The following is a 919700-nucleotide window of genomic DNA, read 5'->3' as shown; positions in this document are numbered from 1 at the left end:
CCGGCAAGCCGATCCTCAAGCCGTACACGGTCTGGAAGAAGGACGGCGTCAAGATCGGCTTCATCGGCGTGACCCTGGAGGACACTCCCGGCATCGTCTCCGCCGAAGGCGTCAAGGGCCTCAAGTTCAAGGACGAGGTCGAGACGATCAACAAGTACGCCAAGGAGCTGGAGCGCCAGGGCGTCAAGTCGATCGTCGCGCTCGTCCACGAGGGCGGGCTCCCCGCCTCGACGGACTACAACTACAACTGCGACTCGCCCGGCGCCGGTGACGGCATCTCCGGCCCGATCGTGGACATCGCCAAGAACGTCACGCCGAAGGTCGACGCCCTGGTCACCGGTCACACGCACCAGGCCTACGCGTGCACCATCAACGACCCGGCGGGCAACCCCCGCATGGTCACCTCGGCCTCGTCCTTCGGTCGTCTCTACACCGACACCACGCTGACGTACGACCGCGCCACCGGCGACATCGCCCGTACGGCCGTGAAGTCCGCGAACCACGTGGTCACCCGGGACGTCCCCAAGGCCCCCGACATGACCAAGCTGATCGACAAGTGGAACACCCTTGCTGCCCCGATCGGCAACCGCGCCATCGGCTACATCTCCGGTGACATCAACAACACCGGCACCGAGTCCCCGCTGGGCGACCTGATCGCCGACGCGCAGTTCGCGTACGGCAAGGAACTCGACCCCGAGACCGACCTGGCGCTGATGAACCCGGGCGGTATCCGCGCCCCGATCACGTACGCGGCCAAGGGTTCCGAGGGCGACGGTGTGGTGACGTACGCGGAGGCCTTCACGGTCCAGCCGTTCGCCAACACCGTCAATCTGCAGGACTTCACGGGCGCCCAGCTCATCCAGGTGCTCAAGGAGCAGGTGAGCGGTTCCAACGCCGCCGCGCCGAAGGTTCTCCAGGTCTCGTCCGGCCTGACCTACACGCTGGACCTGACGAAGTCGGGCGCCGACCGTGTGGTCACCGACTCCATCAAGCTGAACGGTGCGGCCATCGACCCGGCCGCCACCTACCGTGTCGCGACGAACAGCTTCCTCGCGGGCGGTGGCGACGGCTTCCCCACGCTGGGACAGGGCACGAACGACCTGGTGGGCGAGGACGACCTCGTCGCGCTGGAGAAGTACCTGCTGGCCAACTCGTCGGCCGCCAACCCGATCGCGCCTCCGAAGGCGGATCGGATCTCGGTGGTCCGCTGACCCCATCGATTGACCCCATCGATCACGCGGCAGCCCCGCACCCCGCCACGGGGTGCGGGGCTGCCGCGTTCTGTCTCCCTTGTCGCGCTCAGCTCGCCGTCGGCGTCCAGTCGCCCAGCCAGTCGGCGACCTCCTGGCCCGCGGCCTGGGAGTCGCTGAGGTGCGGCCGGTCGCTGCCGGCGGGGCCTGAGCCTGGGCCGGTGTTCTTGTACTCGGCGAACCGGTCGTCCTTCCACGAGAAACCGCCCATGTCGGTCCACGGGGCCGACCTGACCGCGGCGCTCAGCGTGGACTCGCGGACCGTGGTCTGCGGGTCGAGGGAGGCGTCGCCGCCCGCGTGCCAGGGGCGGCCCAGGTAGAAGGTCCCCGCGGACACGTCACCGTTCACGGTCGTGCGGTTGATGAGGATGCCCTTGCGGCCCGCGGCGGTGCTCGGCGCGGTGATGTAGCCGGCCGAGCTGCCGTCCCACCGCTTCTTGAGAGTGATCACAGACCTGTCGATCACGGCGGTGGCCCGGCCGAAGATGAAGTCGACGTTGCCCGTGACGTAGGAGTTGGTGACGAAGACCCGGCCGAGCCTGTCCTTGGCCGCGGTGTCGAGCAGCAGCGTGTCCTGGTCGCCGTTGACGATGACCCCGTCGAGGAAGACCTTGTCGGCTGCGGTGCGGAGGGCGACGGCCTGATGACCGGACAGGCTCTGGTTCCTGGCCTCGTCGAAGTCGTTGTTGATGGTCAGGTTGCGGGCCTGGAAGTCGTCGGCCTCGACGGCGACGGTCGCGCTGCCGCTGGTGCCGTACGTGCCCCCGCCCGGCTTCGGTGTGCCCGCCGCGTTGTCGTACGTGATCACGGTGTCCTTGCGGCTGGCGCCCGTGCCCTGGATGGTGACGTGCGGTTTGTTGGACGGGACCTTGACGGTCTCGCGGTACGTGCCGGGCTTGACCGCGATGACGACCCGGGAGCCGTTGCCGGCGGGCACGGCGTCGACGGCCTGCTGCACGCTGGTGTACTGGCCGCTGCCGTCCTTGGCGACGGTGATGGTGGTGGCGGCGACGGCCGCCTTGGTGCCGACGGTGTCCGTGACACCGAGTGAACTGCGGGGTCCCGTCCCGGACCTGAGGAGCGCGGGCACGTCCGCGGCGTTGTCGAGGGTGTAGCTGTAGTACGACTTCGGGTCGAACGCCGTGCCGCCGCTCTCGTTGCGCCCGCTCGTGCCGGAGAAGACGTTCCCGCGCTGGACGATGGCGGCGGTGCCGTCCTTCTGGACGGGATTCTTCATCCCCTGGAAGTAACTGTTCTCCAGGACCATCTTGGTGCTCCCACGGGAGTAGTTGCCGTAGGAGGAGTTGATGGAGGTGCCTGAGACGTCTTCCAGGTAGTTGTTGTAGAGGTGCGCCTGGGCGACGTTGTCGGTGGAGGGGTTGCGCTGCTCGGTGTCCCGGAACCAGTTGTGGTGGATCGTGAGACTGGCGGTGACGTTCTCGGTCCAGCCGATGCCGAAGGTCTTGTTGTTGTCGCTCAGCTTGTTCCAGGACACCGTCACATAGGTGGTGTCCTTACGGCTGTCGATGAGCCCGTCGGCCATGCGCCGCAGATCGTTGTGGTCGATCCACACGTGGTGGGCGCCGTCCATCTGGATGCCGTCGAAGTCGTTGTCCTTGTCGTTCCAGACACCCTGGTACGAGTCACGGATCGTCAGGTTCCGGATGATCACGTTGTGCACGCCCTGGCCGAGGAAGAACCCGCCGCCGACGATGTGCCCGGAGGTCCCCTGACCCACGATCGTCTTGTCGGAGGCGACCTTGATCTCCTTCCCGACCGGGTTCATGTTGATGGCAGCCGCCACGACGATGACGTACGGCTCGGTGGCGGTGGCGTACTTCTCCAGATCCGCGAGCGTCCTCACGGTGACGGTCTGGCCGTCCCGCCCGCCGTAAGTCCCGTTCTGCCCGAGGGCGTTGACGGAGGCGAAGCCGTCCGCGGGGGCGGCGGCTGCGGCTGGTGCGGTCGTCGCGGACGCCGTCTGCCGCGCGTCCGCCGCGAACGCTCCGGGGGCGTTGCCGTACGCCAGGACGCCGGCGGCGGTCAGGGCCAGCGGGACACTGGCGGCCAGGATGGTCCTCCGCCTGCGATGGGGGGCCTTGCTGCGTGTCTCACTCACGAGTTCTTCCGATCTGTGTCCGGATGTCGTGGGGGGAAGAGCCACGGAGTGGTTGCCGCCGGGGCGGCGGAGGTTGCCGTGCGGGCTGCTTGGGCCGTGGGCCCCGGCGGGTAGGTGGTGCGCGGAGTGCGACAGTTTTCGGAGAACTGTCGCACTCCAGGCGTGGGTGGTCCGGAGACGCCGTCGACGGTGCCTCACTCGATATGCGTCACCTTTTGCCCGCCTCGATACGCTCGCCCCGGCTGACGGCGACCCGCAGTGCGTCCCCCAGGGACTCCACCGCTCTGGTGAGCGCGAACCGCACAGCGCGCTCACCTGCCTTGGCATCGGCCAGCACCGCCCTGGCGCCCACGAGTACCTGTTCTCCGGACCGGAGTTGGGCCGCCTCGACGTCATCAGCGAGACGAGAAAGCGTGCCCGCCTGCCGGTCGGCGCTGAGGTAGCAGGGTTTGCCGTCAGGCGTGGTCCAAGGGAGCAGTCGGGGGTGATCGATCCCGTCCGGACCCACCATGACGAGTGGCCGTACCTCGTCGTGGGATGTCATACGGCGACCTCCACTCCATGCCACCGCCGCAGCCTGCGCTCACGCTGCGGGGCAGTCAACGTCCGTTCAGCGTCGCTGTGTTGGTCCGGTACGGCACGGTGGCGTCCCTGCGTGGGCAGCAGGATCCGCACCAGGGCCAGCAGGAGTGACTCGCAGAGTTCGGCGATGGCCATGCGTACGCGCATGTCGGCGCCCTTCCTCGGTGGGGGTGACGAGCGGTGATTACCGTTCGTGCTCTGATCGTCACTGCTTGCACGTACGCTGCGGAAGGGGGTCGGCGTTGTCTGCGGCCCCAGGCAACGGTGAGGGGTGAGGTGGGCGAAGTGGTTGACGCGGAACGGGAGTCGGGGCGGGCCGTACTGGGACGGACGCTCAAGTTCCTGCGGGAGAAGGCCGGGAAGTCGCTGGGGCAGTTGGCCGACGAGACGGGCTACGACAAGAGCTACCTGTACCGGCTGGAGGCGGGCGAGCGGCTGTCCAAGGTGACCGTCATGGAGGACCTGGACGGGTATTACGGGTCCGGTGACCTGCTGGTTCACCACTGGAAGGCGGCGCGGCTGGACGCGTTCAAGGACCAGTACAAGCGGTTCATGGAGCTGGAGGCGACGGCGCGGGTCATGCGGAAGTTCACGCTCGGCGTACCAGGTCTCTTGCAGACGGAGGACTTCGCACGAGAGGTGTTGTCTGGGGCCCAGGCAACGGCTGACGGAGACGAACTGGTCGAGGAACGGGTGGCGGCAAGGCTAGGTCGGCAGTACCTCTTGCGGCAGAAGCCGGAGCCCAACGTCCGGTTCATTGTGGACGAGGCTGCACTTCGGCGACCGGCGGCCCGCGCCGAGACGTGGCACGACCAGTTGGTTCACATTGAGGCCGTTGCGATGTGGCCCAACGTGGTGCTCCAAGTCCTTCCGTTTTCGGCGGGCGTTCACCACCACATGACGGGGTCGCTGACGCTGCTCTGGCAGGAGGATGGAAGCGCCGTTGCCTACAAGGAAGGCAACGGTTGCAGCCAGCTGGACGAGGATCCGGACGAGGTCCTGCGGCTCCGACTGTCCTACGATCGGCTCCGCGACCTGGCGCTGTCCCCGTCGGACTCGCTGGCGTTCATCAGGGGCCTACTGGAGGAGCACAGATCATGACGCACACTCCCGATCTCAGCACCGCTGCATGGCGCAAGTCGAGCTACAGCGAAGGGGGAGACAATGACTGTGTCGAGTTGGCTGACGGCTACCCCGGCATAGTCCCCGTCCGTGACAGCAAGACCCCGACGGCCCGCCCGCTGGTCTTCTCGGCCGCGTCTTGGGGCGCGTTCGTGCTGAGTGTGAAGGACGTCGCGTGACCCCCGACCTCACCACAGCCGTGTGGCGCAAGTCGTCCTACAGCGACGGGGGAGACAACAACTGCGTCGAGGTCGCCGACGGCTACCCCGGCATAGTCCCGGTCCGCGACAGCAAGACTCCTACGGCCCGCCCCCTGGTCTTCTCGGCGTCGTCCTGGTTCGCGTTCATGGACGGCGTCAAGGGCGAGGCGGGTGCGCACACCTGCGGGTGAAGCGGGCGAGAAACCGAGACGGGGAGGGGTGCGGCCCGGTCACGGTGATCCCATGCAAGAGATCACGACCACAGACCCCCCTCGGCGGCTCAGCAGCTCACCACCGATCAGCTCGCCGAACGTGTCGCCGCCACCCGCGAGACACTGCGCGAGCGGATGGGCTGCCCGCTGACTGACGAGGAACTCGATCAAGGGCCGGACGTACTGGCCAACCTGTACGCCCTGGCCGCTGAGAAGATGCGCGCCCAAGGCCAGCTGCCTCCGCCTGAGTGGGTGCGCGGACAATCCGCGCGGGGACGGTGAGCGCGGTTATGGTCGTACACACGGCGCGTCGAAGGAGGACATCGATCATGGCTGCCCACGCTGCGGAACTCGATCCCGTCGTCCCCCCCATGCCCGAGCGGAACCCGAAGGCGCTGTATGAGGCCATCGCCGAGCACGCTCCCGAGCTCCTCCCTGATTTCGACGCGCACTGGAAGCGGGCCATCGGCGACACGTTTGACCTTGGTCCGGTACCGGCATTCGTGGCCCGCTGGTGGGTCGAGTACGCGATTGCCCGTGATCCCAAGCTCGACGCTCACCTGCACGACCTGGAGCACCGGGCGGCGGAGTCCACCGACTTCGCCGAGGCCAAGGCCCTCCTCGAAGAGGCGTCGAGGATCCGCCACAAGGCGCTGAGGACGGAGCCCGGCGAGTGACCGACGAGTTCATGGGGCCGCCCTGGCAGATGGACTGGAGGCTCGATGCCCTCGCTGCACGCGATGCGCTGCCGGACCACGTTCGTGAGATGGTCGACGCGGCGCGTGCTGAGCTGGTCACAGCGAAGGACCCGTACTTCCGAGGCATCGAAACCGATGCAGATCTGCCTGACGGCATGTGGGTCGAGCCAGCACGGTCAAGCAAGCCCAAGGGCGCTCACGTGTTCTACCTGGACCACGGACACGGCTGGCTCACCTACACCTTCGTGCCGCGCACAGAAGACCCACAGATCATCGTGGAGCAGGTCTTCTGGCATTGAGCGGTGAGTTCGGCTCGCACCGCTTCCGCCGCTCAGAATAAGGGCGGGCGACAAAGATCGCCCGCCCGTCACACTGACCCCATGACCACCTCGGAAACCGCATCGCAAACCGCCGCACCGGACCCCAAAGCCGACCTTCACCGCTACCTCCAGGAAGCCCGCGACGCCCTGCTCTGGAAGCTCGACGGGCTCTCGGAGTACGACGTCCGCCGCCCGATGACGCCGACCGGTACCAACCTCCTGGGCCTGGTCAAGCATGTGGCGAGCGTGGAGCTGGGGTATCTCGGCGAGACCTTCGGGCGGCCGTCCGGCGAGCCGATGCCCTGGCTCGATGAGGGGGCCGAGGTCAACGCGGACATGTGGGCCGCCGCCGACGAGTCACGCGAGTACATCGTGGGGCTCTACCGCCGGGCGTGGGCGCATGCCGACGCGACGATCGACGCGCTGGCGCTCGACACGATCGGCAGGGTGCCGTGGTGGCCGAGCGAGCGCAACGAGGTGACGCTGCACCACGCCGTGGTGCGGGTGATTGCCGACACGCAGCGGCATGCCGGGCACGCCGACATCGTGCGGGAACTCATCGATGGCGCTGTGGGCGAGAAACAGGGCAACAACAGCATCCCGTCCGGGGACCCGGAGTGGTGGGAGAGCTATCGAAGCCGGCTGGAGCGCGTGGCCAGGCAGTCATCCGCCCAGGACCAGGACCAGGACCAGGACGCCCAGGAGTAGCTCAGGGGAGTTCGGGCGGCGGCGTGGGCGCCCCCGGCAGTCGTACGGTCGCCAGGGTGCCTCCGCCCTCGGCTCGCGCCAGGGTCACCTCGCCGCCCGCCTGCCCGACCGTGCGGGCCACGATCGACAGGCCCAGGCCCGAGCCCGGCAGCGCCCGCGCGCTCTGGGAGCGCCAGAAGCGGTCGAAGACATGGGGGAGTTCCTCGGCGGGGATGCCGGGGCCGTGGTCGCGGACCGTCAGAACGCCGGCCGCCAGGGTCACCTCGATCGTGCCGCCCTCGGGGCTGAACTTCACGGCGTTGTCGAGGATGTTGACGATCGCCCGCTCCAGGGCCGCCGGTTCGGACCGTACGTACCAGGGGTCGAGGGCCGAGGTGATCGTCAGCTCCGGGCCGCGCAGGCGGGCGCGCCGCAGCGCCGACTCCACCGTGTCCTGGAAGTCCACCACCTGTACGCGGTCGCCGTGCTGCGCGTTGTCCGAGCGGGACAGCTCCTGAAGGTCGCCGATCAGGGAGGCCAGTTCCGTCATCTGCGCCTTGACCGAGGCGAGCAGCGCCTTGCGGTCCGCCTCGGGGATCGGACGGCCCGTCTCCTCGCTGCGGGTGAGCAGCTCGATGTTCGTGCGCAAGGACGTGAGCGGTGTGCGGAGTTCGTGGCCCGCGTCCGCGATGAGCTGTTGTTGCAGGTCCCGGGAGTCGGCCAGGGCGCTCGTCATCGAGTTGAACGAGCGCGACAGGCGCGCGATCTCGTCCTCGGCGTCGTCCTCCACGGGGATACGGATGGTCAGGTCCTCGGTGCGGGCGATGTGCTCGGCGGCGTCGGTGAGCTTGTCGACGGGGCGCAGGGCGGCGCGGGCCACGAACAGGCCCGTCGCTCCGGCGCCCGCGACGCCGATGCCGGAGACGAGGAGGAGCAGGAGGGCGAGGTCGTTGAGGGTTTTCTGGGTGTTCTCGAGAGGCGTGGCGACGACGAGCGCGTAGCCCTCGTACGGCACCTGATCCGCCAGACCCTGACTGACGACGAGCGGCAGCGTCATGACCCGCACGGTGTCGCCGTTGCCGTCGGTCCCGTTGCGGAACGTGAGCTCGTCGTACTTCGGGTGTCGGGCCACGTCCTTGTCGCTGTCGGCGATCTTCACGACGCCGGCGGAGTTCGAGAACACGCACATGGTGCCGTCCGTGCCGACGACCTGGAAGTACATGGACTTGGGCTGGGGGCCAAAACCGGGGCCGTCGCCCTGGGACTGCTCGTTCGGCTCCTGCGGGCACGTCTGGATGAGGGTGCGCGCGTCGTCGGCCGTCGTCACCGGCCTGTGCGCGACCCGCTGCAGGTCACCGTCCACCTCGTCGTACAGCTTCTCCTGCACCACGAACCAGCAGCTCACCGAGACCGCCGCCACGGCGAACGCCACCGCCGCCGCGACCAGCAGCGAAAGCCGTGCCCTCAGGGGGAGCGACCGGTACCGGCGTAGGACGTTCCTCACTCCACCCCACCCGACCGCAGCACATAACCCACCCCGCGCACGGTGTGCACGAGGCGGGGCTCGCCGCCCGCCTCCGTCTTGCGGCGGAGGTACATGACATACACGTCCAGCGAGTTCGAGCTCGGCTCGAAGTCGAAGCCCCAGACCGCCTTGAGGATCTGCTCACGGGTGAGCACCTGGCGCGGGTGGGCCATGAACATCTCCAGCAGCGTGAACTCCGTACGGGTCAGCTCGACGGCCCGGCGCCCGCGGGTGACCTCACGGGTCGCGAGGTTCATCCGCAGGTCGGCGAAGGTGAGCGACTCGTCCTGCTGGGCCGCGGCGGCCACGGCGGCGGCGTACGAGTTGCGGCGCAGCAGCGCACGGATGCGGGCGAACAGCTCGTCCAGCTCGAACGGCTTGACCAGGTAGTCGTCGGCCCCGGCGTCGAGCCCGGTGACACGGTCGCCGACCGTGTCGCGGGCCGTCAGCATCAGGATGGGGGTCGTGTTGCCCGCGCCCCGGATACGGCGGGCTGCGGTGAGCCCGTCCATCCGGGGCATCTGGATGTCCAGGACGACCAGATCGGGCTGGTACGCGGTCGCCTTCTCCAGGGCGTCGGCGCCGTCCACGGCCGTCTCGGTCCCGTACCCCTCGAAGGCCAGGCTGCGCTGGAGTGCTTCGCGCACGGCCGGTTCGTCGTCGACGATCAGGATGCGCTGGGGTTCACGGTCGCCTTCGGCGGGGCTCATGGTGTGTGTCGTTCCTCGGGTGCGCTGGGACGTGTCGGCTGTGTCGGGCGCCTTCAGCCTCGCATGTCCGGGGTCCTGGCGGGGGTGACGGCCGTCTCGGGGAGCGGCTCAGCTGTCGGAACCGCCGGCCCGCAGCGTGCTCAGGTCGGACTTCACCGTGTTGATCGGGATGGCGAAGCCGAGGCCGACGCTGCCGGCGTCGGAGGAGGACTGGGCCGCCGAGTACATCGCCGAGTTGATGCCGATGATGTTGCCGTTCATGTCGATCAGCGCGCCGCCGGAGTTGCCCGGGTTCAGTGAGGCGTCGGTCTGTATCGCCTTGTACGTCGTCGTGGACGAGCCGGGGTCACCGTTGAACTGCTGCCCGCCGAACTCGAACGGCCAGTTGCCGCCACCGCCCTGACCGCCCTGCTGTTGCTGCTGCCCGTCGCCCGTGGCGACCGTGACGTCCCGGTCGAGCGCGGAGACGATGCCGCTGGTGACCGTGCCGGTCAGGCCCTCGGGGGAGCCGATCGCCACGACCTGCTCGCCGACCTGGACGTTGCCGGAGTTGCCGAGCGTGGCCGCCTTCAGACCGGAGGCGTTCACCAGCTTGATCAGCGCGAGGTCCTTCTTGCTGTCGGTGCCGATGACCCGGGCCTTGTACGACTTGCCGGTGCTGGTCGTCACCTTGACCGAGGAGGCGTCGGCGACGACGTGGTTGTTGGTGATGATCTCGCCGTCCTGGGTGATGATCACGCCCGAACCGGTGGACTCACCGGCGTTCGAGCTCGCGTTGATCTCCACGATGCTGGGGCTCACCGCCTTGGCGACCCCGGCGACGGTGCCCTTCTGGCTCGCGGGCACGACACTCGTGGCAGTCGTGGTGCTGCTGGAGGCCGCGGTGTTCGTGCCGGTCAGCTCCTGGATGCCGTACGCGGTGCCGCCGCCGATCGCGGCCGCGACGATCGCCACGGCCGCGAGCAGGGCCATGGGACCGCGGGCGCGCTTCCCGGCGGCGTTCGACGGCGCCTGGGGCTGGTAGGTCGGCGGGGGCGGCGGGGGCGGCCATTCCGGGTTCACCCGGGAGGCGGAGGCTTGCTGCTCGGGGTACGCGGGGTGCTGTCCGTGACCCTGGGGGTTCTCGTACTCGCCGCTGCGGCGGAAGCTCTCGTCCATGTCTCCGAGCTTGGCGCGCGTCCATGAGACGTTCCTGAGTGCCGGCTGAGAAGCCCGACAGAAGCTCGTATGCCCGATGTAAGGACGTGTGGGCAGGTTAACGGCTGGTGGCCGTGACATGAGGTCTCGGAAGGTGTCGGGCGAACTCTTGTTTGGATACTGGGGTAGCGGTGCGCACAGGGACATTTGGTGCCTATGATCATCCGCGCCGGAGGGGGGCTCCGCGGTATCGCCACCTGCGTACGTCATGACCACGTCATGCGCAGCGCAGGTCTGGCCTGCGCGTTGTCCGGCCCTTCTCGGGCCCCAGACGACACCACGCACCCCAGGAGCCCTGAGTGATACGTGCCCCGCGCGGCCGCCACAGACGTGCAGTCACGGCACTGCCCGCGGCCGCCCTCGCGCTGGCGCTGAGCTGCGCCGGCGCACTCGCGACGCCCGCGAGCGCGGCCGACGGACCGGCCACCCTGCCCGACCCGGGCACCGCCCGGCAGCAGATCGCCGGCCCGAGGCCCACCGCCTCCGACGCCGAACTGCGCGAACGAGCCGCAGAGGCAGCCAAGGCGGAAGCGGCGAAGGAAGAGGCGGCGAAGGAAGCAGCGGCCAAGGAGGGAGCGGCCAAGGCGGGCGAGAAGCCCTCCGACTCCGCCAGTTCCTCCGCATCCCCCGACTCCCCCGACTCCCCCGACTCCACGGACTCTTCCAAGTCCTCCGAGCAGCAGTCCCCGTTCATCATCGGCGGCACCGAGACGACGATCTCCAGCGCCCCGTGGATGGTCCAGCTCTACTACTACGACGAGGCCGCCGACCAGAGCTACTTCTGCGGTGGCACGCTCGTCGCCCCGAACAAGGTCCTCACCGCCGCCCACTGTGTGGCGGGCCTGGACTGGCAGCAGTTCGGTTCCGTGGTCTCGGGAACCACCGACCTGCTCGACGGCTCCACGGGCACCGTCGCCGGCGTGTGGCGCCAGTGGAACCACCCGAAGTACGACGAGTCGACCATCAAGAACGACGTCGCCGTCCTCACCCTGGACCGCCCCCTGGAGCAGGCCTGGCTGCGCCTGGCGGCCTCCAACGACAGCTCGCTCTACACCCCCGGCACCACCGGCACGGTGTACGGCTGGGGCCTGACCTCCGGCGGCGCGGACGCCGAGCTGTCCCCGAAGCTCCGCAAGGCGAGCCTCAAGGTGGTCGCGGACTCGACCTGCAACACCGCCATGCGGAACGTGCTCGGCGAGGACCTCTTCGCCGAGGGCTCGATGATCTGCGCGGGCACCCCGGCCACCGGCGGCGACGCGGGCACCATCAGCCCCTGCAACGGTGACTCCGGCGGCCCGCTGGTCGTGAACGGCAAGATCATCGGCATCGTCTCCTGGGGTGTCCAGGGCTGCACCGGCGAGGGCGCCTACCCCGTCTTCACCAAGGTCTCCTCGTACACCTGGGCGGCCCAGCCGCGCATCGACGACACCGACCTGAGCTACGACGGCCGCGCCGACCTGCTGGCCCGCACGCCGTCGGGCAACCTGTTCCAGCAGGACAGCAAGGGCACGTCGCTCGCGACCCGCGCGTACCAGGGCAACGGCTGGGAGTACGCCAGCTGGGCCATGCAGGCCGATCTGGACCGGGACTTCTACCAGGACCTGATCATCCGCGACAAGACGGACGGCAAGCTGTACCGCAGCTACCTGGACCACTCCACCTGGGAGTGGACCTGGATGCAGATCAGCTCGGTCTGGGGCGGCTACAAGTCGTACGCCATCCCCGGCGACCTGACCGGTGACGCCCGCCCCGACCTGGTCGCCCTGGACGCGGACGGCTCGGTCTACCTCTACCCGGGCAAGGGCAACGGCCAGTTCAACAGCAAGATCAAGGTCGTCTCCGGTGCCTGGAAGGGCATGAAGCTGATGGGACGCGGCGACCTGACCGGCGACGGCAAGGCCGACCTGCTGGTCCGCTACCCGGACGGCACCCTGTACCTCTACTCCGGCACGGGCAAGGCCTCGGCCCCCTGGTCGTCCCGCATCAAGGCCCGCACCGGCTGGAACTTCACCTCCTACGTCACCAACGGCGACGTGAACGGCGACGGCATCGCCGACGTCATGGCCCGCGACTCGGGCGGCACCCTGTGGCTGTACCGCGGCACGGGCAAGGCGTCCAGCGACCTGTTCTCGTCGAGGATCAGCCTGGGCACGGGCTTCAACCAGTACAACTTGATGTTCTGAGCCCACCCGGAGGCGCCGTCCGAGCGCTCCCGGAAAAGCCGGTGGCCCCCGCATCCCCTTCGGGACGCGGGGGCCACCGGCTTCTTCCCACAGTGCTACTCACACCCGCAGGACCGCCGCACAACCAACCGCGACGGAAACAGCTTCACCCGCTCACGACGCGACCCGGCCACCCGAAGCCCGTCGTCCAGCACGAGATCGACCGCCGCACGCGCCATCGCCGGACGGTCCGACGCCACAGTCGTCAGCGGCGGATCGGTCAACCCCGCTTCCTTCACGTCGTCGTACCCGGCGACCGCCAGCTCCCCGGGCACATCGATCCGCAGCTCCCGCGCGGCCCGCAGCACACCGATCGCCTGGTCATCGGTGGAACAGAAGATCGCGGGCGGCCGACGGGGCCCGGAGAGCAGCTCCAGAGCGACCTCGTACGCGTCGTAGCGGTTGTACGGCGCCTCGAAGAGCCGTCCTTCCGTAGAGATCCCGGCATCGGACATCGCGCGCCGCCACCCCTCGACGTGGTCGGAGACGGGGTCACCGACCAGCGGGGTCTCCGCGATGCCGCCCACACAGGCCACGTACTCGTTCCCGTGCTCCAGCAGGTGCCGCACGGCCTCCTGCGCGCCCCCGATGTCGTCGGTCACGACCGCGACGTCGTCGATCGCCTCGGGATGCTCGTGCAGCAGCACCACCCGCGCGTCCCACGCCTCGATCTCGGCCGCGGCGTTGTCGCTGAGCGCGTGGCTGACGAGGATCAGCCCGGAGACCCGCATCCCGAGGAAGGCCCGCAGATAGTGGACCTCGCGCTCGGCGACGTAGTCCGAGTTGCCGACGAGGACCATCTTGCCGCGCTCGGCGGCCGCCTGTTCGACCGCGTGCGCCATCTCGCCGAAGTACGGCTGGCGCGCGTCCGGCACGATCAGGCCTATGAGCTCCGTCCGCCGCGAGGCCATGGCCTGGGCGACCCGGTCGGGCCGGTACCCCAGTTCCTTGATCGCGGCGAGGACACGCTCGCGCGTGGCCGGGGCGACCGGCCGGGGTCCGTTGTTGATGACATAGCTGACGACGGCGGTGGAAGTCCCCGCCAACCGCGCCACGTCATCCCTAGTCACCTTGGCCACGCGCGGAGTCTACGCGGATTGCAATGCTCTGGGCAGGGCGTACCGATCCCAAGCCGGCGCCAACCCGCGCGGCGGCCCCGTACGCCCCACGCCAGTGCTACGCGTCCGCGGCCACCTCGGCGGTCTCCGCCACGTTCAGGTGCGCCGTCTCGTCCGCATCCTCCGGCTTTGGCCGGGCCGCCGCGGCCTTCGGCTCGTCCTTGCTCCGGTCCGCCTTTTCCGGAGTAACGAATCGATAACCGACGTTCCGGACGGTCCCGATCAGCGACTCGTGCTCCGGTCCGAGCTTCGCGCGCAGCCGTCGTACGTGGACGTCGACGGTCCGCGTACCGCCGAAGTAGTCGTAGCCCCAGACCTCCTGCAGCAGCTGGGCGCGCGTGAAGACGCGGCCCGGGTGCTGGGCGAGGTACTTCAGGAGCTCGAACTCCTTGAAGGTCAGGTCGAGGACGCGTCCCTTGAGCTTGGCGCTGTAGGTCGCCTCGTCCACCGACAGGTCGCCGTTGCGGATCTCCATGGGGGAGTCGTCGCTGACGATCTGCTGGCGGCCCATGGCGAGCCGCAGCCGTGCCTCGACCTCCGCCGGACCGGCGGTGTCGAGCAGCACGTCGTCGATGCCCCAGTCGGCGGTGACGGCCGCGAGGCCGCCCTCGGTGACGACGAGGATGAGGGGGCAGCCGGGCCCGGTCGAACGCAGCAGCTGGCACAGGCTGCGGACCTGGGGGAGGTCCCGGCGGCCGTCGATGAGGATGACATCGGCGCCGGGGGTGTCGACGAGGGCGGGGCCTTCCGCCGGAGCCACTCGCACGTTGTGCAGGAGCAGACCGAGAGCGGGAAGCACCTCCGTCGACGGCTGGAGGGCGTTGGTCAGGAGCAGCAGAGAGCTCATCGCACCCCACCTGCCCAGGTCGTCGTCTTCGGATCGTGCACGGATCGCTCGCCCATAACGTCTGGTTCCTCCTCGGTCCCTGCGAGGACGTTTACGGCACTGCCTGGTACTGCTGGGTACTGCCCGTTGCGTGCTCGGTGCGGTGCGAATCGCCGCCCTCGGGATCCGCGTATGCGATCGATGCCCCGTACACCTGCGGTTTCCCGCTTCGTATACAACGCTTCCGAAAGCACAAAAGGACCCGGGGGCTACGCTGCCCGAGTCCTCTGCCCAGCAGAATAGCCCACAAGAGCACTGGTCCGGCAGGTCATGTGATGCGTTCCCCCTCCTTTCCGAACTCTGAGACGGCCTCTCGTGCCCCTTTCCGGAGGTTTCTGCGCACGCTCGACGGCGTGACGATCGATTCCGTATACGAGCCGGCATCTCTTGTATACGAAGCCGAATACGACGCCCGAAGGCCACCTTCCCGTGACCTGGTGTTCGTCGTCGCCCATGGCTTCACGGGCGATCTGGAGCGCCCGCACGTACGCCGGGTGGCGCGCGCCCTCGCCCGGCACGGAGCCGTGGTGACCTTCTCCTTCCGCGGCCACGGGGCCTCGGGCGGACGCTCCACGGTCGGCGACCGCGAGGTGCTCGACCTGGCGGCGGCGTGCGCCTGGGCACGGGAACTCGGGCACACACGCGTGGCCACCGTCGGCTTCTCGATGGGGGGCTCGGTGGTACTGCGGCACGCGGCGCTGCACGGCCGCGCGGCGCACGAGGGGCGCACGGAGGCACGTACGGACGCGGTACGTACGAATGGGGTACCCACGGACGCGGCACGTGCGGACGCGGCACGTGCGGATGCGGCGGGTACGGATGCGGTCGTCTCGGTCAGTGCGCCCGCCCGCTGGTACTACCGGGGCACGGCTCCCATGCGGCGGCTGCACTGGCTGGTGACCCGGCCCCTGGGCCGCGCGGTCGGCCGCTACGGACTGCGCACCCGCATCCACCACCGCGAATGGGACCCGGTGCCCTCGTCCCCCGTGGAGTCGGTCCCCCTGATCGCCCCGACCCCCCTCCTCATCGTCCACGGCGACCGTGACGGCTACTTCCCGGTGGACCATCCGCGGATGCTGGCCGCGGCGGCCGGCGACCACGGCGAACTCTGGCTGGAGCCGGGGATGGGCCACGCGGAGCACGCGGCGGACGACGGGCTGCTGAGGCGGATCGGCGCATGGGCGGCGGCAGCCGCATTCCAGGCCTCCCGATAGCCTGACCGTGTTCACCACAACCGATCGAGGGACGAGATGGCAAAGGGCACGGTGCGCTACTGGGCAGCCGCCAAGGCCGCCGCGGGCGTCGCCGAGGAGCCGTACGACGCGGTCACGCTCGCCGAGGCACTGGACGGGGTCCGCGAGCAACACCCCGGCGAACTGGTCCGCGTCCTGCGGCGATGCTCGTTCCTCATCGACGGTGACCCCGTGGGCACCCGCGGACATGAGACGGTACGGCTGGCCGAGGGCGGCACGGTCGAGGTGCTCCCACCGTTCGCAGGAGGGTGACGCGATCATGAGCAACCAGCCGTACGGCGCCCCGTACGAGGGGTACGACCCGTATCAGCAGCAGCCGGGCCACCACCATCAGCAGGGCCACCATCAGCAGGGCCACCAGCCGCAGCCGGGTTACCAACAGCCCGACTGGCAGGGGCACGACGAGACGCAGGCCGCCCAGGCCCAGCAGTACACCCAGCAGTGGGAGGGCCAGACCTGGGAGACCCAGGCGCACATGCCGGTTGCCCCGGCGGACGTGACGGAGACGGCGTACCTGCCGCCGCAGAGCCCTGTTCAGCCGCCGGCTTCCGGCATGGCCGCACAGCAGGCAGGGCCGGGCCACCAGCAGTACGCACCCCAGCAGCCCCCGTCATACGAGCCCCAGCAGCCCTCGTCCCATGGCGGAACCCCGTCCCATGGCGGAGCCTCGTCCCATGGCGGAACCGCCACTCCGGCTCCCGCGCAGTCCGCCACCGCCCCGGAAGCACCGGCCTTCGGCCCTCCCACGCTCACCGGCAACGCCCGCGTGACCGACGCCCAGCGCGCTCGCGCCGAGGGCCGGTCGCCGATCATCGAGCCCGGGGCGCAGCCCGCGCTGATCACCGCCGTACTGGGGGCGCTGCTCTCGGGGGCGGCGGTGATCGGCCAGTACGCGCTCGTCGTCCCCCTGGTGATCCTCCAGGCCGTGACCGCGGCCGGCTGGTTCCGGCTGAACGGCATGTGGCCCGCCCGGCAGGGCATCGCGCTGGCCTTCGCGGGCGCGGTGACGGCGGACGTGGTGCTGCTGGTGGCGGGTCGGGAGAACGCGCCTGCCGCGATCCTCGGCACGCTCGGCGTCTGGGTGCTGCTGACCCTGGTCCTCCAACTGCGCAGCCACGCCGACCCGGACGAGCGCATGTACGGCCTGATGGCCACGGTCACGTCGGCCGCACTGTCGATCATCGCCGCCGGGCATCTTGCGGCAACGCCGGACGCGGTGTCCGTGGGCGCCGGGGCGGTGGCCGTGGCGATCGTGGTCCGCGCGCTGCCCCTGCCCACGGTGGTCTCCGTGGCGGCCGCCCTCCTGGCGGGCGCGGGCGCCGGCCTCGTGCTCGCCGGCATGACCGGGGTCGGCACGCAGGGCGCCTTCCTCGGCCTCGGGGCCGCAGTCTGCGCCCTGATCGGCCACCGCGTCGCCAGCTACGACTACCCGTCCCGCTTCGTCCACATGACGGCGGGCGTGGCCCTGCCCCTGACGGCTGCGGCCCCCGTGGTGTACCTGCTGGGGCGGGCGCTGGGGTAGGGCAGGGGGCGCGGGCCCACGAGTCCGGCCGCCTTACTTGCCGGGGGCGCGGAAGCTCACCTGCCGGCGGGCGGCCTCGTCGATCTCGTCGAGGGTGAGCAGAGGGGTGGCCCGGGTGTGGACGGCGCCGCTGGCCTTGACGGTGAGGCTGACGGCGGCCATGGCGACCGGGTCGGGGAAGTCGACGATGATCACGGTGTCGTCCTCTCCGAAGGCGAAGTACATGGCCTCGACCTTCCCGCCGAGGCCGGTCACGATCTGCTCGACGGCGGCGCGCCGGCCACTCGCGCCTTCGCTGAGCAGACCCTTCGTGCCCTCGGTCGTGTAGGTGGACTGAATGAGGAATTTCGGCATGGGAACGCTCCCTGATCTTCCTGATCTTCCTGATCTCCGACTGTCCGGTACGGAGAATGGGCTTCCCGCTCTCGCATCGGTCGCCGCTCACCGGACGGCCAGATTCACCCGTTGGAAGCCGAACCTCTTTCCGCTGATCGCGGCCACTTGATCAACAAGCCCGCAAACAGCGCACCGGCCGAGCCGGGTCCGGATTACGCTCGCACCCGACGGCCACCCAGGTCGTCGACGACCTGGGTGGCCAACGAGCAACGACCAACGACCGACGACTGCAGACCAACGACCGACGACTGCCGACCGCCAAGTGGAAAGCGTGGGGGAACACCGAGACATGCGCGCACTGCGAATACTTCTCATCATCGCCGTGGTCCTGGGCGGCCTGTTCGTGATCGCGGACCGGGTCGCGGTCAACTTCGCCGAGGACCAGGCCGCGCAGAAGGTGCGGACCACCGAGGGCCTGTCCACCGACCCGGACGTGTCCATCAAGGGCTTCCCCTTCCTCACGCAGGTCGCGAGCGGCGAACTGGACGACGTCCAAGTCGGCATCGAGGACTACGAGGCGGCCACGGGCCCCGGCACCGCGAAGATCCGTATCTCGGACCTGAAGGCCGACATGCGCGGCGTCGTCTTCGCCGCGGACTACGGCTCGGCCACCGCGCGGAGCGCCACGGGCACCGCCACCATCCCGTACGACGAGCTCCTCAGGGCCGCGAAGTCCGAGCCCACCGATGTGAGCCCCGGTGTCTCCGGCCAGGTCGTCGGCCTCTCCGCCGGCGGCGACGGCAAGATCAAGGTCGAGGTCGAGGCCACCGTCTTCGGCAACAAGCTGCCCAGGCCGGTCTCCGTGCTCAGCACGGTCAGCGTCAAGGGCGACACCGTCGAGGTACGCGCGGACTCCATCCCCGACCTGGGCATCGACCTCGCCGAGAACACGCTCCGCTCGGTCACCGACTTCCAGCAGAAGATCGACGACCTCCCCGGCGGCATCAAGCTCGACAAGGTCGAGGGCGGTAACGATGGTGTGGAGATCACGGTGAAGGGTTCGGACGTGAAGCTGGCGGGGTAGCACGGTCCATCGGGCAGGGCTGTACGGCACCGGTGTCCGAAAGACGAGACGCCGCCGTCCGTACAGCAGATGTGACGGTTGCCAAGCCGGTCCGGAATCCCGGCGCCACCCGCCTCCGGGGCTCATCCATCCCGCATCCCGGACGATCGCATCTCACTATGTGAAGCACCGGTGACACGCCCGCCCGTCCGTCCTTACGATCGCAGTCATGAAGCGACAGGCGGATCTCACGAAGCGGCGGGCAGTAGACCTGTGCCGCGTCGCCGCCATGCTCTGTCGCGCTGTCTGACCGGGAGTGCCGCCTCCCGGTTCCCCGGCCCTCGAACTGACCCAGGGCCACCCGTGCGCCGCACAGGCCGGCCGGTTCCATGGCCCCCATGGCCCGGGCCGAGCGCCCGCACCTGAAATCTCTACGCACAGTCCCGCCGCAACTGCCCCGGAGGAGAAAGAGCATGAGCCGCAGCGACGTCCTGGTTGACGCCGACTGGGTCCAGGAGCGCCTGGACGACCCGACGATCGCCATCGTCGAGGTCGACGAGGACACGTCCGCGTACGAGAAGAACCACATCAAGAACGCCATCCGGATCGACTGGACGAAGGACCTCCAGGACCCGGTACGCCGCGACTTCATCGACCAGGAGGGCTTCGAGAAGCTCCTGTCGGAGAAGGGCATCGCCAACGACACCACGGTGATCCTCTACGGCGGCAACAACAACTGGTTCGCCTCGTACGCCTACTGGTACTTCAAGCTGTACGGCCACGACAACGTCAAGCTCCTCGACGGCGGCCGCAAGAAGTGGGAGCTGGACGCCCGCGAGCTGGTCGACGGCTCCGAGGTGCCCGAGCGCGCGAAGACCGAGTACAAGGCCAAGCCGCAGGACACCTCGATCCGCGCCTTCCGTGACGACGTGGTCGCCGCGATCGGTGCGCAGAACCTGGTCGACGTCCGCTCGCCCGACGAGTTCTCGGGCAAGCTGCTCGCTCCGGCGCACCTGCCGCAGGAGCAGTCGCAGCGTCCGGGGCACGTCCCGAGCGCCCGCAACATCCCGTGGTCCAAGAACGCCAACGACGACGGCACCTTCAAGTCGGACGACGAGCTCAAGGAGCTCTACGCCGAGGAGAGCGTGGACCTGGCCAAGGACACCATCGCCTACTGCCGGATCGGCGAGCGCTCCGCGCTCACCTGGTTCGTGCTGCACGAGCTGCTCGGCGTGGAGAACGTCAAGAACTACGACGGCTCCTGGACCGAGTACGGCTCCCTCGTCGGCGTGCCGATCGAGCTCGGCGCCAACAAGTAAGCAATCCGCGAGCAAGCAACCTCGCACACAACCACCCGACCGACCCTCTGGTCAGAACCTCTGGAGAAACACATGTGTGGAGCGAAGGCCGGCGGGCCGGACGCCTCGACGATCAAGCCCGGTGAGACCACCATCCAGGGCCAGGTGACCCGTAACGGCGAGCCGGTGGTCGGCTACGTCCGTCTCCTGGACTCGACGGGCGAGTTCACCGCCGAGGTGCCCACCTCGGCCACCGGACAGTTCCGGTTCTACGCGGCCGAGGGCACCTGGACCGTGCGTGCCCTCGTCCCCGGCGGCACCGCCGACCGCACGGTGGTCGCCCAGACGGGCGGCCTGGCGGAGGTCGCGATCGCCGTCTGACCCTGTCTGACAGGTCTGTCTGACAGGTCTGACAGGTCTGACAGGTCTGACGGCACCGATGGCATCGACTGTCGAAGGGCCGCGCCCCACGGGTTGAACCCCGGGGCGCGGCCCTGCCCGTACCCGGCCCACACCCCGGCGCCCCGGGGACACTCCCCGCCTCCCCGGGCCTGCCCTGGACCCGGGCCCCGGCCTACCCTGGACGTATGTACGCGCGACGGCGTCGCCTCTACTTCGCCATGATGGGGACGTGTGTGGTGCTCTTCGTCCTGGCCTGGGGAGTCGTGCGGCTCTGGTCGGTTCCGGTGGCCGTGGGCATGTGCGTGGTGGCGATGGTGATCCCGCCGCTGGCCGCGATGGTCGCCAACCGCCGCGGGCCCGACGACCGCTGGTGGGACGACCCCTCCGGTGACCCGCAGTCCGACGAGTGGTGGGACGAGCTGGACGGGAAGAAGCGCCGGTAGTACCAAGGTGTCCATGCCACGCGCGAAGGTGTCCACCGTTGTGCTCGACGCGCACGACGCACATGAACTGGCCGACTTCTACGCACGGTTGCTGGGGTACGAGGTGCGGGAGGACGAGCCGCACTGGGTGCTCATCGGCCCGCCGGACGGTGACGGCGTCCCGCTCTCCTTCGAGACCGAGCCCGAGTACGTTCGCCCCGTCTGGCCGACCAGGAAGCCCGGCGACCAGCAGATGATGCTGCACCTGGACATCGAGGTCGACGACCTGGAGGGCGAGACGGCCCGGGCGGTCGCCGAGGGTGCCGTACTCGCCGACTTCCAGCCCCAGGACGACGTACGGGTGCTGTTCGACCCGGCCGGACACCCCTTCTGCCTGTGGGTGCGGACCGAGGACTGAGCCGCTGAACCGCCGTCTCAGTGGACGAGCGTCAGCAGGCGTCAGTGAGCATCAGCAGGTGTCAGTAGACGAGCGCCTGCGTCCCGTCCGCCATCGACTCCTGGACGAAGACCTGGGCGCCCGCGATGCGCACGCCCTCGATGACGTCCTTCTCGGTGATGTCGCGGCGGGCAGCGCACTGGGTGCACAGGGTGAGGCTGCCGCCCGCCAGGACCGAGTCGATCAGGTCGGGGAGCGGGGCGGCGTGCGGGAGCTCGAACTCGGCGGCTCGGCCCGGCAGCGCGAACCACGAGGACTCGCCGGTCAGCCACAGGGAGACATCGACACCGCTGGCCACGGCCACCGCCGCGACGGTGAAAGCCTGCGAGCAGCGCTCGGGGGCGTCCGCCCCGGCCGTCACCTTGATCACGAGCTTCTTCGGCATGCCCGCATGGTAGTTCCAACGCCGGCTCCCGCGCTGAGCCGTACCTGACGGAAAGGGCCCGAACCCAGCCGCGTAAGCTGGGGAGCGGCCCTGTATGTACCACCCTCTCCGCTCAATCGAGGAGCACCCCGTGGAGATCTTCTTCGAAGTCCTGCTGGCCCTTGTCTGCGTCGGCGTCCTCGCCTTCGCCGGGCTGACCGTGAAGAAGCTGTACCAGGGCCAGCGCTGACCCACGTCCAGGAACTTTCTCTCATGATCGAGATTCCGTCCGACCTGCACAAGGACCTCGTCCCGCTCGCCTTCCTGCTCGGCAACTGGGCCGGCGCGGGCGTGCACGACTTCCCCGGCTCGGAGAAGTGCAACTTCGGCCAGGAGGTCACCTTCACCCACGACGGCCGGGACTTCCTGGAGTACCGCTCCCACACCTGGGTGCTGGACCAGGAGGGCAACAAGGTCCGGCCGCTGGAGTCGGAGTCCGGCTTCTGGCGGATCGACGCCGACCGCAAGGTCGAGGTGACGATGGTCCGCCACGACGGTGTCGTCGAGATCTGGTACGGCGAGCTGGCCGCCAAGAAGCCGCAGATCGACCTGGTCACGGACGCGGTCGCGCGCACGGCGGCCTCGGGACCGTACTCGGGCGGCAAGCGGCTCTACGGCTACGTCAAGAGCGACCTGATGTGGGTCGGCGAGAAGCAGACCCCCGAGGTCGAGCTGCGCCCCTACATGTCGGCGCACCTGAAGAAGGTCGTCACCCCGGAGGAGGTCGAGCGCTGGGCCAAGGCCCTGCCCGACGACATGCCGGACGACGGGATCGCCTTCTTCAAGTAGGACGCCAGGTCTTCTCAGGACGACAGGTCCTCAAGTAGGACGCCAGGTCTTCAAGCAGGACACGTCTTCAAGCAGGACACGTCTTCAAGCAGAAGACACCGGATGGACGCGCTCGGGTCGTCCTAGACTTCCTGGTGTGGTGAGCACCGACTGGAAGAGCGACCTCAGGCAGCGCGGCTACCGGCTGACGCCGCAGCGCCAACTTGTCCTCGAAGCAGTGGACACCCTGGAGCACGCGACCCCCGACGACATCCTCGTGGAAGTGAGGAAGACGGCGTCGGGGGTCAACATTTCCACCGTGTACCGGACCCTGGAGCTCCTGGAGGAGCTCGGCCTGGTCTCGCACGCCCATCTCGGGCACGGGGCCCCGACGTACCACCTGGCCGACCGGCACCATCACATCCATCTGGTGTGCCGCGACTGCACGACCGTCATCGAGGCCGACGTCGAGGTGGCCGCCGACTTCAGGGCCAAGCTGCGCGAGACCTTCGCCTTCGACACCGACATGAAGCACTTCGCGATCTTCGGCCGGTGCGAGGGATGTTCCCTGAAGGGTTCAACTACCAAGTCGTAGGCTTGTCCGTATGAAGAGTCCCCTGCTGTCCCTGCCCGGCGCCGTCCCCGCCGAGGGCGTGGACGAAGGCGTAGCCGCCCACTACGGCGACCTGTTCCGCGAGCAGCGCGCCCTCGCCGACGGCACCGGATTCGTGGACCTCTCCCACCGAGGGGTCCTGACCGTCTCCGGTGAGGACCGGCTCAGCTGGCTGCACCTGCTGCTCACCCAGCACGTCAGCGACCTCCCGCCGCACCAGGCCACCGAGGCGCTCGTCCTCTCCGCGCACGGCCATATCGAGCACGCGCTGTACCTGGTGGACGACGGCGAGACGGTCTGGGCGCACGTCGAGCCCGGCACTCAGGACGCGCTGATCGCGTACCTGGAGTCGATGAAGTTCTTCTACCGGGTCGAGGTCGCCGACCGCACCGGTGACTTCGCGGTCGTGCACCTGCCGGCCGGTTCGATCGCCGAGGCCCCGGAGGGCGTCGTCGTCCGTGAGACGCCGTACGGCCGCGATCTCTTCCTGCCGCGTACGGACCTGGAGTCGTACGCGGAGAAGGCCGGCCCGGCGGCCGGGCTGCTCGCGTACGAGGCCCTGCGCGTCGAGGCGCACCGCCCGCGGCTCGGCTTCGAGACCGACCACCGGACCATCCCGCACGAGCTGGGCCTGATCGGCACCGCGGTCCACCTCCAGAAGGGCTGTTACCGGGGCCAGGAGACGGTCGCCCGTGTCCAGAACCTGGGCAAGCCGCCGCGCCGCCTCGTCTTCCTCCACCTCGACGGCAGCGAGGTCCACCTGCCGCCGCGCGGCACGGAGATCCGCCTGGCGGACGACGGTCCCGACGGCCGGAAGATCGGCTTCGTGACCACGTCCGTACGCCACCACGAGCTGGGCCCGGTGGCGCTGGCGCTGGTCAAGCGGAACGTGCCGACGGACGCGCCGTTGATGGCCGACACGACGGCGGCGGCCCAGGAGGTCGTGGTCGAGCCCTGAGGCTCACGTCCACAGCTGCGGCCCCTCACATCTCCAGCAGCACGGTGAACGGGCCGTCGTTCGTCAGGGACACCCGCATCCGGGCGCCGAAGCGGCCCGTGGCCACCGTCGCGCCGAGCGCGCGCAGCTGGGCGACGACCTCGTCGACGAGGGGCTCGGCGACCTCGCCGGGGGCGGCCGCGTTCCAGGTGGGGCGGCGGCCCTTGCGGGCGTCGCCGTACAGCGTGAACTGGCTGATGACGAGCAGCGGCGCGTCGATGTCGCTGCACGACTTCTCGTCGTGCAGCATCCGGACCGACCAGAGCTTGCGTGCGAGTTGGGCGGCCTTCTCCTTGGTGTCGTCATGCGTGACGCCGACGAGTACGCACAACCCCTCGCCCTCGATCGCGCCGACCGTCTCCCCGTCCACGACGACGCTCGCGCCGTCCACCCTCTGTACCACCGCACGCATGGGGACCATGATGCCGTGCGATGACGCGTCACTCGTGCGGGGGTATTGACGGGACCAGGGAAGAGTGCTGACCGCGGTACCGGCAAGCTCGTCCCCGCCACTCGGCCAATGCGGTGACTCGGGCGATCATCGTTAATGATCCTTTTGATTCTTAACCCCGCATCTGGGGCAGATCAGGGGCACTCGGTCACATAGTGGCTACTTGGGGTGGCACGATGCCCGTTGTTGCGGTGCGTGCGTGGGGCGCACCGCGCCGGCTGAGGGGACGGTTGAGACGCATGAGCACTTCGGGTACGAACACCAGTACGGGGCAGCCGCCGGCGCAATGGGCGGAGTGGGTGGAGCGGACCGTCGGGGGCGCTCATCGTCCTCCCGTGCAGCGCACGAACAGCACACCGGTGGCACCCGATCAGTCCAGCCGGGATCTGGCCCTGCTCCGGCTGTCCGAACTGCGGACCCTGCGCCGGGACGCCCAGCGGGACGAGGCCGACCTCAGCTACGTACGGCGGCTGCTCCAGGGGCGCATCGACATCCTGCGGGCCGAGCTGGAGGGGCGGGGCGGGACGGCGGCGCCCGCCGGCCTGGTCGACCGGCTCCCGGAGATCCTCACGGACGCCCCGGCCCGGCATCGCTCCTCGGCCCGCCATGTGACGGTGGGCACCCCGCAGGGTGAGGAGTACCGGGCCCTGGCCTCCGACATGCTCGCCGAGGTCGAGCTGTCCGACCTTCAGGCCCGCACGGACGAGGAGCTGGGCGCGGGCCTGCGCCGTCTCGTCCGCTACGAGCAGCAGATCTCGCGCCGCCGTCAGCAGCTGCAGCGCACGGCCGACGACTGCAGCGCGGAGATCGCCCGCAGGTACCGCGACGGGGAAGCGCAGGTGGACGACCTGCTCCTGTGAGGGGCGTTCTGCGGGGAATGCACCGGAGAACACATGAGGGCGCCGAACTCACCCTCGAAGTCGGTGAGTTGGGCGCCCTGCTGCGTACTGCTGCATAAGTCCAGGCAACCGTGGTGCCTGGGCATCCCGTGAGCGGTGCTCCTTCCGTGCAGGTGGTGCAGTTGGTTCTGCTGTTGCTGGTTCAGGTGTTGGCACTTCTGTGGTGCTGAATCCGTATCCGTAGCTATGCAGTTGTCGTGGCTCCCCATATGAAGTTGTGGTGCCGGTATGCAGTTGTGGCTGTGCTCTTCAGTTGTGACTGTGCTGTTCAACTGTGGCTGTGCTCTTCGGTTATGGCTGTACGTGGCCGGCCGAGCTCCCGGCTCCCCTCCGGAAGGGAGTCCGACCCTGTGCCGCTGATCGCCCACCTGTCGACGGAGTCACCCTCAGCGAATCCTTGGTCACCTGAGGTGACCAACCCCCCGTTAAGTTTGACCATGTTGCTCAAGTTGGCGACCAACTCAACCATAGTTATCTCCGCTTGGAGTCGTCTCATAACCACCTTCTCATGAACTGCCCAAAGATGGCGTGAAGTTGTAATGTTCGGTCGTGGACGGGGAACATGCCGCAGTCAATGGGCGGAAGAAGTCACATCCGCCACAGAGGTCACACCACGAGGTGGCCGACGAGTTGCGCAGCCGGATCAGGTCCGGTGAGCTGAGGCCGGGCCAGCGCATGCCCACTCAGGCCAGGCTGGCCGACGAGTTCGGTGTGGATCGGGGTGCCGTACGCCAGGCGCTGCGCATCCTGCAGTCGGAGCGTTTGCTCACCAACGTTTCCAAGGGCAGTCCTGCCACCGTGGCTGCGATCTCGGGGAAGATGCCGACCGGTCCCGAGGCCCCGCCCCAGCCCACGATGGTGGGGCTCGCCCCACGTATTTCGGCCGCCTTCACCGCACAGCACGTCGAGATCGACGCGCTGTGCCTGACATCGGTCTCGCTGACCCTCGCCATGGGTGAGCCGTTGCGTGAGATTCACGCGGGGCGCATGAAACCGGCCAGGGTCGACGTACGCGTCCTGCTGCCCAGCCGCGACATCGACCTCGCCTTCCCGGCCCCGGTGGACCATTCGTCCGACGGCCGGCTGCAACGCCGCTGGCTCGCACAGCGCAACGCGCAGGGCCAGGTCCTGCGGCACAACCTGTATGCGCTCCGCGCCTCGCACGGCATCGACGTGCACGTTTCGTTCCGCGCGCTCCCCTTCACCCCGCCGGTGAAGCTGTACCTGCTGAACGGTGCGGAGGCGCTCTTCGCGTACTACACCGTCCAGCGCCGGGAGCAGGAGGTGGACAGTGAACAGCTGGAGACGTACGACGCCGAGGGCACTCGGTCGATGCTGTTCGCCTTCGAGCAGGGGGCCGGTTTACGGGACACGACCTTCGTGGAGCAGTCGCACCTGTGGTTCGACGCACTGTGGGGGACGATCAGTTCGGAGCTGCTGCTCACGAACTGATCGTCTGCCGCCGGGGTTTGACGCGGGCTTGAAACCGGCTGACCGGGCTTGACACGGGGATGGTGACTCGGGTCGGCGCTGCTCACAGGGCCGGCCCGGCGACCATCAGGGCCAGCACGACGGCCCCGATGGAGCTGCACGTGGGGCTCTTGGCCTTGAGCCCGATGGTGAGGAGCAGCAGGCCGACGATACCCATGGGGCCGTAGTGCCACTGGACGAACTGCTCGAAACCGACGACGAGGACTGCGGAGAGGAGGGCGAGGACGGGCATGGGTGTTCCCCCTTCGGTGCGTTTCGGTGGAGCGGGGTACGGAACCGGGGTGACGCGGGGCGTCTTTTGCACACGTGCTGCGGGCCGCTAGGTGCCAAGAGGCCGTGAGAGGAGTCAGAACCTCCGCCAACTTCATCAAGTTGGCAACCAACTTCGACTAAGTTATGCCCACTTGGTCGTCATCTACAAACAACTCCAAAACAACTCCCCAAAGATGGAGAGGAGTTGTACGTTTTGGTCGTGACCCAGGAGAACGTTGCAGTGAACGGCAGCAGAAGGCTCTCACCGCAGGAGATCGCGGATGTCCTGCGCGACCGCATACGCGCCGGAGACCTCAAGGCCGGCGACCGCCTGCCCACCCAGGCCGAGCTCGCCGAGGAGTTCGGCGTGGAACGCGGCACGGTCCGCCAGGCGCTGCGCGTGCTCCAGAACGACGGTCTGCTCAGCAACGTGAGCAAGGGCAGCCCGCCCCGTATCGCCGAACCGGCGCCGACCCACGACCAGCCCCGGCCGACGATGGTGGGCCTGGCCCCACGGCTGGCCGAGGCGTTCTCGACCCCTCACGTCCGGATCGACGCGGCGTGTCTCACGGCGGAGACCCTGATGCTGGCCCTGGGTGAGCCCGTCCGTCTGATCCACGAGGGCCGCGTCCGCCCCGAGTCCATCGACGTCCGCATCCTGCTGCCGTCCCGCGACATCAACCTGGCCTTCCCGATCTCCGTCACGGAACACGGGGACGCCGACCCGGTCCACGGACGCTGGCTGGCCCAGCGCAACGCCCAGGGCCACGTCCTGCGCCACAACCTCCGCTCACTGCGCTCCTCGCACGGCATCGACGTGCGTGTCACGTTCCGGGCGCTCCCCTTCACCCCGCCGATGAAGCTGTACCTCATCAACGAGTCGGAGGCGTTGATGGCGTACTACATGATCACTCGCCGTGAGGAGCTGTCGGACGCGGGCACCCTGGACATGTACGACGTCCTGGGCACGGAGTCACTGCTCTTCTCCTTCGAGAAGCGCGCCGGCCGGCGGGACTCCGCGTTCGTGGACGAGTCGCAGAGGTGGTTCAACGCCCTCTGGGAAACCATCACCACGGACCTGACACTCTCCTAGTGACTTCTGATGCGGCGCAGACTGAGTTGGTGACGGTAGAGACAGAGAACCTGCGAGAACTGCTCACCTCCGTTCGTTTCGTCCTGTGGGATCTGGACGGACCGATATGCCGGTTGTTCGCGGGGCATCCAGCCGATGAAGTGGCCGAGAACCTGGTGCGGTTGATCGACGGGCGTGGTCTCGGTGGACTGCTCACCGAGACGGAGCGATCCACCACGGACCCGCATGCCGCGCTGCTCGGCGTCAACAGGCGACACCCGCGCAGCGACCTGATCGTCGAACTGGAGGAGTGGCTCACGCGGCAGGAGCTGGAGGCCGTCCCCAGGGCGTTTCCCACCGAGTACGCCGATCCGCTCATCAGGACCTGGGCGACACGGGCTCGTTTCGCCATCACCACGAACAACTCGGCGCTGGCGGCGGCTCGTTACATAGCGAGCCGTGGCCTCACCGGCTGCTTTCCCTACATCTACGGTCGTACACAGAACCTGGCTCTGATGAAGCCGGACCCGCACACCCTGGTCCAGGCGCTGAACGCCATGGGTGCCGACCCTTCCGCCTCGCTGATGGTCGGCGACGCACCGACCGACTTCCAGGCCGCCCGGGAGGCGGGCGTGGCCTTCCTCGGCTACGCGCGCAACGGGCGGAAGGCCGAGGAGCTGATGAACGCGGGAGTCGCCCCCGAGTTCATCGTCGGCTCTCTGAAGCTCGTCCTCGACCAGCTGAAGAGTCAGGCCTGAGCCATCAGAGCCACGAAGAAGAACCCCCCGAGCAGCAGGCACGTCCTGTTGCGCGTCTCGATGCCGACGGCCATGAAGAGGATGAACAGCAGCGTCAGCATTCCGTACGGCGACTGGACCATCTGCAACGCGTCGGGCAGCAGTGCGGCCGTCAGCCACTGGAAGACCTTCAAGGAACCCACCCCCGTACATCTGCGATGAACTGATCCGTTGAATCGATCCGTTAGGTCGATCCGTCGAACTGATCGATAACCGGTCCAATTGGACTGACCCGGTTGAATTGGTTGTGCCCTGACTGCTTGATCCCTTAACCGCCCGCCAAACTCGGGCACTCAACCTGCACAACCGGCGGTCGATATGACTGAATGTGGTTTGCCCATACGTGAGGAGAGGTACGGTCGCGGTGTGAGCGCGGAACGTGGTGACAGCGGTGGTGCGGAGTTCGAGCGCGTCCTGGAGAACCTGCGCGGCCGCATCACGGACGGCACCTACGCCCCCGGAGCCCTGCTGCCGCCGCAGCGTGAGCTGGCCCAGGAGTTCGGGGTCTCGCGCGACACCGTGCAGCGCGTGCTCCGGGAGCTGAAGAGCGAGCGCCTGATCGAGTCCCGCCAGGGCAGCGGGACACGGGTCGTGAAGAAGCCGATCCACTCGTTGACGCAGCCGCAGGACGACCCTCTGGTACGGCCGACGCTGGCGCCCTTCATCAACCGGGCCTTCGCCCAGAAGGAGGTGCGACTGGACGTCTTCACCCTGACGTCCGAGAGCCTCGACGCCCACATCCGGATGCAGGCTCTGCGTATCCGCGCCAAGGAGATCCCGCCCCCGGAGCGGATCGAAGTACGGCTTCTGCTGCCCGCCACATCGATGGAGTTTCCGTACCTGCGGGCGCTCGCGGTGAAGAAGGCGGCCGATGGACTGGATGAGGCCCCGCCATTGGACCGGTTGCAGGAACGGGTCCAGGAGCGGTTCCGCGCCATCAGCGCACGGCACACCTCCTCGCTGCGCGCGTCCCTGATCGATCTGGAGACGGAAGGCGTGGTGCCGTCCGCGCGCGTGGAGATCCGGCAGGTGGCGATGGCCCCCACGTTCAAGCTGTACCTGCGTCCGAAGGCCGAGGCGTTGTCAGGCCCGTACGAGGTGCTCAAGCGCACCATCCGGCTGGACGACGGGACGGAGATCGAAGCCCTGGACGTCCTGGGGCTGGGATCGACGCTGCTCCGGTACGTCAACGACGAAGGCGACCCCAACTCCACCGGCTCCGTGTACATGGAAAGCATGCAGGCCTGGTTCGACTCCTGCTGGGAGCACCTCGCCACGCCGGTCTGACGCTAGGGCTGTCTGACGGCACGGCGTCTTCGATGCGGCGCCAATTGCTCGGGTTGGCGCGCCGCGGGCCACTCGGGGAACTACAGTAGGGCCACCTCTTTCACTTCGCATGAACATCAGAAGTGACGCACAGTTATTCAGGAGTGGCCCGTGGGTGCTCCGCCGAAGCCCGGGACTTGCGACCTGGCAAACGCGGCCGATGAGTCGTTCGACAGGCTGGTGGCGTACGCCAGATCCCAGGGGGAGTTCAGCCAGGGCCACCACAATCGGAACTACGTGGCGGCGCCGCCCCAGGGCGTCGACAAGTGGCTCACGGCCCTCGCCGGCCACGACCGGGTCACCGTGCGCGAACAGATCCGCACCGCACTTCCCGTCGTCATCAGAACCTGGCTGGACGAGGCCGAGATCCTCGGAGCGATCTGCCGTGTGCTGCCGCATGTCCCCCGGTGTCTGGTCAAGCGCCGGGACGTGGCCATCCTGAGCTATGTGCAGGGCGTGCCGCTGTCCAGCATCTGCCGCAACGGCAAGCCGGTCGACTCACATCTGATCTCCGCCCTGGCCGGTCTGCTGGCGGACATGACGCAGGTGCGCAGGAAGGATCTGCCTGCCCTGCCGCAGTCCTGGCCCCGGACCAGCCGGGACAGCCGGGCCTTCCTGCGGACCCTGGCGCTCGCGGCGGAGGAGCAGATCCGGCAGCGCAACTGGGGCGAGTTCGGTGGTCTGTTCGCGATGCTGGGCATTCCCGAGGACGCCCTGGTGCGCTTCGCCGAGCGGGTGCCCTCCATGGCCAGCCGGCCCTTCAGCCTGCTCCACACCGATCTGCACCGCGACAACGTGATCGTGTCGTACCACGGAGAGCCGCCGCTGATCTGTGTCGACTGGGAACTGGCGACCTATGGCGATCCGCTGCACGACCTCGCCACCCACCTGGTGCGGATGCAGTACCCCGACGACCAGTGGGCGGAGGTGATGGAAGCGTGGTGCACGGCGATGGCGCAGCGGCGCCCCAAGGCGGTCAACGGTCTGACGCGGGATCTGAAGCACTATGTCGCCTTCGAGAGGGCCCAGTCGGTCTACCCGGACGTGATGCGTGCGGCGACCTCGCTCCGGGACTCCTTCGACCAGCGGGACCTGGACATGGCGACCCATGAGGTGCACCGGGCGCTGCTGGCGGCCGAAGCCCCCTTGCGGTTGAAGCGCGTACCGGACGAGAGGGCGATCGAGCGCATTCTCTTCCGCTGGAACGTGTCGAACGGCAAGCGGCACAGCCGCGACCGGGCGGTGTCGTCCATCTCCTGGACGAGCGACCCGCGGGTGCCCGAGCACCGGGACTTTCCCGCCGCGGCCGTACAGGAAGCGCTGTTCGAGGAGGGTGCCGCCTCCGCGGACCGCGTGTTCAAGGGGACGGCCCATCTCAGTACAGGGGTGTGGGTCAAGGGGGTGCCGTTCCCGGTCATGGTGCGGCGGAAGGTGGGATCGGCCAGCCCCCGGGAGCGCCGCTACCTCAACGAGCACGCCGTCCTCCGCGTGATCGAGGACTCAGGGGTACGGGTGCGTGCCCCGAGAGTGCTGGCCCTGGGCATCAGCGACCTCTGGGACCAGTTCACGATCCACTCCTTCGAGGGACCGAGGGGCGAGATCCGGCACCCCGACCATCCGGCTGACGGGCTGTTGCCGCACGAGGCGGACGACCTCGTCGACCAGCTCTGTGAGCTGACGAAGATCGACGGCGGTCTGCTCGATCCGGACGCGGAAAGCCCGGACTTCTACTGGAGGCTGCGGAACGAACTGATCCGCATGGTGTCCGAGCTCCCCAAGGAGACCCTCGATCTGGCCAGGGAACTCGGCCTGCCGTCCAGCAGTGTCCGGCTGGGCGAGATCCTCGACCGGCACATGGTGACGCCCCGCCGATCCGTGCTCCTGCACGGCGACCTCAACCCGTGGAACCTCGTGCGCCGCGAGGACGGCACAGGGCTGACCCTCATCGACTGGGAAATGGCGATGGTGGGCGATCCGCTCTACGACCTGGTCCGCCACATCCACCTGACGCCGACACTCCCCGAGATCCGGGAGCGGCTCTTCGCCCGCTGGTCCCGTCGGCTCCCGGAGGACTGCACCAAGGGCTGGCGCGACGACTGGCGTGTCTACCGCTGGATCGAGACCGTGCGCTCGGCGTATGTGGACCTGGACCGCCTCGTGACGGGCGACAGCCTGGAGGCTCCCAACGTACGCCGGGCGGTGGACACCTACGCCATGACCCTGACCGCCGCGACGGCCACCCTGGGCCTCAAGGCCAAGTCGACGGCGAACCCCTACCTCGCCCTCGCACTGCCTCACGGAGACCAGGGAACGGCCTTGGCGGAGGGGTATCCCGAAGGGAAGTGACGCCACTGGGTGCCGCAGAGCGGGGAGGGCGCGTGGCTGCCCTGGTGACCGGCGGTCCTCCGCCTCGTGGTGTTACGTGAAGGCGACCGAGTCATGACCGAGTGCGCACCATAGTGATCGTTCCTGTCACTACTGTGAACGAACGTGCCGGTGAGTGGCTTACTCCCCCCGGCGGGCCCAACTCCCCCAGGGCCCGCCAGTCGCTCACCGGCACTGGTGCGCTCCCTCCGCCCCGGCTACGCGTCCGCCCCGGCCGGGTCCGCCCCGGCCGGGTCCGCCTCACACCGTGGCCGTGTCCAAGGCGGGTATCAACTGCTCCTCCTCGTAGGCGAGATGGGCTTCGAGCTCGGCCGTCAGGCGTTCCACCTCACGCAGGACGTGGCCGGGTTCGGTGTCCCCGGCCTCGTCGGCGACGACTCGGCGGAGGTCCTCCAGGAGCGCGGCGATCCGTTCGTGCTCGTGGCGCAGTCGGTTGAGGACCGGGGCCAGTTCGGGGTGGCGGTCGGCGAGGAACGGGAACAGGGCGATGTCCTCGCCGGTGTGGTGGTTGTGCAGGCCCTGGCAGAGGGTGAGGCAGTTGATGCGGAGCTGGGCGCCGAGGCGGGTGTTGGAGTTGGTTTCGTCAGAGCCGCTGTTCCCGGCCGACTGCTCCCCGGTCAACTCCTGCCTAATCAGGGCAAGTTCGCGTCTGAAGGCGTCATGCACGACCTTCACGGCCATGCCCATGGAGCCCGCGTTGATGTTCGGTGGCCCGCCCTTGGCGATCTCGCGCAGGGCGACCACGGGGATGACCCGGTCCGTCTTGGCCTGGTACTCGGCCCAGCCCGGATCGCTCTCGACCGCCCGCGCGAAGGCCTGGTCCCGCTCCTTGCCGGTCAGGACGACGGCCTCGGCCTCGTACGTGAACGCTCCGCTCTCCACGGTCACCCGCGGATGGGCGACCAGGTTGCGGAACCAGTCGGGGTGCCTGGGTGAGCCGCCTGCCGAGGCGATGACGAGGATCCGGCCGTCGCCGTCGTGGAGGAAGCCGACGGGGGTGGTGTGCGGGGTGCCTGTGCGGGCGCCGGTGGTGGTCAGCAGGATGAGCCGGGCGCCCTCGAAATGCCCGCCGACCTGGCCGTGGTTGGCGCGGAATTCATCGATGAGCTGTTGGTTGAAGGGGTTGGTCATTCTCGGGTTGGGCATTCTCGGCTTTCTGTTTTGTGTTTTTGCGTTCTCTGTTTTTGGGCAGGGGTAATTGCCGCGGGGCGCCTGGGAGCGGCGCGTGAGAACGGCACGCGAAAAGGGCACGCGAAAAGGGCACGCGAGAAGGGCGTGTGAGGAGGCGCCTGCGGTGGGGCGGCGTGAAAGCACGCAAGCGGTGCGGGCAGCCCGTTGGGAAGGGGATCAGCCGGGCGTGCGGCTACGGCGTCGTCGTACGGGCACGCGGAAACGCCACGCGAAACCCACGGAACAGGCCGAACGTCCGGTGACATCCGGTGGAGAAAACGGCGGGCCCCTGGCCCGCACCGGCCTCACTCGGAGGCCGGGCAACCAACTCGCTCACGGCACAAGGCCGCCAACCCGGCAGTCATGCGAGTAACCGTAATGCCCAATGAGAGAAACGGCAATGCGGTTATTCGGCGTTGACCGATTTCCGCGCCACGGTCGTACGGGCTCCCGCAGGCGCACGTAGGGACGGTGCCGGGCGGCCGCCGCCGTGGTCGGTCTGGTTGGATTCCTCGCATGACGGATTGGTCGCGGCTCAGCCATGCGTACGGCTCTGCGGAAGACATACCAGCCCTGCTGGACCGGATCGCCTCGGAGCCGAGCTCCGAGCTCTGGAACGATCTCTGGTCGTCCCTGTGCCACCAGGGCAGCGTGTACTCGGCCAGCTTCGCCGCACTGCCCTGGCTGGCCGGCACAGCCGGCTCGGACGACCGGGAGCAGGCGGTGAGCGCCCTGACCCTGGCGGGCGCGATCATGGCGGGCGCCGGTCCGGGGCCCGAGGCCGACGATGTCCGCGTCAAGCACGCGGCCGAGGTGGCGACCTTGCTGTCACTGGCGAACGAGCGCCTTCGGACGGCCAGTGATCGCAGCGAGTACGTCTACCTTCTCGAATCCGTCCTGGCCTTCGAGGGCGTCGTCGGCTGGAGCGAGGAGCTCGCGTGGGGGCTCACGAACGAAGAGTACGAGGTCTCCTGCCCTGAGTGCGAGGAGGTCCTGTTCGTGGTCTTCGGCGAGCGCGGATTCTTCTGCACCAGCGATGACTACGCGCTGTCGGACGACCAGGTGGAGGCGGAGACGAAACCGTTGCGCCCCACCGACCCAGACGATCTGGACGGCATCGGCCGGCGTCTCCACGACACCGCCCTCGCCGACGGCCGGCGAGAGGTCGCTGCCGCGCTGACCTACGTGTTCGGCGACGCGACCTGCCCCGACTGTGACACGGACTTCTCCGTGGCCGCCCAGATCAGCGCCGACTGGCGTTACAGGTAGAGAAGTTGAGCCAGCGGCCAGCGGCTCCAGGCGGACCGAGAACCCCGCGCCGCCGCGTCGGCGAGGGCTCTCGTGTGCACGGCTGCTCAGGCTGGTGCAGCGGATGAGAAGTCGTAGGCAGACCAGTCGGTGAGCTTGCGATAGCCGAGGCCCTGGTAGAGGGCGTTGCTGGTGGGGTTGGACAGGTCCGCGAACAGCACGACATCCCTCGCGCCCGCGGCGAGCGCGGCCCGGCTCACCTCCGCCGTCACGGCGCCCGCGTAGCCGCGACCGCGCAGCTGAGCCGGGGTGTAGACGATGTCCACCTGGATCTGGCCGCCGATCATCGGGTTCATGCCAGGCAGGTTCATGCCAGGCGGCGGCGATCGGCGCAGGCGTCCTCAGCTCAGGCGGGCTCGCGGCGGCTCGGCCCGGTCCGCGCCCGGGGTGCGTTGCCGCCGGATTGACTGCGACACGGCCGACCGCGTGTTCGCCGATCGGCGCTGATGGCACACTTTTGCAAGCGAGTGCTTGCAAAAGTTAGCGGGGGTGGGGCACTGTAGGGGTATGGCATCGCTGAACGTCGGCAATCTTGGTGAGTACCTCCGCGAACAGCGGCGCAACGCGCAGCTGTCCCTCAGGCAGCTCGCCGCCGCCGCCGGGGTGTCCAATCCGTATCTGAGCCAGATCGAGCGCGGGCTGCGCAAGCCGAGCGCGGAGGTGCTGCAGCAGGTCGCCAAGGCGCTGCGGATCTCCGCGGAGACGCTGTACGTGCGCGCCGGCATTCTCGATGCCGAGCGGGACGGCGAGGAGGGTCGACGGGACGGTGCGACGCGCGCCGTCATCCTCGACGACCCCACGCTGAACGAGCGGCAGAAGCAGGTGCTGCTCCAGATCTACGAGTCGTTCCGCAAGGAGAACGGCTTCGAGGTCGCGGGCTCGGCGGACGACGACGGTCTGGGCGACGTCCAGGAACAGGGCGTCCGGGACCAGGGAGTCCAGGGCCATGGAGTCCAGGGAGTCCAGGGTGCTCAGGACGTGACGGATGTGATGGGTGTCACGGGCGTGCGCGGCGAGATACGTGCCGTCCAGGACACCGAACGCCCCGGCCCTCGCACGGCCGACGGCGGCGATGCCGGTTCGCAGCAGACGGCGAGTTGACCCCGAGGCCCTGAAGAGCGGGCCCGTCACCGAGGCGGGCACGACCCCGCGGGCGGCAAAGGTGCCGGACCGCTGCGAACCGAACCACAAAACCCTCAGCCGAAAGCCATTACGGGAGGACGTTCACCATGGCCATCACCGAAGACCTGCGCAAGACCCTCAGCGACCCGACGCCGCTCTACTTCGCCGCCGGCACCGCCGACCTGGCCCTCCAGCAGGCCAAGAAGGTGCCCGGCATCGTCGAGCAGATCCGCGCCGAGGCCCCGTCCCGCATCGAGGCGGTTCGCAACACCGACCCCAAGGTGGTCCAGGAGAAGGCCACCGCGCGGGTCAAGGAGACGCAGGAGAAGGCTGCTGCCCGGCTCAAGGAGAGCCAGGAGAAGGCCGCCGCCCGTGCCAAGGAGGCGCAGGAGAGGGCCGCCGTGCGTGCCAAGGAGGCGCAGGAGAACCTCCAGGTCAGGATCAGCGACATCCTCGGCTCCCTCGACACCGACCTGAAGAAGCTCGGCGAGACCGCCCAGGACCTCGCTCTGCGCGGTGTCGGCGTCGCCGCCGAGTACGCCGTGAAGGCGCGGGAGACCTACGAGAAGGTGGCCGAGCACGGCGAGCAGGCCGTGAAGACCTGGCGTGGTGAGGCCGCGGAGGAGATGGGGCAGCTCGCGGTCGTCGTCGAGCCGAAGCCGGAGCCCGTCGAGGTCAAGGAGCAGGAGCGGCCCGCTGCCGCCCAGCCCGCGCCCGCACCGGCGCCTGCGGCCCAGCCCGCGCCCGCCGCTCAGCCCTCGCCCGCCGCCTCCGCCAAGAAGCCCGCGCCGAAGAAGGCCGCCCCGGCCGCCAGGAAGACCCCCACGAAGAAGATCACGCCTCCCGCGAAGTAGGAACCCCGGTGGGCGAACAGCGGTACGAGAACGGGTCGGGCACCTTTGGGGTGTGCGGCCCGTTCTCCGGGTACGGTGGCCGTAGGACGAATCGACCCGGGTGGTGGGCATTGTGCTGATGACGGCATTCGGCGGCTTCATGTCGCTGCTTTACCTCGCCATGCTGCTGCTCGCGGTGGCGGCGCTGGTACTGGCCGCGATGGCGCGTGACGACGCGTATCGCGCCGCCGACAAGCAGAACAAAATGTTCTGGCTGATCATCCTGGGCGTCACGGTCGCGGTGAACCTGCTCGTGCCGATGCTCTTCCTGCAGATCGCGGGCCTCATCGCGACGATCGTCTTCTTCGTCGACGTCCGCCCCGCGATCCAGCAGGTCTCCGGTGGCGGGGGTGGTGGCCGCCGCGGATCGAGCAGCGACGGTCCGTACGGTCCGTACAACGGCGGCCGGTGACCGGACCGCTCACAGCACCACTCACAGCACCACGCCAAGCAAGCCCCAGCACCCTCAAGGCGCCAGCACCCCAAGGGGCTGCACGGACGCGTGCTGAGCTTTGAGCTGTAGTACGGCGGCCTTCGGGCGCTCTAGGTGCCGCGGTTCAGCAGCAGGACCGCCACGTCGTCCGTCAGCTCGCCCCCGTTGAGGTTGCGGACCTCGCTCACCGCCGCCTGGAGCAGCGCCTCGCCTGCCAGGCCCCGGTCGAGCAGGCGGCGGATCAGGTCGACCATGCCGTCCTGGCCGAGGCGTTCGCCGTCCGTGCCGATGCGGCCCTCGATCAGGCCGTCCGTATAGAGCATCAGGCCCCACGAGCCGCCCAGCTGGATCTGCGTACGAGGCCAGCGGGCGTTCGGCAGCAGACCGAGAGCCGGGCCGTTGTTGCCGTACGGCAGGAGCTCGGCCACCGGAGTGCCTCCCGCGCCGGGGCGGGTGAGCAGCGGGGCCGGGTGGCCGGCCAGGCACAGGCCCGCGCTGCGGCCGTCCGGCGAAATGTCGACCGTGCACAGCGTCGCGAAGATCTCGTCGCTCTCACGTTCGTGCTCCAGGACCTGCTGGAGCGTGGAGAGCAACTGGTCCCCGCACAGTCCCGCGAACGTCAGCGCCCGCCAGGCGATCCGCAGCTCCACGCCGAGCGCCGCCTCGTCGGGACCGTGCCCGCAGACGTCGCCGATCATGGCGTGCACGGTGCCGTCGGAGGTGCGGACCGTGTCGTAGAAGTCGCCGCCGAGGAGCGCGCGGGAGCGGCCCGGGCGGTAGCGGGCGGCGAAGCGGAGCGGGGAGCCCTCCAGCAGGGGGGTGGGGAGGAGGCCGCGCTCCAGGCGGGCGTTCTCCTGGGCCCGCAGCCTGGACTCGGTGAGGTGTCGCTCGGCCTTGTCGGAACGTTTCCGCTCCACCGCGTACCGGATCGCCCGGCTCAGCAGACGACCGTCCAGCTCGTCTCGGAAGAGGTAGTCCTGGGCGCCGACGCGCACCGCCTCGGCGCCGCGCTCGGCGTCGCCGGAACCGGTGAGCGCGAGCACGGCGTGGCGGGGCGCGAGCCGCAGGACGTGCTTGAGCACGGCCAGCTCGTCGTCGTTGCCGGCGTCGCCGCTGCCCGGGGCCGGGAGTGCGAGGTCGAGGAGGATGCAGTTCACGTCGTCGGTGAGGAGCCGCCCGGCCTCGGTGAGGTTGCGGGCGGTGCGGACCCGGATCGGTTTGCCCGCGGAGTCGAGCAGTTCGGGCACGCTGAGTGATCCTGCCGGGTCGTCCTCGATCAGCAGCACGGTGAGGTTGGCGTGGGTGCCGGCAGAGCCGGCGCTGCTGGTGCTCTCGGCGCTCTCGGTGCTGTCGGCAGGGGTGGCAGGTGTGGCGGGTGTGGCGCTCAGTGCCGCCCCCTCTCCGGACGGGATGGGCGAGCCGCTGGGAGGGCCGCTGAACGGGTCTCCGGGCGGGTCGCAGGGTGGGCCGCTGGGTGCGGACACGGAGTGCGCCTGACCACTCTCCACGGCCGGGATCGCTCTCTGCCGCGGTATGGGTACGGGCATCGTCTTGAGTTTCCTTCCCTCCCCCGAGGGCGCGGTGGGAACGAGGAGTCTCGAACCACCGACCGGGACCATAGCGGTAGGCGGCGCGGCAACGGAATGGTCTGCGGGGCGGCTACCGGCGAATGGCCACCGTCATATGCCGCATCCCGTAACGCACTTGGACACGGGGGCTCCGCCGGGGATGACTAATGTCACGCGGGTGGGGGCGGGTGGTGGGGGAACGTGGTAGGGGGCGCGTGGGTGGAGTGTTCCCTTTTCGCCGTTTTTTGTTGCTATTCAGGGGTGTTGGCTGGGTGGGTGGTTGTGGTGAGGCTTGTGGCCTATTAGTCGCATCTGTCGGGGTCTGTTGTTGGTGGTCTGCTGCGGGATTGTCGTGGCTGGTCGCGCCCACGCGGCGGAGCCGCATATGCAGTACAGCCCCGCGCCCCTAAAAGCGCACGGGCGCGGCCCGACCCGTAACGCGGCCCCCGCGGCCCCCGCGCGTCGTGCGGCTCACGCGTCCGGTCGTACGACTCCCAGGATCGGCATGGAGCCCGCGCCTGCGATCGTCACCGTGCGGCCGGGGCGGGGGGAGTGGACGATGGCGCCGTCGCCGATGTACATCGCCACATGGCTGGCGTCCGCGTTGTAGATGATCAGGTCGCCGGGGCGCATGTCCTTGACGTCGACGCGGTCGAGCCGCTTCCACTGCTCCTGGGAGGTGCGCGGGATGCCCTTCCCGGCGGAGGCCCAGGCCTGTGAGGTGAGGCCGGAGCAGTCGTACGTCCCCGGACCCTCGGCGCCCCACTCGTACGGCTTGCCGATCTGGTCCGTCGCGAACTTCACCGCCTTCCTGCCCTCCTCGGACGCCTTGCCGCTGATCTCGTCCAGCACGCCCGAGCCGAGCCACGCGGTCTGCGCCTTCCGTGCGGCCTGCTCCTCCAGCTCCGCCAGCCGCTCGCGCTCCTCCTGCTCCAACTGGGACTCCAGTTCCTCGGCCGCGGCGATCTGCTTCTTGATCTCCTTCTTGGCCGCGGCCCTGGCCTTCCGGTTGGCCTCCAGCTTCTTCCACTGGGTGGAGGCGTCCTTCGCGTACAGCTCCAAGTCCTCCTGCGTGCGCTCCATTTCGGCGAGCACTCCCTTGGACGCGAGCTGGCCCTGCCGTACGCGGCCGGCGCTGTCGAGGAAGTCCTGCGGGTTCTCGCTGAGCCAGAGCCGGACCTCGGGTGGCAGGCCGCCGCCGCGGTACTGGGCGCGGGCTGCCGCGCCCATGAGGTCCTTCAGCTTCTCCAGCCTCTCCTTGCCCTTGACGATCTCGCGGGCCAGCTCGACGATCTCGGCGGACTGCCTCTTGGTCTTCTCCTCGGCCGCGTTGTAGGCGTCCGTGGCCACCGCCGCGTCGTGGTAGAGCCTGTCCAGCTTCTTGCGTACGGCTTCCAGTTCCTCGGTGCTCGCGGTTGTCGCACCGGGCGAATCAGTCGGTGAGGGCGATGGTGTGAGGTTCGGTTTCGCCTGGCTTGCGTGGGCCATGCCCGGTGCGCCCAGTACGGTCACCGCGCAGACAAGTGCCACGGCCGCCGTGGTCAGGCTCCGCTTGCCCGCAGTCATGCCTCTGCCCCCCAAACTGATTTACCGTCAGTAACTTCCGGACACTTGGGGGATCGTGCCATGTCGTGCCGCAATACGACAGAGGAGGACACGAACTCCCTCCCCTCTTCCACTCCTCCGCGTCTTCCGCACCCCTGTGGATGATCTCCCCGCCCTGTGTGACGAACAACTCACGGCATGCGTTCCCCAGGTGCCCCACATCAGCCGCGCGGCGCCAAGGCCTCCCACGCGACCGTGACTTCGCCCTGGCGCCAGCGGGCCGCGCCGTCGCGCACCGGCCAGTCGGTACTCACGGCGCGGACGGCGCGCATCCAGCGCTGGCGGGCGCCGTACGAGGCGTACGGAGCCGCGGTCGCCCAGGCGCGGTCGAAGTCACGGAGGAAGGCATGCACCGGCTCGCCGGGGACGTTGCGGTGGATGAGGGCCTTGGGGAGGCGTTCGGCGAGGTCGGACGGGCGGTCCAGGGAGCCGAGACGGGTGGCGAACGTGACCGTACGGGGGCCCTCCGGGCCGAGCGCGACCCAGACGTGACGGCGACCGATCTCGTCACACGTGCCCTCGACCAGCAGGCCGCCCCGGGACGTGGCCGTGGCGGGGGCGAGCCGCGCGCGGAGGCGGTCCCAGGCCGCGGTCACCTCGTCCTCGTCGTACTGACGCAGTACGTTCGCCGCGCGGATCAGGGTCGGCGTGCCCGGCACCGGCACCTCGAAGCCGCCGTGCCGGAAGACCAGCCCCGCCCGCTCGTACGGCCGCGCTGCCGCCACCCGGGCCGGGTCGATCTCCACACCGACCACGCGGGTACGGGGGGCCGCCGTGCGCAGCCGCTGAAGCAACTCGACCGCGGTCCAGGGTGCGGCGCCGTAGCCGAGGTCGACCGCCAGCGGGTCCGCGGCGCGGCGCAGCTCGGCGCCGTGGGTCGCCGCGATCCAGCGGTCCATGCGGCGCAGACGGTTGGGGTTCGTGGTCCCACGCGTCACGGTCCCCTGCGGGCGGGTCGGCATGCGTACGAGGGTATGCGGGCGCGTTGGGCGGACACCTTGGGCGGGGTGACCCCGTGCGGCCCGTGCGGCCCGTGCGGCGCGAGCAGGGCGTGCAGGGTGAGCAGCGCTCGAACGGTTGAGCGAACCCCGGTAATAATTCGGCAAAGCGGAAATGCCTCGGCCGGCTCCGGTGTTTCCCCACCTCGGAGGGTGCCCGTGCCCTCTGCACGGCAGTCCGCAACAGACGGCAGTCCGCATACGACGCCCCCATACGGCGCCCGCATCAAGGAGGAACGCCTCGTGAGCCAGTACGTAGGCAGGCTCGGGCGTCGCTCCCCGGCGGCACCCCCGCGGCTGAGGCTGCCCCACCGTAAGCCCCGTCGCGTCGCGATGCTCTCCGTGCACACCTCGCCGCTGCACCAGCCCGGCACGGGTGACGCCGGCGGCATGAACGTGTACATCGTGGAGCTCGCGCAGCGCCTCGCCGAGATCAACATAGAGATCGAGATATTCACGCGGGCGACGACGGGCGCGCTCCCGCCGGTCGTGGAGCTCGCCCCGGGCGTGCTCGTACGGCACATCGACGCCGGGCCGTACGAGGGGCTGGCCAAGGAGGAGCTGCCGGCCCAGCTGTGCGCGTTCACGCACGGCGTCATGCAGGCCTGGGCCGGTCACCGCCCCGGCCACTACGACCTCGTGCACTCGCACTACTGGCTCTCCGGTCATGTCGGCTGGCTCGCCGCCGAGCGCTGGGGCGCGCCCCTCGTGCACGCCATGCACACCATGGCCAAGGTCAAGAACGCGGCGCTCGCCGAGGGCGACACCCCCGAGCCGGCCGCCCGTGTCATCGGCGAGACCCAGATCGTGCGCGCCGCCGACCGGCTCATCGCCAACACCGCCGAGGAGGCCGACGAGCTGGTACGGCACTACGAGGCCGAGCCCGCCAAGGTCGCCGTCGTCCACCCCGGCGTCAACCTCGAACGCTTCAAGCCCGGCGACGGCCGCGCCGCCGCCCGCGCCCGCCTCGGGCTCCCGCAGGACGCGTTCATCCCGCTCTTCGCGGGCCGTATCCAGCCCCTCAAGGCCCCGGACGTGCTGCTGCGCGCGATCGCCGTGCTCCTGGAGGAGCGGCCCGAGCTGCGGTCGAAGACCGTCGTCCCTGTGGTGGGCGGTCCGAGCGGCAGCGGGCTCGCCAAGCCCGAGGGGCTGCAGAAGCTGGCCGCGCGGCTCGGTGTCGCTGATGTCGTACGGTTCCGGCCGCCCGTCGGGCAGGCACAGCTCGCGGAGTGGTTCCGGGCCGCGTCCGTGCTGGTCATGCCGTCGTACAGCGAGTCCTTCGGGCTCGTCGCCATAGAGGCGCAGGCGGCCGGTACGCCGGTGCTCGCGGCCGCGGTGGGCGGGCTCCCGGTCGCGGTGCGCGACGGGCACACCGGGTTCCTCGTCCAGGGGCACGATCCCGTCGACTACGCGCGCGTGCTGCGCGAGTTCGCCGACCGTCCCGAGCTGCCCGACCGCATGGGCGCGGCCGCCGCCCGGCACGCCGCGTCCTTCGGCTGGGGCACGGCGGCCTCCGCCACGGCGGACGTCTATACGGCGGCGATGCACAGCTACCGCCGCGGACAGTGCGAGCATCACGGCTGAGGCGTTCACCGCTTCTGCGGCGTTCACCATGGCCGATTCCGCTGATCCGGTGCGTCCCGTACCTGTCCCGTAGGCTCACCCCATGGCTGACGCAGCGTCGATCATCGAGCAGGTCCTCACCGAGGCCGAGCTGGAGTGGGAGAGCACCGAGCCCGGCTCCTACGTCGTGCAGCTGCCCGGCACCCGCAAGCTGTCGACGACCGTCTCGCTGATCGTCGGCAGGCACTCGCTCTCGCTGAACGCCTTCGTGATCCGACACCCGGACGAGAACGAGGAGGGCGTCCACCGCTGGCTCCTGGAACGCAACCTCAAGCTGTACGGCGTCAGTTACGCGATCGACCCGCTGGGGGACGTGTACGTGGTCGGCAAGCTGCCGCTCGCGGCGGTCACGCCCGACGAGGTCGACCGGCTGCTCGGTTCGGTGCTGGAGGCGGCCGACGGTTCCTTCAACACACTCCTGGAGCTCGGCTTCGCCTCCGCGATCCGCAGGGAGTACGCCTGGCGGGTGTCCCGCGGCGAGTCGACCCGCAACCTGGATGCGTTCACGCATCTGACCCAGCGGGCCGACGACTGAGGTCGACCGGGGCACGTTCCGCCACTGTTCCTTGTCTGTGAGTCCACGCGAGTCCCGTGAGTAGCGCTCGCTGAACTGTGTAGTTGGTGCATGCCCCTTTCACGCCCCCGTAGACGCATGTCATGCTCACACTCAATGCGCATCTGAACGTCATTCACATTCATGAAGGCGGGCGGTATGAGCAACACGTTCGAGGGCATGACCAGAAGAGGCTTCCTCGGGAGCGTCGGTGGCACGGCGGCGGCCGGGGTGACGGGCATGGCAGGCACCCCAACCGCACAAACCGCACCACCCGCACCAGCCCGGGGGGAAGTCCCCGCCCTCTGGCGAGAGTTCGACCGCGCCCCCTTCACCCACCCGCAGATCCCGTACGTCGGCCGCGCGGGCTGCCACGGCGGGGCGGCACGCCTCCCCCGCCACCCCGTGGTGGCCGACGTGACGGACCACGGCGCCGTGGCGGACGGCACCACGGACTGCGCCCCCGCCATCAACCGCGCCCTCGCCGCCGCCGGACGCGCGGGCGGGGGCACGGTGCTCGTCCCGCCCGGCACGTACCGCATCGACGGCCTGATCCGCGTCGGCCACGACAACGTCGTCCTGCGCGGCGCCGGCAGCACCCGTACGAAGCTGTACGCCACCAGGAACCTCACCGAACTCATCGGCGTGTACGGCTCCCGCTACGGAGGCGACAAGTCGTCGTGGTCCTGGGCGGGCGGCCTCATCTGGCTGGCCCCCGAAGCCCGTTGGAACTCCCTGGTCACCGCCATCCAGCAGCGCGACTGGCCCTTCGAGGGCTGGACCGGCAACCGGCGGGACGAGTGGGACACCCTGACGACGGTCCAGCCCGCACTCCAGGGCTCCTGGACGGTCACGGTCGCGGACGCCACGCGCCTGCGCCCCGGCCGGCTCGTCCTCCTCCGCCTCGCCGACGACGACTACACCCTCCTGAAGCACATGGCGGGCGGCGGCCCGGGCGCCGAGGCGTACCCCTGGGACCACCACACCAAGCTCACGTCGTACGTCCCCTACGAGTGGCCCGTCCGCATCGCACGCGTGCGCGGCAGGAAGGTCACCCTGGAGCGCCCGCTGCCGCTGGACGTGCGCCCGGAGTGGGACCCGCGCCTGACCACCCACGTCAGGGAGTTGACCGGCGCGGGCGTCGAAGGGCTCACCCTGGAGGCGGCCGAGACCCCGCAGTCCCCGCACCTCCTCGACCTGGGCCACAACGGAGTAGTCCTCCAGTGCGCGTACGACTGCTGGGTGGACGACGTCGTCGTACGCCACGTGGACAACGGCTTCGGCCTGGTCGCCGCCTCGGCGTGCACCCTGCGCCGTACGACGGTGGCGGGCCGCGGCTCCCACCACCCGTACTTCTGCCGTGAGGGCTCGCACGACAACCTCGTCGAGGACTTCACGATCGAACAGCGCACGATCCCGGCGCCCGCGGGCACCCAACTTCACGGCATCAACGTCGAGGGCTTGTCCTCCTACAACGTCTGGTCGCGCGGCGACATGCGGATGGGCACCTTCGACTCCCACCGGGGCTTGCCCTTCGCCAACGTCCGCACCGACATCACGGTGAACAACAACGGCCGCCACGGCGGCGACGCCATCTCCGGCCCGCTCTTCGGCGCCCGCTTCACGCACTGGAACATCCGGGTGACCAACGAGCGCGCCGGACTGATCAAGATCGACGGCCTTGCCCCGCACAGCGCGACGGTGGCCGTGAACACGGTGCGGGAGTTCGACCAGATCGACGTCCCCGACTTCACGGGGGATCTGCACACGCGCCTGGAGCTGTACGGCACGACGGACGCCGGCGCCGTACGGCCACGCAACCTGTACGAGGCGCAGCGGGCGCTGCGGGAGCTGCGGATCAGGTGAGGGGCGGATCAGGTGAGGGGATCCGGATCCGGGAACACCTGCTGAGCGCGGGCGTAACGGCCGGGCGGTACCCCCACCCACCGCTTGAAGTGGCGCGTGAGATGGGCCTGGTCGTAGAAGCCGCTGAGGGCGGCCACCTCGCTCGGCGGTTGCCCGGCGAGCAGCAGCCGGCGGGCGTGCTCGACCCGTCGTGACATGAGGTACTGGTGGGGCGCGATCCCGAAGGCGCTGCTGAACGCCCGTACGAGATGGGCCGGATGGGCGTGGACCAGCGCCGCGGCTTCGCCGAGGGTCACGCCCTGCGCGGTCCGCTCGTCGAGCAGTTCGCGGAGCCGGCGGGCGAGGGAGCGGTCGGAGCGGTGGCCGAGGTGGGGATCGTGGGGGTGGGGACCGTGTCCGGTCCGGGGATCGTGTCCGGTCGGGGGGCGCAGATGGAGCCGCAACCGCTCCCTCACCAGCACGAGCCTGCTCTCCGCCTCCAGCTCGTCCCCGGGGCGCGCGAGCGCGGCGTGCAACTGACCCACGCGCCGCCGCAACAGCGGATCACGGAGCTCGGGCCCGTCGACCGCGGCCCCGATGAGGCTCGCATCGAGCGCGCCCGGCTCCAGGTACAGCACCCGCTTACGGAAGCCCGCCTCCGTGACCGGTTCCCCGTTGTGCGGCACGTGCGGCGGCAGCAGCGTCACCGTGCCGTGCGGGGTGCCGTGCTCATGCCGGTCGAGGTCGTACCGTACGGCGCCGTCGTCGACGACGAGCAGTGTCCAGGCGTCGTGGACGTGCATGGGGTACGCGTACTCGGTGTAGTGCGCGTGGAAGACCTCGACGATGCCGGGGACACGGGGCTGCCAGGCGGTGACGTCACGGATCCGCCTGCTCGTCTGCGTGTCTTCCCTTCTGGGGGCCATGCAAAAAACGTACAAGACGCCGCCGCACGGCGATCGGCACTGTTCATTCCATGACCACTGAGAACGACCTGGACCTGGCGCCCATCCGGCCCGTCCGCTTCGACACCAAGATCGCCGTGCTGCTGAGGGAGGACCTGGAGCCCTGGCAGCGCCTGAACGTGACCGCGTTCCTCGTGAGCGGCCTGGGCTCGGAGCTCCCGGAGGTGGTCGGCGAGGCGTACGAGGACGCGGACGGGGTCCCGTACCTGCCGATGTTCCGCCAGCCCGTACTGATCTTCGAGGGCACCAAGGAGACACTGCGGACGGCCCACACCCGTGCCCTGTCCCGGGCCCTGCCCCGCGCCCTCTTCACCTCGGACCTCTTCACCACCGGCAACGACCGCGACAACCGCGCGGCGGTACGGGCCGTGGGGACGGGGGATCTGGACCTGGTGGGCCTGTCGGTGTACGGGCCGCGCAATGCGGTGGACAAGGCGCTCAAGGGAGCGCGGATGCATCCGTGATCTGTCGCATCCGCTCCACCGCCGCGGCCCTACGACGGCGGTTGGCGATCTCGCGCAGCGCCGCGTTCACCGTGTCATTCTTCGTGCTCGTCGAGATGGCGGGCGGCTTCCGCCAGGGCCTCGTCGTCGAGGTCGATCACTGTGCGGGACATGGCATCTCCCTCCGGCTTTCGCGCTCTGGGTCGGGGCACGGCTTCGGAGACAATCCGACGCCGCGCCCGGTGAGCCCGTTGTACTCGGGGGTCAGGGTGTCCTCTCGTCGTTGTTCAGCGCAGCTCTGTTGCTGTTGTCGTCGTCATCGCCGTCCTCGGGCATCGGAAGCCGAGCGCCACGGCTCTCCGCGACACGGAGGACGTCGCGCAGGGACTCGGTCAGCCGGGCGGAGAGGTACCGGAGTTCTGTGGGCGTTACCTTCGGGTCGCTGATCAACTCCTGGGCCTGGCCGAGCAGTTCGTTGCCCATGCCGAGCTGAACGGACTCGATGTTGTCGGCAAATCGGGTGAGGTAGCCGCCGCCGTTGTCGTCGGTGAGGAGACAGCAGGGCTTCCCACCGGCGCCGGTCCAGGGGAGCAGGCGGGTGGTGGTGGACCTGGTGTTCGCGGGGCTTTCCATTAGGCGGCCACCTCCACTCCGTGGATCCGGCGCGGGCGGGAACTCTGCGATGCTGCCCTGGAGGAGGGGCAGCGTTTGGCGCCCAAGGTCCGGGTCATGGCGTTGCAGCAGCGAGCCCACGGCGCCAGCCTCCTCGGTGATCGTCGGGCAGTGTACCAACTCATTGATGAGGCAACCGGACTCCTCGATCGCGTCGACGATGATTTGCCGTGGGGCGATGCCTGCCGCCGTACCCCCGGATACTTGGAAGTGCAGCGGGCCACTTGCTACGGACGGTTGGAGTTGGGGGCTGAAGCGAGTGGGCTGTGGAGACAGGTACTGGATGGCGTACCGAGTACCGCTCGGCGTGACCGGGGCGTCTACCTCGCGCGACACGCCACGGCAGCCGCTACGGCACACGAACCGGAGCAAGCCGTGGAGATCGCTCTTCAGGCGGTGCAGATTGCAGTGGAGACAGGGTCCGTCCGTATGAAGGAGGAGTTGGGAACTCTTGAGGGGGCCATGCGGCCGTGGGCCGCTGCACAGATCGGCCGGGAATTCGCGGACGTACTGGCTCCGGTAGCGGAGAGGGGATGACGTGGCAGACGAGCTCACGCCGTTGACTGACCCGGAGATTGATGAGCGGTTGAAGGACTTGCCGGGGTGGTCGCGGGCGGGAGATGAGATCACCAGGACGTTCAGCATCCGCTACCACGGTGGTGTCGCGCTGATCGTGCACGTGGCGGATATCGAGCGGCTCATCGGCCACCACGCGGACATCGACCTGCGCCGGGGGAGCGTGCGGTTCGGGATCACTACGCACGATGTCGGCCACAAGCTGACCGAGGCCGACTTTGATCTCGCTCGACGCATTGATGGGGTCGCGGCAGCTCACGGAGCGGTGTAGGTCGACCGTGTCGCCCGCAAGAGCACTGTGACACTTTCCCCAAAGGTGTCACCTTGATCATCCACGGGCCACGTCCACGGGCGTGGCGTACGGCGACTGCGCGCAGGCAGTCGGATCCGCAGCTGCAACACATTCCCCGGATGTGTTGCAGTTCAGCTGGTACACCACTTCCGTGACTCGGCCTGCGCACGTGCTCACCGGAGCTAGAAGATCAGGCCGCCTGCTCGCGTACGGGATTCGCCACCGGCGCCTCCGACCGCCGAGCCGAAGGCTCCTCCACCGGCACCCGCCGCATCAGCACCCCGTACCCGACCCCCGCCAAGGTCCCCACCACGGCGCACAGTCCCCAGAGCCACTCCGCGCCCCACCGGTCGATGACGAACCCGGACATCAGCGGCGCGACCAGCGCGGCGACGGACCAGGACATCGTGTACATGCCCTGGTAGCGGCCGCGCCCGTGCACGGGGGAGAGGCGCACGACGAGGCCGGTCTGGGTGGGTGCGTTGACGATCTCGGCCAGGGTCCACACGCACACGGTGAGCGCGAACACGCCGACCGAACCGGCGAAGGCGGTGAGCCCGAAACCGTACCCGGCGAGGACGGACGAGATCACCAGCAGACGGCGCGGGTCCCGGTGCTCGATGAAGCGGGTGACCGGGAGCTGGAGGACGACGATCAGGACGCCGTTGAGCGCGATGGCCATCCCGTAGTCGGCAGGCGTGAAACCTGCCTCGCCCATCGCGACCGGGAGCCCGACCGCGCCCTGCTGGAAGATGAGCGCGACCAGGAAGGACAGCCCGACGACGGCCATGAAGCGCCCGTCGCGCAGCACGGTGCCGAGCCCGACCTCGGGCCGGCCCTCGGACTCCTTGGCGATGGACGCGGGCCGCGACTCGGGCACCTTGGCGAAGACGACGATCGCGCAGGCCATGGTCATCCCGGCCTCGATCAGGAACCCCGCGAGATAGCTGACCTCGGCGATGAACCCCGCGGCCGCGGACGAGACGGCGAAACCGAGGTTGATCGCCCAGTAGTTGATGGAGAAGGCGCGGACACGGTCCTCGGGCCGCACGATGTCCGCCATCATCGCCTGGACGGCGGGCCGGGAGGCGTTGCTGGTCGCGCCCACCAGGAAGGCGACCGCGGCGATCGCGACGGGATCGCGCACGAAGCCGAGCAGCGCCACGGAGACGGCCGTGGAGGCCTGGGCGACGAGCAGCGTGGGCCGCCGCCCGAGCCGGTCGGCCATGACGCCGCCAACGAGCGAGGAGACGACACCGCCGAGCCCGTGCAGGGAAGCGACCAGACCGGCGTACGTGGCGGAGTAGCCGCGGTCGAGCGTGAGGTACAGCGCCATGAAGGTGGCGACGAAGCCACCGAGCCGGTTGACCAGCGTGCTGGTCCACAGCCACCAGAACTCGCGGGGCAACCCCGAGACGCTTTCACGGACGGCACGCCTCAGGGCGGCGACTGACATAGGGGTCCCCCACGGAAGAAGCTGAAACACAGAAGTAAGCGGCGCAGGTAAGTGGCGCTGGGCGATGCCACACATTACGAGCGCGACGAGGGGAGGACCACTCAATTAACAAACGCAGTCAACTGTCCGCTGGGTGACCGCCGGCACAAGTGATCAAAGGGTTCGATTACGCTCGGGGCCATGGCCGACGCACCGTACAAGCTGATCCTCCTCCGTCACGGCGAGAGCGAGTGGAACGAGAAGAACCTGTTCACCGGCTGGGTGGACGTCAACCTCACCGCGAAGGGCGAGAAGGAGGCGACGCGCGGCGGCGAGCTGCTGAAGGACGCCGGCCTGCTCCCGGACGTGCTGCACACCTCGCTCCAGAAGCGCGCGATCCGCACCGCGCAGCTGGCCCTGGAGTCCGCGGACCGCCTCTGGATCCCGGTCCACCGCAGCTGGCGCCTGAACGAGCGGCACTACGGCGCCCTCCAGGGCAAGGACAAGGCGCAGACGCTCGCCGAGTTCGGCGAGGAGCAGTTCATGCTGTGGCGCCGTTCGTACGACACCCCGCCGCCCGCGCTCGAGGACGGCACCGAGTACTCCCAGTCGGACGACCCGCGCTACGCGACCATCCCGCCGGAGCTCCGCCCCCGCACGGAGTGCCTGAAGGACGTCGTCCAGCGCATGCTCCCGTACTGGTACGACGGCATCGTCCCGGACCTCCTCGCCGGCCGCACGGTCCTGATCGCGGCCCACGGCAACAGCCTCCGCGCCCTCGTCAAGCACCTCGACGGCATCTCGGACGCCGACATCGCGGGCCTGAACATCCCGACCGGTATCCCGCTGTCCTACGAACTGGACGCCGACTTCAAGCCGCTGAACCCGGGCGGAACGTACCTCGACCCCGAGGCGGCGGCGGCCGCGATCGAGGCGGTCAAGAACCAGGGCAAGAAGAAGTAAGCGGAATTGATCAAGCCCCCTGCCTGTGGGTTCTCCGCCGGCAGGGGGCTTGTCGCTGTGCTGGGGCCGTCTCTGGGCTGTCAGGTGCGGGAGGGTTCCGGCTGGGCCGTGTCGAAGACGGCTGCCACGGCCTTGCCCTTGCGGGTGCGCTCCTGGCTGGAGGGCATGAGGTGTGCGTACAGGCGGAGGGTCAGGCCGAGGTACCCGGCGAGGCACTCGGCGACGACCTTGATGTAGCCGCTTGCAGGGAACGCCCGGAAACACCGCGCTCGCACAACGAGATACGAGTACCGGGGTCTGCAGTGGTAATTCGCCCACAACTACGCGTTCATCTGCTGGAACGCTCGCGTCGGCCGTGCTGAGGTTCCCGCGTTGTCTCTCTTGTCATCTGCGCCAGAAAAGGTGGTGCGTCACCCCGCTCGGGCTGGGCACGACCTCCATGTGGAACCGGTCCAGCAACTGTTCGGGCGAGTCCCAGAGGCGTAGCCCGGACCCGAGCTTCACCGGTGAGACGGCCACATGCATGGTGTCGACGAGGCCGGCGTCGAGGAACTCCCTGATGGTGGTCACGCCGCCGCCGAGCCGGACGTCCTTGCCCTGCGCGGCCTCCCGCGCCTGCGCGAGAACGGTGGCGGGGTCGCCGTCCACGAAATGGAACGTGGTGTCGGAGAGCGTGAACGATGGACGCTTGTGGTGGGTCAGGACGAACACCGGCGTGTGGAAGGGCGGCTCGTCACCCCACCAGCCGCGCCACTCGTGGTCGCGCCACGGGCCGCGTTGGGGTCCGAACTTGTTGCGGCCCATGATCTCGGCGCCGATGTTGTGGCTGAAGTCCCGGGTGAAGTAGTCGTCGAGGCCCCGGCTTCCCCCGGGCTCGGTGCGGTTGGGCCAGCTCGCCGTGGCGCCGGCCCAGGCGAAGAGCCTTCCCGGATCGATGTTGTGGCCGAAAGGCCGCTCCAGGCTCTGGTCCTCGCCGGCGGCGACGCCGTCGCTCGAGATGGTGAAGTTCTGCACTCGCAGCAGCTGATCCATGTGTTCCCTCATCAGGTCCTGTCGCCTCCTCGTATGGCGATGCGCCCTACATCAGGATGTCGAACGGGACGTGGCTGGATCGACAGCGGCGCCTAAGTTCTTCCAAAGCGTGTCCCCGCGCGACCGTTCACCTGCGTCGTTCGGCGGCATCCCGGTGCCCACTGGTGCGGTGCCGAGTCGCCAAGAGGCGCGCGGACGGCACTGCCTGCGCGGGGGCAGCCCATCAGGCTGCGACTTGAAGGGGGCGTCCGCCCCAGCGGATACCTTTCTCGCTGCGGATGCGGGCGCGTTCCTTGCGTTGCGCGGCGAGTACGTCGGGGTGGCGGGCGTGGGCGCTGTGCCACCGCAGGTAGCGGAGCAGGGCCTGGGTCTGTGCCGGGTGGCTGCGGTGATGGGAGTTGGCCAGGGTGAACTGCAGCAGCGGGCCGAAGTGTGCCTCGATCGGGTTGGCGCAGGAGGCGCAGGTCGGAGTGAAGGACAGTTGGACTTTGTTCTCCTTCGCCCAGCGGCGAATCGTTGCGCTGGTGTGGGCGGAGAGGTTTGGCCGGTGTCTGGCGGCGGCTCCATGAGGTGCTGCTGGCTGAGCTGAATGCGGCATCACGCCTGGACAGGTCCTCCCAGTAGCGCATGACGATCACCGCTCGCTGCTTTGGCGGCAGTCCGGCCAGCGCCGCGAGCAGGGTGCTGCGCTCATCGGCCCACGCGACGGCTGTGAGCGTTCTGGGGACTCTTGCCGGCGGTGGACTAACCGCAGCCGTCACCTTCCGGTCGGAACGACGCAAAGACGCAGCCCTCGCGGAGCAGCAAAGGATGCAGCTCCTGTCCGCTGAACAGCAACAGGCTCGACTGCTGCAAGCCGAGGAGCGTCGACAGATACGGGAGCTGCAGATCGATCACCGGCGGCTGGTGTATCAGCAGTTCCTAGCCGACGCCCATGCCGTCAATCATGATGGCGACAGGCTTGGCGACATGATCATGCGCTCCCGTTACGAGCCGGTCGGCGACATCGACGCCTCAACTACAGAAGTCGACGCAGCAGTTAGAGCGGCCCGCGGCTCGGCGCACAAGGTGCAGCTGGAGGGGCCAGAAGGCGTATCGTAACTAGCGGATGAGCTCATGTTGTGCCTGTCCCAGCTGCCTCCCACCCTCCGAACGCTGCGGCGTTGGCGGGAGGATGGAAGCAGCAGTGGCCCCGGCGAGGAGACGCCCGTCGATTCGTGGTTCCAGGTTCACTCCCGCCTGAATGAGGCCCTCGACGCCTTTGTGGCGAGAGCCCGGAGTGCCATGGATGATCTGCTCCGCGTGAGTGGACCGGACCGGTGGACAGTGGCGGCTCAGCCAGGGCGTATGGCCCTTGCGGCTGGGCCGTCTCTGGGCCGTCCCAACGGTGGCCGACGACGACAGATGACGACGGTCGGCGACAGCTCTTCCCTCGGTGAGCGACAGTGCCTCGAACACAGGCGCAGGTGTTCCAGGCGACGTTGGACGGGGGCGTACACCAGCTTCTCTGCCCGGTCGTTGCGTCAGTCGACGGCAGCCTCCAGAGCTGGCTCAAATCGCAGCGGCGGCCAATGCACCGGCGCACGAACAGGTAGCCAGCAGTACCCCGCCGGGCCGTCGCTGTCATGCAAGCCCACCGACTACTCAGTCTCGGAAATGATCTTTGCGACCGGCAGGGAGCAGTGTCCTGTCTCACTCGCATGCCGCCGCTTCCGGCGCATTAGCTCCTCCAGGCGGATGCGCTGGTCCAACACCGCCATGAAGTCAAGGCCATCCATCGTGATGAACGGCGTGCTGTAGCTGTACACCACCAGGGCATCAGATGTGAAGCCGCTCATGCTGATGTACAAGCCCAGCGTGTTCTTGCCCTTCCGCTCGATGTTGGTCTTGAAGACGTCCAGCAGTGAGCGACCTATGGTTTCCTTCCACCACTTGGCTTCCAAGACGTAGTGGTCCGTGTCAAATGAGAACGCACCGTCTATCTGCTCGTGGTCCAGGCTGTAGGACGCCCGTGGCTCTAGGTCATACAGAGCAAACAACTCGTTGATGAAGCCCTCAAAATCACGGCCCCGCTGGTGAACATCGGTGGCCCCATGCATCGCGATGAAGCGTTGTTTCAGGTCCTCATGGGCCTCGGCAAACGCTCGTCCTTCCTGCGCCTTCTTCGCACTCTCGGCGATGCTGGCCGCGTGAGCCTCGTGCTCAGCGATGACCTCGCGTTGCTTGGCTGTCCAGCGCTTCAACTCGGCTACTGCTGCTGTTGCCTTGGCCACCATGATTTCGCTGTCGGACTGCGAGTTCAGGTTTGGAAATGTCTCCATGACGGCGATGTCGAGCATGAGCGCCACCGTCAGATCGAGGTAGCGGGCTTCGTTGGCTCGCAGCAGATCGACCAACTGGCCCGACACTTCGCGTTTGGTGGCCGCGAAGTCCAGCCGCGCCAACAGCTCGCTGTGATCCTTCAGCATGGCCCTGATGTACATCTCGAAGGGCTTCTTGTTCCAGAAGATCGCAGTCAGCGCCTCGATCAGAGCAAGGTAGGCGCTGGGGTTCATCGTCTTACGCGCGCTGGACTGCATCGTCCCCCTCCTCGACGGGCCACCGCGACCACACAGTGACTGACCAATCACGGTACCGCGCTACCGCTTGGTGATCTGCCTGTACGACAGTGATTGAGGGGTGCGGGACAGGGACCCGTGCCAGATGTGTGCCAGATCGTGCGGCGAACCACGGGGAACACCGGGGAACCAGGCATTTACCCACCAGGCGTCAACACTGCTCCAACGCAGGTCAACCCTACAGCGAGCCCCAGGTCACCTTAGCTTCCCAAGCTGATGGCTCGGCAAGTCCGTAGCTGGTCACTCCCGCCAGCCAGGTGGAGGCATGGCGGAGGCCCTTCCCGACGTGTCGAGCCGGAAGGGCCCCTCATCGGCGGTCAGAGACCTCGATCTCGGTTCCAGCTGCTCACGTGCATCCCGTAGAAGACGTTGCCGATGCCCGCAGTGAACATGAGCAGCCAGAAGTGGACCCACAGCGACTGACGCCGACGCCTCAGACCTGTCCCGCCAATGACCGATGCGGAAGATGCCACGGCAGAACTGCTGTTGTTGATGATGATTGTCGGAGGCTGCCCGTACGGCTGGGCAGGCTGCTGACCCGGCGGTGTCGCCATGCTGCGTCGACTCCTTGGTGAACTGAGTGTGCAAGAGCGAGACGCACCATAGAGGCGCCCGAATGGTCACCGAGGTCGAACCGGCTGCGTGTCACCCGGTCGGGGCATGTCTCCGTCCATCTCATTCAGCCCCGTTCGCGACCGTTCAGCCGAGACCCCGAGCCATGACCATGCCGACTGCCAGCCGCCCACGAACGCAGGTGAACGCCCCCGAACGACCCCCAACACCACAGTTGGAAAGCGTGTTGGGGGGCAACCCCTCACCAGTTCGAATCTCGTATTCTCCGCGCTTGCCCACTAGGGCAAACGACGGTCCGAACCGCTCAGTGGTTCGGACCGTCGTCCTTCGGTGGCTTCAGTCGGTCTCGGCCCCGGCCCGACTGGATCGCCGGAACAGATCTGTTGCGGCACTGGTAGTCGCGCCAATTTCCTTCGGCTATGCACTCCCGGCCGATCCGCTACCGGTGCAGTGTGAGGAAGCCAGCGAGGGCCCCAGTGAGTGAGCAGAGGGCTACGATCGATCGGAACGGGCTGCGTTGAGCGGTCAGCCTCAGGTCGCCGATGCGGATGTCGATGAATGGGCGTGCGGTGCGCGAACGGGGCATGCAAGTCTCCGTGTGATCCCTGTTTCGGTATGGTCCGATCACAGCAAGTCGGCGGCCGGTTGCGCCAGTTCGCAACAGCACCTTGTGTTGAAGCACCGCACCTTGCATGGAACTGCAACCAGGGATCGGGGGGCGGAATGGAGCGCCGGCAGGTGGAGGCGCAGCGTGGGCTGGCTCCTCTCGGGCAACAACTGACGACTTACCAGCGTGAGTTGGCTGATCATCTGCGGGATCTCCGGAGCCGGACCGGTCTCTCGTCCGAAAAGCTCTCGGACAGGTTGAGCGACGACGGACTGCACGTGGACCGGACGAGGTTGTCCAAATTCCTGAACGGTCGCGAAGTTCCACGCCCGGAGCTGGCCTCCTCGCTGCACCACGTCGTCGCGGAGTGCGAGGGCACGGAGGCCCGGCCGGAGGATGTGGCGAGAACGCGCTTGCTGATCTACGCGGCCCGGAATCACGGGTCGACGCCGGAGCCTGCGTTGTCGGCTGAGCTCGACGAAGCGCGCGAGCAGGTTCGGGAACTTCGCCAGGCAATGGAAACGGAGCGGAAGGGCCGGGCGCAGGTCGACGCGGAACTGCACGCGCTTCGTGAAGAGTGCCGTGCAGACCGGCGGCGTATCTCCGAACTTGAGGAGCAGGCCCGCGGGGTCCGATCCGCGGGCTCAACGCAACAGGTGCAGCACACTCTTGGGGAGTACAACAGACAGGCCATGGCGCAGAAGGCTGCGCTCGACTTCCACGCGCAGCTCGAAGAACTCAGAGTCACGTACCAGGCGATGGCCGATGCGGGGCGTTGTGGGGACGGGCCAGCCGAGATGGCAGCAGTGAATGCGGTGCAACCGACGGTGGCCCAGTTCACAGGCCGGTTCTTTGCGGTCTTCAATCGGGGGGTTGCGGCAACACCGGAGCCCCAGCGGGGCTGGCTCGAAAACCTGATGGACGGGATGATCACGCTGTGCTGGGTGCGAGCTGGCGACATCGACGCCCCAGAGCGCGATACGTTCAGGCCGACCACCATCACTAAGCGAATAGATGCCGAACTTCGCTGGGTGGAGTGGGCCCAGGAGGTGCTGCTGATGGTTGTCACGGGCTCGACCGAGACGCCGAGAGAGCCGGACCAGCCGCTCATGTAGGGCTTCGTTCAAGGGCGGATCGGCGGCATCACGCACGCACGCGCCTCGTCCGCGAACTCACGCCACAGATCCACGGTCGCGGGCGCATTGCTGTACAGCACAGAAGTACAGCAAATTCCCCGACCCCAGGCCGCCCGTAGCGCCCGTCAGAGGCCCGATCCGGTCTCGCATGAACGCCATTGACCGATCTCTGCAGAGCTAGGGATCAGACGGTCACCGCACGACGCGACGTTGAGCACCGCGTGCCACAGCCGTGCCAGATACACTGGTCAGCCGCGGTCAACAAGGGGGGGCTGACGGACATATCCGTGCCTGCTAGCTCGGTCAGAGAAACGGGTCACCGACAGGACCTCCCACCCACTCTCCTAAAGTGGTTGTCCAGCTCGCTCACCGAGTCCACACCCGCAGGAACTCTTCGGCTGGGATGGCCTCCAGCGGATCCCCTTCAGGATCGATTGCTTGGTCTGTCAGGAAGCCGTGTTCGTCCTCTAGGTGCTCCCAGCTGTACCGGTGGAGTTGGCCGGCCGAAGTCAGCTCGGCTTGCTTGATGACGATCAACTCACCGCGGTCAGGTACGGCCTCGATGTACCACAAGCTGCCCTCCTCGTCAGCATGGTGGAAGTGGTGCCGTTGGGTGGCGGCTTCATCGAGTGCTCGGAAGTACGCCACGATCTCTGCTTTGATGCGCTCCAGGTCAACCACGGGACCATCGTGTCAACAAGCGCATGCGGTTGCCCCGTCCCGACATCCACGAGTGACATCAACGGGGCCGGACGTCAGCACTCCCAGGCGGTCGGGCATGGCCAGCGTGGCCAGGTGGCTCCCCGATGGTGCCGAGGAGCGATCGAACTCCTGAAGCGGTGCTCGCCTTCTGCTCTGTTCAGGGCGAGGGTGTGAAGCCGCCGGACAGGTCGAGATGGCAGGGGGAGCCTGGAGCCGTCGGGGTCCAGCCCTCGCGCAGGGCACGTTCGATGGCTTGGGCAACGTCGGATGGAAGTACCGGTTTGGCTGCGCGTCCGATCCAGTTGCTCAGGTGCGGCTGGTTGGTGGTGACCACGAGTGTTGTCCCCGGGCTGTCCGCATGCTCGACCGCGAACGTGCACGGTGACCAGGCCAGGCCCTGGACGTAGGTCGGCCTGCGCCGCAGCTGCCAACGGTAGGCCGTGCCGTCGACAACGATGCGCCGTGCACCCTGACGCCCCAGTGCTATGACTCCCCCCTCAATATGCTGTGGATGCTATCGACTCCGGCTCTGCCGTCCGTAGGAATTAGACGTGCCGGACCCGTGCCAGATCGCGCGGGGAACCACGGGGAGCACCGGGTATCAACCCGCCAAGCAGTTGGACTCTGGCGGCGCGGCTGTCCAGGTCAGCCAAGCAACCACCCGTGGATCACCTCAGTTTCCCAGGCTGAGGGTTCTCTGCCTGATGGATGGCTTGCCCCTCAGCCACTCAATCCCAGCTCACCCGCGCGCACTCCGGCCTGGAATCGCGAGCCCGCGTCGAGGGCATCGAGTAGGGCGGCGACGCGGCGACGGTAGGTTCGCAAGGACATGCCGAGCTCCCGCGCGGCTGCCTCGTCGGTGGCGCCCGATCCCAGAGCGCGCAGGACCGTTCGGCTCTCGGCATCGAGCTGGGGGTGCTCGCCGCGCAGGAGGGTTTGGAGGTCGGTGGCGGTCTCCCAGGCGGCTTCGAACAGTGCGTATACGTTGCCGATCAGGGTGGGTGCGGTGGTCAGGGTGTACTCGCGGCCGCCGGGGGTGTTCAGACCGGCGAGGATCGCGAACCGGCGGTCGATGATGATCGTCTCGTGAGGTAGAGCGGTGGCGGCGATCCGTACCCGGGCGCCTCTGTCGACGAGCTCACTGAGGTGCTCGCGACTGTGCTGGTCCGCGAGCGAAGCCGGGCTGAACAGCTTGCGGATCTGCTGAGTGCCCTTGTTTCGGAGTCGGTGGCCGGCGGCCTGTCTGGCTTCAGGGAGGGACCAGGTGTCGAGGTCGCGGGCGGCACAGATGAACTCCTCGTGGACAGAGGAGAAGACGTGCTCGGTGCGAGCGAGGAGTTCCAGGTCACCGCGGATCGTCACGATGTCTGCCACTCAGCCATTCTGCCCGATGGCAGCAAGCTGCCACGGGTTCGCGGCCCGACCACCCCGCCATCCAGGCTGAATCCATGAGAAACGACTTCCACCTTGGTGGCGACCTTCTGATCAACCGGATCGGTTTCGGGGCCATGCGCCTGCCCACGAACAGCTTCCACGGACCGGCGCGCGATCCCGGGACCGGTCGCGCCGTCCTGCGCCGTGCCGTGGAGCTGGGCGTCAACCACATCGACACCGCCGCCTTCTACACCAGCGGCGACGGCACCGTTCGTGCCAACGCCCTGATCCGGGAAGCTCTTCACCCCTACCCGGCCGATCTGGTCATCGCCACCAAGGTCGGCCCGGCCCGCACTTCTGACGGCGGCCTGGCCGCAACCACCGATCCCACGGCCCTACGACCGATGGTCGAGGAGAACCTCGAAACCCTCGGCGTGGATCGCCTCGATCTGGTCTATCTGCGCATCGGGGGCATCAAGCCGCCGCCGCACGGCGAATCCGTCGCCGAACGCTTCGAGACGCTGGCCGCGCTGCGCGAGGAGGGCCTGATCCGCCATCTCGGTCTGAGCAACGTCGACGCCGGTCACCTCGCCGAGGCCCGGGCGATCGCACCCGTCGCAGCCGTCCAGAACCACTTCCACGCCGCCAAGCGCGATGACACGGAGGTCCTGGCTGTCTGCGAGAACGCCGGCATCGCCTACGTGCCGTTCTTCCCGCTGGGCGGTGGCCTGAGCGACCTCACCGGTGACCGCATGGCCAAGGTCGCGGACCGGCATGGCGCCACGATCCCTCAGATCGCCTTGGCCTGGCTGCTTGCCTCTTCCCCGGTCACTCTGGCCATCCCCGGCACCGGCTCCCTCGCCCACCTGGAGGAGAACATCGCCGCCAGCGGGATTGCCTTCACCCAAGAGGATCTGTCCGACCTCACCTGACGCGAGGACCGCTCCGCGCCGCCTCGGCTCCACGGGACGCCGCCGCGCTACCTCAAGAAGCCCCCTGCCCGCGGCCTTGCCGTAGGCAGGGGGCTCCCGCGTTGCCACCTCCCGGCAGGGTGGGTGGCCTCGACCGCGGTGGCCCAGGGTGGCCTCGACCCCGGCGGCCGCACCTCAGCCGATCGGCTCCAGCATCCGGTGCACCCCGTAGGCGAGCCGGATGGTGTCCCCGGTGGCCGGGTCGCTCAACTCCACGCGCCAGGCGTCGGCGAACTGGTCGACGTCGTGGGCCATGGGGATGGTGCCGGAGATGAGGACGGTGCCGGGGGTGAGGGCGTCGCGGGTGCGCAGGACGTCGACCCAGTAGGCGGGGGTGAGGAGTTCGGCGAGGGTGCCGTGCTGGATCTCGGTCTCCTTGTCGCCGTGGGTGACCCAGGCGCGCAGGGTCAGGTCGTCGAGGCGGGGTGCGACGTCGGCCAGGCGCCAGGCGCGGCGGGCGAGGACGTCCGGGCCGGCGTTCTTGCTCCAGGCCACGCCGTGCACTTCGAGCTCGCGGTCGGTGTGGTCGCAGGCGGCCGTGAGCAGCAGGTCCCCGTCGTCGGCCACGACCAGCGCCCACTCCGCCTCGCCCGAGGTGCGCCCGTGCTGCACCTCGACCCGGTCGGTCTGCTGGGCGAGGTAGGGGGCCACGGAGTAGAGGGCCGGGGTCACGGAGGGGGCGGGCACGCCGAGTTCGGCGAGTTCGGCGACGTGCGCGGCGACGTCCTCCTGGCTGCGCCCGGCATACCCGGCGTTGAGGACCTGTGTGATGTCGACCTCGCGCGTCGATCCGTCGGGCAGTTCGAAGGTCAGCACGGCCATGAGGGCTCTCCCAGAGATCGGGTTCGGTACACGGGCAGATCGGGTTCGGTACTCGGACGCGGATTTCTCCACGGTTAAGTTCTCGCGCAGGGCTTGCGCATACGACCTGTATACAAGAAGTATGCCGGAAGGTCGATGTCCCCCGACGCAAGTCGATGTCCCCCGACGCAAGGATCAGAACCATGCACGACATCCCCAAGGCCGATCCGGCGCTGTCCGAACAGCGCTCCGGCGTCCGCCGGGCCTTCGCCGCGAGCCTGACCGGCACGGCCCTGGAGTGGTACGACTTCGCCGTCTACTCCGCCGCCGCGGCGCTGGTCTTCGGCGACGTGTTCTTCCCCTCGGAGGACCCGCTCACCGGCACCCTCCTGGCGTTCTCCACCTACGCGGTCGGCTATGTCTCACGTCCGCTGGGCGGGTTCGTCTTCGGCCGCCTCGGTGACGTCATCGGCCGCAAGAAGGTGCTGATCGCCACGCTGGTGCTCATCGGCGTGGCCACTTTCCTGATCGGCATCCTGCCCGCGTACTCCACGATCGGCGTGGCCGCCCCGATCGTCCTGGTCCTGCTGCGGTTCGCGCAGGGCGTCGGCGTCGGAGGCGAGTGGGGCGGCGCCGTACTACTGTCCAGCGAGTTCGGTGATCCGCGCCGCCGCGGCTTCTACGCCTCCGCCGCACAGGTGGGCCCGCCCGCGGGCAACCTGCTGGCCAACGGTGTGCTGGCCGCCCTCGGCGCACTGCTGACCGAGGACCAGTTCGAGTCGTGGGGCTGGCGTGTGGCCTTCCTGCTCTCCGGGGTTCTCGTCGCCTTCGGACTGTGGATCAGGGCCAAGCTGGAGGAGACCCCGGTCTTCAAGGCGATGGAGGCCGAGCAGTCCCGGCCCGAGGCGCCGATCCGCGAGGTCTTCACCACCCAGCCCCGCGCCCTGATCGCCGCGATGCTCTGCCGCGTCGGCCCGGACGTGCTGTACGCCATGTTCACCGTGTTCGTCCTGACGTACGCCACCGGGGAACTGGGCATGTCACGCGGTTCCGCCCTCGCGGCCGTCCTCATCGGCTCCTCGCTGCAGGTCTTCCTGATGCCACTGGCCGGTGCCGTATCCGACCGGATCAACCGTCGCGTGCTGTACGGCTGTGCCGCGGTGGCCGCCGGTGTGTGGCCGTTCCTGTTCTTCCCGATGATCGGCGGCGGCACCTGGATCCCGCTGGCGATCGGTGTCGTGGTGGGCCTCGTGATCCACTGCTTCCTGTACGGGCCGCAGGCCGCCTTCATCGCCGAGCAGTTCTCGCCCCGGCTGCGCTACACCGGATCGTCGCTGGCGTACACCCTGGCCGGCATCATCGGCGGCGCCGTCGCCCCGCTGCTGTTCACCACCCTGCTGAGCGCCTACGGCAGCTGGGTGCCGCTGGCCCTCTACATCGCCGTCGCCGCGGTCGTCTCCCTCGCGGGGGTGTTCCTGGGGCGCGATCCCGAGGCCGCCGTCGACGAGGACGCCCGGCTCGCCACACCGGCCGCGCAGGCCACGGCCGATTCCGTCTGACCCACTGAGCCGTCTGGCCACCTTCTGGCCCACTGACGCCGTCCGACCCACTGACACTGTCTGACCCACTGACGCCGTCCGACCCACTGAAGAGGAAGCATGCGGATCGCTCTGAGCCAGCTCACCACCGGCCCGGACCCCGGGAAGAACCTGCGGCTCATCGACGAATGGACACAGCGCGCCGCGGACGCCGGAGCCCGTGTCGTCGTCTTCCCCGAGGCCTCGATGGCCTGCTTCGGCACCCCACTGGAACCGCTCGCCGAACCCCTGCACGGACCGTGGGCCGACGGAGTACGGGAGATCGCCAGGGCCACCGGCACCACCATCGTGGCCGGCATGTTCACCCCGGCAGACGGCGGCAAGGTGACCAACACCCTGCTGGCCACCGGCCCCGGCGTCGAGACGTCGTACGACAAGATCCACCTCTACGACGCCTTCGGCTACCGCGAATCCGACACCGTCGCCGCGGGCTCGCGGACCACCGTCATGGAGGTGGACGGTGTACGGCTGGGCCTGGCCACCTGCTACGACGTCCGCTTCCCGGAGCTGTTCCGGGCCCACGCCGACGCCGGGGCGGCCGCGACACTGCTGGCGGCCTCCTGGGGAGCCGGGCCCGGCAAGCTCGACCAGTGGGAGCTGCTGGTGCGGGCACGGGCCCTGGACGCCACCCTCTGGCTGGCCGCCGTCGACCAGGCCGACCCCGGCACCGTCCCGGGAGGCGCGCCGACCGGCATAGGGCACAGCCGGATCGTCGGCCCCGACGGAACCGTGCGGCACGCCCTGGACGCCGAACCGGGTCTGCTGGTCGCCGACCTCGACATCGACGAGGTCGCGGCGGTACGGAAGAAGACGTCAGTGCTGGCCAACAGGCGGCCGGAGGTATGGCAGGCGGAGGTATGGCAGGCGGAGGTATCGCAGACGGAGGTATCGCAGACGGAGGTATGTCAGTGAGCAAGCCTGAGCTGGAATTCCACCTGCCCGCCGGGCCGTGGACCACTTCCGCGGAGGCCGGTCCGGGGGTGCGGGAACGCGTGCTGGCCGACGACCCCGACGGCGGCGGCCGGACCGTTCTGGTCCAATGGGCGCCCGGCACCGACACCTCGGCGCAGGGCGTGGCACGCCACGACTTCTGGGAGGAGGTCTACCTCGTCGACGGGGCGCTGCACGACCTGACGCTCGACGAGACCTTCACCGCGGGCATGTACGCCTGCCGCCCGCCCGGTATGCCGCACGGCCCGTGGACCTCCGAGAACGGCGTCACGATGCTCGTGGTCACCTATCCCGGAGCACCGGTGTCCGGAGCACCGGTATCCGGGCCACCGGCATCCCGGACCACCAACTAGCAGCCCTCGATCAGCACCTTGAGCGTCGACTGCAGGTGGTGGTCGATCGCGGCACAGGCCTGCCCGGCGTCACCGGCGGCAAGGGCGTCCACGATGGCCCGGTGCTCCTTCAGCACCGCCTCCTGCCGCCCTTGCTGATTGAACACGGCCACCACCCCGGCCCTGACCTGGCGGCTGCGCAAGCCTTCGTAGTGCCGGTCCAGCAACGCGTTCCCCACGGCCGACACCAGCGCCGCGTGGAACTGGTGGTCCACCGCGATGAACTCCCGGGTCTGGCCGGGGCCGGTGAGTTCATCCTGCCGCTCCAGCAGCGACCGCAGCTCCTGCACCGGCGCCCGTCCGGTGGTGACGAGCTGCTGCGCGGCATATCGCTCCACGATGCCCCGCAGCTCCATCAGCTCCCTGATCTCCCGCCCCGTCAGCGGCGACACCCGGGCGCCCCGCTTGGGTACGAGTTCGACCAGGTCCTCGGCGGCGAGCAGGAGCAGCGCTTCCCGGATGGGAGTGCGGGAGACCCCGATCCGGTCGGCGATCTCCTGCTCCGACAGGAACGCTCCCTGCATATCGGGATCCGTCAGTACCGTGTCCTTGAGATACGAGTACGCCTTCTCCCGACCGGACGCCACCGCAACCCCTAGAGCCTCGCATACACTTTGTATACCGACGCTACCACGCAGGGTTCCCCCCGAGGGGCTCTCCGGCAACTGCCCGCGCCGACTGGCAATCGCATGCTCCATGCTGCTCCCGCGCGACGGCAGAAGCGAGGCCCGTACAGGAGCCCGTACGACGCCGTACAGAAGCCCGTACGACGCCGCGCAGAAGCCCGTACGACGGTGAAGGGCCCCGGGACGACCTGATCCCGGGGCCCTTCACCGTCGTACGGGCTCTTCCCTGCCGCGCCGCGCGTCAGCCGCACTGGCAGGGGCCGCCCGACTGGCAGCCGCAGCCGCAGCCCGAGCCGCAGCCGCAGGCGGCGACCAGGGGCAGGGTCCTGATCTCGGCGGGCTGCTCCGTCTCGCGGTCCTGGGTGGGGTCGGGCGTGATGGGGGATTCGGCCATGGGTCCCTCCTCGAAGGCTGGTGCCTGTGCCCAGTGGACGTCCGTTCGGCTGGGCGCATCAACGGCGCACTGAGGCTCGCGCACGCCTCGCCGTACCGAGCACACGCTCCCCGGAACCGAGCCAGGGCCTACGCCCGGCCAGGGCACTACGCCCCCTCGACCCCCGTCACCGGCTGGATCTCCGCCTGGATCTCGTCCGCGTGCTCACCCGTCACCAGGTACACCACGCGCTTGGCCACGGACACGGCGTGGTCCGCGAAGCGCTCGTAGTAGCGGCCCAGCAGGGTGACGTCCACCGCGGTCTCGATGCCGTGCTGCCAGCGCTCGTCGATGAGGTGCTGGAAGAGGTGCCGGTGGAGGAGGTCCATCTCGTCGTCGTCCTGCTCCAGCTGCAGGGCCAGGTCCACGTCCTTCGTGACGAGGACCTCCGCCGCCTTCGCCATCAGACGCTGGGCCAGCTGGCCCATCTCCAGGATCGTGGCGTGCAGGTCGTGCGGGACGGCGCGCTCCGGGAAGCGCAGGCGGGCCAGCTTCGCCACGTGCTGGGCCAGGTCGCCCGAGCGCTCCAGGTCGGCGCTCATACGCAGCGACGTCACGACGATACGGAGGTCCGTCGCCACCGGCTGCTGGCGGGCGAGCAGGGCTATCGCACGCGCCTCCAGGTCGTGCTGGAGGTCGTCGACCTTCTTGTCGGCCTCGATCACGTTCTCCGCCAGCTTCAGGTCGGAGTCGAGGATGGCCGTCGTGGCGCGCCCGATCGCCGACCCGACCAGCCGGGCCATCTCGACCAGGTCGTCGCCGATCGAGTCAAGTTCCTCGTGGTACGCGTCCCGCATCAGGGGTCCCTCTTCTCTAACGTCTCTTTCGGGGGGTTCCAGGCGTTCTGGCGTTCTGGGGTTCTGGGGTTTCCACCAGCAACGTCCACCATCGGACGCCGCCGCGTACGGCGCCTCCCGGCCGACCGGCCGCCACAGGCCCGGAGAACCCCACGCTGTCACGTTCCGCCCCGCACGCGTCCGTTTCCGGCATCACAAATGAACCAATACTGGCTCCAAGGTGAACTCTGGGCGACGAGTGTTCGAGCTCGCACACGGATGGCTGTGGCCAGGCGTGACCTCGTGCCTAACCTGTTCGCATGGACGTGAACGCGGCGGTCGCCGCAGCGGCAGCGATCGCCGGTGTTCTCACCGGTGTCATCGCCATGCTGGCGTTCCGCTGGAGCGAACGCGAGCAGAAGCGTCCCACCCGGACCTCCCTGCACACGGACCCGGTGCTGCCGCCCGGCGTCGACACCGTGCTGTCCGTGCTCCGCTCCTCGGCGGTCGTGCTCGACGAGGGCGACACCGTCGTCAAGGCCAGCTCCGCCGCGTACGCCCTCGGGCTGGTCCGCGGTGGCAAGCTCGCCATCGAGCCCATGACACAGATGGCCCGGGACACCCGGCGCGACGGCGAGATACGCCAGGTCGAGCTGGATCTTCCCCGGCGCGGCACCGGCCGCGGCGAGGCCCTCGCGGTGTCCGCGCGCGTGGCCCCGCTGGGCTCCCGGCTCGTCCTGCTGCTGGTCGAGGACCTCACCGAGGCCCGCCGCATAGAGGCCGTACGACGGGACTTCGTGGCCAACGTCAGTCACGAGCTGAAGACGCCCGTCGGGGCGCTCTCCCTCCTGTCCGAGGCCGTCATGGGAGCCAGCGACGACCCGGAGGCCGTGGAGCGCTTCGCCGGGCGCATGCAGATCGAGGCCACCCGGCTGACGAACCTCGTGCAGGAGCTCATCGACCTCTCGCGGGTGCAGAACGACGACCCGCTGGAGGACGCCGAGCCCGTACGTGTGGACGAACTGGTCGCCGAGGCCATCGACCGGTGCCGCCACCAGGCCGGCACCAAGCAGATCACCATGGCCGCCGGCGGCACCGCCGACCTGCACGTGTGGGGCAACCGCGGCCAGCTCGCCGCAGCCCTCGGCAACCTCGTCGAGAACGCCGTCAACTACTCGCCCGCCCGCACCCGCGTCGGCATCGCCGCCCGCAAAATGAGCGCGCCGGGCGGGGACCTGATCGAGGTCGCCGTGACCGACCAGGGCATCGGCATCTCCGACAAGGACAAGGAGCGCATCTTCGAGCGCTTCTACCGCGTCGACCCGGCCCGGTCCCGCCACACCGGCGGCACCGGCCTCGGTCTCGCGATCGTCAAGCACGTGGCCGCCTCGCACGGCGGGGAGGTCACGGTGTGGAGCTCCGAGGGTCAGGGCTCCACGTTCACCCTCAGACTGCCGGAGGCGGGCGCGGCCCGCGACCGCGCGTCGCAGCACCCGGACCTCGACGACGAGGACGGACAACCCACCACCGAAACATCCCCGTACGAACCGCTTCCCGCCCCGGAGGTCCTCCCGTGACCCGAGTGCTTGTCGTCGAGGACGAGGAGTCCTTCTCCGACGCTCTGTCCTACATGCTCCGCAAGGAAGGCTTCGAGGTCGCCATCGCGACCACCGGGCCCGACGGCCTCGACGAGTTCGAGCGCAACGGCGCCGACCTCGTCCTCCTCGACCTCATGCTGCCCGGGCTGCCCGGCACCGAGGTCTGCCGCCAGCTGCGCGGCCGCTCGAACGTCCCGGTGATCATGGTCACCGCCAAGGACAGCGAGATCGACAAGGTCGTGGGCCTGGAAATAGGAGCCGATGACTATGTCACCAAGCCCTTCTCCTCGCGCGAGCTGGTGGCGCGCATCCGGGCCGTACTGCGCCGCCGCGGCGAGCCCGAGGAGGTTGCCCCGGCCGCGCTGGAGGCGGGCCCGGTCCGCATGGACGTCGACCGCCACGTGGTCACGGTCTCCGGCTCCAAGGTCGACCTGCCCCTCAAGGAGTTCGACCTGCTGGAGATGCTGCTGCGCAACGCGGGACGCGTACTGACCCGTATGCAGCTCATCGACCGCGTCTGGGGCGCCGACTACGTGGGCGACACCAAGACCCTCGACGTCCACGTCAAGCGCCTCCGCGCGAAGATCGAGCCCGACCCGGGTGCGCCGCGGTACCTCGTGACGGTGCGTGGGCTCGGCTACAAGTTTGAGCCGTAGGCCGGCCCGGCAGGTACGAAGAGCAAGCGGAAGGGCGGCACTCCTGCGAGGGAGTGCCGCCCTTCCGCTTGCGTACGGGGCACGAAGAATACGGGGGCTCAGTGCTCGGCAGAGCCCTGGCTCTACGAAGCCGAAGCCGAAGCCGATGCCGCGGCGTCGGGGCTGGCGGAGTCGTCCGCTCCCTCGGACGCCGAGCCCGAGGGGGTCCCGGACGGGGAGCCGGACGGTGCCTTGGGGCTGTTCGACGGGCTGGGGCTCTGCGACGGGACCGCCGGCATCTCGCTCGGGCCCCACTTCTCGAAGTAGCTCTCGGCCGGTACGACGAACGCCCGCAGGCTCACGTCACCGGTGCTGCTGAAGGCGAAGGTGATCGCCTGCGCGTTGCCGTCCTTGACGGCCTCGGGCGTCTTCGGCAGCAGCGCGGAGGCGTTGCCCTTGCCGCCGATGACGAGGGAGCCGCCGGCCGGGATGGTCAGTTTGCCCTTGCCCTTCGCGGGGGTGAGCTCGGCGGACTTGCCGGTGCCGGCGACCGTGATGGCGTCCAGCGTCTGAGCGGTGCGGCCGGTGTTGAACACGGTCGCGGAGATGACGGCCGGGCCCGTCGCCGACTCCAGGTTGGGCTGGGTGACGACGATCGCGTTCTGGACCTTGATGTCGCCGACGGCCGTGGCCGCGTTGTCCGGCCTGACCTCCAGCGTCTGGGCGTTGTTGCCGGCACCGCACGCGGCGAGCGAGGCGATCGAGAACGCGATGGCGGCGGCGGCGAGGGTGCCGCGTCGAAGGCTGCTGCTCACTCGGCGGCATCTCCTTGAACGTGGGCGATACGGGGGCGGGCGGCCGTACGGTCGTAAAGCCGCCCTAAGGGTTGGTCAGCGGGCCTAGGCTACCGAGCCGTTCCGCGGCCCCCGCACCCGACCCTCCCTTGAGCCGCCGCCTTCGCTCGGGCAGGCGCCCTCCGTGACATGCCCCCGTCCACATTCACATAAGCACCACTGGCCTCTTCGGCAACAGCGTGAGGATTTCCCGCACGGAATACACGACGGTACCGGGAATTGATCACCCGCAGATCAGGAGGGAGATCGGGCGGGAGATCGAGCACAAGATGGACCAGGAGATCGAGCACGACATCGAGCAGGAGATCGGGCAGGAGATCGGGCAGGAGATCGCTCGGAGATCCGTCCCGAGAACGGCTACGGAAGAACGGCCGAAGACCATCACCTGACCATCCCCCGACCATCCCCTTGATCAATTCCGGATTCGTCTCGGATCCGCCTCCGCCCGCCGAACGGAGTAGCGTGACTCGCACACTTGGGGGCGGGCATAACGGTACATTTACCCGCCGTTGGGCGACTCCGGATGCGTGTAACGTCCGCGTTTCACTCCGCCCGCAGAGCTGCTCCGACCTGCGAATACCCCGCTCCGTTCGGGCTCCGAAGCACGTTCCTGTTACTGTTGTCAAGCCCCGAGATATGCCCTGACCTGCGAAAACGCCATTCAGAAGACGCCGTATCCGTGTTACCCTGGATAGCCACGGAAGGGGTACCTGTCACATGACGTTCAAGGTTGGCGACACCGTGGTCTATCCCCATCACGGGGCCGCGCTGATCGAGGCCATCGAAACTCGTCAGATCAAAGGCGTGGACAAGACCTACTTGGTGCTGAAGGTCGCCCAGGGCGACCTCACGGTGCGTGTGCCAGCGGACAATGCGGAGTTCGTCGGCGTGCGTGATGTGGTCGGTCAGGACGGACTGGACCGGGTCTTCGAGGTGCTGCGCGCGCCGTATGCCGAGGAGCCCACGAACTGGTCGCGTCGTTACAAGGCGAATCTGGAGAAGCTCGCCTCCGGTGATGTCATCAAGGTCGCGGAAGTGGTGCGTGACCTGTGGCGTCGCGAGCGTGAGCGCGGACTCTCCGCCGGTGAGAAGCGGATGCTCGCCAAGGCCCGGCAGATCCTGGTGAGTGAGCTCGCCCTCGCGGAGAACACGAACGAGGACAAGGCCGAGGCCCTGCTCGACGAGGTCCTCGCGTCCTGACGCAGGCGTAAGCAGCGCGCCAGCTCGCTTCATTCAGTGCAGTGAAATGCCGTGGTGCCCGATGACGCAACAGCTGTCGCCGGGCGCTGCGGCATGTTCGCGCCCGGTTGGCAGGCCCCCGGTTGGCGGGCCATGGCCGACGGGCCACGGATTTGACGCCCTTTTGACGTCCGGCGCACTGCTGCGCGCACCGCGCCGCACCGATATCACCGATATTCTTCACGGCCCGTTCATGCGCTCGTACGCCTGTGTCGTGCCGCCGTGCCGTACATCGACGGGGATTCCCCCGATACTGGCGTGCCGGGCCCGGGCAGCTGGCTCGACCAGATGTCACGGAAGGGTTCGGTCAAGGCTCGCGCCCGGCACTCCCCACAGGCCATACCCACGCATGCCGAGCACACAAACCTGACAGGAACCGATGTCTGACGATCCGCGCCCTTCGTCTCCAGGAGTTCGTACGGGGACTCGTACGGCAGCCGTGATTCCGGCCGCGGGCCGAGGCGTGCGCCTCGGCCCGGGAGCACCCAAGGCGCTCCGTACGCTGAACGGCACTCCGATGCTCATCCACGCGGTGCGCGCCATGGCCGCGTCGCGTGCCGTCTCCCTCGTGGTGGTGGTCGCGCCGCCCGACGACACCGCCGAGGTCAAGAGCCTGCTCGACGCGCACGCGCTGCCCGAGCGGACCGACTTCCTCGTCGTACCGGGCGGTGAGAGCCGGCAGGAGTCGGTGAAGCTCGGGCTGGAAGCGCTGCCGCCCGGCATCGACATCGTGCTGGTCCACGACGCTGCCCGGCCGCTCGTGCCCGTCGACACGGTGGACGCCGTCATCGAGGCCGTACGGGACGGGGCGCCCGCCGTCGTGCCGGCGCTGCCGCTCGCGGACACCGTCAAGCAGGTCGAACCGGCGGACACGCCCGGTGCGCCGGAGCCCGTGGTGGCGACCCCGGAGCGCTCGCGCCTGCGTGCCGTCCAGACCCCGCAGGGCTTCGATCGCGACACGCTCGTCCGTGCCCACGAGTCGGTCACCGAGAACGTCACGGACGACGCGAGCATGGTGGAGCAGCTGGGGCTGCGGGTCGTGGTGGTGCCGGGGCACGAGGAGGCCTTCAAGGTCACCAGGCCCCTCGACCTGGTCCTCGCGGAGGCCGTCCTCGCGCGGAGGAGGCTGAACGATGGCTTCTGAGCCGCCCGAGGGAGCCGAGGGGACCGGGGGAGCCGGGGGCGTCCCCCCTTTCCCGCTGCCCCAGGTGGGCATCGGCACCGACATCCACGCCTTCGAGGAAGGGCGGGAGCTGTGGTGCGCCGGGCTGCTCTGGGAGGGGGAGGGGCCCGGGCTGGCCGGCCACTCCGACGCGGACGTGGTCGCGCACGCCGCGTGCAACGCGCTCTTCTCGGCCGCCGGGCTGGGTGACCTGGGGCAGCACTTCGGTACCGGGCGCCCGGAGTGGTCCGGTGCGTCCGGGGTCGTGCTGCTCGCCGAGGCCGCCCGCATCGTGCGTGCGGCCGGGTATGCGATCGGGAACATCGCGGTCCAGGTCGTCGGCCCGCGTCCGAAGATCGGCAAGCGGCGGGACGAGGCGCAGAAGGTGCTGTCGGAGGCGGCGGGGGCTCCTGTGTCCATCTCCGGGGCGACGACGGACGGGCTCGGGTTTCCGGGGCGGGACGAGGGGCTGATGGCGGTGGCGACGGCGCTCGTCGTCCGGGCGGGCTGACCCGACCCGACCCGACCCACCGGGGTTGTGGTCTCGCCCCCGCCGCCCCTACCCGTCCCATCCCCAGGGGCTCCGCCCCTTCGACCCCGCCAAGGGGGCTACGCCCCTGGAACCCCCGGGCTTCGGGGCTCCGCCCCGGACCCCGCTTCGGGGGCCGGCCCCCGGACCCCCGCTCCTCAAACGCCGGAGGGGCTGGATTTCGCGGCCAGGGCTGGATTTTCCAGCCCGTCCGGCGTTTGAGGACGAGGCCGTTCAGGCCGACAAGCGGGGGTCCGGGGCGGCAGCCCCCAGGTAAGGGACGGGAATGGGTAGGGGCGGCGGGGGCGAGGAAAAGCAGTACCCCGCCCCGCGGAGCATCACCGCTCCCGCATGTCACGAATACATGCGCCCCGCGCCATAAGTCACTGTGCACTGCCCCGCGCCCACTACCCTGGAGTGGTGACTATTCGCCTGTACGACACCAGCGCCCGGCAGATCCGTGACTTCGCCCCGCTCAGGCCGGGTTGTGTCTCGATCTACCTGTGTGGCGCGACCGTGCAGGCCGCACCGCACATCGGACACATCCGCTCGGGCCTCAACTTCGACATCATGCGCCGCTGGTTCGCGTACCGCGGCTATGAGGTGACGTTCATCCGGAACGTCACCGACATCGACGACAAGATCATCACCAAGTCGGCCGACCAGGGCCGCCCCTGGTGGGCGATCGGATACGAGAACGAGCGCGCGTTCAGCGACGGATACGCGGCGCTTGGATGCCTGCCCCCCACGTACGAGCCGCGCGCCACCGGCCACGTGACCGAGATGGTCGAGATGATGCGCGGGCTCATCGAACGCGGGCACGCCTACGAGGCCGACGGGAACGTGTACTTCGACGTGCGCTCCTTCCCGGAGTACCTGCAGCTGTCCAACCAGGAGTTGGAGAACCTGCTGCAGCCCTCCGGCGAGGGCGAGACCGGCAAGCGCGATCCCCGTGACTTCGCCATGTGGAAGGCCGCCAAGCCCGGTGAGCCGACCTGGGAGACGCCGTGGGGACGCGGGCGGCCCGGCTGGCACCTGGAGTGCTCCGCCATGGCCCACAAGTACCTGGGCCCGGAGTTCGACATCCACGGCGGCGGGCTCGATCTGATCTTCCCGCACCACGAGAACGAGATCGCCCAGGCCAAGGCGTACGGCGACGAGTTCGCCCGGTACTGGGTGCACAACGCATGGGTCACCATGAGCGGCGAGAAGATGTCGAAGTCCCTCGGGAACTCGGTGCTCGTCAGCGAGATGGTCAAGCGCTGGCGGCCCATCGTCCTGCGGTACTACCTCGGCACGCCGCACTACCGGTCGATGATCGAGTACAGCGAGGACTCCCTGCGCGAGGCCGAGTCGGCGTTCGCCCGGATCGAGGGCTTCGTACAGCGGGTCATGGAACTGGCCGGCGGTGCCGTCGAGCCGTCGGCCGAGGTGCCGCCCGCCTTCGCCGAGGCCATGGACGACGACCTCGGGGTGCCGCAGGCGCTCGCGGTCGTGCACACCACCGTCCGGCAGGGCAACTCCGCCCTCGCCGCCGACGACAAGGAAGCCGCCGTGGCGCGCCTCGCCGAGGTCCGCGCCATGCTCGGGGTCCTCGGTCTCGACCCGCTCGACCCGCAGTGGGCGGGCGGGGGCGACCAGGGTGAGGACCTGCACGGGGTCGTCGACAGCCTCGTACGGCTCGTGCTCGACCAGCGTGAGGCCGCCCGCTCCCGTAAGGACTGGGCGACCGCGGACGCCATCCGGGACCAGCTGGGCCAGGCCGGTCTGGCCATCGAGGACAGCCCGCAGGGACCTCGCTGGTCCCTCGGCCCGCGCTGAGCACTTCTCGGTCGAGCTTGGTCGAGCTTGATCAAGTGTGCCGCCCGGCTCTCCGGGCGGCACACTGCATACGGACGCGGTGCGCGTTCCCCCACCAGATGACGACAGAGACAGACAGAGACAGGTAGGTCATGGCCGCAAACAACCGCCGCATGTCCGGCAAGAAGGGCGCGCAGGTCGGCAGTGGCGGCCAGCGGCGCCGGGGCCTTGAGGGCAAGGGCCCGACCCCGCCCGCCGAGATGCGCAAGGGTCATGCGAAGCAGCGCGCCGCGAACGCCAAGTCGCGGCGGGCGCAGGGGCGGCCGCAGCAGCCCAGGGGCCGGGGCGGCAAGTCGTCCGCCGAACTCGTCGTCGGGCGCAACCCCGTCGTCGAGGCGCTGCGCGAGGGCGTGCCCGCGTCCACGCTGTACGTGCAGCAGTTCATCGACAACGACGAGCGGGTCCGCGAGGCGCTCCAGCTCGCCGCCGAGCGCGGGGGCATCAACCTCATGGAGGCCCCCCGCCCCGAGCTCGACCGCATGACGAACGGCCTCAACCACCAGGGCCTCGTTCTCCAGGTCCCGCCGTACGAGTACGCCCACCCCGAGGACCTCGCGGACGCCGCGTACGACGAGGGCGAGGACCCGCTGATCGTCGCCCTCGACGGAGTGACCGACCCGCGCAACCTCGGTGCCGTCGTACGGTCCGTGTCCGCGTTCGGCGGACACGGCGTCGTCGTGCCCGAACGGCGCGCGGCCGGCATGACCGCCGGTGCCTGGAAGACGTCCGCCGGTACGGCCGCCCGTACGCCCGTCGCGCGCGCCACCAACCTCACGCGCGCCCTGGAGGCATACAAGAAGGCCGGGATCGTGGTCGTCGGGCTCGCCGCGGACGGCGAGGTCGAGGTCGACGAACTGGAGGCGCTCGAAGGGCCCGTGGTCATCGTCGTCGGGAGCGAGGGCAAGGGCCTGTCCCGACTCGTGGGCGAAACCTGCGACTTCCGGGTGCGGATTCCTATGCCTGGTGGCGCCGAGTCGCTCAACGCCGGTGTGGCGGCAGGAGTCGTGTTGTACGAGGCGGCGCGCCGACGCGCCTGAAACCGCGTTTCAGCGCGTTTCAGTGCGTTTCGGCGGGTTTCAGCGGGTGTCCGGGGATTTCTGGATGATCTTGATGCTGTCCGGACAGATCGGGGCGGTCAAGGCAGTGTCCTAACGTCACGTCACTCGGTTAGATGAGTGTGGACACCAGAACACCCCGCACACCCACGGGGGACCGCTCGTCGGGATTCGACGACGCTCCCGCGCTGAGCATGGTGAAGGTGCCGAGCGATCCGGCGCAGATCATCGTCAACCACGCGAGCTTCCGCGTGCAGTTGGGCGCCGCGCCGAGGGACCGGTCCCCGCGGATCGCACGGCACACGAGCGCCACCGAGAACACCGCGCGCATGCCCGCCGTGGGCGCGGCGGCCCGGCCCGGCGCGGCTGCCGGTACCCGCCGCCGGGCCCCCGTCGTCTGGAGCGGGAGGTCCGCACCCGACGACACCGGCGCCCACCGGCTGCTGCAGGCCGTGCGGAGCACGAGCGTGCACCACCAGGCAGCCGACCCGGCGGGCGACACCGGCGCGACCCAGGTCATGCCACGCATCGACGAGACCGGCGGCCGTCCCCCGGGGCTCGGTCACGGCACCGAGGCCGGCCGTTACGACACCGGACACGGCCGCTACGACGGCGACCTGACCGTCGAGACGGTCGAGACCCCCGTCGTCGGCGCCCAGCGCAGCCACAGCGACCACGCCCCCTCCGGCGGCCGCATCCTGCCCGCCATGCGCGGCGTGGGCAGCGCGTACGACGAACCCGGGTACGGGGACGCCGGTCACGCCGACTCCGGTTACGCCGATTCCGGTTACGACGATCCCCGCTACGCCGAATCGGGTTACGCGGACGAGGAGTTCGAGGAGCCGTACGAGGACGCCGACGGGCTGAGCACGGCCGGACGCCACGGCAACGAGCCGCTGCGGCACGCCTATTACCCCGGCCGCCGGATGAACCTCGGCGTGGTGCTGCTGCCGCTGCGCGTCCTGCTCGGCTTCATCTCCGTCTACGCCGGCATGAGCAAGCTCTGCGACCCGCACTTCTTCGACGGCGGCAAGCGCGGCTCCATGGTGAAGTGGCTGGGCACGCTCCACCCGTGGGACATCGCCGAGCCGCTCCGGCAGTTCGGCCTCGAACACCCCGTCGGCGCCGGACTCGCCATCGCCTTCGCCCAGGTCGTCGTGGGCGTCCTCACGGTCCTCGGCCTGTGGCAGCGCGTCGCCGCCGTGTTCGGCGCCCTGCTGTCGGCCGCGCTGCTCGTCACCGTCAGCTGGAAGACCGCCCCCGCCTACGAGACCCCCGACATCATCTACCTCGCCGCCTGGTCCCCGCTGATCATCGCCGGCGCACCCGTCTACTCCACCGACGGCCGCCTCGCCGGCAACGCCTGGCGCCGGCTCGGCCCGCGCGCGGAGCTCTGGGAGCTGCGGCGGTACGTGCTGCGCCGCGGCGCCCTTATCGCCACCGTCGTCGCCGGACTCACCCTGCTCGTCGGCTCGGTGCTCGGCGGAGCCGTCCGGGACGCCGACCGCGTCGTGGTCCCCGGCCCCGGCGAGGCCCCGCGCAACGAACTGCCCGGCTCACCCCTCCCCGAGGAGACCGGCGGGCACAAGAAGCGCACCCCCTCGGCCGTCAACTCGCCCACGCAGGGCGCCACCTCCGCCAGCCCCTCCCAGGGCGCGAGCAGCCCGGGCGCGACCCGCGACACGGGCGCCGTCACCGGCGGCCTCCCGAGCGAGACCCAGGGCACGGCCGGTCAGGTCCCGCCCCGGCAGACCTCCCCCGGCCAGCAGGCCCCGAGCACGACCACGGGCCCGACCTCCAGCGGCGGCGCGTCGGGCGGCGCCTCCACGGGCGGCACGGGCAGCACGGGCGGCACGGGGGGCTCCGACGGAGGCCGGGACGGGCTCGTGGGCGGCCTCCTCGGGTAACGACCGGCGGCTAGTACGACGACGGGGTCCCGCACAGGCAAGGGCAATGTGCGGGACCCCGTCGTCGTACCACGGGACATGCGGCCTGAGGGCTGGGCTCGGGACCGGAGCTCAACGCCCCAGTGCCGCGAGCTCCTTCGCCGCCTCCATCAGGTCCTTCGCCGTGTCGATCGCGCGCCAGTACGCGCCCTGCGGGATCGAGAACCCGGCCAGGCGCCGCTCACGGGCCAGGCGCGGGAACGTGGTGCGCTCGTGGTCGCCGCGCTCGGGGAGCAGGGAGGCGAACTCGGGCGAGAAGACATAGACGCCCGCGTTGATCTCGTACGTCGTCAGCGGGGCCTCGATGAAGTCCGTGACGCGGCCGAAGCCGTCCGTCTTCACGGCACCCCACGGGATGCGCGGGCGGGCGAGGGCGAGCGTGGCGACCGCGTCGCGCTCGGTGTGGAAGTCCGCCATGTCGCGGAGCGAGAAACGGGTCCAGATGTCGCCGTTCGCCGCGTACCAGGGCAGATCGGGGTGGGGGAGGTGGGCGGCCGCGTACTTGAGGCCGCCGCCGCGGCCGAGGGGCTCCGTCTCGACGACCGTGGTGACGCGGACGGGCAGCTCGGCCGAGTCCAGCCACTTCTCCAGGACATCGGCGAGATGGCCGCAGGAGACGACGACGTCGGTCACTCCCTCCTCGGCGAGCCAGGTGAGCTGATGGCCGATGATCGGGGTGCCCGTGCCGGGGATCTCGACCATGGGCTTGGGCCGGTCGTCGGTGTACGGACGCAGCCGGGAACCCTGGCCACCGGCCAGTACGACGGCTTGAACGGGGCGCGACGCGGCGTTCGGATCGGTCATGACCGGAACTGTACGTTGCGCCCCGTTCGCGGGAGCACGACCCTGGGGCTCGGGAGCGCGGCCGTTCACCGCATGGGCGGAGGACGGGCGGCTCCGCGGGTGCTCAGCCGTGCTGGGTCAGCACGCCGGACGCGAAGGACGTGTCGCAGACCGGGCGGGCGTACGACTGGGCGCGGGACGGGCCGTACATCCTGACGGCCGCGCGGCCCAGAGCGCGGGCGATCGATGTGCAGTGACGGGCCAGCGACGGGCGGCCGTTCACGGCCTGCTGGAGGTGGGTGAGGGCGACGCCCGGGTCCTGCTCCTGGAGCTCCAGCAGCAGCCTGTCGCGCAGCGCCTCGTGCGCGGCAGGGGTCTTGGTGCGGGCCTTGGTGCCCGAGCCGGTGGCCGAGGGGGCCTCGGCGGCGGCGAGCACCGAGTCCGAGGAGGAGTCCCCGGACCAGTTGACCCGGGTCACCGCCAGGGTCCCGGAGAGCACCAGGACGACGGGGAGGACGAGGGCGAGGCTGCGGCCGATCCGGCGGGCGGGGCCCGGGCCGCGCTGGGTCCGTTGGGTAGTGGTGTGCTTCACGCGAGCGAGGGTAGCGTGGGGTGGTTGTTCGGCGACACTCAGTCACCGGTTCGGGGGATGTAGGAGGGCGGGATTCGGGGTAGGGGGTTGACGTGCATCGCTCGAAATGACCGGTTTTGCCGGAGTGTCCACGAGCAGCGAAGAGGGCCCCGTGGTGGTCCGCGGGGCCCTCTTCGTCAACCTGGGTGGTGTGTGCCTCAGTCGGAGAGGCGCTCGCCCGTGGAGGTCGAGAACACGTGGGTCTCGCCGGAGCGGGGGACGATGTGGAGGGTGCTGCCCTTCTCCGGGACGTCGCGGCCGCTGACGCGGACGACGAGGTCCTTGGAGTCCTCGCCGACCTTGGCGGTGCCGTAGACGTAGGCGTCGGCGCCCAGTTCCTCGACGACGTTGACGGTGACCGCGAGGCCCTGGTCGGAGTCGGAGCCGGCGACGTCGAAGTGCTCGGGGCGGACGCCGACGGTGACGGTCTTGTCGGTGGTGGCGGAGATCGCGTCGCGCTGGACCGGGACGACGCTGTTGCCGAACTTCACGCCGCCGTCGGTGATCGGGACCTCGACCAGGTTCATGGCGGGGGAGCCGATGAAGCCGGCGACGAAGAGGTTGGCCGGGCGGTCGTACATGTTGCGCGGGGTGTCGACCTGCTGGAGCAGTCCGTCCTTGAGGACGGCCACGCGGTCGCCCATCGTCATGGCCTCGACCTGGTCGTGGGTGACGTAGACGGTGGTGATGCCGAGGCGGCGCTGCAGCGACGCGATCTGCGTGCGGGTGGAGACGCGGAGCTTGGCGTCGAGGTTGGACAGCGGCTCGTCCATGAGGAACACCTGCGGCTCACGCACGATGGCGCGGCCCATGGCGACACGCTGGCGCTGACCGCCGGAGAGCGCCTTGGGCTTGCGGGCGAGGTATTCGGTGAGGTCGAGGATCTTCGCGGCGTCCTCGACCTTCTGGCGGATCTCGTCCTTCGGCACGCCGGCGATCTTGAGGGCGAAGCCCATGTTGTCGGCGACGGTCATGTGGGGGTAGAGCGCGTAGTTCTGGAACACCATGGCGATGTCCCGGTCCTTGGGCGGCAGGTGGGTGACGTCGCGGTCGCCGATGCGGATGGCGCCGCCGTTGACGTCCTCGAGCCCGGCGAGCATGCGGAGCGAGGTGGACTTGCCGCAGCCGGACGGGCCGACCAGGACGAGGAACTCTCCGTCCTCGATGTGGATGTCGAGCGCGTCTACGGCGGGCTTCTCGGTGCCCGGGTAGATCCGGGTCGCCTTGTCGAACGAGACAGTGGCCATGGGTCGTAGGCCCCCTTCACCGGCAGGAACGTGCCGGACGATCCGTTGTGGAAGGTGGTGCCACTACGGGTGAATCCGTCGTGGTTGGTCCACGTGGGTGGACTGGATCAGGACGGTACCTGGCGTTCACCTGGTCTGTCAGTAGTCCGGTGCCTGTGAACTTCGGGGGAATTTTCGACAGGCGTCGGCCGGGACGTGGGTACACTGCACGGGCGTGCATGCGTGGGCGACTCCGCTCACCCGTGCACGGGCCTCCTTAGCTCAGCTGGTCAGAGCGCCGCTCTTGTAAAGCGAAGGTCGTCGGTTCGAATCCGACAGGGGGCTCCAGCAGCGTGGACGACCTGCGGCGAGGAGGTGATCCTCGTCGGAGGCTCCCGTAAGGCGGTTCTCGGGCGCTCAGGGCGGGTCAAGCCGGACCGGGCAGTTCCGCGACGGCTTTGGCGTACTCGGCGTCGAGTGTCCGCCTCACGGTCTTGGAGCCGAGTCGGTGCCGTAACCGTTTGCGCAGTTCTCTGCGCTGCCAGGGGGTGGCGGCGCCCCAGATGCCGTCGGTGGACAGGGCCGGGTTGGTCAGTGCCCAGACGAAGCACGCTCGTATCGCCGGGCAGCGGCGGCACATGGTGGTGGCGGCGACCACCTCGCCGCTGTGCGGGTTGTAGTCGTCGGGGAAGAACCCGTACGTCGTCGTGCATGGTTCGCGTCCGGTCAAGGGTGGCATCGGCAGGGCGTGTCGGTGACTCATGGCTTCTCTTCTCCTGAGCTCTTCTCCTACAGCTCTTCTTCAGTTCTTCTTCTCCGCCACGGCAGGACGGTTCAGCCTGGGCACGGGGAGAGACGGTGGAGGGGCTGTGACTCGGCGGTCGTCCCGGGTCCCGGCCGGTCGCGGTCGTCTTGGGCACGGGTCGGCCATGGAAGACTCACCGCATGATCGTCGAACGCGCGTACGCACATGTGGACTCGTACGACGAAGGGACGTGGCCGTGGTCCCTGCCCTGTGTGCGCGGGCTCCTCACGGACGGGCTGCGCTTCACCGCGCCGGTGACGTTTCTCGTCGGCGAGAACGGCTCGGGCAAGTCGACGCTGGTCGAGGCTCTGGCGGAGGGCTTCGGGCTGGACTCCTGGGGCGGTTCGCACGACTGGCGCTACGCCAGCCACCGCCGTAAGTCGAAGCTGGGCGAACGCATCCGCTTCGACGCCGCACCGCGCGGACGGCGCATGCTCAGCAGCTGGTCGGCCCGCAAGGGGTTCTTCCTGCGCGCGGAGACGGCGATGGACGCCCTGGACCGAGAGGGGTACGCGCCCGATGCGGTCAGCCACGGTGAGGGATTTCTCGCCGCGTTCCGGGGGGCCTTCCTGGAGCCCGGCCTGTACGTGATGGACGAGCCGGAGGCGGCGCTGTCCTTCTCCTCCTGCCTGGAACTCCTCGGGCACGTCCACCACTTGGCCGAGAACGGCGGCCAGGTCGTCTGCGCCACCCACTCCCCGCTGCTGACCGCGCTGCCGGGCGCCGACATCGTCGAGGTCGGGGAGCACGGCCTGCGCCGGGTGGAGTGGCAGGAGCTCGCCCTTGTCGACCACTGGCGCCGCTACCTCGACAACCCACAGGCCTATCTGCGGCACATCCTCGGCTGAGGGCCGGGACACGCGAGAGCCAGGCCGCGCAAGGGCACGCAAGGGGGGTTGAGTGCACCCTCGGGCCACCGGCCAGCCGGATTCCCGGCATGCCCGGAGCTTCCTAGCGTCGGTGGTGTCAGTTGCTGTCGGCGCTGTCGGCGCTGTCGGCATCCGCGGCGCACCGCACCGCCGCGCACCGCACCGCCGCGCACCGCAGAAGGGAAGCGAGACCATGCCCGAGCTCACCGGACGACGTACCGTCCTGCGCGCCGCAGCCGTCGGCGCCGCCGTGGCCGGGGCCTCAGCAGGCGCTCTGCCCGCCCCGGCCGTCGGACAGCCCTTACCGTCCGAGGCCGTCGCCGAGGCGGGCGCCGGGCCCGACATCGTCCTCGACCCGCGCGACCCCCGTTACGCCGCCCTCGCCGCCCGCGGCTACAACCGGCGGTTCACCGGCCGCCCCCGGCGGATCCACCTGCCCACCACGACCGGCCAGGTGGTGCAGGCGGTCCAGGAGGCCGTGCGCCGGCGCGAGCACGTCGTGGCGCGCAGTGGGGGACACGGCTTCGAGGACTTCGTCGACAACGACGGCGTCCGTGTCGTCGTGGACCTGTCCCGGATGACGGCCGTCCGCTACGACGACGCGCGGAAGGCGTTCATGGTCGAGGCGGGCAGCAGCCTCGGCGCGGCGTACCGGGCGCTGTTCGTCGGCTGGGGCGTGACGCTGCCCGCCGGCTGGTGCCCCGAGGTGGGCGTGGGCGGCCATGTCCCGGGCGGCGGGTACGGCACGCTGTGCCGGCTGCACGGGTTGTCCGTGGACCGGCTGTACGCCGTCGAGGTGGTCGTCGTGGACCGGGCGGGCCGGGCCCGTGCGGTGGTGGCCACGCGGGAGGAGGACGATCCGAACCGGGACCTGTGGTGGGCCCACACCGGCGGTGGGGCCGGCAGCTTCGGCATCGTCACCCGTTTCTGGTTCCGTGACCTGCCCGAGCCGCCCGCCTCCGTACTGTCCTTCCGCGTCGAGTGGCCCTGGAAGGGCCTCGGCCGCGACGAGTTCACCCGCTTCGTCGGCAACTACGGCACCTGGGCCGAGCACAACTCGGCGGCCGGGGCACGCGGCACCGGTCTGTACAGCGAGTTGGTCCTGTTCCGGGAGATCGCCGGCAACCTCCTCCTCATCGGCCAGGTCGCGGACACCGGTCAGGCCGCCCGCCGCCTCCTCGACGACCTGCTCACCGCGCTCGGCCGGGGCGTCGGGGCGCAGCCTTTCGTCCAGACGCACACGCTGTCGTGGCTGGCCGCGGCGTCCGTCATCGGCAGCCCTGACGACCCGGGCCCGGTCTACCGGCTGGCGGTGAAGTCGGGTTACGCGAAACGAGGGTTGACGACGACCCAGATCCACGCGGTGCACCACCACCTCACCCGGACCGACTACGACTACCCCGCCGGGCTCGTCAGCCTCAACACCTACGGCGGCCGGGTCAACGGCGTGCCCACGGACGCGACAGCGGTCGCCCACCGCGACTCCGTGCTCAAGCTCATGTTCCTGACCGGCTGGGAGGGGGCCGCCGACGACGAGCGGCACCGCGGCTTCCTCCGCGAGCTCTACCGGGACGTGTACGCGGACACCGGCGGTGTCCCCGCCCGCACCGGGGCCTTCATCAACTACGCCGACGCCGATCTCGCCGATCCGCGCCACAACACCTCCGGCACGCCCTGGCACGTGCTCTACCACGGCGCCCACTATCCGGCCCTCCAGCGGGCGAAGGACCGCTGGGACCCGCGGAACGTCTTCCACCACCGGCTGTCCGTACGCCCCACCAGGCACTGAGGCCCGCTCGCCCGCTCAGGTGTCGCGCAGCCTCCGGCCGATCTCCAGCTGCTGGGGGTCCAGGCCGCGGCCGTCCTCGATGTCCCACAGACAGTTCTGCAGGACACGGCCCAGGGTCCAGGCGCGGGCGCGTGCGCGGTCCAGGGAGAGGACGTCGGTCATCGCGTCGAAGCGCCAGGCGAGCTCGTCGGGATCGAAGCGGTTGTCGAGGGCGGGCCAGAGGTCGAAGCCAGGGTCGCCGGCGAGCGGCTTGGGGTCGATGGCGAGCCAGGGGGCGCGCTCGGAGGCGAGCACGTTCTCGTCGTGGAGGTCCCAGTGCAGGAGCCGGTCGCCGGGCTCGTCGAGGACCTCCCGTACGGCGGCGGCGCAGTCGGCGAGGAGGCGGTGGGCGGCGGGGTCCGCGACCCGTTCCAGGGCCTTCGGCGTCTCGTCGACCATGGCCGCCGCGATGTCGGCGAGCCGGCGCATGCCCTCGGGTGCCGGTAAAGAGGTCAGGTGGGCCAGTAGCCGGGCGATGACCAGGACCGCCTCGCGGGTGTCCGGCACGTGGGAGAGCATCCGGGTCGGGTCGAGCCGTTCGAGGAGCATCGTGCCGGTGGCGTCGTCGTGGCCGAGGAGCCGTACGGCCCCGTCGCCGTCCCACACGCGCAGCGCGACCGGCTCGCCCACGCTCTCCTCGTCCAGCAGCTGGAGCTTGAGGACGGCCGGGATGCCGTCCCGGCGGACCACCGGCAGGACCAGGGCGGCCATGCCGTACATCGACGGGCCGTCGACCCGCAGCTCCCAGCGGTCGAGGAAGTCCGCCGCGAGCCGGGGCAGACCGGCGATGAACGCGCGCCCCGCCTCCCCGTTGAACTCGCTCTGTGCCGCTGCCAGTTTCTCCGGGACCTCGATCATCCAGCCGACCCTAGCGTCCTGAGCCGCGTTCGCTCGCGGTGGACCTTCAGGCCGGCGACGCTCGGCTCGTCCTCGCCGGGCGGGCCCGCGTGGCGCGTGATCCCCTCGTGGGTGATGGTGGCACCCAGGACGGCTTGCTGCCGCCCGCCCGCGGTTCATGGCCGAACAACGGGACGGCTCGCGCGCGCATCGCGGACACCGACGTCGCACACGCGGTGCCGGTCTCACAGCCCCAGGCTGCCACCGCCTCCTGGAGGAACCAGCCATGTCGAACTTCACCCCGTACCTGGAGCGCAACCGGGCTTTCGCGGCCTCCGGTGCCCAGGCCGACGTCCCCCGGATCCCGTTCGTCCCCTTCAACCAGCTGTACCTGATCACCTGCATCGATCCGCGCGTGGAGCCCGCGGCCGTGCTGGGCGCCCGGCTCGGAGAAGCGCTCGTCGCACGTAACGTCGGCGGCCGGGTGACGCCGGCGGTCATCAAGGACCTTGCCTGGATCGTGCACCTGCACGAGAACAAGACCCCCGACGCGGACTGGTTCGAGATCGCCGTCATTCACCACACCGACTGCGGTTCGGCACTGTTCGCCGACGACGATCTGCGCGCGGGCTACGCCGCCCGCGGCGGCTGGGACGAACAGACCTCCCTGGAGATGGCCGTCCTGGAGCCCTCCAGGACGGTCCAGAAGGACATCGCCAAGCTGCGCTCGGCACCCGAGCTCGCGCCGGGCATCGGCGACATCAAGACCGGCGGCTACGTCTACGACCTCGGGACCGGGAGGATCACCACCGTCGTGCAGCCCGGCTGAGCAGGAAGGACACGGTCGGGCCCCGGCAGCCCCGGCAGCCCCGGCAGTCCCGGTCCGGCGACGAGACGGAGGCGACTGCGTCCGACTGACCCGCCTGACGGAGGCAACGGCGTCCGACTGACCCGCCTGAATGCCCTCCCGTCCGCGCAGAACCACGAAATCCGTAGGAGACACCCGCCACCCGTACGGGTTAACGTCCCGGCTCATGAGCAGCAGATCAGGCACGGGTGTCCCTGGCGGCCCCGGTGGTGTCGTCAACGGTGGCGTCTCCTTCTGGTACGCGGACGACGGGCTCCCCGAGCGTCGCGCGCCCCTGCCCGGGGACGCGACCGCCGACGTCGTGATCGTCGGCGGCGGCTTCACAGGGCTGTGGACGGCGTACTACCTCAAGAAGGCGGCCCCCTTCCTCCGTATCACCGTGCTGGAACGGAAGTTCTGCGGCTACGGTGCCTCCGGCCGCAACGGTGGCTGGCTCTACAACGGCATCGCGGGTCGCGACCGGTACGCGAAGCTGCACGGCCATGAGGCCGCCGTACGGCTCCAGCGCGCGATGAACGACACGGTCGACGAGGTTGTCAGGGTGGCGTCGGAAGAGGGCATCGACGCCGGTGTCCACAAGGGCGGCGTCCTCGAAGTGGCGTGCACACCTGCCCAGTTGGCCCGGCTGAAGGCCTTCCACGAGACGGAGCTGTCGTACGGCGAGACGGACCGCGAGCTGTACGGCGCCCGGGAGGCGGCGGAGCGGATACGCGTCGCGGACGCCGTCGGCGCGTCCTGGACGCCGCACGGCGCACGGCTGCAGCCGGTGCGACTGGTCAAGGGGCTGGTGGCCGCGGTGGAGGCCCTCGGAGTGACCGTCCACGAGTCGACCCCGGTCACCGAGATCCGCCCCAAGCACGCGGTCACCCCGTACGGCACGGTCCGCGCCCCCTACGTGCTGCGCTGCACCGAGGGCTTCACGGCCGCGTTGAAGGGCGAGCGGCGCACCTGGCTGCCCATGAACTCCTCGATGATCGTGACCGAGCCGCTCACCGAGGCGCAGTGGGACAGCGTCGGCTGGGCGGGCCGCGAGACGCTCGGCGACATGGCGCATGCCTACATGTACGCCCAGCGCACCGCCGACGACCGTATCGCCCTCGGCGGCCGCGGTGTGCCGTATCGTTTCGGCTCGCGCACCGACAACGACGGCCGGACGCAGGCGGAGACGATCGCGGAGCTGTACGAGATCCTGGTCCGCTTCTTCCCGTCGCTCACCGGCGTGCGGGTGGACCACGCCTGGTCGGGTGTGCTCGGTGTGCCGCGGGACTGGTGCGCCACGGTGACCCTCGACCGTTCCACCGGCCTCGGCTGGGCGGGCGGTTACGTCGGCTCGGGCGTGGCGACCGCGAACCTGGCCGCACGCACTCTGCGCGACCTGGTCCAGCAGGACTCCGGTCAGGCGGGGGCGACGGATCTGACGTCGCTGCCGTGGGTCGGGCACCGGGTCCGCAAGTGGGAGCCGGAACCCTTCCGCTGGCTGGGCGTCCACGGCCTGTACGCCGCGTACCGCGCCGCCGACCAGCGCGAACTCACCCTGTCCGGCGCGGAGTCGTCACGCCTCGCGCGGCTGGCGGACCGGGTGACGGGACGCCACGTGTGACAGCGGGTCCGGGGTCGACTGGGGCCGACCGGGGTCGACTGGGGGCGACTGGGGGCGACGGGGGCCGACTGGGGCCGACGGGGGTCGACTGGGGCCGGCGGGGGTCGCGTCGGGGCCGTGGGTGTCATGGCTCCAGGACCACCTTGCCGATGGTGCCCCGGTTCTCCAGCGCGCGGTGGGCGCCGGCCGCGTCGGCGAGGGGGAAGCGCTGGACGGCCGGGGTGAGGCGGCCGGCGGCGGCTTCGGCGAGGGCGCGGAGTTCGAGGGTGCGGACCGGGTTGGGGCCGTCGGCCCTGCGCAGCATCTCCGGGCCGAGGACCTGCTCCGAGACTCCCTCGACGAGGTACGCCGCGCCGTCGTTGATGCCCTCCGCAGACCAGCCGAAGACCAGGTGCCTGCCGCCGGGGGCGAGGAGGGCGACGGACTCGCGGGCCGCCTCGCCGCCCACACCGTCGTACACGGCCGTGACCCTGCCCCGGTATGCGGCGACCTTCTCCGGCCATGACGGTTCGGTGTAGTCGACGGCCAGGTCGGCACCGTTGGCCCGCACCACGGCCGTCTTCACCGGGCCGCCGGCGAGGCCGATGACCGTGGCGCCCGCGTTCTTGGCGTACTGCACGAGGAGGGTGCCGATGCCGCCCGCGGCGGCGGGGACGACGACCACGTCACCGGGGCCAGGCTCGGCGAACTGGAGGATCCCCATCGTCGTACGGCCCGTTCCGATCAGGGCGACGGCCTCGGCGAAGTCCAGGGAGCCGGGGATCTCGTGGAGCCGGTCGGCGTCCGTGACGGCCAGCTCCGCGTAGCCGCCGGGGACGAAGCCGAGGTGCGCGACGACGCGCTTGCCGAGCCAGTCGTCCGAGACCCCCTCCCCGAGGGACTCGACGACACCCGCGACCTCCCGCCCCGGGATGGTCGGCAGCGGGGTCGGAGCAGGGGCCGGCCCCTGGCCGCCCTCCCGGAGCGCCGCGTCCAGCAGGTGTACGCCCGCCGCGGCGACGGCGATACGGACCTGGCCCGGCCCCGGCTCGGGGTCCTCGGTCTTCTCGTACGTGAGGTTCTCGGCAGGGCCGAAGGCGTGCAGGCGGATGGCGTGCATGGGCGGGCTCCCAGTGGTGGTGGAGGCGCGGGACGCGCTGTGGGACCCACCCTGGGACCTCAAGCATGCTTGAGGTCAAGCCTCTGAGGGCCGGGGGACCGCCGGCCGAGGGCCAGGGACACGGCGGCCAGCGCGCTGTTGAACGACACCTCCGACAGCACACCGGGCGCCGCCACCTGGTCGCCCGCGAGGTAGACGCCGTCGCCGCGGTCGACGGCGGGCCGGTCGCGCCAGGTGGTGCCGGGCAGGTCGACCGCGCCCGTACGGCCGTTCGCGGTGGCCTCGCGCCGCCAGGTGACCCGCTCGCGCCAGCCCTCGAAGCCGAGGTCCAGCAGATGCTCGGCGCGGGCGACGCCGGTGGCGCGGGACTCGCGCGGCCCGATCGGGATCTGACCCTGGATCAACTGCTCTCCCGCCGGGGCGAGGGTGCGGTCCTGGGCGGTGAAACGCTCCAGCCAGCCGGGTGCGTCCAGATCGGACACGGCGAAGGCGTCACCGCGACGGCCGCGGACGGCCACGTCGACGAGCGCGGTACGGCCGCTGGGCCAGGTCAGCGAGTCGTCCTTCAGCAGACGCCGGGCAGCGTCGAGGGAGGTGGCGACGACGACCGGCCCCCGACCCTCGGGAACCGTCTCGACCCGGGCGAGGGTCTCTACGCGGACGCCCAGATTCCAGGCCCTCGCGGCCATCCGGTCCACGACACTCGCCCAGCCGCCACACGGATACTGCGCCTCCGGGGGCAGCTTCGTGGCCCGGCGGAGCCGCTCCTGCACGAAGGCGGCGGACAACGCCCCGGGATCGTGGTGGAAGATCGCGACGGCGGAGTAGTGGGCCGCGGCCCGTGCGGCCTCCTCGCCCGCCTGCTCGGTGGCCCAGGTCATGAAGTCCACGTCGACGGGCGCCGAGTGCGCCGTACGGCGCCGCAGGAGCTTGAGCATCGCGAACGGCGGCGTACGGCGCAGCACACCCTTGTGATGCAGCCTGAGCCGGGCGCCCTCCAGGGGCGGGATCGGGGCGAGGGGTCCGATGAGGTCGCGCTGCTTGAGCCAGGTCCAGTGCGGACCGCCGTTGTAGAGCGCGTGCGGACCCTCGTTCGTCCGGTACGGGCCCTCGGCGGTCCGCGCCCGGCCGCCGAGCGTGTGATGGGCCTCGTACACGGTGACCTTGGCGCCCGCCTCGGCGGCGGTGATGGCGGCGGTGAGTCCGGCGAAGCCGCCACCGACGACGGTGATGCGGTGCATGACTGAGGGCCTCCCTGCTGCTGCGGTTTCTCGGTCACCACTACGACACGTCGAGGGCGCAGGAATGTGACATCACGGCTGACTTTCCGGAGAACTCGCAGGTCAGGGTGATTGTCAGTGGAGAGGTGCAGGATGGGGGCATGGCGAGGAAAGCGACGGGCGGGACCGGTAGGACCGGAGGGACGGGCAGGACCCGTGGGACAGGCGCCCGTGGGACAGGCGGGGCTGGTTCCGGCGGGACCGGGGTGCGGGGTGCGCGGCGGCCGGAGGTGCGGTTGCCGCCGCTGGAGCCGTACGGCGGTGCGGGGCTTGAGCCGGACGGGGACTACGACGGGCTGGAGTTCACGGAGGAGGACTTCGTCGCCCAGGACGGCGCGGGAGCCCGCTTCATGGACTGCGCGCTGAGGGGCTGCGCCCTGGACGAGACGCGGCTGCACCACGCCCGCGTCCTGGACTCCGTCCTCACCGGCATACGCGGTGTGGGCACCGATCTCGCCGAGTCCACCCTGCGGGATGTGGAGCTGGTCGACGCACGGCTCGGCGGCGTGCAGTTGCACGGCTCCGTCCTGGAGCGGGTCGTCATCCGCGGCGGCAAGATCGACTACCTCAACCTCCGCAAGGCCCGCCTCAAGGACGTGGTCTTCGAGGACTGCGTCCTCGTGGAGCCGGACTTCGGGGGCGCCCGGCTGGAGCGGGTCGAGTTCGTGGACTGTGCGCTGAAGGGGGTGGACTTCAACGCGGCGGTCCTCACGGATGTGGATCTGAGGGCCGCGGCCCAGCTGGAGATCGCGCGGGGGGTGGACCGGTTGGCGGGGGCGGTGATCAGTCCGGGGCAATTGCTGGACTTGGCACCCGTGCTGGCGGCGGAGATGGGGATCAGGGTGGAACCCACCAGCCCGTCCGGCGATTGAGGACGAGGCTGTTCAGGGCCGACGGGGGGGGCTGGGGGCGGAGCCAGGGATAGTCACCCCATCCGCGGAAACCTGGCTTCCAACGTCCAGATCACCGAGTTCTCCCGAAGCCCTTCATGGAGATCTGTGAGGTCGGCGATCAGATCGTGCAGGAAATCCCTGGCCTCACGGCGCAGCTCGGCGTGGGAGAACGTGAGGGGCGGCTCGGCGGCCGGCAGCCAGTCCGCCTCGATGTCCACCCACCCGAAACGGCGCTCGAAACGCATCCGGTCCGTGGACTCGGTGAAGTCGAGCTCGGCCCGCTGGGGCCGCGCGGCCCGGCTGCCGTGCGGGTCCTTGTCGATCCGCTCGACGATGTCGCACAGCGCCCACGCGAAGTCGAGCACCGGCACCCATCCCCAGGCTGTGGACAGCTCCCGGTCCTCCTTCGTGTCCGCCAGGTACACGTCCCCGCAGAACAGGTCGTGCCGCAGCGCGTACACATCCGCGCGCCGGTAGTCGGTCTGCGGCGGGTCGGGGAAGCGGGTGGAGAGGGCGTAGCCGATGTCGAGCACGAGGCGATGGTGTCATGTCCCCATAGGATCGGCGCCATGTCCCGATCCGCGCCGGTTGTCCCCGCCGCCCTGCTCGCCCTCTCGCTCACCCTGTCCGGGTGCACCGGAGGCGGCGACGGAGCGAAGGGCACCCCCGGTTCCTCCGGCCTGCGGGACCCGTACTTCCCGAAGATGGGCAACGGCGGGTACGACGTCACGCACTACGGCCTGACCCTCGACTACGACCCCGACGACAACCACCTGCGGGGCAGGGCCGTCATCACGGCACGGGCGAAGCAGGACCTCAGCGCGTTCGACCTCGATCTGAAGGGGCTGAGCGTCAAGGGCGTCACCGTGGAGGGCGAGAAAGCCCGCTGGAACCGGGCGGGGCAGGAACTGACCGTGCGTCCGAAGGGGGACCTCGACAAGGGCGAGATGTTCCGGACGACCGTGCGCTACTCCGGAACCCCCGAGACGATCACCGATGCGGACGGCGCCGAGGAGGGCTGGCTGCGTACGGGCGACGGCGCGGTCGCGCTGGGCGAACCGACGGGCTCGATGGCCTGGTTCCCCGGCAACCACCACCCCTCCGACAAGGCGTCGTACGACCTCGCGGTCACCGTCCCCAAGGGCCTGCAGGCCGTCTCCAACGGGGAGTTGAAGGGCGCGCCGACGACGAAGGACGGCGCCACGACGTTCACCTGGCACACCGCCGAACCGATGGCGAGCTATCTGGCCACGGTCGCGATCGGCAGATACGACATCCGGCGCTCCACGACGCCCGACGACCTGCCCGTGTACGTCGCCGTCGACCCCTCCCAGGCCAAGGCGAGCCGCAAGGTCCTCGCCCGCATCCCGGAGGTCATGACGTGGGCGCAGCGCACCTTCGGGCCGTACCCCTTCTCCTCCACCGGAGCGATCGTCGACCGCCCGGACGACGCCCAGTACGCGCTGGAGACCCAGAACCGCCCCTTCTTCCCCGGCGCCCCCGAGACCGAGCTCCTTGTCCACGAACTGGCCCACCAGTGGTACGGCGACTCCGTGACCCCCAGGACCTGGCGGGACATGTGGCTCAACGAGGGCTTCGCCACCTACGCCGAGTGGCTGTGGCAGGAGGAGCACGGCGGGGAGACGGCCCAGCAGATCTTCGACGCGCTGTACGACGGCGACTACTACCAGGACCGCACCGACGACGCAGCCATCTGGGCCTTCCCGCCCGCCACGCCCTCCGGCGCGGCACACATCTCCGACAGCCCGGTCTACGAGCGCGGCGCCATGGTCCTCCACAAGATCCGCCAGAAGACCGGCGACCACACCTTCCGCACCCTCCTCCGCGGCTGGGCCACCAAGCACCGCCACGGCAACGCGGACACCGGTGATTTCACGGCGTACGTCGAGCAACAGGTCCCCGACAAGGACTTCAGCGGGATCTGGAAGGAGTGGCTGTACGGCGACGGAAAGCCGGGCAAGCCCTGAGGGGTGCCGCGGCTTCCCAGGGCTCCTGGGGTACGGAGCGCACGCTGCGGGCGAATCCACAGGTGACAGGGCACCTGCGCGTGGAGTGCGACAGTTTTCCGGAAAGTGTCGCACTCCACGCAGCATGTACCCGGTGGCGCGGGGCCGGGGGCCAGCCCGCTCTCACAACCGTTTGCGCAACACGGTGCAGGGGCGCCCTCGTTGCCGGTCCTTCCGATGCCCGATGACCTCGTAGCCGAGGGCCGGCCAGAAGGTGAGGGCGCGGGGGTTGTCGTCGAGTACGGCGAGGCGTAGGGCGGCGCGCCCTCGTACCCGGAAGCGCTCCTCGACGAGTCCGGCCACCTCCCGCCCGTACCCCTTGCGCTGCTCGCCCTCGTCGATGATGAGGAGTCCGAGCCAGGGGTCCGGGTCGGCCGGGTCGGGGTGCCGGGCGAGCGTGATCGCGACCCCGACCAGCCGCCCCGCGCTGCGCGCCAGCAGCACCTCCGTGTCCGGGTTCGCCAACTCCTCCGCCAGGGCCCCCGCCACCTGCTCCGGACGGATGTCGTCCGGGTCAGGGAAGTCGCCGCCGAGGGCGTGGAAGTCGCGGTTGGAGGCGTACAGGGCGGTGAGCTCGGTGAGGAGCGGGCCCGGGATGTCGTGGTCGGCGGTGAGGGGGAGGGGATCGAGGCGCATGGGCGGCAGGCTAGCCACCGGCGGTTCAGTGATCGCGGAGCTCGAACCAGACATGTTTGCCAACGCGGCCGGGTGCGTACGCCCCTCCAACTCCCCACCCCTGTGCCAAGGCGCGGACGAGAAGCAGCCCACGCCCGCCTTCGTCGTCGCAGGTGCCGTAGGTCTCGCGCGCGACCTCGGGCGGCACCAGCAACCCTGCCGGGCTGTCGTCGTAGACAGCCACGCGGACGCCGTCGGCCGTAACCGCCGTCTCCAGTCGAACGGTTGGGGTTTTGGTGTGGCGTACGGCATTGGTCACCACCTCCGACACGAGCGTGCGGGCGGTGTCGGCGAGGTGCGGGGCGTGGCCGTTCGTGCTGAGGAGCAGGGCGACGGTGTCGCGGCAGATTCTCGGGCTGAGGGGCGAGTTGGGGGTGGTGAGGTGGTAGGTCTGCGGGGTGATCGGTGAGTTGGTCATGTCCTTCGGCTCCCGGAGTTCGTTGACGTTGCTGCGCGGCACGCCACCGTGGCTCGGGCACTGGGGGTGACTGCACTTCGGGTTCACTGGCGGAGCCACGCGCTGATGAGTACGACCCTAGGGCACATCTATGTGACGGCACATGGATGTGCCGGAAAGCTCACCCGTGTGAGTGGACCGGCTGTCCGTTTGCGCGGCAGACTTGGAGCGCCCGACCAGAAGAGGAACGGATGCCCCCCAGGAGCAATCCCACCGTGCGCCAGGCCCGGCTCGGCGCCGAACTGCGCAAGCTGCGCGAGGCTGCGGGGATGGCGGCCCGCGAAGCAGGCGCGTTCCTCGGTGGCAACCAGGCGCAGATCAGCCATATCGAGGCGGGCCGTTGGGGCGTCAGCGCGGAGCGCGTGCGACGGCTGGCGACGCTGTACTCCGCCTCAGACGCGCGGCTCGTCGACGCGTTGTGTGCGATGGCCGATGAGCGGGTGAAGGGGTGGTGGGAGGACTACCAGGGGGTGCTTGCTCCTGGCTTCCTGCACCTCGCAGAACTAGAGCACCACGCAAGGTACTTGCGGAGCCTCAACGTGGTGAACGTGCCGGGCATCCTCCAGACCGAGGAGTACATCCGCGCAATCCACCGCAGTTACAGACCGGTGCTTCCCGCTGAGGACGTGGATGCGCGGGTCACGTTCCGGCTGAGGCGCCGAAGCATCTTCGAACGGGACGCGCCGCCGCCTTTCCACGCCATCATCCATGAGGCGGCACTGCGTATGCGCTTCGGTGGCCGCAAGATCGCCAAGGAGCAACTGGACTACGTGCTGGAAGCCTCGGAGCGGCCAACGGTGACGGTGCGGGTTCTGCCCTTCACCTGTGAGGAGTTCATCGAGGCGACAGATGCTCCGCTGTACGCCGGGGGCGTCGTGCCGCAACTCGACACCGTACAGTTGGACAGTCCCATGGGGAGCTTCTTCCTGGGGGGCGAAGCCAAACTGAACCGGTACAGGCAACTGCTCGACATCGCGGAGCGGATGACCTTGAACGAGTCGGAATCCCGACGGCTCATCCATCACATCGCGCGCGAACTCTGAGAGGTTTCGAGTGCCCGTGCAGTGGCAGAAGTCGTCCTTCTCAGGTGTGGAGGGCGGGAACTGCGTTGAACTCGCCCACTATGAGGGGCAGATCCTCATACGCGAGAGTGCCGCCTCAGCGGCGGTGATCACCACCGCCCCGGAACTACTCCGATGCCTCCTGGCGGCCCTCAAGCCCGAGCCGTAGCAGCTCACGAACCTTTCAGGAGATGGCCCCCAACTCTCCCTCGATCAGCCTCCGCGCCTCCTCCCCGTACACCGCCGACCGCTCAAGCCAGGCGAACGCCCTCTCGTATGTAGCCACCTCAGCCTCGTCCGTGATGTTCAAGCCGGCTGAGTAGGTCTCGACCTCGACCTGAAGGCCGTCGAAGATCGAGAAGGCGTGCCCTGGAAACAGAGCGAGCTCCGCCCGCGACGGGATGATCCCCAGCCTGAGTCCCGGCAGTTCAAGGGCTTCGACCAGGTATGCGAGCTGGGCCCGCATCACTTCCGTGCCGCCGAGGTTCGTACGCAGCGCCTGCTCGCCGAGCAGCGTGTGGTACGTACGACCCTCGCGCCCCATGAACTGCGCTCGGGCGGTCCGCCGTGCCACGCCGGCCTCAACATCGTCGGGGATCGCATGGAAGGCGACGACCTGTTGGAGGACAGCTCGGGCATACTCCCGGGTCTGGAGGTTCCCCCAGACCATGTTGTCGCAGTAGTGCAGGGAGTTCTGGGTCCTGCGGACCAGCTCCAGGAATGCGTCCTGTACTGGGCCAGTGCCTTCGTGGAGTCGCTCGTCCCACGTCTCATGCTGGTGCCTCGGCGTCGTCATGCTGGGAAGTTTGCCCACGATCGTGCGATCTCCTCCCCATCTTTATGCCAGATCGGGAATATTTCAGAGTTGGCATGGACGAGGAGCGACGCCCTGCATAGCTTCGTTGCACATGAGCCCCGACCAGGGGCGGAGAGAAGGGGGTCACCATGGCGCGCCAAGAACTGACGCGGCTCACTGGCAAGTTTCGCGGGCCCGACTGTGATGACGATGACTGCCCCAACGTCTACCGCTCGGGAGGCGGCTCCATCGTGGTCCAGGGCAACGTGTCGCACGCCTTCCAGCCGCCGGAGGGCGAGGCCTTGGTGGAGATCCCGGAAGCGGTGCTCAGGGAGGCCGTACGTGCTCTTGGGTGGTGACGAGTGGCGGCGGACATTCGACGCGTACGAACGTGACGCATGGCGCTTCGAGGCTCAGCCCACATACACCATGCCCAAGGAAGCCGAGAACGTCGCCCGGTTCCTAAGGGGGGAGCCGAAACCCACCGGCCACAATTCGCGGTGGCACGAGCGTGTACGTGGATACGTGGCAGCGGGTCGCACTGTCGGGCGGGTGCGGGTCGTACGGCAGCCGTTGACGGACTATCAGCGGTACCAGTTCGCTTGGGGAATTCCCGGAAACATCAGGGCCGGAGAGGATGTTCGCGTCCTGGACGTCACACAGGATGATTTCGGACTTCCTCTCTCCGGGACTGATTGGTGGATGTTCGATGAGCTGCGAATAGTGCATCTCAACTTCCGGCCGGACGGAACGCAGATCAACCGAGAGCTGTTCACGGGTGATATCGCTCCGTATCTGGAGTGGAAGCGCACGGCTCTGGCCAACTCCGTTCCGTTTGCCGAGTACGTGAAAGAATTTGAGTGACGTTCGAGCCCGAGCAGCTGGGGCAGTCGAAGACTGATCTGGCGGAAAAGCTCCGCGATCTGCGTAAGCGAGCCGGTCTCACAGGTGACCGGCTCGCTCGGCGCTGCAACATGTCTCAGAGTCAGATCAGTAAGTTTGAGACCGGCAAGAAGACGCCGAAGCTTGTGGATGTTGAGCGCATTCTCAGGGCGCTCGATGCTCCTCCTGAACTGGTGGCTGAGGTCACTGCACTTGCGCGAATCGCGAATACCGAGTGGCAGGACAAGCGTTCCTCGTGGCGTCGCGGCAAGGAGAGACGGCAGGCGGAGTTGGCCTCGTTGGAGGCAGATGCCGCCGAGCTGAGATACTTCCTGCCTTCTATGATTACTGGCCTGTTGGCCACACCTGAATACATTCGTGCCGGTCTGAGTCATACTCCCGGTGACTCTTCAAAGATCGTGGCGCGCAAGCTGGAGCGCCAGTCTGTTCTCTACGACACGACGAAGGATTTCACATTCCTTCTCACGGAGCAGGCGGTTAGGTGGGCGATCGTACCGGCCCCTGCCATGGCGGTGCAGATCGACCGTCTCGTGTCACTGTCTCATCTGGAAAATCTTCAAGTCGGCGTAGTTGCGCTGGGTACTGTCATGCCGCGTGGCCCGATGAACACCTTCACGGTCTACGACAATCGGCTGGCCACAGTTGAGAATTTCACTGGACGTATGGTGTTTCGAGACCCTCGAGATGTCTCCGAGTGCCTTGCTGTTTTCGATTTCTTTGAACGGCATGCTGATTTTGGTGATGAAGCACGGGCTTTGCTTCATCGGTGGGCAGACCTCTATCGTGATCTTTAGTCCGGAACGGGAATTTTACTGGGCTTTGCTCGCCGACCGGTGAATCATGAGTGCATCATGACGCCGGGGAGGAATGTTGACGAGTGCGCAGAAAGCTCAGGGGTACACACTGGCGGAACTACCTCCCGAACCGAAAGCGGTACCAGGGCGCAGTGCCTGCCTTGGCATGTGTGTTCGCCGCGAGAATGCCAGGTCCAGAGTCGACTACAGCAGCGTTTCCGACGCGAACGTGGAATTGCATCAGCACCAGTTGGCAGACCACGAGGGTCAGCAGTGATGGACATGCAGACGTGGCGCGACAGCCGTAGCCGGGCGGACAGCGCGAGCTCGGCGCTTCGCGAAGCGCTGGCAGCTCTCGGCGTTCCTCAGCGAGCGCGGCGGCATCTGCGGCCGATGGTCACTCACTCGGGCAAGCCGCTGGTGCACGTGGGGATGATTCATGCCGAGCACGCGGAGCAAATAGCGGAAGCGCTTCGCATTGCCGTCGGCACACGACGGCCGCCGGTCTCCGCTACAGAACCAGGGTCATAGCTCCGGGCACCTGGCGCCTGTTGCCTTCTTCCTCCTCCCTGAACTCCCGTCCGGCATGGGCGGCGGCGGTCAGGCATGGCCGCGACAGTTGAGCAGGAAGGTGCAGTGATGCTGGACGGAAGTGACCTGTACGCACTTGAGATCAGTGGGGCCGCGTTCGTGAAGGCGTGCGGCGGCCCGTGCACTGAGGGGTGCGTGACCCTGGCCCGGATCGGCGACGACGCTTGGGCCCTCGGTGACAGCAAGCGGCCGGACGCTGAGCCGTTGCGCTTCACCACAGAGGAGTTGGACGCGGCCGGCATCGACCCGGCGCGGTTCGGTCTGTCCGCCTGATCCTCCCCCTAGCCGGTTTCGGCCCACCTCTCCATCGGGCCGGGACCGGCTGATCCTTCGGCGCCCAACACGAAACGGGAACGACTGGTGCACCATCACGGCTATCTGTGGACCGGCCCGAAGGGGCGCTTCGACGAGGAGGCCCTACGGCGTCCTGCACATCCCGAGCCGCCTCCGGCCGGAAGCAGACCGGAGCTGATCCAGCGGTACCGGGAGGTGCTCGCGGAGTTCCCTGTGGTGGATTTACCGCCGCTGGAGACGGCCTACTGGCTGGTCAAGCCCCGGATGCTGGTTCGGGGGACTTGGGACGAGCCGAAGGAGGCCGCGGACTGGCTCGGTGAGCGGATCGCCGAGTTCGCGTCCCGATTCTCCTCCGCGGGGGAGCGCGAGACCATCCGCCTGGCAGCGCTCGTCAGCTCCGCTGCTGAGCAGTTGCGTGGGGGCGGCGATGTGGCACATGGCTTCTATTTGGAACGTCCCTCGTACCTGACCCTGGCGCTGGTGACGTGTTCGCCGAACAGGGCGAAACCTGAACTGACATGCCCCGCCGAGTAGGCCGTCGGCTCCAAGGGGATGGGCCGCGTGCAGGAGCCCCGGCCCGGTTCGCCCGGGTCGGGGCTCCTCATCTGCTGCGTACGGCTCAGACGTTCACGCCGAAGTCCTGGGCGATGCCCACCAGGCCCGAGGCGTAGCCCTGGCCGACCGCGCGGAACTTCCACTCCGCGCCGTTGCGGTACAGCTCGCCGAAGACCATCGCCGTCTCCGTGGCCGCGTCCTCCGACAGGTCGTAGCGGGCGATCTCGGAGCCGCCGGCCTGGTTGACGATGCGGATGTAGGCGTTGCGCACCTGGCCGAAGTTCTGCGAGCGGGTCTCGGCGTCGTAGATGGAGACCGGGAAGACGATCTTGTCGACGTCGGCCGGGAGGGCCGCCAGGTTGACGTTGATCGCCTCGTCGTCGCCCGCGCCTTCACCCGTGCGGTTGTCGCCCGTGTGGACGATGGACTGGTCCGGGGTCTGCTTGTTGTTGAAGAAGACGAAGTGGGCGTCCGAGTAGACCTTGCCCTGCTGGTTGACCGCGATCGCCGAGGCGTCGAGGTCGAAGTCGGTGCCCGTGGTGGAGCGGACGTCCCAGCCGAGGCCCACGGTGACGGCGGTCAGGCCCGGAGCCTCCTTGGTGAGCGAGACGTTGCCACCCTTGGACAGGCTTACAGCCATTGTTGGGAGTCCCTTCCCTCGTTGCATTCGGGCTTCGTACCGGGCACGAAGCTACAGCTACCCCTATGAACGCGGTGAGGGGTACCGAAGGTTCCGGCCCTCTTTACTTTCTTTACCTGCGGTCCGAGGAGCCGTACGCCCAGCCGGAGGTACAGCCGTCCTCCCAGCCGTACGTCCCGAAAAGCGCGTGACGTGGCCCGACACGCGCGGGACCATGGATGGCATGTCCGGTCCCTATCTCATCCGCGGCTCCGTCTCGCTCCCCGAGGCCGAGCTCATGTGGCGTTTCTCGCGGTCGAGCGGGCCCGGCGGTCAGCACGTGAACACCAGCGACTCGCAGGTGGAGTTGCGGTTCGACCTCGCGAGGACCGAGGCCCTGCCCGAGGTGTGGAAGCAGCGGGCCCTCGCCAAGCTGGCAGGGCGGCTCGTGGACGGCGTGGTGACCGTCCGCGCCTCCGAGCACCGCTCGCAGTGGCGCAACCGCGAGGCGGCGGCCGTCCGGCTGGCCGCACTCCTCGCCGAGGCCACGGCACCCCCGCCGAAGCCACGCCGGCCGACCCGCATACCCCGCGGCATCAACGAGCGCCGCCTCCGCGAGAAGAAGCAGCGCTCCGACACCAAGCGGGGGCGGACCGGGCGCGACTGGGGGTGACGGCATCCGTCGGGACCCCGGTCGGCGCCTCGGGGAATCGGCGGCCTACGACAGCTCCAGCACCCCGACCGTCTCGCCCTCGACCGTCTCCCCGTTGGGGCGGAAGCCGAGCCGCAGGTAGAAGTTCTCGGGGCCGTTCGGCCCGGGATGCCAGGTGACGTACAGCTCGGTGCCGCCCCGGCGGCGGATCTCGTCGGCCACGGAGCGGACGGCGAACCGGCCGTAGCCCCGGCCCTGTTCCCCGGCCGCGATGTTCAGCCGCCACAGGCCGGAGCGGAAGAGGGTGCCGTCCGTCCTCCAGTCGATGTCGAAGAAGGCCATGAGGAATCCGACGGGCCGTTCGCCGGCGACGATCAGACGTGGCCAGGCGACGCCGGTGGGGTGGACGTACGCCTCGGCCAGGGACTTCAGTACCGGGGAGACCGCGAATTCCTGTTCCGGGCGGACCCGTATGCCGGTCGCGGCCTCGAAATTCCGGGGGGTGATCTCTTCGAGGCGGAGTGCGGACGTCGTCGTCATGCGCGCACCCTAGGGCGGCGGATCACCGAGGGGCGAGCGAATTCCCTCCTCACACCGGCTTTCCGGTGTCCCCCCCACGCCGCAGGCTTCCCGCCTCAGCCCAACTGCCGGTACCGCCCCCGGAAGTACGTCAGCGGCCCCCCGTCCGCGCCCCGGACCGACGCCGTCAGGACGCGGCCGATCACGAGGGTGTGGTCGCCGGCCGTGACGCGCTGCTCGGTGCGGCACTCCAGGGTCGCGAGGGCACCGTCCACGAGGAGTGCCCCGGAGGCCTCGCCGCGGACGTGCGGGATGTCCGCGAAGAGGAGTCGGTCGCTGACGCGGCCCTTCATGGCGAAGCGGCCCGCGATCTGGCGCTGGTTCTCGGCGAGTACGGAGACGGCCCACAGCGGCTGCTCGGCGAGCAGGTCGTCCATCCGGGAGCCCTCGCGGAGACTGACCATGACGAGGGGCGGGTCCAGGGACACGGACATGAACGAGGTCGCCGTCATGCCGACGTCCTCGCCGCGCGGCCCCTCGGGGTCCAGCGGAGGCTCGTGGGCGGTCACCAGGACCACTCCTGCGGCCAGCCGGGACAGGGCGGCACGGAACTCGTCATCGGTCACCCCCTCAGCATGCCCGGCGAGGGTGGATACGGTCGGGGCAGGAGAGGTGTTCAGCACACTTGGACGCTAGCTCCCGCCCGGTGTACGCCGCATCCGACCAGAGTCCGGAGCCGGTCCTAGGACCTCCGGCGGAGAGCGCCGAGAGGCGCCGGTTCCCGTGCGGACACATCCGGTCACAGCCCCCACACAGAGCCCTGCGTTGTGTTCAGCCGGCGGGCGGCGAAAATGCAGAACCTCCACTCAATTGTTCACGTTTTGCTGTGACTTGAGTCACAGGTGCCCTTTTTTGTTGACCCTGTGTACCGAGTGGGCAGCGCGCTGTGATTCAGTGGCTGAGAGCTTACGAGTAGTACGCCGACCAGCACGCCGATGACAACCCTGGAGTTGCTGCGAGACCTCGGGGGGAGGGCGAATGGAGACCGACACCGACTCGGAGCCGTACGTCCGGCTGAGGACTCTGCGGCAGCTGCATCAGGTCATGGCGGACATGAACACCGCACGCAGCCTGGCCGACACGCTGCAGACCGTCGCCGACGGCATCGTCAACGGACTCGGCTACGAGCTGTCGTGCGTCAACCTCGTGCGCCCCGACGGAGACCTTGTCGTCGCCGCGCTCGCGGGCAACTCCGCGGCCGAGGCGCTCATCACCGGCCGCGTCGGCTCCCGCGACTCCTGGGACCGCCGGCTTGGCATGGGCGAGGCCTGGGGCGACCTGCGGTTCATACCGCACACGGAGGGCTGGGTACTCGACGACGACGATGTGCCCCAGTGGTTCACCGACGGCCCCGCGCCCCGCTTCGAGGACGAGTGGCACCCCGCCGACCGCCTCTTCGCGCCGATGTACACCCCGGGTGCCTCAGGCACCTCGGGCACCTCGTGCGGCGAGCTGCTCGGCGTGATCTCCGTGGACCGGCCGCGCAACGGGCGCCGCCCCGGCGCGTGGGGGCGCGAGGCGCTCCAGATGTACGCCTTCCAGGCCGCCATCGCGATCAGCAACGCCCGGCTGCGGGCCAACATGCAACGCGCACTGGTCAGGCTCGAACGGGAGCAGCAGGCACTGCGGGCCAGTGAGGAATCCTTCCGGCAGGCCTTCGAGTACGCGCCGTCCGGCATGGCCATCGCCGAGATGGGCGGCGAGGAGCACGGCCGGATTCTCAGGACCAACGACGCGCTGTGCCGGCTGCTCGGCCGCCGCGCCTCCGCGATGCGCCGCTACGCCTTCGCCGACCTCGTCCACCCCGAGGACATCGGCACGCTCCTGCGGACCTCCGCCGAGGGCGGACGCGCGGAGCTGCGGCTCGGACGCCGTGACGGGACGTACGTCTGGGTGTCCCTGCGCAACTCCGTGGTCGCCGACGCCGCCGACGGGCCCCGCTTCCTGCTCACCCACGTCGAGGACATCGAGGAGCGCAAGCGCCGCGAGCTCCAGCTCGCCCACCGCGCCTCGCACGACTCGCTCACCGGACTGCCGAACTCCGCCGAGCTGCGCTCCCGCCTGTCCGCCCGCCTCTGCAGGCGCTCGCAGTCGCTGCCCGCCGGCGCGGCCGACTCCATGGACGCGGCGTTCGAGCGGTACGACCAGTTCGTCGAGGGACACCCGGCGTTCGACGTGAACGGTCACGGGTACGCGTTCGGCGCCGGACCCGGATCCGGCACCGGGACGTACGACACCTTCGACCACCATGTGCACGTCGTCGCCCCCGAGGGCGAGCACGACGACGGCACCAAGGGGCTCGCGGTGCTCTTCTGCGACCTCGACGGGTTCAAGTCGATCAACGACCGCTTCGGGCACAACGCGGGCGACGCCGTCCTCATCGAGGTGGCCCGGCGCCTCGGCGGCGCCGTACGCGACGGGGATACGGTCGCCCGCCTCGGCGGCGACGAGTTCGTGGTCCTCGCCGACGGACTCGGCCGCGCCGATGCACAGGACCTCGCCGTACGGCTGCGCAACGAGATCATCCAGCCGATCCGCGTCGACGGCCGTGCCATGCGGGTCGGTGCCAGTTTCGGCATCGGCTGGGCCCACTGCGGCATGACGGCCGACGAGGTGCTGAAGTCGGCCGACGAGCGGATGTACATCGAAAAACGGTCACGTCCCAGACAGCACCGCCGTGCGGGGTGAATCACTGGTGTACTCCACGTGCACTCCAGGTGCACGACCCTCTTCCCGCAGGTCAGCACCGTGATCCGGGTGAAGACGGACGGTGTGATCGGCGTGATGATCCAACCGGAGTCACCCGTTTGGGCCACCTGGAGCGGGTAGGCTCGCCACTCACACACGTACCGAATCTGTACCGCACCGCTGAGGAGATCTTGGGATGACGCCCGGCAGCAACGGCGCGAGCACGCCCGAGGACGACGACCCGTTCGGCTATCTGTACGCCGACGGTCAGGCCCGGGGCGCCCAGCCGCCGTCGGGGGGCTACGGCTACCCCAACGCCGTCAACAGGGTGCGGGCGGTCGGTGAGCGCAAGTACGGGCAGCAGGCCGCCCAGGCGCCGCAGCAGCCCGGCCAGACGGCCGCGTACGGCCAGGTGCCGCAGCAGGGCGCCTACGGCCAGCCGAACGCGAACTACCAGGCGCCCGAGGCCTTCTCCGGCGGCGCGCCCACAACCCGTCAGGCCGCGCACGGTGGTGGCGGTGGCGGCCGGGGCCGCGGTCCCAACACCAAGGGCCTCCTCATCGGCGCGATCGCCGTGGTCGCCGCCGTCGTGATCGGCATCAGCGTGGCCATGCTGGGCGGCGACGACAGCGAAAACACCGGTGGCGACACCGGTGCGTCCTCCGCCCCGTCTGCCGACGGGAGCGCCGAGCCCAGCCAGTCGTCCTCCGAGAAGGCCAACGACGACGCGGACGCCGAGCTGCCGAAGATCGACGCGAAGGCGCTGCTGCTCGGCGGCGGCGCCACCACCGCGTCGGACATCTCCGGCGCGAAGGCGGACGGCGGCGTGTACGTGACCGGCTTCAACGTGCCCGGCGCGTCCGTGACGTGGAATGTGAACGGCATACCGAAGAAGGGCCAGTACCGCCTGTACGTCAACTACGGCGTGCCCGGCAAGGACGCCGACGCCACGCTCTCGGTCAACGGCACGGCCCAGACCCGCCCGCTGAACATGAAGAACTTCGCGAACGCCGCCGAGGGCGACTACGAGAAGGGCTGGACGGAGACCTGGGCGAACGTCCAGCTCAACAAGGGCACCAACACCATCAAGCTCTCCTGCGAGCAGGGCAACCAGTGCGACGTCAACCTGGACCAGCTGTACCTGGTGAAGGACTGAGCCGAACGGCCCGGTGACCGGTGATGGGTGACCGGTGCTCAGGCCGCGTCGGCCCCACCGACCACCCGCACCTGCTCCACCAACTCCTCGTACGCCGCCCGGTCGAACTCGCCCGCCACGGGTGCGAGGACCGTCGCGGCCGACAGTGCCACCGCCCGGGCCAGCCGCTCGGGCCACGGCAGGCGCTCCACGAGACCCGACAGCAGCCCCGCGACCGCCGAGTCGCCCGCGCCCGTCGGGTTGCCGCGGACGCGGCGGGGCGGCGTCGCCCGCCAGTGGCCCTCGGCGGTGTGGGCCAGCAGCCCGTCGGGCCCCAGGGAGGCGACCACCGTGTGGGCGCCGCGGCGGCGGGCGTCCCGGGTGGCCCGGGCGGGCTCGTGGGAACCGGTGAGTTCGGCGAGTTCCTCGGTGTTCGGCTTGACCAGGTCCGGGCGGGCGGCCACGCCCCGGCGCAGGGGCTCACCGCTCGTGTCGAGGAGCACCGGGACCTTTGCCGCTCGCGCGGCCCGGACCAGTCCCGCGTACGCACCCACGGGCACTCCCTGCGGCAGGCTGCCGCACAGTGCGACCGCCGAGGCGGAGCCCAGCAGATCCTCGTACACCTCCTGGAAGGCGTTCCACTCGGTGGGCGTTATGGCCGGGCCCGGCTCGTTGAGCTGAGTCGTGTCACCGGTCGCGTCGACCACGGCGACGGTGCGGCGGGTCGTGCCTTCGACGGGCACCAGTGCGTCGACGACGCCGGTGGTGCGGGCGAGTTGCTCCTGAAGGGCGCGTCCCGTCGTGCCGCCGGCGAAGCCCGTGGCGGTCGCCTCGTGGCCGAGGGCCGCGAGGACGCGGGCCACGTTCAGGCCCTTGCCGCCGGGGCGTTCGGTCACCTCGGTCACCCGGTGCGAGGTGTGGGGCGTGAGGTTCCGTACGCGATAGGTGATGTCGAGAGCGGTGTTCAGCGTGACCGTGAGGATCACCAGGGCCGGTCCTCCCCCCAGGTTCGATGGCGCACTTCGTCGGGCCGGGAAAGCTGCTGCTGGTCCTGATCATGCCAAAAGAGGTGGCGGTCGGCCCAGACCCGGAAGCCGGCCGCCCGCTTTCACTGGTCAGAGTGCGACCACCCACTCACCCCGCCGCATCACCCCCTTCAGCGCGAACTGAGCGTCCAGGACCACCAGATCGGCGTCCTTGCCGGGGTCGAGGGAGCCCACACGGTCGTAGACGCCCAGCAGCCTGGCCGGATTGGCGGCGACGGCGGCGACCACGTCCTCCACCGGCAGCCGGTCGACGGTGACGGCACGCTGGAACGCGCGGTCCAGCGTGAGCGTCGAACCCGCGATCGAACCACCCTCCACCAGCCGCGCCACGCCCGCGCTGACCTCGACCTCCAGCGGACCGAGCCGATACCGCCCGTCACCGAAGCCCGCCGCGTCCATCGCGTCCGTGATGAACGCCACCCGGGAGCCGCCCGCATGACGGAACGCCAGCTCCAGGGACGCCGGATGGAGATGGACACCGTCGTTGATCAGCTCGACGGTGACCCGCTCGTCCTCCAGCAGCGCCGCCACCGGCCCGGGCTCGCGATGGCCGAGCTGCGGCATCGCGTTGAACAGATGCGTGGCCACGGTCGCCCCCGCGTCGATGGCCTCCGCCGTCTGCTCGTACGTCGCGTCCGTGTGCCCGATCGCCGCGATCACCCCGTGCTCCACCAGGAGCCGTACGGAGTCGATGCCGCCCGGGAGTTCGGTGGCGAGCGTGACCATCGTGGCGTGACCGCGCGCCGCGTCGATCACCTTGCGGACCTCGGCCGGGTCCGGGTGGCGCAGCAGCGCCTCGGAGTGTGCGCCCTTGCGGCAGGGCGAGATGAACGGGCCCTCGAAGTGGATACCCGCGATCTCACCCTGCTCGGCCAGCTCGGACAGCAGGCCCGCCCGCTGTGCGAGGAAGTCCATGTCGACGGTGACGGTCGAGGCGACGAGGGTGGTGGAGCCGTGGAGGCGGTGGGTGTGGATGCCCTGGAGGATCTCGTCGGCCGTCCCGGAGGTGAAGGAGGCGCCGCCGCCACCGTGGTTGTGCATGTCGACGAAGCCGGGGACCAGCCAGTGTCCGGTGAGGTCGATCACCTGGGCGCCCTCGGCGATCCCGGCGATCCCGGCGGCCCCGTCCGCGCGCTCCGAACCGTCCGCCCGTTCCGAACCGTCCGCCCGTTCCGACGCGCCCGGCTGTTCCGACACATCCGCGATCCGTGAGCCCTCGACGACCACGCGGCCGCCGTCCACGATGCCGGTCGGCAGGACCACCCGGGCGCCGGAGAGCACCGTGCACGGCGCGCCGCGGGAATCGCGCGGAGCACGGCGAGCACGGCGGGCACGGTCGGAATGCTGCGGGGCGCGGTCCGGCACCGGACTCTGCCGGTCCCGTTCACTGGCCGTGGCCATCAGGTGGTTACCTCCGGAGTCGTAGGAGTGGTGGGAGTCATGGTCAGCAGATCCCAGGCCAGCAGCCCCGCGCCCAGACATCCGGCGGTGTCCCCGAGGGCCGCGGGGACGATGGACGGCAGCTTCTGGAAGGTGACGCGGCGCTGTACGGCGGCCCGTAGCGGTGTGAACAAGGTTTCCCCGGCCTCGGCGAGCCCGCCACCGATGATCAGGATGCGTGGGTCCAGGAGGGTGAGCGCGGTGACGAGCCCGTCGGCGAGCGCGTCCACGGCGCCCTGCCAGACCTCCTGTGCGCGGGGGTCCCCGGACTCGACGGCCTTGGCGCAGTCCGCCGCGTCCGCCTCGGGGTCCCCGGACGCCGCGGCCCAGGCCTCGCTGACGGCGGACGCCGACGCGTACCGCTCCAGACAGCCGCGCTGCCGGCACGGACACGGCGCGCCCCCGGGCCGTACGACGATGTGGCCGATCTCGCCCGCGAAGCCGTGCGCGCCCGCCTCGACGGTGCCGCCGATGCCGATCGCGCCCGCGATCCCGGTGCCGAGGGGCACGAACAGAAAGCGGTCCGCGCCCTGTCCGGCGCCGATCCGGCCTTCGGCGAGTCCGCCCGTCCGTACGTCGTGGCCGAGGGCGACCGGGACGCCGTCGAGCCGTTCGCCGATCAGCGCGCGCAGCGGGACGTCGCGCCAGCCGAGGTTGGCCGCGTACACGGCGGTGCCCCGCTCGGCGTCGACGATGCCGGGGACGGCGACGCCGACGGCCGCGGCGGGCTCGCCGAAGCGGCGCTCTCCGTAGGCGCGCAGCTCGGCGGCGAAGTCGAGGATCGACTCGACGACGGCGTCCGGGCCGCGCTCGCGGCTGGTCGCCCGGCGGACCTGGTGCAGCAAGGTGGGGGGCGACCCGGCGGAGGGCTCGGAGTCGTGTTGTGCCCCCACCAGGGCGGCCTTCATCCCGGTGCCGCCCACGTCGAGCGCGATGACATGTCTCACGGGGAACAGTGTGGCCCGTGCACCTGGAAGAGGTCTAGTCCACTTACGTGGTGTAGACCTTGTGCCGAAGTTTGGAAAGTACAGGTTTGAACGTCTGTCTGCGATTCAGGGTGGACGCACGGGGCCTGGACCAAGAAGTTGGAGTACTGACAGTGCATCTGCCTGCGCATCGCCGGCGTACGACGGGTTGGCTCGCGGTGGTTACCGCGCTGGGCATGACGGCGGCGGTCGCCGGCTGCGCGGGCCCTGCCACAGCGCAGGAGGTCACGCTGAGACTCGTCGCCGCCGAGTACGGCGATTCCGCGGGGAACAGCTCGAAGAAATACTGGGACGAGCTCGTCGAGAAGTACGAGGCCGATCACCCGGACGTGCGGGTGCAGGTCAGCGTTTACTCGTGGAACGACGTCGACCGCAAGGTCAAGGAGATGGTCGCGGCGGGCAAGGCGCCCGACATGGCGCAGATCGGCTCGTACGCCGAGTACGCCGCACGCAACCAGCTCTACGAAACCGGCCAGCTGCTCTCCATCCCCGTACAGGCCGATTTCCTGCCGCAGCTCAGCGACGCGGGCAAGGTGAGGCGGGTCGCGTACGGGATGCCGTTCGCCGCGTCCACACGGGTGCTCTTCTACAACAAGAAGCTGTTCGCCGACGCGGGGATCACCGACACGCCTCAGACGTGGAACGACCTCGCGGAGGACGCTGCCGCGCTGAAGGCCAACGGCGTCGAGACCCCCTTCGCGCTGCCGCTGGGCCCGGAGGAGGCCCAGGCCGAGACCATGCAGTGGCTGCTGAGCGGCGGTGCCGGCTACACCGACGGCGTCGGCTCCTACAAGCTCGACTCCGACGCGAACATCGAGACGTTCACCTGGCTCAAGGACGAACTGGTCGCCAAGGGCCTGACCGGCCCGACGGAACCCGCGAAGCTGAACCGCGCCGACGCGTTCGCCGCGTTCGCGCGCGGCGAGGTCGGCATGCTCAACGGCCACCCGACCCTCATGGAGGCCGCCGCCAAGCAGGGCGTGGAGTTCGGCATGGTGCCCTTGCCCGGCCGCGACGGCGCGGCCCGCGCCAACCTCGGTGTCGCCGACTGGATGATGGCCTTCAAGCAGAACGGCAACCGCCAGGAGATCGGCGAGTTCCTCGACTTCGTGTACAGCGAGAAGAACGTGCTGGACTTCTCCCGCGAGTACGACCTGCTCCCGGTCACGACGTCCGCCTCGGAGGCCATGTCCGCCAGCAAGTCGGACGCCGACCTCACGCCTTTCCTCGACGAACTCCCGCAGGCCGAGCTGCCCCCCGTCGGCAAGAAGTCCTGGGCCGAGGTCAGCGCCGCCGTCAAGGAACGCATAGGCAAGGCCGTCTCCGAGAACGGGAACCCCGAGGCGGTGCTGGAGGGACTGCAGCAGATGGCGGTGTCGGCGGAGATCGCGGACCAGTAGGTGGCACGTGTGAGTGGTGCCGGCGGTGTCAGTGGCGAGGGCTACGGTTCTGGTCATGGACGAGCTGAGCCCGCGCGAACTGGCCATCCTCGCCCTGGAGCGCCGCGGCTTCGCGGGGCCCGGGGCGAAGGAGCGGGCCATACGGGAGCAGCTGGCACTGGCGCCGGTGCGCTACTACCAGCTGCTCAACGCGCTGCTCGACGACCGGCGGGCCCTGGAGCACGACCCGGTGACGGTGAACCGGCTGCGGAGGGTGCGGGAAGCGCGGCGGAAGGAGAGGTGAGGTCTGGAGGCCGAGACCTGGAGTCTGGCATCTGCTGGACGGTGCCTGGATAGGGTCACCGTATGGGCACCCACTCGGAACCGACGGACCCCTACGACGACCTCAACGCCTCCAGTGATCCCAGCGCCTCCACGGCCTCTGCGGCCTCTGCGGCCCCGAAAAACTCGCCGGGCTTCTCCGGCGCACTGCCCGCGCCCGTGACCGCGGCCGGGCGTGACGCACTCGACGCGATCCTCGCCCGTCCCGGCCGCGTGGTGGTCGGGCTGGACTTCGACGGGACGCTCGCGCCGATCGTGCCCGACCCGGAGCAGTCCCGCGCCCACCCCGAGGCGGTCCCCGCGCTCGCGGCCCTCGCCCCGAAGGTCGCCTCCGTGGCCGTGATCACGGGCCGCCCGGCCGGTGTCGCGGTCCACCACGGGGGCTTCGCGGGCGTGGCCGGCCTGGAGCACCTGGTCGTCCTCGGTCACTACGGGGTGGAACGGTGGGACGCGGTCACCGGCACCGTCACGGCGCCGCCTTCCCACCCCGGCGTCGCCGCCGTGCGCGCCGAACTTCCCGGTGTCCTCGAACGGGCCGGGGCCCGGGAGGGCACGTGGATCGAGGAGAAGGGCCGTGCGGTCGCGGTCCACACCCGTCGGGCCGCCGACCCCCAGGCGGCCTTCGAGGCCCTGCGCGAGCCGCTCTCCGAGCTCGCCACGCGCCACGGCCTCGTGGTCGAGCCGGGCCGTATGGTCCTGGAGCTCCGGCCGCCGGGTATGGACAAGGGGGTGGCGCTGCGCGAGTACGTACGGGAGGTCGGCGCCGAAGCGGTGCTGTACGCCGGCGACGACCTCGGTGACCTGCCGGCCTTCACCGCCGTCGAGGACCTCCGCGCCGAGGGCATGCCCGGACTTCTGGTGTGCAGCGGCAGCAACGAGGTCACCGCGTTGGCGAAGCGGGCGGATCTGGTGGTGGACGGCCCGGCGGGCGTCGTACGGCTACTAGGGGGAATGGCAGCGGCGATGGCCTCACCCGCGAGCTGAGCCTGGGGGCTGCCGCCCCCAGACCCCCGCTTGTCGGCCTGAACGGCCTCGTCCTCAATCGCCGGACGGGCTGAATACCCAGCCCCTCCGGCGTTTGAGGAGCGGGGGTCCGGGGCGGAGCCCCGAAGCGAGGGCCGGGGCGGAGCCCCGAAACCCGGGGGCCTGGGGGCCCAGGGGGCGCAGCCCCCTGGGCGGGGGCGAAGGGGCGGAGCCCCTGGGATGGGACGGGTAGGGGCGGCGGGGGCGAAGGAAAGCTAGGCGTCCAGTGCGCGCAGCTGCGCCAGGAACCACTGCGTCGGCGGCAGCGCCGTCGCCCCCGCCGCGAGCCGCTTCGTGCGTTCGGCACGCTCACCCGGCGACATCGACAGCGCTTCGTGAAGAGCCCGCGCCGTACCCCCGATGTCGTACGGATTCACCACCACCGCGTCGTCACCCAGCTCCTCGTACGCCCCCGCCTCCCGGGACAGCACCAGCACACACCCCTCGTCGGAGACGACCGGCACCTCCTTGGCGACCAGGTTCATACCGTCCCGGATGGGATTCACCAGGGCCACGTCCCCCAGCCGGTACGCGGCCAGCGAGCGCGCGAAGTCGTCCTTCAGATGCAGCACGACCGGCGTCCAGTCCGCCGTGCCGTAACGGGAGTTGATCGCGGACGCGACCCGCTGCACCTCGTCCATGTAGTCCCGGTACACCTTGAGGTCCTGCCGGGACGGGTACGCCAGCGCCACGTGGACGACCCGCTCCCGCCACGACGGCCGGTCCTCCAGCAGCTGCCCGTACGCCAGCAGCCCCCGCACGATGTTCTTGGACAGCTCGGTGCGGTCCACGCGCACGATCGACCGCCGCGGGCTCCCGTCCGGCGCCGTACCGATCTGCTCCCGCAGCGCGCCCATCCGCTCGTCCACGTCGGCCTCGTGCGCCCGCCGGCGGAGGAAGTCCGCGTCGGCTCCGAGGCCGTGCACCCCGATCCGCGTCCCCGACGGGATGCCGGGGCCCAGCACCGCGTGACAGCAGTCCGTGAAGGCGTCCGCCCAGCGCTGCGTCAGGAACGCCGCCCGGTCCGCGCCGAGGATGCCGCTCAGCACCTTCGCCGCGATGTCGTCGGGCAGCATCCGGAAGTACTCCGGCGGCGCCCACGGTGTGTGCGAGAAGTGGCCGATCCGCAGGTCGGGGCGCAGCTCGCGGAGCATCCGCGGGACCAGGACCAGGTGGTAGTCCTGGACCAGCACGGCCGCACCCTGCGCCGCCTCCTCGGCCAGCGCCTCGGCGAACGCCCGGTTGTACGCCTCGTACGACGCCCACTGCCGCCGGAACTCCGCGTCGAAGACCGGCTCCAGGGGCGTCTGGTACAGCATGTGGTGCACGAACCACAGCACCGAGTTCGCGATGCCGTTGTACGCGTCCGCGTGTGTCGCGGCGTCGATGTCGAGCATCCGGACGCCGGGCTCTCCCACCCGTCGCCCACCACCGCCCTTCTGCGGAGGGGCCTCCGGCCCCGCCCCCACGATTCCCCGCCGTACGGCCTCGCGGTCGCCGTCGCTCAGCGCGGAGCACACCCATACCGCGCCGGCCTCCGGCCCGATCGCCGACAGCCCCGAGACCAGGCCGCCTCCGCCGCGCCGGGCCGTGAGCCCGCCGCTCTCGTCCAGGGCGTACGAGACAGGGCCGCGGTTGGACGCGACGAGGACGCGGGCGCCGTCGGCAGAAGCGGAAGCCATGCTCGTCAACCTAGCCCTTGTCGCATCCGCTCAAACGTACGGTTCCGCTGGGCGGCCAACACCGGCCACCGCAGCAGCCCCCGAACTCCGCTCACGCCGCCTTGCGTTCCACGTACTCCTCGATCTCCGCCATCGGAGGCCGTTCCTCGGTGTCCACCGAGTACGTGCGCGGCTCGAAGCCCTCCTCGCCCCGCTCGAACTGGGTCAGGGAGGGGCGGATCATATGGCCCCGCGCCAGGCGGAGCTGGGCGGTGCGGTAGATCGCGGCGGACATCCGGCCGAGGGCCTGGCCGTCCTGGTGGCGGTGCTTGCGGACGCCGACGTCGACCTGGGCGAGGGCGTCCAGGCCCACCAGGTGCAGGGCGTCGACCAGCATGCCCAGCTCCACCCCGTATCCGACCGGGAAGGGCAGCTGTTCCAGGAGCGAGCGGCGGGCCGCGTACTCGCCGCCCAGGGGCTGGACGAAGCCCGCGAGCTGCGGCCAGTGCATGTTCAACAGGGGGCGGGCCATGAGTTCCGTGACCCGGCCGCCCTGGCCGGCCGCGGAGCCCAGCGGGCGGTCGTACATCGCCTTGACCAGGTCGACGCCGGGGTCGGTGAGGAGCGGCCCCACGATCCCGGAGACGAAGTCCGACGAGAACTCCTTCAGGTCCGCGTCGACGAAGCAGACGATGTCCCCGCTGGTCACCAGCAGGGAACGCCACAGCACCTCGCCCTTGCCGGGCACGGCCGGGATGCGGGGGAGGATCTCGTCCCGGTGCACCACCGTCGCGCCCGCGGCGGCGGCCACCTCCGACGTACGGTCCGTCGATCCCGAGTCGACGACGACGATCTCGTCGACGAGCGGGACCTGCTGCATCAGGTCACGACGGATCGCGGCGACGATCTCGCCGACCGTCTCCTCCTCGTTGAGCGCGGGCAGCACGACACTGACCGACTGGCCCGAGGAACGTTTGGCGGCCAGGATGCGGTGGAGCGGGCGATCGGTCACGGACCAGGAGCGTGTGCTCAGCCAGCGCTCGACTTCGTTCAGCACGGTCTGCGGCTCCTCACTTTTCGATCACTGCGGATCGGTCTTCTCGATCACGCGGATCGATCACACGAGCTGATGTGTGATCCATCTCGCGGTTCGGACGTCTATCTCAACTGTCCTGGCCTTCGGTTACAGTCTTGAACAACGCGGATGACCATCGCATTGCGGGGTCACCTTTGCGTTTCAATGATCAACAACGGCATACACAACCGCATACCGCTCATCCAGAGGGGCAGAGGGACACGGCCCGATGAAGCCCCGGCAACCCTCCAGCCGGTTCTCGTACCCGATCAGCGTCGATCGTTCACAGATCACCGTAGATCGGCTTCGCGAGGCTCGCGGCTAGGGAAGGTGCCAAATCCGTCTCACGGCGAGATGCGTCGTGAGGAAGATGAGGAGAAAGGGCCTCGCCTCACATGGCTGTGCAGACTGCTGGAAACACGACGAATCCTGGCACCTCGAACGCCGCCTCCACCGTCGACCTCGGCCCCGCCGCCGCTCTGTCCTGTCGCGAGTGCGGCCACCGGGTGCCGCTCGGCCCGCTCTTCGCCTGCCAGGAGTGTTTCGGCCCGCTGGAGATCGCATACGACTTCTCCGCGTACGAGACCGAAGAGCTGCGCAAGCTGATCGAGTCCGGCCCGGCGAACATCTGGCGCTACGCACCCCTGCTGCCCGTCCCCGCCGACGTGGCCGGCAAGCCGAACCTCAACCCCGGCTGGACCGCCCTCGTCAAGGCCGACAACCTGGCCCGGGAACTGGGCGTCACCGGCGGTCTGTACGTGAAGGACGACTCCGGCAACCCGACGCACTCCTTCAAGGACCGGGTCGTCGCCCAGGCCCTGGAAGCCGCGCGGGCGTTCGGCTTCACCACCCTCTCCTGCTCCTCGACCGGCAACCTCGCCGGTGCCGTGGGGGCCGCCGCCGCCCGCGCCGGCTTCCGCTCCTGCGTCTTCATCCCGCACGACCTGGAGCAGGGCAAGGTCGTCATGGCCGCCGTCTACGGCGGTGAACTCGTCGGCATCGAGGGCAACTACGACGACGTCAACCGCTTCTGCTCGGAGCTCATCGGCGACCCGGCCGGCGAGGGCTGGGGCTTCGTCAACGTCAACCTGCGGCCGTACTACGCGGAGGGCTCGAAGACGCTGGCGTACGAGATCTGCGAGCAGCTGGGGTGGAAGCTCCCCGACCAGATCGTCGTCCCGATCGCCTCCGGCTCCCAGCTCACGAAGATCGACAAGGGTCTGCAGGAGCTGATCAAGCTCGGGCTCGTCGAGGACAAGCCGTACCGGATCTTCGGTGCGCAGGCCGAGGGCTGCTCGCCGGTGTCCGTCGCCTACAAGGCCGGCCATGACGTCGTCCGGCCGCAGAAGCCGGACACCATCGCCAAGTCGCTCGCCATCGGCAACCCCGCGGACGGCCCCTACGTCCTCGACATCGCCCGGCGGACGGGCGGCGCCGTGGAGGACGTGACCGACGAGCAGATCGTGGACGCGATCAAGCTGCTGGCGCGCACGGAGGGCATTTTCGCCGAGACGGCGGGTGGCGTGACCGTGGGTGTCACGCGCAAGCTGATCGAGAACGGTGTGCTGGACCCGACCCTGACCACGGTCGTCCTCAACACCGGCGACGGCCTCAAGACACTGGACGCGGTGGCGGGTACGGGACTGACGGCGACGATTCGCCCCAGCCTCGACTCGTTCCGTGAGGCCGGCCTCGCGTGATCGCTCCGCTCGGAGCGCCGTAAGACTGCGGTCCGTTCAAGGCTGCGGGTCCGTCGTGGCTGGTCGCGCAGTTCCCCGCGCCCCTGATGGGGGCGCTGCCCCCCCATCAACCACGAGCAGTACCTGACCGGAGGTCTCACCCCATGAGCGTCACCGTCCGCATCCCCACCATCCTGCGTACCTACACCGACGGTCAGGCCGAGGTCAGTGCCGAGGGTGCGAACCTCGGCGAGGTCATCGCCGACCTGGAGAAGAACCACACCGGCATCGCGGCCCGGGTCCTGGACGACCAGGGCAAGCTGCGCCGGTTCGTGAACGTGTACGTGAACGACGACGACGTCCGCTTCGAGCAGGGGCTGGAGACGGCGACCCCGGAGGGGGCGGGCGTGTCCATCATTCCGGCCGTCGCCGGAGGCTGAGCGGCACCCATAATTACCTTCGGTAACTTCGGTTACCGAGAGTTCATCGAATGGCCCCCTCCGTGAGAGAAGCGGAGGGGGCCATTCTCTATGGTTGAGCACGGTAGAGTTGGGGAACGCGGTTCGCTTCAGGCTCCGGTTTCACGCCGTGCGCATATGGGTTCTTGCCGTGCGCCCGATATGAAGTAGCCAAAGTGGGCGAAGGTCGGCGAGGTATTCGCGCCTTATGTTCCTTTTGCGGGGCCCGACTTGCCCTGAAGTCAGGTGAATTCTCCGTACATTCCCGACCGGGCCTGTCCAGATTTCTCGTCCGATTGACCTGTTGCAGACGGCAGTTGGACAGATACATTCAGCCGCGGTCGACGCGTTCCGGCGCACGCCCCCAACCGTTGGGGGGTGAGGTCTGACCCGGATCCGCGAAGTGTGGATCTGTGCAAGGGCCAGTAATAGGGGAGTTAGGCATGGCTCAGGGCACCGTCAAGTGGTTCAACGCGGAGAAGGGGTACGGCTTCATCGCGGTCGACGGTGGTGCGGATGTATTCGTCCACTACAGCGCGATCCAGATGGACGGCTACCGCACCCTGGAGGAGGGCCAGCGGGTCGAGTTCGAGATCTCGCAGGGTCAGAAGGGGCCGCAGGCGGACATGGTCCGTCTGGCCGGCTGAAGCACGCGCCGACTGAACAGCAGCGACGCACTTCGTTTCACTTTCGAAGGGCTCGTGTCCCACGGGTAGTTGTCCCGCGGGGTACGAGCCCTTCGTTCTGTCCAGGTCCAGGTCTAGGTCCAGGTCCAGGTCTTGGTCCTGGTCCAGGTCCTGGACCAGGCCCCGGACCGCGTCCTGTATCCGGGCGGGGGCGCACGGGCGCGTTCACCTGCGGATCATCCCCAGGCGCTTGCACTCGCAGGGGTCGAGTGCTAATCATTGGGCGTTAGCACTCTGAAGGTGAGAGTGACAACGAGGACCGGGTCGGTGAGGCCCGCCGGCCGCGTGGGGCAGGGACCCACAGGCAGGCGAGCCGTCCGTCGCGGGCGCCAGCACGGTCCGGAGCAATCCTCCCCCGAGCTCTCGGCTTAGCTTCGAGCACGGGGGGACCCCATCCGTCCGGGAGGACCACTTCACATGGCCAAGATCATCGCGTTCGACGAGGAGGCCCGGCGCGGCCTTGAGCGCGGGATGAACCAGCTCGCCGACGCCGTCAAGGTGACCCTCGGCCCCAAGGGCCGCAACGTCGTCCTTGAGAAGAAGTGGGGCGCCCCCACGATCACCAACGACGGTGTCTCCATCGCCAAGGAAATCGAGCTGGAGGACCCGTACGAGAAGATCGGCGCCGAGCTGGTCAAGGAGGTCGCGAAGAAGACGGACGACGTCGCCGGTGACGGCACGACGACCGCGACCGTCCTCGCCCAGGCGCTGGTCAAGGAGGGCCTGCGCAACGTGGCCGCGGGTGCCAACCCGATGGCCCTGAAGCGCGGTATCGAGAAGGCCGTCGAGGCCGTGTCCGCCGCCATCCTCGACCAGGCGAAGGAGGTCGAGACGAAGGAGCAGATCGCCTCCACCGCCTCCATCTCCGCCGCCGACACCCAGATCGGCGAGCTCATCGCCGAGGCGATGGACAAGGTCGGCAAGGAAGGCGTCATCACCGTCGAGGAGTCCCAGACCTTCGGTCTGGAGCTGGAGCTCACCGAGGGTATGCGCTTCGACAAGGGCTACATCTCGGCGTACTTCGCGACCGACATGGAGCGCATGGAGGCCGCCCTCGAGGACCCCTACATCCTCATCGCCAACTCCAAGATCTCCAACGTCAAGGACCTGCTCCCGCTCCTGGAGAAGGTCATGCAGTCGGGCAAGCCGCTGCTGATCATCGCCGAGGACGTCGAGGGCGAGGCCCTGTCGACCCTGGTCGTCAACAAGATCCGCGGCACCTTCAAGTCCGTCGCCGTCAAGGCCCCGGGCTTCGGTGACCGCCGCAAGGCCATGCTCGGCGACATCGCCATCCTCACGGGCGGCGAGGTCATCTCCGAGGAGGTCGGCCTCAAGCTGGAGAACGCGACCCTGGACCTCCTGGGCCGCGCCCGCAAGGTCGTCATCACCAAGGACGAGACCACCATCGTCGACGGTGCCGGCTCCACCGACCAGGTCGCCGGCCGCGTGAACCAGATCCGCGCCGAGATCGAGAACAGCGACTCCGACTACGACCGCGAGAAGCTCCAGGAGCGCCTGGCCAAGCTCGCGGGCGGCGTGGCCGTCATCAAGGCCGGTGCCGCCACCGAGGTCGAGCTCAAGGAGCGCAAGCACCGCATCGAGGACGCCGTGCGCAACGCGAAGGCGGCCGTCGAGGAGGGCATCGTCGCCGGTGGTGGCGTGGCCCTGCTCCAGGCCTCCACGGCTCTGGAGAAGCTGGAGCTGGAGGGCGACGAGGCCACCGGTGCCGCCGCCGTCAAGCTCGCGCTCGAGGCCCCGCTGAAGCAGATCGCGGTCAACGCCGGCCTTGAGGGCGGCGTCATCGTCGAGAAGGTGCGCAACCTCCCCGTCGGTGAGGGCCTGAACGCCGCGACCGGTGAGTACGTCGACATGCTCGAAGCGGGCATCCCCGACCCGGCCAAGGTGACGCGCTCCGCGCTGCAGAACGCCGCGTCGATCGCCGCGCTGTTCCTCACCACCGAGGCCGTCATCGCCGACAAGCCGGAGAAGGCCGCCGCGCCCGCCGGTGGCGGCATGCCGGGCGGTGACATGGACTTCTGATCCGGTTCTCCGGATCGGCCCGTCCGAGGTACCGAGGGCGGCACCCCTACTCCAGGGGTGCCGCCCTCGGGCGTGTCCGGGGTCACAGCGCGGGAGGGCGAGCCGGCGGAATGTGGTGCGGGCCGGGGCAGTTGATCAGTACGGCAGTAGATGCGTATGCATATACCGCCCGAAACCCCATGCCCCATGCCCCTGCCCCTGTCTCCGTCTCCCGGCCCTCCCCGTCTCCCGCCCCCATCTCGGCGTCTGCCGACGACCACCTCCGAGGAGCTCCACCGTGACGTCTGCCGTCCCCGCCACCCCCGCATCCCCGGCCACCCCCGCCTCCCGCGCCGCCGAGATCCTGTCCCGGCCCGTCGCGATCAACGGACTGACCGTCCCGAACCGGATCGCCATGGCGCCCATGACCAGGCAGTTCTCGCCGGGCGGCATCCCCGGGGAGGACGTGGTGTCGTACTACGCGCGCCGCGCCGCCGCGGGCGTGGGCCTGATCGTCACCGAAGGCACGTACGTCGGCCACGAGTCGGCCGGGCAGAGCGACAGCGTCCCGCGCTTCCACGGCGAGGAGCAGCTCGCCGGCTGGGCGAAGGTGGCGGACGCGGTGCACGCGGCGGGCGGGACGATCGTGCCGCAGCTGTGGCACATCGGCATGGTGCGCAAGGCGGGCGACCCCCCGTTCACGGACGCCCCGGCGGTCGGCCCCTCCGGCCTGCGCCTCGACGGCACGCCCGGCACCGGCAAGGAGATGACCCAGCGGGACCTGGACGACGTCATCGCCGCCTTCGCCCAGGCCGCGGCCGAGGCGGAGCGCATCGGCTTCGACGGCGTCGAACTGCACGGCGCGCACGGCTACCTGATCGACCAGTTCCTCTGGTCCGGCACCAACCGCCGCACGGACGCCTACGGCGGCGACCTCGTCGCCCGTACGAAGTTCGCGGCGGAGATCGCGGCGGCGGTACGGGACTCGGTGTCCCCGGACTTCCCCGTCATCTTCCGCTACTCGCAGTGGAAGCAGGAGGCGTACGACGCGAAGCTCGCCGAGACCCCGGAGGAGCTGGAGGCGCTGCTGACGCCTCTGGCCGCGGCCGGTGTGGACGCCTTCCACGCCTCCACGCGCCGCTACTGGCTCCCCGAGTTCGAAGGCTCCGACCTCAACCTGGCGGGCTGGACGAAGAAGCTCACCGGCAAGCCGGCCCTCACCGTCGGCTCGGTGGGCCTGGACGGCGACTTCATCCGTGCGTTCGCCGGCGAGGGCTCCACGATCCGGGGCATCGACGACCTGCTGGACCGCCTGGAGGCCGAGGAGTTCGACCTGGTCGCCGTCGGCCGCGCCCTGCTCCAGGACCCGGAGTGGGCGGCGAAGGTGCTGGCGGGCCGCTTCGACGAGCTGGCGCCGTACGACGCGGCGTCGCTGGGGACGCTGAGCTGAACGGACGTCAGCTCGTCGGCTGAGCCGGGCGCTTTCGGGCGCCCGGCTCCCGGCGGCCTTGAAAAGAGGGCTCGGAACCGGGGACTTGAGCCCCCGGGAGGCGGTCAGCCCATCGTCTTGGCGCCGTCCAGGGACTCCCGGATGATGTCGGCGTGACCGGCGTGCTGGGCGGTCTCGGCGATGATGTGCAGGAGCACCCTGCGAGCCGACCAATGTGCCTGGGGCTGGAACCAAGGGGCCTTGGGCAGCGGCTGGGCGGCGTCCAGGTCGGGCAGGGACGCGATCAACTCGTCGGTCCCCCGGGCCACTTCCTCGTACTCGGCCAGCACACCGGCCAGCGTGTCACCGGGCAGCATCTTGAACTCGTCGGCCCGCCGGGCCCAGTCGGCCTCGGTCATCGCGGTGAAGTCGCCCATCGCCGAGGGGCCGTTGCGGATGAAGTCCGCCCAGCTGCGTTCCACCGACGTGACGTGCTTGATCAGTCCGCCCAGACAGAGTTCGCCGGCGGTGGTCCGCAGGCCGGCCTGCTCGTCGGTGAGGTCGCGGGTGGTGAAGCGCAGGAAGTGCCGGTGCTTGGCCAGGGTGTCCAGCAGGTCGGTGCGCTCGTCGGTGGCCAGGGTTGCGGTGGCGTTCATGGCGTGGGCCCTCCGTGGATGTCTGTTCCGTCGGTATGGCCACACGCTAGGACCCATGTAGGTCAGTTCCTGACCGCTTTGGCTCCTCCCCCGTCGTGCCTGAGGGGCAATTCGCTCGTGCTCCTCTGGTGAACTGGCCAGATGACGCTCTTGCCGAACCGCCTCCTGCAAGCGCTGTACCGCTTCAACGCCGAGCACCCCTGGGACCACAACGCGTACTACCACCCGTGGCTCCTGCGACAGTTGCCCCCGCGCTCCGACCGTGCGCTGGACGTCGGGTGCGGGAGTGGGGACCTGGCCCGGCTGCTGGCGGCGCGGGCGAGCGAGGTGCACGGGATCGACGCGGATCCGGAGATCGTCGAGCGGGCTCGGGAGCTGACTCCGGCCGGTGCTCCGGTGACCTACACCGTCGCGGACGCGCTGGACGGGGGCCCCTGGCGGGTCGTACGACGTCATCACCTGCGTTGCCGTCCTGCACCACCTGCCCCTGAGCCAGGCGCTCGCTCGCTTCCGTGGGCGGCTGAGGCCCGGCGGGACGCTGGTGGTGGTCGGCCTGGCTCGCACGGAGACCCTCGGGGACCATCTGCTCGCCCTCGTCTCCGTCCCGGCGAACGTCGTGGTGGGCTGGGTCAGGAGCAGGGGGCGCAGGGTGCCGCGGCCGTTCTCCATGGCCGCGGTGACCCGGCCGGCGGAGACGGGATTCGGCGACATCCTCCGGGAGGCGAGCCGCGTGCTCCCCGGCGCCCGGCTGCGTCGTCGGCTGTTCTGGCGGTACACGCTCGTCTGGCGTCAGCCGTCCTGTGCATCAGAGGGCGGTCGAACGGAGGGCAGTCGAACGGAGGACGGACGAAAGGAGGACGGACGAAAGGAGGACGGCCGGGGCGGGGACGCGGGGCATCGTACGTGACGCGGATCACGCAGCAGTCGGAGGCGGGTGGACAGAACCGGGCATGGAACCTTCACTACGTGCTCGGGTGAGAGCCGGTGATCCCGATGCCTTCGCGGAACTCTTCGACCAGTGTGCCCCGGCCGTCCACCGGCTGGCGGCGCGCGGCACGGGCGACTGGGGGCAGGCCGAGGACATCGTCTCGCTGACCTTTCTGGAGGCATGGCGGCTGCGGCAGAGCGTGCACCCGGACGGAGACGCCCTCCTGCCCTGGCTGCTCGGGATCTGTGTGAACGTCCTGCGCAACCAGTCCCGTGCCCTGCGTCGGCACCGGAACGCGCTGGCCCGCGTCCACCTCCACGACACCGTGCCCGACTTCGCCGACGAGGTGGTCGGCCGCATCGCCAACGTCGAACAACTCGCCGCCGCACGGGCCGCGTTGGACCGTCTGCGACGGCACGAGCGGGAGGTGGTGATGCTCTGCGTCTGGTCCGGCCTGGACTCCGCGGCCGCCGCCGAGGCGCTCGGCGTCTCTCCCGGGACGGTCCGCTCCAGGCTGTCCCGGGCACGGACGCGACTGCGCGCCCAGACCGAGTCGGAACTGGTCAGGGCACGCAGGACGACGCGGTATCCGGGAGCGGCCGGACGGACACCCGGACGGACACCCGGACAGACGCCCGGACAGACGCCCGGACAGACGCCCGGACAGACGCCCGGACAGACGCCCGGACAGACACAGAACGCGGGCCGCAGGGCCGCCACCCACACGACCGAGGAGACGAACCGATGAAGATCTCCACGCCGCACGGCGAGGACGAGCAGGACCTCGTGTCCGGTCTGCACGCGGCCCTTCCGCCCGCGGACGCCCCCGCGCTCCCCGGCGAGCGGCACCGGGCGCTCAGGAGCCGGCTGGCCCAGGAGTTCCGGCGCGATCTCGAAGACGGAGCTCGCCCCGCCCGCCCCCGCCCCAAGTGGCTGAAGGTGGCGCTGCCCACGGCACTGGCCGGAACCATGGTGGCCGGTGTGGCGGTGACCGGAGCGCTCACCGATCTCTTCGGCCCTCAGGTGGACCAGGCCCGGCACCGGCAGGCGGTGGAACTCCTGGACCGCCTGGCCGGCGCCGCGGCAACGGCACCGGCCACGACGATCCGTGACGACCAGTTCGTCTACGTCAAGACGGAAGGCTCCCAGGAGGCCGTGAGAAGGTACGGCAACTCCTTCCGCGTGGTGGGCACCTGGCAGGTCCGACGCGAGGACTGGACGTCCGTGGACGGCACCCGCGACGGCTACATCCGCCAGGAAGTGGTCTCCGGCCCGCCGACGAACACACCCCCCGGGACCGGTCGCGCCGAGGCGGACCGGAACGTGTCGACCTACCGCGAGCTGGCGGCACTGCCCACCGACCCCGACAAGCTGGTGGACAAGCTCTACGAGGATGCCGGGGGCCACGGGCCGACCGAGCAGGAGGCCGTCTTCGAGGCCGTGGGCGACATGCTCGACACGGCCACCCTGCTCCCCGAGAAGAGCGCGGCGCTCTACCGCGCGGTGGCGAAGCTGCCCGGGGTCGTCGCGGTGGACACGGCACGAGACGCCGCGGGCCGCGAGGGCATCGGCCTCACCATCACGTCGGACGACGACGAGCGCACGACCTGGGTGTTCCGCTCCTCGGACCTGACCTACCTGGGTTCAACGGAACAGGCGGTGCTGGACGTGGGGGTGGTGGACAGGGTCCGCGAGACGCCGTGACGGAACACAGAGACGCCGTGACGGAACACAACGGTCAGCCCATCGTCTTGGCGCCGTCCAGGGACTCCCGGATGATGTCGGCGTGGCCGGCGTGCTGGGCGGTCTCGGCGATGATGTGCAGCAGCGTCCTGCGGGCCGACCACCGGGCCCCGGGCTCGAACCAAGGGGCCTTCGGCAGCGGTCGGGTAGCGTCGAGATCGGGCAGGGAGGCGATCAACTCGTCTGTCTCCCGGGCCACTTCCTCGTACGCGGCCAGCACACCGGCCAGCGTGTCACCGGGCAGCATCTTGAACTCGTCGGCCCGCCGGGCCCAGTCGGCCTCGGTCATCGCGGTGAAGTCGCCCATCGCCGAGGGGCCGTTCCGGATGAAGTCCACCCAGCTGCGTTCCGCCGACGTGACGTGCTTGATCAGTCCGCCCAGACAGAGTTCGCCGGCGGTGGTCCGCAGGCCGGCCTGCTCGTCGGTGAGGTCGCGGGTGGTGAAGCGCAGGAAGTGCCGGTGCTTGGCCAGGGTGTCGAGCAGGTCGGTGCGCTCGTCGGAGCGTTCGTCGGTGCGCTCGCTGGTGATCAAGGTGTCGTTCATGGTGTGGCCCTCCGTGGATTCCTGTTCCGTCGGTATGGCCACACGCTAGGACCCATATAGGTCAGTTCGTGACCGCTTGCTCCGTTTGGTCCCCTCCGTTTGGCCCCTCCGGGCTCGTGTCAGTCGCACTTCGCCACGCGTGACCCTTCTCGCCGTCGACCACCGCCGCACGAGCTCTGGCGGCCTTCAGGTGGCCGTGAGGGCGCCCGCTTCTTTGCCAGTGTCGTGCTTCCACGGCCCGCATCAAGGGCGCTCCGCTGCCGCTCCGCGTCGCCTTCGGCGATGGCCCTCCGGGCCACCCTTGACCCGGGCCGTTCCAGCACGGGTGAGAAGCGAGCGGGCGCCCAGGAAAACGGGGGCCCAGGGTGGGAGGCGCGTGGCGTGGGCTGCATTGCCGGCCGGAGTTGACGGGCGCGACCGCGTCTCGCATGCACGCCGGGTGGGTTTGGCGGCGTACAGCGGGTGGGGGTGAGCTGCGGTGCGAGGGCGGGCGCGAGGGACACGGACGGCGAGACGAGACCTCGCCACCTCACCTGTCACACCAGCCCTGTTCCGAAGGGTAATTGGCAGATTTGGGCCACCGTCGAGCGTCCAGCCCCTGGGCTTTTACCTGCCTCGGGTGGCCCAAATCTGCCAATTACCCATGCATGGGCGTTCATTGCCGACCGTGCTCGTGGTCGGCGCTGCGTTCGTGGTGCTGGGTGGCGTGGCCGTCTCGGTGACCGGCCGTAAGTCGCCGAACTCAGCCGGCGTGCGTGCGAGGCGCGGTCGCGCGCGTCAGCCTTGGCCCACTTCTCGACCCAGCTCAAGCGCAAACTCGCTGGGCCCCCGTCTTTCCGGGCCGCCCGCTCGCTTCTTCCCCGTGCTGGAGCGAGCCGAGTCAAGGGTCGGCCGTAGGCCGATCGCCGAAGGCGACGCGGAGCGTCAGCGGAGCGCCCTTTACTCGGCTCGCGGAAGCACGACACTGGCCAAGAAGCGGGCGGCCCCGGCGAGAGTGCGCAGGCCGTGAGAAGCGCGTCGGTCGAGCGGCGCGGCGTTACGGATTGCCCATCGGCTCGATGTCCACTCGCACCGGCTCGCCCCACACCCGCAGCACCTCGTAGTCCGTGAACTCGTGGACCAGGCGGTATGCCGTCGCCGGGCGGGGGCCGCGGCGTTCGGCGGCCAGGTAGAGCTCGGCCTCGCGGCGGTCGCGGCGTGGGGTGCCGCAGAGCTGCCACGCCTGGCCGTTCCACGCCTCCGGGAGCCAGCGCTGCTGAGGCTGGGGGCGGTCGCCGCGTATGCCGTAGCGGGACGAGCCGGGGTCCGTGGGAGCCGTGGGGCGCGGTGGCCCGTACGCGCCGTTGAGCTGGGCGCGGCGGGCGGCGCGGCGGCGGGTCTCGCACAGGAGGCAGCGGTCGGGGGCGTCCTCGTCCACCGGGCCGTTCGGGTGCTCGGCGCAGCGCGTCGTGGGCGCCGCGGTCGTGACCGTCTCGTCCAGCAGGTCCAGGGCGCGCCGGAGGTCGGCCTTGACCTCGTGCAGCTTGGCGTCGGGGGTGGTGGACGTCAGGGCGTCACCGTGCTCGCCGAGGAGGCGCAGGGCTCGGCCCAGGGCGGTCAGCTGTGCGTGGTTCACCGTGGTCGTCTCCTCCTCGGACACCTCCTCGGACGGTGTCCTGCTGTCGTGGTCGAGCATGGCATGGACCACTGACAGCCCACAGCGAGGGCTATGCCTCCCCGGTCAGCCGACGGTCAGCCTGTCGAGGCGGTCGCGCTGGGACTGGCTCAGTCGCAGGCCGGTCGCCGCGAGGTTCTCCTCCAGGTGGGCGGTGCGGGTGGTGCTCGGGATCGGGAGGACGACCGGAGAGCGGTCGAGCAGCCATGCGAGCGCGACCTGGGTGGCGGTCACGCCCAGCTCGGCCGCCACGGCGGCGACCTCGGCCCGCTCACCCGACGTGCCGTGGGCGACGGGCCGCCACGGCAGGAACGCGATGTTCGCCGCCGTGCACGCGTCGAGAACCGGGTCGTGTTCGCGGTCGAGCAGGTTGTAGCGGTTCTGCACGCTCACGACGTCGACGATCTCCCGCGCCTGGTCGAGTTCGGCGACGGTGACCTCCGAGAGCCCGATCCGGCCCACCTTGCCCTCGGTCTGGAGCTCCCGCAGCGTGCCGAGCTGGTCGGCGAGGGGCGTCTCCGGGTCGATGCGGTGCAGTTGGAGCAGTTCGATCCGCTCGACGCGGAGTCGGCGCAGTGCCTCGTCCACCTGGTGGCGCAGGACCTCGGGCCGCCCGTCCAGCCGTGCCTCGCCCGACGGCTGCCGTGAGATGCCGATCTTGGTGGTGACGAGCAGGTCCTTCGGGTACGGGTGCAGGGCCTCGGCGAGGAGTTCCTCGTTGGCTCCCCAGCCGTACAGGTGGGCCGTGTCGATCAGCGTGACGCCCAGCTCCACGGCCCGCCGGGCGAGCGCGAGGGAGGCCGCGCGGGTGTCGGCGGGTTCGGCGGACAGGTGCATGGCGCCCAGTCCGAGTCGCCCCACCTCAAGGTCTCCGCCGATCCGAAACGTGGTGGTCGTGGTCGATGCCATCTGCCGTCTCCGCCCCTTCGGCCGCCTCCGTGTGCATGGCCAATCGGCAACGCTAACAAGGGAGTTGGGTAATCTGCCCGGTATTTTCGCTCACCTGTCCGCCGCCTCCAGCGCCGCCCGCAGATGTCCCTCGCTCTCCTCCAGGAGGCGGGCCGCCGTCGGTCCGTCGACCCCGCCGAGGATCGTGAGGATCGCGTTCTTGACCTCGCCGTCCGTTGCCGCGAGGGCCCGTTCGATCTCCTCGTCCGACGCCCCCGTCGCCAGGGCCACGATGCGGCGGGAGCGGGCGCGGAGCTTCTCGTTCGAGGCGCGGACGTCCACCATCAGGTTCCCGTACGTCTTGCCCAGGCGGATCATCGTGATCGTCGAGAGCATGTTCAGGACCAGCTTCTGCGCCGTGCCCGCCTTCAGCCGCGTCGAACCCGTGAGCAGCTCCGGGCCCACCACGACCTCGATGCCGTGGTCCGCGGCCGCCGCGAGTGCGCTGTCCGCGTTGCAGGACAGGCCGATGGTCAACGCCCCCCGGTCACGGGCGTACTCCACCGCGCCGAGCGCGTACGGGGTGCGGCCGGAGGCCGAGACGCCCACCACCGTGTCGGCGGGAGTCAGGGCGAGCGCGTCGAGGTCGGCCCGCGCCAGTTCCCTGGAGTCCTCGGCGCCCTCGACCGAGGTGACCATGGCCTCGGGGCCGCCCGCGATCAGGCCGACCACGCGGGACGGGTCCGTGTTGAAGGTCGGCGGGCACTCGGAGGCGTCCAGTACGCCCAGCCGCCCGGCGGTGCCCGCGCCCGCGTAGACGAGCCGGCCGCCGCGCTCCATCCGCTCGGCGACGGCGTCGATGGCGGCGGCGATCCGGGGCAACTGCTCGGCGACGGCAGCCGGTACCGTCACGTCCTCCCCGTTCATGAGCCGCGCGATGTCGAGGGTGGGCAGCCGGTCGATCTCGGCCAGCTCCGGGCGGAACGCCTCGGTGGTGAGGGTCTCCAGCTCGGCCTTCAGGTCACGGTGATCGGTTTTCAGGTCGCGGTGATCGACTTTCAAGTCGGGGTGATCTGCTTTCAAGTCGGGGTGATCGGGGGAGGCGGCGTTGGTGGGGGAGGTCATGGCAACGGCTCATTTCGTACGGTGCGGGTGCGCGAGTGCGCCCCTTCAGGGGCGTTTCAGTCCTACAGCGGCCACAGCGGCCACAGCGGCCACAGCGGCCACAGCGGCCACAGCGGCCACAGCGGCCACAGCGGCCACAGCGGCCACGGCGGCCAGTGTGGCCGTGCGGCCGGTGCTCCGGTCTCCGGCGGAGCGCTACCGCGGCCCACTCCTGTGCCGATGCGCCAACGCCTCGTACGACGCGGACAGCGCCGGCGCCGCCGTCTCGTACGTCCGCTGCGCCACCCCGACGAACAGGCAGTCCACGACCAGCAGCTGACTCGTCCGGGACGACATCGCCGCCGGCCGCAGCTCGCTCTCCCGGGCCGTGGACGTGGTGAGCACATGGTCGGCGTACTGACTGACGGGACCGTCGGGGCGCCCGGTGATGGCGATCGTCGTCGCCCCGTGCTCGAACGCGACCCGCAACGGCTCGATGACGTCGCCCGTCGAACCCGAGTGCGTGATCGCGATCGCCACGTCCTTGGCGGCGAGCTGCACCGCGTTGGTGACGGCGAGGTGCGGGTCGCTGTGCGCATGGGCTATGAGCCCTATGCGCAGCAGCTTCTGCGTGAGGTCCTGGGCGACGAGCCCGGACGCACCCACGCCGTACACGTCGACCCGCCGGGCCCCCGCCAGCGCGGTGACCGCCGCGCCGAGCTGGATCGTGTCGAGTGCGGCCGCGGTGTCGGCGAGGGTCTGCTGCTCGTCGTACGCGAGCTTCGCCACCACGTCGGCGATGGGGTCGTCGACCGCGATGTCGGCGGTGACGGCGGGCGCACGGCCCGACTGCTGCTGCGCGGCGAGCCCGGCGAGCGCGAGGCGCAGGTCCCGGTAACCCGGATAGCCGAGCAGCCGGGCCGTACGGACGACGGTCGCCTCGCTGGTGCCGGTGAGCTCGGCGAGTCCCGTGACGGTGAGGGCAGCGCAGCCCGCCGGGTCACCGGCGACGGCCTCGGCGACCCGCTGCATGGATCTGGTCATGGACGGAGCGAGTGTGCGCACCTTGGCCGCGAGGGCGGCGGGAGCCGGTGGCGCGGCGCCCCCGAAAATTTCCTTCACTTTGTTGCTCACACTCTGAAAGATATTTTCCGAGCTGCCGTACGGTCAAGGGTGAGCACAATGGGGGCATGGACCTCACCGGCGATCCCATCGGGGATCCCATCAGCCCCCTGGAGCAGGCGCTGCACGCCGCTCGTGCCCTCGTACTCGCAGATCTGGTCGCCGGCGAGGTCGCCGAGGCGGATGTCGTCTCGCTGGTCGAGGACTCGGTCGTCGAGCGCCGGTGGTGGGTCGAGCAGTGGCCCGAGGGCGCGGGGTACGTGGCCGGACTCGTCGCGCAGGACGTCCAGGACGCGCTGCTGGAGCGGTACGGGCGCTGGCCCCTGTGCCCGGTGTGCGGCTCCGGCGACCCACACGCCCTCGACGTCGAGCCCGAACTGGGTGCCGACCCCCACTGGGTCTGTCACAAGGCGGGCGTGAAGGTCGCGGCGCTGGGCTCGCTGGGATCGGCGGCAGGCGGGACGACGACCTCGTGACGATCTACATCGACCCGCCCACCTGGCCCGGCCACGGCCGTATGTGGTCGCACCTCGTCAGCGACGAGTCGTACGACGAACTCCACGCGTTCGCACGGGACCTGGGCATACCCGAGCGCGCCTTCGAACGCGACCACTACGACATCCCGTCCCACCGCTACGCGGACGTGGTGCGCGCGGGTGCCGTGGAAGTGGGCCCGAAGGAACTGCTGCGCAGGCTCACACAAGCGGGCCTGCGCCGGCCGAAGCGGCGCGGGAACACCGGCGCTGCTCCCGGCACGTACGCCGGCGCTGCTCCCGGCACGTACGCCGGTGAGGCTCCCTCGCCCGGAGGCTGGGACCGCGGCCACTCTCAGGACCGCAGCCGCAGTTCGTAGGCGAACCGTTCCCCGTCGTCGCTGACCCGCGTGAACCCGGACCGGGTGACGACCCCCTGCGACGGGACGTTGTCCTTGTCGACCACCGCGAACAGCGAGCGGACGTCCTCGCGGCCCCGCGCCCAGTCGGCCAGCGTGCGCAGCGCCTCCGTGGCGTAGCCGTGGCCGCGGGCCGCCTCGACGAGGTCGTAACCGATCTCCGTGCGGCCCTCCTCGTCGGGAGCGGCGTGGAAGCCGAGGGCGCCGAGGGCGCGGCCGTCCTCGGTGCGGACCAGGACGTACATGCCCCACTCGGCGCGAAGCGTCCCCGTCTCGTACAGCTTCATGATCATGCCCGCGCCCTCGCGGGTGCCCTCGACCGGGCCGCCCTCGATCCACTCGAAGCCGCCCGTGCCGCCCGCGGCCAGATCGGCGGCCGCGGCCGGGGTGACGCCGTGCAGGGCGAGCCGCTCGGCGGGGACGACCAGGGGGTTGTTCCAGCGCCACGCGGTGACCGGGGCACGGCCGGGCAGGTCGCCGCGGCCGGTGGCCCACAGGAGGGTGGGCCAGGGTTCGGGGCCGGGCCGGACGTGCGGGAAGAGGCGGGTGAGGATGTTCTGGCAGAGCTCGGCGGGTGGCTCGTACGACAGGCCGAGGCCCTCGGCGATGTCGTGGGTGTGCAGCAGCACCTCCACCACACCCATTGCGGCAAAACCCTCGCGGTCGGCGGCGCGGAAGGGGTACGGGTGGAAGGCGCGCACATCACGCGGGGTTGCCCGGACGGTCACCGCGAGCAGGGTGCCCGTCGTCTCGATCACGTCGAGCATGCCCGCGGTGTCGGCGCCGTCCTCCAAGGTCAGCTCGAAGGGCACGTATGCCTTGGTCGCGCGTCCGGCCAACTGTCCCGCGTACGCGATGAGGTCCGAGGCCACGTGCTCGGCCGTCGCACGGCAACTCCACTCCAGACGGCCCGCCCTGGTGCCCTCCCAGTCCCGGTCCGTCGCGGTACGCAGCAGCGCGAGCGCGTGTCCGACGGCTTCCTCTACCTGGTCCCCACCCATTGGTCGCATGGCGGCGAGGATAGAGGCGATCACGTGTCCGTACGTACGGGTTTATCGGCTCGGTCGGGTGTGCCCGCTACCACGCGCGACGCGGGAGACGCGCGGCGGTGCAGCCGCAGCGAGACCGCCGTCGCGCCGATGGCCGTCGCCGTGAGGCCGGCGCCCGCCCAGGCCGTGGACGCGAAGCCGAACCCCGCGTCGATGACCGCGCCGCCGAGCCAGGGGCCGCCGGTGTTGCCGAGGTTGAAGGCGGCGGTGGTGGTGGCTCCGGCGAGGGTGGGGGCGGCGCCCGCGACGTTGAACAGCCGGGCGTTGAGCGCGGGCGCGGTGTAGAAGCTGGAGACGCCGAGGAGGAAGGAGAGGGCGACGGTGAGGACCGCGTACTCGCCGAGGAGGGCCAGCACGACGAGGAGGACCGTCGAGGCGGCGATGCCGCTGAGCAGCACGCCGAACAGGTGGGCGTCGGCGATCCGCCCGCCGATCGCCGTACCGGTCAGCGCGCCGATCCCGAAGAGCGCGAGCACGGTCGGCACCCAGCCGTCGTCGAGCCCTGCGACGTCCGTGAGCAACGGCGCGAGATAGCTGAACGCGCAGAAGACCCCGCCGGCGGCCAGCGCCACGACGGACACGGAGAGCCAGACCTGTGGGTCGCGGTAGATCCGGACCTCCTGCCGCAGCCGGGGCCGCTCGTCGGGCACGGGCAGGGCCGGGATCAGGCTGACCACTCCGACGAGCGCGATCCCGCTGGCGACGGCCACGGCCCAGAACGCCGAACGCCAGCCGAAGTGCTCCCCGAGGAAGGCGCCCGCCGGGACACCCAGGACGTTCGCGATCGACAACCCGCCGATCATCACGGCGAGCGCGCGGGCCCGCGCGCCGACCGGCACCATCGCCACCGCCACGGCGGCCCCCACCGCCCAGAACCCCGCACAGGCCAGGGCGCTTACGACCCTGGAGGCGAAGAGAACCGTGTAGTTGGGCGCGAGGGCTCCCGCGACCTGACCGAACCCGAAGACGGTGATCAGCGTGATCAGGGTCGTACGGCGGGGCAGCCGGAGCGTGGCCACGGCGAGCAGCGGCGCCCCGACCACCATCCCGATCGCGAACGCCGAGATCAGCAGCCCCGCCCGGGGGATGCTCACCCCCATGTCCTCCGCGAGGGGCGGCAGCAGCCCGGAAAGCATGAACTCGCTGGTGCCGAGGGCGAAGACGGACAGACCGAGCACGTAGACGGCGAGGGGCATGCGGGAGCGGTCGGTGCCGCTGCGGGACGGAGAGCGGGAGGGCATGTACGAGGGCAACGCCGGTAGCGGGACGGGCATTCCCCCCCCCGGCGGACGGTGACTGGCACCGCCGTCCGCCGGACCGTCCGCCGCTCAGGCCCCCTCAGGCCCCCTCAGAACCCCTTAGGACCCGCCGCTGAGCCGCTCGATCTCGGCCACGATGTTCCGGCGGGCCGGCGCCTCCCACTCCCGTTCCCCGTACGGCGTCCGGAACAGTCGTGGCAGGTCGAGGAGTTGACGCAGTACGGCCGCCCGGCCCGTACGGAAGGCGTCGTCCGGAACGAAGGAGTACTCCTCGCGGACGGCGGCCGCGTACCGGGCGTACGACTCCGGGGGCCAGGCCAGGACGGCCAGATCCGCGTCGCAGAGGACGGCCCCGTTGGCGTCGTCGTCGGCGGGATCGTGGGTGACGGTCAGCCGGACCAGGCGGGCGACCTCGTCCGTCGTCTCCTGCGGGACCCCGGCCTCGGGCAGCGCACGCTCGGCGAGCCGCGCCGAACGCTCCTCGTTCGTGGACCGATCCGGCAGGTACACCGCGTCGTGGAACCAGGCCGCCAGCCGGACGGCGTGCGGGTCGTCGGCGTACTCCTCCAACTCGTCGATACGGTCCAGGACGGCTGCCAGATGGTCGAGCGTGTGGTACCGGCGCTGCGGCTCCGACCAGCGCTTCAGCAGGTCGTCGGCGTACGGGTTCGGGGCGGGGTGACAGGCGCCGTCACGCGCCGCGAGCAGGGCGGTCAGCCAGCGGGAGCGGAGGGCGTCGAGGGCGTCGAGGGCGTCGCGGTCGGCCATGGGGCCATTGTGGACGAGCCGGGTGAACGAGCCGGGTGAACGACCGGCCTGGTGAACCGGAGGCCAAGGGCAGCTGACGGTTCGGGGGTGCCGCGGACGAAGCGCTTGCCGGGGCGGGCGCCGTATGCATAGTGGTGCCGTGTGGGGTGCGGCAGCCGCCTGCGGGGAGGCGGGTGCGGAGGGGGGAGCCACATGCACAGGTATGTCCACCATGAGGCGATGACCGTGGTCGAGGCGGTGTGTGCCCTGGCCGTCACCGTGCCCGTGGTCTTCGGCGTGCGCGATGTTCCTCCGAGTATCGATGCCGACCTGCAGCTGTTGTCGACCGTCGTCATGGCGTTCGCCGCTCTGAACGGGGTGCTCGCCTGCACCCGGTTGACGTGGTTCGGCGGTGAGAAGCAGGACTTCGAGAGCGCGGTTCCCGTGGCGGACCCCGGCACGGTACGGCGCGCGCTGGAGACGTCTCTCCGCCAGAGCTTCGACTGGTCCTCCCTCGTCCTCTTGGTGGTGATGTCCACGGCGATGGGCCTGATATTGGATCCCCTGATGGCATTCTTCCCGCTGCTGTTCGTGCCGGAGCGGCTCATCAAGTGGGCGTACGCGACGTACTGGGAGCGGCGTCACGGCGTGGTGCTGTGGCGGGGGCACGTGCCCGAGCAGCCCCTGGTGAAGGGCCAGCGGCTCTACTCGTCCCGGCGGGAGCCTGCCGTACGGCACTAGCGTGGCCTCATGACTACTGTTGGCGCACACGACGAACGGGACCCGGAACTCCCCGGCCGACTGCTGACGGCAGAGCGGGACGTGCTGATTCCCCTCCTGCGGGGGCGCCCGGAGGGGGACTTCGCGGCCGGGACCTGCTGTCCGGGCTGGACCGTGCGGCACGTACTCGCGCACTGCTCGGCCGCGTTGTCGCGGGTGGTGGAGAACCGGTTCGAGGAGGGGGTCTTCAGCCCGGAGTCGAACGACCGCGACATCGCCGAGCGGGACGGCTGGCCGGTGGCGCGGATCGTGGACGAGCTGGAGCGGGGCATGACCGAGGCCGGGCCGGTGATCGCCGGGGCAGGCGGCGCGCTGGACGGGATCGCCCTCGGGGAGTGGGTGCACGCGGGGGACGTACGTGACGCATGGGGCGTACCCGGCGCGTACGGGGGAGGCCAGGTGGAGCCCGCCCTGGAGCTGTTGGCGTGGCTCAGCCGTGAACGGGGGCACCTCGCCCTGCACGCCGACCTCGACGACGTGGACGAGCCGCTGCTGCTCGGTGCGCCCTCCGGGGAGCGGTCGCCCGCCCGCTACCTCGGCGACGCGGCAACCCTCGTACGGCTGTACTCGGGGCGCCCGTTGGCCGGGGCGCGGTACGAGCTGGCGGGAACGGTGGAGGCCGATCTCAACCTCTTCGGCTGATCCGCTGATCCCCCGTACTCTTGAGATTGGACTAGACCTGTACCAGCTGGGGAATCCACGGGAAGGGGTCCCATGACCACGCGTGCGCTCCTGGAAGTGATCGCCCTCGACGTCGAGGACGCGGTCGCCGCCCAGGCCGGAGGGGCCGACAGGCTGGAGCTGGTCACCGACATGGGCGCGGACGGCCTCACGCCGGAGGTCGGGACGTTCGCCGAGGTCAGGGCGGCCGTGGACATCCCGGTGCGGGTGATGCTGAGAGCGGCGGACGGGTTCGCGGCGGGGGACGTGGACGCGTTGGTTCGGGTCGTGTGGGACATGCGCGCCGCCGGGGCCGACGCGTTCGTGTTCGGTTTCCTGGACGAGGTCGGTGGGCCCGATCTCGGTGCTGTGGAGCGGCTGGTGGCGCAGTTGGACGGGTGCCGGTGGACCTTCCACCGGGCCGTCGACCGCGCCGCCGACCGCGACGCCCTGCGCAAGCAGCTCGCGGATCAGCCAGGGCTCGACACGTACCTGACCGCGGGTTCCGTCGAGGGCGTCGACGCCGGGCTGCCCGTCCTGCTCACCGAGGCCGCCCGGCGTGGCGAGCCCGGCTACACCCAGCGGCTCATGGCGGGCGGCGGCCTCCGCCTCGACCACGTCCCGGAGCTGCGTGCGGCCGGCGTCGACGCCTTCCACATCGGGGGCGCCGCCCGCCCGGGAGGCTGGAGCGCACCGGTCGCCGCCCGTGCCGTACGGGAGTGGCGTACGGCACTGGACACCTGACCATCACGCGAGTTGTGGGGGCAGCCCTGCCGCGTGCGTCACGATCAGGCCCGACACCGCACGGGTCAGCGCCACGTAGAGGCGGCGCAGGCCGGTGCGTTCGTCGGGTTCGCCGTCGACGACCGCCCGGGGCTCGTCCAGGACCACGTAGTCGTACTCCAGGCCCTTGGCCAGCGAGGCGGGGACCAGGGTGAGGCGCCTCTCGGGCGTCGTCTCCTCGCCGGGGTCGAGATGGGCGATGCCCGCCGCCGAGAGCGCCTCGGTGAGGGCGGGGACGCGGGCGTCGGCGGCGATGAGACCGACCGAGCCCTCCTGGCGCAGCAACTCCTCGCAGGCGGCGACGACTTGGGCGTCCCCGTCGTCGCCCTCGTCCCCGTCGGTACCGGGCGTGATCGTACGGAGCTCGAAGAACCCCGGGTTCTCGCGGACCGACGCCACCGGGGCCAGCCCCGGCGCGATGTGGGGAAGCAGACGGGAGGCGTACGTGATCACGTCCGTGGGGACGCGGAAGCCGGCCGTGAGCTCCTCGACGACGGCGTCGCCCTTGCCGAGGTGGGCCAGCGCCTCCTCCCAACTCCGCGTCGCCCAGGGCGTGGTGCCCTGTGCGAGGTCGCCGAGCACGGTCGCGGACCCGGTGGTGCAGCGGCGGCCCACCGCGCGGTACTGCATGGGGGAGAGGTCCTGCGCCTCGTCGAGCACGACATGGCCGAGCGAGTGGGTGCGCTGGACGAGGTCGGTCGCCTCGTCGATCAGTACGGCGTCGGCCGCGGACCACTTGGCCGACTTGACGCTCCGGGCCGGCCTGGCCCACAGGATCGTCTTCTGCTCGTCGTCCGTGAGGACGCCGTCCGCGTGCACGGCGAGGTAGTCCGCGTCCGCGAGGAGGCGCAGCACCAGTTTCGCGGGGTCGACGGGCGGCCAGATCGCCTTGACGGCCGCCTTCACCGCGGAGTTGCGGGCCACGGCATCCTGGACGCGGTCGTCCGGCGCCTCGCCCGAGCGCTCCATCTGGACGAGCACCGCGTGCGCGATCCGCTGGGGCAGAGCCTCGCGGGCGGCGCCGTAGCGCATGTCGCGCTCCAGCAACTCCCGGACGATGTCTTCGAGTTCGTACGCCGGGACGCGCCAGCGACGCGAGCCGCGCACCACGACCACCTGCTCGGTGGGCATCGTGACGTGCGAGCGCATGGCGCGGCGCAGCACCTCCGCCATCCGGGCGTCGCCCTTGACGACGGCGGCGGCCGCGTCGTCGGTGCCGCGCACCTCTACGTGTGCCACGAGGTCGTCGACGGTTGCCTGTTTCACCTCCAACTCGCCCAGCGCGGGCAGCACCTGCTCGATGTAGTGGAGGAAGGAACGGTTCGGTCCGATGACGAGGGTGCCCGTGCGGGCGAGGCGCTCGCGGAAGGCGTAGAGCAGATACGCGACGCGGTGCAGGCCGACGGCCGTCTTCCCGGTGCCCGGACCGCCCTGCACACAGACCGTGCCCGCCAGCCCGCTCCGTACGATTTCGTCCTGCTCGGGCTGGATGGTCGCCACGATGTCGCGCATCGGACCGACGCGCGGGCGCTCGATCTCCTGCTGGAGCAGCTTGCTGGTGGTGGCCGCCTCTGCGGGGTCGGACAGGTGCTCGTCCTCGTACGCGGTGAGGTCGCCGCCCGTGTAGCCGAAACGGCGGCGCAGGCCGATGTCCATCGGGTCCCGCTTGGACGCCCGGTAGAACGGCTGCGACACGGGCGCGCGCCAGTCGATGACCATGGGGTCACCGGCGGCATCGTGTACATGACGGCGCCCGATATGCAGTGTCTGATAAGCAGCCTCCGGCTGCGGGCGCTCCCCATCCGCACCCTCGGCCTGCTCGGCGCCCGGAGCGTGGAGGTAGTCGAGGCGGCCGAAGAACAGCGGCGTGTCGCTGAGGTCGGCGAGGGCCTTGATGCGCTCGCTGATCTGGTGCTGGAGAGCCTCCGCGTTCACCCAGTTCGCGGTGACGTCACGGATGTCGAGCGACTCCACGTCCTCCCGCATGGTCCGGAGCGCGGCCCGGGAGGAGGAGAGGTGGGCGCGTTCGCGGGCGAGCGGATCGGTGGGATCGGCGTTGGCGGGTCCGGAGGTGCCGTGGACGGCCCTCGGGTCGTCGGGGCGGGCGGGATCGGCGGACTGGGTGGACACGAGTTCTGCCTCCGGGCGTGACGGCGTGGCCGACCGGTGGCGCGGGGCGTACCGCGGGCGCGTGACCGGTCGACTGCCGTGTGTGATGACGCGGGAACGTGTGGCTGTGCCGTCCGGTTTCCGTCCGGGCGGCAGCACTCCGAAAGGGAGGCGGGCAAGAGCGGAGATTGTAGGGGAGACGAGGGCGCGGCGGCGAATGGATTAATTGCGCCCCCGGGCTCGGAACTCCGATGGGCTCGGGGTTCGGATGCCGTATCCCTAGGGATCTTTAGGGGATCGCCTCACCTCAGAGGCGTACGGGACGGCAGACCTGAGAGGGATCGAGCGGCCGAGAAGATTCCCTCCCCGGACCGACGCCATTCGGGGGGCAACGATCGCATCATGGACATATGAGTGCAGCGACCTTCTCCCCGATTCCCTCCCGGCACGGTCCGCCGCCCGGAGCGACCGCCGTCGAAGACGGCCACCACCACCGCCACTGGCTGGGCGACGCGCTGCGTGCGATCAAGGTGTTCGCCGGCGCCGCTTTCGAGGTGGCCGTGCTGGGTGAGTACACGGACGAGGCGGGCGTACGCCGCCGCTGAGGCGACGCCCGCTTCCGTGACCGAGCTCAGCTCTCCGTCAGGAGTTCGTCCGCGTCCACGATCCGGTACGCGTAGCCCTGTTCGGCCAGGAAACGCTGGCGGTGGGCCGCGAAGTCCTGGTCGATGGTGTCGCGGGCCACCACGGAGTAGAAGTGGGCCTGGTGGCCGTCCGCCTTGGGGCGCAGGACGCGGCCGAGGCGCTGCGCCTCCTCCTGCCGTGACCCGAACGTGCCGGACACCTGGATCGCGACCGTCGCCTCCGGCAGGTCGATCGAGAAGTTCGCGACCTTGGACACCACCAGCACGCTGATCTCGCCCTCACGGAACGCGTCGAAGAGCTTCTCCCGCTGGGCGTTGCTGGTCTCGCCCTTGATCACCGGAGCGTTCAAGTGCTCGCCCAGCTCGTCGAGTTGGTCGATGTACTGCCCGATGACGAGGATCTGCTGCCCGGCGAAGCGGCGCACCAGCGCCTCCGCCACCCTCCGCTTCGTCTCGGTCGTCGCGCAGTAGCGGTACTTCTCCTCGGTCTCGGCGGTCGCGTACGCGAGCCGCTCGCGGTCCGTGAGGTTGACCCGGACCTCCACGCAGTCGGCCGGCGCGATGTACCCCTGCGCCTCGATCTCCTTCCACGGCGCGTCGAACCGCTTGGGCCCGATCAGCGAGAACACGTCCGACTCGCGGCCGTCCTCCCGTACGAGCGTCGCCGTCAGCCCGAGCCGCCGGCGCGCCTGAAGATCGGCGGTGAACTTGAAGACCGGCGCGGGCAGCAGGTGCACCTCGTCGTAGACGATCAGGCCCCAGTCGCGGGAGTCGAAGAGCTCCAGATGCGGGTAGATGCCCTTCCGCTTCGTCGTCAGCACCTGGTACGTCGCGATGGTGACCGGGCGGATCTCCTTCCTCGTCCCGCTGTACTCGCCGATCTCGTCCTCGGTCAGCGAGGTGCGCCGCACCAGCTCGTGCTTCCACTGCCGGGCGGAGACGGTGTTCGTGACGAGAATGAGCGTGGTCGCCTTGGCCTGTGCCATGGACCCGGCCCCGACCAGCGTCTTGCCCGCGCCACAGGGGAGCACGACCACCCCCGAGCCGCCGTGCCAGAAGTTCTCCACCGCCTGCTTCTGGTACGGGCGCAGCGCCCAGCCGTCCTCGGCCAGCTCGATCGGGTGCGCCTCGCCGTCCACGTACCCGGCGAGGTCCTCGGCCGGCCAGCCCAGCTTCAGCAGCACCTGCTTGATCTGCCCGCGCTCGGAGGGGTGCACGGCGACGGTGTCCGGGTCGATCCGGGCGCCGACCAGCGGGGCGATCTTCTTCGACCGCAGGATCTCCTCCAGGACCGGCCGGTCGGTGGTGGTGAGGACGAGTCCGTGGGCCGGGTGCTTGGCGATGGTCAGCCGGCCGTAGCGGTCCATCGTCTCCGCGACGTCCACCAGCAGCGCGTGCGGCACCGGGTACCGGCTGTACTGCACCAGCGCGTCGACGACCTGTTCGGCGTCGTGCCCGGCCGCGCGCGCGTTCCACAGGCCGAGCGGGGTCACGCGGTAGGTGTGGATGTGCTCGGGAGCCCGCTCCAGCTCCGCGAACGGCGCGATCGCCCGGCGGCAGTCGTCGGCCTGCTCGTGGTCGACTTCGAGCAGGAGGGTCTTGTCGCTCTGGACGATGAGTGGACCATTCACGCGCGGCTGCCTTTCAAGGTGGCACTGCTCGGCCAAACGTCAAGTGTGCCCGATCGCGGGTGCGGGCCGGCAGGGATCGGGGTGACGTCCGCGTCACGTCGTATGGGATGTCTATCCACTCCAATGAGTGGCCGGAATTCGGATATACGGCACTGAATGCGCAGAATGGCGAACCGTGCAGGTCACAGCCCGTGCCGTAGCCCTGGAGTGAGCCCCTTGCCCGGTCGCAGCCAGTCCCTCACGTCCCCAGCCTCCCCGACGACAGCGACGCTCGGGTACGCCCTGTTCGCGACGCGCTGGCTTCAGGCGCCGCTGTACTTCGGGCTCGTGGCGGCCCAGGGCGTCTACGTCTACAAGTTCTTCAAGGAGCTGTGGGGTTTAATTCTCCGCTGCGTGACAGGGCAGGCGACCGAGACGTACGTGATGCTCGCGGTCCTCAAACTTGTCGACGTCGTCATGATCGCGAACCTGCTGATCATGGTGATCGTCGGCGGCTATGAGACCTTCGTGTCGCGCATCGGCCTCCAGGGCCACCGGGACCAGCCCGAGTGGCTCTCCCACGTCAACTCCAACGTACTGAAGGTCAAGCTCGCCACCGCCATCGTGGGCATCTCCTCCGTCCATCTGCTCCAGATGTTCGTGGACGTCCACCACACCTCGCGCCACGCCCTGCTGTGGGGCACGGTGATCCACATGGCCTTCATCGTGTCGGCGGCGATCCTGGCGTACATGTCGGGGCCGATGGCGATGCGCGCGGACCAGGCACACAAGGAGCGCGCGGAACAGCACGGGCACGGCAACGGGCACGGCAACGGGCACGGGGAGCCCGGAGTGCGCGGTGAGCACCGGAGCGCCGGGCACGAGCTCTCGATGCCGCCCGCGCCTCCCGCGCCTCCCGTGCCGCCGGCCGACGTACGGGGTGCGGGAAGGATCGCCCCGGTCCCGGTTCCCGCCCAGGCACAGCGCACCCCGGCCGCGTACGAGACGGGCGCCGAGTCCCGGATCCGTGCCGCCGGGTTCCCGTTCCGCAAGCTGCTGGAGGAGTTCGACGAGGACCACCCGCGCTCGTTCGACCGGGAGACCGTGGCCCGGCTCGGCAAGCTGGACTTCGTCACCGCCCGGCGGAACGTCGTGTTCGTCGGCGCCCCCGGCACCGGCAAGACGCATCTCGCGACCGGACTCGGCATCCGCGCCTGCGAGGCCGGTCACCGGGTGCTGTTCGCGACCGCCGCGGAGTGGGCCGCCCGGCTGTCCGCCGCCCGCGCCGAGGGCCGGCTGGCCGAGGAACTGACCGCGCTCGACGCCCACGCCGTGCTGATCGTCGACGAGGTCGGCTACGCCCCCTTCGACGCGGACACGGCCCACCTCTTCTTCCAACTCGTCGCGCACCGCTACGAGCGCGCCTCGCTGATCGTGACCAGCGACCGCCCGCTCGGCCGCTGGGACGAGGTCTTCGGCGGCGGAGCCGCACCGGCGATGGCCGACCGGCTCGCCCACCACGCCGAGGTCGTCCGGCTCGAAGGGGACAGCTACCGCACGCGGCGGGCTACTTCGGCATGGGCAGAGTGAGGTTGTTGATGAGCGGTCCCTCCACGGTCACCAGCGGCTCGCCGACCGGGAGGGGCAGCGGCAACGGCGCCTGAGCCGCCGCGGCAGTGGGAGTGAGCACGCTGAGCGCGATGATCACCGTGGAGGCGAGGACGGTGGTGCGGGTGCGGGTGCGGGTGCGGGTGCGGGTGCGGGTGCGGGTGGAGGGCTTGAGGCGCATGGTGCGTCGGTGCCTTTCGGTGCTCGGGGCGCGAAGTGCCGGGCGGAGTGCCAGGCGGAATTCCGAGGAGTGGGTGCCCGGCGGCTCGCGCCACGATGCGTGGTGCTCCGGAACGTCCGTCGTGCGGGGGAACCGCGCGGCGTGGCGCGCATGCAGCGGTGCGTACGCCCGGACGGAGGACGCGCGCCCGTCGAGCCGGCCTATCGCGCGTCGTCGGCCAGCTCCGCCACCCCGGTCACCCGGTGCAGCGGATACGTACGGACGTCGTCCGCCGTGTGGTCGTACGCCGTGACGAAGCCGCCCTCGACGCGGATGGGGGCGATGACCCGCTGGCTGGCGCTGCCCTCGGCGTTGACGTAGCCGATCCAGAGGGCCTCGCCGGTGAGGACGGCGGCCTGCATGGTGGCGAGGGTCTCGGCGGAGCTGGTGCGGGGAGGGAGCCGCCCGGGGCGGGGGCCGTCGCCCTGCGGGGAGCGGTGGAGGCGCGGTCGCCCGCGCGGATGGCGCGGAGGGCGGCCGTGAGGAGGGTGTCGTCCGGGGACGGGGGACCCTCCGGGACCGGTTCCGGAGCCGTGCGCGGCGGGGTGCGGTGGGCGTGGGCGCGGGTGATCAGGACGTCGCCCTCGGCGGACTCGGCGGCCGGGGCGTAGCCCAGGGAGCGCAGGCCGTCCAGGAGGGCGGCCGGGTCCGTCTGGGCGGCCAGCACGGTGGGGGCCAGACGGCGCAGACGGAGGGGCGCGGAGCGTTTGTCGGCGAGGATCTCGCCCAGGATCGTGTCGTCGTCGCAGCGGACGTAGGCGGAGGCCGCGCCGACGCGGAGGTGGCCGTGTTTGCGGGCCACGTCGTCGATCAGGTACGCGAGCGGCTGCGGGACCGGGGTGCGGGAGTGGGCCGTCAGGAACGCCTGAAGGTCGGAGGCCGAGCGGCCCGCGTCCAGGGCTCGGCGCACCGAGGCCGGCGTGAAGCGGTAGACGGTGGCCCCGCCCTTCGACTCCACGTCCGCCAGCACGTCGAGCGTGTCGGCCAGCGGGCGTTGCAGCGGGCCGGGCGCCACCGCCGTCAGGTCCGCCTGGAGGAGGACGTGGTCCAGCGGTTCGGGGAGCAGCGGGGTGAGGAGGCGGGCGGCGTGGAGGGCGGCCGCGGCCTGCTCGGCCGCGCCGAGGGGCTCCAAGGGGACTGCGGGCGTGTGCTGGTGGTGCGCCGGGAGCTTGTCGCCGGGTTCCGCGGGCAGGTCGGCCTTGTCCGCTGGGGTTCCCGTGGGCAGGCCGAGCAGTGCCCGGCCGTGCGAGGACAGGGCGCCGCGGCCCGTGACGCCCATCATCTCCGCCTCGGACAGTGCCCACTGGGCGAGGCGGGAGCGCAGGTCGTCCGCGGGGCTGTGCGTGTTCTGGGCGCGCTGGGCACCTTGGACACCTGGGGTGCCTGGGGCGCGGGTGCCTGGGGTGTTCTGGGGGCTCTGCGTGGTGGGTGAGGTCTGGGGGTACTGGGGAGACTGCGGGCCGCGTAGGGGGCGTTCCCAGCGCAGGCGGGCCAGTACCGAGTCGGCCGTGGGCGACGTGCCCTCGGGGAGACCCGCCAGCAGGGCGAGCACCCGGTAGCGGACCTCCGGCGCGGCCGACCGGTCCAGGCCCGGGCCCAGCGCGGACAACATACGGTCCTTCGCGTCCCGACCCCCGACCAGGCCCGCCGTACGGGTCGCCGTCAGCCACGCCGTGGCCAGGCGGGTCCAGCGCTCGGCGATGGGCAGCTCCAGCCACTCGTCGTACGCGGGAGTGGCGGCGTACCGCTCGTCCGCCTCGCCGTCGGACGCCAGCAGGCCCGCCGTGTAGGCGAGTTCGGCCCAGAAGGCGGCGATCGGCTCGGGCACGTCCAGGGCCGCCGCGGTCCGCTTCAGGTCCCGCACGCTCAGGCCGCCGGCCCGCAGCACGGCCGGACCGCCCTCGTCCCAGTCCTTCAGGAGCTCCTCGACGGTCATGAGCGCCGTGTACGCCTGCCCGGCCGCCGCGGCGTCCACAGCCTGTGGACGGTGGGTGGCGGCGGCCTCCATGGGCGGGGCCAGGGGTTCCGTCTCCCGGTGCGCCCGGCCGTCCCGCAGGTGCAGGGCGACCTCGCGGGGCAGGACGACCGTGCCGGGCGCCGTCGGCAGCAGCAGGCCGCGGTCCAGCAGCCAGCGCAGATGGGGTGCCGGGTGCGCGGTGACCTGGCCGTAGGGCGGGCCCCAGACCAGTCGGGTGAGCACGTCCAGCGACTCGGCGGGGGCGGCCGAGAGGAGCGCGGTCATGCGGGTGCGGTCGGTGAAGAGGGCGCTGAGGGACGCCATGGCCGAGACCGAGTCATGCGTGCTGGGGAGACCGGCCGTGGTGAGGATCTCCTGGACGCGGCCCGGTGACATGCCGGCGGTCGCTTCGGCGACGGTCGGGCCGAGGCCGGTGGGGGACGGGTGCTGCGGGGAGGGGGCGAGCAGTTCGCGGGCGGTGCGGACCAGGCGCAGGCAGTCGTCGGGGCCCCAGATCAGGGCCTGCTCGCGGAGTGTGCCGAGGGCGCGGGGGAGGGCCGCGGTGACCGCCTCGTCGGGGGTGTCGCCCGCCATGAGGCCGAGGAGCGCGTCGTACGGTGCCGGGTCGGGGGCCACGGCCAGGGCCTGGGCGGTCTGCAGGGCGAAGTGGTCCAGGCGTTCCAGGGCGCGGACGACCGAGGCTCGGGTGCCGGCTCGGGTGGCGAGTTGGGTGAGGTCCGTGGGGACGGGGGTGATGAGGTCGGGGCGGGAGCGGAGGAGTGCGGACAGGGAGTGGTCGTCCCTCGTGCGGAGGGCTTCCGCCAGGGAACGGGGGGCGCCCTCGGGGGTGCGGTCCGGTTGCTCCTCGGTGCTCATCCGTTTCACGGTACCGGGTGCGCTTCGGGTGCCGTGGGTTGTGAGGGTGCCGTTGCGTCGGGGCGCCGTCTCTTTGGGGCTGCGCCCCAGGCCCTCTTATCAGCGGCAGCCCCATGATGTCGTGTGAATCTGCGGGCCGTCTGTGGCTGGTCGCGCCCGCGCGGCGGAGCCGCATATGGGCACAGCCCCGCGCCCCTTTTGAGGGCTGCGCCCCCACGCCCCCGATCTGTCTGTGGCTGGTCGTGCCCGCGCGGCGGGGCCGCATGTGTCGGCACAGCCCCGCGACCCTGGTGGGGCTGCGCCCCATCATCAGGGGCGCGGTAACGTCTGCGGTGCCGCTTCCGTAACGCACGCGCCCCGGAGGGGACTTCGTGGGGATTGAGAGTGACCAGGTCGTCTTCGAGTATCTGAGCCGGGTCGGTGACCTGGCCCAGCAGCGGCAGTTGCCGTCATCGGCCCGGATGCGGCTCGTGGCGGAGTTGCGGAACGAGATCGACCAGCGCCGGGCGAAGACGCCGGTGGACAGTCCGGCCGCGGTGCGCCGCATCCTCGCGCGTCTCGGTACCCCGGACGAGGTCGTGGCCGCCGCGGGTGGCCAGGACAGCGGGGCGGCGGGGCCGGTGGAGCACCGTCCCGCCGTACCCGTACAGCGGGAGAGCGAAGCGGAGGACCGGCCCAAGGGGCTGCGCAGGGTCGTGCCCCGGCCGCGTCCCGCCGAGCCTCCGCCGGCGCAGGCCCGGGACGCCGGGCCCACCCCGCCGCACCTCGCCGGACTCGACGAGCTCGGCGACAGCGCCGGACAGGCCGACTGGTGGCGGGTGGACGACCATCCCCTGGCCCGCCCGCAGGGCGGTCTGCACGGGAGCAACTTCGATTTCGGCGAGAGCGTGCCCGGGTTCGTCGGCGGTGTGGAGATCCCCGAGCTGCTGAAGCCCCCTCCGGAGAAGTCGCCGAAGTCGCCGGAGTCCGATGGGTCCGAGAAGAAGGACGGCAAGGACGGCGCGGTCGGTCTGGAGAAGACGGCCGAGGAGAACAGTGCAGAGGAGAAAGGGGGATCCGGGGGCGAAACCGGCGGCGGGCGTACCCGTCGGCGTGTCCTTCCCCGGCTGCGTCCCGGTCGTCCCGGTGGTCGTCCTGGTGGTGGCTGGAACAACCCGCTGCTCCTCCTCGCCGCCGCACTGCTCGTCGCGGGCGCCGTCATGGGCAGTCTCGTACCTCTCGCCCTCGGCTGGCTGATCGCCTATCTGTCCCGCCGTCTCACCCAGAACGAGTCCAAGTGGGCCGTCCTGGGCGTCCCCGGAACGGTCGCCGCCGCCTGGGTCGTCTGGCTGTGGGGGCGTACGGACGGCAGGTGGGGCGACCCCATCGCCGAGGGGCACATGAACGACGCGGTCACCGAGACCTGGCCCTGGGTCCTGCGCGCCGCGGCCGTCGCCTCCGCCCTCTACCTGCTCTGGCGTTCCCAGCGCCCGCGGTAGGGCCGGTGGAGCTCCGGCCCGGTCACGCCCCGCCTCCCGCCGTGCGCACCGTACGGCTGCGGATGATCAGCCAGATCAGGTACGGCGCCCCGACCGCCGCCGTCAGCACTCCCACCGGCAGTTCCGTGGGGGAGAAGAGGCGGCGGGCCAGCAGGTCCGCCAGGACCACGATGAAGGCTCCCAGCAGCGCCGAGCAGACGAGGGGGATCTGGGGCGTGCGCGTCAGCCGGCGGGCGATCTGGGGGGCCAGCAGGGCGACGAAGTCCACCGGGCCGGCCGCTCCCGTCGCCATGGAGGCCAGCACCACGCCCAGGGCCACCAGACCGAGCCGTACCCGCCCGAGACGTACGCCCAGCGCGACCGCCGTGTCGTCGTCCAGGCCGGCCGTCCGCTGCGCCCGGGCCGCCCACACCACGGCGGGCAGCAGGAGGAGAAGCGCCCAGCCGAGGGGCCCCGCCTCGGCCCAGCCACGGCCGTTCAGCGAGCCCGTCATCCAGATCTGTGCCTGCTGGGCCACCAGGTAGTCGCCCTTGGTCATCAGCAGGGTCGTGACGGAGCGCAGTGCGATCGCGCAGCCGATGCCGATCAGGACGAACCTGGTCGCCTGCAGGCCGCCGCGCCAGGCCAGCACGTACACGAGTACGGCCGCCAGCAGACCGCCCGCCACCGACAGATACGGCAGGACCGTGTACGACGTCACTCCGAACGTCATCGCCGCGACCGTCACCGCGCCCGCGCCCTGACTGATCCCGATGACGTCGGGGCTGGCGAGAGGGTTCCGGGCGACCGTCTGGATCAGGCCACCCGCCACGCCGAACGCGGCCCCGACCAGGAGGCCCACCGCCAGTCGCGGCTCCCGCAGCGTGCCCACGACCAGCTTGGCAGAGGAAGGCTCGCCGGTGAGGACTTTCAGAACCTCTCCCGGGGGTACGAACCGCTCGCCCACGCACAGGTACGCCAGGCTCGTCACCGCGAGCAGCGCGGTCAGTGTCAGGGCCACCACCGTGGCCCTGCGGTGCAGGAGGACGGACATCCGGCCTGCCCGTACGGCCGTGTATCCGGCCGAGTCCAGGACGCTCACGCGGCCACCGCCCTGCCGCGCACCAGGAACACCAGGAACGGCACCCCGATCAGCGCGGTCATCACACCCGCCGGTACCTCCGCCGGCGGGAACAGCACCCGCCCGATCGTGTCCGAGAGGAGCAGCATCGTCGGCCCGAGCAGTGCCGACAGGGGCAGGATCCAGCGGTGGGCCTGGCCGACGAGGGCGCGGGCCAGGTGCGGGACGGCGAGGCCGACGAACGCGAGCGGGCCGGCGGCGGCCACGCCCACACCGGTCAGGACGGTGGCGCCGAGCCCGGCCACGACCCGTACGGTCGCGACCCGGTGCCCGAGCCCCCGCGCCACGTCGTCGCCCAGCGCGAGTGCGTCGAGCCCGCGGGCCACGGACAGCACGAGCAGGGCCCCCGGCAGCAGGAACGGCCACACCTGCGCCGCGAGCTCCGCGTCCCGCCCGGCCAGCGAACCCACCTGCCAGAACCGGAACTCGTCCAGCGCCGACGCCCGGGTGGTCAGCACCGCCGAGGTCACGGACACCAGCAGCGCGTTGACCGCCGCTCCGCCCAGGGCCAGCTTCACCGGGGTCGCGCCGCCCCGCCCGCTCGACGCGATCGCGAACACCACGACCGAGGCGATCCCCGCGCCCGCGAACGCGAACCAGACGTAACCGGTGAGCGTGTGCACCCCCGCGAACGCGATGGCCAGCACCACACCGACCGCGGCGCCCTGGCTGACACCGAGGATTCCGGGGTCGGCGATGGGGTTCCGTGTGATGCCCTGAAGGGCCGCTCCGGCCAGCGCGAGCCCCGCCCCGACCATGAGCCCGACGAGGGTACGGGGCAGCCGCAGGCTCCGTACGACGTCGGCGGCGGCGCTGTCCCCGCCGTGCAGCAGCGCGTCGAGCACCGCCGAGGGAGCCAGCGCGCGGGCACCGACCGCGAGGCTCAGCAGCACCGCGAGGCCCAGCGCGACGACGGCCGCCGTCATCACGAGGACGCGTCGGGCGGCGGGCATGGGCGGGCTCCGGGGTGAGGGAAGGCAGTGAGGGAAGGCAAGGCTGGCCTGAGTCTATGGGTGGGGTGCGCGGAGCCGGTGCGGGGGTGTGCGGAGGCCGTGCGGGGGTGTGCGTCCCCCCACTGCCTCGGGTGTGGGCCGGGGATCGGCGTCACCCGGGCTGGGCACAATGGCCCATATGGCCTTTACGACCTCTCCCGCGCTGACCATCGGCTTCGACCTCGACATGACCCTGATCGACTCGCGCCCCGGCATCCACGCCTGCTACCAGGCACTCTCCGCCCGCACGGGCACGTACATCGACGCCGACCTGGCGATCACCCGGCTCGGGCCGCCGCTGGCGGAGGAGCTGGCGAACTGGTTCCCGGCCGATCAACTCGCCCCCATGGGAGATCTCTACCGTGAGATGTACCCCACAGTCGCCATCGCGGCGACGCCCGCGCTGCCCGGCGCCCGCGAGGCGATCCGGGCCGTCCAGGACGCGGGCGGCCGGGCGATCGTCGTCACCGCCAAGTACGAGCCGAACGCCAAGCTCCACCTGGAACACCTCGGTATCGAGCCGGACGCCGTGATCGGTGACCTGTGGGCCGAGCAGAAGGCCCTGGCGCTGCGCGAGTACGACGCGGCCGTGTACGTCGGCGACCACACCGGAGACATACGCGGAGCGCGCGCGGCCGAGGCGTACTCCCTCGCCGTGGCCACCGGACCGTTCGACGCGGAGGCGCTGAGCGCGGCGGGCGCGGACGCCGTCCTGCCGGACCTGACCGCGTTCCCGGCCTGGCTGGCGAGCTACCGCGAGGCGGCGGCCTGACGTTCGCCCGAGCTGCCCGCGGCGCCCGTGCTGCCCGAGCCGCCGGTGCCGCCCACGCGGCGGGCCCGGCGGCGGCCCGCCGCGATCGACTTCAGGACGCCCGCCCCGGCGATCAGGAATCCGACGCCCATGAGCATGCTCAGCCCGAACATGTACGTCGGGAAAGGCGTCGTTCCCAGGAACAGTGGGGCCAGGGTGACGAGTGTGGCCACGGCACCGAGGAAGAACACGACGGAACCGGCACGGATCAGCCGGTCGCCGGGTTCGGCGGAATTCGTTTGGGTTTTGTCACGCACCGGACCAGGGTAGTTCCCAGCGCAAGGGAACAGCCGGGTGACGTCTTGTCACCGGGCCCCCGAGCATTAGCCTTGGTACCGGCGGGTCCCCACGACCCGCTGTAGTGCTATACAGAGCAGTTTCCGCACACCCAGAACACGCCCGGAACACACCGAGCACACTTTTCCGACGCAGTTTCCGACGAGCAACGAGGACGAGGACAGACGTGCCTACCGGCAAGGTCAAGTGGTTCAACAGCGAGAAGGGCTTCGGCTTTCTCTCCCGCGACGACGGCGGCGATGTCTTCGTCCATTCCTCGGTTCTGCCCGCCGGAGTCGATGCTCTCAAGCCGGGCCAGCGAGTGGAGTTCGGCGTCGTCGCGGGCCAGCGCGGTGACCAGGCGCTTTCGGTGACCATCCTGGATCCGACGCCCTCGGTCGCGGCCGCCCAGCGCAAGAAGCCCGACGAACTGGCCTCCATCGTCCAGGATCTGACGACCCTTCTTGAGAACATCACACCGATGCTGGAGAAGGGCCGTTACCCCGAGAAGACCTCCGGGAAGAAGATCGCGGGTCTGCTGCGCGCGGTCGCGGACCAGCTGGACGTCTGAGCCCCTTTTCGGGAATCGGACGTCGACGTCCGACCCGCTTACGGGAAAGCGAGCACCTGCGGGCCGAGGGGCGGAAGCCGGCCCCTCGGCCGCCGCGCGTCCGCCCTGCCGCCGACGGATTTCCGTGGGCGTGATCAGGGAAAGTCCAGGGCGCCGGGCCCGAGCGCCGGCACCAGCCCTTCCGCCGCCGCGCGCGTCAGCAGTCCCCGAACGGCCGCGTAGCCGTCCTCGCCGAGGTCGGCCGTGAACTCGTTGACGTACAGCCCGATGTGCTGGTCGGCGACCGCCGGGTCCATCTCCTGGGCGTGTTCCAGGACGTACGGGCGGGAGGCCTCCGGGTCGTCCCAGGCGGCGCGTACGGACGTACGGAGCGTCTCGGCGAGCAGGTGCAGCGTCCGGGTGCCCAGGGAGCGCTTGGCGATGATCGCGCCCAGGGGGATCGGCAGCCCGGTCGTGCGTTCCCAGTGCTCGCCCATGTCGGCGAGCTTGTGCAGCCCGTAGTTCTGGTACGTGAAGCGCGCCTCGTGGATGACGAGCCCCGCGTCGACCTTCCCGTCCCGCACGGCCGGCATGATCTCGTGGAACGGCATGACCACGATCTTCCCGACCCCACCGGGCACCGTGTCCGCGGCCCACAGGCGGAACAGGAGATACGCCGTCGACTTCTCGCTCGGTACGGCGACGGTACGGCCGGCGAGTTCGACGCCCGGCTCCCTGGTGAGCACGAGCGGCCCACAGCCCCGGCCGAGCGCGCCTCCGCACGGCAGCAGCGCCCACTCGTCGAGAACGTACGGCAGCACCGCGTACGACACCTTCAGCACGTCGAACTCGCCGCGCTCGGCCATGCCGTTGGTGATGTCGATGTCCGCGAACGTCACGTCGAGCGCTGGTGCGCCCGGCACACGGCCGTGGGCCCAGGCGTCGAAGACGAAGGTGTCGTTCGGGCAGGGCGAGTAGGCGATGTTCAGAGGGCCAGGTTCGCGTGGCTCACGTGGCTCACGTGGCTCACGGGGCTCATTCAGCGCGGTCATGTGAAGTCCAACTCTCCAGTACGGGCGCGAGCTTCCCGAAGCCCTCGGTGAGCGCGGCCAGGGCGTCCCCGATGCGCCAGGCGGCCCGGTCGCGGGGGCCGACGGGGTTGGAGACGGCCCGCAGCTCCAGTACGGGCGTACCGTGCGCCGCGGCGGCCTCGGCGACCCCGAAGCCCTCCATGGCCTCGGCGAGGGCGCGGGGGTGGCGGGCGCGGAGCTCGGCCGCGCGCTCGGCGCTGCCGGTCACCGTCGACACGGTCAGTACCGTTCCGACGCGTGCTCCGGTGGCGGCCGCGGCCTCTCGTACGAGTGATTCCGGCGGACGGTGGTGGACGGTGCCGAAGCCCAGTTCGGTGACGGGGAGGAAGCCGTCGGGCGTCTCGGCGCCCAGATCGGCGGCCGTGACGGTGTCGGCGACGACGAGGGAGCCGAGGGGCGCGTCCGGCGGGAAACCGCCCGCGATACCGGCGGAGACGACGAGGCCGTAGGGCGTGCCGCGCAGGGCCGCCGCGGTGAGCGCGGTGGCGGTGGAGGCGGCGGCCAGGGCGGGACCGACGCCGGCGGCGAGGAGGTCGTACCGGTCGCCGACGCGGTGCAGCGTCACGCCGGGAAGCGGCACCTCATGGGCCTGAGTCCCGAACGCCCTGGCCACCGCGTCCCTCTCGGCCGGGACCGCTGTGGCCACGAGCACGCGCGGCCCAGGGGCAGTGATCAGGCGTCCTTCGTGAGCTTGAAGGACCACAGCCCGGTGACGTTGGTCTCGCCCTGCTGGATGGAGACGACCGTGGTGTTGCCCTGGGCGCCGTACTGGGCGTTGAAGAACACGCTGCCCGGGACCGTGCGGTACGTCTTCGTGCTGGTGTCGGTCAGCGGCTGACCGTTCATGAGGATCGTCCAGCCCTTGTCCGCGATGTTCGGGTCGACGCCGAAGCGGACCGTCTCGTCCGGGTCGACCTTGATGGACTTGATGTCCTTGCTCTTCAGGCACTTCGCGAGCTCGGCGGTGGGGACGGCCTTGCCGTCGTTGTAGCAGTCCGTCTCGGAGCTCACCGAGTTCGTGCCGACCGTGACGGTGGCCATCGGGGTCGGCTTCTCGCAGGCGGACAGGACGAGAAGGCCGGCGGACACGGCGCCGAGGGTGGCGACGGCGCGACGTCGGCGGGCTTCGGAACGCAGGGAGGTCATGGCCGAAGGCTATCTGGCATGTCCAGGGGCCTTTCCATGAGGGGTATGCGGCATGCCGGACGGTCCGCGGTATGCCGAACGGTCCGGCCCGCACGCCGGACGGCCCGCCCCGTATGCCGGACGGCCCGCCCCGTATGCCGGACCGTCCGCCCCGTATGTCGAACGGTCCTCAGGCCACCCGCGCTCGGGGCGCGCCCCCGTGCCGGGCGGAGGAGAGCAGTCCGCGCACGGTCGTGATCCATCCGGTGCACACGATCCCGGCGGCCACGGAGAGGCCGAGGACCCCGTTCAGGGGGAGGGCCATGGCGATGGCGCCGCCCAGGACCCAGGACATCTGGAGCAGCGTCTCGGAGCGCGCGAACGCGGACGTGCGGACGAGCTCGGGGACGTCCCGCTGGATCAGCGCGTCCAGCGACAGCTTGGCGAGGGCCTGCGCGAACCCGGCGACGGCGGCCAACAGGGCCACCATGACGGCCCCGAAGAGGGCGGCCGCCGTGATCGCGATGCCCAGCGCGAAGGCGACGACGGTCACGATGATGATCTCGGGCGCGCGGGCCTTCAGCCACGCCCCCACGGCCGTACCCAGCGCGTTGCCGGTTCCCGCCGCGACCCCCACTATCGCGAGCGAGACAGCGGCGCTCTGCCCGGCGATCGGATGCACCCGCAGCAGGAACGCCAGGAAGAAGATCAGGAATCCGGAGAGACAGCGCAGCGAGGCGTTGGCGCCGAGGCCGTGGGTGACGGCGACCCCGACGGTCCGCAGACCCGGCCGCTTCAGCGCCCTGTCGCGGCGCGGCCCGTGCAGGTGCTCGGCGTCCGCCGCGAGCAGCGCCGTGGCCTCGCCCTTGGCCGAGTCGACCTTGGGGGGCAGCGAGAAGGACAGAAACGTACCGACGACGAAGATCACGAAAGCGCCGTAGAGCGGCCACCGGGGCCCGAGGGAGTGCAGCCCCGCCGCGATCGGCGCGGCCACCCCGGTGGCGAGCAGCCCGCCGAGCGTGACGCGCGAGTTGGCCTTCACGAGCGAGAACCGGGGCGGCAGCAGCCGCGGTACGACGGCACTCCTGACGACCCCGTAGGCCTTGGACGCGACCAGCACGGCCAGGGCGGCCGGATACAGCTCCAGACTTCCCGTGACAACGGCACCGGACAGCAGCAGCGCGAGCAGGGCGCGGGCGAGCATGGCCCCGGCCATGGCGGCGCGGCGGCCGTGGGGGAGCCGGTCGAGGAGGGGGCCGATGACGGGGGCGAGCAGGGCGAACGGGGCCATGGTGATGGCGAGGTAGAGCGCGACGCGGCCCCGGGCCTCGTCGGTGGGCACGGAGAAGAACACCGTGGACGCCAGCGCCACGGTGATCATGACGTCCCCGGCGCCGTTGACCGCGTGCAGCTCGATCAGCTTCCCGAGCCCGGACTCCCCGGCCCCCTGCGCGTGCGTGACCTTCCTGATCCCCCGTGCCGCCCCGGTCACGGGGAAGTGCAGGGCACGCCCGACGGAACGGACGGCTCCGGTCACCCGGCCCGATCCGCCACTCCGGCTGCTCCCCTTGTTCACCTTGGCCCCACCGATCTCGGTAGCACCCTGGAACGACCTCGCGGCTGCCACTCCGTCATAGTGCCCCGAGTCGGGGCCGGGTAGTGCGGTAACGGCCCGGACGGCCTCCGGCGGGTCGCACCCCGCCGAAGGGGCGCGGGGCTGTGACCTTGTGCGGCTCCGCCGCGTGAGCGCGATCAACCACGGATGACCAGCAGTCGACGCACGGGATGGTGGGGCTGGGGCTGATGGGGGGTTTGGGGCGGAGCCCCATAAAGGGGCGCGGGGTTGTGCCGATATGCGGCTCCGCCGCGTGGGCGCGACCAGCCACAGACAGATCGGGGGCATGGGGGCGCAGCCCCAAAAGGGGCGCGGGGTTGTGCCCATATGCGGCTCCGCCGCGCGGGCGCGACCAGCCACAACCAACCCGCAGATTCACACGACATCACGGGGCTGCCTCGGATAAAGGGGCCCGGGGCGCAGCCCCGGAAAAAGGCCCCCAGGGCGCCCGCCTCGCAGGGTCACCGCGCCCTCCCGCACAGCCGGTGCCACGCAGTGCCTCCGCATAGCGCAGAATGGATGACGTAAGTGCGTCCGAGCGCGGTCGCACGGACGTCGACGCGGCCCACTGGTCCGCTCCGTCCGCGCCCCCCGCCAAGGGACCGCGCACGTTGAGACGGCGTAGGAGAGAAGCGATACCTGTGAGCGCAGCGACAACGCGAAGCCGGACCCCCGACCGCCTGTGCGCGGAGGCCGTCGACCTCGCCCGGGCCGCCGCCGAGGAGGCAGCCGCGCCCGGTGTCGTCGGCGAGCACGCGGGGCTCGTCTCCGAGGGGGACCGTGTTGCCACGCACTACTTTGAGTGCAAGGAGCTCGGCTATCGCGGCTGGCGCTGGGCGGTGACGGTCGCACGGGCGTCGCGCGCGAAGATCGTGACGCTCGACGAGGTCGTCCTGCTGCCCGGCCCCGACGCCCTCCTCGCGCCCGAGTGGGTGCCCTGGAGCGAGCGTCTGCGCCCCGGTGACATGGGTCCGGGGGATCTGCTGCCCACCGACGCCGAGGATCTGCGTCTGGAGCCCGGTTTCTCCGGCGAGGACGAACCGGCGCCGAACGCCGCGGTGTCCCACGACATGGCCGAGCTGGTGGAGGCGGAGGACGCGGAGGTCACCGCGGGGGTGCCGGCGAACCTGCCGATCGCGCCCACGCGCGGTTCGATCGCCGCGGTCGCCGAGGAACTCGGCATGCGCCGGGCCCGGATCCTCTCGCGGTACGGGCTGCACAGCGCCGCCGACCGCTGGGAGGAGACGTACGGTCCCAAGACGGCCATGGCGCAGGCGGCGCCGGCGTCCTGTGTGAGCTGTGGCTTCCTCTCGCCCATCGGTGGTTCGCTGGGGCAGGCGTTCGGCGTGTGCGCGAACGAGTTCTCTCCGGCGGACGGGCGGGTCGTGTCCTTGTCGTACGGGTGCGGGGGGCACTCGGAGGCCGCGGTCATGCCGAAGCCGCCGCGGCCGGCTCCGCCGGTGATCGACGAGACGAGGGTGGACCACTTCCCGCTGCGGCCGTCTCCGGACTCGGGCTCGGTACCGGTGACGGCGGACGAGACGTCGGCGGAACTGGGCCACTCCTAGCCCGGGGGACCCGGGGGACGCGCCCGCAGTTCAAGTGGCACTCGCCGCCGCTCAGGCCGCCGCTCAGGGCGCTTGCGCCCAGGCCCGTTCCGCCAGGCCCGTTCCGCCAGGCCCGTTCCGCCCAGGCCCGTTCCGCCTAGGCCCGTTCCGTTGAGGCGTCCTCCGTGTCGGCCCCCGTCACGGGGGCCTCTCCGAAGCGGGCCAGGGCCAGGGCCGCCGTCACCGCCAGCGCGAAGCCCAGCACCGCGAGCCAGGTCAGGCCCTCGCGGGTGCGGTCGCCCAGCCACACCACGCCCACCGCTGCCGGGCCGATCGTCTCCCCGATCACCATCCCGGCGGTCGCTGTCGTCACCGAGCCGCGCTGCAGGGCCGAGGTGAGCAGCAGAAAGGCGGCGCCCCCGCCGAGCAGCAGGGCATAGGTGGCCGGGTTGGTGAACAGGGCCGCCGGCGCCAGGTCGTCGATCAGCCGCACCGCCACCTCCACCACCCCGAACCCGAACCCGGCGCCCAGCCCCAGCAGCAGCGCCCGGCTCCGCCCCCGCAACCGCCCCCGACCGTCCCCAGCAGCAGCACCCCCACGGCCGTCGCCGCCATCGCGTACTTCAACGCCATCGAGCCGTCCCGATGGCCCTCCGTCCCGGAGGCCAGCCCCAGCATCGCCAGCCCGGCGCACACCACCGCCACAGCAGCCCACTCCACCCCGCTCAGCCGCACTCGCAGCAACCGCGCCGCGACCACCGCGGTCACCGCCAGACTCGACGCCAACGCCGCGCCGACCGCATAGATCGGGATCGACCGGAGCGCCGCGATCTGCAACAGGAACCCGAGCCCGTCCAGCCCCAGCCCGGCCAGGTACCGCCACTGCCGCAGCGCCCGCAGCAGCAGCGCCGCGTCCCCGCCCCCACCGGTGCCCGCCGCCTGGCGCGCGGCCATCGCCTGCAACACGGTCGCCGTACCGAAACAGACTGCCGCGCCCAGGGCGCACACCATTCCAAAGGCCACGAATCGACTGTAGGGGAGCGGGAAATCCCGGGGCCCGATCCGAGCCCACTCTGCATCGCGTCACTCAGTGCGGCGATCCGCGTTTACTGTGAAAAGTAACTCAGTGCGTACATTATGTGACTGTCCGGAGTCTGTCCGGTCCGAGGGGGAGGGGTATGCGGTGACGATCGAGACAGAGGCAGGTCGGCTCAAGAGCGAGGCGGACGAGCCCGGTTGGGAGGTGGATCCGGACGACGAGTGGGGCGTGGCCGTCATCACCACCGTGGGGCGGCAGCTGAAGCTGCGGCGGGAGGCGGCGGGGATGCGGACCGCCGAGTTCGGGTCGGCGGTCGGGTACGGCGAGGGCATGGTCCGCAAGATCGAGGGCGGGAAGCGGATCCCACGGCAGGACTACCTGAACACGGCCGACGAGGTGTTGAAGGCCGGTGGGCTCATCGCGGCGACGTGGGAGGACGTGAAGAAGGTCCGGTATCCGAAGAGGGTGCGGGAGCTGGGGAAGTTGGAGGCCCAAGCGGTCGAGATCGCTCTGTACGAGTGCCACATCATCGCTGGGCTGTTGCAGACGCCGGAGCACGCACGCGCCGTGATCGGGGCAGCGCAGCCGCCGTACTCGCCGGACGACGTGGAGCGCATGGTGGCGGCTCGCTTGGCTCGACAGTCGGTCTTTGAACGCGACCCGGCCCCGGCGCTCAGCTTCGTCCTGGAAGAGGGGGTCCTGCGGCGTCCCATCGGGGGCACAATGGCGTGGCGTCAGCAGCTCGAACGTCTGCTGGAGGTAGGGCGGTTGCACAACGTCGTGCTTCAGGTGATGCCGATGAACTGCGACACCCACTCGGGCCTGGACGGTCGGATCGAACTGCTGAAGTTCCCGGACGGTACGGCGGTGGGACGCTCCGACGGTGCGTTCAACGGTCGGCCCACCTCCGAACCCAAACACCTGCGCATCCTTGAGCTGCGGTATGGCACGATCCGGGCTCAGGCGCTCTCGCCACGGGGATCGCTGGCCTTCATCGGACAACTGCTGGGGGAAACATGATCCGCAAACCCACCGCCGAGGACGCTTCCGAACTGGCGTGGTTCAAGAGCAGCTACAGCGGCGGAAATGACGGCAACTCCTGCGTTGAGCTCGCCGTCACCCCCGGCACCGTCCACGTCCGCGACTCCAAGGACGTCGAAGGCCCCCGGCTCACGTTCGCCCCGGACGCGTGGGCGCGCTTCGTGCCGTGCGCGGCCGAGCGCTGATCGCATCTGTCTCGTGCCGGGTCAGCGCGGGTCGCGTATGCCGTCGATGATGCGGGTCCAGTGGTCACCACCGTGTCCGTCTTCGATCGCGCGCCGATAGTGCGCCTGGACGGCCTCCGGGAGAGCGAGGTCGAGGCCGAGTGATGCGCTGGTGTCGACGATGTGGTCGGATGTCGCGCCCATCATCGTGACGGTGCTGAGGTCGCCCGGATGCTCCCCGGCATCCAGCGCAGCGCCAGGAGTTTCCTCGCCCGCTCTCATGATCGCGCCGATCGAGTCAGCGAGGGAGAGCAACTCCGGCAGGGCCTCCCGGGCCTTGATCCCGACACTGCCCAGCATCGCGGTTGCGTGCATCAGTCCGGACAGGCTGGTGAGGAACACCGCGAGCGCAGCTTGGTACATCATCTGGGCGAGGCCCGGATCTTCGCCCAGATATTTCGGTGTGCCGAGCAGTGTCAACGCCGCCCGGTGACGTTCCAGTGCCTCGTCGGGGCCGCTGTAGTAGACGTAGGCCGCCTCCGTGCCGATCATCGGCGCCGGGACCATGACACCGCCGGTGAGGAAGGTGGCGCCGTGGCCTGCTGCCCAGGTGCTTGCCGTGCGGGTCCGGTCGGGGGTGTCCGAGCTCAGGTTGACCAGCGTCCGGCCGGCGAGTGATCCGGAGACGCTGCCCAGGATGTCGTACATCGCCTGGTAGTCGGTGAGGCTGAGGATCACCAGATCGCTCGCTTCGACCGCCTCGGCCGGTGTGGCCGCGCGTGTTGCTCCGTCGGCGACGACTCCGTCCGCTCGGCCGGCGGTGCGGTTCCAGACGGTGACCGGGTGGCCGGCGGCGAGGAGGGTGCGCGTCATGGCCTGGCCCATCGGGCCGAGCCCGATGACGGTGACGGGGTTGTCCTGTCCTGGGAATGGGGTGTGTTGTTCGTCCACCCCTCCATGCTCGAAGCGCGCCACTATTCTCGGAAGTACCCACTAAATACTGCGGTACTTACCTTTTCGTAAGTGAGGAGATCAGCGATGGCCAAGGCGCCGAGATGCGGGCCCTACATCTGTGGCATCGACGCCGCGCTCGACGTCGTGAGCGGCAAGTGGAAGGGGCTGATCCTCTGGGAACTCGACGCCCATCGCGTACGGCGCTTCGCCGAACTCCGTCGTGGTCTGCCGGGAGTGAGCGAGAAGATGCTGACCCAGCACCTGCGCGAAATGGAGCAGGACGGTCTCGTACACCGGAAGGTCTATGCCGAGGTGCCGCCCCGGGTCGAGTACTCCCTGACCGAGCACGGGCGCACGCTCAATCAAGCACTCGAGCCGCTCGGTGCCTGGGGTGTCGAGCGGATCCGTCGTGAAGGTTCCGAGGTGGTCGACACAGCCAAGGCCTCACACTGACAGGCGTCAGGGCTGCTGGCCGTGCGCCGCTCCACAGCGGCCGGTCCCGCGACAACGTGCTGCCCCGCAACAGCCAGTGGTCCTCCAGGGCCTGCACGAGGGGCAGCACTGCTCACCGCAAGTCTGCTCACCGCAAGCTTCGGTTCGGCTCCGTTGCGGCCACCGGCATGTAGTCATCTCAGCGAAGGGCCAAAGCTGCGGCCGAGGTCCAGGACGGGCGGCGCGCACGCCCATGCTCCTCAGGCGGTACCTTCGTCCTCACGTCGACGAGGAGAAGAACCGTGAGCAAGTTCGTGCGGCCCGCGGCCGAGGGCGCGGACCCGTTCGGCACGGCCCGGCTGCGGCGCGGGGTGCTGGACGCCTGGGCCACCAGCCCGGCCCGCTTCCGTGAGGACGCCAACGCCGAGGAGGACCTGGTACTCGGCGGGTACCGGGATCGGCTCGTCGTCGAGCTCGCCCAGAACGCCGCCGACGCCGCCGCGCGGGCCAAGGTCCCCGGCCGCCTGCGGCTCACCCTCCGCGGTGGCGTCCTCGTCGCCGCCAACACCGGCGCGCCCCTCGACGCGACCGGCGTGGAGTCCCTGTCCACCCTGCGCGCCTCCGCCAAGCGGGACACGCACGAGGTCGCTGTCGGACGGTTCGGCGTCGGCTTCGCCGCTGTGCTGGCCGTCACCGACGAGCCCGCCGTCGTGGGACGGCACGGGGGCGTCCGCTGGTCCCTCGCCGAAGCACGTGAGCTGGCCGCCGACACCGCCCGCCACAGCCCGGGGCTGGGCGACGAGATCCGCCGCCGCGACGGCCACGTGCCCCTGCTGCGGCTGCCGTTCGCGGCCGAGGGCACCGCACCGGAGTCGTACGACACGGTCGTGATCCTGCCGCTGCGGGACGCCGCCGCCGAGGATCTCGCCGAGCGGCTCCTGAACGGTGTGGACGATGCATTGCTCCTCGCCCTGCCCGGACTGGATGAAGTCGTCGTCGAGCTCGGGGACACCATCCGTACGCTCCGCCGCCGTCCCCGCGAGCACGGCGTGACCGTCGAGGACTCCCGCGAGGGCACCACCTACTGGCGTACGGTCTCGCAAGCCGGACCCCTCGACCCGGCGCTCCTCGCCGACCGGCCGGTCGAGGAGCGGCTGCGCCCCTACTGGTCCGTGACCTGGGCCGTACCCGTCGACGCCGACGGCACCCCGCTTCGCCCCCGCACCGCGCCCGTCGTGCACGCGCCCACCCCCAGCGACGAGCCGCTCGGCGTGCCCGCGCTGCTCATCGCCTCGCTCCCGCTGGACACCACGCGCCGCCACGCCGCACCCGGCCCGCTCACCGGCTTCCTCGTGGAGCGCGCGGCCGACGCGTACGCCGAACTCCTCGCCGAATGGCGGCCGGTGACCCCCGGAAGCATCGACCTCGTGCCCGGCCCGCTGGGCAAGGGCGAGCTCGACGGGGCGCTGCGGCAGGCGATCCTCGACCGGCTGCCGCGTACCGCCTTCCTGCCCCCGGCGATCGACCCGACGGCGATCGGCCTGGCTGAGATCGGCGGCCCGGCTGAGATCGGCCCGACTCGGCGCGACGAGCTTCCCGAGGCGCTTCGGCCCCGCGACGCCGAGATCGTCGAGGGCGCCGGGGCCGACACCGTTCGGGTCCTCGCCGAGGTGCTGCCGAGCCTGCTGCCGGCCGGGCTCGAACGCCGTGTCGAGCTGCGGACGCTGGGCGTGGCCCGGCTTCCGCTCACCGAGGCCGTCGACCGTCTGGCCGGGCTGGAGAAGGACCCCGGCTGGTGGTGGCGGCTCTACGACAGTCTCGCCGGGGTCGACCCCGACCGGTTGTCAGGGCTGCCCGTGCCGCTTGCCGACGGGCGTACGACGATCGGGCCCCGGCAGATCCTGCTGCCCACCCCGGCCGAGGCGCGCATCGAGCCGGAGGCCCTGGCCCGGCTCGGCCTCAAGGTCGCGCACCCGGACGCCGCCCATCCGCTCCTGGAGAAGCTGGGCGCGCTGCCCGCGACGCCCCGTGCCGTGCTCACCACGCCACAGGTGCGCGCCGCCGTGGCAGCCTCCCTCGACGAGGACACCGGGGCCTGGGAGGAGGACGCCCCCGACGCCGAGGAACTCGCGGACATCGTGCTCGGGCTTGTACGGGATGCGGGCCTGGAGCCGGGAGACGAACCGTGGCTCGGCGCCCTCGCCCTCCCCGACGAGGAAGGAGAGCTCTCGCCCGCTGGCGAGCTGGTCCTCCCAGGCAGCCCGTTCGCCCAGGTCATGCGCGAGGACGAGCTGGCCTTCGTGGACGCCGAGCTGGCCGACCGCTGGGGCGAGCAGCCGCTGGCCGCGTGCGGTGTGCTGGCCGGTTTCCTGCTCGTCCGCGCCACGGACGTCGTCCTCGACCCGGACGAACTGGAGCCCAGGGAGGGCGACTTCGCTGAGCCGGACGACGCGGGGCTCCTCGACGCCGTCGACGTGTGGTGCGAGGACGTCCTCGACCGGCTCCCGGACACGCCCGTACCGCCCGTCGCGACCGAGATCGTCGCCGTGCGGGACCTGGACCTCGTGGACGACGACCACTGGCCGCAAGCTCTCGCCCTGCTCTCGCAGCCGCCGTTGCGCGACGCGCTCACCCAGCCCGTACGCGTCCTGCTGCCGGACGGGACGCACGAGATCGTCCGGTCGTACACGGCGTGGTGGCTGCGCGGGAACCCGGTGCTCGGCGGGCGCCGCCCGGCAGGTCTGCGCGCCGCGGGCGGCGACCCGCTGCTCCACGGCCTGTACGACGAGGCCGACGCCACCGGCTTCGACGACGAGCAGGTGCTGCGGGCGCTCGGCGTGCGGACGTCCGTGGCCGCCCTGCTGGAGGAGCCCGGCGGCGCCGCCGAGCTCCTCGACCGCCTCGCCGACCCGGAGCGGCACGTGTCGTCCGCGCAACTGCACGCGTTGTACGGCGCGCTGGCCGACCTCGACCCCGAGCAGGTGACCCTGCCGGACGAGCTGCGGGCCGTGCTGGACGGGGAGGTCGTCGTCGTGGACGCGGCCGACGCGGTGGTCGTCGACTCGCCCGATCTGCTGCCGTTCACGGACGGGGTGCCGCTGCTTCCCGTACGGCCGTCCAGGGCCGCCGACCTCGCCGAGCTGTTCCAGGTGCGGCGGCTGAGCGAGTCGGTGACGGGCGAGGTGGACTCCGAGGGCACGGAGCACGACGTACCGGAGTCCGTACGAGTGCTGCTGGGCCCCGCCACCCCGTCCACCTACGTCGAGCACGAGGAACTCGTTGTCGACGGCGTCGAGTTGGACTGGCGCCGTACACGGGACGGTGTGCTGCACGCGGCCACCCTTGAGGGCGTCGCGGCGGGGCTGGCCTGGGCAGCCGGTCAGTGGCCGCGCCGCTTCGAGGTCGCCGCGCTGCTCGAAGACCCGTCCAGGACGGAGGAGTTGGCGCGGGACCGCTGGTTCGACTGAGGGGTCCGGTAGCCCCTGAGTAACGTGATCTACGTAACATCGGCAGCAATTGTTCACCTCCCGTACAACCGTTCTCTCCCCTCGTGTGTCTGATCCGGCGAGCCATCCGGCTCGTCAGGCCCAAAGGCCCCATGGGTCATAGGCCTCATGGGTCATAGGCCGAACGGCCAAAGGGCCAAAGGATCAACTCGGGCTCCCGCGTGCGCTGAGCACTCTGCCGCGGGATCCCCCTACACGTGGGGAAACACATGCGCATGCGTGCCACTGTGGCCGCCGTCTCCGGCGCCCTGGCGCTCTCCGCCCTCGCCGTGCCGGCCGCGCAGGCCGATGCCGAACCCGGCGCACTCGTGTCGTCGGCCACGCCGTTCGGTGCCACCGCCGCGGCGGACGAGGTCGTCGGCGACACCGTGATCAAGTCGGTGTCCGTCAACGGCGGCAAGGACGTCCTGGTCGGCACCACCAACAAGAAGACCTTCACCATCTCGGTGACCGCGACCGACCCGTCCGGCATCGAGGACGGCTACGCGTTCCTGTGGCACGGCACCGACATCGACACTGACGTGGACGGTGCGATCGTCCCGGACGCCGAGAACGGCACCTGCACCGCTCTGGACGCGACCAGCGCGACCTGCAAGGTCACCGTCGTCGCCGACCCGAACGAGAACATCTACAGCAACGTCCTCGCGGGCAAGTGGAAGGTGTTCGCCGGTGCCGTGGGCAAGGACGGCGACTACGTCATCAAGGACGCGTACAAGACCCACAGCGTCAAGCGCTACTCCAGGCTGACGGTCAACGCCTCCCCCGAGCCGGTGAAGAAGGGCAGGACCATCACGGTCACGGGCGCCCTGACCCGCGCCAACTGGGACACGGGCAAGTACGCCGGCTACACCGAACAGTCCGTGAAGCTCCAGTTCAAGAAGAAGGGCTCGACGACCTACACGGACGTCAAGACCATCAAGTCCGGCTCCGCGGGTGCCCTGAAGACCACGGTCACAGCCAGCACCGACGGCACCTTCCGCTACGTCTTCGCGGGCACCTCGACCACGCCGGCGGTCACGTCGTCGGGTGACTTCGTCGACGTGCAGTAGTCGCTGTCGGACCCAGCAGTCGCTGTAGTCGCCGGAGCCGCCGGAGACGCAGCTCCTGGGTCCTAGGCAGGGAGACGGCGGTCGACCCACCTCCACAGGAACTCCAGGGCGACCGCCGCCACCGCCGCGATGCCCACGGCCAGCCAGGGCATCGTGGCGCCCACCAGCTTGAGGGCGAAGAACTCCTGCAACCGCGGCACGACGAGCACCACCAGGAACGCAAAGCCCATCGACGCCACCAGGCACAGGCGCCACCAGGTGTACGGGCGGGCGATGATGGCCAGCACCCACATGGAGATCAGGAACAGGGTGAGGGTGGCCGCGCTCGTCTCCGCGTCCAGGGAGCCGGGACCCGTGTAGTAGTGCCGCGCGATCAGGTACGTCGCGAAGGTCGCCAGCGCCGCCACCACGCCGCCCGGGATCGCGTACCGCATCACCCGCCCGACGAAGTTGGGTTTCGCCCGCTCTCCGTTGGGTGCGAGGGCGAGGAAGAAGGCCGGGACGCCGATGGTGAGCGTGGACAGCAGCGTCAGATGCCGGGGCAGGAACGGGTACTCGACCTGCCAGCACACCACCAGGATCGCCAGCAGCACCGAGTAGACGGTCTTCACCAGGAACAGGGTCGCCACGCGCGTGATGTTGCCGATCACCCGGCGGCCCTCCGCGACCACCGACGGCAGCGTCGCGAAGCTGTTGTTGAGGAGCACGATCTGCGCCACGGCCCGGGTCGCCTCCGATCCGGAGCCCATGCTCACCCCGATGTCGGCGTCCTTGAGGGCCAGCACGTCGTTCACACCGTCGCCCGTCATGGCCACGGTGTGCCCCTTCGACTGCATGGCACCCACCATGTCCCGCTTCTGCTGCGGGGTGACCCGCCCGAACACGGTGCCCGCGTCGAGGGCGTCCGCCATCGCGTGCCGCTCGGCGGGCAGCCGCCGGGCGTCCACGACCTCTCCACTGAGCCCCAGCTTCCCGGCCACCGCGCCGACGGAGATCGCGTTGTCACCGGAGATGACCTTGGCCCGTACGTTCTGCTCGTCGAAGTAGCGCAGCGTGTCGGCGGCGTCCGGGCGCAGCCGCTGCTCCAGGACGACGAGCGCGGTGGGCCGGGCGCCGTGCGCGACGTCCGGGGCGTCCAGGTCCCCGGCCGCCCGCGCGAGCAGCAGGATCCGCAGCCCCTGCTCGTTCAGCCGCTCGGTCTCGGCGAGCGCCGGGTCGCCGTCGGCCAGCAGCACGTCGGGGGCGCCCAGCAGCCACGTGCTCGACTCGCCGGTGCCCTCGCTGAAGGTGGCCCCGCTGTACTTGCGGGCCGAGGAGAAGGGCAGCGACTCGGTGCAGCGCCAGTCGTCGCCGTCCGGGTAGGCGTCGATGACCGCCTGGAGGGAGGCGTTCGGGCGGGGGTCGGACTCGCCGAGGGCGCCCAGCACCTTCCGTACGTACGACGCGTCGGCGCCGTCCAGCGGCCGCAGCTCGGTGACGTCCATGCCGCCCTCGGTGAGCGTGCCCGTCTTGTCGAGGCAGACCGTGTCGACCCGGGCGAGCCCCTCGATGGCGGGCAGCTCCTGCACGAGACACTGCTGACGCCCCAGCCGGATCACCCCGATGGCGAAGGCCACGGACGTCAGCAGCACCAGCCCCTCCGGGACCATCGGCACGATGCCGCCGACGGTCCGGGCGACCGAGTCCTTGAAGGCGTTCTCCTTCACGACCAGCTGGCTGATGATGAGCCCGATCGCGGTCGGGATCATCATCCAGGTCACGTACTTCAGGATCGTGGAGATACCGGAGCGCAGCTCGGAGTGCACCAGGGTGAAGCGGGACGCCTCCTCGGCGAGCTGCGCCGCGTACGCCTCGCGCCCGACCCTGGCCGCCGTGAAGGCTCCGCCGCCCGCGACGACGAAGCTGCCGGACATGACCTGGTCCCCGGGCTGCTTGAGAACGGGATCGGCCTCTCCGGTGAGCAGCGACTCGTCGACCTCCAGACTGTCGGTCTCCACGCACTCGCCATCGACGACGATCTTGTCCCCGGGCCCGATCTCGATCAGATCCCCGAGCACGATCCCGGACGTGGCGACCTGGGCGGCGACGCCGTCCCTGCGCACCATCGGCCGGGCCTCCCCGATCACCGCGAGCGAGTCCAGCGTCTTCTTGGCGCGCCACTCCTGGATGATCCCGATGCCCGTGTTCGCCAGGATGACGTACCCGAACAGGCTGTCCTGGAACGGCGCGACGAACAGCATGATCAACCAGAGCACACCGATGATCGCGTTGAACCGGGTGAAGACGTTCGCGCGGACGATCTCCGCGGTGGAGCGGCTGCTCCGTACGGGGACGTCGTTCACCTCACCGCGGGCCACCCGTTCGGCCACCTCGGCGGCGGTCAGCCCGAGCGCCCGACCGGGGGCGGGGAGGGGAACGGGATGCACAGGATCGAGTTCCGCGCCCGCGTCGATGTGCGTCATGCATTAGACGGTACGTGCGGATTTGGTGCTTCACCCGCCGAGTGGGCGAAAGATCCGACCTGGGGAGGACGGGGGTGGTGCCGTGGTTGTACGGCGGCACCTAGGGGCTATCGGCCCGGTACTGCCTAGGGCTTCTCCGTGACCGCTGGACCCGGCGTCTGCGCGGTGTTCTCGGTGTTCTCGGTGCGCTCAGTGTTCCGTGTGTGCCCGGTGTGCCCCGTGTTCTCGCTCTGCTCGGACTTCTCGCTGTGCTCGGTCTTCCCGCTCGACTCCTGGGCCGCCGCCCGCTTGAGCGCCGCGTCGCGCTTGCGTACGTACCAGATGCCGATCAGCCCGAGGCCGGCGCCGGCCAGGCAGGTCCACAGCCACCAGGTGTGGCCGCGGTCGGCGTACCAGTCGTAGAAGGGGAGCTGGACGAGGAAGAGGACGAACCACACGATCGTGCCGCCGGTGATCGTCGCGACCACGGGGCCCTCCAGGGGCTCCGGCGCCTCGTGCTTCGGGGTCCACTTCGCCATGGGGACAGCTTACGAGGGTGGTTGGCGCGGGGAACGGGAGGCCGTCGTGTGACGATTTCATTTCACGGGCCTCATATGTTCATACTGAAACCGTTTGTGTCTGGCCACTTCTGTTCGTAGGAAACGCCAACAGCTCCGAGGGGATCGCTGCTGGTGATGAGGTCCCGCATGTCCACCTCGGCCCCCACCAAGGCCACCGCGCCCCAGCCCCAGGAGCCGGAATCCCGGCCCGCGCCCGGCGCTCTCGACCGCTACTTCAGGATCTCCGAGCGGGGCAGCACGCTCTCGCGTGAGATCCGGGGCGGTTTCGCCACCTTCTTCGCGATGGCCTACATCATCGTGCTGAACCCGATCATCCTCGGCAGCGCGAAGGACATGTACGGGCATCAGCTGGACAACGGCCAGCTGGTCACCGCCACCGCCGTGACCGCCGCGTTCACGACCCTGCTCATGGGCGTCATCGGGAACGTGCCCATCGCCCTGGCCGCCGGCCTCGGCGTCAACACCGTCGTCGCCCTTCAGCTCGCCCCGCGCATGTCGTGGCCGGACGCCATGGGCATGGTGGTGCTCGCCGGGTTCGTGGTCATGCTGCTGGTCGCGACCGGGCTGCGTGAGCGGGTCATGAGTGCCGTGCCGCTCGGGCTGCGCAAGGGCATCGCGATAGGCATCGGCCTGTTCATCATGCTCATCGGGCTGGTGGACTCCGGGTTCGTCTCGCGCATTCCGGACGTCGCGCAGACCACCGTGCCGCTCCAGCTCGGCGCCGACGGTCACCTGGGCGGCTGGCCCGTCCTCGTCTTCGTGCTCGGGGCGCTGCTCACGCTCGCGCTGATCGTGCGCAAGGTGCCGGGCGCGATCCTGATCTCGATCGTCGCGATGACCGTCCTGGCGGTGGTCATCGACGCCGTGGCCAAGGTGCCGTCCTGGGGGCTGACCACGCCGAAGTGGCCCGGCAACCCGGTGGCGACGCCCGACTTCGGGCTCATCGGCCAGGTCAGCCTCTTCGGCGGCTTCGGCAAGGTCGGTCTGCTGACCGGCACGCTCTTCGTCTTCACCGTGCTGCTGTCGTGCTTCTTCGACGCGATGGGCACGATCATGGGCGTCGGTGACGAGGCGAAGCTGACCGACGAGCGGGGCAACATGCCCGGCATCAACAAGGTCCTCTTCGTCGACGGGATCGCGGTCGCCGCGGGCGGTGCGAGCTCCTCGTCCGCCACCACCTGTTTCGTGGAGTCCACGGCGGGTGTGGGTGAGGGGGCCCGGACCGGGTTCGCGAACGTCGTCACCGGTTCGCTCTTCGCCGTCGCGCTCTTCCTCACGCCCGTCGCCACGATGGTGCCGTCCCAGGCGGCCACTCCGGCGCTGCTCGCGGTCGGCTTCCTGATCCTCGCGAACTCGGTCAGGGAGATCGACTGGGCCGACCACACGATCGCGATCCCCGCCTTCGTGACCATGGTGATGATGCCGTTCACGTACTCCATCACCAACGGCATCGGTATGGGCTTCATCACCTTCGTGGTGCTCCGCCTGGCCGCAGGCCGGGGGCGGGAGGTGCCGGTCGCGATGTACGTGGTGTCGGCGGTGTTCGCCTTCTACTACCTGATGCCGGCGCTGGGACTCACGTGAGCGGGGCCGGCCGGGAGCGGGAGCGGGAGCGGGTCACTTGACCCGGTTGACCCCGTTGACCTCGTTGACTCCGGTGACTCCGGTGACTCCGTAGAACTTCTCCGTCTCCTCGACAGCGGTCTGGAACCGCTCGTCGAAGTCGGCACGAATGAGCGTCTGGACCACATGGTCCTGGACGCTCATTCCGCGTTTCGCGGCGTGTTGTCGGAGGCGTTCGAGCAGGTCGCGGTCTATGCGCAGGCTGAGCACGCTGGTCCCCATGAACACGAGGGTCGGGTGCGTTCGGCGGCGGTGTGTCATGTTTCGCGCCTGACTCACCCGTATGGGTGATGGACCCTTGACGTGCCGCATGAGTGGGCGGTGTCACGGGCATGCCTGTGACGTGCAGTGGTCTTTAGCGAGGGTAATGAGTTACGCTAAAGAACATGTCCGTCCAGACCGATGGCGACGACGAAGCCGCCGTAAACGCCCTCCGCTCCGCAGTGATGCGTCTGTCCCGCCGGCTCAAGCACCAGCGGGTCGACGAGTCGCTGAGCCCCACGGAGATGTCGGTGCTCGGCACCCTGGCCCGCTGCGGCACCGCCACACCGGGCGAACTGGCCCGCAAGGAGCATGTGCAGCCGCCCTCGATGACGCGCATCGTCGCGTTGCTGGAGAGCAAGGGGCTGGTCAGCCTGGAGCCGCACCCCGAGGACCGGCGCCAGAAGGTGGTCAAGCAGACCGAGCGTGCCGAGGCGATGCTCGAGGAGAGCCGCCGCAAGCGCAACGCCTTCCTGACCTCCCTGGTCCAGGGGCTCGACGAGGACGAGTGGGCCAAGCTCCGCGAGGCCGCGCCCGTCCTGGAGAAGCTCGCGCATCTGTGAGCCGCCGTACAGGGCGCCCAGGGCGCGCGTATCCCGCCCGGAGCGGGCCGCGCCCCTGTGAGACCCCTGGGCGCCCCTCCCGAGGGCCGCGCCGGGGACGACGATGATCGTGACTGCCGAAGCCGGCGCAGTCCCGAGGACGGCCGACGAAGTCCGTGACAGCCGAGGAGGCGAACCCCTTTGAGTTCGGGACCCGGAGCAGATTCCGCCCCCGCACCGACCACCCGCGATCCCTTGCCGACCCACGACCCCCTGCCCACCCGCGACCCCCGGCTCGCCCGCGACCCGGCAGCCTCAGCCCTGACCCGGGAGGCCGTCGGCGCCGATAAGTCCCACGCGGCCGCAATCACCCGTTCGGCCCAGTGCGAAGCGGCGGCCGTCCACGGTGCCAGTGGACTCCGGGCCACGGGCGCCGACGCATCCGGCAGGCCCCAGGCGCCCAGCGCCGGCCTGCCCGTCCCGTCCGGGAGGCCCGCACCGACACCGATCGGCAAGACCGAGCTGCCCCCGCAGGGAGCCGCGGCGGCCGGCGAGCCCGATCCACGCGAACCAATGACCGCCGACGGGCCACAACGGCCTGAACCCATATCCGCCGACGGGCCGCAAGCGCCTGAACTCATATCCGCCGACCGGTCGCCGGCGCCCGAACCCAGATCCGCGGGCCGCAAGGCCCAGGTCGATATCGAGACCCGGGCCGACATCGAGAGCAAGGCCAAGCTGAGCAAGGCCAAGGTGGGCAAGGCCAAGCTGAGCAAGGCCAAGGTGTCCGAGTCCGAGGGCTCGATGTTCCGTTCTCTGAAGGTGCGGAACTACCGGCTCTTCTTCATCGGGCAGGTCGTCTCCAACACCGGCACCTGGATGCAGCGCATCGCCCAGGACTGGCTGGTGCTCAGCCTCACCGGATCGTCGACCGCCGTCGGCATCACCATGGCGCTGCAGTTCCTGCCGATGCTCCTGTTCGGTCTGTACGGCGGTCTCCTGGTCGACCGACTCCCCAAGCGTCCCACGCTGCTCGTCACCCAGTCGGCCATGGCCGTCACGGGCGTGGTGCTGGCTTTCCTGACCCTCACCGGACACGTCCAGGTCTGGCACGTGTACCTGGCGGCCTTCGCCGTCGGCATGGCCACCGTCGTCGACAACCCGGCCCGCCAGTCCTTCGTCTCCGAGATGGTCGGCCGCGAGCAGCTCCAGAACGCGGTCAGCCTGAACTCCGCGAACTTCCAGTCCGCCCGCCTCGTCGGCCCGGCCGTCGCCGGTGTGCTGATCACGAGCGTGGGCACCGGCTGGGCGTTCCTGCTCAACGGCCTGTCGTTCGTCGCGCCGATCGCTGGGCTGCTGATGATGCGGGCCCGCGAACTGCACGACGTCGAGCGTGCGCCGCGCGCCAAGGGCCAGCTCCGCGAGGGGCTGCGCTATGTCGCGGGCCGTCCCGAGCTGATCTGGCCGATCGTCCTCGTCGGATTCATCGGCACCTTCGGCTTCAACTTCCCGGTCTGGCTCTCGGCGTACGCGGACGACATCTTCCACGCGGGCGCGGGCGCGTACAGCCTCTTCAACACGCTCATGGCGGTCGGTTCCGTCGCGGGCGCCCTGCTGGCGGCCCGCCGGGGCACGGCCCGGATGCGGATACTGATCGCGGGGGCGGCGGCCTTCGGCGCCCTTGAGGTCGTGGCCGCGCTGGCACCGTCGTACTGGATCTTCGCGCTCCTCATGGTCCCCCTGGGGATGTTCGGCCTGACGGTCAACGTCACCGCGAACACCGCCGTCCAGATGGCCACCGATCCGGCCATGCGCGGGCGCGTGCTGGCGCTGTACATGATGGTCTTCGTGGGCGGTACGCCGCTGGGCGCGCCGATCGCCGGCTGGATCACGGACACGTACGGTGCCCGCGCCGGCTTCGCGTTCGGCGGTGCCGTCGCCCTGACCGCCGCGGTCACGATCGGCCTGGTCCTGGCCCGTGTGGGCGGTCTGCGTCTGTCGGTCGGCTGGCACCGCGGGCACCCGCGGGTACGGTTTGTACCGAAGGAGCAGCCGGCCACGGTCTCCGCCTCGGTCTCGGCCTGAGAAGCAGACGTCGTGGTGGGGGCGCTCGCCAGGTGATGGGTTGCCTGGAAGGGTGAGGGCGATGAGCACCATGAGACTGTTCGCGGCGGTGCTGCCACCGTCCGACGTGGTCGACGAACTGGAGCACGTCGTCGGCGAGTTGAAGGGGCTGCCGGGGGCGGACCGGTTGCGGTGGACCGGGCGGCCCGGGTGGCACTTCACCCTCGCCTTCTACGGCCAGGTCGACGAGGACCTCGTCCCCGACCTCTCGGAGCGGCTGGAGCGCGCCGCACGGCGTACCGAGCCGTTCCCGCTCGCCGTGCGGGGCGGCGGGCACTTCGGGCGCGGGCGGGCGCTGTGGGCGGGGGCGGAGGGCGACCTGAACGCCCTGCGGCTGCTGGCCGACCGCTCGGAGGCCGCGGCACGGAAGGCGGGGGTGCCGATGGGGGAGCACCGCCGCTACACGCCCCACCTGACGGTGGCCCGCAGCCGGGAGACGGTCCACGTACGGCCGTACATAGAGAGCCTCGCCCTCTTCACCAGCCGTACGTGGACGGTGTCCGAGCTGGCGATGGTGCGCAGCAACCTGCCGTGGTCGGGGGTGCCGGGGGAGCAGCCGCGATACGAGACGGTCGCCCGCTGGGCGCTCGGGGCGGCCGGTTAACCTCACCTACGTGGACCCGAAGACCCGTAACCGGATCATGGCCGGTGTGCTCGTGATGATGTTCGCCCTCGTTGCCATGGCCTCGGCGCTCGGCAAGTAGTCGCTCCGCTCGATGAGCCGGGGAACTGCGCGTTGTTGGTTGGCTGCGGGTGCCATGTGGCTGGTCGCGCAGTTCCCCGCGCCCCTTTGCAGGGGCTCTTACCAGGCGAAGGCCTCCGGAGACGGGCCCGGGCCCGGGAAGATCTCGTCCAGTGCGGTCAGCAGCTCCGCGGACAGCTCCAGCTCGGACGCCCGGATCGCCGACTCCAGCTGCTCGGCGGTGCGCGGGCCCACGATCGGGCCCGTGATGCCCGGACGGGTCAGCAGCCAGGCGAGGGCCGCCTCGCCGGGCTCGGTGCCGTGCTTCTCCAGCAGGTCCTCGTACGCCTGGACCTGCGCGCGGACGGCGGGATCGGTGAGCGCCTCGGCGGTCCGGCCGCTGCTCCTGCGGCCGCCCTTGGCCTCCTTCTTGATCACACCGCCCAGCAGCCCGCCGTGCAGGGGTGACCACGGGATGACTCCGAGGCCGTACTCCTGGGCGGCCGGGATGACCTCCATCTCGGCGCGGCGCTCGGCGAGGTTGTAGAGGCACTGCTCGCTGACGAGGCCGATGGTGCCGCCGCGCCGGGCGGCGGTCTCGTTGGCCTGGGCGATCTTGTAGCCGGGGAAATTGCTGGAGCCCGCGTACAGGATCTTGCCCTGCTGCACGAGGACGTCGACGGCCTGCCAGATCTCATCGAAGGGGGTGTCCCGGTCGATGTGGTGGAACTGGTACAGGTCGATGTGGTCGGTCTGGAGGCGCTTCAGGCTGGCCTCCACCGCCCGCCGGATGTTCAGCGCGGAGAGCTTGTCGTGGTTGGGCCAGACGGTGGCGCCGTCGGGGTCCATGTTCCCGTAGACCTTGGTGGCGAGCACGACCTTGTCGCGCCGCTCCCCGCCCTTGGCGAACCAGTTGCCGATGATGCTCTCGGTGCGGCCCTTGTTCTCGCCCCAGCCGTACACGTTCGCGGTGTCGAAGAAGTTGATCCCCGCGTCCAGCGCCGCGTCCATGATCGCGTGGCTGTCCGCTTCGTCCGTCTGCGGTCCGAAGTTCATGGTGCCGAGCACCAGTCGGCTGACCTTGAGTCCCGTGCGTCCGAGCTGTGTGTACTTCATGACTGCCAAGCCAACGACGTCGAGTGCGCTCTAGGCAAGGTGCCCGGGGTTCGCGGCGCGGCGGGTCAGTCCCGGGGGAACTCGTCGGTCTTGAGGGTGAGGCCGAGGAGAGTGGTGGTCATGTCGATGTCAGCGCCGAAGGCGACGGACAGTTCGGTGAGGTATTCGCCGCCCTTGGGCTGGGTGTAGAGGTGGCATTTGCCCTGGTAGGGGTCGGCGATCAGGTATACGGGCACTTCGGCGACGGCGTAGGCGGTCTTCTTGGGGCCGTAGTCATTGTGGGCCGTGCCCTTCGAGATGACCTCGGCTACGAACTCGACGTCCTTGTGGCACCAAAGCCCCTCGGCCTTCTCGGCGCCCTCCGCCATCAGCGTCACATCGGAGGCGAAACCGTTGAGGTGCCCGGGGTAGTCGACGCGGACGTCCGACTTCAAGCGCTTGCGCGGGTACTTGGTGCGCAGTTGCTCAACGATGTCCAGGATGATCTCCCAGTGCGTGTCCCGCTGCGGCGACATGAAGATGGCCCCCTCGACGATATCGACCTTGTATCCCTCGGGGGTGAACCGCTCAAGCGACTCGAACAGCTGGTCAAGAGTCAGCTCGTCGTTTTCCTCGGCCATCTCGATCCTGTCTTCAAGGACGGTCATCGTGGCGCTCCTCCCCGGCTGCCCCATGGACGAGTACAGCCGCGCGGTATAACGATACGCACGGCGCCCGGACACGGCCCTTGTACTCGACGGCGTCAGCGCTGAGCGTCGTACGGCTCGCCCAGGTCCCACGCCTGGTGCATGGCGTCGGCGAAGGCCGCCGCTATCCGGTGTTCGCCGCTCTCGTTCGGGTGTGTGCCGTCGTAGGTGTCCTGGTGGATGTCGTACGACGGCGGGGGTGAGGCGAGCAGGAGCGGGGAGCGGAGTTCGTCCAGGTCGGCCGCCGTCTTGGCGAGGAGTTCGTTGAAGCGGGTCACCTGGGCGGCGAAGGCGGCGTCCGACTCCGCCCGGATGTTCGGGATCACCGGCAGCAGGACCATGTGGACGCGCGGGTTCCCCAGGCGGGCTCCGGCCACGAAGCGCCGTACGTTCTCCGCCGTCTGGTCCGCGTCCGTGTAGAAGCCCAGGTCGATCAGGCCCAGGGAGACCAGCAGCACGTCCGCCCGATGGGTCCGCACCGTCTCCGTGATCAGCGGCGCCATGTGGAGCCAGCCCTCGCCCCACCCCGCCAGGTGGGCGCGGGGGAAGTCCGGGTCCGCGTAGGCGTACGACGTCGGGGTGTCCGTCATCTTGTCGTGGAGCGCCTCCCGCGGGCCGACGATCCGGAAGGGACCGCCGTACGTCGCGCACAGGTGCTGCCACATCCGGTAACGCCACGTGTGTTCGCCCGCGCTGCCGATGGTCATGGAGTCGCCGACGGGCATGAACCTGAGCATGCGGTCATCATGATCGATCGCTACCAACGGGTAAGCGCTCCATGGCGGTTCCGTGCTGTGAGCCTCGCCACGTGCTCGGGACTGCTCCGGGACTACGCCAGGACCACCCCTCGACTACTGCGGGACCGGCCGGACAGCGCCCGTGGACGGAAGACGGCATACGGTTGTCGGCATGCCTCGTCGATTGCCCCGTCGATCCCTCCCCCTCCTCCGCCTCCTCGCCGGCCTCGCCGGGGTTCTCCTCGCCGCCGCCTCGGCTTCGCCGGTCGCCGCTGACGACGACGGCGGGTTCACCATCCAGGACCCGAGGATCAACGAGTCCAGCGGCCTCGCGGCCTCGCGCCAACACCCCGGGATCTACTGGACCCACAACGACCAGGACACGGGCGCCTACCTCTACGCCGTCGACAGCAAGACCGGCAGGACCGTCGCCACCATCACCATGACCGGCGTCGGCACGCCGCGTGACGTCGAGGCCATCTCCATCGGGCCGGACAACCAGATCTGGGTCGGGGACATCGGCGACAACGACGGCGTCACCTGGCCCTACGTGTGGATCTATCGGCTGCCCGAGCCCAAGGAGCTCAAGGACCAGTCGATCCGGGCCACTCAGTACGTCGTGAAGTACTCCGACGGCTCCCGCGACGCCGAGTCGATGGTCGTCCACCCCAGGACCGGGCGCGTCTACATCATCGACAAGCAGGAGGACGGCGGGCATCTGTACGAGGGGCCCGCGGAGCTCTCCACGTCCGGTACGAACGTCTACAGGCCCGTCGCCCCCGTCGACCTGTGGGCCACCGACGCGGCCTTCTCGCCCGACGGCAAGCGGCTCGCCGTACGCGGGTACTTCGGCGGGATCCTGTACGACTGGAACGACGGGAAGATCAAGCGGATACAGCAGCTGAGCGTCCCCCTGCAGAGACAGGGTGAGTCAGTGACGTACACGACCGACGGGTCCAAGATCATGTACGGCAGTGAGGGCGAGGGCAGCACGGTCGTGGCGCGGGACGCGCCGGGCGGGGGCAGCGGCGGCTCCGAGTCGTCGTCCGGGGGCGAGGGTTCGGAGGCCGGCGGAGGGGACGGCGACGGCGTCCCGAGCTCCGGGTTCACGGCAGGCGCGCTGGCCGTGGCCGCCGGTGTCGTCGTCCTGTGGGTGCTGAAGCGGCTGCGGCGGCGCCCGTCGTAGACCGGGTGGGTAGGGACCTGCCGGCGTCGCGGTCCGTGACGGCGTGACGGGCGCCGGGTCACCCTTCTCCGCGCCGCTCGGTCCGCTCGGTCCGCTCGGTCCGCCCGGTTCGCCCGGTTCGCTCGGTTCGCTCGGCGACCAGTACCTCCAGGCCGTCCAGGAACCGCCGCAGGCCGAAGGTGAAGTGGTCGAACTCCTCCGAGAAGGTGTCCTCGGCCAGCGCGGCGATCACCGGGAACTGCCCGCTCTCCATGGCCTGTTCGAGGTACGGCCGCTGCTGCTCCCAGAACTCCTCGTGGCTCAGGCCCGTTTCCTTCGCGGCGGCGTCGGTGTCGATCTCCATGCGCGCGATGCCGCCGGCGAAGGACTGCACCGAGATGATCACCGACATGAGCTCGGGGTCGCTGAGCCCCATGTCCTGGAGCGGGATCAGGGCGATCTCGAGTGAGCGCAGGGAGCTCGGGCCCAGAACCGAGCGGGCCTCGTTGACGCGCAGCAGCCACGGGTGGCGCCGGTAGTGCTCCAGGTAGCCGCGGGCCAGGAGCTCGACGGCCCGGCGCCAGCCGGTCCCTGCCATCAGGTTCCCCGGGTCGGCCTCCAGTGCCTCGCGCTGCACCCGGTCGAGCATCAGGTCGAGCAGCTCGGCCTTGCCCGGTACGTACCGGTACAGCGACATCGTGCCGACGTCCAGCGTGGTGGACAGACGGCGCATCGACACCGCCTCCAGCCCCTCGGCGTCGGCGATCCCGACGGCCGTGGCGACGATCCGATCGAGGGTCAGTCCCGGTTTTGGCCCCCGGCTGGGGCGCTCGCCACCGCCCCACAGCAGCTTCAGGGTGAGCTTGATGTTGCCGCTGCCGCTGGTCTCGGTCCTCGCCATGAACATCAGCGTAGCCCTCCTGACGTGGCTCTTTGCCGCCGAGGGAAACCACTGGACAGAAACTGAGTACGGCGTACTCTTTTGTGGGTACATCGTACTCAGTTTTGGTGATGGCGATGGTGAAGATGAAGGGGGAGGGGGAGATGGCGTTGAAAGGCGGCGCATACGCGGTACAAGCCGAAGGCGACGCATACGCAGTACGGGCCGAAGGCCTCGTGAAGCGGTACGGCCCCAAACGCGCGCTCGACGGCTTCGGTCTCGCGGTGCGCAAGGGCACCGTGCACGGCCTGCTGGGGCCGAACGGCGCGGGCAAGACCACCGCCGTACGCATCCTGTCCACGCTCGTACGACTGGACGAGGGCCACGCCACGGTGGCCGGACTCGACGTGGTACGCCGCCCGCGCGACGTACGGGCGCGGATCGGGCTCACCGGCCAGTACGCGGCGGTGGACGAGGTGTTGACGGGACGTCAGAACCTGGAGATGTTCGGCCGGTTGTTCCACCTGGGCGGAAAGCGGGCGCGGCGACGGGCGGGTGAACTGCTGGAGCGGTTCGACCTGGTGGACGCCGCCGACAAGGGGGTCGGCGACTACAGCGGCGGTATGAGGCGCCGGCTCGACCTCGCCGCCTCGATGATCCTCGCCCCGGCCGTGCTGTTCCTCGACGAGCCGACGACCGGGCTCGACCCGCGCAGCCGCGGCGAGGTCTGGGAGTCCGTACGGGCGCTGGTGGCCGACGGCACGACCGTTCTGCTCACCACGCAGTACCTGGAGGAGGCCGACAAGCTGGCCTCCCGCATCACCGTCATCGACCAGGGGCGGGACATCGCGGACGACACCCCGGACGGACTGAAGAGCACCGTCGGCGGCGACCGGATCGAGGTCGTCGTGGCCGAGCGGTCCGACATCCCCCGAGCGGTGAAGGTGGTCGCCCGCGTCGCGGACGGCGAACCGGAGGCGGTCGAGGCGGAGTCGCGCGTCCACGCCCAGGTGACGGACCGCGTGGCGGCCCTGACGGAGGTGGCACGGACGTTGCAGGACGAGGGCGTGGTGGTCGAGGACATCGGACTGCGCAGGCCGAGCCTCGACGACGTGTTCCTGCGCCTGACCGGACACCGTACGGAACCTTCGGCGAGTACGGGGAAGACGGGTACGGGGAAGGAGGCGGCGGCATGAGCGCCCTCGACCTCACCGGGCGGCCCGCCCACGGACGGGCGTACTGGGCGCTGGCCGACTGCTGGAACATCGTCCGCCGCGGCCTGACCCACTACCAGCGTCAGCCGGTCAACATCGCCTGGCAGCTCGGCTTCCCGATCCTCTCGGTCCTCCTCTACGGCTATGTCTTCGGCAGCGCCATGAAGGTGCCCGGCGGCGGGGACTACAAGGACTTCCTGATGCCGGGCATGTTCGTGATGACGATGGCGTTCGGCTTCATCAACACGGCGACGGTCGTGGTCCACGACTCCACCAAAGGCGTCATCGACCGCTTCCGCTCCATGCCGATGGCGTCGTCGGCGGTGGTCGCGGGACGCGGGGTGACCGATCTGATCACCGCCTGCGCGGAGTTGGCGATCATGATGCTCACGGCGGTGGCGATGGGTTGGCGCCCCGACGGCGGCCTCGGCTTCCTGGCCGCCTTCGGACTGCTGCTGTGGCTGCGTTTCGCGCTGATCTGGATCGGCGTGTGGCTCGGGCTCCTGGTCCCCAACCCCGAGGCGGCGGGCGGCCTGTTCGCGGTCGCCTTCCCCTTGACGATGATCTCCAGCATCTACGTCGCGCCCCAGCTCATGCCCGACTGGCTGGGCTTCGTGGCGGCGTGGAACCCGATCTCCTCCACGGCCGCCGCGACGCGCGAGCTGTTCGGTACGCCGGTGGGGAGCGGCGACTCATGGGTGGAGCAGCACGCGCTGCTCATGGCGGGGGTGTGGCCGCTGTTCCTGACGGCGGTGTTCCTGCCGCTGGCGGTACGGAGGTTCCAGAAGCTCAGCCGTTGAGGCGAGGAGGGGGGCGGCGGGCAGGTGCGGAGCCGCCCCCCTCACCTCAGCCCCCTTGGCAGGGCTCCCGGGACGGGGCGCCTGCTCCACGCCACGAGCGCCAGTACGTGACCCAGGCATGGGCGACTCGTGCCATGTGTCCGAGGCTACGGCTCCCCGTCACCGGTGCCGGCCCCTGACGCCTCCATGAGCACCTCTCCGGCCGCCGTTCGCACGTACAGCACCGACCGACCGGCCCTCCACCGCTCCACCAGCCCCGCGTTCAGCAGCACGCGCAGATGCCCGCCCACCGACCCCAGGCCCTGCCCGGTCACGGCGACCAACTGGGTCGTGCTCATGGGCGTTTCGAGCAGTGTCAGCAGTCCGGCCCGTGCGGTCCCGACGAGTGCCCCGAGTCCTGCCGGGACGCGGCGCCGGTCGTGCTCCTCGGCGAGTACCCCGAGGCACGGGTAGACGACGGCGTACCGCTCCTTCCCCTCCCACGACACCCAACTGGTCTTCGGTGTCACCGGCATGAACAGCAGATCGGCCCCTGCGGCGATTTCCCGCGGCGGATACGGGTTCGGGTTGACCTGGAAGCGGCTCTCGCCCAGCCACCGTGTGCCTGGTTTCAGCGAGTCCAGCACGGCTGCCCAGCCGCCCTGGTTCACCCGTGCGGTCCGGGCGTTCATGTCGGCCTCCAGGATGCGCCGTCGGCGTTCCCAGTACGGCCGTACGGTCTCCTCCCAGACGTACGTCAGGAGCGTGGTCGCACGCTCGGGCAGGTCGTCCCGCTCCAGAGCGGCGGGGAGCGGGCCCTTGAGGCATACGCGGAGGTTGGCCCGTGCCTCTTCGGCTCCGGCCGTCCGCACCCGGGTCACGGTCTCCTCGAAGCTCTCGCCCTCGCACGAGGTGGGGCAGAAGAAGTCGGCGATCCAGGACGTGCCGATGGCCACCTGCACGAGTCGTGCGACCACCCGGTCGGCAGCGAGGTGCGCGCGGTAGCCGGGCAGGTGGGCGTGCAGCCAGGCCTCCTCGCCCGGATGGGCTCCGGTCCCCGCGTGCAGCAGTCGCAGGCTCGCGAAGGTCTCGGCGAACGGCGAGAGAACGAACCGGCTGCGGGCGAGGGTGTCGGTGCCGATCTGCCATAAGCCCATGTGGATGACCTTTCGTGTGCCGGCGAAACAGTACACACGCTCCCGGGGCCGCCCCGAGACTTCGACGCATGCGCAGCTACCGCTCCTTGTTCCGCACTCCGGAGTTCACTCCGTACCTGCTCTCCTTCGCCGCTTTCGCCGCGGCCCAGACGATCGGCGGCCTGGCCCTCGGCACTCTGGTGTTCCGGGCCACCGGCTCGCCGTTCCTGTCGGCGGTGAGCATGTTCGGCCCGCAGCTGGCGCAGTTGCTGGGGGGCGCGTTCCTGCTCTCGGGCGCCGACCGCCTGCCCCCGCGGGCGATCCTGACCGGCCTCGCCCTCGCCTTCGCGGCCGGGACGGTGGTGCTGGCGCTGCCCGGCCTGCCCATCTGGGCGGTCTTCGCCGTCGTACTCCTGCAGGGTCTGGTCGCGTCGCTGGGTGGTGGGGTGCGCGGGGGACTGATGAACGAGATCCTGTCCAAGGACGGCTATGTCCTGGGCCGTTCGGTGTTCAACATGCTCTGGGGCGGGACGCAGATGGCCGGGTTCGCGACGGGCGGCGCACTGCTGGTGCTCCTGTCCCCGCAGACCTGCCTGCTCCTCGCGGCGGCGCTGTACCTGTTGTCGGCCCTCGTCACCCGTCTGGGCCTCACGGCCCGCCCACCGCGCTCCTCCGGACGCCCGTCCGTCTCGGCGACCTGGCGCACCAACGCCCTCCTGTGGTCCTCACGCCCCCGCCGCCTGACGTACCTGGGCCTGTGGGTCCCCAACGGCCTGATCGTCGGCGGCGATTCGCTCTACGTCTCCTACGCCCCCGAAGCCGCCGGCACGCTGTACGCGGTCGGGGCGCTGGGCATGTTCGTGGGCGACATGGCGGTGGGCCGCCTGGTACCGCCCGCGCTGCGCCCCCGTCTCGCGACGCCGCTGCGCCTGCTCCTGGCGGTTCCCTACCTGTTCTTCGTCCTACGGCCGGGAGTGGCGCTGTCGGCCGTGGCGGTCACCGTCGCCTCCGTCGGCTTCGCCGCGAGCCTGGTCCTGCAGGAACGCCTGATGTCCCTCACCCCCGACGACCTCACGGGCCAAGCCCTCGGCCTGCACGCCACCGGCATGGCCGCCATGCAGGGCGTCGGCGCTGTCCTCGCGGGCACGCTGGCCCAACTCACGTCCCCGGCCACAGCGATGACGCTGATGGCGTCCGCATCGGTCACCGTGACCCTGACCCTCGCGGCGCTGGGCAGACACGAGGAACGACGGTCGGCCGTCCCCGGTACGCGTCCGGGCGTCCTGCCGGAACCCGCCGTCACGGACAGGTCCTAGGTGTATTGCCCAGTGAGGTTAGGAACGCGGCTGGCGGGTGGTTGGCCTTTCAGCGCGGTGCGTCTGCGGTGGTGATTGTAGGTGTGCAGCCAGGTGGGGAAGGCGTCGCGTCGTTCCTGTTCTGATCGGTAGGGGCGGGCGTAGGCCCACTCGTCGAGCGCCTCTCGTACGGTTCCTCAGCTCTAGACCCTGCGATGAGGATTGAGGTTCGCAGGTCAGCACTAGCGCCGCAATAATGTCCGATTAGTCTGCGCCATAACTAATTATTTCTTGCCTTTTGTGGCGTGGGGGCAATGCCTGATGGTGAGACCTGCACCGGTGGCGACATGCCATCGGTGGAGGCGCACAGCACAAGACAGGAGGTGCCGTACATGGCTCCGATCCCTGTAAGGCCTGGCATCTACAAGATCCACTCCCACATCATCGGCCCGTCCAGCCTGGTAACAGCCACCGAGTACGCCGTCAAGTACGGCGCCCCGGTCATCATCGACCGGATGAACCCACTCCCCATCGAGCAGGAGTGGATCATCGAACCCGCTGAGTCCGCGCCGGGAGCACCGTACGTGATCCACCTCGCCTACCATCCGAACGCGGGACTCGTGATCCCCGAGGACAGGCTCTTTGTCAACAGCGTGCCGCGCGCCGAGTGGGCGAAGTTCACCTTCGAGACGGTCATCGGCGGAGTCAAGATCCTTTCGGACAAGGGGCTCGCCCTGCGCGCCGGGCACCGCGGCGCCCAGATCGAACTCGTGGAACCCAAGCCCGAGTTCCAAGAGACGTGGACCCTGGAATTCGTGAGGCCGCTCGACGAGGAGTAGCAAGCAACTCATGGGGCGCCCCGGACCAGGCGCAGAAGTGGCTGGCCGCGCTGGTGACGTACCTGCGGTCGACGTCGGCGTACGGCGCCGACAGCTTCCACTGGACCCTCTGGTCGTGGAACCCCAACTCCGGTGACACGGGCGGCATCCTGAAGGACGACTGGTCGACCGTGGACACCGTCAAGGACGGGTATCTGGCGAGTGTGAAGGCGCCGGCGTTCGGGGCGTGAGCCGTCATGAGTGAGGGGCACCTGGTGCTCGCCGGGCGCCCCTCATCGATGTACGGACCGGTCAGGCAGCCGCCGGGTCGATGGCCGGGAACATGGCGACGCGGAGCTGGTTGCGGCCGAGCTTGCGGTAGCGGCATGTTGGCCCTGTGAATGCGACACCTTTGGCGAAAGTGTCGCATTCACACGGCTGGTTGCCCGGCTGCGGAGACGGGGCCTTGCCGCTAGCCCTGCGTGAAGTGGTCGAACTCGCCGGCCTTCGCGCCCGCGATCATGGCTTCCATCTCGGAGCGGGTGAAGAGGAGTGCGGGGCCGTTGGGGGCCTTGCTGTGTCGGATGGCGACGGCATCCGCGTAGGCGGCGAATTCGACGCAGTCGCCATCGGCCCCGGAGGCGGATGACTTCTGCCACGCAACGCCCAGTGCGGATGCGTCCGGGATTATGTGATGCGACATGCCGACTTATCCTTTGCGATAATTTTTCAGATGGCTTTCTATGAGCTTCAATGAATCGGCTCCTCTGAGGGATTCCGACATCATGAGCCGGTTGAAAAGTCTACTGTAAGCTCGGACTTCTCCAGGTTCCTCCAGGAACCGGGTGCCGGTCAGCCCCTCCAGGTAAACAATGTCGGGCTCCCATTGTTCTGGAAACGAGAGAATGACGAACGGGCCGAACAGGGCTGCATGAGATTCTGACGACTCTGGCAGCACGTGAATGTTGATTGTGCCTGGGTATTCCTTGGTCAGGGTCAGAAGGTGTTCGAGTTGGGCTGCCATCACGTCGGGTCCGCCGATGGCGTGCCGGAATACGGACTCCGAGATGATGCCCCAGAAGACCAAGGGGTTGGGTCGATTGAATGCTTGTTGTCGTCTGTCTCGGATGGCGAGCCGTTCGTTCTTAACTTCTTCGCTCATTTCGGGAGCGTGCTGGCTGAACACGGCCGCCGCATAGTCATACGTCTGCAACAGTCCTGGAATCAGGGTTGTTTGGGCGTTGTACGTGTCCGACGCGTCTGACTCGTAACCGATGTAGTCGGCATACGTGGCGCTCACGACTGAGCGGATGTCGGTTTCCCAGCCGCGTACGTTGCCTCGTCTGCGCAGGTCGACCACATAGGCGCGAAGGCCCCGGTCCTTCACCTTGTAGAGGTCGAGCAATGCGCGTAGGTCTGCATCGTTGATGCCCAGGCGTCCGGACTCGATGCGGGACAACTTGGATTCGGACCAGCCGAGTTCGCGCGCTACGGCGTCCTGGCTGCCGTGGGTGCCGCCCTCTCGTAAGTCGCGGAGGATGGACCCCAGTCGAACTTGACGCGCCGTTGGCTGTGATCGTGCGCCCATCGACGCCCCCTTCACCCGGTCTGACCAGCGTTAGCAGGCTGCCGGACGCATCCTCCGTAGGCAACCTGCCAAGCATTCCCACGGGTGAACTCTCGGTGCTTTCTTGCACCTTCAGCGGATTTCGGTGCAGCCTTGCACCGAGACGCCGTGTGGTCGAGCGCTCACCGTCCGCTCTTCCGTGCCCTTCAAAGGGGGATGCCCGCATGCCCGAAGTGACCGCCCAACGCAACTACCCCACCACCAAACGCTCCGTGGCACGCGCCCGCACCGACTGCCGGGACTTCCTCGCCTCCTGCGGCCTCCCCGAGGCTCACGACTTCGTGGACGACATGGTGCTCATGGTCAGCGAGTTGATGACCAACGCCGTGACCCACGGACGCGTACCCGGCACCTCTGGCCGACAGGTCCGCATGGCCATCGAGAAGACGGGCGACGTCATCCGCGTCGAGGTGCGGGACACCCGGAGCGACACGAGGCCGCACTTGTGCGAGGGGAACGGGAACGGCCAGGACATCGGGGGCAGGGGCCTCGTACTGGTCGACGCCCTGTCGGATTCCTGGGGCGTGAGCCCGGAACTCATGGGGAAAACCGTGTGGGTTGAGAAGCGGCTCGAACGGTGACGGTCCTGATCAGCTCGGGGGGTGTGGTCGTGTCCGTAGCCGTCCTGCTCCTGGGCGTTGTTCGCACGGTGCGCCCGCGTCCGTCGCCGCCGGGCAGGTGCAGCGAGCAGGCGACCGACATCGGCCGGAGCCCACGGCAGCCGCACCCGTACGTGTGGCCCCTACCCAGCCCTGAAAGGGCGCGTTGGTGCCGTTGGTGGAGGCGTTCGGAGCGCCTGCGAGCCGAGAGCGGGCAAGGATTGCCACTCCTTGCCTCCGAGCCGTGCTGGGAGCCTTTGGCCCTGCCCTCGTTCCACGCGAGAGCGGTAGCGCACGCCGGACATCTTGAGGATGCAGGCTCCATGGTGCGGGTGTACGTCACGGTGCACACGGCGCAGGAGGAGTGGCGAACGTGAGCTGCCCGGACCGAGTGCCGCTGGTCTCCGCCTGTTGGGCCGCCGCGCGTACCCGACTTGATCGGGCACAGGATGTCGGGTCCGGCAGGGTGCGTGCCGCCTAGCGTGGTGATCGCAAAGAGGAAGGAGACCTGGCGTGCTGGAGCGGCTCAACCAGGCCATGGAGCACATCGAGCGCCACCTCGACGAGGCCGTCGACGTGGCTGGGCTCGCCCGCATCGCGGCCACCTCGGAGTACCACCTCCGCCGGATGTTCTCCGCGCTCGCGGGCATGCCGCTGTCGGAGTACATCCGGCGCCGACGGCTCACCGTCGCGGGTGCCGAGGTGCTCGCCGGGCGTGAGTCACTGCTGAGCATTGCCGTGCGCTACGGCTATGGCTCGGGCGAGGCGTTCGCCCGGGCGTTCCGCGTCATGCACGGTGTCGGGCCGGGCGAGGCCCGGCGCACTGGCGCCGCGCTCGTCTCCCAGCCCCGGTTGACCTTCCGTCTCACCGTCGAAGGGAGCAGCAGTATGCGCTATCGCGTAGTGGACAAGCCGGCCTTCACCGTCGTCGGTTTCAAGGCCCGGGTGCCTCTGGTGCATGTGGGGCCGAACCAGGCGATCATCGACTTCGTCCGCGGGATCGAACCGCGGACCCTGGAGCGACTGGAGAAGCTGTCGGACCAGGAGCCGCAGGGCGTCGTCGCGGTCTGCGACGACCTGGACCCGAGCCGCGCCGAAGGCACGGAACTCGACTACTACCAGGGGGTCATCACGTCGGCGGCTCCCCCCGAGGGCACGACCGTCCTGCCTGTCCCGGCTGGCACCTGGGCGGTCTTCACCACCTCCGGGCCGGCGCCGGATGCCATCCAGTACCTGTGGCGGGACGTGTTCACGGAGTGGTTCCCGTCCAACCCGTACCGGAGTCGGCCGGGCCCTGAAATCCTGCGTACCCGCCTGTCGCCGGACAGGACCGAGGCCGAGGCCGAGCTGTGGCTTCCGGTGGAGCGGGAACAGGGCTGAACAAGGCTGAACAAGGCACCAGTGACCGTGTGAGACGCGACAAGGGCGCCCGGTGGTGGTCACCGGGCGCCCTTCAGTGTCGTACGTCAGTGGTCAGAGCTGCTTGATCAGAGTTTCTCGATCACGTAGTCGACGCACTTGGTGAGCGCCTCGACGTCCGCCGGGTCGACCGCCGGGAACATGGCGACGCGGAGCTGGTTGCGGCCGAGCTTGCGGTAGGGCTCGGTGTCGACGATGCCGTTGGCGCGCAGCACCTTGGCGACGGCGGCCGCGTCGACCTCGTCGGTGAAGTCGATCGTGCCGATGACCTGGGAGCGCTTGGCCGGGTCGGTGACGAACGGGTTCGCGTACTTGCTGTCGTCGGCCCAACCGTAGAGCGTCCGGGCGGAGGTGGCCGTACGGCGCACCGACCAGTCCAGCCCGCCCTCGCCGTTCAGCCACTCCAACTGCTGGTTGAGCAGGAAGAGCGTGGCGAGTGCCGGGGTGTTGTACGTCTGGTTCTTGCGCGAGTTGTCGATCGCCGTCGGCAGCGAGAAGAACTCGGGCACGTGGCGGCCGCTCGCGTGGACGCGCTCGGCGCGCTCGATGGCGGCCGGGGAGAACACACCGATCCAGAGACCGCCGTCCGAGGCGAACGACTTCTGCGGGGCGAAGTAGTAGACGTCCGTCTCGCTGATGTCGACAGGGAGGCCGCCGGCGCCCGAGGTGGCGTCCACCAGAACGAGGGAACCCTCGTCGGCACCGCTGACGCGCTTGAGGGGCATGGCCACGCCGGTGGAGGTCTCGTTGTGGGTGAACGCGTACACGTCCACGCCGGCCTCGGCGGCGGGCTCCGGGTGCGTGCCGGGGTCGCTGGAGATGACGGTCGGCTCGGCCAGCCAGGGGGCGAGCTTCGCGGCCTTGGCGAACTTGGAGGAGAACTCGCCGAACGAGAGGTGCTGCGACTTGTTCTCGATGAGTCCGTGGGTCGCGATGTCCCAGAACGCGGTGGAGCCGCCGTTGCCGAGGACGACCTCGTAGCCGTCGGGGACCTGGAACAGCTCGCTGATGCCCTCACGCACCTTGCCGACCAGGTTCTTCACCGGGGCCTGGCGGTGGGAGGTGCCCATCAGGGAGGTACCGGAGGCGGCGAGGGCGTCCAGCGCCTCCGTGCGCACCTTGGAGGGGCCGGCGCCGAACCGTCCGTCGGCGGGCTTGATGTCAGCGGGAATCTGGATATCAGCCACGGGGGGAGCGTAGCCCTTTCTGGAAACCCGGGCGCAACCTCGTCCGTCGGGTGAGACGGCTTCTCGCCACCGGGTCAGCCGCCGAGGCGGACCGGCAGCTCGAACAGGTCGTTCTGCGTGACCACCGGCTTGTTGCGGAGCTCGTCCGCCGGGACGGCCAGGTCGAGGGACGGGAAGCGGGCGTACAGGGCCGGGAGAGCCACTCCCGCCTCCAGGCGGGACAACGCGGCTCCGGGGCACACATGCGGCCCGTGTCCGAAGGCGATGTGCCGGTTCGCGGTCGGGCGCGTGATGTCGAAGACGCCGGCCGACGGCCCGTGGGCCGCCTCGTCCCGGCCGAGGGCGGCGTACGAGACGATCAACGCGTCCCCCGCCGGAAGGACCTTGTCCCCGACGGGCACGTCCTCCGTCGCGAAGCGGATCAGTACGTGCGAGGTCGGCGTCGAGTAGCGCAGCGTCTCCTCGATCACCGAGGACCAGTCGGCCTCCCCCGAGAGGACCAGCGCGCGCTGTTCCGGATGGGTGGACAGGTTCACCACCGCGTTGACGATGAGCGAGATCGTCGTCTCGTGGCCCGCCGCCACCATCAGCTGCAGCGTGGAGACGATCTCCTGGTCGGTGAGGCGGTCACCGCCCTCGGCGGCCTGGATCAGCGCGGACGTGAGGTCGTCGCCGGGCTCCGCCCGCTTCGCCGACACCGTCTCCGCCATGATCTGCGCCAGCTCGGTGAGCGTCGCGACGACCTCCTCCGGCGGCGTCTGCGTCGAGAAGAACTTCTCGAAGAGCACCTTCACACGGGGCAGCCGGGCCTGGTCGAGGCCCATGAGGTCCGCGATGACGTACATCGGGAGCGGGTACGCGAACTCCGCCTTCAGGTCGACCACCGCCCCGTCCCTGTCCCCGTCCGCGTCCCCGTCCGCGTTCTCGTCCCAGTCCGTGGGCAGCCGGTCGAGGAGGTCCTCCGTCAGTTTCGTGATCTTGTCGCGCATCCGTTCCACCCGCCGCGGCGTCAGCGCCTGCGCCACCAGCGCCCGGAGACGACGGTGATCCGCTCCGTCCACCGTCAGCATGGAACGGCCCGGATTGGCGAGCCCGATCAGCGGCCAGTCGGGCGCGATCTCGCCGCGCTGCCAGGCACCCCAGACGTTGATGTCCTTCACCAGCCGGGGATCCGTGAGCAGTTGCCGTGCCTCGGCATGGTGGGTGACCGCCCACACGGGCACCCCACCCGGAAGTTCCACGGCTGCCAGCGGTCCGGCCGCGAGAAGCGCGGCGCTCTCCCCGTCCAGATCGGAGACGAGGGGGTCGAGCACGATACGGGTCGTTTCGACGCCAGAGGTTTGTCCGATGCCAGGGGTTTGTCCGATGCCAGTTGTCATGCGCGCATGCCTCCAACGGCGGGAGTGGGCGTGAACGTCACCGGCAGTTCCGTCAGCCCGCGCAGCCATGGTGACGGCCTGCGGGTCAGGGACCCGGCCGGTACCGCCAGATCGATGTCCGGCAGCCGGTCCAGTACGACCTCGATGCCCGTCCGCGCGATGACCTCCGCCACCTCCTGCGCCGGGAACGGGCACCGGTGCTCCCCGTGCCCGAAGGAGAAGTGCGCGTTGTTGCCACCGGTCAGGGCGGAGCCGTGGGTACGGACCCGGGGGTCGGAGTTGGCTCCCTGCAGGCCGAGCAGCAGCAGGTCGCCCGCGCGGACGTGGCGGTCGCCGAGCCGGGTGTCGCGGGACGCCCAGCGGCCGGCCACGTTCTGGGTGGGGGCGTCCTCCCAGAGGACCTCGTTCATGGCCTCGGCCACGCTGTTGCGGCCGCCGAAGAGGGAGGCCGCGAAACGGTCGTCCGTCAGCATCAGATGCAGCGAGTTGCCGATCCAGTCGGCGGTCGGCTGGTGCCCGGCCGCCGTCATGACCATGAGGTCCTGGACGATCTCGTCGTCCGTGAACTCGTCGAACTCGTCTCCGAGGCCTGCGGAGTGCGCGAGCATCCGCGACACCACGTCGTCCGCCGGGGCCGCTCTCCGGTCGGCCACCAGCCGGGCCATGGACGAGGCCAGATGAGCCTGGCCCGCGAGGGCGCGCTCCCGGCCGTCGATCATGTCGTTCAGCGCGCCGACCAGCCCCGGCCCCTGCTCCTCCGCGAACCCGAAGAGCGCTGCCAGCACCCGTACCGGCAGCAGCATCGCGTAGCCCGCGACGAGGTCCGCCTCGCCCTTTTGGCACACCGTGTCGATCAGTTCGTCGGCCAGCCGTTCGGCGAGGGCACGCAGTTGGAAGGAGTCGGCGGCTTCGAGGGCGTTGCTGATCATCGCGGCGCGCTCACGGTGGCGTTCGCCGACCGTGTAGAGGATCGAGGGCTGCTTGTGGCCGATCATCGGCAGCAGCGGCCAGTCGTCGGGGATGTTCGGCCACTGGTTCCACAGCTCGGAGTCGCGGCTGAACAGCACCGGATCGCCGGTCACCTGATGCAGCTCGCGGTACCCGAGCACCAGCCACGCCGGCACCCCGCCGTCGAGCACGACGGGCGCCACTGCCCCGTACTCCTGTCGCAACTCCCGGTACAGGGCGTCCGGTTCGCTCTGGAAGCGGGGTCCGCCGAGCGGGACGCGTGCGGGGGCGGGGGCAGCGGCGGGGGCGGGGGCCGGGTTCGTTCGGTTTTCGGGGCCCGTACGTTCTTTGGGGGCTGTTAGTTCTTCGGGGCTCGTACGTTCTTCGGGGCTCGTAAAGCCCTCGGTCCTCGTACCGTCTTGAGCGGTTCTCGTACCGTCTTCAGAGGCTGCGGAGTCCAACGAGCACCTGTTCCAGAATGTCGGGGTCGATGACCGCGGCCATGTGCGGGTGGCGGGCGCTGACGCGGCCGGCGGCGAGGAGGTCGGAGAGCAGGACCTTGGTGATGCTCACGGGCAGCCGCAGCTCGGCGGCGATTTCCACGATGGCCGCCGGCTTCCGGGTCAGCCGCAGGATCGCCGTGTGCTCCGACTGCATGCCGGGCGCCGGATCGCACTCGGCGACCACGAGCGTCACCAGGTCGAACGGGTTGTCGGGCGCGGACCGGCTGCGCCCGCCCGTGAGGGTGTAGAGCCGGTCGGGCGCGTCGTCCCTGCCGGGCCGGGTCATGAGGTGCCGGGGGCCGTACCGGGTGCCGGACCGCGAACCGCGCGCGGCTGTGCGCTCAGGTGCTCGCCGAGCTGCTCCACCAGCTCGCTCATGTTGTGCCCGACGAGGCCGGCGTCCGCGTCCTCGTCGGTGACGACGGCCAGGTGTGCGCCCCGGCCGGCCTCCACGATGAACAGGACCCCGCCGTAGAACTCGGCCATCGCCGACCGTACGCCACCGCTGCCGTCGCCGAACTCGACCGACGCCCCGTGGGACAGCGACTGGATGCCGGCGGCGATCGCGGCGAGCTGGTCGGCCTGGTCGTCGGAGAGCTCGGGCGTGCGGCACAGCTTCAGGCCGTCCCGGGAGAGCACGAGTGCGTGCCGCGCGCCCGGCGTGCGCTCCAACAGGCCCTGGATGAGCCAGACGAGCTTCTCGTCGGCGGTGCTGGTGCCGGTGGAGCCCTGGGTGCCGGTGGACCCCTGGGTGCCAGTGGTGCCGATGGGGCCGATGGGGCCGGTCATGGGGTGGGGTCACCTTCCGGATGCGGATGCGGGTGCGGGTGGGGCGCCGTTGGCGCGTCTGATGTGTCTGGTGATGTGTCTGGTGCTTCTGGCACGTCGTCTTGTGGGGCGGCCTTCGGGGCGCGTACGAGCTCGGCGCTGATCGCTGCGTGGCGTACGGCGCCGGCGTCCTCCACCGGTTCCCGGACGACCGGCTCCTGAACGACCGGTTCCCGTGCGACGGGCTCCTGTACGACCGGCTCCCGTACGACCGGCGCCTCCGTCGTCGTGCCCTGGACCAGCGCCTGGTCCGGCGCCGTGCCGCGGACGGCACTGCGGAAGCTGCTGAAGCGGGCGGCCCTGGTCTGTGGATCGGAGGCGGGTCGGGCCTCGGGCGCGGGCCGGGGCGGGATGCGGTCGCGGGTGCGGGCCTGGGCGGCGTTGAGGCTCTGACCGCGACGGCGTCTGGGCAGGCCGCTGGGCAGATCAAAGGGCCGGTCAACGGGCAGATCGCCGGATGGACCGCTGGATGAATCGCTGGACGGATTGCTCGACGGCGGTCTGTCCGGAGAGAGGCCGATCGCGGGAGTGCCCTTCGCGGGCAAGCCGTTCTGGCTCGCCGCGGACTCGTGCGTCGGTACGGGCTCGGGGTCCAGGTCCTGGGGCGCGCGGGCGGTGGCGTACGACGACGGCCTGAGGGTTCGCGGCGCGGGCGTCGGCCGCGAGGCCGGTGCCGGTGCTGGTGTGGGTGCTGGTGTCGGCGCCGAGGCGGGCGCGCCGACCAGCAGGTCCTGCGGGATGAGCATCAGCACGCCGGTGCCACCGCGTGCGGACGGGCGGAAGGACACCTTCAGACCGTGCTTGCGGGAGAGGCGGCCGACGACGGCGAGGCCGAGCCGGGTGCCGGAGAGCCCGCCGAGGTCGGCGCCCTCGCCGGAGACGGCGCGTTCGGCGCGGCGCAACTGGATGTCGCTCATGACGAGGCCCGCGTCCTCGACGGAGACGACGACTCCGGCGGGCACCTCCTCGACGTACACGTGCACTTCGGCCGTGGGCGGGGAGAAGGTCGCGGCGTTGTCGAGGAGTTCGGCGAGCGCGTGCATGACAGCCTCGGCGGCGTGTCCGGCGACGGCGGCCTCGCTGGAGGAGTGCAGGCGCACACGCTGGTAGCCGCCGATGCGGCCCATCGCGCCGCGCAGGATGGACTCCATGGGGATCGGCCGCGCCCAGCGGCGGCCCGAACGCGCGCCCGCGAGCACGGCGACGGAGTCGGCGAGACGGCTCGCCTGGGCGGTGCGGTGGTCGAGATGCAGGAGGTCGGCGAGGACGTCCTCGTCGGAGTGGCGCTCCTCCATCTCGCGCAGGTCGGCGAGGGTGCCGGTGGCGAGCGCCTGCATACGGCCGGCCGCGTTGGCGGTGGCGGCGACGGCGGCGGCGCGTTCGCTCTCGGCCTTGCGGGCCCGGTCGGCGAGTTCGGCCTTCTCCTCGGCGAGGCGGGCGCGGTCGTCGGTGAGCCGGCGCCGTTCCCGTTCGGACTCCTCGGCGAGCCGGGTCCGTTCGCGCTCGAAGTCCTCCGCGAGGCGCGCCCGCTCGCGCGCGTAGTCGTCGCTCAGCCGCGCCCGCTCCTGGCGCAACTCCTCGGCCAGCCGGGCCCGTTCCTGCAGCAGCCGACCCGCGTCCTGGGAAACGGCGTCGAGACGGCGGCGGACGAGCTTGGCGGTCTGCGCGGCGTGTGTGGCCGTCGCGACGGCGGTGGTGAGCAGGAGGGCGGCGGCGCCCGCGCCCCAGGCGAGCGCTGGTCGCACCGACTCGGGCGCCACCGCGACCGACCCGCCGACGGCGAGCGCGGCAAGCACGGCGGTGAGCAGGGGAGCGGGCACCAGGGTGCGGAGGGCGGGCCGTTCGCCTCGGGGGATGGGCGGCGTCATGAGTTGATCCTCGGTCCTGGCCTCGGCTGTGGCTCTGGTCGCGCCTCGGCTGTGGCGTTGGTCGTGGCCTCGGGTGCGTGCCTGGTGCGTGTGTGCCCTGCGTGGCTGCGTGTTACGCATGCGGGCGTGCTGTGCGTGTTGTGCGTGCTCTATGTGTCTGTCGTGCGTGCTGTACGGGCGTGCTGTGCGGGCCTGCCGTACGCGCTGGGTGCGGTGTACGTGTTGTGAACGTGCTGTGCCTGGTGTGCGCCCTCGGTGCCCTCCGCCGGAGCGTCGATCCTGGTCGACGCATCCTTGAACCTTCCTCCGCGCCTCCGCGACCTCCGGTTTTTGATCATGTTCTGACGGTGAAGTGACACTTGGTGCCCAACTGGCCGTCACTATATGGGAGTTCGTGATCGGGTTGGGCGGGTTCCGGAGGCGTTCTCGGAATCCGACCGGACTTCTCACTTCGTGACACGCGATGACGGCGAGTGGGGCGATGGGTGAGCGGGAGGTCACTGTCAGTGCTGGGGGGCATCCTGGTGACATGACGGATCTCGGGGAAGTGAGGGCCGGGCTGGAGGCCGGGCTGCGGGCGGCCGTGCGCGGCGAGGTCGCCTTCGACGCGACCGCGCGGGCGCTGACGACCATGGACGCCTCCAACTACCGCCGGGTGCCGCTGGGCGTGGTGGCGCCCCGGGACGCGGACGACGTGGCCGCGGCGCTGTCCGTGTGCCGGGAGCACGGGGTGCCGGTCGTGGCGCGCGGTGGAGGGACATCGATCGCGGGCCAGGCGACGGGCACGGGCGTGGTGCTGGACTTCACCCGCCACATGAACCGGCTGGTGTCCCTCGACCCCGAGGCGCGGCAGGCCGTCGTCCAGCCGGGCCTGGTCCTGGACCGCCTCCAGGAAGCCGCCGCCCCGCACGGCCTCCGCTTCGGCCCCGACCCGTCCACCCACAGCCGCTGCACGCTCGGCGGAATGATCGGGAACAACTCGTGCGGGTCCCACTCCGTGGCCTGGGGCACGACGGCGGACAGCGTCCAGGAGCTGTCGGTGATCAGCGGCAGGGGTGACCTTCTGCGGCCGGGCCGTGACTGGGCCGGCGCCCCCGACGGCCTACGGGCGCTGGTGGACGGGGAACTGGCGCGCCTGCGTACGGACTTCCCCTCCCTCTCCCGCCTCCCGCGCCGTATCTCGGGCTACGCCCTGGACGCCCTGCTGCCGGAGAACGGCGCGGACGTGGCCCGCTCCTTCTGCGGCTCCGAGGGCACGCTCGGGGTGCTGACGGAGGCGGTCGTACGGCTCGTCCAGGCGCCCCGCGCGCGTGCGCTGGCCGTGCTGGCGTACACCGACGAGAGCGCGGCGGCGGAGGCTGCCCCCGGACTGCTGCCGTACCGTCCGCTGACGGTGGAGGGCATGGCGGCGGACCTGGTCCGCGAGGGCGCGGTGCTGCCGAGGGGCGGGGCCTGGCTGTTCGTGGAGACGGGCGGCGACTCGTCGGCCGAGGCGCGGGCGCGCGCGGAGACCGTCGTCCGGGCGGCCGACGTCGTGGACGCGCTCGTGGTCGCCGACCCGGCTGCCCAGCGCACCCTGTGGCGCATCCGCGAGGACGCGAGCGGCACGGCGACCCGTATGCCGGACGGCGCCGAGGCCTGGCCCGGCTGGGAGGACTGCGCGGTGCCGCCGCCGCGACTGGGCGCGTACCTGCGGGACTTCCGGGCGCTGTTGTCGGCCCACGGCCTGCGCGGCACGCCGTACGGGCACTTCGGGGACGGCTGCATCCACGTCCGCATCGACTTCGACCTGATGTCGGATGCCGGGGTGGCCCGTTTCCGCCGTTTCTCGGAGGAGCTGGCGGATCTGGTGGTCTCCCACGGCGGTTCGCTGTCGGGCGAGCACGGGGACGGCCAGGCACGGGCCGAGCTGCTGCCGAGGATGTACGGGCGGGAGGCGGTCCGGCTCTTCGAGCGGGCGAAGGGCGTGTGGGACCCGGACGACCTGCTCAACCCGGGGATGCTGGTGCGCCCCGCCCCCCTCGACTCGAACCTGAGGTTCGCGGTCCTGCCCCGGAAGCCGGTGGACGTGGCCTTCGGGTACCCGGAGGACGGCGGCGACTTCTCGGCGGCGGTACGCCGCTGCGTGGGCGTGGCGAAGTGCCGTACCACGACCGCCGGTTCGGGCCCCGTACCCGGGTCCGTCGCCAGCCCTGTCGCTGCCCCCGTCTCAGGGGTCATGTGCCCGTCCTACCGCGCGACCGGGGAGGAGGAGCACTCCACGCGGGGCCGGGCGCGGCTGCTGCACGAGATGCTGGCGGGTGAGGTGGTCACGGACGGCTGGCGCTCGACGGAGGTCCGGGACGCCCTCGACCTGTGCCTGTCCTGCAAGGGCTGCCGTTCGGACTGCCCGGTCGGGGTGGACATGGCCACGTACAAGGCGGAGTTCCTGCACCACCACTACGCGGGTCGCCGGCGCCCGGCGGCGCACTACACGATGGGATGGCTCCCGGTGTGGCTGCGGACGGCCGCCCGGCTGAGAGCGGCACGGCTGCTGAACTCCCTGGCCGCGGTGGGACCACTGGCACGGCTGGCCAAGCGGCTCGGCGGGATCGCGGTCGAGCGGGAGATCCCCCGGCTGGCGCGGGAGCCGTTCAGCCGCTGGGCGCGCAGGCGGGTGCCCGACGGGGCCGGTGCCGGGCCGGTGGTGATCCTCTGGCCGGACACCTTCACGGAGTACCTGTCGCCGTCTGTGGGACGCGCGGCCGTACGGGTACTGGAGGAGGCGGGCCTGACCGTGGCCCTGCCCCCGACGGCCCACTGGGCGCGGGCGCCGATAGGGGACGGAAGATCGCGAACACTTCGGGGCGCGATGGGCCAGCTCGGCCTTCTCACCCGCCGGAACCGCGTCTGCTGCGGCCTGACGTACATCTCGACGGGCCAACTGGACCGCGCCCGCACGGTACTGCGCCGCACGCTCGACCTCATGGAACCGGTCCTGGACTCCGGCGCCCCGATCGTCGTCCTGGAACCCAGCTGCGCGGCGACACTCCGCACCGACGTACCGGAACTGCTGCACGACGACCCGAGAGCCGCTCAACTGGCCGCACATGTAAGGACCTTCGCCGAGACGCTGGCACAACAGGCCCCGCACTGGACCCCTCCCGTGCTGAACCGCCCGGCCGCGGGCCAGACCCACTGCCACCAGCACGCGGTCCTCGGCGACACGGCGGAACGCCGCCTGCGCGAGGCGGCGGGCCTGACCGGCGAGCTGAGCGGCGGCTGCTGCGGCCTCGCGGGCAACTTCGGCTTCGAACAAGGCCACTACGACGTGTCGAAGGCCTGCGCGGAGGAGCAACTCCTGCCGTCGGTACGCGCGGCGACGGAGGACGCGGTGATCCTGGCGGACGGCTTCTCCTGCCGCACCCAACTGGAACAGCTGGCGGGACGGAAGGGCAGGCACTTGGCGGAGGTGCTGGCGGGGGCGCTGGAGCGGAACGAGGGGGCGGGCCAGTGACTGTGCCACTCCGCGTTGCAGTCCTCTCCGGCATCCACGGGGCGCTCCCCGCCCTGGAAGCGGTAGTGGCCGAACCGGACGTCCGGGCGGCCGACCGCATCGTGCTCACCGGTGACATCACGGCAGGCCCGCAGCCGACGGGAGGTCCTCGACCTGCTCTCGACCCTCGGCGACCGCGTGGTGTGGTGAGCGGCAACGCGGACCGGGACGTCCCGCTCGCACCGGCGGTACTCCATGTGACCCGCCTCGCTCGATGCGGTGCGCGCCGCGACCCGGTCCGTGATGCTGATCAGATGGGTTTGCGCCTTGCGCGCCGGTTGTGAAACGGGTGAAACCGGGGGCGGTTCAGGCCGTTGTGGCGCGGACGATCAGTGTGCCGATGTGACCAGACATCGGTGCTTCAAGCACCCGCGCCGTTGCCACGGCGAACCCGGCGCGGGTCAGGAGCCGCTCCCACACAGCGGGTCGGTAGCTGTACCGGTAGGTGAACAGCGCCTTGCCCGCAAAGCCTCCTTTGTACATGCCCTGCGGTCCGTACGCCCCGGGGATCGCTGGAGGCTGTGAGAAGACGAAGACGCCACCAGGGTTCAGCCGCTGCCGTACAAGTGGGAATAGACGGCCGGGGTCGGCGAACCACGCCGCGCCGAAGACCGAGTAGACGGCGTCGTACGTGTCCTCGCACTTCATCAGGTACTCCAGGACTTCGGCGCACCGGAACACCGCCCCGGTGTCCGCCCATTTTCGGTCGTCTTCTTGACCATGACTGGTGAGAGGTCGACGCCGCACGCCCGGATGCGGCGTCGCGCGAGATAGGCGAGAGCTCGGCCGGTGCCGCATCCGATCTCCAGCACTGAGTCAGGGCTGCCGAGCAACTCGGGGCCTGGGCCGTGGTCGGCGTACTGGGTCCATCGGAACACCGGCTCGGCGATCTCCCGGAAGGCGGATTCGGCGTAGGTGTTCCAGAGTTCGGTCTCCGCGGCGATGTCGTGTTCGGCGGGCAAGACGACTCCTCCTGGAGTGCAAGTACATGGCAGCGCCGCTGCCCCGCGCGGAAGCGGGGCAGCGGCCGGCCCGGGGATGGGCTCAGTGGCTGTCAGGGACCTTGTTGTCGCACGGCGAGCAGTCGGTCCCGTCGATCGCCCACAGTTCCTCGTCGACAGCGAACCCGATCGACTTCAGGAAGTCCGCCGTGCGCAGGCACAAGCCGTCGCGGCGCCGCTCGACGAACGGGGCATGGTGCTTGTAGCGGCCCTCGTTATAGACGTCGCAGATGGCCCACCAGACCGGGGTGTCGAGGATGAGCTGGTGGACGCCGATGTCGACGAGCTTGCCCACCCCAAGATGCACCTCGGGGTGCTCGATGCACCCGACGGTGTACATGACGGCGTTGCCAAGGATGCGCTCGGCCATGTCCCGGACCATGGTGTGGTCGCGCAGCAACAGCGCGATCTCGCGATCCCACAAGGTCATGCCGCCGTCCAGGACGTTGATGGTCAGGTGTTTGACGTGCGGCTCGACGGAGTTGAGGAGCTCCCTCGGATCCCGTGTGCGGGTGCTCACCGGGTGGTCAACAGTGACGGTCATGGCTGTCCCTTCTCCCGCTCAGGTGCAGGCTGTCGTGTTCAGTTCGGTTGCTTCAACCGCCGGCCTCGGCTCTCGGCCACGCGCAGTGCATCGCCGAGAGCCTCGGTCAAACGCTCTGCGAGGAACCGGAGTTCGCCTCGCGGGGTGTCCGGGAGCATGTCGCGGGCGTGCGCGAGGAGTTCCGTTCCCATGCCGAGTTGGATGTTCTCCGTGGTGTCGGCCAGTCGAGTCACGGGACCGCCTTGGTCGTCGCTGATCACGTAGCACGGCTTGCCGTGGGTACCGGACCAGGGCAACAGGCGTGCCTCATACGACGGTTCCGGACCCTCGGCTTCGGTGCCCGTCGCCCCCATCAGGCGATCTCCACTCCGTGGATCCAGTACGGCCCGGGCGTGTCCATCCCCAGGGCGGCCATGGCTGCCTCACGGCGTCGCTGTCGCTGCTCGTGGGCGGTCAGGTACGGGCGTACGGCCGCGGTGGCGGTGCCATCGAGTGGAGTGTCCAGGCCGTACGGGCTGCGGTGGGTGGGGAGTGAGGTGTCCGGCGCTGGGGGTGGAGTCATGAGTGCGGAGTGCGGGCGGAAGGCGGGACCGCAGGGTTTGCCGCGTGGCTTGATCAGGGGCCCGATCCAGGCGACAAGGCTGCGGATAAGGTCATTCATGTCATCAGCTCCGCTCAGGGTCGGCTGGTGGCCGTGCCCCCGGACGGCTTGCTCCCGTCGCGGGGGTTCCAGATTTCTCGTACGACTTCGCCTGGGCGCCGTGAGGAGTGTCCGGTGCCGGATCATCGTCGAACCTGCCGTCTCGATGCCTCAGGCGACTCCGAGAAGAGTACTGCTATTCGCGAATAGCGGCAAGGTGAAGCGTGTGCGCAAGTCGCTTACCGTGTAAAGCAGCAAGGTCCGCAGACACGCCAGTCGTACGGGAGGATGTCGTGAACGCGAGCAGATGGGTCAGTACATCGATGCCGTATCTGACACCGCGCGACAAGGGGCAGGGAGATGCCTGGGGTGCTGACGCGGCGGCGCGTGGCCGGCGGGGCACGCAGCGGATCGTGCACGCCGGAGAGGTGCCCGCACCTGCCGAGGTGGCGCGGCTGTTCGGGCTTCCGGAGGGAGAACCGGTCGTCGTGCGTCGTCGCGTGATCCTCCTGGACGATCAGCCGACCGAACTGACCGACAGCTACTACCCGGCGGGCATCGCCCGAGGTACTCCGCTCGCCGGAACGGCCAAGATCCCCGGCGGTGCGGTCACACTGCTCGCCGAACTGGGGCATGTCGGTGCGGTCGCCCGTGAGGATGTGGCAGCCGGAATGCCGGACGAGGAGGAGCGAGCAGTTCTGCACACCGCACCTGACGAGCCGGTCCTGCGGCTGACCAGGCTCACCCTGGACCGCGACGACCGGCCGATCCAGGTCGACCGCATGGTGATGCCCGCCCTGCGGCAGCAACTGCGATACGAGATCAGGATCGGATGACCGTGCCCAAGGCCGAACCGGAAGCCACCGACCGCCGTTCCTTGCACGAGCGGATCGCGGCCGACCTGCGCGACGACATCATGAGCGGAGAACTGCCGCCGGGAGCCAAGGTGCCCTCCACCGTGCAACTGAAGGCCCGCTTCGACGCCTCGAATGCCACGGTGCAGAAGGCCCTGCAACTCCTGAAGGACGAACGCCTGGTGGTCGGGCGAGCCGGAGCCGCGGTCACCGTACGCGAGCATCGCCAGCGCACCGTGCGTCCCGCAGCCTTCATGGCACCGGCCGGGTCCGGGGAGCCCTACCCCTGGCTCACCGAGGCCGCAAAACACGGCACCAGCGCCCGCAGCACAATCCTCGACGTCGTGGAGAGCCGTCCACCCGCGGACGTGCGCACAGCCCTCGGCCTCCCGGCTGACCGTCTGGCCCTGCTCCGTAGCCAGATCCTCATGATCGACGACGAGCCGGCCGAACTCGTCAGCTGCTACTACCCGTTGGACATAGCACGGGGTACGGCCATGATGGACCGCCGCAGGATCAAGGGCGGAACCCCCGCCCTCCTCGCACAGCTGGGCTACCCGCCCCGGCTGAGTGTGGACCGAGTCTCTGCCCGGATCCCCACCCAGGACCAGTACCAGGCATTGAACCTTCCCAGCAGCCTGCCGGTGCTCCGCACTCTGCGCGTCGTCTACAGCGACCAGGAACGCCCTGTCGAAGCCACCGTGATGGTGAAGGCCGGCCATCTCTACGAGCTTCAGTATGAGTTCACGCCCGAGTAGGTCACCGCGGTCGGTCGACTAGACAGACACACCGCTGGACGTAAGCATGGGCGGTCGCCCGCGCGGCAACCGGCGATCCGCAGGGTGGCGTGCCTACGCTGGCGAACCCGACCGTACGGAGCCCACAGGGAGCCCGCATGCCGCTCCGCCTCCAGGCCATCACCCGGGACGAGCACCTGGCGTTCGTGAAGTCCCTGTCCTCGGCCAGCCACATGCAGGTGCCGTCGTGGGGCGATGTGAAGCCGGACTGGCGGGCGGAGAGCCTGGGGTGGTTCGAGGGGGACGGCCGGCTGGTGGGGGTGGGCCTGGTGCTGATGCGCCCCTTGCCGAAGCTGAGGCGCCACCTCGCGTATCTGCCCGAGGGCCCCGTCATCGACTGGTACGCGCCCGACCTCGCGGAGCGCTGGCTGGAGCCGATGCTGGCGTATCTGAAATCGCGCGGGGCGTTCTCCGTGAAGATGGGCCCGCCAGTGGTCGTACGGCGCTGGAGTGCGGACGCGGTCAAGTCGGCGATCGCGGACCCGGCGGCCCGGCGGCTGCACGGGACGCGGGCCACGGAGCACGATGAACGCGCCGCGGCGGTGGCCGACGAACTCCGCCGGACGGGCTGGCACCAGCCGGACCCGGGCGGCGAGGACGGCTTCGCGGCGGGCCAGCCGCGGTACGTCTTCCAGGTCCCGTTCGCCGGCCGGACACTGGAGGACATCCGCTCCTGCCTCAACCAGCAGTGGCGCCGCAACATCAAGAAGGCCGACAAGGCGGGGGTGAAGGTGGTCCAGGGCGGCTACGACGACCTGCCCGCCTTCCACGAGCTGTACGTCGAGACCGCGGGGCGCGACCGCTTCGTCCCGCGCCCCCTCGCGTACTTCCAGCGCATGTGGACGGCGCTCACGGCCGAGGACCCCGACCGCATGCGCCTGTACCTGGCCCACCACGAGGGCGAGGTCCTCGCGGCGGCCACGATGCTGACGGTCGGCGAGCACGTCTGGTACTCGTACGGCGCCTCGACGAGCCGCAAGCGCGAGGTCCAGCCCAGCAACGCCATCCAGTGGCGCATGATGACCGACGCCCACGAGCTCGGCGCCTCCGTCTACGACCTGCGCGGCATCACCGACACCCTGGACGACTCCAGTCACTTCCTCGGCCTCCTCCGCTTCAAGGTGGGCACGGGCGGAGAGGCGGTGGAGTACCTCGGCGAGTGGGACTTCCCGCTCAACCGGCTGCTGCACAAGGCGCTGGCCCTGTACATGTCGCGCCGCTGAGACCGCTCGACCTTCGCGGGTTTCGTAGGTCATCAGGCGGTGTTGGCGCTGGCTGTGGCCCAGGTGTGCTGGACGGCGCGGATTTCATCGGGGGTGGGCTGAGCCGGGTCGGTGGGCGAGAACCTGGCCGATCACGATCCGCCGCAGCTCGGCGATCATGTCGGCGGAGGATGGCTCGGCCCGGGTGGTGTACCAGGGGGCACGCGCGCGGTGGTCCGTTGCGTCGTGGGGCGGTGACCGTGCAGCGCGGCGCGCCCGGGCTGCTGCGTCACAACCGCGAAGGTTGAGTTCACGGTCCGGTGTGGACGTAGGCCGCCCACCAGAGGGGGTCGCCGTTCTGCTGGCGGAGTTGCCGGACAGCTTCGTGCAGGGCCCGTGCCGCGCGGGTGGGGTCGAGGCCGGTCGTTGATCGCAGGCCGGTGTAGAAGGCCTCCGCGACCCGTAGCGCGCACGTGTCATCGACCACCCACTGGGCGGCCACCACGTGGGCGAAGCCCGCCACTTGAAGGGCGCCGGCCAGGTGGACCGCCTCGTCGGGCAGGACGGCGGCGCCCCGCGCGGTCTCACAGGCGGAGAGGAACGCCAGGCGCGCGTTCCGGAGTCGGAGCCGGGAGATGTCGGCGACCGTGAGCGGGCCGGCCTGTTCGTGGTCGTGGAGGTAGAGCGCGCCGCTGGCCGAGTCGGTCGGGTCCTGGGTGCCGTGGCCCGAGAAGTGCAAGTAGGCGTGGGTGGGCAGGGCGTTCAGTAGTGCGGCGCGGGAGCCCTGGGAGCCGGTGAGGACCGTGGCGTGGGGGAGACGGGAGGACAGTTGCCGTACCTCTTCGCGGGCGTGCGGGAGGGGAGGCAGCCCTGGGGTGTCCGACTGGTCCACTGCCAGCAGCCGGGCCGTGGGGGCTGTGCCCCGGGCGCCGTGCGTCTGAGTGGCCAGGGCTCGGAGCGTTGTCGTGTACGAGCAGATGTAGCGGTCCGGAAGAGATCGGTCTCCGGGGTCGTCTCGGGCGTAGTGGCCTGCCGCGTGCAGGGGGAGCAGGGAGAGCAGTCCCGTAGGGCACCACCACAGGCGGGTGTCGGGAACCGTGTGGTCCAGTGCGGCCAGGACAGGGCCTGCCACCGTGTCCCACAGCCATCCAAGGGTGCGGATCAGGTGACGCTGGGCCCGCCAGGCGTCGGCCGGTGAGCGGCCGGCCGTCGCCAGCGCGTCCAGCAAGGCCATCGCCCGCTCGGTCAGGCCGTCGTCCCCTGCCAGGTGGAGTTCGGGAAGCGGCACGGTGTGCAGGTCGTCGTGAGTGACGACGAGTGCGTCGCAGCGCAGTGCGCTGGTGTTCACGACGACGACCGGTCCGTTCGCCGCGGCCGTCCGCAATCGATCCATGGAGGGCAGCCGCAGGAAGTCCTCCAGGCCGGGCAGCTCGCGGGCACGGGCTGTCAACTCGTCCATTTCCCGGGTCAGTTCTCGGCGCCGCTCGGCCGCCCTGCGCTGCTCGCGCAGGAGCCGGCCGGGCTCCGCCGTGCTCTCCGGGCCGGGTTCGGGGGCCGGCGTTTCCAGCAGGGCCCGGATCTCGTGGATGCGGTCGGCGAGATGCGGTGCCCGTTCGTGGAGTTCCGTCATCTCGTCGCGGGCGTCCAACGCCTGCGCGAGGAGGACGCCGCGGCCCTGTTCCAGCAGCCGCAGGGCGTCGTACGGGCGCCCGCAGTTCAGGGCCACGGCAGCCGCTTCGCCGGCCAGGCCCGCAGCGCGACCGAGGGCGTCGAGCCGGTCGCGGCGGTCGAGGCCGTGCCAGGCCATGAGCGGGAGTTCGGCTGTCGCGGCGCGATGGGCGTCCAGCGACTCCGTCCAGTCACCGACGGCGGCGGACGCTGTGGCCCAGGCGTGGGCGGCGCGGAACCGTGAGAACGCCGGGGCCGCGGTGACGGCGGTGGCCTGGCGAAACATGTCGAAGGCCGTGCGCAGGTCGCTCTCGGCCTCCTCCTCGTCCTGCTCCACGGAGGCGCGGATGACCAGCGCCGAGCCGAGGTTGCTCAGGCACATCACTCGCTGCGGATGGTGCTCGGGGATGGCGCGCAGCGCCGCGCGGGCGGCCAGCGAGGCCTCCGCCGCGTCGTCGGCATCGGCCGCGGCGGCCGCGGGATCGAAGGCGCCGCTGCGAGCCATGAGCGCCATGGCGAGGTTGGCCAGGTAGACCGGGCGTTGCGGATGCCCCGCGGGGCACAGACGTACGGCGTGTTGCAAGCGGTCGACCGTTTCGTCGGCGTCGGCCCGCCGCCCCTCGCCGTCGTACCGGTGGCGCAGCGCGAGCGCCAGGTTGGACAGGTGCATGGCGCGTTGCGGGTGGTCATCGGTCACGCCGTCGGCCGCGGCGCGGGACGCGTCGACCGCCTCGTTCAGGTCGGTGGCGGCGCCGGTCCGTTCGTAGCGGGAGATGAGGGCGACGGAGAGGTTGCTGCGGTGCAGTGAGGCGTCCACGTGTCCGGGGGGCAGGGCGGCGACCGCGGCGCGGCACGCTTCGATGGCCTCGTCCAGGTCGGCGAGCGCTCCCGACCACTCGTACCGGCGTCGCAGGGCGATGCCGAGGTTGGTCAGGTGGACGACGCGCGCGGAGGTGTCGGCCGGGGCCGTGGCCTCGACGGCCTGCTGCCCCGTCCGCACCGCTTCCGCGAGGTCCTGCTGGTCGCCGGCCCAGGTGTAACGGACGAGCAGGGTCGTGCAGAGGTTGGTGAAGTAGGTGGCCCGCTCCGGGTGGTCGGCAGGCAGGGCGTCGATCGCCTGCCGACTCAGCTCGATGGAGCGGTCCAGGTCGGCGCGGGTGCCGAGGCGTTCTGCGCGGACCCGCAGCGCCGCACCCAGGTTGGACAGTTGCTTGGCGCGGTCCCGTCCGGAGCGGTGCCGCGAGCCGACGCTCTGTCCGGCGCGCAGGGCGCCCTCCAGCCGTCGTACGGCCTCGTCGAGCGCGCCGAGGTCGTCGTTCTGCTGGTGGACCGCCTGGAGGGCGCGGCCGAGATTGAACAGGACCTGCCCGGCGTACGGGCTGCTCTCGTGCGGGAGGCGGTCCAGGGCACGGCGGTTCCAGAGCATCGCCTCGGCGAGGTCGTCCGGGTTGCCGGTATGGCTGTACCGCAGCATCAGCGTGCCGCCGAGGTGCGATTCGTCGATGAGCTGTTCCGGCGCGTCGGGGTTGTGCCGTACCGCCTCCCGGCAGACGTCGACCGCTTCGTCCAGATCGGCCGTCGAGCCGGTGATCTCGAAGCGTCGCATGTGGGCGAGACCCAGCTCGGACAGGCACTTGCTGACGGCGGTGGGGTGGAAGCCGGTGAGCAGGGTACGGGCCCTGCGCAGCACGGCGACCGCTTCCTCGTTGTCGTCCGGGGACGAGGTCCGGACCGAGCGAGCGTGCAGGGCCTCGCCGAGGAGAGTGAGGACCACGCCCTCCCCCGTGGTGCCGTCGGTGGCGACCCGGACGGCCTGCCGGGCCGCCGCAACGGCCGCGTCCGCGTCAGCCCGGTCCTCGGCATACCGGAACCGGGTCAGCAGGACTCCGCCCAAGTTGTAGAAGTGCTCCGGGGGACTGCCGTCATGGGCGGAGTCCCGTAGTAAGGCCACGGCCTCGTCGATGTCGGCCCGTCGGTTGAGCCACCGGAACCTCCGCCGCAGGGCGAGGGCCAGGCTCTCGGCCACACCGGACCGGTCGGGGCTCGTGGCGGGTACGGCTGCCAGCGCCCGCCGTCCCGCATCCACCGCGGCGTCCAAGGCGGCGGGTGCCCCGGTCAGGTCTGCTTGCGAGCGCAGGATGTTGCTCAGGCCGGAGAGGCAGCCGTGGCGGGCGGGATGGCTCGGCGGGCACGCATCCACGGCCTGCCGTGCCGCGTCGACGGCGGCATCGATGTCTGTCTTCCGCCCATGGCGCTCGAACCGCTGGTGCAGCGCGCGCCCCAGGTTGGCCATGTACATCGGCCGCTGTGGATCGTCCGGGGCGGTATGGCGTACGGCGAGCCTGAACGCGTCGGCGGCGGCGTCCAGGTCCGCGGGCACCGAGGTCCGCTCGTACCGCAGGAGAAGGGCGATGCCCGCGTTGGAGTGGAACAACGCATGGGGCTGGGGTGCGACCCGTACCGCCTCTGCGCTGGTTTCCACGGCGGCGTCCAGGTCGGCGGGGTCCTGCCGCACCCCGTAGCGCACGCTCAGCGAGCCCGACAGATTGGTCAGGTACATGCCTAGATTGGGATCGCTGGGCTCGGCCGACCGCACGGCCTCGTGGCCCAGGGCGAGCCCCTCCTCCAGATCCGCGTGCGTCCCGTGCATCGTGTACCGGAAGCGCAGTGCGCTGCCCAGATTCGACAGCATCATGGCGCGTCCGGGATACGCGGACGGCAGGACATCGGCCGCCCGGCGCCAGATGGAGATCGTCTCCTCCAGTGCGGCCTCATTGCCCGTGGCCTGCCAGTGTCCGAACAGCTCCAGGGCCTGTACCGTCGCGGACCCCAGGTCCTCCACGGCAGGGACGTCCACGGCGGCGGCGGTGGCCCGCACTTCGTGCGGCACCTCCTCCGGCGCCAGCCGCCAGACCACGGCGTGCAGCATCAAGGCCAGCTGTGCCTCCGCCCGGCCCCGCGTGGAGTCCGTACCGAGCACCGCGCACCGCGCATGGAACAGATACGCGAGCGCGCTCAGCACGGTCCGTTCGATGACGTACAGCGGTCCGCCCGGCCCGTGCGGTGCCAGCAGCACGATCGCGCGCAGCTCCTCCGCCTCGGCCAGAGCGGCCGGGTTCAGCACCGCCTCCCGGTCTCCATCGGTGAAGAAAGCCTCCAGCCGTTCTCCGAGGCGCTCGGTGAGGAGTTCGAACCGTACCCACGTACTCTCGTCCCGCATTGTCCGCCCCCATCGGCCGCCGCGTTGGCTTCGGGGCATCATGATGGACCATCAAGTCCACGGGGAGGAGCGGTAATCGTGGAGATGGGGGAGCTGCTGGGCGCGCTGTGCCGGGAACTGCCCATGCTGCGGGAGGTCGCCCGGGAGACCGGCGACAGCGCGGGCCTGGAGGAGGCGCTCGTGGCGGCGCGGCGGGGCGAGCCGGTGGCCGACCGTCTGCGGGACCTGGGCCTGCTGGGCCTGCTGGAGTCCTTCTCGGCCCGAGCGGCGGCTCCGGGCGCTGATCCGCCCGGCAGCGGCCTGGTCGCTCTGCCCGGCGTCGACCACTCGGGCCACATCGCCCACGGCCGATACCACTGCCCGGCGGCCACCTGCCTTCGTGCGGAACTGCCCCGCCCCGGCGACGACCTGCCGGTGTGCACCCTGCACAGCCGCCCGCTGAGCTTCGGGTGACGGGGCGGGGGGCCGATGAACACCGTACTGGCCGAGCTGGGCCGTAAGTACGTTGAGCGCTGGGTGGCGCTGCTGGTGCTGCCCGGGCTGTTGTACGTGGTGGGTGCGGCGGCGGCATACCAGCTGGGGCATGCGCACTGGGCGGACCTGGGGCGACTCACCGGCCTGCTGGAGCCCGGCGGGCCGTTCGACGGTAGGAGCATCTCGTCGGTGTGGCTGCTCGCGGTCGTCGTGCTGCCGGTGCTGTCGGCCGCTGCCGGGCTGGCTGCTCAGGGTGCCGCCGCGGCGCTGGGGCGGTTGTGGTTCGATCCGTGGCCCCGGGTCTTCAAGGGCCTGGCGCGGCGATTGACGGCAGCCCGCGGCGAGCGGTGGACGGCAGCCGACGCAGCATACCGGGAGGAGCTGGAGAGGGCGGGGGCGCGGCCGTCGGCCGTGGACGCCGCCCGGTTCGACGCCCTGGCGGCCCGGCGCAATGCCGTCGCGCTGAGACAGCCGGCCCGGCCCACGTGGACGGGAGACCGGCTTGGTGCGGTCGACACCCGAGTGTGGAGTTGGTACCGGCTCGACGTCGTGTTCGCCTGGCCGCGGCTGTGGCTGGTGCTGAACGAGCCCGAGCAGAACGCGCTGCGCGCCGCCCGCACAGAACTCGATGCCGCCGTCGCGCTCGCCGGCTGGGGTGTGCTGGTGCTGCTGCCCGCTCTGTGGTGGTGGCCGGCGCTGCTGCTGGCGGTGGGCCTGTTCGCCGTAGGCCTGCGTCGCACGCGTGTCAGCGTGGACACGCTGGCGCACCTCACGGAGGCGGCGTTCGACCTGCGGGGCGCGCTGCTCGCGCGGGAGCTGGGTTTCGACGTACCTGAGGGAGCCCGCCTCCACCCGGACACCGGCGCGCAGGTGACCGCACATCTGCGCAAGCATGTGTGACTCGACGTCCGCGTGTTTCGTAGGCCGGTGCCAGTGCCAGTGCCAGTGCCGGTGCCGGTGCCGTTGGCGTTGGCGGGCTGTGGTCCAGGCGTGCTGGACCGCGGGGTTTCCGTCTGCCCCAGCAAGTGGCTCCGAGTCTCACCAGGCCCTGCTGAAAGGCCCTGGTCATGGCCTACCCGCCTGGGACTCGGAATCCACTTACCGCCCTTGCGCCGACTTCGCCTTCCCCCGCCCCACCTGCGTCCGCACCGCCCCCATGCTCGCCGCGATGACCAGCGCGATGGCGAGGGCCTCGGTGAGGGAGAGGGCCTGGCCGAGGATCAGGAAACCGGCGGTGGCGGCGATGCCCGGTTCGAGGCTCATGAGGATGGCGAAGGTGGAGGCGGGCAGCCGGCGCAGCGCGAGGAGCTCCAGCGTGTACGGCAGGACGGACGACAGTACGGCGATGGCGGCGCCCAGCGCGATCGTGACCGGGTCGAGCAGCCGTACCCCGGACTCGACGACCCCGAGCGGCAGGAACAGCACCGCCGCGACCGCCAGGGCCAGCGCCAGCCCGTCGGCCTGCGGGAAGCGGCGCCCCGTACGCGCGCTGAAGACTATGTACGTCGCCCACATGGCCCCGGCGCCCAGGGCGCAGGCCACACCCACGGGGTCCAGGTCGCCGAAGCCTCCGCCGCTGAGCAGGAACACTCCGCCGAGCGCCAGCCCGGCCCAGAGCAGGTTCACCGCGCGGCGCGACGCGAGCACGGACAGCGCGAGCGGGCCGAGCACCTCCAGCGTGACGGCGGGGCCGAGAGGGATACGGTCGACTGCCTGGTAGAAGAGGCCGTTCATCGCGGCCATCGTGATGCCGAAGACGATCACCGTGCCCCAGTCGGTCCGCGAGTGCCCCCGCAACCGGGGCCGGCAGACGATGAGCAGCACGACGGCGGCCACCAGCAGCCGCAGCGTCACCACCCCGAACGCCCCGGCCCGCGGCATCAGGCTCACGGCCAGCGCCGCGCCGAACTGCACCGAGATCCCCCCGGCCAGCACAAGGCCGACCGGCCCGAGGGCGCCCCGCCCCCGTAGCCGGCCGGCCGGCGTGGGTGCGGCGGCCACAGCGGGCGTGGGCGCGGATGCGGGCTGGTCAGCGCTGGGGAGGTTCACGGGGGCCGTCCAGGAGGGGTGAGCGGGACTTGTTCAGTGTAGTGCACTAAGTCGTGCACAGTAATGGACCGGGGAGGGGCTGTGTGGTCTCGGCCCGGCGAGGCCTGGCCTCGACCCTCCCCGCCGTGTCCGCTGTACCTGGCCCGCCCCCGGGGTGCACCCATAAATGCAAGCACGCTTGCTTGTTTCTGTCCTCGCTGGCATGCTCCCGGGCACACACCGTCGTGCCCGAGGGAGCGTCACCGTGGACGTGTTCGGCGATCTGGAGCGGGAGAGTGAGGAACTCGACGCCCTCGTGGGGGAGTTGAGCGAGGAACAGTGGGCGCTCGGCACCCCCGCCACGGGCTGGACCATCGCCCACCAGATCGCACACCTCGCCTGGACCGACCGCTCCGCGCTGCTCGCCATGACGGACCCGGAGGCTTTCGCGGGCGAGGTGGAGAAGGCCCTCGCCGCACCGGACCGGTTCGTCGACGCGGGGGCGGAGGAGGGTGCCGCGAGGCCCCCCGCCTGGATCCTCGCCGACTGGAGGGCCGCACGGCAGGCACTTGCCAGGACCCTGGAAGCCGCCCCCATAAAGAAGCGCTTCCCCTGGTACGGCCCACCCATGTCGGCCGCCTCCATGGCCACCGCCCGGCTGATGGAGACCTGGGCCCATGGCCAGGACATCGCGGACGCGCTGGGTGTGGTGCGCACACCCACGGACCGGCTCCAACATGTGGCCTGGATCGGGGTGCGTGCGAGGGACTTCGCCTTCGGGGCGCACGGTCTCCCCGCACCCGCCGAGGAGTTCCGCGTCGAGCTCGTCGGGCCTTCCGGCGACGTGTGGACGTACGGTCCCGAGGACGCCGCCCAGAGGGTCACCGGTCCCGCGCTCGACTTCTGCCTCCTGGTCACCCGGCGGGCCCACCGCGCTGACCTCGCCGTACGCGCCGAGGGCCCCGACGCCGACCGCTGGCTGGACATCGCCCAGGCCTTCGCTGGACCACCGGGCACAGGACGGCCCCCGAGGACGCCGGGTGCAGGACGGCCCCCGAGGATGCCGGGTGCAGGACGGCCCCCGACGGCGGACGCCCAGTGACCCCGCCGCCCCTGCGCATCGGCAACGCCTCCGGCTTCTACGGCGACCGCTTCGACGCGATGCGCGAGATGCTCACCGGCGGCGAACTCGACGTCCTCACCGGCGACTACCTCGCCGAGCTGACCATGCTGATCCTGGGCCGTGACCGTCTGAAGGACCCGGCCGCCGGCTACGCCCGCACCTTCCTCGGTCAACTGGAGGAGTGCCTCGGACTCGCCCACGAGCGAGGCGTCCGCATCGTCACCAACGCAGGAGGGCTCAATCCGGCCGGACTCGGCGATGCCGTAAGGGAGCTGGCGGACCGCCTCGGTATCCCCGTCCGGGTCGCCCACGTCGAGGGTGACGACCTCACGCACCGTCATTCAGACGCCCTCGCCGCGCGCGCCTACCTCGGCGGGTTCGGGATCGCGGCCTGTCTGCGGGAGGGCGCCGATGTCGTCGTCACCGGGCGGGTCACCGACGCGGCGCTCGTCACCGGCCCGGCCGCCGCCCACTTCGGCTGGACACCGGACGCCCACGACCGGCTCGCGGGTGCCGTCGTCGCCGGGCACGTGCTGGAGTGCGGCACCCAGGCCACCGGCGGCAACTACGCCTTCTTCACCGACCACGACGTACGACGGCTGCGCCACCCCGGCTTCCCACTCGCCGAACTCCACGAGGACGGCACCGCCGTCATCACCAAACACCCGGGGACGGGCGGTGTGGTGGACGTCGGCACGGTCACCGCGCAGCTCCTGTACGAGACGGCCGGCGCCCGGTACGCGGGCCCCGACGTCACCGCCCGGCTGGACACGGTCGAACTGACCCAGGAGGGCCCCGACCGCGTACGGATCACCGGCGTGCGCGGCGAGGCCCCGCCCCCCACCCTCAAGGTCGGCCTCAACCGGATCGGCGGCTACCGCAACGAGGTCGCGTTCGTCCTGACCGGGCTGGACATCGAGAAGAAGGCCGCCCTGGTGCGCGACCAGATGGAGACCGCGCTGAACACCGCCAAGTTCAGCCCGGCCCACGTCACTTGGTCCCTCGCCCGCACCGACCACCCCGACGCGTCCACCGAGGAGACCGCGAGCGCGCTGCTGCGGCTCGTCGTGCGAGACCCGGACCAGGCTGTCGTGGGGCGGGCGCTCAGCGGGGCCGCCGTGGAGCTGGCACTCGCGAGCTACCCCGGGTTCCATGTGCTGGCCCCACCGGGAAAGGGCGCGCCCTATGGGGTCTTCGAGGCTGTGTACGTCGACCATGGGGTCGCGCACCATGTGGCGGTCCTCCAGGACGGGCGCCGGATTCGCATACCCCCGGCCCATGTACCTCCGGCCCACACAGCCCCGGCCCACGACACCCCCGTACTACAGCCCACCCCCGAACCGCCTCCACCCGAGCCCCTGCCCTCCGGGCTCCCGACCCGCCGAGCACCCCTCGGTCTGGTCGCGGGCGCCCGCAGCGGGGACAAGGGCGGCAACGCCAACGTCGGCGTCTGGGCCCGCTCGGACGACGCATGGCGGTGGCTCGCGCACACCCTCACCGTCGACCGATTCCGTGAACTCCTCCCGGAGACAGCCGAATTGACCGTCATCCGCCACGCCCTGCCGAACCTCCGCGCCCTCAACTTCGTCGTCGAGGGCATCCTCGGCGAGGGCGTCGCTGCCCAGGCCCGGTTCGACCCCCAGGCCAAGGCCCTCGGCGAATGGCTCCGCTCCCGCCACCTGGACATACCGGAGGTACTCCTTTGAACCCTCCCCCAGCTGAAGCCGGGGGATTCCTGGCTCAGGAGGCCCCGCAGGTCAGCAACCAGCAAGGTCTTACTCCATCAACACCAGCCGGGACGGAACCTGCCCGGTTTGGTACGGCAAAGCTCGAAGGAACGCACTTGGCTCTCGTAACGTCCCGGTGTGCTGGCTTGGTTCTCACTCAGCGTGCCTGGCGGCTTACCCGATCGAGTGGGCCCCGGCCTGAAGGGCGGGGCCCACTCGGAGGGGACCCCGTGACCGTCCGCCGCCCGGCCCCCCCGGAGGTTCTCCGATGACCGTCCTCGCCTCCGCCCTGGACACGGGCAGCCCCGACTACACCGCCCACCGCGAGGCCATGCTCGCCAAACTGGCCGAGCTCGACACCGAGCACGCGAAGGCCCTCGCGGGCGGTGGCGAGAAGTACGTCGCGCGGCACCGGGGGCGCGGCAAGCTGCTCGCCCGGGAACGTATCGAGCTGCTCCTCGACCCCGACACGCCCTTCCTGGAGCTGTCGCCGCTCGCCGCCTGGGGCAGCGACTACACGGTGGGTGCCTCGCTCGTCACCGGCATCGGGGTCGTCGAGGGCGTGGAGTGCCTGATCACCGCGAACGACCCGACCGTACGCGGCGGCGCCAGCAACCCCTGGAGCCTGAAGAAGGCCCTGCGGGCGAACGACATCGCCCTCGCCAACCGGCTGCCCTGCATCAGCCTGGTCGAGTCGGGCGGAGCGGACCTGCCCTCCCAGAAGGAGATCTTCATCCCGGGCGGAGCCATCTTCCGGGACCTCACCCGGCTCTCCGCCGCCGGCATCCCGACCATCGCCGTCGTCTTCGGGAACTCCACCGCCGGAGGCGCGTACATCCCCGGCATGTCCGACCACGTGATCATGGTGAAGGAGCGGGCGAAGGTGTTCCTCGGCGGCCCGCCGCTGGTGAAGATGGCGACGGGGGAGGAGAGCGACGACGAGTCCCTGGGCGGCGCCGACATGCACGCGCGCGTGTCGGGCCTCGCCGACTACTTCGCCGTCGACGAGCCGGACGCCCTGCGCCAGGCGCGCCGCGTGGTCGCCCGCCTCAACCACCGCAAGGCGTACGACGATCCGGGCCCCGCCGCGCCCCCCAAGTACGACGAGGACGAGCTGCTCGGCATCGTCCCGGGCGACCTGCGGACCCCCTTCGACCCCCGCGAGGTCGTCGCCCGGATCGTCGACGCCTCCGACTTCGACGAGTTCAAGCCGCTGTACGGGACGAGCCTCGTCACCGGCTGGGCGACCCTGCACGGCTATCCGGTCGGAATCCTGGCGAACGCCCAGGGCGTGCTGTTCAGCGAGGAGTCCCAGAAGGCCGCCCAGTTCATCCAGCTCGCCAACCAGCGCGACATCCCGCTGCTCTTCCTGCACAACACCACCGGCTACATGGTCGGCAAGGAGTACGAACAGGGCGGCATCATCAAGCACGGCGCGATGATGATCAACGCCGTCTCCAATTCGCGCGTGCCCCATCTGTCCGTGCTCATGGGCGCGTCGTACGGCGCCGGGCACTACGGCATGTGCGGCCGGGCGTACGACCCGCGCTTCCTGTTCGCCTGGCCCAGCGCCAAGTCGGCCGTCATGGGCCCGCAGCAGCTCGCCGGGGTCCTCTCCATCGTCGCCCGGCAGTCGGCGGCCGCGAAGGGGCAGCCGTACGACGAGGACGGGGACGCCGCCCTGCGCGCCATGGTGGAGCAGCAGATCGAGTCCGAGTCCCTGCCGATGTTCCTGTCCGGGCGGCTGTACGACGACGGGGTCATCGACCCGCGCGACACCCGTACCGTCCTCGGCCTGTGCCTCTCCGCGATCCACACCGCGCCGTACGAGGGCGCGCGCGGTGGCTTCGGCGTCTTCCGGATGTGACGGCCATGACGGAAAACATGACGGAGACCGCGACGAAGGCCAGGGCGAAGGCCAGGACAAAGACCATGACGGAGGCCACGCCGGAGACAAGGAACCCCTCAGTGATCACTTCTGTCCTCGTCGCCAACCGTGGCGAGATCGCCTGCCGTATCGTCCGCACGTGCCGTGAGTTGGGAATCCGAACGGTCGCCGTGCACTCCGACGCCGACGAAAACGCCCTCCACGCGCGCGTGGCCGACGCGACGGTACGACTGCCGGGCGCGGCGCCCGCGGAGACGTACCTGCGCGCCGACCTGATCGTGAAGGCCGCCCTGAACGCTGGAGCGGACGCGATCCACCCCGGGTACGGCTTCCTCTCCGAGAACGCCGCCTTCGCGCGCGCCGTCCTCGACGCGGGCCTCGTCTGGATCGGACCGCCCCCCGAGGCGATCGAGGCCATGGCGTCCAAGACGCGCGCCAAGAAGCTCATGGGGCTGGAAGCCCTCCCCCTCCACAAGGTCACCGAGGACGACCTGCCCGTCCTGGTGAAGGCGGTGGCGGGCGGCGGCGGACGGGGCATGCGCGTCGTCCGCGACCTCGCCGCCCTGGAGGACGAGCTGACCGCCGCCCGCGCCGAGGCCCTGAGCGCCTTCGGCGACGGCGAGGTCTTCGTCGAGCCCTATGTGGAGGGCGGCCGGCACGTCGAGGTGCAGATCCTCGCCGACAGTCACGGCACCGTATGGCCGCTCGGCACCCGGGACTGCTCCCTCCAGCGCCGCCACCAGAAGGTCATCGAGGAAGCCCCGGCACCGGGTTTGACATCCGAACTGACCGACTCCCTGTACGCCATGGCCGTACGGGCCGCCCGAGCCGTCGACTACGTGGGCGCGGGCACGGTCGAGTTCCTCGTGTCCGGCGACACGGCCCACTTCCTGGAGATGAACACCCGCCTCCAGGTCGAACACCCCGTCACGGAAGCGGTGTTCGGCGTCGACCTGGTGGCCCTCCAGATCCGCGTCGCCGAGGGCTGCGCTCTTGAGGCCCCCGAAAACGGCCCTCCACGCGCGCGGGGCCACGCCATCGAGGCCCGCCTGTACGCCGAGGACCCGGCCCGCGCCTGGGCCCCTCAGACCGGCACCCTGCACCGCCTCACCGTCCCGGACGGCGTCCGCCTGGACACCGGCTACGCCGACGGCGACCCCATCGGCGTCCACTACGACCCCATGCTCGCCAAGGTGGTCGCCCACGCCCCCACCCGCGCGGAGGCCCTGCGCAAGCTCGCCGCCGCCCTGGAACGAGCGGACATCCACGGCCCGACGACCAACAGGGATCTGCTCGTACGGTCGCTCAGGCACGAGGAGTTCACCACGGCCCGCATGGACACGGGCTTCTACGACCGCCACCTGCCCGCCCTCACCGGCTCCGCTCCCGACCCGTGCGCCCCCCTGGCCGCCGCCCTCGCCGACGCCCACGGCCGCTCCCGCTTCGGCGGCTGGCGCAACCTGCCCTCCCGGCCGCAGGTCAAGCGGTACGCCATGGCGGGTGAGGAACACGAGGTGCACTACCAGCACACGCGTCAGGGCCTGACGGCGGAAGGGGTACGGGTCGTGCGCGCGACGTCCGATCTCGTGGTCCTGGAAGTCGACGGCGTCCAGCGGAGGTTCGAGGTCTCACGCTACGGCGACCAGGTGCACGTCAACTCCACCACCCTCACCGCCCTGCCTCGCTTCCCGGACCCGACGGCCCACCACGCCCCCGGCTCCCTGCTGGCCCCGATGCCGGGCACGGTCGTACGAGTCGCCGAGGGCCTGTCCGAGGGCGCACAGGTGGAGGAGGGCCAACCCCTCCTCTGGCTGGAGGCGATGAAGATGGAACACAGGATCACGGCCCCGGCCACGGGCACACTCACGGCCCTGCACGCAGTCCCGGGCCAGCAGGTGGAGGTGGGCACCCTCTTGGCCGTGGTGCACGAATAAGGGGCGCGGGGCTGTACCGATATGCGGCTCCGCCGCGTGGGCGCGACAAGCCACGAACAACCCGCACTCTCCAACCGGCAATCCCACCTCCCCCTTTAGGAGCCCTATGTCCACCCTCATGGAGACCGAGGAACACAAGGCCCTACGAGCCGCCGTATCCGCCCTGGGCAAACGCTACGGCCGCGACTACCTCACCACCGTCACCCAAGAAGGCCGCTACCCCGACGAACTCTGGTCCGAGGCAGCCAAGCTCGGCTACCTCGGCGTCAACCTGCCGGAGGCATACGGCGGCGGAGGCGGCGGCATAGCCGAACTCTCCATCGTCCTGGAGGAACTCGGCGCCGCAGGCTGCCCCCTCCTCATGCTGATCGTCTCGCCGGCCATCTGCGGCACGGTCATCGCCCGCTTCGGAACCGGGCAACAAAAGCAGGAGTGGCTGCCCGCCCTGGCGAACGGCACCCGCACCATGGCCTTCGGCATCACCGAACCCGACGCCGGCTCCAACTCCCACCGCATCACCACCACGGCCCGCCGCGACGGCGCCGACTACCTGCTCACGGGCCGCAAGGTCTTCGTCTCCGGCGTCGACATCGCGGACGCGACCCTCATCGTCGGCCGCACCGCGGACGCCCGCACCGGCACCCTCAAGCCCTGCCTGTTCATCGTCCCCAGGGACGCCCCCGGCTTCGAACGACGGCCGATCGACATGGAGATCCAGTCCGCCGAGAAGCAGTTCGAGCTCACGCTGGACGACGTACGCCTGCCCGCCGACGCACTCGTCGGAGACGAGGACGCGGGCCTGCTGCAACTCTTCGCCGGACTCAACCCCGAGCGCATCATGACGGCCGCGTTCGCGATCGGCATGGGGCGCCATGCCGTCGCCAAGGCCGTCGAGTACGCCCGCGACCGCACCGTGTGGAAGACACCCATCGGCGCCCACCAGGCCATCGCCCACCCCCTCGCTCAGGCCCACATCGACCTCGAACTGGCCCGCCTGATGATGCAGAAGGCCGCCTTCCTGTACGACTCCGGGGACGACATGGCCGCCGGGGAAGCCGCCAACATGGCCAAGTACGCCGCCGGAGAGGCCTGCGTGAAGGCCGTCGACCAGGCGGTGCACACCCTCGGCGGCAACGGACTCACCCGCGAGTTCGGACTCGGCTCCCTCATCACGGCCGCGCGCGTGTCTCGTATCGCACCGGTGAGCCGGGAGATGATTCTCAACTACGTCTCCCACCAGACCCTGGGCCTGCCCAAGTCGTACTGAGGGCGGGACCCCACCGGGCCGTGTCCCGCAGCACACCGTCGTGCGAGGAGGAACCGTGTTCCGCAGCGAGTACGAAGAAGTCCCGGCCGTCGAACTCCCCATCCACGAGGCCGTCCTGGGCCGGGCCGCCGAGTTCGGCGACACACCCGCGCTGATCGACGGCGTCGACGGCACCACGATCACGTACGAGCAACTGGACCGCTTCCACCGGCGGCTGGCCGCCGCGTTCGCCGACACGGGCGTCGAGAAGGGCGACGTGCTCGCCCTGCACAGCCCGAACACGATCGCCTTCCCGACGGCCTTCTTCGCCGCCACGCGCGCGGGAGCCTCGGTCACCACCGTGCACCCGCTCGCCACGCCCGACGAACTCGCCAAACAGCTCACCGACTCCGGAGCCCGCTGGATCGTGACGGTCTCGCCCCTCCTGGAGACGGCCCGCACGGCCGCCGAACGCGCCGGCGGCATAAGGGAGATCTTCGTCTGCGACAGCGCCCCCGGACACCGTTCGCTGACCGACATGCTCGCCACCGCCGCGCCCGAACCACAGATCGCCATCGACCCCGTCGAGGACATCGCCGCCCTGCCCTACTCCTCCGGCACGACCGGCATCCCCAAGGGCGTCATGCTCACCCACCGGTCCATCGCCACCAACCTCGCGCAGCTCGAACCCGTCATGACGGCGAGGCCCGGCGACCGCGTCCTGGCCGTCCTCCCGTTCTTCCACATCTACGGGCTGACCGCCCTCATGAACGCACCTCTCAGACAGGGCGCCACCGCCGTCGTCCTGCCGCGCTTCGACCTGGACACGTTCCTCGCGGCGATCGAGACGCACCGCATCACCCACCTGTACGTGGCCCCGCCGATCGTCCTCGCCCTCGCCAAGCACCCGGCGGTCGCCCAGTACGACCTGTCGTCCCTGAGACACATCATCTCCGCCGCCGCACCCCTGGACGCCGACCTCGCCCGGACCTGCGCCCGCCGCCTCGGCCTGCCACACATAGCCCAGGGCTACGGCATGACGGAACTCTCGCCCTGCACCCACATCGTCCCGTTCGATCGCACCGAGGACGCACCCCCCGGAACGGTCGGCAAGCTCCTCCCCGGCACCGAGATGCGGATCGTCTCCCTGGACGACCCCTCCACGGACGTCGGCGCCGGCGAACGCGGCGAGATACTCATCCGCGGCCCCCAGGTCATGAAGGGCTACCTGGGTCGCCCCGACGCCACCGCCGCCATGATCGACGAGGACGGCTGGCTGCACACCGGAGACGTCGGCCACGCCGACGCCGACGGCTGGCTCCACATCGTCGACCGCGTCAAGGAACTCATCAAGTACAAGGGCTTCCAGGTCGCACCCGCCGAACTGGAGGCCCTCCTCCTCACCCACCCGGGCATCGCCGACGCCGCCGTGATCGGCTTCTACAACGACGACAACAACGAGGTCCCGCACGCCTATGTGGTCCGCCAGCCGACCGCGACAGACCTCTCCGCAGGAGAGGTCATGACGTACGTCGCCGAACGCGTCGCCCCCTACAAACGCGTCCGCCGCGTCACCTTCATCGCCGGCATACCCCGCGCCGCCTCCGGCAAGATCCTCCGCCGCGAACTGCGCGACCTCCAGGAACAGCGCAGGGTTCAGGAACAGCGCAGGGCCCAGGAACTGAGGGAGAAGCCGTGACGGACCTCGTCCACACCGCGCACCACCGCGGCATCACCACCCTCACCCTCGACTCACCCGTCAACCGCAACGCCCTGTCGGCCACGCTCGTCGGCGAACTCTCCGACGCGCTGACCGGGTGCGGCAAGGACCGCGACGTCCGCGCCGTCGTCCTCACCCACACCGGGAACACCTTCAGCGCGGGCGCCGACCTGCGCGACCCCCCGCACCCGGACGCCCTGGTCGGCCTGATGCGCCAGATCGTCGAACTCCGCAAACCGGTCCTGGCCCGGGTCACCGGACACGTACGGGCCGGGGGCCTCGGCCTGCTCGGCGCCTGCGACATCGCGGTGGCCTCCACCGCGGCCACCTTCGCCTTCACGGAGGTACGCATCGGCGTCGCGCCCGCCGTCATCTCCCTGCCCCTCCTGCCCCGCACGGACCCGCGCGCCCTCGCCCGCTACTCCCTCACCGGCGAACGCTTCGACGCGCCCGAGGCGGCCCGCATCGGACTGGTCACGGCGACCGGCGACGACGTGGACGACGTCCTCGCCCCCGTGCTCGACGGCCTCCGCCGGGCCTCCCCTCAGGGCCTGGCCGAGACGAAACAGCTGTTCACGGCTAGGGTGCTGGAGGCATTCGACCGGGACACGGCCGACCTCACGGCGCTCTCGGCCCGGCTGTTCTCCTCCCCGCAGGCCCGCGAGGGAATGACGGCCTTCCTCGAACGACGGGATCCGACATGGGTGGAGTGAACACCATCGACCGCGTTCCGGACCCCGTTCCCGACCCCGTTCCTGACCCCGTTCCTGACCTCATTCCCGGCCCCGTTCCTGACCCCGTTCCTGACCTCATTCCCGGCCCCGTTCCCGATCGCGTTTCCGACCGTGTGCCCAAGCAGGACCGCAGCCGTGCCACCCGGCAGCGGCTCCTGGAGGCCGCCGTGGCCTGCCTCGCCGAGCACGGCTGGGCGGGCTCCACGGTCTCCGTCGTCGCCGAACGCGCCGGAGTGTCCCGCGGCGCCGCCCAGCACCACTTCCCCACCCGCGAGGACCTGTTCACCGCGGCCGTCGAGTACGTCGCCGAAGAGCGCTCCACGGCCCTGCGCGCCCTCTTCCCCGAGGGCGCCACCGACCGCCGGGCCGTGATCGCCGCCCTCGTCGACCTCTACACCGGCCCCCTCTTCCGCGCCGCCCTCCACCTGTGGGTCGCCGCCTCCAACGAGGACCAGCTCCGCCCGAGGGTCACGGAACTGGAGGCCCACGTCGGCCGCGAGGCGCACCGGATCGCCGTGGACCTGCTCGGCGCCGACGAGTCCGTGCCCGGCGTCCGCGAGACCGTCCAGGGCCTCCTCGACATGGCCCGCGGCCTCGGCCTCGCCAACCTGCTCACCGACGACACCGGCCGCCGGGACCGGGTGGTGGCGCAGTGGGCGGTACTGCTGGACGAGGCGCTCGCCTGAGCGAAAACCGCAGGCCTGAGAGACAGCTGTACGGTTCTCTCTCGCCGGTTCTCTCTCGCCCGTACGGGCAGCCGCACTCAGGAGCTGAGCCGCTCCTCTCAGGGACTGAGCCGCTCCACCCGCCACGACCCGTCCGGCTCCGCCACATACCGCAACCGGTCGTGCAGCCGGTTGGGCCGCCCCTGCCAGAACTCCACCGACTGCGGCACGACCCGGAAACCACCCCAGTTCGGCGGCACCGGCACCTGCTCGCCCTCCGGGTAGCGGGTGCTCAACTCCTCGTACCCCGCATCCAGTTCGGTACGCGAGCGGATCACCGCGGACTGCACGCTGGCCCAGGCGCCGAGCTGGGAGCCGTGCGGCCGGGTGCGGAAGTACGCCGCCGTCTCGTCGCGGCCCGTACGGCGGGCCGTACCGATCACGATCACCTGCCGGGCGATCGGGTGCCAGGGGAACAGCAGTGAGACGTAGGGGTTCTCCGCCAGGTCACGGCCCTTGCGGGACTCGTAGTTCGTGTAGAAGACGAAGCCCCGCTCGTCGTACGCCTTCATCAGCACCGTACGGGAGCTCGGCCGGCCCTCCGCGTCCGCCGTCGACACCACCATGGCGTTCGGCTCGAACACCGCGCCCTGGGCCGAGGCCTGCCGGAACCAGCTCTCGAACTGCGCCATCGGGTGCCCGGCCAGCTCGCCCTCGTCGAGCCCCTCGGCCCGGTACTGCTTGCGCATGGCGGCGGGGTCCGGAAGGGGGGAGGACGGATCGTAGGCGGCTTCGTGATCGGTCACATGGTCATCCTGCCGTATACGCCCGCCGTCGCACGGCGAGTGTCCGTACGCAGGGTGCCGCGGGGTGTCCTTCCTCACTCCATGGCACTCAGTGCCACGGGGTCTCCCCAAAGGTGGCACTCAGGGATATCGTTCTGCCATCGTTCCGGTTGGATGACCGCCGACCGTACGGGGCATCACCGGGGTGACCGTTCAGGACCGCGAGTCTTCGAAAAGACCGTGGATCCGACAGGTGAACACTGCTTTCCGACCACAGACAGACCAGGGCACGCACCACACGGACCACACGGGAACCCCAGCCACAGGGAACCCGAGCCACACAGCACCCCCACCCCACAACACCATCCGTCGCACACATCACGAGGAGCCGCCTGATGTCCGACTTCGTACCCGGACTCGAAGGAGTCGTCGCGTTCGAGACGGAGATCGCCGAACCGGACAAGGAGGGCGGTGCCCTCAGGTACCGGGGTGTCGACATCGAGGATCTGGTCGGCAACGTCTCCTTCGGCAACGTATGGGGCCTGCTCGTCGACGGCGCCTTCAACCCCGGACTGCCGCCCGCCGAGCCCTTCCCCATCCCGATCCACTCCGGCGACATCCGTGTGGACGTGCAGTCGGCGCTCGCCATGCTGGCCCCGGTCTGGGGCCTGAAACCCCTCCTCGACATCGACGCCGAACAGGCCCGCGAGGACCTCGCCCGCGCCGCCGTCATGGCCCTGTCCTACGTCGCCCAGTCCGCCCGCGGCCAGGGCGTGCCCATGGTCCCGCAGCGCGAGATCGACAAGGCCCGGACCGTCGTCGAACGCTTCATGATCCGCTGGCGCGGCGAGCCGGACCCCAAGCACGTGGCGGCCGTCGACGCGTACTGGACGAGCGCCGCGGAGCACGGCATGAACGCGTCCACGTTCACGGCCCGCGTCATCGCGTCCACGGGCGCGGACGTGGCGGCGGCGCTGTCGGGCGCGGTGGGAGCGATGTCGGGCCCCCTGCACGGCGGCGCCCCCTCCCGAGTCCTGCACATGATCGAGGAGATCGAGCGGACGGGCGACGCGGAGGCATACGTCAAGCATGCACTGGACCGGGGCGAGCGCCTGATGGGCTTCGGCCACCGCGTCTACCGGGCCGAGGACCCGCGCGCCCGCGTCCTGCGCCGCACGGCCCGCGAACTGGGCGCCCCCCGCTTCGAGATCGCCGAGGCCCTGGAGAAGGCGGCCCTGGCGGAGTTGCATGCCCGCCGCCCGGACCGCGTCCTGGCGACCAACGTCGAGTTCTGGGCGGCCATCATCCTGGACTTCGCCGAGGTCCCCGCCCACATGTTCACCTCGATGTTCACCTGCGCCCGCACGGCGGGCTGGTCGGCCCACATCCTGGAACAGAAGCGCACGGGCCGCCTCGTCCGCCCCTCCGCCCGCTACGTGGGCCCCGGCTCCCGCAATCCCCGCGAGATCGAGGGCTACGAGGACATGGCGCGCTGAGACCGCCGGGGCGCCCTGAGCCCTCGGGGTGCCCCACAACGCAGACGACCCGCAGGCTCTGGTCCTCGCCTCACGGCGAGAAGCCGGCCGGACGTACCGGCGAGCCTGCGGGTCGGGTGACTGCGTTGGATTAGGCCGGCTGCACGCTCAACTCACGTGCTGGTCCGGCGCCGAACCGAGTACGACGGCGGGCCACTAGCCCGCAGCCACCTCTTCCGTCCGGTATTCATACATCTGCCGAACCACCTCCCTTCCGAAGTGACAGCCACTTTAGGAAGCGGATCCCCGGTGCTCAACCAATTTTCCGAGGTGATTGAGGTGACTACCGGACTGGTCGGCTACTCCGCCACCAACCCCGCCAGATCCAGCGCCCCCGCGATCCGCGCAGCCACGTCCTCCGCGTACGTCGCGTCGGGGCGTGCGAACTGGGTGCGGCCTGCGCCCCGCAGGAAGGTCACGACGCCCAGTGTGCGGCCGCGGCTGCGGAGGACGGTGCACAGGGCGTGGACGGTGTCGGGGGGCCACTGGCGGGCGGTGGCCCAGGCTCGGGCGGTCTCGGGGGTGGTGGTGTCGGCGCTGGCGCGTACGGAGCCGGCTCGGTCGACGCACTGGAGGGCGGGGTGGCCCTCGGGGTAGCGGACGGGAAGGCCCGCGTGGCCGGTGAGGTGGCTGGGGCCGGGGGCGCCGGAGGGGTGGCGGCGGCGCGTACGAGCCGTACCGGGGCGTCGGCGTCCGCCGTCGGGCCCGGGGCCAGTCGGTCGACGATCGCGTGGTCGGCGAAGCCGGCGAGGGAGAAGTCGAGGTGGACGGTGGCGGCCTCGGCGGGGTCCTCGCACTCGGCGGCGGCCCGCGTGGCCCGGTGGAGCTGGTTGGTGCGGAAGCGGAGCAGCGCGGCTTCCTGTTCGCTCAGCTTGGCTTCGGTGACGTCCTGGAAGAGCCAGCCGACGCCGAGGGGGACGGGTTCCTCCGCGAGGGGCGAGGCCAGGCGCAGGAAGCCGCTGCGCCAGCAGCGCCGTTTCTCGCCGTCGGGGGTGCGCACGCCCACCCAGATCTCGGCCGGTGCGGGCGGGGCGCCCTCGGCGAGTACGTGGGTGAGGGCGCTTTCGAGTTCCTCGACGCCCTGGGTGAGGAGCTCGCCGAGGGGGCGTCCGAGGACGGCCGTACGCCCGGTGCCGAGTGAGCGGGCCGCGTGTGCGTTGACGACGGCGGGCCGCAGGTCGGCGTCGACGAGTACGACTCCCCAGGCGGCGTCCTCGAAGAGCGCCTCGCTGAGGGCGATGGACCGCTCCAGGTCTATCTGGGCGTGCACCTCGCTGAAGGCGCAGTAGACGCCGGCGGGTTTGCCGTCGGGTCCGCGTACGGCGGCCGACTGGGTGCGGACGAGGACGCGTCCGCCGTCCTTGGTCAGGAGCGCGAACTCGTGCACCTGCCGTCCGGGGGCGTGCATGGCGGACAGGAGCCGCCTCTCGACCTCCTCGGCGTCTGCCGTGCGTACGGCCCAGCCGGCGAATCCGTGGCGTCCGACGGCCTCCGTGGCGGTCCAGCCGAGGATGCGCTCGGCCTCCCGGTTCCAGTGCGTGACGACCCCCTCGGCGTCGAACGCGCACAGCGCCGCATCCATCCCGTCGAGCAGTGCGGCAAGGAGATCCGAGTCGTCGCGCTCGGGTTCGTCCGCCGCGGTCGCGGATCCGGCCGGGTCGGCCGCGGGCGCGCCCGTGCCGCGCTCGGGCTCGTCGGGCCCCAGTTCGTCCGTGGTCCCACTACGCCGGGAAGCACTCACCTGAACCCCCTGCAGGCTGCGTCCGCACGTACGGCGCGTCGGTTTGCTACTCGCTGGTCATTCAACTCGAACGTGACGCAGCGCACATCGGCTTCGCGCAAGATTGGGGGAAATCGTTGTACGCCGGATTTCCACCTCACGGTTCCCACGCGCCACCGGGGGCGCACCTGGGACCGCAGGTAGGAGATGCAGGTGGGAGATGCAGGTAGGAGATCAGGACCGCAGGTAGAAGATCCGGTCGCCGTACTCGCGCATGATGCGGCCGTTCCACTCGTGGCCGCCGTCCACGTTGCCCGAGCGCAGGAGCGGGGGTTCGGTGCCGCGGTCGGCCAGGGTGCCCGCGGCGGTGGCCATGACGGCCTGGAGGAGGGCGGTGGTGACGACGGTGGAGGCGGGGGCGAAGGGCGCCTCGATGTTCTCGGTGGTCAGCTCCGCGTCACCCACGGGGATCTTGGAGTCGAGGACGACGTCGCAGTGGTCCTTCAGGTATGTGCCGGAGGCGTGCCGGGAGGCCGTCTGCGAGGCGTACGTCACCGACGTCACGCCGATGACCCTCACCCCCAGCTCGCGGGCGTGCGCCGCCATCTCGACCGGGAGTGCGTTGCGGCCGGAGAGGGAGATGATCACCAGGAGGTCGCCGGAGCGGAGCGGGCTGGTGTCCAGGACCGCGGTCGCCAGGCCGTCGACGCGTTCCAGGGCGGAGCCCAGCGTGGCGGGTGCTTCGACGCCGACGGCGCCGGGCACGGCGAGGAGGTTCATGAGGGCGAGGCCGCCCGCGCGGTAGACCATGTCCTGGGCGGCGAGCGAGGAGTGCCCGGCGCCGAAGGCGAAGAGCCGGCCGCCGTCGGCCACGGTGTCCGCGATCAGTGTGCCGGCCGCCGCGATGGCCTCCGCCTCCTCGTCCCGCACCTGTCGCAGCAGGTCCGTCGCGGCGTCGAAGAACCGCTCGGCCAGCTTGCTGTCGCCCATCCGAAACAGCCCTCCCGGTTCAGGTGTCGCCCGTCGCGGTTCCCGTGCCCGCGGAGCGGATGCCGATCACGGTGCGGTCTGGACCACTTCCCTGTCAACGTCTTTGTCCATACGCGCGAATGCGAGCGGCCAGTACGCGCGGATACGAGCGGCCGGTACGCGCCACACCCTGGCCGCGCGCCGGATCGTGGCCCGGGGAGACGGTTCCGCGTTCCCGTCGGTACGGTCGTGACCCCAGTCGTCACCGCGTGGTTCCATCGGCGCGGCACGGTTGTCAGTGGTATCCGGCAGAATTGAATCCAGGGCCAGCGCACACGCCGGGGAGCCGTCGAGCCCTCGGCAGATCTCATCGAGGGGCACACCAATGTCCGGACTGATCGACACCACGGAGATGTATCTCCGCACCATCCTCGAACTGGAGGAGGAAGGTGTGGTCCCGATGCGCGCCCGGATCGCCGAGCGGCTCGACCAGAGCGGCCCGACGGTCAGCCAGACGGTGGCGCGCATGGAGCGCGACGGTCTGGTGTCGGTCGCCGCGGACCGCCATCTGGAGTTCACGGACGAGGGCCGCCGCCTGGCCACGCGCGTGATGCGCAAGCACCGTCTCGCGGAGTGCCTGCTCGTCGATGTGATCGGCCTGGAGTGGGAGCAGGTGCACGCGGAGGCGTGCCGCTGGGAGCACGTGATGAGCGAGGCCGTGGAGCGCCGCGTGCTGGAGCTGCTCCGCCACCCGACCGAGTCGCCGTACGGGAACCCGATCCCGGGCCTGGAGGAGCTGGGCGAGAAGGACGGCGCGGACCCGTTCCTGGACGAGGGCATGGTGTCGCTGTCCGACCTCGACCCGGGCCCGGAGGGCAAGACCGTCGTCGTACGGCGCATCGGTGAGCCGATCCAGACGGACGCGCAGCTGATGTACACGCTGCGGCGGGCGGGTGTGCAGCCGGGTTCCGTGGTGAGCGTGACGGAGTCGGCGGGCGGTGTGCTCGTGGGCAGCGGCGGCGAGGCCGCGGAGCTGCAGTCCGACGTCGCCTCGCACGTCTTCGTGGCCAAGCGCTGAGCTACCGTACAGCCGGGTGCGGGGTGACTTGCTGTCCCCCGGATGGGACTCGCTGTCCCCTGGGGGTGGCCCGGCTTCTGTGGCTGGAGCGGCAGTTGTGCCGCAGGCGGGCCGCTCCGGCGATCGTGCTGGACGTGGGCCGCTGATCGGTCAGGGCTTCCGAGATCGTGCTCGGACCGATCCGAGATTGACTGGCCCGAATCGCAGCGCTCTCGCCGTTCCCGTGCGACGCTTGCGCGTGAGGCATATGACCTGAGGGCTCTTGGCCGGCCGGGGCGGTGATGTCACGGCGGGCCGGGGAGGGGACGGGATGATGTGCCGCAGAGATGTGGAGGGCCCCGGCGCCGTGTGGCGCCGGGGCCTGTCCTCCCCTGTGCTGACCCGGAGCCCCGAGCTCTCAGGGTCATTCCCCTCGGACCGTTTTCCCCGAGCGGTCCGCCTCCCGGTGAAGATCTCCCCGCGGCGACGGCGGACAATCCTGGCGGGGGGTCACTCGAATGAGGGGTGTTGCCGCCAGAAACGACCTCTTCGAATACCTATTCGATAATCTGGGGGTCTGTTGCGGGTGTGGGGGAAACACACGCAGGAGAGACGAAAACGCTTCCGGGGAACGTGTGCCGGGATGTGCGCACGTGACGTATCTGGCGCGGCGCACGCTGTAACAATCAAGATCGGCCGTCACAAGCGGCACACGAAAGCAACACAGCTTCAGCACCGAGAGCAAGAGCAAGGCCAGCAGCAGAAACAGCAGAACAACAGCCGTAGGACGAGTGGACCGGGCGGCTCGAAACGGGAGCAGAGCGGTCCGAGTGGAGCCTGGGGGGTGCCAATGGTGCGGCGCATCGACGTGACCGGAGCGGGCGGCGTACGTCTCGCGGCCTGGGAGTTCGGGGACCCTCCCAAGACCGACCCGACCGGGCCGGACCCCGCCGTCGGGGCCGGTCCCGGCGACGGGTCCGGTGCGCAGGACGAGGCGCGGGGCGAGGCGGCCGAAGGACCGGCGGACACCGGGGCCGCGCGCGCTCCCGGCGTGCTGTTACTGCACGGGCTGATGGGCCGCGCCTCGCACTGGGCACCCACCGCCCGCTGGCTCTCCGAGCGGCGCCGCGCCGTCGCGCTCGACCAGCGCGGCCATGGCCAGAGCGCCAAGCCGACCGGGGCGGTGTACACCCGTGAGGCCTACATCGACGACGTCGAGGCCGCCCTCGAACAGCTCGGGCTCGCCCCGGCCGTCCTCATCGGCCACGCGATGGGCGCGCTGACCGCCTGGCAGCTCGCCGCCAAGCGCCCGGACCTGGTGTGCGGGCTGATCATCTGCGACATGCGGGCCTCCGCGCTGGGCGCGGCCTCCCAGCGCGACTGGGAGAACTGGTTCAAGGCCTGGCCCCTGCCCTTCGCCACGCTCGCCGACGTCCGCAAGTGGTTCGGCGAGGACGACCCCTCGGTGGAGCGCCCCAACCCGTCCCGCGGTGAGTTCTACGCCGAGGTCATGCACGAGTGCGGGGACGGCTGGCGCCCGGTCTTCGACCTCGACCAGATGCTCAGGACCCGCGAGACCTGGGTGTACGACGCCCACTGGGAGGAACTCGCCCAGGTCCAGTGCCCGGCCCTCGTCGTCCGTGGCCTCGACGGCGAGCTGGGCCGCGCGGAGTCCCAGGAGATGGTCCGGGTCCTGCCGAACGGCCAGTACGCGGAGGTCGCCGACGCCGGCCACCTCATCCACTACGACCAGCCGGATGCGTGGCGCTCGGCGATCGAGCCGTTTCTGGACGGAATCGCTCCGCTCGGGGCGCCGTAAAAAGCGAGCGCCATTGATCTGCGGGTCGTCTTCTGGCTTGCGGCGTCGTCGTGGCTGGTCGCGCCCGCGCGGCGGAGCCGCAAATCGATACAGCCCCGCGCCCCTGAAGGCCTGCGGCCCTTTCAAGGGCGCGGGACTCAGCCCTTGCTGACCGCCGACAGGATCTCCGGGAGTCTCGTCGCTGTTCGCGAGGCCGCCAGGCGGAGGCCCAGCAGGGTGATGCCCGTGCCGTAGGCGGTGCCCAGGGGGAGCAGGAGCCAGGCCCAGTCGTCGCCGTTCGCCGTGACGTTGAGCCAGATGGTGAGGGCGATGACCGGAACGCACAGCAGGGCCGCCGCGACCATGCCGCCGAAGATCGACAGCCAGGCGAGGCCCGCCTGCCCGGGGGCCACGTTCTTGTAGCCCTGCTGCGGGATGGAGTACGGGAAGCGGGCCGAGGACCAGGCACCCGTGGCCAGCATCGCGCCGAGCACTGCGAAGGACAGGCCCAGCACCTCCGGCAGCGCGGGCCAGTTGCCGAGCATCGCCGTCGTCAGGACAGTCACGAGGGCCGCGTACGGCAGGGTGATCACCAGCATGGCCAGGGCGCGGCCGCGCAGTTCGACGTACGCGTCCCTGGGTGACGAGATGGTCATCGCGACCATCCAGAACGCGGACGTGTCCTGCCCGAACTGGTTGTACATCTGGATGCCGAGCATCCCCGCGGCGAAGCACGCGAAGTAGATCGAGCCGGTGCCCTGCAGGGCGTTGAAGACGGGGACGAGCAGCCCGATGGCGAGCGATGTCACCCAGGCCGCCTTGGTCTTCGGGTCGCGCCACACGTACCGCAGGCTGCGCTCCATGATGGTGCCGGTGCGGCCCGCGGGAAGGAGCCGGCCCAGCCCCGCGGACCGCGTACGGTCCCGTGCCGGTTCGGCGTCCGGGAGCGTGGAGGAGTCCGGCGAGACCATCAGCCGGGTCAGGGTGCGCGACCAGAGGGACAGCAGCCCGGCCAGCGCGAGTGCGCTCAGCGCGAGCCGGGCCGCCCCGACGCCGTACGACCCCTCGCTCACCGCGTCCACCGCGCCGACCACCGACGCCGGCGGCACCCAGCTCAGCACGTCCGCGGCCGGGTCGAGCTGCCCGAGCCCGGCCGAACCCAGGCGCTGGGCCCCGAAGTTGACGAGCTGGGCCCCGACCGCGATCACCAGACCGCTCAGCACGGCCAGGTCCCGGCCCTTGCGGCTGGTCAGCAGGCGGATGTTGGCGGCGGCCACGGCCCGCGCGAGGGCCAGACACACCAGCAGCCCGAGCGGGACGGCCACCACGGAGACGGCGTACGCGGCCGCACCGTGCGCCACCGCGATCACCGAGCCGATCAGCATGCACAGGCTGAACAGCGGCCCTATGCCCACCAGGGAGGCCACCAGCAGCGCCCGGACGAGCGGCCGCGGCCGCAGCGGCAGCATCACCAGCCGTGTCGGATCGAGGGTCTCGTCGCCGCTCGGGAAGAACAGCGGCATCACCGCCCAGCCGAGCGCCAGTACGGCCACCAGCAGCACGGTCACGGACGCGGCGTGCGCGTTGCCCCGCAGCAGGATCAGCCCGATCAGATGGAACGCGGCGAACAGCAGGACGAGGACGGCGGAGGCGATGTAAGCGGCCCGCCGCCCGGCCGACTGCCGTAGCCCGTTGCGCAGCAGCGACAGCTTCAGCCGTACGACGACGGGGGTGATCGAAGCCCCCGCTGTGGCCGCCCGTTCCGTGCCCGTACCCGTTCCCGTTTCCGCGGCCGTGCTCATCGCGTCCCGCCGCCCAGCCAGTCCAGGGCCGAACCCGTGTCCCGCGCGTTCGCACCGACCAGTTCCAGGAACGCGTGCTGGAGTGAGGGCGCCTCGCCCCTCACCTCCGCGAGCGGACCGTGCGCGCGGATGCGGCCCGCCGCCATGACGGCCACCCAGTCGCACAACGACTCGACGAGCTCCATGACGTGAGAGGAGAAGACGACGGTGGCGCCCGAGGCCGTGTACCGCTCCAGGACGCCGCGGATGGTCTGGGCCGACACCGGGTCGACGCCCTCGAAGGGCTCGTCCAGGAACAGGACTTCGGGGTTGTGGAGGAGGGCCGCGGCGAGGCCGATCTTCTTGCGCATACCGGTCGAGTAGTCGACGACGAGCTTGTGCTGGGCGCCCGCGAGGTCGAGAACGTCGAGGAGCTGGGTGGCGCGCTTGTCGACCTCGGCGCCGGGCAGTCCGCGCAGCCTGCCCGTGTACGCGAGCAGCTCCCGCCCGGACAGCCGGTCGAACAGGCGCAGCCCCTCGGGCAGCACACCGATCCGCGCCTTGACCTCCACCGGATCCCGCCACACGTCGTGCCCGACGACCTCGACGGTGCCCTGGTCCGGCCGGAGCAGGCCGGTGACCATCGACAGGGTGGTGGTCTTCCCGGCCCCGTTCGGCCCGACCAGCCCGATGAAGCGCCCCGCCGGCAGCTCCAGATCGACCCCCGCGACGGCGACCTGCTGCCCGAACCGCTTCCAGAGCCCCTGCACGCGTACGGCGGCTCCGCCCACTGTGCCCTCAGTCATGCGCTCACGATAGGCGGGTACCGGCTATCGCGTCCCGAAGGGGCGCGGGGCGTGACGCCGTGCGCCGCGAGCAGCCACGACCCGCAGCCGCGAAGACGGCCATCAGCCGCGAAGACGACCAGCAGACCCCCGGAGCGTTACCGGCGCCCGTCCCGGCCGCACGCGTACGCCAACGGAGAGATCAGCTCCTCCGCATCCGGCAACCACCGGTTCGCCGGAGTCGGGCGGCGGGCCCACTGCACGGCGCCCCGGGACCCGTACCGGGTCGGCGGAGCCGTCACGTACTCGCCCTCGCCGAGCGCCGTCAGGTCGAGGGAGAGCGGTGACCAGCCCAACTTCCGTACGAGGTCGGGGACCTTCGCCGACGCGCCGGGCAGTACGAAGAACTGCATGCGCCGGTCCGGGGTCCAGGCCACCGGGCCGAGCGTGAGGTCCATGCGCTCCATCCGGGCCAGCGCCAGCAGTCCCGCGGTCTCGGGCACGTCGATCACGTCGAACGTGAGTCCCGTCGGCAGCAGGATCGACGCGGTCGGCTGCTGGGACCACAGCCGGCGCGCGACGGTCGCACTGCCCGTGGCCTGCGACGCCCAGTCCTCGCGCGCCGGGTGTGCGCCGGGGACGGCGCACGCGGGCTGTCCGCAGGAGCAGTGATGCTCCCCGTCGGCGGCTTCAAGCCATGTACCGGGGCACACGTCCCAGTGGCGTTCTTCGGCGTAACGTACGGCGGCTTCCAGGAGCGATTCGCCGCGCTGCATGGGAATTTGGGCAGCTTCAGGGCCCGCGATGGTCTCTTCCACGATGAACACAACTCTAGCCGTCATCAGGGGTTACGGATGTCACATGCGCGGGGGAGGGGCACCGCTCCCCCGTCCGGGGCGCATGGGCGCATATCCGGGGGCGCGCAGGAGGAATGTCCATGGGGCTGGGTAGCCACGTGTGGGGGATCGGTAGTCGATCGGTAGTCGTCACTACCCCGGCAATCCTCACATGTCCCGCATTGTCGTCATGTTGGCGGGGCATTGATCTTCAAGGCCGGATTCTTTCGGTTCTCCGGTCGCTGAAGACACGTCAACTCGGTGCGTGGGCAGGCACCGCATGCCACAGGGGGTACGCCATGGCCGCAAGGCCTCTTGTTGCCAGGCAGCCGAACGAACGGCTGCAGGCACTCATTCAGGAAGCGGGATGCTCGAACGCAGGGCTGGCCCGGCGGGTGAACATGTGCGGCGCGGAACACGGTCTGGATCTGCGCTACGACAAGACGTCCGTGGCGCGCTGGCTGCGTGGACAGCAGCCGCGCGGGCGGGCGCCGGCCATCATCGCCGAGGCGCTCGGCCGCAAGCTGGGGCGTACGGTCACGATCGACGAGATCGGCATGGCCAACGGCAAGAACCTCGCCTCGGGTGTGGGCCTGCAGTTCTCGCCCACCGTGCTGGGCGCCATCGAGCAGGTCTGCGAGCTGTGGCGCAGCGACGTCGGCCGCCGGGACTTCCTCTCGGGCTCGTCCGTCGCCGCGTCCGCGCTGGTCGAGCCGAGCCGTGACTGGCTGATCTCCGCGCCCGACTCGCAGGTGTCGCGCTCGGCGGGGCCGCGGGTCGGGCAGTCCGACGTGGCCGCCGTGAAGGCGATGACCCAGGCCCTGGTGGACCTGGACCACCAGTACGGCAGCGGGCATGTGCGCCCGGTCGTCGTGCACTACCTGAACAGTGTGGTCTCCGGGCTGCTGGCGGGCTCGTACCGGGAGGTCGTCGGGCGTGAACTGTTCGCGGCGGTCGCGCGGTTGACGGAGCTCGCCGGTTACATGGCCGTCGACACGGGGCAGCCGGGCCTGGCCCAGCGCTACTACATCCAGGCACTGCGGCTCGCGCAGGCCGCGGGCGACCGTGCGTACGGCGGGTATGTGCTGGCCGCGTCCATGAGCCACCTGGCGGCGCAGCTCGGGAACCCGAGGGAGATCGCGCAACTGGCGCGCGCGGCGCAGGAAGGGGCCCGAGGGCGTGTGACACCGCGCGCGGAGGCCATGTTCCACGCCGCGGAGGCGCGGGGGCACGCGCTGCTGGGCGACGCGCGCGCCGCCCAACTGGCCTCCGGACGGGCGGTCACGGCCCTGGAGGCGGCCGATCCGGCGTCCGGGGACGACCCGGTGTGGATCGCGCACTTCGACGAGGCGTATCTGGCGGACGAGCTGGCGCACTGCCACCGCGACCTCGGGCAGGCCGACGCGGCGGCCCGGTGCGCGCAGCAGTCCCTCGACGGGCATCCCGAGTCCCGCGCCCGACGCCGCGCGATCGGCTTCGTACTGCTGGCCACCGCGCAGGTGCAGCGGCGCGAGGTGGAGCAGGCCTGTCACACGGCTTCGCAGGCGGTCGATCTGCTCGGCACGCTGCGGTCGAACCGTGGGGCCGAGTATCTGGAGGACTTCCAGCAGCGGCTCGAACCGTTCCGGGACGAGCCGGTGGTGCGGGAGTTCGGGGCGCGGATGGAGTTGCAGGCCGCTTAGCTCCGCTGGTCGAGCGGGTTCCGGGCAGCGCCGTTGGGGTCTTGGGGTCGTTTCGGGGTGCGGGTTCGTTGTGGCTTGTCACGCCCACGCGGCGGAGTCGCACATCGATACAGCCCCGCGCCCCTTAAGGGGTCTGTGGCCCCTTATGGCGGGTGCGGGGCCGTGACGTATCACGCCCTGCGCTGCGTGGCATCGGCTTGTGGGGACCCGGTAGCGTGAGCCGACGATTCCGAAAATCCCCCGTTCGTAGGAGTCCCGGTGACGCAGAGTGGACAGGGCGAGGAGCCCTCGGCGCGGATACCGCGCGAAGGCATCGTGCTGCCCTCCGACGGCAGCGCGCCCCTCCTGCCCGGCGAGCAGCAGTCGGCACCGGCGCCCGGCCGGTCCTGGGACGAGCCGTGGGGCCCCGATCAGGGGGCGGCCCCGGCCCCTCCGCCGGCCCAGCCGTGGTACACGCAGGGTGAGCAGCAGACCGGGGGACCGGCTCAGGCGTGGGGCGACCAGGGCTGGGGCGCACCGCCGCCGGCCCACCAGCAGCCACAGCAGCCCTATTCCCAGGCGCCGGAGCAGCAGGCTCAGCAGGGCTACCCGCAGCCGGAGCAGCAGGCCTATCCGCAGGCCCCGTCGCAGCCGCAGCAGCAGGCCTATCCGCAGGCCCTCTCGCAGCCGCAGCATCAGGCCCACCCGCAACAGCAGGCCCAGCTGCCCCACCCGCAGCAGCAGGCCCAGCTGCCCCGCCCGCAGGTGCCCCAGCCGGCTCAGCCCGCGCCCGGTGCGATGCCGCCCGAGGGCGCCCAGCCGCCGTCGTACGGGGCCCCGACGCACCCCGGACCCGCCCCCGCAGCGGCGGAACCGGCGGCACCTGTTCCGCCGCAGGCGGTCCCGCTGCCCCCGCAGTCGGGTGTGCTCGAACGGCAGGCGGGCAGCCCGCCCCCGCCGCTGGAGGGCGCGCTGCCGTCCCCTGCGCCGAGCGCGCCGCTGCCGTCCGCCGGGCCCGCCGCCCCGGTCGACGAGGGCGCCACTCAGCTCATACCCCCGGTCGCCGCCCGTCCCGGGGACGAGGCGGCGACCCAGTTCCTTCCGCCGGTCGGTCCGGGCGCACTCCCGCCCGAGGTGTCCTCCGGCGAGACGCAGTACCTGGGCCACCTCCCCAGACCCGGCGCCGGACCCATGCCGGCAGCGGGCCCGCTGCCGCCCACGGCGGCCCCCGGGAACCCCGACGCCGAGGCCACGCAGTACATCGCTCCCGTCCCCTCGCAGCCGTACGGGACCGGCGCGGGCCCTGGCGGAGCCGGGCAGCGGCCGGAGCCGGACGTCTTCGACAGCCTCTTCCGCAGCGAGCCGGGCACTGAGGCGGCGGGAGCCACCCAGCAGATGCCCCGCGTCCCGCCTCCACCGGGCGGGCAGGGCCCGCAGGCACCGCACGGAGGCGGCGGACGGGCCGCGGCCCGGCGTGACTCCGGCGCGCGGGGCCGTACGGGATCCCGTGTCCCCCTCATCGCGGCCGTCGGCATCGGTATCGCCGTCCTCGGTGTCGGCGCGGGCGCCCTGCTCAGCGACGGCGGCGGCAACGACAAGCAGGCCGCCGAGAACAAGCCCGTCGCGGCCGCGTCCGACGCCGCCGAGTCGCCGTCCCCGTCCGCCGACCCGGCGAAGGAGCAGGCGGTCGCCCTCGACAAGCTCCTCGCCGACAGCGGTGACAGCCGCACCACCGTGATCAACGCGGTGGCGGACATCCGGCGCTGCGACAACCTCGACAAGGCCGCCACCGACCTGCGTGACGCGGCCAAGCAGCGCAACGACCTGGTCACGCGACTGTCCCAGCTCTCCGTGGACAAACTGCCGGACAACGCCGCGCTGACCGCCGCGCTCACGAGCGCCTGGAAGGCCTCCGCCTCCGCGGACGACCACTACGCCGCCTGGGCCGACCAGACCGCCAAGAAGAAGGGCTGCAGGAAGGGCCAGGCCCGCGTCACGGACCAGACGAAGGCCGGCAACCAGGCCAGCTCCACGGCTAGCACCGAGAAGTCCAAGGCCGCCGACCTGTGGAACTCCATCGCGTCCACCTACGGGCTCACCCAGCGCCAGCCGACGCAGCTGTGAGGTCCGGACGGCGGTGACGACCGGCCGGGTCCCGGTGGTGACGACCGGCCGGGTCCCGGGACCGGGACACCGGCGTCACCGCCTCGGCTCCAGGGGCCTGTGTCGGCCCAGGCCGCGGCTAGTACTACTAGGCGTCCTCCAGCGTCTTCAGCACGCTCACGAAGCCCTGCCGGGCGGCCACCAGCCGGCCCTCCCGGACCACCTGGAACGTGACGTTCGCGTTGACCAGGCGCGGGAAGCCGCCGGGCGCGGCGAGGTCGTCGAAGGGCCAGCTCAGGGGCGGGGTCAGCCCGCCCGTGGTGACCTTCAACCCGCTGTCGAGGGTCCGGCGCACCGCGCGTGCGCTCACCTCGCCGTCGCCCAGCTTCTCGACGACCGACTTCAGCACCGTGTACGCGATCCACGTGGTCTGCACGCCCGGGTCCGCCGGGTCGATCCGGTTGTCGCCGAAGGCCTGCTCGCGGATCGCCTTGTTCATCGTGTTCCAGCGCTTGTCGTTCTCCACGGGGTACCAGCCGGTGACGTACGCCCCCTCGTACGGTCCCGACTTGCCGCCGGACGCGTCGATGAGCGGCTGGTCGATGCTGCCGAGCACGCTGGCGGTGCGGACCTCCGGGTAGTCCTCGCGGGCGCGCCGCACGGAGTCCATGAAGGTGTCGGTGCGGTCCCCGAGCGAGGGCACCAGGCAGCCCATCCGCGTGGGGTCGGAGCTGGCCCGCTGCAGCGCGTTCCGGGTCTGCTCCGAGTACTGGGTCGCGTCCTCCGCGGCCAGCTGGTCGATCGAGGCCGCGTGCGGCCCGGTGCGCAGGCCGGCGTTGAGGAGCACCGGCATCAGGTCGCCGACGACCGAGTCGGGGCGGACGAGGACGACGGGGCCGCAGGGCTTGGCGAGCTGTTCGCCGAGGCCGGCCATGAGCGCGGGCTGGCCACCGTTCACGGGGTACGACAGAGGGCTGGTGAACTCGTCGTCGGTGACGCCGTAGCCGCCTATGTACGGGATGCCCGCGGCTTCCAGCGGGGCGAGGAAGGAGCGGCCGTGCTGGCTGTAGGAGCCGACGACCGCGACGACACCCGCGTCGACCGCGCGCCTGGCGCACTTCGCGGCGGCCACGGTGTCGTTCTTCTCGTTGCAGGTGAGGACGTTGAGCTTGCGGCCGTTGATGCCGCCATGGGAGTTGATCCAGCGGGCGTACGCCTTGGCCATGGCCGGCATGCCGGGTTCGTTGGTGGCGGCGGTCTTCTCGGGCGCCCATGTCATGACGGTGACGGGATCGTCCGAAGACCCCGAGGTACCGGGGACGACACCGCAGCCGGCGGCGAGTGACGCACACGCCGCCAGCGCGCCCGCGGAGAGCGCGAAGGACTTTCCGCGTGAGCGTGTCCCTCTCGCGGTGCTGCGGACGGGCCGGATGCGGACGGGGAGGAAGGAGCGCGTGCGTGGCCTGCCGGTCATGGTTACGCACGATTCCGTTACACCGTCAACCCAAGGGTGCCCTACGGTCAACGGAAGGTGACGTAGAGGTGAATTGCGAGGGGGGATGACCGTGTTTTCAGGAGGTAAGTACGATCAGTGGCTGTGCATGACTCGGAGAACCCTTCCCGTCGCGGGCGTCGCTCATCCACCATGGGCGGCATGCCACTGAATGACATGCCTTGGTGGCGCTGGCGCAGCAATGTGCGCTCCGCGCTGCACATGCTCTCCGATCCGGTGTTCCAGCGGGACGTCTGGCTGGCCGGTGTCGAGGGGTACGGGGACGTCACCGACGCCGTGTACCGCCTCGTCGAGGACACCTGGCTGGACAACTGGTCCGCCGAGAAGTACGTGGGCACGATCTTCCGCGACGAACAGGAGGCGGCCCTGGTCGACACCGCCGTGCTGCGCGTGCTGCGGATCATGCACCAGGTGGGCCCCGACGCGCCAGTGAGCGCCTACGTCGACCACCACGGGTGGCCGGAGGCGGTGCGGGCGGCGCGCGAGGCGCATGTGCGGCTCGCGGTGAGTGACGGGGAGGATCCGGAGGTGCCGCCGCGGACGCTTGAGGTGTTGCGGATTCTGACGCGCTCGGCGTAGGTGGTCCGCTGGGGGCGCGGGTTTGAGGGTGCGGTTTCGTTGTGGGCGCCTTTTCGCCGTAGGGCTGCGGTTGTATCGCGGCTGCAGGCTGTGTGTGGTTGCTCGCGCAGTTCCCCGCGCCCCTTTGGGGCTGCGCCCCTTGATGTGCTTGCGCCCCTTACGGGGCTCAGCCCCGTATGTGGGACCCTGTCTCGCATGAACGAGCAGTCCAGCCGAGGCGCGGCGTCTCGCCCCGACCAGTACGTCCTCATCCTCTCCTGCCCGGACAAGCAGGGAATCGTGCACGCCGTGTCGAGCTACCTGTTCATGACCGGCTGCAACATCGAGGACAGTCAGCAGTTCGGCGACCACGACACGGGCCTGTTCTTCATGCGGGTCCACTTCTCGGCCGAGGCCCCGGTGACCGTGGAGAAGCTGCGGGCGAGCTTCGCGGCGATCGGTGACTCCTTCCAGATGGACTGGCAGATCCACCGGGCCGAGGAGAGGATGCGGGTCGTCCTCATGGTCAGCAAGTTCGGGCACTGCCTGAACGACCTGCTGTTCCGCGCCCGGATCGGTGCGCTGCCGGTGGAGATCGCGGCGGTGGTGTCCAACCACACGGACTTCGCCGAGCTCGTGGGGTCGTACGACATCCCCTTCCACCACATTCCGGTGACGAGGGACACCAAGGCGGACGCCGAGGCGCGGGTGCTGGAGATCGTCCGCGAGAACGACGTCGAGCTGGTCGTCCTGGCCCGCTACATGCAGGTCCTCTCCGACGATCTGTGCAAGCAGCTCAGCGGCCGGATCATCAACATCCACCACTCCTTCCTGCCGAGCTTCAAGGGTGCGAAGCCGTACCACCAGGCGCACGCCCGCGGGGTGAAGCTGATCGGTGCCACGGCGCACTACGTCACCGCCGACCTCGACGAGGGCCCCATCATCGAGCAGGAGGTCGAACGCGTCGGCCACGACGTCACCCCCGACCAGCTGGTCGCCATCGGCCGCGACGTGGAGTGCCAGGCCCTGGCGCGGGCGGTGAAGTGGCACGCGGAGCGGCGCATCCTGCTGAACGGCAGGCGGACTGTGGTCTTCGCGTAGGTCGGCCGCAAGCGGGCCCAGGAGCGTTCGCCTACATCCGGCTCAAGGACGCCGCCGCGCACAGCACGTCCCTGATCGCCTCCCGGTCGCCCTCCTGCCCGGCGGCCGCCTCCTCCGGGGAGACACGGCCCGCGGCCAGCCGGCAGAACTCGACGCCGTCGAGGGCGACGTGGGCCACCGCGTGATCGGCGGAGCCCACCGCGGCGGGGGAGTCGAGGGGAATGAGCCACTCGCCGCCGCCGAGGCCCTCGATCTCCAGCCGCAGGCTGCGGCCGGGCGAGCCGGCGGGCACGAGATGGCGGGTCTGCCGGGGCGGTGCGGCGAGTCCCGCCCGGCGGCGCTCGGCCAGGGCCGTCGGCAGGACGCGGGCCGCCAGGTCGATCATGCGGTGCAGATGGCGCGGGGCGGGCGGCTCGTACGGGTAGTCCACCGCCTCCGCGATGTCCTCCCCGTGTATCCAGCACTCGAAGGCGCGGTCCAGCATCGCGTCCCGCAACGGCAGCTCGAAGTCGCCGTACGACACGCTGAGCTTCCCGGAGCCGGAGCCCTCACTGGTGAAGGAGGCCGTGCGGACGAGGGCGTGGCTCTGTTCGCGCCACGGGCCGCGTACGCCGCGGGAGGGCGGGAAGCGGGAGGCCCGCCGGTACGCCTCGGTGCGGGCCGCCGGCGTCGGGGCGTCCGCCGCCCTGGGCAGCGGGTCGTCGAGGCCCAGCGCCACCGCGACGAGCCCGTCGACGCTCAGCAGGTGTGCGATGACCCCGGCGACGGTCGTACGGCGGCTCACCGGCCGGTCGTCCTCGAACCAGCGCAGCCGCGCCGGAGCGTGCCACTCCGCGTCGCCGATGTCCTGCAGCAGCGCGTCCAGCCGGGCCGTTTCCGCGTCGTACGGCGCAGCCCAGTCCGGTACGGGGATCCGGGGCGCCCGGCGGTCGAGGCAGACCTGAAGGACACGGGTGCGCAGGGCCGGGTCGAGATCGAGGCTGTCCTCCGCGTGCAGCAGTCCCACGGCCTCGCGCAGCCGCAGCGCCTCGTCCGCGCAGGAGCCGCACGTCCCCAGGTGCTCCTCGACGGCGGCCGTCTCCCGCACCGAGCACGCGGCGAGAGCCCATGCGCCGAGCAGCGCCTTGAGTACCCCGTGCTCCAGGACGAGCGGCGCGGGCACCGGCTCGGGCAGCGGCAGGCCGCTGTCCTCGACGGACACCCGCGGCGGCGGTATGCGCGGCGGCACGGCCTTCCCGCCGTCACGGCCACCGCTGCCGCCGTCGCCCGCGCCGCCCTGCTGCCCCTCGTGCCTGCCGAACCCCTCGAACCGCCCCACACCCCCGTTCACCTCGTGCCTCCGTGTTCCGGAGGCACCCCGGAGGGCCCGGTGTGGTGGGCCGTGGAGAGGAGCTGGAGGCCGAGGCGCAGGCGGCGGCGTGCCTCGTCCTCGGTGATGCCGAGGTCGGCGGCGGTCTGGCGGTAGTCGCGGCGCTGGAAGTAGGCGCGTTCGAGTGCGGCGCGGAGCGGGGTGGGCATGGACTGGACGATGTAGTCGGCGCGGGCGGCCGCCGAGGCGCGGTGGACCCTGCGCTCCAGGTCCTCCGTGGTGCCCTCGCCGCCGCGTGCCAGCGCCGCGGTCTCGGTGGTGCGCAGGCGCTGTACGGCGAGGCGGTGGGTCAGCGTGGCGAGCCAGGAGCGCATCGGGCCCTCTTGCGGGTCGTAGGCGGCCGGGTGCTCCCAGATGTGGGCGAAGACGTCGCGCGTGATGGCGTCGGCCGCCTTTTCGTCTCCGAGCACCCGATGGGCCAGGCCGTGCACGAGTGACGCGAACCGGTCGTACAACTCGCCGAGCGCCGCCGCCTCACCGTGGGCCAGCCGCTGTTGCATCCTGCGGTCCCAGCGCGGCGGCGCGTCGTTCGTCGCCATGTGGCCCCTCATCCCTGCTCGTGCTGTGCGCCGTTCTCCAAACCCAGCCTGTGTCCTGTGCCACCTCGAATGTAGTCGGCACATCCAGCGGTGCACGCCCCATTGCGGCAATGTGCGCCCCCGCGAAGGCCGGGGGTGGTATGGACCGCGGGCGGTCGACCTTCGCTGTTGCGCTGCCCCTACCCCGCGCGAAACCGATCAAGCGTGACCGTATTGGATCGTACAAGACCGATCCGGACTGAAATGGCCAGTCTTGGCCCACGCTTCCGGCCACGCCTCGGTGTTTCATGGAACGAGGGTGGGGCAGCCGCGCAGATGGAAGCGTAACTGCGGCTTCCGTTTCCGGTGCTCATTCCGGGAGTTCCAGGGATTTCCGGCGACTGAGAGGCGTGGTGGTGACGCTCAAGGTGACCGACGGCGAACACGGCGAGTGGGCCGTGCTCCATGTGTCGGGTGAGATGGACCTGGTGACGTCCCCGGTGCTGCGGCAACGGGTGCACGACGCGGTGGCCGACGGCCGCCGCAGTCTCGTCCTGGACCTCTCCGGTGTCGTGTTCTGCGACTCCAGCGGGGTCGGTGTGCTCATCGCCACCCGCCGCCTCATCCGTTCCTGCCGGGGCGAACTGCGTCTGATACTTCCGCCCGACGGAACCGGCACAGCTGCCGGCGGACGCGGACAGGGCGCGCACGTCAACCGCGTCCTCGGCGCCCTCGGGGTCCGCCGCCTGTTCGACGTCCACCCGGACGTGGCCTCGGCCGTGGACGGCGCCCCGGACGACGACGAGGAGGCCGGCCCACTGTCGGCGTGAGCGGCACGCACAGGAACACGGAACACGCACAGGAAGGCGCCAGTACCCGGCCGCGCGCAGGACACGCCGTTGTCGCGAAATTCCCCCGGTCTTGGCACAAGCGTCGCTTTCCCACGCCGACCCGGCCCCTGACGTCGTACCCTCCGTCCAGACGAACCCCCTCGTGACGACGTAAGGCGGTCCCGAACAGACATGGTCAGCACCGAGTACGAGCGCAGGATCGCTGCCCGGTTCGCCACCTTCGACCAGGATGGCAACGGCTACATCGACCGCGCGGACTTCAGCGCGGCGGCCAGGGCGGTCCTCGCCGAGTTCGCCACCACGCCGCGGTCCGACAAGGGCCAGGCCCTGTACGGCGGTGCCGAGGCCCTCTGGCAGGGCATGGCCGGGATAGCGGACCGGGACGGTGACCAGCGCATCACCCGGGAGGAGTTCGTGAACGGCGCGGTCAAGCGCCTGCGCGACAACCCCGACCGGTTCGCCGAGATCGCCCGCCCCTTCCTGCACGCGGCCCTCGCCGTCGCGGACGACGACGGGGACGGTTCGGTCACGGTCGAGGCGGCCACCCGCGTCCTCAGGGCCCTCGGTGTGCCCGAGCACGTCGCCGCCGCGGCCGCCGGTGCCCTCGACGCCGACGCCGACGACAGGGTGGGCGAGACGGAGGTCGTGACGGCCTTCGCGCGCTACTTCACGGTGCCCGAATAGCTGAATGGCTCACGAATAGCGTTCCCGCAGTTTGTACTTGAGCACCTTGCGCAGGGTGTCGTTGCGCGGAAGGGCGTCCACCACCTCCAGCTGCTCGGGCAGCTTGTGCACGGACAGCCCTTCCGAGCGCAGGTACGAGGTCACGTCGTCCAGTGACAGCTCCCCGTCACCCGGCACCCGCTCGACCACGGCGCAGACCCGCTCCCCGCGTTCGGCGTCCGGCAGCCCGACGACGGCGACGTCCCGGACCGCAGGGTGCCGGTGCAGCAGATCCTCGATCTCCTTGGCCGAGATGTTCTCCCCCTTCCTGATGATGACGTCCTTCAGGCGGCCCGTGAGGACCAGGTGACCGTCGACGGTGAGACGCCCGAGGTCACCCGTGACGAGGAACCCGTCGGCGTCGAACGCCTGTGCCGTCTGCGCCGGGTCCAGGTACCCCTGGCACACGGCCTCCCCCCGCAGCCGCACCTCCCCGTCGACGATCCGTATCTCCATCCCCTCCGGCGGCCGCCCCTCGGTCGTCGCCAGGTTCTCCGCCGAGTCGTCCGGCGACCCCATCGTGATCATCGGCACCTCGGTCATGCCGTACCCGTGGGTGAGCTGGACGCCCATCTCGCGCACGACGGAGCGGTACAGCTCGGGCGGCTTCGGCGCCCCGCCGCCCGCCAGCAGCCGCAACGTCGGGACGACCGGCCTGCCGGGCTGCTCGCGCTGAGCGGCGAGGAACATCGAGTAGAACGCCGTGGACCCGCCCGCCACCGTCACCCCGTGCCTGCGGTACTCCTCCAGCGCGTCCGGCAGCGCGAAGTGCTCGAACATCACCGCCGGGAAGCCGTACAGCAGCAGCATCACCATGTAGTCGGGGCCGCCTATGTGCGCGTACGGGAACGCGATCGAGCCCACGTCGGACGCCGAGAGGTGGAGCGCGTGGGCGAGGCAGGAGCCGCCCGCGATCAGTGAACGGTCCGTGTGGAGCACGCCCTTGGGGTCGGAGGTGGTGCCCGAGGTCCAGTAGATCCAGCGGACCGAGGTGCCCTCGGAGGGCGGCGCGGGCAGTACGGCCGGATCGCCGTCCGGGAGACGGTCGTACGCCCCGAAGACGCCCTTCGCGCCCAGTCGCCGCGCCATCTCCGTGTGGTCGAAGCCGCGCCACTCGCCCGGCACGGCGAAGTACTCCGCCTTCGACTCCCGCAGCGCGAAGCCGACCTCGCGGTCCCGGTAGAAGGGGATGACCGGTGACTGCACGGCGCCCAGACGGGCCAGCGCGAAGGACAGCACAGCGCTCTCGACACGGGTGGGCAGCTGCCAGGCGACCACCGTGCCGGGGCGCACTCCCATGCCGTACAGCCCCGCCGCCACCCGCTCGGCCCGCTCGCGGAGCTCGCCGAAGGTCAGGACGCGGTCGTCCTGGAGGAGGACCGGCCGGCCGGGTGTGAGGTCGGCGCGGCGGGAGAGCAGCTCCCAGAGGGTGCGGGACGCGCTGAGCGCGTGGGCGGTGTCGTTCACGGCGGCCCCCTTTTTTTTAAGGCTCGGTTCGCCTCCCGGGCGCTACAGCAGGTGTCGAGAGCCCGACCGTGCTCGACCCTTCGGGCCTCCGCGCTCCCCCAAGCTCTCGGCTTCGCTCGAGCAGGGAGGTGCCCCCACGCGCTCTCGACACCGGCGCGCCCCTTTGGCTCGCTCGCCGGCAGCTGAGCTGACGGCTAGTCAGATCGTGGCCAGAGCGTAAGGCGCCGCGCCTTGTCGGTCCAGGGGTGCGGGGCTAGCCTTCCCGGAAGGCTCTTGGCTGACGGTGCATCAGGTAAGCGTGTGTCGGGCGGAGGGGGCTCGGAATGGACCTCACGTACACCCCGGAGGAGGAGGAGTTCCGGGCGCGGCTGCGGGAGTGGCTGGCCGGGGTGCTGCCCACGCTGCCGCCGAAGCCGCCGCCCGAGGACTGGCCGGCACGCCGCGCCTACGACCTCGGCTGGCAGCGGATGCTGTACGACGCCGGGTACGCGGGACTGCACTGGCCGGTGGACGCCGGCGGCCGGGGGGCCACGCCCACCCAGCACCTGATCTTCCTGGAGGAGACCGAGCGGGCGGGCGCCCCCTACGTGGGCGCGGGCTTCGTCGGACTGCTGCACGCGGGACCCACCATCGCCGCCGAGGGCACGGCCGAGCAGCGGGCGCGCTGGCTCCCGCCCATCCTGCGCGGCGAGCAGGTCTGGTGCCAGGGCTTCAGCGAACCGGACGCCGGCTCCGACCTCGCGGCGCTGCGCACGCGCGCGCGGAGAGACGGCGACGACTACGTGGTGAGCGGGTCCAAGATCTGGACGTCCCACGCCGAAGTCGCCGACTGGTGCGAGCTGTTGGTGCGCACGGACCCCTCGGCGCCCAAGCACCGGGGCATCACCTGGCTCGCCATGCCCATGGACGCCCCGGGGATCACCGTACGGCCGCTGAAGACCCTCGCGGGGTCGGCGGAGTTCGCGGAGGTCTTCCTCGACGAGGTGCGCGTGCCGGTCGGCCACCGGGTCGGGGCGGAGAACGACGGCTGGCGCGTGACCATGGTGACGCTGTCGTTCGAGCGGGGCACGGCGTTCGTGGGCGAAGTGGTCGCGTGCCGTCGTGTGTTGGGCGAGCTGGCCCGCGAGGCACGGAAGAACGGCCGCTGGGACGACCCCGCGCTCCGGCGCAGGCTGGGCCGGCTGAACGCCGAGTTCCGCGCGCTGTGGCGGCTGACGCAGTGGACCGTCAGCGAGGCCGAGCGCAGCGGTGGGCTCCCGGGCGCGGGCGGCTCGGTCTTCAAGCTCCGTTACTCGCACGCACGGCAGAAGCTGTACGACACGGCCGCCGACGTCCTGGGCGCTCAGGCGCTCGACCTCGACCGGCCGTGGGTGCTGGACCGGCTGTCGTCGCTGTCGTACACGATCGCGGCCGGGACCTCGCAGATCCAGCGCAACATCGTGGCCGAGCGCATCCTGGGCCTGCCGAAGGGGCGGTGAACGCGACCCGTGCACTTCCAACTCACCGACGACCAACGAGCGCTGCGGGACGGCGTGCGCGAACTGCTCGAAGGCCGGTTCGGGCGTCAGGCGCTGCGGACCGCCCTGGACACGCCGGGACTCGACCGCACCCTGTGGCGCCAGTTGGGCGAGGCGGGGTTCTTCGCGCTGCGGTTGCCCGAGGCGGAGGGCGGGGTCGGAGTCGGGCTCCCCGAAGCGGTCCTGGCCTTCGAACAGGCCGGCCGGGTGCTGCTGCCCGGGCCCCTGGTGGCCACGCATCTCGCGGCGGACGCCCGGGTGCCGGGAGCCGCGACCGGTCAGGCCGTGGTGACCGCCGTGCAGGGCGGCCTGGTGGAGTGGCTGGACGAGGCGGACCTCGTACGGGGGGACGCGTCCGGCGCCGTACCGCTGCGGTCGGTGGATCCGCTGACCCCGCTGCACCGCGTACCGGACGGAGGCCGAGGCGGAACGGCTCCCCCGGACGTCCCCCTCGCCGTTCTCCTGACCGCTGCCGAGCAACTCGGCTCGGCCTCCCGCACCTGCGAACTGGCCGTGCAACACGCCCGGACCCGAGAGCAGTTCGGACGGCCCGTCGGAGCCTTCCAGGCGGTCAAGCATCTGTGCGCCGGGATGCTGGAGCGGGTCGGGACGGCGCGGGCCGCCGTGTACGCGGCGGCCGTCACCGCCGACCCGCTGGACATCGCCGCGGCCCGGCTGCTCGCCGACGAGGCGGCTCTGCACGGCGCCCGCGACTGCCTCCAGGTGCACGGCGGCATGGGCTTCACCTGGGAGTCCGACGTGCACCTGCACCTCAAGCGGGCCTGGGTGCGCGCCCGCCGTAGCGGTGATGTGACGGAGAGTGAGGAGATCCTCGCGGGGGACCTGTTGGCCGATCCGCCGGGTGCGACCGTCTGACCAGGGGGGCGCCCGGGCTCATGTGGCGGACGGCGCGGATCGTGGCACAGGGGAATTACTGAGCGTTGATATCGGCTTGTGTCCTGCGCGTGACTTGTCACGCCCTGGAGTCGAAGGTCCGCTCCGGTACCTTGTGTGGGGTGCGAGTGGTTCCGAGGACGAGCCATCCCGGTGCCGCCCCCGAGGCGGCGCCGGATCGGGCGATGCGTGCCACTCGCACTGGTGGGCGGGGGTGTGGGCCCGCCTGTTCGACTCCCCGCGACGAGCGTCGCACAGTATGCCGCACGCGTACTCCTTCGCGCTGGAATATGCCCGAAGCGCTTGTTGGGGTGACTGTACGTCAACCATGCTGGCACGTAACGGGATCACGCTCGGTGATCCCCGTCCGGGCCATGCAGTCGATGGCCGTGCAGAAGATGACCACGATCGTGGCCTTGGCGAGGCGCGCGGCGATGTGCCCGCCGGTTCGGATGGTGTGAGCGGTGCAGGTGCTTCAAGTGCAGCTGGAGATCCGGCCCGACCCCACGGAGGTGGGGCGCGCCCGGAAATGGGCCCGTTCACGGCTCGCCGGGTCCGGGATAGAGCCCGATGAGCCACTGGCCGAGACGTTGGTCCTGCTCGTGTCCGAGCTGGTCACCAACGCCGTGGTGCACACCGGCTGCCCGGCGGTGCTGCGGCTGTTGCTGTCCGGGGTGCGGGACGGCTCGGCGGGCACCGTCCGTCTGGAGGTGGCCGACGCCTGTGACCGGCCGCCCTTGCCCCGGCACGCGGAGGGCGAGGACACCAACGGCCGCGGCCTGGCCCTCGTCGAAGGGCTCGCCGACCGCTGGGGCTGGAACTCCGAGGGCGTCGGCAAACGCATCTGGTGCGAACTGGACCGCTGCGAGCCCGGCCCCCGCCGCGGCGCGGCCAGCACCCCCGTCTCGACTTCCATGGCGTACGAGGGATTCGCGTACGAGGCCGTATAGGGCCCGGCGGCCCCGCGGTTGCGGGCGTTCGCCGGCCGGGTTGGCCGGTCGGCTTGGCCGGTCGGGTTGGTCGGCGGGGTCGGCCGGGGCGGCCGGGGCGTTCACGACGCACGCGCCTGCGCGCGGTCGCACGGGCTCGGACGTGTCCGGTGGCGGTCGACGGTCGATGCGCCGGGTGTGCTCCTTTACGCGCCACTATGAAAAGTCCATAACGGGCAAATCCCCGAACGGGTGTTGACGTGTCGTGTCCGTTTGATCACGCTTGTGTTCAGCGATTCACCGTGAGGGGACGGCGAGGGCTCCGGTGACGGAGGCCCTCGACGAGTGTGGGTCGTGATCCGGTGTCGGCTCCCACAGGGCCGGACGGCCCGTCGGTACGGGAGGCGTCCGGGGAGCGAGAGCTGGTACGCCGGAACCGGATGGCGGCGCGCGATGCCGCGCTCGGGGCGAGCTGGGGGCGCTGTCGCCCGAGCGCGGCCGGGAGGTGGGGAGCGCGCCGCCAGCCGGAGAGCGGGGCGAGGGGTCGCCGGGGTGGGCCCGGCGAAACCTCAGAGCACGGCCACGGGGGCCACCGGAGTTCCCGTGGCACCGACGAACGGCTCGGGCGTCGCGGACAGCAGAAAGGCGTAGCGCCCCTCTTCTCCACAGGCTGTGGACAACTCTTCGAGATTCCAGTTCTGACCCTGGAGCATCCCCATCTCGACCAGGTTGAGCGCGTGTACGGGCAGCCACAGGTTCTCGATCTCCGGCGGGAAGATCTCGAAGGTGAGCGTGTCGTTGGCGACGGCGGCGACGTCCCGGGCGTGGAACCACTCGGGCGTGTGCACCGACAGCCCGGGCGAGGGGTACGCGTACGCGTGCCGGTCGCCGCCGAGGTAGGCCCGTATCTGCCCGGTCCGTACGAGGACGACGTCGCCGCTCCTCACCCGCGTACCCGCCAACTCCTCGGCCGCCTCCAGGTCGTCGGGCGTGACCGCGTGGTCGCCGGCGAGCCGGTCCTGGCCGAGGGCGCGCGGGATGTCGAGGAGGACACCGCGCGAGACGATGTGCCGCGCCTTGTCGATGCCGCTGAACTCCGCGCCGCCGTGCGGGGTGATGGTGCTCGCCGGGCGGCCGTTGTAGATCCGCCCCGAGTGGGAGACATGGGTGAGGGCGTCCCAGTGGGTGGCGGACTGCAGGCCCATGGTCACGGCGTCGTCGCTCCAGGCCACGGTGCCGGGGCCGAAGGTCTCCAGGTTGATCTGCACCATCGTGTGCAGCGGATTGACGCGTCCGGGGACCATGCCGGTCTGGACGCCGTCCTGCTGGAGCGGGAGGCCGAGCGGAACGCGCCGCCCGGTCCGCACACTGGCCGCGGCGCCCTGTACGACCTCGTCGGTGATCAGGTTGAGCGTCCCGATCTCGTCGTCGGCCCCCCAGCGGCCCCAGTTGTTCACGCGCCCCGCGATCTCATGGAACTCCTCCGGCAACGACATGATCCCTCCTCGTCTCGCGGTCTGCCGGTCTTCCCCATCCGTCCCGGGGTCTTGTCCGGGTCTGGTCCGGGGTCTTGTCTCCAGGTATCTGACGGGTCGTAGAATCGGCCCGAGCGCAGAATCTAACGGTCCGTCAGAAACTGCGGGAAGGGGTCGGGCGTGGGGAACTTCTTGGCAGGCAAGGTCGTCGCCGTGACGGGGGCCGGGCGCGGCATCGGCCGGGCGGTGGCTCTCGCGGCGGCGGCCGAGGGCGCGCGGGTCGTCGTCAACGACTACGGGGTCTCCATCGAGGGTTCCGAGCCGACGAGTTCGGTCGCCGAGGCCGTGGTCAAGGAGATCGTGGCGGCCGGCGGCGAGGCGGTCGCGGTGGCCGACGACGTGTCGGCCATGGCGGGCGGGCAGCGGGTCGTGGACACGGCCGTCGAGGTGTACGGCCGGATCGACGGCGTGGTGTGCGTGGCGGGGATCCTGCGCGAACGGATGCTCTTCAACATGTCCGAGGAGGAGTGGGACCCGGTCGTCGCCACCCATCTGAAGGGCACCTTCACGGTCTTCCGCGCGGCGTCGGCGCTGATGCGCAAGCAGAGGTCCGGCACCCTCATCGGCTTCACCAGCGGCAACCACCAGGGCTCGGTGTCCCAGGCCAACTACAGCGCGGCCAAGGGCGGCATCATCTCCCTGGTCCGCAGCGCGGCGCTCGGGCTGCACAAGTACGGGGTGACGGCCAACGCGGTGGCGCCCGTGGCCCGTACCCGGATGTCCGCCAACGTCCCCATGGAGCTCACGGAGATCGGCGAGCCCGAGGACGTCGCGGCGCTGGTCGTCTACCTGCTGAGCGACCGGGCCCGCGAGGAACGCATCACCGGGCAGGTGTACACCGTCGCCGGGCCCAAGATCGCGGTCTGGGCCCAGCCGCGCGAGCTGCGCTCGGCCTTCGCGGAGGGCTCCTGGACGCCGGAGCGGATCGCGGAGGTTCTGCCCGGGAGCGTGGGGGTGGATCCGATGCCGATGCTGGAGCGGGTGGAGGCGATGGGGCGGGCGGCTGCCGCCCGGGAACGGCCGAACGCGTAGGCGCTCCGCTGGGGGCGGGAGTGGGGTCGTGGGTGGTTGATCGCCGTGTGGAAACCGCGGCCGTGTGTGGCTGGTCGCTCCCCCACTCTCGGCTGCGCTCGAGCGGGGGGACCCCCATCGCGGCGGAGTCGCATATTGATGCAGCCCCGCGCCCCTTCCGGGGCGCGTAGCTCCTGTGAGGAGGAGGCCCGTGGACTTCGGGTTCGGTGCGGAAGACGAGGCGTTCCGCAGTGAGGTGCGGGACTGGTTGGGGGCGCACCCCGCCGAGGGTGTGAGCCGGCGGGCGTGGGAGCGGGAGCTCGGGCGCGGCGGGTGGATCGGTATCGGGTGGCCGGAGGGCGGGTACGGGAACCGGACCGCGAGTCTCGTCCAGCAGGTCGTCTGGGCCGAGGAGTACGCCCGCGCGAAGGCACCCGCCCGGTCCGGGCACATCGGCGAGAAGCTGCTCGCCCCCACCCTGATCGAACACGGCACCGAGGAGCAGAAGCAGCGGTTCCTGCCGCCCGTCGCACGCGGCGAGGAACTGTGGTGCCAGGGCTACAGCGAACCCGGGGCGGGCTCGGACCTGGCGGGCATACGCACAGCGGCGGTCCGCGACGGCACCACGACGACGTACCGCGTGACCGGCCAGAAGATCTGGACCTCCCTCGCCCATGAGGCCGACTGGTGCTTCGTCCTCGCGCGCACCGAACCCGGCTCGCGCCGTCACCACGGCCTGTCCTTCCTCCTCGTCCCGATGAACCAGCCGGGCCGTGTCGACGTGCGGCCCATCCGGCAGATGACCGGGACGAGCGAGTTCAACGAGGTCTTCTTCGACGGGGCCGTGGCCCATCACGTGGTCGGCGGGGAGGGCAACGGCTGGCGTGTGGCCATGAGCCTGCTCGGCTTCGAGCGAGGGGTGTCCACGCTCGCCCAGCAGATCGGTTTCGCCGAGGAGCTGGGGCAGGTCATCCGTACGGCCGTCCAGACGGGCGCGGCCGACGACCCCGTCGTACGCGACCGCCTCGTACGCCAGTGGGCGGAGCTGCGCACCATGCGCTGGAACGCCCTGCGCACGCTCGGGGGTTCGGGCGGCGAGACGGGTGCGCCGAGCGTGGCCAAGCTGCTGTGGGGCGGCTGGCACCAGCGGCTCGGGGAACTGGCGATGCTCGTACGGGGCGCGGGGGCGGCGGTGGGCCCGCGGGACTGGTCGCCCGAGCAGCCGTACGAACTCGACCCTTTGCAGCACCTGTTCCTGTTCTCCCGGGCCGACACCATCTACGGCGGCTCAGACGAGGTCCAGCGCACGATCATCGCCGAGCGCGTGCTCGGCCTGCCGAAGGAGCCCAGGGGCTGAAGGGGGTTGTGATGCGAGGCGTGGTCTTCGACGGGGAACGGGTGCGGGTCGTCGACGATCTGGAGGTACGCGACCCCGGGCCCGGCGAGGTGGGTGTCGCGATCTCGGCGGCCGGGCTGTGCCACAGCGATCTGTCGGTGGTGGACGGGACCATACCCTTCCCCGTTCCCGTGGTGCTCGGCCATGAGGGCGCGGGGGTCGTGGAGGCGGTGGGCGAGGGCGTCACGCACGTCCGGCCGGGGGACCACGTGGCGCTGTCCACGCTCGCGAACTGCGGTGCCTGCGCGGACTGCGACCGGGGCCGGCCGACGATGTGCCGGAGTGCGATCGGCAGGCCGGGCCGGCCGTTCGCGCGGGACGGGCGGCCGCTGTACCAGTTCGCGTGCAACTCGGCCTTCGCGGAACGCACCGTCGTCAAGGCCGTGCAGGCCGTCCGTATCCCGAAGGACATCCCGCTGCCGTCGGCCGCGCTGATCGGGTGCGCGGTGGTGACGGGCGTGGGGGCGGCACTGAACCGCGCGCGCGTGGACCGCGGCGACAGCGTCCTGGTGATCGGTACGGGCGGCATCGGCCTCAACGTCATCCAGGGCGCCCGGATCGCGGGGGCGCTGCGGATCGTGGCGGTGGACGCGAATCCGGACAAGGAAGCGGTGGCCCGGCGGTTCGGCGCGACCGACTTCCTGACCTCGACGGAAGGGGTACGGGACGTTCTCCCCACGGGCGCGGACCACGCCTTCGAGTGCGTCGGCCGTGTCGAACTCATCCGCCAGGCCGTCGACCTGCTGGACCGCCACGGTCAGGCCGTCCTGCTCGGGGTGCCGCCCGCGACGGCCGAGGCGTCCTTCCGGGTCTCGTCCATGTACCTGGACAAGTCCATCCTCGGCTGCCGCTACGGCTCCTCACGGCCCCAGCGCGACATCGCCCTCTACGCCGACCTGTACCGCGAAGGACGCCTGCTGCTGGACGAACTGGTGACGGCGACATACCCGGTGGAGGACTTCGAGAAGGCGGCCCAGGACGCGAGGGAGGGGAGGGTGGCGCGGGGGTGCTGACGTTCTGAGAGGGCGGGGGCGAAAGAAACCCGGGCCGCACCCGCCGACTGCCGACCACCACCCACAGGCCCGAAAACACCTGGGGCACTGTCAGTCCCGTCCCTTACCTTCGAGATATGACCTACCGAGACATCGCCTCCAAGCAGGTCCTGACCTGGGCCATCGTGTCCGTCGGCGCCCGCATGCCCGTCGCGATGGCTCCCCTCGCCCTGGTCTTCCTGGTCCGCGAACGCCCGGGCGGCTACCCCCTGGGCGCGGCGCTCGCGGCGGCGTACGTCATCGGTGAGATCATCGGCGCCCCCTCCTGGGCATGCGCACCCGCCCCGAGCGAGCCCGCCCCCAACTCGCCGCGGGCCTCACGGCGGGCGCGGCCGGCTTCGCGGGCCTCGGCCTGTTACCGACCGCCCACCCGGTGGTACTCGCCGCGTTCGCCTTCCTCGCGGGCGCCGCCCCCGCCGCGGCCACCGGAGGCCTCCGCGCCCTGCTGACCAGCATCGTCCCGAAGCGGGCCGTCGCCCAGGCCATGTCGACGGAGTCGATGCTGGTGTCCGGCATATGGGCGGTGTCCCCGGCCGCGGTCACGGGTCTCGCGCTCGGCGTCGCCCCCTGGGTCCCGTTGCTGCTCGCCGCCGCCCTCATGGGCTCGTCCGTGGCGGGCCTGTGGCTGCTGCCCGCGGGCTGGGAGGCGGACGGGGCGGACAAGGCGGACGGCGACGGCACGTCGATGCTTCGCCTCCTGGCCCGTGCCTGGCCGGTCTACGTCACGGGCGCGGCCTCCCTCGGCATCCTCGGCCTGGCCGAACTCGTACTGCCCGCCCTCCTGGAACAGCGCGGCACGGGCGTCGGCTGGTCCGGTCCCCTGCTCACCGGGCTGGCCCTGGGATCGGGGGCGGGCGCGTTCCTGTATGGACTGCGCACCTGGCCGGGCCAGTTGCGTACCCGGAGCACGGTGCTGATGTGCGGTGTCTCGGCGTGTGTGACGCTGGTCGCCCTCATACCTCACACGGCGTGGATCGCCGCCGCGCTCGTCCTCGCCGGAGTCCTCCAGGCCGGTGCGTTCGTCACCCGCAACCTCTCCCTGGGCGAGGCGCTCCCGTCGAGCGCCCTGGCCGCCGGGTACTCGGTGATGTACGCGGCCGTCGGCGCGGGCTATGCGGCGACGGGCTCCCTCGCGGGCGCCCTGCTGAACTTCGTCGCACCGTCGACGGCGATCCTCGCGGGTGTCGGCCTGACGCTGCTGCTCACGGCGATCGGCGCGCTGGGGGAGCGCAGGCTCGCGACGACCTCCGCCGCACGCTCAACTGCCGCTGCTGATACGGCTGGTTCCGTTGCGTCCGGTTCCGCTGCTGACGGCCCCAGTGCTGACGGCCCGGTCGTGGCCGCTCCCGGCGCGGAACGTCCGCCGATACGCGGTCGGAGTGACTCCTAGCGCCGCCTGGAGGTGCTGCCGCATCGACTGGGCCGTGCCGAAGCCCGCGTCGTGGGCCACCTGGTCGATGGACAGGTCACTGGACTCCAGCAGGTGACGGGCCCGCTCGACGCGCTGCTGGGTGAGCCACTGACCGGGGCTGACGCCGGTCTCCTCCCGGAAGCGGCGGGTGAAGGTCCGTACCGACATGGACTCCCGCGCGGCCATGTCCCGGAGCTGGATCGGTTCGTGCAGACGGCCCAGTGCCCAGGCGCGGGCGGCGGTCGTGGTCGCCGCCTGCGGGTCGGGCACCGGCCGTGCGATGTACTGCGCCTGCCCGCCGTCACGGTGGGGCGGGACGACCATGCGCCGGGCCACGTCGTTGGCGACGGCCGCGCCGTGGTCGCGGCGCACCATGTGCAGGCAGAGGTCGATGCCGGCCGCGACACCAGCGGAGGTCAGGACGTCGCCGTCGTCGATGAACAGCACGTCCGGGTCGACCTTGATCGGAGGGAACAGCCGCTGCAGTCGCTCGGCATCGGCCCAGTGCGTGGTGGCGGGGCGGCCGTCGAGGAGGCCGGCGGCGGCGAGGACGTACACGCCGGTGCAGATGGAGGCGAGCCGGGTGCCGGGCCTGATGTGAGCGAAGGCGGCGGCCAGCTCGTCGTTGAGCACGCCCTCCTCGAAGACGGGCCCGAGTTCGTACGACGCCGGGACGATGACCGTGTCGGCGGTGGCCAGCGCCTCGGGCCCGTGCTCGACCTGGACGGCGAAGTCGGCATCGGTCCGCACCGGGCCGGGCGGCCGGATCGAGCAGGTCACGACCTCGTACAGGTGCCGTCCCCTGGTGTCCTTCGGGCGGCCGAAGATCCGGTGCGGGATGCCCAGCTCGAAGGGCAGCAGTCCGTCGAGGGCGAGGACGACGACCCGGTGCGGACGGAAGTCCGGTGCGCTGCTCCGGTCCGGAGGGACCGCTTGTGCGCTGCTCCGGTCCGGAGGGACCTCCTGTGCGCTGCTCATGGCCCGATCCTAGCGAATGATGTCCTTCCGGCCGCTCGATGAGCATCGTCGCAGGACGGAAGCTCTATGGCGTGACCCAGCCAACCGAGACCAACGCCACCACGGAGACGGACGCCGGCACGGAGACGAACGCCGGCACGGAGACGAACGCCGGCACGGAGACCGACGCTCCCCGGGAGACCGCTGCCGCCTCGGGGGCCACCGCGGGCTCGGGGACCACCGCCGGCTCGGGGGCCACCATCGTCTCGGAGACCGCTGCCACCCCCGGGGGAGCGCGGTTTGTCCGTTCGGCGCGTGTCCGCCTTCGCTTCCACCGCGCGTGGTTCGTCGCGGCCGTGACCTTCGTGACGATCATCGGCGCCGCGGCCTTCCGCTCCCTGCCGGGCCTGCTCATCGACCCCCTGCACCAGGAGTTCGGCTGGTCGCGCGGCACGATCGGCGCGGCCGTCTCGATCAACCTGGCGCTCTACGGGCTGACGGCACCGTTCGCCGCCGCGCTGATGGACCGGTTCGGCATCCGCCGGGTGGTCGCGGTCGCCCTGTCGGTGATCGCCGTCGGCTCGGGCGCCACGGTGTGGATGACCGCGGCCTGGCAACTCATGCTGACCTGGGGCCTGTTGGTGGGCCTGGGCGCGGGTTCGATGGCACTGGCCTTCGCCGCCACGGTCACCAACCGCTGGTTCACCGAGCGGCGCGGCCTGGTCACCGGCATCCTCACCGCGGCCTCCGCCTCCGGCCAACTGATCTTCCTGCCGCTGCTGTCCTGGATCGTCTCGGAGTACGACTGGCGCCCCGCCGCCGTCACGGTGTCCCTCGCTGCCCTGGCCGTCGTCCCTTTCGTCTGGCTGCTCCTGCGGGACCACCCTGCCGACGTGGGCCTGAAGCCGTACGGGGCGAAGGAGTTCGTGGAGAAGCCCGCGCCCGTGCGGGGGGCCGCCCGGCGCGCGGTGACCGTGCTCTTCTCCGCCATGCGCACGGGACCGTTCTGGCTGCTGGCCGGCACCTTCGCGATCTGCGGCGCCTCGACCAACGGTCTCGTCCAGACCCACTTCGTACCCGCCGCCCACGACCACGGCATGCCCATCACCGCGGCGGCCTCGCTCCTCGCGGTCATCGGCGTCTTCGACGTACTCGGCACCATCGCCTCCGGCTGGTTCACGGACCGATACGAGCCGCGGCGGCTTCTGGCGGTGTACTACGCCTTCCGCGGTATCTCGCTCCTGTTCCTGCCGATGCTGCTCGCCCCGAGCGTCCACCTGCCGATGGTCTTCTTCATCGTCTTCTACGGGCTCGACTGGGTCGCGACGGTCCCGCCGACCCTGGCGCTGTGCCGCGAGCAGTACGGCGACGACAGCGCCATCGTCTTCGGCTGGGTCCTCGCCTCCCACCAGGTCGGCGCCGCCCTCGTCGCCTTCCTCGGCGGCGTCGCCCGGGACACCTTCGGCTCGTACGACGTCGTCTGGTACACAGCGGGTGCGCTGTGCGCGGCGGCGGCGCTGATGTCCCTGGTGATTCGGCGACGGCCAGTGGAGCGGGTGGCGGTGACGGCCTGACACGGGGCACGGTCACTCTGCACCTGGTCACAAACGCCGGAGGCGCAGGCCCCCTCCGTTAGATCTCGATGGCCGCCTCCGGGTCCGCCCCTGCCCGGTAGCGGCGGGTGAGAACCCGTTCCCTCAGGTGTTCGATGTAGAGGGCGGTCTGGATCTCCAGCGGGAAGCCGGGCGGCCAGATCTGTCGCTCGTAGCGGAAGCGGTGACCGCGGAAGGAGAAGCGGGTCTCCGCGTGGACCGACACTCCCTTGTCGGCCTTGTCGGCCTTGTCCACGACGGCGAAGTGCTCCAGTCGCCCCCCGACGAGGCCCGGCAGCCGATCCGATACGAAGAGTTCGTCGAGCCCTTCGCGTGCGAGGGCGCGGAAGCGCTCGACGTACTCGTCCCGGGTCTCGTCCACGTCCACGTCCACGTCCATGTCCATGCCACCGTCCACGGGTGACATCCTCCGACACCCGCGCCGTCAGACGCCCGTGAATCCCCCGAACCGCCCGCGGTGGAACAGCAGCGGAGGCACCTGCGTCGCGTCGGCCCTCGTGTCGGCCGCTCCGAGGGTCTCCACCCGCCCGACCACGATCAGGTGGTCCCCGCCCGTGTGCACGGCGTGGATCGTGCAGTCGATCCAGGCGGCGGCGCCGGCGAGACGCGGTGAACCGGTGGCGGGAGACGCGTCGTACGCGACCCCCGCGAACTTGTCGGCCCCGCTCACCGCGAACCCACGGCACAACTCACCCTGATCGGCAGCCAGTACGTTCACGCAGAAGACGCCCGCGCGGGCGATGCGCGGCCATGTCGTCGACGTACGGCCGACCATGAACGCGACCAGCGGCGGGTCCAGCGAGAGGGAGGAGAAGGACTGGCAGGCGAAGCCCGCGGGGCCGTCGTCAGTGGCCGCCGGTGCGGTGACAACCGTCACCCCCGTCGCGAAGTTCCCCAGCACCCGCCGGAACTCCGTCTGATCCACCGGCGCCCGCTCGTCCTCCCCGACGCTCCGCAACTCGGGGCGCGGCAGCGGATCGACGGGCTCCACGGCCGTGCGAGCCCCCGTCGACCTCAGATACCGGACGGCGGCGGCCGCCATTCCTGCGCTTCCCATCACACCCACCATTGAACCTGACGGGCCGTCAGGAATGAAGGGGTGGGGCGTGAAGAGGCCGGGAGTGAAGAGGTGAGGCGTGAAGAGGTGGGGCATGAAGAGGTGAGGCGTGAAGAGGTGGGTCAGTACCCCTCGTATCGCGGTGTTCGGCGCTCCACGAAGCTCGCCACGCCCTCGTTCGCGTCCACCGTCGTCATGTTGATCTCCTGGGCCGCGGCCTCGGCGGCGAAGGCGGTGGCGCGGTCGGTGTCGAGGGACGCGTTCACGAGCTGCTTGGTGAGGGCGAGGGCGCGGGTGGGGCCGGTGGCGAGGCGTTCGGCCCACTCGCGGGCCGTCTTCTCCAGCTCCTCCGGCGGAACCACGCGGTTGACGAGCCCGAGCCGTTCCGCGTCCGCCGCCGACAGCGCGTCACCGAAGAACATCAGTTCCTTCGCCCGCTGGGGCCCGATCAGACGGGGGAGGAGGTACGCGCCGCCGCCGTCCGGTACGAGGCCGCGCCGTACGAACACCTCGATGAAACGCGCCGGTTCGGCCGCCAGTACCAGGTCGCAGGCGAACGCCAGGTGCGCGCCGATGCCGGCCGCCGTGCCGTTCACCGCCGCGATCACAGGCTTCTCGCAGTCGAGCACGGCGGCGATCAGGCGCTGGGCGCCGAGCCGGATGGTGCGGGCGACGTCGCCGGGGACGCGTTCGGAGGGCGGACCGGAGGGCGGACCGGAAGCGGCGGTCGTACCTGAGGTGCCGCGCAGGTCCGCGCCCGCGCAGAAGCCGCGGCCTGTCGCGGTGATGACGACGGCCCGTACTGCCGGGTCCGCGGAGGCCTCCGCAAGCAGCTGGATGATCCGTTCCCGCTGGTCAGAGGTGATGGCGTTCATTGCCTCGGGGCGGTTGAGGGTGATCCACGAGACGGCGTTGTCAGTGGTGTGCAGTATCAATGAGTCACGGGATTTTTCGGGAGGTTCAAGGGGGGAAACGGGCATGTTGAAACTCCGTTGTGTACGGGGAGTGACAGGAGCCGCGGGCGTCTTGGGCGCGCTGGGTGTGCTCGGTGTCCTGGGCGTTCTCGGTGTTGTCGGTGTTTTTGGTCTCCTGGACGCGTGGTCGCGCTCAGCGGCACACCGCCAGCGCGTCCAGCGCCACGGCGCCCTGCCCGCGTGGGAGCACCATCAGCGGATTGATGTCCAGCTCGGCGAGGTCGTCCCCGAGCTCCAGCGCCATCCGCTGCACCCGGAGCACCACCTCGACGAGGGCGTCCACGTCGGCCGGGGGAGCCCCGCGCACCCCGTCCAGCAGGGTCCGCCCGCGCAGTTCGGTGAGCATGGCGCGGGCCTGGTCCTCGCCGAAGGGGGGCACGCGTACGGCGGAGTCGCGCAGGACCTCCACCAGCACTCCGCCGAGCCCGACCGTGACCGTCGGCCCGAAGAGCCGGTCGTGCGTGACGCCCACGACCATCTCCACGCCCCGCTCGACCATCTGGCACACCAGCACCCCGTCGAGCGAGATGCCCTCGTAGCGCGCGATGTCGGTGAGCTCGCGATAGGCGTCGCGGACCTGGCTGGCCGAGGTCAGCCCGATCTTCACCAGTCCGAGCTCCGTCTTGTGGGCGATCCGCGCTCCGGACGCCTTCATCACCACGGGGTAGCCGACCAGGCTCGCCGCGCGTACGGCCGCGGCGGCGCTGGTCACCAACTGCTCGCGCGGGACGCGGATCCCGTACGCCCGCAGCAGCTGCTTCGCCGCGTGCTCGCTCAGCTGCTGCCCGGGTCGCATCAGTGCCTGGGCCTTGCGGTAGGAGGGCGACGGGCTGCGGGGCGCCTCGTCGAAGGGGGAGTGGTACGCGGTGGTGAACCGCTGGTGGTCGAGGTGGGCGCGGACGGCCGTGATGCAGTTGGCGAAGGTACGGAAGGTCGCGACCCGGGACGATCCGAGCAGGGTCTGCCGGTACGCGGGCTCGGTGCCCACCGGCGAGCCCCACACCACGCACACCAGCTTGTCCGTCTGCTCCGCCGCGTCCACGAGGTCCTGCGCGAGCTTGTCGCTCATGGGCGGGAAGGGCCCGGTGATGGGACAGATCAGTACTCCCACGTCCGGGTCGTCGAGGATCGCGTCGATGATCTTCCGCCCGCGCCAGTCGCCCACCGGGTGCCCGCCGTTGTCGACGGGGTTGGCCACGTTCAGGTACTCGGGTATCCACTGGTGCAGCTCGGCCTGCCTGGCCTCCGACAGCACCGGAAGGTGGAGCCCCGCCTCGGCCGCCAGGTCGGCGAAGTGCGCGCCCGTGCCGCCCGAGATCGAATACACGACGACCCCGCCGGCGGTCCGGGGCCGGCCGCCTTCGGTGTCCGGCCGCCGACGCGCCCGCGCCAGCAGGGCAGCGGTGTCCTGGAGTTCGTCGAGTCCGTCCACCCGGATCACCCCGAACTGCCGCATGGCCGCGTCCACCACCGCGTCGGCACCGGTCAGCTTGCCGGTGTGTGAGGCGGCGGTGCGGGCTCCGGTCTCGGTGCGGCCGACCTTGACGGCGACGACGGGCACGCCGCGCCGGGCGGCCCGGTCGGCGGCGAGCAGAAAGGAGCGGCCGTCCTTCAGGCCTTCCACGTAGGCGGCGATGGCGCCCACCTCGGGCTGCTCGGCGAAGTAGGAGATGAAGTCGGCGGTCTCCAGATCGGCCTCGTTGCCCGTGGGTGCCCAGTGGGAGAGGCGGATGCCGAGCTCCTGGAGGGCGAAGACGGGGCGGCCCTGGTGGCCGGACTGGGTGATGAGCGCGATGGCCGGCCCGTCCAGGTCGTCCCGGAACCGCTCGAAGGCGTTGAGGTTGGTGTTCGGGCCCAGCAGTCGCAGTCCGGAGCGGGCCACGGCGGCGGCGAGCCGCTCCTGCGCGGCCGCACCCTCCGCGCCCGTCTCCGCGAACCCGGAGGCGAAGGCGACCGCGAACTTCACCTTGGTCTCGGCGAGTTGCTCGATCACGGGAAGGGGGTCGGAGACCAGTAACACGGCGAGATCCACCTGCTCGGGCAGGTCGGCGACGGAAGGAGAGCAGGGAATGCCGAAGACGGACTGACGTGTGGGGTGCACCGGATGCAGCCGGGCGCCGACCCGTTCGGCCCAGGTGAGTAACTGCCGAGTGATACCGGTGTTCGGCCGTCCCTCCGCGTCCGAGGCACCGACCACGGCCACGGACCCGGGGCGGAAGAAGCGGTCGAGATCGGGGACGTCGGCGTACAGCGGGCGTCCGCTGACGTCGAGATCGTCGGTCGCGGCGGGCCTGCCGTGCACGACGGGTGAGGGGTGCTCGCCGCAGGCGATGGCCCTGGCCCGGCGGGAGTCGGTGGTGAGGGTGCCGTGGGTTGATCCAAGCATCGGTCCGCCCGCTCCTGTGTGACAGCTCCATTAACTGACGCAGTGTCAGATTACTGAACTGACGCAATGTCAGGAACCGTTGTGCACGGGAGAGGTGCGGTAACCGGACGGGCGCCACCGCGCAAGATGGGCATGGCGTGTGCATAGGCATGTGCATGGGCATGTTCATGGCGGGCGGTGGGGCACAGCTTTCGTACCCGCCACACGCGCCGCTGGAACACCGGACGGCGGCGGAAGTCGCGGAACGGCCAGAATCCTGCGGTAAGAATCTCGGGGTCAGAATCCTGGCGGCCGGGATCTCCGTGCCCAGCGTCGAAGGGCGGGCCGCCGTGCGCCCTCGCCCGGCAGGAGCACCGCCACTCCGCCGCCCGGTTCTCCGTGGCCAGGATCTTTGCGGTCAGGGTTTTGGCGGTCAGAGTCTCGGAGGCCAGGGGCGCCCAGTGGGCGGAATCTCTCCTGAGACGCGTTCGCGGCGGAGTGTCAGGCGCCGGCCGGGCGCCGCTCCACCCCGCCCCGGCGGGCGACCGCCTTGGCGATCTTCTGGGCGTCCAGGGCGAGTTCGCGGAACATGCCGCTGATGGGGTTGGTGTAGCCCTGGAAGTAGAGACCTGGCGCGCCGGCCGGGGTGCGGGCGCCGTGGACGACGGGCCTGCCGCGCTCGTCGAGGACGTCGAGGTGGCCGACGAGGCCCTCCAGGGCGCGTCGGTACCCGGTGGCGGACACCACGGCCTCGGGCTCGATGCGGTCGCCGTCGACGAGGACCACCTTGCCGTCCTCGAAGCCCTCCACCGCGGCCACGATCTCGACGTGGCCGTTTCGCACGGCGTCGATGAGGCCGACATCCTGTACGGGGATGGAGCCCGCGTTGACGCGCGAGTACAGCCCGGTGTCGGGCCGGGGCAGCCCGTGCGCGGACAGGTCGGGCACGCTGAGCCTGGCCATCGGTTTGGCGAGCCGGTCGACGAGGGCGACCGGCAGGCGCCGTACGGCAATGGCGCTGAACTGGGCCGCCCAGCCGGCCGTGGAGCGGCGCACGATGTGCGGGGCGGTGCGCACCGCGAGCCGTACGCGCGAGGCCCCGCCCTCCACCAGGTCGACGGCGATCTCGGCCCCAGTGTTGCCGACGCCGACGACGAGGACGTCACGGCCGGCGAAGGGCGCGGCGTTGCGGTACTCGCCGGCGTGGAGCAGTTCGCCGGAGTAGTCGTCGCGGCCGGGCCAGTCGGGGAGGTGAGGCGTGTGGTTGTAGCCGGTGGCGACGACGACGGCGCTGCCGGTCAGCTCGCGTCCACCGGTGGCGTGCAGCAGCCAGCCGTTGCCGTCTGCGGCCGGCTCCACGCGGGAGACCTCGACGCCGGTGACGACCTCCAGTTCGTGGTACTCGGCGTACTTCTCCAGGTACCGCACCACGTTGTCCCGCGACACCCAGCGGCCGAACCGGCGCGGCATCGGCAGTCCGGGCAGTCCCGACAGGCGCCGGGTCGTGTGCAGATGCAGCCGGTCGTAGTGCTTCCGCCACGATGCTCCGACCCCGTCGGACTTCTCCAGCACGACGGCACGAACCCCCTGGGCCCGCAAGGCGTACGCCGCCGCCAGCCCGCCTGGGCCGCCGCCGATGACGTACACGGGACGATCGGCACGGGCCCGCCCCACGTGGCCGGCGGAGCCGCTGGACCCGGCGGGCTTGGCGGAGTCGCCGGGCTCGGTGGGGTCGGTGGACGTGGAGGAGTCGGCCATGTGCCGAGGGTATTCGCATGCTCACTTGATGGGTCTCGGTCAAGCCCGGAATTGGTTGCGAATCGATCACGGCCGTAGGAGAGGTGGGTGGGGTGTGTGACGTAGGGGTCTCGGAATGTGTGGAGATGGTGGGGAGTGGGCTGTGGGTGGGTCGGGGGCGCGGCGGTGTTCGGGTGCGCTACCCCGGATGCGCTGTCCCGGGAGTGCTGTCCTGGGAGTGCTGTCCCTGCGTCTTGCGTGAGCGCTCCACGTCGGCTGAACTAATCAACTGACGTACCGTCAGATTCCTTCGATGGTAGGGGAGTGCATGGACACGATCTGGCTCACCGGTGCGGAATGGCTCGCCGTGCTGCGCATCGGGCTGGGGCTGTGGTGGCTGGAGAGCTGGCGGCACAAGGACAAGAAGAAGTGGTTCGAGGGCGGCGGTATCACCTGGGCCGCGGGCATCGCGGCGAAGCACCGGTGGAATGTGGTGCGCAGCGGCTTCGACGTCGTCGTCGCACCCCGCCCGCGCGCGATGGCGTACGTCGTCGCGTACGCCGAACTCGCCCTCGGTCTGGGCCTGATCCTCGGGTTCCTGACGCCGGTCGCACTGGTCGGAGGCCTGCTGCTCAACCTCGTCTACTTCGTCCTCATGATCCATGACTGGGCCGAGCAGGGGCAGAACTCGATGATGGCGCTGATCTCGGTGGTCGCACTGTTCGCGATGTCGTGGCAGACCTGGTCGCTCGACGACGCGTTGGGGCTGTTCCAGTGAGCGTGGGTTCGAAGGGAGCGAAGGGTTCGAAGCGGCCGCGCTTCGACGTTCCCCAGGTGGACGCCTTCACCCGCACGTACTGGGACGCCGCCGCCGAGGGCCGTCTGCTCCTGCGCCGTTGCGGTGCCTGTGGGCGCGCCCATCACTACCCCCGCGAGTTCTGCCCCCACTGCTGGAGCGAGGACGTGACATGGGAGCCCGCGAGCGGCCGGGCCGCCCTCTACACCTGGTCCGTCGTCCACCGCAACGACCTCCCGCCGTTCGGCGAGCGCACCCCGTACGTCGCCGCCGTGGTCGACCTCGCCGAGGGGCCCCGGATGATGACGGAGATCGTGGAGTGCGGGGAGGGTGAGTTGCGGGTCGGGATGGAACTGGAGGTGACGTTCAGGGGAGGAGGGGAGGACCGAGGAGGAGAGGACCGGGGAGGCGGGGAGGACCGAGGCGGAGAGGACCGGGGAGTCGGGGAGGGCGGGGAAGCCGGGGAGGTCGGTGATATCGGTGATGTGGCCGTTCCGGTTTTTCGGCCCAGGGGGTGAGGCGGCCGCAGGGTGGGGGTCGGACGGTGGTCCGGTTTTCACGGGAGTTTCAATGGGCGGATGGCGGATCTCCACAAGCAGAACGAGCACGAGCATGAGCATGAGAACGAGCCCCAGGACCGGCCGCGCTCTCGGACGCACCCCTCACCCTCGGTGCGGGCCCTCGAACTACGCGACCACGGCCTGCGGTTGAGGCCCTGGGACGCGGAGAGCGACTCCGACGTCGAGGCATGGCTGCGCGGGTACTCGGACCCGGAGTTCCGGCGGTGGAACACCCCGCTGAAGCCGCTCGACGCGATGGAGGACGCGCGGGAGTCGTTGCGGCTGCGTGCCGAGTGGGAGGCGGAGGGCAAGTGCATGTCCTTCTGCGTCGAGGACGCCGCGACCGGGTCGCCGCTCGGACACATCGGCGTCAACGAGATCGACCACTTCATACGTACCGCCCGCGTCGGCTACTGGGTTCTGCCCGAGGCCCGCGGCCACCGCGTAGCGACCCGCGCGCTTCGCCTGGCCGCACGCTGGGCCTTCACCGACCTGGGCATGCACCGGCTGGAGCTGGGACACGCCCTCGGCCACGACGCCTCCTGCCGGATCGCCGAGCGCTGTGGCTTCCCGTACGAGGGCACGCTCCGGGGCGCCATGTTCGAGGCGGGCCGCTACGACGCCTTCCGCGACGTCCACCTCCACGCCCGCCTGGTCACGGACCCGGAGCCGGAGCCGGACTCGAAGCCGGACCCGGAGCCGGGGGAGGCTTAGCAATCGGGTGCGGACCAGGCTGGGACCGGGCTGGGCGTAAATGCCGGGCGCGGTGCAGGGGCTCGCGGGACCATAGCCGCATGCCCTCCGCATCCCCCTCCCCTCCCCCTCGGCCTTCCCCTCCTCCTCCCACCCGTACGACTGGCAGGTCACGCGGGACCTCGGCGTCTTCCTCGACCGTGCCGGGGACTTCCTGGCTTCCGAACCCGCGCTGCACACCGTGCAGTTGACGGTCACCGACGCACTGCGTACGCGGGGAATGCGGGTGTACGGCGAAGAGGCGCCGTACTTCGCGTGGCTCACGGGCCCGGAGGGCGCCGTACGCGCGACTGCCCTGCGGACACCGCCGTACCCACTGAACCTCACCGCCGCAGCCCCCGAGCCCGCCGACGCGCTCGCCGGGCGGCTCGCGGAGGCGGGCGAGGTGCTGCCGGGGGTGATGGGCCCGAGTCGGGCGGCCGCGGAGTTCGCGGCGGCGTGGGAGCGTCGTACGGGCGCCGTGGCCCGGCTCGCGATGCGGCAGCGGTTGTACCGGCTCGGGGCGCTCACGGTGCCCGAGCCCGCCCCGCCCGGCAAGGCACGGCTCGCGGGCGGGGGCGACCACGAGCTGCTCGTCCGGTGGTACGGCGAGTTCTGCGCGGACCGCGGCGCACCGCAGCACGATCCGGACGCGTGGGTCGCGGCGCGGCTCGCCCACGGCGGGCTCATGGTGTGGGAGCTGCCGGACGGTACGCCCGTCGCCATGGCGGGAGCCATGCCCAAGGTCGCCGGGCAGGTGCGCGTGGCGCCCGTCTACACCCCGGCCGCGCTGCGGGGACGCGGGTACGCGGGTGCGGTCACGGCTGAGGTCAGCCGTGCCGCGCTCGACAAGGGCGCCGACGAGGTGCTGCTCTTCACCGACCTGGCCAACCCCACCAGCAACGGGCTCTACCAGCGCATCGGCTACCGCCCGGTCCAGGACTTCGCCACCCGCGACTTCACGGCCCCGGCCACCCGCACGGCCACCGCCCCCGCCGCAGCCACGACGCCCCTCACCGCCCCGGCCACCCTCACGGCCACAGCAGTTCCCTGTCCCAGCCGCCCTCCTCGTCACGCCGGTAGTCGAGCCGTACGTGCCGCCGCCGTGCGTCGCCCTGGAAGAACTCCACCTCGTCCGGCGTGAGCACGTACACCGTCCACGACGGCACCGACGCGTCCGGCTCGCGTTGTGCCCGCTCCCACGCGGCCTCCGAGGCCCGCTCCAACTCCTCGTAGCCGGGGAGCACTTCGCTCTGGTGCCCCACGAGGGCGGCGGCCAGCGCCCCCGTGGACCGGGCGTGCAGATCGGCGTCCGCGACGTCGGCGGGGGCGACCGTCACCCGGCCGCGTACCCGCACCTGGCGGCCCAGGGCGGGCCAGTAGAAGCCGAGTGCCGCGTACGGCCGGGCGGCCAGGTGCCGGCCCTTCCGGCTGCCCGCGTGCGAGGCGAAGTGCCAGCCGTGCTCGTCCGCGCCGTGCAGCATGACCGTCCGTACGTCCGGCGCGCCCTCCGTGTCCGCCGTGGCGAGCGACATCGTGTGCGGCTCCGGCTGCCCCGCCGCCACCGCCTCCGCGAACCACGTGGTGAACAGGGGCAGTGGTTCGGCGGGGGCGGTGGCCGGGTCGAAGGAGCGCAGTTCGGTGACCTCCGGGTCCCACACCCGCAGCGACCTCAGCAGCTCGTCAAGATCCGTTCCCATGCCCCGATTGTCACCGGCTCAGGGCCTCACAGGGAACCCAGGTCGGACGAGACCCACTTCTCCGGTCGCATGTGGATCAGCACCTGCTCGCCGTGGCTCTTCCAGGCGACGTCCACGTACGCGTCCACCTTCCCGGCGGGGAGGTAGCGGGCGGAGATCTCGCGGAGTTTCTCGATGGTGGCGGGGGTCGTGTCGATCACCGGGCCCTCGACCGACACGTACCGGATGCTGGGTTCGACCCGGTCGACCATCAGGGAGAACCGGCCCGCGGCCTCGATCAGCTTGTTCTTGCGGCTGTCGAGCCCGGTCATGATCCAGATGTCGCCGCCGGGGGCGTACTGGTACCAGATCGGTACGGTGAGCGGGGCCCGACCCGGCCCCCCGTCCACGGCGAACGCCGCGATGTGCGGCTCGGCCAGGAACTGCTCTCGCTCTTCGTGGGTCAGGGCCATGTCGGTCTCCTCCAATGGGTGGGGCACGGAAGCCGTCGTTTGTGCTTCGGCTTCTTCTGCCTGTTTCGTCGCTCCTGTCTCTCCTGCCTTTCCATCAGACGACCCTGGGTCTCCGGGTATTCCGACGCGCGACCGCATGGCCCGAATCACCCGGGTGACCGACAGAGTTGTGCCATCCCCCGTCAACCCGGCCTTCAGCGAACCTTCGGCAGCCAGTACGTTGACCTCGCAGTCGGAAGGGGTCCCAACGGACCGCTCCGTGGAACTCATCGAGCGGAAGGCGGGACACCTGTGAACAAGACCGAACCGGCCTGGTTGAAGTCCGTCCGTTGAGACGCGCAACGGGCGCCGCCCTCACCGCCACCACCCTCCTCCTCGCCCTCACCGCATGCGCCGGCGTCGGCGACAAGCCCTGGATTTCCGCGCCCGAGGTCTTCTACCTGCGCCCCCAGGGCGACAAGTCCGGCCCTCACGACAAGGAGCCCTTCCGCCTCCGGGCGGAGGACACCAAGGCACCCACCAGGAACGGTGAGCGCGACCACCGGCTCACCGCGGACGTGCGCGGCTCCGAGGACGTCGTACGGCTCAAAACCGTCGGCCTGCGCAAGAGCGGGGCCCGGTGCACGGGCGACACCGTGCGCGTGACCTGCGAGGTCGACGGTACGTACAGCAACTGGGAGGACCTCGACCGCGTCTTCCCCGTGCCCGCGAAGGGCGCCGAACCCGGGGACGAGGGCGTCGTGCGGTTCACGTACACCACCAAGGACGGCGAGAAGCTGACCGCCAGAACCCGGGTGGTCGTCGGCGAGCCCGTGGTCGAGGTGCGCGCGATCGAGCCGTTCAAGGACGTCCGTCCCGGCTCCGGGATCACCGCGCCCGTCGTCGTCCGCAACACCGGCGAGGTACCCGTCGAAGGTCTCGGCCTCAAACTCTTCGACGGAGACCTGGACTTCAGGCAGCGGTACGCGAACTGCCGTTATCCGGAGCCCCAGCAGGGCCACATGGCGATCTGCCGGTTCCCGGACCTGCGGATCGGACCCGGGGAGACGGTCGTGTTCCGGCCCGCCGTGCGGCTGCGTGCCTCCGAGACGACGATGTACGGCTCCTTCGGCCAGGACGCGTGGGCGCTGGACATGGGCCCGGGAAAGTACGGGGTCGCGCCCGAGGGCGGCGACCCCGGTGACGGCCCGGCCCTCGAAGCCGAGCGCGTGGACGGCGCGGACGCGAAGGGCACGTTGGCGGACACGAAGGGCACGTTCGTCAAGGGCGGCGCCCGCACCGACGTCACCCTCGACACCCACGCCGACTACGAGATCTCCGACGTCGACCTGAAGGGCGCCCCCGGCACCGAGCGCAAGGTCCGCCTCACCGTCCGCAACAACGGTCCCGGCGACCCCGGCCCCGCCGCGGAGCTGGTGTTCAGCCCTCCGTTCGGCGTGACCGTACTGAAGCAGCCCATGACGGCGATCGACGACGACGTCTACGAGCCCTACTGCGAGAGCAACGGCTTCGCGTACACCTGCGACATCCGCCGGCTGGAGCCGGGCGACTCCCGCACCTTCGAGTTCACCCTGCGCCTCGGCGAACCAGGGGAGGGCTCGGCGACCATTCTGGACAAGGACGACACCGATCGCCGCGACCCGAACCCCGCCAACGACGAGGCCGCGATAAGGGTCCAGCCGTAGGCGACGTGGGCCGGGACCCGGCTACCACAGCTGCCGCAGGTGGTCCCGCAGTTCGCGTGCGACCTGGGCCATGAGGGCCTCGGCTCCCGGCTGGCTGCCGGCCGGGACGAGTGATTCCGTGAGGGCGGCGATGGCGAAGGCCTGGCCGTCGGTGTGTTCGACGACGCCGATCTCGTGGCGGAGGTTCAGGAGCGTGCCGGTCTTGGAGGACCAGGTGGTGGCGTCGGAGGTGAAGTCCGGGGCGAGCCGGTGCCGGAGCACGTTGTGGGCCATGAGGTCACGTACGCGCTCGGCCACCTCGGGGTGGATCTTCGACGGTGTCCACAGGGCCTGGAGCAGTTCGACCCAGGCGCGTGCGCTGCCGGTGTTGGCGCGGGTGGTGTCGAGTTGGGGCACCCGGTGTCCGCGGCCGCTGGTGCCGGCGTCGATGGCGAGGGAGTGGGCGAGGTGGACCTCGGTGGCGTCGAGGCGTTCGACGGGGGTGTCCATCAGCTCGTTCATCGTGTGCCGGACGGCGATGTCGCGCAGCCCGAGTTCGTGGAGGATCTCGGCGACCCGGGCGGGCGGGGTGAGGCCGAACAGTGCGTCGGCGGCATGGCTGTCACTCAGGCAGGTGCTCAGGTAGAGCAGGTCGTCGACCGCGATCCGTGCGGGGTGGCGGAAACGGCTCAGCCCGATGGGGCCGGCCGTGGTGATCCGCCCGGGTGGCACGTCGAGGGCCGTCGCTCCGTCGAGCTCGCCCCGCCGGATGCGTTCGAGCGTCGCCATCGCGAGGGGGACCTTGACCAGCGACGCGGACGGCAGCCGGGTGTCCGCCTCGATCCCCAGTTCATCTCCCGTGTGCAGATCCCGCACGAGCAGGCAGCCGTGCAGGCCGCCGTCGCGCAGTTGCCCGCGCAGGTCGTGCAGTAACGCCTCGGTGCTCAAGTCCCTGCCCCTCCTGAGGTTTCCGCGCCCAGACAGCGGGCGACGGCGTCGCCCAGGCGCGCTTCGACGATCTGCGGATTGCCGTCTCCGGCGGCGGCGAGGGCGAAGCCCCGGCCGAGCGTGATCTCGCCGACGGGCCGCCAGGTCAGGGCGAGTTCCTCGGCCTGGGCGGGGGAGCACAGCAACAGGTCGCGTGAGCACAGGACTTCCGCCGCGGCGGTCGTCAGGTCGGGCGCGGCGACGAGCTGCGCGGGCCGCAGGCCGACCGCGTCGCGTAGTCGTGCCAGGGGGTCGCGTATGTGCGGCACATCGTCCTCGGGCTGGATCCAGACGCGGCGGGCGGGGCCGGAGGAGGCTCGTCCGACCCGCAGTGTGTCGAGGTAGACGCGGTTCACGCCCGGATCCCGGGCACCGGCAAGCCCGAGCGGCACGGACCACCTCGCGTCGTCGGGCTCCACCGCGAGCAGGGCGGCCCGCACCTGCTGAGCGTGGAGGAGCTCCCTGCGCTGCGCCGGTCCCGCGACGCGGAGATCGAGGGTGACGCCGTGCCCGCGTGCCTCGGCGACGAGGCGGGCAAGACCGGCCGTGGAGCAGATGCCGGGCACCGCGAGCCGCCACGGCTTGCGTTTGGCGGCCTCCGCCTCGTGCAGCAGTACGTCGGCCGCCCGTACGAGCTGTCTGGCCGTCGGCAGCATCTCCCGGCCGAAGGGGGTGAGGACGGCCCGCCGTGACGTGCGCTCGAACAACGGCTCGCCGAAGCGTTCCTCCAGCGCGGCGACGCGGCGGCTGGCCACGGACTGCGACATCCCTGCGGCGGCTGCACCGACGGTGAAACTGCCGTGCTCGCTGACGCTGACGAACGCGCGACACGCTCCCACCAGGTCCACAGCCGGAACCTTATGCCAGATCCATGGCCCTACCCACGGCCCCATCCACGGACAGACCCATGGCCCGACCCCTATGCCGAATCGGCATGGAACGGCGCGTTCGCGTATTGGACCGCATGGCTGCCCGGCGGTGAGGGTGATCCCCGGATCGATCCCTCGCCCCCAAGTCATGACCATCCAGGAGGTTGGACCATGCGCACCACACGCCACACCCCTGCCCGCCCCACTTCTGGCCACCCCACTTCTGCCCGTCGCGCCCTGCGCGGCGCGCTCCCGGTGCTCGCTCTCCTCGTCCCGCTCGCCGCCTGCGGCCAGGACGGTTCCACGGCCTCGTCGACCTCGCAGACCTCTTCGGCCTCGCCGTCCCGGTCCGCCGTGACGACGATCCCGGTCGCGGCGACGGCCCCGTTCACCGGCGAGTTGAAGGAACTGGAGCGCGAGTACGACGCCCGGCTCGGCGTCTACGCGATCGACACCGGTACCGGACGCGAGGTGGCCTACCGGGACGGCGAGCGCTTCGGCTACCACTCCACGTTCAAGGCGCTCGAAGCCGGTGCCGTCCTGCGGAAGTACTCCCTGAGCGGCATGAACAGGGTGGTCAGGTACTCCGAGGACGACCTGATCGCCAACTCCCCGATCACCGAGAAGCACGTCGAGACCGGGATGACGCTGAGCGAGCTGTGCGACGCAGCCGTCCGGTACAGCGACAACGCCGCGGCGAACCTGCTGTACGAGGAGCTCGGCGGCCCCAAGGCTCTCGAAGCGGAACTCAGGAAGCTGGGCGACAAGGTCACTTCGATGGATCGCATCGAGCCCCACCTGAGCAACTGGGTGCCGGGCGAGACACGGGACACGACCACCCCGCGGGCCGTCGCCGAGGACCTGCGCGCGTACGTTCTCGGAGACGTCCTTGGCAAGCGGGAGCGTGACCGGCTCACGACGTGGCTGAAGACCAACACCACCGGCGACGAGGTCATCCGGGCCGGGGTGCCCGAGGGCTGGGTGGTCGGCGACAAGACCGGGTCCGGCAGCTACTACGGCGCCCGTAACGACATCGCCGTCGTGTGGCCCCCCGACTCCGCCCCCATCGTCATGGCGATCCTGACGAACCGCGGCAAGGAGGACGACACCCACGACAACAAACTGATCGCGGAGGCGGCATCAGTGGTCGCCGACACCCTGTCCTAGCCGACACCCTGTCCTAGCGGACTCGGCGGCGGACTCGGTGCGCGGACTAGGTGGCGCACTCGGTCCACGGCCCCCGCGGCGGGCTCGACGGCGGATCCCCGCACCGGCCGCGCGGCCGGTGCGGACCCGGCGCTCTCAGCCCCGGCCGAGCACGACCGTCCCCGACGAGCAGAACCAGCCGCCCGTCCCGGACGCGACGGCCAGCCGGGGCGTGCCGCCGTCCGCCGCGTGGACCTGCCGTCCCTCGCCCGCCTCGCCGCGCAACTGCCGTACGGCCTCCACGAGCAGGAACAGCCCCCGCATCCCCGGGTGCTGGGCCGACAGTCCACCCCCGTCGGTGTTCACCGGCAGGTCGCCGGTCAGCGTCAGCCGCCCCTTCTCCACGAACGCCCCGCCCTCGCCCTTCCCGCAGAAGCCGAGGTCCTCCAGCGTCACCAGCGTCATGTACGTGAAGGCGTCGTAGATCTCGGCGAAGTCGATCTCCTGCGGGCGCACCCCCGCCCGCTCGAAGGCGAGGCGCCCGCTCACCGCCGCCGGGGAGACCGTGAAGTCGGCCCACTCGGACATGGTGGTGTGCGAGACGTGCTCCCCGGTGCCGAGGATCCACACCGGGGTCGAGCGGCTGTCTTGTACGTACTCCTCGGCCGCCAGCAGCACCGCCGCCCCGCCGTCGGACCGTATGCAGCAGTGCAGCTTGGTGAAGGGGTCCGCGATCATCGGGCCGGACAGGACGTCGTCGACGGTGATCGGTTCGCGGAACATGGCCTCGGGGTTCGGCCCGGCGTTCGCGCGGGCCTGGACGGCGACGGAGGCGAGCTGTTCCAGCGTGGTGCCGAACTGGTGCATGTGGCGGCGGGCGGCCATGGCGTACTTGGCGATGAGCGTGTGGCCGTAGGGGACCTCGAACTGGAGGGGGCCGCCGGCGCCGAGGGACAGGTTGCCCGTCCGCCGTCCCGCCTTGATGTCCGCGCGGGCCGTCGAGCCGTACACGAGCAGCACCGCGTTCGCGTGGCCCGCCGCGATCGCGTCCGCCGCGTGGGCCGCCATGACCTCCCAGGTGGAGCCGCCCACGGAGGTGGAGTCCATCCACGTCGGCCGCAGCCCCAGGTACTCGGCGACCTCCGCGGGGGCCAGTGTGCCGAGCCCCGCCGACGCGAAGCCGTCGACGACCTCACGGCCGAGCCCGGAGTCGGCCAGGGCCCGGCGGGCGGCCTGGGCGTGCAGAGCGTACGGCGTCGCGTCGTCCACGCGGCCGCAGTCGGAGAGGGAGACGCCGACGATCGCGACCCTTCGACCGGTCACAGCAGCAGTCATGAATCTGACGGTACATCAGATTGAGCGGATCGGGAGAGGGGAGTGCCGGGGCTGTGCAGCCGGGCGCCCTGGGCCTAACATGACGGACCGTCAGATCCTCAGTGAGGAAGAGGGGGGACCCGCCCATGGACGCCCGCTTCACCGCCGAACAGGAAGAGATCCGGCGCACGGTACGGGAGGTGCTCCTCAAGCGCTGCGGCCCGGAGGAGGTGCGCGCGGCCCTACGGACCGACGACGGGTACGACGGCGGGCTGTGGACCACCTTCGCCGACCAGCTGGGGCTGCCCGGACTGGCCCTCCCCGAGGAGTACGGCGGGATCGGGTGCTCGGCGACGGAACTGGCACTGGCGGGAGAGGAGCTGGGCCGCGCACTGACCCCCAGCCCGTTCCTTGCGACCTGCGTCGTGGTCGCCCCGCTGCTTCTCGCCCTCGGCACGCAGGAGCAGCGCGCCGACCTGCTGCCGCGCCTGGCCGGTGGCAGGGCGACCGCCACTCTGGCCGTGCCGGGTCCGCGTCTCGGGGACGTCCTCGGGCTGACCGGCGACAACCGTGGGGACTGGGCCGGTGGCGGGCGCGCGGGTGGAGTGCAGGCGAGGCGCGCCGACGGCGGGTGGCGGCTGTACGGGCAGGTGGAGCAGGTGCTCGACGGGCACAGCGCGGAGCTGCTGGTGGTGGCCGCGCACACCGGAGGGTACGCGCGCTCGCGCACGCTGCTATTCACCGTACGGGCGCCGGCGGAGGGCCTGACGCGCGTACGGCAGACGTCCCTCGACGAGACCCGGCCGCGGGCCCGCCTCGAACTACGCAACGTGGCGGCGGAGTTGCTCGGTCGCGGGGAGGAGACGGGCGACGTACTTCAGGTGCTGGCCGGCACCGGGGACACCGTCGCCGCCGTCCTGGCCGCCGAGGCCGTGGGTGCGGCCGGCCGGGCGCTGGAGCGGACGGTCGCCTACGTACGGCAGCGGGAGCAGTTCGGGCGGCCGATCGGGTCCTTCCAGGCGGTGAAGCACCGACTGGCGGACGTGTACGTACGGGTGCAGGCGGCGCGGTCGGCGGCGTACTACGCGGCCTGGGCGACGGCCCATAAGCCCGGCACACCCCATACGCCCGTCAGGCCCCATGCACCCGTCAGGCCCCATACGCCCGGAACGACCCATGCACCCGACACGGCCGACCCGGCCCACACAACCCCCACCGTCCCTGGGGAGCGAGTGGGCGGGCTCGCGCTGGCCCAGGCGCTGGAGGCGCTGCGGGTGGCGGCGGCCGAGGGGATCCAGTTGCACGGGGGTATCGGGTTCACCTGGGAAGACGATGCGCACCTGTACTTCAAGCGGGCCGCGGGGGACGAGCTGCTCTTCGGCCCGGTGCACCGGCTGCGCGCGCACGCGGCCGACGCGGCCCGGCTCTTCGAGGACGGGGAGGTGGCGGTCTGATGGCGGCCGCGAGGAAAGGGAGTGACCTGGGCGTCCGGCTGGTGCAGAAGATGTCGTCCACGCGGACGTTCGCGCGGATCGCGCCGCACGTCGTCCCCGCGCTCGACCGCGCGGCCCACCGGCTGACCCACGGAAAGGTGCTGCTCAGCGCACGGCTGCTGCCCGGTGCGATCCTGACGGCCACCGGGGCGAGGAGCGGACAGCCGCGCCGTACGCCACTGGCCTGCATGCCGGAGTCCGTGTCCGGCGGCCGGCCCGCGAGCTGGCTCCTCATAGGCTCCAACTTCGGCCGCACCAGCCACCCCGCCTGGACCGCCAACCTCCTCGCCCACCCCGACGCCGAGATCAACTGGAAGGGCGAGGACATCCCGGTCAGGGCGCGGCTGCTGGAGGGGGAGGAGCGGGCGGCCGCGTGGCAGGCGCTGCTGGCGTTCTGGCCGCCGTACGCGACGTACCAGGGGAGGGTGGAGCGGGAGATCCGGGTGTTCCGGCTCGTACGACGCTGACCGGCGTCGACCGGCGTCCGACATCGACCGACGCTGACCGGCGCCGACCCTCGAAGCGACGGGCCGCACAAAGCCGACAGGCGGCAGCCTCCCGGGGGCCGGGTCGACTGCCGCCTGTTTGACAGGACTTGAGAAGAGAGTCTTTCGAAATCTCTCGCTACTTGGTCGGCTTCCTGCCCGTGATGCCGAGGTGCACCAACAGGGCCAGGTTCGGCTTCAGTTCGGCCTGTTTGACGCCCCAGCTCTGGAAGCCCTTCTGGTGCGAGGCCACGGCGGCGAGCATGGCGACGATCGAACCGGCCATCGCCGCCGGGTTCACGTCCTTGTCGACCCTGCCCCTCGACTGGAGCTCGGTGACCGCGTCCGCGAGGGAGTTGTTCACGGAGTTGAGGATCTTCATGCGGATCTTGTAGAAACGTTTGTCGCCCTCGGCCGCGCCCAGGTCGACGACGCGCAGGATCGCGTCGTTCCTGCGCCAGAAGTCCAGGAAGCCGTCGACGAGCTCCTGCGCGGTCTGCCAGCCGGCCTTGCCGACCCAGGACCGTCCTTCGAGCAACTCGGTCAACTCGGCGCCCTCGGTGGCCATTTGATCAGCGATTTCGAGGACGGCGCCTTCGACGTCCGGGAAGTACTGATAGAAGGTCGCGGGTGAAGTCCCCGCCCTCCGGGCGACATCGATGACCTTGACGTCCCGGTACGGGGAGGAGCTGAGCATCTCGCTGAGGCAGTCGAGCAGCTTCTGCCGGGTCGCCTGCCCACGTCGGCCGGCCACGCGGCCGTCGACGGTACGCACTTGTCCTGTCATGCCGTCAGCTTACCGAGGGGTGAGGGGAGCGCTATTCGGCCGACTGCAAATGGGGCGTACGTCTTTCACCAAGGGGTTCGCGGGACGGGGTCCGGCGTGAATGGCGAGTTTCTTTCGCCCCTGCCGCCCCTGCCCATTCTGCGGCGTTTGAGGAGCGGGGGTCCGGGGGCCGATCCACGGAAACGGGATCCGAGGCGGCGGAGGCGAGCCACGGTGTGGCGATCGGCGAGGTTCGGCACACCGCCCCAGTCGGCCTACCCGTACCGCGCGCCCCGCCCCAAAGCCCGTTACGTTGGCCGTATGGCCGATCAAGCGTCACATGTCGGACCGTACCCGGAGGGCGTCCCCTGCTGGGCGGACGCGCAGTTGCCCGACTTGGAGGCGGGCAAGCGGTTCTACGGCGGCCTCTTCGGGTGGACGTTCGGGGAGGGGTACGGCACCTCGGTGTGGGCGTACAAGGAGGGCGAGCCCGTCGCCGCCCTCGCGCCCAAGGTGAACGGCCGTATGCCGACCGTCTGGACGCTCCACTTCGCGACCCCCGACGCCACCGCGCTGGCCGAGCGGATCGAGGCCCACGGCGGCCGGCTCATCACCACCCCAACCCGCCTCGGCCCCCTCGGCGCCACGGCCCTCGCCACCGACCCGGAAAGCGCCGTCTTCGGGATCTGGCAACCCGGCACCCACCAGGGCTTCGGCCGCCGCCACGAACCCGGCACCTTCGCCTGGGCCGAGTTGTACGCGCGGGACACCAAGGTCGCCAACGACTTCTACGGCGCCCTCTTCCACGACGCCCTCTTCGGCCCCGGCGCCTCCCCCGACTTCGGCCGCGCCGACCTCGCGGAGGTCTTCCCGGCCGAGATGCCGCCCCACTTCCTCGTCCACTTCGGTGTGACGGACGCCGAGGAAGCGCTCGGTACGGTGCAGCGGCTGGGCGGACGCGTCCAGGTCCCGCCGTTCGACGCCTCGTACGGGCGTGTGGCGGTGGTCACGGACGACCAGGGGGCGTCGTTCGCGCTGCTTCAGCGCTGAAGGGGGCGCGCACCAGCACGCCCGCTGAAGGGGGCGCGCACCAGCACGCATCACACCCGCGCATCACACCCACGCACCACCGGCGCGCACCATCAGGACGTACCGGCAAGGACATGTCACCCTTGACTACGACCACCACTGATACCGGCCCTTCCAACCGCCAATATCAGCCACTCCCAGCCACCTGTGATGCTTTCTGAACTCTCAAGAACCCCCAGAAGTCACCAGAACCCGTCCCACGATCCGGGCGGCGGCTTCCCCTGAGGGTGTATCCCGTGGTTTTGTCCTGAGACACCCCGATCCGCCACCGGGTTCGCAACCGGTGGCGCGGGCAGGAAGAATCGGGGGGCGTGCCGCCGCGGCGGTGCCGTGGTGAGACGCTGCACGGGGTCGTGTTCATTCGAGGGCGACGCGGCCTGTACGGGGAGGTGGCAGGGCAAGTGGTGGATCAGCTGACGCAGCACGATCCGCGGCGGATCGGGCCGTTCGAGGTGCTGGGACGGCTGGGTGCCGGCGGCATGGGGCTGGTCTATCTCGCGCGGTCGGCGTCGGGCCGTCGAGTGGCGATCAAGACCGTCAGGACGGAGCTCGCCGAGGACCAGTTGTTCCGGGTCCGTTTCACACGCGAGGTCGAGGCGGCGCGGGCCGTCTCCGGCTTCTACACGGCGGCCGTGGTCGACGCCGACCCGCGTGCGGCCGTGCCGTGGCTCGCGACCGCGTACGTGCCCGCGCCCTCGCTGGAAGAGATAGTGACCGACTGCGGGCCGCTCCCGGCCCAGGCGGTGCGCTGGTTCGCGGCGGGGGTCGCGGAGGCCCTCCAGTCGATCCACGGGGCCGGGCTCGTCCACCGGGACCTGAAGCCCTCCAACGTGCTCGTGGTCGAGGACGGGCCGAGAGTGATCGACTTCGGTATCGCCTCCGGTGTGTCCAACACGCGGCTGACCATGACCAACGTCGCCGTCGGCACACCCGCCTACATGTCGCCCGAACAGGCCAAGGACTCACGGAGCGTGACCGGCGCGAGCGATGTGTTCTCGCTCGGTTCGATGCTCGTCTTCGCGGCGACCGGGCATGCGCCGTTCCACGGCGCGAATCCCGTCGAGACCGTGTTCATGCTGCTCAGGGAGGGACCGGATCTCTCCGGGGTCCCCGATGAGCTGCGGCCGCTGATCGAGTCCTGTATGCAGATGGACCCGACCGCGCGCCCCAACCCGGCCGACCTCCAGGCCCAGCTGGCGCCCCACCTCTTCGGCTCCGGCTCCGACGACAGCGGTACGGCCTCCGCGTGGCTGCCCGAGAAGGCGGTCTCGCTCATCGAGTCACGCCGTGGCGGCCGCTCGGTGACGCACCCGGGGACCAATGCGGGTGTCGGAGGCGGCAGCGGGGGCGGTGGCCGTGTCGGGGAGCCGGGCCCGCCCCTCAGATCCCGCCCCCGCCGTCGTACGACCCCGTACCCGTGCCGGCGCCCGCCGGCGCCCCCGACACCGGCCCCGTACGGCTCGCGGGCGCCCAGGTGCCCATCGGGCCCGGCCCGCGCGTGGCCGACGCCCGCGCCGCCGCCGTGAAGGCGCCCCCTCCGGAGGCGGGCCTCGTGGCCTCCTGGGCGCGCCCGCGCCCCGGCGTGAACGGCGCCGACCCCGCCGCCGCGACCCACGCGCCGTCCGCGCTCCCCGAGGCCGGAGCGGGCTGGCGCCCCTGGCGTTTCCGCATGTCGAACGACGTCTGGGGGACCCCGACGGTCGCCGACGACCTCGTCTACGTCACCTCCTTCGAGGTGCACGCGCTCGACGTGGCGACCGGCCGCCGCCGCTTCAAGACACGGGACGTGGCCTGGTCGATGGCGGTCGCGGACGGCCGTATCCACGCCTCCGACGGACCCACCCTGTTCGCCCTGGACGCCCGCGAGGGCAACGACCTGTGGCGGCTCTCGGTGGACGCCTGGGTGTACGCGCTGAAGGCCGACCGGGGCACCGTCGTCACCGGCACGCGCGGCGGCGGCGTCCAGGCCTGGGAGGCCTCGAACGGCCAGAAACTGTGGGAGATCACCGGCGCCCAGACCGACTTCGAGTCCCCCGAGGCGGGCCCCCTCGTCCAGGACGGCACGGTCTTCGTCTGGAAGGACGCCCGACTGCGTGCCCTGGAGGCCCGTACGGGTGAGGAGCGCTGGTCGTACCCCATCGGCGACGCGGCCTCCTGCGGCGGCGTCCCGGTGCGTCTGACGCCCGCCGCGGACGGCTACGTCTACGTCTCGGCCGGCTCGCGCGTGCTGGCCATCGACATCGCGGGCGGCCATGTCCGCTGGCACTTCGAGGCCCCGGCGGTGTTCCTGTGCGCCCCGACCTTCGTGCCCGGTCCGGCGGTCACGGGCGGCGGCATCTACCTCGCCGACTACCTGGGCACGGTCTACGCCCTCGACGCCGCCGACGGCCGTGACCGCTGGCGCATCGCGACGGAGGCGCGGTCGTCGCTCGACCCGGTCCTGGTCGCCGCGGGCCATGTCCACGTGGGCAGCGGCAAGGGCCTCTACACGCTGGACGCGGTCACCGGCACCCCCAAGTGGCGCTTCCAGGCGGGCGGCGACATCGTGGGCGCCCCCGCCGTCGCCGAGGGCCGCATCCACTTCGGTTCCACCGACCACCTCCTCTACACCCTCAAGTCCGACGACGGCCGCCTGCGCTGGAAGCTGGCCACGGGCGGTGAGATCACGGGCTCTCCCGTGGTGAGGGACGGGGTCGTGTACGCGTGCAGCAAGGACCGGTGCGTGTACGCGCTGGACGCGGAGAAGGGCACGGGGACCGCTCGGACCACATAGACGGCGCCGCGGCAGATCTCCGGCGCGGGCGGCCGGGCGTCCCGGGGGCGGCGCCCCGGGAGCGGCGCCCGGCGCGCTGCTAGGGTGGCGTGCACCTGTCATGAGGCGGCGATCGGGCGAGCCTGCGCGAGCCGGTGCGGTCGAGGGGTGGCCCGCGTGCGGGGTGCCATGCCCACCCGCCAATCCGCCACCCGCCAACCCGTCACCCGCCGACCCAACAGTTCTCAACGGGGGTTGAAGAACGTGAAACTTCGCCATGTCCGGGCAGTCGCCGTCTTCTCCATCGTCGTCATAGCCCTCACGGGCGCCCGCCGTTCCCACGGCGGTGGCTGCGACAACTCCGACTCCTCGTCGTCGAGTTCGAGCAGCAGCACCGGCGGTACCACCGGCAGCACCACCGGTGACGTCGGCAAGGACAACGACTACGACTACGGCGGCACCACGACGTCGGGCGGCACGGCCGGCACGAGCTCGTCGGGCGCCGGCAGCTCGTCCGGCTCCACGGGCGGTACCAGCAGGAACCGCGCGGACAAGGACGTGAAGATCGAGAGCTGCGAGCTCGACGCGGCCCGCGGCATCGTCGCCCGCGTCCGCGCCACCAACAGCAGCGCGAGCACGACGTACACCTACAAGTTCAGCGTCACCTTCAGGGACCCGGACGGTTCGCCCGTCCGCACCAGCAGCTCCAGCATCCCGTACGTCGCCGCCGGTTCCTTCGACACCCTGGACGTGGCCGCCGCCTACGCCCCCACGGACGCACAGAACACGAGCGGCGTCACCTGCCGGCTGAGCGCGGTGACCCGCACGGCCGCGTAGCTCCGGGCGACTCTGCGCGGCTGAGCTCAGCGCGTCCTGAAGTCCGGGCGGCGGGTGGAGAACAGCTCCGCCTGCCGCTCCGGGGGCAGGTTGCCGAGGGCCACGAGATGCCCCGCGTGCGCGAGCGCCTGCGCGCGGGACGCCTCCTGCGCAGCCCAGCACGCCCGCACCGTCCCCTGGACCGCCTCGGCCGGATACGAGGCGATGACGGACGCGCACCGTACGGCCGCCGCGAGCGCATCGCCGGGCGCGGTCACCTCGGACACCAGCCCCACCTCGTACGCCCGCCGCGCGGAGACCCGCTCGGCCGTCCCCATGAGCGCCATCCGCGCCACCTCCCCGAACGGCATGCGCTGCGCCAGGTAGATCGACTCGTACGCGCTGACCATCCCGTACGTGGTGTGCGGGTCGAAGAAGGTCGCCGTCTCATCCGCGACGACGAACTCCGCCTCGCCGATGAGGTAGAACGCCCCGCCGCAGGCCATCCCGCCCACGGCCACGACGACCGGCTTCCACAGGTCGTTCGCCTTCGGCCCGATCGCGATGAGCGGGTCGTCCACCATGTACGGCGAGCCGGGCTGCGGCACGTCCGCGCTCCGGTCGAGCCCCGTACAGAAGGCCCGCTCTCCCGCACCCGTGAGGACCACGGCCCGTACGGTGTCGTCGAACCTGAACTCCCTCCAGACGGCGGCCAGTTCACCCGCCATGTCGAGGTCGATGGCGTTGAGGCGCTCGGGCCGGTCGAGGGTGAGGACGGCGACACCCGTGTCCTTGTCGACGGCCGTACGGACCCCGCGCCCGCCACGCGATTCGCTCGTGCTCATGCCCGCTCCAGTACCCACTGGGGCAGACCGTCCCCGTCGAAGACCACCTGCACCCTCGCTCCGATCCGCACCCGCTCCATCGCGACGGAGTCGAGCCGCGCGCCCGCCTCGGCGACCAGGTTCCCGACGAGCCGTATGCGTGGCGCCTCGGCCAGCTCGACGAGGACCACGGGGTACGGCGCCTGCTCCGCGTAGTCCGGCAGCAGGGGCGGGTGGGGGACGACGTACGACCAGACGCGCCCGTGCCCGCTCACCTCACGCCACTCGTTCGCGAAGGACTGGCAGTGCGGGCAGCAGGGGCGGGGCGGGAAGCGGAGCTCACCGCAGTCGGCGCACGCCTGGATCCGGAGCTCGCCCCGGCCGCTGTACTCCCAGAAGGGTGCGCCGTCGTCGTCCACGACAGGTGTCAGCATCACTCGACTCCTCAGGTACTTACTCAGTCGGGTACGCAGCTACTCAGGCCCGCAGCAGCAGGGCGGAGGTGGGGACTCCCTCACCGGCCGTGACCAGACACGTGGCGGCGTCCGGGACCTGGGCGGTACTGGTGCCCCGCAGCTGCCTCACGCCCTCGTTGATGAGGTTGAAGCCGTGCACGTACGCCTCGGAGAGCCCTCCGCCGCTGGTGTTGAGGGGCAGTCGGCCGCCGCTCTCCAACGCGCCCCCCTCGGTGAAGGCGCCGCCCTCGCCGCGCCCGCAGAATCCGTAGCCCTCCAGGGACAGCGGTATCAGCGCGGTGAACGCGTCGTAGATCTGGGCGACGTCCACGTCCTCGGGACCGAAGTCGGCGTGTTTCCACAGGTGCCGGGCGGCGGTCCAGGCGGGGCCGGTCAGGGGGTCGTCGTTCCAGTAGTTGACCATGCCGTGGTGCTGGGCGGGCAGGCCCTGGGCGGCGGAGTGGACGTACACGGGCCGGTGGCGGCAGTCCCGCGCCCGCTCGGCGGAGACGATGACGCAGGCCAGCGCGCCGTCCGTCTCCAGACAGTTGTCGAAGAGGCAGAGGGGCTCGCTGATCCACCGGGAGGTCATATACATGTCCCGCGTGAGGGGGCGCTCGTACATGATGGCCGCGGGGTTCTGGTTGGCGCGGTTGCGGCAGGCGAGCGCGACGTTGAAGAGGTGGTCCCGTGTGGTGCCGTACTCGTGCATGTGGCGGCGGGCCAGCATGGCGATCTCGTCGACCGGCCTGAGCAGGCCGAAGGGGCGCGTCCACTGGGCGGGCGTGGGGAGTTGAACCCCGGTGTTCTTCCAGGGACGCGGCCCCGACCCCCGCTTCCGTGACCGCCAGGCGACCCCGACGCTCGCCTGACCCGTGGCGACGGCGGCGGCCAGGTGCGCGACGGTGGCGCAGGAACCGCCCCCGCCGTACCCGACCTTGCTGAAGAATGTCAGATCCCCGAGCCCCAGCGCCTTCGCGACCTCCACCTCGTCCGTCTCCTCCATGGTGTAGGAGGCGAGCCCGTCGACCTCGCCCGGGTCGATCCCGGCGTCCTGGAGCGCGGCGAGGATCGCGCGGCACGCCAACGCCTTCTCGCTCTCCGGGAGTTGCTTGGCGAAGGCGGTCTGTCCGATCCCGACGACGGCGGTCGCGTCCTTGAGGGTGGCCATGCGCACGCACCTCCACGGGTGTGCCCTTGCTCCTGGGCGTCCTGGTGGCTGACAGTCCGTCAGGCTACAGCTAATCTGACGGGTAGTCAGCTAAGTGGGCTGAGTCAGCTCAGCTGCGTCAGCTACGGTGCCACGGCTTCGGGAGGCGGCCTGTCGTGCGCGGTGACTTGGAGTGGGGGAGCATTCCCGGACTGGTCCGGTCGGCGGCCGAGCGGTACGGCCAGACCGAGGCGGTGGTGGAGGGCCGTACGCGCGTCTCGTACGCGGAACTCGGCGCCCGCGTCGAACGCGCCGCGGCGGCCTGCGTCGCGAACGGTGTCCGGACCGGCGACCGTGTGGCGATCTGGGCGCCCAACACCCTCGACTGGATCGTCTCGGCCCTGGGCGCGGTCTCGGCGGGCGCGGTCCTCGTCCCGCTCAACACCCGGTTCAAGGGTGCGGAAGCGGCGTACGTCCTCGAACGCAGCCGTGCGAAGCTGCTCTTCATCACGGGCACCTTCCTCGGCACCTCGTACGTGGCGTCGCTGCGGCGGGCGGCCCGGCAGGGGCACGGGCCCGGCCCGCTTCCCGCGCTCCCGCACCTGGAACAGGTGGTGGTCCTCGCGGACGACGCACCGGCCGACTTCCGCACCTGGAAGGACTTCCTGGCGAGCGGCGACGGGGTGGCGGCGGGGCACGTGCGCGACCGCGAGAGGTCCCTCTCGGGGGACTCGCCCTCCGACATCGTCTACACCTCGGGCACGACCGGCCGGCCCAAGGGCGCGGTGATCACCCACGCGCAGACGCTCCGCGCGTACGAGGTGTGGAGCGACCTGGCGGGCCTGCGCCACGGCGACCGCTACCTCATCGTGAACCCCTTCTTCCACACCTTCGGCTACAAGGCGGGCGTCCTGGCCTGTCTGATGCGGGGCGCGACGATGATCCCGCAGCCGGTGTTCAACGTGGACACGGCCCTGGCGAACATAGCCTCGGAACGTATCTCGGTCCTCCCCGGCCCCCCGACCCTCCACCAGTCCCTCCTGGACCACCCGTCCCGTGACGACCACGACCTGTCGACGCTGCGGCTGGTGGTGACGGGAGCGGCGGTCGTCCCCCTGCAACTCGTCGAGCGCCTGCGGTCGGAGCTGCGGGTGGACACGGTCCTCACCGCGTACGGCCTGTCCGAGGCCAGCGGCATCGTGACGATGTGCCGGCGCGGGGACGAGGCGCAGGCGATCGCGTCCACGTCCGGCCGGGCGATCCCGGGGACGGAGGTCAAGGTGGTGGCCCAGTCGGGCGCGCCGCGGCCCGTGGGCGTGCCCGGCGAGGTTCTGGTCCGGGGCTTCAACGTCATGCGGGGCTACTTCGAGGACCCCGCCGAGACCGCGAGGGCGCTCACTCCGGACGGCTGGCTGAGGACGGGCGACGTGGGCGTACTGGACGAGGCGGGCAACCTCCGCATCACCGACCGGATCAAGGACATGTTCATCGTCGGCGGCTTCAACGCGTACCCCGCCGAGATAGAGCAACTCCTCATGCTCCACCCCGACGTGGCCGACGTGGCCGTGATCGGTGTCCCGGACGTGCGGCTGGGCGAGGTCGGCAAGGCGTTCGTGGTCCGGCGACCGGGGTCCCCGACCACCGCGGACGACCTGATCGCCTGGTCCCGCCGCGAGATGGCGAACTACAAGGTGCCGAGGTCGGTGCAGTTCCTGACGGAACTGCCGCGGAACGCGAGCGGGAAGGTGGTGAAGGGGGAGCTGAGGCGGGGCTGAGGGACGGGACCTGGGCGCGCCGTCGGCCTGTCACTTGTCCGGCCGGCCCGGCAGGATGGTGGGCTGCCCGGACCGCTCGATCGTGACGTGCCGCATGACCTCCTCCCCGTAGGTCTCCCGGAGGATCGGCTCGGCCTTCTCGGGGTCGGAGACGCCGACGTTCACGGAGTGGCTGGTCATCCCGACCGTCCAGATCATGAAGGTGCCCTTCCAGCGCCCCATGTCACCGCTGATGCGATCGACGACCCCCTTGAGCTCGCCCTCGGTGACGTCGGTGTCGTACAACCGCACCGTCACGCCCTTCTCGGCGGCACCGCAGAGGTCGGCGTCGCGCTTGTCGGCGTCCTTGCCGGGGATGCGGTAGACGTTCGCGGCCTGGTTCGCGTCGTCCACCGGGAGGAGACGGCAGAAGGGTTCGTTCCGGAAGCCGGAAGCACGGCCCTGCTACGGCTGAGGGCCGCGCGGATCTCCGTGAGCATCTTCGCGGGCCGGAGGAAGACGTCCTCCGCGGTGAAGCGCAGGAGCGTACGGACCTCCGGGCACTGGAGGACCTGGTTGAAGCGGTACACGTCCCGTCGGTGGGACTCCCGGGTGCCGTGGTAGGCGTAGCCCTCGATCTCCACGCCCAGTCCCTCGGCACGGAAGAGGAAGTCCAGGAAGCGGCGTCGCCCGTCAGGGGTGCGCAACTCGGCCTGGCTCTCGGGCCGGAGGTCCGCGTCCCGCATCCGGAGGCCGGCGATCGTCTCGGCAGGCGATCCGGCGCGCGGGTCGGCCAGCTCCAGCCAGCGGCGAGCCCTGAGCGCGCCTTGCAGGGGAGGGCCCAGCGCGGGGGCGGGCGCGAGGGCGTCGGCGAGGGCGGCCGGCGTGGTGAGGGAAGCGCGCCGCACCCGTCCGACCGTCCGCCGGGAGAGCGCCGAGTCCACGGAGACGAGGGCCTCGTCCCTAGGCCCGGCCCGGAGGAGGTCGGCCAGCGTGCGGTTCACGGAGGTGACCCGCAGACCGCCCCGCTCCACGACCTCACGGGCAGCGAGGGGAATCCGGTGGACGCGTACACCCCCGCCCTCTCGCCGGGTGCCGAGGTGCGGGTCGATGAACTCCAGAGGCACGCCCCGCGCCGGGCCCAACGCCGGGCCCAGCGTCTCGATCCGCCACAGGGCCGCCGCAGCGCGGTGACTGACGACCAGCTCCGGCTTCAGCAACTGCACGACCCGCAACCGTGTCCCCCAGTCCACCTCCCGCCCCGGCTCGACCCAGGCGCCCGCCCGGACCTGGGTCCACCCACCTTCACGGAGCGTCCGGTTGAGCGACCGCCGGGACCACCCGGCAGCCAGAGCACGGGAGGTCAGCAGCACGCCACCTTCGACCAGCCGCCGCAGCTCCGCACGTTCCACGCCCCCAGGGTGCCGAAGGAGCCGCCACCTGGTCTGGCCCTGTGGATAACCCGGTCTGGGGCTGTGCTGCGGGAAGGGGGCGGGAAGGGGGCCGCCCGCTTCTTGTCAGTGTCGTGCTTCCGCGACCCGCGTCAAGGGCGCTCCGCTGCCGCTCCGCGTCGCCTTCGGCGATGGCCCTCCGGGCCACCCTTGACCCGGGCCGCTCCAGCACGGGTGAGAAACGAGCGGGCGGCCCGGGAAAGCGGGCCCCAGGGTGGTGGGCGCGTGGCGTGGGCTGCATTGCTGGCCGGAGGTGCCGGGCGCGACCGCGTCTCGCATGCACGCCGGGCGGGTTCGGCGGCGTACGGCGGGTGGGGGTGGGGGCAGCGGGGCGAGGGCAGGCGCCAGGGACGGGGACGGGGGATGGGGGATGGGGGACGGGGAAGGCGAGCCCTCCCCCGTCACACCAGCCCCACGAGTCGTGCCCCGAAGGGTAATTGGCAGGTTTGAGACACCACCCAACTGCCCGCTCCTGGGCTCTTACCTGTCCCGAGGTGGCCCAAATCTGCCAATTACCCATGCTCGGGGGTGCGGGTGCTCTCTGGTGGGCGGGTTCGTTGATGTGTGGCGGGCGGCGTGGGCCCTCGGCCATGCCACCGGCCGTGAGTCGCCGAGCCGACCCGGCGTGCATGCGGGACGCGGTCGCGCCCGTCAGCCTCGGTCCACTTCTCGACCCGGCTCAAGCGCAAACTCGCTGGGCACCCCGTCTTTCCGGGCCGTCCGCTCGCTTCTCACCCGTGCTGGAGCGAGCCGAGTCAAGGGTCGGCCGCAGGCCGATCGCCGAAGGCGACGCGGAGCGACAGCGGAGCGCCCTTTACTCGGCTCGCGGAAGCACGACACTGGCCAAGAAGCGGGCGGCCCCCACGGCACGTATCGACTCGGGCCCACCGGACGCGACCTCTGTGAGGGCACTGACCGACGAACGGTAAGAGCAAGCGGGGCCCCTATCGGGCTTTCACGCCTTCGATGAACGCCGCCCACGCCTCGGCCCGGAACGCGAGCTTGGGGCCCCGGGGGTTCTTGGAGTCGCGGACGGGGGTGATGCCGGGGAGGTTCCGGGCGACCTCGACGCAATCACCGCCGGTGCCGTTGCTGTAGCTGCTCTTGCGCCACTGGGCGGTGCTCAAGTCACGTTCGGTGCTTGCCATTTCGATAATCCTCCGCCGCTGCGTCGATCATGGCCAGGGACGCCTCGGGTGGTAGTGCGGCGGCCCTGAGCAGATCGTACGACTGCCGGTACTGCTTCACGAGCGCTGGGTAATCGATGAGTTGGCCGCTGTGCAGACTCTCGGCGTAGACGAGGGGAGGGGCGTCCGCGAAGGTCATGAACTTGGTCATGCCCATCATGAACGGATGCGCTGCGGTGGTTTCCGGGACGATCTGCAGAAGGGAATGAGTGGAGCGCACCACCTCCGCGATGTGCTCCAGCAGGTCGGCCATCCCCTCGTCCGGCAGCACCAGGCGGCGGAGCAGCGACTCGTCCAGGATCGCCCAGAAGGCGGGAGGGGCGTCGGAGTCGAAGAGCGTTGCTCGCGACATGCGGGCCGCCACCTTCTGCTCTACTTCCTCGTCCGACGCCCGGGGCATGGCGGCGCGCACGATCGCGCGGGCGTATACGGATGTCTGCAACAGGCCGGGGACGAGCATCGGAGCCCACTCCTCGATCGCATCCGCATGCCGCTCCATCTCCGCCACATCGGCGAAGTACTCCGCATGCCCCGACTGCCGTGCCCTGCGGGCGTCTTCACAGCGCCGCTCGAAAAAGCCGTCCGTGCCGAGCTTCTGGTCGACGTGGCGGGCCAGGTCGAGGGGCATGCGGCGCTCCCCGCGCTCGATCTGACTCAGGAACGAGATTCCGCGGAAGCTCCCCTCCGCCAACTGCTCCAGCGTCAGGCCCGCCAGCTCCCTCTGGTAGCGCAACTCGGCGCCGTAGAAGGAGGGGACGTTCGCCGAAGCGTCGGGATCCTTGCGTGGGGGCACAACTCATCACCGTCTCTTTCCGGTTGCGCTGCGCAACGCGAATCCCTTTCACGGTACGTCGCGTGACGCCACTCTGTGAGTGATTCGTCACGGAGCGCACACGAAGGTGCGCGGAACAGGAAAGGCGTACCAGCTCATGCCCCCACAGCCCCCTCCGGCAACCCCGCGCCCGGCAACCCCTCGGTCCACGACACGGCGCTGTGCGTGGAGGAGTTGCGGGCAGCCCTCGCCGAGCACGGCATCACGCTGCCGTCGCTTCGCGTGGATCTGCCGAGCTTCGCGAGCGCGTACCCGTCCGAGGGCGGCCTGCTCGCACTCGGCAACTGCAACGTTGCGACGGCGCGCACGCTGGTCGCCGTACTCCGCGGGGCGGCGGACCGGTGAGCGAGGTGTACGAGACGTCAGCGGACCTGGAGGTCGAGCTGCTGGCGTTCCCCAAGGCGGTACCCGAGCTGCGCCGTGTGGTGCGGGAGCATCTGGGTGCTCCGTGCGGGGACGTGCAGCTGTGCGTCAGCGAGCTGGTCGGCAACGTGATTCGGCACGTGGGGGAGGGCGCCCCTTTGCGGCTCCGCGTGTCGCGGGAGGGTGGTCTGACCCGAGTCGAGGTCGCCGACCCCGAACAGCGCGCCCAGCCTGTCCTCGTGCACGCCGCGGCCGACGACGAGACCGGGCGCGGGCTTGCCCTGCTGGACGCGGTGGCGCTGCGATGGGGTGTCGAACAGGGGGCGTCCGGCAAGACGGTGTGGTGCGAGCTGGGTGAGGTTGGCACGGTGCGGAGCGGGAGCGGCTTGGGCAACGCGGCTCAGCCTGTGTCTCCTGAGACGGGTCCGGCCGACGTGCGAAACGCCTCGGCCGCGGCGGCTCCCCCTCCGCGCCGCCGCGGCCGATCCCCGTCGGGATGATGGTCTACTTGCCGTCCAGCTTCAGGGCGGGCGGGGCCGGCATGGGGTTGTCCATCGTGGTGAGGGCGTCCTTGGCCGGGCCAGTGGGCATCGGGTTGTCCAGCGTGGTGACGTTCGGCTTCGGCGTGGGCATCGGGTTGTCCAGCGTGGTGACGTCCGGATCCGCCGTCGGCTTCGGCGTGGGCATCGGGTTGTCCAGCGTGGTGACGTCCGGATCCGCCGTCGGCTTCGGCGTGGGCATCACTTCGTCGAGCGTGGTGATGTTCTCGTCCGCGGTCTGGACGTCCCCCTGGGCGGTCTCCACGTCCTTCTTCTTGTCCGTCATGCGCTTGACTTCCTCTGCTGTGGTGACGAGTGAGGAACGCCCGTCCAGAAGCTCCCCCGAGGGCTGCTGGACGGGCGTTCGGAGCCGCACCTTAACTGGTCGGGCTCCTGATCAGACCGCCTGCCCCCCGACGCGACGGTGTGACAGGTACGAGAGTGCCGGGTGGAGATAAACGAATGCTGAACGTCCGCGACTGTCTGCTGGGAGAAGCGCCGTTCACGCCGCGGTGGCGGGCGTCAGCAGCGCGCGCACCACGTCGGCCTCCTCGGTCCCGTTCTGTTCGTAAAGGCCCAGCGCGTCACGCCAGCAGGCCCTGGCCCGGTCCACCTGACCCAGTACGGACAGCGCACGTCCCAGAAGCGTCAGGACGTTCCCTCGCATCCGGTCACCACCGATGCAGCCGAGGGCGAGGGCCTGCTCGGCGTGCTGGGCCGCTTGGGCGGGGCGCCGTGCGGCCAGGTGCACCTCGGAGATACGGAAGTGGGTGGTGCCCTCCCAGAGCCGTTGCCGGTGGTCGCTGAGGATGCCCAGGGCTTCGAAGAACTGACCGAGGGCCTCTGTGTGCCGATCGGCCCGGTTCAGAGCGATGCCCACGGCGTAGTGGCTGTTGGCGAGGCGCACCGTGCGGCCGAACTCGGCGTGGATGGCGACACCACGCTTGGCGAACTCGACCGCCTTCGCGATGCTGCCCATGCCCAGGTGGGCACGGGAGAGGTTGCACAGGCTGGTCGCCTCGAAGGGGCGGTTGCCGGCTGCCCGCAGCCCCTGGATCGCCTGGTCGAAGAAGGGTTTGGCGTCCGCGTACCGGCCCTGGTGCAGGCAGATGAGCCCCCGGTTGTTGGCCCCCCAACTGGCAGCGGTCGCGTCCTGCGCCGAGCCCGCGAGCTCCATGGCGAGCCGCGCCTCCTCCTCCGCCTGCTCGATGCGGCCGGAGACCAGGAGGACGTCGGTGAGGACCGTCCGTGCCCTGCCCTCCGCCCGGGCGTCCCCTGACGCCTGCGTGGCCTCGCACATTGCCCGTGCGGTTGTCTCGTACTGGTGGGAGTTGGCGCCTGACTCGGTGAGGTCCTTGGACGCCCACAGCAGATCCACCGCCCGCCGCAGCCGTTCCGTCCCCGCCGACTGTCGTACGCAGGCCAGCAGGGGTGCGGCCTCGGTGTAGAGCCAGTCGAGGGCCTGGCTTCCCTCGGTGAACCGCAGCCCCGCGTACTCCGTCACCTCCAGGTCGTCCACCAGCCGGTCCCCCGGCCGCTCGATCGCATAGACCTCTGCCGCCGTAGCCAGATAGAAGTCCAGCAACCGCGACATCGCCGCATCCCGCTCGCCCGGCGGCTGCTCGTCCCTCTCCGCGCACGCGCGCGCGTAGAGCCTCACCAGATCGTGGAAGCGGTAGCGTCCCGGCGCCGCCGACTCCAGCAGCGACGTGTCGACGAGGGACTCCAGCACGTCCTCGGTCTCGTCCACCGGCAGGTCCAGTACCGCCGCTGCCGCCGCCAGCGAGATGTCCGGCCCGTCCGCCAGCCCCAGCAGCCGGAAGGCCCGCGACTGCGCCGGCTCCAGCGCGCCGTACCCGAGCTCGAAGGTGGCCTTCACGGCCAGATCCCCGGCCTGGAGTTCGTCCAGTCGACGCCGCTCGTCCCCCAGCTTCGCCGCCAGTACCGAGACCGTCCATGTGCGGCGCGCAGCCAGGCGGGACGCGGCGATCCGGATCGCCAGCGGCAGGAAACCGCACGCCGCCACCACGTCCAGGGCCGACTCCCGCTCCGAGGCCACCCGTTCCTCGCCCACGATCTTCGTGAAGAGCTGGAGGGCCTCCTCGGGCGACATCACGTCCAGGTCGACGAGGTGTGCCCCGGCCAGGTCCACCATCCGTACCCGGGAGGTGACGAGCGCGGCGCACCCCTCCGTGCCGGGCAGCAGGGGCCGTACCTGGGCCGCGTCCCGGGCGTTGTCCAGGAGTACGAGGACCTGGCGGCCGTCCAGGACCGAGCGGTACAGGGCAGCCCGCTCCTCCAGGGAGTCCGGGATGGCCTCGTCGGCGGTGCCGAGGGCGCGCAGGAAGGCGCCCAGCACCGTTTCCGGTTCCGCGGCCCGCGTGCCCGCCCCTTGCAGGTCCACGTACAGCTGCCCGTCGGGGAAGGCTCCCCGCGCCTGGTGGGCGACATGGACGGCCAGCGTCGTCTTGCCCACGCCACCTATGCCCGCCAGCGCGGACACGGCCATGACGCGTCCCTCGGCGGCCGATGCCGACGCGAGTACCTCGCTCAGCTCGGACACGAAGGACGTCCGGCCGGTGAAGTCCGGGACGGTGGCGGGGAGCTGGGCCGGGCGCACCGGGGTGGCCGAGGGCTCCGGGGTCAGGGGGGCCGAGGGTTCCGCCAGGGCCGGGTCGGCCTGGAGGATGCGCTGCTGGAGTTCCTTCAGCCCGGGGCGCGGGTCCACGCCCAGCTCGTCCGCCAGCAGCCGCCGCGTGTCCGCGTACACGGCGAGGGCCTCGGCCTGGCGCCCGCTGCGGTACAGGGCCAGCATGAGCAGCTCGCGCAGGCGTTCCCGCAGCGGGTGGGCCGCTGTCAGGGCGGTGAGTTCGGAGACGGCTTCCGCGTGGCAGCCCTGTTCGAGGTCCATGTCCATACGGGTCTCGATGAGCTGGAGGTGCCACTCGTCCAGCCGTGCCCGCTGGGCCTCCGCGTACGGACCCGGGACGCTCGCCAGGACCTCGCCGTCCCACAGGCTCAGCGCCTTGTTCAGCAGTGCGCGGGCGTGGCAGAGGTCTCCGGTCGCCTTCGCCTTCTCCGCGTCGGCCGCCAGTTCCTGGGCCAGGGACAGGTCGAGGGCGCCGCTCGTGCCAGAGGGCTCGGTGGACCCGGAGGTCCCGGTGAACCCGGTGGACCCGGAGGTCCCGGTGTGCTGGTCGGCGAGGCGGATGGCGTAACCGCCCGACTCGCTGATCAGTACGCCGGGTGAGAGGACCTTGCGCAGACGTGAGGCGTAGGTGCGGACGGCGGCCAGGGCCTGGGAGGGCGGGTCGTCGCCCCACAGTGCGTCGATCAGTTCGCCCGCCGTGGCCGTACGGCCCTCGCGCAGCAGCAGCGCCGCCAGCAGGGCGCGCTGCTGTGGCGAGCCGGTGGGCAGGGGTTCCGCACCGCGCCAGGCGCGCACCGGGCCGAGCACGCTGAAGCGCAGCGCCGCGGACGCCTCGGCAGCTGGTTGCCGTGCGTCCTCAGGGCCGCGCTGCTCAGGCACTCGCGGTACAACGTCGTCCATCGCCGCCCCCTGGTCTCCTGACACCTAGGCCAGTTTGCCTTGTTCATGGCGGATGCGTCAGCCGTGGGGGGCACTGATCACAGGCCGCCACATGGGACGGCACAACGTTTACACACCCTCTCCTCGTGCGGTCGTACGTGATCCGGTCACGTACACGTCAAGGTTCGGCCACGCGCGCGGCCATGGAGGACCTCGCACACGGCCATGTGGGGCCTCGCGCCGAGGCCCCACGGCCCCGTCCGCGATAGCTGACGCATCGTCAGATCGGCGCTACCGTGCCCCCTATGGACACCATGGGCACCCCCTTCCCGAAGATCATCTCCGTCGACGACCACACGGTGGAGCCCCCGAACGTCTGGCAGGACCGCCTGCCGAGGAAGTACCGGGACACCGGCCCCCGTATAGTCCGTGCGCCCCTGAAGGAAATGACCTTCCTGGGCGGGAAGTTCGCCCCGGTCATGGGCTCCCCCGGCGACGACGGCCCCATCGGCGACTGGTGGGTGTACGAGGACCTGCACCGGCCCCTCACCCGCCTCGACACCGCCGTCGGGTTCGACCGGGACGAGATCAAACTGGAGGTCATCACGTACGAGCAGATGCGCCCCGGCTCGTACGACGTCAAGCAGCGCCTCGCCGACATGGACGTCAACCACGTGCAGTCGGCCGTGTGCTTCCCCACCTTCCCGCGTTTCTGCGGTCAGACCTTCACCGAGGCGCAGGACCGCGAGCTGGGGCTGCTCGGGGTCCGGGCCTACAACGACTGGATGGTGGAGGAATGGTGCGGGCCCGATGCCCGGGGCCGGCTCGTCCCGCTCACCCTCATCCCCCTCTGGGACGCCGAACTGGCCGCCGCCGAGGTCCGCCGCAACGCCGCACGAGGCGTGCGCGCCGTCGCGTTCTCCGAGATCCCGCCGCACCTCGGCCTGCCCTCCGTGCACACCGACGCCTGGGACCCGTTCCTCGCAGCCTGCGACGAGACCGGCACCGTGATCGCCATGCACATCGGGTCGTCGAGCAGGATGCCGTCCACGTCGGCCGACGCCCCGCCCGCCGTCGGCTCCACCATCACCTTCGCCAACTGCTGCTTCTCGATGGTCGACTGGCTGATGAGCGGCAAGTTCGAACGCTTCCCCAACCTCAAGGTGATGTACGCCGAGGGCCAGATCGGCTGGATCCCGTACATCCTGGAGCGCGCCGACGTCGTCTGGGAGGAGAACCGCGGCTGGGGCGGCGTCGCCGACAAGGTGCACCGGCCGCCGTCCGAGCTGTTCGCCGAGCACGTGTACGGCTGCTTCTTCGACGACGCCTTCGGGCTGCGCAACCTGGACTCCATCGGGGTCGGCAACGTGCTGTACGAGACCGACTACCCCCACTCCGACTCCACCTGGCCCGAGTCCCGCCAGGTCGGCGAGTCCCAGATGGGCCACCTGGACCCGGACGTGGTCGACCGGATCGTCCGGCGCAACGCCATCGACCTGCTGGGGCTGACGGACGACGGCCTGTGGCCCGGACCCGGGGGCGGTACCTCTTGAGCGCCCCGAAGCCCCTGCTGTACGGAATGCAGCTTCCCGTCCAGTCGCAGTCCACCCTCTACGCCGAGCCGTGGGAGGCCGACGCCCGGCCGGACGACCTGGCCGAGATCGCCCGCACCGCCGACCGCTCCGGTTTCGCGTACGTCGCGAGCTGCGACCACGTCGCGATCCCGCGCCGCCTCGCGGCCGCGATGAGCACCGTCTGGTACGACCCGGTCGCCACGCTCGCCTTCCTCGCCGCGGTCACCGAACGCGTACGGCTGCTCAGCCATGTCGCGGTCGTCGCGCTCCGGCACCCCCTCCTCACCGCCAAGCAGTACGCGACCCTCGACCACCTCTCCGGAGGCCGGCTGATCCTCGGCGTCGGCGCCGGGCACGTACGGGAGGAGTTCGAGGTGCTGGGCGTCGACTTCGCCGCCCGGGGTGCCCTCCTGGACGAGTCCGTCGACGCGCTCCGGGCCGCCCTCGGGCCGGAGGAGTTCCCGGCCCACCACGGGAAGGCGTACGACTTCGACGGGCTCGGCCAGCGCCCAAGGCCCGCCCAGCAGCATGTGCCCGTCTGGGTCGGGGGTTCCTCACCGGCCGCCGTACGACGGGCCGCCGTACGTGGGGACGGCTGGCTCCCGCAGGGCGACCCGCGCGACCGGCTGCCGGGGCAGATAGCCAGGCTGCGGGACCTGCGTGAGCAGGTGGGCGCGGAGGGTCCGTTCACCGTCGGCGCCATCACCGAACCGCTGTACGTGGGTGAGCCCGGCTGGGACGTCGGGCGGCGCACCCTCACGGGCGCACCCGAAGCGCTCGCCGAGTCGCTGCGGGCCTACCGGGTGATGGGCGTGGACCAGATCCAGGTTCGGTTCCGCAGCCGCGACCGCGGTGAACTCACCGACCAGATGACCGCGTTCGGTGCTGAGGTCGCGCCGCTCCTGGGCCCGTGACCCCATCCGTAACCCCAACCGTAAGGAGTGGCCATGGGCAAGCTGGACGGTCGTGTCGTCCTCGTCACGGGGGCGGCGCGCGGGCAGGGAGAGCAGGAGGCCCGCCTGTTCGCGGCGGAAGGCGCCAAGGTCGTCGTGGCCGACGTGCTCGACGACCGGGGCGAGGCGCTCGCGAAGGAGTTGGGTGCCGGCGCGCTGTACGTGCACCTCGACGTGGGCCGTGAAGACGACTGGCGGGCCGCCGTGGCCGCCGCGAAGGGCGCGTACGGGCGGATCGACGGGCTCGTCAACAACGCCGGCATCCTGCGCTTCAACAAGCTGGTCAACACACCCCTGGAGGAGTTCCAGCAGGTCGTCCAGGTGAACCAGGTGGGGGTCTTCCTGGGCATCAAGGCCGTCGCTCCCGAGATCGCCGAGGCGGGCGGCGGCACAATCGTGAACACCGCCTCGTACACGGGGGTGACCGGCATGGCGTACGTGGGCGCCTACACCGCGACCAAGCACGCGATCGTCGGGCTGACGAAGGTGGCGGCGCTGGAGCTGGCCGGGAAGGGGGTACGGGTCAACGCCGTCTGCCCGGGCGCCATCGACACCGCCATGACCAATCCGGCGCAGCTCGACCCGGGCGTCGACCACGAGAAGGCGGCGAACGCCCTCGACGAGTACTACCGGAAGCTCGTGCCGCTCGGGCGGGTCGGGAAGCCCGAGGAGGTGGCCCGGCTCGCGCTCTTCCTCACCTGCGACGACTCCTCCTACATCACCGGGCAGCCGTTCGTGATCGACGGGGGCTGGCTGGCCGGCGTCAGCATTGTCTGAGCGTCGCCTGACTGGCCGTCAGCTATTGACGGTGTCTGCGCACGGTGCCACAGTCGGCGGCATACCGCCGATCTGACGAAGTGTCAGAAACAGACTGGGGACGGTGAACCTCCTTGGAATTCGGGCTCTTTGTACAGGGATACGTGGGCAAGCGGGCCGAGACCGACCCGCTCGCGGAGCACAAGGCGCTGATGGAGGAGACCGAGTACGTCATCCAGGCGGACAAGTCCGGCTTCAAGTACGCCTGGGCGTCCGAGCACCACTTCCTGGAGGAGTACTCCCACCTCTCCGCCAACGACGTCTTCCTGGGCTATCTGGCGCACGCCACCGAGCGCATCCACCTCGGCTCCGGCATCTTCAACCCCCTCGCCCAGGTCAACCACCCGGTGAAGGTCGCCGAGAAGGTGGCCATGCTGGACCACCTCAGTGAGAACCGCTTCGAGTTCGGCAGCGGGCGGGGAGCCGGGAGCCATGAGATTCTCGGCTTCCTGCCCGGGATCACCGACATGAACCACACCAAGGAGATCTGGGAAGAGACCATCGCCGAGTTCCCGAAGATGTGGCTCCAGGAGGAGTACGCCGGGTTCCAGGGCAAGCACTGGTCGCTCCCGCCGCGCAAGGTGCTGCCGAAGCCGTACGGGAAGGCGCACCCGGCGATGTGGTACGCGGCCGGTTCCCCGCCCTCGTACGCCATGGCCGCCCGCAAGGGCCTCGGCGTGCTCGGCTTCAGCGTGCAGAAGGTCTCCGACATGGAGTGGGTGCTGGAGCAGTACAAGACGGCGGTCGTGGATGCCGAGCCGATCGGCGCCTTCGTCAACGACAACGTCATGGTGACGTCGACCGCGATCTGCGCGCCGACGCACGCCGAGGCGGTGCGGATTGCCGCCGGCGGTGGGCTGCACTATCTGCCCTCGCTCGTCTTCCGGTACCACGACACGTTCCCGCGGCCCGAGGGGTTCCCCCAGTGGCCCGAGACGCTGCCCGAGTACACCGAGGAGATCATCGAGCTGCTCATCGCCGAGGAGCTGCTGATCTGCGGTGATCCGGACGAGGTGCTCACGCAGTGCAAGCGGTGGGAGCAGGCCGGGGCGGATCAGTTGAGCTTCGGGTTGCCGGTGGGGATCTCGCGGGAGGACACGTTGCAGACGATCAGGTTGGTCGGGGAGCACGTGATTCCGAAGATCGATACGGATCCTGTGCATCGGACTACGCGGTTCCGGGGGGCTGTCTGAGCTTGGACGGCGGCTGCGGGTCGTCTGTGGTTGATCGCGCCCACGCGGCGGAGCCGCATATCGACACAGTCACGCGCCCCTTTCAGGGGCGCGCCCACTCACCCGAGGAGGTATGTGCTCATGCTCGACCACGTCATCAAGGGTGCGACCGTCGTCGACGGTACCGGCGCGCCCGCCTTCACCGCCGACGTGGGGATACGTGACGGGCGGATCGCTGTCGTCGGGACCGTCACCGAGGAGTCCCGTACGGTCGAGGACGCGAGCGGGCTCGTCCTCGCCCCCGGTTTCGTCGACCCGCACACGCACTACGACGCCCAGCTGTTCTGGGACCCGTACGCGACACCGTCCCTGAACCACGGGGTGACCACGGTCGCGGGCGGGAACTGCGGGTTCACGCTGGCCCCGCTCAACCCCGCCCGCCCCGACGACGCCGACTACACCCGTCGCATGATGTCCAAGGTCGAGGGCATGTCGCTGGTCGCCCTGGAGGAGGGTGCGCCCTGGAGCTGGCACACCTTCGGGGACTATCTGGACGCCCTGGAGGGGCGTATCGCCGTCAACGCGGGCTTCATGGTGGGGCACTGTGCGCTGCGGCGGTACGTCATGGGGCCGGACGCCGTGGGCGGGCAGCCGTCGCCGGAGCAACTCGACGCGATGGTACGGCTGTTGGGTGAGGCGATGGAGGCGGGAGCCTGGGGGCTGTCCACCACCCAGTCGCGCTCGCACTCCGACGGCGACGGGCAGCCGGTCGCGTCCCGGCACGCGCAGCCCGCCGAGCTGCTGGCGCTCTCGCGGGCCGTCGGCGAGTACGAGGGCACGCAGATCGAGGCGATCGTGGCGGGCTGCCTGGACCAGTTCAGCGACGAGGAGATCGACCTCTTCGTGGAGATGACCTCGTCCGCCGGCCGTCCCCTGAACTGGAACGTGCTGACGATCGACGCGGCGGTCCCCGAGCGCGTACCGCGGCAGCTCCTCGCCAGCGAGCGCGCCCGCAAGTCCGGCGGCCGGATCGTCGCGTTGACCATGCCGATCCTCACGCCCATGAACATGTCGCTGGGCACGTTCTGCGCGCTGAACCTGATCCCGGGGTGGGGGCCGATCCTGAGCCTGCCCGTCCCGGAGAGGATCGACAGGCTGCGCGACCCCGAGGTGCGGGCCGAGATGCTGAAGGGCGCCCACTCCAAGGAGGCGGGCGTGCTGCGGCGGCTGACCAACTTCGGCCGGTACGTCATCGGGGACACCTACAGTGCGGCCAACGAGGGCCTGACCGGCCGGGTCGTACGGGACATCGCGGCCGAACGCGGCCAGGAACCCTTCGAGTGCCTGGTGGAGATCTGTGCTGCGGACGACCTCCGCACCGTCCTGTGGCCGATGCCCACGGACAACGACCCCGACTCCTGGGCCCTGCGCTCCGAGACCTGGCGGCACGAGGACGTCATGCTGGGCGGCTCGGACGCGGGTGCGCACCTGGACCGCATGTGCGGCGCCCCGTACACCACGCGCTTCATCGGTGACTGTCTGCGCGGGCGGAGGCTGGTGCCGCTGGAGCAGGCGGTGAAGATGCTGACGGACGACCCGGCGCAGCTGTTCGGCCTGCGGGAGCGGGGCCGGGTGGAGGAGGGCTTCCATGCGGACCTGGTCCTCTTCGACCCGGAGCGCATCGACGCGGGCAAGGCCACCCTGGTGCACGACCTGCCGGGAGACAGCCCGCGGCTGGACTCCAGGGCGCTCGGCGTACGGGCGGTCTGGGTCAACGGCGTCGAGGCGATCCGGGACGACGTCGTGACCGGTGCCGTACCGGGCAAGGTGCTCCGCTCGGGGCGGGACACCCGGACGGTGAGTACCAGGTGACAGCCGGGGTGACAGCCGGTGGGACAGCCGGGGGAAAGTTGTTCATCGGTGGCGCGTGGGTCGAGCCGGACGGCGGGCACTACGAGGTGGTCGACCCGGCGACCGAGGGGGTCGTCGGGTGGGCGCCGGAGGCCTCGCGGGACCAGGTGTACGCGGCCGCCGCCGCGGCCCGCGAGGCCTTCGGCCCGTGGTCGCGTACGTCCCCGGAGGAGCGGGCGGTGATTCTGGCCCGGGCGTCGGAGCACATCCAGCGCCATCTCGTGCCGTACGCCGAGCTCGCGCAGGCCGAGAGCGGTGCGACGACCGGGACGGCGCGGGCGATGCAGGTGGCGGTGGGCGCGTCGCGTTTCAGGCGGTACGCGAAGGGCGCGCTGGAACCCGTCGAACAGCCCCTTCCGCCGCAGATCAACGAGGCGGGCCCCTTGGGCAAGGCCGCGGTGACAGGCGCCCTGGCGATACGTCAGCCCGTCGGCGTCGTCACCTGCGTCACGTCGTACAACAACCCCTGGGCGAACCCGGCCGGCAAGATCGCCCCCGCGCTGGCCATGGGCAACACGGTGGTCGTGAAGCCCGCCCCCCAGGACCCGCTCTCCGTCTACCGCCTGGCCGAGGCCCTGCAGGCCGCGGGCGCCCCGCCGGGCGTCGTGAACGTGGTCAGCGGCTCCGGCGCGGAGGCGGGTGAGGCGGCCGTCGACTCGCCCGACGTCGACATGGTGAGCTTCACCGGCTCGACGGCCGTCGGACAGCGCATCGCCGAGGTGTGCGGGCGGGGCATGAAACGGCAACTGATGGAGCTGGGCGGGAAGGGCGCGGCCGTCGTCTTCGACGACGCGGACCTCGGCTCGGCGGTGGCGGGCATCGGCACGACGTTCTCGTTCTACAGCGGCCAGATCTGCACGGCCCCCACGCGGGTGCTCGCCCAGCGCGGGGTGTACGACGCGCTGGTCACCCACCTCGCGGCGTACGCGGGCCGGTTGCCGGTGGGCGACCCGCGCGACCCGGGCACGGTCGTCGGCCCGGTGATCTCGGCCGCTCACCGGGACCGCGTGGAGTCGTACGTCGAACTGGGCCGCAAGGAGGGCGCGAGGGTGGTCGCGGGCGGCGAACGCCCGCCCCTGGACCGCGGTTTCTACGTCGCCCCCACCCTCCTCGCGGACTGCACCCCCGACATGCGGGTGGTCCGCGAGGAGATCTTCGGCCCGGTCGTGGTCGTCCTCCCCTTCGAAGACGAGGAGGAGGCCGTGGCCCTGGCCAACGACTCCGACTACGGCCTCATCGACTACGTCTGGTCCGGCGACGTGACCCGCGCCTTCCGGGTCGCACGGCGCCTGCGGGCCGGCGGAGTGGGCGTGAACACCGTCGGCCGCAACATGGAGGCCCCGTTCGGCGGCTTCAAGAAGAGCGGGGTGGGACGGGACGTGGGCTCGTACGCGCTGCACGCGTACAGCGAGGTGCAGGCGGTGGTGTGGCCAGGGTGAGGCCGGGGTGACGCCGGGGTGACGCCGGGCCCCTCACCTCACCGCTGATGCTCAGGTGTTCGTCGCAGTACGAGCGTGACGAAGCCGAGGGTGCGGCGGTAGCCGTGCAGCCAGCCGGAGCGGTGCTCGGCGGCGGCCTTGAGTGCCTCGCCGCTGCCCCGGTCGTCGGGATGGTCCAGGGCCCACCGGGACAGGGACCCGGTCCACGACCACTCGTACTCGTCCCACTCCTCGGTGGTGCTGATGTGCCCGTACACCGGCGTCCACCCGTCCGCGACGATCCTGTCGACGGTCGCCCCGAGATCGGCGTAGTCGTCGGCCGCGAACCCGGCGTCGAGCGTGCCCTGGCCGGGCTCACGCTCCCAGAAGGCGTCGCCGATCAGGGCCGTACCGCCCGGGGCGAGATGGCGCCGGGCCGCTTCGAGGGTGGGCAGCAGACCGCCGAAGGCGTGGGTGGCGCCGACACAGAGCACCAGGTCGAACGGCTCGTCGGCGGCGAACTCGCGGGCGTCCTGGGCGTGCAGGGTGACCCGGTCGCCGAGCCCGCGCGCGGCGATCTCGTCGCGGGCCCCGGCGATGGTGCCGGCATCCAGGTCGACCCCGTGGGCGCTCACCCCCGGCCGCCCCTCAACGGCCCGCACCAGCCAGGCCGCCTCCCCGCACCCGAGATCGAGTATCCGCTCGTCCCTGTCTAGCTCGGCCCCGTCCGGCACGGTCCCGTCCCGCAGGGCGCGATCGAGGAGGCGGGCCACGGAGGTGTCGCTCAGGGGCGCGGCGACGGGGTGGTCGGCGTGGGCGAGGGCGCTGATGCGTCGGCGATCCATGGGGAGGATCTTGGCGTGGGTGAGGGATGGCTGTCTGCCGGTTTTCGTGTGGTCGTGCGGTCGTCGCGCGGTCGTCGCGCGGTCGTGGGGCCGGTGGCCGGCTGCCTGGTCGAGGAGTACGGCTGCCGCCCGACGCGGTTGATGTCTGAACGGAGAGCGACCCTGTGGCCAACACCACATGGCGGTGGCCGACTGGGGCCGAGCCGCATTCCTACCTCCCCGGCTGCTGTGTCGGAGTGCCCAATAGAGAGGTGATGAGCGAGTGTCAGTTGTGAATTTTCTTTGACAATTGAGGCGCCATGGGTGAGGCTCCGTTGGGTTGCTCACGTCAAGACTTGTTCAAGGGCGTGGCACTTTGTGGCTGACGGCCTGACCCGCCGTTCGGTATCACCTGATCGACGCGTGCCGACCTCTTTCTGTGCGGCACGACTGATCGTTGATCTTTCATTTCATGGGGGGAGTTCGTTTATGGTGCGGCGCGGCATGCTCTGGCGGCCGACAGCGGTGACTCTTGCGGCCTTAGCCGCGGCGACGGTCCTGAACACGGGTCCGATGGCTGGTGTTTCACAGGCGGCGCCTGGTGACGGGACGGGCTCCCTGGTCGAGGATTTCGCTTACCCGGACCGGGACAAGCTGTTGGCCGAGAAAGGCCTCAAGCTCATCTCCGGTGACGGGAACATCATGCTGGCCGACTGTGCCTCCGGCGGCAGTGATCTGCTGCGGATCAACAGTCGTACCAGCGGTAATGCGTGTTTCGCGGTTTCCGGGCCGGTGGGATATCTGGCTTTGGAGATCGAGAAGAGCTACTTGGCGAAATCCGACACCCGGGACGGCGTCACGGCGACGGTGCGCACGGAGGATCCCAGGACCAACGAGAGCAAGGTCGAGGAGATCGGCCTGGAGCCCGGGACCTGGATGACGTTGGGGGAGGGGATCGATCCCGCCCTCACGTCCACGGTGCTGGAGCTCAGCGTCGGCGAGGACAAGCCCGCGGTGGTGACCGGCGACTCGGCCCGTCCGTGGCTGGCCCGTGTCGTCGTGGGACGGGCCGGTCAGGCGGAGGGCCGGGGATGCAGCGGTGCCCTGGTCGACAGGACCTGGGTGCTGACCGCGGCGAGTTGCTTCTCCGACGATCCGGCCAAGCCTGTGCAGGCGGGCGAGCCGACGCGCGAGGCCACGGCCGTCTTCGCGGGCAAGGCCCCGGTGAGGATCAACTACCTGGTGCCGCGTGACGATCGTGACGTGGTGCTGGCCCGCCTGGCGGGTCCGCTCACCGACATCGCCCCCGCCACCCTCGCGGGCAGGGCGGCCGCCGACGGAGCGCCGCTGGTCGCCGCCGGATACGGCCGTACCGACAAGGCGTGGGTGCCCGGCGGCCCCCACAACAGCAGCGTCACCCAGAGCAGCACGAGCGCGACGAGCGTGACGCTGGCGGGCGGCCGGATCTGCAAGGGCGATGCCGGCGGTCCGGTCCTCGACGGAGGGGGCCGTATCACGGCGGTGCAGAGCCTCGCCGACCACGTCGGCTGCCTGGGCCAGTCCGGGCAGGGCGACAGCGCCACCGCGGCCCGCACCGACAACATCGCCGCCTGGCTCAACAGCAGCGCCTTCACCGGTAAGGCCGCCTTCGCCCTGGATGAGGGTGCCGGGTCGCGGCGTGTGCTCGGGGGCGCGGCGCAGGAGTTCACCGCGGCGCTGGCCGGTGGCGCCGAGCCGGGCGCCGTGGGCAAGGTCGGTTCGGCGTTGCGGCTGAACGGGACGTCGGCGTACGCGGCGACGGCTGGTCCGGTGGTGGACACGACGAAGTCGTTCTCGGTGTCGGCGTGGGTGAAGTTGGACGACAAGGACAGGAACCACACGTTCCTGTCGCAGTCGGGGAATCGTGCCAGCGGGTTCCAGCTGTACTACTCGAAGGCCTACGACAAGTGGGTGTTCAACCGGCACTCCAAGGACGCCGACGACGCGGCGACCATCCGGTCGCTGAGCACGAGCGCGGCGCAGGCCGGGGTCTGGACGCACCTCGCGGGGACGTACGACGCCTCGGCCCAGAAGATCCAGCTGTTCGTGAACGGCAAGGCGCAGACGGCGACCGAGTTCACCACCCCCTGGCGGGCGGGCGGTGGCCTGCAGATCGGCAGGCTGCGCTGGCAGGGGGCCTGGCAGGAGAACACGGGCGGCCTCATCGATGACGTGCGGACGGTCCAGTCGGTCCTGACGCAGGCCGACGCGACCACGATCTCCGGTGGCGGACTCCCCGCGCATCTGCAGGAGTTGGCCTCGTTCCCGCTGGACGAGGGCGCGGGTGCCACGCGGGTCAGTGGCGGCATGGGCGCCGGTCCGGTGGCGACCGTGGCCGGGGCCGGGGCTCAGCTCGGTGCCGCGGGCAAGGTGGGTTCGGCCTTGAAGCTGAACGGGACGACGGCGTACGCGGCCACGGCTGGTCCGGTGGTGGACACGACCAAGTCGTACTCCGTGTCGGCATGGGTCAAGCTCGACAACAAGGACAGGAACCACACGTTCCTGGCGCAGTCGGGCAATCACGCCAGCGGCTTCCAGCTGTACTACTCCAAGACCTACGACAAGTGGGTCTTCAACCGGCACGCCACCGACGTCGATGAGCCGGCGATCGTCCGGTCGATGAGTACGGACGTGGCGCAGGCCGGGGTGTGGACGCATCTGGCCGGGGTGTACGACGCGTCGGCGAAGAAGATCCAGCTGTTCGTGAACGGCAGGCCCCAGGCGGCGGCCGACTTCACCACCCCGTGGCGTGCGTCGGGCGGCCTCCAGATCGGCAGGCTGTACCACCAGAGCACCTCCCAGGAACACCTCGCCGGGACCATCGACAACATCCGTGTCTGGGACCGGGCCATCGGCGTCGACGAGATCTTCAACGACGGTATCCAGGTCAAGAACTGACGGTCGCAGAACCGTTTCCTTTCCGGGGCCCGGTAGGCAAGTCCTGCAAGTCCTGCAGTACCGGGCCCGGTTTCTTCTCAAGCACCGGAGACCAGTTCTCCGCTCGCTTGATCGCCTGATGAGCAGGATCAGTGATGAGACTCAAGGGCAGATTCGTGCTGCCGTTAACAGTGACGACGGCGTTGGCCACGGCCCTGCCGACGACCGCTTCGAGTGCCCTGCCGGCGGCATCGCCCCCGGCCCAGGCCTCCTCCCTCCGGCCGTCCGGCCCAGCCGAGACAGCGGCTTTCGCCCTGGATGAGGGTGCCGGGTCGCGGCGTGTGCTCGGGGGCGCGGCGCAGGAGTTCACCGCGGCGCTGGCCGGTGGCGCCGAGCCGGGTGCCGTGGGCAAGGTCGGTTCGGCGTTGAGGCTGAACGGGACGTCGGCGTATGCGGCGACGGCTGGTCCGGTGGTGGACACGACGAAGTCGTTCTCGGTGTCGGCGTGGGTGAAGTTGGACGACAAGGACAGGAACCACACGTTTTTGTCGCAGGCGGGGACGCGTGCGAGCGGCTTCCAGTTGTACTACTCGAAGGCTTACGACAAGTGGGTCTTCAACCGGCACTCCAAGGACGCCGACGACACAGCCATCGTGCGCGCGCTCGGCAAGGACGCCGCGCAGACCGGTGTGTGGACCCATCTGACCGGCTCCTACGACGCGGACAAGCAGACGCTGTCGCTGTTCGTGAACGGCCGGCTCCAGCAGACGGTGCAGGCCACCGCCGCCTGGCGGGCCACCGGTGGCCTGCAGATCGGCAGGCTGCGCTGGCAGGGCGCCTGGCAGGAGAACGCGGCCGGCCTCATCGACGAGGTGCGGACCGTCCAGTCGGCGGTGACGGAGGCCGACGCGACCTCGATGTACGGCGGTGAGTTACCGGAGCGCCTGCAGGAGTTGGCCTCCTTCCCGCTGGACGAGGGCGCGGGTGCCACGCGGGTCAGTGGAGGCATGGGCGCCGGTCCGGTGGCGACGGTGGCCGGGGGCGGCGCCAAGCTCGGTGCTGCCGGCAGAACCGGCACCGGGTTGCGGCTGAACGGGACGTCGGCGTACGCGGCGACGGCCGGTCCGGTGGTGGACACGACGAAGTCGTTCTCGGTGTCGGCGTGGGTGAAGCTGGACGACAAGGACAGCAACCACACCTTCCTCTCGCAGTCGGGGACGCGTGCGAGCGGCTTCCAGCTGTACTACTCCAAGGCCTACGACAAGTGGGTCTTCAACCGCCACTCCAAGGATGCCGACGACACGGCGATCGTCCGGTCGATGAGCACGGACGTGGCGCAGACCGGGTTGTGGACGCATCTGGCCGGGGTGTACGACGCGTCGGCGAAGAAGATCCAGCTGTTCGTGAACGGCAGGCCCCAGGCGGCGGCCGACTTCACCACCCCGTGGCGTGCGTCGGGCGGCCTCCAGATCGGCCGGGTGTACTACCAGGGCACGTTCCAGGAGCACTTCGCCGGAACTGTCGACGCCGTACGCGTCTGGGACCGGCCCGTCGTGATCGGCTGCTCCGGTACGGATGCGATCGGGCACCGGGGCGCACCCGAGGTCGCCCCGGAGAACACGATCGCCTCCCTGGAGGCGGCGGTCGATCGCGGTGCGGACTGGGTCGAGACCGATGTGCAGTTCACCAAGGACGGCCATCCGGTCCTCATGCACGACGACACCGTGGACCGCACGACCGACGGCACCGGACGCGTCGATCGGCTCACCGCCGAGGAGATCTCCGGGCTCACGGTGACGGGCGGTGGGAGCGTTCCCACGCTGGAACAGGCGCTGTCCTCCCTCAAGCCCAGGTCCGCCCGGCTCCTGTTGGAGATCAAGGGGCCACAGACCTCCGCGGCCGTCGACCACGCCCTCAGGCTGGTCTCCGAGGCCGGGATGACCGAGCGGACGCTGCTCCAGTCCTTCGACGAGGACGTGGTGCGGGACGCGGCGGCCTCCGCTAACAAGACCGAAGTCGCGCTGCTGCGCTCCACACTCGACGCCGATCCCGTGGCCACGGCCCGCGCGTTCAAGCTCAGCACCTACGCGGTGAAGTTCACCGGCCTTTCCGCTCGCCCCGCAGTGGTCGACCAGTTGAAGGCGGCCGGTGTCGATGTCTTCGTCTGGACGGTCGACACCGACAGCCAGTGGAAGACCACGGCTTCGTGGGGTGTGGACGGCGTCATCACCAATGGGCCGGATCGGTTCGTCCCGTGGCGGGACCAGAACTGTGTCGACAAGTGACGCATCGAAGTGTGACGCGTCGAAGAGTGACGTGTCGTTGAGAAAGAAGGAATCGGTGAGGAAATTAAGAGGTGTGCCGGGGCGGCGTGGCGTCGTGGCGACGCTGGCGGCCCTGGCGCTGCTGGCGGGCGTGGACGCGCGTCCCGCCGCCGCGGCTGACGAAGGGCCTGCGTACGACAGATCCGACGTCCTCTGGTACTGGGAGTACGGCGGCCCGGGCGTACGGCGGGCTGCTGAGGCCGTGCTGCTCAGTCCGGATCAGGACGTCGACACGTTCATGAACCAGGATCTGCCGGTCCTGGAGGAGCAGGACCTGCGGGTGCAGGTGGCGCAGGTCATGGCCATGGGCGGGCCGGGTGTGCGGGAGGCCGCCAACACCGCGCTGGACGGCGGGGCCGAGGAGCTGCAGAAGTTCCTGGACGAGGGAATCGTCCAGCCCTATGACGACGACCTGCGTGTCCAGGTCGCGCAGATCATGGCCGCGGGCGGGCCGGGGGTCAAGGAAGCCGCGAACAAGGCACTGGACGGTACTGCCGACGACTGGCGCAAGTTCATCGACCAGGGCCAGTACAAGGCGCGGGAGGAGGACAACCGGGTTCAGGTCGCCCAGCTGATGACGGCGGGCGGCCCGAACGTGAAGAAGGTCGCCAACCAGGTCCTGGACGGCACTCCCGAGGACGTGCAGGAGTTCCTGGACGAGGGCTGGCAGGTCGCGGCCGCGCGGGATCAGGAGACGCTGACCGTGGCCCAGTTGGCCGCGCTCGCCGACAAGGCGCAGAAGCAGGCCAGCCGGCTGACCGAGGAGGCCAAGGAGGAAGCGGCCAAGGCGGAGAAGGCGACGCAGCGGGCCAAGGAGGCGGCGCAGGTCGCGGCCAGGGAGGCGGAGGAAGCGAAGTCGTCGGCCGGAAGGGCGGCCGCCGCAGCGTCGCGGGCGGCTTCCGCGGCTGACCGGGCGGCTCAGGCGGCGCGTACGGCGGTGTCGTCGGCTGCGGCGGCGAACCGGGCGGCGCGGGTTGCGGCCACGGCGGCTGCGCAGGCGGCGTATGCGGCGGGCCGGGCGGGCAGCGCGGCGTCCACGGCCAGGTCGGCTGCGGCTGCGACGGCCGCTGATGCCGAGCGGGCGAAGGACGCCCGGATCGCCGCGCAGAACGCGAATGCTGCCGCTGACGGGGCGCGGAAGGCGGCCAAGGCGGCTGAGCAGGCCGGTATCGCCGCGGAGGCGGCGGGGGAGGCGGCCGGGGCCGCGGCCAGCGCTGGAGTCAACGCCGCGGCGGCTGCCACGGCAGCGGCTGAGGCGGGTCGCTGGGCCGGTGAGGCCGGTGCCAAGTCCACCGAGGCCGAGGCTGCCGCGGCAAGGGCCAGGCGACTGGCCGGCCAGGCCACGCGTGCGGCCAACGCCGCCCAGTCCAACGCCAGGCAGGCCGCCACGGCCGCCCGGCAGTCGCGTACGGCCGCCAACGACGCCGCGGATCATGCCGAGGCGGCGGCCAAGGCGGCGAACAAGGCCGCTGACGAAGCGGGAAATGCGGTGGACGCCGCGAAGGAGTCCAAGGCCGCGGCCGACGCCGCGACCGAGGCCGCGGGCGACGCGCAGAGCGCCGCCGACCGGGCCAAGACGGTGGCGGAGCTGGCGCGTAAGGCGGACGAAGAGCGCCTGATCCAGCAGCAGGAAGAGAACGTCCTGGCGGCGGAGGAGGCCAAGAAGGCCGAGGACACGCGGGTCGCCGCTGCCAAGTGGGAAGCGGGCCGGCTTCAGCAGCTCAATACCGAGACGCAGAAGCTCTGGGATGAGGCCGTGGCGGCGTCCGACCTGAAGGTCACGGCCACCAAGGGACGCCAGGTCGCGCTCAACCTCGCTTCCGCCGGAGGGACGTGGGCCCGCAGCGCTGCCGAGAACGCGCTGATGGGTACCGACGCCGATGTGGCGGAGTTCGTCCGTGCCGCTCTGGCGGTGGCGTTGGAGCAGGACGACCGCGCGAGCGTGGCGCACATCGCCAACACCACGGACAAGCCCGCGCAGCGGCAGGCCGCACTGGATGTGCTGGACAAGCCGATCGCGCAGGTGCGGGACTTCCTGCGGACGAAGGCCTATCCGGGCAAGGAACACGACGACCGCGTCACCGTCGCCCAGATCATGGCCGCGGGCGGACCGGGCGTGAAGGCCGCCGCCAACAAGGCCCTGGACGGCACGGCGGCCGACCTGCACCAGTTCCTGGAGGTCGGCCAGTACAAGGCCCGTGAGGACGACGACCGCGTCGCGGTCGCCCAGGCGATGACGAACGGCGGTCCCGAGGTCAAGGCCGCGGCCCAGGCGGTGCTGTCGGGGCCGGCTTCCGGACTGCGCGACTTCCTTCAGCTCGGTCTGTACCGGGCGCAGCAGCGTGACGCCAACACCGCCGCCCACATCGCCGAGGTCGACATCCTCCTCGCAGCGGCCGACCGGTCCGCGGCGCTGGCCCACAAGGACGCCGCCGAGGCGCAGCGTGTGGCGGCGGAAGCCGCCAAGGACGCCGCCGCAGCGGTCAAGTGGGCGGACAAGGCCCGGACTTCGGCGGAACAGGCGGCCGAGTACTCTCAGCAGGCCGACAAGTCCGCCGACCAGGCGGCCAAGTCGGCCGAGAAGGCCGCCGAGTCGTCCAAGAAGGCGAACAGTGCCGCGGCGGCGGCCCGCAAGGACGCCCAGGCGGCGACCCGTTCCGCACAACAAGCCGCCAGGTCCGCGAGCCTCGCCTCGAACTATGCCTCCCAGGCCAACGCCGCCGCGTACCAGGCAGGCATCTCCGCCGAGGCCGCGGGCAAGGACGCCGCCGCTGCGGCCAAGGCATCGACGGAGGCCATGAAGATCGCGGCCGAAAAGCTGCTCGCGGAATTCAAGGATCAGGTGCGGAAGGAAGCCGAGGCAGGCGGGGTCAGCAAGCCGCTCTCGGACGAGGAACTTCGGAAGATCATCGACAAGCGGTTCCGTGAGTACCGGGACGAGTACATGGAGCAGGGGGACCTGACTCCGGGCACCGTCCTGGTCTGTGCTGGTGACGGAGCCGGTGGAATGGCCTGCACCGAGAGCACCTACTTCGAGCGCCTGGTCGCCTGGTACGTCGGTGCCGAGGAGATCGAGAACTGCCTCCAGACGAAAAAGCTCTCGTGTCTCAAGGGCCTCGCGCTCAGTGCCTTCAAGCTCAAGGCGCTCAAGGCGCTGAAGGCGTGCCAGAAGAACAGCTTCGTACCGGGCACCCGCGTCCTGATGGCCGACCGGCGGACCAAGCCGATCGAGGACGTTCGCGTCGGTGACCAGGTCGTGGCCACCGACCCGCGGTCCGGCGAGACCGCGGCGAAGAGTGTCCAGGCGACCATCACCGGTGACGGCCAGAAGAACCTCGTCGACATCGCGGTCGCGGACCCCGACGCGAAGTCGACCGGCACACTGATCGCCACCGACCAGCACCCCTTCTGGGTGGCGGGCGCCAAGAACGCCTGGCTCGACGCGGCGGAACTCGAGCCGGGCGACCGGCTGCGGACCGACGAAGGCACCTACGCACAGGTCAATGCCACCAAGACGTGGACCACGCCCGGACAGCGTGTTCACAACCTGACCATTGCCGATCTCCACACGTATTATGTGCTGGCGGGCGAGACGCCGGTCCTCGTTCACAATGCGGACAAGTTCTGCGGGACCGACGCCGAAGCTTTGCAGGAGTGGGACAAGGCGACATTCGGCAGCTTGGAAGAAACTGCCACATATCACCTGAACAAGCATGGCAAGGGTCGAACTCTAGCTGAATACACTCGCGAAGCCCGGGATCTATGGAATAAGACGGAACAGAAGGATCGAATTCCCTGGAAGCTGCAGAATGGCGATATGGGATGGAAGATCAGAGGCGGTCTGTTCGGTGGCGAGGGGATCTACACCAAGGATGGGAAGATAGTTACCTGGCATGACTAGGGAATCCGAACTCAGCGAAGCCTACGAAGCCTTCATGGCGTTGCCATACCCGGACTACCCTCAGACAGAGGTGCTGCGAGACTGGAACTCTCGCCTATTGACACTCGACGGGTGGATTGCCGGGTATGCCAGTCGAGTCGAGGGTGGATCCATGGAGGCTGATGCCGTGCCAGGTGTCGACGACCTTATTTCCCAGGTCGACTCTCTTCGTCGAGACCTTGATTCGTTCGGTTCTCAGGTCGCAGCGGAAGGGCCCTTGCTGGAGGAGTATCGCTCTTACGTGGCTGCCCTGCATCGCCTGATCACAGAAATCGGCATCCTGGCGAGCACTGCAGGAAACTGATTGCGAAAGGCGCCCCGCCAGACCTTCTGGCGGGGCGCCCTCACGCCCCAAGCGGCCAGCGAGGTCCACATGTCTGGAACGACGACGACGTTCAGGCGCGAGGAAGGAACGGCGGTCGTCTGTTCTTCCGGAATGTTGACGGCGGGATTCAGATCGTTGCAAAGTCCGACAAGCCGAACGAATCCAAGGTGATTGCGAGGCTGAAGCAGATTTATGGACAGTGACTCCCTCTATCGTGTAGAGAATGAGCAGTTCAGTGCACTCTTCATGTTGGGCGCTGAGGACGACAAAGAATCCGTCGACAACGTAGATGCAGAGCTCAGCCTCCCAGGTGAAACGCGATGGAGCGCCACGTTCATGACGTTGCGTGCCATCGAGCAAGTGATGGCTCGATGGCAGGAGACTGGGGAGTGCTCCGGTGGAGCATACTTTCAGTGCCCGGATCTTGTGATCGTCCCAGAAGGTGGTGTAGCTGCAATGGTGGATTCCTTCGGGGCGATTATAGATTCAGGTGGTCCTGAAGGAGTTCTGCAGTTCCTGGCTGAAAGCTAGCCCGCCCGCTGGTTCTACAGCAGAGTAATCTGGGTGCCCCTTTCGCAGACATTCGGAGAAAGGGGCACCCTGGTGAAGTCGCGCCTGACCAGGTCAGCCCCCTGTCATGGATGTCGTCCCCAGTGTGCCGGGCCTTCGAAATCGGTGTGGGTGCGTCTCTCGCCGGCTTCGCCCGAGACGCGGAGTCGACCGGCGCATTGATCGCCACCGACAATCACCCCTTCTGGGTGGCGGGTACCGGGATCAGTGAAATAAGACGGAACAGAAGGATCGAATTCCCTGGAAGCTGCAGAATGGCGATACGGGATGGAAGATCAGAGGCCGTCTGTTCGGTGGCGAGGGGATCTACGCCAAGGGTGGGAAGATAGTTTCCTGGCATGACTGGGGAATCCGAATTCAGCGAAGTCTACGAATCTTTCATGGCGTTGCCATACCCGAACTACCCTCAGACAGAGGTGCTGCGGGACTGGAACTCTCGCCTATTGATCGCGGTGCCCCGGAAGTCGGCCACCGCCTCCCAGCTCTCCGAGCTGCCGTTGCCCTTGCCCCTTGCCGGGTCTCTGCCTGAGGACAGCCCCGTTCAGGACACCCCGTTGCTCCAGGAGCCGCAGGACCGCACGGTGCCGTTCAGGATCTGACAGGCGCGAACCCGAACGTTGGTCTCCTCATCGAGGTCGCCGGTCGCCCAGCCGGAGCACTGTGCACCGGTGCCGTTCGCGCGGCGGTCGATGGTGTTGTTCCGGCCGACGTCGAGCTGGGCCTGGACGCCCCAGCCGTCCCCGGGCACCTGGTCGCAGGCCCGGATCGCGTCGCCCGGGAGGTCGGGCCGGCCGGGCTCGGGAATGTCGTAGGGGTCGGCCTGGAAATAGGCCGCGCCCAGGCGGGCGCCGTTGGGGCCGTACACGTACGCCGTCGCGTTCGACGACGCGTGCGCCGAGCCGGCCAGGCCGAGCACCAGGCCGCCTGCCGCGACGGCGGCCAGGGCGCCCCGGCCGAACCTCGTCGTTGCCTTCCGCATGTTCCCCTCCTTGGTCGTGCTCCGTTCCCCTACCAGGGATCAGGATGGGCGACAGCGCGGAGTAATTGTTGACCGGGAGAACACAGTCGCTTGACGATCCGTGCACGGGGTGAGAGGAGATGGACCTTGATCGTGTGGGTGAACGGGGCGTTCGGGAGCGGGAAGACCACGCTGGTGGAAGAGCTGCGGTCCCGACGGCCGGAAGCTCTCGTCTATGACCCGGAGATGGTCGGCTACGTCCTGAGGGAGATCGTGGACGTCCCGACCGGCGACTTCCAGGACCTCCGCCTGTGGCGTCGGCAGGTGGCGGAGTTGGCGGTGGGCCTCGTAGAGGAGTACGGCCGCCCGTTGCTGGTCCCCATGACACTCGTCAATCCCGAGTACGTGGAGGAGATCTTCTCCACCCTGAGGAAGGCCGGCATCACTGTGCACCACTTCTTCCTCCGGGTTCCGCCCGAGGTCCTGGAACAGCGCATCGATGGCCGCAGCTTCACACCGGACGACCCCGAGCGGGATGAACGCGTACGCCGCTGGTGCAAGTCGAAGATCCCGTCCTGCATGGCGTTCTTGGCCGAGGTGCCCGCCGACGCGGTGGTGCTGAACGGTGAGTTGTCGCCGAGGGCACTTGCCGATCAGGTACTCAACAGCATCCGGGTCGTGTCCGCGCCAAGGAAGACGCCCCAGCCAACTGACGGAGGTGCCTGCGCTGCTTTGGCTACATGAGGGGACAGGCCAGTTCAGGCCTCGAACGGTTCGGGGAACACGTCACCACCGACAGGGACAGAAACGAGGGTCGTTCGAGGTAGAAGCCCAGCGTCACATCAGTCCCGGACTCCGGCCGCTCCGCAGCGGAGTTGACGAGAACGGCGAGCCGGACGATGTCCCGCTGTGTCTCGGAGGCGAACCGGGGCGCGTACTCGGTCAACCGGTCCCCGGCCCACGCCGCCGCCTCCTTCGCCTCATCCCACGTGCCTCGAACCAGGGAACGCGGCTTGACGAGCCAGTAGGCCGTTTCCAGCGGAGGCAGGTCAACGGTGGGGAACTCCGCCGCCACCTCGCGGTAACGCTGGATCAGTTCCGGTTTGCCCCCGGCCGGGGGCGGCTCGGGATGTGGGGGCCGCCGTAGGGCTTCGCTGTCGAAACGCTGTTTCGGGCCGGTCCACAGGTAGCCGTGATGGTGCACCAGTCTTCCCGTCGGGCTCAGAAGTGAAGGGGGACAGCCGGCCCCACCCAGGGAAGGGGTGGGGCCGACGGAGGGGAAAGGTCAGACGGACAGGCCGAACCGCGCCGGGTCGATCCCGGCCGCGTCCAGTTCCTCAGTGGTGAACCGCAGCGGCTGGGCACCCGGCCGCTTGCTGTCCCCGAGGGCCCAGGCGTCGTCGCCGATCCGGGCCAGGGTCACGCACCCCTCGGTGCAAGGACCGCCGCACGCCTTCACGAACGAGGTCCCGTCGATGTCGAGCGCGTACAGATCACTTCCGTTCAGCATTGCTGCACCTTCCTGCTCACCTGATCGCGGCCATGGCTGACCGCCGCCGCCCGGCGTCGGGCGGGAGTTTCATGGGAGGGTGGAGAGGAAGGCGCCTGATGCCCGGAGCTACGACCCGGCCTTCTGAGTGGCGGCTGTGAGGCTCCGAGCCCCGGCCGCGATACGAAGCGCTTCCGCTATCTGCTCGATGTGCTCAGCGTGGATCGTTCCCACGCGCACGAGGGGCGTCCCTGAGTGAGTGATCATGGGCCGCAGATGCTGCTGTACACGCTCGGGACTGCCGAGAGCGGCCAGCGCTTCACGCAGTGTGTTCGTGGCGTTGTCCGCCCGCCTACGGCTGTCCCGCCACGTTTGCATGTCCATCAATGACTCTCCGACTGGTGCTCGCGAAGCTCCACATTGCAGTCGGACACGGAGCTGTAGTCACCGGTGGAACGCGCATTCCGTCTGGCGTTCACGAGAGACAGGCACTTGGCACAGCCTGGCACGGCGGAAGGCTCGGCCGGTGGCTCGGTCAGGTGATAGCCCTGCGGCTTCTGCGTCGGCATGTCTGCCTCCCCGGCTTTGATCGCTGGGTAACCATGGTCAGCCGCTGTGCATCCCCACTCATAGCGGATTGCGCGTGATTGCGAGGCAATCAGCTGAGCGAGTTCATGGCTGCCGTGATCAGCGCACGGGCCTTCGCGCCGTACACCGCGTTGTCGGCGAGTTCGGCGAATGTCTCGGCGTACATGGCCACTTCCTGGGGCTGTGTGATCGTGAGGTAGCCGGAGACCAGCTCGACGTTGACCTGTGCTGTGTCGTAGATCCAGAAGCCCTCTGTCGGCATCCGGGAGCGGCCCGTCCGCGTTCGTACCACGCCCAGGCTGACGTTGGGTAGCGCGGCGACCATCAGCAGGTGCTCAAGCTGCTCTTGCTGCGTTTCCGGCTCACCGAGCGCGTTGGACAGAACCGACTGCTCGACGAGGAACGCGAAACGGCGGTGCCCCTCGTGCAGCACGCGCTGACGCTCCATCCGCGCGGCCACGGCATCAGCCACGTCGTCGACCTCGACGCGTCGCCGTTGAACGGCCCGCAGCACCTCCTCGGTATAGCCGTACGTCTGGATCAGGCCGGGCACGAAGTTCGGCGAGTAGGCGCGGAAACGAGTGGTGCGCTCATACAGCGGAAGAACGGACTCCTGCGCGCGTCGCAGCCCTGTGCGCTCTATGCGGTGCCACTGAACCCACATGCTCTCCACGGTCCGCAGAGAGGCAATCAGGTCGTCTGCCTGGTCCTCCGCGCCGCAGGCACGGCACCATGCGCGGATGTCGTCGGCGGACGGTGAAGCCTTCGCGGTGGCTATCCGGGACACCTTGGAGGGGTGCCACCCGCACGCCGCAGCGAGCTGCTTACCTTCCAGCCCGGCGTCCCGGCACAACTCGCGAAGACGATCCGCAAGAGCCTGCCGGGCCGCCTGGACGCTGGAGGATGATGTAACTGCCATGGGTCAGACGGGCTTGTACTCCTCATGAGGGGTGGCCCGTTCCCACACGGCCTCGAACGCGTCAGCGCACAGCTTCACCACTCGTGGGTCATCGAAGTGCTCTGGGCCGGCCGATGCCCCTTCGCCGGTGAAGTGGTTGAACTTCCCATACGCTCCGTCGAAGACCCAGAAGTCGTTGCCGGGCAGGGCAATGTCAGAGGCACGTCGCCGGGGCAGCCAGCGCACCTGTTCGCCCCCGGCGAGGTTAACCGGGCCGGTCACGTCGTACTCAAACCGGCAGTAGTCCGACAGGGGTTCGCTGACGATCCGTGCGCGACGCACAACCACCCCGCGCCCTGTCGCTTGCTTCATCAGCTCCGTCCATGTCTGGTACTGAGCGGCAGCGTCGGGAACTCGGCCCTGCTGCCAGGCGATGAACCCCGGATCGTCCCGGATGTAGCTGTCCCTCATCTCCAGATGGACAGCGCTCCTCGTGACGCTGGCCCATTCTTCCTCAAGCGTCTTCCCTGTCACTGCTCGCCTCACCATCGCTTTCGGGCAGGGGGATGTACTGCAACATGACTTTGGGCAGCCGGATGATCGCCTCGTGGTCCGGAACGTCTGTCCCGTGACCGGGGATCGAGCCGATCTCCTGGCACGCCTTCACTTCTGTTTCCGTGGCCTTGTACGACTGGATCAGGAGATCACCGCTGTCCTCGTCCAGCCAGATCGTCGGAGACTCGTTACCTGGTGTGTTGGGGATGATCCCAAGAAAACGCAACCTCATGCCTGCTCCCTGTGTCGATCCGATTGCGGCCAGTTGCTCGACCCTCACTCCAGAGACGAAGCCCGTCAACGGCGCACGGGGTGGGAAGGGGGCGCAGTGGGTTGGCCACGTGACCAGCGCGTGACCGACAGCGGCCAGGAACGGGCGGAAACAGCAGGTGAGTATGACCGGACGCGACCGGGCCCAGGGGCTGAGAGGGTAAGTTTTCGCAGGTCAGTCGACTAGTGGGCTGATGCCTGAGTGGAGTGCAGGTCCTCCCTCGGGCAACCAGAAGCCCCCTGAGGAGGCGTCGGGTGCTACGGCGTGGCCGGGGATTCCGATACGTCAGCCGTGGGTCTGGCTCGCCTGCAGAGTACGGAGGAGCGCTCCGAAGGCGGTGGGGGCGGTCGAGAGTACTGCCTGGGTGGGGTCGGCGCTCTCGGTGAGGTGGACGCTTGTGGGGGTGGCGGATATGTGGACGCAGGATTCGCCCTGGGCGCAGTAGGACGACTTCTGCCATGTGTCGGCGGCCATGCGTGTCCTTGTCCGTGCTGCGGGAGTGGGGTGCCTCCAAGGGCGGGAAGCTGCTGTGGGCCGAGTGCGGGGAGGCGCGGTGAGTGGGGCGGCGCAGATCGTGGGGAACGGTGTGCCATGCCCGTCGTGGACGTACGGCGCCATATTGGGAGGTGATGATCCACAGGCTGTGGGCGAGTAGTTCCTCAGTCCTCCAGATCCACCCGCACCGTCAGCAGATCCGTCCCCACCAGCCGCACCACCGCGCTGTTGGACCTGGGCAGGGTGCGCAGGCGGGCCATGGCGTCGTCGTCGGGCAGGAGATGGGCCGTTCCCTCGTGCCACCGTCCCCCGATCCGTACCCGCACCCGAGGGTTCGCGCGGATGTTGCGGATGTATTGGGACCTGGCCCCGTGCTCCGAGACCAGCCAGAAGGAGTCGCCGATGCGGCGGCCGCCCACGGGGGTGCGGCGGGGCAGGCCGGACGCGCGGCCCATGGTCTCCAGCGCCGTCTGGAACGGGATCCGGCGCATGACCGGGTTGAGGATCCGGCGCTGGAAGGCCGTGACGGCTCGGAGCTTGCGGTCGTCGTTGCGGGTCATGGGCTGTGGGGCTCCTGATGTTTGCCGGTTGTCGGAGGACTTCCTCACCGAGCGGGTGAATAGCAGGCGTCCCACGCGTGCGGGGAACGCCACGCCGAGTGGAACGAAACACTTTGCCGCTTCTTTGTGCGTCGGCATGCTGGTCGTGTGCCCGGGCCGTCGGGGCCCGGTGTTCATCCATGCTGCGACGGGGGCAGACGCGATGATCGAAACAGTGTTCCGTACCGATGACTTACCGGTGGCCGACCGGGTCGACGCGTGGCGGGAGAGGCTGTCCCAGACACACGCGCCCGTGGACCTGGTCTGCCGCCCGGACTCCGACTTCAGCGTGTACCAGCGCGTCATGCGACTGGGCACTGTGCTCGTATGGCCCTCGGTCACCGCGGCTCACGCCATCCGGCGGACACCGGAACTCATCCGCGGCTCCGATCCGGAGATGCTCAACCTCTCGCTGATCACCAAGGGCACACTGGGGTTCCGTATGAACGGCCCGGACGCCGTATACGGCCCATGGGACTTCCGTACCAACGACTCCTCCCGCCCGTTGGAGATCCTCATGGGCGGCCCGCGCAGGGACGTCGTGCACGCCGTGTGCGTCGACGTCCCCAGGGCACGGCTGCCCCTGCCCTCGGACGAGATCGACCGCGTGATCGGTCACCGGCTCTCGGGACGGGAAGGCGTCGGGGCCCTGCTGGCCGCCTTCCTCACCACCCTGGCGGACAACCCGCGTGCGTACACCGCCGCCGACGAGCCCCGCCTGGAGACGGTCCTGGTCGATCTGCTCGCCGCCCTCTTCGCGAACGCGCTCGACTCCATGGACTCCGTGCCCGCCGAGTCCCGAAGACGGACCCTGGCCCTGCGCATCCAGGCGTTCATCCGCGACCACCTGCACGACCCCGATCTGACGCCGGCCGGCATCGCGGCCGCGCACCACATCTCGACCAGTTACCTCCACCGGCTGTTCCAGGACCGCGAGACCACGGTGTCCGGCTGGATCCGCCACCTTCGTTTGGAGCGCGCCCGCGAGCAGCTCGCCGATCCCGCCCGCAGCGACGTCCCCGTGCATCTCGTCGCCGCACGCGCGGGTTTCGAGCACCATCCGGTCTTCACGCGCGCCTTCCGCGCCGCCTACGGCATGTCGCCCCGCGAGTACCGCCGCCGCGCCCTGCTCCAAGGGGACCAGCGCCGGTACATCCACTGACTGGGCGTCAGCAGGCCTCCGCGCACGGGCGCCGGGGACGGAACGTCAAAGAACTGTGGACCCGGCGTCAACACGAGTGCTCCTGCCACACGGAGGATGAAAGCGGTCGCTTGAGACCCGAGCGGCTGACAACACGGGGAGATGTTCATGACCACGATCGAGTTCGATCATGTGCGGTACGGCTCGACGGAGACTTGCGTGAAGGCGTTCCAGAAGGCCCTTATAGCCGCCGGCTACAAGATCCCGTCGGGCGCCACCGGCAAGTACGGCGACGAGACGAAGAGCGCCTGCGCCAAGTTCCAGCGTGCGCAGGGCTGGTCGGGCAGCGGGGCGGACGGATTGCCGGGCAAGGAGACGTTCACCCGGCTCGGGCTGAAGGACGGGGGCCACGGCTCGGGGGGACGGGTGTCCTCACCGGTGCCCGGCCACAAGGTCGGCACACCCTACGGCCAGCGTGGCAGCTGGCAGGCCGGCTACCACACCGGTGACGACTACCCGGCGCCCACGGGCACCCCCGTGGTCGCGGTGCGGGCGGGCACCATCGCCTGGTCGAACGGTGACGGGAAGTCGTACGGGAACTGGATCTGCCTGCGCGCGGACAACGGCCGGGACTACGTCTACTGCCACCTGTCCCAGCGCGCCGTCGCCAAGGGCGACAAGGTGAAGGCGGGCGACAGGCTCGGCAAGGTCGGGGCGACCGGGAACGTGACCGGCCCGCACCTGCACTTCGAGGACCGTCCCCGTGGCGGCGGGTACGGCAACGACCGCAAGCCCTCCTGGTGAGGTTGCCATGGCGACACCGCTTTCCGCGGCGAAGCTCCTCGCCGCTCTGCGTGCCGAAGGCGTACGGGTCGTGGAGGTCGGCGACTGGCGTACGCACAACCGCAACCACATGGGCCCCTGGGGACCCGTCAACGGCGTGATGATCCACCACACCGTGACCTCGGGCACCCAGAAGTCCGTGGCGATCTGCCGGGACGGCTACAGCTCACTGCCGGGCCCGCTGTGCCACGGTGTCATCGCCAAGGACGGCACCGTCCACCTCGTCGGCCACGGGCGCGCCAACCACGCCGGCGGCGGCGACCCCGAGGTCCTCGAACGCGTGAAGGCCGAGGACTACGGCAGCCGCCCGCCGAAGCCGACGCGCGGCAACGCCGACGGCGTGGACGGCAACGTCTGCTTCTACGGCTTCGAATGCGTCAACCTCGGCACCGGCGACGACCCGTGGCCGGCGGCGCAGCTGGAGGCGATCGAACGCGTCAGCGCCGCGATCTGCCGTGCCCACGGCTGGACCGCACGCAGCGTGATCGGCCACCTCGAATGGTCCGAGGACAAGATCGACCCGAAGGGCTTCTCCATGCCGGCGATGCGCGACCGCGTCGCGGCCCGCCTGAAGAAGACCCTGCGGTCCGCTCTCGTCGCGGGCTGAGAAACGCGAAGAAACGTACGACGCGCGACGAGAAGGTACGGAAGGTACGACGCACGACGGGGGCGACCAGCGCGAAGGGTACGACGGGCACGGCGGTACGCGATCACGCGCACCGCCGTGCCCCTTCGCTCGTGTACGGGACTAACGCCCCAGGAAGATCGGGTTCGTGAACGCCGCCAGCGGCCCCGGCAACGACGTCACCACGGCCTCGTGCCGCAACTCCGCCCGTACGTACGCCGCGTACTGCGCCGTCGTACGCCACTCGACCGTGCCCGACCCGGACACCGGCAGGGGTTCGCTGGTGTGGAGGACGCCCTGGTCGGTGACGAACCGGACCGTGCAGCGGGGCGCGCCCGTGACCTCCAGACGGACCGTGACCGGGTCGTCGCGGTCCACGTCGAGCCGTTCGCCGATGCCCGCGTGCTCACCCCGCCCGCCGACCGCGGTGAAGGCCAGCGACAGAGTGCTGGACTCGGCCACGTACGAACGCCCCGCCTTCAGGCCCTCCTGGATGGCCTCGCGGGTCAGGTCGTCGGCGAGGACGACCGTCTGGGGCCGGCCCACGGGGTCGGGGTCTCGGTGGGCGTCGCTGCTGCCCATGGCTGGGATCCAGGACCGGCCGTTGTCCGAGCGCACCGAGGCGACGAGCATGCCGTCCCAGTCGGCCAGGGCCACCTCGTCGTCGGGGGTGTACGCCCCGTTCCACACCTCGATCACGTCGGCCTCGCCGAAGCCGAACTTCCAGTTGCAGCCGATGCAGGTGGCGTGCGGGTGGGCGGGGACGACCAGGCCGCCGGCGGCGCGGATCTTGCGTGCGTACTTGCCGAAGCGGTTGTCCCGGGCCCGGTAGCGCCAGTCGATGAACGTGCCGGGGTCCGTGCCCAGCGCCACCACGTGGCCGTTGCGGGTCGTGACCTCCTCGCCGAGCATGATCAACAGGTCGTCACCCGCCTGGTCGGCCCAGTGGGCGTGCGCGGAATGGGTGTTGTGCTCGGAGGTGTTGATGAAGTCGAGGCCCGCGGCACGGGCGAGCGCCGCGATCTCGGCCGGGGTGCGGCGGCCGTCGGAGAACCAGGAGTGCAGATGGCAGTCGCCGCGGTACCAGGCCCGGCCGCGGCCCTTCGCACGGGACGGCGGGTACGTCGGCTTCACCGTCTTCCCCGGTTCGCCGTACGTGAGGGTGATCGTGATCTCGTACGCCAGGCCCTGCGGTGCCACGGTGTACGGGCCGAGTGCGATGTTCCAGGTGCCGGGGCGGACGGGGCCGGGAAGGTAGCCGGGCGTCGCGTCGTCCGCCCGGATGAAGAACTCCGTGCGCGCCCCGCCCGACCAGCCGCGGAAGCCCTTGCCGCCGAGGTCGGTGCCGCGTTCGTCGAAGATGCCGATGTCGAGGGCGTTGCCCACGGTGCCGGACGGCACGGCGGGCCTCTCGTAGGTGTACGCCACGTGCAGTTCCCGTACGCCGGACGGGACCTCGACGGGCAGGTACACGAAGTCGGGGGAGCCGGTGGGCAGCGTGCCGCGCACCGTCCTGGTCTCGGTGTTGTTCGCCGCCTCGGCGGTCGGTCCGTTCGAGAAGCTCACACTCCCCAACGTAAGCGCGGCGGCGGCGCCCGTCACGAACAGGGCGCGTCTGCCCAGGCCGGCACCGTGGTCGTCGTCCTCGCACATGCTGCTGCTCCCAACACGTCTTCGGGTTGCACGGGTGGTGTGGGGTGGTGCAGGGGTGGCGCGCACAACCTTGCTATTCAGCCGTGAACTGCCGTGCAAGGGAAGGGGAGCGGCATGTTGCGCGGAAGCGGCGCGGTCGATCCCAGGGGTTCACGACCGGTGCTGCGGCGACACGGACCCACGGGCAAGACATACCCTCACCCGCCCGGGCGGCCCTGTTTGGGCTGATCACCGCGACCGTATGCTCGAAGGATGACGACTTCCGCGACCCCAGGGACCGGCCCGACCGAGAACTCCATGCGTCGCGCCCTCAAACGTGCCCGTGACGGCGTCGCACTCGACGTCACCGAGGCGGCCGTCCTCCTCCAGGCCCGTGGCGCCGACCTGGAGGAGCTCACCGCGTCGGCGGCCCGAGTGCGCGACGCGGGACTCGCGGCGGCCGGCCGTCCCGGCGTCATCACGTACTCGAAGAGCGTCTTCATCCCTCTGACCCGCCTGTGCCGCGACAAGTGCCACTACTGCACCTTCGTCACCGTCCCCGGCAAGCTGCGCCGGGCCGGCCACGGGATGTTCATGTCCCCGGACGAGGTCCTCGACATCGCCCGCAAGGGCGCCGCGCTCGGCTGCAAGGAAGCCCTGATCACCCTCGGCGACAAACCCGAGGACCGCTGGCCGGAGGCCCGCGAGTGGCTCGACGCGCACGGCTACGACGACACGATCGCCTACGTCCGGGCCATCTCCATCCGCATCCTGGAGGAGACGGGGCTGCTCCCGCACCTCAACCCGGGCGTCATGACCTGGACCGACTTCCAGCGCCTCAAGCCGGTGGCCCCCTCCATGGGCATGATGCTGGAGACGACCGCGACCCGTCTGTGGTCCGAGCCCGGCGGCCCCCACCACGGCTCCCCGGACAAGGAACCGGCCGTACGACTGCGGGTGCTGGAGGACGCCGGCCGCTCCTCGGTCCCCTTCACGTCGGGGATTCTCATCGGCATCGGTGAGACGTACGAGGAGAGGGCCGAGTCCCTCTTCGCGCTGCGCCGCGTCGCCCGCGCCTACCACGGCATCCAGGAGCTGATCATCCAGAACTTCCGCGCCAAGCCGGACACCGCGATGCGCGGCATGCCGGACGCGGAGCTGGACGAACTCGTCGCCACGGTCGCGGTGGCCCGGCACATCATGGGCCCGAGCGCCTGCCTCCAGGCCCCACCGAACCTCGTCGACAGCGAGTACGGACGTCTCATCGGCGCCGGAATCGACGACTGGGGCGGAGTCTCCCCGCTCACCATCGACCATGTGAACCCCGAGCGCCCCTGGCCGCAGATCGAGGAACTCGCCCAGCAGTCGGCGGCGGCGGGCTTCGCACTGGAGGAACGTCTCTGCGTCTACCCGGAGTTCGTGACCCGAGGCGAGCCCTGGCTCGACCCCCGGCTCCTGCCGCACGTACGCGCCCTCGCGGACCCGGCGACGGGCCTGGCCCTCCCGGACGCACCCGTGGAGGGCCACCCGTGGCAGGAACCCGAGGAGGCGTTCCAGCCCTCGGGCCGCACGGACCTCCACACCACGATCGACACCGAGGGCCGCACCTCCGACCGCCGCGACGACTTCGACGAGGTGTACGGCGACTGGGAGGCCCTCCGCGAGGCGGCCGCCCCCGGCATGGCGCCGGAGCGCATCGACACCGACGTCCGCGAGGCCCTGCGCACCGCGGCCGACGATCCGACCCGCCTCACCGACGACGAGGCCCTGGCCCTGCTGCACGCGGACGGCACCGCGCTGGACGCCCTGTGCCGGGTGGCCGACGACGTACGGAAGTCGGTGGTCGGCGACGAGGTGACCTACATCGTCACCCGCAACATCAACTTCACCAACGTCTGCTACACCGGCTGCCGTTTCTGCGCCTTCGCACAGCGCCGGACGGACGCCGACGCCTACACCCTGTCGCTGGACCAGGTCGCGGACCGTGCGCAACAGGCCTGGGACGTGGGCGCGGTCGAGGTGTGCATGCAGGGCGGCATCCACCCGGACCTGCCCGGCACGGCGTACTTCGACATCGCGAAGGCGGTCAAGTCCCGCGTCCCCGGGATGCACGTGCACGCCTTCTCCCCCATGGAGGTCGTGAACGGCGCCACGCGCACCGGCATGTCGATCCGCGAGTGGCTGACCGCCGCCAAGGAGGCCGGCCTGGACTCCATCCCCGGCACGGCCGCCGAGATCCTGGACGACGAGGTGAGGTGGGTCCTGACGAAGGGCAAGCTGCCCACGGCGACCTGGATCGAGGTGGTGACGACGGCGCATGAGCTGGGCATCCGGTCGAGTTCGACGATGATGTACGGCCATGTCGACCAGCCCCGCCACTGGCTCGGCCACCTCCGCACCCTCGCCCGCATCCAGCAACAGACCGGCGGCTTCACGGAGTTCGTGACGCTCCCGTTCATCCACACGAACGCGCCGGTGTATCTGGCGGGGATCGCCCGCCCCGGCCCGACGACCCGCGACAACCGCGCGGTCACGGCCATGGCCCGCCTCCTCCTGCACCCGCACATCCCCAACATCCAGACCAGCTGGGTGAAACTCGGCACCGAGGGCGCCGCCGAGATGCTCCGCTCCGGCGCCAACGACGTCGGCGGCACACTGATGGAGGAGACCATCTCCCGGATGGCGGGCTCGTCATACGGCTCGTACAAGTCCGTCAAGGACCTGATCGCGGTGGCGGACGCGGCGGGACGCCCGGCGAAGCCGCGCACGACGCTGTACGGGGAGGTCCCGGAGGAACGGCAGCGGGCGGCGGCGGAGTCGGACGGGCATCTGCCGGAGTTGCTGCCGGTGCTGGACTGACGGTTGGGGGCGCCCTCGTCGGTTGAAGGGGGCGCCCCCGCACGTACCGGTCGGTTTCCGCTCGGCTACCGCTCGGCCGTACCCGGAAGATGGACGACCAGCAGAACGACACCGCTCAGAGTGAAGACCCGCATGGCCGCGTCCAGCCCGTTCCAGTCCCCCGACTGCCACATCACGAACCACTCACCGCCGATGCCTATGAACCCGGCGCCGAACAGCAGCATGAGCATCAGCAACCCGAGCGTCGAGACGCGCCGGGCGCGGTGCTGGTCACGGCGCACCCACAGGTACGTGGCGAAGATGAGGACGACTGCGGCGACGGTCTCCCACGCGATGATGGCGACGTACGCCGCGTCCTGAAGCGCCCGCGACTCGATCGCCCGCCACATCAGGTCCTCGTCCTTGAACGTCGTGTCCATCGCGAGAACGTGCCGGACGAACGCCTGATTGGTACCGAAGTCCGTGATGTTGCTGAACGCGACGAGGGTGATGTAGAGGGCGACCGTCGCGGTGAGGAGGGTGGCGGCGAGGGGAGGAGGGTGGATCGGGAGCTCTGGTTCGTATGAGGTGCCTGTGTAGTGGTCATGCTTGGACTATGACCATCCAGGGCCGATCAACCCCAAGTAATTTTCTAAAGGTTGCGGTGCCCCGTGAACGTCACGAACTGGGCCCACGCACCCTCCGCGAACGCGAGCCGCGCGCCGTCCCTGTCCTTGGAGTCGCGGACGTGGACGGTGGTGAGGGCGGTGGCGTGGGCTATGGCGACCTCGACGCACTCAGGGCCGTCGTTGCCGCTGTAGCTGCTCTTGAACCACTCCAGCGTGGAAGTCATGTTTCCTCTCCCTGGATCTTCTCGATGAAGGCGACGGACTCCCGGGGTGAGAGAGCCTGCGCGCGGATCATTCCATAGCGCATCTCCAGGATCTGGACGTCCCGGGGATCACTGATCACTCGGCTGTACAGCTGACCCTCCGTGTGGCCAAGTGTCTTGCCCGCCCGGAGTTTCAGCACCTGGATCGAGCCCATCATGCCCGCGTGATCCTCACGGTCCATGGGCATCACCTGGATCGAGACATGCCGCAACTTGCTCATCTCCAGCAGGTGTTCGAGCTGCTGCCGCAACACCATTCTGCCCCCGACGGGCCGCCGTAGCGTCACCTCTTCCTGGACAAAGGTGAGCAGCGGGCGTGGCACACGCTCGAAGACGGCCTTCCTCGCCATGCGCGCGACGACGAGACGGTCGACCTCCTCCTCCGTGTACGCGGGCCGCCGCATCTCGTACAACGCCCGTGCGTACTCCGGTGTCTGCAGCAGTCCGTGGATGTGGAGGGCGGCGTAGGCGCCGAGTTCGACGGCCTCGTCCTCCAACTTCGCCAGATCCCGTACCTTCTTCGGATACTGAGCCTTCTCTACGTCCTCCTTCATCACGGAGAGCTTCCCGCCCGCCCCGAGCACGTCATCGGCGTTGTCCAGGAAATCAGGCTTCGGACTCCTCCGCCCGCGCTCCACTGGCGAGACCATCTCCCCGCCGTACCCGATCGCCGAACCGAGCTCCGGCTGCGTCAGTCCGGCGGCTTCCCGCCACATCTTGATCTGACGGCCGACCGTCCTGAGAACGGCCGCGGCCTCTTCGTCCTCCACCTTTGCCCCTTCCGGCGTACGAGCTGTACGACCCCGAGGCACAACCGGACAGTCACGCTCCGTACTGGAGTCGTTGCTGTTCAGCGTAGGAACGGACGGGCCACGCTGAGTGACGTGAACCAAGAAACACTTCGCCAAGTCCCCAGCAAGGCGTACCTCTCCGTTGTCCAGTTGTCCGCCACTCGAAGGGGCGCTCGACTGGCCCGTCTGCTCGCGGAACGCCAACTCGCCGACTGGGGCGTGCCCTTCGCGGATGAGGCGGTGCTGGTCGTGGCGGAGCTCGCCTCAAATGCCGTGTTCCACGGGCGGGTTCCGGGGCGGGACTTCCGGCTCGCGCTCAGGCTCGACCCGGCTGGCCCCCTCCGTATCGAGGTGACCGACGCTCGCGGAGACCGGCTCCCTCGCAACCCCGACCCGGCCACGGCGGACGCCGAATCGGGCCGTGGTCTGTTGCTCGTGACGGCGTACGTCGACCGCTGGGGCGTCGACGAGGCGCCGGCGGGCTGCAAGACGGTGTGGGCCGAGATGTCGGGGCCGGATCGCAGGGTTCAGTGACCCGGCCGGGCCCGACGGCAAAGAAGAAAGAACCGGGGAAAGAACCCACCCCGCCCCACCCAGCCCGTCACTCACCGAACCCCCGGGCACCCGAGCATCGCGATCACTCGGTCGGGTGATCGCGACCGATCGCGCTGGCGCGTTCGTGATCTGATCGGGCAGCCTCAGACCTGACAGACAACCGCACACGGAAACGGCCCCCGCCGGGACTGCCATCCCGGACGAGGGCCTGACCACCGAGGAAGGCAAGACTTCCCGATGACTGAGCAGCACCTTAGCGCGCACGTGCGCCCCCGTTCCGTCCGTTCTCGTCTCGGAGTTGATCACTTGGACGAACGCCACGACGAACAGTTCACTGTCGTCGGAAACCATCTGGCCCAGCATCCCGACCTGTCGCTGACCGCCATCGGTCTCGCGGTCCACATCCAGTCACTCCCGACCGGAAGCCTCGTCGGCATCAAGGTCCTGGCGGCGAAGTTCCCCGAGGGGGAGACGCGGATCGCCTCGGGCCTGCGGGAGCTGGAGAAGCACGGCTATCTGTCCCGCACCAGGGAGCGCCTCCCGTCAGGGCAGATCGTGACGCGCACGACTTCGTACAACAAACCCCGGACAGACGTGATCCGTACCGCCCGTACCGCCCGTACGACCCGGGTGGCCCCCGCACCCCGCCGCGAAGCGGCCCCAGAACCCAAGGAGCCGGAACAACCGGCCCCTGCCGCACCGCTACCCGTCCCGGACACCCCTGACCTGCCTGTCCACCGTGCTGCGCGAAACGTACTGGCGGGGCTGCGCGCCGTTGACCCCCGCCTCCACCTCGCCGAGCGCGATGTACGTCGCCTCAGCCCGGCTGTTGCCGTCTGGCTGGCGCGGGGCGTCGCCCCCGACGACGTACAGCGAACGCTCGCGGCCGGGCTGCCACCGGAAGGTGTGCGCCATCCGGCGGGCTTCGTGGCCCACCGCCTCTCCGCGCTCCTGCCCCCGCCCTTCGAGCACGCACCGGAGGCGGCCCGCCCCGACCCCTTCCAGAACTGCGACGGGTGCGACCGTGCATTCCGGGCCGCCCGGCCGGGCCGCTGCCGCGACTGCCGTGCCGCTGAGCTGGCGGTGGCGTGAGGCATGCCACGAGCGACTCATGCGGCCCGTGCCGTCCCCGCGCCACACCGAACCCTCCACCGGTACCGTACGAGGAGCGACCCACCAGCACCGGAGGTCACCGTGAGTGCTCAGAGCGACGGCCCGTACGGACCGCTGATCCCTATGCCTGAGCTCACCCCGGACGCGCTGCGCGCCGCAGTCGCCCGGATCGCACCGAGCCGGATTCCGGCACTCACGCAACACCTGTTCGAGGCCACGACGAACGCACAGCAGGCGCAGAGCCTCGCGCCGCTGCGCGCGTTCGTGCACTCGTGGGCCGTGTTCATCGCGATCGAACGTCATCCGGCGCGTGCCGAGCGCCTGCGCGAGCTGGAGCGGATCGTGGACGCGGGTGAACAGGACCCCTCCGAGGCCATCACCGAGATCCGCGCGATCCGGGAAGCGGCCGAAGCCGAGGCAGGGCTGTGACCGACTGGTCCTGGGACTACAACCCGAGCGCCGAGTACGTCACCGATGGATTGCCGCCGGGAGTCGTCGCGGAGGTCGAGCGGCTCGCCACCGAGTTGGCCGTCCTTGGGCATGACTCCGTTCGCGTCGGCAGGCCCCTCGACAGGGAGGGCGGTCTGCGTGAGTTCGACTTCCTCGGCGGCCGCGGCTTCATCAGCTTCCTCCCAGTGCCGAGGCACGAGTGCGTCTACGTCTGCAACGTCACTTGGTACGGCTGAATCCCTTGAGGCTGCCGACTGTCGGCTGCCCTGATGAGAAGGCGGACCCAACCCCACCTGATGTTCAATGCCTTGGGCCAGACTGGTGGCCGGTGGAGCGACGGCCCGGCGGAGAGGCGGAGGAACACATGGCGCGGGTGCGGTCGTCGAGGCGGCAGCTGATTCAGCAGCGCAGACGGCAGGCCTTCGTCGGGCGGGACGCCGAGCGTGCCGCGTTCCGCGACAACCTCGATCTCGCGCCCGACGCCGGGGCCGCATGGTTCCTGTTCCATGTGCACGGGAACGCAGGGGTCGGAAAGACCTTCCTGGTACGGGAGTTGGAGCAGATCGCCCGTGACCGCGGGGCGCTGACCGCGTACGCCGACGAGGCCGTGGGCAGCGTGCCCGAGGTCCTGGGGGCGATCAGCGCTCAGTGCGCGGCGCAAGGGCACCGGTTCAAGGAGCTGGACAGGCTGCTGGCCGTACACCGTGAGCGGCGGTACGAGGCCGAGGTCGCCGCCCTCGCCGCCGTGCCCGACCCGCAGGCGGAGCCCTCGGCGGGCAGTACGGCTGTCGCGCGGGTGGCGACGGCGGCGCTGGGGTACGTGCCGGTCGTCGGTCCGCTGGCCAGTGCCGGCGTGGACGCCGCCCAACTCGCCCGGGGCGTCGACCAGATGCGCACCGGGATCGGCACCCGCTTCCGCAACCAGGAGGACGCCCGGCTGGTCCGGGAGCCCGAGCAGGTGCTGACGCCGGTGCTGTTGAGGGAGGTGCGGGAGGCCGCCGCCGATGTTCCCTGGATCGTCCTGTTCCTCGACACGTACGAGCGCACGGGTCCCGTCCTCGACCGCTGGCTGCACGATGTGCTGGCGACCGACCGGTACGGGGAGGTCCCGGACAACCTGGTCGTCGTCACCTCCGGCCAGTACCCCCTCGACACGGTTCGCTGGAGTGACGTCGCCGACTTCGTGACCGACCTGCCGCTGGGGCCCTTCACGGAGGCGGAGGCACGCGGGCTGCTCGCGGACAGGGGAGTGGTGGCCGAGCCGGTCGTGGCGGAGGTGCTCCGGCTCACGGGCGGGCTTCCGGTCCTTGTGTCGACGCTCGCGCAGGCCCGGCCGGTGGACGTGGACGACGTCGGGGACCCGAGCGTGACCGCCGTGGACCGCTTCCTGAAGTGGGAACAGGACCCTGTGCGCCGGGCAGCGGCACTGGCCTGCGCGTTCCCCCGGCAGTTGGACGCCGACATCGTCCAGGTCGCTGTGCGGTGCGCGGACGACGAAACCGAGACGTACTTCGAGTGGCTGCGCGGGCTGCCCTTCGTGAGTGATCGCGGGGACCGGGTGAAGTACCACGACCTCGTACGGGCCCCCATGCTGCGGTTGCAGCGGCACCGGTCCCCGCGCCAGTGGATCGCCCGGCACCGTCGCCTCGCCCAGGCCCTCGGGCAGTGGCGGGCCGAGATCGAGACGGAGCTCGGCGGCGAAGAGGCGGCCTGGACGGACGAGTGGTGGCGACGGCTGAGGCTGGAGGAGTCGTACCACCGGTTGTGCGCCGGGCTGCGGACCGCGCCGGCCGACGTCCTGCGGGACTTCGTCGTGGCCTGCGACCAGGGCGAGGACGTGGCCCGGCGGTGGGTGGGGCTGCTGCGGGACGCGGGGGAGGACGCGGGGGCCCAGGGGCTGCGGGACTGGGCGGACGGGCTCGCCGGGGCGCTCGAACGGGGACGTGAGGCCGCCGCACTCGAACTGCTGCTGGTGCAGGCCGGCGAACTGCCACCGCCCGAAGCACACCGCTCGACCTTCGACTGGATGGCTGAAGAGCAAGAACGCGGGAGCATGCACGGACCGGCGGCACCAGCAGCACCCGAGGAACGCATCGAGTACGACAGGGTCGACCTGGACGACCGCACCCTGGCCCTGGCCCATGTGGCGCGCGGCAAGGCCCTGCGCGGCTCCGGCGCGTACCAGCGGGCACTCGCGGAGTACGACCGGGCCCTCACTCTCGCCCCCGACCTCGCTCGCGCCCACCGTGGCAAGGCCCTCGCACACGCCGACCTGGGCGACTACCGGACGGCGATCGATGCCCTGGACCGCGCGCTGGAACGGGAGCCGGACCACGCCCGGAGCCTGTCCACGCGAGGCGAGTACCACCGGATCCTGGGGCAGCACGACGAGGCGCTGGCCGACCTCGACAGGGCGATCCGGCTCGACCCGGCCCGGGAGTTCACCTGGGCCTCCCGAGGAGCGACGTGGCTGCGCCTGGGCGACCTCGACCGGGCGCTCGCGGACCTCGACCGGGCACTGGAGCTGGAGCCCGACTACGCGTGGGCGCTGGTGCGCAGGGCCCGGTTGCTGCGCGACCTCGGGGAGCCCACGCGCCAGATGGAGGACCTGGACCGCGCCGTCGCCCTGCAGCCGGACTGGGCCTGGGGCCTGTGCGAGCGCGGCGACGCCCTCCGCTCCGCCGGGCACCACCAGGCCGCTCTCACCGACTACGACCGAGCCCTCGACCTCGACCCCGCCTACGCGTCGGCCTACGCGAGCCGCGCCGTCTCACGGGCCGCCCTGGGCCGTCACGAGGAGGCACTCGCGGATCTGGACCGGGCGGTGGAGCTCAAGCCGCACTACGCCTGGGCCCTGAGTCGACGGGCACTCGTCCACCTGGAACTGGGCGACCCGGCCCGTGCGCAGGACGACGCGGACCGTGCCCTGAGCCTGCGCCCCGACGACCCCTTCGTCCAGGAGACCCACACCCGGGCGCACAACCACTCCGTCACCGGAGACGGTCGACATACCGGTCCGTCCCCGGCACCGTAGGAATGAACGGCGCCACCAACTCGACCCTCCCGAGGCCCGCTTCGGTCACGGCCTCGTCGAGCCCCGTGAAGTGCTCCTCCCAGCACTCCCGTGGATCCGCCTCCAGGAACCACAGCAGCGTGAGCCGCGTGTCGGCGCCCTCGACCTGCTTGACGTACGACATGCGGTCGAGGGGGAGCGGGACCGGCCGGAAGAGGGTGACCATGGCGGCCGGGGAGCCCGCGAGCCGCCTGGGCAGGTGGCGGGAGCGCAACCACTCCAGCAACTCGTCCCGTTCCGCCGGGCCGTCCGCGTCGATGACCTCCACCACCAGGCCCGCGTACGGGTGGTCGAGGGCGTGGAAGTCGCGCGGGCCGGAGGCGCCGTCGCGGTAGACCGTCGCCTCGTGGTCCTGGAAGGCCGTGAAGACGTGGGTACGGTTCTGGTGGACGCGGGCGTCGCGGTTGAGGCGCTTGTTGATGGCGACCGTCCACTTCATGTGGTCGTCGTAGCGACCCGCGGTCACCCAGTACACGGTGATGTAGCAGCCCGCGGTGACCGGCTGCGCCACCGCCGACTTCTCGGGGTAGCGCAGGAGTTGGAGGTCCCTGGTCGCCACCCAGCGGCGGCCCGCGTACATCCAGGGCATCGCCATCGCGCCTGCGTAGTAGTGATCGTCCTCGTACCAACGGTTGTAGGCGTACTCGTGGCCCGGATGCGGTTCGACCATGGTGATCAGGGCGTGGCCGGGGTGGACGCCGTACGGCCCGACGGCCGCCAGTTCCGCGTACACCTCGCTGCGGGTCTCCTGGGACATGCTGCTCCCCTTCCGTGCGAAGCCTTCCGTGTGAAGCCTTCCGTGCGAAGCCTTCCGCGCGATGCCTTCCGTGCGTGGCCGTACCCACCTAATCTGACGGGCCGTCAGTCAATCCGCCAGAGTCCGGGAGGCGCCCATGTCACTGCTGGAGCGGAAGACCGTCGTGGTCTCGGGGGTCGGGGCCGGGCTCGGGCGGCGGGTCGCCGCCGCGGTCGTACGGGACGGGGGCAATGCCGTACTGGGGGCTCGTACGGAGGCGAACCTCGCGAAGGCCGCGGCCGAGCTCGATCCGGACGGTGCTCATACGGCGTACCGCGCGACCGACATCACCGACGAAGCGCAGTGCGAGGCGCTCGCGGGGCTCGCGCGGGAGCGGTTCGGGGGGATCGACGCCGTGGTGCACGTGGCGGCCTGGGACAGCTACTTCGGCGGAGTGGAGGATGCCGACTTCACGACCTGGCAGTCGGTCGTCGACGTCAACCTGCTGGGGACGCTGCGGATGACGCGGGCCTGTCTGCCGGCGCTGAAGGAGCGGGGCGGCTCCGTCGTCATCATCGGGACGCAGTCGTCGGTGGCCGCCCCCTCGCAGGTGCGGCAGGCGGCGTACGCGGCGTCGAAGGGGGCGCTGACCAGTGCCATGTACTCGCTGGCGCGGGAGGTGGGCCCGCACCGGATACGGGTCAACACCGTGCAGCCGGGCTGGATGTGGGGGCCGCCCGTGGAGGCGTACGTCCAGTTCACCGCGCACACCGAGGGCGTGCCGGAGGCGGAGGTGCTGAAACGGCTGAGCGGGCGGATGGCGCTGCCCGAGCTGGCTACGGACGGAGATGTGGCAGATGCGGTGGTATTCCTGGCATCGGACCGCGCCAGGGCCATCACCGGGCAGTCGTTGCTGGTCAATGCGGGTGAGGTGATGCGGTAGGCCGTGACCGGATCGCATGGGGTGACGGTCAAATGGGTCAAGGATGTGAACGGAGGTCACCTCGTAGAACCTTTTTACCGCCTCTTGACTGTTCGGGCCGTTGCCGTCGAAGTGCCCCCGATTTCAGGATGAGCGGGCACTTCGCGGCCGCCTTGGCATGCACGCGGCTGGTGTGGCCTGCTCTGGCCTGCGCATTTGGCCTGTTCCGGCGAAGTGCCCTGCACAACAGCACTGCACGACAGCACAGTTGACAGGGCGGATTCCCGGGAGGGAGCACATGAACGGTCTCGACTGGGCCGTGCTCATCGGCTACTTCGGCGTGATGGTCGCGATCGGTATCTGGTCGCACAAGCGGGTCGACAACGTCAGTGACTTCTTCACAGCCGGCGGGAAGATGCCCTGGTGGCTGTCCGGCATCTCGCACCACATGTCGGGTTACAGCGCGGTCATGTTCACCGGTTACGCGGGCATCGCCTACACCTACGGCGTCACGTCCTTCGTCACCTGGTCCTTCCCGATCGCGCTGGGCATCGCGATCGGGTCGAAGCTGTTCGCCCCGCGCATCAACCGGTTACGTTCCCGGCTGCACGTGGCGTCCCCGCTGGAGTACCTGAAGAACCGTTACAACCTGCCCACGCAACAGGCGCTCGCCTGGTCCGGGATGCTGCTGAAGATCGTCGACGTCGGCGCGAAGTGGGCGGCGATCGCCACCCTGCTGTCCGTCTTCACCGGTATCTCGCTCAACCAGGGCATCCTCATCACCGGCGGCATCACGGCGATCTACTGCACGATCGGCGGCCTGTGGGCGGACGCGCTGACGGAGCTGGGCCAGTTCGTCATCCAACTCCTCGCGGGCATCGCGATGTTCGTCGCTGTCGTCGCCAAACTCGGTGACTACGGCGGCTTCTTCGGCGTCTGGGACGAACCGGCGCTGCAAGGCCACGGCAAGCCGCTGGTCGGTCCGTACGGGACGGTCTTCCTGCTCGCCTTCCTCTTCATCAAGCTCTTCGAGTACAACGGCGGCATGCTCAACCAGGCCCAGCGCTACATGGCCACGGCGACTCCGCGGGAGGCCGAGCGCTCGGCGCGGCTGTCGGCGATCCTGTGGCTGGTCTGGCCGCTGGTCCTGTTCTTCCCCATGTGGATGTCGCCGCTGCTGGTGGAGTCGCAGAAGCCGGACGGGTCGGACTCGTACGCCCTGATGACCGAACAGCTCCTCCCGCACGGCCTGCTGGGCCTCGTCATCGTCGGCTTCTTCTCCCACACGATGGCCATGTGCTCCTCCGACGCCAACGCCATCGCCGCCGTCTTCACACGGGACTGCGCACCCGTGCTCTCGGCGAAGGCGCGGGCGTGGAGCCAGCGCTCGGGGCTGATCGCGGCCCGGGTCTCGACGGTCGTCTTCCTGGGGCTGTCCATGGCGGCGGCGACCCAGGTCAACTCGCCGACGTTCAAGGACATCATCACGGTCGTGATCAAGTGGGTCGCGGGCCTGATGGGTCCGATGGCCATTCCCATGATGCTGGGCCTGCTCCGTCCGTTCCGCCGCTCCGGTCCTACGGCGGCACTGACCAGCTGGGCCTGCGGACTGTTCGCCTTCTGGCTGGTCAACTACCCGATCAGCTGGAACATCGACGGCGGCGTCCCCCTCCAGTACCAGGTGTCCATCCCGCTGGCCGTGTCCCTCGTCCTGTACATCCTCATCGGCTTCCTCAAGCCCGAGGACACGCCGGAGCGGCTGGCGATCATCGAGCAGATCAACTCGGACGGCGACGGGGCCGCTGCCGCGGCGGCGCCGCCGGGGTCGAAGGACGCGTCGAGTCCGTCGGGTGTCTGAGGGACCCCCCTTCCCTGGGGGCTGCCGCCCCCAGACCCCCGCATCGGCCTGAACGGCCTCGTCCTCAAGCGCCGGACGGGCTGGTGGTGCCTGGCCTCGGCTGAAACTCTCAGCCCAGGCCGACACAATCCAGCCCCTCCGGCGTTTGAGGAGCGGGGGTCCAGGGGGCGGAGCCCCCTTGGCGGGGTCGAAGGGGCTGAGCCCCTGGGATGGGACGGGTAGGGGCGGCGGGGGCGAGCACAGCCCGCCGGGCGCCGTCGACCCCGTTGCCTGCCCGCAGCCCTCAGCGGAGTTCCTCCGGACACGGCGTGCCCCGCGGCAGCTGATACGGCGCCGCGAGGCGATACGTACCCGGCGCGGGCGCCAGAAGCTCGGTCCACTTGTCGCCGAACGCGTCCTCCTCCGCCTCCATGAGGCAACCGTTGACGTTGTCGTACGTCTTCGGCACGGCATCGTCCTCCCGCCGCTTCGACTCCTCCGTCTCCTGCGGCCCCTGAAGGCTCTTGCCCTCCGCGTCGACCAGACTCAGCCACGGCGAGTACGGAATCCGGATCAGGAAACGACCCGCCTTGCTGACCCGGAGCGTCATCTCCCCCTGGGCGGCCCGGTCGACCACGGCGTCCGGCTCGGCCAGCTGCGTCGGATCCGTCACCGAGAACAACTGCCAGTTCGCATCGCCCCAGATCTGTTTCAGATACGGCAGGCCCCGCTGGACCAGCTCCCGCTCCCGCTCGCCGCCGTCGCCGTCCGGCTCGTCCTTCGGCAGGACGACGTAGTGGACGGCCCACCGCTTCAGCCAGTCGTGGTAGTTCGCTGAGTTGAGAGTGTCGTCGTAGAAGAGCGGGTTGCGCTCCATGTCCGCCTGCCGGTTCCAGCCGCGTGCCAGGTTCACATACGGCGCCAGGGCCGAGGCCTCACGGTGCGAACGCGCCGGGACCACCTCCACGCGGCCCTTCTCGGCGCCCACCACCTGGAGCTCGTTCACCAGGGGCGCCAGCTCTCGGGCCCACGACGCCGCCGGTGTCGTGTGGACGACGTCGTCCACCGTCTTGAAGCCGATCCACGTCGTGAAACCGAGGAAGGCGATCACCGTGGCGTACCACTTACGGGAACGCGGCACCGCGAAGGGCAGCGCGGCCAGCAGCGCCACACCCGCGAACAGCATCGACAGCCGGGTGATGTTGGACCCGATCTGCGAGCTGATCAGCCAGACGAGGAGCACGGAGAGCCCGTACACCGCCGATGTGATCCGTACCGTCGTCCAGTCCTTGGGGACCAGGACGTAGACGGACAACGCGAAGAGGAAAGGCAGGGACGCCGATCCGATCGACATCGGCTGCGTGCCCGAGAACGGGAACAGCCAGGCCGACAGCGCCACCACCGCCGCGGGCGCCAGACCCAGCGCCCACGCACCGGGACGCCGTTTCTGCAGGAACAGCGCCACCGCCACCAGTCCCACGAACAGGCCGGCCACAGGCGACGCCATGGTCGCCAGCGCGGCCAGCGGCGCCGCGCACAGGGCCTTCGCCCAGCGCTTGTAGCGCCAGCGGTACGGCCAGCAGAACACGACCGCGGTCGCGCCCAGCGCGAACAACGTGCCCAGCCCGAAGGTGACCCGTCCCGACGCCGCGTTGCACAGCAGCGCGAACACCCCGGCCAGCGCGGGCCACAGCGGCTGCCGCACCGCCCTGCTACGCATCAGGATCATCGTCAGCAGGCCCGCCGAGACCGTCCCGGCGATCATCATCGTCGTACGGACGCCGAGGACCGACATCAGGTACGGGGACACCACGCTGTACGACACCGGGTGCATGCCGCCGTACCAGGCCAGGTTGTAGGCCGAGTCCGGGTGCCGGCCGACGAACTCCGCCCACGCGTCCTGCGCCGCCAGATCCCCACCGCTGTTCGCGAACGTGAAGAACCAGACGAGGTGGAGGAGGGCGGAGAGGGCCGTGATGAGGGTGACCGGGTGGCGGAGGACGCGGGTCAGGCGGGTCAGGCCCACCGGGCGGGTCAGGCCCGTCGCACCGGCCGGATGGGCCTCGCCGCTGGTGCCGGTGGTCGTCTCGTCGGCTCCGGTGGTCGTCTCAGCGGCTCCGGTAGGCGCCTCGGCGGCTCCGGTGGTCTTCTCACGAGCGGCGCCGCGGGAGGGTGCTGGTATTCGCGGGCCGGTGCCCCGTTCCGGATCGGCGTCGTCGGCGTGTGTCCGCTCCGCTGTCGCCACCTGAACGCACTCCCCGTGTCCCTCTGGACATGTCCCGTTTCTCGTTGGTCTCCGGTCGGTCGCGCGGCCTGCGACCTGCCGGTCTCGCGACGCTAGCACGCACCCCGTCGGTGAGCGCCCGATGGTCGACGGGCGCTGCTCCACCGACGGGGTGCGGTGCTGTCGCGGGGGCGGTCAGCCCACGCGGGTCAGCTTGCTGCCGAGGCCGGGCTCGGCGAGGTCCGACTGGAGCGCGACGGGCACCTCGACGGCGTCGCCCTTACCGTCTCCAACGGTGAGCGCACCCACCTTGGTTCCGGCCCGCGCCTGGTTCGGGATGGTCGTACCGTTGTCGGACAGCGCCAGCTTGACCGTCTGCCCGGCCCAGCCCACCGCGTCGACGTCCTTGGTGGCGACGACCGGCGTGCGACCGCCGAGCCCGTCGTCGACGTACCCGACGACGTCACCCTTCTTGAGGATCTTGTCGCTGGTCAACGCGCCCTGCGCGGCGACCATCGCGGTCTTGCTGACCGCGTTGACGGTGTCGATGATCGGCGCCGTGTGCTGGCCGAGGATCGCGCCGACGACGATCACGGTCTCGCCGCCGACCTCCTTGGTGGCCGCGAACAGCAGGTTGCCGCCGGCCTTGGTGGTCGAACCGGTCTTGATGCCGATGGCGTTGTCGTAGGGGACGAGCGTGTTGTAGTTGCGCCACTCCTTGCCGGAGGGGTCCTTCCAGCTGGGCAGCCTGGTGAGGTCCGTCAGGGCCTGCATCTTCACCAGCTCGTTGCCGAGCTTGACCTGGTCCTCGGCGGTGGAGACGGTCGTCTCCTTCAGACCGGACGGGTCGGTGTACTCGGTGTTGGTCATTCCGAGGTCCTTGGCGGCGGCGTTCATCTTCTTGACGAACTCCTCCTCGGAACCGCCCGAGTCCCAACGGGCCAGCAGCCGCGCGATGTTGTTCGCGGACGGAATCATGATGGCCGCTATGGCGTCCTGAAGGGAGAGCTTGTCGCCCTCCTTGACGGTGTTGAGCGTGGATTCGCCGTCGTCGCTGTAGCCGCCCTCCTTCTCGGCGAGCGCGTCGACCGGGACGGACGGCCCCTTGGCGCCCACCTTCAGGGGGTGCTCCTTGAGGATGACGTACGCGGTCATCGCCTTGGCGACCGAGCCGATCGGCACGGCCGTCTGCTCACCGAAGCCGTCCATCGTGCCGATGCCGGTCACGGCCATCGCGCCCTGGCCCTCGGCCGGCCAGGGCAGCGAGATCTTGTCGCCCTCGAAACGGTACGTCTGGTCGGCCGTCAGCGCGAGGGTGGGCGTCGGCAGAGGGCGTACGGCCTGTACGACCGCAAAGACGATCACCAGCAGAACGGCCAGTGGGGTCCAGATCTTGACCCGCCGGACGATCGTCCGGATCGGGGACGGCGGAGGCGGCGGGGTGTTCGTCAGCTCGGCCAGCAGGTCGATCGGCGGCTTGGGGGGCAGGGGCTGCTGTGCGGTGTGCTCGGGGCCGATCTGCGGGATGGCGGCGGTGGCGTCCGCGGGGACCGTCCCCGGAGGCGCGGGGGGCGCCTTGGCGGGCTTCGGGGGCCTCGGCTCGTCGAGCGGCTTGAGGGCCACGAACTTGCTGGTGCGCTCGGACTCCGAGTCGGACTTCGGCTCGGGCTTCGGGCCGGACTTCGGCTCGGGCTTCGGGCCGGGCTTGGCCTCGGACTTCGGCTCGGGCTTGTCGGTGGCCTTGGCTGCCGGCTTGTCCGCGGGCTCGGGCTCGTCCTTCGAGTCCCGCGAGCCCTTCGGCTTCGTGTCGCCGCCCAGCTTGAGCATGGTCGTGGGCTGGTCCACGGCGGGCGGCCGCACGGTGAAGACGGCGGTGGGCTGGTCGACCGGGGGTTCGGGGGTGTCCGCCTTGTCCGATCCGCCGTCGGAGTCGGAGTCGGAGCCCGGCTTGGGCTTGGAGTCTGGCTTGGACTTGGACTTGGACTCGGGCTCGGGCTTGGACTCGGAACCGGACTTGGACTCGGAGTCCGCGTCGCCGTCGCCGTCGCCGTCGGCGTCCTTGTCCGGGGCGTCCGCCTTGGAGGCCACCTTGGCGGCCGGCTCGGGGTCCGAGGCGTCCGAGGAGGCGCTCTGGGCGTCCGCCCGGGGCTTCTCGGCCTTGGTGTCGCCCTTGGGCTCGTCGGCCTCGGTCTCGGCCTTTCCGCCCGCCGTACCGGCCGTACCGTCGCCGTCGCTCTCCGCGGCGTCCTCGGCCCCGGAGTCCGTCTCCGAGCGGCGCTCGCCCTCGGCCTCGGACTCGCCCTCCGCCTCGGACCGGGTCTCCGTCTCCGCCTCCGGCTCGTGCTCCGTGGCGGCCTCGTGCTTGCTCTCCGGCTTGTCGTCGTCTCCGGAGCCCCCGGAGGCCCCCGAGCTCCCGGAGCCCGCGTCGGCGCCCTCAGCGGCCTTCGGGCTCTTGCCCTCGCCCTCACCGTCATCGTCACCGTCACGGTCACCGACGGCCGAGCCTCCCGACGACCCCGGCGCGCGCTCGGCCTCCTCCAGATTCCGGCGCGAGAACACGGCGGTCGCCTGGTCCACACCCACCGCCGCAGAAGCGGACGCCGCCCCCGCCACGGGAGCCTTCTCCTGGGCCACCGCCAGCCGCGGATCGGCCGAGGCCGCACCCGCAGCCGCCTTCGCCCCCGCGGCCGCGCCCGGCGCGCTCGTGGCCCCCGGTTCCGGAACCCTGGACCTTCCCCCACTCTCGGCTTCTCCCCCACTCTCGACTTCGCTCGAGCGGGAGGGACCCCCACCGCGGGGGGACCCCCATCCCGGCGTCGACCCAGTCGACGACTCGTACCGCTTCGACCTGTCGGGGGACTCGCCCGCCACCGATGCCTCCTCCTGCGCCGCCCCACTGCCGGAACGAGCGCCCTTCCGAACCGTGAACCCCGCCCGGACACTGCCCTGGACCGCTGTCCGAACCATGTACCAGTGTCCTGTGTGCGGGCTTGCCTCAAGCCGTAGACGAGAACGACATACCTACTGGTTCCACTACGAACCGGTCACGCACCCTCGACAGACCAATGTGAGAGGGGTCACCCTGTCATTCATCCACGCGGGGAGGCATGGATGGGCAGGAGCCGCAGAACACTTCCGGAGGAGCTTCTGTTGCTGGCATTGGACCCGACCACGGGTACCACTGCACAGCCGCAGTCGCTCGACCTTGGTCTGGCCGGAGCGCAGCTAGTAGAGCTGGCGCTGGCCGGACGGATAGCCCCAGACGGGGATCGTATCGCCGTGGTGGCGCCACGGCCGACTGGAGATCCAACTCTGGACTCCGCGTTGGAGTTGTTGCGAAGGCGCGGCGCTCCGGTGCGGGCAGTCCACTGGATTGGCGGACCCCGGCTGGGGCTTCGCCAGACCTATCTCTCGCATCTGGAGCGGTGCGGCATGGTGCATGCCGTGGCGGGCCAGATGTGCGGGGTGCTGCCGACGACGCGCTATCAGGCGACGGACACGGCCATCAGCCGGGAGATCAGGTCCCGGCTGGATTCCGCGATCCGGACGGGCGTGCCGCCGGACCCGCGGACGGCCGCGCTCGCCGCGCTGGCCCATGCGGTCGGTCTCGGCAAGCACCTGTATCCCGGGAACGAGGGGCGGTCCTCCCGCTCCCGCCTCCGGGATCTGATCCGGCACGACCCCATGGGCGGCCTCGTGGCGCACGCCGTGATGGACGTCCAGAACGGTGTGGCGGCGCAGCCGCGCCGTAGCCCGGCACCGGCCGGCCGTCCGGCGCCCGCCGGGGGCGGGGCGGGGCAGGAGCCCGCCAGGGGCGTTCCGATGCAGCCGCGCCGCGGTTCCATGGCGCGAGTCGTGGCCCACTGAGCCGCGGTCCGCGACAGCGCCAACAGCGGCAACAGTGCCGAGGCGAGTACCACCGGCACCGGAGCATCGCGAACAAGCACCACAACAGCACCACGCGCACGTGCGGAAACGCACGAGCAGGCACCACGACGCAGTACCGCACCGCCACGCGGTACCGCACCGGCACGCAGCACGTCAGCGCCATGACGAGCCGTGACGTGGGCCTGGCCTGAAGACCCGTTCGGGAGCCGCCGGTTCGCGCGGGGCGTGTGAGGTCGTACGCAGTCCGTCCCGGACGATCCGTCCGGGCGGCGCCACGGCCTCACCGCCCCGCGCGACCGCATGTACGGCCCACATGTTCAGCCGTACGCACGGTCGCGTGCCCGGCCGCATGTCCGGCCGTATACTTGGCCGAACACCCAGCCGAATTCGGCTGGATGTCGCCGCCGGGGGCGTACGGCCCCGAACTGGCGTGTGTACGGCGCATATCCGGTGTTTCCCAGCGGTAGTAAGCACCTTGGTGGCAATCTGCTCAGCAGCAGATACTCAAAGTGTGAGGCCCGTAGCCGGAGGTGCACGTCCCGTGGCGTCCAATGTCAATCCCACCGTCAGGCGACGCCGCCTGGGCCAGGAGCTGCGTCGGCTCCGCGAGCTCAAGGGCATGACGGCCGAGGAGGTCGCCGAGCGCCTGCTGGTCTCGCAGTCGAAGATCAGCCGCCTGGAGAACGGCCGCCGCAGCATCAGTCAGCGTGACGTCCGCGATCTGTGCGGGGTGTACGAGGTCGAGGACCACCGGGTCGTCGACTCGCTGATGCAGATGGCCAAGGACTCCCGCCAGCAGGGCTGGTGGCACGCCTTCGGCGACATCCCCTACAGCGTGTACATCGGTCTGGAGACGGACGCCGCCTCGCTCAGGGTGTACGAGCCCCAGGTCGTCCCCGGCCTGCTCCAGACCCCCGCCTACGCCGAGGCCCTCATCCAGGGCGCCCTGCCGGAGACCCCGACGACCGATGTGGAGAAACGGGTCCAGGTCCGGCTGCGCAGACAGGAACGTATCTCCGCCGACGAGCCCCTGCGCCTGTGGGCGGTGGTCGACGAGGCCGCCCTCCGCCGGGTCGTCGGCAGCCGTCTGATCATGCGTGAGCAGTTGGAGCGACTCGTCGAGCAGGCCCAGCGCCCGCACGTCACCGTCCAGATCCTGCCCTTCGACATGGGTGCGCATCCTGGTCTCAACGGCCAGTACGCGATCCTGGAGTTCCCCGACGCGGCGGATTCGAGCGTGGTCTACATCGAGGGCGTCACCAGCGACCTCTATCTGGAGAAGGCCCACGACGTCCAGAAGTACAGCGTCATGTACGAACACCTCCGCGCCCAGGCCCTGAACGCCGAACAGTCACGCCAGTTCATCGCGGACATCGCGAAGGAATACGCCCGCTGAGGTTCACACGCTCCGCTCCGGGGCGGACCTGACCGGACGGGTGGGAGCGGCTCCACTGAGGCGATCGGCGACAAAAAGCGCACAATGATACACCTGTGGCATCCGGCAGCGGAAGACACAGGTGGTATATGTCACCCGGTCGAGTGAATAGTCGCTTCGTTCATCGATGTTGGCGAGTAGCGTCGATCACGCCACCGACAGCAACAACGTTGGCGTGAACCGAACCGCGCATCCCGGACCAGGATCGCGGGACGGTTTCAGCAACTCGACAAGACCGGAGCAAACATGGCAATCCGTCAGGGCGCCACCTTCGAGTGGACGAAATCCTCGTACTCCGCCGGCAACGGCGCCTGTGTAGAGGTCAAATCCCCCGTCACCGCGACTCTGGCCGTCCGCGACTCCAAGGTCGCCGTGGGCCCCACCCTCGCGTTCCCCGCAACCGCGTGGAACTCCTTCGTGGCAGGTGTGAGCCGGGGATCGTTCTGACCCTCGCACCGTCCCGATCACAACTTCACAGGCAACACCGAAAGAGCCCTCTCGACTGGCCCGCCGTCCCGGCCGAGGGGGTTCGGCCTTGTTCGGGGCCCGCTGGATGCCCACCGGGGCGGGATCGTTCAGCTCGTCACGAGAACGGCACATCACATTCCGATCCGGGCCCAGAACCGGCCGTTCCCGTTCGATTACAGTGCTCAGCGCGGACGACGGAGGGAGGGCGTGGTGGTGGCGAACGCCGGGGCCATGTGGGGGCGGGCCGAACAGCAGGACTTTCGCAGCCGGGTGCGCGGGACGCTCCTCGGGGCGGCTGTCGGGGACGCGCTGGCCGCGCCGATCGACGCGCTCACCCTGGAGGAGATCCGCGCGGAGCACGGGGCGGAGGGGCTCGTCGACCTGGTGCCCGCGTACGGCAGGCGCGGCGCGGTCACCGGTCTCACGCAGCTCGCCCTCTTCACCGTGGACGGGCTGATACGGGCCCAGGTGCGCCGTGACACGGGCGCCTGGCATCCGCCGACGGACCTGCACCGGGCGTACCTCAGATGGGCGGCGACGCAACGGGACTGGGGGCCCGACGAGAGACGCAAGGACGACGGGTGGCTGGCCCGCGAGGAGTGGCTGTACGCCCGCCGCGACCCCTCCCTCGCCTGTCTGCTGGGCTTCGGCGACGCGACCATGGGCACGCTGGACGCGCCCAAGAACCCCGGCGAACCGGGGCCGGAGGCCGCCGCCCGATCGGCACCCTTCGGGCTCCTCGTCGGCTGGGAGTCACAGCTTGTGGTGCAGCTCGCCGTGGAGTGCGCGGCGCAGACCCATGGGCATCCGAGGGCGTACCTCACGGCGGGGGCGTACGCCGCGATCGTGCACGCGCTGGCGCGCGGGGACAGCCTGGACGCGGCCGTCCAGCAGGCGCTGGTGCTCCTTGCCGCCCGGCCCGGCCACGAGCCGGTCACCGCCGCCCTCCAGCAGGCCCTCGGCGCCGTACGGCAGGGCATGCCCTCGCCGACCCGGGTCGAGGAACTCGCCGGGGACGGTACGGCGGACGGGGCGCTCGCGGTGGCCGTGTACTGCGCGCTGGTGGGCGAGGACATGCGGCACGGGCTGTGCCTCGCGGTGAACCACGGTGGGCCCTCCGGGGCCGCGGGGGTGCTCACCGGCGGGCTGCTCGGTGCCCTCCATGGCGAGACGGCCCTCCCGCCGGCCTGGCTGGCCGAGCTGGAGGGCCGCCCCACGATGCTCGTCCTCGCGGACGACTTCGCGATGGAGATGACCCAGGGTCCGGCACTGCACGGCCCGGGCGGGGCGTCTCCTGGGTGGCTGACCCGGTACCCGAGGGCCTGAGACGCACTGCCCGGGTCGCACACCGGACTAATTCGGGTGTCGCACACCACAGGGCGGCGAACCGCTTCAGCCGATGGCGCTCTCCACCGCCGCCACGAGCTGCGCCGCCTCCGGCTCGGTCTGCGGCGAGAATCGGGCGACGACCGAGCCGTCCCGGCCGATGAGGAACTTCTCGAAGTTCCACCGGATGTCACCGGTGTGGCCCTCGGCGTCGGCGTGGTCCACGAGTCCCGCGTACAGCGGGTGGCGCCCCTCGCCGTTCACCTCGACCTTCTCCGTCATCGGGAAGGTCACGCCGTACGTCGCCGAGCAGAACTCCGCGATCTCCTCCGACGAGCCCGGCTCCTGCCCGAGGAACTGGTTGCACGGCACCCCGAGCACGGTGAAGCCCTGGTCGGCGTACCGCTCGTGCAGCCGCTCCAGGCCCGCGTACTGCGGTGTCAGCCCGCACTTGGAGGCCACGTTCACGACGAGGACGGCCTTGCCCCGGTACTGGCCGAGGTCCGCGGCGCCGCCCTGCAGCGCCCCGATCTCGATGCCGAGCACGGAGCTCGGGGTCCCAGCGGTGTTGTCAGCAGCGTTGTCAGCAGTCATGAGCGGATGCTAACTCCGGCAGGCGTACCGCAGACGGGGTGCCCTGGTCACATGCGCCACGGCCGCGGTCTCACCCGTCCGTTCCTGGCGGCCGGCCTCACCCGTCCGTTCCTCGCCACCGGTCTCGCACGCCCGCTCCTCAGCCCCGCTGCGCCGTCACGAGCACGTCACCCGCCGCGGACCGGTAGTACAGGACGGACCGTCCCGCCCGCCGCCTCCGCACCAACCGCGCGTCGAGCAGCACCCGCAGATGCCGTCCGACGGACCCGAGTCCCTGCCCGGTCAGGGCCACCAACTGGGTCGTACTCATGGGGGAGTCCAGCAGGACGAGTATGCGGGCCCGCGCGTCGCCGAGGAGTGTGCCGAGGCCGGCGGGCACGGAGGTGACCGGTCCGTCGGTGAGCACGCCCGCGCAGGGGTAGACGACGGCGTACCGCTCGCCCTCGTCCCAGGAAACCCAGCCGTGCCGCTGCGGAGTGACGGGCACGAAGAGCAGTTCGGCGCCCGAGATCTCACGCGGCGGGTTCGCGTGCAGATTGACCTGCAGCCGGTCCCCGCCGAGCCACCGCATGCCCGGCCGCAGCGCGTCGAGCACCGCGGCCCACCCGCCCTGGCCCAACTGGGCGGTCCGGGCGAGTACATCGGCTTCGAGGACGCGTCGACGCCGGTCCCAGTACGGCCGTACGGTCTCCTCCCATACGAACTCCAGGAGCTCGGCAGCGCGTTGGGGGAGGTCGTCGCGCTGGAGGCGGGCAGGGAGAGGGCCGGTGAGGGAGAGGGTCAGGTCGTCGCGAGCCGTGGCGGGGGCGGTGTCGCGTACCCGGGCGATCTCCTCGGCGAAGGTGGCGCCCTCCCCCGGGGTGGGCGTGAGGAAGTCGGCGATCCACGCGCGCCCGAGCCCGGAGCGTACGAGCAGCGCGGTGACGGGGTCGTCGGACAGCCGCCGCCGGTAGGCGGGCAGATGCTCGGTGAGCCACGCCAGCTCGCCGGGGTGCGCTCCCTCTCCCGCGTGCAGCACCTTCAGGCTCGCGAAGGTCTCGGCCAGCGGTGAGACGACGAACCGGCTGCCGGCGAGGGTGTCGGCGTTGACCTGCCACCAGCCCATGCCACCTCTCCCTCCACCCGGATTGCGCCTTGCCGAGGTTTCGCTGCTGTGCGAAACATTAACCACCGGCCGGGCGGCCGCCCGATCCTCCGTCCATGCGCAGCTACCAACACCTGTTCCACACCCGCGAGTTCAGCCCGCTCTTCCTCTCCTCGGCCCTCCAGGTGGCGGCCTCGACGGTGAGCGGTCTGGCCCTGGGCACGCTGGTCTACGAGGCGACGGACTCCCCGCTGCTGTCGGCCCTGAGCATGTTCGGCCCGTCACTGGCCCAGGTGGTGGGTGCGACGACGCTGCTCTCGGGGGCCGACCGTCTCCCGCCGAGGGCGACGCTGGCGGGCACCGCGGCGGCCTTCGCGGCCGGTACGGCGCTGCTGGCGGTGCCGGGCCTGCCGTTGGGGGCGGTCTTCGCCGTGATCCTCGTGCAGGGGCTGATCGCGTCGCTGGGCGGGGGAGTCCGCTGGGGCCTGCTGAGCGAGATCCTGCCGAAGGACGGCTACCTGCTCGGCCGTTCGGTCTTCAACATGATGCACGGGGGCATGCAGATCACCGGGTACGCGACGGGTGGCGTCCTGGTGGCCGTGCTGTCCCCGGCCAGCACGTTGCTGCTGGGGGCCGTCCTGTACGCGGCCGCCGCGCTCGTCTCGCTTCTCGGGCTGTCCCGCCGCGCCCCGAGGGCCTCCGGTCGCCCGTCGGTCTCCCGCACGTGGCGGACGAACGCCGAGCTGTGGTCGTACGCCCCGCGCCGCACGGTCTATCTGGGCCTGTGGGTGCCCAACGGGCTGGTCGTCGGCTGTGAGTCCCTGTTCGTGTCGTACGCACCCGACCGCGCGGGCCTGCTCTTCGCCTGCGCGGCGGCCGGGATGCTGGCCGGGGACGTGACGGTGGGCCGCTTCCTCCCGCCCGCCGTGCGCCGTCGCCTGATCACCCCGCTCCTGCTCCTCCTGGCCGCGCCGTACCTGCTCTTCGCCCTGCGCCCGCCGCTCGCCGTGGCGGCGGTCTGCGTGGCCCTGGCCTCCGTGGGCTTCGCCGCGAGCCTGCTCCAGCAGGAACGGCTCCTCTCCCTCACCCCGGCCCACCTCACCGGCCACGCCCTGGGCCTGCACTCCTCGGGCATGCTCACCCTGCAGGGCGTGAGCGCGGCCCTGGCGGGAGCCCTGGCCCAGGTCACGTCTCCGGCGGCGGCGATGGCCGTGCTGGCGGGGGCGTCGGTCGCGGTGACGCTGATGCTCGCGGCGGCGCCCTCCCGTCGGCTCTCGATGTGACCCGACTCCGTTGGCGACCCTGGCTTTGGGAGCGCTCCCATGGCACCATGGCGCGGCTCCGCACGGGACGCGGAGCCGAACCCATTCGTCGAATGGAGGCCCCCCACATGACGGCCGCTCCACGCTTCTTATTGACATGTGCACAACGAATATGCGTCGTACTGGCGCTCTGGGCCCTCGGCGCGACCCTGGCCGTCGCGCCCCCCGCAGCGGCAGCGGCAGCGGCTCAACCCGCGGAGGCTCGGACCGTGGCGGCGAAGAGCGTCTACATCCCGCCCAGCTGGGCCGCGACGGGCGAGGTCCCGTGGGCGCAGAACCGCACCAAGGAGTCGGCGAACTTCATCCTCCTGTGGGGCGAGAAGTCGGGCACCGACCCGAGGAACGCCCCCGCCGACTTCCGCTTCGACCCGGACAACATCCTCGGCCAGCTGGAGAACCTGTACTCCTACTACGTGAACACGATGAAGTTCACGCCGGAGAGCGGCCTGCTGGCCCAGCACAAGATCGACGTGATCATCACCCGTACCTGGAACCGCACCGCCCTCGACGCCTGGGCCACCGGCGGCTCGGCCGACGGCCGCGTCGGCGTCATCAACATCGCACCCGCCGCGGCGGCACCCGGCTCCTGGGGCCTGGCCCACGAACTGGGCCATGTCTTCCAGAACTACACGTTCCTCGGCAAGGGCGGCGGCGCGGGCCTCACCGACCCGTCCGCGGGCACCTTCTGGGAGACGAGCGCCGAGTTCATGGCGATGCAGGTGTACCCGGACGGCGGCGCGGGCGACCTGACCCGGTTCCTGCGCACCGAGAACCTGGCGTACTCCTCCAGCCGCCACCACTACGGCAACTGGATGCTCGTCCAGTACCTGGTCGACAAGTACGGCGGCATCAAGACGTTCAACGACCTCTGGAACCAGGCGAGGAACAACGAGCACCCCCTGGAGGCCTACCGCCGCATCAACAACCTGACACAGGCTCAACTGAACGCCCGGGTGGCCGAGTACGGGCAACGCCAGGTCACGTACGACTACTCCAACCGCGCCCACATCATGCCGTTCATCAACAACGTGTACGGCGCGGGCTTCATCAACGCCTACAACGGCGTCCCCGTGAACGCGGTGAACCAGCCGGCCGGCCACTACGCGATCCCCGACGCCCTCGCGCCCTCAGACTACGCCTACAACAAGATCAAGCTGGTGCCGTCGAGCGACGGCGCCCTGATCAAGCTGCACCTCAAGGGGCATGTGAACGCGGCCGCGGGCTCGGGATGGTCGTACGGCTTCGTGGCCGTGCGGAACGGCACCCCCCGCTACGGAGCGGTCTCCAGCAGCGCGGACGGCCAGATCAGCTTCCAGACCCAGCCGGGCGAGAAGGAGGTCTATCTGGTGGTGACCGGCACCCCGTCCACGGTCCACCGCTACGCCTTCCTCGACGGCTACCCGAAGAACTACCGCTACCCGTACGAGTTCCGCATCAGCGGCGCCACGCCCTCCGGCTACGAACCCGGCTACCAGAAGCCGGCCGCGACCGGCGGCGGCCACTGGCACGCCAACGGCGGCGGCTGGGTCGACAACCGCGCCAACGTCGCCTCCACGGCCTACGTCGGCCCGCGCGCCGCGGTCTTCGGCAACTCGACGGTCACCGGGAACGCCCGCATCGAGGGCCTGTCATGGGTCAACTCCGGGGCCACGGTGGGCGGCAACGTGGTCGTCAAGGACAACGCGATCGTGCAGGGCGGCGCCAACCTGTCGGGCAGCCTCGTGATCGGTGGCGACGCCGAGATGTGGATCTCGTGTTCGTCCGGCACGTACCTGATGTTCAACCCCGACCGCGGCTGCGACGGCAGGGGAGGGGAGAGCGACATCAACCCGCCGCACGGCACGTTCACGGACGCGGAACTGGAGATCACGATCTGAGAGGTGCTGGGTCAGGTGGGGCGGTCGGTTGCCCCGGGCGTCGCCCGATCCCTTGCGGCGGGCGACGCCTGATCCGTTCCGTCCGGCGCGGCCCGGCCCGTTCCGTCGGGCAACGGCAGGGAGGACAGGGTGCCTCTCGTCAGGTCCGTGGCGCGGACGTCCAGGGACACCGGTTCGAGTCGTATGTCCGCCTGGTCGTCGAGATACCGGTCGAGCTCCGGCGGCCGGTAGGCCGGGTCCCCGTCGTGGCGTTCCCTGGCGGGGACGGACAGGTACTGGCTCCCGTCGGGGCCGCCGCCGTCCGCGGCGCGTCCTATGGGCCGGTGCAGCGGCCCGGCCAGTCGGTACAGTCCCGTCCGCGAGTCGTGCAGTTCGCCCATGACGAGCGGCCGCACCCTGAACGCGATGCTCCGGTCCGGGCTCATCTCGCGCGGGCCGGTCGGGCTCAGTGCCGCGGTGTCGAACTCCAGGCCGTATCTCCGGGCGTGATGGAGCATCCACAGCAGGGCGATGTCGGACAGCGACGCCTCCGGGTAGCCGCCGCCGACGTCGCTGTGCACCCCGGCGAACCACACCTGCCTCAGCTCGTGTTCGCTGTCGGTGGTGCCGGGCTGCCGACTCCACAGCGTCGGCCGGAACGCCGTGCGCTGCTCGTCTATGGCCAGCGCGTGGAAGGCTCCCTTCACATGGCTGCTCAGCTCGGTGTCGTGGAACGCCCAGCGGCGGTTGGCCAGGTTCACGACCGGCTTGAGCCACCGCGGTCCCGGCACCGGGATGCCCAGGGCGCCCACCGTGTCCCACACACCGATGAAGTGGATCTCCGGCTCGTACGCGAACGCCCGGCGGAACAGGGTGGACGCCGCACCGCTCGGCCGCTCGACCCGGTTGCGGTACAGGGCCCACGCCTCCTTGACCCGGTCGGCGTTCTCGCGGCGCAGGATGCCGGAGTTGCGCACCAGTCCCGCCAGGCTGCGCGCGGTGAACGCGCCCCGGCTGAACCCGAACAGGTACAGCTCGTCACCGGGCTCGTAGTTGTGGACGAGGAAGCGATAGGCGGCGATGACGTTCCGCGACAGGCCGACCCCGAACGCCCCTCCCCGCAGCCGTTCCCAGCGACGTGTGCCGACCCCGCTGTGGTAGTACACGCGTTGCTCCACCCCGGCGGCGGACCGTGGACGCACGGACAGGGCGACCTTGGTGACGTTGGTCTTGCTCGGCTGGTCGGCGAGGTTCCACGTTCCGTCGCAGCAGACGATCAGACGCTTGGCCATGACATCCATCCTCCAGCACATCTCTCATCACGACGTGGCGGAGGGGATCCGTCCGCAACTCCCCCACGGTTCCCCGTGTTCGTTCTCCACGTCGCTGAGAGTGAGGCGCTCCGCCCGGGTTCGATGATCGCACCGCGTCACGCAACTGGCCATTGATCAGGCGGAGATGGCCTTTCTGTCACTCACCGTCCGTGTTCCACGTACTCCTTGAAGTGCTCCAGATCGCTGCGGACGAGCCGCTCGATCGCGGTTGCCTGGGCGAAGCCCCTGGGTCCGCCGAAGGCCTCCCTGACCGTGCCGGGGTCGTATTCGAGCCGCGCCTGGACCCGGGTGTGGTTCTGGTCGATCGGCTGCAACGAGAAGGAACCCGCGAGATCGGGGACGCCCCTGGTCTGCCACTCCATCACGCGTTCCTTCGCACGGTCGGACACCTCGGCCTCGACCTCCCGGGCCCGGCCGCCGGCCTCGACGTCCAGACGTGCCCGGCCCCCCGCTTCCGTACGGGCGTCACGGACCCCTTCCAGGAAGCGCGGAAGGTTCTCCATCCGGTGAAGGCTGTCCCAGGCCTTGTCGAGCGGAACTCCGACGTCGACGTGTTCTTCGAGGGTGCTCATGGCTCACCTCCGCGGTCGGCTCATGACGCATGGCCTTCTGCTTCCAGTGTGCGCTTTCCGGTGAGGCCTGTCCTCGCTCGGCGGCGGCCCGTCAGGGCTGGTGTGTGACGCTCACCTGCACGGTCAGCGAGCCCCTGTTGTCGTGGCCGCAGCTCTCGGCGTCGTTGATCCTCAGTTGCAGGGCGCCGTTCCGGGCCGCCTGGAAAGTCAGCTTCCGTCCGACGACCTGGGCGGGGGAGGCCTGCTCACCCGCGAGCCGCGCCAGCAGGGTGCCGAACGGTGCCGCCGGCTTGATCTTGCAGCTCATCGCCCCGGCCAGCAGCGCGTCGGTGTTCGCGTCGTAGCCGGCCGGCCCGGTCATGGGCATGTTCCGGTGGTCGACCGTCCACTCTCCCGAAGCGAACCGCACGGTGACCTGGTCTCCCCGCTGGACGGTTACCCCGGCGGCCGGGGTGCCCGTGTCCGGCGCAGCTGGCACCGCGTGCACGCTCTATCTGACGAACTCGCCCGGTACGGCGACGCGGTGACGGCCCGGCCGTAGGACGGCTTCGGCCTGCTGGACCTGGAGGGCTTCCTATGGGAGCCGGACGACGACGCCTTGGCGTACTGGTGTGGCCCCTAGCCACTGCTGGCCGCCGTCGAGGAGCGGTCTCGTGCTGGCGGAGCCGGGCGGGGTGAGGGATGAGCGAGCTGCGGAAGGTCGCTGGCCGTTCGTTGCGTCCCGCCCGTCAGGCGTGGCGATCCGTACCCGGATCAACCACCTCACCGCGCAGGATGACAAGGTTCTTGCGCTGGTCGGCGCGCATCTGGGTTCGCTCCCGTCGCGGGACATCAAGACGCGTTGCGCGGACGGTCTGGAGTACTCCGCCGACAGGTGGGCAACGCGCAAAGGACCAAGGGCTGAACGGGCTCCACCACCTGCCGACCGGAGGGGCACACCCACGCCACGCGACGGACACTGTGGAGGATCGTCCAAGCGTCCGTGGAGAGGTCCTGATGGCGTATGGCCTGTCACGTCGAGCACTGAGACCGAAGGTTCCCCTGCGTCCGGGCGAGGGGGAGAAGCACCGTCTGACCAGCGTCTCGGGAACTCTGTGTATGCCTGTGGGTTTCAGGCTTTTCGGGCGCGGCGTGGCCGTCTGTCGCCGGGGTGGGGTCCGAACCTCGGGTTGAGGATGTGGACTCCGGTGGCGTGCAGGTGGTGGAAGCCGGTCCGCTGGGCGGCGTGGGTGCGCCGTCGACAGGTTCCGCGTGAGAGCCGCCCCCGCCGCGCCGGAGGAGTCTCCGTGCGGGGTGGGGCGGTTACTCCATGACCTGGCACCGGCCCGGGAAGGGCTGGTGCCTTCGTGTCATGCCCCGCCGGACGCTGGACCACCCCGGCTGGGGTGGTGGCGGGGACCGTACGCACTTCGGGCATACGGCGGGAAGTCTTCACAGCCACTGCCACAGCCACAGCCACTGTCGCGGCCAGGGCCGGGGCTGTGGCGGTGGAGGGTTGTCCGGCGGCGCGTGGGGTGCGCCGCCGGTTTGTGTCTGCTGGTCTGCTGGGGGTGGGGCGGCCCTTGCCTGGGGTGGTCTTCGGTCCGCGCGGGCGGGCCGGTGCCGTGAAGGCCTGGCGGGCGCGGCGCAGGCGGCGGGTGGTCTTCTTCGGGCGGCGGACCGGGCGGACGGTGCCGTCGACGGTGGTGCGGATGGTGCGGGTGCCGGTGGCGCGTTCGGTGACGGTGTGGGACTGGCCGAGCAGGCCGCGTGCGACGATCCGGCGGGCGGCGGCATGGTCGCGGTCCAGGGACAGCCCGCAGCGGGTGCAGTGGGCCCACGCCCAGCCACGCTCGGCCAGCCGGTCCGGGGCGGGATGGTGACCAAGCCGGTTCAGGCATCCGGGGCAGCGGGCGGAGGTGCCACGGGCAGGGACGGTGACCACCGTGATCCCCGCCTTGGCCGCCAGGTGCCGGATCGCCTCGGCGACGGTACCCCGGACCTGCCCCGACAGCCGGGCGTTACCGCGCCTGCGGCCGCGCGCCTCCAGCGTGGCGAGGTCTTCCAGGTAGATGACGGTGGCGCCGAGCGCGGCTGTCTGGTCGACGGCCCAGCGGGCCGCGGACCAGGCCAGCGCCTGGTTGAGCTGCCGGATCCGCCCGCACACTCGTTCATGCTCCACCTCCAGCACCGCCGCCTCGTCCAGAAGGTAGCCCCAGGCCAGATGCGGGGCGCCGAGCCCGTCGGCGAGGTGCTGGTAGTGGTCGCGTTTGGCGGCGAGGTGTTCACGGTGGCCGCGCAGCCGGTGCAGTTTCGCACTGACCGTGGTGGCGTCGAAGATCAGGGGGCGCCCGTCGGTGACCACCCGCGCCGTCTCACCCCGGCCGGACAGGCGGCCCACCGTACCGGTGAGGAGGGTGTTGACGCCCCAGTCGAACCCCACCGCCACCCGGTGCCCGGACGCGCTGGTGGCGGGGGCCGGGCGGGAGTGGGGAAGGTCCACCGCGATCCGACCCGCACGGGTCGGGCGCAGGGTCGGGGTGTGCAGGACCGCATCCGCAGCCACGGTGCGCGGAAGCCGGATGTCGATCACATGCCAGGCCCAGTCCCGCCCGGAGGCCGGTGCCGGGCACAGGGGGAGCTTCACCCGCAGCTGGGCCGTGACGGCGTCCACCCGTTGCAGGGTGACCTGCTGGCGGTCCATCGCCGCCAGCACCACCAGCCCCGCCACCTCCGGCGAGCCCTCCAGCTCACACAACCCCGCCGGAAGCCGTCCGCGCTCGCGCACATAGGCGCTCACCTGCCGGGTGCGGTTACGGATCTCCGCCTTGTTCACCCCTGCGGGCAGGGCGGCCCGCAGCGCCGTCCACTCCGCCTCGCTACGCCGGCCGGAGGGGTCGGCGGGCCACGTCGCCAGGATCGCCGCGACCAGGGTCCGCCGGTGCAGGGCCAGTCGCAGGGTGCGGGCCGCGTACTCCTCCGCCGCCCGCCGCACCCGGTCCGACACATACACCCCAGCAGCCGGGGCGGCGGCCTGCGCCCACCCCAGACGCCGCAGCGCCATCCACCCCTTGGACGGCAACCGCTCACCCTGACCGTCGACCCCGGCGGCCAGCACATCCAGTGACTCCTCGTCCCACCGGGCAGCCACCAACTGCCGGGTGAGATCCCCGCACAGCCCCGCCAGGAACGACACCCGCTGATGCAGCAACTGCTGGCCGACCCGCTCACCACTGCCCTCGACCACACCACCGAAGGCGGTGCACGGAGCCGTCGCCATCAACCGACCCACACCCACCACCCCCTCCCGCATGGCCCGAACCGGGTGCATTTCCCGTATCCGATCGAGCTAACGACCGACCATCACACAAAGACACGCACCCCCCTCGCGGCACCGCCCGATTCATGCAGGAAACCGCGGCAAAACCACCAACGGTTGAAGACCCTCACGTTCCACGTGCAGAGCCGGACCGGCTCGGGCCTGTCCGGCGGATCCTGCCGGACAGGCCCTGGTCCCGAGGAGGGCTCAGCGCTTGAGCGTGAAGGTGAAGTCGCCGGAGAGTTTGCCGCTCAGCCGGACTGCCGAGACGAGTTTCCCCTCCGAGATCAGTCTCTCGACCTCGGCCCGTGAAAGACCGCAACCTTCAGTGATCAGTCGCACCGGCCGGACAGGGATCCGCGCCGCAAAGCGGACTGAGATGTCGATCACCTCACGGTCCAGGTGATCCGATCCGCCGGTGTCCAGGCGCCAGGCGTTGTCCCAGTCGAGGGCGATGCGACTACGGCGCCGCACGACCGGATCCTGGAGCAACTCAGCTGCGAGGCCAGGGTCGTTGTCATGCATGCGGTCCAGCAGCTCGGGCCGTACGGAGCGCACATTCATCCGCTCCAGGACCGTGAGCTTTGCGGTTTCCCCGCAAACGGTACAGAGGGCGAGGAGCCAGGCGTCGATGAGCTTGTGGTTTGCGTTGACACGAAATTTACCGCTTGTCCGGAAGCGCCCTGACGCGCACGTGTGGCAACGGCGGAGAACGAGCGGCAGGCAGGTGGGTACGACCACCCAGTTATTGAGCACAGAAGTACACCGGTTTCGGTGAGAAGTCCACAGCAAAAAGCAGCGCGGCGCACATGCGCGACGCGCGACCAATCAGCGCTTGGGAGGTCTCACACGGTGTACAACGGCATGTCCTTGGCTAGACGACTTGGTTCGGCAGCACGGTAAGGGCGCACAGAGGCGCTCTTCCACTGGTTTTCGGGCGCCGCCTCACGCCAGGTCCGGTCCGGCGGATCATGGACGAAGCCAGAGCCAGATTGCGGCAACGGTCATGGTGCCGTGGAAGACCAGTGCCTGACGCCCCGTGATTACGACACCGGCTCCAACCTGGCGGATACGGGCCGGACGCTTCTGGAAGTGACGCGGCACCTTCCTGACCTGCACGCACTCCAGCCGCCGTCCTTCTGGCCTGCGGAGGCTGTCAGTACCAGGTGGCAGGATGCCGTGCCATGACCGCACCGATCAGTGAGTCATGGACTCGAATCGAGAATTGGCTGGCCGAGCACGCCCCGGCGACCTACGCCGCGCTGGCCCCGCCCGCGGATCCGGCGGACATCGCCGCAGCCGAACGCGTCATCGGCCGGCCACTCCTGAAGCCCTTGGTGATGTCGCTGTCGAGACACGACGGTCTCCTCGACCAGCGGTTCTCTCTGCTGCCAGGGTTCTACAGACCGATGAGTGCACGCGAGACGGGGCAGAGGCTGTACTGGGACTTCATACCCCTGCGCAGTGACGGGACCTTGCACCGGTCATGACGCAGCAGCGGACAGCGAGGTCGGTGGAGCGGCTTTGGGCTGGAGCCACTTCGGGGCGAGTGATCACGGCCCCGTAAGCCTCCGGCGAATCGGGCAGTCTGTGCGCGCCGTTCAGAACGCGCAGCGCGAAGCCATGAGTCACATGGACCGGCTGCTCAGGAGGCGCCCCGGTCGTCAGCGACCGCCACCGTTGACGTCGGGCCCGGATGTCAAAGAGCACCTGCGGAATCCGTAGGTGCTCCTTTGTCTGGTGCCCCGGCAGGGCACCAGACACATGGGAGCGGGCGCGGGCGGTGGTCACCGGGATTGCGGGTCACGATCGAGTCCACTGTGCCCGTCTGAGGTACCAAGGCAGGGGTTTGTCCGGCGGGTGAGCGGCTGCGGGTGCTGGTGGACACATGCCGGAGACGCGGAGTCCGGCACGCACACCCGTTCCGATCCGCGTCGCCAGGAGTCCGGGGCATGGGTCTGCCGAATCCTTCGCCGTACCGGGCCCACGCGAGGCGGCGTAGCTGTCGTCGCGGGCGAGTCGACCGTCTGCTGCCCACTGGCACTCCCACACCTCGGGGTGCGGCCTCGACAGCCTCCGTGTGAACGATAAAATCGGGGGTCCCAGCGTGGGTCAGGGAGAGCGAGGGGGAGAATGTGACAGCCGGTTTCCGCGACACACGGCCGTCGCCTGCGCAGCCCGTGACCATTTCGGACGTGGCCGAGGCGGCAGGCGTATCGCGGCAGACGGTCTCCAATGTGCTGAACGCACCGGACCGCGTGCGCGCCGAGACGCGGGAGCGGGTCACCAAGGTCATCGCCGATCTCGGCTACCACCCCAACCACATGGCGCGCTCGCTGCGGGCGAGTTCGCCCCGCATGATCGGCTGCCGCATCCAGCCGCTGCACGCGGAGACGGTGGCCGCCATCCAGGACCGGTTCCTGCACGCGCTCGCCGAGGCGGGGCAGGAGTGCGGCCATCACCTGTTGCTGTTCGCGGCCACGGATGTCGCCGCGGAGATCGAGCAGTGCACGGCCCTGTGGCGTGCGGGGGCCGTGAGCGGGGTCGTGCTCTACGACATCACGCCCGACGATCCGCGGCCCGGCCGGCTCACCGCGGCCGGGGTGCCGTTCACGGCCTTCGGGCGTACGGCGGTGGGCACGGAGAGCTACAGCTGGGCCGACGTCGACAACACGGCGGGAACCGCCTCGGCCGTCGACCACTTGGTCGCCGCCGGTCACCGGCGCATCGGATTCCTGGGCTGGCCCGAGGGGTCCAGTGCCGGCGACGCGAGGGCGCACGGCTGGCTGACGGCCGTGGACCGGCACGGTCTGCTCGCGGCGAGCCACCGACTGGACGTGCGAGGCGACGACACGACGACGACCGGTTCCCGGCTGATGAGGGAGCTCCTGGACAGGCCCGGCCCGCCGACCGCCGTCGTCGCGGCGACCGACACGTTCGCGGTGGGGGCGCTGCACGCGGTGCGCGACCAAGGGCTCCGCCCTGGCCGGGACGTCGCCGTGGTGGGCTTCGACGACTCTCCGGCGGCCGCGGCGATGGGACTGTCGAGCGTTCGTCAGCCGATCAAGGAGGTGGGCCGGCTGGTGATGGCGGAGGTACTGCGGCTGACCGGCCGGCCCTCCGGTGCGGACGGCGAACCGCCCCAGGAGCCTCTGCACCGGCTCCTGGCGCCCGAGTTGGTCGTACGTGCGAGCTCCGCGCCGTCACAGGGCTCGCCCCCGGCCGGTTCGGACGCCAGTCCTCTGTGCCTCTAGGACCCCGGCACGCAAACGTGGCCTGCCGGGGCACTGGCGGACCGAGATACGCGGCCGCCCGTCGTCATCGATACGGCGTGGACGTCCGCGTGGCGACCATGACCTCGCCCCCGGCCGGCACCTGCCGCAGTGTGCCCGCCGTCTCCACCGGGAGCGGCTCACCTGTGTGGAGCCGTACGGTCGTGCCGTCGTGCCGGATGTCCACGTCGAAGACACGGCCGTGCCAGCGGAGCCGCCGCAGGGTGATGCCGTCCAGGGAGCCGGGCAGGATGGGCGCGAGGACGACCCGGTCGGTGCGCCAGCGCAGTCCCGAGTAGCCGTACAGGAACTCCTGAAGAAAGCCGCCGTGGCCGGTCAGGAAGGTGAAGGCGCCCCCGGCCCGGGTCTCGGCGAACTGCTCGAAGGGCGGTCTGACGAACGGTTCGACACTGCGCCGGGTGTACTCGAAGGCGGCCTCGGCGTCGCCGAGTTCGGCAAGGACGATGGAGTGGACCGAGTCCGTCATCGACGGCCCCTCCTCGTCCGTACGGGGGGCGTAGTACTCCAGATCGGCTCGCGTGACCTCGGGGGGCTGCGGGTTCTCCCACGGGTAGGCGAGCATCACCACGTCGGCCTGCTTGATCGTCTGGCCGTCGTACCCGGCGAACTCCGGGTGAATGCCCAGCGCGTCGTCGAACGGGACGACGATGCGGTCCGCGGTCTCGGCCCACCGCGGGTCGGCGCTCACGCCGAGCGCCTCCGCGGCACGCGCAGCGAAGCGCAGGGTGTCACGGGCGGCGACGTTGGTATAGACGGAGTCGTCCTTCGGTTCGACCACGTACTCGTCCGGCGGTATCACGCCGTTGATGTGGCAGCGGCCGTCGGCGTCGGCGGTGACCCGGTCGGCCCAGAAGTCCGCGACCGCGCTCAGCACGGGCAGCCCTGCGGTACGCAGCCACGCGTGGTCGCCGGTGGCGAGCCAGTACTGCCAGAACGCCAGGGCCACATCGGCGCTGACGTGCAGTTCCAGGTCTCCGAACGGTACCCACCCGGGGGTGTCCTCGTCACCGGTGAGTCCGCTCTCCCAGGGGAACCGGGCGCCCCGGTGGCCCGAGGCGGCCGCGGCGGCGCGGGCCGGGTCGAGCCGGGCGACCCGGTAGTCGAGGGCGCTGCGCGCGAGGTGCGGATGCTGGGCGAGCAGGCTGGGCCAGATCCAGGTCTCGGTGTCCCAGAAGACGTGGCCGTTGTAGCCGTCACTGGACAGTCCGCAGGGCGAGGGCGACCAGGGCGAGTCATCGTGCGCACTGGTGAGGAGGTAGAATTTCGAGGCCCGTACGCGGCGTTGCAGCAGGGCGTCGCCGCGTACGACGATGTCGCCCTCCCACTCGCGCTGCCAGGCACGCCGGTTGTCCTCGGCCAGCCGCGCGTGTCCCTCGCGGGCCGCCTCGTCGGCGTGCGCCCGGGCCGTGCTCAGCGGCCGGTCCGCGGTGTGGGACGTGACCACTGACACGTACTTGGTGAAGGTCAGAGGACGTCCGGGAGAGGTGTGGACGGAGATCGTCTGCGATGCCGTGGCGGGGATCGTCCGCGACGCGGTGGCGGGGATCATCTGCGATGCGGTGGCGGAGATCGTCTGCGACGCGGTGCCGTCCCGCGCCGGGAGGGGCCCGTCGTGCCCGGGGCCGCCCCCGGCCCCGCCACGGCTGTCCGGCCCGTGCACGACGCTGACGAGCGCGGCCGTGACCGCGCTGCCCTCGGCTTCCACGACCGCCCAGATCCGGCCGTCGCCCGCCCCCCGCTCCACGGTCCGGGTGTGCGAGGCGGCGCGCTCGTCCAGCGTGTCGGTGACAAGGAGTTCGCCCGTCCAGTGTGGCGTGACCGTCACGCTCACGAGGGCCACGGTCGGCCTGGACCGGTCGGTGAACACCTCGTAGCGCACGTCGGTGACCCGGCCCGCCGGGGAGGTCCAGCGGGCCTCGGTGGTGATCACCCCGGTGCGAAGGTCGAGGCGTTGCCGATAGCGCTCGATGCCGCGGGCCGCCCCGGCGCGCGGGCTGGTCAGCGGCGCCCAGTCGCCGCCGGCCAGTTGCTCGCCACTGTCCGGTACGGTCTCGTCTCCGCCGGGCGGGGAGGCGAACGCGGCGTTGAAGGTACCGCTGCCGTCGCCCACGTCGAGCGTGGACCACGCCGGCAGGGACGCCTTGCGGGACCAGCCACCGTCCCGGCCGGTGTAGAGGCCGGCCACGTGGAACTGGGTGCGCACGGGAGTCTCGGCGAAGCCGTTGCCGGCCGCCGGGACGCGTGCGGCGAAACAGCCGTTGCCGGTGAAGGCGGGGTGGTGGTCGACGAGTGCGCCGATGCCGGGGCTCTCGTCCCCGGAGGTGCCAAGAGAACCATCCGTGGCCAGCGTCCACGCGTCGTCGGCCGGGGCGAGGCCGCCCCTGGTCGGGTCGTTCACCTACTTCAATCCTCCCGCTGTGAGGCCGTCGACGATCCGCCGTTGGAAGAACAGCACGGCCACGACGAGCGGCAGGGTCACCACGACCCCGGCGGCCATCTGTGTACCGAACGGCTGGTCGTATTTGTACTGTCCGGTGAAGAGGGACAGGATCACGTTGGCTGTCATCATCTGACGGTCATTCACCACACTGATGGCGATGAGGAATTCGTTCCAGGCGCAGATGAAGACGAGGATGGCCGTGGTGAAGACGCCGGGTGCGGCGAGGGGGAGTATGACCTTGCGAAATGCCTGCGCCGGGGTGCAGCCGTCGACCTGCGCGGCCTTCTCCAGTTCGGTGGGCATCTGGCGGAAGAACGCGGTGAGGTTCCACACGGCCAGCGGCAGGGCGAAGCTCATGCTCGGGATGATCATCGCCTGGTAGGTGTTGATCCAGGCGATGTCCGTGAAGAGCCGGAGCAGCGGCACCACCAGGATGATCGGCGGGAACATCGAGGCCGCGATGATCAGCGTCAGGATCAGCGTCTTGCCGCGGAAGTGCAGCCGCGCCAGGGCATATCCGGCGAAGATGCCGACGACCAGTGTCACGGCGGTGGTGATCCCGGCGACGACGAGGCTGTTGACCAGCGCCTGGCCGAATCCGTTCTTGGCGTCGAAGGCAGACATGTAGTTGTCGAAGGACACCGGGGCGGGCAGCGGCGCGTTCGAGAACTGGTCGCCCGGCCTGCGCAGGCTGGAGACCACCATCCAGTAGAACGGGGCGAGGCAGTAGGCGACGACTGCGGCGATCCCCAGCCGCCGGGCCCAAGTGGCGCCGCGCCTGCCCCCGGCCGCCCCGCGCCGGGCAGATCGTGTGAGAGGCAGCGTGCTCATGGCTCACTCCTGGTGCCGCGGCCGAGCAGATCGGCGCCGAACAGCTTGACGAACGCGAGGGCGACGACGGCGATGTAGACGAACAGGACGGTCGCGTACGCGGCGGCCGAGCCGAAGCGCAGATTGGTCATCTCGTTGAAGGCGGACATGGACAGCGTCTCGACCGAATGCTTGCGCGGCCCCACCAGGATGTACGGCAGGTCGAACATGCGCAGGACGTCCAGGAGGCGGAACAGGACGGCGACCACGAGGGCGGGGCGGACCAGGGGGAGGGTGATCCGCCAGAAGGCACGCCATGCGGAGGCGCCGTCGACGCGGGCGGCCTCGTACAACTCGCCGGGGATGATCTGCAGTCCGGCGAGGACGAGCAGACCGACGAATGGTGCGGTCTTCCAGGTGTCGGCGATGACCACGGCGAGCCAGGCGTGGAACCCGTCGCTGCTCCACAGCACCTGGGTGTCCAGGAGGGAGTTGGCGACTCCCTGGCTGTTGAAGATCCACTTCCAGAGGATGCCGGAGATCGCGGTGGGGATGGCCCAGGGCACGAGGACGGCGGCGCGGACGAACGCCCTGCCGCGGAAGGCCCGGTGCATCACCAGGGCCATGCACACGCCGATGAGGACTTCGAGAGTGACCGAGGCCAGAGCGAACGAGGTGGTGTTCCACCAAGGCCGCAACAGCCGGTCGTCCGAGAAGACGGCGGCGTAGTTGCCGGTTCCGTAGTGCGTGGTGGTCGCCACGAATCCGGTGCTCGGATCGATGCCCTCGCTGGACACCTGGAAGGAGAGCCGCAGGGCGGCCACCACGGGGTAACCGATGACCAGGCCGAGGACCAGCAGTGTCGGCGAGAGCAGGGCCGCGGCCAGGCCGCCGGTCCCGGCCCGGCGCGAGGTGCGCGCGGGCCGGGACGGGCGCACCGTGCGCCCCGGCGTCGGGGTGATGACGGACACGAGCGGGACCGCCTACTTCTCGGCGATCGCCGCAGAGAGGTTCTTCTGCATGTCGGCGAGGGCGGCATCGACGGGCTGCGAGCCGCTCATCGCGGCGGCGGCGCTCTCCTGGATGGCGGCCGTGGCGTCGCCGTAACGCACCACGACGGGCCGTGGCGTCGCCGTGGCCAGTGACTCCTTCAGCGTGGCCAGGTACGGGAACTGCTTGCGCAGCGCCGGGTCGTCGTAGAGGTCGGCGTACGGCGGGGCTGCCGAGTTGACCTTCAGGTTGGTGCGGGCGTTCGCCTCGTTGGAGAAGAACTTGATGAAGTCGAGCGCGGTCGCCTTGTTCTTGGCGAACTTGCTGATCGCGAGGTCGAGTCCGCCGAGGCTCGACTTGCCGGGCCCGGTGAGGCCGGGCAGCGGGGCGACGCCGAACTTTCCGGCCACCTCGCTGGAGCCGTCCTTGGCGCCCGCAAGCGCCCACTGGTACGGCCACTGCCGGTGGAAGAGCAGCTTGCCCGCCTGGAAGGCACGCCGGCCGTCCTCCTCCTGGTAGGTGGCGGCCTGCTTGGGGATGGTGCCGTCCTTGAAACCGTCGACGAGGAACTGCAGGCCCTTCTTGGCCGCCTTGGTGTCGACCGTCGCCTTGCCCTTGGCGTCGACGACCTCGCCGCCCGCGGAGGCCACGGCCTCGGAGAAGTTGACGGTGAGCCCCTCGTACTTGTCGAGCTGGCCGGCGTAGCAGCCGATGTCCTTGCCCTCGGGGAGCTTTTGGACCTTCGCGCAGGCCTCCTTCATCTCGGCCCAGGTGGTGGGGGGCTTGGCACCTGTCTTGTCGAGCAGGTCCGAGCGGTAGAACAGCAGCCCGGCGTTGGTGTTGAACGGGACGGCGTACTGCTTGCCGAAGTAGTTTCCGGTCTTCACGACGGCGGGGATCATCTTGTCGAGCGGGAACTCCGTGGCCGGCAGCTCGTCGATCCACTGGTTGGCCGCGAACTCGGCGACCCAGATCGGGTCGAGGTTGAGCACGCTGTACGCGTCCGACTTGGTCTGGGCGTTCTGGATGAACTGCTGGCGCTGTTGATCCGCGCTCTCCGGCAGTTCGACCAGGGTGACCTTCTCGTCGGGGTGCTGCTTGTTCCAGCGGTCCAGCTGAGCTTGCAGGGTGCCGGTGGTGTCCTTGCCCGAGGCGAGGGTGATCGGGCCGCGGTCGTTCGACTTCTCCGGGCCGCCCTTGGAGTCGGACGAACCCGAGTCGCCGCACCCGGCGAGCACCGACGCGCACATCACCGCGGCAAGGGCGGCCGCGGCCCGCCGCCGCGGTCTGGTTCCCCCGTGCAACGAAGGTGTCCGTCCCACACCCAACACGATCCGCAACGAACTCGCCGAACTCACCGAACTCACCGTGCCCTCCTCGCTGTCTGACCTGAAGGTCGCGGGCCACACCACACACGGCTCCCTGCGGCGGCTCGTCGACGACTGAAACCCCAATTTGATCGTTCAAGATGGCCCCGGCAGTGCGCCCCGTCAACCCCTGGGGAGGGATTCTTCGCACTCCAGCCGACTCATCAGGGTTCCTGAGAGGCCGTCCGAACCGTTCTGCCCTCTTCCGCCATCCTGGAAAATTTGATCGTTCATATAGGCTTCGTCGTTTGTGATACCTGTCTGGGATCCTGTCGGCGGTCTGGAGGACAGGGCGCAGGGCGGGCGCCCGGCCGCGTTCGGTGATGGGGCCGCCGTCGAGTGCGTCTGGCGATCACCGCGCGCGTCCCGTAACTGCGTGCGTCCCGGGATGCTGGGCTCGACTGGAGGAGATCGCCCGCCGGGCCGGGGTGGGATCGGCGACCCTGCACCGGCATTTCCCGTCCCGGCGCTCACTGCTCGAAGTCGTCTTCCATGACCGCGTCGAGGCGCTCTGCTCCAGGTCCCGGGAACACGCCAATCGCAGCAGCCCCGACGCCCTCGTCTGCCGTAAGGGCGGCGCGCCCGATTCCGAGCCCGGCAACGGTCAGGGCAACGGGCTCCGGTCCGCAGGCCTGGACCCGACCCGCCGCCAGTACGTGTGACACCGCTCCCTGCACAGTCCACCAGCAGCCGCGCAGGGGGCGTCTCGTCATGCTCTTGGGGTGGTCCTGCTCGGGGTCCCGCCTCCAGTGCCCCCTTGCCGGGTGGTTTGGGTCATCGCTCGTGCCTGGTAGGCCGATTGATTGCGTGTCAGTTCCTCACCGATTGTGGGAGGTACCCATGAAGTCACGTATGGCTCTTGCGCTCAGCGCGGCTGCAGCGGCGCTCATCGCAGCGATGGCATCACCTGCGGCCTTGGCCGCCACGGCTGCTTCCGAACACGTAGCCCGGACCACCGCCCCGGCGGCCCAGACCGCTCAGGATGACCCCCCGCTCTACCGATGCCAGCAGATCAGGGTGGACTCCTCGACCACAGTCGAGGGTATCGGCTGCATTCCCCCCACCAATCCCGAGCGTTCGTTCTACATCCAGGACCCACAGCGCACCTATTTCTGCGGTGCCGGGTTCTACAACGGCCCGTACCTGTTGGGCTTCGAGTGCGTCAGGCTCTGATCCCCAGGCGGCCGTGAGCGGTACCGTCTGACGGCACGATGATCCTCGTCTCGTACAGGGCCCCGGCTGTGCGTTCGGCTCGGGCCCTGTATGGCGACGGGCAGGCTACGCGGCTTCGACGACTTCGATCCGCCGCTCGGCCGCCACCGCCACGACCCATTCCTCCACCAGTTCGGCGTTACTGGGCCCGTGCCGTCCCGTACAGCAGGCACCCGCACGCGGCGACGAGCGCACGGATTTCCTCGTTCACGGCCGCCGACGAGCGCACGGAACCAGGGCGTTGGGGGGCATTTCTTCAGCCTAGCGAGCAGAACCGCGAATCCCTCATGGCCGCCTCAGCTCTCTTCAGAGGACGCAGACGAAAATGGCCTCGCCCCATACCCTGACAGTGACGAAGCTGCAAGGAAGGGGCGAGACCGTGCCAACTGATGCTACCCCGGACCCGTACGCCGACCCGTTGGTCTTCGGCCAGCGGATGCAGATCTACCGCCAGCGACGCGGCATGAGCCGCCCCGTACTCGCCGGGTTCCTCGGCAAGTCCCCCTCGTGGGTGAAGCAAGTCGAGACCGGCAAAATCCAGGCCCCCAAGTTGCCCACCATCCTCCGCATCGCCGAGCTGCTCCGCGTCCGCGACCTCGCCGATCTCACCGGCGACCAGACCGTACACGCGGACCTCTTCATTGGGCCCGGCCACCCGCGGCTCGCCGCAGTGAGGGCAGCCGTCGACGCGTTCCCGTTCCCCGAGGACAGGGAAGCCCCGACCGCGCTGCACCTGCGACACCGCCTCGATCGGGCCTGGTCTGCCCGTCACTCGGCCCCGAACCATCGTGAAGTCATTGGCCAGTTGCTGCCTGACCTGATCCGGGACGCACAGCTCGCGGTGCGGCAGGCTGAGACCAGCGAGGACCGTAGGGCAGCGCAGGCGATTCTTTCCGAGGCGTACAGCCTCAGCCAGTTCTTCGTGGCCTACCAGCCTGACAGCGCCCTGTTGTGGCGCGTCGCCGAACGCGGCATGGTCGCCGCGCAGGAATCGGAAGATCCGCACGCCATCGGCGTGGCGGCATGGCTGACCGCACAAGCGCACCGCGACAGCGGCCCGAACCACTTCGACGTCGCGGACGCCGTCACCCTTCAGGCGCTGCGCTACCTCGACCCCCACCTCCCGGACGCCGAAGACCAGGTACTGGCGATCGCCGGCGCGTTGCAGTTCGAGGCCGGGTACACGGCGGCCAGGCGCGGGGAGAACGGTACGGCGTGGGGGTGGTGGGACAAGGCGGAGAAGACCGCGAAGAAGCTGCCTGCCGACTACTACCATCCCGTCACGTCGTTCTCGCGGGCCATCATGGGCGCGCACGCGGTCACTGTGGCGGTTGAGCTGCACCAGGGCGGCGAGTCCGTACGGCAGGCTGCGAAGGCGGACAAGAACGTCATCAAGTCCCGGCCCCGGCGGGCAAGGCACCGTATTGAGGAAGCCCGCGCGTATCAGTTGGACGGGCAACCAGACACCGCTCTGGCGACGTTGGAGAAGGCGCACGAGGCCGCGGCGGAGACGATTCAGTACAACGGGTATGCCCGGCGGATTGTGCTGGAGGAGACCGAGGCGAGGCAGCCTGAACGGCGTCGGCGGGCTTCGGAGTTGGCGGTGAAGCTCGGCTTGCTTGCTGCCTGAGCCGAACGCGCGGGCGGAGGGGCAGGATTCCTGCCCCTCCTTCGTTTCCGGCGCCTCTACGGTCCCGTGTGTGACACAGATCACCGGGACCGTGGAGGCGCGAGCGATGGAGACGAAAAGCAGCAGCGTCGAAGCTCTCGCCTTACTCCCGCTGCCTGATCTCGCGCAGCTGTCCGAGTATCAGATCAGCGGCAAGATCTGCGTGTGGGATGGCGCCACCCTCGGCCCCGACGCCGTCGACCTCGGTCAGCGCCGCATCAACGGTCGCACCGTGTTCCCCCGTGCCTGCCGCCGCTGCATGCGCGCTCACGCCGCGGGGTCCGACGCCGCGCACAGGACCCTGTGCGAGCAGTGCGTCGACGACCAGGCAGTAGGCAGCGACACCGTGTGCGACACCGGCCGAGCACTGCGCCGCCTCGTCCTGGAGTCCGGCCGATGATCCAGCGCCCTCTCACCGAAGCCGGGGCGCGGTACTGGGACACGTGGGCCGAGTTACTCGACCACGGCGCCGGATGCGCCACCTGCCGAACTAGGCCATGCCCCGAAGGCGCCCGCCTGGAGGAAGCCCACCGGGAGGCCAAGAACCAGCTCAGCAAGGAGAGGAGGGCCAGGTGACCTCGAAGCAGCTCATCATCGCCGCCAAGGACATCCCGGCCGCCCCGCAAGGAATCGGCGGCTACTGCTGGGCCACGCATACCGGCAAGGGCGTGCACTGCACCGAGCCGCATCGGCACTCCGGCCGCCACTGGCACCCGTACACCAAGACGAGCTGGTAACACCACCGAAACCCCCTGCTGCTGGCGCCGCCGACCGTCGGCAGCAGGAAGGACCGACCCGGCTCCCCAACCGGCCGGGTCGCAAGTGCACTGCTCCACACATCCACCTCAGATCAGAGGAGATGAGCATGTCTGCACCCGTCATCGCGCCAACTGTCGAGAAAACACCCGGCACTCCCCAGTTTCTGTGGCTCGACCTCACACGTCAGTGTCAACTGAAGTGCAGTCACTGCCACAACGGCTCCGGCCCGGACGGTACGCACGGCACCATGACCGCCGACGACTGGACGCGCGTTCTCGACGAGTCCGCCGCAGCCGGTATTCCCCACGTGCAGTTCACTGGGGGCGAGGTCACCATGCACCCCGACGCGCCGACCCTGATTGAGCACGCGCTGACGCTCGGCCTGAAGGTCGAGGTCTACAGCAACCTCGTCCATGTCACCGCCGCTGGTGGCAGTTGCTTCGGCAACAGGGCGTCAGCCTGGCCACCTCGTACTACGGCGGGGAAGCCCAACACAACGCAATCACGGGGCGGCCCAGTCACGCCCGGACCCGAGCGAACCTCGTGCGGGCGGTGGAGTACGGCATCCCGCTGCGGGTTTCCGTGATCATCTCCGACCCCACCGACACCGGCGAAGCGGTGAAACGGGATCTTCAGGCCATGGGCGTACGGGACGTGCGCGTCGACCACGTTCGGCCGTTCGGGCGCGCGGCGGACGGACAGAAGCCGTGCACGGACGACCTGTGCGGGCGGTGCGGGGACGGGCGCGCGTCCATCGGCCCGTACGGCCAGGTCTCGCCCTGCGTCTTCTCGACATGGATGGGAGTGGGCAACGTCCAGGACACGCCCCTGACGGCTATCCTCGACGGCCCCGAGATGGCACAGGCCAACGCGACGATCCGGCAGGGGCGGCGCCTCGGCGTCTCCCGCGGCTGCGGCCCCAACAGCCCGTGCGGCCCCGACAACCAGGACAAACCCTGTAGCCCCGACACCGACGACGAGTGCAGTCCGGGAACCCCCGGAAGTGACTGCACCCCGAGGAACTGAACGGAACATGGACACCGATCTTCCCGAAGAGGCGATTCTCCCCCTGATCCGGGAACACACGGGCCCGATCGCCGAGAGCCGACGTACCGAGCGCGGCTTCAGCTCCGATCTGACGGCCATTGTCGACTGCGCGAACGGGCCCTACTTCGTAAAGGCCATGCGCAACCGCCCCGGCGGCCGGCGGAAGTCCCTCATCAGGGAACGGCAGATCAACGCCTACCTCGGACACATCTCGCCACCTCTGCTGTGGGACGTGGAGGCCGAAGACTGGCTGGTCCTGGGCTTCGAAGTGGTCGACGGCCGGTCGGCCGACTTCGCGCCCGACTCACCGGACCTCCCCCTGGTGGTCGACGCCCTCCGACAGATCGGCCGGCTGTCCCTTCCGGAGATCGCCCGCGACTGGACCGAGACTCGATGGGACCGATTCACCTCGGACAGCTCGGAGGCCGAGTTGTTCAAGGGGGACTCGCTTCTCTACACGGACATCAACCCGAGCAACATGCTCGCAGAGGGGCGGCGCGTGTGGGCCGTGGACTGGTCGTGGCCGACCAGGGGAGCGGGGTTCATCGATCCTGCGCTTCTGGTCATCCAACTCATCGCGGCCGGGCACACCCCGGCGAGCGCGGAGAAGTGGGCGGCTCATTTGCCCGCGTGGCACAACGCCGATCCGGGGGCGATCGATGCCTTCGCCGCCGCCAACCTGCGCATGAGCCGTGCCTTCGCCGAGCGGAAGCCGGATGAGGGCTGGCTGAAGGCCATGGTCGAGACGGGCCGGTCATGGACCGAACACCGCGGCGTGACAGCTGGTTGATCCCAAACCGCCCCGCTCGTCCGCTCCCCCCCCCGTGGCGGATGGGCGGGGCCTTCCGATGAGGGTCGCGACGCGTCGGCATCTTGATGTGGGAGAACCCGTAGGCGACCGCTTCCTGTGCGAGCAGCGTGCAGTGGGGCGGTGGCAGAGCGGCCGGGAGCGCGTACGCGTCTCCGCTATCGCTCGAATATAGTCCAGTCCCCCGATCGGGTGACCGCATCCATGATCGCGTGGGGACTTGGACTAATTGTGGACTCTGATCATGAAAGAGGCCTCCCGTTCGAATGAACGGGAGGCCTGTCACCTCTCTGACCTACTGTGCAGTCCGTGCCCCCGACAGGATTCGAACCTGCGACACCCGCTTTAGGAGAGAGGCTAGGGCATCCTGCCGGTGACCTGCGGTTTCGCTGGCCGAGCTTGAGGGCACAAAAGCGTCCGCTGGCCACCCTCGTTGACCGTGGCTGACCCCAGCATCTGGCACGGCTGTGGCACGAAAAGCTGGCCCGGCATTTCACGTGTTGGTCTAACTGCCGTCGGCCGGATCTTCCCAGTGCCAGGGCAACACTGGAGGTAACCAGGCGCTGTTGTCATCCCGTTCAAGCGCAGGCGGCTCGCAGTCATCGGGCAGGGAGTTAGCGTCGATCACAGCTTCCAGAGTGAACTGGACGTAGCGCAGGTATCCACGTACGTCCCGAATCTGGCGTTCGCGGTTGCCTTGGCCAATGCATCGCCATCCGACATCGAAGCACAGCCGTACCAGAGTTCTGTATCGGGCGCGAACCCGATCGTCCGCAATCGAGAGAAGGTCAGTTTGCATGCCGTGACGGACTGAGCCGAGGGCCGAAGCGCAACGCTCACGAGCCTGCATACTCAACTGGGGCCGGTCCACGCTCAGGTCTGGCAAGGAGGGTAGCCATGCGTGAAGCGTCGCTAGCCGTTCCAAGAGCCGCTGCGCAGCCTCGGCAGAGCGCTGCTGCGTCCATTGACCACGTGCTAGCGCTGTGTTGGAAGCCTCCTGCGATGCGGCGAGCTCAGCCTGAGCCTGGATGGCCCTTGCGGTCTGCCAACGCGCCACGTGCACTGTGATGGCTCCGCCGGCCAACGTCCCTATCAGCGCGCTGGCCGTTTGGCTCGCCAGATCTCCCCAGCTGCTCATGCTGGGATCCTGGCACCGGCGGTGAGCATCAAACCTGGCGCTGAGCTAGGCCTGAGATCGATCAGAGCTCACGATCGAAGCCATGAGCGCTCTCAGCTTGGGAAGCTGCGATCATTCGAGGCCGTTCGGCTGCTGACCTGAGCGAACGGCTGAGGGGTGGCTTCGTCGGGCCTGACTGCGTTCCCTGTGATTCCCCGCTGTTCCCCGTTCAATCTGGTGCGCTTGTGGTGCGTCGGTCGTGGACTGGCCTGGCGCCGTGGACTCGCCGGCCCCGCCGTACAGGTCGGCGCGGAGACGCTCCTTGGCTGCTTCAAGGCGCAGGCCGTAGTCGGGCATGAAGACCTCGCTCAGTGTCTTGTCCAGCGTTCCGGGGATCGCGTAGATCGGCGACCAGACGGCTCGGTTGTGCATGATCCCTTCCAGGTCGTCGGACTGGAACCTGACTTGGTAGAGCCAGTCCGACAGCATGAACGCTTGATCTTGCGTGAGCCTGGCGGTGATCGCTTCCTTGTCCACGCCAGCAACCAAAGGTAGTGAGACGGGCGCGGTCGTGGTGGCAATTCCTGCCGCGCGATGTGCAGCATGAGCTTGATCGGTGAGCGCCTGCATGGTTCGGCCCCTGCGCTGACCAGCGAGCAATCTTGACCGACTGCTCTGACATCCCGGACTAGGTTTGGGCTGGTTGGCGCGCCTGTGCTGAGTGCGCTCACTGCAGCACTGCGTGGACCAATTTTCCATGACCGGCTTCTTGGTGCAGTGGGCCACGCTGGTCGGGCCATGGCAGAGGTGTCTGTCCGCTTGGCTGGGATGAGATGGAGCGCCTATGTGGAGGAACCACTGGGACGACGACTTGATGCAGTTTTTATACGGGCTTGCCAACACCCCGTGTAAATCGTCACGCCCGAAGACCCCCCAGCGTGCGAAACTTCGCACTGGTATGCGCATTGGCCTGCGAGCAAGCTGAGATGCCGCTATCCTGCTTCCCTCTGGCTCTTAGAGTCACTACATGATCGCTTGTTGCAGGGAAAGGAAAGCGCATGCTTTCAGGTGCCGAAATGGCGATTCTGGCCAGTGCCCAGCCCGTCCTCGAGCGGGCAGCTGGAAGTGCACTCGGGAAAATGATCCCTTCACCTATGAACGCGATCCGAGAGAGGGTGCGTAATAGGGGTACACGCAAGCGAATCAAAGCCGAAGAGAACGACCGAAGCGAGGCAGGGCAGAACAACCCAGAATTCGCTAGGTCGCTCATGGATTACCTCCAGTCGATTGAGTTCTCAACACTTGCCATGTCGATCTCTGTCAATCAATTTACAATTAGCGGCAAGAGGAAACAAATTAAAGGATTGGAGGCGGCGAAGAGAAACCTCGCCGATGCAATTTCGTCGCTTCCTGGAGCAGGTGAAATCGACATCGAAGGAATTGTGGGAGAAGTTTGGCAAAGTCTAGTCAGTTCAATTGTCGAAAAGATCGACACTGTAAGATCTTCAGAATCTTTTCCGGCTAGTAGTCGCGCCGCCGTAGTGCGAATGGCAGCCAGTTTTGCGCGGGCCGATATGTATCGATCGAAATTTCTGAGAGACGCGGAGCTCCTTGCCGACTATTACGAATTCGAGGAAGCTCTCAAGGAGCAAGTCAAAAGTTTGCATGCGACGATGAAGCTCCCCCACGCTGGTACCACACGCAGAGTTGCCTATAGCCGCCTCTTCGTCGAACCGACATTCAGCATGCCGGGTGAATCGGTCAAAAATCGACGCTATATCGGACAAGATACCCCCACTCTCAGTGAAATTATTGCAACTTCGCATCGAACAGTAATTCTGGGGGATCCGGGTGGGGGGAAATCTACCCTTTCGCTGAAACTTGCCTATGACATTGCGCGAAATGCTTCTTGTGGGGCGTCTGCCAAGGTTCCCTTCTTGGTAATTCTTCGAGACTATACGAGGGACTTCGAAGCTGGGAAGACAACAATGATTGAGTACCTCGAAAACCTCTGCAAGACGCCCTACAATCTGGAGCCACCTGCCGGGTTTGTCGAGTACTCACTCAGCGCAGGCAGAGCCTTTGTTATTTTCGATGGTCTTGACGAGTTGATCGACACGTCGCTGCGTAGAAGAGTAGTCGATCTAGTCGAGTCATTCGCGTACAAGTATCCAATGGTGCCGGTACTTGTAACCACCCGCAAAGTAGGTTACGAAGAAGCGCCGCTGGATGGTGCGCTGTTTGGTGATGTCCAGCTCTCACAACTTGCTGACAGTGCAGTTAAGGCGTATGCCGAGAAATGGTTTTCGCTGGACACGAGTCTAGAAAGGCATCGTAGGGAGGAGCTAGCACGTAGCTTCTATCAAGACAGTCGATTCGTTGCTGACTTGACTCGTAATCCGCTGATGCTCTCCCTAATGTGCGGAATCTACGCAAGCGAGAACTATATCCCGGCAAACCGTCCTGAGGTTTATAAGAAGTGCACAGAGCTACTTTTCGATAAGTGGGACAAGCAGCGGGGAATTGTAACTCCATTGCCATTTGACGCCCACGTTAAGTATGCAATAAACGCGCTTGCTTACTCCATTTACTCGCATCCCGACAATCAGTCTGGACTGTCGAGAGATCAGCTTATTAGCTTCGTTCAGCGGTTCTTGTTGGAGAAGCGTTTCGAGGACGAGTATGAGGCAGAAGATGCTGCAACTCAATTTGTAGATTTCTGCACCGGCCGTGCATGGGTTCTTTCAAACGTGGGGTCGGATACCGCACAAGAACTCTATGGGTTTACTCACAGGACATTCTTGGAATACTTCGCCGCGAATCAGCTTGTTCGACTAAACCCCACTGCTGAGCGGCTTTTCATGCAACTGCGAGAAAAGATTGGGAACGCGGAATGGGATGTAGTCTCGCAACTAGCCTTGCAGATCGTCGGGAATAACACCGAGAACGGTACCGATGACTTCCTCGAAAGGGTCATCGAGGCGGCATCAGATTCCAACCTTTCGCAGGAGGCGAACCTTATTGCGTTCGCCTCCCGCTCGCTAAGTTTTGCGGTTCCTAAACCCAGCCTGGTGCGGATGATTTGTAATGCTAGCGTGGAACTCGCTCTACGAATCACGGACCCTGGCTCTTCGAACAAAGACGATTCGCTATTTCTCCGCGGATTGCGATCTTTGCTGCATGCTAATCGTGAAAATCTTCCTTCAGTAGCCAAAAATCTCCGATCTGAGCTTCTCGCGGATGGTCGGATTGACGGCCTGGATGAACTTGACCGCGCCACGAAACTGGCTCTTGCGCTATGCATCTCAACCATGCGGTATACCGGGGTTGACGACATGCTTTATATGGATGATCGGGTTGAGAAGTTTTGGGAGAGCTTTGAGGTAGATAACTTCGAGATTTTCGCGGCGGCGATGCAGTCTCTGGCTGATTCAAATTCATGGGTTGCCATGCAAGGCGCGAATTCGGGCATGTGGTCGATTCAAGGAGTCATTACGAGGTTCGGCCCCGAGGTTCTATTCCAGTTCAGTGTAGGAAGCCTGATTCTCCGCGCACCTTTCGTTCTATTCATGTCGGATAGTGCACAGTTCGAAGATTACCCGCAAATGAGAGCTGTCCCGCAATGCCTGATCGATCTTTCGGAAATCCTCCCAACTTGGCGAGAGCCCTGGTTTAAATCCGACTACGATTATCAGCCAATTGGTCAGTTGGACCATCGAGGCTATGGAATTCTCGGCCGTACGCTGTCTCAGGTCCCTGGTCAGTATCGTGATGCCCTCATCCTCATCGCAGCTGCTTGGGCCGAACTTGCAAGTAGAGATAAGAACTGGGTGACCAGGAACGGTCGGTCTGACAACCGGATTTCTGGACTGGCTGTAAAGTGGAATGCGGCGCGACTGGATCGACAGTATGCACCAAAAGCGCTGCGCTCCATCCGGGCCTGTCAATTGAAGTCGGAAACCATGGAACTCTTAGCGGATTGGGTTGAGGGTAAATATTCCTTCGTGGGCAACCAAAGTCTTTTTGTGCAGCTAGATCGGGCAAGGATTGTTGAACCTGGATAGTCGGTGTTCGGACTCTATGGATTGTGTTAAGCGCCCGGTCTTTGGCGCCATCTGGCCTTCGAGGCAGGGCAACGACCGGTTTTTCTACCCAGGTCGGCGGAGCGGCTTTGGGGTGGCGCTGCTTTGGCGCGAGTGATCATGGCCCCGTAAGCTTCCGGCGCGTCGGGCAGTCTGTGGACCTGCCCGGTAAAGCACGACCTTGGGGCCATGATCTTCGAGGCTCGCGCCAAAGTGGCTCCGTAAAGCCGTGGAGCCGACCGCCCGAGCCACGACGTACCGTTTCTTTGGCATCAGGTGGCTGATTGCTGTGTACGCGGCACGGACGCCGGCCGGGCTGGAGCGGGGCGGAGACAGGAGCGCAGGCCCGGCCGGGGGCCGGGCCGCGCGGGGAGCGTAGCGAGCCGCCTTGAACCCGTAAAGAAAGTTGTAACTCAGTCGGTTGCGTGGGGCTTGAAGTCGTGTGCGCAGGATGGGAGTTCGGCTGCCTCGCGGTGTGCGAGAGGCAAGAAGAGTGCAGGTCGGATCGTCCATGTGATGCGGGTGCTGCCGTGGCTGATCGTCACGGTGCATGGCTCGGAGCGTAGAAGGGCTCGTCTCGTATCCGCGCGGCCTTCGTACAGCCAGGCCCATGCCTCATCGCAGGCGTCGGGGTCCAGTGCAGGCGTGATGGTCCTGAGCGCGACTGCTACCCATCTGTCGGCCTGTGGTGCTGAGTACGCGTCGAACGACCCGTGAAGTCTCGGCGGCCGTTCCTTCGTGTCGGTGAGGTCTTCGGTCCAGCACTCGCACCAGTAGCCCCAGCGTGGCTTGCCGTTCAGCACAAGCGGTCTCCTGGGCGGGTGTTCGCGAAGAGCTCCGCGGTGACCGTGTAGCCGCCCTGGCTGGTGTGGACGACGACCCTGTGGGCGAGTGCGGTGACCATACCCAGTCCCCGGCCGTGCTCGGCGTCCTGGTCCTGGTGCTCGACCTTCGGGGCGCTGCCGGTGCCTCCGTCGTCCGTGACCGAGAGGGCGACCACCTGCGGTGTGACCGCCAGGGCGAGGTGGAAGCGGCCGGATTCCATGCCGCTGGCGGTGTGGAGGATCGCGTTCGTGCTCAGTTCGCTCACGATCAGTTCGGCGTGGTCGGCGAGTGGTGATCCGCGCAGGATGTCTCTCGTCCAGCGGCGGGCCCGGCTGACCTCTTCGGGAAATCCTGGGCAAGTGAGTCCCCAGACCCGGGCGGTGCTCGTATACTCGTGCATACAAGTTCCTTCGTACTGGTAGGCCGCCATGTGCAGCGGGTTCGGGCTAGACGAGTTTCACGCCGTCGTGGGCGCGGATGGCCGGCGGGGATGCTGCGTCCAATGCGTCCAGGACGCGGATCGCGTATGCCTCGTCGGCGAGTTCGATGACTTCTTCGCGGGTGGCCCAGCGCAGTGCGCGGGTCTCGTCCCCGGTGGTGGGGGTGCCGTCGGCGGCCTCGCAGCGGAAGACCAGCGAGACGATCAGGCCCTTCATGTTTTTGTAGACGCCGGTCAGGGTCGCGGGAAGTGCGATCTTGATGCCGGTTTCTTCGAGGACCTCGCGCTGGAGGGCCTCGGGGAGGGTTTCCTCGCGTTCGAGGACTCCGCCCGGGGGCTCCCAGTGGCCGTTGTCCCGGCGCTTGATCAGGAGGGCGCGGCCCTGGTCGTCGACGATGACTCCGGCGACGCTCACGGAGTGCGGACGGTCGGTGCTCACGTTCCTCGGCCCTCTCGGCTGGCTAGGCTTCCCACCGTAGCAACAGCAAACGCCCACTCGTCTAGATATCTAAAGGAGTACACGTGCCCTCTCTTTCTTCCGGCCTCCTCGGTGATCTCGACCCCACGAGTGATCGTGCGGTCTTCCGGCAGATCGCCGATCAGCTGCGTGAGGCCATCGACCGTGGGCGGTTCAAGGAGGGCGAAAAGCTGCCCTCGGAAGCTGAGCTTGTCGATCACTACGGGGTTTCCCGTATGACGGTCCGGAACTCCTTCTCCATCCTCCAGGGGGAAGGCCTGGTGCATGCCGAGCACGGCAAGGGTGTGTTCGTGCGACCACGGCCGCCTGTGCGGCGGCTCGCCTCGGACCGGTTCGCTCGGCGGCATCGGGAGCAGGGCAAGTCCGCGTTCACCGTCGAGGCCGAGGCAGCCGGTAGTCATCCGCAGGTCGACGGCCTGGAGGTCAAGGAGGAGAAGGCCAGCCAGGACGTCTCCGCGCGGCTCGGGTCCGTGCGGCGGGTGCTCGCTCGGCGGCGGCGGTATCTGCTGGACGGTCGGCCGGTGGAGTTCGCCACCTCGTATCTGCCGCTGGACATCGCGCGGGGGACTCCCATTGCTGAGCCCAACCCCGGGCCCGGCGGAATCTACGCCCGGCTTGAGGAACTGGGTCACCGCCTGGACCACTTCGAAGAGGAGATCCGGGCCCGGATGCCCTCGCCCGATGAGGTCAGGACGCTGCGGCTCGCGTCCGGTGTGCCCGTGATCCATCTGATCCGGACCGCGTACGACACGGAGGGGCGGGCTGTGGAGGTGTGCGACACGGTGATGGCGGCGGACGCGTATGTCCTGTCGTACCAGCTCCCGGCTACGTGATCGCGTGATCGGCGGTGGTGCGCGGGGACGCTTCTCCGAACTCGTACACCCCAACAGGCATACTCGTATAGACGAGTGGGCAAGTTGTGTGGCAAGGTGGTCGTCGTTCCCGGAGACCGGGTTCGAACCCTGCATCTTGTATAGACGAGTAGATGGGAAGAAGCCTTGCGCACCATCCGTGTGGAGACCTCCGCCGCAACGATCCTGCTGACCGAGGCGCCCGAGCCCAAGGTCCGCGACCGGCAGACGGGCGAGATTGCCAAGGACGCCGTGAGCGGTGAGTCGCTGATGACGATCGGCGTCGTCTACATCGAGGAAGGGGAGTCGTCGCTGATCAAGGTCACCGTTCCCGAGAGCGGTGTCTCCGAGGGACTCGCCCTCGGCGCGCCCATCTCGCTGCCGGGGCTGGTTGCCCGGCCGTGGGAGAGCGTGTTCAACGGGCAGCAGCGCCACGGCATCGCCTACCGCGCCGCTGCCGTGACCCCGGCCGCGTTCCCGGCCGTCACCGGGGCTGCCGCCTGATGACCGACCTGACGACACTCCTGGAAGTGGGTGGTCCCCTCGCCGCACTCGGCGGCGGGGCCGCCTACGCCCGGGCCAAACACCCGGGTGTCTACTGGTCCACGGTCGGGCTGCCGATATCCACGGCCCGGCTGCTCAGCTCGTACGGCTCGGTCATGGAGGCCTGCGGCCTGACCGTGGCTCCGTCCCGGCTGCGGGTCCTGGCGGTCAAGGCCACCACTCGGCGGGAGGTCCGGCCCGTGCCTCCGCGTCGGGGGATCATCCGGCCCACCTCGACCGGGCTGCGGCTTCGTCTGCGGCTCGCGCCAGGGCAGGAACCTGCCGACGTCGCCGCCTCGGCTGAACGGCTGCGGCATGCGTGGGGCGTTCACGCTGTGTATGTCTCGACCGTCAAGCCAGGTGTGGTTGAGCTGCGGCTGGTCGGCTTCGATGTGCTGCGACGGGTGCGGATGCCTCGCAAGACCGGCGCCGGGTTCCTCAAGGTGCCGGTGGCGCTGCGGGAAGACGCCACCCTTTTCATCCGCGACTACCGCACCATCCCGCACCAACTCACCCTCGGCGCCACGCTGTCCGGCAAATCCATGTACCTGCGCCACCTGATCGCCGGACTCGCACCTCAGCCGGTCACCCTGGTCGGTATCGACTGCAAGCGTGGTGTGGAGCTGGCGCCGTTCGCGTCGCGGCTGTCGGCGCTGGCGACCGATCCGGAGCAGGCGGCCGAACTGCTGCCCGTGCTCGTGAAGGAAATGGAGGACCGATACGACCTGATCAAGGCCCGGCAGGGCATCGCCCCGGACACCCCGGACGAGGAGATCACTTCCGACATCTGGGGACTGCCGGAGAGTGAACGGCCGGTGCCGGTCGTGCTGGTCGTCGACGAGGTGGCCGAACTCTTCCTCGTCGCCACGAAGAAGGAGGAAGAGCGGCGGGACGAGATGGTCACCCAGCTCATCCGGCTCGCCCAGCTCGGCCGCGCGGCAGGGATCTACCTGGAGGTCTGCGGGCAGCGCTTCGGCGCCGAGCTGGGCAAGGGTGCCACCATGCTCCGGGCTCAGCTGACCGGCCGGGTCTGCCACCGCGTGAACGACGAAGCCTCCGCCAAGATGGCACTCGGCGACATCGCACCCGAAGCGGTCTACGCGGCCTGCTCCATCGCCCCCGAACGGCCCGGCCTCGCCGTCGTCGGCGACACCTCCGGCGGCTGGTCCCGCATCCGGACGCCGTACCTCTCCCTCGGCGACGCCGCCGAAATCTGCCGCGAGTCGGCACACCTGGTGCCTCACCTGCCCGCGCTCAAGCCCTACCGCCCCGACGTGCCCGTACGGCCGGTCGAGAACCCGGCCCCCGTCGTAGAACCGCGCCCGGTAACCGACTGACCCGCGTTTCCTCCCAACTCCGGTCGGCGTGACCGTCTCGCGCCAACTCCCTACCCCTGCCATGCCCGAACCCGGAAGGAGCCGCATCATGCGCGCCCAACTGGCCCGCGTGGACGCGGTGCTCATCCAAGCCGTCATCGCCGCCGCGCTGTCCTTCGCCCACCTCCACGACATCGCCCTGGCAGCCGGACAGGACGGATGGAAAGCCTGGGCCTACCCCGTCTCGGTCGACCTGCTGCTCGTCGCCGCCTGGCGTCGACTGCGTTCTGGGGAGGCGAAAGCGGCCGGGTGGTGCTGGTTCGTCATCGCACTCACCGCATCCCTCGGGGCGAACGTCGCCACCGCCGGCCTCCTCGACCTGGGCGATGTACCCGCCTGGCTGCGCATCCTCGTCGCCGGATGGCCCGCGGTTGCCTTCCTCGGCGGAACGCTCCTCGCCCACTCCACGCCGAGCACGGCCAACACGGACGCCGAGGACGAGCACGGCGAGGACATCGAGGACCAGGAGGACGAGCCCGAACCCTCACGTCCCGAGCTCCCTGCAAGACCGGCCGCCATTGAGGCACCGCCCGAGCCGCCCGCCATGCCCGTTCCGGCCGCCCTGGTCGAACACGCCCGCAAGGTCGCCGCCGAGCACCACACCCGCACCGGAACACCCATCGACACCCCGACCCTCCGCGCCCGCCTCGGCGTCCCACCGCCCATGGCCGAAGCCATCGCCGCCCACCTCACCCCAACAGGGAGCTGAACCGTGCCCCTCTTCTGCTTCAACACAGCCGCTGACTACCTCGAAGCGGCCCGACAGATGGCCATCACCGGCCGTGCGGCACTCGCCCGGCTCCTCGCCGAAGAGGCCGCCGACCGAACCTCGGACCCCTCGGAAGCCGCCCGCATCCTGCGCGACTTCCCCGGCCCGAGCCTGCGACGGGAGGACTGACCGTGACCGCCAACCGCCGCTTCCACTCCGTCATCCGCATCGGCCCGGTCCAGGTCGGCACGTCCTACGACGGCCGTGGCCGTGAGAAGCACACCGCCGCCTGCACGGCCCCGCGCTGCGGCTTCTCCGCCGACTACGACAGCCGCGCCGCCGCCGAGCTGGCCGCACGCACCCACCGCTGCCCCGTCCGCTGAAAGGACCCTGCACCCCGTGACCGTCAGCCTGCCGCTCGTCGTCGTCCTCGGCTTCTTCGCCTGGGGAGCGATCAAGTTCCTCGGCGTCCGCACCTGGATCGTCGTCCTGATCGCCCTCTTCGGCTTCTGGCTCTCCCACACCTTCATGGCCCCCGCCATCGAGTCCGGCACGCGCTCCAGCGTGGACGTCATAAACGGCTCACACGCCTAGACGAGTAGATAAGGAGAGCTCTGCCGTGTTCCTGCCCAAGTACCCCGACAACCCCACCCCACCGCCCGCGCACCCCCACACCCCGTCTGCCGATCCGGCGCCCGTGCGCAGCTCGCTGCCGCAGGTCTCCGTCAGCAGTGGAGCGGTCGCCGCCGTCGTAGTGGGCGGTGTCGTCCTCACCGCGCTCCTGGCCGCCGTCGCCGTCTCGGCCGTCTCCGTGGCCATCGCCGCCGTAGTCCTGCGCTCCCTCATACGCGACCAGCGCCGCTGAACGGCGCCCGACGCTCCCGGGGCGGCCCGATACCGCCAAGCATCCGCCGCCCCGGGAGCTCCCCCCCTCTAGACCGAGCCAGTCAGAAGGAGACAGTCATCTTCACCGGCACCACCCCGCCCCCGCTCCCTGAACTCGCCAAGCTGGCCCAGCACGGCACCCTGCCGGGTATCCTCCGCCAGCTCTCCGGACTCGGCGGCTGCACCAACCCCATCCGACTCGACGGCCACCGCACCGAATACGACATCGACACACACACCGGCGAGATCGGCCGCGTCCTCCAGCACCTCGACTCCACCGACCTCCCGGCCGGACAGCTCCTCGTCCGCTGCAATAACCGCCGCACGACCCGCTGCGCCGCCTGCGCCGAGGTCTACCGCCGAGACACCTTCCACCTGATCACCTCCGGCCTGCGCGGCGGCAAGGGCATCCCCGAACACGTCGCCGCGCACCCACGAGTCTTCGCCACCTTCACCGCACCGAGCTTCGGCCCGGTCCACAACCGCCCCACCGGCCCAGCCGGAACACCCCGCCCCTGCCGCTGCGGCATCCGCCACGACCAGGACGACGCCCTACTCGGCACCCCGCTCGACCCGGACACCTACGACTACGAAGCGGCCGTCCTCTGGAACGCGCACGCCGGTCCGCTCTGGCGACGCTTCTCGACCTACCTGCGCCGTGAAGTCGCCAAGCGCGCAGGACTGTCCCAGCGACTGTTCCGCGAACACGCCCGGGTGTCCTTCGCCAAAGTCGCCGAGTACCAAAAGCGCGGCGCCGTCCACTTCCACGCCGTCATCCGCATCGACGGCCCCAACGGCGGCGACACTTCGCCCCCGGCCTGGGCAACCGCCGAGCTGCTCACCGATGCCATCCGCTCCGCCACCGCCAAAGTCCACGTGGACGGCCCGGTCATCGACGGACGCGCCCACGCCTTCGCCTTCGGCCGCCAACTCGACGTTCGCACCATCCGCTCGGCCGATTTCAATGACGGCCAGGAACTGACCGAGCGGGCCGTCGCCGCCTACATCGCCAAGTACGCGACCAAGGGCGCCGAGACAGCCACGGGAGCTCTCGACCGTCCGCTGAAGTTCGCCGCCGAGCTGGCCCAGTTCGACATCAGCGACCATGCCCGCCGCCTGATCCGTACGGCCTGGACCCTCGGCGCACGCCCGGAACTGGAAGAGCTCCGGCTCCGGGCCTGGGCTCACATGCTCGGCTTCCGGGGCCACTTCTCGACCAAGTCCCGCCGTTACTCCACCACCCTCGGCGCCCTCCGCGACGCCCGCGCCGAATGGCGCCGCGCCCAAGCGGCTGCCGCAGCAACGACCGACGAGCGAGAGACCGACACGACGTACGTCCTCGCCCACTGGGTCTTCGCCGGAACCGGCCTGTCCGACGCCGAAGCCTGGCTTGCCGCATCCCTCGAACCAGCCCCCGGAACGGAAGGAGAGCCCACCCGTGGCTGACCGCTACCTCACCGTGGTGCAGGTGGCCGAACTCCTCGGCACCACGGAACGCTTCCCGCGCCGACTGATCGCCGAGCGACGCATCGAGTTCGTCAAAGTGGGCCGACATGTCCGCATCCCAGAGAGCGCACTGAACGCCTTCATCGACGCCCACACGGTGCAGCCGATCAGCTACCGGCGCGGCTCTCTGCGGAGGGTCGCCTGATGGCCAACAAGAAGGGGAGGCGCAGAGACTTCGGGTCGGTCCGGCAGCTTCCGTCCGGCCGTTGGCAGGTCCGTTACCGCGACCCGGAGACGGGCCAGCTGCGCCCGGCCGAGAAGACGTACCCGACCAAGACTGACGCCCAAGTCGCGCTCACGCACATCGAGTCCGACATCACTCGCGGGCAGTGGTCAGACCCGGAGGCCGGGGCGGTGAACTTCGAGGAGTACGCAACCGCATGGCTGCGGGACCGGAAGCTCGCCGACCGCACCCGCGAGCGGAACGAGTCGGTGGTGAGGCTGCACATCCTGCCCACGTTCGGGGCCGGGAGCGTGGCCGACGTGACGACGGCCCGAGTGCGCAGCTGGCGCGGCAGGCTCCTTGCGGCCGGCATCGGTGAGCCGTCCGTGGTCAAGGCCTACCAACTGCTGCGGTCCCTGATGAACACGGCCGTGGATGACGAGCTGATCCGGCGCAACCCGTGCCGCATCAAGGGAGCAGACCGCTACGACGTGCCCGAGCGGCCGGTCCTCACGGTCACGGAGGTCTTCGCCGTCGCCGACTCCATCGCGCCGCGCTACCGGCTGCTCGTGCTCCTGGCGGCCTTCACCACTCTCCGGTTCGGAGAGCTGGCGGCCCTGCGGCGCAGGGATATCGACCTGAAGGGGCTGACGGTCACCGTCCGCCGGGCCCAAGCCGAGTTGCAAAGCGGTCGGCTCTTCGACAAGGCGCCGAAGTCGGCGGCCGGGGTACGCACGGTCTCCTTCCCCGCCGAGCTGCTCGACGAGGTCACGCGTCACCTGGAGCAGTTCGCCGCTCCTGGTCGTGACGGTCACGTCTTCGTTGGGCCGCAGGGCGGGCAGTTGCGCCGGAGCAACTTCCGTGACGACTGGGTCAAGGCCCGGAAGGCTGCGGGCGTCACGGCCGAGCTGCATTTCCACGATCTTCGTCACACGGGCAATACGCTGGCCTCCACGGCCGGAGCCAGCACCCGTGAGCTGATGACCCGCATGGGCCACAGCAGCTCGCGTGCCGCGCTGATCTACCAGCACATGACCAGTGACCGTGATCGGGCCATCGCCGATCGCCTGGGGGCCATGATCCGCGAGGGCGGGGGAGAGGCTCTCCGGCCAGGGGATGTGGACTGATAGTGGACTAACTGGCACGCGTGTGGCACGACCCCGAACACGACGAAGGGCCAGCCCGGGAGGAAAACCCTCCTGAGCTGGCCCTTCTGCGTGTGCCCCCGGCAGGATTCGAACCTGCGACACCCGCTTTAGGAGAGCGGTGCTCTATCCCCTGAGCTACGAAGGCGGGGCCTTGCGGAAAACGTGGCTGAATACTCTGAGTGACTATTCGCCGCGGCCTCGACAAGGGTGGGGACCGCCACCGGGGTGGCGATCCCTGACAGCGTAGCGGATCGAGGTGGGGAGGTGGGCTGAAGGCTGATGCCTCAGCAGGGGGTCATGCTCGGCGGGGTTTGCCGTCGGCGCTGAGGTCTGTGGTCTCGGTGTCTGCGTCGGCGTAGGTGGGGTCCTCTCGGTAGCGGGCAGCGCTGGTGGCGTTCTGGGCGAGGAGGAAGCCGAGGACGACGAGACTCTGGGCTTCGGCGCCGAAGGCGATCATGCGGCGGTTCCACAGGGAGCGGTCGAACTGGGAGAAGCCGGCTTCGGTGTCTTCGCGGCCGCCGTAGAGGGTCTGGTGGACAGCGGTGTCGTCAGGGATCTGCAGGAGGTGTTCGGCGCGGTGGAAGCCGGTCTCGGCGTCGCTTTGTCCTTCGTCACGTTCTCCTGCGGTGGTGGTGACACCGACGGGTTCGCGGTGTTCGTGGGGGCCGCGGGGGCACAGGACGGTGAGCAGGTGGTACCAGCGGTGGGTGTGGGTGCTGGCGCGGCGTTCGAGTTTGCGGATGGGTAGGGGGATGAGGGTGCTTGTGCCGTTGTCGAGGTAGGCGCGTTCGTGGACGCGGCCGCCTGAGGACCACAGTTCGTGGCGGCAGCGGTCGTAGCTGAGGGTGCGGATGTAGCGGGGCTTGGTTCCCTTGTGCTGTTTGTTGATCAGCAGGCGGCCGCGGCGGGCGATGACGTCGCGGTGCATGCCGCGGAAGGCGCCGTCGTAGAGGACGCCCATGCAGCCGTCGGCGGCGTCCAGGATGCTGCAGGCCAGGTCGAGGGCGACAGCGGCCTCGCCGCCTTCCTGGTTGTGGGGCACGTGGGCGTAGTTGAGGAAGACGCGGCGGAAGTAGCCGCGGTGTCGGGTGGAGAAGACGACGAACTTGGTGCCCAGGACCATCGCTTCGTCGTTCTCGTTGTCCTCCGTGTTCGGGTCGGGGTCCTCGTTCGCGGGTGTCTGGTCCGGAGGGTTGCCGGTACGGTCGGCGCCGCCTTCCTTTTGCCAGGAGGAGGCGGGGTCGACGCGGTGGCGGCGGATCTCGCCGGTGGTCGTATCGACGCTGTAGGGCTGGGTGGACAGGGTGGGGGATTTGGCGACGGTGCCGTCCCCGGCGATGAGCTGGTGGCGCTGCGGGCCGCTCCAGCAGCGCCGTGCGTCGGAGGGGAGCAGGCCCTGGCGCAGGGCCTGAGTGAGGGCAAGGTCGGTGAAGGTGGCGTTGAGTTCTTCCAGGCGGGGGACGAGGAGCTTGCGCTGGGCGTGCTGCCACTGGTGGCGTGAGGGGCCGGTCCTGGGCAGGCGTTTGGCCTCGTCCTTGCCCAGGTGGTGGGCGACGCCTTTGCGGATCTTCTTCCAGGTCGCAGTGTCCTGCAGGTCGCCGGCGCAGTAGCGGGCCGAGCCGTGGATGCCGCGCAGGGCGAGGAAGAGGACGTAGATGTAGGGCGGGTACTCGGGCGGGCGGCCCCGGCGCGCTCCGGGAGCTTGTTCGAGGACGGCGGCCAGGCGGTAGAGGTCTTCGAAGCGGGCGACGTCCTTGACGCGGCGGGAGGCGGTGCGCAGGTCGGATTCGCAGGCCCGGCGGGCGGTCTTCTTGCGCTGGGTGCGCGGTACGCGGTCGCCGAAGAGGTCGTCAGGCATCCGGGCTGTCTCCGTTCGGTGCGGTGTCCTGGTCCGTGGTGTGCAGCCAGTCGTGGCCGATGAGGGCGGCGGTGCTGTCGAGGGAGGCCATGCCGAGGTGCAGGGCCGCGTCTTCGATGCGGCGGGTGCGGGTGAAGGTCTCCCAGCCCGCGTACGCCGTGATGGAGGCGGGGCGCACGGCTGGGTCGGCGCCCAGGCCGATGCGGTTGATCAGGTCGCGCAGGGCTACGCAGACGCGGGCCTGGATCTGTTCGTCGGTGCCGTTGCGGGACGACACCGCCAGTCGCAGGCGGCGGATGTCCTGGCCGGGTGGTGCGGTGGCCTGGACGTGGTGGGTGCGGGCGGCCAGGACCTGGATGCCCCAGGCATCCAGGGGGCACCAGCGGGGTCGGGTCTTGGTGGAGCCGTGCATCCACACCCGGGCCATGGTGAGGTCGAGGTCAGCGGGGGTGATGTGGCCGATTTCGCCGCTGAAGCCGCCCGCCAGCGCGAGGGCGGCCGCGGCGGCGTGGCGGGTGGGGCGGTCGGTGAACTCCGCAGTCAGGCGCAGTTCAACCGTCTCGGCCTCGTCCAGGGGGCGGGTCTCGCCGCCGGTGCGCGCCGGCAGGTCGATGTCACGGGTGGGGTCGGTGTCGGTCAGGCCGAGCCGGCGGGCGGTGGCGAAGCACATCCGCAGCACGCTGCGGCGCAGGTGCCGGGTGGACAGGGAGGCCGGTGCGATGTGCCCGTGGCGGTTGCGGCCGTGTGCGTCGACGAACTGCGCGGCCAGGGCCGCATCCAGGTCGCAGAGCAGCGGGGTGCCGCGCGCGGTGGCGAACGCCTCGCAGCGGTGCAGTAGTTGGCCGAACCGGCTGAGGGTCTGCTCGGACATCTCGCCGCGGGCGACCATGTCCTGCCAGGCTGTGAGGACCTGGTTGACCATGGCCGTGAGGGTGGCCTCATCGGCCATGACCGACGCCCGCCGTCGGTGCGGCCATCGGGCAGGGCCCAGCCGGCGGCGGGGCGGGCGGGTTTGGGTTGCCGGGCATGCTTCCACCTCCACAAGAGCGGTGCGAACATGCACCACGGTGGGGAGGGTTGCGAGTGCCCGCAACGCGAGGGCGCCGAAGTGGTGAAAGGCTCGTCCGTTCGGTGTCAGCCCTGACGTTCGCTCAGCGTGCTGGGTACACGGGGGTGTTGGGCATGGGTGCTGGTTTCCTTCGGGGGCCGGATGTCATGCTGGTCGGTGCGGGGTGGATGGCGAGGGGATCGAACCCTCCGCGTGCGGGTCCAGAAGCCATACGCGGACACCAGCCGCCACCCCGGGGTGTGCCGTCCCGGCCAACGCCGGGACGGCACACCGCTGGTGCTGGTGGAGTCCGCCGTCAGGCGGGGGGTGCGAGGGCGCCGCGCAGGCTGAGCAGGACGCCTTCGAGGAAGGCTGCGTACCGGGCGTCGGGCAGGGCCTGCACTTCTTGGCGGGTCAGCCCGAGCAGGGTGGTGCCCGCGGTGCTTTCGGCCAGATCCGCACCCGGCGCCCGCTCGTTCTGGTGCTCGTCCCGCTCGTCCGGCCGTGGTGCCGCAGGTGGCTCCGGCTTCGCTTCCGGCGTCGTGTCCTTGCCTGGCCCGGAGCCCGGACTGGCCGCGGGCGGTACGCCGTCGGCGGGCGCGAGGTGGATGCGTAGTTGCTCGTCGCGGACCAGGACCAGACCGATCACGAGCCACTCCACCAGGTACATGCCGCGCAGCGGCACCCCGGGCAGGCCCGCGCGCAGCCGGTTCGCCAACTGTTCCTGCGGCAGGGGGCCGTCGGCCAGGAGCGGGGCCGCCGCCTGGGCGGACCAGTGCGCCTGCAGCAGGGGGCGTAGCAGCAGCCGTGCCCGGGCGGAGTCCTTGGGCCACAGTTGGGCGAACGCCCGCCCGTGGTCGGTGACCGCATACCTGCCCCGCTCGGCCCGCACCAGCCCCACGTCCGCGAGGAAGGCCATGCAGTCGCCGACGGTGGCCGGGCTGCGTCCGGCGTGCTGCGCCAGCCGGCTGCGCTGGACGTCGTCCGTGTTCTCAGTCAGGAAGGCGAGTCCAAGAACGACGTTGATCTGCTGGGCAGGACTGGAGCGGCCACTGGGCAGCGTCCGGCGCCGCGGCGTGGCGCCCGCTTCCGGCTGCCCGTCTTGCCGGCCGGGTGCCCCCCTGCCCGCGTGCCAGGGTGTGCTGGAATTCGAATGCGAAAAGAAAGACATGGTGAGCCCATTTCCTGGCCCGGTGTGGGCCGAATTTTCTCCGGGCTCTCGCGTGCACGCCGAAGGACGCATAGAATGAAGGCGATGCGTGAGCCCAGAAACCCGCGCGTCCCAGTGCCGCCGAACTACGCCTCGGCGGCACTCGCGCGTGTACCTCTAACGTTCTGCGTTGGATATGGCGTCCTTTAGCTATCACCGCCCTCGGCGGGCGACGGGATCCCGTACACGCCGCGTGCGACCCTGGCCAACGCTCCCGTCCGTACCAGTTCTGTCAGCTCCGGGCCCAGTCCGCTGAGTTTGATGTCCGGGCGTACGGCGCTCAAGTGCGCGGCGATCTCCCACCTCTGCACGCCGCGCTCCTGGCCGCGCGCGAAGGCGAGGAGCTCCTGGGCGAGCGTCGGTCGGGCCCGGCCCGGGGGATGCCCGGAATCCGGTGCGGAGGGCGGTTCCGGCTCGTCATCCGGCATCTGCGCGGCGTCGGCCAGCAGTTCCTCGCCGCCGTCTGCCACCCGCTGGGAGATCTCCGCCCGCGTGCTCGCGGAGTCGAACCCGCTCTGGGCCGCCGCCATCTCCTCCTGGGCCCTGGCGAGGCGGTCCTTCGCCGCAGTGAGCCGCTCCTTGTCCTCGGTCGCCAGCGCCCTTAGCTCGGTGAGTACGGCCCGCGCTCCGCGTGACTGCACGAAAAGAACCTCCCCTCAATTCCCGGATCCGGAATCCGTAATGAGCGTATCCAGCAACACCTCAGCCCGGTAGGGCTTCTCCCGAAAAGCCGCCGCCACGGCTACGGAGAAAAGCGGCCGAATGATTCGAACGGAATCCGAAAGAGGGAACTCAGTCATTGGCATTCAGTGATACCCCGCACGTCCTACACTCCTTGGCCTGCGCTTTCTTTCCGACGCCTCAGTTACCCAGCGTCAGTGTCATGTGTGCAGAACGAGAGGGGGCGCACGGGAGTGAAAGACCCTGCAAGACAGAGAGGGGCAGGGGTCATCCCCTCATTCCCGGGTCTGGTGCGGGGCTTGACTGTGCCCGGAGGCCGCTCGCGAGTGCGAGGTAAGTGATGTGTCGGTGCGGGTGAGTGCCATACCGGCGCTAAGTGGTGTATGTATGCACCAGACTATGAGAGTGGGCGCCCGGGCGTCCCGCAGCGAGGACCGGCGGTATATGGGTGCGTGGGATGATCCGTGTATGCCCCGGAGCAGTAACGACAAGGTACCGCGCGACTACGTCGCTTCAGGTGCCTGGCCGCATGCTGCTCTCGTCCCCGATGCTCCTGTCAGTGCCCACTACGGTCAGGCCCTCGCCCGCAACATCGAACGCGCCCTCGCATCCACCGGGCAGAGCCTCAGGACGCTGGCCGAGGTCACGGGAATCACACACTCCACCATCAGTCGGGTCGTCAACGGCAGGGTGCTGCCCGACCTCGGCACCCTTGCCCGCCTGGAGGCTGCCCTCGGCTTCCAGATCTGGCCCGGCCTTGCGGCGCTGCCCCGCTCTGCCTCCGCCGACTGACTCGCCTGTGCCGCCCGGAAGGGTGGCCTGTCCCCCTGCCTGCACGTCTGGACGCGCGCGGTGCCGGGTCCGCCCCTACGCTCACATCATGTGCATGTATGCACCGCATGGGTGCTGTGACTGCGACGTCCTGCTGGCCTGCTTCGACCCCGCGCACCGTATCGCGCTGACCCGCCCTGAGACGCTGGGCGATGAGTGGCCGCCGGCCTTGCCTGCCATACGGCGCCGGACGGGTGAGCCGTACCGGCAGGCCGCTGCCCGCCTGGTCCGGGCGATGGCCCCTGCCGGCGTGTTCCGCTTCGGCAAGGTCACCGGCCGGATTCGCGCTGCCGAGCCCGGCAGCGCGGCGCAACAGCGCGCGGAACGCCGCCTGTTCACCGCGCATGTCCCAGCACCCGGTGACCTGCATCTCCCGTGGGGCGGTGCGCAACTGGTGTGGTTCCCATACGGCGCGGCCGCAGCGCAGGTCGCACACCTGGCGATTATGGATCTCGACGCCTTCCTGGAGGGTTATGTGGAGGGCTGGATCCCGGACGGATGGATCACGCTGGGGTGAGGCCGGCCTCGGGCCGGTAGCCCGTCACCCCGTCCAGGACAGCCGCGCCGTTGACGGAGAGGATGTCTTCCTGGGTGTCGAGGAACGTCCGGAGGCGGTCTGCGGTGTCGATGAGGACGACCGCGCACGGCCCGTGGATGCGCAGCCTCGACGGCTCGTCGTGGTGGATGTGCAGGTGGATGCCGTAGCCCTCGAAGCTGTGGAAGACCTGCTCCACGACTTCGCCGGCGGCCTGACGGAAGAAGGGCGCAAAAGAGCTGCTCAGCATTCTCGCCGATGCCGTACGGGCATTCGGCGACGAGGACACGACCCACAGCCTCGCCCTCCTCTCGGGCGAGGCACAGTGAAGAGTGCTGCGCTGCGACGGGTCCTTGATCCTGTCACCAGCGTGCTGGACTTGCGGTTACGAATCCGAGAGCGCGGCCGCCTCTCCTATGAGGCCGCCTGGCGCTTGGCCCGGGTCATGCGTCATCCGGGCGTCACGGTCAACCCGGTCGACAACAGCTACGGCGACTTCGACCTGCTGGCCGACCACCGGCGTCGCTGACACAGGCGGACGTCGCAGCGAAGACGATCTCAATCATCGTTGTCGCCACACAGCGCGCACGCGAAGTTCTGTGGCCGCAGAATGGCGTTGTGTCGGGCAATCGTCAGGCCGTACTGCCACATCCGTCGTTGCGGTCGTCGGCACTTGCGCACACCCGCCCGCGCGTTGACGAGGAGACCCAGTCTTCGCACAGTATGGGAGGAGTCCGGCGCCAAGGGTCGGCGTCGGCAAGATCCTCACGATCCCGCGTCGAGCATGTCTTCGCGCGGATCAGGACATGGAAGATTCTCCGCGACTGCCGCCTGAGAGGCCAGGGCGTCCACCACGCCTCACTCGGCATCGCCCAGACGCACAACCTCGCCCACCCTGGACGGGTGAGCTGTGGGTCACCGCGGCCGAGAACCCGCAGACGCTGGTGTTCCCGCGGCCCCGCCGAACCAGCGGCCGCAAAGTCACGTGGGGCAGACAACAGCGGGCCTCTCGCCCCTGCCGACGCCAGAGACAGGCACCTGCTGCGCACTTCCATGGGCCGGACGGACAGATGGGCGGGCCCGTCATCCGGTAGTCCGGCGCCCGCAGGACGGCTTTGGCAGGGCTGTGGTTCAGCGCCACCATTCCACCTTGCGCATCCGAGGCGGGCGTGTCACGACGGAGCCGGTTGCGTATGCGGACGGATAACCGCCATGGGACACATGGAGTACTGGAGAAGGGCGTGGCTGACCGAGCCGAGGGCCAGCCCGCGGAAGCCGCCGCGACCGCGGGAGCCGACGACCAGAAGGTCGGATCGGTCGGAGGCACGGGCCAGAGCGAGAACCGGGGATTCGTGTGCCAACTCCTCCACGACCTCTACATCTGGATACTCATGGCGCAGCGGGGCAAGCCACTCCTGCAGTGCTTGCCGGTATTCCGCGTCTGCCTCGTCCTGGGCAGGGCTGACCGGGGCGGGCCCTCCGGGGGGACTCCAGGCGTACAGTGCCTGAAGCTGAGTACTGCGCAAGGACGCCTCCTTGAAGGCATACTCAAGAGCGGCCTGGGAGTGAGCTGAACCGTCGACACCGACGGTGATGCGGCCCTGGCCGAGAGGGACGTGGTTGACGACGACCACCGGGCTCGCGGCATGTCCGACGACCTGCAGGGCGACCGAGCCGAGCATCACCGTCCCAAAGCCTCCTCTGCCCTTGGCGCCCAGAGTCACGGTGTGCGCCCGCTCGGACTCGGAGAGGAATGCAGCCGCTGGTGTGCCCACGGACTCGGCAGAGGTCACCTCCAGCTCGGGGTGGGCTTGCGTGGCGATTGCGGTGGCCTCACTCACGATCCGCGGTTCCGGCACGGGAGCGGGCTCGAAGGGCAGCACGTGGACGATGCGCAGTGGGCGGTGGTGCAGGGATGCCTCTTGTGCAGCCCACAGCAGGGCCCGCAGACTGCGCCCGGAGCCGTCGACCCCGACCACGATCGGTTCAGTCATTGCCTCTCCCGGGTATTCGTGCCGAATGCCTTGGGCGCGGCCGGACCGGTGTAGTTCACCGGGATCGCGGGGGATCCTGGTGATGCCCTCCTCCGGCTGCCGCATACGGCCCGCTGTGGAGCAGGTTCCCTTCCCTTTTCCGTCCACCGTCCCGCATGGGCACTGCGGGGGCATCCCGACGGGACCGAGTGGAGCAATGTGTCGCCGTCACCGGAGGCGTCACCCGCGTGGGACGACGGCCACCGGGCAGTGTGCGTGCTGCAGCACGGCGTGCGTGACCCGGCCGAGCGCACGGCCCACGTGGTGCGCGGGCGTGCGCGCTCCCAACACGACGAGATCCGCGCGCAGGGACTCCGCGACCAGTTCACCGGCCGGCGACGGGACCCTCACCACCTCTTCGGTCACCTCAAGGTCCGGAAACTCCTCGCGGACGGAGGTGAGCATGCGGGTACTCGCCGCTGCCTCTGTCTCCACCGCCACTCGCACCACATCAGCCATGGGCACCATGCTCCCGACGTACTGGAGGTAGGTCCACGTACTCAGCAGACGCAGCGACGCCTTCCGCCGCCTGGCGGTCTCCCCGGCGAAGCGCACCGCCTCGATGTCTCCCTCGTCCCGCACGCCCACCGCGACCACCCCGCGCGGCGGTTGCTCCGTACCCCGCACGACGACCACAGGGCACCTCGCCTGTCCGGCGACCGTCAGGCCGACCGAGCCCAGCAGCAGCGTGGAGAAACCACCCAGCCCCCGCGAACCCACGACGATCGTCACCGGGCTGGCCGCAGCACCCGGGGCCTGCGGAGTCGTCGACGCGGCCGCCCGCAGCAGGCTGTCGGCCGCGGGTTCCCGGCCCACCTCCGTGGAGACCGCCAGGCCGGGCGCCCTGCGGGAAGCCGCGGCCGCAGCCTCCCCCAGCAGGGACCGGGCCACCTCACGGACCCGCCGGGCGGTCTCGGCGGACAAGCGTTCCGCCAGGTCGAGATCGACGGCGTACACGATGTGCAGAGGCTGATGCCGAAGGGCGGCCTCCTGTGCCGCCCACAACACCGCGCGTGCCGCTCCGGCCGAGCCGTCCGTCCCCACCACCACCGGCCCCTCAGGCATACCTCGCCACCTCCTCCCGGCACCGAACGGAACCTGCCGTCGCAACTCCGGCCAGGTGATGGGAGGTCACCGGGACACCCCCGAACCGGTGTACCGCAGCAGCACGCCTACCCCGTTCTCCAAAGGCAGTTCCTCCCGCTCCACGACCACCGTCTCCGCGTCGGTGCGGACCAGGGCGCGCATCAGGACCGCGCCGGGCGGTTCCTCGTGGAAGTCGAGGACACCGAAGGACTCCAGGTCGGCGGCCGACAGCGCCATCTGGGTCGGTTCCGAGCCTGCCCACAGCCGCATGGGGAGCTCCACGGGCGTGTTGAGCAGCAGTGCGCTTGCCTGGCCGCGTTGCAACGCGGCCACGACCGCCGCCATGCCCTCGCCCGCGCCGGTGTGCCGAGATCGCCGCGCACGGAACGTCTCCACCTGAGCCTGGTCCCGCGCGCGCATCCGGCCCTGGAAGACATTGCTCAGCTCCTGCTCCAGCAGCGCTCGCCCCTCACCGGCCACATGCCCGTCACCGGCGACGGTGACGGCGCGCTCACGCAACGGCTCGGGCAGGCGGTTCACCAGGACGTTGCGCGCCCAGACGTCCCCGCCCAGCACGACCACCTCGGCACCGCCGCGGTGGACCAGTTCCGCCAGCTCACCGGCAATCTCGGCGGCGGCACACGGCCACTCCGCCGCAGGACCGCTCCGATGGTGACGGATACCCGGCGTAACTCTGCTGCTCGGCCACCTCCCCGACTGGAAGTCCACCTCCAGTTCCTCCGGCTTTCCGGCCTCCGAGCGCGGGACCCGGTGCACGGCGGCGGCCGCATACGGGATGTCCGGCGCGTGCTGGACCACGAGCGGCATCACGTCGGGCAACGCGCCGAACCGGGCCGTGTCGTGTACTGGCGGGTCAGGCAGCTCCTCCACCAAGGCCAAGCGGCCATGACTCGCAAAGATGGCCTGCCCGTGCCGACCGGAGACTTCCCGGTCCATGCCCGCCGCATCGGCGACAACGGCCACGGTGGTGTTGTCGGCCCCCTGCCGGGCCAGGTTCTCCCGCAGATGCCGACGCCGCAGATTGATCGCCGCCTCCGGGGCGGGGATGTCACGGGAGGTGTCGAGGTAGGCGCAGGCATAGGGTCCCGGCCGTGCGTACACAGGGCCGAGAAAGGTCAGCTCCACGATCACTCCTCATCACGGTGGCCCGTTCACCCGATCCGGACCGAGCCCCCTCCGCCTCCCGGCCACCGCTTGCGGTGACACCCCCACTCCGCCTCCGCTCCTTCCAGTAGACCCCCCGTCTACCAACTCTGCGCGCTGGACAGTGCACCGCCGTGTAACGGGGGCGCAGGGCGTGTGCGCATCGAGTCCTCAGAGGAGGTTCTCTTCGACGGAGGCTGGCTACGTCATGGTCCCCTCCGGGCATTGCCCGCGCCCTGGGCGGGGAGGTCGCGCATGGTGTCGGCGACGGCCCAAGTCAGGGCGGAGGCAATGGTGATGGCACCCCACAGGCCCCAGGCGGCAGTCGGTGCCTCGTGGGCGAGGAGAGCGGGCAGCGAGAGCACACCTGTCGCAGGCAGGGCGATCACTGCATCTCGCGAGTGACCACCGAGGTGGTGCACCCGGGCAGCGCAGACCGCGACGGTCACGAGACCGATGGCGATCAGAATCCAGGTCAGTGCTGTCATCGCCGGTCATCTCCGAGCGGTGACCTCGCGTTCCTCGGCGCGGGTCGACCGAACGTACGCGTACACCAGGACCGGGAACATGATCAGGGTCAGGACCGTCGGACACTGGGACGTACGTCGTGGCGCTGTTCAGGCTCCGTGGCCGGAACCGCGGATCACGACGACGGGGCACGGGGCGTGCTGCACGCAGTGCTGGCCGACCGACCCCAGCAGTGCCTCGCTGAATCCGCCGTGCCCTCGGTTGCCGACGACCAGCAACTGTGCTCCCGCGGCGGCTTCGAGTAGGACGGCGGCCGGGTGTCCGTGGGCCGAGATGGGGCGGAGGTCGACGGGCCGTCCCGGGCCCGGGACGAGGGCCTCGTCGATCGCCTGGTCCAGGATCTTGCGTGCCTCCTTCTGGTAGTCAGCCGGATCCTTGTCTGTGGGCGGGGCCAAGCCATACCAGGCCGTCGGGAAGTCCCAGGCAATGATCGCGTCGACCACACCACCCATCAGCTTCGCCTGGCCGACCGCCCACCGCAGGGCTGCCTTCGAAGGTTCGGAGCCGTCGACACCCACCACAATCCGCGGAGCCGACGTCGCTTCGTCACTCATCACGCACCTGCCGGGTCGCGCTTGGTATCCCCTTCTCACCATCCCTGTGGCAGCCGCGGGCCGCCACCTCACAGGGCGTCAATGACGTATGTCGACGGCTGTGCCCTGCGGCCCTCGCGCTGGCGCAGCGGTCCGGTGAAGCCGCCGGAAGACGCCGTTCCTCCGCCATTTCGCGAAGTGGCCGCAGGCGGTTTCCCTTTCGGGCGGCAGCCCGATTGCAGCCCTACGACGCTGCCTCCACGATGGGCATGGTTCCCGTGGGTCCTGCGGACAGTTTCGAGGCCTTTCGGGCCGTGGCCGACCGGGAGAACGGCTGATCGAGTCGTTAGCCGGAGTCAGGGCGGGAACGGCGGACAGCCCCAAGGAGCGGGCTCCGGCTGTCGTCGGCGACTTCGGCCTGCCCTCAGCCGCCGCGCTCGGACCGGCGAGTTGTTACGTGGACCTCGCCGCCTCCCACGGCCGCCGTCACGTCCAGGTCTGCGAGGCGGCGGCTCGGATGCTGCCGGGCTTCATATTCAAGCGGGAATCGGCGTGCGAGCAGTACCGCTTGTCATGCCTGCCATCCCAGCTGTCCCCGGCATGCGGTACCAGGCTCTGCACACCGACGGCGCGGCCGAGGCTTTCCGGGAGGCCACCGTGCGCACGGTGCACGGAGCGTTCGGCCTGGCTGCTGAATCCGTTGTGGACGTGGCCATGCTGGCTGAGACGTTCGGTGCCCGGACCTTCCCGATGCCGGGCTGGCCCGTCCGGGCCGCGGTTTCCGCCGCCTGGCGGACGCGTCTGTTGCGTACGCCCCCGTTCCCGTTCGACGCCGTCCTGCACTTCCCGATCATGGACACGTCGAGAGCACGGCGGGCTACCCGTAGTTCGCCCCGAATGCCGTGTTCAGTGTCCGTGTCCGGGTCGTGGAATTCGCCGACGCCGAGGTGAACGTCGGGAGCGGAGTCAGGAGTGCGTGGCGGCGGCTGGAAGGGTGAGCGTCACCGAGAACGGGCCCCCGTCGGCGTCCGCCCGTTCGAGGGTTCCGCCCATCGCCTCGGTGAGGTCGCGGGAGAGCCGCAGCGTCAGGCTGTCAGTGCTCGGAGCTCCGTCGGGGCCGCCGGTCAGGCGGATGCGGAGGCGGCCGTCGAGGGCCTGGGCTGTCAGCGTCGGTGGCCGCTGCGCCGGGCTGTGGCGCAGGGCGTCGGCCGCGAGGGAGGTCAGCACCCGGGTGAGCAGGGCGGCGTCGGCAATCACGTCGGGCTGTCGCTCCGGCAGGCGGACCTCGATGGTGCGGCCGCCGGGCCCCAGATCGTCCAGCACGGCGGTTACCACCTCGTCGAGGTCGACCGGGCGCAGGTAGAGGTCAAGGGCCCCGCCGTGCAGCCGGTCGAGGTCGGCGAGGTCGGCAACGACCTGTGTGGCGCGACGGACCGATATCCGGGCCGTGTTCGTGTCCTGCCGGGCGAGGGCTTGGTCCGCCGCGCGCAGCCGCTCCCGCAGGTCGCGGTCGGCCGCCCGGATCAGAGAGGCGCGGGTACGTTCGGCGGCGGCGAGGGTATCGGTCTCGGCGGCGTGCCGGGCGAGCCTGCCGTGCTGATGGGCGAGGCCGAGTTGGGCCGCGCACGCGCCGAGGACCCGCTGGTCGTCGGTGTCCAGGCTGCCGTGGGCCGCCAGCGTGAGAGTGTCGCTGACGGGGCTTTCGACGTCGGCTTCGTACGGTTGCTCCGGAGGGTGCGCACCGGCGCTGGCGACCACGTACCAGCGGGGCCCGGGCGCCGCCTCAAGGTCGCGTTCGAGGAGGCTGACGCCGGTCAGCCCGAAGTTCTCCCGCACTTGTTCGACGAGGCTCGGCAGGTCCTCGCCGTGCATCATGGCGGTCGCCAGTCGGCTCAGGACCTGCGCCTCCGATGTGGCGCGTACGGCCTGTCGGGTGCGCCGGGCGGCCGCGTCTGCGGCCGCTCCGACCAGGGCCGCGGCGACGACGAAACCGGCCAGCGCGAGGGCGTCGCCGCCGCGTTCGACCCACAGCGAGTGAACGGGCGCAGTGAAGTAGTAATCGGCGAGCAGCGCCCCCGCAACCGCCGCTGCCAGCGCTGGAACCAGCCCACCCACCCCGGCCGTGACGACTGCGGCGAGCAGGTAGACCATCAGTACCCCGGACAGATCGGGCCGGGTGGCCGGCGCGGTGAGGATCAGAGTCAGCACCGGCAGCAGCAGCGCAGCCCCGGCCATCGCGGACCAGAACCGACGTGGCCCCGTACCGCGGCCCGGGCGCGGCAGCCGCGTCGTGAGGGCGGAGCCCGCCGCCGCCTCGTGGGTGACGACATGGACATCGATGGGACCCGAACCGCGGATCGTGCGATGGCCCACCCCCGCGTCCAACAGCAACGACAGCCTGCCGCGGCGGCTGGCGCCGAGCACGATCTGGGTGACGTCCTCGGCCCGGGCGAACTGCAGCAGCGCCTCGACCACCGACTCGCCGGTCGTCTGGTGGTAGGTGCCACCCAGGGACTCCACCAGGGCACGCTGGGCCCTGAGAGTCACCGGATCGGCATGGGTGAGCCCGTCGGCCGGCACGACATGCAGCGCGAACAGTTCGCTGCCCGGAGTACGCGCGCAGATACGGGCGGCCCGGCGGATCAGCGTTTCGCCCTCCGGGCCGCCGGTCAGCCCCACCACGATCCGCTCGCGGGTCTCCCAGGGTGCGGCGATGCCGTGTTCCGCGCGGTAGCGCTGCAGGCCCTCCTCCACCCGGTCGGCGAGCCACAACAGGGCCAGTTCACGCAGCGCGATGAGATTGCCCACCCGGAAGTAGTGGGTGAGGGCCGCCTCGATGCGGTCCGGCGGGTAGATGTCGCCGTGCGCCAGGCGGCGGCGCACCACCTCTGGCGGCAGGTCGACCAGCTCGATCTGGTCGGCGCGGCGGGCCATCTCGTCCGGGAGCGTCTCGTGCTGGTGCACCCCGGTGATCTGCCGGACGACATCGTTCAGCGACTCCAGGTGCTGGACGTTGAGCGTGGTGACGACGTCGATCCCGGCGTCCAGCAGCTCCTCCACGTCCTGCCACCGCTTGGCGTTGCGGGTGCCGGCGCCGGGTGCGTTGGTGTGGGCGAGCTCGTCCACCAGCGCGACCTGGGGGCGGCGGGCCAGCACAGCGTCGAGGTCCATCTCGGTGAACTCCGCTCCCCGGTGGGTCACCGTACGCCGCGGCACCGTTTCCAGGCCCTCGGCCATGGCCGCGGTCGGGCGCCGACCGTGCGGCTCGACGAACCCCGCGATCACGTCGGCGCCGGAGGCACGCAGTCGCTGGCCCTCCTGGAGCATGGCGTACGTCTTGCCCACACCCGGGGCTGCCCCCAGGTAGATCCGCAACCGTCCACGTGTCATCCCCGGGCTCCTGCCCGCTCGTCGCGCACATCCGCCACGCGCCTCTCTCCATGGTGTACCTGGAGCAACGCCATGCAGCGCTGACCCACATGGGCGGTTGGCGCATCAATGACCACCCGAAGGCGTGTACCGGTCTGCGCAGCCCCACGCCGCGCAGACCGGCCTCGTGCGCCGCGACCTCCACTGCATCCTTCGACGCCGAGCCGTCCACATCCACAACGACGGGGTTCGCCACGACACACCTCCTCCTCACCTGCTGCGGGTCGAGCCGGCCCACCGCTCGGGCGGCGACGTCCTTTGCTTCGCCTCCCTCCATCAGCGTGGAATGCCCCGCATCGGGCCCGCGAAGCCGTGGCGTGGCGGCACGCGGCGGCACGAGTGAGGCTGGAAGGGCAGTGAGGGACGGCGGGGCGGAGATCTTCTGGAGGTGCTCATGACTGGTGCGGACGGGCGTCGGCCGATCGTTGTGGGCGTCGACCCCGATCCTTCGAAGCGGCTGGCACTGGCCTGGGCCGCCGACGAAGCGGATCGACGTGGCCTGCCGCTGCGGCTGGTCCATGCCCAGGGCACGCCGACCCGTGGATACCGGTCGGGGGAGGCACGCTCGTCCTGGGAGGGGTGGAACCGGGCGCTGCACGACCTGGGCGACCAGGTGCTCAAGGAGGCGGTTGCCTTCGTCGAGTCCCGGCAGCCGACGGTGGAGATGTCGACGCTGCTGGCGGAGGGAGAGCCGGCATGGGTCCTGCATGAGGAGGCGCGGGGCGCGGCCCTGGTAGTGGTGGGCTCCTGGCACCTGAGCAGACGGGGTGAGATGTTTTCCTCCGCCTCGGTGGCACTCCCGCTCTCCGCCCATGCTCCCTGCCCGGTCGTGGTCGTACCGGAGCCGGAGCACATCACCCAGCAGCCCCCGTACTTCGTGGTCGGCGTCGACGGCAGCCCGCATTCGGCCGCGGCGGTGGACGTGGCGTTCGAGGAGGCGGCCCTGCGCGGAGCGGTCCTGCGCGCCCTGTACGTGTGGCATCCACCGCGCCTCGGCACCCTGGACGAGGACGCCGCAGTGCTGGAGTGCCGCCGTGTGCTGTCCGAGACAGTCGCGGGCCGCACCGCGACCCACCCGGACGTGGAACTGCACCACGAAGTCGTCCGCGGCCACCCGGTGAAGGCCCTGACGGAAGCCTCGGAACACGCCCTGGGCCTGGTCGTGGGAACCCGGGGGCGCGGAGGATTCACGGGCATGCTGCTGGGCTCCGTGAGCCAGGGAGTACTGCACCACGCCCGCTGCCCCGTCATCACGGTCCCGGTGTGAGCCTGCGAACGGCCTGGGCCTCTGCACGGGAGGGCCTGGGATCCGATGTGCTGCCAGCCCTGGTCCTTGACGTGGGGCGGATCCTCTTCCTCGGCGGCATCCAGGCGGTCTGCGAGCGCCGTCTTCGTGACCGAACAGGAGATCCATGCGGCGTTCCAGTGAGCCGCCTTTCACAGGAGGGGCACGCGGAACGGTCACCGTCCAGCCGCCCGGGCGGCCCAGCGCCGGCGGACGGTGTCCTCGTGCTCGGCCTGCTCCAGTGCCAGGTCGGCCTGGCCGAGCGCCTCCCGCAGGCGGGGGATCCAGTGGCGCCGCAGGGAACGGACCCTGTGCCGGGTGCTGACGACCTCCGCGCCCACCAGCTCGGTGGCGGCGTGCGCGGCCGCGTACTCGGCGGCGGCACGCACCGCATGGCCGTAGGCCGCTTCGGCGTGCACGAGGGCCGTGTTGGTGGGAGCGGCGGCGGAGGGCGGACGGGCGGGTACGGTCAGGGAGACCGCCGCCGGGTGGCGTACCCCCATCGAGACGGTCCAGCGAACCGTGACCTCGGCCGGGCCGATGCCCGCGGCGGCCGAGTCGAGGGCCTGTTGGCCGCCCAGGAGCAGTCCTCGCAGTAGCCAGCTCTCGGCTTCCGACAGCAGGTTCCGCCAGGTGCGGGCGGCTGCCTCCTCCGCGTGCAGCAGCCGCTGGTGCTCGGAGCGCAGGATGCGGAGCTTGTGTTCCAGCAGGTCGGCTCCGCGCTCGGCGACATCGAGGCTGTGCCGCAGCCGTAGCCGTCCAGCGCGACCGGGCGGCGTACGACGAGCGCCGGTCATCGGGACGTCTCCCTGTCGAGACCGCCGAGATTGCCGAGACCGTCGGGGTGGCCGGGATCGTCGAGGTTCGCCCCGTGGGCGTCGAGGAGGCGGGCGGGGAGCATGGAGAGCTGGCTGCGGGGCAGGGTGAGCAGAGCTCGCCAGCCGCGTTCCAGTGAGGCGTCGAGGCCGCGTGGTTCGTCGCTGCGCTGGTCGATGAAGTCCCGCAGGAACGCCTCGTCGAAGTCGAGGTAGCGGCGGTCGGTGGGGCTCAGCGCCGCCTGGCCGACCAGGTCCGCGAGATCGCGGACCTGCCGGGCCCGGGCTAGTGCGGCCAGTAGCTGGGCGGCGACGTCGAGGTGGTCGTCGCGGGTACGGCCCGGACCGGCGCCCTTGCGCATCAGCCGGGAGAGGGAGGACAGGGCGTCCAGCGGCGGGTACACGCCCCGCGCGTGCGTCTCGGGCGAGAGCACGATCTGGCCCTCGGTGATGTAACCGGTCAGGTCCGGCACGGGGTGGGTGATGTCCCCCGCGGGCATGGTGAGCACCGGCAGCACGGTGACGGAGCCGGGACGGCCCCGGAGGCGTCCGCAGCGTTCGTACAGCGAGGCCAGGTCGCTGTACAGATAGCCGGGGTAGGCGCGACGGGCGGGGATCTCTCCGCGGGCGGCGGAGACCTCGCGCAGGGCTTCGGCGTACGTGGTCATGTCGGTCATCACCACGAGAACGTGCCGTGCCTCGGTGAAGGCGAGGTGTTCGGCGACGGTGAGCGCGATGCGCGGGGTGAGGATCCGTTCGATCACCGGGTTGTCGGCGGTGTTCAGCAGCAGGACAAGTTCTCCGGCCGCGGACCGTTCCTCCAGGGCGTCCCGTACGAAGGAGGCGTCGGCGTGGGTCAGCCCCATGCCCGCGAAGACGACGCTGAACGCCTCTCCTGCGGCGGTGGCCTGCGCGGCGATCTGGGCGGCCAGTTCCAGATGCGGCAGCCCGGCCACGGAGAACACCGGCAGCTTCTGTCCCCGCACCAGCGTGGTCAGGGCGTCGACGGCCCCGACACCGGTGAGCACCGGTTCGGACGGCGGTTCGCGTCGCACCGGGTTGATGGGGGCGCCGCCCACGTCGGCGGTGTGGGAGCCGAGGACGGGCGGGCCGCCGTCGAGGGGCTCGCCGCGGCCGTTGCAGACGCGGCCGAGCCAGTCCGTGCCGACCGGGACCCGCAGCGGGCTGCCCGTGAACGCCGCCCGGACGCCCTCCGGGTCCATGCCCGCGGTGCCCTCCAGCACTTGCACCACCGCCATGTCGCGGTCGGCGTCCAGGACCACGCCGTGGCGCCGTTCGCCCGACGCGAGGGTGATGCGTACGTATTCGTCCCAGCCGATCCCCGAGACGCCTTCGACGATGGCGAGCGGCCCACGGAGTTCGCGGACCGACGTGTACTCGATCGCACCGGACAGGCTCATGGATCCTGACGGGTTCATGGCTGCACCGCTCCCAGTCGGGCGAGCATGGCGTCCCGCCGCGCCGCCACCCCGGCGGTGTCGTGCGGGCCGGTGTCCTCGCGGGCGCGCAGGAGCGGACCGAAGTCGACCTCCTCGACCGAGGCCGCCGGGACGCCGGAGTCCGCCAGTTGGTGACAGCGGTCGGCGACCGCGAGGACGGCGTCGGCCAGGGCGGCTGTTTTCTCCGGGCCGCAGTACGCGTCCCGCTCGGACAGTGCGCTCTGCTGCAGGACGCCCTCGCGGACCAGCCTCCCCGCCAGCACGCTCATCCGCTCCCGCGCGGGCAGGGCCGCGATGCCGATCAGGTCCACCAGATCGGCCAGCCGGTCGGCCTCCGCCAGCACCGCTCCCACCCGGCCGCGGCGCTGGGCCCACGCCGGGTCTCCGGCCGCCCGGTGTCCCGCGGCCAGAGCGGGTACGTCCCGGGAGAAGGACCCCGTCCAGGAGAGGGCCGGGTAGTGGCGGGCGTATGCGAGGTCGCGGTCGAGGGTCCACAGACAGCGGACGAAGCGTTCGGTGTGTGCGGTCACCGGTTCCGTCATGTCCCCGCCGGGCGGGGACACCGCGCCGATCACGGTCACCGATCCCCGTTCGCCGCCAAGGGTGGTCACGGCGGCGGCCCGCTCGTAGAAGGCCGCGATGGCGGAGGCGAGTCCGGCCGGATAGCCCTCCTCGGCCGGCAGCGCGCCGGTACGGGACGCGAACTCGCGCAGCGCCTCGGCCCACCGGGAGGTCGAGTCGGCGATGACCACCACGTCCAGGCCCATGTCCCGGAAGTACTCGGCGACCGTCACCCCCGTGTGGACGCTCGCCTCACGCGCCATCATCGGCATGTTGGAGGTGTTGGCGATCGTTACGGTGCGGTCCGCGAGGCGCCCGCCCGTCCGCGGGTCCTGAAGCTCCGACAGTTCGGTGATGACGTCGGCCATCTCGTTGCCGCGCTCCCCGCAGCCGACGTAGACGATGACGTCGGCATCGCACCACTTGGCGATCTGCTGCAGCAGTACGGTCTTGCCGGTGCCGAAGCCACCGGGCACAGCCACCGTGCTGCCCCGGGCCACAGGGAAGAGCAGGTCGATCACCCGCTGGCCGGTGTTCAGTGCCTCGTGACTGTCGACCCGCTCCCGCACCGGGCGTGGCTGACGCACCGGCCACCGGGCGCCGACCGTCACCTCGGTCCCATCTACCACGGCCACCACTGCGTCCCGAGGGAGGTCCCCGACGACGGCGATCTCCTGGACCGCGCCCCGGCATCCGGGTGGCACGAGGACTTTCACCGGCACCGGTCGGGCGCCGCGGATCTCCCCGAGCGTCTGCCCCTCGTCCACCTGCTCGTCCTGAGCCACCAAGGGGGAGAAGGACCAGGTGCGTTCCTCTGCCGCGGCTCGCTGCACGCCGGGCAGCAGCCAGTCGCCGGCCCCGGACAGGGGGCGCAGCAGGCCGTCGAAGATCCCGCCGAGCAGTTCTGGACCGAGCCGCACCGACAGCGGACGGCCCTGGGGCAGCGCCGTGTTGCCGGGAGCGAGGCCGCCGGTGTACTCGTATGCCTGGACGGTGACCACGTCACCGCTGATGGCCACGACCTCGCCGGGCAGTCCGGCCGGGCCGATCGAGACCAGGTCGTACATCGCGATGCCGCCCGTGTACTCCATTTCGACCAGCGGCCCGGTGACACGCAGGATCCGGGAGACCGGCTGCCGGGCAGCCGGTCGTCGATGAGTCCCAGAGGCTTCCGTCACGGCTCCCACAGGCTTCGTATCTCCCCTCCCATGCGGTCCAGCGCGTGGTCGGCCAGCGAGGTGAGCGAGAGGTCGACCTGCTTTCCCGGCGCCCGGCCCACCACACCTCCGTCGGCGTGCTCGCTCACCTCGGCGGCGGGACCCAGCAGGACATGGGCGCGCTGCTCCAGCCGCTCCCGCACGGAGGCGTAACCGTCGGTCCGGCGCAGCTCCCGGACCCGTTCGGCGGCCTCGTGGCGCAGTTCTTCGTACGCCCCCCGGCGGGCGGCGAGTGTGCGGGACCTGGCCTGCCGCCGGGCCCTGACGAGGAGGTCGCGGGCAGCGTCCGCGCCGTCGGCCTCGCCCTGCCGCCGGGCCTCGTCGAGGATCGCGCGGGCCTCGGCGTGGGCCCTGTCGAGCCGGGCGGCGGTCTCCCGCTCCGTGCGGGCCAGGAGCGCTTCAGCGTCGGCGTGAGCGGCCCGCAGCAGGCCCGCCCGGACCGGGTGGAGCGCGTCCGTCGTCTGGTCGGGGGCCGGGGTCGTCATGGCGGCATCACGGCGGTCAGCGGGCGTCGGCCCCCGGGTGCCACGAGGTCCGGGCGCAGCGCCTCGGCCGCGGCAGGGGTGAGGATCACCAGGTCGATGCCGTCCGGCAGGCTGCGCCAGAGGCGGCGTACGGCGTCGGGGTCGTCGGCGAGGAGGACGACGGCTCCGGCCAGGGCCAGACCGGCCACACGGTTCCGTTCGCCGAGGGCGGCGACGCGGCCCATGATCAGGCCTTCCCGATGAGGATGACCGCGACGACCAGCCCGTAGATGGCGATGCCCTCCGCCAGGCCGACGATGACCATGGCGCGGCCGAAGAGTTCGGGCCGTTCGCTGAGCGCCGCGAGGGCGGCCGCACCGGTGTAGGCGACGGCGATTCCCGCCCCGATCGTCGCCCCGGCCACCGCGATCGCGGCACCGATCAGGGCGGCGGAGCCGGAGCCGGGGTCCCGTGCCGCCGTGGTCGCGGCCTGCGCGGTTCCTCCGCCGAGCGCCAGGGTCAGCACCACGGTGGCCGCCACCAGCAGCACGGCGTCGGCGGCGACCATCCACCACAGGGCCGTCCGGCCCGAGCGTCGCAGCACAAGGCGTACGACGACGAATCCCGCCACGATGACGGGCAGGGCCAAGAACCAGGTGATCACGATTGCTCCTCCCTCACCGGGTCATGTCGGACGGCCTCCGTCTCTGCGGGCGGCCCGGCGTCGAGGGCCGGTCCCGTGAGGTGTTGCACGGGCAGATACCACGGCTTGAAGGGGCGGCCCTCGCCCTCGAAGAGCCGGGAGAACAGTTCGTAGAACTCCAGCCGCAGCGCCTGGACGCCCGCCACCAGCGCCTCCAGCGAGAAGGCCAGGGCATTGCCGAGCAGGAAGACGAATGCCGCCGCGACGACGCCCACCGGGCCCCGGCCCGCCAGAGCTGTCGTGCCGTCCCAGACGATCGCGCCGAGCGCCGCATGGGTCAGGCCGAAGGCCGCGAGGCGGGCGAAGGACACGACGTTGGAGCCGATCCGGACCAGCGAGTCGAAGACCTGGATACCGGTCTGCACGGCACCGCCCGGACCGCCCGCCGTGGCCCCGTACAGCCCCACCCCGGCCAACACCAGACCGACCGCCGCGATCACGGCGCCCACAACCGCGTACACCACCTGACCGAGCCACACATACCCGGCGACGACGGTGAGACCGAGGTAGAGCGCCGCGCCGGCGATCCCGGTCGTCGCGTACAGGGCCGCCGTCGGTCCGCCCTCCCGCCACCGGTTCACGATCCCCGCGGCATAGGCCACGGCCAGCAGCACGGCGCCGAGCCCGACGGCGGCGGCCAGCAGCCGCAGGGGCTCCTCCAGTGGTTCCAGCCACAGCACGGGCAGCACCCCGGTCGGGCCGAAGAACTCGCCGTACGCGGCTCCGGCCAGGGTGGCGGCCAGCCCGGCCCCGGCGATGAAGGGCCACAGCGGGCGCAGCGCCGCCAGTCGGCGCGGCCGGCCCGCCCGCAGCAGGAGCGCGATGGCGATCAGGAGCAGCCCGTGTCCGGCGTCACCGAACATCAGGCCGAACATCACCACGTAGACGATCCCGGCCGGCACGGTGGGGTCGAGGTCCGCGTAGGGCACGGTCCCGTAGGTCGTGACCAGGGGCGTGAAGGAGCGGCGCACGGTCCTCGCCGCGTACCCAGCAGGCACCGCGTCTGCTCCGGTCAGCAGGGTCGGCGGATCGACACCGCGCGGGGCCCGCAGCGGCACCAACGCGCCCCCGGCCCCGGCGATGCGCGCAGCCATGGAGCCCACCTCCGTCTCGGGGCACCAGCCGGCCAGCGCCGCGACCTCACCGTGCCGGACCGCGCTGCCGAGCCGTTCCTCCAACTGCGCCTCGCCCGCCAGCAGGTCCGTGCGGCCCTCGTGCTCCAGGGCGTCCAGGTCGGGGGGAGCCTCACTGAGAACCGGTCGCGTCGGCTCGGCGCGCAGCCGCTGCAGGCGCGTCGCCGCCGGCCCACGGACATCCGGCCCGCCGTCCCCGGCCAGGTCGATCTCGACACAGCCTGCCTCGGCGATCCGCACCAGGCTCTCCCGCAGCGCCTGCTCGGGGGCCACAACGGCCACCCGGCGCATCCGGACCGGGACGGCCGCCTCAGCCCGGAGCATCGAGCACCTCCACGGGCCAGTCCCCGGGGCCACCGCCCCGGGCGGCCAGTTCCAGCGCACCGCGGGTCCGCCATGCGTCGACGGACAGCAACGCCACGGCCCCGACCACCGGCTGCGGACCGAACCGGGACCGGCGCAGCAGTTCCTGGCCGTCCCGCTCGACCGCACCCCACCACCGTGCCTCCGCCCGCCACAGATCCGCCGCCTCGTCGACGTCGTCCAGCAGCCACCTCGCGGTGACCGGCAGCGCCTGCCGGAACTCGGCGTACGACCCCGCTGCCACCGCACGCGGGCCGAGCAGGCGCGCTACCCGGCGGACGGAGACGTCCGGCATCCGACGGCCGACGACGAACACCTCACGGCCGAACAACAGGGCGAGCCGGGCCGTGGCCCAGCGCACCGCGTCGGGAACGGTGGTGGCGAGCCGTACGGCGGCGGAGACCCGCATGCCGGTGGCGACCGCGGCCGGGGAGTCGCCCCCGGGGTCGCCCCAGGCGGAGGCCGCGAGGGCCGTACGCAGTTCCGACGGCGTACGGGTGCGGGCGAGCCGTGGCCAGGCGAGCCCCAGCGCGCCCAGGTGGTAGGGCAGGGGGTTGAGGCGCCCCGAGTCCTGCTGCCGCGGGTCGGGCCCCGCCCGGCCGGAGGGCTCGGCCGAGAGGGAACGCAGATGGTGCCCGGTGTTGGAGATCTCGAATCCGGCGGCGAGCGCCCGGATGGCGTCGGCGCCGGTGGCCGGCTGCCAGCCGGCGAGGACCCTCAGATGCCAGAGCAGGGTCGCCGAGACCGCACGCTGGGCCTCGGCCGGGGTGGCGCCAGGGGTGACGTCGTGCCGGTATGCGGTGGCCGCCAAGTAGCGCAGGGCGTCGTCCAAAGACCGGAATCCGGCCACGTTGCGGACGCCGTCCGCGCCCAGGCATCTGGTTCGCAGGGCCCGTGCCCGGGTCACACCGGCCACCCATCCGGCGCCCATCAGGGATCACCCTCCCAGCGCCTTCCGCGGCCCGGAGCCTCCTGAGGCGCCGGTTCGGGTGGCGATCCCTCCTCCGCCGCGAGGTCCTCCAGCACCAGTGCGAGCACACGGTCGGCGAGCGGGTTCGTCCGGGTCCTGGCGCGGTCGCGTACAGCGGTCGCCTCCCGTTCAGCCGCGGCGCGCAGTGTCGCCGCCTCGCTCTCGGCGGCACGCAGCACCTGCTCGGCGGCGTCTGCTCGTATCCGGCGGGCCTCCTCACGTGCCTCGGCCACGATTGCCTCTGCCTGCCGTTCGGCTTCCTGCCGGTGTGACGCGGCGGTGTCGGCGGCCCGCTCGCGTACGGTCCGGGCTTCCGTCTCGGCCTGTTCGAGCAGGGCCAGGGGCGGTGCGAGTTCCGCGCGGAGTTCGGCGGAGCGGTCCCCGGGGACACCACCGGGTGCGGCACGGCCGGGCGAGACCGCCGGCCGGAACCGTGTCAGAAAGTCCCGGAAACCCGCCACGAACTCTCCTACAGGTCGGTCCAAGACCCTGCTTTCAGTCTCCCCCTGGCGCGTTTCCCAGTCTCTACGGTGGACGGGGACCTGTCGCGTCGCGCTGGGCCGACCGTCCCGCAGCCGGGGGCGTTCGCCCGGAGGCCACCCCACTGGATCGATGCGAGACTGACCCCGTAGGCGGACGGCGTCCCTTGGGAGGCGGCCGTGAGCGACTTCGACCACAGGTCTACGGAGAAGGAGGCCCGCAGCACCGCGCCGAGCCGACCCTCGACACCGCAGGAAGAACCGCGCCAGGACGCGCTGCGCCGCTACCTCGCGGCGGTCGCCACCGCAGCGTCGGCGAGGAGCGCCGAGAAGTCCGAGCCCGTTGCCGGAAGGGAAGGGACCGAGCCCCCTGCCAGTGCCGCGCACACGCCCTCCGCCCAGGTACCGGCCGTACTCCGCGTGCGGGACGTCATGCAGGTTCCGGCAGCCTCCGTCCCCGGCGACATGCCGTTCGCTGACGTGGCCCACGCCCTCGCTCGCGAGCAGGTGAACGCCGTACCGGTGGTCGACGCCGACGACCATGTGATCGGTGTCGTCTCGGAGTCGGATCTGCTGGCCAAGGCCGCCGTCATGGCGGAGCCGCACCGGCACGGAGCTGTCGGCAGGCTGTGGCAGCGCCGGCTGTACGACAAGAGCCACGGCGACACGGCGGCCACGCTGATGACCTTCCCGCCCGTCACCGTTCATCCGGCGGAGCGAGTGGCGGACGCCGCGTGGACCGCCGCTCACGCGCGGTTGAGGCGGCTCCCGGTGACCGACCATCGCGGACGGCTCGTCGGTGTGGTGAGCCGACGCGATCTGCTGCGGGCCCTGATCCGCGATGACGCCGAGATCCGGGCCGAGGTCGAGTCCCTGGTCGGTCAGCACCTGCTGGATCCGCGCGTCGTGCAAGTCACCGTGGAGAACGGCGTGGTGACGGTGACGGGGAAACTGGACAAGGCTCCTGTCCCCGAACTGCTCGCATCGGTGCGGGACATCGACGACGTGGCCGACGTCGTCGACCACACCGAAGCGGTCTGAGCCGTAGTCGTCCACAGAGTGCACATCACACCGTGTGGGCGACGAGGAAGTCGGCGCAGCCCGCCAGTGTGGCGAGCCGGGGTGTGTCCTCGTCCTCGATGCGGATGCCGGACCGTTCGCTGAGGACCTCGACGAAACTCAGGAAATCCAGCGAGTCCATCTCCAGCACGTCGCGGAACGCGTCGTCCGGTCCCAGACCGGCGACGTCGGCGCCGGGAATGACGCGGGAGATCGACTCCCTGACCATGGCCAGTGCATCGGTTCGGTTCATGTTCACAGTTGCTCCGGGTTTTGCAGGAGGCGGGAAACCACCGTGAGGTAGCGGGCACCGACGGCACCGTCCGTCGCCCGGTGGTCGGCCGAGAGGGTCGCCGTGACCACGGGCCGCACGCCCAGCAGGCCGTCGACGGCGCACGGCCGGTCGACCACGCGCCCGAAACCGACCAGGGCCACTTGCGGCGGGTAGATCACACCGAAGATCGTCTCCACCCCTTGATCGCCGAGGTTGGTGACCGTGATCGTGGCGTCGGACACCTCGGACCCGCGCAGCCTGCCCAAACGGGCTCTGGTGACCACGTCCTTCAGGGCCGTCATCAACTGCGGGAGCGCCAGAGTGTCGGCATGATGCAGCGCCGGGGCAACGAGCCCGCCGCCGCGCAGGGACACGGCCACACCGAGGTGTACGCCCTCGCCTGCCGTGAAGTGGTCATCGGTCCAGAAGCCGTTGAGCTCGGGGACTGTCCGGGCCGCCAGGGCCGCCGCCTTGAGCAGCAGGGCCGCGGGGAGCAGCCGTTCACCGACCGGGCTGCGCCGGTTGTGCTCGTGCAGCCAGTCCATCGCGGCGGCCATGTCCACGGTGGTGGACAGGTAGTAGTGGGGGATGTCCCGGTTGGCGTGTGTCATCAGGCCGGCTATCGCCTGGCGCATGGCCGCAGCCCGGTCTTCGGACGGGCCTTCGGTAGAAGGCCGTGCAGCGGAAGGACGTACCGGGGTGGCGCCCGCGCCCGCGGGCCGTGCGGGGGCCGACGGGCCCGGGGCTGCATGGCGGACGTCCGTGGCCCGGACGGCCGACGCCCTGCCCGTCCCCGTCACAGTGGTCAGGTCGACGCCCAGTTCGGCGGCGAGCCTCCGGGCGAGAGGGGTGGCCCGCACGCGAGGTGGCCGAGCAGCGGCTCGGGCAGCCGCCGCTTCCTCGACGTCGGTCCGGGTGACGCGCCCTCCGGGGCCGGAGCCGTGCAGCGTCTTCAGGTCGACGCCGCTCTGTTCCGCGAGATGGCGGACCAAGGGGACCGCCTCGATGTGGTCGGGCTGCCGAGCGGCGGTCGGTGCCGACACCGGCACTGGTGCGGGTTCGGGGGGTGGGGAAGGGGGCTCGGAGGGCTCGCCCTTCTTCGGTACATGGCGGATCGGTCGTCGCTCCTCTGCCTTCTCCTCTCCGTCCGGGGGCTCGGGTTTCCTGACCTTCGCCGGTTTCCGGGGTTTGTGTGGCTTCTCCGCCCCTTGCGGTTTCCCGGGTTTCTCCGCCGTCGGCCCGATCAGCGCGAGCGGCGTGCCCACTGGCACCGTCGTGCCGGGCTCGACGAGCAGATTCGCCATGGTCCCGGTTTCGAAGCACTCCACCTCGATCGTCGACTTGGCGGTTTCGACGACCGCGACCGGATCGCCCTTGTGGACCGGGTCGCCGGGCGCCACCAGCCATTCCAGGAGCGTGCCCTCGTCCATGTCCGCGCCGAGGGACGGCATGGTGAACTCGGTCATGATCAGTCCACCGCCCGGTGGGCGGCCGCGACGATGTCGGCGGTCTGTGGCAGGGCGGCCTCCTCCAGCCGCCGCGCGTACGGCATGGGCACCTCCGCGCTGCACACCCGCTCGACGGGTGCGTCCAGTTCGTAGAACGACCCTTCGGCGATGCGGGCGGACACCTCGGCCGCGAGGCTTCCCGTGCGCCATGCCTCGTCAATAACCACTGCCCGGTGGGTACTTGCCACGGAGGCGGTGATGGCCGCGTCGTCGAGAGGGCGGAGCGTGCGCAGGTCGATCACTTCGGCGCGGATGCCCTCGGCGGCCAGTTCGTCCGCTGCCGCGAGGGTCTTGGGCAGCGAACCGCCGTACGTGATCAGGGAGATGTCGGTGCCGGGACGGCGGATCGCGGCATGGCCCAGGTCCATGGCTTCGGTGGGCGGGAGGAGTTCGCCGGAGACGTTGTAGAGGCTTCCGTGCTCGAAGATCAGTACGGGGTCGGGGTCGGCGAGTGCGGGGGCCAGCATGTGGCGTGCGTCCTCCAGTGTGGCCGGGGCGAGGACGCGGATGCCGGGGATGTGCGCGTACCAGCCTTCCAGGCTGTGCGAGTGCTGGGCGGCGAGCTGCCGTCCGGCGCCCGTGGTCATGCGGATGACCAGCGGTACGGGCAGCTGGCCGCCCGACATGTGCAGCAGGGTGGCGGCGTTGTTGAGGATCTGGTCCAGGGCGAGCAGGCTGAAGTTGACGGTCATGATCTCGACGATGGGCCGCATCCCGGCCAGGGCGGCGCCGATGCCGGCGCCCACGAACGCGGACTCCGACAGCGGGGTGTCGCGGACGCGTTCGGGGCCGAACTCCTCCAGCAGACCGAGGCTGACGCCGAAGCATCCGCCGTACCGGCCGACGTCCTCGCCCATGAGGAAGACTCGGTCGTCGGAGCGCAGGGCCTCCCGGAGGGCCTCGCGCATCGCCTCCCGGTAGGTCGTCTTCGTCTCCTGTGTTCCGCCGCCGCCCACGGTCAACGCACCGCCTCCGCCGAGGAACTCGTGACGTGGTGGAGCAGGTGCTCGACCGGCTCCTCGGGTGCCTGTTCGGCCGCTTCGACGGCGTGGTCGACCTCGGCGGTGATCCGCTGCTCGATCCGGGCCACATCGTCGTCGCCCAGCTCGCTGTTCTCGCGCATACGGTTCGTGAGAAGGCTGATCGGATCCCGGGACTTCCACTGCTCGATCTCCCCCTTCTCGCGATACCGGTCCGGGTCGTACATCGAGTGAGCCCGGAAGCGGTAGGTGCGCAGCTCCAGGAAGTGCGGTCCGGTGCCGGCCCGGATCCCCTCCACGGCCCGGCGGGCGGCCTGCTCGACGGCCTCGACGTCCATGCCGTCCACGGCCCAGGCGACCATGCCGTAGGAGGCGGCACGCATCGCCAGGTCGGTCTGTGCCTCGTGCCGCTCCAGCGCCGTGCCCATGGCGTAGAGATTGTTCTCGCAGATGAGAAGCAGAGGCAGCTTCCACAAGGCCGCCAGGTTCGCGGTCTCGTGGAACTCGCCCTCGGCGAAGGCCCCGTCGCCGAAGAAACAGCAGGTGACACGGGACTGTCCGCGCATGTGGTCGGCGAGGGCGAGCCCGGCCGCCAAGGGGAGCCCGCCGGCGACGATCGCGTTGCCGCCGTAGAAGTGGCGGCTCGCGTCGAACAGGTGCATCGATCCGCCCCGGCCGCCGCTGCACCCGGTCGTCCTGCCGTACATCTCGGCCATGACCGCCTCCGCGGTGATCCCGCGGGCCAGTGCGTGGCCGTGCTCTCGGTAGGTGGAGACCACCGCGTCCTCGGGTGTCAGCGCTTCGTTGACGCCGACGGCGACGGCTTCCTCGCCGATGTACAGGTGGACGAAGCCGCGGATCTTGGCGGCGCTGTACAGTTCGACGCACCGCTCCTCGAAGCGCCGGATGCGCAGCATGGCCTCCAGCAGATCCATCCTGTGCACGGCGTCCGGTCCAGCGGCCGGAACCCTTGTCGTCGGGCTCCTCGCGCTCCTCGTCTTCTTCTTCGTCGTGGTCTTCTTCGCGGCCGTTCTGGCGGTTTTCTGGGGTGCCGGGGCCTTCCTGGTGCGGGTGGGGCGGGCCAGACTCATGAGGATCCCTCCAACGTCGACAAGTCGCCGGTGGGCAGACCGAGTTCGCGTGCACGCAGCAGGCGGCGCATGACCTTGCCGCTGCGGGTCTTGGGCAGGTTCTGGTCGAAGGCGATCTCCCGGGGCGCGACGGCCGGGCCGAGCCGACGACGGGCGAAGGCCAGCAGCTCGCGCTCCAGGCCCCCGGTCGCCTCGACGCCGGGGCGCAGCGACACGAACGCCTTGACGACGTTCCCGGCGACCGGATCGGGACGGCCGATCACCCCGGCCTCCGCGACCGCCGCGTGCTCCATCAGCGCGCTCTCGACTTCGAACGGGCCGATCAGATGCCCCGCCGACTTGATCACGTCGTCGGCGCGTCCCACGAACCAGTACCAGCCGTCCGCATCCCGCTTGACCAGATCGCCGGTCAGGTACCAGCCATCGGCGAAAGCAGCCTCGTAACGCTCCTTGTCGTGCAGATAGCCGCGGAACATCGACGGCCAGCCCGGCCGCAAGGCCAACTCGCCCTCCGCATCCGGGCTGTCCACCTCCGTCACCCTGCCGTCGGTGACCATCGCCCGGCCGTCCTCACCCTGCTTCAGCACGGTCGCCTCGACCCCCGGCAGCGGCCGTCCCATGGAGCCGGGCCGGATCTCGCAGGCCGCGAAGTTCGCGATCATGATGGAGCCGGTCTCGGTCTGCCACCAGTTGTCGTGGACCGGCAGGCCCAGGACCTCCTGGCCCCACACCACGGCCTCCGGGTTGAGGGGCTCGCCGACGGAGGCGATGAACCGCAGGGCAGACAGGTCGTAGGAGCGCGGCAGATCGTACGGGCCCTCGCGCGGCGTGGCACGCATCAACATCCGCAGGGCCGTTGGCGCGGTGTACCAGACGCTGACCCGCTGCTCGCCGAGGATCCGGTACCAGCGCCGGGCGTCGTAGTCGCCCTCGTCGACGACCACCGTGACGCCGTGCGCGAGCGGGGCGACGATGCCGTACGACATGCCGGTGACCCAGCCGGGGTCGGCGGTGCACCAGTACACGTCCTCGGGGTTCAGGTCAAGCGCGTACCCGGCCGTGGCGTAGTGGGCCACGACCGCTTCGTGGACGTGGATGGCGCCCTTGGGGGTGCCGGTCGTTCCGCTGGTGAAGTGCAGCAGCGCCATGTCCTCCGGCGAGGTCGGCGGGATGGTGAACGCGTCCGGGGCAGCGGACATCAGCTCGTCGAACGAGAGCGTGCCGGCAAGCTCCTCGGCACCGGGCCCGACGATGAGGACGTCTTCGAGGACGGGGAGCGACGCCCGCCGGTCGGCGACCTTGCGCTGGTACAGAGCCGCCGTGGTCACCAGTACGCGGGCGTCGCCGAGCCGCAGTCGCTGTTCCACCGGGTCCGGGCCGAACGCGGAGAACAGCGGGCACAGGACGCTGGTGTTCTTCAGCGTGCCGAGCACCGCCGTATAGAGCTCGGGACAGCGGCCGAGCAGGGTGAACACCCGGTCCCCGTGGCCGACGCCAAGTGACCGCAGGACGTTCGCGAAGCGGGCCGTACGGCGAGCCAGTTCCCCATACGTGACGGTGGCGACGGAGTCGTCCCGGGCGACGCACCGCAACGCGGCCTTGTCCGCATGGTCCGACGCCGCGTGCCGGTCGACCGCCTCGTGGGCCATGTTGAGCCCGCCGCCGGGCAGTCCGGCAAGTGAGGTGCGCGCCTGCGACCACGTGAAGGCGGAGCGGGCCCGGTCGTAGCCGATGAGACGGGGAAGGACGATCGGTGCGGTGTCTTTGTGGATGGTTTCCCAGTGCATGGGCACTCCTCCCGGCACTGCCCCCGATCTCCAGAGTCGCCGAGCCCAGTCCTGGCCGCATGTCGGTCGCGGGACAGGGCACGGCCCGCCCGGACGGGCCGCGGCATTCTGCCGACACTGATGGAGCCGGGGCCGCCCGCTTCTTGCGGGCCCGAATTGCACGGTGCGCGGTTTCGCTCTGCTTCGCCGTGTCTCCTGATGGCCCTCGGCTCACTTCCATACCACCGCAGTTCGTGGGCGGGTTGTAGGGCCGGACGGCCCTGGCAGACGGACCGGACGGCCCGTTCGCGCTCCTGCAGGCCGGGCGGATCACTCGCGGTGCAGCACGACTTTCAGGGCTCCGGTGGCGGGGCCGTGGGAGAAGACCTGGTAGGCGTCCTCGATTTGACTGAGACCGAAGGTGTGGGTGACGAGCTGGGTGATGCACAGGCGTCCGGAGGTCACCAGGTCGAGCAGCCAGGGGGTGGAGGAGGTGTCGACCTGGCCGGTGCTGATCGTCACGTTCTTGCGCCACAGTGCTTCCAGATGCAGTGTGGCCGACTTTCCGTGCGTGCCGATGTTGGCGATGTGCCCACCCGAGCGTACGACCCGTGTGCACAGGGCGAAGCTCTCCGGGTCTCCGGCGGCCTCGATGACCACCTCGGCGCCGGGGCCGTCGGCGAGATCGGCGATCAACCGTCCGGGAACTTCGGCGGAGTCCGCTCCCAGGCGGTGGGCAGCTTCCAGCCGGGCGGAGGACAGGTCCACCGCGATGATTCTGCGTGGCGAGTAGATCCGGGCGATGATGACCGCGGCGAGTCCGACAGGACCGGCGCCCACGACCACGACGGTGTCTCCCGGGCCCACGTGTCCGTTCCGCACGCCGACCTCATAGGCGGTAGGGAGGACTTCGGCGAGCAGTACGGCGTCCTCGAGCGCCAGACTGGCGGGCCACCGCCGGGTGGAGTAGTCGGCGAAGGGTACCCGTACGAACTCGGCCTGTGTTCCGTTGATCAGGTTCCCGAGGATCCAGCCCCCGCCGCCGTGGCACTGTCCGAACATGCTGTCCCGGCAGAACCGGCAGCGGCCGCAGGCCGAGACGGACGACACGATCACCCGATCCCCGGGGGCGATGGAGCGGACCTCGCGGCCGGTTTCCACCACCTCGCCGACCGCCTCGTGGCCGAGGACCGTTCCTGGCTTCACCTCCGGCAGGTCTCCGCGCCGGATGTGCAGGTCAGTACCGCAGATCGTGGTGCCGTCGACACGCACGATCGCGTCGGCCGGGTCCTCGATCGCCGGATCCGTGACCGTGTCCCAGGAGATCTGTTCGGTGCCGTGGTAGACGAGGGCTCGCATGGTCACCCACTCCCTGGCTGACTCGGCCGGCTCTCTCCACCGTCGCTCTGGAAGGAGGCCCGGGCAACCGAGACCAGTAGCCCGTTGGACTCCTCAGGACCGTCCGGAACGCGCGTAGGTGTTCGGCGCGCTGCGGGTCGTCCCACTCGTACACGCCGCGGTGGTGATCCTGCTCGTCGTCGGCCAGCCACAGCTTCGAGGAGAAATAGGGGAGGCCGACGAACAGCGAGGTGTAGCAGGTTCTCTCTGCGGAACAGCGCGTGCGCCCGCGCACCAGGCGCAGCCATCCCGGTTCCGTACCGCCCACCATGAGGGACCGCGCCACATCCCGCGAAGCGTGGACGCGCGGCCCAGCGGCCGGCGGCGGTGCCTGGACGCCCTCGGGTTTGACCGTTCGTTCAGTCCGGCTCCCTGTAGGGGCGGCGGAAGACCGGGGCTTGACCGGTGCCCCACGGGCGTACGGCTGCCAGGGCCTCGGTGACCGCAGACTCCAACGGTCCGCTGGTGTCGACGGCGGCGGCCTCGGGCCACGGGGGTTCCGTGGCCGCCATGGCGGTGGCGATGTCGAGGCCGGCGTCGGATGTTCCGGGGGCGCGTGTGCTCAGGCGGGCCGCCGACACGTCGTCCGGTACGTAGCAGTGCAGGGCCACCAGGTCGGTGTGGGTGCGTTCGGCCACGTGCAGGGCCGCTGCGCGCTGTGTCGCGTCGGACCAGGTGGCGTCCAGGACGACGGACTCGCCGCAGGACAGCAGGGCGGAGGCGCGGTCGAGCAGGGTTGCGTAGGTTCTGGCCGTCCACTCGGGGGTGTACAGGCCCTCGCCGTAGCCGGCCGCCGCGGACTGCTCCGGGGGAATGCCCGCCAGTTCCTTGCGGAGGCGGTCGCTGCTGAGGAGGGTGACCCCCAGCCGGTCGGCCAGTGCTCCGGAGAGGGTGGACTTCCCGCTGCCCGGCAGGCCGCCGACGAGCGTCATGCAGACGGCGGAGGTGCGCAGGTGGCGCAGCGCCGTCGTGACCAGCCGGTGTGACGCCGTCTCCGCGCCCGGCGCGCCTTGGCGTGCCTGGATCAGGGACACCTTGGCGCGGACGAACGCGCGGTAGGCGACGTAGTGGTGTCGCAGGGAAGGGGGTGCGGGGTCGCCGGAGTACTCGCCGTACTGGGCGAGGAAGTACGCCGCGGTCTCTGGGGCGCCGAGCTGTTCCAAGTCCATGGCGAGGAAGGCGGCATCGTCGAGTCCGTCGATGTAGCGAAGCCGGTCGTCGAACTCCAGGCAATCCAGGACGCGGGGGCCGTCGTCGAGGCAGAAGATGTCCTCGGCGAGCAGGTCACCGTGGCCGTCGACCACCCGTCCCTGCTCGATGCGCGAGTCGAACAAGCACTCGCGGCCGGCGAGGTAGCGGCGTACCAGCCGCTCCACCTCCGCCACCCCGTCGGGCACGACGCCGCTGTCGGCCAACGCGCGGACGTGGGCGAAGCCGGCCTCCCAACGCGAGGACAGCGCGTCTCGCGTGCCTTGCGCGTCCACATCCCGGCCGCGGGGCGCGTCCGAGTGCCACGCGGCGAGTTGTCGGGCGACGGCCCGGAGGACGTCGTCGACGGCGACCCCTTCACGTACCAGCCGGGAGAGGCGGCGGGCAGCGGGCATGCGGCGCATCACCACGAGTGGTTCGGGCGCTTCCGCGTCGGGGGTGCGGATCTCGCCCAGGCCCAGGTAGACGTCCGGTGCGAAACGGCGGTTGAGAGCGACTTCGCGCTCGCATGCCGCCCGGCGAGCCGCCACCGTGGTGTAGTCCAGGAAGCCCAGTTCCACCGGCTTCTTGACCTTGTAGGCGCGGTCGCCCGCGAAGAACACGATCGCGCTATGGGTCTCGGACACCTCTGCGCGCGGCAGCGGCTCTCCGTCTTGTGGGTCGCCGGACCGGAGCACGGAAGCGTCGGCCCGAGACGCCGATCGAGCCGATCGCAACGACCGCACCGCTTTGCCTTTGCCTTGGATGCCCGGCTCAGTCATGAGGGACCACGGCGACGGGGCAGCGGGCGTGATGGATGGCTGCCTGGGCCACGGGGCCCAGACGTGGCGCCGGAGTGTGGTGGTGTTCCCTGCGGCCGACGACGAGCAGCCCCGTTCCCTCACAGGCCCGTACGACGGCCTTGGCGGGGCTGTCGAGATCGATACTCTCTGCCACCTCCACCTGCGGAAACTTCTCACGCCAGGGGTGGAGTGCCTTGTTCAGCTGTTTCCGCGCATCCTGTCTGATCTCTTCGGTGATGTCGTGGTCCACACCCCAGGGCACGCGTGCCTGGAGTGGCACGCTGCGGCCGTGGACGGCCCGAAGGGGAACGCCCCTCGCCGCGGCGGTGCCGAAGGCGAAGGCGAGCAGACTGTCGCAGGGCCCGTGCAGTTTCAGGCCCACCACTACGTTGCCAGTGGGTGCGGGCGATGGTCCCTGAGGGCGAGTCTCGGCGCGGATCAGCACCACCGGCCGCTCGGCCCGGGCCACGACGGACATGCCGACGTCGCCCAGGAAGTAGCTCTCAACGGGCTCCAGACCCCGCGAACCGATCACCAGCATCTCGGACTCCGATGCGGCTTGGACCAGTGCGTGCCCGGCGTCGTCGGGGACCAGGTTGCCGACGATGGACAAGCCCGGATGGGCTGTCTGGAGCTCTGCCCGAGCGGTGTGCACGAGACGCCTCGCCCAGTAGTTCTGATCGATCTCCGAGGGAATGTGCGTGGGTTCCGGCGCGAGCAGCGGCCACGCGTGCAGCAGACGCAGCGTGAGCTTGCGCTTCTCCGCCTCGTCGGCGGCCCAGCGGGCAGCGGCAAGACTCTCGGGTGAGCCGTCGAGACCCACCGTGACGGCTGGTTGCATGGCGGGGGCCTCCGTCTCGTTGGAAGCTGGAAATGACGGTGAATGACGGTGAACGAGTCCGAGGGTGGGGATCGTCCGGACGTTGCTGACATGCCGAGCGCGATGCGTCGTTCTCTCATTCGAGGAGTACTCCAATCCCGTCCGCGGCGCATGTGGACCTGGCAGGAGGGGCCGGAGACGTGGAGTCCCGCACGAGGAGACAGGGGTGGTGTCCGTGCCGGGATGAGGTGGAACGTGATGCCGCATACCGTGGAGTGGAAGGTCCGTCTCTACCTCTTTGAGGAAGAGGGATCGACCAAGGTGCGTGTCGTGCTGAACACCGGAACCACGGAGTTCACCGGGCGCGGTGCCGCATACCGGAACGGCGCAGACACGGATGTGCCGGAGATCGGTGACGAGTTGGCGGCGGGGAGAGCGATGCACGACCTCGGTCGGCAGTTGGTGGATGTCGCCGAGCGCGACATCGAGGGCGTGAGCCCGCCCCTGGCCGGGCGGAATGCTCGGCCCGAGCCCCGCTGGCCGCTGCCGGACCAGATGCAAGGAGGATGACCGATGACGCTGCCTGTACCTCGTGGCAGGGGTGCTTTCCCAGTATGGGACCCCTTCCGCGAACTTGAGGAACTGCACACCCGCATGGACCGGCTGATGCAGTCCGCTTTCCCCGGCGGTGAACGGGGGAGTGGCCGAGGCGTGGGCGCCGCTGGCCGACATCGAGGACACCGAGAACGCATATCTGGTGGAGCTGGAGCTTCCCGGCGTTGACAAGGACCAGATCACCGTGGAGGTCGCCGAGGGCGAGCTCGACGTCCATGGTGAACTCAAAGAGAAGGAGCGCACCGGTGTGGTTCGGCGACATGCCCGTCACATCGGGCAGTTCGACTACCGCACGAGCCTGCCGTCCAACTCGGACACCGAACACGTCAGCGCCGAACTGACCAACGGAGTGCTCACGGTGCGCGTTCCGAAGGCCGAGCAGGGCAAACCGCAGCGCATCGAGATCTCTGGCTGAGCCAGAGGGCGGGGAACGGACCGGGGCGGTGCGTGCCCAGGATTCTGGATAAGTGCAGGCAACCTCAGTTCTGGAACAGGGGTCACGTGCCGTCACTGGAACCTTCGGAGTCGTCGGCACGGTACGCGATGTGCTGGGAGACCGAGACGACTCCGTCCACGCTCTGACACAGCCGCTCGATCACCGGGATCAGGCTCTCGACCGGGACGGAGCCACCGAGGGTCACCCTGCCCTCGCGTACCTCGACAATCACGTCCGAGGCCACCAGGCCCAGCGTCCTGCGCAGCACGTCCTCGGCGATCTCGTCGCGGATGGCGTCGTCACGGCGCAGGAAGACCCTCAGCAGGTCGCGGCGGCTGACGATGCCCTGCAGCCGGTCCGCCTCGTCCACGACGGGCAGTCGCTTGACGTTCTGGGTCTCCATGAGGCGGGCCGCCTCCACCACGGTCCACTCCGGACGCGCGCACACGGCGGGAGCCGACATCAGCTCCTCGGCCGTGGTGCCCTGGGCCTTGGCCCGCTCCCAGGCCTCCAGATGGGGCACCGGTGTCCGGCCGGAGGGGTCGGCCTGGTCGGAGGACTTGCGCAGCAGGTCGCCCTCGGACACCACACCCATGGGACGGCCCAGTTCGTCGACGACGGGTACGGCGGTGACGTCGTAGTCCGTGAGCAGCTTGACGATCTCCTTGAACGGCATGTCACGCCGCGCCCGGACAACGTCCCGGGTCATGAGCTCCGCAACCGTTCGATGGTGCATGTCGCCTCTTCCTCTTGGAACGCGACAGCAAGTCGTCTCAGCCCACCCTGCGGGTACGAGGCTGCCACCCCCATGCGACGGCGTTCTGCGCGTGGCACGTTGGATACAGCACCATTCTGAGGAGAGGGCGGCGATCATGCGAGCTGACCTCGGCGACCAAATCGTCATCGAAAGTCCCACGACGGGCGCCCACCGGCGCGACGGCGAGATCGTCGGACTCCATCACGAGGACGGAACGCCTCCCTATGATGTGCGCTGGTCGGACACGCACGAGGTGACGCTGGTGTTCCCCGGACCCGACGCACACATCCATCACGTCGAGCACGGACCGCCCGGGACCACGCACGGTGCTTTCCAGCCGGGCATGGGTGAGGCGAGAGCCGTCTCTGGAACACCCTCGCCACCAGGAAGCCTCAATCCCGGCGACATTGGCCGACGCGTGGCCGTCGAACGGCGGAGACAGGGGCTCAGCCGGGAGGAGACGGCTGCCCGCGCCCGCATGTCGCGGGACTACCTGGCATACCTGGAGGAACAGCCGGCCGACCCGACCGTGGCGACCCTCATCAGGCTTGCCGACGCGCTGGGCACCACTGTCACCGCCCTGCGGGGAGCAGATATCGATCTGCCGCCCGGCCAGGGCCACGCGCTGCTGCGCCCCCAGTTGCGGGACCTCCGCCCGGAGGAATGCCGCGCCCTGCTGTCCACGCACGGTGTGGGACGCGTTGCAGTACCGGGACCCGAGGGCCCGGCGGTCGTCCCGGTCAACTATGAGGTCGTCGATGACGCGATCGCCTTCCGGACCACACCCCGCTCTGTACCCGCGGCGGCCGCGGGCATGGAGGTCGCCTTCGAGGTCGACCACGTGGACGAGGCCATGAGCCAGGGCTGGAGCGTGCTTGCCGTCGGCCTCGCACGCATTGTCACCGAGCCCGATGCTGTGCGGCGGCTGACTGACCGCGCCCACACCGAGCCATGGGCGGGTGGCGAACGCGGCATGTGGGTGTCGATCTGGCCCATGCACCTCACGGGCCGCCGTATCACTCCGGCCGATTAGTCAGCGGCCAGGGACTGCGGCCTGCCCTGCGCGCATCCCACGAACCGCCGGAGAGCGGTCCCGTCCGGGCGGGCCACCGACTCACGAGGGTCCGGTGAACAGGCAAGAACCTCCGGCGCGTGGGCGACCGCTCTGGTGCACGACGCGGCCGCCGCCCCGTCGATGCACAATGCACAGCCCGGCTCAGGCGGGTGCGTAGGTAAGGCAGTCCACGTCGGTCTGCTGGTAGCCGACGGTGATGCCGGGGGCGCGGCATTCGAAGTCGACGTTGTGCCGGCACGAGGGCATCTTGCAGGCGCCGACCCGGCCAGTGGCGGACGGGTCGCCACCCTTGGAGGGGGCGGAGAAGAAGGTGTCGCAGTGTGCGTGCCGGAGGTCGCCCACGGTGATGGCCAGGGCGTGGCAGGCGCGGTCCCGGTTGTAGGCGCAGTTCTCGACGGCGCATTCGGTCACGACGGGCATTTCCATGACGGTGATCTCCTGGTGCCGGTGTTTCCCCGAGCTCGTCGACGGCGGTAAGCGGCGAGGTGAGCATGGGCCCATGAGGTCGAGCGTGGCCCTCAGCGCAGCCGACGGCCAGCAGACTTCCGCCGAACGAGAGACAACCCCGTGGGCTGGCCTGCGAGCCTCGACCTCAACAGGCTGCATGCGTCCAGGGGCGGCCGGTTACTCGACAGCCCTGGCTTTATCGGGCAGTGGTGAAGTCACTTGCATCATCGGTCCCCTCCTCCCACCGTCCGGCATACGCGTCGCCGGGGCATCTCGGCAAGGGCCCATCGGCTCTCAGCCGCGCTGTCCGGCCGTGTGGCGCGCGAGGGCGGAACAAGGGCCCCCAGCGCGCGCCCGGCCTGCACGCCGGTCGGCGGTGGCACAGGGACCATCCTCACGGTGCATGCACGTTGATGTGCTTCGCCCAATAGTTCTGATCGATCTCCGAGGGGATGTGGGTCGGTTCCGGCGCGAGCAGGGGCCACGCGTGCAGCAGGCGCAGGGGTGAGCGTGCGCCGCTCGGCTTCGTCAGCGGCCCAACGGGCGGCGGCAAGGTTCTCGGGCGAACCGTCGAGGCCTACGGCGGCAACTCGTTCCATGGCGGCTGCCTCCGTGTCGTACGAAGCTGGAATGGCGTAGTTGTTCACGCGCGCCCGGACTGCCACCGGACGGCCATCGGCCCCGTGCCCTGGCGGCCGGCCGGGCGACTGTCAGGGGTGTTCGGCCTGTGGGTCCGCACAGGTGGGGTGAGCACGGCGGACTCATTCGAGGAGTACCCCAGACCCCCCGGGGCGCATGTGGTCCCGTTCCGGGGGCGCTCGGGCAGGCATGGAGTGGCTCATGTCAAGGAACCCGGTCGGCGAGGGGCCGGTCGGTCCCGCAGAGTTGCGGCCCCTGACCCTGTGAGCGCGGCGTCACCACGCTGGAAGCGGAGCCTGGTCCCAGGAGGTGGAGACGATGTCCCGAAGCGTCACGGTGGGCTTCGACGGATCGTCCGAGAGCCGGGCTGCTGCCGAATGGGCGGCGCGCGAAGCAGGGCTGCGCGGTCTGCCGCTGAAGATCGTTGACGTCTGGGAGCCGGTGCCGGAGCTCGTGCTCCAGGCCGCGCTGCCCGGCGCCGAGACCCAGCAGCAGTGGACCGAGCGGGTTCCCCGTGAGGCCGCCGAGGGGCTGCGGCTGCGCCATCCCGGCGTGGAGGTGATCACCGTTCACCTCACCGGGGATCCGGCGGAGGCCCTGATCGGGGCGGCGGAGTCCGCCGACCTGATGGTGCTGGGCTCATGCGGCTTCAGCGGGATCGTGGGCTTCATGGTCGGCTCGGTCAGCTTGGCCGTCATCGCCCATGCCGAACGTCCCGTGGTCCTGGTCCGGGCCGGCGAGCAGGCCGCCGACGAGCACAGGATGGACCCGGCGGGCGTGCCGTCCGCCGCGACCGCCTTCCAGCCCGTCGTCCTCGGCCTCGACACCGGCCGCCCCGACGAGACACTTCTTGAGTTCGCCTTCGATGCCGCCGCGCGCCGGGACACTTCCCTGAGAGTCGTACACGCCTGGCCAGAGCCGCCCACCTCCTTCTACCGCTTCCAAGGTGACGCCGAGCTCTACGACATGCTCGCACGCAAGCAGGCCACGGTCCTGACCGAGGTGCTGCGCTCCTGGCGGCAGAAGTTCCCGGACGTGGAGGTGACCGAGGTGAGCCGGTGCGGCAGCGCCGCGCAGATTCTCGTCGAGGCCTCCCGCGAGGCCTGCCTGGTCGTCGTCGGCCGGCGCATCCGCACCCGCCGCCTCGGCACCCACATCGGCCACGTTGCGCATGCCGTCCTGCATCACGTCGAGGCCCCGGTCGCCGCGGTTCCGCACGGCTGATCCGTTCCTGGAGAGGGAGCACGATGGACCTTCCGATCGTCGTCGGTGTCGACGGCTCCGAGCCGAGTCTGCGGGCTGTCGACTGGGCGGCCGACGAGGCCGCCCTGCGCGGGGCACCGCTCCGGCTCGTGTACTCCTCCCTCTGGGAGCGCTACGAAGGCGCTCTGCTTGCTCAGGATCTCGACAAGCCGTTGGAGGAGGTGATGGCCCGGGACGTCGTCGGCACCGCCGAGCGGCGCGCCCGGCGCCGCCGGCCGGGCGTGAAGGTCACCACCGACGTACTGCCCGAGGAACCGGAGTACGGGCTCGTCCGGGAGAGCAGCACCGCCGACGCCCTGGTCCTGGGGTGCCGAGGCCGCAGCGGGGTGATCGGGGCACTCCTCGGCTCCGTGAGCCTGACGGCCGCCGGTCGCGCGCACTGCCCGGTGATCGTGCTGCGCGGCAGCCATGACGACCAGGCCCGCTCCGGGGCCAGGGGCCGGATCGTCCTCGGCGTCGGCGCGAAGCCGAGGGGCTCGGCCGCCCTACGGTTCGCCGTCGAGGAGGCAGTCCTGCGCGCAGTGCCGCTGGAAGCCGTACGGGCGTGGCGGCGCCCCGGGTATGCGACAACCGGTCATCCTCTGCTCGCCGGCGAGCCGGCGCATCTGGAGCAGCAGGCCGTCGAGCTGCTGGAGGAGGCCCTGCGGGACGCACCGGCCGACCTGACGGTCGACCGACTCACCATGGAGGGCCGTGCCCGCGACGCTCTGGTCGCCGTCTCCCACGAGGCCGACCTGCTCGTCGTCGGCGCACGGCGCCGCCACGGTCACTTCGGCCTTCAGCTCGGCCGTGTCGCCCACGGGGTGTTGCACCACGCGGCGTGCCCAGTGGCCGTCGTACCGGAACTCTCCTGACATTACCGGCACACGTGCCGCCCAGAGACGACGAATCCGGAGTTCCCATGCCAAAGCTGCCGGCCGCGATGTCATCGCACTCACCGGCGAGGAACTGCGCACTGGATGAGCACTGGCGCTCCGTCAACTACCTGACGGCAGGTCAGAGCTACCTCGTGGCCAACCCGCTGCTGACCGAGCCAGAGCACATCAAGCCCCGGCTGCTCGGTCACTGGGGCGAGGCCGGCCTTTCATCGTGCGTCCCGCGCGGACCCCTCCGGAGCTGACGAGTAATCGTCGGTCAGATGGGGTTCGACGTCCACGACGCCCTCCACGGCGCGCACGAGGCGCACGGCGACCGAGATGAGCGAGGTGTCGCGGATGTGTCCGCGGAGCGTGACGACCCCCTCGTGCACGTTCACGTGGATGGCGTGACTGAAGGCCGGGAAGAGGTACGACACCACGGTGCGGCGGACCTCCTCCTCGATCTCCTCGTCCGACCGCAGGAAGACCTTCAGCAGGTCGACGCGGCTGACAATCCCCTGGAGCATGCCTTCGTCGTCGATCACGGGCAGCCGTTTGACGCGCCGGACGGCCATGATCCGGGCCGCCTGGGCCAGCGTGGCGTCGGGATGGACCGTGATGGCGGGCGTACTCATGAGCTCCCCGGCCGTCACGGCCCCTGCCTTGGCGAGGTCGGACAGACGCCGGCGTTGCTCGAACAGACTCGGGTCGCTGTCGCGGAACTCTTCCTTGGGCAGCAGATCGGCTTCGGAGACGACGCCGACGACGCGCCCTTCGCCCTCCAGCACCGGCATGGCACTGACCTTCCACTGCTCCATCGTCCGGACGATCTCCTTGAAGAGCGCGTCGCGCCCGACAGCCACGACCGTCCGGGTCATCACATCGCTCACGATGTGCGGGGTCTCAGACACTTCGGGCCTCCTCGTCCAGCCTCATCAGGGCACCTCGCCCGCGCCGTGGGGTGCGTACAGGTCGAGGAGCCGCACCCGGGCGGACCTGAGCCGGCCGGCGATCACTCCGGAGACATAGGTCAACAGCGCGTGATCCAGCTCCGGGTCCTTCTCGCACAGCTCCCGGACCGGGTTCGCGTCGAACTCGTAGGCACGCACCGGGCTGCTGGCCTGGGCCCCCAGGTGCCAGTGGTGGGGAGGGACCAGCCAGGACCAGCCCAGCAGTTCCCCCGCGCCGAGGGTCTCGATGACCGCCGCACGGCGGCCGGGTATGTGAAGGTCGAGGGCGACAGTGCCCGTGTGGATGATCCAGAAGCGGTCGGCCTTGCCGCCCTCGTTGAAGATGCGCTCGTCGATCGCGAAGGACACCTCGCGTGCGAGTGACATGAGTTGCTCGCGATGCTCCTTGGTCAGGACGCCGAGGACGCCGGTCCTCGCAACCACGATGGGCCCTCCCTTCTCCATGATCTCGAAGCGGAGACGGGCTCGTATCAGGCCGGTGCGACAGCCAGATGGTGATGCGCAGCGGCACCCCGCTCTTCCTCCCGGCCTTATGACTCCACGATCGCCGCAAACCAGCGCGCTGCAACCCGGGCGGGACCCGCTTTCAGGGGGCGGGCCCCATGTCGCGACGGACCGACGGCGGTGCGACGGTATTCACAGGGGGTCTCTGCCGGCCGTGGACGGGCAGGAAGGACGCCGTGTCCACGCTCCTGCACGCCGGTCACGAGTCGTTCGCCCTGGTCACGGGCTCCCGCGGCCGTGGCGAGCTTGCGGGGATGCTGCTGGGATCGGTCAGCCTGACCGTGGCGGCCCGCGCCGTGTGCCCGGTCATCGTGGTCCGGGGAGGAGAACGGAACCGGCACGGCTCCTTCGGCCGGGTCGTGGTCGGCGTCGGCGGTGCCGGTCACGGCGACGCCGCGGTACGGTTCGCCTTCGGCGAGGCCCAGGCGCGCGGCTGCGCGCTCCATGCCGTACGGGCCTGGCGCCGTCCCGCCCATGATCCCGTGGACGACCTCGTGGCCGCGGAGGACGCCGTGCGTATTCACGAGGAACGGGCCTCCACGCGACTCGACGACGCGCTGCGCCATCCCGTAGGCGATCATCCCGGGGTCGAGGCACAACGCCAGGCAATTCACGGCCCCGCTCACAGGGTCCTCCTGCACGCGTCGGCCGACGCGGACCTGGTCGTCGTCGGTGCTGTGCGGCGGCACGGCCACGTCGGTCTGCAGCTCGGCAGGGTCGCCCACGCCTTGCTGCACCACTCCGAGTGCCCCGTCGCCGTCGTCCCGCAGCGAGCCTGAACTGTTGAGGGCGGCGCATGTCGGAGTGGACCTGGGAGTACGAGGGCTACGACCCGGCTGCCGAGCGGTTGCGCGAGGCCTTGTGCACGCTAGGCGACGGCTACTTCGCGACCCGCGGCGCCATACCCGAGTGCCGAGCGGGCCTGGTGCACTACCCGGCCACCTATGCCGCCGGGTCTACAACCGGCTGAAGTCGACTGTGGCGGGTTGGCAGGTGACCAACGAGGACATGGTGAACCTGCTGAACTGGCTGCTGTTGCGCTTTCGCCTGCGCTTCGCGGACGCATCGGCGGGCCCGTGGTTCTCTCCTGATGCGCGGCAGTCCCAGGCACCCGGCTGTTGCTGCCCGAGAGCTGATCCGCGCAGACGGGCGTACCAGGCCCGGCGTCTTCCGCCTGATCCGCCGGAGGGGCCATAGGCTCCGAAAGCAGGGGTTCGCTTCAGGTGACAGGGCCGTGGGAGACGTGCATGAAGTGGTTGGTCTCGCTGCTCGGTGCCGGGCTCGTCATGATCACCTTGCGGGACCTGTTCCACACCCTCTGGCACCCAACCCGCCACGGCGGTCTGAGCCGCCTGATCATGACCGGGCTGTGGCGACTGGCCCGGCGACTTCGCGCCCGCAGCCGCGTAGTCGGCCTCGTCGGACCACTCGCCATGGTCACCGTGGTGGGCATGTGGGCCACCACCGTCGTCCTCGGCTGGGCCATCGTCTACTGGCCCCACATGCCCGGAGCGTTCACCTTCTCACCCGGCTCCAAAGCGGCCCAGGAGCCGGCACTGCTCGACTCCGTGTACCTGTCACTCGTCACGGTGGCCACCCTGGGGCTGGGTGACATCGCACCCGGCGAGGGCTGGCTCCGCCTGATCTCACCGCTCGAAGCCCTCGTGGGCTTCGCCCTCCTGACGGCCACCGTCTCCTGGGTGCTGGAGATCTACCCCGCGCTGACCCGCCGGAGAGTCCTGGCCGTCCGGCTGGCACTGCTGCGCGACGCCAACCCCACGACGCAGCAGATCGACTGCACTGCTGGGGCGCTGCTGCTGGACAGCCTGACCACCGAAGTCGTACGCGTCCGTATCGACTTCACCCAGTACGCCGAGGCGTACTACTTCCACGACGGGGAGGACCACTCGTCGCTTGCGGCCATGGTCGGCTACACCGACGCCCTCGCCCAGTGCGGGCGGGCAGCACGGCGGCCGGAGGTGCGACTGGCCGGTGACCTGCTCGCCGATGCGCTGAGAGACCTCGCCGCCATCCTTGACCAGCGCTTTCTCCATACGGGCGGAACACCGAGGGAAGTGTTCGCCGCGTACGCCGCCGACCACGGTCGTGGGCGCGCGCAGCCCTGAGCCTGGGGGCACTCTGAGAAGGCGGGGAACCGTCCTTCAGGGCGGTGGCCGGATGCACGACGGGAGCGGTTGATGGCACCCAACGCACACTGCCGTCCGAACGCGGCTCCCCCTCGGCCATGAACCGGGGCAGCGGCGGCCGGAGGTCCGCTGCGGAGGTCGAACGGTTCCTGGGCACGAGTGCCGCCGCGGGGCTGTCGTCGGACGAGGCCGCAAGGCAACTGGCGCTCCACGGGCCCAACGAGATCCCCTCGGAGCCGCGGACCGCGGTGTGGCGTCGGGTGCTGCAGCAGCTGCGCGATCCGCTGATCCTGGTCCTGCTCATGGCCGCCGCTCTGACGATCGCCACCGGTGACCTCTCCGACGCCGCCGTGATCCTGCTCGTGATCACCGTGAACACCGTGGTCGGCGTCGTGCAGGAGGTACGAGCGGAACAGGCGGTGATGGCCCTGTCCGCCATGAGTGCCCCCGCCGCCAGGGTGGTGCGGGACGGTGAGGAACGTTCCATCCCCGCTGCCGAGGTGGTGCCCGGCGACCTGGTGCTGGTGGCCGAAGGAGACATCGTTCCCGCGGACGGGGACGTACGGGGGGCGGTGTTGCTGTTGGCGGACGAGTCCTCGCTCACGGGTGAGTCCGTTCCGGTCGAGAAGGCCCCCGACGATGACGCGTCGCGCGGCACGGTGTCGGCGGGCACGGTCATCGTCCACGGCCACGGACGCGTCGTGGTCACCGCCACGGGAGCCGACAGCGCGCTCGGGAGGATCGCGTCCCTGATGGGGACCGCGCCCGGCCTGACACCGCTGCAGCGTCGGCTGGCGAGGTTCGGCCGGGTTCTGGCAGCTGTCATCGTGGCGCTGTGCGCCCTGGTTCTCGCTCTCGGGCTGGTGCGCGGGCAGCCCGTGGAGCTGATGATCGTGGCGGCGATCAGCCTCGCCGTCGCGGCCGTACCGGAGTCTCTGCCCGCCGTCATCACGCTCTCCCTCGCGCTGGGGGCACGACGGATGGCTGAGCGGCACGCCGTCGTCCGCCGGCTGCCGGCCGTGGAGACCCTGGGCTCCGTGACCGTGATCGCCACCGACAAGACGGGCACCCTGACCGAGGGCCGGATGGCCGCCGAACGGCTGTGGACGCCGTGCGGAGAAGCCACCGTCCTGGGCACGGGTTACGCACCCCAGGGGCGGATCGTCCGCGACGGCAAGACGGTCACCGCGAACGACGCGCCTGATATGGAGGCGTTGCTCCGGGTCGCGATGCTGTGCAACGACGCGGCGTTGGAGCCTCCACCGGACCGCTCCACGGAGTGGCACGCGCTGGGTGATCCCACGGAGGCAGCCCTGCTCGTGGCAGGCGCTCGCCTCGGCCTGGACCGGGCGGCACTGGACAGGGAACTGCCGCGCGTGGAGGACATTCCGTTCGATAGTGGGCGCAAACGCATGACGACCGTGCACCGCCGACCGGAGGGCGGAGTGCGGATCGCGTGCAAGGGAGCACCCGAGTCGCTTCTCAACCCGCGGATTCTGGCCGACGGCCCGGAAGTCGTCGCTCTAGCGGCGGCTCAGGCGGAGGCGCTGGCCCGCGGCGGGTTTCGCGTGCTCGCTGTCGCCTCGGCCGACCACGACGAACCGGCAGAACCCCCCGGGACGTGGGAATCGGGCCTGTCACTGCTCGGCCTCGTCGGCATCCTGGACCCGCCACGCGACGCCTCGGAGACGACCATCGTCGCCTGCAAAGGGGCCGGCATCGTGCCCGTCCTCATCACCGGCGATCACCCGCTGACCGCACAGGCCATGGCCGAGCGCCTCGGTATCGCCACCCGGGACGAGGAGGTCACCACCGGTGAACGGCTCCGGGACGGCACAGCCGGTGAGCTGACGAGCGTACGGGTCTACGCCCGGACCACTCCCGAGCAGAAGCTGGACATCATTCAGGCGTGGCGCGGGGCCGGGCACGTCGTGGCGATGACCGGGGACGGCGTCAACGACGGCCCGGCGCTGCGCCAGGCCGACATCGGCGTCGCCATGGGGCGGCGCGGCACCGAGGTGGCCCGCCAAGCGGCCGATCTCGTGCTCGCCGACGACAATCCGGCCACGATCGTGTCGGCCGTCGAAGAGGGACGCCGGGTCTATGCCAACGTGCGCCGGTTCCTGCTCTACGCGCTCGCCGGGGGAACGGCGGAGATCCTGGTCATGCTCCTCGGCCCCTTTCTGGGGATGCCGCTGCCGTTGCTCCCCGCACAGATCCTGTGGATCAACCTGCTCACCCACGGCCTGCCCGGCGTCGCACTCGGCGCGGAACCTGTCGCCCCGGACGCCATGCGCCACCCGCCCCGGCCTCCCGAGGAGAGCGTTCTGGGCGCAGGCCTGTGGCCGCGCATCCTGCTCATGGGGGCTTTCATCGCCACACTGACCCTGGCGGCCGGCGTGTGGGCCCGGGAGACGGACCGCCCCTGGCAGTCCATGATGTTCCTCGTCCTCGGCGCGACCCAGCTCGGCGTGGCGCTCGGCTCCCGCGCCCGCCCGGGAAGTCTGACCAACCCGTTCCTGCTGGTCGCCGTGGGCGCGGCCCTGAGCCTCCAGACAGCCGGTGTCTACCTGCCTCCCCTTCGGGACCTGCTGGGCACGGAACCGCTGTCGCTCGCCGATCTCGCGATCGCCTGCGCGCTCTCCGGCCTCGGCCACGCGGCCATGCGCCTTCAGGCATGGCTGTGGCCGGAACGCCCACCACAAGGACCGAATATGACCTCTTCGCCGGGAATGCGTGCGGAATCCGGAGAACGCACACTGGCCGTAAGCAGTACCGGTCGGGGCGGGCCCGGCTCCACGGGGCCGTACCGACCGGATCGCGAGGCTCGAAGGAGACAGCCATGACCACAGCACGGGAGATCATGCACACCGGTGCCACCTGTGTGCAGGAGAGCGAGACGCTGGAGGACGCGGCGCGCCGGATGAGCGAACTGGATGTCGGAGCCCTCCCGGTCTGCGGGCCTGACGACCGGCTCCACGGGATCATCACCGACCGGGACATCGTGGTGAAGTGTCTCGCCAAGGGCAAGGACCCGAAGGCCATGCACGCGGGACAGCTCGCGCAGGGCAAGCCGATCACGATCGACGCCGAAGCCGACACGGACCAGGTGTTGCGGGCCATGGAGGAGCACAGGATCCGGCGGCTGCCGGTCATCGACAACCACCGGCTGGTTGGCATGATCAGCGAGGCGGACCTCGCACGCCGCCTGCCGGAGGACAAGGTGGGCCACTTCGTCGAGGTGGTCTGCGCGGCCGGCTGACCACCGGGGCCGTACCCTCGGCCGAGGTGGAGGCACCTTTACGGCCGCAGCACCGCGGAGTGCGCCGACGCCGGTCCCCGCGGTGGTCGCCTTCTGCGCCGCGGGGCCGCACGATCTGACGTGGCGCGGCCCGCTGACGGGGAGCCAGGTCTGGGATCGGCTGCGAGTACTGGCCATCGTCGAGCCCCTGGACCGCCGCCGTCACTGCGAGGTCACGCGAACCGCCGTGACCTTGTACTCCGGGCAGGACGTGACGGTGTCCGCGTGGGCGGAGGTGAGGCGGTTGACTCCGCTCGCAGGGAAGTGGAAGGAGCAGAAGACCTGGCCGGGGGCCGTCTGTTCGCTGACACGGGCGATGAGCCGGGCTCGACCGTGTCGGCTCTCCACTGTGACGTGCTCTCCGTCCCGTAGGCCGTACCTGGCGGCGTCATCGAGGTGGAGGTCCAGGTAATCGACCGGGTCGAGTGCGAGGTTGCCGCCGCGCCGGGTCATGCTGCCGGAGTTGTAGTGCGCCCAGCGCCGCCCGGTGACCAGGAGCAGAGGGTAGAGGGCGTCGGGCTGCTCGCCGGGCGGGAGGTAAGGGGCGTCAGCCAGGTGGGCCCGGCCGTCCGGTGTGGCGAATCGCTCCGTGTACAGCTTGGCTTCTCCCGGTCGGTCGGGGGCGGGGCAGGGCCATGGAATGGCGCCCTCTCGGTCCAGTCGGTCGTGGGAGATTCCGGCGAAGACGGGCGCGAGCCGTCCGCACTCGGCGAGGGCGTCGGCGGGAGTCGCGCAGCCCAGGTCGAGTCCCATCACCGCGGCGAGCGCCCGTACGGTGTCGAAGTCGGTCCGTGCCTCTCCGGGCGGGGACACGGCGGGTCGGACACGCTGGAACCTGCGGTCGAAGTTGACGAAGGTGCCGTCCTTCTCCAGCCAGGAGGCGACGGGCAGAACGACGTCGGCGTGCCGGGCGGTCTCGGACAGGAACAGTTCGTTGCAGACGACGAGCGGGCAGACATCCAGGGCCTGGGCCACCTGGTTGGCGTCGGGGTCGGTTGCGCAGACGTCCTCGCCGATGACCCACAGCGCCCGCAGATTCCCGGCTCGTGCGGCGGCGAACATGTCCGGGATCCGCAGACCGGGCCGCTCCGGAACGGGGACGCCCCAGACGTCCTCGGCCCGCGCGCGGACGGCCGGGTCGGTGACCTTTCCGTATCCGGGCAGGACGTCCGGCAGAGCGCCCATGTCGGAGGCGCCCTGGACGTTGTTCTGGCCGCGCAGCGGGTTCACTCCGTAGCCCCGGTCGGTGCCCACGGCGCCCCGCAGGATCGCCAGGTTGGCCAGGGACCGCACACCGTCGGTGCCGTGGAGGTGCTCGGTGACGCCCAGGCCGTAGACGATGGCCGGACGCTCGGCCCTGCCATAGAAGCGTGCGGCGGCGACCAGGTCCGAAGCGGGCACGCCGGTGATGTCCGCGACCCGGTCGGGCGTGTAGTCGCCCAGCAGCTCGGTGAGTTCCGGCAGCCCGGTGGCCCGCGCGCGCAGGAACTCCTCGTCGGTCAGCTCTTCGGCGAGCAGGACGTGGGCGAGTCCGTGGCACAGCGCGACGTTGGTGCCGGGGCGGGGCCGCAGGTGGACGTCCGCGTGCAGGGCGAGGCCGACCGCGCGGGGATCGGCGACAACCAGCTTGGCTCCGTGGAGAACCCGCCTCAGCAGGCGTGCTCCGACCACTGGGTGGGCCTCGACGGGGTTGGCCCCAACCACCAGCAGGCAGTCGGCACGCTCGACGTCGTCGAAGGTGTCGGTGCCGCCGGAGAGCCCGAAGGAAGCGGTGAGGCCGGCGGCTGACGGGGAGTGGCAGAGCCGGGAGCAGTTGTCGACGTTGTTCGTGCCGATGACCACCCGCATGAACTTCTGCACGAGGTAGTTCTCCTCGTTGGTGGCGCGGGCCGAGGAGATCGCCGCCACGGCGTCCGGGCCGCCCGCCGCCACGGCGGCTGCCAGCCCTCGGGCGATGTGGTTCAGTGCCTCGCCCCAGCCGACCGGCTCCAGCGCGCCGCCGCGCCGCACCAGGGGTCGGGTGAGCCGCTCTGGTGACGTACGGAATCCGTGAGCGAAGCGGCCCTTCACACAGGCGTGCCCCTGGTTCACCGGTCCGTCCCGGGCGGGCAGCACAGCCGCGACGTCGCCGTCCTGGGTGACCACGTCGAGGGCGCAGCCCACGCCGCAATAGCCACAGGTGGTGCGCGTCCGGGCAGCCGCGGGCAGGAACGCGGAGGTGAGCCCGCGGGCCAGTCCTGGCTGCGTGATCGCCCCCGTGGGGCAGGTGTCGACGCAGCCGCCGCAGGCCACGCAGTCCGACTCGGCCCAGGGCCCGCCGGTGCCGGGGGCCACGACGGTGTCGCCGCCCCGGCCGACCAGGGTGAGGGCGAAGGTGCCCTGTACTTCGGAGCACATCCGCACACACCGGCCGCAGGCGATGCACAGGTCCCGGTCGAGGTGGACGTACGGGTGGGTGTCGTCTCCGCCCCGGCCTCCGGCACCCTGCGCCGCCTCGGGGCCGATCTCCATCGTCCGGCAGACATGGGCCAGTTCGCTGGGGTTGCCGTCGGAGAGGGCCCGGGGCGGCAGAGCGGAGATGATGACCTCCACCGCGTCCCGGCGCAGCCGCACGAGATCATCGGTTCCGGTGTCGATCCGGGTACCGGATGACGCCGGGGTGACACAGGCCGCCGCGATCCGCCCGTCGGCCCGTACGAGGCACGTACGGCAGGACCCGGCGGGGCTGAGCCGGTCGTCGGAGCAGAGCGCGGGCAGCTCGATCCCTGCCGCCCGCACCGCCGTGAGCAGCGACGCGCCCTCGGGCACATGGACGCCCGTGCCGTCGACCTCGACGGTGATTCCGGTCATGGGTCCCATCCCGCCAGTCGATCTCCGTAGGCGCGGGCAAGGCTCCGCACGGCAGGCGGGATGCGCCGTCCGAAAGCACACAGGCTCGCCTCGGCCAGGACGCGCGACAGCCGTTCCCAGTCTTGGCCCGGCGGCGTTCCGGCGGATGCCAGGTCCATGCCGCGGCGCGAGCCGACACGGCAGGGCGAACACGCTCCGCAGCTCTCGGCTGCGGCGAACTCCCATACGTGCCGCAGCACCTCCTCCGGTGCCACGCGCTCATCGAAGGCGACCAGTCCGGCGTGGCCGAGGGCGGCGCCCCGGGCCGACAGTCCTGCCTCCGACAGCGGCACGTCCAGCGCGTCCGCGGCGAGGAAGCCGCCCAGCGGCCCCCCGACCTGGAAGGCGGCCGGCTCGGCGCCGTCCTTCAGACCACCACCCAGCTCGGTGACGATCCGCCGCACCGGCGTGCCCAACTCGACCTCGTAGCAACCGGGCCGGGCGAACCGCTCGGAGAGACAGACCAGCTTGGTCCCCGTCTCAGCGGGTGTACCGCGCCGGGCGTACGCCTCGCCACCGTGACGGACGATCCACGGCACGGCCGCCAGTGTCTCCACGTTGTTGACCACGGTCGGCGCATCCCACAGCCCGCGCTCGGTCGGATACGGCGGACGGGGCCGGGCACATCCTCGGCCGCCCTCCAGCCCGGCGATCAGCGCGGTCTCCTCACCGGCGACGTAGGAGCCGGCGCCCTCGACGATGTCGATGTCCAGGAATGTGGCCGTCCCGTGCACCGACGACCCGAGATGCCCGTCGGTATACGCCTGGCGCACCGCTTCCCGCATCCGGGCCAGAGCAGCGGGGTACTCGGAGCGCACCAGCACGATGCCGCGACGGGCTCCGCACGCGAAACAGGCCAGGGCCAGACCCTCCAGCACGCGTCCCGGGTCGGCCTCCATCAGCAGCTTGTCGGCATACGAACCCGGATCGCCTTCGTCGCCGTTGGCGACGACCACTGCGCCAGGCACGCGGCCAACCGCCTCCCATTTCGCCGTCACTCGGAAACCCGCGCCACCCCGCCCTCGGAGCCCGGATGCCGCCACCTGCCCAAGGACTTCCTCGGGACTGCCGGCCAGAACCGTTCCCGGCCACACCTGCCATGCGGGCGCACCGAAGAGCACGCCGCCCAGCAGGACCGGGTCACCGGTGTCGTCGGCCACCGGGATTTCCGGCGCCGACGGTGGCTCCTGCCCGGCGAGCTGCCTGGCGAGGGTCGGACCGGTGCAGGGCACGTCGCCGTCGAGTGCGGCGGGCCCCGCATAGCAGTACCCCAGGCAACGTACGGGCTGCAGAGAGGTCTCCCGGTCCAGAGTGGCGCGGCCCGCGGACACGTCCAGCGCGTGCTCCACCTCGTCGAGGTGCCGTCCGGCTCGCGCGGCGAAGCACGCCGTAGCGGTACAGACTCGGACGTGACGGCGGCCACGTGGGGAGACGAGGTCCGCGTAGTACGTGGCCGGTCCGAGCGCGGCGGCAGCAGGTAGTCCGACCTGGCCCGCGACAGCCGGCGCCCAGACCTCGGGGCCGTCCGCGGTCCCGGTCCTGGCCTCGGCCAGCGACTCGATCAACCTGCCTCCAGGCCGGCTACGCCGGTCGGCCAGGGCCCGGAACGCGTCGAAACGGTCGGCAGGAACGACGGGAACCATGCCTTCATCGTGGAGGCAGCGGGACGCGGCCGCATCCCGGCATCAGCGCGTGTGCGACCACCTGTACCCGCGCGTGGGCGCAAGTACCGCAACGGTGCTTGTTCTCATTTCGTCGTCGCCGTCGGCCGACCGGTCACGGGCAACCGCAACGATTGCAAGGCGTGGGAACTTTCCGGTGCGAAGGCCGCCGTCGGCCGGGCCACGGTCATCGCGGACGGTGGCTATCGGGGCACCGGCCTGCTCATTCCGCACCGCCGTGAACGCGGCCGGACCGAACTGCCAGCTTGGAAAGAGGAGCACAACACCTCCCACCGCAAGGTCCGGGCCCGCGTCGAGCACGTCTTCGCGCGGATGAAGGTATGGAAGATCCTTCGTGACTGTCGTCTGAAAGGCGACGGCGTTCACACCGCCATGCTCGGCATCGCCCGGCTGCACAACCTCGCCCTCGCGGTGACTCCCGCCCCTTACGAGACCAGAGAGGCTCGGGGGAGGTGGCTCCCCACCTCCCCTGCTCGGAGAATTCACTCGATACAGAACTCGTTGCCCTCGACGTCCAGCATCGGGATGCACGACTCGTTTTCCTCATCGGCGTACAGCGTTTGCACGTGGGTGGCACCGAGCGCGACCAGTCGTGCGCACTCGGCTTCGAGCGTAGCGAGGCGCTCGTCCCCCACGAGCCCGGTGCCGACCCGGACGTCGAGATGCACCCGATTCTTAACGATCTTGCTTTCGGGGACACCCCGAAGAGGCGATCCAGGCGCACATGGCCTTCCTCGCCCGCCGCAGGTCCCTCCGCCCGAGCGAGGAATACCGTGTCCCCACCGACGAGGAATGGCAGGAGTTCCTCGGCCACTTCGAGCGGCGCAAAGTCTCCATCGGAGCATGCGGCCGCGCGTTCGGCACCCCCTGCATCCACGAACACGCCTGTGTTCGCTGCCCGATGCTCTGGCCCGACCCCGCCCAGCGTGACCGGCTCGTCGAGATCCGCGACAACCTCCTCGCTCGCATCGCCGAGGCCGAACGCGAAGGATGGCTCGGCGAGATGGAAGGGCTGCAGGTGAGCCTTGCCGGAGCAGAGGAGAAGCTCACCCAACTCGATCGGCGCCCATCCCGCCTCGTCGTCGACCTCGGCGTTCCCGTGATCACCGCTCCCAGCGTTCCCCGCCAGCACCGGCCGGAGGAGAGACCGTAACCCTTGGGCTCCATCAATATATGGCCGCGTCAGCAAGTTCAGGCCCGGCACTTCCGCTTACCGCGACAGGACGAGGATCACCGCGAGTGGGCCGTAGGCAACTGCGAGGGCGCAGAGGAGCCGTCTCCATTCAAAGGACCAGTGCCTCCGGACCTGCCCCTTACTGATGCCACCCTGCGTCCCGGACGCTTTGAGTTGGGCTTCTCGAAGCAGATGATAGGCCCGTTGATGCGTCCTGTAGCCGGTGAAGGAACCCAGCAGTGAACTGCCGAAGGCGACCGAGCCCATCTCGCGCCCGTCTCTCAAGATAATGGTCAGGCCATCATGCACATCCACCTCGTCGACATCGGTCCAGGCAACGGTTGCGGTCACGAGAAAGTTAGTGAAGGACACGTGATTGTCAGTACTTCGGATGGCCGAGTCCCATCCAAGCGCCCAGAAGAAAATCGAAGCTCCGGCGACCGCGAACGCCGCCGCCGGCTCCTCGTCCCACGGACCTGCGATCAAAACCGCACAAACGTAGGACGTAATCGCCGCGGCTACAGGAAACCACACGTACACCGGCCGCCGAAGCACTCTGGTCTGCATCCCCAACCGCCCTCCGACAGCCGATCCATTCCGCTGGCGACGGCGGGGGTCAAGGCCGCCTACAGTGGCCGAGGACCGGCAGCACCGCATTATCGCCACCCTCACAAGCGCTGCGACCAAACGCGCCGATTGCCCCGTTGCTGTTGGGGTGGGCCTCCAAACGTGACAGCCGATGTCGACACCAGTGACAAGCGATCAGCTACAACCTGGAATCTTCAGAACTGCACCGGCTACGAAGATCTGAACCCAACATCCGCCCGGCGCAACTCCCCTGCCGCAAAGACGACATATGCGGCTCCAGTAAAGAGCATGCCTGGGATCGCGAGCATGCTGCGCTGATCGCTCTCGAGGACGGCCTCATACTGGCTGTGCGAGACCTCAATCGTGCGGCGTGCGTAGGGAGTCGTGTCGAAAACGAAGTATCGGCCATCTTTGACCTCTGGCGCCTGCCAGTTCCCCGCGCCAGCCGTGCTGAAAAGCATCAGCAGGACGCCCGAGATGGCCAGAGCCCCAAGGACTGCCTGCAACCTGCCAGGCAGACATCGAAAGGCGAGCCACATCGAGTGCCGGTCTGTCCCACTCAGGAACATGCGCACCAAGGCAGCTATAAAGATGGGGAAGAGAAGCACCACGATCGCCACCATCGGCCACTTCGAGCCCGCCAGCGGCAAGGTCCCCGGCAGCCACGTGAGCATGGCGAGCAACAGCAGCACGGTACTCAACCCGGCCGCGATCCCCCCGTGCAACTTGAAACTCCACTCCATACCCCAGAGCCTGCCACGCGCGCCGCTCCAACTCATTGTCGGGGCTCGGCAGAGATGACTGCTCCCCGATGCCGGGTTCCGCTTCGAGCCAGCAGATGAACTGCCTTCGGAGCTGAGGTCCAACACCGGCCCCCAGCAAGGTCGGAAAGAAGGACCAAGTTCAGAGAAGCCGTCATCTTCCACAACGCCCTGGACATCGCCGAGATCGTCCGCCAGCTCCTGGAGGAGGGATGGGAGATCGACCCCGAGGACCTGGCCCACATCTCCCCGTACCTGACCGAGCACATCAAACGGTTCGGCGAGTACAGCACGCACGAGCTCGGCATCGAGCCGGAGGCGTACGATCCGAAACTCGACGTCGATTTCGCCCCGCTGCGCGAGCCGGACCAGACCGCTGGCGGCTACGACCAGGCTGCCTGATCCGGCCCATCGGCTTGAGCTACAGGACCAGCACGGCTCAGGAGCGTATCTGCTCGATGAGAAGGAGGTTGCAGGAAGCGTGCCCCGTGCCGTTCTTCGGCAGCACCCAAAAGGAGCCGTCGCTGTCACGTCCCACCACCGTTGAGGCGCGCTTCAGCGAGTCGGAGGTGTAGTTCTTGGCCTCCTTGTGCAACTCGACGAGCGCTTCCTCCCGCGTCTTGTTCCCGTTCAGCGAACGAACGAGCTTTGCCTGTCGACGCGATGTCGCTTCATCTGCTGTGACCGTCTCCTCTGCGATGATCAACCATGTAGACATCGAGCAGCCTCCTTGTGACTGGCGTTGGTAACTCGCGCTCACGACGAGCAGCGGCGAACTACATAGGGATCTCGACCTGGACTGCCGTCTCGGTTGCGCTCCCGGTGAGGGTGGCAACTCCAGACCGCCGACTCATCGGGTCGGCGCCTGGTACTGGTCTTCGAGGCCCATGCCGCGTACAAGTTCCTGCATCAGCAGCTCGAACATGGGTTCCTGGTCAGAAAAGAGAGGGGCGAAGTGCCCGAAGACCTCTAGCGCGATCTGGCCGTAGAGCGACCGCCAGCAGCTCAGCATCACCACCATCGCGCCCGGGGGAAGGTTCACGCCGGTGTCCGCTCCGTAGTCCAGCATCTGCCGTCGTAGTCGCGGGTCCATCTCGTCCTCGGCGAGGACTGGGAATCCGCGCTCTGTCCACAGTTGTACGAAGATCGAACCCCAGACGGCGGCGAGTCGCCGCACCCAGGCGCTGGTCAGCTCGGCGTGGGCGTCACCGGCTGCCGCGGTCGGTGTGCCGAACAGCAGGTTGAATTCGGGTTGGTGCGTGATTGCCCAGGTTCGGAGCGCTCGTACCGGTTCGATCATCCGCATGGCGAAGTTGTCCGCAGGATGGGAGTCGGCGGCGGACTGAAGTTCTTGTACCAGGTCGTCGACGATGTCCTCGGCAGCCCGATACACGATCTCTGGTAGTCCGCCTTGGAAGTGGTGATAGAGAGCGGCAGGAGTGACTTGGACGCGCCGGGCAATCTCGGCCAAGCTGAGTGCCTCGACGCCCTGGTTCGTGATGATGTGGCGAGCGGCTGACCGCACTTCTGCAGACATCTGAGCCCGTAGCCGTTCACGACGCCCCAATGCCGCCATCCGTTCGCTTCTCCTGATCTTTGTGTGCGTGACCCCAACCACGCACGCGGAACTTGGCTGCGACGATTGCACCGCACAGCGTGCTCATGGCCGCTCGCCCCTTGCTGTACCGGACAACTCCTTCGCGGGCCGACACCGCTCAGATGCCAAGGGCAGCTCTCACGCCCTTCACCGCCTCGATAACGGGGACGCCCACTCCACCGACCATCGTGGCGATCCCAGCGACGTCCGATAGCGCACGGCGTAGAGTGCCGCGAGGCACGTCCGGGCCAGCCTCGATCGTCTGGAGCGCATCACTGACGGCCTGCTGGTCCTCAGCCGGGACCTGGTCATGCAGGAGCCGGACCACGGTGACCAGTTCCTGAAGCGCCGAAGACGGATCGGTAGGAGCCTGGTTCTTGACGATGCCGGTGTTGTGGTCGCCGTACTGGGTGACCGAGTCACCGATATGGAAGTTACTACTCACGTCACCCGACCTGCTTTCCGACGTTGCGGTTGCCGTGTTGCGTGATCCTGTCACCGATGTGAGCATTCTCAATCTGCAGCTGGAACTCAGCCTGAGGGTTATTGATCGCTTCCATGACCTGCTTGTCGAGTGCGCTCACTCTCATGAAATTTGGACTCGCTACCACGGTCTGCGCGGAACTTGCCGTCTCGATGATCAACTCGTAGAGCTCAGGCGTGCGAAGCCTCTTCACCAGCACGATGAACAAGACGACGAATAGGACCATCGCGAACGACGTCGCTAGTTCCGTGAGGGTGTCACTGACGGACTCCCCCACGGTCATGGCGATGATTAGGAGAACAAACAGCACCAAGAGCGACTTCAGGAAGCTTTTTACGGCGTTCAAGCGGTCAGGCACGATGACTGCTCGTCGGGTCGCTGTTACGTTGCGCAGTGGATAGGCGTCAGAACCGATCCAGAGAACTTGCTGTTTGATCTTCACCTCAACAAGATCAGTTTTGTGCGTCATCGCCGACACCCCTCTACGATCTGGCTGGCCGCCAGGACCCGGAGTTCTGCCGCCTCCTGCACGGAGACGCGGGTGAACCGCCCCTAAGTTAAAGGCCCTTTAGAAAGTAGCGCATCTTTTAGTGCACAATCCAGCCCATGTGCAGCAAGAAGGCCGATTCGATGTGAGTTTTCAGTGCCTGCCGCAGTAAATACCAGATTTACTGCGGCAGAGCCGATACCCTCCCCTCGGCGCCCCTCCAGCAACCTTGGATGTTCGACCTCGCGCCAGGATTGCGATGCGGGGTGAGGTGTACGCATTTACTGCGGCAGGGTCGAAAGGGGTGGACGGGTGGCAATCGAACGGGAGGCCGCGCCGGAGAGCGGGGGCGCATTACGGTTGCCGCGCGCCCGGGTCGCGCCTCTGTCCGCCCGCCCCCCGTCGTACGAAGCGGCGGTCGAGCGGTACCTCACCGGCGCGGGCATCGCGAAGTCCTCCGCACGGATCTACCGGATCTCGCTCACCACTTGGGGATGGATGCTGCGCGGCGAACCGGCACCGACTGGCCCAGCTCGCCGCGGTGCCAAGCCCGTACCTTTCGAGTTAGCCGCGATCGACGCCCCGGAACTGCCGTCGGCGCTCGCCGAACTTGCTGCGGCACGGGCGGACGAGATGGACGCCGACACCGTCAACCGCGAACTGTCCATCGCGCGCAAGGCGCTCGGATGGTGGCAGGCTCAAGGGTGGATCGAAGCCGACCCCACGATCGGGATCGAGCGCCGCCCGGCTCCGCCGGACCGTACAAAGGCACTGTCCAAACCCCAGATCACCGTCCTATGGCAACTGGACGCGTCCGTACGGGAGAAGACGTTCTGGAAGCTCCTCTATGAGAGCGCGGCCAGAGCAGACGAGATCCTGTGCCTGAACATCGAAGAGCTGTTTCCCTCTGACAAGCGCGGACGCGTCGTCTCCAAGGGCGGCGCCATCGAATGGATCCACTGGCAGTCCGGCACCGCCCAGCTCCTGCCCCGCCTCATCGCCGGCCGCACCCGCGGCCCGCTCTTCCTCACCGACCGCCGAGCCCCTGCTCGCACCCCGAGCCTGGACATCTGCCCGGCCACCGGCCGCGCGAGACTGTCCTACCGCCGCGCCGAGGAAATCTTCGAGGAGAGCACCCGACTGCTGGCCAACCCCCTCGCCAGCCCCGACGACTTCGACGAACTGGAGGGCTGGACGCTCCACCGGCTCCGCCACAGTGCGCTCACCCACGACGCGGAGGACGGCACGTCCACACCCATGCTGCTGGCCCGCTCGCGGCACGCGTCCGTGCGGTCCCTGGAACGGTACGCACGACCCGGCGTGGACGCGGTCGCCCAGCACGTCGCCGAGCGTGACCCAGCCGCCCGCCGCCGTAGGTGAACCCGGGCACTCAAGGCTTCAAGATCATCTCGTGGCCCCTTTTGGGCTTATCTCGGCGATCCCCCCCAGCCGGGCCGAACCCACTGGTTCTACGTCGAGAAGACCAGGTTGGTCGACGGGTTCCCCATCAGGCCGCTGCCAGGTTCAGCGAACCTGCGCGCCTCCTGCTTTGACGTGCTCGCTGACGGCGTCGGTGAGGAACGAGAGTTCGCCGATGAGCAGGGCGACGGTGGGCCGATGCCGACCAGTGCTCCGAGGCCGCAGACATCGGCCCAGGCCAGATCGGGATTCAGCTGCGCGCGGGTGAAGTGTGCGACATCGAAGAACAGCGCGTGCGCGGTCTGCTCGCCGAGCTTGGCATCCCAGCCACGGTCTGACCCCAACTGGCCACTTAGCACGCTGCGGACCTGGTCTCCTATGGGGCGGCACCGCTCGGCGGGTATACAGCGGTCGCTGTCGCCCTGCCCGCCCTGTTCCGGCTCGCCGAACACCCTGGCGAGACGGCCGAAGGCACCACGTCGGACTGGCACAGGCCGACCCGGCAGGCCAACGCGTCCCTGCTTTGCGCACGCGGAGGGAGCAGGAACTCGGCGACCCCAGAGTGTCGTGCCGAGCGGCCAGCAGGCCCGCACTCGCGTGCAACGGGCCGCCTCAGTCACACAACATCAGGGACCGGCACTCGACGGTCACCCACGGCACCCCGTCTGAGCTGCGAAAGCGGTCCACGCGTTCCCGAATCAGAGAGGGGGCGTTCCCAGGCCGAAATGAGATGAGGCCCTGACCTGCGGCTTCATAATTTTCCGCAAGGCCCACGAAGGCGAAGGCGGGGGCTTGTAGAAAACCTTGCCGAAAAATCCTGGAGACAGATCCTCGGCAAGGACACAAACCCACTGGTCAGCGGTGGTGCCACGTCCTCTGCGTTGCTGCTTGGGCGGACAACATGGCGTACCAACTACTGACCAAGGACAGGGTAGCGGATGCGGGCGCGCGAGGGTTGCAGGGAGCGGGGCCGAAGGGGGTGGTGACGGTGGCAGATGCTCCTGACCTGCTAGTTCTGTCGTTGATGTAGAACGGTCGGCCGATACTGAAAGGGCCGGAGGGGAGAGCGGTTGGTCCGTTCTATTCCCTGTGTCGGTTTGTGGGTGCGCTCGACGCTGCCTCGGGGCGACCCGGCCTGGCCTGGCGCTGTCCCTGTAGCAAGGGAGGTGATGTGTCCATGCTGGTACGTGTGACCGCAGTGGTTGAGTGGGGCTCTGCCGCCAGTGGCAACGCGGGCGGACTTGACACGGCATTCCGAGAAGGGGAGCAGGCCGGTGCGGCTTTCGGTCGCCGGCACTGAGCATTTTCAGCGTTGCTGCTCCAGGGTGAGGACGGCTTTGGCGATGATGGTCATGCGGTTGGGGCTGATGCGGGGATCTGCGGAAGATCTGCCAGGACTTGAGCCGTGCCATACCGGGTTCGGCGGGTGCCCTGGCCTGGGCGAGTGCGCGGTTGACGGTGCGCTGGGTGGGGTGAGTTCGCCGCCGGGTGGCCGTTTGAGGCCGGTGGTGACTCAGGGGCCGGTGCCGGTGTAGGCGTGGTCGGCGAGGGCCGGGACTTCCTGGCGTTCGCAGATCCGGATGAACCCGTGGGTGCGGGCGGCGGTCAGGTCGTGGGTCCGGCCGGGCAGAGAGGGCGAGATCCACAGTGTTTCGTCGGCCGGATCGGTGATGATCTGCATGTTCACCCGGTGCCGGTGGTGTGTGGCCGAGTAGTCGGCCCGGCTGTCGCCGACGCGGTCGCACTTTGCGAGCGTGCCGTCCAGGAGGGCAAAGGAGGATAAAGGAGGACGAGGTCTGGGTCGTGCTCGCGCAGCGTCTTCAGCGGGCCCGGCGCCTGCTCGGCGAGCAGGCCGGTTACCGCGGTGTCGTAGGCGTGGGCGGTGCTGACGGATATCCCGAAGGCCGGGGCGATCCTCGCGAGGGTGTCGTGGCGGCGCAGGGACACGAGGGCGACCAACGCATAGCGATGCGGCGGGAGTTTGCACCGCCGGTCGTCCTCGCGGGTGACGATGAGCATCGTGACCCACTCGACCAGGGCGTGTGGGAGGTCGAGTGCGGCAGGACAGGGAACCAACAGGGCTCCTGTGCTGCTGAGTTGGGACTTCGAACACCTCCCTCAGCGGCACGGGAGCCCTGTCCGTTGCGCACCCCGCCCTCACGCCAGCTCCGTCCCCCGACCGGTAGCCGCTCCGAAAAGACTCAGTGAGGCTGTCCAGCACTACGGCAGCGTGCGGGGCCAGCAGCTGCCGGGCCGACCACGTCGGCGGGTCCTCGGGGGTCGCCGGTCTCCCCGGCGGCTTCTGCTGCGGGCTTCAGCAGGCGGGCGGCCAGTTCCGTAAAAGCCAGCAGGTCCGGGCCAGGTGCCGGGCGGCTGGTGTCGCGTACCAGCGGGTGCAGCCGCGCGACCGGCAGCGCGTCCAGCCCGGCCGCGGAGTGTCAAGTCAACTTGACACTTCCTCCCGTCGCCGGTCATCGCCGGCTGTGGCGGGGATGGCGTTGTCGATGAGGACGGCGGCGATGGCGGCGGCGGTGGGGAAGGCGTCGGCGTTGAGGACCCGGGTGCGGGCCGCGGCGCCGTCGAGGAGTAGCGCGAGCTGCTCGCCGAGCTGTTCAGGGTCGGCGGCGCCGGCTTCGCGGGCGGTGTCGGCGAGGCGCGCGGCGACGGCTTTCTTGTAGTCGCGTGCGTACTGGGATGCGGGGTGCTGGGGGTCGTGGAGTTCGACGGCGGCGGCGATGTAGGGGCACAGGGGGTGGTGGGGGGATGTCGAAGGCGGCGAGGAGCCGTTCGCGGGGCGTGAGGTCGGTGCGGTCGAACACGCCGGACAGAACGGAGGGGTCGAACCGGCGCAGGTACTCGGCGACGAGTTCGTCCTTGCCGGTGAAGTGCTGGTAGGCCGTGCGCTTGGACACCTCGGCCGCCGCGCAAAGCTGGTCCATGCCGGTGCGGTTGATGCCCTGCTCGCGGAACAGCTGCTGGGACGCGCTGAGGATGCGCTCGCGGGCGCCCCGACCGCGGCGGCGGCCCGTGGGGCCCTTCTCCAACTCCGTCATGGATCCACCGTACCGCAGCTAGGTAACGACCGGTGTACATAGTTTGCGTCCCGGCCGCTCGCTCGGTACCGTAAGCACACAGAGCGGTGTACATAACGCCGTCACTCCAGGTGCACACGGCACCACCGACCCAAGGGAACGACTATGGGAAAGCTTGACGGCAAGGTCGCGGTCATCACCGGCGGCACCACCGGCATGGCGCTGGCCGGGGCGAAGCTGTTCGTCGACGAGGGAGCGCACGTCTTCATCACCGGCCGCCGCCAGGACGCCCTGGACGAGGCCGTGAAGCAGATCGGCCGCAACGTCACCGGCGTTCAGGGCGACGCCGCCGACCTGGACGACCTGGACCGCCTGTACGACACCGTCGAGCGGGAGAAGGGAAGCCTCGACGTGCTGTGGGCCAGCGCAGGCGGGGGCGAGCCCGCCCCGCTCGGCGAGATCACCGAGGCCCACTTCGACGCCGCGTTCTACCTCAACGCCCGCGGCACCCTGTTCACCGTCCAGAAGGCCCTTCCGCTCTTCAACGACGGCGGCTCCATCCTCATGACCGGCTCCAACGCCTCCCTCGGCGCCTTCCCCGGCTGGAGCGTGTACGCCGGCAGCAAGGCCGTCCAGCAGGCATGGGCCCGCGTCTGGCTCAACGAGCTCAAGGACCGCCGCATCCGCGTCAACGTCCTGACCCCCGGCCAGGTCGCCACCGCCAAGCAGGAAGAACTCTTCGACGAGGCCACCAAGCGCCAGTTCGAGTCCCTCATCCCCCGCGGCCAGATGGGCCGCCCCGACGAAATCGCCACCGCCGCCCTCTTCCTCGCCTCCGACGACTCCAGCTACGTCAACGGCATGGAACTCGTCACCGACGGCGGCACCACCGCCATCTGAACCGAACAACACACAACCAGGGCAGGACATCTCATGAGCAACATCAGCATCATCGGCACCGGGAACATGGCCCGCACCATCGGCGCGCGGGCGGTAGCGGGCGGCAACACCGTCGAGGTCATGGGCCGCGATCAGTCCAAGGCCACTGACCTGGCCAAGGCTCTCGGCGGCGGCGCCACGACGGGAGAATGGGGCACCGCCCCGGCCGGGGACATCGTCATCGTGGCCCTGTTGTACGACGGTGTCGTGCCGGTCGTCGCCCAGTACGGAGACGCTCTCGCGGGCAAGGTCATCGTCGACATCAGCAATCCCTTCAACTCCACGTTCGACGGGCTGGCCCACCGCGAGGAGACCTCGATCGCGCAGGAAGTCGCCAAGGCGGCCCCGGCCGGCGCCAGCGTGGTGAAGGCGTTCAACACCATCTTCCGCCATGTCCTGGAGAAGGGTCAGCCCGACGTCTTCATCGCTGGCGACAATGCGCAGGCCAAGGCAAGTGTGGAGGCGTTCGTCGAGAGCCTCGGGCTGCGCCCGCTGGACGTCGGCGGCCTGAAAATGGCGCACTGGCTGGAAGGGGCGGGCGTGGTCACGGTGGGCCTCGCCAACCACGGGGTGGGGAACTTGGACTTCGCCCTCAGCATCACCGAACTTCCCGTCTGAGCAAACGGTTGACCGAGTCTTTTCGGAGCGGCTACCGGTCGGGGGACGGAGCTGGCGTGAGGGCGGGGTGCGCAACGGACAGGGCTCCCGTGCCGCTGAGGGAGGTGTTCGAAGTCTCAACTCAGCAGGACAGGAGCCCTGTTGGTTCCCTGTCCTGCCGCACTCGACCTCCCACACGCCCTGGTCGAGTGGGTCACGATGCTCATCGTCACCCGTGAGGACGACTGGCGGTGCAAACTCCCGCCGCATCGCTATGCGTTGGTCGCACTCGTGTACCTGCGCCGCCACGACACCCTCGCGAGGATCGCCCCGGCCTTCGGGATATCCGTCAGCACCGCCCACGCCTACGTCACCGCGGTAACCGGCCTGCTCGCCGAGCAGGCGCCGGGTCTGCTGAAGACGCTGCGCGAGCACGACCCGGACTTTTTCCTCCTTTGACCCCATTTGCCCTTCTGGACGGCACGCTCGCAGAGTGCGACCGCGTCGGCGACAGCCGGGCCGACTACTCGGCACACACCGCCGACACGGGGTGAACATGCAGGTCATCACCGATCCGGCCGACGAAATACGCGCTGGTCACCAGAGGCGGCATCCGGCCGGCCTACAGGCTGGCCACCGCACTGCTCGACCACCGCCGGGGGCGCTGAACGCCGGTGTCACGGTGACCAGACCGTCGGCGTTCGTCACCGCTGCGATCGCGCTGGCCGGCTGCGGTGGCGGAAAACCGGTTACGAGGTTGTTGGCGATGGCGACAGCCAAGGGGTGCACGGGAAGTCGTCCCACAGCGTTCTTCTCGCTTGCCTTGGCCGTCGCTTGGCCGTCGGAGCGGAAGTTCCACGTCCCAGGCCGGGCGCAGGGCCCGTTCGCCGAATCTGCCTCAGCGGCGGTCCGCGCCCGGCTCGCGTACATCCCTTCAGACAACGACAGGCACGCAGCCCGGCATGACGTTCGGCACTGTGACGGCCGGGAATGCCGAGCGGCGTACCCGTCTCCGTCAGGTGATGTGCCGCAGCAGCGCGGCGACCGCCGGGGGTGCCTCGCCGGGAGGTCGTACCACCATGATCTTCCAGTTCGGTGCGTGCCGGTCGAACCGGTACTGGGGCAGGTCGGGGAAGCGGTCCGCGATCGATTTGGGCGTGATGCAGACGCCCAGGTCGTTGCGGACCAGTTCGGCTGCAGCGCCGATGTCGTTCACCTCGAACGTCGTGCTGCGGTCGACGCCCGCGGCCCGGAAAGCCCGGTCGACCGCGTAGCGGACGGCCCAGCCGGGTGTGAAGTCCACCAGGGGCAACTGGGCGATGTCGGCGAGCCGGACCTCGCCGTTCGGTGTCACCCCGGCGAGCACCCGCCGGGGCGCCGCCAGCAGCACCATGTCCTCGCGGGACAGCAGCCGGGTCGCGAGCCCGCGCTGCTGCTGGCGGTCCAGCGCCACCACGGCCAGGTCCACCGTGCCCTCACGCAGTGCCTGCCGGATGTCGGCGACGGCTGCCTGTCGCAGATGCACGACGACGCCCGGATGCTCCGCACGCAGTGCGGCCAGGGCGTGGTGGAGTCCCGCCCACACCCCCTGCATCGTGCCGACGGTCACGCGCCCGCGCAGTTGCCCACGTACGGCGTCGACGGCCTCCCGGGCCAGTTCGGCGGCCCGGAGCGCCGCGCGTGCGGCCGGGACGAACGCCTCGCCGGCCGGGGTGAGGGCGACGCGGTGTGTGGTGCGGTCGAACAAGGCAGTGCCCAGCTCGCGTTCGAGGGCTCGGACCGTGCTGGACACGGCGGACTGGACCACGTGCAGCCGCCGTGCCGCCGCTGTGAAACCGCCTGCGTCGGCCACCGCGACGACGACCTCCATCTGCCGCAGATCCAACATCCGCTCCCGGTCAAGCAGCGCTTCGTGTGGCGCCGTCCGGCACGAAGGCGACGGTCCTCGATCTCCGCTGCATCGTATGCGGACGGTGGGGCGTCGTGCGAGTGCGCCGTTTCATGCCCCCGCGGGGCCCGGTCACGTACGTGGGGCCGACGGACCCATGTCGCGGCCATGTCTCAGGCGCGGACCAGCGGTGTGTCGACCAGATGCTCGGCCAGGAACCACGCCTGCCGTTCACCGGTCCGGATCACCTGGGAGACCAGCAGGTCGATGGTGCCGTCGTCACCGCACTCGGCGGTCCGGGCGGTGGCGTCGTGGGCGTCGATGAGGATGGTCTCGTGCGCCTCCAGCAGCCGGGACAGCATGGCCGGCACCTCCTCCACCCCGTCCGGGGGCCGCGGGATCGATGTGATCTCGGCGACGTGCCGGGAATCTCCCACCGCCACGCCGCCCAGCGACTGGATGCGCTCGGCGATGGTGTCGATGATGTCGAGCTGTTCGCCCGCGTGCTTGTCCAGGACCAGGTGCAGCTGGTAGAAAGTCGCGCCGCGCATCAGCCAGTGGTGCTTCTTGTAGAGGCCGTAGAGGATCTGACTGTCCGCGAGGACCTTGTTCAGGCGCCGGCAGGAGTACATCCGAGCCTCGTAGGACAGGGCGACCGGGAACTGCTTGACGGTCCCGAACTCCTGGATCACCTCGCCCTTCTGGTGCAGCCAGGGCTGGCTGCCGTGTGTGGACGGGGAGCTGGTGGTCATGGTCCGCCTCCTGCGGTGCCGTGCGGTGTGTACCCCGGTGACGCTAGGTGCCCGGTCGCTGGGCGGCTTGACCCGCAGTGCATGCGGTGGTGCCCGCCAGCGCACTGCTCCTGGCCCTTGTCCTCGGCGTTCACTCTCGGGCAAGCCTCCGTGCGCTGCCGGACTCGGGCTGTTCTTCGGCAGCTCTAGCGTCGGCGGGACAGGCCATGCCCGGAGCGCCGGTGGAACGAGGAGAGGCATGAGGACGAACGAGCAGGCGGATGTGGTGGTCGTCGGGCTGGGGCCGGGCGGCGAGTACGTCGCCGGCGCGCTGGCCGAAGCCGGACTGGACGTGGTGGGGGTCGAGGCGGAACTCGTCGGAGGCGAGTGCCCGTACTGGGCATGCGTGCCCAGCAAGATGATGATCCGGGCCGGGAACCTTCTCGCCGAGGCGGGCCGGACCCCCGCCCTCGCCGGTGAGGCGGTCGTGACTCCCGACTGGGCCAGGGTCGCCGGAAGGATCCGCGACGAGGCCACCGACGACTGGAACGACCAGGTGGCCGCGGACCGCTTCGCGGCGAAGGGCGGTCGGCTCGTCCGGGGGGCGGGTCGACTTGCCGGGCCGCGCCGGGTGACGGTCGGTGACCGCACGTTCGAGGCCCGGCGCGGTGTCGTGCTGGCCACGGGCACCCGGCCTCGGATCCCATCGGTGCCGGGTCTGGAAGGAACGCCGTACTGGACCAACCGGGATGCCATGGCGGCCAGGGAACTGCCTGCATCCATGGTCGTGCTCGGTGGGGGTGCCATCGGCGTGGAACTCGCCCAGGTCTTCGCCCGCTTCAAGTGCGCGGTCACGGTGATCGAGGGGCAGGACCGGCTGCTGTCGCAGGAGGAGCCCGAAGCGGGGGAGTTGGCCGCGCGGGTACTGCGCGCAGACGGTGTCACCGTTCTCACGGGCGCCCGGGCGCGGCAGGTCAGCCATGACAGCACTGGATTCACCGTCCACCTTGAGGGGAATGGACAGCTGCTGAGCGCCGAACGCCTCCTGGTCGCCACCGGACGCCAGGCCGACCTGACTCCGCTGGCGGTCGGCGCGGCAGGGCTTGATCCGGCAGCGGGATCCGTTCCCACGGACGGGCAGATGCGGGCCGGGGAGGGACTGTGGGCGGTCGGGGACATCACCGGCCGGGGCTCCTTCACCCATGTGTCGATGTACCAGGCCGAGATCGCCGTCCGGGACATCCTCGGGCAGCCCGGTCCCGACGCCGACTACCGGGCGCTGCCCCGCGTCACGTTCACCGACCCGGAGATCGGGGCCGTGGGGCTGACGGAGCACCAGGCGCGGGAACAGGGGCTTTGGGTGCGTACCAGCGTGGTGACCATCGCTTCCTCCACGCGCGGCTGGATCCACGGGGCGGGCAACGAGGGGTTCATCAAGCTCGTCGAGGACGCCGACCGGGGGGTGCTGATCGGTGCGACCTCGGCGGGGCCGGTGGGCGGGGAGGCGTTGTACGGGCTGAACGTGGCCGTCCATGCCGAGGTCCCCGTCGAACGGCTTCAGCACATGATCTACACCTATCCCACCTTCCACCGGACCGTCGAGGTGGCCCTGAGAGCCCTCCGGTGAACCACGCCCCGGCCGTGCAGGCGGCCCCGGGAGCAGGCGGTGGCGGGCCATGGTGGGCCGTGACCCCGGCGAGCCGAACCGGTCCGCCACCTCGCTGGAGCTCTTCTCCGACCTGTGCTTCGTCGTCGCGGTGGCGCAGGCGTCCACGAGTCTGCATGAGGCGCTGACGGAGGGGGACTACGCCGGCGGTGCGCTGCGCTTCGCGCTGGTCTTCTTCACCATCCGGTGGGCGTGGATGAACTTCACCTGGTTTGCCTCCGCCTACGACCCGGACGACGTCACCTACCGGCTGACGGTGCTGGTGCAGATCACGGGATCGCTCGTCCTCGCTGCCGGCGTGCACCGTGCGTTCCAGGATGGTGATTTGCGCGTCATCACGCTCGGGTACGTCGTGATGCGCACGGCGTTGGCCGCGCTGTGGCTGCGTGCCGCGCTGTCCGATACCGCCCGGCGGAGGACCGCGCTGCGATTCGCCGCCGGGGTGACGATGTGTCAGCTCGGCTGGGTGGGGTTGTTCTTCGTCCCGATGCCGCCCTCCTCGGTGCGTTCGCCGGGGGCAGGCTCGGCACGCGGTTCGCGACCCACCGCGGGAACCTGCTGAGGACGGCCACCGTCGTGCAGTCGGTACTGGTCGCCGTCACCGTGGTTGTCGCCGCGGTCACCGACGGCCTCGTAACCACCGGTGTCCGGTACACGCTGATCGTGTTCCTCGGGCTCGCCATGGGCCTGCAGAACGCGGCCGTACGGCGCCTCGGCGTACCGGACATGACCACGACCGTTCTCACCCTGACCCTGACGGGGCTGGCGGCGGACTCCACCGCGGCAGGCGGTGCGGCGCCGGGGCTCGGCCGCCGGATCCTGTCCGTGCTGACGATGTGTTTCGGCGCGTTCGTGGGAGCGTATCTGGTGCTGAACGGTCATCTCGTGCTCACCCTGAGCCTGTGCCTGCTGCTCCTCGCCATCACCGCCGTGACCGTCCACCGCCTCTCGGCCGCCGACCCTGCCTGGACGCGGTCAGCGTCCTGAGACAGGCACCCGCTCGCCCCACTGGGGCACCGGATACGTCCGAGCCCCCTGGAGCAGGCGGCTCGAACGTATCCGCCCCAGTCATCCGGAATGCGCGGAATGCGGCACGAGAGAGAAGGGGGCATCGGTTCCAGGTATCGATGAGCCGTGCGGGTGACGGGGCCTACGGCGCCAAGCCCTGGCTGTCGCGCCATTCACGGGGGGCCATCCCGTAGGCGGCCCGGAACACCCGGCTGAAATGCGCGGCACTGGTGAAACCCCATCGGTGCGCCACTGCGGCGATCGTGGAGCCGTTCCCTTGGCGCGCCAGGTCACGCCGGCACTCCTCCAGGCGACGCCGCTGGATCCACCGGCCGACAGTGACGTTTTCGCTCTCGAACAGCTTGTGCAGATAGCGCAGGGATATGTGGTGGGCTCGGGCGATGGCCTGCGGGGTCAGATCGGGGTCTGCGAGGTGACGGTCGACGAACGCCTGGATCCGCAGCAGCAGTGACCGGTTGCCGCCCGGCGTGTCCGCGCCCGACCGGCCGAGAACATCGTCTGCCATCGCACCGAGCAGGTCCACGACGTTACGGGCCATCAACTCGCTGGTGCGCGGCGGGTAGGTTCCCGCGCCGTCCACGAGCCCGGCCAGGAAGGGCGAGAGCAGACTGCCGAGAGGCGTCTCGGGGCGGAGCGGGGAGGCCGTGACATGAGCTATGTCGGACTCACTCAGGCCCAGCACGTCCCTCGGCAGGACGAGGGACTTCGTCCGGAAGGTCTGGGGAAGATTCAGCCGGACGGGGCGCGCCATGTCGTAGACGAAGATGTCCCCCGGCTCAAGGAGCGCTTCACGGCCGTCCTGCTCCAGTCGGCCGACTCCTCTGTCCAGCAGTTTGACCACCACGTACTCGTCTTCGCCGCCCTGCGCGACGAGGCGGCGCGTCCGCAGGGCGGACAGGCAGTCGCCGTCCACGGTGACGGCCTGGAACCGGCCGAGCGATGCCGTACGGATCGTGCCGGAATACACCTCGTCGGGGACGGTCATGTTCACGGCGCCGAACGTCCGGGACAGGGCTTCGCGCCAGTACGCCCGTCTGCGGTGGGCGGGCAGCACATCGGTGGTCTGGACGCTGCCCGGGGCGCTTCTGTCCTGGACCAGTGCCTCCGGTGCCATCAGATCCGACCCTCCCTCTTGGGAGGTCTCCGGCCCGCTGACAGGAGTGCCTGTCCGAGATCGGTGTGTGCGGCGGCCCGGACCAGCGGGCGAGGGCTTGACTTGAGCATTTCCACGGAGTGTTCGAGCATGGCTGGATCGTTTTTCACGAGCCCGAGGGCCTGCGCCGCGATGCCTGTGGCGGTGGGCACGGCAGGGTCGTGTTCGGCGTGGGCCCCGGCCTGTGCGGCCAGGTCCTCGGCGAGCCCGTGGCCCGCGCCGCGCAGGGCCATGCGCATCGCGGTATCGACCCAGTCACGCAACAGCCGCAAGCGCATGAAGAAACCTGCCTGCTGTAAGAAACCTGCCTGCTGTACCTGTCGAAGCTTGTCGACGGCAAGCCCGATGTGCCCGCCGTCCTCGGCGTGGACCGCCTCCAGGAAGCGCACCGAGGCCGTGTTGCCCGGGTTCGGTTTGACCGCCAGTCCTTCCTGCGCCGTGACCAGGTGCTCCCGCGCCGCATCCCACGCCCTTTCCGGCCCGCACTCGCCTGCCGCGGCCGGGCTCAGCCGATGCCGACGAGTGACCTTGTCCTTCGGCAGCAGGTCCCGTCCCGGCTTGACGATCCTGCCAATCGGCCGTGGACGCGCGCATCCCACGAGTCCGGCCGATCGCGAGGGAGGGCGTGGGATATGAAGCGGTCACTCTCCGTGCTCGCGGGCGGTCACCAGACGGGCCAGTTCGACCCGGGAGGTGATGTCGAGCTTGGTGAACGCGTGCCGCAGGTGTGAGCTCACGGTGTGCGGTGAGATCGCGAGGCGCTCCGCGGCCTGCCGGTTCGTCAGGCCTTGAGCCACCAACCGGATCACCGCGACCTCCGAGGCCGTCAGCTCCGGCCACACCGTGACGGAACCCTTGGACGTCGTACGGCGCCGGGGCGACCCCAAGGCCCGCAGGCGACGGCGGACGCGTGCGGCATCGCGCTCGGCGCCGGCCTGGGTGTAGAGGTCGAGTGCCTGGTCGAGGGGCGGCACAGCGTAGACGACGCGCCTCGCGGCCAGCTTGCGCCCGGTGTCCTCAAGGGCCGAGGCCCGGGGAATCAGCCGGGGGACGCCGTCGTACGACTCGACGGCCCGCAGGAGGAGAACAAGGTCATTGTCGAGCAGCCCCCGGGCGTGCGCGGCGGCCGCTGCCAGGACCGGGAACTGCGGGTTGAGAGCTGCCCGGCGCTCCGCCACGGCGACGGCGGCCGCCGCACGCTCCGGCGCGCCCGCCCGCAAGGCCATGCGGACGAAGACGGGTGCGTCGGCCGGATCGTCCGGGCTGGCCAGGGAGGGCCCCTCCAGGCCGAACGTCCCGAAGGACTCGTCGAGCAGCACCATGGCCCGGCCGGGATCGTCCTCGGCGTCCGCCACCAGCGCCAACAGCCAGGAGCCGACGTTGCGCACGAGGATCGCCGGGTCGTTCAGCATCCGCCTCACACCGGTCGCGTACGCTCTCGCCGCCTCCAGGTCGTTCCTGTGCAGGGCGACGCGTACCAGCGTGTACAGGAGGGTGGCATCGGCGAAATTGCTCATGCCCAGCTCGTCAGCCATCGCGGACGCGGCCTCGGCCTCGGCCCGCGCGTCCTCCAGCCGGCCCGCGTCCAGCAGTGCCCGGGACCTGTTCATGATCCACATTCCCATGGCCGCGGCCTGGCCCTGCCGCTGCGTCTCGCGCACCCCGGCCTCGGACTCGGCGAGTGCCTCGGCCGAGCGGCCCGCCGCGTTCAGCAGGAACGCTTTCCAGAGAACCTCCGGCACCCACAGCGAGTGCGCGAACCCGACCTCGGCCGCCAGGGCCGAAGCCCGGTCCGCGCACTCGAACGCGGCACTCCAGTCCATCCGGTAGAACCGCACGACCGAGTCGACGGCGATCGCGGTGGCCTCGGCACCCTTGTCCTGAGCCTGCGCCGCGGCCGCCAGTGCATCGGACACGGCGTGGGCCGTCGCCGCGAAGTCCCCCACCATCGACAGGTTGAGGGACCGCAGCGCCAGCAGCTGGGCCCGCAGCGAGGCCGGGATGCCGGGAAGTGCAGCTCCGGCCTCAGCCTGCCGAGCCGCCTCCGTGAAGTCGTACTGGCCGGAGACACGCGCCAGGCCCAGCCGCACCCGCGCCTCGGCCTCCGGCTCCATGCTGCCGGGCAGGGCTGTGGCGGCAAGCCGCCGGGCCTCCGCCGACTGCCCGGCCTGCCAGAGCAGCAGCATCGTCTCGGCGATGATCGCCGGCCGCTCCGGGGCTTGCGCGGAGGTGAGTTCCAGTGCCCGGCGGCTGAGTTCCACCGCTGACGACGGCGCGGACTTCGCGAGTTCTGCCGCGGCGGCTCTCAGCAGTTCCACGGCCTTACGGTCACCCGGGCCGGCACTGTCCAGGAACAGGGCGGCCGCCTCGGTCACCGGTGCCCCCCGCGCCAGCAGGACGTCGGCGGCATGACACCGCAGAGCCCGGCGTACGGACAGGGGCAGGCCGGCTTCGACGGCCTCGCGGATCAGGTCGTGGCGGAACAGCAACCGGTCGTCCCGTTCGACGAGCAGATGGGAGTTGAGGGCCTCCTCCACTGGTGCGATCAGCTTCGCCGTCGGCTTGTCGAGCAACTCGGCCAGGAGGTCGATGGTGACCGTGCGGCCCACGGCGGACGCGGTCTGCACGACCTCACGGGTCGGTTCGGAGAGCTGGTCGAGACGCTGTCGTACGGAGGCCTGGAAACGGTCGGGAAGGCGTCCCCCCCGTCAGACGCGCCACGTCGTTCTCGACGATCACCGAGTGTTCGTCGCGCATGCCGCGCAGCAGTTCCACCAGGAGCAGGGGCACGCCCTCCGCGCGGCGGGCGACGCTGAGTGTCGCCGGATCCGGAGGGGCTCCGAGCACGTCCTCGGTGATCTGGGCGACAGCGGTGTCTGCCAGCGGCCCGAGCAGGAGCCGATGGGCACCGGCCTGGTCCAGCCGGTCCAGGGTCGTGCGCACGCCGGGTGTCCTCGTGCCGCTGCGGACGGCCACCAGCCACAGGATCGCGTGGGAGGACAGGCGGACCGAGAGCGTGCGCAGGGCGAGGAGTGTCACATCGTCCAGCCACTGGACGTCGTCCAGGACGATGACCAGCGCTCTGTTCAGAGCCGACTGTTCCAGCCGGTCCTGCAGCTCCTGCAGCAGCCAGAACCGTTGCTCGGGCGCCGCCACGAGGTCGCGCAGTTTGTCCATGTCGAACAACGGCTCGGAGCCGGTGAGCAGACCGTCCAGCAGCGGGCCCAACGGTACGAACTGACCGTCGGGATCCGCGCCTCCCCGGAACACCCTCAGACCGCGGCGCACCGCGATGGTCTGCGCCTCCGACAGGAGACGGCTCTTGCCGCTGCCGGGCGCGCCTTCGACGCACACGATGCCGCCGAGGCCCTGAGTCAACGCGCCGAGCCGAGCGCCGATGAAGTCCAGCTCCTCTTCCCGGCCCCGTACGGGCCGCTGCACGCCACCGGCTCCGTCAGTGGGGAACGGCTGCTGAAAACGGTCCAAGCGTGCCCCATCCAGGTCAGTGGCCGAGAGGCAACGAAACGTGTGTTGCTCCCACAGCGTGCCATGTCCTTTCCCTCAGGAAAAAAAGCACCTTCCGTCCTGCGAGATGCACCGCTCACCTGCTGCTTGAGCCGGACCCGGCCTGATCGGCGTCGGAGTGGCCGATATCGAAGCGGTGTTCCCGGCGGACGCGGGCACCGGGATCTCACCGGATCTGTCGGCAATCCCTCGGACCCCGCTCCAGCACACCCAGGGTGACGTCCTTGGTGTCCAGTGTCACAGGCTCGCTGTGCCCGGCTCCGCCGCCGCTCGTTGTCGGCGCTCGGTGGTCCAGTAGAGGAGAGCGATGACGGGGAGGGCTGCGCCGAGGACAGTCAGGGCGGTCCAGCCTCCGGCGTGGTAGACGATGGAGCCGAGCTGCGAGCCGACCGCGCCACCGGCGAAGAAGATGGCGATGAAGGCGCTGCTGAGGCGGGCACGGGCGGCGGGGTCGAGCTGGTAGACGGTGTGCTGGCCGAGGATCAGGGTGGTCTGTACGGCTGTGTCGATGAGGATCGCGGCCAGGGCGATCAGTACGACGCTGTGTCCGCCGAACCCGGCGAGCGCGAAGGCCAGGGCGGCGACCACGAAGGCAATGCCGGTCATGGGGCGGACGAGCCCCCGGTCGGCCCAGTGCCCGGCGAACGGGGCGATGGCCGCTCCGGCCGCGCCGACGAGGGCGAACACGCCGACCCCGACCGGGGAGTAGTGGAAGCCGGGACCGGTCAGGACGAAGGAGACCGTGGTCCAGAAGGCACTGAAGGCGGCGAACATCGCTGCCTGGTAGAGGCCACGGCGCAGCAGTGCCGGGTGCGTGCGCACCAGCCGGACCGTGGAGCGCAGCACGTGGTGGTACGGGATGGTCGTGGTCGGCGCGTGTTGCGGCAGGGCCGCGCGCAGGGCCACCGCGAGCACGGCCATCAGTGTGGCGGAGCCGAGGAAGACGACGCGCCAGCCGGCGAGGTCCGAGACCACACTGCTCAGCGTGCGGGAGAGCAGAATGCCGGTGAGCAGGCCGCTCATCACCCGGCCGACGATGCGGCCGCGGGCGTGGTCGGGGGCAAGGCCGGCGGCGAAGGGCACGAGGATCTGGGCCACGACCGAGGTGGCGCCGCTGACCAGCGAGGCGATCAGCAGCATGGGGAAGCTGGTGGCGAGTCCCGCCGCCACGAGAGCGAGGGTCGTGACCGCCAGCAGAACGGTGATCAGGTTGCGCTTCTCCAGCCGGTCGCCGAGCGGGACCAGGAAGAGCATGCCGATCACGTAGCCGACCTGGGTCAGTGTGATCAGTGCGCCGGCGGTGGCCGTGCTGATGTCGAAGACATCGCTCAGCGAGGACAACAGAGGCTGGGCGTAGTAGAGGTTGGCGACCGTCATGCCTGAGGCGACGGCCAGGAGCGCTACCAGCCAACCCGGCACGCCGTGAGGAGCCGTTGCGGTTGCGGGCCGGCGCGAGGTCCGGAGACCGGATGATGCTGACATGTGCACCTTCTTGACGGGGCGAGCCGGGAGACCGGCACGGGCGGAAGTGATGGGGTGCGGCCGGCAGCTTCCTCGATGCCGTCACGTAGCCGTAAGCGTCGGTCCGCCCCTCGGTGCTTCCCCCCATGAGGCGATGGTTCGGGATGTCAGTCATCTCCATCAGAGATGAGCGTCGGCAGAGCCCGTAGCGCGTGCCTTGGGCCAGTGCGCCAGCTCGGTCTTCAGCCACCCCGGGACGAGCAAAGAACGCGGGACAGGGGGCTTTGCGATCGGCGGCACATCGCGGCGGTCACCCGGTCAGGGCTGCGGGCAGCCGGTATCAACCTGGGCAACACGTCGTCACTCGACGAGAGTGATGACACGGAGAGGAATGGGCACGAGCGCGAAGACTGATCTGGCGCATTCTGTGGTGACGGACGACGAAAATACGGGTCAAGCCGGCCAAGCCGCCTCGCTCCGACAGTGGATCGAACCTTCCGACTACCGGAGTAGTGGCAAGGAACCAGTGGGAGAAGAACGGATCCAGAACGTGAATGACAGAAAGGCTGGACGGCCGGACATGGAGCACTCTCGCCTTGACTGGCCGCCAGGAAGACTCGCCATGAATTCGGCATAGCAGAACACGTTCCTGGCGGTCAATCACGGCCGGTACCGTAGCTGCTCCTGTCTGCCCCGTCGTCCGCCGACAGTCGGTCCTTCCGCTGTCAGCCCGCCGGTACCTTTCGGAACCGGCCCGCGACGTGCAGGTCCGCCTCGATGCGGGTCACCGCTTCGCGCAGCTCCGGCAGGACCTCGTGGATGCACTCCTCCGTCGTGCGGCGGCTGCTGTGCATGGCGACGTTCACGGCTGCCACCACCCGGCCCCCGTGTTCCCGCACCGGCACGGCCATCGAGCGCAGGCCCTCCTCCAGTTCGCTGTCGACCAGGGCGTACCCGTCGCGCCGTACGCGGTCCAGGGCCGCTGTCCGGTCACCCGCGGGCGGCGACGGCAGATCGGCCAGCATCACCCGGCCCGGCGACGTGGCGTACGCGGGAAGCCGTGTGCCCACCGTGACGTTGGCACTCAGGATGCGCGCGGTGGCCGCGCGGGCGATGAACTGGACCTCGTCGCCGACGAGGACCGCGAGGGACGACGAGTCGTGCAGCCGGGCGGAGAGAGCGGTCAGGTGAGGGGCCGCGATCTCGGAGAGCGGCAGCATCGACAGCGGCGGGAAGCCCAGGCCCAGCACCCTCGGGGTGAGGCGGAAGGCCCGGCCGTACGACGCCACGTACCCGAGATGCTCCAGCGTGATCAGCGCACGCCGGGCCGTCGCCCGCGCGAGCCCCGTGGCCTGGGCGACATCCGACAGCGTCAGCTCCGCCCGGCCCTCGTCGAACGACGTGATCACGGTCAGCCCGCGGGCCAGTGACTCGACGAACTCCCGGCCCAGTTCCTGCTTCGACGCCCCGGTCCACGCGGCCAGCCCGGACGGCGCGACCGGCTCACCGGTCGGGGGTGGGGTCTCGCGCAGTACTTGTTCCATCACGTCCACGGTCGCTCGCAGCCGCGGCAGCAGCACCTCCCGAAGCGACTCGGCCGTGTGCCGGCTGGTGTGGCTCACCACGCTTGCCACGCAGGCGATACGGCCCCTGCCGCTCCCGCAGTCCCCGTTGCTCCCGTCGCCTCCGTCGCCACCGCCACCGCCACCGCCAACACCCGCGTCCCGTACCGGTACCGACACCGCCACCAGCCCCGGCTCGATCAACTGGTCGTCCAGCGCCCAGCCCTGGGCCCGCGCCGACGCCACCCGCTCCTCGAACGCGTCGTACGCCCCGGACCGCGGCGGCACGGAGGGAAAGCCGCGCCCTTCGGGGTCGGCCTCGCGCCGGGCCCGCCACCGTGCCCACTCCGGCGCGCCCCACTCGGTGGCGAACAGGGAGCCCGGCGCGGTGCGTTCGGCGGGCAGCAGGTCGCCGATGCGGAAGCTGAGGGACATCGCACGGCGCCGGGTGGCCTGGTGGATGAAGCGGGTGCCGTCCCGGTCCCCGACCGCGAGCGACACCGACTCGTCCAGTTCGTCGGCCAGCGCGTCCGCGTGCGCGTCCAGCAGCCCCGGCAGACGCAGGGCGGCCAGGTAGGCGTTGCCCAGCTCCATCAGGCGGGGGGCGAGCACCGCATCCCGGCCGTCCAGCCGTACGTATCCCCTGCGCGCCAGCGTCGCCGTGATCCGGTCGACCGTGGAACGCGCCAGCCCGGTGGCCTTCTCCAGCCCGCTGAGGCTCGACACCCCGCCGGCCTCGGTGAGCCGCAGCAGCACGGTGATGCCGCGCATGAGGGGGGCGACGGCTTCGGGGGGCGCGCCGGCACCCGTGTCGGGGACCGGCGTGGTGCTCGGGGCGTTGGGGAGCATGGGGTCACCGTAATGCGGCTCGTGCGGGCTGTGCGGGGTGTGGGGTGCGCGGAGTGGGTGGGGTGCGCGGGCGCCCGTGGCCGGCCCTATCGCCGTGTCACCCGTACCCGGTGGTTTCCCTCCGGATCGGTCGCGAGCACCTTGACCTCGACTCCCGAGCCTGGATCGCGGAAGGACTCGCCCGGAACGAACGTCGCGTCGGACAGTTCCGCGTGGACATTGGGGCTGTTGGTGCAGCCGCCGCTGTCGCGCTGGGAGTCGTACACCCGCACCGGCCCGCCCCCCGTGTCGACGGTCGCGTCGACCTTGTAGACGAGGATGCCGGGACGGCACACGACCGCGTCGTTGCCCCCACGGGCGCGCAACTCGATCGCGTACCCGGTACGGGAGTCCAGAGGCACGAAGACCAGTTTGAGGCCGCCGGGCCGGGGCAGCGGGGTGAGCGTGTACTCGGTGCTGCCGGGCGTGGCCGCGCAGCGGACCTGGTTGTCCTCCAGCCAGCCCAGCTTCCACTTGTGCCAGCCGAGCAGGTCGTTGCCGGCGCCCCAGTCCTCGCTCATGATGTCCCAGTGCCCGACCGCGCCCCCGCCCTCGTGGGTGTAGAGGTCGGGCAGCCCGAAGACGTGGCCGTTCTCGTGGGGGAGCACGCGGTAACCGGTCTCCGCGTAACTGCCGGAGCCGTCGTCCTGGCGGCTGTAGACGAAGGACGCGTTGGCGACCGGGACGCCGTCGGCGACGGGTGCCTCCTGGTTGCCCGCGAAGGTCACCGACAGGACGGTGTCCAGGGCGGAGGGGCCCGCGTTGGGGGTGACCAGCACGTTCAAGAAGTCGTACTTGCGGAAGTCCACGCGGGGGTCGGCCTTCCTCACGAGGTCCTCGACCAGCTTGCGGTAGCCGGGGTCGAAGGGTGCGCCGCGCTCTATGCCGTACTCCTTGAACGACTTCGGCATGCGCAGCCAGTCGCCGATCGGGGCCTCGGGGCGATAGTCGAGCTTGCCGTACGAGCTGGTGGCGAACCATGCGCGGGTCTGCGGGGCGAACTCCGCGAGGCGCTCCATCGCGCTGCCCTCGCCGGGGGCGTCCGAGAAGTCGATCATCAGGTTGAGGGCACGGACCGTGCCGGTGGACCGGGAGTAGCCGGGGCCGGTCGGGATGCCCTCCGACATCTGTACGGAGGACGGGCCGCTGATCATGCAGGGCGTGAGCGACGCGCGGCGGGCCAGCGAGGTGGAGCCGGCGGCGGTCGCGGGGTCCGGTCCCGGACGCCCGGCGCCCGCGGAGGTGCTGACGGCGAGGGTGAGGGCGGTGACGGAGGCGAGCGCGGCGAGGCGACGCGGGCGGCGGCCAGGACGTATGCGCTTCGAACGTATCCGTCCAGAACGCGCGCGCTCAGGGCGTGTGCGACGGGAGCGGAGACGCCCCGCGTGTCCACGACCGTCCTGTTTGCGGCCAGCGAGTACCTGATCGGTGTGTATGTGTTCGGTGTGTATGTGACCCGGCTGTATGTGATCGGGCTGTAGGTGACCGGCCGGAGTGCGGCGGCCTCTGCGTCGGAGGGCGGAGCGTGTGCGGCGGCTGGTCGGCTGCATGCAGGGACCCTTCGCTCCACGGCAGCCGCGCCGTCTCGGGCTGCTCCCTTCCGATCACCCTGTGTCGGGGGTCGCCCGATCGCGCGTTGGAGCAGGCCGATCGTGTGCATTCCGGCCGGAAGGGGTGTGATGGGGGTCACATGGGATTCGTGGCCGGGGGTGAAATAACCGGGGATGGTTTCCCCGTTTGGTCATGTGTCCGAGCGATCCGGGGAAACCCTCCCCGGATCGCGAGACCTCGTCGGAGATCGCCTCGACGAGACCCGACCAGACCAGACCAGACCCGACCAGACCTGAGAACCCACCAAGGAGCACGCCGTGCAGACCGCTACCGTCGCAGAGCGCAAGGTGTCCCGCCCGCGGGCCGACGCCCTGCGCAACCGGGAGCGGATCGTCACGGCCGCCCGGGAGATGTTCGTCGAGGGCGGTCCCGAGGTGCCGCTGGACGAGATCGCTCGCCGGGCGGGCGTCGGCAACGCCACGGTGTACCGCAACTTCCCCGACCGGCAGGCACTCGTACGCGAGGTCGTCTGCTCGGTCATGGGCCGTACGGCCCGGGCGGCGGAGCTCGCGCTCGCCGAGACGGGCGACGCCTTCGAGGCGCTGTCCCGCTTCGTGCACGTTTCCGCCGAGGAGCGGATCAGCGCCCTGTGCCCGATGATCTCCGCCGGTTTCGGTGAGCACCACCCGGATCTGGAGGCGGCGCGCGAACGGGTCGAGGAGCTGGTCGACGCCCTCATGGAGCGGGCCCGGGCAGCCGGGCAGCTCCGTCCGGACGTGGGCGTGGGGGACCTGATGGTCGCGCTCGCCCAGCTCAGCCGTCCTCCGGCCGGCACGGGGTGCCTCAGCGCCGACCGCTTCGTCCACCGCCATCTGCAGCTGTTCCTGGACGGGCTGCGTGCCCCGGCCCGGTCCGTACTGCCGGGGGCGCCGGCGACGATGGAGGATCTCCGCCAGACCTGAGACAGACCCGCGGCTCAAGCTCGCGGCCCAGGCCCGGCCCAGGCCAGACGGGTCGCGCCCGGACCGACCGGTGCTGACCGATTAGTTCCGCGCACCGCGAGAGTCACCAAGCACACCGAACACACCGAACACACTGAACACACTGAACACACTGAACATACCGAGCGCACCGAGCACGCCAACCCAAGAACGACGCCAAGAACACCAAGCACGCCAAGCACGCCAAGCTTCCGGCCCTCGCTGACGACGACGTCAGCTCCGACGCGCCGGCCCCCCCCACACACACCTCTCATCCCTTCGCACGCCTTTTTCCGTTACGAAGTCCCGAAGTGGGTACCTCCATGTCTGAAACAACCCAGGCCGCCGCCGCGAAGCTGCCGGCCCCGGTCCCCGACGAGGGCCGCTGGAAATCCCTCGTCTTCATCGCGCTCGCGCAGCTGATGGTCGTCCTCGACGCGACCATCGTGAACATCGCGCTCCCGTCCGCCCAGGAGGACCTGGGTATCTCGGACGGCAACCGGCAGTGGGTCGTCACGGCCTACGCCCTCGCCTTCGGCGGTCTGCTCCTCTTCGGCGGCCGCATGGCCGACCTCTGGGGACGCAAGCGGGCCTTCCTCGTCGGACTGATCGGCTTCGCCGCGGCGTCCGCGCTCGGTGGCGCCGCCACCAACGGAACGACGATGTTCGGGGCCCGTGCCCTCCAGGGTGTGTTCGGCGCACTGCTCGCCCCCGCCGCGCTCTCCCTCCTGGCCGTGATGTTCACCGACGCCAAGGAGCGTGCGAAGGCGTTCGGTATATACGGTGCGATCGCCGGTGGTGGTGGCGCCGTCGGTCTGATCCTCGGCGGCTTCCTCACCGAGTACCTGGACTGGCGCTGGACGTTCTTCGTGAACATCCCGTTCGCGGCGGTCGCCGCGGCGGGCGCGTACTTCGTCGTCCGTGAGCCCGAGGGCGGCCGCAACCGCTCGGCGCTGGACATCCCGGGCGTGGTGCTGTCCACCCTGGGTCTGGTGGGCCTCGTCTACGGTTTCACGCGCGCCGAGTCCGACGGCTGGGGCGACTCGCTGACGATCGGCATGTTCGTCGCGTCGGCCGTCCTGCTGCTGGCCTTCGTCGTCGTCGAGTCCCGGGTCAAGGCCCCGTTGCTGCCGCTCCGCGTGGTCACCGACCGCAACCGCGGCGGTGTCTACCTCTCGCTCGGCCTCGCGGTGATCGCGATGTTCGGCCTGTTCCTCTTCCTCACCTACTACCTGCAGATCGTGCGGGGGTACTCACCGGTCAGGACCGGCTTCGCCTTCCTGCCGATGATCACGGGCATGATCGTGGGCTCCACCCAGATCGGCACCCGGCTGATGACGCGGGTTCCGCCGCGTGCGCTGATGGCCCCCGGCTTCCTGGTGGCCGCGACCGGCATGCTCCTGCTCACGCAGATGGAGATCGACTCGTCGTACGCCGCACTGTTGCTCCCGGCCCAGGTGCTGCTCGGCCTCGGCATGGGTACGGCGTTCATGCCGGCCATGTCCCTGGCCACGCAGGGCGTCGAGCCGCGTGACGCGGGTGTCGCCTCCGCGATGGTCAACACCTCGCAGCAGGTGGGCGGCGCGATCGGTACGGCCCTGCTGAACACCATCGCCGCCTCGGCCACCACCGCGTACATCACGGACCACATCGGGGGAGCCGCCTCCAGGTCCCAGCAGCAGATCGTCCAGCTGCAGGGCATGGTCCAGGGCTACACCAGCGCGATCTGGTTCGCGGTCGGCATCCTGGTCCTCTCGGCGGCGATAGCCTTCACCTTCGTCACGGCGGGCCGTCCGGGCGTCTCGGCCTCCGGCGCGAACGACGCCACGGACGACGAACTGAAGGTCCCGGTGGTTGCCCACTGACGACCTCGCGCACTTCGGGCATACTTCGCCGGCCCGCCCTGGGGAAATCCGGGGCGGGCCCAGTGCTGTTCAGTGGCCAGTGCATTTCAGGACCCAGCGCATTACAGGACCCAGCGCATTTCAGGGCCCAGTGCTTTCAGGGGCGCGGGGCTCAGCTCAACCAGGGGGCACCTCAAGCAGGGGGACCAGGACCTCAACCAGGGGCCTTCACCTCAACCAGGGAAGGTCCGCCCCCGCCTCCTTCGGCTGCAGTCCCTCGGCCACGATCTGCATGATCTCGCCGAGGGTCTCCTGCTGTGCCGAGGACAGCCGGTCGAAGATCGCCTGCCGGACCGCCTGCACATGCCCGGGCGCGCTCTGCGCCAGTACGTCGTACCCCTGGTCCGTCAGCACCGCGAACTGCCCCCGTTTGTCATCGGGACAGTCCTCGCGACGCACCCAGCCGTTCTTCTCCAGCCGGGCCACCGCATGGGAGAGCCGCGACCGCGTGATCTTGGCGCGCATCGCCAGCTCGGTCATCCGCAGCCGCCGCCGCGGTGCCTCGCTGAGCACCACGAGCAGGTGGTAGTAGACGTGCGGCATGCCCGCGTCACGCTGCAACTGCCGGTCGAGATGGTCCTCCAGCAGGGTGGAGGCGTGGACGTACGCGCGCCAGGTGCGCTGTTCCTCGTCGGTCAGCCAGCGGGGCTCTTCAGCGGGTGCCGTATTCATGTATCTACTGTACGAGCCCCATCCTTGAAATTTGAACAAACAAGGCGTAACCTGCCAGGGTAGAACTTGAGCTTTCAAGGATGTCTTCAGGTCTGAAGTCCGAGCCTGGAGTCCGAGACCGAGCGTGCCGGTTCTGCCCAGGTATGAGCCGTGCGTCGTGGAGGGAGTCGCCACATGTCCGCCGTCGCCGAAGAGCACCCCACCGTGAGGCGGATGCCGGCCCTCTATCTGAGCCACGGCGCGCCACCGCTCGCCGACGACCCGGTCTGGCCGGGAGAACTGGCCGCCTGGTCGGCCGGCCTGCCGCGCCCCAGGGCGATCCTGATGGTCTCCGCGCACTGGGAGGAGGCCCCGCTGGCGCTCGGCGCCGTCGAGACCATCCCTCTCGTCTACGACTTCTGGGGCTTCCCCGAGCACTACTACCAGGTGACGTACGAGGCCCCCGGCGCCCCCGAGCTCGCCGAGTCCGTCCGTAAGCTGCTGCGCGCACCCGGCATGCCCGTGCAGGACATTCCGGACCGCGGCCTGGATCACGGCGCGTACGTGCCCCTGGTCGAGATGTTCCCCGAGGCCGACATTCCGGTGCTCCAGATCTCGCTCCCGACCCTCGACCCCGTGAAGCTGATGGAGATCGGACGCAGGCTGGCGCCCCTGCGTGACGAGGGCGTCCTGATCGTCGGCTCCGGCTTCTTCACCCACAACCTCGCGGCCCTGCGGCAGGGGGGCATACCTTCCTGGTCCGTGGAATTCGACGACTGGGGCCACCGCGCCCTGGAGGACCGCGACTGGGACGCGCTCCTCGACTTCACCCGCAAGTCCCCTTCCGGCCTGCTGGCCCATCCCCGTACGGAACACTTCGCGCCGCTCTTCGTCACGATGGGCGCGGCCGAGGCCTCCGGCGAGCTGGACGCCCAGAAGTCGGTGATCGACGGATTCTGGATGGGGCTGGCCAAGCGGTCGGTGCAGTTCGGGTAACAGGCGACAGGCGACAGGCGACAGGCGACAGGCGGCAGGCGAGAGGTTAGGGGTTAGGGCGACGGGCTCAGGCGGGAGCGGCACGGCGCTCCCGGGACTTCGGTGCTGGTCACCCAGCTGAGAATCGCCTGTGAGTCCGAATCCTTGGCAACCATCGGACGATGCGCGCCGTCTTCAAGGTGGGAGAGCAGTCAAGGGTGCCGCTCTTCCGGCGTGAAGACGGCGGAATCGAAGGTGATGGGCGTCTCACGTGCGCAATGGTTGCGGAGGGCGCCGAGGGTGCCTAGGCGGGCCTCGGTCCCCGGTTTGAACTGCGCCCCTGTACGTTCTGACGGCATTTGTTCACCCTCTGTGGTCGGACAGGGTACTGCATGATCAGAAAAATTGAAGTGCAGGTTGGGAATTCTGTCCCGATTCCAGTCGTTGTTTCCTTCGGATGCCGGGCACCCGAGGGGGTGTCCCCAGCGTCACAGGACCATCCGCAAGCCCACCATCGCAAGGGAGCACGCATGGCAACCCGTGCCGTCGCCGCCCGTCGTAAGTCCGCCTCCGGCGGAGACGACGCGGCACTCAGCGTTCGCGCCTCGGGCGGCGAGATCGCCGACCGCGACCTGGTCGGCATGTACCTCGACGAGATCGCGCGTACGCCGCTGCTGGACGCCGCCAAGGAAGTAGAGCTGTCGCAGACCATCGAGGCGGGTGTGTTCGCGCGGCAGATCCTTGAGGGTGAGGAGGAAGCCAAGGCGGATGCCACCCGTGAGGAGCTCGACGCCCTGGCCGCCGAGGGCGAGCGCGCGAAGGACGTCTTCATCCGCTCGAACCTCCGGCTGGTCGTGGCCGTGGCCCGGCGTTACCCGCGCAGCGGCCTGCCCCTGCTGGACCTGATCCAGGAGGGCAACGCCGGCCTGGTGCGCGCGGTCGAGAAGTTCGACTACCGCAAGGGCTTCAAGTTCTCGACGTACGCCACGTGGTGGATCCGTCAGGCCATCACCCGGTCCATAGCGGACCAGTCGCGGACCATCCGGCTGCCCGTCCACCTCGTCGAGGAGTTGGGCCGCGTCCGCCGTGTGCAGCGCGAGTTCAACCGCGAGCACGGCCGCGACCCGGAGCCCGCCGAGATCGCCCAGGAGCTCGGCTCCACCCCCGAGCGCGTGTCGGACGTGCTGGACTGGGCGCGCGACCCGGTCTCGCTCAACATGTCGGTGGACGACGAGGGCGAGACCCAGTTCGGCGACCTGCTGGAGGACACCTCCGCGGTCTCGCCCGAGCAGTCGGTGCTCACGCTGCTGCGCAGCGAGGGTCTCGACCAGCTGATCGGGCGCCTCGACCAGCGCACGGCCTCCATCATCAAGATGCGGTACGGCATCGAGGACGGCCGTGAGCGCACGCTGACCGAGGTCGGCAAGGAGCACGGCCTCACCCGCGAGCGCATCCGCCAGATCGAGAAGCACGCACTGCTGGAGCTGAAGAAGCTGGCGCGGGACACGGGGTTCGACGCGGCCGCGTGACGCGATGGTGCGTCTTCGCCCGGGGAGCCCCCGGTCGGGGTTCGGGGGCTCGGGCGAGAGTGCCCGAAAGCGCTCAGGGCTGCCCGAGCGTGGTTGCTGCGGTGCCCACGGACTTGGCTGTGTTCCGTCGCTTCAACCCCGCGCTCCGCGGGCACAAGACTGGCGGGCACAGAGCGAGCAGGTCCGGGAACGCCAGGCCCAGACCCGCGGAGCTGCCGAGCCGCCGGGCCGCAGGGCCCGGGACTCCGGGTCCGCGTACCGTACGAAGTCAGTGTCGCTGTACGAAGTCAGTGTCGCCGTACCCCGAAAACGACCTCCGTGTCACCGCACGACCCCCGTCCGTCTCGGACCCCCGTCCGTCTCGGCCGGTACCCGAAAGCCAAGTCCCGTCGCACTCCCCCCCCGGCGCCGGGACCTTCCCCGAGCCGGGCTTCGGCGCCTCCCCCCTGGCGTCGGAGCCCGGCTCCACTTCTCGCCACGCACCGGACGTCGACGGGCCACCCCGGACCTGAACCCCGGGGTGACCCGGACGCCAGATTGTGCCACAGAGGCGCGCGCGGCGCCGTAGGGCGAGAGATGGCATACCTGCACGTCAGAGGGCAGAACAGGCTCGCCTACGAGGTCGTCCCGCCCGCCGCCCGCGTCAGTCGCGCACCCAACTCCCGTACGCGCCCGAGCAGTTCCGGCGGATCATGCACCGTGAACTCCCAGTCGAACATCGCCAGGCGCACAGCCAGCCACCCCACGGAGTCGTCCGCGGTGCCCCGGAGCCGGCAGCTGTGCTCGTCGACCGGCTCGGGCGAGCCCAGCCACCGCGGCAGCCGCGCCGCGACGTACTCCGCGGGCGCCGCGAAGGTCACGTCGAACTCGTACGCCTCCCGCCGCCCGTACATCGACCGCCGCAGATACTCCGCCGCACTCCCCGTCGGCAGCTCGCGCGGCGCGAACCGCGCGCCTGTCGCGAACGGGTCGCTGACCCGGTCCACACGGAAGGTGCGCCAGTCGGCGCGGTCGAGGTCGTAGGCGACGAGGTACCAGCGCTGGCCGGTCGACAGCAGCCGGTACGGCTCCGTCAGGCGCCGCGTCTCGGTGCCGTCCCCGGAGCGGTACGCGAACCGCAGCCGCTCCTGCCCGGCCACCGCCGAGGCGATCACCGTCAGCGTTTCCGGCGCCACGGTCGCCCCGTCACCGCTGGTCAGGGGAGCGGTCGCGGCCTGCAGGGTGGAGACCCGACGGCGCAGGCGCGACGGCAGCACCTGCTCCAGCTTGGCGAGTGCCCGTACGGAGGCCTCGTCCACGCCCTCGACCGCGTGCCCCGCCCCGGCGCGCAGCCCGACCGCGATCGCGACCGCCTCCTCGTCGTCCAGGACCAGCGGTGGCATGGCCTTCCCGGCCACCAGCCGGTAACCACCGTCGGCCCCCTTGGTCGCCTCCACCGGATAGCCGAGCTCGCGCAGCCGGTCGATGTCCCGGCGGACGGTGCGGCGCGAGACACCGAGCCGGTCGGCGAGCTCGCCGCCTGGCCATTCCCGCGGGGTCTGGAGGAGGGACAGGAGCCGGAGGAGGCGGGCCGGAGTGTCGGTCGTCATGAATCCAGCATGCCGCGCGAATAGGACACGATCGGTCCTAGTGCTGCGTCGGCCCAGCCGCCCATGCCCGTTTGTGTCTGGCCCATGCCCGAACCTGTTTACTTTTTGGAAATCCAGGCGTAGCCTCCCTGCGAATCCACAAGTTCGGGCATCACCGGGCAGAAAGTCGGAGGCGAACGGACATGTACGCACCGGAGCGGCAGCAGGAGATCCTCCGGCTCGCCCGTGACGGCGGCCGGGTGGACGTGGTCTCGCTGGCGGAGGAGTTCCAGGTCACCGCGGAGACGATCCGGCGCGACCTGAAGGCCCTGGACAGGGCGGGCCTCGTGCGTCGCGTGCACGGTGGTGCGATCCCCGCGGGCCGGCTGGACTTCGAGCCCGACCTCGCCGAGCGCGAGGGCACCGCCGCCGACGAGAAGGACCGTATCGCCCACGCCGCGCTCGCCGAACTGCCGAGCGACGGCACGGTGATCCTCGACGCCGGTACGACGATCGCCCGGCTCGCCGCCGCCATCCCGCTGGAGACCACCCTCACCGCGGTCACCCACAGCCTCCCCATCGCGGCCCGCCTCGCGGACCACCCCGGCATCCAGCTCCACCTGGTCGGCGGCCGCGTCCGGCACCGTACGCGCGCGGCCGTGGACGCCTGGGCCCTGCGGGCGTACGGCGAGATCCGCGCGGACGTGCTCTTCGTCGCCGCGAACGGCTTCTCCGCCGGCCACGGACTGACCACCCCCGACCTCGCCGAGGCCGCCGTGAAGCGGGCGGCGGTGGCCGCCGCCCGCCGTGTGGTGCTGCTCGCGGACTCCTCCAAGCACGGCCAGGAACACTTCGCCCGCTTCGGCGACCTCGGTGACGTGGACCTGCTGATCACCGACAGCGGGCTCAGCCCCGAAGACGCCACCGCCATCGAGCGCGGCGGCACGGAAGTGCTGCGTATTCCGGGGACTGAGCACATCAGCGGCTCCGCCACGGGCCCCCGGACCCCCAGCCGGAAAGACCGCTCATGATCCTCACCGTCACCCCGAACCCCTCCCTCGACCGCACCTACGAGGTCCCCTCCCTCGACCGCGGCGAGGTCATCCGGGCCACCGGCGAACGCATGGACCCGGGCGGCAAGGGCGTCAACGTGTCGCGGGCGGTCGCCGCCGCCGGACAGCGCACCGTGGCCGTACTGCCGCTCGGCGGCGCCCCGGGCGCGCTGGTCGCGGACCTGCTGGACGCACAGGGGATCGAGGTCGCACGCGTGCCGGTCGCGGGGGCCACACGGTCCAACATCGCGCTCGCGGAGGCCGACGGTGTCCTGACGAAGATCAACGCACCCGGGCCCGAACTCTCCGCGGCCGAGCAGGAGTTGCTCCTGGAGACCGTACGCGCGCAGTCCGTCGACGCCTCCTGGATCGCCTGCTGCGGCAGCCTCCCGCGCGGGCTCGCCCCGTCCTGGTACGCCGCCCTGGTCGCCCGGGCCCACGCGGCGGGCTCCCGGATCGCCCTCGACACCTCCGGCCCGGCGCTGCTGGCCGCCCTGCGGGAGCGCCCGGACGTGGTGAAGCCCAACGCCGAGGAACTCGCCGAGGCCGTCGGCCGCCCCCTCGCCACGGTCGGTGACGCGGTCAAGGCCGCCGAGGAACTGCGCGAGATGGGCGCGGGCGCCGTGCTCGCCAGCCTCGGCGCGGACGGGCAGGTGCTCGTGGGCGCCTCGGGCGTCTGGTTCGGCAGCGCCCGCGTGGACGTCGTACGCAGCAACGTCGGCGCCGGCGACTCCTCCCTGGCCGGCTTCCTGATCGCGGGCGGCAACGGCCCCGAGGCCCTCGCCTCGGCGGTGGCCCACGGCGCGGCCGCCGTCCAGCTGCCGGGCAGCGTGATGCCGACGCCGGGGGACCTGGATCCGGAGGCGGTGACGGTGACCGCGGAGGTTCCTGTGGATCGAGTGCTGAGGGAGCCGGTGTCATGACGCCCGTACCCTCGCTAACGGCGACCCCCAGCAGTGGTGGCCTCCCTTTACCCACCACCACTGCCATGGCTGACGCCCCCATCGCCTTCCCCCTCACCCCCACCCACCACTGCACCCCCACCCCCGTTCCCAGCCCCGCCCACGACTCCCCGGGCGATACGCGTGCGAAGGAGCCCGCGATGAGCGAGATGATCACCGCGGACCTGGTCGACCTCGACCTGTCCGCCGACACCAAGGAAGCGGCGGCCCGTGCGCTCGCCGAGCGGATGGTGGCCAAGGGCCGGGTGACCGACCTGGACGGCTTCCTCGGCGACGTGGCCGCTCGCGAGGCGCAGATGCCGACCGGCCTCGACGGCGGCATCGGCATCCCGCACTGCCGCAGCGAGCACGTCACCGAGCCGACCCTCGCCTTCGGGCGCAGCGCGGCGGGTATCGACTTCGGCGCGGCCGACGGGCCGGCCGACCTGATCTTCCTGATCGCCGCCCCGGCCGGCGCGGACGACGCCCACCTCACCATCCTGTCGTCCCTCGCCCGCCAGCTGATGAACGCCGAGTTCACCTCCGCGCTGCGGTCCGTGGAGGACGCGGAGCGGGCCGCGGCGCTCATCCGGGGCGACGACGACGCCCAGGGCACCGAAGACTCCGCGGCGGCGCCGGCCGGAACGGCCTCCGCCGACGCCGCCGCGGTCAGCACGGACGACGAGGGCGCGGGTGACAGCGGGGGCGCGGCGGGGGCCAAGGGTGCCGCGAGCGCCGATGGCGCCGTGAGCGTTGCGGGTGCCGTGAGCGCTGCGGACGCCGTGAGTGCGGCCGGCGCCGAGGAGGCCCGTCCGTTCCGTATCGTCGCCGTCACCTCCTGCCCCACCGGCATCGCGCACACCTATATGGCAGCCGAGGCGCTGGAGAACACGGGCCGTGACACCGATGGTGTCGAGGTCGTCGTCGAGACGCAGGGCTCGGCCGGGTTCTCCCGGCTGGACCCGGCCGTCATCGCTGCGGCCGACGGCGTGATCTTCGCCCACGACGTCCCCGTACGCGAGAAGGAGCGGTTCGCGGGCAAGCCCACCGTGGATGTCGGTGTGAAGGCGGGTATCAACCGGCCCGCCGAGCTGATCGCCGAGGTCCGCGGCAAGGCCGCGCGCGGCGAGGTCACCGAGTCCGCCCGGCCCGGCTCCACCCCGGTCGAGCGCGCTGGCGAGCCCGGCGACGGCTACGGCACCAAGCTCCGCAAGTGGCTTATGTCCGGCGTGAGCTACATGGTCCCGTTCGTCGCGGCGGGCGGTCTGCTCATCGCGCTCGGCTTCGCGCTCGGCGGTTACGAGATCAACGCGGCCAAGCCGGTCACCGAGCACTTCGACTGGGGACAGGTCGACAGCTGGGCAGCGCTGCTGTTCCAGATCGGCGGCGTCGCCTTCGGCTTCCTGATCCCCGTCCTCGCGGGTTACATCGCCTACGGCATGGCCGACCGCCCCGGTCTCGTCCCCGGCTTCGTCGGCGGAATGATCGCCTCCAACATCGCCGCCGGCTTCCTCGGCGGTCTGGTCGCCGGTCTGCTGGCCGGTGCGGTGGTCCTCGGCATCCAGCGGATCAAGATCCCGCCGGTGCTGCGCGGCATCATGCCGGTGGTCGTGATACCGCTGGTCTCCTCGATCGTCGTCGGCTTCCTGATGTTCGTCGTGGTCGGCAAGCCCATCGCCGAGGCGCAGAAGGCCATGACCGACTGGCTGGGCGGCCTCTCCGGGACCAACGCCGTCCTGCTCGGCATCCTGCTCGGCCTGATGATGTGCTTCGACCTGGGCGGTCCCGTCAACAAGGTCGCGTACGCCTTCGCCACGGGCGGCATCGCCGTCCAGGACCCGAGCGGCTCCGCGATGAAGATCATGGCCGCCGTGATGGCCGCCGGGATGGTCCCGCCGCTGGGCATGGCCCTGGCCACCACGATCCGCAAGAAGCTGTTCACCACCGCCGAGCGCGAGAACGGCAAGGCGGCCTGGGTCCTCGGCGCCTCCTTCATCTCCGAGGGCGCGATCCCGTTCGCCGCCGCCGACCCGTTGCGGGTCATCCCGGCCTCCATGGCGGGCGGCGCGGTCACCGGCGCGCTGACCATGGCCTTCGGCTCGACCCTGCGCGCCCCGCACGGCGGCATCTGGGTCACCTTCCTGATCGGCAAGCCGCTCCTGTACCTGCTGGCCATCGCGGTCGGTACGGCGGTCACGGCCGGCCTGGTCATCGTCCTGAAGAGCATGCGGAAGACAGAGCCGGCCACGGTCACGGAAGCGGCCCCGGCCACCGGCGCCGAAACGAAGCAGCCGGTCGCGGCCTGAACCCGCGACCGGCCCGCACAACGGCCGATGGGGCGCACGACGGCCGATGGGATGTACCACGGCCGATGGGGCGTGCGACACGACAGCCCATCGCCATACGGCGAGCCCATCGCCACACGGCGGCCGCAGCCCGTTGGACAGGGGGCTGCGGCCGCCGCGCTTCGTCCGCTTGTTCACCGCGGTGTGTATTTGGTGTGCAGTTGCCGGTTTTGTATCGGCAGTGAGTTTTTCGGGTCACCTGCGAGATGCGTCACGGTCCGGGCCAAAAAGCCCGGACCGTGGTGTCTACTGGGAGGCATGCCTGAGCCCGTGTCGATCCTCCATTTGCTGGGCGTGACCGCCCTCGCCGTGGCGGCGGTCATCTGGGTCGCCATGCTGGTCTGCGTCATGCGCCGCGACCTTCCTGTGCACCGCCGGCAGTTCGCAGCCCTGACCCGCCGCGGCAGGATCCTGCGGGTCCTGCCCTACCAGCGCCACTCCGCCCCCTACATCGAGCACGTCGAACTGACCCCGGCGGAACGCGACGCCTTCGCGGTCCTCGTACGACGGCTCAGCGACGGCCGCCCCTGACCGCAGGGCAGTCGGGAACGACCCTGCGGTCGCCCTGATCGTCTGCGGTCAGCACGGCTCGCCGCTCGCCGCCCGCCGCTCCATCGCGTCCCGGGCCGCGTCCTCCGTCGCGTAGACCTCGCACATGTGGCGCCCGTCCGGCGTCGCCGTGTGCTCGACCTCCCACAGGGAGACCTCCCGGCCGTCCGTGAGCAAGAACGCGTGCTCGTACAACGAGAAGTGCGGCCCCACGCGGCCCGAGCGGCCGGTGCGGCCGAACGCCTGGGTGATCTCGTGCGCGAACGCCGTCCGCAGCAGCAGCGTGGCGAGCTCGTCCCCCGGCGGGTCCGGGTTCTCGGCGCGTCGCAGCAGCCGCCGGGCGTGGTCCGCCGAGTCGTCCGGCACGTACTCGTGGCGGGGCTCGGGGACCGGCGCCAGCTCCACCGTGACGGGCAGCTCGAACTCCGGCGTGTCCGACGGCAGCGGCAGCCGCGCCGTGGCGGCCCGCAACTCCTCCTCGTCCACGTACACCTCGTGCTGCGGATCGCTGCTCGGCACCGTGTTGTGCACCAGCTCCCACAGCGTGAGCGCGCAGCCGTCGGCCAGCAGCCACGTGTGCCGGTACGTCGCCCGGTGCAGCCCCGCGCTGTAGTGCGCCGAGTGCAGCGAACTGTCGTACGCGAGCGCGCAGTCGAGCCGCCGTATGGTCTCGTCGGGCAGCTCGAAGGAGTTCAGGGCGCGACCGAGGAGTCGCGCGAGGTGCTCCTCCGGAGACTCGGGCGACTCGGGTGGCTCGTACGCTGCCGTCTCGTACGGAACGCTCAAGGCTTCTCCCGGCGTTGCTGCATGTCACCTTGTGGGTGCATACCGTAGCCCCTCGGTCGGACATCATGTCCGGGAACCGAGAAAACGTACGTTCTGAAAACGCCAGGGCCGCGCGGATGGTTCCCGCGCGGCCCGCTTGTTTTTGCCGGAGATCTTGGCGTCGTGTCACCAAAGAGTGCTTGTCATGGCCGAGTTGGCCGTGACGTCACCCGCCGTGGCCCGGCTCAGAGGGCACTGCCCGCCGTCCAGGCGCTCCACGGCATGTTCCAGCCGTTGAGGCCGTTGTCCGGGGCGACCGTCTTGTCGGGGGAGTTCTTGACCGTCACGACGTCGCCGATGAGCGTGTTGTCGTAGAACCACTTGGCGGGGGTGTCGCCCTGGGCGCCCTGCACGTCCTGGAGCCCGACGCAGCCGTGGCTGGTGCCCTGCCTGCCGAAGGGCGGGTTGCCCTTGGCGTACCAGTAGTTGCCGTGGATGAAGGTGCCCGACGTCGTCAGCCGCATCGCGTGCGGCACATCCGGGATGTCGTACTCGCCGCCGAAGCCGACCGTCGATCCGTTCATCCGCGTCTGCACGAACTTCTCCGAGACCACCATCTGCCCGTTGTACGTGGTGTTCTCCGGGCTGCCCGCGGAGATCGGGATCGTCCTGATCGTCTTCCCGTCACGCACGACCGTCATGGACTGCGTGCCGGCGTCGACCGTGGAGACCTGGGACCGCCCGACGGTGAAGCGGACCGTCCTGTCCTGCACGCCATGGATGCCCTTGGCGCCCTCCATCCCGTCCAGGTCGATCTTCATCGTGACCTCGGAGCCGGCCTTCCAGTACTCCTCGGGCCGGAAGTCGAGCCGCTGCGCCCCGAACCAGTGCCCCACCACCTTCTGCCCACTGCTCGACGACACCGTGATGCCCGACTGCACGGCCTTCTTGTCAGTGATCGCCTTGTCGAACGTGAACGACACCGGCATCCCCACACCGACCGTGCTCCCGTCGTCCGGCGTGTACGTCCCGATGAAACTGTTGGCCGTAGTCACGGTGGTGAAGATCGAGTTGGCGGCGGACGTGCGCCCGTCGGAGTTCTTCGCGATGGCCGAGATCTGGTACTTCGTGCCCCGCTCCAACTGCTCCTTCGGCTTCCACGCCTTGCCGTCCGCGGACAACGCCCCGGGCACGGCCTGCTCCGTCCCCGCCAGCGTCATCTTCACCTCGGTCAGCTCGCCACCGCTGACCTTCACACCGGTCGCGTTGATGGACGCACCCGTCGAGCCGTCCTTCGCCGAGATCGTGATCCTCGCCGCGGAGTCCTCGGCGGGGCCCTTGTCGTTGTCGGCCTTGGCGCTGCCACCGCAGGCGGTGAGCGTCAGGGAACCGACCACCAGGACGGCCCAGGCCCCCAGCGTGCGTCGCACCATCTTGTCCGGCGATGTCACGGGCTGCTCCATCTTCTCGCTTCGTACGTGATCCGCTTCAGTACGAGGAGAAAGAGCGCCCCGGGCTCAGTGGGGTTCCGGCGGTCCCACCGCTGCAGCCGTCGCGTGACAGAACCCGGACAATCGCCTTACGGGGCCCGCGTGATGGACTCCTCCCGATGGACTCCTCCCGATGGACTCCGCCCAGTGGACTCCTCCCGCTGGATTCCTTTCTCTGGGTTCCTCCCGATGGACTCCTCCCTCTGGGTTTCTCCCTCTGCGCTCCTTCCTCCGCGTTCTCCCTTCCCTCGTTCCTCCTTCCGGGCCCGCGGCCATGTCACACTCGCGGGCCCCCGCTCCGTCCCCGTTGGTGTACCGGCACGCCACGACAAGGAGCCCTGTTCATGAACGCGCTGTTGTGGACCGCGCAGATCCTGCTCGCCGCGATCTTCCTCCTCTCGGGGACGCTCAAGGCAACCCTGTCCAAGGAGCGCCTGCTCGCCACCGGGCAGAGCGGGGTCGCACCCTTTCCCCCTTCCGTGATCAAGCTGACGGCCTGGGCGGAACTGGCCGCCGTCCTCGGTCTCGTCCTGCCACGGCTCACCGGCATCGCCCCCACCCTCACCGCGGTCGCCGCCGCCGGTCTGATGCTCGTCATGACCGGCGCGCTCATCAGCCACTCGACCCTGCTGCGAGCCGATCTCCGGGCAGGACGCCGTCTCCACGAGTCCATCGAGTCGGTCGCCGTCCTCACCTGTCTCGCACTCCTTGGCCTGTGCGCCCTCGTCGTCACTGGCCGCTCCTGACCCTCTGACCCTCTGCCTCCCTGACCCCCTGCCCCCTGACCAACGTCCGGTGCGCCGCGGAACGACCCTCAGTTCCCGTACAACTCCCCGTACGCCGGCCACACCCCGCCCGGCCCCTCCACCGACTCGGCCGCCCGTACCGCTCGGACGATCGCCCGCGTCACCATGTCCGCGCCCGCCGCGAGTACCTCGTTCAGGGCGAGGGGGTCCGAGGGAGGGGGTGGGCGGCGGTGGCCAGAGTGAAGACCGTGTCGCCGTCGTTGAGGAGGTGCACCGGGCGTATGGCCCGGGCGATGCCGTCATGCGCCGTGCCCGCCAGCTTCTGTGCCTGGGCGCGGGTGAGATCGGCGTCGCTGGCGACGACCGCGAGGGTCGTGTTCAGCGAGGGCGCGGCTTTCTTGTCGGTGGCCTCCGCGAGCCGCTGCCGCGCCGCCTCGTGCACCTCGGCCGCCGGGTGGGCCGTACGGCCGCCTCCCTGGAACAACTCCCCGTAGAGCACCCCCGTTTCCGGATCCATCACCGACCCCGCAGCGTTGACCACCACCAGGGCGGCCACCGTGACACCTGAGCCGAGCACGACGCTCGCGGTGCCGACGCCGCCCTTCAGCTGCCCGACCGTCGCCCCGGTACCGGCACCCACGCAGCCCTCCTGGACCGGTGCGCCCGGCTCGCTCGCGGCGGCCGCCTCCACCGCGGCCCGTCCCGTCGCCGCGTCCGGCCTGGCACGGAAGTCACCGCCACGGCCCAGGTCGAAGACACAGGCCGCCGGCACGACCGGCACGACGTGCGTCGGATCGGGACCCACTCGCACTCCGCGTCCCCGCTCCTCCAGCCAGACCATCACCCCCGACGCCGAGTCCAGCCCGTACGCGCTGCCCCCGGTCAGCACGACCGCCTCGATCTTCTGCACCAGGTTCCGCGGATCGAGCGCGTCCGTCTCCTTGGTCCCCGGCCCGCCGCCGCGTACGTCCACGGCCGCCACCGCTCCGCCCTCCGGGGCGAGCACGACCGTCGTCCCGGTGAGCCAGCCGTCGCCGATCCGGGCGGCGTGTCCGACCCGCAGCCCCACGACATCTGTCAAAGCGTCAACTGTCATGGACCCAGTGTGGTCCGGCGAGGCCCATCCCGCCTCACCCGGCCGATGCCGTCGCTCCCCCCTCTCTCGCAGCCATCCGCGCCGTGAGCGTCACCCCTGCGGCTACGGCCAGCGCCGTCACGATGCCCGTCGCGAACACCGCCCAGTCCCCGAGGAACGTGCACGCGATCACCGCCAGCGCCGTGGTGGGCAGCACGGCCTGCTGAGCGATCCCCACCTTGAAGTGGCGCGCGTGCAACGCCCACACGGTCAGGAGGTACAGCGCCGTCGGCAACGTCACCGCGGCCGACGCGACGAGCGCCGAGATGTGCGCCTTGCCGACCGACTGCTCCACCGCGACCTCCAGTCCGGCACCGATCGCGGCCGCCGACGCGAAGATCAGGTAGTGCCCGTACCCCCACAGGAAGCTGTCCCTGCTGGAGCGCAGCCGCCCGTGGATCGGCACGACGAAGTAGATCCACCAAGCCGAGAACACGGTCAGCAGCCCGCCCGCCGCGATCGGCAGCAGCTCACCCAGCGCGTTGCTCTCCTGCACGCCCGACTTCACGGCGACCGTGGCCGCGGCGATGGTCTCGCCGAGCACGATGATCGTGAACAGGCCGTAGCGCTCGGCGATGTGGTGCGGATGCCACGCCGTGGCACAGGCCCTTTCCGCGTACAGCGGCACGCACATCTCCGCCAGCACCATCACCAGGTACACCCAGGGACGGTCCGGGGCCGGGAAGAAGAGGAGCCCCGTCCAGCCGATCTGGCACAGCGCCACACCGCCCGCGTACCGCAGCGCCATGGTTCTCTCGGCGCCCCGGGCCGACCGCGCCACCCGCAGCCACTGGGCCGCCATCGCCAGCCGCATGATCACATAGCCGATCCAGACGACCAGGAAATCGTGGTGTTCGAACGCCTGGGACACCCCGGCCGCGAGCACCAGCACACCGGCGATCTGGACCAGCGTCACGATCCGGTACAGCACGTCGTCGTTGTCGTACGCCGAGGCGAACCAGGTGAAGTTCATCCAGGCCCACCAGATCGCGAAGAAGATCATCGCGTAGTCGAGGATGCCCTCGCCCACGTGGTTCTCCGCCACCACATGGACCAGCTGGAGACCCGCCTGGGCGACCGCCACGACGAAGCACAGGTCGAAGAAGAGCTCAAGCGGTGACGCGACCCGGTGCTCCTCGTCGCGCCCCCGCGCGACCAGCCGCCGCACAGAACCGCCGCCGGAGGCATGAGCGGAGTCCGAGGCTGATCGGGCAGAACGGGATGTCATGGGGCCAAGCACACCAGAAAACCCAGGGAGCTTCCCCGAACCGCGCGCACCGGCGGGCGAGCCCTCACGGACCCCGTGTCCTCCCGTGGCGACCGGGTCTCGCCCGACTGCAGGGCCGTACCCTGGGGGCATGAGTACCGCTTCCGTCCCCGAACCGCGCGAGCAGGCGAAGGCCGCGCTGGTCTTCGACGACCCGCTCGACCAGCAGTCGTCGGACGACACGGACCGCGGGTGGGGCGAGCGGCCCGCGGCCGGCGACAGCGTCGCCGACCTGAAGCGCTTCCTCGACGAGAAGCCGCCCCACCACCTCTGAGGACGCTCAAGACGCCGAAGACGGTCCGTGAACCGCGTTACTCGCGGTCGTGTCCCGAGCCTCGCTGCGCGACCAGGGCGTCCCGTATCTCCTTCAGGACCTCCAGCTCGGTCACCTCGATGACCTCCTGCGTGCCCTCCTTGGCCTTGCGACGGGCCTCCAGCCGTGAGAGGTACTTGGCCATCGGCAGCACCATCAGGAAGTAGACGACGGCCGCCGTGATCACGAAGCTGAGGGTCGCTCCCAGGACGGAGCCCCACATGATGGTGATGCCCGTCGCGGCGTCGCCGCTGCCCGTGCAGGGGTCCTTGAGGCAGTAGCTGTAGTGGTCGAGGTTCTTGGTGCCGACCGCCCCCACCAAGGGGTTGATGACGCCCTTCACCACCGAGTTCACGATGTTGGTGAAAGCCGCGCCGATGACCACGGCGACCGCCAGGTCGACGACGTTCCCCCGCATCAGGAAGGCCTTGAAGCCCTCCCAGATGCTCGGCTCCTTCTTCTTGCTCACCGCGACGCCTTTCCGTGCAAGTCGTGGAACAAATGACTCCGCAACTTACGGCACGGCGTCCGGGACCTGTCCAGTCGCATCCAGTCGCACCTCTCGAATGAGAGGTGTGACGGCGCTCGGCGGTGCCCCTCATCAAGGCCGGCACAGTGTCACCGCCAGCCGTGAGGTCGCGCCCGCGCCCGCCAGCCGTGCCGCCGTGGCCCGGGGCACGGTCAGGACCACCAGCGCCCCGCTCTCGGTGGCGCTCGCCGCCGGCACCCTCGTCACCCGGGCCCCGCGCGCGACCACCCGGGCTCCGCCGCCGTTCGTCGACGACTCCTCGGCCGCGATCACGTCGACCCGGTTGCCGGGCCGCAGCAGCCGCACCGTGGCGCCGTCGGCGATGCGCACCGGTGCCGCCACCATCTCGACGGCTCGGCGCCGCTCCGGCACGGCCTCGGCCATCGGATGCCCGCGGGCCCGCTGGCCATCCTGGGCCGGCTCCGCCTCCCGCGGACCCGCAGCCACCAGCGCCGCAGCGGTCACGGCCAGCCCGGCAGCCACGGCCCGCCTCCGGCACCGCACGAGCCGCCGCAACTGATACCGGGCACCGCCCACCCGCAATGGGGCGAAGTGCGGAACCTCGCAGGTCGGGGGAGCACCTGAACCGGGCGGGCCATGGAGGGACGTGGACAGGGGTCCCGTAGACGCAGACGCAGACGAAGACGAAGACGCAGACGGAATAGACGAAGACCCGTCCAAACCCGAGGACGAGCCCATGGACGAACCCGTGCCCACGGACAACGAAGACGAGGACAACGAAGACGAGGACAGGGAAGGAAACGGAAGGGACATGAGGCCACCACCTGCTGCGTGAGATCGGGCTTGCGGTCTCACGATGAGGCTTCGCGGCAGAGTCCGCCGACGCCCGTGGACAACCCACGAGCTGTGGACAACTCCCTCACCCGAACGGGAGATTCACGGCATGGCGAACCCCGGATCCATCCCGCCCAGAGCCGTCGTGCACAGGCAGTCGCGCTTCTCGGTCGGCGGCAGCGCGGCGACCGCGTCGAAGAGGACGCCGCGCAGCCGGTCGACGTTCGCCGCGAACACCTGGAGCACCTCCTCGTGCGAGACGCCCTCGCCGGTCCCGGCGCCCGCGTCGAGGTCGGTGACGAGCGTCAACGACGTGTAGCAGAGTTCCAGTTCACGGGCGAGCGCAGCCTCGGGATGGCCGGTCATGCCGACCACGGACCAGCCCTGCGCCTGGTGCCAGAGCGACTCGGCGCGCGTCGAGAACCGCGGGCCCTCCACGACGACCAGCGTGCCGCCGTCCACCGGTTCCCAGTCCCGCCCGCGGGCCGCCTCCAGCGCGATTTTGCGGCCCGTGGGGCAGTACGGGTCGGCCAGCGACACGTGCACCACGTTCGGGACGTCGCCACCCGGCAGCGGCAGCCCGTCGAAGTACGTCTGCGTCCGCGCCTTCGTACGGTCCACCAGCTGGTCCGGCACGAGCAGCGTGCCCGGCCCGTACTCCGGCCGCAGTCCGCCCACGGCGCAGGGTCCCAGCACCTGGCGCGCCCCGACCGACCGCAGCGCCCACAGGTTGGCGCGGTAGTTGATGCGGTGCGGCGGCAGGTGGTGGCCGCGCCCGTGGCGGGGGAGGAAGGCGACCCGCCGCCCCGCGATCTCGCCGAGGAAGAGGGAGTCGCTGGGCTGCCCGTACGGGGTGTCGACCTGTATCTCGGTCACGTCGTCGAGGAAGGAGTAGAAGCCCGAACCGCCGATGACACCGATCTCAGCGTTTTCCGTGTTCGCCATGCCCGCACCCTAACCGGGCCCGGAAACGCCGAAGACCCTGTCGTCGCACGACGACAGGGTCCCGTAAGCCTTTTGTTGCGGAGCCTTTTGGCGCGGCCGACCGGCCGCTACGCCGCCGAGCTGCTGCTGGAGGCGGAAGAGCCCGAGGACGACGAGCTCGACGACGACTTCGAGTCCGTCGGGGACTTCGAGTCCGACGACGTCGAGGACTTCGAGGACGACGACGTGCTGCTGCTCGACGACGAACCACGGCTGTCGTTCCGGTAGAAGCCGGAGCCCTTGAAGACGATGCCGACCGCGGAGAACACCTTCTTGAGGCGGCCATTGCAGTTGGGGCACTCGGTCAGGGCGTCGTCGGTGAACTTCTGCACCGCTTCGAGGCCCTCACCGCACTCGGTGCACTGGTACTGGTACGTCGGCACTGGTCTTCCTCCTGGCACTCTCACTCGATGAGTGCTAACGATCGTCCATTCTAGCCCGCCGCAACAAGGGCGTCGGGTAATGTTCGTCACCTGCTCGTGAGCAGCGGTCAGGGCTTGACCGCCACGAGGGCCCTGCCCAAGTGGGAAGCCGCTCAGCGGCGGAGTCACAGTGACGTATTCCGTCGGCGAACGGCGAATGCGATACATGTCACTCACCGACCGTGACGAGAACGCGGTCGCCCCGGCGCCGCGTGACCGCGGGGGTCACGCGCGCCGGGATCAGCCGTGACCGCAGTGCGACCAGGACCGCCAGCGCCAGCGCCGTACCGGCCGCCGGCACCAGGAATCCGGCACCGTCCCAGAGGCGGTCCTCCAGCTGTCCGGCGACCGTGACGGCGGCGGCCTGACCGAGCGCGACCGCACCGGTCAGCCAGGTGAAGGCCTCCGTGCGGGCGGCGGCCGGCACCAGACCGTCGACCAGCGTGTAGCCGATGACCAAGGCGGGTGCAACGCACATGCCGACCAGCAGGCCGAGACCGCCGAGGACCAGCACGGACATCGCGGAGTGGGCGGCCCACAGGCCGGCGGAGGTCAGGGCGAGGGCCGTGTACGCGACGACCAGCCGCCGCTGCGGGGCCGCCTTCCAGGCGATCGCACCGCAGACGAGGCCGGACAGCATGTTGCCCGCCGCGAAGACGCCGTACAGGACACCGTTCAGACCGGGCTCGCCGATCGACTCGGAGAACGCGGCGAGCGAGACCTGCATGCCACCGAAGACGGAGCCGATCCCCAGGAAGGCCACGATCAGAACGCGCACTCCGGGGACCCGCAGTGCCGAAACGTGCTCCACGCGCGCGTGCCAGTCGAGGACGGGAGCGGGTTGCGTGCCCCTCTGGGCGGCGAAGAGCAGACCGCCGATCAAGGTGAGGGCGGCCTCCGTCACCAGTCCGGCCGCCGGGTCCACGGTCGTGCACAGCGCGGTTGCCAGCAGCGGGCCGAGTACGAAGGTCAGCTCGTCCGTGACGGACTCGAAGGCGGTCGCGGTCGTCATCAGGGGCGTGCCCTGGAGCTTCACGCCCCAGCGGGCGCGCACCATGGGGCCGATCTGCGGCACCGAGGCACCGGTGGGCACGGCGGCGGCGAAGAGCGCCCACAAGGGGGCGTCCGCCAGCGCCAGCGCCGTCAGGGTGAGGCCCGCCAGGGAGTGCAGGACGACGCCGGGCACCAGCACGGCCCGCTGTCCGTGGCGGTCGGCCAGACGCCCGCTGAACGGGGCGAACAGCGCCATGGAGACACCGGTCACGGCGGCCACGGCACCGGCCGCCCCGTACGAGCCGGTGGTGTGCTGGACCAACAGCACGAGGGAGATGGTCAGCATCGCGAACGGCTGGCGCGCCGCGAAGCCGGGGAGCAGGAACGTCCAGGCGCCACGGGTGCGCAGCAGCTGCCCGTAGCCCGGGCGGGACGACGTCGAGGTGACCGTGGACGCCACGGCCCATGCCTTTCGCCACCTGGTAGCACGCGCCCCGTTGTCCGGTCTTGAAGGAGGCGTGCCGAGAGCTGTCCTCTTGCGCGTACTGCGGTAGATACCGGAGTCCACTGCGAGGAGGCGTCCCGGCCGCCATACGGTCGCGCCAGCTCTGCGTCAGGCAGAGGTGGTTCGATCAGGGTGCGCCTTCATAGTACAGAGTGATGTTGCCGTTCTCCTGTGAAAGTGAGCGCCACCAGACAGCCGACCTGGGATTGCGGCGGGTTATGAGCGCGCCCCGCCGTTCGGCGTCCCCAGCCAGCCGGCCAGCTTGCCGCCCAGGCCGACCGCCCGCAGGCGCCGTTCCGCCGCGTCCCGGACGGGGTCCGTGGCCACCACGAGCAGTTCGTCACCGCGTCGCAGCACCGTGCTCGGCAGGGGGACGAACGACGTGCCCTCCCGGACGACGAGCGTGACGGCCGCGCCGGCGGGCAGCCGGAGCTCGCTGATCTCGACGCCGTGCATCTTCGAGCCCTCCGGGATCGCCACGGACAGCAGGTGCCCGCGCAGCCGCTCCAGGGGTGCCGACTCGATGCCCAGGTCGGCCGCCTCGGGGCCCCCGCCCAGACGCAGCTTCCGGGCCAGCCAGGGCAGTGTGGGCCCCTGGACGAGGGTGTAGACGACCACGAGCACGAAGACGATGTTGAAGATCCGACGGCTCGCCTCGACCTCGTTCACCATGGGGATGGTGGCCAGGATGATGGGCACCGCGCCGCGCAGCCCGGCCCAGGACAGCAGCGCCTGCTCCGGCCAGGGCACCCGGAACGGCAGCAGCGCCACGACGACGCTCACCGGCCGGGCCACTATCGTCAGCACCAGGCCGATGATGAGCGCGGGCACGATGTCGGCGCCCATCTCGTGCGGGGTCACGAGCAGGCCGAGCAGGACGAACATGCCGATCTGGGCGATCCAGCCGACTCCCTCGGCGAAGCCGCGCGTGGCGGGCCAGTGCGGCAGCCTGGCGTTGCCGAGCACCATGGAGGCCAGGTAGACGGCGAGGAAGCCGCTGCCGTGGGCGAGCGCACCGGCCGCGTACGCCGTGACGGCGATGGCCATGACGGCGATCGGGTAGAGACCGGAGGCGGGCAGGGCCACGTGCCGCAGCCCGAACGCGCCGAGCCAGCCCACCGCGAGGCCGATGGCCGCGCCGATGGCCAGCTCCAGGGCTATCTCCCCGACCAGTACGTACCAGTGCTCCACCGGTCCGGCCATGGAGAAGGAGACGACGAGGATGACCACCGGGGCGTCGTTGAAGCCGGACTCGGCCTCCAGGGTGCCCGTCAGGTGCGCGGGCAGGGGGATCTTCCGCAGGACGGAGAAGACCGCGGCCGCGTCCGTCGAGGACACCACCGCGCCGATGATGAGCGACTGCCGCCATTCCAGCCCGATCAGGTAGTGCGCGCCCGCGGCTGTCACGCCGACGCTCACCGCGACGCCGACCAGTGCCAGCGAGGTGGCGGCCGGGAGGGCCGGTTTGATCTCCTTCCACTTCGTGCCGAGGCCGCCCTCCGCGAGGATCACGACGAGGGCCGCGTAGCCGATGACCTGGGTCATCTCCGCGTTGTTGAACTGGATGTTCCCGAGCCCGTCCTGGCCCATGGCGACGCCGATGCCCAGGTAGACGAGCAGGCTGGGGAGCCCGCTGCGCGAAGAGATACGAACCGCTGCCACCGCGACGAGCAGAACGAGCGAGCACACGAGCAGGAGCTGGTTGAGGTGGTGGACAGTCAGCGGCGGTCCCTTCTCGCGGGTCCGGGCAGATGGATACCAGCACGTGAAGGCGATCGTCGGCACGCACTTCAGTGCAAGTACTTCGTTACCTTACCTAACTCTTGACGTTTTCTTGACGCTCGGGAGTGGCAAGATCGAACGCCCGTACGTGCTGGTTGCCGACTCCGCGTCAAGTTGTCTCGCGCCCTGCGCCTATGGTTGCTCCTGCGCTCAGTTAAAAGCACAGCCCGGCCTGCCGCTCGCATTAGGACAGCAAGGACAGCGATGCCCCCCAACACCACCGCCTCTTCCGGTCAGCAGCCCGGCAAGTCCGGCAGGAAGAAGGGGCGCAGAGCCCGCCTGCTCGTGATCGTCCTGGTCCTGGCCATCATCGGAGGCGTCGGCTACGGGTCGTACTGGTCGATCAGCACCGTGCGCGCCTCGTTCCCGCAGACCAAGGGTTCGATCAAGCTGGACGGCCTGTCCGGGCCGGTCGACGTCCAGCGCGACGACTACGGGATCCCGCAGATCTACGCGTCCACCGACGAGGACCTGTTCATGGCGCAGGGCTACGTCCAGGCGCAGGACCGGTTCTACGAGATGGACGTGCGCCGCCACATGACCGCGGGCCGTCTGTCCGAGATGTTCGGCAAGGGGCAGATCGCCAACGACGCGTTCCTGCGCACCATGGGCTGGGACAGGGTGGCGCAGAAGGAGTACGACACCAAGCTGTCCGCCGAGACGAAGAGGTACCTCCAGGCCTACGCCAAGGGTGTCAACGCCTACCTGCGGGGCAAGGACGGCAAGGACATCTCCCTGGAGTACGTGGCCCTCGGTTTCAGCAACGAGTACAAGCCCGAGGAGTGGACCCCGGTCGACTCGATCTCGTGGCTGAAGGCGATGGCCTGGGACCTGCGCGGCAACATGCAGGACGAGATCGACCGCGCCCTGATGACCAGCCGCCTGGGCCCGAAGCAGATCGCCGACCTGTACCCGGAGTACCCGTACAACCGGAACAAGGCGATCATCCGCGAGGGCGGGTACGACGAGTTCGCCGGAACGTGGGCCCAAGGGGCCCAAGGGGCGCAGGGAACACAGGGGGCGCAGGGTACGCAGGGCTCCGGAAGCTCCGCTCAGAGCGGTGCGGGCACGGGCGGCGGCGGAGTCTCCGCGGGAACCGCGGGGACCGCAGGGGCCACAGGGGCCGCAGGGACGGCCGGCACCTCCTCGGCCCTCCAGTCGCAGCTCTCGGGCCTCTACAGGGTGCTGGAGGACGTGCCCGAGGCCGTCGGCGTGAACGGCAACGGCATCGGGTCCAACTCCTGGGTCGTCTCCGGCGACCACACCATCAGCGGCAAGCCGCTGCTCGCCAACGACCCGCACCTGTCGGCCTCGCTGCCGTCCGTCTGGTACCAGATGGGCCTGCACTGCAAGGCGATCTCCCAGAAGTGCCAGTACAACGTGTCCGGCTACACGTTCGCCGGTATGCCCGGCGTGATAATCGGCCACAACGAGGACATCGCCTGGGGCATGACCAACTCCGGCGTCGACGTCACGGACCTCTACCTGGAGAAGCTCACCGGGAACGGCTACGAGTACGACGGCAAGGTGCGCTCCTTCGAAACCCGCGAGGAGACCATCGCGGTCGCCGGCGGCAGGTCCAAGAAGATCGTCGTCCGCACGACCAACAACGGCCCCCTCCTGTCGGACCGGGACGACGAGCTCCTGAAGGTCGGCAAGAAGGCCACCGTCAACACCGCCGCCCCCGACCGCGGCGACGGCTACGCCATCGCGCTGCGCTGGACCGCGCTGGACCCGGGCACCTCCATGGACGCGGTGTTCGCCATCAACAAGGCCAAGAACTGGGCAGGCTTCCGCAAGGCCGCCGCCCTGTTCGACGTGCCCTCGCAGAACCTGGTCTACGCCGACAGGGAGGACAACATCGGCTACCAGCTGCCGGGCAGGATCCCGATCCGCGGCGAGGGCGACGGCTCGCTCCCGGCGGCGGGCTGGGACTCCAAGTACCGCTGGACCGGCTACATCAAGCAGGACGAACTGCCGTACGAGTACAACCCGGACCGCGGCTACATCGTCACCGCCAACCAGGCCGTCGTCGACAAGGACAAGTACCCCTACACGCTCACCACGGACTGGGGCTACGGCACGCGCAGCCAGCGGCTCGCCGACCTGATCGACTCGAAGATCAAGGGCGGCGGGAAGATCTCGACCGAGGACATGCGGCAGATGCAGCTGGACAACAGCAGCGAGGTCGCCCGGCTGCTGGTGCCCAAGCTGCTGAAGATCGACGTCGAGGACAAGAGCGTCCGGGAGACGCAGAAGCTGCTGGAGGGCTGGGACTACACCCAGGACGCCGACTCGGCGGCGGCCGCGTACTTCAACGCGGTCTGGCGCAACATCCTCAAGCTTGCCTTCGGCAACAAGCTGCCCAAGGAGCTGCGGGTCAAGGGACAGTGCCTCACGGTCGATCCGGTCGACACGACCGGCCCCGCGGACGAGGACCAGAAGGTGCGCGAGTGCGGTGAGCGCGACGCGGACCAGGCACAGCCGGACGGCGGCGACCGCTGGTTCGAGACGGTCCGCAGGATCATCGACGACGAGGACAACGACTGGTGGTCGGCGCCCGGCACGCGGACCGAGGAGCCGGCCACCACCCGTGACGAACTGTTCGAGCGGGCCATGGACGACGCCCGCTGGGAGCTGACCGCCAAGCTCGGCAAGGACATCGACACCTGGAACTGGGGCCGGCTGCACCGCCTGTTCCTGAAGAACCAGACCCTGGGCACCGATGGCCCCGGCTTCCTGCAGTACATGCTCAACCGCGGCCCCTGGAATCTCGGCGGCGGCGAGGCCACGGTCAACGCGACCGGCTGGAACGCGGCCGGCGGCTACGGCGTCGTCTGGGTCCCGTCGATGCGCATGGTGGTCAACCTCGGGGACCTCGACAAGTCCAAGTGGATCAACCTCACCGGTGCCTCCGGACACGCCTACAGCGCCCACTACACGGACCAGACGGACAAGTGGGCCAAGGGCGAGCTGCTGACCTGGCCCTTCTCGCAGAAGGCGGTCGACGCGAACACGAAGGACACGCTGCTGCTGAAGCCGTGACTCCGCTCGCCTGACGCATGCCGGTGAAAGGGCCCTCTACGCGCGCGTAGAGGGCCCTTTCCGTGCGAGAGGGGCGCCCTGAGAACTCCTCTCGGTTCTAAGGGCAGGCGGTCCGGAAGCGCCGTACTCCCGAAGGGGTCACCACCGCGTGCACAGGACGGTCATGGGGCTCCTCCGGCACGCGGTCGACGACCTCCGTGTCGTACAGGAGCACCACCAGCGCAGGATCGGCCCCCGCGCGCTCCAGACGGGCGAGAACACGGTCGTACGAGCCGCCGCCGCGCCCCAGGCGCATCCCGCGGGCGTCCACGGCGAGACCGGGCAGCAGGACGGCGTCGGCCCGCTCGACGGCCGCGGGGCCGAGGCGCTCGCCGGCCGGCTCCAACAGGGCCATCTTTCCGCCGTGCTGGACACGCACCAGGGAACCCTCGCCCTCGTACGCGCCCCAGTCGAGGTCGTTGTCCTCCATCAGGACCGGCAGCAGAACACGCACCCCGCGCGCGTGGAGCGCGTCGAGAAGCGCGAGGGTGCCCGGTTCGTTCCCGACGGAGACGTATGCCGCGACCGTGCGGGCCTGTGCCAGTTCGGGCAGGCCGAGCGCACGGACGGCAAGAGCGTCTGCGGCTCTCCCGACGTCATCCGCCGTCAACCCTTTCCTCACCGTGAGGAAGCCCTGCCGCAACATTCGCTTGGCAGGGTTGCTTCCACGCCTCATCCGGCTCACAGACTGCTCCCGTAGTGTTCATGGCGGGCTCATATGAGTGCGAATTAACCGGAGCCACAGATTCTGCACAAAGGCACCGGATAGGGTTGCGCGCATGACTGACTCGAACCTCAGGATCACCAAGGCTGTCATCCCCGCAGCCGGCCTCGGCACCCGGTTCCTGCCCGCCACCAAAGCCACTCCCAAAGAAATGCTGCCGGTCGTCGACAAGCCGGCGATCCAGTACGTGGTCGAAGAGGCGGTGTCCGCGGGGCTCGACGACGTCCTCATGATCACCGGTCGTAACAAGCGTCCCCTGGAGGACCACTTCGACCGCAACTACGAGCTGGAGTCCGCCCTCCAGAGGAAGGGCGACGCCGGCCGGCTCGCCCGGGTCCAGGAGTCCAGCGACCTCGCCACCATGCACTACGTCCGCCAGGGCGACCCCAAGGGCCTCGGCCACGCCGTCCTGTGCGCGGCCCCGCACGTCGGCCAGGAGCCCTTCGCCGTCCTCCTCGGCGACGACCTCATCGACCCGCGCGACCCCCTGCTCCAGCGCATGGTCGAGGTCCAGGCGCAGCACGGCGGCAGCGTCGTCGCGCTCCTGGAGGTCGCCCCCGAGCAGATCCACCTCTACGGGTGCGCGGCCATCGACGCCACCGAGGACAGCGACGTCGTCAGGGTCACGGGCATGGTCGAGAAGCCCGAGCAGGCGGACGCCCCCTCGAACTACGCGATCATCGGCCGCTACGTCCTCGCCCCGCAGATCTTCGACATCCTCCGCAAGACCGAGCCCGGCCGCGGCGGCGAGATCCAGCTCACCGACGCCCTCCAGCAGCTCGCCGCCGACGAGAAGCTGGGCGGCCCCGTCCACGGCGTCGTCTTCAAGGGCCGCCGCTATGACACCGGTGACCGCGGCGACTACCTGCGTGCCATTGTCCGACTCGCATGCGAACGTGAAGACCTGGGCCCGGACTTCCGGACCTGGCTTCGCAGTTACGTAGCCGAGGAGATGTAGCGACTTTGAGCAGCGCCCCGACCCGCGACACCGGCCAGGACCACGTCTGGACGGTGACCGAGCACCTGGAGGACATCCTCGCCACCGTCCGCCCCCTGGAACCCATCGAGCTGCAACTCCTCGACGCCCTGGGCTGCGTCCTGGTCGAGGACGTCACGGTGCCGCTGTCGCTGCCGCCGTTCGACAACAGCTCGATGGACGGGTACGCGGTGCGGGTCGCGGACATCGCGGGCGCGAGCGAGGAGTACCCCGCCGTCCTGACCGTGATCGGCGACGTGGCCGCGGGCCAGGGCGAGCAGCCGCACGTGGGACCCGGCGAGGCCGCCCGCATCATGACCGGCGCCCCGCTGCCGCCCGGCGCCGAGACCGTCGTCCCCGTGGAGTGGACCGACGGCGGCCTCGGCCAGGGGCCCGTCTCCCGGATGCGCGCCCACAGCGCCAGCCCCGAGGGTGCCTCCGGGCAGGTCGCCGTCCACCGCGCGGCCGAGGCACGCGCGCACGTGCGGGACAAGGGCAGTGATGTGAAGGCCGGCGACCGGGCCCTGGCGGCGGGCACGATCCTCGGCCCGCCGCAGATCGGGCTGCTCGCCGCGATCGGCCGCGCCACGGTCCGCGTGCGCCCCCGCCCGCGCGTGGTCGTCCTGTCCACCGGCAGCGAACTCGTCCAGCCCGGCGAGAAGTTGGACCCCGGCCAGATCTACGACTCCAACAGCTTCGCCCTGACCGCAGCCGCCCGCGACGCCGGAGCGATCGCCTACCGGGTCGGCGCCGTCACCGACGACGCCGAGATCCTCCGCGCCACCATCGAGGACCAGCTCGTCCGCGCCGACCTGCTCGTCACCACGGGCGGGGTGAGCGTCGGAGCGTACGACGTCGTCAAGGAGGCCCTCCAGTCCGTCGGCGACGAGGACGAGGCCGGCAGCGGCGTCGAGTTCCGCAAGCTCGCCATGCAGCCCGGCAAGCCCCAGGGCTTCGGCTCCATCGGCCCCGACCACACCCCGCTGCTCGCCCTGCCGGGCAACCCGGTGTCGTCGTACGTCTCCTTCGAACTGTTCGTACGGCCCGCCATCCGCGCCCTGATGGGACTGGAGGACCTCCACCGGCCCTCCACCCGCGCGACGCTGGAGGCGCCCAAGGCGCTGACCTCGCCCGCCGGGCGCCGGCAGTTCCTGCGCGGGACGTACGCCGACGGGAAGGTCACCCCCGTAGGGGGTGCCGGATCGCACCTGGTCGCGGCCCTCGCCCTTGCCGATGCGCTGATCGTGGTCCCCGAGGACGTGGAGTCGGTCGAGCCCGGCAGCGAGGTCCAGGTCGTCCTCCTCGGCTGACCACCCCGGGGCCAGGGAGAACCGGCTCCGCGAGGCCGCTGAAGTTGGCGTACCGTGTCGCGCACAACAGGCCGTGCGCCCACCGCGACGGCCCTGACCGGGAGCGCCACACCACATGACTGTGCCTTCCCGGGGGGAGACCCCCGGACCGCCTGCGGACGACCGACTGACGCACATCGACGAGGCGGGAGCCGCCCGCATGGTCGATGTGTCCGGGAAGGACGTGACCGCGCGCACCGCCCGCGCCAGCGGCCGGGTCCTGGTCTCACCGCGCGTGGTCGAGCTGCTGCGGGGCGAGGGGTTGCCCAAGGGCGACGCCCTCGCCACCGCGCGGATCGCCGGGATCATGGGCGCCAAGCGCACCCCCGAACTCATCCCGCTCTGCCACCCGTTGTCGGTGTCGGGTGTCAAGCTTGATCTGTCGGTCGCGGACGACGCCGTCGAGATCCTGGCCACCGTGAAGACGACTGACCGCACGGGCGTGGAGATGGAGGCCCTCACCGCGGTCAGCGTGGCGGCGCTCACCGTGGTCGACATGGTCAAGGCAGTCGACAAGGGGGCGGTCATCACGGACGTACGCGTCGAGGAGAAGACCGGCGGGAAGTCCGGCGACTGGAGCCGGGAATGACCGGTTCCCCGTCGCTGGGCGGCGCCCTGGTCGCACCGTACGCGGCCCTGGTGGTGACCGCGTCCAACCGGGCGGCGGCCGGGGTGTACGAGGACAAGGGCGGCCCCCTGATCGTGGAGGGGCTCGGCAGGCTGGGCTTCGCCGTCGACGGCCCGCAGGTCGTCCCCGACGGCGACCCGGTGGCACAGGCGCTGAGAGCGGGTGTGGACGCCGGGTACGACCTCATCGTGACCACCGGCGGAACCGGCATCTCACCCACCGACCGGACCCCCGAGGCCACCCGGAGCGTCCTCGACCACGAGGTGCCGGGCATTGCGGAGGCCATCAGGGCGTTCGGCCGTCAGAAGGTGCCCACGGCGGTGCTGTCCCGTGGGCTCGCGGGCGTCGCACGCGGGACACTGATCGTGAACCTTCCGGGCTCCACCGGCGGCGTGAAGGACGGGCTGGCGGTACTGGAGCCCCTGCTGGTCCACGCCGTCGACCAGATCCGAGGCGGGGACCACCCCAGACCCGGCGGGGCCACGGAAGCCGCCGGGCACAGGCCCGGCGGGGCCGTCACGGACGGCCCCGGAGCCGCCCCGGAGCGTCCCGGACCGAGTGGGGGTGCGAGCTGAACAGCCCATCCTGGCCCGCCGTGCTGGTGGACGGCGACATCGTCCTCCGGCCCATAAAGCTGCGCGACCAGCGGGCCTGGCGCGAGGTCAACCGGCGCAACCGGGACTGGCTGCGGCCCTGGGAGGCGACGATTCCGCCGCCCACGCCCGGCGGCCCGATCACCCACCGGCCGACCTACCGCCAGATGGTCCGCCATCTGCGCGCGGAGGGCAACGCGGGCCGGATGCTGCCGTTCGTGATCGAGTACCAGGGCCGGCTCGTCGGACAGTTGACGGTCGCCGGGATCACCTGGGGCTCGATGTGCTCCGGACACATCGGCTACTGGGTGGACGAGGCGGTCGCCGGGCGGGGCGTGATGCCGACGGCCGTGGCCCTCGTGGTCGACCACTGCTTTCGCGTCGTCGGTCTGCACCGCATCGAAGTCTGTATTCGCCCCGAGAACGGGCCCAGCCGCCGGGTCGTGGAGAAACTCGGATTCCGCGAGGAAGGGCTTCGTCCACGATATCTTCACATCGACGGGGCCTGGCGCGACCATCTCGTCTTCGCGCTCACCGCCGAAGAGGTCCCCGACGGTCTGCTGGCCCGCTGGCAGCGGCTACGCGCGGGGAACGCTCCGCGGAGCAGCACATCGCAGAACACTTCCGGCGAGTCTCCCCGCAAATGAAATACTTGTTCGAAATTGATCGCCCGCCGATCGTCCGGGGACGTTAATTTCGCACCACCAGTGTCCTGTTGATCACATCGGTCGCAAAAAAAGCTCGAAATATCAGCCAGATCGTGCGACACACCGGAGCAATTGGCAGATGGCCCCAAGCAAACCCCTCTACCGTGTGAGGCGTGAGCAGCAGCGGCCTCATCTACGCAGTCATCGTCGGGGCCTGGGCCGCCTACTTGGTGCCGATGTGGCTCCGTAGGCAGGACGAGCTGAACGAAGCCCGTCCGACGGAACGCTTCAGCACCGCCATCCGGCTGCTTTCCGGACGGGCGGGCATGGAGCGCCGGTACGCCAAGGACCTGCAGGCGCGCTCCACCGACGAGGGGGAGCGCAACGCCGACCCGGATGCCGTCACCGACTCGGTGGACGTCCGGGCCTACGCCATGCCCCCGTACCGTCCGCAGACCAGGACGCAGCTTCCGGTGGAGCCGGGCGAGCCCAAGGGCAAGGGCGGCACACTTCAGGGTGGTGCGCCCCAGGGGAGCGCCAGGTCCGGGGTGTCCACGGGTGCCAGGCCGGTGCCGCAGCAGGCACAGCCGGACGGCAAGGCACAGCCGGGCAGCAAGGCGAAGTCAGGCGGCAAGGCGAAGCCGGGCGGCAAGGCACAGCCCCAGTCGTCGCAGGCTTCGCCGCCGTCCAAGGCCGCCGGGAAGTCGGCATCGGGTGTGCGCGGGCCACGTGGGACATCGGCGGAGTCGGCCGCACGCGCCCGGCGCTTGAAGGTGCTCGCGCGCCGACGGCGTACGACCGTCATGCTCTTCCTCGCCTTCACGTGCGGAGCGATCGTCGCGGCGGTCGGAGGGCTCGCCTTCCTGTGGGCGCCCGGCGTACCGGCGGTGCTGCTGAGCGCGTACATCGCGTACCTGCGCACCCAGGAGCGGCGGCGGTTCGCGTACACCATGGACCGGCGCCGGGCCGAGGTGGCGGCACAGCGGCTGCGTGAGCGCCAGCCCCGGCGGCGCCCGACGCCCGACGTGGACGCCGACGAGCCGGAGGACGGACCAGAGACCGGGACGAACCCGGGCCTCTCCGCGCTCGCGGCCGACCGCCGCGCCCTCGTCGAGCAGACCGACCACGCGGAGTGGGTCGACCAGCAGCGCGAGCGGCAGCGCCGCCCCGGCCAAGGGGACAGCTGGGACCCGGTTCCGGTCCCGCTCCCCACGTATGTGACCGCGCCGGTCGCACCGCGTGCCACACCGGACGTGGACCTGGGCGCGCCGGACTCGTGGAGCTCGGCGCGGTCGAGCGCGGTGGGGTCGGGCGCTGCGGGTACTGCGAGTACTGCGGCAGCGGCGGGTACGGCCGGTACCGGAAGGGGTGCCGACACCAGCACCAGCACCGGTGCCGCTGCCGGGCAGGAGCCCGAGTCCTCCACGCCCGCGGCTGCCGATGCGGCCGAGGAGGGCCCGACGGGCACCGGCTCCTCCGGCGACAGCCGCTGCGATGCCCGCCGTGCCGCGTCCGCGCGCCGGGCCCGGGAGCGGGGGCGCACCCCGCTGTTCGACCAGTACGAGGACGGCGACCGGCCGCGGGCCGCCAACGAGTAGGTCCGCGGTGTGCCGGAGGACCGATGCCGTGCGCGCTGACGCCCCGGCAGGTCGGGCGGTGTGTTGTCTCCCGGCCCCTTCTCGGCGGTCCCGGCCCCTTCTCGGTTGGCGACGGGGTGCGCGAGCGGGGTGCCGTTGACCAGCGCGGAACGGATTTCCAAGCAGCCGGATGGGGATGCTAGAGTTTCACTCGTTGCAAGGGCCTGTGGCGCAGTCCGGTAGCGCACCTCGTTCGCATCGAGGGGGCCAGGGGTTCAAATCCCCTCAGGTCCACGCACACAGTTCAGAGCCCCGGTCGGGATCACCGACCGGGGCTTTGACGTGTCGTGCGGCAGTGCCGTACCGAAGTCCCGTACAGCAGCCTCGTGCAGCAGTGAAGCGGGCCGCCTCACCAGACCGGGCGCAGGGGCGGGATCGCGTCGCCCGCCAACGAGCGGATGATGGCGGCGAGTTCGGCCCGTGGGACGTCCAGGCCCACGTCCTGGAGCTGTTTGCCCAGCTGTCCCTCCAGCTCGTGGAGGATGCGTCCGGCCACGGAGAGGTGTTCCTGGGCCTTGCCGGTCAGGACGACCAGCTTGCGGCGGCCTCCCGCGGGGTGCGGGCGGCGTTCGACGTAACCGCGCTTCTCCAGGTCGTCGATGATCTGGCCCGCGGCCTGTTTGGTGACCCCGAGGCGCTCGGCCAGTTCACTGCTCGTCGCGCCGGCGCCTCGGAGGGCCTGGAAGACCAGGCCGTGCACGGGGCGCAGTTCGGCATAGCCGGCGGCGTCCACGCGGCTCACGAACTCGGAGAGGACGAGCTGGAAGGCCATCCCGAGCAGGAAGGTCAGCTCGGTGTTCTCAAGGGGGTCGCGGGTCCTCATCGCCTCATCTTGACACACACATGTAAAGCCACTTTACTCGACGCCGGAAGTAGTGAGTAAAGGTGCTTTACATGTGAGTCGTGGAGGCGTTGTGTACGTGGTCAGTGAGAGTGAGCAGCGGACGACCAGGACTCCGGCCGGCGAGGTGTTCGGCCTGGCGGGGCCCAGTCAGGGCAGTACGGAGGTCAGCACCTGGCGGATGGCGCTCGGGGTCGGTATGTCCACGCCGGTGCACATCATCGACCGGGAGCAGGTGTGGATGCCCCTGTCCGGCACGTTCGAGGTCGACGTGGACGGCCGGGTCGAGCGGGTCGGAGCCGGGCAGGCGGTGATCCTCGCCGCGGGGACGGTGCGGCAGCTCACGGCAGTCGGGGGCGGACCCGCCGAGGCGCTGGTCGCCATGGCTGTCGGGGGCAGGGCGATGGTGCCCGGCAGCGAGGACAAGATCCCCCTGCCGTGGGCGGAGTGATCCGACCAGCATCGAAGGCATCGAAGGCATCGAAGGCATCGAAGGCATCGAAGGCACCGAATGCAGTGGAATGCATTGGAGTGCCTCGGGAAGTCTAGACAAGTTCCTTTCCGTAAGTTCCTTTCCTCCCGCCCGGGTTCGAGCGTGAAGGTAGGGCCGCCCCTACCTCTGCCCCACCCACTGGGCCCATGGCCGCAGGCTGTTCGCCCTTCTACGGTGATCCGTGTGATCCGCGTGATCCGTGCGTTCGGTACGCACCCTCGGAATGTTCGGAGTGTTCGGAATGTGTGGCAGGCCATGTCCGGGCCGCACTACCTCGTGTCGTCGTGGCCGTGGCGGGCCGTCGGGTATCTGGTGTCCGGCGCGCTCGCCGGGGCCGTGGTCCTGGTGGGGATCGTGGTGCTCGTGGCGGCCGGTGGGGTGCTGGCCGTCGTGCTGGTCGGGGTGCCCCTTCTCGGGCTCACCGTGCTCGTCGGGGTGCCCGTGGCGTCGCTGGAGCGGCTCCGGCTGGGGCTGATCGACCGGGACCCGGTGCCCGGCGCGCATGATGTGCCCGCCGGGCCGGGGCCGTGGCTCTGGTACACCACCCGGCTGCGTGAGCAGCTGACCTGGCGGGAACTCGGCTACGCGGTGCTGTTCGCGGGCCTGCTGTGGCCGGTCGAGGCGCTCGTGGTCACGGTGACCCTGCTCATCCCGGGGTCGATGGTCGCCGCCCCGCTGCTGATGGCCACGGTGGGCGACGGCCAGGAGGTGAAGGTGCTCAAGCAGTGGACGGTCACCACATGGCCGGCCGCCTTCGGGGTCGCCGTGCTGGGCGTCGTACTGCTGGCGGTCGGGGCGTACGTCCTCGGGGTCGCCGCCGGGGCCAGGGCCGGGCTGACCCGGCTGCTGATCGCACCGCGCGACGCGGACCTGGGGGCCAAGGTCGTCGAACTGACCCGCTCCCGGGTGCGGTTGGTGGACGCCTTCGAGGCGGAGCGGCGCCGTATCGAGCGCGATCTGCACGACGGCGCCCAACAGCGCCTGGTCGCACTGACGATGACGCTCGGGCTGGCCCGGCTGGACGCACCGCCGGGACCGCTGGCCGACCAGCTCGCCCAGGCCCACGAGGAGGCCGGCAACGCTCTGGCCGAACTGCGCGAGCTCGTCCACGGCATCCATCCCAAGGTCCTCGCCGACTTCGGGCTGGAAGCCGCGGTCGGCGATGCCGCGGACCGCAACCCCGTGCCTGTGGACGTGGATCTGGACCTGCCCGGACGCCTGCCCCGGGCCGTGGAGACAGCCGCGTACTTCGTGGTCTGCGAGGCCCTCGCCAACGTGGCCAAGCACAGCGGGGCGAGCCGGGCCGAGGTCGGCGGAGAGTACGAGAACGGGCGGCTCCACCTCCGGGTGAGCGATGACGGGCGCGGTGGCGCGAGCGCGGACGGCGGCAGCGGGCTGACCGGACTCGCCGACCGGGTGTCGGTCCTCGATGGCAGACTTTCCCTGTCCAGCCCGCCGGGCGGACCGACCCTGTTGAGCGTGGAGATTCCTTGCCGGACGGCCGAGTTGACCGAGTTGACCGAGTTGAAGTAGTTGGTCGAGGGGTTCCCGCGGTCCGAGCGGTCCGATCGCTTCGCGTAGTGCTGGCCGAGGACAGCGTGCTGTTGCGGGACGGGCTCACCGGTCTGCTCACCCGCTTCGGCCACGAGGTGGTGGCGGCCGTCGGGGACGCCGAGGCGCTGCTCGCCGCGGTCGCCGAGCACGAGCCGGACGTCGTGGTGACGGACGTACGGATGCCCCCGGGATTCCAGGACGAGGGGCTGCGGGCGGCGGTGCGGCTGCGCACCCCGGCCGAGGGGGCCCGGCCCGCGCTGCCGGTGCTGGTCCTCAGCCAGTACGTGCAGCGGGAGTACGCCGCCGAGTTGCTGGACTCCGGCGACGGGTCGGGCGTCGGCTATCTGCTCAAGGACCGGGTCGGGCAGGTCGAGGAGTTCGTGGACGCGCTGGGCGAGGTCGCGTCCGGCGGAACGGTCGTCGACCCCGAGGTCGTACGGCAGTTGCTGCGCCGCCGACGCGATCCGCTGGCCCGGCTCACGCCGCGCGAGCGGGAGGTGCTGGCGCTGGTCGCGCAGGGCCGATCCAACGGCGCCATCGCACGCGAGCTGGTCGTCACCGAGGCCGCCGTCGGCAAGCACATCGGCAGCATCCTCACCAAGCTGGACCTGCCCCCGGCCGACGACACCCACCGCCGGGTCCTGGCGGTGCTGGCGTTTCTGAGGGCTTAAGGACTCAAGGACTCAAGGGCTTCCCGGCTTCCGGGCTTCCGGGCTTGAGCGTTCGGGAGTCCGGTTCCGTCGTCGTATCCATTGACGCCACTCCCGACTCACCTCTACCTTCTGGCCGAAGTTACGCACGAAGTTCGAGATGTCGAACGAACGAGTCGCCGCCGGAAGGGACTTGCCGTGCTCCGCACCCGCACTCGCACCCGCACCAGCATCCGAACCCGCACTCGCACTCGCAGACGCGCACGCACCCGTCACTGGTCGATCCTCGGAGCAGTCCTGCTGTCCCTGCTCGCGTCACTGTCGCTCGTCGTCACGCAGCCCACCGTCGCGGCCGTCGGCAAGCCGTACACCAACCCGGTCAAGGCGCAGAAGGGCGCCGACCCCTGGCTGGAGTACTACAACGGCAGCTACTACCTGGTGACGACCTCGTTCACGGGTGAGCTGACCATGCGGAAGTCGCCGACGCTGGCCGGGCTGTCCACCGCGCCGAGTGTCCAGGTGTGGTCCGACTCCACCACGGGCCGCAACTCCAACTTCTGGGCGCCCGAGATCCACTTCCTCGACGGCAAGTGGTACCTGTACTACTCGGCGGGCAACCGCGGCACCGCGTGCTGTGACTCGCAGCGCACGCACGTGCTGGAGAGCGCGGGCTCCGACCCGATGGGGCCGTACTCGTACAAGAACAGCCTCACCGGGTCCAACCTCACTCCCGGCGGCTGGCTCATCGACGCCAGCGTGCTGCGGCACGGCAACAGGCTGTACCTGGTCGGCAGCGGCTTCATCGGCGGCGGCGCGCAGAGCCTGGTCATCGCGCCCATGAGCAACCCGTACACGTTGGCGAGCTCCACCTTCACGATCATCTCCAGCCCCACGCTGGGCTGGGAGACCTCCGGAGCCCCGGTCAACGAGGGTCCCGAGCCGCTGTACCGCGACGGCCGGACCTTCCTGACCTTCTCCGCCAGCTCCTGCCAGACCCCCGACTACAAGCTGGGCCGGCTGGAACTCACCGGCAGCGACCCGCTCAACCCCGCCTCCTGGACCAAGAAGCAGACGCCGGTCTTCCAGCGCAACGACGCGGCCGGGGTCTACGGGCCCGGCCACAACGGGTTCTTCACCTCGCCCGACGGCACCGAGAACTGGATCGTCTACCACGGCAACAGCACGTCGAACGGCGGCTGCGGCAACGCCCGCACCACGCGCGCCCAGAAGTTCACATGGAACGCCGACGGCACGCCCGACTTCGGTACGCCCGTGGCGCTCGGCACCACCCTGGCCGGCCCCTCCGGAGAGACCGCGACGACTCCGACCGCGTACACGCTGGTCAACCGCAACAGCGGCAAGTGCCTGGACGTCAACGGCGGCGGCACCGCCGACGGCGCGAACATCCTCCAGTGGACGTGCAACGGCGGCGCCAACCAGAAGTGGCGCATCGAGGACATGGCCGACGACACCAGCCGCCTGGTGAACGTGGCCACCGGCAAGGTCATGGACGTCGCCGACTGCTCCTCCGCCGACGGCGCCGACATCCGCCAGTGGTCCTGGCTCAACAACGACTGCCAGCGGTACCGGCTCGCCTACACCGGCGGGGACCACGTCCGGATCGTCAACGCCGCCACCGGCAAGGTCGCCGACGTCGCCGACTGCGGCACGGGCGACGGCGTGGACGTGCGTCAGTGGAGCTGGCTGAACAACAACTGCCAGCAGTGGCGGATCGTGCCCACCACCGCCTGAGCCCGGCGCAAGCGGCGGGCTTCTACAGTCCGCCTACAGCTGCTTCGCGAAGCACATGCTCAGCTCGTGGAAGCGGTAGTAACCGAACTTGGCGCACGGCTCGTAGCCGCTGGAGGTGTACAGGCCGACGGCCTCGGGCTGCTTCGCGCCCGTCTCCAGCACCATACGGACGCGGCCCGCCGCGCGGGCGTCGTCCTCCAGGGCGGCCAGGATGCGGCGGGCCAGCCCTTTGCCGCGCGCCTCCTCGACGACGTACATCCGCTTGACCTCGGCGTCACCGTCCAGGTTCCCCTCGCTGTTCTCGTCCTGCGCGCGCCAGCCGCCCGTCGCCACGGCTGTGCCGGACTCGTCGTAGGCGATGAGGTACAGCCCCCGCGGCGGCTCGAAGTCGGCCCGGTCGAGCGGGGTGGCGTCGCCGTCGTCCTCGTACCGGACGGCGTACTCGGCCTGCACCTGGTCGTTGAGTCTGACGGCGTCCGGGTGGTCGAAGGAGACGACGCGTATATTCATGCCGGATATCGTACATCTATGCGGTGGCGGTGGCGGTGGCGGTAGCGGTTAGGGTCGCCCGTCCCGTCCCGTCTCGTCGGCCCCCTCGGTAACGGCGTCGGCGAGGTCGAACAGGTCGCGCTCGACGGCGAGGGCGGCGTCGAGGTCGCGGTGAGCTGCTGCTCGGCACAGCGTACGGACCTCGTACCGTTCTCGGCGATGTCGTTGTGCGGGAGAGGTGAGCATGGGACGCGGGTGGGGTTGGCTGGGCATCGCCGTGGGTGCGGCCGCGGTGCTGGGACTGCTGGCGATACCCCACGGCAGTGGGGGCAACGCTTACGGCGGCGCCATATGCGCGTCGGTGATCGGGGGTCCGGACGGTGATCAGCCCATCGTCACGCTCATATCCGGGGTCGACGAGGCGGACACCAAGGAGGCCATCCGCACCGGCCTGCTGGATTGCGAACGCCTACGAGGCAGCCGCCTCGGCTGGGCCCTGGCGGTGGCCACCCCCACGGCCGTACTTCTCGGCGGTCTCCTGGCCACCCTCCCGCCCCGGGGCCGTCGGGCGGAGGGCGCCCTGTAGGGCGACGCTCCCCACTCGCGGTGCGAAACGGCGCGCTGCGGCAGCTTGCCCGCCGTGTGGTCGTCGACCGCACTGACGAGGGTGTGAGGGTAGCCGTGCATCCCATTGGGAGCCGGACCCATGGGAGGAGGCGCGGGGCGACGTGCGCGCCGGGTAGCGTACGTGTCCGCTGTTACACGGGAGAGTGTTTTGCTGACTGTGACCTCTGTGAATGTGAACGGGCTCCGGGCCGCCGCGAAGAAGGGCTTCGTGGAGTGGCTCGCGGGAACCTCCGCGGACGTGCTGTGTCTGCAGGAGGTGCGCGCCGAGCCCCAGCAGCTGCCGGCGGAGGTCCGGGAGCCGGACGGCTGGCACGTCGTGCACGCGCCCGCCGCGGCGAAGGGCCGGGCCGGGGTGTCCCTCTACACCCGCCGTGAACCCGAGCGCGTCCAGGTCGGTTTCGGCTCGGCCGAGTTCGACGGGAGCGGCCGGTACGTGGAGGCCGACCTGCCCGGCGTCACCGTCGCCAGCCTCTACCTCCCCTCCGGCGAGGTCGGCACCGAGCGGCAGGACGAGAAGGTGCGGTTCATGGGGGAGTTCCTCGCCTATCTGAAGGAACTGCGCGAGCGCTCCGCCGCCGACGGGCGCCATGTCGTGGTCTGCGGCGACTGGAACATCGCCCACCAGCAGGCCGACCTGAAGAACTGGCGCGGGAACCAGAAGAACTCCGGGTTCCTGCCGGAGGAGCGCGAGTGGCTCGGGCGCGTCCTCGACCCCGACGAGGGTGGGTACGTCGATGTCGTCCGGGCTCTGCATCCGGACGTTGAGGGTCCGTACACGTGGTGGTCGTACCGGGGGCGGGCCTTTGACAATGATTCAGGTTGGAGGATCGACCTCGCGGTCGCGACTCCCGGACTTGCCCGGCGTGCGGTCAAGGCATACGTGGAGCGGGCCGCCAGCCATGCGGAGCGCTGGTCCGACCATGCTCCGGTGACGGTGGTCTTCGAGTCCTCAGCCCTCAGTCCTCAGTCCTGAGCCCTCAGCCCTCAGTCCTGAGCCCTCAGCCCTCAGCTCTGAGCTCTGAGGAGAACGGTGCGGGGCGTTACCGCTGCCTCTGCAGCCACCGGTCCAGCGCCATCGACACCTCCGCCTCCACCACGCTCTTGGCCAGTGGCCGCAGCCTCTGGAGGTCCTCGGTCGTTCGGCCGGGCTGGGCGAGGACGAGTTCGGTGAAGAGTTCGGCCAGCGCGTCGGCGTGGGACCGGACCTGTTTGGCGGCCGCCAGCACGTCGGCCAGTGGGATGCCCTCGCGGACCAGGGCCGCCGAAGTGTCCAGGAGGCGGCGGCTGATGTGGACGATCTCACCGCCGTCGGTGCCGAGATAGCCGAGGTCCAGGGCGACGGCGAGGTTCTCGGGGGTCGCCTGGCCGCCGAAGCGGTCGGCGAGTTCCTCGGGGGAGAGCCGGACCGGCACCTCCTCGGAGGGGGCGCCCAGGCCCAGCAGTTCGGCCACGTCGCGGCCGTGGTCGAAGGCCTCGGCGAGTTCGGCTATGCCGCTGAGGGTGTGGCCGCGCTCCAGGAGGGCCGCGATCGTGTGCAGTCGGGCCAGGTGTGTGTCGTCGTACCAGGCGATACGGCCCTCGCGGCGGGGCGGCGGGATCAGCTTGCGCTCCCGGTAGAAGCGCACGGTGCGCACTGTGATGCCGGCCACCTCGGCCAGTTCCTCCATGCGGTACTCGCGTCGTCCGCCGTGTTCTCCCGATCGGTCAGCCACGCCAGAAGCCTATGTTGTGCTGTAAGTAACTTCGTTGGTTCCGTCCCTACCCAGCAGTACGGTCCTGCCTTACCCTCCCCATTGCGCCAGTGTTCACTGGCGCGGTAGCGAGGCCGGTGCGAGGCAAGGAGGCGTCGGGATGGCCGAGCAGGGGCAGGAACGGGGGCGGGGGCAGCAGGGGGATCGCGAGGGCGACGGGCATAACGCGCCTGGCGGGCTTGACAGTCTTAATGGACGTAACGGGCTTAATGGACGTAACGGCCGTGATGGGCTTAACGGCCGTGATGGGCGCGGGCGTGGGCTTGAGCACGGGCGCGAGCATGTGCGGGTGGCCGTCGTCGGCACCGGGTTCGGCGGGCTGGGCGCCGCCGTGCGGTTGCGGCGTGCCGGTGTCACCGACTTCGTCGTCCTGGAACGGGCCGACTCCGTAGGCGGCACCTGGCGCGACAACAGCTACCCGGGCTGCGCCTGTGACGTGCCGTCCCACCTCTACTCGTTCTCCTTCGCGCCCAACCCCGACTGGCCGCGCACCTTCTCCGGGCAGGAGCACATCCGCGCCTACCTCGAACACGTCGCGGACGTCTTCCGGCTTCGCCCGCACATCCGCTTCAACTCGGAGGTGAAGCGAATGACATGGGACAGAGAGCGGCTCTGGTGGGACATCGAAACCAGCGGTGGCCGGCTGTGCGCCGATGTCGTCGTCTCCGCCACCGGCCCCCTCTCCGACCCCAGGATTCCGGACGTACCCGGGATCGACTCCTTTCCCGGCAAGGTCTTCCACTCGGCCCGCTGGGACCACGACTACGACCTGCGCGGCAAGCGGGTCGCGATGGTCGGCACGGGCGCGTCCGCCATCCAGATCGTGCCGGAGATCCAGCCGCGGGTCGGCCGCCTCACCCTCTTCCAGCGCACGCCGCCCTGGGTGATGCCCCGCGTCGACCGTGCCATCAGCGGCATCGAGCGCCGGCTGCACAGGCAACTGCCCTTCACCACGCGGCTCAGGCGCGGATTCCTGTGGGGGGTACGGGAGTTGCAGGTCCAGGCGTTCACCAAGCGCCCGGGTGAGCTGGGCCTGGTCGAGCGCATGGCCGAGCGGAACATGGCCCGCGCCGTCAAGGACCCGGCCCTGCGCGCGAAACTCACGCCCGACTACCGCATCGGCTGCAAGCGCATCCTGCTGTCGAACACCTACTACCCGGCGCTGACGCGGCCCAACGTCGACGTCGTGGCCTCCTCACTCGCCGAGATCGACGGCTCCACCGTCATCGCCGCCGACGGCACCCGCGCCGAGGTCGACGCCATCGTGTTCGGCACCGGCTTCCACGTCACCGACATGCCCATCGCCGAACGGGTCGTGGGCGGAGACGGGCGCACGCTCGCCGAAGCCTGGGCGGAGGGCGGCATGCGGTCCCTGCGCGGAGCCTCGGCCGCAGGCTTCCCCAACTGGTTGACGGTCATCGGTCCCAACACGGGACTCGGGAACTCCAGCATGATCCTGGTGATCGAGTCCCAGCTGAACTACATGGTCGACTTCCTGCGGCAGTTGGGGGCGCTCGGCGGCCGTGTCGCCCTCGACGCCCGCCCGTCCGCCGTCACCGCCTGGAACCTCAGGGTCCAGGAACGCATGAAGCGCACCGTGTGGAGCACGGGCGGCTGCACCAGCTGGTACCTCGACGCGAGCGGCCGCAACACGACCATCTGGCCGGGCACGACGACGGAGTTCCGGGGCGCCACGCGCCGCGTGCACCTGGGCGAGTACGAGGTACTGCGCGCGCCGGACCCATCGGCTGCCGTACCCCGGCCGGCCACGGACAAGTCCCGTACGACGAGGAAGACGGAGGCAGGAGCGTGACCCGACTGACGAGTGTGAAGAGCGGCCCGTACGCACCTCCCGTCCCCGTACAGGAGGTGACCGCGGTCTCCGCCGACGGCGCCCGGCTGCACGTGGAGGTGCACGGCCCCGAGGACGCACCCGCCGTGGTGCTCGCCCACGGCTGGACCTGCTCGACCGCCTTCTGGGCGGCGCAGATCCGGGACCTGGCCGCCGACCACCGGGTGATCGCCTACGACCAGCGCGGTCACGGGCGTACCCCGGCCGCCACCACCTGCAGCACGGACACGCTCGCCGACGACCTGGAGGCGGTGCTGACGGTCACGCTCGCACCCGGTGAACAGGCCGTGGTCGCGGGCCACTCCATGGGCGGGATGACCGTGATGGCCGCCTCCGCGCGGCCGGCGTTCCGGGAGCACGTCTCGGCGGCCCTGCTGCTGAGCACGGGCAGTTCGAACCTCGTCGCCGAGTCACTCGTCGTCCCGATCCGCCCGGGACGGCTGCGCACCTGGCTCACCCGGAAGCTCCTCGGCTTCCGGTTTCCGCTCGGGCCGGTCACACCGGTCGCCAAGGCGGTCCTCAAGTACGGGACGATGGGCGTCGGTGCGTCGCCGTTGATGGTCGAGGCGTGTGCCCGTATCGCGCACGCCTGCCCGAGCCGGGTGCGTTACACCTGGGCCCACGTGCTCGATCTGCTCGACCTCGACGACGGCGTACGGGAGTTGCGGGTGCCCACGGCCGTCGTCGTCGGTACGTCGGACCGGCTGACCCCGCCCGTGCACTCGCGTGCGATGGCCGCCGTGCTGCCCGAGTGCGTCGGCCTCACCGAGCTGACGGGCGTCGGGCACATGACGCCGGTGGAGGCGCCCGAGCTGGTGTGCTCGCGGATCAGGGAGCTCGTCACCGCGTATGTCACCAGCGCGAGCGGGGCCGGAGCCAGTGCCGGGGCTGGGGCCGGTACCGGTACCGGCCTCGGTATCGGCATGGGTATGGGCATCGGCGAGGAGGCGAGTGCGTGAGCGACAGGGGGAGGGACAGAGGGAAGGGCAGGGGGAGCCTGGCCGGGCGGGTCGCGGTCGTCACGGGCGCCGCGCGGGGCGTCGGTGAACTCCTCGCCCGCAAGCTCTCGGCGCGTGGCGTCAAGGTCGCCCTCGTCGGCCTCGAACCGGACGCGCTGAAGCAGGTCTCGGAGCGGCTGCACGGCGAGAGCGCGTACTGGCACGCCGACGTCACCGACCAGGAGGCCATGACACGGGTGGCCCGGGAGGTGAAGGAACGCTTCGGCAGGATCGACGTCGTGGTCGCCAACGCGGGGGTCGCGAGTGCTGGTCCCTTCGCCGCCTCCGACCCCGAGGCGTGGCGCCGGGTCATCGAGGTGAACCTCGTGGGCTCGGCGGTCACGGCCCGCGCCTTCCTGCCCGAGCTGATGGCGAGCCGGGGCTATCTGCTCCAGGTCGCCTCGCTCGCGGCGATCACCCCGGCGCCCATGATGAGCGCGTACTGCGCCTCCAAGTCGGGCGTGGAGGCTTACGCGCACTGCCTGCGCGCCGAGGTGGGACACAAAGGTGTGGGTGTCGGGGTGGCGTACCTGTCGTGGACCGACACGGACATGGTGCGGGGCGCCGATCAGGACGACGTCATGCGGGAGTTGCGGCAGCGGCTGCCGTGGCCGGCCGGGAAGACGTATCCGCCGGGCCCTGCGGTCGACCGGCTCGTGGCGGGCATCGAACGGCGGTCGGCGCACGTCTACGGCCAGTGGTGGCTGCGCGGGATGCAGGGCGTGCGGGGGTACCTGCCCGGGATCATCGCGACGGTCGGGCGGCGGGACATTCGGAGGTTCGAGCCGCGGCTGACGGGCGTTCGTACGGGTTTGGTGGGGGCGGGGGGAGCGGCGGACGAGCGGGAGCGCGGCACCGCGTGACCCAGGACACGTACGAAACCGTTTCGTTTCGCTGAGTCCCGGGGTATCGTCATGAGTGTACGAAACCGTTTCGTTCGGAACGGTGTCGGGCGGCAGTGCTCCCACTAGGCTGTCCCCGGGCCGGCCCGAACACGGAGTGGGAAAGAGGAGAGTGGGATGACTGAGACCGCGACGGTGCGCCGCAGTCGGATCACGCCCGAGCGCGAGGCCGAGCTGTACACGGCCGTGCTCGACCTGCTCCGGGAAGTCGGCTACGACGCCCTGACCATGGACGCCGTGGCCGCCCGCACCCGCTCCAGCAAGGCCACCCTCTACCGCCAGTGGGGCGGCAAGGCCGAACTGGTGGCGAAGGCCATGCGGTTCAGCAAGCCGGGCGGCTTCGCCGACGTCGACACCGGGTCGCTGAGAGGCGATCTCCACGCCCTCGTCGGGCGTGCGGACGACTGCGTCATCGAACAGAACTCCGCGCTGATGCGGGGCCTGTTCATGGTGGTGCACACGAACCCCGAACTGCTGCAGGCATTCCGGGAGTTCCTCATCGATCCGGAGTTGGCGGAGTTCCGCCGGATGGTCCAGCGTGCCGTCGACCGGGGAGAAGTCCCTGCGGACAGCCCGGCGATCGAGTACGTGGTGCACATGATGCTCGGTGCCTTCGTCACCCGGACGCTGCTCGACGAGCTGCCGCCGACGCAGGAGTTCGCCCTTTCGTACATCGACGCCGTGATCCTCCCCGCCCTCGGCGTGCGAACTCACTGAGAACTCGAACTCACTGAGAACCCGAACTCACTGAAAAAACCCCGCAGTCACTGCCTCACCGGCAGCTGAGTACCACCTGACGCGACCGCTCACGTCGTCGGGCTGATCAGCCCTGTCCCCGCACGGGCACACCGACCCCGCCTCCCCGCGAGTCGATCACCCCTGCCCTCGTACCGGCTGATCTCCCCTGCCCGCATGCTCATCCACGACCTGAACGGGAGTACGCCCCCGTGGCCACGTTCCTCTACAAACTCGGCCGACTCGCCTTCCGGCGACGGCATTTCGTCGCCCTGATCTGGGTGGCCCTGCTGACCCTCGCCGGCGTCGGGGCGGCGAGCGCGCCCGCCGCGGGCTCCGCCTCGTTCTCGATCCCCGGCACCGAGGCCCAGAAGACCTTCGACCTGCTGGAACAGCGGTTCCCCGGCTCCAGCGCCGACGGAGCGACCGCGCGCGTCGTGTTCAAGGCGCCCGCGGGCGAGAAGATGACGGACGCCGGCAACAAAGTGACCGTCGAGCAGGCCGTCAGGGAGCTGGGCACCGGCTCCGAGGTCGCCTCCGTGACCGACCCGTACAAGACCAGGTCCCTCAGCAAGGACGGGACGATCGCGTACGCGCAGGTCAGCTACAAGGTCCCCGGCATGGAGCTGGAGGACTCCTCCAAGGACGCCCTGGAGACGAGCGCGGACGACGCCCGGGATGCCGGGCTGACCGTGGAGATCGGCGGTGACGCGCTCCAGGCGGTCCCGGCCACCGGCGCCGCGGAGATCATCGGCATCGCCGTCGCCGCGGTCGTCCTGGTCGTCACCCTCGGGTCGCTGGTGGCGGCCGGACTGCCGCTGCTGACCGCGATCATCGGTGTGGGCATCGGCGTCGCGACCATCACCGCTCTCGCCAACGCGCTCGACCTCGGCAGTACGACCTCGATTCTCGCGTCGATGATCGGCCTCGCCGTCGGCATCGACTACGCGCTGTTCATCGTGTCCCGGTACCGGGGCGAGCTGGCCGAGGGCCGTGAGCGCGAGGACGCGGCCGGGCGGGCCGTCGGCACCGCCGGCTCGGCGGTGGTCTTCGCGGGTCTGACGGTCGTGATCGCCCTCGTCGGCCTCGCCGTCGTCAACATCCCGATGCTGACCAAGATGGGCATCGCGGCGGCGGGCACGGTCGCCATCGCCGTCCTCATCGCGCTGACCATGATCCCGGCGCTGCTCGGGTACGCGGGCCGCAGGGTCCAGCCGGCGGGCGGGAAGAGCAGGCTGCTGGGCCGGGGGAAGGCCGCGAAGAACGCGGGGACCTCGGAGGCCTCGGAGACCCCGGGGACCGGTAGGAACGCGGTGAGCCCGGCGACCGCGAAGGACGCGGCCGGTGCGGCCGGAGCGATCGGCACGGAGAACGCTCAGGGCTCCGTGATCCCGCAGCGCTCGGCGACCACCCAGGCCGCCGAGGCCAAGCCGAACATGGGAACCCGCTGGGCGAGGTTCGTCGTCCGCCGTCCGATCGCCGTGCTCGTGCTCGCCGTGGTCGGTCTCGGCGCGGCGGCCCTCCCGGCGGCCCAGCTGGAGCTGGGCCTGCCCGACGACGGCTCGCAGCCGACGTCCACGACGCAGCGCCGGGCGTACGACCTGCTCTCGGAGGGCTTCGGGCCCGGCTTCAACGGTCCGCTGATGGTCGTGGTCGACGCCAAGTCCAGCGACGACCCGGAGTCGGCCGCCACCACGGTGTCGGACGAGATCAAGGGCCTGAAGGGCGTCGTGTCCGTCGCGCCCGCCACGTTCAACAAGTCCGGCGACACCGCGATGATCACCGTGATCCCGGACTCCAAGCCGTCCTCGACGCAGACCGAGGACCTGGTGCACGAGATCCGTGACGCGGGCGCGGACATCAAGGCCGACACGGACGCACAGGTCCTGGTCACCGGCGCCACGGCGATGAACATCGACTTCTCGCAGAAGCTGAACGACGCGCTGCTCCCATACCTGGCGCTGGTGGTGGGCCTCGCGTTCCTGCTCCTCATCGTGGTCTTCCGCTCGATCCTGGTCCCGCTGAAGGCGGCCCTCGGCTTCCTCCTCAGCGTGCTCGCCGCACTCGGCGCGGTGGTGGCCGTCTTCCAGTGGGGCTGGCTGTCCGGCCTCATGGGCGTCGAGGAGACCGGCCCGATCATGTCGATGATGCCGATCTTCATGGTCGGTGTGGTGTTCGGCCTCTCGATGGACTACGAGGTGTTCCTCGTGACCCGGATGCGCGAGGCGTACGTCCACGGCGAGCGCCCCGGGCAGGCGGTGGTGACCGGCTTCAAGCACGGCGCCCGGGTCGTCACGGCCGCGGCGGTGATCATGATGGCGGTCTTCGCGGGCTTCATCGGCTCCACCGAGCAGATGGTCAAGATGATCGGCTTCGGCCTCGCCGTCGCCGTCTTCTTCGACGCCTTCGTCGTCCGCATGACCATCGTCCCGGCGGTGCTGGCGCTGCTCGGCAAGAAGGCCTGGTGGCTGCCGAAGTGGCTGGACCGCGCGCTGCCGAACGTCGACATCGAGGGCGAGGGCCTGCGCGACACGTCCGACGACCGTCCGAAGGACGAGGACCGGGAGCTCGTGCGCGTCTGACGCGACGGCCCCGACCCCGGCCCCGGTGAAGAGGGGGCCGGTGAGGACCAGCCGGTGAGGGCTCCGTGGGGACGGGGGTGCCCTCACCGGCTTCTCTCTGTGCACCAGCTGTGCACCAGCCGGGCCGTTGTCAGTGGCCGGGGCTAGCGTGATCCCCGATGGAAGCCCGTTCACAGAACGCAGGCCTGTGCGCAGATCCGTGCGCAGACCCGTGCACATGCCCGTGCACAGAGGGGACAGCACCGTGACCACACTGCCGGACCGACCCAACACCGCCCTGCTGGTGATCGACGTCCAGAAGGGCGTGGTGGACGAGGCGCACCAGCGTGACGCCGTCGTCGCCAACATCGGCAAACTCGTCGAAAAGGCCCGCTCGGAGGGCGTCCCGGTCGTCTGGGTCCAGCACTCCGACGAGCACCTGGCGAAGGGGAGCGACGCCTGGGAGTACGTCCCGGAGCTGGCCCGCCAGGAGCCGGAGCCGGTGGTGCACAAGACGTTCGGCGACTCCTTCGAGGACACCGACCTGGAGGAGGTCCTGGCCGGGGCCGGCGTCGGGCGCCTGGTCGTGACCGGCGCGGAGACGGACGCCTGCATCCGGTCCACGATCCACGGCGCCTTCGTCCGCGGCTACGACGTGACTCTGGTCGCCGACGCGCACACGGCATCGGACAAGAGCGCGTGGGGCTCCCCGCCGCCGGAGCAGGTCATCGCCCACACGAACCTCTACTGGCGGTTCCAGTCGGCACCCGGCCGCACGGCCGCCGTCGCCGGGACGGAGGACGTGGGGTTCGGCGGCTGAGCGCACCCGGCGCGGGGGCGGGCGCGGCCCCGTTCAGACGCGCCCCGTTCAGACACGCCCCGTCATGTACGTCCGGCGGAGGAAGCGGATCAGGGTCTTCGCGTCGAACTGCATGACCTCCACGCCCTCGGACGAATGGAACTCCATGACCGCCTGGACGCGGCCGCAGGGCCACATGCTCACGGCGCCGCTGCTGGCGGGGGTGCGCAGGCCGCGTTCCATGAGGTCACGGGAGACCTGCCAGTCCTGCGGTCCCTCGTGGATGCCGGGGAGGTTGACGTGGACGGAGCGGGGATCGGCCTCGGAGTCGTAGCGGAGGAGCACCCGCACCGTGTCCTCGGACCCCACGGAGTCCGTGACGACGTGGGCTCGCGCGTACTGCTCGACAACGGACATCGGACGGCTCCCTTGCGCTGAGCGACCCAAGCGGAAGTTGGGATTCCGAAGCTGTGATTCCGCAGCTGTGAATCAACAACCGTGATTCCACTATTTGTCCAATGTCGCATATTTTGCGGATCCGGGCCGGGGGGCGCCTGCGTCCGCGACCGTTTATTGGCTGCTGTGCGCTCTTGCGAAAGGTTCGCAACAAGGCTCTATCATCGTACGGTTCCAGCCAGCCCGCCGAACCCTACACAGCCGATCGCGGCCCCACCCGAGCAGGAGAGCGAGCCCTCCCATGCATGTGCCCGACGGATTCATCAACGCTCCCGTCTCGGCGGCCGCCGGAGTCGTCGCGGCGGGTGCCGTGGCTGTGAGCCTCCGCGGCGCCCGGCGTGAACTGGACGAACGGACGGCACCGCTCGCCGGGCTGGTCGCCGCGTTCATCTTCGCCGTGCAGATGCTGAACTTCCCGGTCGCCGCGGGCACCAGCGGGCATCTGCTGGGCGGGGCGCTCGCCGCGATACTCGTGGGCCCCTTCACAGGGGTCCTGTGCGTGTCCGTCGTGCTGCTCATGCAGGGCATCCTGTTCGCGGACGGCGGCCTCACCGCGCTGGGCGTGAACATCACCGTGATGGGGGTCGTGACGACCGTCGTCGGGTACGCCGTCTTCCGCGGGCTGGTGAAGGTCCTGCCGAAGAAGCGGCGCTCGGTCACCGTCTCGGCCTTCGTCGCCGCACTGCTCTCCGTGCCCGCGGCCGCCGCCGCCTTCACGCTTGTCTACGCCGTCGGCGGCACCACGGACGTACCGATCGGGCAGGTCCTCACCGCGATGGTCGGCGTCCACGTCCTCATCGGCATCGGTGAGGCCACGATCACCGCGCTCACGGTCGGCGCCGTCATCGCCGTACGGCCGGACCTGGTGTACGGCGCCCGCGGCCTGACCGCCCCGCTGAAGCTGCGCGTGAACGGCGAACTCGTCGACGCCCCGGCCGCTGAGCCCGTCCCCGTCGCCGCCCGCTCCCCTCGCAAGCTGCTGCTCGCGGGCCTCGCCACCTCCCTCCTCCTCGCCGGATTCGTCAGCTTCTACGCCTCCGCCAACCCCGACGGCCTGGAGAAGGTGGCCGCCGACAAGGGCATCGACGCCAAGACGGAGGACCACGCGGCCGCCGACTCCCCGCTGGCCGACTACGGCGTGCAGGGCATCACCGACACGCGCCTCTCCGGCGGTCTCGCGGGCGTGATCGGCGTCGGCTTCACCGTCGTCGCCGGCACCGGCGTCTTCTGGGCCGTCCGCAGGCGCCGTACGGGCGACACGTCCCCGGCGTCCACGTCCGACATCCCCGAGAACGCCTGACATGGGGGCGGGCCACGTACACAAGCTCTACCGTCACGGGCACTCGCCCGTGCACGCCCTGCCGCCGCACACCAAGCTGACGGCCGTCTTCGCGTTCGTGGTGGTCGTGGTGTCCACGCCGCGTACCGCGGTCTGGGCGTTCGCGCTGTACGCGGCGCTGCTCGGCACGGTCGCGTACGCGGCTCGCGTGCCCGCCTCCTTCCTGCTGAAGAGGCTGCTGATCGAGATCCCGTTCGTGGCCTTCGCGGTACTCATGCCGTTCGTGGCACAGGGCGAGCGCGTCGACGTCCTGGGCATGTCGCTGAGCGTGAACGGCCTGTGGGGCGCCTGGAACGTCCTCGCCAAGGGCACCCTGGGCGTCGCCGCCTCCGTCCTCCTCGCCGCCACCACCGAACTGCGCGAACTCCTCCTCGGGCTGCAACGGCTCAGGCTCCCGCCGCTCCTCGTCCAGATCGCGTCCTTCATGATCCGGTACGGCGACGTGATCACCGACGAGATGCGGCGGATGCGGATCGCGCGGGAGTCCCGCGGGTTCGAGGCCCGCGGCGTACGACACTGGGGGGTGCTCGCCAAGTCCGCGGGCGCCCTCTTCATCCGCTCCTACGAGCGCGGCGAGCGCGTGCACCTGGCCATGATCAGCCGGGGGTACGCGGGCTCCATGCCCGTGATCGACGAGGTGACCGCGTCCCGGGCGCAGTGGTCGTACGCCCTCGCCCTCCCGTGTGCCGCCCTCGTCGTGTGTCTGTTGGGATGGTTCCTGTGACCTCAGCATCCACAGCATCCATGGATTCCGTGACCCCCGTGCCCTCCCTCGAAGTGTCCGGGCTCGCCTTCGCCTACCCCGACGGCCACCAGGCCCTGTTCGGAGTGGACTTCAGCCTCGCCCGCGGTGAGCGGGTCGCGCTGCTCGGGCCGAACGGCGCGGGCAAGACCACGCTCGTGCTGCACCTCAACGGCATCCACACCGCGGGCGCCGGCACGGTGAAGGTCGCCGGGCTCCCGGTCGGCAGGCAGCACATGGCCGAGATCCGGCGGCGCGTCGGCATCGTCTTCCAGGACCCGGACGACCAGCTGTTCATGCCGTCCGTACGGGAGGACGTGGCCTTCGGGCCCGCGGCGGCCGGGCTGAAGGGCGCCGAGCTGGAGGCGCGCGTGGACCGGGCGCTGACGCGGGTCGGCATGGCGGAGTTCAAGGACCGCCCGCCGCACCACCTCTCCTTCGGGCAGCGCCGCCGGGTGGCCGTCGCGACGGTGCTGGCGATGGAGCCGGAGATCCTCGTCCTGGACGAGCCGTCCTCGAACCTCGACCCGGCTTCGCGGCGCGAACTCGCCGACATCCTGCGGTCGTTGGACGTCACCGTCCTCATGGTCACGCACGACCTGCCGTACGCCCTCGAACTGTGCCCGCGCTCGCTCATCCTCAGCGAGGGCGTGATCGCGGCGGACGGGAGGACCGGCGAACTCCTCGCCGACGACGACCTGATGCGCGCCCACCGTCTGGAACTCCCCTTCGGCTTCGATCCGCGTTCCGTGCGGACGAGCGCGTGACGAGCACAGGGCACAGGGCACAGGGCACAGAGCGCGGAGCGCGGAGCGCGGAGCACGGAGCACAGGAATCGAAACCTCCGCGTGCGTGTTGCACCCGTCGTCGAAGGTGAGCGAAGAGGGAGCACGGGCGTGGACGTGAACGGCACAGTGGCCGAGGGCTTCGAGCCGGTGAGGGACGCGTTCGCAGCGAACTTCGAGAAGCTGGGGGAGCAGGGCGCCGCCGTCGCCGTGTACCAGGACGGCCGCAGGGTCGTGGACCTGTGGGGCGGCACCAGGGACGTGGACGGCGACGCGCCCTGGGAGCAGGGCACCGCCCAGATCGTGCGCTCGGCCACGAAGGGCATCGCCGCCGCCGTACCGCTGATGCTGGCCGAGCGCGGGAAGCTGGACCTGGACGCGCCGGTCGGCGCGTACTGGCCGGAGTTCAAGGCGCACGGCAAGGAGCGGGTGCTGGTCCGGCACGTGCTGAACCACCGGGCCGGACTCCCCGTCCTCGACCACCCGCTGACCCCGCAGGAGGCGCTGGACCCGCGCCGGGGTCCCGAGGCGGTCGCCGCGCAGGCCCTCGTGTGGGAGCCGGGCACCGCCCACGGCTACCACCCGCTGACGTACGGCTGGCTGGTCGACGAGTTGGTGCGACGCGTCACGGGAGGACGGACCGGCGAGTGGATCGCGTCGGAGATCGCCGGTCCGCTGGGCCTCGACCTGTGGCTGGGGCTGCCCGGATCGCAGGCGGCCCGGGTGGGCCGCGCAGGCCGAACCGAGGCACCGGAACCCTCCGGTGGCCTCCGTGTCCGCCCGAAGCGTTCGGTCACCGAGGCCTACGACGACCCGTCCTCCCTCACCCGCCGGGCCTTCGCCGCGATCACCCCGTTCCCCGACCAGAACGACCCCGCGTACCGCGCGGCGGCCCTCCCCGCCACGAACGGCATCGCCACGGCGAACGGACTGGCCCGCTTCTACTCGTCCCTGATCGGCGAGGTGGACGGCGTACGGCTGTTCGCCCAGGAGACCGTGGAGTCGGCCCGCGCCGAGGAGTCCGCGGGTCCGGACCGCACCCTCGTCGTCAACACCCGCTTCGGCCTGGGCTACATGCTGCACGGCAGCGCGTCACCGCTGCTCGGCCCCGGCTCCTTCGGCCACCCGGGGCGGGGCGGCCCCCTCGGCTTCGCCGACCCCGCCACCGGGGTCGCCTTCGGCTATGTCACCAACGGGTTCCGCAAGACGGTGACGGCCGACCCGCGAGCCCAGGCACTGGTGCGGGCGGTACGGGAGGCTGTCGCGGGCTGACCCCCGGGGCGCCGTCGCGGGCTGACCCCGGGGCGCCGTACCAGCCTCGGGGCTCGTGGGGCGACATCGGACGGTGCGGTGACGCCGCGACTCACGCGGCCCGAGCTCAGAGTGCGATCGGATGCGACGTCCTGCCGGACGCCTCGTCGATCTCGTCGTGTGCCTTGGTGAGCAGCTTCATCGCCAGTTCGTTCAGGGCCCTTGCCCCGGCGATCTCCTCGCCGACCCGTGGCTGATTGGTGTCGCTGCGGAAGCGGCTGGCGTACCCGTGGGCCCGTACCTCGTTCCCGTCGGGCAGCCGCACGAGAGCCGCCGCCTTGGTGCGCTGATCGTCCTCCTCGAATTCCAGCTCGACATGCCATCCGACTGCGGTGTGCGTCATGACGATCACCTCCGGAACCGCTGCTTCCAGGGTGCGCCTCCGCGCCCGCCGATGCACGACTTCGCGCCTCGCCCACGTGCACCGGCAGGGCCTGACGAAGCACCGCTAGCCCGCCCGCAGCATCAGCCCGATGCCGACCACCACCAGTCCCGCCGCTATGATCCGCGGCGCCCCGAACCGCTCCTTGAAGAACACCGCGCCGATCGCCGAACCGACGATGATCGAGGACTCGCGGAGCGCGGCGACAGGCGCCAGCTCGGCCCGGGTCTGGGCCCACAGGACCAGCCCGTACGCCGCCACGGACAGCGCGGCGCCGAGCAGCCCGAGTACGGCGAACGGCCGGAGGACCTGAACGGTCTCCCCACGCCAGCGGCACACCACCGCGTACACCGGGAGCGCCAGGCCCTCCAGCGCCATCAGCCAGGCGATATAGCCCAGGGACGACCCCGAGGCCCGTACGCCCAGGCCGTCCACCACCGTGTATGCCGCGATCGACAGGCCCGTGGCCAGGGCCGCGCCGATCGCAGCCCAGTGCGGACGGCGCCCGCGCAGCCCCCACAGCGCCACCCCCGTCAGCCCGGCGCAGCTCAGCCCGATGCCGGCCGCCGCCCAGCCGTCGGGCACCTCGTGCGCGACCACGGCCGCCAGCAGGGTCACCACGAGCGGCGCGGTCCCGCGAGCGATCGGATACGCCTGACCGAAGTCGCCGAGCCGGAACGACTGCATCAGGAGCACGTAGTAGACGAGGTGGATCACCACCGAAGCGATCAGGTACGGCCACGCCCCGGCCGCCGGGACCGGCACGAACGGCATCGCGGCGAACCCGATGAGCGCGCCACCGCCCGCGATCAGCGTGAAGCCGACCAGCTTGTCGGTGATGCGGTGGGCGATGGCGTTCCAGCTGGCGTGGGTGACCGCGGCGAGCAGGACGGCCGCGGTCACGGCCGGCGTCACGCTGTCTGCTCTCGCACGTCGGCCAGCGTGGCGCCGGCGTGCGTGATCAACTCCTTCGGGGCCATGGGGAAGACGGTGTGCGGTGTGCCCGCGGCCGCCCACACGGTGTCGTGGTCCAGCAGTGAACGGTCGGCGAGCACACGGGTCTTCGTCCGGTGCCCGAAGGGCGGCACACCGCCGATCGCGTACCCGGTCGTCTCCCGTACGACGTCCGCCTTGGCCCGCGTCACCTTGCCGGCGCCCAGTTCGCGCCGTACGAGCTCCACGTCGACGCGGGAGGCGCCGTCCATGAGGACCAGGACGGGCACCCCGTCGGCCGCGAACACGAGCGACTTGCAGATCTGGCTGAGTTCGCATCCGACCGCGGCGGCGGCCTCCGCGGCGGTGCGGGTCGCGTCCGGGAAGCGGCGGATCCGGTCGTGGAGCCCGTCGAGTCCCAACTCCGTGAGCGCCTCGGCGAATCGGGGGTGAGCACCCGAAGCTCCCGAAGCAACTGAATCGGCTGCACCTGAATCAGCTGAAGCGCCCGGAGCACCTGACCCGGCTGATGCGGCTGAAGCGGACACGGAGGGGGCCTCGGAAGCGGTCATGGACGGCACGGTAGCGGTGCGTGTAGGGGCCATGCGAGCGACTTACCGGGCGTTGTCCCGCTCCCGGTCAACTGCCCGCCTTCAGCAGCGCCGCCACGATCGGACCGGCCGACTTACCTCCGCGGCCGCCCTGTTGGACCACACCCGCCGACGCGAGGTCACCCTTCCACGCGGTGAACCAGCCGTTGGGCTTCTTCTGCCCGTCGACCTCCGCGGAGCCGGTCTTGGCACCGAAGTCGGGGCCCAGACCGGCCATCGGCTCCGCCGCCGAACCCGCGGCCGCCGTGTACTGGAGGAGGTCACGGAGCTGGGTCTGCACCTTCGACGGCATCTTGCGCGACGCGGTCGCGAGCGGGCGGTCGTCCACCGACGGAGCGACCAGGTAGGGCTGCTTGAATTCGCCCGTCTTGGCGGTGGCGACCACGGACGCCATGTTCAGCGGGTTCATACGCACCCCGCCCTGCCCGATCAGTGACGCCGCCATCTGCGCGTCACTCTGCACCGGCACCGCACCGTCGAACGTCGGCACCCCGACGGACCAGTTGTTCAGGCCGAGCCCGAAGACCTGCTGGGTCTCCTTCGTCAGCGAGTCGTTGTCCAGCTTCTTGGCCTGCGAGATGAAGGCCGTGTTGCAGGAGGCCGCGAAGCTCGACTTGAACGTGCCACCGTCGATCTTGAACTTGTCGACGTTCTGGAACTTCCAGCCGCCGTACGTCTCGTACTTGGGACAGGGGTGGGGCTTGTCCGACGAGGCGAGGCCCTCCTCGATGAGCATGGCCGACGTCACGATCTTCATCGTGGAGCCGGGGGCGAGCGAGCCCTGGAAGGCCACGTTGAAGTTCGGGTTGGAGTTCGCCGCGGCCAGGATCTCGCCGGTCGACGGGCGCATCACCACGACCGAGGCCTGCTTCTTCGCCGACACCTGCTCCTCGGCGGTCTTCTGGAGGCTCGGGCTGAGGGTGGTCTTCAGGGTCCCGGGCGTGCCCTTGCTCAGCTCAAGCAGGGTCTTGTCCGGGGCCTTCTGGTCGGCTTCCTCGCTCTTGGAGGCCTTGGATGCGTCCTTCGACTCCGAGGAATCCGAGGACTCCGACGCCTTTGCGCGGACCACCCGCAGTTCGATCCCCGCCTTGCCGCCCGCCTTCTTGCCGTACTTCTCGCGCAGCCCGTCCAGCACGGTCCCCAGGGACGGGTACTCGGCGGCCGTCAGCTCGCCGCCGTCCCGGTCGAGCGCCTTCACCGGGGGCGTGCCCGCCTCACCGGTCACCAGCCGGTCGCCCTCACCGAGGTCCGGGTGGACCACCGACGGCTTCCAGCCGACCAGCGGCTTGCCGTCCTTGGCATTCCGTACGACGGTCAGGGACGACTCGTACGCCAGCGGCTTGCCGGCGGTGCCCTTGTAGGACACCGTGCCCTTCACGGAGAAGGCGACCGCGTCGCCGGAGCGCTTGCCGCGGGTGAGCGTCACATCGGTGATGTGTCCGTCCTCGCCGAAGCCGGTCAGCGCGGCCTTCGCGGCCGCCGCGTCGTCGGTGGCGGCCGCCGCCTTCGTGACGGAGCCGTCCCCCCAGGCGGTGAGGAACGTCGTGGCCGCGGTGCGGACCTCGGCCGCCGACAGGGGGCCGGTCTTCACAGCATCGGCGTCGGAAGCCGAGGACCCGTCCTCCGCCACCGCGCCACCACCGAACAGGGCGTACGCGCCGAACGCGCCGCCGCCGACGACCGCGGCGATCAGCCCGCCCACCACGAGCGGGCGCTTATTGCTGCTGTTTTCCTCGCTGACGCGCCTTCTCTTGCCCACAGCCCTACGTTCCTCCGCTGTCCCCAGGCCCCCGCTGTCCTCACGCTCCTCAAACGAGAACGACAACACCACCCTAGAGTCCCGGTGTGACAGTTGTGACGTCAGCCTGCAGCTCGTAGCACGCTTGCGACAATCGGACCGGCCGCGTCGCCGCCGTGACCGCCCTCCTGGGTCATGGCCGCGGCCGCGACGTCACCCCGGTAGCCGGTGAACCAACTGTTGGACACCGTCTGCCCGTCGACCTCGGCGGAGCCGGTCTTGGCGCCGATGCTGCCGCCGAGCCCGGACATGGCGGCGGCCGCGGTGCCGCTGGTCGCGGTGCGGTTCATCATCTGGCGCAGCTGCTGGACCGTACTCGCCGACAGGCCCTTGGCCGTGGCCAGTTGGCGGTCGTCGAGCCCCGGCGGGACGATGACCGGCTGGCGGAAGCTGCCCGTCATGGCGGTCGCTGTGACGGAGGCCATGTTCAGCGGGCTCATCTGCACCTGGCCCTGGCCGATCATGTTGGCCGCCGTGTCCGGGCCGCCGGAGGCGGGGACCGAGCCGTCGAAGGAGGGGATGCCGACCTTCCAGTCGTTCCGGCCGAGCCCGAACCGTTCCTCGGCCTCCTTCGTCAGCGAGTCGACCTGCACCTCGTCCGCGTACTTCACGAACGCCGTGTTGCAGGAGCGAGCGAAGCTCTCGGAGAGGGTGGCGTTCTCGTTCGGGGCCATGCCCTCCAGGTTCTTGAAGGTCTGGCTCTGCGAGGTGGCGGTGGGCGGGCAGGGGGCCGGGCCCGTCGACGTCGTGATCCCGTTGTCGATGAGCGTGGCGGCGGTGATGATCTTCATCGTCGACCCCGGCGCCAGTTTGCCGAGGAAGGCCGCGTTGAAGCCGTCCTTACGGTGGTTGGCGACGGCCAGCACCTCGCCCGTGCTCGGCTTCACGGCCACCACCGACGACTCGGAGAACCTTTCGACCGCTTTCTCGGCCGCCGCCTGCGCGGTGGCGCTGAGCGTGGTCCGCAGCTCGCCGACCCTGCCCTTGGCGAGCGTCACCAGCGTGGTGTCACCCTGGCCTTCTCCCTGGCCTTCTCCTTCTCCCTCTCCCTGTCCCGCGCCGGTGTGCCGCACCGCCAGCTCGATGCCGGGCTCGCCGCCCGCCTTGTCGCCGTACTTGTCCCGCAGGGCGTCCAGGATCGGCCCGAGGGAGGGGTACTTCTCCTTGGTGAGCTCGACGCCGTTGCGGTCCACGGCCCTGATCGGCGGGGCCGCGGCCTCACCCGTGACCAGGGTGTCGCCCTCGCGCAGCTCAGGGTGCACGACGGACGGCTGCCAGTCGACGAGCGCCCTGCCCGTCGTCTTCCCCCGCACCACGGTCAGTTCACCGTCGTACGCGAGCGGCTTGCTCTTCCCGTCGTACGACACCGTGGCCTTGACGGAGAACGGCACGGTCCGGCCGGACGCGGTCCCCGGCGTGATCTTCACGTCACCTATGTGCGCCTCGTCGCGGTAGGCGGCCAGCAGGCCCTCGGCCTCGGCCTCGTAGTTGGTGTACGACGCGGCCTCGGCGGCCTGCCCCTTCGCCCAGGCCGCGAAGAACTTCCGCGTCGTCTCCTCGACCTCGTCCCGGCTCGGCGGCCCGGTCTTCACCACGGGCGCCCCGGCCGCGTCCGAACCCCCGTCCCCGCTCAGCGCGGTCACGAAGTTGTACGCTCCGTACCCGGCGCCCCCCACCATCACGGCGAACACCCCACCGACGACGGCGGCCTTTGCCCCCTTGCGCATCGCGCGCTCCCTCCCCGTTGGCACCCTCGCGGGCGACACCCCCTGGAACCGTTTCTGAACGCGTTCAGAAATCTCGGCCGCCTGGCACTGTAAGCGACGTGAGGGGGGACTGTGGAAGGGGTTGTCCCAAAGGTGTCCGAAGTGAGATCGAATGTGCGGCTTCGGTCCGAGGGGTGGCCGGGGGTGGGAGGGTGGGACCTCGGGCCTGGGCGAGACCGCAGACATCAGTCGTTCAACAGACTCCAGAGGACAGCGTTCGCGTTGTCCTTCAGGAAGATGTCGAATCCTCCCAGGCGATCCGCCCATGATTTCGGCATGATGTCGGCAGCCGTGTCGACGACCGTGTCGACATACACCTTGAGCCGCGCCTGCCGGTTTTCCGCGGGAACGTGCCGCACCGCATCGTTGTAGTCGACTATTTTCAGTGCTTTTTGGCCGGACGAATGCAGATCGGCGACGTACTGTTTCGTGATCTCGACATCCTCCGGCGTACCGAACTGCGACATGTGGCCCGTCACGATCGTGTCGAAGGGATAGTCGAGTATCCAGTTCAGCGCGGCGACATACGTCGGCACGTGCGCGGTGAACAGTAGCCGGAAAAAGGGAGCGGACTTGACGGTGAAGCTGTCGATCACCGCAAGGACCCGATGGTCCGGCGCGTGAACGAACAGATTCCCCGGCTGGTGGAAGTCGCCCGGGTATTCCAGCTCCAGGCGCTCTCCGCCCACGTTCAGGGTGTGATGGCGTCCGCTGAACGTTTCGGTCGGCAGCGGGCGATGCGGATCGTTCGCCATCTTGAGCAGGTTCCCGGTCAGTTCATGCGCGACCACCGTGGGGTTGCCCGGGAACAGGTCTGCTGAACCGGTGTGATCGGCGTGCGCATGGCTGTACACGAGGTGCGTCACGGGCTGCGTCGTCACCTCGCCGATGGCGGCCAGGAACCGGTCACCGAGGTCCCGTGGCGCGTCGAGCACCACAACTCCCCGCTTGGTCACCAGGAACATCGTGTTCACAAGGCCGCTGGTGATGCCGTAAAGGCCGCCTCCCAGGTCTGTCGTGAGGTAACCGGACGAGGGAATGTCCGGGCCGATCGCGAAGTCGGGCAGCGGCGCGAACGACGCCTTTTGCGTGAAGTGAACTTCCGTGCCGGATGAGTTACCCATTGTGGTTCCTTCCCGACACAGCAAGCTAACCACAGCCGTCAGCGGCAGGCATCACCTGTGAAATTCATGGCGCTGACCAGCTGAAACACCGCTCGACCAGGGGCGAATTCGCCGATGCGCCCGGTGCCCTCGGCGCGCACGATCGGCCCGCAACTGGTCTGCTGGTTGAGGGGGCTGCGTACGTGTTCTCCGGAGGAACGCATGAGTACCTATCGAGTCGCGCAGGTGACCGCCCCGGGCGGTACGTTCGAGCTGGCCGAGCGAGAGGTGCCGCGGCCGGGACCCTGCTATGTGAGGATCGCTGTGGAAGCGTGCGGCGTCTGCCACAGCGATTCGCTCTTCGTGAACGGCGCGGTACCGGGTGTGTCGTTCCCCGATGTTCCCGGGCACGAGATCGCCGGGCACATCGAGGAGTTGGGTGAAGGCCTTCAGGACCGTGGCTGGCAGGTCGGTGACCGGGTCGCGGTCGGCTGGTTCGGCGGCAGCTGCGGCTACTGCAAGCCCTGCCGGCAGGGCGACTTCATCGTGTGCCAGAACCTGAGGGTCCCGGGATGGACGTACGACGGAGGCTACGCCGAGAAGGTGATCGCGCCCGTCGACGCCCTGGCCCGGATCCCCGACGGGCTGGCGGCGAGCGATGCCGGGCCGATGGCCTGCGCGGGCGTGACCACGTACAACGGGCTGCGGCGCAGCTCCGCCCGGCCCGGCGATCTGGTCGCCGTGCTCGGCCTCGGCGGCCTCGGGCACCTCGGGGTGCGGTACGCGGTGGCGATGGGTTTCGAGACCGTGGGGATCGCCCGCGGCCCCGAGAAGGCCGACCTCGCCAAGCAGCTGGGCGCCCACCACTACATCGACAGCACCTCCGGCACCCCGGTCGGCGAGGCGCTGCAGTCCCTCGGCGGCGCCAAGGCCGTCCTGGCCACGGCCGGGAACTCGGAGGCCATCGCGGCCACCGTGGGCGGCCTGACCCACCGTGGCGAGCTGGTGGTCATCGGAGCGGCATCCGAACCGATGGGCATCATCCCGGCCCAGCTGCTCATGAGCGCCCTGGTCGTCCGGGGCCACCCGTCCGGCACCTCGCAGGACGTGGAGGACACGATGGCGTTCAGCGTCCTGCACGGCATCCGCCCGATGACGGAACCCGTGCCGCTGGACCGCGCCGACGACGCCTACCGGAAGATGCTCGCCGGAAAGGCCCGCTTCCGGATGGTGCTCACAACCGGCTGACGACAGGCCGACGCGGGCCTGGCGCACGGTCTCGGCTGAACGACGGTGAACGGGGCTGGATGAGAGGGGTACCGAGACGGCCGCACTCCTCACCGCAGCACCGGAGACGGTCCGGGCCGGCTGCCAAAGCCACTGCACTCGTCCCGGAGCTAAGCTGCCTTGGGCCGCGTGGCACGCATGCCCGAGGCGAGCCCCTGTACATCCTCTAGCAGGAAGGTCTCGCCTTCCCCGAAGTCCGGGGCCTGGAAGGGGTTTGTCGCCGGAGGCGGCGAGGCTGCAGTGGCACAGCGGGGCTGCCCTTCCAGGGCGGAGAACAGCGACGTCGGATCGATGAGAGGTCTCCCTTTCGTTACAGGTCCCTGAAGGGGCCTGGCGTGCCGTGACCGGGCACAGCGGTCCTACAGCTTGGTCATCTTGGCGTACGGGCTCAAGATCCGCATTTGCGCCGAGCCGAAATCCACGAGCGCCGCGATTCCATCCTCGATGCCGACTACCCGGCCGAGGCCGTACATGTCGTGTGTGACCTGGTCGCCCACGGCGAAGTGCTTGGGAGCAGGTGTGTCCGGGGCCTTGAAGGGGCTGGTGGGCAAATGACGCTTCGGTGCAGCAGGCTTTGTCATTGCCCCCAGTATGCGCCTACGCGTACCCCGTTGGCGCTGGCGTCCCACGTCCGCTGCATGTGAGCGGGGCGGGGTCGGGTGTTTCAGGAGTCGTTCCGGCGTCCGGCACCCGCACCAGTACCAGCCCCTGGCATGCGTCTGTGGGCCGTCCGAGGGGGAGCAGCCCAGCTAGACCCACGTATCCAGCCACATCCGAGCCCTCCACGAGTCGATCGGGATCGCGCTGCCTGTGTACAGCGGCCAGAAGTAGATGAAGTTCCACGCGATCAGGAGGACCAGGACGCCCGCGCCCGCCACGCCCGCGACGCGGCGGCGTTCCGTCGAGCCCGGGGGACCCAGGATCGCGCCGATCATCATGGCGACGGCCAGGCAGAGGAACGGGAGGAACACGATCGCGTAGAAGAAGAAGATCGTGCGCTCCTGGTACATGAACCAGGGGAGGTAGCCGGCCGCGATACCGCAGGCGATGGCGCCCGCGCGCCAGTCGCGGCGGAAGAACCAGCGCCACAGGATGTAGACCACGGCGAAGGCGGCGGCCCACCACAGCAGCGGCGTGCCGAGGGCCAGGACCTCGCGGGCGCACTTCTCGCCCGCGTCCGACGGGCAGCCGTCCTTGCCGGGCATCGGGGACTCGTAGAAGTACGAGACCGGGCGGCCGGCCACGATCCAGCTCCACGGGTTCGACTGGTACGTGTGCGGCGAGTGCAGGCCGACGTGGAACTGGTAGACCTCGTACTCGTAGTGCCACAGGCTGCGCACCCAGTCGGGCAGCCAGGTGAAGTTGCCGCCCTTGCCCGCGGTCGCCGCCCAGTTGCGGAAGTAGCCGCCCGAGCCGTCGTCGGGGGAGAGGATCCAGCCGGTCCAGGAGACCAGGTAGGTGGCGATGGCGACCGGGACCGTGGCCAGGAACGTGAGGCCCGTGTCGCGCTTGAGGACCGTCGCGTACGGGCGGTGCGCGCCCGCGACCCTGCGGGAGCCGACGTCCCACAACACCGCCATCAGGCAGAACGCGGCGATGACGTAGAGGGCGTTCCACTTGGTGCCGAAGGCCAGGCCCAGGCACAGGCCCGCCATCCAGCGCCAGGGGCGGGGACCGAAGCGGGTGGTCTCCGCCACATGCGCGTTCGGGCGGACCACCCCGTCGCCGTCCGGTGGCAGCGCGGCGGCGAGCCGTTCCCTCGTCCTGTCGCGGTCGATCACCAGGCAGCCGAACGCCGCCAGCACGAAGAACATCAGCACCTGGTCGAGCAGCGCCGTCCGGCTCATCACGAAGTGCAGCCCGTCCACCGCCATCAGCAGGCCCGCGAGACAGCCGAGGAACGTGGAACGGAACAGCCTGCGTCCGATGCGGCACAGGATCAGGACGGAGAGCGTCCCGAGCAGCGCCGGCATGAACCGCCAGCCGAACGGTGTGAACCCGAACAGCCACTCGCCGATGCCGATGACGTACTTGCCGACCGGCGGATGCACCACGTACGCGGCGTCCGTCGGGACCGAGACGTGACCGCCGGTCTGCAGGATGAGGTCGTTGGCGTTCTTGGCCCAGTTGACCTCGAAGCCGCGGTGGATGAGCGCCCACGCGTCCTTGGCGTAGTACGTCTCGTCGAATATCACCGCCTTCGGGCTGCCCAGGTTCCAGAACCGCACCAGCCCGGCGAGCAGCGTCACCAGCAGCGGCCCGCCCCATGCCGACCAGCGCGTGATCCGGGCGCCGACCTCCTCGCGCAGCCCGAGCACGGCCCACAGGCGCGGGCCGGGCCGGGTGTACGGGGGCACCAGACGGTCACGGACGTCGCCTCTCGGCCTCGCCGTGTATCCGAACCGGCGCAGCCTCTGCTGCCACGACGGCCGCTGCTCTTCGGTGGCCTGGCACTCCCGGGTGTCCATGTCGGACGCGGTACTGGTCACCGCGCCATCGTAGGGAACACGTCTGTGGGAGTCCCGCGTATGCCCCCTGCGAGGATGGAAACGTGACAGGAACCCTTGTGTTGGCAGGCACCCCCATCGGCGACATCGCGGACGCCCCGCCCCGGCTCGCCGAGGAACTGGCCGGGGCGGACGTGATCGCCGCCGAGGACACCCGGCGGCTGCGGCGCCTCACCCAGGCGCTGGGCGTGCAGCCCTCCGGACGGGTCGTGTCGTACTTCGAGGGCAACGAGTCCGCCCGTACGCCGGAGCTCGTCGAGGCGCTGGTGGAGGGCTCCCGCGTGCTGCTCGTGACGGACGCCGGCATGCCGTCGGTCTCCGACCCGGGGTACCGGCTGGTGGCCGCGGCCGTCGAGAAGGACATCCGTGTCACCGCAGTCCCGGGCCCGTCCGCCGTGCTCACCGCGCTCGCGCTGTCCGGGCTGCCCGTGGACCGGTTCTGCTTCGAGGGGTTCCTGCCCCGCAAGGCGGGCGAGCGGCTGTCGCGGCTGCGGGACGTGGCCGGGGAACGGCGCACGCTCGTGTACTTCGAGGCCCCGCACCGGCTGGACGACACCCTCGCGGCGATGGCCGAGGTGTTCGGGGCGGAGCGGCGGGCCGCGGTGTGCCGCGAGCTGACCAAGACGTACGAGGAGGTCAAGCGGGGGTCCCTGGGCGAGCTTGCATCCTGGGCCGCCGAGGGTGTGCGCGGGGAGATCACCGTCGTCGTGGAGGGTGCGCCCGAGAAGGGGGCCGAGGAGCTCGACGCCGATGAGCTGGTGCGCAGGGTGCGGGTGCGGGAGGAGGCGGGCGAGCGGCGCAAGGAGGCGATCGCGGCGGTGGCTGTGGAGGCGGGGGTGCCGAAGCGGGTGGTTTTCGACGCGGTGGTGGCGGCGAAGAGCTCCGCGGGGTGAGTCGGGCTTTAGGGCTTTAGGGACCGGCCTCAGGTCTGGATGCGCCCCTCTGATGCTCCCCTGCGCCCCATGCGCGGGTAAAGGCGCCCCGGTGTAAGCAAAGCTCGGGCTTTGCACCGGGAGCTCTCCCACAAGGAAAAGCCAAATCGGCTCCAACACTCGACAGGGCTGCTGCGCGCGTACCCGGAGCGGAGTCCACTGGGTGAGGGGACGCACCCGTCCCCCGCCTCCAACGGGATTCCGGGGGGAATCCCGCGCCGGGGGTGCTTGTCCAGCGGACAACAGGAGCTGGCATGACCGAGATCGCAGGGCAGATCGGCCACCGCGGCACGGCGACCGCAGTCGTCCACGAGTCCTATTCCTTCGCCTGCATGCGCTGCGGGCACGGCTGGGAGCAGTCGTACGAGATAGAGCACCACATAGACGGCCAGGGCCAGGAGTTCGTGATGTACGTCGCGGACGGACGGGTCGTCCCGTCGCCGCTGTCCAAGCCCACCTGCCAGAACTGCGACAACCACGTGGTGCGCATCATGCGGCCGGGACAGGTGTCCTCCGTGCAGAGCCACCTCCACGGGCAGTCCCGTTCGGTGCCCCGGCAGATCCCGGCGGACGAGGCGTCGTCCCCGGCGCGGGAGCCGGGGACGACGGGCCAGGAGCCGGCCGAGGGACAGGATTCGGCCGGGGGCCGGGAGCCCAAGGCGGCCAAGGGGGCCAAGGGGGCCAAGGACCACCACTGGCATCTGTCCGACCTGCTCCACCCGTTCCAGCGCAGGGCGAGCTGACGGCCACCGGGACGCCGTGAGGGCATGCCCCCTTCGTAGGATCGGGGCATGCCTTCGAACACCTCTGGCCGACGGGACGAGCAGGACGATCGGGTGAAGCGTGGTGAGCGGAACGAGCAGGACAAGAACTCCGCGCCCCCGCTCCCCGAGCCCCTCCGGGTGCCCGTCGCCGACTCGCACACCCACCTCGACATGCAGTCCGGCACGGTGGAGGAGGCCCTCGCCAAGGCCGCGTCGGTGGGTGTGACGACGGTCGTGCAGGTCGGCTGCGACGTGAAGGGCTCCCACTGGGCGGCCGACACGGCAGCGGCGCACGGGAACGTCCACGCGGCGGTCGCGCTGCACCCCAACGAGGCCCCGCGCATCGTCCACGGCGACCCCGACGGCTGGTCCCGGCAGGGCGCCCGGGAGCCGGGCGGGGCCACGGCCCTGGACGAGGCGCTCGCCGAGATCGACCGGCTGGCGGCGCTGCCGCACGTGAAGGCCGTGGGCGAGACCGGGCTCGACTACTTCCGCACCGGGCCCGAGGGCAAGGCGGCGCAGGAACGGTCCTTCCGGGCCCACATCGAGATCGCCAAGCGGCACGGCAAGGCCCTGGTCATCCACGACCGCGAGGCCCACGCCGACGTGCTGCGCATCCTCAAGGAGGAGGGCGCGCCGGACCGGACGGTCTTCCACTGCTACTCCGGCGACGCCGAGATGGCCGAGGTGTGCGCCGAGCACGGCTACTTCATGTCCTTCGCCGGCAACATGACCTTCAAGAACGCCCAGCCGCTCCGCGACGCCCTCTCCGTGGCCCCGCTGGAACTGGTCCTCGTGGAGACCGACGCGCCCTTCCTGACCCCGGCGCCGTACCGCGGTCGGCCCAACGCGCCGTATCTCATTCCGGTCACGGTGCGGGCCATGGCCGCGGTGCGGGGTATCGACGAGGACCCGCTGGCGACGGCGATCGGCGCGAACACCCGGCGGGCGTTTGATTACTGAGAGATAACGCTTCCGGCACAGCCGCTGGGCCATTCGAGTGACCAACGTCACTGGATGGCGGCCCGTGTCGCCACGCTGTGTAGTCGCGTTGCTTTGGGGAGTGACGACCGTTCCGTTAGGTTGCGGTCGCCCGGTCCGGCCTCCGGCCTTCGGCCTCCCCGAGGAGCGTGTCGTCGTGAGCAGAGCGCAGCACGAGATGTATGGCGAGACGTACGGCGAAAGGTACGGCGAGCCGTACGCCGAGCCGTACGGACTGAGCCCCATCCCTCCGCCGGAGCTGCATGACCTGCATGACCCGCATGACCCGCATGACGCGCATGACGCGCACGACCGGTACGAGGACACGTACCGTCCCGCCTACGAGGCGGCGGCCGAGCCGGTGGTGTCCCCTCCGGAGGACCGGGCGCCCAGCAGACCCGGCAAACCCGGCAAACCCAGCAATCCCGGCAGTCGGGCCCGGCCCCGGCGGGCCGCGCGCCGCAGACGCACCGTCGAGCGGCCCGTGCCGTTGCGCCGCCTGGTTCCGCAGGCGCTGGTGGTGGCGTTCCTCGCAGGTGGTACGACCGCCTTCGTCGCCAAGGACAAGGCGATCGAGCTGAGTGTCGACGGGAAGCCGCGCACCCTGCACACCTTCGCGGACGACGTGAGCGAACTACTCGCCGACGAGGGCGTCGCCGTGGGCGCCCACGACGTGGTGGCGCCCGCGCCGGGCACCGACCTGGCCAGCGGCGACGAGGTGGCGGTCCGCTACGGCCGGCCCGTACACCTCACCCTCGACGGGCAGCGGCGCCAGGTGTGGACGACGGCGCACACGGTGGACGGGGCGCTCGAACAACTGGGGGTGCGAGCGGAGGGGGCGTACGTATCGACCTCGCGCTCCCGGCGGATCGGGCGGGAGGGGCTGGCGCTGGACGTCCGCACCGAGCGTTCGGTCACGGTCATGGCGGACGGCCGCCCGCGGACGATCCGTACGAACGCGGCGACCGTGCGGGAGTCCGTGGAGCAGGCCGGGATCACGCTGAAGGGGCAGGACACGACGTCCGTTCCGCAGGACGGCTTTCCGCGGGACGGACAGACGATCACCGTGCTGCGGATCACCGGGGAGCGGGAGGTGCGCGAGGAGTCGATCCCCTTCGACGTGCTCCGGACGGACGACCCGTCCCTCTTCCAGGGCACGGAGGTCGTCGAGCGGGCCGGGCGTTCGGGCGTGCGCCGCGACACGTACTCCGTGCGCGTCGTCAACGGCGTCCGGCAGAAGCCGCGCCGTACCCGCTCCGAGGTGGTGCGCGAGGCCCGGACGCAGGTCGTGAAGGTGGGGACGAAGCCGGTGCCGACGTCCGTGCGGGGGGCCGACCACCTGAACTGGGCGGGGCTGGCGGCGTGTGAGTCCGGTGGGCGGCCGGGTGCGGTGGATCCCTCCGGGACGTACGGAGGTCTCTACCAGTTCGACTCCCGTACCTGGCAGAACCTCGGGGGTGTGGGGCGGCCCCAGGACGCGTCGGCGGACGAGCAGACGATGCGAGCGAAGAAGTTGTACGTACGCAGTGGGGCCAGCCCCTGGCCCCACTGCGGGAGGCGGCTGCACGGCTGATCCGGGGTTTCTTCCGCCCCCGCCGCCCCTACCCGTCCCATCCCTTCCCTGGGGGCTGCCGCCCCAGACCCCCGCCCGTTCCAGCCCCTCCGGCGTTTGAGGAGCAGGGGTCCGGGGGCCGGCCCCCGAGACGGGGTCCGGGGCAGAGCCCCGAAGCCCGGGGATCCAGGGGCGCAGCCCCCTCGGTGGGGTCGAAGGGGCGGAGCCCCTGGGGATGGGACGGGTAGGGGCGGCGGGGGCGAGAAACAACCCGGCACTCACCCACCCGTACCCTTGGGACGTGAGCAGCCCCACCCCCGACGCCCTCCTGGGCCCCGCCGACGTCCGCGAACTGGCGGGAGCCCTCGGCGTACGCCCCACCAAACAACGCGGCCAGAACTTCGTGATCGACGCCAACACCGTACGGCGGATCGTCCGCACCGCGGAGGTACGCCCCGACGACGTGGTGGTCGAGGTCGGCCCGGGACTCGGCTCGCTCACCCTCGCCCTGCTGGAGGTGGCCGACCGCGTCACCGCCGTCGAGATCGACGACGTACTCGCCGCCGCCCTCCCCACCACCATCACCACCCGCATGCCCGAGCGGTCCGACCGCTTCGCGCTGGTGCACTCCGACGCGATGCACGTACGCGAACTGCCGGGCCCCGCGCCCACGGCCCTCGTCGCCAACCTGCCCTACAACGTGGCCGTCCCGGTGCTCCTGCACATGCTGGAGACGTTCCCGAGCATCGAGCGCACGCTCGTCATGGTGCAGTCGGAGGTCGCCGACCGCCTCGCCGCCCCGCCCGGTTCCAAGGTGTACGGCGTTCCGTCCGTGAAGGCCAACTGGTACGCCGAGGTCAAGCGAGCGGGCGCCATCGGCCGCAACGTCTTCTGGCCCGCGCCCAATGTCGACAGCGGTCTCGTCTCGCTCGTCCGGCGAGCGGAGCCGGTCAGGACCGCGGCCTCGCGGCGGGAGGTCTTCGCCGTCGTCGACGCCGCGTTCGCGCAGCGCCGCAAGACGCTGCGCGCCGCCCTCGCCGGCTGGGCGGGGTCTGCCGCCGCGGCCGAGGCCGCCCTCGTGGCCGCCGGGGTCTCGCCGCAGGCGCGCGGGGAGTCCCTCGCCGTCGAGGAGTTCGCCCGTATCGCGGAGCACCGTTCCGCGCAGAACACAGAGCCCAAGGAGCCGGTCCAGCAGTGAGCGTCACGGTACGCGTCCCCGCCAAGGTCAATGTCCAGCTCGCGGTGGGCGGCGCCCGCCCCGACGGCTTCCACGACCTGGCCAACGTCTTCCTGGCCGTCGGCCTGTACGACGAGGTCACCGCCACTCCGGCCGACGAGCTGCGCATCACGTGCGCGGGGCCGGGCGCCGACCAAGTCCCCCTGGACCGTACGAACCTGGCGGCCCGCGCCGCCCTCGCCCTCGCCGGACGGCACGGCCTCGATGCCGCCGTGCACCTGCACATCGCCAAGGACATCCCGGTCGCGGGCGGCATGGCGGGCGGCAGTGCGGACGCGGCCGGAGCGCTGGTGGCGTGCGACGCGCTGTGGGCCCTGAACACCTCCCGGGACGAACTCCTCGACATCTGCGCCGAGTTGGGCAGCGACGTACCCTTCAGCCTGGTCGGTGGCGCCGCGCTCGGCACCGGAAGGGGCGAGCAACTCCGGCCCCTCGACGTGGGCGGCACCTTCCACTGGGTGTTCGCCGTCGCGGACGGAGGCCTCTCGACCCCGGCCGTCTACCGGGAGTTCGACCGCCTCACGGAAGGCACCGAGGTTCCCGAGCCCCTCGCCTCCCAGGAACTGCTCGACGCCCTCGCCAAGGGCGACCCCACCGCCCTGGCGACCGCCCTCTCCAACGACCTCCAGCCCGCGGCGCTCTCCCTCTTCCCGTCGCTCGCCGACACACTGGCCGCCGGTCGCGCCGCCGGCGCCCTCGCCGGCCTCGTCTCCGGCTCCGGGCCCACCACGGCGTTCCTGGTACGGGACGCCGAGAGCGCCGCCGAGGTCGCCGAGTCCCTCCTCGGCTCCGGTACGTGCCGCACCGCTCGTACCGCGACGTCCCCCGCGCCGGGAGCGACCGTGGTCGGGCGTGTCACTGGCTGAGGCCGTCAAGGCCGTCAAGGCCGACGGCGGGGCCCGGGGTAGGCAGCCCCAGGGAAGGGACGGGAACGGGAAGAGGCGGCGGGGGCGAAACAGCCCGGCGGGCAGCCGGACGCGACGCGTACCCTGGAGGGTCGATCCACCCCTGCGCTCAGGAGAGTAATGGCCGTCAACCTCGTCAATGTCGAGAACGTCAGCAAGGTGTACGGCACCCGCGCCCTGCTCGACGGAGTCTCCCTCGGCGTCTCGGAAGGCGACCGCACCGGCGTGGTCGGACGCAACGGCGACGGCAAGACGACCCTCATCCGCATGCTCGCCAAGCTGGAGGAGGCGGACACCGGCCGCGTCACCCACTCCGGAGGACTCCGCCTCGGCGTCCTCACCCAGCACGACTCCCTCGACCCCGAGGCCACCGTCCGCCACGAGGTCATCCGCGACCTGGCCGACCATGAGTGGGCGGGCAACGCCAAGATCAGGGACGTCCTCACCGGCCTCTTCGGCGGACTCGACCTTCCCGGCTTCCCGCAGGGACTCGACACCGTCATCGGCCCCCTCTCCGGAGGCGAGCGCCGCCGTATCGCCCTCGCCAAACTGCTCATCGAGGAGCAGGACATCCTCATCCTCGACGAGCCCACGAACCACCTCGACGTCGAGGGCATCTCCTGGCTCGCGAACCACCTGCGCGAGCGCCGCTCCGCCCTCGTCTGCGTCACCCACGACCGCTGGTTCCTCGACCAGGTCTGCACCCGCATGTGGGACGTCCAGCGCGGCGCGGTCTACGAGTACGAGGGCGGCTACTCCGACTACGTCTTCGCCCGCGCCGAACGCGAGCGCATCGCCGCCACCGAGGAGGTCAAGCGCCAGAACCTGGTCCGCAAGGAACTGGCCTGGCTGCGGCGCGGCGCCCCCGCCCGCACCTCCAAGCCGCGCTTCCGCGTCGAGGCCGCCAACGAACTGATCAAGGACGTGCCGCCGCCGCGCGACAGCAGCGAACTGATGAAGTTCGCGAGCTCCCGCCTCGGCAAGACGGTCTTCGACCTGGAGAACGTGACGGTCCAGGCCGGCCCCAAGGTGCTGCTCAAGCACCTCACCTGGCAGCTCGGCCCCGGCGACCGCTTCGGCCTCGTCGGAGTGAACGGCGCCGGCAAGACCTCGCTGCTGCGGGCCCTCGCGGACGCGGCGCGCTCCGCGGGCGAGGAACAGCCCGCCGCGGGCCGGGTCGCTGTCGGCAAGACCGTCAAGCTCGCCTACCTCTCCCAGGAGGTCGCCGAACTCGACCCGAACTTGCGGGTGCTGGAGGCCGTGCAGCAGGTCCGCGACCGGGTCGACCTCGGCAAGGGCCGCGAGCTGACCGCGGGCCAGCTGTGCGAGACGTTCGGCTTCGGCAAGGAGAAGCAGTGGACGCCGGTCGGCGACCTGTCGGGTGGTGAGCGCCGGCGGCTCCAGCTGCTCCGCCTGCTCATGGACGAGCCGAACGTCCTCTTCCTCGACGAGCCCACCAACGACCTCGACATCGAGACCCTCACCCAGCTGGAGGACCTCCTCGACGGCTGGCCCGGCTCGATGGTCGTCATCTCCCACGACCGGTTCTTCGTCGAGCGGACGACGGACCGGGTGTACGCGCTGCTCGGTGACGGTGCGTTGCGGATGCTGCCGCGCGGAATCGACGAGTACATCGAACGGCGCCACGCGATGGAGGAGAGCGCGGCGAGGGCGGCCGCGCCCGCACCGGGCGCGGAGAAGGCGGCACCGGAGAAGAGCGCGGCCGACCAGCGGGCCGCGAAGAAGGAACTGCAGAAGATCGAGCGGCAGTTGGACAAGATCTCCGAGAAGGAGACGAAGCTGCACGCGGCGATCGCCGAGAACGCCACGGACTTCGCGAGGGTGGCTGAACTGGACGCGGAGTTGCGGGACCTGGCGGGGCAGCGCGAGGAGTTGGAGCTGCGCTGGCTGGAGCTGGCAGAGGAAGCGTGACCGCTCCGCTTCCAAGGGCCGTCTTGAAACCGACGGTTTCATGTCGCGTGAAGCGACCGTGAAGGAGCATAACGAGGGCATCACGGGCCGGTCCTCCCTTGGGAACGAGGGAGTGACCGGCCCGTGCGTGAGAGCCTCGCGGCGGTGGGCAGTGGTAGAAAGAGCCGTCTGGGAACACTCCGAGAACCAACACCTCGCGTGACAGCGGGTGGCTCAAAAGCAGCGAAGAGGGGGAGCGCGCTGATGACTCAGCCGCCCAATCAGCCGCCGCAGGGCGGCTTCGGCCCACCGCCGGGGCAACCACCACAGGGACAGGCACCGCCGCCACCACAGGGACAGGCACCGCCGCCACCGCAGGGGCCGCCGCCCCCGCCTCCGCAGCAGCCGCCCGCCGCGCCCCCACAGCCGCCGCAGGGCGGCTTCGGTGCGCCCGCCCCGGGTTACGGCTACCCCCAGGCGCCCCAACAGCCCCAGCAACCGCCGCAGCATCCCCAGCCACCCCAGGCCCCTCCGCCGCCCGCGCCGCCACAGGCCGCCGGCTACGGCGCCCCGGGCCAGCAGCCCCCGTACGGCCAGCCGCCCGCGTACGGCCAGCAGTCCCCCTACGGCCAGCAGTCCCCCTACGGCGAGCTGCCCCCTACGGCCAGCCGCCGTACGGCTACCCGCAGCCGACCCCGCCCCAGCAGCCCCAAGTCGGCCTGGGCGGCCAAGTCGGCCAGGGCGGGCGGAAGGTCAACTCCCAGCTGGTCATCATCGTCGCGGCCGTCGCCGCCATCGCGCTGATCATCGGTGGTGGCGTCTTGTACGCGTCCTCCGGCGACAAGGACGCCGACGGCAAGAACAACTCCGCGGACTCCGGCGGCGTCACCGGAGGCGCGGACGCGGGAACGGGCGGCACGTCCGGCGGCGGGGACAACGGTGCACAGGAGAAGGTGCCGTCCAACACCAGCGCCCAGCTCCTGTTCGATCTGCCCGCGCCCGAGATCAAGGACCGGCAGCAGGTCGACAGCATCAAGGGCTCCTGGCTCACCGACTCGGTGTACGTCAAGGGCGGCGTCTCCAAGATCGTGGGCCACGACCCCGACAACGGCGACGTCCGGTGGACGCTCCCGCTGGCCGGCCAGACCTGTGCGGCCTCGCGCGAGGTCAGCGCCGACGGGGTCGCCGTGGTCGTGCACGAGGAGAAGAAGCGCGACAGTAAGGGCCTTGCCCAGCCCTGCACCGGGATCACCGCCTTCCGGGTGGCCGACGGCAAGAAACTGTGGACGCGGAACGCCGAACTCAGCGGCGCGGCCGTGGCCTTCACCCAGGTCACCATCTCCGGCTCCACGGCAGCGGTGGGCGGTCTCTACGGAGGCGCCGCGTTCGACGTGAACACCGGCAAGCCCCTGTGGGCGCCGAAGGTCAGCGAGTGCGTGGACGTCGGCTACGCCGGCGGCACCCAGCTCATCGCGGTCCGCAAGTGCGGCGACTTCGGCGACGAGCAGTACGAGGTACAGCTCCTCGACCCGAAGTCCGGCTCCAGCAAGTGGAGTTACAAACTGCCCGCCGGCATCGACAACGCCAAGGTGATCTCCACCGAGCCGGTCGTCTTCGGTGTGGACTCGGGCGAGATCACCGCCTCCGGCTTCACGGACGTCTTCTCGCTGGACGACAACGGCAAGCTCCGTACGAAGATCACGACCCCGAAGGGCAAGTACAAGTCCGACTGCGCTGTCGGCGAGGTCTGGGACTGCAAGGGGGTCACGGTCGGCAACGACAAGCTGTACGTGGTGACCGAGGAGCACAGCGGCAGCGGCACCGCCCAGACCAACGAGATCGTGTCCTTCTCGCTGGCCACCGGCAAGGCCACCGGTGAACGCGTCGACGCGGGCGACGGCTACGCGCTGTTCCCGATCCGCATGGACGGGCCGAACATCATCGCCTTCAAGGACGGCCCGTACAACAAGGGCGCCCAGGTCGTCTCCGTCGACACCTCCACGCTGAAGACCACCAAGCTCCTGGAGACCCCGGCCTCCCGGGAGACGCTCATGGCGATCAGCAGCATGGTCCCGGATTCCGCCGAGCTCCTTTACAGCAACGGGCGGTTCTTCATGGGCAAGGAACTCGCCGGCAAGGCGTACTCCCCGGACGACAAGAGGTACGCGGCGCTCGCCTTCGGCGCGAAGTGATCCCCATTCGGTGCCGTGCAACCCCATGCGCCCCCGGGCCCCTGCGGAACGGCCCCGTCCCTGCTCAGGGGCGGGGCCGAGCACTTACCCCTCATCACTCTCGAATGGGAGGGATTTCGGTAATCTCGGGCACTTCTCCCGCAGAGGGGGAGCGCAACGTCGAACAAGCGTGTAGCTTCCGGGGGCATGAAGAGCGGGGGAGTCAAGGGGGATCTGTTCGTGGGGACCAGTGGGCAGCCATAGTGGTGCGCCATTGGGGGGACTGGGGGGTTGCTCGATGGGAGTGCGGCTCATGGTGGTCGACGACCACCGATTGCTCGCCGAGGCACTGGCCTCGGCGCTGAAGCTGCGCGGGCACAGGGTGCTCGCCGCGGCGGCGCCCGCCGCGGGGGCGGCGGAACTGGTGATCACCCGGGCACCTGAAGTGTGCCTGTTCGGTACGGCGGCACCCGCCGAGCCGGGGATCTTCGATCCGGTGGTGCGGATCAAACGGGAGCGCCCGCAGGTGGCGGTGCTGGTCCTCGGACCGGTGCCGAGCCCGCGCGGCATAGCGGCGGCGTTCGCGTCGGGCGCGTCGGGGTACGTACGGCACGACGAGCGCATAGAGGGCGTCGAGCGCGCGATCATGAAGGCACGGGCGGGCGAGGCGGCGGTCGCACCCGCCCTCCTCCAGGGCGCCTTCAGCGAACTGCTCAACCCGGCCGCCCAGCCCGACGACGAGGGCCAGCGCCTGCTCCAGATGCTGACCCCGCGCGAGGTCGAGGTACTGGTCCGCGTCGCCGACGGCGAGGACACCCGCCTGATCGCGGCCGGCATGGGCATCGCCCCGTCCACGGCCCGCACCCACGTCCAGCGCGTCCTGATGAAGCTGGGGGTCGGATCGCGCCTGGAGGCAGCGGCGCTGGCGGCCCGCACGGGTCTGCTGGACCGCGCGGGCCCAGTGCCGCACTCGGCTCCTGAGACGGGCGCCGGGCCGGAGCCGTAACTGACTGGCGGCCCGGCACCAAGGCGTCTGCGTCCGTCAGGGCCGAGGCTTCCCTGACCGTGCGCACAAGGCGTGGTCGATCAGGTCCGTGACGCCCCGGATCTGGCGTACGGCCGTGTTCTCGTCGGCGGGTCGGCTATGGACGGCGACCGCGACCGCGGTCCGGCCGTCTGGCGTGGCCGCGGGCCACGCCAGATAACCGAAGCCGCTGCCACTGTGGCCCCAGTAGCCGCCGCCGCAGGTCAGTGGAGTCCACTCCAGGCCCAGCCCGTAGCGCTCGCCCGGCACCTCTCCGGGGGCGTCGGGTACGGCGGCCGTGCGTTGCATCTCGGCGAGTTGGGCAGGGCTGAGGAGTTCGCCACTCAGGAGGGCCGAGAAGAAGCGGTTGGTGTCGGCGGTCGTGCTGATGATCGAGCCGTCGGCGTCTCCGTCGAAGGGGAGGTAGGCAATGGTCGTGTCCGTCATCGGGCCGGGTCCGGACTGGTCGAACTGTTGGTAGTTACGGCTGTGGGGGTGGGGGAGGTATGGGTTGTCGCCCGGGGTGGAGGTGTGCGTGAGTCGCAGCGGGCGCAGGATGCGTGACCTCACCTCCTGGTCCCAGGACCTGCCGGTGACCGACTTGATGACCATCCCGGCCAGGATGTAGTTGGTGTTGGAGTACTCCCAGCGCGTCCCCGGCTCGAAGACCGGCGGGTGCGTCATGGCGAACGCGACGCGCTGCCGCGAGGTGTACGTCGTCCAGCGGTGCTCACGGTATCCGTCGGCGCTCATGTCGGGGAGGACGTCCGCGATGTAGTCGGGCAGGCCGCTGGTGTGCTGGAGGAGCTGGCGCACGGTGATACGGCGGCCGTCGTTGCCATTGCCTCGGACCACCCCCGGCAGCCACCGGTCCACGGTGTCGTCGAGGGACAGTCGCCCTTCGCCGACGAGTTGGAGGAGGACGGTCGCGACGTACGTCTTCGTGGTGCTGCCGATGCGGATGTACTCGGACGGGGGTACGGGGGCCTGGGTGGCGAGGTCGGCCAATCCGCTGCGGGCGGTTAGGGTGCCGCGTGGTGTGTCCAGACGCACGGACACCCCTGTCACCCCGGTGTCGCGCAACGCGTCGGCGTCTCGTTGGAGGGGGGACGACTCCGCTTGTGCGCGGACTGGGGCGAAGGCCGCCAGGAGCGCGAAGGCGACGGCTGCGGCTGCCGCCGCTGCGGTAGTACGGCGGACGGCGTGGCGGATGGTCATGGGCATGGGGCCACGGTAGGAACGCGCCTGCAGAGCACACCATCTGGCGGGCTCCAGTCTGTCGCCGGGGGTTTGCCTCAGTCCGTCGTCGGGGCCGCCCCAGGTCCCTCGGCGACAGCACGTGGTACACCGTCTCCCGTATGCCGACTCTTCGAACTGCCATCTCTTCGAACTTGAGCGGTGCGCGCGGAGCGAAGGTGCCCGACCGGTGAGGCGCGAGAGTGCGGCACTCGGCGCTGATGTGTCACATTTCTGCGAGATGGGTCACGTCCACAGACGTGGTGTAGGGCGACTGCGGGCAGGCCATCGAATCCGCGGGTGCGACACATTTCCCGAATGTGTCGCAGTTCAGCCGGCACACCACCCCCGTGGACGCGGCCGTGAGATGGAACGCCCGCGGGCAGGCGTCGGTGCCGTCAGTACCCCCGGCGGTGCTGCTTCGCTGGTCCGGAGTGCAGTCCGACTGCGCTGAGGGTCAGAGGCGCGCGGCGAACCTGCCGGTCCTTATGCCGCGCAGGAGGTGGGCGAGAGGGCGGGGGGTTGTGGTGAGTTCGGTGGTGGGGGTGTCGCTTTCGCGGAGGTGGATGATGGCGGGGGTGGAGGTGAGTTCGATGCAGTTGTTGCCGTCGCCGCTTCCCGAGAAGGACGACTTCTGCCAGCTGCCAAGGGTGGTCACGGCGCTCCTCACAGTTCCTTCGTCAGCCTGTGGATGAAGTCACGCGACCGCTCGGGTTCGAGTGACGCTGCCTCCACTTTACGGAAGAGCGTTCGAAAGGCGCTGAGTTGGGCTTCGGAGTCGATGAAGGCTGCGCCATGCGGTGCGTCGCGTGCCGCTGTGTCCAGCTTGGGCACTGCACCGCCCGCATACATCATGGCGTTCGTGGCCCCAGCGAAGCGGTCCAGATCGAAGGGAATGACTCGCACGGTGATGTGGTCCGCATCGGAGAGTTCCAGGATGCGGGCGAGCTGAGTTCGGGCAGCGGCCTGGTCTGCAACTCTGATGCGTAGCGCGGCTTCATGGATGACCGCTTCGTAAGGGATTGGCGTAGGGCCTTCGAAGATGGCTTTGCGTTCCATGCGGTGGCGGACGCGTAGCTCAAGGTCGCTCTCGGGGAGTTCAGGGACACGGTACGAGAAGATGGCGCGGGCGTAGTCCTCCGTCTGGAACAGGCCGGGGACGTGTAGGAACTCCACATCGAATCGGTATGTGGAGTGGTGCTCCAGCTCGGCGAGATCCAGGAACGTCGTGGGTAGCAGGCCTCGGTACTTCTCCCACCAGCCGCGTGTCCGATCGGCTGCCATGGCCGCCAATGCCGCGATCAACTCGTTGTCCGTGCAGGAATAGTGAGCGGCGAGTTGTCGTACACGTGCCTCGCTCACGCCCGCGACCCCGAACTCGATCTGACTCACCTGAGCTGAGTCCGTCCCGAGCAGCGCGGCTGCTTCACGTCCCTTGAGGCCTGCGGCCTCACGCAATTTCCGCAGTTCAGCGCCTAGGCGCTCCTGACGTGCGGTGGGCTGCTGCCTGCGCGGCATGACTTCCTCCCTGCCCCCGAACTGCCATAAGACAGTGACTCGTTCGAGCGGCAGATTACGACAACGACTTGCATGGGCCCAAATTGGGTCCCTGCCGTCAGTGACGCGACGCGCACGCTGTGGAAACTCCGGGAGCCCCGGAAGTGCACCACTCCGTCCTGCCGTGACGGCTGCGGCAATGCCACCGCCCCCGACCGCTGCGATCTGCCACCCCCTTCCGCCTGAACGGAGTTCACCCATGCCCGAAACCGAACCCCACGCGATCGGCGACCCCTGGGCGTACTGGCTCCACATCCCGAACGACCCCCGAGCCGTCACCATCAGCCGCCGCACCCTCCGGCTGATCCTCACCATGCACGGCCTGATCCGCCTCGTCGACACCGCCGAACTGCTGGCCACGGAGCTGGTTTCCAACGCCGTACGCCACGCCAAGGGCCCCGCCGCCCTCCGCCTCACCTGGAGGGACGGCGTCCTTCGCGTCGGTGCCTGGGACGCGGATCCCGAACCACCGGAACCGCCTTGCCCCTTGGACCAGCTCGCTGACCTGGACATCGAAGGAGGGCGCGGCCTCGTACTCGTCCGCTCCTGCGCCGACCTGTGGGGGCGGCAGCCGCTGGCCAGGGGCGGCAGCCGGGGCAAGTTCGTGTGGTGTGACCTCGCCGCTGCGTAGCGCGTTGATCACGTCGGACAGAAAGGAGAGCCGATGGTCGGCTCGTCGCACGAGGCGCTGCACCGGATCTGCCAGAAGGAGCCAGCGGGGTTCACGCGCACTCTGCAGCGTGTGCTGCACATTCCCTTTCCCGAACCGCGTGACTTCGCGGTTCTGAACGCGGACCTGACGGAGATCGAGCCGGTTGAGCGGCGCGTGGACACGCTGTTACGGGCGGAGACGGACGAGGGGACGTATCTCCTGGTCATCGAGTCCCAGGGCAAGCGGGACGACAACAAGCGCGGGAGCTGGGCTTACTACCTGTCGTACTTGTACGCGAAGTACCGATGGGAGCCGGTGTTGGTCGTCCTGACCCAGAGCAGGTCCACGGCCCGCTGGGCGACACGGCCGATCCGCCTGGGACTGCCCGGCTGGCACTCGCTCACCGTACGGCCGCTCGTACTGAGCCCGGAGAACGTGCCGCTGATCACTGACGAGGCTGAGGCCAAGCGGGACGTGTTCCTCGCGGCCTTCTCGGCGATGACGCACGGCAAAGGGCGAGGCGCCGCTGCCATACTGAAGCCGCTGGCGGCAGCCTTGGCGACCACCGAGACGGACAGCGCGGGGATGATCGCGCAGTTCGTCGAGTCGTGCTTGATCGATGCGCAGGCGAAGCAGATCTGGAAGGAGCTGATGATGCCGGTTAACTACTTCTTCCGGCACGAGGTCGCCGAGAAGGTCCGTGAAGAGGGCCGTGAGGAAGGCCGAGAAGAGGGGGTCGAGCAGGAGCGCGCGGCGATGGTGCTCAGGATCCTCGACTGGCGTGGCATCCCGGTTCCGGACTCCGTTCGTGAGCGGGTGAAGACATGCTCAGATCTGGAACAGCTCGACCTCTGGGCCCAACGGGCCGTCCGCGCGACGAACGCGGAGGAGTTGTTCGGTGACGACGGAGTCTGACTCGGGGCTGGCGTACGCCGAATGCCCGACGCCGTCCGCGATCGGCTGACGGTCTGCCGTGACCTCGACCAGCTCCGGGCATGGGTGGACCGCGCACTGAACGCGGCAGATCCCGCCGACCTGTTCACGCTGGAGCAGCCCGCATAACGGCACGTGGCCACGGCCACGGCCGTGACCACGTCAACCGTGGCCTGCCCCAACGGCCTAGTCGCCGTCACACCTCATCTCCTTGACCTTCGAGTCCCTCAGCTCCCGGCACGGGAGGAAGCCCCGGCCCTCCAGGAGCTTCGAGACTCCTCGGCTGCGCAGGAAGTCGAGGAAGTTCAGGGTCAGTCCGGACGCGCCCTCGCGGGTGTAGAGGACCTCGGAGGCCCAGAAGGGGTAGTCGCCGTTGAGGACGTTCTCCTTGGTCGGGGGAGTGCTGTTGAGCGGCACGGTCCGTACGTTGGGGAAGAAGGGCAGGGCGTCGGCCTCCGCGTACCCGATGGCGTTCTTCGTCCGGTTGACGTAGTCGAGCAGTTCCATCGTGGAACTCACGGAACAGACTCCGGTTGAGCCGGTCGAGCCAGCCGTGCACGGAGGGGCCGACGTCGTGCCCTTTCCGCCCGTCACCCTCGCCTCGAAGGTGTCCCTGGTGCCCGAGCCGTAGTCCCGGACGACCGCCACGGGCGTTTCGGCGAGGCGTCCGTCCTCGTCGCGGAAGCCGCCTCCGGTGAAGATCTGCCCCAGTTGGTCCTGGGTCAGCCCCCGGTCCCAGAGTGACTGGCCGGGGCCCAGGTCCTGCGCGAGTGACTGGTTGGCCACGACGGCGAAGACGATCACACCGACGTTGTGGGCGTCGAGGCCCTTCTCCGGCTCCTGCCCGGCCACAGTGTCCACCATGGCGATGGTCTCGGCGGCCGTGTTCGAACGCAGTTCCTCCAGCCCCTTGCTACTGCCGTTCGCCTCCAGCACCACGTCCGTCTCGGGGCACTGCTCCTCGTACGCCTCCTTGACCTGGTGGGCGAGGGGAGAGAAGGCGGTCGAGCCCGTCACTGTGAGCCGACGGGCCTGGGAGCAGGTGGCGTCCAGCTTGAGGCTCTCGTTGTTGGCGTAGACACCGGTGCCCAGGCTCAGGGCTGCGACGAGCGTCACGACGATGGCGGTGGCCAACCGGCGCCTGGCTCGCCCGGCGGTCTTCTTGATGCTGCCGCCTTTCAGCTTTCCGTCCGAGGTGATCTTGGGCGGCTTCGCCGAGGAACCGGCCCCGTCGTCCTCCAGCAGCACCAGGAGGCGGAACGAGTCGCGCCGGTTGAGGGTGAAGGCCGGCAGGACGATCGTGTCGGCCTGCCCACTCGGGGCCCGGACCGTGGCCTGCCTCACGCCGGAGCCGGTGTCGTCGGTCGGCTCTGCGTCCGCAGGCACGGGCACCTGCGGACGCAGAGTCGCCTCCAGCGGCTCATCGGCGTCCCGCACCTTGAAGTGCACGACCCTCTTGCCCGTGAAGGTGAAAGCGAGAGGGGCGGCGAAGTGCTCCGGTTCGAGCGTCTGCACACCGGAGTTGCGCACCTCCAGCATGACCAGGCTGCCTTCGCTGATCTGACGGCCCTGCCAGTGGATCTCCCACATGCCGGGCGGCGGCTGGTGGTTGATGTGCTTGTTGATGGGCCCGTTGTAGACCTCGCTCCAGCTGATGCGCCGCCACCCCTGGTAGCGGTCCAGCCAGAAGGCCACGAGGCTCGCGCTCAGGGCACATACCAGGGCACCCGCCCACAGTTGCCCGTTGCTCAGCCCGTCGAAAAAGTCGGCGATCGTCTCGACCATCTCAAGTCCCCCTACTTGAGCACCGAATCAAGGGAACAGATGGTCGGTAGTCGACGCTTCAACAGCGTGAGAAGCAGCGGTCCCGTATGTGAACGGGGCGCGAACAACGCCCCCGCATGCCCCCGCATCCCTTCCGAACGGCAGGCTTTTCGGCCGGCGCGTGTCCGGCGTCGGCCCAGGGGCCCGCGTCCGAGTCACGCCGATGTCACGCCTGTGCGTCACCGTTCCTGCGACGTCGCACCACGATCACCGCGCCCGCACCGGCCACCACGGCCAGGCCGCCGATCGCGCCGATCACCGGGAGGGCGGACGACGAACCCGTCGCCGCGAGATCCCCGTTGACCGAAGGGTCGGACGTGGCGCTCTGCGACGCGTCGGCGGTCGGCGTCGCGCTCTGCGAGGCGCTCGCGGTCGGCGCGGGCGTCGCGCTCGCCGTGGGAGAACCGCCGCCCTCCTCACCGTCGCCCTCCCCGCCGTCGCCCTCCTCGCCGGGGGCGACCACGTCGAAGTTGGCCGATGTGGTCGTGCCGTCGGTGCAGTGCTTCTCCGGGTCCACGTAGGTGCCGCCGCCATCGGCGTAGGCGGAACCGAGTGTGGCCTTGGCGTCGAGCCGCAGGCGGAACTTCAGGTCGGCGGACTCACGGGCGTCGAGGTTGGTGTAGCCGATGATGAGGCCGGTCTCGCGGTACTGGTTCTTGTCCTCTTCGCTCAGGCCCTCCCATGTGCCGCTGTCGGCGTCCCAGCGCTCCAGGTAGGCGTACTTCCACAGGTCCGCGTTCTCGCTGGCCTGGCCGTTGTCGACGCTGACGCTCCCCTGGACCTCGCCGAGCGGTGTGCTGGTGGTGTTGGCCACGTTCAGGGTGAAGGTGTGCCAGCCGCCGCCCGCCGCGATCTTGCCGGGCAGTCCCTTGAGACCGAGCTTGATCATGGAGAAGGGGCCGTTGCGGCAGGGCGTCGGCGATGCGGTGGGCTCAGCGCTCGACGGGTTGGAGGCGGCCGTCGAGGCAGAGGGCGATGCCTCCGCGGAGGGTGACGTGGAGGAGGCAGAGGGGGTCGCCTCCACGGAGGGCGACGTGGACGCGGAGGGGGACGCCGGCGATCCGTCGTCGGCCTGGGCGGCGGTCGTGGTCAGTAACACTGCCCCGATCGCGGAGATGGTGGAGATCGCGGCGGTTGCGGCGGTTGCCGACAATGTGCGACGCAGTTTCATGGTGGGTGGGTCCTTGTGGCGTGAGGGGGAGAAGAGTCGGACGCATGTGTTTGATGCCGGGGACCCAGGGTGCGTTGTAGGCGGTTCGGAGTGTTCGCGATGCGTTCAACGGGAGTTCAAGGGAGGCGGGTTTGAACGGAGGGAGTTCGAACGGGGCCGTCCCTCTGGCCCGTATACAGCCGCCCTCACTCCTCCGGCGGCCCCTCCCGCGGCTCCACCCCCTGCGCACCCTGCTTCATCGGCCGCAGCCGCAGCCACCCCAGGAAGAACAACCCCAGGGCCAGCATCCCCAGCCCCGTCCACAGGTTGATGTTGACGCCCTCGGCCTTGTCGAGGTCGGCTTCGGAGGCCGTGAGGCCGGCGAGCGTGACGATGACGCCGTAGAGGGAGAACAGGCCGCCGATGATGCGGCGTACGTCGAACAGGCGGGCAGCCGTGGCCGACCTGCCCTCCAGTTCGGTGACCTCGCGTTGCGCGTCGTGCTCCGAGTACTCGGACATGGGGGCACTCACTCCTTGAGAAGACAGTGGGGACGTCAGAGGGGGGCGTCAGAACGAGAACGAGAACGGGATGTAGCAGGCCGCCGCCAGGACAAGCGCCCCCCAGCCCAGCAGAGCGGGCCTGCGGTACCACGCGTCGTCGCCCTCGGCGGGCGGCTCGGCCATGCCGGGCGAGCGCGTGCCGTAGACCAGGCCCTGGAGTTGGGCCTCCGGTTTCGGGGCGGTGAACAGGGACACCGCCACCATCACCACCGCGCCGGCGACGAAGCCTGCGATCGCGGAGACGAAGTTGGCGCCCTGGTCGGAGGGGATGCCGACGACGCCCTGCTTGTAGAGGACGAAGTAGTTGACCATCGCGGCCGTTGTGCCCGCCAGCAGGCCCCAGAAGCCCGACTTCGTCGACGACCGCCGCCAGAACATGCCGAGGAGGAAGACCACGAACATCGGGACGTTGAAGAAGCTGAACAGCGTCTGCAGGTAGCTCATGATGTTCGAGAAGCTCGACGCCAGGAACGCCGTGCCGATCGAGGCCAGCACGCCGACGGCCGTGATCAGGCGGCCGAAGCGTACGTAGTAGCCGTCCTCTCGGCCCTTCACCACGTACTTCGCCCAGATGTCGCTGGTGAACACCGTGTTGAAGGACGACACGTTCGCCGCCATGCCCGCCATGAACGCCGCCAGCAGGCCTGTCACCGCGATGCCGAGGACGCCGTTCGGCAGGAGGTCCTCCATCAGGTACGGGATCGCGTCGTTGTACTGGAGGTCCGAGCCCGGTGTGCCGATCTTCGGGACCAGGACCGCGGCGACCAGGCCCGGGATCATCACGAGGAACACGATGAAGATCTTCGGGAAGGCCGCGATCAGCGGGGTGCGCTGGGCCGCCGAGAGGTTCTTGGCGGACAGTGCGCGCTGGACCTCCGCGAAGTTCGTGGTCCAGTAGCCGAAGGACAGGACGAAACCGAGGCCGAGGACGATCGTCAGCCAGTTCGCGCCCAGCGGGTTGTCGCTGCCGATGCCCGTGCCGCCCCACGCGGTGACGAAGTCGCCGCCGTGGCTCGCCGTCAGTGAGTCGGACAGGCCGTCCCAGCCGCCGACCTTCTTCAGGCCGAGCACGGAGAGGGGAATGAGGGCCGCCAGGATCACGAAGAACTGGAGCACCTCGTTGTAGATGGCCGAGGACAGGCCGCCCAGCGTGATGTACGCCAGGACGAAGAAGCCCGCGACCACGATCGACACCCACTCCGGCCAGCCGAGCAGCGCCTCGACGACGATGGCGAGCGCGTACAGGTTCACCCCGGCGATGAGGATCGCGGCGAAGGCGAAGAGCGCCGAGCTGAACAGATGAGCCGGGCGGTCGAAGCGCAGGAGGAGGAACTCCGGTACCGAGCGCACCTTTGACCCGTAGTAGAAGGGCATCATCACCAGGCCGAGGAAGACCATGGCGGGGATGGCGCCGATCCAGTACCAGTGGACGGTGTAGACGCCGTACTGGGCGCTGTTCGCGGCCATGCCGAGGATCTCGGTGGCGCCGAGGTTGGCCGCGACGAAGGCCAGGCCGGTGACCCAGGCGGGCAGGGAGCGGCCGGAGAGGAAGAAGTCGAGGCTGGTCTTCACGGAACGGCGGGCGGCGAAGCCGATGCCGAGGACCACGATGAAGTAGATCGCCAGGATCGTGTAGTCGAGCCAGTTGGTGGGGAGCCGCAGCTCCGCTGCCAGGTGCGTGGGGGGCTTGGGGGACTTGGGAGGCATGGCGGGCTGCTCTGCGAGGGATGTGGGGATTCGCATGGGGAGCTCACTTCGCTCACTTCGCTTGCGTTGCTGACTTCGCTTGCTCTGCTGACTTTGGCTGGTGAGCTTTGTTGGATTGTGATAGTGACCGTCGTGCGGATTTGTGGTTTGATGTGTTCGCTTCTGTTTGATGCTTTGGATGGTTTGATCGGTTACGGATGGGGAGTCCGCCGTGAAGAAGACCTCGACCCGGCTGGCCGACGGTCGTGAGCTGATCTACTACGACCTGCGCGACGACTCGGTGCGCGACGCGGTGGACCGGCGGCCGCTGGAGCGGACGGTCACCACGTCCGAGGTGCGTCACGACGTGCTCCTCGGCGACTCGGTCGCCATCGCCTCGCACCGCCAGGGCCGCACCTACCATCCGCCCGCCGATGAATGCCCCCTGTGCCCGTCCCGGGGTGACCGGCTGAGCGAGATCCCCGACTCCTCGTACGACGTGGCCGTGTTCGAGAACCGCTTCCCGTCCCTCGCCGGGGACTCCGGCCGCTGCGAGGTCGTCTGCTTCACCTCCGACCACGACGCGTCCTTCAAGGACCTGACCGAGGAGCAGGCCCGTCTGGTCCTGGAGGCCTGGACCGACCGCACCGCCGAGCTGTCGCATCTCCCCTCCGTGGAGCAGGTGTTCTGCTTCGAGAACCGCGGTGCCGAGATCGGCGTCACCCTCGGACACCCGCACGGGCAGATCTACGCCTACCCCTTCACCACCCCGCGCACCGCCCTGATGTTGCGTTCACTCGCCGCCCACAAGGAGGCGACCGGCGGCGAGAACCTCTTCGACGCCGTACTGGAGCGCGAGCTGGCCGACGAGCGGATCGTGCTCCAGACCGAGCACTGGGTCGCCTTCGTGCCGTACGCGGCGCACTGGCCGTACGAGGTGCACCTCTACCCGCGCCGCCGAGTCCCCGACCTGCTCGCGCTGGGCGAGGACGCTCGCACAGAGTTCCCCAAGGTCTATCTGGAACTCTTGAAGCGCTTCGACCGGATATTCGGCGAAGGTGAGCCCCCGACGCCGTACATCGCGGCCTGGCACCAGGCCCCGTTCGGCGCACTGGAGGAGTTCGACGGCGTCGTGCGTGAGGACTACGCGCTTCACCTTGAGCTTTTCACCATTCGCCGCACTTCCGGCAAGCTGAAGTTCCTCGCGGGTTCCGAGTCCGGCATGAACGTGTTCATCAACGACGTGCCGCCGGAACGCGCGGCCGAGCGATTGCGAGAGGTAGCGAGTCAATGAGCGGTAAGTACCTGGTCACCGGTGGCGCGGGCTATGTCGGCAGCGTGGTCGCCCAGCATCTGCTGGAGGCGGGCCACGAGGTCGTCGTCCTCGACAACCTCTCGACCGGCTTCCGCGAGGCGGTGCCCGCGGGCGCCTCCTTCATCGAGGGCGACATCCGCGACGCTGCCAAATGGGTGGATTCCACCTTCGACGCCGTCCTCCACTTCGCCGCGAGCTCACAGGTCGGCGAGTCCGTCGTGAAGCCCGAGAAGTACTGGGACAACAACGTCGGCGGCACGATGGCGCTGCTCGCCGCCATGCGCTCGGCGGGCGTCCGCAAGCTCGTCTTCTCCTCCACCGCGGCGACCTACGGCGAACCCGAGACGACCCCCATCGCCGAGTCCGCACCGACGTCCCCGACCAACCCCTACGGCGCCACCAAGCTCGCCGTCGACCACATGATCACCAGCGAGGCGACGGCCCACGGCCTGGGCGCGGTCAGCCTGCGCTACTTCAACGTGGCGGGCGCGTACGGGACGCTTTCCAATGGCACGTTCGGTGAGCGCCACGACCCCGAGTCGCACCTCATCCCGCTGGTGCTCCAGGTCGCCCAGGGCAAGCGGGACGCCATTTCCATCTTCGGCGACGACTACGCCACGCCGGACGGCACCTGCATCCGGGACTACATCCACGTGGCCGACCTGGCGGAGGCCCACCTGCTCGCGCTGGACGCGGCCCGGCCCACCGAGCACCTGATCTGCAACCTCGGCAACGGCGAGGGCTTCTCGGTCCGCGAGGTCATCGAGACAGTGCGCCGGGTGACCGGCCACCCGATCCCGGAGGTCATGGCCCCGCGCCGTGGCGGCGACCCGGCGGTGCTGGTCGCGTCCGCGCAGACGGCCCGTGAGCGGCTGGGCTGGAACCCGTCGCGTGCGGACCTCGCGGGGATCGTGGCGGACGCTTGGGAGTTCGCGCAGCAGCGCGACAAGTGATGTGAGGGCCGGAGTCCGAGAGCCGGCCCCATAGGAAAGGTCAGGGTCAGGGGATGAGCGTTGCGGGCGCTGAGGCGGGGGCTGGGATGGGCGCTTCCGCTGTCGCGGATGTCGCGGAGCGGTTCAGGGAGCAGTACGGGGCCGAGCCGGAGGGAGTGTGGGCAGCGCCGGGCCGGGTCAATCTGATCGGCGAGCACACCGACTACAACGACGGCTTCGTGATGCCCTTCGCGCTGCCGCACACCACGATCGCGGCCGTCTCACGCCGCACGGACGGCATCCTGCGGCTGCACTCGGCGGACGTCGAGGGCGGCGCCGTGGAGCTGACCCTCGACTCCCTGGCCCCGGAGTCCGACCGGAACTGGACGGCCTACCCCGCCGGCGTGGTCTGGGCCCTGCGCGAGGCCGGCCACACGGCGATCACGGGCGCGGACGTCCACCTGGCCTCGACGGTCCCGACGGGTGCTGGCCTGTCGTCGTCGGCGGCGCTGGAGGTCGTGGTCGCCCTCGCGCTGAACGACCTGTACGAGCTGGGCCTGCGGGGCTGGCAGCTGGCCCGACTGTGCCAGCGCGCCGAGAACGTCTACGTGGGCGCGCCCACCGGGATCATGGACCAGACCGCGTCGGCGTGCTGCGAGGCCGGTCACGCCCTGTTCCTGGACACCCGGGACCTCTCCCAGCGCCAGATCCCCTTCGACCTGGCGGCGGAGGGCATGCGCCTGCTGGTCGTCGACACCCGGGTCAAGCACGCCCACAGCGACGGCGAGTACGGCAAGCGCCGCGCGGGCTGCGAGAAGGGCGCGGCGCTCCTGGGCGTGGACGCGCTCAGGGACGTGCCGTACGACGGACTGGACGCGGCCCTGGCCCGCCTCGGCGACGAGGAGGAGGTCCGCCGCCTCGTCCGCCACATAGTGACGGAGAACGAGCGGGTGGAGCGGGTCGTGTCCCTGCTTCAGGCGGGCGACACCCGTGCCATCGGCCCCGTCCTCGTCGAGGGCCACGCCTCCCTGCGGGACGACTTCCGCATCTCCTGCCCGGAGCTGGACCTGGTGGTCGACACGGCGCTGGCCGCGGGTGCGGTGGGCGCCCGTATGACGGGCGGCGGCTTCGGCGGCTCGGCCATCGTGCTGATCGAGGCCGCGGACGAGGAGACGGTCACCAAGGCGGTGGAGGAGGCCTTCGCGACCGCCGGCTTCACGGCACCCCGGGTGTTCGCGGCGGTGCCGGCGGCGGGGGCACGGCGGTTGATGTGACCGCAGGGACGGAGGGGCGGCGGGACGGAGGGGACGAAACCGCTCCGCCCGCCTGTCACCGTCGTCGGCACGTCACCGTGCTTGGTAGGTCACCGTCCTCGGCAGGCCACCGGTCGTCCGCCCGACACCGGTCACGAGGCCGTCCTGGACGTCACCCCAGCCGTTTCGTCAGCGTGTACTCCGTGATCCCCGGCGGATAGCCGGGGATCACGCACACCACGTCGTACCCCTGCTTCTTGTAGAAGTCCGGTGCCTGGAAGTCCCATGTCTCCAAACGGGAGTTCCGGCAGCCCCGGTCGGCCACGGCCGTGCGTTCCGCCTCGGAGAGGAGGCGGGAGCCCAGCCCGGCGCCCCGGCAGCGTTCGTCGACCCACAGGTAGGTGACGTGCAGCCAGGTCGCCCAGGTGTGCCCGACGAGCCCGCCGGCCAGGCCTCCGGAGGCGTCCAGTGCCCACACATGCAGCGGAGCCTCACGTTCGCCAGGTGTTCCGCGCAGGGAACGGAGCACCGGGGAAGCCGAAGTGTTCGTCTCCCGTAGTCGGGAACGCAGCAATTGGCTACGCTCTTTGTCGACTTCCGTCACAACACGAAACATACGGCTCACCATAAACGCGCCGGCCAATCAGTTCTGCGATTTTCCTTCCGCTGCCTGCCCTCGGCCTTACTCTGATGGACAGCATCGGTGGGGGCCGGTGCTGATCAGGGGGCGAGACAGTCGGGTACGACGCCCGAAGTGGGGGTAGCAGTTGCAGCACGGCGGCGGCCGTGCCGTTGCGGCAGCCCCGATCCCAGGTGGATGACCGGGAGCACTTCGGGCGCCGTACCTGCGCCGGTCGTCCCCCGACCAGTGGGGGTATCAGTGGTTCGCATCCGAGTCCTGGTCGTCGACGACCACCGCATCTTCGCCGAGTCGCTCGCCGCGGCCCTTGCCGCCGAGCCCGACGTCGACGTGTCCGCGGCCGGCAGCGGCCCCGCCGCGTTGCGCTGCATGGAACGCGCGGCGGCGGAAGGCCGCAGGTTCGACGTGCTGCTGGTCGACGCGGACCTCGGGGGCAACGCCCCCGGGGCGCGACCGGCCGCCGTACCCGTGCGGGAAGGCAAGGAGGACGGGCTCGTCGACGGCATCTCACTCGTCGCCGGCGTCCGCTCCGGGCAGCCGGGCGTACGGACCGTCGTCCTCGCCGAGAAGGACGACCCGCGCCGCGCCGCACTCGCCCTGCAGGCCGGGGCGTCCGGCTGGGTCGCCAAGGACTGCTCGCTGTCCCGGCTGCTCACCGTCATACGGGGTGTGCTGCGTGACGAGACGCATCTGCCGCCCGCCCTGCTCACCGGCGTGCTGCGGGAGCTCACCGCGGCCAGGAAGCACCGCACCGAGAGCGAGCGGCTCGTCGAGTCCCTCACGCCGCGCGAGCGGGAAGTCCTGCAGTGCATGGTGGCGGGGCTGGGGCGCAAGGCCGTCGCCGAGCGCCTCTTCCTGTCCCCGCACACCGTCCGCACACACATGCAGAACGTCCTCGGGAAGCTCGGGGTCCACTCGACCCTCGCCGCAGTCGCACTCGCCCGCCGCGCCGGTGTCGGGCCGGTCGACCTGGGGCCTGTGTCGAAAGTGGCGCCTGCCGGGTGACCGCGTTCCGGGTGACGCCCGACCCGCCCTCCGCCGCAGGCCCTAGCCGGGAATGTTGTCGAACGGGGCGGTCAACTGGCGTAGCAGCCCGGCCAGTTCACCTCGCTGGGCGCGCGACAGCTCCGCGAGGATCGCGCGCTCCTGGTCGAGGAGGCCCGCCAGGGCCTGATCCGCCCTGTCCCGGCCCTCGTCCGTCAGCCGGACCAGGACACCCCGGCGGTCGCTGGGGTCGGGCAGCCGCTCCACCAGGCCCTTCTTCGCCAGCCGGTCGATACGGTTCGTCATCGTGCCCGAGGTGACGAGGGTCTGTGTGAGCAACTGACCGGGGGAGAGCTGGTACGGCGTCCCCGCGCGCCTGAGCGCGGTCAGCACGTCGAACTCCCACGGCTCCAGCTGGTGCTCGGAGAACGCCAGACGGCGCGCCCGGTCCAGGTGCCGGGCCAGTCTGCTCACCCGGCTGAGCACTTCCAGCGGCTCCACGTCGAGGTCCGGGCGCTCCCGGCGCCACGCTGCGACCAGCCGATCGACCTCGTCCTCCATGGCGATCAGTGTAGTGGTTGTGTCGATGTGAAGTCTCTTGACGTCGAGCGTATTGCAAGTAAATCTCTTGACTTCGAGATATCTGGCTGTCACGGTGAAGGTGCGACCTGAGCCACGAGGAGATCCGCCCATGTCCCCCACCGCCCCCGTCTGGGACCCCCACCAGTACCTGCGCCACTCCGGCCACCGCGCCCGCGCCTTCATCGACCTGCTGGCCCACGTACCCGAGCTCCCCGCCGGGCGCCCCCGCATCGCCGACCTCGGCTGCGGCCCCGGCAACGTCACCCGCCTGCTCGCCGACCGCTGGCCCGGCGCACACATCACGGGCCTCGACAACTCCCCGGAGATGCTCGCCGAGGCCGCACCCCTGGCCGGCCCCACCCAGGGCGGCGGCCACCTCGACTTCACGCCCGCGGACGCCACGACATGGGCGCCCACGGAGCCGTACGACCTGATCCTCAGCAACGCGACCCTCCAATGGGTACCCGGCCACGTCACCCGCTTCCCCGCCTGGGTGGCGGGCCTCACCCCCGGAGGCGTCCTCGCCTTCCAGGTGCCGGGCAACTTCGACTCGCCCAGCCACCGGCTCATGCGCGAACTCGCCCACTCCCCCCGCTGGAAGGACCGGCTGGGCGACACGCTCCGCCACGACGACGCGGTGCTGACCCCCGCCGACTACCTGCACCGGCTCGCCGGCCTCGGCTGCGAGGTCGACGCCTGGGAGACGACGTACCTCCATCTGCTCCAGGGCGAGGACCCCGTCCTGGACTGGGTGAAGGGCACCGGACTGCGACCGGTCCTCACCGCACTGGGCGACGACGCCGAACCGTTCCTCACCGAGTACCGCGCAGCCCTGCGCGAGGCGTACCCGGCGACCGGGCACGGCACGGTCTACCCGTTCCGCCGCGTGTTCGTCGTGGCCAGGAAGTCGCAGTGACCGAAGTGATGATCACCGCCCTTGACCATGTGCAGCTCGCCGCCCCGCCCGGCTCGGAGCGCGAGCTGCGCTCGTACTACGTAGGCGTCCTCGGCATGACCGAGATCCCCAAGCCACCGGCACTGGCCGCCCGCGGGGGCTGCTGGTTCCGGGCGGGAGGCGCGCACCTGCACCTGGGGATCGACAAGGACTGCCGGCCTGCGCGGAAGGCGCACCCCGGGCTTCGGGTCCGGGACATCGAGGCGCACGCCGCCCGGCTCGAAGCCCACGGCGCGCCCGTCACCTGGGACGACGACCTCCCGGGCCACCGCCGCTTCTACACCGAGGACCCCGTGGGCAACCGCCTGGAGTTCCTGGAGCCGAACGGCTGATTCGATCCCCCACCCCTTACGGACGGATCAGCGTCAGTTCTTCCGGCGGCCTATCAGATGCGGCTTCGCCTCCAGCCCGTCAAGGCCGTGCCACGCCAGGTTCACCAGATGGGCGGCCACCTCGGCCTTCTTCGGGCGGCGGACGTCCACCCACCACTGGCCCGTCAGCGCGACCATGCCGACCAGGGCCTGGGCGTACAGAGGGGCCAGCTTGGGGTCGAAGCCGCGGCTCTTGAACTCGCGGCCCAGAATGTCCTCCACCTGGGTCGCGATGTCCGAGATGAGCGAGGCGAAGGAGCCCGTGGACGTGGGGATGGGCGAGTCACGGACCAGGATGCGGAAGCCGTCCGTGTACTCCTCGATGTAGTCCAGCAGCGCGAAAGCCGCCTGCTCGCACAGCTCCCGCGGATGGCCGGCCGTCAGCGAGCTGGTCACCATGTCCAGCAGACGGCGCATCTCACGGTCCACCACGACCGCGTACAGGCCCTCCTTGCCGCCGAAGTGCTCGTACACCACCGGCTTGGAGACCCCGGCCTTGGCCGCGATCTCCTCCACCGACGTGGCCTCGAAGCCCTTCGCGGCGAACAGGGTGCGACCGATCTCAAGGAGTTGCTGACGCCTCTCGGCACCCGTCATCCGGGTTCGGCGAGGGCGCCGCTGCTTGTCGCTGCTGGAGGTACTGCTCGAGTCGGTCGCCACCCGTCAATCATGCCGCCTTGGCGGTCTCCCGCTTGCGCCGGGAGCCGTCCTGCCCCGTGTTCCGGCGGGAATCGATACGCGAGCGTGACGGCCAGCGCACGTCGTACGCCCATCCGCACAGCTCGAACCAGCGGATGAACCGCGCCGAGGAGTCGACCTGACCCCGCTCCACACCGTGCCGCGCCGACGTCGGGTCCGCGTGATGGAGGTTGTGCCAGGACTCCCCGCACGACAGGACCGCCAGCCACCACACGTTGCCCGAACGGTCGCGCGACCTGAAGGGACGCTTGCCCACCGCGTGGCAGATCGAGTTGATCGACCACGTCACATGGTGGAGAAGGGCCACCCGGACGAGCGACCCCCAGAAGAACGCCGTGAACGCGCCCCACCAGGACATGGTCACCAGACCGCCGATCAGCGCGGGCAGCGCCAGGGACACCACCGTCCACAGGAGGAACTGGCGGCTGATCGTACGGATCGCCCTGTCCTTGATCAGATCCGGCGCGTACTTTTCCTGCGGCGTCTGCTCCTCATCGAACATCCAGCCGATGTGCGCCCACCACAGGCCCTTCATCAGGGCCGGGACCGTCTCCCCGAACCGCCACGGCGAGTGCGGGTCGCCCTCGGCGTCCGAGAACTTGTGGTGCTTGCGATGGTCGGCCACCCAGCGCACCAGCGGCCCCTCGACCGCCATCGAGCCCGCGATCGCCAGCGCGATCCTCAGCGGACGCCTGGCCTTGAAGGAACCGTGCGTGAAGTAGCGGTGGAAACCGATCGTGATGCCGTGGCAGCTCAGGAAGTAGAAGAACACCAGCAGACCGAGATCCAGCCAGCTCACCCCCCAGCCCCAGGCCAGCGGCACCGCCGCGAGCAGCGCGAGGAACGGGACGATGATGAAGAGGAGCAGCGCGATCTGCTCTATCGAACGCTTCTGCTCGCCGCCCAGAGTCGCCGAGGGCTGTGCGGTGCCGGTCGCCGTGGTTCCTTGGGAATCGTTCGCCTTCGGGGCGTCTTCGATCACATCGGAGCTTGTGGTCATGGGGCGTCCCCTGTGGGGTTCGAGGGTGGAGGCAGATGCCTGCGGCAACGGCCCGTGGGGGACGCGGTGGCGTTCCCTACGGTTCCGTAACCTACGGCATCGTAAGTATGGCAGCGCCGCGCCCGGCGGCAAGAGCCCGACGGCCTGCGCGTCCGCACGGACACCTATCCTTGGAACCGGTCGGACAGCGCCGTCCGCTCTGTTTTCTGCCCGGACGACCGGTCCCCGAAGCGGCCACGACCCGTCCACGGTCCAGCCGCCCGGCGAACATCCGGGTTCCCTCCCAGACGAGCTTCAACACTGCAAGGAGCCGCACCTGTGAGCAGTGCCGACGACCAGACCACCACGGTCAGCAGTGAACTGCGCGCCGACATCCGGCGCCTCGGCGACCTGCTGGGCGAAACCCTCGTCCGCCAGGAAGGCCCCGAACTCCTCGAACTGGTCGAACGGGTCCGCCGCCTGACCCGCGAGGACGGCGAGGCCGCCGCCGAGCTGCTGCGCGGCATCGAACTGGAGACCGCGGCCAAGCTGGTCCGCGCCTTCTCCACCTACTTCCACCTGGCCAACGTCACCGAGCAGGTCCACCGAGGCCGCGAACTGCGCGCCAAGCGCTCCGCCGAGGGCGGCCTCCTGGCCCGTACCGCCGACCGGCTCAAGGACGCCGACCCCGAACACCTGCGCGAGACGGTCAGGAACCTCAACGTACGGCCCGTCTTCACCGCCCACCCGACCGAAGCAGCCCGCCGCTCGGTACTCAACAAGCTGCGCAGGATCGCCGCACTCCTGGAGATGCCGGTCATCGAATCCGACCGGCGCCGTTACGACATCCGTCTGGCCGAGAACATCGACCTCGTCTGGCAGACCGACGAACTCCGCGTCGTCCGCCCCGAGCCCGCCGACGAGGCCCGCAACGCCATCTACTACCTCGACGAACTCCACGCGAACGCCGTCGGCGACGTCCTGGAGGACCTCACCGCCGAACTGGACCGCGTCGGCTTCACCCTCCCGGACGACACCCGACCGCTGACCTTCGGCACCTGGATCGGCGGCGACCGCGACGGCAACCCCAACGTCACCCCGCAGGTCACCTGGGACGTGCTGATCCTCCAGCACGAACACGGCATCAACGACGCCCTCGACCTCATCGACGAACTCCGCGGCTTCCTGTCGAACTCCATCCGCTACACCGGAGCCACCCAGGAACTCCTGGACTCCCTCCAGGCCGACCTCGAGGCCCTGCCCGAGATCAGCCCCCGCTACAAGCGCCTCAACGCCGAAGAGCCCTACCGGCTCAAGGCCACCTGCATCCGGCAGAAGCTGGAGAACACCAAGGAGCGCCTCGCCACGGGCATCCCGCACGAGCCGGGCCGCGACTACCTCGGGACCAGCGAACTCCTGGGGGACCTCACCCTCATCCAGAGCTCCCTGCGCGAGCACCGCGGCGGCCTCTTCGCCGACGGCCGGATGAACCGCACCATCCGCACCCTCGCCGCCTTCGGCCTCCAGCTCGCCACCATGGACGTACGCGAACACGCGGACGCCCACCACCACGCCCTCGGCCAGCTCTTCGACCGGCTCGGCGAGGAATCCTGGCGCTACGAGGACATGCCACGCGAGTACCGCCACAAGCTCCTCGCCAAGGAACTCAGGTCCCGGCGCCCCCTCGCCCCGACCCCCGCCCCCCTCGACGAGGCGGGCGCCAAGACCCTCGGCGTCTTCGAGACCGTCAAGCGCGCCCTCGCCGTCTTCGGACCCGAGGTCATCGAGTCCTACATCATCTCGATGTGCCAGGGCGCCGACGACGTGTTCGCCGCGACCGTGCTCGCCCGCGAAGCCGGACTCATCGACCTGCACGCCGGCTGGGCCAGGATCGGAATCGTGCCGCTCCTGGAGACCACCGACGAACTCAAGGCCGCCGACACCATCCTGGAGGACATGCTCGCCGACCCCTCCTACCGCCGGCTCGTGGCCCTGCGCGGCGACGTCCAGGAGGTCATGCTCGGCTACTCCGACTCCTCCAAGTTCGGCGGCATCACCACCAGCCAGTGGGAGATCCACCGCGCCCAGCGCCGCCTGCGCGACGTCGCCCACCGCTACGGCGTACGGCTGCGTCTCTTCCACGGCCGCGGAGGAACCGTGGGACGCGGCGGCGGCCCCTCCCACGACGCGATCCTCGCCCAGCCCTGGGGCACCCTCGAAGGCGAGATCAAGGTGACCGAACAGGGCGAGGTCATCTCCGACAAGTACCTGATCCCCGCACTGGCCCGCGAGAACCTGGAACTCACGGTCGCCGCCACCCTCCAGGCCTCCGCCCTGCACACCGCCCCCCGCCAGTCCGTGGAGGCACTGGCCCGCTGGGACGCGGCCATGGACGTCGTCAGCGACGCGGCACACGGCGCCTACCGGGGACTCGTCGAAGACCCCGACCTGCCCGCGTACTTCTTCGCCGCCACACCCGTCGACCAACTCGCCGACCTGCACCTCGGCTCCCGGCCCTCACGCCGCCCGGACTCCGGAGCCGGACTCGACGGACTGCGGGCCATCCCGTGGGTGTTCGGCTGGACCCAGTCACGGCAGATCGTGCCGGGCTGGTTCGGCGTCGGCTCCGGCCTGAAGGCACTGCGCGAGGCCGGCCTCGACACCGTCCTCGACGAGATGCACGAACAGTGGCACTTCTTCCGCAACTTCATCTCCAACGTCGAGATGACGCTCGCCAAGACGGACCTCCGGATCGCCAGCCACTACGTCGACACCCTCGTGCCCGAAGAACTCAAGCACGTCTTCGCCACCATCGAGGCCGAGCACGAACTGACCGTCCGCGAGATCCTGCGGATCACGGGCGAGGACAAGCTCCTCGACGCCAACCCCGTACTCCAGCAGACCTTCGCCATCCGCGACGCCTACCTGGACCCGATCTCCTACCTCCAGGTCACCCTCCTCAAGCGCCAGCGCGACGCGGCCGCCGCGGGCGACACCCCGGACCCCGTGCTGTCCCGGGCCCTGCTCCTGACCGTCAACGGCGTGGCAGCCGGCCTGCGCAACACCGGCTGACGACACACCGAACGAAAGGGTGCCCCCGAGGTCGTACGACCCCGGGGGCACCCTTTTCGCAGGTCCTGCCAGGTCAGAGGAGTACGAACGCGGCCGTGATCAGAGCCAGACCGGAACCGCCCAGCACCCACCCCAGCCGGCTCAAACCCAGGCCACCCGCCACGACCACCGAGGTGAGCAGCAGAGCACCCCCGAAAGGCACCCACGCGTACAGGAACCCCGACGGGCCCGTACGGACGACAGCACTGCTGCCGGGCTTCACGGCGACCGCGTACGTCTGCCCCCGCTTCACCGCCACCGTCCGCTCGATCTCCACACGATCGCGCGCCTTCGAACCCCCGGACGTCGGCGTGTAAGGACCCGTACAGACGTCCTCCGCGCACCGCGTCACCGTCATCGCGCCCTGCTCACGACCCTTGGTGAACATCACATGCTGGGCAGTGCCCCACGAGGCCCACACCCCCGCCATCAGGATCAGCGCCGCGACCGTACCCATCGCCGCGAGACGCCCGAACCGCAGCACGGCAGCAGCCCCCTCACGGGGCGCACGGGAAGCAGCGGAGGCAGGCATGGCCGCGATCCTTGGCCATGTCCACGCGGTCGGTCAACTCCCGTGGACGACAAGTCAGCACTTGTACGCCTACATCGCCCCGCCGACAGGAGCGGTCAGGAGCCGTCAGGAGTTGTACGCGCTCTGCGCCCGCTCCAACCCCTCCGCGACCAGACACTCCACCGAGTCGGCAGCGCGGTCCACGAAGTAGTCCAGCTCCTTGCGCTCGGCGGACGAGAAATCCTTCAGAACGAAATCGGCGACCTGCATACGGCCCGGAGGACGCCCGATCCCGAACCGCACCCGGTGATAGTCCGAGCCCATCGCCTTCGTCATCGACTTCAGACCGTTGTGGCCGTTGTCGCCGCCGCCCAGCTTCAGCCGCAGCGTGCCGTAATCGATGTCCAACTCGTCATGAATCGCCACGACGTTGGCCACCGGCACCTTGTAGAAGTCGCGCAGGGCGTTCACCGGGCCACCGGACAGATTCATGTACGACATCGGCTTGGCCAGGATCACCCGGCGGCTCGCCGGGCCCGGGGGACCGATCCGGCCCTCGACCACCTGCGCCTGCGCCTTCTGAGCCCGCTTGAACTTCCCGCCGATCCGCTCCGCCAGCAGATCGGCCACCATGAACCCCACGTTGTGCCGGTTCATCGCATACTCGGGCCCGGGATTGCCCAGCCCCACGATCAGCCAGGGGGCACCCGCATCGGTCGTCACGTCCATGTCTCCTTCATACGCGCTCACACGCGGTCACACGCACGGCCGCCGGGCCCCACACCTCACGGTGCGGACCCGGCGGCCGGAACACGATCCAGGATCCGAAGGGATCAGGCCTCCGCGGCCTCTCCACCCTCAGCGGCCTCCTCCGTCGGCTCCTCAGCCTGAGCGGACAGCACCTGAAGGACGACCGCGTCCTCCTCGACGGCCAGCGTGACGCCCGACGGCAGCTTGATGTCCTTGGCGAGGACGGAGGCACCCGACGTCAGGCCCTCGACGGAGACCGTCACGGCCTCGGGGATGTGCGTGGCCTCGGCCTCGACCGGCAGCGCGTTCAGCACGTGCTCCAGCAGGTTCCCACCCGGGGCCAGCTCACCCTCGGTCTGGATCGGAATCTCGACGTTGACCTTCTCGCCACGCTTCACCAGCAGCAGGTCGACGTGCTCCAGGAAGCCCTTGATCGGGTCACGCTGCACGGACTTCGGGATCGCCAGCTCGTTGGCCTTGCCGTCGATGTCCAGCGAGATCAGAACGTTCGGCGTACGCAGCGCCAGCAGCAGGTCGTGGCCCGGCAGCGTCAGGTGCAGCGGGTCCGAGCCGTGACCGTACAGAACACCCGGAACCTTGCTGTCGCGACGGATACGACGGGCGGCACCCTTGCCGAACTCGGTGCGCGTCTCGGCGGTGAGCTTCACCTCGGACATGATCACTCCTCGTAGTAAGAAAAGGAAACGGTCGTGGTCACCCGGCCACGAACGGCCTGCTACGAAGAGCGCGTCGATTACGGACCACCGAACCCCGAAACGGGTACGGCCTCCCTCGCCGAGCAACTGCAGCAGTCTACTCGGAGAGGAAGGCCGTACCCAAAAGGATCTTCCGTAGCTCGCCGACCCGCTCGCCGACCGCTGGCCTCCTACTGCTCGTCGAACAGGCTCGTCACCGAACCGTCCTCGAACACCTCACGCATAGCGTTCGCGATCGTCGGCGCGATCGACAACACCTTGATCTTGTCCAGATCCAGCTCACCCGGCGTCGGCAGCGTGTTCGTGAACACGAACTCACTCACCTTCGAGTTCTTCAACCGGTCGGCCGCCGGACCCGACAGCACACCATGCGTCGCCGTCACGATGACGTCCTCCGCACCGTGCGCGAACAGCGCGTCCGCCGCGGCACAGATCGTGCCACCCGTGTCGATCATGTCGTCGACCAGCACACAGATACGGCCCTTCACATCGCCGACCACCTCGTGCACCGTGACCTGGTTCGCCACGTCCTTGTCGCGACGCTTGTGCACGATCGCCAGCGGCGCACCCAGACGGTCACACCACCGGTCGGCAACCCGCACCCGGCCCGCGTCCGGAGACACGACCGTCAGCTTGTCCCGGTCCACCTTGCTGCCCACGTAGTCCGCCAGCAGCGGCAGCGCGAACAGATGGTCGACAGGACCGTCGAAGAACCCCTGAATCTGGTCCGTGTGCAGATCCACGGCCAGGATCCGGTCCGCACCCGCCGTCTTCATCAGATCAGCTATCAGACGCGCCGAAATCGGTTCACGACCCCGGTGCTTCTTGTCCTGCCGCGCGTAACCGTAGAAGGGCACGATCACAGTGATCGAACGCGCCGACGCCCGCTTCAACGCATCGATCATGATCAACTGCTCCATGATCCACTGGTTGATCGGCGACGTGTGGCTCTGGATCAGGAAGCAGTCCGCACCACGCGCCGACTCCTGGTAACGGACATAGATCTCACCATTGGCGAAGTCGAAGGCCTTCGTCGGGACAACCCCGACACCCAGCTCCTGGGCGATCTCCTCGGCAAGCTCGGGGTGGGCGCGGCCGGAGAAGAACATCATCTTCTTCTCGCCGGTCGTCTTGATCCCGGTCACAGCACAGTCTCCTCAGAGGTGTCTCAGCTGGGCATGAGAGGTCGTCTCAGCTGGGGGGTCCGGATATGCACCTATCACGGTACGCCGTCCCAGACGCCCCCGTTTCCGGTCAGCTTTCGCCTTCGCCCTGGTGAGACGCGGCCTCGGCAGCCTTCGCCGCCGCGCTCCCCGGACGCTTACGGGCCACCCAACCCTCGATATTCCGTTGCTGGCCACGGGCGACAGCCAGCGAACCGGGCGGCACATCCTTCGTGATCACCGAACCCGCAGCGGTGTACGCGCCGTCCCCGACCGTGACAGGCGCCACAAACATGTTGTCCGAGCCCGTCTTGCAATGTGAACCAACCGTGGTGTGGTGCTTGTTCTCACCGTCGTAGTTCACGAAGACACTCGCCGCACCGATGTTCGTGTACTCACCGATCGTCGCGTCCCCCACATAGGAGAGATGCGGAACCTTGGTCCCCTCCCCGATGGACGCGTTCTTCGTCTCCACATACGTCCCGATCTTGGACTTCAGACCGAGGCGGGTGCCGGGACGGAGATAGGCATACGGGCCGACGGTCGCCTGCGCACCGATGTCGGCGTGGTCGGCGACCGTGTTGTCGACCCGGGCACCGGCCCCCACCCGGGTGTCCGACAACCGGGAGTTGGGCCCGACCTCGGCACCCTCACCGAGGTGCGTGGAACCGTGCAGCTGCGTCCCCGGATGCACGACGACGTCCTGCTCGAACGTCACGGTGACGTCGACCCAGGTCGTCGCCGGATCGATGACGGTCACCCCCGCGAGCATCGCGTCGGTGAGAAGCCGGTCATTGAGAATGCGGCGGGCCTCGGCGAGCTGCACACGGTTGTTGATACCCGCGATCTCACGGTGGTCGCCGGCCACGGAGGCGCCGACCCGATGCCCGGCCTCACGCAGAATGCCCAGCACGTCGGTGAGGTACTCCTCACCCTGACTGTTGTCCGTCCGGACCTTGCCCAGCGCGTCGGCGAGGAGCTGCCCGTCGAACGCGAACACCCCGGAGTTGATCTCCCGGATCGCGCGCTGGGAGTCGCTCGCGTCCTTGTGCTCGACGATCGCCGTGACCGCGCCGCTCGCCCCGTCGCGCACGATCCGCCCGTACCCGGTCGCGTCCGGGACCTCGGCGGTGAGCACGGTGACGGCGTTGCCGTCGGTGGTGTGCGTCGCGGCGAGGGCCTGGAGGGTCGCGGCGGTGAGGAGAGGCGTGTCGCCGCACACGACGACCACGGTTCCGTCGACACCGCCGCCCAGCTCGTCGAGGCCCATCCGTACGGCGTGCCCGGTCCCGTTCTGCTCGGCCTGGACGGCCGTCCGTACGCCGGGGTCGATCTCGGCGAGGTGCGCGGCGACCTTCTCGCGCGCGTGCCCCACGACGACGACCAGATTCTCGGGCTCCAACTCGCGCGCGGCGGCGAGTACGTGACCGACGAGGGAACGGCCACAGATGCTGTGCAGGACCTTCGGTGTGGCCGACTTCATACGGGTGCCCTCACCCGCTGCGAGTACGACGACGGCTGCCGGGCGGTTGGCGCTCACGGGTGTGCCCTTCGGCTTCGGATGTGTGGGGTTCGACGTCCGCAGGATACCGGGGGGTTGTGAGGGGGAAATGTGAGCGGGGCCTGACTGTGTGGGTCAGGCCCCGAACCGAGGGGTTGTGTGCTGTGGCTCCCGGGGAAGGAATCGAACCCTCATTCAAGAGACCAAAACTCTTTGTCCTGCCATTAGACGACCCGGGATGGTCTGCACCCTATGTCCGATTTCGTAGATCGGGTGCGGGCGCAGCCCCTACTATGCCGTACCAGGCGCCCTCCATGCGACGGTATAGGTCAGCGCTCTGCCGGACGTAGATCGCAAGGCAGCCGTGATAGTTGTCGCCGGTGTTCTTGCGCACCGTTCGCGGGTTGTGTTTCTTGAGGGTCGCTCGGCTGAACGCCGATACCTCGACGCCAACCACGTCGGCCCAGTACTTCTCTGCGGCGGCGACGTCGGCCGTTTCGTGGATACTCACGCGAATCGTCAGTCGGTCGCGGGTGACTTCGAGGAGCTCAAGCCAACGCAGGAAGAGTCGGATCACGTTCGCGTCGCTGTTGATGAACTGGAGCACCTCGGTGCGTCGGTGCGGCTTGTCCTTGGCGCCCTCGGCCCAGTAGAGCGCGACCCCTGCGATAAACAACTCGCGGTCTGACAGTTCGCCGATGGCTGCGGCGGCCTGCCGTTTGGTCTCTGCCCTCTCCTGCTCCAGTGCAGCGCGCAGCCGGGCGAGGCCTGCGTTCATCAACTCGCGCTGCTCCTCGGGCGTGCGCCGGGCTGGCGGGGTGGGAAGATCACGCACCCATAGTGAAACGGAGCTTTTTGAGCAGCCTAGCTCGGTCTGGATCTGTTTGTACGTCCACCCCTGCCGACGTAGCTCCCGAGCCCTCTTGCGGAGGTCGTCCTTCGCTCTGGGGCGCTTCGTCCACTCCGGCGGTGGCTCGCCCTCGACCAGGCGTTGCAGTATTTCGTTGTTGTAGACGCCAAGTTCGTCTCGGATCTGGCGGAGGCTGTAGCCCCCGCGCCGCAACGCGACCGCCCGCTCCCGTAGCCCCTCGAAGTCCGCGTACTTGCTGTGTGCGTGTGCCATGGGCATACCGTCCGGCCGGAATGTGGGGTTCCGGGGTCGAACGGTGTGCGATTCAGTAGTTCGAGGGATTCCGGCCGGTTTCGCTTCTGTTCGATTGCGGAGCGTGGTGTAGGGCAGTACGGGAAACTCGCCGGAAAAGCGTTGGGTCGCGCCCGTAGGCTGGGACGCATGACCACGACGGGGGAAGACCGTACCGAGGCCGGGACCAGGGCCGGACCAGTGTGGTGGGGGCGGTGGCGCAGTGCGGCGCTGGATGCCGGGCTGGCGCTGCTGTCGATGATCGAGTGTGCGGTGCAGGGGTATCCGTTCGCGCGGGACGCGGGGCTGCCCGTGGCCGTGGGGGTGGTGTTCGGACTGCTCGCGGGGTCCGTGCTGCTGGTGCGGCGGATGTGGCCCGTCGCGGTGGTGCTCGTGTCGATTGCGATCACGCCGGCGCAGATGGGCTATCTGATGGGCGTGGTGGGCCTGTACACGCTGGCCGCGTCGGAGGTGCCTCGGCGGATCATCGCGGCGCTGTCGGGGATGTCGTTCGTGGGGGTGTTCATCGTCGCGTTCGTGCAGACCGTGCACGGGAATGTGCGGGGGGACGCGACGGTGGGGGCGGAGTGGTTTCCGCCGTTCGTGTCGTTGACGATGGCGATCGGGATGACCGCGCCGCCGGTGTTGCTCGGGTTGTACGTGGGGGCGCGGCGGCGGCTGATGGAGAGCCTTCGGGAGCGGGCGGACTCGCTGGAGCGGGAGCTGCAGTTGCTGGCCGAGCGGGCGGAGGAGCGGGCGGAGTGGGCCCGGGGTGAGGAGCGGACGCGGATCGCCCGTGAGATGCATGACGTGGTGGCGCATCGGGTGTCGTTGATGGTGGTGCATGCGGCCGCGCTGCAGGCGGTTGCCCGGAAGGATCCCGAGAAGGCTGTGAAGAACGCGGCGCTGGTGGGGGACATGGGGCGGCAGGCGTTGACGGAGCTGCGGGAGATGTTGGGGGTGCTGCGGTCGGGGGACGGGCTGGCGTCCAAGGGTGACAAGGGTGACAAGGCCGGCGACGGCGGTAGGCGCGGTAGGGGCGCTGAGGGCGTCCGCGGTGAGTCGGTGCCGTTGGCCGCTGTGGGGGTGGCTGCGGCGGAGGCGGCGTCGCGGGTTTCGTGGAGTTCCCGAGGCGAGGACGAGGCCGTGGACGGGCCGTGTCTCGCGGAGCTGGAGGAGCTGGTCGGGCAGTCCGCGGCCGCCGGGATGGTGGTGGATCTGTCGGTGGAGGGGGATGAGCGGGGGTATGCGCCGGAGATCGAGCAGACCGCGTATCGGGTGGTTCAGGAGGCGTTGACGAACGTCCACAAGCACGCTGCGGGGGCGAAGACGTATGTGCGGCTGGCGCATCGGGTCGCTGAGATCGCGATGCAGGTGGAGAACGAGCCGCCGCCGGAGCCGGGGGATGCGTCGTCGGCGCGGTTGCCCTCCGGGGGGAACGGGCTGGTGGGGATGAAGGAGCGTGTGGCGGCGCTGGGGGGTGTGTTCGTGTCCGGGCCGACGGATGCGGGGGGTTTTCGGGTGTCGGCGGTGATTCCGGCCGAAGGGTGATTCCGGCTGAGGGGTGATTCCGGCTGAGGGGTGAGTTCGGTCGCCACCGTTCACCGTCCGTCGGCGGAACTCGGCTGAGGAGGTCGAGCGGCCTGCCGTGTCAGCCCGTCGCCCAGCCCGTCGTAACAGGCCGCCGGATCAGCCTGACGTGAGCCGTACCGGTGGTATCCCCGTCAGCAGTGCGGTGAAGGCCTGGTCGGCCGTGGGGCCCAGGTACCAGTCGCCGGTGTGGTCCAGGGCGTAGACGCGCCCTTCCGTGTCGATGGCGAGGATGGTGTGGGTGTCGGGTTCGAGGCCGAGGGGGCAGACCTCGGCGCCGAGGGCGCGGCCGAGGTCGGCGAGGGTGCGGGCCATGTGGAGCCCGTGCATGGGGTCCAGGTGCAGGGCTGAGGGTGCGAGTTCGCGGCCGGGGCCCTGTGCGGTGATGTGCAGGCCGCCGAACTCCGCCCATGCCTCGACTGCCGCTGGGAAGACCGCGTGGCGGTGTCCCGCGGTGGACGTGTGCTCGCGGAGGGCGTCGGCCCAGATCTCGGCCTGCCGTATGTCCCAGCGGCCGGGCAGCCAGCCCGCGGCGCGCAGGGCGGCGTCCACGGGCGCGGGGAAGCGGGTTGGGGTTCCCCCCTGCCCGAGCGGAGTCGGGAGTTTGGGGGTGGAGGAGCGGTCGGCTTGCATCTGCCCTTCGTTCGTCGAGGGTCGGGACTGGGCGGTCACCGTGCTGGGGGTGACGCCGTTTTGCTGGGTCAGGGTTCCTGGGTGGGTCTGGGTCAGGGTTCCTGGGTGGGGTCGACGACTCGTACGCCGAAGTGGGCGCTCAGGGCCTGGCAGGCGCGGCAGGGCGGGGCGAAGCTGCCGTGGAGTGGGTCGCCGGCCTCGCGGATGCGGCGGGCGGTGAGTTTGGCCTGTTTGAGGGCTTTGCGGGCTTCGCCGTTGGTCATCGGTTTGCGGGCCGCGCGTTTGCTGCGCGCGGTGTCGGCGGTGGCGATGTGGCGGGAGATGAGGATCGCTTCGGCGCAGCGGCCGGTGAAGCGGTCGCGTTGGGCCGTGGCGAGGGAGTCGAGGAATTCCTGGACGAGGGGGTGCAGGGGTGGTGGCTGGTCGCCTCGGGCGGCGGTGCCGGTGAGGGTTTCGCCGCGGACCGAGAGGGCGGCGGCCACGGTCGGGAGTATGCCGTCGCGGCGGTGGTGGAGGGCGGGCGCGTGCACGGTGTCGGCGTTGCTCCAGCCGATGCGTGGGTCGCCCGAGGTGCCCGTCCGGGTTGCGTTCATGCTCTTCATCCCCTCCGTTCAATCCCCCGGCAGCGGACACAGCCTGCCAAAGTCCGTGGCGGCTGCGGAAGCTGGGGCCATGCGACACGCCCGGCTTCGTCGGACCGTCACGGCAGGGTGACGGCTGGTCACGGAACCGGAGGCCCGGTGACCGGTGTCCCCGTACGGCTTAGGCTGTCGGCAACCGCGATCCTTACGGCTATCGCGTGACCGACAGGCAAATCAGGCCATAGAGAACGCCGCAGGGGGCATCCGCCATGACGACAGGTCGGCCCGGGCATCAAGCCGCGCCGCCGAACGCGGCCTACGCCGGGCAGGTCGTGCAGTTTCCGGACCCGGTCCGAGCGGCGCGTCATCCGAGAGGCGTGCGCGTGGACGCCCATGGCTATCCCGACTTCTCGCCCTATGCGCGTGCCGCCGCCGATATCGCGGACCCCCCGGAAGGGTTCGGTGTCGATGAGCTGAGGTTGACGGACTACGTGTCCGCGAACGCCGTGCTCGCCGCTTCGGGGCATGAGTTGTGGGACACGATTCCCGCGGTGGCGACTCCGCACGGCTGGACCTGGCATCACGTGCGGGGCAGTCGTCGGCTTGAGCTGGTGCCGGTGGACGTCAAGGCGCTGCTGCGGCATCACGGTGGTGTGGCCACGGCGGCTGTCGACCAGGCCAAGCGGGGGACGCGGCCGTTGCAGGAGACGCGGCCGGCGCATTTCGGGTTGCCGAAGTCGGCGTTGGCGGTGACGGAGCAGCAGGTGCTCGGGGTCGAGGAGGACCTCGGGTACCGGTTGCCGGGGGCGTATCGGTCGTTCCTGAAGGCCGCGGGTGGTTGTGCGCCCGTGGGGGCGGCTCTGGACGCGGAGTTGGGGGTGCTCGTCGACCAGCCGTTCTTCACGGTGCGGGACGAGGCCGCCATCAATGACCTGGTGTACGTGAACAAGTGCCTGCGGGATCATCTGACCAAGGACTACCTGGGTGTCGGGTTCGTGCAGGGCGGGTTGCTCGCCGTGAAGGTGAGGGGCGACCGGGTCGGGTCGGTCTGGTTCTGCGCGTACGACGATGCCCGTGACGTCGATCCCTCGTGGACGCCCGCGGAGCGTGTCGAGCGGCTGCTGCTGCCGTGCGGGGACGACTTCGATGCGTTCCTGACGCGGCTGGCGGGTAATCCGCCGGAGTTGGAGACCGTGGCGAACCTGATGGTGGACGGTGGCTTCGCGCGTGCCGTGCCCGTCTCCTCGTCGTCTTCCGCGGCCTCGGCGTCTTCGGCGTCCTCGGTGGGGGAGTGAGTTTTCGATGGTGACCTTCGCGCAGGCGCAGGAGCGCGCCGAAGAGTGGATCAACGGGGACGTGCCCGGTTATCAGCACCGTGAGGTGCGGGTACGGGAGTTCGAGCTGGGGTTCGTGGTCTGGGCCGAGGACCGGGTCGAGGGGCCGCGGTCGGACGGCGGTGTCCAGCGGCTCGTCATCGCGCGGGACAGCGGTGAGGCCACGCTGTGGCCGGGGCTGCCGGTGGGCGAGGTGATCCGGCGGTACGAGGAGGAGTACGGCCGGACGGACACCGCGCCCGAGCCCGAGCCCGCGCCTCCTCCGGCCCGGGTGGATCTGAACCAGACGTCGTTCCTGCTGACTCCGCCGGAGTGGTTGCAGGAGGCGGCCGACAAGCTGGGTATCCCGGACCAGCGTTCGGGTTCGGGGGCGGACGCGTCCGACGGGGCGGGTTCTCGTGTGGCCGGGGCCGGGGCCGGGGCCGGGGCCGGGCCGGTGGGGCCGGAGACCGTCCGGCTGCTGCTCCCGCCGCCGCCGCTGCCGCGGCCGGCTCGGACACGGGTTCCGTCTCGGATGCGGTGCCTGGCCAGGACGGTGGGCTGCCCGAGACTCTCGCCGGGCCTTCTGGCGCGGCCGATGCCACGCCGTGGCCGGCCGCCGGTGCCGTCGACGATGTGCAGGACGCGCCGCCGCAGGACCGGGTGCCGGGTGTGGCTCCGGGGGCGACTCCGTGGGCCGGGACCGACACCAATGCCGGTGCGGAGGAGGACCGTTCGGTACCGCTGCCCCAGACCGTGTTCGCGCCGCCGCTGACCGGTGTGGACGACGCCGACGTCCCGCTGCCTGGTGCGGCGCCGGACGCCAAGACCGCGCTGATCTCCGGGGGCAGCCAGTTGCCGCCGACGGCGGTCTCTCCGGCGCCGAACGAGCCCGGCGGTCCGCAGGGCACGCCGCCTCCGGGCGCGCCGTCGTACGGCTATCCGCAGGCCCCTGGTACGCCGCCTCCGGGTGTGCCCGGGTACGGCTATCCGCAGGCTCCCGGTACGCCTCCGGCCGGCACGGGTGAGGCCGCCGATTCCGTGACGGGTAAGGCGCCACAGCCTCCGGCGCCTCCGGGCGCCCCGGCGGCTGGGTACGCGTCGGCGCAGCTTCCGGCGCCGCCTGGTGCGCCTGGTGCTCCGGGTGTGCCGGCTCCTCCGGGGGTTCCGGGTGCGCCTGGTGGTTCGCAGCCTCCGGGTGTGTCGACTCCGCCTGGTGGTACGCCCGGGGGTGGTGTTCATCACGCCGCCACGGTGCTGTCCGCTCCCTCTGTCGGCGGTCCGGGGGCGCCCCTGCCTCCGGGTCCGCCCGGGGCTCCGGGCCGGCCTGGTGCGCCTGGTGCTCCGGGTGTGCCGGCTCCTCCAGCTCCTCCGGGTGCTCCCGGTGTGCCGACTCCGCCGGGTGGTACGCCTGGGGGTGGTGTTCATCACGCGGCCACGATGCTGTCCGGTCCCCCCGTCGGCGGCCCCGGCGCACCACATCAGCCGCCTGCCGCGCCGAGTGCTCCGAGTGCTCCCGGAGCCCCCGGAACTCCGGGCACCCCCGGCGCCGTACACCATGCCGAGACCGTGCTGGCAGCGCCACCGGTCGGCCCTCCGGGTGCGCCCGGGGTTCCCGGCGCGCCAGGCGCCCCTGCTGTTCCCCCGCCCCCGGCCCCGCCCGGTATGCCCCCGGGCGCGCCCCGGCCGATCCCCGGTCAGCAACCGCCGGTGCCCGGACCGCCGCCGGCCCCGGCCCCGGGGCAGCAGCCCCCCGCGTACGGCTATCCGCAGCAACCCTCGGGTCAGCCGACCGTGGGCCCCGGTTACCAGGCTGTGCTGCGCTACCGCGCCCCGGACGGCTCCGAGCAGCAGGTGATCCGGCGGTCGGCGCCGGGTATGCCGCACCCGGAGTGGCAGATCTTCCATGAGCTGCGCGGGATGAACATCCCGCCGGACCAGGTGCTGGAGCTGCACACGGAGCTGGAGTCGTGCGAGCTGCCGGGTGCGTACTGTGCGCGGATGATCCGCGAGCAGTGGCCGAACGCGCGGATCACATCGATCGCCCCGTACGGCACCGACCACGCCTCGCGTCAGCAGGGCATGGCGCAACTCCTCGCGCATCAGGGGGAGTTGCACCAGGTGGCCGATGGTCCCGCGCGGCCCGCGCCGGTGCGGGCGCCGCTGCCGCCGGTGCAGCCCGCACCGCCGATCCCGCCGGAGGGTGTCGCGCAGGAGCTGGCGGCCGCGTTCGGGCCGGGTCTCTTCCGGTTCGACCAGCAGGCGGTGTCCCGGCAGGGTGTGCCGCCGATCGTGGCGCACTCGCTGGTGGTGGGCGGACTGCCGGTCGACATGGGCCCGTTCTTCTGGGCGCAGGCCCAGCCGGCGCGGCCGGTGCCGACGCTTGCCGAGCTGGCGCAGGAGCGGGGCGTGCAGCCCGCGTCGGACGCGGGCTCGTACCTCGTCATGGGCAGCGACTTCGGCAAGGCGCTGTGTGTGCAGTACGGCACGGCGAACATCGTCGCGGTGCCGGTGGAGGCCGGGCCGGGTGGTGCTCCGGTGCCGCCGCAGTTCGTGAACACGGGGCTGCCCGAGTTCCAGCGCTGCCTGGCGCTGCTGGGCCGCATGTGGCGATTGCGCTACGGCCTGAACCAGGAGCAGGCGGGTCGTTGGACCGTCGACTTCCAGGCTCAGCTGGCCGCCCTCGACCAGGCGGCACTGGGTTCGCCGGAGAGCTGGTGGTCGGTGCTGCTGGAGCAGATGTGGGACGGACTGCTCTGACGGTGAGGGCGGTGACCCCGAAAAAGGTGACCCCGAAAAAGGTGGCGGTGGCGCGGCGCTGACGTCGCGTCACCCCGTGCGGAGGGCCGGGCCCGGTCGTGTGACCGGGCCCGGCCCTTTCGTGTGGGGAACGGCGACCGTTACTTACACCTGGAGTGTCGCGTTATGAGCCCTTACATCTGATCAATCAAGATATGCGCGAAATCATTCGAGAGGGCGAGAGGGTTCCAGGATGAGCAGCGCATCGGTGTCGCCGGACGACTTCGCGGTCGTACGGCGCGGCTACCGTCCCGAGCAGGTCGACGCGTACGCGGCTGCCCTCTCGCAGGACCGTGACGCGGCGTGGGAGCGGGCCGCGCGGTTGACCGTGCTGGCCAGGGAGATGGAGGCGGAGGCGGAGCGGCTGCGGGAGGCCGTGGCGCGACTGGCTCCGCAGACGTACGAGGCGCTCGGTGAGGGGGCCCGGCAGTTGTTCGAGCTGGGCGCGCAGGAGGCGGAGGCGGTGCGTGAGGGCGGTCGTCAGGACGCCCTCACGATCACCGATGAGGCGGAGGCGGAGGGGCGCGGGGCGTTGGAGGCCGCGCAGGCGTACGCCGACGAGGTGCGCGGCGAGGCCGAGGAGCGGGCCCGGCAGCGGCTGCTCGCGGCGCGTGCCGAGGCGGACGACCTGCGGATCGAGGCACGGGTGGAGGTGAAGGAGCGCCGGGGCGAGGCGCTGGCCGCGCTGCGGGAGGTACGGCAGCGGACCGAGGGCGTGCTCGCCGAGCGCGAGAGGGAGTACGCCGACCGCTGCGTGGAGATGGACCGCGAGCTGGCCGAGCGCGAGGCCGTGCTCGACGCGCGGCACGGCGAACGGGTGACCCGCGCCGAGGCCGTCCTCTCCGAGGCGACGCGCGCCATCGCCGAGGCCGAGCAGTCCGACGCCCGTATGCAGGCGGACGCCGAGGCCCGGGCCGCCGAACTGATCGCCGAGGCCCGCGTCCAGGAGGACCGCATCATCCGCGACACGGAACGTGTGCTGCGCGAACACGCCGAGCAATGGGACACGGTGCAGGCCCACATGGACCACGTACGCAACAGCCTGGCGACGCTCACGGGGCGGGCGCCGACGGAGTAGGACAGGCCGTCCCGGTCCGGGCGGCCGACGCAGACGCGGGGGGTTCCGGTGCGTCAGCCGATGAGGAGGCGCGCGGCAAGGCTTACTGGGAGGACGACGGGCTCCCGACCGTCACAGCCGAGGAGAAAGCCTCGAAGAAGGCGGTCGAGTCCGGGAAGTACGTCGAAGTGGACGGTTTGACGTCGGCGACCAGCCGGGTGGTCGCCAATCCGGACGGGACCTTCACGGCCGAGACGACGACGTCACCCGAGCGGGTCCTCAAGGGCGGCGAGTGGACCGCCGTCGACACGACGCTCGTCGCACAGCCGGACGGCAGCCTCGCGCCCCGCGCGGCCGAGGACATCCGGTTCTCCGGCGGTGGTGACAGCGACGTACCGCTGGCCCGGATGGTGACCGGGAGCAGGGAGTACGCGGTGTCCTCGCCGTGGACGCTGCCGAAGCCGGAGATCGACGGCTCGTCGGCTGTGTACCGGTCCGTACTGCCCGACGTGGACCTCGCTGTGCAGGCGCACCCTGACGGGTTCACATACCACTTGGTGGTCCACACGCGTGAGGCCGCCGCCAACCCCGCTTTACGGAAGGTGAGTTTCCCCGTCGAGGCTCGAGGGCTGTCCGTGCGTGCTGACGACTCGGGCGCCGCCGCATTCGTTGACGGCTCGGGGTACGCCGTGATCTCCAGTGGCTCGGCACTTATGTGGGACGCGGGCACTGGCACGAACACGACGAAGGCCGTGGGCGCGGCGACGACGGCCGCCATGAGGTCTGCGTCCTCCGCCGAGGCCGTGGCCGACACCCTCAGTGCCGGTTCCCGATCCCGTACGACTGTCATGAGCACGACTGTCACGGACGACGCTCTCTCCATCGTCCCGGACCAGGACTTCCTTGCCAGCAGTTCCACCGCCTACCCGGTCGTCCTCGACCCACCCGCGGTGAAGGCGACCCTGACGGGCTGGACGACCCTGTGGTCCAACTCGCCCGGTACCAGTTTCTGGAAGACCAAGCACGCACTCGGCGTGGGCTACGACGCGTACGTGGACAACAAGAAGGCGCGCTCGCTCTTCCAGTTCGACACTCGCAGGGTGGCCGGCAAGAAGATCCTGAACGCGACATTCACCGCGTACGAGATCTGGTCGGCGAACTGCGACAAGAAGAACATCGACCTGTACCGCACGAGCCAGATCTCCTCGTCGACGACATGGAGCACCAAGCCGCCGAAGTGGCATGCGAAGGTGGACACCGTCTCGGCCGCCAAGGGCCACTCCTCCTCGTGCCCGGACGGCGATGTCGAGTTCGACGCCACCGCGGCCGTCGCGTACACCGCGAAGGCGAAGGACACGCTCACCACACTCGGCCTGCGCGCCAGTGAGTCCGACCCGATCGCGTGGAAGCAGTTCATGTCCCCGCTCGACCCGGACGCCACCTCCTCGCGCAAGCCCCGGCTTTCGATCACCTACGTGACCCAGCCGAACAGCAAGCCGTCGTCGGTGAAGATGTCCGACCCCAAGGTGTCCTGCTCGGCCTCCTCCTCACCGGCGCTGATCCGCGACACCACACCGCGGCTGACGGCGACGCCGACATCGAGCGACGGCTCCAACGCCTCGCTGCGCCCCAACTTCGAGCTGTACAAGGGCAGCAGTACCACCCCGACCTCGCTGAAGCCGTCCACGTGGACGGACAGCGGCACGGCGGGAACGGCGGTCACGTCGGCCCTGGATCAGAACGTCACCTACAAGTTCCGCGCCCGCACCGAGTACCGGTACACGTGGAAAGGCGACACCCACTCGCTGTTCGGCCCCTGGTCGGGCTACTGCTACTTCAAGGCCGACTCCAACGGCCCGCCCGTACCGAAGGTGTCCTCGACGGTGTACAAGGAGTGCGCGGGCACGACCTGCGACACCGCCGACCCGGCGCTGGGCAGTGTCGGCATGACCGCAGGCTTCAAAGTCGAGGCAGGCGCCAGTGACGTACGCCGCTACGACTGGTGGCTCAACGGAGCCAAGCTCGGCAGCAAGACCTTCACAGCCAACGCCCCGACCTACGAGATCGAGGCGGCCCCCGACAAGCGGCTGACCAACACCCTGCGGGTGCAGACCTTCGACGGGGCGGGCAATCCCAGCGCCCACTACGACTACCTGTTCAAGGTGGCCAAGGGCTCCGATCCGGTGGCGCGCTGGGCGCTCGACGACGGCAACGGGACCACTGCCGCGGACAGTTCAGGCACGGACCGGCCGCTGAAACTGACCTCGTCGTCCTGGACGGACAAGGCCCGGCTGGGCGGTGGCCTGCGCGGTAACGGCAGCAATGTCTCCGGGACGACGGCCGCTGCGGTCCTGGACACCACGAACAGCTTCACCGTCTCCGCCTGGGCACGGCTGACCGCCAAGGACCATGTCTCCACCGTGGTCACCCAGAGCGGCACGCGGGCGGGCGGCTTCCAGATCTACTACTCGCAGTCGTACGACCGCTGGGTCTTCAACCGCTACGCGGCCGACACCGACGACCCGACGATCATCCGTGCATTGTCCAAGAAGCCGCCGGTCGTGGGCGCGTGGACCCATCTGATGGGCGTGTACGACAACAACAAGAAGCAGATCCGCCTCTACGTCAACGGACAGCTCCAGGCGGCGACGGAGTTCACGACGCCCTGGGCGGCGAAGGGGGCCTTCGAGGTCGGCCGGATGAAGGCGGCCGGCGCCTATACGGACTATTTCGAGGGCGTCCTCGACCAGGTCCAGGTATGGAATCGCGTGGTGTTCGAGAACGAGCTGGAGCCGATCGCGAACGCCGAGAACCCGACGACCGGGCGGACCGAGGCCACGTTGCTCGCCAACTGGGCGTTCGACGAGACCTCCGGCACCACCGCGGCGGACGCGACCGGCCGGGGCAACGCACTCCAGCTCCAGACGGGCGCGGCTTTCGCCCCGACGGACGACCCGGCACACGGCAACGTGCTGGAACTCGACGCCGAGCGACTGGGCCGCGCCACATCGCCTGTTTCGCTGGACGAGTCCGGCAGCTACACCCTGGCCGGCTGGGTGAACCTGGCTGCCCAGTCGAAGCTGGAGGACACGACCACGGCGCACTCGCCGACCGTCTTCGCACACCCAGGCGCCGAGCGGAACTCCTTCCGTCTCTGGTACCGCCAGGAGGCGGGCGACTCCATCGGCGACTGGAACTTCGGCCGGTACGAGACGGACGCCCTGGGCGGACCCGCCGCAACGGTCGTATCGGACGAGGTCAACGCCCCCGGCGGCTGGGTACACGTCACCGCTGTCTTCGACTCGGTGAACAAGTCCGTCAAGCTCTATGTCTCGGGACAGAGGCAGGGCGACGAGGACGGCGTTCTCAGTGAGGACACCTTCCAGCCCACCGGTCCTCTGATGGTCGGCGGCGCGCGTCGTCACGACAACGGGGAGTGGGGCAACGCCCTGCCCGGCCAGCTCGACGACCTGCGGGTGTACGCGGGTGTGCTCTCCGAGGAGGAGATCACCCAGCTCGCCACCGTGGACGAGCCGCCGGTTCCAGTCGAGTAACCCGATCGAGTAACCCGCTCACTTCTCTTCCTCAGCGGCGTGCCGGGTCACGAGCCCGGCACGCCCCCACATCTCAGAATCCGGGAGAACCCCCCAGTGTTGTCCAGGAACAGCTCACTGCTGCCCAGAAGATGGGCATGGAGCAGAGCGAGCCGCCGGCGTCTCGCCACCATCGTTCTGCCCGTATCGTCGGCCGTCGTCGCCGGTCTGCTGAGCGCCGCACCGGTGCAGGCAGCCGAGCGGGACCGCGAGCACACGGCCCTGCAGAAGGCCAGATACGGCAAGGCCGAGCCCTTCGACCCCAAGCTCACCAAGGTCCACGACCCGACGGTTGCCGCGGCGAGGGAGACGCTCGCCAAGGCCCGGGCCAAGGTGAATTGGCCGAGCGCGTCGGCGTTGACGGTCGAACTCCCGCAGGGCACAAGGATGGCGGTGAAGGTCTCCGGCCTGCCCATCACGCTCACACAGCCGCGCGCGAAACCTGCCGAGGCTCCCGAGGAAGCCCAGGTCCGCGTCCTCGACCGCAAGGCCACCAGCCGCCTGGGCATCGACGGCCTGGTGTTCACGGTCGCGCGCGCCGACGGTGACCCCGCAGCCGCGAGCCTCGGAACCACCGTCGATTACAGCTCCTTCGCCGACGCCTACAGCGGCAACTGGTCCTCGCGCCTGAGGCTCATACGCCTGCCCGAGTGCGCGCTGACCACGCCCGAGAAGGCGGAGTGCCGCAGGACCACGCCAGTGGCCTCGGAGAACGACGCCGAGAAGGAGACGGTGACCGCGCAGGTCAGCGTCCGCGGGGCACCGATGGTGCTGGCCCTGTCCGCCGCGGCCTCCTCCGACCAGGGCACCTACGAGGCCACTCCACTGGCGGCCTCCTCCACCTGGCAGGCAGGCGGCTCCAACGGGGACTTCACGTGGAACTACCCGCTGGAGACCCCGCCGGCCCCGGCGGGACCGGCTCCCAACCTGTCCATCGGCTACTCCGCGCAGAGCGTGGACGGCCGCACCTCGTCCACCAGTGCGCAGCCGTCGTGGATCGGCGAGGGCTTCGACCTCCCGGTGTCGTACATCGAGCGGGCGTACGGCAGCTGTGCAGACGACGGCCAGGACGAGAAGTACGACCTGTGCTGGAAGGAGGACAACGCCTCCCTCGTCCTCAACGGCAAGTCGACGCCCCTGGTGAAGGGCTCCGACGGCGAGTGGCGCCCCAAGAGCGACGACGGAGAGCGCGTCGTCCGGGGGACCGGTGCCGTCAACGGCGACGACGGAGACACCGGCGAGAACGGCGACAAGGGCGAGTTCTGGACGGTCACCGGGACCGACGGCACCCAGTACGTGTTCGGCAAGGACCGCCTCCCGGGCTGGAGCTCGGGCATGCCCGAGACCAACTCGGTGTGGACGGTCCCGGTCTTCGGCGACGACTCGGGCGAGCCCGGATACTCCTCCGGCGACTCCTTCTCCGGCCGCGCCAAGACGCAGGCCTGGCGGTGGAACCTCGACTACGTCGTGGACCCGCACGGCAACGTCATGACGTACTGGTACACCAAGGAGACCAACCGCTACGCCAAGAACGGCACGACCGGCAACGGCACCGCGTACACGCGCGGCGGCTGGCTCAAGCGCATCGACTACGGCCAGCGCACGGACACGATCTTCTCCACGACCCAGCCGGCCGCGGCCCGGGTGACGTTCACGGTTGCCGAGCGCTGCCTGCCGGTCACCGGCGGCGAGACGTGCGGCTCGCTCACCTCGTCCAACCGCAACGCCTGGCCAGACGTCCCGTTCGACCAGATCTGCAAGGCCGACACGACCTGCACCGACCAGCCCAGCCCGTCCTTCTTCACCCGCAAGCGCCTGACGGACGTCACGACGCAGGTGTACAAGGACGACGACGGCAACACCTGGTCGTACGGCTATGACTTCCTGGGCCGTCGGACCAGCGTGAGCGACCCCGACGCCGGCGCCAGTTCCTCCGATTACAACGATCTCGACCAGGTCGTGGCGGCAACGGACGCCCGTAAGAAGACGATCGGCTTCACTTACGACCTGCTCGGCCGGACGACGGGCAAGCTCGACGGCAGGGTGCCCGTGGTGAACGGCGCTCCCGCTCCCGAGGACTCCAAGTACCTCGCCCGCTGGACGTACGACTCGATCGCCAAGGGACGGCTGACCTCCGCCATCCGCTATGTGGGCGGCAAGTCCGGTGACTTGTACGCCCTGACCAACGCCAAGTACGACAAGCTCTACCGGGTCCTGAACGAGCAGTACACGATCAGCAAGACCGAGGGCGCGCTGGCCGGCACCAACGGCGTGTGGACCATCAACAACGCCTACAACGTCGACGGCACCCTGCAGAAGCGGACCATCCCCGCGATGGGCGGCCTCGGCCAGGAGGTCCTGCAGTACGGCTACACCGAGCAGCGGATGCCGGACACCCTGCGGGGCCTGACGGGCATCGTCCAGAACACGGACTACCTGCCCGCCGGTGAGCAGATCCGCACCACACTGGGCGTCTCGTCGTCCGCGGACTGGACGGAGATCAACCGGAGCTACGAGACCGGCACCAAGCGCCTGGCCCGCCAGAGCGTGGTGTCCGAGACGCACACGGGCACGGACTCGGACGTCTACTACCGCTACGACCTCGCCGGGAACCCGGTCGAGATCGAGGACAAGGCCACCAGTCCCACCGACCGGCAGTGCTTCACCTATGACGGCCACCGCCGTCTGAAGGCCGCCTGGACGGCCACGGCCGACTGCGCCACCGCGCCCGCCAAGGCGAACGTGGGCGGTCCGGGCAAGTACTGGCAGTCGTTCACCTACGACAGTGCGGGCAACCGCAAATCGGCGACCGACCACCTGACCGGCGCCGCCACCTCGTACACGTACAAGACTGCCGACCAGCCCCGCCCGCACGCCCTGGCCTCCACCGAGACCAAGAAGGCGGACGGGTCTGCCGCGGGCCGCACCAGCTACACGTACGACGCCTCGGGCAACACCGACGTCCGTACGATCGGCGGCAAGGCGCAGGACCTCGACTTCAACGCCGAGGGCAGCCTGGAGAAGGTCACCGAGGCCGACAGGACGACCACGCAGTACCTGAACGACGCCGACGGCAACCGGCTCATCCGCCGGGACGCCACCGGCACCACCCTCTACCTGGGCGAGACCGAGCTGCGCCTCGGCAAGGCGAGCGGCAAGGTCGAGGCCACCCGGTACTACACCCACGGCGGCCAGGCCGTCGCGATGCGCACGACCGCGGGACTGACCTGGATCGCCAGTGACCACAACGGCACGGCGAGCGTGCAGGTCGACGCCGCCACCCAGGCGGTCACCCGGCGCCAGATGACCCCGTTCGGCGAGGACCGCGGCCAGGCCGCCACCGCGTGGGTCGGCGAACGGGGCTTCGTCGGCGGCACCGAGGACCCGACCGGCCTCACCCACCTCGGAGCACGCGAGTACGACGCGTCGACCGGGCGCTTCGTCAGCGTCGACCCGGTGGCCGACATCAAGGACCCGCAGCAGATCAACGGCTACGCCTACAGCAACAACAACCCGGTCACCTTCGCCGACCCCGACGGCAGGTTCTTCGACTCCCTCATCGGCCTGATCGTGGCTGTGGCCGTGGTTGTTGTCGCGGTGGTCAACTACCTGAGCACCAGGTCGTCGGGTTCGTACGGCTCCGGCGGTATGAGCAGCCTGGGCACCGGCAACTACGTTCCCAGGGCGGGCAGCGGAGACTGCCCGATCTTCTACACGCAGCGCGGGATATGCGACCAGTGGTCGCCGGAGCCCGCCGACCCGCGTGCCGAAGGTTCCTTCAAGGACTTCCTGGCCGGTGCGGGACACAACCTCGTCGCCGGCGCCGAGGCGATGGCGGAGCTCAGCCCCGGCTGCTGGTTCGAGGACTGCAGCGGCGGGACCGACCTCTACGACAACTTCGTCGAGAAGCACGGGGCCGACACCGGCTCCAAGATGTTCGACTCGGGCGACGACGCGGCCGAGGTGACCGGCCTGGCCACCGGCGTGGGCGGACTCTTCAAGGCGCTGGCGAAGAAGCTGCTGAAGAACAGCGGGAAGAAGGCCGCCAAGGAGGTCGAGGCACCGAAACCCAGTTGCACGAAGTGCTTCCTCGCAGGCACGGACGTACAGATGGCCGACGGTTCGACCAAGGACATCGAGGACGTCGAGGTCGGCGACGAGGTGCTCGCCACCGACCCGGAGACTGGCGAGACCGGCGCCCGCAAGGTCACGCACCTGATCATCACCGAGGACGACAAGCACTTCAACGAGCTGTCGATCGCGACCGACGACGGCATCGAGCAACTGACGGCGACCTACGAGCACCCCTTCTGGTCCCCGTCCCAGCAGGCCTGGATCGAGGCGGGCGACCTCACGGCGGGCATGGCGCTGCTCACCGATGAGGGCGACACGGTCGTTGTCACCGGCAACCGTGCTTACACGGACCGCGCTCGCACGTACAACCTCACGGTTGATGACCTGCACACGTACTATGTGCTGGCGGGCCAGACTCCGGTCCTGGTTCACAATTCCAACTGCCCGCTGACTGGCGGGTTCAAGGTGGGTGTCAGCCCGGACGAGATCGCCGCTATTAACCGAGGTTTCGGTGGGGAGACGTTGTTGAGCGGCTCGCCAGCAAACACCCTGGCTAATGCCAGTCGCTATAACAGCTTCTGGGATAAGTCGGCAGTTGTGATCAGGGATATTGCGGGAAGCCACATGTTCAACAACGGAAATAAGCGAACTGCTCAGGCTACCGTTGAGCAGTTGATGCAACGAAACGGCGTCACGAGCGGCCCCACTTCCGCTGACCTTCGAAGTGTCATTGACAGAGTAGGTAAAGGTCAGCTGCATGACGTCAGTGACATCTCGGCAGCCTTGAGGGGCTATTGATGGGAGCGAAAGAGATGGATATCGAGCAGCTCATGGAGAAGTTGGGCCGCTCTGGCGTCACCGTGATCCTCAAGGTGGATGATGAGAGGATGGCGGAAGGTGGGGAGCCTTGGACGTTGGTAATGTCGGGGCCGGGCCTAGGCGAGCAAGGATTTATCCGTGCCGAATCATCCAGCCTCAGCGACTGCCTGGAACAAGGGTTCACGCGACTGCGTGCCAGGTCCGGCGACTGGGAATGGCTGACTGAAATCTAGTAGTCATCGAAATGAGGCCCTCCCGAGTATTTTCGGGAGGGCCTCATGCCGTTTGACGGCAGCGCTGCGAAGGAGGCGCTGAGGGTGAAGCCGGACGGGACGATCGCGAATGGAAACACTCGGATCAAGGTCCTGCGGGATCGCGGATACGATGTCGACTCCTTGCCTCGGGAGCCCTATGGCAGCAGCCGGCCAATGACGGACGAGGATTTCTGGAACATGGATCAATGAATATTCGAGATCGAGTGCTTGCAGTCCTGGAGTCGGAGTCCAAGGAAGTGTTCCTGCTGGCCTTGGGGCATCGGCTAGGGATATCAGCGCGCTTCATTTTCTCGGAGAGGAGTTCGGATGCACTGCAACAGGCCCGAGCTTGCAACGAGATGATGATCGCTATTTGGTTGCAAGTGTGGGCCATGAAGGATGATGAGGGAGATGGCTACCCGGATTCAGAATTCCTTCCGATCCTGCTAGGAAAGGCTGACGCAGGGAACGCGCGTTCGCATCTTCGCAATGCAATTGAGAGCGCCTTGCTCTCGGTCGGCGGAGATGACCCGATTCCCTAGCTGCGATCTTCGGCAAGAGCCCTACGGTTTCCTGCAAGATTCTAGCGCTCCGGCTGATCTGCCTGTGAATTAAGTGTGCTCCTGAAAGTGTGGGCACTTCGCTGAGTCGCAACCAGCGGAGTGCCCGCCCCCTGCATGCCGGGGTTGGTCTCCGAGCTGCCCGGCAGGCGCGCGGCTCAGTTGTTCTTGTTCGGGCCATTCGCCGGGCTTATGGCGAAGGTGCTGCTTGAAGACTGGCTGAAGTGGGAGACATGGAACAGTCCCAAGTGATGTTCGGAGGGCCCAGCCGTCGCGCCGACCCATTTCCATGCAGAGTGATCGGCGCGACTGGATCCGATATCCCGACACTACTTGGAGCGTGATTATGGGCGTCGATGTCATTCTTGTGCAGGTACGCAGAGATGGGACAAGTCCTAAGCGTCACCATCGGTCGGTTCTGGACAGTGTTCCGGACTACTCCGAAATCTTTGTCAACCTGTGTGAGAACAGTGGTAGGCCGATACTGAGCAGGGTGGGCCGATATGGGTCACTACTGCTGACCTCGATGGACATGCCGCAGTTCATCGCCGAGATCGACGGGTTGCGGAGCGGTGTCGATTCGGCGGAGCAAGCGGCGATCCTGGACGAGATCGGCCGTCTCGCGCATCGGTGCGGCGAGCAGGGAAATCTTGAGCTTCATTTGGAGGGTGACTGACTGTCACTTCAGATCCACCTGTTGTCCGGACGTATGCGGATCGGAGATCCGTTGTCCCCCAACAAGTTCACCTGTATGACCGACGAGGTCGGAAGGAAAGAAGACCGTGAGTTCTCCTGCAAGGGCCGATTCAGCGATGCCTCGACAGGTGCGCGTCGCCCAACTGATGCTGTTCGGGATGGCGTTCGCAGGGCCGCTGATCATCCTCGCGCTGCAGGACGGCCTGACGTCCTTCGGCCTGGGGGACCTGATGGCGCCGTGGATCCTGGTCTGGGTGTGTGCGCTGCTCGCCCTGAGATACGGCGGTGGTGCGCGCAACGGAGTCCGGCTCACGACCATCGTGGTGCTGGTGTTCGTCCTCTTCGGGGCGTTCAACGACGTGTTCGGCGCGGCGGCGCCCGGAGAGTTCGTGGACGCCGCGCTGCGTATCGTGGCCGGGCTGCCCGTGATCGTCCTGCTGTTCCTGCCGGAAGCTACGGCCTGGTTCGACCGAGAGAAGTGACGAACGCCTGCCAGGCCGGTGCCGGGAAGACGAGGGCCGGCCCGCTGGGGTTCTTGCTGTCTCGGACGGGGAGGTGGGTAGGGAGGGCGGCGTCGGTGACTTCGAGGCAGGAGCCGCCGCTGCCGCCGCTGTAGCTGGACTTACGCCAGGCGTTCAGCGCCGAGGCGTCAGGGATGGTGTGCTCGCTGCGCTTCATGCTCGTAATCCTCCGCGACGGACCTGAGTAGGTCCAGGGATTTGCCGTGCGACAAGGCGTCGCCCAGTGCGTGATCGTAGATCTCCTGGCATTCCCGCACCACGGCCGGGAGTTCCAGGATGCGCCCGCTGTTCACGCCCTCCGCGTACGCGATAGGCGGCAACTCCTCGAACCGCATCAGCGAGAGGAAGCCCTCCAGGAGAGTGTGCGCGCCCGCCGAAAAGGGAAGCACGTGCACTCGGATGCGGCGGCTTTCCCCCAACTCCACGATGTGACGTAGTTGTGCGCACATCACGGCAGGCCCGCCGATCATCCGCCGTAGTACCGCTTCGTCGAGGAGTACGCAGACCTCCGGTGAGTGGAAGTCGTCCAGAATGCGGGCCCGTTCGAGGCGCGTGGTGAGGAGATTGTCGCGTTCCTCGGCGCTCTTGCGCGGATAGCTGGAGCTGAGCACCTCGTAGGCGTACGCGTGCGTCTGCAGGATGCCCGGCACCAGGGTGTGGGCGTACTCCTTGATGATTGTCGCCCGGCCCTCGAACTCCAGCGCCTCCTTGAAGTGTTCCGCCACCTTCTTGCCGTCCAGCGCCGGCAGGAACCGCTCGAAGAACCCATCCGCCCCCAGTACCTGATCCAACCGCCGCGCATCCTCCACATCCGGCCGTCGCCGCCCCGCCTCAATATGCGCGATGTGCGTGCGCGACATCACGGCACGCTGGCTCAGCTCCTCCTGCGTGAGCCCCGCCGCCTCCCGACGCCGCTTCAGCTCCTGGCCGTACTGCTCCCGAGTTCGCGGATTGTCCTCGATCGCCACGTAGGCAACTCCCCTCCGTGCGGACCCCGTTGTCACGCTCAGCTACCTTCCGAGCGTATCCATGATGACGTCACTCTGTGAGTGCAAAAGCACAGAAAGTGAAGGTCGTGGTCGTGGAGCAGCAGGAAGAAGGCCTCATCGGGGCGCACATCACACTGCGGGTCTCCCGCGACGGCGGGCGTACCTGGGGACCGAGAGTGACGTATCTGCCGTCGCGCAAGGACGCGCCGATCGAGTCGGCCGGGCGCTTCCCGCCCTGCGAATGCCCCAGGTGCGGCGGGGAGGACGGGAAGGGCAGGAAGGGCAGGAAGGACGGGAAGGGCAGGAAGGGGAGGAAGGCAGACAGGCCCGTCTAGCCGTCCGAGTCCGAGCCCTGTTTCCGTCCCGTACGCCCCGAGCGGCGCACCATCTCACCCGCCGCCAGGGTTACGGCGGCCACCGCGCGCACCCAGCGGGGGCCGCCGCGCGCCGCCCACACGACGCATACGCAGCCCGCGAGGACGAGCAGGACGACGCAGGACAGGAGTACGAGCATGGTCATGCCTCTTGTTCTGTTGTGGCTCGCCTGTTGTGGTCCGCGTCATCCTCTCAGTCCTTGAGTATGGGGAAACGGCGGGGTGCCAGCAGGAGCAGGGCCAGGAACGCCAGCGCCGCCGCCCCCGCCGCACCCAGGTAGACCGCGTGGACCGCGTCCGCCACCGCTCGCCGTACGTGCTCCGAGGCGGCGCCCGAGTCGAGGGCGCGGGTCACCGCGTCGAGGTCGCCGGTGCCGCCGAGGCGGGATGCCAGCACTCCGTTGGCGACGGCCCCGAAGGCCGCCGCGCCCAGTGTCTGGCCCGTCTGGCGGCAGAAGAGGATCGAGGCCGTGGCGGTGCCGCGTTCTGCCCAGCCGACCGTGGACTGGACACCCACGAGCAGCGGGAGTTGGAAGAGGCCGAGCGCGGCGCCGAGCAGGAGCATGAGCAGGGTCGGCTGCCAGGGTTCGCCCGGGTACGGCAGCAGCGGGAAGGCGGCCAGGATCAGCGTCGCCGTGCCGATGCCCAGCATCGCCGTGTTGCGGAAGCCGATCCTGCGGTACACGTGCTGGCTCAGCGCCGCCGATACCGGCCAGCTCAGTGTCCAGACGGACAGGACGAAGCCGGCGGCTATCGGGGCCAGGCCCAGCACCGACTGTGCGTAGGTCGGGAGGAAGACGGTCGGGGCCACCATCACGAACCCCAGCGAGCCCAGGGCGAGATTCACCGCCGCGATCGTACGGCGTCGCCACACCCAGCCGGGGAGGATCGGCTCCGCGGCCCGGCGTTCGATGACCACCAGGGCCACGACCAGGGCAAGTCCCGTACCCAGCAGGGTGAGGGAGGGCCAGGACAGCCACGGCCACGCCACCCCTCCCTGCACCACCGCCATCAGCAGAGCGCCCCCGCAGATGAACACCGTCAGGGCGCCCGCCCAGTCGGTACGGGGGCGGGGGCCGCCCTTCTGCCGCTGCGACTCGTGAAGGTGGCGGGCCAGGAGCCAGAGGGCCACCGCGCCGAGCGGCAGGTTGATGAGGAAGATCCACCGCCAGTCGGCGTAGGCCGCGAGGACCCCGCCGAGGGCCGGGCCCGCGACGGCCGAGATCGCCCACACAGTGGAGATCCTGGCCGAGATCTTCGGGCGCTCCTCCAGCGGGTAGAGGTCGGCGGCGAGCGTCTGCACCGTGCCCTGGAGGGCGCCGCCGCCCAGGCCCTGCACGATGCGGAACGCGATGAGGGCCGCCATGTTCCAGGCGAGGGCGCAGAGCAGGGAGCCGAGGAGGAAGACGGCGGTTCCGACGATCAGTACCGGTTTGCGGCCGAAGGTGTCGGAGAGCTTGCCGTAGACGGGGAGCGTGACCGTGACCGCCAGCAGGTAGCCCGAGAACAACCAGGAGAAGACGGAGAAGCCACCGAGGTCGCCGACGATCTGGGGGACGGCGGTCGACACGATCGTGGTGTCCAGCGCGGCCAGGCTCATGACCAGCATGAGCGCGGCGACGACGGCTCCGCGTCGGTCGGTTCCGGTGTGCTGTGCGGTGTCGGGTATCGCGGGTTTCGTCTCGCCCACCGGAGTCCTTTCCCTATGCATCTATCGGCCGGGCACAGCTTGCCACTTGACCCTCACGTAGCGGGAGGGTGGAAGCTGGGCGGACCGGTGGGTGGACCGCTGGGCGGACCGCTGGGTGGACCGGTCGGCGGACCGAACCCTGAGATGCGCTCCATCCATCGGGGGAGATCCCCTAGGGGTACCTCCGTACTACGGCCGGGGGGCGGTTCGTACCGCCGGAGGACGAGACGGGGCAGGGGGCGTCCTTAACCTGGCTTTACGTCGCTGGGGAGCGGTCGGGGCGTACGGGGGTCGTACGGACCGCAGGTTCGGGGGTGGGGTTTTCCTCAGGACGAGACGGGGTCCGGCACCAGCGCGCCGGACCCTCCTCGGAGGCCAGACTCATCGGCGTACCGCACGCCGGACGCCGGCCGTACACCGAACACCGGTCGTACGCCGGGGCGGGCGAACCGCACATCGGCACGTCGCTTTCATCGGCACGTGGCTTTCAGCAGCACATCAGCACATCAGCACCACTTCGCTCACAGCAGCGCTCGTTTCGATCTGCTGGCAGATATAGGAGACATACCGTGACATCGGCTGTGACCATCACCAGGCACGGGGGTACTGGAGGGACTACGGCCGTTGCCGCGCGGGCGCGGCAGGTCGTGAAGGCGTACGGGTCCGGTGAGACCCGTGTCGTCGCCCTCGATCACGTCGACGTGGACATCGCTCGCGGTCAGTTCACCGCGATCATGGGCCCCTCGGGGTCCGGCAAGTCCACGTTGATGCACTGCCTCGCCGGACTGGACACCGTGAGCAGCGGTCAGATTTATCTGGACGAGACCGAGATCACCGGCCTCAAGGACAAGAAGCTCACGAAGCTGCGCCGGGACCGGATCGGGTTCATCTTCCAGGCGTTCAACCTGCTGCCCACGCTGAACGCGCTGGAGAACATCACGCTGCCCATGGACATCGCGGGCCGCAAGCCGGACAAGGCGTGGCTGGGGCGGGTCGTGGACACTGTCGGGCTCGCAGACCGGCTCAAGCACCGGCCGACCCAGCTCTCCGGCGGCCAGCAGCAGCGCGTCGCCGTGGCCCGCGCCCTGGCGGCCCGGCCCGAGATCATCTTCGGTGACGAGCCGACCGGGAACCTGGACTCGCGGGCCGGCGCCGAGGTGCTGGGCTTCCTGCGGCGGTCCGTCGACGAACTCGGGCAGACCATCGTCATGGTCACGCACGACCCGGTGGCCGCCTCGCACGCGGACCGTGTGCTGTACCTCGCCGACGGCCGGATCGTCGACGAGATGTATCAGCCGACCGCCGACACCGTGCTCGACCGCATGAAGGACTTCGACGCCCGGGGGCGCACGTCATGACCGTCATGAAGACCTCCATGCGCAACTTCTTCGCGCACAAGGGACGCATGGCGCTCTCCGCCGTCGCCGTCCTGCTGTCGGTGGCCTTCGTCACGGGGACGCTGGTCTTCACCGACACCATGTCCACCACCTTCGACAAGCTCTTCGCGGCCACCGCGTCCGACGTCACGGTCAGCGCCAAGGACGCCTCGGACACCGGTGAGACCCAGTCCGACAACGGCAGGCCGCCGGTCATGCCCGCGTCCGTGCTGGGCGAGGTGCGGGGGGCGGACGGCGTGAAGTCGGCCGAGGGCACGGTGTTCTCGACGTCGGTGACCGTCGTCGACGGTGACAAGGACAGCCTCTCGCCGACGAGCGGGGCCCCGACCATCGTCGGCAACTGGAACGCCAACGACGCCCGGACCATGAAGATCTCCTCCGGGCAGGCACCGCGCGGGCCGGAGCAGATCATGGTCGACGCGGACACCGCCGACAAGCACCAGCTGAAGCTCGGCGACGAGATCGGCGTCATCACGGCCGTCGGCACGCACCGGGCGAAGATCTCCGGCATCGCCGAGTTCCAGGTCACCAACCCCGGTGCCGCGATCTTCTACCTGGACACGAAGACCGCCCAGGAGTCCCTGCTCGGTGAGAAGGGCGTCTACACCAACGTCAACGTCACCGCGGCCTCCGGCTTCAGCGACGCCCAGCTGAAGAAGAACGTCACCGCGGCGCTGGACGGCGGCTACCAGGTGCAGACGGCCAAGGAGGTCGCGGACGCCAACGCCAAGGACGTCGGCGAGTTCATGGGCGTGATGAAGTACGCCATGCTCGGCTTCGCCGGGATCGCGTTCCTCGTCGGCATCTTCCTGATCATCAACACCTTCTCGATGCTGGTCGCGCAGCGGACCCGTGAGATCGGCCTGATGCGGGCCATCGGCTCCTCGCGCCGGCAGGTCAACCGGTCCGTGCTCGTCGAGGCACTGCTGCTCGGTGTCTTCGGTTCGGTCCTCGGTGTCGGCGCGGGCGTGGGCCTGGCCATCGGCCTGATGAAGCTCATGAGCGCCACGGGCATGAACCTGTCCACCGACGACCTCACCATCGCCTGGACCACCCCGGTGGTCGGTCTGCTGCTCGGCATCGTGGTCACCGTGCTCGCCGCGTACCTGCCCGCGCGACGGGCCGGCAAGGTCTCCCCGATGGCCGCGCTGCGTGACTCCGGCGCGCCGGCGGACGCCAGGTCCGGTGTCGTACGGGCCGTGCTGGGTCTCGTGCTGACGGGTGCGGGGGGTTACGGCCTGTATCTCGCGTCCCAGGCGGACAAGGCGAGCGAGGGCTCGATGTGGCTGGGCGGCGGTGTGGTGCTGTCGCTGATCGGCTTCGTCGTGATCGGTCCGGTGCTCGCGGGCGCCGTGGTGCGGGTGCTGGGCGCCGTGGTGCTGCGGATCTTCGGCCCGGTCGGACGGATGGCCGAGCGCAACGCGCTGCGGAACCCGCGCCGTACGGGTGCGACCGGCGCCGCCCTCATGATCGGGCTGGCCCTGGTGGCGTGCCTGTCCGTGGTGGGCTCCTCGATGGTGGCCTCGGCGACGGACCAGCTGGACAAGACGGTCGGTACGGACTTCATCATCCAGTCGGACAGCGGCCAGCTGATCACGCCGCAGGCCGTGCGGGCGGCGAAGTCCGCCAAGGACCTGACCGGGGTCACCGAGTACAAGTGGACCCGGGCCGACTTCACGACGCCCGACGGCAAGACGCTCAAGGACACCGCGATCACGGCCGCGGACCCGTCGTACGCGACGGACCTGCGCACCGAGACGGTCGCCGGGAACCTCAAGGACGCCTACACACCGGACTCGATGTCCGTCCACGAGAAGTTCGCCAAGGACCACGGCATCAAGCTCGGCTCCACGATCACGGTGGCGTTCAAGGACGGGCGAGCCCCGGCCCGGCTGACGGTCCGCGCGATCACCAGCAGTGACGTGGTCATCGACGCGGGCGCGATGTACACGTCCATCGACACGATGGCCAAGTACGTCCCGGCCGACAGGATGCCGCTCGACCAGCTGCTCTTCGCCTCGGCGAAGGACGGGCAGGAGACGGCCGCGTACACGTCGCTCAAGGCCGCGCTGGACGACTATCCGCAGTACACGGTCCGCGACCAGACCGACTACAAGGAAGCCCTCAAGGGTCAGATCGACCAGCTCCTGAACATGATCTACGGCCTGCTGGCCCTGGCGATCATCGTCGCGGTCCTGGGTGTCGTGAACACGCTGGCCCTGTCGGTGGTGGAGCGCACCCGTGAGATCGGCCTGATGCGCGCGATCGGTCTCTCACGCCGCCAGCTGCGGCGCATGATCCGCCTGGAGTCGGTGGTGATCGCCCTCTTCGGCGCCCTGCTGGGCCTCGGTCTGGGCATGGGCTGGGGCGCGACGGCCCAGCAGCTCCTCGCCCTGGAGGGCCTGAAGGTCCTGGACATCCCGTGGCCGACGATCACGGCGGTGTTCCTGGGGTCCGCGTTCGTGGGGCTCTTCGCGGCGCTGGTTCCGGCGTTCCGGGCGGGTCGGATGAACGTGCTGAACGCCATTGCTACGGAGTAGCTGTCGCCGGCTTCCGTGAACGGGGGGAACGGGAGGAACGGGAGGAACGGGGGAAACGGGGGGAACGGGTTACGGGGGAGGGCTCGGCGCCGGGAGTGGGAGTGACCCACTCTCCGGCGCCGGGCTTCTGTGTTTCGTCTGCGGCTCGTGGGGGTGCGCGTGGCCTGGGGTTCGTCGTGGGTCGGGGGCGCGCCGGGAGGTGCCGGTGCATGGGCGGTGCGGTGGGGGTGCGCTCGGGGGCTCGGGTGCGCCCGCGTTTTTAGGGGCGCGGGGCTGCGTTGGATATGCGGCTCCGCCGCGTGGGCGCGACCAGCCACGATGAACCCGCAGCCGACAACACACAGAACCCGGCAGACGCGACCCGAACCGGGGTCTGGGGCGCAGCCCCATGGACGGTGCCCTCGCCTCCGAGCACGTCACCAAGGAGCAGCCACCCACTGCACCCCGCCCGAGCAAGCGCAGCGTCGTCGTACTCTGGACACCCCCGGCCCGTGAGACGTGTCGGGCCCTTCGCGTTGCGCCCTTTCTCTGATTTCTCCAGTTTTCTCCGGGATGGAAGCCCTTCATGAGCCTGCACGGTCTGCTCGACGTCGTCGTCAAGGACACGGCCCTCGCGGAAGCGATCACGGCAGCCACCGACGGCAACCGCATGCACGTCGACCTGGTGGGACCACCCGCGGCCCGCCCCTTCGCGGTGGCCTCGCTGGCCCGGGGCGCCGGCAGGCCCGTACTCGCCGTGACGGCGACCGGCCGCGAGGCCGAGGACCTGGCGGCCGCGCTACGGTCGCTGCTGCCGCCGGACCGCGTCGTGGAGTACCCGTCCTGGGAGACCCTCCCGCACGAGCGGCTGAGCCCGCGCAGCGACACCGTGGGGCGGCGCCTCGCCGTACTGCGGCGCCTCGCCCACCCGAGCCCCGACGACCCCGAGACCGGCCCGGTCTCCGTGGTCGTGGCCCCGGTGCGCTCCGTGCTCCAGCCTCAGGTCAAGGGCCTCGGGGACCTGGAGCCGGTCGCTCTGCGGACGGGGCAGACCGCCGACCTGAACAACATCGTGGACGCGCTCGCGGCAGCCGCCTACTCCCGGGTCGAGCTCGTCGAGAAGCGCGGCGAGTTCGCCGTGCGCGGCGGAATCCTCGACGTGTTCCCGCCCACCGAGGAACACCCCCTGCGTATCGAGTTCTGGGGCGACGACGTCGAGGAGATCCGGTACTTCAAGGTCGCCGACCAGAGGTCGCTGGAGGTCGCCGAACACGGCCTGTGGGCGCCGCCCTGCCGTGAACTGCTGCTGACGGACGACGTACGCACGCGCGCGCGTGCCCTCGCCGAGCAGCACCCGGAGCTGGGAGAGCTGCTGGGCAAGATCGCCGAGGGCATCGCCGTGGAGGGCATGGAGTCGCTCGCGCCCGTCCTCGTCGACGACATGGAGCTGCTGCTGGACGTCCTGCCCAAGGGCGCCATGGCCGTCGTGTGCGACCCGGAGCGGGTACGGACGCGGGCCGCCGACCTGGTGGCCACCAGCCAGGAGTTCCTCCAGGCGTCCTGGGCCGCGACGGCGGGCGGAGGCGAGGCCCCCATCGATGTCGACGCGGCCTCCCTGTGGTCCATCGCCGACGTCCGGGACCGGGCCCGCGAGCTGGACATGATGTGGTGGTCGGTGTCCCCGTTCGCCGCCGACGAGGAGCTGGACGCTGACACGCTGAAGCTGGGCATGCACGCCCCCGAGACGTACCGCGGCGACACCGCGAAGGCGCTCGCCGACACCAAGGGGTGGCTCGCCGACGGCTGGCGCGCGGTCTTCGTGACGGAGGCGCACGGCCCGGCCGCCCGTACGGTCGAGGTGCTCGGCGGCGAGGGCATCGCGGCCCGGCTGGACGCGGACCTCGCCGAGATCAGCCCGTCCGTGGTGCACGTGGCCTGCGGGTCGATCGACTACGGCTTCGTGGATCCGCAGCTGAAGCTGGCCGTGCTGACGGAGACCGACCTGTCCGGCCAGAAGGCCGCCGGCAAGGACGGCGCCCGTATGCCGGCCCGCCGCCGCAAGACCATCGACCCGCTGACCCTGGAGTCCGGCGACTACATCGTGCACGAGCAGCACGGCGTCGGCCGGTACATCGAGATGGTCCAGCGGACCGTACAGGGCGCCACTCGTGAGTACCTGGTCGTGGAGTACGCCCCGGCCAAGCGCGGCCAGCCGGGCGACCGCCTCTACATCCCCACCGACCAGCTGGAGCAGATCACCAAGTACGTCGGCGGGGAGGCGCCCACACTGCACCGGCTCGGCGGCGCCGACTGGACGAAGACCAAGGCGCGTGCCAAGAAGGCCGTCAAGGAGATCGCGGCGGACCTCATCAAGCTGTACAGCGCGCGCATGGCGGCCCCCGGACATGCCTTCGGGGGCGACACGCCCTGGCAGCGCGAGCTGGAGGACGCCTTCCCGTACGCCGAGACCCCCGACCAGCTGACGACGATCGCCGAGGTCAAGGAGGACATGGAGAAGTCGGTCCCCATGGACCGGCTCATCTGCGGCGACGTCGGCTACGGCAAGACCGAGATCGCCGTGCGCGCCGCCTTCAAGGCCGTCCAGGACGGCAAGCAGGTCGCCGTGCTCGTACCGACGACCCTGCTGGTGCAGCAGCACTTCGGGACGTTCAGCGAGCGGTACTCGCAGTTCCCCGTGAACGTACGGGCGCTGTCCCGCTTCCAGACGGACACGCAGGCCAAGGGGGTCCTGGAGGGCCTGCGGGAGGGGTCGGTCGACATCGTCATCGGCACGCACCGGCTGTTCTCGGCCGAGACCCGGTTCAAGGACCTCGGGCTGGTCATCGTCGACGAGGAGCAGCGGTTCGGCGTCGAGCACAAGGAACAGCTGAAGAAGCTGCGGGCGAACGTGGACGTGCTGACCATGTCCGCGACACCCATCCCCCGAACGCTGGAGATGGCGGTGACGGGCATCCGCGAGATGTCCACGATCACCACGCCTCCCGAGGAGCGCCACCCGGTCCTGACCTTCGTCGGCCCGTACGAGGAGAAGCAGATCGGCGCGGCCATCCGCAGGGAACTGCTGCGCGAGGGCCAGGTCTTCTACATCCACAACCGGGTCGAGTCGATCGACCGGGCGGCGGCGAGGCTGCGCGAGATCGTCCCCGAGGCGCGCATCGCGACGGCTCACGGCCAGATGTCGGAGCAGGTGCTGGAGCAGGTGGTCGTCGACTTCTGGGAGAAGAAGTTCGACGTGCTCGTCTCCACGACCATCGTCGAGTCCGGTATCGACATCTCGAACGCGAACACGCTGATCGTGGAGCGCGGCGACAACTTCGGCCTCTCCCAGCTGCACCAGCTGCGCGGGCGGGTCGGACGAGGCCGTGAGCGCGGGTACGCGTACTTCCTCTACCCGCCGGAGAAGCCGCTGACGGAGACGGCGCACGAGCGGCTCGCCACCATCGCCCAGCACACCGAGATGGGCGCGGGCATGTACGTGGCGATGAAGGACCTGGAGATCCGGGGCGCGGGCAACCTGCTCGGTGGCGAGCAGTCCGGGCACATCGCGGGTGTCGGCTTCGACCTGTACGTACGGATGGTGGGCGAGGCCGTCGCCGACTACCGCGCCTCGCTGGAGGGCGGTGTGGAGGAGGAGCCGCCGCTGGAGGTCAAGATCGAGCTCCCGGTCGACGCCCACGTCCCGCACGACTACGCCCCCGGCGAGCGGCTGCGCCTCCAGGCGTACCGTGCGATCGCCTCGGTGAACACCGAGGAGGACATCAAGGCCGTACGCGAGGAACTCGTCGACCGCTACGGCAAGTTGCCCGAGCCGGTGGAGAACCTGCTGCTCGTGGCGGGTCTGCGGATGCTCGCGCGCGCGTGCGGCGTCGGCGAGATCGTGCTCCAGGGCAACAACATCCGGTTCGCGCCCGTGGAGTTGAGGGAGTCCCAGGAGCTGCGCGTCAAGCGTCTCTACCCGGGCGTCGTCATCAAGCCCGCCGTCCACCAGATCCTGGTACCCCGCCCGAAGACGGCCAAGGTGGGCGGCAAGCCGCTGGTCGGGCGGGAGTTGCTGGGGTGGACCGGGGAGTTCCTGGCGTCGATTCTGGGGTCGTAAGAGTCGTAAGAGTCGTAAGAGTCGTAAGAGTCGTAAGGGTCATACGGGCCACACGGGTCGTACGAGTCGTAATGGCTGTACGAGTTGTAAGAGCGGCTTCAGGTGGTGCGCGGGAGCAGCATCATCGGGAGGGCCCGGAACACCTCTTCGGGGTCCTCGCCGTCCAGGAGGTTGTCCAGGTTGTCGCTGAGGAGGAGCGTGGCGAAGCCGTGGGCGAGGGACCAGACGGTTGCGCGGGCGAGGCGGGTGTCGGAGTCCGCGTCGGTGTCGCTCCCCTCGGTGCCGCTGCCCTCGGTGTTGCCGTTGCCGGGCGTGGTGGTCGAGACGGTGTCGTGGAGAGCGGCTGTCGAGAGGGCGCGGGCCGTGGTCAGTTCGATGTCGCTCTCCCGCAGCAGCTCCGGCGTGAACATCACCTGGAAGTGCGCGGGGTGCTCGCGCGCGAAGCGCACGTAGCGCACGCCCGCGTCCCGTAGGTCGGTCGCCTCCCTGGTCGCTGCCGCCAGCAGTTCGAACCCCTCCGCCGCGATCGCCGTGAGCAGGCCCGTGCGGTCCTTGAAGTGATGGGCCGGCGCCGCGTGCGAGACGCCTGCGCGGCGTGCCAGGTCGCGCAGACTCAGTGCCGAGGGGCCGTCGGCGGCGATGACGTCGAGAGCGGCACACAGGATCGCACGGCGGAGGTCGCCGTGGTGGTACGGGGCTTTGGCCGTGCTCGTCACGGGGATCAGCGTACGCATCGAATCTAGGCATTGACAAGTTCGGCGGGGCGGGTGAATCTAGTCATTGTCAAGTTTGTGGGCTGTGAGCGAGGCGGTGGGGGATGCGTCATGCCTGAAAACGTCAGTGGGGTCGGAGAGGAAGAGCGCGGGTACGAGAGGGGGAGTGGGCGCGGGCGCGAGGACGGGGAGCGGGTCGGCCTCGACCTGGTGCGCCGCATGTGGCACCTGCTGGAGGTGCTGCACTCCGTGCTCTTCTTTGCGTCGGAGGCCTTCGAGGAGGCGGCCTCTCTCGGATACGGGACGAAGGAGCGCTGGCCGAGCTACTTCTCCTTCCGCGCGGCCCCGTTGGGCGCCGTCGGAAGTGAGCGCGTGGCCTCCGCGTTCTACAGCTTCAGCCCGCGCATGGTCGCCGAGTACGTCGAACCGGCCTGGGGCATAGCGAGTCCGGGCGCCGTCCTGACGGCACGCGACCGGGCGATGGACCGGGTGTACCGGGCGATCCTGGGCGACCGCGTGCACAGTCCCGCACTCGCCGAAGCGGCTGCACTGGCCCGCCGCGCCGCCGAGGCCGCGAACACGGCGGGCCGCCCGCTGGCCGCCGCCAACGCCGAGTTGCCGTGGCCCGCCGAACCGCACCTCCAGTTGTGGCGCGCGGCGGCGATCCTGCGCGAGCACCGCGGTGACGGTCACCTCGCGGCGCTCCTGGTCGCCGGTCTCGACCCCGTGGAGTCCCTGGTCTCCTTCGCGGCGATAGGTGCCGCGCCGGCGGAGGTCTTCGAGAGCCGGGGCTGGAGCCCCGAGGAGTGGTCAGCCGCGCGCGACCGGCTTGTGGCACGCGGTCTGGTGCGCCCGGACGGTACGGCGACGGAGGCGGGCCGTGAGCTCCGCCGTCAGGTGGAGCACCATACGGACGAACTCGCCGCCGGCCCTTGGCGGTTCCTCGGCCCGGAGGCCACCGCCCGCCTCGCCGACCTGCTCGGCGAGTCCTGGGTCGCGGTCCTTGGTTCGGGGCTACTGCCCTCGGCGACGACGCTGGGGATCGGCAAGGTGAGGGGTGAGGTGGTGAGCGGCGGGGAGTTGAAGCGTCTCTGATCAGTTTAGTGATCCCATGTCAGATGTGGTGTCTGGTGTGGGTTCTGCCCATCGTGGAGGGGTGGTGTGAGCGTGCAGGTGGAAGCCTGCGCCCAGTGCTGCTCCTCGTGGCCGGTGTCGGCTGGATGGGGGTCCTCCCGGACGAAGTCCGGGGGAGGGTGTGCTGATCGTCGTCACGTCCTGGTGCCGGTGGGCTGCACGGGGCAGTGTCCTCCGGCCCGGTGGTGCGTGTCCCTCCGGACGCTTGCCCGCCGGACCCGAGGGGCCGGTGGGGGAGGGTGTCCCGCGTCGCCTGGGCGCGGGGCGTGTGGTTCGGCGCCGGGTGGGGCCGGTCTTGGACCGGTCAGCCCGGCTGGTCTCGGTGATGACCGCTGCGGTTTCGAGTGTGTCCACCACCGTGCGGATCACCATCTGCCCAGTGGCCCGGTCGGTGATGGTCTTGGCCTGATGCGTCAGGCCGCGTGCGGCGATGCGCTGCCAGGCGCCGTGGTCGCGGTCGCCCTGCCAGCCGCATCCTGCCCGGTCCGGGCAGATGGCCCATTTCCAGCCCGCCGCGGTAGGCCGGTCGGGGGCTTTGCGGTGCCGCAAGGGGGTGAGGCACTGGGGGCAGTGCCTGGAGGTGTTGCGGGGCGGGACGGTGACGACGGCGATCCCGGCCTCGGCGGCCAGATGCCGGATGCGGTCGGCGATGTGCCCGCGCACGGTCTGGGACAAGCGGGTGTTGTGGGTGCGGCCCATGCCGCCTGCTTCCATCGACCGCAGGTCTTCCAGGTAGATGACCGTGGCGTGGGCGGCGATGGCCTGGTCCACCGTCCAGCGGGCGGCAGCCCAGGCCAGGGCATCGTTGAGGTTCGACCTGCGGTCGGACACGAAGCGGATTTCGTCGCGCAGCACCTCGTGCTTGCCGGACAGCTCGTGCCGCGGGTCACCTGCGAGGAGCTGCTCGATGTGGTCGGCCTTGGCGTGCAGGTGTTCCGACAGGCGCCGCAGGCGGTGCTGCCTGGCCAGGACGCCGGCCGCCCGGAACTGGGCGCCGTGTCCGAGCGTGGTGATGTGCCCGTCGTCGTGCAGCCGGGCCGCACCTGCGCCGAGAAGGGTGTTCAGGCCCCAGTCCACGCCGAGGGCGACCGTGTGGCCGGTGCGGTCGGCCTTGGGGACGGCGTGGGTGTAGGCCAGATCGGCGCGCACCTTTCCGCCCGCGGGGCGGAGAGTGGGCAGGTGCAGCACGGCACCGGCAGGGACCGTGGGCGGCAGCGTGATGGGGCAGGCCACCCATGTCCAGTCCCGGTAGGAGCGCGGGTCGGGCCGGGTGGGCAACTGCACACGCAGCAGCGCCCGCTGTGGGTTGTCCTGGCCGCGTTCGATGGTTGCCTGCTGGCCGTCACACGCCGACAGCAGCAGCATCCGTGCGGCCCGGGGCGGAGCCTCCAGCTCGAACACAGCAGCCGGCAGACGGCCGTTCTTCGCGGCGAAGGTGGTGATCTGCCGTGTGCGGGAGTGGATCACACCCGAGGGGAGATACCGGCCGCCCGGGGCCGCCTCCCGCACCTGGTCCCACTCCTTGGGCGTGCGCTTGCCCGGATCGCACGGCCACGTCTCAAGGACAGCGGACGTCAGCCCGGCCCGCCAGCAGGCCGAGCGCAGAGCACGCCCGGCCTGCTCCTGGGCCATGCGCACGATCCGGTCATTGACCGTCACACCTGCGGCCGGACCGGCCGTCCAGCCCAGTCGGCGCAACGCCATCCACGCGTTCGACGGCAGCTTCCGCCCGCCCGCGTCCTCACCCTAGGCGAGTACGTCCACATCCGCGGCGTTCCAGTGCTCGGCCAGCAGTTCACCGGCCATGCCGACCACCAGATCAGCGACCCAGCCGACCCTCTGTGCCAGCACCACGGCGGACAGCACCTCGCCCGTCCTCTCCACCACGCCCGCACGCAGCAGCCCGCGGGCACAGGCGGTCCGGGCCGTCTCATCCTCGCCGAGCGGCAGCTTCCGGCTCACCGGCCCTCTCCTTACCCGCCCGTGGTGCTGTCATCCGATCAACGACACTCCCGCGAAAAGGCCACGCATTCGAACCGCACATTCAGATGCGGCACCGACACTGGATACACGGCACGACACGGACGGACGAACATCACTACGGATCCCAAAGGAAACACATGAGCCTTGGGGCTACCGGTGCTCGGGCGGCTCGTCGCGCCTGATGCCCATCGATCCCTCGACCCGCTGCTGAGCCTGGTCGACCTGGTCCGCGTACCTGTCGCCAGTCCTCTCGTTGATCTTCCGTTCGGCGGCGTCGGACGCTTCCTTGGCCTTGTCCTGATGGGCCCGGTTCTTGAACCTGTCGAAGATGCCCATGCGAGAACTCCTTCCGGAGGTGACTCACAACCGACGATACGCCCGGCGTGCACCTGTTGCCCGTTGAGCGACGGTGGGACCGCACGTTTGCTGCGGCTACGGTTGAACAGTCAAAAGTCCGCCAGGATAAGCAAGTGAGCATGTGTAACAGGCATGTACACAAAGGGAGGTTCGTCGAGTGGTGCGCCTGAAGGGTGGGGTCGCGGTCGCCGCGCTGGTGCTGGTCGCCGTCACCGGCTGCAAGGAGGAGACCGAGGGGTCCTCGGGGCCCGAGGAACGGCCGGGCGGTGGCGGTGCCGCACTCGCCGCCGTGGACTCGCTCACCGTCAAGGGCCGGGCGCCCAAGACGGGATACGACCGGGACAAGTTCGGCAGCCCTTGGGCCGACACGGACTCGAACGGCTGCGGCACCCGCGACGACATACTCAAACGCGACCTGGAGGACGTGAAGTTCAAGGACGGCGACTGCACGGTGGCTTCGGGAGTGCTGAATCCCGACCCCTACGCAGGCAAGGAGATCACCTTCACGCGCGGCCGCAGCCAGGTGGACATAGACCATCTCGTCGCGCTCTCGGACGCCTGGCAGAAGGGCGCCGGGCAGTGGGACGCGAGCAAACGAATAGCCCTGGCCAACGACCCGCTCAACCTCCTCGCCGTGGACGCCGGGCCCAACCGCAGCAAGGGTGACGGCGACGCGGCCACCTGGCTCCCGCCCAACAAGTCCTACCGCTGCACGTACGTGGCCGCGCAGGTCGCCGTGAAGAAGAAGTACGGCCTGTGGGTCACCACCGCGGAGAAGGACGCCATGAAGGGTGTCCTGTCCGACTGCCCTGACCAGGAACTCCCCTCCGGCGGCAACCCGACCAAGGCACCGGAGAGGTTCCACGCGAACTGACGTCACGTTGACCGACGGCGACGGGCTCGGACCAGGGCGCACCGCGTAGGGACAAAACGCCTGGGCCGGGCCCGAGCCTTCTTCAGCGGCCAGCGGCCAGCGGCCAGCGGCCAGCGGCCAGCAGTCACTGGCCACTGGCGGCCGGCCGACGGCCGGAGGTCAGCCGCCCATCGCGTCCAGGTCCAGCACCTTGCCCTTGGGGGCCTCGGCCGGCACCGGCTTGTTGTAGTCGCTGAAGATGACATCGCCCGGGTCCTTCGCCGACTTGCTGACGACCCGGAGCAGATACGGCTTGCCCTCGGTGGCGACATACGCCGTGTTGCGGTCCTTGCCCTCTCGCTCGGTGAGCACGATCGCCGGGGTGCCGTCGACGGTGGTGGTCTCGCCGCGCTCGGCGTCCGAGTCGACGTCCTCGAACTCGGAGAGCGCGCTGTCGAGGTCGCAGAAGTCCGCGAGGCCGTCGGTGTCGGAGCCGGTCGTGGACATCTTGGTCCACTTGCCGGCCAGCATGTCCACGACTCCGTCGACCTCGGCCTCGGAGTCGCTCTCCTCCATGCCCTGGGCGCGCAGGAAGTCCTCGTCGTACTTGAGGTAGAGCGTGTCGCCGGTCTTGATCAGCTCGGCCTTGCCCGCGCTGTCCATGCTCAGTGTTCCGGCGCAGTCGCCCTTCTTGTTGAGCGCCATGTCGATCTGGATTCTGCCTCCGCCCTGGTCGTCCTGTACCTCGCCCGTCATGCGGAGCGAGCTGGCGCCCTTGGTGGCCTCCATGGCCCGTTCGGCGATCTCGCCGCCGGTCAGTCCGGCGAACGGTTCCTTCGGCTTGCTGTCCGCCGTCGACTTGCTGTCCGCCGTCGGCTGACTGTCCGCCTTGTCCGTGCCGGGCAGGCAACCGGTGAGTGTGGCGGTGGCCGCGGCGGCGATGCAGAGAGCGGCGAGTGTGGTGCGGCGCATGGATGGTCCCCCCGGAAGGTGCGTGATCACTCCTGCCAGAGCAGGGTGATGTTCGGTGAGTCAATAAGAGCAGAGCCTGTGAACCGAGTCAACGCGATTCATGTCTTCTCGTGTGTACACGAGTGTGAAGGGGTAGATCCCGCGCGCATCGGTATGCTCGGCGACACACACGGTGACGCTCGGGGGCAGTGGCGCTCACGGACCAGGCAGAGGGGAGCCGAGCGCGTGCAGGACATCGGGACAGAGGTGACCGCGGCGGGGATCGCGCGGCTCGCCGGAGTCGGCCGTGCCGCCGTCAGTAACTGGCGCCGCCGTCACCCCGACTTCCCCAGGCCGGTCGGCGGTACCGAGACCAGCCCGTCGTTCGCGCTCGCCGAGGTCGAGAGATGGCTTCGCAAGCAGGGCAAGCTCGCCGAGGTACCGCTCAAGGAGCGGGTCTGGCAGCAGTTGGCCGGCCACCCCGCGGGGCCGGGCACGGCCCTGGTCCACACGGGCTGTGCCCTCCTGCTCGTGCACGACCGCCATCCGGTCTGGCTGGAGGTGAGCGCGGGCTCCGACCAGCGCCTCGCCGAGCTGCTGCCCAACTCCCTCGACCAGGTGCTGACACCCCGCTTCGGCATGGTCCGACGGCCCGCCGTGACGGCGCCGACGGCCGCCGCGCTCCTGCCCTCGGTCCCGTTGCTGCGCGGCGCCGCCGAGCTCGCGGCCGAGACGGGCGCGCGGCAGACGTTCGAGTTCCTGCTGGGCCGTCACCTAGACGCCAACTCGCGCCAGTACACGCCGACTCCGAGTGACCTCGCCCGCCTGATGGCCGACCTCGCGGGCCCCGCGACCACGGTGCTCGACCCGGCCTGCGGCACCGGAGCCCTGCTGCGCGCCGTGGACCCCCGGGCCGACCAGGAGCTGTTCGGTCAGGACAGCTCCCCCGAGCAGGCCGCCCTCACCGCACTCCGGCTCGCCTTGCACACCCGGTCCACCGTCCGCACGGCCGCCGCGGACAGCCTGCGCGCGGACACCTACGGCACGCTCAGGGCGGACACGGTTCTGTGCCACCCGCCGTTCAACGAGCGCAACTGGGGCCACGACGAGCTCGCCTACGACCCGCGCTGGGAGTACGGCTTCCCAGCCCGCACGGAGTCCGAACTGGCCTGGGTGCAGCACGCGTTGGCCCGTCTGAGGGACGGCGGCACCGCCGTCCTGCTGATGCCTCCCGCCGCGGCAGGCCGCCGCTCCGGGCGCCGTATCCGCGCCGACCTGCTGCGCCGGGGCGCCCTGCGCGCGGTGATCGCCCTGCCCGCGGGCGCCGCACCCCCGCACAACCTCCCGCTGCACCTGTGGGTGCTGCGCAGGCCCGGCAAGGCGCCCGCGCAGCCCGAGGTGCTGCTCGTCGACGCCGGACAGCTCCTCGACGGGGGCGCCGCATCCCCGGCCGAGCGCGGCCGTGACTCCGGCGGCGGCCGGGGCATGCTCGACCGGGAGGACGTACGGGCCGGCGTCCTGGAGACCTGGCGGACCTTCGACCGCGACGGCACCGCGCCGGAACAGCCGGGCCTGAGCCGCTGCGTGCCCGTCGTGGAGCTCCTCGACGACGACGTGGACCTGGCTCCCGCCCGCCATCTGCCGCCCCCGGCCTCGGCAGTCGGGGCCGCGGAGCTGTCGACGGTACGCGAACGCCTCGGCCGGACGCTGCGCCTGACCGCCGATCTGACGCCCCCTCCCGTCGACGAGGCGCAGCCCGCGCGCTGGCCCCTGACCACGGTCGGGGAACTCGCGCGCGCGGGAGCCCTGTTGCTGCGGACGGGCGGACACGGTGCCCACGCGCGCGTGCTCACCGACCACGACGTCCTGTCCGGCACGGCACCCTCGGGAACACTGCCCGAGACCGGGGAGCAGCCCGTCCTGATCGAGGCCGGAGACGTGGTCGTGCCCGTCCTCGGTGGCGGCGCCGTCGCGCGCGTGGTCGACGAGGCGACCGCGGGCGCGGCCCTCGGCCGTAACCTCACGCTGCTGCGCCCCGAACCGGCCGCGCTCGACCCGTGGTTCCTGGCCGGCTTCCTGCGCGGCACCGCCAACAACCGCCAGGCCAGCAGCTACGCCTCCACCGCCACCCGGCTCGACGTACGCCGTCTCCAACTGCCCCGTCTCCCGCTGGACCAGCAGCGCCGCTACGGCGAACGGTTCCGCGCCCTGGCGGAGTTCGAGGACGCGCTCCGCCTCGCGGGGCGCCTCGGCGAACGGCTCGTACGCGGCATGCACGACGGCCTGGCCGACGGGACGGTCGCACCGGACTGAGCGGGCCGTATCTTTCCGGCTTCTTCCGTAACCGGCGGTGTGGAACGGTGCGGCAACGGTTGTCCACAACCCTGGACCGCTTGTCCTCGTCCCCCTATACGCTCGACTACGACATCGAACGTCCGCCGTCATCAGGCCACCAGGAGCAGCCATGCAAGGCCCCGGCTACGTGCCGCAACCGCCTCACAGCCCCTCACCGGGCGCGCAGATCACCCTGCGTGCGGTCTTCGTGGCGCTGGCCGTCTTCAGCTGCGGCTTCCTCGCGTGGCCGAGCATGCTGAGGCTTGCCGTCGTGACCCGCAAGCCGTTCCACTGGGCCCTGTTCGGCGTCGCGGCCGTGCACATCGCCATCGTCACCACGCTGATCGCCATCGACCCGGGCAAGGACGAGTTCGAGGCGCCGGGCAACGCCGGAATGTGGCTGATGCTCGTCGGTATGGTGGTGATCGTGGCGTACTACCTTTACGCGGACATACGCCACTTCAGTCAGTCCAGGCCGGCGCAGTTCGCACCGTACGCAGAGACCGTGGGCGCACAGTCCGCGGGCTACACCCAGCTGCCGCAGACCGGATACGGCTACCCGGGCCCCCAGCCCTTCCCTCCCTCCTCGCCGGTCCAGCAGCAGCCGCCCATACAGCCGCAGCCGCCCATACAGCCGCAGACGCAAGGGCAGCCGCCGCAGACGCAACCGCAGCCCCAGCCGCAGCGACCGGCACCCGCGCGCATCGACCAGGTGCGCGCCGAGCTCGACGAGCTCAGTGACTACCTGCGCAAGCACGAGGGCGGCAGGTGAGCGGCGAGACAGGACGCGTTGTCGCGGGCCGCTACGAACTGTCCACGCTCATCGGCCAGGGCGGCATGGGCCAGGTCTGGACGGCCTACGACCAGCGTCTCGACCGGCGCGTTGCCGTCAAGCTGCTGCGCCCCGACAAGGTCGCGGGCCACGAGGCCGACGAGCTGCGCCGCCGCTTCCTCCGCGAGTGCCGGGTCACCGCACAGGTCGACCACCCCGGCCTGGTCACGGTCCACGACGCGGGCAGCGAGGGCGAGGAGCTGTTCCTCGTCATGCAGTACATCGACGGCGCCGACCTCTCCGACCACCTCGCCGAGCACGACCCGTACCCCTGGCAGTGGACCGTTTCGGTCGCCGCCCAGCTGTGCGCCGTACTGTCCGCCGTGCACGCCGTGCCGATCGTCCACCGCGACCTGAAGCCGCGGAACGTCATGGTCAAGCAGGACGGCACGGTCACCGTCCTCGACCTGGGCGTCGCCTCGGTGATGGACACGGACACCACCCGCCTGACGCACACCGGCTCACCCATCGGCAGCCCCGCCTACATGGCCCCCGAGCAGGCGATGGGCGGCGCGGTCGGCCCGTACACCGACCTGTACGCGCTGGGCGTGCTCATGCACGAACTGCTCAGTGGAAACGTCCCGTTCGCGGGCTCCACGGCCCTCGGTGTCCTCCACCGACACCTCTACGAGCCCCCGGTCCCGGTCCGCCGTCTGCGCCCCGAGGTGCCCGAACCCCTGGAGGCGCTCGTACTGCGCCTGCTGGCCAAGGACCCGCAGCACCGCCCGGAGTCCGCACAGGAGACGTACGAGCAGCTCCTGCCGCTCCTTCCCGCGCGCGGGATGCCCACCGGCGCCCCGCTCGACCCCACCCGACCGTTCCTGCGCCCGCACGCGCCCTGGCCGGACCGCGCCCGCACACCCGCGCCGCAGCCCCAGGCCGCGCCCACCGTCGACAAGCCCGACGTCGCGGGCGCCGTCGACGAGGTCAAACGGCTCCTCGGCGAGGGCCGTATCACCCAGGCCGTCGACATCCTCGGCCAGATCCTCCCGGCCGCCGCTTCCCAGCACGGCGAGCACTCACCCGTCGTCCGCACCCTGCGCAAGCAGTACGCGGCGACCCTCATGGACGACGGCCAGTACCGCCGCGCCCTGCCCGAGCTGCGCCGCCTCGCCGACGAGCGGGCCAAGGAGGCGGGCCAGGCCGACCCGCAGTCCCTGCGCTTCCGCTACGACATCGCCCAGTGCCTGGAGCAGCTCGGCGAGGCGTCCGCCGCCCTCGCCGAGTACCGCTCCCTGCTGCCGTACTACGAGAACCAGTACGTGGCCGGCGACCCCGAGCTCTCCCTGGACGTCCGCCGCCGCATCGGCCACCTCCTCCTCGCCCTCGGCGACCGCGCCGCCGCTCGCGACACCCTGGCCCGCCTGGTGATCGACGTCGAACGGCTCAGGGGCCCCGGCCACCCCCTGGCCGGCGAGGTACGGCGGACCCTCCAGTGGCTGGGACAGGTGCGCGGCTAGAGCTGAGAAAGCTTTGCGTCACCTTGGCGGAATCTTGTGGAGGCCGAGGTCCCGGGTTTCCCGAACCCGGAAAAGCCGCCGGTTACGTTGCGAGCCGATGTGCGAGCCGTCCGACGAACCCTCCGCATCGAACCGTCCAGCGCCAACAGGAGTGGGGTCACGCATGTCCAGCCATCGGCAGTCCAAGAAGCGCAGATACCTCACCTGGGCAGCGGCCGGCGCCGCCGTCGTCGCCGGAGCCGGCATCGCGGCGCAGACCTCGACTGCGGCCACGACATGGCCTGCGCAGCGCACGTACACCGGCCGCGCCTTCGACACCTGTGCCGCGCCCTCGCTGTCCGCGATGAAGGCCTGGCACACCGGTTTCTACGGAGCGGCGGCCGTCTACGTCGGCGGCAGGAACCGCGGCTGTGCCCAGCCGGGCCTCACCGCCTCCTGGGTGAAGTCGGTCAGCTCCATGGGCTGGAAACTCATCCCGATCTACGTCGGCGCCCAGCCGCCCTGCCAGTCCGGCTCCAACCCCGAGAAGCTCACCGCCTCCACCGCCGCCTCGCTCGGCGCCACCGACGCGGCGGACGCCGTGTCCAAGGCGTCGGCCCTCGGCATGAAGGCAGGCAGCCCGGTCTACCTCGACATGGAGTCGTACGACATCACGAACAAGTCCTGCAACGACGCGGTGCTGACATACGTCCGGGCCTTCGACAGAACGCTGCGCGGCAAGACCTACCGGGCCGGCCTGTACGGCTTCACCAGCTCAGGCGCGAAGGCCGTGGCCAACGCGACCGACAGCACGGACCTGCCGGGCAACCTCTGGTACGCGTTGTGGGACAAGCAGAACACCACGACCGCGGACTGGCCGTTCCGCGCCACCCAGTGGACGGGTCACAGCCGGGGTCACCAGTACATGGTCAACAGCAAGGAGTCACGCGGCGGTTACACCATCACGGTGGACCGGGACGCCTGGGACGCGCCGGTGGCGATCACCGGCTGAGGAGCGGCCGGGCGGCGGTGCCCGAAGTCGTCGTGAATCGTTGGTCCTGGGGCCTCTCCTGCACGAAGTGCTGGGAGAAGGCTGGTCTGGAACACAGTCACTGCCTACCATCGATCACCGCAAGACCTTGTGCACCGTCGCACAATCTCCTCGGGAGGCCAACTTGCACCGCCGTCGTCGCACCGCCCTCGTCCTCTGCGCCACGATCGTCACCGCGGCGCCCCTCCTCACCGCCTGCGGGAACGACGCGCACCCCGGCGCGGCGGCCGTCGTCGGCGACCAGCGGATCACGGTCGCGCAACTGGAGAACCGGGTGAACGAGGTGCGCGCGGCACAGCGGGCCGCCACCCCGGACGACGCCCAGTACGAGCAGACCATCGCCCGGACGGGCGGCCTCACCCGCGACACCCTGCACAGCATGGTCCTCGACGAGGTCCTGAAGAAGGCGGTCGAGGACGCCGGAGTCGGCGTCACCCGCAAGGACGTCCAGGCCTTCCGTACCTCCCTGGAGCGGCAGGTGGGCGGACCGAAGGCCCTGGAGACGACCTGGCTGCAGCAGTACGGCGTGGCCCCCCAGCGCCTCGACGACAGCCTCCGCACCGAGATCGAGGCCCAGAAGCTGGCCACCGCGCTCGGCGTCGACATGAACACCGACGCCGGCCAGGCCACCTTCTGGAAGGCACTCTCCGACGCCTCGAAGAAACTCGACGTCGACCTCAACCCGCGCTACGGCACCTGGGACGTCCAGAAGAGCAGCCGCGTGGACGCGAAGACACCGTGGGTACGGGAGATCACGGCGCCTGCGCAGCCACAACCGGCGTAGCCACAGTCGGCGAAGCCCTAACCGGCGGAGCCACGCCGGCGAAGCCACGGGACCGTGTCCGCTGTCGGGACGGTGACCAAACGGTTCACCAAGCCTGACCGCACCGCCCGCGCAGCCTGTGGATAACTTCGGGTGGCGACGGTGTCGTGGGTTACGTTCGATCTGTGAACCCAACCAGCCCAGACGGCGCCACCGGCCGCATCGTCCTCCTCACCACCAGCCACCGCGTAGCACCCGGCCTGCTCTCCTGGCCCGCATGGCAGGCGTTGCACGGCGCTGACCGCGTCCTGTGCGCCGACGGCACGCACCCCCAGCTGCCGTACCTCCAGGAGGCGGGCATAGCGGTTGAGGAGGCGACCCCGAGCGCCCAGGAGCTGGTCGACGCCTGCGCCGGCGGCCACACGCTGGTCGTCGTGGCGACGGGCGAGGGCGAGCCGCACCTCACCGACGGCCTCGCCCGCCTCGCCGGCTCGGGCCGCGTGGCGATGCCCGAGCTGGAGCTGCTCCCCGCCTCGTACGACCTCCCGGGCGCCCGCCTCCTCGATCTCGTCCAGGTCATGGACCGCATCCGCGCCGAGTGCCCCTGGTCGTCCCAGCAGACCCACAAGGGCCTCGCGAAGTACGGCATCGAGGAGGCGTACGAGCTGGTGGAGGCGATCGAGGAGGGCGACCGGGACGAACTCCGCGAGGAGCTGGGCGATGTCCTCCTCCAGGTCGTGTTCCACTCCCGCATAGCCGAGGAGGACCCGGACACCCCGTTCTCCATCGACGACGTGGCCGCCGGCATCGTCACCAAGCTGATCCACCGCCACCCGCACGTCTTCGGCGACGAGACGGCGACCACCCCCGAGGAGGTCAAGGAGCACTGGCTGCGCACCAAGGCGGTCGAGAAGCAGCGCACCTCGGTCACGGAGGGCATCCCTCTCCACCAGCCCGGCCTGGCCCTCGCCGCGAAACTGGCGTCGCGCGTGCGCATGGCGGGACTGGAGGTGCCGCTGCCGAGGACCGAGGGCATCGGGTACGAGCTGCTCGCGCTGGCGGTGCGGGCCGAGACGGAGGGTGTCGACCCGGAGGCGGCGCTGCGGGCGGCGGCGCGGGCCTATCGGGATGCCGTGCGGGAAGCGGAGGGCTGAGGGGTATCACACGGCGGTGAACCGCACCGGGAGGTCGCGCAGTCCACGCATGATGAGCCCACCGCGCCACCGCAGGTCGGCCGGGTCCGCGGCGAGCCGGAGATCGGGCAGCCGGCGCAGCAGCGTCTCGATGGCGGTACGGCCTTCGAGGCGGGCCAGAGGTGCGCCGAGGCAGTAGTGGATGCCGTGGCCGTATCCGAGGTGCTGGTTGTCACGGCGGGAGAGGTCGAGCCGGTCCGGCTCGGCGAACCGTGCGGGGTCGCGGTCCGCGGCGGCGAGGACCACCAGTACCGGGTCGCCGGTGGCGATGGCCTGCCCGCCGATGGTGAGGGGTTCGGTGGCGAAGCGCCAGGTGGCCAGTTCGACGGGGCCGTCGTAGCGGAGCAGCTCCTCGATGCCGGTGTCGAGGAGTCCGGTTTCGCCGCGCTCGATCGACCCCTGGAGCCGGGCACGTTGCTCGGGGTTGCGCAGCAGCGCGTACGTGCCGTTGCCGATGAGGTTGATGGTGGTCTCGAAACCGGCGAACAGAAGCACGAAGCACATCGCGGCCGCTTCGTTCTCGGTGAGGTGTTCCCCGTGATCGGAGGCGCGGATGAGGTCGGAGATCAGGTCGTCGCCGAGGTGGCTGCGCTTGCGATGGATGAGTTCGGCCAGATAGCCGCGGATCTTCTTGACGGAGCGGGCGACACCGCCGCGCGGCCCTCCTCCGTGCCGGATCATCATCCCCGCCCAGTCACGGAAGTCGTCCTGATCCTCGCGCGGGACGCCGAGCAGATCGCAGATCGCGTAGATGGGGAGAGGGAAGGCGAAGTCGTGGATGAGGTCGGCCTCGCCCTGTGGCGCGAATCGGTCGATGAGACCGTCTGCCAACTCCTGTACGCGAGGCGCGAATTCGACCACTCGACGGGGGGTGAAGGCCTTGGAGACGAGGCGGCGCAGCCGAGTGTGGTCCGGCGGGTCGATGTTCAGCAGATGCGCCATGAGATTGGCGTTGCGCTCCCCGGGTATGCCGGTCCTGCTCTTGCCCTGTGCGTCCTCGGCGTGATGCTCGGGGTTCTTCGACAGCCTGCCGTCCGCGAGGGCCTGACGCGCATCGGCGTAGCGAGTCACCAGCCATGCCTCGACCCCGCTCGGCAGTTTCGTCCAGTGCACGGGGGAGTGCTCGCGCAGCCACGCGTAGGCCGGGTACGGGTCGGTGGCGAACTCCCAGGTGAAGAGTTCGGGGGCGGTGTTCGGGGCGTTCACACGATGACCGTATAGGGAGCCGGTTCCTGCACGCGCTGCTGAACTGCGGGGTACCGGCCGGCATCGTTCAAGGCGAGCACATGGTTCAAGACGCGCACGTGCTTCAAGACGCGCACGTGGTTCAAGAGGAGTTTCGGCCCGTTTCGCTGAACCACCTGAACCACCTGAACCACCTGAACCACCTGAACCACCTGAACCACCTGAACCACCTGAACCACCGCGGAAGCGGCACGCAGGCACGGGCGTCAGCCACGTGTCCTGCCCCCTGTCCTTCCCCTCCTCCTGCCCCCTGTTCCGTCCCTCACCGAGGTCACCGCGCGGATCACGTCGGAACCTGTCGCGATGACACACCCGAAACACTGTGATCTTCACGTGATCTGCGCGGCATGAACTTGTGACAAGCCGAAGACTGCCGATACGTTCACCGAGCAGCGTGACGCCCCGCACCACCCGTCGCGCCGGTCACCTCTGTCTCGCGAAAGGTCCCCCCATGCTCTCCGGGAACGGTCGTCACCGGCGCCCCCGTCAGGCTCCGGCTCTTCTCGTCGCGGCTGGCGTGACCGGCTCCGCCATCGCCATCCCGCTCCTCGGTGCCACGGGGGCCAGTGCCGCCGACAACACCGTGTGGGACAGCGTGGCCGAGTGCGAGAGCGGCGGCTCCTGGAGCGCCGACACGGGCAACGGGCGCTTCGGTGGCCTGCAGTTGACCCAGGACGACTGGGAGGAGTACGGCGGCCTCGACTACGCCGTCAGCCCCGATCTGGCGAGCCGTTCCCAGCAGATCGCCGTCGCCCAGAAGATCCTGGAGGACCAGGGTGTCGGTGCGTGGCGTGCCTGCGGGCTGCTCCACGGGCTCACCGAGGAGTCCGGCTCGGTCGCCATCGACACCGGCGTGGCCGGCGACTCGTCCTCCGACGGATCGGGATCATCCGGTTCCTCCGGATTGTCCAAGTCGCCCAAGGCGGCAGAGTCATCCGACTCGTCTGACTCATCCGACTCTCCCGGTTCACCGGGCTCGTCGTCCGAATCCTCCCCGGATCCTTCGTCGTCGCCGTCTGCGTCCGCCTCGGCGGACAGTTCCGCGAAGCCCGGCACGCCCGCCGGTTCCGACGCCAGTGCTTCACAGTCGCCCGACAGCTCACCCATAGAAGACCCGGCGGGCGACGACTCGGACAAGTTGGAGCAAAAGGTGGGCTCTTGGAGTCTCGTCGACACGGGCGCGGTCGACTCCGGCTCGGTCGAAGCCGGGGCAGCCGACACCGGAACGGGCGGAGCCGGCGCGGGCGGTGCCGGCCGTCACCGCGGTGCCAGTGCCGACGAGGCCGCGGTCGACAGCGTCAAAGCCTCCTCCGGCCGCCACGCGTACACCGTCCGGGTCGGCGACACCCTCGCGTCCATCGCCGACTCCCTTGACCTCGACGGCGGATGGCGTGCCCTGTACGACGCGAACAGGCAGGCCATCGGCGCCGACGCGGACAACATCGTCCCCGGTCGGACCCTGGAGCTCCCTGCCGAATAGGCCGAATAGGGCGCGGAATAGCGGAAGTTCACGTACCGGTTCGCCACTGAATGTCCGATTTAAACGCAGTGAGAGATAGATCTCAGAAGCCCTGATCGTCTTTGAAATTCCGCGAATCGCGGGTCTACGGTCAAGACCGCTCGCCACCGCGGGCCCCGGCTGCCGCAACGCCGAATCCTGCCAGTGGCCGCCCGGGAACAGTCGTCGCGTCAAGCGCCGCAGGCAGGAGCGGGGGACCCAAGGTAGGCGCCGGGCCCGGGAGTTGGGAGACGACCGGGGACGGCTTGGGGCGAAGCCGTGCGGAAGCGGCAGCGGAAGTCATCCGCAGCCAACCGTGCGGCCGGGCAACTCATCCGGCCCGAACCCGACAGCTCACCTCGCAGGCGTCGGTGAGGGGATCACTCCATGCTGTCTTCGTGCAAGGGCAAGCACCGTCGTCCGTCCAAGGCCAGCCGCATCGCCGCGTTCGCCGGCGTCACCGGCGCCGCCATAGCCGCCCCGCTGCTCGCGACCGGCACCGCCTCCGCCGCCACCGGCTCCGAGTGGGACGCCGTCGCCCAGTGCGAGTCCGGCGGCAACTGGTCCATCAACACCGGCAACGGCTACTACGGCGGTCTGCAGTTCTCCGCCTCCACCTGGGCCGCGTACGGCGGTACGAAGTACGCCGCCAGCGCCGACCAGGCCAGCAAGGCCCAGCAGATCGAGATCGCCGAGAAGGTCCTCGCGAGCCAGGGCAAGGGCGCCTGGCCGACCTGCGGCACGGGCCTGTCCAGCGCCGCGTACGACGGCGGCGGCGCCTCCTCGGACTCCGGCTCCTCCTCGAACTCGGGCTCCACCTCGGGCTCCGGCTCGTCCTCCGGCTCGGGCTCGTCCTCGAACTCCGGCTCCGCCGAGCAGAGCACCAAGAGCTCCGGCGGCCAGGAGCAGCGCGCCTCGCGTTCCTCGGAGCGGGTCACCGTCGAGACCCCGACCGGTAAGAAGGTCAAGAAGGGTGACGGCGAGTACAAGGTCGTCAAGGGTGACACCCTCAGCGGCATCGCCGAGAAGAAGAAGGTCAAGGGTGGCTGGCAGAAGCTCTTCAAGCTGAACAAGGACATCATCGACGAGGCCGACCTCATCTACCCCGGCCAGCAGCTGCACCTGCGCTGAGAACAGGCGCGTTCACGGCTGAACCGCGGCGCCCTCACATCCGTGTCCACCATGGTGGAGGCCTCGTGAGGGCCCCCGTCCCCACGGGCTCCCCGCCCCGGTGCGTGTTCCCCCGTACGCACCGGGGCGGGGTTTTTCGTGCCCACGTGCGCACCAGGGCGGCGTCTTTTGTGCCCCCTGTTTTGTTCAGTTCAGGAACAATTTACTCTCGGTTTGGTCCACCGGGTGGGCGGGAGACTGGCTGACCGCCCGGAGCCGGTTAGGCTCATCCCGCAGGGCTACCACGGCCCGCGTAACGCGTCACATCCAGAAGGAGATGCTCGTGCCGTCCATCGACGTCGTCGTAGCCCGGGAAATCCTGGACTCCCGAGGCAACCCCACGGTCGAGGTCGAGGTCGGCCTCGACGACGGCAGCACCGGTCGTGCCGCCGTCCCGTCCGGCGCCTCCACGGGCGCCTTCGAGGCCATCGAGCTCCGCGACGGCGACTCGAACCGCTACCTCGGCAAGGGCGTCGAGAAGGCCGTCCTGGCCGTGATCGAGCAGATCGGTCCGGAGCTGGTCGGCTACGACGCCACCGAGCAGCGCCTGATCGACCAGGCGATGTTCGACCTGGACGCCACCGACAACAAGGGCTCGCTCGGCGCCAACGCCATCCTCGGCGTCTCCCTCGCCGTCGCCCACGCCGCCTCCGAGGCGTCCGACCTGCCCCTCTTCCGTTACCTGGGCGGTCCGAACGCGCACCTGCTGCCGGTGCCGATGATGAACATCCTGAACGGCGGCTCGCACGCCGACTCCAACGTGGACATCCAGGAGTTCATGATCGCCCCCATCGGTGCGGAGACCTTCTCCGAGGCCCTGCGCTGGGGCGCCGAGATCTACCACACCCTGAAGAAGGTCCTGAAGAGCAAGGGCCTGGCCACCGGCCTCGGCGACGAGGGCGGCTTCGCCCCGAACCTCGGCTCCAACCGCGAGGCCCTCGACCTCATCCTTGAGGCGATCAAGGAGGCCGGCTACACCCCCGGCGAGCAGATCGCCCTCGCGCTCGACGTCGCCGCCTCCGAGTTCTACAAGGACGGCTCCTACGTCTTCGAGGGCAAGACGCGCTCCGCCGCCGAGATGACGGACTACTACGCGGAGCTGGTCGAGGCCTACCCGCTGGTCTCCATCGAGGACCCGCTGTTCGAGGACGACTGGGACGGCTGGAAGACCATCACCGACAAGCTCGGTGACAAGGTCCAGCTCGTCGGCGACGACCTGTTCGTCACCAACCCCGAGCGCCTGGCCCGCGGTATCGACGAGGGCGCGGCCAACGCCCTGCTGGTGAAGGTGAACCAGATCGGCTCGCTCACCGAGACCCTGGACGCCGTCGAGATGGCCCAGCGCAACGGCTTCAAGTGCATGATGTCCCACCGCTCCGGTGAGACGGAGGACGTCACCATCGCCGATCTGGCCGTCGCCACCAACTGCGGCCAGATCAAGACCGGCGCCCCGGCCCGCTCCGAGCGCGTCGCCAAGTACAACCAGCTGCTGCGCATCGAGGAGATCCTCGACGACGCGGCGGTGTACGCGGGCCGCAGCGCCTTCCCCCGCTTCAAGGGCTGAGCCAGGGGCTGAGCCGCCCAGCGGCAAGGCTTGGCCCGTCGTACGTACGTCCCCGTGCCCGGTCCCGTACCGTGTGCGGGGACGTACGCACGTAGGAAGCACGCAGGCAAGCGGAGGCGGAGAGGCTGAATGGCCGTCAAGGACCGGGACCGTTTCTCCACCGCGACCAGGCTGCGACTGCTCGGTGAGCAGACGGCGGCCCGTGTCTACCGCTCCCAGACCAGACGCCAGGCCCGCCGCTCCCGGCTGACCGGTCGGGCCGCCCTGCTCGCGCTCGTGCTCTGCTCGCTGATCGTGGCGCTGGCGTACCCGATAAGGCAGTACGTCTCCCAGCGCGCCGAGATCGCGGAGCTGGAGCAGCGGCGGGACGAGGCCCGCGAGCGGGTCGAGCAGCTGCGCGACCTCAAGGCGCGCTGGCAGGACGACGCGTACGCCGAGCAGCAGATCCGGCAGCGGCTGCACTATGTGATGCCCGGCGAGACCGGGTACATCGTGATCGACCCGGACGCGGCCAAGCAGTCGCGTACGACGCAGGGGGCGGCCGATCGTCCCTGGTACGCCAACGTCTGGGACGGGGTCGACAAGGCCGACGCCGCCGACCGTTAAGACTTGACGAGAGAGACCTCAGAAGCAGGTATGGAAACACCCCCGCCTTCCACCCCGCGCACCGAGCCGACCGACGCGGACGTAGCGGCCTTCAAGCAGCAGCTCGGCCGCCCGCCGCGCGGACTGCGTGCGATCGCGCACCGTTGCCCGTGCGGGCAGCCCGACGTGGTCGAGACGGCGCCTCGGCTGCCGGACGGTACGCCGTTCCCGACGACGTACTACCTGACGTGTCCGCGGGCCGCCTCCGCGATCGGCACGCTGGAGGCGAACGGGGTGATGAAGGAGATGACGGAGCGGCTGGGCACGGACCCCGAGCTGGCCGCCGCGTACCGCTCCGCGCACGAGGACTACATCCGTCGCCGTGACGAGATCGAGGAGCTGAAGGGCTTCCCGAGCGCCGGAGGCATGCCGGACCGGGTGAAGTGCCTGCACGTGCTCGTGGCGCACTCGCTGGCGGCGGGGCCGGGGGTCAACCCCCTGGGCGACGAGGCGATCGCCATGCTGCCCGAGTGGTGGCGCAAGGGCCCGTGTGTGACGGCCGCGGAGGAGGACAGCCAGTGACCCGCGTCGCCGCCATCGACTGCGGTACGAACTCGATCCGGCTGCTGGTCGCCGAGGCGAGCCCCGAGACCGGTGAACTCGTCGAGCTCGACCGCCGTATGACGATCGTCCGGCTCGGCCAGGGCGTCGACCGCACCGGCCGGCTCGCCCCCGAGGCGCTGGAGCGGACCTTCGCCGCCTGCCGCGAGTACGCGGCCGTCATCAAGGAGCACGGCGCCGGGCACCTGCGCTTCGTCGCCACCTCCGCCTCCCGGGACGCCGAGAACCGGGACGAGTTCGTGCGCGGGGTGCTCGACATCCTCGGCGTCGAACCCGAGGTCGTCACCGGCGACCAGGAGGCGGAGTTCTCCTTCACCGGGGCCACCAGGGAGCTGGCGGGCAGGCAGGACCTGCACCGCCCGTTCCTCGTCGTGGACATCGGCGGGGGGTCGACCGAGTTCGTCGTCGGGGACGCCCATGTGCGCGCGGCGCGCTCCGTCGACGTGGGCTGCGTGCGGATGACCGAGCGGCACCTGGTGCACGGCGGGGTGGTGAGCGACCCGCCCTCCGAGGAGCAGATCGCGGCCATGCGGGCCGACATCGAGGCGGCCCTCGACCTCGCCGAGGAGACGGTGCCGCTGCGCGAGGCGCGCACGCTGGTCGGGCTGGCGGGGTCCGTGACGACGGTGTCGGCGATCGCGCAGGCCCTGCCCGCGTACGACTCGGCCGCCATCCACCACTCCCGGGTCTCCCACGACCGGGTCCGCGAGATCACCGAGTGGCTGCTGCGCTCCACGCATGCCGAGCGCGCGGCGGTTCCGTCCATGCATCCGGGACGGGTGGACGTGATCGGCGCGGGCGCGCTCGTCCTGCTGTCGATCATGGAGCGGATCGGTGCGGAGGAGGTCGTGGTCAGTGAGCACGACATCCTCGACGGCATCGCCTTCAGGGCGGCGGAGGACGCGGAGCAGAAGGCTCTGCTGAGCAGGTCGGACACCGTTTGAGCGTCGTCGAGGGGTGCGCCGGAGCGCAGACACACCCCTCGGTGACGCACCGCCGAAAAACTTCGTGAAGTTCTTCACAAGGAATTGTCCCCTGCAGGGCAAGGAAGGGGGTCCGGTCGCCCCGTCCCGGGGTTGAGTGGACGCCTGAACGTGTTCAGAAAGGGGGTCCTCCGAGTCTCCGAAGGGAGTCGCGGAGGGGTGGACGGGGTGCCTCGCAAGGGGCCGTTCGGCCCGGATGGGCAGCTCACGCGGCATTGACAACGGTCCGCCCCACACGGTGGTTCCCCCGCCGGGTCATGATCTGTGTCACGCGAGTCGCGGAGTGTAGCACAGGGGCCGACCAAGCTTGTGAAGGGGCGCACGAGCACCCCCCTGGGGGCGGGTACATACTCGATGCCATGAGCACCACGGAGCGTCCCAGGATCCTCGTAGTAGGCGGTGGGTACGTAGGCCTGTACGCAGCTCGGCGCATCCTCAAGAAGATGCGCTACGGAGAGGCGACCGTCACGGTCGTCGACCCCCGGTCGTACATGACCTACCAGCCCTTCCTTCCCGAAGCCGCCGCCGGAAGCATCTCGCCTCGCCACGTCGTCGTCCCGCTGCGACGCGTGCTGCCGAAGGCCGAGGTCCTCACCGGCCGGGTCACCAGCATCGACCAGGACCGCAAGGTCGCACGCGTTGCCCCGCTGGTCGGCGAGGCGTACGAACTGCCCTTCGACTACCTGGTCGTCGCGATGGGCGCGATCTCCCGGACCTTCCCGATCCCCGGCCTCGCCGAGCAGGGCATCGGCATGAAGGGCATCGAGGAGTCCATCGGCCTGCGCAACCACGTTCTGGAGCAGCTCGACAAGGCCGACTCCACCAACGACGAGGAGATCCGCCGCAAGGCGCTCACCTTCGTCTTCATCGGCGGTGGCTTCGCCGGTGCGGAGACCATCGGCGAGGTCGAGGACATGGCCCGGGACGCGGCCAAGTACTACAAGAGCGTCTCCCGCCAGGACATGCGGTTCGTCCTCGTCGACGCCGCCGACAAGATCCTTCCCGAGGTCGGCCCCAAGCTCGGCCAGTACGGCAGGGAGCACCTGGAGAGCCGCGGGGTCGAGATCTACCTCTCCACCTCCATGGACTCCTGTGTCGACGGACACGTGGTGCTGAAGAACGGACTTGAGGTCGACTCCAACACGATCGTGTGGACGGCCGGCGTCAAGCCGAACCCGGTGCTCTCGCGCTTCGGCCTCCCCCTCGGCCCGCGCGGTCACGTGGACTGCGCGCCCACCCTCCAGGTCACGGGCACGGACTACATCTGGGCCGCCGGCGACAACGCCCAGGTGCCGGACGTCGCCGCCCGCAAGGCCGGCGTGGAGAACGCCTGGTGCCCGCCGAACGCCCAGCACGCGCTGCGTCAGGCGAAGGTCCTCGGCGACAACGTGGTCTCCGGTATGCGGGGCTTCCCGCAGAAGGAGTACAGCCACGCCAACAAGGGCGCGGTGGCGGGTCTCGGCCTCCACAAGGGCGTCGCGATGATCGTCATGGGCAAGATGAAGATCAAGGTCAAGGGCCGTCTCGCCTGGTACATGCACCGTGGCTACCACGGTCTGGCCATGCCGACCTGGAACCGCAAGATCCGCGTCTTCGCCGACTGGACGCTCGCCATGTTCCTCAAGCGCGAGGTCGTCTCCCTCGGCGCCATGGAGAACCCGCGCGACGAGTTCTACGAGGCCGCGAAGCCCGCTCCCGCACAGGCCGTGAGGAGCGAGAACGCACCGGAGAAGGCCAAGGCCTCCTGACCTCCGGTCACCAGCACGCCCCGAAGGGGCCGCCCGCCATCCGTGGTGCGGGCGGCCCCTTCGGCGTTCCGGAAGCGGCAGAGCCCCGGCGTCCGCGTAAACGTTTTGCACAGCTGTAACGCAGATGGGGGACTGCGGCCCGGCCCCGCAGGTGTTTACGTGGTGTTGGACATTCCGGGATCGATCGTCACGGAGGTGTGCGCCATGGCCGACGCCGCGTCGCGGCTGAGCAGATTCGCAGAACAGTTGTTGGGGACCCCTCTCCCGGTGCGTATCCGCGCCTGGGACGGTTCGCAGGCCGGGCCCCCCGGCGCGCCGACCCTGGTCGTACGCAACCGCCGCGCCCTGCGCCGACTGCTGTGGAAACCGGGCGAGCTGGGCCTGGCACGGGCCTGGGTCGCCGGAGACCTGGACATCGACGGAGACCTCTACGCCACGCTCGACCTGCTGGCGGGTCTCCTGTGGGAGCGCGCGGAGGACGCCCGTGGGCTCGGCGGAGCCCTGCGCGACCCCGAGGTGCGCGCCGCCGTCCGCGGCCTCGTCAGGATGGCCGGACCGCCGCTGCCGCCCGCTCCGCCCCGCGAGGAGGTCCGCACCAGCCATCGGCACACCAGGCGCACCGACCGACGCGCCATCAGCCATCACTACGACGTGGGGAACGACTTCTACGAGCTCGTCCTCGGCCCGTCGATGGTCTACTCGTGCGCCTACTGGGACTCCCCGGACGGCACCCTCGAAGCCGCGCAAGCCGACAAGCTCGACCTCATCTGCCGCAAACTCGGCCTGACGTCCGGCACCCGGCTCCTCGACGTCGGCTGCGGCTGGGGCTCCATGGCCATCCACGCGGCCCGCGAGTACGGCGCACACGTCGTCGGCGTCACCCTCTCCCAGGAACAGGCCGCGTACGCCCGCAAGCGCGTCGCCGACGAGGGACTCACCGACCGGGTCGAGATCCGCGTTCAGGACTACCGGGACGTCACGGACGGCCCGTTCGACGCGATCTCCTCCATCGGCATGGCGGAACACGTCGGCGCCGAGCGCTACCTGGAGTACGCCGACCGGCTGTACCGCCTGCTGGAGACCGGCGGCCGGCTCCTCAACCACCAGATCGCCCGCCGCCCGCAGCGCAACGAATCGGGCTACACCGTCGACGAGTTCATCGACGCCTATGTCTTCCCGGACGGCGAGCTCGCGCCCGTCGGCACCACGGTCACCCAGTTGGAGCGGGCCGGGTTCGAGGTGCGCGACGTCGAGTCGATCCGCGAGCACTACGCGCTCACCCTGCGCCACTGGGTCGCCAACCTGGAGGCCGGCTGGCCCCGCGCGGTCCGGCTCACCAGCCCCGGCCGCGCCCGCGTCTGGCGCCTCTACATGGCGGCCTCCGCGCTGTCCTTCGAGCGCAACCGGATCGGCGTCAACCAGGTCCTGGCGGTCCGCACCCCGGAGACGGGCAACTCGCGGATGCCGCTGCGGTCCCGCACGTGGGGGCCGTGACGGTACGTACGTGAAGGCGCGTACGTGAAGGCGCCTACGTGAAGGCGCCTACGCGAAGGGCCCCGTCCCGGCTGGTGCGGAACGGGGCCCCGGTCACGTACAACTACTGTGCCTTCTGCCTTCTGCCTTCTGCTTCCTGCCCGCTGGTGTGCCTACTCCGACTTGATCGCCGCCAGCATGTTGAGCCGGGCCGCGCGGCGGGCCGGCCAGAGGGCCGCCAGGACGCCGACCGTGGCCGCGAGGAGCAGGAAGAGGGCCATCCGGGCCCAGGGCAGGACCAGTTCGTACGTCGCCATCCTGGTGCCCAGCAGCTCACCGGCCGCCCAGCCGAAGAACACGCCGAGGCCGATGCCGAGCACGCCGCCGAAGAGCGAGATCACCAGCGACTCCAGACGGACCATGCGCTTGATCCCCTTGCGGTCGAGGCCGATCGCGCGCAGCATCCCGATCTCCTGGGAGCGCTCGAAGACCGACATGGCCAGAGTGTTGATGACCCCGAGGACGGCGACGAGGACCGCCATGGCCAGCAGCCCGTAGACCATGTTCAGGATCAGCGTGAACATCTGCGCGATGCCGTTGGAGATGTCCTCCTTGTCCTGGACCCGGATGGCCGGGTTGCTGCCGAGGGCCTTCTCCAGCCGGTCCTTCGTCGCGGCGGACGCTCCGTCGGACGTCTTCACCATGACCTGCATGTCGGTGGGGTTCGACTGGTGCGGGGAGAGCGTGCCGAGGTCGAGCATGATGCCGCGCATCATCTCGTTGGCCTCGTAGACCCCGGCGACCGTCAGCTGCTGCTTCTTGCCGTCCTCGTAGGAGACGGTGAAGTCCGAACCGGCCTTCCAGCCGTGCCGCTCGGCGGTGTCGCCGTCCACGACGACCCGGGTGCCGCCGATCTCGAAGGCACCGTCGTCGACCTTGAGGTCGGTGAGCTTCCCGATCGTGCTGCCCTTGACGCCGGTCAGGTACTCGGTCTCGCCGTCGATGCGGGAGGGCGCGTTGCGCAGCGGGCTGGTGGCGGTGACGTAGCCGGTGCCGGCGAGCTTCTTCTCGACGTCGGGCGAGAGGAAGGGCCCGTTCGCCATCGACACGACGTAGTCGGCCTTGATCGCCGACGCGGCCATCTTGTCGATGGACGTCTGCAGGCTGCCCGCCATCACCGTCATGCCCGTGATGAGGGTGAGGCCGATCATCAGCGCGGAGGCCGTGGCGGCGGTACGGCGCGGGTTGCGGACCGAGTTCTGGCGGGCCAGCTTGCCGGAGATCCCGAAGACGCGCAGTACCGGGGCCGCGGTCGCGATGACCGGACGGGAGAGGAGCGGCGTGAGGACGAAGACACCGATGATCAGCAGGACGGCACCCAGACCCATCGGGGCCTGACCGTCCGTGCCCTCCATGGTCGTCGCGGCCAGTACGACGGCGATGCCCGCGGCGGAGAACAGGGCGCCGATCGTGTTGCGCAGCACCAGTGACTTGGTGGTCGCCTTGGCGTGCACGCTGCTCATCGCCGCGACCGGCGGGATCTTCGCGGCACGGCGGCCGGGCAGCCAGGCGGCCAGCATCGTGATGAGGATGCCGACGGCGAGGGCGGCGCCGACCGTGCCCGAGGTGATGATCAGCGGCCCGTCCGGGACGGTGCCGCCGAGCGAGCCCACGAGGGAGCGCAGGCCGGCACCGATGCCGACGCCGGCGACGAGACCGGTGACGGCGGCGACCGTGCCGACGACGAAGGCCTCGATGAGTACGGAGCGGGTGACCTGCCGACGGGATGCGCCGACCGCGCGGAGCAGAGCGAGCTCCTTGGTGCGCTGGGCGACCAGCATGCTGAAGGTGTTGGCGATGATGAACGTACCGACGAAGAGGCTGATACCGGCGAAGACCAGCAGCCCCTGCCGCAGACCGCTCATCGAGTCGGCGATCGTCTCGGCCTGGTCGTCGGCGAGTTGCCTGCCGGTGGTGGTCTCGGTCGTGTCCTTGGGGAGCGCCTTGTCGAGCGCGGCCTTGAGCTGCGCCTGGCTGGTGCCGGCCGCCGCCTTCACGTCGATCTCGTCGTACGTGCCCTTCTTGCCGAAGAGCTGCTGGGCGGTGGCGGTGTCGAAGAGGGCGAGGCTGCCGCCCGCGGAGACGTTGCCGTCGTCCGTGGTGAAGATCGCGCTGATCGTGGGGGTGAGGACGGGGCCGTTCACGGAGAGGCGGACCGTGTCACCGACCTTGTAGCCGGCGCGGGCCGCGGTCTCGGAGTCGATGGCGACCTGTCCGCTGCCGCTCGGGGCACGCCCGGACGCGAGGGGGTACCGGGCGTCCTTGTCCCCCCAGTAGTTGCCGCCCCGGGACTGGAAGCCGCCGCCTACGAGCTTGCCGTCCTTGTCGGCGATGGCGGTGAAGCCGGAGACGACACCGACGGCCGACGCGGCGCCCGGGGTCTGCTCGGCCTTGTCGAGGAGGTCCTGGGTGAGCTCGGCGGACTTGCCCACCTTGTCGCCCTCGCCCTCCCGGTACTTGGGCGCGACGGCGACGTCGACGTGGTCGAAGCCCTTCGCCGAACTCTTCTGATACGCCTCCGAGATGGTGTTCGTGAAGACCAGCGTGCCCGACACGAACGCCACGCCGAGCATCACGGCGAGCACGGTCATCAACAGCCGGGCCTTGTGCGCGAACACGTTGCGCAGGGCGGTACGGAACATGGGGTTCTCTGTCCAGGGTTGGGGGTGGGGTGAAGGCTGGGGTTGGTGGCGGGCGTCGGGCGCCTTGGGGTGTGAGGGGTGGACGCTACGGGCGGGCGGTGCTTCTTGGTGCCGGGCTCGCGCACGGCCTTTAGGGGCGCGGGGAACTGCGCGACAAGCCACGACGAACCCGCAGCCGCCCAAATACAGAACCCGGCAGACGAGACGCCTGGCTCAGCTCGTGCGCGACGACGCGTCGAACCGCTTCATGCGGTCCAGCACCGTGTCCGCCGTCGGCTGGTGCATCTCGTCGACGATGCGCCCGTCGGCGAGGAAGACCACACGGTCGGCATACGCGGCGGCGACGGGATCGTGGGTCACCATGACGACGGTCTGGCCGAGTTCGCGGACGGAGTTGCGCAGGAAGCCCAACACCTCCGCACCGGAGCGGGAGTCGAGGTTGCCGGTGGGCTCGTCGCCGAAGATGATGTCCGGCTTCGAGGCGAGGGCGCGGGCCACGGCGACACGCTGCTGCTGGCCGCCGGAGAGCTGGGCGGGACGGTGGGTGAGGCGGTCGGCGAGACCGACCATTTGGATGACGGTGTCGAGCCACTGCTTGTCCGGCTTGCGGCCCGCGATGTCCATCGGGAGCGTGATGTTCTCCAGCGCGGTCAGGGTCGGCAGCAGGTTGAACGCCTGGAAGATGAAGCCGATCTTGTCCCGGCGCAACTTGGTGAGCTGCTTGTCCTTCAGAGAACCCAACTCGGTGTCCCCGATGCGGACGGAGCCGGAGGAGAAGGAGTCGAGTCCCGCCACGCAGTGCATCAGCGTGGACTTTCCGGAGCCCGACGGGCCCATGATCGCGGTGAACCGGGCCTGTCCGAAGTCGACGCTGACCCGGTCCAGGGCGACCACCTGGGTCTCGCCCTGTCCGTAGACCTTGGAGAGGTCCGTGGCGCGAGCGGCCACGGCGGTGGCCCGCTCGGCGATGGGAGTGGTGGTCACGAAGGGTGCTCCTGTCGGGATGACGGCTTTTGGCGAACGTGTTCCATCGTCCGGGCCGCCGGGCGCCCTGTAGTCAGCCGCTGTTCCGGTTCCTGGGGCCGTCTGTGGGCGGACGGGCCGATGCCGTGTCATACCTGGGGATGACGGGCGGCCCCTAGGCCCTGTCGTCAAACTCCCTCCCCCACTGCCTTAAGGGCGTGGGAGGTACCCCCAGCCCCGCGGGGCCTGGCACGCACTCCCCCACTGCCTTAAGGGCGTGGGGGGACCCCCAGCCGCGTTGCCGAAACGCCCTAGTAGCTCCTCCCCCACGCTCGGCTTCGCTCGCGCGGGGGCACCCCCATCGAGGACCTTCCGGCGCCTTGCGATCGCACGCACCAGGCCCCGCGGGGCCCGCCCTCCGGGCGGACGACGGGAGTTTGACGACAGGGCCTAGGCCGCGTCGTCGCGGCGCAGGTTGTGGAGGCGGCTCGTTCGGGCGGTGAAATTCCGTCATTCCGCATACGGGCGGCCAGGTGGTCCGAAAGGCTATTGGCAAGTGCGGATGGCGTACACCCAGTGCTGATGCACCCTCAGACGTCAATAAAATAAGACAACATCGGTCCGCTCTTCCGCTGTTCGGGGGATGGGTCCCGATAGGCTCGGGACTTCGATGCGGAGCCCATGGCCTGCCCGGATGGTGGAATGCAGACACGGCGAGCTTAAACCTCGCTGCCCCTCGCGGGCGTACCGGTTCAAGTCCGGTTCCGGGCACCACCGAAGAAGACCGCACAAAAACCCCCAACGCCTCGCAGCGGTCCGCCCGGGCTCCCGTGACTCTCCGTCTCGTCGTCGGCACGACGCGACCCGGCGTCCGGCTGTTGATCTCCGGACGGTTCCGGGTGTGTACCGGGTTGGTCATGGGTGAGGGGGGCCGGTGCGGGGAATCACGGAGACGCGTAGCGTGTTTCTGGTCACGACGAGGGAAAGATCCTCCCCAAGCACTAGGGTCAATCCTTTGCCTACCTATTACTCTTGAGCCAAGGCCACGCAGGGTGGCCATGGAGGAGTGAAATGAGGAGCAGCAACCCGGTCTTCTCGCGACGGGGGTTCAGCCGCGACAACGGCTACGCGGGCTTCAACACCGCGCCGCAGGCCGGGGGAGCAGCCGTCGGTACCCAGGGCAACCCCTACGCCCAGCAGGGCGGTAACCCGTACGCGACGAACCCGTACGCCCAGCAGGCCCCGGAGCACGGCGCTCCGCCGCAGGCCCCGGTCCGCACCGGCGGCATGACGATGGACGACGTCGTCGTCCGTTCCGCCATGACGCTCGGCACGGTCGTCGTCGGCGCCATCCTGGCGTGGGCCCTCCTGCCGGTGTCGCCCAGCAGCTTCGGCCTGGCCATCGGCGCCGCGCTCATCGCGATGGTCCTCGCCCTCGTGCAGAGCTTCAAGCGCAAGGCCTCGCCCGCGCTGATCCTGTCCTACGCCGCCTTCGAGGGCGTCTTCCTGGGCGTGCTCAGCGAGATGTACAACACGGCCTGGAGCGGTGCGCCCTTCCAGGCGGTGCTCGGCACGATGGCGGTCTCCGGCGCCACCCTGCTGGTCTACAAGGCCGGCTGGATCCGCGTCACCGCGCGGTACGCGCGCATCGGTATGACCATCGCCATCGCGTTCGTGGCGGTCATGGCGGTCAACCTGCTGCTGGTCGTGTTCGGCGTCGCCGAGGACGGCGGTCTGCGCAGCATGGGTCCGCTCGGTGCGATCGTCGGAATCCTCGCGATCCTGCTCGGTGCCTTCTTCCTGACCCTCGACTTCAAGCAGATCGAGGACGGCATCGCCTATGGCGCCCCGCGTGAGGAGGCCTGGCTGGCCGCGTTCGGCCTGACCATGACCCTCGTGTGGATCTACGTCGAGATGCTGCGGCTGGTCGCCATCTTCAGCGGCGACGACTGATCCGCCCACAGTGGTCCGACCTCGCTCTGAGGTCCTGACACGGTGAAGGGCCCCGGGGAGCTGTTGCTCCCGGGGCCCTTCGTCCTGTCCGATGCTCGGCGTGCTGGTGGAGCGCGCTCAGAGCAGTTTGCGCGCGGCCCTCCTCAGGTCGTACTCATGGATGATCGCCTTGGCGTGGCCGTACGCGAGGTCGTGCTCGTGCCGGAGCCAGCTGACCTTCTCCTCGAAGTTGAAGAGAGCCGGGCCTTCGTCGACAGCGCGAAGCCAGTCGGAGACTTCACGACCGGTGCAATGGGGGATGCGGGCGAGCAGATTGCGATGGGTCTCCTCGGAGAAGACTTGGGACATCGGCGCCTCCGGACGCAATGGAATGTAAGCCGGTCCTTCAGGTCACCGTGCCTGAGCGTTCGCGTATTGGCAACACTCCTGTTCGGGCGCGTAGTCTCGCGACGTGCTTGATACGACGCCTCTGACCCGTGCGGTGGATCACTTCGCTGATCGTTTGAGGGCCGCTCCGCAAAGCCGGCTGCAGCGGGGCGCGGCGGCCGAGGCGCTGGCACTGGCCAGGGACTTGGCACTGCGTGCCCAGCGGCTGGAGGACCCGGATTCGGAGCCCCGGGAGATGCCGGATGCGGGGATGTTCGCCGCGGCCGATCAGATCCTGGTCGCCGGGAACGATCTTGCGGTCGCGCTGAGAAACGAGGCTGAGCTGGCCGAGGCGGTCGGGCTGGTGGAGGAGGCGCAGAGGCGCGCGGGGGTGTAGCGGATGCGGGATGCCGTCGGCGGTTCAGCGGGGGCGTGGGGGCGTGGGGGCGCGGGGGCGTCGTGGGGGCTTCGGTGTGTGGGCGGGTGCGGGTTGTCTGTGGCTGGTCGCGCCCACGCGGCGGAGCCACATATGTCACAGCCTCGCGCCCCTGAAAGCACGGGGCTGCCCCCACAGCCCTGGAAGGTGCTCTACAGCGACGCGATGACCCTGTCCGCCAGGACGTAGACGTTCTCCTCGCCGCACTCGAACGTCAGTGAGTAGGCGCCCGAGACGCCTGAGCCGCCCAGGAGAACGGGGGCGTGGCCCGTGCGCAGGGCCGAGGCCAGGCGTTCGGCGGTCTCTCGGTGGCCCGGCGTCATGCACAGGGTCGTGCCGTCGGTGAAGACGTACACATCGAGGGTGCCCAGCGGGCCCGGGCGGACGTCGGCCAGTTCGGTGCGGGAGGAGGCGAGCTCCTCCAGGCAGGCGACCGTGCGCTCGTGGTCGTTCACGACCGGCGAGGGGGCCGGCACGAAGTCCGGGTGGGAGGGGTGACGGCGGCGCGCCGCGGCCAGCTCCGGGGAGTCGCCGGGGAACTCGTCGCCCTCCAGGCCCGGCTCGGACACCGGTTCCAGGTGCTCCAGGCCCGCGAAGTCCGACGGGCGCGGCAGGTGCGGCTCGCTGTCGGGGAAGCCCAGCAGCGGGGAGGGCGTGTCGGAGACGTCACGCGCCTCCTGAGCGGCCCAGAACGCCCTGGCCTCCGCCAGCTCCCGCTCCCGCTCCTCCGCGAGCGCCTCGGCCACGGCGGCGCGTATCTCGTCCGTGTCGGAGGCCTGGCGGGCGGCGGGTACGACGGGTCGCGCGTGCGCGGTACGGCTCGCGGTGAACTCGGTGTGCAGGGCCGCGACCTGTTGGCGCAGTCCCCGCAGGTTGCGCAGCACGGCGACGCCCACGACCGTGGTGGCGGCCGTGGTGAGCAGCAGGGCAATCGGCATGGCGCTCACTGACGTACTCCCGGTTCAAAGTCGACCCCGACTTCCTACATCAGCTTGAAGGGCGGACTAACCAGCTGTCAGTGCGTAACGTCACGAAACGGGCAGGAATCCCGGGCTGATGTTTGGTGCCGAAGTGGTTCTGACCTGCTGAATCACCCTTCCGGGGGAGATAGGTCACATCCTGGGGGAGATTGGATTACAGAACGGCCCGGAACCCCGGTGGTGGCGAGGCTCCGGGCCAAAGGATGACGCTGGGTTCGATGGGGGTGACCGAGGGGTGCTGTCGGGCGTTCGGCCGAGGTTCGGCCGGGGTTCGGTCGAGGGTCCGGCCGGGGTCCGGCCGGCGTGCTTCAGCTGAGGCGCTCGATGACCATCGCCATGCCCTGGCCGCCGCCGACGCACATCGTCTCCAGGCCGAACTGCTTGTCGTGGAACTGGAGCGAATTGATCAGCGTGGCGGTGATGCGGGCGCCGGTCATGCCGAAGGGGTGGCCGACGGCGATGGCGCCGCCGTTCACGTTCAGCTTGTCCAGCGGGATGTCCAGGTCGCGGTAGGACGGGATCACCTGGGCGGCGAAGGCCTCGTTGATCTCGACCAGGTCGATGTCGTCGATGGTCAGGCCGGCGCGGGACAGGGCCTGCCTGCTGGCCTCGACCGGGCCGTACCCCATGATCTCGGGGGAGAGGCCGGTGACGCCCGTGGACACGATCCGGGCGAGCGGGGTCAGGCCGAGCTCGCGCGCCTTCGTGTCGGACATGATCACGAGGGCGGCGGCGCCGTCGTTGAGGGGGCAGCAGTTGCCCGCGGTGACCAGCCCGTCCGGGCGGAAGACCGGCTTCAGGCCCGCGACGCCCTCCATGGTGACGCCGGGGCGCGGGCCGTCGTCCTTGCTCACCACGGTGCCGTCGGGGAGCGTCACCGGGGTGATCTCGCGCTCCCAGAAGCCCTTCTTGATGGCCTCCTCGGCGAGATTCTGCGAGCGGACGCCGAACTCGTCCATGTCCTGGCGGGTGACGCCCCAGTGGCGGGCCAGGTTCTCGGCGGTCTGGCCCATCGCGATGTAAGGGTCGGGGAGCAGACCGTCCTCGCGGGGGTCGTGCCAGGAGGCGCCCTCGGAACCGGCGACGGCGGCCGTGCGGGCCTCGGCGTCGGCGAAGAGGGGGTTGTGGGTGCCGGGCATGCCGTCGCTGGTGCCCTTCACACTCCGGGACACCATCTCCACGCCGGCCGAGATGAAGACGTCGCCCTCACCCGCCTTGATGGCGTGCAGGGCCATGCGGGAGGTCTGGAGCGAGGAGGAGCAGTAACGGGTGATGGTGCAACCCGGCAGGTGGTCCATGCCCATCTGTACGGCGACGATGCGGCCGAGGTTGTGGCCCTGCTCGCCGCCGGGCAGGCCGCAGCCGAGCATCAGGTCGTCGATGTCCCTCGGGTTCAGCGCGGGGACCTTGTCGAGTGCCGCCTGGATGATCGTGGCGGTCAGGTCGTCGGGGCGCAGGTCCTTGAGGGAGCCCTTGAAAGCGCGGCCGATGGGGGAGCGGGTGGCTGAGACGATGACGGCTTCGGGCATCACGGCTCCTGGCGGGGCGGGTACGGGTGGGCAGGGCTGTGTGCGAAGTTACCCGTACGTACGGTCGAGGTCACGGGCGTGGTGGTGTGAGCCCGGCCGCATTTTTCTAAGCGCTTGCTTTTCTCGCCCCACTCCGGCGTTTCCAGGGCGGCCCCCGGACCGCCCTCAAACGCCGGAGGGGCTGAGGTTCAGGTGGACGGTTCCGGGGCCGGTGCCGGGTCTGTTGCAGGGACGCGCCGACGGCGGCGGCGCTTGAGGAGGGCCCATGGGCCCCGTGGCCCGGTGGGCATCGCCGCCGCGACCTCCGTGCCCGCCTCCGACGCCGCCTCCGCAGCAGCCCGCGCCACCGGCAGGAACCCCTCGCGGCGGGACACGTCCGGACGCTCCTCCTCCGCCGGCCAGAGGCCCAGCGCGGCACAGGCCGTGGGCAGGATGGCCATCGCCGCCGTGGCGTAGCCCTCGGCGGAGGGGTGGTAATTGTCCGGGCCGAAGAGCTCCCGCGGGTTCGCCGCGAACTCGGGGCCCAGGAGATCGCCGAGCGAAACGGTTCGCCCGCCCTGCTCGACCGTACCGATCGTCTGCGCCGCGGCCAGCTGGCGCGACGCCCGCCGGGCCAGCCAGCGCAACGGCTGCTGGACCGGCTCGATCGTGCCCAGATCGGGGCAGGTGCCCACGACCACCTCCGCGCCCGCCGTGCGCAGCCGCCGGACCGCGCCCGAGAGGTGGCGGACCGAGCGGGTCGGCGGCATCCGGTGGGTGACGTCGTTCGCGCCGATCATGATGACGCAGACATCTGGGGCACGATCCGTCTCCGAGAGGACCAGGGACACCTGGCGGTCCAGGTCGTCCGACCGGGCCCCCGGCAGGGCCACGTTCCGCAACCGCACCGGCTGTTCCGCCACCGCCGCCAGGCCTGAGGCCAGCAGCGCGCCCGGAGTCTGCCGCGCCCGGTGCACACCCTGCCCGGCCGCCGTGGAGTCGCCGAGCATGGCGAGGAGGATCGGGGGATCGTGAGGAGTTTCGTACGCGCGTCCGTAGAGTCCCTCCGCGCTGGGCGGGTGCGGACTGTGGCCGTTGCCCACGACCCGCTTGGCCATCTGGACCTCGGCCAGCAGCACACCCACGGCCGCCGCGCCCAACAGCCCGATCCCACCGCCTCCGTACGCCGCGCCTGTAGCGATACGCCGGGCCACCCGCGCCCTCGACATGCTCGTCATGGGTCGCCGCCACCTCCTCGTAGCCGTACACCCACTCCTTGCCCCGCACAGGGCGTCAGCCAATCTCAACAGTGCGTTAACACCTGCCGGAGGGGCTTAGGCTGGCGGAATCATACAACCCGTCCTTTTTGCAGCTCCGGAGACAACGGTGCACTTCCACGACTCGATGATCAGCCTCGTCGGCAACACCCCGCTGGTGAGGCTCAACAGCGTGACCACGGGCATCCAGGCGACCGTTCTGGCCAAGGTGGAGTACTTCAACCCCGGCGGTTCCGTGAAGGACCGCATCGCCCTGCGCATGATCGAGGCCGCGGAGGAGAGCGGTGAGCTCCTGCCCGGCGGCACGATCGTCGAGCCGACCAGCGGCAACACCGGCGTCGGGCTGGCCATCGTGGCCCAGCAGAAGGGGTACAAGTGCATCTTCGTGTGCCCCGACAAGGTGAGCACCGACAAGATCAACGTGTTGCGGGCCTACGGCGCGGAGGTCGTCGTGTGCCCGACCGCCGTGGATCCGGAGCACCCCGACTCGTACTACAACGTCTCGGACCGGCTGGTGCGCGAGACCCCGGGTGCGTGGAAGCCGGACCAGTACTCCAACCCCAACAACCCGCTGTCGCACTACCACTCCACGGGCCCCGAGCTGTGGGAGCAGACGGAGGGGCGGATCACGCACTTCGTGGCGGGCGTTGGCACCGGCGGGACCATCACGGGGACCGGGCGGTACCTGAAGGACGCCAGCGACGGCAGGGTGCGGGTCATCGGCGCCGACCCCGAGGGGTCCGTGTACTCCGGCGGGTCCGGGCGGCCGTACCTAGTGGAGGGTGTCGGCGAGGACTTCTGGCCGACCGCGTACGACCGGACCGTCGCCGACGAGATCGTCGCCGTGTCCGACAAGGACTCCTTCCAGATGACCCGCAGGCTCGCCCGGGAGGAGGGGCTGCTGGTGGGCGGCTCCTGCGGCATGGCCGTCGTCGCCGCCCTGCGGGTCGCCGAGCGGCTCGGCCCCGACGACGTCGTGGTCGTGCTGTTGCCCGACAGCGGGCGCGGGTACCTCAGCAAGATCTTCAACGACGAGTGGTTGGCGTCCTACGGGTTCCTCGAAGAAACGGGGCCGACCGCACGCGTCGGGGACGTACTGAGCCGCAAGGAAGGAGCCATTCCGAGCCTGGTCCATATGCATCCGGACGAGACCGTCGGCCAGGCGATCGACGTGCTGCGCGAGTACGGCGTCTCACAGATGCCGGTCGTGAGGCCCGGCGCCGGCCACCCCGATGTGATGGCTGCGGAAGTGGTCGGTTCCATCGTCGAAAGGGAGCTCCTGGACGCGCTGTTCACTCAGCGCGCCTCCCTCACCGACCCGTTGGAGAAGCACATGTCGCCTCCGCTGCCTCAGGTGGGATCCGGCGAGCCGGTCGCGGACCTGATGTCGATCCTCGGCGGTGCGGACGCGGTGATCGTACTGGTCGAGGGCAAGCCGACCGGGGTCGTGACCCGTCAGGACCTCCTGGCATACCTGGCGCGAATGGAGCAGTGAAGGGTGCGGGCGTCGCCGTCCCTGTCTCTCCGCGGACGCCCCGTCAGCCTGCCGACGGGACGTCCGCGGACGGGGACGGCGACACCCACGATGATCCTTCAGGCTCCACCCAGGGGATTGATCCTCAGGAGTGCGGGGTCGAAGGGAGCGCGGCGCGATCGTCCGGGCGGGAGCGGCAGGACGATCACCGATTCCAGCACCTTGGCGATCGCGGCCCGCCGCTGAGCGAGGCTCATCGCCGACCACAGCGATGGGTTCCTGCCCGCGGCAGCGGCCTGCCGGTTCCGGCTGTGTTCCTCTCGTACCGCTTCGAGCCCGGAGATCCGGGCGTCGAGCTCGGACGTCTTCCTGGAGAAGTCGTCGGTGGTGAGACCGCCGGTGCGGAACTGCTTTTCCAGAGACTTGCGTTCCTCTACGAGGATGTGCAGCAGCGGCGCGCCCGGCCACTCCGGCGGTTTGGAAGTGAAGGCCCTGTGCCGATCGACCAGCAAGGAGAGAACGATCTCCTGAAGGCAGCTGTCGACGTCAGGGACATTGCGCGCGGTACCCGCGCAGTCCAAAGCAGTGCATACGTAGACGGCGTTGGCGGGGTTCTTCGCCGTCGGGCGGGCGCAGCCGCCCATCTTGGAGTTGCACGGGGTGCCGTCCTTCCGGGTGGCACCGCAGCGCAGGTACCCGCTGAACAGGTATTTGCGGAGAGGCTGAGGCTCCCTTCCTGGAGGCGGCCTGCCGTTCGTCAGGCGGGTGCCTCGTTTAGCGCCGCGCTGCTGGGAGAGTTCCACCAACGCCTGCCACTCCTCGATGGTCGCAGGTGCATCCCACTGCCCGACGACCGGCGAGCCGGTGGCCGGGATCTCGAACCAACTCGCCATGGATGGACCGGTATCCGCACATTACGGGGTTGGTCAGGGCCTGGCGGACAGTCGCTCCGCTCCACCGGTTTCCCGACGCGGTCGGGATGCCTCGTGCGTTCAGTCCTCTGGCGACGTCGTTCCAACTCGCACCACGCAGTGCCGATTCGATCATCTCCCGCAGGATCGGCCATTCTTCGGGATCGTGACGCATGTTGATCCTGCGTCCCGAACGCGGGTCCGGCGGAAGCCAGCCGAAGCGGCGGCGCCCGCCCGGCGTCCCGCCGTCGATGGCACGTCGGCGAATGTGTCGCTCGATGCGCTCCTTCGTCTTCGTGACTTCGTCGACGCTGACGGTCGCGCCACTGGCGTTGGCCTTCGAGTGAAAGTCGAAAGCGGCACGCCGCTCGACAAAGAGTCCGCCTTCGGTGACAGTGACGGCCTGATGGACTCTGGCGAAGTCCGCGGCCAAGCGCCAGACTCGCTCGTGCTCCGTCGCGATGAGGGCCTGAACCGGATGGCCCTGGGGAGTCCTGCGGCAGTGCAGCGCCTCGATCATCTCGGCGAATACCGGTCGTACGACAGTTGGCTGTACCGCGGTCAGACCGTTGTCCTCGTAGAACCGGACGATGGCCACCCCGAATGCGGTCGCCGTCTCGATGTTCTCCTCGTGCTGATGGCGAATGCCCGTCCCGGCCTCACGTCCCTTGGCTGCGACGGCGGACCGCGTGCTCTGGTCGGCGCTGATCCGTGCGTAGTCCACTCCGGGTATCCGGCCGTCGAGCCACTCCTCGAAGGTGCGTCCGGCTTCCAGGGCCGAGACGAGTGAGGGATTGAGGAAGCTCCTGGACCAGCCAGGCATGCGAGTGTCCCTTCGAGAGCGGATGAAAAGTTCGATCACCTCGAAATATGCAGGTGCGCGGCAAGGGCGATGAGCGGATGGTCGACTGGTTCCACGCATCGAGTGAAAGAGCGGTGCATCGGATTGACGTCGCGGTGGGAGTCTGCCCGCGTAGAACTTCGCGGAAGTGGTACGAGCGCGTCACGTCCGCGCAGCACACGCTTAACACGGGTCCGGCACAGTAGTGGCTGTCGGCAGGGCGGGAGCGGCTCCCCGCCCCGGCCGGCAACCGAAACGGCGTCAAGGACCTCCGGAGCGGCTCCCGGACCTCCATGGACGCCATGGACGCGCAAGCCCGGCCCTGACCTGGCCCGCGTCCCTCGCGGGGACCGCCGTCGTCCCGCCCCCCGGTAACGGGGGTGCGGCGGTCCCCGCGCACAAGCCTCATCTTCTGCGGCTGAACCGCCGCCGCTTGCGCGGATCTGGCTGATCGCCGTCGTGGTTCCTCAATTACGGCCTCGGGGAACGACAGAACAGCCGTTCGCCCTCGGAGACGACAAGGCCGACCGCAGCCGTCCGCCCTGCTCTGCGCGACCTGGGGCCCCAGCCGTTGGCCACCGCCCGCGTCACCGAACGACTTCGTGTCCGGGTCGGTGCACCTCTGCCGGGAGGCGTCGTCTTCCCTGTTGGATCGGCGTGTTGAAGCAGATCGAACAGGGGTGGATGCGTGCTGGGTTGGCGTACGTTCTGGGTCCGAGGATCGTCGGGTGGTAGGGGATCGAGTGCCTGTTCTGGCTGGATGGGAGGACCTGGCCGTGTTGGGATTCATCCTGCGGATCCGATTCTTCTTTCTCCGGACTACCGGGTCGATGAGGTGCTGAGCCGGTACCTGTGCCGGTCGTCGTTCGCCCGTTTCGCGCCGGAGACGAAGCAGAACCACACCGATGACAACTGCCTGTTCTTCGACTTCCTGTGGGGTCGCTGGAGGTAGTGGAGCGAGGCGTCAGCCGACGATCTGTGGGACTTCGAGGACTGGCGCACCCGGTCGCCGCGGAACCCGTGCAAGGTCGGCGGGGCACGGTGGAACCGGCAGCAACAGAATCTGGAACTGGTGCTGGCCGAGTTCCGTAACTACCAGGAGGGCATCCTGCCCACGGCCCCGGCGCCCGCAGCCTCACCGCGTTCTTCGCGAGCATCGACGGCAAGCTCGTCCAAGCGGCACCAGAGGCCCAGCGCAGTGACCGCGACGTGCTCAACCTGCTGACCAAACGGGCCAAGGTCCTCCACCTCGGCCCGGCGAACTACTGCTGGTTCACCGACCCCTCCCGGGCGCTCTGCCTCAAGCTCGCCGGCACCCCCGCCGCAATCCGGCCGCTCTTCGGGATGTGTGACTCCGCCCGCTGCCCACAGGCCACCCATCACCCCTGCCACCGCTCCGTCTGGGCCGAACACGCCGAACGCACCAAGACGTTCATCGGTCAGTTCGGCACCACGCGCAAGACCGAACGCACCCGCCTCCAGGCCGACCACGACCGAGCCCGCCGCGTCGTCGCCGAGATCGACGCCGCCAGCACCACCATCGACGCGGAATCCGCATGAGAATCTCCGCAGCCCAGCGGACCGAGAACGAGAACCGCATCCGGGCCGCCATGGACCGCCTCCTGCGCGGCCAGATCCCGCCCGGCGGAAAGTGCGACATCAAGACCCTCGCCCACGAAGCGGCGGTCGACCGCACCGCCTACTACGGCACCCGCCGCTCCGGGCCGCCGACGCGGAGGAGTCGCCCGGCTCAAGGCCGACGTCGAGGCGCTTGTGGGCGCCCTGCACGAGGCCACGGTGGAGAACAGTCATCTGCACCACCAGCTGGCGGACCGTGCCTCGATGGCCCGCCGGCTGCGGGCGCAGGCGCCGTTCCCCAGGTAGCGGGTCAGCTGCCGCAGGCACACCCGGCGGCGGCCTCCGCCTCGGCCGGGGTGCGGGCCGGGGCGTGGAGTGGTGCTCAGGCGTCGGTGTCGTCGTAGGCCAGATTGGCACCGAGTTCACGGGAGGCCTCGGCCTGGGCCAGCAGTTCCTTGGCCTTGGCCTCGACGCCCTCGATGGCGTCCGCGCCAGCGACGAAACGCAGCAGCGGCTTGTCCTGGTGGGCGATCGTCAGCAGGGCGCTGGCGAGCTTGGCGGGGTCGCCGCTCTGCCGGCCGTTCATGCTCTTCCAGGCCGCGATGGTGGCCGTGGTGCGCTCGGCGTAATCGTCGATGGACGGCTCGGGCCAGGTGGTGGAGGCGTCCACGAGGAGTTCGGTGCGGAAGAAGCCGGGCTCCACGACCGTGGTGTGGATGCCGTATGGCTCCACGTCGTAGCGCAGCGACTCCATCCAGCCCTCCACACCGAACTTGGAGGCGGCATACGCAACGCAGAACTCCTGGCCGATCAGGCCGGCGGAGGAGGAGAGGGTGATGACATGACCGGCGCGCTGGCCCCGCATGATGGGCAGGACGGCGCGGGTGACGTTCATCGGGCCGAAGAGGTTTGTTTCGATCTGCTGGCGCATCTGCGCGGGCGTGATCTCCTCGAAGTAGCCGGCGAAGAAGTTCCCGGCGTTGTTGATCAGGACGTCAATGCGGCCAAAGCGGTCGACGGCGGCCTGGGCGGCGGCCTCGGCGTCGTCCAGGCTGGTGACGTCCAGCTTGGTGACCAGCAGGTTGTCCTGCGGCCCGCCCAGAGTCTTCTCGACCTCTTCGGGACGGCGCCCGGTGGCGACGACCCGGTGGCCGGCTGCGAGGGCCTCTCGGGCGATGTCCGTGCCCAGACCGCGTCCGGCACCGGTGACGAAAATGACCTTGCTCATGAGGGATTCCTTTTCAGGTGCCGTATCCCGGCACCTGTGGTGGTGATGGATGGTGTCCCGGCGCGTAGCCGGGCAACGGACGAGGTCGGAACCCGACCGGTCAGGCCTGGTCGGTGGGCATGATCCACAGCTCGCCGACGGAGGCGTGGCGAGGACGGGTGACCATGTAGGCGACGCCATCGGCGATGTCCTCGGGGTGAAGGACCTCGGTCGTCTCGTAGAACGGGTTGATCATCGCGTCGCGGACCTCGGCCTTGTTGTGCGAGCCGAGCTCGGTGTCCACACCGCCCGGCTCCAGGACACCGACGCGTACGTGCCGCTGGGTGACCTCCTGGCGCAGGGACTCGGTGAACCCATTCACGCCGAACTTGGTGAGGTTGTAGACGCCATAGCCGTTCCAGGCGACGCGACCGGCGATCGAGCTGATGTTGACGATGTCGGCGACCCTGCGCGGGCCCTCCTCGGCGGCCCTGAGCAGGTACGGGAGAGCAGCGCGGGTGGTGTAGAGCAGACCCTGGACGTTGACGGCGAGCATGCGCTCCCACTCCTCGACGTCCGCTCCGACGACGGGACCGAGCAGCATGAGGCCGGCGTTGTTGACCAGGGTGTCCAGCCGTCCGAAGTGCTCGACGGTCTGCTGGACGGCCGACTCGGCCTGGGTGCGGTCGATGATGTCCGCCTCCACGACCAGGGCGGTGCCGCCCGCCTTCCGAATCTCGACTGCCAACTCTTCCAAGCGGTCCTTGCGGCGGGCCACGAGGGCGACGGAGGCGCCGTGCTCGGCGAGCTCGCGGGCGGTGGCGGCACCGATACCGCTGCTCGCGCCGGTGACGAGAGCGGCGGTGCCGGTCAGGTTCGTTGCCATGAGGGACTTCCTTTTCTCCGGCCGCACGGCGCAGGGCATAGGCAGCCAGGGCTTTACATGAGGCGGATCCGGCGGAGGCGGCCTGCCGGCGCCATGATCGGTGCGGTGCAGTGGGCCCGCTATCCAGGCAACCACCGCCCGCGCTCCCTTGGGGGCCCGTATGGGGGCCTGCTCTTCCGGGGGTCTGGCAGTACCCCTTTCACCAGCTGAGACGAGAAGGGGCCCGCCGTACGGTGGGTCCATGGACCGCAGCACCGAGATCCGTGAGTTCCTGCGCACCCGCCGGGCCCGGATCACCCCCGAACAGGCCGGCCTCGCCCCGCACCCGGGCGCCCGCCGGGTGCCGGGGCTGCGCCGCGAGGAAGTCGCCCAGCTTGCCGGGGTCAGCGTCGACTACTACGTCCGCCTGGAACGCGGCCGCACCCAAGGCGTCTCCGAGACCGTCCTCGATGCCGTCGCACGCGCCTTGCATCTGGACGACACCGAACGCGCCCACCTCTTCGATCTCGCCCAGCCCACCGCGGCCCGCGCCCGCAACCGGCGACCACGGGCGCCGCAGCGCGTGCGCCCGGCCGTGTACCGGGCCCTTGACTCGCTCGCCGTCCCGGCCGTGGTGCAGGGGCGGCGCATGGACGTCCTGGCGGCCAACCGACTCGGTTACGCTCTCATCGCGGACTTCCAGGCCCGGCCCCATCGCGAGCGCAACGCCGCACGCTTCGTCTTCCTCGACGAAGCCGCCCACGCGCTGTACACCGACTGGGAACGGATCGCCGCCGACTGCGTGGCCACGCTGCGCCTGTACGCCGGACGCCACCCCGACGACCCGCAGCTCACCGAGCTGATCGGCGAGCTGTCCCTACACAGCGACACCTTCCGCCGCCTGTGGGCTGACCACGACGTCCAGGCCCACACCACCGGCACCAAACGCCTCCGCCACCCGCTCGTCGGCGACCTCACCCTCGACTACGTGGTTCTCGCCGTCGAAGGCGACCCCGACCAGACCCTCATCATCTACACCCCTGAACCTGGCTCCCCCTCCGCGGAAGCCATCGGCATCCTCGCCAGCTGGACCAACACCACCGCTACCGGGCCGCACGCCGCCCATGAAGAGTCACACGATCCCGCCAGCTGACGGAGCTCAGGGAGATCGGCGAGCGCACCGGTGACAACGGGTGTCCTCAGGTACGGGCCGTCTTGGCGTCCCGTCGCCCTCCGCTGGCCTCAGTTCTCCAGGTATGAAGCTCAGACACAGGCCCTCGACACGCAGAATAGGCACCCTGGCGTCCAGCCGAGCTCACGGTCGGCCGGCCGCCGTCGCGCTCTGTATCCCGCCCTCCGGGCACCTCCGTCCCGAGCGGCTGTTTCGTTGTTCCCCGAGGCCGAATTGGTGGCTGCTGCCGTCGTCAGTTGAAAGACGGGCTGCTCCATGCGGCAGACGGGACTACTCGTCCCAGTCGCCGTCGGCCGGTTTCTTCCCCCGGCGGCCGAAGTGCGGGCTGTTGCGGAAGGCCCAGGCTCCGTTGACGGCCGCGATGCCCGCCCAGGCCACCAGCAGGCCGGGCAGGTCCGCGATGCCGCCGCCGATGGCCGACAGCGGGATCGCCAGGACGAGGGAGATGATCCCGAAGCCGAAGCGTTCGCTCCAGGAGTCGGTGGAGCCCGGAGAGCGGGCGCCGCGAGCCACGACCATCTGCTGTTCCGCGAGCTGGCGGCGCACCTTGCGGTCCACCGCGCCGTCGAGGTGCTGATCGAACTTCTCCAGGAACGACTCGACCAGCGCCGACTCGTACTCCTCGCCCAGGTCCCTGCGCGCGTGCAGCGTGGCGGCGAGTTCCTTCTTGAGTTCGGCGTCGTGGGCTCCGTTACCGGTCATGGAGTCCACGGTAGGCAGCCGCGGGCGCGGGGGCACTGGGGTTAGCCCCCGTGTCCGGACTGGGCCCGGCCCCCGGTTCCCGCTCCCGCTGCTTGTTCAGGCCATTACTTCGGCAGGGCGTTACTTCGTCAGGCCGTGCCGCTTCGCGTACGCGTTCGCCACGTCCTCCGGGTCCTTCTTGTCCTTGTCCACCTGGCGGTTGAGCTCGGTGAGGTCCTTCGTCGTCAGGACGTTGCCGAGTTCGGCGAGGGCCTTGCGGACCGGGGCGTCGGCCTTGCGGTCGGCGATCAGGGGGACGACGTGCTGGCCCGGGATGAGGTTCTTCGGGTCGGTGAGGACCACCCAGCCGTTGGCCTGGATGTCGGTGTCGGTGGTGAAGAGGTTCGCCACGTCCACGTCGCCCTTCTTCAGGGCGCCCTTGACCAGCGGTCCGGAGGAGTCGAGTGACTTGAACTCCTTGAACTCGATCCCGTACACGTCCTTGAGGCCGACCGCACCGACCTCGCGGGTCTTCACCTCGGCTGCCGCGCCGATGACCAGCTTGCCGTTCTGCTTGGTGAGGTCGGCGAGGCTCGTCAGGCCGTACTTCTCGGCGGTCTCGCGCGTGACCACGAAGGCGTCGGAGTCCTCCGCCATGCCGTATGGCAGGACCTGGAGGCCGGCCGGGAGCGCGACGGTGAGGGCGTTCTGCATCTCGCCCTCCTCCGTCGCCTTCGACTTGGGGGCGACGTAGTGGAGAAGGGCGCCCTGGTACTCGGGGAGCAGATCGATGTCACCGCCCTTGAGCGCGGGGATGAGGATCTCGCGGGTGCCGAGGTTGGGGCGGACGGTGGTCTTCACTCCGGCTGCTTCGAGGACGGCCGCGTAGAGGTACCCGAGCACCTGGTTCTCGGTGAAGTTGGCGGTGCCGATCGTGATGCCGTCCTTGCTGGAGCCGGGGCCCGCGCCGACGGTGCCCTCGCCCTGGAGGGACGTGATGCCGCCGCTGCACGCGGCGAGGGCGGGCACGGAGGCGGTGGCGAAGAGGCCGCCGAGGAGAGCGCGTCGGTTCATGAGAGGGGTTCCTTAGGCACAGGGAAGGGATTCCTTTGGCGCAGGAGGGCGCAGGGCGTTTGTTATGCCGGTGTTATGCCGGGCGGTGGCGGAAGAGGGCTCGCTGGAGGCCGCTCAGGGCGAGGTCGAGGACCACGGCCACCAGGGCGACCAGGACCGCGCCGCCGAGCACCTGCACCAGGTCGCGCTGGGCGAGCCCGTCGAAGACGTAGCGGCCCAGGCCGCCGAAGGAGACGTACGCGGCGATGGTGGCCGTGGCCACCACCTGGATCAGCGCCAGGCGCAGGCCCGTCATGATCAGAGGGAGGGCCAGGGGGAGCTCGACCTGGAAGAGGACCTGGTGGGCGCGCATGCCCTGGCCGCGGGCCGCGTCCTTCACCTCCGGGTCGACGGCCGTCATGCCCGCGTACGTGTTGGTGACGATCGCCGGGACCGCCAGGGCGACCAGCGCGACGTACACCGGCCACATCGACAGGCCGCTGGCCAGGAACACCAGGACGACCAGGCCGACGGTCGGCAGCGCGCGGCCGAACGAGGCGAGGTTGATGGCGACGAAGGCGCCCCTGCCCGTGTGGCCGATGAGCAGGCCGAGCGGGAGGCCGATGACCGCCGCGATGAGAGTGGCGAGGAGCGAGTACTGGAGATGCTCGGCGAGACGGTGGGCGATACCGTCCGCGCCGGACCACTGCTCGCCGCTGGTCAGCCATGCGCCGAGGTTCTTGAAGAGTTCGAACACGGTGTCAGGCACCCCGCTTCCGGGTCCACGGAGTGAGGACGTACTGGAGGGCCACCAGCAGCGCGTCGGCGACCAGGGCCAGGAGGAGGGTCAGGACGACGCCGGCGATCACCGGGGTCGGGAAGTTGCGCTGGAAGCCGTCGGTGAAGAGCTGGCCGAGGCCGCCGTCGCCGATGTACGTGGCGACCGAGACCAGCGAGATCGACATGACCGTCGCGATCCGCACACCCGCCATGATCACCGGGAGGGCGAGGGGCAGCTCCACCGTGAGGAGGGTGCGCAGGGGGCGGGTGCCCATGGCCTTCGCGGCCTCCTTCGTCCTCGCGGGCACCGAGTCGAGGCCCTCGACCGTGTTCCGCAGCAGGACGACCAGGGTGTAGATCGTCAGGCCGATCACGGTGGTGGTGCGGGTCAGGCCGCTCACCGGGAGGAGCAGCACGAAGATCGCGATCGACGGGATCGTGAAGAGGACGTTGGACAGGCCGAGGAGGAAACCGCGCAGAGGGCGGATCCGGTGCGCGATCACGGCCAGGGGCAGCGAGATCAGCAGTCCGAGGAAGACGGCGGACAGGGCGGCCTGGAGGTGGGAGACGGAGAGGGTGGTCAGGTCGTCGGTGTGGTCGGCTATCCACGACCAGTCGATGGTCATGCCGGGCGCTCCGCGGGGTGGCGGTGGCGGTGGTGGTGGGAGCGGGTGCGGGGCTGTCGGAGTCCGCGGCACCCGCCTTGCGCGCGGCACCGGCTCCGGCCGCGGCGTGTGCCGCCGTCGCGCGGGCGTGGATCTCCTCGCGGGCGGTGACCCCGGTGACCCTGCCGTCCGCGTCCACGCGCACCACGTATCCGCTCGGCGACCCGATGGTCTCGTTGAGCGCGGACAGGAGCGAGTCGGTGTCCCGCAGTGCCCTGGCGGGCGTCAGGGGCACCTCGCCGGCGGTGCCGGTGGCGGGCGGCGCGTCCGTGTCGAGCCAGCCCAGCGGCCGTCCCGCTGCCGAGGTGACCAGCCGCCAGCGGCCGCCGTCGCCGGACACGGCGGAGACCGGCTCGTCGGCGCGCAGGGGCGTCGCACGCGTCTGCGGTACGTCCTTCAGCGGGGTCAGCGACAGCAGCTTGAGTTCCCGTTCGGAGCCCAGGAAGTCCGTGACGAAGTCGTCCGCCGGGCTCGCGAGCAGTTCGGCCGGGGGCGCGCACTGGACGAGGTGGCCGCCCGTGCGGAAGATCGCGATGCGGTCGCCCAGCCGGACCGCCTCGTCGATGTCGTGCGTGACGAAGACGATGGTCTTGCTCAGCTCCTTCTGCAGGCGCAGGAGCTCGTCCTGGAGCTGGGTGCGGACCACCGGGTCGACGGCGCCGAAGGGTTCGTCCATGAGGAGGACGGGCGGGTCCGCGGCGAGCGCGCGGGCCACGCCGACGCGCTGCTGCTGGCCGCCGGAGAGCTGGTGCGGGAACCGCTTGCCCGTGTCGGCGGCCAGGCCGACGGTCTCGAGGAGCTCGGCCGCCCGCGCCCGGGCCTTGCGCCGGCCCCAGCCGAGCAGCAGCGGCACGGTGGCGATGTTGTCGAGGACCGTGCGGTGCGGGAAGAGCCCCGCCTGCTGGATGACGTACCCGATGGAGCGGCGCAGCTCGGCGGCGTCCTGCGCCAGGATGTCCTTGCCGCCGACCCGGATGGTGCCGGAGGTCGGCTCGACCATCCGGTTGACCATTCTGAGGGTGGTCGTCTTGCCGCAACCGGAAGATCCCACGAGGACGGTCACGCCGCCTTCCGGCATCTCCAGGGTGAGGTCGTGGACCGCTGTCGTGCCGTTCGGGAAGCGCTTGTGGACCGCTTCGAACTGGATCATGAGGTGTCCCTTGCCCGGCCTGTATAACGTCATGCAGAGTTCTTGGTGTCTGAATGAGTTGTCAACGGTCGAGCGTAAATCACTGGTTACGAAAGGCCGCCAGGCAAGATTTCATGTCCGGTTTGAGAGGGGTTTGGGTGTGATGTCGTCTCGAATCGTGGACGCCCCGGGTGTCGTGTCGGCCGGCATCGTGGTGCTCGACGGACGTCGCGCCGGCGTCGAGGACGTCGTACGGCTCGCCGACGGGGCCGCGCGGCCCGTGCTTGGCGCGGACGCGATGAAGCGGATGGAGGAGTCCTGGGACGCGTCCCGGCAGATCGCGGCGACCGGCCGGGTGTACGGCCGCTCCACCGGCGTGGGCGCGAACCGGACCGAGGACGTGCCGACCGAGGCCGCCGCCGGGCACGGTCTGCGTCTGCTGCGCAGCCACGCGGGAGCCATAGGGGCGGAGCTGCCCGCGCGGCAGGTGCGGGCCATGCTCGCCGTACGGGCCAACCAGCTGCTCGCCGGCGGTGCCGGGTTGCGGCCCAGCGTGGTCACGGCGCTGTGCGAGGCGCTGGAGAGCGGGGCGTACCCGGTGGTGAACGAGTTCGGGTCGGTGGGCACCGGCGACATCGCGGCACTCGCCCAGGTGGGGCTCGCGCTGGCGGGGGAGCACCCCTGGCGGGGGACGCGGGGCCCCGAGCCCCAGCCGCTCGACAACAACGACGCCCTCGCCCTGATCAGCAGCAACGCCCTCACCCTCGGTCAGTCCGCCCTGGCACTGCACGAGTTGCGCGGGCTGCTCGCCGCCACACAGGTCGTCGCGGCGCTCTCGCTGCTCGCCGTCGACGGGTCGCACGAGGCGTACGCGGCTCCCGTGCACGAGGCCCGCCCGCACCCGGGGTCGCGCGAAGTGGCCCGGCGCATGCGGGAGTTGATCGGCGCCGACGACCGGCCGACGCCACCGTTGGGCCGGATCCAGGACCCGTACGGCTTCCGCTGCCTGCCGCAGATACACGGGCCCGCGCTCGACGCGGCCGACTCGCTTCAGCGGGTGCTGGAGGTGGAGATCAACGCCGCCGCCGAGAACCCCCTGATCTGCCCCGACGACATGGCCGCGTACCACCACGGCGGCTTCTACCAGGCCCAACTCGTCCTGTCGCTCGACCACTTCAGGCTCGCGGTCACGCAGGTGGCGCGGCTGTCGACGTCCCGCCTCTCGACCCTCAACGAGCCCGCCTACACCCGGCTGCGCCCCTTCCTCGCCGACCAGGAGCCCGCCTCCTCGGGTGTGATGATCCTGGAGTACGCCGCCGGAGCCGCCCTCGGTGATCTGCGGGCCTTCTCGGCGCCCGCGTCGCTGGGCCACGCTGTACTCTCCCGAGGCGTCGAGGAGCAGGCCAGCTTCGCGTCGCTGGCCGCGCGCCAGACGCTGCGGGCGTGCGGTGCGTACCGCCTCGTCGTCGGCTGCGAACTCGTCGCCGCCGTACGGGCCCTGCGCCAGCGCGACCTGCGGCCCGATCCCGGGCTGCCGGCCGGGAGGGCGCTGGAGCTGGCCGAGGCGGTGCTCGACGCGGACCAGACCGACCGGCCGCTCACGGACGACGTGGGCGCGGCGGCCGCACTGCTCGACCGTTTCACGGACATCTGGACGAATGCCCGCGAGGATCAGTTGGATCAGGACGTTCGCCAGGACTTGGGGAACGGTCAGGACTTTGGGAGGGGAAGCACGCCATGAGCGTGACCGACAGCCCTGCGGCGCGCCTTCAGGCGCTCTTCGAGGGGCACCGGCTGACGCCCACACAGCGGCGCATCGCGCACAGCATGGTGCGGCGCGCCGCGGACGTGCCGTTCCTGTCCAGCGTGGAGCTGGCCGAACTGGCCGGGGTCAGCCAGCCCTCGGTCACGCGCTTCGCGGTGGCCCTCGGCTTCGACGGGTACCCGGCGCTGCGGCGGCACCTGCGCGAGGTCGCCCCCGCGGAGCCGGCCGCGGACACCGCGTCGTACAACGAGTACCAGCAGGCCGTCGAGGCCGAGATCGAGAACCTGCGGCACCTGGCGGAACTGCTGGCGGACCCGCGGCCGGTGGAGCGGGCCGGGCGGCTGCTGGCCGCCTCGCGCCCGCTGCCCGTGTTCGGGCTGCGGGCGGCCGCGTCCCAGGCGTACGGCTTCTCGTACTTCGCCGCGAAGGTCCATCCGGACGTACGGCTGCTGAACGAGGGCGGCACCATGCTGCACGACCGGATCGACGCGGCGGTGTCGGCCGGGGCGAGCGCGCTGCTGTGCTTCGCGCTGCCGCGGCATCCGCGGGAGGTCGTGGACGGGCTGACGTATGCGAAGCAGTCCGGGCTGTCGGTGGTGACGGTGGCGGACTCGGCCTTCGCGCCCGTGGCCAAGGTGTCGGATCTGCTGCTGCCCGCCGCCGTGGGCACGGGGCTCGCCTTCGACACGGCGTGTGCGCCGATGCTGCTGGGGCGGGTGTTGCTGGAGGCGATGTGCGACGACCTGCCGGGGGCTCAGGTGCGGTTGGAGGAGTTCGACACGCGGGCCGCCGCTCGGGGGCTGTTCGTGGAGTGAGCGGCTGCTGAACGGCTCGGTACTCGGCTCCCGGCTCCCGGTTTCCGGTTTCCGGCTCCCGGCTCCCGGTTCTCGGTTCCCGGGTCCCGTTTCTCGGTTCCCGGTTCTCGGTTCTCAGGCAGGTCTCACTTTCGCTGGCTAGCGTGCCCCGCGGTAGTCGTACCCCTTGAGGAGCCTTGGAGCAGAGGAGGCGGGAACGTGACACGCGGAGCGCAGGGGCTGGCGCGGGTGGCCGTCGTGGTGAGGGCCGGGGCAGCGCCGTTGTGGTGGCTCGGGGTGTTCGCGGCGGGTATCGGTGTGCTGGTGCCGGGGCTGACGGGGCGGCGCATCGGGGTCATGGCCGGGGCCGCGCTGTTCCTGGTGACGGCCGCCGTGGTGGGCGGAGTGCGGCGCAAGCGGTACGGGGAGCTGACCCGTGGTGCCGTCCGGGCGGGTAAGCAGGACGTGCTCCAGGACCGGCGGGTCACCGTACGGAACTGGCGGCGCGGGCACCGGTGGTGGCTGGTGCTGGGCTTTCTGGCCGCCCTGGGGAGTGCGTTCGTGGTGCCGGCGGCCGGTGGTCTGCTGCTGGCCGGCGCCGGGGCCGGGCTGCGGCTGAAGGCCGGGTGGATCGGGCGGGCCGAGCAGTCCGGGGACGCGCTGCTGTGGGTTCGGGTCGACTGGCTGTCAGGGCGCGGTGGGGCCCCGGGAGGCAAGCGGGTGAAGGCGTACCGGTCCACGGGTGTGGCCGCGGGGGACGCGGCGCCCGGGGGCGGACGGCGTGCAATGGCCGCGCGCGTCTAGCCCACGCGCAGCCCACCTGGAGTCCACTGGCCCGCCGGGTCCTCGCGCGCAAGGACCCGGCGGAACCGGACAGGTCAGGACTCGTCGCGCACCCTGAGGACCAGCTTGTTCACCGCCCACAGACCGATACCGATGGCCAGGAGGACACCGGCGCGGATGTAGACGTCGGCCGGACGGTCGGCGAGGGGGCTGGCGAGGATCAGGGCTGTGATGGCGCCCAGCACTGGGAGGACCGTGGGGGTGCGGAAGTGGGCGTGGTCCACCCGGTCGCGGCGCAGGACCAGAACCGCGATGTTGACCACGGCGAAGACGCACAGGAGCAGGAAGGCGGTGGTGTCGCCGAGGCCCTCGATCTCGCCCGTGGACACCAGGCCGATGGCCAGCAGGGTGACGAACACGATGCCGACGACCGGCGTACGGCGGTGGGGCAGGACGCGGGCCATGCCACGCGGCAGGATGCGCTCGTTGGCCATGCCGTAGCACAGGCGGGACGCCATCATGATGTTGATGAGCGCCGAGTTGGTCACCGCGAACAGCGCGATCAGGGCGAAGAGTTTGTGCGGGAAGTCCACGCCGCCCGCCTTCACGACCTCAAGGAGGGGTCCGCTCGACCCTTCCAGCGTCTTGTGGTCGACGAGGAGGGACGAGACCAGCGCGACCAGGACGTAGATCGTCCCCGTCACCGCCACACCGATGAAGATCGCTCGTGGGAAGGTCCTGTTCGGGTCCTTCGTCTCCTCCGCCATGTTCACCGAGTCCTCGAAGCCCACGAACGCGAAGAACCCGAGGGCCGTGGCGCCCAGTACACCCGTGATCAGGGCGTACCCCGTGCCGCTCGCCTCGAACTCGGTCAGGCGGGACGGCTCGCCGTCGCCGGTGAGGACGGCCCACGCGCCGATCGCGAGGATGATCAGCAGGCCGGTGAGCTCGACGAGGGTCAGGACGACGTTCGTCTTGACCGACTCCGAGACGCCCCGCAGGTTCAGGGCCGCGAGCAGCACGATGAAGAGGATCGCGATCAGCGTGGGCGGCAGTGCGTCGTTCGTCAGTTCGCCCAGGTAGTCACCGCTGAACGCACGAGCCGCCGCACTCGCGGACGACAGGCCCGAGCACATCACCATGAACGCGACGATGAAGGTCAGGAACGGCAGCTTGAAGGCCTTCTGCGTGTAGAGGGCCGCGCCCGCCGCCTTCGGGTACTTGCCGACCAGTTCCACGTACGAGGCCGCCGTCAGGATCGCCACGACGAACCCGATGACGAACGGCAGCCACAGCGCGCCCCCGACCTTCCCGGCGACCTTGCCGGTGGTCGCGTAGATCCCGGTTCCGAGGATGTCGCCGATCACGAAGAGGATCAGCAGCTTGGGGCCGAGGACGCGTTTGAGGCCTGGTTCTCCGGCGGGAGTCGACGCCCCGGTGGTCGTTTCGGTGGTGGACAAGAGAACCTCCCCCGATCGGTGATCTGTCCGGGGAAGTTCTGCCCGGCCGCGCGCCATGGATGCGCGACCCGGGGATTCTCAGAGCTTCACCAGAGGTTTTGGCGCGTGTTGTGCGGTTGTTGGGCGGCTGACAGAGCGGGGGTGGTGGCGCTGGGCGGCGGTTGGTGGCGCTCGGTGGCGCTGGGCGGCGCTGGGCGGCGCGTCCCCGGGTGGGGCCGCGCCGCCGTGGCGATCGATCGTGTCGTGTGACCGGTCGGCCAGGGCCTGTCAGATCTCCAGGTCCCTCTCGATCCTCTTCAACTGGTGCCTGGCCATGGCCAGGTTGGCCCGCTTGGAGTCGAGGACGAGGTAGAGGAAGAGGCCGTTGCCGCCGCGGCCGGTGAGCAGTCGGATCAGGTGGTACTGGTCGCTCAGGGTGATCAGGATGTCCTCGATGTCGCCCTTCAGGCCCAGGTGCTCCATGGTGCGCAGCTTGGCGCGTACGACGTCGGTGTTGCCGGCCGCCGCGACGGTGAGGTCGAAGCCCTTGCTGCCGCCGATCGTGCCCAGCGCCATGCCGCTGGTGTAGTCGACGAGGGCGGCGCCGGTCGCGCCTTCGATGGAAGCGAGGGCCTCTTTCAACGCGGTCTCGGTGTTGGCCATGGTGTGCCGGGTCCTTTCAACTTTCGCTGGTGGTTGGTGTGTTGGGAGTGGGGCGAGTGGTGGCCCGCACGGTTCGGGTGGTTCGGGTCCGGGTGGGGAGGGAGGCAGGGGTGGGGGGCGGGGCCGAAGCGGCGGTGGTCTTGGGCGCGGACTTCGGGGCGGACCTCGGGTTGGAACTCGGGTTGGAACTCGGGGCGGAGTGTGGGGTGGACTGCGGAGTGGAACTCGGGGTCGAATTCGGGGTCGAATTCGGTTCGGTCTCGCGGTCGCCTTCCCCTTCCGGCCGGGAGGTGGCACTGGGCTGGTTCCTGGCCCTCGCCGCGGCGGATCGCGGGGGCGGTTCGGCGCGGGCCGCCGCGGCGTCGACCAGCTCGCCGATCCGGGTCCCGGCGCGGCGGCCCTCAAGGTGCAGCCGGCCGACGTTGACCCGGTCCTCGGCCAGCAGCGTCAGCACGGCGGAGGAGCCCGCCGCGTACGTCGCCACGTAGCCCTGCGTGCCGCGGACCAGCAGTTCGCGGAAGTCGCCCTGGCCGGTGGCGTCCGTCATCCGTACGGCCACGCCCAGGACGGCGGCGGTGAGCGCGGCCACGCCCTCCGGTTCCACACCGGGGGTGTCCTGGGCGAGGACCAGGCCGTCGACGCTGGCCGCGAGCGCGCCGGTCAGCTGGGGCACGCGGGCACGCAGCCGGCGGAGTTCGTCGAGGACTTCGGCCTCCGCTGCCATGAGCAGTCTCCTCTCGGCACGCTGTCGAAGCGCGCGGATCACAGGGCCTCCAGGGCGTCTCGGAGCCGACGCAGCAGGGCGACATTGGGGTCCGCCGGGGATGGGGCGAGCAGGGCGGACACGGGGTCGGGGGTGTCGGGGTGAAGGGGCAGGGGGAGCGGGTGGGGCGGTGGTGCGCCGCGTTCGCCGTGTTCGCGGTGCTCGTCGGTCGGGTGCGTCGTCGGATGCGCCGGGAGCATGCGGGCCGTACGGCCCGGGGGCATCCGGTCCGGGTGGTCCGGCGGCATCCGGTCCGGGTGGTGCCGACGGGGGGCGGGCGGCGCCGTCGTGACGATGCCGGCGGCGGCGAGCCTGCGCAGGTCGACCAGGGTGTGGAACGCCGGGCGGCCCAGGACCCGGGAGATGTCCGCGGCCGTGCGCACCCCGTCCACCTGTCCGAGGACGGCTCCCTGGCGGGCCGGGACCGGTGGCTGGGCCTGGCGGTCGGCCCGTATCAGGGGTGCGCTGTCCGTCGCAGGGTCGGGCCAGATGCGGTGCAGTAGTTCACGGCGGCGCACGGTTTCGCGCTCCAGCGCGGCCACCGGTACGGGGCGCACCGTGCCGAGCCAGTGCGCGTCCCCGTACCGGAAGCGGGCGGGCGCGCTGGACGGGCCGAGCACGAAGAACGCCGCGTCGAACAGTGCCCCCGTGTGGCACAGCTCCAGCGCGCCCTCGGCGACCCGGCCGCTGTCGACCAGGTACCGGCCGACCCGCCCCCGTTCTCCCGCCTGTGCGACCGCGTCCCGCCATCCCTCGGCGTCCAGGACGCCGCCGGTGGTGAGGAGCACGTCGAGGCCCGGGGTCTCGGGGCTCTCGGCGTGCACGACCTGGCCGTCGGAGAGGTAGAGCGCGCCGCGCTCGCGGAGCAGGACGCCGGAGGCGCGCTCGGCGGCGAGCCGGTGGAGCATGGGCGACAGGGCGGGGCCCTCGACCGGCCGGGGACGTACGGGCAGCTGGGGTGGCGGTGTGCGCGGTCTGCTGACCAGGGTCATCCCAGCACCAGCCGTCCGGCCATCTCACCCAGGCGGATGCGGGCGAGGGCGAGGTTGCCGTCGGCGCGGGAGAGCCACAGGTGGAGGAAGACGCTGCTGTCGAACGTCGTCCGGACGAAGCGCAGGACGTGGTACGTGTCGCGGTTGCTGACGATGAGGTCTTCGACGGGCGGGTCGTCGCCGTCCCAGCCGGAGCCCTCCTCCGGTGCGAACGCGCGGTGTTCGGCGGCGATTCGGGCCAGCTCCGCCGCTTCGGCCGCGGTCGTCTCGTGGTCGCCGCCGGGTGCCTCGCCGACCGTGCCCAGCGCCAGGCCGCTGGTCCAGTCGACCACCGCGGCGCCCAGGGCACCGGGCAGCCGCATGGCTTCCACCAGACACTCGTCGATTCCGGGCACCGTGGCTTCCCTCCCGCCTCGGGTACGGCTCAGTGACCACGAAGCTACGCAACGTGTGCCTCAGGCGTGAGAGTTCTGGCATTTTCCGGTGGAACATGCGCCCGAGTGGCTAACGTGGGTCGGTTGTTCCCTGATTCGGGTGCTGTTGACGCCTGTGCGGAGATATGCCCGCTGAGCTGCGGTGATGAGCCCGGGCGCCGGACCCCTGTCTGCCGGTGCGGGGCGTCAACTCGGCACCCCGCGGCGCACGTGTTGAAGCACGCGGCGGCGCGCGCCGATGCCTGGGGCGGGGGTGCCTGGGGCGGGGGTGCGGTTCAGGCGCGTGCCTGTGCGGTGCCTGCGCGGTCCCTACAGGTCCAGGAGAGCCGTCGAGTGGTCGCCGCCCGACTCGGCGACGATCTCGGCCGGGGTCTGCGCCTCCCGTACGAGGGCGAAGCGGATCTCTCCCCGCTCGGCCGGGGCGAAGCCGTGGATCGCGGGGCGGGGGAGGGAGTTGTAGGCGTAGTGGTGGGCGAAGTAGTACGCGCCGGTGTCCAGGGCGGCCGCGTAGTCACCCTGGTCGAGGAGGGGCAGGGCCTGGCCCTCGGCCAGGAGGTCGCCGGAGAAACAGGCCGGGCCGGCGACGTCCTGGACGACGGCGGGCCCCTCCTTGGGGCGCCCCTTCGGGTCGTATGCGGCGATGCGCAGGGGCCACGAGGCCGGGGCGTAGACCGTGCGGGTCGCCACCTGGACCCCGGCGTGTGTGATCGCGATGGGGCGGCCGCCCGCGCGCTTCGCGTACTCCACGCGGGCCACCACCGTGCCGTGCTTGGCGAGCAGTGACCGCCCGAACTCGGTGACCAGGCCGTACCGCCCGTCGAACAGCCCCGGTACGGCCTCGGAGAGCAGACGGGCGTACTGCGCGTACGTCGGGGTCGTGGCGTCCGAGGCGAAGTTGACCGGCAGACCGCCGCCGACGTCGATCGTGTCGATCTGGCGCCGCCCTAGGTGTTCGTTGATCTCCTCGGCGAGCGCGTACGTCTCCTCCACTCCCCGCGCCATCAGGGAGAGCGGGACGCCCTGGGAGCCGGTGTGCGCGTGCAGCCGGGTCAGCCAGGGGCGCTCCGTGCAGACGCGGACGACCCACTCCCGGGCGCCCTCGTCCTGGAGGGCCACCCCGAACTTCGACGTGGACGTCGCGGTGGATGTCGCGCCGATGGTGCCGCCGCCTATCTGCGGGTTGACGCGGATACCGATCGGGGAGCGCGTGGGTGCCGAGTGGACGAGGGCGTCGATGCGGTCGAGTTCCTGGGGGTTGTCCGCGTTGACCGCGATGCCCAGGGCCAGCGCCTCGCGCAGTTCGGCCGGGGTCTTGGCCGGGGAGTCGAGCACCGTCCGGGCCGGGGTGATGCCCGCCGCCCGCGCGAGGGCCAGTTCGCCGGGACTGGCCACCTCCGCGCCGATGCCCGCCTCGTGCAGGAGACGCAGTACGGGCACGAGAGGCGTGGCCTTCACCGCGAAGGCGTGCAGGACGGGGGTGCCCGGTGCGGTCACGGCGTCGAACGCCGCCCGCAGCGCCGTCGCCGAGGCGCGGATGCCCGCGACGTCGAGGAGCCCGACGACGGGACTGCCGGGCCCCAGCAGTCCCCGCTCCACGGCGGCACGGATCGCCTCGTCCCGCCGTGCGGCGCGCTCCCCGTCGGTGGCGCCGTCCCGTCGTGCTGCGCGCCCCTCGTCGGAGCCGTGTGCGAATCCGTGCTCCATGTCCCCCATGGTGTCCCCCGTTGTCGTGTTCGTGCGTGTTCACGCCCCGGAACCGGTGTGCCGCCGGGTCGGCCGGTGCTGCGCCGGGCCGACCGGTGTGCCTGTCCGGGGTATGTGTCCCGTGTGTCCACCCAAACACCCGTAGCGCGTCCCCGCTGGCGTAAAGCGGTATTGACTAGGTCTATTCAGTGGTTCAGGATGTGAATAAGTGATGCAACACTCGTAGCCCGCCAGACCACCCGCCAGGAGGCAGACCGTGTCAGGACCCCGACCCGTACGAGCCCCGCGCGGTACGGAACGAAGCGCCCTGGGCTGGCAGCAGGAAGCCGCGCTGCGCATGCTGCAGAACAACCTCGACCCCGAGGTCGCCGAGCACCCCGACAAGCTCGTCGTCTACGGCGGCACCGGGAAGGCCGCCCGCGACTGGCGCTCCTTCGACGCGATGGTGCGGACGCTGCGGACCCTGAAGCAGGACGAGACCATGCTCGTGCAGTCGGGCCGTCCCGTCGGTGTCATGCAGACGCACGAGTGGGCGCCGCGCGTCCTGATCGCCAACTCCAACCTGGTGGGCGACTGGGCCAACTGGGAGGAGTTCCGCCGGCTGGAACAGCTCGGCCTCACCATGTACGGGCAGATGACCGCCGGTTCGTGGATCTACATCGGCACCCAGGGCATCCTGCAGGGCACGTACGAGACCTTCGCCGCCGTGGCCGCCAAGCGGTTCGGCGGGTCGCTCGCCGGGACGATCACCCTGACGGCCGGGCTCGGCGGCATGGGCGGCGCCCAGCCGCTCGCCGTGACGATGAACGACGGCGTCGCCCTCTGCATCGACTGCGACCCGCGCGCGATCGAGCGCCGCATCGAGCACCGCTACCTGGACGTGAAGGCCGACTCCCTGGAGCACGCCCTCCAACTCGCCGTCGAGGCCCGCGACGCCCGCCGGCCGCTGTCCATCGGACTGCTCGGCAACGCGGCGGAGCTGCTTCCGCGCATGCTCGCCGAGGGCGCGCCCATCGACATCGTCACCGACCAGACCTCCGCGCACGACCCGCTGGCCTACCTTCCGCTGGGCGTCGACTTCGACGACATGGCCTCCTACGCGGCCAAGGACCCCGCCGGCTTCACCACCCGTGCGCGCGAGTCGATGGCCAAGCACGTCGAGGCCATGGTCGGCTTCATGGACGCCGGCGCCGAGGTCTTCGACTACGGCAACTCGATCCGTGGCGAGGCCCAACTCGCCGGATACGAACGGGCGTTCGCCTTCCCCGGATTCGTACCCGCCTACATCCGTCCGCTGTTCTGCGAGGGCAAGGGCCCCTTCCGCTGGGCGGCCCTGTCCGGTGAGGCGTCGGACATCGCGAAGACCGACCAGGCGATCCTGGACCTCTTCCCGGAGAACGAGTCCCTCGCCCGCTGGATCAGGATGGCGAGGGAGCGCGTCCACTTCCAGGGCCTTCCCGCGCGGATCTGCTGGCTGGGATACGGGGAGCGGGACCGCGCGGGCGAGCGCTTCAACGACATGGTCGCGAGCGGTGAACTGGCCGCCCCGCTGGCCATCGGGCGGGATCACCTCGACTGCGGGTCGGTGGCCTCGCCGTACCGCGAGACCGAGGCCATGCTCGACGGCTCCGACGCGATCGCCGACTGGCCGCTGCTCAACGCCATGGTCAACGTGGCGTCCGGCGCGTCCTGGGTGTCCATCCACCACGGAGGCGGCGTCGGCATGGGCCGGTCCATCCACGCAGGCCAGGTGACGGTGGCCGACGGCACGAAGCTCGGCGGGGAGAAGATCCGGCGGGTACTGACCAACGACCCGGGCATGGGCGTCATCCGGCACGTGGACGCCGGGTACGACATCGCCGAGTCGGTGGCGGACGAGCGCGGGGTCCGGGTGCCGATGCGTGAGGGTGACGACGCGTGACCTTCCACAGCATGTGGGCGGAGCTGCTGCCGATCGGCCGCGACTCCGCCTCCGGCGGCTACCGCCGCTACGCCTGGACCGGTGCCGACGCCGAGTGCCGTGCCTGGTTCAAGGAACAGGCCGAGGCCCGCGGGCTCACCTACGAGGTCGACCGGAACGGCAACCAGTGGGCGTGGCTCGGGGACCCCGCCGCCGGGGACGCCGTCGTCACCGGGTCACACCTCGACTCCGTGCCCGACGGCGGCGCCTTCGACGGGCCCCTCGGGGTCGTGTCCTCCTTCGCCGCCCTCGATGAACTGCGGGGCAGGAACGCGCAGTTCACCAAGCCCCTCGCCGTCGTCAACTTCGGCGACGAGGAGGGCGCCCGGTTCGGGCTCGCCTGCGTCGGGTCGCGGCTCACCGCCGGGCAGCTCACCGTCGAGCAGGCGCACCGGCTCACCGACGGCGACGGGATCACCCTGCCGCGCGCCATGGAAGCCGCCGGATACGACCCCGGCACCATCGGCGCCGACCCCGAACGCCTCGCCCGCATCGGCGCCTTCGTCGAACTGCATGTCGAGCAGGGACGCGCGCTGGACCTGTCCGGCGACCGGGTCGGCATCGCCAGCGCCATCTGGCCGCACGGACGGTGGCGCTTCGACTTCCGGGGCGAGGCCAACCACGCGGGGACCACTCGGCTCGCCGACCGACGCGACCCGATGCTGTCGTACGCCGAGACCGTGCTCGCCGCCCGCCGCGAGGCCGAACTCACCGGCGCCGTCGCCACCTTCGGCAAGATCGTCGTCGAGCCGAACGGTGTCAACGCCATCCCCTCGCTGGTGCGCGGCTGGCTCGACTCCCGCGCCGCCGACCAGGGGAGCCTCGACACCGTCGTCGGCGGCATCGAGAAGGCCGCCCGCGAGTACGCCGAAGCCCACGGCGTCGACCTCGACGTCGTCCGGGAGTCCTTCACACCCGTCGTCGAGTTCGACCACGCCCTGCGCGACGAACTGGCCCGCATCCTCGGCAAGGACACGGACCTGAACGTGCCCGTCCTCGGCACCGGTGCCGGACACGATGCGGGAATCCTGTCCGGGAACATCCCGACCGCCATGCTGTTCGTGCGCAACCCCACGGGTGTCTCGCACTCCCCGGCCGAGCACGCCGCCGAGGACGACTGCGTGGCCGGGGTGAGCGCACTCGCCGACGTACTGGAAGGGCTGGCCTGCAGGTGACGCGGAGTACGTACTGGCTGGAGCACGCCTGGTTGGACACCCACGTCGCGGCGGGCGTGGCCGTCGACGTCGCGGACGGACGCATCACCGCCGTGCGGCGGGACACCGGAGCCCCGCCGCCCGGCGCCGAGGTGCTGCGCGGGCTCACCCTTCCCGGGCTCGCCAACGCCCACAGCCACGCCTTCCACCGGGCCCTGCGCGGCACCGTCCAGGTCGGGTCCGGCACCTTCTGGACCTGGCGCGAGGTCATGTACGGCGTCGCGGACCGGCTGACCCCCGAGACGTACCACGCCCTCGCACGGGCCACCTACGCCGAGATGGCCCTCGCCGGCATCACGGCCGTCGGCGAGTTCCACTACCTCCACCACGCCCCCGGTGGCACCGCTTACGCCGACCCGAACGCCATGGGCGAGGCGCTCGTCGCGGCCGCCGGCGAGGCCGGGATACGGATCACCCTCCTCGACACCGCGTACCTGTCCTCCGGCTTCGGCCAGGCACCCGACCAGCACCAGCTCCGCTTCTCCGACGGCACGGCGGAGGCCTGGGCGGAACGCTCTTCACTTCTCAAGGAACGGGATCACCTGCGGATCGGTGCCGCCGTCCACTCCGTACGGGCCGTGCCCGCGGGGCAGTTGGCGACCGTGGCGCGGTGGGCGGAGGAGCGGCGGGCCCCGCTCCACGTGCACCTGTCCGAGCAGACGGCGGAGAACGACGCCTGCCTCGCCGCGCACGGGTGCACACCGACACAGCTCCTCGCCGAGCACGGTGTCCTCGGGCCGCGCACGACCGGGGTCCACAACACCCACCTCACCGACGAGGACATCGCCCTGATCGGGTCCACCTCGACCGGTACGTGCATGTGTCCCACCACCGAGCGCGACCTCGCCGACGGCATCGGACCCGCGGCCGCCCTGCAACGGGCGGGCTCACCGCTCTCCCTCGGCTCCGACAGCCACGCCGTGATCGACCTCCTCGAAGAGGCCCGCGCGATGGAGCTGAACGAGCGGCTGCGCACCCGCACACGCGGTCACTGGACGGCGGCGGCCCTCCTGCGGGCGGCCTCGGCCGACGGCCACGCGGCCCTCGGCTGGGACGACGCGGGCACCCTGGAGCCGGGCGCGCTCGCCGACTTCACGACGGTCGCGCTCGACTCGGTCAGGACAGCCGGGCCGTCGCCGCGACTCGCTGCCGAGACGGCCGTATTCGCCGCGTCGGCAGCGGATGTGCGCCATACGGTCGTGGGCGGACGGCACGTCGTACGCGACGGGGTGCACACTCTTGTGCCGGACGTGCCGGCGGCGCTGGCAGCGGCCGTCGAAGCCTTGCGCGGCTAGGGCCCTTGGCCCGAATCCCCGACCGCACACCGGAGCCACCCTCCCCGACCCCACCGCAGACCAGGCCACCAAGGACGCCATGAGCAGCCCGAGCACCGCCAGCCCCGCCCACTCGGCGAGCACCGCCAGCACCGTCATCACCAACATCGCCGCCCTGGTCACCAACGACCCCTCCCTCGGTGACAGATCTCCCCTCGGACTGATCCAGGACGCGGCCGTCGTCATTGAAGGCGACCGCGTCGCGTGGACCGGTGAATCAAGCAAAGCACCCGCCACTGACAACCGGGTCGACGCCGAGGGCCGCGCGGTGATCCCCGGCTTCGTGGACTCCCACTCCCACCTCGTCTTCGCGGGCGACCGCACCCAGGAGTTCAACGCCCGCATGTCGGGCCGGAGCTACACGGCCGGCGGCATCCGTACGACCGTCGCGGCCACCCGGGCGGCCACGGACGCCCAACTGGAGGCCAACCTCACCCACTACCTCACCGAGGCCCTCCGCCAGGGCACGACCACCTTCGAGACCAAGTCCGGCTACGGCCTCACCGTCGCCGACGAGTCCCGCGCCCTGCGCATCGCCGCCCGCCACACCGACGAGGTCACCTACCTCGGCGCCCACATCGTGCCGCCCGACCATGCCGACGACCCGGCCGCTTACGTGGCCCTGGTCACCGGCGAGATGCTCGACGCCTGCGCCCCGTACGCCCGCTGGATCGACGTCTTCTGCGAGCAGGGCGCCTTCGACGGCGACCAGGCGCGCGCCATCCTCACCGTCGGCAAGGCGAAGGGCCTGCAGCCGCGCGTCCACGCCAACCAGCTCTCGTACGGCCCCGGTGTGCAGTTGGCGGTCGAGCTCGACGCGGCCAGCGCCGACCACTGCACGAACCTGACGGACGCGGACGTCGACGCTCTGGCGAACAGTTCGACCGTCGCCACCCTCCTCCCGGGTGCCGAGTTCTCCACCCGCGCCGAATGGCCCGACGCCCGCCGCCTCCTCGACGCGGGTGTCACGGTCGCCCTGTCGACGGACTGCAATCCGGGTTCGTCCTTCACGTCGTCCGTGCCCTTCTGCATCGCCCTCGCCGTACGGGACATGAGGATGACCCCCGACGAGGCGGTGTGGTCGGCCACGGCGGGCGGGGCGGCGGCCCTGCGCCGCACGGACATCGGCCGCCTCACCCCCGGTGCGTACGCCGACCTCGCTCTCCTCGACGCCCCGAGCCATGTCCACCTGGCCTACCGTCCGGGCGTACCGCTCGTCTCACAGGTATGGCGGCGCGGAGTGCCCGTCACCTAGGGGGCTTCTGATGGATCTCCGCGGCGTCACGACGCCCGGCACTCCCCCACTGCCTTGAGGGCGTGGGAGGTACCCCCACTCGCCGCACGGCGCGAAGGGACAGGTGGCTCCGCCACATGACCCTCCACGCCGCACGCCGAGAGCACGCACCGAACGCCGCTCCTTCTTCCACGGAGATCCATCAGAAGCCCCCTAGCCGCCCCGCTGCCGGTCACCCGGCCTTCGCACCCGCCTGCCACCGCTGGTCCGCGCGCCCCTGGTCCGGAAGCAGGAACAGCGTGCCGGAGTCGTACGGGGTGACCGCGTGGCCGGGTGCGACGGCCGGGACGATCGTGCCGTCCGCGTCGACCGTGAAGCGGAGGTTGCGGCCGTTGCGGCCGTCGACCGACGCGCACTCCCAGACGCCGACGCCCCGGAAGGCGGAACCGCGGCTGTCGAGGCAGTAGTCGGGGTCGCCGTAGGACTGGAGGACGTCACGTTCGGTGTCGACGCGCCAGAACTGGGTGCGGGAGGAGGAGCAGGGGGCGGTGACGACGTCGGTGCCCAGCTCCGGTTCACCGCCGCGGATGTCCAGGCACAGGCCGCTGGAGGCGTTCACGACCTGTGCGTAGGTGCCGTTCGGCGGGCCGGGCTCGTCCCGGGCCGGGGGCTGCTTCGGCTTCGTGGGGGTCGGGGTGGGGCTGGGGGTCTTCGGCGGGCGTGAGGTTCTCGTCGGAGTCGGCGTCGGCGTCGGTGACACGGCGGTGGGGGTGGGAGTCGGGTCCGGTGTGAGCGATGCCGGGGCCGTCTCCGCCGTGGGGCGCGTCGAGGGCTGTACGGCGGCCGCCTGCCGCTGGTCCGAGCCGGCCGGTGAGAGCAGGTACACCAGCAGCGGTGCCGCCGCGACGGCCAGCGCGGCGGATGCGAGCGTGAGGCGGCGCGAGGGCAGCCAGGAGGGCCACCGGGTGCCGCCGGACGCCGTACCGGTCGCAGTCGTACCAGCACCTGTACGTGCTCCCGTACCCGCTCTCGTACGCGCACCCGCGCTCGCACCCGCGGTGCGCGAGCGGGCCGAGCCGCCCAGGACGTACGCCGTGCCGTCCCACGCCAGCAGCCCCTCGGCCAGCGCCGTGCGCGGGGTGTCGCGCAGGGCGGTCAGCTCCTGGTACGCGCCCGCGCAGTGCCCGCAGTGCGCCATGTGGTCTTGGAGATCAGGGCTGTGGCGGGGGTTCTCGGGGTGGGCCGCCTCCTCGATGAGGCGCCGGAAGTCCTGGCAGTCCGGGTTGGCCGAACGGGCCAGGAGCGAGGTGAGCACGGACTGGCGCAGAGCCTGGAACGCCGGTTCCGCGCCGTACGTCACGTCCTCGCGCGTGCAGCCGAGGAACGTGGCGGTCCGTTCGTCGGGTTCCTCGTCCACGACGCCGTACCAGACCAGGCCCTGGACCCGTGTCGGCAGTGCCTGGAAGGCGGCGAGCAGCCGTGGCTCGGTGGTGGGTTCCGGCTCGCCGAGGCGGGGCAGCAGGCCCGGGGCGAGGTGGACGGCGCGGTCGTCCGTTGCCCAGGAGGCGGCCACCCGGTGCGTCAGGAGCAGCAGATGGTGCCGCCACGGGGTCTTCGGGTCGAGTCCGCGTACCGTCTCGCCGGCCGCCAGCCTGAAGACCTCCTCGGTGAGTTGACGGGCGTCCGGTTCGCCGGCCGTGTAGCGGCGGGCGTACGCGAGGAGCACGGCGCGGTGGCGGGCCCGGAGTTCGTCCAGCGCGTGCTGCGCGGTCGAGGTGTCACCGCGGAGGAGGTCGGTGAGCCGCGCGTCGGGCGTCGTGGCGTGGACACCGTGCTCGTCGCCGCCCCCTGGCTCGGCACCTGCCACGTCCTCTGCCTCGTCCTCCGGCTCGGCGTCACCGTCGTACCGTTCGCCCCGTGCCATCCCCCTGCCTCCTCACCCCCGTGGGCTCCGTCGCCGCCGTGTCGGCATACCGGCGGGTGTGCGCGCCCATAGTGGTGGAAGGAAACCAGTGGGGAAAGGGGTGCCCGAGAGCAACGGCGCCCCGGACCGGGGCCGTTGGCACGGCGGACCAGGCATTACGGCACCACCAGCAACCGCAGAACTTTTCCCACCCGTGAGGCCGGGCCCCTCCAGGCCGGGCCCGGCCAGGCAGGCCCAGTCCAGGCAGACCCTCGGTACGGCAAGCGCCCGATGCCCGACCGAAGTCGGAGCACCGGGCGCGGGCCACGGTGGAGACGGTGGAGAGGGTCACTCCTCGACGGTCAGGCCCTTCCGCAGTCGCCCGAGCGTGCGGGACAGGAGCCGGGACACATGCATCTGGGAGATGCCGAGTTCGTCCCCGATCTCGGACTGCGTCATGTTGGCGACGAAGCGCAGCGACAGTATCTTCCGGTCGCGCGGCGGGAGGTCGGCGATCAGCGGCTTCAACGACTCGACGTACTCGATGCCTTCGAGCCCGTGGTCCTCGTAGCCGATCCGGTCCGCCAGCGCGCCCTCGGAGTCGTCCTCCTCCGGCTGTGCGTCCAGCGACGAGGCGGTGTACGCGTTCGATGCCGCCATGCCCTCCACGACCTCGTCGTTGGAGAGGCCCAGGCGCTCCGCCAGCTCTCCCACTGTCGGGGCGCGATCGAGCTTCTGGGCGAGTTCGTCACCGGCCTTCGCCAGGTCGAGGCGCAGCTCCTGCAGTCGGCGCGGGACGCGCACGGACCAGCTCGTGTCGCGGAAGAAGCGCTTGATCTCGCCGATGATGGTCGGCATCGCGAAGGTGGGGAACTCGACGCCGCGGCTGAGCTCGAACCGGTCGATCGCCTTGATCAGGCCGATCGTGCCGACCTGGATGATGTCCTCCATCGGCTCGCTGCGGGAGCGGAACCGGGATGCGGCGAACTTCACGAGCGCGAGATTGAGTTCGACCAGGGTGTTGCGTACGTACGAGTATTCGTACGTGCCCTCTTCAAGGGACTCCAGCCGCTCGAAGAGTGTCTTGGACAGGGCCCGTGCGTCTACCGGCCCCACCTCGTCATAGGGGGGTATCTCCGGAAGTCCCTCAAGCCCTTCGGGGAGCTCGTGGGCGAGTTCGTCCTGCGTGTCTTCCAGAGAGGGTGTCGACGCAGCCCTCTGGGTATGCGATGCGTCGAGCCGGGGTGACATGATGTCCTCCATCGTTCTCGGCATATGGCCGCCGATGCCTCTACGTGCACTGCGGTGTGCGGCGCCTCCAAAGCCGGCCGTGTTGTCGGGTGTCTTTACTAGCCCTACCTGCTTTCCCAGCTCCGTCGCAAGTGCGCTCCATGGCGAAATGTCCAGTTTTGGGCGATTGTTCGGGTGTCGAAGCGTGAAGGGAAGGCGTAGTGTTCGATGTCGAGTCAACAGCCACGACGGTCGGGAGAGGGACGGCATGGACCGCGGGACGCTCGGCAGTACGCAGTCGGGCAGGCTTCTGGTCGAGGTGCGGGAAGAGGGCGCCAGCGCCGTCGTGACGCCCTCGGGTGAGCTGGATCACCACACCGCCGATTTGTTGCGAGAACCACTCGACGACTGCCTTGACAACGGGTTTGCACGTCTTGTAGTTGACTGCTCGCACCTGGAGTTCTGTGATTCCACCGGGCTCAACGTCCTGTTGGGTGCCCGACTGAAGGCCGACGCGGCCGGCGGCGGGGTTCATCTCGCGGGAATGCGGCCGGTGGTGGCCAGGGTGTTCGAGATCACGGGAGCGGACGCCGTCTTCACCGTCCACGAGACGCTCGAAGCCGCACTGGGCGACTAGATCCGCCGCTCACTCCTCCTCCGGCCGGACCGGCCGGACCGCTCGCGATGACCGACTCGTCTGCCCCTGAGTGAGTGGCGCGTTACTCCTGTCACATGCTCCGCACCGAATAGATGGGTGTTCGGACGGATCGGTCGGGCAGGAGACATCCTGAACATGTCGGCAGCCAACACGGCGGGTGCGCCGCGGGGATCCGGGGGGATCTCCGGAACCACGGACTGAGTCTTGAATCGTGAACTGGTGAATCGGTGAGGTGAAGCGCTGATGAGCACCACCCGGCCTTACTCGCCGGGCGACCGCGGCCCGGAACCGGGTGTCGGCGGCGCTTCCGGGGCGTCCGGAGGGGGCGCGCCCCGAGAGGGTGTGATCGCGGAAGGTGTGCCCGAGGGTCCGCCCGTCTCCGCGCCCGCCGGTGGGGGGCGGACCCGCAGGTTGAGTTTCGAGGGCGAGAGCGGGGTCGTGCCGCTCGCCCGGGACTTCACCCGTCAGGCGTTGTACGCGTGGGGCTGGCTGCCCGCCGCGAACGCCGACCAGCGGGCCGCGGCCGAGGACGTCCTGCTGGTCGTCTCCGAACTCGTGACCAACGCCTGCCTGCATGCCGAGGGTCCGGACGAGCTGTGGATCACCTGCGACAACAAGGTGCTCCGCATCGAGGTCTCCGACCGCGGCGCGGGCCAGCCCGCACCCCGCACCCCGCACCGCGCGGGGCGGCCCGGCGGGCACGGGATGTTCATCGTCCAACGGCTGTGCCTGGACTGGGGGGTCATACGCACGCCCGGGGCTGCGGGGAAGACGGTGTGGGCGGAGGTCGGGGGGCCTGGCGCGACTGGCGCTCCGCTGGGTTGAGCGGGGGAGCTCGGCTGGGTTGAGCAGGACGACTGCGGGTTGTTGGTTGTCTGCGGGTCCGTTGTGGCTGGGCGCGCAGTTCCCCGCGCCCCTGAGGGGCGTACCCGCCCCTCCCACGGGGCGCTGCGCGTCCCCATGAAACCGGCACACACTTTGTCTTCCCTCTACAAGGGGTCGGGCGTACCTTGAGGCGCCAATCTGATGTTGCGTCAGAATGTGGGGTCCCGAGGTGTCGTACCGGACGTACCAGAAACGAACCGCCGCGCTCGCGATCGCCGCGGCACTGGCCGGCTCGGCGGTGCTGATGGCCGCCCCCGCGGCCCAGGCCGACGTCGTGGACGTCGAGTACAACTGCAAGACGCCGATCGGTGACAAGTCCGCCGTCTCGCCGATCGACATCAAGGGCGTCAAGAGCGGCAGCGACTACAAGATCACCATGTCGTGGCAGAAGGGCGTCTCGTCCAGCCCGGTGGAGCTGGGCAAGGGCTCGATGAACCCGAGCGCCACCATCAAGCTGGGCGGCGCCGAGAGCGGCACGCTCAACGTGACAGGTCCCGCCAACGCGGAGGCCATCCCCGCCAACACACCCATCAAGATCAGCGACCTGAGCGGCACGTACACCCCGAAGAAGACCGGGAAGGTCACCTTCACACCGGGCGTGCTCACCATCAAGGCGCTCGGCACGACCACCACCTGCACGCCCGGCAACAACCCCGGACCGGGGCTCACGCTCGACGTCACGGCGGCCGGCGGGGGTTCGGGTTCACAGACCGGGTCCCAGGACGTCTCCGCGTCCGTCGGTTCCGGCGGCTCGGGGAGCGAACTCCCGCAGACCGGCCCCGAGGACTCGGCCGTCGCCCTCGGCACCCTCGGCGGCACGGTGCTGCTCGCGGGCGCGGGGGGCGTGCTGTGGCTGACCCGCAGGAACCAGACGGTACGCCGCTGACCGTCGACGATTCCCCGGCCGGGAGCCGCCGCGGAGCCGTACGACTCGTCCCGCTGGAGCCGCCGATGCGTGTTCTGTTTCTCGTTGCTCTCCTGCTGGCCGCCACGGCCACGGCGCCCGTGGCCGTGGCCGATGACGGCTGGTCCGTGGTGCCGTCGGGCGGTGGGCGGCCTTCCTTCTACGCGGAGGGCGCGCCCGGAGCGGTCCTCCAGGACACGGTGTCGGTGCGCAATCCGTCCGCCGAGCCGCTCAGGGTGCGGCTGAGCGGAGGGAGCTGGGTGGTCTTCGCGGGCGAGGGCGCTCCCGCGCGGACGGTCTCGGTCGTGGTGCCCGCCCGCACGCGCGCGGAGGTGCCGTTCACGGTGAACGTCCCGGCCGGCGCCGCTCCCGGCGACCACGCGGACACCCTCACCGTCCGCTCGTCCGACGGTCGGTCGAGGACCGTACGGCTCCGGCTCCGGGTCGGCGGACCCGAGCTGCCCGCACTCACCGTCGAGCATGTCGCCGTGCGCGGCGAGCGCATCACGTACCAACTGGTCAACCGCGGTACGACCACGCTGACTCCGAGCCTCGCGGTGCGCGCGGAGGGTCTCTTCGGGCGGCGCCTCCTCGACCGCGCGCCCCGCACCCTGCCGGTCGAACTGCCGCCGGGGCGTCGCGTGCGGCTCGGCGAACCGTGGCCCGACCGGCCCGCGCTGGACGCGGTCGACCTCCGGTTGACGGTCACGGCGGGCGGCGGGGCGGCGCGTGACGCGGAGGCGGTGGAGGTGCGGTTCGTGCCCTGGCGGGCGGTGGCCGGAATCGCGGGCGCGGGCGCGGCGGCGGGCGCCTTCTTCGTCGTACGGCGGTGGAGGCGGCGTGGGAAACGGACGCGAGCGAAGGAACCGCCGCGTCATGAAGCCGAGTTGACGGGAGCGGTGATGTGAGCGGCAAGCGGCGGATCTCGGCGCTGGTGGCGGTGCTCGCACTCGTCCTGGCCCCCCTGGCAGGGCTGGGGACGGGAACGGCAGCGTGGGCCGCGGACAATCCGATCGCCAAGTCGATGGCCAAACCGATTACCAAAACGATCGCCAAGCCGACTGCCAAGCCGACTGCCAAGCCGACTGCCAAGCCGACCGTCAAACTTTCCAAGTCCCAGGCAGGGACGGGTGGTTCGATCACGGTGAGCGGGAGGGGATGGCGGTCCGGGGCGCTGCTGATGCTGCTGATCTGTGGTCAGTCCACACCGTCCCGAGGGGTGATCGGCGGGACCAACTCCTGTGCCAACGCCGACGGCCGGGCCGTCACCACCGACGACGAGGGCGCCTTCAGCAAGGAGGTGCCCGTGGCCGAGCCGCCGGTGCCGTGCCCGTGCGTGGTCCACGTCGCGACGGTGACCGGCGAGAAGGCGGAGGCGGACGCGGTCTTCCAGGTGGCCGGGCATGCGGTGGAGCCGTTGCCGGACGAGGCGGCCGGTGGGCGGCTCTCGGTGCTCACGGACACCCGGCTGGACGGTTCGAGCGGGCTGCTGACCTGGTTCGGGGCGCCGCCGCAGCGTCGGCTCGTCTTCACCGTCGGCAACGTCGGCACGTCCCCCGTCAAGGACCCCGTCTTCCAAGTGGGCACCTCCCACGGAGTGTTCGCCCCCGAGTGGGAGGAGCAGCAGTGGCGCGGCACGATCGAGCCGGGCAAGAAGGCGCGGATCGCGTTGCCGGTCGAACTCGCCGCCGGTGCGCACGGGTCCTACACCGTCTCGCTCAAGTACGGCGGCAAGGTGCTCGCCGAACAGCCCTGGGGAGTGGGTCGGCCCTGGGGCGTGACTCTCTTCTGGATCCTGCTCGCCGTCGTCGTACCGGCCGCGGTGTTCCGCATCGGGATGGGCGTGGTCGACCATGTCCGGCCGCGCGCCCGCGTGTCCGGGCGGCACCGGGGGCTACGGCTGGCCGGACTCGGCGCACGGCTGCGGAGGCCGAGCCCGTCGGCTTCGGAGGGCGCGCCCACGTCCGCTGAGCGAAGAAGGCCGGTCAAGCCATCCAAGCTGTCCAAGCCGTCCAAGCCGCCCTGGCCGTCCAAGCTCTCCAGGCTGTCCAAGCCGGCCCTGGCGTCCCCTCCGGACGCGACATCTCGTACGACCCCGGCCCTGCCGTGGTTCACGCCGGACTCCGATCCGGGCACGGCGGCCGCCGGGCAGCTCTCCGCACCGCAAGAGAACGGCCCGGCGGGTCCCACGACTCCGGCGGGCCCGACGACTCCGACCAGGAAGGGAAACACGTGAGCGCGCAACGGAGAGTTCGCACGGTACGGGGTGGGAGAACGACCGCGGCCGGGGCGGCGCTGATGCTGGGCGGGGCCGGGGTCCTGCTCGGGGTGGCCGCGGTCCCGGCGCAGGCGGCGGAGGTGTCGTACGCGACGGAGTGCGTGCCGCCCGCGATCTCGGGGCTGCCGCCCGTCAAGGGCACCACGGAGGTGGAGGTGACCGCGCCCGCCACGGCGAAGGTGGGGGACGAGGTCGAGGTGGTGTGGAAGTTCGTCCAGGCGGCGTCCAAGAACCCCGACCTCATCGACCTGCCCGCGAACTCCGTCCAGCCGAGCGGCACGCTCAAGGCGGCCGGGGCGCAGACCGCCGACCTCGCGATGCAGGGGCCGCGGGAGAACCCCGCCATTCCCAAGGGCGGTGCCATGGTGCTGTCCGACATGAAGGGCACGCTGAAGCTGACGAAGGCCGGGCAGGTGACGTTGACGCCCGACGCGTACGCGATCAACGCCATGTCGACGGACACCAAGTGCACACCGACCGAGGCCGTGAAGTCCGCCGCCACCATCAACGTGACGGAGGGCGACGGGGGTACGTCGACCCCGACCCAGCCCCCGACGCAGACCGCGACTCCGCCTCCGTCAGGCACGAACGGAGGCGGTGGCAGCTCCGGAAGCACCGGAGGTGACGACGGCGGGGGCGACGACGGCGGGCAGACCGACTTCACCGGCAAGGAGGTCCAGGTCCCCTACAAGTGCAAGACACCGATCGGCGACAAGGACGCCACCTCGCCCGTGCAGATCAACGCCAAGAAGAGCGGCGGGAGTTACGACCTCACCGTGCAGTTCAAGAAGTCGGTGATGGACAGTCCGGCGGACATCCCCGCGGATTCGGTCAAGCCGTCGATGGAGGTGGTCCTGGGCGGTTCCGACCAGGGCACCGTGCGCGTGGAGGGGCCGACGAACTCCGAGCCGATCAAGTCCGGTGACCCGATCGAGATCCCTGACCTGAAGGGCACGTACAAGCCGGGGGCGACCGGTGAGTCGACGCTCTCGCCGGGTGTGCTGACGGTGGAGGCGCTGGGCACCACGACGACGTGCACTCCGTCCGAGAGCGAGGTCTCGCTGACCCTCGACACGACGGAGCAGCCCGGCGGTGCCTCGGGCGGCGGTTCGACGGGAGGCTCGGCCGGGGGCTCGGCGGGAGGCTCGTCGTCCGGCTCCGGCGGCACGTCGGGCGGCCTGGCCGACACGGGCGCCGAGGACCACGGCTCGCTCAGGGCGCTGGGCCTGGTCGCGGGGACGGTGACGCTGCTGGGCGGCGCCGTGTTCACGTTCCTGCCGCGCCGACGCGTGCGCTGATCTTCCAGGAACGCCGAAGGCCGGAAGGCCGGAAGGCGGGAAGGCGGGAAGGCGGGAAGGCGGGAAGGCGGGAACGCCGAAGGGCCACCGCACCACACGGTGCGATGGCCCTTCAGCCGTTCAGTCGCCGTACGCCCGGCGGCAGCCGTCGGCGGACGTCAGTGCACGCCGCCCATCAGCTGCTTGACCCGGTTGCGGTACATCCACACCGCGACACCCGCGACCACCGCGAGCGTGGCCTCCATGGCGACCACGTTCATGCCGTTGAGGCCGACACCCGCGATGGAGAGGAGACCCGTGGTCGCGTCGCCGGCGGTGACGGCCAGGAACCAGACGCCCATCATCTGGGAGGCGTACTTCGTGGGGGCCATCTTCGTGGTGACGGACAGGCCGACCGGCGAGAGCAGCAGCTCGCCGACGGTCTGGACGAAGTAGATCGCCACCAGCCACATCGCGGCCGCCTTGTGACCGCCCTCGGCGATCGACAGCGGGGCAAGGAAGAGGAAGAAGGACGCGCCGACCAGAACCAGACCCGAGGCGAACTTCACGATCGTGCTCGGCTCCTTGCCGCGCCGGTTCAGCGCGAGCCAGAACCAGGCGAAGACCGGGGCGAGGGCCATGATCAGGACCGGGTTGACCGACTGGTACCAGGAGACCGGGAACGACCAGCCGAAGACGCTGTTCTCGGCCGACGAGTCGGCGAAGATCGCCAGGGTCGAGCCGCCCTGGTCGTAGATCATCCAGAACACGGCCGCGGCGACGAAGAACCAGATGTACGCGGACATCTTCGACTGCTCGACATGGTCGAGGTTCTTGTCGCGCTTGATGCGGACCAGCACCATCGTCGGGATGATCACACCGAGCAGGGTGAGCGGGACCAGGATCCAGTTCAGCGTGTAGTGGCCGGAGAAGCCGACGATCGCGTAGAAGACGACGGCGATGCCGGCCCAGATCGCGGCCTTGCGCAGCGTCGAGACCTTCTCCTCGGCGGACAGCGGCGTCGGGACGACGCTGGAGCGCGGGGCGAGGTGACGGCTGCCGATCAGGAACTGGGCCAGGCCCAGCGCCATGCCGAGCGCGGCGAGCGCGAAGCCCAGGTGCCAGTCGACGCTCTCACCGATGGTGCCGATGACCAGCGGCGCGGCGAAGGCGCCGAGGTTGATGCCCATGTAGAAGACGGTGAAGCCGCCGTCGCGGCGCGGGTCGTCCGGGCCGTCGTACAGGTGGCCGACCATCGTCGAGATGTTGGCCTTCAGCAGACCCGAGCCGATCGCGACGAGGCCGAGGCCCATGTAGAACGTGCCGGAGGACGGCAGGGCCAGCGTGAGGTGGCCCAGCATGATGACGCCGCCGGCGACGGCGACGGTCTTGCGCGGGCCCCAGACGCGGTCACCGAACCAGCCGCCCGGCATGGCGAGCAGGTACACCAGCGACACGTACACGGAGTAGATCGCGGTCGCGGTCGCCGCGTTCAGGTGCAGGCCGCCGGGGGCGACGAGGTACAGCGGGAGGAGGGCCCGCATGCCGTAGTAGGAGAACCTCTCCCACATCTCGGTCATGAAGAGGGTGGCCAGTCCGCGGGGCTGGCCGAAGAAGGTCCTCTCGGAACCGGGGGTGCCCGGGGAGACCGAGTCCTTCGTCAGGCTGGGCGCCATGGTCGTTCCTTGCTGTTCAGGGCGCGCGCGTGGGGTCCCCGCCCGGGGAGGGGTCGGGGGCGGCCGCGCGCCCGGTCGTTCCTGCACACAAAAGAGACCTTCAGCGCAAAGTCCGCCGAAGGTCCCCGTGTGCTGTTACAGGCGTTGTTTCACCATACGTCAAACCAGTGACGACTCTGGGAACTCTGAGATGTGAATCACAGGTAAGAATGGAACTTCGATCCCTTATTCGAAGGCCGCGCTCAGAGTCGCATCCCATGGCCGCAGGCCCCAACTCCTGGGGCATCACTGTGCGTCACGGTAAGGGTGGGAGAGTGCGGCACGCGGCGGCGGGAGAGCGGCGCGATCGTCGCGTCCGAAGGTAAGAACGCGAAGTGTGAAGGGTATGAATCGCGGTTGCCGATCACCCTCCTGGTCGTGTCCGGGGCGGACTACCATCACCCCATGACCCGAGTACTGCTCGCCGAGGACGACGCGTCCATCTCGGAGCCGTTGGCCCGCGCGCTGCGCCGGGAGGGCTACGAGGTCGAGGTCCGCGAGGACGGCCCCACCGCACTGGACGCCGGAATGCAGGGGGGCGTCGACCTGGTCGTCCTGGACCTGGGGCTGCCCGGTATGGACGGCCTGGAGGTGGCCCGCAGACTGCGCGCCGAGGGCCACACCATCCCGGTCCTCATCCTGACCGCGCGCGCCGACGAGGTGGACACCGTCGTCGGTCTCGACGCGGGCGCCGACGACTACGTCACCAAGCCGTTCCGTCTCGCCGAGCTCCTCGCCCGTGTGCGGGCCCTGCTGCGGCGCGGCGCCGCGGAGCCCCAGCAGCCGCCCGCCACCCACGGCGTCCGCATCGACGTCGAGTCCCACCGGGCGTGGATGGGCGACGAGGAGCTCCAGCTCACGGCGAAGGAGTTCGACCTGCTGCGGGTGCTCGTGCGGGACGCGGGGCGGGTCGTCACCCGGGACCAGTTGATGCGGGAGGTCTGGGACACGACGTGGTGGTCGTCGACCAAGACCCTCGACATGCACATCTCCTGGCTGCGGAAGAAGCTCGGCGACGACGCGGCGAATCCGCGGTACATCGCCACGGTGCGTGGGGTCGGGTTCCGGTTCGAGAAGAGCTGACGTCGCCGTCTCGCTGATCGCGTCGCCGCCGTTGTGTCTGCGGTGGGCTCTTCGGCTGCGGGCTCACTGTGGCTGGTCGCGCCCACGGCGGAGCCGCATACATACACAGCCCCGCGCCCCTGTCGGGGCGCACCCCACTCGCCCTGGCCGGCCGCGTCACCGAGGCACACTGGTCCCCGTAAGCCATCTGCCCGGAGGGACCTGTGCGTCGTCGTCTCATTCAGTCCACGCTCGCCGTCGTGCTCGTGGTGATAGCGGTCTTCGGGGTCTCCCTGGTGATCGTCGAGACGCGCACGATCAGCAACAGCGCCCAGGAGCGCGTCGACTCCGAGGCGGTGCGCCTGGTGAGCATCGTCGACAGCCGGATCCTCGGGGACGAGCGGGTCAGCGCGGGCGTCCTCAGGGACCAGGTCGCCGAGGGGCGGTACGCGCTCATCGAGATCCCGGGCCGGACCCCGATCGAGATCGGCAAGGCGCCCACCGGCGACGTCATCCGCTCCAAGGAGACCGGCGACCAGGGCGAGACGGTCACGGTGGAGGAACCGCGGTCGTCCGTGACCCGGGAGGTCGGCCGTACGCTGCTGATCATCGCCCTGGTCGCGCTGCTCGCCGTCATCGCGGCCGTGCTCCTCGCCGTACGCCAGGCCAACCGCCTCGCGTCCCCCCTCACCGACCTCGCGGAGACCGCGGAGCGCCTCGGTTCGGGCGACCCGCGGCCACGCCACAAGCGGTACGGCGTCCCGGAGCTGGACCGCGTCGCGGACGTCCTCGACGCCTCCGCCGAGCGCATCGGCCGTATGCTCACCGCCGAGCGGCGCCTGGCCGCCGACGCCTCCCACCAGCTCCGTACGCCGCTGACGGCGCTCTCCATGCGGCTGGAGGAGATCACCCTCACCGACGATCCGGACACGGTGAAGGAGGAGGCCACCATCGCGCTGACGCAGGTCGAGCGGCTGACGGACGTGGTGGAGCGGCTGCTGACGAACGCCCGCGACCCGCGAAACGGCTCCGCGGTCTCCTTCGACCTCGACGAGGTGATCAAGCAGCAGCTGGAGGAGTGGCGGCCGGCCTACCGCAGTGCGGGCCGCGCGATCGTCAGCTCGGGCAAGCGGCATCTGCGGGCCGTGGGGACGCCGGGGGCGGTGGCCCAGGTGCTGGCGGCGCTGATCGAGAACTCGCTCATGCACGGGGGCGGGACCGTGGCGCTGCGGACCCGCGTGACCGGTAACCAGGCGGTGATCGAGGTGACCGACGAAGGACCCGGCATCCCCGCCGATCTGGGGGCACGGATCTTCGAACGGGCGATCAGCGGGCGCAACTCGACGGGCATCGGACTGGCCGTGGCCCGCGATCTGGCCGAGGCGGACGGCGGGCGGCTGGAGATGCTCCAGCTCCAGCCGCCGGTTTTCGGGTTGTTCCTGTCCCGTACGCAGCACAAGCCTTCGCCCTCCGGGGATGAGCGGACCGTTCGGTAGCCGGAGGGACGGGCTCTCAGCGCTTGGTGGTGCTGTTGAACAGCGAGCGCGACCAGAGGTAACCGACCAGGGTGACACCGGCGCACCAGGCGAGCGAGATCCAGCCGCTGTTGCCGATCTCCGAGCCGGAGAGCAGGCCGCGCAGCGTCTCGGTCATCGGGGTGAACGGCTGGTTCTCGGCGAACCAGCGCAGGCCCGGCGACATCGACTCGGCCGGTACGAACGCCGAGCCGAGGAACGGCAGGAACTGGATCAGCAGCGGCTTGTTGCTCGCGGACTCGACGGTCTTGGAGATCAGGCCGAGCGCCACCGACAGCCAGGTCACCGCGAAGGCGATGGCCGCGAGGAGGCCGGCTGCGGCCAGCCACTGCAGCGGGGTCGCCCCGGACCGGAAGCCGACGGCGAGCGCGACGCCCACCACCGGGACCATGCACACCATCGTCTGGATGACACTGCCGATGACATGGCCCGTCATGAACGACGAACGTGTGATGTTCATGGTGCGGAAGCGGTTGATGATGCCCTCGGTCATGTCGGAGCACACCGCGACCGAGGTCGACATCGAACCGGCGGCCACCCCCATGATGATGATGCCGGGGGTGAGGTAGTTCACGTACGCGTCCCGGCCGCCGCCCATTCCGGTGCCGATCGAGTCACCGAAGGCGTACACGAACAGCAGCAGCATCAGGATCGGCATCATGGCGCTGCCGAACCCCACGGCCGGATAGCGGATCGCGTGCTTGATGTTGCGCCGCAGCATCGTCATCGAGTCGTGCACGGCGTAGGTGAGGGTGCTCATCGCAGGGTCTCCTTGACGTGAAGCGGGCTGCTGGTGCCGGGGTTGGTGCCGCCGGTGTCAGTGGTGCCGGGTTCGGTGGTGCCGTGGCCGGTCAGGGCGAGGAACACGTCGTCCAGGTCGGGGGTGTGCACGGAGAAGTCGGCGGCCCGGATGCCGGCGGCGTCGAGCCGGTCGAGCAGGGCGCGCAGCGCGTCGAGCCCGCCGTCGCCCGCCACGCGCAGGGCGAGGTTCTCGTCGTCGCGGCCGGCCGCGGGGAAGGCGGTAGCCGCGCGCTCGAACTCGTCGATGTCGTCGAACCGCAGCCGTACGTGGCTGCCGGGCATCCGCGCCTTGAGCTCGTCGGCCGTGCCCTCGGCGACGATCCGGCCGCCGTCGAGCACGGCGATCCGGTCGGCCAACTGGTCGGCTTCCTCCAGGTACTGGGTGGTGAGGAAGACGGTGGTGCCGCCCGCGACCAGCGAGCGCACCGTGTCCCACATGGTGCGGCGGCTGCGGGGATCGAGCCCGGTCGTCGGCTCGTCCAGGAAGATCACCTGGGGGTCGCCGACCAGCGTCATGGCGAGGTCGAGCCGACGCCGCATACCGCCGGAGAAGGTCGCGGCCCGGTTCTTCGCCACGTCGGCGATGTCGAACCGCTCCAGCAACTTCTGTGCGCGGGATCGCCCCTCACGCTTGCCGAGGCGCAGCAGGTCGGCCATGAGGAGCAGGTTCTCCTCGGCGGTGAGCAGGTCGTCGAGCGCGGCGAACTGCCCGGTGACGCCGATCGCGGCGCGTACGCCGTCGGGTGAGGTGGCGACGTCGTGGCCCGCGACCTGGGCCTGTCCGCCGTCGGCGGCGATGAGCGTGGACAGGATCTGCACGGTGGTGGTCTTGCCGGCGCCGTTGGGCCCGAGCAGCGCGAACACGGAGCCGGCCGGGATGCGCAGATCGATGCCGTCGAGCACGGTCTTGTCGCCGTACGACTTGCGCAGATCGGCGGTGGAGACGGCGGGTGAGGCCGTGTCCTTTTTGGATGTGGGCATGACAGATGACGGCATGGAGGCCTCCGAGTCGAGGAGTGAAGTGGTGGGGGACTGCGCTGGAGTGGGGGAGGGGGCGAGGAGCGCGGGGAGGTCAGGCCTTGGCGCGGCGGATGTCGATGTTGCCCCAGCGGGTCCTGGCGTGGACCTTGACCGTGTTCTCGGTCTCGGCCGGAGGCGCGCAGTCGGCGAGGGTGTTGTGCACCTGCCCGCGCTCTGCGCTGACGTCGAGCCAGGCGGCGGTGCCCTCGCGGATGCCGATGTCGATGGCGCCGTAGGAGGTCTCCAACTGGACGGCGCCGGAGGTGACTTCGGCGACGCGCAGGGCGCCGTGCGCGGTGGTGGCGGTGACCGAGGCCTCGGCGCGCACGATGTCGATGTCGCCGTAGGCGCCGCTCGCCCGCAGCTCGCCGGTCACGGCGCCGACGGTCGTCGTGCCGTGCGAGTTCTTCAGGGTGGCGGGGCCGTCGACGGTGCCGACGCGCAGGCTGCCGGAGCTGGTGGTGATCTCGGCCGCACCCTCGACCCGGTCGACGACGATCGAGCCGTGGGAGACGGTCAGATGGAGCGGTCCGGTCGTGTCCAGGCGGACGTCGCCGCCCGAGGTCTTGCCCCGGGCCTTGCCGAGCCGGCCCTCGCCGGCCACGTGGGTCCAGGAGCCCGTGACATCGATATCCGAGCCCGTGGGCAGGTCGACCGTCACGTCGACGACGCCGGAGGGGCCGATGAAGCGGCGCTCCTTCGTCCTGATGGTCAGCACGCCGTTCACGTACGTGACCTCGGTCTGCTCGGCGGCCCGCACGTCCTTGTCCCGCTTGGGGCTGCCCGGCCGGACCTGGACAGTGGTGTCGCGGCGGTCGCTCGCGGTGAACCGGAGGGAACCGGCGCCCACGTGGGCGGTGACGGTGATCGGTTCGGGGGTGTCGAAAGAAGGCATGGCTGTACCGTCCTCATGGCTCGTCGGGGCGTCCCCGCAGGTGGGACGTGGTGTGGGTGGTGTGGGTCGGGCGCGGTCAGCGCACCCAGCCCGTGAAGTTCTGTCCGGAGCGGGTCTTCTGTGTCGTACGGGGTGGGGCGCCGCCGCCGACCGCGGCCGACACGGCGCGCACCAGCCAGGCGTTGACCGACAGGCCCTCGCGGGCCGCGGCCTCCTCGGCGCGTGCCTTGAGTTGGGCCGGGAGCCGCAGATTGACCCGGGCGGTGGCGCCCTCGTCGCCGTCCACGGGGGCCGTGGGCGCGAGCGGTTCGGCGGGCGCGGCCACGGCTTCGAAACGGTCGTCGTCGCGGGACGGCAGCGTCACCACGAAGTCGGGGTCCAGCCCGCGCAGCCGTACGTCGACCGAGCCGGGGGCGAGCTCGCGGGTGATCTCGTCCATCGCGGCGGAGAGCACGTTGAGCATGGTCAGCCGGGTCGCCGACTCCAGCGGAGCGGTGAGCCGCTCGGCCAGCTCGCGGGCGTCGTCCCCGCCGGCTTCAGCGGCGATCGCGAGTTCGCGACGAAGTGCGTCGACATACGGAGTGAGGTCCATGGCGTTATGGTGGCACCACTTTGGTGCCATGTGCAAGCCTGGGTGGCACCTTGCCTGGGGCGGGTCAGAGGATGGCCGCTCTGACCTGGGGAAAGGTGAAGAAGGTGGCCTGAGTCATTGTGGCGCTATGCGGACTCAGGTGCTTTGAGGGGTGCGAAATGGCACCGGGTGGCGCCCGGGTGGCGCCGGGTGGTGCCGCATGGTGCCAGTTGGCGGCACACCGGGGCGGTCCCCCTACTCGGTCCGGTTCGTCCGGCTGTAAGCCGTGCTGCCCGACAGGGCCGGCCTGTGCGGAGGGCCGCCCTCCAGGAACGACTCGGCGCTGGCCACCGCCTCCTTCGCCGGGAGGGCGCGGAAGACCCAGGTGCGGTAGGACCAGAAGCGGAACAGGGTCGCGATGCCGATGCCGAGGAACTTGAAGACGTTGCTCTGAAGGGGGCTGTCCCAGCCGAAGCCGTAGGTCGCCGCGTACAGGACGCCGTTCTCGATGACGAGGCCGACGACGCTGAAGAGCAGGAAGAGCGTCAGCTCCTTCGTCCGGCCGCTCTTGTCGCGGTCGCGGTACGTGAAGTAGCGGAAGCCGAGGTAGTTGAACACGATGGCGACGAACGTGGCGATGACGCTGGCCCGCACCACCGGGAGGTCGGTGACCTGCCGGACCAGGTTGAACACGCCGAGGTTGACCAGCAGCCCCGTGCCGCCGACCGCGCCGAACTTGGCGATCTCACGTGCGAGATGCTCGAACTGCCGGCGCAGGACGCCGCGGGCGGGCCGAGATTTCGGCTCCGAGGAGGTACTGCCCATCGTGTGCCGGCCCCCGTCGTATCGGTTTTCGTCGGTCGGAATCGTCGGTCGGTTCGTCAGTCGGTTCGTCGGTCGGTCCGTCGGTAGGGTGCGCCGACTCCGCCATGCTAACCAGGAGCCCCTGGGGATGCCTGTGTACGCCGTCACCGGCGTCGCCAGGGTGTGGGAACCGGCCGCCGGAAGGCCCATCCTGGTGGCCGATACCCTGGTGGAGTGACGTTCCCGGTAGTCGGCATGGTCGGCGGTGGTCAGCTCGCTCGTATGACACACGAGGCGGGCATCCCGTTGGGCATCAGGTTCAAGCTCCTCAGTGACACTCCGCAGGATTCCGCGGCGCAGGTCGTCAGCGATGTCGTCGTGGGCGACTACCGCGACCTCGACACGCTGCGCGACTTCGCACGCGGCTGCGACGTGATCACCTTCGACCACGAGCACGTGCCCACCGAGCACCTGCGCGCGCTGGAGGCGGACGGCATCCCCGTGCGCCCCGGCCCGGACGCGCTCGTGCACGCCCAGGACAAGGGCGTGATGCGGGCCAGGCTGGACGCCATCGGCGTGCCGTGCCCCAGGCACCGGATCGTGACGGATCCCGCCGATGTCGCGGCATTCGCCGCGGAAGGGGACGGCTTCCCGGTCGTCCTCAAGACCGTCCGCGGTGGCTACGACGGCAAGGGCGTGTGGGTCGTACGGTCCGAGGAGGAGGCCGCAGCCCCCTTCCGGGCCGGTGTCCCCGTGCTCGCCGAGGAGAAGGTCGACTTCGTACGGGAGCTGGCCGCGAACGTCGTTCGGTCGCCGCACGGTCAGGCCGTCGCGTACCCGGTGGTGGAGTCCCAGCAGGTCGACGGCGTGTGCGACACCGTGATCGCCCCGGCCCCGGACCTGGACGAAGCCCTCGCCCTGCGGGCCGAGGAGATGGCGCTGCGGATCGCCAAGGAACTCGGCGTGGTCGGCCACCTGGCCGTCGAGCTGTTCGAGACCCGCGACGGGCGCATCCTCGTCAACGAGCTGGCCATGCGCCCGCACAACTCCGGCCACTGGACGCAGGACGGCGCGATCACCTCCCAGTTCGCCAACCACGTGCGCGCCGTGCTCGACCTGCCGCTCGGCGACCCGCGCCCGCGCGCCCGCTGGACGGTCATGGTGAACGTCCTCGGCGGCGACTACCCGGACATGTACTCCGCGTACCTGCACTGCATGGCCCGCGACCCAGAGCTCAAGATCCACATGTACGGCAAGGACGTGAAGCCCGGCCGCAAGGTGGGCCACGTCAACACCTACGGCGACGACCTCGACGACGTGCTGGAGCGCGCCCGTCACGCAGCCGGATACCTGAGAGGGACGATCACCGAATGAGCCCCGTTGTAGGCATCGTCATGGGGTCGGACTCCGACTGGCCCGTCATGGAAGCCGCCGCGCAGGCCCTCGACGAGTTCGAGATCGCGTACGAGGTCGACGTCGTCTCCGCGCACCGCATGCCCCGCGAGATGGTCGCGTACGGCGAACAGGCCGCCGAGCGGGGTCTGAAGGTCGTCATCGCGGGCGCCGGGGGAGCCGCGCACCTGCCCGGCATGCTCGCCTCGGTCACCCCGCTGCCCGTCATCGGCGTGCCCGTCCCGCTGAAGTACCTGGACGGCATGGACAGCCTGCTGTCGATCGTGCAGATGCCCGCGGGTGTCCCGGTCGCGACCGTGTCCGTCGCCGGCGCCCGCAACGCCGGTCTGCTGGCCGCCCGTATCCTCGCCACGCACGACGAGGAACTCCTCGGCCGTATGCGGGAGTTCCAGCAGGAGCTGAACGACCAGGCCACCGAGAAGGGCAAGCGCCTGCGTGCCAAGGTGGACGGCTCGGCGGGCGGCTTCGGCTTCGGCTCGGGCAAGTGAGCGCCATGACGTCCCTGGGGGAGGCCCGGGAGTTCCTCGCCGAGTTCCCGGTCGTCGACGGCCACAACGACCTGCCGTGGGCGCTGCGCGAACAGGTCCGCTACGACCTCGCCGCCCGCGACATCGCCACCGACCAGAGCGCCCATCTGCACACCGACCTGGCTCGGCTGCGCGCGGGCGCGGTGGGGGCGCAGTTCTGGTCGGTGTACGTGCGCTCGGACCAGCCGGGCGCGGTGACCGCCACGCTCGAACAGATCGACTGCGTACGGCAGTTGATCGCCCGTTATCCGCAGGACCTGCGGGCCGCGCTCACGGCCGCGGACATGGAGGCGGGACGCGCGGAGGGCCGTATCGCGTCGCTGATGGGTGCCGAGGGCGGCCACTCCATCGACAACTCCCTCGCCACGCTGCGCGGCCTGTACGCGCTGGGCGTCCGCTATATGACGCTCACCCACAACGACAACATCGCCTGGGCTGACTCGGCGACCGACGAACCGCGCGCCGGCGGCCTCACCGCCTTCGGCCGCGAGGTCGTCCGGGAGATGAACCGGCTCGGCATGCTGGTGGACCTCTCCCACGTGGCGGCGACGACGATGCGGGACGCGCTGGACACGTCGACCGCGCCCGTGCTCTTCTCCCACTCCTCCTCCCGCGCGGTGTGCGACCACCCGCGCAACATCCCGGACGACGTGCTGGAGCGCCTCCCCGCGAACGGGGGAGTGGCGATGGTGACGTTCGTGCCGAAGTTCGTGCTCCAGGCGGCGGTCGACTGGACGGTGGCCGCGGACGAGAACATGCGCGCGCACGGCTTCCACCATCTCGACACCACCTCCGAGGCGATGCGGGTCCACCGCGCCTTCGAGGAGGCCCACCCGCGCCCGGTCGCCACGGTGTCCACGGTCGCCGACCACTTGGACCACATGCGCGAGGTCGCCGGCATCGACCACCTCGGCATCGGCGGTGACTACGACGGCACCGCCTTCACCCCGGACGGCCTGAGCGACGTCTCCGGCTACCCGAACCTGATCGCCGAACTCCTGGACCGCGGCTGGTCGACCACCGACCTCGCCAAGCTGACCTGGCAGAACGCGGTACGGGTACTGGGTGCCGCCGAGGACGTGGCGCGGGACCTGCAGTCGCGTACGGCGCCCTCGAACGCCACGCTGGACGAACTGGACGAACTGGTTTAACTAGACGAACTGGACGGCTGACGTCGCGCGGGCGCCCCGAGCGGTCGGTGACTGGTCGGCGACTTCGGCGGCGGACTTCAGGGGGCGTCGACCAGGCAGAGGCAGAACGGGTGCCCCGCTGGGTCGGCGTACACCCGGAAGTCCTTCCCGTCATCCTCCAGGTCCAGTGGCCGGGCGCCCAGCGCGAGCACCTTCTCCTGCGCCGCGTCGACCTCCTCCCAGGTTCGCCCGGCGTCGAAGTCGAGGTGGAACTGCTGCGAGTTGCGGTCGGCCCGCGGCCACTCCGGCGGGGTGTGGGCGGGCACGTGCTGGAAGGCGAGGGTCGGGCCCTCGGGGATGTTCAGGACGACCCAGCCGTCGTTCTCGGTCCGGGGCGTACCGCCGCCGAGTTGCGCGTAGAAGGTGGCCAGGGCGTGTGGGTCGGGGCAGTCCAGGACGATGGCATGGATACGGGCGATGGCCGGCATCGGACCTCCCGGATCGGATCAGCAGGCACAGAGGCAGAACGGGTGCCCCGCTGGGTCCGCGTAAACCCGCCAGCTCCGCGACCGGTCCTCCGTCTCCAGCGGCCTCGCCCCCAGCGCGAGCACCTCCTGCTCGGCCGCGTCCATGTCGTCCACGGTCAGATCCAGGTGGAACTGCTGCGAGGTGTCGGGCGCGGGCCACGCCGGCGGTACGAACCCGGGCGCGGCCTGGAACGCCAGCGACTGACCGCCGGGCACCTTCAGGTCCACCCACTCGCCGTCGCCTTCGACGGTGCCGCCCAGCACACCGGCGTAGAAACCGGCGAGCGCGCGTGGGTCGGGACAGTCCAGGACGACGACGCCCAGCTTGGCGAGAGCCATGACTTCCTCCTCGATTCGAGGTGCGGTCACCCCTGTGTGGTTACCCCAGTCGGGTTACCCCTAGAGGGGGATAACCGGTAACGGCTGCGGTTACTGCATGCTGGCGCACTTGGGGTAACGCCGCAAGGGGAAAACGCCGTCATCGAGAACGCCGCTGTCGGAGGTACCGTCGCTGGCATGAGTGAGAGAGCGCCCGCACCCGACGGCCTCGCCCTGCTGGAGGCCCTGGTGAACACCCTCGACCTGGAGTCGGGCGCCGACAAGCTGGACACCGCCGAGGGCCGGGACCGCTTCGGCATCGCGGAACGGGACCTCGCGGACGTACGGGAACTCCGCGAGTCGCTGCGCGCCGTCTGCCTGGCGCACGCCGGCCACCCGCCGCACCGCGAAGTGACACCCCTGGGGGAACTGCTGGCGCGGGTGCCGCTGTACGTCGCGGTCGACACGCGGGACGGTTCGGCGGCCCTCGCCCCGGCCGACGGGGACCCGTTGCTCTCCCGCGTCGCGGCGGCCGTGGCCCAGGCGCTCACCGCCGGCACCTGGCTCCGCCTCAAGGCCTGCGAACTGCCCGAGTGCCACTGGGCGTACTACGACCGCAGCCCGGCGGGCCGGGGTCGCTGGTGCTCGATGGCGGGGTGCGGGGCGCGCGCGAAGATGCGCCGGTACCGGGCCAAGTAGAGGTACGCCGACGCCAGTTGGGCGGTCACCGCTCGACGCGCGCCGAAGTGGTGCAGAATGCAACCAGACGCCGGTCCGGCCGACTGAGCCTCGGCCGGACCGGCGTCACCTGTCCCGAAGCGTCAGGCTGACGGCTTGCCCGACGCGTCAGGCTGAGGCTTTCCTGAAGCGACAGGCCGTCGGCTTTCCTGAAGCGTCAGGCCTTCGGCCGCCCCATCGCCCGGTACGTCCACCCGGCCCGCCGCCACAGCTCCGGGTCCAGCGCGTTGCGGCCGTCGAGCACGAGACGGGCCGCCGCCACCTCACCCAGCGCCGCGGGGTCGAGTTCCCGGAACTCCTGCCACTCCGTCAGGTGCAGCACGACATCGGCTCCGCGCACCGCCTCGACCGCGGAGCCGGCGTACCCGAGTGTCGGGAAGATCCGCCGCGCGTTGTCCATGCCCTTCGGGTCGTACACCGTGACCTGTCCGCCCTGGAGGTGGATCTGCCCGGCGACGTTCAGCGCCGGCGAGTCGCGTACGTCGTCCGAGTCCGGCTTGAACGTCGCGCCCAGCACGGCGACCCGCTTGCCCAGGAACGGCCCACCGCCCAGCGCCTGTCGCGCCAGCTCCACCATCTGCCCGCGCTGACGCATGTTGATGGAGTCGATCTCGCGCAGGAAGGTCAGCGCCTGGTCGGCACCCAGTTCACCGGCCCGTGCCATGAAGGCACGGATGTCCTTGGGCAGGCAGCCGCCCCCGAACCCGATCCCGGCCCGCAGGAACTTCTTCCCGATCCGGTCGTCGTACCCGATGGCCTCGGCCAGCTTGGCGACATCGCCGCCGGAGGCCTCGCACATCTCCGCCATCGCGTTGATGAACGAGATCTTGGTCGCGAGGAACGAGTTCGCGGAGGTCTTCACGAGCTCGGAGGTCGGGAAGTCGGTCACCACGAACGGCGTCCCCTCGGAGACCGGCGTCGCGTACACCTCCCGCAGCAGCTTCTCGGCCCGCTCGCTGCGCACACCCACCACGAGCCGGTCGGGACGCAGCGTGTCCTGCACAGCGAAGCCCTCCCGCAGGAACTCGGGGTTCCACGCCAGCTCCGCGTCCGCCCCCGCGGGCGCGTGCTCGGCGAGGTACGCGGCCAGCCGGTCCGCCGAGCCGACCGGCACGGTGGACTTGCCCACGACCAGCGCGGGCTCCGTCAGGTGCGGCGCGAGCGAGGCGATCGCGGAGTCGACGTACGACATGTCGCAGGCGTACTCACCGTGCCGCTGCGGGGTGTTCACGCACACGAAGTGGACGTCACCGAACGCCGCGATCTCGGCGTAGTCGGTGGTGAACCTGAGCCGCCCGCTGGAGCCCTCGATCCCCGCGACATGCGCCCGCAGCAACTCGTCGAGGCCGGGCTCGTACATGGGGGCCTCGCCCCGCTCCAGCTTCTCGATCTTCTCGGGCACGACATCGAGCCCCAGCACCTCGAACCCCAGCTCGGCCATGGCCGCGGCGTGCGTGGCGCCGAGATAGCCGGTGCCGATCACTGTGATCTTGAGGGCCATGGGTGCTCCAGAGAGGTGGGTCGAACGTGCGCTCGGGCTGGGTCGAACGTGCGCTGCCTGAGCATAGTCGGGGCGTGTCGGCGCCCCTCACCGGGCAGATTTCTCGCTGTCGCCAAACTCACGTGTCCCGTGTGCGGGCGGCCCTCTAAAATCTGGGTTACTTACTGGGTTACTTAACGGTAGTTAGCGTGAGTCCACCCCGTCTTTGGAGCGTGAGAGACCTTGGCCGGATCGGCTTACTTCGACCTGTACCGCCCGTCCGAGGAGCACGACATGCTCCGCGACGCGATCCGCGCCCTCGCCGAGGCGAAGATCGCGCCGTACGCCGCCGCCGTGGACGAGGAGGCCCGCTTCCCTCAGGAGGCCCTCGACGCGCTGGTCGCGAACGACCTGCACGCCGTGCACGTACCCGAGGAGTACGGCGGCGCGGGCGCGGACGCCCTCGCCACGGTGATCGTGATCGAGGAGGTGGCCCGCGTCTGCGTCAGCTCCTCCCTCATCCCCGCCGTCAACAAGCTGGGCTCCCTCCCGGTGATCCTCTCCGGCTCCGAGGAGCTGAAGAAGAAGTATCTGGCCTCCCTGGCCAAGGGTGACGGGATGTTCTCGTACTGCCTCTCCGAGCCGGACGCGGGCTCCGACGCGGCGGGCATGAAGACGAAGGCGGTCCGCGACGGCGACCACTACGTCCTGAACGGCGTGAAGCGCTGGATCACGAACGCCGGGGTTTCCGACTACTACACGGTGATGGCGGTCACCGACCCCACCAAGCGCTCGAAGGGCATATCGGCCTTCGTCGTCGAGAAGTCGGACGAGGGCGTCTCCTTCGGCGCCCCCGAGAAGAAGCTCGGCATCAAGGGCTCCCCGACCCGCGAGGTCTACCTGGACAACGTCCGCATCCCGGCCGACCGCATGATCGGCGAGGAGGGCACGGGCTTCGCGACGGCGATGAGGACGCTGGACCACACCCGCATCACGATCGCCGCCCAGGCCCTCGGCGTCGCCCAGGGCGCCCTCGACTACGCCAAGGGCTATGTCCGGGAGCGCAAGCAGTTCGGCAAGCCGGTCGCCGACTTCCAGGGCATCCAGTTCATGCTCGCGGACATGGCCATGAAGATCGAGGCGGCCCGCCAGCTGACGTACGCGGCCGCCTGCAAGTCCGAACGCGGCGACAGCGACCTCACCTTCCAGGGCGCGGCGGCGAAGTGTTTCGCGTCGGACGTGGCGATGGAGGTCACTACGGACGCGGTGCAGTTGCTGGGGGGTTACGGCTACACGCGGGACTATCCGGTGGAGCGGATGATGCGTGACGCCAAGATCACGCAGATTTATGAAGGCACGAATCAGGTGCAGCGGATCGTCATGGCCAGGAACCTGCCGTAGCAGGGCGCCTGACCCGCAGAAACACCGAAACACCACGGCCCTCGGCAGCACGCCGAGGGCCGTTCGCCTGTGGCGTCATACGATCTGAGAGGAGGCCTCCTGTGATCGACGACCTGGACCGCAAGATCATGCAGACGCTCACGCGTGACGGGCGGACGCCGTACACGGCACTCGCCCGGGATCTCGGTGTGTCCGAGGCCACCGTGCGCCAGCGGGTGTCGCGGCTCCAGGAGAGCGGAGCCCTGCGGATCGTGGCGCTGTGCAACCCGCTCACGCTGGGGCATCAGTCCGTCCGGCTGATGATCCGGGTGCGCGACCTGACGCCCCGCGCGGTCGCCAAGAGCCTCGCGGACATGCCGATGATCAACCATGTGGCGTTGTGTGCCGGAAGCCAGGACATCTTCCTGGAGGGCACCTGCCGCGATCAGGGACAGTTGGTGCAGCTCCTCGACGACATCCGGATGCTGCCGGGTGTCTCCAGGGTGCAGGTCCTGCTGCTTCTCGAACTGTTCAAGGACTATTCGTGGAACGGTCTCGACAGCGCGGTGGGCCAGAGCGAGGCCGGGGAATGATCACGGCGGGAGGATCCGCTCGCCCGGCGCCGCCGACAGTTCCCGGAAACCCGCCCACAGATACGTGTCCTTGAGCACTTCGAGGACGGTCAGCGCCTCCGCGTGGGCCACCCCGTTCACCCGGCGGACCCGTTCGGTGAGCAGCTCGGACAGGTGCGCGAGGTCGCGGCAGCGGACGTCCACGATCAGGTCGTAGGGTCCGACGCAGGAAGCGACGTACCGCACCTCCGGCATCCGGGACAGCTCGCGCGCGACCAGCGACACCGGGATGTGGTGGACGCGCACGGCCAGGTGCACCTCCACCTCGCCCAGCCGCACCGCGTCCGTCATGCCCACGACCTGAATCACTCCCTGGCGCTGCAGACGCTGGAAGCGGGCCCGTACGGACGCCTCGGACAGACCGATGGAGCGGCCGATCTCGCCGAAGGAGCGACGGCCGTCGACCCGCAGCTGGTCGATGATCTGCCGGTCCAGGTCATCGATCACGTCACCACCTCCTCTCCCGCTCTCCCGTGTCGCCTCCATCATCACCCGGCCATCACCCGGCCAGAACGGCGGCGGGCGTCCGGGCGGGATCGGGCGGGATCGGGCCGGACTGCGAGATGCGTGGAACAGGGTGAGTATTTCCACTCGATTCGATGCAGTGGCGCCTGTTCACCGCCTGTATCTCTGCCTGAAGCTGTTGCGCAACCCGGGACGACCGCGGCGACCGCGCGGACCGCGGTGGCCGCCCGGCCGGAATCCCCGGAAGCCAAGGAGGCACAGCACATGCACGCACCCCCTCCCCTGCCGCCACTGAGGCCCTGGTGACCGTCACCGCGCCGGCGCACGCACCGGCTCCGCCGACCGCCCCCGCACGGCGGTCCGGCTTCCGGAACGTCGCCGTCACCGCGGCCCTCCTCGCGCCCGCCGGGGTCACGATCGTCGCACTGGTGCTGGTACCGCTGGTGCTGGTCGTACGCGACAGCTTCGCGACCGCCGATCCGTACGGCGGCATCCAAGGGGGCTTCACGCTGGCGAACTACCACCAGCTGCTGGACCCGGTCTATCTGAAGGTGTTCGGCTACAGCCTCGGCATGGCGGCACTGAACACCGTCGTGTGTCTGGTCCTCGGCTACGTGGTCTCGTACTACCTCGCCGGGCGGCCGCCGCAGCGCCAGGGACTGCTGCTCCTGCTGATCATCGTGCCGTTCTGGACCGACTTCCTGGTGCGGACCTTCGCCTGGATCAATCTGCTCAGCCCGGGCGGCCCGGTGAACACCCTCACCGACGCCCTCGGACTGACCGACGGACCGACCCGTTGGATCCCCAGCCAGGGCGCCTCCTTCGTCGGCCTGGTCTACGCCTTCCTGCCGACCGCGATCTTCCCGGTGTACGCCTCCCTGCGCGGTGTCGACCCGGCACTCGGTGAGGCCGCGCGGGACCTGGGCTGCGGCTGGTGGCGGGTGCACACCAAGGTTCTGCTGCCGCTGGCCCGCCCCGGACTGCTGGCGGCGGCACTGCTCACCTTCGTCCCCACACTCGGTGTCTTCGTGATCCCGGTCCTGCTCGGCGGGGGCAAGCACGAGCTCGTCGGCAACCTCATCGTCACCCTCTACACCGAGTTCCGGAACCAGCCCATGGGCGCGGCGGCCTCCGTCGTGCTGCTGACGCTGATGATCGTCTCGCTGGCGGTGTTCGGCACCGCGGCCGGGCGGCTGAGGAGGAAGGCGTCGTGAAGTCCGTCGTGAAGTCCCTGCCCGACCGCGCCACCGGCTGGCTGGCCCGCGGTGTCATCGTCTTCCTCTACGTGCCGATCGTGGTCGTTGTCGTCCTCTCCTTCAACGGCTCCGACGTCACCTACAAGTGGGCCGGCTTCAGCACCCGCTGGTACGGCGTACTCGCCGGCGACACCGACCTGCTGTCCGCGCTGCGGATCAGCGCCGAGGTCGGCGTGGCGTCCGCGACCCTGGCCACCGCCGGCGGACTGCTGGCCGCGATGGGCATGGCCCGGCTCGGCCGCCGCTTCCGGGTGGCCTTCTCGGGCGGGCTGTTCCTGCCGCTGATCATCCCCGAGATCGTCCTCGGCGTGGCCCTCCTGGCGGTGTTCGGCACCCTCCGCGCCGACCTGGGCCTGACCACTCTCGTCCTCGGCCACCTCGTGGTGACCCTGCCGTACGCGGCCCTCATCGTCCTGGGGGCCCACGGCGCCCTCGATCCCGCGCTCGACGAGGCCGCCGCCGACCTCGGATGCAACGCCTGGCAGGGCTTTCGCCGTGTGACCCTTCCGCTGCTCCGGCAGGCGCTGGTGGCGGCCTGGCTGCTCTGCTTCACCATCTCCTTCGGCAACATCGTGATGTCGACCTTCACCAGCGGCGTCGGCACCACCACGCTCCCGCTGCGCGTCTACTCCCTGCTCAAGGGCGGGCTCACCCCCGAGATCAACGCGCTCGGCACGCTCCTCGTCCTGTTCACCTTCCTGATCGTGCTCGGCGCGGGCCTGCGCCAGATGCGCCGCATCCTCGTCGGCGGCGACCGCACGCCCGGCTGAACCCCGCACTCCCTCCCTCCGCACTCCTCCTCTCCGGACTCCGCCCCTCCTCGGCACCCGCACCCGCCGTACGTACGTCCCCTTCTCCTCCGTACGTTCTCGAAAGGCCCCGTCATGTCCCGTCGCGCCGCCTCCAGAACCCTCCTGGCCACCTCCGTCGCCGTCAGCACCGCCCTGTTCGCCACCGCCTGCGGAGGCTCCGGCTCCGATGCCGCCTCCTCCTCCGGCGGCGGCAAGAACCTGCACGTCTACGCCTGGGCCGGGGAGATCCCCGACAGCGTGGTGAAGGGCTTCGAGAAGGAGACCGGCATCAAGGTCACCGTCGACACCTTCGACAGCAACGAGACGATGACCGCCAAGCTCAGCTCCGGCTCCTCCGGGTACGACCTGGTCGAGCCCAGCCAGTACACGGTGCAGCAGCTCATCGGGCAGCAGCTCATCCAGCCCCTGGACCACTCGAAGATCAAGGGCCTGGGCAATCTCGCCCTCAAGTTCCGCAGCCCGTCGTACGACAAGGGCAACAAGTACAGCGTCCCGTGGATCTGGGGCACGACCGGCTTCGCCTACAACGACAAGTGCATCAAGACGGCGACCAGCTGGAAGACGCTCTTCGACCCCAAGTACAAGGGCAAGCTGTACATGCTCGACAACATGCTGGCGTCCTACATCGCCGGGCTCCAGGTCACCGGCCACCGCGCCACCAGCACCGACAAGGACCAGATCGCCGAGGCCACGGCGGCCCTGCAGAAGCAGAAGAAGATCCTGGCGGGCTACAACTCGACCAACTACCCGCAACTGCTCGCCGGCGGCCAGGCGTGCGCGGCCCAGGCGTGGAGCGGCACCGCGATGGCCAAGGTCGTGCAGTCCGACCCCCACGTCCACTACGTGATCCCCGATGAGGGCGGCTCGGTGTGGACCGACGGGTTCGCCATCCCCAAGGGCGCCAAGAACACCACCTCGGCCTACAAGTTCATCAACTACACGCTGCGCCCCGAGGTCGCCGCCAAGGTGACCGACGACGGCTCCTCGGCCAGCGCCAACCAGGCGGCCCGCTCCTACGTCAAGAACAAGGAGGCCCTGGCCAACACGGCGATCTACGCGCCCAACGCCACCATCGTCAAGGCCGACTTCCTGCTCGACCCGGGCACCGCCATGCAGTACTTCCAGCAGGGCTGGACCAAGGTGAAGGCGTCCTGACATGACCGTCCACCAGTCAACCGCCGCTTCCGTCGCCGCCGCGCCGGCCGTGAAGCTGACCGGCGTCGGCAAGGCCTTCGGCCGCACGCACGCCGTACGGGGCGTGACCCTCGACATCCGGCAGAACGAGTTCTTCTCCATCCTCGGCCCTTCCGGCTGCGGCAAGACCACGCTGATGCGCATGATCACCGGCTTCGAGGAGCCCACCGAGGGGGAGATCGCCCTCGGCGGCGTCCCGGCGGTCGGCGTTCCGCCGCACAAGCGGGACCTGAACATGCTCTTCCAGAGCTACGCCCTCTTCCCGCACTTGAGCGTCCACGACAACATCGCCTTCGAGCTGAAGGTCCGCAGGTCCCGTCCCAAGGCGGCGATCTCGGAGGCGGTCCGCGAGGCACTCGCACTCGTCCGCCTCGAGGGTTTCGGCGACCGTGCCGTCTCCCAGCTCTCCGGCGGCCAGCGCCAGCGTGTCGCCATCGCCCGAGCGCTGATCGGCCGGCCCTCCCTGCTCCTGCTCGACGAACCGCTCGGCGCGCTCGACAAAAAACTGCGGGCCGAGATGCAACTGGAGCTGAAGAAGATCCAGCGCGAGGTCGGGGTCACGTTCGTGACGGTCACTCACGACCAGGAGGAGGCCCTGACCATGTCCGACCGCATCGCGGTCATGCACGGCGGCCGGGTCATCCAGGTCGGCACCCCCGAGCAGATCTACGAGCGTCCGGCCACGCGTTTCGTCGCCGAGTTCATCGGCACCTCCAACTTCCTGACGGGAAAGGCGGACGGTACCGGCCTGAGAGTGGAGGGCCTGGGAACCGTGCCGCTCCCGGCGGGCGGCTTCTCCGGCGCGGGGCATCTCGCCGTCCGGCCCGAGAACGTCCGCATCTGCTCGGGGGAGTCCGCACTGCCGCCCGGCTGGGCGGCCCTGCCCGCCACCCTCCAGCAGGTCGTCTACCTCGGCAGCGCCACCCGCTACCACCTCGCTCTCGCCGACGGCGGCGCGTTCGTCGCCGAGACGCACGGCGCGGAACCCGCCGGGCTCTCGGCCGGCGGGCAGGTGTGGGCCCACTGGGATCCGCGGGCCTCCCGGTTCCTGGCCGAGTGACCACCGAGCCGCACCCCGGGACACACCCGCGCCCCAGTGACACACGCGTACGTCTGTGCCGCACCCGTACCCCGTGCCGCACCCGCCCGCACCCCGTGCCGCACCCGCACCCCGTGACACACCGCCACAGCAAGGAGACACGGCCTTGAAGGTCGCCGCAGCCCAGTTCGCCCCCACCGCCGATGTCGGCGACAACCTGGCCGCCATTGAGGACATGGTCGGCGAGGCCGTGGCGGCGGGCGCCGAACTCGTCATCTTTCCCGAGGAGTCGATGATTCCCGCCGAGGCCGCCGCAGAGCCCCTGCGGGACATCGCCGAGGCACACTGGCCCGCCTTCCTCGACGGGCTGTCCCGCATCGCGACCACCCACGGCGCCGCGGTGATCGCCGGCGGCTACGAGGGCAGCGGCGCCGCCCTCCCGTACAACACCATCGCGGCCGTCGCCGCCGACGGTGAACTCCTGGGCCGCTACCGGAAGATGCACCTGTACGACGCCTTCGACTACCGGGAGTCCCGCGAGGTCCAGCGCGGCGACGAAGGGCCCTGCGTCGTCCGCATAGGCGAGTTCAACGTCGGGCTGGTCAACTGCTACGACGTCAGGTTCCCCGAGTTCACCCGCTCCCTGGTGGAGATGGGCGCCGACCTGCTGTCGGTGTCCGCGGCGTGGGTGCGCGGCCCGCTGAAGGAGGACCACTGGACGACGCTGCTGCGCACCAGGGCGATCGAGAACACCTGCTGGGTGGTGGCCGCCTCGCTCACCACACCCGACTGCATCGGGATGAGCATGGCCGTCGACCCGCTGGGCATCGTCCGCGGCGCGCTCGGCGAGGAGGAACGCGCCCTGTTCGTGGTCGACGCCGACAAGCACCGCATCGACCGGGCCCGCACCATCCTGCCGGTGCTCCGCAACCGCCGCATCATCATCGGACCGAGGTGACCGCCACCATGCCGCTCGACATCCGGAACATGTCCGAACTCCCGCCTCTCGACAGCGGGTTGGCGGGGCGCCTCACCGAGGTCGACTTCGCCACCCTCGGCCACTACCTGGAGGAGGGGTTCTGCGAACCGCTGCTCCAGCGCGTCGCCGGCACGGCCCGACTCGTCGGCCGTGCGGTGACCGTACGCATCACCCCCACCGACTCCACCCTGCTGCACCACACCGCCGGCCTCGTCGGCCCCGGTGACGTCGTGGTCGTCGACTGCGGCGGGGACCGCCGGCACGCCCCCCTCGGCGAGGTCGTCGTCAACGCCCTCGTCGCGCGCGGGGCAGCGGGCGCGGTCGTGGACGGCGTCTGCACGGACGTCGACGCGCTGCGCGCACTCGGCCTGCCGGTCTACGCGTACGGCACATCCTTGCTGACCACCAAGCTGCACGGGATTCCCGACGGCGGCCTGAACGTCCCCGTCTCCTGTGGCGGCGTGCCCGTCCGGGCGGGCGACCTGGTCCTGGGCGACGCCAACGGCCTGCTGATCGCGCCCGCCGCACGCCTCGCCTCGGTACTCGACGAGGCGCTCGCCGACGACGCCGAGGAACCCTCGATCGTCGCCGAACTGTATGCCGGCAGCCCGCTGGGCACGCTCACCGGAGCCACGGCGACGGTGCAGAAACTGCTGTCCGCCGCCGCACCCACCGAGAACCCCTAGCCCGCACCCGCACACCACCATCACCCCCCAACCAGTAAGGAAGATCCCGTGTTCCTCAAGGCAGCCGTCAACGGCGGACGCAGCAAGGCCGAGCATCCCGCGGTCCCGGTCACCGCGCGGGAACTCGCCGTGGACACCGCCGCCGTGATCGCCGCCGGCGCGGACGTCGTCCACCTCCACGTCCGGGACGGGGACGGAGGCCAGACCATCCGCCCGGACGCCCTCGCCGAGGTGCTGCGCGAGGTCCGCTCCACGGCACCCGGCGCGATCCTCGGCACCACCACCGGTCTGTGGACCTGCTCGGGCCCCGAGGAGCGATACGCGCTGGTCAAGGCATGGGAGGTGCTGCCGGACTTCGCCTCGGTCGCCTTCAGTGAGGAGGGCGCCGCCGAGACGGCGTCCCTGGTGGTCGCCCGCGGTATGGACCTGGAGAGCGCGGTGTGGAGTACGGACGACGTCCCGGCCCTGCTCGCGTCCCCGACACTCCACGCGAACGTGCGCGTTCTCATCGAGCCCATGGACACCGACCCGGAGACCGCCGTGGCCCATGCCCGGGAGATGGCCGCCCGCATTCGCGCGGCCGGGGTGGCCTGTCCCCTCCTCTACCACGGCGAGGACGCCACGACATGGCCGGTGCTGCGCGCCGCCCTGAAGGACGGCCACCAGACGCGCATCGGATTCGAGGACGGAATCCACCTCCCCGACGGCACTACGGCCCCGGACAACACCGCACTCGTCCGCGCCGCCCGCGCCATGACCGTATGACGACGCGTGGGCCGGGCGGGCCGGTCAGCAGTCCGACGACCGCCGAGCAGTCCGACGACCGCTCAGCTCTCGGCCAGTACCGCCGGCCGCCGGGACGCGATGACCCGCTTCGCCAGGGAGCGCGGGCTGGTCAGGAAGCCGAAGCCCCAGGACATGTGCATGGTGGCGAGGGCGACGGGGATCTGGAGCCGTGCCTTCAGCGGCAGCCCCTTGCCCGCCGGCAGTGACCCGGCCACGATCGCCGCGAGATAACCGCCGGGGACGACGAACCCCCAGGGAGTCAGTGCGGCCCCCACGACGATCCCCGCCGCGATCGCGCACACCGCGGCCGGCGGGGCGAGGTAGCGCAGGTTGATGGAACCCTGGTGGAAGCGGGCCACGACATGGCGCCAACGCCCGTAGTCCTTGTACTGCTTGGCCAGGGCTTTGACCGACGGACGCGGACGGTACGACACCTTCAGCTCGGGCGAGAACCAGACCAGCCCGCCCGCCTCGCGGATGCGGAAGTTCAGCTCCCAGTCCTGGGCGCGGATGAACTCCTCGTTGTAGCCGTCCTGTTGTTCGAGGGCCGCGCGCCGGAAGACGCCCAGGTAGACCGTCTCCGCCGGGCCGGCCTCGCCGCCCGTGTGGAAGGCCGCGTTGCCCACCCCTATCTTCGAGGTCATCGCGGCGGCGACCGCGTGCTCCCAGTCGTTCTCCCCCTCGGCGTGCATGATGCCGCCGACGTTCTGCGCGCCGGTCTCCTCCAGGAGCCGTACGGCCGTCGCTATGTAGTTCGGCGACAACATGCCGTGCCCGTCGACGCGTACCACGATCGGGTGGCGTGAGGCCTTGATCGCGGCGTTCAGTGCGGCGGGGGTGCGGCCCGTCGGGTTCGGGACCGTGTGCACGCGCTTGTTCGTGTGGGACGCGGTCTCGCGTACGAGCTCGGCGGCGATCTCGTCCGTGCGGTCCGCGGAGGGACCGAGGGCGATCACCACCTCCATCTCGCCGGCGTACTCCTGGGCGAGGATCGCGTGGACGGCGCCGCGCAGATGCCGCTCCTCGTTGAGGACGGGCATGATGACGGACACGGCGGGGAGCTGCACGTCGGGCTTGGCGTTCATAGGGGGCTCACGTTACCGCGAACGGGGGACACCGACGCGCGCCGCCCGGCCGCTGGGCCGGGCAGCAGATCGTATCGGCCTACGGTGCTCACGGATCCCACGCCCCAGCCCTCGCGGAGGTGTCCCCCGTGCCCCGACCGCTCCGCCGCCCTGCCCGGCCGAGGCCGTCCCGCCCGCGACGGCCGCGTGTACGGCGCACCCGGTCGGGCTGGGCCGCGCGGGCGGTGACCACGCTTTCCGTGATGGTGCTCGCCTCCGCGGGCATCGGGCACGCGATGCTCACCGGCCTCGACAACGACATCGCCCGCGTCGACCCCTTCAAGGACATGAAGAACCGCCCGGAGGCGGGCCACGGCACGAACATCCTGCTCGTCGGCACGGACGGGCGTGACCAGGTCACGCAGGAGGAGCGGCGCAGGTACCGGCTCGGCGGGGCACCCTGTCACTGCACGGACACGATGATGATCGTGCACATCTCGGAGGACCGGGAGCGCGCCAGCGTGGTGAGCCTGCCGCGCGACTCGTACGCCGAGACCCCCGAGCACACCGACCGCAACACCGGCGAGCTGCATGCCTCGCACCCGGTCAAGCTGAACGCGGCGTACGCGGAGGGCGGCCCGCAGCTGACCGTGCGCACGGTCGAGCACATGACGAAGGTCAAGATCGACCACTATCTGGAGGTCGACTTCATCAGCTTCATGAAGACCGTGGACGTGCTCGGCGGCATCGAGATCTGCACCCGCTACCCGCTGAGAGACCGGTACACCGGCCTCGACCTTCCCGCCGGCTCGCACCGGCTGAACGGCGGCCAGGCCCTGCAGTACGTGCGCTCCCGCCACACCGACGGGTCCTCCGACCTGGGCCGGATGCAGCGCCAGCAGCGCTTTCTGGCGTCGCTCATCGAGCAGTCCACGTCCTCCGGGGTGCTGCTGAACCCGATGAAGTTCCGTGACGTCACGGGGGCCGTCCTCGGATCGGTGCGCGCGGACGAGGGGTTCGGCACTCGGGAACTGCTCACTCTGGGGCGGGCGATGCGCAACTTCTCGCCCGCTTCGTCCGAGTTCGCCACGGTCCCCATCGGGCAGATGGGGTACGCCGTGAAGGGGGTCGGCTCGACGCTGAAGTGGGACGAGGCCAGGTCGGACCGTCTCTTCGGGGCCCTGCGCGACGACAGGCCCCTGGCTCCGCACAAGGCGCGACGGAGCCGCGCCGTCCGTGTCGAGGTGGCGCCCGAGCAGATCCACGTCCAGGTGGAGAACGGCACGATCGTGGACGGGCTCGCCAAGCGGGTGGACGGCCGGCTGGCGGCCGTCGGGTTCCGTACGACCGGGGTGCCCGTGAACGCGCAGGTCCGGAACGTGGAGCGCACGATCGTCGAGTACGACCCGCGCTGGGACCGCTCCGCCCGGTCCCTCGCGGCCGCCCTGCCGGGGGCCGAGATGCGGGAGATGCCAGGACAGGGGGCGACCCTGAAGGTGATCGCCGGGACAGACTTCAAGAAGGTACGGAAGGTCCGGGCCGCCGACGCGGACCAGGGGGAGTCCGGGGTGGTGACCGGGGACGAGGTCTCGTGCGGGTAGAGGACCGGGGCGGTGGTGCCGTGCCCGCCGGTCGTCAGAGGGAAGTCGGAAACTGGGTCCGTGCGAGGTCAGTGTGAGGTCATCAGCTCCGCCTCGGCCCGGGACACGGTGTGCGAACCGTCGCCGAAGGCCGGCCGGAAGGCCTGCTCCAGCGCGTCGGACCGCGCGGCCTCCGAGACGGTCACGGTGAGGACCATCAGCGCCCGGGCCGTCGAGGCCCGGTCGGTGTCGTCCCGGAGCGTCGTGAACGCCCTCGTCACCAGCTGTTCGTCGATCACGAGGCCGGCCAGGCTTCTGCCGCCGACCCGCTCCATGTCGCGGTGATCGCCCCTGAAGCGCAACCCGTCGGGGGTGCCGCCGCACTCCGTGCCCCGGAAGCAGAAGAAGCGGTCGTGGCCACGCGGTGTCCTGAGCCGGTAGCCGATGACGACCAGGGCCCGCGCCTGTACGAGCAGGCTGACGCGCGGCGCGTCCGGGTTCCCGGGGGCTTCGCCGGCCCGCAGGCCGACCGCGAAGACGTGGGCGGCCCACGGCGCCTCTTCGTCCGGCATCCCTCCACCGGCCGCTCGCTCACGGACCGCCTTGATCATCGCCCGGTACGCCGGCAGACCGTCATTGACGTCCCAGGTGATGTCGCCGTTGCCGTCGATGGCGCCCGCCTTCTCGTCGAACTGGGGGGCCACCAGGACGGCGCCGGCGAGCACACCGGAGATGAGGAGGTAGAGCGCCAGGAACTTCCCCGAGATCCGACGGGCATGGTGGTGGTGACCGGGGCCGTGGACCGGAGGTTCGGGCGTCGCCACGTGCAGGTGCATGCCGAGGACTCCTTCTCGCGCCGCGGCGGGACGGGATTGTCCCGGATCTCCAGGGGTGCGCGAGTCTGTTCAGGTCCCTCAGAGGCAACCAGAGGCAGATGTCCCAACCGGCCAGTACCGACAGGTTTCCCGGGCGTTGACTCGTGTGACGTGTCCAACGGCACATTGCGGCCGGGTTGCCCGGAATATCGGGTTCCGAGGTGGTGGCCTGGTCTGTCATGGCCCCCACCAATTGCCCGCACTGACATTTGTGCGATTTGTGTTAGCTTCGCAACAGCCCCGCCTCTGTTTTCCGACGACCCTTGTAAAGGGCATGGCTGGGCACTGCACACTGGGGCGCATGAATAACTGGCCCGAGGGATGGTCCGACAACAACCGTGGCGGTGGTTACGGCCGCGGTGGTGCGAGCGCACAGCCCGAGGGCGCGCGCGTCATGCGACAGGTGAGGCGGGGCCCTGCGGGGGCGCCCCCGCAGGGCGGGGTGCCGCCGCAGCAGTCGTACAACGACGGGTACGGCGATGGTTACGGCACGCCCGATCCGTACGGCAACGGATACAACACCGGCCAGGTCTACGGGCAGCGGGACGGTGGGTCCGGGGGCCACGGCGGTTACGGGGGACACGGCGACCGGCCCGCCCCGAACTGGCGCCGCCGTATCAAGTGGACGGCGATCACGCTGGTGACCGTGCTGGTCGCGTGGTCCGTCGGCACGTACTTCTGGGCGGACTCCAAGCTGAACCGCGAGGTCGACCTCTCCAAGGTGATCGACCGGCCGGAGGCGGGCGACGGTACGAACTACCTGATCGTCGGCTCCGACAGCCGCGCCGGCCTGTCCGACGAGCAGAAGAAGCAGCTCCGCACCGGGTCCGCCGAGGGCAAGCGCACCGACTCGATGCTGATCCTGCACACCGGCAGCAACGGGCCCACGCTCATATCGCTGCCCCGCGACTCGAACGTCACGATCCCCAGCTACAAGGGCTCCGAGTCCGGCAAGACCTACGAGGGCACCGGCCGCCAGGTGAAGCTGAACGCGGCGTACGCGGAGGACGGGCCCGAGCTGCTGGTCCGTACCGTCGAGGCCAACACGGGCCTGCACATCGACCACTACGTGGAGATCGGCTTCGCGGGCTTCGCGAACATCGTCGACGCGGTCGGCGGCGTGGAGATCGACATCCCCAAGGGCGGCATGAAGGACACCAAGTCCGGTGCCAACTTCGAGGCGGGCAAGCAGACCCTGAACGGTGAGCAGTCCCTCGCCTTCGTCCGCACCCGGTACGCCCTCGCCGGCAGTGACCTGGACCGCACGAAGAACCAGCAGAAGTTCCTCTCGGCCCTGGCCAGCCAGACGGCGACGCCGAGCACGATCCTCAACCCGTTCAAGCTGTACCCGACGATGAGCGCGGGTCTCGACACCCTCATCGTCGACAAGGACATGAGCCTGTGGAGCCTGGGCCAGATGTTCTGGGCCATGAAGGGCGTCACGGGCGGCGACGGCAAGTCCATGAACATCCCGATCTCGGGCAACTCCCCGAACGGCAACCTCCAGTGGGACACCACGAAGGTCAAGCAGCTCGTCAACGAACTCAAGAACGACGAGAAGGTGACGGTCTCGGGCAACTGACCGCGTCACGTAGAAACGTCACAGAGAAGCAGTGAGAGGCCGCGCTGATGCGCGGCCTCTCGCCGTCCTCGGCTGGGGCCGGTCGGGTCACGCCATGGCGGCCGCCATCGAGCGGCACATGTCCGCGCAGCGGCGACAGGCCTCGGCACAGCGCATCATCTGCGGGTCGTCCGGCATGGACATACACGCCTCCGCGCACATGTCACACGCGCGAGCGCACAGGGCGCACATCTCGGCCGACATCGGCGACCGGCGCATCATCATGTCCGCACACATGCGGGTCATCTCGGAGCAGTCCATGAGCGTGCGCATGATCTGCATCTGGGCCTGACCGCCCATCTGCATGCAGGAGCTCATGGTCTCCTCGCACGTGGCGTGGCAGGACAGGCACGCCTGGACGCAGTCCTGCATCTCCTTGCTCATGGGGGTCATGGATCCGGTCTGCTGCATGGCTCCTCCTCGGGGGACGGGGACCCCGTGCGGGGCCCTCACCCTTCCGTGGTACGCCACCCGGCCACCCCTCGCCATCGGGCGGACGGGGACAATCCGCCATGCGGAGCTACCAGGTGAAGTTCGGGTCCACCTTCATGCACGCCTTCTTGTTGGCGCCGTTCAGGGCGTCGGCGGACTCGGGCGTCGTGTCGTCCTCCTTCTTCGCCGGGTACGCCGTCCCCTCGCGCCAGTCCGCGCCCACGACGAGCGTGACCCCGCTGACGTCGGTCGACTTCTCCACCTGGCCCAGCGGGATGCCCAGGGCCTTGGCGACCGCCTGGGCGTCGCCCTCCAGCTCCGCGCTCGGATAGCGCACGACGGTCTCGTCCTCGGTTGCCGCCGTGGTCTGGTCGGCCGTGGCCCTGGTGAAGCCCTTCTCCACGAGCAGCCCGCTCACCGTGCCCGCGCGCCCGGCGGCCGGACCGAGCGCCTGTGTCCTCGTGCCGTTCTGCACGAGCACACCGATCTCGTCCTCCGGGGCGGCCGGGTCGGACGAGGTCTCTTCCGTGGCCGGCTTCTTCTCGTCCTTGCCGTCCAGCGCGATGTCCTCACGCACCAGCCGGAACAACTGCTCGGCGTCGCCCTCCTTCGGGATCACACGGGCGCCGACGTACGTGTACGGCATCGTCGTCATCGTGATCCGCTCGGGCTCGACCCCGCGCAGCTGGGTGCTGAGGTCGTACAGCTTCTTCACGGTGCCCAGGCCGTCGTCGACGGTCAGGGCGTCCGTGGCCTCCTCGGCCAGGTTGCGCAGCTTGTTCGGGTTGGTGATCGTGGCGTTCTCGCGCAGCTCGCGGACCATCGCGTTCATGTACTGGTGCTGCGCCTTGGCACGTGCGATGTCGCTGCCGTCCTCGAAGCCGTACCGGGTGCGCAGCCACTGCAGTGCCTGCTCGCCCTTGACGTACGTCGTGCCCTTCTCCAGCTTCAGGCCCGAGCCCTTGCCCTGGCTGTCCTTGGAGTAGATGTTGTCGGTGACGCACACGGGCACGCCGCCGATCGCGTCGGCCATCGACACCACGCCCGCGAAGTCCACCATCATGAAGTGGTCGATACGGATCCCGGTCAGCTCCTGCCAGGTCGCGACCGTACAGCCGGGGCCGCCGCGGCCCAGCGACTGGTTGGTCATCACCCGGCCGGCGGACGCCGGGTACACCTCGCCGTCGTCGGGGTCCGTGCACTTGGGGATCTGCAGCAGCGTGTCGCGGGGCATGCTGATGACCGACATGTTGGTGCGGTCGGCGGACAGGTGCAGCAGCATCTGGACGTCCGCGAGCGGGGTGCCACCGAAGGTCTCCCTGGCGCCGCCGAGCTTCTGGTTCTCCTTGGTGTCCCGCGCGTCCGAGCCGATGAGCAGGATGTTCAGCGGGGTCTGGCCGGCCGCGTTCGGCGTCGGCCCGGCGATCTCTTTGTCACCGAGGTTCAGGTCGTCCTTCTTGATGTTGCCGTTGAGGTGCTCGTAGTAGAGGTAACCCGCTCCCGCGGTGCCGAGTATCAGCACCGCCAGGACGGTCGCCGACCAGCGCAGGACGCGGCGTCTGCGGCGTGGGCGTCCGGGAACGCTCCCGCGCTCGCGGCCACCCCCGCCGTGCTGTCCGCCGCCCTGCGGCTCGGACGCCGGAGCGCCGTCCTCCTTCGGGCCGCTCCCGGCGTCGTGCTGTCCGTCGCCACCGCCGTCACCGCCCTCCTGCACCCCTGGCCGGCAACGATCCTCTCGCACACCACCGCGCACCAACTCCCTGCCCCTCCCCACCCTGCCTGCCGAACGGGACCGTCCCCGCGCACTGTTGGACTGTCGAAAGCCCAACTCGGATGTATTCACGACTGGTTTGAACGCGTCACAGGTCCGATCCGTATGACACGTTCGTACGCCCGGTCCTGGACGCCCCGTTGCGCCCGCCCCGGACAGGAGTACGCGCCCGGCTCGGCCTCCCGTCGTACCGCCGACCCGGACACTCACGAGGAACGCCCGGGCCGGACACGCGCACGCCCGCTCGGGACGCGCTCTCGTGTCCGGCCCGGACACACCTCACACGTTGTGAGACGCGAAATGACCCCGTCAGGTCATCACTCGGCGCACGTTTCCTTGTCCGCCGTGTTCTTCTCGACGTCCAGATCGGCCGCCGACGCGCTCCCCGACTTCCCGGCGCCCTTGAAGTCCTCGCCGAGGGTGAGGATCATCGCGGGCAGCCCCTGCGCGTTGCTCTCGCTGGCGCCGTCACCGGGCTTCAGCGCCGACGCGGGCAGGCCCAGTATGTCGGCCAGCTTGCGTGCCTGGTCGGCCTGGTCGGGATCGTACGCGAGGGTCGTCTTGGCCTGGTTCTTGTCGGCGTTGCCGAGCTGACTGGACTTGGTGACGCCCTCGTCGTTCTGCAGGTAGGTGAGAGTCTCCTGTGCGCTGCCGGCGACGGCGCCTCCGTTGTAGATGTCCACCCGGACCTCGGAGGCCTCCGCCCGCGGACCCTTGAGCTTCGCGTCCTCCTTGGCCTTCTGCTGCTTCTTCACCTCGGTGAGCGACACATCGTCCCTGACCGTGTCGAACAGCGCCTGGGCCTTGTCCGGGGCGGGCAGCACGGTCGCACCGTCGGTGTTGTCGATGACGGGGACGGTCGTGAACGTGAGGTTCTTGGTGTTGACCTTGCCGACCTCCTGGCCGAGCGCGGCGAGCTTGCGCAGGTCCGCGATCTTCGAGTCGACAGTGAGCGCCTGGGTGCCCGCCTCGGCCAGCTTCAGCATCTTCGACGGGTCGGTCAGCGTGTCGTTGGACTTCAGCTTGCGCATCAGTGAGCTGAGGAACTGCTGCTGGAGCTGGATCCGGCTGAGGTCGCTGCCGAAGCCGACGGTGTACCGGGTGCGCACGAACGCCAGTGCCTGCTCGCCCTGGATGACACTGTTGCCCTCGGGCAGCTTCAGGTGGGACTTCGGGTCGTCGATGGCCTTCTTCAGGCAGACCTCGACACCGCCGACCGCCGTGGACAGCGTCTTCACCGCGTTGAAGTCGGCCACCATGAAGTGGTCGGGGGTGATCCCGGTGAGTTCCTTGACGGTCCGCATCGTGCAGCTCGGGGTGCGCCCGGACTGGCCGAGGCTCACGTTGAAGCGGGTACCGGGCGTGCCCGCGATGTCCTTGGTGCTGCCGTCCTCCTGCGTGGTCGGGCAGTCCGGGATGTCCACGACCATGTCCCTCGGGATGCTCATCGCGGTCGCGTTCGTACGGTCCTTGGAGACGTGCAGCAGGATCGTGGTGTCCGCATGGCCGGCGCTGCCGGTGTCGCCGTATCCCTCGTTGCCCTTACCGCTGCGTTTGTCGGTGCCGATGATCAGGATGTTGATCGCGCGGTCCGTGCTGAAGCCGCCGGTGCTCGCTCCGTCGTCGGAGAGAGCCGTGATGTTGTCGTTGAGGTGCTGGTAGTAGAGATAGCCCGCCGCGCTCCCTCCGACGAGGAGGAAGGCCAGCACGCCGCCCGTCCAGACGAGGGCCTTCTTGCCCTTGCTCTTGGGCTTCGTCCGGCGGCGTCCCGGCGGCGGCTCGGGTGGCGCGCCACGCCGACGGCGCTGTCCCGGCACCACCTCCGGCATTTCCCGGGTGCCCGGTCCCGCCGACACGGGTCCCGTACGGGTTCCGGCGGACCGCTTCCCCGTGGCGCCCGCACCGTTTCTCCGGGGCCTCGGCACCGTTGACTGCGGTGCGGAAGGGGTCAGTCGCAATTCGTATTCACCGGTGTTCGGGTTGAGCACCCACTGGTCTGCGGGGTCGATGCCATCCGCCCGCCCACGGCCTTGCGCGTCCACGGTTGTCCGATTCCTCCGTTGGGGCCACGCGGCGCCTTCCCCCTCAAAAGGCGCTCGGGTCTCGTGCAAGTGGTGCGCGGCCAAAGAAGGCCCGGCACACCGGATCGCTCACACTATCCGCCCGATTAGGCGTCAAGCGACGGCGGTGACAAATTCCACGTCCATACAACTGGGCAATCCGCCCATTTCTTAGTGCATTTGTTCCCTGCGTTGACACGCGTTTTACCTACAGGCGCCCTCGGCGGCCGTGCTGCCACGGAAAGTAGGAGCTGGATCGGACTCACGGGAGCCCTCCTCGCGCGTGTCCTCGGGGGACTCGCTGTAGTCATGCGGGTGCGCGTTCGACTCCTTGTACGGATTCTCCCCGCCCATGTGTTCACTCCGACCTCCGACTTCTGGCGCCGCATTGCGGCTTTTTGGGCCGGAATACTCCGTATTCTCTGTGACCACCGTCACTGGAGCGTCCGCGCGCAACTGCGCAAAGAGTTTCTCCGCCGCAGGCTCCATGAGTTGGTCGCGATTGGTGTCGAAGGGGTACGACCGGCGGGGTGCGGTCAGGAATTGCACGTTTCCCGTAGGGATCATGCGCATGCCCCGCACGAGGTCATACAAACCGCGCAAACTGGCCAGCTCCGGGTCCGTGGTGAGCGCCGAAGTGGCCGCGTCCAGCACGGGGTAGAGCCTTGCCGGGCTCAGCAGGACGCCATTGCTCTTCACCTTGCTGACGAGTGCGCCGAGGAACTGCTGCTGGCGGTCCATCCGCTCGGTGTCACTGCCGTCGCCCAGCGATTTGCGGGCGCGCACGTAACCGAGCGCCTGTTCCCCGCCGAGCCGCACCTTGCCCGCGGGCAGCCGCAGTTTGGCCGCCTCGTCGTTGATGGGCTCCCTCATGCAGACCTCGACCCCGTCGAGCGCGTCGACCATCTCTTTGAAACCGCGGAAGTCCACCACGATGTGGTGGTCGACACGGATGTCCGTCAGCTTCTCGACCGTACGGATCGTGCAGGCCGGTCCGCCCGTCTGGTAGGCGTTGTTGAACACCGTGAACACGGGCTTCGTGCGCGTCCCGTCCCGTCTCAGGCAGCTGGGCACGTTCACCATCAGGTCGCGGGGCAGGGACACCGCGGTGGCGCTGCGCCGGTCGGCCGCGAGGTGCAGCAGGATCGTGGTGTCGGAGTGCTCGGTGCCGGAGTTCCGCCCGTATGTGAGGTTGCCCGCTCCCGAGCGCGTGTCCGAACCGATCAGCAGGATGTTCTGCGCGTCACGCACCAGCGCGGTGGGGCGCTCCTTCTCGTACCGGGCGAGTTCGTCCGCCGTCCTGGTGTCCGGCGTGATGTTCCCGTCCAGCTTCTCGTACGCGGCCCACCCGACCCCGGCGGTTCCGGCCGCGAGCAAGGCCAGCCCGACCACACTCCACTTCAGCCACTCCCGCCGCCGGCGTATGCCGCTCGGGGCGCCCTCGGTACCTCTCACCTCCGGGTCACCCCCTCGTGTCGTACGAGCGACGTGCTCTCACGACGATGCCTCAGGGAGGGCGGGGATGGCGGCCGGGAGTGGGCCGAATGGGGGAGAAGCCGAGAACGGGGGGAGTGGCAAGCCGCATCGGACCCGCAGCGGCGAGACCACCCGCGCCCCCCCCCGGTATCCCGCTCAGGCCAAGCGGCAGCGAGCTGGCAGTGAGTCGCCAGCGGGCCGCCAGCGGGCCGCCAGCGGGCCGTCAGTGAGCCGTCGCCGTCACCCGCTCGCTCTCGACCCGCTTGGCCAGCGAGTCCTCCCCGAGCCGATCGAGATGCCGGCACAGCACCACGGACCCGCCCGTCGCGAGCGGCGCGTACAACCCGGCGTCCAGCCCCTCCCAGGTGTCGTACGGCAACCCCGAGAGCAACCGCGACCCGGGCCCGGTCAGGCCCAGCGCGGGCGCCTCCGCCCGGGCCCGCTCCACGACCTCCGCACCGCTGAACTCCCGCCCGGCCACGATGAGTGCGGGCTCCTCGGGGTCGACGGGCACGTACGGCGCGAAGCGGTCACCCTGGCCGGGGACCTCGACGGCGTAGTCGCTGAACCCCTCCGGCAGCTGCGGGAAACGCCCCCCGAGCGGCCGCAGCGCCAACGCCACGCGCTCCCCGGAGCAGGCGCGGGCCGCGTCCAGCGTGTCGGGCCCGCTGACCACGATGTCGGCCGCCGCCGGCGTACCGGCCACGTCCGCGACCACACCCACCGACGAGCACGCCAGCAGCCACACGGCGGTCTGCCAGTGTGCGGGCAGCAGGAGCGCGACCCGGTCGCCGGGCTCGGCGGAGAGCCCGTCCTGGAGCAGGTTCGCGGTCTTGGCCACCCAGTTGGCGAAGGTGGCCACGGACAGTTCGACACGTTCGCCCGTGGCGTCGTCGTAGAAAGTCACCAGGGGGCGCGCGGGATCCGTGGCGAGCGCGGATCGCAGCAGGTCGGCAGGGGTGCGGTCGGTGGCGTTCACGCGGCAAGCGTACGCGGGGCGCGAGCCGGGTCCGGCCGCCCGGTCGATCGGCCGGACCACCGGTTCGGGGGAACTCGGCCGACGATCCGTTAAGTCCTGGATATGCATATAAGCATGACTGTGCCCAAGATCAGGCGTATGCGTAGATTCCTGGCATCCTCGATCGGCGTCACATGCGCCGCGGCCCTGTCCCTTCCCCTGGTCCTGCCCGCGCCTCCGGCCTCGGCCGCATCGGTCACCCCACTGTCCGGCGAGTCCCCGCCCGGTGAGCCTCTGTCCGCCGAGCCCGTGTCCGGCAGCACCCAGTCGATCCCGCTCGTCCCCCTCGGTGGTGACCGCGCGGGCGGTCCGGACGTGGCGGAACAGGGCGTCACGCGCCGGGGCGTGCGCTCGTTCTCGTTGGTCGGCGTCGTCTGGGACGACCCGGAAACCGAGCTCCGCGGCCGCGTCCAGGTCCGTACCCGGGCGACCGGCACGGCCCGCTGGTCCGGCTGGCAGGACATCGAGACGCACAACCAGGAGCACGCGGCGGACCCGGAATCCGCTGAGCGTGCCTCCGGACGCGTACGCGGTTCGACGGCGCCGCTCTGGGTCGGCGCCTCGGACGGGGTCGAACTGCGGGTCCGCGCGGAGATCGAGCACCGGACGGGAGTCCCCGGAGTCCAGACGCTGCCTTCGGGGCTGCGCCTCGAACTCGTCGACCCGGGAGTCGGCACCGAGCCCCCGCCGGTCGGCGGGGGCTCCGCGGACGCCTCGCGCCTCGGCCCGCTGACCGCCGAGGCGGCCGCCGCCTCCGCCGTGAACGCGGAACTCGCGCCGCTGGGCGCCCTGGAGATCCCCGCGCTGTCCGCGCGCGACGCCGACCAGCAGAACGTTGCGGATCCCGGCGCGGCTGCGCGCGTCGCCCCACGGCCGGCCATGGTCACACGCCGCGGGTGGGGTGCCGACGAGCAACTGCGGGAGCGCCAGTTCCTCTACACGAAACGGGTCAAGGTGGCCTTCGTGCACCACACCGCGTCGGGCAACAACTACAGCTGCTCGCAGGCCGCTTCGGTCATCCGCAGTATCTACCGCTACCACGTGCTGAGCACCGGCTGGCGCGACATCGGCTACAACTTCCTCATCGACAAGTGCGGAACCATCTACGAAGGCCGCGCGGGCGGCGTCGCCAAGGCCGTCATGGGCGCGCACACCCGCGGGTTCAACGCGAACAGCATGGGCGTCGCCGTCATCGGCAGCTTCGGCACCACGAAGCCGCCCGGCGCCGCGGTCACGGGCATCGCGAAGCTCACCGCCTGGAAACTCGGGCTCTACGGGGCCGTCGCGAACGGCAAGACATATCTGACGTCGGGTGGTGGCAATCTCTACGCAAAAGGTAAGAAGGTACGACTGAACGTGATCTCCGGTCACCGGGACGGCTTCGCCACCGAGTGCCCCGGCCGCGCCCTCTACAGCAGGCTCGGCACGGTCCGCTCGCAGGCGGCGCGGTACCAGGGCCGGTAGCGCGGTACCAGGGCAACTACACCTGCAACTACAACTCCACACAGAGCCGTCTCCCCACACAGCCGTCGACGGACCCCGCACCGCCATCGAAGGCGTATCGAACGCAGGCGTATCGAACGGTCTGCACACACTGGCCGGCCGACATTCAGTTCGGCCGGTCCCGGCAGGAAGCAGAGACGACAGGTGACAGAAGCGATTCTCCTGGTCGGTGGCAGAGGCACCCGGCTGCGTCCGCTCACGGTGCACACCCCGAAGCCGATGGTTCCGGCGGCGGGCGTCCCCTTCCTCACGCACCAGTTGGCACGGGCGAGGGCAGCGGGCGTCGACCACATCGTCCTGGCGACCTCGTACCTGGCCGAGGTCTTCGAGCCGTACTTCGGCGACGGTTCGGCGCTCGGCCTCCACCTGGAGTACGTCACCGAGGAGGAACCCCTCGGCACCGGCGGCGCCATCCGTAACGTGGCCTCGCGTCTGCACTCGGGGCCCGACGACCCCGTCCTGGTCTTCAACGGCGACATCCTCACGGGCCTCGACATCAGGGCCCTGGTGGCGACCCACCGGTCGACCGGCGCGGACGTCTCCCTGCACCTGACGCAGGTCACGGACCCACGCGCCTACGGCCTGGTCCCCACGGACGCGACAGGCCGTGTCACAGCATTCCTGGAGAAGCCGCAGACCCCCGAGGAAATCGTCACGGACCAGATCAACGCAGGGGCGTACGTCTTCCGCCGCTCGGTCGTCGACACGATCCCCACGGGCCGCCCGGTCTCGGTCGAACGCGAGACGTTCCCGAACCTGCTGGCGGCGGGAGCGCACCTCCAGGGCATGGTCGACTCGACCTACTGGCTGGACCTCGGCACCCCGGCGGCCTTCGTCCGCGGCTCCGCCGACCTGGTCCTCGGCCGGGCCCCGTCCCCCGCGATCCCCGGCCGCTGCGGCGATCGTCTGATCCTGCCCACCGCCCGGGTCGCCGGAGACGCCAAGCTGACCGGCGGCACGGTGGTCGGCGAGGGCGCCTTCGTCGGCGAGGGGGCACGCGTCTCGGGCAGTACGGTCCTCGCGGGCGCCGTCGTGGAACCCGGCGCCGTCATCACCGACTCCCTGATCGGCGTCAGGGCCCGCATCGGCGAGCGCTCGATCCTGACCGGCGCGGTCATCGGCGACGGCGCGGTCATCGGGGCGGACAACGAACTCCGGGACGGCGTACGCGTGTGGTGCGACGCGAGAATCCCGACAGCGGCGGTGCGCTTCTCGTCGGACGAGTAGAGGGCTCCGCCCGTGCACTTGTCGGCCCGGTCCAGCACCAACAAGCCCGTCCGTCGCTTGAGGACGAGGCCGTCAAGGCCGATGAACACCACTCACTCACCCGCACCAGCTCACCCGCACCAACTCACTCGCCCCGGGCCCCCGCCCACAGCAGGGGTCTGGGGGCGCGGCCCCAGCGATGGGACGGGTAGGGGCGGCGGGGGCGACAACCCTCCACGGCCACCCCGAAACGCACCACCCCCTACGCCTACAACCGCCCGATGTCCCCCCGAGGCATCCGCGGCACACGACGAGGCGGCGTACGCCCCGACAACAGGATCAGCCGAGCCGCCCGATGTCGCTGCCCGGCATACGGCTCCAGCAGCGACAACATCACCGCGTCATCCGCGTCCCGGTCGCCCGCCAGCGCGTACCCCACGATCCCCGGCAGATGCAGATCTCCCACGGTCACCGCATCCGCCGCCCCATGACTCCGCTGCACGGTCTCCGCCGAGGTCCACGGCCCGACCCCCGGCACGACCTCCAGCCGCCGCCGCGCCTCCTCCGGCGCCATCCCCGCGCCCTCCTCCAGCCGAGCGGCAACCCGGACGGCCCGCAGAATCGCCGACGCCCGCTTGTTGTCGACCCCGGCCCGATGCCACTCCCACGACGGAATCAGCGCCCACGTCCGCGCCGCCGGCATCACATGCATCGGCCCCGGCACGGGCCCAGGCGCCCTCTCCCCGTACTTCCGTACGAGCAACCGCCACGCCCGGTACGCCTCATCCGTGGTGACCTTCTGCTCCAGGATCGACGGAATCAGCGACTCCATCACCAGCCCGGTCCGGGTCAGCCGTAGCCCCGGCCGCCGGTGCCGCGTCAGCGCGACCAGCCGATGCCGTGGCTCGAAGGCCTCCGGCTCGTCGAACGCCCCGAGCAGCGAGGGCAGTTGGTCCAGCAGCCAGTCACGGCCCGGCCCCCACGCCTCGGCCTGGGCCACCCCGCCCCGCAACGCGACCCGCAGCGTCCCGGGCCCGGCCGGCGTACGCGTGGCCCGCCACACGGACCCGTCCGGAGCCGCACGGAACGTCGGATCGGCGGGCCCGCGCCGCAGCGGCCCGAGCACCAGCCCCAGATCGAGGGGCCCGCCGGGCACCCACGTCCGTGTCCGCCCCGCCGCGGGAGCGGGCCGCGCCGTACCGCTGCCCCTGGGTCCGGGCACGGCGACATGACCACCGCGCACGGTCGTACGTGTGGGCCGCGGTGCGAAACGTCCTGCCACGGTGAGGTCCTGGGGGTCGCTGAACGAAATGAGGGAAGTAGAGGCTGCCGAAGAGGGAAAGAGGGAGCCGGAGCTGGAAGGAGTAGGTGCCGTGGCTTCAGTCCACCACGCTCACCGCACCTCGATGAAGGCCCCCGCATCCCGCTCGGGCCGCGGTCTCGGTGCCTCGGCCGCGTGGCCCACCGCCACGGCCCCCATCGGATCCCACTCCTCCGGCAGCCCCAGCACGTCCCGTACGACGTCCCGGCAGAACAACGTCGACGACACCCACGCGGAGCCCAGCCGCTCCCCGGCCAGTGCCACCAGGAAGTTCTGCACCCCGGCCCCGGCGGCGACCACGAACATCTCCCGCTCGGCCCCGTCCCGCCGCGCGTCCCCGTACGTGTGCGAGCCGTCCATGACGAGACAGGGCACGACCAGGTAGGGCGCGTTCCGCAGGACGTCGCCCCGGCGGATCCGCTTGGCGATGGACTCCTCGCTCTTGCCGTCCCGCCGCAGATCCGCGATCCACGCGTCCCGCATGGCGTCCAGCAGTCCTGTGCGCGACTCCTCGGACTCCAGCAGCACGAACCGCCACGGAGTGGTGTGGTGCGGCGCCGGCGCGGTGACGGCCGCGGCCACGGCACGCCGTACGGCACCGGGATCGACGGGCTCGTCGGTGAACGCCCGTACGGTACGCCGCTGGGTCACCGCCTCCCGTACGGCCTCGGACGTCCCGAGCCGGAACATGTCGTCCCGCGACACGCGCACCATGGCCTGCGCTCCGACGCCGTCGTCCCCGGCCGCCACCAGGTGCGCCAGTCCGCGGACGACGGCGACGGGCAGCCCCGCGGCCTTGCCCTTCACCAGGTCCCCGGCGGCGGCCAGCTCGTCGGCGGTCGCGACGACGGTCGCGCTGAGCGGATTGCCGTGCGCGTCGGTCCCGCCCCGCAGATCGTCGAGCACATGCACGCCCGCGGCCCCGATGGCGACGTCCGTCAGCCCCATGCGCCACGGTCGCCCGAACGTGTCGGTGACGAGGACGCCGACGTCGACGCCGAGCGCGTCCCGCAGCCCCTCCCGTATGTCCCGCGCGGAGGCGTCCGGGTCCTCGGGCAGCAACAGCACGGTCCCGGACGGGGTGTTGGAGGCGTCGACCCCGGCGGCGGCCATGATCAGCCCCTGCCGGTTCTCGACGATCCTCAGCGGCCCGCGGCGCGCCACGACCCGTACGGTCTCGGCGTCGATCGCGGCCTCGCGGTCGGTGGCCTCGATGATCCGGCCCTCCGCCTTGGACACGATCTTCGAGGTGACGAGGAGCACGTCCCCGTCGGCGAGCCCCGGCTCGGCGGCGGCGATCAGCTTGGCGAGATCGTCGCCCTGCTGCACCTCCGGCAGCCCGGGAACGGCCCACACGCGGAAGCCGGCAACAGCGCTCGACCCATCGCTGCCCGTGCCCTTCGACGGCTCGCTGCTCAAGCGCCCCGCACCTCCTCGGCCAACGTCAACGCCTCGCGGGCCATCTGAGCTGCCGCGTCCAGGTCCGTCATCATCAGCGGCACGGCCCGGCACCGGATTCCGGCGCCCTCGACGCGCTCCACCGAGCCCGCGTCCACCGTGTCGACCAGCCACCCGTCCAGCAGCCCCGACCCGTAGTGCTCGGCGACGGCCGCGGCCGTGGACTCGACGCCGACGGCGGCCAGCACCTTGTCGGCCATGCCCCGTACGGGCGCGTCTCCGACGATGGGGGAGAGACCGACGACCGGCACTCCGGCCTCGGCGATCCCCTCGCGGATGCCGGGCACGGCGAGGATCGTGCCGATGGACACGACGGGATTGGAGGGCGGGAAGAGCACCACGTCCGCCTCGGCGATGGCCTTCAGGACACCGGGCGCGGGCTTCGCCTGTTCCGCACCCACCGGCACGATCGCCTCGGCGGGCACGGAGGCGCGCAGCCGCACCCAGTACTCCTGGAAGTGGATGGCCTTCCGCTCCCCGGAGTCCGGGGTGGCCCCGCTGTCTGGCAGCGTGACCGCGACATGGGTCTCGATGCGGTCGTCGGACATCGGAATGAGCCGCACCCCGGGCTTCCACCGGTCGCACAACGCCTCGGTGACGGCGCTCAGCGGATAGCCGGCGCTCAGCATCTGTGTGCGCACGATGTGTGTGGCGAAGTCCCGGTCGCCGAGCCCGAACCAGTCGGGCCCCACCCCGTAAGCCGTGAGCTCTTCCTTGAGGTGGAAGGTCTCGTCGGCCCGGCCCCAGCCCTGTTCCTCGTTTATGCCGCCGCCGAGCGTGTACATCACCGTGTCGAGGTCCGGGCAGACCTTCAGCCCGAAGAGGTGGATGTCGTCCCCGGTGTTGCCGATGACGGTGACGTCCGCGTCCGGCGCGGCCTGCTTCAGACCACGCAGGAACCGGGCACCACCGATGCCGCCTGCCAGAACCACAATGCGCATGGGAGTCAGTGTTGCAGGCGGCTACGACAACCGGTCGGGCAGTCGAGTCAGGCAGTCATGTCGGACATCCCCTCAGGCGGTCACGTCCGCGGTCGGGGACGCGGCCGCGCAGCGGGCCGAGTGCGCCATGGGGGTCCCCCCGGTCGAACGAAGTTGAGACTGGGGGCGCATCGGCATCTCCGTCAGCCCCGGGTAGTAGACGTGCAGGCTGACCGCCGGTTCGAGTGCGTCGTTCACCACCTCGTGCACGTATCCGGGCGCGAACACCCGCTGCGCGCCGGAGCCCAGGGCGCGCGTGCCGCGCTCGGTGCGCTCGGTCAGGGCGCCGGTGAGGACGGTGAGCACGCCGGAGGAGCGGCCGTGGCCGTGCAGCCCGCTTCCCTGCCCGGGCACCCAGGACAGCAGCCACACCTCGTAGCCGGGGCCGGTGCGCAGCCGGTGGTACCAGCGGGACGTCGCGTCGTACTGGACGAGGTGCTCCCACTGGGAGCGGTCGGCGGCGATGGAGCGGGCGAGGCCGGCGAACTCGGCCACGGTGACCGGGTGCTCGCGCGGGGCCTGGAGGAGGTGCGGTACTTCGAGGATGTCGCCGGCGATCTGGAGGTCGCTGTCGCTGTTCATGGGTGGGTGATTCCTCGGCGGAAGTGTGCGGAAGTGTGGGGGTGGGGGACGACTGGGTGTCGAAGACCGTCGCCCGGGTCACGGGCGTTGTGGTGCGCCCGGGTACGGGCGGCGTGAACAGCAGCCGAGCCCTGTGGGGGCTCAGTGGCAGCCGGAGCGCGTTGGGCTCAACAGCTGGAACAGCGACAGCTACAGCGAGCGCGGGCAGCACCGAGGAACCCGGCGGAGCGGGTCGAGGTGAGTGCCAAGTTCGCGAGCATGCCCCCTAGAACACCGGTTTCACACTTCGACTGTCAACTTGACGCCCGACATGTGGGAGATGTTTCACCTCATCCGGTCCATCTGGCCGGTGAAGGGTTTGTGCGGGCGATCCCGGGACACATCGCCCCATCGGGCACACGCGGCGCCCCATCGGGCACACGCGGCGTCCCATCGGGCACGACCTCCGTGGCGGATTCGCCATCCGTGTGGAATCCGTGAGCTTCGGCGTTCGAGTCGCAACGGGATCGAACTTCTGGACGTCTTTTCCCGTATGGGAGGGAGACGCGCCCCAGGTCCCCGCCGCCTGTCATGGTTTATGCCGATTTGAACACTTTCCGCATAGGCTTGGTTCCGCAGAGTGAATAAGGGGCTCAATAGCAGATCTCGGCTTGACTCGCCCGTAGCAGCACACTTGTAATTTCACTCGTGTCGTTAGCCGAAATCGGTAACGGCAGCACCACGGGGACGCGAAGGACGGACGAGGGGCGCACATGACCGAGCTCGTGCAGCAACTGCTGGTCGACGACGCGGACGAGGAACTCGGCTGGCAGGAGCGCGCGCTCTGCGCCCAGACCGATCCCGAGTCCTTCTTCCCCGAGAAAGGCGGCTCGACCCGCGAGGCCAAGAAGGTCTGCCTGGCCTGCGAGGTCCGCTCCGAGTGCCTCGAATACGCCCTCGCCAACGACGAGCGGTTCGGCATCTGGGGCGGTCTGTCGGAGCGTGAGCGCCGCCGCCTGAAGAAGGCCGCTGTCTGAAAACAGGCGCATGGTGCGCGGGGCGGAAGCGGGGCGGGAGCGGAGCCGAAGCGGACGGCGCACCCACCGGAACCAGCCACGCGCACGCGTGAGCACCGCTGACCAAACAGCACACACCCCTACGTAACGATCGGCCCGTCGCCGGTGGGTTGTCCACAGGCGGCGGGCCGCCGTGCTGCCCAGCCGTTAGTGTGGTCGCTCGTCCGAGACGTCCGCTGTCCCCGCAGGACACAGGCGTCGACCGCAGTCCATCGAACCGGGGCCCGTACCTCGATGTCCGTGCACAGCCACCCGGCAGCCCACCACGACGCTGCCACCGCGGTGTTCGACCCGACCCGCTCAGCGGTGTCCGACCCGACCCGCCCACCCGAGTTTCCGCGACACGTGGTGACCGCGGTGCTCGTCGCCCACGACGGCGCCCGCTGGCTGCCCGACGCGCTCGCCGGGGTGCTCGGCCAGGAGCGCCCCGTGCAGAACGTCATGGCGGCCGACACCGGCAGCGCGGACGACTCGGCCCAGTTGCTCACCGACGCCCTCGGCGCCGACCGGGTCCTCCATCTCGCCCGGCGCACCGGTTTCGGCCAGGCCGTCGACGAGGTCAACCGCACCGCCGGTGACCTCACCCCGGACGACCTGCCGTACCTCAAGCGCCCCAGCGGCTGGGACCCCGTCACCCGCACCTGGCGCGACGAGGCGTACGACATGCCCGAGCTCCCTCATGGGGAGCCGGTGCAGTGGCTGTGGCTGCTGCACGACGACTGCGCGCCCGAACCGGAAGCGCTCGCCCAGCTGCTGAGGGTCGTCGAGAACGAGCGCGAGCTGGGCCGGGACGACATCGCCGTCGTCGGCCCCAAGCTCCGCGGCTGGTACGACCGCCGTCAGCTCCTCGAGGTCGGCGTCACCATCGCCAACTCCGGCCGCCGCTGGACCGGCCTGGACCGGCGCGAGCAGGACCAGGGGCAGCACGACCACGTCAAGCCCGCCCTCGCCGTCTCCACCGCCGGCATGCTCATCCGCCGCGACATCTTCGAACAACTCGGCGGTTTCGACCGGCGACTGCCCCTGATGCGTGACGACGTCGACCTGTGCTGGCGCGCCACCGAAGCCGGACACCGTGTCCTCGTCGCCCCCGAAGCGGTCGTACGACACGCCGAGGCGGCCTCGCGCGAGCGCCGCACCGTCGACTGCGTGGGCCGCAGCGCCGCCTCCCCGCACATGGTCGACAAGGCCGGCGCCGTCTACACCCTGCTCGTCAACACGCGTACGGCACAACTGCCGTGGGTGCTGGTCCGGATCGTGCTCGGCACCCTGCTGCGCACCCTCGCCTACCTCGTCGGCAAGGTCCCCGGACAGGCCGTCGACGAGATCCGGGGTCTTCTGGGCACACTGCTGCGTCCGGAACGGATCATCGCGGGCCGCCGCAGGCGCGGCCGCCCCCAGCTCGACAAGGGCGAGCTGCGGGCCCTGTTCCCGCCACCCGGCGCCACAGTCCGGGCCACCGTCGAACAGGTCGCGGGCAACCTGATGGGCCGCTCCGACCCCGAGTCCTCCTCCGCCGGCCGGCATGGCGGCGCGGTCGAGTCCGGACCCGGCGGCGACGACGGCGACTTCCTGGAGGTCGAGCAGTTCGCCCGCCTCAAGCGCGTCGCCCGCAAGCCCGGGCCCGTGCTCTTCGCCGTCCTGCTGTTCGTCTCGCTCATCGCCTGCCGTGAACTGCTCGGCGGTGGCGCGCTCGCGGGCGGCGCGCTGCTGCCCGCGCCCGCCGACGCCGGCGAGCTGTGGGCGCGCTACCTCGACGGCTGGCATCCGGTGGGCCCGGGCGACACCCAGTCCGCGCCGCCCTACCTCGCGTTCGTCGCGATGCTCGCCTCGCTGCTGCTGGGCTCCACCGGGCTCGCGGTCACCGTGCTGCTCGTCGCCTCCGTGCCGCTCGCCGGGTTCACCGCGTACTTCGCCTCACGGCCCCTCGTCCAGTCCCGGCTGCTGCGCGCGTGGGCGGCCGTCGCGTACGCCTTCCTGCCCGCCACCACCGGCGCGCTCGCGGGCGGCCGCATCGGCACCGCCGTCCTCGCGGTCCTGCTGCCGCTCATCGCCCGCGCGGGCATCGCGGCCGCCGGCCTCGCGAACGCCACGGGCGCACCCGGCAGTTGGCGCGCCGCCTGGGCGTACGCGCTGCTGCTGACCGTCACCACCGCGTTCACGCCCATCGTGTGGCCCATCTCCCTGGTCCTCGGCCTCGGGCTCCTCGTGCTGCGCCGCGGCGCCATCACCGCCCACGGGGTGCGCTTCCTCGTCCAGCTCGGCACTCCGCTGCTGGTCCTCGCCCCCTGGTCGCTGACGCTGCTGCCGTTCGGCTTCTTCAGGGAGGCCGGTCTGAAGTACGGGGCGAGCACGGCCTCCGCCACCGATCTCCTCGGTGCCGGCCCCGGCGGGCCCGGCACGGTCAGCGGACTGATGCTCAGCGGCGTCGTGCTGGCCGCCCTGGCCGCCCTGCTGCGCTCCGAGCGGCAGTTGTCCATCTGGACCGCCTGGTCGGCCGCCCTCGTGGCCCTCGTCTTCGCGGTCCTCTCGAACGGCTCCACCTGGGCCGGACCCGCGACCCTCGTGTACGGCATCGCGCTGCTGGCCGCCGCCGTGCTCGGTGCCGACGGGGCACGCTCGCGCGTGGCCGAACAGAGCTTCGGCTGGCGTCAGCCGGTGGCCGCGCTCATCGCGTTCGCCGCGGCGGCCGGCCCCCTGCTGAGCGCCGCCGGGTGGATGATCCGCGGCGCCGACGGACCCCTGGAGCGGCGCGACCCGGTGCAGGTGCCCGCGTTCGTGGCCGAGGAGAGCGGCACCCGCGACCAGGCCCGCACCCTGGTCGTCGACAGCGACTCCGGCGCCAAGGTCGGCTACAGCCTCGTCCGCGGTTCCGGCGCGCGCATGGGCGACGCCGAACTCACGGCGGCGGGCGGCGAGAACAAGCTGCTCGACAAGGTCGTCGCCAACCTCGTGGCGGGCTCCGGCGCCGACCAGGCCGACGAACTCGGCGGATTCGCCGTGCGCTACGTCCTCGTCCGCAAGGGCGCGCCCCGCGAGGTCAGCCGCGTCCTGGACGCCACGCCCGGCCTCACCCGGCTCAGCCAGCAGGACGGCAGCGCCCTGTGGCGGGTGGACCGGCAGGTCGCCCGCGCCACCATCGTCTCCGGCTCCGGCGAGCCGCAGCCCGTCGCGGCCGGCCCCGTCGAGATCCACACCACCGTCCCCGACGGTGGATCAGGCCGTGTCCTGCGCCTCGCCGACACGGCCGGCGAGGGCTGGACCGCCACCCTGGACGGCAAGCCGCTCACCGGCACCACCATCGACGGCTGGGCCCAGGGCTTCGAACTCCCTCCGAACGGCGGGACGCTGGACGTCACCTACGAGGCCCCCATGAGCCACACCGGCTGGCTGTGGGCACAGGGCGCGCTCGCCGTCGTCCTCGTGGTCCTCGCCCTGCCGGGCCGCCGCCGAGACGTCGACGACGACCTTCCCGAGGAGCCCGTCGTCCCCGCGCAGGACATCACCGGCGACGGCCGCCGCGCCCGCCGTCTGCGGGCCCAGGCCGAAGCCGAGGCCGAGAGCGGGGCGGGCACCGACCAGACCGCCGCCACGCCTCCTCCTCCGGAGGAGGCCCCGGCAGCGGCAGCCGTCCCGCAGCAGCAGTCCTACGGCACTTGGGACACCCAGGGGTACGCGGGCACCGGCCAGGGCACCTACGGGCACGACCCGTACCAGGGCGCCCAGCAGTACCCGGCGGGCACGTACGACCAGACGTACCAGGCGGACCCGTACCAGGCGGATGCCCACCAGGGCGGCCAGTACGACCCGTACGCCTACGGCGGCACGACCGCGTCGTACGACCAGACGTACCCCCAGGGTTACGACGCGACGTACGACCCGTCGCAACGCCCCGACCGTGAGCGCCCCGACGGGAGCCAGCAGTGAACCGCACGACCCTGTCCCTGATCGCCGGGGCGACCGCGCTCGCCGCCGTCACCGGCTTCGCCGCGCTCACCGCGCCCGACGCCTCCGGCGACGACACGGCCAGGGCGGCGGCCCAACTGCCCGTGGAGCGCACGAGCCTTCTCTGCCCCCAGCCGAGCACGTCGGACGTCGCGGAGACCGCGTACACGTCCTTCACGCCCGTCACGGAGGGGACCGGCGCCAAGGGGAAGGCCGAACTCGCGGCGGCGGGCGAGGACTCGGCGGACGAGGAGCCGGCGGACGGCGGTGGCGACAGCGGCAAGAAGCAGACCGGCAAGGCCACGAAGCCCGTCCTGGAGCCGCAGGACCCCGGCAAGCCCGTCACCGGCAGCACCGACGGAGCCGAGGCGCCCGCGCTGATCGGTCTCGCCGAGGGGAAGTACGCGCCGGGCTGGACCGTCCAGGAGACCACCGAGGTCGCCGCGGGCAACGGACGCGGTCTGCTCGGCACCAACTGCACCGCTCCGGACACCGAGTTCTGGTTCCCGGGCGCCAGCACCGGAGCCGACCGCGTCGACTACGTCCACCTGACGAACCCGGACGACTCCGCCGCCGTCGTCGATGTCGAGCTGTACGGCAAGGACGGCGCCCTCAAGACGACCGTGGGGGAGGGCATCACGGTCAAGCCGCGCTCCAGCGAGCCGGTGCTGCTGTCCACGCTCACCGAAGCGCCGGAGGACGACCTGACCGTGCACGTGAGTGTGCGCAGCGGCCGGGTCGCCGCGGCAGTCCAGGCGCTGGACGCCGAGGCGGGCGGCGACTGGCTCGCTCCCTCGGCCGATCCCGCGGGGAGCGTGGTGATCCCCGGCATCCCGAAGGACGCGACGTCCGTGCGCCTGGTCGCCTTCGCGCCCGGTGGGCAGGACGCCGACCTGAAGGTCCGGCTCGCGACCCCCTCAGGGCTGATCACCCCCGTCGGCAACGAGCTGCACGTGAAGGCCGGCATGACCGCGGCCGTGGACCTCGGCGACGTCACACGGGGTGAGGCGGGGTCCCTGGTGCTGACGCCGACGGACGATTCGGTGCCCGTGGTGGCCGCGGCGCGGGTGGTTCGCGGCAAGGGCACCAAGCAGGAGACGGCGTTCATCCCGGGGAGCCGGGCGGTGGGTGCGCGCGCGAGTGTCGCCGACAACCGCTCCAAGGGCGTCACCCTCGCGCTCACCGCGCCGGGCCGCACCGCGGAGGTCAAGGTCACGGCGTCGCCGGGCAGCGAGGGCGGCACGGCGACGACCAAGACGTACACGATCAAGTCGGGCACGACCCAGAACGTGGCGGTGCCCGTCCCGAGCGGCCTGAAGGGCACGTACGCACTGACGGTCGAGCCGGTGTCCGGCGGTTCCGTCTATGCCTCCCGCATGCTCGAAACCACCGTCAACGGCGTCACCGGCTTCACGATCCAGCCCCTCCCGGACGACCGGGGCACGGTGGCGGTACCGGACGCGGAACAGGATTTGTCGGTACTGCAGAGGTAGTGGAGGGAGCAGAGGCAGCAAAGGCAAGGGGGCGCGGCCCCCAGGGACGGGAAGGGCAGAGGCAAGGGAGGCGGTGACTCCCCTCCCGGCGAGCCCCCGCAGCCGCCTTCACTCTTCCCCGTACCGGGGATCCACCGTCTCCGGCGTGAGTCCCAGCAGCTCGGCCACCTGCTCCACCACGACCTCGTGAACCAGTGCGGCCCGCTCCTCCCGCCCCTTGGTACGGATCTCGACGGGCCGCCGGTAGACGACGACACGCGCGGGCCGACCCTCCAGGGCGGGGATCGTTCCCCCCAGCGGCACCGCCTCGTCGCTCCAGGCGGCCCCGCGCGGCCCGTCGAGCCGCGGCACCTGGAGAACCAGGAAGTCGATGTCGGCGAGCTGCGGCCAGCGCCGTTCCAGGCGCTCCACGGAGTCCTGCACGAGGTCCGCGAACACCTCGGCGCGGCTCGCCGCGAGAGGCACCTGGGGCGGCGCGACCGGGCCACGCATGCCCCTGCCGTGCCGGTCACGGCGGCGGGGCCCGGGTGCGGCGGCACGGGGCGGTACGGGGTTGTCCATCACCTTCGAAGCGTAGTCCGCGGCCGGGGCGGGTGCCCGACGCCCACGCGGGGCCCGGCAGGGAACGCGTCGAGCCCTTGTGGACGCCGTACGGCATGTCGGCAGATGACCATTCCAGCCAAGGTTGGGCTCGATTCCGCATCCCTCCAGGACCGTCAACCTCAAGGCAATTGACAGAGTTTGGGGCGACTTGTGATCGGTTTGCGAGATGTTCGGCATTCTGGACGCGCGTCTCCGCCCAGGTCAGAATGGGGTGTCCAGTGGGGCGTGTGGGGCGTTTCACAACGCGACACGGTGGAGTGACCTGGTGGAGAGTCGTCGCAGCCCGCTCAAGAGTGCGGTACCGTCCAACGTCGTGAGCCCTGTACGTCGCTGTTCGCGCACCGCTTGCGGCCGGCCTGCCGTCGCGACGCTGACGTACGTCTATGCCGACTCGACCGCGGTCCTCGGCCCGCTCGCCACCTACGCCGAGCCCCACTGCTACGACCTGTGCGCCGAGCACTCCGAGCGCCTCACCGCCCCCCGCGGCTGGGAGGTCGTGCGTCTCCTCGACGGCTCCGCTCCGGCCCGGCCCAGCGGTGACGATCTGGAAGCGCTGGCCAACGCCGTGCGCGAGGCCGCCAGGCCGCAGCAGCGTGCCGCGGAGGCCGGCGGCAGCGGTCGCGCGGCGGACCCGATGGAGGTCGCCCGCCGGGGTCACCTGCGGGTGTTGAGGTCCCCGGACAACTGACGGACTCTGCTCTGCGCAGTTGTGCTTCCTGTTCGTAGTTGTGCTCCCCGTGTGCGGATTTGACCGAGCGGTGCACGCGCATTGACGTCTGCTTGTCACGGACACGACCATTCCGGGTACCGGTGAGACATCGCTTTCCGCATCGCGGAATCCGGGGAGGCGCCCGTGTACGTCCAGGAACTGGAACCCGTGGCCGACTCGCTCGGCCTGTCCGCACTCATCGCGACCCTGCCGCTCGTCCTTGTCCTCGTCCTGCTCGGCGGCGTACGGATGAAGGCACACCATGCGGGCCTGATCGGGCTCGCGGCGGCCGCGCTCGTGGCGTGGCTCGCGTACGGCATGCCGCTCGGCCAGACACTCTCCGGCGCCGCACAGGGCGCCGCCTTTGGTCTGTTCCCGATCATGTGGATCGTCGTCAACGCCCTCTGGGTGTACCGGATGACCGTCCGCACCCAGCACTTCGACATCCTGCGCCGGTCGTTCGGGCGGCTCTCCGACGACCCGCGCATCCAGGCGCTCGTCGTGGCGTTCTGCTTCGGCGCGCTCCTGGAAGCCCTCGCGGGCTTCGGCGCGCCGGTCGCCATCTGCGCCGTGATGCTCGTCGCGCTCGGCTTCGAACCGGTGCGGGCCGCCGTGGTCGCGCTGGTCGCGAACACCGCGCCGGTCGCCTTCGGCGCCATGGGCACGCCCGTGGTCACCCTCGCCCAGGTCACCGAACTGCCCCTGGACACCGTGGCGTCCGTGGTGGGCCGTCAGACGCCACTGCTGGCCCTCGTGGTGCCCCTGGTGCTGGTCGGCCTGGTCGACGGACGGCGCGGGCTGCGCGAGACCTGGATACCCGCCGTGGTGTGCGGAACCGCCTTCGCCGTCGGTCAGTTCGTCGCGTCCAACTACGTCTCCGCGCAACTCGCCGACATCGGGGCGGCCCTGCTGGGCGCGGCCGCCCTGGTCGCCGTACCCCAGGCGCGCAGGCCCGCCGCCGAACCCGTCCGCGCGGCCGTCCTGACCGGCGCCCGCAGCGAGGACCTGGACGAGGAGGACCCGCGCCGCGAGGTCGTGCGCGCCTACGCGCCGTACGCGCTCATCGTCGCCATCTTCTCCATCGCGCAGATCCCCGTCGTGAAGGACTGGCTGGCCGGGGCGACCCGTACCTTCGACTGGCCGTTCCTCGACGTCGCGAACCCGGACGGGGACCCGGTCGGCGGCAACGTCTTCACCTGGCCCATCGTGTCGACCGGAGGCACCCTCGTACTCCTCGCCGGGGTGTGCACGGCGGCCGTACTGGGGGTCCACGCGCGCGTGGCGGTCAAGGAGTGGGCGGCGACCGTATACGAACTGCGGTTCGCGATCCTCACGGTGACCTCCGTGCTCGGCCTCGCGTACGTCATGAACCTCTCCGGACAGGCCGCCACGATCGGCCACTTCGTGGCGGCGGCCGGCGCCGGACTCGCCTTCCTGTCACCGGTCCTCGGCTGGTTCGGCGTCGCGGTCTCCGGATCGGACACCTCGGCCAACGCCCTCTTCGGCGCCCTCCAGGTGAGCGCGGCACGGCAGTCGGGGCTCTCGCCCGAACTGCTCGCCGCCGCCAACAGCTCCGGCGGTGTGCTCGGCAAGATGATCTCGCCGCAGAACCTGACCATCGCGTGCGCGGCGGTCGGGCTCGCGGGCCGCGAGGGCGACCTGCTGCGCAAGGTGCTGCCGTGGAGCCTCGGGCTGCTCCTGGTGATGTGTCTCATCGTGGTGGGGCAGAGCACGCCCGTACTGGACTGGATGCTCCCGTGAGCGATTCGCTGGACGTCCACGGGCCCGGGAGAAGCGCTTGGGTGACCCGTGGAAGAACACGGAACGAAGTCGTTACGCATCCACAGACGTCGCACAGCCGACTGTCACCTCGGGCGGGTAGTTTGAGGTGACCGATGAGGACTTCAGGAGGGTAGGCCGTGGCTGCTGATCTGTCGACGATCGTGAAGGCGTACGACGTACGCGGAGTGGTCCCGGACCAGTGGGACGAACCGCTGGCCGAGCTCTTCGGCGCGGCCTTCGTCCAGGTGACCGGCGCGGACGCCATCGTCATCGGCCACGACATGAGGCCCTCGTCGCCCGGCCTGTCACGGGCCTTCGCGCGCGGGGCGGCGGCGCGCGGCGTCGACGTCACCGAGATCGGCCTGTGCTCGACGGACCAGCTGTACTACGCGTCGGGCGCGCTGAACCTGCCCGGGGCGATGTTCACGGCCTCCCACAACCCCGCTCAGTACAACGGCATCAAGATGTGCCGCGCGGGCGCCGCCCCGGTCGGCCAGGACACGGGCCTGTCCGACATCCGCGAGCTGGTCGAGCAGTGGAGCGAGTCGGGCGCGCCGGAGCCCGCCGCGACCCCGGGGACGATCACGCAGCGCGACACGCTGGAGGACTACGCGGCCCACCTCCGCTCCCTCGTCGACCTGACCGCCATCCGTCCCCTGAAGGTCGTCGTCGACGCGGGCAACGGCATGGGCGGGCACACGGTGCCCACGGTCTTCGCGGGCCTGGCCCTCGACCTCGTCCCGATGTACTTCGAACTGGACGGCACCTTCCCGAACCACGAGGCGAACCCCCTGGACCCGGCGAACATCGTCGACCTCCAGAAGCGCGTCCGTGAGGAGGGCGCCGACCTCGGCATCGCCTTCGACGGCGACGCCGACCGCTGCTTCGTCGTCGACGAGCACGGCGACCCGGTCTCGCCGTCCGCGGTCACCGCGCTCGTCGCCTCCCGCGAACTCGCCAAGCACGGCGGCAAGGGCACGGTCATCCACAACCTGATCACGTCGTGGTCGGTACCGGAGGTCGTCAAGGAGAACGGCGGCACACCGGTACGCACGCGCGTGGGCCACTCCTTCATCAAGGCCGAGATGGCACGCACGGGCGCGATCTTCGGCGGCGAGCACTCCGCGCACTACTACTTCGCCGACTTCTGGAACGCCGACACGGGCATGCTGGCCGCCCTCCACGTCCTCGCCGCCCTGGGCGGCCAGGACGGCCCCCTTTCGGGCCTGGTCGCCCAGTACGACCGCTACGCGGGTTCCGGCGAGATCAACTCCACGGTGGACGACCAGGCGGGCCGCCTCGCCGCCCTCAAGGCCGCCTACGAGGGCCGCGAGGGCGTCGAGCTCGACGAACTGGACGGCCTGACCGTCTCCACGACGGACTGGTGGTTCAACGTACGGCCCTCCAACACGGAGCCCCTCCTGCGCCTGAACGCCGAGGCCCGGGACGAGACGACGGTGGCGAAGGTCCGGGACGAGGCCCTGGCGATCATCAGGGGCTGAGTTCCCTGGCCCGTCACGGGGGTACCCCCTGCTCGAGCGAAGCCGAGAGCTTGGGGGAGTTCGAGGGGTGGCGGGGTGCCCACAACGGGAGCCCCGTACCCACTCGGCCACCCTCCGGCGCCGGGCCCCGCGCAGCGGTACGCTGACCAGGCCGCATCCACGTTCGGAAGGACACGCCCATGCCGCTCGAAGCCGGCCTCCTGGAGATCCTCGCCTGCCCGGCATGCCATGCCCCCCTCAAGGAGGAGGACTCCGAGCTGGTCTGCACGGGCCAGGACTGCGGCCTCGCCTACCCCGTACGGGACGGCATCCCCGTACTCCTCGTCGACGAGGCCCGCCGCCCCGAGTAACACCCGGGCCCGGAAGCGGGTACGCCGAAGAGAACCCGGCGACAAGGGAACCAGGCGACAAGGGAACCAAGGGCAACCGGCGATCGGAGGCTGCCGCCCATGCTCGACGAATCGTTGCTCGACACCCCCGACGCCCTGGCGGAGGCGGACCATCGCGGCCTGCTCCGGGGAGCCGCCGAGGCCGGTGCCAGGGTCCGCACCGCCGTCCGCCTCGCGACCGAGGCCGGCATCCCCAACCTGAAGCCCGACGGCCGCCCCCGCGCCGTCCTGATCGCGGGTCCCGGCACCGCGTCCGCGGGCGTCGCCGACCTCCTCGGCACCCTGGCCGGCTCCGGCTGCCCCGTCACCCGGCTGCATCCGACCGGTGTGGCCCCCGCCGCGGGCGCCCTCCGCTGGGAGCTCCCCGGCTGGGTGGGATCCCTCGACCTCCTCCTGGTCGCCACCCCCGACGGCACCGAACCGGGCCTCTCACTCCTCGTCGACCAGGCCTACCGCCGCGGCTGCACGGTCGTCGCCGTAGCCCCCGCCCACACCCCGATCACCGATGCGGTAGCAGGCGTCTACGGCCTTTTCGTCCCCATGGCGACCGCCCCGTACGAACAGGACAAACCCCCCGCGGCCACCGAGCCCGGCCTCCTGTGGGCGCTGCTCACCCCGATGCTTGCGCTCCTCGACCGCACCGGCCTGATCACGGCACCCCCCGACGCCCTGGAGAGGGTCGCCGACCTCCTCGACCACATCGCCGAGCGCTGCGGACCGGCCGTCGTCACCTACAACAACCCCGCCAAGACCCTCGCCGCCGAACTCGCCGAGTCCCTCCCGCTGATCTGGACCGAGGGCCTTGCCGCGGGACCCGTGGGACGTCGTTTCGCCGCCGCGCTGGCCGAGCTCGCGGGCCGCCCCGCCCTGGCCGCCCAGCTGCCGGAGGCGCTCGCCTCGCACACGGTCCTGCTCTCCGGCGCCCTGGCCGCGGGCGCCGACCCCGACGACTTCTTCCGCGACCGCGTCGAGGAGCAGGCCGCCCTCCACGCGCGCGTGGTGCTGCTGCGCGACCGCGCGGGCGGCGCCCTCAGCGCCGCCACCGCCGCCCGCGAACTGGCCCTCAGCCACGACACCGCGATCAGCGAACTGGAACCCGAACAGGGCGGCGACCTGGAGACCCTCGCGGAGCTGATCGCCGTCACGGATTTCGCCGCCGTTTACCTGGCGCTCGCCTCAGCGACGTGAAGTGGGCTCGCACCCCGTGACCAGCACCGGGGCCGAGCCGCGTACGCACCGGAGACAAAAGGAACCATGGACCGCCTCAACAACACCATCCGCCCCTACGCCTGGGGCTCCACCACCGCCATACCGCACCTCCTGGGCGTGGAGCCGACCGGCGAACCGCAGGCGGAGATGTGGATGGGCGCCCACCCCGGCGCGCCCTCACGCACCGCACGCGGCCCCCTCACCGAGGTGATCGACGGGGCCCCGGAGCGGGAGCTGGGGGAGCGAACGGTCGCCAAGTTCGGCCCCCGTCTCCCCTTCCTCCTGAAGATCCTCGCCGCCGGCGCACCCCTCTCCCTCCAGGTGCACCCCAACCTCCACCAGGCGCAGGAGGGGTACGACGACGAGGAGCGCCGCGGCATCCCCGTGGACGCCGGCCACCGCAACTACAAGGACGCCAACCACAAGCCCGAACTGATCTGTGCCCTCACGGAGTTCGACGGCCTGTGCGGCTTCCGGGACCCCGCACAGGCCGCCGACCTGCTCGCGGGCCTCGACGTCGACTCCCTGAAGCCGTACGTCGACCTGCTGCACGCCCACCCCGAAGAGGCCGCCCTGCGCGAGGTGCTGACGGCCGTGCTGTCGGCCGACCCCGAGGACATGGCCCGGACGGTCCACGAGACCGCGGTCGCCTGCGAACGCCTCGGCGGCACCTACAGCCCGTACGCCGACCTCGCCCACCACTACCCGGGCGACCCCGGTGTCATCGCCGCCATGCTGCTCAACCACGTCCGACTCCAGCCCGGCGAGGCCCTGTTCCTCGGCGCGGGCGTCCCGCACGCGTACCTGAACGGCCTCGGCGTCGAGATCATGGCCAACTCGGACAACGTCCTGCGCTGCGGCCTGACCCCCAAGCACGTCGACGTCCCCGAACTCCTGCGCATCGTCCGCTTCGAGGCCGGCGACCCCGGCGTCCTGCGCCCCGAGGCGTCCCCGGACGGCGAGGAGGTCTACGAGACCCCCATCGACGAGTTCCGTCTCTCCCGCTACGTCCGACCCGAGGGCTCAGCCGCCCACGACCTGACGCGCGAGACCCCGCAGGTCCTGCTGTGCACGGCGGGTTCCGTACAGGCAGGCGATCATCCGCTCCGTCCCGGTGAGTCCGTGTTCGTACCGGCCGGCGAAAAGGCCCAGGTGTCTGGCGCCGGCACGGTCTTCCGCGCCACAGTGGTCGCCTGACGATCAGCCGGAAGGCGCCGGCGAACGCCTGAATGGCATCGGAACGGAGACCTGGCACACCGACGTCGGACCGGGCTGCAACAATGCCCACTGCAAAAGGCGGGCAAAGCCCGGCCGACGACGGACAAAGACGATAGACAAAAGCGTAGGCGAAGGGACATCCCGGACACATGAGTGCGTCAGGCGGCACCAAAGCGATCGTGGCGGCACTCGGCGCCAACCTCGCGATCGCGGTAGCGAAGTTCGTGGCGTTCGCCTTCAGCGGATCGTCCTCGATGCTCGCCGAGGGGGTGCACTCGCTGGCCGACTCCGGCAACCAGGCCCTGCTGCTCGTCGGCGGCAAGAAGGCACAGCGCGAGGCGACACCGCAGCACCCGTTCGGCTACGGCCGCGAGCGCTACATCTACGCCTTCCTCGTCTCCATCATCCTGTTCTCGATCGGCGGCATGTTCGCCCTCTACGAGGGCTACCAGAAGATCCTGCACCCGCACGAACTGGACAACTGGTACTGGCCGGTCGGCGTCCTCGTCTTCGCGATCATCGCGGAGTCTCTCTCCTTCCGCACCGCCATCAAGGAGTCCAACGCCCTGCGCGGCAAGAAGTCCTGGAAGGACTTCATCCGCCACGCCAAGGCCCCCGAACTGCCCGTCGTCCTCCTGGAGGACCTCGGCGCGCTGGTCGGTCTCATCCTGGCGCTGGGCGGCGTGGGCCTCGCCCTGCTCACCGGCGAGGGCGTCTGGGACGGTATCGGCACGCTCCTGATCGGCATCCTGCTCATCCTGATCGCGGTAGTCCTGGCCCTGGAGACCAAGTCGCTGCTGCTCGGCGAGGCCGCGGGCGCCGAAGAGGTCGCGAAGATCGAGAAGGCCCTCGTCGACGGCGACACCGTCACGGGCATCATCCACATGCGCACGCTCCACCTGGGCCCCGAGGAGCTCCTGGTCGCCGCCAAGGTCGCCGTCCAGCACGACGACACCGCCGCCGAGGTCGCCACCGCCATCAACGCCGCCGAGGCCCGTGTCCGCGAATCCGTCCCGATCGCCCGCGTCATCTACCTTGAGCCGGACATCTACAGCGAGGTGGAGGCCGCGAAGGGCCCGGACACCGAGGCCACCCCTGGCGGCCCCGTCCAGACCGCCGACCACTGACGGTCCCACCGACCGAACCAGGGCCCGCCGAACTACTCGGCGGGCCCTGCCGCTTCACACCCCGCGCCGGCCCCCGCCCGGCACCATCACCCCCGAACCGCCCGCCCTTGACCGGATCTGCGCGGAGGCGGACTGCGGAGGCGGACTGGGGAGGCGGACTGGGGACAGCAGGGCCGACCGTGTAGCTTGGGACGGAGCCAGACGTCGCTGCTGATGGCGGTCGGGCGGTCCCACCGCGGACCGGCCGAGGGAGAGAGGGCCTCCGACGGACTGCGCTGCGCGCACGGACATGCCTGAGTCCTCTTCGGACACCCCTGTGTCCGCCGCCGCGCAGACCAGCCGTACCCACCCTCGCCCCGACATCGAGGAGCAGCTCGCAATGACGACTGTCGACAAGCGACAGGACTTCAAGGTCGCCGACCTCTCCCTGGCCGACTTCGGCCGCAAGGAGATCACCCTCGCCGAGCACGAGATGCCCGGCCTGATGGCGATCCGCAAGGAGTACGCCGAGGCCCAGCCCCTGGCCGGCGCCCGCGTCACCGGCTCCCTGCACATGACCGTCCAGACCGCGGTCCTCATCGAGACCCTGGTCGCCCTGGGCGCCCAGGTCCGCTGGGCGTCCTGCAACATCTTCTCCACCCAGGACCACGCCGCCGCCGCGATCGCCGTCGGCCCGAACGGCACGGCGGACGACCCGCAGGGCGTCCCGGTCTTCGCCTGGAAGGGCGAGACGCTGGAGGAGTACTGGTGGTGCACGGAGCAGGCGCTGACCTGGCCCGACTCGCCCACCGGCGGCCCGAACATGATCCTCGACGACGGCGGTGACGCCACCCTCCTCGTCCACAAGGGCGTCGAGTACGAGAAGGACGGCAAGGTCCCCGGCCTGGAGACCGCGGAGTCCGACGAGCACCGCGTCATCCTCCAGCTGCTCCACCGCACCCTGGGCGAGAACCCCCAGAAGTGGACCCAGCTGGCCTCCGAGATCCGCGGCGTGACCGAGGAGACCACGACCGGCGTCCACCGCCTGTACGAGATGCAGCGCGACGGCGTCCTCCTGTTCCCGGCGATCAACGTGAACGACGCCGTCACCAAGTCGAAGTTCGACAACAAGTACGGCTGCCGCCACTCCCTGATCGACGGCATCAACCGTGCCACCGACGTCCTGATCGGCGGCAAGACCGCGGTCGTCTGCGGCTACGGCGACGTGGGCAAGGGCTGCGCGGAGTCCCTGCGCGGACAGGGCGCCCGCGTCATCGTCACCGAGATCGACCCGATCTGCGCCCTGCAGGCCGCGATGGACGGCTACCAGGTCACGACCCTCGACGAGGTCATCGACAAGGCCGACATCTTCATCACCACGACCGGCAACAAGGACATCATCATGGCCTCGGACATGGCCAAGATGAAGCACCAGGCGATCGTCGGCAACATCGGCCACTTCGACAACGAGATCGACATGGCCGGTCTCGCCAAGGTCCCGGGCATCGTCAAGGACGAGGTCAAGCCGCAGGTCCACACGTGGACCTTCCCCGACGGCAAGGTGCTCATCGTCCTGTCGGAGGGCCGCCTGCTGAACCTGGGCAACGCCACCGGTCACCCGTCGTTCGTGATGTCCAACTCCTTCGCGGACCAGACCCTGGCCCAGATCGAGCTGTTCACCAAGCCCGACGCGTACCCGACCGGCGTCTACACGCTGCCCAAGCACCTCGACGAGAAGGTCGCCCGCCTCCACCTCGACGCCCTCGGCGTGAAGCTCACGACGCTGCGTCCGGAGCAGGCCGCGTACATCGGGGTCGAGGTCGAGGGCCCGTACAAGCCGGACCACTACCGCTACTGACCGGTACCGTCACTGGCAGATACTGCCCCGGACCGCTACGGCTACCGAGTCGCCACTGCTGTTGAGCGCACCCGTGCACTGACGCGCTCACTCGGACAGCAGGTCCCGGGCAGGCCCCCGCACCCCCGTGCCGGGGGCCTGCCCGTGCCGGCCGGACCAGCGCCCGCCAGGACGCCCGGACCAGCAGCCCGTCAAGCTCCAGGACCCCCATGCCCCGCGGCCGCTATTCGCTCCACGATCCGCACGACCACTCCCTCCTCGCCGAAGAACACTTCCAGTGCGCGCCCGGCCCCTCCGGCTGGCGCTATGTCTCCCAAGTCACCAGCCCCTCCGGCGACCACGTCGGCTCCGTCGACCTCGCCCTCGACGACCTCGGCCGCCCCATCCGTCTCGAACTCCACGCCGCGAGCTGGCAGGTCCGCGGCGCCGCTCTCGACGGCGTCACCTGGGTCCGCACCGACCCCACCGGCACACATGCCACCGAAGGCAATGTCCGCGCCCACGCCTTCACCGGCACCTCCCCCGCGTTCCTCATCGCCACCACTCGTCTCCTGCGCCTCACCCCCTCCGCGCCCGCAACCCGCGTACGCCTCATCGCCTTCACCGACCCGGTCCTCGCCCCGCGCACCGTCGACCAGTCCTGGGCCTTGATCGCAAGAGAAGCACACGCCACTGACAACGGCCCCCTGACCGTGGACGAATACCAGGTCACAGCCCTGGACACGGGCGAGCAGCACACCGTCCACATCACCGGCGACGTGGTCCTGACGGGCCCCGGAATCGAACTGGAGCACCTCGAATCACCGCCATCGGTGTTCAGCTGACGCAGGACGCAGGACGCAGGACGCAGGACGCAGGACGCAGGACGCAGGACGCTGCGTGATTGGTGTCCGAATGGCGCGGCGATCCGGCGCCCCACCTCACGCAGGCGGCACGAATCCAGTGACCGGACGGTCGGTCTGCTCGGTTGCGCTGGCCTGGGACGGCGCGGGCTCGGCGGGCTGCGATGCCGGGGACTGTGGCAGCGCCGTCGGGGGCTGCGCCTCGGGCGCGCCTGCTGCCGGGGGCGGTCCACTCGGGGCCACAACGGCTCCACCCCAGCCCGGGGTTCCGACAGACGGCACCGGCACGGGACCGAACGGGCCCATGCCGACAACCGCCCCGCCCCCGAATGCCCGCTGGGCCTCTCGCGCCTGCCGTTCCTGCACCACGGCCGCCAGGTAAGCGGCCGCCGGAACACCCTGCGGCGCTGGAGACCCCGTAACCGCGGCGAGATCGGAGGCAAGCCGTTCCGCCATCGCCCGCCCGACCTGCGGATCAAGTTGCTGCATCCGCGTCAGGTACTGCCGCACGGCCAGCCACAGCCCATCCGGGACCGCCGAGAGATCGAGCTCGGAGAACCGCCCCGCCAGCCAGTGCGGCGGCGGGGGCACGAACTGCGCGCGCCCGGCCGGCACCCTCTCCCGTACGACCAGCGTCCCCGCGAACACATCACCGAGCCGTCGCCCGCGCGCCGACACCAGCGAGGCGATGCACGCGATGACCCCCAGAGTCATCAGAATCTCGACCACGCCGACCGCGCCACGCACCAACGCGTGCCGGAAACGGATCGGCCCACCGTCGTCCCGCACCACCCGCAGCCCGAACGCCAGCTTCCCCAGCGAACGTCCGTGGCTGAGTGTCTCCACGGCGATCGGCCCGCCCACCAGCACCAGCAAGAAGGCAGCGACCGATATCGCTGTCTGCGCCGCCTCGTCCAGACTCGCGGTCGCAAGGACCAGCGCCATGGTCACGACGATGTAGCCGATGAAGGCGACGATCAGGTCGAGCAACACGGCCAGAGCCCGGCTCGGCAGCTTCGCGGGGCGCAGCTCCAGCGCCACCGCCTCGCCCGTCACTAGCTCAGTCACTTACTTGTTCCTTCCCCTGACCTGCCCCGAGAACAGCCAGTCTGCCAAGCTGAGGACACATCGCGCCCCAGTACGACAAGCTGACACGCAGATACGACAGGACGAGGAGCAGCAAACCGGATGGACCTCGACGTCTTCGTGTCCGCTCATCGCGCCGAGTGGGACCGCCTCGACGCACTGCTCCGGAACCAGCGACGCCTCAGCGGCGCCGAGGTCGACGAACTGGTCGCCCTCTACCAGCGCACGGCGACTCACCTCTCAGTGATCCAGTCCAGCGCCCCGGACCCCCAGCTCACCGGGCGTCTCAGCCAACTGGTGGCACGCGCGCGCAGTGCCGTGACAGGCACCCGGCGCGCCTCCTGGCGCGATGTCACCCGGTTCCTCGCCCACGGTTTCCCCGCCGCGGTCTACCGCTCCCGCCACTGGTGGGTACCCACGGCACTCCTGTCCACCGCCGTGGCGGCTGTCCTGGGGTGGTGGATCGGTACGCACCCGGAGATCCAGTCCGTGATCGCAGCCCCCGACCAACTGCGAGAGCTCACTCGCCCCGGAGGCGAGTACGAGACGTACTACTCCAGCCACCCCGCCACGTCCTTCGCGGCCCAGGTGTGGACGAACAACGCCCAGGCGGCCGCCATGTGCCTTGTCCTGGGCGTCTTCCTCGGCCTGCCGGTGCTCTGGATCCTCTTCCTGAACATGCTCAACCTGGGCGTGGGCATCGGTCTGATGTCCTCGGCCGGCCGCCTCGATGTCTTCCTTGGCCTCGTCCTCCCGCACGGCCTCCTGGAACTGACCGCCGTCTTCGTGGCCGCCGGAACAGGCCTGCGCCTCGGCTGGACCCTCATCGATCCTGGTGCCCGGACTCGCCGAACGGCCCTCGCCGAGGAAGGCCGCGCCGCCCTGGGCATGGCCTTGGGCCTGGCCCTGGTCCTCTTCGTCTCCGGTGCCATCGAAGGCTTCGTCACCCCCTCCGGCCTCCCCACCTGGGCCCGCATCGGCATCGGCGTCGCCGCGGAACTGGCCTTCCTCGCATACGTCTACGTCCTGGGCGGCCGCGCCGCCCGGGCCGGGGACATGGGTGACCTCGCCGAACCCGAACGGAGCGCAGCCCTGCCGACGGCCGCCTGACAGCAGTAGGTGCGCCCGGCAGGCTCGTAGGCCCACCGCCGATGTGCAGGCGCGCCCGACGACCTGTTACTGTCGTTCTCGCCTCGCAGGACCCGTTGACACGGGTGGTGTGGGGAGGTAGATTTGAACAGTTGCCTAGAGGGAGAGTCTCCCTCGGTGGCGACGGCGAGCATCTATCTGCTTCTCGAAACCTCGACACATCGATTTCGACGAAGCCTCTCCCGATGATTCAGAAATGAACGCCGGTCAGTCCGGTCGAAAACTTCTGATAAAGTCGGAACCGCCGGAAAGGGAAGCGCGAAAGCGACTGGCCTGGAAAGCACCGAGGAAATTGGATCGGAAAAAGATCTGATAGAGTCGGAAACACCGAAGGGAAGCGCCCGGAGGAAAGCCGCGAGAGAGTCTCTCGGGTGAGTACGAAGGAAGCGTCCGTTCCTTGAGAACTCAACAGCGTGCCAAAAGTCAACGCCAGATATGTTGATACCCCGTCTTTCGGTCATCATGACCGGGGCGAGGTTCCTTTGAAACACAAACACAGCGAGGACGCTGTGAACCGAGGGGACTATTCCTCCTCTTGGTTCCGCTCTCGTGATGTGTTGCCGGGATATCCCGGAAGCATTCACGGAGAGTTTGATCCTGGCTCAGGACGAACGCTGGCGGCGTGCTTAACACATGCAAGTCGAACGATGAAGCCCTTCGGGGTGGATTAGTGGCGAACGGGTGAGTAACACGTGGGCAATCTGCCCTTCACTCTGGGACAAGCCCTGGAAACGGGGTCTAATACCGGATACAACTACTACAGGCATCTGTTGGTGGTGGAAAGCTCCGGCGGTGAAGGATGAGCCCGCGGCCTATCAGCTTGTTGGTGAGGTAGTGGCTCACCAAGGCGACGACGGGTAGCCGGCCTGAGAGGGCGACCGGCCACACTGGGACTGAGACACGGCCCAGACTCCTACGGGAGGCAGCAGTGGGGAATATTGCACAATGGGCGAAAGCCTGATGCAGCGACGCCGCGTGAGGGATGACGGCCTTCGGGTTGTAAACCTCTTTCAGCAGGGAAGAAGCGAAAGTGACGGTACCTGCAGAAGAAGCGCCGGCTAACTACGTGCCAGCAGCCGCGGTAATACGTAGGGCGCGAGCGTTGTCCGGAATTATTGGGCGTAAAGAGCTCGTAGGCGGCTTGTCACGTCGGGTGTGAAAGACCGGGGCTTAACTCCGGTTCTGCATTCGATACGGGCTAGCTAGAGTTCGGTAGGGGAGATCGGAATTCCTGGTGTAGCGGTGAAATGCGCAGATATCAGGAGGAACACCGGTGGCGAAGGCGGATCTCTGGGCCGATACTGACGCTGAGGAGCGAAAGCGTGGGGAGCGAACAGGATTAGATACCCTGGTAGTCCACGCCGTAAACGGTGGGAACTAGGTGTTGGCGACATTCCACGTCGTCGGTGCCGCAGCTAACGCATTAAGTTCCCCGCCTGGGGAGTACGGCCGCAAGGCTAAAACTCAAAGGAATTGACGGGGGCCCGCACAAGCAGCGGAGCATGTGGCTTAATTCGACGCAACGCGAAGAACCTTACCAAGGCTTGACATACACCGGAAACGGCCAGAGATGGTCGCCCCCTTGTGGTCGGTGTACAGGTGGTGCATGGCTGTCGTCAGCTCGTGTCGTGAGATGTTGGGTTAAGTCCCGCAACGAGCGCAACCCTTGTTCTGTGTTGCCAGCATGCCCTTCGGGGTGATGGGGACTCACAGGAGACCGCCGGGGTCAACTCGGAGGAAGGTGGGGACGACGTCAAGTCATCATGCCCCTTATGTCTTGGGCTGCACACGTGCTACAATGGCAGGTACAATGAGCTGCGATACCGTGAGGTGGAGCGAATCTCAAAAAGCCTGTCTCAGTTCGGATTGGGGTCTGCAACTCGACCCCATGAAGTCGGAGTTGCTAGTAATCGCAGATCAGCATTGCTGCGGTGAATACGTTCCCGGGCCTTGTACACACCGCCCGTCACGTCACGAAAGTCGGTAACACCCGAAGCCGGTGGCCCAACCCCTTGTGGGAGGGAGCTGTCGAAGGTGGGACTGGCGATTGGGACGAAGTCGTAACAAGGTAGCCGTACCGGAAGGTGCGGCTGGATCACCTCCTTTCTAAGGAGCACTTCTTACCGAGTCCTTCGGGACGAGGTCAGAGGCCATTACGTCGGCAAATGTTCGACGGTGGTTGCTCATGGGTGGAACGTTGATTATTCGGCACACTTGATCGTCTTCTCCTTCCAGTACTGCTCCTTGTGGGCGTGGAAAGTTGAGGGAAGCGGCAAGGGTGTCGGGCACGCTGTTGGGTGTCTGAGGGTGCGAGCGTTGCTCGTCCTTCGGATTGCCGGCCCCGGTGAACTCGCTGGTTTTCCAGTGGGGTGGCGGGTGGTTGGTCGTTGTTTGAGAACTGCACAGTGGACGCGAGCATCTGTGGCCAAGTTTTTAAGGGCGCACGGTGGATGCCTTGGCACCAGGAACCGATGAAGGACGTGGGAGGCCACGATAGTCCCCGGGGAGTCGTCAACCAGGCTTTGATCCGGGGGTTTCCGAATGGGGAAACCCGGCAGTCGTCATGGGCTGTCACCCATACCTGAACACATAGGGTATGCGGAGGGAACGCGGGGAAGTGAAACATCTCAGTACCCGCAGGAAGAGAAAACAACCGTGATTCCGGGAGTAGTGGCGAGCGAAACCGGATGAGGCCAAACCGTATGCGTGTGAGACCCGGCAGGGGTTGCGTATACGGGGTTGTGGGATCTCTCTTCCACGGTCTGCCGGCCGTGGGACGAGTCAGAAACCGTTGATGTAGGCGAAGGACATGCGAAAGGTCCGGCGTAGAGGGTAAGACCCCCGTAGTCGAAACGTCAGCGGCTCGTTTGAGAGACACCCAAGTAGCACGGGGCCCGAGAAATCCCGTGTGAATCTGGCGGGACCACCCGTTAAGCCTAAATATTCCCTGGTGACCGATAGCGGATAGTACCGTGAGGGAATGGTGAAAAGTACCGCGGGAGCGGAGTGAAATAGTACCTGAAACCGTGTGCCTACAAGCCGTGGGAGCGTCGCGCAGGGAACTTGTTCCTTGCGTCGTGACTGCGTGCCTTTTGAAGAATGAGCCTGCGAGTTTGCGGTGTGTTGCGAGGTTAACCCGTGTGGGGAAGCCGTAGCGAAAGCGAGTCCGAATAGGGCGGTGTAGTAGCGCGCTCAAGACCCGAAGCGGAGTGATCTAGCCATGGGCAGGTTGAAGCGGAGGTAAGACTTCGTGGAGGACCGAACCCACCAGGGTTGAAAACCTGGGGGATGACCTGTGGTTAGGGGTGAAAGGCCAATCAAACTCCGTGATAGCTGGTTCTCCCCGAAATGCATTTAGGTGCAGCGTCGTGTGTTTCTTGCCGGAGGTAGAGCACTGGATAGGCGATGGGCCCTACCGGGTTACTGACCTTAGCCAAACTCCGAATGCCGGTAAGTGAGAGCGCGGCAGTGAGACTGTGGGGGATAAGCTCCATGGTCGAGAGGGAAACAGCCCAGAGCATCGACTAAGGCCCCTAAGCGTACGCTAAGTGGGAAAGGATGTGGAGTCGCAGAGACAACCAGGAGGTTGGCTTAGAAGCAGCCACCCTTGAAAGAGTGCGTAATAGCTCACTGGTCTAGTGATTCCGCGCCGACAATGTAGCGGGGCTCAAGCGTACCGCCGAAGTCGTGTCATTCACACATATGGCCCTAACGGGTGTGTGGATGGGTAGGGGAGCGTCGTGTGCCGGGTGAAGCAGCCGTGGAAGCGAGTTGTGGACGGTTCACGAGTGAGAATGCAGGCATGAGTAGCGATTCACACGTGGGAAACGTGTGCGCCGATTGACTAAGGGTTCCTGGGTCAAGCTGATCTGCCCAGGGTAAGTCGGGACCTAAGGCGAGGCCGACAGGCGTAGTCGATGGATAACCGGTTGATATTCCGGTACCCGCTGTGAAGCGTCAAACATCGAGCATCGTGATGCTAAGGCCGTGAAGCCGTTCCGGACCCTTCGGGGAATGGAAAGTGGTGGAGCCGCTGAACCAAGCGGTTAGTAGGTGAGTGATGGGGTGACGCAGGAAGGTAGTCCATCCCGGGCGGTGGTTGTCCCGGGGTAAGGGTGTAGCCCGAGTGGTAGGTAAATCCGCCGCTCTTGCAGGGTGAGACCTGATGCCGAGCCGATTGTGGTGAAGTGGATGATCCTATGCTGTCGAGAAAAGCCTCTAGCGAGTTTTATGGCGGCCCGTACCCTAAACCGACTCAGGTGGTCTGGTAGAGAATACCGAGGCGTTCGGGTGAACTATGGTTAAGGAACTCGGCAAAATGCCCCCGTAACTTCGGGAGAAGGGGGGCCATTCCTGGTGATCCAATTTTCTTGGTGAGCTGGGGGTGGCCGCAGAGACCAGCGAGAAGCGACTGTTTACTAAAAACACAGGTCCGTGCGAAGCCGTAAGGCGATGTATACGGACTGACGCCTGCCCGGTGCTGGAACGTTAAGGGGACCGGTTAGCTCACTTTCGGGTGGGCGAAGCTGAGAACTTAAGCGCCAGTAAACGGCGGTGGTAACTATAACCATCCTAAGGTAGCGAAATTCCTTGTCGGGTAAGTTCCGACCTGCACGAATGGCGTAACGACTTCTCGACTGTCTCAACCATAGGCCCGGTGAAATTGCACTACGAGTAAAGATGCTCGTTTCGCGCAGCAGGACGGAAAGACCCCGGGACCTTTACTACAGTTTGATATTGGTGTTCGGTTCGGCTTGTGTAGGATAGCTGGGAGACTGTGAAGCGTGGACGCCAGTTCATGTGGAGTCGTCGTTGAAATACCAGTCTGGTCGTGCTGGATGTCTAACCTGGGTCCGTGATCCGGATCAGGGACAGTGTCTGATGGGTAGTTTAACTGGGGCGGTTGCCTCCTAAAGGGTAACGGAGGCGCCCAAAGGTTCCCTCAGCCTGGTTGGCAATCAGGTGTTGAGTGTAAGTGCACAAGGGAGCTTGACTGTGAGACCGACGGGTCGAGCAGGGACGAAAGTCGGGACTAGTGATCCGGCGGTGGCTTGTGGAAGCGCCGTCGCTCAACGGATAAAAGGTACCCCGGGGATAACAGGCTGATCTTCCCCAAGAGTCCATATCGACGGGATGGTTTGGCACCTCGATGTCGGCTCGTCGCATCCTGGGGCTGGAGTCGGTCCCAAGGGTTGGGCTGTTCGCCCATTAAAGCGGTACGCGAGCTGGGTTTAGAACGTCGTGAGACAGTTCGGTCCCTATCCGCTGTGCGCGTAGGAGTCTTGAGAAGGGCTGTCCCTAGTACGAGAGGACCGGGACGGACGAACCTCTGGTGTGCCAGTTGTTCTGCCAAGGGCATGGCTGGTTGGCTACGTTCGGGAGGGATAACCGCTGAAAGCATCTAAGCGGGAAGCCTGCTTCGAGATGAGGACTCCCACCCACTTGATGGGGTAAGGCTCCCAGTAGACGACTGGGTTGATAGGCCAGGTCTGGAAGCCCGGTAACGGGTGGAGGTGACTGGTACTAATAGGCCGAGGGCTTGTCCTCAGTTGCTCGCGTCCACTGTGTTGGTTCTGAAACCACGAACAACCCCACGTTTGCCACAGGCGTGGTGCGGTTGAGTGTTTCATAGTGTTTCGGTGGTCATAGCGTGAGGGAAACGCCCGGTTACATTCCGAACCCGGAAGCTAAGCCTTACAGCGCCGATGGTACTGCAGGGGGGACCCTGTGGGAGAGTAGGACACCGCCGAACAAATATTGGAAAAGGCCCACACCTTATGGTGTGGGCCTTTTTCGTTTTCCATTGGTTCCCGTTTCCCACCGTTTCCCAGGGGCGCCCGGCTCCCTGGGAAACCTCTTTACAGGCGTCCTGCTGCTTTCAGGGCCAGGTAGGCATCGGCCAGCGCTGGTGCCAGGTCGTCGGGAGTTGTGTCGACGACCGTGACTCCGTGACGGCGGAGTTGCTCGGCAGTTCGGTGGCGTTCTGCCTGGGCCTGGGCTGCGGCGGCGGCTTCGTACACGGCGTCTGGGTTTCCGCGTGCCTTGGCCATGCCGGCGATGTGCGGATCCGTGACTGATGCCACGAGAACGGTGTGGCGTTGGGTCAGCTGAGGGAGTACGGGAAGCAGGCCCTCTTCGACGGGGGCCGCGTCCAGGCTCGTGAGGAGCACGATCAGGGCGCTGCGTGGGGCCACACGGAGTGCGGTGGCCGTGAGGGCGCGTGCGTCCGTTTCGATGAGTTCGGGTTCCAGGGTGGCCATCGCGTTGACCAGGGACGGAAGCACGTCGCCTGCTGTGCGGCCCTGGACGAGGGCGCGTACTCGACGGTCGTATGCCAGGAGGTCCACGCGGTCGCCGGCGCGGGACGCGAGGGTGGCCAGGAGCAGGGCAGCGTCCATGGAGGCGTCAAGGCGGGGGACGTCGCCCACACGCCCCGCGGAGGTGCGGCCGGTGTCCAGGACCAGGAGGATGTGGCGGTCGCGTTCGGGACGCCAGGTGCGTACGGCGACCGTGGTCTGTCGGGCTGTGGCGCGCCAGTCGATGGAGCGGGTGTCGTCCCCAGGGACGTACTCGCGGAGGCTGTCGAACTCCGTGCCCTCGCCTCGCGTCAGCACGCTGGTGCGGCCGTCGAGTTCGCGCAGACGGGCCAGTTTGGAGGGCAGGTGCTTGCGGCTGGTGAACGGGGGCAGGACCCGTACCGTCCAGGGGACCTTGTGGCTGCCCTGGCGGGCGAACAGGCCGAGAGGTCCGTACGAGCGGATGGTGATGCGGTCCGACTGGTGGTCGCCCCGACGCGTGGGGCGCAGACGGGTTGTGACGCGTCGGCGTTCACCCGGGGGCACTGTGAGGCGGTGCCGGGAGGCGGCCACCTCGGTTCTGGGCTGCCAGCTGCTCGGGGGCCAGGCGTCGCGGAGGTGGGCGCGCAGGGGGCGGTTGGACGGGTTGGTGACCGTGAGGGTGACGTCCGCCGTTTCGCCCAGGCGTGCCGATGTGTCGCCGGAGCGGGTCAGGCCGAGGCGGCGTACGGGCGCGGCGAGAGCGAAGTCGCAGGCGCAGGCCAGGGCCAGGGGGGCGTTCACGGCGAGGATGCCCGTCCAGCCGGGTTCCCAGATGCCGACCGGGAGGGAGCCGAGGGCCGCGAGGAGGGCGGCGCGTCCGGTGAGTGCCATCAGCGGGGGACGGGGACGTGGGTGAGGATCGCGTTGATCACCGAGTCGGCCGTCACGCCTTCCATCTCGGCCTCCGGGCGGAGCTGGACACGGTGGCGGAGGGTCGGGAGGGCGAGGGCCTTCACGTCGTCGGGGATGACGTAGTCGCGGCCCGTCAGCCAGGCCCAGGCGCGTGCGGTCGCCAGGAGGGCTGTGGCGCCGCGTGGGGAGACGCCGAGGGTGAGGGACGGGGATTCGCGGGTGGCGCGGCAGATGTCCACGACGTAGGCGGTGATCTCGGGGGAGACCGTGGTCTTGGCGACCGAGGCGCGGGCGGCTTCCAGGTCTGCTGCGTTCGCTACGGGGCGTAGGCCTGCGGCGTGCAGGTCGCGGGGGTTGAAGCCCTCCGCGTGACGGGTGAGGACGTTGATCTCGTCCTGGCGGGTGGGGAGCGGGATCGTGAGTTTGAGGAGGAAACGGTCCAGCTGGGCCTCGGGGAGGGGGTACGTGCCCTCGTACTCGACGGGGTTCTGGGTCGCGGCGACCAGGAACGGCTCCGGGAGCGGGCGCGGGGTGCCGTCGACGGTGACCTGGCGTTCCTCCATGGCTTCCAGGAGCGACGACTGGGTCTTGGGCGGGGTGCGGTTGATCTCGTCGGCGAGGAGCAGGTTGGTGAAGACCGGGCCGGGCTGGAAGGAGAACTGGGCCGTGCGGGTGTCGTAGACGAGGGAGCCCGTGACGTCGCTCGGCATCAGGTCGGGGGTGAACTGGACGCGCTTGGTGTCGAGTTCGAGGGCGGATGCCAGGGCGCGCACGAGGAGGGTCTTGGCGACTCCCGGGACTCCTTCGAGGAGGACGTGGCCGCGGCAGAGGAGGGCGACGACGAGGCCCGTCACCGCAGGATCCTGGCCGACCACGGCCTTGGCGATCTCGGCGCGCAGGGCTTCCAGGGAGGAGCGGGCGGCGCCCGGGTCCCCGCCGTACCCGGCGTTGTCAGTGGTCGGGTCCATCATGGACGGCGTACCTCACTTTCGAGGGCGTCGAGTTGGTCGGCGAGGGCGATCAGTGCTGCGTCGTCGCCGGGGGGTGGGCCGAAGAGGAGGGTGTGCAGGGCCTGTCCGTCTCCGTGGTTGTGGAGGTGGGCGGACAGGGCGGGGAGCAGGGCCTCGGGCGCGTGCGCCTGGGCGAGGGGGATGCCTACGAGGGGGGCGAGGCGAGTGCGGGTGGTGGAGCGCAGAGCGGCGGCCGCGCGGTCGCGGGCGTTCGCTTTGCGGTAGAGGCGGGCGCGGCCTTCGACGGTTTCGGAGGCGCGGATCGCGACGGGGAGACGTTCGAGTACGAGGGGGCCGAGTCGGCGTGCCCTCCAGAGGGCGGCCAGGGCGGCGGCGACGAAGAGCTGGAGTGTGCCCCAGAGCCAGCCCGAGGGGAGCAGGTCGAGGAAGTCGCGCTCGCCGGTTTCGGTGAGGGCTTTGTCGGACAGCGAGGGGAGGTACCAGACCACATGGGGGCGCGAGCCGAGGAGTTGGAGGGCGAGCGAGGCATTGCCCTGGTCGGCGAGGCTGTTGTTGAAGAGGATGTCGCGCGAGCCGAGCACGATGGTGTCGCCGTCCCCTTCGGGTGCCGGCAGGCGCACCAGGGTGGGCAGGCCGTCGCTCCGGTAGCAGGCGTCGGCGTCCGGGGCGGTGGTGTGGTAGCGGATGCCTCCCGTGTCGGCGGTGCCCGCTCGCCGGGCTGCGGGGAGGTCGCAGCGGGGGGAGAGCGTCGAGTCGAGGCTGCGTGCCGGGTCTGCGCTCACACCGGGGGCGAGGGTGCCGATGGAGGGGGCGCCGGGGGTGATCAGGACCGTACGGCCGCCGGAGTCGCGGGTCGCCGTGTGGAGCTGGGCCTGCTGGCGGTCCGTCAGCAGGTCGGGGACGGCGACCAGCAGGGTGGTGTCGGGACCCGTCGCGGCGCGGGCCTCGTCCAGGGTGGTGACCAGGCGTGTGGACACGCCCCGGTCGTCGAGGAGTGCGGCGATCGCGCGGCTGCCGTAGGGGTCGGCCGATCGCGGGTCGAGCATGCCGTGCTGGGAAGTGGATCGGACCGAGGCGATCGCGACGGCCGCGGCCAGGAGGATCACCAGCGCGAGTACGACACCTCGCGCGCGGGTCCACACCTGGCGGGCGGAGGGCGAGGCCGAGGTGGTCGGGAGCGTGGCCTCGGTGGTCATTCGGCGGCTCCGCGGCGTGAGCTGCCGGTGCTGTCCGCCGTACTGGCCGTGCTGTGGGCACTGTTGGTCAGCACGGGCTTGGTGCGCTCCAGGTCGTCGTCGAGGGCGGCGAGGCGGCGGTACGTTCCGTCGCCCGCCGGCCTGCCACCGTATGTGACGTCGTCGAAGTCCCGGGCGGCGGCGCGCAGTCGGTCCGCGTGGGCGGGGAGTGCGCGGCCTGCTTCGGAGGCGGCCTCGTCGGCGGTACGGCCGGGGCGTACGTCGAGCAGGGCGCGTTCCTCCAGTGAGCGGACGATGGCGCGCATGCGTTCCTGGACGGCCTGGTTCCAGTGGCCCTGGGCGGCGTGTGCCTCGGCGGCCGTGCGGTGTTCGGCGACGCTGCGGGGGCGGTCGTCGAAGAGCGCGGCGGACGATGTGGGGGTGCGGTGGGGGGTGCCCAGGCGCCACCACAGCGCTCCGAGGAGCGCGAGGACCACCAGGACGATGACGACGAGGCCGAGTGCGCCGCCGGGGGTGGCGGCGGACGCGGCGCCGAACAGCTTGTCGAGCCACTCCCAGAAGGCGTCCAGAGCGCGCTGGAACCAGCTGGGTTCGTTCTCGTGGTACATCTGCTTGGACAACTCGCGCCGGGCCGCTTCGCGCGCGGGGTCGCGCGGTGTGGTGAGCGGCGGTGCGTTGTCGGACATCGGCAGTGCCTGCCCGGCGCCGCCGGTGCCGAGCAGTGGCCGTACGGCCGGCGGGCCGGCGTGCGGCAGTGCCAGAACCGCTGTGAGAACTCCCCCCGCCACGCCGTCAGCTCCCCGGGGTCGTGCCGGGTGTCTCGGTGCCGTAGCCGTGGATGCCGGCGGCCCGGGCCAGGTCGAGGTCGAGGGCCTCGCGGCGGATGCGCTGGTCGATGTAGAGCAGCACAGTGACGCCCGCGGTGATGGGGAACGTGAGCATGGCCCCGATCACCGAGCCGATCCCGCTGACGATGAGGAACGTCCAGCCGAGCTGCCCGCCGCTGCCATTGAGGAAGCCGGAGACGCCGTCTCCGCTGAGCGCGGCGGCGAGGAAGGCGAACGGGATCACGATGATCGAGGCCACGATGTTGGCGATGATCGCGGCGAGCAGCTGGATGCCGAAGACCCGCCACCAGGAGCCGCGCACCAGCTTCACGGAGCGGCTCATCGACTTCATGACCCCTTGCTTCTCCAGCATCAGGGCGGGCGAGGCGAGCGAGAAGCGGATCATCAGCCACAGGGCGACGACTCCGGCTCCGAGACCACCGAGGGCGGCCAGCGCGGCGCCCCCTCCGCCTCCGCCCGCGGCGATCACGAGGAGGCCGGGCGCGGTGCCGACGGCGATGATGACGGCGGCGATGAGGGGCAGCAGGAGAGTCAGGCCGAACAGCCTGGCCAGCCGGGGCCGGGCCTCGCGCCAGGCTTCCGCCGTGGTCACCGGCTTGCCGATCACGGCGCGGCTGGTCACGGACGTGAGCAGGGCTGTGGCCACGATGGTGCCGAGCAGGCTGATGAGCAGGACGACGGCCGAGCTGAGCAGGGTGGTGCCCATGGCCTGGGTCAGTTCGTCGAGCGAGGCGCTGGGGTCACTGAGGGCCTCGGTGCCGGCGGCGTCGTTGAGGACGAAGCCCTGAACCAGGATGACCGCGATCTCCGTGACGACGGCGACGGTCAGCGAGATGCCGAGGACCGTGCGCCAGTACGTGCGCATGGTGGAGACGGCGCCGTCGAGGATCTCGCCGATGCCGAGCGGGCGCAGCGGGATTACACCGGGCTTGGCCGCGGGCGGGGGTCCGCCCCACGGTCCGCCCCAGCCGCCGGGACCGCCGTAGCCGGGCGAGCCCCAGCCGCCGGGGCCACCGCCCTGGCCGCCGTAGTCACCTGGGCCGCCCGGACCGTAACCACCGGGGCCGCCAGGCTGCTGGCCGCCCCAGCCCGGGCCGGGCGGAGGGGTGGCGGGGCCTGGCCGGGGGCCTGCGGGCTCGGAGCCGACCACTGGCCGGGCGGGGGCTGCTCCTTGGACCACTTCGACGGTGGCTCCGACGGGTTCACGCTCCCCTGGCCCGGCTGCTCCGGGGGTTGCGCAGCGCCGGAGCCGGCCGGTTCCTGGCCGTCCGAGGGGGCGGATCCGGGCGAGGCCCAGCCCGGAGTGTCTTTCATCGTCGCTCCTTCACGGTGCCCGTCCGCGGTTGCGGTGGCAGGTTCGCGCCCATCGTGCCACGGTGCGTCCTTCAAGTGACCAGGGGCGGTATGGGCTGCGCACCTTCAATTGTCTGCCCGGTAGAGGGCAGACTGGGCGGATGGCTGATCAGCAGGCGCAATCCGGCGACGACAACCGGCCGACAGAGATCCCCGCGATCCGCTGGGACGAGCCACCCGAAGGGCCCGTTCTGGTCCTTCTCGACCAGACGCGGCTGCCGGCCGAAGAGGTCGAGTTGGTGTGCACGGACGCGCCCGCGCTGGTGGAGGCGATCCGCACCCTCGCGGTCCGCGGGGCGCCGCTGCTGGGGATTGCCGGGGCGTATGGCGTCGCGCTCGCCGCCGCGCGCGGGTTCGACGTGGAGGAGGCGGCTGCCTCCCTCGCGGGTGCTCGGCCCACCGCGGTGAACCTCGCGGTCGGCGTGGGCCGGGCCCGGGACGCGTACCGGGCCGCGCTCGCCCAGGGCGGGAACCAGGAGCAGGGTGCCGAGGCGGCGCTCGCTGCGGCGCGGGCGCTGCACCGGGAGGACGCCGAGGCGAGTGTCCGCATGGCCGGGCACGGGCTGGCGCTGCTCGACGAGTTGCTGCCGGGCGGCGGGCACCGGGTGCTCACGCACTGCAACAGCGGTTCGCTGGTGTCGGGAGGGGAGGGCACGGCGTTCGCGGTGGCGCTGGCGGCGCACCGGGAGGGGCGGCTGCGCAGGCTGTGGGTGGACGAGACGCGGCCGTTGCTCCAGGGGGCCCGTCTGACGGCGTACGAGGCGGCGCGCAGCGGGATGGCGTACACCTTGCTCACGGACAATGCGGCGGGTTCGCTTTTCGCGGCCGGGGAGGTGGACGCCGTGCTGGTCGGGGCCGACCGGATCGCGGCCGATGGCTCGGTGGCGAACAAGGTGGGGACGTATCCGCTCGCGGTGCTGGCCCGGTATCACCATGTGCCGTTCATCGTGGTGGCGCCGGTGACGACCGTGGATCTTGACACCGCGGACGGCGCGTCCATCGAGGTCGAGCAGCGGGCCGGGTACGAGGTGACGGAGATCGCGGCGCCCCAGGTGCCGGTGGCGGGAGCGGAGGCGGGGGGTGGGATTCCGGTGGCACCTCTGGGGACACAGGCGTACAACCCGGCGTTCGACGTGACACCGCCCGAGCTGGTGACGGCGATTGTCACCGAGGAGGGGGTCGTGTCGCCCGTGACGGCCGAGGCTCTTGCCGGGCTGTGTGACAGGTCACGCCAGGTAACGATTTAGTTAATGGGATGATGTCATTCATGAAGGGACGAGTCCTTGTCGTCGATGACGACACCGCACTGGCCGAGATGCTCGGCATCGTGTTGCGTGGTGAAGGTTTTGAGCCGTCTTTCGTAGCCGACGGCGACAAGGCGCTGGCGGCATTCAGGGAGGCCAAACCCGACCTGGTGCTGCTCGACCTGATGTTGCCCGGCCGGGACGGCATAGAGGTGTGCCGCCTGATCAGGGCCGAGTCCGGGGTGCCGATCGTGATGCTCACGGCCAAGAGCGACACGGTGGACGTGGTGGTCGGGCTGGAGTCCGGTGCTGATGACTACATCGTGAAGCCGTTCAAGCCGAAGGAGCTCGTGGCCCGTATCCGGGCGCGGCTGCGGAGGTCGGAGGAGCCGGCGCCGGAGCAGCTCGCCATCGGCGACCTCGTCATCGACGTGGCCGGTCACTCCGTGAAGCGGGAGGGGCAGTCGATCGCGCTGACGCCGCTGGAGTTCGACCTGCTGGTCGCGCTGGCCCGCAAGCCGTGGCAGGTGTTCACGCGTGAGGTCCTGCTGGAGCAGGTCTGGGGCTACCGCCATGCGGCGGACACGCGTCTGGTCAACGTCCATGTGCAGCGGCTGCGGTCCAAGGTCGAGAAGGACCCGGAGCGGCCGGAGATCGTGGTGACCGTCCGCGGTGTCGGGTACAAGGCGGGACCGAGCTGACATGACGGGGGACAGTGCCGCTTCGGCGCCCGGCCAGCCGGGGACCCGCGCGGGGCGGCCTGTCGGCCGGAAGACGGCGGGGTCCCGCTGGGGACACCTCCTCGACGGCGGGCTGCTGCGGGGCGGGGTACAGGGCAGTCCGGTCCTGCGTCTGTTCATGCGCTGGGTGCGCCGTCCGCTGTTGCCCGTGATGCGGCTGTGGCGGCGCAACATCCAGCTGAGGATCGTCGTGACGACCCTGCTGATGTCGCTGGGCGTGGTCCTGTTGCTGGGCTTCGTCGTCATCGGACAGGTCCGCAACGGACTGCTGGACGCCAAGGTCAAGGGTTCGCAGAGCCAGGCCACGGGCGGCTTCACGGCCGCCGCCCAGCAGGCCGACAGCGCGGCGACCGCGGCCGGGAACGAGGGCCCGGACCCGGGTGGCGACTCGGTGAAGAACGTCAGCGAATGGATGAGCAGCCTCGTGGAGTCCCTCTCCAGTGGCGGCCAGGGCGCGTTCGACGTCGTGACGCTCAGCAGCAGCGGAGCGGGGGCCGAGCGCGGGTTCGGTCCGCGCGCCTCCGGCGGTGTGGACCCGACGCTCAGCGTGCCCGAGGTCCTGCGCGACCGAGTGGACGACGGAGCGGGCGCGGCGCAGAGCTACACGCGCATCGTCTACGAGGCCAGCACCGGCAAGGAGTCGCAGCCCGCGCTTGTCATCGGCAAGCAGGTCAACGACCCGTACGGCAACCCGTACGAGCTGTACTACCTCTTCCCGCTCAGCCAGGAGGAGAAGTCGCTGAGCCTGGTCAAGGGGACGCTGGCGACGGCGGGACTGTTCGTCGTCGTGCTCCTCGGGGCCATTGCCTGGCTCGTGGTGCGGCAGGTCGTGACCCCTGTCCGGATGGCGGCCGGGATCGCTGAGCGGCTGTCCGCGGGGCGCCTTCAGGAACGTATGAAGGTCACCGGTGAGGACGACATCGCGCGGCTCGGTGAGGCCTTCAACAAGATGGCGCAGAACCTTCAGCTGAAGATCCAGCAGTTGGAGGACCTGTCGCGGATGCAGCGGCGGTTCGTCTCCGACGTGTCGCACGAGCTGCGCACGCCGTTGACCACCGTGCGTATGGCCGCGGATGTCATCCATGAGGCACGCGTCGACTTCGATCCGGTGACCGCGCGGTCGGCGGAGCTGCTCGCCGACCAGCTGGACCGGTTCGAGTCGCTGCTCGCGGACCTGCTGGAGATCAGCCGGTTCGACGCGGGCGCGGCGGCCCTGGAGGCCGAGCCGATCGACCTCAGGGAGGTCGTGCGGCGGGTCGTGAGCGGGGCCGAGCCGCTCGCCGAGCGCAAGGGGACGCGGATACGGATCGTCGGCGACCAGCAGCCCATCGTGGCCGAGGCCGACGCCCGGCGCGTGGAGCGGGTGCTGCGCAACCTCGTCGTCAACGCCGTGGAGCACGGCGAGGGCAAGGACGTCGTGGTCAAGCTGGCCGCGGCGGGCGGCGCCGTGGCGGTCGCCGTACGCGACTACGGCGTGGGGCTCAAGCCGGGCGAGGCGACCCGGGTGTTCAGCCGCTTCTGGCGCGCGGACCCGGCACGCGCGCGTACCACTGGCGGTACGGGTCTCGGGCTGTCCATCGCCTTGGAGGACGCGCGGCTGCACGGTGGCTGGCTGCAGGCGTGGGGCGAGCCGGGCGGGGGTTCGCAGTTCCGGCTGACGCTGCCGCGGACCGCGGACGAGCCGCTGCGGGGATCCCCGATACCTCTTGAGCCCAAGGACTCGCGGCGCAACCAGGAGCTGAACGACGCCGGTCTGCACCTCGGAGGCAGCAGCAAGCTCGCCACCGTCCCGGTGCAGACCGCGGGGGAGAACGTACAGGCGAGGGCCCCCATAGAACTGCGGCCGACCGGGGCGACGCCCACGGTGGACCCGACGGCACTGCCCGGCGACGGGGCGCGCGTGGTGCCCCGGCCCACCGGGGCCGCGGGCGGGCACGCGGACGAAGAAGTGGACAACGAAGCGGGGGACACCGAGGAGCGGCCGTCGCAGGGCGCCGCGGAGCAGCACGAGCAGGGGGAGGCATTCCGTGGGCGCTGACCGCGAGGGGCGCGGCCGACGGCGTCGGATGCGCGTGGGGGCGTACGTCGGCTGTGGTGCCGTACTGCTGGCCGGGTGCGCCTCGATGCCGGACGACGGGGATCTGCGCGGTGTCGAGTCCACCCCACGACAGGACGCGCAGGTACGGGTCTACGCGCTGCCGCCGCGCGAGGACGCCCGGCCCTCGGAGATCGTGCAGGGCTTCCTGGAGGCCCTCACCAGCGATGATCCGGACTACGAGACGGCACGCATGTACCTGGCGGGCAAGGCGCTCTCGGACTGGCAGCCGAGCGCGACCACCACGGTCCTCGTCGAGGGGCCGAACGCCGTCCCCGAGCCCTCGGGGACCAGGGAGGACGACGGGGACTTCCTCTACCGACTGACCGGCCACGAGGTCGCTCGGGTGGATGCGCAGCACGCGTACGAACCCACCGACGACGAATACAACGCGACCGTGCACCTCACGCAGCAGAAGGACACCAAGCAGTGGCGCATCGACCGGCTGCCCCAGGGTGTGGTCATGGGCAAGTCGGACTTCCAGCGCACCTATGTGTCCGTGAACAAGTACTACTTCACCTCGTTCGCGCGGGCCGGGCAGCTGGGGACCGTGGCCGATCCGGTCTACGTGCGCCGGGAGGTGGACCCGGTGACGCAGATGGTCCGGGCGCTGCTGAAGGGCCCGACCCGCTGGCTGAACCCGGTGGCGCGGACGAGTTTCCCCCCGGGCACGGCCCTGAAGAAGGGCGTCACGTCGCTCACGCCCGACGACCAGAACAAGCTGGTCGTGCCGCTGAACGGCAAGGCCGATCGTGTCGCGCGGGGCAAGTGCAACGAGATGGCGGCGCAGTTGCTGTTCACGCTCCAGGACCTGATGCCCACGGGTGTGGACGAGGTGGAGCTGCAGCGGTCGGACGGTACGCAGCTGTGCGTGCTCGACGAGGGCGGGGCCTCGCACGGCGCGGGCGGAGGTGCCGACTACCAGTACTTCATCGACGGTGAGGGGCGGCTCGTGCGCATGCTCGCCAGCGGTGCCGACCGGGAGCCCGACACCGTTCCCGGTGCTCTGGGCACCGGCGACACAGAGCTGCGGTCGGCCGCCGTGAGCCGCGACGAGGATCGTGCTGCCGGGGTGTCGAAGGACGGCAGCGAGATGTATGTCGGGTCGTTCGAGTCGGACGGTGCGCTCGGCGACCCTGTGGTCCACAGCGAGGGCAGGACCGACAAGGACCGGCTGACGACGCCCAGCTGGGACGGGCGGGGCGATCTGTGGGTCGCCGACCGCGATCCGAAGAACCCGCGGCTGCTGGTGCTGCAGGACGGTGAGGGCGAGCCTCTGGAGGCCGGCACACCGGGGCTGGACGGGCGCATCGAGGCGGTGCGGGTGGCAGCGGACGGCGTCCGGATCGCGCTGATCGTGGAGAGGGATGACAAGCAGGCCCTGTTCATAGGGCGCATCGAGCGGGACTCCGACTCAAGTGGTGAGCCGTCCGTGTCGATCGTCGATCTGCGTTCCGCGACACCGCAGCTGGAGAAGGTCAAGGCCATGTCGTGGGCCGGGGACAGCCGGCTCGTGGTGGTCGGGCGCGAGTCCCGCGGTGTGCAGCAGATGCGGTACGTGCAGGTCGACGGCTCCATGCTGGACGGCCCCCAGCCCGTGTCGCTCACCGGAGTGGAGGAGATCGCCGCCTCCGAGGACGAGCGGCTGCCGCTGGTGGCCCATTCATCAGAGGACGGAATCGTACGGCTGTCGTCCGGCTCGCAGTGGCAGACGGTGGTCAGCGAGGGGATGGCGCCGGTTTATCCGGGATAGCGGGGGCGTCCGTACGGTGGTCCGTGACGTGCCGTGCCATGCCGCGCTTTGCCGTGCCGTGCCGCGCCGTGTCGCGCTTTGCCGTGCGGTGTAGTGCCTTGCGGTGTAGTGCAGCGGCGGGGGTCGCTCGTGTGAGGGACGGCCCGAGGCCGGGCCCGGGAGTTGTCCACAGGTGGTTATCCACAGGGGTGGCCGAGGCGCGCCGACGTTGGCACAGTGGTGGGCATGCGGGGGTGGTGGCAGGACCTCACCGATCTGGTGCTGCCGGCCGAGTGCGGAGGCTGCGGCAGGCCTCGCACGGTGCTCTGCCCGGAGTGCCGTGCCGCCCTGAGCGGGGCCGCACCGAGCCGGGTGCGACCGGTGCCGGTGCCGCCGGGGCTGCCCGTGGCACACGCGGCGGCTCCGTACGAGGACGCGGTACGGGCGATGCTCCTCGCCCACAAGGAAAGAGGTGCGCTGGCGCTCGCGGCACCGCTCGGAGCGGCCTTGGCAGGGGCCGTACGGGAGGGGCTGCGCGAGGCGGGAGGGGCACGGGAGCGCGTGCTGCTCGTGCCTGTGCCGTCGGCGCGCACGGCGGTGCGGGCACGTGGGCACGACCCCGCTCGGCGGATCGCGCTCGCCGCGGCCGGGGAACTGCGGCGTACGGGGACGCCGGCCCGGGTGCTCGGTGTGCTGCGGCAGCGCCGGGCCGTGGCCGATCAGTCGGGCCTCAACTCGCGGCAGCGGCTGGACAATCTCGCGGGCGCCCTGATGGTGGCCGACGGGGGAGGCCGGTTGCTGGCGGAGGGCCGGGTCGTGCTGGTCGACGACGTGATGACGACGGGCGCCTCGCTGACGGAGGCCGCGCGCGCCGTGCGGTCAGCTCTGGACGAAACGGCTGTGTACGGCGGCGTGGCATGGGAAGAAAGAGCGAAACGGATCGCGGGTGCGACTGCGGCGACCGGAGTGAGGTCGGTGCGGTCGGCCGAGAGGAAGGTGGTGGACCGCACCCGAGCAGTACCGGGAAAGGCGGCTGCGCACGGCGCCGGAAACATCATGCGCGCAGCGGTGGTCGCTGCCTCACCGGAATCTTTCCAATAAACCGGAACTGAGAGAGATCTTGCGTCGTTGCAGGTAGCGAGAGGGTCAATCACCTGAACGGAGGTATGTGGGAGTAGAGGGTGACGACATCAGGCCGGGCGAGATATGTTCGGTTGTGAGGGAATGGCGGTGGCCGTTCCTTGCATATCCGAATGCCGTGCTGCGGGTTTTTCTGTAATCATCCGCGACGACAGGGCGGAGATCTTGTCCACGGGGGAGGAGGAGGTGGAAGTCACCAAGTCCGAGGTTCCGGGACGTACCGGAGCCTGGTGATGCACAAGGGAGACGCTCCGCACTGGAGCGGAGCGATCCGGGAACGGAGTTCTGCGTGGACATCGTCGTCAAGGGCCGCAAGACCGAGGTGCCCGAGCGGTTCCGCAAGCACGTGGCCGAGAAGCTGAAGCTGGAGAAGATCCAGAAGCTCGACGGCAAGGTGATCAGCCTCGACGTCGAGGTGTCCAAGGAGCCCAACCCCCGGCAGGCAGACCGATCGGATCGAGTGGAGATCACGCTCCACTCCCGCGGTCCCGTGATCCGGGCGGAAGCAGCGGCCAGTGATCCGTATGCGGCGCTCGACCTGGCGGCGGAGAAGCTGGAAGCCCGGCTGCGCAGGCAGCACGACAAGCGATTCACGCGCCGTGGAGCCCGACGGCTCACGGCAGCCGAGGTCCCCGACCACGTCCCGGGCGTGGCGACGCTGAACGGGAACGGCAAGGCCGTCCACGAGGAAGAGCAGTCGGACGGCGTTCCCACCAAGAAGATCGGCTCGCTGGAGGTCAAGGGCGAAGGTCCCCTCGTCGTCCGTGAGAAGACCCACGTCGCGTCCCCGATGACGCTCGACCAGGCGCTCTACGAGATGGAGCTGGTCGGGCACGACTTCTATCTGTTCGTCGACTCCGAGACCAAGGAACCCAGTGTCGTCTACCGGCGGCACGCCTACGACTACGGCGTCATCCACCTCAGCACCGACCCGATGGTGACCCAGGGGCGGTCGGCTGGCGCAGGTGGTGGGCTCGGCGGCTGACCTCCGCCGGGTGACAACCGATCCGGTGCCCCTGGAGCGTGTGTGCGCCCCCAGGGGCACCCGTGTGCGACCACCCGATGGACCGCTCTGTCACCGCTGTGCGGTCCCGGCATGAAATCATGGCTGAACCGGCCCCAACCGGTGGGCTGTTGCCTTTGGTTGGCGATGGCACAGGAACACAGGCCACGGCCTTCTAGGGGGAGGAACGATGGCGGACAGCTTCGGACCGATGCGTGACGAGGATGCCGACGGCGGCGTCGTCGGCATGGGCCCGGAGGGGGGCTCTCCACGCAAGGAGCCCATCCGGGTCCTCGTCGTGGACGACCACGCGCTCTTCCGCCGCGGCCTGGAGATCGTGCTCGCGGCCGAGGAGGACATCCAGGTCGTCGGCGAGGCGGGCGACGGGGCGGAGGCCGTCGACAAGGCGGCCGACCTGCTGCCCGACATCGTGCTGATGGATGTACGGATGCCCAAGCGCGGCGGCATCGAGGCGTGCACCTCCATCAAGGAGGTGGCCCCCAGCGCGAAGATCATCATGCTGACGATCAGCGACGAGGAGGCCGACCTCTACGACGCGATCAAGGCGGGTGCGACGGGCTATCTCCTCAAGGAGATCTCCACGGACGAGGTGGCCACCGCCATTCGCGCCGTCGCTGACGGTCAGTCACAGATCAGCCCCTCCATGGCGTCCAAGCTGCTCACCGAGTTCAAGTCCATGATCCAGCGGACCGATGAGCGCCGGCTCGTGCCGGCGCCGCGGTTGACGGACCGGGAGCTTGAGGTGCTCAAACTCGTGGCCACGGGAATGAACAACCGTGATATCGCCAAGGAGTTGTTCATCTCCGAGAACACGGTGAAGAACCACGTGCGCAACATCCTGGAGAAACTGCAGCTGCACTCCAGGATGGAGGCCGTGGTGTATGCGATGCGGGAGAAGATCCTCGAGATCCGTTAGTGACGGGTCATGGGGTACGGACTCGGTGAGAATCAGGCGAGGGCGCGGGTCAGCTCCTTTGTAAGGGGCTCGCTGGGCTCCGGGGCGTCCACCCGCTCCACGCGTACGTCGGTGCAGTCCACCCAGCTCGCCGCCTCTCGCAGGGCCTGGGCCACCGCGGGGACTGCTTTGGGGCTGCCGAGAGTTATCTGCCTGGCGATCAGGGTGCGGCCGTCGCGGGCGGGGTCGACCCGTCCGACCAGCTGACCTCCGGCGAGGACCGGCATCGCGAAGTAGCCGTACAGGCGCTTCTGTTTGGGGACGTACGCCTCCAGCCGGTGGGTGAAGCCGAAGATGCGTTCCGTCCGGGCCCGCTCCCAGATCAGCGAGTCGAAGGGGGACAGGAGCGTCGTACGGTGGCGGCCGCGCGGCGCCGTCTCCAGGGCCGCCGGGTCGGCCCAGGCGGGTTTGCCCCAGCCCGCGACCGTCACCGGAACCAGGCCCGAGTCCGCGATCACCGCGTCGACCTGCTCGGCCTTCAGGCGGTGGTAGTCGGCGATGTCCGCGCGCGTGCCCACACCCAGGGACTGGCCGGCCAGCCGGACCAGGCGGCGGAGGCACTCGGTGTCGTCCAGCTCGTCGTGCAGCAGCTCGTCCGGGATCGCGCGCTCGGCGAGGTCGTACACCCGCTTCCAGCCGCGGCGCTCGACGCAGACCACCTCGCCGTACATCAGCGCCCGTTCGACGGCGATCTTTTCTCCGGACCAGTCCCACCACTCGCTGGTCCGCTTCGCGCCGCCCAACTCCGTGGCCGTCAGGGGGCCTTCGGCGCGGAGCTGCTTGATGACGCGCTCGTATGCGCCGTCCGGCAGCGGGTGGTTCCAGTGCGGGCGGGAGCGGTAGGCGCGGCGGCGGAAGGCGAAGTGGGGCCACTCCTCTACGGGGAGGATGCACGCGGCGTGCGACCAGTACTCGAAGGCGTGCGGTCGGGTCACGGGTGCGCCGTCGGGCGTGGTCGACCAGTACGCCCTGTCCACCGTCTTGCGGCCCACCGCGCCGAGGCGGGCGTACGGGATGAGTTCGTGCGAGCGGGCCAGGACCGAGATGGTGTCGAGCTGGACCGCGCCCAGGTGCCGCAGCACGCCTCGTACGCCACCTCTGCGGTCGGGAGCACCGAGGAACCCCTGGGCCCGCAGGGCGATGCGGCGGGCCTCGTTGGCGGAGAGTTCGGTGGTGGGGCGCGGCAGGGTCGTCATGGTTCCGCACGATAGAGGTTGCCACTGACAGAGGGGCCTGAGCTTGGGTTTCGGACTGAGGCGGCTTGGGTTTCGGGCCGAGGCGGCTTGGGTTTCGGGCTGAGGGAGCCCGCTTTTCGGGACCAGCCGCAGCGGGTTTCCGGACCGGCCGCACCGGGTTCCCGGATCAGTCGCACCGGGTTCCCGGACTGGCCGCGCCGGCCGCCGCCCCCCAGGGAGCCCCGGAAAGCCCAAGCCGGCCGGAGACGCTACGACTGTCCCGGAAGGTACGGTGCCGTCGACGGCAGGCCCAGGTCCGAGGGGAGCAGGGAGCCCACCCAGCAGTCGCGGCGCACGCCCTTGTTGTCGATCGCGGAGCGCAGGGTGCCCTCGATGGTGAAGCCCGCCTTCTCGGCCACCGCGCGGGATGCCGCGTTGCCGACCTCGGCGCGCCACTCCACACGGTCGATCGCCATCGAGGTGAAGGCCCAGCGGGAGGCGGCGAGGGTGGCCTCGGTGATGTAGCCGTTGCCGCGGTGCTCCTTGGTCGCCCAGAAACCGATCTCACCCGTGCCCAGTGAGCGCACGGTGATGCCGAGCATGCCCACCAGCTCCCCGGAGGGGAGGAAGACGCCGAACGTGTACATCGAGGAGTCCGCCCAGCCGTCGGGCGCCATCTGGCCGACGAACCCCTCCGCGTGCTCGCGCAGATACGGCGACGGGATCATGGTCCAGCGCTGGATCTCGGGGTCCTGCGCGGCCGCGTACACCGCGTCGGTGTCGTGCGGGCCCACCGTGCGCAGGAGCAGCCGGTCGGTGGTCAGGGTGACGGGGTCCATCGGGCGATTCTGGCGCGACGGAGCGGAGAGGCGCCATCCTTTAGAAACCGGGTCGGCCGATGTCGGTGCGTGTCGGGCCGTGTCGGTCCGTGTCGGGCAGTGGCCGATCGGGTGGGTGCCGGGTTTGTTGCGCGTGTTGTTTGCGGTGCGTGAGGGGCCGATCACAATTCGCTTATTTCGTGGACGGAATGCGGCACCATCCGTCTCGTACGGCCGTTGTCCTAGTGGCTGTCATGGCCAGACCTCCCGGCATGGTGGGGTCCTCGCTTACGATGGCCGTTGCTTTGTCTGGTATCGAAGCTGTCAAAGCTGTCATTGAACCTGTCCAGTGGAATCCGACCGTCCCAGGCCCGATCGGCAAGGAGACAAAACCCCGTGTCCGTCCTCTCGAAGATCATGCGTGCAGGCGAAGGCAAGATCCTGCGCAAGCTGCACCGCATCGCGGACCAGGTCAACTCCATCGAAGAGGACTTCGCGGACCTCTCCGACGCCGAGCTCCGGGCCCTCACCGATGAGTACAAGCAGCGCTACGCCGACGGCGAGAGCCTCGACGACCTGCTCCCCGAGGCCTTCGCGACCGTCCGTGAGGCGGCCAAGCGCGTCCTCGGCCAGCGGCACTACGACGTGCAGCTGATGGGCGGCGCCGCCCTCCACCTCGGATATGTGGCCGAGATGAAGACCGGTGAGGGCAAGACCCTGGTGGGCACGCTGCCCGCGTATCTGAACGCGCTGTCCGGAGACGGCGTCCACCTCATCACGGTCAACGACTACCTGGCCGAGCGCGACTCCGAGATGATGGGCCGCGTCCACAAGTTCCTGGGCCTGGATGTCGGCTGCATCCTCGCCAACATGACGCCGGCCCAGCGCCGCGAGCAGTACAACTGCGACATCACGTACGGCACGAACAACGAGTTCGGCTTCGACTACCTCCGCGACAACATGGCCTGGTCCAAGGACGAGCTCGTCCAGCGCGGCCACAACTTCGCGATCGTCGACGAGGTCGACTCCATCCTCGTCGACGAGGCCCGTACGCCGCTGATCATCTCGGGCCCGGCCGACCAGGCCACCAAGTGGTACGGCGACTTCGCCAAGCTGGTCACGCGCCTCAAGCGCGGCGAGGCGGGCAACCCCCTGAAGGGCGTCGACGAGACCGGCGACTACGACGTCGACGAGAAGAAGCGCACGGTCGCCATCCACGAGTCCGGCGTCAGCAAGGTCGAGGACTGGCTGGGCATCGACAACCTGTACGAGTCGGTGAACACGCCGTTGGTGGGCTACCTGAACAACGCCATCAAGGCCAAGGAGCTCTTCAAGAAGGACAAGGACTACGTCGTCATCGACGGCGAGGTCATGATCGTCGACGAGCACACGGGCCGTATCCTCGCCGGCCGCCGTTACAACGAGGGCATGCACCAGGCGATCGAGGCGAAGGAAGGGGTGGACATCAAGGACGAGAACCAGACGCTCGCCACGATCACCCTGCAGAACTTCTTCCGCCTCTACGGCAAGCTCTCCGGCATGACCGGTACGGCGATGACCGAGGCCGCCGAGTTCCACCAGATCTACAAGCTCGGCGTGGTCCCGATCCCGACCAACAAGCCGATGGTCCGCAAGGACCAGTCCGACCTGATCTACCGCACCGAGGTCGCCAAGTTCGACGCGGTCGTCGACGACATCGCCGAGAAGCACGAGAAGGGCCAGCCGATCCTCGTCGGTACGACGTCGGTCGAGAAGTCCGAGTACCTCTCGCAGCAGCTCTCCAAGCGCGGCATCCAGCACGAGGTGCTGAACGCCAAGCAGCACGACCGGGAGGCGACGATCGTCGCCCAGGCCGGCCGCAAGGGCGCTGTGACGGTGGCCACGAACATGGCCGGCCGTGGTACGGACATCAAGCTCGGCGGCAACCCCGACGACCTCGCCGAGGCGGAGCTGCGCCAGCGCGGCCTCGACCCCGAGGAGCACATCGAGGAGTGGTCCCACGCCCTCCCCGCCGCCCTGGAGAAGGCCGAGCGGGCCGTGAAGGCCGAGTTCGAAGAGGTCAAGGAACTCGGCGGGCTCTACGTGCTGGGTACCGAGCGGCACGAGTCGCGCCGTATCGACAACCAGCTGCGCGGTCGTTCCGGCCGTCAGGGCGACCCGGGTGAGTCCCGCTTCTACCTCTCGCTCGGCGACGACCTGATGCGCCTGTTCAAGGCCCAGATGGTCGAGCGCGTGATGTCCATGGCGAACGTCCCGGACGACGTGCCGATCGAGAACAAGATGGTCACGCGCGCGATCGCCTCCGCCCAGTCGCAGGTCGAGCAGCAGAACTTCGAGACCCGTAAGAACGTCCTGAAGTACGACGAGGTCCTCAACCGCCAGCGCGAGGTCATCTACGGCGAGCGGCGCCGTGTCCTTGAGGGCGAGGATCTGGACGAGCAGATCACGCACTTCATGGACGGCACGATCGACGCCTACATCCAGGCCGAGACCGCCGAGGGCTTCGCCGAGGAGTGGGACCTCGACCGGCTGTGGGGCGCGTTCAAGCAGCTCTACCCGGTGAAGGTGACCGTCGACGAGCTGGAGGAGGCCGCCGGTGACCGGGCCGGGCTGACCGCCGAGTTCATCGCCGAGTCGATCAAGGACGACATCCACGAGCAGTACGCGGCGCGCGAGGAGCAGCTCGGCTCCGAGATCATGCGCGAGCTGGAGCGCCGGGTGGTCCTCTCGGTCCTGGACCGCAAGTGGCGAGAGCACCTCTACGAGATGGACTACCTCCAGGAGGGCATCGGCCTGCGCGCGATGGCCCAGAAGGACCCGCTGGTCGAGTACCAGCGCGAGGGCTTCGACATGTTCCAGGCCATGATGGAGGGCATCAAGGAGGAGTCCGTCGGCTACCTGTTCAACCTGGAGGTCCAGGTCGAGCAGCAGGTCGAGGAGGTCCCGGTCGAGGACGAGAAGCCGTCGCTGGAGAAGAAGGAGGACGCGGTACCGGCCCAGGCGGGTGCCCGTCCGGAGATCCGTGCCAAGGGCCTGGAGGCCCCGCAGCGCCCGGACCGTCTGCACTTCTCCGCCCCCACCGTGGACGGCGAGGGCGGTGTCGTCGAGGGCGACTTCACCAACGACGACGAGCCCGTCCGCTCCGAGGCCGACGGTCTCACGCGCGCGGAGCGCCGCAAGCAGGCCAAGGGCGGACGGCGCCGCAAGAAGTGACGCAGCCGTTTGCCTCCGGTGAGGCGGCGGCGGGTCGCCTCGGGTGAGGACAGCGGTTATGAAGGGCCGGGCACTTTCGGGTGCTCGGCCCTTCGCGTGTGTGCCCTGTCTGGTCGGCGCTCCGAGGGATGAGCCCGGCCCCGGGGCCGGGGCCGGGGCCGGGGCCGGGGCCGTATGCGTGTGCCGTATGCCGTACGAGGAGGTCAGTCCTCGTCCGTGCAGGGCATCCTCGGACCGCCGAGTTCCACGGCTGTGCAGCGCCAGCGGTTGTCATGGCCGTACTCCAGGCGGAAGGCCATGGCGCGGAGCTGGTCGCCGGCGCCGATGCGGGCGAAGGCCTCGATGGCGCCGGGGCGGGGCTCGAAGTAGCCGATGTCGCGGACGACCGGGCGGGTGCCGCGGGTCGCGCGCAGGGGGCCGCGTTCGGCGAGCCAGGCCAGTTCGTCGTACGCGCGTCCGACAGTGTGGCGCAGCATGCTGTGCACCGGACGCTGACCGCTCAGCACTGCCAGCAGGAGATCGGCGAAGCGGTCGGTGGGGCGGGGCTGAGGGAGGGCGAGGAGTGCCCTGCCGGCCTCCACGGCCCCGCCGGGGGCCGTGGAGGGGCGACCCCGGCCCGGTGCCGTGCGCGTCGGTGTGCCGCCGGGGCGGCGGGTGTCGTGTCGGACCGGCGGGCGGGTGCCGGGGTGGCGCCGAGTCCTGGTCATGACCTTGTTCATGGGAGGTCCCCGTTCCGTGAACCGACCGCCCAGGGGATACCGGTCGGTAACTTCGTGGTTGGGGATCTTGTACGGGGCCGGGAGCGGGTGCCGCAACGAAGGCGGGCCCGCCTCGGAGCGCCTGGAATCTTCACCTATCAGAGTGATCCCGAGGGGCGGAACCCTTGGGGACATGGGGGTGTACCGGGTGATCCGGGAGCGGCGGGTGGACGCCGCGGAGGGCGCGGGTGGGGACCCGATGGGGGACACCCGCACGTATCCTTGGGTGACTCACCGGAGGTGCGGGACCACGGACCGGTCAGGATCGGTCTTGTGGAAACCTCCCCGTGCCTTCCGGTGGCCCTTCCCGACTTTCCCGACTACGAAAGCGGCTCGTCATGCGCGTCTACGTCCCCCTGACCCTTCCCGGTCTCGCCGCGGCGTACAAGACGGGTGAGCTGGGAGAGGGGCCGTTCGTCGCGTACGCCGTCACGCCCGCGCTGCGCGAGTGGTATCTCTCCGACGACATCGAGGAGCTTGAGTACGCGGCCCTCAACCGCGCCGCCCTGGCCTCGCTGCGGCTTCTCGCCGTGGAGCCCGGGGTGGCCCGGCGGCGGGTCGTCGTCGCCGTCGATGTCGCCGACGGGGCCGCCGTGGCCGACCCCGACCGTGGGCTCGACCCCGCGGCGCTCGGGGAGGTGCGGGTCACCGGTCCGGTTCCGCTGTCCAAGGCGGCGGCCGTCCACGTCGACTCCGACGACGCCGAGAACGACGTGGCCGCCGCCGCGGACGCGCTGGGCGCGGCCGACCAGGGGGACGACGACGCCCAGTTCACCGTGGACGGTGCCGAGGACCACGAGTTGCTGTGGTACGCGACGCAGGAGATTCCCAACCTGGTGGGGCTGGGGGACTGAACGCGGTGCCGTAGGTTTCCGCGACATCCCTTCACCGCCACCGGTGTGCGGGAGCCAGTCACCGGCGTGCGGTGGGCGGTCACGGTGCGTTGTCAGTGGTGCCGGGTACGTTCTTGGTATGGGGAAGAACGGAGCAGCGCACATCGTCTGGGACTGGAACGGGACCCTGTTCCACGACAATGAAGCGATCATCGGGGCGACGAACGCGGCATTCGCCGAGCTGGGCATCGAGCCGCTCACACTGGAGCAGTACCGGGCGCTGTACTGCGTGCCGGTGCCGAAGTTCTACGAGCGGCTGATAGGGCGGCTTCCGACGGACGAGGAGTGGGAGATCATGGACGGGATCTTCCACCGTTACTACCTGGAGCACCGCACGGCCTGCGAGCTCACCGAGGGCGTGCCGACACTGCTCGCGGACTGGCGGTCTGCGGGGCACAGCCAGTCGATCCTCAGCATGTACGGGCATGAGGACCTGGTCCCCCTGGTGAGGGGGTTCGGGATCGAGCCGCACTTCATACGGGTCGACGGGCGGACCGGGCCGTCCGGAGGCAGCAAGGCCGAGCACATGGTGCGGCACGTGGGCAGGCTCACCGGTGTCGAGATCTCCCGCGTGGTGGTGATCGGGGACGCGGCCGACGACGCGGTGTCCGCGCGGCACGTGGGCGCCCAGGCCGTGCTGTACACCGGGGGCTCCCACAGCCGCGCCAGCCTTGAGGAGGTGGGCGTGCCCGTGGTGGACACCCTGGCGGAGGCGGTCGTGGAGGCCGAGCGGTTGGCGGCCTGACGGCTGCCGACGGCTGAGCGGTGGGACGGCTGACGGCAGCCGGCCTCTGGCGGCCTCTGCGGAAGATCCGCAAAAACCTCAGGCAGGCCACTCCGGCCGACGACGGCTGAGCGGCGGGCCCAGCGGTCCGCCCGCCGCCGCCTCAGGGGTCAGGTCCGGTCAGGTGCGGTCACGTCAGGTCAGTTCAGGTCATCAGTTCAGGTCACGGGTGCCTTGGCCCGCAGGACCGTGAGGAACTCTCGCATCCAGCGGGAGTGGTCCGGCCAGGCGCGGGACGAGACGAGGGTGCCGTCGACCACGGCCTCCGCGTCCTGGAACGTGGCGCCGGCCGCCTGCATGTCCAGTTCCAGCGCCGGGTACGCCGTGACGCGGCGGCCGCGCAGGCCGTCCACGGCGGCGGTCAGCAGGGGGCCGTGGCAGATCTGGGCGACGGGTTTGTCCGTGTCGAAGAAGGACTTGAGGATCTTGCGGAGTTCGGGGTCGTTGCGGAGGTACTCCGGGGCGCGGCCCCCTGGGATGACGAGGGCGACGTACTGGCCGGGGTCGACCTCGGAGAAGGCGAGGTCGGCGGGCCAGGTGTAGCCGGGCTTCTCGGTGTACGTGTCGAAGCCGGGTTCGAAGTCATGGACGACGAACTGGAGCTTCTTGCGGGCGGGGGCCGCGATGTGGACGTCGTAGCCCTCCTCGCGGAGGCGTTGGTACGGGTACAGGACCTCCAGTGACTCCGCCGCGTCGCCGGTGACGATCAGGATCTTGGCTGACATGTCGCTGCGCTCCCCTCAGCCGTGGTGGGCGCCCTCTGCCGGGCGTCATGGGCAACGTGCCTCGGGGGAGAGGCCTTGCCAAGGGTGCGCGCGAGCCACAGGGCCCCAGAGCACGGGTGACTGCCCCGGGGCTGCGACCCCAGCCCCCAACCCCACTATCGGCCCGAACGGGTTCGTCCTCAAACGCCGGTGAGCCATCCCCCTCTCGCTCCCCTCTCGCTCCTCCCGCTCACCCCGCTCACCCCGCTCCCCCACTCCCCTCGCTCCCCCGGACTGGCCGGGAGCACTGACCAACGTGCGGCGGTACACGAGCCGACATCCGCCCGGCCGTACGCAGCCGTCACACCCCCGACGGAGTGGCACCCACCCGGGGAGCCCCACCCACGCAGGGCCGGAGTGGCACCCACCTGGCAAAGCGCCCCCCCGGTGGAACCTGAGGTGCAGGGCATGGGAGGGCGCCAAGCGCCGGGCTCCTGTGCGAAACGTCAAACTTCGACCCCGGGTTTTATACACATACGGCTCATGACGGGCCCCCCGTCATGAGCGATAGCCTTGTGGCGTGATCAGCGCGATATTTCGCGGGGACCTCGTCGTCCCTGCCCTGCGCCCGGAGAGCACGGCCCACAGCCGTGACCGGGCGGCGGTCGCTGGTCCTTGCGGGCGGGAGGGGGCCGGAAGGGCTCCCGGGGCACCGAGGGCGCCCTTCGACCGTGGCTCGCAGAGAGCATTCTCACAGCTGCCGGGCAGCTCAAGATTGGCTCAGAACCCCCCACACACCTCACCTTGCGGCATAGCGTCGGAGCAGACCGGACACCCCGCGTCTCGGCGTCACGTCCGCAGGGAAGGGACCGAACTTCCTTCAACGTCACGCAACGGCGCGCGACAGGAGCCAGAGGACAATGCAGACCAAGCTGGACGAAGCCAAGGCCGAGCTGCTCGAACGGGCCGCCCGGGTAGCTGAGAACAGCCCGGTCGGGGGGCACCTACCGACTGGGACGTCGGGCGAGGCACCCCCCGGCACCTCGGACCGCGAAACCGTGTTCGCGTTCCTCCAGCGTTACTACCTGCACACCGCCCCGGAGGACCTGGCCGACCGCGACCCGGTCGACATCCTCGGAGCCGCTTTCTCGCACTACCGGCTGGCGGAGAACCGCCCCCAGGGCACGGCCAACGTGCGGGTTCACACCCCGACCGTCGAGGAGAACGGCTGGACCTGCAGCCACTCCGTGGTCGAGGTCGTCACCGACGACATGCCGTTCCTCGTCGACTCCGTGACCAATGAGCTGTCGCGGCAGGGCCGGGGCATCCACGTCGTCATCCACCCGCAGGTCATCGTGCGGCGTGATGTCGCCGGCAAGCTCATCGAGGTGCTCACCGCACCGACCGTCGGCGCTCTGCCGCACGACGTGCACACCGAGTCCTGGATCCATGTCGAGATCGACCGCGAGACCGACCGGTCCGATCTGAAGCAGATCACCAACGATCTGCTGCGCGTGCTGTCCGACGCGCGTGAAGCGGTCGAGGACTGGGAGAAGATGCGGGACGCGGCGATCCGTATCGCCGACGAGCTGCCCGCCGAGCCCACCGCGGACGACCTGCGGGGCGACGAGGTCGAGGAGGCCCGCGAGCTGCTGCGCTGGCTGGCGGACGACCACTTCACCTTCCTCGGGTTCCGGGAGTACCAACTGCGGGAGGACGACTCGCTGGCCGCCGTTCCGGGCACCGGGCTCGGCATCCTGCGGTCCGACCCGCACCACCACGCCGAGGAGAGCCACCCCGTCAGCCCCTCCTTCGAGAGGCTTCCCGCCGACGCCCGCGCCAAGGCCCGCGAGCACAAGCTCCTCGTCCTCACCAAGGCCAACAGCCGCGCCACCGTCCACCGGCCGAGCTACCTCGACTACGTGGGCGTGAAGAAGTTCGACGAGCACGGGAACGTGGTCGGGGAGCGGCGCTTCCTCGGACTCTTCTCGTCCGCCGCCTACACCGAGTCCGTCCGCCGCGTCCCCGTCATCCGCCGCAAGGTCGAGGAGGTGCTGGGGCGCGCCGGCTTCTCGCCCAACAGCCACGACGGGCGCGACCTGCTGCAGATCCTGGAGACGTACCCGCGCGACGAGCTGTTCCAGACGCCCGTCGACGAGCTGCAGTCCATCGTCACGTCCGTGCTGTACCTTCAGGAGCGGCGCAGGCTCCGGCTCTACCTGCGCCAGGACGAGTACGGGCGCTACTACTCCGCCCTCGTCTACCTGCCCAGGGACCGCTACACCACCGGTGTCCGGCTGCGCATCATCGACATCCTCAAGGAGGAACTCGGCGGCACCAGCGTCGACTTCACGGCCTGGAACACCGAGTCGATCCTCTCCCGGCTGCACTTCGTGGTCCGCGTCCCGCAGGGCACCGAGCTGCCCGAGCTCAGCGACGCCGACAAGGAGCGCATCGAGGCGCGGCTGGTGGAGGCCGCGCGCTCCTGGTCCGACGGGTTCTCCGAGGCGCTGAACGCCGAGCTCGGCGAGGAGCGCGCCGCAGAGCTGCTGCGCCGGTACGGCAACGCCATCCCCGAGGGCTACAAAGCGGACCACAGCCCGCGTGCGGCCGTCGCCGACCTCGTCCACCTCGAAAAGCTCGGCGGCGGGGAGAAGGACGGCGAGGGCGGCAAGGGCGGCAAGGACTTCGCGCTCAGCCTGTACGAGCCCGTGGGCGCGGGCCCCGGTGAGCGGCGGTTCAAGATCTACCGCCGGGGCGAGTCCGTCTCCCTCTCCGCGGTGCTGCCGGTCCTCAGCCGGCTCGGCGTCGAGGTCGTCGACGAGCGGCCGTACGAGATGCGCTGCGCGGACCGTACGACCGCCTGGATCTACGACTTCGGACTGCGCCTGCCCAAGGCGCTGAGCGGCCCCGGCGACTACCTGGGTGACGACGGGCGCGAGCGGTTCCAGGAGGCCTTCGCGGCGACCTGGACCGGCCAGGCCGAGAACGACGGTTTCAACGCGCTCGTGCTGAGCGCCGGGCTCACCTGGCGCGAGGCGATGATGCTGCGGGCGTACGCGAAGTACCTGCGCCAGGCGGGCTCCACCTTCAGCCAGGACTACATGGAGGACACCCTCCGCAACAACGTCCACACGACACGGCTGCTCGTAAACCTGTTCGAGGCACGGATGGCGCCGGAGCGGCAGCGTGCCGGGCTCGAACTCGTCGACGCGCTCCTGGAGGAGCTGGACAGCGCGCTCGACCAGGTCGCCAGCCTCGACGAGGACCGGATCCTGCGGTCCTTCCTGACCGTCATCAAGGCGACCCTGCGGACCAACTTCTTCCAGGAGACGCAGGGCGGGCAGCCGCACGCGTACGTCTCCATGAAGTTCGACCCGCAGGCCATCCCGGACCTCCCGGCGCCGCGTCCGGCGTTCGAGATCTGGGTGTACTCGCCGCGCGTGGAAGGCGTGCACCTCCGGTTCGGCAAGGTCGCGCGCGGCGGCCTGCGCTGGTCCGACCGGCGTGAGGACTTCCGCACCGAGATCCTCGGCCTGGTCAAGGCGCAGATGGTGAAGAACACCGTCATCGTGCCCGTCGGCGCCAAGGGCGGCTTCGTCGCCAAGCAGCTGCCGGACCCGGCAGTGGACCGCGACGCCTGGCTGGCCGAGGGCATCCGCAGCTACAAGACCTTCATCTCCGCCCTGCTCGACATCACCGACAACATGGTGGCCAGCGAGGTCGTGCCGCCCACCGACGTCGTACGGCACGACGAGGACGACACCTACCTGGTGGTCGCCGCCGACAAGGGCACGGCGACGTTCTCGGACATCGCCAACGAGGTGGCCGAGTCGTACAACTTCTGGCTCGGTGACGCGTTCGCGTCGGGTGGCAGCGCCGGGTACGACCACAAGGGCATGGGCATCACCGCCCGCGGCGCCTGGGAGTCCGTGAAGCGGCACTTCCGGGAGCTGGGGGTGAACACGCAGGCCGAGGACTTCACGGTCGTCGGCATCGGCGACATGTCCGGTGACGTGTTCGGCAACGGCATGCTGCTGAGCGAGCACATCCGTCTGGTCGCCGCCTTCGACCACCGGCACATCTTCATCGACCCGACCCCGGACGCGGCCACGTCGTACGCCGAGCGCCGCCGCCTCTTCGAGCTGCCGCGTTCCTCCTGGGAGGACTACGACACCGGGCTGATCTCGACCGGCGGCGGCGTGTTCCCCCGTACGGCGAAGTCGGTGCCGGTCAACAGCCACATCCGTGAGGCCCTCGGCATCGAGGGCAAGGTCTCCAAGATGACCCCGGCCGACCTGATGAAGGCGATCCTCAAGGCGCCGGTCGACCTGCTGTGGAACGGCGGTATCGGCACCTACGTCAAGGCGTCCACCGAGACCCACGCCGACGTCGGCGACAAGGCCAACGACGCCATCCGCGTCGACGGGCGGGACCTCAGGGTCCAGGTCGTCGGCGAGGGCGGCAACCTCGGCCTGACCCAGCTCGGCCGGATCGAGTTCGCGCAGCGCGGCGGGAAGATCAACACCGACGCCATCGACAACAGCGCGGGCGTGGACACCTCCGACCACGAGGTGAACATCAAGATCCTGCTCAACGGCCTGGTCACCGAGGGCGACATGACCGTCAAGCAGCGCAACAAGCTGCTCGCCGAGATGACCGACGAGGTCGGCAGCCTGGTGCTGCGCAACAACTACGCGCAGAACACGGCGATCGCCAACGCCCTCGCCCAGTCCAGGGACATGCTCCACGCCCAGCAGCGCTTCATGCGCCACCTGGTGAGCGAGGGCCACCTCAACCGGGCGCTGGAGTTCCTGCCCACCGACCGGCAGATCCGCGAGCGGCTGGGCACCGGACACGGCCTCACCGGCCCGGAGACGGCCGTCCTCCTCGCCTACACGAAGATCACGGTCGCCGAGGAGCTGCTGCACACCTCGCTGCCCGACGACCCGTATCTGCACGGCCTGCTGTACGCGTACTTCCCGACCGCGCTGCGCGAGCGGTTCCCCGAGAACATCGAGAGCCACCCGCTGCGCCGCGAGATCACCACGACCGTCCTGGTCAACGACACGGTCAACACGGGCGGTACGAGCTTCCTGCACCGTATGCGGGAGGAGACGGGAGCCTCCCTGGAGGAGATCGTCCGGGCGCAGACCGCGGCCCGCGCGATCTTCAACTCCGGAGCGGTGTGGGACGCGGTGGAGGCGCTGGACAACAAGGTCGACGCGGCCGTCCAGACCCGTATCCGTCTGCACTCCCGCCGGCTGGTGGAGCGCGGCACGCGCTGGCTGCTCAACAACCGGCCGCAGCCGCTGGAGCTCACCGGGACCATCGCGTTCTTCAAGGACGGCGTGGAGCGGGTCTGGGCCGAGGTGCCCAAGCTGGTGCGCGGCGCCGATCTGGAGTGGTACCAGAAGATCTACGACGAGCTGACGGACGCGGGCGTCCCCGACGAGCTCGCCACGCGGGTGGCCGGGTTCTCCCCCGCCTTCCCGACGCTGGACATCGTCGCGGTGGCCGACCGCATGGGCCGGGAGCCGATGGAGGTCGCCGAGGTGTACTACGACCTCGCCGACCGGCTGCGGATCACCCAGCTCATGGACCGCATCATCGAGCTGCCCCGCGCCGACCGCTGGCAGTCCATGGCCCGCGCGGCGATCCGCGAGGACCTCTACGCGGCCCAGGCGGCGCTCACGGCCGACGTCCTCGCCGTCGGAAACGGCGAGGCCACGCCCGAGCAGCGCTTCAAGGGCTGGGAGCAGAGGAACGCCCCGATCCTGAGCCGGGCCCGCCTGACGCTGGAGGAGATCCAGAGCTCCGACGCGTTCGACCTGGCGAACCTGTCCGTGGCGATGCGCACGATGCGGACGCTGCTGCGGACGCATTCGTAAGGGTGCGTTCGTAGGGGTGCATTCGTAAGGATGCGTTTGGGGGCGCCCCAGCTGGGGCGCCCCCGAAAAGGGGCTACGGGCTACAGGAACCCGCACACCTTTCGTGACATCTACCTAAGTGGTTCGCAAGGGGACTACACCCCACAGCCGGGCCAAACGGTATGTCTACGATGAAGTGGGATGAACGTGGATCCGCACACCTCTCCGGGGTCCGAGGGACCGCACGAGGCACCGCACACCGCCGCACCCGCCGTCTCCGTCGTCGTGATCGTCTACAACGACGAGGCCAGGCTGCCCGCGGCGGTGCGCTCCGTGCTGGACCAGACGCTGCGCGGTGTGGAGGTCGTCATCGTCGACGACCGGAGCACGGACGGCTCGTACGAGGTGGCCCGGCGCCTCGCCGCCGAGCACCCCGGCCGCGTACGGGCCCACCGGCTGCCCGAGAACAGCGGCGGCTGCGGCGCCCCCCGCAACCACGGCATCCAGCAGGCGCGCGGCGACCACGTCATGTTCCTCGACAGCGACGACGTGCTGGAGCGCAACGCCTGCCGCAACATGCTGGAGGCCGCCGAGGCCACCGGAGCAGACCTCGTCTCCGGGCTCTGCGTCCGCGTCCACGTGGACGCGCGCAGCGGCAAGGAGGTCAAGTGGTACCCGTGGCTGTACGCGCGCACCCGCACCCTCGACTCGATCTCCGAACTGCCCGACCTGCTGGTCTTCGACACCCTGTCGACCAACAAGTGCTACCGGCGTGACTTCCTCCTGGACAACCGCCTGGAGTTCCCCGTCGGCATCCACTACGAGGACCTGCTCTTCTCGGCGCAGGCGTACGCGGCCGCGCGCCGCATCACGCTCATACCGAACCGGGTCTACGACTGGAACGTCGTCGACAAACCAGGCAAGGCGGGCGAGGCGGACAAGGCGGCCACGAAGTCGATCAGCAACCGGCGGGCCGAGATCGCCAACTTCACCCACCGTATGGAGATCCACCGCCGGGTCGACCAGTTGCTCGTCGACCGGGGCCTGGCGGAGCTGAAGTTCCACAAGGACGTCAAGTTCCTCAAGCACGACCTCGTGCTGCACCTGCGCGACCTGCCGTTCCGGGACGCCGCCTACCGGCAGGAGTTCGCCGCGATCGCCCGCGCGTACCTGGAGTCGATCGACCCGGCCGCGTACGACGAGATCGAGCCCATCCACGCCATCTGCGCCTATCTGCTGCTCAGGAGCGACTGGGACAACCTGCTGCCCGCCGTGGACACGCTCACCAACCGCGACAAGATCTCCTCGCCGCTCGTCGAGCGCGACGGCCGGATCTACTGGTGCGCCGAGCACCTCGACAACCCCACTGACCCCACTGACCCCACTCACCCCACTCACCCCGCTGACCCCAACGACCCCGACGGCGGGGTTGACGGCGGGGTTTTTGCCCGCCGCGTCCTGGACGTCACCGAGCTCGGCTATCACACCAGGCCGGTCGAGAAGATGTACCTGCGCAACGAACTGACCTCGTACCAGGGGCCGTACGGTGGCGTAGGCGGCACGGTCCGCCTCGCCGGGCGCATCACCAACCCGCTGGGTGTCGTCCCGTCCGGTGCCCGCCTCGCCGGTGAGCTGGAGTTCGCCGCGCGCCGCAAGGGCGTCCGCTTCCAGGTGTTCCGCTTCCCCGTGGCCACGCTGCGGCACGAGGGCGAGACCATCGCCTGGGAGGCGGCCGTCGACTTGACGCGAGGGCTGCGCCCCGTCGGCATAGTGGACGCCGTGTGGGACGTACGGCTCCACCTCCACGTCGACGGTGTGCGCACCACCACCCGGCTCACCGCCTCCGAACCCGGCCTCGTCACCGGGCAGTTGCCCGTCCGTCCCCGGCTCACCCGGCTGGTCGCCGACCGCATCGAACCGGAGATATCCTCCCGCGGCCACCTCGCCTTCCGGCTCGTCCCCGACAAGAAGGCGAACGTCCTCGTCGAGCGCGGCATCCACGGCGCTCCGGGACGGCTCGCCAAGTCCGGCTACCGCAAGGCCAGGGCGGTGCGTAAGACGCTCGCCTCCGGGGACACCAAGATCCGCGTCTACCACGAGGCGTTCAGCCGGCTGCCCGTGAAGAAGCGTCTGGTCGTCTTCGAGAGCCACCTGGGCCGCCAGTACAGCGACAGTCCCCGAGCGATCTACGAGGAGATGCGCCGCCAGGGCCTTCAGTTCGAGGCCGTGTGGGCTTACGCGGACAAGCCGGAGGGCTTTCCCGAGGACGCCGTGCTGGTCCGCCGCTGGTCGCTGCCGTACCTGAAGGCCCTGGCCCGCGCCGAGTTCTGGATCGACAACCAGAGCTACCCGCTGAAGCTCACCAAGCGGCCCGGGACGACGTACATCCAGACCTGGCACGGCTCCGCGCTCAAGCGGATGGGCTTCGACGAGCCCGAGTGGAAGCTCCGCTCCCGCACCGAGCAGGCCGAACAACAGCGCACCCTGGACCGTTTCGACCGCTTCCTGGTGCGCTCCGAGCACGACGTCCGCACCCTCGCACGCGCCTTCCGCCTGAAGGAGAAGACGCTGCTACGGGTGGGCTACCCGCGTAACGACGCGCTCGTCAGGGCCCGGGAGGCGACGGCCCGGGAGACGACGGCTCGGGAGACACCCGGACGGGGGCCGCTGGCCGCCGAGTTGGGCATCCCCGAGGACAAGAAGGTCCTCCTCTACGCCCCCACCTTCCGCCGGCGCGGGCTGCGGCGCTTCGAGCTGCCCTTCGACGTGGAGCGCTTCGCCGACACCTTCGGAGACCGGTACGTCCTCCTCGTCCGCTCCCACTACCTCAACCACGTCGTCCTCCCGCCGTCCGTCCGGGGACGGGTCGTCGACGTGTCGTCCCACCACGACGTGACACCCCTCCTGTCCCTCGCCGACGGGCTGATCACCGACTACTCGTCCGTGATGTTCGACTACGCACTCCTCGACCGGCCGATGTTCTTCTTCACGTACGACTACGAGGAGTACGTGCACGAGGGCCGCGGCACCTACTTCGACCTGCTCGAACGAGCCCCCGGCCCCGTCGTCCGCACCGAGGACGACCTGTACGCCGCGCTGGGCTCCCTTCAGGAACAGTCGGCCAAGTACTCCGGGGCCCGCCGGCGGTTCGTCGCCGACTTCGGCGAGTACGACAAGGGGCATGCCGCCGAGAGCGTCGTCGACCAGTTCTTCGCTCAGTGGAGGCGAGCGTGACCCCGTATCCGTATCCGCCGCGCGACGTCTTCCTCGTCGCCAACAGCGTCAACGAGCTGGGTGGAGTGGCCAGTTGGTCGCACCAGATGGCCCGGCTGTTCACCGGGCGCGGGCATCGCGTGCACGTCCTCGGCATCACTCCGCCCGAGATCGCGATGGACCTGGGCGACCTCCCGTACCCGACCACGACGCTGTACGACGGCCCGCCCCCGCGCCTCGGCCGCGCCCGGGACACGAGCATGCGCGAGAAGGCCGCCCGCCTCACGTCGCTCTTCCGGGCCGCGCGCCCCGGCGCGATCGTGATCGTCACGCAGGTGTGGGCGATGGAGTGGGTGGAACTCGCCGACACGACCGGCCTGACCGTCATCGGGATGAGCCACGAGTCGTACGAGTACAGCAGGAAGAGCTCGCGCTTCCGGCGCGTCCTCGAACACTACGAGAATGTCGACCGCATGCTCGTCCTCACCCGGGAGGACGCGGACCTGTGGATCGGCCAGGGCCTCAACAACACATCCTTCATGCCGAACCCGCTGCCTTTCATACCCGCCGAACCCTCCCCGCGCACCGAGAAGGCCGTCATCAGCATCGGCCGGCTGCACGACCAGAAGGGCATCGACATGCTCCTCGACACCTGGGCGGAGGTCGCGCCGCGTCATCCCGACTGGACCCTGCGGATCTACGGCTCCGGCGAGGACGAGGAGGCCCTGCGCAAACAGTGCACCGCGCTGGGCCTCGACGACTCGGTGGCCTGGATGGGCCGTACCAGCGACGTGCCCGGCGCCCTGCGCGGCGCTTCCGTCTTCGTCCAGTCCTCCAGGGGCGAGGGCTTCCCACTGGCCCTGATGGAGGCCATGGCCTCCGCCGTCCCGTGCGCGGCCTTCGACTGCGCCCCTGGCGTCCACGAGATCGTCCGTGACGGCGAGGACGGCCTGCTGGCCGCCCCCGGGAACACGGGTGAACTCGCCCGCCGCCTGGACACGTTGATGTCGGACAAACGGGTGCGGGACCGGATGGGCGACGCGGCCCGCGTCAACATCCAGCGCTACACGACGGACGAGATCGTACGGCGCTGGGAGGAGCTGTTCGGGTTCTTGGAGAGGTGAGCTTTCTCGGCCGAGGGGGCGCCCGAAAGGGGCGCGGGGCTGTCACATTGTGCGGCTCCACCGCGTGGGCGCGACAAGCCACAACGAACCCGCAGCCGCCACACGACAGTTCCCCCCGAGCTCTTCTGCGACGCGAGCTACCTCTTCCCACCGGTGAACTTCTCGTACTCCTTCAGTACTTCCTCCGTCGCCCCATCCATGCGGAGCTCACCCCGCTCCAGCCACAGCACCCGGTCACACGTGTCCCGGATCGACTTGTTGTTGTGGCTGACGAGGAACACCGTGCCCGCGTGCTTGCGCAGCTCACGGATACGAGCCTCGGAACGCTTCTGGAAGGAGCGGTCCCCCGTCGCGAGGGCCTCGTCGATGAGCAGCACGTCGTGGTCCTTCGCGGCGGCGATGGAGAACCGGAGCCGCGCCGCCATCCCGGAGGAGTACGTCCGCATCGGCAGCGTGATGAAGTCGCCCTTCTCGTTGATGCCGGAGAAGTCGACGATCTCCTGGTAGCGCTCCTTCACCTGCTCGCGGGACATGCCCATCGCGAGACCGCCGAGGTGGACGTTGCGCTCGCCGGTGAGGTCGTTCATCAGGGCCGCGTTGACGCCGAGGAGGGAGGGCTGGCCGTCGGTGTAGATGCGGCCGTTCTCCACGGGGAGCAGTCCGGCCACGGCCTTCAGCAGCGTGGACTTGCCGGAGCCGTTCGTTCCGATGAGCCCGATGGCCTCGCCCCGGTACGCCGTGAAGGACACGCTCCGCACGGCGTGCACCGTGCGCACGCCCGCCGCCTTCTCGGCCTTCTTGCGGCGCAGGATGCGGTTGAGCGCGGCGGTGGCGGTGCCGCGGCCCGCGCCCGTGCCGTTGACGCGGTAGACGATGTCGACGCGGTCGGCGATGACGGTGGGGACGGGTTCGGTGGGGGCCTGCCCGGCGGGGGCCGCGTCCTGTGCGGTCTCGTGCGGGCGGGTCAGGGTGGTGTCAGCCACGGCCGTAGGTCTCCTCGGACTTCCAGAAGTAGATGAACCCGCCGACCCCGGCGAGCAGCGCCCATCCGACGGCGATGGCCCACACGTGGTGGGGGAGCTGGCTCGCGTGGAAGCTGTCGATCAGCGCGAACCGCATGAGGTCGATGTAGACGGCTGCCGGGTTGCACTGCAGCACGAGGTGCACCCAGTGGGGCAGGTCCTGGTGGGAGAGCACCTTGTCGATGCTCCACATCACGCCCGACACGTACATCCAGGTGCGCAGCACGAACGGCATCAGCTGGGCGATGTCCGGGGTCTTCGCGCCGAGCCGGGCCATGATCATCGCGACTCCGGCGTTGAACATGAACTGGAGCGTGAGCGCGGGCACGATCAGCAGCCAGGACGCGGAGACCGGCACCCCGAAGGCGAGCAGGATCACGACGAGCGCGGCCATCGAGAACAGCAGCTGCTGGAGCTGCTGGAGCGCGAACGACACCGGGAGCGCGGCGCGCGGGAAGTGCAGCGCGCGGACGAGTCCGAGGCTGCCGGAGATGGCCCGTGTCCCCGCCATGATCGAGCTCTGGGTGAACGTCCACACGAACACACCGGTGACCAGGAACGGGATGTAGTCCGGCACGCCCCGGCTGGTGCCCATCAGTACTCCGAAGATGAAGTAGTAGACCGCCGCGTTGAGCAGCGGATTGGCCACCTGCCAGACCTGGCCGAGCTTCGCCTGGCTGTACTGCGCGGTGAGCTTGGCCGTGGCGAACGCCGTGATGAAGTGCCGGCGCGCCCACAGCTGCCGTACGTACTCGGGCAGGGAGGGGCGCGCGCCGCTGACGCTGAGGCCGTACCGCGCGGCGAGCTGCGCGGGGGACTCGGTGGCCGGCGCCGGGGCCGGTGCTGGTGCCTGCGCTTGGGGCGTGGCGGTCGGCGGTGTGTGAAGGGCTTGGCTGCTCACATCCGCTGCTTTCGGTTGGGGGGTATCCCGTGACGAAGGGGGACTGGGGCTCACCCTTCTTACGTCGGGACGGGACCGTATCGTCGTAACGCGAGCGTATGTCGAGTGACGTCGGAACGCAACCGTTTCGTCGTGACGCCCTATGCTGGTCGGCATGACTTCCAACGCCGACGCCCCCGAGACGCAGTCGGCGCGGCCTCCGCAGCCGCGCCGCCGGGCCCCCGCCGGGGCGGCCGTGCTCCGTGAGGACGTGACCGAGGCCATCCGGGCCGCGGTCTTCGAGGAGCTCGCGGCGGTCGGCTACGGCCGTATGTCCATCGAGGGCATCGCGCGGCGCGCGGGAGTCGGCAAGACGGCGGTGTACCGTCGCTGGCGCTCGAAACTCCACCTGGTCCTGGACCTGGTCTCGGCGGTGGCGGTCCAGGGCCTGCCGATGCCGGACACCGGTTCACTGGAGGGCGACCTGCGACTGCTGTACGAGGTCACGTCCCGCGCCCTGCGCCATCCGGTGGCCGGCCAGATCATCCCCGACCTCCAGGCCGAGGCGGCCCGCAACCCCGAGATCGCCGAGGCCATGCAGAAGGCGTTGCGCGAGGGCCAGCAGAGCGTGGCGAGCGGCATCGTCGCGGCGGCGGTCGCCCGCGGTGAGATGCGCGACGGGGTCGACGAGGACTTGACTCTCGACCTGATCTCCGGTCCGCTGTACTGGCGCGCGGTGGTCGTACGGGGCCCGAAGCTGCCGAAGGAGTACCTGGCGAGCCTGGCGAGGGCGACGGCGGCGGCGCTCAGGGCGCTGTAGGGATTCGACTGATCCGGCTCCGCCAGGCTGTCTTGAAACCGCCGAGTAGCCGAAGGGCGAAACTCCCTTCGGCTACTACTCGGTGTATTCGGCGTATTAGGGCGTCACCGGGCTCAGCCTGCGGCGCGGTACGCGGCCCAGCTCTGCTGCATCCGCGTCACCTGGCCCGCGGTGAACTGGTACATGCAGGAGTCGTACGTGTAGTCCATGAAGTTGTGGATCGGGTCCGCACCGGCGTCGCGGGCGCAGGTGTCGCGGCCGATCGGGCACTGGTAGGCGGCGCTCTTCTCGGCCGGGGTGTCGGTGACGTAGTCGCCCTGGCCGTTACAGCCCCCCTGGAAGGTGTGGTAGAGACCCGCCCAGTGGCCGACCTCGTGGGTCGCCGTGTCGCCCTCGTTGTAGTTGGTCGCCGAACCTCCCGGCAGCGAGGCGTCGAGGATGACGATGCCGTCCATGGACGGGTTGGCGGCGTATTCGCTGGGGAACGTGGCCCAGCCCAGCAGGCCGCCGCCGAGGTTGGCCGTGTAGATGTTGAGCGCGTCGGCCCCGCCCTTGCGCAGGGCGGACTTCATCGCCTTCTCGGTCGTGGAGCCGTATCCGACGTTGTACCAGGCGGAGTTGTCGGTGTAGTCCGTGCCCGCCAGGGTGAACTGGAAGCCGGTGTCGTTGTTGCCGCTGCCCTGGCCGGCGTATGCGGCGTTCAGCACGTTCATCTGGGCGTTGATGTCGGCCGAGCTGAGCTGTCCGGTGGGTCCGTCGTGGATGACGTGGAAGTACACCGGGATGGTGGCGGAGGCGGCCGTCGCGGACAGGCCGCGGCCGCTCGCGCGCAGCTTGTCCAGCCTCTTGTTCAGATCCGCGTTCATGGCCTGGGCTTTGGCCTCGCTGATCTCGTTCGGCTCCGCGACGTCCTTGCCCGGTGCCGGGCGTGCCTCACGGGCCGAGGCGCCTGCGGTGTCAGCGCACTCGGCGGCCGTGGTGGCCGTCGTCCTGGCCGCGGCGATTCCGGTCGGCGCCGAGAGGGGGGCGAGCATCAGGGTTCCGGCCACAACGGCCGTGCCGAGCAGGCGTCTGCCTACAAGGGGGGATATCCGGGCGAGCGCACGCATGTTGACTCCTAGCGGATGCGAAGGGAGGAAGCGCAGGGTTCTTCCTGGCCACGGCGGAGATTACGTGGACATGCCGAATCCGCAGGAGCGTTGATCAAGACCAATCAAAGCGGGGGTAAACAGGGGCGATTCGAAGATCGAGACCCTTCGTGCCCCGGGATCTGTGACGACGGCGTAACGCGGGGGGCGGCCCGTGCGGGTGGTGTGTCTGGATTCGGGATGCGCCGCGCATACCCGCCGTGATCGTTGTGATCTCCTCTTAACAGCCTTTCAGGCTGGCAGGATGTGGCTGGAACTGGCTCTTGACAGCACGTGGGTGTGTAGCCGCATGCATCATGCGCGGGCGGGGGTTCTGGCCCCGCATTACCTCGGCGGTAATCGACACTCCGTGAGCGGTCCAGCATCGTGATCTTCCGAAGGAGCTCCGGGCCTCAACCCGCTATCACTCCCAAGGAGGTTGCTTTCATGTCGACGGCAGAACTTCGTTCACCGGCCGGGACACGCAGGACAGAGGAGACCGCCGCCGTGGTCTGGCTGCGCCGATTCCTCGCCCTGGATGCCGCTGTCACCGGCGTCAACGGGCTCGCCTACCTGGTGGCTTCAGGGCCGATAGGGCGGCTGCTCGGGGTGGGAAGCGGGCTCCTGCTGGGGCTCGGCGCCTTCCTGGTGCTGTACGCGGCGGGGGTGGGGTACCTGGCCGGGCGTCCACGCCCGGCGGTGCCGTTGGTGCAGGCCGTGATCGAGGCCAATGTTCTCTGGGCGATTCTCAGTGTCGTCGCCCTGACCGTCTGGCTCGACGAGCCCAGCACCGCAGGCTGGATCTGGATCCCCATGCAGGCGGGGACGGTGGGCGGATTCGCCGTCCTGCAGTACACGGCTCTGCGCCGGGGCCGCGCGGACATCGGGCGGAACCGCTGATCAGGCGAGCTGCTGAAGAAACATGGCCGTCTTCGAGTCGGTGGGGAGAAACGCCTCCACCGCCAACTCGGAGACGGTCACGTCCATGGGGGTGTTGAACGTAGTGATCGTCGAAATGAAAGAGAGCGGCTGACCTTCAAGCTCCAGCTGAAACGGCAGCGCGAAGGCGTAGTCCGTGGGGGAGTTGCGGTGGTCGTCGGCGGCTGCCTCGTCGGTGCCGTGATGGTTCGGGGCCGGATAGGCGATCAGCTCGTCGTAGAGACGGCGTAGCTCGTCCGAGGCGCGCAGCGCGATCTGGTGTTTGATCCGCTCCAGGAGATGCGCGCGCCATTCGCCGAAGTTACGGATCCGGGGAGCCAGCCCCTGCGGATGCAGGGTGAGCCGCATGGCGTTCATCGGCGGGGTCAGCAGATGCTCCGGGAGTCCCCCGAGCAGGGCCTGCACGCCGCGGTTGGCGGCGACGACGTTGTAGGTGCCGTCCACCACCAAGGCGGGGTTGGGCTCATACGCGGCCAGCAGGTTGTCGAGACCTGACCGTACGGCGTTCATCGCCGGAGCCGCCAGAGGGGTTTCGGGGTAGGCCGGCGCATAGCCGGCTGCCAACAGCAGTGCGTTCCGTTCCCGCACGGGAACGTCGAGGTGTTCCGCGAGGCGAACCACCATGGCCTGGCTGGGCTTGGCGCGTCCGGTTTCGATGAAGCTGATGTGACGTGCCGAGCTTTCGGCCTTCAAAGCCAGTTCGAGCTGAGTGATCCGGCGTCGCTCACGCCAGCCCCTCAGCAGGGTCCCTACGGCAGGGTCGTTGGCAGTCCTGCCATGTGGAGCAGTCATGGCTCTGACAGTAATTCAACCAGGACGGGGCGCTCACATACCGCGTGTCACCAGGTTCACCGGTATGCCCGGCCCCGTACGAAGGCGATGACGAAGCAGACGGCGGCGACGGCGCACACCAGCATGCCGATGGTCAGGAAGGCGTAGCCCGTGTCGCTGATGCCCGGTTCGGAGCTCACCACGGCCATGCCGAGTGCGGTGGAGACCTTGTGTTCCTTGTCCGGGTGGTCCGCGATGTACAGGATCTGCGCGGCGACCGCTGCCACGCACGCTGCGGCCCCGGCCAGCAGCCAGCCGCCCGCCGTCCTGCCGTACCAGGGCACACGGGGGACCAGGGCGACATGCGTGCATCGGGTCAGCAGGGCGCGCCCCAGGTCCGCAGCGCCTCCGGTGAGACCGTCCGCCCGGAGTTGATGACCGTCTTCCAGGCTGATGACGATGCGGTACCCGTTGCCCAGCCGGGTCGCGAGGGAGTTCACCGCATCGCCCTCGACACGGAGCGAGGTGACGCGATCCCAGGACCAGCCCGCGGCTCCGCGCCGGGACCCGTGGACCAGGCCGCGCTGCCGCACCTCGAAATACTCCCCGGGCTCGCCGCGCACGGCCCGCGTGATCTGGGTCACCGCGATGGCCACGGCGCCCAGCGCGAGGCCAAGCAGCAAGCCGATCGCCTTGTTGCTGCCGGGCGAGCCGTCGCCCGTCGCGGACACACCCCACACTCCCAGCCAGCCTGAGGGGACGGCTATGAACAGGGCCCAGCCCGCGTTCACCCACCGCTTCCGGTGATCCACCACGTGTCGGCTGACCACCGGGCCGAGCTCTTCGAGAGCGTCTGCTCCTTCGATACGAGTCACCGGGCAAGTCAAGCACCAGGGCTGTGCGCCCTCAAGATCGGGACAGCGCGCGACGGCGGAGCCGAAGATGGTGCGAGGGCGCGCTGTGGGTCACCCAACGGGGCCGGCCCTGAGGGCGGCGAGGAGGGCGTGGAGGGGGCCGGGCCGGTGGTGAGGTGGGTGGTGGGGTGGTCGCTTTCGCGGAGGTGTATCGCGGTGGGGTCGATGGGTCTGGCGGCGAGTTCGACGCACGTGTCGCCCGAATCGGCGCCAGAAAAGGACGACTTCTGCCAGTGGAGGGGGCTCTGCATGGTGGTTCCCTTCACAGTTCGCGGGCGATGCGGCTGATGAGGTCTCGGGATTCCGCAGGCGGGAGAGCTGCCATCATCACTCGCTCATAACGCTTTCGGTACTGCCTCAAACGCGACTCGGCGTCGAAGAACTCGGGGTCATGGCCCGTGTCTGTCTGCACAGTGTCGAGTTGGGGAACGGGGCCGTGCAGATAAAGCATCGAGTACCCGCTCCCGGCGAAGTCCTCTGTGTCGAAGGGCAGAACACGCACGTTCACGTTGTCCAACTCCGACCGTTCGAGGATCTGCTTCAGCTGGGCCCGAGCCGTGTCGCGACCACCCACGCGGATGCGGAGAGCCGCTTCGTGGATGACCGCTTCGTACGGCGTTCCGGATGAACCTGCGAGGACCTGTTGCCGTTGAGCGCGGAACGCCACAAAGGCCTCCAGGTCTCGCTTGGGCACATCTGACGACATGTAGCCGAACATGGCCTGCATGTGGTCTTCGGTCTGCAACAAGCCTGGGACATGGGCGACTTGGAAGGTGCGGATGCGGGTGGCGTGTTGCTCGCACTCCGCGATGTCGAGCCCTTGGGGAGCAACGACTCCCCGGTACTCCTCCCACCACCCCTTACCGCGTTCATTCGCCATGCTCACCAAGGCATCGACGTACGCCGCGTCGTCGCATGCGCAGTGCGTGGCCAAGCGGCGAATGCGGTCCTCGCTGATCCCGCTGCGACCGGCTTCGTAGGCGCTCTGCTGAATGGGATTCGTGCCCAGGAGCGCGGCGGCCGCACGAGCTGTCACCCCCGCACTCTCGCGGATCTTGCGCAGTTCGGCACCCAGGCGCTCCTGCCGGGCGGTTGGGGTGCTCCTAGGGGGCATGACGCTCTCTTCCTGGTCGCTCGGCTGACGAGTATGCCGCGCACGCGAGTTGAGGGTCACCGGAACGTGGCCAATCTCCGGCTTCAGGTTGTGCCGTCACCAGGTTAAGCCGTACGGTCTGTGACGTAGGTGGCACTCTTGGTCATCATGCCTTGTTGGGCCTCAACTCCCGTACCCCCCAGCACCAGTTGCCTCTCCCTCCTCCTAAAGGAGTCGATCAGTCGTGCCCGAATACACCCTCAGGTGTCCACCGCTGGACACCACTCCCCGTATCGCCCGCGACTTCGTGACCTCCGTCCTGAGTGCCCTGGGGCTGGACGCCCTTGTCGACGACGCGACCCTCTGCACCTCCGAGCTGGTCACCAACTCCTGTGTCCACGCGAAGGGAACGGGTGCCGTTTTACTCCTCACCGCGGAGTGCGAGGCGGTCCGCGTCACGGTCTACGACGAGGACCGCACACCCCCTTCCCTCCGCGAGGGCTACGACGGTGAATCGGGCCGCGGACTCTGGATCGTCGACGCGCTCACGGAGGGCCGCTGGGGAACCGAGCTACCGGCACCATGCCTCGGGCTCGACGGAAGCGAGGGGAAGGGAGTCTGGTTCGAACTGGGCAAGGAAACCAATGGCGGGGGACCCTGTTCCCGCACGCCAGTGGGAACTTGCCACTGTGCAACAGGGACGAGCCGGCGGATCAAGATCCGGGAGTGACCGGGGAGCCCGGTCCCAGTGGCAGGCCCAAGGCGTACCAGATGGCGAACAATGCGATCCAGGCGACCATCATCGCCAGAGCCGCAGGAAGTGTGAATGACACCAAGGTGCCGATTCCTGCCTTCTTCTGATAGGTCTGCAGGTAACCGACGGTCAGGACGAACGTCGCGCTCATCGGGGTGATGGAGTTGGTGCAGGAGTCCGCGATCCGGTAGACGGCCATGACCGTGGCAGGGTTGGCCCCGATGAGCATGGTCATGGGAATGATCACCGGAGCGATGAGGGCCCACAGCGCGGTCCCGCTCGTGATCAGCAGGTTCAGCAGGGCGATGCCGACGATGAGGATCATGAGCACAACGAAGACCGGAGCGTTCAGTTTCTCCAGGCCCTCCGCTCCTCCTACCGCGACGACGGTGCTGATGCCGGTCCACTGGAACAGCGCGAGGAACTGTGAGACGGCGAAGAAGAGCACGAGGAGCGGCGAGATCGACCTGATCCCGTCCGCCATGAAGTTGGGGAGGTCGGACGAACTGGTGAGCCTGCCTGTCAGGTAGGCGTAGGTGGCTCCGATGACCAGGAAGAACAGGCTCAGCACCAGCGCGATGCCGTTGAACAGCGTGGAGTCGAGGATGGCGCCGTTCTCACCGCGCAGGGGGGAGCCTGTCGGGATCATCCCGACGGCCAGCAGTCCGAGGAAGACCGCGGCGACGATGCCGGTCCAACGCAGCGCACGGAGTTCGACGTCGTCGGGGACGGAGCCGGGCCGGGCGCCCGTGGTCGGCCCGGTGGTGTCGTCGTCGGGCACGAGTTCGTGCTCGCGCTTGGACAGGACTTTCTCCGTGACCACGGTGAGCACGATCGCGAGTACTACGGCGGAGACGGTGGTGAAGTACGTGTTGTCGGTGGAGCGGACGACCGCGTCGGGATCGACGATGTGCGCGGCCTCGGTGGCGATTTTGGCGAAGACGACGTCACTCGGAGCGATGAACGGGTTGGCGTCGCCCGCCGCGTTGATCGACAGGAAGGCCACGATCATGCCCAGCATGGGGGACCGTCCGACCGCCTTGAAGACGAGGGCGGCCAGGGGGACGAGAATCACGTAGGCGCTGTAGGACAGGAACTTTGACATCGCCCCGGCCACGCAGACCGCGAAGACGGCATGGCTGGGGCGGACGCGGCCCAGAGTGTGGCGGGCCAGCGATTCGAGCATGCCGGAGCGGTCTGCGATCGCGATGCCGAGCATGATGATCAGTAGGGTGCCCAGCGGCCCGAAGGTCAGGTACGACTCTTCGGCCCCGAGCGCGAGCTCACGGATCGCATCGACCGACAGCGCGTTCTTGACCGGGGACGGATCGCCGGTCGCCGGGTCTATGACCGAGATGCCGGCTGAGGCCATGATCGCGCTGGTACAGGCCACGACGGCTGACAGGATCCAGAACAGCCAGAACGGGTGAGGCAATCTGTTGCCGATCCGTTCGACTCCGCCCAGGAACCGAGTGAGCTGTTGGGGTCTGTGCAGTTTCTCTGAGGTGGAGATCATCTCTTTCTGGCTCCTTTACCGAGGTGTGTGCTCATCTGTCGATGCGGATGGTGCCTTGACTGTGGCCAAGGGTGATTTCGGTTCCGTACGCCTCGGAAAGTGTGCGGAGTCGGTTGAGTATGTGATCTGCGGCAGCGGCATCTGCCAGTTGAGGAGTTCCCCGGTCGGAATGATGCGGGGTGTCAAAGGTAAGGGTCACCGGGTGAATCGTTATGTCGAGGCTGTGCTGACTCTCGAATGACAGAGAAACGGCGACGCTCTCGTACCAGATCCGGTCACTGAAAGGTCCCTTGATTCGTTTCTGTTCGAGCATCTCGCTCGGGGTGTGCTGCGAGGGGTCCAGGCCGGTGCGCCGCCACGCCTCGCGGGTCAGCGGGAACTGGCGGTTCTGCATGAAGACGAAGTTTCCGAGCGAGTAGAAGATCGGCCGGTTCCGGTACACCTCGATGCCCCGCAGTTGGTGCGGGCCGTGGCCGAGAACGACATCGGCGCCCTCGTCGATGGCGGCGTGCGCGAGTTCATGCAGGAAGGGAGGTGGCTCGGCGCTGTAATTGCCTGGTTCGTGGGTGTGGAGGGCGACCGCGACGACATCGGCACTCTGTTTGGCCTGCCGCACGCTGTTGCGCAGAGCGGTCGTGTCCTCGTCGTCGACCTTCCAGTACGGCCCGACCCGGCCGCCGGTGGCCTCGGACGAGACGAACGCGGTCCCCCCGAGCGTCACGGAGCCGTCCCGCGCGTCGGCCTTGCGGGCCGTGTGGTGAAGGGACGCGGGCGGAAGACTGTCGCGGATCGCGGCCATGGACCGGAGTTCGTCGGGGTGTACGGCGAACCACTTCTTGGTACGCAGGCCGTTGATGCCGGGTCGGGCCGGCACGATCCCGAACGGGTCGCTGGCCAAGGACATGGCCTGGTAGCGGGTCGCGGCCGACACGAGAGCGATGCGCCCGTGGCGGGTGGTGAGGTAGCGCGGTGCTCGTGCCGCGGTGAGCGACTCGCCGGCGCCGGCGTGGATGACCCCGGCCTCGTCGAGCACGGCGCTGGTGGAGCGGAGGCCGGCCACGCCCCAGTCGGTGGCGTGGTTGTTCGCGCGCGACACCATGTCGATGCCCATGGCCCGGACATCGGCTCCGCTGCGCACCGAGGTGACCAGCCAGGATCCCCCGGGCTCGGCCTCGGGCCACCCGGCGAAGCGGTCGAAGTCGATGGCGGTCGTCTCGAAGTTCGCGATCGTGACGTCGGAGCCGAGCAGGAGGCCGAGTAGTTCGGGGGCGGTCGCTTCCAGACGTGGGGTCAGGACGTCGTCGTCGAGGACGAGGTCGCCGACCGCGGCGAGGGTGAGGCCGGTGCCGGGGCTCATGCCGAGTCCTCAGGGAGGAGGTGCAGCGTGATCGTGGAACGTCCGTCCACGAACACCTTGTTCGTCGCGATCACCTGCCGGCGATCGGTGGTCTCCGTCTCACCGGTGCCGGAGTTGACGTCGAACCGGGGGAAGTTGCTGGAGCTGATGTCCACGCGGATCCGGTGGCCGCGGGCGAAGAGGTTGGCGGTGTCGGGCGCCTCGACCGTCACGTCGTAGATCCGCCCCGGCTCAAGTGGTGACGGTGTCTCGAACGAGTCCCGGTAGCGACAACGCAGGATGCCGTCGGTGAGGTTCATGGCGAAGCCGGCCGGGTAGTCGGCGCTCGGCGGGTGGACGTCGATCAGCTTCACGGTGAAGTCGGTGTCGGCGGCGCTCGACGAGACCGTGAGCCGGGCGACGACCGGGCCGGCCACGACGACGTCTCGCTCCAGAGGGCCGGTCTCGAAGGTGAGCACGTCGGGCCGGGAGGCGAGCGGCAGCCGCGACCCCGTCAGGGAGAAGGTCCGGTCATCGGGGCGCTGGTCGAAGGACCCGCCCACCATCACCGGTTCCCCGGACGTCACCTGCCCGCCGATCGTCGGCACCGGGTCGCGGGGGTCGTGGTCGTACTCCAGGTGCTCCGCGACGGCCCGGGGTGCCGGCGTGAGACTGCCGTCGGCATTGAGGTGGAACTGCGCGATGTGCGCCTCCTGCGGCGGCCAGCTCGAACTGCTCAGCCAGCGTCCGCCATGGTCGAGCCGGCCGTCGGCATTACGCCTTCCCGAGCCGCCGCCCATCCGGAAGTACCGGACAGCCGGGTCCGCCGGGTCCTTCGACGGAGTCGAACTCAGCTGCGAGTCGAACCAGTCCGCCCGGAACTCGACGTAGTCGGTCCCCAGATTGCCGTCCAGCGTCGCCTCGGGGCCGAAGTCGACATCCCCCGCGTACGAGATGCTCCGCTTGCCGTGCGTCCATGGCCCCAACACCAGGTACGCCGGACTCGTCTTGCGTTCGCCCAGCTCGCGGAAGTTCTCGATCGCGGTCTGAATGTAAGGGTCGTACCAACTGGAGATGTGCAGACTCGGCACGTCGGGGAAACGATCGAAATACCCCCGCCCGTAGATGCCCAGCTGCTGCCAGTACGGCCCGAACCGGCCGTGCTCCCACTGCTCGAACAGGTAGCCCTCGTACTCAGGCGCGTGCCGCAGGGGCGAGTGCCCGCGGCGCCACGGCAGATGCCTGAACCACTCCTCGATGGACTCGGCATCGAGCGCGGCACCCCTGACCGGATCGGCCAGCGTCGCCGCACTGGTCTTGGCCCTGGCGAAGGCCCAGGTCGCCTGCTTGAGCTCGAATGCCCCGCCCAGACGGACACCCGTCTCGTAGGCGCTGGCGAAGCCACCGGAGTCGAGGAACATCGCGGACAGGTGCGGTGCTCCCAGCGAGGCGAGCGCGGACTGAACGTGCGCGGCGTAGGACACGCCCATCGTCGCCACTCGACCGTCACACCACGGCTGGGCCGCGATCCACTCGACGGTGTCGTAGCCGTCCACCGCCTCGTTGAGGTACTTGACGAACTCGCCGCCGGAATCGCCGCGGCCACGGCAGTCCTGACGGACCACGTGATAGCCGCGTTCGACGAAGCGCCCGCACACCGCCTCCGGCGGAGGCGGGTTCCAGGACTCGAAGGCCCCGTCCGAGCCCCGCGCCTTCCGGCGCCCGTAGGGCGTGCGCTCCAGCAGGACCGGCCGCGGAACCGGGTCCGGCCCGTCGGCGTAGACGTCCGCGACGAGTTCAACGCCGTCACGCATCGGCACCGAGACCACCTGACGCCATCCGGAGCCCGGCTCCGGAACGCGGTGCCAGGTGTCGTGCCCACCCGGACTGTCAACCACGTGCACTCCTCCCCATCGCTGTGTGATGGGCGGGGACGCTACGCGGCGGGCCATGGCGTGAACCCACTGTTACCGCGAGGGCGGCAACCGTCGCTGTTGCCCGAGGGCGGCAACCGTCAGGTTTACGCTGACCGGGTGCCCGTGATACTTGACCTCAGGGGGGCGAAGAGTTCGGACGTGGAGACCGGAATATCGCCGATCTCCGAACTCCAGGCCTGCCTGCATTCTCTGGCCGAGCCCGATCATCACCTCGACAACCGGTCGTGGCTGGTAAAGACCGACCAGTCGCTGTCACCGGATCTGCGTCACAGACTGGCGCAGTTCGCGCCGCTCTGGGCCCGCCGCCGCTGCCGCCTGCTGCTGCCATTGAACGGCCCGCTCGACACAAGCGTGGATGCAGAGATCGATCGAATATCGCACCTGCCCGAGCCGGATTTCGTAGAAGCCGCCGCCTACGCGATCCAGGGTGGGGGATTCGATCCGCGGCAGGCAGCGTCACGGCAAAGCGAATTCATCGCGGCATGCGAAGCGCGCTCGTTCTCGCGCGGTGAGCTCGCGAGGTCACTGATCGATGATCCGGAAGCATTCCGGGCGATGCTGGTCCGGACGCTGGCGGACTGTGTCGACGAGTTCTTCGCGAAAGAATGGGAACGCGTCCACGACCGGCTGCGTGATGAAGCCGACCAAACCCGTTCGAGGCTGCGTGGGCTGCCTCTCCCGGAGCTGATCTCGTCGGTGAGCCCGACTGCCCAGCCGGTGCAGGGCGGCAGGGCGGTGCGCTTCGACAAGCTGCAGGACCTGACCGTCTCCCTTCGTGGAAATCACACCTTCCTCGTCCCGACCATTCACGGCCGTCCACACCTCATCATCCGGGGTGAATCCGGTTTCCCTGTGGTGGTTCACTACCCTGTTGCCTGGCGCGGTCAGCCCGCGTCCATCGGTGAAATGCAGCAACGGCTGACAATACTGTCGGATCCGGCTCGCCTGGCCTTGTGCCGTCATCTTGTCAACGAAGCGATTACCACCTCTGATCTCGCCCGTCGTATGAAAATGACGCGACCACAGGTCTCACGACATCTCGCCAAACTCCGCGCAGCCGGAGTACTCGTGTCGGAGAGGAGTGGGCGATACGTCTACCACCGGGTCGATGTGCAGCAGCTGATGCAGATAGGTGTGGACCTCCTGCGGGCGATCGTGCGATGACCGAGGGAAACCTTCCGCACTGGTTCCGGCTACACGCGGTGGGTGAGGCCGGTCCGGTCGTCAGGCGGTGATCTCCTCCGGCCACGGCCTGTCCAGGCAGCAGCGGACGAAATCCTGAACGACGGGGTTGGCGTCGTCGGCGGGCGCCCAGGCGACGCCGACCCGGCTGGGGCTGACGCCGCTGACGGGACGGTACGTGATGCCGGGCCGTGCGTAGAAGCGGGCGGCGGATGCGGGGGCGAGGGCGACGCCGTAGCCGTTGGCGATGGCGCTGAGCCAATCGTCCGGCTGGTCCGTGACGGCGCCGATGCGGACCGGGTGGCCGTCGCGTTCGTCAGCGGCCAGCCAATGGTCTCGCCACCAGCCTGTCTCGGGCGGGGCGGCCACGAACGGCTCTTCCCACAGATCCCGGAAGGCGATCACGTCGCGCGCTGCGAGAGGGTGTCCTTCGGGGAGGGCGACCCAGCGGGGCTCGGTGAACAGGACCGCCGTCCGCAAGGTGTCCTGGCCGGGGAAGGGCAGTCGCAGCAGGGCGACATCGACGTCCCCGTCTGCGAGCCCGGCGTTCGGAACCGACCAGGCGGCCTGCCGCATGTTCACGCGCCAGCCCGGTCGGCGCCGGGTGAACTCCGCGATGATGCCCGGGGTCGCCTCGTTGGCGGCACTGGCGATGAAGCCGACCCGCAGCAAGCGGGCTGCCCGGCTGGCGGCGCTCTTGGTCTCCCGCAGCACCAGATCCCAGTCGGCCAGCAGGGCGGGCACCCTCTCCGCCAGGATCCGGCCCGGTTCAGTGGGGCCCATGCCGGTGCGGGACCGCGTGAAAAGCCGCACTCCGAGCTGCGCCTCAAGTTGCCTGATCTGCTTGGTCAGCGCCGGCTGGGACACGAACAGCCGTTCCGCGGCACGGGTGAGGGTCCCCTCCTCCACCACCGCGATGAAGGAGCGCAGTAGCCGGGTGTCCACATCCATGCCCACAGGTTATGGATGCGCGTATTGGACGTCGCTCAAGGGCTCGGGAAAGGCTGGAACAGTCAGCCGGTCGAGGTGAGCACGCAGGACTCGCCGGCCTCACCGCCTCACCGGCCTCACGACGCGTTCGACTGAAAGGCGCGGCACATGTCCACCGCCTACGTGATCATCACCGTCACAGCGATCCTGGCCAACGCCGGCATCGCCCTCGCGGACTTACTGAAAGCCAAGTTCGTCCTCGCCAACTCGGCCGAAGTGGGTGTGCCGCAGAGCCGGCTCCCGTGGCTCGCCGCGCTCAAGGCCGCCGGAGCCGCGGGTCTTCTCCTCGGGCTGATGGGGGTGCCCTTCATCGGCGTCGCCGCCGCGGTGGGGCTCGTCCTGTTCTTCATCGGCGCCGTCGCCGCGCACATCCGTGCCCGCGTCTACTACAACATCGCTTTCCCCGGCGGCTACCTGGCCCTGGCCGCCGCCTCTCTCGTTCTCGCCGTCGCACGATAGACGTCTGAGCTGTCCAGGCTGTCCGGGCTGTCCACGGCGGCTGTGTCCCGACCACCGTTCACAGCCCCCGCCCCGCCCCCGGATGCCTCCGCAGCCACCCCTCCCACGCCGAGGAGATCATGTCCTCCACGCCGTACCGGGCCTTCCAGCCGAGCTCGTCGGCGGCGCGGTGCGCCGAGGCGACCACGCGTGCGGGGTCGCCGGGGCGGCGTGGGGTGACGGTCGGGGTCACGTCGTGGCCGGTGAGCGCGTTGATGCGTTCGATCATCTCGCGGACCGAAACGCCCTCACCGCGCCCGATGTTGAGGGTCAGGTCCGTACCGCGGGCGGCCTGCAGGCGATGGGCCGTCGCCACGTGGGCCTCGGCCAGGTCCACCACGTGGATGTAGTCCCGGACGCACGTGCCGTCGGGCGTCGGGTAGTCGTTCCCGAAGATCCGCGGCGCCTTGCCCTCGGTCAGCTTCTCGAAGACCATCGGGATGAGGTTGAAGACGCCGACGTCCGCCAGCTCGGGCGAGGCCGCACCCGCCACGTTGAAGTAGCGGAGTGACGCCGTCGACATGCCCGTCGCCTTGCCCGTGGCCCGTACCAGCCACTCGCCCGCGAGCTTGGTCTCGCCGTACGGGCTCATCGGCACGCACGGACTCTCCTCCGTCACCAGGGGCTCGTCCCGGGCGTCGGAGGGCATCCCGTACACGGCCGCAGAGGAGGAGAAGACGAAGTGCGGCACCCTCGCCTCGGTGACGGCGGAGAGCAGGACGCGCAGTCCCTCGACGTTCTCCTGGTAGTAGTGCAGCGGCTGTTCGACCGACTCGCCGACCTGTTTCTTCGCCGCCAGGTGGATCACGCCGGTGACGGTGTGCCGGGTCAGGGTGCGGTTCAGCAGCTCGCTGTCCAGCGTCGAGCCCTCGACCAGCCGCACCCCCTCGGGCACGCGCTCGGCGATCCCCGTCGACAGGTCGTCGTAGACCACGGTCCGCTCGCCCGCTTCGCGCATGGCGCGGACGACATGCGCCCCGATGTAGCCGGCGCCGCCGGTGATCAGCCAGGTCATGGACAGTCGTCCCCTCTTGAATGCACCCACCTACGGGTCTTCGGGTCTTCGGGTCTACGTCTACGGGTCTACGTCTACGGGTCTTGAATTCACCTACGGGTCGTGCACCAGTCTCGTATTCATCTACGGGTCGTGCACCAGGGAAGCAGGCGTTCACTGATGAAGCAGACGTTTGACGCGTCTGCTCATGACATCTGTCAATCCTCGCCAACCGGGCGCGAGCCGCAACGCGAGCGCCCCCGCGTGGGTCGCGTACGGCTGTACGAGGAGCAGCCCGTGGCGCGCGCTCGGTACGGCCGTCCGCCGCAGCAGCCCGGGCCCGGCGAGCGCGTGGGCTGTGGTCTCCCGGCTGGTGCCGTCCCGGAAGCGCAGCCGCAGCCGTAGGTCCCAGGTGCCCGAGCCCAGCTCACCGAGGTCGACCGGCACGTCGGCCAGCCAGCTGTCGGAGTCCGGCTCGGCCGTGAGGGGGACCGTGCGGGCGAGCCCCACCCGGCCGCGGTCCCGGTGCGTGAACTCCACGTCCACCGCCTCGGGCCCGGCCTGCCCCATTCGCCCGTACAGCTCGTGCAGGCGCAGCCGGAGCAGGGTGTCGCGCGCGCGGGGGCGCAGTTCGGCGTCGACGGCCACGGGCAGCAGGTGCAGGGGGCGTTCGAGGAGGTGGTCCAGCCGCACCTCGGGCAGGTCCGCCGACCACACCGGGGTGCCGTCGGCCGCGCGCGCGTACGGCGGTGTCAGCCGGGCCGGGCGGGCCGCGAGCTCCCTGAGGCGGGGCACGTCACGCGGCTCGGCGGAGGCCAGGATCACGCGCGCCACGACGCGCCCCGGCGCGGGCGCCAGCGCGAAGTCGGCCGTGTCGAAGGTCTTCAGGTACGCGCGCGTGAGGGCCCACCACGTGCGCCGGTACTCAGCCCCGCGCTGGTCGAGTTCGCGTGCGTACATCCGCACCGAGTGTTCGAGGAACCTCGCCCGAGCTGCCCGCGCCAGCCGCTTCTCGCCGGCACGGAGGAGGATGTCGTACGACAGCTGGTGGGCCTCCGTCCGCGCCCGCCAGTTGTCGATGCCCGCGCGGTCGAGGGAGATGGACAGCCGGTCCGCGGAGCGCCGTACGTGCCAGACGTAGACCGTGTCCGGGACGAGCGTCATGCGCGGGGCGGCGGCCAGCACGCGCGCGGTGAACACGAAGTCCTCGTACGGGAACCGCCCGTCGGGGAAGCGGATCCCGTGCCGGCGCAGGAAGTCGGTGCGGTAGAGCTTGTTGACGCACAGCGTGTCGTGGACCAGGCGGGTGCGCCGCGACGGGCGGGCGAGCACGGCCGGCTGCGCGTACAGCTCGGGCTGCCACGGGGTCTCGCGCCCGGACGGCAGCTCCCGGCGCACGCACAGGCCCGCCGCGACCTCCGCGTCGTGCTCGGCCGCCGCGCGCAGCAACGAGTCCACCGCGCCGGGCGGCAGCACGTCGTCGCTGTCCAGGAACATCACGTACGGGGCCGTCGTGGCCTCGATGCCGTCGTTGCGGGGGGTGCCGCAGCCGCCGCTGTTGACCCGGCGGCGGATCACCCGCAGACGCGGTTCGGCGGCGGCCAGCCGCTGAAGCAGCTCCGCACTGCCGTCCGCCGAGCAGTCGTCGACCGCGATCACCTCACGGACGGCGGGGCCCTGCGCGAGCGCCGAGCGGACCGCGCCCGCCACGTGGGCGGCGTCGTCGTACCCGATGACGACGACGCTGACCTGCGAGTGGTGAGGGTGCATGGCTCCCACGAGTCGGAATAGTCGATGTTGTTGTCAGTTTCCCGTATGAGCGGTACTTAGCCTTTGGTGTGGATGACGGCGGGAATAGGGTTCGGGTTCCGTTCCGGGTCGCTGGATTCTGAGTCGTCCGGTTTGGGTTGGTCCTCCGGACTCCGGCTCCGACTACTCCGTGGGCCGGCGGCCGTGCCCCGCCACAGCCGTGCGAAGGACAGGACCGTCGCGGCCGTCAGGAGTCCGTTGCGTACGAGCATCAGCAGGCAGCCCGTCCAGGTGCTGTTGACGACCTCCTGGTAGAGCACGGGATACGTCACCGCGCTGACGGCCGTCGCCGCCACGATCAGCACGGCCACCGCGCGCTGCGTGGTGTGCCGCGACGTCAGGCACACGGCGGCCAGGCCGAGCAGCCACACCATGTACTGGGGGCTGATCACCCGGCTGGTGACCGTGAAGAGCAGCACGGCGCTCAGCGCGGCGTCGTACGGGGTCGCCGGCGACCAGCGGCGGGCGCGCGTCCGCCACAGCAGCAGGGCGCCGAAGGCGGCGACGGTGAGGGTGAGTGAGAGGGCCGCGACCTCCGGCACGTACGGCCCCACGAACTCCATCGCGCCGTACCGGTACCGCACGGTCCCGTCCCAGCCCGCGCGGCGCGCGAGAGCGAGGGCCGTGCCGCCGAGCGACTCGATCTGCACGCCCCGGCGGCCCTGCTGGCGTAAGAAGTCGAACGGCGTCCTGAACAGTACGGCGAGCGTCCCCAGCAGCACCGCCGTGGTGACCGCGGCCGCCGCCCACGCCTCCTTCGTCGTACGGCCCCTCGGCGTGCCGATCAGGGTCAGCGCGGGCCAGACCTTCGCCAGGGCGCCCATCGCGGCGAACGCCCCGCACGCGCGCGTGGAGCGCGAAAACGTCAACAGAGCGATGACGGCGAACGCCGTGACCAGCACGTCGTACCGCACGAGCGGCAGGTACAGCATGACCGGCAGCCCGGCGGTCCACAGTGCGGCCCCGCTCAGGCTGCGGCCGTCGGGGCGCGTTCCCGCGCGTGTGAGGGCGACCGTGACGACGACGTCCGCGGTGAGGGTGAGGGCCACGAAGGCCTGGAAGTACGTCAGGCCCGGCAGCGCCCCGGGCGCGAGCAGCAGCGGTCCGGCACCTGGCGGGTACTGCCAGAGCGGGTCGCCCTCCGGGTACGCGCCGCCCGCGAGGACGCCGTACCAGCGCGCGTACAGCCGGTACGCCTCACCCGCGACACCGCCGTGACCGAGCAAGGGTAGGTGGTTGTGGGCGAGCAGCCACAGCATCAGGGCGCGGGTGGCCGCCCAGGCTGCGGCGAGGGCGAGCAGCTGGGAGCGGACTTCGGGCCGTGCGGGCCGGCTGCGGGTCTGGGGCTGGATTCTCCGGGGCTGGATTCTTCGAGGCTCGATTCGCCGTGTCATCAGACCGGATCGTAATCCGAATAAATGCCACATCCATGGCGATACGCCGCCTATCGCTATCAATGGGTGTGCAAGGCCGTGGAGTCGGCGTTCTCATGGCCTCGACCGACCTCCCGCCGCCGCGGCTCCTAAGCGCAGCCCGGCGTCTCCTCCAGCGCCGCCCCGTCCAGCGCGGCCGTCAGGCGGTCGAGGCGGCTGTGCAGGTCGCGCAGCTCGTCGAGGTCGAAGCTCGTCGCCGCCATGATCCGGCGCGGTACCTCCAGTGCCCGCTCGCGCAGCGCCAGGCCCTCCTCGGTCGGCCGCACCTCCACGGACCGCTCGTCGCGTGCGCTGCGCTCGCGCCGTACCAGCCCGGCCGCCTCCAGCCGCTTCAGCAGCGGCGACAGCGTGCCGGAGTCGAGGCGCAGGTGCTCGCCCAGCTTCTTCACGGGCAACTCGCCCCGCTCCCACAGCACCAGCATCACCAGGTACTGCGGGTAGGTGAGGCCGAGGTCCTTGAGGAGCACCCGGTAGACGCCGTTGAAGGCGCGCGAGGCCGCGTGCAGCGAGAAGCAGATCTGCTTGTCGAGGCGCAGGAGGTCCGCGCCAGGGACCGAGGCCAAGTCGGTGGCAGGGGTCGGGGCCGGGGTCTGGGTCATGGGGTCGAGGATACCTCCGGCGTGTCATTCAGTTGTGCACAATTGAATTGCGTGCTCTAATCGTGGAACGCAGGCGGCCGGACCAAGCCGCCGCACATGAACTTCGAGCCGAACGTGAACTTCGAGAGGGATGGTTTTCCCATGGACGCGATCTACACCGCTGTCGCCACCGCCACCCACGGCCGCGAGGGTCGCGCCGTCACCTCCGACGGCAAGATCGACCTCGCGCTGAGCCTGCCGACGGAGCTGGGTGGCAACGGCGAGGGCACGAACCCGGAGCAGCTCTTCGCCGCCGGATACGCCGCCTGCTTCGGCAGCGCCCTGGGACTCATCGGGCGTCAGGCGAAGGTCGACGTCAGCGAGGCCGCGGTGACCGCCGAGGTCGGCATCGGCAAGCAGGGCGAGGGCTTCGGCCTCAAGGTGACGCTGCGCGTGGAGCTGCCGGACTCCGTGGACGAGGCGACCGGCCGCAAGCTGGTCGAGCAGGCCCACCAGGTCTGCCCCTACTCCAACGCCACCCGCGGCAACATCCCGGTCGAGCTCGTCATCGAGTAATCGAGCCCGTCATCGAGTAATCGGGCTCGTCATGAGTGGCGGGCTCAGCCCCGAGCCGCCCCGACCGCCCAGCCGCCCCGAGCCGCGCCAGCACCTCCCCCGTCCGCCGGTTCCGGTCCACCACCACCGCCTCCTCCGGCACCTTGCGCCACCGCGTGAGCAGCAGCCAGCGCACGCGGTAGCGCCGGGCGATCGCGGTGCGCTCGGCGCGAGTCGACGCCGGGTCGAGGTAGGCGCTGACGGCGGCGAGCCGTCGCGCCCGCTCCCGCTCGTCCAGGGCGGGGTCGGGCCAGGCGGGCGCGACCAGGTTCGGCCCGTACCCGGCGATGGCGTGACCGGCGTAGTAGCCGTCGGTGATCACCACCTCGCCGGGTCGGATGTGCCGGGCCGCCCACCCGTACCCCGGCCACTGCGGCGGCTGCGCGAACCCCACCGGGTCCAGCGAACGCGGCACCACCGCCCCGGCCTGCGCGAGGAAACCCACGCACGTCCCGGCGGCAGCGGCCGCGCCCAGCGCCCGCCTCGCCCATCCCCACGGCCGCGGCGCCGCCAGCTCCACGGCCAGCGCGAACTGCGGGGGCACGGCCGTGAGCCCCAGGATCCTGCCGTACGTGTAGTGGCCGCTCGTCCAGCCGTACGCCACCACCAGGCACTCCAGCGCGAACATCAGCACCAACGGGTCCCGTCCCGCCCGCCACCAGCCCCCGCCGCCCGCGCGCCGGGCGCAGGCCCACAGCGCGGGCACCCCGAGCAGGGCCAGCCAGAAGTGGACGCCCATGTGCTCGTACAGGCGCCGGTGGATGCCGTCCACACCCGTGTTCCCCGGCAGCGCCAGGACGTCGTAGTACGGCCACGCCACGGCGACCGTCAGGGCGACCGCCCCCATCAGCGCCCACCGGCCCACGACCGGACCGCGCCACGAGTGCTGCCACGCCGCCACGATCGCGACCGCACCGGTCAGCGACGCGACCGCCGTGATCGGATGCACGAGCACGATCAGGCCGTACAGGATGCCGAGCCCGGCGTACCCCCGCCACGCACGTACTCCACGCCCCTGCGTGCCCGTCACCGCACGGGCTCCACGCGCGTGCGTGCCCGTCATCGCCCACGCCCAGAAGGTCAGCCCGATGGTGAACGCCGACGGATAGCCGAGGTTCGTCGTCATCGACATCAGCCCGAGGTAGCCGCTCCACAGCACCCGCTCCGTGCCCCACAGCAGCGTCATGAACAGCACGGCGAGGACCGGCGCCCACGGGCGGGGCGTCAGCGTCCGTACGAAGCGGCCGATCCCCGTCAGCAGCACCGCCAGGTTCACCGGACCGGCGAGCCGCACCGCCTCCCAGCCCGACAGCCCGGTCAGTCGCGCGAGTGCGCCCTGCACGACGGCGTACGGCGAGTAGTACGGGCTGCCCGCGCCCGGCAGGTCCGCCATCGGATGGGCGGGGTGGAGCAGGTCCGCCTTGAGGCGCTCCACGACCGCCGCGTGCTGGCCGGCGTCGCAGCACAGCGGGACCCGCCAGTACGCCAGCGTCATCACCAGCCAGAACAGGCCGCCGAAGACGGCGTACGGACCGGGGTGCCATGTACGCCAGGAGCGCCGGGTGCGGCCGCCACGCAGGGCCGTGACACCGTGCGCGGGGCGCCGTACGCCAGCAGGGATACCGTTCTGGCCTGGTTGAGCTGTTTGGGGCATTTGCCGTCTATTCCCCCTGGGGGTCAACGGCTTAGCCGCGCGTCACCTCATCGGGTGACCGGGTGTCCCGCCCGGACAGACCCGGTGCCGTGACAGCGCCCGTCGCCCGCGCGCCCATCACCTGCTCCAGCAGCAGCGGCAGCCCGATCACCGGCAGCAGCCACGCCAGCACGATCAGCCGGCCGCCCCAGATGGTGATGTTGGGATGCGCCGCATGGGTGAGGAACCCCGTGCCCGCCGCCGCGAACAGGAACCCCGCGAAGGCCGGCCGCTGCCGCACCACCCCCACGCCCCCGCCACCAGCGCCGTCAGGAACAGCGGCTCCCAGAACTGGCGGCGCAGCCACTCCACCCAGAAGTTGGCCTCCAGGTGCAGGAACTCCGGCCACGGCCGGGCCCGGTCGGGCATGTTGTAGTGATGGGTGAGCAGGTCCTGGACGCTGTCGGAGCTGGACGGGTAGTGCAGCAGCCAGGCGGCCACGACTGTGGCCAGGGCCCCACCGACCGCCACGGACCCGATCAGCAGCCGTGGCCGGTCGAGTTCCCTGCGCCGTACGGCGGTCACCGCGCACGCCCCCGCCAGGCACAGCGCGAGGAACATCGCCTGCGAGTGCTTCACCGCGAACAGCAACACCAACGATCCGCCGACCAGGGCGGCGCCCGCCCGCGCCCTCCCCTCGACCGCCAGGGCGCACCCCCACAGCGCCGCCAGCGTCAGCGCCAGCATCAGCCCCTCCGTCATGGGGCGCATCGCGGTCGTACCGCACGGCAGGACGTAGAAGAGGGCCTGCCCGGTGAGCGCGACCACCGGGGGCGCGCCCAGCGTCCGCAGCACCAGGAACGCCAGGACGCCCCCGGCCAACGCCATGAGCACGCTTGCCAGCCAGACGCCCCACGTCACCCCGAACAACGTGATGAACGGCACCAGCAGCATGGGATACCCGGGCCGCACCTCGAAGATCCTCATGAACCGCTCGTTCGCGAACGGCGCGATGTGCCCGCCCGTCTGCCCGGCCCGCAGCCGCTTGTCCACCTCCCGCCACAGCTCGTCCCGGCACTTGTCGGTGACCCGCGCGGTCGGGTCGGGGGCATGGAAGCGAGCCGGGTCAGCGCTCTGCTTCCGCCGCGCGATGGAGGCCCGTCCCGCGCACGTCCAGTCGATGGCGGCGGCCGCGGACTCGCGCTTGGAGTCGCCGCGCAGATCGAGCGCGTACGACACGTAGTTCTTGCTGTCGGGCGTGTCCCGGCCGGTGACGCCCGCGAGCTGGAGGAGTGCGAAGACGGTGGCCAGGGCCAGCACCCAGGTGCGTGGCTTCATGCGGACTCCAGGGGGGTCTCGGCGGGCACGGCGGGCGGCGGCGTGGGCACCACGGGCACTTCCGGCTCACCCAGCAGCAGCGTCCGTACGACCCGCTCGGCCGCCCGCCCGTCGTCGAACTCGCAGAACCGCGCCCGGAACCCCTCGCGCAGCCGCGCCGACTCCTCGTCCTTCCACGCCCCGGACGCCAGTAGCCACGCCAACTCCCGGTAGGAATGCGCCACATGGCCGGGCGCGTCGGCCCTGATGTCGAAGTACGCGCCCCGGCTCGCCGTGAACGAGCCCCAGTCGTCCGCGTGGAGCACGATGGGCCGGTCCAGGTTGGCGTAGTCGAACATCAGGGCCGAGTAGTCCGTGACCAGCACATCGGAGGCGAGTATCACGTCCTCGACGTGCGGCTCGTCCGTCGCGTCCACGACGACGCCCCGCCGGTGCAGCTCGGCCAGGCCGAAGCCGCGCGCCGGACCGTCCGCCAGCGACGGGTGCAGCCGGACGACCAGGGTGCGGCCCTCGCCCAGGTCCTTGGCGAGGCGCGCGAGGTCGAAACGCTCCACGTACCCGCCCCGCCGGTAGTCGCGCCGCGTCGGCGCGTACAGCACCACCGTGTTCCCGTCCGGAATGCCGAGCCGGGCGCGGACCTCGGCACCGCTGTCCGGCTTGGCGTTCACCAGGACGTCGTTGCGCGGGCTGCCGGACCGCAGCGAGGTGAACCGGCACGGGAAGGCGCGGCTCCACACCAGCTCGGAGTGGCGGTTGGCGACCAGGCTGTGGTCCCAGCGGTCCGAGCGGCGCAGCATCTGCGGCACGTCCACTCCGTACCGGGCACCGGGCTTGCCCAGCAGATCGGCCCCCAGGTACTTGAGCGGGGTGCCCTGGTGGGTGTGGATGTGGACGCTGCCGGGGCGTTTCACCAGAGCGCCGGGCCAGTTGACGTTGTTGACGAAGTACGTGGCCCGCGCGGTCACCCGGCGGTAGTCCGGCGAGTCCAGGAGGACGTACTCGATGTCCGGCGGCAGCGACGCCACCTGCTCGGGGCGGACCACCCACACCCCGCGGACATGCGGGGCGAGATCACGGGCGGCCCGGTGGACGGCGGCCGGATCGCCGAGGACGCCCTGGTGCGAGAACGCCGAGTACACCGCCAGGTTCGGGTCCAGCGGCCGGTGCTCTTGCACGAAGGACAGCCCGGACCTGACCCGGCCCGCGGCCGCCGCACGCACCGGCCGCCCGCGCTCGCCGAGCGCCCGGACCGCGCGGGCCGCCTGCTGCCGCACCCGGTAGCGGGCCCAGCTCCCCTCCAGGACCCGCAGCCCGTCGGGCACGGGACCCGCGACCCGGTACTTCCGGAACAGCCCCGCCGTCCGCCGGAAGAACTCCGCCTTGTCCTCGGGCGGCAGCCGGTCCGGTTTGGCGAGGACGTCCAGACAGTGCTCGCCCATCTTGTGACACAGATACGCCTGCCAGCCCGCCAGCCGGGGCCGGGAACCGACGAAGGCGAAGACCCGCTCGTACTGGTCGAGCAGGTCGAAGTGCTTGCGGCTGGTGGTGGACAGGATGTTGCCCTGCCGGCGCTGCCGGTACGCGACGCAGATCCGGTCCATGGTGGCGATCGAGCCGGCGGTGAGCAGCACCGGGAACGTCCAGGGTGTGTCCTCGTAGTACCCCGGCGGGAAGGCGAAGCCCTCGCGCTCGACGAACTCCCGCCGGTACGCCTTGTTCCACACCACCATCAGCAGTTCCATGACCTCCGGGTACTCGTCGGCGGTGAAGGTGTCGTTCCGGCCGGTCAGCAGGTCCGCGAGGCCGTTGCGCCGTGTGCCGCCCCACCAGTACGTGCGCGCGTAGTCGAAGACCAGCACATCCGGGTCGCCGGTCTCCTCCAGCCGGTCGGCGATCGCGCGGAGGGCGCCCGGGGTGAGCGTGTCGTCGCTGTCGAGGAAGAGCAGGAAGTCCCCGGTGGCGTGCGGCATTCCGGCGTTGCGCGCCCGGCCGAGCCCCACGTTCTGCGGCAGGTGCAGCACCGTCACCCGCGGATCGCGGGCCGCGTAGGCGTCGAGGATCTCCCCGCTGCCGTCCGGCGAGCAGTCGTCGACCGCGATCACCTCCAGATCGGTGTACGACTGCCGCAGCACCGAGTCGAGGCACTCGCGCAGGAAGCCCCGCACGTTGTGGACGGGGACGATGACACTGAAGCGGGGCACTGCCGTGGGCTCCTTACGAGGCGGGCGGGCAAGTCCGTGCGGGGGCGGGAGCGGGGACGCGGCGCCCGAGCGGGACCACGGGCGGGATCGACTCGGGCGGCTGGCCGAGCAGCACCCGGCGTACCACCCTCTCGGCGGCCAGCCCGTCGTCGAACTGGCAGAACCGCTCCCGGAACACGGCCCGCAGCGCGGTGGCCTCCGCGTCCGCGTAACCGCCGTCACGGAAGAGGCACGCCAGCTCCTCGGGCGTCCGCGCCACCGGGCCGGGCGGCGCCTCCATGAGGTCGAAGCAGACGCCCCGTGTCTCCCGGTAGACCTCCCAGTCGTCCGCGTACACGACGATCGGCCGGTCGAGGTTGGCGTAGTCGAACATGATCGACGAGTAGTCCGTGACCAGCGCGTCGGCCGCGAGACAGACGTCCTCGGACGAGGGGTGGTGCGTGACGTCGATGATCCGGCCGCCGCTTCTCGCGGGCCCGCCCCGGTCGTAGAAGTAGTGGGCGCGCAGGAGGACGACGAAGCGGTCGCCGATCGCCTCGCAGAACGACTCCAGGTCGAGCCCCGAGTCGAACCCGGTGGCGTGGTCGCGGTGCGTGGGTGCGTACAGCAGTGCGGCCTTGCCCTCGGGGACGCCCAGCTCCCGCCGGACGCGGGCCACGTCACCGGCCGTCGCCGTGTAGTAGACGTCGTTGCGCGGATAGCCGTACTCCAGCTGCTCGTACGTGCCCGGGAAGGCCCGCTCCCAGACCTCCGTGGAGTGCCGGTTGGCGGAGAGGTTGTAGTCCCAGCGGTCCACGCGGGTCAGGAGTTTCGTGAAGCTGCCGGTGGTGGCGGCCACGACCTGGTACGTGGACTGGTCGACGCCCATCGTCTTGAGCGGGGTGCCGTGCTGGGTCTGGAGGTGCACACTGCCGGGGCGTTTGACGACGGCGTCCGCGAAGTTGGCGTTGTTCACCAGGTACTTGGCGCGGGCGAGCACCTCCCAGTAGCGGGGGCTGCCCATGACGGCGTACTCGACGTCCTTCGGCAGCGCGTCCACCGCGTCGGGCTCGACCAGGAACACCGAGCGCAGGTGCGGGGCGAGTGCACGGGCCGTGGCGTGGATCGCGGCCGGGTTGCAGGTGTAGCCGCGGCCCCAGTACGCGCAGTACACCGCGAGGTTCTCGTCGAGCGGACGGCGCAGGTGCGCGGCGTACAGCGCGCGGGTGCGCAAGCGCCGGGGACGCGGCAGCCTCTGTACCGCCCTCTCGGTGGCCTGGTTGGCGGCGCGCAGCGTGTGGAACGCCGTGTACGCGCCCGCCGCGAGCAGCCGGTGCTGTGCCCCGAGGCTGCCGGCCGGAGGACGGAACCCGGCCGGGCGATGGCGCCGGTGGAGCCGGGCCGCCCGGCCGAAGAAGGCACGGCGGCGGTCGGCGGGCACCAGCTCTGGGCGTGCCGCCGTCCGCAGCACGGCCGCGAAGAGCTGCTCGAACAGCGCCTGGGACAGCCCGTGCTCGGCGGCCGCCCGGGACAGCACCAGCTCCACCTGGTCGAGCAGGTCGAGCTGGTGCTCACCCGGCACGTTCAGCCGGCTGCCCTGCCGGCGCACCAGATGCCGTACGCACACCGAACGCAGCTCGGCCGCCCTCTCGGCGGTCAGTGCGACCAGCCCGCTCCAGCCGACGTCCGTGAAGTGACCGGAGGGGAAGGCGAGCTGGTGCTCGTCGACGAACGCCCGCCGGTACGCCGCGCTCCACGCCGGGACCTGCGCTCCCTTCAGCCGGGGCGTGGTCGGCTCGCCGTCCCACCAGGGCACCCGCTCATGGTCGAAGTACAGGACGTCGGGTTCGCCGGACGCCGACAGCCGGGCGTCCAGCGCCGCCAGCGCGCCCGGTGCCAGCGTGTCGTCGCCGTCGAGGAACAGCAGGTACACGCCGGTGGCCGCCGCCATGCCCGTGTTCCGCGCCCCGCTCAGCCCGGCCGACGGCGGCGAGTCGACCGGGGCGACGCGGGAGTCCCGCTCGGCGTACGCGGCGGTGACCGTGGCCGCCGGGGCGTCCGGGGCGTCGCGCACCGGGATCACCTCGAAGTCGCCGAAGGACTGGGTGAGGACCGAGTCCAGGGACAGGGACAGCCGCCCCTCGACGCCATGCGTGGGGACGATGATGCTGAGGCGGGGCATTCTGTCCTCCCTGTCAGAGGGTCTCGGGCCTGTCAGAGGGTGTCGGGGACGCGGACCCTGCCGCCGGGGGACGGCACCCTGGTGCGAGGGGACGGCGGAAAGGCCGTCGGCGGGTGAGCGCCGAGTGCCCGCGCGCGGCGGGCCGCCGCCGACGGCACCGGGTGACGCTCGGCGAGGGACGCGAAGGACGGCAGACCGTCGGCCTCGCCCAGCACCACACGCCGTACGACCCGCTCGGCGGCACGCCCGTCGTCGTACGGGCAGAAGCGCTCCCGGAACGCGGCCCGCAGCTGGGTGGAGCGCGAACCGTGCCAGTGGCCGGTCGTGAAGATGTCGATCAGCTCGTCCTCGCTGCGCGCGACCGCACCCGGCGGGAAGGAGCGCAGGTCGAAGTAGGTGCCACGGGCCGCCTCGTACGCCGCCCAGTCGTCGTCGGCGGCGTGGATCACGATGGGCCGGTCCAGGCACGCGTAGTCGAACATCAGCGACGAGTAGTCGGTGACCAGCACGTCCGAGGCCAGGCACAGATGCTCGACGTTCGGGTGGCCGGTCACGTCGAGGAGCCGGCCGCCGGGGGACTCGACCAGCGGGGCACCGTCCGCGTGGTGGGCGCGGGCCAGCAGCACGAAGCGGGGGCCGAGCCGGAGCACCAGGCGCTCCAGGTCAAGGGTCGGGCAGGGCCCGCTGCGGTAGTCGCGGTGCGTGGGCGCGTACAGGACGGCGATCGCGCCCTCGGGGATGCCGAGCGAGGCGCGCAGCCGGTCCACGTCCAGCGATGAGGCGCGCTGGAACACGTCGTTGCGGGGCTGGCCGTACTCCAGCGTCTCGTACCCGGCCGGGAAGACCCGCTCCCAGACCAGCGTGGAGTGGCGGTTGCCGGACAGCACGTAGTTCCACTGGTCGGCGCCGCGCAGCTGCCGGGCGAAGTCCGTGCGGCCGGCGGCGGCCGGGCGGTCCTGGAGGTCGAGCCCCATGCGTTTGAGCGGGGTGCCGGCCTGTGTCTGCACCAGGACCTGGCCCCCTCGCCGGACCAGCCGCGGGTCGAAGTCGGTGTTGGCGACCAGGTACTTGGAGCGGGCCAGGGCCGTCCAGTACGCGAGCGAGCCGGGTGTCACCCGGCGGGTGGCCGTCGGCAGTGTGTGGTGGTGCTCGGGACGGGCCACCCATGTGGTGCGCATCCCGGGGGAGAAGGTGCGGAAGGCGTCCTCCAGCGCGGCCGGGTTGCACTCGTAGCCGCGTCCCAGCCGGGAGGAGAAGAGCGCGCGGTCGTCGCGCAGGGGGAGCAGACGCTGGACGCGGTAGTGGACGCGGAGCGCCGCACGCCGGCCGCCGTGTGCCAGCAGGGAGACGAAACGGCCCGTGTGGCGCAGCCCCCGCACTCCCGCCGACAGCACCTGGTACGCGCGGTGACTGCCCAGCCGGACCAGCGCGTGGCGCACCCGGCCCAGGCGGGGCACTGGGCCGCCGGGCGCACGGTAGCGGGCGTAGTGGGCGCGGGCCTTGCGGAGGAACTCGGCGCGGGTGCCGAGCGGCAGCCGGCCGCGCCGGGCGTACACGGCCCCGAGGTGGTCCACCATGCGGCTGAACAGCGCCGGGCGCCAGTGGGCCAGCGCGGGACGGGAGTCGACGTAGGCGAAGAGCCGGTCGTACTGCGCGAAGACGTCGAAGTGGCGGCGGCTCGTCGTGCGGGTGATGCTGCCGAGGCGGCGCAGGCGGTAGTGGACGCAGACCCGGTCGAGGGTGGCGATCGACCCGGCGGTCATCAGGACCGGGTAGGTCCAGGGCGTGTCCTCGTAGTAGCCCGGAGGGAAGGCGAAGCCCTCGCGGTCGAGGAACTCGCGGCGGTACGCCTTGTTCCACGCTGTCTTCGTGACCGCCAGCAGCCCGGGGCGGTCGTCGAGACGGAAGGGGGCCGGGCCCTCCTCGGTGAGCTGGAAGGCGTACTCGCTCCGGCGGGTCTCGCCGGACCAGAAGGCGCGCGCGTAGTCGTAGACGAGGACGTCGGGATCGCCGGTCTCCTTGACGCGGTCGGCGATCGCCTGGAGGGCACCCGGGGTGAGGGTGTCGTCGCCGTCCAGTAAGACCACGTAGTCGCCGGTGGCGCGGGCCAGCCCGGCGTTGCGGGCGGGACCCGGACCCTCGTTCCGCGGCAGGTGGACGGGCCGTACGCGCGGGTCGCGGGCCGCGAACTCCTCTGCGATCGCACCGCACGCGTCAGGGGAGCCGTCGTCGACGACGATCAGTTCGAGGTCGGGGAAGGACTGGCACAGCACCGAGTCCAGGCATTCGTGCAGGTAGGCCTGAACCTCGTAAGCGGGGACGATGACACTGAACCTGGGCACGGGGGACATCCATGGGTCGGCGCGGGCATACTGCCCGGCAACGCCCCAGGGGGCGATCGGGTTACGCCAGGTGTGTCATACGGGGGAAGCGGGATGCACTGAGGTGAACGGGGGAGGGGGCCCGCCGGTGTCGGCGCGCCCCCTCCGATCGAGTGGTGTGACGTGGGCTGCGGTCTACTTCACCGCGCCCGCCATCACTCCGGACACGAACTGCCGCTGGAACGCGAAGAACACGGCCAGCGGGATCACCATGGAGATGAAGGCGCCCGGGGCGAGGATCTCGATGTTGCTGCCGAACTGCCGTACCTGCTGCTGCAGGGCGACCGTGAGCGGCTGCGAGCCCGAGTCGGAGAACACCAGGGCGACCAGCATGTCGTTCCACACCCACAGGAACTGGAAGATCCCCAGCGACGCGATGGCCGGCGCGCCGAGCGGCAGCACGACGGTCAGGAACAGCCGCGCCTCCCCGGCACCGTCCAGCCGGGCCGCCTCCAGGAGCTCCCGGGGGATCTCCGCGAAGAAGTTGCGCAACAGGAAGATCGCGAACGGCAGTCCGAAGCCGACGTGGAACAGGATGACACCGATGATGTCGCCGAAGATCCCGAGGTCACGGAAGAGACCGGACAACGGGATCAGCGCCACCTGCACCGGCACCACCAGCAGCGCCACCACGCCCATGAACCACCAGTCGCGGCCCTTGAAGTCCATCCACGCGAACGCGTAGCCGGCCATAGCACCGACGAAGATGACCAGGAGTGTCGCCGGGACCGTGATCCAGATCGTGTTGAACAGGGAACTGGTGATGTCGTCGTTCTGGAGCAGCGACTCGTAGCTCTTCGCGGTCAGCTGGGCGGGGGCCGTGAAGACCTTCCACCAGCCCGACGAGGCGATGTCGGTCGGCTCGCGGAACGAGGAGACCAGCAGACCGAACGTCGGCACCAGCCAGAACAGGGCCACCAGCAGCAGGAAGACGCGCATCGCGCCGCCCGCCGCACCGCTCGCCACCCGGGCGGCCAGCGACCGTTCGGCGCGTACGGCGGTGTCGGGCGCCGGGGTGCCGGGCTTAGGCGCCCCGGGCGTGGTCGTGTCGAGGGCGGTCACCGCTGACGCTCCTTCCGCAGACGCCGGATGTTGACCCACATCACCGGCAGGACGAGCAGCAGCAGAACGACACCGAGCGCGCTGCCGAGGCCCTCGTTGCCCCCGCCGCCGAACGACACGAGATACAACTGCAGGGCGAGGACGGCCGCATCGTCCTGACTGGGCTGCGGCGCGATGATGTAGACGAGGTCGAAGACCTTCATCACGTTGATCATCAGCGTGACGAGGACGACGACCAGGACCGGTGCCAGCAGCGGCACGGTGATCTTGCGGAACACCTGCCATTCGTTGGCGCCGTCCACGCGGGCCGCCTCCAGCAGGTTGCGGTCCACTCCGGCGAGCCCGGCCGCGATCAGCACCATCGCGAAGCCCGCCCACATCCAGATGTACGAGCCCATGATGGCCGGGGTCACCAGGGTCGGGCCGAGCCAGTCGATGCCGTTGTACGGTGCCGCGAAGTTCGCGCCCGGCAGCCGCAGTTGGGCCCCGTCGGCGGACTTGGGCAGAGAGAACGTGCCGTCGGCGCCACTGGTCGTGGAGGCGACGACCTTGCCGTCCTTGACCGCCTCGACCTTGACGCCCTTCAGCGCCTTCTCGCCCGCGTCGACCGCGCCCTTCTCGCCGCCGCCGCCCAGCTTGAAGTCCAGCCAGACGGTGCCGGTGACCTCGTTCGACGCGGGGCTCGCGGCCTTGGCGTCCTGCGGGGTGCCGGGCAACCGGTTCGGGGCGATACCGACCAGCGGAAGCAGCGCGGGGGAGCCCGCCCGGACCGTACCGGTCGAGGTGAACGAGCCGCCGTCGGACGGCTTCAGATCACTGACCATCGCGTTCGGACGGGCCTTCGGATACACCGACTGGTCGACGAACGTGTCGTGCACGGACGTGACCACGGCGTTCGCCACGCCCTGGTTCGGGTCCTGCTCGTACACCAGCCGGAAGATGATGCCCGCGGCGAGCATCGAGATCGCCATCGGCATGAAGACGATCAGCTTGAACGCCGTCCCCCAGCGCACCCGTTCGGTGAGAACGGCGAAGATCAGGCCCAGCACGGTGACGATCGCGGGGGCGACGGCCACCCAGATCGCCGTGTTCCGCACGGCTGTCAGCGTGGAGTCGTCGGAGAAGATGTCGACGTAGTTGTCGAGCCCGACGAAGCCCGAGCCGTCCGCGTCGAACAGACTGCGCCAGACCGAGTACCCGATCGGGTAGACCACGAGCGAGCCGAGCAGCACCAGCGCGGGCAGCAGAAACAGCACCGCCACCCACAGCCGGGTGCCCATCACGCTCTTACGCGAGGCGACGGGGGGCGCCGGCGTGCTGCCGGCGCCCCCCGTCGACTTGGCAACGGATTGCGTCATGTCAGGACGTCAGCCGTTCCCGTACGCCTTGGCCGCGTCGGCCTCCAGCTTCTGCTGGACGCTCTTCACGTCCTTGGGGTTCCGCAGGAAGTCCTGCAGGCCCTTCCACTCGCCGATGCCCTGCGTGCCGCCGAAGGCCGCGGGCGCCTGGTCGGACATGTCGAAGCGGAAGTCGTCGCCCGCCGCGAGCAGCGCCTTGGCGATGTCGCGGGTGACGTCGTCCTTGTACGAGCCCATGTCCATCTTGTTGTTGGGGGTGATGACACCGCCCTGGGCCGTCCAGATCTCGGCCGCGTCCGTCGACGCCAGGAACGTCAGCAGGGCCTGCGCGCCCTCGCTGTCCTTCAGCGCCACCGCCGCGTCGCCGGCACTGACCACCGGCGAGTCGGAGCCGACCGCCGGGAACGGGAACACCTTGGCGTCCGTGCCCACCTTCGCCTTGGTGTCGGCGTTGATGTTCGCGGTCACGAAGTCGCCCTCGAAGACCATCGCGGCCGGGGTGTCACCGGAGAACGTCTGGATGACCGACTTCGGGAACTCCGTGTTCAGCGCGCCCTTGCGGCCGCCCGCGATGAGCTCGTCCTTGCCCCACAGCTCGGCCAGAGTGTTCAGGGCCTCCGTGACCGAGGGGTCCGTCCACTTGATCTTGTGCTCGGCCAGCTGGTCGTACTTCTCCGGGCCCGCCTGCGAGAGGTAGACGTTCTCGAACCAGTCGGTGAGCGTCCAGCCGTCCGCACCGCCGACGGAGATCGCGGGGGAGCCCGCGTCGGACAGCGTCTGCGCGGTCTGCGTGAACTCGTCCCACGTCTTGGGGGGTTCGGTGATCCCGGCACCCTCGAACGCCTGGGTGTTGTACCAGACCAGCGACTTGTTCGCGGCCTTCACATACACGCCGTACTGCTTGCCCTTGTACGCGCCGAGGTCCACCCAGCCCTTCGAGAAGTTCTTCTTCAGCTGCTCCTCGGCGGCGCTGCCCAGGGGCTTGATCCAGCCCTTCTCGGCGAACTGGTGCAGCACACCGACCTGGGGCAGGAACGCGACGTCCGGCGGCTTGCCTCCCTCGATCTTGGTACCGAGGAACGTGGAGGTGTTGTTGCCCGTCGGTACGAAGCTGACCTTCGCACCCGTGCGCTTCTCGAACTCCTTCAGGACCTTGGTGAAGTTCTCCTGCTCCGGGCCGGTCCAGACGGCCGCGACCTCCAGCTTCTGACCGTCCAGCTTGGGCAGTTGAACGGTGGCCTTGCTGGTGTCGCCGCCCGTGTCGCCGCCGTCCCCGCCGTCGTCGTCACCGCCGCCGCAGGCGGTGAGGGAGAGGGCGAGCACGCCTGCCGCGAGGGTGGCGACGGCTTTGGCGGCTCCAGGTTTTCTGTGTGGTCGCGTCTGGTTGGGCGACCTGCGTGCGCGAAGTGTGCTGCGCATCCACTGCCCCGTTCTTCGTTCTTCATCCGACAGTCCGAGCGCTGTCCCGTGCGCACTGTCTACGCTGCGTCCTGGGGGGCGGCAAGGGCGCCTGCAGTGTCAGTTTGATGATCGTAATCGCGTCGTGACCTGTGTGTCCGTCGGTTGGGCCCGGTTCGTGTGCTGGTGGGTGCAGGTGGGGGCTGGTGGGCGGGGACGCGACTCGTGGGGCCGCGCCCCGGGACCCGGGCGCACCGGGCTTTAGCGGCGCTACAGCTTTTCCTCGCCACGGCTTTGCGGCCCTACAGAAGCGACGGCACCTCCGCCGCCGAGACCTCGCGGGCCGCGCGGTCCAGGGCGCTGGCCAGGAGGGCCAGGTCCGTGGGGCCGTTGCCCAGTTCGCGGACCGGGCGGCGGGCCGGGGGTCGCCCATGCGGGTCCAGTCCAGGGGGACGACCGTGGGGCGGAGCGTGGCCGTACGGGGATACGGCCGGTGACGCGGCCGGCTCGGAAGGGAACGGCACGGTCGGGGGCGGGGTGACCGGTCGGCAGGATGTCCCGGATCGTCAGCCGGCCGCGCCCCGGCGCCGGTTCGTCCGGGCCCGGTGCGGGCGCTTCCAGGACGACGTGGAGCGTCGCCGCACGGGCGAGGTCGGTCTCCGCCGTACGGAGGCCACCGGAGGTCGCGGCGACCAGGTGCACACCGAGGCGGGCGCCCTCCCGGGCCACGGCTTCCAGGGCCCGTACGACGGACCCGGCCGACGGGCGGCCCGGCGAGCCGAGCGGCGGGGACAGCAGCGCGTCGAGGTCGTCCACGATCACCACCAGGCGGGCGAGCGGCGGGCCGGGGTCGGTGCGGTCACGGGACGCGGACGGCCGCAGCCGCAGGGTGGAACTGGGGGGTGTGTCGAGGTCGGCGGCGCCCGGGGAGGCGGCGGACGAGGCGCCGGGGGAGGTGGGGGACGAGGCGCGGGGGAGGTCGGGGATGAGGCGCGGGGAGGTGGCGGACGAGCCGCCGGCCGCGCTCGCCGCGCCCTTCGCCGAGCGCTGGGCGACAACACGGCCGGACGTCCCCCGCCCGGTGTGCCAGGCGATGAAGTCGAGGCGGCCGAGCAGCTCCGAGCGGCGCTTGAGCTCGGCGCTCAGGGACTGGGCGAACTCCCGCATACGGACCGGGTCGTGGGCCGCGAGATGCGTGCCGACGTGGGGGAGGTCGGTGCAGACGCCCAGCCCGTCGCCCGGACCGGTGCCGTGGTCGCTGCCGTCCCGCCCGTCCACGAGGGCGATGCCGAGCCGGTCGGGGCGCTCGGCGGCGGCGAGCGACGCGGCGATGGAGCGCAGCAACTCCGTACGGCCGCTGCCGGGCGGGCCCTCGATCAGCAGGTGAGGGCCGTCGGCGGCGAGGTCCGCGCTCACGGGCCCGCGCGGACCGGCGCCGAGCACGGCCCAGGCCCGCCCGCCCACCGTCTGGGCGTCGTCGGCCGCGTCCGCCCAACGCGTCATCAGGGACGCGGGGGTGGCCCGCGCCAGCCCCAACTCGTCCAGCAGCCGCGCCGACTGGGGCAACGGCGCCGACACGCGCGCGTGCCGCTCCCTGGCCGCGCCGTCCGGCCGCAGCGGTGCCAGCGCCCGCGCGAACCGCTCGGCCCACGCTGCCGAGACGGCGTCGACGGCGGCCACGGTGCCGGGAGTTATGGGTCCGGAGAGGGAGGGGGCACCCGTCGTGGAGCCGAGGGTGGCCCAGTCGGAGCGGTTGCCCCGGTCGTGTCCGGCGTCGTCCGGCAGGTGGCCGACGAGGCTGACGTGGGTGCGGTTCGAAGCGGCCGGCGGTGCCTGGCCGCTGGTGCGCGTGGGCTCGTGGGCCGAGGGGTCCGCCGCTCGCGCGTGGGGCTGCCGGGACTCGGGGGGTGTGCGCCACGCGGTGTCGCCCGTCGTGTGACCCGTGGACCGGGCCGGGGCGACCCGCATCAACCGCAGTGCCGTGGCGACGTCCCCGCTCAGCAGGGCGACGGCCCCGCACGCACGGAACGCGGGCGACACCTCGCACGCGGCCTCGTACGTGTCCGACACCGGCGACGAGGGCGAGGCGGCCTCCGTCTCGGCGAGGCACACGACGTGGATGCCCGCCGCCGGTCCCCGCGTCGCCAGCCGAGCGACGGCCTTCCGTACCTCGGCTCCGCCCGGGTCACCGTCCACGATCACCACCGTGTACGGCCCCGCGAAGCCGGCGTCCGCGGAGTCGCCGTCCCGGGCCCAGGAGGGCCGACTCACCGGGCGTTTGCCGGGGGCGTCGCCGGCCGACAGCTCCGGGTCCGCCGTGTGGTCCTCCAGGCGGCGCAGGAGCTCGTCCGTGCGCGCGGCGGCCTGGTCGTGGTCGTACGCCAGGAGCAGGCGGCAGTCCTGGCCGTGCCCCGGGCGTACGTGGGGGAGCCAGCCGAGCCAGGACCAGTCGGCCGCGCGCTCCTGCTCGGAGCGGGAGCGGTCCGCGCTGATCAGGACCAGCTCCAGGGTGTCGGGCGAGTGCAGTGCGGCGAGCTGTGCCACGACCGCGCGGGCCAGGCCCAGCAGCCGCGCGCGCGGCCCGGCGAGTCCCAGTGCGCCGACCTCGCGCAGCCCGGCGGTCACCGGCACCGAGGGCAGCAGCCCCGAGCCGCCGGGCGCCGTCCGGTCGGCCGTCCCCAGGCGGACGGTCAGCGCCTCCGGGTGCTCCGGCCCCCGCTCCCACAGCCGCGGGCCCGGCCCGAGCGCCGTGAGCAGCAGGGCCGCGGGGTCCGGCCACTTCTCCGGGGCCTGCGCCACCGTGACGTGGGACTCGGGGACGAAGTCCTCGTCCGTGTCGTACGGGTCGAGGTCCCCGTCCGGCTGCTCGCCGCGCCCGCCGGTCAGCCGTCGCGCCCAGGCCGTGAGGCCACCGCGCTTCCGGGACTCGCGCGGCAGGTCCGTACCTCGTACGGGGGTTCCCTTGCGGGTGCCGCCAGGGCCGGGAGCACCGTCGGCGGGCGCCGGGGCCTGACCGTCGGAAGCCCTCGCGCCGGTCGAGCTCCCGAGGGCCGCCGGGCTACCGGGGACCGCCGCGCGCCCGGGAGACGCCGGGCCCTCCGGAGCCGCCGAACGGGGGTCGGGGGGCGTCGAGTGGCCCGGAGACGTCGTGCTGCCGTGCCCCGTCTGCGTCTGCGCCTCCGCCGCGCCCCCGCCACGGGCGTGCCCGCTCTCGATCCGCGGCGCCCCGGCCTGCCCCGGTACGAGGGGCCCGGCGTCGCCGGCGGGTGCCCCGCCGGCGACCACTCGCACATGCCCCTCCCCGTCGGGCGCCGTCCCCAGCGCCCCGGAGCCCGGACCGATGCCGCCGGGCGGGGTCAGCCGGAGGGCCGACTCTCCGATGCGGAGCAGCGCCCCCGGAGTGAGACGTACGGGGCGGTCGCCCACGCGGATGCCGTCGAGCGTCGTGCCGTTGGTGGAGCCGATGTCGGCGACCGAGACACGGCCGTCCTCGGCGACCGTCACCGCGCAGTGCAGCCGGGAGACGTCCGGGTCGTCGAGGGGGACGTCCGCGTCGGCGGAGCGGCCGATGTCGATCCTGCCGCCGTGCAGGAAGTGGACGCCGCCCGCGTCCGGACCCGCCACCACGTGCAGCCGGGGCGCCGACTCGTCCACCTCGGGGCCGGGCTCCGGGGCGCCCAGGGACAGCACGGCGCCGTCGACCAGCGGGGGCTCGCCCAGCGTGCAGCGCTGCGCGTCCAGCCGCTCGCCGTCCGCGTACAGCACGACGGCCCCGCCCCCGTGCTCCCGGCCCCGGTCGGGCTGGGAGGCGCCCCCGTCCCCGCCGACCGCCGACGCGAGACCGGAGGCCACCGCGGCCAGCGCCGTACCCGACGGTGCCGTCACCAGCACATCGCAGGCGGTGGCACGTCCTCGCGGCTCCGAGGACGGTCCCAGCGGGTCTACGACGGTCAGCCGGATCTGCATCGCCGTCAGCGGTCCCTTCCGCGCGGGCACCCGCGCACGCGGGCGAGCCTGCGCGGTCCCCCCACCGCAGACTTCCCCCCACCGCACACGGGCACATCGGCCAGTACTGAAGGCATCCTCGCACCTGTCACTGACAACCTGCCCGCCCTCGCGGGGCAAGTGATCTTGATTGGTCGGCTCTGCCCGCAAAAGTGCCTGACCAGTGGACAGCGGATGCCACCCGGATGCCCGCTTGAGATCGGTCACGTCCGTCCCCGGCAACCAACACCGGCAGGAGAGCGTCTTTCCGTCGAACGTGTACATGAATGCCGCCGACCCCGTACGGGAATGCCGTCGATCACGTACGGGAATGCCTCGACCACGCAACTACGGGGATTCTGTCGAACGAGCGGGGGAAGTCGAACGCGCAGGGGCGGGCGTACGTACTCGCATGCGTCGCGCGCTGAGCCGTCCGGCGGACGCGTGCGGGAGAGCACGGCACGACGAAGGGCCGGTCCCGCAGGCGGCGGCATTACAGTGGGTCGGAACACCCGTTCCACCGGCGAGGCCGGTTGAATCGGCAGCAAGCAGAGCACCACGGACCAGGCAAGCAAGCAACAGGGAGCCCATGACGTGCGGCCGGTAGGGAGCAAGTACCTCCTGGAGGAGCCGCTTGGACGCGGCGCCACAGGCACCGTCTGGCGCGCCCGCCAGCGGGAGACCGCAGGGGCCGAGGCGGCCGTTCCCGGCCACCCCGGCGAGACCGTGGCGATCAAGGTCCTCAAGGAGGAGCTCGCCAACGACGCGGACATCGTGATGCGGTTCCTGCGGGAGCGGTCCGTGCTGCTCCGCCTCACGCACCCGAACATCGTGCGGGTGCGGGACCTCGTGGTCGAGGGCGATCTGCTGGCGCTGGTCATGGACCTGATCGAGGGCCCGGACCTGCACCGCTATCTGCGCGAGAGCGGCCCGTTCACGCCCGTCGCCGCCGCCCTGATCACCGCCCAGATCGCCGACGCGCTCGCCGCCAGCCACGCCGACGGGGTGGTCCACCGCGACCTGAAGCCCGCGAACGTCCTGCTCAAGCAGGACGGCGACCAGCTGCACCCGATGCTGACCGACTTCGGCATCGCGCGCCTCGCCGACTCCCCCGGCCTCACCCGGACCAGTGAGTTCGTCGGCACGCCCGCGTACGTCGCCCCCGAGGGCGCCGAGGGCCGCCCCCAGACCTCCGCCGTCGACATCTACGGCGCCGGGATCCTGTTGTACGAGCTGGTCACCGGGCGTCCGCCGTTCGGCGGCGAGTCCGCGCTCGAAGTGCTGCACCAGCACCTCAGCGCCGAACCGCGCCGCCCGTCCACCGTCCCGGACCCGCTGTGGACGGTCATCGAACGCTGCCTGCGCAAGAGCCCGGAGGAGCGGCCCAGCGCCGAGAACCTCGCGCGCGGGCTGCGGGTCGTCGCCGAGGGCATCGGCGTTCACTCGAACGCCGCGCAGATCGCCGCCGCCGAGGGCGTGGGCGCCCTCCTCGCCCCCGACCCGGCGCCCGCGCCGGTACCGGGCACGCCCGGGTCGGCCGGCTCTGCCGACCCCACCCAGGTCCTGCCGAACAACGCGGGCGCGTACGACCCGTACGACCCGAACGCGGCCACCAGCGTGCTCCCGCACACCTCGGGCCCGGCGGGCGCCGCCGACCCGACGGCCGTCATGCAGTCGTTGCCGCCGAACCAGCCCGGCCAGCCGGGGCAGGGCGGCGGGCCGGACGACCCGCACCCCTGGCAGAACCAGCTCCGGGCGGCCCGCGACCGCAACGAGCAGACGCAGGTCCAGTACCTCGACCCCGGCGAGGACCCGCTGCGCCGCCGCCCCCAGCGGCAGGTCTCGCGGCAGCAGCCCCAGCAGCCGCCGCAGGGCAGGCGCCCGCAGCAGCCACCGCCCGGACAGGCGTACGGCTACCCGCAACAGCAGCCCCAGCAGTACGCGCCCCAGCGGCAGGCGCCCCCGCCGCCCCCGCCGCAGCAGTACGCGCCGCCCCAGCAGCCCGCGCCGCGCCCGCAGCGCGAGCCCAGGCAACCGCGTCAGCGCAGCGCCAACCCGATGCGCATCCCCGGCCTCGGCTGCCTGAAGGGGTGCCTCTTCACGATCGTCATACTGTTCGTGGCGGGCTGGCTGGTCTGGGAGTTCAGCCCGCTCCAGCAGTGGATCGGGTCGACGAAGGACTACTGGGACCAGCTGACGACCTGGGTCAGCGACATCAGCGGATGGATCAAGGACCTGGGCGGGAACTCCGCGAGCCTGGGGCGGTAGCCGCCGCTCGGTCCCGTTCCGGCTCGGTCGTGGCGGACGCGTCGTCCGCGACCGTACTGTCTGCGGCCGAACTGTCCACGACCGAACTGTCCGCGGCCGTACTCCGCCCTTCAGCCTGATATTCGTCTGTTCGTCTTCGTGTGTCGGTTTCGTGCGTCCGCGATGCGTCACCGGGGTTGGTGATTTGTCGACATCTGACGGGTGATTTCCGTCTCCGCGGTGAAGGTTGGCTCGTCGGACGCGTAGTTTTAGCGACAACACGCGTCCGTAGGAGCAGTTTTGACACGGAAGATCGGTAGCCGGTACACCGCGAACCAGATTCTGGGGCGGGGCAGCGCCGGCACGGTGTGGCTGGGCGAGGGTCCCGAGGGGCCCGTCGCCATCAAGCTGCTGCGCGAGGACCTCGCGTCCGACCAGGAGCTCGTGGGGCGCTTCGTCCAGGAGCGCACGGCGCTGCTGGGCCTCGAACACCGCAACGTGGTGTCCGTACGGGACCTCGTGGTCGACGGCAACGACCTGGCGCTCGTCATGGACCTGGTCCGCGGCACGGATCTGCGCACCCGCCTCGACCGGGAGCGGCGGATGGCGCCCGAGGCGGCGGTCGCGATCGTCGCGGACGTCGCCGACGCGCTGGCGGCGGCGCACTCGGCCGGGGTGGTGCACCGGGACGTGAAGCCGGAGAACGTGCTGCTGGACATGCAGGGCCCGCTGGGCCCCGGCGGCGCCCACCCGGCCCTCCTCACGGACTTCGGCGTCGCGAAGCTGATCGATTCCCCACGCCGTACGCGCGCGACGAAGATCATCGGTACGCCCGACTACCTGGCGCCGGAGATCGTGGAGGGCCTGCCGCCCCGGGCCGCGGTCGACATCTACGCCCTGGCGACGGTGCTGTACGAGCTGCTGGCGGGCTTCACGCCGTTTGGCGGCGGGCACCCCGGGGCGGTCCTGCGCCGCCACGTGACGGAGACGGTGGTCCCCCTCCCCGGCATCCCGGAGGAGCTGTGGCAGCTGCTCGTGCAGTGCCTGGCCAAGGCGCCGGCCTCGCGGCTGCGGGCCTCGGAGCTGGGCGCGCGGCTGCGGGAGCAGTTGCCGTCGCTGGCCGGGATGCCGCCGTTGGACGTGGACGAGCCGGACGCGGAGCCGCAGGAGGCGCACGAGGAGGAGACCGAGGCGGCCGCGCCCCGGGAGCGGGAGCGGGTGCGGCGGGGAGCGGTGCCCCTGGTGCCGGGAGCCAAGCCCGACTCGAACCGGGACACCCACACGTCGATGCGGGTGCCCGGGCCGGACGAGCTGGCCGGGGGTGCGCGCGGTACTGCTCGCGTGCCGCGGGCGGCGGGTGCTCCGCGGCCGGGGTCGGCCCGTCACCGGGCCACGACCCGGCGGCGGCGGATCACGCTCGGAGCGGCCGCGGTGGTGTTGCTCGCGGCCGTGGGGGTGGGGACCTGGGCCGCCACGTCCGGCGATGACTCGGGCGGCGCGCCCACGGACACGAAGAACTCGACGCCGTCGTCTCCGTGACGGGTGACGGGCTGGCTCGGGGGTTGTTTGTCGCCCCCGCCGCCCCTACCCATTCCCGTCCCTTCCCTGGGGCTGCCGCCCCCAGACCCCGCTCATCGGCCTGAACGGCCTCGTCCTCAAACGCCGGACGGGCTGACAATCAGCCCCTCCGGCGTTTGAGGAGCGGGGGTCCGGGGGCTGGCCCCCGAGACGGGGTCCGGGGCGGAGCCCCTGGGGATGGGACGGGTAAGGGCGGCGGGGGCGAGGGAAAACGCAGAGCAGCCGCCGGGCAGCCGCAGCCGCTGGGCACCCGTAGTCGCAGGGCGTCGGTGGTCGAGTCTGGTCGGTTGCCACAGCCGTTAGGCTGGAGGCGTGTCAGTCGTCGATGTATCCGAAGAGCTCAAGTCCCTCTCCTCGACCATGGAGTCGATCGAGGCCGTCCTGGACCTCGACAAGCTGAGGGCAGATATCGCCGTGCTCGAGGAGCAGGCGGCCGCGCCGTCCCTGTGGGACAACCCCGATGAGGCGCAGAAGATCACCAGCAAGCTGAGCCACCTCCAGGCGGAGGTGAGGAAGGCCGAGACCCTCCGCGGTCGCATCGACGACCTCGGTGTCCTCTTCGAGATGGCCGAGGAGGAGGACGACCCGGACACCCGCGCCGAGGCCGAGTCCGAGCTCGCCGCCGTCAAGAAGGCCCTGGACGAGATGGAAGTCCGGACGCTGCTCAGCGGGGAGTACGACGCCCGTGAGGCGCTCGTCAACATCCGTGCGGAGGCCGGCGGGGTCGACGCCGCCGACTTCGCGGAGAAGCTCCAGCGGATGTACCTGCGCTGGGCCGAGCAGCACGGCTACAAGACCGAGATCTACGAGACGTCGTACGCGGAGGAGGCGGGCATCAAGTCCACCACCTTCGCCGTGCAGATCCCGTACGCGTACGGCACCCTCTCCGTCGAGCAGGGCACCCACCGGCTCGTCCGCATCTCCCCGTTCGACAACCAGGGGCGGCGGCAGACCTCCTTCGCGGGCGTGGAGGTGCTGCCCGTCGTCGAGCAGTCCGACCACGTCGAGATCGACGAGAGCGAGCTGCGCATCGACGTCTACCGGTCCTCCGGACCCGGCGGCCAGGGCGTCAACACCACCGACTCCGCCGTGCGGATCACCCACCTCCCCACCGGCATCGTCGTCTCCTGCCAGAACGAGCGGTCGCAGATCCAGAACAAGGCCACGGCCATGAACGTGCTGCAGGCCAAGCTGCTGGAGCGGCGCCGCCAGGAGGAGCAGGCCAGGATGGACGCCCTGAAGGGCGACGGCGGCAACTCCTGGGGCAACCAGATGCGTTCGTACGTCCTGCACCCGTACCAGATGGTCAAGGACCTGCGCACGGAGCACGAAGTCGGCAACCCGGAGGCCGTGTTCAACGGTGAGATCGACGGCTTCCTGGAGGCCGGCATTCGCTGGCGCAAGCAGCAGGAGAAGTAGCGCCGCATGCGCGCCTGACGCGCGAGCGTTTTATCGACAAGGCAACTGCCGCCCATCGGGCGGCAGTTGCCTTTTCCGTGCGGGATGTCTGGGTTTTACGTCACGCTCACATCTCTAGTTCAGGTCCAAATGCGACTGAAGTGGATATTGCGCGCGCAACGGCCTTGACGTTGCCATGAAAACTCGGAAGGGTGAAGCGTGGCATGCGTATCTCTGGGGCGCATGTGACGCGGGGGGCTGAAGTGAACAAGCTACCCCTGACGCCGTGGCCCTGAACGCTGCTCTACTGACGATGAGCTACTGGGGGTAGCAGACACATGACCAAGAAGACGCGGATCCGCCTGGCGCGGGTGGCCGCAGGTGCCGTGATCGCCGCCGGCGCCTCGATGACCGCCGCTGGTGCGGCGTCCGCCTCGGAGACCGAGAACTGCCTGCTCGGGCTCCTCTGCAGCAGCGAGGCCCCGACGACCCCGCCGCCGCTGCCGACGCCGACCAGCACGGGTATCCCGGGCGAGGAGGAGCCGTCGGTGCCGCCGATCACGGAAGAGCCGCCCACTGACGAGCCGACCGAGCCCGAGGAGCCCACCGAGGACCCGGGCAACGGGAACGGGAATGGCAACGGGAACGGCAACGGAAACGGCAACGGCCAGGGTGAGAACGGGGGCGGCGGCAACAACACCGACCCCAAGGGCGGCAGCGGTAACGACGCCGTCACCCAGGAGGAGGGTTCCTCCTCCCTGACCGACACCGGTTCGAGCGTCCCCGCCGGGACCAACACCGCGGCTCAGGGCGGTGACGAGCTCGCTGAGACCGGTGCTGCCGAGACCACGTTCCTGCTGGTCGGGGCCGCCACGATGATCGCCGGCGGCATCGGCTTCCGCCTGCTTCCCCGCATGATGGGCGGCCGCGGCGGCGCCGCGGCCTGAGCCTGACGGCTCGCCGCACATCGCGGTACGCACGACAAGGGCCCGGAGCGACTCGCTCCGGGCCCTTCGGCGTGCCCTGATGTCTTCCCGCTTGCCCTGCTGTTTTCTCCGTGCTCTCCGGCGTCCTACACCGTCTGGTGCGCCAGCAGCGCCACCGCCGCGATCAGCACGGCGAGCAACGCGATCAGCGCCATCGGGTTCAGCCCAGCGAAGGGGCCCTCCTGCTGCAGCCGCTCACGGCTCGCCCGGCAGACGGGGCAGCGGCCCTCGCTCACGGGCGCCGCGCAGCTCGCGCACACCAACCGGTCGTACGTCATGCGCCTCGCCCTCCTCGCACACTTCCACTCCGCGCATTCATTGACTCAACGCTTCAGGGAAGTCAACCGTTCCCCTCCCCACTGTGCCAGGTTCCTCCGGAAAGAGCGCGGGGTCCCTGCGGGGCTTGGCCCGTGCGCTCGGAGGGGGGTGTTTTATGTCGTTTTGCGGCTTCGGGTTTTCTGTGGTGGCTCGCGCCCGCGCGGCGGAGCTGCATATCGAGACAGCTTGCCCCTTGCGGGACTGCGCCTCTTGCGGCACTGAGAACCCTGTACCCACACACAAAAGTGCACAACCCCCACGCAACCCCCACTCGTGAATGGGCTTGAGCGCCGGGTTCGCGTATGGTCACGCTCATCTACCCCCGGCGACGCGTGGTGCATCCGTGATCCGATTCGACAATGTCTCCAAGGTCTATCCCAAGCAGACCCGCCCCGCCCTCAGGGACGTCTCCCTGGAGGTCGAGAGGGGTGAGTTCGTGTTCCTTGTGGGGTCCTCCGGCTCCGGAAAGTCCACCTTCCTGCGGCTGATCCTCCGCGAGGAGCGCACCAGCCACGGCCAGGTGCACGTCCTGGGCAAGGACCTCGCCCGGCTGTCCAACTGGAAGGTGCCGCAGATGCGCCGCCAGCTGGGAACGGTGTTCCAGGACTTCCGGCTGCTGCCGAACAAGACGGTCGGTGAGAACGTCGCGTTCGCGCAGGAGGTGATCGGCAAGTCGCGCGGCGAGATCCGCAAGTCCGTGCCGCAGGTGCTCGACCTCGTCGGGCTCGGCGGCAAGGAGGACCGGATGCCCGGTGAGCTGTCCGGTGGTGAGCAGCAGCGCGTGGCCATCGCGCGGGCCTTCGTCAACCGGCCGAAGCTGCTGATCGCCGACGAGCCGACTGGCAACCTCGACCCGCAGACGTCCGTGGGCATCATGAAGCTGCTCGACCGGATCAACCGGACCGGTACGACCGTGGTGATGGCGACCCACGACCAGAACATCGTGGACCAGATGCGCAAGCGCGTCATCGAGCTGGAGAAGGGCATCCTCGTCCGCGACCAGGCGCGTGGCGTCTACGGCTACCAGCACTGATCCACCGTCCCCGGAAAGGCCGGAAGAAGACGCCATGCGCGCCCAGTTCGTTCTCTCGGAGATCGGTGTAGGTCTCCGCCGCAACCTGACGATGACCTTCGCGGTCATCGTCTCCGTCGGCCTCTCCCTGGCTCTGTTCGGCGGCTCGCTCCTGATGAGCGACCAGGTCAACCAGATGAAGGGCTACTGGTACGACAAGGTCAACGTCTCGGTCTTCCTCTGCAACAAGAGTGACGCGGAGTCCGACCCCAACTGCGCCAAGGGTGCCGTCACCACGGAGCAGAAGGACCAGATCAAGTCGGATCTGGACAAGATGAACGTCGTCGACAACGTGCTGTACGAGTCGCAGGACCAGGCCTACAAGCACTACAAGGAGCAGTTCGGCGACTCCCCGCTGGCCAGCAGCCTCACCCCGGACCAGATGCAGGAGTCGTACCGGATCAAGCTGAAGGACCCGGAGAAGTACCAGGTCATCGCAAGTGCCTTCAACGGCCGGGCCGGTGTGCAGTCCGTTCAGGACCAGAAGGGCATTCTGGACAACCTGTTCACGTTGCTCAGCTACCTCAACTGGGCGGCGCGGGGCGTGATGTTCGTCATGCTGGTCGTGGCGCTGCTGCTGATCGTCAACACGGTGCGCGTCTCGGCGTTCAGCCGCCGTCGTGAGACCGGGATCATGCGGCTGGTGGGCGCCTCCGGGTTCTACATCCAGGCGCCGTTCATCATGGAGGCCGCGGTCGCCGGGCTCATCGGCGGCACCATCGCCTGCTCGTTCCTCGTGCTCGGGCAGTATTTCGTGATCGACAACGGCGTGGCCCTGTCGGAGAAGCTCCAACTCATCAATTTCGTCGGCTGGGACGCGGTGCTGGCCAAGCTGCCGCTCATCCTCGCGGCGAGCTTCCTGATGCCCGCGCTTGCCGCGTTCTTCGCGCTGCGCAAGTACCTGAAGGTGTGACGCATGCCAAGAGGGCCGTACGGTCAACCGGCCGTACGGCCCTACGCGTTGTCCTAGACTCACCGGCATGTCAGGCCAAGACACGTTCTGTCCGCCCCGCCGCCTCCGCCGCGGGGTGGCCCTGACATTCGTCTTCGCGAGCGTCCTCGCGACGGGCGCCGCGACCGGCTCGTTCGGTGCCTCCGGCGAGCAGGGCGGCCAGGACCGCGAGTCGGCCGCCGCCTCCGGTGCCACGTCCGAGGGGCACCGTGAGTACGTCGCCAAGGCCGCGGCCGAGGCCATGGCCGACGGCGAGTCCCCCGTGGAGGCAGCGGAGCGCGCGGTCAGCCGCAGCGGGGACCGCTGGGGCGCGGTGTACTCCGAGGGCGAGTACGAGGAGTTCGAGGAGGCACTCGACGGCGCGTACACCGGTGTCGGGCTGTGGGCCCGGCGCGGGACCGACGGCCGGATCGAGGTCACCCGCGTCCGGGACGGCTCGCCCGCCGCGGACGCCGGTGTCCGCAAGGGCGACCGGCTGCGCAGCGTCGACGGCGAGGACGTCGACGGCCGGCCCGTCACCGAGGTCCTCTCGTTGCTGCGCGGCGACGCCGAGGACGCCTCCGCCGGCACGACGGTCTCCCTGGGCCTGGAGCGCGGCACGCGCGCGTGGAGCGAGACCCTGCGCCGGGCCCGCCTCTCCACGGACCCGGTGACCGTCCGCAGGCTCACCCACGGGGTCACCGTCATCAAGGTCGCCGCCTTCACCCGGGGCTCGGGCGACCGCGTGCGCACCGCCCTCGGACAGGCCCCCGGCGACGCACGGATCGTCCTCGACCTGCGCGGCAACTCCGGCGGACTGGTCACCGAGGCCGTCACCACCGCCTCCGCCTTCCTCGACGGCGGCCTGGTCGCCACGTACGACGTGAACGGCGCCCAGCGTGCCCTGCACGCCGACCCGGGCGGCGACACCACGAGACCCCTGGTCGCGCTCGTCGACGGCGGCACGATGAGCGCGGCCGAGCTCCTCACCGGCGCCCTCCAGGACCGCGGCCGCGCGGTCGTCGTGGGCTCCCGCACCTTCGGCAAGGGCTCGGTCCAGATGCCGAGCCGTCTCCCGGACGGCTCCGTCGCCGAACTGACCGTCGGCCACTACCGCACCCCCTCCGGCCGTGGCGTCGACGGCCAGGGCCTCACCCCCGACCTGGAGGCCGACGAGGGCGCCCTGGAGCGCGCGGAGACGGTACTGAGCGGGCTGGGGCAGTAGCCGCCCCGCGTTTCTCGCCGCCCCGTTAATGCGCTTCCCGTATGCCCCCTCCGTGGTGCGAAAATGGACGGCACTATGAGCAAGGGAATGTACGTACCCAAGGAGTCCCTCCCCAAGAAGGGCGGGGCGGCCGCGAAGGCCCAGGACGGCGAGAAGGGCGGCAAGCGCAGGATCGTCGCGCAGAACAAGAAGGCCCGGCACGACTACGCGATCATCGACACCTACGAGGCCGGGCTCGTGCTCACCGGCACCGAGGTCAAGTCGCTGCGCCAGGGGCGGACCTCGCTGGCGGACGGCTTCGTCCAGATCGACAGGGGTGAGGCGTGGCTGCACAACGCCCACATCCCCGAGTACAACCAGGGCAGCTGGACCAACCACGCCGCGCGCCGCAAGCGCAAGCTGCTGCTGCACCGCGAGGAGATCGACAAGCTGGAGTCCAAGGCGCAGGAGACGGGTCACACGATCGTGCCCCTCGCCCTGTACTTCAAGGACGGCCGGGCCAAGGCCGAGATCGCCCTCGCGCGAGGCAAGAAGGAGTACGACAAGCGCCAGACCCTGCGAGAGCAGCAGGACCGGCGCGAGTCGGACCGGGCGATCGCAGCGGCGCGCAGGAAGCAGCGCGGCTGAGCGCGGCCGGCCCGCGCCGCCGGGGCAGCCGGGGCCCCGCCCGGGGGAATACGCTGGCGGCCGTCCGCGTTGGTCACGTACGATGGACCTGCACTTCACAGCGGGTGCACGCCCTCTCCGGTTCTCCGGAGGGGATTGAAAAAACAACATGGGGATGATCGGTTTCGACAGCGGATGTCGAAGCAGGGGAAGCGTGTCGAGGAAGCGGCCATGATCTCGTAAACCACAGGCCGAAAAAAATAATCGCCACTGTTAAGAGCGATTCTCCCAAGGCGACGCAGTTCGCCCTCGCTGCCTGATCAGGTAGCTAGGCAACTGCCCCTTACTTAAGGGAGTGTCAGCCCGGGGCTGTTCCCGACCCGGATCCTGGCATCAGCTAGGGGACTAAACCTTGATCCCGGTCACGGGGTGAAGAGGGAAACCAAACAGTGACTGGGCCCGTCGGCGACTTGTTCGCGTGATCGCCGGGGCCGAGAAAATCACAGCGAACTGCACACGGAGAAGCCCTGGTTCCGCACCGTTGGACGCGGGTTCGATTCCCGCCATCTCCACACGATCAGGAGGTCCCCGGACCTCCTCACCCATGTGGGTGAAGGCCCCGCTGCTTTCGAGCAGCGGGGCCTTCGTCATGCCTAGCCTGTGATCCGTGACGCACCGGACGGGTGCGTCCTCCCTTCACTCCGGGCCCCCCTCGTCGGGGCCCGGCCCGACGAGAGCGGTCCCGGGACCCTGCAAAGGCCGCCTCACGTCGAAGGGAGGACGCCCTCAGATGGGCTGTCACCGTGAGCAGAAACTGACCCTCGTCATGCGGCTGATCCGGCTCTTGCCGGAGAGGGCTGCGAAGCGCGCGAGGAGGTGGCTGCTCTGGTGGCTCAGCAGGTAGCCGGATATCCCCAAAGCAGGTGGGGATATCCGACGGGCTCCTGATGAGCCTGGGCCCTCGCTCGGAGTTGTCCGCTCCGATGCGGGGGCCCACCCTTTTCGAGTGGGCCAGGAGGTAGTCGGATCTCCCCATGCAAGGTGGGGACATCCGACAAGCTCCTAGTGAGCCTGGGCCTCCACCTGGATTTATCGGATCCAGGACGGAGGCCCTCTTCTCTGGTGGCTCAGCAGCTAGCCGGTTGTCCCCCTACTCGGTGGGGACATTCGACAAGCTCCTGGTGAGCTCGAGCCTCCGCCTGGGTAATGCATCACCCGCCCAATGCGGCGCCCTCCTCGCGACCCAGTACAGCACACAGCCCACCTCCACGGCACCACACACCAGCCCCCCATCACGCGAGCGAGCGACCTGCCGTACTCGCCCTCTCCGTAAGCCTGGGCGGCAGCAGCGTCGCCTCCGGCACCCCCGCGCCGCTCAGCTTCCTCATCAGCAGCTCCACCGCCCCCGCGCCCACCTCCGCCGACGGCACGTCCACGGAGGTGACCGGGAGGCGGGTGCGGGCGGCCAGTTCGTCGGGCGCGATGGCCGTCACCGACAGATCGCCGGGCACCCGCAGTCCGAGGCTCTCGAACGCGTCGATCAGGGGTTCCAGGATGGGCTCGTTGTGCACGACGACTCCGGTCAGGGCCGGTCGTTCCCGCAGGAGTTGCTCGGCGACCAGGCGGGCCGCCGCGGGCGTCGCCTCGCACGGGTGGACCGAGGACGACAGTCCGTGCCGGGTGGCGGCGGCCGTGAAGCCCTGGACCACGCGCTGCGCGAACCCGGTCTCGCGCACATACACCTCGGGCGGCGACCCGACCAGCGCCACCACCCGGTGCCCGAGCCGCACCAGATGCTCCACGCACACCTCGCCCGCCGCCTTGAAGTCGAGGTCGATGCACGTCAGCCCGTCGGGCTCGGCGGGGAAACCGATCAGTACCGAGGGTCTGTCCAGGGAGCGCAGCAGGGGCAGCCGGGGATCGCGGAGCTGGACGTCCATCACGATCAGCGCGTCCACCAGGGCCGTGTCCGCGACCCGCCGCAGCCCGTCCCCGCCCTCCTCCTGCGTCAGCAGCAGCACATCGTGGTCGTGCCCGCGGGCGCTGGTCACCACCGACACCGCGAACTGCATCACCACCGGCACATGGATACCGGCCCGCAGCGGCACCACCAGCGCCAGTACGTTCGATCTGCTGCTGGCCAGTGACCGCGCGCCCGCGTGCGGACGGTAGCCCAGCACACGGATGGCCTCCTGGACGCGCAGCCGGGTCTCCTCGGAGATCGGGCGCTTGCCGCTGAGCGCGTAACTGACGGTGCTGGGGGAGACCCCGGCGTGCCGCGCCACGTCAGTGATCTTCACCATCACTCGGAACCCCTTGTCACTCGGACTCCCCTCTCAGCTCCAGGGTCAGGAATCCGCTCCCTGTCCCGGCTCGCACCTCGCGCCCGCCCGCCGCGAGTCCCCAGGGCGCCGTCGGAGCGCTGCACGAGGCCCGCAGGGTGTCCCCCTCGCGGACCACGGTGTACGTCACGTCCCCGACCGGCACGGTCACCTGGTCCCCGCGCTCCAGCCCGTACGCGCGCAGGGTGACCCCGTCGGCGTACGCGTAGTCGGGCCGGTCGTCCACCGCGCCCACCGGGATCACCGACCCAGGACGGACGAGGAGCGGCACGCTGCTGAAACCGTGGCGCTCGCGCACCCAGCGCGGCCCGGTCACCGTGCGACCGCTCAGGAAGTGCGTCCAGGTGCCCTCGGGCACGTAGTACGCGACGTCCCCCTCGTCGTTGAACACCGGCGCGACCAGCAGATCGGGACCGAGCATGTACTGCCGCTCCAGGTGCGCGCACCCGGGATCGTCGGGGAACTCCAGCACCATCGCCCGCATCATCGGCACGCCCTCGGTGTGCGCGGTGCGCGCGGCCTCGTACAGGTACGGCATGAGGCGCAGCTTCAGCCGGGTGAACTCCCGCAGCACGTCCACGGACTCCTCGTCGAACAGCCACGGCACGCGGTACGACGACGAGCCGTGCAGCCGGCTGTGCGAGGACAGCAGCCCGAAGGCCAGCCACCGCTTGAACAGGGCCGGGGTCGGGGTGCCCTCGAAGCCGCCGATGTCGTGGCTCCAGAAGCCGAAGCCCGACAGCCCCAGCGACAGCCCGCCCCGCAGCGACTCGGCCATCGCCTCGTACGTCGACTCGCAGTCCCCGCCCCAGTGCACGGGGAACCGCTGGCTGCCCGCCGTCGCCGAGCGGGCGAAGACGACGGCCTCCTCCTCGCCGCGGTGTTTGCGCAGCACGTCGAAGACGGTGCGGTTGTAGAGGTACGCGTAGTAGTTGTGCATCCGCTCCGGGTCGGAGCCGTCCGCGTACGCCACGTCGACGGGCACCCGTTCGCCGAAGTCCGTCTTGAAGCAGTCGACGCCCTGTGCGAGCAGTGCCTCCAGCTTCGAGGCGTACCAGTCGCGGGCCGCCGGGCTGGTGAAGTCGACGAGCGCCATGCCCGGCTGCCACAGGTCCCACTGCCAGACACTTCCGTCCGGCCTCCGCAGCAGATGCCCCAGGGCCCTTCCCTCCGCGAACAGCGGGGAGCGCTGGGCGATGTACGGGTTGATCCACACACAGACCCGCAGCCCCCTCGCCTTGAGCCGGGCCAGCATGCCCTCCGGGTCCGGGAACACCCGAGGGTCCCACCGGAAGTCGCACCAGTTGAACTCGCGCATCCAGAAGCAGTCGAAGTGGAAGACGGAGAGGGGGAGTTCGCGCTGCCGCATGCCCTCGATGAAGGAGGTCACCGTCTCCTCGTCGTACGAGGTCGTGAACGACGTCGACAGCCACAGTCCGAACGACCAGGCGGGCGGGAGCGCCGGGCGGCCGGTGAGCGCGGTGTACTTGCGGAGGATCTCCTTCGGTGTCGGGCCGTAGATGACGTAGTACGTCAACTGCTGGCTCTCCACGCTGAACTGGACCCGCGACACCGTCTCCGAGCCGACCTCGAAGGAGACCTTTCCGGGGTGGTCGACGAAGACGCCGTAGCCCGCGTCGGTCAGGTAGAAGGGCACGTTCTTGTACGCCTGCTCGGTCGCCGTGCCGCCGTCGGCGTTCCAGATGTCGACGACCTGGCCGTTCTTGACGAGCGGGCCGAAGCGTTCGCCGAGCCCGTACACCGACGTCCCGACGCCCAGGCCCAGTTGCTCGCGCAGATAGTGGGCGCCCGTCGCGTCGCGCATGATGCCCATGGCCTTGGTGCCGCTGGTGGTGAGGGTGCGGCCGTGGGCGAGGAAGTCGATCTGCCAGGGGCCGGTGCGGGCGACCCGGACGGAGAGGGCGCCCGAGGTGAGGGTCGCGTGGTCGTCGTCGTACGACGTCTGCGCGGCGCTGTGCCGTTCCGGGGGACCTCCCTCGGACCGCCGGACCTCGCCGGCGACCTCGAAGTGGGGGCCGCGCGGCTCCTCCCCCTCGAAGTGGGTGAACGTGACGCCGATGACGTCGGGCATCGGCGCCTGCGCACTGATCGTCACGACCGGTCCCTTCAGCAGGTCGCCGCGGTGGCGGACGGGATGGGTCGGCGCGTGGAGCTCCAGTGTCCCCGGCCCCTCCGTGACGTCGAGGACCTCGCGCGGACAGTCCGCAGTGACGCCCTCGCGCAGCAGCCAGTAGCCGTCGGTGAACTTCACACCCCACACCCCTTCATCACTTGACCGCGCCCACGGCGATACCGCGGGTGAGAGTGCGCTGGAAGACGAGGAAGAAGACGATCGCGGGCAGGACGCCCAGGAGCGCCGCCGCGTTGGTCATGGTGGCGTCCATCAGCCGCTGGCCCTGGAGGACTCCGAGGGCCACCGACACCGTCTGGTTGTCGTTGGAGATCAGCATGACCAGGGGGAGCAGGAACTCGTTCCAGGTCCAGATGAAGAAGAACACCAGCAGCACGCCGAGGGTGGGCCGGCTGACCGGGACGACGATCCGCCACAGCACCTGCCACCGGTTCGCCCCGTCGATGCGGGCCGCCTCGATGATCTCGCGCGGGAAGCGGCCCAGGACGGCGGAGAGCAGATAGGTGCCGAAAGCGGCCTGGATGACCGTGAAGACGATGATCACGCTGAGCCGGGTGTCGTACAGGCCGGCTTCCTTGCTCAGGTAGTAGATCGGGTAGACCAGCGCCTCCTGCGGCAGCACGTTGGCGAGGACGAAGAAGGCCAGTACCCAGGTGCGGCCCCTGATCCTGCCGATGCCGATCGCGTACGCGTTGAGGACGGAGAGCACGACGGCACCCGCCGCCACCGCGCCGCTGATCAGGAACGAGTTGATGAGCTTCTGCCCGAAGTCGACGCGTTCCCAGAAGCTCCTCAGGCCGTCGAGGTAGAGGCCGTCGGGGAGGCTGAGCGGGCCGTCGGCCGAGTACTCGGCGGGCGACTTCACCGCGTTGACCGCGACGATGAGGAACGGCACGACCATGAAGAGCGCGGCGATGACCAGGGCCAGGAGCACCGGATAGCGGCTTACGGCGGTGCGTAGAGTGCGGACGGGGCGGACGGTGCGTACGGTGCGGACGGATGTCGTCATGTGCGGAGCCCTTCCTCCGCGTCCTCGGCCCGCGTCTGGAGCCGGAGTCCGGCCAGCGCCAGCCCCAGGACGAGCACGGTGAGCACCGTGGAGATCGCGGCGCCGTAGCCCACCTGGGTCTTCTCGAAGAACGTGGTGAAGGAGAAGTAGGAGGGGACGTCGGTCGCGCCGCCCGGACCCCCCTTCGTCAGCACGTACACCGCGCCGAAGACCTTCAGCGCGGCGATCGTGCACCAGGTCAGGACGACGTGGATCTCCGGGCGGATCTGCGGGAGCGTGATGTGCCGGAAGCGGCGCCACCAGCCCGCGCCGTCCAGCTCGGCGGCCTCGTACAGCTGGGGATCGACGCGTTGCAGGCCCGCCATGAAGACGACGAGCGGGAAGCCGATCTGCACCCACACCATCACGCCCATGACGCTGTAGAGGGCGAGGTCGGGGTCGCCGAGCCAGTCCTGCTGCCAGGAGCCGAGGCCGACGGCCTTCAGCAGGTCGTTGAGGGAGCCGTTGTCGGGCGCGAGGATCCAGCTCCACACGATGCCCGCGACGGCGATCGGCAGCACCTGCGGAAGGTAGAAGCAGGCGCGCAGCACCGCGGCCGTACGGCTACCGAAGTGCTTGCCGACGAAGTCGAACAGCGCCGCGGCCAGCACCAGCCCGATCGCGGTCGGTACGACCGCCATGGCGACCACCATGAACAGGCTGTGCCGGAAGGACGCCCAGAACGCGGAGTCGTCCATCAGCTCCCGGTAGTTGGCGAGCCCGGACCAGTCGGGCGAGCCCACGCCCTGCCAGTCGGTGAAGCTCACCCCGGTGTTCATCAGGAACGGCACGACCACGACGGCAAGGAAGGCGAGGACGCCCGGCAGCAGGAACAGGGCGTACGAGTCACGGATACGGGTACGGGGGCGGATACGGGTGCGGCGCGGGCCGCCGTGCCGATGCCTGCCGATGGCCCGCGCACCCTGTTCGACGGTCACCGTCATCGTTTCGGCGCACCCTTGTCGTACGCGTCCTGCAAGGCGTCCAGATACGCGTCCGGCTCGGCGTCGCCCGTGATCAGCTTCTGGGTCTCGGAGACGAGGACGTTGTAGAAGTCGGGGACGGGCCAGTCGGGGTAGAAGGCCAGCCCGTCCTTCTCGGACAGCGAGTTGAAGTCGGCGATCAGCTGCTTGGCCTGGGGGTCGGTGATGGCGGCCGGGTCGGCGGCCACGGGGACACCGCCCTGGTTGCCCAGCAGGTTCTGGATCTTCTCCGACATGGTGATGTCGATGAAGTCGTACGCGAGGTCCTTGTTCTTCGCCGCCTTCGGGACCACCCAGAGGTTGCCGCCGGAGCCGAGGGTGAGGTTCGTGTCCGGCCAGAGGAAGGTGCCCCAGTCGAACTTCGCCTCCGCCTTGAAGCGGCCGTACCACCAGCTGCCGGAGAACAGGATCGGCGACTTGCCGGAGATGAAGGAGACCGCCGCGTCCTCGACCTTCGCGCCGATGGTGCTCTTCGCGATGTAGCCCTTGTCCACCCAGTCGGCGAACGTCTCCGCGCCGTACGTCCAGGCGGCGTCGTGGAAGTCGGTCCTGCCCTTGTAGAGCTCGTAGGTGTCGACCCAGGCGCGGTCGGCCTTGCTGAGGGCCAGCTGGTAGAGGTACTGCTGGGCGATGTACTCGGCACCCGCGTTGGCCAGCGGGGTGACGCCCTCGTCGACGAACTTGTCCATGGCGGCGGTGAGTTCGCCGAACGTGGTGGGCTCTTCGATGCCGTGCTTCTTGAACAGGTCCTTGTTGTAGTAGACCAGCGTGTACTCGGCGTAGTTGGGCACGCCGTACCACTTGCCGGAGCCCATGACGCCGCCCGCGTCGTACTGGCTGGTGGTGCGGACGCCCGCGCTGAGCTTCTTGTCCCAGCCGCGCTCGGTGACCTCCGCGGTGAGGTCGGTGAGGAGCCCCTGCTGGGACAGCTTGCCCGCCGTCGCGTTGCCCTTGTTGTACTCCATGAGATCGGGCGCGTCGGAGGAGTTGAGGACCATCGGGGCCGTCTTCTGGATCTGTTCGAAGCCCTTCTCCTCGAACTTCACCTTCACGCCCGGGTGCGTCTTCTCGAACTCCTCGATGGCCGCCTCCCAGGCGACGCCCATCGCGCTCTCGGGGCCTTCGTAGTGCCACAGCCGGAGTGTCTTGCCGTCTGAGGACCCGCCGTCGGAGCCACCGCAGGAGGCCAGCAGCAGGACTCCGCTCATCACCGCCGCGGCCAACGCCGCCGTACGCCTTCGTGCCGTCAACATCCTGTGCCTCCAGGGGAGTCGGATGGGTATCGGAGCGCCACGCAGCGAGTGCCGAGTCGTCGGGTGTTGGGTGTTGGGTGTCGGGAGTCGGGTGTCGGTCGGCGTAGTCGAATCGTTTCGATGCGTGACGTCGAAGCGCTTCGACGGGGGAAGGTATGTGGGTGCCGTGGGCGCGTCAATGGGGCGGGCGGAATGCGGGCGGAATGCGGGCGGAATGCGGGCGGAATTGGGGCGCCTTGACAGGGGCACGGGGCTGTGACATATGCGGCTCCGTGCGGCGCCGTCCTGGGGAGCGAACGGCCGCCAACGGCCCCCGGCAGAAAGAACCGCGTGTCCGCGACGGCACGCCGACGGCTCCCGCACCTATGGTGGTTCGTATTGGTGTTCGGCTGGTAGGAGGGGGTTTGCCCATGTCCGTCGCGACCACCCGAAGTGCCCCGCGGGCGCCCGTCGTCGCGGGTGGGCCTCTGCTGGGCTCACTCGCCGACCTGTTGCGCGATCCGCTGGCGACGTATCTGCGGGCCCGGCGCGAGTGCGGCGACGTGGTGCGGTTCCGGCTCGGGCCGCCGGGGCTGGGGCGGGAGATCCACGGAGTGTTCTCTCCGGAGGGCGTGCAGCGCGTGCTGGCCACGGAGGCTTCCGGTTACCGCAAGGACACGCCCTTCTACCAGGAGGTGCGGGAACAGATCGGCAACGGCCTGCTCACCAGCCAGGACGCCGACTACCTCCGTCAGCGCCGGCTCGTGCAGCCGCTGTTCACCCGCCACCGGGTGAACGCTTACGCGGAGGAGGTCGCCGCCGAGGCCGCCGCGCTCGCCGAGTCCTGGCGTACGGCGCCCGGCGGGAGCGTCGAACTGGTCGGTGAGATGCGCCGGTTCGCCTTACAGGTGGTCGGCCGCATCCTCTTCGGCACGGACACGGAGGAGGCGGTCGCCGTCGTCGAACGGAACCTGCCCCCGCTCCAGACCCTCTCGCTGAAACGGGGCCTGGCGCCCGTCAAGACTCCGCGTACGTGGCCGACTCCGGCCAACCGGCGGGCGGCGCGGTACCGGGCGGAGCTGTTCGGGCTGTGCGACAGGATCATCGAGAGCCGGCGGGACGGGGGAACCCGAGCGGCGGGCTCCGGCGAGGACCTCGCGACGCTCCTGGTGCGGGCCGAAACCGCCGAGGACGGCCGCTTCGGGCAGACCGAACGCCGCGAACAGGTGCTGGTCTTCCTGCTCGCCGGTCACGAGACCACCGCGACCGCGCTCGCCTTCGCGCTGCACCTCCTCGCCCGGCATCCCGAGGAGCGGCGGCGGGCGCGGGACGAGGTCGACCGTGTACTCGGAGGGCCCGGCGGGCGGGCGCCCACGGCGGAGGACATGGAGGCACTGCCGTATCTGACGATGGTCGTGAAGGAGGCGATGCGGCTGTATCCGTCCGCACCGATCATCGGGCGCCGGGCGGGCGTCGGCACGGAGATCGACGGCGTACGGATTCCGGCCGGTGCCGATGTCCTGGTCAGTCCGTGGGTGACCCATCGCCACCCCGACCACTGGGCCGACCCGGAACGCTTCGACCCCGAGCGGTTCACACCGGAGGCGGAGGCGGCACGTCCGCGTTACGCCTGGTTCCCGTTCGGCGGAGGGCCGCGGGCCTGCATAGGGCAGCACCTGTCGATGCTGGAGTCGGTTCTGGCGCTTGCGGTTCTCCTCCAGACGTTCGACTTCGACGGGGCCGAGGGTGCTGACGTGCCGCTGGGTGCGGCGATCACGTTGATCGCGAAGGGGCCGGCACGGTGCCGGGTCACGGCGCGGGTGGGGTGATGGGGCGGGCGGGGTGATGGGGCGCGGGCTTTGAGTCACTGCCCCGTGCTCGACCCCGGACCGGACCGGACGGGTCCGGCCCGAGGTCGGCCCGGACCGGGGGCCGGGTCAGGGCTTGCGGCCCACCCCGCAGTAGGCGTCGACGGCAGCGGCAGGATCGGCTGAACCAGAGGACTCGGGGCGCCACTCGGGGACCTGGACGATGCCGGGGTCCACCAGTTCGAGACCGTCGAAGAACCCGGCTATCTCCCCGATGCTGCGCACGTAGTACGGCACCGCGCCGCTCGCGTTGTACGCCTCCGAGGCGGCGATCATGCCCTCGCTGGTGGCCGTGCTGTCGCTGATCACCAGGTGGCTTCCCGACGGGAGGCCGGCCATCAGCCGCCGCACCAGTTCGCGCGCCTCGTCGTAGTCGGCGACATGGCCGAGCGTGTTGAGGATCATCAGGGCGACCGGCTGGGTGAGGTCGAGCGTGTCCGCGGCGGCTTCGAGGACGGCCTCGGGTTCGTACAGGTTGGCGTCCAGGTAGGTGGTCCTGCCCTCGGGTGTGCTGGTGAGCAGGGCCTTTGCGTGGGCCAGCACGATGGGGTCGTTGTCGACGTACACGATCCGGGCGTCCGGCGCCACGCGCTGGGCGACCTCGTGCGTGTTGTCGGCGGTCGGCAGGCCGGTGCCGACGTCCAGGAACTGCCGGATGCCCGGCTCACCGGCCAGATGGCGGACGGCGCGCCCCAGGAAGTGCCGGCTGGTGACCGCCACGTCGACGAGGCCGGGGAAGATCTCCTTGATGTGGTCCCCGATCTCCCGGTCGACCTCGTAGTTGTCCTTGCCGCCGACGAAGTAGTTCCAGAAGCGGGCCGAGTGCGGCTTGGAGGTGTCGATCCTGGTCCGTGTCTCTGCGGCGGTGATCAGGCGATTGGGGTCTGACACGGCAGGGCCTCCTGCGGATCGGTGTTGGTGATCGGATCGGTGTTGGTGATCAGAGCACCCACCAACCTAGGCCAACTTGCCCTTGAGACAGGCGTGTTGCAGAGGTTTGCTGCTCACGCACCGTGGGGTTTTGGCCAGCGATCCTCACCTGTGAGGGGCGTGAGGGGCGTGAGGGGCGTGAGGGGCGTGAGGGGCACGAGGTCGGACGAGTACGGCGATCAGTACGGCCGTCAACGCCGCCGCCACCGGCACCCAGTAGCCCGCGGTCGCGGACACCTGCTCCGTCACCCGTCCCCCGACCGCCGCACCACACGCGATCCCGCCCAGGAGCCCTGTCACCGCCAGGGTCATGCCCTCGTTCAGGCGGCCCTCGGGTGTGCGCTGCTGGACCAGGGTCATCGTGGTGATCATCGTGGGCGCGGTGGCCATACCGGCGAGGAGCAGGGCGACCGCGAGCGCCGCGAGCGAGCCGGTGAGGGTGGCCGCGAGGAGGGGGAGGGTCATCAGCGCCGTCATCGCGGCCACACACCAGGGAAGGCGCCGCGAGGCGGACCCGCCCGGCTTCAGCGCGCCGAACACCAGCCCCGCCGCGCACGAACCGGCCGCCTGCAGGGCGAGGACGACTCCCGCGACCGGCTGGCGCCCGTGCGCGTCCGCGAACGCGATCGTGACGACCTCCATCGCCCCGAAGACCGCGCCCATGGCCAGGCAGACGGCCAGCAGCGGCCGCATGCCGGCCGCACGGAGCGGCGAGGGCGCCGTGGATGAAGCAGCTGCCGGACGCCGTGACGCGGACGCCGGACGCCCTGACACGGAAGCCGGGCGTCCCGGCACGGAAGCCGGACGCCCCGACGCGGGTGGCTCCGTCGATCGCTGGGCCGCGAAGACCACCACGCCCGTCAGCAGCAGCACGGTGCCCACCAGCGTGCCCGCCTCCGGAAAGACCGTGGTGCACAGGAACGCCGCCAGGATCGGACCGAGCATGAAGCAGAGCTCGTCCGCGGCCTGTTCGAAGGAGTTCGCGGTGTGCCGGGCCGCCGCGTCGTCCCGCAGCAGATGGGTCCAGCGGGCGCGGGACATGCCGCCGGTGTTCGGGGTCGTCGCCGTGGCCGCGTAGCAGAGGAAGAGGGCCCAGTCGGGCGCGCCGTAACGCACGCAGAGCACGAGCGCCAGACTGCCCAGGACCGCGAACACCGTGGCGGGCACGGCCACCCGCGCCTGTCCGTGACGGTCGATCAGCCGCGCGGTCCAGGGGGCCAGCAGTGCCGTCGCGGCCAGCCCCGTCGCCGTCACGGCCCCGGCGAGGGCGTACGAACCACGCGATCCGGCGATCATGACGACCGCGCTCACGCTGAACATGCCCATCGGGAGCCGGGCGAGCAGGCTCCCGACGGTGAAGGCGCGGGTGCCGGGGAGAGCGAAGAGGCGGCGGTACGGGGCCAGCGGGCCGGCCGCTCCGGCGCGGCTTCGGGAGGGGCGCTGCCGGCGCGGGGTGAAGTCCGCGGCCACCAACGTGTCGGCGGTGACCGTGAGGAGGGGGCGGCGGGGTTCGCCGGTGGGTGGTTGCGGCATGGGCACCACCGTCATCCCCGACGTGATCAACCGTCCAACACCTGCTCCGTGGCGATTGACGCATCTGCGTTGTAAGTTCGCCGGATGCCCGCCCCGACCGTGGATCCCCGACTCCTCCGCGCCTTCCTCGCCGTCGCCGAGGAACTGCACTTCACCCGGGCCGCCGCCCGGCTGTACATCGCCCAGCAGGCGCTCAGCCGCGACATCTGGCGGCTGGAGAAGGAGTTGGGCGCCGAGCTCTTCGTACGGACGACCCGGCAGGTGGCGCTGACGGCCGACGGCGCCCGGCTGCTGCCGTACGCGCGCCGGGTGCTGGAGGCGCAGGAGGAACTGGTCGCGGCGTTCCAGGTGCCGACCGGGAGGTCGGCCTCGCGGCGGCCGCTGTTCGTCGACGTCAACAGCCCCGGCCTCGTCGGTGAGCGCGTCCTCGCCCGCGCCCGCGAACTCGCCCCCGAGGACGAGCTCATGACCCGCTACGAGAGCGGCCTCACGGGGGCCGCCGCGGAGATCCTCGCCGGACGGCTCGACGCGTCGTTCGGCCGGTTCGCGGGGTTGGACCCGGCGGTGCGCGCCCGCCTCGCACAACGGCCGGTGCGGTACGAGCCGATGGCCGTGATTCTCCCCGAGGACCACCGGCTGGCCCCGCGGGACGAGGTCCCCCTCGCCGCGCTCGCCGGTGAGAGCGTGTACGCGGGCGCGGGCAACCCCCGTACGCCCGAGTGGACGGACCTGGCGCGTCAGCTCTTCGAGGGACGCGGCATCGAGGTGTCGCCGCCCGAGCCGCTGGCCGTCGGGGCCGAGGAGTTCCAGCGGATCATGGCCAAGAACCGGAACCCCGTCCTCGCAGTGCTGGACTTTCCGGCCGTACCCGGGACCGTGATCCGGCCCCTCGTCGAACCCGTTCCCCTGTCACCCGTGTCACTGGTGTGGCGAAAGGGGTTCCGGCATCCGGGAGTTGAGGCCCTCGGATGTGCTGTGGACCAACTCGCGGCCGAGGAAGGATGGCTGAAGCACCCTGCGGATGGATGGATTCCGGCCATGGATGCACTCTTTATGATGAGTGGCTCCTGATACACCGCACACACACTTCCCCCACGTGCGCTACATTCTTGGCCCGGGCGCATGTGATAGGGGGGCGCCCGGATCGGGTGGGGGCCCGGTCCGGACAAGAAAGTGCGAAGTGCCCGGATCGTTCGCGCGCCCGAAAGTGTCCCTTGGGGGGATCTGCGTGCGAGTGGACGACTGGCGGAAAGACGCCCAACCGGACCGGCGGAACACCGGTATCCCGGGCGAGGGCGCAAGCAGAAGCGCAACCGGAACAGGAACCGGAACGGGGCTGTCGGGACGGGACGCGAACGGTGATCGCGGCGACCGACACCAGAGCGGCCGGCAGGCCGACTGGCCGGACGCGGTCGGCCGGACCATGTCATGGGCGGGGACGCAACACGTCCGCGTCCCGAGACAGCCGTCCGCGTCGTCGGCGTCGTCGGCGGAGTCGCCGGAATCGTTGGCATCCGGTCAAGGCGCGGAGAACGGCGGTGAGTCGCCGCCCACCGGATTCTCGTACTTCACATCGCGTCATTCACGCGAGTCAACGGAGTACGACACGGAAGGCGGCATGGGACGCGCCGAGAAGCCGTCGCGGTACGACGCGGCAGCCGAGACCCGTCAGTTCAGCGAGCCAGGTATGGCCCGGTTCACCGACCCGGAGGCCGGGCAGGCCCCGGGCACGCAGAGATTCGAGCAGGTCCCGGGCACGCAGAAGTTCGAGCAGGCCCCGGACACGCAAGGGTTCGGGCAGGTCCCGGGCACTCAGCGGCCCCGGCATGCCTCGGACAGCCGCCCGAGCAACCAGGCCCCGGACACCCGGCCGATCGACCAAGTGCCGATCGACCAGGTGCCGATCGACCAAGTGCCGGGCAACCCGGAGCCGGCGCCCGGGCCGGTCACGGACCCGTCGCGGGCCTGGGAGCAGTCCGACGAGCCCGGCCACACTCACGACCCCCACGAGGTGACCGTCCAACTCGACGGTGTGGGGCGGGAGCTGGAGGACTGGCTGGTCCAGCAGGCCAAGGACGCGCCCGCCGGGCAGGACTCGGACGGCCCGGTGTTCGTGGACGAGACCGGCCGCCGTCGTAGCAGGCTGCGCCGCATGGGCATAGTCGTCGGCCTCGTCTGCGCGGTCTACGCCGTCGTCATGGGCGTCACGCTCATGTCGGGCAACTCCGACGCGCCCTGGATGCCGGGCCTCGGCCAGCAGGACGACGAGCCCGCGAAACAGGTCGACACGTCCCCGCTGCCGGCCGACCCGGCCGACCCGTCACAGACACCGAGCGGTTCGCCGAGCGCGGGCACGTCGCCCACGGCCGACGTCACGCCGCCGCCGGGCTCCGGCGCCTCGGCCGACCCCTCGGGGGAGGCCCCCGCCCCGGGCGCGAGCACCGGTCCGCGGCCTTCGACCAGCCCGAACGAGCCCGCCGGCGACCCCTCACCGGAGGCCCCGGAAACCGGCGAGCCGCCCTCGTTGCCCGACCCGCCGGACCCCAGCACCCCGTCCGACCCGTCACCCGCGCCCACGGATTCCACGGACACCAGCGGCGGCACGGGCACGGACGCCGGCTCCGGTCCCGTCGCCGGAGGCGCCCCTGGCCCCGGCCCCGTCGCGTCCGGCGCCGCACCCAGTTCCTTGTCCCCGGAGTACCCGGAGAACATCGCCTGATGGCACGCACCAACCGCCACGGCCCGGCCCCGCGCACCCGCCGTCGGCTGCCCCTGCGCTACCTGCTTCCCGTGCTCCTCCTCACCGCGCTGATGGCGATGCTGATGCTGCGCGGCTATGTGCACAGCGAGATCCTCGCCGACCACCGGGTCCGCCCTCCGGTCTCCTCCGACAAGGTGCCCGAGAAGATCCTTGAAGGTGGCCCGGTCATCGACACCCGCAGTGGCCGGGCCCAAGGCCTGAAGGTGGACGACAAGCGGCTCGTCCTCACCTTCGACGACGGCCCGGACCCCACGTGGACGCCCAAGGTGCTCGACGTGCTGAAGAAGAACCAGGCACACGCCGTCTTCTTCGTCACCGGCACCATGGCCTCCCGCCACCCGGACCTCGTCCAGCGCATGGTCGACGAGGGCCACGAGGTGGGCCTGCACACCTTCAACCACCCCGACCTGTCGTACCAGTCCAAGGAGCGCATCGACTGGGAGCTGTCCCAGAACCAGCTCGCGCTCGCGGGCGCGGCCGGCATCCGCACCTCGCTGTTCCGGCCCCCGTACTCGTCCTTCGCCGACGCCATGGACAACAACTCCTGGCCGGTCACGGAGTACATCGGCTCCCGCGGCTACATCACCGTCGTCAACAACACCGACAGCGAGGACTGGCAGCGCCCGGGCGTCGACGAGATCATCCGCCGCTCCATGCCCGAGGACGGCAAGGGCGCCATCGTCCTGATGCACGACTCCGGCGGCGACCGCTCCCAGACGGTCGCGGCGCTCGACAAGTTCATCCCCATGCTCAAGGAGCGGGGCTACGAGCTCGACAACCTCAGCGAGGCCCTCGGCGTGCCCAGCGCGCACACCGAGGTGCACGGGCTCGACGTGGTCAAGGGCGAGGCGTGGATCTTCCTCGTCCAGGCGTCCGAGAACATCACCTCGGGGCTCGTGGTCGGCCTCGCCGTCATCGGCGTCCTCGTCTTCACCCGCTTCGGACTGATGCTCCTGCTGTCCGGCGTGCACGCCCGCCGCGTCCGCAGGAAGAACTTCCGCTGGGGCCCGGCCGCCCCGGTCACCGAACCGGTCTCGGTGCTGGTGCCCGCGTACAACGAGGCCAAGTGCATAGAGAACACGGTGAACTCGCTGATGGCGAGCGAGCATCCCATCGAGGTCATCGTCATCGACGACGGCTCCAGCGACGGCACGGCCCGCATCGTCGAGAACATGCGCCTGCCGGGCGTACGCGTCGTCCGCCAGCACAACGCGGGCAAGCCGGCCGCCCTCAACCGCGGTCTGCGGAACGCCCGTTACGACCTGATCGTGATGATGGACGGCGACACGGTCTTCGAACCGTCCACCGTCCGCGAGCTCGTCCAGCCCTTCGCCGACCCGCGCGTCGGCGCGGTCGCGGGCAACGCGAAGGTCGGCAACAAGGACTCGCTGATCGGCGCCTGGCAGCACATCGAGTACGTGATGGGCTTCAACCTCGACCGCCGTATGTACGACATCCTGCGCTGCATGCCGACGATCCCCGGCGCGGTCGGCGCCTTCCGCCGCTCGGCCCTCGAACGGGTCGGCGGCATGAGCGACGACACGCTCGCCGAGGACACCGACATCACCATGGCGATGCACCGCGACGGCTGGCGCGTGGTGTACGCGGAGGACGCCCGCGCCTGGACCGAGGCACCCGAGACGGTCCAGCAGCTGTGGTCACAGCGCTACCGCTGGTCGTACGGCACGATGCAGGCGATCTGGAAGCACCGCCGCGCGATCATCGAGAAGGGCGCGTCGGGCCGCTTCGGCCGCGTCGGTCTGCCGCTGGTGTCGCTGTTCATGGTCGTGGCGCCGCTGCTGGCACCACTGATCGATGTCTTCCTCCTCTACGGCCTCGTCTTCGGCCCGACCGAGAAGACCATCGGGGCCTGGCTGGGCGTCCTCGCCGTCCAGGCGGTCTGTGCCGCCTACGCCTTCCGCCTCGACCGGGAACGCATGACTCATCTCGTCTCGCTCCCGCTCCAGCAGATCCTCTACCGGCAGCTGATGTACGTCGTCCTGCTCCAGTCCTGGATCACCGCCCTCACCGGAGGCCGCCTGCGCTGGCAGAAACTGCGACGCACGGGCGTGGTCGGGGCACCCCCCGCGGGCATGCCCGGGCAGCGGGTGCGCGGCGAGAGTGAGCGGAGGCCGGTGGGATGACGCAGGGATACCAGGACCAGAGCTCCACCGACCAGAGGTCTGCAGACCAGAGGTCCGCCGGCGCCGAGAACCCGTACTGGGCCGCGTACGAGGAGACGTACGGCGTGCCGCAGCAGCGTGCGGACGAGGCGCCGGCACCGGAGGGGCGGGCTCCTGAGGCGAAGCAGTTGGAGCCCGAGCCCGAGCCCGACGTGAAGCAGTCGGAGGCCGAGCCCGAGGTGCACGTCAAGCAGCCGGAGGCCGAGCCTGCCGCGAAGCCGAAGAAGCCCGGCCGCGACCGTTACCTCGATCTGCTCCGTTCCATCGCCCTGGTCCGCGTCGTGGTGTACCACCTCTTCGGCTGGGCGTGGCTGACCGTCCTGTTCCCCTCCATGGGCGTGATGTTCGCGCTGGCGGGCTCGCTGATGGCGCGCTCGCTGAACCGCCCCGCGTGGGGCGTGATCCGGGGCAGGGTCCGCCGGCTCCTCCCACCGCTCTGGGCGTTCAGCGCGGTGGCGCTGACGCTGCTGTTCGTGGGCGGCTGGGATCCGGGGAAGTCGTCCGACGGTCCCACGTGGGGCTGGGTGGAGCTGGTCAACTACCTCATCCCCATCGGCGCCCCGCCCTACCCCTTGAGCATTGGCTCCGAGTCCGGCCTGCTGGAGGACACCTGGGCGGATCAGGCGGTGGGTGTGCTGTGGTACCTGCGCGCGTATCTGTGGTTCGTGGTCGCGTCCCCGCTGCTGCTGTGGGCGTTCCGCAGGGTGCCGTGGGTGACGCTCCTGGCCCCGCTCGCCCTGACGGGGGTCGTGGGCACGGGCCTGGTCACGATCCCCGGTGAGACGGGCAACGCCGTGACCGACTTCGCGGTCTACGGCAGCTGCTGGGTCCTGGGCATCGCCCACCACGAGGGTTTCCTCGCGAAGATCCCCCGCTACATGGCGGTCTCCTGCTCCGCTCTGATCATGACCTTCGGCCTGTGGTGGGCATCGGGCCATCTGGGCCCGGAAGGCTGGGACCTGAACGACATCCCGCTGGCGCAGGCCACGTGGTCGTTCGGTTTCGTCGTCATCCTCCTCCAGTACTCCCCGTCCTGGCAGGAACTGCCCGGCAGGCTGGCACGCTGGGACAAGCTGGTCACCCTCTCGAACAACCGTGCCGTCACCATCTACCTCTGGCACAACCTCCTGATCATGGCGACGGTCCCGCTCCTCGACCTGCTCTACGACCTCCCGTTCACGCAGAGCGACAGCGCGACCGCGGTACTCGACGCGACGAACCCGATCTGGATGTTCGTGCTGGTGTGGCCGCTGATCGGGCTGGCGGTCGTGGCACTGGGCTGGATCGAGGACATCGCCGCCAAGCGGAGCCCCAGACTGTGGCCGAACGGCGCGAAGCGTGGGGGGAGCAGGCGAAAGGCCTGATTCGACACAGACCCGCGCGGGCCCGTCCTCACCGACGGGTCCGCGTCCTCGTGAGAGCAAAGTTCCTTTCCGGTCACTCGGTGCCACAGGCAGGAAACGCGCCCTCCCTACCTTCGGGACTCATCACCCCTCAGCACCCCCCATACGGATCTGAGCACCAGTACGGATCTGAGCACCGGAGCCCAGTGGAGGCGTCATGACACCCCCGAACACAGCCCCCGCATCCAGTAAGGGAGGCCGCTGGATCGAGCACTGGGATCCGGAGGACGAGGCCTTCTGGAACGAGACCGGCGAGAAGGTCGCCCGCCGCAACCTGCTCTTCTCCGTGCTGTCCGAGCACATCGGGTTCTCCATCTGGACCGTGTGGTCGGTGATGGTGCTCTTCATGGGCCCCGAGTACGGGCTCACCCCGGCCGACAAGTTCTTCATCGTGTCCATGGCCACGCTGGTCGGCGCCGTCGTGCGTGTCCCCTACACCTTCGCGGTCGCCCTCTTCGGCGGGCGGAACTGGACGATCGTCTCCGCGAGCCTGCTGCTCGTGCCGACCGTCGCCGCGTTCGTCGTGATGGAGCCGGGGACCTCGTTCACCACGTTCCTGGTGTGCGCCATGCTCGCCGGTATCGGCGGTGGCAACTTCGCCTCCAGCATGACCAACATCAACGCCTTCTTCCCGCTCCGCAAGAAGGGCTGGGCGCTCGGCCTCAACGCCGGCGGCGGCAACATCGGCGTGCCGGTCGTACAGCTCGTCGGCCTCGCCGTGATCGGTGCCGGCGGCGGTCCGCGGGTGCTGCTCGGGATCTACATCCCGTTCATCGTCGTCGCCGCCGTCCTCGCCGCCCTCAGGATGGACAACATCGCGTCGCTGAAGAACGACACCGGTGCCGCCAAGGAGTCCGTCAAGGACGCCCACACCTGGATCATGTCCTTCCTCTACATCGGCACCTTCGGCTCCTTCATCGGCTACAGCTTCGCCTTCGGCCTGGTCCTGCAGACCCAGTTCGGCCGTACGCCGCTGCAGGCCGCCTACGTCACCTTCATCGGCCCGCTGCTGGGCTCGCTGATCCGGCCCGTGGGCGGCGCGCTCGCCGACCGCTACGGCGGCGCGCGGATCACCCTGTGGAACTACGTCGCCATGGCCGCGGCCACCGGGGTCATCGTCATCGCGTCCATGCAGAAGTCGCTGCCGCTGTTCACCACCGCGTTCATCGCGCTCTTCGTGCTCAGCGGACTCGGCAACGGCTCGACCTTCAAGATGATCCCGGGCATCTTCCAGGCCAAGGCCCTCGCCAAGGGGCTCCAGGGCGAGGAGGCGGCCGCGTACGGGCGCCGGCTGTCCGGGGCGTCCATGGGCATCATCGGAGCGGTGGGCGCGCTCGGCGGCCTCGGCATCAACCTCGCGTTCCGCCAGTCCTTCCTCACCGTCGGAACGGGTACCGGTGCCTTCGTCTCCTTCCTCGCCTTCTACGGGGTCTGCTTCGTGGTCACCTGGGCCGTATACCTTCGCCGCCCGGCGGGCGCCAAGGCCGAGACCGCGGCCGCGACCGAGGCGAAGCCGCGGCTCAGCTACGCGGAGGTGTGATGACGGTTACGCGCATCCGGTATCCATCCGGTATCTCTCCGGTGTCCCGGTGTCTTTGCGCGAGGCGGTATCGGTAACACCGCCGACATGAAGCCGAACCGAGTCTGTCATGCGCCGTTGACAGGCTCGTTCGGCACGTAAGTGCTGCACCAGTGCTGCAACGACTCGACTGCGGGACGAGACATGGACGACGAACAGCAGCGACCAGCAGACCACGGGCCCCTCGCCGGGTTCACCGTGGGCGTGACGGCCGCGCGACGGGCCGACGAGCTCGGAGCCCTGCTCCAGCGGCGCGGCGCGTCCGTCCTCCATGCGCCGGCGCTGCGCATCGTGCCGCTCGCCGACGACAGCGAGCTGCTCGCCGCGACCAAGGAACTGCTCGACCAGGCCCCTGACGTCGTGGTGGCCGCCACCGCCATCGGCTTCCGTGGCTGGATCGAGGCCGCCGACGGCTGGGGACTCGGTGAGGATCTGCTGGCCCGGCTGCGCGAGGTGGAACTGCTCGCGCGCGGGCCCAAGGTGAAGGGCGCGATCCGGGCCGCCGGGCTGACCGAGGAGTGGTCGCCGTCCTCGGAGTCCATGGCCGAGGTGCTCGACCGGCTGCTGGAGGAGGGCGTCGACGGGCGCCGTATCGCCGTGCAGTTGCACGGCGAGCCGCTGCCGGGGTTCGTGGAGGCGTTGCGGGCCGGGGGAGCGGAGGTGGTGGGCGTGCCCGTCTACCGCTGGATGCCGCCGGAGGACATCGGTCCCGTCGACCGTCTGCTGGACGCGACGGTCGGCCGTGGCCTGGACGCGCTGACGTTCACCAGTGCCCCTGCGGCGGCGTCGCTGTTGTCGCGGGCGGAGGAGCGGGGGTTGCTGTCCGAACTGCTCGCCGCGTTGAACCATGACGTGCTGCCCGCGTGTGTGGGGCCGGTCACCGCGCTGCCGTTGCAGGCGCGGGGCGTGGACACGGTCCAGCCCCAGCGGTTTCGGCTGGGGCCGTTGGTGCAGTTGCTGTGCCAGGAGCTGCCCGGGCGTGCTCGTGCGCTGCCCGTCGCCGGGCATCGCGTGGAGATCCGGGGCCATGCGGTGATGGTGGACGGGGTCCTCCGTCCTGTGCCGCCTGCCGGGATGTCCCTGCTGCGGGCGCTGTGCCGGCGGCCGGGGTGGGTGGTCGGCCGGGCGGAGCTGCTGCGTGCGCTGCCCGGGGCCGGGCGGGACGAGCACGCCGTGGAGACGGCCATGGCGCGGCTGCGGACGGCGCTGGGTACCCCGAAGCTGATCCAGACCGTGGTCAAGCGCGGGTACCGGCTGGCACTGGACCCGGCCACGGACTCGAAGTACGCGGACGCCTGATCGGCGGCGTCTTGGTCTTGGTGGGAGTCGGCTTTCCCGCCGTCGTGGCTTGGCCGCCTACGCGGTTGTTCGTGGGTCGGGGGCGCGCCGGAAGGTCTCCGTCCTCGGTCCGGCGGTTCTGTGGGGTGCGATGTTCTCGGCGGCGGACGCCGGCCGCTGCGGGCGGACACCTCCCGGCACACCCCCTTACGTCCGTACGCGGCCGCCGGGCGCGTCGGGGCGGGCGCCGCCCACGTCGCTTTCGGTGCGGCGATGAGTACGGGGCTCGTGGTGCGTTGCAGCGATGAGTACGGGGCTTGCGGTGCGTTGCAGCGATGAGTACGGGGCTTGCGGTGCGTTGCGGCGATGAGTACGGGGCTTGCGGTGCGTTGCGGCGACGGGCGCGCCCGCGCTTTCAAGGGGCGCGGGGCTGTGTTGGATATGCGGCTCCGCCGCGTGGGCGCGACCAGCCACCACGAACCCGCAGCCGCCCACGGACAGAAACCCGGCAGACGAGATCGCACCCGGTCAACCCCCGGGGGGAGTCGGCCCGGACTGTGGAGGGTACGAACCCCTCGCACGGCGTTCGGTTTCGCCGACTCCAAGGCGGTGACAGGCACATGGCATTGGGTACGGCCACAGCCTCGTACGAGCCGCGTTTCGACTGTGGACGGCTCTGCCTGGATCTCCTCGCGACCACGCACCCCGAGGAGCAGCTGCACTCGGTGGAGCGGCTGCGGGCATGGATCGCGGGGGCGGGCTGCGTGCCGCCGGGGACCCAACTGGTGGGTACCGACGTGTCCTGGCTCGTGGACTTCCGTGAACTGCGGGACCACATAGGGCAGACGGTGCGGTGGGAACCCGGCCTCGACCCGCGTTTCTTCGAGCTCGCGCTCGCCCGGATCAACACGTTCGCGCGGGCGGCGACCCCCGCCCCCCGGGCCGTACGGACGGCGGACGGGACGCTCGTCAGGTCGCTCGACGGCGCCCCCGGTCGCGCGGCGCTGCTCGCGGTGGTCGCCCGGGACGCCGTGGAGTTGCTCACCGATCCGGTGGCGTGCGCGAGCCTTCGGCAGTGCGCCGGGGACAACTGCCGCATCGTGTACGTCGACACATCCCGTGGGCGTCGGCGCCGGTGGTGCTCCAGTGAGACGTGCGGCAACCGTGAACGGGTGGCCCGGCACCGGAGGCGGGCGGCGTTGGCCCGGGCGTAGGGGCTGTCCGGCGACGCTGCCGCACTGCGGGGCTTGCCCCTGTTCATCCCTTACTGCCAGCCCTTCTCACTGGTTGTCAACTTCCTTGTGGCTCGTGTCAGTTGGGGCCCGCTCGTGGTCCTGTGAAGAGCTAAACGTGTCGAGTTTCACAGCATGGATTCATCTCTTCACAATTCCCGCCAACCTGTACCGCGATTGCTCCGGAATTAGGGCTCTTGTCCCCTCGCCGCGCCCCAAGTCACCCCCGGATCAGCAAAGTTGTGGCCCCGCGTTGAACACAGTCCTGGTTACCTACGTAACTCGTGATGAGCGACCGACTGGGGGAACCCCCGGACACCGGAGGTAACCGTGCGCAAGGATTCCGCTGTGGCTGATGAACGCCCGCACAGGGCACGACATCGCGCGTCACAGTCCTCGGAGCCTGACGAGGAGCTGATGCGCGCGCTTTACCGCGAACACGCGGGACCATTGCTCGCGTATGTGCTGCGGCTGGTCGCAGGCGACCGGCAGCGCGCCGAGGACGTCGTGCAGGAGACGCTCATCCGTGCCTGGAAGAATGCCGGTCAGCTCAATCGAGCGACCGGTTCGGTACGCCCCTGGCTGGTGACGGTCGCACGCCGCATCGTCATCGACGGCCACCGCAGCCGGCAGGCCCGGCCGCAGGAGGTCGACCCGTCGCCGCTGGAGGTCATACCCGCGGAGGACGAGATCGACAAGGCGTTGTGGCTGATGACACTCTCGGATGCGCTGGACGACCTGACCCCTGCTCACAGGGAGGTCCTGGTCGAGACGTACTTCAAAGGGCGTACGGTCAATGAGGCGGCCGAAACGCTCGGCATCCCCAGTGGAACGGTGCGCTCACGGGTGTTCTACGCCCTGCGGTCGATGAAGCTGGCTCTGGAGGAGCGCGGGGTGACGGCATGACGAATGTCTACGGGGGTTACGGAACCGGGGGCTCCGGTCCCGTTGGAGGGGCCCCACAGGGGGGACCCGGTGACATCCACGAAACCGTGGGCGCGTACGCCCTCGGAATCCTGGAGGACGCCGAGGCGACCCAGTTCGAGGCGCATCTCGCCACGTGCGACTGGTGCGCCCAGCAACTCGACGAGCTGGCCGGAATGGAACCGATGCTGGCCGCGCTCGCGGACCTGCCCGGGGCGCAGGGCAGTCCCGGTATCGGAGAGTCGTTGGCGGCGAAGCCCAGCCCGCAGCTCGCGGACCGGCTCGTCGGCGAGGTCGTCGAGCACCGGGCCAAGAGGAGCCGGCGGAACTTCTTCGCGCTGGCGGCCGGTATCGCGGCGATCGTCGCCGGTCCGACCGCCGTCTTCGCGACCACGAGCGGCGACGACTCGTCCGGCACCGTCCAGGCCGAAGGGCACACCAAGAGTGCCAGCCCCGCCAAGGACGCCTTCGAGGTCATGACCGACAAGGTCACGGGCACCGACAAGTCCACCGACGTCAGCGCCACGATTGCCACGGAGCCCAAGGCATGGGGCACCCACGCAGTCCTGGAGCTGTCGAACGTCAAGGGGCCGGAGAAGTGCTCCCTGATCGCGGTCGGCAAGAACGGCGAGCGAGAGACGGCGACCACCTGGGCGGTTCCGCCACGGGGCTACGGCATCAAGAACGCCACGGACCCCGCGGCCAAGGAGCCGCTGTACACGCACGGCGGCCTGGCCATGGACGCGAACGAGATCGACTACTTCGAGGTCATGACCTTCGAGGGCAAGAAGCTCGTCAAGGTCAACATGTAGGTCGATACGTAGTCACTGTGCAGGTCGATACGCGGGTCGATGTGCAGGACGTGCGGGAATCTGAAGGGCCCCGGTCGCAGAGCTCGTGGTGGTTCTGCGGCGGGGCCGTGAACACACCCCGGGCGGGCGCATGGCGTCCCGGGGTCCCCTTCGCGTACGGTTGACGGCTGCCCAGCACGTCAGAAGGGGGCCCGGTGGCCGCTCAGGTTCAACAGGAAACCGCGCTCGGCTCGGTTCACGACTCCGTCCGTGAGCGCGAGATCAGCGTCGAACAGGAACACCTGGACCAGGTGTACCGGCGCCTTGACGAGAAGATCCACGAGGCGGAGTTCCTGATGAACGACGCGGCCAAGCGCGGCCACGTCGGCACGCCCGGTGCGCTCGCCGAGCGGGACGCCCAGGTCTTCCGGGCCGGTGTCCACCTGAACCGGCTCCACAACGAGTACGAGGACTTCCTCTTCGGGCGGATCGACCTGCTGCTCGGCAAGGACGGCGAGAAGGGCCCGGACGGCGCCTACACAGCCGTGGAACCCGCCGAGGGCGCGGTGCGCGAGGACGGTACGGCCGACATCGCCGAGACCCTGCACATCGGGCGCATCGGAGTGCTGGACGAGGAGTACGCCCCGTTGGTCATCGACTGGCGGGCGCCCGCGGCCGCTCCCTTCTACCGGTCCACTCCCGTCGATCCCGGACGGGTCGTACGGCGTCGCGTGATCCGTTCCAAGGGGCGCCGAGTGCTCGGCGTCGAGGACGACCTGATGCGGCCCGAGCTCAAGGCCCGCCTGGACGGGCACGAGCTGGCCGTGATCGGCGACGGCGCGCTGATGGCCGCCCTGGGGCAGGCGCGCAGCCACACCATGCGGGACATCGTCTCCTCCATCCAGGCGGAGCAGGACCTCGTCATCCGCGCGCCCGCCGCCTCGGTGACGTACGTCGAGGGCGGGCCGGGCACCGGGAAGACGGCCGTCGCACTGCACCGGGCCGCGTACCTGCTGTACCAGGACCGGCGCCGGTACGCGGGCGGCATCCTGATCGTCTCGCCGACCCCGCTGCTCGTCGCCTACACGGAGGGCGTGCTGCCCTCGCTCGGCGAGGAGGGACAGGTCGCCATCCGCGCGATCGGGTCCCTGGTCGACGGCGCCGAGGCCACGCTGTACGACGCGCCGTCCGTGGCCCGCGCCAAGGGCTCGTACCGCATGCTGAAGGTGCTGCGGAAGGCGGCGCGGGGCGCCCTGGAGCTGAACGATCCGCCGGGCCGGCTGCGCGTCGTCGCCTTCGGGCGGCGGCTCGAACTGGAGGCCGGCGAGCTGGAGGCGATCCGGCGCACCGCGCTCAGCGGGACCGCCCCCGTCAACCTGCTGCGCCCGCGCGCCCGCCGACTGCTCCTGGACGCCCTGTGGGCGCGGTCCGGAGCGGCGACCCGCCACACCGACCCCGAGCTCGCCGCCGAGCTGCGGTCGTCGTTCGACGAGGACATCACGGGTGAGGACGACTTCGTCGCCTTCCTCGACGCCTGGTGGCCCGAGCTGACCCCGCGCCGGGTGCTGGACGCCATGGCCGACGAGCGGCGGCTGGCGCGCTGGGCCCGCCGGATCCTCACCCCCGGCGAGGTGCGCCGCGTCGCCCGCTCACTGAAGCGCGACGGGCTGTCGGTGCACGACGTCGCGATGCTGGACGAACTGCGGGCCGTCCTCGGCCTGCCCGCCCGCCCGAAGAAGAAGCGCGAGCTCGACCCCCTCGACCAGCTCACCGGCCTCGACGAGCTCATGCCCGTACGCGAGGAGTCGCAGCGCGAGCGCGCCGAGCGCCTGGCCCAGGAGCGGACCGAGTACACGCACGTCATCGTCGACGAGGCCCAGGACCTGACCCCCATGCAGTGGCGGATGGTGGGCCGGCGGGGACGCCACGCCACCTGGACGGTCGTCGGCGACCCCGCCCAGTCGTCCTGGTCCGACCCGGACGAGGCGGCCGAGGCACGGGACGAGGCCCTGGGCACCCGCCCGCGCCGCCGCTTCACCCTCACCGTGAACTACCGCAACCCCGCCGAGATCGCCGAGCTGGCGTCAAAGGTGCTCGCGCTGGCGATGCCGGGCTCCCCGTCCCCGTCGGCCGTCCGGTCGACCGGCGTCGAGCCGCGTTTTGTGGCAACGAACAAGGGACAGAGCACGGCCGGACGGGAGTCGCTCGCCCGTACGGTCCGCGAGGAGGCCGCGCGGCTGCTGGACCGTGTCGACGGCACGGTGGGCGTCGTCGTCGCCATGAACCGGCGCGAGGAGGCGGCCCGCTGGCTCGCCGGCCTCGGCGACCGCGTCGTGGCACTCGGCAGCCTGGAGGCCAAGGGCCTGGAGTACGACGCCACGGTCGTCGTCTCGCCCGCCGAGATCGCCGACGAGTCCCCGGCGGGACTGCGCGTGCTGTACGTGGCGCTCACCCGGGCGACCCAGCAGCTCACCGTGGTCTCGGGCGAGCGGGACGAACCGGACGCGCACGGGGTGCCGGATCTGCTGCGCGACTGAGGCAGGGCCGTGACAGGGCCGACAGATGAACTCCTGCTACGGGAATGGCCTTGCGGGATCTGTTTGTTAGCCTTGGTGTGGCACCGGCTCGATCCAAGCCCCCGGGCCCAACCTTCGTCGCTTCGAGCGACCACTTGCCGCGAGGCGAGCATGGCGGGTCGGTGCCACTGAGCGTGCGAGAGGCTCACATCGCCTGGTGATGTGAGCCTCTTTCGTTGGCCCGAACCGGCTTGATCTCGCTCGATCTCGCTTGATCAACGAACAAAACGTTCGCAATCCGAGGGCGGCTACCACGTACTCCGTAGTAGGTGCGACGATCGGACGGCATCACCCAGCTCCAGCTGAAAGCAGAGGAAGTCGGTCATGGCTACGGCGCCCAGCGTCTCCTACTCGATGACGGTCCGGCTGGAGGTGCCCGCGAGCGGAACCGCGGTCTCCCAGCTCACCACGGCCGTCGAGTCCCACGGAGGCTCGGTCACCGGCCTCGACGTCACCGCCTCCGGGCACGAGAAGCTCCGCATCGACGTCACCATCGCCGCCACCTCCACCGCCCACGCCGACGAGATCGTCGAGCAGCTCCGCGGCATCGAGGGCGTGACGCTCGGCAAGGTCTCCGACCGTACGTTCCTCATGCACCTCGGTGGCAAGATCGAGATGGCGTCGAAGCACCCCATCCGCAACCGTGACGACCTGTCCATGGTCTACACGCCGGGCGTGGCCCGCGTCTGCATGGCGATCGCGGAGAACCCCGAGGACGCGCGCCGCCTGACCATCAAGCGCAACTCCGTTGCGGTCGTGACGGACGGCTCCGCCGTGCTGGGCCTCGGGAACATCGGCCCCAAGGCCGCCCTCCCCGTCATGGAGGGCAAGGCGGCCCTCTTCAAGCGGTTCGCCGGCATCGACGCCTGGCCGATCTGCCTGGACACCCAGGACACCGACGCCATCGTCGAGATCGTCAAGGCGATCGCCCCCGGCTTCGCCGGCATCAACCTGGAGGACATCTCCGCGCCCCGCTGCTTCGAGATCGAGGCGCGGCTGCGCGAGGCCCTCGACATCCCCGTCTTCCACGACGACCAGCACGGCACCGCGATCGTCGTGCTCGCCGCCCTGAAGAACGCACTGCGTGTCGCGGGCAAGTCGATCGGCGACATCCGTGTCGTCATGTCGGGCGCCGGCGCGGCCGGCACGGCCATCCTCAAGCTGCTCCTCGCGGCCGGCGTGAAGAACGCCGTCGTGGCCGACATCCACGGTGTCGTCCACAGCGACCGCGAAGACCTGGTGAACGCCGCCTCGGACTCGCCGCTGCGCTGGATCGCCGACAACACCAACCCCGAGGGCCTCACCGGCACGCTCAAGGAGGCCGTGCGCGGCGCCGACGTCTTCATCGGCGTCTCCGCCCCGAACGTGCTCGACGGCGACGACGTGGCCGCCATGGCCGAGGACGCCATCGTGTTCGCGCTCGCGAACCCCGACCCCGAGGTCGACCCGGCGGTCGCCCGGCAGACGGCGGGGGTCGTAGCCACGGGCCGTTCCGACTTCCCGAACCAGATCAACAACGTGCTGGTCTTCCCGGGTGTCTTCCGCGGTCTGCTGGACGCGCAGTCCCGCACCGTCAACACCGAGATGATGCTGGCCGCCGCGACCGCCCTCGCTGACGTCGTCACCGAGGACGAGCTCAACCCGAACTACATCATCCCCAGCGTCTTCAACGACAAGGTCGCCGGCGCGGTGGCCGGGGCGGTCCGGGACGCGGCGAAGGCGGCCGGGGCGACGGTCTGAGCCGACCGCACAGCCGTTCGTACAGCTGTGCTCCGAGCCGGGCGCGACGTGGCCACTGTGACAGTGGCCACGGCCCGGCCCGCCACGGCGCGTCGCGGAACACCGGGTCCGGGGTCCCCTTTAGGGTGGCGGCTGGGTCCAGGCCTGTCGGGACCTGCGGTGCGCGGCCGGGGGTGAACGGAGCGTCACCACGCCGATGCCGTGGCGCTTTCCGTGTGACTCCCAAGGGTGTTCGTGTGACTCCCAGGGGTGCCGGATTGGCTTTACCGCCGCAGGTAGAGGCAGGATGCGTCCCTGGGCGCGAGGGTCTGAGGAAGGACCCGGGTGCGGGGACCCACCGAGGATCCTGGCAGCATCGGCTTCGGTGCCCACCATGCGGCTCCGCCGCGTGGCACGCCTCAACGGCAAGAAAACACGGGAGTAACAACATGAACCGCAGTGAGCTGGTGGCCGCGCTGGCCGACCGTGCCGAGGTGACCCGCAAGGACGCCGACGCCGTGCTGGCCGCGTTCGCCGAGACCGTCGGCGAGATCGTCGCCAAGGGCGACGAGAAGGTCACCATCCCTGGCTTCCTGACCTTCGAGCGCACCCACCGTGCCGCTCGCACCGCGCGCAACCCGCAGACCGGCGACCCCATCCAGATCCCGGCCGGCTACAGCGTGAAGGTCTCCGCGGGCTCCAAGCTCAAGGAAGCCGCCAAGGGCAAGTGACCCTGCTCCTCGTACACCACGGGACGGCGTACGAGGCCCAGCAACGCCACAGGGGCGGCCCCCCGGCTCGGGAGGCCGCCCCTTCGGCGTACACGGACGGTGGCTGCTAGCCGAGCGCCTTGCCCGGCAGCTCCACCTTCGCGCCCAGTTCCACGAGCTTCTCCATGCTGTGCTTATCCGGGGGATAACCCCCGGACCCCCAGCCGGAAGCAGCGCGGGCGGCGCCCTAGCCGAGCGCCTTGCCCGGCAGCTCCACCTTCGCGCCCAGTTCCACGAGCTTCTCCATGAAGTTCTCGTAGCCGCGGTTGATCAGGTCGATGCCGTGGACGCGGGACGTGCCCTGGGCGGCGAGGGCCGCGATCAGGTACGAGAAGCCGCCGCGGAGGTCGGGGATGACCAGGTCGGCGCCCTGGAGCTTGGTGGGGCCGGAGACGACCGCGGAGTGCAGGAAGTTGCGCTGGCCGAAGCGGCAGTCGGAGCCGCCGAGGCACTCGCGGTAGAGCTGGATGTGGGCACCCATCTGGTTCAGGGCCGAGGTGAAGCCGAGCCGCGACTCGTAGACCGTCTCGTGGATGATCGACAGGCCCGTGGCCTGGGTGAGGGCCACGACCAGCGGCTGCTGCCAGTCGGTCTGGAAGCCGGGGTGGACGTCCGTCTCCAGGGCGATGGACTTCAGCTGGCCGCCGGGGTGCCAGAAGCGGATGCCGTTGTCGTCGATCTCGAAGGCGCCGCCGACCTTCCGGTAGGTGTTCAGGAAGGTCATCATCGAGCGCTGCTGGGCGCCGCGGACGTAGATGTTGCCCTCGGTCGCCAGCGCGGCGGACGCCCAGGAGGCGGCCTCCAGGCGGTCCGGGAGCGCCCGGTGCGTGTAGCCGCCGAGCTTGTCGACGCCCGTGATCCGGATCGTGCGGTCGGTGTCCATCGCGATGATGGCGCCCATCTTCTGCAGCACGCAGATGAGGTCCTCGATCTCCGGCTCTATGGCCGCGTTCGAGAGCTCCGTCACACCCTCCGCGAGGACGGCGGTCAGCAGCACCTGCTCGGTGGCGCCGACGGACGGGTACGGCAGCGCGATCTTGGTGCCGCGCAGCCGCCGCGGCGCCTCCAGGTACTGTCCGTCCGCCCGCTTCTCGATCTTCGCGCCGAACTGCCGCAGCACCTCGAAGTGGAAGTCGATGGGCCGGCCGCCGATGTCACAGCCGCCGAGGCCGGGGATGAACGCGTGGCCGAGGCGGTGCAGCAGCGGGCCGCAGAACAGGATCGGGATGCGCGACGAACCGGCGTGGGCGTCGATGTCGGCGACGTTCGCGCTCTCCACGTGTGACGGGTCCATCACCAGTTCGCCCGGCTCCTCACCCGGACGGACCGTTACCCCGTGCAGCTGGAGCAACCCGCGTACGACACGGACGTCGCGGATATCCGGAACGTTGCGCAGCCGGCTCGGAGCACTGCCGAGCAGCGCCGCGACCATGGCCTTCGGTACGAGGTTCTTCGCACCGCGGACCCGGATCTCGCCCTCCAGCGGGGTTCCGCCGTGAACAAGCAGTACGTCGTCAGAGCCGTTGACGGTCATGAATCTCGCGTTCCGTGGAGTCGGTCAGTTGTCTCGGCAGGCGATCGGCAGACCGGTGGTGCGGGAGCCGAAGCGGCATGAGCCGATGAGCAAGCGTAATGGCCGCCTACCCCCCTTCAGTAAGCCCAAGGGTCTCCCAGGGACGTCATAGATTCGCCACAACACGAACCGTTCCCCGTCGGGCACACGGCGTCACGAGTGAAACGGTCGACGGCGGTGTGCGCGGGGGGCGCCCCCGTGCGCCCTGAACTGCAAGCCTGCGGGTGCGGAGATTGGCTCCCCGCACACGGGCAAGATGCGGGATCATGTCTGGCATGACCGAGGTGTCCTCGCTCACAGGGCGGCTGCTCGTGGCCACGCCGGCCCTGGCGGACCCGAACTTCGACCGCGCGGTGGTGCTCCTCCTCGACCACGACGAGGAGGGCTCGCTCGGCGTGGTCCTCAACCGGCCGACCCCGGTGGACGTCGGCGACATCCTGGAGGGCTGGGCGGACCTCACGGGGGAGCCCGGCGTCGTCTTCCAGGGCGGACCGGTCTCGCTCGACTCGGCGCTCGGCGTCGCGGTGATCCCCGGCGGGACGTCCGCCGAGCGCGCCCCCCTGGGCTGGCGGCGCGTGCACGGCGCGATCGGCCTGGTCGACCTGGAGGCCCCGCCGGAGCTGCTGGCCTCGGCGGTCGGCTCGCTGCGGATCTTCGCAGGTTACGCGGGCTGGGGGCCCGGCCAGCTGGAGGACGAACTCGTCGAAGGAGCCTGGTACGTCGTCGAGTCCGAGCCCGGAGACGTCTCCTCGCCCTCCCCGGAGAGACTCTGGCGCTCGGTCCTGCGCCGTCAGCGCAGCGAGCTTGCGATGGTGGCGACGTACCCGGACGACCCGTCGCTCAACTGATGTCTCCGCGCTTCAGTACCCTTGCGCTATGAGCACTCTTGAGCCCGAGCGCGGAACTGGTACGGGGACCCTCGTCGAGCCGACGCCGCAGACGTCGCACGGCAGCGGTGACCACGAGCGCTTCGCGCACTATGTCCAGAAGGACAAGATCATGGCGAGCGCCCTCGACGGCACGCCCGTCGTGGCCCTCTGCGGCAAGGTGTGGGTGCCGGGCCGCGACCCGAAGAAGTACCCCGTGTGCCCGATGTGCAAGGAGATCTACGACTCCATGGGCTCCGGGGACGAGGGCGGCGACGACAAGTAGAGCCCGGGCCGCCCTCGCCCTCGCCCTGGGAGGGCGCGTGCCTGAGGGTGAGGGCGGACGGGACAGCCGTCGCGAGCATGGCCGCGGTGCCCCGGTGCGGGTGCCGCGGTTCTGTCGTACCTGAGGGCGGGTGGGGCGGCGGACCTCGGGGGTCACGGGGGTGGGGCCGGGAGCCGGCTGTGCGGATCGAGGTGTCGGCCGCGCGGTTCGGGGAGCTGTGCACCGGCCGCCATGGAGCCGTCAGGAGCCGCCAGGAGTCGCCAGGAAGGGGCGGGCGGCGAAACCGGGGTGACCGGCTGGTCGCGGGGTTCTGAACGGCTCGTTTCCGACCCGGACCGTGTGGCACAAGTGCCGTTGGCCATACGGTGGTTGATCGCATCGTCTCTGTCCGCGCGCCGTGCGGCGAGTCACGCATGCCCGCATCGCGCCCGCACCGTGCTCCGTCGCGCGGAATGCCCCCGCCGGTCACAGAGTGGTTGAGACCTCTTGTGGGCATGTTCATGTACTCCCTAACCTCCGGTGTGTTGTACAGAGCGAAACCGTCATTGCGCATGTTGCAACGCCCTCCGGAGGAAAGCTCCATGAAGCTCGCTGTCAGAACGGGCCGCAGCGCCCGGACGTCCCGCACGGCCCGAATGGCCGCCCCCGTGGCGGCACTTGTGATCGCGGGGCTCACCGCCACCGCCTGCGCGCCCCAGACCTCCGACAACTCCTCCTCCGGCAAGGACGAGAAGACCGGCACCCTGCGCGTCTGGCTCTTCCAGGAAGTCACCAACAAGCCGAAGGAACAGGTCGTCGACGAGACGATCGCCGCCTTCAGGAAGGCCCACGACGACGTCAAGGTCACCGTGGAGTACATCCCGGTCGAGACCCGCGCCCAGCGGATCAAGGCGGCGTTCAACGACCCCAAGAGCGCTCCGGACCTCATGGAGTTCGGCAACACGGACACCGCGGGCTATGTGAAGGACGGCGGACTCCTCGACGTCACCGAGGAGTTCACCGAGTGGGCCGACGCCAAGGACTCCGACCCGACGGCCAAGCAGTCCGTGACGGTCGACGGGCAGATCTACGGCGCGCCCTTCTTCGTCGGTGTCCGCGCCCTCTACTACCGCACGGACGTCTTCGAGGAGCTGGGTCTCGAACCCCCCACGTCACAGTCCGAGTTGATCGAGACGGCCCGCAAGATCCGCGCGGCCAGGCCGGATCTGTACGGTCTCGCCGTCGGCGGTGCCTACACGTTCGGCGCGATGCCGTTCGTCTGGGCCGACGGGGGTGAGATCGCGAAGGGCAAGGGCGGGTCGTACGCGTCGAGCATCGACAGCGCGGCATCCCAGAAGGGCATCAAGGCGTACACCTCGCTCTTCGGCGACGACAACTGTCCGGCCGCCAAGTGCGCGGGCATGGGCGGCAACGACACGGTCACCGCGTTCGCCTCCGGCAAGGCGGGCATGGCGATCGGCGGTGACTTCAACTACGCGGCGGTCGAGGCCGGCAAGGTCAAGGGCAAGTTCGCGGTCGTACCGCTGCCGGGGGTGGAGGAGGGCTCGATCGCGCCGGCCTTCGCGGGCGGCAACAACATCGGCGTCCTGAAGAGCACCACGCACCGCACGCTCGCCGTGGACCTGATGGAGCGGCTGGCGTCGAAGAAGACGCAGGGCGAACTCTTCGACGCCATGGGCTTCCTGCCGACGTACACCGACGTGCGCGCGGACGTCGCCAGGAAGGAGCCGCACATCGGGCCCTTCGTGAAGACGCTGTCCGCGGACACCAAGTTCGTTCCCGCCTCGTCGGCCTGGTCCCAGATCGACGCCTCGCTCGTGCTGCCGACGATGTTCCAGGAGATCGTCAGCGGCAAGAAGGACGTGGCGGCCGCCTCGAAGGACGCGGCGAACAAGATGAACGACGCGTTCAGCTCCGCTGGGTGACCCCGATGGCGGACCGTACGGACCGTGCTGTCCCGGCGGCGGGGCCGACCGGCCACGAGCACGGCACCCCTGTCGGCACCGACGACCACGACGTGCGGAACCCCACCGCCGCGGGCCCGGAGCCGGGCGGTGGGCAGGGTGGTGTCGCGGGGGTGGCGGGTCTCGTCGGGGCCTCGGCAGGCGGCCGGTCGGCAAACGGCCGGTCGGCAGGCGGCCGGTCGACGGGAGGTTGGTCGATGAAGGGCCGGGCGGCCGAGGGGCGCCGTGGTGGTTCCCGGTCGCGTGGCGGCTGGACGCCCTGGCTGTATCTCGCGCCCGCTCTCGTCGTTCTCGGCGGGCTGTTGGTCTACCCGATCTACCAGCTCGGGCTCATCTCGTTCCTCCAGTACACGCAGGCGCAGGTCAGCGGCGGGCAGCCCACGACCTTCCAGGGCTTCGGGAACTACACGACCCTCTTCGGGGACCCGGAGTTCTGGCAGGTGCTGCTGGCCACCGTGCTGTTCGCGGGGGCCTGTGTGGTGTCCACGCTGGTTGTCGGATGCGCGCTCGCGGTGCTGCTGACGCGCGTACGCGCCCTGCCGCGGCTGGCGTTGATGCTGGCCGCGCTCGGCGCGTGGGCGACCCCGGCGATCACCGGCTCGACGGTCTGGCTGTTTCTCTTCGACCCCGACTTCGGGCCGGTCAACGGGGTGCTGGGGCTCGGAGACCACTCGTGGACGTACGGGCGGTTCAGCGCCTTCTTCCTCGTCCTGCTCGAAGTGGTGTGGTGCTCCTTCCCGTTCGTGATGGTGACGGTGTACGCGGGCATCCGCGCCGTACCCACCGAGGTCCTGGAGGCCGCCGCGCTGGACGGTGCCTCGCAGTGGCGGATCTGGCGGTCGGTGCTCACGCCGATACTCCGCCCGATCCTGACCGTCGTCACCATCCAGTCGGTGATCTGGGACTTCAAGGTCTTCACACAGATCTACGTCATGACGAACGGCGGCGGTATCGCCGGGCAGAACCTCGTACTGAACGTGTACGCCTACCAGAAGGCGTTCGCGTCGTCCGAGTACAGCCTCGGCTCGGCGATCGGCGTGATCATGCTGCTCATTCTGCTGGCGATCACGCTCGTGTATTTGAGGCTGCTGCGCAGACAGGGGGAGGAGAGTTGAGTTCCCTGGGTTCCGTGAGCTCCTTGAGTTCTGATCGGCCGAAGGCGAGTGCCCGTCGTTTCGTACGGCGCCCCTGGCGGCTCGCGGCGGAGGCATCCGCGCTGGTCATCGCGGTGGTGGTGGCGTTTCCGCTGTACTGGATGGTGCTCAGCGCGTTCAGACCGGCGGGGGAGATCGAGTCGGCCGAGCCCCGCCCCTGGACGCTGTCACCCACCCTGGATTCCTTCCGGCGCGTCTTCGAACAGCAGGAATTCGGCCGTTACTTCCTCAACAGCCTGGTGGTGGCCGGAGCGGTGGTCGTCGCCTCCGCGATCATCGCGTTCCTCGCGGCGACCGCTGTCACCCGATTCCGCTTCCGTTTCCGCACCACCTTGTTGATCATGTTTCTGGTGGCGCAGATGGTGCCCGTGGAGGCGCTGACGATCCCCCTCTTCTTCGTCATGCGGGACTTCGGTCAACTCAACACCCTGGGTGCGCTGATCCTGCCGCACATCGCCTTCTCGCTGCCGTTCGCGATCTGGATGCTCCGAGGTTTTGTGAAGGCCGTTCCCGAGGCGCTGGAGGAGGCCGCGTACCTCGACGGGGCGAGCCGTACGCGATTCATGTGGCAGATCCTTTTCCCGCTCGTCTTCCCCGGGCTGGTCGCGACGAGTGTCTTCTCCTTCATCTCGGCCTGGAACGACTTCCTGTTCGCCAAGTCGTTCATCATCAGTGACACGTCCCAGTCGACCCTTCCGATGGCCCTTCTCGTCTTCTACAAGCCCGACGATCCCGACTGGGGCGGCGTGATGGCGGCGTCCACGGTGATGACGATTCCGGTACTGATCTTCTTCGTGCTCGTACAGCGACGACTGGTCTCCGGACTGGGCGGAGCGGTAAAGGACTGACAGTGACCGAACTGATTCCCAAGCCCCGCGGCATCGTGGCCGGTTCCGGCGAGGTGCGACTGACGGCGCACTCCCAGCTCTACGCCGGCACCGCGGCCGAGGGCGTCGGCCACTGGCTGTGCGCCGTCCTCCGGCAGGCCACCGGCCTGCCGCTCCGCGAGGGGCGGGAGCTCGACGACACCGACGGCGACGGCATCGGGCTCCAGATCGACTCCGAGCTCGCCCCCGAGGAGTACCGCCTCGTCAGCGACTCGGCGGGCGTCCTGATCGAGGGCGGCAGCGCGGCCGGTGTCTTCTGGGGGGCCCAGACGCTGCGGCAACTCCTCGGCCCCGACGCGTACCGAAGGGCCCCGCTCAGCCGCGACCGCGCCTGGGTCGTGCCGCACGTCACGATCGAGGACGCCCCCCGCTTCCGCTGGCGCGGCCTCATGCTCGACGTCGCCCGGCACTTCATGCCCAAGGACGGGGTTCTGCGCTACCTGGACCTGATGGCCGCGCACAAACTCAACGTCTTCCACTTCCACTTGACGGACGATCAGGGATGGCGTCTGCAGATCGAGCGTTACCCGAAGCTCACCGAGATCGGATCCTGGCGGGCACGAACGAAATTCGGTCACCGCGCCTCGCCCCAGTGGGAGGAGAAGCCGCACGGGGGTTACTACACCCAGGACGACATCCGGGAGATCGTCGCGTACGCCGCCGAGCGGCATATCGCCGTCGTCCCCGAGATCGACATCCCGGGCCACTCGCAGGCCGCCATCGCCGCGTATCCGGAACTGGGCAACACCGACGTCATCGACACGACCTCCCTGACGGTCTGGGACACCTGGGGCATCAACAAAAACGTACTCGCCCCCACTGACAACACCCTCCGCTTCTACGAGGGCGTCCTGGAGGAAGTGCTCGACCTGTTTCCGGCCGACGTGGCCAAGTTCTCCTCCTTCGTGCACATCGGCGGCGACGAGTGCGCGAAGGACCAGTGGCGCCGGTCGCCGGCCGCGCAGAAGCGCATCGAGGCGCTGGGGCTCGCCGACGAGGACGAACTGCAGTCGTGGTTCATCCGGCACTTCGACAACTGGCTGACCGCGCACGGGCGTCGCCTGATCGGATGGGACGAGATCCTTCAGGGCGGCCTCGCACCGGGTGCCGCGGTGTCGTCGTGGCGCGGCTACGACGGCGGGATCATGGCCGCCCGCGCGGGCCACGACGTGGTCATGTGCCCCGAGCAGCAGGTCTATCTGGACCACCGGCAGCACGACGGCGCCGACGAGCCGGTGCCCATCGGCTACGTCCGCACCCTGGAGGATGTCTATCGTTTCGAGCCGGTTCCACCGGAGTTGACGCCCGAGGAGGCGCGGCACGTGCTGGGCGCGCAGGCCAACGTGTGGACCGAGGTGATGGAGGACCCCGCGCGTGTGGACTACCAGACGTTCCCGCGCCTGGCGGCCTTCGCGGAGGTCGCGTGGAGCTCCCTGCCCGCCCCCGCGGAGCGGGACTTCGCGGACTTCGAGCACCGGATGACCGCGCACTACGGGCGACTTGACGCCCTGGGGGTGGCTTATCGGCCACCTGCGGGGCCGCGACCGTGGCAGCGGCGCCCCGGGGTGCTCGGACGTCCGATCGACGGGCCGCCGCCGATCGTGTGAGGTGACCCCGAAGTCGTGCAAGCGGGACGTTCACGCGGAAAACGCGGCCCCGCAACGGCCTCACGAGGAGAAAGGCTCACAAAGATCATCGAAGACCGGCAATATGCGCCCACTTCGCATGCCGTGCGAAAACAGTCCATCACTGTGGTGAGGTGGGCGAATGCCTCCTAGCGGACCCCCGCGTTCGGGTCTCGCGAGAATGTGCCAGAGTTGCCACGTCCGCCCTGTCAGCACGTACCGTACGGCAGCACAGGTGGGACCAGGTGGGGCAGCGGGAAGGGGCAGCCGGTTTTGACCACGCAGGCACCGCAGACGGCGCAGGCTGTGACGCTGCCCGGCTCGCTGGACGAGGCCGTGGAGGCGCTGGCGGCCATGCCCGCCGCCGTCCCCGTGGCCGGTGGTACGGACCTGATGGCCGCGGTCAACTCCGGGCAGCTCAGGCCCGCCGCGCTCGTCGGCCTGGGCCGGATCAGCGAGATCCGCGGCTGGCAGTACCAGGACGGTCACGCGCTGCTCGGCGCGGGCCTCACACACGCACGCATGGGGCGCCCCGACTTCGCGGCGCTCATCCCGGCCCTCGCGGCGTCCGCGAGAGCCGCCGGCCCGCCGCAGATCCGCAACGCGGGCACCCTGGGCGGAAACATCGCGACGGCCGCCCCTACCGGGGACTCGCTGCCCGTACTGGCCGCCCTGGAAGCGACGTTGATCATCGCGGGCCACGGTGGAGCCCGCCGTGAGGTCCCCGTCTCGCACCTGCTGGCCGGCATGGAGATGCTGCGCTCCGGTGAACTCATCGGGTACGTGCGCGTGCCGCTGCTGCACGCGCCGCAGGTCTTCCTGAAGGCCACCGGACGGACCGGCCCCGGGCGCGCGACGGCGTCCGTCGCGGTCGTCCTCGACCCCGCCCGGCGCGGCGTGCGGTGCGCAGTCGGTGCCATAGCGCCGATGCCGCTCAGGCCCCTGGACGCCGAGGCGTGGGTCGGCCGGCTGATCGACTGGGACGGCGAGCGCACGCTCGTGCCGGAGGCCCTGAACGCCTTCGGGGAGTACGTCGCCGCCGCCTGCATCCCGGACCCGGCGCCCGCCGAGGACGGTTCCGTGGCACCGCTTCCGCCAGCCGTGCTGCAACTTCGGCGCACCGTCGCCGTACTGGCCCGACGAGCATTGGGGAGGGCACTGTCGTGACCGACGACCAGCACGGAGAGGGCACGCCCCAGCAGGGCGCGCACGGCGGCTGGGAGCGGCTGCCCCAAGGGGACTACGACGACGGCGCCACGACGTTCGTCCAGCTCCCCGAAGGGGGCATCGACGCGCTGCTGGCCTCGGACACCCCCCTTGCCGCGCGCGGCCACGGCTACGTGCCTCCGCAGATAACGGCGACGCCCCCCACGGCCGCCGGCACCGACCCGGCGGGCACCGGCACCTGGACGGCACCGGCCGAGGGCGCGCAGTGGCCCGACCCGAACGCCGTGCCCCACGGGGCCGACCAGCACGGGTTCACATACAGCCCGGGCGGCACCGGCCAGTGGGCCTTCGAAGAGGTCGCCCAGGAGGGGCCCGCTGCCGGGTCCGCTCCGGGGCACGACGTGACCGGGCAGTGGTCGATTCCCGTCGCCGGAGGCGACATCCCGGACGAATCGGGCGAGTTCAGTGCGTCGTCCCTCGTCGAACAGTGGGGCGGCACCCCTCCTGCCACGCTCCCCGGGGGCGCGCCCGCGCCCTGGGCGACGGAGGCGATCCCGACGGAGGCGATCGGGACCGCGTGGACGGCGCCGCCGCCCGAGCGCACCGAGGAGCACCCGCCCGGCGGGACAGCCGGGGGATACGCGCCCGCAGCACCCGGAGAGACCGCCGGCGGACATGGGCCGGCCGAGGCGGCAGGGGCTCCCGCGGTCGAAGCGCCCGGAGTGCCCGCTGAGGCGCCGGGGCAGCCGCCGCACGGCACTTACCCCGGACCGCCCGCCGAGGCCGCGAGCGAGGCCCCTGAGGCCGTCCAGGAGGCTTCAGGGCAGACCGACGTAGCCCCCGCGGAGCCGTCCGCCGCCCCCGAGCCGGAGCCGGCCGGTGACACAGCCGACGCGGCACCGGTCGCCGAGGACACGGAGGAAGCGCCGGCCGAGCCCGCCGCGCCCCTGATCGACGACCACCCCCTCGCCAGTTACGTCCTGCGGGTGAACGGCGCCGAACGGCCGGTCCCCGACGCCTGGATCGGTGAGTCGCTGCTCTACGTGCTGCGCGAGCGCCTCGGCCTCGCGGGCGCCAAGGACGGCTGCTCACAGGGCGAGTGCGGCGCCTGCAACGTGCAGGTCGACGGCCGGCTCGTGGCGTCCTGCCTGGTGCCCGCCGTCACCGCCGCCGGCAGCGAGGTCCGCACCGTCGAGGGACTCGCCGTCGACGGGCAGCCCTCCGACGTGCAGCGGGCGCTCGCCAGGTGCGGCGCGGTGCAGTGCGGTTTCTGTGTGCCGGGCATGGCCATGACCGTCCACGACCTGCTGGAGGGCAACCCCGCCCCGACCGAGCTGGAGACCCGGGCGGCCCTCTGCGGCAACCTGTGCCGCTGCTCGGGCTACCGGGGCGTCGTGGAGGCCGTGAGCGAGGTCGTCGCGGAGCGCCAGGCGCACACCAAGGCCGAGGCCTCGCCGGAGGCCGAGGAAGCGCGTATCCCGCACCAGGCGGGGCCCGGAGCGGGCAGCGTCAACCCGGCGGCGTTCGAGGACCCTTCCGGGTACGCCCCCCAAGGACACCCCCAAGGCCATCCCTCGGGGCAGCATGACCAGGCGTACGGACCGGACGGAGGAGGGCAGGCGTGACGAACGAAGCCGCCACCGCGACCACGGCGGAGGCCGCACCGGCCACCGATCCGCTGACGCACGGCCTCGGCGTGTCCCTGCCGTCCGCCGAGGCCCGCGCCAAGACCGAGGGCACGTTCCCGTACGCGGCCGACCTGTGGGCCGAGGGCCTGCTGTGGGCCGCCGTACTGCGCTCCCCGCACCCCCACGCGCGCATCGTGTCCATCGACACCTCCCACGCGCGCGACATGCCCGGCGTCCGTGCCGTCGTCACCCACGACGACGTGCCCGGGGCCGCGCTGCACGGCCGCGGCACGGCCGACCGCCCCGTGTTCGCCTCCGAGGTCGTACGCCACCACGGGGAACCCATCGCCGCCGTGGCCGCCGACCACCCCGACACCGCGCGCATGGCCGCGGCCGCCGTCATCGTCGAGTACGAGGTACTCGACCCGGTCACCGACCCGGAGCAGGCCTTCGAGGCCGAACCCCTGCACCCCGACGGCAACCTGATCCGCCACATCCCGCTGCGCCACGGCGACCCCGACGCGATCGGCGAGATCGTCGTGGAGGGCCTGTACCGCATCGGCCGCCACGACCCGGCCCCCATCGGAGCCGAGGCCGGACTCGCCGTGCCACGCCCCGACGGCGGCGTCGAGCTCTACCTCGCCTCCACCGACCCGCACGCCGACCGCGACACGGCCGCCGCCTGCTTCGCCCTGGAACCCGACCGCGTGAAGATCGTCGTCACCGGCGTACCCGGCGCCACGGCCGACCGCGAGGACCAGGGCTTCCAGCTCCCGCTCGGACTGCTCGCCCTGAAGACCGGCTGCCCGGTCAAACTCGCCGCCACGCGCGAGGAGTCCTTCCTGGGCCACGCGCACCGGCATCCGACGCTGCTCAGGTACCGCCACCACGCGGACGCCGAGGGCAGGCTGGTGAAGGTCGAGGCGCAGATCCTGCTGGACGCCGGCCCGTACGCGGAGACGTCGTCCGACGCGCTGGCCGCAGCCGTGGCGTTCGCCTGCGGCCCCTACGTCATCCCGAACGCCTTCATCGAAGGCTGGGCGGTGCGCACCAACAACCCCCCGTCGGGCCATGTGCGCGGCGAGGGCGCCATGCAGGTGTGCGCGGCCTACGAGGCCCAGATGGACAAGCTGGCCAGGAAGCTGGGCGTGGACCCGGCGGAACTGCGCCTGCGCAACGTCATGTCCACCGGGGACGTCCTCCCCACCGGCCAGTCGGTGACCTGCCCGGCCCCCGTGGCCGAACTCCTCCAGGCCGTACGGGACTTCCCGCTCCCCGCACTCCCCAAGGACACGCCCGAGGACGACTGGCTGCTCCCCGGAGGCCCCGAGGGCGCGGGCGAGCCGAGCGCGGTCCGCCGCGGCGTGGGCTACGGCCTCGGCATGGTGCACATGCTGGGCGCCGAAGGCGCGGACGAGGTCTCGACGGCCACGGTGAAGGTCCAGGACGGCGTGGCCACGGTCCTGTGCGCGGCCGTGGAGACGGGCCAGGGCTTCGCCACGCTGGCCCGGCAGATCGTCCAGGAGACGCTCGGCATCGACGAGGTGCACGTGGCACCGGTCGACACCGACCAGCCCTCCGCGGGCGCGAGCTGCCGCGGCCGCCACACGTGGGTGTCCGGCGGAGCCGTGGAACGCGCCGCGAAGATGGTCCGCACCCAGCTCCTCCAGCCCCTGGCGCACAAGTTCGGCATGTCCACCGAACTGCTCCAGATCACCGACGGCAAGATCACGTCGTACGACGGCGTCCTGTCCACCACCGTCGCCGAGGAGATGGACGGCAAGGAACTGTGGGCCACGGCCCAGTGCCGCCCCCACCCGACCGAACCGCTCGACGACACCGGCCAGGGCGACGCCTTCGTGGGCATGGCGTTCTGCGCGATCCGCGCGGTCGTGGACGTCGACATCGAGCTCGGCTCGGTACGGGTCGTGGAACTGGCGGTGGCCCAGGACGTCGGCCGGATCCTCAACCCCGCCCAGCTCGCCGCCCGCATCGAGGCGGGGGTCACCCAGGGCGTGGGCGTGGCCCTGACCGAGAACCTCCGCACGGCCCGCGGTCTGATCCGCCACCCCGACCTCACGGGTTACGCCCTCCCGACCGCCCTGGACGCCCCCGACATCCGCATCGTCAAACTCGTCGAGGAACGCGACGTGGTCGCCCCCTTCGGCGCGAAGGCCGTCAGCGCGGTCCCGGTCGTGACGTCTCCCGCGGCCGTCGCCTCGGCGGTCCGCGCGGCCACGGGCCGCCCGGTCAACCGCCTGCCGATCCGCCCGCAGGCGGCGGTGGTGACCGGGGCCTAGGGCCTGCGTAGTCCCGTCGTCGCCCGAAGGGCAGCCCCGCGGCGGCGATGGGGGTGCCCCCGCGCGAGCTCGGGTTCGAGCGTGGGGGAGCGTGCTCCCGGCGTGCCGGGCGGAAGACCCCGTTTATGCACCGGACGTACTTGGGCTTTCGCCCGGTGCGGCGAGTGGGGGTACCTCCGACGCCCTCCAGGCAGGCAGTGGGGGAGGGAATTTGACGGCAGGCCCTGGGCGCCCCGGGCGCCGCGCGGGTCGCGGCGGACCGGCGTTGTCAGTGGTGCGGCGTAAGGTTCTTTGTCAGGGGGAACAGCCGCGCCGCCGCTGGTGGGGGCGTTCCCGGCTGGGGGAAGCACGACGGGAATCACATGTGCTGGGGGAACCATGAGCACGACTACGACAACGGTGGGTGGCGGGACGATCACGCTGACTGACGAGGAGCTGGGCCCGTACGTCACACACGCGGGCACGCGACGGTGGCTGACGGGCCCAGGACTGCCGCACGAAAGCGCGCTGTTGGGGTTCGGCGCGTTGCGCGAGGGGGCTGGGCTGCGGCGGGTGGCCGAGCTGGTGGCCGACGCGGGGGTGCTCGCACAGGAGCTGCGGGACCAGCTGGTGATCGGTTCGCTGCGCACGCTGGACAGGGACCTGGAGTCGATCGTCCTGGACGGCACCACGGGTGAGATCTCGACGACGTCCTTCCACCGCGACCCGGGCCTGATGGACCTGTCCCCGCTCGCCCCGTCCCTGGAGGCGCTGCTGCGGTTCGCGGAGGCGACGGAGGAACTGGTCGAGTCCCGGGGCCGGTTCGCGATGTTCGAGGGCCACGTGGGGCCGAAGCCGGTAGCCGCGATGACCTCTCGCCTGACGTCTCACCTGACCTCTCAACTGCCGTCTCGTCTGACGTCCCAGCTGACCTCGCTCCTCGCCGCGCGGTCGGAGCCGGACGAGGTGCGGGACCTGGCCCCGTACTGGCGGATGGCCGCGCTGATCCGCCCCCTCGCCCGTATCGCGGGCCCGGGCGACGGGCTCGCCCTCAAGCTCCCGCCCCGCCTGCTGGACGAGGAGTTCGGCGCGGGCGAGATCATGCGGTTCGAGGAGGTCGACTTCCCCGCCACGCTCGTCCATGGGCCGACGCGCCGCTTCCTGACGGAGTTCGGCCTCCCCGAGGACGGCTTCATGTTCCAGCTGGACACGGAGGTGGCGCTGCCGACGCTGCCCGAGTACTACGCGGAGGAGCGCCCCGGATACCTCACGGTGACCGAACTACCGGTGAACGCCGACCGGTTGATCCGCCTCGGCCAGCTCCTTCACGACACGAGCCTCGTCGTCGACGGCACCACGGGCGCGATCCTGTGCTGGAGCGAGCCCGACCGCACGCTCCGCCCCCTGAACGCCGACATCTCGACCCTCGCCTTCACGGTCTGGCTCATCCACCGGGAGAAGGCCCTGGACGCCCGGTACGACCTCACGGAGTCCTACGCCCAGCTCGCCGCCACCATGACGGAGACCCTCGCCACGGTCGACCCCGTCGCCTGCGACCGCACCCCCACGACACCGGACGACGACGGCTGGCGCTACTGGCCCGGAATATTCGAGGACCAGACGAGCGGCACGCTGTACGCGTGAGCCGGGTGCCGTTGACCCGCGGGACTGCCTGGGCCGACCACCCGCCAGTGGCCGGCCCGGCCCGGGACACGGAAACCCCCAGAGAGGCCGTGGCGGGAATCGAACCCACGTAACTCGCTTTGCAGGCGAGTCCCTAAACCACTCGGGCACACGGCCATTTCGGAATAAAGTGCGCGTTCCGAACTCGGTACATCGACCGTAGGCCGTGCTCGTTCCCGTGCTCAAGGGCACCGGACGGGCTGCAATGGGACTGCCATACGCCGTTCACAGACGTACGACCAAAGTCCCGGGCAGTCGGCGACTTCGGACAGGGGCAGATGTCAGCGATGCCCCTTACTCTGGCGACCATGGCCACCCTCGAACCGCGCGACACGGACGTCGCCGACACTGCCCCCTCGCTCTCGAAAGCCGACGAAGCCGGCGTGCTGCGCGCGCCCTACCGTGCCCTCAGCATCGGCATCGTCTCCGTCGTGCTGCTGATCGCCTTCGAGGCGATGGCCGTGGGGACGGCGATGCCGGTGGCGGCGCGGGAGCTGGACGGGGTCTCGGTGTACGCGTTCGCGTTCTCGGGGTACTTCACGACGAGCCTGTTCGGCATGGTGCTCGCCGGGCAGTGGTCGGACCGGAGCGGCCCCCTGGGATCGCTGACGACGGGCATCGCCGCCTTCGCGGCCGGACTGCTGCTGTCCGGGACGGCGGGGACGATGTGGATGTTCATCCTCGGCCGGGCCGTGCAGGGACTCGGCGGCGGGCTGGTGATCGTCGCGCTGTACGTGGTCGTGGGGCGGGCCTACCCGGAGCGGTTGCGGCCGGCGATCATGGCGGCGTTCGCGGCGAGCTGGGTGCTGCCGTCCGTGGTGGGCCCGCTGGCCGCGGGTGCGGTGACCGAACACCTCGGCTGGCGCTGGGTGTTCGTCGGTATCCCGGTGCTGGTCGTGTTCCCGCTGGCGCTCGCGCTACCGCAGATACGGCGGCTGGCGGCCGGTCCGGCGAAGGGGACCGAACCGGCACCGTTCGACCGCCGCCGCATCCGTCTGGCCTTCGGGATCTCGCTCGGCGCGGGCCTGTTGCAGTACGGGGCGCAGGCTCTGTCGGATCAGGATGCGAAGTGGCTGGCCGTGATACCCGCCGTGGCGGGCGTCGCGCTGCTGGTCCCGGCCGTGCTCGGGCTGTTGCCCCGCGGCACGTACCGGGCGGCGCGCGGGCTGCCGTCCGTGGTGCTGTTGCGCGGGGTCGCGGCCGGGTCGTTCGTCGCCGCCGAGTCCTTCGTGCCGTTGATGCTGGTCACCCAGCGTGGGCTGTCGCCGACGCTCGCCGGTCTCTCGCTGGCGGCGGGCGGGGCTACGTGGGCGCTGGGGTCGTGGGTGCAGTCGCGGCCGCGCCTGGAGCCGTACCGGGAACGGCTGATGACGGCCGGCATGGTCGTGGTCGCCGTTTCGATCGCGGCCGCCCCGAGCGTGCTGATCGAGGCGGTGCCGGCGTGGAGCGTGGCGGTGGCCTGGGCGTTCGGCTGCCTCGGTATGGGGCTCGTGATCTCCTCCACCAGCGTCCTGCTGCTCCACCTCTCCGCCCCCGAGGAGGCCGGCGCCAACTCGGCCTCCCTCCAGATCTCCGACGGCCTCTCCAACGTCGTCCTCCTCGCCGCGGGCGGCGCCGCCTTCGCGGCCCTGGGCGGCGGCACGGTCACCCACACCGCCACGGAGGCCACCGGCTCGGGTTCGCATCCGGCGGCGTTCGCGGCGGTGTTCCTGCCGATGGCGGTGGTGGCGTTGCTCGGGGCGTGGGTGACGACCCGGTTGCGCGAGCGGTGACGGTGATCGCCGAGCGGTGATCGCCCAGCGGTAATCGTTGCGCGTTGATCGTCGAGCGGTGGGGCTGTGAGGTGAATCCCATCCAGGGTGACCCGGTGGTATTCGCGCGTTGACGTCACCTGGGCGCCGGTAGGGTGGCCCGGTCGTCTGATCACCGGCCGAGCAACCCGCACCCGAGCCACCGAGCCCACCACCCCCGGAGACCGTGACTACCACCGCCGCCAGCTCCAGCTCCGCCTCGCACTCGCATCACCTCTCGCCCGCGTTCCCCGGTCGTGCCCCGTGGGGCACCGCCAGCAAGCTGCGTGCCTGGCAGCAGGGGGCGATGGAGAAGTACGTCCAGGAGCAGCCACGTGACTTCCTGGCCGTGGCCACCCCGGGCGCCGGGAAGACGACCTTCGCGCTGACGCTCGCCTCCTGGCTGCTGCACCACCACGTCGTGCAGCAGGTGACCGTGGTCGCGCCCACCGAGCACCTGAAGAAGCAGTGGGCGGAGGCGGCGGCGCGGATCGGCATCAAGCTGGACCCCGAGTACAGTGCGGGCCCGCTCGGCAAGGAGTACGACGGGGTCGCGGTCACGTACGCCGGTGTCGGTGTGCGGCCCATGCTGCACCGCAACCGTGTCGAGCAGCGCAAGACCCTCGTCATCCTCGACGAGATTCACCACGCGGGTGACAGCAAGTCCTGGGGCGAGGCCTGTCTGGAGGCGTTCGAGCCCGCGACGCGGCGACTCGCGCTCACCGGTACGCCCTTCCGGTCCGACACCAACCCCATCCCCTTCGTGACGTACGAGGAAGGGAACGACGGGATCCGGCGGTCCGCCGCCGACTACACGTACGGATACGGCAACGCGCTCGCCGACCACGTCGTCCGGCCCGTCATCTTCCTCTCCTACAGCGGCAACATGCGGTGGCGGACGAAGGCGGGGGACGAGATCGCCGCCCGGCTCGGTGAGCCCATGACCAAGGACGCCGTCAGCCAGGCCTGGCGCACCGCCCTCGACCCGCGCGGTGAGTGGATGCCCAGCGTGCTGCGCGCCGCCGACCAGCGGCTGACCGAGGTCCGCAAGGCCATCCCGGACGCCGGCGCCCTCGTCATCGCCACCGACCAGGACTCGGCGCGCGCGTACGCCAAGCTCATCAGGGAGATCACCGGTCACTCGGCGACCCTCGTCCTCTCCGACGACACCGGGGCCTCGGACCGTATCGACGAGTTCAGCGGCAACACCGACCGGTGGATGGTCGCCGTCCGCATGGTGTCCGAGGGCGTCGACGTGCCCCGGCTGGCCGTGGGCGTGTACGCCACCACCATCTCCACCCCGCTGTTCTTCGCCCAGGCCGTCGGCCGTTTCGTACGGTCCCGACGGCGTGGCGAGACCGCCTCCGTGTTCCTGCCGACGGTTCCCGATCTGCTCTCCTTCGCCAACGAGATGGAGGTCGAGCGCGACCACGTCCTCGACAAGCCGAAGAAGGGGGGCGAGGAGGACCCGTACGCCGAGGAGGAAAAGCTCCTCCAAGAAGCCGAGAAGCAGCAGGACGAGGACACCGGCGAGCAGGACATGCTGCCCTTCGAGGCCCTCGAATCCGACGCCGTGTTCGACCGGGTGACGTACAACGGTGCCGACTTCGGCATGCAGGCCCACCCGGGCAGCGATGAGGAACAGGACTACCTGGGCATTCCGGGCCTGTTGGAGCCCGATCAGGTGGAGCTCCTCCTCCAGAAGCGGCAGGCGCGGCAGATCGCGCACAGCCGCAAGAAGCCCGACTCCGAGGCCGACCTCCTGGAACTGCCGGCCGACCGGCGGCCCGTCGTCACCCACAAGGAACTGCTGGAACTGCGCAAGCAGCTCAACAGCATGGTCGGCGCGTACTCCCACCAGAGCGGCAAGCCGCACGGCGTGATCCACACCGAGGTGCGCCGGGTGTGCGGCGGCCCGCCGAGCGCGGAGGCCACGGCGGGGCAGTTGCGCCAGCGGATCGCCAAGGTGCAGGAGTGGGCCACCCGCATGCGCTGACACCGGCGGGGTGAGGCAATGCCGGGTTCCGGGGTGTTGTGGGCTTCTGCGTTGGGCGCCCATGCGTTGTGCGCCCATGCGTTGTGTGTGCCTGCGGTACTGCGTTACGTGTATTTGCGCTACGCGGGATTTGCGTTAAGCGGTATTTGCGTTACGTGTACCCGCGGGTATGCGCGTTGCGCGCGCCTGTGCTGGGGCTGTGTGCGCCGGGCGGCGCGCGCCGTCGTATTCCGGGGCAAAGCGAAGTAGTCCATACCGGTTAGTGACCGGATTCTGGACGGAGGCTTCCGCTGAGCGAACCGGCTCGCTACTGTCCCCACACGCATACGCCCCGTGGCAGTGCCGCCGCGGAGCGCAGCCGTGAAGCGACTCCGCCCGGAGCACCTCCGGGTCCAGCCGACCGGCGGCCACTGAAGCGCGTCGCCGACGGGACCGGTGACGCATCCGCCGCGGAAGGGGCCGCCGCCCTCACCACGAAGGAGTGGGCGTCGTGACCGCGGAGACCTCCCAGACGCTCGACCGGGGACTGCGTGTCCTCAAGCTGCTCGCCGACACGGACCACGGGCTGACCGTCACCGAGCTCTCGCACAAGCTGGGCGTGAACCGGACCGTTGTGTACCGGTTGCTCGCCACCCTGGAGCAACACGCCCTCGTACGCCGTGACCTGGGCGGCCGGGCCCGCGTCGGCCTCGGCGTGCTCCGTCTGGGCCGCCAGGTGCATCCTCTGGTCCGTGAGGCCGCCCTGCCCGCGCTGCGCTCGCTCGCGGAGGACATAGGTGCCACGGCCCATCTGACCCTCGTCGACGGCACGGAGGCGCTGGCCGTCGCGGTCGTCGAGCCCACGTGGACGGACTACCACGTCGCGTACCGGGCCGGGTTCCGTCACCCCTTGGACCGGGGTGCCGCGGGGCGCGCCATCCTCGCGGCCCGGCGGCAGCCGGTCGACGGGCCCGGGTACACCCTCACGCACGGGGAGTTGGAGGCCGGCGCGAGCGGCGCCGCGGCACCGCTGCTGGGTGTGACCGGCGTCGAGGGCAGCGTGGGCGTCGTGATGCTCGCGGACGCGGTGCCGGAGCGCGTGGGCCCGCGGGTCCTGGACGCCGCACGGGAAGTCGCCGACGCGCTGCGCTGAGCGCGGCGGCCGGGAGCCGGCAGCAGCCGGGAGTCAGTAGCTGTCGGGAGTCAGTGGCTGGTCGGTGATGCTGCCGAGCCACTCCAGCAGGATCTTGGTGAAGGTGTCGGGCCGTTCCATGTTCGCGTAGTGGGCGGCGCCCTCGATCGCCGTCGTACGGCTGTCGCCCGCGACGATGTCGGCGAGGCGGTCGGCCATGGCGATCAGGTCGGATGCGTCGAGGCCACCGTTGACGGCCAGTACGGGGACCGTGATGCCCGCGGCGCGGGCCCAGGTGTCGGTCACGGGGACGGACCAGTCGGGCTCGCCGGGCGCGTGCTTGGTGATGGTCCCGAGCAGCATGTCCCGTACGCGTCGTACGACATCGGGGTCGACCTCGTCGAGCGTGCGGTGCGGGCCGGCCACGGCTGACAGGGAGGCATCGACCCAGCCCTCGATGTCACCGGCCTCCAGGGCGGCCTGCCGACGGACCCCGAAGTCCTTGGTCCAGGGGTCCCGGTACTCGGGCTCGCTGGTCCCCGCGCCGCTGACGGCGAGTGCGCGGACGAGGCCGGGGTGCTCAAGTGCGGTGTCGACCGCGATGGCCGAGCCCATCGACATCCCGACCAGGACGGCGGGGCCCACGTCCACATGGCGGAGGAGCGCGGCGAGGTCGTCCGCGAACCGGAAGGGCCGGCTCGCGTTGTCGGACGCGCCGTGGCCCCGCGCGTCCGGTGCGATCACCCGGTGGCCGACCGCGAGGAGCGGTACGACGTCGTCCCACATGCGGTGATCGGTGAAGCCGCCGTGCAGCAGCACGAGCGGGGGGCCCGCGCCGCCGGTGTCGCGGTAGGCGAGGAGGCCGTCGTCGGACGGGAACGTGAACACCTGAGAGGCATCAGTCATGACAACTAAGGTGTCATGATGCGCTGAGGGTTGGCAACCAAGGTGTCATTCTGTTTCCGTAAGTCCGTGAGCAAGAGCAATGACAAGCCGTCCACGCCCGAAGGCGTCCCGCCCGGCATCCCCTCCGGCGACACCCCTCTCGACGCCATCCCTCTCGACGTCCCCCGCGACATGCCTCCCGACGTCCCCCGCGACACCCCCTCCCGCCCGACGAACTGGCCTCCCGCATGTACGAGGTGTTCGCCGTCCTGGGCCCGCTGTACCGGCGGGTGAGCCGCAGGGTGGAGCAGAACGAGCCGGTCGAGGGGCTGTCCATCGGTGTCCGTGCCGTACTGGACCTCCTGCGCGTCCACGGACCCCTGACCGTCCCGCGGATGGCCCGCGCGCAGGCGCTCAGCCGCCAGTTCGTGCAGCGGATGGTCAACGACGGGGCGGCCGGCGGCCTGGTCGAGGCCATCCCCAACCCCGCCCACCAGCGGTCCTCGCTCATCCGCCTGACCGACGCCGGCCGCACGGCCATCGATACGGTCATCGCCCGCGAGAGCGAGCTGCTGAAACGGGTGGGCGGCGATCTGACCGACGCGGACGTGGACACCTGCGTACGGGTACTGACGCGGATGCTGGAAGTGTTCGAGCACGCGGACGTGGACTGAAAGGGTCCAGGGCTCAGATCTCAGGCGCATGCTCAGATCTCAGAGGCATGCTCAAGTCTCAGGTGCCGCCCGCCAACTGGCCGAATGCCACCGTCGCGTTAGATTGATTGCGTGCTCTCACGCCTCTCCCGCCTGTCGCGCCCCAAGGCCATCGCCCTCTGCGCCCTGCCCGTCGTGGCCCTGCTCGCCACGGCGGCGTTCGCTCCGCTGCCGTTCTCCGTGGCGCAACCCGGGATGACGGCGAACGTCCTCGGCTCGAACAAGGGCGCGCCGGTGATCACCATCACCGGCGCGACGGCCCGCGAGACGCGCGGACAGCTGCGGATGACGACGATCGAGGCGACGGGCCCGGACGCGCGCGTCGGCCTTGCCGACGTCGTCGACGGCTGGTTCCGTACGGACCAGGCGGTGATGCCGCGCGACGCGGTCTATCCGAGCGGCGGCAACGTCAAGGAGATCGAGCGGCACAACGAGGCGGAGATGAAGAGGTCCCAGGACGCGGCCACCCAGGCGGCGCTCGGGTACCTGGGCAAGGCCGGCGACGACATCAAGGTCACCCTGAAGCTGTCCGACGTCGGCGGCCCCAGCGCCGGCCTCCTGTTCTCCCTCGGCGTCATCGACAAACTCAACGGCGACGGCAGCGGCGGCGACCTCACGGGCGGCCGCGTCATCGCCGGTACGGGGACGATCGACGCCGCCGGCGAGGTCGGCCCGGTCGGCGGGGTGGCCCTCAAGACCCAGGCCGCCCACCGCGACGGCGCCACGGTCTTCCTGGTCCCGAAGGCCGAGTGCACCGACGCGAAGTCGGAACTCCCGAAGGGCCTGCGCCTGATCCCGGTGACGACACTGAAGGGCGCCGTGAACTCCCTGGTGGCCCTGGAGAAGGGGCGGGGCTCGGTCCCGAGCTGCTGAGCCCTGCGGGATGCCGTTCGGGAGCTGCGGGCCGTCGGTTGGCCGGCCCCACCTACCCCTTCCCCCGCTCCTCCGCCGCCTGCTCCACCAGGGGAATCACCCGTAGCGGAACTGGGTTCTCCATGACGATCGCCGTCGAGGCGCGGACGATGCCGTCGAAGCCGACGACCCGGTCGATGACCCGTTGGAGGTCCGCGTTCGAGCGGGCCACGAGGCGGCAGAGCATGTCGCCGTTGCCGGTCGTCGTGTGGAGTTCCAGTACCTCGGGCACGGTCGACAGGTGTGCCCGTACGTCCGGGCCCTGCCCCTGCCGGATCTGCAGCGTCGCGAACGCCGTCACCGGGTATCCGAGGGCGGCCGGGTCCACCTGCGGGCCGAACCCGCGGATGACGCCGTCCGACTGGAGCCGGTCGAGCCGGGCCTGAACCGTCCCGCGTGCGACCCCGAGCCGCCGGGACATCTCCAGGACGCCGATGCGCGGCTCCCGGGCCAGCAGCACGATGATCCGCCCGTCCAGATGATCGATCGCCATGAGGACCTCCCAGTAGTCACCCTGTACAGGGAACCCGCTGAAGCGGGCGTTCCGCTGAGCGGATTGTCCAGCGAATCCGCGAACTGTTGCGCACCTTGCCGCAGCGGAGGGACTCTGCGCCTATGACGCAGACCACACACCACGCTCCCGACACCGCACGGCAGGCCGACCCCTTCCCGGTCAAGGGAATGGACGCGGTCGTGTTCGCCGTGGGCAACGCCAAGCAGGCCGCCCACTACTACTCCACCGCCTTCGGCATGCGGCTGGTGGCCTACTCCGGACCGGAGAACGGCAGCCGCGAGACCGCGAGCTACGTCCTGGAGAACGGCTCCGCCCGGTTCGTCTTCACCTCGGTCATCAAGCCCGCCACCCCGTGGGGCCACTTCCTCGCCCAGCACGTGGCCGAGCACGGCGACGGCGTCGTCGACCTCGCCATCGAGGTCCCGGACGCACGCCGGGCGTACGCCTACGCGATCGAGCACGGCGCCCGCTCCGTCGCCGAGCCGTACGAACGGAAGGACGAGCATGGCACGGTCGTCCTCGCCGCGATCGCCACGTACGGCTCCACCCGGCACACCCTCGTCGAGCGCACCGGCTACGACGGCCCCTACCTCCCCGGCTTCGTGGCCGCCGACCCGATCGTCGAGCCGCCCGCCCACCGCACCTTCCAGGCCATCGACCACTGCGTCGGCAACGTCGAACTCGGCCGTATGAACGAGTGGGTCGGCTTCTACAACAAGGTCATGGGCTTCACGAACATGAAGGAGTTCGTGGGCGACGACATCGCCACCGAGTACAGCGCCCTGATGTCGAAGGTCGTCGCCGACGGCACGCTCAAGGTCAAGTTCCCGATCAACGAGCCCGCCGTCGCCAAGAAGAAGTCCCAGATCGACGAGTACCTGGAGTTCTACGGCGGCGCCGGCGTCCAGCACATCGCGCTCAACACCAACGACATCGTCGAGACCGTACGGACGATGAAGGCGGCCGGCGTGCAGTTCCTCAACACACCCGACTCCTACTACGACACCCTCGGCGAGTGGGTCGGCGACACCCGCGTGCCCGTGGAGACCCTGCGCGAGCTGAAGATCCTCGCCGACCGGGACGAGGACGGCTACCTCCTCCAGATCTTCACCAAGCCCGTTCAGGACCGTCCGACCGTCTTCTTCGAGATCATCGAACGACACGGTTCGATGGGGTTCGGCAAGGGCAACTTCAAGGCGCTGTTCGAGGCGATCGAGAGGGAGCAGGCCAAGCGGGGCAACCTTTGAGCGGTGCCGGGGAAGTTCAGGCACGCCCCCACGCCGCCCGGCACGCTCCCCCACTGCCTTAAGGGCGTGGGAGGTGCCCCCACTCGCCGCACCGGACAAAGGCCCAAGTAGCTCCTCCCCCAGTCTCAACTCCTCCCCCACTCTCGACTCCGCTCGAGCGGGGGGACCCCCATGCCCGGGGGCGCCCCCATCGAGGACCTTTGTCCGGCACACCGAGAGCACGCACCGGCTGCGACGCAAGCCGCTGCCGCGGCGGGCGCGGGAACGCACCCGCTCTTCCCCGGCACCGCTCAGCCCTGACTGCCACCGCGGTCCCACGGAACTGACGCCGTGGGGCCGCGCAGCCCCGCCTCCCGGCCTCCCCGGCTCCCCCTCGTCTCCTCTCGCCTCCTCTTCCTACGCCGGTGCCTCTGCCGGTGTGTTAGCCGGTGTGTCTGCCGGTGTCTCCGCCGATGCGTCTGCTGGTGTATCTGCCGGTGTGTCTGCCGATGCGTCTTCCGAAGGCCCGCCCGGCTGCCCCCCGAGCTCCGCCGGACCCTCGTCCGACGGCTCTCCCAGCTCCCCCAGCGCCTCCCTCGCCACAGGCGCGTGCAGCAGCGAGAAGCACGGGTTGAGGCGCAGGGCCTCGGCCAGATGGCGGCGGGCCGGACCGGGCCGCTCCAGGGCGTACTCGATCTCGCCCCGGTGGTAGGCGTACAGCGCGCTGCGGACCTCCCCACCGTGGGCCCTGTCGGTCGCCCGCGTCGCGAACACGAGCGCCTCCTCGTCCTCGCCGGCCCGGTGCAGGGCCCAGCCCAGCGCGTCCGCCGCCCGCAGGCTCGGCTGCCGCTCCCACTCGCCCCGCAGCAGGCGGACCGCCCTCTCCGGGTCACCGTGGTCCGCCTCGAACAGGCCGAGGAACAGGTCGTGGTTCACACCCGCCTCCGCGTCCGCGCGCACTGTCTCGCGCAGCACGCCGTACTGGGCCCGGGCCTCGCCCTGACGCCCCAGGGACTCGTACAGCTCGCCCAGCTCCAGGGCGTACCGGGGTGACTTCGCCTTCGCCAGCGCCGAGCGGTACGCCCGTACCGCCTCCTCCGTGCGGCCCAGTGCGGCCAGCGCGCGGGCCCGCACGGCGAGGGCGGCGTGCTCGTCGGGGTCGGCGTGCAGGGCGGCCGCCCCGTAGCGCAGGGACTCCTTCAGGTCGCCGCGCTGCCACGCGAGTTCGCCCGCCAGCACGAGGTAGGCGGCCCGTTCGGCGGGGCCCTGCGCGCCGGCGGCCGCGTCCGAGAGCGCCGCGGCCGCGTCCTCACGCCGGCCCTGGTCCCAGTACACCTGGGCAGCCCGCGCCGTCACCGCGGGCGCCGTCACCGCGGACCGGGACCGCAGGGCGAGCAGCTGGTCCAGGGTCCGGCGGGCGGCCCGGTAGTCGCCGACACCGTCGTACGCGTCGATCAGCAGCGGGTACGCCGTCCAGCGCCCGGGCGCCACCCGTACGGCCTGCTCGCCCCACTGCCGGGCAGCCGGGAAGTCGTGCCGCGCGGCCGCCAGCGCGGCCAGCCCGTCGTACGCCTCCGCGTTCAGGCTCGGGCGGACCTTCAGCGAGGTGCGCAGCGCCCGCTCGGCCCTCGGGAAGTCCGCGGCCACTCCGGTACGGCGCCCCCGCTCCACGTACGCCGTGCCGAGCACCGCCCACGACCGCCCGTCCTCCGGATGCTTCCGCAGCCGCCGCTCGCGGTCGCCGATCAACTGAGCCAGATCGGGCATCGCGGCGGGCACCCCGGCCGCGACCGCCGCCCGGGCCCGCGCCTTGGGCTCCGGCGCGGGCGCCACCGGCTGCTGCTGGTGCTGCTCGCCGTCCGGCAGCAGCACCAGCACACCGGCGAGTACGGCACCACCGGCCATCGTCCAGCCCAGTGCGCGCCGCATCGTCCGGCCGACCGCCCCGAATCGCCGCTCTTCGCTCTCCATGCCGCTCTCCATGCCGCTCACTGTGCGTCAATAGGAAGACCACAACGCGGCACCCGAAAGGCCCTCGCCGACGGGTTCACACCGATGGCGGTCCGGTGCGACGCTGTGATCATGAGCCGTAGCGAAGCCCCGACCCCCCAAGGCACAGCAGTGACCGGCAACCTCCACGACCGACTCCTCGACCGACTCCTCGCCGGACTGCCGGCCGAGGCGGTCCTCACCGACCCGGACGTCACGGCCTCGTACGCGAACGACATGGCGAGCTTCTGCGAGGCAGGCGCCCCGGCCGTCGTCGTGCTGCCACGCACCGTCGAGCAGGTCCAGCACGTCATGCGCACCGCCACCGAACTGCGCGTCCCGGTCGTCCCGCAGGGCGCCCGCACCGGCCTGTCGGGCGGGGCCAACGCCGCCGACGACTGCATCGTGCTGTCCCTGACGAAGATGGACCGCATTCTGGAGATCAACCCGGTCGACCGCATCGCCGTCGTCGAACCGGGGGTCGTCAACGCCACGCTCTCCCGCGCGGTGAACGAACACGGCCTCTACTACCCGCCGGACCCCTCCAGCTGGGAGATGTGCACCATCGGCGGCAACATCGGCACGGCCTCCGGCGGCCTGTGCTGCGTGAAGTACGGGGTGACGGCCGAGTACGTGCTCGGCCTCGACGTCGTGCTCGCAGACGGGCGGCTGATGTCCACCGGCCGCCGCACGGCGAAAGGTGTCGCCGGGTACGACCTCACCCGCCTGTTCGTCGGCTCCGAGGGCTCGCTCGGCATCGTCGTACGCGCCGTCCTGGCCCTCAAGCCTCAGCCGCCCCAGCAACTGGTGCTGGCGGCGGAGTTCCCCTCCGCCTCCGCCGCCTGCGACGCCGTCTGCCGGATCATGGAGGGAGGACATGTGCCGTCCCTCCTCGAACTGATGGACCGTACGACGGTCAAGGCCGTCAACGACCTGGCGCAGATGGGCCTCCCGGAGACCACCGAGGCCCTCCTCCTCGCCGCCTTCGACACCCCCGACCCCGCCGCCGACCTCGCCGCGGTCGGTGCCCTGTGCGAGGCCGCGGGCGCCACCCAGGTCGTCCCGGCGGACGACGCGGCCGAGTCCGAACTCCTGCTCCAGGCGCGGCGGTTGTCGCTCACGGCGCTCGAAGCGGTGAAGGGCACCACGATGATCGACGACGTGTGCGTGCCCCGGTCGAGGCTCGCCGAACTGTTCGCCGGCATGGAGAGCATCGCCGAGAAGCACGGCCTGACCATCGGGGTCGTGGCACACGCCGGTGACGGCAACACCCATCCCACCGTCTGCTTCGACGCGGCCGACCCCGACGAGTCACGGCGGGCCCGTGAGTCCTTCGACGAGATCATGGCCCTCGGCCTGGAACTCGGCGGCACCATCACCGGCGAGCACGGCGTGGGCATCCTCAAGAAGGAGTGGCTGGCCCGCGAGATCGGCCCGGTCGGCCTGGAGATGCAGCGCGCGGTCAAGGCGGTCTTCGACCCCCTGGGCATCCTCAACCCGGGCAAGCTCTTCTGACGCACGCCTCGCTCCCCGGTCACCGGTCGTCCATCGCACACCCGCCGACTTTCGCTCACCCGCCGTCTTTCGCCCACCCTCCGTCCTTCGGCCATCAGCCGTCTTCCGCTCACCCTCCGTCCTTCGACTCGTCCGACGGCCACGGGTCCAGCAGCCAGCGGTCGTCGGCCGGGGAGGGGGCGAGCAGTTCGGCCAGGCCGTCGTCGATGTGGAGCCGCACGGCCTCGGAGCCCGGAGGCACCGCCCGCAGGGTGCGCTCCAGCCACGCCGACACCTGCGCGGCCGGCGCTTCGAGGAGAGCGTCCCCGCTCGGTGAACTCAGCGCCATCAGGACGACGCTCCGCCCCTGCGCCTTCGCCGGCCACACCCGCACGTCCCCGTGCCCGCACGGCCGGAACACCCCCTCGACCAGCAGTTCGCGGGCGAAGGTCCAGTGGACGGGCTGGTCGGAGTCGATGTGGAAGGCGACGTGGACGGCGTACGGGTCGTCACTGCGGTAACCGAGTACGGCCCGCACGGGAATGCTGCACTCCGGCGACAGTACGAGTCTCAGCTCCAGCTCGCGTTCCACCACGGTGGGATGCATGGTGTGGGTCTCCTCTCCGGTAGGTCTCGCGGGGGCCTGGACGCGGCCCGCACGAGTGGAGAGAGAGCAGACCCGGGAGCATTACGCGGGTCCGCGGAACTTTTTCCGAGGAGACAACGAGGCGGTTCCGCGGCCCCCGCCGCGTAGCAGAACCGTGCTCGAAAGGGGTGGGTCCGGCGGGAGGGGCGGTGGTAGTTGCGGCTGTCTGGTAGATGTTGATTCCCCCAACCAACCCCCGAGCAGATACGGGACGACGGACATGAGCGCCCCAACCCCGGCCCCCGGTGACGACAGGCCCCGCGAAGGGTATTACCCGGACCCGTCCATTCCTGGATATGTCCGTTACTGGAACGGTGCCTCCTGGGTACCGGGGACGAGCCGTCCGGCGCCCACCGACGGCGAACCGCTGCCGCCGCCAGGCGCGGTGGCCCCCGCCCCCTCGGCCTCCGTGGAGGAGACGGGCCCGCACTTCTTCGACGAGGACCCGGAACCCGCCCCACCCGCGGCGCCCGCGGAGCCGGCCGCGCCCGCCGAGGAGCCGCAGCAGCCGTCTCCGGCCGAGGCCCAGCACGGCAACAGGCCCGAGCCCGCGTCCGCGTGGGGCGCCGACCGGTCCCGGCAGTCCGGCTTCGGCCGTGACCAGAACCGCATCTCCTGGGGCTCGCCGCGCGCGACGGACCCGCGAGCGGCGGGCGACCAGGCGCGCACCGCGAGCACGGACGGGTCGGCGTCGATCCCGCCGACGGACGACGAGCCCCCGCAGGGCACGGTGGTCTTCCGCCGCCCGAACGCGGACGCGCGCCCCCCGGCGTCCGGCGGCGCGGAGCCCGCGGAGGCCGAGGGCACCATGAGGTTCCGGTCACCCCTCGCGCACACGGACGCTCAGGCCGCCGCGCAGCAGGCACTGGGCCTGAACCCCCAGGCGGCGCCCGAAGCGCCGTCAGGTCCCCAGCAGAGGCCGCATCAGGCCCCGCAGCAGAGCCCGCAGCAGGGCCCCCAGACCGCGGCCCCGGCCGCGGCGGCCACCCCGGCACCCCCGGCACACGGCCGGCCGGTCAGCCCCCAGCAGTCGCCCGCAGCGCAGCAGCCGCATGCCGCGCAACAGCCGCCCGCTCCGGCCCCGGCGCAGCCCGGCGGCTCCTTCTCGCAACAGGCCCCGTCCGCCGTGCCCCCGCAGTCCGCCGGGCCCGCCGCGACCCCCCTCAGTCCGGGGGCCGGCGGCGGACAGCCCTCCTGGGCACAGCAGGTGCACCAGCTGGCGGGCGCGGAGGGGGAGCAGAGCGTCGCACCGTGGAAGCCGGTCAACGAGGACCCGTTCCAGGCGGCCGCCCGAGCCCAGGCCGCGGCCCGGCCCGCGGGGCTCGGCAAGCGGCTGGCCGCCCGGCTGCTGGACACGCTCGTCGTCCTCGCCGTCACCGGCGCGGCAGCCGTGCCGCTCGGCACAGCGGCGGTCGACCACGTCAACGAGAAGATCGACGAGGCCAAGCTGTCCGGCGAGACCGTCACGGTCTGGCTGCTCGACGGCACGACCTCCGTCTACCTGGGCATCATCCTCGGCGTGCTGCTCGTCTTCGGCGTCCTCTACGAGGCGCTGCCCACCGCCAGGTGGGGCCGTACCCTCGGCAAGAAGCTGCTCGGCCTGGAGGTCCGCGACATCGAGGGACACGAGCCGCCGACCTTCGGACTGGCGGTGCGCCGCTGGCTCGTCTACAGCGTTCCGGGGCTGCTCGGCATCGGCGTCGTCGGCGTCCTGTGGTGCGTGTTCGACCGCCCCTGGCGCCAGTGCTGGCACGACAAGGCGGCCCACACGTTCGTGGCCGGATAGCGCGGGCCGGTTCGCACGGCGGCTGTACGGGCTCGTACGAACGGCTGTACGGGCTCGTGCGGCGGCTGTTGGCCCCGGGCTCGTACCGCGGCCGTACGGGCTCCGACCGCGGCCGTACGGGCCCGCACCGGCCCGCACCGCTGCGGTACGGGCACAGGCGCACAGGCGTACGGAACTTCGTACTCCGGACGGCCCCGCGCCGGATGCGGAGCCGGAGGGTTCGCGGTCGACTCGGGCCATGAGCACCGAACCGCCGCCCCCCGGCTCCGGTCAGGCCCCGGATCAGCCCCCGGACGACCAGTCCGGGAAGGAGCCACCGCCCCCTTCGGGTTCGCCGTACGACGCCCCGTACGGTCATGAGCCCCCGCCCTACGCGGGCGATCCGTACGGCGGCGGTCCCTACAGCACCGACCCGCTCGCCGGCATGCCCCCGCTCGCAGGCAGCGGCAAGCGCGTGCTCGCCCGCATCATCGACATGGTGATCGTGGGCATCGTGGCGGTGTTGTTGGGGTGGGCGTTCGGGCTCATCCAGTACACGACGTCCGCGGAGCGCATCGAGTACGCCAAGTCCCTGGGGCAGGAGGTGATCGTCGCCGTCCTCTACGTCGCGTACGACACCTTCTTCACAGCCAGGAACGGCCAGACCCCCGGTAAGCAGCTGATGAAGCTGCGGACGGCCAACCTCTCCGACGGCTCCACGCCCACCACGCAGACCTCGCTGCTGCGGGCGGCCGTCCTGTGGATCCCGTTCGCGTTCTGCTGCGCCTGCATCTGGACGATCATCGCGGGCGGCTGGAGCTTCTTCGACAGGCCCTACAAGCAGGGACTCCACGACAAGGCGGCCAAGACGGTGGTGGTCAGCACCGCTTGACCGCCGGGCCTCAAGGGCGTGGGAGGTACCCCTGCTCGCCGCACCGGGCACAGGCCCGGGTACATCACGTACCAGGGCCTGCACCCGGCACGCCGGGAGCACGCGCCTACGCAGACATCAGCCGCTGCCCGCCACCCCGGGCGGACCGGGGGTACCTCCCATGCCCTTCAGGCAGTGGGGGAGGCAGTTCGACGACAGGACCGTTGGCGACAGGAGGCGGGACAGGTCTGTTGGCGACAGGACCTACCGCGGGGCCGGAACGCGCTCCTGTGCGGCGGGCGCCACCGGAACCCGGTGCTCGCCCGCGGGCGCGGTGGTGGCGGCCGGTGTCTTCTTCGGCAACGGCACGGTCATCGCGACGAGCAGCCCGAGCGCGAGTGCCGAGACGGCGATCGCCGTGATCGCCAGGCCCGAACTCGTCTGGGACAGCAGCAGCATGGCGAGGGTGGACAAGATCACGGTGCAGGAACCGTAGGCGAGCTGTGCGGTCGTCGGACGAGGCATGTCAATCGTGTCCTCGGGTGGGGGCTCCCCGTGCCTCTCACAATGGGGGAGTATGCGGATACGAATCAAAGGTGCGGTGGCGGTATCGACTTGGCATTCCGCCGATTCCGGACGTTCCTCCAATCGACTCTAATCGCCAGGGTGCCCGAGCGGAACGGCGAGTAAGCGTCACCTAATCGACGGTGCCGGTGCACGGGGGGCGCACGGAGTCATGGAGTCCGCCAAGTGGACACGCATGCGCGCCGGGTGGGGGTTCCACATGAGGTTCGACATGAGGCTGAACATCACGTCCGGATAACGAACAGCCGGTCCATATAGTGCAGTTGACCTGCGCAAGTCAAGGTCTGTTTTTTGTTCCGAAACTCCGGTCGAATGACGTCACTTGACTACACGCGTATACCGCGCGCGGACCCTCCAGGATCATGGACCCTCCTCCGCGCGAGTCGGGCGCGGGGGAGGACCCCAAGTGACCAGTAGAACCTGGACGTTCAGAGCGGCGGCGGTCGGCGTCGCGATCGCCGCAGCCGCCGCGACGTTCTCGACCTTCGCGGTGGCGCAGGCCGCCGACGAGGGCGCGTCGACGGCGGCGGCCGTGGACCGCCGCGATCCGGCGGACCGCGCCAAGCAGGAGCACGACCTCGAAGGCCCCCTGAGCAAGACGCAGGAAGCCCAGCGCGAGGAAGCCCTGAAGCAGGTCATATCCGGCGACGCCACGGTCAAGAACCGTGACGGATCGCAGGTCGTGCAGCTGCAGGGCAACAAGGGCGACAGCAAGTACGTCGAGCTCGGCCGCGAGAAGACCGACAAGATCTTCACGATCCTCGTCGAGTTCGGCGACGAGATAGACAGCCGCTACGGCGGCACCCCGGGCCCGCTGCACAACCAGATAGCCGAGCCCGACCGCGCCAAGGACAACAGCACGGCCTGGCAGGCGGACTACAACCAGGAGCACTTCCAGGAGCTGTACTTCGGCACCGGTGACAACACTGAGTCGGTGAAGAAGTACTACGAGAAGCAGTCCTCGGGCCGCTACTCGGTCGACGGCGAGGTGTCCGACTGGGTCAAGGTCCCCTTCAACGAGGCCCGTTACGGCAACAACGCGTGCGGCCAGACCACCTGCGCCAGCGTGTGGAACGTCGTCAGCGACGGCGTCAAGGCCTGGGTCGCCGACCAGAAGGCGTCCGGCAAGTCCGACGCCGACATCAAGGCGGACCTGGCCGAGTACGACCAGTGGGACCGCTACGACTACGACGGCGACGGCGACTTCAACGAGCCCGACGGCTACGTCGACCACTTCCAGATCGTGCACGCCGGTGAGGACGAGTCGGCCGGCGGCGGCGCGCAGGGCGAGGACGCGATCTGGGCCCACCGCTGGTACGCGTTCGGCACGGACGCGGGTGCCACCGGCCCCGAGGGCAACAAGCTCGGCGGCGCCCAGATCGGCGACACCGGCATCTGGGTCGGCGACTACACCATCCAGCCGGAGAACGGCGGACTCGGCGTCTTCGCCCACGAGTACGGCCACGACCTCGGTCTGCCGGACCTCTACGACACCAACGGCGGCGAGAACTCCACCGGCTTCTGGACACTGATGTCGTCCGGCTCCTGGCTCGGCACCGGCAAGAACGAGATCGGTGACCTGCCCGGCGACATGAACGCCTGGGACAAGCTGCAGCTCGGCTGGCTCGACTACGACACGGCGAAGGCGGCCACGAAGTCGGAGCACACGCTGGGTCTCGCCGAGTACAACACCAAGAACAAGCAGGCCCTCGTGGTCGAGCTGCCCAAGAAGACGGTCACCACCGAGATCGTGGAGCCCGCGCAGGGTGCGACGCAGTGGTGGAGCGGCAGCGGCGACGACCTCTCCAACACCCTGACCCGCTCCGTGGACCTCACGGGCAAGTCCTCCGCCTCCCTGACGCTCGACGGCTGGTGGGACATCGAGGCGGGCTACGACTACCTCTACACCGAGGTCTCGACCGACGGCGGCGCCAACTGGACGGCTGTCGACGGCACGGCGGACGGCGCGCCCATCAGCCGTGACGGCAGCAACAAGCCGGCGCTGGACGGCTCGTCGGAGACGTACAAGAAGCTGGCGTACTCCCTCGACGCTTACGCGGGCAAGAAGATCGACCTGCGCTTCCGCTACGCCACCGACGGCGGCGTGGCCCTGAAGGGCTTCGCGGCCGACTCCATCTCCGTGACCGCGGACGGCTCGGCCGTCTTCTCGGACGACGCGGAGAGCGCGGACGCGGCCTGGACCGCCAAGGGCTTCTCGCGCATCGGGGCGTCCATCACGGACGACTACGCGCAGTACTACATCGCCGAGAACCGTCAGTACGTCTCGTACGACAAGACGTTGAAGGTCGGCCCGTACAACTTCGGCTTCTCGACGACGCGTCCGGACTGGGTGGAGCACTACCCGTACCAGAACGGCCTGTTGATCTGGAAGTGGGACACCTCGCAGGCGGACAACAACACCAGCGTGCACCCCGGCGCCGGTCTGGTCCTGCCGGTCGACGCCCACCCGGAGGCCCTGAGGTGGACGGACGGCACGCTGATGCGCAACCGCATCCAGGCGTACGACTCGACGTTCACTCTGTCCCGCACGGACGGGATCACGCTGCACAAGGCGGGCGTCGCGACGAAGATCGCCTCGAAGAAGGGTGTGCCGACGTTCGACGACCACGCCAACACGTACTACGACGAGTCGAACCCCGCTGGTGGTGTGAAGATCACTGACACCAACACCAAGATCAAGATCGTCAAGGAGGCCCTGGACGGCTCCACGGTCTCGCTCCAGGTGGGCCCCGCGGTGAAGTAGTCCACATCTCCGCAGGTCAGAGACGTATCGGCCGCGACCCCTTGGCGGGTCGCGGCCGATCGTGTTTAGGTGCGTCCTGTGGCTCTCTTATTGACACTGACGCGCACGGGGGTGTGACTGCATGGCCGCAGGAGGTTTCTGCAAGCTGCCGAACGGCACGGTGGTGGTGGCACTGAACCTGCCCACACCCACCTCTCCGGGCACCGGCCACGACGTCGCCCCGGTCCGCATCCTGGTCCACGCGGTGAACCGCGCCCGAGCCCTCACCCGGCTCCGGAACCTCGGCATGCGAGCGGTGTACCTCCGGGGAAACGCGGCGCCCCCGACCCCGGACGAGATCACGGCGGTACTGCACCACCCGGACGGCCTGATATGGCGCACGGACAGCGAGGCCACCACACCCCCTGAGCTGTGGCGCCCGATCCGCTCCTTGCTGCGGAGCCCTGCGGCGAGGGCGTAACCCCCACGGCGAAGCCGCACCGCATTCCAGCCCCTCCGGCGTTTGAGGAGCGGGGGTCCGGGGGCCGGCCCCCGAACGGGTTTCGGGGCGGAGCCCCTGGGGCGGGCTCGAAGGGGCGGAGCCCCTGGGGATGGGACGGGTAGGGGCGGCGGGGCGAAAACTCCCGGGGCCGACCCCGTACGTACCGTCCCGCCCGGCCAGACCCGGCCGGCCAGTTCCGCCCGGCCAAGCGCCCGGCCGGTCCCGCCCGGCCAGACCCGCCCGGCCGGTCCCGCCCGGCCAGACCCGGCCGGTCAGACCACAGGCTTGCCGGAGAGCTCCACGCCCGCCTCACGCATCTCGTCCAGGGCCTTCTCCGTCGTCTCCTCGGAGACACCCGCCGTGAGGTCGAGAAGAACCTGCGTACGGAAGCCCTCCCGCGCCGAGTCGAGGGCGGTCGCCTTCACACAGTGGTCCGTGGCGATACCCACCACGTCCACCTCCTCGATCCCACGGGCGCGCAGCCAGTCGGCGAGACCGGCGCCGTTCTCGTCGACGCCCTCGAATCCGCTGTACGCGGCGGCGTACGCGCCCTTGTCGAAGACCGCGTCGACCGCGCCGGAGGCCACCGCAGGGGCGAAGTTCGGGTGGAAGCCCACCCCCTCCGTACCCGCCACACAGTGGGCCGGCCAGGAGTGGACGTAGTCGGGATTGTCGGCGAAGTGCCCACCGGGGGCGATGTGGTGGTCGCGGGTCGCCACGACGTGGCGGTACCCGGCGGGGGCCTGCCCGATCAGCTCAGTGATCGCGGCGGCCACATCGGCACCCCCGGCCACCGCGAGGCTGCCCCCCTCGCAGAAGTCGTTCTGCACATCTACGACGATCAAGGCGCGGCGCATGGTCGGTGTCCTTCGACTATGGGGTCGGTGGGTAAGGGGGTACAGGGGCCTGGCCTGCGAATCATGGAACACGCGTCTTGAACCACGTGTCACGAATCGCGATGAAATACCGAGCCTAGAGACTTCGGGTACGGGGCGGGAGGGGGCACGAGACGGCGGTTCCGCGCGCGGGGCGCGCTGCCGGTGCATGCCCGCACGGCTCGCGTTCATGCACGGTCGCACGGGGGCGCGCGATCGCTGAGGCCGGTATCCGCCCCCGGCGGCGCGTCGGCCCCGTCCGGGGCAGTGCGTCACGCGGTCCGTCATGCGGTCCGTCACGAGTCCGTCGCGCGTCCGTCACGCGTATTCCGTCGGAAGGACCGCCTCCCCTCGCGAGAGCTGTGTCGCCGAGATGGGCAGGTTCGCGAGGGCGGACGCGTGCCGGTCCCGTACGACGTCCAGCGGCTCACGGGCGACGACCTGGCCGCCCTTGACCAGCTCCACTTGGAGGAGCCGGTCCTTCAGTTCCTCCGGCACGGGCCCGGTGCCGATCACCTCGGTCTCCGCCACCCCGTGCTCGTCCCGTCGCCGTGCCGCCCACTTCCGGCCACCGACGGATGTCTTGCCGCCGGACGACTTCTTCGCCACGGGGACGAGCGGAGCCCCGGGCGCCGCGGACTTGGCGCGGGCGACGAGCTTGTAGACCATCGAGCACGTCGGGTGGCCGGAACCCGTCACCAGCTGGGTGCCCACGCCGTACGCGTCCACGGGCGCCGCCGCCAGCGAGGCGATCGCGTACTCGTCGAGGTCCGAGGTCACGATGATCTTCGTCCGGGTCGCCCCCAGCTCGTCGAGCTGCTGCCGGACCCGGTGCGCGACCAGGAGCAGGTCGCCGGAGTCGATGCGGACAGCTCCCAGTTCCGGCCCGGCGACCTCCACCGCCGCACGGACCGCCTCGGCGACGTCGTACGTGTCCACGAGAAGCGTGGTACCCCGTCCGAGCGAGTTCACCTGTGCCTGGAAGGCGTCCCGCTCGCGGTCGTGGAGCAGGGTGAAGGCGTGGGCGGAGGTGCCCACGGTCGGGATGTTGTAGCGGAAGCCCGCCGCCAGGTCGGAGGTCGAGGTGAAACCGCCCACGTACGCAGCCCGGGACGCGGCCACCGCCGCCAGTTCATGGGTGCGCCGGGCGCCCATCTCGATCAGCGGCCGGTCCCCGGCGGCGGAGGACATACGGGACGCGGCCGCCGCGATCGCCGAGTCGTGGTTGAGGATGGAGAGGATCACCGTCTCCAGCAGGACGCATTCCGCGAAGGAACCCTCCACACGGAGGACGGGCGAGCCCGGGAAGTACACCTCACCCTCGGGATAGCCCCAGATGTCGCCGCCGAAGCGGTACGAGCCCAGCCAGTCGAGTGTCGGCCCGTCCACGATCGCGTGCTCACGCAGGAAGCCCAGCACATCCGCGTCGAACCGGAAGTTCTCCACCGCGTCCAGCACACGTCCCGTGCCCGCCACGACGCCGTACCGCCGCCCCTCGGGCAGTCGCCGGGTGAAGACCTCGAACACCGAGCGACGTTTGGCGGTGCCCGCCGCGAGCGCGGCCTCCAGCATCGTCAGCTCGTACTGGTCCGTGAAGAGCGCCGTCGACGGCACGTCCACCGGAAGCCCCAGATCCGCTATGCCCACCAGAGTTCTCCTCGCCTGCTTCGACAGGGATGGCGCCCCGCCCGGTTCCTGGGGGAGGTCCCCCCGTCCTTGCATCTCGGAGGCCGACCCGTCGCGCGGTGGCGCTCGGACACGGTGTCCCCCGGTCAAGGATCAATACGGCTTCGAGGGCGATCGTACTCGGAAATCGTCAGACTGACGATTTCGGGGGCCCGTTTGTGCGGGTGCCCCCCTGTGGTGGCAGCATGGGCCGTGTGACGGCTCCCGCACCCCTAGAGATCGAAAAGACCGAGTCGGCGGAGGAGGCCTTCGCCGTCCCCGAGCCCGACGTCCCGTGGGTGACGATCGTCCACAACGACCCGGTCAACCTCATGAGCTATGTGACGTATGTCTTCCAGACGTACTTCGGCTACTCCAAGGACAAGGCCACCAAGCTCATGCTGGATGTGCACCACAAGGGGCGTGCGGTGGTCTCCAGCGGAACGCGCGAAGAGATGGAACGCGACGTACAGGCCATGCACGGATACGGTCTGTGGGCCACCCTCCAGCAGGACCGCAAGTAGCACGACCCGAAGCGGCGCCCCGTGCGGTGCCCCACGGGGGAGACGAACAGCACACCTCCAGCCGGCCGGAAGCAGCGAACCCACTCCATGCCAGGACACTTCGAACCGACCTCCGGCGGCGGCGCGGCCGTCGCGCTCGACGAGGTCGAGATCTCCATCATCCGCTCGCTTGCCGTGCAGCTCCTGGAGCTGATCGGCCCCGGCCCCGCCGAGGAAGCCCCCGGCGACCCGCTCGCCGAACTGTTCACCAACGGGCCGAGCGAGCCCCCCAAGGACCCCGTGCTCCAGCGCCTCTTCCCCGACGCCTACGGCGAGCCCGGCGGCGGGACGGTCTCGCCCGAGGAGGCCGAGGGGCAGCGCCAGTACTCGTCGGAGTTCCGACGCTTCACCGAGAACGACCTGCGCGCCGGCAAGCGTGAGAACGCCCTCGCCGTAATCCGCTCCCTGGACCGGCTGACCACCGCGGGCGACGGCGGCGCAGTGCTGGAGCTCACGCCCGAGGACTCCCGGCAGTGGCTCGGCTGCCTCAATGACCTGCGCCTCGCGATCGGCTCCCGCCTCGACGTCACCGAGGAGGAGGACACCGACCTCCTCTACCGGCTGCCGGACGAGGACCCGCGCAAGCCGATGGTGATGGCGTACCTCTGGCTGGGCGGCCTCCAGGAAACGCTCGTACAGACCCTGACGACGTAACCCGGACACCCTGGCGCGCGGTGGTCCGAACCGCGCTGGTCCGCGGTGGCGCGTGGTGGTCCCCGGTGGCGCGTGGTGATGCGCGGTGGCGCGCGGTTCGTTCTGTGGCTTACCGCCGTTCCGCGCCTCCCGGCGCAGGCCGCGATCCGCTCTCTTCGCGTTCGTTCAGTGTTCGCTCAGCGGTCGCTCAAATCCGGATAACGATCGCGTCACCGTTGCGGCCAGGTATGGCGTTTCAGGCGCCCTTTGTCCTCTTCTTCCGATGGTGTGCGCCACATCGTGGCCGGTTGATCAATGGTGCGGCCGTGATAAATCTTCACGACCGCCTGCCGGGACACCATCCATGCCCCGGCGGGTGCGCCACCAGGCCGGCGGACCGCCGGCAGGCACGGGCGGGCTCGCGGGCCCGCCCAGCTCCATCACATCCGGGGGGGGATCGGAACCCGATCCGCGGCCGAGCAAGGCCCGGGTCGGCGTGGAGAAAGGGCGCACCACACATGACCTCAGCGCAGGTCGACCAGCAGTACGACGACCACGACCGCAATGGAGTCGTGAGCGGCGACGCTCCCGAAGAGGGGTACGAGCGAGGGCTCGGCAGCCGCCAGGTCCAGATGATCGCGATCGGCGGCGCCATCGGCGTCGGACTCTTCCTCAACGCCGGGGCCAACATCGCCAAGGCGGGACCGAGCCTCATCCTGATGTACGCCATCGCGGGCGTGATCATCTTCTTCATCATGCGGGCGCTCGGCGAACTGCTCCTGTACCGCCCGGTCTCGGGCTCCTTCGCGGAGTACTCCCGAGAGTTCCTCGGCCCGTTCTTCGGCTACTTCACCGCCTGGACGTACTGGCTGATGTGGGTCGTCACCGGCATGGCGGAGCTGACCGCCGCAGCGATCTACATCCACTACTGGTTCGAGTCGATCCCGCAGTGGGTGTCAGCTCTGGTCTTCCTGGTCGTTCTCTTCGTGGCCAACCTGATCTCGGTGAAGCTGTTCGGCGAGATCGAGTTCTGGGCCTCGATGATCAAGGTCACCGCCCTCATCGGCATGATCGTGATCGGTCTGGGTGTGCTCACCTTCGGCTTCAGCGCGGCCGGCGACACCGCCTCCGTCTCCAACCTGTGGGCCTTCGACGGCTTCTTCCCCACGGGCATCGGCTCGTCCCTGATGACCCTGCAGGGCGTCATGTTCGCCTACCTCGCCGTCGAACTCGTCGGCGTCACGGCCGGTGAGTCCGAGAACCCGGAGAAGACCCTCCCCAAGGCGATCAACACCCTGCCCTGGCGCATCGCCCTCTTCTACGTCGGCGCCCTCACCGTCATCCTCTGCGTGGTGAAGTGGACCGAGTTCGCGGAGGGCGTCAGCCCCTTCGTGAAGGCGTTCGCGGTGATCGGCATCCCCGCCGGCGCCGGCATCGTCAACTTCGTCGTCCTCACCGCCGCCCTGTCCTCCTGCAACTCGGGCATGTACTCCACCGGCCGCATGCTGCGTAACCTCGGAAACAACGGCGAGGCCCCGAGGGCCTTCACCCGGCTGTCGGCGACCAAGACCCCGGCCCTCGGCATCACGGTCTCCGTCGCCTTCATGGGCATCGGCGTGATCCTGAACTACGTCGTCCCCGAGAAGGCCTTCGCCTACGTCACCTCCGTGGCCACCGCGGCCGGCATCTGGACCTGGCTGATGATCCTGATCAGCCACGTCCTGTACCGTCGCGCGGTCGAGGCCGGCCGCCTGCCCGCCTCCTCCTTCCCCGCCCCGGGCGGCGCGGTGTGCAGCTGGATCGCCATCGCCTTCCTCCTCTTCGTCACCGGCCTCATCGCGTACGACGCCGACTCCCGCGTCTGTCTCTATGTGATGGCGGGCTGGGCGGTCGCCCTGGCCGTCGGCTGGTTCGTGCTCAAGTCACGGAACCCGGAGGTCGCGGCCCGCCGAGGGCAGGAGTTCGAGAAGGCCAGCTGACCGGGCGGACGCCTGCCGGGCCCGGGCCGCTCAGCATGTGGGCAGCCCCGTACCACTCCTCGGTACGGGGTTGCCCTTCTGCTTATCCTGACCGACATGCTGACCATCACCCAGGACCTCGTCGACCGGATCGTCGCGCACGCGCGCAAGGACCACCCCGACGAGGCGTGCGGCGTCGTCGCGGGCCCGGCAGGCTCGGACCGCCCTGAGCGTTTCATCCCCATGCTCAACGCGGCCATGTCGCCCACGTTCTACGAGTTCGACTCGGGCGATCTGCTCAAGCTCTACCGCGAGATGGACGACCGCGACGAGGAACCGATCGTCATCTACCACTCCCACACGGCGACCGAGGCCTACCCCTCCCGCACGGACATCTCGTACGCGAACGAGCCGGGCGCCCACTATGTCCTCGTCTCGACCGCGGACACGGACGGACTCGGTGACTTCCAGTTCCGCTCGTTCCGGATCGTGGAGGGCGAGGTCACGGAGGAGGAGGTCAAGGTGGTCGAGTCGTACTGATCATGGCGATCTCAACCACCGGGCGAAAACTGTCCGTATCGCGAGATCACACTCTGGGTCCCCGGTAGGGAATCGATACGATGAGCCCATGGTTTTCCACGACGTGAGCGAGAAGACGCCGGGCGCACTGCTCGTGGCGCGGCTGCACGTCGACCTGTGCAGGCTTGCCAGCGCTATCTGTTGACGCCGCCCCCTGCCGCCGTACGGCCGTGAGCCGCGGCGTCTGACCTGCGTACGAGGCGTCCGCTCCACGTGTCCACGTACGAAACGCACATCGCGCTGCCGCGCGCCCACCGACCTCACTTCTTCCGACAGGAGCCCGCAACCATGGCCATCGAGGTCCGCATCCCCACCATCCTCCGCCAGTACACCGACGGTCAGAAGGCGGTGGAGGGCTCCGGGGACACCCTCGCCGAGCTCTTCGCCGACCTCGAAACCCGGCACGCGGGCATCCAGGCCCGTCTCATCGACGAGAACACCGGCGGCGAACTGCGCCGCTTCGTCAACGTGTACCTGAACGACGAGGACGTCCGTTTCCTCGACGGCATCAACAGCAAGGTCGCCGACGGCGACAACGTGACGATCCTGCCGGCCGTGGCCGGCGGCATGGCCTGATCGGCCGCTGGTTCCCCATGCGTTACGACTCCCCGCTGGCCGCGGTAGGCAACACTCCTCTGGTGCGCCTGCCGCGGCTCTCGCCGTCCGCCGACGTCAGCATCTGGGCCAAGCTGGAGGACCGGAACCCGACGGGTTCGGTCAAGGACCGCCCGGCCCTGCACATGATCGAGCGGGCGGAGAAGGACGGCCGCCTCACGCCCGGTTGCACGATCCTGGAACCGACCTCCGGGAACACGGGCATCTCCCTGGCCATGGCGGCGAAGCTCAAGGGCTACCGCATGGTGTGCGTGATGCCCGAGAACACCTCGCAGGAGCGCCGTGACCTGCTGGGCATGTGGGGTGCGGAGATCATCTCGTCGCCGGCCGCGGGCGGCTCCAACACCGCGGTCCGGGTGGCCAAGGAACTGGCCGCCGAGCATCCGGACTGGGTGATGCTGTACCAGTACGGCAACCCCGACAACGCGGGGGCGCACTACGCGACGACGGGTCCGGAGATCCTCGCGGACCTTCCCTCCATCACCCACTTCGTGGCAGGTCTGGGTACGACGGGCACCCTCATGGGCGTCGGCCGGTATCTGCGCGAGAACAAGCCGGACGTGAAGATCGTCGCCGCGGAGCCGCGGTACGACGACCTGGTGTACGGGCTGCGGAACCTCGACGAGGGCTTCGTTCCCGAGCTGTACGACGCGTCCGTCCTCACCACCCGCTTCTCCGTCGGCTCCGCCGACGCGGTCACCCGCACCCGCGAGTTGCTGCAACAGGAGGGCATCTTCGCGGGCGTCTCCACGGGGGCCGCCCTCCACGCGGCGATCGGCGTCGCCACGAAGGCCCTGAAGGCGGGTGAATCGGCGGATGTCGCCTTCGTCGTCGCCGACGGTGGGTGGAAGTACCTGTCGACGGGCGTCTACACGGCGGCGACGACGGAGGAAGCGATCGAACGGCTGCAGGGCCAGCTCTGGGCGTAAGGGCGCATTGGCCTGAACAGGCCTCGTCCTCAAACGCCGGACGGGCTGACCATCAGCCCCTCCGGCGTTTGAGGAGCGGGGGTCCGGGGGCCGGCCCTCGAAACGGGGTCAAGGGGGCGGAGCCCCCTGGTGGGGTTGAAGGGGCGGAGCCCCTGGGGATGGGACGGGTAGGGGCGGCGGGGGCGAAACAACCCCGGCTCAACCCGGCAGGTGCCGCACCTGTTCCCACACCAGCGGATCCACCACACCCACCCGACGCCGGAAGTCCCCCACAGGCACCTCCCGCAGCTCACCCGTCTCCAGGAACCCGGCCCGCCCCCGCGCATCACCCACTACCCCCGGCGGCAGCGGAATCACCCCCGCCCGCTCCCCGTCCCGGTACCTCGTGGTGATCTTGACGACCACCACCCGCTCCCCCCGCACCGCCAACACCAGACACGGCCGATCCCCCACCCCCGACGGCCCGTCCTCGTGCGGCACCCGTACCCACCAGACCTCCGCCGGCCCTGGCCCTGGCTCCGGCCCCTGCCCCGGCTGTCGCCGCGCCCCATCCGGGGTCCGCCTCCGCCCCGGCCTCCCGCGCACCGGACGCCCACGATGTCCACGACGCCCCCACCCATCCACGAGCGTCGCGACCAGCGCAAGCAGCACCACAGCCGCCAGCGCCAGCCACCACGACGTGTCCATACGCACGACGGTACCGGCGCACTCCACTCCGCGCCCGCCCTGTCACACGACACCCCGTCCCACCCCGAGCCGCGCACGCCCCACATCCAGCCGAACCGGTGACAGCACAGGTGAGTTCGCCCACAACAGCCCCTGCCGGAGGAGCGACCGGCCCTTTTGCGCCTTACGCTCGACGCACCGCACGACCCCCGACCCGACCCCCCCGTTCCCGTTGTCAACCATCTGCCAGCGCGGAGGTTCCAGCTCTTATGAAGCTCACCGTCGTCGGCTGCTCGGGGTCGTTCCCGTCCGCGGAATCGGCCTGTTCGAGCTACCTCGTAGAGGCCGACGGCTTCCGGCTGCTCCTCGACATGGGCAACGGCGCCCTGGGCGAGCTGCAGCGCCACTGCGGTCTCTACGACCTCGACGCGATCTTCCTCAGCCATCTGCACGCCGACCACTGCATCGACATGTGCGCGTACTTCGTGGCGCGCTACTACCGCCACGACGGCGGCCGCTGCGACCCGATCCCCGTCTACGGACCGGAGGGTACGGAGCACCGCCTGACCACCGCGTACGCCGACACCCCGTCCGCCTCCTCCATGAGCGAGGTCTTCGACTTCCACACGGTCAAGCCGGGCACGTTCGAGATCGGCCCCTTCACCGTCCACACCGAGCGGGTCGCCCACCCCGTGGAGGCGTACGGCATCCGCGTCGAGCACGGCGGCCGCGCGCTGACGTACTCCGGTGACACCGGCGTCAGCGACGCGCTGGAGGAACTCGCCCGCGACGCCGACCTGTTCCTGTGCGAGGCCGCGTTCACCTACGGCAAGGAGAACATCCCGGACCTCCACCTCAACGGCCGCGAGGCAGGCGAGACGGCCGCCCGCGCCGGAGCCCGCCGCCTCGTCCTCACCCACATCCCGCCGTGGACGGACCCGCAGGTCAACCTGGCGGACGCACGCGCGGTGTACAAGGGCCCGGTGGAACTGGCGGCGCCCAGGGTGTCGTACGAGATCTGAGCGCGAGCGGCGCGGGTAGCGCGAGCAACGAGAGGCGCCGGCCCGTCCCCTTCGTACGGGATCGGCTCACGCGCCGATCCAGGACCGCGTACGCTGATGCCGAAGGCCCCCGGAACCACCTGTCCTGGTCCCGGGGGCCTCTCTTTCCTCCCCGCCCTTCCTCGCGGCCTTTTCACCCGGCGTGGGAGGGCCTCTCCGTACGTGCGACTAGGCTCGTCGTCATGTCTCGAATCGACGGCCGTACGCCCGAACAGCTCCGCCCGGTCACCATCGAACGCGGCTGGAGCAAGCACGCCGAGGGCTCCGTCCTCGTCTCCTTCGGCGACACGAGAGTCCTCTGCACCGCCTCCGTCACGGAGGGCGTCCCGCGCTGGCGCAAGGGCAGCGGCGAGGGCTGGGTCACCGCGGAGTACGCGATGCTGCCCCGCTCCACCAACACCCGCGGCGACCGCGAGTCCGTCAGGGGCAAGATCGGTGGCCGTACGCACGAGATCTCCCGCCTCATCGGCCGCTCGCTCCGCGCGGTCATCGACTACAAGGCGCTCGGCGAGAACACCATCGTCCTCGACTGCGACGTCCTCCAGGCCGACGGCGGCACGCGCACGGCGGCCATCACGGGCGCGTACGTGGCACTGGCCGACGCGGTGGCGTGGGCCCAGCGCAAGAAGCTGATCAAGGCCGGTCGGCAGCCGCTCACGGGCACGGTCTCGGCGGTCTCCGTGGGCATCGTCGGCGGCGTCCCGCTCCTCGACCTCTGCTACGAGGAGGACGTGAAGGCGGAGACCGACATGAACGTCGTCTGCACCGGCGACGGCCGTTTCGTCGAGGTCCAGGGCACCGCGGAGGCCGAGCCGTTCGCCCGCGAGGAGCTCAACGCGCTGCTGGACCTGGCGGTGTCCGGCTGTACGGAGCTGGACGCACTGCAGCGCAAGGCGCTTGATACGGTCCTCGAAAGGTAAAGGGCGCACCAAGAAACGGTCCGTGCCGTGAGCAACCACGGCGCGGTCTTCCCGCGTCCCTACCGGTACGGGCGTACGGCACACGCGGTACGCCCGATCCGATCCGCATCGCATGGGGGCCGTCAGGCCTGCACGCTAGGAGGACAGTTCCATGGCCGCGAGCCGCCGCCGACGTCGTACGACCATCGCCGCCGCCGTAGCAGCGGTCGCGCTGACGACCGGTCTTGCCACGGGGTGCGACGCCGTCAACAAGGCCCTGGACTGCGTCCAGACCGCCGACGCCATCGCCGACAGCGTCACCGACCTCCAGCAGGCGGTCGAGAGCGCGTCCGACGACCCGACCCAGATCGACGAGTCGCTCGACTCCATCGACAAGAACCTCGGCGAGATCGGCGACAAGACCGACAACGCCGACGTCAACAAGGCCGTCGACGACCTTGAGAAGGCCGTCACCAACGTGCGTGACTCGGTCAAGAACGGTGACGAGACCCCGGACATCAGTCCGATCACGGATGCGGCGGGTGAGCTGACGAAGGTCTGCACGCCGTAGCGCTGCGCTGGCTGGGCGGGGGCGTCTCGTCTGCCGGGTTCCTGTTGTCGGTCGGCTGCGGGTTGTGTGTGGCTTGTCGCGCAGTTCCCCGCGCCCCTTCGGGGGGCGCCCCTTTCAGGGGCGCTCCCGAGCACCTCGTTACTGTGTCGCCATGACCCGCCTGATCCTCGCCACCCGTAACGCCGGAAAGATCACCGAGTTGCGGGCGATCCTCGCCGACGCGGCGCTCGCTCACGAACTCGTCGGTGCGGACGCCTACCCCGATGTGCCCGACGTCAAGGAGACCGGCGTCACCTTCGCGGAGAACGCACTGCTCAAGGCCCACGCCCTGGCGCAGGCGACGGGTCTTCCCGCGGTCGCCGACGACTCCGGGCTGTGCGTGGACGTCCTGAACGGCGCCCCCGGCATCTTCTCGGCCCGCTGGTCCGGCAGGCACGGCGACGACAGGGCCAACCTCGAACTGCTGCTGGCCCAGCTCGCCGACATCAGCGACGAACACCGCGGCGCCCACTTCGCCTGCGCGGCGGCCCTCGCGTTGCCGGACGGCACCGAGCGCGTGGTCGAGGGACAGCTGAGGGGCACACTGCGCCACGCCCCGGTCGGTACGAACGGCTTCGGCTACGACCCGATCCTCCAGCCGGAGGGGGAGAGCCGGACGTGCGCGCAGCTGACCCCCGAGGAGAAGAACGCGATCAGCCACCGGGGGAAGGCGTTCCGGGCGCTGGTGCCGGTGGTGCGGGAACTGCTCGGCTGAGCCGGAGCACGCCGCGTCGAACGCAGACAGGTCGAACGCAGACAGAAGGGCCGGCCCGGGAGGGGTTTCCTCCCGGGCCGGCCCTTCTGTCTGTGCGTCCTGTCTGTGCGTCCTGCCTGTGCACCTTGTCTGTGCACCTTGTCTGTGCATCGGCGAAAGCGTGGATCACTCCCCGTTTCCGTGCTAGCGTCGTCTCTGTGAACCGGGGACCAGTCCCCGTTAGTGAGAGGCTGAGGCGTGGCGGATACGGCGCTGGTATTGGGCGGGGGCGGGCTGACCGCGTACGCGTGGCAGGTCGGCATGCTGGCGGGGCTGGCCGACGCCGGGCTCGACCTCGGCGGGGCCGACGTGCTCGCGGGCACGTCGGCCGGCTCACTGCTGGCGGTGGAACTGGCCGCCGGGGCGGCGCCGGCTGACCTGTACGGGGAACAGGTCAGCCGGACGCGGGCCATGCTGGAGGTGGACTTCACCCTCACCATGACCGCCAAGTACCTGTGGGCCGCGCTCGGTACGCGCGATCCGGAGGCCATGGTCAAGCGGCTGGCCAGGCTCGCGCTCGCCGTGCGCGACGTGTCGGAGTCGGACGTCTTCGACGCCATCGGTCCCCAACTACCGGTTCAGGACTGGCCGGAGAGGCCGGTGCGGCTGTTCGCGCTGGACGCGCTCACCGGCGAGCCGAAGGGTTTCAGCGCCGACAGCGGGGTCGACCTGGTGCGGGCGATGTCGGCCAGCTGCGCGCTGCCACCGCTGTTCCCGCCGATCACGATCGGCGAGGGGCGCTGGATGGACGGGGGCGTGCGCTCCACGACCAACGCCGACCTGGTGCACGACTGCCGCCGGGTCGTCGTACTGGCCCCGATCCCCAAGGGCCCGGGGGCCGGCCCGAGCACCTCCGACCAGGTGGCCTCCCTGGTGGCGGGCGGCGCCCAGGCCGCTCTGCTGGTCCCGGACCGGGCGGCCCGCCGCGCGTTCGGCCGCAATCCGCTGGACGCACCCCGCATTCCCGGCGCGGCCCGGGAGGGACGGCGGCAGGCAGCCGAGCACGCCGAACAGATCCGCGCCGTCTGGCACGGCTGAACCGGGACGGCCGCCGAGGACCCGCTCTCGCCCGCCGGGCCGAGTCCGCCGGGTCACCACAGGTCGCGATGGAGCGAGATCGCGTTGGACGGAAACGGGTCGTACCGGGCCAGGTTGTCCCGCGCACTGTGGCGGCGGCCCGCCGGGCCCTGGGCGAAGGCCCGCAGCAGGTTCGCGGTGACCCGCCGGGTGAAACGGGCCGAGGACGGGGGGATGCCGTGGGCGCCGTCGCCCTTCAGTGACTCGACCCAGCGCATGGTGCCCGTGTTGAACACACCGGCTCCGCTCTCCGCCGTGTAGTACGCGGAGTCCTGGTAGCTGCGCACCCCGCGGCACTTCAGCGGGGAGTGGGCGATGATCTCGATCGGGCGCGGCGTATGGGCGTCGCCGGTCACCCGGTCGTACTCGGTGCCGACCAGGTTCGGTATCCGGGTGGCGCGGGTCGCGCCCGTCCCCGCGAACAGCCAGTGGCCGGGTTCGGCGACCGTGTAGACCGCACTGGTCCCGTTGCTCTCGTACAGGGTGCCGGTCAGGGAGTTCTCCGGATCGGCGCGCGGGGGCTCGCGCCAGTCGGTGGTGACCCCGGCGTCGTCCCTGCCGTACCACGGGTCCCGCTTCCAGTCCGTCTTGTAGCAGACCACCAGCCGCCGGTCACCGTGGGCGGTGGATTCCATCCGGATACGGCGGAAGCAGGCGTTGGCACCGAGGAACGCCACATTGGTCCCCCGGTCACGGGCGGCGGTGACCCGGTGCCGCATGGCCGGCGTCCAGTACTCGTCATGACCGAGCGAGATGACCGCGCGGGCTCGGGCCAGCAGGCCGGGATCGGCGTCCAGGTCCATGTTCGTGGTGTAGGCCAGCGGCAGCCCCAGGCTCTCCGCGAGCGCGATGGCGGGCTGCTCGTACACCAGGAACAGTCGCGCCCCGTTGTGGTCGTACGGGCGGTCGCAGCTCACCGCCAGCGAGCGGCCGTCGTAGTCGCCCTTGCCGTCCGGCCCCTGGTACAGGCTGCGGCCTCCCCAGGTGTTGTACGCCTGCCAGGTCGTCACCGCGTTCACCAGCACGACCTTCCCCGCCGCGGACCGGGACCGCACCGTGACCGGGACGTACCGCTGGTCGCCCGAGTCGGCGGTCAGGCGTATCAGGTACGACCCTTCCGGCCACCCCCCGGTGGATATCCGGGTACTCGGCCGCCAGGCCTCCGCCGACACCGTGCGGGTTTCACCCGAAGCGTCCGGCACCGGCTGCCGGCGCCCCGGCAGATCGCCGGACTTCCACACCCTGCGGGCCTGCGCCCCTGCGTACCAGCCCATCCGGAACGCCTCGGCGCGGAAGGTCCGCCCGGTGGTGGACACGAACAGCCGGAACGTCTCCCCGGGCAGCACGCTGACCCGGTCGGTGTATCCCTCGATCGCACGATCGTCCCCGCGACGCCCCAGTCCCCAGTCGTGGTGGCCCCGCAGGGAGTTCTCGTCCCGGACCGTCTCACGGCTGCGGGGCGGGGTGGAAGGGGAACCGCCTGCCGTGCACCCGGCAATGACGGCTCCCGCACCTATGCCCGCGGCCGACCCGAGGAAGTGCCGCCGATTCCACTGCGTGTTCACACCGCAACGCTAGGCACCCCCCGCGGCGGGGGTCGCGCTGGAGTGGGCCGAGCGGCTGATGCGTTGGCCGGCTGACGCGCCGGCCGGCCAACTCGCCAGTCGGCCGACTCGGCGGCCGCGACGTTGGACGCAAGAAGTGCGGCCGGTGGGATTCGAACCCACACGGGCTCTCGCCCAAGGGCTCCTAAGGCCCTCGCGTATGCCATTTCGCCACGGCCGCGCAGCGACATGCTACCGGTCGAGTGGTTCTCGCCCACGCGTACCGCCGGCGGCCTCCTCCGGACCAGGTGGTCGTGGTGGCGTGGCAGTTGGGCCCCGCTCCGCGGGAACAGCGCTCCCTCAGATCCCCAGATCCTTGATGATCTTCGCTACGTGGCCGGTCGCCCGCACGTTGTACAGGGCCCGTTCGACCTTGCCCTGCTCGTCCACGACGATCGTGGAGCGGATGACACCCATGTACGTCTTGCCGTAGTTCATCTTCTCGCCGAAGGCGCCGTAGGCGTCGAGGACCTTCTTGTCCGGGTCCGCCAGCAGCGTGACCTCGAGGTTTTCCTTCTCGCGGAACTTCGCCAGCTTCTCGGGCTTGTCGGGGGAGATGCCGATGACGTCGTAACCGGCGCCCGCGAGGAGCTCCAGGTTGTCCGTGAAGTCGCAGGCCTGCTTCGTGCAGCCGGGGGTCAGGGCGGCTGGGTAGAAGTAGACGATGACCTTGCGGCCCTTGTGGTCGGCCAGCGACACCTCCTTGCCGTCGGCGTCCGGCAGGGTGAAGGCGGGGGCGGTGTCGCCGGGCTGGAGTCGCTCGCTCATCGGACTGGTCTCCTCGTACGCAAGACAGATACAGGTGCGGACACTGGTGTCGAACCCGAGCGTAATAGGGGGTCCTGACACTGTGGCGCTCTGCCGAGCTGACAGACTGTCCGTGAGAGGCCCGCGGGCTTGAGCCCCGCAGGTGGATGCGGCGACACGGAGGCAGCGCGGTGGCGGACACCTCGGACACCAGAACCCCGGCGCAGATCGAGGCGGACATCAAGGCCCGCCGCGAGATGCTGGCCGAGACGCTCGACGAGATCGGCGCCCGGGTGCACCCGAAGACCATCGTCGGCGACGCCAAGGCCAAGGTCGTCTCGAACATCGACCACACGCTCGGGCGGGCCTACGTCGGCGTCAACCGCGTGGTCACCGACGTCAAGGGGCAGCTGGTGCGCGAGGACGGCGCGCCCCGGCTCGAACGCATCGTGCCGGTCGCCCTCGTCGTGGTCGGAGTCGTCGGGCTGCTCGCCCTCGGCACCCGGCGCCGCAGGGGCTGATCGTCCGAGGTCGGCCCCTACGACGGCCCCTACTGCGTACGATCCGCGCGAAGGCAGGTAGGTTCGGGGTGTGAGCGAGAAGACCCACCACGACAAGTTGCCCATCCGGATGCTGCACGACCGTGTGCTCGTGCGGCAGGACACCGCCGAGGGCGAGCGGCGCTCCGGCGGGGGCATCCTGATTCCGGCGACGGCGGCTGTCGGCAAGCGCCTGGCCTGGGCCGAGGTCGTCGCGGTCGGACAGAACGTACGGACCGTGGAGCCCGGCGACCGTGTGCTGTACGACCCCGAGGACCGCGCCGAGGTCGAGGTCCGGGGCACCGCGTACGTGCTGATGCGCGAGCGGGACCTGCACGCCGTGGCGGCCGACCGGTTCGAGGGCTCCGAGGACTCGACGGGGCTGTACCTCTGAGGGTGCCCTGAGGGTGTACCCCGGCGAGGGCCGGTTCTTCCAGGTAATCCACGTACGGAGAAGGGGCTGGTGACCATGGTCGCCAGCCCCTTCTGTGTGTCCATGTGTCCCGGATGCCTGTGCCCGGAGGCTGAGCTCCGGGCAGCCTCCGGGCACAGGCGGGCGCTAGAAGCTCACGGCGGGGCCCGCGCCTCCGTCGGCGCCCGTGCCGCCGTTCGCGGTGCCGGGGCCGGTGCCGCCTCCGCCCCCGCCTCCGACGTCGCCCGTGCCTCCGCTGTCGCCGGTGCCGCCGTTCGCGGTGCCGGTGCCGCCTCCGCCTCCGACGTCGCCCGTGGGCGGGGAGCCGGTGGCGCCTCCGTCAGTGGGATCGCCGCCGGCGGTGGTGCCTCCGTCGGTGGTGGGGGTGCCGCCGGTCTGGCCGCCGCTGTCCTGGCCCTGGCCGGCCGTGTCGCCCTCGGTGTCCTCGTCGCCGGTGGGGGAGCCGTCGCCGTTGTCCTCGTCGCCCTTGCCGGGCTCGCTCGGCTCGTCGGTGTCCTCGCCGGGCGGGATCACGACTTCGTCGGCACCCTCCTGGAGCTCCAGGTCGAAGTCCGTCACCGGAGTGCCCTTGAGCGCCGTCTTGGTGAACTGGGCCCAGATCTCCGCGGGTGCGCCACCGCCGTTGATGCGGGGCAGGCCCATGGCGCCGTACAGCGGCTTGTGCTCGCCGGTGTCGGGGTCCTGGCCCATGACGGCGACCACGGTGGCGAGGTCGGGCGTGTAGCCGGCGAACCAGGCCGCCTTGTCCTCCTCGGCCGTACCCGTCTTGCCGGCCGCCGGGCGGCCCGCCGCCTGCGCGGCCGTGGCCGTGCCGCTGTTCACGACGGACTGCAGGACCGCCGTGGTCGTGTCGGCGGCCTCGCGGGTGACGGCCTGCTCGACGTTCTGCTTGGGCAGGCCGATCTCCTCGCCGTCCTTGGTGATCTTGTTGACGAGCGTGTACGTGCCGTGCCTGCCGTGGTTGGCGAGCGTCGCGTACGCCTCCGCCATGTCCAGCACGCTCGCGGTGGCCGTGCCGAGGGCGATGGACGGGTACGGCGCCATGTCCGGGGTGGACTCCGGGACGCCGAGGTCGACGGCGGTCTGCTCGACCCGCTGGGGGCCGACGTCGACGGCCATCTGCGCGTACACCGAGTTCACGGACTTGTCGGTGGCCTGGCGGACCGTGACGTTGCCGTAGGAGACCTGGTCCTCGTTCTCGGGGGCGTACGCGCCGCCGCTCCAGCCCTGGACGGGGCGCACGTTGGAACCGTCGTAGACCGTGTTCGGGGTGATCGGGGTGCCGCCCTGGGTGGCCGAGTTGTTCTGGACGGCGGAGGTGAACACGAACGGCTTGAACGTCGAGCCCACCTGGTAGTCGCGGCGCGTCGCGTTGTTGTAGTACTGCTGAGTGAAGTCGATGCCGCCGTACATGGCGAGCACCTTGCCCGACTTCGGGTCTATCGAGACGCCGCCCACACGGACGTACTTGTCGACCGCACGGTTCTTCTTGTCGAGCTTGTCCATGACCTGGTCGTCGACCGCCTTCACGAAGGCGTCCTGCTTGCTCTTCTGCAGGGTGGTCGTGATGCGGTGGCCGCCGGTCCGCAGAGTGTCCTCGTCGATGACCTTGCTGTCGTACAGGTACTGCTTGACCGCCTCGACGAGGTAGCCGCGCTGGCCGGACATGCCCGCCGAGACCACCGTCTGCTTCGGCGTCGGGAACGTGGTCTTCGCCCGCGCCGACTCCGACAGCCAGCCCTCCTTGACCATGCCGTCGAGGACGTAGTTCCAGCGGGCGACGGCCGCGTCCTTGTTCTCGGGGTACGCGACGACGTCGAACTCGCTCGGCGCGTTCAGCAGCGACGCCAGGTACGCGCCCTGTCCGGCCGTGAGCTCGTCGGCGTCGACGCCGTAGTACGCCTGGGCGGCGGCCTGGATGCCGTACGCGTTGCGGCCGAAGTAGCTGGTGTTGAGGTAGCCCTCCAGTATGTCGGCCTTGGTCTCCTCACGGTCCAGCTTGATCGCGATGAAGAACTCCTTCACCTTGCGGGTGACGGTCTGTTCCTGCGCCAGGTAGTAGTTCTTCACGTACTGCTGCGTGATCGTCGAGCCGGACTGCTTGCCCTTGCCGGCCGCCGTGTTCCAGGCGGCGCGGAGCATCGCCTTGGGGTCGATGGCCGGCTCGGTGTAGAAGTCGCGGTCCTCGGCGGCCAGTACGGCGTGCTGGGCCGGCTTGGAGATCCGCGCCAGCGTCACGTTCTCGCGGTTGACCTCGCCGTCGCGGGCCAGCTGGCTGCCGTCCGCGTACAGGAAGACGTTGCTCTGCTTGGTCGCGGCGGCGTTCGCCTCCGGGATGTGGACCATGTTGTAGCCCAGCACGAACAGCCCGGCCAGCAGCAGGATCCCGAGCACGAAGGTCCCGAGCACCATCCGCCAGGTGGGAAAGAGCCGCCGCCACCCGGTGCGTTTGCGCTTGACCCGCTTGGCCTTCTTCCCGGAGCCATCGGCGACAGCGACAGCGGCGGCCGGGCCGTTGGCGCTGGTGATGGTGCGGAGTTGGCGGGTGCTGTCGTCCAGAGGTGCGCCGGGGGCGTTGCTCTGCGCGGCGACGGCGACCTTGTCGGCACCGGCGACCTTGCCGGCGCCGCCGGCCGAGGCCGGAGTGGCGGTCGTGCCTGTGCGGCTGGTGGGTGCGGGTGCGGGTGCGGGTGCGGATGCGGATGCGGGTGCGGGGTCGGGGTCCTGGTCCGGGTTGGGGTCCCGGTCCGGGCCGGGGGCCTTGTCCGTGTCAGGGTCCTTGTCCGCGGTTGGGCCCTTGTCCGTGTCGGCGTGCGGGGGTGCGCCGGGGCTGTTCCCCGGGGCCTTGACCTGCCCGCTCTCCGACGGGTTGGCGGACCCGCTGCCCAGGGTCTCACCGGCACCCTCGGTCGCTGCCCCGTCGGAGGCATCGTCCTCCCCGTCAGAGGACCGCTCGGAGTCGCCCGAAGCCTTGCCGGGCTTGCCGGGCTTGCCGGGCACGTCGGGCTCCTGGGGGTCGTCTGAAGCGTCGGCAGGGTTGTTCGGACCCTTGCCGGGGGTGTCCGGAGTCGCCTCCGGCTCGTCCGCAGCTCTGTCGGGGCCGTCCGAAGTCGACCCGGAATCCCTCGGGGCCTTGTCGGGGCCGCTGTTCGGAGGCGTGGTCGGTCCCTCCTGTGGGGTCCGGCTCCGGGCGGGGCCCGGTTCCGGTTCTCTGGGTGCCCAGCCCTGGCTGTCCTGCTTCGGCTGCGGCTCGTCGCTCATGGTGCTGCCATGCTCCTGTTTCGCGTCGTACGTTCCCGTACGCCCTCGTGCGCCTTCAACGCCCCCACCTGAAGACTGTTGCACCACCTGTTCCGTTCCCGGTGCGCGGCACACGCCGACCCGGGAAAACACGTGGCACGCCTCGCCATCCGCACACTAGGCTCCTGCGCTTCGGCCCGAAGCAGCCTCGAACACCGGACGTGACACCGGATTCGACACCGGACGCGACACCTGACTCGGCATCGGATTCGGCCGGCCTCGCGGCACTCTCGGCATAACTCTTCGCAGCGGATGGAGGTTCCTCGTGGGGACAGGGCGGTTGTACGCCGCTGTCGCCGCCGGTGGCTTCAGGCGGTATGCGACGTATCGGGCGGCCACCGCGGCAGGGGTGTTCACCAACACCGTCTTCGGCTTCATCCTCGCATACACCTACATCGCCCTCTGGGCCGAGAAGCCCCAACTCGGCGGCTACGACCAGGCCCAGGCCCTCACCTATGTGTGGGTCGGGCAGGCCATGTTCGCGGTGATGGTCCTGGGCAGCAACGGCTTCGAAGCCGAGTTGATGGAGCGCATCCGTACGGGTGACGTCGCGGTCGACCTGTACCGGCCCGCCGATCTCCAGGCGTGGTGGCTCGCCGCGGACACGGGCCGCGCCCTCTTCCACCTGCTCGGACGCGGCGTCGCCCCCATGGTCTGCGGCGCGCTCTTCTTCGAACTCGCCCTGCCCGCCGACCCGTTGACGTGGCTCGCCTGCCTGGTCGCGATCGCTCTGGGGACGGTCGTCAGCTTCGCGATCCGTTACATCGTCGCGCTGTGGGCGTTCTGGCTGCTGGACGGCGCGGGTGCGATGCAACTCACCTGGCTCACCGGGGTGTTCTTCTCCGGGATGCTGCTGCCGCTGAACGTCTTCCCCGGCGCGCTCGGCGAGATCGCCCGCCTCCTGCCCTGGTCGGCGCTGCTCCAGGCGCCCGCGGACGTCTTGATGGGGGAGGCGGACCCGCTGGGTACGTTCGCCTTCCAGGCCACCTGGGCGGTCGTCCTGCTCGCGGCCGGGCGGCTGGTCCAGTCGGCGGCGACACGGCGGGTGGTGGTCCAGGGTGGCTGAGACCGGGCGGGGGCCGTACGGGTCGTACGGGTCGTACGGGCCGTACAGCCGCCTTCGCGAAGGGCTGCGCGCCTACCGTTTGATCGCCGCCATGTGGATCCGCTCCACGATGGCCTACCGCGCCTCCTTCGCCATGACCGCTTTCGGCAACCTCGCGGCGACGTCCTTCGACTTCGTCGCGATCCTGCTGATGTTCTCCCAGGTCGACGAGCTCGGCGGCTACACCCTGCCCGAGATCGCCTTCCTGTACGGGGTGGTCGGCGTCGCCTTCGGGCTCACCGACCTGATGATCGGCTCCATGGACCGGCTCGGGAGCCGCGTCCGCGACGGCACGCTGGACACCCTCCTCGTCCGCCCCGCGCCGGTGCTCGCCCAGGTCGCCGCCGACAGGTTCGCGCTGCGCCGCCTGGGCCGGATCGCGCAGGGGCTGTTCGTGCTCGGGTACGCCGTCGCCGTGCTCGACATCGCCTGGACGCCGCTCAAGGTCCTGATGGTCCCGATGATGGTGCTCAGCGGAGGGCTGGTCTTCGGGGCGGTGTTCGTGGCGGGCGGCGCCTTCCAGTTCGTCGCGCAGGACGCGGCCGAGGTGCAGAACTCCTTCACGTACGGCGGCGCCACCCTCCTGCAGTACCCGCCGACCGTCTTCGCCAAGGACCTCGTGCGCGGGGTGACCTTCGTCCTCCCGCTTGCCTTCGTCAACTGGGTGCCCGCGCTGTACGTGCTGGGGCGCCCCTATCCGCTGGACCTGCCGACCTGGGTGGCCTTCGCACCGCCGTTGGTGGCGGCGGGCTGCTGCGTGCTGGCGGGTCTCGCCTGGCGCGCGGGACTGCGTTCGTACCGGAGTACGGGGAGTTAGTACGCACATGGGTCTGAACAGCACCGGCAGCACCGGCGACACCAGCAACACCGGCTACAGCGACGGCATGGACAGTCACTTCATCGAACTCGACCGGGTCGAGAAGGTCTTCGACGTCCGCAAGAAGACCGGGTTCCTGCGACGTGAGCGGCGTGAGGTGCGGGCGGTCGACTCGATCTCCTTCACCGTGGCGCGCGGCGAGATGGTCGGCTACATCGGCCCGAACGGCGCCGGGAAGTCCACCACCATCAAGATGCTCACCGGCATCCTCACCCCGAGCGGCGGCCGGCTGCGCGTCGCCGGCATCGACCCCTCCCGTGAACGCACCCGTCTCGCCCACCGCATCGGCGTCGTCTTCGGGCAGCGCACCACCCTGTGGTGGGACCTGCCGCTGATCGACTCCTACCGGCTGATGCACCGCATGTACCGCATCCCGGACGCCCGGTACCGCGAGAACCTCGACCGCTGTGTCGAACTCCTCGAACTGGCAGACCTGTTGGACGTCCCCGTACGCCAGTTGTCCCTCGGCCAGCGGATGCGCGGCGACATCGCGGCCGCGCTGCTGCACGACCCCGAGGTGCTGTACCTGGACGAGCCCACCATCGGCCTTGACGTCATCAGCAAGGCGAAGGTGCGGGAGTACCTGCGGGACCTGAACGCCGAGCGCGGCACGACCGTGCTGCTCACCACGCACGACCTCCAGGACATCGAGCAGGTCTGCCGACGGGTCATGGTCATCGACCACGGGCGCCTCGTGTACGACGGTCCGCTCGCCGGACTGCACGAGGTGGGCGACAGCGAGCGGACCCTCGTGGTCGACCTGGAGCGGGAGCTGCCCCCGGTCGAGGCGGCGCCCGCGCGGGTGGTGAAGGTGGAGGGCCCGCGACAGTGGCTGGCCTTCCCCGCGTCGGAGTCGGCGGCCCCGCTGGTGGCGCGGATCGCGGCGGAGTATCCGCTGGTGGACCTGTCCGTGCGGGAGCCGGACATCGAGGCCGTGATCGCGACGATGTACGCGGAGCAGGCGGAGTACGCGAAGCAGTCGGAGTACGCGGAGCAGGCGGACCGTGCCCGGCGTCCGGGCGAGGCGGAGGAGACGGTTTCGTAGCCCGGCGGGCGAGTTGGCAACTGTTGACGGGCCTGTTGGTCACGGTAGGTCAGTGACTGCTCCCTGTAGGTGATGTTCTCAGGTTGTCGGTCACAGCGGAGTGCCTGTTATCGGCGAGGTGTGACTCGCGCCCGACCAGAGGATCGGGCCGAGAGAGCTACCCGTCGGGGCGCTTGCAGCCGAGGACCGCAGGGAGGGTGGATCAGCGCGCCTTTCGACCCCGAGGACCGTTCGCGGGGCAGTCCGGGACATCCCGGATGCGGAGTTCGGCCAACGCCGGCCAACGACGAGAGGAACGGTTGCTCGTAGGCTGGCTCTCATGACCGACGCTGAGTTTTCTGGGGGAAGTGACGATCAGCGGCTGACGCCGCGGGCCCCGAGGCCCGAGGGTCCCGAGGCCCGGCCCTCCGACGGCCTGAGGGCCTCGGACGCCGACCGCGAACGAGTCGCCGAGCAACTGCGGGACGCCCTGGCCGAGGGCCGTCTCGACATGGAGGAGTTCGAGGAACGACTGGACGCCACGTACAAGGCCCGTACCTACGGTGAGCTGACGCCGATCACCCGCGACCTGCCGGGGCAGGGCTCCGTGGCGCCGCCGTCGGTGTCGATGGTCAAGGAGCCTGCGGAGCCGGGGAGTTGGGCCGGGCGGATCGTCGGCGGCGAGGGGTCGTCCACCTGGGGTGTGGCGGTCATGTCGGGCTTCGAACGCAAGGGCCGCTGGACCGTGCCCCGGCGGTTCAACTCCTTCGCGTTCTGGGGCGGCGGCGTCATCGACCTGCGCGAGGCGAACTTCGCCGACCGCGAGGTGACCGTCAACTGCGTGGCGATCATGGGCGGCATGCAGGTCATCGTGCCGCCCGGCGTCGAGGTCGAGGTCCGCGGGATCGGCATCATGGGCGGCTTCGACCACCGTGAGGAGGGCGTCCCGGGCGACCCCGGCGCGCCCCGCGTGATCGTCACCGGGTTCGCCTTCTGGGGCGGCGTCGGCGTCGAGCGCAAGCTGACCAAGGCGGAGCGGCAGCGCCTGAAGGCGGCCCGCCGCCAGGAGAGGCTGGAGCGCGGACAGGCGCGCAAGGAACTGCGCGCCTCACCCCACGATCACCTGCACGACCTGCGCGACGTCCACCGCGAGGCGATGGAGCAGGTCCGCGACGCTCTGGACGAGCACCGCGAGGCCCGCCGGGAGGAACGCGAGGCCCGCCGCGAGGAGCGGGAGAAGCGGCGGCGCAGGGACTACTGACCCGGAGTCGCCTGACCGGCGGCCCCTGCCCCGGGGCCTCGACCGAACCGGCCGAGCCGAACTGGCCGAGCTGACCGAACTGGCCGAGCTGACCGAACTGGCTGTACACCCGTACACCCGTACGCCCGTATGGCTGTCACCTGTGCGGCCGTCACCCGTACGGCCGTACGGCTCTCAGAGCTCCGCCGGGGCCGCGCCCTTCAGGCTCTCCAGGTCGAAGACGTCCCCCATCCGCGCGTACCCCTTGTCACTGGGGTGGAGATGGTCGCCCGAGTCGTAGTCGGACCGCAGCCGGCGCGGGTTGTACGGGTCGCGGAGCGCCTGGTCGAAGTCCACCACCGCGTCGTAGACGCGGCCCGCGCGGATCTGGGCGTTCACGGCCTGCCGTACGGCCTCGCGGTCGTCGCGGTAGCCGCGGTGGCCCTGGAAGGGCATGAGCGTCGCGCCGACGACGCGCAGCCCGCGGGCATGGGCCTGGGCGACCAGCTTGCGCAGCCCGTCGACGATCGTGTCGGGGTCCACCTGCCGCGGGTTGCGCAGGATGTCGTTGACGCCGAGGTCGATGACGACGACCCGGACACCCGTACGGCCGAGCACGTCCCGCTCGAAGCGGGACAGGCCGCTCGGGTTCTCGGCGGGGCGGCCGAGGCCGTTGGCGAGGACCTGGTTGCCGCTGATGCCCTGGTTGACCACGCTGTAGCGCGGCACGTCGGCGGAGCCCGCGGCGTCGCGCAGCCGCTGGGACAGGACGTCCGTCCAGCGACGGTTGGCGTTCACGGTCGAGGTCACGCCGTCGGTGAGCGAGTCGCCGACCACGACGACCGTGCCGTCCGACTCGTTGCTGAGCACGTCCAGCGCGGTGACGTAGCGCCAGTACATGGTCTGTGTGGTGTAGGGCTCCCCGGTGACGTCCTCCGTGCGGTCGCCCTCGGCCGTGTACGAGATCTGGCGGGCCTGCGGGTGGTAGGTGACCGGGCCGGACGGGGTGGGGGAGTACGTGGTCACGAGCACGTCGGTGTTCGGCGGCACCGCGACGCGTACGACATCACTCAGGACCTGCCGGCCCGGAGGGATGACGACCGAGGGGTTGCCGCCGAAGGTGAGGCGGCGCATGGTGTCGGCCGCTGCGGCCGGGTTGTTCGCGGTGGCGGCCACCGCGAGGGAGGCGTGCGTCACGGTGAGCGGCTGCTGGCCGTAGAGGTTGGACAGCGTGACGCGGGCGCTCGTACCGCCGGTGCCGGTGTGGACGACGTTGCGGATGGAGCGGCCCGCGAGGCCGTTCCGCTCCGTACCGGGTTCGCCGCCGACCGGGGAGGCGGACCAGGAGCCGACCCAGGTGCCGGTCGAGGCGGGGGCCGCCGAGTTGTGCGGGGTGCGGCTGCCGGTGAACGTCTTCTCCGTCTCGCGGCCGTCGTCGAAGCCGACGCCGACGTATATGGCCGCCGAGACGGCCACGACCAATGCGCAGATCGCAGCGAGCAAGGCATAACCGTGGCGCCTGGTCATGCGGTGCGTGTCTCCTCGGGCGAAGGGAGCCCGAGGCTCCGATGTGATCACCCCATGATGCGTCATGGGGCAGGGGAGACTCGCCAGAACCCCCGTCGATTCCCCCGACCGGACAGACGCCGGGAACTCCTGTTCCGTTCCAGGAGTCGTTCAGGAAAAGGTCACACAACGGCCACATGGTCGCTGAGCGGGGCCGGGAAGGGACAATGGGGTACGGGGGACACGAACGGGTGGAGTGAATGAACCGCACGAATCCGAACATGCCACACCAAGAGGGCAGGCGCTCCCTGCCCGAGGGTTCCCTGCCCGAGGGTTCCCTGCCCGAGGGGGCTCTGTCCGAGGGAGCTCTGTCCGGCGACGGGGCAGCTCTCGCGAAGGGAGCGAGCTCCGGGAGTGGGGCCGTCTCCGGGAGTGGGGCCGTCTCCGGGAGCGGAGCGGTCTCGGGCGAGGGCGACACCGCCTTCTCCGTCAAGCCCCCCGCCGCTGCCCCCACCTACCGCTCGATGACCGCCTTCAGCCCCGCCGACGAGGAGAAGCGCAGGGGCGTCCGGCGGATGAAGATCACGGCGACGGGGCTGCTGCTCTTCGTGGCGCTCGTGTACGTGCTCGCGAAGTGGGCCTCGCACGAGGGCGCCGGAGTCTGGGCCGGGTACGTGGCCGCGGCCGCCGAGGCCGGGATGGTCGGCGCCCTGGCCGACTGGTTCGCCGTCACGGCACTGTTCCGCCACCCCCTCGGCCTGCCCATCCCGCACACCGCGATCATCCCGAACAAGAAGGACCAGCTAGGGGTGTCGCTGGGCGAGTTCGTGGGGGAGAACTTCCTCTCGCAGGACGTGGTACGGCAGCGGCTGCGCGCCGTGGGCATAGCGAGCCGCCTCGGCGCCTGGCTGGCCGTACCGGACCACGCCGACCGTGTCACCGCCGAGCTCGCCACCGCGCTGCGCGGCGCCCTGACCGTGCTGCGCGACTCGGACGTCCAGGCGGTGGTCGGCGAGGCCATCACCCGCCGCGCCGACGCCCAGGAGATCGCGCCCGGCATCGGCAAGATGCTGGAGAAGGTCGTCGCCGACGGGGGGCACAGGCGGGTCGTGGACCTGGTCGTCATCCGCGCTCATGACTGGCTCGTGCTGCACGACGAGCAGGTCATGGACGCCGTACAGGGCGGCGCCCCCGGCTGGACCCCCCGCTTCGTCGACAAGAAGGTCGGCGAACGTGTCTACAAGGAGCTGCTCCGCTTCGTCACCGAGATGCGCGACTCGCCCACGCATCCCGCCCGTGGTGCCCTCGACCGTTTCCTCACCGACTTCGCCTCCGACCTCCAGTCCGACACGGAGACCCGGGCCCGTGTGGAGCGGCTCAAGGGCGAGGTGCTGGGCCGGGGCGAGGTACAGGACCTCATCGCGTCCGCCTGGACGGCCGTACGGTCCATGATCGTGTCCGCCGCCGAGGACGAGCGCAGCGAGCTGCGCCTGCGCGTACGGGCCTCGCTGCTGTCGCTCGGCGCCCGGATGGCCGGCGAGGAGAAGATCCAGGGCAAGGTCGACCGCTGGGTCGAGGGCGCCGCCGTGTACGTCGTCACCACGTACCGGCGCGAGATCACCTCCCTCATCACGGACACGGTCGCGAGCTGGGACGCCGAGCACACGACGCGGAAGATCGAGGCGCACATCGGCCGTGACCTGCAGTTCATCCGCATCAACGGCACGGTGGTGGGCTCGCTGGCCGGGCTGCTGATCTACACGGTGTCGCGGGCGATCGGAGCGTAGGCCGAGCACGGCCAGGTGCGGATAGGCATGGCCAGGCACCTCTAAACACGGCCAAACACGGCCAGGCGCGGCCAAGCGCGTCTGAGTAGGTCTGAGTACTTGTGTCTGAGTACGCGTACTCTGTCGGGCCGCCCCCGGCGCCCGGCACCCTCGTACGCATGACCGAGAAGCTGCTCCGCCCCTTGCGCACGCGCCCCTGGCCGGAACGCTGGCTGACCCGTCTGCTCGGCGCCGCCGCGGCCATGGCCGTGTATCTGCTCTGTCTCCCGTGGGACCTGCGCAACCGCGTCGAGTTCCCGGGCTCCCTCAGCGAGACGACACCGGTGGCCGGTCCCGGCCTCGCGGTCCTCGGCGTCGTCCTGATCGCCCTGGCCGCCTACTTCGGCCACCGGGACGCCCTGGCCTGGCCGCTCCTCGTGGTCGCGGTACCGCCGGCCACGCTGATGTACGTCTCATTCCGCAGCCACCCGGAACCCCCGGACGCCGAGGTCTGGCCGCTGACCTGGGCCTTCTTCACGCTCGTGATGGCGGCGGGCGTACTGGTCGCGGCCTCCGTGGCACGGCGGTTCCGGGCCGAGGCGGTCGAGGACGGCTGGGTGACCGGGGCACAACGGTCATGAGCCGATGCAGCCGGTGCCTCCCGAACGGGTGGCGGTCGTGCGGTCAGGCACCCGTGGTGGAGCCGGGCCGCACGATCATGAGGATGGTGACCACGGCCCAGAGCAGGTTGAAGATCCCGGTGAACATGGCCAGCTGAACGGTTGCCTTGGGGTTGGTGAGGGTGGCCGTACGCGCGGGAACGGGGTCGGCGCCGGTACCGACGTCGGTACCGGCACCGGTCGTGGTGGTGTCCCCCAGCCCGTCGAGGATCTCCTCCTGCCGGGGCAGCACCAGCACCACCAGCACGATCGCCGCGATCACCGTCAGCGCGATCGACACGATCAGCCAGGGGTCCCCCATCACCCCCATGGCCCCCGCCGTGGCCAGCCCGAACACGGGCACGGCGATGCCGAGCCCCGCGTACACCCGGCAGATCCGGTGCAGCAGTCGCGCGTTGGAGACGGCCCGCTCGCTTCCGGGCTCGGCCAGCGCCTGACGTGCACTCGGCGGGAACATGCTGGCAGCGACGGTGACGGGCCCGATGGCGACGATGGCGGCGATGACGTGGAGGGAGAGAAGGAGCTTGGTCACGGGGCGACGGTAGAAGACGTCGGCGGCACACGGAAGCGGCGAGATTGCCAGGGTTCAACGGATTCTTGCCAAGTGCCGTCCGGCCGGGGCGGGAGCCCACGGGGACAAGGCGGATGGGGCTGGGGCGGGCAGGAGACGCCGGGTGCGCGAAAGCCGAGACCCACCCGTCGACACCCGGTGTCGACACTCGGTATCGACACCCGGTATCGACTCCCGGCGTCGGCACCAGGGCCGCCCCTGGCGAGAACCCGGCGCATACCCGAACATTCGCCATTACGCTCCAGTCATGCACACCGTGGCCGTACTGGCGCTGGACCATGTCATCCCGTTCGATCTCTCCGCCCCGATCGACACCTTCAACTGGGCCCGGCTTCCGGACGGCCGCACGCCCTACCGCGTCCGGGTCTGCTCACCGGCCGAGGAAGTGAGCGCGGGGCCGTTCACCGTACGCGCCCCCCACGGACTGGACGCACTGGCCGAGGCGGACACGATCATCCTGCCGGGCACGGCCGACCCGACGGTCCCGCTTCCCCCGGGCGTCGCCGAGGCCGTGTGCGAGGCGGCGGCGAACGGCACGCGCATCGCCTCGATCTGCGTCGGCGCGTTCATCTTCGCCGCCACCGGTCTGCTGGACGGACAACGCGCCACCACGCACTGGATCGCCGCCGCCGACCTGGCGGCCATGTACCCGAAGGTGACCGTCGACCCGAACGTCCTCTACGTCGACAACGGCCAGTTCCTCACCTCGGCCGGCGCCGCCGCGGCGATGGACATGTGCCTGCACATGATCCGCATGGACTACGGTTCGGCGGTCGCCGCGCACGCGGCCCGCATGTCGGTCGTGCCGCTCGAACGGGAGGGCGGCCAGGCCCAGTTCATCGTCCACACCCAGCCGCCCGCCCCGGCCGGCGCGACGCTGGAGCCGCTGCTGAGCTGGATGGAGGAGAACGCGGAACGGGACCTCACCCTCGACGACATCGCGGCCCACGCGGGCACCAGTTCCCGTACGCTCAACCGCCGTTTCCGCGAACAGACGGGGACGACGCCGTTGCAGTGGTTGCACCGGGCCCGGGTCCGCCGCGCCCAGTACCTCCTGGAGAACACCGACCACGCCGTCGAACGCGTCGCCCACCAGGCGGGCTTCGGCTCCCCGACGGCGTTCCGCGACCGCTTCAAACGCGTGGTGGGGATCAGCCCGCAGGCATACCGGCGGGCGTTCCGGACCCGGGAGTCGGCGGGCAGGGACGGAGTCATGGCCGCGGGGATGAACTAGTGGCGCGTTTCGGATAGTTGGCCGAGTAATCGATGTGCCGCCCATCGCTCACGCCGCCATGGCCGCCTGCTTCTGCTGCCGCAACGCCCGCGCCGAGCCGAGGGCCAACTTCGCCCCGTTTTCCCCCTTACGCCAGTGGACCGAATACTGGCCAAGGCTGGGTGACAACAAGCCGCAAGCCACAAGCCATAAGCCGAATGAGCGACTAAAGGCCCCCGTCGGGGGCACCCAGAAGAAGTCTGGGTAGTCATGATGGCATGCCGCCTCTGGAGAGCCACGTACTCGTCGGCCCGGAAAATCTGAGACGGATGACAGTCCACAGGTCGAGGAAGGCTGATGGCCAGAGGCTACCCGCAGGCTCCGAGCGCCCTGCCCGGCGCGACACTGGAGCTCCATGTCGCAAGTGATGCGGCGATGTTCCGGTTCGACTTCTTTCGACAGGGTGCTTCAGTCGACTTTTTCGGGAGTTCACCGTGGTTCACGGGTCCCGTACCGGCCGGGGCACCTGCGGCGAACGTCGACTTCGGATGGAGTGTATTCACCTTCGACGTACCCGACACCTGGCAGTCGGGGGTTTATGTGGCCGTCATCGTCGAATGGGATGGTAACGGAAATCCACCCCCAGTCGTCCAACCGGACTCGCTCTTCGATTTTAACGGTCAGATTTTGTTTGTGCTGCAGAGTGTTACTCCGGGCAATAATACGATCCTCTACAAGGTCCCTGTCTTCACATACCACGCGTACAACATCACTGGTGGTGGGGCCTTCTATGTTTCTGTGCTTCCGTCGACACCCCCCGATCCGCCCGGAGCCAAAGTGACGCTGCTGCGACCCGGCAGTGGCACAGGAGGGGACCTGGCCTTCCCGACTCGCGATTATTACGACCAAAGTCTCTACCCCGCGACCTTCGTGTACTGGGATGCGCCTTTTATCGCCTGGCTGGAGGCGCAGGGCTATGGCGTCGACTACTGTACCGATCTCGACATCCACGTCGATCCCGCTCTACTGCACAACTACAGGCTGCTTCTGAGTGTCGGGCACGACGAGTACTGGAGCGAGCCGATGCGGTCGAATGTCGAGGAATTTATCGCCTCGGGTGGCAACGTGGCATTCTTCAGTGGTAATACCTGTTGGTCGCGGGTATTTCTTGTCGACGGTGACACGGCGATGGTGAAGCCCTTCGATGGGCCTCTGTGGTGGAATGGTTCCCCGCCCGCACCGGAGAATTCCATGACCGGAGTGAGCTATCGCAACGGCGGCGGATGGTACAGCGGTAAACGGGACCAAGTCGGATACACCATTCAGTTCGCCGATCACTGGGTGTTCGATGGGACCTCGCTCTACGATGGGCAGGTCATCGGCAATTCGGTGGCGCCGCCCGTAGTCGGTTACGAATGCGATGGCACGCAGTTCCAGTACGACAACGCAGGTCGCGCGATTCCGACCACTCGCGACCAGACGCCACAGAGTTTCGCCGTCCTCGGCCTGGGGCTGCTGAGTTCCCGATGGGACGATCTCCCCGACCGTGAGCCCACAGCAACGAGTCCGCATGCGGCGACGATGGGAATCTACGCGAACAACGGCACCGTCTTCACCGCGGCAACCACTGAGTGGCCGCGCGTTGCTGCCGGCGGACAGGACGCGGCCATCACGAGGATCACCGAGAACGTGATCTCTGTCCTGTCCGGTCTCGACACCGTCGATGTCACCGCGATCACGGGCAGAACGGTCCATGGTCCCGTCACTGCCTGGCAGACGACCGACGGGCCCACGGTCGTCGAGCACCTTGGTGGCGTCGATGCCAATGGCGCCGTGGTCGAGTTCGCCAGGTCGCCGCAGGTCGACTGGCGGGCAGTGGACGTCTCCGCGCTCGCTGGCCGAACCCTCGCGACAGGCGCGGCACTCACCTCCTGGCAGGTGCCTGACGGGTCGTCTGTTGCTGAACGTCTTGGCGGCGTCGATGCCAACGGCAACGTGGTCCTGTTCTACTCGTCGCCGGCGCCCAACTGGTCGGCCATGGACGTCTCTGCGCCCTCCGGTCTGGCCTTCGCGCCCGGAGCGGCTCTCGCCTCCTGGTGGGTGCAGACCCTCTGGCCGGTGCCAGGCGGCCCTTCTGTCGCCGAGTACCTCGCTGGCGTAGATGACAACGGAAGCGTGATCGTGTTCTCCGGGTCGCCGCAGGTCGACTGGCGGGCAGTGGATGTCTCCGCGCTGACTGGCCGGACCCTCGCCCCGGGCGCGCCACTCACCGCCGGGCAAGTAGACGCCGGTCTCTCCAGCATCGCCTATCTCGCCGGCGTAGATCTCAACGGAAACGTGATCGTGTTCTCCGGGTCGCCGCAGGACGGCTGGCGGGCAGTGGATGTCTCCGCGCTGACTGGCCGGACCCTCGCCCCGGGTGCGCCACTCACCTCCTGGCAGGTGCCCGAGGGCCCTTCCGAGGCCATGGTGCGTCTTGCCGGCGTCGACGCCGACGCCGACGTGATCGTCTTCACCTCGCCGGCGCCGCAGACCGGCTGGTTCGCAGTGGACACTTCTACGGCCTCCGGGCTGACCATGGTCGGCGGGCTCACAAGTTGGCAGTTGGACCGACCGGGGCTTCGCACCAACCTGGTGGTAGAGAAACTCGCAGGGGTGAGCACACGCGAAGATGTGCAGGTGCTCACATGGTCACCCGCGCACGATTGGTCGTCGTTCAACGTCTCCAGGCATACGGGGATGACCTTCACAGCCGCACCGGCAAGTTGGACGGCCCAGGACGGGCAGTTCGTCGTAGAGCACCTTGCGGCTCCAACGCCGACCGGCAGCTTGGGGCTGGTCTACTGGCGGACCCCGAACTGACGACGGCCGCCGACAGCACTGGTGCCCACATCGCGGATCACCTGCCAGGCCGTCACCAGGGCCGTCGGCGACGCCTGAAAGCACCTGCCGATGAGCCCGCCCGCGGCCACCACCGCCGTGGGAGCTTGGTCACCGTTGCCTCCCGCACTTGCCGGAAGCCCTGTACGCCGAGCTGAACATCTTCCTCGGCGACGGTACCGGACCCGTGTCTCCGGCATGATCCGCCGGACGGAAACACGTGACGGGCCCGCCGCCCGAACGGTTCGCCCGGCGGTCCGCCCGGCCCGTCCGCCGGTCTGGCACTAGCCTCGCGCTTTCACGAGGTGGAGTGTCCGAGGCTTGATCAAATAAGTGGAGAGTGCTCCTGACCTGCAACGATGGGACTTGTCTAGGGTCCTGTTGGCTGCAGGGAAAGAAGCACTCTCCAGGTGAAGAAGCGTATCGGGTCGTACCCGCGTGTCCGCATCGAGGGCGGCGGCCGGGCGGTGGTCTCGCAGGCCGGGGGCGTGCTGCTGGTCGAGACCGTCCGCAAGGCCGGCCTGGACACCGCGATATCAGCGGCGCTGACGCCGTGGCGGAAGGCTCGGGCGGTGCACGACCCGGGCAAGGTCCTGCTGGACGTGGCCCTGGCGGTTGCGCTGGGCGGCGACTGCCTCGCGGATGTCGCCATGCTGCGGGCCGAGCCGGCCGTGTTCGGGCCGGTGGCCTCCGATCCGACGGTCTCCCGCCTCATCGACGCCCTTGCAGCCTCCGGGGAGAAGGCCCTGCGGGCCATCCGTGCCGCGCGGGCTGAAGTCCGCCGACGTGTCTGGCGGTTGGCCGACCGGGAAGCGCCTGATGCGGGCGGGACGGTGACCGTGGACCTCGACGGGGTGCTGGTGATCGCGCACTCGGACAAGGAGGACGCCGCACCCACGTGGAAGCGAACCTACGGCCACCACCCGCTGATGGGGTTCGTCGACCACGGACCGGGCGGCACGGGTGAACCGGTCGCAGCCCTGCTCAGACCGGGCAACGCGGGATCGAACACGGCCACCGATCACATCACCGCCGCTCAACTGGCCTTGGCCCAGCTGCCGAAGAAGTACCGGCGCGGGCGCCGGACCCTGATCCGCACCGACTCCGCGGGCGGCACCCACGACTTCGTCGCCTGGCTCGCTCAGCGGGGACGGTGGCTGTCCTACTCGGTCGGCATGGTGATCACCGAGGCGATCCACCAGCATGTGCTGAAGGTTCCGGCATCGGCCTGGACGGCGGCCGTCGAGGCGGACGGCGGGATCCGCGACGGCGCCTGGATCGCTGAACTCACCGGCGACGTTCTGGACGGCTGGCCGGAGGGTATGCGGCTGATCGTCAGAAAGGAACGACCGCACCCCGGGGCCCAGTTGCGGCTCACGGATGCGGACGGCATGCGGCTGACCTGTTTCGCCACCAACACCTCGGGCCGGCCGATCGCCGGGCTCGAGCTCCGTCACCGGCTGCGGGCCCGGGCCGAGGACCGCATCCGCGCCGCCCGGGCCAGCGGCCTGCGCAACCTGCCCCTGCACCGCACGGCCCAGAACCGGATCTGGCTGGAGATCGTGCAGATCGCTCTCGACCTGCTGGCCTGGATGTCGACGCTCGCCCTGACCGGCAAGGCCAGGCTCTGGGAGCCCCGCCGGCTACGGCTCCGCCTGTTCACCGCGGCCGGACAGCTCGTGACCACCGGCCGTCGGCGAACCCTCCGCCTGGCCCGGCACTGGCCCTGGACCGGTCACATCACCGCAGCCCTCGACCTGCTCACCCAACTGCCCGACCCTGGCTGACCAGCAGATTCCCCGTCCCTTCGACAGCACCCCAACACCCGGAGCAGTGGAATCCGGCGCCATCCCGAGGCGACACTCGGGCCTTCGGCCTGCACCGCCTCAGCCCACGGCACGAAAACGGTCCACCGACTCCGTCGGCGGACCGTCACGAAACTTCGAGGCTAGTGTGGTGCCAGTGAACAGCCTTGTGTCATGGGTGAATTGGGAAGGTTGACCGGCGATGCCGCTGAGCACCGGGGAATCGGGGTCCACAGGGTCGATAGGCGGCTATACGGTCGTCGACCGGCTCGGCAGTGGCGGCATGGGGGTCGTCTACCTGGCCCGCTCGGCCTCGGGACGCCAGGTCGCGGTCAAGCTCATCCACGCGCAGTACGCGCAGGACGAGGAGTTCCGGGCCCGTTTCCGCCAGGAGGTCGCCGCGGCCCGCCGGGTGAGCGGGGCGTTCACCGCACCCGTCGTGGACGCCGATCCGGACGCCGAGCAGCCGTGGATGGCGACGCTGTACGTCCCCGGCCGCACGCTGTCCGACATAGTGGCCAAGGACGGGCCGTTGGGCGGGCGTGCGTTGCGCACGCTGGCCCTGGGGCTCGGCGAGGCCTTGCGGGACATCCATCAGGCCGGCATGGTCCACCGGGACCTGAAGCCGAGCAACGTTCTGATGGCCGAGGACGGGCCGCGCGTCATCGACTTCGGTATCTCGCGCGCCGCCGACAACCAGGCCCTCACCGTGACCGGACGGCTGATGGGCACCCCGCCCTTCATGTCCCCGGAGCAGTTCGCCAGGCCCAAGGACGTCACCGCGGCCTCGGACGTGTTCTCGCTCGGCTCGCTGCTGGTGTACGCGGCCACCGGCCACGGTCCCTTCGACGCCGACAGCCCGTACTTGACGGGCTATCAGGTGGTGCACGAGGCGCCGACCCTGTACGGAGTCCCGGAGCCCCTGCGGAGCATCACCGAGCGCTGCCTGGACAAGAACCCCTACGTCCGGCCCGAACTCGCCGAGCTGCAAAGGCTGTTCGAGACCCTGCCGGACACGCCCGCGCCCCCGGTCTGGGCCCCGGCCCCCGCCTCGGACTCAGGCCCGGCCCAGACCCCGCCCCCGACCCCGGTCCCAACCTCAACCCCGGCGTCAGCCCACACCCCGACCTCGACCCCGGCCCCGTTCGCGCCAGGCGCGCCGACCGCTCCGGGAGACGGCAAGGGCCTCAGCGCGCCAGGCTCCGGTGGCCGGAGCCCCCGCCGCCGTGCACGCCGCGTCCTCATCGCCGCCGGTACGGCCCTGGCCGTCGCCGTGGTGGTATCCCAGGTGGGGAACGCGGACAACGAGGGCACATCCGCCGACGCCTCCGACACCCCCGCCGCCGCGCTCCCCACCGGCTGGCAGCCCTGGCAGGTGAACCTCACCCGCGCCGCGAAGGACTCCGTGGTCAACAACGTGGACACCGTGGAATCCGGCTGCGTGCGCGGCGGGTTGTCGGCGTCAAGCGGGTCGTCGGCGCCCGGCGGGTCCTCCGAGTCCGGCGACTCCGTGTACTGCGCGGGGACCGGCTTCACGGTCGCCCGGATCGACGCAGCCTCGGGCCGCATCAAGTGGCGCTTCGGCAGCAACTCGCAGGCCGCCGAGCGCCCTCTCGGCGTACAGGACGGGCTCGTGTACGCACACGTGCAGCCGAACGAGGACACGGTGTTCTCGACCCAGCAGGTGGTCGCCATCGACACCGACACCGGAAAACGGGTCTGGTCCGGCAAGATCGACGCGGGCAGTCCCGCCGCCCTGTTCAGCGGCGGCGTCCTGGCCATGTCGGACGAGGGGAGGGAGTTCGTCGCCCTCGACGCGAAGACGGGCAAGGCCCTGTGGCAGACACCGGCGAAGTCGTCGGTCGGCACCTCCTGCGCCCCGGCCGTCCTGGGCGGCGCCCCCTACGGCATCTGCTTCAACGACGACGACCCCTTCAAGGGCCCGGCCGGCTTCGTGCGCCTCGACCCCGTCGACGGCACGGCGCGCGAACTCGACGAGCTGCCCCTGACGGCGGAGCCGCTCGGCGCGATCGAGGGGCAGCCACTGTTCGCGGTACGGCAGAGCCTGGAGGCCGAGTCGAGGAACGGGCAGGACGAGCCGTACAAGGAGCTGCTACGGGTGAACCCCACCAGCGGCGCCGTCAGCCGAATCCCCCTGCCGGACACCTCGGGCGGCACGGACACCTCACGTGGGTCGAACACCTCGCGCGGCAGGTCCACCCCGCGTGGTACGCCCAGCCTCGTCGGCGATGCCGTGTACTTCGTCCGCCCCGACGGAACCGTCACCGCGACGAGCGCGGCCAAGGGCGCCCTGCTGTGGGAGATGAACACCCAGATCGAGAACCTGTCGGCGCCGGTCCTGTCGAAGACGTACGACAACCTCTACTTCGTCAACCGCTACGGCCGTCTCCTCGCCCTCGACCGCCTGGGCGGCACCGAAATCTGGAGCACGGAAAAGCTGGACGACCCGGGCACCTCGGCGGAGGACCGGCTCCCGAGCGTGCTGCTGGTGAAGGACGCGATCGTGGCGGTGGCGGGGGACACGGCCTTCTCCGTGGACCCGGACCAACCCGACGAGCGCCCGTCGGGAGCCGCCACCACGAACTGACCCACAACACGAACTGACCCACAAACGGAGCGAGGACGGGAAGAGGACAGGGAGAGGACGGGGAGAGCGGACATGAGCGCCACCGAGGCACACGCCGAGACGCACGCCGAGACGCACACCCACCAGCCGAGCATCGCCCGCATGTACGACTACTACCTGGGCGGCCGCGACAACTACGCGGCCGACCGCGCCGCCGCAGGCAGAGCGATCGCCGCCTTCCCGGCCATCATGGTCATCGCCCGCACCAACCGCGTGTGGATGCACCGGGCCACCCGTTTCCTCGCCGAACGCGGCGTCCGGCAGTTCCTGGATCTCGGCACCGGCATCCCCACCAGCCCCAACCTCCACGAGATCGCCCAGAGCGTCATCCCCGGTTCCCGCGTGGTCTACGTCGACAAGGACCCGGTGGCCCTCGCCCAGTCCGAGCACCTGCTGAACGGCAGCCCCGAGGGCCGCACGGCGTTCGTCCAGGCCGATCTGAACGACCCCGCCTCCATCCTGGCCGCACCCCAACTGACCGAGACCCTCGACCTGGAACGCCCGGTGGGCCTCAGCCTCAACGCCCTGCTGCACTTCTTCCCCGACGACCAGGACCCGGGCCCGTACGCCATCGTCGAGCACCTGCTCGGCGCCCTCGCCCCCGGCTCGTACCTGGCGCTGTCCCACGTCACGACGGACTTCGACCCCGAGGGCATCGGCCGCGCGATCGACGTCTACCGCTCCTCCGGCATCCCGGCGCAGGCGCGCGGCAAGGCTGAGGTGGAGCGGTTCTTCGCAGACCTGGAACTCGTCCCGCCCGGCCTCGAAGTCCCGCACCGCTGGAACGCCGACGGCATGGCCGAGGAATCCCGGATCGCCGCCGACGTGACCGACGCCGAGGTCTCCACGTACGTCGGCCTCGCCCGAAAGCCGTGAGCATCTGACAGCCGTGAGCAGCATCTGACAGCCGTGGGCATCTGAAAGCCGTGAGCATCCGAACGGAGGCGCACACCCCGGAGGCAGACCGAGAAACTCGCACCATCCGGCGAAATCACACGCTGCGGACCTCCCAGCACGCCCGGTATCGTTGACGCGACTGTCAGTGACGCCGGTGATCTGGAGGCCTGCCATGGCCCGTACGTGGGAAGCCGACCCGTCGGCGTTATTCGTCAAACGGCTCGGGAAGTCCGCGGTGGAACTCGGCAATTCCAAGGACGACGACGAGTGCCCGGACATCTGGCAGTTGAGCAACGGCGACGTCGCCGTGATCGGCCGCGATCTCACCGTCCACTACGGCTCGCACCTGCCGGGCGGAGTCACGCTGGGCCCGGACGAGCGGTTGGTCGTGATCCCCGGGAACATGCTGAGCGCGGCGAAGGCAGACATCCCCGATGCTTGATCTCCGTATCCCCGCCCTCCCTGACGAACTGGGCGAGCGGCTCACGCGCCAGGACTACAAACGGGACTTCCGTGAGCGCCGGACGGCGATCCGCGACGGTGAATCCTGGAAACTGGAGCGGTTACAGCACTTCGAGGAGACGAACGACGACAGCCGGGACGCGCTGCGCACGGGAGACTGGCCGGAGGCGTTACGCCTCTTCGAAGCCGAGCGTGACGCCCTGCGGCGGAAGGCCCGGGAAGAGGAGTCGCGGGGCGCGGTCTTCCACCGCATCCGCGTGGTCGAGGAGCCCCTGACACCGTACGTGCAGTGGGAACTGCACTGGCTCCGCCTGAGCGCGGAGTGCGGCCACTCCGTCCGTGTCCTGCCCGCATCCGCGATCGCCTCCGCCGAGGCGGACGGATCCCTGCCGGAGCTGAACCTGCTGGACGGCCGGACTCTCTTCCGCGTGCTGTACACCGACACCGGGCAGCCGGACGGAGCGATCCGCTTCACCGATCCCCGGACCGTTCGCCACTGGACGGACTATCTCCGGTACGCGTACGAGGCTGCCGAGGACGTCCAGGCGTACTTCGACCGGGCGGTGGCCCACCTGCCTCCCCCACCACCGGCTTGATCGGGGCACAGCGATCGACACGCCAAGAGACGACAGGGACGACAGGGACGACAACAGGGGACGGCCTCCCGGGGACTCGCAGAACGATCTCTCCGGGACCTCCCGCGATGTCGTGCAGGCCAGGAACGTCGGCGGCGACATCCACTTCCACCAGGCCGCCGCTCCGGACCGATCTGGCCCATCCCGACCCGTTCCCCGCCAACTCCCGGCGGACGTCTACGCCTTCGTCAACCGCACTGACGAACTGAGCCGGCTGGACGAAGTCCTGAGCGGCCGCGACGACAGCGACGTCGTCGTCCTGGTCCACGTGGTGGCGGGCACCGCGGGGGCCGGAAAGACCTCGCTGGTACTCCACTGGGCGCACCGGGTCAAGGACCGCTTCCCCGACGGCCAGCTCTTCGTCAACCTCCGCGGCTACGACCCCGGGGAACCCGTCACGGCGGACCAGGCCCTGCGCCGTTTCCTGCGGGCCCTGGGCGTGGCACCGGCGGACGTACCCCAGGACATCGACGACGCGGCGGCACTGTACCGCTCGCTGCTGGCCGACCGACGCGTTCTGATCCTGCTGGACAACGCCGCGACGGTCAGCCAGGTCCGGCCCCTCCTCCCCGGCGACGGAACCAGCCTCGTCGTCGTGACCAGCCGCAACCGTCTCGCCGGCCTCGCCGTACGCGACGGCGCCCGCAGGATCACCCTCGGGACGCTCCCGGAGCCGGAGTCGGTCGCTCTACTGCGCGAGGTCACCAGGAGCTACCGGCCCGAGGACGACGAGGACAAGCTCGCAGAACTGGCCCACCTCTGCGCCCACCTCCCGCTCGCCCTGCGGATCGCCGCCGAACGGGCTGCCAGCCACCCCCACATGCGGCTCGACGACCTGATCAACGATCTGCGTGACGAGTCCGCGCTCTGGGACGTCCTCAGCACCGGCATCGATGACGAGGCCGAGGCCATCCGTTCGGTCTTCACCTGGTCCTACCGTGCCCTGCCCGCCCACTCAGCCCGCCTTTTCCGGCTGCTCGGGCTGCACCCGGGGGCGGAGTTCAGCCTCCCCGCCGCAGCCGCGCTCGGTGAACTCACGCCCAGCCGAGCCCGCCAGCTGCTCGACGATCTCGTCGGCGCCCACCTGCTGGAACAGACCGCTCCGGACCGGTTCCAGTTCCACGACCTGCTGCGTGCCTACGCCACCGAGACGGTGCAGACAGACGAATCCTCCGAGCAGCGGCAAGCGGCAGTGCGGCGCATCGTGAGCTGGTACCTGCACACGGCGGACGCCGCCCAGACGTGGCTGTACCCGTCCGAGGACCACCTGCCGCTCCAGGAACCCGCACCCGGAGTGCGGCCGCTCGCCTTCGCCGACTACAACGCCGCCGTCGACTGGTCCGAGCGGGAACACGGCAACTTCCTCCCCCTCGTACGCGGCGCGACCCGCAACGGACTCAGGCAGGCAGCCTGGCAGTTGGCCACCGTGCTGTGGTTCGCACGGCCCCCTTCCGCGTCGGAACGCGACTGGCTGGAGCTGGGCCGAATCGGCCTGGAAGCTGCCGAGGGAGAGGACGACTCGCGAGCACGTGCCCGCACACGGCTCCTCATCAACACGGGCATCGCACACAGGGCTCTGAACAACTTCTCCGAAGGCCTCGACGCCCTGGGCCGAGCCGTCACCTTCGCGCGCGGCTCGGACAGCCGGTTCGACGAGGCCCACGCGCTCAACCTCATCGGCCTGATCCACCTCCGACGCCGCGACCTCGACCTGGCCGACACGCACTTCGGCCAGGCCCTGTCCCTCTACCGCGACCTGGACCACCGCCAGAGAACAGCCACCGTGCTGTCCAACATCGCCAGCACCCGCCTGAGCGCCGGCCGCCTGCCCGAGGCCGCCGCCGTCCTCGACGAGGCGCTGGCCGCGCAGCGCTCCCAGGGCAACCGAGGCGGCGAAGGCAACCTCCTGCGGATCGTGGCCGCGCTACGACTCGAACAAGGCGACACGGACACGGCCAGACAATCCATCGACGACGCTCTCGACATCGCCCTCGCCCTCCGCGACCACACACGGGAAGCGTTCTGGCTGCTCACCCTCGGCGACATCCAGCGCGCCACGGGGGAGTACGGCGACGCCCTGACCTCCTACCAGCGGTCCGCCATGCTCCACCGACGCCTCGGCGACCGCAGCCGCGAAGCCCTGGCCTGGCGCGGCACGGGCCAGACGTACACCGAGACGGGCCGCCTGCCCGAGGCCGCCGCCTTCCACCGTCAGGCCGCGGCCGTCCACCGTGACCTCGGGGACACCTGGCAACACGCCCTGGAACTCGACCACCTGGCCACCACGGTCCACCCGAAGGACCCCCAGGCCGCCCACACGCACTGGACCGAGGCCCTGACCCACCTGAACCCGTACTCCGACCCACGGGCCATGGCCATGCGCTCACGCATCGAGGGACTGCTGCGGCAGCCGCTGTGACCGGGGACGCTGCCGTACCCGTACCCGTACCCGTTCCCGCACCCGTAGTCGTATCCGTACCCGCGCTCCTACCGGTGGCGTGCCGGGCCCGGCCGGGGCGGAACGCGGAGTTACCGTCAGCGGCATGGACGGTGATCGCCGAGGGTGGCGCGAGTGTCTGCTCAGCGGGGCGGTGTTCGTCGTGTGCATGGCCGGCACCACGCTGCCGACCCCGCTCTACCCCCTCTACCAGGAGAAGTTCGGGTTCTCCGAGCTGACGGTGACCGTCGTGTACGCCGTGTACGCCTTCGCGGTCATCGGCGTGCTGCTGCTGGCGGGCAACGCCTCGGACGCCGTCGGCAGGCGTCCGGTGCTGCTGTGGGGCCTGGGCTGCGCGGCGGCGAGCGCCATCTGCTTCCTGTCCGCCACCGGCCTGGGCTGGCTGTACGCGGGGCGGCTGCTGTCGGGACTGTCCGCCGGTCTGTTCACCGGGGCCGCCACGGCGTACGTGATGGAGCTGGCGCCGCCCGGCGGCGCCTCCCGGGCCACGTTCGTGGCGACGGCCGCCAACATGGGCGGACTGGGCTGCGGCCCGCTGCTCGCCGGGGTGCTTGCACAGTACGCCGCCTGGCCGCTGTACCTGCCGTTCGCCGTGCACCTCGCACTGGTGGCCGCCTCGGCCGCGGTCCTGCTGCGACTTCCGGAGACCGTACGGGAGCGGCAGCCGCTGAGCACCGTACGGCCGCAGCGGCCCGCTCTGCCCCCGCAGGTACGGGCGGTGTTCGGCCCGGCGGCGACTGCCTCGTTCGCGGGGTTCGCCCTGTTCGGGGTGTTCACCTCGGTCAGCCCGGCGTTCCTCGCGCGGTCTCTGCACGTGACCGACCACGCCCTGAGCGGACTGGTCGTCGCCCTCGCCTTCTTCGCCTCGACCGCCGGGCAACTGGCCGTCGGCCGGGTCGGGGTGAGGCGCTCACTGCCGCTCGGCTGCGCGGTACTCCTCGCCGCGCTGGCCCTGCTCGCGGGCGCGCTGCGGTGGGACCTGCTGGCGCTGGTGGTGCTGAGCGCGCTCGTCGGCGGGTGCGGGCAGGGGCTGTCGTTCCGCGGAGCACTGTCCGCGGTGGCCGCGGCGTCTCCGCCGGACCGGCGAGCGGCGGTGATCTCGACGCTGTTCGTGGTGGCGTACGCCGGTATCTCGGTGCCGGTGATCGGCGTGGGATTCCTGACGGGCCCGATCGGCCTGGAGGGAGCGGGGCTGGTCTTCATCCTGTGCATGGCTGTGCTGGTCTCGACCGCGGCGGTGTATCTGCTGCGGCGGCCGGTGGCGGAGAGGACGTGAGGCTGTACGGACGTGTCGGGGACACGAACACGGCCAACTCCCATGATGAGCAAGGGATGTGAGCGCACATGGGACGGGTCCGGGAGCGTACGTGACGCCCCCGGACCCGCTCCCTGACCGCTCGCGGGCCGCGTCAGCCCGCCAGCGGCAGCGCCTTCCGGGACGGCATCGCGCTCAGCAGCTCCGCTCCCACCGGGTCCCCGCTGTCCGCGTCGAGGAAACTGACGCGGACGACGGGGTCGCCGGGAGTGTCCCGGCTGGACGTGGCGTCGAGTGCGAACACCACGGAGACCGGCCGGGCCCCCTCCGCTGTCTCGTACACACCCGAGAACAGGA

At 70.2% G+C, this 919700-nt stretch carries 799 protein-coding genes, 8 tRNA genes, 3 rRNA genes, 1 other RNA gene, 32 pseudogenes and 2 riboswitches (2 of these 845 cut by a window edge); of the genes and pseudogenes, 462 read left to right on the top strand and 381 right to left on the bottom strand.

Annotated features, from left to right (window positions below):
• Positions 1-1211 carry the 3' portion of a bifunctional UDP-sugar hydrolase/5'-nucleotidase gene (locus tag E0500_RS07320; protein WP_131563287.1) on the top strand. It extends 598 nt beyond the left edge of the window, so the window shows 1211 of its 1809 coding nt (coding positions 599-1809); its start codon lies beyond the left edge, outside the window; its stop codon occupies positions 1209-1211.
• Between the two features lie 88 nt (positions 1212-1299).
• Here E0500_RS07320 and E0500_RS07315 read toward each other — a convergent pair whose 3' ends face one another.
• The 3 genes from E0500_RS07315 to E0500_RS07305 all read right to left on the bottom strand — a co-directional run bounded on the left by E0500_RS07315 (position 1300) and on the right by E0500_RS07305 (position 4098).
• A complete protein-coding gene (locus E0500_RS07315) occupies positions 1300-3369 on the bottom strand; it encodes a pectinesterase family protein (RefSeq protein ID WP_131563286.1) in 2070 nt (689 codons plus the stop codon).
• 208 nt (positions 3370-3577) lie between these two features.
• Positions 3578-3880 carry a hypothetical protein gene (locus E0500_RS07310; protein ID WP_131563290.1) on the bottom strand — a complete coding sequence of 101 codons (303 nt, stop codon included), beginning with the start codon at positions 3878-3880 and terminating at the stop codon, positions 3578-3580.
• A 29-nt stretch (positions 3881-3909) separates the two neighbouring features.
• Complete coding sequence (locus E0500_RS07305; RefSeq protein WP_131563285.1) at positions 3910-4098, bottom strand: hypothetical protein; 189 nt, start codon at positions 4096-4098, stop codon at positions 3910-3912.
• A 129-nt stretch (positions 4099-4227) separates the two neighbouring features.
• Here E0500_RS07305 and E0500_RS07300 point away from each other — a divergent pair, with 129 nt between their 5' ends.
• The 6 genes from E0500_RS07300 (at position 4228) to E0500_RS07275 (ending at position 7211) form a co-directional block, all read left to right on the top strand.
• On the top strand, positions 4228-5052 hold the full coding sequence (locus E0500_RS07300; RefSeq protein WP_131563284.1) for a helix-turn-helix transcriptional regulator: 825 nt from the start codon (positions 4228-4230) through the stop codon (positions 5050-5052).
• The gene (locus E0500_RS07295) at positions 5049-5252 is read left to right on the top strand and encodes a DUF397 domain-containing protein (RefSeq protein ID WP_131563283.1); all 204 of its coding nucleotides are present in this window, start codon (positions 5049-5051) and stop codon (positions 5250-5252) included. Before E0500_RS07300 ends, E0500_RS07295 begins: the two co-directional genes overlap by 4 nt.
• Complete coding sequence (locus tag E0500_RS07290; RefSeq protein WP_131563282.1) at positions 5249-5464, top strand: DUF397 domain-containing protein; 216 nt, start codon at positions 5249-5251, stop codon at positions 5462-5464. The genes E0500_RS07295 and E0500_RS07290 overlap by 4 nt, the downstream gene beginning before the upstream one ends.
• 350 nt (positions 5465-5814) lie before the next feature.
• Complete coding sequence (locus E0500_RS07285) at positions 5815-6162, top strand: DUF6247 family protein (protein WP_131563281.1); 348 nt, start codon at positions 5815-5817, stop codon at positions 6160-6162.
• Positions 6159-6482: a hypothetical protein gene (locus E0500_RS07280; protein ID WP_131563280.1), complete on the top strand. Its 324-nt coding sequence runs from the start codon at positions 6159-6161 to the stop codon at positions 6480-6482. Before E0500_RS07285 ends, E0500_RS07280 begins: the two co-directional genes overlap by 4 nt.
• 81 nt (positions 6483-6563) lie before the next feature.
• Complete coding sequence (locus E0500_RS07275; protein WP_131563279.1) at positions 6564-7211, top strand: DinB family protein; 648 nt, start codon at positions 6564-6566, stop codon at positions 7209-7211.
• A 1-nt stretch (position 7212) separates the two neighbouring features.
• Here E0500_RS07275 and E0500_RS07270 read toward each other — a convergent pair whose 3' ends face one another.
• The 3 genes from E0500_RS07270 to E0500_RS07260 form a co-directional block, all read right to left on the bottom strand.
• Positions 7213-8694, bottom strand: a complete 1482-nt coding sequence (locus tag E0500_RS07270) for a cell wall metabolism sensor histidine kinase WalK (protein ID WP_131563278.1) — start codon at positions 8692-8694, stop codon at positions 7213-7215.
• Positions 8691-9425 (bottom strand): response regulator transcription factor, encoded by a 735-nt coding sequence (locus tag E0500_RS07265; protein ID WP_131563277.1) that lies wholly within the window; start codon positions 9423-9425, stop codon positions 8691-8693. The genes E0500_RS07270 and E0500_RS07265 overlap by 4 nt, the downstream gene beginning before the upstream one ends.
• Before the next feature lie 108 nt (positions 9426-9533).
• On the bottom strand, positions 9534-10583 hold the full coding sequence (locus tag E0500_RS07260; protein ID WP_131563276.1) for a S1C family serine protease: 1050 nt from the start codon (positions 10581-10583) through the stop codon (positions 9534-9536).
• Positions 10584-10921: 338 nt separating this feature from the next.
• Here E0500_RS07260 and E0500_RS07255 point away from each other — a divergent pair, with 338 nt between their 5' ends.
• On the top strand, positions 10922-12805 hold the full coding sequence (locus E0500_RS07255) for a trypsin-like serine protease (protein WP_131563275.1): 1884 nt from the start codon (positions 10922-10924) through the stop codon (positions 12803-12805).
• Positions 12806-12900: 95 nt separating this feature from the next.
• Here the strand turns inward: E0500_RS07255 and E0500_RS07250 are convergent, their stop codons facing one another.
• Both E0500_RS07250 and E0500_RS07245 read right to left on the bottom strand, forming a co-directional pair.
• Positions 12901-13923: a LacI family DNA-binding transcriptional regulator gene (locus E0500_RS07250; protein WP_131563274.1), complete on the bottom strand. Its 1023-nt coding sequence runs from the start codon at positions 13921-13923 to the stop codon at positions 12901-12903.
• Positions 13924-14020: 97 nt separating this feature from the next.
• Positions 14021-14809, bottom strand: coding sequence for a response regulator transcription factor (locus E0500_RS07245; RefSeq protein ID WP_131563273.1), 789 nt, complete (start codon positions 14807-14809; stop codon positions 14021-14023).
• 314 nt (positions 14810-15123) lie between these two features.
• On the opposite strand from E0500_RS07245, the gene E0500_RS07240 reads away from it, so the two are divergent.
• From E0500_RS07240 to E0500_RS07230, 3 genes are read left to right on the top strand one after another with little or no spacing between them, the layout of a single operon-like run.
• Positions 15124-16062 (top strand): alpha/beta hydrolase, encoded by a 939-nt coding sequence (locus E0500_RS07240; RefSeq protein ID WP_131563272.1) that lies wholly within the window; start codon positions 15124-15126, stop codon positions 16060-16062.
• 36 nt (positions 16063-16098) lie between these two features.
• On the top strand, positions 16099-16353 hold the full coding sequence (locus E0500_RS07235) for a MoaD/ThiS family protein (RefSeq protein WP_131563271.1): 255 nt from the start codon (positions 16099-16101) through the stop codon (positions 16351-16353).
• Positions 16354-16360: 7 nt separating this feature from the next.
• Entirely contained in the window at positions 16361-17623 is a 1263-nt protein-coding gene (locus E0500_RS07230; RefSeq protein WP_131563270.1) for a hypothetical protein, read from the top strand.
• Between the two features lie 33 nt (positions 17624-17656).
• On the opposite strand, the gene E0500_RS07225 is transcribed toward E0500_RS07230, so the two are convergent.
• Entirely contained in the window at positions 17657-17977 is a 321-nt protein-coding gene (locus E0500_RS07225; RefSeq protein WP_131563269.1) for a GYD domain-containing protein, read from the bottom strand.
• A 331-nt stretch (positions 17978-18308) separates the two neighbouring features.
• Here E0500_RS07225 and E0500_RS07220 point away from each other — a divergent pair, with 331 nt between their 5' ends.
• From E0500_RS07220 to E0500_RS07200, 6 genes are all read left to right on the top strand, one after another.
• Positions 18309-19043 (top strand): DUF2993 domain-containing protein, encoded by a 735-nt coding sequence (locus E0500_RS07220; protein ID WP_131563268.1) that lies wholly within the window; start codon positions 18309-18311, stop codon positions 19041-19043.
• 208 nt (positions 19044-19251) lie between these two features.
• Positions 19252-19332, top strand: a complete 81-nt coding sequence (locus tag E0500_RS45360; RefSeq protein ID WP_350962106.1) for a putative leader peptide — start codon at positions 19252-19254, stop codon at positions 19330-19332.
• 163 nt (positions 19333-19495) lie between these two features.
• A complete protein-coding gene (locus E0500_RS07215) occupies positions 19496-20341 on the top strand; it encodes a sulfurtransferase (RefSeq protein WP_131563267.1) in 846 nt (281 codons plus the stop codon).
• A gap of 72 nt (positions 20342-20413) precedes the next feature.
• A complete protein-coding gene (locus tag E0500_RS07210) occupies positions 20414-20701 on the top strand; it encodes a DUF1416 domain-containing protein (RefSeq protein WP_131563266.1) in 288 nt (95 codons plus the stop codon).
• Positions 20702-20907: 206 nt separating this feature from the next.
• The gene (locus tag E0500_RS07205) at positions 20908-21165 is read left to right on the top strand and encodes a DUF3099 domain-containing protein (RefSeq protein ID WP_152866828.1); all 258 of its coding nucleotides are present in this window, start codon (positions 20908-20910) and stop codon (positions 21163-21165) included.
• Between the two features lie 13 nt (positions 21166-21178).
• Positions 21179-21562 carry a VOC family protein gene (locus tag E0500_RS07200; RefSeq protein WP_131563264.1) on the top strand — a complete coding sequence of 128 codons (384 nt, stop codon included), beginning with the start codon at positions 21179-21181 and terminating at the stop codon, positions 21560-21562.
• Positions 21563-21623: 61 nt separating this feature from the next.
• On the opposite strand, the gene E0500_RS07195 is transcribed toward E0500_RS07200, so the two are convergent.
• Positions 21624-21986 carry a DsrE family protein gene (locus E0500_RS07195; RefSeq protein ID WP_131563263.1) on the bottom strand — a complete coding sequence of 121 codons (363 nt, stop codon included), beginning with the start codon at positions 21984-21986 and terminating at the stop codon, positions 21624-21626.
• A gap of 252 nt (positions 21987-22238) precedes the next feature.
• Here E0500_RS07195 and E0500_RS07190 point away from each other — a divergent pair, with 252 nt between their 5' ends.
• The 3 genes from E0500_RS07190 (at position 22239) to E0500_RS07180 (ending at position 24364) form a co-directional block, all read left to right on the top strand.
• On the top strand, positions 22239-22814 hold the full coding sequence (locus tag E0500_RS07190; protein WP_131563261.1) for an FABP family protein: 576 nt from the start codon (positions 22239-22241) through the stop codon (positions 22812-22814).
• Positions 22815-22950: 136 nt separating this feature from the next.
• Entirely contained in the window at positions 22951-23388 is a 438-nt protein-coding gene (locus tag E0500_RS07185; protein ID WP_131563260.1) for a Fur family transcriptional regulator, read from the top strand.
• A 10-nt stretch (positions 23389-23398) separates the two neighbouring features.
• A complete protein-coding gene (locus E0500_RS07180) occupies positions 23399-24364 on the top strand; it encodes a folate-binding protein YgfZ (RefSeq protein ID WP_131563259.1) in 966 nt (321 codons plus the stop codon).
• Positions 24365-24389: 25 nt separating this feature from the next.
• Here E0500_RS07180 and dtd read toward each other — a convergent pair whose 3' ends face one another.
• Positions 24390-24815, bottom strand: coding sequence for a D-aminoacyl-tRNA deacylase (gene dtd, locus E0500_RS07175; RefSeq protein ID WP_131563258.1), 426 nt, complete (start codon positions 24813-24815; stop codon positions 24390-24392).
• A gap of 278 nt (positions 24816-25093) precedes the next feature.
• Between dtd and E0500_RS07170 the strand changes: the two genes are divergently transcribed.
• Together E0500_RS07170 and E0500_RS07165 are read left to right on the top strand one after the other, a co-directional pair.
• Positions 25094-25714, top strand: coding sequence for an AmfC protein (locus E0500_RS07170; protein WP_131563257.1), 621 nt, complete (start codon positions 25094-25096; stop codon positions 25712-25714).
• 588 nt (positions 25715-26302) lie between these two features.
• Positions 26303-27205, top strand: a complete 903-nt coding sequence (locus E0500_RS07165; RefSeq protein WP_131563256.1) for a GntR family transcriptional regulator — start codon at positions 26303-26305, stop codon at positions 27203-27205.
• A gap of 82 nt (positions 27206-27287) precedes the next feature.
• Here the strand turns inward: E0500_RS07165 and E0500_RS07160 are convergent, their stop codons facing one another.
• Entirely contained in the window at positions 27288-27476 is a 189-nt protein-coding gene (locus E0500_RS07160) for a hypothetical protein (RefSeq protein ID WP_131563255.1), read from the bottom strand.
• A 234-nt stretch (positions 27477-27710) separates the two neighbouring features.
• Here E0500_RS07160 and E0500_RS07155 point away from each other — a divergent pair, with 234 nt between their 5' ends.
• Together E0500_RS07155 and E0500_RS07150 are read left to right on the top strand one after the other, a co-directional pair.
• Positions 27711-28589, top strand: a complete 879-nt coding sequence (locus E0500_RS07155; RefSeq protein WP_131563289.1) for a GntR family transcriptional regulator — start codon at positions 27711-27713, stop codon at positions 28587-28589.
• A gap of 29 nt (positions 28590-28618) precedes the next feature.
• Positions 28619-29326: an HAD family hydrolase gene (locus E0500_RS07150; RefSeq protein WP_131563254.1), complete on the top strand. Its 708-nt coding sequence runs from the start codon at positions 28619-28621 to the stop codon at positions 29324-29326.
• On the opposite strand, the gene E0500_RS07145 is transcribed toward E0500_RS07150, so the two are convergent.
• Positions 29317-29508, bottom strand: a complete 192-nt coding sequence (locus tag E0500_RS07145; RefSeq protein WP_131563253.1) for a hypothetical protein — start codon at positions 29506-29508, stop codon at positions 29317-29319. The two genes, E0500_RS07150 and E0500_RS07145, sit on opposite strands and share 10 nt — an antisense overlap.
• 223 nt (positions 29509-29731) lie before the next feature.
• Here E0500_RS07145 and E0500_RS07140 point away from each other — a divergent pair, with 223 nt between their 5' ends.
• Together E0500_RS07140 and E0500_RS07135 are read left to right on the top strand one after the other, a co-directional pair.
• On the top strand, positions 29732-30652 hold the full coding sequence (locus tag E0500_RS07140) for a GntR family transcriptional regulator (RefSeq protein ID WP_309504981.1): 921 nt from the start codon (positions 29732-29734) through the stop codon (positions 30650-30652).
• A gap of 150 nt (positions 30653-30802) precedes the next feature.
• A complete protein-coding gene (locus E0500_RS07135) occupies positions 30803-33037 on the top strand; it encodes an aminoglycoside phosphotransferase family protein (RefSeq protein WP_131563251.1) in 2235 nt (744 codons plus the stop codon).
• A 279-nt stretch (positions 33038-33316) separates the two neighbouring features.
• Here the strand turns inward: E0500_RS07135 and E0500_RS07130 are convergent, their stop codons facing one another.
• Positions 33317-34207: a nitroreductase/quinone reductase family protein gene (locus tag E0500_RS07130; protein WP_131563288.1), complete on the bottom strand. Its 891-nt coding sequence runs from the start codon at positions 34205-34207 to the stop codon at positions 33317-33319.
• A gap of 555 nt (positions 34208-34762) precedes the next feature.
• Here E0500_RS07130 and E0500_RS07125 point away from each other — a divergent pair.
• Positions 34763-35515, top strand: coding sequence for a hypothetical protein (locus E0500_RS07125; protein WP_131563250.1), 753 nt, complete (start codon positions 34763-34765; stop codon positions 35513-35515).
• 86 nt (positions 35516-35601) lie between these two features.
• On the opposite strand, the pseudogene E0500_RS07120 reads toward E0500_RS07125, so the two are convergent.
• A pseudogene (locus E0500_RS07120) lies at positions 35602-35865 on the bottom strand (GNAT family N-acetyltransferase); the annotation flags it as partial.
• Between the two features lie 196 nt (positions 35866-36061).
• Between E0500_RS07120 and E0500_RS07115 the strand changes: the two are divergent.
• From E0500_RS07115 to E0500_RS07105, 3 genes are all read left to right on the top strand, one after another.
• A complete protein-coding gene (locus tag E0500_RS07115) occupies positions 36062-36655 on the top strand; it encodes a helix-turn-helix domain-containing protein (protein WP_131563249.1) in 594 nt (197 codons plus the stop codon).
• A gap of 128 nt (positions 36656-36783) precedes the next feature.
• Complete coding sequence (locus E0500_RS07110; RefSeq protein ID WP_131563248.1) at positions 36784-37530, top strand: hypothetical protein; 747 nt, start codon at positions 36784-36786, stop codon at positions 37528-37530.
• 118 nt (positions 37531-37648) lie between these two features.
• On the top strand, positions 37649-37981 hold the full coding sequence (locus tag E0500_RS07105) for a DUF2516 family protein (protein ID WP_220140467.1): 333 nt from the start codon (positions 37649-37651) through the stop codon (positions 37979-37981).
• Positions 37982-38112: 131 nt separating this feature from the next.
• On the opposite strand, the gene E0500_RS07100 is transcribed toward E0500_RS07105, so the two are convergent.
• The 3 genes from E0500_RS07100 to E0500_RS07090 all read right to left on the bottom strand — a co-directional run bounded on the left by E0500_RS07100 (position 38113) and on the right by E0500_RS07090 (position 42137).
• On the bottom strand, positions 38113-39549 hold the full coding sequence (locus tag E0500_RS07100; protein ID WP_181586901.1) for a PP2C family protein-serine/threonine phosphatase: 1437 nt from the start codon (positions 39547-39549) through the stop codon (positions 38113-38115).
• A 492-nt stretch (positions 39550-40041) separates the two neighbouring features.
• The gene (locus E0500_RS07095) at positions 40042-41136 is read right to left on the bottom strand and encodes a C40 family peptidase (protein WP_131571882.1); all 1095 of its coding nucleotides are present in this window, start codon (positions 41134-41136) and stop codon (positions 40042-40044) included.
• A 200-nt stretch (positions 41137-41336) separates the two neighbouring features.
• Positions 41337-42137 carry a class I SAM-dependent methyltransferase gene (locus E0500_RS07090; protein WP_131571883.1) on the bottom strand — a complete coding sequence of 267 codons (801 nt, stop codon included), beginning with the start codon at positions 42135-42137 and terminating at the stop codon, positions 41337-41339.
• Positions 42138-42416: 279 nt separating this feature from the next.
• Between E0500_RS07090 and mshA the strand changes: the two genes are divergently transcribed.
• From mshA to E0500_RS07075, 3 genes are all read left to right on the top strand, one after another.
• Positions 42417-43757, top strand: coding sequence for a D-inositol-3-phosphate glycosyltransferase (mshA, locus tag E0500_RS07085; protein WP_165935249.1), 1341 nt, complete (start codon positions 42417-42419; stop codon positions 43755-43757).
• Between the two features lie 82 nt (positions 43758-43839).
• Positions 43840-44331: a YbjN domain-containing protein gene (locus E0500_RS07080; protein ID WP_131571885.1), complete on the top strand. Its 492-nt coding sequence runs from the start codon at positions 43840-43842 to the stop codon at positions 44329-44331.
• Between the two features lie 177 nt (positions 44332-44508).
• Positions 44509-46215 (top strand): glycosyl hydrolase family 28-related protein, encoded by a 1707-nt coding sequence (locus E0500_RS07075; protein ID WP_181586900.1) that lies wholly within the window; start codon positions 44509-44511, stop codon positions 46213-46215.
• Between the two features lie 8 nt (positions 46216-46223).
• On the opposite strand, the gene E0500_RS07070 is transcribed toward E0500_RS07075, so the two are convergent.
• A complete protein-coding gene (locus E0500_RS07070; RefSeq protein ID WP_181586899.1) occupies positions 46224-47120 on the bottom strand; it encodes an AraC family transcriptional regulator in 897 nt (298 codons plus the stop codon).
• Positions 47121-47170: 50 nt separating this feature from the next.
• On the opposite strand from E0500_RS07070, the gene E0500_RS07065 reads away from it, so the two are divergent.
• Positions 47171-47623, top strand: coding sequence for a DUF2000 domain-containing protein (locus E0500_RS07065; RefSeq protein WP_131565886.1), 453 nt, complete (start codon positions 47171-47173; stop codon positions 47621-47623).
• Here the strand turns inward: E0500_RS07065 and E0500_RS07060 are convergent.
• Positions 47598-47775 (bottom strand): annotated as a pseudogene (locus E0500_RS07060) (type II toxin-antitoxin system VapB family antitoxin). The gene E0500_RS07065 and the pseudogene E0500_RS07060 overlap by 26 nt on opposite strands.
• 91 nt (positions 47776-47866) lie before the next feature.
• A complete protein-coding gene (locus E0500_RS07055) occupies positions 47867-48235 on the bottom strand; it encodes a hypothetical protein (RefSeq protein WP_131565884.1) in 369 nt (122 codons plus the stop codon).
• A gap of 577 nt (positions 48236-48812) precedes the next feature.
• On the opposite strand from E0500_RS07055, the gene E0500_RS07050 reads away from it, so the two are divergent.
• Complete coding sequence (locus E0500_RS07050) at positions 48813-49121, top strand: 4a-hydroxytetrahydrobiopterin dehydratase (protein ID WP_131565882.1); 309 nt, start codon at positions 48813-48815, stop codon at positions 49119-49121.
• A 211-nt stretch (positions 49122-49332) separates the two neighbouring features.
• Here the strand turns inward: E0500_RS07050 and E0500_RS07045 are convergent, their stop codons facing one another.
• Positions 49333-50598, bottom strand: a complete 1266-nt coding sequence (locus E0500_RS07045; RefSeq protein ID WP_131565880.1) for an MFS transporter — start codon at positions 50596-50598, stop codon at positions 49333-49335.
• Positions 50599-50778: 180 nt separating this feature from the next.
• On the opposite strand from E0500_RS07045, the gene E0500_RS07040 reads away from it, so the two are divergent.
• Positions 50779-51540, top strand: a complete 762-nt coding sequence (locus tag E0500_RS07040; protein WP_131565878.1) for a phosphoglyceromutase — start codon at positions 50779-50781, stop codon at positions 51538-51540.
• 80 nt (positions 51541-51620) lie between these two features.
• On the opposite strand, the gene E0500_RS45355 is transcribed toward E0500_RS07040, so the two are convergent.
• The 3 genes and pseudogenes from E0500_RS45355 to E0500_RS07025 form a co-directional block, all read right to left on the bottom strand.
• Positions 51621-51815, bottom strand: coding sequence for an integrase (locus tag E0500_RS45355; protein ID WP_399118720.1), 195 nt, complete (start codon positions 51813-51815; stop codon positions 51621-51623).
• Positions 51816-51924: 109 nt separating this feature from the next.
• Complete coding sequence (locus E0500_RS07030) at positions 51925-52572, bottom strand: dihydrofolate reductase family protein (RefSeq protein WP_131565876.1); 648 nt, start codon at positions 52570-52572, stop codon at positions 51925-51927.
• A 223-nt stretch (positions 52573-52795) separates the two neighbouring features.
• Positions 52796-53113: pseudogene (locus E0500_RS07025) on the bottom strand (IS630 family transposase); the annotation flags it as partial.
• Between E0500_RS07025 and E0500_RS45350 the strand changes: the two are divergent.
• Positions 53047-53187, top strand: a pseudogene (locus tag E0500_RS45350) (IS5/IS1182 family transposase); the annotation flags it as partial. The pseudogenes E0500_RS07025 and E0500_RS45350 sit on opposite strands and share 67 nt — an antisense overlap.
• Here the strand turns inward: E0500_RS45350 and E0500_RS07020 are convergent.
• The 3 genes and pseudogenes from E0500_RS07020 to E0500_RS07010 all read right to left on the bottom strand — a co-directional run.
• Positions 53171-53276: pseudogene (locus tag E0500_RS07020) on the bottom strand (sigma factor-like helix-turn-helix DNA-binding protein); the annotation flags it as partial. The pseudogenes E0500_RS45350 and E0500_RS07020 sit on opposite strands and share 17 nt — an antisense overlap.
• 936 nt (positions 53277-54212) lie before the next feature.
• Positions 54213-55151: a restriction endonuclease gene (locus E0500_RS07015; protein ID WP_131565875.1), complete on the bottom strand. Its 939-nt coding sequence runs from the start codon at positions 55149-55151 to the stop codon at positions 54213-54215.
• Positions 55152-55507: 356 nt separating this feature from the next.
• Positions 55508-55744 carry a hypothetical protein gene (locus E0500_RS07010; RefSeq protein WP_131565872.1) on the bottom strand — a complete coding sequence of 79 codons (237 nt, stop codon included), beginning with the start codon at positions 55742-55744 and terminating at the stop codon, positions 55508-55510.
• 742 nt (positions 55745-56486) lie between these two features.
• On the opposite strand from E0500_RS07010, the gene E0500_RS07005 reads away from it, so the two are divergent.
• Positions 56487-57485, top strand: coding sequence for a helix-turn-helix domain-containing protein (locus E0500_RS07005; RefSeq protein WP_165935075.1), 999 nt, complete (start codon positions 56487-56489; stop codon positions 57483-57485).
• 387 nt (positions 57486-57872) lie between these two features.
• Here E0500_RS07005 and E0500_RS07000 read toward each other — a convergent pair whose 3' ends face one another.
• Both E0500_RS07000 and E0500_RS06995 read right to left on the bottom strand, forming a co-directional pair.
• Positions 57873-58187 carry a hypothetical protein gene (locus E0500_RS07000; RefSeq protein WP_131565868.1) on the bottom strand — a complete coding sequence of 105 codons (315 nt, stop codon included), beginning with the start codon at positions 58185-58187 and terminating at the stop codon, positions 57873-57875.
• A gap of 741 nt (positions 58188-58928) precedes the next feature.
• A complete protein-coding gene (locus tag E0500_RS06995; RefSeq protein WP_131565866.1) occupies positions 58929-59582 on the bottom strand; it encodes a response regulator transcription factor in 654 nt (217 codons plus the stop codon).
• 74 nt (positions 59583-59656) lie between these two features.
• Between E0500_RS06995 and E0500_RS06990 the strand changes: the two genes are divergently transcribed.
• Positions 59657-60514, top strand: coding sequence for an aldo/keto reductase (locus tag E0500_RS06990; RefSeq protein ID WP_131565864.1), 858 nt, complete (start codon positions 59657-59659; stop codon positions 60512-60514).
• Between the two features lie 174 nt (positions 60515-60688).
• Here E0500_RS06990 and E0500_RS06985 read toward each other — a convergent pair whose 3' ends face one another.
• On the bottom strand, positions 60689-61375 hold the full coding sequence (locus E0500_RS06985; protein WP_131565861.1) for a DUF2848 domain-containing protein: 687 nt from the start codon (positions 61373-61375) through the stop codon (positions 60689-60691).
• A 182-nt stretch (positions 61376-61557) separates the two neighbouring features.
• On the opposite strand from E0500_RS06985, the gene E0500_RS06980 reads away from it, so the two are divergent.
• The 3 genes from E0500_RS06980 to E0500_RS06970 all read left to right on the top strand — a co-directional run bounded on the left by E0500_RS06980 (position 61558) and on the right by E0500_RS06970 (position 64256).
• Positions 61558-62913, top strand: a complete 1356-nt coding sequence (locus tag E0500_RS06980) for an MFS transporter (protein WP_131565859.1) — start codon at positions 61558-61560, stop codon at positions 62911-62913.
• A gap of 99 nt (positions 62914-63012) precedes the next feature.
• Positions 63013-63864, top strand: a complete 852-nt coding sequence (locus tag E0500_RS06975; protein ID WP_258572648.1) for a carbon-nitrogen hydrolase family protein — start codon at positions 63013-63015, stop codon at positions 63862-63864.
• Positions 63861-64256, top strand: a complete 396-nt coding sequence (locus E0500_RS06970) for a cupin domain-containing protein (protein ID WP_131565857.1) — start codon at positions 63861-63863, stop codon at positions 64254-64256. Before E0500_RS06975 ends, E0500_RS06970 begins: the two co-directional genes overlap by 4 nt.
• On the opposite strand, the gene E0500_RS06965 is transcribed toward E0500_RS06970, so the two are convergent.
• The 3 genes from E0500_RS06965 to phoU all read right to left on the bottom strand — a co-directional run bounded on the left by E0500_RS06965 (position 64253) and on the right by phoU (position 66151).
• A complete protein-coding gene (locus E0500_RS06965; protein ID WP_131565855.1) occupies positions 64253-64882 on the bottom strand; it encodes a GntR family transcriptional regulator in 630 nt (209 codons plus the stop codon). The two genes, E0500_RS06970 and E0500_RS06965, sit on opposite strands and share 4 nt — an antisense overlap.
• A gap of 280 nt (positions 64883-65162) precedes the next feature.
• The gene (locus E0500_RS06960; RefSeq protein ID WP_165935074.1) at positions 65163-65315 is read right to left on the bottom strand and encodes a hypothetical protein; all 153 of its coding nucleotides are present in this window, start codon (positions 65313-65315) and stop codon (positions 65163-65165) included.
• Positions 65316-65461: 146 nt separating this feature from the next.
• Positions 65462-66151 carry a phosphate signaling complex protein PhoU gene (gene phoU, locus E0500_RS06955; protein WP_131565853.1) on the bottom strand — a complete coding sequence of 230 codons (690 nt, stop codon included), beginning with the start codon at positions 66149-66151 and terminating at the stop codon, positions 65462-65464.
• 299 nt (positions 66152-66450) lie between these two features.
• Between phoU and E0500_RS06950 the strand changes: the two genes are divergently transcribed.
• Entirely contained in the window at positions 66451-67707 is a 1257-nt protein-coding gene (locus tag E0500_RS06950; RefSeq protein ID WP_131565851.1) for a cell wall metabolism sensor histidine kinase WalK, read from the top strand.
• The gene (locus tag E0500_RS06945; protein ID WP_043441515.1) at positions 67704-68384 is read left to right on the top strand and encodes a response regulator transcription factor; all 681 of its coding nucleotides are present in this window, start codon (positions 67704-67706) and stop codon (positions 68382-68384) included. Before E0500_RS06950 ends, E0500_RS06945 begins: the two co-directional genes overlap by 4 nt.
• 122 nt (positions 68385-68506) lie before the next feature.
• On the opposite strand, the gene E0500_RS06940 is transcribed toward E0500_RS06945, so the two are convergent.
• Positions 68507-69178 carry a DUF461 domain-containing protein gene (locus tag E0500_RS06940; protein WP_131565849.1) on the bottom strand — a complete coding sequence of 224 codons (672 nt, stop codon included), beginning with the start codon at positions 69176-69178 and terminating at the stop codon, positions 68507-68509.
• Positions 69179-69396: 218 nt separating this feature from the next.
• Here E0500_RS06940 and E0500_RS06935 point away from each other — a divergent pair, with 218 nt between their 5' ends.
• The 7 genes from E0500_RS06935 to E0500_RS06905 all read left to right on the top strand — a co-directional run bounded on the left by E0500_RS06935 (position 69397) and on the right by E0500_RS06905 (position 76969).
• Entirely contained in the window at positions 69397-69606 is a 210-nt protein-coding gene (locus E0500_RS06935; protein ID WP_131565847.1) for a hypothetical protein, read from the top strand.
• A gap of 328 nt (positions 69607-69934) precedes the next feature.
• A complete protein-coding gene (locus E0500_RS06930) occupies positions 69935-70417 on the top strand; it encodes a CarD family transcriptional regulator (protein ID WP_003953493.1) in 483 nt (160 codons plus the stop codon).
• Between the two features lie 418 nt (positions 70418-70835).
• Positions 70836-71600: a 2-C-methyl-D-erythritol 4-phosphate cytidylyltransferase gene (gene ispD, locus E0500_RS06925; RefSeq protein ID WP_131565845.1), complete on the top strand. Its 765-nt coding sequence runs from the start codon at positions 70836-70838 to the stop codon at positions 71598-71600.
• The gene (ispF, locus tag E0500_RS06920) at positions 71590-72129 is read left to right on the top strand and encodes a 2-C-methyl-D-erythritol 2,4-cyclodiphosphate synthase (RefSeq protein WP_258572646.1); all 540 of its coding nucleotides are present in this window, start codon (positions 71590-71592) and stop codon (positions 72127-72129) included. Before ispD ends, ispF begins: the two co-directional genes overlap by 11 nt.
• Positions 72130-72567: 438 nt before the next feature.
• Complete coding sequence (cysS, locus tag E0500_RS06915; RefSeq protein ID WP_131571920.1) at positions 72568-73968, top strand: cysteine--tRNA ligase; 1401 nt, start codon at positions 72568-72570, stop codon at positions 73966-73968.
• A gap of 131 nt (positions 73969-74099) precedes the next feature.
• Entirely contained in the window at positions 74100-75044 is a 945-nt protein-coding gene (gene rlmB / locus E0500_RS06910) for a 23S rRNA (guanosine(2251)-2'-O)-methyltransferase RlmB (RefSeq protein WP_131571921.1), read from the top strand.
• 134 nt (positions 75045-75178) lie between these two features.
• The gene (locus E0500_RS06905; RefSeq protein ID WP_220140465.1) at positions 75179-76969 is read left to right on the top strand and encodes a DoxX family membrane protein; all 1791 of its coding nucleotides are present in this window, start codon (positions 75179-75181) and stop codon (positions 76967-76969) included.
• Between the two features lie 111 nt (positions 76970-77080).
• Here E0500_RS06905 and E0500_RS06900 read toward each other — a convergent pair whose 3' ends face one another.
• The 3 genes from E0500_RS06900 to E0500_RS06890 all read right to left on the bottom strand — a co-directional run bounded on the left by E0500_RS06900 (position 77081) and on the right by E0500_RS06890 (position 79669).
• On the bottom strand, positions 77081-77812 hold the full coding sequence (locus E0500_RS06900; protein ID WP_131571922.1) for a nucleotidyltransferase family protein: 732 nt from the start codon (positions 77810-77812) through the stop codon (positions 77081-77083).
• Between the two features lie 103 nt (positions 77813-77915).
• Positions 77916-78383 carry a hypothetical protein gene (locus E0500_RS06895; RefSeq protein ID WP_131571923.1) on the bottom strand — a complete coding sequence of 156 codons (468 nt, stop codon included), beginning with the start codon at positions 78381-78383 and terminating at the stop codon, positions 77916-77918.
• 197 nt (positions 78384-78580) lie between these two features.
• Positions 78581-79669, bottom strand: a complete 1089-nt coding sequence (locus E0500_RS06890; RefSeq protein ID WP_181586898.1) for an ABC transporter ATP-binding protein — start codon at positions 79667-79669, stop codon at positions 78581-78583.
• A gap of 250 nt (positions 79670-79919) precedes the next feature.
• On the opposite strand from E0500_RS06890, the gene E0500_RS06885 reads away from it, so the two are divergent.
• Positions 79920-79996 (top strand) — tRNA-Thr (locus tag E0500_RS06885).
• A 79-nt stretch (positions 79997-80075) separates the two neighbouring features.
• Here E0500_RS06885 and E0500_RS06880 read toward each other — a convergent pair.
• Positions 80076-80411, bottom strand: coding sequence for a WhiB family transcriptional regulator (locus E0500_RS06880; protein ID WP_131571872.1), 336 nt, complete (start codon positions 80409-80411; stop codon positions 80076-80078).
• Between the two features lie 182 nt (positions 80412-80593).
• On the opposite strand from E0500_RS06880, the gene E0500_RS06875 reads away from it, so the two are divergent.
• Together E0500_RS06875 and E0500_RS06870 are read left to right on the top strand one after the other, a co-directional pair.
• Entirely contained in the window at positions 80594-81301 is a 708-nt protein-coding gene (locus E0500_RS06875) for an AAA family ATPase (RefSeq protein ID WP_131571873.1), read from the top strand.
• Positions 81302-81515: 214 nt separating this feature from the next.
• On the top strand, positions 81516-83111 hold the full coding sequence (locus tag E0500_RS06870) for an FAD-binding oxidoreductase (protein WP_131571874.1): 1596 nt from the start codon (positions 81516-81518) through the stop codon (positions 83109-83111).
• 15 nt (positions 83112-83126) lie between these two features.
• Here the strand turns inward: E0500_RS06870 and E0500_RS06865 are convergent, their stop codons facing one another.
• Positions 83127-84008 carry an aminoglycoside phosphotransferase family protein gene (locus tag E0500_RS06865; RefSeq protein WP_131571875.1) on the bottom strand — a complete coding sequence of 294 codons (882 nt, stop codon included), beginning with the start codon at positions 84006-84008 and terminating at the stop codon, positions 83127-83129.
• 265 nt (positions 84009-84273) lie between these two features.
• On the opposite strand from E0500_RS06865, the gene E0500_RS06860 reads away from it, so the two are divergent.
• Both E0500_RS06860 and E0500_RS06855 read left to right on the top strand, forming a co-directional pair.
• Positions 84274-84816, top strand: coding sequence for a carbonic anhydrase (locus tag E0500_RS06860; RefSeq protein WP_131571876.1), 543 nt, complete (start codon positions 84274-84276; stop codon positions 84814-84816).
• A gap of 205 nt (positions 84817-85021) precedes the next feature.
• Positions 85022-86455, top strand: coding sequence for an FAD-binding oxidoreductase (locus E0500_RS06855; RefSeq protein WP_131571877.1), 1434 nt, complete (start codon positions 85022-85024; stop codon positions 86453-86455).
• Between the two features lie 124 nt (positions 86456-86579).
• Here E0500_RS06855 and E0500_RS06850 read toward each other — a convergent pair whose 3' ends face one another.
• A complete protein-coding gene (locus tag E0500_RS06850; RefSeq protein WP_131561139.1) occupies positions 86580-87554 on the bottom strand; it encodes a zinc-binding dehydrogenase in 975 nt (324 codons plus the stop codon).
• 59 nt (positions 87555-87613) lie between these two features.
• Positions 87614-88861: an FAD-dependent oxidoreductase gene (locus E0500_RS06845; RefSeq protein WP_399120162.1), complete on the bottom strand. Its 1248-nt coding sequence runs from the start codon at positions 88859-88861 to the stop codon at positions 87614-87616.
• Positions 88862-88935: 74 nt separating this feature from the next.
• On the opposite strand from E0500_RS06845, the gene E0500_RS06840 reads away from it, so the two are divergent.
• Positions 88936-89706, top strand: coding sequence for a pentapeptide repeat-containing protein (locus E0500_RS06840; protein WP_131561143.1), 771 nt, complete (start codon positions 88936-88938; stop codon positions 89704-89706).
• A 53-nt stretch (positions 89707-89759) separates the two neighbouring features.
• Here the strand turns inward: E0500_RS06840 and E0500_RS06835 are convergent, their stop codons facing one another.
• A complete protein-coding gene (locus E0500_RS06835) occupies positions 89760-90260 on the bottom strand; it encodes a hypothetical protein (RefSeq protein WP_131561145.1) in 501 nt (166 codons plus the stop codon).
• A 36-nt stretch (positions 90261-90296) separates the two neighbouring features.
• Here E0500_RS06835 and E0500_RS06830 point away from each other — a divergent pair, with 36 nt between their 5' ends.
• Positions 90297-91715 carry a M1 family metallopeptidase gene (locus E0500_RS06830; protein ID WP_131561147.1) on the top strand — a complete coding sequence of 473 codons (1419 nt, stop codon included), beginning with the start codon at positions 90297-90299 and terminating at the stop codon, positions 91713-91715.
• A 165-nt stretch (positions 91716-91880) separates the two neighbouring features.
• Here E0500_RS06830 and E0500_RS06825 read toward each other — a convergent pair.
• Positions 91881-92390: pseudogene (locus E0500_RS06825) on the bottom strand (GNAT family N-acetyltransferase); the annotation flags it as partial.
• 25 nt (positions 92391-92415) lie between these two features.
• A complete protein-coding gene (locus tag E0500_RS06820; RefSeq protein WP_309504980.1) occupies positions 92416-92889 on the bottom strand; it encodes an ATP-binding protein in 474 nt (157 codons plus the stop codon).
• Between the two features lie 188 nt (positions 92890-93077).
• Here E0500_RS06820 and E0500_RS06815 point away from each other — a divergent pair, with 188 nt between their 5' ends.
• Both E0500_RS06815 and E0500_RS06810 read left to right on the top strand, forming a co-directional pair.
• Positions 93078-93929 carry a helix-turn-helix transcriptional regulator gene (locus E0500_RS06815; RefSeq protein ID WP_131561151.1) on the top strand — a complete coding sequence of 284 codons (852 nt, stop codon included), beginning with the start codon at positions 93078-93080 and terminating at the stop codon, positions 93927-93929.
• Positions 93930-93939: 10 nt separating this feature from the next.
• Positions 93940-94116 carry a DUF397 domain-containing protein gene (locus tag E0500_RS06810; RefSeq protein ID WP_309504979.1) on the top strand — a complete coding sequence of 59 codons (177 nt, stop codon included), beginning with the start codon at positions 93940-93942 and terminating at the stop codon, positions 94114-94116.
• A gap of 15 nt (positions 94117-94131) precedes the next feature.
• Here E0500_RS06810 and E0500_RS06805 read toward each other — a convergent pair whose 3' ends face one another.
• Complete coding sequence (locus E0500_RS06805) at positions 94132-94743, bottom strand: DUF5753 domain-containing protein (protein ID WP_131561152.1); 612 nt, start codon at positions 94741-94743, stop codon at positions 94132-94134.
• 149 nt (positions 94744-94892) lie between these two features.
• Here E0500_RS06805 and E0500_RS06800 point away from each other — a divergent pair, with 149 nt between their 5' ends.
• From E0500_RS06800 to E0500_RS06780, 5 genes are all read left to right on the top strand, one after another.
• A complete protein-coding gene (locus E0500_RS06800) occupies positions 94893-95102 on the top strand; it encodes a hypothetical protein (RefSeq protein WP_131561154.1) in 210 nt (69 codons plus the stop codon).
• The gene (locus E0500_RS06795) at positions 95086-95607 is read left to right on the top strand and encodes a DUF6879 family protein (RefSeq protein ID WP_131561156.1); all 522 of its coding nucleotides are present in this window, start codon (positions 95086-95088) and stop codon (positions 95605-95607) included. Before E0500_RS06800 ends, E0500_RS06795 begins: the two co-directional genes overlap by 17 nt.
• Positions 95604-96440 carry a helix-turn-helix transcriptional regulator gene (locus tag E0500_RS06790; protein ID WP_131561158.1) on the top strand — a complete coding sequence of 279 codons (837 nt, stop codon included), beginning with the start codon at positions 95604-95606 and terminating at the stop codon, positions 96438-96440. Before E0500_RS06795 ends, E0500_RS06790 begins: the two co-directional genes overlap by 4 nt.
• A gap of 639 nt (positions 96441-97079) precedes the next feature.
• Complete coding sequence (locus E0500_RS06785; protein ID WP_131561164.1) at positions 97080-97304, top strand: DUF397 domain-containing protein; 225 nt, start codon at positions 97080-97082, stop codon at positions 97302-97304.
• An 87-nt stretch (positions 97305-97391) separates the two neighbouring features.
• A complete protein-coding gene (locus tag E0500_RS06780) occupies positions 97392-97859 on the top strand; it encodes a hypothetical protein (protein WP_131561166.1) in 468 nt (155 codons plus the stop codon).
• Between the two features lie 85 nt (positions 97860-97944).
• Here E0500_RS06780 and E0500_RS06775 read toward each other — a convergent pair whose 3' ends face one another.
• Positions 97945-98520: a TerD family protein gene (locus tag E0500_RS06775; RefSeq protein WP_131561168.1), complete on the bottom strand. Its 576-nt coding sequence runs from the start codon at positions 98518-98520 to the stop codon at positions 97945-97947.
• A gap of 214 nt (positions 98521-98734) precedes the next feature.
• Between E0500_RS06775 and arfB the strand changes: the two genes are divergently transcribed.
• Positions 98735-99172: an alternative ribosome rescue aminoacyl-tRNA hydrolase ArfB gene (gene arfB / locus E0500_RS06770; protein WP_131561170.1), complete on the top strand. Its 438-nt coding sequence runs from the start codon at positions 98735-98737 to the stop codon at positions 99170-99172.
• Between the two features lie 45 nt (positions 99173-99217).
• Here the strand turns inward: arfB and E0500_RS06765 are convergent, their stop codons facing one another.
• On the bottom strand, positions 99218-99691 hold the full coding sequence (locus E0500_RS06765) for a GNAT family N-acetyltransferase (RefSeq protein ID WP_131561171.1): 474 nt from the start codon (positions 99689-99691) through the stop codon (positions 99218-99220).
• Between the two features lie 95 nt (positions 99692-99786).
• Positions 99787-100353 (bottom strand): flavin reductase family protein, encoded by a 567-nt coding sequence (locus E0500_RS06760; protein ID WP_131561173.1) that lies wholly within the window; start codon positions 100351-100353, stop codon positions 99787-99789.
• A gap of 355 nt (positions 100354-100708) precedes the next feature.
• On the opposite strand from E0500_RS06760, the gene cdgB reads away from it, so the two are divergent.
• Positions 100709-102418 carry a diguanylate cyclase CdgB gene (gene cdgB / locus E0500_RS06755; protein ID WP_131561175.1) on the top strand — a complete coding sequence of 570 codons (1710 nt, stop codon included), beginning with the start codon at positions 100709-100711 and terminating at the stop codon, positions 102416-102418.
• A gap of 196 nt (positions 102419-102614) precedes the next feature.
• On the top strand, positions 102615-103574 hold the full coding sequence (locus tag E0500_RS06750; protein WP_131561176.1) for a CBM35 domain-containing protein: 960 nt from the start codon (positions 102615-102617) through the stop codon (positions 103572-103574).
• A gap of 38 nt (positions 103575-103612) precedes the next feature.
• Here E0500_RS06750 and E0500_RS06745 read toward each other — a convergent pair whose 3' ends face one another.
• From E0500_RS06745 to E0500_RS06735, 3 genes are all read right to left on the bottom strand, one after another.
• On the bottom strand, positions 103613-104539 hold the full coding sequence (locus E0500_RS06745; RefSeq protein ID WP_131561178.1) for a 1-phosphofructokinase family hexose kinase: 927 nt from the start codon (positions 104537-104539) through the stop codon (positions 103613-103615).
• Between the two features lie 129 nt (positions 104540-104668).
• Positions 104669-105880 (bottom strand): N-acetylglucosamine-6-phosphate deacetylase, encoded by a 1212-nt coding sequence (gene nagA, locus E0500_RS06740; protein WP_399120160.1) that lies wholly within the window; start codon positions 105878-105880, stop codon positions 104669-104671.
• Positions 105881-105999: 119 nt separating this feature from the next.
• On the bottom strand, positions 106000-106986 hold the full coding sequence (locus tag E0500_RS06735; protein WP_131561182.1) for an ROK family protein: 987 nt from the start codon (positions 106984-106986) through the stop codon (positions 106000-106002).
• Positions 106987-107201: 215 nt separating this feature from the next.
• Here E0500_RS06735 and E0500_RS06730 point away from each other — a divergent pair, with 215 nt between their 5' ends.
• The 3 genes from E0500_RS06730 to otsB all read left to right on the top strand — a co-directional run bounded on the left by E0500_RS06730 (position 107202) and on the right by otsB (position 109730).
• On the top strand, positions 107202-108425 hold the full coding sequence (locus E0500_RS06730) for an extracellular solute-binding protein (RefSeq protein WP_131561184.1): 1224 nt from the start codon (positions 107202-107204) through the stop codon (positions 108423-108425).
• 55 nt (positions 108426-108480) lie between these two features.
• On the top strand, positions 108481-108708 hold the full coding sequence (locus E0500_RS06725) for a DUF3263 domain-containing protein (protein ID WP_131561186.1): 228 nt from the start codon (positions 108481-108483) through the stop codon (positions 108706-108708).
• A 62-nt stretch (positions 108709-108770) separates the two neighbouring features.
• Positions 108771-109730: a trehalose-phosphatase gene (gene otsB, locus E0500_RS06720; protein WP_131561187.1), complete on the top strand. Its 960-nt coding sequence runs from the start codon at positions 108771-108773 to the stop codon at positions 109728-109730.
• 254 nt (positions 109731-109984) lie between these two features.
• On the opposite strand, the gene E0500_RS06715 is transcribed toward otsB, so the two are convergent.
• Both E0500_RS06715 and E0500_RS06710 read right to left on the bottom strand, forming a co-directional pair.
• Positions 109985-111451, bottom strand: a complete 1467-nt coding sequence (locus E0500_RS06715) for a trehalose-6-phosphate synthase (protein ID WP_131571638.1) — start codon at positions 111449-111451, stop codon at positions 109985-109987.
• 91 nt (positions 111452-111542) lie between these two features.
• Positions 111543-112487 (bottom strand): glucosyl-3-phosphoglycerate synthase, encoded by a 945-nt coding sequence (locus tag E0500_RS06710; RefSeq protein WP_131571641.1) that lies wholly within the window; start codon positions 112485-112487, stop codon positions 111543-111545.
• 214 nt (positions 112488-112701) lie between these two features.
• Positions 112702-112882: riboswitch (SAM riboswitch) on the top strand.
• Between the two features lie 18 nt (positions 112883-112900).
• On the opposite strand from E0500_RS06710, the gene thrC reads away from it, so the two are divergent.
• From thrC to E0500_RS06685, 5 genes are all read left to right on the top strand, one after another.
• Positions 112901-114205, top strand: a complete 1305-nt coding sequence (thrC, locus tag E0500_RS06705) for a threonine synthase (protein WP_131571644.1) — start codon at positions 112901-112903, stop codon at positions 114203-114205.
• A 143-nt stretch (positions 114206-114348) separates the two neighbouring features.
• Complete coding sequence (locus E0500_RS06700) at positions 114349-114624, top strand: MoaD/ThiS family protein (protein ID WP_131571647.1); 276 nt, start codon at positions 114349-114351, stop codon at positions 114622-114624.
• 461 nt (positions 114625-115085) lie between these two features.
• Positions 115086-115289 (top strand): cold-shock protein, encoded by a 204-nt coding sequence (locus E0500_RS06695; RefSeq protein ID WP_009339379.1) that lies wholly within the window; start codon positions 115086-115088, stop codon positions 115287-115289.
• A gap of 456 nt (positions 115290-115745) precedes the next feature.
• The gene (gene groL, locus E0500_RS06690) at positions 115746-117368 is read left to right on the top strand and encodes a chaperonin GroEL (protein ID WP_131571650.1); all 1623 of its coding nucleotides are present in this window, start codon (positions 115746-115748) and stop codon (positions 117366-117368) included.
• 277 nt (positions 117369-117645) lie between these two features.
• Positions 117646-118797: an NADH:flavin oxidoreductase gene (locus tag E0500_RS06685; RefSeq protein WP_181586897.1), complete on the top strand. Its 1152-nt coding sequence runs from the start codon at positions 117646-117648 to the stop codon at positions 118795-118797.
• 104 nt (positions 118798-118901) lie between these two features.
• Here E0500_RS06685 and E0500_RS06680 read toward each other — a convergent pair whose 3' ends face one another.
• A complete protein-coding gene (locus tag E0500_RS06680) occupies positions 118902-119432 on the bottom strand; it encodes a DinB family protein (RefSeq protein WP_181586896.1) in 531 nt (176 codons plus the stop codon).
• Between the two features lie 141 nt (positions 119433-119573).
• Between E0500_RS06680 and E0500_RS06675 the strand changes: the two are divergent.
• From E0500_RS06675 to E0500_RS06665, 3 genes and pseudogenes are all read left to right on the top strand, one after another.
• A pseudogene (locus tag E0500_RS06675) lies at positions 119574-120225 on the top strand (class I SAM-dependent methyltransferase); the annotation flags it as partial.
• A gap of 181 nt (positions 120226-120406) precedes the next feature.
• A complete protein-coding gene (locus E0500_RS06670) occupies positions 120407-121108 on the top strand; it encodes a sigma-70 family RNA polymerase sigma factor (RefSeq protein WP_399118697.1) in 702 nt (233 codons plus the stop codon).
• Complete coding sequence (locus tag E0500_RS06665) at positions 121105-122064, top strand: CU044_5270 family protein (protein WP_131572253.1); 960 nt, start codon at positions 121105-121107, stop codon at positions 122062-122064. Before E0500_RS06670 ends, E0500_RS06665 begins: the two co-directional genes overlap by 4 nt.
• A 34-nt stretch (positions 122065-122098) precedes the next feature.
• On the opposite strand, the gene E0500_RS06660 is transcribed toward E0500_RS06665, so the two are convergent.
• From E0500_RS06660 to E0500_RS06640, 5 genes are all read right to left on the bottom strand, one after another.
• Positions 122099-122647: a DinB family protein gene (locus tag E0500_RS06660; protein WP_181586895.1), complete on the bottom strand. Its 549-nt coding sequence runs from the start codon at positions 122645-122647 to the stop codon at positions 122099-122101.
• A gap of 1036 nt (positions 122648-123683) precedes the next feature.
• The gene (locus tag E0500_RS06655) at positions 123684-124262 is read right to left on the bottom strand and encodes a hypothetical protein (protein ID WP_131568719.1); all 579 of its coding nucleotides are present in this window, start codon (positions 124260-124262) and stop codon (positions 123684-123686) included.
• Between the two features lie 105 nt (positions 124263-124367).
• The gene (locus tag E0500_RS06650; protein WP_131568682.1) at positions 124368-125210 is read right to left on the bottom strand and encodes an aldo/keto reductase; all 843 of its coding nucleotides are present in this window, start codon (positions 125208-125210) and stop codon (positions 124368-124370) included.
• Positions 125211-125300: 90 nt separating this feature from the next.
• Positions 125301-126314: an N-acetylmuramic acid 6-phosphate etherase gene (murQ, locus tag E0500_RS06645; protein ID WP_131568684.1), complete on the bottom strand. Its 1014-nt coding sequence runs from the start codon at positions 126312-126314 to the stop codon at positions 125301-125303.
• A 195-nt stretch (positions 126315-126509) separates the two neighbouring features.
• Complete coding sequence (locus E0500_RS06640) at positions 126510-127427, bottom strand: MurR/RpiR family transcriptional regulator (protein WP_131568686.1); 918 nt, start codon at positions 127425-127427, stop codon at positions 126510-126512.
• A gap of 56 nt (positions 127428-127483) precedes the next feature.
• On the opposite strand from E0500_RS06640, the gene E0500_RS06635 reads away from it, so the two are divergent.
• Positions 127484-127891, top strand: coding sequence for a hypothetical protein (locus E0500_RS06635; protein ID WP_131568688.1), 408 nt, complete (start codon positions 127484-127486; stop codon positions 127889-127891).
• Positions 127888-128145, top strand: a pseudogene (locus tag E0500_RS43580) (DUF4031 domain-containing protein); the annotation flags it as partial. The gene E0500_RS06635 and the pseudogene E0500_RS43580, both read left to right, overlap by 4 nt.
• A 98-nt stretch (positions 128146-128243) precedes the next feature.
• Here the strand turns inward: E0500_RS43580 and E0500_RS06625 are convergent.
• The 3 genes from E0500_RS06625 to E0500_RS06615 all read right to left on the bottom strand — a co-directional run bounded on the left by E0500_RS06625 (position 128244) and on the right by E0500_RS06615 (position 131383).
• Entirely contained in the window at positions 128244-129317 is a 1074-nt protein-coding gene (locus E0500_RS06625) for a GNAT family N-acetyltransferase (RefSeq protein WP_131568692.1), read from the bottom strand.
• 20 nt (positions 129318-129337) lie between these two features.
• Positions 129338-130552, bottom strand: a complete 1215-nt coding sequence (locus E0500_RS06620; protein ID WP_131568721.1) for a Cmx/CmrA family chloramphenicol efflux MFS transporter — start codon at positions 130550-130552, stop codon at positions 129338-129340.
• Positions 130553-130714: 162 nt separating this feature from the next.
• The gene (locus E0500_RS06615; protein ID WP_131568694.1) at positions 130715-131383 is read right to left on the bottom strand and encodes a hypothetical protein; all 669 of its coding nucleotides are present in this window, start codon (positions 131381-131383) and stop codon (positions 130715-130717) included.
• A 192-nt stretch (positions 131384-131575) separates the two neighbouring features.
• On the opposite strand from E0500_RS06615, the gene E0500_RS06610 reads away from it, so the two are divergent.
• From E0500_RS06610 to E0500_RS06600, 3 genes are all read left to right on the top strand, one after another.
• Positions 131576-132103 carry a hypothetical protein gene (locus E0500_RS06610; protein ID WP_131568695.1) on the top strand — a complete coding sequence of 176 codons (528 nt, stop codon included), beginning with the start codon at positions 131576-131578 and terminating at the stop codon, positions 132101-132103.
• A 9-nt stretch (positions 132104-132112) separates the two neighbouring features.
• Positions 132113-132784 (top strand): maleylpyruvate isomerase family mycothiol-dependent enzyme, encoded by a 672-nt coding sequence (locus E0500_RS06605; RefSeq protein ID WP_131568697.1) that lies wholly within the window; start codon positions 132113-132115, stop codon positions 132782-132784.
• Positions 132785-132856: 72 nt separating this feature from the next.
• Positions 132857-133546, top strand: coding sequence for a copper homeostasis protein CutC (locus E0500_RS06600; protein WP_131568699.1), 690 nt, complete (start codon positions 132857-132859; stop codon positions 133544-133546).
• Between the two features lie 3 nt (positions 133547-133549).
• Here E0500_RS06600 and E0500_RS06595 read toward each other — a convergent pair whose 3' ends face one another.
• Positions 133550-135715 (bottom strand): ATP-binding domain-containing protein, encoded by a 2166-nt coding sequence (locus E0500_RS06595; protein WP_131568701.1) that lies wholly within the window; start codon positions 135713-135715, stop codon positions 133550-133552.
• Between the two features lie 389 nt (positions 135716-136104).
• On the opposite strand from E0500_RS06595, the gene E0500_RS06590 reads away from it, so the two are divergent.
• Positions 136105-136299: a hypothetical protein gene (locus E0500_RS06590; protein ID WP_131568703.1), complete on the top strand. Its 195-nt coding sequence runs from the start codon at positions 136105-136107 to the stop codon at positions 136297-136299.
• 26 nt (positions 136300-136325) lie between these two features.
• Here E0500_RS06590 and E0500_RS06585 read toward each other — a convergent pair whose 3' ends face one another.
• Complete coding sequence (locus tag E0500_RS06585; RefSeq protein WP_131568705.1) at positions 136326-137969, bottom strand: DNA repair helicase XPB; 1644 nt, start codon at positions 137967-137969, stop codon at positions 136326-136328.
• Positions 137970-138185: 216 nt separating this feature from the next.
• On the opposite strand from E0500_RS06585, the gene istB reads away from it, so the two are divergent.
• Positions 138186-139538 (top strand): IS21-like element helper ATPase IstB, encoded by a 1353-nt coding sequence (istB, locus tag E0500_RS06580; RefSeq protein ID WP_131568707.1) that lies wholly within the window; start codon positions 138186-138188, stop codon positions 139536-139538.
• Here istB and E0500_RS06575 read toward each other — a convergent pair.
• Complete coding sequence (locus tag E0500_RS06575) at positions 139516-139737, bottom strand: hypothetical protein (RefSeq protein ID WP_131568709.1); 222 nt, start codon at positions 139735-139737, stop codon at positions 139516-139518. The genes istB and E0500_RS06575 overlap by 23 nt on opposite strands.
• Before the next feature lie 200 nt (positions 139738-139937).
• Positions 139938-142609 (bottom strand): annotated as a pseudogene (locus E0500_RS06570) (helicase-associated domain-containing protein).
• A 371-nt stretch (positions 142610-142980) separates the two neighbouring features.
• Here E0500_RS06570 and E0500_RS06565 point away from each other — a divergent pair.
• Complete coding sequence (locus E0500_RS06565) at positions 142981-144087, top strand: hypothetical protein (RefSeq protein WP_131570402.1); 1107 nt, start codon at positions 142981-142983, stop codon at positions 144085-144087.
• Between the two features lie 22 nt (positions 144088-144109).
• Here E0500_RS06565 and E0500_RS06560 read toward each other — a convergent pair whose 3' ends face one another.
• Positions 144110-145120, bottom strand: a complete 1011-nt coding sequence (locus E0500_RS06560; RefSeq protein ID WP_131570416.1) for an iron chelate uptake ABC transporter family permease subunit — start codon at positions 145118-145120, stop codon at positions 144110-144112.
• Between the two features lie 44 nt (positions 145121-145164).
• Entirely contained in the window at positions 145165-146160 is a 996-nt protein-coding gene (locus E0500_RS06555) for an iron ABC transporter permease (protein WP_131570404.1), read from the bottom strand.
• A gap of 178 nt (positions 146161-146338) precedes the next feature.
• On the opposite strand from E0500_RS06555, the gene E0500_RS06550 reads away from it, so the two are divergent.
• Entirely contained in the window at positions 146339-146971 is a 633-nt protein-coding gene (locus tag E0500_RS06550) for an HAD family hydrolase (RefSeq protein ID WP_131570406.1), read from the top strand.
• Here the strand turns inward: E0500_RS06550 and E0500_RS06545 are convergent.
• A complete protein-coding gene (locus tag E0500_RS06545) occupies positions 146950-147267 on the bottom strand; it encodes a hypothetical protein (protein WP_309504978.1) in 318 nt (105 codons plus the stop codon). The two genes, E0500_RS06550 and E0500_RS06545, sit on opposite strands and share 22 nt — an antisense overlap.
• 206 nt (positions 147268-147473) lie before the next feature.
• On the opposite strand from E0500_RS06545, the gene E0500_RS44875 reads away from it, so the two are divergent.
• Entirely contained in the window at positions 147474-147857 is a 384-nt protein-coding gene (locus tag E0500_RS44875; protein WP_131570408.1) for a cold-shock protein, read from the top strand.
• A 134-nt stretch (positions 147858-147991) separates the two neighbouring features.
• On the opposite strand, the gene E0500_RS06535 is transcribed toward E0500_RS44875, so the two are convergent.
• The 4 genes from E0500_RS06535 to E0500_RS06520 form a co-directional block, all read right to left on the bottom strand.
• Positions 147992-148888 carry a 1,4-dihydroxy-6-naphthoate synthase gene (locus E0500_RS06535; RefSeq protein WP_258572645.1) on the bottom strand — a complete coding sequence of 299 codons (897 nt, stop codon included), beginning with the start codon at positions 148886-148888 and terminating at the stop codon, positions 147992-147994.
• Positions 148872-149630 (bottom strand): futalosine hydrolase, encoded by a 759-nt coding sequence (locus E0500_RS06530; protein WP_131570410.1) that lies wholly within the window; start codon positions 149628-149630, stop codon positions 148872-148874. Before E0500_RS06530 ends, E0500_RS06535 begins: the two co-directional genes overlap by 17 nt.
• A complete protein-coding gene (locus E0500_RS06525; protein WP_131570412.1) occupies positions 149600-150073 on the bottom strand; it encodes a DUF2771 domain-containing protein in 474 nt (157 codons plus the stop codon). The genes E0500_RS06530 and E0500_RS06525 overlap by 31 nt, the downstream gene beginning before the upstream one ends.
• Before the next feature lie 169 nt (positions 150074-150242).
• The gene (locus E0500_RS06520; RefSeq protein ID WP_131570414.1) at positions 150243-151679 is read right to left on the bottom strand and encodes an MFS transporter; all 1437 of its coding nucleotides are present in this window, start codon (positions 151677-151679) and stop codon (positions 150243-150245) included.
• 629 nt (positions 151680-152308) lie between these two features.
• Between E0500_RS06520 and E0500_RS06515 the strand changes: the two genes are divergently transcribed.
• Positions 152309-153235, top strand: a complete 927-nt coding sequence (locus E0500_RS06515; RefSeq protein ID WP_131569327.1) for a DUF3027 domain-containing protein — start codon at positions 152309-152311, stop codon at positions 153233-153235.
• 136 nt (positions 153236-153371) lie between these two features.
• Here the strand turns inward: E0500_RS06515 and E0500_RS06510 are convergent.
• A pseudogene (locus E0500_RS06510) lies at positions 153372-154225 on the bottom strand (DMT family transporter).
• A gap of 172 nt (positions 154226-154397) precedes the next feature.
• On the opposite strand from E0500_RS06510, the gene E0500_RS06505 reads away from it, so the two are divergent.
• Both E0500_RS06505 and E0500_RS06500 read left to right on the top strand, forming a co-directional pair.
• On the top strand, positions 154398-155273 hold the full coding sequence (locus E0500_RS06505) for a helix-turn-helix transcriptional regulator (RefSeq protein WP_131569325.1): 876 nt from the start codon (positions 154398-154400) through the stop codon (positions 155271-155273).
• Positions 155270-155479: a DUF397 domain-containing protein gene (locus E0500_RS06500; protein WP_131569323.1), complete on the top strand. Its 210-nt coding sequence runs from the start codon at positions 155270-155272 to the stop codon at positions 155477-155479. Before E0500_RS06505 ends, E0500_RS06500 begins: the two co-directional genes overlap by 4 nt.
• 21 nt (positions 155480-155500) lie before the next feature.
• Here the strand turns inward: E0500_RS06500 and E0500_RS06495 are convergent, their stop codons facing one another.
• Entirely contained in the window at positions 155501-156409 is a 909-nt protein-coding gene (locus E0500_RS06495) for an NAD(P)-binding domain-containing protein (protein WP_131569321.1), read from the bottom strand.
• A gap of 87 nt (positions 156410-156496) precedes the next feature.
• Here E0500_RS06495 and E0500_RS06490 point away from each other — a divergent pair, with 87 nt between their 5' ends.
• The 3 genes from E0500_RS06490 to E0500_RS06480 all read left to right on the top strand — a co-directional run bounded on the left by E0500_RS06490 (position 156497) and on the right by E0500_RS06480 (position 161399).
• Positions 156497-156865 carry a helix-turn-helix domain-containing protein gene (locus E0500_RS06490; protein ID WP_131569319.1) on the top strand — a complete coding sequence of 123 codons (369 nt, stop codon included), beginning with the start codon at positions 156497-156499 and terminating at the stop codon, positions 156863-156865.
• 281 nt (positions 156866-157146) lie between these two features.
• A complete protein-coding gene (locus E0500_RS06485) occupies positions 157147-160311 on the top strand; it encodes a sacsin N-terminal ATP-binding-like domain-containing protein (protein ID WP_131569318.1) in 3165 nt (1054 codons plus the stop codon).
• Between the two features lie 254 nt (positions 160312-160565).
• The gene (locus E0500_RS06480; RefSeq protein ID WP_309504977.1) at positions 160566-161399 is read left to right on the top strand and encodes a calcium-binding protein; all 834 of its coding nucleotides are present in this window, start codon (positions 160566-160568) and stop codon (positions 161397-161399) included.
• Positions 161400-161461: 62 nt separating this feature from the next.
• Here E0500_RS06480 and E0500_RS06475 read toward each other — a convergent pair whose 3' ends face one another.
• Positions 161462-163861, bottom strand: coding sequence for an HAD-IC family P-type ATPase (locus E0500_RS06475; protein ID WP_131569314.1), 2400 nt, complete (start codon positions 163859-163861; stop codon positions 161462-161464).
• A gap of 125 nt (positions 163862-163986) precedes the next feature.
• Positions 163987-164379 (bottom strand): DUF2530 domain-containing protein, encoded by a 393-nt coding sequence (locus E0500_RS43570; protein ID WP_258572644.1) that lies wholly within the window; start codon positions 164377-164379, stop codon positions 163987-163989.
• A gap of 168 nt (positions 164380-164547) precedes the next feature.
• Here E0500_RS43570 and E0500_RS06465 point away from each other — a divergent pair, with 168 nt between their 5' ends.
• Positions 164548-166005 carry an NCS2 family permease gene (locus tag E0500_RS06465; RefSeq protein WP_131569312.1) on the top strand — a complete coding sequence of 486 codons (1458 nt, stop codon included), beginning with the start codon at positions 164548-164550 and terminating at the stop codon, positions 166003-166005.
• A gap of 33 nt (positions 166006-166038) precedes the next feature.
• Here the strand turns inward: E0500_RS06465 and E0500_RS06460 are convergent, their stop codons facing one another.
• A complete protein-coding gene (locus tag E0500_RS06460; protein ID WP_131569310.1) occupies positions 166039-166266 on the bottom strand; it encodes a ribbon-helix-helix protein, CopG family in 228 nt (75 codons plus the stop codon).
• Positions 166267-166430: 164 nt separating this feature from the next.
• On the opposite strand from E0500_RS06460, the gene E0500_RS06455 reads away from it, so the two are divergent.
• From E0500_RS06455 to thpR, 3 genes are all read left to right on the top strand, one after another.
• A complete protein-coding gene (locus E0500_RS06455; protein ID WP_131569308.1) occupies positions 166431-166868 on the top strand; it encodes a MarR family winged helix-turn-helix transcriptional regulator in 438 nt (145 codons plus the stop codon).
• Between the two features lie 783 nt (positions 166869-167651).
• Positions 167652-168932, top strand: coding sequence for an MFS transporter (locus E0500_RS06450; protein WP_131572304.1), 1281 nt, complete (start codon positions 167652-167654; stop codon positions 168930-168932).
• A 70-nt stretch (positions 168933-169002) separates the two neighbouring features.
• Positions 169003-169575, top strand: a complete 573-nt coding sequence (gene thpR, locus E0500_RS06445) for an RNA 2',3'-cyclic phosphodiesterase (RefSeq protein ID WP_181587214.1) — start codon at positions 169003-169005, stop codon at positions 169573-169575.
• 198 nt (positions 169576-169773) lie between these two features.
• Here thpR and E0500_RS06440 read toward each other — a convergent pair whose 3' ends face one another.
• From E0500_RS06440 to E0500_RS06430, 3 genes are all read right to left on the bottom strand, one after another.
• A complete protein-coding gene (locus E0500_RS06440; protein WP_131568723.1) occupies positions 169774-170769 on the bottom strand; it encodes an aldo/keto reductase in 996 nt (331 codons plus the stop codon).
• Between the two features lie 65 nt (positions 170770-170834).
• Positions 170835-171416, bottom strand: a complete 582-nt coding sequence (locus tag E0500_RS06435) for a Uma2 family endonuclease (RefSeq protein WP_131568725.1) — start codon at positions 171414-171416, stop codon at positions 170835-170837.
• A gap of 95 nt (positions 171417-171511) precedes the next feature.
• Entirely contained in the window at positions 171512-172192 is a 681-nt protein-coding gene (locus E0500_RS06430; RefSeq protein ID WP_131568727.1) for a GDSL-type esterase/lipase family protein, read from the bottom strand.
• Positions 172193-172364: 172 nt separating this feature from the next.
• On the opposite strand from E0500_RS06430, the gene E0500_RS06425 reads away from it, so the two are divergent.
• Entirely contained in the window at positions 172365-173378 is a 1014-nt protein-coding gene (locus E0500_RS06425; protein ID WP_131568729.1) for a WD40 repeat domain-containing protein, read from the top strand.
• A gap of 58 nt (positions 173379-173436) precedes the next feature.
• Here the strand turns inward: E0500_RS06425 and E0500_RS06420 are convergent, their stop codons facing one another.
• Positions 173437-174258 carry a TetR/AcrR family transcriptional regulator gene (locus tag E0500_RS06420; RefSeq protein WP_258572642.1) on the bottom strand — a complete coding sequence of 274 codons (822 nt, stop codon included), beginning with the start codon at positions 174256-174258 and terminating at the stop codon, positions 173437-173439.
• Between the two features lie 143 nt (positions 174259-174401).
• Here E0500_RS06420 and E0500_RS06415 point away from each other — a divergent pair, with 143 nt between their 5' ends.
• Both E0500_RS06415 and E0500_RS06410 read left to right on the top strand, forming a co-directional pair.
• A complete protein-coding gene (locus tag E0500_RS06415; RefSeq protein ID WP_131568733.1) occupies positions 174402-175433 on the top strand; it encodes an ATP-binding cassette domain-containing protein in 1032 nt (343 codons plus the stop codon).
• Complete coding sequence (locus tag E0500_RS06410; RefSeq protein WP_131568735.1) at positions 175430-176251, top strand: ABC transporter permease; 822 nt, start codon at positions 175430-175432, stop codon at positions 176249-176251. Before E0500_RS06415 ends, E0500_RS06410 begins: the two co-directional genes overlap by 4 nt.
• 146 nt (positions 176252-176397) lie before the next feature.
• Here E0500_RS06410 and E0500_RS06405 read toward each other — a convergent pair whose 3' ends face one another.
• Positions 176398-177387 carry a helix-turn-helix transcriptional regulator gene (locus E0500_RS06405; protein WP_131568737.1) on the bottom strand — a complete coding sequence of 330 codons (990 nt, stop codon included), beginning with the start codon at positions 177385-177387 and terminating at the stop codon, positions 176398-176400.
• 68 nt (positions 177388-177455) lie between these two features.
• Here E0500_RS06405 and E0500_RS06400 point away from each other — a divergent pair, with 68 nt between their 5' ends.
• A complete protein-coding gene (locus tag E0500_RS06400; RefSeq protein WP_181586894.1) occupies positions 177456-178682 on the top strand; it encodes an MFS transporter in 1227 nt (408 codons plus the stop codon).
• On the opposite strand, the pseudogene E0500_RS06395 reads toward E0500_RS06400, so the two are convergent.
• Positions 178679-178849, bottom strand: a pseudogene (locus E0500_RS06395) (IS481 family transposase); the annotation flags it as partial. The gene E0500_RS06400 and the pseudogene E0500_RS06395 sit on opposite strands and share 4 nt — an antisense overlap.
• A gap of 204 nt (positions 178850-179053) precedes the next feature.
• Between E0500_RS06395 and E0500_RS06390 the strand changes: the two are divergent.
• Positions 179054-179500, top strand: coding sequence for a hypothetical protein (locus E0500_RS06390; protein WP_131568739.1), 447 nt, complete (start codon positions 179054-179056; stop codon positions 179498-179500).
• A 32-nt stretch (positions 179501-179532) separates the two neighbouring features.
• Positions 179533-179721, top strand: a pseudogene (locus E0500_RS06385) (endoglucanase); the annotation flags it as partial.
• Between the two features lie 230 nt (positions 179722-179951).
• Here E0500_RS06385 and E0500_RS06380 read toward each other — a convergent pair.
• Complete coding sequence (locus E0500_RS06380; protein ID WP_131568741.1) at positions 179952-180182, bottom strand: DUF397 domain-containing protein; 231 nt, start codon at positions 180180-180182, stop codon at positions 179952-179954.
• Positions 180183-180188: 6 nt separating this feature from the next.
• Positions 180189-181067 (bottom strand): helix-turn-helix transcriptional regulator, encoded by an 879-nt coding sequence (locus E0500_RS06375; protein WP_131568742.1) that lies wholly within the window; start codon positions 181065-181067, stop codon positions 180189-180191.
• Positions 181068-181270: 203 nt separating this feature from the next.
• Between E0500_RS06375 and E0500_RS06370 the strand changes: the two genes are divergently transcribed.
• Complete coding sequence (locus E0500_RS06370) at positions 181271-181687, top strand: ATP-binding protein (RefSeq protein ID WP_131568744.1); 417 nt, start codon at positions 181271-181273, stop codon at positions 181685-181687.
• Positions 181688-182218: 531 nt separating this feature from the next.
• Positions 182219-183085, top strand: a complete 867-nt coding sequence (locus E0500_RS06365; protein ID WP_131568746.1) for an AraC family transcriptional regulator — start codon at positions 182219-182221, stop codon at positions 183083-183085.
• A 107-nt stretch (positions 183086-183192) separates the two neighbouring features.
• On the opposite strand, the gene serC is transcribed toward E0500_RS06365, so the two are convergent.
• The 6 genes from serC to E0500_RS06335 form a co-directional block, all read right to left on the bottom strand.
• Entirely contained in the window at positions 183193-184311 is a 1119-nt protein-coding gene (gene serC, locus E0500_RS06360; RefSeq protein ID WP_131568748.1) for a phosphoserine transaminase, read from the bottom strand.
• Between the two features lie 74 nt (positions 184312-184385).
• Complete coding sequence (locus E0500_RS06355) at positions 184386-185690, bottom strand: cytochrome P450 (protein ID WP_131568750.1); 1305 nt, start codon at positions 185688-185690, stop codon at positions 184386-184388.
• Entirely contained in the window at positions 185687-186874 is a 1188-nt protein-coding gene (locus tag E0500_RS06350) for a cytochrome P450 (RefSeq protein ID WP_131568754.1), read from the bottom strand. Before E0500_RS06350 ends, E0500_RS06355 begins: the two co-directional genes overlap by 4 nt.
• 205 nt (positions 186875-187079) lie before the next feature.
• Positions 187080-187427, bottom strand: coding sequence for a DUF742 domain-containing protein (locus E0500_RS06345; protein ID WP_131567615.1), 348 nt, complete (start codon positions 187425-187427; stop codon positions 187080-187082).
• Entirely contained in the window at positions 187424-187930 is a 507-nt protein-coding gene (locus E0500_RS06340; RefSeq protein ID WP_258572640.1) for a roadblock/LC7 domain-containing protein, read from the bottom strand. The genes E0500_RS06345 and E0500_RS06340 overlap by 4 nt, the downstream gene beginning before the upstream one ends.
• Complete coding sequence (locus E0500_RS06335; protein ID WP_131567617.1) at positions 187927-189837, bottom strand: sensor histidine kinase; 1911 nt, start codon at positions 189835-189837, stop codon at positions 187927-187929. The genes E0500_RS06340 and E0500_RS06335 overlap by 4 nt, the downstream gene beginning before the upstream one ends.
• Positions 189838-190366: 529 nt before the next feature.
• Here E0500_RS06335 and E0500_RS06330 point away from each other — a divergent pair.
• Both E0500_RS06330 and E0500_RS45345 read left to right on the top strand, forming a co-directional pair.
• Positions 190367-193333 carry an FAD-binding and (Fe-S)-binding domain-containing protein gene (locus tag E0500_RS06330; RefSeq protein WP_131567619.1) on the top strand — a complete coding sequence of 989 codons (2967 nt, stop codon included), beginning with the start codon at positions 190367-190369 and terminating at the stop codon, positions 193331-193333.
• Positions 193330-193545: pseudogene (locus E0500_RS45345) on the top strand (metallophosphoesterase family protein); the annotation flags it as partial. The gene E0500_RS06330 and the pseudogene E0500_RS45345, both read left to right, overlap by 4 nt.
• A gap of 133 nt (positions 193546-193678) precedes the next feature.
• On the opposite strand, the pseudogene E0500_RS06325 reads toward E0500_RS45345, so the two are convergent.
• The 4 genes and pseudogenes from E0500_RS06325 to E0500_RS06310 form a co-directional block, all read right to left on the bottom strand.
• A pseudogene (locus tag E0500_RS06325) lies at positions 193679-194334 on the bottom strand (class I SAM-dependent DNA methyltransferase).
• Between the two features lie 82 nt (positions 194335-194416).
• Positions 194417-194917 (bottom strand): hypothetical protein, encoded by a 501-nt coding sequence (locus E0500_RS06320; RefSeq protein ID WP_131567621.1) that lies wholly within the window; start codon positions 194915-194917, stop codon positions 194417-194419.
• 38 nt (positions 194918-194955) lie between these two features.
• Positions 194956-195270, bottom strand: a complete 315-nt coding sequence (locus E0500_RS06315) for a hypothetical protein (RefSeq protein ID WP_131567623.1) — start codon at positions 195268-195270, stop codon at positions 194956-194958.
• Positions 195270-195578: a hypothetical protein gene (locus E0500_RS06310; RefSeq protein ID WP_131567626.1), complete on the bottom strand. Its 309-nt coding sequence runs from the start codon at positions 195576-195578 to the stop codon at positions 195270-195272. Before E0500_RS06310 ends, E0500_RS06315 begins: the two co-directional genes overlap by 1 nt.
• A 272-nt stretch (positions 195579-195850) precedes the next feature.
• Between E0500_RS06310 and E0500_RS06305 the strand changes: the two genes are divergently transcribed.
• The 3 genes from E0500_RS06305 to E0500_RS06295 all read left to right on the top strand — a co-directional run bounded on the left by E0500_RS06305 (position 195851) and on the right by E0500_RS06295 (position 198431).
• Positions 195851-196393: a GntR family transcriptional regulator gene (locus E0500_RS06305; protein ID WP_131567628.1), complete on the top strand. Its 543-nt coding sequence runs from the start codon at positions 195851-195853 to the stop codon at positions 196391-196393.
• Positions 196390-197169 carry a GntR family transcriptional regulator gene (locus tag E0500_RS06300; protein WP_131567630.1) on the top strand — a complete coding sequence of 260 codons (780 nt, stop codon included), beginning with the start codon at positions 196390-196392 and terminating at the stop codon, positions 197167-197169. Before E0500_RS06305 ends, E0500_RS06300 begins: the two co-directional genes overlap by 4 nt.
• Before the next feature lie 137 nt (positions 197170-197306).
• On the top strand, positions 197307-198431 hold the full coding sequence (locus E0500_RS06295) for a peptidoglycan bridge formation glycyltransferase FemA/FemB family protein (protein WP_131567632.1): 1125 nt from the start codon (positions 197307-197309) through the stop codon (positions 198429-198431).
• Positions 198432-198720: 289 nt separating this feature from the next.
• On the opposite strand, the gene E0500_RS06290 is transcribed toward E0500_RS06295, so the two are convergent.
• Positions 198721-203298, bottom strand: a complete 4578-nt coding sequence (locus tag E0500_RS06290) for a CHAT domain-containing protein (RefSeq protein WP_165935112.1) — start codon at positions 203296-203298, stop codon at positions 198721-198723.
• Between the two features lie 78 nt (positions 203299-203376).
• Here E0500_RS06290 and E0500_RS06285 point away from each other — a divergent pair, with 78 nt between their 5' ends.
• Together E0500_RS06285 and E0500_RS06280 are read left to right on the top strand one after the other, a co-directional pair.
• Positions 203377-203751, top strand: coding sequence for a hypothetical protein (locus tag E0500_RS06285; RefSeq protein WP_131567636.1), 375 nt, complete (start codon positions 203377-203379; stop codon positions 203749-203751).
• A 15-nt stretch (positions 203752-203766) separates the two neighbouring features.
• A complete protein-coding gene (locus tag E0500_RS06280; RefSeq protein WP_131567638.1) occupies positions 203767-204672 on the top strand; it encodes a hypothetical protein in 906 nt (301 codons plus the stop codon).
• 198 nt (positions 204673-204870) lie between these two features.
• Here E0500_RS06280 and E0500_RS06275 read toward each other — a convergent pair whose 3' ends face one another.
• Positions 204871-205821, bottom strand: a complete 951-nt coding sequence (locus tag E0500_RS06275; RefSeq protein WP_131567640.1) for an EamA family transporter — start codon at positions 205819-205821, stop codon at positions 204871-204873.
• Between the two features lie 244 nt (positions 205822-206065).
• Here E0500_RS06275 and E0500_RS06270 point away from each other — a divergent pair, with 244 nt between their 5' ends.
• The 8 genes from E0500_RS06270 (at position 206066) to E0500_RS06235 (ending at position 216858) form a co-directional block, all read left to right on the top strand.
• Complete coding sequence (locus E0500_RS06270; protein WP_309504976.1) at positions 206066-206902, top strand: TIGR03084 family metal-binding protein; 837 nt, start codon at positions 206066-206068, stop codon at positions 206900-206902.
• Positions 206899-208629, top strand: coding sequence for an acyclic terpene utilization AtuA family protein (locus tag E0500_RS06265; protein ID WP_181586892.1), 1731 nt, complete (start codon positions 206899-206901; stop codon positions 208627-208629). The genes E0500_RS06270 and E0500_RS06265 overlap by 4 nt, the downstream gene beginning before the upstream one ends.
• 289 nt (positions 208630-208918) lie before the next feature.
• Positions 208919-210517 carry an acyl-CoA carboxylase subunit beta gene (locus tag E0500_RS06260; protein WP_131570618.1) on the top strand — a complete coding sequence of 533 codons (1599 nt, stop codon included), beginning with the start codon at positions 208919-208921 and terminating at the stop codon, positions 210515-210517.
• A 101-nt stretch (positions 210518-210618) separates the two neighbouring features.
• Entirely contained in the window at positions 210619-212472 is a 1854-nt protein-coding gene (locus tag E0500_RS06255) for a biotin carboxylase N-terminal domain-containing protein (RefSeq protein WP_131570628.1), read from the top strand.
• Positions 212473-212578: 106 nt separating this feature from the next.
• Entirely contained in the window at positions 212579-213739 is a 1161-nt protein-coding gene (locus E0500_RS06250; RefSeq protein WP_131570620.1) for an acyl-CoA dehydrogenase family protein, read from the top strand.
• A gap of 55 nt (positions 213740-213794) precedes the next feature.
• The gene (locus tag E0500_RS06245; RefSeq protein ID WP_131570622.1) at positions 213795-215417 is read left to right on the top strand and encodes a 4-coumarate--CoA ligase family protein; all 1623 of its coding nucleotides are present in this window, start codon (positions 213795-213797) and stop codon (positions 215415-215417) included.
• Positions 215414-216151: an enoyl-CoA hydratase family protein gene (locus E0500_RS06240; RefSeq protein WP_131570624.1), complete on the top strand. Its 738-nt coding sequence runs from the start codon at positions 215414-215416 to the stop codon at positions 216149-216151. Before E0500_RS06245 ends, E0500_RS06240 begins: the two co-directional genes overlap by 4 nt.
• A 134-nt stretch (positions 216152-216285) precedes the next feature.
• The gene (locus E0500_RS06235; protein ID WP_309504975.1) at positions 216286-216858 is read left to right on the top strand and encodes a TetR/AcrR family transcriptional regulator; all 573 of its coding nucleotides are present in this window, start codon (positions 216286-216288) and stop codon (positions 216856-216858) included.
• Between the two features lie 98 nt (positions 216859-216956).
• Here the strand turns inward: E0500_RS06235 and pdxH are convergent, their stop codons facing one another.
• Positions 216957-217586, bottom strand: coding sequence for a pyridoxamine 5'-phosphate oxidase (gene pdxH, locus E0500_RS06230; protein ID WP_131570632.1), 630 nt, complete (start codon positions 217584-217586; stop codon positions 216957-216959).
• Between the two features lie 431 nt (positions 217587-218017).
• Here pdxH and E0500_RS06225 point away from each other — a divergent pair, with 431 nt between their 5' ends.
• Positions 218018-219118 carry a citrate synthase 2 gene (locus E0500_RS06225; RefSeq protein WP_131570626.1) on the top strand — a complete coding sequence of 367 codons (1101 nt, stop codon included), beginning with the start codon at positions 218018-218020 and terminating at the stop codon, positions 219116-219118.
• Positions 219119-219456: 338 nt separating this feature from the next.
• On the opposite strand, the pseudogene E0500_RS06220 reads toward E0500_RS06225, so the two are convergent.
• Positions 219457-220898: pseudogene (locus E0500_RS06220) on the bottom strand (PAS domain-containing protein).
• A gap of 213 nt (positions 220899-221111) precedes the next feature.
• Positions 221112-221867, bottom strand: a complete 756-nt coding sequence (locus E0500_RS06215; RefSeq protein WP_131563323.1) for an SIS domain-containing protein — start codon at positions 221865-221867, stop codon at positions 221112-221114.
• Between the two features lie 364 nt (positions 221868-222231).
• On the opposite strand from E0500_RS06215, the gene E0500_RS06210 reads away from it, so the two are divergent.
• Positions 222232-222924, top strand: coding sequence for a metal-dependent transcriptional regulator (locus E0500_RS06210; RefSeq protein ID WP_131563324.1), 693 nt, complete (start codon positions 222232-222234; stop codon positions 222922-222924).
• A gap of 829 nt (positions 222925-223753) precedes the next feature.
• Positions 223754-224722, top strand: a complete 969-nt coding sequence (locus E0500_RS06205; RefSeq protein WP_165934985.1) for an alpha/beta fold hydrolase — start codon at positions 223754-223756, stop codon at positions 224720-224722.
• Positions 224723-224859: 137 nt separating this feature from the next.
• On the opposite strand, the gene E0500_RS06200 is transcribed toward E0500_RS06205, so the two are convergent.
• The 3 genes from E0500_RS06200 to E0500_RS06190 form a co-directional block, all read right to left on the bottom strand.
• Positions 224860-226503: a transporter gene (locus E0500_RS06200; protein WP_131563326.1), complete on the bottom strand. Its 1644-nt coding sequence runs from the start codon at positions 226501-226503 to the stop codon at positions 224860-224862.
• Positions 226500-227288 (bottom strand): ABC transporter ATP-binding protein, encoded by a 789-nt coding sequence (locus tag E0500_RS06195; protein WP_131563327.1) that lies wholly within the window; start codon positions 227286-227288, stop codon positions 226500-226502. The genes E0500_RS06200 and E0500_RS06195 overlap by 4 nt, the downstream gene beginning before the upstream one ends.
• Before the next feature lie 137 nt (positions 227289-227425).
• Positions 227426-228109, bottom strand: coding sequence for a bifunctional DNA primase/polymerase (locus E0500_RS06190; RefSeq protein ID WP_220140460.1), 684 nt, complete (start codon positions 228107-228109; stop codon positions 227426-227428).
• 293 nt (positions 228110-228402) lie between these two features.
• Between E0500_RS06190 and E0500_RS06185 the strand changes: the two genes are divergently transcribed.
• Positions 228403-229785 (top strand): transcriptional regulator, encoded by a 1383-nt coding sequence (locus E0500_RS06185; RefSeq protein WP_131563328.1) that lies wholly within the window; start codon positions 228403-228405, stop codon positions 229783-229785.
• A 258-nt stretch (positions 229786-230043) separates the two neighbouring features.
• Complete coding sequence (locus tag E0500_RS06180; protein ID WP_131563329.1) at positions 230044-231888, top strand: hypothetical protein; 1845 nt, start codon at positions 230044-230046, stop codon at positions 231886-231888.
• A gap of 127 nt (positions 231889-232015) precedes the next feature.
• Here E0500_RS06180 and E0500_RS06175 read toward each other — a convergent pair whose 3' ends face one another.
• Entirely contained in the window at positions 232016-233341 is a 1326-nt protein-coding gene (locus E0500_RS06175) for an ABC transporter substrate-binding protein (RefSeq protein WP_131563330.1), read from the bottom strand.
• Positions 233342-233458: 117 nt separating this feature from the next.
• Here E0500_RS06175 and E0500_RS06170 point away from each other — a divergent pair, with 117 nt between their 5' ends.
• Both E0500_RS06170 and purU read left to right on the top strand, forming a co-directional pair.
• On the top strand, positions 233459-233959 hold the full coding sequence (locus tag E0500_RS06170) for an SCO4402 family protein (protein ID WP_131563331.1): 501 nt from the start codon (positions 233459-233461) through the stop codon (positions 233957-233959).
• 195 nt (positions 233960-234154) lie between these two features.
• On the top strand, positions 234155-235039 hold the full coding sequence (gene purU, locus E0500_RS06165; RefSeq protein WP_131563332.1) for a formyltetrahydrofolate deformylase: 885 nt from the start codon (positions 234155-234157) through the stop codon (positions 235037-235039).
• Positions 235040-235070: 31 nt separating this feature from the next.
• Here purU and E0500_RS06160 read toward each other — a convergent pair whose 3' ends face one another.
• Complete coding sequence (locus tag E0500_RS06160; protein WP_131563333.1) at positions 235071-236369, bottom strand: zf-HC2 domain-containing protein; 1299 nt, start codon at positions 236367-236369, stop codon at positions 235071-235073.
• Entirely contained in the window at positions 236366-236947 is a 582-nt protein-coding gene (locus E0500_RS06155; RefSeq protein ID WP_131563334.1) for a sigma-70 family RNA polymerase sigma factor, read from the bottom strand. The genes E0500_RS06160 and E0500_RS06155 overlap by 4 nt, the downstream gene beginning before the upstream one ends.
• Positions 236948-237336: 389 nt before the next feature.
• Between E0500_RS06155 and E0500_RS06150 the strand changes: the two genes are divergently transcribed.
• Positions 237337-237756: an STAS domain-containing protein gene (locus E0500_RS06150; RefSeq protein WP_131563335.1), complete on the top strand. Its 420-nt coding sequence runs from the start codon at positions 237337-237339 to the stop codon at positions 237754-237756.
• Positions 237757-237948: 192 nt separating this feature from the next.
• A complete protein-coding gene (locus E0500_RS06145; RefSeq protein ID WP_131563336.1) occupies positions 237949-238461 on the top strand; it encodes an EF-hand domain-containing protein in 513 nt (170 codons plus the stop codon).
• A gap of 9 nt (positions 238462-238470) precedes the next feature.
• On the opposite strand, the gene E0500_RS06140 is transcribed toward E0500_RS06145, so the two are convergent.
• Positions 238471-239967 (bottom strand): class I adenylate-forming enzyme family protein, encoded by a 1497-nt coding sequence (locus tag E0500_RS06140; RefSeq protein WP_131563337.1) that lies wholly within the window; start codon positions 239965-239967, stop codon positions 238471-238473.
• Positions 239968-240290: 323 nt separating this feature from the next.
• On the opposite strand from E0500_RS06140, the gene E0500_RS06135 reads away from it, so the two are divergent.
• The 3 genes from E0500_RS06135 (at position 240291) to E0500_RS06125 (ending at position 243328) form a co-directional block, all read left to right on the top strand.
• Complete coding sequence (locus tag E0500_RS06135) at positions 240291-241445, top strand: acyl-CoA dehydrogenase (RefSeq protein ID WP_131563338.1); 1155 nt, start codon at positions 240291-240293, stop codon at positions 241443-241445.
• 9 nt (positions 241446-241454) lie between these two features.
• The gene (locus tag E0500_RS06130; RefSeq protein WP_131563339.1) at positions 241455-242360 is read left to right on the top strand and encodes an acyl-CoA dehydrogenase family protein; all 906 of its coding nucleotides are present in this window, start codon (positions 241455-241457) and stop codon (positions 242358-242360) included.
• A 482-nt stretch (positions 242361-242842) separates the two neighbouring features.
• Positions 242843-243328 carry an ATP-binding protein gene (locus E0500_RS06125; RefSeq protein WP_131563341.1) on the top strand — a complete coding sequence of 162 codons (486 nt, stop codon included), beginning with the start codon at positions 242843-242845 and terminating at the stop codon, positions 243326-243328.
• A gap of 548 nt (positions 243329-243876) precedes the next feature.
• On the opposite strand, the gene E0500_RS06120 is transcribed toward E0500_RS06125, so the two are convergent.
• The gene (locus tag E0500_RS06120; protein ID WP_131563343.1) at positions 243877-244803 is read right to left on the bottom strand and encodes a cyclase family protein; all 927 of its coding nucleotides are present in this window, start codon (positions 244801-244803) and stop codon (positions 243877-243879) included.
• Between the two features lie 159 nt (positions 244804-244962).
• On the opposite strand from E0500_RS06120, the gene E0500_RS06115 reads away from it, so the two are divergent.
• The 4 genes and pseudogenes from E0500_RS06115 to E0500_RS06100 all read left to right on the top strand — a co-directional run.
• Positions 244963-245874, top strand: a complete 912-nt coding sequence (locus E0500_RS06115) for an SDR family oxidoreductase (RefSeq protein ID WP_131563344.1) — start codon at positions 244963-244965, stop codon at positions 245872-245874.
• A gap of 190 nt (positions 245875-246064) precedes the next feature.
• Positions 246065-247210, top strand: coding sequence for an acyl-CoA dehydrogenase family protein (locus E0500_RS06110; protein WP_131563345.1), 1146 nt, complete (start codon positions 246065-246067; stop codon positions 247208-247210).
• An 11-nt stretch (positions 247211-247221) separates the two neighbouring features.
• Positions 247222-248262 carry a Zn-dependent alcohol dehydrogenase gene (locus E0500_RS06105; protein WP_181586891.1) on the top strand — a complete coding sequence of 347 codons (1041 nt, stop codon included), beginning with the start codon at positions 247222-247224 and terminating at the stop codon, positions 248260-248262.
• A gap of 116 nt (positions 248263-248378) precedes the next feature.
• Positions 248379-249628 (top strand): annotated as a pseudogene (locus E0500_RS06100) (MFS transporter); the annotation flags it as partial.
• On the opposite strand, the gene E0500_RS06095 reads toward E0500_RS06100, so the two are convergent.
• Positions 249560-250690 carry a GlxA family transcriptional regulator gene (locus E0500_RS06095; RefSeq protein WP_131563347.1) on the bottom strand — a complete coding sequence of 377 codons (1131 nt, stop codon included), beginning with the start codon at positions 250688-250690 and terminating at the stop codon, positions 249560-249562. The pseudogene E0500_RS06100 and the gene E0500_RS06095 overlap by 69 nt on opposite strands.
• 239 nt (positions 250691-250929) lie before the next feature.
• Between E0500_RS06095 and E0500_RS06090 the strand changes: the two genes are divergently transcribed.
• On the top strand, positions 250930-252243 hold the full coding sequence (locus tag E0500_RS06090; RefSeq protein WP_131563355.1) for an MFS transporter: 1314 nt from the start codon (positions 250930-250932) through the stop codon (positions 252241-252243).
• A 58-nt stretch (positions 252244-252301) separates the two neighbouring features.
• On the opposite strand, the gene E0500_RS06085 is transcribed toward E0500_RS06090, so the two are convergent.
• The 5 genes from E0500_RS06085 to E0500_RS06065 form a co-directional block, all read right to left on the bottom strand.
• Complete coding sequence (locus E0500_RS06085) at positions 252302-252679, bottom strand: hypothetical protein (protein WP_131563348.1); 378 nt, start codon at positions 252677-252679, stop codon at positions 252302-252304.
• Positions 252680-252706: 27 nt separating this feature from the next.
• Positions 252707-253339 carry a flavin reductase family protein gene (locus tag E0500_RS06080; RefSeq protein WP_258572639.1) on the bottom strand — a complete coding sequence of 211 codons (633 nt, stop codon included), beginning with the start codon at positions 253337-253339 and terminating at the stop codon, positions 252707-252709.
• A gap of 122 nt (positions 253340-253461) precedes the next feature.
• The gene (locus tag E0500_RS06075; protein ID WP_131563349.1) at positions 253462-254319 is read right to left on the bottom strand and encodes an enoyl-CoA hydratase/isomerase family protein; all 858 of its coding nucleotides are present in this window, start codon (positions 254317-254319) and stop codon (positions 253462-253464) included.
• Positions 254320-254446: 127 nt separating this feature from the next.
• Complete coding sequence (locus tag E0500_RS06070) at positions 254447-256699, bottom strand: acetate--CoA ligase family protein (protein WP_131563350.1); 2253 nt, start codon at positions 256697-256699, stop codon at positions 254447-254449.
• A 480-nt stretch (positions 256700-257179) separates the two neighbouring features.
• A complete protein-coding gene (locus E0500_RS06065) occupies positions 257180-258436 on the bottom strand; it encodes an NAD(P)/FAD-dependent oxidoreductase (RefSeq protein WP_131563351.1) in 1257 nt (418 codons plus the stop codon).
• Positions 258437-258743: 307 nt separating this feature from the next.
• Here E0500_RS06065 and E0500_RS06060 point away from each other — a divergent pair, with 307 nt between their 5' ends.
• From E0500_RS06060 to E0500_RS06045, 4 genes are all read left to right on the top strand, one after another.
• Positions 258744-259193: a DoxX family membrane protein gene (locus E0500_RS06060; protein WP_131563352.1), complete on the top strand. Its 450-nt coding sequence runs from the start codon at positions 258744-258746 to the stop codon at positions 259191-259193.
• A 56-nt stretch (positions 259194-259249) separates the two neighbouring features.
• Positions 259250-259729 (top strand): Zn-ribbon domain-containing OB-fold protein, encoded by a 480-nt coding sequence (locus E0500_RS06055; protein ID WP_399118663.1) that lies wholly within the window; start codon positions 259250-259252, stop codon positions 259727-259729.
• 60 nt (positions 259730-259789) lie between these two features.
• Positions 259790-260485: a GNAT family N-acetyltransferase gene (locus E0500_RS06050; RefSeq protein WP_131572351.1), complete on the top strand. Its 696-nt coding sequence runs from the start codon at positions 259790-259792 to the stop codon at positions 260483-260485.
• A gap of 220 nt (positions 260486-260705) precedes the next feature.
• Positions 260706-261647 (top strand): GNAT family N-acetyltransferase, encoded by a 942-nt coding sequence (locus E0500_RS06045; RefSeq protein ID WP_309504974.1) that lies wholly within the window; start codon positions 260706-260708, stop codon positions 261645-261647.
• On the opposite strand, the gene E0500_RS06040 is transcribed toward E0500_RS06045, so the two are convergent.
• Both E0500_RS06040 and E0500_RS06035 read right to left on the bottom strand, forming a co-directional pair.
• Entirely contained in the window at positions 261535-262203 is a 669-nt protein-coding gene (locus E0500_RS06040; protein ID WP_131569879.1) for a pyridoxal 5'-phosphate synthase, read from the bottom strand. The two genes, E0500_RS06045 and E0500_RS06040, sit on opposite strands and share 113 nt — an antisense overlap.
• A gap of 26 nt (positions 262204-262229) precedes the next feature.
• Complete coding sequence (locus E0500_RS06035; RefSeq protein ID WP_131569881.1) at positions 262230-262655, bottom strand: pyridoxamine 5'-phosphate oxidase family protein; 426 nt, start codon at positions 262653-262655, stop codon at positions 262230-262232.
• A 329-nt stretch (positions 262656-262984) separates the two neighbouring features.
• Between E0500_RS06035 and E0500_RS06030 the strand changes: the two genes are divergently transcribed.
• Positions 262985-264340 (top strand): DUF11 domain-containing protein, encoded by a 1356-nt coding sequence (locus E0500_RS06030; protein WP_258572638.1) that lies wholly within the window; start codon positions 262985-262987, stop codon positions 264338-264340.
• Between the two features lie 21 nt (positions 264341-264361).
• Here the strand turns inward: E0500_RS06030 and E0500_RS06025 are convergent, their stop codons facing one another.
• Positions 264362-265267, bottom strand: a complete 906-nt coding sequence (locus E0500_RS06025) for a serine hydrolase (protein ID WP_131569883.1) — start codon at positions 265265-265267, stop codon at positions 264362-264364.
• On the bottom strand, positions 265264-266154 hold the full coding sequence (locus E0500_RS06020) for a LysR family transcriptional regulator (protein WP_309504973.1): 891 nt from the start codon (positions 266152-266154) through the stop codon (positions 265264-265266). The genes E0500_RS06025 and E0500_RS06020 overlap by 4 nt, the downstream gene beginning before the upstream one ends.
• A 192-nt stretch (positions 266155-266346) precedes the next feature.
• Here E0500_RS06020 and bla point away from each other — a divergent pair, with 192 nt between their 5' ends.
• Positions 266347-267342: a class A beta-lactamase gene (gene bla, locus E0500_RS06015; RefSeq protein ID WP_131569887.1), complete on the top strand. Its 996-nt coding sequence runs from the start codon at positions 266347-266349 to the stop codon at positions 267340-267342.
• A gap of 135 nt (positions 267343-267477) precedes the next feature.
• Here bla and E0500_RS06010 read toward each other — a convergent pair whose 3' ends face one another.
• Entirely contained in the window at positions 267478-268656 is a 1179-nt protein-coding gene (locus E0500_RS06010; protein WP_131569888.1) for a thiolase C-terminal domain-containing protein, read from the bottom strand.
• A 125-nt stretch (positions 268657-268781) separates the two neighbouring features.
• Between E0500_RS06010 and E0500_RS06005 the strand changes: the two genes are divergently transcribed.
• Together E0500_RS06005 and E0500_RS06000 are read left to right on the top strand one after the other, a co-directional pair.
• Entirely contained in the window at positions 268782-270089 is a 1308-nt protein-coding gene (locus tag E0500_RS06005) for an acyl-CoA dehydrogenase family protein (protein ID WP_131569889.1), read from the top strand.
• On the top strand, positions 270089-270595 hold the full coding sequence (locus E0500_RS06000) for a nitroreductase family deazaflavin-dependent oxidoreductase (protein ID WP_131569891.1): 507 nt from the start codon (positions 270089-270091) through the stop codon (positions 270593-270595). The genes E0500_RS06005 and E0500_RS06000 overlap by 1 nt, the downstream gene beginning before the upstream one ends.
• A 157-nt stretch (positions 270596-270752) precedes the next feature.
• Here E0500_RS06000 and E0500_RS05995 read toward each other — a convergent pair whose 3' ends face one another.
• Positions 270753-271388, bottom strand: a complete 636-nt coding sequence (locus E0500_RS05995; RefSeq protein ID WP_131569900.1) for a TetR family transcriptional regulator — start codon at positions 271386-271388, stop codon at positions 270753-270755.
• Positions 271389-271700: 312 nt separating this feature from the next.
• Here E0500_RS05995 and E0500_RS05990 point away from each other — a divergent pair, with 312 nt between their 5' ends.
• From E0500_RS05990 to E0500_RS05980, 3 genes and pseudogenes are all read left to right on the top strand, one after another.
• Positions 271701-272429 carry a VOC family protein gene (locus E0500_RS05990; RefSeq protein ID WP_131569892.1) on the top strand — a complete coding sequence of 243 codons (729 nt, stop codon included), beginning with the start codon at positions 271701-271703 and terminating at the stop codon, positions 272427-272429.
• Positions 272430-272869: 440 nt separating this feature from the next.
• Positions 272870-275241: pseudogene (locus E0500_RS05985) on the top strand (PQQ-binding-like beta-propeller repeat protein).
• Between the two features lie 243 nt (positions 275242-275484).
• Positions 275485-276057 (top strand): hypothetical protein, encoded by a 573-nt coding sequence (locus E0500_RS05980; protein ID WP_131571525.1) that lies wholly within the window; start codon positions 275485-275487, stop codon positions 276055-276057.
• A gap of 26 nt (positions 276058-276083) precedes the next feature.
• Here E0500_RS05980 and E0500_RS05975 read toward each other — a convergent pair whose 3' ends face one another.
• Genes E0500_RS05975 through E0500_RS05965 form a run of 3 tightly spaced genes read right to left on the bottom strand, consistent with a single transcriptional unit; the run spans position 276084 to position 278486 of the window.
• A complete protein-coding gene (locus E0500_RS05975) occupies positions 276084-276881 on the bottom strand; it encodes an enoyl-CoA hydratase/isomerase family protein (RefSeq protein ID WP_131571523.1) in 798 nt (265 codons plus the stop codon).
• The gene (locus E0500_RS05970; RefSeq protein ID WP_131571520.1) at positions 276878-277294 is read right to left on the bottom strand and encodes a Zn-ribbon domain-containing OB-fold protein; all 417 of its coding nucleotides are present in this window, start codon (positions 277292-277294) and stop codon (positions 276878-276880) included. The genes E0500_RS05975 and E0500_RS05970 overlap by 4 nt, the downstream gene beginning before the upstream one ends.
• A gap of 43 nt (positions 277295-277337) precedes the next feature.
• Positions 277338-278486 carry a lipid-transfer protein gene (locus E0500_RS05965; protein ID WP_131571517.1) on the bottom strand — a complete coding sequence of 383 codons (1149 nt, stop codon included), beginning with the start codon at positions 278484-278486 and terminating at the stop codon, positions 277338-277340.
• Positions 278487-278641: 155 nt separating this feature from the next.
• Here E0500_RS05965 and E0500_RS05960 point away from each other — a divergent pair, with 155 nt between their 5' ends.
• On the top strand, positions 278642-280240 hold the full coding sequence (locus tag E0500_RS05960) for a FadD3 family acyl-CoA ligase (protein ID WP_131571514.1): 1599 nt from the start codon (positions 278642-278644) through the stop codon (positions 280238-280240).
• A 30-nt stretch (positions 280241-280270) separates the two neighbouring features.
• On the opposite strand, the gene E0500_RS05955 is transcribed toward E0500_RS05960, so the two are convergent.
• The 4 genes from E0500_RS05955 to E0500_RS05940 all read right to left on the bottom strand — a co-directional run bounded on the left by E0500_RS05955 (position 280271) and on the right by E0500_RS05940 (position 283650).
• Positions 280271-280633 carry a hypothetical protein gene (locus E0500_RS05955; RefSeq protein WP_131571512.1) on the bottom strand — a complete coding sequence of 121 codons (363 nt, stop codon included), beginning with the start codon at positions 280631-280633 and terminating at the stop codon, positions 280271-280273.
• A complete protein-coding gene (locus E0500_RS05950) occupies positions 280534-281631 on the bottom strand; it encodes a hypothetical protein (RefSeq protein ID WP_181586889.1) in 1098 nt (365 codons plus the stop codon). Before E0500_RS05950 ends, E0500_RS05955 begins: the two co-directional genes overlap by 100 nt.
• Positions 281632-282614: 983 nt before the next feature.
• The gene (locus E0500_RS05945; protein WP_131568802.1) at positions 282615-282818 is read right to left on the bottom strand and encodes a DUF397 domain-containing protein; all 204 of its coding nucleotides are present in this window, start codon (positions 282816-282818) and stop codon (positions 282615-282617) included.
• Complete coding sequence (locus tag E0500_RS05940) at positions 282799-283650, bottom strand: helix-turn-helix transcriptional regulator (protein WP_131568800.1); 852 nt, start codon at positions 283648-283650, stop codon at positions 282799-282801. The genes E0500_RS05945 and E0500_RS05940 overlap by 20 nt, the downstream gene beginning before the upstream one ends.
• A 198-nt stretch (positions 283651-283848) precedes the next feature.
• Here E0500_RS05940 and E0500_RS05935 point away from each other — a divergent pair, with 198 nt between their 5' ends.
• Both E0500_RS05935 and E0500_RS05930 read left to right on the top strand, forming a co-directional pair.
• Complete coding sequence (locus tag E0500_RS05935; RefSeq protein WP_131568808.1) at positions 283849-284034, top strand: hypothetical protein; 186 nt, start codon at positions 283849-283851, stop codon at positions 284032-284034.
• Positions 284031-284552 (top strand): ATP-binding protein, encoded by a 522-nt coding sequence (locus tag E0500_RS05930; protein ID WP_309504972.1) that lies wholly within the window; start codon positions 284031-284033, stop codon positions 284550-284552. The genes E0500_RS05935 and E0500_RS05930 overlap by 4 nt, the downstream gene beginning before the upstream one ends.
• A gap of 4 nt (positions 284553-284556) precedes the next feature.
• Here E0500_RS05930 and E0500_RS43565 read toward each other — a convergent pair whose 3' ends face one another.
• A complete protein-coding gene (locus E0500_RS43565) occupies positions 284557-284877 on the bottom strand; it encodes a hypothetical protein (RefSeq protein WP_258572637.1) in 321 nt (106 codons plus the stop codon).
• A 216-nt stretch (positions 284878-285093) separates the two neighbouring features.
• Positions 285094-288141 carry a BTAD domain-containing putative transcriptional regulator gene (locus E0500_RS05920; RefSeq protein WP_131568798.1) on the bottom strand — a complete coding sequence of 1016 codons (3048 nt, stop codon included), beginning with the start codon at positions 288139-288141 and terminating at the stop codon, positions 285094-285096.
• Positions 288142-288425: 284 nt separating this feature from the next.
• On the opposite strand from E0500_RS05920, the gene E0500_RS05915 reads away from it, so the two are divergent.
• The 6 genes from E0500_RS05915 to E0500_RS05890 all read left to right on the top strand — a co-directional run bounded on the left by E0500_RS05915 (position 288426) and on the right by E0500_RS05890 (position 295985).
• Positions 288426-289673: an amidohydrolase family protein gene (locus E0500_RS05915; RefSeq protein WP_131568796.1), complete on the top strand. Its 1248-nt coding sequence runs from the start codon at positions 288426-288428 to the stop codon at positions 289671-289673.
• Between the two features lie 26 nt (positions 289674-289699).
• On the top strand, positions 289700-290608 hold the full coding sequence (locus tag E0500_RS05910) for an LLM class F420-dependent oxidoreductase (RefSeq protein ID WP_131568804.1): 909 nt from the start codon (positions 289700-289702) through the stop codon (positions 290606-290608).
• Between the two features lie 33 nt (positions 290609-290641).
• A complete protein-coding gene (locus tag E0500_RS05905; protein ID WP_131568794.1) occupies positions 290642-291424 on the top strand; it encodes an SDR family NAD(P)-dependent oxidoreductase in 783 nt (260 codons plus the stop codon).
• A 113-nt stretch (positions 291425-291537) separates the two neighbouring features.
• The gene (locus E0500_RS05900; protein WP_131568792.1) at positions 291538-292656 is read left to right on the top strand and encodes an LLM class flavin-dependent oxidoreductase; all 1119 of its coding nucleotides are present in this window, start codon (positions 291538-291540) and stop codon (positions 292654-292656) included.
• A gap of 120 nt (positions 292657-292776) precedes the next feature.
• On the top strand, positions 292777-294507 hold the full coding sequence (locus tag E0500_RS05895) for an amidohydrolase family protein (RefSeq protein ID WP_131568790.1): 1731 nt from the start codon (positions 292777-292779) through the stop codon (positions 294505-294507).
• 8 nt (positions 294508-294515) lie between these two features.
• Positions 294516-295985: an aldehyde dehydrogenase family protein gene (locus E0500_RS05890; RefSeq protein WP_181586888.1), complete on the top strand. Its 1470-nt coding sequence runs from the start codon at positions 294516-294518 to the stop codon at positions 295983-295985.
• A 38-nt stretch (positions 295986-296023) separates the two neighbouring features.
• Here the strand turns inward: E0500_RS05890 and E0500_RS05885 are convergent, their stop codons facing one another.
• Positions 296024-296809, bottom strand: a complete 786-nt coding sequence (locus E0500_RS05885; RefSeq protein ID WP_131568786.1) for a cyclopropane-fatty-acyl-phospholipid synthase family protein — start codon at positions 296807-296809, stop codon at positions 296024-296026.
• Positions 296810-297361: 552 nt separating this feature from the next.
• On the opposite strand from E0500_RS05885, the gene E0500_RS05880 reads away from it, so the two are divergent.
• The 5 genes from E0500_RS05880 (at position 297362) to E0500_RS05860 (ending at position 306824) form a co-directional block, all read left to right on the top strand.
• A complete protein-coding gene (locus tag E0500_RS05880; protein ID WP_181586887.1) occupies positions 297362-299725 on the top strand; it encodes a LamG-like jellyroll fold domain-containing protein in 2364 nt (787 codons plus the stop codon).
• Positions 299726-300045: 320 nt separating this feature from the next.
• Positions 300046-301989 carry a LamG-like jellyroll fold domain-containing protein gene (locus tag E0500_RS05875; protein ID WP_181586886.1) on the top strand — a complete coding sequence of 648 codons (1944 nt, stop codon included), beginning with the start codon at positions 300046-300048 and terminating at the stop codon, positions 301987-301989.
• Positions 301990-302026: 37 nt separating this feature from the next.
• Positions 302027-305929 carry a polymorphic toxin-type HINT domain-containing protein gene (locus E0500_RS05870; RefSeq protein ID WP_258572635.1) on the top strand — a complete coding sequence of 1301 codons (3903 nt, stop codon included), beginning with the start codon at positions 302027-302029 and terminating at the stop codon, positions 305927-305929.
• A complete protein-coding gene (locus E0500_RS05865; RefSeq protein ID WP_131568271.1) occupies positions 305922-306272 on the top strand; it encodes a hypothetical protein in 351 nt (116 codons plus the stop codon). Before E0500_RS05870 ends, E0500_RS05865 begins: the two co-directional genes overlap by 8 nt.
• A gap of 213 nt (positions 306273-306485) precedes the next feature.
• Complete coding sequence (locus E0500_RS05860) at positions 306486-306824, top strand: hypothetical protein (protein ID WP_131568269.1); 339 nt, start codon at positions 306486-306488, stop codon at positions 306822-306824.
• A gap of 580 nt (positions 306825-307404) precedes the next feature.
• Here the strand turns inward: E0500_RS05860 and E0500_RS05855 are convergent.
• A complete protein-coding gene (locus E0500_RS05855; RefSeq protein WP_131568267.1) occupies positions 307405-307842 on the bottom strand; it encodes a hypothetical protein in 438 nt (145 codons plus the stop codon).
• Positions 307843-307968: 126 nt separating this feature from the next.
• On the opposite strand from E0500_RS05855, the gene E0500_RS05850 reads away from it, so the two are divergent.
• Positions 307969-308565: an AAA family ATPase gene (locus tag E0500_RS05850; RefSeq protein ID WP_131568265.1), complete on the top strand. Its 597-nt coding sequence runs from the start codon at positions 307969-307971 to the stop codon at positions 308563-308565.
• On the opposite strand, the gene E0500_RS05845 is transcribed toward E0500_RS05850, so the two are convergent.
• From E0500_RS05845 to E0500_RS05815, 7 genes are all read right to left on the bottom strand, one after another.
• Positions 308558-309025 (bottom strand): hypothetical protein, encoded by a 468-nt coding sequence (locus E0500_RS05845; protein WP_131568263.1) that lies wholly within the window; start codon positions 309023-309025, stop codon positions 308558-308560. The genes E0500_RS05850 and E0500_RS05845 overlap by 8 nt on opposite strands.
• Positions 309026-309106: 81 nt before the next feature.
• Positions 309107-309331 (bottom strand): DUF397 domain-containing protein, encoded by a 225-nt coding sequence (locus E0500_RS05840; protein WP_131568261.1) that lies wholly within the window; start codon positions 309329-309331, stop codon positions 309107-309109.
• A gap of 637 nt (positions 309332-309968) precedes the next feature.
• A complete protein-coding gene (locus E0500_RS05835) occupies positions 309969-310817 on the bottom strand; it encodes a helix-turn-helix transcriptional regulator (RefSeq protein ID WP_131568255.1) in 849 nt (282 codons plus the stop codon).
• Positions 310818-310820: 3 nt separating this feature from the next.
• On the bottom strand, positions 310821-311267 hold the full coding sequence (locus tag E0500_RS05830; RefSeq protein WP_258573177.1) for a DUF6879 family protein: 447 nt from the start codon (positions 311265-311267) through the stop codon (positions 310821-310823).
• A gap of 43 nt (positions 311268-311310) precedes the next feature.
• Positions 311311-311583 carry a hypothetical protein gene (locus E0500_RS05825; RefSeq protein WP_131568251.1) on the bottom strand — a complete coding sequence of 91 codons (273 nt, stop codon included), beginning with the start codon at positions 311581-311583 and terminating at the stop codon, positions 311311-311313.
• Positions 311584-311907: 324 nt separating this feature from the next.
• Positions 311908-312096: a DUF397 domain-containing protein gene (locus E0500_RS05820; RefSeq protein WP_131568249.1), complete on the bottom strand. Its 189-nt coding sequence runs from the start codon at positions 312094-312096 to the stop codon at positions 311908-311910.
• A 185-nt stretch (positions 312097-312281) separates the two neighbouring features.
• Positions 312282-312677 carry a nitroreductase/quinone reductase family protein gene (locus tag E0500_RS05815; RefSeq protein WP_131568247.1) on the bottom strand — a complete coding sequence of 132 codons (396 nt, stop codon included), beginning with the start codon at positions 312675-312677 and terminating at the stop codon, positions 312282-312284.
• A gap of 202 nt (positions 312678-312879) precedes the next feature.
• On the opposite strand from E0500_RS05815, the gene E0500_RS05810 reads away from it, so the two are divergent.
• From E0500_RS05810 to E0500_RS05800, 3 genes and pseudogenes are all read left to right on the top strand, one after another.
• On the top strand, positions 312880-313878 hold the full coding sequence (locus tag E0500_RS05810) for an AraC family transcriptional regulator (RefSeq protein WP_131568245.1): 999 nt from the start codon (positions 312880-312882) through the stop codon (positions 313876-313878).
• A 147-nt stretch (positions 313879-314025) separates the two neighbouring features.
• Complete coding sequence (locus tag E0500_RS05805) at positions 314026-314661, top strand: peptidoglycan DD-metalloendopeptidase family protein (protein WP_131568243.1); 636 nt, start codon at positions 314026-314028, stop codon at positions 314659-314661.
• Between the two features lie 7 nt (positions 314662-314668).
• Positions 314669-315274 (top strand): annotated as a pseudogene (locus tag E0500_RS05800) (N-acetylmuramoyl-L-alanine amidase); the annotation flags it as partial.
• 174 nt (positions 315275-315448) lie between these two features.
• Here the strand turns inward: E0500_RS05800 and E0500_RS05795 are convergent.
• Positions 315449-316978, bottom strand: coding sequence for a CehA/McbA family metallohydrolase (locus tag E0500_RS05795; protein WP_131568239.1), 1530 nt, complete (start codon positions 316976-316978; stop codon positions 315449-315451).
• A 252-nt stretch (positions 316979-317230) separates the two neighbouring features.
• Here E0500_RS05795 and E0500_RS05790 point away from each other — a divergent pair, with 252 nt between their 5' ends.
• Positions 317231-319816 (top strand): bifunctional FO biosynthesis protein CofGH, encoded by a 2586-nt coding sequence (locus E0500_RS05790; protein WP_131568237.1) that lies wholly within the window; start codon positions 317231-317233, stop codon positions 319814-319816.
• A gap of 65 nt (positions 319817-319881) precedes the next feature.
• Here the strand turns inward: E0500_RS05790 and E0500_RS05785 are convergent, their stop codons facing one another.
• The 3 genes from E0500_RS05785 to E0500_RS05775 all read right to left on the bottom strand — a co-directional run bounded on the left by E0500_RS05785 (position 319882) and on the right by E0500_RS05775 (position 321457).
• The gene (locus tag E0500_RS05785; protein WP_181587212.1) at positions 319882-320361 is read right to left on the bottom strand and encodes a DUF2165 domain-containing protein; all 480 of its coding nucleotides are present in this window, start codon (positions 320359-320361) and stop codon (positions 319882-319884) included.
• Between the two features lie 86 nt (positions 320362-320447).
• Positions 320448-320648, bottom strand: coding sequence for a DUF397 domain-containing protein (locus tag E0500_RS05780; protein WP_131572327.1), 201 nt, complete (start codon positions 320646-320648; stop codon positions 320448-320450).
• The gene (locus E0500_RS05775) at positions 320645-321457 is read right to left on the bottom strand and encodes a helix-turn-helix transcriptional regulator (RefSeq protein WP_131572326.1); all 813 of its coding nucleotides are present in this window, start codon (positions 321455-321457) and stop codon (positions 320645-320647) included. The genes E0500_RS05780 and E0500_RS05775 overlap by 4 nt, the downstream gene beginning before the upstream one ends.
• A 105-nt stretch (positions 321458-321562) precedes the next feature.
• Between E0500_RS05775 and E0500_RS05770 the strand changes: the two genes are divergently transcribed.
• The 5 genes from E0500_RS05770 (at position 321563) to E0500_RS05750 (ending at position 326630) form a co-directional block, all read left to right on the top strand.
• The gene (locus tag E0500_RS05770; RefSeq protein WP_165935288.1) at positions 321563-322012 is read left to right on the top strand and encodes an ATP-binding protein; all 450 of its coding nucleotides are present in this window, start codon (positions 321563-321565) and stop codon (positions 322010-322012) included.
• Between the two features lie 258 nt (positions 322013-322270).
• A complete protein-coding gene (locus E0500_RS05765) occupies positions 322271-323125 on the top strand; it encodes a helix-turn-helix domain-containing protein (RefSeq protein WP_131560701.1) in 855 nt (284 codons plus the stop codon).
• A 102-nt stretch (positions 323126-323227) separates the two neighbouring features.
• Positions 323228-323575: a DUF6247 family protein gene (locus E0500_RS05760; protein ID WP_131560703.1), complete on the top strand. Its 348-nt coding sequence runs from the start codon at positions 323228-323230 to the stop codon at positions 323573-323575.
• Positions 323572-323832, top strand: coding sequence for a hypothetical protein (locus tag E0500_RS05755; RefSeq protein WP_131560705.1), 261 nt, complete (start codon positions 323572-323574; stop codon positions 323830-323832). The genes E0500_RS05760 and E0500_RS05755 overlap by 4 nt, the downstream gene beginning before the upstream one ends.
• Before the next feature lie 92 nt (positions 323833-323924).
• Complete coding sequence (locus E0500_RS05750; protein WP_309504969.1) at positions 323925-326630, top strand: tetratricopeptide repeat protein; 2706 nt, start codon at positions 323925-323927, stop codon at positions 326628-326630.
• On the opposite strand, the gene E0500_RS05745 is transcribed toward E0500_RS05750, so the two are convergent.
• Positions 326587-327426: a hypothetical protein gene (locus tag E0500_RS05745; protein WP_131560707.1), complete on the bottom strand. Its 840-nt coding sequence runs from the start codon at positions 327424-327426 to the stop codon at positions 326587-326589. The two genes, E0500_RS05750 and E0500_RS05745, sit on opposite strands and share 44 nt — an antisense overlap.
• A gap of 136 nt (positions 327427-327562) precedes the next feature.
• On the opposite strand from E0500_RS05745, the gene E0500_RS05740 reads away from it, so the two are divergent.
• A complete protein-coding gene (locus tag E0500_RS05740) occupies positions 327563-328348 on the top strand; it encodes an SDR family oxidoreductase (protein WP_131560709.1) in 786 nt (261 codons plus the stop codon).
• 277 nt (positions 328349-328625) lie between these two features.
• Positions 328626-330185 carry a sodium:solute symporter family protein gene (locus E0500_RS05735; RefSeq protein WP_131560711.1) on the top strand — a complete coding sequence of 520 codons (1560 nt, stop codon included), beginning with the start codon at positions 328626-328628 and terminating at the stop codon, positions 330183-330185.
• Positions 330186-330468: 283 nt separating this feature from the next.
• On the opposite strand, the gene E0500_RS05730 is transcribed toward E0500_RS05735, so the two are convergent.
• Entirely contained in the window at positions 330469-332409 is a 1941-nt protein-coding gene (locus E0500_RS05730) for an MFS transporter (protein WP_131560712.1), read from the bottom strand.
• A 174-nt stretch (positions 332410-332583) separates the two neighbouring features.
• Positions 332584-335001 (bottom strand): D-alanyl-D-alanine carboxypeptidase, encoded by a 2418-nt coding sequence (locus tag E0500_RS05725; protein ID WP_309504968.1) that lies wholly within the window; start codon positions 334999-335001, stop codon positions 332584-332586.
• A gap of 498 nt (positions 335002-335499) precedes the next feature.
• Here E0500_RS05725 and E0500_RS05720 point away from each other — a divergent pair, with 498 nt between their 5' ends.
• The 4 genes from E0500_RS05720 (at position 335500) to E0500_RS05705 (ending at position 339505) form a co-directional block, all read left to right on the top strand.
• Complete coding sequence (locus E0500_RS05720; protein WP_131560716.1) at positions 335500-336255, top strand: GPP34 family phosphoprotein; 756 nt, start codon at positions 335500-335502, stop codon at positions 336253-336255.
• A 562-nt stretch (positions 336256-336817) separates the two neighbouring features.
• Positions 336818-337672, top strand: a complete 855-nt coding sequence (locus E0500_RS05715; RefSeq protein ID WP_131560718.1) for a helix-turn-helix transcriptional regulator — start codon at positions 336818-336820, stop codon at positions 337670-337672.
• A 285-nt stretch (positions 337673-337957) separates the two neighbouring features.
• Positions 337958-338158 carry a DUF397 domain-containing protein gene (locus E0500_RS05710; RefSeq protein WP_131560720.1) on the top strand — a complete coding sequence of 67 codons (201 nt, stop codon included), beginning with the start codon at positions 337958-337960 and terminating at the stop codon, positions 338156-338158.
• Positions 338159-338389: 231 nt separating this feature from the next.
• Positions 338390-339505, top strand: a complete 1116-nt coding sequence (locus tag E0500_RS05705; RefSeq protein ID WP_131560773.1) for an ADP-ribosylglycohydrolase family protein — start codon at positions 338390-338392, stop codon at positions 339503-339505.
• Between the two features lie 66 nt (positions 339506-339571).
• On the opposite strand, the gene E0500_RS05700 is transcribed toward E0500_RS05705, so the two are convergent.
• Both E0500_RS05700 and E0500_RS05695 read right to left on the bottom strand, forming a co-directional pair.
• A complete protein-coding gene (locus tag E0500_RS05700) occupies positions 339572-340099 on the bottom strand; it encodes a glutathione peroxidase (RefSeq protein ID WP_131560722.1) in 528 nt (175 codons plus the stop codon).
• Between the two features lie 139 nt (positions 340100-340238).
• A complete protein-coding gene (locus tag E0500_RS05695) occupies positions 340239-341204 on the bottom strand; it encodes an ArsR family transcriptional regulator (RefSeq protein WP_131560724.1) in 966 nt (321 codons plus the stop codon).
• A 95-nt stretch (positions 341205-341299) separates the two neighbouring features.
• Between E0500_RS05695 and E0500_RS05690 the strand changes: the two genes are divergently transcribed.
• Together E0500_RS05690 and E0500_RS05685 are read left to right on the top strand one after the other, a co-directional pair.
• Positions 341300-342466: an MFS transporter gene (locus E0500_RS05690; protein ID WP_131560726.1), complete on the top strand. Its 1167-nt coding sequence runs from the start codon at positions 341300-341302 to the stop codon at positions 342464-342466.
• Positions 342467-342714: 248 nt separating this feature from the next.
• The gene (locus tag E0500_RS05685) at positions 342715-344382 is read left to right on the top strand and encodes a DUF6055 domain-containing protein (protein ID WP_181586885.1); all 1668 of its coding nucleotides are present in this window, start codon (positions 342715-342717) and stop codon (positions 344380-344382) included.
• Positions 344383-344393: 11 nt separating this feature from the next.
• Here the strand turns inward: E0500_RS05685 and E0500_RS05680 are convergent, their stop codons facing one another.
• The 3 genes from E0500_RS05680 to E0500_RS05670 form a co-directional block, all read right to left on the bottom strand.
• Positions 344394-345653 (bottom strand): DUF2235 domain-containing protein, encoded by a 1260-nt coding sequence (locus E0500_RS05680; protein WP_131560728.1) that lies wholly within the window; start codon positions 345651-345653, stop codon positions 344394-344396.
• A gap of 182 nt (positions 345654-345835) precedes the next feature.
• Positions 345836-346267 (bottom strand): SRPBCC family protein, encoded by a 432-nt coding sequence (locus tag E0500_RS05675; RefSeq protein ID WP_131560730.1) that lies wholly within the window; start codon positions 346265-346267, stop codon positions 345836-345838.
• Positions 346268-346358: 91 nt separating this feature from the next.
• Positions 346359-346745: a hypothetical protein gene (locus tag E0500_RS05670; RefSeq protein WP_131560732.1), complete on the bottom strand. Its 387-nt coding sequence runs from the start codon at positions 346743-346745 to the stop codon at positions 346359-346361.
• A gap of 175 nt (positions 346746-346920) precedes the next feature.
• On the opposite strand from E0500_RS05670, the pseudogene E0500_RS43560 reads away from it, so the two are divergent.
• Positions 346921-347157 (top strand): annotated as a pseudogene (locus tag E0500_RS43560) (hypothetical protein); the annotation flags it as partial.
• A gap of 221 nt (positions 347158-347378) precedes the next feature.
• On the opposite strand, the gene E0500_RS05665 reads toward E0500_RS43560, so the two are convergent.
• Together E0500_RS05665 and E0500_RS05660 are read right to left on the bottom strand one after the other, a co-directional pair.
• Entirely contained in the window at positions 347379-349526 is a 2148-nt protein-coding gene (locus tag E0500_RS05665) for a zinc ribbon domain-containing protein (protein WP_165934905.1), read from the bottom strand.
• A gap of 246 nt (positions 349527-349772) precedes the next feature.
• Complete coding sequence (locus E0500_RS05660) at positions 349773-350321, bottom strand: DUF1062 domain-containing protein (protein ID WP_131560736.1); 549 nt, start codon at positions 350319-350321, stop codon at positions 349773-349775.
• A 428-nt stretch (positions 350322-350749) separates the two neighbouring features.
• On the opposite strand from E0500_RS05660, the gene E0500_RS05655 reads away from it, so the two are divergent.
• Both E0500_RS05655 and E0500_RS05650 read left to right on the top strand, forming a co-directional pair.
• Positions 350750-351055, top strand: coding sequence for a hypothetical protein (locus tag E0500_RS05655; RefSeq protein WP_258572634.1), 306 nt, complete (start codon positions 350750-350752; stop codon positions 351053-351055).
• Positions 351056-351760: 705 nt separating this feature from the next.
• On the top strand, positions 351761-352819 hold the full coding sequence (locus tag E0500_RS05650; RefSeq protein WP_131560740.1) for a LacI family DNA-binding transcriptional regulator: 1059 nt from the start codon (positions 351761-351763) through the stop codon (positions 352817-352819).
• A 64-nt stretch (positions 352820-352883) separates the two neighbouring features.
• Here E0500_RS05650 and E0500_RS05645 read toward each other — a convergent pair whose 3' ends face one another.
• The 4 genes from E0500_RS05645 to E0500_RS05630 are packed head-to-tail and all read right to left on the bottom strand — an operon-like array spanning position 352884 to position 358336.
• Positions 352884-355256: a glycosyl hydrolase family 65 protein gene (locus E0500_RS05645; RefSeq protein WP_131560742.1), complete on the bottom strand. Its 2373-nt coding sequence runs from the start codon at positions 355254-355256 to the stop codon at positions 352884-352886.
• Entirely contained in the window at positions 355257-356129 is an 873-nt protein-coding gene (locus E0500_RS05640; protein ID WP_131560743.1) for a carbohydrate ABC transporter permease, read from the bottom strand.
• On the bottom strand, positions 356126-357079 hold the full coding sequence (locus tag E0500_RS05635) for a carbohydrate ABC transporter permease (RefSeq protein ID WP_181586884.1): 954 nt from the start codon (positions 357077-357079) through the stop codon (positions 356126-356128). The genes E0500_RS05640 and E0500_RS05635 overlap by 4 nt, the downstream gene beginning before the upstream one ends.
• A 12-nt stretch (positions 357080-357091) precedes the next feature.
• Positions 357092-358336: an ABC transporter substrate-binding protein gene (locus E0500_RS05630; protein ID WP_309504967.1), complete on the bottom strand. Its 1245-nt coding sequence runs from the start codon at positions 358334-358336 to the stop codon at positions 357092-357094.
• On the opposite strand from E0500_RS05630, the gene E0500_RS05625 reads away from it, so the two are divergent.
• From E0500_RS05625 to E0500_RS05615, 3 genes are all read left to right on the top strand, one after another.
• On the top strand, positions 358296-358544 hold the full coding sequence (locus E0500_RS05625) for a hypothetical protein (RefSeq protein ID WP_165934904.1): 249 nt from the start codon (positions 358296-358298) through the stop codon (positions 358542-358544). The genes E0500_RS05630 and E0500_RS05625 overlap by 41 nt on opposite strands.
• A 244-nt stretch (positions 358545-358788) precedes the next feature.
• Positions 358789-359127, top strand: a complete 339-nt coding sequence (locus E0500_RS45340; protein ID WP_399118634.1) for a TetR/AcrR family transcriptional regulator — start codon at positions 358789-358791, stop codon at positions 359125-359127.
• Between the two features lie 178 nt (positions 359128-359305).
• Entirely contained in the window at positions 359306-359638 is a 333-nt protein-coding gene (locus tag E0500_RS05615; RefSeq protein WP_131560745.1) for a hypothetical protein, read from the top strand.
• Positions 359639-359743: 105 nt separating this feature from the next.
• On the opposite strand, the gene E0500_RS43550 is transcribed toward E0500_RS05615, so the two are convergent.
• The gene (locus E0500_RS43550; protein WP_258572633.1) at positions 359744-359872 is read right to left on the bottom strand and encodes a hypothetical protein; all 129 of its coding nucleotides are present in this window, start codon (positions 359870-359872) and stop codon (positions 359744-359746) included.
• Positions 359873-360113: 241 nt separating this feature from the next.
• Between E0500_RS43550 and E0500_RS05610 the strand changes: the two genes are divergently transcribed.
• The 6 genes from E0500_RS05610 to E0500_RS05590 all read left to right on the top strand — a co-directional run bounded on the left by E0500_RS05610 (position 360114) and on the right by E0500_RS05590 (position 363942).
• Positions 360114-361307, top strand: coding sequence for a helix-turn-helix transcriptional regulator (locus E0500_RS05610; protein ID WP_258573169.1), 1194 nt, complete (start codon positions 360114-360116; stop codon positions 361305-361307).
• Positions 361308-361377: 70 nt separating this feature from the next.
• Positions 361378-361746: a hypothetical protein gene (locus E0500_RS05605; RefSeq protein WP_131560749.1), complete on the top strand. Its 369-nt coding sequence runs from the start codon at positions 361378-361380 to the stop codon at positions 361744-361746.
• Positions 361747-361918: 172 nt separating this feature from the next.
• Positions 361919-362083, top strand: a complete 165-nt coding sequence (locus E0500_RS05600) for a hypothetical protein (RefSeq protein ID WP_165934906.1) — start codon at positions 361919-361921, stop codon at positions 362081-362083.
• A gap of 128 nt (positions 362084-362211) precedes the next feature.
• On the top strand, positions 362212-362691 hold the full coding sequence (locus tag E0500_RS43055) for a radical SAM protein (protein ID WP_220140453.1): 480 nt from the start codon (positions 362212-362214) through the stop codon (positions 362689-362691).
• Complete coding sequence (locus E0500_RS43050) at positions 362658-363131, top strand: SPASM domain-containing protein (RefSeq protein WP_220140452.1); 474 nt, start codon at positions 362658-362660, stop codon at positions 363129-363131. Before E0500_RS43055 ends, E0500_RS43050 begins: the two co-directional genes overlap by 34 nt.
• A gap of 7 nt (positions 363132-363138) precedes the next feature.
• Positions 363139-363942 carry a hypothetical protein gene (locus tag E0500_RS05590; RefSeq protein WP_131560750.1) on the top strand — a complete coding sequence of 268 codons (804 nt, stop codon included), beginning with the start codon at positions 363139-363141 and terminating at the stop codon, positions 363940-363942.
• Between the two features lie 331 nt (positions 363943-364273).
• On the opposite strand, the gene E0500_RS05585 is transcribed toward E0500_RS05590, so the two are convergent.
• Positions 364274-364340: transfer RNA gene (locus E0500_RS05585), tRNA-Arg, on the bottom strand.
• Between the two features lie 869 nt (positions 364341-365209).
• The gene (locus E0500_RS05580; RefSeq protein WP_258572632.1) at positions 365210-365707 is read right to left on the bottom strand and encodes a hypothetical protein; all 498 of its coding nucleotides are present in this window, start codon (positions 365705-365707) and stop codon (positions 365210-365212) included.
• Positions 365708-366135: 428 nt separating this feature from the next.
• On the opposite strand from E0500_RS05580, the gene E0500_RS05575 reads away from it, so the two are divergent.
• Positions 366136-369141, top strand: coding sequence for an NACHT domain-containing NTPase (locus E0500_RS05575; protein ID WP_131560752.1), 3006 nt, complete (start codon positions 366136-366138; stop codon positions 369139-369141).
• Positions 369142-369572: 431 nt separating this feature from the next.
• Here the strand turns inward: E0500_RS05575 and E0500_RS43545 are convergent, their stop codons facing one another.
• The 3 genes from E0500_RS43545 to E0500_RS05565 are packed head-to-tail and all read right to left on the bottom strand — an operon-like array spanning position 369573 to position 370838.
• Positions 369573-369962 carry a hypothetical protein gene (locus E0500_RS43545; protein WP_131560754.1) on the bottom strand — a complete coding sequence of 130 codons (390 nt, stop codon included), beginning with the start codon at positions 369960-369962 and terminating at the stop codon, positions 369573-369575.
• Complete coding sequence (locus E0500_RS05570) at positions 369956-370384, bottom strand: ATP-binding protein (protein ID WP_131560756.1); 429 nt, start codon at positions 370382-370384, stop codon at positions 369956-369958. The genes E0500_RS43545 and E0500_RS05570 overlap by 7 nt, the downstream gene beginning before the upstream one ends.
• A gap of 46 nt (positions 370385-370430) precedes the next feature.
• Entirely contained in the window at positions 370431-370838 is a 408-nt protein-coding gene (locus E0500_RS05565) for an NUDIX hydrolase (protein WP_131560781.1), read from the bottom strand.
• 107 nt (positions 370839-370945) lie between these two features.
• Here E0500_RS05565 and E0500_RS05560 point away from each other — a divergent pair, with 107 nt between their 5' ends.
• From E0500_RS05560 to E0500_RS05510, 11 genes are all read left to right on the top strand, one after another.
• Positions 370946-371734 carry a GntR family transcriptional regulator gene (locus E0500_RS05560; RefSeq protein WP_131560758.1) on the top strand — a complete coding sequence of 263 codons (789 nt, stop codon included), beginning with the start codon at positions 370946-370948 and terminating at the stop codon, positions 371732-371734.
• Between the two features lie 165 nt (positions 371735-371899).
• The gene (locus tag E0500_RS05555) at positions 371900-372256 is read left to right on the top strand and encodes a hypothetical protein (RefSeq protein WP_131560760.1); all 357 of its coding nucleotides are present in this window, start codon (positions 371900-371902) and stop codon (positions 372254-372256) included.
• Positions 372256-373632 (top strand): FtsK/SpoIIIE domain-containing protein, encoded by a 1377-nt coding sequence (locus E0500_RS05550; RefSeq protein ID WP_131560762.1) that lies wholly within the window; start codon positions 372256-372258, stop codon positions 373630-373632. Before E0500_RS05555 ends, E0500_RS05550 begins: the two co-directional genes overlap by 1 nt.
• A gap of 88 nt (positions 373633-373720) precedes the next feature.
• Positions 373721-374380 carry a DUF2637 domain-containing protein gene (locus E0500_RS05545; protein WP_131560764.1) on the top strand — a complete coding sequence of 220 codons (660 nt, stop codon included), beginning with the start codon at positions 373721-373723 and terminating at the stop codon, positions 374378-374380.
• Between the two features lie 3 nt (positions 374381-374383).
• Positions 374384-374569, top strand: coding sequence for a hypothetical protein (locus E0500_RS05540; protein WP_131560765.1), 186 nt, complete (start codon positions 374384-374386; stop codon positions 374567-374569).
• Between the two features lie 2 nt (positions 374570-374571).
• Positions 374572-374763 carry a mobile element transfer protein gene (locus E0500_RS05535; RefSeq protein WP_131560767.1) on the top strand — a complete coding sequence of 64 codons (192 nt, stop codon included), beginning with the start codon at positions 374572-374574 and terminating at the stop codon, positions 374761-374763.
• 16 nt (positions 374764-374779) lie between these two features.
• Entirely contained in the window at positions 374780-374974 is a 195-nt protein-coding gene (locus E0500_RS05530; protein ID WP_131560769.1) for a hypothetical protein, read from the top strand.
• 25 nt (positions 374975-374999) lie between these two features.
• Positions 375000-375245 (top strand): SpdD protein, encoded by a 246-nt coding sequence (locus E0500_RS05525; protein WP_181586883.1) that lies wholly within the window; start codon positions 375000-375002, stop codon positions 375243-375245.
• Between the two features lie 143 nt (positions 375246-375388).
• Complete coding sequence (locus tag E0500_RS05520; RefSeq protein ID WP_258573160.1) at positions 375389-376711, top strand: replication initiator; 1323 nt, start codon at positions 375389-375391, stop codon at positions 376709-376711.
• Positions 376704-376916, top strand: a complete 213-nt coding sequence (locus E0500_RS05515) for an excisionase family DNA-binding protein (protein ID WP_131562561.1) — start codon at positions 376704-376706, stop codon at positions 376914-376916. The genes E0500_RS05520 and E0500_RS05515 overlap by 8 nt, the downstream gene beginning before the upstream one ends.
• Positions 376916-378061: a site-specific integrase gene (locus E0500_RS05510; RefSeq protein WP_131562563.1), complete on the top strand. Its 1146-nt coding sequence runs from the start codon at positions 376916-376918 to the stop codon at positions 378059-378061. The genes E0500_RS05515 and E0500_RS05510 overlap by 1 nt, the downstream gene beginning before the upstream one ends.
• Before the next feature lie 93 nt (positions 378062-378154).
• Here the strand turns inward: E0500_RS05510 and E0500_RS05505 are convergent.
• From E0500_RS05505 to E0500_RS05485, 5 genes are all read right to left on the bottom strand, one after another.
• Positions 378155-378227 (bottom strand) — tRNA-Arg (locus tag E0500_RS05505).
• 150 nt (positions 378228-378377) lie between these two features.
• On the bottom strand, positions 378378-379940 hold the full coding sequence (locus tag E0500_RS05500; RefSeq protein WP_131562565.1) for a hypothetical protein: 1563 nt from the start codon (positions 379938-379940) through the stop codon (positions 378378-378380).
• On the bottom strand, positions 379933-380889 hold the full coding sequence (locus E0500_RS05495; protein WP_131562568.1) for an integrase: 957 nt from the start codon (positions 380887-380889) through the stop codon (positions 379933-379935). Before E0500_RS05495 ends, E0500_RS05500 begins: the two co-directional genes overlap by 8 nt.
• A gap of 415 nt (positions 380890-381304) precedes the next feature.
• Positions 381305-382159: a hypothetical protein gene (locus tag E0500_RS05490; RefSeq protein WP_131562570.1), complete on the bottom strand. Its 855-nt coding sequence runs from the start codon at positions 382157-382159 to the stop codon at positions 381305-381307.
• Between the two features lie 185 nt (positions 382160-382344).
• Entirely contained in the window at positions 382345-382839 is a 495-nt protein-coding gene (locus E0500_RS05485; RefSeq protein WP_131562572.1) for a hypothetical protein, read from the bottom strand.
• Positions 382840-383347: 508 nt separating this feature from the next.
• Here E0500_RS05485 and E0500_RS05480 point away from each other — a divergent pair.
• Both E0500_RS05480 and E0500_RS05475 read left to right on the top strand, forming a co-directional pair.
• Positions 383348-383671, top strand: coding sequence for a helix-turn-helix transcriptional regulator (locus E0500_RS05480; protein WP_165934963.1), 324 nt, complete (start codon positions 383348-383350; stop codon positions 383669-383671).
• A gap of 88 nt (positions 383672-383759) precedes the next feature.
• Positions 383760-384227, top strand: coding sequence for a hypothetical protein (locus tag E0500_RS05475; protein WP_131562577.1), 468 nt, complete (start codon positions 383760-383762; stop codon positions 384225-384227).
• Here E0500_RS05475 and E0500_RS05470 read toward each other — a convergent pair.
• Complete coding sequence (locus E0500_RS05470) at positions 384214-384534, bottom strand: DUF190 domain-containing protein (protein ID WP_165934964.1); 321 nt, start codon at positions 384532-384534, stop codon at positions 384214-384216. The two genes, E0500_RS05475 and E0500_RS05470, sit on opposite strands and share 14 nt — an antisense overlap.
• A gap of 90 nt (positions 384535-384624) precedes the next feature.
• Here E0500_RS05470 and E0500_RS05465 point away from each other — a divergent pair, with 90 nt between their 5' ends.
• Together E0500_RS05465 and E0500_RS05460 are read left to right on the top strand one after the other, a co-directional pair.
• Entirely contained in the window at positions 384625-384774 is a 150-nt protein-coding gene (locus tag E0500_RS05465; protein ID WP_165934961.1) for a hypothetical protein, read from the top strand.
• A 239-nt stretch (positions 384775-385013) separates the two neighbouring features.
• A pseudogene (locus E0500_RS05460) lies at positions 385014-385145 on the top strand (IS5/IS1182 family transposase); the annotation flags it as partial.
• A gap of 272 nt (positions 385146-385417) precedes the next feature.
• Here the strand turns inward: E0500_RS05460 and E0500_RS05455 are convergent.
• The 6 genes from E0500_RS05455 to E0500_RS05430 form a co-directional block, all read right to left on the bottom strand.
• Positions 385418-386239: a universal stress protein gene (locus E0500_RS05455; RefSeq protein WP_165934965.1), complete on the bottom strand. Its 822-nt coding sequence runs from the start codon at positions 386237-386239 to the stop codon at positions 385418-385420.
• 219 nt (positions 386240-386458) lie between these two features.
• Positions 386459-387343, bottom strand: a complete 885-nt coding sequence (locus E0500_RS05450; RefSeq protein WP_131562583.1) for a universal stress protein — start codon at positions 387341-387343, stop codon at positions 386459-386461.
• Between the two features lie 66 nt (positions 387344-387409).
• Complete coding sequence (locus E0500_RS05445; protein WP_131562585.1) at positions 387410-388510, bottom strand: hypothetical protein; 1101 nt, start codon at positions 388508-388510, stop codon at positions 387410-387412.
• A 224-nt stretch (positions 388511-388734) separates the two neighbouring features.
• Entirely contained in the window at positions 388735-389016 is a 282-nt protein-coding gene (locus tag E0500_RS05440; protein ID WP_131562586.1) for a hypothetical protein, read from the bottom strand.
• A 129-nt stretch (positions 389017-389145) separates the two neighbouring features.
• The gene (locus E0500_RS05435; protein ID WP_131562589.1) at positions 389146-389610 is read right to left on the bottom strand and encodes a universal stress protein; all 465 of its coding nucleotides are present in this window, start codon (positions 389608-389610) and stop codon (positions 389146-389148) included.
• A gap of 945 nt (positions 389611-390555) precedes the next feature.
• Positions 390556-392979 carry a DUF4118 domain-containing protein gene (locus E0500_RS05430; RefSeq protein WP_131562591.1) on the bottom strand — a complete coding sequence of 808 codons (2424 nt, stop codon included), beginning with the start codon at positions 392977-392979 and terminating at the stop codon, positions 390556-390558.
• A gap of 433 nt (positions 392980-393412) precedes the next feature.
• On the opposite strand from E0500_RS05430, the gene E0500_RS05425 reads away from it, so the two are divergent.
• Positions 393413-394285 (top strand): universal stress protein, encoded by an 873-nt coding sequence (locus tag E0500_RS05425; protein WP_131562593.1) that lies wholly within the window; start codon positions 393413-393415, stop codon positions 394283-394285.
• Positions 394286-394479: 194 nt separating this feature from the next.
• Here the strand turns inward: E0500_RS05425 and E0500_RS05420 are convergent, their stop codons facing one another.
• Genes E0500_RS05420 through E0500_RS05380 form a run of 9 tightly spaced genes read right to left on the bottom strand, consistent with a single transcriptional unit; the run spans position 394480 to position 402450 of the window.
• The gene (locus E0500_RS05420; protein ID WP_181586882.1) at positions 394480-395100 is read right to left on the bottom strand and encodes a V-type ATP synthase subunit D; all 621 of its coding nucleotides are present in this window, start codon (positions 395098-395100) and stop codon (positions 394480-394482) included.
• A complete protein-coding gene (locus E0500_RS05415) occupies positions 395097-396539 on the bottom strand; it encodes a V-type ATP synthase subunit B (protein WP_131562595.1) in 1443 nt (480 codons plus the stop codon). Before E0500_RS05415 ends, E0500_RS05420 begins: the two co-directional genes overlap by 4 nt.
• A gap of 14 nt (positions 396540-396553) precedes the next feature.
• On the bottom strand, positions 396554-398317 hold the full coding sequence (locus tag E0500_RS05410) for a V-type ATP synthase subunit A (RefSeq protein WP_309504965.1): 1764 nt from the start codon (positions 398315-398317) through the stop codon (positions 396554-396556).
• Complete coding sequence (locus E0500_RS05405) at positions 398314-398841, bottom strand: V-type ATP synthase subunit E (protein WP_131562600.1); 528 nt, start codon at positions 398839-398841, stop codon at positions 398314-398316. The genes E0500_RS05410 and E0500_RS05405 overlap by 4 nt, the downstream gene beginning before the upstream one ends.
• Positions 398838-399065: a hypothetical protein gene (locus E0500_RS05400; RefSeq protein WP_258572631.1), complete on the bottom strand. Its 228-nt coding sequence runs from the start codon at positions 399063-399065 to the stop codon at positions 398838-398840. The genes E0500_RS05405 and E0500_RS05400 overlap by 4 nt, the downstream gene beginning before the upstream one ends.
• A 2-nt stretch (positions 399066-399067) precedes the next feature.
• Positions 399068-399484, bottom strand: a complete 417-nt coding sequence (locus tag E0500_RS05395) for an ATP synthase subunit C (RefSeq protein WP_131562602.1) — start codon at positions 399482-399484, stop codon at positions 399068-399070.
• The gene (locus E0500_RS05390; RefSeq protein WP_181586881.1) at positions 399481-400980 is read right to left on the bottom strand and encodes a V-type ATPase 116kDa subunit family protein; all 1500 of its coding nucleotides are present in this window, start codon (positions 400978-400980) and stop codon (positions 399481-399483) included. The genes E0500_RS05395 and E0500_RS05390 overlap by 4 nt, the downstream gene beginning before the upstream one ends.
• Positions 400967-401950: a V-type ATPase subunit gene (locus E0500_RS05385; RefSeq protein WP_131562604.1), complete on the bottom strand. Its 984-nt coding sequence runs from the start codon at positions 401948-401950 to the stop codon at positions 400967-400969. The genes E0500_RS05390 and E0500_RS05385 overlap by 14 nt, the downstream gene beginning before the upstream one ends.
• A complete protein-coding gene (locus E0500_RS05380; protein ID WP_131562606.1) occupies positions 401950-402450 on the bottom strand; it encodes a hypothetical protein in 501 nt (166 codons plus the stop codon). The genes E0500_RS05385 and E0500_RS05380 overlap by 1 nt, the downstream gene beginning before the upstream one ends.
• 198 nt (positions 402451-402648) lie before the next feature.
• Between E0500_RS05380 and E0500_RS05375 the strand changes: the two genes are divergently transcribed.
• A complete protein-coding gene (locus E0500_RS05375) occupies positions 402649-403509 on the top strand; it encodes a CBS domain-containing protein (RefSeq protein WP_131562609.1) in 861 nt (286 codons plus the stop codon).
• Between the two features lie 25 nt (positions 403510-403534).
• Here E0500_RS05375 and E0500_RS05370 read toward each other — a convergent pair whose 3' ends face one another.
• The 8 genes from E0500_RS05370 to E0500_RS05335 form a co-directional block, all read right to left on the bottom strand.
• The gene (locus tag E0500_RS05370; protein ID WP_131562611.1) at positions 403535-403780 is read right to left on the bottom strand and encodes an acyl carrier protein; all 246 of its coding nucleotides are present in this window, start codon (positions 403778-403780) and stop codon (positions 403535-403537) included.
• Between the two features lie 2 nt (positions 403781-403782).
• The gene (locus E0500_RS05365) at positions 403783-405267 is read right to left on the bottom strand and encodes a 2-oxo acid dehydrogenase subunit E2 (RefSeq protein WP_131562613.1); all 1485 of its coding nucleotides are present in this window, start codon (positions 405265-405267) and stop codon (positions 403783-403785) included.
• A gap of 2 nt (positions 405268-405269) precedes the next feature.
• Positions 405270-406265, bottom strand: a complete 996-nt coding sequence (locus E0500_RS05360; RefSeq protein WP_131562678.1) for an alpha-ketoacid dehydrogenase subunit beta — start codon at positions 406263-406265, stop codon at positions 405270-405272.
• 2 nt (positions 406266-406267) lie between these two features.
• Entirely contained in the window at positions 406268-407380 is a 1113-nt protein-coding gene (pdhA, locus tag E0500_RS05355; RefSeq protein WP_131562615.1) for a pyruvate dehydrogenase (acetyl-transferring) E1 component subunit alpha, read from the bottom strand.
• Positions 407377-409167 carry an acetate--CoA ligase gene (gene acsA / locus E0500_RS05350; protein ID WP_131562617.1) on the bottom strand — a complete coding sequence of 597 codons (1791 nt, stop codon included), beginning with the start codon at positions 409165-409167 and terminating at the stop codon, positions 407377-407379. The genes pdhA and acsA overlap by 4 nt, the downstream gene beginning before the upstream one ends.
• Before the next feature lie 309 nt (positions 409168-409476).
• A complete protein-coding gene (locus E0500_RS05345; protein WP_131562619.1) occupies positions 409477-410505 on the bottom strand; it encodes an alcohol dehydrogenase catalytic domain-containing protein in 1029 nt (342 codons plus the stop codon).
• Positions 410506-410903: 398 nt separating this feature from the next.
• Positions 410904-412379: a bifunctional aminoglycoside phosphotransferase/ATP-binding protein gene (locus E0500_RS05340; RefSeq protein ID WP_131562621.1), complete on the bottom strand. Its 1476-nt coding sequence runs from the start codon at positions 412377-412379 to the stop codon at positions 410904-410906.
• Positions 412380-412506: 127 nt separating this feature from the next.
• A complete protein-coding gene (locus E0500_RS05335) occupies positions 412507-413376 on the bottom strand; it encodes a universal stress protein (RefSeq protein WP_131562622.1) in 870 nt (289 codons plus the stop codon).
• Between the two features lie 237 nt (positions 413377-413613).
• Between E0500_RS05335 and E0500_RS05330 the strand changes: the two genes are divergently transcribed.
• Both E0500_RS05330 and E0500_RS05325 read left to right on the top strand, forming a co-directional pair.
• Entirely contained in the window at positions 413614-413925 is a 312-nt protein-coding gene (locus tag E0500_RS05330; protein ID WP_131562624.1) for a DUF1876 domain-containing protein, read from the top strand.
• Positions 413926-414055: 130 nt separating this feature from the next.
• Positions 414056-414385, top strand: coding sequence for an Hsp20/alpha crystallin family protein (locus E0500_RS05325; protein WP_309504964.1), 330 nt, complete (start codon positions 414056-414058; stop codon positions 414383-414385).
• A gap of 82 nt (positions 414386-414467) precedes the next feature.
• Here E0500_RS05325 and E0500_RS05320 read toward each other — a convergent pair whose 3' ends face one another.
• A complete protein-coding gene (locus tag E0500_RS05320; protein ID WP_131562626.1) occupies positions 414468-415142 on the bottom strand; it encodes a CBS domain-containing protein in 675 nt (224 codons plus the stop codon).
• 136 nt (positions 415143-415278) lie between these two features.
• Here E0500_RS05320 and E0500_RS05315 point away from each other — a divergent pair, with 136 nt between their 5' ends.
• Positions 415279-416196 (top strand): DUF1918 domain-containing protein, encoded by a 918-nt coding sequence (locus tag E0500_RS05315; protein WP_131562629.1) that lies wholly within the window; start codon positions 415279-415281, stop codon positions 416194-416196.
• A 183-nt stretch (positions 416197-416379) separates the two neighbouring features.
• On the opposite strand, the gene E0500_RS05310 is transcribed toward E0500_RS05315, so the two are convergent.
• Both E0500_RS05310 and E0500_RS43540 read right to left on the bottom strand, forming a co-directional pair.
• Positions 416380-416664 (bottom strand): DUF1540 domain-containing protein, encoded by a 285-nt coding sequence (locus E0500_RS05310; RefSeq protein WP_131562631.1) that lies wholly within the window; start codon positions 416662-416664, stop codon positions 416380-416382.
• 433 nt (positions 416665-417097) lie between these two features.
• Positions 417098-417284, bottom strand: a pseudogene (locus E0500_RS43540) (universal stress protein); the annotation flags it as partial.
• A gap of 358 nt (positions 417285-417642) precedes the next feature.
• Between E0500_RS43540 and E0500_RS05305 the strand changes: the two are divergent.
• From E0500_RS05305 to E0500_RS05295, 3 genes and pseudogenes are all read left to right on the top strand, one after another.
• Positions 417643-418548: a universal stress protein gene (locus tag E0500_RS05305; RefSeq protein WP_181586880.1), complete on the top strand. Its 906-nt coding sequence runs from the start codon at positions 417643-417645 to the stop codon at positions 418546-418548.
• A 23-nt stretch (positions 418549-418571) separates the two neighbouring features.
• Positions 418572-419441, top strand: coding sequence for a universal stress protein (locus E0500_RS05300; RefSeq protein ID WP_181586879.1), 870 nt, complete (start codon positions 418572-418574; stop codon positions 419439-419441).
• 47 nt (positions 419442-419488) lie between these two features.
• Positions 419489-419659: pseudogene (locus tag E0500_RS05295) on the top strand (hypothetical protein); the annotation flags it as partial.
• 12 nt (positions 419660-419671) lie between these two features.
• Here E0500_RS05295 and E0500_RS05290 read toward each other — a convergent pair.
• Positions 419672-420355, bottom strand: a complete 684-nt coding sequence (locus E0500_RS05290; RefSeq protein ID WP_131562638.1) for a CBS domain-containing protein — start codon at positions 420353-420355, stop codon at positions 419672-419674.
• 24 nt (positions 420356-420379) lie between these two features.
• Positions 420380-420781, bottom strand: coding sequence for a Crp/Fnr family transcriptional regulator (locus tag E0500_RS05285; RefSeq protein ID WP_258573156.1), 402 nt, complete (start codon positions 420779-420781; stop codon positions 420380-420382).
• A 308-nt stretch (positions 420782-421089) separates the two neighbouring features.
• On the opposite strand from E0500_RS05285, the pseudogene E0500_RS05280 reads away from it, so the two are divergent.
• The 5 genes and pseudogenes from E0500_RS05280 to E0500_RS05260 all read left to right on the top strand — a co-directional run.
• Positions 421090-421698, top strand: a pseudogene (locus tag E0500_RS05280) (universal stress protein); the annotation flags it as partial.
• A 17-nt stretch (positions 421699-421715) separates the two neighbouring features.
• A pseudogene (locus E0500_RS05275) lies at positions 421716-422011 on the top strand (glycoside hydrolase family 65 protein); the annotation flags it as partial.
• A gap of 155 nt (positions 422012-422166) precedes the next feature.
• Complete coding sequence (locus tag E0500_RS05270) at positions 422167-423045, top strand: potassium channel family protein (protein ID WP_131562645.1); 879 nt, start codon at positions 422167-422169, stop codon at positions 423043-423045.
• 119 nt (positions 423046-423164) lie between these two features.
• Entirely contained in the window at positions 423165-425912 is a 2748-nt protein-coding gene (locus tag E0500_RS05265) for a cation-transporting P-type ATPase (protein ID WP_131562647.1), read from the top strand.
• Positions 425909-426328 carry a CBS domain-containing protein gene (locus tag E0500_RS05260; RefSeq protein WP_131562649.1) on the top strand — a complete coding sequence of 140 codons (420 nt, stop codon included), beginning with the start codon at positions 425909-425911 and terminating at the stop codon, positions 426326-426328. The genes E0500_RS05265 and E0500_RS05260 overlap by 4 nt, the downstream gene beginning before the upstream one ends.
• Positions 426329-426529: 201 nt before the next feature.
• Here E0500_RS05260 and fdhF read toward each other — a convergent pair whose 3' ends face one another.
• Positions 426530-429217, bottom strand: a complete 2688-nt coding sequence (gene fdhF / locus E0500_RS05255) for a formate dehydrogenase subunit alpha (RefSeq protein ID WP_131562651.1) — start codon at positions 429215-429217, stop codon at positions 426530-426532.
• Positions 429214-430899 carry an NAD(P)H-dependent oxidoreductase subunit E gene (locus E0500_RS05250; protein ID WP_131562653.1) on the bottom strand — a complete coding sequence of 562 codons (1686 nt, stop codon included), beginning with the start codon at positions 430897-430899 and terminating at the stop codon, positions 429214-429216. Before E0500_RS05250 ends, fdhF begins: the two co-directional genes overlap by 4 nt.
• A 114-nt stretch (positions 430900-431013) precedes the next feature.
• On the opposite strand from E0500_RS05250, the pseudogene E0500_RS05245 reads away from it, so the two are divergent.
• Positions 431014-431349 (top strand): annotated as a pseudogene (locus E0500_RS05245) (transposase); the annotation flags it as partial.
• Between the two features lie 71 nt (positions 431350-431420).
• Here E0500_RS05245 and E0500_RS05240 read toward each other — a convergent pair.
• Entirely contained in the window at positions 431421-431732 is a 312-nt protein-coding gene (locus tag E0500_RS05240; protein WP_399120151.1) for a VOC family protein, read from the bottom strand.
• Between E0500_RS05240 and E0500_RS05235 the strand changes: the two genes are divergently transcribed.
• Positions 431663-432091 carry a hypothetical protein gene (locus E0500_RS05235; RefSeq protein ID WP_258573618.1) on the top strand — a complete coding sequence of 143 codons (429 nt, stop codon included), beginning with the start codon at positions 431663-431665 and terminating at the stop codon, positions 432089-432091. The two genes, E0500_RS05240 and E0500_RS05235, sit on opposite strands and share 70 nt — an antisense overlap.
• Before the next feature lie 57 nt (positions 432092-432148).
• On the opposite strand, the gene E0500_RS05230 is transcribed toward E0500_RS05235, so the two are convergent.
• Together E0500_RS05230 and E0500_RS43535 are read right to left on the bottom strand one after the other, a co-directional pair.
• Entirely contained in the window at positions 432149-432679 is a 531-nt protein-coding gene (locus E0500_RS05230) for a hypothetical protein (protein ID WP_131562655.1), read from the bottom strand.
• Positions 432680-432909: 230 nt separating this feature from the next.
• Positions 432910-433758: a hypothetical protein gene (locus E0500_RS43535; RefSeq protein WP_258572630.1), complete on the bottom strand. Its 849-nt coding sequence runs from the start codon at positions 433756-433758 to the stop codon at positions 432910-432912.
• Between E0500_RS43535 and E0500_RS05220 the strand changes: the two genes are divergently transcribed.
• Positions 433663-433863 (top strand): transposase, encoded by a 201-nt coding sequence (locus tag E0500_RS05220; protein ID WP_258573154.1) that lies wholly within the window; start codon positions 433663-433665, stop codon positions 433861-433863. The genes E0500_RS43535 and E0500_RS05220 overlap by 96 nt on opposite strands.
• A gap of 37 nt (positions 433864-433900) precedes the next feature.
• Here E0500_RS05220 and E0500_RS05215 read toward each other — a convergent pair whose 3' ends face one another.
• The 4 genes from E0500_RS05215 to E0500_RS05200 all read right to left on the bottom strand — a co-directional run bounded on the left by E0500_RS05215 (position 433901) and on the right by E0500_RS05200 (position 436011).
• Complete coding sequence (locus E0500_RS05215) at positions 433901-434179, bottom strand: hypothetical protein (RefSeq protein WP_131562659.1); 279 nt, start codon at positions 434177-434179, stop codon at positions 433901-433903.
• A gap of 132 nt (positions 434180-434311) precedes the next feature.
• Positions 434312-435037 (bottom strand): TetR/AcrR family transcriptional regulator, encoded by a 726-nt coding sequence (locus E0500_RS05210; protein ID WP_131562661.1) that lies wholly within the window; start codon positions 435035-435037, stop codon positions 434312-434314.
• Between the two features lie 139 nt (positions 435038-435176).
• Complete coding sequence (locus E0500_RS05205; RefSeq protein ID WP_131562663.1) at positions 435177-435503, bottom strand: hypothetical protein; 327 nt, start codon at positions 435501-435503, stop codon at positions 435177-435179.
• A gap of 1 nt (position 435504) precedes the next feature.
• On the bottom strand, positions 435505-436011 hold the full coding sequence (locus tag E0500_RS05200) for a DUF6232 family protein (protein ID WP_258573152.1): 507 nt from the start codon (positions 436009-436011) through the stop codon (positions 435505-435507).
• 330 nt (positions 436012-436341) lie between these two features.
• Here E0500_RS05200 and E0500_RS43530 point away from each other — a divergent pair, with 330 nt between their 5' ends.
• Positions 436342-437409, top strand: coding sequence for a tyrosine-type recombinase/integrase (locus E0500_RS43530; protein ID WP_309504963.1), 1068 nt, complete (start codon positions 436342-436344; stop codon positions 437407-437409).
• 165 nt (positions 437410-437574) lie between these two features.
• Here the strand turns inward: E0500_RS43530 and E0500_RS05190 are convergent.
• The 3 genes and pseudogenes from E0500_RS05190 to E0500_RS05180 all read right to left on the bottom strand — a co-directional run.
• A pseudogene (locus E0500_RS05190) lies at positions 437575-437723 on the bottom strand (Na+/H+ antiporter NhaA); the annotation flags it as partial.
• A 1031-nt stretch (positions 437724-438754) separates the two neighbouring features.
• Positions 438755-439524, bottom strand: a pseudogene (locus tag E0500_RS05185) (transposase family protein).
• A gap of 536 nt (positions 439525-440060) precedes the next feature.
• On the bottom strand, positions 440061-440501 hold the full coding sequence (locus E0500_RS05180; protein ID WP_258572628.1) for a TetR/AcrR family transcriptional regulator: 441 nt from the start codon (positions 440499-440501) through the stop codon (positions 440061-440063).
• A gap of 144 nt (positions 440502-440645) precedes the next feature.
• On the opposite strand from E0500_RS05180, the gene E0500_RS05175 reads away from it, so the two are divergent.
• From E0500_RS05175 to E0500_RS05165, 3 genes and pseudogenes are all read left to right on the top strand, one after another.
• Positions 440646-441380 carry an SDR family NAD(P)-dependent oxidoreductase gene (locus E0500_RS05175; RefSeq protein WP_131572310.1) on the top strand — a complete coding sequence of 245 codons (735 nt, stop codon included), beginning with the start codon at positions 440646-440648 and terminating at the stop codon, positions 441378-441380.
• Between the two features lie 33 nt (positions 441381-441413).
• Positions 441414-442037: an NADPH-dependent F420 reductase gene (locus tag E0500_RS05170; protein WP_131572311.1), complete on the top strand. Its 624-nt coding sequence runs from the start codon at positions 441414-441416 to the stop codon at positions 442035-442037.
• A 141-nt stretch (positions 442038-442178) separates the two neighbouring features.
• A pseudogene (locus E0500_RS05165) lies at positions 442179-442605 on the top strand (transposase family protein); the annotation flags it as partial.
• 426 nt (positions 442606-443031) lie between these two features.
• On the opposite strand, the gene E0500_RS05160 reads toward E0500_RS05165, so the two are convergent.
• Positions 443032-443904: a LysR family transcriptional regulator gene (locus E0500_RS05160; protein ID WP_258572626.1), complete on the bottom strand. Its 873-nt coding sequence runs from the start codon at positions 443902-443904 to the stop codon at positions 443032-443034.
• A gap of 173 nt (positions 443905-444077) precedes the next feature.
• Positions 444078-444656, bottom strand: coding sequence for a Dps family protein (locus E0500_RS05155; protein WP_131569763.1), 579 nt, complete (start codon positions 444654-444656; stop codon positions 444078-444080).
• 238 nt (positions 444657-444894) lie between these two features.
• On the opposite strand from E0500_RS05155, the gene E0500_RS05150 reads away from it, so the two are divergent.
• The 3 genes from E0500_RS05150 to E0500_RS05140 are packed head-to-tail and all read left to right on the top strand — an operon-like array spanning position 444895 to position 447288.
• Positions 444895-446262, top strand: coding sequence for an NAD(P)/FAD-dependent oxidoreductase (locus E0500_RS05150; RefSeq protein WP_131569765.1), 1368 nt, complete (start codon positions 444895-444897; stop codon positions 446260-446262).
• A 49-nt stretch (positions 446263-446311) separates the two neighbouring features.
• Positions 446312-446863: a low temperature requirement protein A gene (locus E0500_RS05145; protein ID WP_220140448.1), complete on the top strand. Its 552-nt coding sequence runs from the start codon at positions 446312-446314 to the stop codon at positions 446861-446863.
• Entirely contained in the window at positions 446752-447288 is a 537-nt protein-coding gene (locus tag E0500_RS05140; RefSeq protein ID WP_309504962.1) for a DUF1275 family protein, read from the top strand. The genes E0500_RS05145 and E0500_RS05140 overlap by 112 nt, the downstream gene beginning before the upstream one ends.
• A 163-nt stretch (positions 447289-447451) precedes the next feature.
• Here E0500_RS05140 and E0500_RS05135 read toward each other — a convergent pair whose 3' ends face one another.
• From E0500_RS05135 to E0500_RS05110, 7 genes are all read right to left on the bottom strand, one after another.
• Positions 447452-448444: a helix-turn-helix domain-containing protein gene (locus E0500_RS05135; protein WP_131569768.1), complete on the bottom strand. Its 993-nt coding sequence runs from the start codon at positions 448442-448444 to the stop codon at positions 447452-447454.
• Positions 448444-449082 (bottom strand): hypothetical protein, encoded by a 639-nt coding sequence (locus E0500_RS05130; protein ID WP_131569770.1) that lies wholly within the window; start codon positions 449080-449082, stop codon positions 448444-448446. The genes E0500_RS05135 and E0500_RS05130 overlap by 1 nt, the downstream gene beginning before the upstream one ends.
• 42 nt (positions 449083-449124) lie before the next feature.
• Positions 449125-451110, bottom strand: coding sequence for a helix-turn-helix transcriptional regulator (locus tag E0500_RS44870; RefSeq protein WP_309504961.1), 1986 nt, complete (start codon positions 451108-451110; stop codon positions 449125-449127).
• A gap of 4 nt (positions 451111-451114) precedes the next feature.
• Positions 451115-451924 (bottom strand): ATP-binding protein, encoded by an 810-nt coding sequence (locus E0500_RS43515; RefSeq protein ID WP_309504960.1) that lies wholly within the window; start codon positions 451922-451924, stop codon positions 451115-451117.
• A gap of 321 nt (positions 451925-452245) precedes the next feature.
• Positions 452246-453427: an MFS transporter gene (locus tag E0500_RS05120; RefSeq protein WP_309504959.1), complete on the bottom strand. Its 1182-nt coding sequence runs from the start codon at positions 453425-453427 to the stop codon at positions 452246-452248.
• A 767-nt stretch (positions 453428-454194) separates the two neighbouring features.
• Positions 454195-455880: an IclR family transcriptional regulator C-terminal domain-containing protein gene (locus E0500_RS05115; protein ID WP_131569774.1), complete on the bottom strand. Its 1686-nt coding sequence runs from the start codon at positions 455878-455880 to the stop codon at positions 454195-454197.
• An 86-nt stretch (positions 455881-455966) separates the two neighbouring features.
• Positions 455967-457073 carry a M6 family metalloprotease domain-containing protein gene (locus E0500_RS05110; protein WP_258572624.1) on the bottom strand — a complete coding sequence of 369 codons (1107 nt, stop codon included), beginning with the start codon at positions 457071-457073 and terminating at the stop codon, positions 455967-455969.
• A 714-nt stretch (positions 457074-457787) separates the two neighbouring features.
• Here E0500_RS05110 and E0500_RS05105 point away from each other — a divergent pair.
• Both E0500_RS05105 and E0500_RS05100 read left to right on the top strand, forming a co-directional pair.
• Positions 457788-458432, top strand: coding sequence for a TetR/AcrR family transcriptional regulator (locus tag E0500_RS05105; RefSeq protein ID WP_131570543.1), 645 nt, complete (start codon positions 457788-457790; stop codon positions 458430-458432).
• A 341-nt stretch (positions 458433-458773) separates the two neighbouring features.
• On the top strand, positions 458774-460315 hold the full coding sequence (locus E0500_RS05100) for an MFS transporter (RefSeq protein WP_131570545.1): 1542 nt from the start codon (positions 458774-458776) through the stop codon (positions 460313-460315).
• 207 nt (positions 460316-460522) lie between these two features.
• On the opposite strand, the gene E0500_RS05095 is transcribed toward E0500_RS05100, so the two are convergent.
• Positions 460523-461026, bottom strand: a complete 504-nt coding sequence (locus E0500_RS05095) for a MarR family winged helix-turn-helix transcriptional regulator (RefSeq protein WP_131570546.1) — start codon at positions 461024-461026, stop codon at positions 460523-460525.
• Positions 461027-461200: 174 nt separating this feature from the next.
• Here E0500_RS05095 and E0500_RS05090 point away from each other — a divergent pair, with 174 nt between their 5' ends.
• Both E0500_RS05090 and E0500_RS05085 read left to right on the top strand, forming a co-directional pair.
• On the top strand, positions 461201-462001 hold the full coding sequence (locus E0500_RS05090; RefSeq protein ID WP_131570548.1) for a dioxygenase: 801 nt from the start codon (positions 461201-461203) through the stop codon (positions 461999-462001).
• A 509-nt stretch (positions 462002-462510) separates the two neighbouring features.
• The gene (locus E0500_RS05085) at positions 462511-463509 is read left to right on the top strand and encodes an RNA polymerase sigma factor RpoD/SigA (protein WP_131570550.1); all 999 of its coding nucleotides are present in this window, start codon (positions 462511-462513) and stop codon (positions 463507-463509) included.
• Between the two features lie 614 nt (positions 463510-464123).
• Here the strand turns inward: E0500_RS05085 and E0500_RS05080 are convergent.
• Positions 464124-465098, bottom strand: coding sequence for a YafY family protein (locus E0500_RS05080; protein ID WP_131570552.1), 975 nt, complete (start codon positions 465096-465098; stop codon positions 464124-464126).
• Positions 465099-465280: 182 nt separating this feature from the next.
• Here E0500_RS05080 and E0500_RS05075 point away from each other — a divergent pair, with 182 nt between their 5' ends.
• The 4 genes from E0500_RS05075 (at position 465281) to E0500_RS05060 (ending at position 469946) form a co-directional block, all read left to right on the top strand.
• Positions 465281-466108: a DeoR/GlpR family DNA-binding transcription regulator gene (locus E0500_RS05075; protein ID WP_131570554.1), complete on the top strand. Its 828-nt coding sequence runs from the start codon at positions 465281-465283 to the stop codon at positions 466106-466108.
• Positions 466105-467052 (top strand): 1-phosphofructokinase, encoded by a 948-nt coding sequence (gene pfkB, locus E0500_RS05070; protein ID WP_131570556.1) that lies wholly within the window; start codon positions 466105-466107, stop codon positions 467050-467052. The genes E0500_RS05075 and pfkB overlap by 4 nt, the downstream gene beginning before the upstream one ends.
• 179 nt (positions 467053-467231) lie before the next feature.
• Positions 467232-469376 (top strand): fructose-specific PTS transporter subunit EIIC, encoded by a 2145-nt coding sequence (locus E0500_RS05065; protein ID WP_131571983.1) that lies wholly within the window; start codon positions 467232-467234, stop codon positions 469374-469376.
• Positions 469377-469673: 297 nt separating this feature from the next.
• Positions 469674-469946, top strand: a complete 273-nt coding sequence (locus E0500_RS05060) for a hypothetical protein (RefSeq protein WP_131571984.1) — start codon at positions 469674-469676, stop codon at positions 469944-469946.
• Between the two features lie 48 nt (positions 469947-469994).
• Here the strand turns inward: E0500_RS05060 and E0500_RS05055 are convergent, their stop codons facing one another.
• Together E0500_RS05055 and E0500_RS05050 are read right to left on the bottom strand one after the other, a co-directional pair.
• A complete protein-coding gene (locus E0500_RS05055) occupies positions 469995-470750 on the bottom strand; it encodes a DUF6227 family protein (RefSeq protein WP_131571985.1) in 756 nt (251 codons plus the stop codon).
• Positions 470751-470974: 224 nt separating this feature from the next.
• A complete protein-coding gene (locus E0500_RS05050; protein WP_258573141.1) occupies positions 470975-472162 on the bottom strand; it encodes an Ig-like domain-containing protein in 1188 nt (395 codons plus the stop codon).
• A gap of 401 nt (positions 472163-472563) precedes the next feature.
• Here E0500_RS05050 and E0500_RS05045 point away from each other — a divergent pair, with 401 nt between their 5' ends.
• Complete coding sequence (locus tag E0500_RS05045) at positions 472564-472965, top strand: DoxX family protein (protein WP_131571986.1); 402 nt, start codon at positions 472564-472566, stop codon at positions 472963-472965.
• A 68-nt stretch (positions 472966-473033) separates the two neighbouring features.
• On the opposite strand, the pseudogene E0500_RS05040 reads toward E0500_RS05045, so the two are convergent.
• Together E0500_RS05040 and E0500_RS05035 are read right to left on the bottom strand one after the other, a co-directional pair.
• Positions 473034-474061, bottom strand: a pseudogene (locus E0500_RS05040) (P1 family peptidase).
• Positions 474062-474095: 34 nt separating this feature from the next.
• Entirely contained in the window at positions 474096-475328 is a 1233-nt protein-coding gene (locus E0500_RS05035; RefSeq protein ID WP_131565392.1) for a low temperature requirement protein A, read from the bottom strand.
• 130 nt (positions 475329-475458) lie between these two features.
• Here E0500_RS05035 and E0500_RS05030 point away from each other — a divergent pair, with 130 nt between their 5' ends.
• Positions 475459-475641 carry a hypothetical protein gene (locus E0500_RS05030; RefSeq protein ID WP_131565394.1) on the top strand — a complete coding sequence of 61 codons (183 nt, stop codon included), beginning with the start codon at positions 475459-475461 and terminating at the stop codon, positions 475639-475641.
• Between the two features lie 37 nt (positions 475642-475678).
• Here E0500_RS05030 and mscL read toward each other — a convergent pair whose 3' ends face one another.
• Entirely contained in the window at positions 475679-476149 is a 471-nt protein-coding gene (mscL, locus tag E0500_RS05025) for a large conductance mechanosensitive channel protein MscL (protein ID WP_131565396.1), read from the bottom strand.
• 132 nt (positions 476150-476281) lie between these two features.
• Positions 476282-476908 (bottom strand): hypothetical protein, encoded by a 627-nt coding sequence (locus E0500_RS05020; protein ID WP_258572623.1) that lies wholly within the window; start codon positions 476906-476908, stop codon positions 476282-476284.
• Between E0500_RS05020 and E0500_RS05015 the strand changes: the two genes are divergently transcribed.
• On the top strand, positions 476817-477005 hold the full coding sequence (locus E0500_RS05015) for a hypothetical protein (protein WP_165935056.1): 189 nt from the start codon (positions 476817-476819) through the stop codon (positions 477003-477005). The two genes, E0500_RS05020 and E0500_RS05015, sit on opposite strands and share 92 nt — an antisense overlap.
• 101 nt (positions 477006-477106) lie before the next feature.
• On the opposite strand, the gene E0500_RS05010 is transcribed toward E0500_RS05015, so the two are convergent.
• The 4 genes from E0500_RS05010 to E0500_RS04995 form a co-directional block, all read right to left on the bottom strand.
• Positions 477107-477949, bottom strand: a complete 843-nt coding sequence (locus E0500_RS05010; protein WP_131565399.1) for an S-methyl-5'-thioadenosine phosphorylase — start codon at positions 477947-477949, stop codon at positions 477107-477109.
• 107 nt (positions 477950-478056) lie between these two features.
• Entirely contained in the window at positions 478057-478371 is a 315-nt protein-coding gene (locus tag E0500_RS05005; protein WP_131565401.1) for an FmdB family zinc ribbon protein, read from the bottom strand.
• Between the two features lie 208 nt (positions 478372-478579).
• The gene (locus E0500_RS05000; RefSeq protein WP_131565403.1) at positions 478580-479863 is read right to left on the bottom strand and encodes an MFS transporter; all 1284 of its coding nucleotides are present in this window, start codon (positions 479861-479863) and stop codon (positions 478580-478582) included.
• Between the two features lie 261 nt (positions 479864-480124).
• Positions 480125-481693, bottom strand: coding sequence for a potassium/proton antiporter (locus E0500_RS04995; protein ID WP_399118607.1), 1569 nt, complete (start codon positions 481691-481693; stop codon positions 480125-480127).
• A gap of 201 nt (positions 481694-481894) precedes the next feature.
• Between E0500_RS04995 and E0500_RS04990 the strand changes: the two genes are divergently transcribed.
• Positions 481895-484735 (top strand): penicillin acylase family protein, encoded by a 2841-nt coding sequence (locus tag E0500_RS04990; RefSeq protein WP_131565405.1) that lies wholly within the window; start codon positions 481895-481897, stop codon positions 484733-484735.
• A gap of 97 nt (positions 484736-484832) precedes the next feature.
• Here E0500_RS04990 and E0500_RS04985 read toward each other — a convergent pair whose 3' ends face one another.
• A complete protein-coding gene (locus tag E0500_RS04985; RefSeq protein ID WP_131565407.1) occupies positions 484833-485420 on the bottom strand; it encodes a 5-formyltetrahydrofolate cyclo-ligase in 588 nt (195 codons plus the stop codon).
• Positions 485421-485553: 133 nt separating this feature from the next.
• Here E0500_RS04985 and galU point away from each other — a divergent pair, with 133 nt between their 5' ends.
• The 7 genes from galU (at position 485554) to E0500_RS04950 (ending at position 491562) form a co-directional block, all read left to right on the top strand.
• Positions 485554-486456, top strand: coding sequence for a UTP--glucose-1-phosphate uridylyltransferase GalU (gene galU, locus E0500_RS04980; RefSeq protein WP_131565409.1), 903 nt, complete (start codon positions 485554-485556; stop codon positions 486454-486456).
• A 5-nt stretch (positions 486457-486461) separates the two neighbouring features.
• Positions 486462-487784: a gephyrin-like molybdotransferase Glp gene (glp, locus tag E0500_RS04975; RefSeq protein ID WP_131565411.1), complete on the top strand. Its 1323-nt coding sequence runs from the start codon at positions 486462-486464 to the stop codon at positions 487782-487784.
• A 115-nt stretch (positions 487785-487899) separates the two neighbouring features.
• Positions 487900-488412, top strand: coding sequence for a cyclic pyranopterin monophosphate synthase MoaC (moaC, locus tag E0500_RS04970; protein WP_131565413.1), 513 nt, complete (start codon positions 487900-487902; stop codon positions 488410-488412).
• A complete protein-coding gene (locus tag E0500_RS04965; protein ID WP_131565415.1) occupies positions 488409-489026 on the top strand; it encodes a molybdenum cofactor biosynthesis protein B in 618 nt (205 codons plus the stop codon). Before moaC ends, E0500_RS04965 begins: the two co-directional genes overlap by 4 nt.
• Positions 489027-489046: 20 nt before the next feature.
• Complete coding sequence (locus tag E0500_RS04960; protein ID WP_181586877.1) at positions 489047-489691, top strand: GNAT family N-acetyltransferase; 645 nt, start codon at positions 489047-489049, stop codon at positions 489689-489691.
• A 173-nt stretch (positions 489692-489864) separates the two neighbouring features.
• Complete coding sequence (glpR, locus tag E0500_RS04955) at positions 489865-491289, top strand: gephyrin-like molybdotransferase receptor GlpR (RefSeq protein ID WP_131565419.1); 1425 nt, start codon at positions 489865-489867, stop codon at positions 491287-491289.
• 199 nt (positions 491290-491488) lie between these two features.
• Positions 491489-491562, top strand: a tRNA-Ala gene (locus E0500_RS04950).
• Positions 491563-491677: 115 nt separating this feature from the next.
• Here E0500_RS04950 and E0500_RS04945 read toward each other — a convergent pair.
• Entirely contained in the window at positions 491678-492151 is a 474-nt protein-coding gene (locus tag E0500_RS04945) for a MarR family winged helix-turn-helix transcriptional regulator (protein ID WP_131565421.1), read from the bottom strand.
• Positions 492152-492248: 97 nt separating this feature from the next.
• Between E0500_RS04945 and E0500_RS04940 the strand changes: the two genes are divergently transcribed.
• The 4 genes from E0500_RS04940 (at position 492249) to E0500_RS04925 (ending at position 496618) form a co-directional block, all read left to right on the top strand.
• The gene (locus tag E0500_RS04940) at positions 492249-492620 is read left to right on the top strand and encodes a cupin domain-containing protein (RefSeq protein ID WP_309504957.1); all 372 of its coding nucleotides are present in this window, start codon (positions 492249-492251) and stop codon (positions 492618-492620) included.
• Between the two features lie 297 nt (positions 492621-492917).
• Positions 492918-494195 carry a sensor domain-containing protein gene (locus tag E0500_RS04935; protein WP_131565425.1) on the top strand — a complete coding sequence of 426 codons (1278 nt, stop codon included), beginning with the start codon at positions 492918-492920 and terminating at the stop codon, positions 494193-494195.
• Between the two features lie 47 nt (positions 494196-494242).
• Positions 494243-494887 (top strand): response regulator transcription factor, encoded by a 645-nt coding sequence (locus E0500_RS04930; RefSeq protein WP_131565427.1) that lies wholly within the window; start codon positions 494243-494245, stop codon positions 494885-494887.
• Positions 494888-495148: 261 nt separating this feature from the next.
• Complete coding sequence (locus E0500_RS04925; protein WP_131565441.1) at positions 495149-496618, top strand: family 43 glycosylhydrolase; 1470 nt, start codon at positions 495149-495151, stop codon at positions 496616-496618.
• Positions 496619-496651: 33 nt separating this feature from the next.
• Here the strand turns inward: E0500_RS04925 and E0500_RS04920 are convergent, their stop codons facing one another.
• Positions 496652-497128 carry a GNAT family N-acetyltransferase gene (locus tag E0500_RS04920; protein WP_131565430.1) on the bottom strand — a complete coding sequence of 159 codons (477 nt, stop codon included), beginning with the start codon at positions 497126-497128 and terminating at the stop codon, positions 496652-496654.
• A gap of 48 nt (positions 497129-497176) precedes the next feature.
• A complete protein-coding gene (locus E0500_RS04915; RefSeq protein WP_165935057.1) occupies positions 497177-497353 on the bottom strand; it encodes a hypothetical protein in 177 nt (58 codons plus the stop codon).
• Here E0500_RS04915 and E0500_RS04910 point away from each other — a divergent pair.
• Both E0500_RS04910 and E0500_RS04905 read left to right on the top strand, forming a co-directional pair.
• On the top strand, positions 497352-497693 hold the full coding sequence (locus tag E0500_RS04910) for a hypothetical protein (protein WP_131565432.1): 342 nt from the start codon (positions 497352-497354) through the stop codon (positions 497691-497693). The genes E0500_RS04915 and E0500_RS04910 overlap by 2 nt on opposite strands.
• A 189-nt stretch (positions 497694-497882) precedes the next feature.
• Positions 497883-498707, top strand: coding sequence for an exodeoxyribonuclease III (locus E0500_RS04905; RefSeq protein ID WP_131565434.1), 825 nt, complete (start codon positions 497883-497885; stop codon positions 498705-498707).
• Positions 498708-498774: 67 nt separating this feature from the next.
• Here E0500_RS04905 and E0500_RS04900 read toward each other — a convergent pair whose 3' ends face one another.
• Positions 498775-499401 carry a MerR family transcriptional regulator gene (locus E0500_RS04900; RefSeq protein WP_131565443.1) on the bottom strand — a complete coding sequence of 209 codons (627 nt, stop codon included), beginning with the start codon at positions 499399-499401 and terminating at the stop codon, positions 498775-498777.
• Between the two features lie 373 nt (positions 499402-499774).
• On the opposite strand from E0500_RS04900, the gene E0500_RS04895 reads away from it, so the two are divergent.
• The 6 genes from E0500_RS04895 (at position 499775) to E0500_RS04870 (ending at position 507353) form a co-directional block, all read left to right on the top strand.
• Positions 499775-501298, top strand: coding sequence for an NAD(P)/FAD-dependent oxidoreductase (locus E0500_RS04895; RefSeq protein WP_309504956.1), 1524 nt, complete (start codon positions 499775-499777; stop codon positions 501296-501298).
• Complete coding sequence (locus tag E0500_RS04890; protein ID WP_131568615.1) at positions 501295-502296, top strand: alpha/beta fold hydrolase; 1002 nt, start codon at positions 501295-501297, stop codon at positions 502294-502296. Before E0500_RS04895 ends, E0500_RS04890 begins: the two co-directional genes overlap by 4 nt.
• Positions 502293-503198 (top strand): SDR family oxidoreductase, encoded by a 906-nt coding sequence (locus E0500_RS04885; protein WP_131568613.1) that lies wholly within the window; start codon positions 502293-502295, stop codon positions 503196-503198. The genes E0500_RS04890 and E0500_RS04885 overlap by 4 nt, the downstream gene beginning before the upstream one ends.
• A gap of 156 nt (positions 503199-503354) precedes the next feature.
• Entirely contained in the window at positions 503355-503954 is a 600-nt protein-coding gene (locus E0500_RS04880; RefSeq protein ID WP_131568611.1) for a TetR/AcrR family transcriptional regulator, read from the top strand.
• Between the two features lie 230 nt (positions 503955-504184).
• Positions 504185-506554 (top strand): MMPL family transporter, encoded by a 2370-nt coding sequence (locus E0500_RS04875; RefSeq protein WP_131568609.1) that lies wholly within the window; start codon positions 504185-504187, stop codon positions 506552-506554.
• A gap of 244 nt (positions 506555-506798) precedes the next feature.
• The gene (locus tag E0500_RS04870) at positions 506799-507353 is read left to right on the top strand and encodes a cysteine hydrolase family protein (RefSeq protein WP_131568607.1); all 555 of its coding nucleotides are present in this window, start codon (positions 506799-506801) and stop codon (positions 507351-507353) included.
• A gap of 48 nt (positions 507354-507401) precedes the next feature.
• Here E0500_RS04870 and E0500_RS04865 read toward each other — a convergent pair whose 3' ends face one another.
• Positions 507402-507749 carry an SsgA family sporulation/cell division regulator gene (locus E0500_RS04865; protein WP_131568605.1) on the bottom strand — a complete coding sequence of 116 codons (348 nt, stop codon included), beginning with the start codon at positions 507747-507749 and terminating at the stop codon, positions 507402-507404.
• 280 nt (positions 507750-508029) lie between these two features.
• Between E0500_RS04865 and E0500_RS04860 the strand changes: the two genes are divergently transcribed.
• From E0500_RS04860 to E0500_RS04845, 4 genes are all read left to right on the top strand, one after another.
• The gene (locus E0500_RS04860) at positions 508030-509088 is read left to right on the top strand and encodes an energy-coupling factor ABC transporter permease (protein WP_131568603.1); all 1059 of its coding nucleotides are present in this window, start codon (positions 508030-508032) and stop codon (positions 509086-509088) included.
• A 1-nt stretch (position 509089) separates the two neighbouring features.
• Positions 509090-509851 carry a cobalt ECF transporter T component CbiQ gene (gene cbiQ, locus E0500_RS04855; protein WP_131568601.1) on the top strand — a complete coding sequence of 254 codons (762 nt, stop codon included), beginning with the start codon at positions 509090-509092 and terminating at the stop codon, positions 509849-509851.
• A 20-nt stretch (positions 509852-509871) separates the two neighbouring features.
• Entirely contained in the window at positions 509872-510636 is a 765-nt protein-coding gene (locus E0500_RS04850) for an energy-coupling factor ABC transporter ATP-binding protein (RefSeq protein ID WP_131568600.1), read from the top strand.
• Between the two features lie 129 nt (positions 510637-510765).
• On the top strand, positions 510766-511926 hold the full coding sequence (locus tag E0500_RS04845) for a serine hydrolase domain-containing protein (protein WP_165935146.1): 1161 nt from the start codon (positions 510766-510768) through the stop codon (positions 511924-511926).
• 106 nt (positions 511927-512032) lie between these two features.
• Here the strand turns inward: E0500_RS04845 and E0500_RS04840 are convergent, their stop codons facing one another.
• The 6 genes from E0500_RS04840 to E0500_RS04815 form a co-directional block, all read right to left on the bottom strand.
• Positions 512033-512308 (bottom strand): DUF1876 domain-containing protein, encoded by a 276-nt coding sequence (locus E0500_RS04840; protein WP_131568596.1) that lies wholly within the window; start codon positions 512306-512308, stop codon positions 512033-512035.
• Positions 512309-512413: 105 nt separating this feature from the next.
• Positions 512414-513262 carry a DMT family transporter gene (locus E0500_RS04835; protein WP_131568594.1) on the bottom strand — a complete coding sequence of 283 codons (849 nt, stop codon included), beginning with the start codon at positions 513260-513262 and terminating at the stop codon, positions 512414-512416.
• Complete coding sequence (locus E0500_RS04830) at positions 513259-513885, bottom strand: YbaK/EbsC family protein (protein WP_181586875.1); 627 nt, start codon at positions 513883-513885, stop codon at positions 513259-513261. Before E0500_RS04830 ends, E0500_RS04835 begins: the two co-directional genes overlap by 4 nt.
• A 34-nt stretch (positions 513886-513919) precedes the next feature.
• Positions 513920-515650: a penicillin-binding transpeptidase domain-containing protein gene (locus E0500_RS04825; protein WP_131568590.1), complete on the bottom strand. Its 1731-nt coding sequence runs from the start codon at positions 515648-515650 to the stop codon at positions 513920-513922.
• Positions 515651-515751: 101 nt separating this feature from the next.
• Positions 515752-517416 (bottom strand): penicillin-binding transpeptidase domain-containing protein, encoded by a 1665-nt coding sequence (locus tag E0500_RS04820; protein WP_131568588.1) that lies wholly within the window; start codon positions 517414-517416, stop codon positions 515752-515754.
• A 224-nt stretch (positions 517417-517640) separates the two neighbouring features.
• On the bottom strand, positions 517641-518579 hold the full coding sequence (locus E0500_RS04815) for an MBL fold metallo-hydrolase (protein ID WP_131571116.1): 939 nt from the start codon (positions 518577-518579) through the stop codon (positions 517641-517643).
• A gap of 201 nt (positions 518580-518780) precedes the next feature.
• On the opposite strand from E0500_RS04815, the gene E0500_RS04810 reads away from it, so the two are divergent.
• Positions 518781-519806 (top strand): alcohol dehydrogenase, encoded by a 1026-nt coding sequence (locus tag E0500_RS04810; RefSeq protein WP_131571114.1) that lies wholly within the window; start codon positions 518781-518783, stop codon positions 519804-519806.
• A 398-nt stretch (positions 519807-520204) separates the two neighbouring features.
• Here the strand turns inward: E0500_RS04810 and E0500_RS04805 are convergent, their stop codons facing one another.
• Together E0500_RS04805 and E0500_RS04800 are read right to left on the bottom strand one after the other, a co-directional pair.
• Complete coding sequence (locus E0500_RS04805) at positions 520205-520426, bottom strand: CarD family transcriptional regulator (protein WP_131571112.1); 222 nt, start codon at positions 520424-520426, stop codon at positions 520205-520207.
• Positions 520427-520594: 168 nt separating this feature from the next.
• Entirely contained in the window at positions 520595-522334 is a 1740-nt protein-coding gene (locus E0500_RS04800; protein WP_165935226.1) for a phospholipid carrier-dependent glycosyltransferase, read from the bottom strand.
• A 62-nt stretch (positions 522335-522396) separates the two neighbouring features.
• Between E0500_RS04800 and rsmI the strand changes: the two genes are divergently transcribed.
• From rsmI to E0500_RS04755, 9 genes are all read left to right on the top strand, one after another.
• Positions 522397-523245, top strand: coding sequence for a 16S rRNA (cytidine(1402)-2'-O)-methyltransferase (gene rsmI / locus E0500_RS04795; RefSeq protein WP_131571109.1), 849 nt, complete (start codon positions 522397-522399; stop codon positions 523243-523245).
• A 293-nt stretch (positions 523246-523538) separates the two neighbouring features.
• A complete protein-coding gene (locus E0500_RS04790) occupies positions 523539-524027 on the top strand; it encodes a hypothetical protein (protein WP_131571106.1) in 489 nt (162 codons plus the stop codon).
• Positions 524028-524075: 48 nt separating this feature from the next.
• Positions 524076-525011, top strand: coding sequence for a TatD family hydrolase (locus tag E0500_RS04785; RefSeq protein WP_220140445.1), 936 nt, complete (start codon positions 524076-524078; stop codon positions 525009-525011).
• Positions 525012-525207: 196 nt separating this feature from the next.
• Positions 525208-526602 (top strand): resuscitation-promoting factor, encoded by a 1395-nt coding sequence (locus tag E0500_RS04780; RefSeq protein ID WP_131571119.1) that lies wholly within the window; start codon positions 525208-525210, stop codon positions 526600-526602.
• A 280-nt stretch (positions 526603-526882) separates the two neighbouring features.
• Positions 526883-527779: a 16S rRNA (adenine(1518)-N(6)/adenine(1519)-N(6))-dimethyltransferase RsmA gene (gene rsmA, locus E0500_RS04775; RefSeq protein ID WP_131572155.1), complete on the top strand. Its 897-nt coding sequence runs from the start codon at positions 526883-526885 to the stop codon at positions 527777-527779.
• A complete protein-coding gene (locus tag E0500_RS04770; protein ID WP_131572156.1) occupies positions 527776-528684 on the top strand; it encodes a 4-(cytidine 5'-diphospho)-2-C-methyl-D-erythritol kinase in 909 nt (302 codons plus the stop codon). Before rsmA ends, E0500_RS04770 begins: the two co-directional genes overlap by 4 nt.
• 159 nt (positions 528685-528843) lie before the next feature.
• Positions 528844-530655, top strand: coding sequence for an ABC-F family ATP-binding cassette domain-containing protein (locus tag E0500_RS04765; RefSeq protein ID WP_131572157.1), 1812 nt, complete (start codon positions 528844-528846; stop codon positions 530653-530655).
• An 800-nt stretch (positions 530656-531455) separates the two neighbouring features.
• Positions 531456-532826, top strand: a complete 1371-nt coding sequence (locus tag E0500_RS04760; RefSeq protein WP_258572620.1) for a PQQ-binding-like beta-propeller repeat protein — start codon at positions 531456-531458, stop codon at positions 532824-532826.
• 277 nt (positions 532827-533103) lie between these two features.
• Positions 533104-533811: a LuxR C-terminal-related transcriptional regulator gene (locus E0500_RS04755; RefSeq protein WP_131568578.1), complete on the top strand. Its 708-nt coding sequence runs from the start codon at positions 533104-533106 to the stop codon at positions 533809-533811.
• Positions 533812-533847: 36 nt separating this feature from the next.
• Here the strand turns inward: E0500_RS04755 and E0500_RS04750 are convergent, their stop codons facing one another.
• From E0500_RS04750 to E0500_RS04740, 3 genes are all read right to left on the bottom strand, one after another.
• Positions 533848-535053 carry a serine hydrolase domain-containing protein gene (locus E0500_RS04750; RefSeq protein ID WP_309504954.1) on the bottom strand — a complete coding sequence of 402 codons (1206 nt, stop codon included), beginning with the start codon at positions 535051-535053 and terminating at the stop codon, positions 533848-533850.
• Positions 535054-535522: 469 nt separating this feature from the next.
• On the bottom strand, positions 535523-535723 hold the full coding sequence (locus tag E0500_RS04745) for a DUF397 domain-containing protein (RefSeq protein ID WP_131568576.1): 201 nt from the start codon (positions 535721-535723) through the stop codon (positions 535523-535525).
• 8 nt (positions 535724-535731) lie between these two features.
• On the bottom strand, positions 535732-536583 hold the full coding sequence (locus E0500_RS04740; RefSeq protein WP_131568574.1) for a helix-turn-helix transcriptional regulator: 852 nt from the start codon (positions 536581-536583) through the stop codon (positions 535732-535734).
• A gap of 238 nt (positions 536584-536821) precedes the next feature.
• Between E0500_RS04740 and E0500_RS04735 the strand changes: the two genes are divergently transcribed.
• Genes E0500_RS04735 through E0500_RS43505 form a run of 3 tightly spaced genes read left to right on the top strand, consistent with a single transcriptional unit; the run spans position 536822 to position 538336 of the window.
• Positions 536822-537253: an ATP-binding protein gene (locus E0500_RS04735; protein WP_131568572.1), complete on the top strand. Its 432-nt coding sequence runs from the start codon at positions 536822-536824 to the stop codon at positions 537251-537253.
• Positions 537254-537286: 33 nt separating this feature from the next.
• On the top strand, positions 537287-538189 hold the full coding sequence (locus E0500_RS04730) for a hypothetical protein (RefSeq protein ID WP_131568570.1): 903 nt from the start codon (positions 537287-537289) through the stop codon (positions 538187-538189).
• A gap of 21 nt (positions 538190-538210) precedes the next feature.
• Positions 538211-538336, top strand: coding sequence for a hypothetical protein (locus E0500_RS43505; protein WP_258572618.1), 126 nt, complete (start codon positions 538211-538213; stop codon positions 538334-538336).
• 57 nt (positions 538337-538393) lie between these two features.
• Here E0500_RS43505 and E0500_RS04725 read toward each other — a convergent pair whose 3' ends face one another.
• The 4 genes from E0500_RS04725 to E0500_RS04710 form a co-directional block, all read right to left on the bottom strand.
• A complete protein-coding gene (locus tag E0500_RS04725) occupies positions 538394-539992 on the bottom strand; it encodes a substrate-binding domain-containing protein (RefSeq protein WP_131568568.1) in 1599 nt (532 codons plus the stop codon).
• A gap of 205 nt (positions 539993-540197) precedes the next feature.
• Positions 540198-541202: an LAETG motif-containing sortase-dependent surface protein gene (locus E0500_RS04720; protein ID WP_131568566.1), complete on the bottom strand. Its 1005-nt coding sequence runs from the start codon at positions 541200-541202 to the stop codon at positions 540198-540200.
• 185 nt (positions 541203-541387) lie between these two features.
• Positions 541388-541702: a hypothetical protein gene (locus E0500_RS04715; protein ID WP_131568564.1), complete on the bottom strand. Its 315-nt coding sequence runs from the start codon at positions 541700-541702 to the stop codon at positions 541388-541390.
• A gap of 48 nt (positions 541703-541750) precedes the next feature.
• The gene (locus E0500_RS04710) at positions 541751-543451 is read right to left on the bottom strand and encodes a sodium:solute symporter family protein (RefSeq protein WP_131568582.1); all 1701 of its coding nucleotides are present in this window, start codon (positions 543449-543451) and stop codon (positions 541751-541753) included.
• A 211-nt stretch (positions 543452-543662) separates the two neighbouring features.
• Between E0500_RS04710 and galT the strand changes: the two genes are divergently transcribed.
• From galT to galK, 3 genes are all read left to right on the top strand, one after another.
• A complete protein-coding gene (gene galT / locus E0500_RS04705) occupies positions 543663-544724 on the top strand; it encodes a galactose-1-phosphate uridylyltransferase (protein WP_131568562.1) in 1062 nt (353 codons plus the stop codon).
• Positions 544721-545698 (top strand): UDP-glucose 4-epimerase GalE, encoded by a 978-nt coding sequence (gene galE, locus E0500_RS04700; RefSeq protein ID WP_131568561.1) that lies wholly within the window; start codon positions 544721-544723, stop codon positions 545696-545698. Before galT ends, galE (E0500_RS04700) begins: the two co-directional genes overlap by 4 nt.
• A gap of 86 nt (positions 545699-545784) precedes the next feature.
• Positions 545785-546951 (top strand): galactokinase, encoded by a 1167-nt coding sequence (gene galK / locus E0500_RS04695; RefSeq protein ID WP_131568559.1) that lies wholly within the window; start codon positions 545785-545787, stop codon positions 546949-546951.
• 151 nt (positions 546952-547102) lie between these two features.
• Here galK and E0500_RS04690 read toward each other — a convergent pair whose 3' ends face one another.
• The gene (locus tag E0500_RS04690) at positions 547103-547558 is read right to left on the bottom strand and encodes an N-acetyltransferase (RefSeq protein WP_131568580.1); all 456 of its coding nucleotides are present in this window, start codon (positions 547556-547558) and stop codon (positions 547103-547105) included.
• 252 nt (positions 547559-547810) lie between these two features.
• Between E0500_RS04690 and E0500_RS04685 the strand changes: the two genes are divergently transcribed.
• Positions 547811-548575, top strand: a complete 765-nt coding sequence (locus E0500_RS04685; protein ID WP_131568557.1) for a response regulator transcription factor — start codon at positions 547811-547813, stop codon at positions 548573-548575.
• Between the two features lie 42 nt (positions 548576-548617).
• Here E0500_RS04685 and tamR read toward each other — a convergent pair whose 3' ends face one another.
• The gene (tamR, locus tag E0500_RS04680) at positions 548618-549115 is read right to left on the bottom strand and encodes a MarR family transcriptional regulator TamR (protein WP_030844890.1); all 498 of its coding nucleotides are present in this window, start codon (positions 549113-549115) and stop codon (positions 548618-548620) included.
• A 130-nt stretch (positions 549116-549245) separates the two neighbouring features.
• Between tamR and E0500_RS04675 the strand changes: the two genes are divergently transcribed.
• Both E0500_RS04675 and E0500_RS04670 read left to right on the top strand, forming a co-directional pair.
• The gene (locus E0500_RS04675) at positions 549246-550052 is read left to right on the top strand and encodes a trans-aconitate 2-methyltransferase (RefSeq protein WP_181586873.1); all 807 of its coding nucleotides are present in this window, start codon (positions 549246-549248) and stop codon (positions 550050-550052) included.
• A gap of 8 nt (positions 550053-550060) precedes the next feature.
• The gene (locus E0500_RS04670; RefSeq protein WP_131572122.1) at positions 550061-550423 is read left to right on the top strand and encodes a VOC family protein; all 363 of its coding nucleotides are present in this window, start codon (positions 550061-550063) and stop codon (positions 550421-550423) included.
• 33 nt (positions 550424-550456) lie between these two features.
• Here the strand turns inward: E0500_RS04670 and E0500_RS04665 are convergent, their stop codons facing one another.
• A complete protein-coding gene (locus E0500_RS04665) occupies positions 550457-551122 on the bottom strand; it encodes a TetR/AcrR family transcriptional regulator (RefSeq protein ID WP_131572120.1) in 666 nt (221 codons plus the stop codon).
• A 7-nt stretch (positions 551123-551129) separates the two neighbouring features.
• The gene (locus tag E0500_RS04660) at positions 551130-552161 is read right to left on the bottom strand and encodes an acyl-CoA desaturase (RefSeq protein ID WP_131572119.1); all 1032 of its coding nucleotides are present in this window, start codon (positions 552159-552161) and stop codon (positions 551130-551132) included.
• Positions 552162-552479: 318 nt separating this feature from the next.
• Here E0500_RS04660 and ppc point away from each other — a divergent pair, with 318 nt between their 5' ends.
• Complete coding sequence (gene ppc / locus E0500_RS04655) at positions 552480-555212, top strand: phosphoenolpyruvate carboxylase (protein WP_181586872.1); 2733 nt, start codon at positions 552480-552482, stop codon at positions 555210-555212.
• Between the two features lie 73 nt (positions 555213-555285).
• Here ppc and E0500_RS04650 read toward each other — a convergent pair whose 3' ends face one another.
• The 7 genes from E0500_RS04650 to E0500_RS04620 form a co-directional block, all read right to left on the bottom strand.
• Entirely contained in the window at positions 555286-555783 is a 498-nt protein-coding gene (locus E0500_RS04650) for a hypothetical protein (protein ID WP_131570365.1), read from the bottom strand.
• A gap of 105 nt (positions 555784-555888) precedes the next feature.
• Positions 555889-556491 (bottom strand): aminoacyl-tRNA hydrolase, encoded by a 603-nt coding sequence (pth, locus tag E0500_RS04645; protein ID WP_131570363.1) that lies wholly within the window; start codon positions 556489-556491, stop codon positions 555889-555891.
• A gap of 104 nt (positions 556492-556595) precedes the next feature.
• Positions 556596-557189 carry a 50S ribosomal protein L25/general stress protein Ctc gene (locus E0500_RS04640; protein WP_131570361.1) on the bottom strand — a complete coding sequence of 198 codons (594 nt, stop codon included), beginning with the start codon at positions 557187-557189 and terminating at the stop codon, positions 556596-556598.
• A 209-nt stretch (positions 557190-557398) separates the two neighbouring features.
• Positions 557399-558373 carry a ribose-phosphate diphosphokinase gene (locus E0500_RS04635; protein ID WP_131570360.1) on the bottom strand — a complete coding sequence of 325 codons (975 nt, stop codon included), beginning with the start codon at positions 558371-558373 and terminating at the stop codon, positions 557399-557401.
• Positions 558374-558482: 109 nt separating this feature from the next.
• The gene (gene glmU, locus E0500_RS04630) at positions 558483-559931 is read right to left on the bottom strand and encodes a bifunctional UDP-N-acetylglucosamine diphosphorylase/glucosamine-1-phosphate N-acetyltransferase GlmU (protein ID WP_131570358.1); all 1449 of its coding nucleotides are present in this window, start codon (positions 559929-559931) and stop codon (positions 558483-558485) included.
• Between the two features lie 126 nt (positions 559932-560057).
• A tRNA-Gln gene (locus E0500_RS04625) sits at positions 560058-560131 on the bottom strand.
• Positions 560132-560142: 11 nt separating this feature from the next.
• Positions 560143-561015, bottom strand: a complete 873-nt coding sequence (locus E0500_RS04620) for a helix-turn-helix domain-containing protein (RefSeq protein WP_131570356.1) — start codon at positions 561013-561015, stop codon at positions 560143-560145.
• A gap of 168 nt (positions 561016-561183) precedes the next feature.
• On the opposite strand from E0500_RS04620, the gene E0500_RS04615 reads away from it, so the two are divergent.
• Positions 561184-562584, top strand: coding sequence for a sensor histidine kinase (locus tag E0500_RS04615; protein WP_131570354.1), 1401 nt, complete (start codon positions 561184-561186; stop codon positions 562582-562584).
• Positions 562585-562722: 138 nt separating this feature from the next.
• Here the strand turns inward: E0500_RS04615 and E0500_RS04610 are convergent, their stop codons facing one another.
• Both E0500_RS04610 and E0500_RS04605 read right to left on the bottom strand, forming a co-directional pair.
• Entirely contained in the window at positions 562723-563256 is a 534-nt protein-coding gene (locus E0500_RS04610; RefSeq protein WP_181586871.1) for an SUKH-3 domain-containing protein, read from the bottom strand.
• 92 nt (positions 563257-563348) lie between these two features.
• A complete protein-coding gene (locus E0500_RS04605) occupies positions 563349-563849 on the bottom strand; it encodes a YwqJ-related putative deaminase (RefSeq protein ID WP_181586870.1) in 501 nt (166 codons plus the stop codon).
• A gap of 257 nt (positions 563850-564106) precedes the next feature.
• Between E0500_RS04605 and E0500_RS04600 the strand changes: the two genes are divergently transcribed.
• On the top strand, positions 564107-565132 hold the full coding sequence (locus tag E0500_RS04600) for an SMI1/KNR4 family protein (RefSeq protein WP_131570348.1): 1026 nt from the start codon (positions 564107-564109) through the stop codon (positions 565130-565132).
• A 72-nt stretch (positions 565133-565204) separates the two neighbouring features.
• Here E0500_RS04600 and E0500_RS45335 read toward each other — a convergent pair whose 3' ends face one another.
• The gene (locus E0500_RS45335; protein ID WP_399118582.1) at positions 565205-565507 is read right to left on the bottom strand and encodes a hypothetical protein; all 303 of its coding nucleotides are present in this window, start codon (positions 565505-565507) and stop codon (positions 565205-565207) included.
• Positions 565508-565690: 183 nt separating this feature from the next.
• On the opposite strand from E0500_RS45335, the gene E0500_RS04595 reads away from it, so the two are divergent.
• The 8 genes from E0500_RS04595 to E0500_RS04560 all read left to right on the top strand — a co-directional run bounded on the left by E0500_RS04595 (position 565691) and on the right by E0500_RS04560 (position 579484).
• Positions 565691-567910, top strand: coding sequence for an SUKH-4 family immunity protein (locus E0500_RS04595; protein ID WP_309504949.1), 2220 nt, complete (start codon positions 565691-565693; stop codon positions 567908-567910).
• Between the two features lie 232 nt (positions 567911-568142).
• The gene (locus E0500_RS04590; protein WP_131568067.1) at positions 568143-569027 is read left to right on the top strand and encodes a cellulose-binding protein; all 885 of its coding nucleotides are present in this window, start codon (positions 568143-568145) and stop codon (positions 569025-569027) included.
• 167 nt (positions 569028-569194) lie between these two features.
• Positions 569195-572560 carry a LamG-like jellyroll fold domain-containing protein gene (locus E0500_RS04585; protein WP_309504948.1) on the top strand — a complete coding sequence of 1122 codons (3366 nt, stop codon included), beginning with the start codon at positions 569195-569197 and terminating at the stop codon, positions 572558-572560.
• 99 nt (positions 572561-572659) lie between these two features.
• Positions 572660-577471 carry a polymorphic toxin-type HINT domain-containing protein gene (locus tag E0500_RS04580; protein ID WP_258572615.1) on the top strand — a complete coding sequence of 1604 codons (4812 nt, stop codon included), beginning with the start codon at positions 572660-572662 and terminating at the stop codon, positions 577469-577471.
• Complete coding sequence (locus E0500_RS04575) at positions 577471-577725, top strand: hypothetical protein (protein WP_131568071.1); 255 nt, start codon at positions 577471-577473, stop codon at positions 577723-577725. Before E0500_RS04580 ends, E0500_RS04575 begins: the two co-directional genes overlap by 1 nt.
• Positions 577726-577952: 227 nt before the next feature.
• A complete protein-coding gene (locus tag E0500_RS04570) occupies positions 577953-578288 on the top strand; it encodes a hypothetical protein (RefSeq protein ID WP_131568073.1) in 336 nt (111 codons plus the stop codon).
• Between the two features lie 550 nt (positions 578289-578838).
• Complete coding sequence (locus tag E0500_RS04565; protein ID WP_165935131.1) at positions 578839-578982, top strand: hypothetical protein; 144 nt, start codon at positions 578839-578841, stop codon at positions 578980-578982.
• A gap of 136 nt (positions 578983-579118) precedes the next feature.
• Entirely contained in the window at positions 579119-579484 is a 366-nt protein-coding gene (locus E0500_RS04560) for a hypothetical protein (protein WP_131568074.1), read from the top strand.
• On the opposite strand, the gene E0500_RS04555 is transcribed toward E0500_RS04560, so the two are convergent.
• The 4 genes from E0500_RS04555 to E0500_RS04540 all read right to left on the bottom strand — a co-directional run bounded on the left by E0500_RS04555 (position 579456) and on the right by E0500_RS04540 (position 582597).
• Entirely contained in the window at positions 579456-579680 is a 225-nt protein-coding gene (locus tag E0500_RS04555) for a DUF397 domain-containing protein (RefSeq protein ID WP_131568076.1), read from the bottom strand. The genes E0500_RS04560 and E0500_RS04555 overlap by 29 nt on opposite strands.
• Complete coding sequence (locus tag E0500_RS04550; RefSeq protein ID WP_131568078.1) at positions 579652-580491, bottom strand: helix-turn-helix transcriptional regulator; 840 nt, start codon at positions 580489-580491, stop codon at positions 579652-579654. Before E0500_RS04550 ends, E0500_RS04555 begins: the two co-directional genes overlap by 29 nt.
• A gap of 352 nt (positions 580492-580843) precedes the next feature.
• Positions 580844-581032 carry a hypothetical protein gene (locus tag E0500_RS04545; RefSeq protein ID WP_131568082.1) on the bottom strand — a complete coding sequence of 63 codons (189 nt, stop codon included), beginning with the start codon at positions 581030-581032 and terminating at the stop codon, positions 580844-580846.
• A 47-nt stretch (positions 581033-581079) separates the two neighbouring features.
• Positions 581080-582597 (bottom strand): MFS transporter, encoded by a 1518-nt coding sequence (locus E0500_RS04540; protein ID WP_131568084.1) that lies wholly within the window; start codon positions 582595-582597, stop codon positions 581080-581082.
• Between the two features lie 548 nt (positions 582598-583145).
• Between E0500_RS04540 and E0500_RS04535 the strand changes: the two genes are divergently transcribed.
• From E0500_RS04535 to mfd, 3 genes are all read left to right on the top strand, one after another.
• On the top strand, positions 583146-583934 hold the full coding sequence (locus E0500_RS04535) for an ABC transporter ATP-binding protein (protein WP_131568086.1): 789 nt from the start codon (positions 583146-583148) through the stop codon (positions 583932-583934).
• Entirely contained in the window at positions 583931-586513 is a 2583-nt protein-coding gene (locus tag E0500_RS04530) for an ABC transporter permease (protein ID WP_131568088.1), read from the top strand. The genes E0500_RS04535 and E0500_RS04530 overlap by 4 nt, the downstream gene beginning before the upstream one ends.
• 565 nt (positions 586514-587078) lie before the next feature.
• Positions 587079-590609 (top strand): transcription-repair coupling factor, encoded by a 3531-nt coding sequence (gene mfd / locus E0500_RS04525; protein WP_131571980.1) that lies wholly within the window; start codon positions 587079-587081, stop codon positions 590607-590609.
• 98 nt (positions 590610-590707) lie between these two features.
• Here the strand turns inward: mfd and E0500_RS04520 are convergent, their stop codons facing one another.
• Positions 590708-591343: a TetR/AcrR family transcriptional regulator gene (locus tag E0500_RS04520; RefSeq protein ID WP_131571981.1), complete on the bottom strand. Its 636-nt coding sequence runs from the start codon at positions 591341-591343 to the stop codon at positions 590708-590710.
• Between the two features lie 90 nt (positions 591344-591433).
• Between E0500_RS04520 and E0500_RS04515 the strand changes: the two genes are divergently transcribed.
• Positions 591434-592417, top strand: a complete 984-nt coding sequence (locus E0500_RS04515) for an SCO6745 family protein (protein ID WP_399118575.1) — start codon at positions 591434-591436, stop codon at positions 592415-592417.
• Here the strand turns inward: E0500_RS04515 and E0500_RS04510 are convergent, their stop codons facing one another.
• The 3 genes from E0500_RS04510 to E0500_RS04505 form a co-directional block, all read right to left on the bottom strand.
• Positions 592418-594160 carry a zinc ribbon domain-containing protein gene (locus tag E0500_RS04510; protein ID WP_258572613.1) on the bottom strand — a complete coding sequence of 581 codons (1743 nt, stop codon included), beginning with the start codon at positions 594158-594160 and terminating at the stop codon, positions 592418-592420.
• 42 nt (positions 594161-594202) lie between these two features.
• The gene (locus E0500_RS43040) at positions 594203-594418 is read right to left on the bottom strand and encodes a hypothetical protein (RefSeq protein WP_220140444.1); all 216 of its coding nucleotides are present in this window, start codon (positions 594416-594418) and stop codon (positions 594203-594205) included.
• Positions 594419-594589: 171 nt separating this feature from the next.
• Positions 594590-594775 carry an antitoxin gene (locus E0500_RS04505; protein WP_131566445.1) on the bottom strand — a complete coding sequence of 62 codons (186 nt, stop codon included), beginning with the start codon at positions 594773-594775 and terminating at the stop codon, positions 594590-594592.
• Between the two features lie 178 nt (positions 594776-594953).
• On the opposite strand from E0500_RS04505, the gene E0500_RS04500 reads away from it, so the two are divergent.
• Entirely contained in the window at positions 594954-595670 is a 717-nt protein-coding gene (locus tag E0500_RS04500; RefSeq protein WP_131566442.1) for an HNH endonuclease family protein, read from the top strand.
• 159 nt (positions 595671-595829) lie between these two features.
• Here E0500_RS04500 and E0500_RS04495 read toward each other — a convergent pair whose 3' ends face one another.
• Complete coding sequence (locus E0500_RS04495; protein ID WP_131566439.1) at positions 595830-596621, bottom strand: hypothetical protein; 792 nt, start codon at positions 596619-596621, stop codon at positions 595830-595832.
• 225 nt (positions 596622-596846) lie between these two features.
• On the opposite strand from E0500_RS04495, the gene E0500_RS04490 reads away from it, so the two are divergent.
• The 6 genes from E0500_RS04490 (at position 596847) to E0500_RS04465 (ending at position 604173) form a co-directional block, all read left to right on the top strand.
• A complete protein-coding gene (locus E0500_RS04490) occupies positions 596847-598913 on the top strand; it encodes an N-6 DNA methylase (RefSeq protein WP_131566436.1) in 2067 nt (688 codons plus the stop codon).
• Between the two features lie 151 nt (positions 598914-599064).
• Entirely contained in the window at positions 599065-599706 is a 642-nt protein-coding gene (locus E0500_RS04485; protein WP_165935090.1) for a hypothetical protein, read from the top strand.
• A gap of 38 nt (positions 599707-599744) precedes the next feature.
• Positions 599745-601226, top strand: a complete 1482-nt coding sequence (locus E0500_RS04480) for a serine/threonine-protein kinase (protein ID WP_152867500.1) — start codon at positions 599745-599747, stop codon at positions 601224-601226.
• A 163-nt stretch (positions 601227-601389) separates the two neighbouring features.
• Positions 601390-602217: a glycoside hydrolase domain-containing protein gene (locus E0500_RS04475; RefSeq protein ID WP_131566427.1), complete on the top strand. Its 828-nt coding sequence runs from the start codon at positions 601390-601392 to the stop codon at positions 602215-602217.
• A 163-nt stretch (positions 602218-602380) separates the two neighbouring features.
• Positions 602381-603040, top strand: a complete 660-nt coding sequence (locus E0500_RS04470; protein WP_131566424.1) for a SurA N-terminal domain-containing protein — start codon at positions 602381-602383, stop codon at positions 603038-603040.
• A gap of 164 nt (positions 603041-603204) precedes the next feature.
• Positions 603205-604173: a nucleoside triphosphate pyrophosphohydrolase gene (locus E0500_RS04465; protein WP_131566420.1), complete on the top strand. Its 969-nt coding sequence runs from the start codon at positions 603205-603207 to the stop codon at positions 604171-604173.
• 6 nt (positions 604174-604179) lie between these two features.
• Here the strand turns inward: E0500_RS04465 and E0500_RS04460 are convergent, their stop codons facing one another.
• Positions 604180-605418 carry a cytochrome P450 gene (locus tag E0500_RS04460; protein WP_131566417.1) on the bottom strand — a complete coding sequence of 413 codons (1239 nt, stop codon included), beginning with the start codon at positions 605416-605418 and terminating at the stop codon, positions 604180-604182.
• Entirely contained in the window at positions 605415-605618 is a 204-nt protein-coding gene (locus tag E0500_RS04455; protein WP_181586869.1) for a hypothetical protein, read from the bottom strand. The genes E0500_RS04460 and E0500_RS04455 overlap by 4 nt, the downstream gene beginning before the upstream one ends.
• A 290-nt stretch (positions 605619-605908) precedes the next feature.
• Between E0500_RS04455 and E0500_RS04450 the strand changes: the two genes are divergently transcribed.
• The 8 genes from E0500_RS04450 (at position 605909) to E0500_RS04415 (ending at position 615120) form a co-directional block, all read left to right on the top strand.
• The gene (locus E0500_RS04450; RefSeq protein WP_131566411.1) at positions 605909-606937 is read left to right on the top strand and encodes a transglycosylase family protein; all 1029 of its coding nucleotides are present in this window, start codon (positions 605909-605911) and stop codon (positions 606935-606937) included.
• A 204-nt stretch (positions 606938-607141) separates the two neighbouring features.
• A riboswitch (cyclic di-AMP (ydaO/yuaA leader) is annotated at positions 607142-607338 on the top strand.
• A 4-nt stretch (positions 607339-607342) separates the two neighbouring features.
• Positions 607343-608086, top strand: a complete 744-nt coding sequence (locus E0500_RS04445) for a transglycosylase family protein (RefSeq protein WP_131566407.1) — start codon at positions 607343-607345, stop codon at positions 608084-608086.
• Between the two features lie 322 nt (positions 608087-608408).
• The gene (gene eno, locus E0500_RS04440; protein WP_131566403.1) at positions 608409-609689 is read left to right on the top strand and encodes a phosphopyruvate hydratase; all 1281 of its coding nucleotides are present in this window, start codon (positions 608409-608411) and stop codon (positions 609687-609689) included.
• 129 nt (positions 609690-609818) lie between these two features.
• A complete protein-coding gene (locus E0500_RS04435; protein ID WP_131566399.1) occupies positions 609819-610295 on the top strand; it encodes a septum formation initiator family protein in 477 nt (158 codons plus the stop codon).
• A 30-nt stretch (positions 610296-610325) separates the two neighbouring features.
• The gene (locus tag E0500_RS04430) at positions 610326-610856 is read left to right on the top strand and encodes a DUF501 domain-containing protein (protein WP_131566396.1); all 531 of its coding nucleotides are present in this window, start codon (positions 610326-610328) and stop codon (positions 610854-610856) included.
• Complete coding sequence (locus tag E0500_RS04425) at positions 610853-611839, top strand: Ppx/GppA phosphatase family protein (protein ID WP_131566392.1); 987 nt, start codon at positions 610853-610855, stop codon at positions 611837-611839. The genes E0500_RS04430 and E0500_RS04425 overlap by 4 nt, the downstream gene beginning before the upstream one ends.
• Positions 611840-612237: 398 nt before the next feature.
• A complete protein-coding gene (locus E0500_RS04420; protein ID WP_131566389.1) occupies positions 612238-613626 on the top strand; it encodes an NAD(P)/FAD-dependent oxidoreductase in 1389 nt (462 codons plus the stop codon).
• A 204-nt stretch (positions 613627-613830) separates the two neighbouring features.
• Positions 613831-615120, top strand: coding sequence for a class I SAM-dependent methyltransferase (locus E0500_RS04415; RefSeq protein ID WP_131566448.1), 1290 nt, complete (start codon positions 613831-613833; stop codon positions 615118-615120).
• A 152-nt stretch (positions 615121-615272) separates the two neighbouring features.
• Here E0500_RS04415 and E0500_RS04410 read toward each other — a convergent pair whose 3' ends face one another.
• Together E0500_RS04410 and E0500_RS04405 are read right to left on the bottom strand one after the other, a co-directional pair.
• Positions 615273-617801: an ABC transporter permease gene (locus tag E0500_RS04410; RefSeq protein ID WP_131566386.1), complete on the bottom strand. Its 2529-nt coding sequence runs from the start codon at positions 617799-617801 to the stop codon at positions 615273-615275.
• 213 nt (positions 617802-618014) lie between these two features.
• A complete protein-coding gene (locus E0500_RS04405) occupies positions 618015-618785 on the bottom strand; it encodes an ABC transporter ATP-binding protein (protein ID WP_131572207.1) in 771 nt (256 codons plus the stop codon).
• Between the two features lie 667 nt (positions 618786-619452).
• On the opposite strand from E0500_RS04405, the gene E0500_RS04400 reads away from it, so the two are divergent.
• Positions 619453-619538, top strand: a tRNA-Leu gene (locus E0500_RS04400).
• 297 nt (positions 619539-619835) lie between these two features.
• Entirely contained in the window at positions 619836-620717 is an 882-nt protein-coding gene (locus E0500_RS04395) for a Bax inhibitor-1/YccA family protein (protein ID WP_131572206.1), read from the top strand.
• Between the two features lie 117 nt (positions 620718-620834).
• Here the strand turns inward: E0500_RS04395 and E0500_RS04390 are convergent, their stop codons facing one another.
• On the bottom strand, positions 620835-621065 hold the full coding sequence (locus E0500_RS04390; protein WP_131572205.1) for a DUF4287 domain-containing protein: 231 nt from the start codon (positions 621063-621065) through the stop codon (positions 620835-620837).
• A 103-nt stretch (positions 621066-621168) separates the two neighbouring features.
• Between E0500_RS04390 and E0500_RS04385 the strand changes: the two genes are divergently transcribed.
• Positions 621169-621480: a hypothetical protein gene (locus E0500_RS04385; RefSeq protein ID WP_181586868.1), complete on the top strand. Its 312-nt coding sequence runs from the start codon at positions 621169-621171 to the stop codon at positions 621478-621480.
• Between the two features lie 191 nt (positions 621481-621671).
• Here the strand turns inward: E0500_RS04385 and E0500_RS04380 are convergent, their stop codons facing one another.
• The 3 genes from E0500_RS04380 to E0500_RS04370 form a co-directional block, all read right to left on the bottom strand.
• The gene (locus E0500_RS04380; RefSeq protein WP_131567608.1) at positions 621672-622457 is read right to left on the bottom strand and encodes a hypothetical protein; all 786 of its coding nucleotides are present in this window, start codon (positions 622455-622457) and stop codon (positions 621672-621674) included.
• Between the two features lie 350 nt (positions 622458-622807).
• Complete coding sequence (locus E0500_RS04375; protein ID WP_131567606.1) at positions 622808-624028, bottom strand: acetyl-CoA C-acetyltransferase; 1221 nt, start codon at positions 624026-624028, stop codon at positions 622808-622810.
• Positions 624029-624216: 188 nt separating this feature from the next.
• Positions 624217-625245 carry an SGNH/GDSL hydrolase family protein gene (locus E0500_RS04370; protein ID WP_181586867.1) on the bottom strand — a complete coding sequence of 343 codons (1029 nt, stop codon included), beginning with the start codon at positions 625243-625245 and terminating at the stop codon, positions 624217-624219.
• A gap of 148 nt (positions 625246-625393) precedes the next feature.
• Here E0500_RS04370 and E0500_RS04365 point away from each other — a divergent pair, with 148 nt between their 5' ends.
• Complete coding sequence (locus E0500_RS04365; protein ID WP_131567604.1) at positions 625394-626779, top strand: cystathionine beta-synthase; 1386 nt, start codon at positions 625394-625396, stop codon at positions 626777-626779.
• 98 nt (positions 626780-626877) lie between these two features.
• Here the strand turns inward: E0500_RS04365 and E0500_RS04360 are convergent, their stop codons facing one another.
• Both E0500_RS04360 and E0500_RS04355 read right to left on the bottom strand, forming a co-directional pair.
• Positions 626878-627564: a hypothetical protein gene (locus E0500_RS04360; protein ID WP_181586866.1), complete on the bottom strand. Its 687-nt coding sequence runs from the start codon at positions 627562-627564 to the stop codon at positions 626878-626880.
• Positions 627533-628492 (bottom strand): recombinase family protein, encoded by a 960-nt coding sequence (locus E0500_RS04355; protein WP_181586865.1) that lies wholly within the window; start codon positions 628490-628492, stop codon positions 627533-627535. Before E0500_RS04355 ends, E0500_RS04360 begins: the two co-directional genes overlap by 32 nt.
• Before the next feature lie 1227 nt (positions 628493-629719).
• On the opposite strand from E0500_RS04355, the gene E0500_RS04350 reads away from it, so the two are divergent.
• The gene (locus E0500_RS04350) at positions 629720-630070 is read left to right on the top strand and encodes a hypothetical protein (protein ID WP_220140442.1); all 351 of its coding nucleotides are present in this window, start codon (positions 629720-629722) and stop codon (positions 630068-630070) included.
• 400 nt (positions 630071-630470) lie between these two features.
• Here the strand turns inward: E0500_RS04350 and E0500_RS04345 are convergent, their stop codons facing one another.
• The gene (locus E0500_RS04345; protein WP_131567595.1) at positions 630471-631316 is read right to left on the bottom strand and encodes an SDR family oxidoreductase; all 846 of its coding nucleotides are present in this window, start codon (positions 631314-631316) and stop codon (positions 630471-630473) included.
• 100 nt (positions 631317-631416) lie between these two features.
• Positions 631417-632181 carry an SDR family NAD(P)-dependent oxidoreductase gene (locus tag E0500_RS04340; RefSeq protein ID WP_131567592.1) on the bottom strand — a complete coding sequence of 255 codons (765 nt, stop codon included), beginning with the start codon at positions 632179-632181 and terminating at the stop codon, positions 631417-631419.
• Between the two features lie 241 nt (positions 632182-632422).
• Here E0500_RS04340 and E0500_RS04335 point away from each other — a divergent pair, with 241 nt between their 5' ends.
• Positions 632423-633313, top strand: a complete 891-nt coding sequence (locus tag E0500_RS04335; protein ID WP_131567590.1) for a helix-turn-helix transcriptional regulator — start codon at positions 632423-632425, stop codon at positions 633311-633313.
• Positions 633314-633622: 309 nt separating this feature from the next.
• Here the strand turns inward: E0500_RS04335 and E0500_RS04330 are convergent, their stop codons facing one another.
• From E0500_RS04330 to E0500_RS04310, 5 genes and pseudogenes are all read right to left on the bottom strand, one after another.
• Entirely contained in the window at positions 633623-634054 is a 432-nt protein-coding gene (locus E0500_RS04330; RefSeq protein WP_131567588.1) for a hypothetical protein, read from the bottom strand.
• A gap of 120 nt (positions 634055-634174) precedes the next feature.
• Positions 634175-635107, bottom strand: coding sequence for an ABC transporter substrate-binding protein (locus E0500_RS04325; RefSeq protein ID WP_131567586.1), 933 nt, complete (start codon positions 635105-635107; stop codon positions 634175-634177).
• A 73-nt stretch (positions 635108-635180) separates the two neighbouring features.
• On the bottom strand, positions 635181-635843 hold the full coding sequence (locus E0500_RS04320; protein WP_131567611.1) for an ABC transporter permease: 663 nt from the start codon (positions 635841-635843) through the stop codon (positions 635181-635183).
• A 4-nt stretch (positions 635844-635847) separates the two neighbouring features.
• Complete coding sequence (locus E0500_RS04315; protein WP_131567584.1) at positions 635848-636492, bottom strand: ABC transporter permease; 645 nt, start codon at positions 636490-636492, stop codon at positions 635848-635850.
• Positions 636493-636574: 82 nt separating this feature from the next.
• Positions 636575-637681 (bottom strand): annotated as a pseudogene (locus tag E0500_RS04310) (ABC transporter ATP-binding protein); the annotation flags it as partial.
• 142 nt (positions 637682-637823) lie between these two features.
• On the opposite strand from E0500_RS04310, the gene E0500_RS04305 reads away from it, so the two are divergent.
• From E0500_RS04305 to E0500_RS04295, 3 genes are all read left to right on the top strand, one after another.
• Positions 637824-639401, top strand: coding sequence for an aromatic amino acid ammonia-lyase (locus tag E0500_RS04305; protein WP_181586864.1), 1578 nt, complete (start codon positions 637824-637826; stop codon positions 639399-639401).
• Positions 639398-640240 carry a MurR/RpiR family transcriptional regulator gene (locus E0500_RS04300; protein ID WP_131567578.1) on the top strand — a complete coding sequence of 281 codons (843 nt, stop codon included), beginning with the start codon at positions 639398-639400 and terminating at the stop codon, positions 640238-640240. Before E0500_RS04305 ends, E0500_RS04300 begins: the two co-directional genes overlap by 4 nt.
• Before the next feature lie 198 nt (positions 640241-640438).
• Entirely contained in the window at positions 640439-641023 is a 585-nt protein-coding gene (locus E0500_RS04295) for a hypothetical protein (protein WP_131567576.1), read from the top strand.
• Between the two features lie 74 nt (positions 641024-641097).
• Here the strand turns inward: E0500_RS04295 and E0500_RS04290 are convergent, their stop codons facing one another.
• From E0500_RS04290 to E0500_RS04265, 6 genes are all read right to left on the bottom strand, one after another.
• Positions 641098-642462, bottom strand: a complete 1365-nt coding sequence (locus tag E0500_RS04290) for an APC family permease (RefSeq protein ID WP_131567574.1) — start codon at positions 642460-642462, stop codon at positions 641098-641100.
• A 267-nt stretch (positions 642463-642729) separates the two neighbouring features.
• The gene (locus tag E0500_RS04285; RefSeq protein ID WP_131567572.1) at positions 642730-643104 is read right to left on the bottom strand and encodes a hypothetical protein; all 375 of its coding nucleotides are present in this window, start codon (positions 643102-643104) and stop codon (positions 642730-642732) included.
• A 16-nt stretch (positions 643105-643120) separates the two neighbouring features.
• Positions 643121-643828: a roadblock/LC7 domain-containing protein gene (locus E0500_RS45330; protein ID WP_181586863.1), complete on the bottom strand. Its 708-nt coding sequence runs from the start codon at positions 643826-643828 to the stop codon at positions 643121-643123.
• 38 nt (positions 643829-643866) lie between these two features.
• A complete protein-coding gene (locus tag E0500_RS04275; protein ID WP_399118560.1) occupies positions 643867-644859 on the bottom strand; it encodes a hypothetical protein in 993 nt (330 codons plus the stop codon).
• Positions 644856-645254 carry a hypothetical protein gene (locus E0500_RS04270; RefSeq protein WP_131571225.1) on the bottom strand — a complete coding sequence of 133 codons (399 nt, stop codon included), beginning with the start codon at positions 645252-645254 and terminating at the stop codon, positions 644856-644858. The genes E0500_RS04275 and E0500_RS04270 overlap by 4 nt, the downstream gene beginning before the upstream one ends.
• A 348-nt stretch (positions 645255-645602) precedes the next feature.
• Positions 645603-647006 (bottom strand): diaminopimelate decarboxylase, encoded by a 1404-nt coding sequence (locus E0500_RS04265; protein ID WP_399118557.1) that lies wholly within the window; start codon positions 647004-647006, stop codon positions 645603-645605.
• Between the two features lie 247 nt (positions 647007-647253).
• Between E0500_RS04265 and hutU the strand changes: the two genes are divergently transcribed.
• The 4 genes from hutU (at position 647254) to hutI (ending at position 652760) form a co-directional block, all read left to right on the top strand.
• A complete protein-coding gene (gene hutU, locus E0500_RS04260; RefSeq protein ID WP_131571220.1) occupies positions 647254-648918 on the top strand; it encodes a urocanate hydratase in 1665 nt (554 codons plus the stop codon).
• Positions 648915-650132: an allantoate amidohydrolase gene (locus tag E0500_RS04255; protein ID WP_131571217.1), complete on the top strand. Its 1218-nt coding sequence runs from the start codon at positions 648915-648917 to the stop codon at positions 650130-650132. The genes hutU and E0500_RS04255 overlap by 4 nt, the downstream gene beginning before the upstream one ends.
• Positions 650129-651466 carry a formimidoylglutamate deiminase gene (locus E0500_RS04250; RefSeq protein ID WP_131571214.1) on the top strand — a complete coding sequence of 446 codons (1338 nt, stop codon included), beginning with the start codon at positions 650129-650131 and terminating at the stop codon, positions 651464-651466. Before E0500_RS04255 ends, E0500_RS04250 begins: the two co-directional genes overlap by 4 nt.
• Positions 651467-651545: 79 nt before the next feature.
• A complete protein-coding gene (gene hutI / locus E0500_RS04245) occupies positions 651546-652760 on the top strand; it encodes an imidazolonepropionase (RefSeq protein WP_258572612.1) in 1215 nt (404 codons plus the stop codon).
• A 211-nt stretch (positions 652761-652971) separates the two neighbouring features.
• On the opposite strand, the gene E0500_RS04240 is transcribed toward hutI, so the two are convergent.
• Together E0500_RS04240 and E0500_RS04235 are read right to left on the bottom strand one after the other, a co-directional pair.
• On the bottom strand, positions 652972-654663 hold the full coding sequence (locus E0500_RS04240; RefSeq protein ID WP_181586861.1) for a ricin-type beta-trefoil lectin domain protein: 1692 nt from the start codon (positions 654661-654663) through the stop codon (positions 652972-652974).
• Positions 654664-654990: 327 nt separating this feature from the next.
• Positions 654991-655893: an RNA polymerase sigma factor SigF gene (locus E0500_RS04235; RefSeq protein WP_131559366.1), complete on the bottom strand. Its 903-nt coding sequence runs from the start codon at positions 655891-655893 to the stop codon at positions 654991-654993.
• A 247-nt stretch (positions 655894-656140) separates the two neighbouring features.
• Between E0500_RS04235 and E0500_RS04230 the strand changes: the two genes are divergently transcribed.
• The 6 genes from E0500_RS04230 (at position 656141) to E0500_RS04205 (ending at position 661895) form a co-directional block, all read left to right on the top strand.
• Positions 656141-656509, top strand: coding sequence for an STAS domain-containing protein (locus tag E0500_RS04230; protein WP_131559364.1), 369 nt, complete (start codon positions 656141-656143; stop codon positions 656507-656509).
• Between the two features lie 264 nt (positions 656510-656773).
• On the top strand, positions 656774-657355 hold the full coding sequence (locus E0500_RS04225) for an ATP-binding protein (protein ID WP_131559362.1): 582 nt from the start codon (positions 656774-656776) through the stop codon (positions 657353-657355).
• A 214-nt stretch (positions 657356-657569) separates the two neighbouring features.
• Entirely contained in the window at positions 657570-658301 is a 732-nt protein-coding gene (locus tag E0500_RS04220; RefSeq protein WP_131559360.1) for an LPXTG cell wall anchor domain-containing protein, read from the top strand.
• 65 nt (positions 658302-658366) lie between these two features.
• Positions 658367-659227: a hypothetical protein gene (locus tag E0500_RS04215; protein ID WP_131559358.1), complete on the top strand. Its 861-nt coding sequence runs from the start codon at positions 658367-658369 to the stop codon at positions 659225-659227.
• Positions 659224-660555 carry a hypothetical protein gene (locus E0500_RS04210; protein ID WP_309504928.1) on the top strand — a complete coding sequence of 444 codons (1332 nt, stop codon included), beginning with the start codon at positions 659224-659226 and terminating at the stop codon, positions 660553-660555. The genes E0500_RS04215 and E0500_RS04210 overlap by 4 nt, the downstream gene beginning before the upstream one ends.
• A 62-nt stretch (positions 660556-660617) precedes the next feature.
• Positions 660618-661895, top strand: a complete 1278-nt coding sequence (locus E0500_RS04205) for a hypothetical protein (RefSeq protein WP_131559380.1) — start codon at positions 660618-660620, stop codon at positions 661893-661895.
• A gap of 158 nt (positions 661896-662053) precedes the next feature.
• Here E0500_RS04205 and E0500_RS04200 read toward each other — a convergent pair whose 3' ends face one another.
• Entirely contained in the window at positions 662054-663550 is a 1497-nt protein-coding gene (locus E0500_RS04200; protein WP_131559356.1) for an oligopeptide:H+ symporter, read from the bottom strand.
• Positions 663551-663994: 444 nt separating this feature from the next.
• Here E0500_RS04200 and E0500_RS04195 point away from each other — a divergent pair, with 444 nt between their 5' ends.
• Complete coding sequence (locus E0500_RS04195) at positions 663995-664672, top strand: response regulator transcription factor (protein ID WP_131559354.1); 678 nt, start codon at positions 663995-663997, stop codon at positions 664670-664672.
• A 203-nt stretch (positions 664673-664875) separates the two neighbouring features.
• A complete protein-coding gene (locus E0500_RS04190) occupies positions 664876-666147 on the top strand; it encodes an ATP-binding protein (RefSeq protein ID WP_131559352.1) in 1272 nt (423 codons plus the stop codon).
• Positions 666148-666163: 16 nt separating this feature from the next.
• Here E0500_RS04190 and E0500_RS04185 read toward each other — a convergent pair whose 3' ends face one another.
• The 5 genes from E0500_RS04185 to E0500_RS04165 form a co-directional block, all read right to left on the bottom strand.
• Positions 666164-666946, bottom strand: coding sequence for an ABC transporter permease (locus E0500_RS04185; RefSeq protein WP_131559350.1), 783 nt, complete (start codon positions 666944-666946; stop codon positions 666164-666166).
• A complete protein-coding gene (locus tag E0500_RS04180; RefSeq protein WP_131559348.1) occupies positions 666943-667968 on the bottom strand; it encodes an ATP-binding cassette domain-containing protein in 1026 nt (341 codons plus the stop codon). Before E0500_RS04180 ends, E0500_RS04185 begins: the two co-directional genes overlap by 4 nt.
• A 91-nt stretch (positions 667969-668059) precedes the next feature.
• Positions 668060-668902 (bottom strand): DUF4097 family beta strand repeat-containing protein, encoded by an 843-nt coding sequence (locus tag E0500_RS04175; protein WP_131559346.1) that lies wholly within the window; start codon positions 668900-668902, stop codon positions 668060-668062.
• Positions 668903-668978: 76 nt separating this feature from the next.
• A complete protein-coding gene (locus E0500_RS04170; protein ID WP_131559344.1) occupies positions 668979-669494 on the bottom strand; it encodes a toxin-antitoxin system HicB family antitoxin in 516 nt (171 codons plus the stop codon).
• Positions 669495-669728: 234 nt separating this feature from the next.
• Positions 669729-670298, bottom strand: coding sequence for a GtrA family protein (locus E0500_RS04165; RefSeq protein WP_131559342.1), 570 nt, complete (start codon positions 670296-670298; stop codon positions 669729-669731).
• A 213-nt stretch (positions 670299-670511) separates the two neighbouring features.
• Here E0500_RS04165 and E0500_RS04160 point away from each other — a divergent pair, with 213 nt between their 5' ends.
• Genes E0500_RS04160 through E0500_RS04150 form a run of 3 tightly spaced genes read left to right on the top strand, consistent with a single transcriptional unit; the run spans position 670512 to position 673368 of the window.
• Positions 670512-671651 (top strand): 5-(carboxyamino)imidazole ribonucleotide synthase, encoded by a 1140-nt coding sequence (locus E0500_RS04160; RefSeq protein ID WP_131559340.1) that lies wholly within the window; start codon positions 670512-670514, stop codon positions 671649-671651.
• The gene (gene purE / locus E0500_RS04155) at positions 671648-672178 is read left to right on the top strand and encodes a 5-(carboxyamino)imidazole ribonucleotide mutase (RefSeq protein WP_131559338.1); all 531 of its coding nucleotides are present in this window, start codon (positions 671648-671650) and stop codon (positions 672176-672178) included. The genes E0500_RS04160 and purE overlap by 4 nt, the downstream gene beginning before the upstream one ends.
• Before the next feature lie 5 nt (positions 672179-672183).
• Positions 672184-673368 carry a dipeptidase gene (locus E0500_RS04150; RefSeq protein ID WP_131559378.1) on the top strand — a complete coding sequence of 395 codons (1185 nt, stop codon included), beginning with the start codon at positions 672184-672186 and terminating at the stop codon, positions 673366-673368.
• 77 nt (positions 673369-673445) lie between these two features.
• Here the strand turns inward: E0500_RS04150 and E0500_RS04145 are convergent, their stop codons facing one another.
• Together E0500_RS04145 and E0500_RS04140 are read right to left on the bottom strand one after the other, a co-directional pair.
• Positions 673446-673835: a VOC family protein gene (locus tag E0500_RS04145; protein WP_131559337.1), complete on the bottom strand. Its 390-nt coding sequence runs from the start codon at positions 673833-673835 to the stop codon at positions 673446-673448.
• A gap of 18 nt (positions 673836-673853) precedes the next feature.
• A complete protein-coding gene (locus E0500_RS04140) occupies positions 673854-674213 on the bottom strand; it encodes a VOC family protein (protein ID WP_131559335.1) in 360 nt (119 codons plus the stop codon).
• A 177-nt stretch (positions 674214-674390) separates the two neighbouring features.
• On the opposite strand from E0500_RS04140, the gene E0500_RS04135 reads away from it, so the two are divergent.
• The gene (locus E0500_RS04135; RefSeq protein ID WP_131559334.1) at positions 674391-674891 is read left to right on the top strand and encodes a CGNR zinc finger domain-containing protein; all 501 of its coding nucleotides are present in this window, start codon (positions 674391-674393) and stop codon (positions 674889-674891) included.
• Between the two features lie 196 nt (positions 674892-675087).
• On the opposite strand, the gene E0500_RS04130 is transcribed toward E0500_RS04135, so the two are convergent.
• Entirely contained in the window at positions 675088-676431 is a 1344-nt protein-coding gene (locus tag E0500_RS04130; RefSeq protein ID WP_131559332.1) for a UDP-glucose/GDP-mannose dehydrogenase family protein, read from the bottom strand.
• Positions 676432-676653: 222 nt separating this feature from the next.
• Here E0500_RS04130 and E0500_RS04125 point away from each other — a divergent pair, with 222 nt between their 5' ends.
• Positions 676654-677811, top strand: a complete 1158-nt coding sequence (locus E0500_RS04125) for an acyl-CoA dehydrogenase (protein ID WP_131559330.1) — start codon at positions 676654-676656, stop codon at positions 677809-677811.
• A 101-nt stretch (positions 677812-677912) separates the two neighbouring features.
• A complete protein-coding gene (locus E0500_RS04120; RefSeq protein WP_131559328.1) occupies positions 677913-678383 on the top strand; it encodes an Lrp/AsnC family transcriptional regulator in 471 nt (156 codons plus the stop codon).
• Here the strand turns inward: E0500_RS04120 and E0500_RS04115 are convergent, their stop codons facing one another.
• Positions 678384-678869, bottom strand: a complete 486-nt coding sequence (locus tag E0500_RS04115) for an Lrp/AsnC family transcriptional regulator (RefSeq protein WP_181586860.1) — start codon at positions 678867-678869, stop codon at positions 678384-678386.
• A gap of 320 nt (positions 678870-679189) precedes the next feature.
• Between E0500_RS04115 and E0500_RS04110 the strand changes: the two genes are divergently transcribed.
• The 7 genes from E0500_RS04110 (at position 679190) to E0500_RS04080 (ending at position 685618) form a co-directional block, all read left to right on the top strand.
• A complete protein-coding gene (locus tag E0500_RS04110) occupies positions 679190-680101 on the top strand; it encodes an ABC transporter permease (protein ID WP_309504921.1) in 912 nt (303 codons plus the stop codon).
• On the top strand, positions 680098-680913 hold the full coding sequence (locus tag E0500_RS04105; protein WP_309504920.1) for an ABC transporter permease: 816 nt from the start codon (positions 680098-680100) through the stop codon (positions 680911-680913). Before E0500_RS04110 ends, E0500_RS04105 begins: the two co-directional genes overlap by 4 nt.
• Before the next feature lie 114 nt (positions 680914-681027).
• Positions 681028-682110 (top strand): PotD/PotF family extracellular solute-binding protein, encoded by a 1083-nt coding sequence (locus E0500_RS04100; RefSeq protein ID WP_131559325.1) that lies wholly within the window; start codon positions 681028-681030, stop codon positions 682108-682110.
• Position 682111: 1 nt separating this feature from the next.
• Positions 682112-683209 (top strand): ABC transporter ATP-binding protein, encoded by a 1098-nt coding sequence (locus E0500_RS04095; protein ID WP_131559323.1) that lies wholly within the window; start codon positions 682112-682114, stop codon positions 683207-683209.
• A gap of 145 nt (positions 683210-683354) precedes the next feature.
• The gene (locus E0500_RS04090; protein ID WP_131559321.1) at positions 683355-684146 is read left to right on the top strand and encodes a carbon-nitrogen hydrolase family protein; all 792 of its coding nucleotides are present in this window, start codon (positions 683355-683357) and stop codon (positions 684144-684146) included.
• Positions 684147-684154: 8 nt separating this feature from the next.
• Entirely contained in the window at positions 684155-684853 is a 699-nt protein-coding gene (locus E0500_RS04085) for an RraA family protein (protein ID WP_131559320.1), read from the top strand.
• Between the two features lie 48 nt (positions 684854-684901).
• Positions 684902-685618: a 3-keto-5-aminohexanoate cleavage protein gene (locus E0500_RS04080; RefSeq protein WP_131559318.1), complete on the top strand. Its 717-nt coding sequence runs from the start codon at positions 684902-684904 to the stop codon at positions 685616-685618.
• Between the two features lie 62 nt (positions 685619-685680).
• On the opposite strand, the gene E0500_RS04075 is transcribed toward E0500_RS04080, so the two are convergent.
• Positions 685681-686724 (bottom strand): glycosyltransferase family 2 protein, encoded by a 1044-nt coding sequence (locus E0500_RS04075; protein ID WP_131559316.1) that lies wholly within the window; start codon positions 686722-686724, stop codon positions 685681-685683.
• 242 nt (positions 686725-686966) lie between these two features.
• On the opposite strand from E0500_RS04075, the gene E0500_RS04070 reads away from it, so the two are divergent.
• Positions 686967-688304 carry an LCP family protein gene (locus E0500_RS04070; protein WP_131559314.1) on the top strand — a complete coding sequence of 446 codons (1338 nt, stop codon included), beginning with the start codon at positions 686967-686969 and terminating at the stop codon, positions 688302-688304.
• 68 nt (positions 688305-688372) lie between these two features.
• On the opposite strand, the gene E0500_RS04065 is transcribed toward E0500_RS04070, so the two are convergent.
• On the bottom strand, positions 688373-689119 hold the full coding sequence (locus E0500_RS04065; RefSeq protein WP_131559312.1) for a ribosome-inactivating family protein: 747 nt from the start codon (positions 689117-689119) through the stop codon (positions 688373-688375).
• Positions 689120-689459: 340 nt separating this feature from the next.
• On the opposite strand from E0500_RS04065, the gene E0500_RS04060 reads away from it, so the two are divergent.
• On the top strand, positions 689460-690740 hold the full coding sequence (locus tag E0500_RS04060; RefSeq protein WP_181586859.1) for an LCP family protein: 1281 nt from the start codon (positions 689460-689462) through the stop codon (positions 690738-690740).
• 87 nt (positions 690741-690827) lie between these two features.
• On the opposite strand, the gene E0500_RS04055 is transcribed toward E0500_RS04060, so the two are convergent.
• From E0500_RS04055 to E0500_RS04035, 5 genes are all read right to left on the bottom strand, one after another.
• Positions 690828-691190 carry a four-helix bundle copper-binding protein gene (locus E0500_RS04055; protein WP_131559308.1) on the bottom strand — a complete coding sequence of 121 codons (363 nt, stop codon included), beginning with the start codon at positions 691188-691190 and terminating at the stop codon, positions 690828-690830.
• Between the two features lie 109 nt (positions 691191-691299).
• Entirely contained in the window at positions 691300-692967 is a 1668-nt protein-coding gene (locus tag E0500_RS04050) for an LCP family protein (protein WP_131559372.1), read from the bottom strand.
• Between the two features lie 332 nt (positions 692968-693299).
• A complete protein-coding gene (locus tag E0500_RS04045) occupies positions 693300-695024 on the bottom strand; it encodes an LCP family protein (RefSeq protein WP_131559306.1) in 1725 nt (574 codons plus the stop codon).
• A gap of 222 nt (positions 695025-695246) precedes the next feature.
• Positions 695247-696467 carry an LCP family protein gene (locus E0500_RS04040; protein ID WP_399120145.1) on the bottom strand — a complete coding sequence of 407 codons (1221 nt, stop codon included), beginning with the start codon at positions 696465-696467 and terminating at the stop codon, positions 695247-695249.
• 274 nt (positions 696468-696741) lie between these two features.
• On the bottom strand, positions 696742-697497 hold the full coding sequence (locus tag E0500_RS04035; RefSeq protein ID WP_131559302.1) for a TIGR03089 family protein: 756 nt from the start codon (positions 697495-697497) through the stop codon (positions 696742-696744).
• A 138-nt stretch (positions 697498-697635) separates the two neighbouring features.
• On the opposite strand from E0500_RS04035, the gene E0500_RS04030 reads away from it, so the two are divergent.
• Together E0500_RS04030 and E0500_RS04025 are read left to right on the top strand one after the other, a co-directional pair.
• Positions 697636-699000 (top strand): peptidoglycan recognition protein, encoded by a 1365-nt coding sequence (locus E0500_RS04030; RefSeq protein ID WP_131559300.1) that lies wholly within the window; start codon positions 697636-697638, stop codon positions 698998-699000.
• 183 nt (positions 699001-699183) lie between these two features.
• The gene (locus E0500_RS04025; RefSeq protein WP_131559298.1) at positions 699184-700266 is read left to right on the top strand and encodes an NDP-sugar synthase; all 1083 of its coding nucleotides are present in this window, start codon (positions 699184-699186) and stop codon (positions 700264-700266) included.
• Positions 700267-700513: 247 nt separating this feature from the next.
• Here E0500_RS04025 and E0500_RS04020 read toward each other — a convergent pair whose 3' ends face one another.
• The 4 genes from E0500_RS04020 to E0500_RS04005 all read right to left on the bottom strand — a co-directional run bounded on the left by E0500_RS04020 (position 700514) and on the right by E0500_RS04005 (position 704586).
• A complete protein-coding gene (locus E0500_RS04020; RefSeq protein WP_131559296.1) occupies positions 700514-701527 on the bottom strand; it encodes a DNA-3-methyladenine glycosylase in 1014 nt (337 codons plus the stop codon).
• 111 nt (positions 701528-701638) lie between these two features.
• Positions 701639-702985 carry a coenzyme F420-0:L-glutamate ligase gene (locus E0500_RS04015; protein WP_131559294.1) on the bottom strand — a complete coding sequence of 449 codons (1347 nt, stop codon included), beginning with the start codon at positions 702983-702985 and terminating at the stop codon, positions 701639-701641.
• Positions 702982-703965, bottom strand: a complete 984-nt coding sequence (cofD, locus tag E0500_RS04010) for a 2-phospho-L-lactate transferase (RefSeq protein ID WP_131559292.1) — start codon at positions 703963-703965, stop codon at positions 702982-702984. The genes E0500_RS04015 and cofD overlap by 4 nt, the downstream gene beginning before the upstream one ends.
• A gap of 72 nt (positions 703966-704037) precedes the next feature.
• Positions 704038-704586 (bottom strand): cysteine dioxygenase family protein, encoded by a 549-nt coding sequence (locus E0500_RS04005; protein ID WP_131559290.1) that lies wholly within the window; start codon positions 704584-704586, stop codon positions 704038-704040.
• Positions 704587-705338: 752 nt separating this feature from the next.
• Between E0500_RS04005 and E0500_RS04000 the strand changes: the two genes are divergently transcribed.
• From E0500_RS04000 to E0500_RS03990, 3 genes are all read left to right on the top strand, one after another.
• Positions 705339-705602, top strand: coding sequence for a WhiB family transcriptional regulator (locus E0500_RS04000; RefSeq protein ID WP_003975777.1), 264 nt, complete (start codon positions 705339-705341; stop codon positions 705600-705602).
• 273 nt (positions 705603-705875) lie between these two features.
• The gene (locus E0500_RS03995) at positions 705876-709568 is read left to right on the top strand and encodes a glycosyltransferase family 2 protein (RefSeq protein ID WP_131559288.1); all 3693 of its coding nucleotides are present in this window, start codon (positions 705876-705878) and stop codon (positions 709566-709568) included.
• Positions 709565-711079 carry a DUF5719 family protein gene (locus E0500_RS03990; RefSeq protein ID WP_131559286.1) on the top strand — a complete coding sequence of 505 codons (1515 nt, stop codon included), beginning with the start codon at positions 709565-709567 and terminating at the stop codon, positions 711077-711079. Before E0500_RS03995 ends, E0500_RS03990 begins: the two co-directional genes overlap by 4 nt.
• Positions 711080-711187: 108 nt before the next feature.
• Here E0500_RS03990 and E0500_RS03985 read toward each other — a convergent pair whose 3' ends face one another.
• A complete protein-coding gene (locus E0500_RS03985) occupies positions 711188-711640 on the bottom strand; it encodes a metallopeptidase family protein (RefSeq protein ID WP_131559370.1) in 453 nt (150 codons plus the stop codon).
• A gap of 307 nt (positions 711641-711947) precedes the next feature.
• Between E0500_RS03985 and E0500_RS03980 the strand changes: the two genes are divergently transcribed.
• From E0500_RS03980 to E0500_RS03940, 9 genes are all read left to right on the top strand, one after another.
• Positions 711948-712370 (top strand): DUF3499 domain-containing protein, encoded by a 423-nt coding sequence (locus E0500_RS03980; protein ID WP_131559284.1) that lies wholly within the window; start codon positions 711948-711950, stop codon positions 712368-712370.
• 165 nt (positions 712371-712535) lie between these two features.
• Positions 712536-714152, top strand: coding sequence for an L-lactate permease (locus tag E0500_RS03975; RefSeq protein ID WP_131559282.1), 1617 nt, complete (start codon positions 712536-712538; stop codon positions 714150-714152).
• 158 nt (positions 714153-714310) lie between these two features.
• Positions 714311-715675 (top strand): phosphomannomutase/phosphoglucomutase, encoded by a 1365-nt coding sequence (locus E0500_RS03970; protein ID WP_131559280.1) that lies wholly within the window; start codon positions 714311-714313, stop codon positions 715673-715675.
• A 179-nt stretch (positions 715676-715854) separates the two neighbouring features.
• Positions 715855-716025 carry a Trm112 family protein gene (locus tag E0500_RS03965; RefSeq protein ID WP_131559278.1) on the top strand — a complete coding sequence of 57 codons (171 nt, stop codon included), beginning with the start codon at positions 715855-715857 and terminating at the stop codon, positions 716023-716025.
• A gap of 99 nt (positions 716026-716124) precedes the next feature.
• The gene (locus tag E0500_RS03960) at positions 716125-717252 is read left to right on the top strand and encodes an SIS domain-containing protein (RefSeq protein ID WP_131559276.1); all 1128 of its coding nucleotides are present in this window, start codon (positions 716125-716127) and stop codon (positions 717250-717252) included.
• Between the two features lie 66 nt (positions 717253-717318).
• On the top strand, positions 717319-718470 hold the full coding sequence (manA, locus tag E0500_RS03955; RefSeq protein ID WP_131559274.1) for a mannose-6-phosphate isomerase, class I: 1152 nt from the start codon (positions 717319-717321) through the stop codon (positions 718468-718470).
• A 170-nt stretch (positions 718471-718640) separates the two neighbouring features.
• Positions 718641-719618: a cation diffusion facilitator family transporter gene (locus E0500_RS03950; protein WP_131559272.1), complete on the top strand. Its 978-nt coding sequence runs from the start codon at positions 718641-718643 to the stop codon at positions 719616-719618.
• Positions 719619-719997: 379 nt separating this feature from the next.
• Positions 719998-721455, top strand: coding sequence for an adenosylhomocysteinase (gene ahcY, locus E0500_RS03945; RefSeq protein ID WP_131572040.1), 1458 nt, complete (start codon positions 719998-720000; stop codon positions 721453-721455).
• 209 nt (positions 721456-721664) lie between these two features.
• Positions 721665-722279 (top strand): hypothetical protein, encoded by a 615-nt coding sequence (locus tag E0500_RS03940; protein WP_131572041.1) that lies wholly within the window; start codon positions 721665-721667, stop codon positions 722277-722279.
• A 96-nt stretch (positions 722280-722375) separates the two neighbouring features.
• On the opposite strand, the gene E0500_RS03935 is transcribed toward E0500_RS03940, so the two are convergent.
• Positions 722376-723365: an RDD family protein gene (locus E0500_RS03935; RefSeq protein ID WP_131572042.1), complete on the bottom strand. Its 990-nt coding sequence runs from the start codon at positions 723363-723365 to the stop codon at positions 722376-722378.
• A 120-nt stretch (positions 723366-723485) separates the two neighbouring features.
• Between E0500_RS03935 and E0500_RS03930 the strand changes: the two genes are divergently transcribed.
• The 4 genes from E0500_RS03930 to rrf all read left to right on the top strand — a co-directional run bounded on the left by E0500_RS03930 (position 723486) and on the right by rrf (position 730284).
• The gene (locus E0500_RS03930; protein ID WP_131572043.1) at positions 723486-724493 is read left to right on the top strand and encodes a stage II sporulation protein M; all 1008 of its coding nucleotides are present in this window, start codon (positions 723486-723488) and stop codon (positions 724491-724493) included.
• A 618-nt stretch (positions 724494-725111) separates the two neighbouring features.
• Positions 725112-726638 (top strand): 16S ribosomal RNA (locus tag E0500_RS03925).
• Between the two features lie 317 nt (positions 726639-726955).
• Positions 726956-730079 (top strand): 23S ribosomal RNA (locus E0500_RS03920).
• Positions 730080-730167: 88 nt separating this feature from the next.
• Positions 730168-730284 (top strand): 5S ribosomal RNA (gene rrf / locus E0500_RS03915).
• The 16S, 23S and 5S rRNA genes sit together here, the layout of an rRNA operon.
• 106 nt (positions 730285-730390) lie before the next feature.
• Here the strand turns inward: rrf and E0500_RS03910 are convergent.
• The 5 genes and pseudogenes from E0500_RS03910 to E0500_RS03890 all read right to left on the bottom strand — a co-directional run bounded on the left by E0500_RS03910 (position 730391) and on the right by E0500_RS03890 (position 736051).
• The gene (locus E0500_RS03910) at positions 730391-731701 is read right to left on the bottom strand and encodes a DUF58 domain-containing protein (RefSeq protein WP_131572030.1); all 1311 of its coding nucleotides are present in this window, start codon (positions 731699-731701) and stop codon (positions 730391-730393) included.
• Positions 731701-732690 (bottom strand): MoxR family ATPase, encoded by a 990-nt coding sequence (locus tag E0500_RS03905; protein WP_131572032.1) that lies wholly within the window; start codon positions 732688-732690, stop codon positions 731701-731703. The genes E0500_RS03910 and E0500_RS03905 overlap by 1 nt, the downstream gene beginning before the upstream one ends.
• The gene (locus E0500_RS03900; protein WP_131572029.1) at positions 732690-733889 is read right to left on the bottom strand and encodes a DUF4350 domain-containing protein; all 1200 of its coding nucleotides are present in this window, start codon (positions 733887-733889) and stop codon (positions 732690-732692) included. The genes E0500_RS03905 and E0500_RS03900 overlap by 1 nt, the downstream gene beginning before the upstream one ends.
• On the bottom strand, positions 733886-734575 hold the full coding sequence (locus E0500_RS03895) for a DUF4129 domain-containing protein (protein ID WP_131572031.1): 690 nt from the start codon (positions 734573-734575) through the stop codon (positions 733886-733888). The genes E0500_RS03900 and E0500_RS03895 overlap by 4 nt, the downstream gene beginning before the upstream one ends.
• A gap of 106 nt (positions 734576-734681) precedes the next feature.
• Positions 734682-736051 (bottom strand): annotated as a pseudogene (locus E0500_RS03890) (glycerophosphoryl diester phosphodiesterase membrane domain-containing protein).
• Positions 736052-736191: 140 nt separating this feature from the next.
• Here E0500_RS03890 and mtnA point away from each other — a divergent pair.
• From mtnA to E0500_RS03855, 7 genes are all read left to right on the top strand, one after another.
• On the top strand, positions 736192-737337 hold the full coding sequence (gene mtnA, locus E0500_RS03885) for an S-methyl-5-thioribose-1-phosphate isomerase (protein WP_131569537.1): 1146 nt from the start codon (positions 736192-736194) through the stop codon (positions 737335-737337).
• 8 nt (positions 737338-737345) lie between these two features.
• Complete coding sequence (gene mtrA, locus E0500_RS03880) at positions 737346-738035, top strand: two-component system response regulator MtrA (protein WP_187281934.1); 690 nt, start codon at positions 737346-737348, stop codon at positions 738033-738035.
• Position 738036: 1 nt separating this feature from the next.
• Positions 738037-740112, top strand: coding sequence for an MtrAB system histidine kinase MtrB (gene mtrB, locus E0500_RS03875; RefSeq protein ID WP_131569535.1), 2076 nt, complete (start codon positions 738037-738039; stop codon positions 740110-740112).
• A 28-nt stretch (positions 740113-740140) separates the two neighbouring features.
• Positions 740141-741922, top strand: a complete 1782-nt coding sequence (locus E0500_RS03870; RefSeq protein ID WP_131569539.1) for an LpqB family beta-propeller domain-containing protein — start codon at positions 740141-740143, stop codon at positions 741920-741922.
• Between the two features lie 225 nt (positions 741923-742147).
• Positions 742148-743002 (top strand): ComF family protein, encoded by an 855-nt coding sequence (locus E0500_RS03865; protein WP_131569533.1) that lies wholly within the window; start codon positions 742148-742150, stop codon positions 743000-743002.
• A 328-nt stretch (positions 743003-743330) separates the two neighbouring features.
• Complete coding sequence (hpf, locus tag E0500_RS03860; protein ID WP_399118535.1) at positions 743331-744026, top strand: ribosome hibernation-promoting factor, HPF/YfiA family; 696 nt, start codon at positions 743331-743333, stop codon at positions 744024-744026.
• A gap of 208 nt (positions 744027-744234) precedes the next feature.
• Positions 744235-744981: a response regulator transcription factor gene (locus E0500_RS03855; protein WP_131569529.1), complete on the top strand. Its 747-nt coding sequence runs from the start codon at positions 744235-744237 to the stop codon at positions 744979-744981.
• 32 nt (positions 744982-745013) lie between these two features.
• Here E0500_RS03855 and E0500_RS03850 read toward each other — a convergent pair whose 3' ends face one another.
• A complete protein-coding gene (locus tag E0500_RS03850) occupies positions 745014-746216 on the bottom strand; it encodes a winged helix-turn-helix domain-containing protein (RefSeq protein ID WP_131569527.1) in 1203 nt (400 codons plus the stop codon).
• A gap of 248 nt (positions 746217-746464) precedes the next feature.
• Positions 746465-747034, bottom strand: a complete 570-nt coding sequence (locus E0500_RS03845) for a GNAT family N-acetyltransferase (RefSeq protein WP_131569525.1) — start codon at positions 747032-747034, stop codon at positions 746465-746467.
• A gap of 375 nt (positions 747035-747409) precedes the next feature.
• Between E0500_RS03845 and secA the strand changes: the two genes are divergently transcribed.
• Entirely contained in the window at positions 747410-750226 is a 2817-nt protein-coding gene (gene secA, locus E0500_RS03840) for a preprotein translocase subunit SecA (protein WP_131569523.1), read from the top strand.
• A gap of 203 nt (positions 750227-750429) precedes the next feature.
• On the opposite strand, the gene E0500_RS03835 is transcribed toward secA, so the two are convergent.
• Positions 750430-750945: an Rv3235 family protein gene (locus E0500_RS03835; RefSeq protein WP_131572251.1), complete on the bottom strand. Its 516-nt coding sequence runs from the start codon at positions 750943-750945 to the stop codon at positions 750430-750432.
• A gap of 377 nt (positions 750946-751322) precedes the next feature.
• Here E0500_RS03835 and E0500_RS03830 point away from each other — a divergent pair, with 377 nt between their 5' ends.
• Both E0500_RS03830 and E0500_RS03825 read left to right on the top strand, forming a co-directional pair.
• A complete protein-coding gene (locus E0500_RS03830; RefSeq protein ID WP_131572250.1) occupies positions 751323-751838 on the top strand; it encodes a DUF6912 family protein in 516 nt (171 codons plus the stop codon).
• 118 nt (positions 751839-751956) lie between these two features.
• On the top strand, positions 751957-752622 hold the full coding sequence (locus E0500_RS03825) for an HAD family hydrolase (RefSeq protein WP_131572249.1): 666 nt from the start codon (positions 751957-751959) through the stop codon (positions 752620-752622).
• 197 nt (positions 752623-752819) lie between these two features.
• Here E0500_RS03825 and E0500_RS03820 read toward each other — a convergent pair whose 3' ends face one another.
• Positions 752820-753386: a DJ-1/PfpI family protein gene (locus tag E0500_RS03820; RefSeq protein ID WP_131572248.1), complete on the bottom strand. Its 567-nt coding sequence runs from the start codon at positions 753384-753386 to the stop codon at positions 752820-752822.
• Between the two features lie 899 nt (positions 753387-754285).
• Between E0500_RS03820 and E0500_RS03815 the strand changes: the two genes are divergently transcribed.
• The 3 genes from E0500_RS03815 (at position 754286) to E0500_RS03805 (ending at position 763572) form a co-directional block, all read left to right on the top strand.
• Positions 754286-759256 carry an NAD-glutamate dehydrogenase gene (locus E0500_RS03815; RefSeq protein ID WP_131571871.1) on the top strand — a complete coding sequence of 1657 codons (4971 nt, stop codon included), beginning with the start codon at positions 754286-754288 and terminating at the stop codon, positions 759254-759256.
• A gap of 180 nt (positions 759257-759436) precedes the next feature.
• A complete protein-coding gene (locus E0500_RS03810) occupies positions 759437-762469 on the top strand; it encodes a bifunctional glycosyltransferase family 2 protein/CDP-glycerol:glycerophosphate glycerophosphotransferase (RefSeq protein WP_181586858.1) in 3033 nt (1010 codons plus the stop codon).
• Positions 762466-763572, top strand: coding sequence for a glycosyltransferase (locus E0500_RS03805; RefSeq protein WP_309504897.1), 1107 nt, complete (start codon positions 762466-762468; stop codon positions 763570-763572). The genes E0500_RS03810 and E0500_RS03805 overlap by 4 nt, the downstream gene beginning before the upstream one ends.
• A gap of 137 nt (positions 763573-763709) precedes the next feature.
• Here the strand turns inward: E0500_RS03805 and E0500_RS03800 are convergent, their stop codons facing one another.
• Together E0500_RS03800 and E0500_RS03795 are read right to left on the bottom strand one after the other, a co-directional pair.
• A complete protein-coding gene (locus tag E0500_RS03800; RefSeq protein ID WP_220140739.1) occupies positions 763710-764540 on the bottom strand; it encodes an ABC transporter ATP-binding protein in 831 nt (276 codons plus the stop codon).
• Positions 764541-764547: 7 nt separating this feature from the next.
• Complete coding sequence (locus tag E0500_RS03795) at positions 764548-765495, bottom strand: ABC transporter permease (RefSeq protein WP_131570949.1); 948 nt, start codon at positions 765493-765495, stop codon at positions 764548-764550.
• A gap of 154 nt (positions 765496-765649) precedes the next feature.
• Here E0500_RS03795 and E0500_RS03790 point away from each other — a divergent pair, with 154 nt between their 5' ends.
• The gene (locus E0500_RS03790) at positions 765650-766294 is read left to right on the top strand and encodes a TetR/AcrR family transcriptional regulator (RefSeq protein WP_258572609.1); all 645 of its coding nucleotides are present in this window, start codon (positions 765650-765652) and stop codon (positions 766292-766294) included.
• 113 nt (positions 766295-766407) lie between these two features.
• Here E0500_RS03790 and E0500_RS03785 read toward each other — a convergent pair whose 3' ends face one another.
• Entirely contained in the window at positions 766408-767403 is a 996-nt protein-coding gene (locus tag E0500_RS03785) for a zinc metalloprotease (RefSeq protein ID WP_131570943.1), read from the bottom strand.
• 465 nt (positions 767404-767868) lie between these two features.
• Between E0500_RS03785 and E0500_RS03780 the strand changes: the two genes are divergently transcribed.
• Complete coding sequence (locus E0500_RS03780) at positions 767869-768321, top strand: hypothetical protein (RefSeq protein WP_258572608.1); 453 nt, start codon at positions 767869-767871, stop codon at positions 768319-768321.
• Here the strand turns inward: E0500_RS03780 and E0500_RS03775 are convergent, their stop codons facing one another.
• The 4 genes from E0500_RS03775 to E0500_RS03760 are packed head-to-tail and all read right to left on the bottom strand — an operon-like array spanning position 768322 to position 771219.
• On the bottom strand, positions 768322-769152 hold the full coding sequence (locus E0500_RS03775; protein WP_131570940.1) for a helix-turn-helix domain-containing protein: 831 nt from the start codon (positions 769150-769152) through the stop codon (positions 768322-768324).
• 56 nt (positions 769153-769208) lie between these two features.
• The gene (locus E0500_RS03770) at positions 769209-770006 is read right to left on the bottom strand and encodes a hypothetical protein (protein WP_131570938.1); all 798 of its coding nucleotides are present in this window, start codon (positions 770004-770006) and stop codon (positions 769209-769211) included.
• An 8-nt stretch (positions 770007-770014) separates the two neighbouring features.
• Entirely contained in the window at positions 770015-770296 is a 282-nt protein-coding gene (locus E0500_RS03765; RefSeq protein ID WP_258572607.1) for a DUF397 domain-containing protein, read from the bottom strand.
• An 11-nt stretch (positions 770297-770307) separates the two neighbouring features.
• Positions 770308-771219, bottom strand: coding sequence for a Scr1 family TA system antitoxin-like transcriptional regulator (locus E0500_RS03760; RefSeq protein WP_309504894.1), 912 nt, complete (start codon positions 771217-771219; stop codon positions 770308-770310).
• 163 nt (positions 771220-771382) lie between these two features.
• Here E0500_RS03760 and E0500_RS03755 point away from each other — a divergent pair, with 163 nt between their 5' ends.
• Positions 771383-771868, top strand: a complete 486-nt coding sequence (locus E0500_RS03755; protein ID WP_181586857.1) for an ATP-binding protein — start codon at positions 771383-771385, stop codon at positions 771866-771868.
• Here E0500_RS03755 and E0500_RS03750 read toward each other — a convergent pair.
• Genes E0500_RS03750 through E0500_RS03740 form a run of 3 tightly spaced genes read right to left on the bottom strand, consistent with a single transcriptional unit; the run spans position 771852 to position 776642 of the window.
• A complete protein-coding gene (locus E0500_RS03750; RefSeq protein ID WP_131571068.1) occupies positions 771852-773408 on the bottom strand; it encodes an AbgT family transporter in 1557 nt (518 codons plus the stop codon). The two genes, E0500_RS03755 and E0500_RS03750, sit on opposite strands and share 17 nt — an antisense overlap.
• Before the next feature lie 31 nt (positions 773409-773439).
• The gene (locus E0500_RS03745; RefSeq protein ID WP_131571071.1) at positions 773440-774765 is read right to left on the bottom strand and encodes a CapA family protein; all 1326 of its coding nucleotides are present in this window, start codon (positions 774763-774765) and stop codon (positions 773440-773442) included.
• Positions 774762-776642, bottom strand: a complete 1881-nt coding sequence (locus E0500_RS03740) for a CocE/NonD family hydrolase (protein ID WP_309504892.1) — start codon at positions 776640-776642, stop codon at positions 774762-774764. Before E0500_RS03740 ends, E0500_RS03745 begins: the two co-directional genes overlap by 4 nt.
• Here E0500_RS03740 and E0500_RS03735 point away from each other — a divergent pair.
• A complete protein-coding gene (locus E0500_RS03735) occupies positions 776607-777845 on the top strand; it encodes a DUF5937 family protein (protein WP_309504891.1) in 1239 nt (412 codons plus the stop codon). The genes E0500_RS03740 and E0500_RS03735 overlap by 36 nt on opposite strands.
• Before the next feature lie 60 nt (positions 777846-777905).
• Here the strand turns inward: E0500_RS03735 and E0500_RS03730 are convergent, their stop codons facing one another.
• Entirely contained in the window at positions 777906-778814 is a 909-nt protein-coding gene (locus E0500_RS03730) for a LysR family transcriptional regulator (RefSeq protein ID WP_131571080.1), read from the bottom strand.
• Positions 778815-778961: 147 nt separating this feature from the next.
• Here E0500_RS03730 and E0500_RS03725 point away from each other — a divergent pair, with 147 nt between their 5' ends.
• A complete protein-coding gene (locus E0500_RS03725) occupies positions 778962-779312 on the top strand; it encodes a DoxX family protein (protein ID WP_131571083.1) in 351 nt (116 codons plus the stop codon).
• 58 nt (positions 779313-779370) lie between these two features.
• On the opposite strand, the gene galE (E0500_RS03720) is transcribed toward E0500_RS03725, so the two are convergent.
• From galE (E0500_RS03720) to E0500_RS03705, 4 genes are all read right to left on the bottom strand, one after another.
• On the bottom strand, positions 779371-780366 hold the full coding sequence (gene galE / locus E0500_RS03720; RefSeq protein WP_181586856.1) for a UDP-glucose 4-epimerase GalE: 996 nt from the start codon (positions 780364-780366) through the stop codon (positions 779371-779373).
• Positions 780367-780519: 153 nt separating this feature from the next.
• Positions 780520-782115 carry a glycosyltransferase family 2 protein gene (locus E0500_RS03715; protein ID WP_131571972.1) on the bottom strand — a complete coding sequence of 532 codons (1596 nt, stop codon included), beginning with the start codon at positions 782113-782115 and terminating at the stop codon, positions 780520-780522.
• A gap of 56 nt (positions 782116-782171) precedes the next feature.
• A complete protein-coding gene (locus E0500_RS03710; RefSeq protein ID WP_131571971.1) occupies positions 782172-783548 on the bottom strand; it encodes a glycosyltransferase family 87 protein in 1377 nt (458 codons plus the stop codon).
• 128 nt (positions 783549-783676) lie between these two features.
• Complete coding sequence (locus tag E0500_RS03705) at positions 783677-784186, bottom strand: MarR family winged helix-turn-helix transcriptional regulator (protein WP_131571970.1); 510 nt, start codon at positions 784184-784186, stop codon at positions 783677-783679.
• 141 nt (positions 784187-784327) lie between these two features.
• Here E0500_RS03705 and E0500_RS03700 point away from each other — a divergent pair, with 141 nt between their 5' ends.
• The gene (locus E0500_RS03700; protein ID WP_131571974.1) at positions 784328-784741 is read left to right on the top strand and encodes an organic hydroperoxide resistance protein; all 414 of its coding nucleotides are present in this window, start codon (positions 784328-784330) and stop codon (positions 784739-784741) included.
• Here E0500_RS03700 and E0500_RS03695 read toward each other — a convergent pair.
• The 9 genes and pseudogenes from E0500_RS03695 to E0500_RS03655 all read right to left on the bottom strand — a co-directional run bounded on the left by E0500_RS03695 (position 784731) and on the right by E0500_RS03655 (position 802278).
• On the bottom strand, positions 784731-786434 hold the full coding sequence (locus E0500_RS03695; RefSeq protein ID WP_258572604.1) for a hypothetical protein: 1704 nt from the start codon (positions 786432-786434) through the stop codon (positions 784731-784733). The two genes, E0500_RS03700 and E0500_RS03695, sit on opposite strands and share 11 nt — an antisense overlap.
• Positions 786435-786465: 31 nt before the next feature.
• Positions 786466-787751 (bottom strand): annotated as a pseudogene (locus tag E0500_RS03690) (hypothetical protein).
• Positions 787748-789952, bottom strand: a complete 2205-nt coding sequence (locus E0500_RS03685) for a bifunctional glycosyltransferase family 2 protein/CDP-glycerol:glycerophosphate glycerophosphotransferase (protein ID WP_131569926.1) — start codon at positions 789950-789952, stop codon at positions 787748-787750. The pseudogene E0500_RS03690 and the gene E0500_RS03685 overlap by 4 nt, the downstream one beginning before the upstream one ends.
• Before the next feature lie 13 nt (positions 789953-789965).
• Complete coding sequence (locus tag E0500_RS03680) at positions 789966-792113, bottom strand: bifunctional glycosyltransferase/CDP-glycerol:glycerophosphate glycerophosphotransferase (protein ID WP_131569924.1); 2148 nt, start codon at positions 792111-792113, stop codon at positions 789966-789968.
• 32 nt (positions 792114-792145) lie between these two features.
• Positions 792146-794455 (bottom strand): bifunctional glycosyltransferase family 2 protein/CDP-glycerol:glycerophosphate glycerophosphotransferase, encoded by a 2310-nt coding sequence (locus E0500_RS03675; RefSeq protein ID WP_131569922.1) that lies wholly within the window; start codon positions 794453-794455, stop codon positions 792146-792148.
• A 174-nt stretch (positions 794456-794629) separates the two neighbouring features.
• Positions 794630-795556 (bottom strand): carbohydrate ABC transporter permease, encoded by a 927-nt coding sequence (locus E0500_RS03670; RefSeq protein WP_131569920.1) that lies wholly within the window; start codon positions 795554-795556, stop codon positions 794630-794632.
• Positions 795553-796914: a carbohydrate ABC transporter permease gene (locus E0500_RS03665; RefSeq protein ID WP_131569918.1), complete on the bottom strand. Its 1362-nt coding sequence runs from the start codon at positions 796912-796914 to the stop codon at positions 795553-795555. Before E0500_RS03665 ends, E0500_RS03670 begins: the two co-directional genes overlap by 4 nt.
• Positions 796915-796923: 9 nt before the next feature.
• Positions 796924-798333, bottom strand: coding sequence for an ABC transporter substrate-binding protein (locus tag E0500_RS03660; protein ID WP_131569916.1), 1410 nt, complete (start codon positions 798331-798333; stop codon positions 796924-796926).
• A 249-nt stretch (positions 798334-798582) separates the two neighbouring features.
• Entirely contained in the window at positions 798583-802278 is a 3696-nt protein-coding gene (locus E0500_RS03655) for an FHA domain-containing protein (protein WP_258573105.1), read from the bottom strand.
• A gap of 612 nt (positions 802279-802890) precedes the next feature.
• Between E0500_RS03655 and E0500_RS03650 the strand changes: the two genes are divergently transcribed.
• The 4 genes from E0500_RS03650 to E0500_RS03635 all read left to right on the top strand — a co-directional run bounded on the left by E0500_RS03650 (position 802891) and on the right by E0500_RS03635 (position 808466).
• Positions 802891-804564, top strand: a complete 1674-nt coding sequence (locus E0500_RS03650; RefSeq protein WP_181586855.1) for a serine/threonine-protein kinase — start codon at positions 802891-802893, stop codon at positions 804562-804564.
• A gap of 279 nt (positions 804565-804843) precedes the next feature.
• On the top strand, positions 804844-806082 hold the full coding sequence (locus tag E0500_RS03645) for a serine/threonine-protein kinase (RefSeq protein WP_131563168.1): 1239 nt from the start codon (positions 804844-804846) through the stop codon (positions 806080-806082).
• A gap of 351 nt (positions 806083-806433) precedes the next feature.
• Positions 806434-807540 carry a peptide chain release factor 2 gene (prfB, locus tag E0500_RS03640; RefSeq protein WP_131563167.1) on the top strand — a complete coding sequence of 369 codons (1107 nt, stop codon included), beginning with the start codon at positions 806434-806436 and terminating at the stop codon, positions 807538-807540.
• A gap of 317 nt (positions 807541-807857) precedes the next feature.
• On the top strand, positions 807858-808466 hold the full coding sequence (locus E0500_RS03635) for a hypothetical protein (protein WP_131563166.1): 609 nt from the start codon (positions 807858-807860) through the stop codon (positions 808464-808466).
• Between the two features lie 125 nt (positions 808467-808591).
• On the opposite strand, the gene E0500_RS03630 is transcribed toward E0500_RS03635, so the two are convergent.
• Positions 808592-808783 (bottom strand): hypothetical protein, encoded by a 192-nt coding sequence (locus E0500_RS03630; protein WP_131563165.1) that lies wholly within the window; start codon positions 808781-808783, stop codon positions 808592-808594.
• Between the two features lie 383 nt (positions 808784-809166).
• Between E0500_RS03630 and ftsE the strand changes: the two genes are divergently transcribed.
• The 5 genes from ftsE (at position 809167) to ssrA (ending at position 813232) form a co-directional block, all read left to right on the top strand.
• Complete coding sequence (ftsE, locus tag E0500_RS03625; RefSeq protein WP_131563164.1) at positions 809167-809856, top strand: cell division ATP-binding protein FtsE; 690 nt, start codon at positions 809167-809169, stop codon at positions 809854-809856.
• A 34-nt stretch (positions 809857-809890) separates the two neighbouring features.
• Complete coding sequence (gene ftsX / locus E0500_RS03620; RefSeq protein WP_131563163.1) at positions 809891-810808, top strand: permease-like cell division protein FtsX; 918 nt, start codon at positions 809891-809893, stop codon at positions 810806-810808.
• A gap of 67 nt (positions 810809-810875) precedes the next feature.
• Positions 810876-812051 (top strand): S41 family peptidase, encoded by a 1176-nt coding sequence (locus tag E0500_RS03615; RefSeq protein ID WP_131563162.1) that lies wholly within the window; start codon positions 810876-810878, stop codon positions 812049-812051.
• Positions 812052-812138: 87 nt separating this feature from the next.
• Positions 812139-812678: an SsrA-binding protein SmpB gene (gene smpB / locus E0500_RS03610; protein WP_131563171.1), complete on the top strand. Its 540-nt coding sequence runs from the start codon at positions 812139-812141 to the stop codon at positions 812676-812678.
• Positions 812679-812828: 150 nt separating this feature from the next.
• Positions 812829-813232, top strand: a transfer-messenger RNA (tmRNA) gene (ssrA, locus tag E0500_RS03605).
• Positions 813233-813949: 717 nt separating this feature from the next.
• On the opposite strand, the gene E0500_RS03600 is transcribed toward ssrA, so the two are convergent.
• From E0500_RS03600 to E0500_RS03580, 5 genes are read right to left on the bottom strand one after another with little or no spacing between them, the layout of a single operon-like run.
• Complete coding sequence (locus tag E0500_RS03600) at positions 813950-814960, bottom strand: LacI family DNA-binding transcriptional regulator (protein ID WP_131563161.1); 1011 nt, start codon at positions 814958-814960, stop codon at positions 813950-813952.
• Between the two features lie 16 nt (positions 814961-814976).
• Positions 814977-817271 carry an alpha-xylosidase gene (gene yicI / locus E0500_RS03595; protein ID WP_131563160.1) on the bottom strand — a complete coding sequence of 765 codons (2295 nt, stop codon included), beginning with the start codon at positions 817269-817271 and terminating at the stop codon, positions 814977-814979.
• A gap of 16 nt (positions 817272-817287) precedes the next feature.
• Positions 817288-818160 (bottom strand): carbohydrate ABC transporter permease, encoded by an 873-nt coding sequence (locus E0500_RS03590; RefSeq protein ID WP_131563159.1) that lies wholly within the window; start codon positions 818158-818160, stop codon positions 817288-817290.
• Complete coding sequence (locus tag E0500_RS03585; RefSeq protein ID WP_131563158.1) at positions 818157-819143, bottom strand: carbohydrate ABC transporter permease; 987 nt, start codon at positions 819141-819143, stop codon at positions 818157-818159. Before E0500_RS03585 ends, E0500_RS03590 begins: the two co-directional genes overlap by 4 nt.
• Positions 819140-820435 (bottom strand): extracellular solute-binding protein, encoded by a 1296-nt coding sequence (locus E0500_RS03580; RefSeq protein WP_131563157.1) that lies wholly within the window; start codon positions 820433-820435, stop codon positions 819140-819142. Before E0500_RS03580 ends, E0500_RS03585 begins: the two co-directional genes overlap by 4 nt.
• 410 nt (positions 820436-820845) lie before the next feature.
• Here E0500_RS03580 and E0500_RS03575 point away from each other — a divergent pair, with 410 nt between their 5' ends.
• Positions 820846-822243: a cytochrome P450 gene (locus tag E0500_RS03575; RefSeq protein ID WP_131563156.1), complete on the top strand. Its 1398-nt coding sequence runs from the start codon at positions 820846-820848 to the stop codon at positions 822241-822243.
• 108 nt (positions 822244-822351) lie between these two features.
• Here E0500_RS03575 and E0500_RS03570 read toward each other — a convergent pair whose 3' ends face one another.
• Entirely contained in the window at positions 822352-823173 is an 822-nt protein-coding gene (locus E0500_RS03570) for an SAM-dependent methyltransferase (RefSeq protein WP_131563155.1), read from the bottom strand.
• A 144-nt stretch (positions 823174-823317) separates the two neighbouring features.
• Positions 823318-824745: an MFS transporter gene (locus E0500_RS03565; RefSeq protein ID WP_131563154.1), complete on the bottom strand. Its 1428-nt coding sequence runs from the start codon at positions 824743-824745 to the stop codon at positions 823318-823320.
• An 84-nt stretch (positions 824746-824829) separates the two neighbouring features.
• On the opposite strand from E0500_RS03565, the gene E0500_RS03560 reads away from it, so the two are divergent.
• The 12 genes from E0500_RS03560 to E0500_RS03505 all read left to right on the top strand — a co-directional run bounded on the left by E0500_RS03560 (position 824830) and on the right by E0500_RS03505 (position 841922).
• Positions 824830-825816, top strand: coding sequence for a LysR family transcriptional regulator (locus E0500_RS03560; protein WP_131563153.1), 987 nt, complete (start codon positions 824830-824832; stop codon positions 825814-825816).
• Positions 825817-826363: 547 nt separating this feature from the next.
• Entirely contained in the window at positions 826364-827464 is a 1101-nt protein-coding gene (locus tag E0500_RS03555) for a hypothetical protein (RefSeq protein WP_131563152.1), read from the top strand.
• Positions 827464-829650: a glycosyltransferase gene (locus tag E0500_RS03550; protein ID WP_131563151.1), complete on the top strand. Its 2187-nt coding sequence runs from the start codon at positions 827464-827466 to the stop codon at positions 829648-829650. Before E0500_RS03555 ends, E0500_RS03550 begins: the two co-directional genes overlap by 1 nt.
• Complete coding sequence (locus E0500_RS03545; protein WP_258572603.1) at positions 829647-831053, top strand: acyltransferase; 1407 nt, start codon at positions 829647-829649, stop codon at positions 831051-831053. The genes E0500_RS03550 and E0500_RS03545 overlap by 4 nt, the downstream gene beginning before the upstream one ends.
• A 196-nt stretch (positions 831054-831249) precedes the next feature.
• A complete protein-coding gene (locus E0500_RS03540; RefSeq protein WP_131563150.1) occupies positions 831250-832632 on the top strand; it encodes a NarK/NasA family nitrate transporter in 1383 nt (460 codons plus the stop codon).
• Between the two features lie 183 nt (positions 832633-832815).
• Complete coding sequence (locus tag E0500_RS03535) at positions 832816-833970, top strand: uroporphyrinogen-III synthase (RefSeq protein WP_131563149.1); 1155 nt, start codon at positions 832816-832818, stop codon at positions 833968-833970.
• Positions 833971-834569: 599 nt separating this feature from the next.
• Positions 834570-835163: an ABATE domain-containing protein gene (locus tag E0500_RS03530; RefSeq protein ID WP_131563148.1), complete on the top strand. Its 594-nt coding sequence runs from the start codon at positions 834570-834572 to the stop codon at positions 835161-835163.
• Positions 835164-835511: 348 nt separating this feature from the next.
• The gene (locus E0500_RS03525; protein WP_131563147.1) at positions 835512-836087 is read left to right on the top strand and encodes a sigma-70 family RNA polymerase sigma factor; all 576 of its coding nucleotides are present in this window, start codon (positions 835512-835514) and stop codon (positions 836085-836087) included.
• Complete coding sequence (locus E0500_RS03520; protein ID WP_131563146.1) at positions 836084-836917, top strand: anti-sigma factor; 834 nt, start codon at positions 836084-836086, stop codon at positions 836915-836917. Before E0500_RS03525 ends, E0500_RS03520 begins: the two co-directional genes overlap by 4 nt.
• A gap of 194 nt (positions 836918-837111) precedes the next feature.
• Complete coding sequence (locus E0500_RS03515) at positions 837112-839433, top strand: UvrD-helicase domain-containing protein (RefSeq protein WP_131563145.1); 2322 nt, start codon at positions 837112-837114, stop codon at positions 839431-839433.
• A gap of 363 nt (positions 839434-839796) precedes the next feature.
• The gene (locus tag E0500_RS03510; protein WP_131563144.1) at positions 839797-841212 is read left to right on the top strand and encodes an NAD-dependent malic enzyme; all 1416 of its coding nucleotides are present in this window, start codon (positions 839797-839799) and stop codon (positions 841210-841212) included.
• A 428-nt stretch (positions 841213-841640) separates the two neighbouring features.
• Complete coding sequence (locus E0500_RS03505; RefSeq protein ID WP_007382399.1) at positions 841641-841922, top strand: HU family DNA-binding protein; 282 nt, start codon at positions 841641-841643, stop codon at positions 841920-841922.
• 226 nt (positions 841923-842148) lie between these two features.
• Here the strand turns inward: E0500_RS03505 and murA are convergent, their stop codons facing one another.
• Entirely contained in the window at positions 842149-843495 is a 1347-nt protein-coding gene (murA, locus tag E0500_RS03500) for a UDP-N-acetylglucosamine 1-carboxyvinyltransferase (protein ID WP_131563143.1), read from the bottom strand.
• A gap of 314 nt (positions 843496-843809) precedes the next feature.
• Here murA and E0500_RS03495 point away from each other — a divergent pair, with 314 nt between their 5' ends.
• From E0500_RS03495 to E0500_RS03450, 10 genes are all read left to right on the top strand, one after another.
• Positions 843810-844382, top strand: coding sequence for a YqgE/AlgH family protein (locus tag E0500_RS03495; protein WP_165934975.1), 573 nt, complete (start codon positions 843810-843812; stop codon positions 844380-844382).
• A gap of 28 nt (positions 844383-844410) precedes the next feature.
• Positions 844411-844686: a DUF3039 domain-containing protein gene (locus tag E0500_RS03490; protein ID WP_131563141.1), complete on the top strand. Its 276-nt coding sequence runs from the start codon at positions 844411-844413 to the stop codon at positions 844684-844686.
• A gap of 635 nt (positions 844687-845321) precedes the next feature.
• A complete protein-coding gene (locus E0500_RS03485) occupies positions 845322-846611 on the top strand; it encodes an extracellular solute-binding protein (protein WP_258573103.1) in 1290 nt (429 codons plus the stop codon).
• A gap of 236 nt (positions 846612-846847) precedes the next feature.
• Positions 846848-847765 carry a carbohydrate ABC transporter permease gene (locus E0500_RS03480; RefSeq protein WP_131569214.1) on the top strand — a complete coding sequence of 306 codons (918 nt, stop codon included), beginning with the start codon at positions 846848-846850 and terminating at the stop codon, positions 847763-847765.
• Positions 847766-847788: 23 nt separating this feature from the next.
• Positions 847789-848652, top strand: coding sequence for a carbohydrate ABC transporter permease (locus tag E0500_RS03475; RefSeq protein WP_131569212.1), 864 nt, complete (start codon positions 847789-847791; stop codon positions 848650-848652).
• 2 nt (positions 848653-848654) lie between these two features.
• Entirely contained in the window at positions 848655-850298 is a 1644-nt protein-coding gene (locus tag E0500_RS03470) for a beta-N-acetylhexosaminidase (protein WP_131569211.1), read from the top strand.
• Positions 850299-850589: 291 nt separating this feature from the next.
• Complete coding sequence (locus E0500_RS03465) at positions 850590-851483, top strand: xanthine dehydrogenase family protein subunit M (protein ID WP_131569210.1); 894 nt, start codon at positions 850590-850592, stop codon at positions 851481-851483.
• The gene (locus E0500_RS03460; protein ID WP_131569209.1) at positions 851480-853108 is read left to right on the top strand and encodes a 2Fe-2S iron-sulfur cluster-binding protein; all 1629 of its coding nucleotides are present in this window, start codon (positions 851480-851482) and stop codon (positions 853106-853108) included. The genes E0500_RS03465 and E0500_RS03460 overlap by 4 nt, the downstream gene beginning before the upstream one ends.
• Positions 853105-855411, top strand: a complete 2307-nt coding sequence (locus tag E0500_RS03455; RefSeq protein WP_131569208.1) for a molybdopterin cofactor-binding domain-containing protein — start codon at positions 853105-853107, stop codon at positions 855409-855411. Before E0500_RS03460 ends, E0500_RS03455 begins: the two co-directional genes overlap by 4 nt.
• Before the next feature lie 378 nt (positions 855412-855789).
• Positions 855790-857034, top strand: a complete 1245-nt coding sequence (locus E0500_RS03450; protein WP_131569207.1) for an SUKH-4 family immunity protein — start codon at positions 855790-855792, stop codon at positions 857032-857034.
• Positions 857035-857118: 84 nt separating this feature from the next.
• Here the strand turns inward: E0500_RS03450 and E0500_RS03445 are convergent.
• Positions 857119-857190: transfer RNA gene (locus tag E0500_RS03445), tRNA-Cys, on the bottom strand.
• Between the two features lie 191 nt (positions 857191-857381).
• Between E0500_RS03445 and E0500_RS03440 the strand changes: the two genes are divergently transcribed.
• The 3 genes from E0500_RS03440 to E0500_RS03430 all read left to right on the top strand — a co-directional run bounded on the left by E0500_RS03440 (position 857382) and on the right by E0500_RS03430 (position 861991).
• Complete coding sequence (locus E0500_RS03440; RefSeq protein ID WP_131569206.1) at positions 857382-858845, top strand: MFS transporter; 1464 nt, start codon at positions 857382-857384, stop codon at positions 858843-858845.
• A 205-nt stretch (positions 858846-859050) separates the two neighbouring features.
• Positions 859051-860859, top strand: a complete 1809-nt coding sequence (locus E0500_RS03435) for a DEAD/DEAH box helicase (protein ID WP_131569205.1) — start codon at positions 859051-859053, stop codon at positions 860857-860859.
• Between the two features lie 490 nt (positions 860860-861349).
• Entirely contained in the window at positions 861350-861991 is a 642-nt protein-coding gene (locus E0500_RS03430; protein ID WP_131569204.1) for an IclR family transcriptional regulator, read from the top strand.
• A gap of 33 nt (positions 861992-862024) precedes the next feature.
• Here E0500_RS03430 and E0500_RS03425 read toward each other — a convergent pair whose 3' ends face one another.
• Positions 862025-862876, bottom strand: coding sequence for an alpha/beta fold hydrolase (locus tag E0500_RS03425; RefSeq protein WP_131569202.1), 852 nt, complete (start codon positions 862874-862876; stop codon positions 862025-862027).
• Positions 862877-863103: 227 nt separating this feature from the next.
• Between E0500_RS03425 and E0500_RS03420 the strand changes: the two genes are divergently transcribed.
• Both E0500_RS03420 and E0500_RS03415 read left to right on the top strand, forming a co-directional pair.
• Entirely contained in the window at positions 863104-863529 is a 426-nt protein-coding gene (locus E0500_RS03420; RefSeq protein ID WP_181586854.1) for a MarR family winged helix-turn-helix transcriptional regulator, read from the top strand.
• A 111-nt stretch (positions 863530-863640) separates the two neighbouring features.
• Positions 863641-864441 (top strand): S16 family serine protease, encoded by an 801-nt coding sequence (locus E0500_RS03415; protein ID WP_131567533.1) that lies wholly within the window; start codon positions 863641-863643, stop codon positions 864439-864441.
• Between the two features lie 52 nt (positions 864442-864493).
• On the opposite strand, the gene E0500_RS03410 is transcribed toward E0500_RS03415, so the two are convergent.
• Positions 864494-864973, bottom strand: coding sequence for an Lrp/AsnC family transcriptional regulator (locus tag E0500_RS03410; protein ID WP_131567535.1), 480 nt, complete (start codon positions 864971-864973; stop codon positions 864494-864496).
• 122 nt (positions 864974-865095) lie between these two features.
• Between E0500_RS03410 and hppD the strand changes: the two genes are divergently transcribed.
• The gene (gene hppD / locus E0500_RS03405; RefSeq protein WP_131567537.1) at positions 865096-866241 is read left to right on the top strand and encodes a 4-hydroxyphenylpyruvate dioxygenase; all 1146 of its coding nucleotides are present in this window, start codon (positions 865096-865098) and stop codon (positions 866239-866241) included.
• Between the two features lie 396 nt (positions 866242-866637).
• Here the strand turns inward: hppD and E0500_RS03400 are convergent, their stop codons facing one another.
• Positions 866638-868203, bottom strand: coding sequence for a lipopolysaccharide assembly protein LapB (locus E0500_RS03400; protein WP_131567539.1), 1566 nt, complete (start codon positions 868201-868203; stop codon positions 866638-866640).
• A 93-nt stretch (positions 868204-868296) separates the two neighbouring features.
• On the opposite strand from E0500_RS03400, the gene E0500_RS03395 reads away from it, so the two are divergent.
• Entirely contained in the window at positions 868297-869724 is a 1428-nt protein-coding gene (locus E0500_RS03395; RefSeq protein ID WP_399118504.1) for an FAD-binding oxidoreductase, read from the top strand.
• Positions 869725-869833: 109 nt separating this feature from the next.
• On the opposite strand, the gene E0500_RS03390 is transcribed toward E0500_RS03395, so the two are convergent.
• Positions 869834-870310 carry an SsgA family sporulation/cell division regulator gene (locus E0500_RS03390; protein WP_131567541.1) on the bottom strand — a complete coding sequence of 159 codons (477 nt, stop codon included), beginning with the start codon at positions 870308-870310 and terminating at the stop codon, positions 869834-869836.
• A 259-nt stretch (positions 870311-870569) separates the two neighbouring features.
• Here E0500_RS03390 and E0500_RS03385 point away from each other — a divergent pair, with 259 nt between their 5' ends.
• Positions 870570-872135 (top strand): RDD family protein, encoded by a 1566-nt coding sequence (locus tag E0500_RS03385; RefSeq protein ID WP_131567544.1) that lies wholly within the window; start codon positions 870570-870572, stop codon positions 872133-872135.
• A 238-nt stretch (positions 872136-872373) separates the two neighbouring features.
• Positions 872374-873006, top strand: a complete 633-nt coding sequence (locus tag E0500_RS03380) for an RDD family protein (protein ID WP_131567546.1) — start codon at positions 872374-872376, stop codon at positions 873004-873006.
• Positions 873007-873249: 243 nt separating this feature from the next.
• On the opposite strand, the gene E0500_RS03375 is transcribed toward E0500_RS03380, so the two are convergent.
• Positions 873250-873510, bottom strand: coding sequence for a hypothetical protein (locus E0500_RS03375; RefSeq protein WP_131567548.1), 261 nt, complete (start codon positions 873508-873510; stop codon positions 873250-873252).
• A 466-nt stretch (positions 873511-873976) separates the two neighbouring features.
• Here E0500_RS03375 and E0500_RS03370 point away from each other — a divergent pair, with 466 nt between their 5' ends.
• A complete protein-coding gene (locus E0500_RS03370; protein ID WP_131567550.1) occupies positions 873977-876334 on the top strand; it encodes an immune inhibitor A domain-containing protein in 2358 nt (785 codons plus the stop codon).
• Between the two features lie 121 nt (positions 876335-876455).
• Positions 876456-876794 (top strand): hypothetical protein, encoded by a 339-nt coding sequence (locus E0500_RS03365; RefSeq protein ID WP_131567552.1) that lies wholly within the window; start codon positions 876456-876458, stop codon positions 876792-876794.
• 293 nt (positions 876795-877087) lie between these two features.
• On the opposite strand, the gene E0500_RS03360 is transcribed toward E0500_RS03365, so the two are convergent.
• Positions 877088-877672: an isochorismatase family protein gene (locus E0500_RS03360; protein WP_131567554.1), complete on the bottom strand. Its 585-nt coding sequence runs from the start codon at positions 877670-877672 to the stop codon at positions 877088-877090.
• A 336-nt stretch (positions 877673-878008) separates the two neighbouring features.
• Positions 878009-879337 (bottom strand): nicotinate phosphoribosyltransferase, encoded by a 1329-nt coding sequence (locus tag E0500_RS03355; protein WP_131567556.1) that lies wholly within the window; start codon positions 879335-879337, stop codon positions 878009-878011.
• Between the two features lie 224 nt (positions 879338-879561).
• On the opposite strand from E0500_RS03355, the gene clpS reads away from it, so the two are divergent.
• The 7 genes from clpS to E0500_RS03325 all read left to right on the top strand — a co-directional run bounded on the left by clpS (position 879562) and on the right by E0500_RS03325 (position 884632).
• Positions 879562-879879, top strand: a complete 318-nt coding sequence (clpS, locus tag E0500_RS03350) for an ATP-dependent Clp protease adapter ClpS (RefSeq protein ID WP_131567558.1) — start codon at positions 879562-879564, stop codon at positions 879877-879879.
• An 87-nt stretch (positions 879880-879966) separates the two neighbouring features.
• Positions 879967-880572, top strand: coding sequence for a DUF2017 domain-containing protein (locus tag E0500_RS03345; RefSeq protein WP_131567560.1), 606 nt, complete (start codon positions 879967-879969; stop codon positions 880570-880572).
• Between the two features lie 497 nt (positions 880573-881069).
• A complete protein-coding gene (locus tag E0500_RS03340; protein ID WP_181586853.1) occupies positions 881070-882530 on the top strand; it encodes an amino acid permease in 1461 nt (486 codons plus the stop codon).
• Between the two features lie 96 nt (positions 882531-882626).
• On the top strand, positions 882627-883049 hold the full coding sequence (locus E0500_RS03335) for a Mov34/MPN/PAD-1 family protein (RefSeq protein WP_131567562.1): 423 nt from the start codon (positions 882627-882629) through the stop codon (positions 883047-883049).
• An 88-nt stretch (positions 883050-883137) separates the two neighbouring features.
• Positions 883138-883233 (top strand): putative leader peptide, encoded by a 96-nt coding sequence (locus E0500_RS44865; protein WP_309504872.1) that lies wholly within the window; start codon positions 883138-883140, stop codon positions 883231-883233.
• A 143-nt stretch (positions 883234-883376) separates the two neighbouring features.
• The gene (locus E0500_RS03330) at positions 883377-883664 is read left to right on the top strand and encodes a MoaD/ThiS family protein (protein ID WP_131567564.1); all 288 of its coding nucleotides are present in this window, start codon (positions 883377-883379) and stop codon (positions 883662-883664) included.
• Positions 883665-883681: 17 nt separating this feature from the next.
• Positions 883682-884632, top strand: coding sequence for a PLP-dependent cysteine synthase family protein (locus E0500_RS03325; RefSeq protein WP_131567566.1), 951 nt, complete (start codon positions 883682-883684; stop codon positions 884630-884632).
• Positions 884633-884830: 198 nt separating this feature from the next.
• Here the strand turns inward: E0500_RS03325 and E0500_RS03320 are convergent, their stop codons facing one another.
• Complete coding sequence (locus E0500_RS03320; protein ID WP_181586852.1) at positions 884831-885319, bottom strand: type II toxin-antitoxin system PemK/MazF family toxin; 489 nt, start codon at positions 885317-885319, stop codon at positions 884831-884833.
• A gap of 248 nt (positions 885320-885567) precedes the next feature.
• On the opposite strand from E0500_RS03320, the gene E0500_RS03315 reads away from it, so the two are divergent.
• The 5 genes from E0500_RS03315 to E0500_RS03295 all read left to right on the top strand — a co-directional run bounded on the left by E0500_RS03315 (position 885568) and on the right by E0500_RS03295 (position 889660).
• Positions 885568-886320, top strand: coding sequence for an MBL fold metallo-hydrolase (locus E0500_RS03315; protein ID WP_131566148.1), 753 nt, complete (start codon positions 885568-885570; stop codon positions 886318-886320).
• Between the two features lie 221 nt (positions 886321-886541).
• Positions 886542-887279, top strand: coding sequence for a ribonuclease PH (gene rph / locus E0500_RS03310; RefSeq protein WP_131566146.1), 738 nt, complete (start codon positions 886542-886544; stop codon positions 887277-887279).
• 151 nt (positions 887280-887430) lie between these two features.
• Positions 887431-887829, top strand: coding sequence for a hypothetical protein (locus E0500_RS03305; RefSeq protein ID WP_131566143.1), 399 nt, complete (start codon positions 887431-887433; stop codon positions 887827-887829).
• A gap of 151 nt (positions 887830-887980) precedes the next feature.
• On the top strand, positions 887981-888583 hold the full coding sequence (gene rdgB, locus E0500_RS03300; RefSeq protein WP_131566140.1) for an RdgB/HAM1 family non-canonical purine NTP pyrophosphatase: 603 nt from the start codon (positions 887981-887983) through the stop codon (positions 888581-888583).
• A 237-nt stretch (positions 888584-888820) separates the two neighbouring features.
• Positions 888821-889660, top strand: coding sequence for a patatin-like phospholipase family protein (locus E0500_RS03295; RefSeq protein WP_131566137.1), 840 nt, complete (start codon positions 888821-888823; stop codon positions 889658-889660).
• A gap of 53 nt (positions 889661-889713) precedes the next feature.
• Here E0500_RS03295 and E0500_RS03290 read toward each other — a convergent pair whose 3' ends face one another.
• The 3 genes from E0500_RS03290 to bcp form a co-directional block, all read right to left on the bottom strand.
• Complete coding sequence (locus tag E0500_RS03290; RefSeq protein ID WP_309504870.1) at positions 889714-891264, bottom strand: N,N-dimethylformamidase beta subunit family domain-containing protein; 1551 nt, start codon at positions 891262-891264, stop codon at positions 889714-889716.
• A gap of 137 nt (positions 891265-891401) precedes the next feature.
• Positions 891402-891484 (bottom strand) — tRNA-Leu (locus E0500_RS03285).
• Positions 891485-891603: 119 nt separating this feature from the next.
• Entirely contained in the window at positions 891604-892071 is a 468-nt protein-coding gene (gene bcp / locus E0500_RS03280) for a thioredoxin-dependent thiol peroxidase (protein WP_131566134.1), read from the bottom strand.
• Between the two features lie 170 nt (positions 892072-892241).
• Between bcp and E0500_RS03275 the strand changes: the two genes are divergently transcribed.
• A complete protein-coding gene (locus E0500_RS03275; protein ID WP_131566131.1) occupies positions 892242-892571 on the top strand; it encodes a DUF3618 domain-containing protein in 330 nt (109 codons plus the stop codon).
• A gap of 70 nt (positions 892572-892641) precedes the next feature.
• Entirely contained in the window at positions 892642-892983 is a 342-nt protein-coding gene (locus E0500_RS03270) for a co-chaperone GroES (RefSeq protein WP_181586851.1), read from the top strand.
• Between the two features lie 165 nt (positions 892984-893148).
• On the opposite strand, the gene E0500_RS03265 is transcribed toward E0500_RS03270, so the two are convergent.
• Positions 893149-895551 carry a transglycosylase domain-containing protein gene (locus tag E0500_RS03265; protein ID WP_309505208.1) on the bottom strand — a complete coding sequence of 801 codons (2403 nt, stop codon included), beginning with the start codon at positions 895549-895551 and terminating at the stop codon, positions 893149-893151.
• A 1036-nt stretch (positions 895552-896587) separates the two neighbouring features.
• Here E0500_RS03265 and E0500_RS03260 point away from each other — a divergent pair.
• From E0500_RS03260 to E0500_RS03245, 4 genes are all read left to right on the top strand, one after another.
• Positions 896588-897388 (top strand): ABC-2 family transporter protein, encoded by an 801-nt coding sequence (locus E0500_RS03260; RefSeq protein ID WP_131566126.1) that lies wholly within the window; start codon positions 896588-896590, stop codon positions 897386-897388.
• Positions 897381-898244 carry an ABC transporter permease gene (locus E0500_RS03255; RefSeq protein WP_309504869.1) on the top strand — a complete coding sequence of 288 codons (864 nt, stop codon included), beginning with the start codon at positions 897381-897383 and terminating at the stop codon, positions 898242-898244. Before E0500_RS03260 ends, E0500_RS03255 begins: the two co-directional genes overlap by 8 nt.
• 67 nt (positions 898245-898311) lie before the next feature.
• Entirely contained in the window at positions 898312-899349 is a 1038-nt protein-coding gene (locus E0500_RS03250) for an ATP-binding cassette domain-containing protein (protein ID WP_258573094.1), read from the top strand.
• A gap of 319 nt (positions 899350-899668) precedes the next feature.
• The gene (locus E0500_RS03245; protein ID WP_131566123.1) at positions 899669-900589 is read left to right on the top strand and encodes a DUF1707 domain-containing protein; all 921 of its coding nucleotides are present in this window, start codon (positions 899669-899671) and stop codon (positions 900587-900589) included.
• Between the two features lie 174 nt (positions 900590-900763).
• On the opposite strand, the gene E0500_RS03240 is transcribed toward E0500_RS03245, so the two are convergent.
• Entirely contained in the window at positions 900764-902095 is a 1332-nt protein-coding gene (locus tag E0500_RS03240; protein ID WP_131566121.1) for an SGNH/GDSL hydrolase family protein, read from the bottom strand.
• A gap of 503 nt (positions 902096-902598) precedes the next feature.
• On the opposite strand from E0500_RS03240, the gene E0500_RS03235 reads away from it, so the two are divergent.
• Both E0500_RS03235 and E0500_RS03230 read left to right on the top strand, forming a co-directional pair.
• Positions 902599-903861, top strand: a complete 1263-nt coding sequence (locus E0500_RS03235) for a DUF445 domain-containing protein (RefSeq protein WP_181587205.1) — start codon at positions 902599-902601, stop codon at positions 903859-903861.
• A 158-nt stretch (positions 903862-904019) separates the two neighbouring features.
• A complete protein-coding gene (locus E0500_RS03230) occupies positions 904020-904481 on the top strand; it encodes a hypothetical protein (RefSeq protein WP_131566116.1) in 462 nt (153 codons plus the stop codon).
• A gap of 43 nt (positions 904482-904524) precedes the next feature.
• On the opposite strand, the gene E0500_RS03225 is transcribed toward E0500_RS03230, so the two are convergent.
• Positions 904525-905052: a protease gene (locus tag E0500_RS03225; protein ID WP_131566113.1), complete on the bottom strand. Its 528-nt coding sequence runs from the start codon at positions 905050-905052 to the stop codon at positions 904525-904527.
• Positions 905053-905338: 286 nt separating this feature from the next.
• Here E0500_RS03225 and E0500_RS03220 point away from each other — a divergent pair, with 286 nt between their 5' ends.
• From E0500_RS03220 to E0500_RS03180, 9 genes are all read left to right on the top strand, one after another.
• On the top strand, positions 905339-906325 hold the full coding sequence (locus tag E0500_RS03220; RefSeq protein ID WP_131566110.1) for a GlxA family transcriptional regulator: 987 nt from the start codon (positions 905339-905341) through the stop codon (positions 906323-906325).
• 336 nt (positions 906326-906661) lie between these two features.
• Positions 906662-909166 carry a N,N-dimethylformamidase beta subunit family domain-containing protein gene (locus E0500_RS03215; RefSeq protein ID WP_131566107.1) on the top strand — a complete coding sequence of 835 codons (2505 nt, stop codon included), beginning with the start codon at positions 906662-906664 and terminating at the stop codon, positions 909164-909166.
• A gap of 428 nt (positions 909167-909594) precedes the next feature.
• Complete coding sequence (locus tag E0500_RS03210; protein ID WP_181586818.1) at positions 909595-910971, top strand: IS1380 family transposase; 1377 nt, start codon at positions 909595-909597, stop codon at positions 910969-910971.
• 220 nt (positions 910972-911191) lie between these two features.
• Positions 911192-913597, top strand: a complete 2406-nt coding sequence (locus tag E0500_RS03205) for a serine/threonine-protein kinase (RefSeq protein WP_181586850.1) — start codon at positions 911192-911194, stop codon at positions 913595-913597.
• A 72-nt stretch (positions 913598-913669) separates the two neighbouring features.
• Entirely contained in the window at positions 913670-914512 is an 843-nt protein-coding gene (locus E0500_RS03200) for an SAM-dependent methyltransferase (RefSeq protein ID WP_131564187.1), read from the top strand.
• Positions 914513-914705: 193 nt separating this feature from the next.
• The gene (locus E0500_RS03195; RefSeq protein ID WP_131564185.1) at positions 914706-914975 is read left to right on the top strand and encodes a hypothetical protein; all 270 of its coding nucleotides are present in this window, start codon (positions 914706-914708) and stop codon (positions 914973-914975) included.
• Positions 914968-915591: a DUF6879 family protein gene (locus E0500_RS03190; RefSeq protein ID WP_131564183.1), complete on the top strand. Its 624-nt coding sequence runs from the start codon at positions 914968-914970 to the stop codon at positions 915589-915591. Before E0500_RS03195 ends, E0500_RS03190 begins: the two co-directional genes overlap by 8 nt.
• Positions 915592-915703: 112 nt before the next feature.
• On the top strand, positions 915704-918049 hold the full coding sequence (locus E0500_RS03185; protein WP_309504867.1) for a tetratricopeptide repeat protein: 2346 nt from the start codon (positions 915704-915706) through the stop codon (positions 918047-918049).
• Positions 918050-918173: 124 nt separating this feature from the next.
• The gene (locus E0500_RS03180) at positions 918174-919364 is read left to right on the top strand and encodes an MFS transporter (protein ID WP_131564181.1); all 1191 of its coding nucleotides are present in this window, start codon (positions 918174-918176) and stop codon (positions 919362-919364) included.
• Between the two features lie 133 nt (positions 919365-919497).
• Here the strand turns inward: E0500_RS03180 and E0500_RS03175 are convergent, their stop codons facing one another.
• Positions 919498-919700: the end of a MauE/DoxX family redox-associated membrane protein gene (locus tag E0500_RS03175; protein ID WP_131564179.1), read on the bottom strand. Its footprint extends 715 nt past the window's final position; the window shows 203 of its 918 coding nt (coding positions 716-918); its start codon lies beyond the right edge, outside the window; its stop codon occupies positions 919498-919500.

The sequence above is a fragment of the Streptomyces sp. KM273126 genome, assembly GCF_004337435.2.
Classification (GTDB): Bacteria; Actinomycetota; Actinomycetes; order Streptomycetales; family Streptomycetaceae; genus Streptomyces; species Streptomyces acidicola.
The sequence above is the reverse complement of the archived record's forward strand: the minus strand, read 5'-3'. Positions and strand labels throughout refer to the sequence as shown.

Excerpts from the sequence above, each read along its gene's own strand:
- E0500_RS07065 (WP_131565886.1), top strand. The coding sequence starts at position 47,171 with ATGACCACTGAGAACGACCTGGACCTGGCGCCCATCCGGCCCGTCCGC.
- E0500_RS04130 (WP_131559332.1), bottom strand. The coding sequence starts at position 676,431 with ATGGCCCTCAAGATCACAGTGATCGGCACCGGCTATCTCGGCGCCACG.
- E0500_RS07130 (WP_131563288.1), bottom strand. The coding sequence starts at position 34,207 with ATGACCAACCCCTTCAACCAACAGCTCATCGATGAATTCCGCGCCAAC.
- E0500_RS05320 (WP_131562626.1), bottom strand. The coding sequence starts at position 415,142 with ATGCACCATCGAACGGTTGCGGAGCTCATGACCCGGGACGTTGTCCGG.
- E0500_RS03205 (WP_181586850.1), top strand. The coding sequence starts at position 911,192 with ATGCCGCTGAGCACCGGGGAATCGGGGTCCACAGGGTCGATAGGCGGC.
- E0500_RS06330 (WP_131567619.1), top strand. The coding sequence starts at position 190,367 with ATGACGGATCTCGGGGAAGTGAGGGCCGGGCTGGAGGCCGGGCTGCGG.
- E0500_RS07265 (WP_131563277.1), bottom strand. The coding sequence starts at position 9,425 with ATGAGCCCCGCCGAAGGCGACCGTGAACCCCAGCGCATCCTGATCGTC.
- E0500_RS03200 (WP_131564187.1), top strand. The coding sequence starts at position 913,670 with ATGAGCGCCACCGAGGCACACGCCGAGACGCACGCCGAGACGCACACC.
- E0500_RS04225 (WP_131559362.1), top strand. The coding sequence starts at position 656,774 with ATGAGCACCACCCGGCCTTACTCGCCGGGCGACCGCGGCCCGGAACCG.
- murA (WP_131563143.1), bottom strand. The coding sequence starts at position 843,495 with ATGACCGTCAACGGCTCTGACGACGTACTGCTTGTTCACGGCGGAACC.
- cofD (WP_131559292.1), bottom strand. The coding sequence starts at position 703,965 with ATGCGCATTGTGGTTCTGGCAGGCGGCATCGGTGGTGCCCGGTTCCTG.
- E0500_RS03510 (WP_131563144.1), top strand. The coding sequence starts at position 839,797 with ATGGCTACGGCGCCCAGCGTCTCCTACTCGATGACGGTCCGGCTGGAG.
- E0500_RS05345 (WP_131562619.1), bottom strand. The coding sequence starts at position 410,505 with ATGCGAGCCCTCGTCTACCACGGCACCGAACAGATCTCCTGGGACACG.
- E0500_RS05170 (WP_131572311.1), top strand. The coding sequence starts at position 441,414 with ATGAGCAACATCAGCATCATCGGCACCGGGAACATGGCCCGCACCATC.
- E0500_RS05490 (WP_131562570.1), bottom strand. The coding sequence starts at position 382,159 with ATGTCTTTCTTTTCGCATTCGAATTCCAGCACACCCTGGCACGCGGGC.
- E0500_RS06300 (WP_131567630.1), top strand. The coding sequence starts at position 196,390 with ATGACCGTGCCCAAGGCCGAACCGGAAGCCACCGACCGCCGTTCCTTG.
- E0500_RS03180 (WP_131564181.1), top strand. The coding sequence starts at position 918,174 with ATGGACGGTGATCGCCGAGGGTGGCGCGAGTGTCTGCTCAGCGGGGCG.
- E0500_RS06195 (WP_131563327.1), bottom strand. The coding sequence starts at position 227,288 with ATGACTGAGGGCACAGTGGGCGGAGCCGCCGTACGCGTGCAGGGGCTC.
- E0500_RS03420 (WP_181586854.1), top strand. The coding sequence starts at position 863,104 with ATGTACGAGGTGTTCGCCGTCCTGGGCCCGCTGTACCGGCGGGTGAGC.
- E0500_RS03230 (WP_131566116.1), top strand. The coding sequence starts at position 904,020 with ATGACCGAGAAGCTGCTCCGCCCCTTGCGCACGCGCCCCTGGCCGGAA.
- E0500_RS04215 (WP_131559358.1), top strand. The coding sequence starts at position 658,367 with ATGCGTGTTCTGTTTCTCGTTGCTCTCCTGCTGGCCGCCACGGCCACG.
- hutI (WP_258572612.1), top strand. The coding sequence starts at position 651,546 with ATGAGCAGCCCGAGCACCGCCAGCCCCGCCCACTCGGCGAGCACCGCC.
- E0500_RS03635 (WP_131563166.1), top strand. The coding sequence starts at position 807,858 with ATGACCAAGAAGACGCGGATCCGCCTGGCGCGGGTGGCCGCAGGTGCC.
- E0500_RS07195 (WP_131563263.1), bottom strand. The coding sequence starts at position 21,986 with ATGCCGAAGAAGCTCGTGATCAAGGTGACGGCCGGGGCGGACGCCCCC.
- E0500_RS03190 (WP_131564183.1), top strand. The coding sequence starts at position 914,968 with ATGCTTGATCTCCGTATCCCCGCCCTCCCTGACGAACTGGGCGAGCGG.
- E0500_RS06060 (WP_131563352.1), top strand. The coding sequence starts at position 258,744 with ATGGACACGATCTGGCTCACCGGTGCGGAATGGCTCGCCGTGCTGCGC.
- E0500_RS05575 (WP_131560752.1), top strand. The coding sequence starts at position 366,136 with ATGCTTTCAGGTGCCGAAATGGCGATTCTGGCCAGTGCCCAGCCCGTC.
- E0500_RS04545 (WP_131568082.1), bottom strand. The coding sequence starts at position 581,032 with ATGACCATGCTCGTACTCCTGTCCTGCGTCGTCCTGCTCGTCCTCGCG.
- E0500_RS05820 (WP_131568249.1), bottom strand. The coding sequence starts at position 312,096 with ATGGCCGCCGACACATGGCAGAAGTCGTCCTACTGCGCCCAGGGCGAA.
- E0500_RS03315 (WP_131566148.1), top strand. The coding sequence starts at position 885,568 with ATGAAGCTCACCGTCGTCGGCTGCTCGGGGTCGTTCCCGTCCGCGGAA.
- E0500_RS05090 (WP_131570548.1), top strand. The coding sequence starts at position 461,201 with ATGTCCGCCGTCGCCGAAGAGCACCCCACCGTGAGGCGGATGCCGGCC.
- E0500_RS03535 (WP_131563149.1), top strand. The coding sequence starts at position 832,816 with ATGGACGACGAACAGCAGCGACCAGCAGACCACGGGCCCCTCGCCGGG.
- E0500_RS06320 (WP_131567621.1), bottom strand. The coding sequence starts at position 194,917 with ATGACCGTCACTGTTGACCACCCGGTGAGCACCCGCACACGGGATCCG.
- E0500_RS03485 (WP_258573103.1), top strand. The coding sequence starts at position 845,322 with ATGGCCGCCCCCGTGGCGGCACTTGTGATCGCGGGGCTCACCGCCACC.
- E0500_RS03940 (WP_131572041.1), top strand. The coding sequence starts at position 721,665 with ATGCCCCGCGGCCGCTATTCGCTCCACGATCCGCACGACCACTCCCTC.
- rlmB (WP_131571921.1), top strand. The coding sequence starts at position 74,100 with ATGGCCGCAAACAACCGCCGCATGTCCGGCAAGAAGGGCGCGCAGGTC.
- E0500_RS05695 (WP_131560724.1), bottom strand. The coding sequence starts at position 341,204 with ATGGGCTGGTGGCAGGTCAACGCCGACACCCTCGCCGGCAGCCGGTTC.
- galU (WP_131565409.1), top strand. The coding sequence starts at position 485,554 with ATGACTGACTCGAACCTCAGGATCACCAAGGCTGTCATCCCCGCAGCC.
- E0500_RS04335 (WP_131567590.1), top strand. The coding sequence starts at position 632,423 with ATGGACCGCAGCACCGAGATCCGTGAGTTCCTGCGCACCCGCCGGGCC.
- E0500_RS03530 (WP_131563148.1), top strand. The coding sequence starts at position 834,570 with ATGGCATTGGGTACGGCCACAGCCTCGTACGAGCCGCGTTTCGACTGT.
- E0500_RS04820 (WP_131568588.1), bottom strand. The coding sequence starts at position 517,416 with ATGCGCAAGGGGGCAAAGGCCGCCGTCGTCGGTGGGGTGTTCGCCGTG.
- E0500_RS05390 (WP_181586881.1), bottom strand. The coding sequence starts at position 400,980 with ATGCTCCGGGCTGAGGCGGCCGTCCCGGTCCGGATGCGCCGGGTGGCC.
- E0500_RS05405 (WP_131562600.1), bottom strand. The coding sequence starts at position 398,841 with ATGACGACCCCGGCCCCCGACCAGACGACGGACGCGCTCCACCCGGTC.
- E0500_RS05915 (WP_131568796.1), top strand. The coding sequence starts at position 288,426 with ATGGACACCATGGGCACCCCCTTCCCGAAGATCATCTCCGTCGACGAC.
- E0500_RS06390 (WP_131568739.1), top strand. The coding sequence starts at position 179,054 with ATGGCTCCGATCCCTGTAAGGCCTGGCATCTACAAGATCCACTCCCAC.
- E0500_RS04755 (WP_131568578.1), top strand. The coding sequence starts at position 533,104 with ATGGGAGTGCGGCTCATGGTGGTCGACGACCACCGATTGCTCGCCGAG.
- E0500_RS06380 (WP_131568741.1), bottom strand. The coding sequence starts at position 180,182 with ATGTCGCATCACATAATCCCGGACGCATCCGCACTGGGCGTTGCGTGG.
- E0500_RS05710 (WP_131560720.1), top strand. The coding sequence starts at position 337,958 with ATGGCAATCCGTCAGGGCGCCACCTTCGAGTGGACGAAATCCTCGTAC.
- E0500_RS05285 (WP_258573156.1), bottom strand. The coding sequence starts at position 420,781 with ATGTCACTCGCACGCGAGGTGTCCTTCGCGATCGACGAGCGCATCTTC.
- E0500_RS06415 (WP_131568733.1), top strand. The coding sequence starts at position 174,402 with ATGGCGTTGAAAGGCGGCGCATACGCGGTACAAGCCGAAGGCGACGCA.
- E0500_RS07030 (WP_131565876.1), bottom strand. The coding sequence starts at position 52,572 with ATGGATCAGCTGCTGCGAGTGCAGAACTTCACCATCTCGAGCGACGGC.
- fdhF (WP_131562651.1), bottom strand. The coding sequence starts at position 429,217 with ATGACCGGAATCACCGTCGAGGTCGACGGCACGGGCGTCCATGTGCCC.
- E0500_RS03330 (WP_131567564.1), top strand. The coding sequence starts at position 883,377 with ATGGCCATCGAGGTCCGCATCCCCACCATCCTCCGCCAGTACACCGAC.
- E0500_RS43505 (WP_258572618.1), top strand. The coding sequence starts at position 538,211 with ATGCCCGACGCCGTCCGCGATCGGCTGACGGTCTGCCGTGACCTCGAC.
- E0500_RS03410 (WP_131567535.1), bottom strand. The coding sequence starts at position 864,973 with ATGGCGATCGATCATCTGGACGGGCGGATCATCGTGCTGCTGGCCCGG.
- E0500_RS04030 (WP_131559300.1), top strand. The coding sequence starts at position 697,636 with ATGCGTAGATTCCTGGCATCCTCGATCGGCGTCACATGCGCCGCGGCC.
- ftsX (WP_131563163.1), top strand. The coding sequence starts at position 809,891 with ATGCGCGCCCAGTTCGTTCTCTCGGAGATCGGTGTAGGTCTCCGCCGC.
- E0500_RS04725 (WP_131568568.1), bottom strand. The coding sequence starts at position 539,992 with ATGGTCGAGACGATCGCCGACTTTTTCGACGGGCTGAGCAACGGGCAA.
- E0500_RS04435 (WP_131566399.1), top strand. The coding sequence starts at position 609,819 with ATGGCCGTCAAGGACCGGGACCGTTTCTCCACCGCGACCAGGCTGCGA.
- E0500_RS05400 (WP_258572631.1), bottom strand. The coding sequence starts at position 399,065 with ATGGGCCGCGTCGCCGCCCTCGGCGAACGGAACCGTGTGGCCGGTCTG.
- E0500_RS04710 (WP_131568582.1), bottom strand. The coding sequence starts at position 543,451 with ATGCCTCCCAAGTCCCCCAAGCCCCCCACGCACCTGGCAGCGGAGCTG.
- E0500_RS05830 (WP_258573177.1), bottom strand. The coding sequence starts at position 311,267 with ATGAGGGACAGCTACATCCGGGACGATCCGGGGTTCATCGCCTGGCAG.
- E0500_RS04750 (WP_309504954.1), bottom strand. The coding sequence starts at position 535,053 with ATGCCCATGACCATCCGCCACGCCGTCCGCCGTACTACCGCAGCGGCG.
- E0500_RS03385 (WP_131567544.1), top strand. The coding sequence starts at position 870,570 with ATGAGCGCCCCAACCCCGGCCCCCGGTGACGACAGGCCCCGCGAAGGG.
- E0500_RS03400 (WP_131567539.1), bottom strand. The coding sequence starts at position 868,203 with ATGGAGAGCGGCATGGAGAGCGAAGAGCGGCGATTCGGGGCGGTCGGC.
- E0500_RS06105 (WP_181586891.1), top strand. The coding sequence starts at position 247,222 with ATGCGAGGCGTGGTCTTCGACGGGGAACGGGTGCGGGTCGTCGACGAT.
- ispD (WP_131565845.1), top strand. The coding sequence starts at position 70,836 with ATGTCTGACGATCCGCGCCCTTCGTCTCCAGGAGTTCGTACGGGGACT.
- E0500_RS03345 (WP_131567560.1), top strand. The coding sequence starts at position 879,967 with ATGCCAGGACACTTCGAACCGACCTCCGGCGGCGGCGCGGCCGTCGCG.
- E0500_RS05720 (WP_131560716.1), top strand. The coding sequence starts at position 335,500 with ATGGGCAGGAGCCGCAGAACACTTCCGGAGGAGCTTCTGTTGCTGGCA.
- E0500_RS05235 (WP_258573618.1), top strand. The coding sequence starts at position 431,663 with ATGGCCTTCCTCGCCCGCCGCAGGTCCCTCCGCCCGAGCGAGGAATAC.
- E0500_RS06375 (WP_131568742.1), bottom strand. The coding sequence starts at position 181,067 with ATGGGCGCACGATCACAGCCAACGGCGCGTCAAGTTCGACTGGGGTCC.
- E0500_RS05545 (WP_131560764.1), top strand. The coding sequence starts at position 373,721 with ATGCGCGCCCAACTGGCCCGCGTGGACGCGGTGCTCATCCAAGCCGTC.
- E0500_RS06985 (WP_131565861.1), bottom strand. The coding sequence starts at position 61,375 with ATGGCCGTGCTGACCTTCGAACTGCCCGACGGATCGACGCGCGAGGTC.
- E0500_RS06000 (WP_131569891.1), top strand. The coding sequence starts at position 270,089 with ATGGCGGCCGCGAGGAAAGGGAGTGACCTGGGCGTCCGGCTGGTGCAG.
- E0500_RS03715 (WP_131571972.1), bottom strand. The coding sequence starts at position 782,115 with ATGCACCCTCACCACTCGCAGGTCAGCGTCGTCGTCATCGGGTACGAC.
- E0500_RS03985 (WP_131559370.1), bottom strand. The coding sequence starts at position 711,640 with ATGGACAACCCCGTACCGCCCCGTGCCGCCGCACCCGGGCCCCGCCGC.
- E0500_RS06280 (WP_131567638.1), top strand. The coding sequence starts at position 203,767 with ATGAACACCGTACTGGCCGAGCTGGGCCGTAAGTACGTTGAGCGCTGG.
- E0500_RS04560 (WP_131568074.1), top strand. The coding sequence starts at position 579,119 with ATGCCTCGACAGGTGCGCGTCGCCCAACTGATGCTGTTCGGGATGGCG.
- clpS (WP_131567558.1), top strand. The coding sequence starts at position 879,562 with ATGGGCCGTGTGACGGCTCCCGCACCCCTAGAGATCGAAAAGACCGAG.
- E0500_RS05615 (WP_131560745.1), top strand. The coding sequence starts at position 359,306 with ATGAAGTCACGTATGGCTCTTGCGCTCAGCGCGGCTGCAGCGGCGCTC.
- E0500_RS06040 (WP_131569879.1), bottom strand. The coding sequence starts at position 262,203 with ATGGGAACGGATCTTGACGAGCTGCTGAGGTCGCTGCGGGTGTGGGAC.
- E0500_RS03785 (WP_131570943.1), bottom strand. The coding sequence starts at position 767,403 with ATGCGTGCGCTCGCCCGGATATCCCCCCTTGTAGGCAGACGCCTGCTC.
- E0500_RS06905 (WP_220140465.1), top strand. The coding sequence starts at position 75,179 with ATGAGTGTGGACACCAGAACACCCCGCACACCCACGGGGGACCGCTCG.
- E0500_RS06785 (WP_131561164.1), top strand. The coding sequence starts at position 97,080 with ATGCTGGACGGAAGTGACCTGTACGCACTTGAGATCAGTGGGGCCGCG.
- pth (WP_131570363.1), bottom strand. The coding sequence starts at position 556,491 with ATGGACGTGACGACCGATGCGGGTGCCCCCTGGCTGATCGTGGGGCTG.
- purE (WP_131559338.1), top strand. The coding sequence starts at position 671,648 with ATGAGCCCCGTTGTAGGCATCGTCATGGGGTCGGACTCCGACTGGCCC.
- E0500_RS03865 (WP_131569533.1), top strand. The coding sequence starts at position 742,148 with ATGCGGGGGTGGTGGCAGGACCTCACCGATCTGGTGCTGCCGGCCGAG.
- E0500_RS03820 (WP_131572248.1), bottom strand. The coding sequence starts at position 753,386 with ATGTCAGCCAAGATCCTGATCGTCACCGGCGACGCGGCGGAGTCACTG.
- E0500_RS07045 (WP_131565880.1), bottom strand. The coding sequence starts at position 50,598 with ATGTCAGTCGCCGCCCTGAGGCGTGCCGTCCGTGAAAGCGTCTCGGGG.
- E0500_RS05310 (WP_131562631.1), bottom strand. The coding sequence starts at position 416,664 with ATGGAAATGCCCGTCGTGACCGAATGCGCCGTCGAGAACTGCGCCTAC.
- E0500_RS06080 (WP_258572639.1), bottom strand. The coding sequence starts at position 253,339 with ATGGGAAGCGCAGGAATGGCGGCCGCCGCCGTCCGGTATCTGAGGTCG.
- ahcY (WP_131572040.1), top strand. The coding sequence starts at position 719,998 with ATGACGACTGTCGACAAGCGACAGGACTTCAAGGTCGCCGACCTCTCC.
- E0500_RS04345 (WP_131567595.1), bottom strand. The coding sequence starts at position 631,316 with ATGAGCAAGGTCATTTTCGTCACCGGTGCCGGACGCGGTCTGGGCACG.
- E0500_RS06680 (WP_181586896.1), bottom strand. The coding sequence starts at position 119,432 with ATGAACGCCACCGCAACCCTGGCCACCGACGAGCGCACCGACCTGCTG.
- E0500_RS05035 (WP_131565392.1), bottom strand. The coding sequence starts at position 475,328 with ATGACATCCCGTTCTGCCCGATCAGCCTCGGACTCCGCTCATGCCTCC.
- E0500_RS06870 (WP_131571874.1), top strand. The coding sequence starts at position 81,516 with ATGCCCGAGCTCACCGGACGACGTACCGTCCTGCGCGCCGCAGCCGTC.
- E0500_RS04170 (WP_131559344.1), bottom strand. The coding sequence starts at position 669,494 with ATGGACCTCACTCCGTATGTCGACGCACTTCGTCGCGAACTCGCGATC.
- E0500_RS05580 (WP_258572632.1), bottom strand. The coding sequence starts at position 365,707 with ATGCAGGCGCTCACCGATCAAGCTCATGCTGCACATCGCGCGGCAGGA.
- E0500_RS03950 (WP_131559272.1), top strand. The coding sequence starts at position 718,641 with ATGAGTGCGTCAGGCGGCACCAAAGCGATCGTGGCGGCACTCGGCGCC.
- E0500_RS03575 (WP_131563156.1), top strand. The coding sequence starts at position 820,846 with ATGTCCGTCGCGACCACCCGAAGTGCCCCGCGGGCGCCCGTCGTCGCG.
- E0500_RS06950 (WP_131565851.1), top strand. The coding sequence starts at position 66,451 with ATGGACGTGAACGCGGCGGTCGCCGCAGCGGCAGCGATCGCCGGTGTT.
- E0500_RS04520 (WP_131571981.1), bottom strand. The coding sequence starts at position 591,343 with ATGCGTACGCTGATCCCCGTGACGAGCACGGCCAAAGCCCCGTACCAC.
- E0500_RS03540 (WP_131563150.1), top strand. The coding sequence starts at position 831,250 with ATGACACCCCCGAACACAGCCCCCGCATCCAGTAAGGGAGGCCGCTGG.
- E0500_RS05735 (WP_131560711.1), top strand. The coding sequence starts at position 328,626 with ATGAACGGTCTCGACTGGGCCGTGCTCATCGGCTACTTCGGCGTGATG.
- E0500_RS04510 (WP_258572613.1), bottom strand. The coding sequence starts at position 594,160 with ATGGCGTTGCGCCGACTGGGCTGGACGGCCGGTCCGGCCGCAGGTGTG.
- E0500_RS07095 (WP_131571882.1), bottom strand. The coding sequence starts at position 41,136 with ATGACTGCGGGCAAGCGGAGCCTGACCACGGCGGCCGTGGCACTTGTC.
- E0500_RS06120 (WP_131563343.1), bottom strand. The coding sequence starts at position 244,803 with ATGTCGTTGCCGGAGGAGTTCCATGAGATCGCGGGGCGCGTGAACAAC.
- E0500_RS06155 (WP_131563334.1), bottom strand. The coding sequence starts at position 236,947 with ATGGCGACGAACGACGCGCCGCCGCGCTGGGACCGCAGGATGCAACAG.
- E0500_RS06215 (WP_131563323.1), bottom strand. The coding sequence starts at position 221,867 with ATGGGCGACAGCAAGCTGGCCGAGCGGTTCTTCGACGCCGCGACGGAC.
- E0500_RS05475 (WP_131562577.1), top strand. The coding sequence starts at position 383,760 with ATGTGCATGTATGCACCGCATGGGTGCTGTGACTGCGACGTCCTGCTG.
- E0500_RS03855 (WP_131569529.1), top strand. The coding sequence starts at position 744,235 with ATGGCGGACAGCTTCGGACCGATGCGTGACGAGGATGCCGACGGCGGC.
- hppD (WP_131567537.1), top strand. The coding sequence starts at position 865,096 with ATGACGCAGACCACACACCACGCTCCCGACACCGCACGGCAGGCCGAC.
- E0500_RS05430 (WP_131562591.1), bottom strand. The coding sequence starts at position 392,979 with ATGACACGTGGACGGTTGCGGATCTACCTGGGGGCAGCCCCGGGTGTG.
- E0500_RS06605 (WP_131568697.1), top strand. The coding sequence starts at position 132,113 with ATGACTACTGTTGGCGCACACGACGAACGGGACCCGGAACTCCCCGGC.
- E0500_RS04195 (WP_131559354.1), top strand. The coding sequence starts at position 663,995 with ATGACCCGAGTACTGCTCGCCGAGGACGACGCGTCCATCTCGGAGCCG.
- E0500_RS07200 (WP_131563264.1), top strand. The coding sequence starts at position 21,179 with ATGCCACGCGCGAAGGTGTCCACCGTTGTGCTCGACGCGCACGACGCA.
- E0500_RS07245 (WP_131563273.1), bottom strand. The coding sequence starts at position 14,809 with ATGAGCTCTCTGCTGCTCCTGACCAACGCCCTCCAGCCGTCGACGGAG.
- E0500_RS07170 (WP_131563257.1), top strand. The coding sequence starts at position 25,094 with ATGAGCACTTCGGGTACGAACACCAGTACGGGGCAGCCGCCGGCGCAA.
- E0500_RS45360 (WP_350962106.1), top strand. The coding sequence starts at position 19,252 with ATGAAGCGACAGGCGGATCTCACGAAGCGGCGGGCAGTAGACCTGTGC.
- E0500_RS05805 (WP_131568243.1), top strand. The coding sequence starts at position 314,026 with ATGACCACGATCGAGTTCGATCATGTGCGGTACGGCTCGACGGAGACT.
- mtrB (WP_131569535.1), top strand. The coding sequence starts at position 738,037 with ATGACGGGGGACAGTGCCGCTTCGGCGCCCGGCCAGCCGGGGACCCGC.
- E0500_RS06695 (WP_009339379.1), top strand. The coding sequence starts at position 115,086 with ATGGCTCAGGGCACCGTCAAGTGGTTCAACGCGGAGAAGGGGTACGGC.
- mfd (WP_131571980.1), top strand. The coding sequence starts at position 587,079 with ATGAGCCTGCACGGTCTGCTCGACGTCGTCGTCAAGGACACGGCCCTC.
- E0500_RS04485 (WP_165935090.1), top strand. The coding sequence starts at position 599,065 with ATGCAAGGCCCCGGCTACGTGCCGCAACCGCCTCACAGCCCCTCACCG.
- E0500_RS06625 (WP_131568692.1), bottom strand. The coding sequence starts at position 129,317 with ATGCGACCAATGGGTGGGGACCAGGTAGAGGAAGCCGTCGGACACGCG.
- E0500_RS04990 (WP_131565405.1), top strand. The coding sequence starts at position 481,895 with ATGCCCCCCAACACCACCGCCTCTTCCGGTCAGCAGCCCGGCAAGTCC.
- bcp (WP_131566134.1), bottom strand. The coding sequence starts at position 892,071 with ATGAGCGAGCGACTCCAGCCCGGCGACACCGCCCCCGCCTTCACCCTG.
- E0500_RS04780 (WP_131571119.1), top strand. The coding sequence starts at position 525,208 with ATGTATGGCGAGACGTACGGCGAAAGGTACGGCGAGCCGTACGCCGAG.
- E0500_RS04410 (WP_131566386.1), bottom strand. The coding sequence starts at position 617,801 with ATGTTCCGTACCGCCCTGCGCAACGTGTTCGCGCACAAGGCCCGGCTG.
- E0500_RS03340 (WP_181586853.1), top strand. The coding sequence starts at position 881,070 with ATGACCTCAGCGCAGGTCGACCAGCAGTACGACGACCACGACCGCAAT.
- E0500_RS06615 (WP_131568694.1), bottom strand. The coding sequence starts at position 131,383 with ATGGCCGACCGCGACGCCCTCGACGCCCTCGACGCCCTCCGCTCCCGC.
- E0500_RS05680 (WP_131560728.1), bottom strand. The coding sequence starts at position 345,653 with ATGGCCAAGCGTCTGATCGTCTGCTGCGACGGAACGTGGAACCTCGCC.
- E0500_RS07220 (WP_131563268.1), top strand. The coding sequence starts at position 18,309 with ATGCGCGCACTGCGAATACTTCTCATCATCGCCGTGGTCCTGGGCGGC.
- E0500_RS06750 (WP_131561176.1), top strand. The coding sequence starts at position 102,615 with ATGACGCCCGGCAGCAACGGCGCGAGCACGCCCGAGGACGACGACCCG.
- E0500_RS07110 (WP_131563248.1), top strand. The coding sequence starts at position 36,784 with ATGGCCATCACCGAAGACCTGCGCAAGACCCTCAGCGACCCGACGCCG.
- E0500_RS06700 (WP_131571647.1), top strand. The coding sequence starts at position 114,349 with ATGAGCGTCACCGTCCGCATCCCCACCATCCTGCGTACCTACACCGAC.
- E0500_RS03930 (WP_131572043.1), top strand. The coding sequence starts at position 723,486 with ATGGACCTCGACGTCTTCGTGTCCGCTCATCGCGCCGAGTGGGACCGC.
- pfkB (WP_131570556.1), top strand. The coding sequence starts at position 466,105 with ATGATCCTCACCGTCACCCCGAACCCCTCCCTCGACCGCACCTACGAG.
- rph (WP_131566146.1), top strand. The coding sequence starts at position 886,542 with ATGTCTCGAATCGACGGCCGTACGCCCGAACAGCTCCGCCCGGTCACC.
- E0500_RS05450 (WP_131562583.1), bottom strand. The coding sequence starts at position 387,343 with ATGCCTGAGGGGCCGGTGGTGGTGGGGACGGACGGCTCGGCCGGAGCG.
- E0500_RS03895 (WP_131572031.1), bottom strand. The coding sequence starts at position 734,575 with ATGTCCGACAACGCACCGCCGCTCACCACACCGCGCGACCCCGCGCGC.
- E0500_RS04185 (WP_131559350.1), bottom strand. The coding sequence starts at position 666,946 with ATGAGCACCCTCACCTACGCCGTGCACGACTCGATGACGATGCTGCGG.
- E0500_RS04315 (WP_131567584.1), bottom strand. The coding sequence starts at position 636,492 with ATGACCATCGACTGGTCGTGGATAGCCGACCACACCGACGACCTGACC.
- E0500_RS03550 (WP_131563151.1), top strand. The coding sequence starts at position 827,464 with ATGGCACGCACCAACCGCCACGGCCCGGCCCCGCGCACCCGCCGTCGG.
- E0500_RS03520 (WP_131563146.1), top strand. The coding sequence starts at position 836,084 with ATGACGAATGTCTACGGGGGTTACGGAACCGGGGGCTCCGGTCCCGTT.
- E0500_RS03480 (WP_131569214.1), top strand. The coding sequence starts at position 846,848 with ATGAAGGGCCGGGCGGCCGAGGGGCGCCGTGGTGGTTCCCGGTCGCGT.
- E0500_RS06370 (WP_131568744.1), top strand. The coding sequence starts at position 181,271 with ATGCCCGAAGTGACCGCCCAACGCAACTACCCCACCACCAAACGCTCC.
- E0500_RS04220 (WP_131559360.1), top strand. The coding sequence starts at position 657,570 with ATGTGGGGTCCCGAGGTGTCGTACCGGACGTACCAGAAACGAACCGCC.
- E0500_RS03495 (WP_165934975.1), top strand. The coding sequence starts at position 843,810 with ATGACCGAGGTGTCCTCGCTCACAGGGCGGCTGCTCGTGGCCACGCCG.
- E0500_RS07040 (WP_131565878.1), top strand. The coding sequence starts at position 50,779 with ATGGCCGACGCACCGTACAAGCTGATCCTCCTCCGTCACGGCGAGAGC.
- E0500_RS04495 (WP_131566439.1), bottom strand. The coding sequence starts at position 596,621 with ATGCGCCGCACCACACTCGCCGCTCTCTGCATCGCCGCCGCGGCCACC.
- E0500_RS04540 (WP_131568084.1), bottom strand. The coding sequence starts at position 582,597 with ATGCATAGGGAAAGGACTCCGGTGGGCGAGACGAAACCCGCGATACCC.
- E0500_RS05910 (WP_131568804.1), top strand. The coding sequence starts at position 289,700 with ATGCAGCTTCCCGTCCAGTCGCAGTCCACCCTCTACGCCGAGCCGTGG.
- E0500_RS06435 (WP_131568725.1), bottom strand. The coding sequence starts at position 171,416 with ATGACCGTCCTTGAAGACAGGATCGAGATGGCCGAGGAAAACGACGAG.
- dtd (WP_131563258.1), bottom strand. The coding sequence starts at position 24,815 with ATGCGTGCGGTGGTACAGAGGGTGGACGGCGCGAGCGTCGTCGTGGAC.
- E0500_RS07070 (WP_181586899.1), bottom strand. The coding sequence starts at position 47,120 with ATGGCCCCCAGAAGGGAAGACACGCAGACGAGCAGGCGGATCCGTGAC.
- E0500_RS06665 (WP_131572253.1), top strand. The coding sequence starts at position 121,105 with ATGAAGATCTCCACGCCGCACGGCGAGGACGAGCAGGACCTCGTGTCC.
- E0500_RS05835 (WP_131568255.1), bottom strand. The coding sequence starts at position 310,817 with ATGGCAGTTACATCATCCTCCAGCGTCCAGGCGGCCCGGCAGGCTCTT.
- E0500_RS07075 (WP_181586900.1), top strand. The coding sequence starts at position 44,509 with ATGAGCAACACGTTCGAGGGCATGACCAGAAGAGGCTTCCTCGGGAGC.
- E0500_RS03630 (WP_131563165.1), bottom strand. The coding sequence starts at position 808,783 with ATGACGTACGACCGGTTGGTGTGCGCGAGCTGCGCGGCGCCCGTGAGC.
- E0500_RS04640 (WP_131570361.1), bottom strand. The coding sequence starts at position 557,189 with ATGTCCGAGGTGAAGCTCACCGCCGAGACGCGCACCGAGTTCGGCAAG.
- E0500_RS03325 (WP_131567566.1), top strand. The coding sequence starts at position 883,682 with ATGCGTTACGACTCCCCGCTGGCCGCGGTAGGCAACACTCCTCTGGTG.
- E0500_RS04830 (WP_181586875.1), bottom strand. The coding sequence starts at position 513,885 with ATGGCCCCTACACGCACCGCTACCGTGCCGTCCATGACCGCTTCCGAG.
- E0500_RS04240 (WP_181586861.1), bottom strand. The coding sequence starts at position 654,663 with ATGGCACGGGGCGAACGGTACGACGGTGACGCCGAGCCGGAGGACGAG.
- E0500_RS04515 (WP_399118575.1), top strand. The coding sequence starts at position 591,434 with ATGCCTGAAAACGTCAGTGGGGTCGGAGAGGAAGAGCGCGGGTACGAG.
- E0500_RS05110 (WP_258572624.1), bottom strand. The coding sequence starts at position 457,073 with ATGATCAGCGGCCCGTCCTCCGTACAGATGTCGGAGGGCATCCCGACC.
- E0500_RS03195 (WP_131564185.1), top strand. The coding sequence starts at position 914,706 with ATGGCCCGTACGTGGGAAGCCGACCCGTCGGCGTTATTCGTCAAACGG.
- E0500_RS05500 (WP_131562565.1), bottom strand. The coding sequence starts at position 379,940 with ATGCCTGACGACCTCTTCGGCGACCGCGTACCGCGCACCCAGCGCAAG.
- E0500_RS05675 (WP_131560730.1), bottom strand. The coding sequence starts at position 346,267 with ATGAGCACCCTCGAAGAACACGTCGACGTCGGAGTTCCGCTCGACAAG.
- E0500_RS04840 (WP_131568596.1), bottom strand. The coding sequence starts at position 512,308 with ATGACGCACACCGCAGTCGGATGGCATGTCGAGCTGGAATTCGAGGAG.
- E0500_RS06725 (WP_131561186.1), top strand. The coding sequence starts at position 108,481 with ATGGACGAGCTGAGCCCGCGCGAACTGGCCATCCTCGCCCTGGAGCGC.
- E0500_RS06620 (WP_131568721.1), bottom strand. The coding sequence starts at position 130,552 with ATGCCCCTCGCCGTCTACGTGCTCGGTCTGTCCGTCTTCGCCCTCGGC.
- E0500_RS05115 (WP_131569774.1), bottom strand. The coding sequence starts at position 455,880 with ATGCTCCCCAACGCCCCGAGCACCACGCCGGTCCCCGACACGGGTGCC.
- E0500_RS04730 (WP_131568570.1), top strand. The coding sequence starts at position 537,287 with ATGGTCGGCTCGTCGCACGAGGCGCTGCACCGGATCTGCCAGAAGGAG.
- E0500_RS06070 (WP_131563350.1), bottom strand. The coding sequence starts at position 256,699 with ATGCTTGGATCAACCCACGGCACCCTCACCACCGACTCCCGCCGGGCC.
- E0500_RS03710 (WP_131571971.1), bottom strand. The coding sequence starts at position 783,548 with ATGACACGGCGAATCGAGCCTCGAAGAATCCAGCCCCGGAGAATCCAG.
- E0500_RS04620 (WP_131570356.1), bottom strand. The coding sequence starts at position 561,015 with ATGGCACACGCACACAGCAAGTACGCGGACTTCGAGGGGCTACGGGAG.
- E0500_RS06775 (WP_131561168.1), bottom strand. The coding sequence starts at position 98,520 with ATGGCTGTAAGCCTGTCCAAGGGTGGCAACGTCTCGCTCACCAAGGAG.
- E0500_RS06855 (WP_131571877.1), top strand. The coding sequence starts at position 85,022 with ATGAGCAGCAGATCAGGCACGGGTGTCCCTGGCGGCCCCGGTGGTGTC.
- E0500_RS06465 (WP_131569312.1), top strand. The coding sequence starts at position 164,548 with ATGTCCACCTCGGCCCCCACCAAGGCCACCGCGCCCCAGCCCCAGGAG.
- E0500_RS06250 (WP_131570620.1), top strand. The coding sequence starts at position 212,579 with ATGTCCACCCTCATGGAGACCGAGGAACACAAGGCCCTACGAGCCGCC.
- E0500_RS07275 (WP_131563279.1), top strand. The coding sequence starts at position 6,564 with ATGACCACCTCGGAAACCGCATCGCAAACCGCCGCACCGGACCCCAAA.
- E0500_RS04590 (WP_131568067.1), top strand. The coding sequence starts at position 568,143 with ATGAGCAGCGCATCGGTGTCGCCGGACGACTTCGCGGTCGTACGGCGC.
- E0500_RS03835 (WP_131572251.1), bottom strand. The coding sequence starts at position 750,945 with ATGAACAAGGTCATGACCAGGACTCGGCGCCACCCCGGCACCCGCCCG.
- E0500_RS04985 (WP_131565407.1), bottom strand. The coding sequence starts at position 485,420 with ATGTTGCGGCAGGGCTTCCTCACGGTGAGGAAAGGGTTGACGGCGGAT.
- E0500_RS03965 (WP_131559278.1), top strand. The coding sequence starts at position 715,855 with ATGCCGCTCGAAGCCGGCCTCCTGGAGATCCTCGCCTGCCCGGCATGC.
- E0500_RS07215 (WP_131563267.1), top strand. The coding sequence starts at position 19,496 with ATGAGCCGCAGCGACGTCCTGGTTGACGCCGACTGGGTCCAGGAGCGC.
- E0500_RS03870 (WP_131569539.1), top strand. The coding sequence starts at position 740,141 with ATGCGCGTGGGGGCGTACGTCGGCTGTGGTGCCGTACTGCTGGCCGGG.
- E0500_RS06200 (WP_131563326.1), bottom strand. The coding sequence starts at position 226,503 with ATGAGCACGGCCGCGGAAACGGGAACGGGTACGGGCACGGAACGGGCG.
- E0500_RS03830 (WP_131572250.1), top strand. The coding sequence starts at position 751,323 with ATGCGCGTCTACGTCCCCCTGACCCTTCCCGGTCTCGCCGCGGCGTAC.
- E0500_RS06145 (WP_131563336.1), top strand. The coding sequence starts at position 237,949 with ATGGTCAGCACCGAGTACGAGCGCAGGATCGCTGCCCGGTTCGCCACC.
- E0500_RS03905 (WP_131572032.1), bottom strand. The coding sequence starts at position 732,690 with ATGGACCCGACCACTGACAACGCCGGGTACGGCGGGGACCCGGGCGCC.
- E0500_RS06500 (WP_131569323.1), top strand. The coding sequence starts at position 155,270 with ATGATCCGCAAACCCACCGCCGAGGACGCTTCCGAACTGGCGTGGTTC.
- E0500_RS43570 (WP_258572644.1), bottom strand. The coding sequence starts at position 164,379 with ATGGCGAAGTGGACCCCGAAGCACGAGGCGCCGGAGCCCCTGGAGGGC.
- E0500_RS04355 (WP_181586865.1), bottom strand. The coding sequence starts at position 628,492 with ATGCCTGGCTGGTCCAGGAGCTTCCTCAATCCCTCACTCGTCTCGGCC.
- E0500_RS03490 (WP_131563141.1), top strand. The coding sequence starts at position 844,411 with ATGAGCACTCTTGAGCCCGAGCGCGGAACTGGTACGGGGACCCTCGTC.
- E0500_RS04375 (WP_131567606.1), bottom strand. The coding sequence starts at position 624,028 with ATGCCCGAAGCCGTCATCGTCTCAGCCACCCGCTCCCCCATCGGCCGC.
- E0500_RS04615 (WP_131570354.1), top strand. The coding sequence starts at position 561,184 with ATGACCACGACGGGGGAAGACCGTACCGAGGCCGGGACCAGGGCCGGA.
- E0500_RS03545 (WP_258572603.1), top strand. The coding sequence starts at position 829,647 with ATGACGCAGGGATACCAGGACCAGAGCTCCACCGACCAGAGGTCTGCA.
- E0500_RS03505 (WP_007382399.1), top strand. The coding sequence starts at position 841,641 with ATGAACCGCAGTGAGCTGGTGGCCGCGCTGGCCGACCGTGCCGAGGTG.
- E0500_RS03360 (WP_131567554.1), bottom strand. The coding sequence starts at position 877,672 with ATGCGCCGCGCCTTGATCGTCGTAGATGTGCAGAACGACTTCTGCGAG.
- E0500_RS04340 (WP_131567592.1), bottom strand. The coding sequence starts at position 632,181 with ATGGCAACGAACCTGACCGGCACCGCCGCTCTCGTCACCGGCGCGAGC.
- E0500_RS03375 (WP_131567548.1), bottom strand. The coding sequence starts at position 873,510 with ATGCCTCGTCCGACGACCGCACAGCTCGCCTACGGTTCCTGCACCGTG.
- E0500_RS06960 (WP_165935074.1), bottom strand. The coding sequence starts at position 65,315 with ATGGCCGAATCCCCCATCACGCCCGACCCCACCCAGGACCGCGAGACG.
- E0500_RS06095 (WP_131563347.1), bottom strand. The coding sequence starts at position 250,690 with ATGAGCAGCGCACAGGAGGTCCCTCCGGACCGGAGCAGCGCACAAGCG.
- E0500_RS05135 (WP_131569768.1), bottom strand. The coding sequence starts at position 448,444 with ATGGCACCGGAGGCACTGGTCCAGGACAGAAGCGCCCCGGGCAGCGTC.
- rdgB (WP_131566140.1), top strand. The coding sequence starts at position 887,981 with ATGACCCGCCTGATCCTCGCCACCCGTAACGCCGGAAAGATCACCGAG.
- E0500_RS06475 (WP_131569314.1), bottom strand. The coding sequence starts at position 163,861 with ATGACGCACATCGACGCGGGCGCGGAACTCGATCCTGTGCATCCCGTT.
- thrC (WP_131571644.1), top strand. The coding sequence starts at position 112,901 with ATGGCTGTGCAGACTGCTGGAAACACGACGAATCCTGGCACCTCGAAC.
- E0500_RS05330 (WP_131562624.1), top strand. The coding sequence starts at position 413,614 with ATGCCGCATACCGTGGAGTGGAAGGTCCGTCTCTACCTCTTTGAGGAA.
- E0500_RS06405 (WP_131568737.1), bottom strand. The coding sequence starts at position 177,387 with ATGGGCTTATGGCAGATCGGCACCGACACCCTCGCCCGCAGCCGGTTC.
- E0500_RS05075 (WP_131570554.1), top strand. The coding sequence starts at position 465,281 with ATGTACGCACCGGAGCGGCAGCAGGAGATCCTCCGGCTCGCCCGTGAC.
- E0500_RS06430 (WP_131568727.1), bottom strand. The coding sequence starts at position 172,192 with ATGCTCAGGTTCATGCCCGTCGGCGACTCCATGACCATCGGCAGCGCG.
- E0500_RS03235 (WP_181587205.1), top strand. The coding sequence starts at position 902,599 with ATGACCGCCTTCAGCCCCGCCGACGAGGAGAAGCGCAGGGGCGTCCGG.
- E0500_RS06310 (WP_131567626.1), bottom strand. The coding sequence starts at position 195,578 with ATGAATGACCTTATCCGCAGCCTTGTCGCCTGGATCGGGCCCCTGATC.
- E0500_RS06840 (WP_131561143.1), top strand. The coding sequence starts at position 88,936 with ATGGCGAGGAAAGCGACGGGCGGGACCGGTAGGACCGGAGGGACGGGC.
- E0500_RS06900 (WP_131571922.1), bottom strand. The coding sequence starts at position 77,812 with ATGACCGATCCGAACGCCGCGTCGCGCCCCGTTCAAGCCGTCGTACTG.
- E0500_RS04140 (WP_131559335.1), bottom strand. The coding sequence starts at position 674,213 with ATGGCTCTCGCCAAGCTGGGCGTCGTCGTCCTGGACTGTCCCGACCCA.
- E0500_RS05315 (WP_131562629.1), top strand. The coding sequence starts at position 415,279 with ATGCGAGCTGACCTCGGCGACCAAATCGTCATCGAAAGTCCCACGACG.
- E0500_RS03825 (WP_131572249.1), top strand. The coding sequence starts at position 751,957 with ATGGGGAAGAACGGAGCAGCGCACATCGTCTGGGACTGGAACGGGACC.
- E0500_RS05365 (WP_131562613.1), bottom strand. The coding sequence starts at position 405,267 with ATGACCGAGTTCACCATGCCGTCCCTCGGCGCGGACATGGACGAGGGC.
- E0500_RS05780 (WP_131572327.1), bottom strand. The coding sequence starts at position 320,648 with ATGACTTCCACGCTGGAGTGGTTCAAGAGCAGCTACAGCGGCAACGAC.
- E0500_RS04070 (WP_131559314.1), top strand. The coding sequence starts at position 686,967 with ATGGTGCTCGCCTCCGCGGGCATCGGGCACGCGATGCTCACCGGCCTC.
- E0500_RS05085 (WP_131570550.1), top strand. The coding sequence starts at position 462,511 with ATGGCAACCCGTGCCGTCGCCGCCCGTCGTAAGTCCGCCTCCGGCGGA.
- E0500_RS07240 (WP_131563272.1), top strand. The coding sequence starts at position 15,124 with ATGCGTTCCCCCTCCTTTCCGAACTCTGAGACGGCCTCTCGTGCCCCT.
- E0500_RS04720 (WP_131568566.1), bottom strand. The coding sequence starts at position 541,202 with ATGAAACTGCGTCGCACATTGTCGGCAACCGCCGCAACCGCCGCGATC.
- phoU (WP_131565853.1), bottom strand. The coding sequence starts at position 66,151 with ATGCGGGACGCGTACCACGAGGAACTTGACTCGATCGGCGACGACCTG.
- E0500_RS04740 (WP_131568574.1), bottom strand. The coding sequence starts at position 536,583 with ATGCCGCGCAGGCAGCAGCCCACCGCACGTCAGGAGCGCCTAGGCGCT.
- E0500_RS06035 (WP_131569881.1), bottom strand. The coding sequence starts at position 262,655 with ATGGCCCTGACCCACGAAGAGCGAGAGCAGTTCCTGGCCGAGCCGCAC.
- E0500_RS05160 (WP_258572626.1), bottom strand. The coding sequence starts at position 443,904 with ATGTTGGATCTGCGGCAGATGGAGGTCGTCGTCGCGGTGGCCGACGCA.
- moaC (WP_131565413.1), top strand. The coding sequence starts at position 487,900 with ATGACTGTGCCTTCCCGGGGGGAGACCCCCGGACCGCCTGCGGACGAC.
- E0500_RS06290 (WP_165935112.1), bottom strand. The coding sequence starts at position 203,298 with ATGCGGGACGAGAGTACGTGGGTACGGTTCGAACTCCTCACCGAGCGC.
- otsB (WP_131561187.1), top strand. The coding sequence starts at position 108,771 with ATGGGCACCCACTCGGAACCGACGGACCCCTACGACGACCTCAACGCC.
- E0500_RS44865 (WP_309504872.1), top strand. The coding sequence starts at position 883,138 with ATGGTTTTCCACGACGTGAGCGAGAAGACGCCGGGCGCACTGCTCGTG.
- E0500_RS05855 (WP_131568267.1), bottom strand. The coding sequence starts at position 307,842 with ATGCGGAAGGCAACGACGAGGTTCGGCCGGGGCGCCCTGGCCGCCGTC.
- E0500_RS04475 (WP_131566427.1), top strand. The coding sequence starts at position 601,390 with ATGTCCAGCCATCGGCAGTCCAAGAAGCGCAGATACCTCACCTGGGCA.
- E0500_RS03845 (WP_131569525.1), bottom strand. The coding sequence starts at position 747,034 with ATGGACCCCGTCACCCTGACCACCGACCGGCTGCTCCTGCGCACGGTG.
- E0500_RS03565 (WP_131563154.1), bottom strand. The coding sequence starts at position 824,745 with ATGCCGCAACCACCCACCGGCGAACCCCGCCGCCCCCTCCTCACGGTC.
- E0500_RS05455 (WP_165934965.1), bottom strand. The coding sequence starts at position 386,239 with ATGACTGAACCGATCGTGGTCGGGGTCGACGGCTCCGGGCGCAGTCTG.
- E0500_RS04205 (WP_131559380.1), top strand. The coding sequence starts at position 660,618 with ATGCTGGGCGGGGCCGGGGTCCTGCTCGGGGTGGCCGCGGTCCCGGCG.
- E0500_RS03765 (WP_258572607.1), bottom strand. The coding sequence starts at position 770,296 with ATGCAGAGCCCCCTCCACTGGCAGAAGTCGTCCTTTTCTGGCGCCGAT.
- E0500_RS06560 (WP_131570416.1), bottom strand. The coding sequence starts at position 145,120 with ATGTCCGTCCTCCTGCACCGCAGGGCCACGGTGGTGGCCCTGACACTG.
- E0500_RS04880 (WP_131568611.1), top strand. The coding sequence starts at position 503,355 with ATGACTGAGACCGCGACGGTGCGCCGCAGTCGGATCACGCCCGAGCGC.
- E0500_RS43055 (WP_220140453.1), top strand. The coding sequence starts at position 362,212 with ATGTCTGCACCCGTCATCGCGCCAACTGTCGAGAAAACACCCGGCACT.
- cbiQ (WP_131568601.1), top strand. The coding sequence starts at position 509,090 with ATGGGGGCGGGCCACGTACACAAGCTCTACCGTCACGGGCACTCGCCC.
- E0500_RS04230 (WP_131559364.1), top strand. The coding sequence starts at position 656,141 with ATGGACCGCGGGACGCTCGGCAGTACGCAGTCGGGCAGGCTTCTGGTC.
- E0500_RS07310 (WP_131563290.1), bottom strand. The coding sequence starts at position 3,880 with ATGGTGGGTCCGGACGGGATCGATCACCCCCGACTGCTCCCTTGGACC.
- E0500_RS05370 (WP_131562611.1), bottom strand. The coding sequence starts at position 403,780 with ATGAACCGAACCGATGCACTGGCCATGGTCAGGGAGTCGATCTCCCGC.
- tamR (WP_030844890.1), bottom strand. The coding sequence starts at position 549,115 with ATGGAGGACGAGGTCGATCGGCTGGTCGCAGCGTGGCGCCGGGAGCGC.
- E0500_RS07015 (WP_131565875.1), bottom strand. The coding sequence starts at position 55,151 with ATGCAGTCCAGCGCGCGTAAGACGATGAACCCCAGCGCCTACCTTGCT.
- E0500_RS05920 (WP_131568798.1), bottom strand. The coding sequence starts at position 288,141 with ATGGACGACGTTGTACCGCGAGTGCCTGAGCAGCGCGGCCCTGAGGAC.
- E0500_RS05795 (WP_131568239.1), bottom strand. The coding sequence starts at position 316,978 with ATGTGCGAGGACGACGACCACGGTGCCGGCCTGGGCAGACGCGCCCTG.
- E0500_RS07295 (WP_131563283.1), top strand. The coding sequence starts at position 5,049 with ATGACGCACACTCCCGATCTCAGCACCGCTGCATGGCGCAAGTCGAGC.
- E0500_RS06440 (WP_131568723.1), bottom strand. The coding sequence starts at position 170,769 with ATGAAGTACACACAGCTCGGACGCACGGGACTCAAGGTCAGCCGACTG.
- E0500_RS03220 (WP_131566110.1), top strand. The coding sequence starts at position 905,339 with ATGCACACCGTGGCCGTACTGGCGCTGGACCATGTCATCCCGTTCGAT.
- E0500_RS06865 (WP_131571875.1), bottom strand. The coding sequence starts at position 84,008 with ATGATCGAGGTCCCGGAGAAACTGGCAGCGGCACAGAGCGAGTTCAAC.
- thpR (WP_181587214.1), top strand. The coding sequence starts at position 169,003 with ATGAGACTGTTCGCGGCGGTGCTGCCACCGTCCGACGTGGTCGACGAA.
- E0500_RS04395 (WP_131572206.1), top strand. The coding sequence starts at position 619,836 with ATGAGGAGCAGCAACCCGGTCTTCTCGCGACGGGGGTTCAGCCGCGAC.
- E0500_RS06480 (WP_309504977.1), top strand. The coding sequence starts at position 160,566 with ATGCGTGCCACTGTGGCCGCCGTCTCCGGCGCCCTGGCGCTCTCCGCC.
- E0500_RS05440 (WP_131562586.1), bottom strand. The coding sequence starts at position 389,016 with ATGACAGCACTGACCTGGATTCTGATCGCCATCGGTCTCGTGACCGTC.
- E0500_RS03440 (WP_131569206.1), top strand. The coding sequence starts at position 857,382 with ATGGCCACCCTCGAACCGCGCGACACGGACGTCGCCGACACTGCCCCC.
- E0500_RS05250 (WP_131562653.1), bottom strand. The coding sequence starts at position 430,899 with ATGGTTCCCGTCGTTCCTGCCGACCGTTTCGACGCGTTCCGGGCCCTG.
- E0500_RS06420 (WP_258572642.1), bottom strand. The coding sequence starts at position 174,258 with ATGGCGAGGACCGAGACCAGCGGCAGCGGCAACATCAAGCTCACCCTG.
- E0500_RS04265 (WP_399118557.1), bottom strand. The coding sequence starts at position 647,006 with ATGGGGGACATGGAGCACGGATTCGCACACGGCTCCGACGAGGGGCGC.
- E0500_RS05230 (WP_131562655.1), bottom strand. The coding sequence starts at position 432,679 with ATGCAGACCAGAGTGCTTCGGCGGCCGGTGTACGTGTGGTTTCCTGTA.
- E0500_RS05740 (WP_131560709.1), top strand. The coding sequence starts at position 327,563 with ATGTCACTGCTGGAGCGGAAGACCGTCGTGGTCTCGGGGGTCGGGGCC.
- E0500_RS06295 (WP_131567632.1), top strand. The coding sequence starts at position 197,307 with ATGCCGCTCCGCCTCCAGGCCATCACCCGGGACGAGCACCTGGCGTTC.
- E0500_RS05305 (WP_181586880.1), top strand. The coding sequence starts at position 417,643 with ATGTCCCGAAGCGTCACGGTGGGCTTCGACGGATCGTCCGAGAGCCGG.
- E0500_RS04300 (WP_131567578.1), top strand. The coding sequence starts at position 639,398 with ATGAGCGTGACCGACAGCCCTGCGGCGCGCCTTCAGGCGCTCTTCGAG.
- E0500_RS06075 (WP_131563349.1), bottom strand. The coding sequence starts at position 254,319 with ATGCCCGTTTCCCCCCTTGAACCTCCCGAAAAATCCCGTGACTCATTG.
- pdhA (WP_131562615.1), bottom strand. The coding sequence starts at position 407,380 with ATGAGTCTGGCCCGCCCCACCCGCACCAGGAAGGCCCCGGCACCCCAG.
- E0500_RS04095 (WP_131559323.1), top strand. The coding sequence starts at position 682,112 with ATGACCGTCCACCAGTCAACCGCCGCTTCCGTCGCCGCCGCGCCGGCC.
- E0500_RS05065 (WP_131571983.1), top strand. The coding sequence starts at position 467,232 with ATGAGCGAGATGATCACCGCGGACCTGGTCGACCTCGACCTGTCCGCC.
- E0500_RS04145 (WP_131559337.1), bottom strand. The coding sequence starts at position 673,835 with ATGCCGGCCATCGCCCGTATCCATGCCATCGTCCTGGACTGCCCCGAC.
- E0500_RS06455 (WP_131569308.1), top strand. The coding sequence starts at position 166,431 with ATGTCCGTCCAGACCGATGGCGACGACGAAGCCGCCGTAAACGCCCTC.
- E0500_RS04275 (WP_399118560.1), bottom strand. The coding sequence starts at position 644,859 with ATGACCCTGGTCAGCAGACCGCGCACACCGCCACCCCAGCTGCCCGTA.
- E0500_RS04850 (WP_131568600.1), top strand. The coding sequence starts at position 509,872 with ATGGATTCCGTGACCCCCGTGCCCTCCCTCGAAGTGTCCGGGCTCGCC.
- E0500_RS05640 (WP_131560743.1), bottom strand. The coding sequence starts at position 356,129 with ATGAGCACGCTGCCTCTCACACGATCTGCCCGGCGCGGGGCGGCCGGG.
- E0500_RS05265 (WP_131562647.1), top strand. The coding sequence starts at position 423,165 with ATGAACCGGGGCAGCGGCGGCCGGAGGTCCGCTGCGGAGGTCGAACGG.
- E0500_RS03335 (WP_131567562.1), top strand. The coding sequence starts at position 882,627 with ATGCTGACCATCACCCAGGACCTCGTCGACCGGATCGTCGCGCACGCG.
- E0500_RS05610 (WP_258573169.1), top strand. The coding sequence starts at position 360,114 with ATGCAGATCTACCGCCAGCGACGCGGCATGAGCCGCCCCGTACTCGCC.
- E0500_RS06345 (WP_131567615.1), bottom strand. The coding sequence starts at position 187,427 with ATGACCCGGCCCGGCAGGGACGACGCGCCCGACCGGCTCTACACCCTC.
- E0500_RS07285 (WP_131563281.1), top strand. The coding sequence starts at position 5,815 with ATGGCTGCCCACGCTGCGGAACTCGATCCCGTCGTCCCCCCCATGCCC.
- E0500_RS06830 (WP_131561147.1), top strand. The coding sequence starts at position 90,297 with ATGTCCCGATCCGCGCCGGTTGTCCCCGCCGCCCTGCTCGCCCTCTCG.
- E0500_RS04075 (WP_131559316.1), bottom strand. The coding sequence starts at position 686,724 with ATGAACGCCAAGCCCGACGTGCAGCTCCCCGCCGTGTCCGTCATCATG.
- E0500_RS04175 (WP_131559346.1), bottom strand. The coding sequence starts at position 668,902 with ATGCCTTCTTTCGACACCCCCGAACCGATCACCGTCACCGCCCACGTG.
- cdgB (WP_131561175.1), top strand. The coding sequence starts at position 100,709 with ATGGAGACCGACACCGACTCGGAGCCGTACGTCCGGCTGAGGACTCTG.
- E0500_RS06175 (WP_131563330.1), bottom strand. The coding sequence starts at position 233,341 with ATGACCGGCAGGCCACGCACGCGCTCCTTCCTCCCCGTCCGCATCCGG.
- E0500_RS07230 (WP_131563270.1), top strand. The coding sequence starts at position 16,361 with ATGAGCAACCAGCCGTACGGCGCCCCGTACGAGGGGTACGACCCGTAT.
- E0500_RS05895 (WP_131568790.1), top strand. The coding sequence starts at position 292,777 with ATGCTCGACCACGTCATCAAGGGTGCGACCGTCGTCGACGGTACCGGC.
- E0500_RS04865 (WP_131568605.1), bottom strand. The coding sequence starts at position 507,749 with ATGTCCGTTGTCGAGCAGTACGCGCGAGCCCACGTCGTCACGGACTCC.
- E0500_RS04430 (WP_131566396.1), top strand. The coding sequence starts at position 610,326 with ATGGAAACACCCCCGCCTTCCACCCCGCGCACCGAGCCGACCGACGCG.
- E0500_RS03600 (WP_131563161.1), bottom strand. The coding sequence starts at position 814,960 with ATGGTGAAGATCACTGACGTGGCGCGGCACGCCGGGGTCTCCCCCAGC.
- E0500_RS07235 (WP_131563271.1), top strand. The coding sequence starts at position 16,099 with ATGGCAAAGGGCACGGTGCGCTACTGGGCAGCCGCCAAGGCCGCCGCG.
- E0500_RS05945 (WP_131568802.1), bottom strand. The coding sequence starts at position 282,818 with ATGGCAAGCACCGAACGTGACTTGAGCACCGCCCAGTGGCGCAAGAGC.
- E0500_RS45340 (WP_399118634.1), top strand. The coding sequence starts at position 358,789 with ATGGGGCCGCCGTCGAGTGCGTCTGGCGATCACCGCGCGCGTCCCGTA.
- E0500_RS03655 (WP_258573105.1), bottom strand. The coding sequence starts at position 802,278 with ATGCAGATCCGGCTGACCGTCGTAGACCCGCTGGGACCGTCCTCGGAG.
- E0500_RS45330 (WP_181586863.1), bottom strand. The coding sequence starts at position 643,828 with ATGGCAGCGGAGGCCGAAGTCCTCGACGAACTCCGCCGGCTGCGTGCC.
- E0500_RS03745 (WP_131571071.1), bottom strand. The coding sequence starts at position 774,765 with ATGAGCCCCGGCACCGGCCTCACCCTCGCCGCGGTCGGCGACCTCGTC.
- E0500_RS03810 (WP_181586858.1), top strand. The coding sequence starts at position 759,437 with ATGAACGTGGATCCGCACACCTCTCCGGGGTCCGAGGGACCGCACGAG.
- E0500_RS06225 (WP_131570626.1), top strand. The coding sequence starts at position 218,018 with ATGTCCGACTTCGTACCCGGACTCGAAGGAGTCGTCGCGTTCGAGACG.
- E0500_RS05700 (WP_131560722.1), bottom strand. The coding sequence starts at position 340,099 with ATGACTGCTGACAACGCTGCTGACAACACCGCTGGGACCCCGAGCTCC.
- E0500_RS05495 (WP_131562568.1), bottom strand. The coding sequence starts at position 380,889 with ATGGCCGATGAGGCCACCCTCACGGCCATGGTCAACCAGGTCCTCACA.
- E0500_RS07005 (WP_165935075.1), top strand. The coding sequence starts at position 56,487 with ATGGAGCGCCGGCAGGTGGAGGCGCAGCGTGGGCTGGCTCCTCTCGGG.
- E0500_RS03365 (WP_131567552.1), top strand. The coding sequence starts at position 876,456 with ATGGCCGCAGGAGGTTTCTGCAAGCTGCCGAACGGCACGGTGGTGGTG.
- E0500_RS05030 (WP_131565394.1), top strand. The coding sequence starts at position 475,459 with ATGAGTACCGCTTCCGTCCCCGAACCGCGCGAGCAGGCGAAGGCCGCG.
- E0500_RS03780 (WP_258572608.1), top strand. The coding sequence starts at position 767,869 with ATGTCGACGGCAGAACTTCGTTCACCGGCCGGGACACGCAGGACAGAG.
- E0500_RS06850 (WP_131561139.1), bottom strand. The coding sequence starts at position 87,554 with ATGCACGCCATCCGCCTGCACGCCTTCGGCCCTGCCGAGAACCTCACG.
- E0500_RS04790 (WP_131571106.1), top strand. The coding sequence starts at position 523,539 with ATGACCGAGATCGCAGGGCAGATCGGCCACCGCGGCACGGCGACCGCA.
- E0500_RS05885 (WP_131568786.1), bottom strand. The coding sequence starts at position 296,809 with ATGGATCGCCGACGCATCAGCGCCCTCGCCCACGCCGACCACCCCGTC.
- E0500_RS05970 (WP_131571520.1), bottom strand. The coding sequence starts at position 277,294 with ATGCTGACACCTGTCGTGGACGACGACGGCGCACCCTTCTGGGAGTAC.
- E0500_RS04235 (WP_131559366.1), bottom strand. The coding sequence starts at position 655,893 with ATGTCACCCCGGCTCGACGCATCGCATACCCAGAGGGCTGCGTCGACA.
- E0500_RS06980 (WP_131565859.1), top strand. The coding sequence starts at position 61,558 with ATGCACGACATCCCCAAGGCCGATCCGGCGCTGTCCGAACAGCGCTCC.
- E0500_RS06010 (WP_131569888.1), bottom strand. The coding sequence starts at position 268,656 with ATGACTGCTGCTGTGACCGGTCGAAGGGTCGCGATCGTCGGCGTCTCC.
- E0500_RS07180 (WP_131563259.1), top strand. The coding sequence starts at position 23,399 with ATGAAGAGTCCCCTGCTGTCCCTGCCCGGCGCCGTCCCCGCCGAGGGC.
- E0500_RS04785 (WP_220140445.1), top strand. The coding sequence starts at position 524,076 with ATGCCTTCGAACACCTCTGGCCGACGGGACGAGCAGGACGATCGGGTG.
- E0500_RS05415 (WP_131562595.1), bottom strand. The coding sequence starts at position 396,539 with ATGAGCCTGTCCGGTGCGATCGAGTACACGTCGGTCCGCGAACTCCGT.
- E0500_RS04945 (WP_131565421.1), bottom strand. The coding sequence starts at position 492,151 with ATGAGGACCCGCGACCCCCTTGAGAACACCGAGCTGACCTTCCTGCTC.
- E0500_RS05060 (WP_131571984.1), top strand. The coding sequence starts at position 469,674 with ATGCCTGAGCCCGTGTCGATCCTCCATTTGCTGGGCGTGACCGCCCTC.
- mtnA (WP_131569537.1), top strand. The coding sequence starts at position 736,192 with ATGGCTGATCAGCAGGCGCAATCCGGCGACGACAACCGGCCGACAGAG.
- E0500_RS06340 (WP_258572640.1), bottom strand. The coding sequence starts at position 187,930 with ATGACCGGCCCCATCGGCCCCATCGGCACCACTGGCACCCAGGGGTCC.
- E0500_RS05050 (WP_258573141.1), bottom strand. The coding sequence starts at position 472,162 with ATGGTGCGACGCACGCTGGGGGCCTGGGCCGTCCTGGTGGTCGGTTCC.
- E0500_RS07160 (WP_131563255.1), bottom strand. The coding sequence starts at position 27,476 with ATGCCCGTCCTCGCCCTCCTCTCCGCAGTCCTCGTCGTCGGTTTCGAG.
- E0500_RS06660 (WP_181586895.1), bottom strand. The coding sequence starts at position 122,647 with ATGAACGACACCTTGATCACCAGCGAGCGCACCGACGAACGCTCCGAC.
- E0500_RS03700 (WP_131571974.1), top strand. The coding sequence starts at position 784,328 with ATGGACGCGATCTACACCGCTGTCGCCACCGCCACCCACGGCCGCGAG.
- E0500_RS07090 (WP_131571883.1), bottom strand. The coding sequence starts at position 42,137 with ATGCCGACCCGCCCGCAGGGGACCGTGACGCGTGGGACCACGAACCCC.
- E0500_RS04305 (WP_181586864.1), top strand. The coding sequence starts at position 637,824 with ATGTCGTCTCGAATCGTGGACGCCCCGGGTGTCGTGTCGGCCGGCATC.
- E0500_RS06610 (WP_131568695.1), top strand. The coding sequence starts at position 131,576 with ATGCACAGGTATGTCCACCATGAGGCGATGACCGTGGTCGAGGCGGTG.
- E0500_RS05840 (WP_131568261.1), bottom strand. The coding sequence starts at position 309,331 with ATGCTGAACGGAAGTGATCTGTACGCGCTCGACATCGACGGGACCTCG.
- E0500_RS05880 (WP_181586887.1), top strand. The coding sequence starts at position 297,362 with ATGGCTGGTGTTTCACAGGCGGCGCCTGGTGACGGGACGGGCTCCCTG.
- E0500_RS07305 (WP_131563285.1), bottom strand. The coding sequence starts at position 4,098 with ATGCGCGTACGCATGGCCATCGCCGAACTCTGCGAGTCACTCCTGCTG.
- E0500_RS04860 (WP_131568603.1), top strand. The coding sequence starts at position 508,030 with ATGCATGTGCCCGACGGATTCATCAACGCTCCCGTCTCGGCGGCCGCC.
- E0500_RS06190 (WP_220140460.1), bottom strand. The coding sequence starts at position 228,109 with ATGACGGCTAGAGTTGTGTTCATCGTGGAAGAGACCATCGCGGGCCCT.
- E0500_RS05480 (WP_165934963.1), top strand. The coding sequence starts at position 383,348 with ATGCCCCGGAGCAGTAACGACAAGGTACCGCGCGACTACGTCGCTTCA.
- E0500_RS06875 (WP_131571873.1), top strand. The coding sequence starts at position 80,594 with ATGATCGTCGAACGCGCGTACGCACATGTGGACTCGTACGACGAAGGG.
- E0500_RS06410 (WP_131568735.1), top strand. The coding sequence starts at position 175,430 with ATGAGCGCCCTCGACCTCACCGGGCGGCCCGCCCACGGACGGGCGTAC.
- E0500_RS04505 (WP_131566445.1), bottom strand. The coding sequence starts at position 594,775 with ATGGGCATCTTCGACAGGTTCAAGAACCGGGCCCATCAGGACAAGGCC.
- E0500_RS05965 (WP_131571517.1), bottom strand. The coding sequence starts at position 278,486 with ATGGCCACCCTCAAGGACGCGACCGCCGTCGTCGGGATCGGACAGACC.
- E0500_RS05765 (WP_131560701.1), top strand. The coding sequence starts at position 322,271 with ATGACTGAGCAGCACCTTAGCGCGCACGTGCGCCCCCGTTCCGTCCGT.
- E0500_RS03680 (WP_131569924.1), bottom strand. The coding sequence starts at position 792,113 with ATGCCCCGCCTCAGCATCATCGTCCCCACGCATGGCGTCGAGGGGCGG.
- E0500_RS04060 (WP_181586859.1), top strand. The coding sequence starts at position 689,460 with ATGAATAACTGGCCCGAGGGATGGTCCGACAACAACCGTGGCGGTGGT.
- E0500_RS05860 (WP_131568269.1), top strand. The coding sequence starts at position 306,486 with ATGGACAGTGACTCCCTCTATCGTGTAGAGAATGAGCAGTTCAGTGCA.
- E0500_RS04575 (WP_131568071.1), top strand. The coding sequence starts at position 577,471 with ATGGGAGCGAAAGAGATGGATATCGAGCAGCTCATGGAGAAGTTGGGC.
- E0500_RS07125 (WP_131563250.1), top strand. The coding sequence starts at position 34,763 with ATGACGGATTGGTCGCGGCTCAGCCATGCGTACGGCTCTGCGGAAGAC.
- E0500_RS05420 (WP_181586882.1), bottom strand. The coding sequence starts at position 395,100 with ATGACCGGCGCTCGTCGTACGCCGCCCGGTCGCGCTGGACGGCTACGG.
- E0500_RS05270 (WP_131562645.1), top strand. The coding sequence starts at position 422,167 with ATGAAGTGGTTGGTCTCGCTGCTCGGTGCCGGGCTCGTCATGATCACC.
- E0500_RS05815 (WP_131568247.1), bottom strand. The coding sequence starts at position 312,677 with ATGACCCGCAACGACGACCGCAAGCTCCGAGCCGTCACGGCCTTCCAG.
- E0500_RS06860 (WP_131571876.1), top strand. The coding sequence starts at position 84,274 with ATGTCGAACTTCACCCCGTACCTGGAGCGCAACCGGGCTTTCGCGGCC.
- E0500_RS05790 (WP_131568237.1), top strand. The coding sequence starts at position 317,231 with ATGACGACTTCCGCGACCCCAGGGACCGGCCCGACCGAGAACTCCATG.
- E0500_RS03240 (WP_131566121.1), bottom strand. The coding sequence starts at position 902,095 with ATGACCAGGCGCCACGGTTATGCCTTGCTCGCTGCGATCTGCGCATTG.
- E0500_RS04900 (WP_131565443.1), bottom strand. The coding sequence starts at position 499,401 with ATGGAGGAACTGGCCGAGGTGGCCGGCATCACAGTGCGCACCGTGCGC.
- ispF (WP_258572646.1), top strand. The coding sequence starts at position 71,590 with ATGGCTTCTGAGCCGCCCGAGGGAGCCGAGGGGACCGGGGGAGCCGGG.
- E0500_RS05865 (WP_131568271.1), top strand. The coding sequence starts at position 305,922 with ATGACTAGGGAATCCGAACTCAGCGAAGCCTACGAAGCCTTCATGGCG.
- E0500_RS05175 (WP_131572310.1), top strand. The coding sequence starts at position 440,646 with ATGGGAAAGCTTGACGGCAAGGTCGCGGTCATCACCGGCGGCACCACC.
- E0500_RS05550 (WP_131560762.1), top strand. The coding sequence starts at position 372,256 with ATGACCGACCTGACGACACTCCTGGAAGTGGGTGGTCCCCTCGCCGCA.
- E0500_RS06355 (WP_131568750.1), bottom strand. The coding sequence starts at position 185,690 with ATGACAACTGGCATCGGACAAACCCCTGGCATCGGACAAACCTCTGGC.
- E0500_RS03450 (WP_131569207.1), top strand. The coding sequence starts at position 855,790 with ATGAGCACGACTACGACAACGGTGGGTGGCGGGACGATCACGCTGACT.
- E0500_RS03775 (WP_131570940.1), bottom strand. The coding sequence starts at position 769,152 with ATGACTGCTCCACATGGCAGGACTGCCAACGACCCTGCCGTAGGGACC.
- E0500_RS05435 (WP_131562589.1), bottom strand. The coding sequence starts at position 389,610 with ATGAGTGACGAAGCGACGTCGGCTCCGCGGATTGTGGTGGGTGTCGAC.
- E0500_RS06880 (WP_131571872.1), bottom strand. The coding sequence starts at position 80,411 with ATGAGTCACCGACACGCCCTGCCGATGCCACCCTTGACCGGACGCGAA.
- E0500_RS06315 (WP_131567623.1), bottom strand. The coding sequence starts at position 195,270 with ATGGGGGCGACGGGCACCGAAGCCGAGGGTCCGGAACCGTCGTATGAG.
- E0500_RS06135 (WP_131563338.1), top strand. The coding sequence starts at position 240,291 with ATGGACCTCACGTACACCCCGGAGGAGGAGGAGTTCCGGGCGCGGCTG.
- E0500_RS04570 (WP_131568073.1), top strand. The coding sequence starts at position 577,953 with ATGAATATTCGAGATCGAGTGCTTGCAGTCCTGGAGTCGGAGTCCAAG.
- E0500_RS04815 (WP_131571116.1), bottom strand. The coding sequence starts at position 518,579 with ATGGGTAACTCATCCGGCACGGAAGTTCACTTCACGCAAAAGGCGTCG.
- E0500_RS06490 (WP_131569319.1), top strand. The coding sequence starts at position 156,497 with ATGGCCAAGGCGCCGAGATGCGGGCCCTACATCTGTGGCATCGACGCC.
- E0500_RS04935 (WP_131565425.1), top strand. The coding sequence starts at position 492,918 with ATGTCCGGGCCGCACTACCTCGTGTCGTCGTGGCCGTGGCGGGCCGTC.
- E0500_RS04085 (WP_131559320.1), top strand. The coding sequence starts at position 684,155 with ATGCCGCTCGACATCCGGAACATGTCCGAACTCCCGCCTCTCGACAGC.
- E0500_RS06555 (WP_131570404.1), bottom strand. The coding sequence starts at position 146,160 with ATGCCCGCCGCCCGACGCGTCCTCGTGATGACGGCGGCCGTCGTCGCG.
- E0500_RS04735 (WP_131568572.1), top strand. The coding sequence starts at position 536,822 with ATGCCCGAAACCGAACCCCACGCGATCGGCGACCCCTGGGCGTACTGG.
- E0500_RS05210 (WP_131562661.1), bottom strand. The coding sequence starts at position 435,037 with ATGGCGGCATTGGGGCGTCGTGAACGGCTACGGGCTCAGATGTCTGCA.
- E0500_RS05095 (WP_131570546.1), bottom strand. The coding sequence starts at position 461,026 with ATGAATACGGCACCCGCTGAAGAGCCCCGCTGGCTGACCGACGAGGAA.
- E0500_RS03305 (WP_131566143.1), top strand. The coding sequence starts at position 887,431 with ATGGCCGCGAGCCGCCGCCGACGTCGTACGACCATCGCCGCCGCCGTA.
- E0500_RS06525 (WP_131570412.1), bottom strand. The coding sequence starts at position 150,073 with ATGACCTCCCTGCGTTCCGAAGCCCGCCGACGTCGCGCCGTCGCCACC.
- E0500_RS04675 (WP_181586873.1), top strand. The coding sequence starts at position 549,246 with ATGTCCCCCACCGCCCCCGTCTGGGACCCCCACCAGTACCTGCGCCAC.
- E0500_RS06050 (WP_131572351.1), top strand. The coding sequence starts at position 259,790 with ATGGCGGATCTCCACAAGCAGAACGAGCACGAGCATGAGCATGAGAAC.
- E0500_RS05020 (WP_258572623.1), bottom strand. The coding sequence starts at position 476,908 with ATGGGCTCGTCCTCGGGTTTGGACGGGTCTTCGTCTATTCCGTCTGCG.
- E0500_RS05655 (WP_258572634.1), top strand. The coding sequence starts at position 350,750 with ATGACCGCACCGATCAGTGAGTCATGGACTCGAATCGAGAATTGGCTG.
- E0500_RS04325 (WP_131567586.1), bottom strand. The coding sequence starts at position 635,107 with ATGAACCGACGCGCTCTCCTCGGCGGCCTCTTCGCCACCGCCTCCGTG.
- E0500_RS06575 (WP_131568709.1), bottom strand. The coding sequence starts at position 139,737 with ATGCGCCTCAAGCCCTCCACCCGCACCCGCACCCGCACCCGCACCCGC.
- E0500_RS06005 (WP_131569889.1), top strand. The coding sequence starts at position 268,782 with ATGGACGCCCGCTTCACCGCCGAACAGGAAGAGATCCGGCGCACGGTA.
- E0500_RS05745 (WP_131560707.1), bottom strand. The coding sequence starts at position 327,426 with ATGTCCCAGGAGACCCGCAGCGAGGTGTACGCGGAACTGGCGGCCGTC.
- E0500_RS06400 (WP_181586894.1), top strand. The coding sequence starts at position 177,456 with ATGCGCAGCTACCGCTCCTTGTTCCGCACTCCGGAGTTCACTCCGTAC.
- E0500_RS06930 (WP_003953493.1), top strand. The coding sequence starts at position 69,935 with ATGACGTTCAAGGTTGGCGACACCGTGGTCTATCCCCATCACGGGGCC.
- E0500_RS03580 (WP_131563157.1), bottom strand. The coding sequence starts at position 820,435 with ATGTTGACGGCACGAAGGCGTACGGCGGCGTTGGCCGCGGCGGTGATG.
- E0500_RS06065 (WP_131563351.1), bottom strand. The coding sequence starts at position 258,436 with ATGGCCGACTCCTCCACGTCCACCGACCCCACCGAGCCCGGCGACTCC.
- E0500_RS04200 (WP_131559356.1), bottom strand. The coding sequence starts at position 663,550 with ATGGCGCCCAGCCTGACGAAGGACTCGGTCTCCCCGGGCACCCCCGGT.
- E0500_RS04810 (WP_131571114.1), top strand. The coding sequence starts at position 518,781 with ATGAGTACCTATCGAGTCGCGCAGGTGACCGCCCCGGGCGGTACGTTC.
- E0500_RS04450 (WP_131566411.1), top strand. The coding sequence starts at position 605,909 with ATGCTCTCCGGGAACGGTCGTCACCGGCGCCCCCGTCAGGCTCCGGCT.
- E0500_RS05665 (WP_165934905.1), bottom strand. The coding sequence starts at position 349,526 with ATGGCGACGGCTCCGTGCACCGCCTTCGGTGGTGTGGTCGAGGGCAGT.
- E0500_RS06805 (WP_131561152.1), bottom strand. The coding sequence starts at position 94,743 with ATGACGACGCCGAGGCACCAGCATGAGACGTGGGACGAGCGACTCCAC.
- manA (WP_131559274.1), top strand. The coding sequence starts at position 717,319 with ATGGACCGCCTCAACAACACCATCCGCCCCTACGCCTGGGGCTCCACC.
- E0500_RS03380 (WP_131567546.1), top strand. The coding sequence starts at position 872,374 with ATGAGCACCGAACCGCCGCCCCCCGGCTCCGGTCAGGCCCCGGATCAG.
- E0500_RS04415 (WP_131566448.1), top strand. The coding sequence starts at position 613,831 with ATGGCCGACGCCGCGTCGCGGCTGAGCAGATTCGCAGAACAGTTGTTG.
- E0500_RS07055 (WP_131565884.1), bottom strand. The coding sequence starts at position 48,235 with ATGGAAAGCCCCGCGAACACCAGGTCCACCACCACCCGCCTGCTCCCC.
- E0500_RS04330 (WP_131567588.1), bottom strand. The coding sequence starts at position 634,054 with ATGACCGGTAACGGAGCCCACGACGCCGAACTCAAGAAGGAACTCGCC.
- E0500_RS04420 (WP_131566389.1), top strand. The coding sequence starts at position 612,238 with ATGAGCACCACGGAGCGTCCCAGGATCCTCGTAGTAGGCGGTGGGTAC.
- E0500_RS06425 (WP_131568729.1), top strand. The coding sequence starts at position 172,365 with ATGCCTCGTCGATTGCCCCGTCGATCCCTCCCCCTCCTCCGCCTCCTC.
- E0500_RS04100 (WP_131559325.1), top strand. The coding sequence starts at position 681,028 with ATGTCCCGTCGCGCCGCCTCCAGAACCCTCCTGGCCACCTCCGTCGCC.
- E0500_RS06185 (WP_131563328.1), top strand. The coding sequence starts at position 228,403 with ATGGCCGCAAGGCCTCTTGTTGCCAGGCAGCCGAACGAACGGCTGCAG.
- E0500_RS05335 (WP_131562622.1), bottom strand. The coding sequence starts at position 413,376 with ATGCAACCAGCCGTCACGGTGGGTCTCGACGGCTCACCCGAGAGTCTT.
- E0500_RS03555 (WP_131563152.1), top strand. The coding sequence starts at position 826,364 with ATGGGACGCGCCGAGAAGCCGTCGCGGTACGACGCGGCAGCCGAGACC.
- E0500_RS04165 (WP_131559342.1), bottom strand. The coding sequence starts at position 670,298 with ATGGGCAGTACCTCCTCGGAGCCGAAATCTCGGCCCGCCCGCGGCGTC.
- E0500_RS03705 (WP_131571970.1), bottom strand. The coding sequence starts at position 784,186 with ATGACCCAGACCCCGGCCCCGACCCCTGCCACCGACTTGGCCTCGGTC.
- E0500_RS06890 (WP_181586898.1), bottom strand. The coding sequence starts at position 79,669 with ATGGCCACTGTCTCGTTCGACAAGGCGACCCGGATCTACCCGGGCACC.
- E0500_RS05510 (WP_131562563.1), top strand. The coding sequence starts at position 376,916 with ATGGCCAACAAGAAGGGGAGGCGCAGAGACTTCGGGTCGGTCCGGCAG.
- E0500_RS04690 (WP_131568580.1), bottom strand. The coding sequence starts at position 547,558 with ATGGTGAGCCGTATGTTTCGTGTTGTGACGGAAGTCGACAAAGAGCGT.
- E0500_RS05810 (WP_131568245.1), top strand. The coding sequence starts at position 312,880 with ATGATCGAAACAGTGTTCCGTACCGATGACTTACCGGTGGCCGACCGG.
- E0500_RS03725 (WP_131571083.1), top strand. The coding sequence starts at position 778,962 with ATGTCCACCGCCTACGTGATCATCACCGTCACAGCGATCCTGGCCAAC.
- E0500_RS03250 (WP_258573094.1), top strand. The coding sequence starts at position 898,312 with ATGGACAGTCACTTCATCGAACTCGACCGGGTCGAGAAGGTCTTCGAC.
- E0500_RS03390 (WP_131567541.1), bottom strand. The coding sequence starts at position 870,310 with ATGCATCCCACCGTGGTGGAACGCGAGCTGGAGCTGAGACTCGTACTG.
- E0500_RS04150 (WP_131559378.1), top strand. The coding sequence starts at position 672,184 with ATGACGTCCCTGGGGGAGGCCCGGGAGTTCCTCGCCGAGTTCCCGGTC.
- E0500_RS03320 (WP_181586852.1), bottom strand. The coding sequence starts at position 885,319 with ATGGACACGTCGTGGTGGCTGGCGCTGGCGGCTGTGGTGCTGCTTGCG.
- smpB (WP_131563171.1), top strand. The coding sequence starts at position 812,139 with ATGTACGTACCCAAGGAGTCCCTCCCCAAGAAGGGCGGGGCGGCCGCG.
- E0500_RS03215 (WP_131566107.1), top strand. The coding sequence starts at position 906,662 with ATGGCCAGAGGCTACCCGCAGGCTCCGAGCGCCCTGCCCGGCGCGACA.
- E0500_RS06205 (WP_165934985.1), top strand. The coding sequence starts at position 223,754 with ATGGTGCGGCGCATCGACGTGACCGGAGCGGGCGGCGTACGTCTCGCG.
- E0500_RS05425 (WP_131562593.1), top strand. The coding sequence starts at position 393,413 with ATGACTGGTGCGGACGGGCGTCGGCCGATCGTTGTGGGCGTCGACCCC.
- E0500_RS06635 (WP_131568688.1), top strand. The coding sequence starts at position 127,484 with ATGGACCTCACCGGCGATCCCATCGGGGATCCCATCAGCCCCCTGGAG.
- E0500_RS03560 (WP_131563153.1), top strand. The coding sequence starts at position 824,830 with ATGCCCGCCCCGACCGTGGATCCCCGACTCCTCCGCGCCTTCCTCGCC.
- E0500_RS03590 (WP_131563159.1), bottom strand. The coding sequence starts at position 818,160 with ATGACGACATCCGTCCGCACCGTACGCACCGTCCGCCCCGTCCGCACT.
- E0500_RS05100 (WP_131570545.1), top strand. The coding sequence starts at position 458,774 with ATGTCTGAAACAACCCAGGCCGCCGCCGCGAAGCTGCCGGCCCCGGTC.
- E0500_RS04650 (WP_131570365.1), bottom strand. The coding sequence starts at position 555,783 with ATGCCTGCCTCCGCTGCTTCCCGTGCGCCCCGTGAGGGGGCTGCTGCC.
- E0500_RS05080 (WP_131570552.1), bottom strand. The coding sequence starts at position 465,098 with ATGACGACCGACACTCCGGCCCGCCTCCTCCGGCTCCTGTCCCTCCTC.
- E0500_RS05260 (WP_131562649.1), top strand. The coding sequence starts at position 425,909 with ATGACCACAGCACGGGAGATCATGCACACCGGTGCCACCTGTGTGCAG.
- E0500_RS05590 (WP_131560750.1), top strand. The coding sequence starts at position 363,139 with ATGGACACCGATCTTCCCGAAGAGGCGATTCTCCCCCTGATCCGGGAA.
- E0500_RS03245 (WP_131566123.1), top strand. The coding sequence starts at position 899,669 with ATGACCGACGCTGAGTTTTCTGGGGGAAGTGACGATCAGCGGCTGACG.
- E0500_RS04915 (WP_165935057.1), bottom strand. The coding sequence starts at position 497,353 with ATGCTCACCTCTCCCGCACAACGACATCGCCGAGAACGGTACGAGGTC.
- E0500_RS04370 (WP_181586867.1), bottom strand. The coding sequence starts at position 625,245 with ATGACGAGCATGTCGAGGGCGCGGGTGGCCCGGCGTATCGCTACAGGC.
- E0500_RS04390 (WP_131572205.1), bottom strand. The coding sequence starts at position 621,065 with ATGTCCCAAGTCTTCTCCGAGGAGACCCATCGCAATCTGCTCGCCCGC.
- bla (WP_131569887.1), top strand. The coding sequence starts at position 266,347 with ATGCGCACCACACGCCACACCCCTGCCCGCCCCACTTCTGGCCACCCC.
- E0500_RS04600 (WP_131570348.1), top strand. The coding sequence starts at position 564,107 with ATGACGACAGGTCGGCCCGGGCATCAAGCCGCGCCGCCGAACGCGGCC.
- E0500_RS07105 (WP_220140467.1), top strand. The coding sequence starts at position 37,649 with ATGACGGCATTCGGCGGCTTCATGTCGCTGCTTTACCTCGCCATGCTG.
- E0500_RS03960 (WP_131559276.1), top strand. The coding sequence starts at position 716,125 with ATGCTCGACGAATCGTTGCTCGACACCCCCGACGCCCTGGCGGAGGCG.
- E0500_RS04910 (WP_131565432.1), top strand. The coding sequence starts at position 497,352 with ATGGGACGCGGGTGGGGTTGGCTGGGCATCGCCGTGGGTGCGGCCGCG.
- E0500_RS06335 (WP_131567617.1), bottom strand. The coding sequence starts at position 189,837 with ATGACGCCGCCCATCCCCCGAGGCGAACGGCCCGCCCTCCGCACCCTG.
- E0500_RS03900 (WP_131572029.1), bottom strand. The coding sequence starts at position 733,889 with ATGACCACCGAGGCCACGCTCCCGACCACCTCGGCCTCGCCCTCCGCC.
- E0500_RS05385 (WP_131562604.1), bottom strand. The coding sequence starts at position 401,950 with ATGGGCGCCGGATGGGTGGCCGGTGTGACCCGGGCACGGGCCCTGCGA.
- E0500_RS03995 (WP_131559288.1), top strand. The coding sequence starts at position 705,876 with ATGTCCGTGCACAGCCACCCGGCAGCCCACCACGACGCTGCCACCGCG.
- galE (WP_181586856.1), bottom strand. The coding sequence starts at position 780,366 with ATGACCTGGCTGATCACCGGCGGCGCCGGCTACATCGGGGCGCATGTC.
- E0500_RS06730 (WP_131561184.1), top strand. The coding sequence starts at position 107,202 with ATGACGGCGGCGGTCGCCGGCTGCGCGGGCCCTGCCACAGCGCAGGAG.
- E0500_RS07190 (WP_131563261.1), top strand. The coding sequence starts at position 22,239 with ATGATCGAGATTCCGTCCGACCTGCACAAGGACCTCGTCCCGCTCGCC.
- E0500_RS06210 (WP_131563324.1), top strand. The coding sequence starts at position 222,232 with ATGTCCGGACTGATCGACACCACGGAGATGTATCTCCGCACCATCCTC.
- E0500_RS06715 (WP_131571638.1), bottom strand. The coding sequence starts at position 111,451 with ATGGCTTCCGCTTCTGCCGACGGCGCCCGCGTCCTCGTCGCGTCCAAC.
- E0500_RS05905 (WP_131568794.1), top strand. The coding sequence starts at position 290,642 with ATGGGCAAGCTGGACGGTCGTGTCGTCCTCGTCACGGGGGCGGCGCGC.
- E0500_RS05215 (WP_131562659.1), bottom strand. The coding sequence starts at position 434,179 with ATGTCTACATGGTTGATCATCGCAGAGGAGACGGTCACAGCAGATGAA.
- E0500_RS07210 (WP_131563266.1), top strand. The coding sequence starts at position 20,414 with ATGTGTGGAGCGAAGGCCGGCGGGCCGGACGCCTCGACGATCAAGCCC.
- E0500_RS03910 (WP_131572030.1), bottom strand. The coding sequence starts at position 731,701 with ATGGCACTCACCGGACGCGCCGCCCTCCTCGCGGCCCTCGGCTCCCTC.
- acsA (WP_131562617.1), bottom strand. The coding sequence starts at position 409,167 with ATGCACTGGGAAACCATCCACAAAGACACCGCACCGATCGTCCTTCCC.
- E0500_RS05990 (WP_131569892.1), top strand. The coding sequence starts at position 271,701 with ATGGCCGATCAAGCGTCACATGTCGGACCGTACCCGGAGGGCGTCCCC.
- E0500_RS06590 (WP_131568703.1), top strand. The coding sequence starts at position 136,105 with ATGAGTGCAGCGACCTTCTCCCCGATTCCCTCCCGGCACGGTCCGCCG.
- E0500_RS04965 (WP_131565415.1), top strand. The coding sequence starts at position 488,409 with ATGACCGGTTCCCCGTCGCTGGGCGGCGCCCTGGTCGCACCGTACGCG.
- E0500_RS03660 (WP_131569916.1), bottom strand. The coding sequence starts at position 798,333 with ATGCGCAGCACACTTCGCGCACGCAGGTCGCCCAACCAGACGCGACCA.
- E0500_RS03790 (WP_258572609.1), top strand. The coding sequence starts at position 765,650 with ATGACTTCCAACGCCGACGCCCCCGAGACGCAGTCGGCGCGGCCTCCG.
- E0500_RS04005 (WP_131559290.1), bottom strand. The coding sequence starts at position 704,586 with ATGAACAGCGACAGCGACCTCCAGATCGCCGGCGACATCCTCGAAGTA.
- E0500_RS04565 (WP_165935131.1), top strand. The coding sequence starts at position 578,839 with ATGCCGCAGTTCATCGCCGAGATCGACGGGTTGCGGAGCGGTGTCGAT.
- E0500_RS03850 (WP_131569527.1), bottom strand. The coding sequence starts at position 746,216 with ATGACGACCCTGCCGCGCCCCACCACCGAACTCTCCGCCAACGAGGCC.
- E0500_RS06815 (WP_131561151.1), top strand. The coding sequence starts at position 93,078 with ATGCCCCCCAGGAGCAATCCCACCGTGCGCCAGGCCCGGCTCGGCGCC.
- E0500_RS04610 (WP_181586871.1), bottom strand. The coding sequence starts at position 563,256 with ATGCAAGCCGACCGCTCCTCCACCCCCAAACTCCCGACTCCGCTCGGG.
- E0500_RS06260 (WP_131570618.1), top strand. The coding sequence starts at position 208,919 with ATGACCGTCCTCGCCTCCGCCCTGGACACGGGCAGCCCCGACTACACC.
- E0500_RS06450 (WP_131572304.1), top strand. The coding sequence starts at position 167,652 with ATGTTCCGTTCTCTGAAGGTGCGGAACTACCGGCTCTTCTTCATCGGG.
- galK (WP_131568559.1), top strand. The coding sequence starts at position 545,785 with ATGGGCGCTTCCGCTGTCGCGGATGTCGCGGAGCGGTTCAGGGAGCAG.
- E0500_RS05045 (WP_131571986.1), top strand. The coding sequence starts at position 472,564 with ATGAACGCGCTGTTGTGGACCGCGCAGATCCTGCTCGCCGCGATCTTC.
- E0500_RS06460 (WP_131569310.1), bottom strand. The coding sequence starts at position 166,266 with ATGGGGACCAGCGTGCTCAGCCTGCGCATAGACCGCGACCTGCTCGAA.
- E0500_RS03615 (WP_131563162.1), top strand. The coding sequence starts at position 810,876 with ATGTCAGGCCAAGACACGTTCTGTCCGCCCCGCCGCCTCCGCCGCGGG.
- E0500_RS06600 (WP_131568699.1), top strand. The coding sequence starts at position 132,857 with ATGACCACGCGTGCGCTCCTGGAAGTGATCGCCCTCGACGTCGAGGAC.
- E0500_RS05180 (WP_258572628.1), bottom strand. The coding sequence starts at position 440,501 with ATGACGGAGTTGGAGAAGGGCCCCACGGGCCGCCGCCGCGGTCGGGGC.
- E0500_RS04805 (WP_131571112.1), bottom strand. The coding sequence starts at position 520,426 with ATGACAAAGCCTGCTGCACCGAAGCGTCATTTGCCCACCAGCCCCTTC.
- E0500_RS04660 (WP_131572119.1), bottom strand. The coding sequence starts at position 552,161 with ATGACCACAAGCTCCGATGTGATCGAAGACGCCCCGAAGGCGAACGAT.
- E0500_RS06765 (WP_131561171.1), bottom strand. The coding sequence starts at position 99,691 with ATGACGACGACGTCCGCACTCCGCCTCGAAGAGATCACCCCCCGGAAT.
- E0500_RS04920 (WP_131565430.1), bottom strand. The coding sequence starts at position 497,128 with ATGAATATACGCGTCGTCTCCTTCGACCACCCGGACGCCGTCAGACTC.
- E0500_RS05155 (WP_131569763.1), bottom strand. The coding sequence starts at position 444,656 with ATGACCACCAGCTCCCCGTCCACACACGGCAGCCAGCCCTGGCTGCAC.
- E0500_RS05975 (WP_131571523.1), bottom strand. The coding sequence starts at position 276,881 with ATGAGCACGAGCGAATCGCGTGGCGGGCGCGGGGTCCGTACGGCCGTC.
- E0500_RS04530 (WP_131568088.1), top strand. The coding sequence starts at position 583,931 with ATGACCGTCATGAAGACCTCCATGCGCAACTTCTTCGCGCACAAGGGA.
- E0500_RS04380 (WP_131567608.1), bottom strand. The coding sequence starts at position 622,457 with ATGCCGATTGCCCTGCTGCTCACCACGGCCGCCACCACGGTCGTGGGC.
- pdxH (WP_131570632.1), bottom strand. The coding sequence starts at position 217,586 with ATGCGCAAGCAGTACCGGGCCGAGGGGCTCGACGAGGGCGAGCTGGCC.
- E0500_RS04000 (WP_003975777.1), top strand. The coding sequence starts at position 705,339 with ATGACCGAGCTCGTGCAGCAACTGCTGGTCGACGACGCGGACGAGGAA.
- E0500_RS04555 (WP_131568076.1), bottom strand. The coding sequence starts at position 579,680 with ATGAAGCGCAGCGAGCACACCATCCCTGACGCCTCGGCGCTGAACGCC.
- E0500_RS04605 (WP_181586870.1), bottom strand. The coding sequence starts at position 563,849 with ATGAACGCAACCCGGACGGGCACCTCGGGCGACCCACGCATCGGCTGG.
- groL (WP_131571650.1), top strand. The coding sequence starts at position 115,746 with ATGGCCAAGATCATCGCGTTCGACGAGGAGGCCCGGCGCGGCCTTGAG.
- E0500_RS04285 (WP_131567572.1), bottom strand. The coding sequence starts at position 643,104 with ATGGCCAACACCGAGACCGCGTTGAAAGAGGCCCTCGCTTCCATCGAA.
- E0500_RS07010 (WP_131565872.1), bottom strand. The coding sequence starts at position 55,744 with ATGGCGACACCGCCGGGTCAGCAGCCTGCCCAGCCGTACGGGCAGCCT.
- E0500_RS03730 (WP_131571080.1), bottom strand. The coding sequence starts at position 778,814 with ATGGATGTGGACACCCGGCTACTGCGCTCCTTCATCGCGGTGGTGGAG.
- E0500_RS05145 (WP_220140448.1), top strand. The coding sequence starts at position 446,312 with ATGGTGGGCCGTGACCCCGGCGAGCCGAACCGGTCCGCCACCTCGCTG.
- E0500_RS07080 (WP_131571885.1), top strand. The coding sequence starts at position 43,840 with ATGGCTGACGCAGCGTCGATCATCGAGCAGGTCCTCACCGAGGCCGAG.
- E0500_RS06535 (WP_258572645.1), bottom strand. The coding sequence starts at position 148,888 with ATGACCGCGCTGAATGAGCCCCGTGAGCCACGTGAGCCACGTGAGCCA.
- E0500_RS07205 (WP_152866828.1), top strand. The coding sequence starts at position 20,908 with ATGTACGCGCGACGGCGTCGCCTCTACTTCGCCATGATGGGGACGTGT.
- arfB (WP_131561170.1), top strand. The coding sequence starts at position 98,735 with ATGGATGGCATGTCCGGTCCCTATCTCATCCGCGGCTCCGTCTCGCTC.
- E0500_RS03695 (WP_258572604.1), bottom strand. The coding sequence starts at position 786,434 with ATGCCCCAAACAGCTCAACCAGGCCAGAACGGTATCCCTGCTGGCGTA.
- E0500_RS03585 (WP_131563158.1), bottom strand. The coding sequence starts at position 819,143 with ATGACGGTGACCGTCGAACAGGGTGCGCGGGCCATCGGCAGGCATCGG.
- E0500_RS05825 (WP_131568251.1), bottom strand. The coding sequence starts at position 311,583 with ATGAGGTTGCGTTTTCTTGGGATCATCCCCAACACACCAGGTAACGAG.
- E0500_RS03425 (WP_131569202.1), bottom strand. The coding sequence starts at position 862,876 with ATGACTGATGCCTCTCAGGTGTTCACGTTCCCGTCCGACGACGGCCTC.
- E0500_RS04180 (WP_131559348.1), bottom strand. The coding sequence starts at position 667,968 with ATGCCCACATCCAAAAAGGACACGGCCTCACCCGCCGTCTCCACCGCC.
- E0500_RS05690 (WP_131560726.1), top strand. The coding sequence starts at position 341,300 with ATGCGCAGCTACCAACACCTGTTCCACACCCGCGAGTTCAGCCCGCTC.
- E0500_RS43565 (WP_258572637.1), bottom strand. The coding sequence starts at position 284,877 with ATGACGGACAAGAAGAAGGACGTGGAGACCGCCCAGGGGGACGTCCAG.
- E0500_RS04065 (WP_131559312.1), bottom strand. The coding sequence starts at position 689,119 with ATGCACCTGCACGTGGCGACGCCCGAACCTCCGGTCCACGGCCCCGGT.
- E0500_RS03665 (WP_131569918.1), bottom strand. The coding sequence starts at position 796,914 with ATGACGCAATCCGTTGCCAAGTCGACGGGGGGCGCCGGCAGCACGCCG.
- galE (WP_131568561.1), top strand. The coding sequence starts at position 544,721 with ATGAGCGGTAAGTACCTGGTCACCGGTGGCGCGGGCTATGTCGGCAGC.
- E0500_RS06990 (WP_131565864.1), top strand. The coding sequence starts at position 59,657 with ATGAGAAACGACTTCCACCTTGGTGGCGACCTTCTGATCAACCGGATC.
- mtrA (WP_187281934.1), top strand. The coding sequence starts at position 737,346 with ATGATGTCATTCATGAAGGGACGAGTCCTTGTCGTCGATGACGACACC.
- E0500_RS07115 (WP_131563249.1), top strand. The coding sequence starts at position 36,062 with ATGGCATCGCTGAACGTCGGCAATCTTGGTGAGTACCTCCGCGAACAG.
- E0500_RS04445 (WP_131566407.1), top strand. The coding sequence starts at position 607,343 with ATGCTGTCTTCGTGCAAGGGCAAGCACCGTCGTCCGTCCAAGGCCAGC.
- E0500_RS06800 (WP_131561154.1), top strand. The coding sequence starts at position 94,893 with ATGGCGCGCCAAGAACTGACGCGGCTCACTGGCAAGTTTCGCGGGCCC.
- E0500_RS07260 (WP_131563276.1), bottom strand. The coding sequence starts at position 10,583 with ATGGACGAGAGCTTCCGCCGCAGCGGCGAGTACGAGAACCCCCAGGGT.
- E0500_RS06550 (WP_131570406.1), top strand. The coding sequence starts at position 146,339 with ATGGCCTTTACGACCTCTCCCGCGCTGACCATCGGCTTCGACCTCGAC.
- E0500_RS07100 (WP_181586901.1), bottom strand. The coding sequence starts at position 39,549 with ATGCCCGTACCCATACCGCGGCAGAGAGCGATCCCGGCCGTGGAGAGT.
- E0500_RS04765 (WP_131572157.1), top strand. The coding sequence starts at position 528,844 with ATGGCCGTCAACCTCGTCAATGTCGAGAACGTCAGCAAGGTGTACGGC.
- E0500_RS04055 (WP_131559308.1), bottom strand. The coding sequence starts at position 691,190 with ATGCAGCAGACCGGATCCATGACCCCCATGAGCAAGGAGATGCAGGAC.
- E0500_RS05200 (WP_258573152.1), bottom strand. The coding sequence starts at position 436,011 with ATGACGCACAAAACTGATCTTGTTGAGGTGAAGATCAAACAGCAAGTT.
- E0500_RS05150 (WP_131569765.1), top strand. The coding sequence starts at position 444,895 with ATGAGGACGAACGAGCAGGCGGATGTGGTGGTCGTCGGGCTGGGGCCG.
- E0500_RS05300 (WP_181586879.1), top strand. The coding sequence starts at position 418,572 with ATGGACCTTCCGATCGTCGTCGGTGTCGACGGCTCCGAGCCGAGTCTG.
- E0500_RS06650 (WP_131568682.1), bottom strand. The coding sequence starts at position 125,210 with ATGGCATCGACCACGACCACCACGTTTCGGATCGGCGGAGACCTTGAG.
- E0500_RS04670 (WP_131572122.1), top strand. The coding sequence starts at position 550,061 with ATGATCACCGCCCTTGACCATGTGCAGCTCGCCGCCCCGCCCGGCTCG.
- E0500_RS03815 (WP_131571871.1), top strand. The coding sequence starts at position 754,286 with ATGCAGACCAAGCTGGACGAAGCCAAGGCCGAGCTGCTCGAACGGGCC.
- E0500_RS04715 (WP_131568564.1), bottom strand. The coding sequence starts at position 541,702 with ATGTCCGAGTACTCGGAGCACGACGCGCAACGCGAGGTCACCGAACTG.
- E0500_RS03750 (WP_131571068.1), bottom strand. The coding sequence starts at position 773,408 with ATGATCTCCACCTCAGAGAAACTGCACAGACCCCAACAGCTCACTCGG.
- murQ (WP_131568684.1), bottom strand. The coding sequence starts at position 126,314 with ATGACCTCCCCCACCAACGCCGCCTCCCCCGATCACCCCGACTTGAAA.
- E0500_RS04135 (WP_131559334.1), top strand. The coding sequence starts at position 674,391 with ATGAGTGAGAGAGCGCCCGCACCCGACGGCCTCGCCCTGCTGGAGGCC.
- E0500_RS05570 (WP_131560756.1), bottom strand. The coding sequence starts at position 370,384 with ATGCACGAGTATACGAGCACCGCCCGGGTCTGGGGACTCACTTGCCCA.
- E0500_RS07225 (WP_131563269.1), bottom strand. The coding sequence starts at position 17,977 with ATGCCGAAATTCCTCATTCAGTCCACCTACACGACCGAGGGCACGAAG.
- E0500_RS06975 (WP_258572648.1), top strand. The coding sequence starts at position 63,013 with ATGCGGATCGCTCTGAGCCAGCTCACCACCGGCCCGGACCCCGGGAAG.
- purU (WP_131563332.1), top strand. The coding sequence starts at position 234,155 with ATGAACGAGCAGTCCAGCCGAGGCGCGGCGTCTCGCCCCGACCAGTAC.
- E0500_RS05010 (WP_131565399.1), bottom strand. The coding sequence starts at position 477,949 with ATGGCGAACACGGAAAACGCTGAGATCGGTGTCATCGGCGGTTCGGGC.